The organism is Streptomyces sp. SS7 (genome assembly GCF_037993025.1).
Taxonomy (GTDB): domain Bacteria; phylum Actinomycetota; class Actinomycetes; order Streptomycetales; family Streptomycetaceae; genus Streptomyces.
Genome location: NZ_CP141223.1, coordinates 6,489,980 through 7,412,725 on the forward strand (window position 1 = coordinate 6,489,980; position 922,746 = coordinate 7,412,725).

At 71.9% G+C, this 922,746-nt stretch carries 796 protein-coding genes, 7 tRNA genes, 1 other RNA gene, 12 pseudogenes and 5 riboswitches (2 of these 821 only partly in view); of the genes and pseudogenes, 442 read left to right on the forward strand and 374 right to left on the reverse strand.

Annotated elements, in window-relative coordinates; all coding sequences use genetic code 11:
- The 14 genes from U5640_RS29945 to U5640_RS30010 all read left to right on the forward strand — a co-directional run.
- Positions 1–2,787 carry the 3' portion of an RHS repeat-associated core domain-containing protein gene (locus tag U5640_RS29945; protein ID WP_340385415.1) on the forward strand. It extends 453 nt beyond the left edge of the window, so the window shows 2,787 of its 3,240 coding nt (coding positions 454–3,240); the start codon falls outside the window, past its left edge; the stop codon is at positions 2,785–2,787.
- Between the two features lie 27 nt (positions 2,788–2,814).
- Entirely contained in the window at positions 2,815–3,357 is a 543-nt protein-coding gene (locus U5640_RS29950) for a hypothetical protein (protein WP_340379298.1), read from the forward strand.
- A gap of 193 nt (positions 3,358–3,550) precedes the next feature.
- Entirely contained in the window at positions 3,551–5,761 is a 2,211-nt protein-coding gene (locus U5640_RS29955) for a hypothetical protein (RefSeq protein WP_340379300.1), read from the forward strand.
- A 916-nt stretch (positions 5,762–6,677) separates the two neighbouring features.
- On the forward strand, positions 6,678–10,460 hold the full coding sequence (locus U5640_RS29960; protein WP_340385417.1) for a polymorphic toxin-type HINT domain-containing protein: 3,783 nt from the start codon (positions 6,678–6,680) through the stop codon (positions 10,458–10,460).
- Positions 10,461–10,473: 13 nt separating this feature from the next.
- Positions 10,474–10,848, forward strand: coding sequence for a hypothetical protein (locus U5640_RS29965; protein ID WP_340379302.1), 375 nt, complete (start codon positions 10,474–10,476; stop codon positions 10,846–10,848).
- 67 nt (positions 10,849–10,915) lie between these two features.
- The gene (locus U5640_RS29970) at positions 10,916–11,212 is read left to right on the forward strand and encodes an SUKH-3 domain-containing protein (protein WP_340379304.1); all 297 of its coding nucleotides are present in this window, start codon (positions 10,916–10,918) and stop codon (positions 11,210–11,212) included.
- Positions 11,213–11,524: 312 nt separating this feature from the next.
- Positions 11,525–11,845, forward strand: a complete 321-nt coding sequence (gene rplU, locus U5640_RS29975; protein WP_133911667.1) for a 50S ribosomal protein L21 — start codon at positions 11,525–11,527, stop codon at positions 11,843–11,845.
- A gap of 13 nt (positions 11,846–11,858) precedes the next feature.
- The gene (gene rpmA, locus U5640_RS29980; RefSeq protein WP_003990207.1) at positions 11,859–12,113 is read left to right on the forward strand and encodes a 50S ribosomal protein L27; all 255 of its coding nucleotides are present in this window, start codon (positions 11,859–11,861) and stop codon (positions 12,111–12,113) included.
- 116 nt (positions 12,114–12,229) lie between these two features.
- The gene (gene obgE, locus U5640_RS29985) at positions 12,230–13,666 is read left to right on the forward strand and encodes a GTPase ObgE (protein WP_340379323.1); all 1,437 of its coding nucleotides are present in this window, start codon (positions 12,230–12,232) and stop codon (positions 13,664–13,666) included.
- Positions 13,667–13,880: 214 nt separating this feature from the next.
- Positions 13,881–15,443 (forward strand): alkaline phosphatase D family protein, encoded by a 1,563-nt coding sequence (locus tag U5640_RS29990; protein WP_340379325.1) that lies wholly within the window; start codon positions 13,881–13,883, stop codon positions 15,441–15,443.
- 87 nt (positions 15,444–15,530) lie between these two features.
- Positions 15,531–16,814 (forward strand): hypothetical protein, encoded by a 1,284-nt coding sequence (locus U5640_RS29995; protein WP_340379327.1) that lies wholly within the window; start codon positions 15,531–15,533, stop codon positions 16,812–16,814.
- Between the two features lie 107 nt (positions 16,815–16,921).
- On the forward strand, positions 16,922–18,421 hold the full coding sequence (locus U5640_RS30000) for a bifunctional cytidylyltransferase/SDR family oxidoreductase (protein ID WP_067244287.1): 1,500 nt from the start codon (positions 16,922–16,924) through the stop codon (positions 18,419–18,421).
- A 157-nt stretch (positions 18,422–18,578) separates the two neighbouring features.
- Positions 18,579–20,669: a hypothetical protein gene (locus tag U5640_RS30005; protein ID WP_340379330.1), complete on the forward strand. Its 2,091-nt coding sequence runs from the start codon at positions 18,579–18,581 to the stop codon at positions 20,667–20,669.
- Positions 20,670–20,843: 174 nt separating this feature from the next.
- Positions 20,844–22,073, forward strand: a complete 1,230-nt coding sequence (locus tag U5640_RS30010) for a glycosyltransferase family 2 protein (protein WP_340379332.1) — start codon at positions 20,844–20,846, stop codon at positions 22,071–22,073.
- A 13-nt stretch (positions 22,074–22,086) separates the two neighbouring features.
- Here the strand turns inward: U5640_RS30010 and U5640_RS30015 are convergent, their stop codons facing one another.
- On the reverse strand, positions 22,087–23,478 hold the full coding sequence (locus tag U5640_RS30015; protein WP_340379333.1) for a polysaccharide pyruvyl transferase family protein: 1,392 nt from the start codon (positions 23,476–23,478) through the stop codon (positions 22,087–22,089).
- 235 nt (positions 23,479–23,713) lie between these two features.
- Here U5640_RS30015 and proB point away from each other — a divergent pair, with 235 nt between their 5' ends.
- From proB to U5640_RS30040, 5 genes are all read left to right on the forward strand, one after another.
- Positions 23,714–24,820: a glutamate 5-kinase gene (proB, locus tag U5640_RS30020; RefSeq protein WP_340385419.1), complete on the forward strand. Its 1,107-nt coding sequence runs from the start codon at positions 23,714–23,716 to the stop codon at positions 24,818–24,820.
- A gap of 156 nt (positions 24,821–24,976) precedes the next feature.
- Positions 24,977–25,423: a hypothetical protein gene (locus U5640_RS30025; protein ID WP_340385421.1), complete on the forward strand. Its 447-nt coding sequence runs from the start codon at positions 24,977–24,979 to the stop codon at positions 25,421–25,423.
- 101 nt (positions 25,424–25,524) lie between these two features.
- Positions 25,525–26,811, forward strand: coding sequence for a glutamate-5-semialdehyde dehydrogenase (locus U5640_RS30030; protein WP_340379335.1), 1,287 nt, complete (start codon positions 25,525–25,527; stop codon positions 26,809–26,811).
- A gap of 92 nt (positions 26,812–26,903) precedes the next feature.
- Positions 26,904–27,464 carry a hypothetical protein gene (locus tag U5640_RS30035; RefSeq protein ID WP_340379337.1) on the forward strand — a complete coding sequence of 187 codons (561 nt, stop codon included), beginning with the start codon at positions 26,904–26,906 and terminating at the stop codon, positions 27,462–27,464.
- Positions 27,465–27,564: 100 nt separating this feature from the next.
- Positions 27,565–28,632, forward strand: coding sequence for a hypothetical protein (locus tag U5640_RS30040; RefSeq protein WP_340379339.1), 1,068 nt, complete (start codon positions 27,565–27,567; stop codon positions 28,630–28,632).
- Between the two features lie 13 nt (positions 28,633–28,645).
- On the opposite strand, the gene U5640_RS30045 is transcribed toward U5640_RS30040, so the two are convergent.
- Complete coding sequence (locus U5640_RS30045) at positions 28,646–29,731, reverse strand: M48 family metallopeptidase (RefSeq protein ID WP_340385423.1); 1,086 nt, start codon at positions 29,729–29,731, stop codon at positions 28,646–28,648.
- A 144-nt stretch (positions 29,732–29,875) separates the two neighbouring features.
- Between U5640_RS30045 and U5640_RS30050 the strand changes: the two genes are divergently transcribed.
- From U5640_RS30050 to U5640_RS30080, 7 genes are all read left to right on the forward strand, one after another.
- Entirely contained in the window at positions 29,876–30,028 is a 153-nt protein-coding gene (locus U5640_RS30050; RefSeq protein WP_340379341.1) for a hypothetical protein, read from the forward strand.
- 145 nt (positions 30,029–30,173) lie between these two features.
- Positions 30,174–30,338 (forward strand): hypothetical protein, encoded by a 165-nt coding sequence (locus U5640_RS30055; protein WP_166663481.1) that lies wholly within the window; start codon positions 30,174–30,176, stop codon positions 30,336–30,338.
- Positions 30,339–30,429: 91 nt separating this feature from the next.
- Positions 30,430–31,056 carry a nicotinate-nucleotide adenylyltransferase gene (nadD, locus tag U5640_RS30060; RefSeq protein ID WP_340379345.1) on the forward strand — a complete coding sequence of 209 codons (627 nt, stop codon included), beginning with the start codon at positions 30,430–30,432 and terminating at the stop codon, positions 31,054–31,056.
- A 16-nt stretch (positions 31,057–31,072) separates the two neighbouring features.
- On the forward strand, positions 31,073–32,815 hold the full coding sequence (locus U5640_RS30065; protein WP_340379347.1) for a LytR C-terminal domain-containing protein: 1,743 nt from the start codon (positions 31,073–31,075) through the stop codon (positions 32,813–32,815).
- A 104-nt stretch (positions 32,816–32,919) separates the two neighbouring features.
- The gene (gene rsfS, locus U5640_RS30070; RefSeq protein WP_340379349.1) at positions 32,920–33,366 is read left to right on the forward strand and encodes a ribosome silencing factor; all 447 of its coding nucleotides are present in this window, start codon (positions 32,920–32,922) and stop codon (positions 33,364–33,366) included.
- Positions 33,363–34,010 carry a histidine phosphatase family protein gene (locus tag U5640_RS30075; RefSeq protein WP_340379351.1) on the forward strand — a complete coding sequence of 216 codons (648 nt, stop codon included), beginning with the start codon at positions 33,363–33,365 and terminating at the stop codon, positions 34,008–34,010. The genes rsfS and U5640_RS30075 overlap by 4 nt, the downstream gene beginning before the upstream one ends.
- 73 nt (positions 34,011–34,083) lie before the next feature.
- Positions 34,084–34,156: transfer RNA gene (locus U5640_RS30080), tRNA-Ala, on the forward strand.
- 49 nt (positions 34,157–34,205) lie between these two features.
- On the opposite strand, the gene U5640_RS30085 is transcribed toward U5640_RS30080, so the two are convergent.
- Entirely contained in the window at positions 34,206–34,763 is a 558-nt protein-coding gene (locus U5640_RS30085) for a sigma-70 family RNA polymerase sigma factor (RefSeq protein WP_340379353.1), read from the reverse strand.
- Positions 34,764–34,904: 141 nt separating this feature from the next.
- Here U5640_RS30085 and U5640_RS30090 point away from each other — a divergent pair, with 141 nt between their 5' ends.
- A complete protein-coding gene (locus U5640_RS30090) occupies positions 34,905–36,575 on the forward strand; it encodes a BTAD domain-containing putative transcriptional regulator (protein WP_340385425.1) in 1,671 nt (556 codons plus the stop codon).
- A 15-nt stretch (positions 36,576–36,590) separates the two neighbouring features.
- On the opposite strand, the gene U5640_RS30095 is transcribed toward U5640_RS30090, so the two are convergent.
- From U5640_RS30095 to U5640_RS30165, 15 genes are all read right to left on the reverse strand, one after another.
- Positions 36,591–37,211 carry a helix-turn-helix domain-containing protein gene (locus U5640_RS30095; protein WP_340379355.1) on the reverse strand — a complete coding sequence of 207 codons (621 nt, stop codon included), beginning with the start codon at positions 37,209–37,211 and terminating at the stop codon, positions 36,591–36,593.
- A gap of 101 nt (positions 37,212–37,312) precedes the next feature.
- Positions 37,313–38,080 (reverse strand): dienelactone hydrolase family protein, encoded by a 768-nt coding sequence (locus tag U5640_RS30100; RefSeq protein WP_340379357.1) that lies wholly within the window; start codon positions 38,078–38,080, stop codon positions 37,313–37,315.
- A 74-nt stretch (positions 38,081–38,154) separates the two neighbouring features.
- A complete protein-coding gene (locus tag U5640_RS30105) occupies positions 38,155–38,466 on the reverse strand; it encodes a DUF4873 domain-containing protein (protein WP_340379359.1) in 312 nt (103 codons plus the stop codon).
- A gap of 17 nt (positions 38,467–38,483) precedes the next feature.
- On the reverse strand, positions 38,484–39,416 hold the full coding sequence (locus tag U5640_RS30110; RefSeq protein ID WP_340379361.1) for a diiron oxygenase: 933 nt from the start codon (positions 39,414–39,416) through the stop codon (positions 38,484–38,486).
- Between the two features lie 9 nt (positions 39,417–39,425).
- Positions 39,426–40,298, reverse strand: a complete 873-nt coding sequence (locus tag U5640_RS30115) for a ThiF family adenylyltransferase (protein WP_340379363.1) — start codon at positions 40,296–40,298, stop codon at positions 39,426–39,428.
- Entirely contained in the window at positions 40,295–41,245 is a 951-nt protein-coding gene (locus U5640_RS30120) for a hypothetical protein (RefSeq protein ID WP_340379366.1), read from the reverse strand. The genes U5640_RS30115 and U5640_RS30120 overlap by 4 nt, the downstream gene beginning before the upstream one ends.
- Positions 41,242–41,721 carry a hypothetical protein gene (locus U5640_RS30125; protein ID WP_340379368.1) on the reverse strand — a complete coding sequence of 160 codons (480 nt, stop codon included), beginning with the start codon at positions 41,719–41,721 and terminating at the stop codon, positions 41,242–41,244. Before U5640_RS30125 ends, U5640_RS30120 begins: the two co-directional genes overlap by 4 nt.
- Positions 41,718–42,980: an acyl-CoA dehydrogenase family protein gene (locus tag U5640_RS30130; RefSeq protein WP_340379370.1), complete on the reverse strand. Its 1,263-nt coding sequence runs from the start codon at positions 42,978–42,980 to the stop codon at positions 41,718–41,720. Before U5640_RS30130 ends, U5640_RS30125 begins: the two co-directional genes overlap by 4 nt.
- A gap of 74 nt (positions 42,981–43,054) precedes the next feature.
- On the reverse strand, positions 43,055–43,426 hold the full coding sequence (locus U5640_RS30135; RefSeq protein ID WP_340379372.1) for an SCP2 sterol-binding domain-containing protein: 372 nt from the start codon (positions 43,424–43,426) through the stop codon (positions 43,055–43,057).
- On the reverse strand, positions 43,423–45,072 hold the full coding sequence (locus U5640_RS30140; protein WP_340379374.1) for a GMC family oxidoreductase N-terminal domain-containing protein: 1,650 nt from the start codon (positions 45,070–45,072) through the stop codon (positions 43,423–43,425). The genes U5640_RS30135 and U5640_RS30140 overlap by 4 nt, the downstream gene beginning before the upstream one ends.
- A complete protein-coding gene (locus tag U5640_RS30145; RefSeq protein WP_340379376.1) occupies positions 45,072–45,755 on the reverse strand; it encodes an SGNH/GDSL hydrolase family protein in 684 nt (227 codons plus the stop codon). Before U5640_RS30145 ends, U5640_RS30140 begins: the two co-directional genes overlap by 1 nt.
- Before the next feature lie 32 nt (positions 45,756–45,787).
- Positions 45,788–46,051, reverse strand: coding sequence for an acyl carrier protein (locus U5640_RS30150; RefSeq protein WP_067244326.1), 264 nt, complete (start codon positions 46,049–46,051; stop codon positions 45,788–45,790).
- Between the two features lie 32 nt (positions 46,052–46,083).
- Entirely contained in the window at positions 46,084–47,067 is a 984-nt protein-coding gene (locus U5640_RS30155; protein ID WP_340379378.1) for a ribonucleotide-diphosphate reductase subunit beta, read from the reverse strand.
- A complete protein-coding gene (locus U5640_RS30160) occupies positions 47,064–48,797 on the reverse strand; it encodes an AMP-binding protein (RefSeq protein WP_340379380.1) in 1,734 nt (577 codons plus the stop codon). The genes U5640_RS30155 and U5640_RS30160 overlap by 4 nt, the downstream gene beginning before the upstream one ends.
- Before the next feature lie 217 nt (positions 48,798–49,014).
- Positions 49,015–50,517: a DHA2 family efflux MFS transporter permease subunit gene (locus tag U5640_RS30165; RefSeq protein WP_340379382.1), complete on the reverse strand. Its 1,503-nt coding sequence runs from the start codon at positions 50,515–50,517 to the stop codon at positions 49,015–49,017.
- A 199-nt stretch (positions 50,518–50,716) separates the two neighbouring features.
- On the opposite strand from U5640_RS30165, the gene U5640_RS30170 reads away from it, so the two are divergent.
- The gene (locus U5640_RS30170) at positions 50,717–51,724 is read left to right on the forward strand and encodes a beta-ketoacyl-ACP synthase 3 (protein WP_340379384.1); all 1,008 of its coding nucleotides are present in this window, start codon (positions 50,717–50,719) and stop codon (positions 51,722–51,724) included.
- 19 nt (positions 51,725–51,743) lie between these two features.
- Here U5640_RS30170 and U5640_RS30175 read toward each other — a convergent pair whose 3' ends face one another.
- On the reverse strand, positions 51,744–55,097 hold the full coding sequence (locus U5640_RS30175; protein WP_340379386.1) for a BTAD domain-containing putative transcriptional regulator: 3,354 nt from the start codon (positions 55,095–55,097) through the stop codon (positions 51,744–51,746).
- A 284-nt stretch (positions 55,098–55,381) separates the two neighbouring features.
- On the opposite strand from U5640_RS30175, the gene U5640_RS30180 reads away from it, so the two are divergent.
- The 3 genes from U5640_RS30180 (at position 55,382) to U5640_RS30190 (ending at position 55,973) form a co-directional block, all read left to right on the forward strand.
- A complete protein-coding gene (locus U5640_RS30180; protein ID WP_107103374.1) occupies positions 55,382–55,555 on the forward strand; it encodes a hypothetical protein in 174 nt (57 codons plus the stop codon).
- Positions 55,556–55,558: 3 nt separating this feature from the next.
- A complete protein-coding gene (locus U5640_RS30185) occupies positions 55,559–55,792 on the forward strand; it encodes a hypothetical protein (protein ID WP_003976229.1) in 234 nt (77 codons plus the stop codon).
- 108 nt (positions 55,793–55,900) lie between these two features.
- A tRNA-Ala gene (locus tag U5640_RS30190) sits at positions 55,901–55,973 on the forward strand.
- Positions 55,974–56,100: 127 nt separating this feature from the next.
- Here U5640_RS30190 and U5640_RS30195 read toward each other — a convergent pair.
- Together U5640_RS30195 and U5640_RS30200 are read right to left on the reverse strand one after the other, a co-directional pair.
- Positions 56,101–57,711, reverse strand: coding sequence for an NADH-ubiquinone oxidoreductase-F iron-sulfur binding region domain-containing protein (locus U5640_RS30195; protein WP_340379584.1), 1,611 nt, complete (start codon positions 57,709–57,711; stop codon positions 56,101–56,103).
- Complete coding sequence (locus tag U5640_RS30200) at positions 57,708–59,018, reverse strand: cytochrome b/b6 domain-containing protein (protein ID WP_340379586.1); 1,311 nt, start codon at positions 59,016–59,018, stop codon at positions 57,708–57,710. Before U5640_RS30200 ends, U5640_RS30195 begins: the two co-directional genes overlap by 4 nt.
- Before the next feature lie 426 nt (positions 59,019–59,444).
- Between U5640_RS30200 and leuS the strand changes: the two genes are divergently transcribed.
- The 10 genes from leuS to U5640_RS30250 all read left to right on the forward strand — a co-directional run bounded on the left by leuS (position 59,445) and on the right by U5640_RS30250 (position 72,089).
- Entirely contained in the window at positions 59,445–62,333 is a 2,889-nt protein-coding gene (leuS, locus tag U5640_RS30205) for a leucine--tRNA ligase (RefSeq protein WP_340379588.1), read from the forward strand.
- Between the two features lie 149 nt (positions 62,334–62,482).
- Positions 62,483–63,199 carry a hypothetical protein gene (locus U5640_RS30210; RefSeq protein ID WP_340379590.1) on the forward strand — a complete coding sequence of 239 codons (717 nt, stop codon included), beginning with the start codon at positions 62,483–62,485 and terminating at the stop codon, positions 63,197–63,199.
- Positions 63,200–63,282: 83 nt separating this feature from the next.
- Positions 63,283–64,128, forward strand: a complete 846-nt coding sequence (locus U5640_RS30215; protein ID WP_340379592.1) for a DegV family protein — start codon at positions 63,283–63,285, stop codon at positions 64,126–64,128.
- Between the two features lie 132 nt (positions 64,129–64,260).
- Positions 64,261–65,175: a ComEA family DNA-binding protein gene (locus tag U5640_RS30220; protein ID WP_340379594.1), complete on the forward strand. Its 915-nt coding sequence runs from the start codon at positions 64,261–64,263 to the stop codon at positions 65,173–65,175.
- 380 nt (positions 65,176–65,555) lie between these two features.
- The gene (locus U5640_RS30225; RefSeq protein WP_340385427.1) at positions 65,556–68,018 is read left to right on the forward strand and encodes a ComEC/Rec2 family competence protein; all 2,463 of its coding nucleotides are present in this window, start codon (positions 65,556–65,558) and stop codon (positions 68,016–68,018) included.
- A 4-nt stretch (positions 68,019–68,022) separates the two neighbouring features.
- Entirely contained in the window at positions 68,023–68,916 is an 894-nt protein-coding gene (locus U5640_RS30230) for an arylamine N-acetyltransferase (RefSeq protein ID WP_340379596.1), read from the forward strand.
- Between the two features lie 87 nt (positions 68,917–69,003).
- The gene (locus U5640_RS30235; protein ID WP_340379598.1) at positions 69,004–69,885 is read left to right on the forward strand and encodes a YceI family protein; all 882 of its coding nucleotides are present in this window, start codon (positions 69,004–69,006) and stop codon (positions 69,883–69,885) included.
- A gap of 42 nt (positions 69,886–69,927) precedes the next feature.
- Complete coding sequence (locus tag U5640_RS30240; protein ID WP_067244346.1) at positions 69,928–70,173, forward strand: hypothetical protein; 246 nt, start codon at positions 69,928–69,930, stop codon at positions 70,171–70,173.
- Positions 70,174–70,579: 406 nt separating this feature from the next.
- Entirely contained in the window at positions 70,580–71,566 is a 987-nt protein-coding gene (gene holA / locus U5640_RS30245) for a DNA polymerase III subunit delta (protein ID WP_340379601.1), read from the forward strand.
- A 124-nt stretch (positions 71,567–71,690) separates the two neighbouring features.
- Positions 71,691–72,089, forward strand: a complete 399-nt coding sequence (locus U5640_RS30250) for a nuclear transport factor 2 family protein (RefSeq protein ID WP_340385429.1) — start codon at positions 71,691–71,693, stop codon at positions 72,087–72,089.
- A gap of 231 nt (positions 72,090–72,320) precedes the next feature.
- Here U5640_RS30250 and rpsT read toward each other — a convergent pair whose 3' ends face one another.
- Positions 72,321–72,587 (reverse strand): 30S ribosomal protein S20, encoded by a 267-nt coding sequence (rpsT, locus tag U5640_RS30255; protein ID WP_340379603.1) that lies wholly within the window; start codon positions 72,585–72,587, stop codon positions 72,321–72,323.
- Between the two features lie 189 nt (positions 72,588–72,776).
- Between rpsT and lepA the strand changes: the two genes are divergently transcribed.
- From lepA to U5640_RS30280, 5 genes are all read left to right on the forward strand, one after another.
- Entirely contained in the window at positions 72,777–74,645 is a 1,869-nt protein-coding gene (gene lepA / locus U5640_RS30260) for a translation elongation factor 4 (protein ID WP_340379606.1), read from the forward strand.
- Positions 74,646–74,845: 200 nt separating this feature from the next.
- Positions 74,846–76,723 carry an AMP-binding protein gene (locus U5640_RS30265; protein ID WP_340379607.1) on the forward strand — a complete coding sequence of 626 codons (1,878 nt, stop codon included), beginning with the start codon at positions 74,846–74,848 and terminating at the stop codon, positions 76,721–76,723.
- Between the two features lie 241 nt (positions 76,724–76,964).
- Positions 76,965–78,881, forward strand: coding sequence for a SpoIIE family protein phosphatase (locus U5640_RS30270; protein WP_340379608.1), 1,917 nt, complete (start codon positions 76,965–76,967; stop codon positions 78,879–78,881).
- 40 nt (positions 78,882–78,921) lie between these two features.
- Positions 78,922–80,154 (forward strand): radical SAM family heme chaperone HemW, encoded by a 1,233-nt coding sequence (gene hemW / locus U5640_RS30275; RefSeq protein WP_340379609.1) that lies wholly within the window; start codon positions 78,922–78,924, stop codon positions 80,152–80,154.
- Between the two features lie 100 nt (positions 80,155–80,254).
- A complete protein-coding gene (locus U5640_RS30280) occupies positions 80,255–80,833 on the forward strand; it encodes a Uma2 family endonuclease (RefSeq protein ID WP_340379610.1) in 579 nt (192 codons plus the stop codon).
- Here U5640_RS30280 and U5640_RS30285 read toward each other — a convergent pair.
- Both U5640_RS30285 and U5640_RS30290 read right to left on the reverse strand, forming a co-directional pair.
- The gene (locus U5640_RS30285; protein WP_340379611.1) at positions 80,811–81,623 is read right to left on the reverse strand and encodes a DUF3097 domain-containing protein; all 813 of its coding nucleotides are present in this window, start codon (positions 81,621–81,623) and stop codon (positions 80,811–80,813) included. The genes U5640_RS30280 and U5640_RS30285 overlap by 23 nt on opposite strands.
- 42 nt (positions 81,624–81,665) lie before the next feature.
- Positions 81,666–82,382, reverse strand: coding sequence for an MBL fold metallo-hydrolase (locus tag U5640_RS30290; protein ID WP_340379613.1), 717 nt, complete (start codon positions 82,380–82,382; stop codon positions 81,666–81,668).
- Between the two features lie 159 nt (positions 82,383–82,541).
- Here U5640_RS30290 and hrcA point away from each other — a divergent pair, with 159 nt between their 5' ends.
- From hrcA to U5640_RS30340, 10 genes are all read left to right on the forward strand, one after another.
- Complete coding sequence (hrcA, locus tag U5640_RS30295; RefSeq protein WP_340379615.1) at positions 82,542–83,558, forward strand: heat-inducible transcriptional repressor HrcA; 1,017 nt, start codon at positions 82,542–82,544, stop codon at positions 83,556–83,558.
- Positions 83,559–84,695 (forward strand): molecular chaperone DnaJ, encoded by a 1,137-nt coding sequence (dnaJ, locus tag U5640_RS30300; RefSeq protein WP_340379617.1) that lies wholly within the window; start codon positions 83,559–83,561, stop codon positions 84,693–84,695.
- Positions 84,696–84,762: 67 nt separating this feature from the next.
- Complete coding sequence (locus U5640_RS30305) at positions 84,763–85,836, forward strand: nitronate monooxygenase (RefSeq protein ID WP_340379619.1); 1,074 nt, start codon at positions 84,763–84,765, stop codon at positions 85,834–85,836.
- On the forward strand, positions 85,833–86,570 hold the full coding sequence (locus U5640_RS30310; protein ID WP_340379621.1) for a 16S rRNA (uracil(1498)-N(3))-methyltransferase: 738 nt from the start codon (positions 85,833–85,835) through the stop codon (positions 86,568–86,570). The genes U5640_RS30305 and U5640_RS30310 overlap by 4 nt, the downstream gene beginning before the upstream one ends.
- A 13-nt stretch (positions 86,571–86,583) precedes the next feature.
- Positions 86,584–86,976, forward strand: a complete 393-nt coding sequence (locus U5640_RS30315) for a VOC family protein (protein ID WP_340379623.1) — start codon at positions 86,584–86,586, stop codon at positions 86,974–86,976.
- 64 nt (positions 86,977–87,040) lie between these two features.
- Positions 87,041–87,547: a hypothetical protein gene (locus U5640_RS30320; RefSeq protein ID WP_340379624.1), complete on the forward strand. Its 507-nt coding sequence runs from the start codon at positions 87,041–87,043 to the stop codon at positions 87,545–87,547.
- A gap of 45 nt (positions 87,548–87,592) precedes the next feature.
- Positions 87,593–90,796, forward strand: coding sequence for a S41 family peptidase (locus tag U5640_RS30325; protein ID WP_340379626.1), 3,204 nt, complete (start codon positions 87,593–87,595; stop codon positions 90,794–90,796).
- Between the two features lie 119 nt (positions 90,797–90,915).
- Complete coding sequence (locus U5640_RS30330; RefSeq protein ID WP_340379628.1) at positions 90,916–91,269, forward strand: histidine triad nucleotide-binding protein; 354 nt, start codon at positions 90,916–90,918, stop codon at positions 91,267–91,269.
- A gap of 6 nt (positions 91,270–91,275) precedes the next feature.
- A complete protein-coding gene (locus U5640_RS30335; RefSeq protein WP_340379630.1) occupies positions 91,276–92,208 on the forward strand; it encodes a ribonuclease Z in 933 nt (310 codons plus the stop codon).
- A gap of 20 nt (positions 92,209–92,228) precedes the next feature.
- Positions 92,229–93,218 (forward strand): adenosine deaminase, encoded by a 990-nt coding sequence (locus tag U5640_RS30340; RefSeq protein WP_340379632.1) that lies wholly within the window; start codon positions 92,229–92,231, stop codon positions 93,216–93,218.
- Here U5640_RS30340 and U5640_RS30345 read toward each other — a convergent pair.
- Positions 93,215–94,450, reverse strand: coding sequence for an MFS transporter (locus U5640_RS30345; protein WP_340379634.1), 1,236 nt, complete (start codon positions 94,448–94,450; stop codon positions 93,215–93,217). The genes U5640_RS30340 and U5640_RS30345 overlap by 4 nt on opposite strands.
- Positions 94,451–94,633: 183 nt before the next feature.
- On the reverse strand, positions 94,634–95,416 hold the full coding sequence (locus U5640_RS30350; RefSeq protein ID WP_340379636.1) for an IclR family transcriptional regulator: 783 nt from the start codon (positions 95,414–95,416) through the stop codon (positions 94,634–94,636).
- Between the two features lie 95 nt (positions 95,417–95,511).
- Between U5640_RS30350 and U5640_RS30355 the strand changes: the two genes are divergently transcribed.
- The 11 genes from U5640_RS30355 to U5640_RS30405 all read left to right on the forward strand — a co-directional run bounded on the left by U5640_RS30355 (position 95,512) and on the right by U5640_RS30405 (position 107,248).
- Entirely contained in the window at positions 95,512–96,459 is a 948-nt protein-coding gene (locus U5640_RS30355) for a 5-dehydro-4-deoxyglucarate dehydratase (protein ID WP_340379637.1), read from the forward strand.
- Positions 96,456–97,745 carry a glucarate dehydratase family protein gene (locus tag U5640_RS30360; protein ID WP_340379639.1) on the forward strand — a complete coding sequence of 430 codons (1,290 nt, stop codon included), beginning with the start codon at positions 96,456–96,458 and terminating at the stop codon, positions 97,743–97,745. Before U5640_RS30355 ends, U5640_RS30360 begins: the two co-directional genes overlap by 4 nt.
- Before the next feature lie 178 nt (positions 97,746–97,923).
- On the forward strand, positions 97,924–99,072 hold the full coding sequence (locus U5640_RS30365) for a PfkB family carbohydrate kinase (RefSeq protein ID WP_340379641.1): 1,149 nt from the start codon (positions 97,924–97,926) through the stop codon (positions 99,070–99,072).
- Positions 99,073–99,230: 158 nt separating this feature from the next.
- Positions 99,231–101,372, forward strand: coding sequence for a PhoH family protein (locus U5640_RS30370; RefSeq protein WP_340379643.1), 2,142 nt, complete (start codon positions 99,231–99,233; stop codon positions 101,370–101,372).
- A gap of 12 nt (positions 101,373–101,384) precedes the next feature.
- Entirely contained in the window at positions 101,385–101,882 is a 498-nt protein-coding gene (gene ybeY, locus U5640_RS30375; protein WP_067244387.1) for an rRNA maturation RNase YbeY, read from the forward strand.
- A complete protein-coding gene (locus U5640_RS30380) occupies positions 101,879–103,186 on the forward strand; it encodes a hemolysin family protein (protein WP_340379648.1) in 1,308 nt (435 codons plus the stop codon). Before ybeY ends, U5640_RS30380 begins: the two co-directional genes overlap by 4 nt.
- Positions 103,183–103,542, forward strand: coding sequence for an MmcQ/YjbR family DNA-binding protein (locus U5640_RS30385; protein ID WP_340379650.1), 360 nt, complete (start codon positions 103,183–103,185; stop codon positions 103,540–103,542). Before U5640_RS30380 ends, U5640_RS30385 begins: the two co-directional genes overlap by 4 nt.
- Before the next feature lie 63 nt (positions 103,543–103,605).
- The gene (locus tag U5640_RS30390) at positions 103,606–103,959 is read left to right on the forward strand and encodes a cytidine deaminase (RefSeq protein ID WP_340379652.1); all 354 of its coding nucleotides are present in this window, start codon (positions 103,606–103,608) and stop codon (positions 103,957–103,959) included.
- A gap of 172 nt (positions 103,960–104,131) precedes the next feature.
- Entirely contained in the window at positions 104,132–104,599 is a 468-nt protein-coding gene (locus U5640_RS30395) for a hypothetical protein (protein ID WP_340379654.1), read from the forward strand.
- A 177-nt stretch (positions 104,600–104,776) separates the two neighbouring features.
- On the forward strand, positions 104,777–106,108 hold the full coding sequence (locus U5640_RS30400) for a beta-xylosidase (protein WP_340379656.1): 1,332 nt from the start codon (positions 104,777–104,779) through the stop codon (positions 106,106–106,108).
- A 105-nt stretch (positions 106,109–106,213) separates the two neighbouring features.
- Positions 106,214–107,248 carry a DUF916 domain-containing protein gene (locus U5640_RS30405; protein ID WP_340379658.1) on the forward strand — a complete coding sequence of 345 codons (1,035 nt, stop codon included), beginning with the start codon at positions 106,214–106,216 and terminating at the stop codon, positions 107,246–107,248.
- On the opposite strand, the gene U5640_RS30410 is transcribed toward U5640_RS30405, so the two are convergent.
- A complete protein-coding gene (locus tag U5640_RS30410) occupies positions 107,245–107,583 on the reverse strand; it encodes a P-II family nitrogen regulator (protein WP_340379659.1) in 339 nt (112 codons plus the stop codon). The genes U5640_RS30405 and U5640_RS30410 overlap by 4 nt on opposite strands.
- On the reverse strand, positions 107,580–108,893 hold the full coding sequence (locus U5640_RS30415; protein ID WP_340379661.1) for an ammonium transporter: 1,314 nt from the start codon (positions 108,891–108,893) through the stop codon (positions 107,580–107,582). Before U5640_RS30415 ends, U5640_RS30410 begins: the two co-directional genes overlap by 4 nt.
- A gap of 174 nt (positions 108,894–109,067) precedes the next feature.
- Between U5640_RS30415 and era the strand changes: the two genes are divergently transcribed.
- Entirely contained in the window at positions 109,068–110,021 is a 954-nt protein-coding gene (era, locus tag U5640_RS30420; protein WP_067244401.1) for a GTPase Era, read from the forward strand.
- A 55-nt stretch (positions 110,022–110,076) separates the two neighbouring features.
- On the opposite strand, the gene U5640_RS30425 is transcribed toward era, so the two are convergent.
- The 5 genes from U5640_RS30425 to U5640_RS30445 form a co-directional block, all read right to left on the reverse strand.
- Positions 110,077–111,033, reverse strand: coding sequence for a hypothetical protein (locus U5640_RS30425; RefSeq protein ID WP_340379664.1), 957 nt, complete (start codon positions 111,031–111,033; stop codon positions 110,077–110,079).
- Positions 111,033–113,393, reverse strand: coding sequence for a tetratricopeptide repeat protein (locus tag U5640_RS30430; RefSeq protein ID WP_340379666.1), 2,361 nt, complete (start codon positions 113,391–113,393; stop codon positions 111,033–111,035). Before U5640_RS30430 ends, U5640_RS30425 begins: the two co-directional genes overlap by 1 nt.
- The gene (locus tag U5640_RS30435; protein WP_340379668.1) at positions 113,344–116,166 is read right to left on the reverse strand and encodes a tetratricopeptide repeat protein; all 2,823 of its coding nucleotides are present in this window, start codon (positions 116,164–116,166) and stop codon (positions 113,344–113,346) included. The genes U5640_RS30430 and U5640_RS30435 overlap by 50 nt, the downstream gene beginning before the upstream one ends.
- Complete coding sequence (locus U5640_RS30440) at positions 116,163–117,590, reverse strand: hypothetical protein (protein ID WP_340379670.1); 1,428 nt, start codon at positions 117,588–117,590, stop codon at positions 116,163–116,165. The genes U5640_RS30435 and U5640_RS30440 overlap by 4 nt, the downstream gene beginning before the upstream one ends.
- A 117-nt stretch (positions 117,591–117,707) precedes the next feature.
- Positions 117,708–118,568, reverse strand: coding sequence for a helix-turn-helix transcriptional regulator (locus U5640_RS30445; protein ID WP_340379672.1), 861 nt, complete (start codon positions 118,566–118,568; stop codon positions 117,708–117,710).
- A 122-nt stretch (positions 118,569–118,690) separates the two neighbouring features.
- Here U5640_RS30445 and U5640_RS30450 point away from each other — a divergent pair, with 122 nt between their 5' ends.
- Positions 118,691–119,545 (forward strand): NAD-dependent epimerase/dehydratase family protein, encoded by an 855-nt coding sequence (locus tag U5640_RS30450; RefSeq protein WP_340379674.1) that lies wholly within the window; start codon positions 118,691–118,693, stop codon positions 119,543–119,545.
- A gap of 10 nt (positions 119,546–119,555) precedes the next feature.
- On the opposite strand, the gene U5640_RS30455 is transcribed toward U5640_RS30450, so the two are convergent.
- From U5640_RS30455 to U5640_RS30470, 4 genes are all read right to left on the reverse strand, one after another.
- A complete protein-coding gene (locus tag U5640_RS30455) occupies positions 119,556–120,839 on the reverse strand; it encodes an MFS transporter (protein ID WP_340379676.1) in 1,284 nt (427 codons plus the stop codon).
- A complete protein-coding gene (locus tag U5640_RS30460) occupies positions 120,836–122,173 on the reverse strand; it encodes a GH1 family beta-glucosidase (protein WP_340379678.1) in 1,338 nt (445 codons plus the stop codon). Before U5640_RS30460 ends, U5640_RS30455 begins: the two co-directional genes overlap by 4 nt.
- Before the next feature lie 82 nt (positions 122,174–122,255).
- Positions 122,256–122,522 (reverse strand): protealysin inhibitor emfourin, encoded by a 267-nt coding sequence (locus U5640_RS30465; protein ID WP_340379680.1) that lies wholly within the window; start codon positions 122,520–122,522, stop codon positions 122,256–122,258.
- Positions 122,523–122,543: 21 nt separating this feature from the next.
- Positions 122,544–123,620, reverse strand: coding sequence for a M4 family metallopeptidase (locus tag U5640_RS30470; RefSeq protein WP_340379682.1), 1,077 nt, complete (start codon positions 123,618–123,620; stop codon positions 122,544–122,546).
- Between the two features lie 319 nt (positions 123,621–123,939).
- On the opposite strand from U5640_RS30470, the gene leuA reads away from it, so the two are divergent.
- From leuA to U5640_RS30485, 3 genes are all read left to right on the forward strand, one after another.
- Positions 123,940–125,661: a 2-isopropylmalate synthase gene (gene leuA, locus U5640_RS30475; RefSeq protein WP_340379683.1), complete on the forward strand. Its 1,722-nt coding sequence runs from the start codon at positions 123,940–123,942 to the stop codon at positions 125,659–125,661.
- 184 nt (positions 125,662–125,845) lie between these two features.
- A complete protein-coding gene (locus U5640_RS30480; protein WP_340379685.1) occupies positions 125,846–126,541 on the forward strand; it encodes a TerB family tellurite resistance protein in 696 nt (231 codons plus the stop codon).
- A 108-nt stretch (positions 126,542–126,649) separates the two neighbouring features.
- Complete coding sequence (locus tag U5640_RS30485; protein WP_340379687.1) at positions 126,650–127,852, forward strand: sialidase family protein; 1,203 nt, start codon at positions 126,650–126,652, stop codon at positions 127,850–127,852.
- A gap of 160 nt (positions 127,853–128,012) precedes the next feature.
- On the opposite strand, the gene U5640_RS30490 is transcribed toward U5640_RS30485, so the two are convergent.
- A complete protein-coding gene (locus U5640_RS30490) occupies positions 128,013–128,933 on the reverse strand; it encodes a hypothetical protein (protein WP_340379689.1) in 921 nt (306 codons plus the stop codon).
- Positions 128,930–129,457 (reverse strand): SigE family RNA polymerase sigma factor, encoded by a 528-nt coding sequence (locus U5640_RS30495; RefSeq protein WP_340379691.1) that lies wholly within the window; start codon positions 129,455–129,457, stop codon positions 128,930–128,932. The genes U5640_RS30490 and U5640_RS30495 overlap by 4 nt, the downstream gene beginning before the upstream one ends.
- An 80-nt stretch (positions 129,458–129,537) precedes the next feature.
- Here U5640_RS30495 and U5640_RS30500 point away from each other — a divergent pair, with 80 nt between their 5' ends.
- Positions 129,538–129,999: a protein phosphatase gene (locus tag U5640_RS30500; RefSeq protein ID WP_340379693.1), complete on the forward strand. Its 462-nt coding sequence runs from the start codon at positions 129,538–129,540 to the stop codon at positions 129,997–129,999.
- On the opposite strand, the gene U5640_RS30505 is transcribed toward U5640_RS30500, so the two are convergent.
- The gene (locus tag U5640_RS30505; RefSeq protein ID WP_340379695.1) at positions 129,980–130,468 is read right to left on the reverse strand and encodes a GNAT family N-acetyltransferase; all 489 of its coding nucleotides are present in this window, start codon (positions 130,466–130,468) and stop codon (positions 129,980–129,982) included. The genes U5640_RS30500 and U5640_RS30505 overlap by 20 nt on opposite strands.
- Positions 130,469–130,681: 213 nt before the next feature.
- Positions 130,682–131,158 carry a GNAT family N-acetyltransferase gene (locus U5640_RS30510; protein WP_340379697.1) on the reverse strand — a complete coding sequence of 159 codons (477 nt, stop codon included), beginning with the start codon at positions 131,156–131,158 and terminating at the stop codon, positions 130,682–130,684.
- Between the two features lie 96 nt (positions 131,159–131,254).
- On the opposite strand from U5640_RS30510, the gene U5640_RS30515 reads away from it, so the two are divergent.
- The 8 genes from U5640_RS30515 (at position 131,255) to U5640_RS30550 (ending at position 139,535) form a co-directional block, all read left to right on the forward strand.
- Positions 131,255–132,016 carry an SCO2525 family SAM-dependent methyltransferase gene (locus U5640_RS30515; RefSeq protein ID WP_340379699.1) on the forward strand — a complete coding sequence of 254 codons (762 nt, stop codon included), beginning with the start codon at positions 131,255–131,257 and terminating at the stop codon, positions 132,014–132,016.
- A 53-nt stretch (positions 132,017–132,069) separates the two neighbouring features.
- Positions 132,070–133,914: an SCO2524 family protein gene (locus tag U5640_RS30520; RefSeq protein ID WP_340379701.1), complete on the forward strand. Its 1,845-nt coding sequence runs from the start codon at positions 132,070–132,072 to the stop codon at positions 133,912–133,914.
- A 13-nt stretch (positions 133,915–133,927) separates the two neighbouring features.
- Complete coding sequence (locus U5640_RS30525; RefSeq protein WP_340379703.1) at positions 133,928–134,848, forward strand: SCO2523 family variant P-loop protein; 921 nt, start codon at positions 133,928–133,930, stop codon at positions 134,846–134,848.
- Positions 134,845–135,831 (forward strand): SCO2522 family protein, encoded by a 987-nt coding sequence (locus U5640_RS30530; protein ID WP_340379705.1) that lies wholly within the window; start codon positions 134,845–134,847, stop codon positions 135,829–135,831. Before U5640_RS30525 ends, U5640_RS30530 begins: the two co-directional genes overlap by 4 nt.
- Positions 135,831–136,799, forward strand: coding sequence for an SCO2521 family protein (locus U5640_RS30535; protein ID WP_340379707.1), 969 nt, complete (start codon positions 135,831–135,833; stop codon positions 136,797–136,799). Before U5640_RS30530 ends, U5640_RS30535 begins: the two co-directional genes overlap by 1 nt.
- Positions 136,800–136,841: 42 nt before the next feature.
- Positions 136,842–137,837, forward strand: coding sequence for a hypothetical protein (locus U5640_RS30540; RefSeq protein WP_340379708.1), 996 nt, complete (start codon positions 136,842–136,844; stop codon positions 137,835–137,837).
- Positions 137,838–137,928: 91 nt separating this feature from the next.
- Positions 137,929–138,678 (forward strand): DNA repair protein RecO, encoded by a 750-nt coding sequence (recO, locus tag U5640_RS30545; RefSeq protein ID WP_340379710.1) that lies wholly within the window; start codon positions 137,929–137,931, stop codon positions 138,676–138,678.
- Between the two features lie 17 nt (positions 138,679–138,695).
- Positions 138,696–139,535 (forward strand): isoprenyl transferase, encoded by an 840-nt coding sequence (locus U5640_RS30550; RefSeq protein ID WP_340379712.1) that lies wholly within the window; start codon positions 138,696–138,698, stop codon positions 139,533–139,535.
- Positions 139,536–139,633: 98 nt separating this feature from the next.
- Here the strand turns inward: U5640_RS30550 and U5640_RS30555 are convergent, their stop codons facing one another.
- From U5640_RS30555 to U5640_RS30570, 4 genes are read right to left on the reverse strand one after another with little or no spacing between them, the layout of a single operon-like run.
- Positions 139,634–140,044 carry a transcriptional repressor gene (locus U5640_RS30555; RefSeq protein ID WP_340379714.1) on the reverse strand — a complete coding sequence of 137 codons (411 nt, stop codon included), beginning with the start codon at positions 140,042–140,044 and terminating at the stop codon, positions 139,634–139,636.
- Positions 140,045–140,103: 59 nt separating this feature from the next.
- Positions 140,104–141,006, reverse strand: a complete 903-nt coding sequence (locus tag U5640_RS30560; protein ID WP_340379716.1) for a metal ABC transporter permease — start codon at positions 141,004–141,006, stop codon at positions 140,104–140,106.
- Positions 141,006–141,821, reverse strand: a complete 816-nt coding sequence (locus U5640_RS30565) for a metal ABC transporter ATP-binding protein (RefSeq protein ID WP_340379718.1) — start codon at positions 141,819–141,821, stop codon at positions 141,006–141,008. The genes U5640_RS30560 and U5640_RS30565 overlap by 1 nt, the downstream gene beginning before the upstream one ends.
- Positions 141,822–141,843: 22 nt before the next feature.
- Complete coding sequence (locus tag U5640_RS30570; RefSeq protein WP_340379720.1) at positions 141,844–142,800, reverse strand: metal ABC transporter substrate-binding protein; 957 nt, start codon at positions 142,798–142,800, stop codon at positions 141,844–141,846.
- Between the two features lie 206 nt (positions 142,801–143,006).
- Between U5640_RS30570 and U5640_RS30575 the strand changes: the two genes are divergently transcribed.
- The gene (locus U5640_RS30575) at positions 143,007–144,389 is read left to right on the forward strand and encodes a glycine--tRNA ligase (RefSeq protein WP_340379722.1); all 1,383 of its coding nucleotides are present in this window, start codon (positions 143,007–143,009) and stop codon (positions 144,387–144,389) included.
- Between the two features lie 75 nt (positions 144,390–144,464).
- Here the strand turns inward: U5640_RS30575 and U5640_RS30580 are convergent, their stop codons facing one another.
- Entirely contained in the window at positions 144,465–145,583 is a 1,119-nt protein-coding gene (locus U5640_RS30580; RefSeq protein WP_340379724.1) for an endonuclease/exonuclease/phosphatase family protein, read from the reverse strand.
- A gap of 130 nt (positions 145,584–145,713) precedes the next feature.
- Between U5640_RS30580 and U5640_RS30585 the strand changes: the two genes are divergently transcribed.
- The 3 genes from U5640_RS30585 (at position 145,714) to U5640_RS30595 (ending at position 148,358) form a co-directional block, all read left to right on the forward strand.
- On the forward strand, positions 145,714–146,724 hold the full coding sequence (locus U5640_RS30585; RefSeq protein WP_340379726.1) for an aldo/keto reductase: 1,011 nt from the start codon (positions 145,714–145,716) through the stop codon (positions 146,722–146,724).
- Between the two features lie 26 nt (positions 146,725–146,750).
- On the forward strand, positions 146,751–147,374 hold the full coding sequence (locus U5640_RS30590) for a TetR family transcriptional regulator (protein ID WP_340379728.1): 624 nt from the start codon (positions 146,751–146,753) through the stop codon (positions 147,372–147,374).
- Positions 147,375–147,443: 69 nt separating this feature from the next.
- The gene (locus tag U5640_RS30595) at positions 147,444–148,358 is read left to right on the forward strand and encodes a UTP--glucose-1-phosphate uridylyltransferase (protein WP_340379730.1); all 915 of its coding nucleotides are present in this window, start codon (positions 147,444–147,446) and stop codon (positions 148,356–148,358) included.
- 183 nt (positions 148,359–148,541) lie between these two features.
- Here the strand turns inward: U5640_RS30595 and U5640_RS30600 are convergent, their stop codons facing one another.
- The 3 genes from U5640_RS30600 to U5640_RS30610 form a co-directional block, all read right to left on the reverse strand.
- Positions 148,542–149,684 carry a serine hydrolase domain-containing protein gene (locus tag U5640_RS30600; protein WP_340379732.1) on the reverse strand — a complete coding sequence of 381 codons (1,143 nt, stop codon included), beginning with the start codon at positions 149,682–149,684 and terminating at the stop codon, positions 148,542–148,544.
- 87 nt (positions 149,685–149,771) lie between these two features.
- A complete protein-coding gene (locus tag U5640_RS30605) occupies positions 149,772–150,011 on the reverse strand; it encodes a hypothetical protein (protein ID WP_340379734.1) in 240 nt (79 codons plus the stop codon).
- A 178-nt stretch (positions 150,012–150,189) separates the two neighbouring features.
- Positions 150,190–151,548 (reverse strand): MFS transporter, encoded by a 1,359-nt coding sequence (locus tag U5640_RS30610; protein ID WP_340385431.1) that lies wholly within the window; start codon positions 151,546–151,548, stop codon positions 150,190–150,192.
- 188 nt (positions 151,549–151,736) lie between these two features.
- On the opposite strand from U5640_RS30610, the gene U5640_RS30615 reads away from it, so the two are divergent.
- A complete protein-coding gene (locus U5640_RS30615) occupies positions 151,737–152,642 on the forward strand; it encodes a helix-turn-helix transcriptional regulator (RefSeq protein ID WP_340385433.1) in 906 nt (301 codons plus the stop codon).
- Here U5640_RS30615 and U5640_RS30620 read toward each other — a convergent pair.
- From U5640_RS30620 to U5640_RS30630, 3 genes are read right to left on the reverse strand one after another with little or no spacing between them, the layout of a single operon-like run.
- On the reverse strand, positions 152,620–153,102 hold the full coding sequence (locus U5640_RS30620) for a hypothetical protein (protein WP_340379736.1): 483 nt from the start codon (positions 153,100–153,102) through the stop codon (positions 152,620–152,622). The genes U5640_RS30615 and U5640_RS30620 overlap by 23 nt on opposite strands.
- Positions 153,099–153,716: an RNA polymerase sigma factor gene (locus tag U5640_RS30625; protein ID WP_340379738.1), complete on the reverse strand. Its 618-nt coding sequence runs from the start codon at positions 153,714–153,716 to the stop codon at positions 153,099–153,101. The genes U5640_RS30620 and U5640_RS30625 overlap by 4 nt, the downstream gene beginning before the upstream one ends.
- A gap of 47 nt (positions 153,717–153,763) precedes the next feature.
- Complete coding sequence (locus U5640_RS30630; protein WP_340379740.1) at positions 153,764–155,218, reverse strand: MFS transporter; 1,455 nt, start codon at positions 155,216–155,218, stop codon at positions 153,764–153,766.
- A 65-nt stretch (positions 155,219–155,283) separates the two neighbouring features.
- Here U5640_RS30630 and dusB point away from each other — a divergent pair, with 65 nt between their 5' ends.
- Complete coding sequence (gene dusB, locus U5640_RS30635) at positions 155,284–156,438, forward strand: tRNA dihydrouridine synthase DusB (RefSeq protein ID WP_340379742.1); 1,155 nt, start codon at positions 155,284–155,286, stop codon at positions 156,436–156,438.
- A gap of 47 nt (positions 156,439–156,485) precedes the next feature.
- On the opposite strand, the gene U5640_RS30640 is transcribed toward dusB, so the two are convergent.
- The 3 genes from U5640_RS30640 to U5640_RS30650 all read right to left on the reverse strand — a co-directional run bounded on the left by U5640_RS30640 (position 156,486) and on the right by U5640_RS30650 (position 162,216).
- Positions 156,486–158,390, reverse strand: coding sequence for a CDP-alcohol phosphatidyltransferase (locus U5640_RS30640; protein ID WP_340379744.1), 1,905 nt, complete (start codon positions 158,388–158,390; stop codon positions 156,486–156,488).
- 155 nt (positions 158,391–158,545) lie between these two features.
- Positions 158,546–160,486 carry a glycogen debranching N-terminal domain-containing protein gene (locus tag U5640_RS30645; RefSeq protein ID WP_340379746.1) on the reverse strand — a complete coding sequence of 647 codons (1,941 nt, stop codon included), beginning with the start codon at positions 160,484–160,486 and terminating at the stop codon, positions 158,546–158,548.
- Positions 160,483–162,216: a hypothetical protein gene (locus U5640_RS30650; RefSeq protein WP_340379748.1), complete on the reverse strand. Its 1,734-nt coding sequence runs from the start codon at positions 162,214–162,216 to the stop codon at positions 160,483–160,485. The genes U5640_RS30645 and U5640_RS30650 overlap by 4 nt, the downstream gene beginning before the upstream one ends.
- A 124-nt stretch (positions 162,217–162,340) precedes the next feature.
- On the opposite strand from U5640_RS30650, the gene U5640_RS30655 reads away from it, so the two are divergent.
- The 5 genes from U5640_RS30655 (at position 162,341) to U5640_RS30675 (ending at position 170,542) form a co-directional block, all read left to right on the forward strand.
- The gene (locus tag U5640_RS30655) at positions 162,341–163,561 is read left to right on the forward strand and encodes an ROK family protein (protein WP_340379750.1); all 1,221 of its coding nucleotides are present in this window, start codon (positions 162,341–162,343) and stop codon (positions 163,559–163,561) included.
- 499 nt (positions 163,562–164,060) lie between these two features.
- Complete coding sequence (ppdK, locus tag U5640_RS30660) at positions 164,061–166,754, forward strand: pyruvate, phosphate dikinase (RefSeq protein ID WP_340379752.1); 2,694 nt, start codon at positions 164,061–164,063, stop codon at positions 166,752–166,754.
- Positions 166,755–167,029: 275 nt separating this feature from the next.
- Positions 167,030–167,503 (forward strand): hypothetical protein, encoded by a 474-nt coding sequence (locus tag U5640_RS30665; RefSeq protein ID WP_340379753.1) that lies wholly within the window; start codon positions 167,030–167,032, stop codon positions 167,501–167,503.
- Positions 167,504–167,555: 52 nt separating this feature from the next.
- Complete coding sequence (locus tag U5640_RS30670; protein WP_340379756.1) at positions 167,556–168,254, forward strand: ABC transporter ATP-binding protein; 699 nt, start codon at positions 167,556–167,558, stop codon at positions 168,252–168,254.
- Positions 168,251–170,542: an FtsX-like permease family protein gene (locus U5640_RS30675; RefSeq protein ID WP_340379757.1), complete on the forward strand. Its 2,292-nt coding sequence runs from the start codon at positions 168,251–168,253 to the stop codon at positions 170,540–170,542. Before U5640_RS30670 ends, U5640_RS30675 begins: the two co-directional genes overlap by 4 nt.
- A 347-nt stretch (positions 170,543–170,889) precedes the next feature.
- Here the strand turns inward: U5640_RS30675 and U5640_RS30680 are convergent, their stop codons facing one another.
- The 4 genes from U5640_RS30680 to U5640_RS30695 form a co-directional block, all read right to left on the reverse strand.
- The gene (locus U5640_RS30680) at positions 170,890–171,117 is read right to left on the reverse strand and encodes a hypothetical protein (RefSeq protein ID WP_340379759.1); all 228 of its coding nucleotides are present in this window, start codon (positions 171,115–171,117) and stop codon (positions 170,890–170,892) included.
- A 201-nt stretch (positions 171,118–171,318) separates the two neighbouring features.
- A complete protein-coding gene (gene nirD, locus U5640_RS30685) occupies positions 171,319–171,672 on the reverse strand; it encodes a nitrite reductase small subunit NirD (protein WP_340379761.1) in 354 nt (117 codons plus the stop codon).
- On the reverse strand, positions 171,669–174,272 hold the full coding sequence (nirB, locus tag U5640_RS30690) for a nitrite reductase large subunit NirB (protein ID WP_340379763.1): 2,604 nt from the start codon (positions 174,270–174,272) through the stop codon (positions 171,669–171,671). The genes nirD and nirB overlap by 4 nt, the downstream gene beginning before the upstream one ends.
- Entirely contained in the window at positions 174,272–175,486 is a 1,215-nt protein-coding gene (locus tag U5640_RS30695) for an FAD-dependent oxidoreductase (RefSeq protein ID WP_340379765.1), read from the reverse strand. The genes nirB and U5640_RS30695 overlap by 1 nt, the downstream gene beginning before the upstream one ends.
- 150 nt (positions 175,487–175,636) lie before the next feature.
- Here U5640_RS30695 and U5640_RS30700 point away from each other — a divergent pair.
- A pseudogene (locus tag U5640_RS30700) lies at positions 175,637–176,450 on the forward strand (sulfite exporter TauE/SafE family protein); the annotation flags it as partial.
- Positions 176,451–176,459: 9 nt separating this feature from the next.
- Here the strand turns inward: U5640_RS30700 and U5640_RS30705 are convergent.
- From U5640_RS30705 to U5640_RS30715, 3 genes are all read right to left on the reverse strand, one after another.
- A complete protein-coding gene (locus tag U5640_RS30705) occupies positions 176,460–177,158 on the reverse strand; it encodes a class F sortase (RefSeq protein WP_340379767.1) in 699 nt (232 codons plus the stop codon).
- 120 nt (positions 177,159–177,278) lie between these two features.
- Entirely contained in the window at positions 177,279–177,812 is a 534-nt protein-coding gene (locus U5640_RS30710) for a hypothetical protein (protein WP_340379769.1), read from the reverse strand.
- Positions 177,813–178,056: 244 nt separating this feature from the next.
- Positions 178,057–178,491 (reverse strand): gamma-glutamylcyclotransferase family protein, encoded by a 435-nt coding sequence (locus U5640_RS30715; protein WP_340379771.1) that lies wholly within the window; start codon positions 178,489–178,491, stop codon positions 178,057–178,059.
- A gap of 232 nt (positions 178,492–178,723) precedes the next feature.
- Between U5640_RS30715 and U5640_RS30720 the strand changes: the two genes are divergently transcribed.
- Positions 178,724–180,370 (forward strand): M4 family metallopeptidase, encoded by a 1,647-nt coding sequence (locus tag U5640_RS30720; RefSeq protein WP_340379773.1) that lies wholly within the window; start codon positions 178,724–178,726, stop codon positions 180,368–180,370.
- A gap of 160 nt (positions 180,371–180,530) precedes the next feature.
- Positions 180,531–181,274 (forward strand): DUF6215 domain-containing protein, encoded by a 744-nt coding sequence (locus U5640_RS30725; protein ID WP_340379775.1) that lies wholly within the window; start codon positions 180,531–180,533, stop codon positions 181,272–181,274.
- A 57-nt stretch (positions 181,275–181,331) separates the two neighbouring features.
- Here U5640_RS30725 and U5640_RS30730 read toward each other — a convergent pair whose 3' ends face one another.
- Positions 181,332–182,894 (reverse strand): MFS transporter, encoded by a 1,563-nt coding sequence (locus U5640_RS30730; protein ID WP_340379777.1) that lies wholly within the window; start codon positions 182,892–182,894, stop codon positions 181,332–181,334.
- Positions 182,895–183,114: 220 nt separating this feature from the next.
- On the opposite strand from U5640_RS30730, the gene U5640_RS30735 reads away from it, so the two are divergent.
- Positions 183,115–183,843, forward strand: coding sequence for a TetR/AcrR family transcriptional regulator (locus U5640_RS30735; protein WP_340379779.1), 729 nt, complete (start codon positions 183,115–183,117; stop codon positions 183,841–183,843).
- Positions 183,844–183,861: 18 nt separating this feature from the next.
- On the opposite strand, the gene U5640_RS30740 is transcribed toward U5640_RS30735, so the two are convergent.
- Entirely contained in the window at positions 183,862–186,072 is a 2,211-nt protein-coding gene (locus U5640_RS30740) for a molybdopterin oxidoreductase family protein (protein ID WP_340379781.1), read from the reverse strand.
- Between the two features lie 318 nt (positions 186,073–186,390).
- On the opposite strand from U5640_RS30740, the gene U5640_RS30745 reads away from it, so the two are divergent.
- From U5640_RS30745 to U5640_RS30755, 3 genes are read left to right on the forward strand one after another with little or no spacing between them, the layout of a single operon-like run.
- The gene (locus tag U5640_RS30745) at positions 186,391–188,121 is read left to right on the forward strand and encodes an amino acid adenylation domain-containing protein (protein ID WP_340379783.1); all 1,731 of its coding nucleotides are present in this window, start codon (positions 186,391–186,393) and stop codon (positions 188,119–188,121) included.
- Positions 188,118–189,365, forward strand: coding sequence for a hypothetical protein (locus U5640_RS30750; protein ID WP_340379785.1), 1,248 nt, complete (start codon positions 188,118–188,120; stop codon positions 189,363–189,365). The genes U5640_RS30745 and U5640_RS30750 overlap by 4 nt, the downstream gene beginning before the upstream one ends.
- Before the next feature lie 14 nt (positions 189,366–189,379).
- Positions 189,380–190,147 carry an enoyl-CoA hydratase-related protein gene (locus U5640_RS30755; RefSeq protein ID WP_340379787.1) on the forward strand — a complete coding sequence of 256 codons (768 nt, stop codon included), beginning with the start codon at positions 189,380–189,382 and terminating at the stop codon, positions 190,145–190,147.
- Between the two features lie 41 nt (positions 190,148–190,188).
- Here the strand turns inward: U5640_RS30755 and U5640_RS30760 are convergent, their stop codons facing one another.
- Positions 190,189–190,866, reverse strand: a complete 678-nt coding sequence (locus U5640_RS30760; RefSeq protein ID WP_340379789.1) for an ElyC/SanA/YdcF family protein — start codon at positions 190,864–190,866, stop codon at positions 190,189–190,191.
- 215 nt (positions 190,867–191,081) lie between these two features.
- Here U5640_RS30760 and U5640_RS30765 point away from each other — a divergent pair, with 215 nt between their 5' ends.
- The 5 genes from U5640_RS30765 (at position 191,082) to U5640_RS30785 (ending at position 197,849) form a co-directional block, all read left to right on the forward strand.
- On the forward strand, positions 191,082–191,861 hold the full coding sequence (locus U5640_RS30765; RefSeq protein WP_340379791.1) for a sirohydrochlorin chelatase: 780 nt from the start codon (positions 191,082–191,084) through the stop codon (positions 191,859–191,861).
- A 112-nt stretch (positions 191,862–191,973) separates the two neighbouring features.
- Positions 191,974–193,227 carry a deoxyguanosinetriphosphate triphosphohydrolase gene (locus tag U5640_RS30770; RefSeq protein ID WP_340379793.1) on the forward strand — a complete coding sequence of 418 codons (1,254 nt, stop codon included), beginning with the start codon at positions 191,974–191,976 and terminating at the stop codon, positions 193,225–193,227.
- 143 nt (positions 193,228–193,370) lie between these two features.
- The gene (locus tag U5640_RS30775; protein ID WP_340379795.1) at positions 193,371–194,636 is read left to right on the forward strand and encodes an FAD-dependent oxidoreductase; all 1,266 of its coding nucleotides are present in this window, start codon (positions 193,371–193,373) and stop codon (positions 194,634–194,636) included.
- Between the two features lie 29 nt (positions 194,637–194,665).
- Entirely contained in the window at positions 194,666–196,573 is a 1,908-nt protein-coding gene (dnaG, locus tag U5640_RS30780; RefSeq protein ID WP_340379797.1) for a DNA primase, read from the forward strand.
- Positions 196,574–196,688: 115 nt separating this feature from the next.
- Positions 196,689–197,849 carry an RNA polymerase sigma factor gene (locus U5640_RS30785; protein WP_340385435.1) on the forward strand — a complete coding sequence of 387 codons (1,161 nt, stop codon included), beginning with the start codon at positions 196,689–196,691 and terminating at the stop codon, positions 197,847–197,849.
- Positions 197,850–197,883: 34 nt separating this feature from the next.
- Here U5640_RS30785 and U5640_RS30790 read toward each other — a convergent pair whose 3' ends face one another.
- The 4 genes from U5640_RS30790 to U5640_RS30805 form a co-directional block, all read right to left on the reverse strand.
- On the reverse strand, positions 197,884–199,812 hold the full coding sequence (locus tag U5640_RS30790; protein WP_340379800.1) for an ABC transporter ATP-binding protein: 1,929 nt from the start codon (positions 199,810–199,812) through the stop codon (positions 197,884–197,886).
- On the reverse strand, positions 199,812–201,545 hold the full coding sequence (locus tag U5640_RS30795) for an ABC transporter ATP-binding protein (protein ID WP_340379802.1): 1,734 nt from the start codon (positions 201,543–201,545) through the stop codon (positions 199,812–199,814). Before U5640_RS30795 ends, U5640_RS30790 begins: the two co-directional genes overlap by 1 nt.
- 196 nt (positions 201,546–201,741) lie before the next feature.
- The gene (locus U5640_RS30800) at positions 201,742–203,196 is read right to left on the reverse strand and encodes an FGGY family carbohydrate kinase (protein ID WP_067244525.1); all 1,455 of its coding nucleotides are present in this window, start codon (positions 203,194–203,196) and stop codon (positions 201,742–201,744) included.
- A 150-nt stretch (positions 203,197–203,346) separates the two neighbouring features.
- Complete coding sequence (locus U5640_RS30805; RefSeq protein WP_340379806.1) at positions 203,347–203,652, reverse strand: YtxH domain-containing protein; 306 nt, start codon at positions 203,650–203,652, stop codon at positions 203,347–203,349.
- 157 nt (positions 203,653–203,809) lie between these two features.
- On the opposite strand from U5640_RS30805, the gene U5640_RS30810 reads away from it, so the two are divergent.
- The 3 genes from U5640_RS30810 to U5640_RS30820 all read left to right on the forward strand — a co-directional run bounded on the left by U5640_RS30810 (position 203,810) and on the right by U5640_RS30820 (position 204,225).
- Positions 203,810–203,882: transfer RNA gene (locus U5640_RS30810), tRNA-Asn, on the forward strand.
- Between the two features lie 5 nt (positions 203,883–203,887).
- Positions 203,888–203,960: transfer RNA gene (locus U5640_RS30815), tRNA-Asn, on the forward strand.
- A 191-nt stretch (positions 203,961–204,151) separates the two neighbouring features.
- A tRNA-Ile gene (locus tag U5640_RS30820) sits at positions 204,152–204,225 on the forward strand.
- Positions 204,226–204,771: 546 nt separating this feature from the next.
- Here U5640_RS30820 and U5640_RS30825 read toward each other — a convergent pair.
- From U5640_RS30825 to U5640_RS30835, 3 genes are all read right to left on the reverse strand, one after another.
- On the reverse strand, positions 204,772–205,230 hold the full coding sequence (locus tag U5640_RS30825) for a type II toxin-antitoxin system VapC family toxin (protein WP_340379808.1): 459 nt from the start codon (positions 205,228–205,230) through the stop codon (positions 204,772–204,774).
- The gene (locus tag U5640_RS30830) at positions 205,220–205,489 is read right to left on the reverse strand and encodes a type II toxin-antitoxin system prevent-host-death family antitoxin (protein WP_340379810.1); all 270 of its coding nucleotides are present in this window, start codon (positions 205,487–205,489) and stop codon (positions 205,220–205,222) included. The genes U5640_RS30825 and U5640_RS30830 overlap by 11 nt, the downstream gene beginning before the upstream one ends.
- A gap of 388 nt (positions 205,490–205,877) precedes the next feature.
- Entirely contained in the window at positions 205,878–206,495 is a 618-nt protein-coding gene (locus tag U5640_RS30835; RefSeq protein ID WP_340379812.1) for a TetR/AcrR family transcriptional regulator, read from the reverse strand.
- A gap of 216 nt (positions 206,496–206,711) precedes the next feature.
- Between U5640_RS30835 and U5640_RS30840 the strand changes: the two genes are divergently transcribed.
- The 4 genes from U5640_RS30840 (at position 206,712) to U5640_RS30855 (ending at position 209,997) form a co-directional block, all read left to right on the forward strand.
- On the forward strand, positions 206,712–207,626 hold the full coding sequence (locus U5640_RS30840; RefSeq protein ID WP_340379814.1) for an FAD-dependent monooxygenase: 915 nt from the start codon (positions 206,712–206,714) through the stop codon (positions 207,624–207,626).
- Positions 207,627–207,635: 9 nt separating this feature from the next.
- Positions 207,636–207,857: a hypothetical protein gene (locus tag U5640_RS30845; protein ID WP_340379816.1), complete on the forward strand. Its 222-nt coding sequence runs from the start codon at positions 207,636–207,638 to the stop codon at positions 207,855–207,857.
- Between the two features lie 80 nt (positions 207,858–207,937).
- Complete coding sequence (locus U5640_RS30850) at positions 207,938–209,473, forward strand: hypothetical protein (RefSeq protein WP_340379818.1); 1,536 nt, start codon at positions 207,938–207,940, stop codon at positions 209,471–209,473.
- Entirely contained in the window at positions 209,470–209,997 is a 528-nt protein-coding gene (locus tag U5640_RS30855; protein WP_340379819.1) for an SCO family protein, read from the forward strand. The genes U5640_RS30850 and U5640_RS30855 overlap by 4 nt, the downstream gene beginning before the upstream one ends.
- Positions 209,998–210,561: 564 nt before the next feature.
- Here U5640_RS30855 and U5640_RS30860 read toward each other — a convergent pair.
- From U5640_RS30860 to U5640_RS30880, 5 genes are all read right to left on the reverse strand, one after another.
- Positions 210,562–210,855: a hypothetical protein gene (locus tag U5640_RS30860; protein WP_340379821.1), complete on the reverse strand. Its 294-nt coding sequence runs from the start codon at positions 210,853–210,855 to the stop codon at positions 210,562–210,564.
- A 244-nt stretch (positions 210,856–211,099) separates the two neighbouring features.
- Positions 211,100–212,371 carry an MFS transporter gene (locus U5640_RS30865; RefSeq protein ID WP_340379823.1) on the reverse strand — a complete coding sequence of 424 codons (1,272 nt, stop codon included), beginning with the start codon at positions 212,369–212,371 and terminating at the stop codon, positions 211,100–211,102.
- A gap of 42 nt (positions 212,372–212,413) precedes the next feature.
- Positions 212,414–213,616 (reverse strand): amino acid deaminase/aldolase, encoded by a 1,203-nt coding sequence (locus tag U5640_RS30870; RefSeq protein ID WP_340385437.1) that lies wholly within the window; start codon positions 213,614–213,616, stop codon positions 212,414–212,416.
- 111 nt (positions 213,617–213,727) lie between these two features.
- Entirely contained in the window at positions 213,728–214,594 is an 867-nt protein-coding gene (locus U5640_RS30875; RefSeq protein ID WP_340379825.1) for an SDR family NAD(P)-dependent oxidoreductase, read from the reverse strand.
- A gap of 76 nt (positions 214,595–214,670) precedes the next feature.
- Positions 214,671–215,642 (reverse strand): SMP-30/gluconolactonase/LRE family protein, encoded by a 972-nt coding sequence (locus tag U5640_RS30880; protein ID WP_340379827.1) that lies wholly within the window; start codon positions 215,640–215,642, stop codon positions 214,671–214,673.
- Positions 215,643–215,785: 143 nt separating this feature from the next.
- Between U5640_RS30880 and U5640_RS30885 the strand changes: the two genes are divergently transcribed.
- Positions 215,786–217,327 carry an aldehyde dehydrogenase family protein gene (locus U5640_RS30885; RefSeq protein WP_340379829.1) on the forward strand — a complete coding sequence of 514 codons (1,542 nt, stop codon included), beginning with the start codon at positions 215,786–215,788 and terminating at the stop codon, positions 217,325–217,327.
- Between the two features lie 40 nt (positions 217,328–217,367).
- On the forward strand, positions 217,368–218,174 hold the full coding sequence (locus U5640_RS30890) for a class II aldolase/adducin family protein (RefSeq protein ID WP_340379831.1): 807 nt from the start codon (positions 217,368–217,370) through the stop codon (positions 218,172–218,174).
- 53 nt (positions 218,175–218,227) lie between these two features.
- On the opposite strand, the gene U5640_RS30895 is transcribed toward U5640_RS30890, so the two are convergent.
- Positions 218,228–218,818, reverse strand: coding sequence for a TetR family transcriptional regulator (locus U5640_RS30895; RefSeq protein ID WP_340379833.1), 591 nt, complete (start codon positions 218,816–218,818; stop codon positions 218,228–218,230).
- Positions 218,819–219,048: 230 nt separating this feature from the next.
- Here U5640_RS30895 and U5640_RS30900 point away from each other — a divergent pair, with 230 nt between their 5' ends.
- Positions 219,049–220,836: an ABC transporter ATP-binding protein gene (locus U5640_RS30900; protein ID WP_340379835.1), complete on the forward strand. Its 1,788-nt coding sequence runs from the start codon at positions 219,049–219,051 to the stop codon at positions 220,834–220,836.
- A gap of 37 nt (positions 220,837–220,873) precedes the next feature.
- Here the strand turns inward: U5640_RS30900 and U5640_RS30905 are convergent, their stop codons facing one another.
- From U5640_RS30905 to U5640_RS30915, 3 genes and pseudogenes are all read right to left on the reverse strand, one after another.
- A complete protein-coding gene (locus tag U5640_RS30905) occupies positions 220,874–221,983 on the reverse strand; it encodes a histidine kinase (protein WP_340379837.1) in 1,110 nt (369 codons plus the stop codon).
- Positions 221,980–222,651 (reverse strand): response regulator transcription factor, encoded by a 672-nt coding sequence (locus tag U5640_RS30910; protein ID WP_340379839.1) that lies wholly within the window; start codon positions 222,649–222,651, stop codon positions 221,980–221,982. Before U5640_RS30910 ends, U5640_RS30905 begins: the two co-directional genes overlap by 4 nt.
- A gap of 508 nt (positions 222,652–223,159) precedes the next feature.
- Positions 223,160–226,222, reverse strand: a pseudogene (locus U5640_RS30915) (AAA family ATPase).
- A 206-nt stretch (positions 226,223–226,428) separates the two neighbouring features.
- Between U5640_RS30915 and U5640_RS30920 the strand changes: the two are divergent.
- On the forward strand, positions 226,429–227,076 hold the full coding sequence (locus U5640_RS30920) for a dihydrofolate reductase family protein (RefSeq protein WP_340379840.1): 648 nt from the start codon (positions 226,429–226,431) through the stop codon (positions 227,074–227,076).
- 211 nt (positions 227,077–227,287) lie between these two features.
- Positions 227,288–228,766, forward strand: coding sequence for a ricin-type beta-trefoil lectin domain protein (locus U5640_RS30925; RefSeq protein ID WP_340379842.1), 1,479 nt, complete (start codon positions 227,288–227,290; stop codon positions 228,764–228,766).
- 128 nt (positions 228,767–228,894) lie between these two features.
- Here U5640_RS30925 and U5640_RS30930 read toward each other — a convergent pair whose 3' ends face one another.
- Both U5640_RS30930 and U5640_RS30935 read right to left on the reverse strand, forming a co-directional pair.
- Complete coding sequence (locus tag U5640_RS30930; protein WP_340379844.1) at positions 228,895–229,947, reverse strand: LacI family DNA-binding transcriptional regulator; 1,053 nt, start codon at positions 229,945–229,947, stop codon at positions 228,895–228,897.
- A 58-nt stretch (positions 229,948–230,005) separates the two neighbouring features.
- Entirely contained in the window at positions 230,006–230,548 is a 543-nt protein-coding gene (locus U5640_RS30935; protein WP_340379846.1) for a hypothetical protein, read from the reverse strand.
- Between the two features lie 174 nt (positions 230,549–230,722).
- On the opposite strand from U5640_RS30935, the gene U5640_RS30940 reads away from it, so the two are divergent.
- The 4 genes from U5640_RS30940 (at position 230,723) to U5640_RS30955 (ending at position 235,819) form a co-directional block, all read left to right on the forward strand.
- A complete protein-coding gene (locus U5640_RS30940; RefSeq protein ID WP_340379848.1) occupies positions 230,723–231,421 on the forward strand; it encodes a TetR/AcrR family transcriptional regulator C-terminal domain-containing protein in 699 nt (232 codons plus the stop codon).
- 155 nt (positions 231,422–231,576) lie between these two features.
- Complete coding sequence (locus tag U5640_RS30945) at positions 231,577–232,578, forward strand: NAD(P)-dependent alcohol dehydrogenase (protein ID WP_340379850.1); 1,002 nt, start codon at positions 231,577–231,579, stop codon at positions 232,576–232,578.
- 146 nt (positions 232,579–232,724) lie between these two features.
- On the forward strand, positions 232,725–233,516 hold the full coding sequence (locus tag U5640_RS30950) for a hypothetical protein (protein ID WP_340379852.1): 792 nt from the start codon (positions 232,725–232,727) through the stop codon (positions 233,514–233,516).
- Positions 233,517–233,659: 143 nt separating this feature from the next.
- Complete coding sequence (locus tag U5640_RS30955) at positions 233,660–235,819, forward strand: alpha-galactosidase (protein ID WP_340379854.1); 2,160 nt, start codon at positions 233,660–233,662, stop codon at positions 235,817–235,819.
- Between the two features lie 117 nt (positions 235,820–235,936).
- On the opposite strand, the gene U5640_RS30960 is transcribed toward U5640_RS30955, so the two are convergent.
- On the reverse strand, positions 235,937–237,394 hold the full coding sequence (locus U5640_RS30960) for a macro domain-containing protein (protein WP_340379856.1): 1,458 nt from the start codon (positions 237,392–237,394) through the stop codon (positions 235,937–235,939).
- 150 nt (positions 237,395–237,544) lie between these two features.
- Here U5640_RS30960 and U5640_RS30965 point away from each other — a divergent pair, with 150 nt between their 5' ends.
- A complete protein-coding gene (locus U5640_RS30965; RefSeq protein WP_340379858.1) occupies positions 237,545–238,384 on the forward strand; it encodes a macro domain-containing protein in 840 nt (279 codons plus the stop codon).
- 62 nt (positions 238,385–238,446) lie between these two features.
- Here U5640_RS30965 and U5640_RS30970 read toward each other — a convergent pair whose 3' ends face one another.
- The 9 genes from U5640_RS30970 to U5640_RS31010 all read right to left on the reverse strand — a co-directional run bounded on the left by U5640_RS30970 (position 238,447) and on the right by U5640_RS31010 (position 251,121).
- The gene (locus tag U5640_RS30970; protein WP_340379860.1) at positions 238,447–239,235 is read right to left on the reverse strand and encodes a TIR domain-containing protein; all 789 of its coding nucleotides are present in this window, start codon (positions 239,233–239,235) and stop codon (positions 238,447–238,449) included.
- Positions 239,232–240,782, reverse strand: coding sequence for a hypothetical protein (locus tag U5640_RS30975; protein WP_340379862.1), 1,551 nt, complete (start codon positions 240,780–240,782; stop codon positions 239,232–239,234). Before U5640_RS30975 ends, U5640_RS30970 begins: the two co-directional genes overlap by 4 nt.
- Positions 240,779–241,477 carry a hypothetical protein gene (locus tag U5640_RS30980; protein WP_340379864.1) on the reverse strand — a complete coding sequence of 233 codons (699 nt, stop codon included), beginning with the start codon at positions 241,475–241,477 and terminating at the stop codon, positions 240,779–240,781. The genes U5640_RS30975 and U5640_RS30980 overlap by 4 nt, the downstream gene beginning before the upstream one ends.
- Positions 241,478–242,642: 1,165 nt before the next feature.
- On the reverse strand, positions 242,643–243,530 hold the full coding sequence (locus tag U5640_RS30985; RefSeq protein WP_340379866.1) for an LLM class flavin-dependent oxidoreductase: 888 nt from the start codon (positions 243,528–243,530) through the stop codon (positions 242,643–242,645).
- Positions 243,531–243,620: 90 nt separating this feature from the next.
- A complete protein-coding gene (locus U5640_RS30990; protein WP_340379868.1) occupies positions 243,621–244,712 on the reverse strand; it encodes a cellulase family glycosylhydrolase in 1,092 nt (363 codons plus the stop codon).
- Between the two features lie 162 nt (positions 244,713–244,874).
- Positions 244,875–245,915: a rod shape-determining protein gene (locus U5640_RS30995; RefSeq protein WP_340379870.1), complete on the reverse strand. Its 1,041-nt coding sequence runs from the start codon at positions 245,913–245,915 to the stop codon at positions 244,875–244,877.
- A 451-nt stretch (positions 245,916–246,366) separates the two neighbouring features.
- Positions 246,367–247,815, reverse strand: coding sequence for an NAD(P)/FAD-dependent oxidoreductase (locus U5640_RS31000; RefSeq protein WP_340379872.1), 1,449 nt, complete (start codon positions 247,813–247,815; stop codon positions 246,367–246,369).
- Entirely contained in the window at positions 247,812–249,605 is a 1,794-nt protein-coding gene (locus U5640_RS31005) for a DUF3556 domain-containing protein (RefSeq protein WP_340379874.1), read from the reverse strand. The genes U5640_RS31000 and U5640_RS31005 overlap by 4 nt, the downstream gene beginning before the upstream one ends.
- A gap of 70 nt (positions 249,606–249,675) precedes the next feature.
- Positions 249,676–251,121, reverse strand: coding sequence for an AMP-binding protein (locus tag U5640_RS31010; protein WP_340379876.1), 1,446 nt, complete (start codon positions 251,119–251,121; stop codon positions 249,676–249,678).
- Between the two features lie 158 nt (positions 251,122–251,279).
- Between U5640_RS31010 and U5640_RS31015 the strand changes: the two genes are divergently transcribed.
- Together U5640_RS31015 and U5640_RS31020 are read left to right on the forward strand one after the other, a co-directional pair.
- Positions 251,280–252,536 (forward strand): helix-turn-helix domain-containing protein, encoded by a 1,257-nt coding sequence (locus tag U5640_RS31015; RefSeq protein WP_340379878.1) that lies wholly within the window; start codon positions 251,280–251,282, stop codon positions 252,534–252,536.
- A 312-nt stretch (positions 252,537–252,848) separates the two neighbouring features.
- Entirely contained in the window at positions 252,849–253,805 is a 957-nt protein-coding gene (locus U5640_RS31020; RefSeq protein ID WP_340379880.1) for an IS481 family transposase, read from the forward strand.
- Positions 253,806–253,947: 142 nt separating this feature from the next.
- Here the strand turns inward: U5640_RS31020 and U5640_RS31025 are convergent, their stop codons facing one another.
- From U5640_RS31025 to U5640_RS31060, 8 genes are all read right to left on the reverse strand, one after another.
- Complete coding sequence (locus U5640_RS31025) at positions 253,948–255,999, reverse strand: MMPL family transporter (RefSeq protein WP_340385439.1); 2,052 nt, start codon at positions 255,997–255,999, stop codon at positions 253,948–253,950.
- A gap of 89 nt (positions 256,000–256,088) precedes the next feature.
- Positions 256,089–257,036, reverse strand: coding sequence for an RNA polymerase sigma factor SigJ (gene sigJ, locus U5640_RS31030; RefSeq protein WP_340379882.1), 948 nt, complete (start codon positions 257,034–257,036; stop codon positions 256,089–256,091).
- Between the two features lie 105 nt (positions 257,037–257,141).
- Entirely contained in the window at positions 257,142–261,374 is a 4,233-nt protein-coding gene (locus U5640_RS31035; protein WP_340379884.1) for an SAV_2336 N-terminal domain-related protein, read from the reverse strand.
- A 110-nt stretch (positions 261,375–261,484) separates the two neighbouring features.
- Complete coding sequence (locus U5640_RS31040; RefSeq protein WP_340379886.1) at positions 261,485–262,516, reverse strand: MoxR family ATPase; 1,032 nt, start codon at positions 262,514–262,516, stop codon at positions 261,485–261,487.
- A gap of 101 nt (positions 262,517–262,617) precedes the next feature.
- The gene (locus U5640_RS31045; protein ID WP_340379888.1) at positions 262,618–264,345 is read right to left on the reverse strand and encodes a trypsin-like peptidase domain-containing protein; all 1,728 of its coding nucleotides are present in this window, start codon (positions 264,343–264,345) and stop codon (positions 262,618–262,620) included.
- On the reverse strand, positions 264,342–264,716 hold the full coding sequence (locus tag U5640_RS31050; RefSeq protein ID WP_340379890.1) for a CU044_2847 family protein: 375 nt from the start codon (positions 264,714–264,716) through the stop codon (positions 264,342–264,344). The genes U5640_RS31045 and U5640_RS31050 overlap by 4 nt, the downstream gene beginning before the upstream one ends.
- A gap of 115 nt (positions 264,717–264,831) precedes the next feature.
- A complete protein-coding gene (locus U5640_RS31055) occupies positions 264,832–266,169 on the reverse strand; it encodes a carboxyl transferase domain-containing protein (protein WP_340379892.1) in 1,338 nt (445 codons plus the stop codon).
- Positions 266,166–267,608, reverse strand: a complete 1,443-nt coding sequence (locus U5640_RS31060; RefSeq protein ID WP_340379894.1) for an acyl-CoA synthetase — start codon at positions 267,606–267,608, stop codon at positions 266,166–266,168. Before U5640_RS31060 ends, U5640_RS31055 begins: the two co-directional genes overlap by 4 nt.
- A 157-nt stretch (positions 267,609–267,765) precedes the next feature.
- Between U5640_RS31060 and U5640_RS31065 the strand changes: the two genes are divergently transcribed.
- The gene (locus tag U5640_RS31065; protein WP_340379896.1) at positions 267,766–268,665 is read left to right on the forward strand and encodes a hypothetical protein; all 900 of its coding nucleotides are present in this window, start codon (positions 267,766–267,768) and stop codon (positions 268,663–268,665) included.
- A 119-nt stretch (positions 268,666–268,784) separates the two neighbouring features.
- Here the strand turns inward: U5640_RS31065 and U5640_RS31070 are convergent.
- Positions 268,785–269,360, reverse strand: a pseudogene (locus tag U5640_RS31070) (hypothetical protein); the annotation flags it as partial.
- Positions 269,361–269,496: 136 nt separating this feature from the next.
- Here U5640_RS31070 and U5640_RS31075 point away from each other — a divergent pair.
- Together U5640_RS31075 and U5640_RS31080 are read left to right on the forward strand one after the other, a co-directional pair.
- The gene (locus U5640_RS31075; RefSeq protein WP_067244587.1) at positions 269,497–270,270 is read left to right on the forward strand and encodes an IclR family transcriptional regulator; all 774 of its coding nucleotides are present in this window, start codon (positions 269,497–269,499) and stop codon (positions 270,268–270,270) included.
- Positions 270,267–271,115 carry an SMP-30/gluconolactonase/LRE family protein gene (locus tag U5640_RS31080; protein WP_340379899.1) on the forward strand — a complete coding sequence of 283 codons (849 nt, stop codon included), beginning with the start codon at positions 270,267–270,269 and terminating at the stop codon, positions 271,113–271,115. Before U5640_RS31075 ends, U5640_RS31080 begins: the two co-directional genes overlap by 4 nt.
- 222 nt (positions 271,116–271,337) lie before the next feature.
- On the opposite strand, the gene U5640_RS31085 is transcribed toward U5640_RS31080, so the two are convergent.
- From U5640_RS31085 to U5640_RS31110, 6 genes and pseudogenes are all read right to left on the reverse strand, one after another.
- A complete protein-coding gene (locus U5640_RS31085; RefSeq protein WP_340385441.1) occupies positions 271,338–273,575 on the reverse strand; it encodes a VCBS repeat-containing protein in 2,238 nt (745 codons plus the stop codon).
- 36 nt (positions 273,576–273,611) lie between these two features.
- Positions 273,612–273,711 (reverse strand): annotated as a pseudogene (locus U5640_RS31090) (IS5/IS1182 family transposase); the annotation flags it as partial.
- A 44-nt stretch (positions 273,712–273,755) separates the two neighbouring features.
- The gene (locus tag U5640_RS31095) at positions 273,756–274,301 is read right to left on the reverse strand and encodes a hypothetical protein (protein ID WP_340379901.1); all 546 of its coding nucleotides are present in this window, start codon (positions 274,299–274,301) and stop codon (positions 273,756–273,758) included.
- 186 nt (positions 274,302–274,487) lie between these two features.
- Positions 274,488–275,906 carry an FAD-dependent monooxygenase gene (locus tag U5640_RS31100; protein ID WP_340379903.1) on the reverse strand — a complete coding sequence of 473 codons (1,419 nt, stop codon included), beginning with the start codon at positions 275,904–275,906 and terminating at the stop codon, positions 274,488–274,490.
- Positions 275,903–277,150, reverse strand: coding sequence for a DUF6545 domain-containing protein (locus tag U5640_RS31105; protein ID WP_340385443.1), 1,248 nt, complete (start codon positions 277,148–277,150; stop codon positions 275,903–275,905). Before U5640_RS31105 ends, U5640_RS31100 begins: the two co-directional genes overlap by 4 nt.
- Positions 277,151–277,173: 23 nt before the next feature.
- Positions 277,174–277,779: a toxin-antitoxin system, toxin component family protein gene (locus U5640_RS31110; protein WP_340379905.1), complete on the reverse strand. Its 606-nt coding sequence runs from the start codon at positions 277,777–277,779 to the stop codon at positions 277,174–277,176.
- A gap of 302 nt (positions 277,780–278,081) precedes the next feature.
- On the opposite strand from U5640_RS31110, the gene U5640_RS31115 reads away from it, so the two are divergent.
- Entirely contained in the window at positions 278,082–279,593 is a 1,512-nt protein-coding gene (locus U5640_RS31115) for an alpha-N-arabinofuranosidase (RefSeq protein ID WP_340379907.1), read from the forward strand.
- Positions 279,594–279,631: 38 nt separating this feature from the next.
- Positions 279,632–280,090: an Rrf2 family transcriptional regulator gene (locus U5640_RS31120; protein ID WP_340379909.1), complete on the forward strand. Its 459-nt coding sequence runs from the start codon at positions 279,632–279,634 to the stop codon at positions 280,088–280,090.
- 141 nt (positions 280,091–280,231) lie between these two features.
- Here U5640_RS31120 and U5640_RS31125 read toward each other — a convergent pair whose 3' ends face one another.
- On the reverse strand, positions 280,232–280,909 hold the full coding sequence (locus U5640_RS31125) for a macro domain-containing protein (RefSeq protein ID WP_340379911.1): 678 nt from the start codon (positions 280,907–280,909) through the stop codon (positions 280,232–280,234).
- Between the two features lie 117 nt (positions 280,910–281,026).
- On the opposite strand from U5640_RS31125, the gene U5640_RS31130 reads away from it, so the two are divergent.
- Positions 281,027–282,646, forward strand: a complete 1,620-nt coding sequence (locus U5640_RS31130; RefSeq protein ID WP_340379913.1) for an ADP-ribosyltransferase domain-containing protein — start codon at positions 281,027–281,029, stop codon at positions 282,644–282,646.
- Positions 282,647–282,817: 171 nt separating this feature from the next.
- Positions 282,818–283,465 (forward strand): DUF4360 domain-containing protein, encoded by a 648-nt coding sequence (locus U5640_RS31135; RefSeq protein ID WP_340379915.1) that lies wholly within the window; start codon positions 282,818–282,820, stop codon positions 283,463–283,465.
- A 19-nt stretch (positions 283,466–283,484) separates the two neighbouring features.
- Here U5640_RS31135 and U5640_RS31140 read toward each other — a convergent pair whose 3' ends face one another.
- Positions 283,485–283,670, reverse strand: coding sequence for a DUF397 domain-containing protein (locus U5640_RS31140; protein ID WP_340379917.1), 186 nt, complete (start codon positions 283,668–283,670; stop codon positions 283,485–283,487).
- A complete protein-coding gene (locus U5640_RS31145; protein WP_340379920.1) occupies positions 283,667–284,491 on the reverse strand; it encodes a helix-turn-helix transcriptional regulator in 825 nt (274 codons plus the stop codon). Before U5640_RS31145 ends, U5640_RS31140 begins: the two co-directional genes overlap by 4 nt.
- 127 nt (positions 284,492–284,618) lie before the next feature.
- On the opposite strand from U5640_RS31145, the gene U5640_RS31150 reads away from it, so the two are divergent.
- Together U5640_RS31150 and U5640_RS31155 are read left to right on the forward strand one after the other, a co-directional pair.
- The gene (locus U5640_RS31150) at positions 284,619–285,149 is read left to right on the forward strand and encodes an ATP-binding protein (RefSeq protein ID WP_340379923.1); all 531 of its coding nucleotides are present in this window, start codon (positions 284,619–284,621) and stop codon (positions 285,147–285,149) included.
- Positions 285,146–286,270 (forward strand): FAD-dependent monooxygenase, encoded by a 1,125-nt coding sequence (locus tag U5640_RS31155; RefSeq protein ID WP_340379925.1) that lies wholly within the window; start codon positions 285,146–285,148, stop codon positions 286,268–286,270. Before U5640_RS31150 ends, U5640_RS31155 begins: the two co-directional genes overlap by 4 nt.
- 26 nt (positions 286,271–286,296) lie before the next feature.
- On the opposite strand, the gene U5640_RS31160 is transcribed toward U5640_RS31155, so the two are convergent.
- From U5640_RS31160 to U5640_RS31200, 9 genes are all read right to left on the reverse strand, one after another.
- A complete protein-coding gene (locus U5640_RS31160) occupies positions 286,297–287,064 on the reverse strand; it encodes an intradiol ring-cleavage dioxygenase (protein WP_340379927.1) in 768 nt (255 codons plus the stop codon).
- A gap of 119 nt (positions 287,065–287,183) precedes the next feature.
- Positions 287,184–288,920, reverse strand: a complete 1,737-nt coding sequence (locus tag U5640_RS31165) for a histidinol-phosphate transaminase (protein ID WP_340379929.1) — start codon at positions 288,918–288,920, stop codon at positions 287,184–287,186.
- A gap of 213 nt (positions 288,921–289,133) precedes the next feature.
- A complete protein-coding gene (locus tag U5640_RS31170; protein ID WP_340379931.1) occupies positions 289,134–290,186 on the reverse strand; it encodes an aldose epimerase family protein in 1,053 nt (350 codons plus the stop codon).
- A gap of 100 nt (positions 290,187–290,286) precedes the next feature.
- Entirely contained in the window at positions 290,287–291,531 is a 1,245-nt protein-coding gene (mmsB, locus tag U5640_RS31175; RefSeq protein ID WP_340379933.1) for a multiple monosaccharide ABC transporter permease, read from the reverse strand.
- Positions 291,528–293,078: a multiple monosaccharide ABC transporter ATP-binding protein gene (mmsA, locus tag U5640_RS31180; protein ID WP_340379935.1), complete on the reverse strand. Its 1,551-nt coding sequence runs from the start codon at positions 293,076–293,078 to the stop codon at positions 291,528–291,530. Before mmsA ends, mmsB begins: the two co-directional genes overlap by 4 nt.
- A gap of 32 nt (positions 293,079–293,110) precedes the next feature.
- The gene (gene chvE / locus U5640_RS31185; protein WP_340379937.1) at positions 293,111–294,217 is read right to left on the reverse strand and encodes a multiple monosaccharide ABC transporter substrate-binding protein; all 1,107 of its coding nucleotides are present in this window, start codon (positions 294,215–294,217) and stop codon (positions 293,111–293,113) included.
- Between the two features lie 141 nt (positions 294,218–294,358).
- The gene (locus U5640_RS31190) at positions 294,359–295,327 is read right to left on the reverse strand and encodes a hypothetical protein (RefSeq protein ID WP_340379939.1); all 969 of its coding nucleotides are present in this window, start codon (positions 295,325–295,327) and stop codon (positions 294,359–294,361) included.
- Between the two features lie 125 nt (positions 295,328–295,452).
- A complete protein-coding gene (locus U5640_RS31195) occupies positions 295,453–296,457 on the reverse strand; it encodes an alcohol dehydrogenase catalytic domain-containing protein (RefSeq protein WP_340379941.1) in 1,005 nt (334 codons plus the stop codon).
- Positions 296,454–297,611 (reverse strand): mandelate racemase/muconate lactonizing enzyme family protein, encoded by a 1,158-nt coding sequence (locus tag U5640_RS31200; RefSeq protein ID WP_340379943.1) that lies wholly within the window; start codon positions 297,609–297,611, stop codon positions 296,454–296,456. Before U5640_RS31200 ends, U5640_RS31195 begins: the two co-directional genes overlap by 4 nt.
- Before the next feature lie 257 nt (positions 297,612–297,868).
- Between U5640_RS31200 and U5640_RS31205 the strand changes: the two genes are divergently transcribed.
- The 7 genes from U5640_RS31205 to U5640_RS31235 all read left to right on the forward strand — a co-directional run bounded on the left by U5640_RS31205 (position 297,869) and on the right by U5640_RS31235 (position 305,790).
- Positions 297,869–299,092, forward strand: a complete 1,224-nt coding sequence (locus U5640_RS31205; RefSeq protein WP_340379945.1) for a hypothetical protein — start codon at positions 297,869–297,871, stop codon at positions 299,090–299,092.
- A 402-nt stretch (positions 299,093–299,494) separates the two neighbouring features.
- Positions 299,495–300,541, forward strand: a complete 1,047-nt coding sequence (locus tag U5640_RS31210) for a LacI family DNA-binding transcriptional regulator (protein WP_340379947.1) — start codon at positions 299,495–299,497, stop codon at positions 300,539–300,541.
- A 132-nt stretch (positions 300,542–300,673) separates the two neighbouring features.
- Positions 300,674–301,675, forward strand: a complete 1,002-nt coding sequence (locus U5640_RS31215; protein WP_340379949.1) for an ABC transporter substrate-binding protein — start codon at positions 300,674–300,676, stop codon at positions 301,673–301,675.
- A gap of 97 nt (positions 301,676–301,772) precedes the next feature.
- Complete coding sequence (locus U5640_RS31220; RefSeq protein WP_340379951.1) at positions 301,773–303,323, forward strand: sugar ABC transporter ATP-binding protein; 1,551 nt, start codon at positions 301,773–301,775, stop codon at positions 303,321–303,323.
- Complete coding sequence (locus U5640_RS31225; RefSeq protein WP_340379953.1) at positions 303,320–304,429, forward strand: ABC transporter permease; 1,110 nt, start codon at positions 303,320–303,322, stop codon at positions 304,427–304,429. The genes U5640_RS31220 and U5640_RS31225 overlap by 4 nt, the downstream gene beginning before the upstream one ends.
- Positions 304,429–305,454, forward strand: coding sequence for a galactofuranose ABC transporter, permease protein YjfF (gene yjfF / locus U5640_RS31230; protein WP_340379955.1), 1,026 nt, complete (start codon positions 304,429–304,431; stop codon positions 305,452–305,454). The genes U5640_RS31225 and yjfF overlap by 1 nt, the downstream gene beginning before the upstream one ends.
- Positions 305,455–305,610: 156 nt before the next feature.
- Positions 305,611–305,790 (forward strand): hypothetical protein, encoded by a 180-nt coding sequence (locus U5640_RS31235; RefSeq protein WP_340385721.1) that lies wholly within the window; start codon positions 305,611–305,613, stop codon positions 305,788–305,790.
- A 99-nt stretch (positions 305,791–305,889) separates the two neighbouring features.
- Here U5640_RS31235 and U5640_RS31240 read toward each other — a convergent pair whose 3' ends face one another.
- A complete protein-coding gene (locus U5640_RS31240; protein WP_340379957.1) occupies positions 305,890–306,771 on the reverse strand; it encodes a prohibitin family protein in 882 nt (293 codons plus the stop codon).
- Between the two features lie 134 nt (positions 306,772–306,905).
- Entirely contained in the window at positions 306,906–307,358 is a 453-nt protein-coding gene (locus U5640_RS31245) for a MarR family transcriptional regulator (RefSeq protein WP_340379959.1), read from the reverse strand.
- A 100-nt stretch (positions 307,359–307,458) separates the two neighbouring features.
- On the opposite strand from U5640_RS31245, the gene U5640_RS31250 reads away from it, so the two are divergent.
- Positions 307,459–308,478, forward strand: a complete 1,020-nt coding sequence (locus U5640_RS31250; protein WP_340379961.1) for an NADP-dependent oxidoreductase — start codon at positions 307,459–307,461, stop codon at positions 308,476–308,478.
- An 85-nt stretch (positions 308,479–308,563) separates the two neighbouring features.
- Here U5640_RS31250 and U5640_RS31255 read toward each other — a convergent pair whose 3' ends face one another.
- A complete protein-coding gene (locus U5640_RS31255; protein WP_340379962.1) occupies positions 308,564–309,709 on the reverse strand; it encodes a serine hydrolase domain-containing protein in 1,146 nt (381 codons plus the stop codon).
- A gap of 79 nt (positions 309,710–309,788) precedes the next feature.
- Here U5640_RS31255 and U5640_RS31260 point away from each other — a divergent pair, with 79 nt between their 5' ends.
- Positions 309,789–310,607: an EI24 domain-containing protein gene (locus U5640_RS31260; RefSeq protein ID WP_340379964.1), complete on the forward strand. Its 819-nt coding sequence runs from the start codon at positions 309,789–309,791 to the stop codon at positions 310,605–310,607.
- A 25-nt stretch (positions 310,608–310,632) separates the two neighbouring features.
- Here U5640_RS31260 and U5640_RS31265 read toward each other — a convergent pair whose 3' ends face one another.
- Entirely contained in the window at positions 310,633–311,214 is a 582-nt protein-coding gene (locus U5640_RS31265; RefSeq protein ID WP_340379966.1) for a TetR/AcrR family transcriptional regulator, read from the reverse strand.
- Between the two features lie 106 nt (positions 311,215–311,320).
- Here U5640_RS31265 and U5640_RS31270 point away from each other — a divergent pair, with 106 nt between their 5' ends.
- Complete coding sequence (locus tag U5640_RS31270; protein ID WP_340379968.1) at positions 311,321–313,735, forward strand: glycoside hydrolase family 3 C-terminal domain-containing protein; 2,415 nt, start codon at positions 311,321–311,323, stop codon at positions 313,733–313,735.
- A 77-nt stretch (positions 313,736–313,812) separates the two neighbouring features.
- On the opposite strand, the gene U5640_RS31275 is transcribed toward U5640_RS31270, so the two are convergent.
- Together U5640_RS31275 and U5640_RS31280 are read right to left on the reverse strand one after the other, a co-directional pair.
- Positions 313,813–314,790, reverse strand: a complete 978-nt coding sequence (locus U5640_RS31275) for an aldose epimerase family protein (RefSeq protein WP_340379970.1) — start codon at positions 314,788–314,790, stop codon at positions 313,813–313,815.
- 15 nt (positions 314,791–314,805) lie between these two features.
- On the reverse strand, positions 314,806–315,696 hold the full coding sequence (locus tag U5640_RS31280) for an SGNH/GDSL hydrolase family protein (protein ID WP_340379972.1): 891 nt from the start codon (positions 315,694–315,696) through the stop codon (positions 314,806–314,808).
- Positions 315,697–316,004: 308 nt separating this feature from the next.
- Between U5640_RS31280 and U5640_RS31285 the strand changes: the two genes are divergently transcribed.
- Positions 316,005–316,499, forward strand: a complete 495-nt coding sequence (locus tag U5640_RS31285; RefSeq protein ID WP_340379974.1) for a DUF3145 domain-containing protein — start codon at positions 316,005–316,007, stop codon at positions 316,497–316,499.
- A gap of 92 nt (positions 316,500–316,591) precedes the next feature.
- On the opposite strand, the gene U5640_RS31290 is transcribed toward U5640_RS31285, so the two are convergent.
- From U5640_RS31290 to fasR, 5 genes are all read right to left on the reverse strand, one after another.
- Positions 316,592–317,872, reverse strand: coding sequence for a beta-ketoacyl-[acyl-carrier-protein] synthase family protein (locus tag U5640_RS31290; RefSeq protein ID WP_340379976.1), 1,281 nt, complete (start codon positions 317,870–317,872; stop codon positions 316,592–316,594).
- Positions 317,873–317,952: 80 nt separating this feature from the next.
- Positions 317,953–318,201, reverse strand: coding sequence for an acyl carrier protein (locus U5640_RS31295; RefSeq protein ID WP_004001566.1), 249 nt, complete (start codon positions 318,199–318,201; stop codon positions 317,953–317,955).
- Between the two features lie 81 nt (positions 318,202–318,282).
- Complete coding sequence (locus U5640_RS31300) at positions 318,283–319,284, reverse strand: ketoacyl-ACP synthase III (RefSeq protein WP_340380012.1); 1,002 nt, start codon at positions 319,282–319,284, stop codon at positions 318,283–318,285.
- 12 nt (positions 319,285–319,296) lie between these two features.
- Positions 319,297–320,214: an ACP S-malonyltransferase gene (locus U5640_RS31305; protein WP_340380014.1), complete on the reverse strand. Its 918-nt coding sequence runs from the start codon at positions 320,212–320,214 to the stop codon at positions 319,297–319,299.
- 89 nt (positions 320,215–320,303) lie between these two features.
- Positions 320,304–321,509 (reverse strand): fatty acid biosynthesis transcriptional regulator FasR, encoded by a 1,206-nt coding sequence (gene fasR / locus U5640_RS31310; protein ID WP_067245743.1) that lies wholly within the window; start codon positions 321,507–321,509, stop codon positions 320,304–320,306.
- A gap of 92 nt (positions 321,510–321,601) precedes the next feature.
- On the opposite strand from fasR, the gene U5640_RS31315 reads away from it, so the two are divergent.
- A complete protein-coding gene (locus U5640_RS31315; RefSeq protein WP_340385445.1) occupies positions 321,602–322,258 on the forward strand; it encodes a pirin family protein in 657 nt (218 codons plus the stop codon).
- Here U5640_RS31315 and U5640_RS31320 read toward each other — a convergent pair.
- Complete coding sequence (locus U5640_RS31320; protein WP_340380018.1) at positions 322,255–323,082, reverse strand: serine hydrolase domain-containing protein; 828 nt, start codon at positions 323,080–323,082, stop codon at positions 322,255–322,257. The genes U5640_RS31315 and U5640_RS31320 overlap by 4 nt on opposite strands.
- Before the next feature lie 269 nt (positions 323,083–323,351).
- Here U5640_RS31320 and U5640_RS31325 point away from each other — a divergent pair, with 269 nt between their 5' ends.
- Complete coding sequence (locus U5640_RS31325; protein ID WP_340380020.1) at positions 323,352–323,846, forward strand: MerR family transcriptional regulator; 495 nt, start codon at positions 323,352–323,354, stop codon at positions 323,844–323,846.
- 47 nt (positions 323,847–323,893) lie between these two features.
- Here the strand turns inward: U5640_RS31325 and U5640_RS31330 are convergent, their stop codons facing one another.
- The 3 genes from U5640_RS31330 to U5640_RS31340 form a co-directional block, all read right to left on the reverse strand.
- Positions 323,894–324,748, reverse strand: a complete 855-nt coding sequence (locus tag U5640_RS31330; protein WP_340385447.1) for a DUF4429 domain-containing protein — start codon at positions 324,746–324,748, stop codon at positions 323,894–323,896.
- A gap of 57 nt (positions 324,749–324,805) precedes the next feature.
- A complete protein-coding gene (locus U5640_RS31335; RefSeq protein ID WP_340380022.1) occupies positions 324,806–326,023 on the reverse strand; it encodes an alpha/beta hydrolase in 1,218 nt (405 codons plus the stop codon).
- 92 nt (positions 326,024–326,115) lie between these two features.
- Positions 326,116–326,763 carry a TetR family transcriptional regulator gene (locus tag U5640_RS31340; RefSeq protein ID WP_340380024.1) on the reverse strand — a complete coding sequence of 216 codons (648 nt, stop codon included), beginning with the start codon at positions 326,761–326,763 and terminating at the stop codon, positions 326,116–326,118.
- 65 nt (positions 326,764–326,828) lie between these two features.
- Between U5640_RS31340 and U5640_RS31345 the strand changes: the two genes are divergently transcribed.
- Positions 326,829–328,448 (forward strand): MFS transporter, encoded by a 1,620-nt coding sequence (locus U5640_RS31345; RefSeq protein ID WP_340380026.1) that lies wholly within the window; start codon positions 326,829–326,831, stop codon positions 328,446–328,448.
- A gap of 328 nt (positions 328,449–328,776) precedes the next feature.
- Complete coding sequence (locus tag U5640_RS31350; RefSeq protein ID WP_340380028.1) at positions 328,777–329,073, forward strand: small hydrophobic protein; 297 nt, start codon at positions 328,777–328,779, stop codon at positions 329,071–329,073.
- A gap of 36 nt (positions 329,074–329,109) precedes the next feature.
- Here the strand turns inward: U5640_RS31350 and U5640_RS31355 are convergent, their stop codons facing one another.
- A complete protein-coding gene (locus U5640_RS31355) occupies positions 329,110–329,880 on the reverse strand; it encodes an ion channel (protein WP_340380030.1) in 771 nt (256 codons plus the stop codon).
- Positions 329,881–329,951: 71 nt separating this feature from the next.
- On the reverse strand, positions 329,952–332,699 hold the full coding sequence (gene aceE, locus U5640_RS31360) for a pyruvate dehydrogenase (acetyl-transferring), homodimeric type (protein WP_340380032.1): 2,748 nt from the start codon (positions 332,697–332,699) through the stop codon (positions 329,952–329,954).
- 354 nt (positions 332,700–333,053) lie between these two features.
- On the opposite strand from aceE (U5640_RS31360), the gene U5640_RS31365 reads away from it, so the two are divergent.
- The 6 genes from U5640_RS31365 to U5640_RS31390 all read left to right on the forward strand — a co-directional run bounded on the left by U5640_RS31365 (position 333,054) and on the right by U5640_RS31390 (position 337,607).
- Positions 333,054–333,491, forward strand: a complete 438-nt coding sequence (locus U5640_RS31365) for a DUF3052 domain-containing protein (RefSeq protein ID WP_340380034.1) — start codon at positions 333,054–333,056, stop codon at positions 333,489–333,491.
- A 111-nt stretch (positions 333,492–333,602) separates the two neighbouring features.
- Positions 333,603–334,061 (forward strand): peroxiredoxin, encoded by a 459-nt coding sequence (locus U5640_RS31370; protein ID WP_340380036.1) that lies wholly within the window; start codon positions 333,603–333,605, stop codon positions 334,059–334,061.
- A gap of 122 nt (positions 334,062–334,183) precedes the next feature.
- Positions 334,184–334,759: a calcium homeostasis/redox stress adaptation protein gene (locus U5640_RS31375; protein WP_340380038.1), complete on the forward strand. Its 576-nt coding sequence runs from the start codon at positions 334,184–334,186 to the stop codon at positions 334,757–334,759.
- Between the two features lie 118 nt (positions 334,760–334,877).
- Positions 334,878–335,453, forward strand: a complete 576-nt coding sequence (locus tag U5640_RS31380) for a TerD family protein (RefSeq protein ID WP_340380040.1) — start codon at positions 334,878–334,880, stop codon at positions 335,451–335,453.
- A gap of 128 nt (positions 335,454–335,581) precedes the next feature.
- Entirely contained in the window at positions 335,582–336,730 is a 1,149-nt protein-coding gene (locus tag U5640_RS31385) for a DUF475 domain-containing protein (protein ID WP_340380042.1), read from the forward strand.
- 139 nt (positions 336,731–336,869) lie between these two features.
- Complete coding sequence (locus tag U5640_RS31390) at positions 336,870–337,607, forward strand: Tellurium resistance (RefSeq protein WP_340380044.1); 738 nt, start codon at positions 336,870–336,872, stop codon at positions 337,605–337,607.
- Positions 337,608–337,647: 40 nt separating this feature from the next.
- Here the strand turns inward: U5640_RS31390 and U5640_RS31395 are convergent, their stop codons facing one another.
- On the reverse strand, positions 337,648–338,394 hold the full coding sequence (locus tag U5640_RS31395; protein WP_340380046.1) for a TerD family protein: 747 nt from the start codon (positions 338,392–338,394) through the stop codon (positions 337,648–337,650).
- A 185-nt stretch (positions 338,395–338,579) separates the two neighbouring features.
- Between U5640_RS31395 and U5640_RS31400 the strand changes: the two genes are divergently transcribed.
- Genes U5640_RS31400 through U5640_RS31410 form a run of 3 tightly spaced genes read left to right on the forward strand, consistent with a single transcriptional unit; the run spans position 338,580 to position 343,028 of the window.
- Positions 338,580–339,746 carry an HpcH/HpaI aldolase/citrate lyase family protein gene (locus U5640_RS31400; RefSeq protein ID WP_340380048.1) on the forward strand — a complete coding sequence of 389 codons (1,167 nt, stop codon included), beginning with the start codon at positions 338,580–338,582 and terminating at the stop codon, positions 339,744–339,746.
- A gap of 22 nt (positions 339,747–339,768) precedes the next feature.
- Positions 339,769–342,216: a phosphoribosyltransferase gene (locus U5640_RS31405; RefSeq protein ID WP_340380050.1), complete on the forward strand. Its 2,448-nt coding sequence runs from the start codon at positions 339,769–339,771 to the stop codon at positions 342,214–342,216.
- Complete coding sequence (locus U5640_RS31410; protein WP_340380052.1) at positions 342,216–343,028, forward strand: HAD family hydrolase; 813 nt, start codon at positions 342,216–342,218, stop codon at positions 343,026–343,028. Before U5640_RS31405 ends, U5640_RS31410 begins: the two co-directional genes overlap by 1 nt.
- Before the next feature lie 6 nt (positions 343,029–343,034).
- Here U5640_RS31410 and U5640_RS31415 read toward each other — a convergent pair whose 3' ends face one another.
- Entirely contained in the window at positions 343,035–343,262 is a 228-nt protein-coding gene (locus U5640_RS31415) for a zinc ribbon domain-containing protein (RefSeq protein WP_340380054.1), read from the reverse strand.
- Between the two features lie 289 nt (positions 343,263–343,551).
- On the opposite strand from U5640_RS31415, the gene U5640_RS31420 reads away from it, so the two are divergent.
- The 3 genes from U5640_RS31420 (at position 343,552) to U5640_RS31430 (ending at position 348,335) form a co-directional block, all read left to right on the forward strand.
- On the forward strand, positions 343,552–345,729 hold the full coding sequence (locus U5640_RS31420) for a transglycosylase domain-containing protein (protein ID WP_340385449.1): 2,178 nt from the start codon (positions 343,552–343,554) through the stop codon (positions 345,727–345,729).
- A 45-nt stretch (positions 345,730–345,774) separates the two neighbouring features.
- Entirely contained in the window at positions 345,775–347,055 is a 1,281-nt protein-coding gene (locus U5640_RS31425; protein ID WP_340380056.1) for a hypothetical protein, read from the forward strand.
- Between the two features lie 107 nt (positions 347,056–347,162).
- Positions 347,163–348,335, forward strand: a complete 1,173-nt coding sequence (locus U5640_RS31430) for an amidase domain-containing protein (RefSeq protein ID WP_340380058.1) — start codon at positions 347,163–347,165, stop codon at positions 348,333–348,335.
- Here U5640_RS31430 and U5640_RS31435 read toward each other — a convergent pair.
- Together U5640_RS31435 and U5640_RS31440 are read right to left on the reverse strand one after the other, a co-directional pair.
- Entirely contained in the window at positions 348,323–348,898 is a 576-nt protein-coding gene (locus U5640_RS31435; protein WP_340380060.1) for a DUF4383 domain-containing protein, read from the reverse strand. The two genes, U5640_RS31430 and U5640_RS31435, sit on opposite strands and share 13 nt — an antisense overlap.
- A gap of 97 nt (positions 348,899–348,995) precedes the next feature.
- On the reverse strand, positions 348,996–350,366 hold the full coding sequence (locus tag U5640_RS31440; protein WP_340380061.1) for a hypothetical protein: 1,371 nt from the start codon (positions 350,364–350,366) through the stop codon (positions 348,996–348,998).
- A 167-nt stretch (positions 350,367–350,533) separates the two neighbouring features.
- Between U5640_RS31440 and U5640_RS31445 the strand changes: the two genes are divergently transcribed.
- The 3 genes from U5640_RS31445 (at position 350,534) to U5640_RS31455 (ending at position 351,810) form a co-directional block, all read left to right on the forward strand.
- Positions 350,534–350,608 (forward strand) — tRNA-Val (locus U5640_RS31445).
- Between the two features lie 75 nt (positions 350,609–350,683).
- Positions 350,684–351,073: a DUF6153 family protein gene (locus tag U5640_RS31450; RefSeq protein ID WP_340380063.1), complete on the forward strand. Its 390-nt coding sequence runs from the start codon at positions 350,684–350,686 to the stop codon at positions 351,071–351,073.
- Positions 351,074–351,162: 89 nt separating this feature from the next.
- Entirely contained in the window at positions 351,163–351,810 is a 648-nt protein-coding gene (locus U5640_RS31455; RefSeq protein ID WP_340380066.1) for a DUF305 domain-containing protein, read from the forward strand.
- Here U5640_RS31455 and U5640_RS31460 read toward each other — a convergent pair.
- Together U5640_RS31460 and U5640_RS31465 are read right to left on the reverse strand one after the other, a co-directional pair.
- Positions 351,807–352,151 carry a hypothetical protein gene (locus U5640_RS31460; RefSeq protein WP_340380068.1) on the reverse strand — a complete coding sequence of 115 codons (345 nt, stop codon included), beginning with the start codon at positions 352,149–352,151 and terminating at the stop codon, positions 351,807–351,809. The two genes, U5640_RS31455 and U5640_RS31460, sit on opposite strands and share 4 nt — an antisense overlap.
- A 96-nt stretch (positions 352,152–352,247) precedes the next feature.
- The gene (locus tag U5640_RS31465; RefSeq protein WP_340380070.1) at positions 352,248–353,093 is read right to left on the reverse strand and encodes a serine hydrolase domain-containing protein; all 846 of its coding nucleotides are present in this window, start codon (positions 353,091–353,093) and stop codon (positions 352,248–352,250) included.
- Positions 353,094–353,139: 46 nt separating this feature from the next.
- Here U5640_RS31465 and U5640_RS31470 point away from each other — a divergent pair, with 46 nt between their 5' ends.
- Positions 353,140–353,367, forward strand: a complete 228-nt coding sequence (locus U5640_RS31470) for a DUF2277 domain-containing protein (RefSeq protein WP_340380072.1) — start codon at positions 353,140–353,142, stop codon at positions 353,365–353,367.
- Positions 353,368–353,420: 53 nt separating this feature from the next.
- Here U5640_RS31470 and U5640_RS31475 read toward each other — a convergent pair whose 3' ends face one another.
- The 5 genes from U5640_RS31475 to U5640_RS31495 form a co-directional block, all read right to left on the reverse strand.
- A complete protein-coding gene (locus tag U5640_RS31475; RefSeq protein ID WP_340380073.1) occupies positions 353,421–354,032 on the reverse strand; it encodes a VTT domain-containing protein in 612 nt (203 codons plus the stop codon).
- A gap of 199 nt (positions 354,033–354,231) precedes the next feature.
- Positions 354,232–354,687, reverse strand: a complete 456-nt coding sequence (locus U5640_RS31480; protein ID WP_340380075.1) for a DoxX family protein — start codon at positions 354,685–354,687, stop codon at positions 354,232–354,234.
- Between the two features lie 111 nt (positions 354,688–354,798).
- Positions 354,799–356,706 (reverse strand): FAD/NAD(P)-binding protein, encoded by a 1,908-nt coding sequence (locus U5640_RS31485; RefSeq protein WP_340380076.1) that lies wholly within the window; start codon positions 356,704–356,706, stop codon positions 354,799–354,801.
- Positions 356,707–356,858: 152 nt separating this feature from the next.
- Positions 356,859–358,568, reverse strand: coding sequence for an alkaline phosphatase D family protein (locus U5640_RS31490; protein ID WP_340380078.1), 1,710 nt, complete (start codon positions 358,566–358,568; stop codon positions 356,859–356,861).
- Between the two features lie 104 nt (positions 358,569–358,672).
- Positions 358,673–359,317: an HNH endonuclease family protein gene (locus tag U5640_RS31495; RefSeq protein ID WP_340380080.1), complete on the reverse strand. Its 645-nt coding sequence runs from the start codon at positions 359,315–359,317 to the stop codon at positions 358,673–358,675.
- A gap of 390 nt (positions 359,318–359,707) precedes the next feature.
- Here U5640_RS31495 and U5640_RS31500 point away from each other — a divergent pair, with 390 nt between their 5' ends.
- Positions 359,708–360,289 carry a TMEM165/GDT1 family protein gene (locus U5640_RS31500; protein ID WP_340380082.1) on the forward strand — a complete coding sequence of 194 codons (582 nt, stop codon included), beginning with the start codon at positions 359,708–359,710 and terminating at the stop codon, positions 360,287–360,289.
- Positions 360,290–360,483: 194 nt separating this feature from the next.
- Positions 360,484–361,146, forward strand: a complete 663-nt coding sequence (locus tag U5640_RS31505; protein WP_340380084.1) for an HAD family hydrolase — start codon at positions 360,484–360,486, stop codon at positions 361,144–361,146.
- A 383-nt stretch (positions 361,147–361,529) separates the two neighbouring features.
- Here the strand turns inward: U5640_RS31505 and U5640_RS31510 are convergent, their stop codons facing one another.
- Positions 361,530–362,603: a peptidoglycan-binding domain-containing protein gene (locus U5640_RS31510; protein WP_340380086.1), complete on the reverse strand. Its 1,074-nt coding sequence runs from the start codon at positions 362,601–362,603 to the stop codon at positions 361,530–361,532.
- Between the two features lie 153 nt (positions 362,604–362,756).
- Between U5640_RS31510 and U5640_RS31515 the strand changes: the two genes are divergently transcribed.
- Complete coding sequence (locus U5640_RS31515; protein ID WP_340380088.1) at positions 362,757–364,823, forward strand: MFS transporter; 2,067 nt, start codon at positions 362,757–362,759, stop codon at positions 364,821–364,823.
- Here U5640_RS31515 and U5640_RS31520 read toward each other — a convergent pair.
- Positions 364,816–365,307 carry a GNAT family N-acetyltransferase gene (locus tag U5640_RS31520; protein ID WP_340380090.1) on the reverse strand — a complete coding sequence of 164 codons (492 nt, stop codon included), beginning with the start codon at positions 365,305–365,307 and terminating at the stop codon, positions 364,816–364,818. The genes U5640_RS31515 and U5640_RS31520 overlap by 8 nt on opposite strands.
- A 138-nt stretch (positions 365,308–365,445) precedes the next feature.
- On the opposite strand from U5640_RS31520, the gene U5640_RS31525 reads away from it, so the two are divergent.
- Together U5640_RS31525 and U5640_RS31530 are read left to right on the forward strand one after the other, a co-directional pair.
- Positions 365,446–366,084, forward strand: a complete 639-nt coding sequence (locus U5640_RS31525; protein WP_340380092.1) for a hypothetical protein — start codon at positions 365,446–365,448, stop codon at positions 366,082–366,084.
- A gap of 6 nt (positions 366,085–366,090) precedes the next feature.
- Complete coding sequence (locus tag U5640_RS31530; protein WP_340380094.1) at positions 366,091–366,681, forward strand: hypothetical protein; 591 nt, start codon at positions 366,091–366,093, stop codon at positions 366,679–366,681.
- Here U5640_RS31530 and U5640_RS31535 read toward each other — a convergent pair.
- Positions 366,645–367,100 carry a DUF1992 domain-containing protein gene (locus tag U5640_RS31535; protein ID WP_340380096.1) on the reverse strand — a complete coding sequence of 152 codons (456 nt, stop codon included), beginning with the start codon at positions 367,098–367,100 and terminating at the stop codon, positions 366,645–366,647. The two genes, U5640_RS31530 and U5640_RS31535, sit on opposite strands and share 37 nt — an antisense overlap.
- Before the next feature lie 124 nt (positions 367,101–367,224).
- On the opposite strand from U5640_RS31535, the gene U5640_RS31540 reads away from it, so the two are divergent.
- Positions 367,225–367,617 carry a hypothetical protein gene (locus tag U5640_RS31540; protein ID WP_340380098.1) on the forward strand — a complete coding sequence of 131 codons (393 nt, stop codon included), beginning with the start codon at positions 367,225–367,227 and terminating at the stop codon, positions 367,615–367,617.
- A gap of 23 nt (positions 367,618–367,640) precedes the next feature.
- On the opposite strand, the gene U5640_RS31545 is transcribed toward U5640_RS31540, so the two are convergent.
- Complete coding sequence (locus tag U5640_RS31545; RefSeq protein WP_340380100.1) at positions 367,641–368,312, reverse strand: O-methyltransferase; 672 nt, start codon at positions 368,310–368,312, stop codon at positions 367,641–367,643.
- Between the two features lie 118 nt (positions 368,313–368,430).
- Entirely contained in the window at positions 368,431–370,713 is a 2,283-nt protein-coding gene (locus tag U5640_RS31550) for a DUF2330 domain-containing protein (protein WP_340380102.1), read from the reverse strand.
- Positions 370,714–371,090: 377 nt separating this feature from the next.
- Between U5640_RS31550 and U5640_RS31555 the strand changes: the two genes are divergently transcribed.
- The 3 genes from U5640_RS31555 to U5640_RS31565 all read left to right on the forward strand — a co-directional run bounded on the left by U5640_RS31555 (position 371,091) and on the right by U5640_RS31565 (position 374,043).
- Complete coding sequence (locus U5640_RS31555) at positions 371,091–373,142, forward strand: bifunctional glycosyltransferase 87/phosphatase PAP2 family protein (RefSeq protein ID WP_340380104.1); 2,052 nt, start codon at positions 371,091–371,093, stop codon at positions 373,140–373,142.
- 83 nt (positions 373,143–373,225) lie between these two features.
- Positions 373,226–373,771 (forward strand): hypothetical protein, encoded by a 546-nt coding sequence (locus tag U5640_RS31560; RefSeq protein WP_340380106.1) that lies wholly within the window; start codon positions 373,226–373,228, stop codon positions 373,769–373,771.
- A 41-nt stretch (positions 373,772–373,812) separates the two neighbouring features.
- The gene (locus tag U5640_RS31565) at positions 373,813–374,043 is read left to right on the forward strand and encodes a hypothetical protein (protein WP_340380108.1); all 231 of its coding nucleotides are present in this window, start codon (positions 373,813–373,815) and stop codon (positions 374,041–374,043) included.
- Positions 374,044–374,260: 217 nt separating this feature from the next.
- On the opposite strand, the gene U5640_RS31570 is transcribed toward U5640_RS31565, so the two are convergent.
- The gene (locus U5640_RS31570; protein ID WP_340380110.1) at positions 374,261–375,430 is read right to left on the reverse strand and encodes a steroid 3-ketoacyl-CoA thiolase; all 1,170 of its coding nucleotides are present in this window, start codon (positions 375,428–375,430) and stop codon (positions 374,261–374,263) included.
- A gap of 174 nt (positions 375,431–375,604) precedes the next feature.
- Between U5640_RS31570 and U5640_RS31575 the strand changes: the two genes are divergently transcribed.
- Positions 375,605–376,840 (forward strand): cytochrome P450, encoded by a 1,236-nt coding sequence (locus U5640_RS31575; RefSeq protein ID WP_340380112.1) that lies wholly within the window; start codon positions 375,605–375,607, stop codon positions 376,838–376,840.
- Here the strand turns inward: U5640_RS31575 and U5640_RS31580 are convergent.
- Positions 376,827–377,702, reverse strand: coding sequence for an alpha/beta hydrolase (locus U5640_RS31580; RefSeq protein ID WP_340380114.1), 876 nt, complete (start codon positions 377,700–377,702; stop codon positions 376,827–376,829). The two genes, U5640_RS31575 and U5640_RS31580, sit on opposite strands and share 14 nt — an antisense overlap.
- A 99-nt stretch (positions 377,703–377,801) precedes the next feature.
- On the opposite strand from U5640_RS31580, the gene U5640_RS31585 reads away from it, so the two are divergent.
- Entirely contained in the window at positions 377,802–378,359 is a 558-nt protein-coding gene (locus tag U5640_RS31585; RefSeq protein ID WP_340380116.1) for an ABATE domain-containing protein, read from the forward strand.
- 131 nt (positions 378,360–378,490) lie between these two features.
- On the opposite strand, the gene U5640_RS31590 is transcribed toward U5640_RS31585, so the two are convergent.
- Positions 378,491–379,180 (reverse strand): YoaK family protein, encoded by a 690-nt coding sequence (locus tag U5640_RS31590; protein WP_340380118.1) that lies wholly within the window; start codon positions 379,178–379,180, stop codon positions 378,491–378,493.
- 100 nt (positions 379,181–379,280) lie between these two features.
- Complete coding sequence (locus U5640_RS31595; protein ID WP_340373865.1) at positions 379,281–379,697, reverse strand: transglycosylase SLT domain-containing protein; 417 nt, start codon at positions 379,695–379,697, stop codon at positions 379,281–379,283.
- A 371-nt stretch (positions 379,698–380,068) separates the two neighbouring features.
- On the opposite strand from U5640_RS31595, the gene U5640_RS31600 reads away from it, so the two are divergent.
- A complete protein-coding gene (locus tag U5640_RS31600) occupies positions 380,069–380,866 on the forward strand; it encodes a phosphotransferase (protein WP_340380120.1) in 798 nt (265 codons plus the stop codon).
- Between the two features lie 46 nt (positions 380,867–380,912).
- Here the strand turns inward: U5640_RS31600 and U5640_RS31605 are convergent, their stop codons facing one another.
- Together U5640_RS31605 and U5640_RS31610 are read right to left on the reverse strand one after the other, a co-directional pair.
- The gene (locus U5640_RS31605; protein WP_340380122.1) at positions 380,913–381,446 is read right to left on the reverse strand and encodes a nuclear transport factor 2 family protein; all 534 of its coding nucleotides are present in this window, start codon (positions 381,444–381,446) and stop codon (positions 380,913–380,915) included.
- A gap of 279 nt (positions 381,447–381,725) precedes the next feature.
- Positions 381,726–382,751, reverse strand: a complete 1,026-nt coding sequence (locus U5640_RS31610; protein WP_340380124.1) for an MBL fold metallo-hydrolase — start codon at positions 382,749–382,751, stop codon at positions 381,726–381,728.
- A gap of 310 nt (positions 382,752–383,061) precedes the next feature.
- Here U5640_RS31610 and U5640_RS31615 point away from each other — a divergent pair, with 310 nt between their 5' ends.
- Entirely contained in the window at positions 383,062–383,991 is a 930-nt protein-coding gene (locus tag U5640_RS31615) for a transposase family protein (protein ID WP_340380126.1), read from the forward strand.
- A 224-nt stretch (positions 383,992–384,215) separates the two neighbouring features.
- Here U5640_RS31615 and U5640_RS31620 read toward each other — a convergent pair.
- Positions 384,216–384,726: pseudogene (locus U5640_RS31620) on the reverse strand (transposase); the annotation flags it as partial.
- A gap of 129 nt (positions 384,727–384,855) precedes the next feature.
- On the opposite strand from U5640_RS31620, the gene U5640_RS31625 reads away from it, so the two are divergent.
- From U5640_RS31625 to U5640_RS31650, 6 genes are all read left to right on the forward strand, one after another.
- Positions 384,856–385,167, forward strand: coding sequence for a hypothetical protein (locus U5640_RS31625; protein WP_340380128.1), 312 nt, complete (start codon positions 384,856–384,858; stop codon positions 385,165–385,167).
- Positions 385,167–385,463 (forward strand): hypothetical protein, encoded by a 297-nt coding sequence (locus U5640_RS31630; RefSeq protein WP_340380130.1) that lies wholly within the window; start codon positions 385,167–385,169, stop codon positions 385,461–385,463. The genes U5640_RS31625 and U5640_RS31630 overlap by 1 nt, the downstream gene beginning before the upstream one ends.
- Positions 385,464–385,694: 231 nt before the next feature.
- Positions 385,695–386,564, forward strand: coding sequence for a sterol carrier protein domain-containing protein (locus U5640_RS31635; RefSeq protein ID WP_340385451.1), 870 nt, complete (start codon positions 385,695–385,697; stop codon positions 386,562–386,564).
- Between the two features lie 20 nt (positions 386,565–386,584).
- Positions 386,585–388,042, forward strand: a complete 1,458-nt coding sequence (locus U5640_RS31640) for an aldehyde dehydrogenase (RefSeq protein WP_340380132.1) — start codon at positions 386,585–386,587, stop codon at positions 388,040–388,042.
- Positions 388,043–388,049: 7 nt separating this feature from the next.
- Positions 388,050–388,283 (forward strand): ferredoxin, encoded by a 234-nt coding sequence (locus U5640_RS31645; RefSeq protein WP_067244763.1) that lies wholly within the window; start codon positions 388,050–388,052, stop codon positions 388,281–388,283.
- A gap of 92 nt (positions 388,284–388,375) precedes the next feature.
- Positions 388,376–388,551, forward strand: a riboswitch (TPP riboswitch).
- A 59-nt stretch (positions 388,552–388,610) separates the two neighbouring features.
- Positions 388,611–389,210, forward strand: coding sequence for a hypothetical protein (locus tag U5640_RS31650; protein WP_340380136.1), 600 nt, complete (start codon positions 388,611–388,613; stop codon positions 389,208–389,210).
- Positions 389,211–389,219: 9 nt separating this feature from the next.
- On the opposite strand, the gene U5640_RS31655 is transcribed toward U5640_RS31650, so the two are convergent.
- Entirely contained in the window at positions 389,220–389,843 is a 624-nt protein-coding gene (locus U5640_RS31655; RefSeq protein ID WP_340380138.1) for a TetR family transcriptional regulator, read from the reverse strand.
- A gap of 220 nt (positions 389,844–390,063) precedes the next feature.
- Between U5640_RS31655 and U5640_RS31660 the strand changes: the two genes are divergently transcribed.
- The 3 genes from U5640_RS31660 to U5640_RS31670 are packed head-to-tail and all read left to right on the forward strand — an operon-like array spanning position 390,064 to position 393,253.
- Positions 390,064–391,446 (forward strand): glycosyltransferase family 4 protein, encoded by a 1,383-nt coding sequence (locus tag U5640_RS31660; RefSeq protein ID WP_340380140.1) that lies wholly within the window; start codon positions 390,064–390,066, stop codon positions 391,444–391,446.
- Positions 391,440–392,186 carry a class I SAM-dependent methyltransferase gene (locus tag U5640_RS31665; RefSeq protein WP_340380142.1) on the forward strand — a complete coding sequence of 249 codons (747 nt, stop codon included), beginning with the start codon at positions 391,440–391,442 and terminating at the stop codon, positions 392,184–392,186. The genes U5640_RS31660 and U5640_RS31665 overlap by 7 nt, the downstream gene beginning before the upstream one ends.
- A complete protein-coding gene (locus U5640_RS31670; RefSeq protein WP_340380144.1) occupies positions 392,183–393,253 on the forward strand; it encodes a prenyltransferase in 1,071 nt (356 codons plus the stop codon). The genes U5640_RS31665 and U5640_RS31670 overlap by 4 nt, the downstream gene beginning before the upstream one ends.
- 84 nt (positions 393,254–393,337) lie before the next feature.
- Here U5640_RS31670 and U5640_RS31675 read toward each other — a convergent pair whose 3' ends face one another.
- The 4 genes from U5640_RS31675 to U5640_RS31690 form a co-directional block, all read right to left on the reverse strand.
- The gene (locus U5640_RS31675; protein ID WP_133909817.1) at positions 393,338–393,628 is read right to left on the reverse strand and encodes a hypothetical protein; all 291 of its coding nucleotides are present in this window, start codon (positions 393,626–393,628) and stop codon (positions 393,338–393,340) included.
- A gap of 117 nt (positions 393,629–393,745) precedes the next feature.
- The gene (locus U5640_RS31680; RefSeq protein ID WP_340380149.1) at positions 393,746–394,756 is read right to left on the reverse strand and encodes an LLM class F420-dependent oxidoreductase; all 1,011 of its coding nucleotides are present in this window, start codon (positions 394,754–394,756) and stop codon (positions 393,746–393,748) included.
- Positions 394,757–394,852: 96 nt separating this feature from the next.
- Positions 394,853–395,665 carry a hypothetical protein gene (locus U5640_RS31685; protein WP_340380151.1) on the reverse strand — a complete coding sequence of 271 codons (813 nt, stop codon included), beginning with the start codon at positions 395,663–395,665 and terminating at the stop codon, positions 394,853–394,855.
- A gap of 396 nt (positions 395,666–396,061) precedes the next feature.
- Complete coding sequence (locus tag U5640_RS31690) at positions 396,062–396,979, reverse strand: N-acetylmuramoyl-L-alanine amidase (RefSeq protein ID WP_340385453.1); 918 nt, start codon at positions 396,977–396,979, stop codon at positions 396,062–396,064.
- A gap of 468 nt (positions 396,980–397,447) precedes the next feature.
- On the opposite strand from U5640_RS31690, the gene U5640_RS31695 reads away from it, so the two are divergent.
- Together U5640_RS31695 and U5640_RS31700 are read left to right on the forward strand one after the other, a co-directional pair.
- Positions 397,448–399,178 (forward strand): MFS transporter, encoded by a 1,731-nt coding sequence (locus tag U5640_RS31695; RefSeq protein WP_340380153.1) that lies wholly within the window; start codon positions 397,448–397,450, stop codon positions 399,176–399,178.
- Positions 399,179–399,312: 134 nt separating this feature from the next.
- On the forward strand, positions 399,313–399,966 hold the full coding sequence (locus tag U5640_RS31700) for a class I SAM-dependent methyltransferase (RefSeq protein WP_340380156.1): 654 nt from the start codon (positions 399,313–399,315) through the stop codon (positions 399,964–399,966).
- A gap of 130 nt (positions 399,967–400,096) precedes the next feature.
- On the opposite strand, the gene U5640_RS31705 is transcribed toward U5640_RS31700, so the two are convergent.
- A complete protein-coding gene (locus U5640_RS31705; protein ID WP_340385455.1) occupies positions 400,097–400,729 on the reverse strand; it encodes a response regulator transcription factor in 633 nt (210 codons plus the stop codon).
- Between the two features lie 32 nt (positions 400,730–400,761).
- On the reverse strand, positions 400,762–402,261 hold the full coding sequence (locus U5640_RS31710) for a sensor histidine kinase (RefSeq protein WP_340380158.1): 1,500 nt from the start codon (positions 402,259–402,261) through the stop codon (positions 400,762–400,764).
- Positions 402,262–402,609: 348 nt separating this feature from the next.
- Between U5640_RS31710 and U5640_RS31715 the strand changes: the two genes are divergently transcribed.
- The 3 genes from U5640_RS31715 to U5640_RS31725 all read left to right on the forward strand — a co-directional run bounded on the left by U5640_RS31715 (position 402,610) and on the right by U5640_RS31725 (position 405,698).
- Positions 402,610–403,467, forward strand: coding sequence for a MaoC/PaaZ C-terminal domain-containing protein (locus U5640_RS31715; protein WP_340380160.1), 858 nt, complete (start codon positions 402,610–402,612; stop codon positions 403,465–403,467).
- Positions 403,468–403,568: 101 nt separating this feature from the next.
- Complete coding sequence (locus U5640_RS31720; protein ID WP_340380161.1) at positions 403,569–404,645, forward strand: Zn-dependent alcohol dehydrogenase; 1,077 nt, start codon at positions 403,569–403,571, stop codon at positions 404,643–404,645.
- Between the two features lie 108 nt (positions 404,646–404,753).
- Complete coding sequence (locus tag U5640_RS31725; protein WP_340385457.1) at positions 404,754–405,698, forward strand: 3-oxoacyl-ACP reductase; 945 nt, start codon at positions 404,754–404,756, stop codon at positions 405,696–405,698.
- 84 nt (positions 405,699–405,782) lie between these two features.
- On the opposite strand, the gene U5640_RS31730 is transcribed toward U5640_RS31725, so the two are convergent.
- Together U5640_RS31730 and U5640_RS31735 are read right to left on the reverse strand one after the other, a co-directional pair.
- On the reverse strand, positions 405,783–405,941 hold the full coding sequence (locus tag U5640_RS31730; RefSeq protein WP_340380163.1) for a hypothetical protein: 159 nt from the start codon (positions 405,939–405,941) through the stop codon (positions 405,783–405,785).
- Between the two features lie 96 nt (positions 405,942–406,037).
- Entirely contained in the window at positions 406,038–407,186 is a 1,149-nt protein-coding gene (locus U5640_RS31735; protein ID WP_340380166.1) for a hypothetical protein, read from the reverse strand.
- 698 nt (positions 407,187–407,884) lie between these two features.
- Here U5640_RS31735 and U5640_RS31740 point away from each other — a divergent pair.
- Genes U5640_RS31740 through U5640_RS31750 form a run of 3 tightly spaced genes read left to right on the forward strand, consistent with a single transcriptional unit; the run spans position 407,885 to position 411,013 of the window.
- A complete protein-coding gene (locus tag U5640_RS31740) occupies positions 407,885–408,739 on the forward strand; it encodes a Nif3-like dinuclear metal center hexameric protein (RefSeq protein ID WP_340380168.1) in 855 nt (284 codons plus the stop codon).
- Complete coding sequence (locus U5640_RS31745; protein WP_340385459.1) at positions 408,736–409,479, forward strand: C4-type zinc ribbon domain-containing protein; 744 nt, start codon at positions 408,736–408,738, stop codon at positions 409,477–409,479. Before U5640_RS31740 ends, U5640_RS31745 begins: the two co-directional genes overlap by 4 nt.
- Positions 409,480–409,492: 13 nt before the next feature.
- The gene (locus U5640_RS31750) at positions 409,493–411,013 is read left to right on the forward strand and encodes a bifunctional RNase H/acid phosphatase (protein ID WP_340380170.1); all 1,521 of its coding nucleotides are present in this window, start codon (positions 409,493–409,495) and stop codon (positions 411,011–411,013) included.
- Here U5640_RS31750 and eda read toward each other — a convergent pair.
- Together eda and yaaA are read right to left on the reverse strand one after the other, a co-directional pair.
- Positions 410,985–411,659, reverse strand: coding sequence for a bifunctional 4-hydroxy-2-oxoglutarate aldolase/2-dehydro-3-deoxy-phosphogluconate aldolase (eda, locus tag U5640_RS31755; RefSeq protein WP_340380172.1), 675 nt, complete (start codon positions 411,657–411,659; stop codon positions 410,985–410,987). The genes U5640_RS31750 and eda overlap by 29 nt on opposite strands.
- Before the next feature lie 74 nt (positions 411,660–411,733).
- A complete protein-coding gene (gene yaaA / locus U5640_RS31760; RefSeq protein WP_340380174.1) occupies positions 411,734–412,516 on the reverse strand; it encodes a peroxide stress protein YaaA in 783 nt (260 codons plus the stop codon).
- A 76-nt stretch (positions 412,517–412,592) separates the two neighbouring features.
- Here yaaA and U5640_RS31765 point away from each other — a divergent pair, with 76 nt between their 5' ends.
- Positions 412,593–414,026 (forward strand): RNB domain-containing ribonuclease, encoded by a 1,434-nt coding sequence (locus U5640_RS31765; RefSeq protein ID WP_340380176.1) that lies wholly within the window; start codon positions 412,593–412,595, stop codon positions 414,024–414,026.
- On the opposite strand, the gene U5640_RS31770 is transcribed toward U5640_RS31765, so the two are convergent.
- Together U5640_RS31770 and U5640_RS31775 are read right to left on the reverse strand one after the other, a co-directional pair.
- Positions 413,977–414,579 (reverse strand): hypothetical protein, encoded by a 603-nt coding sequence (locus U5640_RS31770; RefSeq protein WP_340380178.1) that lies wholly within the window; start codon positions 414,577–414,579, stop codon positions 413,977–413,979. The two genes, U5640_RS31765 and U5640_RS31770, sit on opposite strands and share 50 nt — an antisense overlap.
- Positions 414,576–415,361, reverse strand: coding sequence for a MerR family transcriptional regulator (locus tag U5640_RS31775; protein ID WP_340380180.1), 786 nt, complete (start codon positions 415,359–415,361; stop codon positions 414,576–414,578). The genes U5640_RS31770 and U5640_RS31775 overlap by 4 nt, the downstream gene beginning before the upstream one ends.
- A gap of 149 nt (positions 415,362–415,510) precedes the next feature.
- Between U5640_RS31775 and U5640_RS31780 the strand changes: the two genes are divergently transcribed.
- From U5640_RS31780 to U5640_RS31790, 3 genes are read left to right on the forward strand one after another with little or no spacing between them, the layout of a single operon-like run.
- Positions 415,511–415,978 (forward strand): DUF4260 family protein, encoded by a 468-nt coding sequence (locus U5640_RS31780; protein WP_340380182.1) that lies wholly within the window; start codon positions 415,511–415,513, stop codon positions 415,976–415,978.
- Positions 415,971–416,492, forward strand: a complete 522-nt coding sequence (locus U5640_RS31785) for a TetR/AcrR family transcriptional regulator (RefSeq protein WP_340380184.1) — start codon at positions 415,971–415,973, stop codon at positions 416,490–416,492. Before U5640_RS31780 ends, U5640_RS31785 begins: the two co-directional genes overlap by 8 nt.
- Before the next feature lie 58 nt (positions 416,493–416,550).
- A complete protein-coding gene (locus U5640_RS31790) occupies positions 416,551–417,378 on the forward strand; it encodes an AraC family transcriptional regulator (protein ID WP_340380186.1) in 828 nt (275 codons plus the stop codon).
- Positions 417,379–417,453: 75 nt separating this feature from the next.
- Here the strand turns inward: U5640_RS31790 and U5640_RS31795 are convergent, their stop codons facing one another.
- Entirely contained in the window at positions 417,454–417,810 is a 357-nt protein-coding gene (locus U5640_RS31795; protein ID WP_340380188.1) for a hypothetical protein, read from the reverse strand.
- A gap of 482 nt (positions 417,811–418,292) precedes the next feature.
- Here U5640_RS31795 and rnpB point away from each other — a divergent pair.
- An RNA gene (gene rnpB, locus U5640_RS31800) (RNase P RNA component class A) lies at positions 418,293–418,695 on the forward strand.
- A 526-nt stretch (positions 418,696–419,221) separates the two neighbouring features.
- Here rnpB and U5640_RS31805 read toward each other — a convergent pair.
- Genes U5640_RS31805 through U5640_RS31825 form a run of 5 tightly spaced genes read right to left on the reverse strand, consistent with a single transcriptional unit; the run spans position 419,222 to position 424,300 of the window.
- Positions 419,222–419,881, reverse strand: a complete 660-nt coding sequence (locus tag U5640_RS31805; protein WP_340380190.1) for an ATP-binding cassette domain-containing protein — start codon at positions 419,879–419,881, stop codon at positions 419,222–419,224.
- The gene (locus U5640_RS31810; protein ID WP_340380192.1) at positions 419,874–420,884 is read right to left on the reverse strand and encodes an ABC transporter ATP-binding protein; all 1,011 of its coding nucleotides are present in this window, start codon (positions 420,882–420,884) and stop codon (positions 419,874–419,876) included. The genes U5640_RS31805 and U5640_RS31810 overlap by 8 nt, the downstream gene beginning before the upstream one ends.
- Positions 420,836–421,723 carry an ABC transporter permease gene (locus tag U5640_RS31815; RefSeq protein WP_340380194.1) on the reverse strand — a complete coding sequence of 296 codons (888 nt, stop codon included), beginning with the start codon at positions 421,721–421,723 and terminating at the stop codon, positions 420,836–420,838. The genes U5640_RS31810 and U5640_RS31815 overlap by 49 nt, the downstream gene beginning before the upstream one ends.
- Positions 421,713–422,681, reverse strand: coding sequence for an ABC transporter permease (locus U5640_RS31820; RefSeq protein WP_340385461.1), 969 nt, complete (start codon positions 422,679–422,681; stop codon positions 421,713–421,715). The genes U5640_RS31815 and U5640_RS31820 overlap by 11 nt, the downstream gene beginning before the upstream one ends.
- A gap of 26 nt (positions 422,682–422,707) precedes the next feature.
- Complete coding sequence (locus tag U5640_RS31825) at positions 422,708–424,300, reverse strand: ABC transporter substrate-binding protein (RefSeq protein ID WP_340380196.1); 1,593 nt, start codon at positions 424,298–424,300, stop codon at positions 422,708–422,710.
- 320 nt (positions 424,301–424,620) lie between these two features.
- Here U5640_RS31825 and U5640_RS31830 point away from each other — a divergent pair, with 320 nt between their 5' ends.
- Together U5640_RS31830 and U5640_RS31835 are read left to right on the forward strand one after the other, a co-directional pair.
- Positions 424,621–425,457: a hypothetical protein gene (locus tag U5640_RS31830; protein WP_340380198.1), complete on the forward strand. Its 837-nt coding sequence runs from the start codon at positions 424,621–424,623 to the stop codon at positions 425,455–425,457.
- Positions 425,454–426,122 (forward strand): class F sortase, encoded by a 669-nt coding sequence (locus tag U5640_RS31835; RefSeq protein WP_340380200.1) that lies wholly within the window; start codon positions 425,454–425,456, stop codon positions 426,120–426,122. The genes U5640_RS31830 and U5640_RS31835 overlap by 4 nt, the downstream gene beginning before the upstream one ends.
- A 10-nt stretch (positions 426,123–426,132) precedes the next feature.
- Here the strand turns inward: U5640_RS31835 and U5640_RS31840 are convergent, their stop codons facing one another.
- The 3 genes from U5640_RS31840 to tsaD form a co-directional block, all read right to left on the reverse strand.
- A complete protein-coding gene (locus U5640_RS31840; RefSeq protein ID WP_340380202.1) occupies positions 426,133–426,846 on the reverse strand; it encodes a MucR family transcriptional regulator in 714 nt (237 codons plus the stop codon).
- Between the two features lie 220 nt (positions 426,847–427,066).
- Positions 427,067–427,639 carry a GNAT family N-acetyltransferase gene (locus U5640_RS31845; protein ID WP_340385463.1) on the reverse strand — a complete coding sequence of 191 codons (573 nt, stop codon included), beginning with the start codon at positions 427,637–427,639 and terminating at the stop codon, positions 427,067–427,069.
- Entirely contained in the window at positions 427,636–428,685 is a 1,050-nt protein-coding gene (gene tsaD, locus U5640_RS31850) for a tRNA (adenosine(37)-N6)-threonylcarbamoyltransferase complex transferase subunit TsaD (protein WP_340380204.1), read from the reverse strand. The genes U5640_RS31845 and tsaD overlap by 4 nt, the downstream gene beginning before the upstream one ends.
- A gap of 140 nt (positions 428,686–428,825) precedes the next feature.
- Here tsaD and cbiE point away from each other — a divergent pair, with 140 nt between their 5' ends.
- From cbiE to U5640_RS31865, 3 genes are read left to right on the forward strand one after another with little or no spacing between them, the layout of a single operon-like run.
- Positions 428,826–430,100, forward strand: coding sequence for a precorrin-6y C5,15-methyltransferase (decarboxylating) subunit CbiE (gene cbiE / locus U5640_RS31855; protein ID WP_340380206.1), 1,275 nt, complete (start codon positions 428,826–428,828; stop codon positions 430,098–430,100).
- Positions 430,097–430,846 carry a precorrin-4 C(11)-methyltransferase gene (cobM, locus tag U5640_RS31860; protein WP_340380208.1) on the forward strand — a complete coding sequence of 250 codons (750 nt, stop codon included), beginning with the start codon at positions 430,097–430,099 and terminating at the stop codon, positions 430,844–430,846. The genes cbiE and cobM overlap by 4 nt, the downstream gene beginning before the upstream one ends.
- A complete protein-coding gene (locus U5640_RS31865) occupies positions 430,836–431,288 on the forward strand; it encodes a GNAT family N-acetyltransferase (RefSeq protein ID WP_340380210.1) in 453 nt (150 codons plus the stop codon). The genes cobM and U5640_RS31865 overlap by 11 nt, the downstream gene beginning before the upstream one ends.
- Here the strand turns inward: U5640_RS31865 and U5640_RS31870 are convergent.
- Complete coding sequence (locus U5640_RS31870; protein ID WP_340380212.1) at positions 431,275–432,411, reverse strand: cobalt-precorrin-5B (C(1))-methyltransferase; 1,137 nt, start codon at positions 432,409–432,411, stop codon at positions 431,275–431,277. The genes U5640_RS31865 and U5640_RS31870 overlap by 14 nt on opposite strands.
- Before the next feature lie 18 nt (positions 432,412–432,429).
- On the opposite strand from U5640_RS31870, the gene U5640_RS31875 reads away from it, so the two are divergent.
- The 3 genes from U5640_RS31875 to U5640_RS31885 all read left to right on the forward strand — a co-directional run bounded on the left by U5640_RS31875 (position 432,430) and on the right by U5640_RS31885 (position 435,129).
- A complete protein-coding gene (locus U5640_RS31875; protein ID WP_340380214.1) occupies positions 432,430–433,200 on the forward strand; it encodes a cobalt-precorrin-6A reductase in 771 nt (256 codons plus the stop codon).
- Between the two features lie 191 nt (positions 433,201–433,391).
- Complete coding sequence (locus U5640_RS31880; RefSeq protein ID WP_340385465.1) at positions 433,392–434,477, forward strand: HoxN/HupN/NixA family nickel/cobalt transporter; 1,086 nt, start codon at positions 433,392–433,394, stop codon at positions 434,475–434,477.
- Between the two features lie 52 nt (positions 434,478–434,529).
- Positions 434,530–435,129 (forward strand): cadmium resistance transporter, encoded by a 600-nt coding sequence (locus tag U5640_RS31885; RefSeq protein ID WP_340380216.1) that lies wholly within the window; start codon positions 434,530–434,532, stop codon positions 435,127–435,129.
- On the opposite strand, the gene U5640_RS31890 is transcribed toward U5640_RS31885, so the two are convergent.
- From U5640_RS31890 to U5640_RS31900, 3 genes are read right to left on the reverse strand one after another with little or no spacing between them, the layout of a single operon-like run.
- A complete protein-coding gene (locus tag U5640_RS31890; RefSeq protein WP_340380218.1) occupies positions 435,126–436,622 on the reverse strand; it encodes a precorrin-2 C(20)-methyltransferase in 1,497 nt (498 codons plus the stop codon). The two genes, U5640_RS31885 and U5640_RS31890, sit on opposite strands and share 4 nt — an antisense overlap.
- Positions 436,619–437,263, reverse strand: a complete 645-nt coding sequence (locus U5640_RS31895) for a precorrin-8X methylmutase (protein WP_340380220.1) — start codon at positions 437,261–437,263, stop codon at positions 436,619–436,621. Before U5640_RS31895 ends, U5640_RS31890 begins: the two co-directional genes overlap by 4 nt.
- Entirely contained in the window at positions 437,253–438,530 is a 1,278-nt protein-coding gene (locus tag U5640_RS31900; protein ID WP_340385467.1) for a cobalamin biosynthesis protein CobG, read from the reverse strand. The genes U5640_RS31895 and U5640_RS31900 overlap by 11 nt, the downstream gene beginning before the upstream one ends.
- Positions 438,531–438,631: 101 nt before the next feature.
- Positions 438,632–438,707, forward strand: a riboswitch (cobalamin riboswitch).
- A gap of 53 nt (positions 438,708–438,760) precedes the next feature.
- On the opposite strand from U5640_RS31900, the gene cobN reads away from it, so the two are divergent.
- Together cobN and U5640_RS31910 are read left to right on the forward strand one after the other, a co-directional pair.
- Positions 438,761–442,345 (forward strand): cobaltochelatase subunit CobN, encoded by a 3,585-nt coding sequence (cobN, locus tag U5640_RS31905; protein WP_340380222.1) that lies wholly within the window; start codon positions 438,761–438,763, stop codon positions 442,343–442,345.
- A gap of 232 nt (positions 442,346–442,577) precedes the next feature.
- Complete coding sequence (locus U5640_RS31910; RefSeq protein ID WP_340380224.1) at positions 442,578–443,696, forward strand: substrate-binding domain-containing protein; 1,119 nt, start codon at positions 442,578–442,580, stop codon at positions 443,694–443,696.
- Here the strand turns inward: U5640_RS31910 and U5640_RS31915 are convergent.
- The gene (locus U5640_RS31915) at positions 443,653–444,135 is read right to left on the reverse strand and encodes a MarR family transcriptional regulator (protein ID WP_340380226.1); all 483 of its coding nucleotides are present in this window, start codon (positions 444,133–444,135) and stop codon (positions 443,653–443,655) included. The genes U5640_RS31910 and U5640_RS31915 overlap by 44 nt on opposite strands.
- A gap of 395 nt (positions 444,136–444,530) precedes the next feature.
- Here U5640_RS31915 and urtA point away from each other — a divergent pair, with 395 nt between their 5' ends.
- The 5 genes from urtA to urtE all read left to right on the forward strand — a co-directional run bounded on the left by urtA (position 444,531) and on the right by urtE (position 449,400).
- The gene (urtA, locus tag U5640_RS31920) at positions 444,531–445,784 is read left to right on the forward strand and encodes an urea ABC transporter substrate-binding protein (RefSeq protein WP_340380228.1); all 1,254 of its coding nucleotides are present in this window, start codon (positions 444,531–444,533) and stop codon (positions 445,782–445,784) included.
- Positions 445,785–445,888: 104 nt separating this feature from the next.
- A complete protein-coding gene (gene urtB, locus U5640_RS31925; protein ID WP_340380229.1) occupies positions 445,889–446,776 on the forward strand; it encodes an urea ABC transporter permease subunit UrtB in 888 nt (295 codons plus the stop codon).
- Complete coding sequence (urtC, locus tag U5640_RS31930) at positions 446,773–447,897, forward strand: urea ABC transporter permease subunit UrtC (RefSeq protein WP_340380230.1); 1,125 nt, start codon at positions 446,773–446,775, stop codon at positions 447,895–447,897. Before urtB ends, urtC begins: the two co-directional genes overlap by 4 nt.
- Entirely contained in the window at positions 447,894–448,700 is an 807-nt protein-coding gene (urtD, locus tag U5640_RS31935; RefSeq protein ID WP_340380231.1) for an urea ABC transporter ATP-binding protein UrtD, read from the forward strand. Before urtC ends, urtD begins: the two co-directional genes overlap by 4 nt.
- A 7-nt stretch (positions 448,701–448,707) precedes the next feature.
- Positions 448,708–449,400, forward strand: coding sequence for an urea ABC transporter ATP-binding subunit UrtE (gene urtE, locus U5640_RS31940; RefSeq protein WP_340380233.1), 693 nt, complete (start codon positions 448,708–448,710; stop codon positions 449,398–449,400).
- Positions 449,401–449,477: 77 nt separating this feature from the next.
- Here the strand turns inward: urtE and U5640_RS31945 are convergent, their stop codons facing one another.
- Positions 449,478–449,921 (reverse strand): Fur family transcriptional regulator, encoded by a 444-nt coding sequence (locus U5640_RS31945; RefSeq protein WP_340380235.1) that lies wholly within the window; start codon positions 449,919–449,921, stop codon positions 449,478–449,480.
- Between the two features lie 146 nt (positions 449,922–450,067).
- On the opposite strand from U5640_RS31945, the gene U5640_RS31950 reads away from it, so the two are divergent.
- Positions 450,068–450,715: a superoxide dismutase gene (locus U5640_RS31950; protein WP_340380237.1), complete on the forward strand. Its 648-nt coding sequence runs from the start codon at positions 450,068–450,070 to the stop codon at positions 450,713–450,715.
- Positions 450,716–451,126: 411 nt separating this feature from the next.
- Here U5640_RS31950 and U5640_RS31955 read toward each other — a convergent pair whose 3' ends face one another.
- Positions 451,127–451,486: a metalloregulator ArsR/SmtB family transcription factor gene (locus U5640_RS31955; RefSeq protein ID WP_340380239.1), complete on the reverse strand. Its 360-nt coding sequence runs from the start codon at positions 451,484–451,486 to the stop codon at positions 451,127–451,129.
- 86 nt (positions 451,487–451,572) lie between these two features.
- Positions 451,573–451,784: riboswitch (cobalamin riboswitch) on the forward strand.
- 27 nt (positions 451,785–451,811) lie between these two features.
- On the opposite strand from U5640_RS31955, the gene U5640_RS31960 reads away from it, so the two are divergent.
- The 23 genes from U5640_RS31960 to U5640_RS32070 all read left to right on the forward strand — a co-directional run bounded on the left by U5640_RS31960 (position 451,812) and on the right by U5640_RS32070 (position 476,709).
- Positions 451,812–452,912, forward strand: a complete 1,101-nt coding sequence (locus tag U5640_RS31960) for a HoxN/HupN/NixA family nickel/cobalt transporter (RefSeq protein WP_340380241.1) — start codon at positions 451,812–451,814, stop codon at positions 452,910–452,912.
- Between the two features lie 214 nt (positions 452,913–453,126).
- Entirely contained in the window at positions 453,127–453,714 is a 588-nt protein-coding gene (locus U5640_RS31965; protein ID WP_340380243.1) for a hypothetical protein, read from the forward strand.
- Between the two features lie 38 nt (positions 453,715–453,752).
- Positions 453,753–454,490 carry a YcnI family protein gene (locus U5640_RS31970; protein WP_340380244.1) on the forward strand — a complete coding sequence of 246 codons (738 nt, stop codon included), beginning with the start codon at positions 453,753–453,755 and terminating at the stop codon, positions 454,488–454,490.
- 236 nt (positions 454,491–454,726) lie between these two features.
- Positions 454,727–454,996 (forward strand): hypothetical protein, encoded by a 270-nt coding sequence (locus U5640_RS31975; protein WP_340380246.1) that lies wholly within the window; start codon positions 454,727–454,729, stop codon positions 454,994–454,996.
- A complete protein-coding gene (locus tag U5640_RS31980) occupies positions 454,996–457,290 on the forward strand; it encodes a heavy metal translocating P-type ATPase (RefSeq protein WP_340380248.1) in 2,295 nt (764 codons plus the stop codon). Before U5640_RS31975 ends, U5640_RS31980 begins: the two co-directional genes overlap by 1 nt.
- A complete protein-coding gene (locus U5640_RS31985; RefSeq protein ID WP_340380250.1) occupies positions 457,287–457,829 on the forward strand; it encodes a copper chaperone PCu(A)C in 543 nt (180 codons plus the stop codon). Before U5640_RS31980 ends, U5640_RS31985 begins: the two co-directional genes overlap by 4 nt.
- A gap of 134 nt (positions 457,830–457,963) precedes the next feature.
- Positions 457,964–458,692 carry a hypothetical protein gene (locus U5640_RS31990; RefSeq protein WP_340380252.1) on the forward strand — a complete coding sequence of 243 codons (729 nt, stop codon included), beginning with the start codon at positions 457,964–457,966 and terminating at the stop codon, positions 458,690–458,692.
- 221 nt (positions 458,693–458,913) lie between these two features.
- Positions 458,914–459,516: a sigma-70 family RNA polymerase sigma factor gene (locus U5640_RS31995; RefSeq protein WP_340380254.1), complete on the forward strand. Its 603-nt coding sequence runs from the start codon at positions 458,914–458,916 to the stop codon at positions 459,514–459,516.
- 181 nt (positions 459,517–459,697) lie between these two features.
- Positions 459,698–460,339 (forward strand): ATP-binding cassette domain-containing protein, encoded by a 642-nt coding sequence (locus tag U5640_RS32000; RefSeq protein ID WP_340380256.1) that lies wholly within the window; start codon positions 459,698–459,700, stop codon positions 460,337–460,339.
- A 97-nt stretch (positions 460,340–460,436) separates the two neighbouring features.
- On the forward strand, positions 460,437–461,192 hold the full coding sequence (locus U5640_RS32005; protein WP_340380258.1) for an aspartyl/asparaginyl beta-hydroxylase domain-containing protein: 756 nt from the start codon (positions 460,437–460,439) through the stop codon (positions 461,190–461,192).
- A 226-nt stretch (positions 461,193–461,418) separates the two neighbouring features.
- Complete coding sequence (locus tag U5640_RS32010; protein WP_340380260.1) at positions 461,419–462,792, forward strand: MFS transporter; 1,374 nt, start codon at positions 461,419–461,421, stop codon at positions 462,790–462,792.
- Between the two features lie 43 nt (positions 462,793–462,835).
- Entirely contained in the window at positions 462,836–463,891 is a 1,056-nt protein-coding gene (locus U5640_RS32015; RefSeq protein WP_340380262.1) for a beta-ketoacyl-ACP synthase III, read from the forward strand.
- The gene (locus tag U5640_RS32020) at positions 463,888–464,127 is read left to right on the forward strand and encodes an acyl carrier protein (protein ID WP_340380264.1); all 240 of its coding nucleotides are present in this window, start codon (positions 463,888–463,890) and stop codon (positions 464,125–464,127) included. Before U5640_RS32015 ends, U5640_RS32020 begins: the two co-directional genes overlap by 4 nt.
- A 23-nt stretch (positions 464,128–464,150) precedes the next feature.
- Positions 464,151–465,041: a TauD/TfdA family dioxygenase gene (locus tag U5640_RS32025; protein WP_340380266.1), complete on the forward strand. Its 891-nt coding sequence runs from the start codon at positions 464,151–464,153 to the stop codon at positions 465,039–465,041.
- On the forward strand, positions 465,038–465,586 hold the full coding sequence (locus U5640_RS32030; protein ID WP_340380268.1) for an FcoT family thioesterase: 549 nt from the start codon (positions 465,038–465,040) through the stop codon (positions 465,584–465,586). The genes U5640_RS32025 and U5640_RS32030 overlap by 4 nt, the downstream gene beginning before the upstream one ends.
- Positions 465,587–465,605: 19 nt before the next feature.
- The gene (locus U5640_RS32035; protein WP_340380270.1) at positions 465,606–467,189 is read left to right on the forward strand and encodes a long-chain-fatty-acid--CoA ligase; all 1,584 of its coding nucleotides are present in this window, start codon (positions 465,606–465,608) and stop codon (positions 467,187–467,189) included.
- A 96-nt stretch (positions 467,190–467,285) separates the two neighbouring features.
- On the forward strand, positions 467,286–467,543 hold the full coding sequence (locus tag U5640_RS32040; RefSeq protein ID WP_191854117.1) for a phosphopantetheine-binding protein: 258 nt from the start codon (positions 467,286–467,288) through the stop codon (positions 467,541–467,543).
- Positions 467,530–471,840, forward strand: coding sequence for an amino acid adenylation domain-containing protein (locus U5640_RS32045; protein WP_340380278.1), 4,311 nt, complete (start codon positions 467,530–467,532; stop codon positions 471,838–471,840). Before U5640_RS32040 ends, U5640_RS32045 begins: the two co-directional genes overlap by 14 nt.
- Before the next feature lie 93 nt (positions 471,841–471,933).
- Positions 471,934–472,974, forward strand: coding sequence for an ABC transporter substrate-binding protein (locus tag U5640_RS32050; protein ID WP_340380280.1), 1,041 nt, complete (start codon positions 471,934–471,936; stop codon positions 472,972–472,974).
- Between the two features lie 49 nt (positions 472,975–473,023).
- A complete protein-coding gene (locus tag U5640_RS32055) occupies positions 473,024–473,605 on the forward strand; it encodes a DJ-1/PfpI family protein (RefSeq protein WP_340380282.1) in 582 nt (193 codons plus the stop codon).
- A gap of 209 nt (positions 473,606–473,814) precedes the next feature.
- On the forward strand, positions 473,815–474,852 hold the full coding sequence (locus U5640_RS32060) for an ABC transporter substrate-binding protein (protein WP_340380284.1): 1,038 nt from the start codon (positions 473,815–473,817) through the stop codon (positions 474,850–474,852).
- Positions 474,853–474,908: 56 nt separating this feature from the next.
- Positions 474,909–475,874, forward strand: a complete 966-nt coding sequence (locus U5640_RS32065; RefSeq protein ID WP_340380286.1) for an iron ABC transporter permease — start codon at positions 474,909–474,911, stop codon at positions 475,872–475,874.
- A gap of 4 nt (positions 475,875–475,878) precedes the next feature.
- Positions 475,879–476,709, forward strand: coding sequence for an ABC transporter ATP-binding protein (locus tag U5640_RS32070; RefSeq protein WP_340380288.1), 831 nt, complete (start codon positions 475,879–475,881; stop codon positions 476,707–476,709).
- Positions 476,710–476,727: 18 nt separating this feature from the next.
- Here the strand turns inward: U5640_RS32070 and U5640_RS32075 are convergent, their stop codons facing one another.
- A complete protein-coding gene (locus U5640_RS32075; RefSeq protein WP_340380291.1) occupies positions 476,728–477,342 on the reverse strand; it encodes a DJ-1/PfpI family protein in 615 nt (204 codons plus the stop codon).
- 297 nt (positions 477,343–477,639) lie between these two features.
- Between U5640_RS32075 and U5640_RS32080 the strand changes: the two genes are divergently transcribed.
- The 6 genes from U5640_RS32080 (at position 477,640) to U5640_RS32105 (ending at position 482,560) form a co-directional block, all read left to right on the forward strand.
- Complete coding sequence (locus U5640_RS32080; protein WP_340380293.1) at positions 477,640–477,855, forward strand: hypothetical protein; 216 nt, start codon at positions 477,640–477,642, stop codon at positions 477,853–477,855.
- Positions 477,856–478,002: 147 nt separating this feature from the next.
- The gene (locus U5640_RS32085; RefSeq protein WP_340380295.1) at positions 478,003–478,770 is read left to right on the forward strand and encodes a hypothetical protein; all 768 of its coding nucleotides are present in this window, start codon (positions 478,003–478,005) and stop codon (positions 478,768–478,770) included.
- A gap of 144 nt (positions 478,771–478,914) precedes the next feature.
- Entirely contained in the window at positions 478,915–479,568 is a 654-nt protein-coding gene (locus U5640_RS32090) for a superoxide dismutase family protein (protein ID WP_340380297.1), read from the forward strand.
- Positions 479,547–480,134, forward strand: a complete 588-nt coding sequence (locus tag U5640_RS32095; RefSeq protein ID WP_340380299.1) for a copper resistance CopC family protein — start codon at positions 479,547–479,549, stop codon at positions 480,132–480,134. The genes U5640_RS32090 and U5640_RS32095 overlap by 22 nt, the downstream gene beginning before the upstream one ends.
- Positions 480,135–480,686: 552 nt before the next feature.
- A complete protein-coding gene (locus U5640_RS32100) occupies positions 480,687–482,138 on the forward strand; it encodes a PepSY-associated TM helix domain-containing protein (protein ID WP_340380301.1) in 1,452 nt (483 codons plus the stop codon).
- Between the two features lie 206 nt (positions 482,139–482,344).
- Positions 482,345–482,560 carry a heavy-metal-associated domain-containing protein gene (locus U5640_RS32105; protein ID WP_340380303.1) on the forward strand — a complete coding sequence of 72 codons (216 nt, stop codon included), beginning with the start codon at positions 482,345–482,347 and terminating at the stop codon, positions 482,558–482,560.
- Positions 482,561–482,676: 116 nt separating this feature from the next.
- Here the strand turns inward: U5640_RS32105 and U5640_RS32110 are convergent, their stop codons facing one another.
- The 12 genes from U5640_RS32110 to U5640_RS32165 all read right to left on the reverse strand — a co-directional run bounded on the left by U5640_RS32110 (position 482,677) and on the right by U5640_RS32165 (position 495,119).
- The gene (locus tag U5640_RS32110) at positions 482,677–482,955 is read right to left on the reverse strand and encodes a hypothetical protein (protein ID WP_340380305.1); all 279 of its coding nucleotides are present in this window, start codon (positions 482,953–482,955) and stop codon (positions 482,677–482,679) included.
- A gap of 130 nt (positions 482,956–483,085) precedes the next feature.
- Entirely contained in the window at positions 483,086–483,754 is a 669-nt protein-coding gene (locus tag U5640_RS32115; protein WP_340380307.1) for a DUF5134 domain-containing protein, read from the reverse strand.
- A 539-nt stretch (positions 483,755–484,293) separates the two neighbouring features.
- Positions 484,294–484,701 carry a hypothetical protein gene (locus U5640_RS32120; RefSeq protein WP_340380309.1) on the reverse strand — a complete coding sequence of 136 codons (408 nt, stop codon included), beginning with the start codon at positions 484,699–484,701 and terminating at the stop codon, positions 484,294–484,296.
- A 263-nt stretch (positions 484,702–484,964) separates the two neighbouring features.
- On the reverse strand, positions 484,965–486,416 hold the full coding sequence (locus tag U5640_RS32125; protein WP_340380311.1) for a hypothetical protein: 1,452 nt from the start codon (positions 486,414–486,416) through the stop codon (positions 484,965–484,967).
- Positions 486,413–487,726 carry a DUF4365 domain-containing protein gene (locus U5640_RS32130; RefSeq protein WP_340380313.1) on the reverse strand — a complete coding sequence of 438 codons (1,314 nt, stop codon included), beginning with the start codon at positions 487,724–487,726 and terminating at the stop codon, positions 486,413–486,415. The genes U5640_RS32125 and U5640_RS32130 overlap by 4 nt, the downstream gene beginning before the upstream one ends.
- Before the next feature lie 262 nt (positions 487,727–487,988).
- Positions 487,989–488,300, reverse strand: coding sequence for a hypothetical protein (locus tag U5640_RS32135; protein ID WP_340380315.1), 312 nt, complete (start codon positions 488,298–488,300; stop codon positions 487,989–487,991).
- Between the two features lie 126 nt (positions 488,301–488,426).
- Positions 488,427–488,723: a hypothetical protein gene (locus U5640_RS32140; RefSeq protein WP_340380317.1), complete on the reverse strand. Its 297-nt coding sequence runs from the start codon at positions 488,721–488,723 to the stop codon at positions 488,427–488,429.
- Between the two features lie 560 nt (positions 488,724–489,283).
- On the reverse strand, positions 489,284–489,997 hold the full coding sequence (locus U5640_RS32145; RefSeq protein ID WP_340380319.1) for a ParA family protein: 714 nt from the start codon (positions 489,995–489,997) through the stop codon (positions 489,284–489,286).
- A 165-nt stretch (positions 489,998–490,162) separates the two neighbouring features.
- Positions 490,163–490,735, reverse strand: a complete 573-nt coding sequence (locus tag U5640_RS32150; RefSeq protein ID WP_340380321.1) for a helix-turn-helix domain containing protein — start codon at positions 490,733–490,735, stop codon at positions 490,163–490,165.
- The gene (locus tag U5640_RS32155) at positions 490,732–492,237 is read right to left on the reverse strand and encodes a MarR family transcriptional regulator (RefSeq protein WP_340380323.1); all 1,506 of its coding nucleotides are present in this window, start codon (positions 492,235–492,237) and stop codon (positions 490,732–490,734) included. The genes U5640_RS32150 and U5640_RS32155 overlap by 4 nt, the downstream gene beginning before the upstream one ends.
- 351 nt (positions 492,238–492,588) lie before the next feature.
- Positions 492,589–493,359: a phospholipase D-like domain-containing protein gene (locus tag U5640_RS32160; RefSeq protein ID WP_340380325.1), complete on the reverse strand. Its 771-nt coding sequence runs from the start codon at positions 493,357–493,359 to the stop codon at positions 492,589–492,591.
- A 158-nt stretch (positions 493,360–493,517) separates the two neighbouring features.
- Positions 493,518–495,119 (reverse strand): CBS domain-containing protein, encoded by a 1,602-nt coding sequence (locus tag U5640_RS32165; RefSeq protein ID WP_340380327.1) that lies wholly within the window; start codon positions 495,117–495,119, stop codon positions 493,518–493,520.
- A gap of 210 nt (positions 495,120–495,329) precedes the next feature.
- Between U5640_RS32165 and U5640_RS32170 the strand changes: the two genes are divergently transcribed.
- The 3 genes from U5640_RS32170 (at position 495,330) to U5640_RS32180 (ending at position 505,587) form a co-directional block, all read left to right on the forward strand.
- Positions 495,330–496,718: a serine/threonine-protein kinase gene (locus U5640_RS32170; RefSeq protein WP_340380329.1), complete on the forward strand. Its 1,389-nt coding sequence runs from the start codon at positions 495,330–495,332 to the stop codon at positions 496,716–496,718.
- 228 nt (positions 496,719–496,946) lie between these two features.
- Positions 496,947–500,036: a DEAD/DEAH box helicase gene (locus tag U5640_RS32175; RefSeq protein WP_340380331.1), complete on the forward strand. Its 3,090-nt coding sequence runs from the start codon at positions 496,947–496,949 to the stop codon at positions 500,034–500,036.
- A 67-nt stretch (positions 500,037–500,103) separates the two neighbouring features.
- The gene (locus tag U5640_RS32180; protein WP_340380333.1) at positions 500,104–505,587 is read left to right on the forward strand and encodes a DNA methyltransferase; all 5,484 of its coding nucleotides are present in this window, start codon (positions 500,104–500,106) and stop codon (positions 505,585–505,587) included.
- Between the two features lie 60 nt (positions 505,588–505,647).
- Here U5640_RS32180 and U5640_RS32185 read toward each other — a convergent pair whose 3' ends face one another.
- Both U5640_RS32185 and U5640_RS32190 read right to left on the reverse strand, forming a co-directional pair.
- The gene (locus tag U5640_RS32185; RefSeq protein ID WP_340380335.1) at positions 505,648–505,830 is read right to left on the reverse strand and encodes a DUF397 domain-containing protein; all 183 of its coding nucleotides are present in this window, start codon (positions 505,828–505,830) and stop codon (positions 505,648–505,650) included.
- Positions 505,827–506,693 (reverse strand): helix-turn-helix transcriptional regulator, encoded by an 867-nt coding sequence (locus tag U5640_RS32190; RefSeq protein ID WP_340385469.1) that lies wholly within the window; start codon positions 506,691–506,693, stop codon positions 505,827–505,829. The genes U5640_RS32185 and U5640_RS32190 overlap by 4 nt, the downstream gene beginning before the upstream one ends.
- A 202-nt stretch (positions 506,694–506,895) precedes the next feature.
- On the opposite strand from U5640_RS32190, the gene U5640_RS32195 reads away from it, so the two are divergent.
- The 3 genes from U5640_RS32195 (at position 506,896) to U5640_RS32205 (ending at position 511,649) form a co-directional block, all read left to right on the forward strand.
- Positions 506,896–507,408: an ATP-binding protein gene (locus U5640_RS32195; RefSeq protein WP_340380337.1), complete on the forward strand. Its 513-nt coding sequence runs from the start codon at positions 506,896–506,898 to the stop codon at positions 507,406–507,408.
- A 184-nt stretch (positions 507,409–507,592) separates the two neighbouring features.
- Positions 507,593–508,681: a hypothetical protein gene (locus tag U5640_RS32200; protein WP_340380339.1), complete on the forward strand. Its 1,089-nt coding sequence runs from the start codon at positions 507,593–507,595 to the stop codon at positions 508,679–508,681.
- 148 nt (positions 508,682–508,829) lie between these two features.
- On the forward strand, positions 508,830–511,649 hold the full coding sequence (locus U5640_RS32205) for a BTAD domain-containing putative transcriptional regulator (RefSeq protein ID WP_340380341.1): 2,820 nt from the start codon (positions 508,830–508,832) through the stop codon (positions 511,647–511,649).
- A 31-nt stretch (positions 511,650–511,680) separates the two neighbouring features.
- On the opposite strand, the gene U5640_RS32210 is transcribed toward U5640_RS32205, so the two are convergent.
- Complete coding sequence (locus U5640_RS32210) at positions 511,681–512,028, reverse strand: hypothetical protein (RefSeq protein WP_340380343.1); 348 nt, start codon at positions 512,026–512,028, stop codon at positions 511,681–511,683.
- A 226-nt stretch (positions 512,029–512,254) separates the two neighbouring features.
- Between U5640_RS32210 and U5640_RS32215 the strand changes: the two genes are divergently transcribed.
- Together U5640_RS32215 and U5640_RS32220 are read left to right on the forward strand one after the other, a co-directional pair.
- Positions 512,255–519,268 carry a DEAD/DEAH box helicase gene (locus U5640_RS32215; protein ID WP_340380345.1) on the forward strand — a complete coding sequence of 2,338 codons (7,014 nt, stop codon included), beginning with the start codon at positions 512,255–512,257 and terminating at the stop codon, positions 519,266–519,268.
- Between the two features lie 92 nt (positions 519,269–519,360).
- Positions 519,361–521,691: a UvrD-helicase domain-containing protein gene (locus U5640_RS32220; protein WP_340380347.1), complete on the forward strand. Its 2,331-nt coding sequence runs from the start codon at positions 519,361–519,363 to the stop codon at positions 521,689–521,691.
- A 136-nt stretch (positions 521,692–521,827) separates the two neighbouring features.
- Here the strand turns inward: U5640_RS32220 and U5640_RS32225 are convergent, their stop codons facing one another.
- Entirely contained in the window at positions 521,828–522,169 is a 342-nt protein-coding gene (locus tag U5640_RS32225) for a MazG-like family protein (protein WP_340380349.1), read from the reverse strand.
- Between the two features lie 45 nt (positions 522,170–522,214).
- Entirely contained in the window at positions 522,215–522,781 is a 567-nt protein-coding gene (locus U5640_RS32230; protein WP_340380351.1) for a DoxX family protein, read from the reverse strand.
- A 213-nt stretch (positions 522,782–522,994) separates the two neighbouring features.
- Between U5640_RS32230 and U5640_RS32235 the strand changes: the two genes are divergently transcribed.
- Complete coding sequence (locus U5640_RS32235; RefSeq protein ID WP_340380353.1) at positions 522,995–523,321, forward strand: nuclear transport factor 2 family protein; 327 nt, start codon at positions 522,995–522,997, stop codon at positions 523,319–523,321.
- An 82-nt stretch (positions 523,322–523,403) separates the two neighbouring features.
- On the opposite strand, the gene U5640_RS32240 is transcribed toward U5640_RS32235, so the two are convergent.
- Positions 523,404–524,150: an ABC transporter ATP-binding protein gene (locus U5640_RS32240; RefSeq protein ID WP_340380355.1), complete on the reverse strand. Its 747-nt coding sequence runs from the start codon at positions 524,148–524,150 to the stop codon at positions 523,404–523,406.
- A gap of 134 nt (positions 524,151–524,284) precedes the next feature.
- Positions 524,285–525,754: an ABC transporter permease gene (locus U5640_RS32245; RefSeq protein WP_340380357.1), complete on the reverse strand. Its 1,470-nt coding sequence runs from the start codon at positions 525,752–525,754 to the stop codon at positions 524,285–524,287.
- Between the two features lie 248 nt (positions 525,755–526,002).
- On the opposite strand from U5640_RS32245, the gene U5640_RS32250 reads away from it, so the two are divergent.
- A complete protein-coding gene (locus tag U5640_RS32250; protein WP_340380359.1) occupies positions 526,003–527,226 on the forward strand; it encodes a serine hydrolase in 1,224 nt (407 codons plus the stop codon).
- Positions 527,227–527,502: 276 nt separating this feature from the next.
- Here U5640_RS32250 and U5640_RS32255 read toward each other — a convergent pair whose 3' ends face one another.
- The 4 genes from U5640_RS32255 to U5640_RS32270 form a co-directional block, all read right to left on the reverse strand.
- Complete coding sequence (locus U5640_RS32255) at positions 527,503–528,264, reverse strand: SDR family oxidoreductase (protein ID WP_340380361.1); 762 nt, start codon at positions 528,262–528,264, stop codon at positions 527,503–527,505.
- Positions 528,265–528,345: 81 nt separating this feature from the next.
- A complete protein-coding gene (locus U5640_RS32260) occupies positions 528,346–529,332 on the reverse strand; it encodes a small ribosomal subunit Rsm22 family protein (RefSeq protein WP_340380363.1) in 987 nt (328 codons plus the stop codon).
- A 32-nt stretch (positions 529,333–529,364) separates the two neighbouring features.
- Positions 529,365–530,522 (reverse strand): serine hydrolase domain-containing protein, encoded by a 1,158-nt coding sequence (locus U5640_RS32265; RefSeq protein ID WP_340380365.1) that lies wholly within the window; start codon positions 530,520–530,522, stop codon positions 529,365–529,367.
- The gene (locus U5640_RS32270; RefSeq protein ID WP_340380368.1) at positions 530,486–531,760 is read right to left on the reverse strand and encodes a multidrug effflux MFS transporter; all 1,275 of its coding nucleotides are present in this window, start codon (positions 531,758–531,760) and stop codon (positions 530,486–530,488) included. The genes U5640_RS32265 and U5640_RS32270 overlap by 37 nt, the downstream gene beginning before the upstream one ends.
- 87 nt (positions 531,761–531,847) lie before the next feature.
- Between U5640_RS32270 and U5640_RS32275 the strand changes: the two genes are divergently transcribed.
- The 3 genes from U5640_RS32275 (at position 531,848) to U5640_RS32285 (ending at position 534,308) form a co-directional block, all read left to right on the forward strand.
- Positions 531,848–532,843 (forward strand): Gfo/Idh/MocA family oxidoreductase, encoded by a 996-nt coding sequence (locus U5640_RS32275; RefSeq protein ID WP_340380370.1) that lies wholly within the window; start codon positions 531,848–531,850, stop codon positions 532,841–532,843.
- A gap of 16 nt (positions 532,844–532,859) precedes the next feature.
- Positions 532,860–533,501 carry a TetR/AcrR family transcriptional regulator gene (locus tag U5640_RS32280; RefSeq protein ID WP_340380372.1) on the forward strand — a complete coding sequence of 214 codons (642 nt, stop codon included), beginning with the start codon at positions 532,860–532,862 and terminating at the stop codon, positions 533,499–533,501.
- A gap of 99 nt (positions 533,502–533,600) precedes the next feature.
- Complete coding sequence (locus U5640_RS32285) at positions 533,601–534,308, forward strand: bifunctional DNA primase/polymerase (RefSeq protein WP_340380374.1); 708 nt, start codon at positions 533,601–533,603, stop codon at positions 534,306–534,308.
- Here U5640_RS32285 and U5640_RS32290 read toward each other — a convergent pair.
- The 4 genes from U5640_RS32290 to efeO are packed head-to-tail and all read right to left on the reverse strand — an operon-like array spanning position 534,296 to position 538,585.
- The gene (locus tag U5640_RS32290) at positions 534,296–535,336 is read right to left on the reverse strand and encodes a hypothetical protein (RefSeq protein ID WP_340380376.1); all 1,041 of its coding nucleotides are present in this window, start codon (positions 535,334–535,336) and stop codon (positions 534,296–534,298) included. The two genes, U5640_RS32285 and U5640_RS32290, sit on opposite strands and share 13 nt — an antisense overlap.
- Positions 535,284–536,168, reverse strand: a complete 885-nt coding sequence (efeU, locus tag U5640_RS32295) for an iron uptake transporter permease EfeU (RefSeq protein ID WP_340380378.1) — start codon at positions 536,166–536,168, stop codon at positions 535,284–535,286. Before efeU ends, U5640_RS32290 begins: the two co-directional genes overlap by 53 nt.
- 3 nt (positions 536,169–536,171) lie before the next feature.
- A complete protein-coding gene (gene efeB / locus U5640_RS32300) occupies positions 536,172–537,434 on the reverse strand; it encodes an iron uptake transporter deferrochelatase/peroxidase subunit (protein WP_340380380.1) in 1,263 nt (420 codons plus the stop codon).
- A gap of 11 nt (positions 537,435–537,445) precedes the next feature.
- Entirely contained in the window at positions 537,446–538,585 is a 1,140-nt protein-coding gene (gene efeO, locus U5640_RS32305; protein ID WP_340380382.1) for an iron uptake system protein EfeO, read from the reverse strand.
- Between the two features lie 240 nt (positions 538,586–538,825).
- Here efeO and U5640_RS32310 point away from each other — a divergent pair, with 240 nt between their 5' ends.
- Together U5640_RS32310 and U5640_RS32315 are read left to right on the forward strand one after the other, a co-directional pair.
- Positions 538,826–539,479, forward strand: a complete 654-nt coding sequence (locus U5640_RS32310; RefSeq protein ID WP_340380384.1) for a PhzF family phenazine biosynthesis protein — start codon at positions 538,826–538,828, stop codon at positions 539,477–539,479.
- A 142-nt stretch (positions 539,480–539,621) separates the two neighbouring features.
- A complete protein-coding gene (locus U5640_RS32315) occupies positions 539,622–539,846 on the forward strand; it encodes a hypothetical protein (protein ID WP_340380386.1) in 225 nt (74 codons plus the stop codon).
- A gap of 98 nt (positions 539,847–539,944) precedes the next feature.
- Here the strand turns inward: U5640_RS32315 and map are convergent, their stop codons facing one another.
- Positions 539,945–540,802 (reverse strand): type I methionyl aminopeptidase, encoded by an 858-nt coding sequence (gene map / locus U5640_RS32320; RefSeq protein ID WP_340380388.1) that lies wholly within the window; start codon positions 540,800–540,802, stop codon positions 539,945–539,947.
- 58 nt (positions 540,803–540,860) lie between these two features.
- On the opposite strand from map, the gene U5640_RS32325 reads away from it, so the two are divergent.
- Positions 540,861–541,088, forward strand: a complete 228-nt coding sequence (locus U5640_RS32325) for a hypothetical protein (protein ID WP_340380391.1) — start codon at positions 540,861–540,863, stop codon at positions 541,086–541,088.
- Between the two features lie 73 nt (positions 541,089–541,161).
- On the opposite strand, the gene U5640_RS32330 is transcribed toward U5640_RS32325, so the two are convergent.
- Together U5640_RS32330 and U5640_RS32335 are read right to left on the reverse strand one after the other, a co-directional pair.
- Entirely contained in the window at positions 541,162–542,451 is a 1,290-nt protein-coding gene (locus U5640_RS32330) for an MFS transporter (RefSeq protein ID WP_340380393.1), read from the reverse strand.
- Between the two features lie 117 nt (positions 542,452–542,568).
- Positions 542,569–543,165 (reverse strand): hypothetical protein, encoded by a 597-nt coding sequence (locus U5640_RS32335; protein WP_340380395.1) that lies wholly within the window; start codon positions 543,163–543,165, stop codon positions 542,569–542,571.
- 103 nt (positions 543,166–543,268) lie between these two features.
- Here U5640_RS32335 and npdG point away from each other — a divergent pair, with 103 nt between their 5' ends.
- Both npdG and U5640_RS32345 read left to right on the forward strand, forming a co-directional pair.
- Positions 543,269–543,985 (forward strand): NADPH-dependent F420 reductase, encoded by a 717-nt coding sequence (gene npdG, locus U5640_RS32340; protein ID WP_340380397.1) that lies wholly within the window; start codon positions 543,269–543,271, stop codon positions 543,983–543,985.
- Positions 543,986–543,989: 4 nt separating this feature from the next.
- Complete coding sequence (locus U5640_RS32345) at positions 543,990–544,229, forward strand: hypothetical protein (RefSeq protein ID WP_199844524.1); 240 nt, start codon at positions 543,990–543,992, stop codon at positions 544,227–544,229.
- Here U5640_RS32345 and U5640_RS32350 read toward each other — a convergent pair.
- The gene (locus U5640_RS32350) at positions 544,219–545,019 is read right to left on the reverse strand and encodes a site-2 protease family protein (RefSeq protein ID WP_340380400.1); all 801 of its coding nucleotides are present in this window, start codon (positions 545,017–545,019) and stop codon (positions 544,219–544,221) included. The genes U5640_RS32345 and U5640_RS32350 overlap by 11 nt on opposite strands.
- A gap of 163 nt (positions 545,020–545,182) precedes the next feature.
- On the opposite strand from U5640_RS32350, the gene U5640_RS32355 reads away from it, so the two are divergent.
- Positions 545,183–549,076: a BTAD domain-containing putative transcriptional regulator gene (locus tag U5640_RS32355; protein ID WP_340380402.1), complete on the forward strand. Its 3,894-nt coding sequence runs from the start codon at positions 545,183–545,185 to the stop codon at positions 549,074–549,076.
- A 48-nt stretch (positions 549,077–549,124) separates the two neighbouring features.
- Here the strand turns inward: U5640_RS32355 and U5640_RS32360 are convergent, their stop codons facing one another.
- The 3 genes from U5640_RS32360 to panB form a co-directional block, all read right to left on the reverse strand.
- Entirely contained in the window at positions 549,125–549,961 is an 837-nt protein-coding gene (locus U5640_RS32360; protein WP_340380405.1) for an ABC transporter permease, read from the reverse strand.
- Positions 549,958–550,983, reverse strand: coding sequence for an ATP-binding cassette domain-containing protein (locus U5640_RS32365; RefSeq protein ID WP_340380407.1), 1,026 nt, complete (start codon positions 550,981–550,983; stop codon positions 549,958–549,960). Before U5640_RS32365 ends, U5640_RS32360 begins: the two co-directional genes overlap by 4 nt.
- Before the next feature lie 487 nt (positions 550,984–551,470).
- Positions 551,471–552,337 (reverse strand): 3-methyl-2-oxobutanoate hydroxymethyltransferase, encoded by an 867-nt coding sequence (gene panB, locus U5640_RS32370; protein ID WP_340380409.1) that lies wholly within the window; start codon positions 552,335–552,337, stop codon positions 551,471–551,473.
- Between the two features lie 189 nt (positions 552,338–552,526).
- On the opposite strand from panB, the gene U5640_RS32375 reads away from it, so the two are divergent.
- The 4 genes from U5640_RS32375 to U5640_RS32390 all read left to right on the forward strand — a co-directional run bounded on the left by U5640_RS32375 (position 552,527) and on the right by U5640_RS32390 (position 557,023).
- Complete coding sequence (locus tag U5640_RS32375; RefSeq protein WP_340380411.1) at positions 552,527–554,119, forward strand: MFS transporter; 1,593 nt, start codon at positions 552,527–552,529, stop codon at positions 554,117–554,119.
- Positions 554,120–554,182: 63 nt separating this feature from the next.
- Positions 554,183–554,803: a TetR/AcrR family transcriptional regulator gene (locus tag U5640_RS32380; protein ID WP_340380413.1), complete on the forward strand. Its 621-nt coding sequence runs from the start codon at positions 554,183–554,185 to the stop codon at positions 554,801–554,803.
- A gap of 193 nt (positions 554,804–554,996) precedes the next feature.
- On the forward strand, positions 554,997–556,046 hold the full coding sequence (locus tag U5640_RS32385; RefSeq protein ID WP_340380415.1) for an endonuclease/exonuclease/phosphatase family protein: 1,050 nt from the start codon (positions 554,997–554,999) through the stop codon (positions 556,044–556,046).
- Between the two features lie 275 nt (positions 556,047–556,321).
- Complete coding sequence (locus tag U5640_RS32390; RefSeq protein ID WP_340380417.1) at positions 556,322–557,023, forward strand: alpha/beta hydrolase; 702 nt, start codon at positions 556,322–556,324, stop codon at positions 557,021–557,023.
- 79 nt (positions 557,024–557,102) lie between these two features.
- Here the strand turns inward: U5640_RS32390 and U5640_RS32395 are convergent, their stop codons facing one another.
- The 4 genes from U5640_RS32395 to U5640_RS32410 all read right to left on the reverse strand — a co-directional run bounded on the left by U5640_RS32395 (position 557,103) and on the right by U5640_RS32410 (position 562,687).
- Positions 557,103–559,145, reverse strand: coding sequence for an NAD(+) synthase (locus tag U5640_RS32395; protein WP_340380419.1), 2,043 nt, complete (start codon positions 559,143–559,145; stop codon positions 557,103–557,105).
- 134 nt (positions 559,146–559,279) lie between these two features.
- Positions 559,280–561,229, reverse strand: a complete 1,950-nt coding sequence (locus U5640_RS32400) for a S53 family peptidase (RefSeq protein WP_340380421.1) — start codon at positions 561,227–561,229, stop codon at positions 559,280–559,282.
- 172 nt (positions 561,230–561,401) lie between these two features.
- Complete coding sequence (locus tag U5640_RS32405; protein ID WP_340380423.1) at positions 561,402–562,025, reverse strand: DUF305 domain-containing protein; 624 nt, start codon at positions 562,023–562,025, stop codon at positions 561,402–561,404.
- Positions 562,022–562,687, reverse strand: coding sequence for a DUF3105 domain-containing protein (locus U5640_RS32410; RefSeq protein ID WP_340380425.1), 666 nt, complete (start codon positions 562,685–562,687; stop codon positions 562,022–562,024). Before U5640_RS32410 ends, U5640_RS32405 begins: the two co-directional genes overlap by 4 nt.
- A gap of 161 nt (positions 562,688–562,848) precedes the next feature.
- On the opposite strand from U5640_RS32410, the gene U5640_RS32415 reads away from it, so the two are divergent.
- Positions 562,849–563,301, forward strand: a complete 453-nt coding sequence (locus U5640_RS32415; protein ID WP_340380427.1) for an Rrf2 family transcriptional regulator — start codon at positions 562,849–562,851, stop codon at positions 563,299–563,301.
- 26 nt (positions 563,302–563,327) lie between these two features.
- On the opposite strand, the gene U5640_RS32420 is transcribed toward U5640_RS32415, so the two are convergent.
- On the reverse strand, positions 563,328–564,515 hold the full coding sequence (locus U5640_RS32420; RefSeq protein WP_340380429.1) for a globin domain-containing protein: 1,188 nt from the start codon (positions 564,513–564,515) through the stop codon (positions 563,328–563,330).
- A gap of 318 nt (positions 564,516–564,833) precedes the next feature.
- Between U5640_RS32420 and glnA (U5640_RS32425) the strand changes: the two genes are divergently transcribed.
- Together glnA (U5640_RS32425) and U5640_RS32430 are read left to right on the forward strand one after the other, a co-directional pair.
- Entirely contained in the window at positions 564,834–566,195 is a 1,362-nt protein-coding gene (gene glnA, locus U5640_RS32425; protein ID WP_340380431.1) for a type I glutamate--ammonia ligase, read from the forward strand.
- A 107-nt stretch (positions 566,196–566,302) separates the two neighbouring features.
- A complete protein-coding gene (locus U5640_RS32430; RefSeq protein WP_340380433.1) occupies positions 566,303–567,367 on the forward strand; it encodes a S8 family peptidase in 1,065 nt (354 codons plus the stop codon).
- 13 nt (positions 567,368–567,380) lie between these two features.
- Here the strand turns inward: U5640_RS32430 and U5640_RS32435 are convergent, their stop codons facing one another.
- Positions 567,381–567,827 (reverse strand): VOC family protein, encoded by a 447-nt coding sequence (locus U5640_RS32435; RefSeq protein WP_340380435.1) that lies wholly within the window; start codon positions 567,825–567,827, stop codon positions 567,381–567,383.
- A 220-nt stretch (positions 567,828–568,047) separates the two neighbouring features.
- On the opposite strand from U5640_RS32435, the gene U5640_RS32440 reads away from it, so the two are divergent.
- Complete coding sequence (locus U5640_RS32440) at positions 568,048–571,053, forward strand: bifunctional [glutamine synthetase] adenylyltransferase/[glutamine synthetase]-adenylyl-L-tyrosine phosphorylase (protein ID WP_340380437.1); 3,006 nt, start codon at positions 568,048–568,050, stop codon at positions 571,051–571,053.
- A 9-nt stretch (positions 571,054–571,062) separates the two neighbouring features.
- Here U5640_RS32440 and U5640_RS32445 read toward each other — a convergent pair whose 3' ends face one another.
- Positions 571,063–572,178, reverse strand: coding sequence for a DMT family transporter (locus tag U5640_RS32445; RefSeq protein WP_340380439.1), 1,116 nt, complete (start codon positions 572,176–572,178; stop codon positions 571,063–571,065).
- A gap of 71 nt (positions 572,179–572,249) precedes the next feature.
- On the opposite strand from U5640_RS32445, the gene U5640_RS32450 reads away from it, so the two are divergent.
- Together U5640_RS32450 and U5640_RS32455 are read left to right on the forward strand one after the other, a co-directional pair.
- Entirely contained in the window at positions 572,250–573,152 is a 903-nt protein-coding gene (locus U5640_RS32450) for a LysR family transcriptional regulator (RefSeq protein WP_340380441.1), read from the forward strand.
- Positions 573,153–573,177: 25 nt separating this feature from the next.
- A pseudogene (locus U5640_RS32455) lies at positions 573,178–573,689 on the forward strand (amidohydrolase family protein); the annotation flags it as partial.
- Between the two features lie 27 nt (positions 573,690–573,716).
- Here U5640_RS32455 and U5640_RS32460 read toward each other — a convergent pair.
- Together U5640_RS32460 and U5640_RS32465 are read right to left on the reverse strand one after the other, a co-directional pair.
- Complete coding sequence (locus tag U5640_RS32460) at positions 573,717–574,577, reverse strand: phosphatase PAP2 family protein (protein WP_340380443.1); 861 nt, start codon at positions 574,575–574,577, stop codon at positions 573,717–573,719.
- 143 nt (positions 574,578–574,720) lie between these two features.
- Positions 574,721–575,755 carry a LacI family DNA-binding transcriptional regulator gene (locus U5640_RS32465; protein ID WP_067244975.1) on the reverse strand — a complete coding sequence of 345 codons (1,035 nt, stop codon included), beginning with the start codon at positions 575,753–575,755 and terminating at the stop codon, positions 574,721–574,723.
- Between the two features lie 391 nt (positions 575,756–576,146).
- Here U5640_RS32465 and U5640_RS32470 point away from each other — a divergent pair, with 391 nt between their 5' ends.
- The 5 genes from U5640_RS32470 (at position 576,147) to U5640_RS32490 (ending at position 583,093) form a co-directional block, all read left to right on the forward strand.
- Entirely contained in the window at positions 576,147–577,421 is a 1,275-nt protein-coding gene (locus U5640_RS32470) for an extracellular solute-binding protein (protein ID WP_340380446.1), read from the forward strand.
- Positions 577,422–577,535: 114 nt separating this feature from the next.
- A complete protein-coding gene (locus U5640_RS32475; RefSeq protein WP_340380447.1) occupies positions 577,536–578,540 on the forward strand; it encodes a sugar ABC transporter permease in 1,005 nt (334 codons plus the stop codon).
- A gap of 13 nt (positions 578,541–578,553) precedes the next feature.
- Positions 578,554–579,477, forward strand: coding sequence for an ABC transporter permease subunit (locus U5640_RS32480; RefSeq protein ID WP_340380448.1), 924 nt, complete (start codon positions 578,554–578,556; stop codon positions 579,475–579,477).
- Between the two features lie 115 nt (positions 579,478–579,592).
- Positions 579,593–581,272, forward strand: a complete 1,680-nt coding sequence (locus U5640_RS32485) for a glycoside hydrolase family 13 protein (RefSeq protein ID WP_340380449.1) — start codon at positions 579,593–579,595, stop codon at positions 581,270–581,272.
- A 441-nt stretch (positions 581,273–581,713) separates the two neighbouring features.
- Positions 581,714–583,093 (forward strand): alpha-amylase family protein, encoded by a 1,380-nt coding sequence (locus U5640_RS32490; RefSeq protein ID WP_340380451.1) that lies wholly within the window; start codon positions 581,714–581,716, stop codon positions 583,091–583,093.
- Positions 583,094–583,162: 69 nt separating this feature from the next.
- Here U5640_RS32490 and U5640_RS32495 read toward each other — a convergent pair whose 3' ends face one another.
- Positions 583,163–585,244: a carbohydrate-binding module family 20 domain-containing protein gene (locus U5640_RS32495; RefSeq protein ID WP_340380453.1), complete on the reverse strand. Its 2,082-nt coding sequence runs from the start codon at positions 585,242–585,244 to the stop codon at positions 583,163–583,165.
- A 188-nt stretch (positions 585,245–585,432) separates the two neighbouring features.
- Here U5640_RS32495 and pulA point away from each other — a divergent pair, with 188 nt between their 5' ends.
- Both pulA and U5640_RS32505 read left to right on the forward strand, forming a co-directional pair.
- A complete protein-coding gene (gene pulA / locus U5640_RS32500) occupies positions 585,433–590,808 on the forward strand; it encodes a pullulanase-type alpha-1,6-glucosidase (RefSeq protein WP_340380455.1) in 5,376 nt (1,791 codons plus the stop codon).
- 133 nt (positions 590,809–590,941) lie between these two features.
- Complete coding sequence (locus U5640_RS32505) at positions 590,942–591,304, forward strand: isomerase (protein WP_340380457.1); 363 nt, start codon at positions 590,942–590,944, stop codon at positions 591,302–591,304.
- 3 nt (positions 591,305–591,307) lie between these two features.
- On the opposite strand, the gene U5640_RS32510 is transcribed toward U5640_RS32505, so the two are convergent.
- From U5640_RS32510 to U5640_RS32520, 3 genes are all read right to left on the reverse strand, one after another.
- On the reverse strand, positions 591,308–591,997 hold the full coding sequence (locus U5640_RS32510; RefSeq protein WP_340380459.1) for a TetR/AcrR family transcriptional regulator: 690 nt from the start codon (positions 591,995–591,997) through the stop codon (positions 591,308–591,310).
- A gap of 102 nt (positions 591,998–592,099) precedes the next feature.
- Positions 592,100–594,028, reverse strand: a complete 1,929-nt coding sequence (locus U5640_RS32515; RefSeq protein WP_340385471.1) for a hypothetical protein — start codon at positions 594,026–594,028, stop codon at positions 592,100–592,102.
- Positions 594,029–594,085: 57 nt separating this feature from the next.
- Positions 594,086–594,580, reverse strand: a complete 495-nt coding sequence (locus tag U5640_RS32520; RefSeq protein WP_340380461.1) for a tetratricopeptide repeat protein — start codon at positions 594,578–594,580, stop codon at positions 594,086–594,088.
- Between the two features lie 98 nt (positions 594,581–594,678).
- Between U5640_RS32520 and U5640_RS32525 the strand changes: the two genes are divergently transcribed.
- Positions 594,679–595,095, forward strand: coding sequence for a hypothetical protein (locus U5640_RS32525; RefSeq protein WP_340380463.1), 417 nt, complete (start codon positions 594,679–594,681; stop codon positions 595,093–595,095).
- A gap of 80 nt (positions 595,096–595,175) precedes the next feature.
- Here U5640_RS32525 and U5640_RS32530 read toward each other — a convergent pair whose 3' ends face one another.
- From U5640_RS32530 to U5640_RS32565, 8 genes are all read right to left on the reverse strand, one after another.
- Positions 595,176–596,735, reverse strand: a complete 1,560-nt coding sequence (locus U5640_RS32530; RefSeq protein ID WP_340380465.1) for a DUF1996 domain-containing protein — start codon at positions 596,733–596,735, stop codon at positions 595,176–595,178.
- A gap of 171 nt (positions 596,736–596,906) precedes the next feature.
- Positions 596,907–597,563: a response regulator transcription factor gene (locus U5640_RS32535; RefSeq protein ID WP_067244996.1), complete on the reverse strand. Its 657-nt coding sequence runs from the start codon at positions 597,561–597,563 to the stop codon at positions 596,907–596,909.
- Positions 597,548–598,840, reverse strand: a complete 1,293-nt coding sequence (locus tag U5640_RS32540) for a sensor domain-containing protein (protein ID WP_340380468.1) — start codon at positions 598,838–598,840, stop codon at positions 597,548–597,550. The genes U5640_RS32535 and U5640_RS32540 overlap by 16 nt, the downstream gene beginning before the upstream one ends.
- 52 nt (positions 598,841–598,892) lie before the next feature.
- Positions 598,893–599,918, reverse strand: coding sequence for an NAD-dependent epimerase/dehydratase family protein (locus U5640_RS32545; protein WP_340380470.1), 1,026 nt, complete (start codon positions 599,916–599,918; stop codon positions 598,893–598,895).
- 60 nt (positions 599,919–599,978) lie between these two features.
- A complete protein-coding gene (locus U5640_RS32550; RefSeq protein WP_340380472.1) occupies positions 599,979–600,548 on the reverse strand; it encodes a winged helix-turn-helix domain-containing protein in 570 nt (189 codons plus the stop codon).
- Between the two features lie 394 nt (positions 600,549–600,942).
- Positions 600,943–601,974, reverse strand: coding sequence for a glutamine synthetase (gene glnII / locus U5640_RS32555; RefSeq protein ID WP_340380474.1), 1,032 nt, complete (start codon positions 601,972–601,974; stop codon positions 600,943–600,945).
- A gap of 285 nt (positions 601,975–602,259) precedes the next feature.
- Positions 602,260–602,976, reverse strand: a complete 717-nt coding sequence (locus U5640_RS32560) for a hypothetical protein (protein ID WP_340380476.1) — start codon at positions 602,974–602,976, stop codon at positions 602,260–602,262.
- Between the two features lie 137 nt (positions 602,977–603,113).
- Positions 603,114–603,473 (reverse strand): arsenate reductase family protein, encoded by a 360-nt coding sequence (locus tag U5640_RS32565; RefSeq protein WP_340380478.1) that lies wholly within the window; start codon positions 603,471–603,473, stop codon positions 603,114–603,116.
- Positions 603,474–603,713: 240 nt separating this feature from the next.
- On the opposite strand from U5640_RS32565, the gene U5640_RS32570 reads away from it, so the two are divergent.
- On the forward strand, positions 603,714–604,028 hold the full coding sequence (locus U5640_RS32570; RefSeq protein WP_055639121.1) for a hypothetical protein: 315 nt from the start codon (positions 603,714–603,716) through the stop codon (positions 604,026–604,028).
- Positions 604,029–604,071: 43 nt separating this feature from the next.
- Here the strand turns inward: U5640_RS32570 and U5640_RS32575 are convergent, their stop codons facing one another.
- Positions 604,072–605,256 (reverse strand): winged helix DNA-binding domain-containing protein, encoded by a 1,185-nt coding sequence (locus U5640_RS32575; protein WP_340385473.1) that lies wholly within the window; start codon positions 605,254–605,256, stop codon positions 604,072–604,074.
- A 196-nt stretch (positions 605,257–605,452) separates the two neighbouring features.
- Here U5640_RS32575 and U5640_RS32580 point away from each other — a divergent pair, with 196 nt between their 5' ends.
- The gene (locus tag U5640_RS32580) at positions 605,453–606,811 is read left to right on the forward strand and encodes a DUF2252 domain-containing protein (protein ID WP_340380481.1); all 1,359 of its coding nucleotides are present in this window, start codon (positions 605,453–605,455) and stop codon (positions 606,809–606,811) included.
- A 59-nt stretch (positions 606,812–606,870) separates the two neighbouring features.
- Positions 606,871–607,125 carry a hypothetical protein gene (locus tag U5640_RS32585; RefSeq protein ID WP_340380483.1) on the forward strand — a complete coding sequence of 85 codons (255 nt, stop codon included), beginning with the start codon at positions 606,871–606,873 and terminating at the stop codon, positions 607,123–607,125.
- A gap of 37 nt (positions 607,126–607,162) precedes the next feature.
- Here the strand turns inward: U5640_RS32585 and U5640_RS32590 are convergent, their stop codons facing one another.
- The 5 genes from U5640_RS32590 to glnA (U5640_RS32610) form a co-directional block, all read right to left on the reverse strand.
- Positions 607,163–607,747: a hypothetical protein gene (locus U5640_RS32590; RefSeq protein ID WP_340380485.1), complete on the reverse strand. Its 585-nt coding sequence runs from the start codon at positions 607,745–607,747 to the stop codon at positions 607,163–607,165.
- Between the two features lie 3 nt (positions 607,748–607,750).
- Complete coding sequence (htpX, locus tag U5640_RS32595) at positions 607,751–608,668, reverse strand: zinc metalloprotease HtpX (RefSeq protein WP_340380487.1); 918 nt, start codon at positions 608,666–608,668, stop codon at positions 607,751–607,753.
- A 101-nt stretch (positions 608,669–608,769) separates the two neighbouring features.
- Positions 608,770–610,260 carry a hypothetical protein gene (locus U5640_RS32600; RefSeq protein WP_340380489.1) on the reverse strand — a complete coding sequence of 497 codons (1,491 nt, stop codon included), beginning with the start codon at positions 610,258–610,260 and terminating at the stop codon, positions 608,770–608,772.
- 2 nt (positions 610,261–610,262) lie between these two features.
- Positions 610,263–610,520 (reverse strand): hypothetical protein, encoded by a 258-nt coding sequence (locus U5640_RS32605; RefSeq protein WP_340380491.1) that lies wholly within the window; start codon positions 610,518–610,520, stop codon positions 610,263–610,265.
- A gap of 109 nt (positions 610,521–610,629) precedes the next feature.
- On the reverse strand, positions 610,630–612,039 hold the full coding sequence (gene glnA, locus U5640_RS32610) for a type I glutamate--ammonia ligase (protein ID WP_340380492.1): 1,410 nt from the start codon (positions 612,037–612,039) through the stop codon (positions 610,630–610,632).
- A 196-nt stretch (positions 612,040–612,235) separates the two neighbouring features.
- Here glnA (U5640_RS32610) and U5640_RS32615 point away from each other — a divergent pair, with 196 nt between their 5' ends.
- Entirely contained in the window at positions 612,236–612,703 is a 468-nt protein-coding gene (locus U5640_RS32615; RefSeq protein WP_067245024.1) for an RDD family protein, read from the forward strand.
- Positions 612,704–612,818: 115 nt separating this feature from the next.
- On the opposite strand, the gene U5640_RS32620 is transcribed toward U5640_RS32615, so the two are convergent.
- From U5640_RS32620 to lipB, 4 genes are all read right to left on the reverse strand, one after another.
- A complete protein-coding gene (locus U5640_RS32620; RefSeq protein ID WP_340380495.1) occupies positions 612,819–613,517 on the reverse strand; it encodes a DUF4191 domain-containing protein in 699 nt (232 codons plus the stop codon).
- A gap of 132 nt (positions 613,518–613,649) precedes the next feature.
- Positions 613,650–613,853 (reverse strand): hypothetical protein, encoded by a 204-nt coding sequence (locus U5640_RS32625; RefSeq protein WP_067245807.1) that lies wholly within the window; start codon positions 613,851–613,853, stop codon positions 613,650–613,652.
- 289 nt (positions 613,854–614,142) lie between these two features.
- On the reverse strand, positions 614,143–615,108 hold the full coding sequence (gene lipA, locus U5640_RS32630) for a lipoyl synthase (protein ID WP_340380497.1): 966 nt from the start codon (positions 615,106–615,108) through the stop codon (positions 614,143–614,145).
- A gap of 107 nt (positions 615,109–615,215) precedes the next feature.
- Positions 615,216–616,013: a lipoyl(octanoyl) transferase LipB gene (gene lipB / locus U5640_RS32635; protein WP_340380499.1), complete on the reverse strand. Its 798-nt coding sequence runs from the start codon at positions 616,011–616,013 to the stop codon at positions 615,216–615,218.
- Positions 616,014–616,258: 245 nt separating this feature from the next.
- Between lipB and U5640_RS32640 the strand changes: the two genes are divergently transcribed.
- Positions 616,259–617,764, forward strand: a complete 1,506-nt coding sequence (locus tag U5640_RS32640; RefSeq protein ID WP_340380501.1) for a regulator — start codon at positions 616,259–616,261, stop codon at positions 617,762–617,764.
- 22 nt (positions 617,765–617,786) lie between these two features.
- On the opposite strand, the gene U5640_RS32645 is transcribed toward U5640_RS32640, so the two are convergent.
- On the reverse strand, positions 617,787–619,250 hold the full coding sequence (locus tag U5640_RS32645) for an NAD(P)/FAD-dependent oxidoreductase (protein WP_340380503.1): 1,464 nt from the start codon (positions 619,248–619,250) through the stop codon (positions 617,787–617,789).
- Between the two features lie 197 nt (positions 619,251–619,447).
- The gene (locus U5640_RS32650; protein WP_340380505.1) at positions 619,448–620,347 is read right to left on the reverse strand and encodes a TIGR01777 family oxidoreductase; all 900 of its coding nucleotides are present in this window, start codon (positions 620,345–620,347) and stop codon (positions 619,448–619,450) included.
- A 70-nt stretch (positions 620,348–620,417) separates the two neighbouring features.
- On the opposite strand from U5640_RS32650, the gene U5640_RS32655 reads away from it, so the two are divergent.
- Positions 620,418–620,912, forward strand: coding sequence for a GNAT family N-acetyltransferase (locus U5640_RS32655; RefSeq protein ID WP_340380507.1), 495 nt, complete (start codon positions 620,418–620,420; stop codon positions 620,910–620,912).
- Positions 620,913–620,932: 20 nt separating this feature from the next.
- Here U5640_RS32655 and U5640_RS32660 read toward each other — a convergent pair whose 3' ends face one another.
- Positions 620,933–622,117 carry a MarP family serine protease gene (locus U5640_RS32660; protein ID WP_340380509.1) on the reverse strand — a complete coding sequence of 395 codons (1,185 nt, stop codon included), beginning with the start codon at positions 622,115–622,117 and terminating at the stop codon, positions 620,933–620,935.
- A 67-nt stretch (positions 622,118–622,184) separates the two neighbouring features.
- Between U5640_RS32660 and U5640_RS32665 the strand changes: the two genes are divergently transcribed.
- Entirely contained in the window at positions 622,185–623,270 is a 1,086-nt protein-coding gene (locus U5640_RS32665; RefSeq protein ID WP_340380511.1) for a peptidoglycan recognition protein, read from the forward strand.
- Entirely contained in the window at positions 623,267–623,527 is a 261-nt protein-coding gene (locus tag U5640_RS32670; RefSeq protein WP_340380513.1) for a hypothetical protein, read from the forward strand. Before U5640_RS32665 ends, U5640_RS32670 begins: the two co-directional genes overlap by 4 nt.
- A gap of 13 nt (positions 623,528–623,540) precedes the next feature.
- On the opposite strand, the gene U5640_RS32675 is transcribed toward U5640_RS32670, so the two are convergent.
- From U5640_RS32675 to U5640_RS32705, 7 genes are all read right to left on the reverse strand, one after another.
- Positions 623,541–624,062 (reverse strand): DUF4240 domain-containing protein, encoded by a 522-nt coding sequence (locus U5640_RS32675; protein ID WP_340380515.1) that lies wholly within the window; start codon positions 624,060–624,062, stop codon positions 623,541–623,543.
- Between the two features lie 54 nt (positions 624,063–624,116).
- The gene (locus U5640_RS32680; protein WP_340380517.1) at positions 624,117–625,088 is read right to left on the reverse strand and encodes a WYL domain-containing protein; all 972 of its coding nucleotides are present in this window, start codon (positions 625,086–625,088) and stop codon (positions 624,117–624,119) included.
- Positions 625,089–625,184: 96 nt separating this feature from the next.
- Positions 625,185–627,887: a pyruvate dehydrogenase (acetyl-transferring), homodimeric type gene (aceE, locus tag U5640_RS32685; protein ID WP_340380519.1), complete on the reverse strand. Its 2,703-nt coding sequence runs from the start codon at positions 627,885–627,887 to the stop codon at positions 625,185–625,187.
- A 313-nt stretch (positions 627,888–628,200) separates the two neighbouring features.
- The gene (locus tag U5640_RS32690; protein WP_340380521.1) at positions 628,201–628,824 is read right to left on the reverse strand and encodes a GntR family transcriptional regulator; all 624 of its coding nucleotides are present in this window, start codon (positions 628,822–628,824) and stop codon (positions 628,201–628,203) included.
- 300 nt (positions 628,825–629,124) lie between these two features.
- Positions 629,125–630,897, reverse strand: coding sequence for a 2-oxoglutarate dehydrogenase, E2 component, dihydrolipoamide succinyltransferase (gene sucB, locus U5640_RS32695; protein WP_340380523.1), 1,773 nt, complete (start codon positions 630,895–630,897; stop codon positions 629,125–629,127).
- 60 nt (positions 630,898–630,957) lie between these two features.
- On the reverse strand, positions 630,958–632,346 hold the full coding sequence (gene lpdA, locus U5640_RS32700) for a dihydrolipoyl dehydrogenase (protein WP_340380525.1): 1,389 nt from the start codon (positions 632,344–632,346) through the stop codon (positions 630,958–630,960).
- A gap of 272 nt (positions 632,347–632,618) precedes the next feature.
- Positions 632,619–634,145 (reverse strand): leucyl aminopeptidase, encoded by a 1,527-nt coding sequence (locus tag U5640_RS32705; RefSeq protein ID WP_340380527.1) that lies wholly within the window; start codon positions 634,143–634,145, stop codon positions 632,619–632,621.
- A 391-nt stretch (positions 634,146–634,536) separates the two neighbouring features.
- On the opposite strand from U5640_RS32705, the gene U5640_RS32710 reads away from it, so the two are divergent.
- From U5640_RS32710 to U5640_RS32725, 4 genes are all read left to right on the forward strand, one after another.
- Positions 634,537–636,573, forward strand: coding sequence for a hypothetical protein (locus U5640_RS32710; RefSeq protein WP_340380528.1), 2,037 nt, complete (start codon positions 634,537–634,539; stop codon positions 636,571–636,573).
- Positions 636,574–636,715: 142 nt separating this feature from the next.
- Complete coding sequence (gene pelF, locus U5640_RS32715; RefSeq protein WP_340380530.1) at positions 636,716–638,233, forward strand: GT4 family glycosyltransferase PelF; 1,518 nt, start codon at positions 636,716–636,718, stop codon at positions 638,231–638,233.
- Entirely contained in the window at positions 638,230–639,678 is a 1,449-nt protein-coding gene (locus U5640_RS32720) for a hypothetical protein (RefSeq protein WP_340380532.1), read from the forward strand. The genes pelF and U5640_RS32720 overlap by 4 nt, the downstream gene beginning before the upstream one ends.
- Complete coding sequence (locus tag U5640_RS32725) at positions 639,675–640,496, forward strand: endo alpha-1,4 polygalactosaminidase (protein WP_340380534.1); 822 nt, start codon at positions 639,675–639,677, stop codon at positions 640,494–640,496. Before U5640_RS32720 ends, U5640_RS32725 begins: the two co-directional genes overlap by 4 nt.
- A 173-nt stretch (positions 640,497–640,669) precedes the next feature.
- On the opposite strand, the gene U5640_RS32730 is transcribed toward U5640_RS32725, so the two are convergent.
- Positions 640,670–641,464: an adenosylcobinamide-GDP ribazoletransferase gene (locus U5640_RS32730; RefSeq protein ID WP_340385475.1), complete on the reverse strand. Its 795-nt coding sequence runs from the start codon at positions 641,462–641,464 to the stop codon at positions 640,670–640,672.
- Between the two features lie 74 nt (positions 641,465–641,538).
- Between U5640_RS32730 and U5640_RS32735 the strand changes: the two genes are divergently transcribed.
- On the forward strand, positions 641,539–642,297 hold the full coding sequence (locus U5640_RS32735) for a hypothetical protein (protein WP_340380536.1): 759 nt from the start codon (positions 641,539–641,541) through the stop codon (positions 642,295–642,297).
- Here U5640_RS32735 and U5640_RS32740 read toward each other — a convergent pair.
- The 3 genes from U5640_RS32740 to cobT all read right to left on the reverse strand — a co-directional run bounded on the left by U5640_RS32740 (position 642,294) and on the right by cobT (position 645,911).
- Complete coding sequence (locus U5640_RS32740; RefSeq protein WP_340380538.1) at positions 642,294–643,022, reverse strand: hypothetical protein; 729 nt, start codon at positions 643,020–643,022, stop codon at positions 642,294–642,296. The two genes, U5640_RS32735 and U5640_RS32740, sit on opposite strands and share 4 nt — an antisense overlap.
- A gap of 10 nt (positions 643,023–643,032) precedes the next feature.
- Positions 643,033–644,736 (reverse strand): phosphatidylglycerol lysyltransferase domain-containing protein, encoded by a 1,704-nt coding sequence (locus U5640_RS32745; RefSeq protein WP_340380540.1) that lies wholly within the window; start codon positions 644,734–644,736, stop codon positions 643,033–643,035.
- Positions 644,737–644,825: 89 nt separating this feature from the next.
- Positions 644,826–645,911 carry a nicotinate-nucleotide--dimethylbenzimidazole phosphoribosyltransferase gene (cobT, locus tag U5640_RS32750; RefSeq protein WP_340380542.1) on the reverse strand — a complete coding sequence of 362 codons (1,086 nt, stop codon included), beginning with the start codon at positions 645,909–645,911 and terminating at the stop codon, positions 644,826–644,828.
- 151 nt (positions 645,912–646,062) lie between these two features.
- On the opposite strand from cobT, the gene U5640_RS32755 reads away from it, so the two are divergent.
- Complete coding sequence (locus tag U5640_RS32755; protein WP_340380544.1) at positions 646,063–646,971, forward strand: class I SAM-dependent methyltransferase; 909 nt, start codon at positions 646,063–646,065, stop codon at positions 646,969–646,971.
- Positions 646,972–647,036: 65 nt separating this feature from the next.
- Here the strand turns inward: U5640_RS32755 and U5640_RS32760 are convergent.
- Positions 647,037–648,246: pseudogene (locus U5640_RS32760) on the reverse strand (bifunctional adenosylcobinamide kinase/adenosylcobinamide-phosphate guanylyltransferase).
- A 114-nt stretch (positions 648,247–648,360) separates the two neighbouring features.
- On the opposite strand from U5640_RS32760, the gene U5640_RS32765 reads away from it, so the two are divergent.
- Positions 648,361–648,573 (forward strand): hypothetical protein, encoded by a 213-nt coding sequence (locus U5640_RS32765; protein ID WP_340380546.1) that lies wholly within the window; start codon positions 648,361–648,363, stop codon positions 648,571–648,573.
- A gap of 69 nt (positions 648,574–648,642) precedes the next feature.
- On the opposite strand, the gene U5640_RS32770 is transcribed toward U5640_RS32765, so the two are convergent.
- The 3 genes from U5640_RS32770 to U5640_RS32780 form a co-directional block, all read right to left on the reverse strand.
- Positions 648,643–649,725: a trypsin-like peptidase domain-containing protein gene (locus tag U5640_RS32770; RefSeq protein ID WP_340380548.1), complete on the reverse strand. Its 1,083-nt coding sequence runs from the start codon at positions 649,723–649,725 to the stop codon at positions 648,643–648,645.
- 103 nt (positions 649,726–649,828) lie between these two features.
- Positions 649,829–650,542 carry a methyltransferase domain-containing protein gene (locus U5640_RS32775; protein WP_340380550.1) on the reverse strand — a complete coding sequence of 238 codons (714 nt, stop codon included), beginning with the start codon at positions 650,540–650,542 and terminating at the stop codon, positions 649,829–649,831.
- An 83-nt stretch (positions 650,543–650,625) separates the two neighbouring features.
- Positions 650,626–651,222 (reverse strand): DUF3043 domain-containing protein, encoded by a 597-nt coding sequence (locus tag U5640_RS32780; RefSeq protein ID WP_340380552.1) that lies wholly within the window; start codon positions 651,220–651,222, stop codon positions 650,626–650,628.
- Positions 651,223–651,530: 308 nt separating this feature from the next.
- On the opposite strand from U5640_RS32780, the gene U5640_RS32785 reads away from it, so the two are divergent.
- The 6 genes from U5640_RS32785 to U5640_RS32810 all read left to right on the forward strand — a co-directional run bounded on the left by U5640_RS32785 (position 651,531) and on the right by U5640_RS32810 (position 660,339).
- Positions 651,531–652,325, forward strand: a complete 795-nt coding sequence (locus tag U5640_RS32785; RefSeq protein WP_340380554.1) for a PspA/IM30 family protein — start codon at positions 651,531–651,533, stop codon at positions 652,323–652,325.
- A gap of 38 nt (positions 652,326–652,363) precedes the next feature.
- Positions 652,364–652,642 carry a hypothetical protein gene (locus U5640_RS32790; protein WP_340380556.1) on the forward strand — a complete coding sequence of 93 codons (279 nt, stop codon included), beginning with the start codon at positions 652,364–652,366 and terminating at the stop codon, positions 652,640–652,642.
- Between the two features lie 105 nt (positions 652,643–652,747).
- Positions 652,748–653,971, forward strand: a complete 1,224-nt coding sequence (locus U5640_RS32795; protein ID WP_340380558.1) for a histidine kinase — start codon at positions 652,748–652,750, stop codon at positions 653,969–653,971.
- A complete protein-coding gene (locus U5640_RS32800) occupies positions 653,968–654,648 on the forward strand; it encodes a response regulator transcription factor (protein ID WP_340380560.1) in 681 nt (226 codons plus the stop codon). The genes U5640_RS32795 and U5640_RS32800 overlap by 4 nt, the downstream gene beginning before the upstream one ends.
- Before the next feature lie 143 nt (positions 654,649–654,791).
- Positions 654,792–657,896, forward strand: coding sequence for an efflux RND transporter permease subunit (locus U5640_RS32805; RefSeq protein WP_340380562.1), 3,105 nt, complete (start codon positions 654,792–654,794; stop codon positions 657,894–657,896).
- A 220-nt stretch (positions 657,897–658,116) separates the two neighbouring features.
- On the forward strand, positions 658,117–660,339 hold the full coding sequence (locus U5640_RS32810; protein WP_340380564.1) for a PQQ-binding-like beta-propeller repeat protein: 2,223 nt from the start codon (positions 658,117–658,119) through the stop codon (positions 660,337–660,339).
- Between the two features lie 24 nt (positions 660,340–660,363).
- Here U5640_RS32810 and nadA read toward each other — a convergent pair whose 3' ends face one another.
- Positions 660,364–661,548: a quinolinate synthase NadA gene (gene nadA, locus U5640_RS32815; RefSeq protein ID WP_340380566.1), complete on the reverse strand. Its 1,185-nt coding sequence runs from the start codon at positions 661,546–661,548 to the stop codon at positions 660,364–660,366.
- A 298-nt stretch (positions 661,549–661,846) separates the two neighbouring features.
- Between nadA and U5640_RS32820 the strand changes: the two genes are divergently transcribed.
- On the forward strand, positions 661,847–662,203 hold the full coding sequence (locus U5640_RS32820) for an iron-sulfur cluster assembly accessory protein (protein WP_046727393.1): 357 nt from the start codon (positions 661,847–661,849) through the stop codon (positions 662,201–662,203).
- A 79-nt stretch (positions 662,204–662,282) separates the two neighbouring features.
- On the opposite strand, the gene U5640_RS32825 is transcribed toward U5640_RS32820, so the two are convergent.
- Entirely contained in the window at positions 662,283–663,743 is a 1,461-nt protein-coding gene (locus U5640_RS32825; RefSeq protein ID WP_340380572.1) for a hypothetical protein, read from the reverse strand.
- A gap of 792 nt (positions 663,744–664,535) precedes the next feature.
- Positions 664,536–664,748 (reverse strand): hypothetical protein, encoded by a 213-nt coding sequence (locus tag U5640_RS32830; protein WP_340380574.1) that lies wholly within the window; start codon positions 664,746–664,748, stop codon positions 664,536–664,538.
- Positions 664,749–664,878: 130 nt separating this feature from the next.
- Here U5640_RS32830 and U5640_RS32835 point away from each other — a divergent pair, with 130 nt between their 5' ends.
- Complete coding sequence (locus tag U5640_RS32835; protein ID WP_340380576.1) at positions 664,879–665,853, forward strand: carbohydrate kinase family protein; 975 nt, start codon at positions 664,879–664,881, stop codon at positions 665,851–665,853.
- A 63-nt stretch (positions 665,854–665,916) separates the two neighbouring features.
- On the opposite strand, the gene U5640_RS32840 is transcribed toward U5640_RS32835, so the two are convergent.
- The gene (locus U5640_RS32840) at positions 665,917–667,266 is read right to left on the reverse strand and encodes an aminotransferase class V-fold PLP-dependent enzyme (protein WP_340380578.1); all 1,350 of its coding nucleotides are present in this window, start codon (positions 667,264–667,266) and stop codon (positions 665,917–665,919) included.
- 252 nt (positions 667,267–667,518) lie between these two features.
- Here U5640_RS32840 and coxB point away from each other — a divergent pair, with 252 nt between their 5' ends.
- From coxB to U5640_RS32860, 4 genes are all read left to right on the forward strand, one after another.
- Positions 667,519–668,478: a cytochrome c oxidase subunit II gene (gene coxB / locus U5640_RS32845; RefSeq protein WP_340380580.1), complete on the forward strand. Its 960-nt coding sequence runs from the start codon at positions 667,519–667,521 to the stop codon at positions 668,476–668,478.
- On the forward strand, positions 668,475–670,205 hold the full coding sequence (gene ctaD, locus U5640_RS32850) for a cytochrome c oxidase subunit I (RefSeq protein WP_340380582.1): 1,731 nt from the start codon (positions 668,475–668,477) through the stop codon (positions 670,203–670,205). Before coxB ends, ctaD begins: the two co-directional genes overlap by 4 nt.
- Entirely contained in the window at positions 670,202–670,600 is a 399-nt protein-coding gene (locus U5640_RS32855) for a cytochrome c oxidase subunit 4 (RefSeq protein WP_340380584.1), read from the forward strand. Before ctaD ends, U5640_RS32855 begins: the two co-directional genes overlap by 4 nt.
- Positions 670,601–670,731: 131 nt before the next feature.
- On the forward strand, positions 670,732–671,991 hold the full coding sequence (locus U5640_RS32860; protein ID WP_340380586.1) for an Ig-like domain-containing protein: 1,260 nt from the start codon (positions 670,732–670,734) through the stop codon (positions 671,989–671,991).
- Between the two features lie 104 nt (positions 671,992–672,095).
- Here the strand turns inward: U5640_RS32860 and U5640_RS32865 are convergent, their stop codons facing one another.
- Positions 672,096–672,497: a hypothetical protein gene (locus U5640_RS32865; protein WP_340380588.1), complete on the reverse strand. Its 402-nt coding sequence runs from the start codon at positions 672,495–672,497 to the stop codon at positions 672,096–672,098.
- A 178-nt stretch (positions 672,498–672,675) separates the two neighbouring features.
- Between U5640_RS32865 and U5640_RS32870 the strand changes: the two genes are divergently transcribed.
- From U5640_RS32870 to U5640_RS32885, 4 genes are all read left to right on the forward strand, one after another.
- Entirely contained in the window at positions 672,676–673,296 is a 621-nt protein-coding gene (locus tag U5640_RS32870; protein WP_067245103.1) for a heme-copper oxidase subunit III, read from the forward strand.
- Positions 673,297–673,357: 61 nt separating this feature from the next.
- Positions 673,358–674,170: a c-type cytochrome gene (locus U5640_RS32875; RefSeq protein WP_340380591.1), complete on the forward strand. Its 813-nt coding sequence runs from the start codon at positions 673,358–673,360 to the stop codon at positions 674,168–674,170.
- On the forward strand, positions 674,167–675,228 hold the full coding sequence (locus U5640_RS32880; protein ID WP_340380593.1) for a Rieske 2Fe-2S domain-containing protein: 1,062 nt from the start codon (positions 674,167–674,169) through the stop codon (positions 675,226–675,228). The genes U5640_RS32875 and U5640_RS32880 overlap by 4 nt, the downstream gene beginning before the upstream one ends.
- Complete coding sequence (locus U5640_RS32885; protein WP_340380595.1) at positions 675,225–676,862, forward strand: cytochrome bc complex cytochrome b subunit; 1,638 nt, start codon at positions 675,225–675,227, stop codon at positions 676,860–676,862. Before U5640_RS32880 ends, U5640_RS32885 begins: the two co-directional genes overlap by 4 nt.
- Before the next feature lie 79 nt (positions 676,863–676,941).
- On the opposite strand, the gene U5640_RS32890 is transcribed toward U5640_RS32885, so the two are convergent.
- On the reverse strand, positions 676,942–678,588 hold the full coding sequence (locus U5640_RS32890; RefSeq protein WP_340374757.1) for an IS1182 family transposase: 1,647 nt from the start codon (positions 678,586–678,588) through the stop codon (positions 676,942–676,944).
- A gap of 175 nt (positions 678,589–678,763) precedes the next feature.
- Here U5640_RS32890 and trpD point away from each other — a divergent pair, with 175 nt between their 5' ends.
- Positions 678,764–679,828, forward strand: a complete 1,065-nt coding sequence (gene trpD / locus U5640_RS32895) for an anthranilate phosphoribosyltransferase (RefSeq protein ID WP_340380597.1) — start codon at positions 678,764–678,766, stop codon at positions 679,826–679,828.
- Between the two features lie 108 nt (positions 679,829–679,936).
- Positions 679,937–680,053, forward strand: a riboswitch (SAM riboswitch).
- A gap of 165 nt (positions 680,054–680,218) precedes the next feature.
- Positions 680,219–681,589, forward strand: coding sequence for an aminotransferase class V-fold PLP-dependent enzyme (locus tag U5640_RS32900; protein WP_340380599.1), 1,371 nt, complete (start codon positions 680,219–680,221; stop codon positions 681,587–681,589).
- Between the two features lie 33 nt (positions 681,590–681,622).
- Here the strand turns inward: U5640_RS32900 and U5640_RS32905 are convergent, their stop codons facing one another.
- Together U5640_RS32905 and U5640_RS32910 are read right to left on the reverse strand one after the other, a co-directional pair.
- Positions 681,623–681,904: an Lrp/AsnC ligand binding domain-containing protein gene (locus tag U5640_RS32905; protein ID WP_067245114.1), complete on the reverse strand. Its 282-nt coding sequence runs from the start codon at positions 681,902–681,904 to the stop codon at positions 681,623–681,625.
- Positions 681,901–682,635: a rhomboid family intramembrane serine protease gene (locus tag U5640_RS32910; protein WP_340380602.1), complete on the reverse strand. Its 735-nt coding sequence runs from the start codon at positions 682,633–682,635 to the stop codon at positions 681,901–681,903. Before U5640_RS32910 ends, U5640_RS32905 begins: the two co-directional genes overlap by 4 nt.
- A gap of 175 nt (positions 682,636–682,810) precedes the next feature.
- On the opposite strand from U5640_RS32910, the gene U5640_RS32915 reads away from it, so the two are divergent.
- The 5 genes from U5640_RS32915 (at position 682,811) to U5640_RS32935 (ending at position 688,181) form a co-directional block, all read left to right on the forward strand.
- The gene (locus U5640_RS32915) at positions 682,811–683,050 is read left to right on the forward strand and encodes a hypothetical protein (protein WP_014672226.1); all 240 of its coding nucleotides are present in this window, start codon (positions 682,811–682,813) and stop codon (positions 683,048–683,050) included.
- Between the two features lie 37 nt (positions 683,051–683,087).
- Positions 683,088–684,431 carry an NYN domain-containing protein gene (locus U5640_RS32920; RefSeq protein WP_340380643.1) on the forward strand — a complete coding sequence of 448 codons (1,344 nt, stop codon included), beginning with the start codon at positions 683,088–683,090 and terminating at the stop codon, positions 684,429–684,431.
- A 212-nt stretch (positions 684,432–684,643) separates the two neighbouring features.
- Positions 684,644–685,684, forward strand: a complete 1,041-nt coding sequence (locus U5640_RS32925) for an NlpC/P60 family protein (RefSeq protein ID WP_340380645.1) — start codon at positions 684,644–684,646, stop codon at positions 685,682–685,684.
- A 211-nt stretch (positions 685,685–685,895) separates the two neighbouring features.
- Positions 685,896–686,918 (forward strand): NlpC/P60 family protein, encoded by a 1,023-nt coding sequence (locus U5640_RS32930; protein WP_340380647.1) that lies wholly within the window; start codon positions 685,896–685,898, stop codon positions 686,916–686,918.
- 39 nt (positions 686,919–686,957) lie between these two features.
- Positions 686,958–688,181, forward strand: a complete 1,224-nt coding sequence (locus U5640_RS32935) for a hypothetical protein (protein WP_340380649.1) — start codon at positions 686,958–686,960, stop codon at positions 688,179–688,181.
- 19 nt (positions 688,182–688,200) lie between these two features.
- On the opposite strand, the gene U5640_RS32940 is transcribed toward U5640_RS32935, so the two are convergent.
- Positions 688,201–689,442, reverse strand: a complete 1,242-nt coding sequence (locus tag U5640_RS32940; RefSeq protein WP_340380650.1) for a glycosyltransferase family 87 protein — start codon at positions 689,440–689,442, stop codon at positions 688,201–688,203.
- Between the two features lie 140 nt (positions 689,443–689,582).
- On the opposite strand from U5640_RS32940, the gene U5640_RS32945 reads away from it, so the two are divergent.
- Both U5640_RS32945 and U5640_RS32950 read left to right on the forward strand, forming a co-directional pair.
- Positions 689,583–690,725, forward strand: a complete 1,143-nt coding sequence (locus tag U5640_RS32945; protein ID WP_340380652.1) for a glycosyltransferase family 4 protein — start codon at positions 689,583–689,585, stop codon at positions 690,723–690,725.
- Positions 690,726–690,829: 104 nt separating this feature from the next.
- Positions 690,830–692,410 carry a GMC oxidoreductase gene (locus tag U5640_RS32950; protein ID WP_340380654.1) on the forward strand — a complete coding sequence of 527 codons (1,581 nt, stop codon included), beginning with the start codon at positions 690,830–690,832 and terminating at the stop codon, positions 692,408–692,410.
- Positions 692,411–692,454: 44 nt separating this feature from the next.
- On the opposite strand, the gene U5640_RS32955 is transcribed toward U5640_RS32950, so the two are convergent.
- A complete protein-coding gene (locus U5640_RS32955) occupies positions 692,455–694,251 on the reverse strand; it encodes an AMP-dependent synthetase/ligase (protein ID WP_340380656.1) in 1,797 nt (598 codons plus the stop codon).
- Positions 694,252–694,587: 336 nt separating this feature from the next.
- Between U5640_RS32955 and U5640_RS32960 the strand changes: the two genes are divergently transcribed.
- The 6 genes from U5640_RS32960 (at position 694,588) to U5640_RS32985 (ending at position 699,666) form a co-directional block, all read left to right on the forward strand.
- Complete coding sequence (locus U5640_RS32960) at positions 694,588–695,343, forward strand: metallophosphoesterase (RefSeq protein ID WP_340385477.1); 756 nt, start codon at positions 694,588–694,590, stop codon at positions 695,341–695,343.
- A gap of 113 nt (positions 695,344–695,456) precedes the next feature.
- Positions 695,457–695,897, forward strand: coding sequence for an SRPBCC family protein (locus tag U5640_RS32965; RefSeq protein WP_340380658.1), 441 nt, complete (start codon positions 695,457–695,459; stop codon positions 695,895–695,897).
- 33 nt (positions 695,898–695,930) lie between these two features.
- On the forward strand, positions 695,931–697,097 hold the full coding sequence (locus tag U5640_RS32970; protein WP_340380660.1) for an ArsA-related P-loop ATPase: 1,167 nt from the start codon (positions 695,931–695,933) through the stop codon (positions 697,095–697,097).
- 131 nt (positions 697,098–697,228) lie between these two features.
- Entirely contained in the window at positions 697,229–697,729 is a 501-nt protein-coding gene (locus U5640_RS32975; RefSeq protein WP_340380661.1) for a DUF5304 domain-containing protein, read from the forward strand.
- A gap of 118 nt (positions 697,730–697,847) precedes the next feature.
- Positions 697,848–698,801, forward strand: a complete 954-nt coding sequence (locus tag U5640_RS32980) for an ROK family glucokinase (protein ID WP_340380662.1) — start codon at positions 697,848–697,850, stop codon at positions 698,799–698,801.
- Positions 698,802–698,904: 103 nt separating this feature from the next.
- Positions 698,905–699,666, forward strand: coding sequence for an endonuclease/exonuclease/phosphatase family protein (locus U5640_RS32985; protein WP_340380663.1), 762 nt, complete (start codon positions 698,905–698,907; stop codon positions 699,664–699,666).
- Here U5640_RS32985 and U5640_RS32990 read toward each other — a convergent pair.
- Both U5640_RS32990 and U5640_RS32995 read right to left on the reverse strand, forming a co-directional pair.
- The gene (locus tag U5640_RS32990; RefSeq protein ID WP_340380665.1) at positions 699,663–700,289 is read right to left on the reverse strand and encodes a hypothetical protein; all 627 of its coding nucleotides are present in this window, start codon (positions 700,287–700,289) and stop codon (positions 699,663–699,665) included. The two genes, U5640_RS32985 and U5640_RS32990, sit on opposite strands and share 4 nt — an antisense overlap.
- Entirely contained in the window at positions 700,282–701,061 is a 780-nt protein-coding gene (locus U5640_RS32995; protein ID WP_340380667.1) for an alpha/beta fold hydrolase, read from the reverse strand. The genes U5640_RS32990 and U5640_RS32995 overlap by 8 nt, the downstream gene beginning before the upstream one ends.
- 158 nt (positions 701,062–701,219) lie before the next feature.
- Between U5640_RS32995 and U5640_RS33000 the strand changes: the two genes are divergently transcribed.
- From U5640_RS33000 to U5640_RS33015, 4 genes are all read left to right on the forward strand, one after another.
- Positions 701,220–701,978, forward strand: coding sequence for a lysophospholipid acyltransferase family protein (locus U5640_RS33000; RefSeq protein WP_340380669.1), 759 nt, complete (start codon positions 701,220–701,222; stop codon positions 701,976–701,978).
- Positions 701,979–702,042: 64 nt separating this feature from the next.
- Complete coding sequence (locus U5640_RS33005; RefSeq protein WP_340380671.1) at positions 702,043–703,269, forward strand: DUF5931 domain-containing protein; 1,227 nt, start codon at positions 702,043–702,045, stop codon at positions 703,267–703,269.
- Positions 703,266–703,928 carry a response regulator transcription factor gene (locus U5640_RS33010; protein ID WP_340380673.1) on the forward strand — a complete coding sequence of 221 codons (663 nt, stop codon included), beginning with the start codon at positions 703,266–703,268 and terminating at the stop codon, positions 703,926–703,928. Before U5640_RS33005 ends, U5640_RS33010 begins: the two co-directional genes overlap by 4 nt.
- Positions 703,929–703,990: 62 nt before the next feature.
- Positions 703,991–705,019 carry a 6-phosphofructokinase gene (locus U5640_RS33015; protein WP_067245151.1) on the forward strand — a complete coding sequence of 343 codons (1,029 nt, stop codon included), beginning with the start codon at positions 703,991–703,993 and terminating at the stop codon, positions 705,017–705,019.
- Between the two features lie 173 nt (positions 705,020–705,192).
- On the opposite strand, the gene U5640_RS33020 is transcribed toward U5640_RS33015, so the two are convergent.
- Entirely contained in the window at positions 705,193–707,046 is a 1,854-nt protein-coding gene (locus U5640_RS33020) for an anthranilate synthase family protein (RefSeq protein WP_340380676.1), read from the reverse strand.
- Between the two features lie 245 nt (positions 707,047–707,291).
- Here U5640_RS33020 and U5640_RS33025 point away from each other — a divergent pair, with 245 nt between their 5' ends.
- Together U5640_RS33025 and U5640_RS33030 are read left to right on the forward strand one after the other, a co-directional pair.
- Entirely contained in the window at positions 707,292–708,644 is a 1,353-nt protein-coding gene (locus U5640_RS33025) for a 3-deoxy-7-phosphoheptulonate synthase class II (RefSeq protein ID WP_067245155.1), read from the forward strand.
- A 123-nt stretch (positions 708,645–708,767) separates the two neighbouring features.
- A complete protein-coding gene (locus U5640_RS33030) occupies positions 708,768–709,001 on the forward strand; it encodes a (2Fe-2S)-binding protein (RefSeq protein ID WP_340380678.1) in 234 nt (77 codons plus the stop codon).
- A gap of 61 nt (positions 709,002–709,062) precedes the next feature.
- Here U5640_RS33030 and bfr read toward each other — a convergent pair whose 3' ends face one another.
- Positions 709,063–709,542 carry a bacterioferritin gene (gene bfr / locus U5640_RS33035; protein ID WP_055637255.1) on the reverse strand — a complete coding sequence of 160 codons (480 nt, stop codon included), beginning with the start codon at positions 709,540–709,542 and terminating at the stop codon, positions 709,063–709,065.
- Positions 709,543–709,718: 176 nt separating this feature from the next.
- Between bfr and U5640_RS33040 the strand changes: the two genes are divergently transcribed.
- The gene (locus U5640_RS33040; protein ID WP_340380681.1) at positions 709,719–710,351 is read left to right on the forward strand and encodes a sulfite oxidase-like oxidoreductase; all 633 of its coding nucleotides are present in this window, start codon (positions 709,719–709,721) and stop codon (positions 710,349–710,351) included.
- A gap of 3 nt (positions 710,352–710,354) precedes the next feature.
- On the opposite strand, the gene U5640_RS33045 is transcribed toward U5640_RS33040, so the two are convergent.
- From U5640_RS33045 to thiO, 6 genes are all read right to left on the reverse strand, one after another.
- Positions 710,355–710,840, reverse strand: coding sequence for a DUF4396 domain-containing protein (locus tag U5640_RS33045; RefSeq protein WP_340380684.1), 486 nt, complete (start codon positions 710,838–710,840; stop codon positions 710,355–710,357).
- Positions 710,841–710,931: 91 nt separating this feature from the next.
- Positions 710,932–711,822 carry a deoxyribonuclease IV gene (locus tag U5640_RS33050; RefSeq protein ID WP_340380686.1) on the reverse strand — a complete coding sequence of 297 codons (891 nt, stop codon included), beginning with the start codon at positions 711,820–711,822 and terminating at the stop codon, positions 710,932–710,934.
- Positions 711,823–711,856: 34 nt separating this feature from the next.
- Positions 711,857–713,794, reverse strand: coding sequence for a Stk1 family PASTA domain-containing Ser/Thr kinase (gene pknB / locus U5640_RS33055; RefSeq protein ID WP_340380688.1), 1,938 nt, complete (start codon positions 713,792–713,794; stop codon positions 711,857–711,859).
- Between the two features lie 121 nt (positions 713,795–713,915).
- Positions 713,916–714,710, reverse strand: a complete 795-nt coding sequence (locus tag U5640_RS33060) for a thiazole synthase (protein ID WP_340380690.1) — start codon at positions 714,708–714,710, stop codon at positions 713,916–713,918.
- A 5-nt stretch (positions 714,711–714,715) separates the two neighbouring features.
- On the reverse strand, positions 714,716–714,916 hold the full coding sequence (gene thiS, locus U5640_RS33065) for a sulfur carrier protein ThiS (protein WP_340380692.1): 201 nt from the start codon (positions 714,914–714,916) through the stop codon (positions 714,716–714,718).
- Entirely contained in the window at positions 714,913–716,079 is a 1,167-nt protein-coding gene (gene thiO / locus U5640_RS33070) for a glycine oxidase ThiO (RefSeq protein WP_340380694.1), read from the reverse strand. Before thiO ends, thiS begins: the two co-directional genes overlap by 4 nt.
- Positions 716,077–716,189: riboswitch (TPP riboswitch) on the reverse strand. (Overlaps the previous gene by 3 nt.)
- A 75-nt stretch (positions 716,190–716,264) precedes the next feature.
- Here thiO and U5640_RS33075 point away from each other — a divergent pair.
- The 6 genes from U5640_RS33075 to U5640_RS33100 all read left to right on the forward strand — a co-directional run bounded on the left by U5640_RS33075 (position 716,265) and on the right by U5640_RS33100 (position 721,201).
- Positions 716,265–716,615 carry a hypothetical protein gene (locus U5640_RS33075; protein WP_340380696.1) on the forward strand — a complete coding sequence of 117 codons (351 nt, stop codon included), beginning with the start codon at positions 716,265–716,267 and terminating at the stop codon, positions 716,613–716,615.
- Positions 716,616–716,692: 77 nt separating this feature from the next.
- Positions 716,693–717,889, forward strand: a complete 1,197-nt coding sequence (locus U5640_RS33080) for an FAD-dependent oxidoreductase (protein WP_340385478.1) — start codon at positions 716,693–716,695, stop codon at positions 717,887–717,889.
- Between the two features lie 110 nt (positions 717,890–717,999).
- Positions 718,000–718,365 (forward strand): Rv2175c family DNA-binding protein, encoded by a 366-nt coding sequence (locus tag U5640_RS33085; RefSeq protein ID WP_055638238.1) that lies wholly within the window; start codon positions 718,000–718,002, stop codon positions 718,363–718,365.
- 31 nt (positions 718,366–718,396) lie between these two features.
- Positions 718,397–719,050 carry a thiamine phosphate synthase gene (gene thiE, locus U5640_RS33090; RefSeq protein ID WP_340380699.1) on the forward strand — a complete coding sequence of 218 codons (654 nt, stop codon included), beginning with the start codon at positions 718,397–718,399 and terminating at the stop codon, positions 719,048–719,050.
- Between the two features lie 142 nt (positions 719,051–719,192).
- On the forward strand, positions 719,193–720,116 hold the full coding sequence (gene metF / locus U5640_RS33095; RefSeq protein WP_340380701.1) for a methylenetetrahydrofolate reductase [NAD(P)H]: 924 nt from the start codon (positions 719,193–719,195) through the stop codon (positions 720,114–720,116).
- Positions 720,117–720,172: 56 nt separating this feature from the next.
- On the forward strand, positions 720,173–721,201 hold the full coding sequence (locus tag U5640_RS33100; protein ID WP_340380703.1) for a hypothetical protein: 1,029 nt from the start codon (positions 720,173–720,175) through the stop codon (positions 721,199–721,201).
- Positions 721,202–721,219: 18 nt separating this feature from the next.
- On the opposite strand, the gene U5640_RS33105 is transcribed toward U5640_RS33100, so the two are convergent.
- From U5640_RS33105 to U5640_RS33120, 4 genes are all read right to left on the reverse strand, one after another.
- Positions 721,220–722,692, reverse strand: coding sequence for an NAD(P)/FAD-dependent oxidoreductase (locus U5640_RS33105; protein WP_340380705.1), 1,473 nt, complete (start codon positions 722,690–722,692; stop codon positions 721,220–721,222).
- A 422-nt stretch (positions 722,693–723,114) separates the two neighbouring features.
- Entirely contained in the window at positions 723,115–723,741 is a 627-nt protein-coding gene (locus U5640_RS33110; RefSeq protein ID WP_340380707.1) for a TetR/AcrR family transcriptional regulator, read from the reverse strand.
- A 44-nt stretch (positions 723,742–723,785) separates the two neighbouring features.
- The gene (locus U5640_RS33115) at positions 723,786–725,870 is read right to left on the reverse strand and encodes a YhgE/Pip domain-containing protein (RefSeq protein ID WP_340380709.1); all 2,085 of its coding nucleotides are present in this window, start codon (positions 725,868–725,870) and stop codon (positions 723,786–723,788) included.
- Positions 725,842–726,633 (reverse strand): ATP-binding cassette domain-containing protein, encoded by a 792-nt coding sequence (locus U5640_RS33120; RefSeq protein ID WP_340380711.1) that lies wholly within the window; start codon positions 726,631–726,633, stop codon positions 725,842–725,844. Before U5640_RS33120 ends, U5640_RS33115 begins: the two co-directional genes overlap by 29 nt.
- A gap of 165 nt (positions 726,634–726,798) precedes the next feature.
- Here U5640_RS33120 and U5640_RS33125 point away from each other — a divergent pair, with 165 nt between their 5' ends.
- From U5640_RS33125 to U5640_RS33135, 3 genes are all read left to right on the forward strand, one after another.
- Positions 726,799–727,362, forward strand: coding sequence for an SAV_6107 family HEPN domain-containing protein (locus tag U5640_RS33125; RefSeq protein WP_340380714.1), 564 nt, complete (start codon positions 726,799–726,801; stop codon positions 727,360–727,362).
- A gap of 317 nt (positions 727,363–727,679) precedes the next feature.
- Positions 727,680–728,450, forward strand: coding sequence for a methyltransferase (locus tag U5640_RS33130; protein ID WP_340380716.1), 771 nt, complete (start codon positions 727,680–727,682; stop codon positions 728,448–728,450).
- A 275-nt stretch (positions 728,451–728,725) separates the two neighbouring features.
- Complete coding sequence (locus U5640_RS33135) at positions 728,726–729,118, forward strand: DUF3040 domain-containing protein (protein WP_340380718.1); 393 nt, start codon at positions 728,726–728,728, stop codon at positions 729,116–729,118.
- 97 nt (positions 729,119–729,215) lie between these two features.
- Here U5640_RS33135 and U5640_RS33140 read toward each other — a convergent pair whose 3' ends face one another.
- The 4 genes from U5640_RS33140 to U5640_RS33155 all read right to left on the reverse strand — a co-directional run bounded on the left by U5640_RS33140 (position 729,216) and on the right by U5640_RS33155 (position 734,932).
- Positions 729,216–731,720: a DUF3488 and transglutaminase-like domain-containing protein gene (locus U5640_RS33140; protein WP_340380720.1), complete on the reverse strand. Its 2,505-nt coding sequence runs from the start codon at positions 731,718–731,720 to the stop codon at positions 729,216–729,218.
- Positions 731,717–733,099: a DUF58 domain-containing protein gene (locus tag U5640_RS33145; RefSeq protein WP_340380722.1), complete on the reverse strand. Its 1,383-nt coding sequence runs from the start codon at positions 733,097–733,099 to the stop codon at positions 731,717–731,719. Before U5640_RS33145 ends, U5640_RS33140 begins: the two co-directional genes overlap by 4 nt.
- A complete protein-coding gene (locus U5640_RS33150) occupies positions 733,099–734,136 on the reverse strand; it encodes a MoxR family ATPase (protein ID WP_340380724.1) in 1,038 nt (345 codons plus the stop codon). The genes U5640_RS33145 and U5640_RS33150 overlap by 1 nt, the downstream gene beginning before the upstream one ends.
- A gap of 250 nt (positions 734,137–734,386) precedes the next feature.
- Complete coding sequence (locus tag U5640_RS33155) at positions 734,387–734,932, reverse strand: carbonic anhydrase (RefSeq protein WP_340380726.1); 546 nt, start codon at positions 734,930–734,932, stop codon at positions 734,387–734,389.
- A 342-nt stretch (positions 734,933–735,274) separates the two neighbouring features.
- Here U5640_RS33155 and rsmH point away from each other — a divergent pair, with 342 nt between their 5' ends.
- The 16 genes from rsmH to U5640_RS33235 all read left to right on the forward strand — a co-directional run bounded on the left by rsmH (position 735,275) and on the right by U5640_RS33235 (position 753,194).
- Positions 735,275–736,231: a 16S rRNA (cytosine(1402)-N(4))-methyltransferase RsmH gene (gene rsmH, locus U5640_RS33160; RefSeq protein WP_340380728.1), complete on the forward strand. Its 957-nt coding sequence runs from the start codon at positions 735,275–735,277 to the stop codon at positions 736,229–736,231.
- 46 nt (positions 736,232–736,277) lie between these two features.
- Entirely contained in the window at positions 736,278–736,811 is a 534-nt protein-coding gene (locus U5640_RS33165) for a septum formation initiator family protein (protein WP_340380730.1), read from the forward strand.
- A 5-nt stretch (positions 736,812–736,816) separates the two neighbouring features.
- A complete protein-coding gene (locus U5640_RS33170; RefSeq protein WP_340380732.1) occupies positions 736,817–738,778 on the forward strand; it encodes a penicillin-binding protein 2 in 1,962 nt (653 codons plus the stop codon).
- Between the two features lie 56 nt (positions 738,779–738,834).
- Positions 738,835–740,490, forward strand: coding sequence for a UDP-N-acetylmuramoyl-L-alanyl-D-glutamate--2,6-diaminopimelate ligase (locus U5640_RS33175; RefSeq protein ID WP_340380734.1), 1,656 nt, complete (start codon positions 738,835–738,837; stop codon positions 740,488–740,490).
- A 4-nt stretch (positions 740,491–740,494) separates the two neighbouring features.
- Positions 740,495–741,910, forward strand: coding sequence for a UDP-N-acetylmuramoyl-tripeptide--D-alanyl-D-alanine ligase (murF, locus tag U5640_RS33180; RefSeq protein WP_340380736.1), 1,416 nt, complete (start codon positions 740,495–740,497; stop codon positions 741,908–741,910).
- On the forward strand, positions 741,907–742,980 hold the full coding sequence (gene mraY / locus U5640_RS33185) for a phospho-N-acetylmuramoyl-pentapeptide-transferase (protein WP_067245222.1): 1,074 nt from the start codon (positions 741,907–741,909) through the stop codon (positions 742,978–742,980). Before murF ends, mraY begins: the two co-directional genes overlap by 4 nt.
- Positions 742,962–744,392: a UDP-N-acetylmuramoyl-L-alanine--D-glutamate ligase gene (murD, locus tag U5640_RS33190; protein ID WP_340380739.1), complete on the forward strand. Its 1,431-nt coding sequence runs from the start codon at positions 742,962–742,964 to the stop codon at positions 744,390–744,392. Before mraY ends, murD begins: the two co-directional genes overlap by 19 nt.
- Positions 744,393–744,514: 122 nt before the next feature.
- Complete coding sequence (gene ftsW, locus U5640_RS33195) at positions 744,515–745,879, forward strand: putative lipid II flippase FtsW (RefSeq protein ID WP_340380741.1); 1,365 nt, start codon at positions 744,515–744,517, stop codon at positions 745,877–745,879.
- A gap of 6 nt (positions 745,880–745,885) precedes the next feature.
- Positions 745,886–746,983: an undecaprenyldiphospho-muramoylpentapeptide beta-N-acetylglucosaminyltransferase gene (gene murG, locus U5640_RS33200; RefSeq protein ID WP_055633830.1), complete on the forward strand. Its 1,098-nt coding sequence runs from the start codon at positions 745,886–745,888 to the stop codon at positions 746,981–746,983.
- Positions 746,984–747,018: 35 nt separating this feature from the next.
- Entirely contained in the window at positions 747,019–747,822 is an 804-nt protein-coding gene (locus U5640_RS33205; RefSeq protein WP_340380744.1) for an FtsQ-type POTRA domain-containing protein, read from the forward strand.
- A gap of 277 nt (positions 747,823–748,099) precedes the next feature.
- The gene (ftsZ, locus tag U5640_RS33210; protein WP_340380746.1) at positions 748,100–749,296 is read left to right on the forward strand and encodes a cell division protein FtsZ; all 1,197 of its coding nucleotides are present in this window, start codon (positions 748,100–748,102) and stop codon (positions 749,294–749,296) included.
- Positions 749,293–750,021 (forward strand): peptidoglycan editing factor PgeF, encoded by a 729-nt coding sequence (gene pgeF / locus U5640_RS33215; protein WP_340380748.1) that lies wholly within the window; start codon positions 749,293–749,295, stop codon positions 750,019–750,021. The genes ftsZ and pgeF overlap by 4 nt, the downstream gene beginning before the upstream one ends.
- A 5-nt stretch (positions 750,022–750,026) precedes the next feature.
- Positions 750,027–750,746, forward strand: coding sequence for a YggS family pyridoxal phosphate-dependent enzyme (locus tag U5640_RS33220; protein WP_340380750.1), 720 nt, complete (start codon positions 750,027–750,029; stop codon positions 750,744–750,746).
- 128 nt (positions 750,747–750,874) lie between these two features.
- Complete coding sequence (gene sepF, locus U5640_RS33225) at positions 750,875–751,516, forward strand: cell division protein SepF (protein ID WP_055633826.1); 642 nt, start codon at positions 750,875–750,877, stop codon at positions 751,514–751,516.
- Between the two features lie 39 nt (positions 751,517–751,555).
- The gene (locus tag U5640_RS33230; protein ID WP_067245235.1) at positions 751,556–751,843 is read left to right on the forward strand and encodes a YggT family protein; all 288 of its coding nucleotides are present in this window, start codon (positions 751,556–751,558) and stop codon (positions 751,841–751,843) included.
- A gap of 55 nt (positions 751,844–751,898) precedes the next feature.
- A complete protein-coding gene (locus U5640_RS33235; RefSeq protein ID WP_340380754.1) occupies positions 751,899–753,194 on the forward strand; it encodes a DivIVA domain-containing protein in 1,296 nt (431 codons plus the stop codon).
- Between the two features lie 174 nt (positions 753,195–753,368).
- Here the strand turns inward: U5640_RS33235 and ileS are convergent, their stop codons facing one another.
- Positions 753,369–756,506, reverse strand: a complete 3,138-nt coding sequence (gene ileS / locus U5640_RS33240) for an isoleucine--tRNA ligase (protein WP_340380756.1) — start codon at positions 756,504–756,506, stop codon at positions 753,369–753,371.
- A 1,182-nt stretch (positions 756,507–757,688) separates the two neighbouring features.
- Between ileS and U5640_RS33245 the strand changes: the two genes are divergently transcribed.
- The 6 genes from U5640_RS33245 (at position 757,689) to U5640_RS33270 (ending at position 763,156) form a co-directional block, all read left to right on the forward strand.
- Positions 757,689–758,537: a TraR/DksA C4-type zinc finger protein gene (locus U5640_RS33245; protein ID WP_340385480.1), complete on the forward strand. Its 849-nt coding sequence runs from the start codon at positions 757,689–757,691 to the stop codon at positions 758,535–758,537.
- 67 nt (positions 758,538–758,604) lie between these two features.
- Positions 758,605–759,213 carry a signal peptidase II gene (gene lspA, locus U5640_RS33250; protein ID WP_340380758.1) on the forward strand — a complete coding sequence of 203 codons (609 nt, stop codon included), beginning with the start codon at positions 758,605–758,607 and terminating at the stop codon, positions 759,211–759,213.
- Between the two features lie 67 nt (positions 759,214–759,280).
- Positions 759,281–760,225, forward strand: a complete 945-nt coding sequence (locus U5640_RS33255; protein WP_067245243.1) for an RluA family pseudouridine synthase — start codon at positions 759,281–759,283, stop codon at positions 760,223–760,225.
- Positions 760,222–760,695: a GNAT family N-acetyltransferase gene (locus U5640_RS33260; RefSeq protein ID WP_340380762.1), complete on the forward strand. Its 474-nt coding sequence runs from the start codon at positions 760,222–760,224 to the stop codon at positions 760,693–760,695. Before U5640_RS33255 ends, U5640_RS33260 begins: the two co-directional genes overlap by 4 nt.
- 69 nt (positions 760,696–760,764) lie before the next feature.
- The gene (locus U5640_RS33265) at positions 760,765–762,351 is read left to right on the forward strand and encodes a Na+/H+ antiporter (protein WP_340380764.1); all 1,587 of its coding nucleotides are present in this window, start codon (positions 760,765–760,767) and stop codon (positions 762,349–762,351) included.
- Positions 762,352–762,415: 64 nt separating this feature from the next.
- Positions 762,416–763,156 (forward strand): SDR family oxidoreductase, encoded by a 741-nt coding sequence (locus U5640_RS33270; protein WP_340380766.1) that lies wholly within the window; start codon positions 762,416–762,418, stop codon positions 763,154–763,156.
- A gap of 9 nt (positions 763,157–763,165) precedes the next feature.
- On the opposite strand, the gene U5640_RS33275 is transcribed toward U5640_RS33270, so the two are convergent.
- Positions 763,166–764,260 carry a mechanosensitive ion channel domain-containing protein gene (locus U5640_RS33275; RefSeq protein ID WP_340380767.1) on the reverse strand — a complete coding sequence of 365 codons (1,095 nt, stop codon included), beginning with the start codon at positions 764,258–764,260 and terminating at the stop codon, positions 763,166–763,168.
- Between the two features lie 97 nt (positions 764,261–764,357).
- Here U5640_RS33275 and U5640_RS33280 point away from each other — a divergent pair, with 97 nt between their 5' ends.
- Positions 764,358–764,927 carry a dienelactone hydrolase family protein gene (locus U5640_RS33280; protein ID WP_340380769.1) on the forward strand — a complete coding sequence of 190 codons (570 nt, stop codon included), beginning with the start codon at positions 764,358–764,360 and terminating at the stop codon, positions 764,925–764,927.
- 5 nt (positions 764,928–764,932) lie between these two features.
- Here the strand turns inward: U5640_RS33280 and U5640_RS33285 are convergent, their stop codons facing one another.
- From U5640_RS33285 to U5640_RS33300, 4 genes are all read right to left on the reverse strand, one after another.
- Positions 764,933–766,615 (reverse strand): alkaline phosphatase D family protein, encoded by a 1,683-nt coding sequence (locus U5640_RS33285; RefSeq protein ID WP_340380771.1) that lies wholly within the window; start codon positions 766,613–766,615, stop codon positions 764,933–764,935.
- 94 nt (positions 766,616–766,709) lie between these two features.
- Complete coding sequence (locus U5640_RS33290) at positions 766,710–767,522, reverse strand: thioredoxin domain-containing protein (protein ID WP_340380773.1); 813 nt, start codon at positions 767,520–767,522, stop codon at positions 766,710–766,712.
- A 97-nt stretch (positions 767,523–767,619) separates the two neighbouring features.
- A complete protein-coding gene (locus tag U5640_RS33295; RefSeq protein ID WP_340380775.1) occupies positions 767,620–768,321 on the reverse strand; it encodes a hypothetical protein in 702 nt (233 codons plus the stop codon).
- Positions 768,322–768,425: 104 nt separating this feature from the next.
- Positions 768,426–769,751 carry a DUF2252 domain-containing protein gene (locus U5640_RS33300; protein ID WP_340380777.1) on the reverse strand — a complete coding sequence of 442 codons (1,326 nt, stop codon included), beginning with the start codon at positions 769,749–769,751 and terminating at the stop codon, positions 768,426–768,428.
- A 179-nt stretch (positions 769,752–769,930) separates the two neighbouring features.
- On the opposite strand from U5640_RS33300, the gene dnaE reads away from it, so the two are divergent.
- Positions 769,931–773,470, forward strand: coding sequence for a DNA polymerase III subunit alpha (gene dnaE / locus U5640_RS33305; RefSeq protein ID WP_340380779.1), 3,540 nt, complete (start codon positions 769,931–769,933; stop codon positions 773,468–773,470).
- Between the two features lie 90 nt (positions 773,471–773,560).
- Here dnaE and U5640_RS33310 read toward each other — a convergent pair whose 3' ends face one another.
- Positions 773,561–773,725: a hypothetical protein gene (locus U5640_RS33310; RefSeq protein ID WP_199844526.1), complete on the reverse strand. Its 165-nt coding sequence runs from the start codon at positions 773,723–773,725 to the stop codon at positions 773,561–773,563.
- A 224-nt stretch (positions 773,726–773,949) separates the two neighbouring features.
- Between U5640_RS33310 and U5640_RS33315 the strand changes: the two genes are divergently transcribed.
- From U5640_RS33315 to U5640_RS33330, 4 genes are all read left to right on the forward strand, one after another.
- A complete protein-coding gene (locus tag U5640_RS33315) occupies positions 773,950–775,170 on the forward strand; it encodes an NYN domain-containing protein (RefSeq protein WP_340380782.1) in 1,221 nt (406 codons plus the stop codon).
- A 163-nt stretch (positions 775,171–775,333) separates the two neighbouring features.
- Positions 775,334–776,308, forward strand: a complete 975-nt coding sequence (locus U5640_RS33320; protein ID WP_340385482.1) for an ABC transporter ATP-binding protein — start codon at positions 775,334–775,336, stop codon at positions 776,306–776,308.
- A 108-nt stretch (positions 776,309–776,416) separates the two neighbouring features.
- Positions 776,417–777,238 carry an ABC transporter permease gene (locus U5640_RS33325; protein ID WP_340380784.1) on the forward strand — a complete coding sequence of 274 codons (822 nt, stop codon included), beginning with the start codon at positions 776,417–776,419 and terminating at the stop codon, positions 777,236–777,238.
- Between the two features lie 34 nt (positions 777,239–777,272).
- Positions 777,273–777,962, forward strand: coding sequence for a hypothetical protein (locus tag U5640_RS33330; RefSeq protein WP_340380786.1), 690 nt, complete (start codon positions 777,273–777,275; stop codon positions 777,960–777,962).
- 67 nt (positions 777,963–778,029) lie between these two features.
- On the opposite strand, the gene ybaK is transcribed toward U5640_RS33330, so the two are convergent.
- The 4 genes from ybaK to U5640_RS33350 form a co-directional block, all read right to left on the reverse strand.
- On the reverse strand, positions 778,030–778,533 hold the full coding sequence (gene ybaK, locus U5640_RS33335) for a Cys-tRNA(Pro) deacylase (protein WP_340380788.1): 504 nt from the start codon (positions 778,531–778,533) through the stop codon (positions 778,030–778,032).
- 38 nt (positions 778,534–778,571) lie between these two features.
- Positions 778,572–779,312 (reverse strand): LON peptidase substrate-binding domain-containing protein, encoded by a 741-nt coding sequence (locus U5640_RS33340; RefSeq protein WP_340380790.1) that lies wholly within the window; start codon positions 779,310–779,312, stop codon positions 778,572–778,574.
- Positions 779,313–779,323: 11 nt separating this feature from the next.
- Positions 779,324–780,370 carry a hypothetical protein gene (locus U5640_RS33345; RefSeq protein WP_340385484.1) on the reverse strand — a complete coding sequence of 349 codons (1,047 nt, stop codon included), beginning with the start codon at positions 780,368–780,370 and terminating at the stop codon, positions 779,324–779,326.
- Between the two features lie 745 nt (positions 780,371–781,115).
- A complete protein-coding gene (locus tag U5640_RS33350; protein WP_340380792.1) occupies positions 781,116–782,696 on the reverse strand; it encodes an oxidoreductase in 1,581 nt (526 codons plus the stop codon).
- A gap of 154 nt (positions 782,697–782,850) precedes the next feature.
- Between U5640_RS33350 and hisD the strand changes: the two genes are divergently transcribed.
- The 8 genes from hisD to hisF are packed head-to-tail and all read left to right on the forward strand — an operon-like array spanning position 782,851 to position 788,581.
- Complete coding sequence (gene hisD, locus U5640_RS33355) at positions 782,851–784,200, forward strand: histidinol dehydrogenase (protein WP_340380794.1); 1,350 nt, start codon at positions 782,851–782,853, stop codon at positions 784,198–784,200.
- Positions 784,197–785,306: a histidinol-phosphate transaminase gene (locus tag U5640_RS33360; RefSeq protein WP_340380796.1), complete on the forward strand. Its 1,110-nt coding sequence runs from the start codon at positions 784,197–784,199 to the stop codon at positions 785,304–785,306. Before hisD ends, U5640_RS33360 begins: the two co-directional genes overlap by 4 nt.
- Positions 785,303–785,896, forward strand: a complete 594-nt coding sequence (gene hisB / locus U5640_RS33365; RefSeq protein ID WP_340380798.1) for an imidazoleglycerol-phosphate dehydratase HisB — start codon at positions 785,303–785,305, stop codon at positions 785,894–785,896. Before U5640_RS33360 ends, hisB begins: the two co-directional genes overlap by 4 nt.
- A 4-nt stretch (positions 785,897–785,900) precedes the next feature.
- The gene (locus tag U5640_RS33370; protein ID WP_199844527.1) at positions 785,901–786,065 is read left to right on the forward strand and encodes a hypothetical protein; all 165 of its coding nucleotides are present in this window, start codon (positions 785,901–785,903) and stop codon (positions 786,063–786,065) included.
- Positions 786,056–786,706, forward strand: a complete 651-nt coding sequence (hisH, locus tag U5640_RS33375) for an imidazole glycerol phosphate synthase subunit HisH (RefSeq protein ID WP_340380800.1) — start codon at positions 786,056–786,058, stop codon at positions 786,704–786,706. The genes U5640_RS33370 and hisH overlap by 10 nt, the downstream gene beginning before the upstream one ends.
- Positions 786,703–787,428 carry a bifunctional 1-(5-phosphoribosyl)-5-((5-phosphoribosylamino)methylideneamino)imidazole-4-carboxamide isomerase/phosphoribosylanthranilate isomerase PriA gene (gene priA / locus U5640_RS33380; protein WP_340380802.1) on the forward strand — a complete coding sequence of 242 codons (726 nt, stop codon included), beginning with the start codon at positions 786,703–786,705 and terminating at the stop codon, positions 787,426–787,428. Before hisH ends, priA begins: the two co-directional genes overlap by 4 nt.
- A complete protein-coding gene (locus tag U5640_RS33385; RefSeq protein WP_340380804.1) occupies positions 787,425–787,829 on the forward strand; it encodes a RidA family protein in 405 nt (134 codons plus the stop codon). Before priA ends, U5640_RS33385 begins: the two co-directional genes overlap by 4 nt.
- Positions 787,826–788,581, forward strand: a complete 756-nt coding sequence (hisF, locus tag U5640_RS33390; protein ID WP_340380806.1) for an imidazole glycerol phosphate synthase subunit HisF — start codon at positions 787,826–787,828, stop codon at positions 788,579–788,581. Before U5640_RS33385 ends, hisF begins: the two co-directional genes overlap by 4 nt.
- A 45-nt stretch (positions 788,582–788,626) precedes the next feature.
- On the opposite strand, the gene U5640_RS33395 is transcribed toward hisF, so the two are convergent.
- Both U5640_RS33395 and U5640_RS33400 read right to left on the reverse strand, forming a co-directional pair.
- Positions 788,627–789,031 carry a VOC family protein gene (locus U5640_RS33395; RefSeq protein ID WP_340380808.1) on the reverse strand — a complete coding sequence of 135 codons (405 nt, stop codon included), beginning with the start codon at positions 789,029–789,031 and terminating at the stop codon, positions 788,627–788,629.
- Positions 789,032–789,066: 35 nt separating this feature from the next.
- Positions 789,067–789,702, reverse strand: a complete 636-nt coding sequence (locus tag U5640_RS33400) for a TIGR03085 family metal-binding protein (protein ID WP_340380810.1) — start codon at positions 789,700–789,702, stop codon at positions 789,067–789,069.
- A gap of 83 nt (positions 789,703–789,785) precedes the next feature.
- Between U5640_RS33400 and hisI the strand changes: the two genes are divergently transcribed.
- The 10 genes from hisI (at position 789,786) to lgt (ending at position 798,684) form a co-directional block, all read left to right on the forward strand.
- Positions 789,786–790,178 carry a phosphoribosyl-AMP cyclohydrolase gene (gene hisI / locus U5640_RS33405; RefSeq protein ID WP_340380812.1) on the forward strand — a complete coding sequence of 131 codons (393 nt, stop codon included), beginning with the start codon at positions 789,786–789,788 and terminating at the stop codon, positions 790,176–790,178.
- An 11-nt stretch (positions 790,179–790,189) separates the two neighbouring features.
- Positions 790,190–791,683 carry an anthranilate synthase component I gene (locus U5640_RS33410; RefSeq protein ID WP_340380814.1) on the forward strand — a complete coding sequence of 498 codons (1,494 nt, stop codon included), beginning with the start codon at positions 790,190–790,192 and terminating at the stop codon, positions 791,681–791,683.
- A 67-nt stretch (positions 791,684–791,750) separates the two neighbouring features.
- Positions 791,751–792,401, forward strand: a complete 651-nt coding sequence (locus tag U5640_RS33415; protein WP_340380816.1) for a TIGR02234 family membrane protein — start codon at positions 791,751–791,753, stop codon at positions 792,399–792,401.
- A 181-nt stretch (positions 792,402–792,582) separates the two neighbouring features.
- On the forward strand, positions 792,583–792,840 hold the full coding sequence (locus U5640_RS33420; RefSeq protein ID WP_340380818.1) for an HGxxPAAW family protein: 258 nt from the start codon (positions 792,583–792,585) through the stop codon (positions 792,838–792,840).
- An 83-nt stretch (positions 792,841–792,923) separates the two neighbouring features.
- The gene (locus tag U5640_RS33425) at positions 792,924–793,358 is read left to right on the forward strand and encodes a DUF2752 domain-containing protein (RefSeq protein ID WP_340380820.1); all 435 of its coding nucleotides are present in this window, start codon (positions 792,924–792,926) and stop codon (positions 793,356–793,358) included.
- Between the two features lie 122 nt (positions 793,359–793,480).
- Positions 793,481–794,290: an indole-3-glycerol phosphate synthase TrpC gene (trpC, locus tag U5640_RS33430; protein WP_340380822.1), complete on the forward strand. Its 810-nt coding sequence runs from the start codon at positions 793,481–793,483 to the stop codon at positions 794,288–794,290.
- A 321-nt stretch (positions 794,291–794,611) separates the two neighbouring features.
- On the forward strand, positions 794,612–795,895 hold the full coding sequence (trpB, locus tag U5640_RS33435; RefSeq protein WP_340380824.1) for a tryptophan synthase subunit beta: 1,284 nt from the start codon (positions 794,612–794,614) through the stop codon (positions 795,893–795,895).
- Entirely contained in the window at positions 795,892–796,710 is an 819-nt protein-coding gene (gene trpA / locus U5640_RS33440) for a tryptophan synthase subunit alpha (protein WP_340380826.1), read from the forward strand. Before trpB ends, trpA begins: the two co-directional genes overlap by 4 nt.
- Positions 796,711–796,832: 122 nt before the next feature.
- Positions 796,833–797,609, forward strand: a complete 777-nt coding sequence (locus tag U5640_RS33445) for a thioredoxin domain-containing protein (protein ID WP_340380828.1) — start codon at positions 796,833–796,835, stop codon at positions 797,607–797,609.
- Between the two features lie 82 nt (positions 797,610–797,691).
- Positions 797,692–798,684 carry a prolipoprotein diacylglyceryl transferase gene (gene lgt, locus U5640_RS33450; protein WP_340380830.1) on the forward strand — a complete coding sequence of 331 codons (993 nt, stop codon included), beginning with the start codon at positions 797,692–797,694 and terminating at the stop codon, positions 798,682–798,684.
- Positions 798,685–798,756: 72 nt separating this feature from the next.
- Here the strand turns inward: lgt and U5640_RS33455 are convergent, their stop codons facing one another.
- The 7 genes from U5640_RS33455 to U5640_RS33485 are packed head-to-tail and all read right to left on the reverse strand — an operon-like array spanning position 798,757 to position 806,670.
- The gene (locus U5640_RS33455; protein WP_340380832.1) at positions 798,757–799,587 is read right to left on the reverse strand and encodes a CoA ester lyase; all 831 of its coding nucleotides are present in this window, start codon (positions 799,585–799,587) and stop codon (positions 798,757–798,759) included.
- The gene (locus U5640_RS33460; protein WP_340380834.1) at positions 799,584–800,792 is read right to left on the reverse strand and encodes a CoA transferase; all 1,209 of its coding nucleotides are present in this window, start codon (positions 800,790–800,792) and stop codon (positions 799,584–799,586) included. Before U5640_RS33460 ends, U5640_RS33455 begins: the two co-directional genes overlap by 4 nt.
- Positions 800,789–801,682 (reverse strand): ribokinase, encoded by an 894-nt coding sequence (gene rbsK / locus U5640_RS33465; RefSeq protein WP_340380840.1) that lies wholly within the window; start codon positions 801,680–801,682, stop codon positions 800,789–800,791. Before rbsK ends, U5640_RS33460 begins: the two co-directional genes overlap by 4 nt.
- On the reverse strand, positions 801,679–803,052 hold the full coding sequence (locus U5640_RS33470; protein ID WP_340380842.1) for an ADP-ribosylglycohydrolase family protein: 1,374 nt from the start codon (positions 803,050–803,052) through the stop codon (positions 801,679–801,681). Before U5640_RS33470 ends, rbsK begins: the two co-directional genes overlap by 4 nt.
- Positions 803,040–804,242: an ADP-ribosylglycohydrolase family protein gene (locus tag U5640_RS33475; RefSeq protein ID WP_340380844.1), complete on the reverse strand. Its 1,203-nt coding sequence runs from the start codon at positions 804,240–804,242 to the stop codon at positions 803,040–803,042. Before U5640_RS33475 ends, U5640_RS33470 begins: the two co-directional genes overlap by 13 nt.
- A gap of 8 nt (positions 804,243–804,250) precedes the next feature.
- Positions 804,251–805,627, reverse strand: a complete 1,377-nt coding sequence (locus U5640_RS33480) for an ADP-ribosylglycohydrolase family protein (protein WP_340380846.1) — start codon at positions 805,625–805,627, stop codon at positions 804,251–804,253.
- A complete protein-coding gene (locus U5640_RS33485; RefSeq protein ID WP_340380849.1) occupies positions 805,624–806,670 on the reverse strand; it encodes an ADP-ribosylglycohydrolase family protein in 1,047 nt (348 codons plus the stop codon). Before U5640_RS33485 ends, U5640_RS33480 begins: the two co-directional genes overlap by 4 nt.
- 353 nt (positions 806,671–807,023) lie before the next feature.
- Between U5640_RS33485 and U5640_RS33490 the strand changes: the two genes are divergently transcribed.
- The 3 genes from U5640_RS33490 to U5640_RS33500 all read left to right on the forward strand — a co-directional run bounded on the left by U5640_RS33490 (position 807,024) and on the right by U5640_RS33500 (position 814,173).
- Positions 807,024–807,755, forward strand: coding sequence for a VIT1/CCC1 transporter family protein (locus U5640_RS33490; RefSeq protein WP_340380851.1), 732 nt, complete (start codon positions 807,024–807,026; stop codon positions 807,753–807,755).
- A gap of 372 nt (positions 807,756–808,127) precedes the next feature.
- Positions 808,128–812,720: a glutamate synthase large subunit gene (gene gltB, locus U5640_RS33495; RefSeq protein WP_340380853.1), complete on the forward strand. Its 4,593-nt coding sequence runs from the start codon at positions 808,128–808,130 to the stop codon at positions 812,718–812,720.
- Positions 812,713–814,173: a glutamate synthase subunit beta gene (locus U5640_RS33500; RefSeq protein ID WP_340380855.1), complete on the forward strand. Its 1,461-nt coding sequence runs from the start codon at positions 812,713–812,715 to the stop codon at positions 814,171–814,173. The genes gltB and U5640_RS33500 overlap by 8 nt, the downstream gene beginning before the upstream one ends.
- A gap of 163 nt (positions 814,174–814,336) precedes the next feature.
- Here the strand turns inward: U5640_RS33500 and U5640_RS33505 are convergent, their stop codons facing one another.
- The 3 genes from U5640_RS33505 to U5640_RS33515 all read right to left on the reverse strand — a co-directional run bounded on the left by U5640_RS33505 (position 814,337) and on the right by U5640_RS33515 (position 821,778).
- On the reverse strand, positions 814,337–815,293 hold the full coding sequence (locus U5640_RS33505) for an ABC transporter ATP-binding protein (RefSeq protein ID WP_340380857.1): 957 nt from the start codon (positions 815,291–815,293) through the stop codon (positions 814,337–814,339).
- 478 nt (positions 815,294–815,771) lie between these two features.
- Positions 815,772–818,492: an FtsX-like permease family protein gene (locus U5640_RS33510; RefSeq protein ID WP_340380859.1), complete on the reverse strand. Its 2,721-nt coding sequence runs from the start codon at positions 818,490–818,492 to the stop codon at positions 815,772–815,774.
- Between the two features lies 1 nt (position 818,493).
- Complete coding sequence (locus tag U5640_RS33515) at positions 818,494–821,778, reverse strand: FtsX-like permease family protein (protein WP_340380861.1); 3,285 nt, start codon at positions 821,776–821,778, stop codon at positions 818,494–818,496.
- Between the two features lie 130 nt (positions 821,779–821,908).
- Between U5640_RS33515 and U5640_RS33520 the strand changes: the two genes are divergently transcribed.
- Complete coding sequence (locus U5640_RS33520) at positions 821,909–822,637, forward strand: ABC transporter ATP-binding protein (protein ID WP_340380863.1); 729 nt, start codon at positions 821,909–821,911, stop codon at positions 822,635–822,637.
- Positions 822,638–822,665: 28 nt separating this feature from the next.
- On the opposite strand, the gene U5640_RS33525 is transcribed toward U5640_RS33520, so the two are convergent.
- Complete coding sequence (locus tag U5640_RS33525; RefSeq protein ID WP_340380865.1) at positions 822,666–823,529, reverse strand: rhomboid family intramembrane serine protease; 864 nt, start codon at positions 823,527–823,529, stop codon at positions 822,666–822,668.
- Between the two features lie 92 nt (positions 823,530–823,621).
- Here U5640_RS33525 and U5640_RS33530 point away from each other — a divergent pair, with 92 nt between their 5' ends.
- A complete protein-coding gene (locus U5640_RS33530; RefSeq protein WP_340380867.1) occupies positions 823,622–824,344 on the forward strand; it encodes a VWA domain-containing protein in 723 nt (240 codons plus the stop codon).
- A 6-nt stretch (positions 824,345–824,350) separates the two neighbouring features.
- Here U5640_RS33530 and U5640_RS33535 read toward each other — a convergent pair whose 3' ends face one another.
- Both U5640_RS33535 and U5640_RS33540 read right to left on the reverse strand, forming a co-directional pair.
- A complete protein-coding gene (locus U5640_RS33535; protein WP_340380869.1) occupies positions 824,351–825,508 on the reverse strand; it encodes a GDSL-type esterase/lipase family protein in 1,158 nt (385 codons plus the stop codon).
- Entirely contained in the window at positions 825,505–826,074 is a 570-nt protein-coding gene (locus U5640_RS33540) for a WHG domain-containing protein (RefSeq protein WP_340380871.1), read from the reverse strand. The genes U5640_RS33535 and U5640_RS33540 overlap by 4 nt, the downstream gene beginning before the upstream one ends.
- Before the next feature lie 155 nt (positions 826,075–826,229).
- Between U5640_RS33540 and U5640_RS33545 the strand changes: the two genes are divergently transcribed.
- Positions 826,230–826,721: an FBP domain-containing protein gene (locus U5640_RS33545; protein ID WP_340380873.1), complete on the forward strand. Its 492-nt coding sequence runs from the start codon at positions 826,230–826,232 to the stop codon at positions 826,719–826,721.
- A gap of 26 nt (positions 826,722–826,747) precedes the next feature.
- On the opposite strand, the gene U5640_RS33550 is transcribed toward U5640_RS33545, so the two are convergent.
- Positions 826,748–827,698, reverse strand: coding sequence for an acyl-CoA dehydrogenase family protein (locus tag U5640_RS33550; protein ID WP_340380875.1), 951 nt, complete (start codon positions 827,696–827,698; stop codon positions 826,748–826,750).
- Positions 827,698–828,837 (reverse strand): acyl-CoA dehydrogenase family protein, encoded by a 1,140-nt coding sequence (locus U5640_RS33555; protein WP_340380877.1) that lies wholly within the window; start codon positions 828,835–828,837, stop codon positions 827,698–827,700. The genes U5640_RS33550 and U5640_RS33555 overlap by 1 nt, the downstream gene beginning before the upstream one ends.
- Before the next feature lie 86 nt (positions 828,838–828,923).
- On the opposite strand from U5640_RS33555, the gene U5640_RS33560 reads away from it, so the two are divergent.
- From U5640_RS33560 to U5640_RS33570, 3 genes are read left to right on the forward strand one after another with little or no spacing between them, the layout of a single operon-like run.
- Positions 828,924–829,712, forward strand: coding sequence for an SDR family oxidoreductase (locus U5640_RS33560; RefSeq protein ID WP_340380878.1), 789 nt, complete (start codon positions 828,924–828,926; stop codon positions 829,710–829,712).
- Between the two features lie 15 nt (positions 829,713–829,727).
- Positions 829,728–830,339, forward strand: coding sequence for a TetR/AcrR family transcriptional regulator (locus tag U5640_RS33565; RefSeq protein ID WP_340380880.1), 612 nt, complete (start codon positions 829,728–829,730; stop codon positions 830,337–830,339).
- A gap of 17 nt (positions 830,340–830,356) precedes the next feature.
- Positions 830,357–831,514 (forward strand): acetyl-CoA C-acetyltransferase, encoded by a 1,158-nt coding sequence (locus U5640_RS33570; RefSeq protein ID WP_340380882.1) that lies wholly within the window; start codon positions 830,357–830,359, stop codon positions 831,512–831,514.
- On the opposite strand, the gene U5640_RS33575 is transcribed toward U5640_RS33570, so the two are convergent.
- Genes U5640_RS33575 through U5640_RS33590 form a run of 4 tightly spaced genes read right to left on the reverse strand, consistent with a single transcriptional unit; the run spans position 831,498 to position 834,837 of the window.
- Positions 831,498–832,547: a nitronate monooxygenase gene (locus U5640_RS33575; RefSeq protein ID WP_340380884.1), complete on the reverse strand. Its 1,050-nt coding sequence runs from the start codon at positions 832,545–832,547 to the stop codon at positions 831,498–831,500. The genes U5640_RS33570 and U5640_RS33575 overlap by 17 nt on opposite strands.
- Positions 832,547–833,260: a CoA-transferase gene (locus U5640_RS33580; protein ID WP_340380886.1), complete on the reverse strand. Its 714-nt coding sequence runs from the start codon at positions 833,258–833,260 to the stop codon at positions 832,547–832,549. Before U5640_RS33580 ends, U5640_RS33575 begins: the two co-directional genes overlap by 1 nt.
- Positions 833,257–834,093, reverse strand: coding sequence for a CoA-transferase (locus U5640_RS33585; RefSeq protein ID WP_340380888.1), 837 nt, complete (start codon positions 834,091–834,093; stop codon positions 833,257–833,259). Before U5640_RS33585 ends, U5640_RS33580 begins: the two co-directional genes overlap by 4 nt.
- A complete protein-coding gene (locus U5640_RS33590; protein WP_340380890.1) occupies positions 834,094–834,837 on the reverse strand; it encodes an enoyl-CoA hydratase family protein in 744 nt (247 codons plus the stop codon).
- A gap of 54 nt (positions 834,838–834,891) precedes the next feature.
- Between U5640_RS33590 and U5640_RS33595 the strand changes: the two genes are divergently transcribed.
- Together U5640_RS33595 and U5640_RS33600 are read left to right on the forward strand one after the other, a co-directional pair.
- The gene (locus U5640_RS33595) at positions 834,892–835,659 is read left to right on the forward strand and encodes an SDR family oxidoreductase (protein ID WP_340380892.1); all 768 of its coding nucleotides are present in this window, start codon (positions 834,892–834,894) and stop codon (positions 835,657–835,659) included.
- A gap of 1 nt (position 835,660) precedes the next feature.
- On the forward strand, positions 835,661–836,566 hold the full coding sequence (locus U5640_RS33600) for an SDR family oxidoreductase (protein WP_340380894.1): 906 nt from the start codon (positions 835,661–835,663) through the stop codon (positions 836,564–836,566).
- Between the two features lie 25 nt (positions 836,567–836,591).
- On the opposite strand, the gene U5640_RS33605 is transcribed toward U5640_RS33600, so the two are convergent.
- On the reverse strand, positions 836,592–837,053 hold the full coding sequence (locus U5640_RS33605) for a MarR family transcriptional regulator (protein ID WP_340380896.1): 462 nt from the start codon (positions 837,051–837,053) through the stop codon (positions 836,592–836,594).
- A 37-nt stretch (positions 837,054–837,090) separates the two neighbouring features.
- Here U5640_RS33605 and U5640_RS33610 point away from each other — a divergent pair, with 37 nt between their 5' ends.
- Positions 837,091–837,573 (forward strand): MFS transporter, encoded by a 483-nt coding sequence (locus U5640_RS33610; protein ID WP_340380898.1) that lies wholly within the window; start codon positions 837,091–837,093, stop codon positions 837,571–837,573.
- Positions 837,574–837,625: 52 nt separating this feature from the next.
- On the opposite strand, the gene U5640_RS33615 is transcribed toward U5640_RS33610, so the two are convergent.
- Positions 837,626–838,537 carry a hypothetical protein gene (locus U5640_RS33615; RefSeq protein WP_340380900.1) on the reverse strand — a complete coding sequence of 304 codons (912 nt, stop codon included), beginning with the start codon at positions 838,535–838,537 and terminating at the stop codon, positions 837,626–837,628.
- 85 nt (positions 838,538–838,622) lie between these two features.
- On the opposite strand from U5640_RS33615, the gene U5640_RS33620 reads away from it, so the two are divergent.
- The 4 genes from U5640_RS33620 (at position 838,623) to U5640_RS33635 (ending at position 844,505) form a co-directional block, all read left to right on the forward strand.
- Entirely contained in the window at positions 838,623–838,973 is a 351-nt protein-coding gene (locus U5640_RS33620) for a chorismate mutase (RefSeq protein WP_340380903.1), read from the forward strand.
- Between the two features lie 141 nt (positions 838,974–839,114).
- Positions 839,115–841,598, forward strand: a complete 2,484-nt coding sequence (gene pepN, locus U5640_RS33625) for an aminopeptidase N (RefSeq protein ID WP_340380905.1) — start codon at positions 839,115–839,117, stop codon at positions 841,596–841,598.
- Positions 841,599–841,728: 130 nt separating this feature from the next.
- Positions 841,729–843,087 (forward strand): aminotransferase class V-fold PLP-dependent enzyme, encoded by a 1,359-nt coding sequence (locus U5640_RS33630; RefSeq protein ID WP_340380907.1) that lies wholly within the window; start codon positions 841,729–841,731, stop codon positions 843,085–843,087.
- Positions 843,084–844,505, forward strand: a complete 1,422-nt coding sequence (locus U5640_RS33635; RefSeq protein ID WP_340380909.1) for a SidA/IucD/PvdA family monooxygenase — start codon at positions 843,084–843,086, stop codon at positions 844,503–844,505. Before U5640_RS33630 ends, U5640_RS33635 begins: the two co-directional genes overlap by 4 nt.
- 24 nt (positions 844,506–844,529) lie before the next feature.
- Here U5640_RS33635 and U5640_RS33640 read toward each other — a convergent pair whose 3' ends face one another.
- The gene (locus tag U5640_RS33640; protein WP_340380911.1) at positions 844,530–846,344 is read right to left on the reverse strand and encodes a 5'-nucleotidase C-terminal domain-containing protein; all 1,815 of its coding nucleotides are present in this window, start codon (positions 846,342–846,344) and stop codon (positions 844,530–844,532) included.
- A 422-nt stretch (positions 846,345–846,766) separates the two neighbouring features.
- Here U5640_RS33640 and pyk point away from each other — a divergent pair, with 422 nt between their 5' ends.
- Entirely contained in the window at positions 846,767–848,203 is a 1,437-nt protein-coding gene (pyk, locus tag U5640_RS33645; RefSeq protein WP_340380913.1) for a pyruvate kinase, read from the forward strand.
- A gap of 7 nt (positions 848,204–848,210) precedes the next feature.
- On the opposite strand, the gene U5640_RS33650 is transcribed toward pyk, so the two are convergent.
- The gene (locus tag U5640_RS33650; protein WP_340380915.1) at positions 848,211–848,996 is read right to left on the reverse strand and encodes a helix-turn-helix domain-containing protein; all 786 of its coding nucleotides are present in this window, start codon (positions 848,994–848,996) and stop codon (positions 848,211–848,213) included.
- Positions 848,997–849,082: 86 nt separating this feature from the next.
- Positions 849,083–849,165: transfer RNA gene (locus U5640_RS33655), tRNA-Leu, on the reverse strand.
- A gap of 103 nt (positions 849,166–849,268) precedes the next feature.
- Here U5640_RS33655 and U5640_RS33660 point away from each other — a divergent pair.
- On the forward strand, positions 849,269–849,925 hold the full coding sequence (locus U5640_RS33660; protein WP_340380917.1) for a response regulator: 657 nt from the start codon (positions 849,269–849,271) through the stop codon (positions 849,923–849,925).
- Between the two features lie 77 nt (positions 849,926–850,002).
- Here the strand turns inward: U5640_RS33660 and U5640_RS33665 are convergent, their stop codons facing one another.
- The 9 genes from U5640_RS33665 to U5640_RS33705 all read right to left on the reverse strand — a co-directional run bounded on the left by U5640_RS33665 (position 850,003) and on the right by U5640_RS33705 (position 859,988).
- Complete coding sequence (locus tag U5640_RS33665; protein WP_067245401.1) at positions 850,003–850,719, reverse strand: ABC transporter ATP-binding protein; 717 nt, start codon at positions 850,717–850,719, stop codon at positions 850,003–850,005.
- On the reverse strand, positions 850,716–851,642 hold the full coding sequence (locus U5640_RS33670; protein WP_340380922.1) for an ABC transporter ATP-binding protein: 927 nt from the start codon (positions 851,640–851,642) through the stop codon (positions 850,716–850,718). Before U5640_RS33670 ends, U5640_RS33665 begins: the two co-directional genes overlap by 4 nt.
- 5 nt (positions 851,643–851,647) lie before the next feature.
- Positions 851,648–853,471, reverse strand: coding sequence for a branched-chain amino acid ABC transporter permease (locus tag U5640_RS33675; RefSeq protein ID WP_340380924.1), 1,824 nt, complete (start codon positions 853,469–853,471; stop codon positions 851,648–851,650).
- Between the two features lie 5 nt (positions 853,472–853,476).
- Positions 853,477–854,409 carry a branched-chain amino acid ABC transporter permease gene (locus U5640_RS33680; protein WP_340380926.1) on the reverse strand — a complete coding sequence of 311 codons (933 nt, stop codon included), beginning with the start codon at positions 854,407–854,409 and terminating at the stop codon, positions 853,477–853,479.
- A gap of 111 nt (positions 854,410–854,520) precedes the next feature.
- Positions 854,521–855,750, reverse strand: a complete 1,230-nt coding sequence (locus tag U5640_RS33685; RefSeq protein WP_340380928.1) for a branched-chain amino acid ABC transporter substrate-binding protein — start codon at positions 855,748–855,750, stop codon at positions 854,521–854,523.
- Between the two features lie 288 nt (positions 855,751–856,038).
- Positions 856,039–856,674, reverse strand: coding sequence for a Tat pathway signal sequence domain protein (locus tag U5640_RS33690; protein ID WP_340380930.1), 636 nt, complete (start codon positions 856,672–856,674; stop codon positions 856,039–856,041).
- Positions 856,671–857,090, reverse strand: coding sequence for a hypothetical protein (locus U5640_RS33695; protein WP_340380932.1), 420 nt, complete (start codon positions 857,088–857,090; stop codon positions 856,671–856,673). Before U5640_RS33695 ends, U5640_RS33690 begins: the two co-directional genes overlap by 4 nt.
- A 105-nt stretch (positions 857,091–857,195) precedes the next feature.
- Positions 857,196–857,660, reverse strand: a complete 465-nt coding sequence (locus U5640_RS33700; RefSeq protein WP_340380934.1) for a hotdog fold thioesterase — start codon at positions 857,658–857,660, stop codon at positions 857,196–857,198.
- A 48-nt stretch (positions 857,661–857,708) separates the two neighbouring features.
- Positions 857,709–859,988 (reverse strand): FdhF/YdeP family oxidoreductase, encoded by a 2,280-nt coding sequence (locus U5640_RS33705; RefSeq protein WP_340380936.1) that lies wholly within the window; start codon positions 859,986–859,988, stop codon positions 857,709–857,711.
- 248 nt (positions 859,989–860,236) lie between these two features.
- Between U5640_RS33705 and polA the strand changes: the two genes are divergently transcribed.
- Positions 860,237–862,963, forward strand: a complete 2,727-nt coding sequence (gene polA / locus U5640_RS33710) for a DNA polymerase I (protein WP_340380938.1) — start codon at positions 860,237–860,239, stop codon at positions 862,961–862,963.
- 245 nt (positions 862,964–863,208) lie between these two features.
- A complete protein-coding gene (locus tag U5640_RS33715; RefSeq protein ID WP_340380940.1) occupies positions 863,209–863,538 on the forward strand; it encodes a hypothetical protein in 330 nt (109 codons plus the stop codon).
- Here U5640_RS33715 and U5640_RS33720 read toward each other — a convergent pair.
- On the reverse strand, positions 863,504–864,367 hold the full coding sequence (locus U5640_RS33720; protein WP_340380942.1) for a DUF4184 family protein: 864 nt from the start codon (positions 864,365–864,367) through the stop codon (positions 863,504–863,506). The genes U5640_RS33715 and U5640_RS33720 overlap by 35 nt on opposite strands.
- Positions 864,368–864,700: 333 nt before the next feature.
- Between U5640_RS33720 and U5640_RS33725 the strand changes: the two genes are divergently transcribed.
- The 3 genes from U5640_RS33725 to U5640_RS33735 all read left to right on the forward strand — a co-directional run bounded on the left by U5640_RS33725 (position 864,701) and on the right by U5640_RS33735 (position 867,821).
- A complete protein-coding gene (locus U5640_RS33725) occupies positions 864,701–866,506 on the forward strand; it encodes a lytic transglycosylase domain-containing protein (protein WP_340380944.1) in 1,806 nt (601 codons plus the stop codon).
- A gap of 166 nt (positions 866,507–866,672) precedes the next feature.
- Positions 866,673–866,807: an SPW_0924 family protein gene (locus U5640_RS33730; RefSeq protein ID WP_107121964.1), complete on the forward strand. Its 135-nt coding sequence runs from the start codon at positions 866,673–866,675 to the stop codon at positions 866,805–866,807.
- Between the two features lie 21 nt (positions 866,808–866,828).
- The gene (locus U5640_RS33735; protein ID WP_340380949.1) at positions 866,829–867,821 is read left to right on the forward strand and encodes a DUF3068 domain-containing protein; all 993 of its coding nucleotides are present in this window, start codon (positions 866,829–866,831) and stop codon (positions 867,819–867,821) included.
- A gap of 16 nt (positions 867,822–867,837) precedes the next feature.
- On the opposite strand, the gene hrpB is transcribed toward U5640_RS33735, so the two are convergent.
- Entirely contained in the window at positions 867,838–870,378 is a 2,541-nt protein-coding gene (gene hrpB / locus U5640_RS33740; protein ID WP_340385486.1) for an ATP-dependent helicase HrpB, read from the reverse strand.
- A gap of 43 nt (positions 870,379–870,421) precedes the next feature.
- Positions 870,422–871,327 (reverse strand): class I SAM-dependent methyltransferase, encoded by a 906-nt coding sequence (locus tag U5640_RS33745; RefSeq protein WP_340380951.1) that lies wholly within the window; start codon positions 871,325–871,327, stop codon positions 870,422–870,424.
- Positions 871,328–871,646: 319 nt separating this feature from the next.
- Between U5640_RS33745 and rpsA the strand changes: the two genes are divergently transcribed.
- The 4 genes from rpsA to U5640_RS33765 all read left to right on the forward strand — a co-directional run bounded on the left by rpsA (position 871,647) and on the right by U5640_RS33765 (position 875,445).
- On the forward strand, positions 871,647–873,137 hold the full coding sequence (rpsA, locus tag U5640_RS33750) for a 30S ribosomal protein S1 (RefSeq protein ID WP_133910183.1): 1,491 nt from the start codon (positions 871,647–871,649) through the stop codon (positions 873,135–873,137).
- A 157-nt stretch (positions 873,138–873,294) separates the two neighbouring features.
- Positions 873,295–874,233 (forward strand): PAC2 family protein, encoded by a 939-nt coding sequence (locus tag U5640_RS33755; protein ID WP_340380957.1) that lies wholly within the window; start codon positions 873,295–873,297, stop codon positions 874,231–874,233.
- A 172-nt stretch (positions 874,234–874,405) separates the two neighbouring features.
- Positions 874,406–875,014 carry a dephospho-CoA kinase gene (gene coaE / locus U5640_RS33760; protein ID WP_340380959.1) on the forward strand — a complete coding sequence of 203 codons (609 nt, stop codon included), beginning with the start codon at positions 874,406–874,408 and terminating at the stop codon, positions 875,012–875,014.
- 50 nt (positions 875,015–875,064) lie between these two features.
- Positions 875,065–875,445 (forward strand): tetratricopeptide repeat protein, encoded by a 381-nt coding sequence (locus U5640_RS33765; protein WP_055637991.1) that lies wholly within the window; start codon positions 875,065–875,067, stop codon positions 875,443–875,445.
- A gap of 13 nt (positions 875,446–875,458) precedes the next feature.
- Here U5640_RS33765 and U5640_RS33770 read toward each other — a convergent pair whose 3' ends face one another.
- Positions 875,459–875,725 (reverse strand): DUF6343 family protein, encoded by a 267-nt coding sequence (locus U5640_RS33770; RefSeq protein WP_340380963.1) that lies wholly within the window; start codon positions 875,723–875,725, stop codon positions 875,459–875,461.
- A 194-nt stretch (positions 875,726–875,919) separates the two neighbouring features.
- Between U5640_RS33770 and U5640_RS33775 the strand changes: the two genes are divergently transcribed.
- Together U5640_RS33775 and U5640_RS33780 are read left to right on the forward strand one after the other, a co-directional pair.
- Positions 875,920–876,603: a class I SAM-dependent methyltransferase gene (locus tag U5640_RS33775; protein ID WP_340380965.1), complete on the forward strand. Its 684-nt coding sequence runs from the start codon at positions 875,920–875,922 to the stop codon at positions 876,601–876,603.
- A 50-nt stretch (positions 876,604–876,653) separates the two neighbouring features.
- On the forward strand, positions 876,654–877,388 hold the full coding sequence (locus U5640_RS33780; protein WP_340380968.1) for a uracil-DNA glycosylase: 735 nt from the start codon (positions 876,654–876,656) through the stop codon (positions 877,386–877,388).
- 117 nt (positions 877,389–877,505) lie between these two features.
- Here the strand turns inward: U5640_RS33780 and U5640_RS33785 are convergent, their stop codons facing one another.
- The gene (locus U5640_RS33785) at positions 877,506–878,210 is read right to left on the reverse strand and encodes a GntR family transcriptional regulator (protein ID WP_340380970.1); all 705 of its coding nucleotides are present in this window, start codon (positions 878,208–878,210) and stop codon (positions 877,506–877,508) included.
- Between the two features lie 146 nt (positions 878,211–878,356).
- Here U5640_RS33785 and U5640_RS33790 point away from each other — a divergent pair, with 146 nt between their 5' ends.
- The 6 genes and pseudogenes from U5640_RS33790 to U5640_RS33815 form a co-directional block, all read left to right on the forward strand.
- Positions 878,357–879,823 carry an NCS1 family nucleobase:cation symporter-1 gene (locus tag U5640_RS33790; protein WP_340380972.1) on the forward strand — a complete coding sequence of 489 codons (1,467 nt, stop codon included), beginning with the start codon at positions 878,357–878,359 and terminating at the stop codon, positions 879,821–879,823.
- A 5-nt stretch (positions 879,824–879,828) separates the two neighbouring features.
- Positions 879,829–880,551 (forward strand): aspartate/glutamate racemase family protein, encoded by a 723-nt coding sequence (locus U5640_RS33795; protein ID WP_340380974.1) that lies wholly within the window; start codon positions 879,829–879,831, stop codon positions 880,549–880,551.
- A 232-nt stretch (positions 880,552–880,783) separates the two neighbouring features.
- Positions 880,784–882,664, forward strand: a complete 1,881-nt coding sequence (locus U5640_RS33800; RefSeq protein ID WP_340380976.1) for an FUSC family protein — start codon at positions 880,784–880,786, stop codon at positions 882,662–882,664.
- A gap of 239 nt (positions 882,665–882,903) precedes the next feature.
- Positions 882,904–883,232, forward strand: a pseudogene (locus U5640_RS33805) (DUF899 family protein).
- A 154-nt stretch (positions 883,233–883,386) separates the two neighbouring features.
- Entirely contained in the window at positions 883,387–883,563 is a 177-nt protein-coding gene (locus tag U5640_RS33810; RefSeq protein WP_264931570.1) for a hypothetical protein, read from the forward strand.
- A 158-nt stretch (positions 883,564–883,721) separates the two neighbouring features.
- A pseudogene (locus tag U5640_RS33815) lies at positions 883,722–884,126 on the forward strand (SDR family oxidoreductase); the annotation flags it as partial.
- A gap of 82 nt (positions 884,127–884,208) precedes the next feature.
- Here U5640_RS33815 and U5640_RS33820 read toward each other — a convergent pair.
- Positions 884,209–884,649, reverse strand: coding sequence for a hypothetical protein (locus U5640_RS33820; protein ID WP_340380980.1), 441 nt, complete (start codon positions 884,647–884,649; stop codon positions 884,209–884,211).
- Positions 884,650–885,518: 869 nt separating this feature from the next.
- Positions 885,519–886,148 (reverse strand): annotated as a pseudogene (locus tag U5640_RS33825) (ATP-binding protein); the annotation flags it as partial.
- Between the two features lie 273 nt (positions 886,149–886,421).
- Here U5640_RS33825 and U5640_RS33830 point away from each other — a divergent pair.
- The 3 genes from U5640_RS33830 (at position 886,422) to U5640_RS33840 (ending at position 888,503) form a co-directional block, all read left to right on the forward strand.
- Entirely contained in the window at positions 886,422–887,282 is an 861-nt protein-coding gene (locus tag U5640_RS33830; RefSeq protein WP_340380982.1) for a helix-turn-helix transcriptional regulator, read from the forward strand.
- Entirely contained in the window at positions 887,283–887,537 is a 255-nt protein-coding gene (locus U5640_RS33835) for a DUF397 domain-containing protein (RefSeq protein ID WP_055638138.1), read from the forward strand. It begins immediately after the preceding gene.
- 153 nt (positions 887,538–887,690) lie between these two features.
- A complete protein-coding gene (locus tag U5640_RS33840; protein WP_340380984.1) occupies positions 887,691–888,503 on the forward strand; it encodes an SAM-dependent methyltransferase in 813 nt (270 codons plus the stop codon).
- A gap of 155 nt (positions 888,504–888,658) precedes the next feature.
- Here U5640_RS33840 and U5640_RS33845 read toward each other — a convergent pair whose 3' ends face one another.
- The 3 genes from U5640_RS33845 to U5640_RS33855 form a co-directional block, all read right to left on the reverse strand.
- The gene (locus tag U5640_RS33845; protein ID WP_340380986.1) at positions 888,659–890,146 is read right to left on the reverse strand and encodes a glutamate synthase subunit beta; all 1,488 of its coding nucleotides are present in this window, start codon (positions 890,144–890,146) and stop codon (positions 888,659–888,661) included.
- A 141-nt stretch (positions 890,147–890,287) separates the two neighbouring features.
- Entirely contained in the window at positions 890,288–890,767 is a 480-nt protein-coding gene (locus U5640_RS33850) for an anthrone oxygenase family protein (RefSeq protein WP_340385488.1), read from the reverse strand.
- 98 nt (positions 890,768–890,865) lie between these two features.
- Entirely contained in the window at positions 890,866–891,561 is a 696-nt protein-coding gene (locus tag U5640_RS33855; protein WP_340380988.1) for a DUF2293 domain-containing protein, read from the reverse strand.
- Between the two features lie 122 nt (positions 891,562–891,683).
- Between U5640_RS33855 and U5640_RS33860 the strand changes: the two genes are divergently transcribed.
- A complete protein-coding gene (locus U5640_RS33860) occupies positions 891,684–892,325 on the forward strand; it encodes a uridine kinase (protein WP_340380990.1) in 642 nt (213 codons plus the stop codon).
- A 121-nt stretch (positions 892,326–892,446) separates the two neighbouring features.
- Positions 892,447–892,872 carry a CBS domain-containing protein gene (locus tag U5640_RS33865; protein ID WP_340380993.1) on the forward strand — a complete coding sequence of 142 codons (426 nt, stop codon included), beginning with the start codon at positions 892,447–892,449 and terminating at the stop codon, positions 892,870–892,872.
- A 21-nt stretch (positions 892,873–892,893) separates the two neighbouring features.
- Here the strand turns inward: U5640_RS33865 and U5640_RS33870 are convergent, their stop codons facing one another.
- Complete coding sequence (locus U5640_RS33870) at positions 892,894–894,021, reverse strand: magnesium and cobalt transport protein CorA (RefSeq protein ID WP_340380995.1); 1,128 nt, start codon at positions 894,019–894,021, stop codon at positions 892,894–892,896.
- Positions 894,022–894,233: 212 nt separating this feature from the next.
- Between U5640_RS33870 and U5640_RS33875 the strand changes: the two genes are divergently transcribed.
- Complete coding sequence (locus U5640_RS33875) at positions 894,234–895,028, forward strand: methyltransferase (RefSeq protein ID WP_340380997.1); 795 nt, start codon at positions 894,234–894,236, stop codon at positions 895,026–895,028.
- 407 nt (positions 895,029–895,435) lie between these two features.
- On the opposite strand, the gene U5640_RS33880 is transcribed toward U5640_RS33875, so the two are convergent.
- The 4 genes from U5640_RS33880 to U5640_RS33895 form a co-directional block, all read right to left on the reverse strand.
- A complete protein-coding gene (locus U5640_RS33880; RefSeq protein ID WP_340380999.1) occupies positions 895,436–896,494 on the reverse strand; it encodes a sugar kinase in 1,059 nt (352 codons plus the stop codon).
- Positions 896,491–897,399, reverse strand: coding sequence for a pseudouridine-5'-phosphate glycosidase (locus U5640_RS33885; protein ID WP_340381001.1), 909 nt, complete (start codon positions 897,397–897,399; stop codon positions 896,491–896,493). The genes U5640_RS33880 and U5640_RS33885 overlap by 4 nt, the downstream gene beginning before the upstream one ends.
- 163 nt (positions 897,400–897,562) lie before the next feature.
- Entirely contained in the window at positions 897,563–898,117 is a 555-nt protein-coding gene (locus U5640_RS33890) for a methylated-DNA--[protein]-cysteine S-methyltransferase (protein ID WP_340381003.1), read from the reverse strand.
- A gap of 96 nt (positions 898,118–898,213) precedes the next feature.
- Complete coding sequence (locus U5640_RS33895) at positions 898,214–899,086, reverse strand: glycerophosphodiester phosphodiesterase family protein (RefSeq protein WP_340381005.1); 873 nt, start codon at positions 899,084–899,086, stop codon at positions 898,214–898,216.
- Positions 899,087–899,365: 279 nt separating this feature from the next.
- Between U5640_RS33895 and U5640_RS33900 the strand changes: the two genes are divergently transcribed.
- The 7 genes from U5640_RS33900 (at position 899,366) to U5640_RS33930 (ending at position 908,121) form a co-directional block, all read left to right on the forward strand.
- Complete coding sequence (locus tag U5640_RS33900) at positions 899,366–900,229, forward strand: MHYT domain-containing protein (protein ID WP_340381007.1); 864 nt, start codon at positions 899,366–899,368, stop codon at positions 900,227–900,229.
- 81 nt (positions 900,230–900,310) lie between these two features.
- A complete protein-coding gene (gene uvrB, locus U5640_RS33905) occupies positions 900,311–902,461 on the forward strand; it encodes an excinuclease ABC subunit UvrB (RefSeq protein WP_340381009.1) in 2,151 nt (716 codons plus the stop codon).
- 159 nt (positions 902,462–902,620) lie between these two features.
- Complete coding sequence (locus U5640_RS33910) at positions 902,621–903,199, forward strand: TerD family protein (protein WP_340381011.1); 579 nt, start codon at positions 902,621–902,623, stop codon at positions 903,197–903,199.
- Between the two features lie 54 nt (positions 903,200–903,253).
- Positions 903,254–905,278, forward strand: coding sequence for a TerD family protein (locus tag U5640_RS33915; RefSeq protein ID WP_340381013.1), 2,025 nt, complete (start codon positions 903,254–903,256; stop codon positions 905,276–905,278).
- 233 nt (positions 905,279–905,511) lie between these two features.
- Positions 905,512–906,513: a TerC family protein gene (locus U5640_RS33920; protein WP_340381015.1), complete on the forward strand. Its 1,002-nt coding sequence runs from the start codon at positions 905,512–905,514 to the stop codon at positions 906,511–906,513.
- Positions 906,514–906,639: 126 nt separating this feature from the next.
- A complete protein-coding gene (locus tag U5640_RS33925) occupies positions 906,640–906,954 on the forward strand; it encodes a hypothetical protein (protein WP_340381017.1) in 315 nt (104 codons plus the stop codon).
- 66 nt (positions 906,955–907,020) lie between these two features.
- Positions 907,021–908,121 carry an ionic transporter y4hA gene (locus U5640_RS33930; protein WP_340381019.1) on the forward strand — a complete coding sequence of 367 codons (1,101 nt, stop codon included), beginning with the start codon at positions 907,021–907,023 and terminating at the stop codon, positions 908,119–908,121.
- A gap of 10 nt (positions 908,122–908,131) precedes the next feature.
- Here U5640_RS33930 and U5640_RS33935 read toward each other — a convergent pair whose 3' ends face one another.
- Positions 908,132–909,403 carry an MFS transporter gene (locus tag U5640_RS33935; RefSeq protein WP_340381021.1) on the reverse strand — a complete coding sequence of 424 codons (1,272 nt, stop codon included), beginning with the start codon at positions 909,401–909,403 and terminating at the stop codon, positions 908,132–908,134.
- A 196-nt stretch (positions 909,404–909,599) separates the two neighbouring features.
- Here U5640_RS33935 and aroQ point away from each other — a divergent pair, with 196 nt between their 5' ends.
- Positions 909,600–910,073 (forward strand): type II 3-dehydroquinate dehydratase, encoded by a 474-nt coding sequence (aroQ, locus tag U5640_RS33940; RefSeq protein ID WP_340381023.1) that lies wholly within the window; start codon positions 909,600–909,602, stop codon positions 910,071–910,073.
- Between the two features lie 39 nt (positions 910,074–910,112).
- Here aroQ and U5640_RS33945 read toward each other — a convergent pair whose 3' ends face one another.
- The 9 genes and pseudogenes from U5640_RS33945 to U5640_RS33985 all read right to left on the reverse strand — a co-directional run bounded on the left by U5640_RS33945 (position 910,113) and on the right by U5640_RS33985 (position 916,647).
- Positions 910,113–910,865, reverse strand: a complete 753-nt coding sequence (locus U5640_RS33945; protein WP_340381025.1) for an amino acid ABC transporter ATP-binding protein — start codon at positions 910,863–910,865, stop codon at positions 910,113–910,115.
- The gene (locus U5640_RS33950) at positions 910,862–911,779 is read right to left on the reverse strand and encodes an amino acid ABC transporter permease (RefSeq protein WP_340381027.1); all 918 of its coding nucleotides are present in this window, start codon (positions 911,777–911,779) and stop codon (positions 910,862–910,864) included. The genes U5640_RS33945 and U5640_RS33950 overlap by 4 nt, the downstream gene beginning before the upstream one ends.
- Entirely contained in the window at positions 911,776–912,660 is an 885-nt protein-coding gene (locus U5640_RS33955) for an ABC transporter substrate-binding protein (protein WP_340381029.1), read from the reverse strand. Before U5640_RS33955 ends, U5640_RS33950 begins: the two co-directional genes overlap by 4 nt.
- Before the next feature lie 304 nt (positions 912,661–912,964).
- A pseudogene (locus U5640_RS33960) lies at positions 912,965–913,150 on the reverse strand (MBL fold metallo-hydrolase); the annotation flags it as partial.
- A gap of 98 nt (positions 913,151–913,248) precedes the next feature.
- The gene (gene heR / locus U5640_RS33965) at positions 913,249–914,031 is read right to left on the reverse strand and encodes a heliorhodopsin HeR (protein WP_340381031.1); all 783 of its coding nucleotides are present in this window, start codon (positions 914,029–914,031) and stop codon (positions 913,249–913,251) included.
- A gap of 70 nt (positions 914,032–914,101) precedes the next feature.
- Entirely contained in the window at positions 914,102–914,704 is a 603-nt protein-coding gene (locus tag U5640_RS33970; RefSeq protein ID WP_340381033.1) for a hypothetical protein, read from the reverse strand.
- Complete coding sequence (locus tag U5640_RS33975; RefSeq protein ID WP_340381035.1) at positions 914,701–915,759, reverse strand: TerC family protein; 1,059 nt, start codon at positions 915,757–915,759, stop codon at positions 914,701–914,703. The genes U5640_RS33970 and U5640_RS33975 overlap by 4 nt, the downstream gene beginning before the upstream one ends.
- A gap of 139 nt (positions 915,760–915,898) precedes the next feature.
- On the reverse strand, positions 915,899–916,027 hold the full coding sequence (locus tag U5640_RS33980) for a hypothetical protein (protein ID WP_340381037.1): 129 nt from the start codon (positions 916,025–916,027) through the stop codon (positions 915,899–915,901).
- Complete coding sequence (locus U5640_RS33985; protein WP_340381039.1) at positions 916,027–916,647, reverse strand: universal stress protein; 621 nt, start codon at positions 916,645–916,647, stop codon at positions 916,027–916,029. Before U5640_RS33985 ends, U5640_RS33980 begins: the two co-directional genes overlap by 1 nt.
- A gap of 159 nt (positions 916,648–916,806) precedes the next feature.
- Between U5640_RS33985 and U5640_RS33990 the strand changes: the two genes are divergently transcribed.
- Positions 916,807–917,145 carry a winged helix-turn-helix domain-containing protein gene (locus tag U5640_RS33990; protein ID WP_340381041.1) on the forward strand — a complete coding sequence of 113 codons (339 nt, stop codon included), beginning with the start codon at positions 916,807–916,809 and terminating at the stop codon, positions 917,143–917,145.
- Between the two features lie 391 nt (positions 917,146–917,536).
- On the opposite strand, the pseudogene U5640_RS33995 reads toward U5640_RS33990, so the two are convergent.
- Positions 917,537–917,719: pseudogene (locus U5640_RS33995) on the reverse strand (MBL fold metallo-hydrolase); the annotation flags it as partial.
- A gap of 492 nt (positions 917,720–918,211) precedes the next feature.
- On the opposite strand from U5640_RS33995, the gene U5640_RS34000 reads away from it, so the two are divergent.
- The 4 genes from U5640_RS34000 to U5640_RS34015 are packed head-to-tail and all read left to right on the forward strand — an operon-like array spanning position 918,212 to position 921,391.
- On the forward strand, positions 918,212–918,748 hold the full coding sequence (locus U5640_RS34000; RefSeq protein ID WP_340381043.1) for an EF-hand domain-containing protein: 537 nt from the start codon (positions 918,212–918,214) through the stop codon (positions 918,746–918,748).
- On the forward strand, positions 918,745–919,878 hold the full coding sequence (locus U5640_RS34005; RefSeq protein ID WP_340381045.1) for an isocitrate/isopropylmalate family dehydrogenase: 1,134 nt from the start codon (positions 918,745–918,747) through the stop codon (positions 919,876–919,878). Before U5640_RS34000 ends, U5640_RS34005 begins: the two co-directional genes overlap by 4 nt.
- Positions 919,875–920,498, forward strand: a complete 624-nt coding sequence (locus tag U5640_RS34010; RefSeq protein WP_340381047.1) for an isochorismatase family cysteine hydrolase — start codon at positions 919,875–919,877, stop codon at positions 920,496–920,498. The genes U5640_RS34005 and U5640_RS34010 overlap by 4 nt, the downstream gene beginning before the upstream one ends.
- A complete protein-coding gene (locus U5640_RS34015; RefSeq protein WP_340381049.1) occupies positions 920,498–921,391 on the forward strand; it encodes an SAM-dependent methyltransferase in 894 nt (297 codons plus the stop codon). The genes U5640_RS34010 and U5640_RS34015 overlap by 1 nt, the downstream gene beginning before the upstream one ends.
- A gap of 704 nt (positions 921,392–922,095) precedes the next feature.
- Here the strand turns inward: U5640_RS34015 and U5640_RS34020 are convergent.
- Positions 922,096–922,746, reverse strand: partial view of an MBL fold metallo-hydrolase gene (locus tag U5640_RS34020; protein WP_340381051.1) — the 3' portion only. The gene runs 3 nt beyond the window's last position; 651 of the gene's 654 nt are visible here — the last part of the coding sequence; the start codon falls outside the window, past its right edge; the stop codon is at positions 922,096–922,098.

Consider the following 922,746-nt stretch of genomic DNA (forward strand, 5'->3'; position numbering starts at 1 on the left):
CAGTCGATGGACGAGTTCTACCAGCCGCTGAAGACGGCCTACTCCGTGCCCGCGTCGCAGGGCTCCCTGGCCGGCACCTATGTCTTCACGTCGGCCTACAACCGGGACGGCACGGTCCAGTCGACGGGTCTGCCCGCGGCCGGCGGACTGTCCGCCGAGGCCGTCACCTACGGGTACGACGCGCTCCAGCGTCCGACCACGATGACGGGCACGACCTCGTACGTCACCAACACGGTCTACTCGAAGAACAGCCAGCTCCAGCAGTTGGAGCTGTACGCGGGCTCAGGCAAGAAGGTCTGGCAGACCCTCGACTACGAGACCGGCACCGACCGTGTCACCCGTGCCACCGTGGACGTGTACGGCGCGAGCGCACCGGCGAAGCAGTCGTCGTACTCCTACGACCAGGCCGGAAACGTCCTGTCCATCGTGGACACGGCGAACACCTCGTCCCCGGACGTACAGTGCTTCGCCTACGACACCCAGCAGCGGCTGACCGAGGCGTGGACGCCCGCGTCCTCGGCGGCGAACGCGGCCGGCGCCGGCACGGTCGGTTCCACCGCGCCCGTCGAGGGCTCCCGCCCGAACGCGTGCACGGCGGCTCCGGGCACGAGCGCGCTCGGCGGTCCCGCCCCCTACTGGAAGTCGTACGAGACGGACGCCATCGGCAACCGTAAGTCGGAGACCATCCACGACACCGGGCTGAACGCGGCCAAGAACATCACCCGCAGCTACGAGTACGGCGGCGCGGGCGCCCTCGGCGACGGTCCGCACCAGCTGACCAAGGTCACCGAGCAGACCCCGACCGGTGCCAAGCAGTACGCGTACGAGTTCAACGACGCGGGCGCGACCACCAAGCGCACGATCGGCGGCGACGCCCAGTCGCTCGAATGGGACGACGCCGGCCGGCTCACCAAGGTGAAGGAGGCGAGCGGCTCCGAGACGACGTACCTGTACGACGCCTCCGGCAGCCGGATCCAGCGCAAGGACACCTCGGGCACCACGGTCTACCTGCCCGGCATGGAGCTGAAGCTCTCGGCCGACGGCACCAAGAAGTCGGCGACCCGGTACTACTCGTACGCCGGGCAGACCGTGGCGGTGCGCACGGACGACGGCAAGCTGTCGTTCGTCGCGTCCGACCACCACGGCACGGGTGAGCTCGCCATCGAGGCGGCGACCGGCGCGATCTCCCAGCGCCGCTTCGACCCGTACGGCGTCCAGCGTGGCAGCGCCACGGGCGTCTGGCCGGGGGAGAAGGGCTTCGTCGGCGGCACGGTCGACGCGTCGACCGGTCTGACCCACCTCGGCGCCCGCGAGTACGACTCGATGATCGGCAAGTTCATATCCCTCGACCCGGTCATCGACTACACCCAGCCTCAGCAGATCAACGGTTACGCCTACGCCAACAACAGCCCGGTCACCCTTTCCGACCCGAGCGGACTGCTGTCGTCGACGACGTGCAGCCTCTTCCCGAGTGCGCTCGGCTGCGGGACGTCGGACTGCGGCATGCTGTGCGCGCCCGGCTCCGAAGGGGCGAAGGTCACCGAGGCGCAGAACGAGGTCAACCAGGCCCAGAAGCAGCAGTCGTCGGCCAAGAAGCGCATCAGCTCGGCCGGCAAGGAACTGGTCAAGATCGTCCGGGACATCCTCGGTGTCGACGCGGCCCTCGACTGCATCTCCACGGGTGACGTCGGCGCCTGCGGCGAGACGCTGCTGAACATCGCCGGCAGCTTCGCCGGTGGCCTCGCCGGCAAGATCATGGCGAAGTACGGACTGCCCTGGAAGTGGGCCAAGGGAGTCAAACTCGCCAAGCGGGTCGTCGGCCTCGTCGGTGATCTCATCGGCGGAGTCAAGGACCTGCTGAAGGCGAACAAGGCACTCGGCAAGGCCAAGGACGGCCTGGCGGTGGCCCGCTCGAAGGCCGCGGACGCGCTGCGGAAGCTGCGGAAGGGGAAGTGCCACAGCTTCCTGCCGGGCACCAAGGTCCTGCTCGCCGACGGTTCCAGCAAGCCGATCGAGGACGTCGAACTCGGCGACATGGTGACGGTGACCGACCCGGAGACCGGGGAGACCACCGTCCGCGAGGTCGCCGGGACCATCGTCACCGAGGACGACAAGACGTTCTCGGATCTCACGGTGAAGACGGCGTCCGGCACCGAGGAGTCGCTGGTCGCCACGGTCACGCACCCCTTCTGGGTCGTGTCCGAACAGGCGTGGATCAAGGCCGGGGACCTCGAACCCGGCATGACACTGCGCACCCCGTCCGGCGACACGGTCGAACTCACGGCCAACCGCCACTTCGACAAGCGCCAGCGGACGCACGACCTGACCATCACGGGCATCCACACGTTCTACGTCCTGGCGGACGTGACGCCTCTGCTGGTGCACAACTGCCCCACCGCCGACGCCCCCGACACGTCCGGAACGGCGACGGTCTACCTGGACGCCGGTGCCAATCCCAAGCACGCCTCGGTCAAGGTCGAGTACGACGGAAAGGCCATCCACAGCGAGCAACTGGGCGCGCCCGGTACGGACGCGGTGGGGGCCTACTACGAGGGGGAGGTGTCCAGCCTGTCCTTCGCGATCAGGATCCCCCTGCCCAACGCCAAGAACGCACAAGCGTTCCAGCGCGCGACCGACGGATACGTGTTCGATCCCTACGACCTCGAGACGCAAAGTTGCGTCACGTACTGCGCAGCCGTGTTGCGCGCCGGTGGAATCGGACCCGCGGACCTGCCGAAGGGAATGAAGACCGACGAGGTCGAGCGATGGTTGCTCAGCAAGTTCTGAAGGCAGCGAAGCGAAGGGAGGAGAACTGTGGACAGGACCGCGGACAGGACGTTCGACACCGACGGCGAAGCACTGTGCTGCGCCGCGGCCGTGCGGCTGGGCGGAGCACTGCGCGTGCTCGCCGCCCTGGGCGGGCTTTCGGATCGCTACGGCCGGATCGAGGCGGGGCTCGGGAGCCTCAAGGCCTTCGTCGGCGGGCGGGAACGTGACGACGACGCGCTCGCGGAAGCCTTCGTCGCCAACTGGTCGCTGGGCACCAGGTACGGGGACGAACTGCCGGGGGCGGCCTTCTTCCGGGCCGGGACGCGAATCGTGGACGTCGCGATCATCGTTGCCCGGACGGAACAGCCGGTGGACCCGGTGCAAGGGCTGAGTCAGGCCCTCGAGGCGGCCGCTGCCTGGCCGTCCGAGATCCACATCAGCTCCTTCACACAGCTCGCGGACTTCGAGCGGGCTTGCCAGACGGAGGCGGAGGAGCGCCTGCGGACGGGCGGTCTGCCCGGTCTGTGGGAGCTGGCCGACGAACAGGCCGGGCATTACCGGAGGGCAGCGGAGCTGCTCGTCGGGTAGCACGAGCCACAGGGCACGGGGCTCGGTTTGATCCTCAAACCGGGCCCCTGCCCGTGCGGCGTCCCCTCACTGCCGGTCCGTCTCCTGCCCTTCGGTGACCGGTCCGGCTCCGCGCACCTCTCTCTTTCCTTGCATACCCCTACGATCAGGAAGTTGCCGAATGTTCTTTCGTGGCCGCTCTCTGAGCCGCCGCTTGCCCAGACCGGCGTTCGCCGCGACAGTGCTCGGGCTCACGCTCGCGCTGTCGGCGTCGTCGGTCCAGGCGGTGGCTCTCGACGACGGCGACCGGGGCCGCACCAGCCGCCCCGGCGTCCAGGACGACGGTGATCCCGCCCAGGGGCGGGACGCCAGGGCGAAGTCCCGCCCTTCTGATCCGGCGCGCAAGGCGGCGGTGAAGGGGCTGGACAAGGCGCTGTGGCCGAAGCGGGGCGGCGTCGAGCTGAAGGTCGGCGCCGCCGCTGAGGCGGGCGGCCTGCCGGTGCGGGTGACCAGGGCGAAGGCCGGGGTCAAGGCGGCGCAGGCGGCCGACGAGGTCCGGGTCGACGTTCTCGATCCGCAGCGGGCCGGCAAGCTGGGCGCCGACGTGCTGCTGGGTGTGGCGCGGGCGGACGGTTCCGCGCAGGCGGGCAAGGTCCGTCTCACGGTGGACTATTCGGAGTTCGCGGAGGGCTTCGGAGGTTCCTACGGTTCGCGTCTGCGGCTGGTCCAGCTCCCGGCGTGTGCCGTCGTGGCCACTCCCGGCAGCAGGGAGTGCCCGGAGCAGCCGAAGGTGCTGCCGACGGTCAACGACGTGAGGACGGGCACGGTCTCGGCGGATGTGACCGCCGCTCCGGCTGCGGCCGAGGGCGTCTCGACGATGGCGGCGGACGCGACCTCCCTGGTCGCGGTCGCCGCCGGGCCGTCGTCGGCGCAGGGCACCTACAAGGCGACCGCCCTGGCCCCGTCGGCGAGCTGGAGCGTCGCCACCTCCTCCGGGGCGTTCAACTGGAATTATCCGTTCCGTTCGGTTCCGACCCCGGGCGGTCTGACGCCGACCGTGGGCCTCGGCTACTCCTCCCAGTCGGCGGACGGCCGTACCTCGGCGACGAACAACCAGGGCTCCTGGATCGGTGAGGGTTTCTCCTACGACCCGGGGTACATCGAGCGCCGTTACAAGCCGTGCTCCGAGGACGGGCACGACAGCTCGGCCGAGCAGTGCTGGGCGTTCGAGAACGCCACGGTCATGCTCAACGGTTCCTCGGGTGAGCTGGTCAAGGACGACACCACGGGTGAGTGGCACATGTCGTCCGACGACGGCTCGAAGGTCGAGAAGCTGACCGACGGCACCAACGGCGACAACGACGGTGAGTACTGGCGTATCACCACGTCGGACGGTACGGAGTACTACTTCGGCAAGAACCGTCTGCCGGGCTGGGCGGCGGGCAACGAGGAGACCAACTCGGTCTGGACGGCCCCGGTGTTCGGCGACGACTCGGGTGAGCCGTGCTACAACGCCACCTTCACCAGCGCCTACTGCCAGCAGGCCTGGCGCTGGTCGCTGGACTACGTCAAGGACACGCACGGCAACGTGATGTCCTACTTCTACGAGCGTGAGACGAACTACTACGCGCTGAACGGGAAGACGGACGTCAACGGTACGGCGTACCACCGTGGCGGCTGGCTGAAGCGGATCGACTACGGCCAGCGCGACGGCGCGGTGTACGCGGCGAAGGCCCCGGCCCGGATCGTGTTCAACACGGCCGAACGCTGCCTGCCCACCGCCGACTTCGACTGTGCGGAGAGCAAGCGCACCAAGGCCAACGCCTCCCACTGGCCGGAACGTCCCGGTCGACCAGGAGTGCAAGTCGGGCACGAAGTGCACGTCACCGGTGCAGACGTTCTTCACCACCAAGCGGCTGACGTCGGTCGTCACGCAGATGCGCAAGGACGCCACGAACTACCAGGACGTGGACGCCTGGATCCTGACGCATCTGTTCACGGACAACGGCGACGACTCCAAGACGCTGTGGCTGTCGAAGATCGAGCACGAGGGCCGCGCCGGCACGGCGGTCAAGCTGCCGTCCGTCGACCTCTTCGGCGAGCAGCTGGCCAACCGCGTCGACGCGATCGGCGACAACATCGCCCCGTTCTACCGCTTCCGCCTCTCGATGGTGCTGAGCGAGACCGGTGCCCAGCTCGACGTCACGTACGCGGCCACCGACTGCACCAAGGCCACGCTCCCCAAGCCGGGCGAGTCGACGAAGCGCTGCTACCCGGTGAAGTGGGCCCCGCCGGGCTACGTGGACCCGATCACGGACTGGTTCCACAAGTACGTCGTTTCGGCGGTCATCGAGACCGACCGCACCGGCGGCAGCGACTCGATGGTGACCCGCTACGACTACCAGGGCGACGCGGCCTGGCGTAAGGCGAAGCCGGACGGCATCACCGACGCCAAGTACCTCACCTGGGGCGGCTGGCAGGGCTACGGCAAGGTCAAGGTCACCAGCGGCACCTCGGACGTGCAGAAGACCCGGGTCGACTACACGTTCCTGCAGGGCATGAACGGGGACAAGGACGCCGACGGCAACACGCGTTCGGTGTCGGTGAAGGACTCCACGGGTGCGTCGTACGCGGACGACGAGGAGTTCACGGGCCACCAGCTGGAAGCCGTCACCTACGACGGTGCCAAGCTGATCTCCAAGTCGATCAGCACCCCGTGGAAGCACTACTCCGCCACCCAGACCAGGAGCTGGGGCACCACCCGCGCGGTGATCGTGCGCACGCAGACCGGCCGTGGCTTCAACCTGAACTCCGACGGCACCTGGCTGGAGACGAAGTCCACGACGACGTACGACACGTCGAACGGCACCGGCCGCGTCCTGACGGTCGACGACCAGGGCGACGTCTCCACCACCAAGGACGACACCTGCACCCGCACCACCTACGCGGACAACACCGCGAAGAACATCCTGGCGCTGCCCGCCCGCAGCGAGTCGGTGTCGGTGAAATGCGCGACGACACCCGACCGCAAGACCCAGGTCCTCGCGGACGAGCGCACCTCCTACGACGGCGGGGCGTTCGGCGCGGCGCCCACCAAGGGTGACGCGACGAAAACCGAGCGGCTGACGGCGCACAACGGCACCACGGCGACGTACCAGGTCACGGGCGTGACGACCTACGACGACTTCGGCCGTCCGAAGTCCCAGCAGGACGCCAAGCAGATCGGCACGACGGATGCGACGAAGACCGTCTACACGGAGACCAACGGCCTGCTGACGCGGACGGTGGTCACCAACGCCCTCGGCCACAACACCACCACCGACTACGCCCCCGCCTGGGGCATGTCGGCGGGCCAGACCGACCCCAACGGCAAGCGGACGGACCTCGCGTACGACGCCATGGGCCGCCTCACGTCGGTGTGGCTGGCGGACCGGGCCTCGACCCAGACGCCGAGCATCAAGTACGCGTACAACGTCCGCAAGGACAAGGTCACCTCGATCAAGACCGAGAAGATCGAGAACGACGGTTCCTACGGCGCCGAGTACCAGCTGTACGACAGCATGCTGCGGGCCCGCCAGATCCAGACCGAGGGCGCGGCCGGCACCCGCATGGTCGCGGACACCTGGTACGACGGCACGGGCAACATCAAGAAGACCAACTCGACGTACAACGCCGCCGGTGCCGCCTCGGACGAGCTGCTGCTCGTCCACAACGGCGAGGTGGGCGCGCAGAGCCTGCTGGAGTACGACGGCCTGGGCCGCACGACGGCCGAGATCTTCGCGGTCTCCGGCGTCGAGCAGTGGCGCACCACGACCAGATACGACGGCGAACTGACCCACGTCGACCCGCCGGTCGGCGGCGTGCCCACCACGACCATCACCGACGGCCAGGGCAACGTCTCTGAGATCCGCCACTACCGCGGGTCCTCGCCGGGTGTCGGCGTGGCCTACGACGCGACGAAGTACACGTTCAACAACAGGGGCCTGCTGGAGACGGTCACCGACGCCAAGAACAACGTGTGGCGGTACGAGTACGACCAGCTCGGCCGCAAGAAGACGTCGGTGGACCCGGACGCCGGTACCTCCCGGACCGAGTACGACGAGCTGGACCGGCCGATCGCCACATACGACGGCCGGGACAAGAAGGTGTCCACCGTCTACGACAAGATCGGCCGTGTCCTGAGCACCTGGCAGGGCGACGCCGACACGGGCACCAAGCTGAGCGAGATCAAGTACGACAAGGCGGGCTGGCTGGGCCAGGCCTATGGCTACTTGAGCTACGTCTCGCCAACGGAGTACTTCGCCACGGCTGTCCAGGCGATGGACGAGTTCTACCGTCCGCTGAAGACCGCCTACCAGGTCCCCACCTCCCAGGGATCCCTTGCCGGCACGTATGTCTACTCCTCGACGTACAACCGGGACGGCACGCTCCAGAGCACCGGCCTGCCCGCCATCGGCGACCTGCCGGCGGAGGCGTTGACCTACACGTACGACGACCTTCAGCGTCCGATGACGATGACAGGCTCCACGTCGTACGTGACCAACACCGTCTACTCCGGCAAGAGTCTGCTGCAGCAGCTGGAGCTGTCCACGGGCAGCGGCAAGAAGGTCTGGCAGACCTACGGCTACGAAACGGGCACCGACCGGCTGACCCGCTCGACGGTCGACGTCTACGGCGCCACCGCGCCGGTGAAGCAGTCGACGTACTCGTACGACCAGGCCGGCAATGTCCTGTCGATCGCGGACACGGCGAACTCCGCCTCCCCGGACGTGCAGTGCTTCGCCTACGACACCAGGCAGCGGCTGAAGGATGCCTGGACCCCGGCGGCCACCGCCACCACGGCAGCCGGCGCCGGCACCCGCGGCTCCACGGCACCGTTGGACGGCACAGGCCCGACGGCCTGTGACTCAGCCGCCGGTGCGAGCGCGCTCGGCGGCCCCGCCCCGTACTGGAAGTCGTACGAGACCGACGCCATCGGCAACCGCACCGGCGAGACCGTCCACGACACCGGGCTGAACGCGGCGAACAACATCACCCGCGCCTACGAGTACGGCGGCGCGGGTGCCCTCGGCGACGGACCGCACCAGGTCACCAAGATCACCGAGCAGACGCCGACGGGCCAGCGGCAGTCGACGTACGAGTACGACGACTCCGGCAACACCACCAAGCGGACCATCGGCGGCAACGCCCAGTCCCTGGTCTGGGGCGACTCCGGCAGGCTGAGCGAGGTCACCGAGGCGAACGGCTCGAAGACCAGTTACCTCTACGACGGCTCCGACAACCGGCTTCTGCGCAAGGACTCCACCGGGACCACCGTCTATCTGCCGGGCACCGAGCTGAAGCTGTCGGCCGACGGCACCAAGAAGGAAGCCACCCGCTACTACGAGTACGCCGGCCAGGTGATCGGAGTGCGTACCGCGGGCAAGGTGTCCTTCGTCGCCTCGGACCACCACGGTACGGGCGAGGTGGCGATCGACTCGGCGACCGGGGCGGTCAGCCAGCGCCGCTTCGACCCGTTCGGTGTCGAACGGGGTGAGAAGACCGGCGTCTGGCCGGGTGAGAAGGGCTATGTCGGCGGGACCATCGACGCCCAGTCCGGCCTGACCCACCTGGGGGCGCGTGAGTACGACGCGGCGATCGGCAAGTTCATCTCGGTCGACCCGGTGATCGACTACACGCAGCCGCAGCAGATCAACGGCTACGCGTACGCCAACAACTCGCCGGTCACGCACGCCGACCCCAGCGGCATGATCATCCCGGAGTGCCGGGAGGGCCTGATCGAGTGCCGGGGTGGTCTGCCGGTCATCCATCAGACCCAGGAGGAGAAGGCTCAGTCGAACTACGACAGCGCCTCCCGGAACGTGTCGGCGGCCGAGGGGCAGCAGTCCGCGGCGAAGCAGCGCATCAAGTCCGCGGGCAAGGCGCTTGTCAAGATCGCCCGGGACATCCTGGGTGTGGACGCGGCCCTGGACTGCATCTCCACCGGTGACGTCGGCGCCTGTGGTGAGACCCTGCTCAACATCGCGGGCAGCTTCGCGGGCGGTCTGGCGGGCAAGATCCTCGCCAAGTACGGCGCTCCCTGGAAGTGGGCCAAGGGCATCAAGCTCGCCAAGCGGGTCACCGGCCTGGTCGGCGACCTGATCGGCGGCGCGAAGGAACTGTGGAAGGCCAACAAGGCGGTCGGCAAGGCGAGAGCCGGGCTGGCCAAGGCCGCGCACAAACTGGCGGAGGCCAGGAAGAAGGCGGCCGCAGCCCGCAAGAAGAAGGGGGCCGGCGACGACATCGGCGGCTCCTGCCCGACCGAGGGGAAGCACAGCTTCCTGCCGGGTACGAAGGTGCTGCTCAAGGGTGGCAAGACCAAGCCGATCGAGCAGGTGAAGCTCGGCGACCAGGTCGTGGTGACCGACCCGAAGACGGGCGTCACGAAGGTCCGCGAGGTCGTCGGCACCATCGTCACCGAGGACGACAAGCACTTCGTCGACCTGACGGTCAAGGCCCCGACGGGAGAGCCCGAGACCCTGGTCTCCACCACGACCCACCCGTTCTGGTCGGACTCCGAGCAGGCATGGATCGAGGCCGGGGACCTGAAGCCGGGCATGACCCTGCACACCGCCGACGGCACCCGGGTCACCCTCACGGCGATCCGTGCGTTCGACCGGCGCCAGCGCACGCACGACCTCACGGTCGAGGACGTCCACACGTACTACGTGCACGCGGGGGCGATCCCGCTGCTCGTGCACAACTGCGGAACGGCTACGGTCAACTGGGACGACGACATCAAGCACGCCACGATCAAGGTGGAGTTGGACGACGGCCGATCGTTCGAAACGGAGCAGGTGCACTTCGGGGAGGCGGGCGCCGATCCCACCGGGGCCGACACGACCGCCCAGTTCGTCACCGAGAAGCTGGGACCGAACACGAAGCAGCTGACGTTCCGCCTTCCCGACGCCCGAGCGGCTGTCAAGGCCCAGTTCAAGTCCATCGATGCTGATCTCGGCCCGTACAGCGCGGGAAGCAACAGCTGCGTCACCTATTGCGTAGGCATTCTGCGAGCGGGCGGGGTCGACATACCTGCGGGCAGGGCCGGAGCTGCGACACTCGCCAAAATGGCGAGGGAATCCTGAAGGGGGAACAAAGATGCTGGACGGAGAAGAGCACTGGAACGCGCTGCTGGCCGAAATCCTGCTGAGCCGGAAGATCGGAGCTGCCCATGTGAAACTGGTGGGTGATCTCATCTCGGTCACCGCTCAGCTGGACATGGCCGCACAGCGCCGTCAGCCGGCCTTCGGGCTGGACGACATCATCGAGTTCGACGAGAAGGTCGGCCCACTGGAGGAGGCGTATCAGTCCGCATGGCGGGCGGTGGACGCCGCACCGGACAGGGAGCGGCGAGCCCCTGAACTGCAGAGGCTCGCGACCGCGCTGACGGAGGCCGTGGAAGGCATCGTGGACGTGGCTCGGCGGCGCGGAATTCCGGTGGAGCTGCACCGTTTCGGCGACTCCGAGGGCTGATTCCCAGCTGGTCCGTCCGGAGGCGGCGGGGAAACGGCGAGGGAAAACGGCTGTTTCAAGTGCAGCGATGGTCTGCCCGACAGCACGCGAATACCTGCCGTGTCCTCGCCGCCGTTCGGAAGTCGGATGTGACGCCAGGGAGGTCTCGACCGGGCACACCTGTCCTGTCCCTGAGCGGGTACTGAGTTCTTCCGGCTGGTTTCCCGGCCGGAGGACGGACATCGGGGTGTGGAAGGAGCGGCTTTCCGGCTTCTCCTGGCACCCGGCCGCCGAGCGGTTCCTGACGGAATTCGGCGGTGTCTCGGTGGAGGTGAGCGGCTCCGGCGTCGACGTCGCACGGGAGCCGTTCGACCTCGACCCGTAACTGGCCCTGGGGAGGAGGGAGCGTTTCAGGAACTTCCGGGCGCTTCGACCGCAGGTTCTTTCCCGTCGGGGAGATCGGGCAGGGAGAGGTGAAACTGCCCCTGCCCGAGTGAGGGCCGGGGGCCCGGTTTGACCCCTCAAGCCGGGCCCCGTAACCTTGACCGTCGGCGTGTTCCCTAGACGCGCCACATCCCCGTAAACCTCTTCCTCCCGGTCACCGGTCCGCCGGTGGCACAGGGAGAGGCTGCCCGTGACTCTTCCCGGGCGGCTGGACTGCGGGGGTGCCGTTTCCGAGCGAGAGAGTGAGATCCGCGTGTACGCCATCGTGCGCAGCGGTGGTCGCCAGCACAAGGTTGCTGTCGGCGACATCGTTGAGGTTGACAAGATTTCCACCGCCCAGGTTGGCGACACGGTCGAGCTCTCGACCCTGCTCGTTGTCGACGGCGACGCCGTGACCAGCGACCCGTGGGTGCTGGCCGGCATCAAGGTCCAGGCCGAGGTCGTGGACCACCACAAGGGCCAGAAGATCGACATTCTGCGCTACAAGAACAAGACGGGCTACCGTCGTCGCCAGGGCCACCGCCAGCAGTACACGGCGATCAAGGTCACCGCGATCCCCGCGGCCGCGAAGTAAGGACTGAGGAGACATGGCACACAAGAAGGGCGCATCGTCCACCCGGAACGGTCGCGACTCCAATGCCCAGCGGCTCGGCGTGAAGCGCTTCGGCGGTCAGGTCGTCAACGCGGGTGAGATCCTGGTCCGCCAGCGTGGCACCCACTTCCACCCGGGCGCCGGTGTCGGCCGCGGTGGCGACGACACGCTGTTCGCGCTCGAGGCCGGTTCGGTGCAGTTCGGCACCCACCGTGGCCGCAAGGTCGTGAACATCGTTCCGGTCGCCTGAGTCGGCTGATCGGAAACTTTTCGCGAGGCGGACCTCACTTCCCTTCCGGGAAGGCGGGTCCGCCTTTCGCGTGTTAAGACAACAGACATCCCGTACGACCCTGGAGGCACCCCACCATGACCACCTTCGTGGACCGCGTCGAGCTGCACGTCGCCGCGGGTAACGGAGGCCACGGCTGTGCCTCCGTCCACCGTGAGAAGTTCAAGCCGCTCGGCGGCCCCGACGGGGGCAACGGCGGCCGTGGCGGCGACGTCATCCTCACCGTCGACCAGTCGATCACCACGCTCCTCGACTACCACCACTCCCCGCACCGCAAGGCCACCAACGGCAAGCCGGGCGAGGGCGGCCACCGCTCCGGAAAGGACGGACAGGACCTCGTCCTGCCCGTGCCGGACGGCACCGTGGTGCTCGACAAGGCGGGCAACGTCCTCGCCGACCTCGTCGGGCACGGCACCTCCTTCGTCGCCGCCCAGGGCGGCCGCGGCGGTCTGGGCAACGCGGCCCTGGCCTCCGCCCGCCGCAAGGCGCCCGGCTTCGCGCTGCTCGGTGAGCCCGGCGATCTGCAGGACGTCGTCCTGGAGCTGAAGACCGTCGCGGACGTGGCCCTGGTGGGCTACCCGAGCGCCGGAAAGTCCTCGCTGATCTCGGTGCTCTCCGCCGCCAAGCCGAAGATCGCCGACTACCCGTTCACCACCCTCGTGCCGAACCTCGGGGTGGTGACCGCGGGCTCCACCGTCTACACCATCGCCGACGTCCCCGGGCTCATCCCCGGCGCCAGCCAGGGCAAGGGTCTCGGCCTGGAGTTCCTGCGGCACGTCGAGCGGTGCAGTGTGCTGGTGCACGTCCTGGACACCGCCACCCTGGAGTCCGACCGCGACCCCGTCTCCGACCTCGACATCATCGAGGAGGAGCTGCGGCAGTACGGCGGCCTCGGCGACCGGCCGCGGATCGTCGTGCTGAACAAGATCGACGTACCGGACGGCAAGGACCTGGCGGAGATGGTGCGGCCGGACCTCCAGGCGCGCGGGTACCGCGTCTTCGAGGTGTCCGCCGTCGCGCACATGGGCCTCAAGGAGCTGTCGTTCGCGCTGGCCGAGCTGGTCGGGCGGGCGCGCGCCGCCAAGCCCAAGGAGGAGGCGACCCGGATCGTCATCCGGCCCAAGGCCGTGGACGACGCCGGCTTCACCGTCACGCTGGAGGAGGACGGCCTCTACCGCGTCCGGGGCGAGAAGCCCGAACGCTGGGTCCGCCAGACCGACTTCAACAACGACGAGGCCGTGGGCTACCTCGCCGACCGCCTCAACCGCCTCGGTGTGGAGGAGGAGTTGATGAAGGCCGGCGCCCGGGCGGGCGATGGGGTGGCGATCGGTCCCGAGGACAACGCGGTCGTCTTCGACTGGGAGCCGACCGTCATGGCCGGCGCCGAGATGCTGGGCCGCCGCGGCGAGGACCACCGCTTCGACGCCCCGCGGCCCGCGAGCCAGCGCCGCCGCGACCGGCAGGCCGAACGCGACGAGGCGTCCGAGGAGTTCGAGGGCTTCGAGCCCTTCTGAGGCCCCCCGGCCGGGCCCCCTCCGGGGCTCGCCGGGCCCCCTCCGGGCCCTTCTGCGGTCCGCCTGCGCGACCCGTTGCGGTTCACCGCCGCAACGGGTTTCTCCTGTCCTCTTTCTTGTCATGTCACCGCGGTTCCGCGTTCAGCGGGCCGACCGGCTGGCCATGCCATCTTTCCTTGCGTCAAGACGCCAGCGACGCAAGGGAGTTCCCCCCATGTCCCCGGACCGCCGTCGTCTCCTCACCGCCGGTGCCGCCGTGCTCGGCGCCGCCGCCTCCGCCCAGCTGTGGCTGCCCGCCACCGCGCACGCCGCTGCGTACACAGCCGCGTACACAGCCGCGAACACCCTCCCGGAGAACGTGTTCAGCCTCGGCGTGGCCTCCGGTGACCCCCTGCCCGACGGGATCGTGCTCTGGACCCGACTCGCCCCCGATCCGCTGCACGGCGGCGGGATGCCGCGGGAGAACGTGGCCGTGCAGTGGGAGATCTCGCCCGACTCCCGGTTCGCGTCCTCCGTGCGCCGGGGCACCGCCACGGCCCTGCCCGCGTACGGGCACAGCGTCCATGTGGACGTACGAGGTCTGAAGCCGGGCCGGGACTACTGGTACCGCTTCCGCGCCGGCGGCCGGATCTCCCCGGTCGGCCGCACCCGCACCGCGCCCCGGCCCCTGGCTTCGGGCGGTTCGCTGCGCCTGGCGCTCGCCTCGTGCCAGAACTGGCAGCACGGCTACTTCACCCCGTACGCCGACATGGCGGCCCAGGACCCGGACGTCGTCCTCTTCGTCGGCGACTACCTCTACGAGTCGGGACCCTCCGCGTCGGCGGTGCGCCGGCACGAGGGCAGCGGTGAGCCGTACACCCTCACCCAGTACCGCAACCGGTACGCCCAGTACCGCAGCGACCCCGACCTGATGCGGATGCACGCCCGCGCCCCCTGGGTGGTCACCTTCGACGACCACGAGGTGGACAACGACTTCGCCGGAGAGGTCCCGCAGGACCCCGACAAGCAGTCCCACGACGCCTTCACGGCCCGGCTGACCGCCGCCTACCAGGCGTACTACGAGCACATGCCGGTACGGGCCGCGGCGGTCCCGGACGGCCCGCACATCCGGATGCACCGCGCCCTGAGGTTCGGCCGTCTCGCCCGGCTGAACGTCCTCGACACCCGCCAGTTCCGCAGCGACCAGGCCGTCACGCAGCAGGGCGCCCAGGACCCCGCGCTCACCCTGCTCGGCGCCGAGCAGAGGCGGTGGCTGCTGAACGGACTGCGCACCTCCGACACCCGCTGGAACCTGATCGCCTCGCAGATCATGATGGCCGAGACCGATCTGCTGGCCGGCCCCGGCAAGCTCTGGTACTACGACGCCTGGGACGGCTACCAGGCCGAACGCAACGCGCTGCTGGGGGAGTTGGCCTCCGTCCGCAACCCCGTGGTGCTCAGCGGGGACCGGCACCTCACCATGGTCAGCGATCTGAAGCGGGACTTCGCCGACCCCTCCTCGGCGGTCGTCGGCGCCGAGTTCGTCGGCACCTCGATCTCCAGCAACGGCGACCAGGACCAGGCCGCCTTCCATGCCCAGTGGGACCCGCTGAAGGCCGACAACCCGCACTGGAAGCTGATCGACGCCCACCGCGGCTACCACCTCTTCGACATCCGCGCGGACGCCGTCGACGCACAGGTCCGGGTGGTGGACACCGTCCTGAAGCCGAAGGCGACCGCCCGCACGCTGGCGAGACTCAGGGTCGTGGACGGCAGGCGGGGCGTCCGCGAGGTGTGAGACCGGTGCGGCCGGAGCCCGGGGCTCATCCGAGTCCCAGGCTGCTCTCAGCGCACTCCAAGGAACGTCTCTTACCGTCCCTTGACCATGGAGACGGACTGTACGACAGACGACGCCCCGCTGCCCGCCGGCACCCGCCTGCTGCACATCGGCCCGCACAAGACCGGGACCACCTCGATCCAGGGCGCGCTGTTCGCGGCCAAGGAGGCGATGCCGGCGCACGGCGTCGACTTCCCGGCCACGAGCAGGCACCCCATGCAGGCCGTGCTCGCGGCCTGCGCCCGGGGCGGGATGATCGGCGACACCGCCCCCACCGAGCGGCACTGGCGGCGGTTCGTGGAGCAGGTGGCGGCCGGTGGCCGCAAGACCTCCGTGATCAGCAGCGAGTTCTTCGCCGACGCCCCCGACGACGCCACCGTCGAGCGGGTCGTCGAGCAGCTCGGCGGTGACCGCGTGCACGTCCTGGTCACCCTGCGGCCGCTGGCGAAGATCATGCCCTCGCAGTGGCAGCAGTACGTGCAGAACGGGCTGCGCATGGGCTACGAGGAGTGGCTGGAGCACATGCTCCGCAGGGCCCCGTACGAGAAGCCCAACCCGAGTTTCTGGCGGCGCCACCGGCACGACCGGCTCGTCGGGAGGTGGGTGCGGGTGGTCGGCGCCGGCCGGGTCACCGTCGTCGTGGTGGACGACCGGGACCGTGAGGGGCTGATGCGCACCTTCGAGACGCTGCTGGGACTTCCGGACAAACTGCTGCAGCCGGTCCCGGACACCGCGAATCGTTCCCTCACCCTTGCCGAGACCGAAATGCTGCGGAATCTCAATAAAGAATTCCGGGGCAATGGGCTGCCGGACGAACTTTATTCGAAACTTATCCGCAACGGCGCGGTGATGCATATGAAGAACGCGTGCAGCCCGACGTCACGGGACGTGAAGATCTCCACCCCGGGGTGGGCGGTGGAGGCGGCCGCCGGGATCGGCGCCGAGATGGCCGAGCGCATCACCGCAATGGGCGTACGGGTCATCGGCGATCCGGCGCTGCTGTCCTCGGTGCCGGAACCGGCCGCCTCCCACGGCGGCGAGGAGCCCCGGATGGCTCCCGAGGTGGCCGCTCAGGCACTGTACGGAGCGCTCGCCGCGGTCGCCGGGAGCGCGGTGGGCCGGCCCGGCGCGCGCGGGGTGCACCAGACCTCTTCCCGGGAACTGGTGCGGGTCCTCGGGCACCGCTGCCTCGAGCGGCTGCGCCGTCGCTGTACGGCGTTCACCGTTACTCTCAGGTATCACTCAGCCCCTGTGGAGTTACTCACAGGATTTCCAGGGAGCATGCTCATGGGTCTCGTACACGTCTTACCAATCACCAGCGGTTCAAGGTGAATGACGGGTGGCGCGCACATATGCAGTGAAGGGCGCTCACCTTGCATCGCGGTAACCGCAAGTGGGACCATTTCCCCGTTCCCTGTCGCCCCAAGGTAGGTCTTCTGGTGTCCCAGCACATAGCCAAGCCCCGTACGACCGCAGTGATCCTGGCCGGTGGCACCGGTCAGCGCGTGGGTCTGTCGATCCCCAAGCAGCTGCTGAAGATCGCAGGCAAGGCCGTCATCGAGCACACCCTGACCACCTTCGAGAAGGCCGACTCCGTCGATGACGTCATCGTGCTGATGGCGCCGGGCTATGTGCCCGACATCGAGAAGATCGTCGCCAAGGCCGGGTTCAGGAAGGTCTCCAGGATCATCGAGGGCGGCGCCACCCGCAACGAGACCACCGAGCGCGCCATCACCGCCCTGGGCGAGGGCCTGGCCGAGGGCGAGGACCTCAACGTCCTCTTCCACGACGCCGTACGCCCCCTGCTCTCCCAGCGCGTCATCGACGACTGCGTGACCGCCCTGGAGCGCTACCAGGCCGTCGACGTGGCCATCCCGTCCGCCGACACCATCATCGTCACCCGGACGCACGGCGAGGACGGCGAGTTCATCACGGAGATCCCGGACCGCTCCCGGCTGCGCCGCGGCCAGACCCCGCAGGCCTTCAAGCTGTCCACCATCAAGCGGGCCTACGAGGTGGCGGCCGGCGACCCCAACTTCCAGGCCACGGACGACTGCACGGTCGTCCTGCGTTACCTGCCGGACGTGCCGATCCACGTCGTCGCGGGCGACGAGTACAACATGAAGGTGACTCAGCCGGTCGACGTCTTCATCGCCGACAAGCTGTTCCAGCTCGCCTCCACCGCCACCCCCGAGCAGAACGGCGAGGAGGTCTACCGCGAGCTGCTCACCGGCAAGACCGTCGTCGTCTTCGGCGGCTCCTACGGCATCGGCAAGGACATCTCCGAGCTCGCCGAGTCCTACGGCGCCACGGTCTACGCCCTCGGCCGCTCCACCACCGGCACGCACGTCGAGAACCCTGAAGAGGTCGACGACGCGCTGTCCAGGGCCTACAGCGAGACCGGGCGCATCGACTACGTCGTCAACACCGCGGGGGTGCTGCGCATCGGCAAGCTGGCCGAGACCGACAACGCGACCATCGAGGAAGCGCTGAAGGTGAACTACCTGGCGCCGGTGCAGATCGCCCGCTCGGCCTACAAGTACCTCGCCGAGACCAAGGGCCAGCTGCTGCTGTACACCTCCAGCAGCTACACCCGCGGCCGCGCCGAGTACAGCCTCTACTCCTCGACCAAGGCCGCCATGGTGAACCTCACCCAGGCCCTGTCCGACGAGTGGGCCGCCGACGGCATCCGGGTGAACTGCGTGAACCCCGAGCGCACGGCGACTCCCATGCGTACCAAGGCCTTCGGGCAGGAGCCCGCGGGCAGCCTGCTCTCCTCCGAGGCCGTCGCCCGCACCTCGCTCGACGTCCTCCTCTCCGAGCTCACCGGGCACGTCATCGACGTCCGTCAGCAGGACCCCACGGCCCCGGCGGGCAAGGCCTCCGGCTTCGAGCAGGCCCTGGCCTCGGTGCTCGACCGACAGGACGGCGTGGCATAATCAACCGCAAATAGCCATCGAATTTCAGGCCTCTGTGGCTCCCTGTTTACGGAGAATTCACAGAGGCCTGAAGCGTAAGAATCCCGAAACCTTCACAAAGGATTTTCCGGACTTTTCGGCTTCTATGACCGGCACCCCTCCCAGAGCAGGTTTCTCCGTGATATCCACTGCCATTCGCGTGGCCCGGGTGGGCAGCGCGGCCGAACTGGCCGCGGTGGCCCTCATGATGCTGGGCTACCCCGGCCTCATGCTGGCCGCGCTCGTCCCGAGCACCCCCGCCTTCGCCGCCGCGGCCGCCGTGACGTACCTGGCGGACCTCTATCTCCACCGCAAGGGCACCTACCTCATCAGCCTGCTGAACAAGGTGAGGGCCGGCCTGTCCACGCGGTTCCTGGTCCGCGAGCTGCTGCTGATCCTGCTGCTGGCCCGGCTCGACCTGTCGGAGGAGCCGGTCTTCTACGCGGCGATCGCCTGCTTCACGGTCTTCTTCGGTCTCCAGGCCCCGCACGGCGCCCTGGTCACCCTGATCGGCAAGCGCCGCCAGATGCCGGTCGTGACCCGCAACGTGGACCTGGCCTCCCGGCTGACCGTCCCGGACGCCCCGCCGCGCGCGCTGCTGGCCGGGGCCGGGGAGAAGATGCTCCACCTGGACCTGGCGGCCATGGCCGGCCTGCTCGTCTGGGCCCTCGGCGGCGTCGACCTCGCCGGTTACGTGGGCGTCGCCGTGACCCTGGTCCTCGGCGCGCTGTACGTGGCCCTGCTGGTGCCCCACCTGCGCGCCCGCCGGCTGCCGCCGAAGCCCGACAAGGTGCTGTCCACGGTGAGCGCCTGGCTGCGCGAGTACCGCCCGGAGACGGTGCTGTACTTCTCCGGCTCCAAGGAGTCCGCCTACCAGGTCAACATGTGGCTGGAGACCATGGAGCAGCTGGACAGCCGGCCGCTGATCATCCTGCGCGAGCGCTCCGTCCTGGAGCGGATGGCGCCCACGACGGTCCCTGTCATCTGCGTGCCCGGGGGGGTGCACCTGATGAACATGGACCTCTCCATGGTGCGGGTCACGCTGTACGCCGCGAACGTCGGCAAGAACATCCACATGCTGCGCGTGCCCACCATGAAGCACGTCTTCATCGGTCACGGCGACAGCGACAAGCTCGCCAGCGTCAACCCGTTCAGCAAGGTGTACGACGAGGTGTGGACCGCCGGCCGGGCCGGCCGCGACCGCTACGCCATCGCCGACGTCGGTATCCGCGACGAGGACATCGTCGAGGTCGGCCGCCCGCAGCTCGCGCCCATCAGGACCTGGGAGGGCGCGCCGAAGGACCGCATCCCGACCGTGCTGTACGCGCCCACCTGGGAGGGCTGGGACGACAACCCGGGCAACACCTCCCTCCTGCTGGCCGGCGAGAACATCGTGAAGAAGCTGCTCGCCGCCGAGCCCCCGGTCCGCGTCCTGTACAAGCCGCACCCGTTCACCGGCACCCGCAGCGCCGCGGCCGGAGCCGCGCACCGCCGGATCACCGCTCTCGTCAAGAAGGCCGCCGCGCAGCGGGCGGGCGACGCCCGTTTCCGGGGCGACGCGGCCGCCCAGGCAGCGGCGAAGACCGAGCTGACCCGCCTCAAGGCCCGCCTCGAGGACCTCTCGCTCGCCTTCGACGAGAAGGCCGACGAAGCGGTGACCAGCCGCGACGGCATCGTCGACATGCGCAAGCACGAGGAGGCGGCCCGGCTGCGCGCCGAGTGGAACGACGCCTACTGGCGGAGCTTCCCCGACTTCGAGCACCGGGTGATCACCGGCGTCGAACCGCGCCTGTACGACTGCTTCAACGCCGCCGAGGCGATGGTCTCCGACATCTCCAGCGTGGTCTCCGACTTCATCGCGAGCGGCAAGCCGTATGCCGTCACGGACTCCGCGGAGCTGGGCGCGGAGGAGTTCCGGCGCCAGAACACCGCGGTGCGCGCGGCGGTGATCCTCACCAACACCGCCGACGAGCTGGACCAGCTGCTCGGCGCGGTGCGCGACCCGGCCGCCGACGCGCTGGCCGAGGACCGCAAGGAGCTCAAGGAGTACCTGCTCGGCCCCGACGAGCCGACCTCCCTCGAGCAGTTCAACACCGCCGTCGCCGATCTCGCCCTCAAGGCGGAGGCCCGCAATGTCGGCCAGGCCTCCCGGGCCGCCGCGGCGGAGGGCGCGGCCGGCGCGGCGCCCGGTGACGGCGCGGAGCTGCCCCATGGTGTTACGGCCGGCTGACGGCCGTATGACGAAGGGCCCCGCCCCCGGAGACGTTCTCCGAGGGCCGGGCCCTTCGGTGTTCTGTGATGTGGGACACCTTCCGGAACCGGGACAACCCCTCCACGAAACCCGCCGTCTATCGAGTTGCTGGAACATGGAACAAAGGCAACCGTTGCGTGATGAGAGGGAAAAGTGACTCTTGCGCAGCCTGACGTCACGGTGATCATCGGGGCGTACGAAGCGATGCCGTATCTGGTCGAGTGCCTCGCGTCGGTCGAGGCACAGACCCTGGACCCCGCGCGGATCGAGGTCGTCGCCGTCGACGACGGCTCCCGGGACGGCACCGGGGACTACCTGGAGGAGTTCGCCGCCCGCGCTCCCATGCCGGTCACCGTGATCCGCCAGGAGAACTCCGGCGGGCCCAGCGGCCCGCGCAACGTCGGGCTGGAGCGGGCCACCGGACGGTACGTGTTCTTCCTCGACGCCGACGACCGGCTCGGTGCCGAGGCGCTGGAGCGGATGGTCGCCCTGGCCGACCGCAACGGCACCGATGTCTGCCTCGGCCGGGTCGAGGGCGTCAACCGCAAGGCGCCGCGCTCGATGTGGGGCCGGAACGAGGACCGTACGGACGTCTTCTCCTCCAACATCAAGTTCACGCTCAGCGCCCAGAAGCTGTTCCGGCGCGCCCTGCTGGAGCGCCATCACATGCGCTTCGACGAGTCCCTGTGGACCGGCGAGGACGCGCTGTTCACGATGGAGGCCTATCTGCGGGCCGACGGCGTCTCGATCGTCGCCGACTACACCTGCTACTACCTGGTGGGCCGCGACGACGGCAAACACGTGACCAAGAGCGGCGGTTACCAGCTGCGCTTCGACTCCGCGCGGGCCCTGATGGGCCTGCTGGAGCGGATGGTCCCGCCCGGCCCGAAGCGGGACGTGCTCATGGTCCGGCCCTTCCAGGTCACGCTGCTGCCGCAGTTCGGCCCGGTCTTCCTCCGGCAGGACGAGGAGATCCGGCGCACCAAGTTCGAGCTGGCCGAGCCCCTGATGGACGCCTACTGGAACGAGGGTGTCGCCCAGCGGCTCACGGTCCAGGAGCGGCTGCGGCTCCAGCTGGTGGCCATGCGGCGCCCGGACCTCCTGGTGGAGGTGCTGGAGTTCCTCAAGGCCAAGCATGAGCCCACGCCCGTCCTGAAGAAGGGCGGCAGCCAGCTCTATCTGGCCTACCCCGGCTACCGCTCCCGCAAGGACGGCGTCCCCGACCGCGTCTACCTCGCCGAACCGCGCGAGGCGAAGGCCTACCCGGGCTGGCGCCAGACCCCCGCCGAGACCTTTCTGCGCGGCGCGACCCGCAAGGTGCGGCGCCGGCTGGGACGGCTGAGGAAGCGGGTGAGCGGGCCGCGTGGCCGGCTGGCCGCCTGAGCGCCCCGCGGCGTCACTTGGAGGGCTTCAGCGCCCTGCCCATCACCCGGCGCGCCCTGCGGTACATCGAGGGCGTCGGGACGGCCTTGGCAGCGGCCTTGGCGGCCGCCTTCGCCCCCGCCCGGGACTTCGCCAGCTCCCGCTGCAACTGGGTGTTGTGGGTGTCCAGTTCGGTGATGCGCTGCTGGAGCCATCCGAACCGGCTGGTCAGCGAGGCCGGGTCCGCGTCGATCCAGGGGCGCACCCCCTCCGGGAAGCGCAGGGCACGCAGCCGCTCGTCGAAGGCCTTGCCGCCGTCGCCGTGCGTGAAGGTGTTCTCCAGCCCGTTCTTGTCCAGGAACGAGGTGAACCGGTCGAAGCGCTCCTGGTGGTTGCCGGTCAGCGCGCTGAAGTCGGCCTCCTCGTACAGCTCGGCCGGGTCGAGGTCGGCGGGCACCTCGCTCAGCAGCCGGTGCGGTATCTCGAAGTAGCGGCACAGCTCCAGCGTGCGCGAGTCGAAGGCCAGCACGGTGGCCGGCGTGCCCGCGAGCAGGGCGGCGATGTTGCCGTGGATGCGCGAGCCGAAGGAGTAGTCGAACTCCTTCAGGTCCTCGATCCAGGTGACCGGGTCGATGTACACCCGGACCTTGTCCTGCCGGTACATCGGGTGATCGGGGTGGGTCGGCATCTCGCGGACCCGGCCGGCCGGGGAGTCGGTGTCCCGCCAGTGCAGCTGGCGGGCGTCGGTCAGGTTCTGCCCGATGTAGCGCAGGTGGGGGTACTTCTCGTGGGCCCGGCCGATGATCTTGCCGAGGCCGCCGCGCACCGCGGTGTGCGAGCCGTTGGTGGAGATCCTCGACTCGGGGGTGATGGCCGCCGCCCGCTTGGTCACCTCGAGCCGCTCGCCGTGCAGGAACAGCGACGGGCAGCCGATGATCTCGACGTCCTTGAAGCCCATGTCGGTGAGGTACTTGGCGGTGAACTCGCCCCGTACGCCGATGGAGGCGCTGTGGTCCAGCACCGCGGAGACGAACTCCCGCACGGTGGACTCCATGGACTTCAGCCGCGCCGGGTCGTTGTCCAGGCCGGCCTGGGCGCCGACGCCGACCACCACGACCGGGATCTTCAGCTTCGTGATCAGCTGCGTCAGCCGCTTGAGCGCGGTCTCGAACGTCGGCCGGAAGGCGTTGGCCAGCGGTACGACGAACGCGTCGTACTCCTCGTTGATCCGTCCCGCGGCACTGACCTGGGTCGCGATGCCGTTGGACACCACCTCCGTGCTGCCGGGCACACTGAGGATCTTGTGTGTGGCGTCGCTGAAGATCAGGTTGCCGGAGTTGGTGGCAAAGACGTCGCGGTGGAGGGCTTCCTCGACGGGCACCACGTCGAAGGGGCTCTTCCCCGACCTGAGGAGTATGCGCTTCACAGGGCGAACTGTAGGTGACACAAACTTCAAAATAAATTTGTAATCCCTTCAGTTTCTATGTGGAACCAGGGCAACCTTTTTGCCGTAAGCGGGGAGTGACGGAACGACTACGCGGGCGAACCGTCCGGGGAGTGGAACTCGCGCGCGGCCCCGCGACGCGTTCGCGTAGATTGCGTAAGGAGTGGGACAGCCGCGCGAGGGGACGAAGAACAAGGTGGCAGGCGCAAGGCAGGCCGTGGGCGATGCCCGCAGGATCGTCGTCAAGGTGGGCTCCTCGTCGCTGACCACGGCCGCCGGAGGACTGGACGCCGACCGCGTCGACGCCCTCGTCGACGTCCTCGCCAAGAGCCGCAGCGGCGGCGAACGTGAGATTGTCCTCGTTTCCTCGGGCGCCATCGCCGCCGGCCTCGCCCCGCTGGGCCTGCGCCGCCGCCCCCGCGACCTGGCCCGCCAGCAGGCCGCCGCCAGCGTCGGCCAGGGACTCCTCGTCGCCCGCTACACCGCCTCCTTCGCCCGCTACTCCGTGCGCGTCGGACAGGTGCTGCTGACCAGCGACGACATGAGCCGCCGCGCCCACCACCGCAACGCCTCGCGCACCCTCGACAAGCTGCTCGCGATGGGCGCGTTCCCCATCGTCAACGAGAACGACACCGTCGCCACCGACGAGATCCGCTTCGGCGACAACGACCGCCTCGCCGCGCTCGTCGCCCATCTCGTCCACGCCGACCTGCTGGTGCTGCTGTCCGACGTCGACGGTGTCTACGACGGCGACCCCAGCAGGCCGGGCACCTCCCGGATCGCCGAGGTGCGCGGCCCCGAGGACCTCGCGCACGTCGAGATCGGCAGCGCCGGCAAGGCCGGCGTCGGCACCGGCGGCATGGTCACCAAGGTCGAGGCGGCCCGCATCGCGACCGGCGCCGGCATCCCCGTGGTCCTCACCAGCGCCGTGCACGCCGCCGACGCCCTCGCCGGCAACGACACCGGCACCTACTTCCACCCCACCGGCAAGCGCTCCGCCGACCGGCTGCTCTGGCTCCAGCACGCCTCCACCCCGCAGGGCTCGCTCACCCTGGACGACGGCGCGGTGCGCGCGGTCGTCGAGCGGCGCACGTCGCTGCTGCCCGCGGGGATCGCCGGCGTCGAGGGCGAGTTCAGCGCGGGCGACCCCGTCGAGCTGCGCGACACCGCCGGTCACGCGGTGGCCCGCGGCCTCGTCAACTTCGACGCCAGGGAGATCCCCCGGCTGATCGGGCGGTCCACCCACGAACTGGCGCGCGAGCTGGGCGCGGAGTACGAACGGGAGGTCGTCCACCGCGACGACCTCGTGATCCTGCACCCCTGAGGCCGTCGAACGGCTGTCTCCGCAGCGCCCCGAACGGTCCGTACCGGTGGGGGACGTTCCGTGAAACCGCCCCAAGGACCCGTGCGGCCTGCTCAACTTTGTCTCAGGGAGACCAGCCGCACGAGCGCTGCGTATAAGGAGGCCGTCGTGAGACGAGTGCGCCCCGGGGTGGCAGCGGCGCGTGGGAGTACCGGCGCGGCGGGCGAGGAGCGCGCGCTGACCAGCGTGGCGGCGGGGGAGCGGTACGAGGAGCCGGCCGACCTGCCCCGGCTCTGGCACGTCACCCTGAGCGTCTCCGGCGAGGAGGCGCCGCTCCGGGAGGTCCGGCGCGCCCTCGAACAGCTCGCCCACGACCATCCCTTCCTCCTGACCAGCCGCTACGCGGTCGATCACGCGGAGATCCGCTACTGGGAGGAGGCCCGCGACCTCCACGACGCCGCCGCCGTCGCGCTGCGCCTGTGGGGCGAGCACCGGCGCACCTCGCGGCTGCCGCCCTGGGAGATCGTCGGCCTCGAAGTGATCGACCGGGAGACCTACCACCAGCGCATCGCCGACGGCTACGGCCCACGACCGGCCAGCCCGGTCGGCGTCCACCCCTTCTAACCTCACCGTCCGCGGCCGCCGCCCCTCCGCGGACGTCTCGGTGCTTGGGACGGCCCGTGGACGACCATGGCGCCCTCCGCCCGGCGCACTACCCTTCCCGTATGACCACGCTCTCCCCGTACGACGCCATGTCCCCGGTCACCCAGGCCGCCTACCGTGCCAAGGCCGCCGCCGCCGACCTCGCGCCACTGCCCCGGGCCGCCAAGGACGACGCGCTGCTCGCCATCGCGGACGCGCTGGAGGTCCGTACGAGCGAGATCGTCGAGGCCAACGCCAAGGACATCGCCAAGGCCCGCGAGGCCGGCACCGCCGAGTCCGTCATCGACCGGCTGACCCTCACTCCGGAGCGGGTCCGGGCCATCGCCTCCGACGTGCGGGACGTCGCCGCCCTGCCCGACCCGGTCGGCGAGGTCGTCCGCGGCTCCACCCTCCCCAACGGCATCGACCTGCGCCAGGTCCGCGTCCCGCTGGGCGTCGTCGGCATCATCTACGAGGCCCGCCCGAACGTGACGGTGGACGCCGCCGCCCTCTGCCTGAAGTCCGGCAACGCGGTCCTGCTGCGCGGCTCCGCCTCCGCCTACGAGTCCAACACCGCCCTCGTCCGGGTCCTGCGGGACGCCGTCGGCGGCGCCGGGCTGCCCGCCGACGCCGTCCAGCTGGTGCCCGGCGAGGGCCGGGAGTCCGTGCACGAGCTGATGCGGGCGCGCGGCCTGGTCGACGTCCTGATCCCGCGCGGCGGCGCCTCCCTCATCCGGACCGTGGTCATGGAGTCCAAGGTCCCCGTCATCGAGACCGGCACCGGCAACTGCCACGTCTACGTCGACGCCCACGCCGACATCGACATGGCCGTCGACATCCTGATCAACTCCAAGGCCCAGCGGGTCAGCGTCTGCAACGCCGCCGAGACCCTCCTGGTCCACCAGGACATCGCCGCGGAGTTCCTGCCGCGCGCCCTCGACGCGCTCGCCGAGGCCGGGGTCACCGTCCACGCCGACGACCGGGTGGCGGCGTACGCCAAGGAGTCCAAGGCCACCGTCGTGGAGGCCACCGCCGAGGACTGGGAGACCGAGTACCTCTCCTACGACATCGCCGCCGCCGTCGTCGACTCCCTGGACAAGGCCGTCGAGCACATCCGGCTGTGGACCTCCGGCCACACCGAGGCGATCGTCACCACCTCGCAGCAGGCGGCCCGCCGGTTCACCCAGCTGGTCGACTCCACCACGGTCACCGTGAACGCCTCCACCCGCTTCACCGACGGCGGCCAGTTCGGCTTCGGTGCGGAGATCGGCATTTCCACCCAGAAGCTGCACGCCCGGGGCCCGATGGGGCTGCCGGAGCTGACCAGCACCAAGTACATCGTCACCGGCGACGGACACGTACGGCGCTGACCGCCGCGGGGCGGCCGTGAGAGGCGTCTCATCCGGTGGACGAATTTCCCCGGCGCCTGCCCAAACCGACCCCCCAGGTCTACTCTGGATCCGTGCCGGAGGACGTGGGGGGCACGCCGTTCCCTGACGGCTGGGAGCCCGACGACGACCACGACCGCGGGGTGTCGGACGAAGAGTTCGCCTCCGTGGTCTTCGACGAGGCCTTCGTACGGGCGGCCGTGGTGCACGAGCCGTCCGCCGTGGAGCGCCTCCTGGCCGCCGCCGAGGCGAGGGCCGAGGCCGAAGCCCGTCGCGCCCGCGCGCGCGGCGACCGCTACGACGACACGTACGGCTCCGACGGCCCCGGCGATTTCGGCCGTGATCCGGACTTCGACGAGCTGGACGACGACGACCCGGACCACCACAGCCCCTTCGGTGCGTACGGCAGACAGGTCCGCTGGCACCGCCCCGTCGCCTGGATGCTCGCCGTCGTGATGGGCGTCGGCATGGTCGCGCTGGCCTTCGCCGCGGTCTACCGCGGATCCTCCTCCAGCAGCCGGGACCAGGTGCCGCTGCCCGCCTCCACCGGGCTGGAGCAGGGCGGGGCGGCGACCCCCTCCGCCTCCCTCGACCAGTCCCGGCCGGCGGTCTCGGCCGTGCCCCGAACCCCCTGAGGCCCGGCTCCGTCCGACCCGGCGAACCTGGTGAGAACCTGTCAGAACTTGTCGCGCAGCGGGGCGTTTACCCGAGCCCCGCGCGACCTACCCTGAAAGTATGAGCGGGCCTGGCGACCCACCGGAGGGAACCCCCGAGGGCGCTACCGGAGGGGGAGAGGACGAGTACCGATCCGTCGTCTTCGACGAATCGTTCGTCCGCGCTGCCCGCCTCCAGGAGTACTCGGCCCTGGAGCGGATGGCCGACCACGCGCCCGCCGTACGCCGCCGCCCGCCCCTGCACCGGGGTCTGTCCCGGCAGGCCCTGGTCCTGGTCCTGCTGATCGCCGTCGCCTTCGGCACCGCGATCTACATGGGCGTGCGCAACCCGTACCAGAGCTCCGCCGCACGGCGGGCCGTGGACCCCCTGCGGATGACCGTCGTCCCCCTCGCCCCGCAGGGTGCGGTGCCCGGCACCGCCGACACCGCCTCGCTGTTCGCCCACAGCCCGGCCGCGAAGTTCCGCGTCGGCGCCGAGGGCATCCCGCTGCCGCCGGCCCGGCGCACCGCGCACTTCTCCGACAGCCAGGTCGTCACCGCCCTGACCACCGCCAAGGAGTACCTGGTGCGCTCCTCCCTCTACCCGGAGGTGCTCACCGGGCAGGAGGTGCAGCCGGTGCGCGGGCTGATCGCCGCCGAGCAGCTCGACCAGTTCGACGAGAGCTTCAGCCGGCCGGCCGCCGACGGGCGGCACGCGCCGACCGGCTGGCTGGTGCGCTTCGACCCCGCCCGGGTGGAGCTGGCCGACCGCAAGATCCGGGTCCAGGGCGGGCTGACGGTCACCGAGACCGACCCGGCGACGCTGGAGGTCGCCGCGGAGCACACCTTCGTGTACGCGCTGCGCCCGGCCGGGGCCGACGCGAAGGCGCCGGCCTCCCTGTTCACCGTCCGCCGTGAGCTGCTGTTCCGGTTCGACCGGGAGGACCTGCGGACCCGCCAGACGCAGATCGTCGCGGCGACCGTGCAGGCGGGGCCGCTGTCCTGCGCGGAGGACTCCGCGAACCGGCTGCGGCCGCTGCTGGCCGGCCGGACGGCGGCAGGCCGTCCGGCCGGGACCGATCCCTATACGGCCGGCAGCGCGGTGGGGCTGTGCGGGGTGCTGGCCCCGAGCGCGGAACCGAGGTTCTGAGCTCGATCCGCCCTTACTGGGCGTTCTCCGCCGGAGGCTCCTCGTCCCGCCCCGGCGTGCTCGTGAAGCCGTCGAAGCCACGGCGGACCCGGCCGCCCAGACCGCCGGCGCCGCCCGCGATGTCGGTGACCAGCTTCATCAGCGGGTCCTTGGAGGACTTGACGGTGGTCGCGTAGTGGGAGGCGGACTCACGGAAGGAGTCGGAGACCGAGGTGTTCTTGTCCTCGTCGCGGCGCGGGTAGTGACCGTCCATGATCCGCTGGTGGTCGCGGGACTCGGCCCACTTCTTCAGCTCCGCCGCCCGGACCGTGGCGAAGGGGTGGGTGCGGGGCAGGACGTTCAGGATCTTCAGGACCGAGTCGCGCAGGTCGCCGCTCTCCTCGTACTCCTCGGCCTGCTTCAGGAACGCGTCCACGTTCATCTCGTGCAGGTGGTTGCCGCCGGCCAGCTTCATCAGGCCGCGCATCGAGGCCTGCAGGTCCTGGCCGACGAGGAGGCCCGCGCGGTCGGCGGACAGCTCCGACTTGCGGAACCACTCGCGCAGCGCCGTGACGATCGCCATGATCGCGACGGTGCCCAGCGGGATCCAGGCGACCCGGATGGCGAGGTTCGTCAGGAAGAGCAGGATCGTGCGGTACACCGCGTGCCCGGACAGGGCGTGGCCCACCTCGTGGCCGATGACGGCCCGCATCTCCTCCTCGTCGAGCAGCTCGACGAGACCGGTGGTGACCACGATGATCGGGTCGTCCAGGCCGATGCACATCGCGTTCGGCTGGGGGTCCTGGTTGACGTACATCGGCGGGACCTTCTCCAGGTCCAGGATGTAGCAGGCGTCCCGCAGCATGTCGTTGAGGTGCGTGAACTGCTGGTCGGAGACCCGCACCGAGTCGGAGAGGAACAGCAGCCTCAGGCTCCGCTCGGGCAGCAGCCCGCTGAGCGCCTTGAACACCGTGTCGAACCCGCTCAGCTTGCGCAGCGCCACCAGGGCGGAGCGGTCGGCCGGGTGCTCGTACGCGCGCGAGGAGATCCCGGGGAACCGGGTGCGCTGCCTGCTCGGCACGTTCTCGGAGCCGTTGTTCTGGCGGCCGTCGTCGGACATGTACTCCCCCATGTGCGTCTGTGTGGCCCTCGTCGTGCGGCCCGCCCTTTGCGGACCCTTGTGCGGCCCTTTGCGCCCCCGAAGCCGAGCCCAGCCTAGGCGGAGTTACCGTGGACGGGCACTACACCGAAGGAGTCCCGAACCATGGAGCAGTACCCCGCGGCCGCCTGGCTGACCGAGGCCGCCCAGCAGCAGGGGGCGGGGAACCTTCTCCGTGTCGTACTGATCGTGATGATCCTGGGCTGTGCGCTCACCGCGTGGTTCGTACTGCGGGGCTACAAGCGGAAGGACGACTGAGCCCGCGGGAAGGTTCCCATTGGCGGAGTCGGCGTGATCGCCGCCGAGCGCCCCCCTTACGATGGGCCGACATCTTTATCCCGCCCTCCCCCACTCTCGGCTCCGCTCGAGCGGGGGGACCCCCATCGGTTAGGTCGTCCCGAAGATGAGCCTTCACAGCGCCGCCGCCCAGCTGGTCACCCTCGCCGCCGAGGGCGAGGAGCACGGTGGCAACCACGAGAGCCTGAACCCGCTGCTCACCGGCGGTGGCGCCTTCATCATCCTGATGCTCCTGCTCTGGGTCACCACGCGCTTCAACCGCGACCGCTGAGGCGCACCGTGTTCATACCGGGGTGGATACCGGGGTACTTCGGGCATCGGCCGGCCGGTGCCCTCAGGACGGGCCGGTAGGGTCTGCACGCATGGGAGAGCAGGACATGCCTACCGGCCGGTCGAACCCGGGCAAGCGCCGCCTGGGCGTCATGGGCGGAACGTTCGATCCGATCCACCACGGACACCTCGTGGCGGCCAGCGAGGTCGCTGCGCAGTTCCACCTGGACGAGGTCGTGTTCGTCCCGACCGGTGAGCCCTGGCAGAAGAGCCACCGCCGGGTCTCCCCGGCCGAGGACCGCTATCTGATGACGGTCATCGCGACCGCCGAGAACCCCCAGTTCTCGGTCAGCCGCATCGACATCGACCGCGGCGGTGCCACCTACACCGTGGACACCCTGCGCGACCTGCGGGCCCTCAACCCCGACACGGACCTCTTCTTCATCACCGGTGCCGACGCCCTCGGCCAGATCCTGAGCTGGCGCGACAGCGAGGAACTGTTCTCCCTGGCGCACTTCATCGGGGTCACCCGGCCCGGCCACCACCTCACGGACCCCGGTCTCCCGGAGGGCGGCGTCTCCCTGGTGGAGGTTCCCGCGCTGGCCATCTCCTCGACGGACTGCCGTGCGAGAGTCGCCAAGGGGGACCCCATCTGGTACATGGTGCCGGACGGAGTCGTGCGTTACATCGACAAGCGCGAGCTGTACCGCGGCGAGTGAGCCGAGAGGGGTACCGGTGAACGACCGATACGACGCGGGGTACGGGTCCGACCCGTACGAGCTCGTCGGCTACGACGAGTACGGGCAGCCGATCTACCGGCAGGTCACGCCCGCCCAGCCGCCCCAGCAGCAGGGCTACGACCCCTACGCGCAGCAGGGGTACCAGACCCAGCAGGGCTACGGGTACGACCCGTACGCCCAGGGCGCCCAGCAGGCACCCCCGTACGACCCGTACGGCACCGGGGTGCAGCAGACCGGTGCCGGCTACGCCCCCTACGACCCCTACGGGCAGACCGTCGTCGGCGGACAGCAGCAGTCCGAGCAGCCCCGCGCCGCCGAGCAGACCGCGTACATCCCGCAGCAGGCCGGACCGGCCGAGGACGGGACGGGCGAGCGGACCGGGGAGCGCGCTCCGGAGCAGACCGCCGAGCGGACCGGGGAGCGCGCTCCGGAGCAGAGCCCGGAGCGGGACGAGCGGGAGTACCACACCGCGCAGTTCGCGTTCGTGGAGGAGCCCGACGCCGACTCCGAGGACGTCATCGACTGGCTGAACTTCACCGAGAACCGCACCGAGCGCCGTGAGGAGGCCAAGCGCCGCGCCCGCGGCCGGCTGGTCGCGCTCGCCGTGGTCCTCTCCCTGGTCGCGGTCGGCGGCGTGGGCTACCTCTGGTTCGCCGGGAAGCTGCCCGGACTGTCGTCGTCCTCCGGTTCCAAGGCGGGCACCACCACCGCGAGCGCCGCCCAGAAGCGGGACGTGGTCGTCGTCCACCTCCACAACACCTCCGGGGGCGGCACCAGCACGGCCCTGCTCGTCGACAACACCACCACGAAGCGGGGCACCACCGTCCTGCTGCCCAACTCCCTCGTCCTCACCGACACCGACGGCACCACCACGACCCTCGCCAAGTCCGTCGACGACGACGGCTCCGACGGCACCCGGGACGCCCTGGACACCGTCCTCGGCACCGACATCGAGGGCACCTGGCGGCTGGACACCCCCTATCTGCAGAACCTCGTCGACCTCGTCGGGAACATCGAGGTCGACACCGACACCGACGTCCCCGACCCGGCCGCCAAGAAGAAGGGACAGGCTCCCCTCGTCAGCAAGGGCGAGGACCGGACCCTCAGCGGGAAGATGGCCGTCGCCTACGCCACCTACCGCGCCTCCGGCGAGGCCCAGAACGCCCAGCTGGAGCGGTTCGGCCAGGTCATGCAGGGCGTCCTGCGCAAGGTCTCCTCCGACCCGGGCGCGGCGACCGTCACCGTCCAGACCCTCGCCCAGATCCTGGACCCCTCCCTCACCGACAAGGACCTCGGCACCTTCCTCGCCAAGCTCTCCGACCTCGCCAAGGGCGGCGACTACAGGACCGCCCTGCTGCCGGTCCGGGCGGACGGCACGCTCAGCGCCGAGGAGAGCGAGAGCGTCGTCAAGGACGTCCTCGGCGGCACCGCGAAGAGCCCCGACAAGGACGCGGCCGTCAGCGTCTCCGTGCAGAACGCCAGCGGCACCAAGTCCGACACCGAGGACGCGCGCGTGGTCCTCCTCAACGGCGGCTTCACCTTCCTGGACGGCGGTACGGCCTCGGCCGCGCAGACCGCCTCCCAGGTGCTGTACGCGGACGCCGCGGACAAGGAGAACGCCACCGAGGTCGCCAAGACCCTGGGCCTGCCCACCGGTGCCGTGAAGAAGGGGAAGGTCTCCGGGAACGCCGACGTGTTTGTGGTCCTCGGCCAGGACTACGAGCCCTCGTCGTCGTAGCCCCCAGTCGTAGCTCCCCGCCGTAGCCCCCTTGATGGCGTGGGGGGCCGTCGGCGGTCCGTGAGACCCTTGAGGTCAAACGACCGCCGACGGAAAGCCACGTAGTGACCGCCACCGACCGCTCCATCGAGCTCATCACCACCGCCGCGCAGGCGGCCGCCGACAAGCTCGCGCACGACATCATCGCCTACGACGTCAGCGATGTGCTGTCGATCACGGACGCCTTCCTGCTGGCCTCCGCGCCCAACGACCGCCAGGTCAAGTCGATCGTCGACGAGATCGAGGAGCGGCTGCAGAAGGAGCTCGGCGCCAAGCCGGTCCGCCGCGAGGGCGACCGCGAGGCCCGCTGGGTCCTGCTCGACTACGTCGACATCGTCGTCCACGTCCAGCACAGCGAGGAGCGCGTCTTCTACGCCCTGGAGCGGCTGTGGAAGGACTGCCCCGAGCTGGAGCTGCCCGAGGACGCGCAGGCCACCAAGGGCAAGGCCGCGGAGTACGCCAAGCTGCGGGCCGAGGAGGACGACACCCCCGAGTTCGGGGACCCGCGGTGAGCGCCCCCGGCCGGGGCCGGCGCGTCATCCTGTGGCGGCACGGCCAGACCGCGTGGAACGTGGAGCGCCGCTTCCAGGGCACCACGGACGTCGAGCTGACCGGGACCGGCGTGGCCCAGGCCCGCCGCGCCGCCCGGCTGCTGGCCTCCCTCGGGCCGGACGCCATCGTCGCCTCCGACCTCTCGCGCGCCGCGGCCACCGCCGCCGAGCTGGCCGCGCTCACCGGTCTGGAGATCGCCCACGACGAGGCCCTGCGCGAGACCTACGCGGGCGTGTGGCAGGGACTCACGCACGAGGAGATCGTCGACCGGTACGGCGACGAGTACGCGGCGTGGAAGCGCGGCGAGCCGGTCCGCCGCGGCGGCGGCGAACTGGAGACCGAGGTCGCCGACCGCGCCGCGCCCGTGGTGCTGCGGCACGCCGAGAAGCTGCCCGAGGACGGCACGCTCGTCGTCGTCAGCCACGGCGGCACCATCCGCACCACGATCGGCCGCCTCCTCGGTCTGGAGGCGCACCACTGGGAGAGCCTCGGCGGCCTCTCCAACTGCTGCTGGTCCGTCCTCGGCGAGGGCGCCCGCGGCTGGCGGCTGCTCGAACACAACGCCGGCACCCTGCCGGAACCGGTGCTCGGCGACGACGACTGAGCCGATTTCGCTTTCCGGCAGGTCGCAGGCTAAAGTTCTTCTTGTTCGGCCCGTGGGAGCGGGAAGAACAGATGGGGCTATAGCTCAGTTGGTAGAGCGCCTGCATGGCATGCAGGAGGTCAGGAGTTCAATTCTCCTTAGCTCCACAGCGACGGGACCCCGTCCGATCGACAGATCGGACGGGGTCCTTCCCGTTCAACGGGCCATCTCCTCGTGGTACACGCTGCGCATCCGGCTGCGGGCCCGGGTGAAGGCGCTCTCCGCCGACTTGTACGTGATCCGCAGCGCGGTCGCCGTCTCCGCGGTGCTCAGACCGCGCGCCCGGGCGAGCAGCACCTCGCGCTCCCGGCGGCCCAGTGCCGGGACCTGGGTCAGCAGCCAGGCGCCCGCCGCCCGTTCGCAGGTGCGGTGCTCGACCTCCGAACCGGTGCCGGGATCGTTGCGGTGCAGCAGATGGGCCCGGTCGGCCAGCCGGCGGTCGCGCTGGGTGCCGCGCTGCTGGTCCACACACAGGCGCAGGGTGATCGTGGTGAGGAGCGCAGCGACCCTGGATTCGTCCAGCGCCTCGAAGGTGACGGCACGGATCATGGCCTCCTGGACACAGTCCTCTGCGTCCGCCGAGCGCCCCAGCCGGCCCTTCGCCAGGCGCAGCAGCCGCTCGCGCTCGGCGAGCACCAGGGCCCAGCGGCGGTGGTCCCGGTGCTTCTCGGTGAGAGTGGCGTCGGTGCAAGTGTCGGACGACGTGCGCGTCACAGCAGCTCCCGCGGGCGAGGTCGTGGTGGTGAGGACACCCTCGGCGGGCGCGGTGTCGAAAACCTTGACGCATTCATGGGCGCGTTCCACGGGCGTCGCGGACGCCGTTCAGTGAAAATCAAGAAATGCCTCATGATGACGATGTTCGTTCGTCAGTACGAAGTCGATCGCGTCGGGGCACAACGATCCGAGACAGCGCACACCCGGGGGAGTGGGAGCGTGGTTCTTGTTCAGTTGTTGGGGCCTGTGGAGTATCGGGCCGCGGGGGAAAGCCCGGTGGAACTCGGGCAGGCCAGACAGCGTTGCATCTTCGCCATGCTCGCGGTGAGTGCGAATGAAGTCGTCATGCCCGACGAACTCATCGACCGGGCTTGGGGGGCCGAACCGCCGCAGTCGGCCCGCAACATGATTCATTCCTATATATCCAGGCTGCGCGGCGCCCTGGAGAACGGCGGAGGCGGAGCGGGTGCCACCCTGCGCCGCCGCAACGGCGGTTACACCCTGGAGGTGGACCCCGACTCCGTCGATCTGCGCCGTTTCCGCCGTATCGTGGCGGCCGCCCGTGGCGCGGCGGACACCCGCACCTCGGTGCTGCTGTTCCGGGAGGCGCTCGACGCCTGGCAGGGCAGGGCGCTCGGCGGACTCAAGGGCGAGTGGGCCGAGCGGACCCGGCGGCTGCTGGAACGCGAACGGGTGTCGGCCCTCGTCGCCTGCCACGAGGCCGAGCTGCGGCTCGGGAACCACCTCGGGCTGCTCGACGAACTGCACTCGCTCGCCGACCAGCACGCCGACAACGAGCTGGTCATCCGCAACCTCATGACGGCGCTGCACCGCTCGGGGCGGCGCGCCGAGGCGGTCGAGGCGTTCGACGCCCTGCGCCGCAGGCTCGCCGACCGGCTGGGCGTGGACCCGGCTCCCCAGACCAGGGAGCTGTACGCCCGCATCCTGCGCGGGGACACCGAGGTGGTGGCCGTGCCGTCGGCGGCCGAGGTGGCGCCGACCGTGCCGCGCCAGCTGCCGCGGGGCATCCGGTGTGTGGGCCGGGAGCAGGAACTGGCCATGCTGGACGGGTTCGTCACGGCGGACGACGGCCGTCCGCCCACGCGGGTCATCGAGGGGCCGTCCGGGATCGGCAAGACGGCCCTGGCGGTCCAGTGGGCCCACCGGGTCGCCCATCGCTTCCCGGACGGGCAGATCTTCGTGGCCCTGCACGGCAGCGGCGCCGAGGGGCGGCAGGGGAGGGCGTGGCCGGGCGCGCGGACCACGGGCGCGCCGCGGCAGGACGGGCCGCCCGCCGTCCCGTTGCCCGCGCCGCGTGCGGTGCCGGCCCGGGAGCGGGCCCCGTCCGCCGACGACGTGCTGCGGTTCGTGCTGCGCAGCCTCGGGGTGACCGTGCCGCGGACGGAGAGCGATCCGGTGGCCTTCGGGCAGCGGGTCCTGAGGGAGCTGAAGCTGCTCGTGGTGCTCGACGACCTCGCCTCGGCCGATCAGCTGGCGGCGCTCCTGCCGGGCCCCTCCGCCGGTGCGCTGCTGGTCACCACGCGCGACGCGGGCCGCCTCGACGGACTCGGCGGCCTGCGTGCCGTACGGCTGCGGGAGTTGAGCGCCCAGCAGGCGCGGCGGATGCTGGCCGGGATCCTCGGCGAGCGGCGGGTGGCGGCCGAACCGGAGGGCGTGGCCCGGATCATCGAGCTGTGCCGCCGCACTCCGCGGGCGCTGAGCGAGGCGGCGGAACACGCGCTCGTGCGGCCGTGTCTGCCGCTCGCGGACCTGGCGGAGGCGATGGCGGCCGGAGCCGTCGGGGCCGGGTGAGCGGGCCCGCGGGCGTCAGTGGCGCGGCACCGCCAGGGCGTCGAAGAGCAGGCGCAGCTCGGTGAGGCTCGCGTCGAGGGCCTTCTGCTGGTCCTCGGCGCGAGCCACCGCCATCGCCATCTCGCACAGGCCGCCGTAGAGCAGATGGGTCAGGGAGGTCACGGAGTGCGGGGCGATGTAGCCCTTCTCCGTGGCGCGCCGGACGCCCTCCTCCATCATCTTCAGACAGCCGGTGTTGATCTCCCGCAGCTCCTCCGTGCCGAGCGCGCCCGGCGCGTCGAGCAGGTTGATGCGCTGGACGTCGGTGGCGAGGACCTCCACCAGGAAGGCCCGCGCTCCCACGTACACGGCATCCCAGGAGTCCGGCTCGGCGGCGTCCAGGTAGGCCTCGGCGACGATGTGGGCCAGCCGGCTCTGTTCGCGCTCGTACACGGCGCGGAAGAGGTGCTGCTTGCCGGAGAAGTGGTGGTAGAGGGCGCCCTTGGTGAGATGGGCGGCCTCGACGACGGCGTCCAGCGACGTCGCGTGGTACCCCCGCTCGGCGAACAGCGTGCGAGCGGCGCGCAGCAGTTCCTCGATGGTGCCGTCGGACCGCTCACGCTGCGTCAGACGTGTTCTCGTACGAGTCGTGGGCATGTTCACACTTCCCGGGTCGGACCGCCTTCAGCCTGGCCTTCCAGGTTACACGCACTTTCATTCCAACCATACGTATGTGTTCCGGCCGGTGCCGGCCCGGCTCAGCCGGCGCCCACCCGCGCCGTGAAGCGCAGCACCCGGGCCCAGGCGTCCGCCGAGGCGTCGGCGTAGGCGTCGCGCTGGGCGTCGAAGAAGCTGTGCGGGGTGCCCGGGTAGGTGACCACCTCGTGGTCGGCGCCGGCCGCGGCGAGGGCCTCCTCGAAGGCGCTCACGTGCGCGGGCGGGATGCCCGGGTCGTCCCCGGCCATCAGCGCCAGCACCGGTGCGGCCAGGTCGGCGGCCCGGCGGGTCGGTCCGGGGGAGCCGTCCGGCCCGTCGGCGGGCCAGCAGTAGAAACCGATCGCCCCGGCCAGGTCCAGGCCCCCGGCCGCCGCCATCACCGCGAGCCGGCCGCCGAGGCAGAAGCCGGCGGTGAGGACGGCGCGCGCGGCGCCGCCCTCCTCGGAGCGCAGATGGGCGACGCCGGCGGCCAGGTCGGCGTAGAGCTCGCGGGGGCTGAGCTTGGCCATGTGCTGGGCGTACGGGAAGTCCTTCTCACGCCTGCCGACGCCCGCCGTCCGCCCGTAGTAGTCGATGACCAGGGCCCGCACGCCGTTCTCCGCGAAGCGTTTGGCCAGTTCGGTGTAGAACCCGTAAAGGCCGCGTACGTCGGGAAGGATCACGACGGCCGTTCCGGTCCCGTCGGCGGGCGCCGCGGAGAAAGCGGCGAAGGTGTTTCCGTCCTTCGCCGTCAATTCCAGATAGCCGCTGTCGATCACGGCGTCCGGATTCCGCGGTACGGGTGGAACGGCGTCTTCGTCGAAGCACATGGGCCGGGGGCCTCCGTCGCGTTTGTTGCCTTTTTGTTTCGGGGCGTTCGGGATTCTTGAAAAGAACGGGTTTTCTACGGCTCGACCTCGTCGAGTCCGAACGGAACCCGGAACGGGGGCACACTCGTGCCCTCGATCCGGTACCGGTTCCACAGATCGGGTTCGGTGATACGGCCGACCGCGTGGCCCTCGGTCGTACGCAGTTCCACTCCGGCGCTGCGGTCGCCCACCAGCCGGGTCAGCTCCTCGTGCGCCTCCAGCCGTCCGTACCAGCGGTAGCGGCCGTCGAGCGGCTGGAAGCCGCCGATCAGCGTGGCCCGCAGGGTGAACTCCGTGCGGCCCTCCACGACGAGCACCGCCAGACCCTCGTACCCCTCATCCTCCACGGTCAACTCCCTTGAATCTAGGCGTCCTTGAGCCAACCGGCCTCGCGCCACACCTTCTCCGAGCGGCCGCCGATGAGACCCAGCGACCGGTAGTAGGGGGCGATCCGCTCGGCTCCGTAGCCGCCGTTGGCCTTGCTGATCGGGTTGGAGCGGCCCGCCTCCACGGCGGCCTTGGGGTCCAGACCGGCCCGCTCGTACATCAGCGGGTTGTAGCGGTCCCGGCGGACGGACTTGACCACGGCCGCCAGGAAGTTGCGCAGCAGCTCCAGCCGGCGCTTGGACAGCGTCGGGACGAAGCGCTCCAGCTCGGTGCGGGCGAAGCTGATGTGCCGGGCCTCCTCCACCACATGGATCCGGGCCACCGTGCGCACCAGCGGCTGCACCGTCTCGTCGGCCGCCTGCTCGCGCTGGAAGCGGTCGAAGAACTCCTCGGTGAGCAGCAGCATCGCCCACAGCGCGGGCACCGGCGCGAACGTCTTCAGCAGCAGCCCGCTGCGCTGGGTCTTCGGGTTGAGCGGGTAGAACTCCGTCCCCGTCTTCTCCACCAGCCGGGCGAACATGATCATGTGGCGTACCTCGTCCGCCACCTCCGTCAGCGCGAACTGCACCTGCGGGCTGGTGATGTCCCGCTTGTAGGCGTAGCGCGAGACCAGGTGCAGCAGGATGTGCTCGGTCCACACGCCCGCCGCCAGCGACGACGCCAGTTCCTCCCGGCTGAGCAGCAGCTTCTGCTCCAGGCTCAGCGAGTCGTACAGCTCCGTCCCGTACAGCGAGATCCGCTTCTCCGGGAGGAACCACTTGCCCTCCTCCAGGGGCTCGTCCCAGTTGACGTCCACCCGCGGGTCGTAGGAGTGGCGGGCCGACGCGACGAGCAGCTGTGCGGCCTTCTTGGTCTGCCGGACCAGCGGGTCCTCCGAGCGGCGGCCCGGACGGTCGGTTGCGGTGGTCATCGAGGCTCCTCAGTCCTGTGTGCGCTGGGTGGGGTCGGAAGGGGTGTCCGCCGAGACGAGCCGGTGCACGTCCACCGTGATCTGCTCCCGGACCGGGCGGCCGGCCAGGATCTCCACCACGTAGCGGGCCGCGAGCACACCGAACTGGTGCGACGCGTAGACGAGCTGGGGGACGCTGTAGTCGGGCTCCGAGCGGTGCGCGGTGACGTCGGCGATCAGGTCCGCCGGGACGATCTCGCGGGGGATCACCCGCAGCAGGAGCGTCCACAGGGCGTCCTCGGCGATGTCCTCCTCGGCGATCGCCCCCGCGAGCGGGACGGACTCGGCGCGGTAGTCGTAGTGGCGCACGTGCTGGGTGCCCGACAGGTCGTAGCCGGAGACCACGGGCAGCCGGCGGCGGGCCGCCGCGGTGTGCAGGGCGTACTTCGCCCGCCAGCCGCCCAGCGTGGTGACGTCCACCCCGTCGACCACCACGTCCACTCCGTCCAGGAGCAGCTCGGGGGCGTCCGGGCGGATGCCGGCGGTGTCGACGCGGATTCCGGCGTGCGGGTTGACCGACCGGATGCGCTCGGCCGCCACCTCCGCCTTGTTGCGGCCGATGTCCGCGTAGCCGGCGCTCTGCCGGTTGAGGTTGTTCAGCTCGTACGTGCCCGGCTCGGCGAGCACGAAGTTGCCCGTGCCGAGCCGGGCCAGCGGTTCGACGACCGCGCCGCCCGTCGAGCCGCACCCCGCCACCAGTACGGTGGCCGTGCGCAGCCGCTCCTGCACGGGGGCCGGGATCAGGCCCCGGTTGCGTTCGGTGAGGGACCGGTAGTACGACTCCGGTTCCTCGGGGACGCCGGCCGGGACCGTCGGCGCGGGTTGCGCGGTGGTGGTGCTCATATCCTCACCCTCCGGATCTCTCCCGAGACCTGGCCGACCAGCTGCTGGAAACCGGCCAGCGGATTCGTCGCGTCCAGCGCGCGGGCCAGCCAGCCCACGAGCTGATCCAGTTCCGCGCCGTGCGGGACGCGGGCCACGAACGGCTTCACGACCGCGCGCTCCACGTAGGCCGGGAAGAGCAGGTCGTCCTCCGGCAGGCGGGGGCTCGTGCCCTCGATGACGGTGATGTCCTTCAGACTGCGGGTCAGCCGCCGTACGGCCAGGCCCTCCTCGCCGTCGCCGACCAGGAGCCTGGGCTGCGGCGACAGACCGGCCAGCACCGTGTAGAAGCCGAGCATCAGCTCCAGGGACAGCCGCAGCCGCCGGGCGGGGGAGGTGTCGCGCTCCGAGGGGCGCTGCATCAGCCGCTTGACCTCCCACACCTCGTGGCCGGTCACCGGCTCGTCCAGGGGCACGTGGTCGAAGAGGTTGATGCCGTGGGCGACCTCGCAGGGGAAGCGGGCGCGGTCCGGGTGGGCCACGGGCAGCGGGGCGGCGTCGGTGGTGCCGATCACCGACACGTAGCGCAGGATCGCCCCGGACCGCTCCTCCATGCCGATGACGTGGATCTCCTCGCCGTGCCCCACACCGAGCGGCTCCGCGAACAGACCGCGCGCGAAGGCCACGCGGTCGCTGGCGAAACGGGACCTGAGGTACTGGGCGAGCCGGAAGCCGTAGATCGCCAGCCGGTAGCGCTCCGGCAGCCGGGACTGCGCGACGGCGACGACGGTGAGGCCGTCGGGCCTGCGGGCCAGGTACAGCGGCTCGGCCTCCTCGGGCAGACCCGCGAGACTCATCCGGTCGTGCAGCGCCAGCACGTGCGCGACATAGCGGGCGCGGCGGGCGTCCTCGTCCGGGACCGGGTCCCCGGCGACCGCCCTTCCGCCTGCGACGGTCGGGGCACTCATACCGACACCTCCCTTCGACCGGGGGCCTCCGGCGAGGACCCCGGCGCCGGTCCCGGCTCTCGGTTCGACTCCGACTCCGGCTCCGGCTCCGGCTCCGGCTCCGGCGTCAGGTCCAGGACCAGTCCGGAGAAGCGGGCCGCCGTGGCCAGGGTGGCCTCGATGTAGCGGGTCGCGGAGAGCGCGGCGGCGGCGCGGGCACCCGGGGCCGAGAGACCCACGGGGGGCGGAGGGGACGACGGGGCGGTGGTGCCCCCTGGTGCGGACGTCGGCCGGCCGGCGGTGGCCCGCGCCTGCGGAGGCGCGAGTGCCGGGGCGGCCTGCGTCCGGGGAGCCGGGGGCACCTGGGCGGTCCGCGGCCGGGGAGCCAGGGGCGCGGGGCCGGTCCGGGGCCGGGTGGTGGGCGGCGTGGGGGCGGTCCGCGTCCGGCGGCCCGTCGAGGCGCCCGTCGTACGGCCCGTCGTGCGGGGCGCCGTCACAGCCGGCGTCCGTACAGGGCGCCGGTGACGGCGAGGGCCAGGACCTCCGGGGTGCCCTCGTAGATGCGGGCGCCGAAGGACTCGCGGACCAGCTTCTCCACCGCGTGGTCACGGCAGTAGCCGCGGGCCCCGACGATCGACATGGCCTCCTCGGCCACCTCGATCGCCGCACGGTCGGCGAACAGCTTGGCGACGGCCGGCCCGTAGACGGGCGCGGGCAGCATGTTGTCCGCCTGGTAGGCCGCCTGGAGGTACAGCAGGCGCGAGGCCTCGATCTTCGAGGACATCTCGGCGAGCTTGCGCGCCGTGAACTGGTGCTCGTACAGCGGCTTCCCGGCCTGGACCCGCTCGCCCGCCCACTCCTTGGCGATCTCGAAGGCCCCCCGGGCCACCCCGGTGGAGATCGCGGCGACGATCGAACGGGCCTGGTTGGACTGGAGGGTGAGGTAGTTCCACGCGCCGCCCTCGCCGAAGGCGATGTTCTCCTCCGGCACCCGGACGTCGTCGAAGTGGAGCGTGGTGCCGAGGCAGGCCCGGTACCCCATCTTGTCGGCGACCGCGCCCCGGGTGACGCCCTCGCTGTCCAGCGGCACGATGAACACGGTCAGCCCGGTCGCGCCGGGATGGCCCTCGATGTTGGCGAACACGGCCGCCCACTCGGCGACCTTGCCGTTGGTGATGAAGCGCTTGACGCCGTTCAGGACGAAGTGGTCGCCGTCGCGGCGGGCCGTCATCACGTCCTCGGCGAGCTCGGCGTGCTCCGGTATCAGCAGGTCGCAGCCGGCGATCTCCTCGGTGATGGCGTTGCAGGCGAGGACCGGCTTGTCGCCGAGGAAGGACGGCAGGAACCGGGCCTGGAGCTGCTGGTCGCCGGAGAACAGCACCGACGTCTGGCCGAGCAGGGAGGCGCCGAAGATCAGCGCCGTGCTGGCGCACACCGACGCCAGCTCCTCCATGGCGACGGCCACGCCGAGCACGCCCATGCCGCGGCCGCCGAACTCCTTGGGCATGGTCAGCCGCAGCAGGCCCAGCCGGTGGCCGGCCTCGACCATCTCCCAGTCGAAGTCGTCGGCCGGGGCGAGGTCGTTGTCGAGGACCCGTGGCTTCACCACGGTCTGCGCGAACTCGCGCACTTCGTCACGGAGTTCCTCGACCTCGGGCGGGAGCCGGAACATCGACGGCATCGCCGCCGCGTCGAGGGCGCGCAGATCGGACAGGGTCGGGGCGTTCGGCACGACGGTCGTGGTGGTGGCGATCACAGTGGTCCGCTTTCTGTGGTGGGCGAATTGCTGTGGTGACGGGCGAAGGGGGGTACGGCGGCCGCGACCGCCGCTCAGGAGGCGGCGGGCGCCAGGGCGAGCCGGGCGTACTCGCGCCCCAGCACCGGCAGGTAGTCGGCGAGCGAACGCAACCGGGCGACCGGGCCCTTCACGACGAGCCGGCGGGCGACGATCGCGTGCGTCACGCCGAGCTGCCCGAGGAGGATCAGGTGCAGCGCCTCCGCCTGCACCTCCAGCCGCAGGCTCGCGGGGTGCGGGGTGCCCTCGTGCACCCCGTCGGAGTCCAGCAGGAAGGCCGCGTCGGCGGCGCCGGTGACGACGAACTGGAGCGAGAAGTCCCGCTCCTTGAGCAGGGTGGCGAACTCGGCGTCGGCGAGGGCCGCCCGGAAGGCGTCGATGAACAGCTGCGGGTCCTGGACGGTCACAGTCGTACTGCCTTTCGTGAGGTCGTTGCTGTGGTCGGTCGGGGGGTGGAGCCGGCGGCCAGGATCAGTTCGGCCGCGCGCTCCGCGAGCATCACGGTCGGTGCGTGGGTGTGGCCGCGCGGCAGGGAGGGCAGGGCGGAGGCGTCGACGACCCGCAGCCCGGACACGCCCCGCACCCGCAGCTCCGGATCGAGCACGGACTCGGGGCCCGCCCCCATGCCGCAGGTGCCGACGGGGTGGTACAGGGTCTCCGCGTACGTCCGGGTGACCGTGTGCACCGTCGCCGGGGCGGGGTCCAGCGCACCCGGCGTCAGCGGCCTGCCCAGGCGGGCCGCGAGCGCGGGCCGGGTCAGGACGTGCTGGGCCCGGCGCACGCCCTCGGCGAGGACGCGCAGGTTGTCGCCGTCGGGGTCGGACAGATAGCGCGGGTCGATCAGAGGGTGGGCCGCCGGGTCGGCCGAGGCGAGCCGGACCGTGCCGTGGCTGCGCGGCCGCAGCAGGACCACCCCGAGGGTGACGCCATGGGTGCGCGGCGCCTTCCCCTGGTCGAGGAACGGCACCAGCATCCAGACGAACTCCAGGTCGGGCGCCGCCAGGTGCGGGTCGCTGCGCAGGAACGCCACCGCCTCCGCGAGATTGGACGTCAGCCGGCCGCGCCGGCCGCGCAGGAACGCCCCGATCTCCTCCTGCGGGTCGGTGACACCGGGCGTGACCCGGCCGTTCGCCTCGAAGGCCAGCGGTACGTAGAGGTGGTCGGCGAGGCGGTGGCCGACCCGGGGCGAGTGGGCGTGCACCGCGATGCCGTGCCGGCGCAGCTCGTCCGCGTCGCCCACCCCGGACAGCATGAGCAGCTGGGGGGAGCCGATCGCGCCCGCCGCGAGGACGATCTCGCCCTCGGCGCGCACGACGCACGGACCGTCCGGTGTCGTACAGGCGACCCCGACCGCGCGGCCGTTCTCGATCAGGACCCGCTCGACGCGGACGTCGGTGCGGACGGTCAGGTTCGCCCGGCGTGCGGCGGGCCGCAGATACCCGTCGGCCGCGCTCCACCGCCGGCCACCGCGCTGGGTCGCCCGCACCGGCCCGGCCCCCTCCGGCTCCAGCGGCCGCCCGTCGTCCAGCGGGGGCAGCCCGGCCTCGGCGCAGGCGGCCAGGAACTCGGCGGTGGCGGGACTCGGGTCCCGCAGGTCCTCGATCCGGATGGGCCCACCGGAGCCGTAACCGCCCGCACCGGAGCCGTCGATCCCCGAGCGGTCCTCCGCGCGGGTGAAGTACGGCGTCACCTCCGCCGCGGACCAGCCCGTGCAGCCCTCGTCCTGTGCCCAGCCGTCGAAGTCGGCGCGGTGGCCGCGGGTCCAGATCTGGGCGTTCAGGGAGGACGAGCCGCCCAGGGTTCGGCCGCGCGGCCAGTTCAGGGCGCGGCCGTCGAGGCCCGGCTGGGCGACCGTACGGTAGCCCCAGTCCGCCGAGGAGCCGAACAGCGCGGGGAACGCGGCGGGGATGCTGATCTCGGCGCGCCGGTCCGGGCCGCCGGCCTCGATCAGCAGCACCTCTCCGTCGTCCCCGGCGCTCAGCCGGTCGGCCAGCACACAGCCGGCCGAACCGGCGCCGACGACGATGTGGCGTACCGTACGGTCGCCGCCCATCAGCCCTCCGTCCGGTCCGGTATCCGGGAGCCGAGGGCCTTCACGATCTCCGCGGCGAGGGCGGCGTGCCCCTCCATCGCGAAGTGGATGCCGTCGCCACTCATCAGGCTGGGGCGCAGCCGCACCGGGTGGTGCCACATCTCGATGAGGACGGCGTCGTGGCGCCGGGCCACCGCGCGGATACGGTCGTTCAGGGCCGCCGTACGGTCGCTGAAGACCGCCAGCTCCGGTACCGACTCGAAGACGTTGGTCACCGTGAACGCGAAGACGTCCGCGCCCTGGGCGCGCAGGGCCCCGTACATGGCGTCCAGGTCGGCCTCGACGCCGTCGAGGTCCGGCTCGGCGTCGAACAGGTCGTTGCCGCCCGCCGCCACGTTCACGAGATCGGGTGCGAAGGCCAGGATCCGCTCCAGCTGCTCGGCGCGCACCGCGGCGGCCCGTTTGCCCTTGACCCCGGTGTTCAGGTAGCCGAAGTCGGGCTTGCCGGCGCCGAGCGCGGCCGCGACCCGCTCCGGCCACGGCACGCTGGCGTACCCCGGGCTGGGGTCGCCGAGACCGGCGGCGAAACTGTCGCCCATCACGGCGAGCCGCTGCCAGGGCGCCCCGCGCAGCAGCCGTACCGACTCGTCGTGGGAGAGCGCCAGCGGGTCGTCCGCCTCACTGCGCAGATCGTGGGTCGTCATCTTCTCGTGGTACCTCTCTGGGATGGGTGGGATCAGGCGGCGTCGCTCGGCACCGCCTGCTGCTGGTCGACGAAGTCCTCGATGTCCTTGACCGTCGTGATGTCGGGCGTGCCGCCCGTGCCGAGGTCGACCAGCGCGAACTCCTGCTCGATGCGGAGCGAGAGCTCGATGACGGCGAGCGAGTCGTAGCCCAGCTCCTCGACGAGACGGTCCTCGGACCGCGCCTCGCGAGCGCCCAGGGGGCTCATCTCCCCGACGATCCGCCGGACCTGCGCACGCAGTGTGGTGTTGTCCATGTCTCTTTCGTCCCCTTCTGCTGGTGTGGTCGTCAGGCCGCGGCCGCGGCCGCGCGGATCGGGTGCGGCGCGTTCCAGCGCTCCTCGTACGCGTCGAGGGCGGTGTCGATCGCGAGGTCCCAGGCGTCGCCCGCCTTCTCCACCAGGTGCGGCAGACCGACCAGGCGCAACTGCTTCACCAGGCGTTCCCGCGCTATCTCGACGCTCCCGCGCAGCTGGGCGGCGCGGCTGAGCAGGGCCGCGCGGATCGCCGGGGACGGGTTGTGCCGGGAGGGGCCGATCAGCACCCAGGCGGCGGCGCCCAGCGATTCGAAGTGCGCGTCCTCCACCACCTGGGCGTGGCCGCCGGCGACCCCGTCCTGGGCGGCGCGCAGTCCGAAGGAGACGTGCCGCGACTCGTCCCGCGTCACGTTCGTCAGCCCTTCCTCCAGCGCGTCCAGCTTCAGCCGCCTGGCGAGGAAACGGGTGGTGCGCAGCGCCGTCGCCGCGAGGACGCCCTCGGTGATCAGGTGGTAGTAGACGAGCGCCCGGTACCAGGACTCGCGGTCCCCGTGGTCGGCCCGTACCGCGTCGGTGGCCCGGGTGAGCACCGGCGCGAACACCTCGGCGTAGTCGGCGCCGTCCTCGGCCTCGTCGAGCGAGGCACCGCACGCGTCCTCCAGATACGTCTGGAAGAACCGCACGTGCCGGGCCTCGTCGGCGAGCTGCGTGCACAGGAAGATCCGGTCGTCCTCGGTGGGCGGCGCCTCGATGAGGGCGCCGAGGGTGTGGGTCACCGTGACCTCGCCCACCTCCAGCTCGGCCAGCGAGCCGAGCATCTGGCCGCGGGAGAAGGGGCTGAGCGCCTGCCAGGTCCGCGCGTCCCCGGCGGGCGCGACCTGGGCGACGGCCCACTGCTGGCGCTCCCAACGGCGGTACAGGTCGGCGGAGTTCGCCAGCCTGCCGCGCTGTTCGGCGCTGGCTTCGGGGGCGGTCTCGGTGACGTCGAGTACCAGCCCGGCGGTCGTGACGCTCATGTCGCTGCCCCATCCAGGTGTGTCGCGGTCGGTTGCGGTGCGGTCGGTGGTGCCGGGCGGTGCGTCGGGTGCGGGGCGCGGAGTACGTCGCCGGCGAGGGTGCCCTCGGCGGCCTGACGCCACAGCAGCCGGCGGCGCGGTTTGCCGCTGGAGGTGCGCGGGATGGTGCCGCGCCGGGCCCGGACCACGGTCACCTCGACGGTGGTGTCCAGGGCGGAGCGCAGGACGCCGGTCACGGCCTCCAGCCACTCCTCGCCGGGGGCCTCCACGACGACCACGGCGCCGCCGCGGCCGTCGAGGGTGCCCAGCGCCACCGCGCAGCGGCCGGGCGGCACCCCGGGCAGGGAGACGAGCGCCGCCTCCACGTCCTCGGCGTGCACCTTGCGGCCGCGGACCTTGAGGCTGTCGCCGATCCGCCCGACGACGTACAGCTCGCCGTCGTGGAGGAACCCGGCGTCGCCGGTGCGCAGTCCGTCCGCGCCGAAGGGTGCGCTCGCCGCCGGATCGGGCGACTGGTACCCGTCGGCCACGGAGGTCCCGCGGACCCTGATCTCGCCGAACGTGCCCTCGGGCAGCGGTGCGCCGTCCTCGTCGACGACGTCCACGGCCGTCTCGGGCACCGGGGTGCCGCAGGCGGCGATCCAGCGCGCGGGGTCCTCGGGGCGGTCGACGCCGAGGACGCCCGTGTCGGTGACGGTCACCGGCGCCCCGGTGGCGAGCGGGCCCGCCGTGCGGACGATCCGGGCGCCCGTGCCGGGACGTACGCCGGTGACGGCGAGGGTCGTCTCCGCCATGCCGTAGCAGGGCGTGAGGGCCCGGGAGTCGAAGCCGTACGGGGCGAGCTTCGCGGTGAAGTCGGCGACCACCCGCGCGTCCACGCGTTCGGCGCCGCTCATGGCGACCCGCCAGGCCGAGAAGTCCGTCCCCGCCAGTTCCTCCTCCCGGACCCGCGAGGTGGCGTATCCGTAGCCGAAGTTGGGGGCGGTGGTGATGGTCACCCCGTGCCGGCCGTGACAGTCGAGCCAGCGCGCCGGGGAGCGGATGAAGTCGACCGGGCTCATCAGCCAGAGGTCGATCTGGGCCACGACGGAACCCAGGAACGTCCCGATCAGGCCCATGTCGTGGTAGAGCGGCAGCCAGGAGGAGCAGGAGTCCTCGCTGCTCACGCCGAGCCAGCCGTGGATGGCGCGGACGTTGGCGGTGAGGTTCTCGCCGGTGACCCGGACGCCCTTGGGGGTGCCGCTGGAGCCGGAGGTGAACTGCAGCAGCGCCAGGTCCGCGGTGCGGCGCGCCAGTGCGTCGGCGGCGGGCAGCTCCGCCGGGTCGGGCAGCACGAGGGGTGTGCCCGTGCCGGCCTTCGCGCACGCCGTGGCGGCGAGCGGGGCCAGGGCCGCGTCGGTGAGGACGGCGGCCGGTTCGGCGGCGCCGAGGACGGCGGCCGCGTGCTCGGTGAAGGCCTCGTGGCCGCCGAAGGTGACGGGCGAGGCGATCGGGGACGGGGTGGCCCCCGCGTACATGACACCGAGGAACGCCGGTACGAAGGTCTCGGGCTCCTCGATCAGCAGGGACACGACGCCTTTGGTGACGCCGTTGGCGTGCAGGAAGGCGGCCGTGCTGCGGGTGGCCGCGGCGATGCCGGCGTAGTCGCGCAGGTGCCAGTCGCCGTTTCGGTGGTAGTGGATTCCACGCTCGGGTGCGGGGGAGTCCAGCCAGTCGAGGACTGTGTTCATCAATTCCCCTCATGAACCGATGGGCTCTCGTCCTGTGTTACGGGCTGGTGGGACCGCCCCCTCGCGGGAGTTCCGGGATTTCCCGGGGGCTTCGGGGCAGGTGCCGTCCGCAGACGCGTGGGGCGGGGCCGCGGGTCCGAGACCGCGGCCCCGCCCGGGACCGGCCGCGGCCGCGGGGGGTGTGAGTCGCGGCCGGTGTGCGAGAGGTGAGCCGGAGTCAGGCCCGGTCCACCACGGGCGTTCCGTCGGCGGCCTGGGCGGCGGCGGCCTGGGCGGCGGCCTCGGCCTGCGCCTTCATGTAGGCCTGGATCTGCCGCTGGGTCTCGGCGATCTGGGCCATGGACTTCTTGGTGAACAGCCACAGGGCGGGCACCGCGGAGGCGGCGATGAAGATGCCGGCCAGCAGGAAGGCGTCCAGGTAGGGCTGGGGGGTGCTCAGGTCGCCGGCCGCGAACACCGCCGCCATCGAGGCGACCCCGACCGAGCCGCCGAACTGGCGCGCGGTGGTGTTCATCCCGGTGCCGGTGGCGAACTTCAGCGGGTGCACGGAGATGGAGGCGGCGGTCGTCACGCTGGTGAGCGCGGCACCGATGACCGCTCCGCCGAGGGCGCCGTACGGCAGCCACAGGGCCAGGAACTTCTCCTCGCCGCCGAGGCCGTAGTACGCCCAGAAGCTCAGTCCGAGGAAGGCGAGCGCGGAGACGACGATCACCGGACGCTGCTTCTCCGGCGGCACCCGGCGGCCGACCGAGATGGCGGCGACGGCGGAGAGCACGGCGCCCGGGGTGACGGCGAGACCGGCCTTGAGGACGGAGTAGTGCCAGATGGTGGTGAGGTACAGCGGCCCGGACAGGAACCAGACGAACAGTCCGGCGCCCAGCAGGAACGACGTGAGGTTGGCCGCCGCGAACATCGGGCTGCGCCACAGTTCGGTCTCCACGGCCGGTGCCGGGTGGCTGCGGGAGCGCAGCAGCGACAGGGCCACGAAGAGCACGCCCGCGCCGATCCAGATCCAGGTCTTCGCCGCGTCCCAGCCCCAGTCGCCGCCCTTCGTCAGGCCGATGACGATGCCGGCGATGCCGAGGGTGACCGTGGCGGTGCCGAGGAGGTCGGGCAGCTTGGAGTCCTCGACGGCGCGCTTGGGCAGCTTCAGTCCGCCCATGATCACGGCGAGGCCGATCGGGACGTTCAGCACGAACACGGCGCGCCAGTCGATCTCACTGACCAGGAGACCGCCCAGCGAGGGTCCGGCGGCCGCGGCCATGGAGCCGGCGGCTCCCCAGATACCGATGGCCTCGGCGCGTTTCTCGGCGGGCGTCTCGGACAGGACGAGTCCCAGCGCGGCGGGGATCATGCCGGCCGCGCCGATGCCCTGGACGGCGCGGGCCGCGACGAGGCTCTCGACGTTCGGGGCGAGGGCGCAGGCCAGCGAGGCGGCGCTGAAGACGCCGAGCGACCAGAGGAACAGATTGCGTCGGCCGAGGATGTCGGCGAAGCGTCCCGCCGGTGTCAGCAGAGCCGCGAAGAGGATGCCGTAGCTGGTCACCACCCAGGTCAGGTCGGTCAGGGACTCCTTGGGGAAGTCCTCGTGCAGGGCCGGGAAGGCCACGTTGACGATCGTCGTGTCGAGAAAGGCCATGAACGTGGCTGCCGATGTCAGCAGCAGTGTCTTCCCCGCACTCGACGGCTCGGCGCGAGACGCAAGCGTGCCTGAGGTCACTGTCGATCCCTCCAACTACCCAACTAACATTCCTTGGGTATGTGAGTACATACCGTAGGTATGTAGTTGTCAAGCGGAATCCGTGCGGAGGGTCGCCGACACGTCACGGCGGGTGTCACAGGGGGTGGCGCGGTCCGCGTGCGTAATCCCCGTGAAGGGAGCAAGCAGGAGCAGAACCAGCAGCTGCGAAGGAGTCCGTGTGAACCCCACGTACGCCGTACCCGCCCCCGGACCGGCCCGCCACCCCGCGGCCCTGCTCGGCATCGGTGCCTACCGGCCCCGACGGATCGTCACCAACGAGGAGATCTGCCGCACCCTGGACTCGTCCCCCGAGTGGATCCTGCGCCGCAGCGGCATCAGCACCCGCTGCTTCGCCGGACCGGGGGAGACCCTCGCCGAGATGGCCGCGACCGCCGCCGGCAAGGCGCTCGCCGACGCCGGTGTCGCCCCGGACGAGGTCGACGAGATCCTCGTCGCCACCATGTCGGACACCGGTACGGCGGGCTCCGGCGCCCCGCCCGGTGAACTGGCCGCCGAGATCGGCCGCCGGCTCGGCGTCCCCGCGGCCGCCCGGCAGGTCGGCGCCGCCTGCGCCGGGTTCACCGTCGGGCTCGCCCTGGCCGCCGGGTCCGTCGCCACCGGCCAGGCACGCACCTGCCTGGTCATCGGCGTGGAGCGGATGTCGGACATCCTCGACCCGCGGGACCGCTCGACCGCCTTCCTGTTCTCGGACGGAGCGGGCGCCGCGCTGGTCGGCCGCGGCACGGAGCCCGGGATCGGCACCGTGGTCTGGGGGACGGACCCCGGCATGCGGGACGCGATCACCGTACGGGAGGAGCCGGAGACGGTCGGGCCCGTCATCCGGATGCAGGGTTCCTCCGTCTTCCGCTGGGCGGTGACCCACCTGCCCGACGTCGTCCGCGAGATCCTCGCCCGCTCCGGCGTCGGCCCGGCCGACGTCCACGCCTTCGTCCCGCACCAGGCGAACCTGCGCATCATCGAGGCCGTCGCGCAGAGCGTCGGCTTCCCCGCCGAGGTCGCCGTGGCCAGGGACATCGTCGACCAGGGCAACACCTCGGCGGCCTCCATCCCCCTCGCCCTCGACCGTCTGCGCACCTCGGGAACCCTCGCCGAGGGCGACCTCGCCGCCCTGATCGGCTTCGGCGCGGGCCTGACGTACGCCGGAATGGTGATCCGCATCCCGTGAGAGCCCCGCGCCGGCGGGCTCAGGTGGGCGTCGCCGCCGTGGGGGTGTGGTGCAGCAGGGTGCGCAACGTGTCCGCCTCCGGAACCGCCAGGGGATCGGCCAGCCGCAGGGCGTGTTTCCACAGGCGGGCCGGGTGACCGTGGTCGGGGGCCGTGGCGGCGGCGCGGCCCCAGGACAGCAGGGCGCGGATCTCGCCCAGGCGGTGGCCCGCCGCCCGGTACTGCGCGGCCGCCCGCCGGTACGCGGCGATCGCGGCCGCGCACCGGCCCGAGGCCAGGGCGCAGTCCGCCTCCGCCATGAGGGTCTGCGCCCGGACCAGCCGCATGTCACAGCCCCGCAGGACGCGCCGGGCGCGCCGGCAGGCCGCCAGCGCCTCCTCGTACAGGCCCAGCCGCACGTACGCCGCCGCGCTCTCGGCCTGCGCCCGCGCCGCCGCCTGCGGGTAGTTGACCTGCTCCGCCATGACCAGCGCCCTGCCGAAGCTGCGCATGGCCAGCTCGGGGTGGTCGGCCGCGGCCTCCACACTGCCCAGCCGGATCAGACAGTCCGCCTCGATGCGCGGGTCCGACAGATGCGGGATCGCCACGTGCGCCTCGCGCGCCGAGGTCACCGCCTCGGCGTGCGCGCCCACGTCACCGAAGAGCTCCGCCCGGCAGGACAGCGCGATCGCCACCCCCTCGTGGAAGTCCATCTCACGGCTCGTCAGGATCGCCAGCTCGCACCACTCCTGCGCCTCCGCGTGCTCCCCCAACTGCCGCAGCGACAGCGCCACGTAGGCCGGCAGCCGGATCTGCCCGAACCGCGACCCCGACTGCTCCGCGAGCCGCAGCGCGTCCCGGAAGCCGCTCAGCGCCGCCCCGGGGCGACCGGCGTCATAGGCGTTGCGGGCCAGCCGGGCCACCGCGTTCGCCTGCCCCGCGAGATCACCGAGCTCCTCGTGGATCCGCAGGGCCGCCCGCATGTACCGGTCCGCCAGGCCCAGCACCCCCACCGACCAGTACGTCCGGCTGAGCACCGCCAACGACAGCGCCTCGCCGGCCCGCCACGACGCGCCCCGGCTCACGGCCAGCGCCTCCCGGGCCCGCTGCCGCTCCGCCTCGTACCGGCCCTCCCGGTAGCGTGAGTCGGCGACGTTCAGCAGCATCGCCGTGTTCGCCCGCTCATGACCCGAGCGGGCGGCCGCCCGCTGCGCCGCCTCCACCGCCGCGGACCAGTCGTCGCCGCCCGGGTGCAGCCGTATGTAGCCCAGCATCGCGTCGGCCAGCCGCCAGCTCGCCGGTCCGAGCCCCAGCTCCGAGGCGAGCCTGATGGCCGCGCAGAGATTGGTCTTCTCCCGGTCCAGCCAGGCCACGTCGATGTCGGTGCCGGTGCCCTTCCGCGCGGCGGCGTCCCCGGCCCGGCCGCCCGCCGCGCCCGCCGCACCCGCCGTACAGGGCGTCGTCCGCGGCCGTCCGCCCCCCGTCATGAGCGCCGCCACCGCCCCCCGGTGCACCCCCGACATCTGGATCCCGTCGGCGAGACTGGCCCGCTCCACCGCCTCCCGGTACCACTCCAGCAGCCGCAGCAGGACGTCCCGGCGCACCTCCCACGGGTCCTCCTCGGCGGCGCGCCCCACCGCGTACTCCTTGACCATGTCGTGCATCCGGTAGCGCCGCGGCCCGTACTCGGCCAGCAGGTTGGCCCGTACGAGCGCCCCGATCGCCTCCTCCAGCACGGCGAACGGGCAGTTCGCGAGCGCCCCGACCGTCTCGCGGCCGAACTCCGTCCCCGGGACCACACCCAGCTGCCGGAACACCCGCCGCTGCACCTCGGTCAGCTTGCCGTACGACAGGTCCAGCGCCCGGCCCATCGCCCCGTGCGCGTCCGCCCCGTCCGTCGTCGGGACGTGCGCGAGCAGCAGGCCCAGCGGTTCGTCGGGATGGCTCGCGGCATAGGCGCCGCTGAGCCGCACGGTCAGCGGCAGCCGGCCGGACGCCTGGACGATCCCGGTGGCCGCCTCCGGCTCCTCCGCCACCCGGGCGCGGCCCACCAGCGACGTCAGCAGTTCCAGAGCCGACGCGTCGTCCAGGGCGTCCAGCAGCACCTCGCCGGCGAAGTAGGCCGCGGTCAGCCAGGGCAGCCGTTCCCGGCTGGTCACCAGGACCGCGCTGCCGTCGACGCTCGGCGGCAGCAGATGACGTACCTGCTCGGGGCTCGCCGCGTCGTCCAGGACGAGCAGCACCCGCCGGCCCACGAGCAGCGTCCGGTACCGCGCGGCCCGCTCGTCGAGCCCGAAGGGGATGTCCGCGGCGGGCAGGCCCAGCGCGAGCAGCACCGAGACGAGGATCTCGGAGGGTTCGAGAGGCGGCAGATGCCGCTCGTGGCCCCGCAGCGGCACGAACAGCTGCCCGTCGGGGAAGGCGTCGGCCGCCCGCTGGGCCCAGCGCAGCGCGAGCGTCGTCTTGCCCGCCCCGGCCATGCCGCTGATCACGGCGAGGTTCGTGCCCTGCGACCCGCCCGCCTCCCGCGGGGACGTCAACAGCTCGTCCAAGGCGTCCAGTTCACGCGCCCGGCCGGCGAAGTAGCCGCTGCTGACCGGCATCCGCAGCCGTTCGCGCGCCCGGGACGCGACGGGGGCGCCGGCGGCCTCGCCCGCCGGGTGCGGCGCGGGGCGCAGCAGCTGCTCCCCGGCCCGGCGCAGCGCCTCGCCGGGGCGCGTCGACAGCTCCCTGGCGAGCCGGGACCGTACGGCCTCGTAGGTGCGCAGTGCCGCCGCGGGGTTCCCGCTGTCGCGGTGGGCCCGGATCAGCCGGAGCGCCAGCTCCTCGTCGTAGGGCCGTTCCTCGGTCATCTGCTGCAGCGGGGGCACGATCTCCTGGGGCCGGCCCAGCAGTAATCGGGTGTCGTAGTACTCCAGCAGGGCCGTCTGCCGCTCGCCCTCCAGCGTCGTGCGCAGCGAGTCGACGTGGCTGCCGTCCAGGTCGCCGAGCGCGGCGCCCGACCACTGCGCCAGCGCGGCCGCCAGCAGCTGGGAGCGCTCCTCGGCGTCCCCCGCCTCGGCGGCCCGGGCCGTCAGGTCCCGGAAGCGGCACAGGTCCACGGCCGAGGGGGCGACCCGCAGCACGTATCCGTTGGCCTCGGACGCCAGGACCGGCCGGCCGGGTGCCGCGGCCAGTACCTTGCGCAGCCGGGCGGCGTACCCCGCGAGCGCGTTGCGCGCCCCCCGCGGCGGGCGGTCGTCCCACATGAGCGAGGTGAGCCGCTCGGTGGGCACCACGTTGTTCACGTCCACCAGGAGGATCGCCAGCAGACTGCGCTGCCGTGCGTGCCCGATGTCCAGGTCGTGCCGGCCGGCCAGGGCCCGCACCGGTCCCAGCACCCGCAGGTCGATCACTGTTGACTCCGCTCGAGAGTTGGATCGGACGCGAAGCTGTCGTGGTGCTTCTCCGCGGTGGCGACCCAAGGATTCCGGAGTCCCCGCTGCGGGGCAAAGCCCTCCGGGATATTCCGTCGCCGTGTCGGCGGCGTGCTTGAGTCGGAACGGCTCCGCCGGGCGTATACCTCTGCGGACGCGCTGCCGTGTCCGGACTGGTACTGAGGCGTCGCTGACCGTATTGGCCCGGCCGTGGCAGAATCAAACGGCCGGAAGGGGGCGCGGCCCGACGGGAGGGAGTAGCGATGCCTGCGAGCATCCTCGGAGAGGTCGGCCACCTCTCCGGAGCGGCGTTGACACGGGGCAAGGCCACCCGGCTCAGCTGCCCTTCCTGCGGTTCGGCGTTCGTGGCCCAGGTCCTCGGCGACAACGGCGGGATCTCCTACGTGTGCACGGCCTGCGGCCACAGCTGGAGCTGACCCATGGGTGCACACAGGCGGAAGTGCGACTGGTGCGGCAGCGGCACCCCCATCGTCCGTGACATGGAGCCGGTCAACCCCGACTACCAGTACTGGTGCGAGGAATGCGCACGGGCGCTGATCATAAAAGGCGACCCCATCGAGACGTACCGCGAGCTGGAGGGCGAGCCGATCTACGGCCGGCTGCTCGAGGAGCACTGCACGCTCAAGCGGTTCTATTCGTTCGTGACGGCCTGACCGGCAATTACCGGGCAATTCGGACAGAACGGAAACGATTTGGTGGTGCACCCCCCGGACCGTGTAATGTTGGCGTCGTCGCCAGGGAAACCGGGCGGAACAAAGCAAGGGGCTATAGCTCAGTTGGTAGAGCGCCTGCATGGCATGCAGGAGGTCAGGAGTTCAATTCTCCTTAGCTCCACAAGAGAAAGATCCCGCCGGTTCGGATTCGAACCGGCGGGATCTTTCTTTGTGTTCCGTCATGGCGCGCTTTCGTACGACGCCGAAGGGGCCGCCCGTTTCCGGGCGGCCCCTTCCGGTGTCCGACGTCAGCGGCCCAGCGCGCGCCGGCCGCGGCCCTGGGAGAGCACCGGGAGGTTCTTGGCGGGCGCGGAACCGCGCGTGTCCTCCTCCAGACGCAGGGCGAGCGCCGGGCAGCGGCGTACCGCCCGGAGCGCCTTCGCCTCCGCGTAGCGCGGCACCTTCGCCTGGGCCACGGTCGGGAAGCCGTCGGCGCCCAGCTGGAAGACCTCCGGCAGGATGTCCGCGCACAGACCGTGGCCCCGGCACAGGGTCCAGTCGACGAAGATCTTCTGACGGCTGTCGCCGCTGTCCTGGGGAGCCCCGCCGCTCGTGATGGCCGCCGGGGCCATGCCCTCCTCGAAGAGCGGGAGCACGCCCTCCACCGGCCGTCCGCAGCCGTTGCCGAGGACGTGCGCCGCGAGGTCGTCGGTGAACGCCTTGATGGTCGACTCCAGGAACATCGCGGAGCCGTCGGGGTGCGAGCACGCCCCACGCCGCTTGACGTTCTTGGCGACCTGCTTGAGGGCCTCCAGCGCGGCCGGCCCGCCGCCGTTGATGATGTCCTCCATGCCGCGGGCCGCGGCGGGCAGGCCGAGGTAGCAGGGACCGCACTGTCCCGCGCTCTCGTCCGCCAGCCACTGCGCCACGCGCAGCGACTCACCCAGCGGGCAGGTCTCCTGGCTGATCGGCAGGATCGCGCCGGCGCCCAGCGCGCCGCCGACCGCGTCCAGCGAATTGCGCGAGACGACCGCCTCGTTCACGGTCGCCGCGTCGATCCACCGGCCGTGGTAGCCGCCGGTCAGCACGCCCTGCGGCACCGGCGGGGCGCCGGCCAGCTGCAGGACGTACCGCAGCGGGACGCCCGTGGGGACCTCGATCACCATGGGACGGGCGACCGCGCCGGAGACCGTGAGCATGACGGTGCCCGGCTCGTCGTAGAGGCCGGTGTTGCCGTAGCGCTCGGGGCCGATGCGGGCGGCGATGGCGAGCTGGGCGAACGTCTCGGCGTTGGACAGCAGGGTCGGCGCGCCGCCGACGCCGCTCTGCGAGGCGCTGGTCTTGCGGCCGGGCGGGATCGCCGGGCCGCCGTCGATGGAGCGGATCAGCGAGGCGGCCGCGCCGGTCACCATGCGGATCGGGTTGCGCTGGACGAACGCCTTCAGCGCCGAGCGGCGGCCGGTGCCGAGGCCCCGCTCGGCGAGGGCGGCCTCCATGGAGCGCTCGGTCGACTCCCGGGTGACCCCCACCACGAGCGTGCGGGCACCCAGGGCCTCCGCCACCAGCAGCGCGCCGTCCAGGATGAGGTGCGGGGCACGGTTGATCAGCACCGTGTCCTTGCGGCAGGCCGGTTCGTCCTCGCTGCCGTTGACGACGACGACCGGCCGTACGCCGCGCTTGATCGCCGCGTCGGCGACCGAGCGCAGCTTCTTGTGGAACGGGAAGCCGGCGCCGCCGCGTCCCTTGAGGTTGATGCGTTCGGAGAGCTGCGCGAGCTTCTCCCCGCCCATGGGTTCGAGCGGCCCGTGCACCTTGAGGTGCATGGGCAGGTCAAGTCTCTCGACAAGGTCGAAGCCCGACGTGAGCTGCGGAAGGCCGACCACGCGGACTTCTGGGACGTCGGGCAGGGCCTCGTTCACCTATAGCCTCCGGAAGGCGTGTTCCAAGGTTCGCCCGAACCCGGGTTGTCCGTGGACGCTCCGGGCGCTGGTGCACTGGCGGGACCGCTGTTGTACGTGTCGTTCGAGTTGTACGCGCCGTACTGGGCGTTCGTCTCACCGGTGTTGTACACATCACGTCCGCCGTACCCCGGGTTGCCCGAATTGCCGTAGACCGGGATGTTGAACCCGGTGTCCTGCATCGGGTCGTACGCCGACGGGGGCGCCTCGCCGACCGGCGGCGGGGAGGGGATCGGCCAGCTGCCGGAGGTGCTGCCACCGGTGTCCATGCGCGGCATCGCGGCCGTGGCCTGCATGTCGGTGGCCATGTTCATGCGCGCGGTCTGGTCGGCCGCACCGGCGTACGGCTGCTGCGCGCCGGGCGTGTTGGCGGAGCGGTAGGCGGCGGCGTACCCGCCGCCGGTGTCGGCGCCGGCCGGCATGCCGAACAGCGAGGAGGTCTGCGGGTTCCCGCGGCCGGCGTCCCGGTCCCGGTCCCTGCCCTCGTCCCGGGCCGCCCTGGAGGGCCGGGAGGGGCGGTCGTAGTCGCCCTCGGCCATCCGCGCGCGGGACGCCTCCAGGTCCTCCATGGCGTAACGGTCCCGGGTGCCCATCATCATCGTGATCTGGTCGGCGACCTTGCGCTTGAACTCGCGCGGGGCGGCCCGCAGCAGCAGGGCGGCGATGACGCCGACCAGGCAGAGCTGGTACGAGATCATGAAGAACGGCTTGGCGGCGCGACCCGCGTAGAGCCCGTGGATGAGCGCGGCGCACAGGGCCGGGTAGGCCAGCATGTGCATCGCGCGCCAGCGGGCGGCGACCTCGGCGGGGGCGGCGAACTGGTTGCGCAGGGCGCCGGTGATGCCGACGAAGATCATGAGCAGGCCGGCCAGGGAACCGAGGCCGATCAGGAAGCCGATCCCGGTGACGCCCTGGGAGAACGGGATGAGCGCGGCGAGCAGGACGGTGTGCTGCAGCGCGATCTTGACGGTGATGTGCACCAGCAGGAAGGCGATCGAGCCGACGGCGGTCACCCGGTGGATGCCCTGGGCGATGATGCGCTGGCGGGTGTTGAGGATCAGCCGGTCCTGGGCGACCAGACCCCAGATGACCGAGCAGGTGAGGCACACCAGCGACAGGACGCCCGCGCCGAAGTTGAGGAAGGACTGGACCTGGTCCCCGCCGGCTAGCACGACCACGGGTATGAGGACCAGGACGACAGCCGAGGCCACCCCGTAGGCCGACCGGCCGGCCTTGGGGATCGAGCTGTTGTTGAGAAGAGGGTTCATGGGGGCAACTCCGAGCAGTTTCGGGAAAGCGGTCCCGCTGCCGAACTCTAAGCGGCTCCATACCGATGGGTACGAGGTTTGAGTTATTGCGTTGTTATCAAGTGACCATCTGGGCGGGACGATGTCCCTTTAGTTGCTGTTACGCGAAGTAATCCTTGACCTTTGTTCAACTTCGGCCGGGTGTGCCCGGTGTCCGTAGGTCATACGTAAGTCCGTCGCAGCTTGCTCAACCCCTGCGGTACCCTAGCGCCATGCGTGCCGTACGCCTTCTGCTTAGCGGGCCGCGCTGATCAGTCCCGAACGCCGGTGGACCGGACGGTTCGGCATCGGCGCGGCGTCCCCTCCTGTGCGAGGGGATTTTTCGTTTCCGGGAAGTCCGGGACGTCGCAGCAGTCGGCAGAGACGATCGATGGAGCTTTGAGGATCATGAGCGAGACGAACCCCGCTGCCGCCCCTGGCATGGCGGCGGATGCCGCGCCACACCGCTACACGGCGGCCATGGCCGCCGACATCGAGGCACGCTGGCAGGACTTCTGGGACGCTGAGGGCACCTACGCCGCGCCCAACCCCAAGGGCGACCTGGCGGGGGACCCCGCGGCCGTGGCCCGCCCCGAGAAGTTCATCATGGACATGTTCCCGTACCCCTCCGGTGCGGGCCTGCACGTCGGCCACCCCCTGGGCTACATCGCGACCGACGTCTTCGCGCGCTTCCAGCGCATGACCGGCCACAACGTCCTGCACACCCTGGGCTTCGACGCCTTCGGCCTGCCCGCCGAGCAGCACGCCGTGCAGACCGGCGAGCACCCCCGGGTCACCACCGAGGCCGCCATCTCCAACATGAAGTCCCAGCTGCGCCGGCTGGGCCTGGGCCACGACAAGCGCCGGTCGTTCGCCACGATCGACCCGGACTACTACAAGTGGACCCAGTGGATCTTCCTGCAGATCTTCAACTCCTGGTACGACGACGAGGCGGCCAAGGCCCGCCCCATCGCCGAGCTGATCGCCCAGTTCGAGTCCGGTGAGCGCGGCGTCCCCGGCGACACGCGCGCGTGGAACGAACTGACCGCCACCGAGCGCGCCGACGTGCTGAGCGGCTTCCGGCTGGCCTACGCCTCCGACGCGCCGGTCAACTGGTGCCCCGGCCTGGGCACCGTCCTGGCCAACGAGGAGGTCACCGCCGACGGCCGCTCCGAGCGCGGCAACTTCCCGGTCTTCAAGGCCAAGCTGCGCCAGTGGAACATGCGGATCACGGCGTACGCCGACCGCCTGCTCGACGACCTGGACGCGCTGGACTGGCCCGAGGCCATCAAGCTGCAGCAGCGCAACTGGATCGGCCGCTCCGAGGGCGCCCGCGTCGACTTCCCCGTCGACGGCGAGCACATCACGGTCTTCACCACCCGCCCCGACACCCTGTTCGGCGCGAGCTACATGGTCCTGGCGCCCGAGCACCCGCTGGTCGACACCTTCGTCCCGGCCGCCTGGCCCGAGGGCACCCGCCCCGTGTGGACCGGCGGACACGACAGCCCCGCCGAGGCCGTCGCCGCCTACCGCGCCCAGGCCGGTTCCAAGTCCGACGTCGAGCGGCAGGCCGAGGCCAAGGACAAGACCGGCGTCTTCACCGGCGCCTACGCGACCAACCCGGTCAACGGCGAGCGGATCCCCGTCTTCATCGCCGACTACGTCCTGATGGGCTACGGCACCGGCGCGATCATGGCCGTCCCGGCCGGCGACCAGCGCGACTTCGAGTTCGCGCGCGCCTTCGAGCTGCCGATCGTCTGCATCGTCGAGCCGACCGACGGCCGCGGCACCGACACCGCCACCTGGGAGACCGCCTTCACGTCCTACGACGCGAAGATCATCAACTCCTCCAACGACGACATCTCCCTGGACGGCCTGCCCGTCGCCGAGGCCAAGGCCCGCGTCACCGAGTGGCTGGCCCGCAAGGGCATCGGCCGGGGCACCGTCAACTTCCGGCTGCGCGACTGGCTGTTCAGCCGCCAGCGCTACTGGGGCGAGCCCTTCCCCATCGTCTACGACGAGGACGGCGTCGCCCACGCCCTGCCCGAGTCGATGCTGCCGCTGGAGCTGCCGGAGGTCGAGGACTACTCGCCCCGCACCTTCGACCCGGACGACGCGGACACCTCCCCGGAGACCCCGCTCTCCCGCAACGAGGACTGGGTCAGCGTCACCCTGGACCTGGGCGACGGCCGTGGCCCGCGCCCGTACCGCCGCGAGACCAACACCATGCCCAACTGGGCCGGTTCCTGCTGGTACGAACTGCGCTACCTGGACCCGCACAACAGCGAGCGGCTGGTCGACCCCGAGATCGAGCGCTACTGGATGGGCCCGCGCGAGGGCCGCCCGCACGGCGGCGTCGACCTGTACGTCGGCGGTGCCGAGCACGCCGTGCTGCACCTGCTGTACGCCCGCTTCTGGTCCAAGGTCCTGTTCGACCTGGGGCACGTCTCGTCCGCCGAGCCGTTCCACAAGCTGTTCAACCAGGGCATGATCCAGGCCTACGTCTACCGTGACAGCCGTGGCTTCCCGGTGCCGGCCACCGAGATCGAGGAGCGCGACGGCGGCTACTTCCACGCGGGCGAGCCGGTCAAGCGCGAGCTGGGCAAGATGGGCAAGTCCCTGAAGAACTCCGTCACCCCGGAGACGATCTGCGCCGAGTACGGCGCCGACACCCTGCGGCTGTACGAGATGGCCATGGGTCCGCTGGACGTCTCCCGCCCGTGGGACACCCGCGCGGTCGTCGGCCAGTACCGGCTGCTGCAGCGCCTGTGGCGCAACATCGTCGACGAGACCACCGGCGAGGTCACCGTCGTCGACGCCGAGCCCGACGAGCCCACCCTGCGCGCGCTGCACAAGGCCGTCGACGGCGTGCGCCAGGACCTGGAGGGCCTGCGCTTCAACACCGCCATCGCCAAGATCACCGAGCTGAACAATCACCTCACCAAGGCGGGCGGGGCGCTGCCGCGCACCGTCGCCGAGGCCCTGGTGCTGCTGATCGCCCCGCTGGCCCCGCACATCGCCGAGGAGCTGTGGCGCAAGCTGGGCCACACCGACTCGGTCGTCCACCAGGACCTGCCCGTCGCTGACCCGGCGTACGTCGTGGACGAGAGCGTCACCTGCGTCGTCCAGGTCAAGGGCAAGGTCAAGGCCCGTCTGGAGGTGTCCCCGGCCATCTCCGACGAGGAGCTGGAGAAGGTCGCCCTGGCCGACGAGAACGTCGTCAAGGCGCTGGACGGGGCGGCAATCCGCAAGGTGATCGTGCGGGCGCCGAAGCTGGTGAACATCGTTCCGGCGTGAGCCGCCGGCCCACCGGACGATCGTCGTCCCCTAGGGGACGGGTGCGGGCAGGTTCGGGGTTCTGTCGGAACTCCGGGCCTGCCCGTCTCGTTTACCGTTTGTTGGGGGAAGCATTCGAAGACGGATGCCGGTCGTCGTAGGAGGAGTTCGTGGAAGCAGTGATCGCAGTCGTCGCCCTGCTCTTCGTGCTGCTCACGGTGCTCGGCGTCTACGCGACGGTGAAGGCGGTCGGCGCCGCCAAGCGCGGGGTGGACCGCACCATCGACCAGGCCCGCCGCACGGTCGAGGACCACACCCTGCGGGCCAAGTCCTTCGCCCAGCCCGGACCGGTCGGCGAGATCGCCCAGCTCCGGCTCAAGCTGCGCACCTCGATGCGGGCCACCCAGGACGCACTGCGCGCGGGCGTCGCGGAGGACGAGTCCCTCAGGGAGTCCCTCGGCCTGTTCCAGCGGCTCAGCGCCCACGGCCATGAACTGGACGGCGAGCTCAAGCGGCTGGAGTCCGAGCCCGACCGGGCCAGGCTCGCCGAGCGGCTGCCGCAGGTGCGCGAGCGCACCGAGCGTGTCATCGGCTCGGCGGACTCCCTGCGCTGGGCCGCCCGCGACCGCGCCGGTCGCTTCGCCGAGGACGACCTGGACCACCTCAGCGCCCAGATCGACGTGGAGACCGGCGCCCTGCGCCACTGGACCACCGAGGACACCGCCCAGACGCCGCAGACCTCCCGGACCCCGCGGCCGCAGGCGCGACCCCGGACCCAGGAGGAGCCCGCAGCGCAGGAGCCCGCCCGGCCCGCGATCGACCCGACCGGGCCGCGCCCCACCTACCCCTGGCAGAAGAAGCCCCGCCCGGAGACGTCTGGTATGTGATCCCTACCGGATTCGGTCAAGGCATGTCCAGGCGAGAGGGGCCGGGCTGCCGTCCACGCGCTACGCCAGGTAACCTCCAGCTCATGTCCCGCCATGTCGCGATCGTCACGGATTCAACGGCCTACCTGCCGCAGGGGACGATGGAGCGCCACGGCATCACCGCGGTGCCCCTGACCGTCGTCCTCGGCGGCGAGGCCCTGGAAGAGGGCACCGAGATCTCGACGCGTTCCCTGGCCCAGGCACTGCAGAAGCGACGCCCCGTCACCACCTCGCGCCCCAGCCCCCGGCTCTTCGCCGAGACCTACCGCAAGGCCGCCGAGGCCGGCGCCACCGGCATCGTCTCCCTGCACCTGTCCGCCGAACTCTCCGGCACCTACGACGCGGCGGTCGTCGCGGCACGGGAGGCGCCGGTGCCGGTGCGGGTGGTGGACACCGGCATGGTGGCCATGGCCCTCGGCTTCTGCGCGCTGGCCGCGGCCGAGGCCGCCGAATCGGGCGGCACCGTGGACGAGGCGGTCGCCGCCGCCGAGAAACGGGCCGACGGCACCGCCGCCTACTTCTACGTCGACACCCTCGACTATCTGCGCCGCGGCGGCCGGATCGGCGCCGCCCAGGCCCTGTTGGGCTCCGCCCTCGCGGTGAAGCCGCTGCTCCAGCTGGACGCGGGCCGCATCGACCTCCTGGAGAAGGTGCGTACGGCGTCCAGGGCCATCGCCCGGCTGGAGGAGCTGGGCGCCGACCGTGCGGGGAGCGCCCGGGTCGACATCGCCGTGCACCATCTCGCCGCTTCCGAACGGGCGTCGGCGCTTGCGGACCGGCTGCGGGCCCGGGTGCCCGGCGTGGCGGACCTCCATGTGAGCGAGGTCGGGGCGGTGATCGGGGCACACACGGGGCCCGGGTTGCTGGGAGTGGTGGTCTCACCGCGATAGAACGCGACAGACGGGGCCGCAGAGGCTCTTCTCCTCACCCGTGCGGGTGGTGGAGTTTTCCACAACTGGGGAGTATTCCCCGGGAATTGTGCAAGATCATCGCGATTCGGTGAGGTGTCCGATCCTCGGGGCATGGCACTTCGATCACGCTCGACCACACGCCCACGCACCCACCACGCCACCAGCGGCCCCGGCCGGGCGCCCGGCTCCGACGGCCGCACGCGTCAGGCGTCGGCGGAGGAACTGCGCCGACGGGCTGAGGCGTTGTTCGCGGCGCGCGCCGACGACGGCGAGCGGCACGAGGAGGACGATGTCGGTGTCGCTGTCGGTGAGGTGCGGGAAGGGCCGCCCGAGGAGCCGCAGCGGTCGGCGCTCGACGCCGGCCGGGCCGGCGGCCGACGGGAGCGGCTCGCGTCGGCCCTGCGGGAGCGGATGCCGGTGTGGGTGCAGACGCGCTGCGGGATGGAACGCGCCGGCGCACTCGCGCTGACGGCGGTCCTGGTCGTCGCCGTCGGCTTCGCCGCGCACCACTTCTGGACGGGGCGCGCCGAACCGGTCCGGCCCCCGGAGGTGGTGCGGGCGGCGGCCGAGGCGTCCCCCACCGCAATGCCCGGGGCCGAGATCGTGGTGGACGTCAGCGGCAAGGTCCGCAAGCCGGGCATCCACCGGCTTCCCGCCGGTTCCCGGCTCGTCGACGCGCTGAGCGCGGCCGGCGGGGTGCGGCCGGGGACCAGCACCGAGGGCCTCAACCGGGCACGGTTCCTGGTGGACGGCGAACAGGTGGTCGTCGGCGGACCCGCCCCACCGGAGCCCGCGACAGCGCAGGGACTCGGTGCGGCGCCGGGCGCGCCTTCGGCCCCCGTCTCCCTCAACACGGCCACCGTCGAGCAACTCGACACCCTCCCGGGCGTCGGCCCCGTCCTGGCGCAGCACATCGTGGACCACCGCACCCGGAACGGCGGCTTCCGTTCCGTGGACGAACTGCGCGAGGTCGACGGCATCGGCGAGCGCCGCTACGCCGATCTGCGCAACCTGGTCCGCCCATGAGCCCGAGCGAGGAGCCGGAGCCGCTTCCGCCGGGTCGGGGAGGACGGGGCGGGGCGCGGCCGGACGCGGGGCGGCTTGGCGGCGTCAGGTCCGGTGGCGTTCCGCCCGATGGTGCTCGTGCTGGCGGTGCGCGGTCCGATGCGGGGCGGCCCGGCGGCGTTCGGTCCGGTGGTGCTCGGCCTGGCGGTGCGGGGCCCTACGCGGCGCGGCCCGGCGGCGTTCGGTCCGAGCACGCCCGGCTCGACGGCGCGCGCTCTGAGCGCCCACGCCGGGACCGCCCACGCCAGGACCCCCCATGCCAGGGCCCCCCACGCCCCGGCCAGTCGCACCCCGACCTCGCGCGGCCCGCGGACACCCCCGCCGTGCGCCCTCGGCGCCGGGTGCATGCCGAGTCCGGGAAGCGGCTGGGTGACGCGCATCCGCGGCAGGAGGGGCCGGTCGACCTGCGGCTGGTGCCGCCCGCCGCGGCGGCCTGGGCCACAGCGGCGCTCACCCTGGACGCGGCGCCGGGGATCGTGGTGGGCCTCGCGCTGTGCTGCCTGGCCGGGGCGGTCGTGCTGCTGGCGGCGCGGGGCCCCGGCCGCGGCCGGGCGCGGTTCACCGTGGCCGCCTCGCTGCTCTGCGTCGCCGCTGCGGCGGCCTCGGCCGGACTGCACGGGGCGGATCTGCGGCGGGGCCCGGTGCCGGACCTGGCGGGCAGGCTCGCGACGGTGACCGCCGAAGTCGAGCTGACCTCCGATCCACGGCTCACCCGGCCCCGGATCAGCGGGGACCACGCCGTCCCGGACTCCGTGCTGATCGACGCGGAGGTCCGCAGGGTCGAGGGGCCGGAAGGCGAGATGGTCGCGACACGGACACCGGTGCTCATGCTGGTGGACGCGCGGGCGGCCGGACGGGTGACGGCGAGGCACTCCCCGTGGCTGCGGCTGCTGCCGTCCACCCGAGTACGGGTGACGGGGCGGCTCGCTCCGCCGCTGACGGGAGGGGACCGGATCGCGGCGGTGCTGCGGGTGCGCGGCCCCCGCATGCCACAGGTCGTACGGGAGCCGTCGGCGATCCAGCGGACGGCCGGCCGACTGCGGGCGGGCCTGCGGGAAGCCACCGACGGACTCCCGGCGGACGCCCGGGCGCTGCTGCCCGGGCTGGTCGTCGGGGACACCGCGCGGATCACGCCCGAACTGGACGAGGCCTTCAAGGAGACCGACCTCGCCCATACGCTCGCCGTGTCCGGCAGCAACCTCACGATCGTCCTCGCCCTGCTCCTCGGCCCGCCCGGCCTGGCCCAGCGGGTCGAACGCCGCGGTCTGGCGCCCCGCCTCGGCATCCCCCTGCGGGCCACCGCGCTGCTCGGCGGGGCGCTCACGCTCGCCTTCGTCGTGGTGTGCCGGCCCGACCCGAGTGTGCTGCGGGCCGCGGCCTGCGGAGCGGTGGTGCTGCTCGCCCTCGCCACCGGCCGCCGCAGATCCCTGGTCCCGGCGCTCGCGACGGCGGTCCTGCTGCTGGTCCTGTACGACCCCTGGCTGGCCCGGAGCTACGGCTTCCTGCTGTCGGTGCTCGCCACCGGCGCGCTGCTGACGCTGGCGCCGCGCTGGAGCGCCGCGTTGCGCGGGCGGAGGGTGCCGCCGCGGCTCGCCGAGGCGCTCGCGGCGGCGGGGGCGGCGCAGGCCCTGTGCGCACCGGTCGTCGCGATGCTGTCGGCGCGGGTGAGCCTGGTGGCGGTGCCGTGCAACCTCCTCGTGGAGTTCGCGGTGGCGCCCGCGACCGTCCTGGGCTTCGCCGCGCTGGCGACTGCGCCGGTGGCGATGCCGGTGGCCGAGGCGCTGGCCTGGTGCGCGAGTTGGCCGGCCGGCTGGATCGCGTGGATCGCGCGGGCCGGGGCGGCGCTGCCCGGCGCGGGAGTGGACTGGCCCGGCAGCTGGGCCGGGGCGCTGCTGCTCGCCCTCGTCACGGCGGCGGTGCTGCTGCTCGGCGGCCGGCTGCCGGGCCGGCGGTGGCTGTGCGCGGTCTGCGGGATGCTGTTCCTGCTGGCCGTGGTGCGGCCGCCGCCGCTCACCCGGGTGCTCACCGGCTGGCCCCCGCCGGGCTGGCGGCTGGCTATGTGCGACGTGGGACAGGGCGACGCGACGGTCCTGGCGGCGGGGGCGCGCACGGCGGTGGTGGTGGACGCCGGACCGGACCCGGAGCCCGTCGACCGGTGTCTGCGCACCCTCGGCGTCACTCGGGTGCCGCTCGTGGTGCTCACCCACTTCCACGCCGACCATGTGGCCGGACTGCCCGGGGTGCTGCGCGGACGGGAGGTGGGAGCGATCGAGACGACGGGGTTCGAGGAGCCCCCGGAACAGGCGGAGTTCGTACGGGATCAGGCGCGGGCACGGCACGTTCCGGTGCTGCGGGCCGTCGCGGGGGAGCGGCGGCGGACCGGGCCGCTCGACTGGGAGGTGCTGTGGCCGCCCCCGCGTCCGGCGCCGGAACCGGACGGACCGAACGACGCGAGCGTGACCCTGCTCGTACGGTCGGGCGGGCTGCGGATGCTGCTGCTCGGCGATCTCGAACCCCCGGCCCAGCGCGCGCTGTTGCGGTCACCGGCGGGCGGGTCGCTGCGGCGGGTGGACGTGCTCAAGGTGGCCCATCACGGCTCGGCCTTCCAGGACCCGGACCTGATGCGGGCGGTGGCGCCGAAGGTGGCGTTGATCTCCGCAGGGGCGGACAACCCCTACGGGCACCCCGCCCCGAGTACGGTCGCGGCGCTGAAGGCGGGAGGTGCCATGGTGCTCCGGACGGACCGGGACGGGGCGCTGGCGGTCACGGGTACGGACGGGGCGCCGCTGGTCGCGCGAGACTGAGGGCATGGATGCCGCTCACCTGGATGCCGCGCACCTGGACGCCGCTCTCGTCGACGGTCGGCTGGTCGACGCCTATCTGCGCCGCCTCGGGACCGCCCGCCCGCCCCGGCCCACGGCCGCCGCCCTGGCCGAACTGCACCTGAGCCACCTGCTGGCCGTGCCCTTCGAGAACCTCTCGGTGCACCTCGGCGAGCGGATCGTGCTGGAGGAGAGGCGGCTGGTCGAGAAGGTCGTGGAGGAGCGCAGGGGAGGGTTCTGTTACGAGCTGAACGGCGCGTTCGGGACGCTGCTGGCGGCGCTCGGGTTCGAGGTCGCGTTCCTGGCGGCCCGGGTGTTCGGGGCACCGGGGCGGCTCGGGATCCCCTACGACCACATGGCGCTCCGGGTGGGGACGGCGGACGGCGGGACCTGGCTGGCGGACGTGGGCTTCGGGGCGCACAGCCATCTCCCGCTCCGCTGGGCGGACCGGGGCGAGCAGCAGGACCCCGGTGGGGTGTTCCGGATCGACGAGGCCGGGTCCGAGGCGGAGTGCGAGGCCGGCGGCAGGGGCACGGCATCGGTCACGGGTGATCTGGACGTCGTCCGGGACGGCTCGCCGCAGTACCGGCTGGAGGTCAGGCCGAGGGCACTCGGGGACTTCGTGGCCGGGGCCTGGTGGCACAGCACCTCGCCGGAGTCGCACTTCACGCGGTCGCTGGTCTGTTCGCGGGTGACGCGGGACGGGGGGAGGATCACGCTCAGCGGGCGGCGGTTGAAGGTGACCGTGCCCGAAGGCGGGGGCGAAGAGAGGGAGTTGGGGTCGGACGAGGAGGTGCTCGGGGTGTACCGGGAGCGGTTCGGGATCGTGCTGGAGCGGGTGCCGGAGGTGAGGACGGCGGAAGCGGGCCCGCGGGCGTAATTGGGATCGTGTTGCCTCGAAAGCCGCATCGGTGATCGAATGGTTCTTCGGCAACAAGTGGAGTCAAGTCGCGCAGGGGTGGCGTTGATGTTCGGCGGCTGGATGGGAAATCGTACGAACCGGGTGCAACGGACGAGTCCCCTCGCGGCGGTCCCGACCCCGGAGAACGCCGGGGTGCTGAGCTGCCGGGTGCTCGATCCGGTCAACGAACCCGTGCGCAACGCGGAGTTCGCGGTGAGCGACACCCTGGGGCGCAAGGTCGTCAGCGGCGGGACCGATCCGTTCGGGGCGTTCGTGACGACGGTGCCGGCCGGTGAGTACCGGCTCGCGGTCTCCGCCGAGGGGTTCACCCCGTACCGGGCGACCGCGACGGTCGGGGAGAACGCGTTGGCCTCGCTCGGCGATGTGACGCTCCAGCTGGCGCAGCCGCCGGAGCTGCCGGCGCCGGGAGACTGGGACATCGAGCCGACGCACTCCTCGATCGGGTTCACCGCGCGGCACATCGGGCTCGCCCGGATCCACGGGCGGTTCAACTCCTTCGCCGGGGTGGTGCGGATCGCGGAGCGGGTGGAGCAGTCGGCGATGCACGTGGTGATCGACGCCGCCTCCATCGACACCAACGTCCGGATGCGGGACGAGCATCTGCGGTCGGCGGACTTCCTGGACGTGAAGCGGTATCCGACGCTGGAGTTCTACAGCGAACGGTTCACGCACAAGGGCGGGAGCCGGTGGGCCGTGACGGGGGCGCTGTCGCTGCACGGCGTGACGCGGACGGTGACCCTGGACACGGAGTACCTCGGGCTCGGCAACGGCATGGGCGGCGAGACGCGGGCGGCCTGCCGGGCGCGGACCGAACTGCACCGGGACGACTTCACCGTGAGCTGGCAGACGATGCTGGCGCGCGGGATCGCGGTGGTCGGGCCGAGCATCCGGGTCGAGCTCGACGTGCAGATCGTGCCCAAGAGCTGAGGCGCGGGCGGAAGCAGTCCCCGGGTGCCGGAAAATGGCTTCGTGAGCGATGTGAGACATGTGCTGGTGCTGCCCGACCGCGACGCGGCGGAGGAGGTGGCCCAGGCCCTCGTGGAGCGGTTCGGGGTGCGCGAGGAGCCGTTGATCGTCCGGGACGCGCTGGCCGGGGAGGACGACGCCGAGGACGCGCAGTGGCTGGTGGTGCTGCGCGACGAGGAGGACCGCCTCGCGGCACAGGCCCTGGACGAGTTCGCGGCGGAGTGGGAGGGCTGGCGCGAGGAGCCGTAGGCGGGGGCGTTCGCGCTCGCCGCGCGGGACGAGCCTGCAACCCCCAGGGGCGCGGGGAACTGCGCGATCAGCCCCCCACGCAGCCGCAAGCCGCAGCCCCCCACGCAGCCGCAAGCCGCAGCCCCCCACGCAGCCGCAAGCCGCAGCCCCCCACGCAGCCGCAAGCCGCAGCCGCAAGCCGCAGCCGCAAGCCCGCCCGCGCGGGACGAGCCTGCACCCCCCAGGGCCGCGGGGAACTGCGCGATCAGCCCCCCCACGCAGCCGCATGCCGCAGCCCCCCACGCAGCCGCATGCCGCAGCCGCAAGCCGCAAGCCGCATGCCGTGGCCCCAGCCGCAACCGCAAGCCGCGGCCCCACCCGCAGCCGCATGACGCGACTGTCAGTCCCCCGTGCCATCCTTGTCCCGATGGCCAGGAAGACTGCGAATGACGATGTCCTCGCCGCGGTGACGCTCGCCGTGGGGCAGGAGGAGTTGCTGCTCGACCGGGCGGTGCAGGAGGTCGTGGCGGCCGCCAGGGCCGCGGACGCCGACACCGACGTGCGGGACCTGACCCCCGACCAGTTGCAGCCCGGCACCCTCGCCGAGCTGACCAGCCCCTCGCTCTTCGCGGAGCGCAAGGTCGTGGTCGTACGCAACGCGCAGGATCTGTCGGCCGACACCGTCAAGGACGTGAAGGCCTATCTCGCGGCGCCCGCCGAGGAGATCACGCTGGTGCTGCTGCACGTCGGCGGGGTCAAGGGCAAGGCGTTGCTGGACGCCGCCCGCAAAGCCGGGGCGCGGGAGATCGCCTGTCCGAAGATGACCAAGCCGGCCGACCGGCTGGCGTTCGTGCGGCAGGAGTTCCGGGCCACCGGGCGGTCCGCGACGCCCGAGGCCTGCCAGGCGCTCGTCGACGCCATCGGCAGCGATCTGCGCGAGCTGGCCTCGGCGGTGACGCAGCTCGTCGCCGACGTCGAGGGGACGATCGACGAGGCCGTCGTGGGGCGGTACTACACCGGCCGGGCCGAGGCGTCGAGCTTCACCGTCGCCGACCGGGCGGTGGAGGGACGGGCCGCGGAGGCCCTGGAGGCGCTGCGCTGGTCGCTGGCCACCGGTGTCGCGCCCGTGATGATCACCAGCGCGCTGGCCCAGGGCGTGCGGGCCATCGGCAAGCTGTCCTCGGCGCGCGGCGGCCGGCCCGCCGATCTCGCGCGGGAGCTGGGCATGCCGCCGTGGAAGATCGACCGGGTGCGCCAGCAGATGCGGGGCTGGACCCCCGACGGCGTGGCTGTGGCGCTGCGGGCGGTCGCCGAGGCGGACGCCGGTGTGAAGGGCGGCGGGGACGACCCGGAGTACGCGCTGGAGAAGGCGGTCGTCGCCATCGCGCGGGCCGCCCGCTCCAGAGGACGTTAGGCACTCTCCAGAGGAGAATCGTGCGTACCGGCCCTGCGGTCCCCCTCGGCCCCCTTCGGTAGCCGTCGGTCCGCATCGGCCCCCATCGGCCTCTATCGCCCGACAAGGAGAGGTGGCGATCGCCGTGGCTGAACACCCGCACGCGAAAATAGTCCGCGAGGGCTACGAAGCCTTCCAGCGGGGAGACATGGACACCCTGCGCGCATTGATGACCGGGGACTGTACGCACCACGTCCCGGGCTCCCACCCGCTCTCCGGGGACTACAAGGGGATCGACTCGGTCCTCAACGACTACTACGGCCGGCTCTACTCGGAGACCGGTGGCTCGTTCCGCGTCGAGCTGCGCAACCTGTTCGTGGACGGCCGCGGGCATGTCATGTCCGTGCACCACTTCACCGCCGACCGGGCCGGCAAGCACCTCGACGAGATGGGCGGGATCGTCTTCCGGATCATGGGAGACAAGATCACCGACCTCGACGAGTGCGTCGCGGACATGCAGAAGGTCGACCAGTTCTGGATGTGACACGCCGAAGGCCCCGGCCCCGCCCTGGGGAAGGGCGGGGCCGGGGCCTTCGGATCACGAAGGTGAAGCAGATCGAGCTGGTGGAGCTGATGAATCTGCTGAGCCCATACCCGCGTGGCGAACGCAGGCCGCGTACGGGCTCGGGTGCCGGTCGGGGGCGGATGAGAGAGGGCCCGCCCTGGGTCCTTCCGGCGGCTCGGATCCCGGGGGATCCGGTCAGACCAGAGGGGTTCAGCCCTGGAGGGTCGCGACCTTGGAAGCCAGCGCCGACTTCTTGTTGGCGGCCTGGTTCTTGTGGATGACACCCTTCGAGACAGCCTTGTCGAGCTGACGCGCGGCAGCGCGCTGCAGCGCGGTGGCCTTCTCGAGGTCACCCGCGGCAGCGGCCTCACGGGCCTTGCGGATCGCGGTCTTCAGGGAGGACTTGACGGCCTTGTTGCGCAGCCGAGCCTTCTCGTTGGTCTTGATCCGCTTGATCTGGGACTTGATGTTCGCCACGAAATAAGCCTCTTCTAATTCCTGGATTCGTTGGTGCCTCGCGCTGAGAGGGCATGAGACACAGCTGCCCACACTACCAGCGGGCCCGAGAATGGCCCAAACCGGCCCCCGGTCGCCGCCCGTGGGACCATGGAGCCTACGTATCGATCCGACCCGAGGCATAAGGCGCCTCAAGAGACAGGACCCTGCGTGCCCGCGACCCCTAACAATGTGCCCGAGCCGAGCCGTACCGACCCGGCTCTGATCCGCAACTTCTGCATCATCGCGCACATCGACCACGGCAAGTCCACGCTCGCCGACCGGATGCTCCAGCTGACCGGTGTGGTCGAGCAGCGGCAGATGCGTGCTCAGTACCTCGACCGGATGGACATCGAGCGCGAGCGCGGCATCACGATCAAGTCCCAGGCGGTGCGGCTGCCGTGGGCTCCCACCCACGACAAGAACAACACGCACATCCTCAACATGATCGACACCCCCGGGCACGTCGACTTCACCTACGAGGTCTCGCGGTCGCTCGCGGCCTGTGAGGGGACCATCCTCCTCGTCGACGCCGCCCAGGGCATCGAGGCCCAGACCCTCGCCAACCTCTACCTGGCGATGGAGAACGACCTCACGATCATCCCGGTGCTCAACAAGATCGACCTTCCCGCGGCCCAGCCGGAGAAGTTCGCCGAGGAGCTCGCCAACCTGGTCGGCTGCGACCCCGACGACGTGCTCCGGGTCTCCGCCAAGACCGGTGTGGGTGTCGACGCGCTGCTCGACCGGGCCGTACGGGACATCCCGGCGCCGGTCGGCGTCAAGGACGCCCCGGCCCGCGCGATGATCTTCGACTCCGTCTACGACTCCTACCGGGGCGTGGTCACGTACGTCCGTGTCATCGACGGCCAGCTCAACAAGCGCGAGCGCATCAGGATGATGTCGACCGGCGCCACCCACGAGCTGCTGGAGATCGGCACCAACTCGCCCGAGATGCTGGCGGCCGACGGCCTCGGCGTCGGCGAGGTGGGCTATCTGATCACCGGCGTGAAGGACGTCCGCCAGTCCAAGGTCGGTGACACCGTCACCAGCCAGGTCAAGGGCGCCACCGAGGCCCTCGGCGGTTACAAGGACCCCAAGCCGATGGTCTTCTCGGGCCTGTACCCGCTGGACGGCTCCGACTACCCGGAGCTGCGCGAGGCGCTCGACAAGCTGCAGCTCAACGACGCCGCCCTGGTCTACGAGCCGGAGACCTCCGCCGCGCTCGGCTTCGGCTTCCGCGTCGGCTTCCTCGGCCTGCTCCACCTCGACGTGATCCGCGAGCGCCTCGAGCGCGAGTTCGGCCTCGACCTGATCGCCACCGCGCCGAACGTGGTCTACCGGGTGGTCATGGAGGACCGCACCGAGGTCGTCGTCACCAACCCGAGCGAGTTCCCCGAGGGGAAGATCAGCGAGGTGTACGAGCCGGTCGTGCGCGCCACCATCCTCGCGCCGACCGAGTTCATCGGCTCGATCATGGAGCTGTGCCAGACCCGGCGCGGCACCCTGCTCGGCATGGACTACCTCTCCGAGGACCGCGTCGAGATCCGCTACACGCTCCCCCTCGCGGAGATCGTGTTCGACTTCTTCGACCAGCTGAAGTCCAAGACGCGCGGCTACGCCTCGCTGGACTACGAGCCCACCGGCGAGCAGACCTCCAGCCTGGTCAAGGTCGACATCCTGCTGCACGGCGACAAGGTGGACGCCTTCTCGGCGATCACCCACAAGGACGCCGCGTACGCCTACGGGGTGCGGCTCGTCGCCAAGCTGCGCGAGCTGATCCCGCGGCAGGCCTTCGAGGTGCCGATCCAGGCCGCCATCGGCTCCCGGGTCATCGCTCGCGAGACCATCCGCGCCATCCGCAAGGACGTCCTCGCCAAGTGCTACGGCGGTGACATCTCCCGGAAGCGGAAGCTGCTGGAGAAGCAGAAGGAAGGCAAGAAGCGGATGAAGATGGTGGGTTCCGTGGAGGTTCCGCAGGAAGCCTTCATCGCCGTGCTGAGCAGCGACGACGCCGCGGGCTCCGCCAAGGGCAAGAAGTAGCCCCTCCGGTGCCCGGACCACGGGCCCGTCGTGCTGTCGCGCGGCGGGCCCGTGGTGCGCCGCACGGAGAAAGTGACAGTACGTGGCCCCTTACGTGCCGGGCGGTCGCCCTTTACCCTGATCCCCTGCTCGATAGTTACTCGCGAGTTAAACAACAGCCGCAAGAGCCAGCCGCGCCGTCGCGGGCCCCGGAGGATGTCGTGAGCGACACACAGACCCTGATCGAGAACCGTCCGCCGTCCGTGGCGGGCCTCTTCCTGGAGCGCGTGGCCGCCACGCCCGACGCCGAGGCCTACCGCCACCCCGTGCCCGCCGCGTCCGGAACGGGCCCCGACGACTGGAAGTCGCTGAGCTGGGCGCAGGCCGCCGAACGGGTGTACGCCATCGCGGCCGGGCTCGTCGACCTGGGGGTGCAGCCGGAGCAGCGCGTCGCGCTCGCCTCCTCCACCCGGATCGAGTGGATCCTCGCCGACCTCGGCATCATGTGCGCCGGCGCCGCGACGACCACCGTCTACCCGCAGACCAACGCCGACGAATCGGCGTACATCCTCTCCGACTCCGAGAGCCGGGTGCTGGTCGCCGAGGACGCGGCGCAGGTCGCCAAGGCCGTCGAGAAGCGAGCCGAGCTGCCCGCCCTCACCCATGTGGTCGTCCTCGACCCGGCCGGTGTCGACACCGCGGAGGACTGGATCCTCACCCTCGACGAGCTGGAGAAGCGCGGCGCGGCCCGGCTGGAGAAGGACCCCCAGCTGATCAAGGAGCGGGTCGGCGCGATCACCAAGGACCAGCTCGCCACCCTCATCTACACCTCCGGCACCACCGGCCGCCCCAAGGGCGTGCGCCTGCCGCACGACAACTGGTCGTACATGGCCAAGGCGATCGCCGCGACCGGGCTGATCAGCGCCGAGGACGTGCAGTACCTGTGGCTGCCCCTCGCGCACGTCTTCGGCAAGGTGCTCACCTCCGGCCAGATCGAGGTCGGGCACGTCACCGCCGTCGACGGCCGCGTCGACAAGATCATCGAGAACCTGCCGGTGGTCCGGCCGACCTACATGGCGGCCGTCCCGCGGATCTTCGAGAAGGTCTACAACGGCATCGCCAACAAGGCCCGGGCCGGCGGCCCCGCCAAGTACAAGATCTTCCGCTGGGCCTCCGAGGTCGCCCGCGAGTACGCCAAGGTCACCCAGGACAACTTCCGCCGCACCGGCACCGCGAGCGCCCCCTTCGGCCTCGCCGCCAGGCACCGGGCCGCCGACGCGCTGGTGTACGCCAAGATCCGCGAGGCGTTCGGCGGCCGGCTGCGCGCCTGTATCTCCGGCTCCGTGGCCCTCGCCCCGGAGATCGGCTTCTTCTTCTCCGGCGCCGGCATCCACATCCTGGAGGGCTACGGCCTCACCGAGTCCTCCGCGGCCTCCTTCGTGAACCCCGGCGAGGCCTACCGCACCGGCACGGTCGGCAAGCCGCTGCCCGGTACGGAGGTGCGGATCGCCGAGGACGGCGAGATCCTGCTGCGCGGCCCCGGGATCATGGAGGGCTACCACGGGCAGCCCGACAAGACCGCCGAGGTGCTGGAGGCCGACGGCTGGTTCCACACCGGTGACATCGGCGAGCTGTCGCCCGACGGCTATCTGCGGATCACCGACCGCAAGAAGGACCTGTTCAAGACATCCGGCGGCAAGTACATCGCGCCCACCGAGGTCGAGGGCCAGTTCAAGTCGGTGTGCCCGTACGTCTCCAACATTCTCGTGCACGGCGCCGACCGGAACTTCTGCACCGCGCTGATCGCGCTGGACGAGGCGTCCATCCTCGACTGGGCCAAGGAGAACGGCCTGGCGGGCAAGTCGTACGCCGAGGTCGTCGCCGCGCCCGAGACGGTCGCGCTCATCGAGGGCCATGTCGCCGAGCTCAACGCCGGGCTCCAGAGGTGGCAGACGATCAAGAAGTTCCGGCTGCTGCCGCGGGACCTCGATGTCGAGCACGGCGAGATCACGCCGAGTCTCAAGCTGAAGCGGCCGGTGGTGGAGCGTGAGTACCGGCACCTGATCGAGGAGATGTACACCGGTACGCGGGAGGCGTAGGGCGGTTCGGGGTGCGCGGGCGGCCGCGGGTGGGGTGGTGGTCGCCCGCGGTTCCCCGCGCTCCTGGTGGTACCTCGGTCGCATCGCTCGAAAAGCGCCCCTTGTTCGTCCCTCATCGATCACGTACGTACGCAGGTGAAGCAGTAATCCCTCCCCGCTCGATCCCCTTCGGTCACTCACCGCATTTGGCTGGGATCCGTCTGTCACTCTGAGGGCATCCGAACTGCCCGGGGAGCTGCGCATGGGGGCCATTCCGACCCAGCGGGAGACCGTCTTCCCCGGCATCGGCGCGCCGTCGCCCGCGACCCCGCACGCGCCCCCGGTCGCCCGCGCCACCCTGGCCGGCGGCCCGCACGCCCCCGGCGCCGCACGCGCTCTGGTGCGGGCCGCGTTCACGGAGTGGGGGGACCTTCCCGAACGCCTCGTGGAGGACGTGACCCTCGTCGTCAGCGAGCTCGTCACCAACGCCGTCGTGCACGCCGGCACCGACGTGGACCTGCTGTGCCGGCTGGAAAACGATCCCGGGCACGGACACGCGGTCGTCGTGGAGGTCGACGACCACCACCCCTCCCGCGCCCCGCGCGACCACCCGCCCGGGACGCCGCCGTACGAGACACCGCACGAGACGCCGGAGTACGGCCGCGGCCTGCGGCTGGTCGCCGCGCTCGCCGACGCCTGGGGAGTGACGTACCGCAGGGCCGCGAAGACGGTGTGGGCGCGGCTGCTGCCCCGGGCCCCCGAGCCCTACGACGCCGACGGGACGTACGACACCACCGACGAGACGTACGGCGCCTCGCCCGTCGCGCCCCTCGACCCCCTCCTGGAAGCCCTCGCCCCCGAACCGCAGCCCTCCTGCCGCGGCGGGGACTGGCTGAACCGGGGCGCCCTGTCCTTCCTCGCCGAGGCCTCCGACCTGCTCGCCGGGCAGCTCGACGAGGATCTCGTCGCCGCGCTCACCAGCCAGCTCCTGGTGCCCCGGCTGGCCGACTGGTGCGGGGTCTGGCTGGAGGACGAGGTCAGCGGACACGGCGGAGGCTGGGGCGAGTGGGCCGGAGGCCCCGGGCCGCGGCTGGCCCGGGTCTGGCACGGCGACGAGGGCCGTATCGAGGAGCTGCGCCGGGCCCTGGAGAAGGAACCGCCGCGTCCCGCCGAGCCGCCCCGGTCGGGGCCCGAGCCCTTTCCCTGGCCCGGCGCGGCGCTCGGCCCGTGCGGCGCCGCCCTCGCCTACCGGCTGATCGCCGGCGGCCGCCCGCTCGGCACCCTGGTCATCGGACGGTCCGGACCCGGCGCCTTCGCCGACGAGGTCACCGGGCTCGTCGAGGACCTGGGCCGCCGGGTGGCGCTGGCGATCGGCGCGGCCCGCCAGTACGCCCGCCAGGCCACCATCAGCGCCGTCCTCCAGCGCGGGCTGCTGCCCGGCGCCGTCGCCGAGATCCCCGGGGTGCGCAGCGCCCTCGTCCACGAGCCGCGTGAGCGGGGCGGCCCGAGCGGCGACTTCTACGACCTGTTCCCGGCGGGCGACGGCCGCTGGTGCTTCGCCATCGGCGACGTCCAGGGCAAGGGCCCGGAGGCGGCCGTCGTCATCGGCCTCGCCCGCCCCTGGCTGCGGCTGCTGGCCCGCGAGGGGTACGGCGTCCCCGACGTCCTGGACCGTCTCAACCAGCTCCTCCTCGACGACGCCACCGAGGCCGCCGACGCCGCCGCCCGTGCCTTCGTCGGCCCCACCGGCCCTGGCGAGGGCCCGCAGACCCGGTTCCTGTCGCTCCTCTACGGCGAGCTGGCGCCCTTCGAGGGCGGCGTCCGCTGCACCCTGGCCTCCGCCGGGCACCCGCTGCCCCTGCTCCTCGGCCCGGACGGCTCCGTCGCCACGGCCGCGCGCCCCCAGACCCTCCTCGGGGTCATCGAGGACGTGACGTACACCAGCGACGTGCTGGAACTGCGGCACGGCGACAGTCTGCTCTGCGTGACCGACGGGGTCACCGAGCGCCGCTCGGGCATCCGCCAGTTCGACGACGGCGACGGGCTGGCCGTCGCGCTCGCCGGCTGCATGGGCCTGGACGCCGAGCTGATCGCCGAGCGCATCCACCGGCTCGTCCACGAGTTCGGCGAGCGGCCCCCGGAGGACGATCTGGCGCTGCTGGTGCTCCAGGCGGAGTGAGCGTCGTCGTACGGGACGGTCGTACGGGACAATGGAGGGCATGCCTTCCGCACTCCCCGACGGTGAGCCCGTCCCCGACGACGGCGCGCTCCCGGCGCACGCGCTCACCGGCGCCGCCGACCGCCCCCTCGGGTTCTATCTGCACGTCCCCTACTGCGCGACCCGCTGCGGGTACTGCGACTTCAACACCTACACCGCCACCGAGCTGCGCGGCACCGGAGGCGTCCTCGCCTCCCGCGACAACTACGCCGACACCCTGATCGACGAGATCCGGCTGGCCCGCAAGGTCCTCGGCGACGACCCGCGCGAGGTCCGCACGGTCTTCGTCGGCGGCGGCACCCCCACGCTCCTGGCGGCCGGCGATCTCGTACGGATGCTGGGCGCGATCCGTGACGAGTTCGGCCTGGCGGCGGACGCGGAGGTGACGACGGAGGCGAACCCGGAGTCCGTCGACCCGGCGTATCTGGCCACCCTGCGCGCGGGCGGCTTCAACCGGATCTCCTTCGGCATGCAGAGCGCCCGGCAGCACGTCCTGAAGGTCCTCGACCGCACCCACACCCCCGGCCGCCCCGAGGCATGCGTCGCGGAGGCCCGCGCGGCCGGCTTCGAGCACGTCAACCTCGACCTGATCTACGGCACCCCCGGCGAGTCCGACGACGACTGGCGGGCGTCCCTGGAGGCCGCGCTCGGCGCCGGGCCCGACCACGTCTCCGCGTACGCCCTGATCGTCGAGGAGGGCACCCGGCTCGCCCGGCGCATCCGGCGCGGGGAGGTCCCGATGACCGACGACGACGTCCACGCGGACCGCTATCTGATCGCGGACGAGGTGATGTCGGCCGCGGGCTACGACTGGTACGAGGTCTCCAACTGGGCCACCTCGCCGGCGGCCCGCTGTCTGCACAACGAGCTGTACTGGCGCGGCGCCGACTGGTGGGGCGCGGGACCGGGGGCGCACTCCCACGTGGGCGGCGTGCGCTGGTGGAACGTGAAGCATCCGGGCGCCTACGCGACGGCCCTCGCCGCCGGCCGCTCCCCGGGCGCCGGCCGCGAACTCCTCTCGGAGGAGGACCGCCGCGTCGAACGCATCCTGCTGGAGCTGCGGCTGCGGGAGGGGGTGCCGCTGGACCTGCTCCGGGAGGAGGGGCTCAGGGCTTCCCGCCGGGCCCTGGCGGACGGGCTGCTGGAGCAGGGGCCGTACGACACCGGCCGCGCCGTGCTCACCCTGAGCGGGCGACTGCTGGCGGACGCGGTGGTCAGGGACTTGGTGGACTGAGCACTCCGGCGGGTGAATCCGTGCGGTACGGCGGTTCGGTCCCTAACCTGGTTCGTAGGCTGCCGCCAAAAGTACGCGGCGGATGTGGAGGGCCACGGAGATGACCGCTGTGGACGAGCGCGGGATGACCAAGTACTTCGAGGAGCTCGAGCCTCCCGAGGGCGTCAGGGTCGAGCTTCTCCGGGGGGAAATCGTGATGATGGCCAGCCCTGATCTGGTGCACAACATGATCGTTGCCGATGTGCAGGACCAGATCCCAAGGAAGCGCTGGTCCCGTCTGCAGACCCAGGATGTCGACATCGTCGATGAAGCCAGTGAGCCAGTACCGGACTTGGTGGTTCTCGAGCGTGATGTCATGCCCGCGTCGGGACGGCTGTTGCCGTGCCGTCTGATCACGATGGTCGTCGAGGTCGTCTCCAAGACCAGCGTCCAGCGAGACTATGAGATCAAGCGGTCGATCTATGCCGCCGGCGACGTGCCCGTCTATCTCGTCGTGGATCCGATCATGGCCCAGTGTGTCCTGCTGACGAGGCCTGTCGGGAAGGGAGAAGACGCCGACTACCAGCGGCAGCAGGTCACCAAGTTCGGGGCACCACTGCCAGTGGAGGAACTCGGGCTCGAACTCGACACCGCCGAGTTCGGAACGTTCCCCAACGTCAGGCCCCACCGCTACCCGTGACGAAGTCGATCAGTTCCTCCACCCTGCCCAGCAGGGCCGGCTCCAGGTCCTTGTAGGAGTGGACGCGGGCGAGGATCGCCTGCCACACCGCCCCGGTGTTGTCGGACGGCCAGCCCAGCGCGCGGCACACCCCCGTCTTCCAGTCCTGGCCGTGGGGGACCTTCGGCCAGCCCGCGATGCCCAGGGACGACGGCTTCACCGCCTCCCAGACGTCGATGTACGGGTGGCCGACCACCAGGGCGTGCTCGCTGGTCACCGACCGGGCGATGCGGAACTCCTTCGTGCCCGGCAGCAGGTGGTCCACCAGGACGCCCAGGCGGGCGTCGGGCCCCGGCGCGAAGTCCTCGACGATCGACGGGAGGTCGTCCACGCCCTCCAGGTACTCCACCACCACGCCCTCGACGCGCAGGTCGTCGCCCCACACCTTCTCGACGAGCTCGGCGTCGTGCCGGCCCTCGACGTAGATGCGGCCGGCGCGGGCGACCCGGGCACGGGAGCCGGGGACGGCGACCGAGCCGGACGCGGTACGGGTGGGACGTACGGGGCCGGAAGAAGGCCGTACGAGGGTCACGACCCGGCCCTCCAGCAGGAAGCCCCGCGGCTCCAGCGGGAACACCCGGTGCTTGCCGAAGCGGTCCTCCAGGGTCACCGTGCCCGCCTCGCAGCGGATCACCGCGCCGCAGAAGCCGGTGCCGGGCTCCTCCACCACCAGGCCGGGCTCCGCCGGGACCTCGGGGACGGGCTGCGGCTTCTTCCAAGGAGGGGTCAGGTCCGGCGAGTACTGGCGCATTCGGATGACGATAGGAGAAGCCCCGGCCCGATCGCACCCCGCTCAGCGCGACACGCCGAAGCGCGCCGCCAGGGCGTCCCGCTGCCGCCGTACGAAGGCCGCGTCCACGACCGCCCCGTGACCCGGCACGTACAGCGCGTCCTCCCCGCCGAGGGCGAGGAGGCGGTCCAGGGCCGCCGGCCAGTGGGAGGGGACGGCGTCGGGGCCCGCCTGGGGCTCCCCGGACTCCTCCACCAGGTCGCCGCAGAACACCACTTCCGGCGAGCCGGGGACCAGGACCGCCAGGTCGTGCGCGGTGTGCGCCGGGCCCACGTTGGCCAGCAGGACCTGGCGGCCGGTCCCCAGATCGAGGGTCCGCTCCCCGGAGACCAGGTGCCGGGGCCGGACCAGGGCGTCCGCGGCATCGGTCGCCGTCGCCTCGTCCAGCCCCTCGCGCACCGCGTCCGCCCGCAGCTCCTCCGCCGGGACCGAGTCCATGCCCACCGCGCCGTACACCTCCGTACCGGCGAAGGCCGCCGCGCCGAACACATGGTCGAAATGCGGATGGGTGAGCGCGAGATGGGTCACACGCGCGCCGGTCAGCTCCTCGGCCTGCGTCCGCAACCGCACCCCCTCCGCCAGCCCCGATCCGGCGTCCACCATCAGCACCGCGCCCGCCCCGACGACCAGCCCCGCCGTGCAGTCCCAGCCCGGCAGCCGCACCCGCCCGACCCCGGCCGCGATCCGCTCCCACCCGAGCTCTTCCCAAGTCACCGTCATACCGGGACGCTAACGGTAAGTGGTCCCGGCGTCGGCCGACCTTGCCCCCGGTGTACCCCACAGCCGTACACTGGCCGGGGAACGTCTGGCACTCGGGAGCGAAGAGTGCCAGTGCAGACGCCCAGGGCACTGGGGGACGACCACGGGAGGTGTGCGCGGGTGCTGAGTGAACGCAGGCTGCAGGTGCTGCGCGCCATCGTCCAGGACTACGTCGGCACCGAGGAGCCGGTGGGCTCCAAGGCCCTCACCGAGCGGCACAACCTCGGTGTCTCCCCGGCCACCGTGCGCAACGACATGGCCGCCCTGGAGGACGAGGGATACATCGCCCAGCCGCACACCAGCGCCGGGCGCATCCCCACCGACAAGGGCTACCGGCTGTTCGTCGACAAGCTGGCCGGCGTCAAGCCGATGACCGCGCCCGAGCGGCGCGCCATCCAGAACTTCCTCGACGGCGCCGTCGACCTCGACGACGTGGTGGCCCGCACCGTACGGCTGCTCGCGCAGCTCACCCGGCAGGTCGCCGTCGTGCAGTACCCGTCGCTGACCCGGTCCACCGTGCGGCACGTGGAGTTGCTGTCGCTCGCGCCGGCCCGGCTGATGCTCGTGCTGATCACGGACACCGGACGGGTCGAGCAGCGCATGGTGGACTGCCCGGCGCCCTTCGGGGAGGCCTCTCTGGCGGATCTACGCGCGCGGCTCAACAGCCGGATCGCGGGCCGCCGGTTCACCGACGTGCCGCGTCTGGTGGAGGACCTGCCGGAGGCCTTCGAGGCGGACGACCGCGGCACGGTCTCGACGGTGCTCTCCACCCTGCTGGAGACCCTCGTCGAGGAGAACGAGGAGCGGCTGATGATCGGCGGCACCGCCAATCTCACCCGCTTCGGACATGACTTCCCTCTCACCATCCGCCCCGTCCTGGAGGCCCTGGAGGAACACGTCGTTCTTCTCAAACTCCTGGGCGAGGCGGGGGATTCGGGCATGACCGTACGCATCGGTCACGAGAACGCCTATGAGGGACTCAACTCCACGTCCGTGGTCTCGGTCGGCTACGGTTCGGGCGGCGAGGCAGTCGCCAAACTCGGCGTGGTCGGCCCGACCCGCATGGATTACCCGGGAACGATGGGAGCGGTACGAGCGGTGGCACGGTACGTCGGACAGATCCTGGCGGAGTCGTAAGTGGCCACGGACTACTACGCCGTTCTCGGCGTGCGCCGCGACGCGTCGCAGGATGAGATCAAGAAGGCGTTCCGTCGGCTCGCCCGCGAGCTGCACCCGGACGTCAACCCGGATCCGAAGACCCAGGAGCGGTTCAAGGAGATCAACGCCGCCTACGAGGTGCTCTCGGACCCGCAGAAGAAGCAGGTCTACGACCTCGGCGGCGACCCCCTCTCCCAGGCGGGCGGCGGTGGCGCGGGCGGCTTCGGGGCCGGTGGCTTCGGCAACTTCTCCGACATCATGGACGCGTTCTTCGGTACGGCGTCCCAGCGGGGGCCGAGGTCCAGGACCCGGCGCGGCCAGGACGCGATGATCCGGCTGGAGGTGGACCTCGAGGAGGCCGCCTTCGGCACCACCAAGGACATCCAGGTCGACACCGCGATCGTCTGCTCCACGTGCAGCGGCGAGGGCGCCGCCCCCGGCACCAGCGCCCAGACGTGTGACATGTGCCGCGGCCGCGGCGAGGTCTCCCAGGTGACCCGGTCCTTCCTCGGCCAGGTCATGACCTCCCGCCCCTGCCCCCAGTGCCAGGGCTTCGGCACCATCGTGCCGACCCCCTGCCCGGAGTGCGCGGGCGACGGCCGGGTGCGCTCCCGCCGCACGCTCACCGTCAAGATCCCGGCCGGTGTCGACAACGGCACCCGGATCCAGCTCGCGGGCGAGGGCGAGGTCGGCCCCGGCGGCGGCCCCGCCGGCGACCTCTACGTCGAGATCCACGAGCTGCCGCACTCCACCTTCCAGCGGCGCGGCGACGACCTGCACTGCACGGTCACCATCCCGATGACCGCGGCGGCCCTCGGCACCAAGGTGCCGCTGGAGACGCTGGACGGCCTGGAGGAGGTCGACATCCGGCCCGGTACCCAGTCCGGCCAGTCGATCCCGCTGCACGGCCGGGGCGTCACGCATCTGCGCGGCGGCGGCCGGGGCGACCTCATCGTCCATGTCGAGGTCATGACCCCCACCAAGCTCGACCCCGAGCAGGAGCGGCTGCTGCGCGAGCTGGCCAAACTGCGGGGCGAGGAGCGGCCCCAGGGCCAGTTCCAGCCCGGCCAGCAGGGACTGTTCTCGCGCCTGAAGGACGCCTTCAACGGGCGCTGAGCGGCTGGATCACCGCAGCACCAGGCCTGAATTCGGTGTTGTTCGGAGGACGTGACAACATGCCGTCATGTCCTCCGAGCTGACCGATCTCTTCCCCCACCCGATCGTGCAGGCCCCCATGGCGGGCGGCGTCTCCGTGCCACAGCTCGCCGCCGCCGTGTCCGAGGCGGGCGGGCTCGGGTTCCTCGCCGGCGGGTACAAGACGGCCGACGGCATGTACCAGGAGATCAAGCAGCTCCGCGGACTGACCGGCCGCCCCTTCGGCGTCAACCTCTTCATGCCCCAGCCCGACTATGCCGAGACCGGTGCCGTCCAGCTCTACGCCGAACAGCTGGCCGGTGAGGTCACCTGGTACGGGACCGAGCTGGGCGACCCCGACAGCGGCCGCGACGACGGCTACGACGCCAAGATCGCCGTACTGCTGGACGACCCCGTGCCGGTGGTCTCCTTCCACTTCGGCGTCCCGCACGCCGACACGCTGCAGTCCCTGCGCCGGGCCGGGACCTTCACCCTCGTCACCGTGACCTCCGCCGAGGAGGCGCTCGCCGTCGAGCAGGCCGGCGCGGACGCGGTCGTCGTCCAGGGCATGGAGGCCGGCGGCCACCAGGGCACCCACAAGGACATCCCCGAGAACGACGGCTCCGCCCTCGGCCTGCTCGCCCTGCTCGGCCAGGTCCGCGAGGCCGTCGGCCTGCCGATCGTCGCCGCCGGCGGCATCATGCGCGGCAGCCAGATCGCCGCCGTCCTCGCGGCCGGCGCGAGCGCCGCCCAGCTCGGCACCGCGTTCCTCGCCACCCCCGAGTCCGGGGCGCAGGCCGTGCACAAGGCCGCCCTCACCGACCCCCTGTTCGTCCGCACCGAGCTGACCCGGGCCTTCTCCGGCCGCCCGGCCCGCGGCCTGGTCAACCGCTTCCTGCGCGAGCACGGCCCGTACGCCCCCGCCGCCTACCCCGAGGTCCACCACCTCACCTCCCCGCTGCGCAAGGCCGCCGCCAAGGCGGGCGACGCGCAGGGCATGGCCCTGTGGGCGGGCCAGGGCCACCGCCTGGCCCGCGAGCTGCCCGCCGCCGAGCTGATCGAGGTCCTGGTGGCGGAAGTCGCGGCCGCGCGGGCCGCCTCGGCCGAGGGCCACGCACGATGACCGCGCCCGTCTTCGTCGTCGACCGGCTCGACGCCACGGGGCCGCAGTTCGTGCTCGACGGACCCGAGGGGCGGCACGCCGTCTCCGTGAAGCGGCTGCGGCCCGGCGAGGACGTCGTCCTCACCGACGGGCACGGCCGCTGGGCCGAGGGCGTCGTCCGGGCGGCCGAGGGCAAGGACCGGCTGGTCCTGGACCTCGGGCCGGTGCGGGACGAACCCGGGGCGTCCCCCCGGATCACCGTCGTCCAGGCCCTCCCCAAGGGCGACCGCGGCGAGGTCGCCGTCGAGACGATGACCGAGGTCGGCGTCGACGCGATCGTGCCCTGGCAGGCGTCCCGCTGCATCACCCAGTGGCGCGGCGAGCGGGGACTGAAGGCACTCGGCAAGTGGCGGGCCACCGCCCGCGAGGCCGGCAAGCAGTCCCGCCGGGTCCGCTTCCCCGAGGTCGCCGACGCGGCGGCCACCCGGCAGGTCGCCGCCCTGCTCGCGCGGGCCGACTTCGCGGCCGTCCTGCACGAGAGCGGCGAGGACCGGCTCGCCACCGCCGCGCTCCCCGCCCACGGCGAGATCGTCCTCGTCGTCGGCCCCGAGGGCGGCGTCTCCCCCGAGGAACTGGCCCTCTTCGCCGAGGCCGGCGCCCGGCCCTACGTCCTCGGCCCCACCGTGCTGCGCACCTCCACCGCGGGCACCGCCGCCGCCGCCCTCCTCCTCGGCCGCACCGGCCGCTGGTCCTGATCCGGGAGCACCCGTGGAACTCGCCCAGATCCGGCTCCTCGTCACCGACTTCGCCGCCTGCTACCGCTTCTACGACGACGTCCTCGGCCTGAGCCCGCAGTCCGGCGCGGCCGAGGGCCCGTACGAGAAGTTCAGCCCGCGCACCGGCTCCGCCGGGATCGCGCTCCAGGACCGCGCCATGATGGCCGCGGTCCTCGACGAACTCGACGGCCCGGCGGCGGGACACCGCTCGCTGGTGGTGCTGCGCGTCGACGACCTCGACGCGTACTGCGCGCAGATCACCTCCCGGGGCGCCACCCTGCTCCACGGTCCCGCCCCCATGACCGACCGGATGCGCGTCGCCCACCTCAAGGACCCCGAGGGCAACCTGGTGGAGCTTCAGGAGTGGCTGCTGCTGCACGCCTAGGGCGAGGTGATCCTGGCCGCATCCGGACTTCCGCGCCGTGGGCCGAAGTGGCAGGCTGCCGTCCATGGGGGCATTGAGGCGGCCATGGCTTCTCGTGTTCGTGCCGGTCGCCCTGGGCGGCGCCGTGGCCTGCGAGCCGGGCGGCGGCGTGAGCGGCATCTCCGTGGCGTACACGACCGACCGGGCCGCCACGGCCGAGATCGAGCGCCGGGACCTGGACGTGCGCTGGCTGACCTGCACCGCCGCCCGGGACGACCACCTCGTCTCCGTCGACTGCCGCGGGGAGACGGCGGACGGCAAGGACCTCACGGTCACCGGCAAGGTCGAACGGGCCGTCGACGGGAAGTGCGTGCGGGGCGATCTGCGGGCGGCCGTCGGGAAGAAGGAGCTGTTCCGGGTCAGCGGGCTCGGGGACTGCGGCTCCGCCGCCCCCTCGCCGGTCGAGGCCCCGTCCACCACGGCCGGACCGTCCGGTTCCGCCCGGCCCGGGGAACCGTCCGGCGTACGGCCGACCGTCACGGTCACCGTGACCGTCACCCGGACCGTCGGCGCCCAGGGCGGACAGAAGTGATCGAAACCCCTGACCTGCGGACCCCTCCCTGAATACAGTGATCCGGTGACCCAGTCCGCGACGCCTGCCGCATACTTCCGACACCCGCATCCACACGGCGAGTTGGTGGCGTTCGCCGCCGAGGACGACGTGTGGCTCGCCCCCCTGGACGGGGGACGCGCCTGGCGGGTCAGCGCCGACAACATGCCCGTGTCGTCACCCCGCGTCTCACCCGACGGCACCACCGTCGCCTGGACCTCCACCCGCGACGGCGCCCCCGAGGTGCACCTCGCGCCCGTCGACGGCGGACCGGCCACCCGCCTGACGTACTGGGGGAGTTGGCAGACCCGGGTGCGCGGCTGGACCCCCGACGGCCACGTCCTCGCCGTCAGCACCCACGACCAGGCCACCCTGCGCCGCAGCTGGGCCCGCGCCGTCCCGGTCGACGGCGGACCGGCCACCACCCTGCCGTACGGCCCCGTGGGCGCCGTCGCGTACGGCCCGCACACCGTGCTGCTGTCCGCGCCGATGGGCCGCGAGGCCGCCTACTGGAAGCGCTACCGCGGCGGTACGGCCGGAAAGCTCTGGATCGACCGGGACGGCGACGGCGAGTTCGTCCGGCTCCACCAGGAACTCGACGGCAACCTCGAATGCCCGGTGTGGGCGGGGGACCGGATCGCGTTCCTCTCCGACCACGAGGGCACCGGCGCCCTCTACTCCTCCCTCGCCGACGGCTCCGACCTGCGCCGCCACACCCCCCTCGACGGCTTCTACGCCCGCCAGGCCGGCGGCGACGGCACCCGGATCGCGTACGCCTCGGCCGGTGAGCTGTGGCTGCTCGACGACCTCGACGGCGCCGAACCCCGCCGCCTCGACATCCGCCTCGGCGGACAGCGCACCGACCGCCGCCCCCACCCCGTCGCCGCCGCCCGCTGGCTCGGCGGCGCCGCCCCGGACCACACCGCGCGCGGCAGCGCCGTCGAGGTGCGCGGCGCCGTGCACTGGGTGACCCACCGCGCCGGGCCCGCGCGCGCCCTCGCCGCCGAGCCCGGGGTGCGGGCGCGGCTGCCGCGCACCTTCCGCACGGAGGGCGAGGAGTGGGTGGTGTGGGTGACGGACGCCGAGGGCGAGGACGCCCTGGAGTTCGCGCCCGCCACCGGACCCGTCCCCGGCACCACCCCGCGCCGGCTCGCCGCCGGACGCCTCGGCCGGGTCCTGGAGCTCGCGATGGCCCCCGACGGCTCACGGGCCGCCGTCGCCGCGCACGACGGCCGGCTCCTCCTCGTCGAACGGGACAGCGGCGAGGTCCGCGAGGTCGACCGCAGCGCCGACGGTGAAGTCTCCGACCTGGTCTTCTCCCCGGATTCCGGCTGGCTCGCCTGGTCGCACCCCGGTCCGCCCCCGCTCGCCCAGCTCAAACTCGCCAACGTCACCGACCTCTCGGTCACCGAGGCCACCCCCCTGCGCTTCCGCGACTACGCGCCCGCCTTCACACTCGACGGCAAGCACCTCGCGTTCCTCTCCACCCGCGCCTTCGACCCGGTCTACGACGAGCACGTCTTCGACCTCGCCTTCCCGGCCGGCGCCCGCCCGCACCTGATCACCCTCGCGGCGACCACCCCGTCGCCCTTCGGCCCCCAGCGCCACGGCCGGCCCTTCGACGCGCCCGACAAGGACGAGACCCCCGACAGCGAGGGCACCCCCGCCACCCGCATCGACCTGGAGGGCCTCGCCGACCGGATAGTGCCCTTCCCCGTCGAGGCCGGCCGCTACTCCTCCCTCGCCGCCGCCAAGGACGGCGTGCTGTGGCTACGGCACCCGGTGCGCGGGGTGCTCGGCGCCTCCCGGGCCACCCCGGACGACCCCGACCCGCACACCGAGCTGGAGCGCTACGACCTCGTCCAGCAGCGCATCGAACACCTCGCCGCCGACGCCGACGGCTTCGAGGTCAGCGGCGACGGCAAACGGCTGCTGCTGCGCACCGACGGCAAGCTCAAGGTCGTCCCCAGCGACCGGCGCGCCTCCGGCGACGAGGACAGCGACACCAACGTCACCGTCGACCTCGGCCGCATCCGGCAGACCGTCGACCCGGCCGCCGAGTGGCGCCAGATGTACGACGAGACCGGCCGCATCATGCGGGACAACTTCTGGCTCGCCGACCTGGGCGGGCTCGACTGGGACGCCGTCCTGGACCGCTACCGGCCGCTCCTCGACCGGGTCGCCACCCACGACGACCTGGTCGACGTGCTGTGGGAGGTGCACGGCGAACTCGGCACCTCCCACGCCTATGTCTCCCCGCGCGGCGGCTACGGCCGCGGCGCCCGCCAGGGGCTCCTGGGCGCCGACATCTCCCGCCACGCCGACGGCAGTTGGCGCATCGACCGGGTGCTGCCCTCGGAGACCTCCGACCCCGACGCCCGCTCCCCGCTCGCCGCACCCGGGGTCGCGGTGCGGGCCGGGGACGCGATCCTCGCCGTGGCCGGGCACCCGGTGGACCCGGTGACGGGCCCCGCGCCGCTGCTCGTCGGCACGGCGGGCAAGGTCGTCGAACTGACCGTCTCCCCGGCCGGCGGCGGCGAGCCGCGCCACGCGGTCGTGGTGCCCGTCGACGACGAGGAGGCCCTGCGCTACCACGCCTGGGTCGCCGACCGGCGGGCCTACGTCCACGAGGTCTCCGGCGGTCGCCTCGGCTACCTCCACGTCCCCGACATGCAGGCGCCCGGCTGGGCCCAGATCCACCGCGACCTGCGCGTCGAGGTGGCCCGCGAGGGCCTCGTCGTGGACGTCCGGGAGAACCGCGGCGGCCACACCTCCCAGCTGGTCGTGGAGAAGCTCGCCCGCCGGATCGTCGGCTGGGACGTACCGCGCGACGCCCGCCCGTTCTCCTACCCGCTGGACGCCCCGCGCGGCCCCGTGGTCGCCGTCGCCAACGAGTTCTCCGGCTCCGACGGCGACATCGTCAACGCCGCCATCAAGGCCCTCGGCATCGGCCCGGTCGTCGGCACCCGCACCTGGGGCGGCACGATCGGCATCGACAGCCGCTACCACCTGGTCGACGGCACCCTCGTCACCCAGCCGAAGTACGCCATCTGGCTGGAAGGCTACGGCTGGGGAGTGGAGAACCACGGAGTCGACCCCGACGTGGAGGTGATCTGCACCCCGCAGGACCACGCGGCGGGCAGAGACGTCCAGTTGGACGAGGCGGTAAGCCTCGCCTTGCAGGCACTGGAGGAACGCCCAGCGAAAACGCCGCCAAGTCTGCCAAGTTAAGGGGCGCGGGGCTGCATCGACATGCGGCTCCGCCGCGGGGCGCGCCCACCCACGACGGCACCCGCACCCGGCAACGCTACGATGCCACCCGATCACCGGCTCAACCCGAGGGGACCGCAATGGCAGGGGAACCGCAGGACGACTGCCTGTTCTGCAAGATCGCCGAGGGCCACATCCCGGCGACGATCGTCCGCGAGACGGAGACGACCGTCGCCTTCCGGGACATCAACCCGCAGGCGCCCACCCACGTCCTGGTGATCCCCAAGGCGCACTACGAGAACGCCGCGGAACTGGCCGCCGCCGAGCCGGCCGTCGCCGCGGACGTCCTGCGCGAGGCCAAGTCGGTCGCCGAGGAGGACAAGCTCGAGAGCTACCGCATCGTCTTCAACACCGGCAGCGGTGCCGGCCAGACCGTCTGGCACGCCCACGCGCACGTCCTCGGCGGCCGCGGCCTGCAGTGGCCCCCCGGATAGTCCGCCATGTCCGTACGCGAACTCGTCGTCCTCGGCACCGCCAGCCAGGTCCCCACCCGGCACCGCAATCACAACGGCTATCTGCTGCGCTGGGACGGCGAGGGCATCCTGTTCGACCCCGGCGAGGGCACCCAGCGCCAGATGCTGCGGGCCGGGGTCGCCGCCCACGACCTGAACCGGATCTGCGTCACGCACTTCCACGGGGACCACTCGCTCGGTCTGGCCGGGGTCATCCAGCGCATCAACCTCGACCAGGTCCCGCACGAGGTCACCGTCCACTACCCGCTCTCCGGCGAGCGCTTCTTCGACCGCCTCCGGTACGCCACCGCCTACCGCGAGACCGTCGCCCTGACGCAGGTCCCGGTGAGCGCGGACGGGGTCCTCGACGCCCGGCCCTCCTACACCCTCGACGCCCGCAGGCTCTCGCACCCCGTCGAGTCCTACGGCTACCGGCTCACCGAACCCGACGGCCGCCGGATGCTCCCCGACCGCCTCGCCGCGCACGGCCTCAAGGGGCCGGACGTGGGCCGCCTCCAGCGGGAGGGCTCGGTCGGCGGGGTGACGCTCGACGACGTCAGCGAGATCCGGCGCGGACAGCGGTTCGCGTTCGTCATGGACACCCGGCTGTGCGACGGCGTCCACGCGCTCGCGGAGGGCGCCGACATGCTCGTCATCGAGTCGACCTTCCTCGACGAGGACGAGCGGCTCGCCGTCGACCACGGCCATCTGACCGCCGGCCAGGCCGCCAGGGTCGCGGTGGAGGCCGGCGTACGGCATCTGGTGCTCACCCACTTCAGCCAGCGCTACACGGCACCCGGGGGCACCTCCCGGACGGAGTCCGGGGGAGAGTTCGAACGGCAGGCACGGGCCGCGGGCTTCGCGGGCGAGCTGACCGTGGCGCACGACCTGCTGCGGGTGCCGCTACCGAAACGGCGGTAAAGCGGCCGTACGATGCTTTGATGCCCCTCCCGAAAGCTGAACTGCACCTGCACATCGAAGGCACCCTGGAGCCGGAGCTGGCCTTCACGCTGGCCGCCCGCAACGGGGTCGCCCTCCCGTACGCCGACACGGAAGAGCTGCGCGAGGCCTACCGGTTCGAGGACCTCCAGTCCTTCCTGAACCTGTACTACGAGCTGATGGCCGTCCTGCGCACCGAGCGGGACTTCGAGGACCTCGCGCACGCCTACCTCGCCCGCGCCGCCGCCCAGGGCGTCCGGCACGCGGAGATCTTCTTCGACCCGCAGGCCCACCTCGCCCGGGGCGTCGGCATGGGCACGGTGGTCGAGGGGCTGTGGCGGGCGCTCGGCAGCAGCGAGACCACCCACGGCGTCTCCACCCGGCTGATCCTCTGCTTCCTGCGCGACGAATCCGCCGAGTCGGCGCTCCGGACGCTGGACGCGGCGAAGCCGTACCTCGACCGGATCACCGGCATCGGCCTGGACTCCGCCGAGGTCGGGCATCCGCCGGTGAAGTTCCGCGAGGTCTACGAGGCCGCCGCCGCGCTCGGGCTGCGGCGCGTGGCGCACGCGGGGGAGGAGGGGCCGCCGGAGTACATCACCGAGGCCCTGGACGTCCTCGGCGTCGAGCGCGTCGACCACGGGCTGCGCTGCATGGAGGACCCGGCGCTGGTGGAGCGGCTGGTGCGGGAGCGCATCCCGCTGACGCTGTGCCCGCTGTCCAACGTCCGGCTGCGCACCGTCGACACCCTCGCCGACCACCCGCTGCCCGCGATGCTCGACGCCGGGCTCGTCTGCACGGTCAACTCCGACGACCCGGCCTACTTCGGCGGGTACGCGGGTGACAACTTCGACGCCGTACGGCAGACCCTCGGGCTGACCGAGGAGCGGCTGCGCGAGCTGGCCCGCAACTCCTTCACCGCCTCCTTCCTGGAGGACGACGAGGAGCGACGGGCCCGGTACCTGGCCGAGGTGGAGGCCTACCGGTTCTAGGCCGTCCGGTGGGCGGGGTCGCCCGTGGTGACAGGGGAGGCGGCCGTGGCGTAGGTGCCGGGTGCCCCGCCCCGGCGCCGTACGGACCCCGGCAGCACCGGGTGCCCGCTCGCGTGCAGCGCCACCCCGGTCATCGGTACGGCGACCACGAGCAGCGCGGCGCCCAGCACCAGGCCCATCGCGGGGAACCCGGCCTGCGCGGACAGCACGCTTCCGGTGAGCGGACCGGCCGCCGTGCCGAGCGAGCCCGCCGAGCCGACGAGCACCGCCCAGCGCCCACGCGGGTCCAGCGAGGCGGCCAGCCCGATGAGGTACGACAGGACGACCGGGTAGAGCACGTTCCAGACGATCTGGCCGGCCGCGAAGCCCACCGGGGTGGTGGCCGAGGCGTTGCCCGCGACACAGACCGCGATGAGGACGGTCCCGAGCCCGACCGGCAGCGCCCGGCCCAGACGCGCCCCGAGCGCCCCGGCGGCCAGGACGCCCGTGAGCCCGGCGGCCAGCGCCACCGCGAACACCGCGCCGACGGCCGCCTCGCCGAGGTGCGCCTGCGTCAGCCCGATCCGTCCGCTCACGCCCCAGAGGGAGTTCTGCACCAGCGACCAGAACGGCATGGCGGCCGCGAGCACCAGTCCCGCCCGCAGGTTCGGCAGCGGGACGCGGACCGGGTGCAGCGCCGGGTCGGCGGGTGCGCCGCGGCCGGGCAGACGCCCCGTCAGCGGCCATACGGCGAGCGCGGTCAGCGCGATCGCGGCGAGCGGCCGGCCATGGCCCGCGCCGAGGTGCGGCACCGTCAGATAGACGGCCCCGGCGAGCGCGGACACCCCGAGGAGCCCCAGCGTGGAGGCGCGGTGCGGGTCGGGTTCGGCGGCGATCCGGGTGGCGGCGACCGCGGTGGCCGTACCGGAGCCGAACCCGCCGAGGACCGCGCCCGCGACGACCACCGGGACCGAGCCGGCGAGGGCCGCCCCGCCGTAGCCGAGCACCGCGAGCAGCAGCCCGGCCCGCGCCATGGTCCGGGCGCCGATCCGCTCCACCCGGGAGGCCAGCAGGAAGCCGGCCGAGGACGAGCTGAGCAGCAGCGCGCTGCCGACGGCGCCCGCCTCGGTGGCGGTCAGGGGCAGTCCGGCGTCGAGCCGGCCGACGACGGTCGGCAGCAGGTAGGGCGCGAGATACCCGGCCGTGAAGAGGGCGACGAGGGGCCAGGGGACGGGGGTACGGCGGGCGAACACGGGCGTTCCTGCACAGGCTTGAGGTAAGGGCGCGGGGAGGGGCGCAGGCCGTCGACGGACAGGAGCGCGCGGGCCAATTCATATCAAGCGGGTGCTGCCCGAAAAAGCTGAGGATGCGTGATCCGGGTCACATGCTGTTTACGGGGGAAGGCAGTGGGTAGGCGAGTGGCTTTTCGGTGCTGCCTAGCGCCAGTTCACGGCCCCGGCGGTCCCCGGTCCCGTCGCCTCGATCTTGGCGCGTATCTCCCGCATCACCTCGACGATCCGCTCCTCGTGCCCGGCCGTCAGACGGGCCACCGGCACCGAGCAGCTGATGGCGTCCTGTGCCGGACGCTCGTACCGCAGGGCGAACCCGAAGCCGACGATCCCGGTCACACTCTCCTCGCGGTCCACGGAGTACCCCCGCGCCCGCACCCCGGCCAGGTCCGCCCGCAGCGACTCACGGCCGGTGTGCGACCTGGGGGTGAGCGCCGTGTAGGGCCCCTCGGGCAGCTCGTCGTCGGGGCGTTCGGCGAGGAGCGCCTTGCCGAGGGCGCCGACGTGCGCGGGCAGGCGGCGGCCGACGCGGCTGATCGTGCGCAGATACGCGTGCGACTCCCGGGTGGCGAGGTAGGCCACGTCCCGCCCGTCCAGCCGGCCCAGGTGGATCGTCTCGCCGAGCGCGTCGGACGCCTCGTCGAGATACGGCCGGACCAGGCGCACGCGGGGGTCGGAGTCGAGGTAGCTGGTGCCGGTCAGCAGGGCGTGGATGCCGATGCCGTAGAGGGAGCCGGTGACGTCCGTGCGCACCCAGCCCCGGCCGATCAGGGTCTGGAGCAGCGCGTACATCGAACTGCGCGGCACCTCCAGCGCGTCCGCCAGCTCCTGGAGCCGCGCCGGGCGGTCCCCGCGCTCGGCGAGCAGTTCCAGCAGCTCGACCGTGCGCGCGGCCGATTTCACCTCGCGGACACCGCCTGTCTCCGACATGTCCCGATCGTAAGCGGGGGCGCGGGCGGCATTGACGGTCGCCGTTCGCGTATCTAACCTCCATCTTCATACATGGATGACGTCTACATAGGGAGATGGGGCAGGTGGGCCTCGACACCGACACGGTCCGGCGGCTGCGGGAGGGCATGGCGGCGGGCGTGCTGTCCTTCCCGCTGACGAGCTTCCACGCGGACGGCTCCCTCGACCCCGACGGCTTCCGCGCCCATGTCGCGAGCCGGCTCGCCGCCGGCCCCGGCGCCCTCTTCCCCGCCTGCGGCACCGGCGAGTTCTTCTCCCTCGACGAGGACGAGTACCGCAGCGTCGTGCGGATCGCCGTCGCGGAGGCCGCGGGGCGGGTACCCGTCGTCGCCGGCACCGGGTACGGCTGGGCCCAGGCCGCCCGCTTCGCCCGCATCGCCGAGCAGGAGGGCGCCGACGCCCTGCTCGTCCTCCCGCACTACCTCGTCGCCGCCCCGCAGGACGGCCTCGTCGCACAGCTGGAGCAGCTCGCCGCCCGCACCCGGCTCCCGCTCATCGCCTACCAGCGCGGACAGGTCGTCTACGGGGTCGACGCCTTCCGCCGGATCACCGCGATCCCCTCGGTCGTCGGCCTCAAGGACGGCCACAGCGACCTCGACCGCCTCCAGCGCCTCACCCTCGCCGCCCCCGAGGGCTTCCTCCTCTTCAACGGCGCCGCCACCGCCGAGATCCAGGCCCGCGCCTACGCCACCGTCGGCGTTCCCGCCTACTCCTCCGCCGTGCACGCCTTCGCCCCCGAGATCGCGGGCGCCTTCTTCACCGCGCTGAGAGACGGCGACGCGAGCACCGTCGAGAAACTGCTGCGCGCGTTCTACGTCCCCCTCGTCGAACTCCGCGACCGGGCACCGGGCTACGCCGTGTCCCTCGTCAAGGCCGCCGCCCGGCTGCGCGGCGCCCCCGTCGGCCCGGTGCGCGCCCCGCTCACCGACCCCTCGCCCGCCGACCTGGCCGACCTCAGGACCCTTCTGACCACCGGACTCGACCTCGTGGGAGCCGCCCTGTGAACCTCGCCATCACGGACGTACGCCTGACGCCGATCCTGGTCGCCGACCCGCCGCTGCTCAACACCCAGGGCGTCCACCAGCCGTACACCCCCCGGCTGATCGTCGAGGTGGAGACCGCCGACGGTGTCGTCGGGGTCGGCGAGACGTACGGCGACACCAAGTACCTGGAGCTCGCCCGCCCGTTCGCCCGGCGGCTGATCGGCCGGCCGGTCAGCGACCTGAACGGGCTGTTCACGATCGCCGACCAGGTGGCGGTGGACTCCTCCCGGGTCTCCGGCCAGGTCGACGTGGGCGGCCTGCGCGGCGTCCAGACCGCCGACAAGCTGCGGCTGTCCGTCGTCTCCGGGTTCGAGGTCGCCTGCCTCGACGCCCTCGGCACCTCCCTCGGGCTGCCCGTGCACGCGCTGCTCGGCGGCAAGGTCCGCGACGCCGTCGAGTACAGCGCCTACCTCTTCTACAAGTGGGCCGCCCACCCCGAGGGCGCGCCCGGCGAGCCGGACGACTGGGGCGCGGCCACCGACCCGGCCGGGGTCGTCGCACAGGCCCGGCGCTTCACCGAGCGCTACGGCTTCACCTCCTTCAAGCTCAAGGGCGGGGTCTTCCCGCCCGAGGAGGAGATCGCCGCCGTACGCGCCCTCGCGGCCGCCTTCCCCGGCCACCCGCTGCGGCTCGACCCCAACGGGGCCTGGAGCGTGGCGACCTCGCTGCGGGTCGCGAAGGAACTCGGGGACGTCCTCGAATACCTGGAGGACCCCGCGCTCGGCACACCGGCCATGGCCGAGGTCGCCGCGGCGACCGGCGTCCCGCTCGCCACCAACATGTGCGTGACGACGTTCGCCGAGATCCAGGAGGCCTTCACCCGCGGGGCCGTGCAGGTCGTCCTCTCCGACCACCACTACTGGGGCGGGCTGCGCAACACCCAGCAGCTCGCCGCCGTCTGCCGGACGTTCGGCGTCGGCGTGTCCATGCACTCCAACACCCACCTCGGCATCTCGCTCGCCGCCATGACCCATGTCGCGTCCACCGTGCCGAACCTCCACCACGCCTGCGACTCCCACTACCCCTGGCAGTCGGAGGACGTCCTGACCGAGCGCCTCACCTTCCACGGCGGCAGGGTCACCGTCTCCGACGCCCCCGGCCTCGGCGTCGAGCTCGACCGCGACCGGCTCGCGTTCCTGCACCGGCGCTGGCTCGACGACGACGGCACCCTCCGCGACCGCGACGACGCGGCGGCGATGCGGGTGGCCGACCCGGACTGGGTCACGCCCCCGGTGCCCCGCTGGTAGGCGCCACCGGCAACACCCGGCGCCGGCGCGTGCCCGGCGACGGCGCGCGCCCGGGGCTCATGCGGCGTGCGGGGGGCCGGTGTGCTCCCGTTCGCGTGTGACGGGAGGGCGACGGGGGGCGGTCCGGTGGCCGCGTGGTGCAGACTGGCCAGATCCGCACCACGTCAGGGAGCGCACCGTGACCGCGTCCACCGCGTCCACCGGAGAGGGACACCACCGGCAGAACGGCCAGACCCCCCTGGTCGACCCCCTGGCCGCCCGGCGGGCGCCGGGCGATCCCCCCTGGGACGTCTACCTCACCGGCACCGTCTTCCTCGACATCATCTTCACCGGCCTCGACTCCGCCCCCGTGCGCGGCACCGAGTCCTGGGCCCGCGGCATGGGCTCCAGCCCCGGCGGCGTCGCCAACATGGCCACCGCCCTCGCCCGCCTGGGCCTGCGCACCTCCCTCGCCGCCGCCTTCGGCGACGACCACTACGGCGAGTACTGCTGGGACGCCCTGGAACAGGGCGAGGGCATCGACCTCGCCGCCTCCCGCACGGTCCCCGGCTGGCACTCGCCCGTCACCGTCTCCATGGCCTACGAGGGCGAGCGGACCATGGTCTCCCACGGCCACGAACCGCCGCCGCAGGCCATGCTCGTCCACAGCGGCGCCCCCGACCGCCCGCCGCACTCCCGCGCCGCCGTCGCCTCCCTCACCCCCGGCAGGCGCGACCCCTGGATCGCCCGCGCCGCCGCCCGCGGCACCCGGGTCTTCGCCGACGTCGGCTGGGACGACACCGGCGCCTGGGACCTCGCCGGCCTCGCCGACCTGGAACACTGCGAGGCCTTCCTGCCGAACGCGGAGGAGGCCATGCGCTACACCCGCGCCGACTGCCCCCGCGCCGCAGCCCGCGCCCTCACCGCGTACGTACCGCTCGCGGTCGTCACCCTCGGCGCCGAGGGGGCCTACGCGGTCGACGGGCGCACCGGCGAGACCGCCGAGGTGCCCGCCATCGCCGTCGAGGCCCTCGACCCCACCGGCGCCGGGGACGTCTTCGTGGCCGGCTTCGTCACCGGCACCCTCGCCGACTGGCCGCTCGCCGACCGCCTCGCCTTCGCCGGCCTCACCGCGGCGCTCTCCGTCCAGGAGTTCGGCGGCTCGCTGTCCGCCCCCGGCTGGGCCGAGATCGCCGCCTGGTGGCGCAGGGTCCAGTCGGTCGAGGGCCAGGCCCCCGAGGCGCTGCACCGGTACGCCTTCCTGGAGGCCCTGCTGCCCAGGGACGACACCCCGCCCTGGCCCCTGCGCCGCGCGGTCCCGACGATCGGTTTCGGCCGCTCGGCCTAGCGGGCTCCCGGCCCCCGCCGACGGCCCTGGCGCCGGTGCCCCGCCGGGAAATCCCCTACGGCGATGTCAGCCCCCTGGCGTACCCTGGAACACGCCAGGCCGCCCCTGTGGCAGGCGAGACGCATCCGGGAGGACGTAGAGGCCCTCGTGGCCGGCCTATGACTCAGACACCCACAGCTCACACGCCCGCGCAGGGCAAGGCGAGAGCACAGTTCACGGTTCCCGCCCAGCACCCCATGGTCACCGTGCTGGGGTCCGGAGACTCCCTCCTGCGCGTGATCGAGACGGCCTTCCCGGCGGCCGACATCCACGTCCGGGGCAATGAGATCAGCGCTACCGGCGACCCGCGGGAAGTCGCCCTCATCCAGCGCCTGTTCGACGAGATGATGCTGGTGCTCCGCACCGGGCAGCCGATGACGGAGGACGCAGTGGAACGCTCGATCGCCATGCTGCGGGCGAGTGAGAACGGGACGAGTGACGGCCAGGAGACCCCGGCCGAGGTACTGACTCAGAACATCCTGTCCTCGCGCGGCCGCACCATCCGGCCCAAGACCCTCAACCAGAAGCGGTACGTCGACGCGATCGACAAGCACACGATCGTCTTCGGCATCGGCCCCGCCGGTACCGGCAAGACGTACCTGGCCATGGCCAAGGCGGTCCAGGCCCTGCAGTCCAAGCAGGTCAACCGGATCATCCTGACCCGCCCGGCGGTCGAGGCCGGCGAGCGCCTCGGCTTCCTGCCCGGCACGCTCTACGAGAAGATCGACCCCTACCTGCGCCCGCTGTACGACGCGCTGCACGACATGCTGGACCCGGACTCGATCCCGAAGCTGATGGCGGCGGGGACTATTGAGGTGGCGCCGCTGGCGTATATGCGGGGTCGGGCGATGCCGATCTTCACGAATGTGCTGACACCGGACGGCTGGCGCCCTATTGGCGACCTCCAGGTCGGTGACCTGGTCATCGGCTCCAACGGGGAGCCGACCCCGGTCCTCGGCGTGTACCCGCAGGGCGAGAAGGACATCTACCGTGTCACGGCCCAGGACGGTGCCTGGACCCTGTGCTGCGGCGAGCACCTGTGGACGGTCAGAACGCGCGACGACAAGCGCCGCGATAAACCGTGGCGGGTCCTGGAGACCCAGGAGATGATCGGCAATCTGCGTGCGGCGCACTATCGCCGGTACGAGCTGCCTATGCTCACGGCGCCTGTGTGTTTCCCTGAGCGCGAGGTTCCGCTGGACCCCTACGTCCTGGGGCTGTTGCTCGGTGACGGTTGTGTCTCCGGGGGCCGCACGCCATCGTTCACCACGGCGGACCCGGAGCTCGTGTCGGCGATGGAAACCGCAGTGCCCGGAATCAAGGTGCGGTCGCGCGGCGGCTATAACTACCTCATCAACCGGGTGCCTACACCGGATGACGAGGGACGCGTCCTGACACACCCGGTGAAGCAGGCTCTACGTACCTTGGACCTTCAGGGCAGTAAGTCGTACTCCAAGTTCGTCCCGGACAGCTACCTCTTCAACTCGGCCGAGGTCCGCCTCGCGGTGCTTCAGGGCTTGTTGGATACGGACGGCGGCCCTGTCACACAGAACGACCGGACCTGCCGGATTCAGTACACGACGACGTCGATCCTGCTCCGCGACGACGTGATCGCTCTGGTGCAGTCGCTGGGAGGTGTCGCGTACACCCGACGCAGGGCCGCCGAGGGCCGGACACCCGGAAGGGCCAAGGGCCGCGACGTCGCTCACCGCCGCGACGCCCACACCGTCGACATCCGCCTCCCCGAAGGCGTCGAGCCCTTCCGCCTCGCCCGCAAGCGCGACAAGTACCACGCGGCCGGAGGCGGCGGACGCCCGATGCGGTTCATCGACTCCATCGAGCCGGCAGGCAGGGAAGAGACCGTCTGCATCCAGGTGGCCGCCGAGGACTCCCTCTACGTCACCACGGACTACCTGCTGACCCACAACACGCTCAACGACGCCTTCATCATCCTGGACGAGGCCCAGAACACGAGCCCCGAACAGATGAAGATGTTCCTCACCCGCCTCGGCTTCGACTCGAAGATCGTGATCACGGGTGACGTGACCCAGGTGGACCTGCCCAACGGCACCAAGTCCGGTCTGCGTCAGGTCCAGGACATCCTGGAGGGAGTCGAGGACGTCCACTTCTCCCGGCTGTCGTCCCAGGACGTGGTACGGCACAAGCTGGTGGGCCGTATCGTCGACGCGTACGAGAAGTACGACAGCACCAACGGCACGGAGAACGGCACCCACAAGGGCGGCCGGACCAAGCGGAAGTAGACAAGCCAGCACATGTCGATCGACGTCAACAACGAATCCGGAACCGAGGTCGACGAGCAGGCGATCCTCGACATCGCCCGCTACGCCCTCGCGCGGATGCGCATCCACCCGCTCTCCGAACTCTCGGTGATCGTCGTGGACGCCGACGCCATGGAGCAGCTGCACATCCAGTGGATGGACCTGCCGGGGCCGACGGACGTCATGTCCTTCCCGATGGACGAACTGCGTCCGCCGTCGAAGGACGACGACGAGCCCCCGCAGGGCCTCCTCGGCGACATCGTGCTCTGCCCCGAGGTCGCCGCCAAGCAGGGCACCGAGGCGCCCACCCAGCACTCCATGGACGAAGAGCTCCAGCTGCTCACCGTCCACGGAGTGCTGCACCTGCTCGGCTACGACCACGAGGAACCCGACGAGAAGGCCGAGATGTTCGGCCTCCAGGCGGCCATCGTGGACGGCTGGCGCGCGGAGAAGGGCCTGACCGGCCCGTCCCCGGCTCCGACCGTCTCATGAGCCCCACCCTGGTCTCCGGCGCGATCGCCCTGGTCGTCGTCGCCTGGCTCGCCGCCTGCGCGGAGGCGGGCCTCGCGCGCGTCTCCAGCTTCCGCGCCGAGGAGGCCGTACGGTCCGGGCGGCGCGGCAGCGCCAAGCTCGCCCAGATCACCGCCGACCCCACCCGCTACCTCAACGTGGCGCTGCTGGTGCGCGTCGCCTGCGAGATGGCGGCCGCGGCGCTGGTGACGTACGCCTGTCTGCGGGAGATCGACGGCACCGCCCCCGCGCTGCTCGCCGCGATCGGCGTGATGGTCCTCGTCTCCTACGTCGCCGTCGGGGTGTCCCCGCGCACCATCGGCCGTCAGCACCCGCTGAACACGGCGACCGCCGCGGCGTACGTCCTGCTGCCCCTGGCCAGGATCATGGGCCCGATCCCGTCCCTGCTGATCCTCATCGGCAACGCGCTCACCCCCGGCAAGGGCTTCCGGCGCGGCCCCTTCGCCTCCGAGGCGGAGCTGCGCGCCCTGGTCGACCTCGCCGAGCAGGAGTCCCTCATCGAGGACGAGGAGCGCCGGATGGTGCACTCCGTCTTCGAGCTCGGCGACACCCTCGTCCGCGAGGTCATGGTCCCGCGCACCGACCTCGTCGTCATCGAGCGGTACAAGACGATCCGCCAGGCCCTCACCCTCGCCCTGCGCTCCGGTTTCTCGCGCATACCCGTGACCGGGGAGAGCGAGGACGACATCGTCGGGATCGTGTACCTGAAGGACCTGGTCCGCAAGACGCACATCAGCCGGGACGCCGAGTCCGACCTGGTCTCCACCGCGATGCGGCCCGCCGCCTTCGTGCCCGACACCAAGAACGCCGGCGACCTGCTGCGCGAGATGCAGCTCCAGCGCAACCACGTCGCCGTCGTCATCGACGAGTACGGCGGCACGGCCGGCATCGTCACCATCGAGGACATCCTGGAGGAGATCGTCGGCGAGATCACCGACGAGTACGACCGTGAGCTCCCGCCCGTCGAGGACCTCGGCGACGACCGCCACCGGGTCACCGCCCGCCTCGACATCACCGACCTCGGTGAGCTGTACGGCCTCGAGGAGTACGACGACGAGGACGTGGAGACCGTCGGCGGACTGCTCGCCAAGGCGCTCGGCCGGGTCCCCATCGCCGGGGCGGCGGCCGTGGTCGACCTCCCGGACGGCCGCGCCCTGCGGCTCACGGCGGAGGCGGCGGCCGGCCGCCGGAACAAGATCGTGACGGTACTGGTGGAGCCCGTCGAGCGGCTCCCGGACGGGACCGAGGAGGAGAAGCCGGAGTGACCCCGGAGCAGCTGCGCGCCCTGTGCCTGTCCTTCGAGGCGGCCGAGGAGGACTTCCCCTTCCGCCCCGAGATCTCCGTCTTCAAGGTCCTCGGCAAGATGTTCGCGCTGAGCTGGACGGACCAGCGCCCCCTGAAGGTCAACCTCAAGTGCGACCCCGAGGACGCGGTCCGGCTCCGCACCGACCACCCCGGCCTGATCGCCCCCGGCTACCACATGAACAAACGGCACTGGAACACGGTCACCGTCGACGGCGGCCTGCCCGAACGGCTCGTCCGTGAGCTGGTCGAGGACTCCTACGACCTGGTCGTGGCCGGCCTGCCGCGCGCGGAGCGCCTGCGCCTGGACCGCCCCTGAGGGGTGCGCGTGGACGGGTACCCGTGGCGGGGTGCGGGGCCGGTCGCTCCGTATGCTCGGACCATGACCGACAGCAACGCGCTCGACCCCGAGGACCGCAAGATCGTCACCCTGGCCCGTTCGGCGCGGGCCCGCAACGGTGTGCCCGAGGGGGCCGCCGTACGGGACGACACGGGCCGTACCTATGTCGCCGGGACGGTGGAGCTGCCGTCGCTGAGGCTGAGCGCCCTGCGGACGGCGGTGGCGATGGCGGTGGCGTCGGGAGCGGCGTCACTGGAGGCGGCGGCGGTGGTGAGCGAGGCGGAGGGTCTCGCCGACGAGGATCTGGCGGCCGTACGGGATCTGGGCGGGCCGGGGACGCCGGTGCTGCTGGCCGCGCCGGACGGGGCCGTCCGCAGCACCGTGTCCGCCGACTGACCGGCCCCTCAACTCGGCCTGAAATCGACCTTGCCGTCTGCCCGTCCCTCCCGGTCAATGGAGCCGTAACTTCCGACGGACCGTCAGATACACCCCCCACCGGGCCCGGTGACCGCACCCACCGTCCCGCTCCGACGCCCGTCTCCCCACATCCGGGAAGGAGCCGGAACCCATGAGCAAGCGAATCGGATCAGGTGCGGCACTGCTGGCCGGGGCCCTCGCGGTCACCGGGCTGGCTCTCGCGCCCTCGGCCGCCGCCGTCACCCCGACCACGGCGACCATCACCGCGAGCTGTGGCATCTTCGGCGGCGGGGCGGCCACGCTCACCGCCACGCAGTCCGGTACCTCGGCGACCATCACTCTCACCTCCTCGATCACCACCCCCCTCTCGCTCGGCGCCAACAGCATCAATTCGACGCTCACGATGGCGAACTCGACCGGTTCCGCCCGCGTCTTCAGCGGATCGGTCAACCCGGCCATGGCCGCCGGCAGCACGATCACCGTCGGCCCGCTGCCCGGCACCGTGGCCTCGGGTGACACGCTCGACTTCAACGGCGGATCGCTGAAGATGGTGATCTTCGGCATCACCGTCACCTGTACGACGAGCGCGGCGCAGTCGCCGGGTCCGTTCGTGTTCTGACCGATAGCGGCCGGAAATCCCTTCGAGGGGGCCGTCGGTTTCCGAGCGGGACCAGGAAGCTGACGGCCCATCAGTTGACCTCTTCCCGGCCATTGACTTCTTTCGCGATCCGCCCGTCAATGCCCCCTGTCGGCGCAGAAGAGCCGCTGCGCCCGCACCCTGGAGGAGGGGGCAGACATGGGTTCACCCCGAAGTGCCCGAAGTTCCCGAAGACGGCGCTGGGCCTCGCTGCTCGGGGCGACCGCGCTCGCGGTCACCGCGGGCGGCGCGCTCGCGTGCCCGGCCGGCGCCGCGTCCAACGTGGACTTCCCGACGCACTGCATCCCGCCGGCGATCGCGGGCATCCCGCCGATCGACGGCACCACCACCGCGCAGATCACGGTGGACAACACCAGCCCGAAGGTCGGCGACACCGTCACCGTGACCTACACGGTGGTCAAGGCCGCCGCGAGCAACCCCACCGTGATCGATCTGCCGGCCGACATCATGACGCCGACCGGAGTGGTCGCCCTCGGTGGCGCGCAGACCGGCAACGTCACCGTCGCGGGCCCGAAGAAGAACCCCCCGGTGCCCGGCAACGGTGCCTTCCCGTCGTTCTCGATGACCGGCACGTTCACGGTCACCTCGCCCGGCGCGATCACCCTCTCGCCCGGCGACTACAACATCCACACCAGCTACATCCTGGAACTGGACACCGTCTGCACGGTGACCAACCCGCCCGCCCCGGTGTCGGAGACCGTCACCGCGGCGGACAACCCGCCCGCCAACACCCGTAACCTCGCACTCGGTTCGGCCTCCGGCGGCCCCGGCGACCCCGTCTCCTTCACCGGCGGCGGCTTCACCGCGGGCGCGACGGTCACCGTCGCCGGGCGCTCCGGATCCGACGCGACCGCGGACAGGACCACCGTGACCGCGGACTCCTCGGGACGGATCTCCGGCTCCCTCGCCGTCCACGACCTCACCACCACCGGGATCGTGGCGTACGAGGGCAGCGCCTGGAGCTCCGACCTGGGCACCTCGACCGCCGCGTACGTCGTCATCGACGACACGCCCGTCCCCGAGGGCAGCCAGAAGCTGACGACGACCGTCAAGGCGGGTGACCTGTCCATGGAGCAGTCCGGGGACAGCGTCACGATGTCCACGGTCGACTTCGGCTCCGGCGACCCCTCGACCGGCGATCTCAACGCGGTGACGGTCAAGGACTACCGCGGCGGACCCGCGGGCTGGTCCCTGACCGGCAAGGTCACCGACTTCAGCGGACCCGGCGCCAAGATCGACGCCGGCAAGCTGAGCTGGACGCCCGTCTGCACCACCAAGGCGGACAGCCCGAGCACCTGCCGGGCCGGCTCGGCAGGCGTCGTGGGCAGCGCGGGGGCGACCCTCGCCTCCACCCCGGACGGCACGCTCACCGGTGGTGAGTTCACCGCGAAGGCCGGGCTCTCCCTCGACGTACCGGCGTTCACCCCGCCGGGCTCGTACGCCGGTGTCCTGACGCTCACGCTCACCTGAACCACCCGTCGTCGCGGTGGCCGGGCGGCCGCCCCACAGGCCCGCACCCGCCCGCCCACCGAGCCCGTCCCATCACTCGTGGAACACCTGTGGGGGTCCGCACCCATGTCGCCGCGCAAGCCGTACGCCGCTCTCCTCCCGCTGCTCCTGCCGTTCCTGCTCGGCCTGCTGGCCGTCGCGCCCGCCCGGGCCGCCGACAACGGAAGCTGGTCGGTCTACCCCGTCTCCTCGGCCGTCGCCGCACGGCCGTACTTCTACGTCTCCGCCGATCCGGGCCAAAGCGTCCAGGACAAGGTCGTCGTCGCCAACAACACGGCCGGGCCCCTCACCTTCCGGCTGTACGCCGCCGACGCCTACAACACCGCCCGCGACGGCGGTTTCGCCGTGAAGTCGCTGGGGGAGCGGATGCGGGGCGTGGGCGCGTGGGCCGTCCTGCCGAAGGACCGGGTCACCGTGCCCGCGCACAGGACCGTCACCGTGCCGTTCACCGTCAAGGTGCCCGAGGACGCCGAGCCCGGGGACCATCCCGGCGCGATCGTCGCCCTCGACGAACGGATCGACCGGGGCGACGGCTCGGTCGCGCTCGGCGTCCAGCGGGCGGTCGGCGCCCGCGTCTACCTCACGGTCGGCGGCCCGACCCTGCCCGCGCTGGCCGTCGAGAACGTCCGCATCAGCCACCACCAGCCGCTGATCCCCGGCCTCGGCGACAGCACGGCGACGATCTCCTACACGCTGCACAACACGGGGAACGTCACGCTGCGGCCCAGGGTCGCCCTCAAGGCGGAGGGCCTCTTCGGCCGCACCCTGCTCACCCGCGACCTCAGGGACCTCCCCTCCCAGCTGCTCCCGGGCCAACGCGTCCGTCTGACGGAACGCTGGACGGGGGCGCCTCAGCTCGACTGGGCGGACGTACGCCTGACCGCGACCGCGAAGAACACGAAGGAGTCGGCGACGGCGTCTTTCGTGGCGGTGCCGTGGCTGGTGGTGGGCGTGGTGGTGGCCGGGGCGGCCGTAGCGGGCCGGCTCCTGCTCAGACGGCGGCGAAGGCCCGAAGGGCCGCGCCGGCCAGGGGCGCGGGGAACTGCGCGACCAGCCCCCACCCACTCGCACGCGAAAGCCGGCCAGACCGCCGGAGACTAAAGCGCATCCGGCCCCCGCTCACCCGTCCGTACCCGCACCACCGTCTCCACCGGCACCGCCCACACCTTGCCGTCCCCGATCTTCCCGGTGTGCGCCGCCCGCACGACCGCGTCGATCACCGCCTCGTACTCCGCGTCCTCGACGACGACCTCGATCCGCACCTTCGGCACGAGGTCGACCTGGTACTCGGCCCCCCGGTACACCTCGGTGTGGCCGCGCTGCCGGCCGTACCCGCTGGCCTCGGTCACGGTCAGCCCGTGGACGCCGAGTTCCTGGAGGGCCGTCTTGACCTCGTCGAGGCGGTACGGCTTGACGATCGCGGTGATGAGCTTCATTCCTGCTGCTTGACCTTCTGGGCGGAGGGGAGGACGGAGTGGCCGACCGGGGCGCCGTGGCCCAGGACGCCGTGATCGTATGCGGTCTCGGCGTGCACCGTAAGGTCCAGGCCGGTGTGCTCCTGGTCCTCGTCCGCGCGGAAGCCCAGCGTGCGGTCGAGGACCGTGCCGATGCCGTACGTGACACCGAAGGCGTAGGCCGCCACGACGACCACCGCGACCAGCTGCCTGCCGAGCTGGGTGAGCCCGCCGCCGTACAGCAGACCCTCCGCGCCGCCGGTCATGGTGTCGACGGCGAAGACGCCGATGAGGAGGGTGCCGATCATGCCGCCGACCAGGTGGACCCCGACGACGTCGAGCGAGTCGTCGTAGTTCAGCTTGAACTTCCAGCTCACGGCGTACGAGCAGACGGCGCCCGCGGCGAGACCGACGACGAGCGCGCCGAGCAGGGAGACCGAGCCGCAGGAGGGGGTGATCGCGACCAGACCGGCCACCGCGCCCGAGGCCGCGCCGAGGGTGGTGGGATGGCCGTCGCGCTTCTGTTCGACGAAGAGCCAGCCCAGCAGACCGGTGCAGCCGGCGGCGAGGGTGTTGAGGAAGACGGCGGCGGCGAGACCGTTGGCGCCGAGGGCCGAGCCCGCGTTGAAGCCGAACCAGCCGAACCAGAGCAGACCGGCGCCGAGCACGACCATGGGGAGGTTGTGCGGACGCATCGCGTCCTTCTTGAAGCCGAGGCGGGGGCCGAGGACCAGACAGAGGGCGAGTCCCGAGGCGCCGGAGGTGATCTCGACGGGGAGTCCGCCCGCGAAGTCGAGCGCGCCGAGCCGGGCGACGATCCAGCCGCCGGGGCCCCAGACCCAGTGCGTGACGGGAACGTATACGAGCAGCGCCCAGACGGGGACGAAGACCAGCCAGGCCGCGAATTTCGCCCGGTCCGCGATCGCGCCGCTGATCAGGGCCGCCGTGATGATCGCGAAGGTGAGCTGGAAGGTGGCGAAGAGGAGCGTGGGGACCGTGCCCTGGACGCTGTCCGGGCCGAGACCCGCCATGCCCGCGTGCTCCGGCCCGCCGATGATCCCGCCGCCCAGGTCGTCCCCGAAGGCGAGCGAGTATCCGGCCGCCAGCCACACGATCGTGACGAGGGCGATCGACACGAAGCTCATCATGAGCATGTTGAGCACGCTCTTCGTGCGGACCATGCCGCCGTAGAAGAGGGCCAGACCCGGGGTCATCAGCAGGACGAGCGCGGTGGCGGCGAGCAGCCAGGCGGTGTCGCCGGTGTCGACGTGTGCGGCGGCGAGGGACGTCACGAGGTCTCCAACGGTGGGGTGGGCTCGTCAGAGGGTCACCGGTCCCGGTTTCCGGTCGCGTACAGGTGTGTTTCCGTGACGTTTCGTTGCGGGCGGGTTTCCGGAAGCTCACCGCGGGGGGCGGGGCCGCTCGTGTGTGCGGCGGGGCTTCATGGATCAGGGAGAATGGGGGCCATGAGCGTTCGTAACCAGTCATCCGAGCAGCCGGCCGGGACCCTGCACCGTGCCGGCTTCGCCTGCTTCGTGGGCCGCCCCAACGCGGGCAAGTCCACCCTCACGAACGCTCTGGTCGGGAAGAAGGTGGCGATCACCTCCAACCGGCCGCAGACCACCCGGCACACGGTACGGGGCATCGTGCACCGTCCCGACGCCCAGCTGATCCTGGTCGACACCCCCGGTCTGCACAAACCGCGCACGCTCCTCGGCGAGCGCCTGAACGACGTGGTCCGCACCACCTGGGCCGAGGTCGACGTGATCGGCTTCTGCCTCCCGGCGAACGAGAAGCTGGGCCCCGGCGACCGTTTCATCGCCAAGGAACTGGCCGGGATCAAGAAGACCCCGAAGGTCGCCGTCGTCACCAAGACCGACCTGGTGGACTCCAAGGTGCTCGCCGAGCAGCTCATCGCGATCGACCAGCTCGGCAAGGAGCTGGGCATCGAGTGGGCGGAGATCATCCCGGTCTCCGCGGTCGGCGACCGTCAGGTGGACCTCCTCGCCGACCTGCTGGTCCCCATGCTCCCCGAGGGCCCCGCCCTCTACCCCGAGGGCGACCTGACCGACGAGCCCGAGCAGGTGATGGTCGCCGAGCTGATCCGCGAGGCCGCCCTGGAGGGCGTCCGCGACGAGCTGCCGCACTCCATCGCCGTCGTCGTCGAGGAGATGCTCCCGCGCGAGGACCGTCCCGCCGATCGGCCGCTCCTCGACATCCACGCGAACATCTACATCGAGCGCACCAGCCAGAAGGGCATCATCATCGGTCCCAAGGGCCGCCGCCTGAAGGACGTGGGCATCAAGTCCCGCCAGCAGATCGAGGCCCTCCTCGGCACGCCCGTCTTCCTCGACCTGCACGTCAAGGTCGCCAAGGACTGGCAGCGGGACCCCAAGCAGCTGCGCAAGCTCGGGTTCTAGGGCCCGTCACGTCAGGCGGGACTTTGCCGGCACGACCTGGACGGTACGGCGGCCCTCACACCGCCCTCGGTCCCGGTGCCGGTGCGGTCAGCTGGCCCGTGGCGGTGAGGGCCAGCCGGGAGAAGAGCTGGCCGGAGAAGCCGAACAGCAGGGCGATGGCCAGCGCGATCGGGCGGTCCGGGGTGCTCCAGGAGTTCTCCAGGAACACCTGCCCGAGCAGGTTCAGCTCGGGGTCGGCGAGCATCCGCACCAGCAGCAGCCCCCCGACCGCCGCCAGCGCCCCGCCCACCGGCGCGAGCACCAGCACCCCCCAGGACGACGGCGGACGCTGCGCGCGCAGCACCCCGACCACCGGGGAGAGGAACCCGCCCAGCGCGCCCAGCAGCATCGTCTCCCGGTGATCCAGCACCCTCCCGGTCAGCAGGATCGCGCACAGCCCGGTCAGCGCCAGCCACAGCGCGATGCGCTGCTGGTCGTAGTCCCGCTCCGCCGCCCCGTCCTCGGCGTCGTCCAGCCGCTGCGCGGCCGCCACCACCAGCGCCCGCCCGGCGACCGCGCCCACGTCGGCGGCGGCGACCCGGTCCGCCATCTCCTCGTCGGCCGGCTCCCCGGAGGCGCGCAGCCGGAGCACCAGCGACTCCCGCTGGGCGAGCACCTCCTCGTCCGGCTCGACCCCGAGAAGCCTGCGCTCCGCGGCGTGCAGCACCCGGCACGCGGCGGCGAGCTTCGACAGCGGGATCGCGATCACCCCGTACCGCGCACTCAGCCGCCACACCACCGTCCCGCCCTGCTCCAGCTGCCCCAGCCGCCCCGCCACCGCGCCCACGACGGCCTGCTGCGGCGACCCCTCGCCCCAGACACCGCCCAGATAGTCCGCCCGCGCCCGGCAGTCCCGCAGCCGCGCCTGGAACAGCCGGTAACGGGGGGCGGCGATCAGCCCCCGGCTGGTGATGCAGACGATCAACAGGTAACAGCCACAGACCAGTTCCAGACCCCAGCCGCCGACTCGCATCAGCATTCCCCTGGTTGCGTCGCGCTGCGTGCATGATCGCCCATCGCCGCACGGAGGACGAGGCTCAGCTCGACGGCCCGGTCCGGACGGGCGGCGATCAGGGTGGCAATCTCGGACGCGGCTCGCCGGCGCTCCTCCGCGGTGGGCTTCCGTTGCCGGGCCGCGGCGGTGAGGACCGGCTCGGGGGTCGGCTCTTCGGCGCTGACGGGTTCGTCCGTCAAAGCCCACGAGGCCAGCCGGTGTACGGCGGAGGCCCAAGGCGCCTCGCTGACGAGTTCCTCGATCACAGCGAGTAGACCCAGTGTTTCGTGATCCGCCGCGCTCACCGCCTCGCGCAGAGCCGTGCAAAGCGCCTGGGGGTCCGTGACCGGGCCGTAGGCGGACGCGACTCCGTACCGGACCGCCAACGCCAGGATGGCGCGGTGGATACGGACCAGCCGCTCCGTGTCGGGTTCGGAGCTGTTCGCGGCGGCCAGCTGCAGGGCGGCGTCCGGGGCGAGGAGGTTGTCGGCATGTGCTGTCAGGTGTGCTGCCGAGTTCGCCCAGTCGGTTCCTCCGGCACTGCTGCGGAACCACTGGGCGAGGGCCTCCCGCACGACCAGCGGACGATACGCCACGTCGATCGGGGTACCGGCCGCTATGCGTCGCAGCAGATCCCTGTGCAGGTCGGCAGTCGTGTCGATCAGCGTCCATTCCCCGAGCGCCGGGAGGGCGTCGACGCCGAGCAAGTCGGGGTGAGCGTGCAGAAAGGCGCGGGAGTCCTCCCAGGTCGGAGTGTCGAGCCAGGACGACGTCAACTCCAGCGCTGCCTCTGTGACGTCCAGCCATCGCCTTGCCTGGTCCCCGTCGCCGCACAGGCGCAACACGGTCGCCCGCTGCTCGGGGTTCGCGCGCACCACTTGGCGCAGGAGTCCACGTGCCCGGAGGGCGATGTGAGCGCCGACGTCGGTATCGGCCGGGGGGTGGGCGGTGAGCGGGCACAGGGTGTGCACGGCTGCTTCGTGAGCGTCGACACTCAGGAGGAATTCGGCGAGCCGGCAGGAGAACTGCGCGGCGACGAGTGGTCGGTCGCCGAAGGTCTCCACGGCCTCTCGATAGCTCTGCTCGGCCGCTTCCTCCTGTCCGCCCTCCGTCAGTCGGCGCGCGAGGTTGTCGAGTGACTCGCCGAACTCGGAGAGGTGAGCCATGGGGTTGTCGCGGGCGAGCTCGCGCCGGATGTCGACGGCTTCCCGAGCCGCCGTCAGGGCTTCCTCCCGCCGACCGACTCGGGCGAGGTGGACTCCGATGTTGTTGAGTGCCATGGCGAGGCCGGAAAGGAAGCCTTCGGGGTTGGTCCGGCAGAGGTCGCGGTAGAGCCGGACGGCTTCCTCGGCGGGTGGTACGGCTTCCTCACGTCGCCCGACGGCTGCCAGATGCTTGGCGAGGTTGCTGAGTGCCAGGGCGAGGTTCGGTAGATAGGCGGCCGGGGTCTCGCGGGCGAGTTCGCGCCGGAGGCGGACAGCCTCCCACGCCGGTTCCAGGGCCTCCTCCGGTCGTCCCGCCTCTGCCAGCGCCATGGCGACGTTGTTGAGCACCATGGCGAGGTCGGGTGTGTGCGCCGCGGGGTACTCATGGGCGAGGTCGCGGTAAAGAGTGGCAGCCTCCTGGGCCAGTTCGAGGGCTCTGTCCCACTGCTCGACCGCACCCAGGCGGAGGGCGAGCGTGTTGAGAGAGTCCGCCAGGTCGGGGGTGTGGATCGCCGGGTTGTCACGGACGAGCCGGCGACGGATGCCGAGGGCCTCCTGGGCCGCTTTCACGGCTTCGCCGTGCCGCCCGACCTTCGACAGCTGCAAGGCGAGGGTCTCCAGTGAGCCCGCCAGGTCGCGGGTGTGGGCTGTGGGGTTCTGCCGGGCGAGTTCGCGGCGGATGCCGAGGGCCTCTTGGGACAGGCTCACGGCTTCCTTGTACCGTCCCACCTCCCCCAGGCGCAGGGCGAGGTTGTTGAGTGAGTTCGCCAGACCGCGTGTATGGGTCTCAGGGTTGTCGCCGGTGAGTTCGCGGCGGATGCGGACGGCTTCCCGGGCGGGCTCCACGGCCTCGGTCCGCCGCCCGACCGCCGCCAGCCGCAGGGAGAGGCTGTTGAGTGAGTTCGCCAGACCGGGTGTGTGGGCTTCGGGGTTGTCGCGGGCGAGTTCGCGGCGGATGCGGACCGCTTCTTGGGCGGGTTCCACGGCTTCCTGCCGCCGCCCGACCGCACGGAGCCGGTTGGAGAGGTTGCTGAGAGCCATCGCCAGCTTGGGGCGGTGAGTACTCGGACTGTCCTGGGAGAGGTCACGGTAGAGGGACACGGCCTGCTGGGCCGGAACCACAGCTTCGGTCACCTGCCCGATCTCGGCCCGATGCGCCGCGAGGTTGAGGAGTGAGGCCGCCCGGTGGGCCAGATGGACGCCGGGGTCGGGGGTGGGTGAACTCGTCGAAGAGGGAGGCGGCTTCCTCCATGGCCTGTGCGCCTTCCTCCCAACGTCCCGCTTCCGACAGCTGGCTGGCGAGGTTGCTGAGTGACGCTGCCAGGTAGGGAAGGCGGGTGGCCGGGCTGTCGAGGGCGAGTCCGCGGTGCAGCGAGGTGGCTTCCTCGACCGCTGCGAGGGCCTCGTCCCGACGTCCGACGTCCGACAGCAGACTGGACAGGTTGTTGAGCGAGACCGCTAGATCGGCCAAGTGGGCCTCGGGGTTGTCCTGGGCCAGCCGACGACGAAGGTCCACGGCTTCCCGTGCCGGTTCCACGGCCTTCAGCCGACGTCCGGCCTCGCCCAGATGCGTGGCGAGGTTGTTCAGCGAGTCTGCGAGGTCGGCGAGGTGCGCGGCAGGATCGGACTCGGCGAGTCCGCGGTGGATGCCGACGGCTTCGGCGGCCAGTCCGACCGCGTCGAAGGGGAGCTCGGCCTCTTTGCAGAGCACGGAGAGGTCGTTCAACGCCGATGCGAGGACGTGCATGTACGCCTGGGCGTTCGCCTCGACGAGTTGCCGCAGTACGGCGATGCCGACGTTCGTGGCCGGCAACGCGTGATCCGCGAGGTGCCGCCGCAGATAGGGGTTCGCTTCCTGTGGATGGGTCCCGTTCCCGGTCTGCCTCAGGACCAGCGCGGCGAGCTCGTGGATGACGGTCCACGGAGCGGGTGTCCTGCCCTCCGTCACGTCGCTCGCCCCGCGTCTTTGCAGATGACCGATGAGCTCCCGGTGATAGAGCCGATACACGGCTTGGTGCCCGTCGCTGTCCTCCACGATGTACCGGCCGTAGTTCATCAGGACCCAGTCGATGTCCTCGGGCCCGTACACCGTGCCGTCATGACTCACGGCCTTCGCCACGGTCTCCCATACGCCGTGCGCGGGCATGCCGTTGCCCGCCCCCCAGGCCAGTGCCGTCAGGAGATCGTCGGCCGCGTGCGGCAACAGGCGGCCGTCGCGGTGCAGTGCCGCGCCGGGGGCGAGGTCGCGGTCGAAGGCGTCGGTGATGCCCTCCGGGATCTGCTCGCGCCAGGGCCGGTCGGGGTCCGCGGCGAGATTGCGGGCGAGGGAGGAGGCCACGACACGGGCGAAGAGGAAGCCGCCGTCGCCGCCGGTGGCGCGCAGGGCCAGCACCGGCGCGATGTTGTCGGCCGTGGCCCTGGACACGCCGTCGGCCACCAGTCGGCTCCGCACGTACACGGCGATGTCCCCGGCCGTGTCCTCCTCCTCGTCCAGATCCAGCACCCGCACGGTGGACCCGACCGTGCGGGTCAGAGCCGCGTTGAGGGTCTCCCCCGGCTCGTGGTGGGGTTGGAACGGGCGGTCGCGCGAGGCCAGCAGTACCGTGCACAATCGGCTCAGCGGCACGAGGAGCTGGTCCGCGATGAGGCCCGCCTGCTCAGAGGCCGCCTCGTCCAGGCCGTCGAGCACCAGGACATGGCGTCGCGCGCCCCTCGCCTCCAGGCCCTCCAGCGCGGCGATCAGGCCCGCCGGTGTCTCCGGTGCAGGCAGACCCAGTTTCGCGGCCAGCGCCTCGGCCATGTCCTGCAGGCGCATACCCCGCAGGTGCAGTGCCGCGTCGACGCTGTTCTCCCCGGGGTCCGGGTCGTCCTTCGACAACGGGGCGTGCATGAGGATGGCCCGGCGTTCCTCCGGGTGGGAGAGCGCGGCGATACGGCCCACCACCGCGGACTTACCCGAGCCCGCCTTGCCGGTCAGCAGCAAGAGGCCCGCCCGGCCCTCCGCCAGCCAGTCCGTGATCTCCCGCAGGATCCGGTGGCGTCCGGTGAAGAACCAGCCTTCCTCCGTCGGGTCGATGCCCCTCGCCGCGAGGACCAGGTGCTCGACCAGGGCTTCACGCGCGTTCGGGCGCCAGAGAGGGTTGCGGAACATCGGCTCGGGTGTGCCCGCCGAGGCCCGTACCGGAATCTGGCCGCTCTCGGGCCAGTCCTCCATGACGGCGAGGGCGAGGGTCTCGCCGCTGATGCCCTTGTTGCGCACGCTCCACTCGTGCCGGTACCGGCCTCCGGGGAGGGCGCCGTCCCGCGTCGGCCCGTGCCGCAGTACCTGCAGCACCGTCTCCACCAGAAGGCCCTGGGCTCCCTCGGCGTGCTCGTGTGCCCGACAGGCGGCCAGCACGCCCAACCAGGCCCTGCGGGGCTCGGGCAGCGTCCTCTGAGCCATGGACGTGAGGGCCTTCTTCAGGGCCCCGGGGGCGCCGGCTCCCGCGTGGCAGGTGTCGAGGAGGATCAGAATCTGGTCGGCCCGGCCGGACAGGGCCCGGTTGGTGAGGCGCTCGGCGGTGAAGTAGTCCTCGTCGTCGTCGAGGTTCTGTGTACCGCGGGTGATGAGCTGGAGGTCCCCCTCCGCGGTGACCTCGGCGTGTCCGGACCAGGCCACCACCGCCGGGCCGTGTTGTCCGCCGCCCCTCCACTCCTTCGCCCACCGCCCGAGTCCGACGGCCAGCTCGTCCTGGTCAGGGTTGGCGAGGACCATCGGCCGGTAGCCGAAGGGGCGCAACTCGCCTGCCAGGTCCTCGATCTGCTGTAGCGCACCTTCAAGCGGTACGAACCGTCGAGCGTCTTCGTACCTGTCGTACACGACGACCAGGAATGTTCCCTCGTGACCCGAAGCCGCGTCCGCGTTCACGTGTCCTCGCCTTCGTCCCCCACGAGCGCCAGTGCCTTCACCGCGCCGGCCGCGTCGTCCGTCACCGCGTGGACCGTCACGCAGTACGCCCCCGGGCCGAGGTCCGCGAACTCCCCGCCGTAGCGGCCGCCTCCAAGGTTGCGCAGCGTGCGTTGCGCCCGGAACCCGCCCGGGCCCTTCAGCCGTGCCACGACGGCCAGTTCGTCCGCTCCCTCACCTCTCAGGGCGGCCTGCGTGTGCACCGCCAGCGGTTCGCCTGCGGCCACATGGTCGGGGACGCGCACGCTCAACGGGTGGGCCGGCTCGGAGCCTCGCCAGATGCGTGGTGCGGGGGCGAGCCACGCGTACAGTTTCTCCCGCACACCGGCGTGTGACTTGAGGGTGCCGTGCAGGGCGAACGAGGTCCCGACGGCCTCGCTGTCGAGGGGGACCTCGACGGGGTAGGCCGCGAACCGTGGAACGCGCCCGTCGCCACCCCCGTCCGCGTTCCCGGTGGTCTCGCACAACCGCAGTCGCTCGCCGTCCAACGTCGCGGTCGTCGCCGTGGGTTGCTGCACGCCCACCACGGGCAGGCACAGGCGGTCGCTGCCGCCCTGTTCCACCCGTTGCAGGGCGGCCGTACGGATCTGCGTGTGAAAGCGGTGCGCGTCCCGCAGGAGGCAGGGGTCCACACCGGGCAGGCCGCCCGCGATCTCCCGCGGATACCGCAGTCCCGTGGCGCTCTCGAGGCACGCGTAGTCGGGCGTGAGCTGGTGCAAGGAGGGAAGGCTGCGGGCGAAGTCTGTCAGGGTGCCGATCCTCGGTCCCCGTCGGCCGACGCGGTGGCCGCTCACCAGGGAATCCAGCGCCCCGACCGAGCCCCGGTGAGGCGTCCCGAGGGTGATCAGCCTGCGGGTGACCTCCGCGCCGCCCAGGCACTCGACGTAGTAGCGGGCAATCAGGCCGCCCATGGAGTGGCAGATCAGCCGCACGCGTGCGTCGCGGCGCCCAGGCGCGGACGCCTGCCAGAGGCCCAGGGCCTCGTCCACCCGGCGGGCCAGGAGACGGGCGTTGTAGCGGCACGACAGCCGCCAGTCGTAGGCGAACTCCACCAGGTTCCCCGGCGCTCCGGACGTCGTACCGTCCACCGTGAAGGTGTGCGTCAGCCAGGCGAGGAGGCGGTCGTAGCCGGCGATCAGCGGCCACACACCCGGTAACGCGTGCAGCGAGCCGAACAGGCCGACCGGTTTGACGCCGTCCCCGGGATGGTCGTCCCCAAGGTCCTTGGGCAGGGTGAGGCTCCGTACCGAGCCGGCGAACGTCCTGATGGTCTCCCACACCGTCCCCGGTGAAGGCCCCCACACCTCCCGCCCGTGCACCGCCAGGCGGCTGCCCATGATGCCCGGAACGACCACGACCAGGTCCTCGACCGGCTCGCGCTCCATCGCGCACCACCCCCGTTCACCGTGCGCGCTTCAGCATGCAGATGATGCCCGGAGGAGGCACATGGGCAAACAGAGACAAGTGGGCGGGGAGCAGCGGTAGTTCTCGAGGTGGAGGTCTCAGTCTCCGCGCCCCACCCCGTCGGCAGCGAAGTCCTGCAACCCCACCACCCTCAGCAGCCGCAGGCGTTCGTGGGTCTCCGTGCCCGGGCGGGCCGTGTGGACGACCAGGAGCTGGTGGTGCTCGTGACTGAGCAGGACCTCGCAGTCCAGGTCCAGCAGGCCGACCAGCGGGTGCAGGAAGCGTTTCGTCGCCCTGTGGCGCAGGGACACCTCGTGGGCTTCCCAGAGGCGGGCGAACTCCGCGCTGCCCGAACGGAGTTCGGCGACCAGCGCGGCCGGTTCCGGGTCGTCGGGGCGGGCGGCGGTCACCGCGCGCAGGTTGGCCACCTGGGCGCGGGCGTGGTCCGCGCGGTCCTCCTCCGGGAACAGGGTGCGCGCGGCCGGGTCCAGGAAGTACCTGCGGACGAGGTTGCGCTCGCGCCGGGGCCGGGACATCACGTCGAGGGTCAGCGCCCTGGCCATCGCGTTCTGGGCCAGCACCTCACCGCAGTCGGTCACCACCTGCGCCGGGGTGTCGTCCAGCCGGTCCAGGATCAGCATCAGGCCGGGCGACACATGCGTCGACGCGGTCTCGCGGCGCGGCGGCTCCTCGCCGGCCAGGTGGAAGAGGTGGTCGCGTTCGTCGGCGGTCAGGCGCAGGGCGCGGGCCAGCGCCGTCAGCGTCTGGCGGGACGGACGCGGCCCCCGGGACTGCTCCAGGCGGGTGTAGTAGTCCACCGACAGGGCCGCCAGCTGGGCCACCTCCTCGCGGCGCAGGCCGGGGGTGCGACGGCGGGCGCCCGGGGGCAGCCCCACGTCCGAGGGGGCGAGGCGGGCCCGGCCGCGGCGCAGGAAGTCGGCTAGTTCGGCTCGGTTCACCCCTCCAGGCTGCGTCCTCGCGCCCGGCTTATCCAGGGACCGCCGGTCCCCCGATCGACGGGTCCCTCCCGCCCGGCCGGGCCCCGGCGCAGGGTGGGAGCACAGACCGAGAGGGGAAGACCATGCTGACACTCGTGACCGGCGCCACCGGACAGGTCGGCCGGCGGTTCGTGCCGCGGCTGCTGGCCCAGCGGGAGCCCGGTGAGCGCGTACGCGTCCTGGTGCGGGAGGAGGCGCGCGGGGAGCGGTTCGCCGCACTGGGCGCCGAGGTGGTGACCGGGGATCTGCGGGACGAGGAGGCGCTCGGCAAGGCCGTCGCCGGCGCGGACGCCGTCGTGAACGTCGCCGCCTCCTTCCGCGGGGTGCCCGACGAGGAGGCGTGGGCCGTCAACCGGGACGCGGCCGTGGCGCTCGGACGGGCCGCGCGCAGCGCCGGGGTGCGGCGGTTCGTGCAGGTCAGCACGGGGATGGTGTACGGCGTCGGGCGGGACGGGCCGCTCACCGAGGACGACGAGATCCGGCCCGGCGGCATGATGTGGGGCGCGTACAACGAGTCCAAGGCGGCCGCCGAGCGGGAGCTGCTGGCGCTGGAGGGGCTTCAGGTGCGGATCGGCCGGCTGCCCTTCGTCTACGGCGACGGCGACCCCCATCTCGCCCAGGCCCTGCAGTGGGCCGAGAGCTGGGCGTCGGCCCAGCGGCTGCAGATGGCCCACCACGCCGACGTCGCCCAGGGGCTGCTGCGCCTGCTGTACGCGCCCGCGGTGGGCGGGCCGGTCTACAACATCGCCGACGACGCCCCCGTCACGACGGTCGAGCTGTACCGCCTCAACGGGGTCGAGGTGCCGGCCGGAATCGGGACCGGGACCGGGGCCGACCCGTGGTTCGGGATCATGTCCACCCGGCGCATCCGCCGGGATCTCGGCTTCCGCCCGGTCTATCCGTCGGCGTGGACCGCCCGGGACGCCGGAGCGCTGTGAGCCGCAGAGGTCACTCCACCCCCCTGATCCGCCCCACCAGCACCGCGCCCGCCAGGCTCACCGCCGCCGCCACCAGGTACAGCATCCGGTAGCCGCCGAGGTAGGTGACGATCGGGGCGGCGAGGACGGGGGCCGCGACCTGGGGCAGGGAGTTGGCGACGTTGATGACGCCGAGGTCCTTGCCCCGGTCCAGGGCCCTGGGCAGGACGTCGGTCATCAGCGCGAAGTCGACGGAGGCGAACACGCCGTAGCCGATGCCCTGCACGGCCGCCGAGACGATCGCCCCCGGCCAGGTCTGCCAGATGACGAGCCACGCCGTCCCCACCGCCATCAGCACACCGGACCAGACCACGAACGGCTTGCGCCGGCCCACCCGGTCCGACCAGACGCCCGCGACGACCACGGTGGCGAGCAGGGTGAGCCCGTTCACCGCCGACAGGATCAGCACGCCCTGGTCGGGGTCGGCGTAGTGCAGACGGTCGCGCAGGTAGTACAGCAGGTACAGCAGCACCAGCGCGTTGCTCAGGTTCATCAGGAACCGGGTGATCCAGGCCCAGCCCAGGTCGGGGTACTTCCTCGGGCTCAGCCAGAAACCCTTCAGGAAGCCCGGCCAGGACCAGGCCGGCCGGTCGGTCACCGGCAGCCGCAGATCCTCGTAGCGCAGGACGTACGGCAGCACGCCCAGCGCCGTGAACACCGCGCACGCCACATAGCCCGCGCCCACGCCGCCCGCCGCCGTGGCGAGGGCCGTGCCGCCGACCACGCCGAGGACCTGCGCCACCCCCAGCCAGCCGCCCACGGCACCGCGCTGGGACCGGGGCACCCGGTCCGGCACCGCCGCCGTGACGGCCGCGAACGCCGCGTTCAGGGTGAGCTGCACCAGGCACCAGCCCAGCGCCATCGTCCACACCCCGTCCGCCACCGCGAGCAGCAGCAGGGACAGGGCGCCGCCCACGGCGCCCGCCACGATCCACGGGGTACGGCGGCCGAACCGGGACACCGTCCGGTCCGACAGGGCGCCGAACAGCGGGTTCGCCCACAGCGACACCAGGGCGCCCACGCCGGTGACCCAGGCCAGCATGGTCTCCTTCGACATGCCGGAGCCGGGCGCGAAGTCCTTGGCCTGGGAGGCCAGCAGGATCTGCAGCGGGCCGTACCAGCCGACCCAGATGGCCCCGTTGGCGAGGGACAGGGCCGACGTCCAGCCCTTGCCCACGCGCTCGACGGGCTCGGCCAGCGCGGCCCCGGGGACCGCGGGGGCGCCGCGGTCCGGCGCCCTGTCCTCGGTCGTCATCCCCGCGCCCGCGGTGCCTGCGACCGCAGGACGTCCCGGTACCACTGGTAGGACGCCTTCGGGGTGCGGGTCTGGCTCGCGTAGTCGACGTGGACCAGACCGAAGCGGCGCGCGTAGCCCTCCGCCCACTCGAAGTTGTCCAGCAGCGACCACACGAAGTAGCCGCGCACGTCCACGCCCGCCTCCAGCGCCCGGTGCAGCGCGCGGACATGGGCGTCGAGGTAGGCGATGCGGTCCTGGTCGTCGAGGCCGTCGTAGGAGCAGCCGTTCTCGGTGATGACCACCGGCGGGAGGCGGTCCCCGTAGCGGTCCTTGAAGGTGGTGAGCAGTTCGGTGAGGCCCTCGGGGACCACGGGCCAGCCGAAGTCCGTCACCGGCACGCCCTCGATCTCCCTTACGGAGAACGGGAGTTCGGCGGGCATGGTGATCCCGCCGAACTCGATCTCGGTGCCCTGCGGGGCGCCCACCCTGGTCGGGGCGTAGTAGTTCACGCCGTACCAGTCGAGCGGCTCGCCGATGATCTTCAGGTCGGCGGCGACGTCGCCGGGCATCAGCTCGCCGATGCCCTCCGGGTACTCGCCCAGCAGCAGCGGCTCCGCGAACAGGCGGTTGAGCAGGAGGTCGTAGAAGCCGGCCGCCTCCAGGTCGGCCGGTTCCCGCGAGGCGGGCCAGGTCGGGCCGTGGGAGTTGGCGACACCGATGTCCGTGACGCCGGCCGCGCGCAGGGCCCGTACCGCGAGACCGTGGGCGAGGAGCTGGTGGTGGGCGACCGGCAGCGCGTCGAAGAGCAGCTGCTTGCCCGGGGCGTGGGTGCCGAGGGCATGGCCGAGGAGGGTGTGCTCGGCCGGCTCGTTGAGGGTGATCCACTTGCTCACCCGGTCGCCGAGGCGGTCCACGACCGTCGCCGCGTATTCCGCGAAGAGCGAGGCGGTGTCCCGCTCCAGCCAGTCCAGGTGGGCCGGCAGGTCCCAGTGGAAGAGGGTGGGGACGGGACGCACGCCCGCCGCCAGCAGCTCGTCCACCAGGGCGTCGTAGAAGTCCAGACCGCCGGGGGAGTTCACCCGGGGCCAGGATATGGAGAAGCGGTACGCGTCCACCCCGAGGTCCTTCAGGAGGGCCACGTCCTCGGTGTGGCGGTGGTAGTGGTCGCAGGCCACCGCCGCCGTGGAACCGTCCTTCACCCGTCCGGGCTCGGCGGAGAAGGTGTCCCACACGGACGGCTCGCGCCGGTCCGCGGCGCCCTCGATCTGATGGGCTGAGGTGGAGACGCCCCACAGGAAGCCGGCCGGGAACTGGGGGATCGGGTGCACCGCGTCGCGCGGATCGTTCGCCATGGGCGGGATCATCCTTACCCACCGGTAAGGAAGTCAACGCCCGGGCGGAAACTACCGGTTGCACGCCCCGGCGCACGGCGGCTCAGGCCCCTTCCCGCAGCACCCGCGAGATGAGCTTGCGCTGCTCGGGGGTGAGCCGGGGATCGGCCGCGTACACCGTCCCCCCGTCCACCGTGATCTCGTAGCTGAACCCGTCCGGGACGCCCTGCGGAGGGGTGGCGCCGCCGTCCGCCAGCGCCTGCTTCGCCAGGTCCTCCCACTCGCGGGCATCGGGGCGTCCCGAGGTGTCCACCTCGGCGTGCCGCTCGATGCCCGCGAAGCCGCCCGTGCGACTCACTCGAATCCGCATGGGATCGTGTCTAGTACGGATCTACAGGATCCGCACCCCCACCTGTTCCCATGCCTTCTGCACGGCCTGGAGCTCGTCGCCGCCGTCCCCGAACCGCGCCCGTGCCGCCTTCACGGTCAGCTTGGCGAAGTCGGTGAACAGCGCGCGCTGCCCCAGCTTGCCGCCGGTGAGCACGTCGTACCAGATCTGGCCGGCCTTCTCCCAGGCGTGTCCGCCGAGCGCGGTCGCGACCAGGTAGAAGGCGTGGTTCGGGATGCCCGAGTTGATGTGCACACCACCGTTGTCGCGGCCGGTGCGGACGTAGTCGTCCATGGTCGCGGGCTGCGGGTCCTTGCCGAGGACGTCGTCGTCGTACGCCGTGCCCGGGGCCTTCATCGAGCGCAGGGCCGAACCGGTGACGGCGGGGGCGAGGATGCCCGCGCCGATCAGCCAGTCGGCCTCGGAGGCGGTCTGGCCGAGCGTGTACTGCTTGATGAGCGAGCCGAAGACGTCGGACATCGACTCGTTGAGGGCGCCCGGCTGGCCGTAGTAGGTCAGGTTCGCCGTGTACTGCGTGACGCCGTGGGTGAGTTCGTGCCCGATGACGTCGACGGAGTTGGTGAAGTCGACGAAGATCTCGCCGTCGCCGTCGCCGAACACCATCTGCTCGCCGTTCCAGAAGGCGTTGTTGTAGCCCTCGTCGTAGTGGACGCTGGCGTCCAGCGGCAGACCGTCGCCGTCGATGGAGTGGCGGGCGTAGGCCTTGAGGTAGAGGTCGAAGGTGGCACCCAGGCCGGAGTAGGCGCGGTTGACCGTGGCGTCCTGGCCGGGGTCCTGGCCCTCGGAGCGGACCTCGGTGCCGGGCAGGTCGGTGCCGTGCCCGCAGTCGTAGATCGAGCGCAGCGGCTGGTCGGCCGGTGCCTTCGGGATCGCCGTCGGGCCGGCCCACAGGCCGTACTCGGTGCCCACCCGGCGGCGGTTGCGCAGCTCGCCGTCGCGCAGCAGGGTGCGCTGGGCGGGCCGGGACAGGGCGGGGTCGTCGTTGCTCGCCAGCTTGTCGAGGACATGCGGCGGTACGACGGTGCAGAAGACGGGCTCGAAGCCCCCGTTCGTCGTCATGCGTCGCACCATTGCACTGTGTTATCCGGCTGTCACGACAGGCAACCATGATCGGTGAAAAACAGTGACAAACGCGGCTGATCTGCGGCGGGGAGTGGTATAGCGCACGTTTCGCCCTTTTGGTCCCCCCGGTCCCGCATACTGATACGGACCCACGCGACGGGAGCGGCTCGGCTAGGCTGCGGAGCACTATGCGTTTCGGGCTGCTTCTCCTTAGCTGCCGCGGCGAGGGCCTGTAAGACAGGTCGACTCCCTCCCCGCGGAGCTTTGCGTTGCATCGTCGGCCGTCCTTCCGGACATCCTGAGGAGCCCCGCGACCATGGCGAACCGCCAGCAGCCCAGCCAGATGCCGATCCACAAGTACGGTCAGTACGACCAGGTCGACATCCCCGACCGCACCTGGCCGAACCAGCGGATCACCGTAGCCCCCCGCTGGCTCTCCACCGACCTGCGGGACGGCAACCAGGCCCTGATCGACCCGATGTCGCCCGAGCGCAAGCGCCGGATGTTCGACCAGCTGGTCAAGATGGGCTACAAGGAGATCGAGGTCGGCTTCCCCGCCTCCGGCCAGACCGACTTCGACTTCGTGCGCTCGATCATCGAGGAAGAGGGCGCGATCCCCGACGACGTCACGATCTCCGTGCTGACCCAGGCCCGCGAGGACCTGATCGAGCGCACGGTGGAGTCGCTGAAGGGCGCGAAGCGCGCGACCGTCCACCTGTACAACGCGACCGCCCCCGTCTTCCGCCGGGTGGTCTTCCGCGGCTCCAAGGACGACATCAAGCAGATCGCGGTGGACGGCACCCGTCTGGTGATGGAGTACGCCGAGAAGCTGCTGGGCCCGGAGACCGAGTTCGGCTACCAGTACAGCCCCGAGATCTTCACCGACACCGAGCTGGACTTCGCGCTGGAGGTCTGTGAGGCGGTGATGGACGTCTACCAGCCCGGTCCGGGCCGCGAGATCATCCTCAACCTGCCCGCCACGGTCGAGCGCTCCACCCCCTCCACCCACGCGGACCGCTTCGAGTGGATGAGCCGCAACCTCTCACGCCGCGAGCACGTCGTCATCTCCGTCCACCCGCACAACGACCGCGGTACGGCCGTCGCCGCCGCCGAACTGGCCCTGATGGCCGGCGCCGACCGCGTCGAGGGCTGTCTGTTCGGCCAGGGCGAGCGCACCGGCAACGTCGACCTGGTGACCCTGGGGATGAACCTGTTCTCCCAGGGCGTCGACCCGCAGATCGACTTCTCCGACATCGACGAGATCCGTCGTACGTGGGAGTACTGCAATCAGATGGAGGTCCACCCGCGCCACCCGTACGTGGGCGACCTGGTCTACACGTCCTTCTCCGGCTCCCACCAGGACGCCATCAAGAAGGGCTTCGACGCGATGGAGGCCGACGCGGCCGCGAAGGGCGTCACCGTCGACGACATCGAGTGGGCGGTGCCGTACCTGCCGATCGACCCCAAGGACGTCGGCCGCTCCTACGAGGCCGTCATCCGCGTCAACTCGCAGTCCGGCAAGGGCGGTATCGCGTACGTCCTGAAGAACGACCACAAGCTGGACCTGCCGCGCCGGATGCAGATCGAGTTCTCGAAGATCATCCAGGCGAAGACGGACGCCGAGGGCGGCGAGGTCACCGGCTCCGACATCTGGGCCGTCTTCCAGGACGAGTACCTGCCGAACCCGGAGAACCCCTGGGGCCGCATCCAGGTCCGCACGGGCCAGTCGACCACCGACACCGACGGCGTGGACACCCTCACCGTCGAGGCCACGGTCGACGGTGAGGACACCGTCCTGACCGGTACCGGCAACGGTCCGATCTCGGCCTTCTTCGACGCCCTGCAGTCCATCGGCATCGACGTACGCCTGCTGGACTACCAGGAGCACACGATGAGCGAGGGCGCCTCCGCCCAGGCCGCCTCCTACATCGAATGCGCGATCGACGACAAGGTCCTGTGGGGCATCGGCATCGACGCGAACACGACGCGTGCCTCGCTGAAGGCGGTCGTCTCGGCGGTCAACCGCGCGACCCGCTGACCGGTCTGACCGGCTGTTTCGGGGCCTTGACCGCCGTATACGGCGATCAAGGCCCCGTCGCTTATCGGCCACCGTTCCGTGGAGGTCACGGAAAGGTATCGTCCTGGGTGCTGACTACTCCTCCCCCCTGTGGCTAACATCACGCAGACGTGGCGATGTTGCCGCGGGGTTACGGAGGTGCGACGTGCTGCCAGGACGGGGACGAGACGGCCAGGTCACCTGGCTTGCCCGCATCCTGGGCACCCGCACCGCGTGGACACCCGTCGGGGACGGCGAGTTCTTCTGCCCCGGCTGCGGCGGCGACCGCAACTACCAGCGGCTGACCGGCCGCCGCAGATTCACCCTCCTCGGCCTGCCCGTCCTCTCGCGCGGCGAGACCGGCCCGGTCGTCGAGTGCGCGGCCTGCCGGTGCCAGTACGGCACCGACGCCCTCGACCACCCCACCACCACCCGCTTCTCCGCGATGCTCCGCGACGCCGTCCACACCGTCGCCCTCGCCGTCCTCTCCGCGGGCGGCACCTGCGCCCGCCCCTCCCTCGACACCGCCGCCGAGGCGGTCCGCGCGGCCGGCTTCACCGACTGCACCCGCGAACAGCTCGCCGCCCTCGTCGACGCCCTCGCCGCCGACACCGGCCGCACCTACGGCGAACCCTGCGGCGCCGGACTCGCCATAGAGCTCCACGAGGCCCTCGACCCCCTCGCCCCCCATCTCGCTCCCACCGGCCGCGAGGCGATCCTCCTCCAGGGCGCCCGCATCGCCCTCGCGGACGGCCCCTACACCCCCGCCGAACGCGAGGTCCTCGCCACGGTGGGCGCGGCCCTGACGATCGACGCGGAGGAGGTCACCCGCCTGCTGACGGCGGCGGGGACGCCCTCCTGACCACAGGGAGGCCGGCCGGGCGGGACCGAGCGCGGCCCGCCGTCGTGGCGTACCAGCCGCGGACGGTGACGCCGGGGACCATATGAGGAGTCCGTCCAAGGAGCCGCGATGACCCCGCTCAGCCGTGCCCTCCTCGCCGCCGCCGTTCTGCTGGCCCCCCTCGGCGCCGCCGGCCCGGCCGTCGCGAGCGCCGGTCGTTGCGGCTCGTCCGTGCCGTACGTCTCCGGCCGGGACGGCTACGCCTCCTACCGGATCCCCGCCGCCGTCAGCACCCGGCGCGGCACCCTGCTGGCCTTCGCCGAGGGGCGCCGGGTGGGCGCCGGGGACACCGGGGACATCGACATCGTGCTGCGCCGCTCCACGGACGGCGGCTGCACCTGGGGCCCGCTGACCGTGGTGGCCGCCGGGGACGGCGACACCCGGGGCAACCCGGCGCCGGTGGTCGACCCGCGCACCGGGGCCGTGGTCCTGGTGAGCTGCGCCAACCCCGGCACGGCGACCGAGGCGCAGATCATGCGCGGCGAGGCGCCGGGCCGCCGGGTGTACGTGCAGCGCAGCGCGGACGACGGCCGCCGGTTCACCCCGCCGCGGGACATCACGGACGAGGTCCGGCTGCCGTCCTGGCGCTGGTACGCCACCGGCCCCGGCCATGCCCTCGCCCTCACCCGGGGCCCGCACCGGGGCCGGCTGGTCGTCCCCGCCGACCACTCCGCCGCCCCGCCCGCCGGCTCCGCCGACACCGGCCGGGAGGCCCGCCACTACGGTGGCCACGCCCTGCTCAGTGACGACGGCGGCCGCAGCTGGCGGCTGGGCTTCGTCGACGCCGGCCACGACGGCACGGTCAACCCCAACGAGAGCACGGCCGCCCAACTGCCCGACGGCCGTGTCTACTTCAACGCCCGGGACCAGGGCGGCCGGGCGCCCGGCAACCGGGTGGACGCCGTCTCCGCGGACGGCGGCGAGACCCTGCTCCACCCCTACGCCCCGCAGCCCGCCCTCGCCGACGCCCCCGTCGTCCAGGGCAGCACGCTCCAACTCCTCGGCGCGGGAGCCCCGTTGCTGTTCTCCGCCCCCTCCGACCCCACCGCCCGCCGCGCCCTCGCCGTCTGGCGCAGCACGGACAACGGCACGTCCTTCACCCGGGCGGTGACCCTCTCCGAACGGCCCGCCGCCTACTCCGACCTGGTGCCGGTGGACGCGCGGACGGTGGGTCTGCTGTACGAGACGGGGACGGCGGGGCCGTACGAGACGATCGAGTTCCGCCGCCTGGACACCACCCGCCTCTGGAGGGGCGCCGCGGACACGACCTAGTGCCGGGACCGGAAAGGTTCACCGGCTCGCGGCGTCCGGCACGGCACCTCGCCGCGTTGTCGCATCACCCGAGTACATCCCGTACGCGGGCGACGCTCCGCCTTGCGATGCACCGCACCGGACGTCGCGAGCTTCCCGGCAAACCTTCCCGGTCACGGCACTAGGGCAGCTCGCGGTCGTACGTCTTGTCGGTGTCGGAGTCGTAGACCAGCTTGCCGGCCGCGTCGTAGCCCATGACGTGCGGGGCGAGTTCGACCTGCTCGTTCAGGGTCCCGGACGCGATGTACCAGCCGTGGTCCAGGACGGCCGGGTCGACGGTGCTGTCGCCGTAGGAGACGGTGACCCGGGTGACCGACGGGTCGACGTAGCCGATGGCGGCCCATCGGAACGGCAGCTTCCACTTCCCCTTGTCGATGACCGACTGCATGTACAGGCGGGCGCCGTTGGGGTCGGGCACGACCACGCCCGCCTCCGGGGCCGCGGCGTCTCCGGAGCTGATGTTGATGCCGTCGGCCTCGCCGCCCTTGACGTTGCAGATCAGCCGGGCCCCGACCGAGCCGTCCCGCACCGCGACGACGTGGAAGCCGTCGCCGGGGCTGTTGGAGTCACCGGTGCTCTTCGCGGCGAGGATGATCCGGTAGTCCGACGCCTTGCCCGGCATGTCGGTGATGGACGAGACCCGCTCGGCGTCCAGGCACTTCTGGAGCCCCTCCGCGGCCTGCGTGAAGGTGATGCCGTCGAGCAGCTGCGCATCGCTCGCCGGCCGCTGGGGACCGGAGGACGGCTCCGTCGCCCCAGGGCTCGCCGGGGCGCTGGCCGAGGTCATCGGCGCCGCCGTGTCGGCACCCCGGTCCCCGTTCCCGCCGGCCCACGCGTACGCCCCCACGGGCACCACGGTCAGCGCGACCAGCGCCGCTCCCACCGCCGTCATCCGGCGCCGTCGTTCCGCCATGCCCTGCCTCCTGATCGCCGGGTACGGGGCCGGTGCGGGGCGGACGATGTCGGCGTCCCGCACCAGCAGCTCCCGCAACTGCCTCTCGAACAACTCGTCAGCCCCGTCGGCGTGCCGGTCGCCGTTCACCTGGTGCCTCCCTGCCCGGAGACGGCGCGGCTGGGCGCCAGTCCCGGATATGTGCGCAACTTCGCCAGCCCCTTCGACGCCTGGCTCTTGACCGTGCCCGGAGAGCAGCCGAGCACCTCGGCGACCTCTGCCTCCGAGAGGTCCTCCCAGTACCGCAGGACGACCACGGCCCGCTGCTTCTTGGGCAGCTGGGCCAGCCCGGCCATGAGGGAGCCGCGCTCCTCCACCCGCCCGGTGACCTCGTCCAGCCCCGCCCGGTCCGGCGGCGCCGCGGTCAGCGCCTCGGTGACCCGCCGCTTGCGGAACCGGTCGCTGTTGCAGCTGACCAGCATCCGCCGGACGTACGCCTCCGGGTTGTCGGTGCGCGCGATCCGCTTCCACGAGCGGTACGCCTTGGCCAGCGCGGTCTGCGTCAGGTCCTCCGCGTGGTGGACGTCCCCCGTGAGCAGATACGCGGTCCGCACCAGCCGGGACCACCGCGCTCTGACGAACTCCTGGAACCGATCCTCTAGTTCGGCCTGCATCAAGCACCCTCCTCGCCCTCCAGACCACCGGCCGGGGGGAATCGGTTGCCTGTACGGGTGGCGCAGGTTCGAATGAGGGGATGGACGAGTCTTCGGAGGCGTGCGGGGGCTGGCGGGCCGGTGAGCCCGGTGTGCTGGTGCTGCCGTCGGGGCGGACCGTGCGGGGGCGCGGGCTGCGGCGGGAGCTGGATCCGGCGGCGCCGCGACCGTCGTACGGGATCTATCTGCTCGGCAAGGAGCCGCCGCCGACGCCCTGGGAGGGGCGCTGGGTGCGCTGGCCGGACTTCCGGCTGCCCGCGGACCCCGCCGACGCCCGCGCCGCGTTCGCGCAGGCGTGGCGGCGGGCGGCGCACGAGCGGGTGGAGGTCGCCTGCGGCGGCGGGCGCGGGCGGACCGGGACGGCGCTGGCCTGTCTGGCGGTGCTGGACGGCGTACCGGCGGCCGAGGCCGTGGCGTTCGTGCGCCGGTACTACGACCGGCACGCGGTGGAGACGCCGTGGCAGCGGCGTTTCGTACGGCGGTTCACAGCGTCAGCGACATGAGCAGCCGGTCCTCGCCGGGACCGAAGCAGTCCTCGCGGGGGCCGCCGGGGTCCGGGACGAAGCCCAGGGAGAGGTAGAGGGCGACGGCCGTCTCGTTGCCGGGCTCCACGGAGAGCCAGGCGGAGTGGGTGCCCCGCGCGCGCAGCCCGCCGAGGAGCTCCGTCATGAGCTGCCGGCCCAGGCCCCGTCCGCGCTGGACGGGAGCGATGGCGAGACTGAGGATCCAGCTCTGCGCCTCGTGCGGCGAGGTGGCGAGCACATAGCCGTGCACCGCGCCGTCCTCCTCCAGGAGGAGCAGGAAGTCGGGGAAGGCGGTGATGAGTTGGCGCAGGACGAAGAACGGGTAGGCGTTGCAGGGAAAGGCCTCCTCGTCCAGGCGCTCGAGCTGCGGCAGATCGTTTTCGGTGGCGCTGCGGATCCGCAACCGCGTCCTTCCCGGTTCGCCGGGCTCTCCTGGGAATGGGAGCATGAACTCCATCATGACTCGTGAGGGCTTCTGCCACCCCGTGCGGAATGCCGACGCTCCCTGGGACGACTTCGACCCCGGGCGTACAGTGATCATTTCCGGGGAAGCGGCAGAGTCCACTCCAACCGCCCCAGACCCACCCCCGACACCCGAGGGCGGGACAGGACGCAAGCGCAGCACCACACCCAGTGGCGCCCGCTGTGCAAGCCCGGGACTTCAGTCCCGGGCCGTTGACAGCGTCAGCGTCATGAGGAGGCGGTCCTCACCGGGACCGAAATGATCCTTGACCGTGTCGCCCGAGGGCACGAACCCCAGGGACTCGTAGAGGGCGACCGCCGGTTTGTTGCCCGGTTCGACCCACAGCAGGACGGTGGCCGTGCCCTCGTCCCTCAGCGCCTGGATCGTCTCCGTCATCAGTCTCCGGCCCAGCCCCTGCCCGCGGCTGTCCTTGGCGACCCCCAGGCTGAAGATCCAGCTGCGTGCTCTGTCCGGCGGCGTGGCCAGTACGTATCCGCACAGCCGCCCCTCGTCCTCCACGACCCTCAGATGGTCGGCGAACGTGTCCATGAACTGGCTCAGGACGGACCGGGGGTACGGGTCGCGGGGAAAGGCCTCACCGTCCACACGCATGAGATCGGTCATATCGTCTTGAGTGGCCTTGCGTACCCGAAGGGTCGGGTGAAGTGCTGGCATCGCACCAGAATTGCCCGGTGATCCCTGTTCGTTCAAGTCCCCCGATGGCGTGTTCGGTGCCGGGTGCCGGGATCGCCCGTGCTGCTACCGTGGGGCATGCCCTTGGGATCACCTGGAAATCCTGCGCAGCCGAACACGGCGGAAATCTGGGACGCCTTCGACCCCGATGACTACGTCGAGAAGAACTACCGTACGGTGCTGCACGCCGACGAAGAGATCATTTCGATCGTCCGTTCCCATTTCGGTGATCATTTCCGCAGGAATCCGGGTCGGCCGCTGCGGGGCATCGACGTGGGCACGGGCGCGAACCTCTACCCCGCGTTCACGATGCTCCCCTGGTGCGACGGGATCACCTTGATCGACCGGTCGACGCCGAATCTGCGGTACCTGGAGCGGCAACTCGCCCAGCACGACTCCGGCTGGGACGCCTTCTGGCAGCAGTTGTGCACGGACGACTCCTACGCCGCCCTGTCCGAGGGCCCGTGGGCCAGACTCGGCAAGGTGGCCCGGGTCGAGCAAGGAGACCTCTTCGACCTGAGCTTCCGGCCCGGGCAATGGGAGATCGGCACCATGTTCTTCGTCGCCGAGTCCATCTCCACCGACCTGGACGACTTCGAGCTGGGCGTGAAGTGCTTCCTGGAATCGCTCGCCCCTGGGGCTCCGTTCGCGGCAGCCTTCATGGAGGGCTCCCAGGGGTACACCGTGGGAGACACCGAATTCCCCGCGTGCAACGTGGATCAGGCCGACATTCATGCGGCGGTCGACGCCCACGCCAGGGAATTCCTGATTCACCGGATCGGCGGACCCAAAGTACGAACCGGGTACACCTCCATGATCCTTGCTTGTGGGTTCCGCTAGACGGGTAGGTCTTGCACTGCCCTGACGACATGATCTGTGTGAGGGGGCTCAGGATGCAGATCAAGCCGCGTCAGCACCTACTGGAAATGTGGCGGGCCCTCGCCCGCCACTCCTTCGAGGAAGGCGAATGGTCCTGGGGGGACGGCGGCCGCAACAGCGTCGCGGACGCGGAGCGGCTGCTCTGTCTCCTCTACCCGGCCACGGAGATCGACGCGTTCCGGCTGGACGACCCGGACACCACGCAGCCGGACGTGGCCCGCGCACTCGCCAGGGCCGGTGACACCACCGACATCCCGCTGCGCCTCGTGGAGGCCCTTGCCGACTTCATGGCGGAGCACCGGGACGAGGAGGGCCCCACCTTCTCCGGCGGTCACTACTACGCCCCCGCCGATCCGGAGGACGAACTCACCGAGGAACAGCGGGCAGTCGATGCGGTCGACTCCTACTCCATGTCGGTGAGCCTGTGTCTGGCCACGCTCGAATTCTGCAAGGGCTACCGGGCGAAGACCCGGCGAGAGCCCGCCCTCAGGCTCATGGACGGGCTCACGAAGGACGCCAACGCCCGGCTCACCGCCGCGATGGTGGGCCTGCTGCGCTCCTTCACCGTGAACGTCGTCGACATCTCCTCCAAACAGGGGGAGGCACTCGCCCAGTTACTCGGCCGCGGCCGGCTCTCCGACCGGCAGGTGGTGCAGCGCTTCCAAGACCATTTCGCCTCCCTGCGCGCGCTGATCGCCGAGAGCTTCACCCTCGGGCTCAGCAGCGAGGTCACCGAAGAACTGCGCAACGAGAACCGGCTGTTCGAGTGCGGCTGGGCATGGAGCGTGGTGAACGGTGCGCCGGAGATCGACACAGGAGCGGACCCGTCCCGGGCCAGGGGCCGCCAGCCCCGGGGTGTCGCCCACGGCGCGCCCTACCTTCATTTCACCGTCGTCGCCCTGGACGGCATCATCGACCTCTTCTCCGATCGCACCTTCGTCCTCGGGCTGCTCGACGCGGAGCAGCAGAAGCTGGCCGATGCTCTCCGACTGCGCTGGGAGATCACGCAGCAGTACTGGTCGACCATCGCCCGTTTCGAAGAGGGTGCCTGGCCCCTGGAGGCGATCCCCTGGCGCACCACGCCCGGTCTGCCGGAATCGGCGTACTTCTCGCTCACCGTGGTCTCCATCCTGGTGCACGACCTGATGCGTCGCCGTGCCACCGAGCACGACCTCACACGACTCGTCAGCGTGATGGAACGCCTCGCCGAACGCGGTGGGATCACCGGTGGCGTCAGCCGGGACGATCCCGCCGTCGCCGTGCACAGCCCCGGTGTGGCCATGCCGCTGCTGGGCAGCGGCACCCTGGGCCCGCCCATGACCTGGACGATGAGTGATTTCTCCACCCAGTTGTTCAAGCGGACCGTCCAACTGTGCGCCCTGTCCCGGGACATCTCTCTGGAGGACCGGTTGCTCAGACTGGCCGAGGACATCCTCGATCACATCTGGAGGCGCCGGATCAGCGAGGGGGAAGGAGCCGGACTCTGGGACGACGTCCACGCCGTCCATCCCGAGGCCCCCGTCGGCAAGGTGTCCCTGTCGTGGAGCATCACCGAGCGCGTCTCGGAATGCATGGTCGCCGCGCACACCCTGTACGGCCGGGACCCGATCCGCAGTCCCGAACTGTCCGCGCTGGCACGGTCGGTGATCAGCGAGGCCGCGCATCTTCTGGGCAAAGAACAAGAGGATCGTCCGGCGCCGGCTCCCAGGAGTACCGAAGGTGAAGAGATCAAGAGAGCGGAGGCGGACTTGCGCCGCGCCCGTGGGCTGGTCGACAAACAGCCCGGCACCGCCTACGGACTGGCCCTCGGCGTTCTCCGCCGGCTCGACGTTCTCACCCGCGCCCGTGAGACGGACTGAGGAGGTGTGATCCGTGCTGGTGTTCGCCGCCTCCGACAAGGGAGGCACCGGCCGCTCCGTGACGAGTGCCAACCTCGCCTACCATCTGGCGCTCGGCGGTGACGACGTCTGCTACCTGGACTTCGACTTCGGCTCCCCGACCGCCGCCGCCGTGTTCGACCTGCCCGACGTGCTCACCGCGGCCGAGGGGCACGGGCTGCACTCCTACCTCCAGGGCGAGACCGGCGCACCCCTGCGGGTCGACGTCTGGGCCCGCACCGAACACCCCGACCTGCGCAGCAGGCCGGGCGGCTCCGGCCGGCTCGTCCTGCTGCCCGGCGACCGCACCGGCGGGGAGTTCGTCACCGACGAGGAGAACCTGCACCGCTGCGTCGACCTGATCCTCGGTCTGAAACGCGAATTCGACGTCATCATCGTCGACCTGAGCGCCGGACGCAGTTATGCGATGGACCTCGCCCTGGTCGCCACCTCGCCCCGCGGCGGACTCGGCCGGCTCAAGACCCGCTGGCTCGTCTATCACCGCTGGACCCGACAGCACGTGATGGCCGCCGCCGAACTCGTGTACGGGAAACAGGGAATCGTGCAGGCGGGTATGGCCATGGGGCACCGGCCGGACACGATCAACGGCTCGACCCGCTTCGTCCGGGCCGCTGTACCCGATCTCGAGTCGCCCCTGTGGTCACAGGTCTCGCCCGCGCAGTACGCCTGGATGCGCAAGTGCGACAAGGAACTCGAACAACTCGCCGCGGGCCGCGGAATCGGCAGGACCAGGGTCCTGGCCTCCATTCCGCTGGAACCCGTCCTGCAATGGCAGGAACGCCTCATCACCGACCAGGACGTGCACGACCGCAGGATCGTCAACAACGAGACCTGGCAGGCCATGGGAGATCTCGCCCAGCGGGTGAGCGACGACAAGTTCTGGGGGGAGTTGTGAACCGGTCCGCGGCCGTCTTCCGGGAGACCAGCGCCGAACCACGCACGGAATCCGTTCCGTTCTCCCATCTCTCCCTGGAATTGGGTCACTTGTACATGGAGGACTTCGTCGAGGGGCCCGCCCGGCTGCGCCGGCACTTCACCGCCGTACGGCCCTGGGTGGACGCCGCCCGGGCCGGCCTCGGCCCGCTGGGCACCGGGCGGCGCCCCCGGATCAGCACCTGCTTCCTCATCGACGACTACTTCTCCCGGCTCTCCACCCCCGCCGAACTGATCCCGCCCCTGCTGGCCGCCGCCGCCGACGCCGGACTCACCATCGACTACCTCGCCCGCGAGTCGGGCTGCGCCGTGGCCGACCCGGCCCGCCGCGACCGGGCCGAACTCGCCGAGGCCGTCCTGCACCGGCTCGTGGAGTCACCCCCGCCCGGCAGCAACGGCTTCCGCCCGCCCGTCAGCCGCACCGGCTGGCTCACCAACGGCCGCCGCGCCCCCGCCCGGCGCACCTCCGCCGCACTCGACTCCACCGGCACCGTCTGGCAGCCGCCCAGCGAGACCGGCGCCCGCGGCCACTCCGTCTTCATGGACGTCGAACTCTGGAACGGCCCCGACGACGACCGCACCTGGTCCTGCGCCTTCCTCGCCTCCGTATGGCAGCTCGTCCGCCTCGGCCTGCTGCGCGACAACGGCCGCGCCGTGCTCACCCCCACCCCCTGGGACGACGAGGAGTTCCCGGCCGAGTGGGACGCGCTGCCGCCCGTCCTGCGCCTCAACCCGCAGGCCGCGCCCTTCACGGCCTACGTCACCTGCAGCGTCCTGCCCGCCCGCTTCCTGCCCGTCGAGCACGCCGTACGCGTCATCCTCGACCAGGTCGACGTCGAGGCCGCGGCGCTCGCCCAGGTCGCCGAACGGTCCGCCGTGGAGGGCTTCGCCGTACCCGCCGGCGTCGTCGACCGCACCTCCTACGTGTTCCCGCCGGGGTTGTGATGGACGGCCTGGGCACCGCCTCGGGTCCCGTCCTCGTCTGCGGTGAGGTGCGCACCTGTCTGCTGCCCACCCGGGACGCGGTCGACGAGGGGGCCGCCGTGGAACTGCTGCGGCTGCGCGCCGACGAACGCGTACGGGTCTCCCGGCACCCCAACCGGCACGCCGTCTCCCCGGACGTCCTCACCGGCGTCGACTGCCGGCTGCCCACCGCCACCGGTGCCCGCAGCCGCGCCGTCGGCACGGTCACCGCACGGGCGGCGCTCACCGAGGGCCGGGTCCTCCAGGCCACCGCGTACTTCTCCGCACCCGCCGCCGGCCCCGACCGGCGCCGGCCCTGGGGCTACTACCTGGTCCGCCCCGGCATCCTGGTCCCGGTCGGCCGGCTGCCCGTGCAGGCCCTCACCGAAGGCTTCCTGACCGGCCACCAGCCCGGCGAGCTCGACCTCGGGTCCATCGCCGGCGGCCTGCTCGCGAGGATCTGCCGGCAGCACCGCATCCTCGACCACGCCGCCCCGCTCACCACCGCCGACACCAGCCTGCGCTGGACGGCGGCAGCGGCGGCCGACGGAGAGGACGCCTCGGTGCGGTTGACCAAGGCCGAGGACGGGCTGCGGATCGTGGAGCTGCGGCTGCCGCCCGGCACCGCCCCCACCGCCGCGGCCGGGCTCTGCGAGGACCTCGCGCTGCACGACTGGCTGCTGACCACCGTCGCCGACAGACTCGACGGACTGCGCGTCGGCTCCGAGGACGGCCGCGCCGTCCTGAAGGTGCTGCGCCCCCTCGTCGACCACCTGCTGCACCTGTGGATGCCCCGGGCCCGCGTCGACGGCGCCCTGCACACCCCGTGGCGGGAACTGGAACGGACCCCCGGCTACAGCAGGCAGTGGAACGCCCTCGCCCAGCGCGTCCGCGACCAACTGTCGCTGCACGCGATTCGTTCGGGGAACGAGGTGCCGGCCTCGCGCTGACCGGGCACCATCCTACGGACACCTGGCGGGGGAGAGGACGGCATGGACGGAGCGTCGGGCACACCGGGACCGGCCACGACGGGAGGGGTGCGCATAGCGCCCGTCGTGCTCAAGACACTGATCACGGTGGTGGTGAGCACCGTCGCCTACGTGATCACCAATCTGGTGAACCAGTCCGGGGACGACCTGTGGAAGCTCGCGGTGTCCATCGTCATCGGTGGTTCCGCACTCATCGTGCAGTACTTGGTCGACTTCGAGCAGCGGCTGACCGCGATGGAGACCGGTCAGCGCCGCCGGACGGAGGAACTCCACGAGCACTTCGTCCACCTCAGTGAGGCCGCCGGGCTCCTGAGCGAACTCGACCAGGCGGGGATGAGCACCAGCGATGTGAGACGTCTGATCAGGAGTGCGACCAGGGTGGGGGCGCACGGGCCGGAGATAGCGAAGGCCTTCGCCCGTGCCGAGATAGACAGCCTCGCCTCGGTCGTCACGGAGCTGACCGGCATGACGGCCCACTGGCCGCGGGACAACAACGAGTGGCTCCTCCGGCTCACCGCGTGCGCCCGGCGGACCATCGACGCCACGAGCAGTTCCGTCGACCGGCCCTTCTGGGACACCGACCCGGCGGGGGACTACCTCTACGCACAGACCGAGGCGATGAGGGTCTCCGGCGTGAGCGTCCGGCGGCTGTTCATGCTCGAGGCCGGAAAGGAGGACGACGAGGAGTTCATGGGCAGATTCCTCCAGCTCTGCAAGGAACAGAGCGACCTCGGGATCAAGGTCCGCTACACCGTCCTCACGCGGAACCGGCACCACCGGGCGGCCGTGCGAGACGTCGTGATCTTCGATCGCGAGCTGTATCTGGAGTTCGAACCCGACCGGATGGACGGCAAGCTCCAGACCAGACTCGACGCGGGCAGGAGCCGTGTCCAGGAGCGGGTCAGCCGTTTCGACGAGCTGTGGGAGACGGCCGTCGAACCCGAACTCGAACCCGAACCCCGGCCGGTCCCTCCCTCCCAGCGGCGAGGCCGTCCCTGAACCGCACGCCCCGGCACACGGCGGGCGCCGCGTAGGCGAGAATGGGCGGCATGAGCCAGTTCCGCTCCCAGCGGTGCCGCGGTGGTGCGCGATGAGTCTCTTCCGGGACGACGGCATCGTCCTGCGGACGCAGAAGCTCGGCGAGGCCGACCGCATCATCACGCTGCTCACCCGCGGACACGGCCGGGTACGGGCGGTGGCCCGCGGGGTGCGGCGGACGAAGTCCAAGTTCGGCGCCCGCCTGGAACCCTTCTCCCACGTCGACGTGCAGTTCTTCTCCCGGGGCGGCGAGCTCGTCGGACGCGGGCTGCCGCTGTGCACCCAGAGCGAGACCATCGCGCCGTACGGCGGCGCCATCGTGACCGACTACGCCCGCTACACCGCCGGGACGGCCATGCTGGAGACCGCCGAGCGGTTCACCGACCACGAGGGCGAACCGGCCGTCCAGCAGTACCTGCTGCTCGTGGGGGCGCTCAGGACCCTGGCCCGCGGCGAGCACGCCCCGCACCTCGTCCTCGACGCGTTCCTGCTGCGCTCCCTCGCCGTCAACGGCTACGCGCCCAGCTTCGAAGCCTGCGCGCGGTGCGGGATGCCCGGCCCGAACCGGTTCTTCTCGGTCGCCTCGGGCGGCAGCGTCTGCGTCGACTGCCGGGTGCCCGGCAGCGTCGTACCCTCGCCGCAGACCCTGGTACTCCTGGGCGCCCTGCTTACGGGAGACTGGGAGACGGCGGACACGGCGGAGGCCCGGTACGTCAGGGAGGGCAGCGGGCTGGTGTCCGCGTACCTCCACTGGCATCTGGAGCGCGGGCTGCGCTCGCTCAGGTATGTAGAGAAGAGCTAGAGGGAGACGAGAGGCACATGGTCGTACGCGGGTTCCTGGGGCGGCAGCGCAAGGAGTACAGGGCGCCGGAGCCGCACCCGTCCGGCGCCCGCGCGCCGAAGCTCCCCGGCGAGCTGGTCCCCGAGCACGTGGCGATCGTCATGGACGGCAACGGCCGCTGGGCCAAGGAGCGCGGACTGCCCCGCACCGAGGGCCACAAGGTCGGCGCCGAGCGCGTCCTCGACGTCCTCCAGGGCGGGGTGGAGATCGGTGTGCGGAACATCTCGCTGTACGCCTTCTCCACCGAGAACTGGAAGCGCTCGCCCGACGAGGTCCGCTTCCTGATGAACTTCAACCGCGACTTCATCCGCAAGACCCGCGATCAGCTCGACGCGCTCGGCATCCGGGTGCGCTGGGTGGGCCGGATGCCCCGGATGTGGAAGTCGGTCGCCAGGGAACTCCAGATCGCCCAGGAGCAGACCAAGGGCAACGACCGCCTCACCCTGTACTTCTGCATGAACTACGGCGGCCGCGCCGAGATCGCCGACGCCGCGAAGGCCCTGGCCGAGGACGTGAGGGCGGGCCGCCTCGACCCCTCCAAGGTCAACGAGAAGACGCTCCAGAAGTACATGTACTACCCCGACATGCCGGACGTGGACCTGTTCCTGCGCCCCAGCGGCGAGCAGCGCACCTCCAACTACCTGATCTGGCAGAGCGCGTACGCCGAGATGGTCTTCCAGGACGTGCTGTGGCCGGACTTCGACCGCCGCGACCTGTGGCGGGCGTGCGTGGAGTTCGCCTCCCGGGACCGCCGTTTCGGCGGCGCCATCCCGAACGAGGAACTCCTGGCCATGGAGGGAAGGACCGAGGACCGGTAGGTCACCCGGTGACCGCCCGGTGACCGCCCGGTGACCGCCTCCAGGGGCGCGGGGAACGGTGCGAGCGGCCACAGCGCACCCGCACCCGCCCCCGGCGCTCAACTCGCGGCGCACTCCGCGCAGGTCCCGAAGATCTCCACCGTGTGGGCGACGTTCACGAACCCGTGCTCCGCGGCGATCGCCTCCGCCCACTTCTCCACCGCCGGTCCCTCCACCTCCACCGCCTTGCCGCAACTACGGCAGACGAGGTGATGGTGGTGGTCGCCGGTGGAGCAGCGGCGGTACACGGACTCGCCGTCGGAGGTGCGCAGGACGTCCACCTCTCCGGCGTCGGCCAGGGACTGGAGGGTGCGGTACACGGTGGTCAGGCCGACGGAGTCGCCCTTGTGCTTGAGCATGTCGTGGAGTTCCTGGGCGCTGCGGAACTCGTCGACCTCGTCCAGTGCCGCCGCGACGGCGGCGCGCTGCCGGGTGGCACGGCCCTTCACGGGCGGTCCAGCGGTCGTCACCGTTGCCTCCTCACGTCTGCGGCTTGCCGGGCCATTGTGCCAGCCCGCCCCGAGCCGAGTCAGACACCGACCGCGCCGCCCGCCCCCCGACTGGCCGGAATCGTGCACTCCGCCGGATCTCCGACGGGGTGGGCGGCGGCGGCCGCGCGGGCGCGGCGGCGGGCCAGGGGAGCGGCCAGCGCGCCGAGCGCGAGGAACGCGGCGATGGTCAGCAGCACGATCGTCGCGCCGGGCGGGACGTCCTGGTAGTACGAGGTGACCGTGCCGCCGACGGTCACGCTCACGCCGATCGCCACGGCGATCGCGAAGGTCGCGGCGAAGCTGCGGCTGAGCTGCTGGGCGGCGGCGACCGGGACCACCATCAGGGCGGACACCAGCAGCAGGCCGACGACCCGCATGGCGACCGTCACGGTCACCGCGGCCGTGACCGCGGTCAGCAGGTTCAGGGCGCGCACGGGGAGGCCGGTGACGCGGGCGAACTCCTCGTCCTGGCTGACCGCGAACAGCTGGCGGCGCAGGCCCACGGTGACCAGGACGACGAACGCGGCCAGCAGGCAGATCGACGTGACGTCGGAGTCCGACACCGTCGACAGGGAGCCGAAGAGGTACGAGGTGAGGTTGGCGTTGGAGCCGCCCGGCGCGAGGTTGATGAACATGACGCCGCCGGCCATACCGCCGTAGAAGAGCATCGCGAGGGCGATGTCGCCGCGGGTGCGGCCGTACCAGCGGATGAGTTCCATCAGTACCGCGCCGAGGACGGAGACCGCGGTCGCCATCCAGACCGGGGACGCGGAGAGCAGGAAGCCGAGGCCGACGCCGGTCATGGCGACATGGCCGATGCCGTCGCCCATCAGGGCCTGGCGGCGCTGGACGAGGTAGATGCCGACGGCGGGGGCGGTGATGCCGACCAGGACGGCGGCGAGCAGCGCCCGCTGCATGAAGGCGTAGTCGAGGAAGTCCATCAGCTCAGCAGTCCTGTGCGCATCGGTTCGGCACCCGCCGGGGCGTGCGGGTGTACGTGGTCGTGGCCGGGCTGGGGGTCCCCCCGCTCGAGCGAAGCCGAGAGTGGGGGAGTGCTGGCCGCGGCCTTCGGCGGCGGGCCGTCGTGCTGTACGCAGCCGTCGCGCAGGACGACCGCCCGGTCGATCAGGGGTTCCAGGGGGCCCAGTTCGTGCAGGACGAGCAGGACGGTCGTGCCGGCCGCGACCTGGTTCTTCAGGGTCTGGGCCAGGACCTCCTGGCTGGCCAGGTCCACGCCCGCCATCGGCTCGTCCATGATGAGCAGTTCGGGCTCGGAGGCGAGGGCGCGGGCGATCAGCACGCGCTGGTGCTGGCCGCCGGAGAGGGCGTCGACGTTGTCCCTGGCGCGGTCCGCCATGCCGACGAGGTCCAGGGCGTGCCGTACGGCCTCCCGGTCGCCCTTGCGGAAGACGCCGAAGCGGGTGCGGGAGAGGCGGCCGGAGGAGACGACCTCGGTGACGGTGGCGGGGACGCCGCCGGCGGCCGTGGTGCGCTGGGGGACGTAACCGATCCGCGCCCAGTCCCGGAACCGGCGGCGGGGGGTGCCGAACAGCTCGATCTCGCCGGAGCCGATCGGCACCTGGCCGATGACGGTCCGCACGGCGGTGGACTTGCCGGAGCCGTTGGCGCCGAGCAGCGCGACGACCTCACCGCGGTGCACGGTGAGGTCGATGCCCCGCAGGACCGGGCGCGCGCCCAGGTCGGCGCGGACCCCGCGCAGGGAGATGACGGGCTCCGTCGTACCGCTTGCGGTCATGCCGCTTTCTCCGATCGGCTGGTCACTTGGCTCCCAGGGCCTTCTGGAGCGCCTTGAGGTTCGCCTGCTGGACCGAGAAGTAGTCCTTGCCGCGGGACTTGTCCGTGATGCCCTCGATCGGGTCGAGGACGTCCGTGGACAGTCCGGCGTCGGAGGCGATGGTCTTCGCGGTCTTGTCGCTGACGAGCGTCTCGTAGAACACGGTGGTGACGCCGTCGGCCTTCGCCATCTTCTCAAGCTCCTTCACGCGCGCGGCGCTGGGCTCCGACTCGGGGTCGAGGCCGTTGATGGCCTCCTCGGTCAGGCCGTAGCGCTCGGCGAGGTAGCCGAAGGCGGCGTGGGTGGTGACGAAGACCTTGGTCGCGGTGTGCGCGAGGCCGGTTCTGAACTCGGTGTTCAGGGCGTCGAGCCGCTTCACCAGGGCCGCGGTGTTGGCCCGGTAGTCGGCCGCGTGGTCCGGGTCGGCCTTCTCGAAGGCCTTGCCGACGCCCTCGGCGACCTGGGCGTAGCGCACCGGGTCGAGCCAGATGTGGGGGTCGAGGCCGGACAGCTCCTCGTTCGCGTGGTCGTCGTGCTCGGCCGCGTGGCCGCCGACCTCGTTGCCGTGCTTCTCCAGGGAGGTCAGGGAGGCGGCGTCGATCTTGGTCTTGACCTCGGACTGGGCCACCGCGTCGTCGACGGAGGGCTGGAGGTTCTTGAGGTAGAGCACCGCGTCGGACTCCTGGAGCTGCGCGGTCTGCCGGGCGCTGATCTCCAGGTCGTGCGGTTCCTGGCCGGGCTGGGTGAGACTGGTGACGTGGACGTGGTCGCCGCCTATCCGCTCGGCGAGGAAGGCCATCGGATAGAACGACGCGACGACGTCGAACCTGTCGGTGTTGCCGGCGGCACTGGCCCCCGAGCAGGCGGTGAGGGTGCCGAGCCCGAGGGCGGCGGTGGCCGCCATGGCTATGCCGGATATGCGCTGACGCCGTACGTTCATGACAGTCATTTTCAACAAATATGGAAACCGTTGTCAACAAGCCCGTCCCGGACCCGGGTGAAGGGGTGGACAAGGGCTGGGCAAGGGCCGGGCAAGGGGCCCGGTAAGGGAACCGATTTGATTCAGGGGGAGCACCCGCCGGTACCCTGAACCATTCGCTGGAAGCATCTCGCTTCGTCGCCCGTCGTCGTTATGAAGAGAGCACCGTGGCCGCCGACAAGATCGACACCATCGTCAGCCTGAGCAAGCGCCGTGGCTTTGTATTCCCCTGCAGTGAGATCTACGGCGGCCAGCGTGCCGCCTGGGACTACGGACCGCTGGGTGTCGAGCTCAAGGAGAACCTGAAGCGCCAGTGGTGGCGCTACATGGTGACGTCGCGCGAGGACGTGGTCGGTATCGACTCGTCCGTCATCCTGGCCCCCGAGGTCTGGGTCGCCTCCGGTCACGTCGCCACCTTCTCGGACCCGCTGACCGAGTGCACCTCCTGCCACAAGCGGTTCCGCGCGGACCACCTGGAGGAGGCCTACGAGGCCAAGCACGGCCGTCCCCCGGCGAACGGGCTGGCCGACATCAACTGCACCCACTGCGGTACGAAGGGCCAGTTCACCGAGCCCAAGCAGTTCTCGGGTCTGCTCTCCACCCACCTCGGCCCGACGCAGGACACCGGCTCCGTCGCCTACCTGCGCCCCGAGACCGCCCAGGGCATCTTCACCAACTTCTCCCTCGTGCAGACCACCTCGCGCCGCAAGCCGCCGTTCGGCATCGCGCAGATGGGCAAGTCCTTCCGCAACGAGATCACGCCCGGCAACTTCATCTTCCGCACCCGCGAGTTCGAGCAGATGGAGATGGAGTTCTTCGTCAAGCCGGGCGAGGACGAGAAGTGGCAGGAGTACTGGATGGAGCAGCGCTGGAACTGGTACACCGGCCTGGGCCTGCGCGAGGAGAACATGCGGTGGTACGAGCACCCGAAGGAGAAGCTCTCCCACTACTCCAAGCGCACCGCTGACATCGAGTACCGCTTCCAGTTCGGCGGCAACGAGTGGGGCGAGCTGGAGGGCGTCGCCAACCGCACCGACTACGACCTGTCCGCCCACTCCAAGGCCTCCGGCCAGGACCTCGCGTTCTACGACCAGGAGGCCCAGGAGCGCTGGACGCCGTACGTCATCGAGCCCGCGGCCGGTGTCGGCCGCGCGATGCTGGCGTTCCTCCTCGACGCCTACGTCGAGGACGAGGCCCCCAACGCCAAGGGCAAGCTGGAGAAGCGCACGGTCCTGCGCCTCGACCACCGCCTGGCCCCGGTGAAGGTCGCGGTCCTGCCGCTGTCCCGCAACCCGGAGCTGTCCCCGAAGGCCAAGGGTCTCGCCGCCGCGCTGCGCCAGCACTGGAACATCGAGTTCGACGACGCGGGCGCGATCGGCCGCCGCTACCGCCGCCAGGACGAGATCGGCACGCCGTACTGCGTCACGGTCGACTTCGACACGCTCGACGACAACGCCGTCACCGTGCGCGAGCGTGACTCCATGAAGCAGGAGCGCGTCTCCCTCGACCAGATCGAGGGCTACCTGGCGGGCCGCCTGCTCGGCTGCTAGGGATCCGCCGGTTCCACGGGAGGCCGGCCCGGACGGGGGAGACCCGCCGGGCCGGCCTCGCCGTTTCACGGCGTCCTACAGATCGACGTCCATGTAGAGCGCCGCGTGGTCCGAGGCCTCGTCGGCCTTGGAGGTCACCGTGTCGAAGGACTTGAACGACTTCGGTGCCCACACCCCCCGCCGCTCCACGTCCACGTGCTGCACCTTGCCGAACAGCTCCGGCGAGCACAGCAGGTAGTCGATCTTCTGGTCCAGCGAGTGACCGGTCCCGAAGGTGCCGAGGTCGCCCGTGTACGAGGGGTGGCTCATCGCGTCCTGCGCGCCGGTGGCGAGGAGTTTCCTGACGGCCGGGCTCTCCGGGGAGTCGTTCAGGTCGCCCGCGATGAGTACCCGCGGGGAGCGTCCGAGGGCGTCCGCGTAGATCTGGGCGACCCGCTCACCCTGGGCCAGCCGCAGTGCCGCGCCGGCCGAGCCGCCGCCCCGCTTGCTCTTGAAGTGGTTGCCGAGGATCCACAGCGGGGTGCCGTTGACCGCGATCTCCAGCTCCACGCAGTCCCGGCTGAACACCGGTTCCCCGTTCGGCCGCAGGTCGAAGATGTGCGAGCGGATCGAGGTGATCGGGTGGCGGCTGAGGATGCCGACGTCGATGCCGCGCGGGTCGTTGCCGTCGATCAGCATGCTGTAGGGGTAGGGCTGCTTCCCCAGTGCTCCGCCGAGCACCTGCCGGTTGAACCGGTCCAGGGTGAGCCGGTCCTCGACCTCGACCGTGAGCAGGATGTCGGCGTTGACCTCGGCGACCACCCGGCCGGTGTTGCGGACCACGTCCCAGTCGAGTTCCGAGCGCACCATCTCGACCCAGCCGGTCCACTTGGCGCGGCCCTTGGCGACGACCTCGATGACGGGATCGTCCTCCGGGGGATGCGTGACGAAGAGGGCGGCGCCGCCGCCCCGGGTCTGGTTGACGACGAAGGGCGGCGGCTCGTGCCGGGGGTCCTGGTCCCAGGCCCGGTGCTCCTTGACGATCTCGGCGATCCGGGTCTTGTCGTCGTCGCTGTAGACGGCCCGGTCGAGCAGGCCGAGCAGTTCGGTGAAGTCGGCGAGGACCCGTCCGCGTTCTTCCTCGTCGCCCAGCTCGAAGACCTTGGGGCGGCGGAACAGGTTCTCCGCGTTGTACGTGCCGATACGGAGCGTCATGGTCCCCTCCTGGGGAGGTGACTGTTCACGGACAATCCCTATTGTCCGTCCGGCGGGTACTCCTGTCGCGTCGACAGGTATGGAATGACAGATATTGATATCTGTCATTCCTGGTGTCAGGCTGGACGGCATGACCCTCCCCACCCGCCCCCTCGGCAGCACCGGCCCCCGCGTCTCCGCCCTCGGCCTCGGCTGCATGGGCATGACCGCCCTGTACAGCGGCGCGGACCCCGCCGAGTCCGTCGCCACGATCCACGCCGCGCTGGAGGCCGGCGTCACCCTGCTGGACACCGGCGACTTCTACGGCATGGGCAGCAACGAGCTCCTCATCGCCGAGGCCCTGCGCACCGCGCCCGCCGCCCGGCGCGAGCAGGCCCTGCTCAGTGTGAAGTTCGGCGCCCTGCGCGGCCCGGACGGCGCCTGGCTCGGCTACGACGGCCGGCCCGCCGCGGTGAAGAACTTCGCCGCCTACTCCCTCCAGCGCCTCGGCGTCGACCACCTCGACGTCTACCGCATCGCCCGCCTCGACCCCGACGTCCCCGTCGAGGAGACGGTCGGCGCCCTCGCCGAACTCGTCGAGCAGGGATACGTCCGGCACATCGGCCTCAGCGAGGTCGGCGCCGCGACCATCCGCCGGGCCGCCGCGACCGCCCCGATCGCCGACCTCCAGATCGAGTACTCGCTGATCTCCCGGGGCATCGAGCGGTCGATCCTGCCCGTCACCCGCGAACTGGGCATCTCCGTCACCGCGTACGGCGTCCTCGGCCGGGGCCTGATCTCCGGGCACTTCACGGCCGAACGGCAGCTCGCCGCGGGCGACTTCCGGACCTTCTCGCCCCGCTTCCAGGGCGACAACCTCCGGCACAACCTGAACCTGGTCGAGGCCCTGCGCGAGGTCGCCGACCGCAAGGGCGTCTCCGTCGCCCAGACCGTGATCGCCTGGGTCCTCGCCCAGGGCGAGGACATCGTCCCGCTGATCGGCGCCCGCAGCCGGGAGCGGCTCGCGGAGTCGCTGGGCGCCCTGGACGTCGTCCTCGACAAGGCGGACCTCGCGGCGATCGAGGAGGCCGTGCCCGCCGACGCGGCGGCCGGGGCGCGCTATGCGCCGGCGGCGATGGAACACCTCGACAGCGAGCGCTGAACCCCCTGCCCGGTACCGTCTGAACCATGGCTCCGCCGCAGACCTCCGAGATCCTGACCCCCGAGCGCATCCTCGAAGCGACCGAGGAGGTGCTGCGGCGCCACGGCCCCGCCAAGGCCACCGTGGTCGACGTGGCCCGCGCGCTCGGGGTCAGCCACGGCAGCGTCTACCGCCACTTCCGCACCAAGGCGGCGCTGCGCGAGGCGGTCACCCAGCGGTGGCTGGACCGCACCTCCGAAGCCCTCGCCGGGCTGGCGGCCGACGAGACCCGCGCCCCGCGGGCCCGGCTGCGCGCCTGGCTCGCCGCCCTCTTCGAGGCCAAGCGGCGCAAGGCGGGCGACGACCCCGAACTGTTCGCCACCTACCTGGTGCTGTCCGACGAGAACGGCGAGGTCGTCCGCCGGCACATCGCCGACCTCACCGGCCAGCTCGCGACGATCATCACGGCGGGCGTCGCGGCCGGCACCTTCGCCGCCTGCGACCCGCCCGCCGCCGCCCGCGCCGTCTTCCACGCCACCGCCCGCTTCCACGACCCCCGGTACCTCACCGTGTGGGAGCGGCCCGAGGCGCAGGCAGACTTCGAGGCGCTGGTGGACCTGCTGGTGAGGGGCCTGGGCGCCGGACAGGCGGCCGACACCCCGGCGGACTAGAGTGTGCGGCCGACCACGCGCGGGACCGACCACCACCCGCGACACCGAGACGAACCGGGAGGGACCTCCATGCCCCCGACGATCCGCAGGGCGGTGATCCCCGCCGCCGGACTCGGCTCCCGGCTGCTGCCGCTGACGAAGGCGACACCCAAGGAGATGCTCCCGGTCGGCGACAAACCGGTGATCGAGCACACCGTGCGCGAGCTGGTGGACTCCGGCATCACGGACATCACCATCGTCGTCTCCGGCGGCAAATCCCTGATCCAGGACCACTTCCGCCCCAACCCCGCCCTCGTCGAGCAGCTCCGCGCCGACGGCAAGCCCGCCTACGCCGACGCCGTCGAGGAGATCGCCGAGCTGGCCCGCCGGGGCCACATCACCTACCTCGACCAGCGCGGCCCCTACGGCAACGGCACCCCGGTCCTCAACGCCGCCCGCTCCTTCGGCGACGAACCCGTCCTCGTGCTGTGGCCCGACGACGTGTTCGTGGCCGAGGTCCCCCGCGCCCAGCAGCTCATCCGCGCCCACGAGCAGACCGGCTGCCCCGTCCTCGCCCTCATGCCGATGGACCCCGCCGACTCGCAGCGCTACGGCGTCCCCCTCGTCAAGGAGGACCTCGGCGCCGGCACCCTGCGCATCACCGGCCTGGTCGAGAAGCCCGAGCCGGAGGCCGCACCCTCCTCCTACGCGGCCATCGGCGGCTATGTCATCACCCCCGGCATCGTCGACGAACTCCGCGAGCAGACCCGCCGCTGGTACGAGCACCGCACCGGCGAGATCTACCTGACCGACGCGATCAACGCCTACGCCGCCACCCGCGCCGTCTACGGCCAGGTCATCCAGGGCCGCTGGTACGACACCGGCAACCCCGCCGACTACCTGATCGCCCAGATGGCCCACGCCCTGGCCCACCCCGAGTACGGGCCGCGGCTGCGCGGGCTGGTCAGCGACCTCGACGGCACTGGGTCGGACCCTGCGGCCTAGGGGGTGTTGCGAACACCCCCTAGTGCCGTGACCGGAAAGGTTCACCGGCTCGCGACGCCCGGCACGGCACCTCGCCGCGTTGTCGCATCACCCGAGTACATCCAGTACGCGGGCGACGCTCCGCCTTGCGATGCACCGCACCGGACGCCGCGAGCTTCCCGGCAAACCTTCCCGGTCACGGCACTAGCGGGTCTGCGCCGTCGCCGCGCACCGCCAGAAGTCCCGCATCAGCGGGGTCGGGGTCGGGTTCTCCATCGCCACCTGGGTCAGCAGGACCGTGACCGTCCCGGTGGCCGGGACGAGGTGCGCCGTGGTGCCCGTGCCGCCGACCCAGCCGTAGCGGCCGGGCACGTTCCAGGGGGCCAGGGGAGCGACGTCCACCTGGCCGCCGTAACCCCAGCCCTGGCCCTCCAGGAACAGGGTGCCCCCGTCGCGCTGACGCGCGCCGAGGTGGTTGCTCGTCATCCGGGCGACCGAGGCGGGGGAGAGCAGCCCGCCGCCGCCGTCCAGGAGCAGCCGGGCGAATGCCAGCCAGTCGTCGGCCGTGGAGACCAGGCCCCCGCCGCCCGAGGGGAACGCGGGGAGCCGGCTCCACTGGCCGTCCGGGCGGTCCGTCACCTCCAGCGCCCCGGCGCCGTCGGACCGGTACGCGGTCGTGAAACGGTCCCGCTTCTCCTCGGGGACCTCGAACGCGGTGTCCTTCATCCCCAGCGGCTCCAGCAGCCGCTCCGCCAGGAAGCCGGGCAGGGACCGGCCCGACGCCCGGGCGATCAGCACACCCTGGAGGTCGGACGCCGTGCCGTACAGCCAGGCCTCGCCCGGCTGGTGCAGCAGCGGGACCCGGGCCAGCTCGGCCAGCCAGACGTCCGGGGCCGGGTACGCCTGCGGCGCCCGCCCGTCCTTCTGCACCGCGAACAGCGCCCGCACCGCCGGGAGTGTGAAGTCGGACGGGAAGCCCCAGCCGGGACGGGAGGACAGCAGGTCCTCGACGGTGATCGGGCGGGCCGCCGGGACGACGTCCGTCACAGGACCGGACGGCGTGCGCACCACCACGGGGCCGGCCAGCTCCGGAAGCCACTCCGCCACCGGCGCGTCCAGTGCCACCACGCCCTCGTCCACCAGCATCAGCAGCGCGGCCGCCGTCAGCGGCTTGGTGATCGACGCGATCCGGAACAGCGAGTTGCGGGCCATCGGGGCGGAGCCCTCGGCGTCGACCGAGCCCACGGTCACCACCTCCACCTCGTCCCCCCGGGCCACCAGGCCCACGGCCCCGGGAACCGTCCCGTCGTCGACGTACCGTCGCAGGGTGGCGTGGAGCGTGCTCATGGCGAGGGCCTTCCGGTGCGGGAACGACGAGCGCTGTCCCCCCTACGACTCCCCGCGCTCCCGGAACTCATCGCCGGGCACAGCCGGTCATCGCCGCTCCTCACCGGACCGCCCCCTGGCGGGGTCCACCGTCGCCTGGTGCGCCTCCGCGAGATGATCGGCCGCCTTCAGAGCCCGTGTCAGCCGCGGCAGGAACCGGGCACCCTTGCGCCAGCCGCACGTGTCGCACTCGATGGTGCGCCGGACGCCCGCCCGCCGCACCCGGACGACATGCTCGCGCCCGTGCCGGTCCCAGCGGCTCACCTTGCTCTCGTCGATCTGCGCCACGACGCCTCCCGCGTCCCGTCCGGGCCCACCCCGGTCGGCAAGGAGTGTGCAGCACGGGCGACGGCAACGGGGGGCGTCCCGGCATGAGTTGACCAAGCCGTTCTCTCGCAGCGACCCCGGCGTGCGGACCACGCCGACGAGCGACGTGCGGACCACGCGCCGGCCGGCCGGACCGGCGTCAGCCGATCCTGCGGGGCAGACGCAGGCTCAGCAGCCCCGTCACCACCACGCCCGCCACCTGCACGGCCAGCGTCGCCACCAGGGCGTCCCGCACGCCCGACCCCGGGACCAGGGAGAGGAACAGGGTGCCGAGGGTGGCCACGCCCAGGGCCAGCGAGGCCTGCTGGGTCGTCACCATCATCCCGCTGCCCACGCCCGCCCGGGCCGGCGGCACCTCGGACATCACCAGCCGCATGACGACCGGGAGTTGGAAGGCCTGCCCGGCACCCGCCACCGCCGTGCCCGGCAGCAGCTCCAGGACGCCGACGTCGGGCCAGTCGGCGCGGACCGTCAGCAGGATCAGCAGCACACCGATGCCCTGGAGCACCGCCCCCGCCGTCACCACCCGCGACCCGAACCGGGCCACCAGCCGGGGGCCGGCCAGCGAGGCGAGGAAGAACGCCACGGCCATCGGCGCGAGCGCCAGACCCGCCCGGACCGGGCCGAGCCCCGCCCCGCTCTGCAACGCCACCGCCACCACGAACATGAACCCGCTGAACCCCACCGCGAGCGGCGCCATGATCGTCAGCCCGCGCCGCAGCGTGGTGAGCGCGAGCAGGCTCGGCGGGACCAGCGGTGTCCGGCCGAGCCGGTCGGCGCGCCGCTCGACGCCGTAGAACGCCGCCGCCACCAGCGGGAACGCGGCCAGCGACAGCCACGTCCACAGCGGCCACCCGGCCGCCCGGCCCTCGGTGAGCGGGGCGAGCAGCGTCAGCAGGGCGGCGGCGAGCAGGACCGTGCCGGGGCCGTCCACCGGCTCGGGGTGCGGGGAGCGGCTCTCCGGGACGGTCCGCACGGCCAGGACCAGGCCCACGACGACCACGGGCACGTTCACCAGGAACACCGAACGCCAGCCGGTCCCGGCCAGGTCCGCCGCGACCAGGACCCCGCCCAGGATCTGGCCCGCCACCATGGACAGGCCGGCCGTGGCGCCGTAGAGGCTCATCGCCCGGGCCCGGCGCGGACCCTCCGTGGACGACTGGATGGTCGCGAGGACCTGCGGGACCATCGCGGCGGCCGAGGCGCCCTGCGCCACCCGCGCCAGGACCAGCGGCCATGCGCCGGGGGCGAGCCCGCAGGCCAGCGAGGTCAGCCCGAAGGCCGCCATTCCGCCCAGGAACAGCCGGCGCCGGCCGAAGAGATCGCCGAGCCGGCCCCCGAGGACCAGCAGCACGGCGTACGCGACCCCGTACCCGGCGACGACGAGCTCCAGGACGGACTCGCCCGCGGCCAGGTCCCGGCCGATGGTCGGCAGGGCCACGTTGACGATGAAGAAGTCGATGAGGGGCAGCGCCGCACCGAGCAGCACGGTGAACAGGCCGAGGGCGCCGAGAGGGTGGGCCGGGACCGCGGCGCGGACGCCCGGCGGGACGGTGGTGGTCGTTGACTGGGTCACGTCCCCGAGCCTGCGCCGCGCCCCAGACGGGTACCAGAGTGTCCTTATCCTGGTAGCGGCACTACCTGGCAACAGGGTCCGCGCCCCGGCAGGCTGGAGGCATGACGACGATGTTTCAGGAGACCGCGGAGACCGCGGAGACCGCGGCCACCGCGCCGACGTCCAGCGGCTCCGGCGCGGAGATACGGCGGCACGAACTCGCCGGCTTCCTGCGCAGCCGCCGGGAGCGGATCACTCCGGAGCAGGTCGGCCTCCCGCGCGGCGCCCGCCGCCGTACCCCGGGCCTGCGCCGCGAGGAGGTCGCCCATCTCTCGGCGGTCGGCGTGACCTGGTACACCTGGATCGAACAGGCCCGGGACATCCATGTCTCCGTGCAGGTCCTGGACGCCCTGGCCCGCACCCTCATGCTCGACGGCGGGGAACGCGCCCACCTCTTCCAGCTGGCCGGCGCCACCGACCCGACGCCCGCGGCGAACTGCGAGGGCGTCACCGACGCCGTGCGCATGACCCTGGACCAGCTCGACCCGCTGCCCGCCTGCGTTCAGAACAGCCGCTACGACATCCTCGCCTACAACCGTGCCTACGCCCGGCTGTTCTGCGACCTCGACGCGATCCCGCCCGAGGACCGCAACTGCATGCTCCTCGTCCACACCCATCCCGACTGGGGGGCCGCGATCGTCCACCTGGAGGAGACCATGCGGCTGATGGCGGCCAAGCTGCGCGCCTCCATGGCCGGGCATCTCTCCGAGCCTGCCTGGAAGATGCTGGTCAAGCGGCTCCAGGCGGAGTCACCGGAGTTCCGCGAGAACTGGGAGCGCTACGAGGTCGTCGTCAACCGCAGCAAGACCAAGGAGTTCCGCAATCCCTACGTCGGTCTCCTCACCCTCCACCACACCGACCTGTGGCTGAGCCCGGACCACGGCGCCCGCCTGGTGTCGTACACACCGGTGGACGAGGAGAGCCGGGGGCGGCTGGAGAGGCTGTACGCGATGTTCAACGGGACGGGCACAGGGTGACTTTGTCGCCCGGGTGCAGGACGACCGGCAGCCGCCAGCTGCTGGCTGTCGTGCGACGGCCGGCCTTGTCCACGGCGATGAGCGAGGCCTGCCCCGAGCCGTCCGTGCAGATACCGACGACGACCTTTGAGCCCCAGGCCCACTTGACCACCTTGATGTCGTCCTTGCTCAGGACCTCCGCCAGCTCCCGCCGGTCCCCCTCACGCAGGCTGCGCTTCTTCAACGTGAGCGTCACGCTGCCGTCCCCGTGCCGCTCCACCGCGTACGCAGCGGCCGCACCCGGCGACCCCGGCACCGCGACGGCCACCGCCAGGGCTACGGCACAGGCCCCCAGAGCCAGGGAGACCCGCCGCCGGGTGAGGAGCCGCCGCGGCCCGGGGGCCGGGACCTCCTCCCGCAGCTCGATCTCCCGCCGCAGCTCCGCCAGCAGCCGGTCCTCGAAGCTCTCCCGCGCGCTCATGCCTCTCCTCTGACCACGTGCAGCACCGACAGGTCCGGCACCACCGACGCCTCCGCCTCCGTCCCCGTCTCCGCCTCCGCGCGCAGCGCCTTGCGGGCCCGGTGCAGCCGGACCCTCGCCGTGACCTGGCGGATGCCGAGCGCGGCGGCCGCCTCCGTGACCGTCAGCTGGTCCACCGCGACCAGTTCGATCACCGCCCGTTCCCCCTCGGGCAGCCGGGACAGCGCGGCCAGCAGCCGACGGCCCGGGCTCTCCGCGTCGAGCTTGTCCTCCAGCCGGGCGATGTCGTCCGCCTCCAGCAGCCGGCGCCCCGAGAACCGCCGGTCCCGCTCCGCCTCCCGTGCGGCCCGGCGCCGCTCCGAGGAGACGACGTTGCGCGCGATGCCGTACAGCCAGGCCGTCTCGCTGCCGAGGCCCGGCCGGTAGGTGTGGGCCGAGTCGAGCACGGCGAGGAAGATCTCGGCGGTCAGATCGGCCGCCGTGTGCGGGTCGTCCACCCGCCGCGCCACGAACCGCGTCACGGCGTCCACGTGCCGCCGGTAGAACTCCTCGAACCCCGCTAAGAGCCCGGTCCGCTCCCCGCCCTCCACAGACGCCTCCCTCTCCTCGGCCACACCCGTACTTGGTACGGGCGCCGGGAAGCGTTACGGCGCCTCGGCGGTCAGGCGTTCACCCCGGCCGCCGTCCCCCTGGCGTCCCGCGGCTCCTCCTCCAGCCGGCGGGCCGTCCGCTCCGCCGTGCGGCGGGCCCAGGGGCCGGTGGTCAGGGTGCCGAGGGCGAGCACCAGGAGGCCGCAGGCGGTGAGGATCCACCAGCCGGGGCCGGCGGCGGTCACGAAGGTCTCGCGGTACGACGTCACGCTCACGCCCGCCGCCAGTACCGCGCCCACCACCGCGACGCCGAGGGTCTGGCCCAGCTGCCGGCTGGTGGAGGCGACCGCCGCCGCGACCCCGGCCTGGGTGCGGGGCATCCCGGAGACCGCCGTGTTGGTGATCGGCGCGTTCACGAAGCCGAAGCCGATGCCGAAGAGGGTGTAGCCGAGGAACAGCGTGACGTTCGAGGTCTCCGCGTCGAGGACCGCGAACAGCAGCGCGCTCACCGTCATGGCGAGGCCCGCGACGACCAGCGGCAGCCGGGGACCGCGGCTGCCGACCAGCCGGCCGGACAGCGGCGCGCACAGGAACATCGGCACGGCCATCGGCAGCATCCACAGCCCCGCGTCCAGCGCGCTCAGCCCGCGGACGTTCTGGAGGTAGAGCGTGGACAGGAAGAGGAACCCGCCCAGCGCCGCGAACGCGCTGATCGCCACGACCGTCGCCCCGCTGAACGGAGCCGAGCGGAAGAAGCGCAGGTCGATGAGGGGTTCGGCGCGGCGCGGCTCGTAGATCAGCAGGCCGGTGAGCGCGCCGAGCGCCAGGGCGGCGAAGGGGCCGCTGGTCGCGAGGCCCGCGCCGGGCGCCTCGATGATCGCGTACGTCAGGGAGCCGAAGAGCGCGATCACCAGCAGCTGGCCGACGGGGTCGGGGCGGCGGGCCCGCGGCGCGCGGGACTCGGGGACGAACCGGAGGGTGAGCAGCAGGGCCGCGAGGCCGACCGGGAGGTTGACCCAGAAGATCGCGCGCCAGCCCACCGCCTCCACCAGCGCCCCGCCGAGCAGGGGGCCGGCCGCCATCGAGATGCCCACGACCGCGCCCCACACCCCGATCGCCCGGGCCCGCTCCCGGGGGTCGGTGAAGGTGTTGGTGATGATCGACATGGCGACCGGGTTCAGCATCGAGCCGCCGACCGCCTGCACCATCCGGGCCGCGATCAGCAGGTCCAGGCTGGGCGCGAGGGAGCACAGCAGCGAGCCGAGCGAGAACACCACCAGGCCCGCCATGAAGACCTTGCGGCGGCCGATCCGGTCGGCGGTGGAGCCGGCGAGCATCAGCAACGCGGCCAGGACGACGGTGTAGGCGTCGATGGTCCACTGGAGTCCGGCGGTGGAGGCGTGCAGATCGCGCTCCATCGCGGGCAGCGCGACGTTCAGGGCGGTGGTGTCGAGGCTCACGATCAGCAGGCTCATGCAGCAGATCGCGAGGACGAGCCGGCGGCGGCGGGGGCTGAGCTCGGGCATGCGTTAATAGTACGGCTAACTAATGAATATGGCTCGCAGGGCGTGCCGTACGTGAGAATGGGGAAATGTCCACGACCGCGCCCTCGCCGAACACGACCCTGCGGATCGGCCCGCACGCCGTCCAGCCGCCCGTAGTCCTGGCCCCCATGGCCGGCATCACCAACGCGCCCTTCCGCACCCTGTGCAGGGAGTTCAGCGGCGGCAAGGGCCTGTTCGTGAGCGAGATGATCACCACGCGGGCGCTGGTCGAGCGCAACGAGAAGACCATGCAGCTGATCCACTTCGACGAGAGTGAGAAGCCCCGGTCCATCCAGCTGTACGGCGTCGACCCCGCGACCGTCGGCAAGGCCGTCCGCATGATCGCGGAGGAGGGCCTCGCCGACCACATCGACCTGAACTTCGGCTGCCCGGTCCCCAAGGTGACCCGCAAGGGCGGCGGTTCGGCCCTCCCCTACAAGCGCCCCCTGCTCCGCGCGATCCTGCGCGAGGCGGTGTCCGGCGCCGGGGACCTCCCGGTGACGATGAAGATGCGCAAGGGCATCGACGACGACCACATCACCTACCTCGACGCCGGCCGCATCGCGGTGGAGGAGGGCGTCACCGCCATCGCGCTGCACGGCCGCACCGCCGCCCAGCACTACGGCGGCACCGCCGACTGGGAGGCCGTCGCCCGGCTGAAGGAGCACGTCCCCGAGATCCCCGTCCTCGGCAACGGGGACATCTGGTCCGCCGAGGACGCGCTGCGGATGGTCCGCGAGACCGGCTGCGACGGGGTGGTCGTCGGACGCGGGTGCCTGGGCCGGCCGTGGCTGTTCGCGGACCTGGTGGCCGCGTTCGAGGGACGCCACGACGACTTCCGCAGGCCGCCGCTGCGGGAGGTCGCCGACGTGATGGTCCGGCACGCGACCCTGCTCGGCGAGTGGATCGGCGACGAGTCCAAGGGAGTCGTCGACTTCCGCAAGCATGTCGCCTGGTACCTCAAGGGCTTCGCGGTCGGCAGCGAGATGCGCAAGCGCCTCGCCGTCACCTCCTCCCTGGAGGAACTCCGTTCCGGGCTCGACGAGTTGGACCTCGATCAGCCCTGGCCCGCCGGCGCCGACGGGCCCCGCGGCCGTACGTCCGGCAACAACCGGGTGGTGCTGCCGGACGGCTGGCTGAAGGACCCGTACGACTGCGCGGGCGTCGGCGAGGACGCGGAGCTGGACACCTCCGGCGGCTGAACTCCCCGCCGTCGGCCCTTCCTGGGGAGATCCGTCGTTCTCGGAGGTCAGTCCTTCTTGGGGTGCATGGTGGAGCCGTAGGCCGTCAGGAAGCGGTCGCGGAAGGAGCTCATCTTCCACACCGGGGCGTTGTGGGCGGGCCGCAGACCGTCGGTCCAGTTCCAGCCGGCGATCTTGTCGAGGACCTTCGGGTCCTTGGCGACGATCGAGATCGGCACGTCCCGGCTGGCGTTCTGGCCGCTGACCCGGGCGATCGGCTGGTGGTCGCCGAGGAAGACCAGGACGGTGTCGTCGCTGCCGTAGCGCTCCAGCCACTCGGTCAGCGCGGTCACCGAGTACTGGATCGACTTGCCGTACTCCTCCTTGGACTTGGTGGCGTCGGCGATGACGTCGGACGCCTTGTTGCCGGCCGCCTCGATGGCGTTGAACACCGAGCCGTCGCCCAGTTCGTCCCAGCCGACCATCTTCGGGATCGGCGCCCAGGGCTGGTGGCTGGAGGTCAGGATGATCTCCGACATCAGCGGCTTGTCACGCTGCTTGGAGTGCTCCAGCTGCTGGAACGCCTCCAGCGCGTACTGGTCGGGCATCGTCGACCAGCTGAACTTCGGTCCCTGATACCCCATCTGGAAGGCGTTGTAGACCTTTTCCAGGCCGTAGTACTTCGCCTCCGGCCAGCCCTTCTGCACGCCCGGCATGATCCCGACGGTGTCCCAGGCGCCCGTCTTCCGGAACACCTTGGTGAGCGAGAGGTGGTCGCTGGCCATCACCGTGCGGTAGCGCTGCTGGTTGTCCACCCACAGCCCGGACAGGGTGGTGGAGTGGCCGAGCCAGCTGCTGCCGCCGTACGTCGCCGAGGTCAGCCAGCCGCTCTTCGCGTGGAAGCCGGCCTTCGCGAGGGCCTCGGTGCGGGCCTGGAGGGTGGCGTCCACGCCGGGGGACATGATCGGGTCCTCGATGGCGCTGCGGCCGTAGCTCTCGATGAACGTGAAGATCATGTCCTTGCCGCGCAGATCGGGCACGAGCTGGTCGGCGGGGGTGTTGCCGAAGGTGTCGCTGCGGGTCTCCTTGCCGAACGCGGCCTCGTCCCGGAGGGTGTCCCGCACCTGACGGGCCTCGGACTGGAGCCGGTTCGCCACGCGGTCGGAGGCGACCGGGATACCGGCGTACTGGAAGCCCAGGACCGAGCAGGCGATCCAGGCGGTGCCCGCGACGAGGGTGCCGCGGGTGGCCCTGCGGGGGTCGCGGACCAGGATGTTGCTCAGCCGGACCGTCGCCAGCGCCGTCATCGTGATCACGAGCGCGACGAGCAGGACGACGCCGACCGCCGCCGCACGGGCCGCGGTCCTCCCCAGGGTGTCCGCGAGGTACGACTGCGCGTCGTTCAGCAGGCCCCAGTCGAGGACCAGGTTGAAGTCCCGGCCCAGGTACTCCATGAAACCGATGTCGAGCAGGTTCAGCACGGTCAGCGCGCCGAGCACCGCACCGCCGAGTGCCGCGAGCGCGATGCGCGGCCTGCGGGGCAGCGCGAGCAGCACCGCCGCCCCGATGATCGCCTCACCCGGCAGCCGGAGGAAGCGGTTCACCTGCAACGCGGCCATCCGGTTCGGCAGCAGCAACGCCCCGATCACCCACACGAGCGACAACAGCGTCACCGCCCACCACACCCCCCGGGCGGCCCCGGGATGCCGCCCGCGCCAGCCCCGCAGAGAGGCGACACGGGCCTTGAAGGAGGGGCGCGCGGCGGGGGCACTGTCGGATGCGGCGGCGGTCTCGGTGCCGGGCTCGGTGGCGGTCTCGGTGCCGGATTCGGTGACGGGCTGGGTGCCGGATTCGGTGGCGGGCTGCTCCGAGGGGGAGTCCGCCGCTTCCTGCTCGGGTGCCGGAGGGGGCACGTCGGTGCCCTCGGGATCTTTCGAAGCCGCCGGCTGGGGTGAGGGAGTGGAGACAGGCACCCGAGGGTCCTTCCGTACGAAGCCCGGTGTTCGGCGGACCCGGCGCGGGAAGCCGGATCCGCCTCAGTTTCGTACGGCCTGCCCCCGGCCCGTGTTCAGCCCCCTCGTCCAGTGGTCGGCAAACACCGTGCAAACCCCACCCCAAGCACCACCCCCTAGGCCCCGCCGACCGCCGTGAGCAGCGCCAACGGGGCGGCCGCCGCACGGGACTCCCGTACGCACGCGTGCGGGTAGGGAACCGGTTCGGCGTGTGTGTCCCGGCCGTAGCCGGCGAGCACCTCGGGAAGCCGGTGCCCGGTCGCCGTCGCCGCGTCGACCAGCGCGCGGGCGACCGTGCGGGCCTCGTCGTGCAGCCCGTACCGCGCGAGCCCCAGGGTGATCAGCGCGTTGTCGTGCGGCCAGACCGAACCGCGGTGGTAGGAGAGCGGGTGGTACGCCGGCTGCCCGGCGGCGAGCGTGCGTACGCCCCAGCCCGAGAAGAAGTCGGGTTCCAGCAGGCGCCGGCCGACGACCTCGCCGTACTCCTTGTCCAGGAGCCCCGACCACAGCAGATGCCCGGCGTCGGAGGCCAGCGCGTCGACCTGGCGGCCCGCCCCGTCCAGCGCGAGCGCCGGGAAGGAGCGCTCCGGCATCCAGAAGTCCCGCTGGAAGCGGTCCCGCAGATCGGCGGCCGCCTGTTCCAGGAGGGCGGCGTACGTGGTGTCCTCCCACACCGTGCGCGCCACCCACGCCGTGCGGCGCAGCGCGTCGTACGCGTACCCCTGCGCCCCCGCCGCCATGACCGCCCCGGTGGCACGGGTGCCGTCGGCGGAACAGATGGAGCCGGGGGAGTCCTTCCAGTTCTGGTTGGCGAGGCCGCCCTGGTCGGCGCGGTAGATCAGATAGCCGCGGGTGGTCAGCCCGCCGTGGTCGAGCATCCAGGCGACCGCCGCGCGGGCGTGCGGCTCCAGCCGGCGGGCCAGCGCGGTGTCGCCGGTGTGTTCGACGTACGCGCCCAGCACGACGAGGAAGAGCGGGGTCGCGTCCACCGAGCCGTAGTAGCGGCCGTAGGGGACCTGCCCGAAGTGGGCCAGCTCGCCGTGCCGCACCTCGTGGACGATCTTGCCGGGCTGGGACACCGACGGCGCGTGGGACTCGGTCGCCTGGGCGGCGGCGAGCGCCGGGAGCGTGGCGGCGGCCAGCTGCGGTCGGTAGGGAAGCGCGAAGAGGGAGGTGAGGAGGGCGTCGCGGCCGAGGAGGGCGAGGAACCAGGGCGCTCCGGCGGCCGGCACGCGCAGCTCCTCGCCGTCCGGACCGTTGGCCTGAACTTGGAGCGTGGCAAGGTCGGCGAGCCCTCGAACACAGGCGGTCGCCAGTTCGGGCCATTCCGTGGGAAAAGCGACACCTTCCATGAACTCGCCCTCCTGCGCAAGTACCTTTTCGGCCATTGCGGAAGGGGAGCAGGGGACCCGCAGCGCACGCTTCTCGCCATGCGGCCGGGCCATCACACGCAGGATCAGCTCGGCACTGCCGTGCGCCTCCAGCTCCAGCGTCCACACCAGCCGACGGGCGCCGGTGCCGGTCTCCTCGACGGCGTCCGGGGCGGGTTCGGCGGTCACCGTCGTACAGGACCGCCACTCCCCGCGCCGGTAGCCGAACTCCACGCCGTCGTCGAGGATCTCGCGGCGGCGGACGACGCCCGTCTTGGCGTACGTACGGTGGTCGGCGCGCAGCTCGAACTGGTCCGTGAAGTCCGCGTCCACGGTCAGGGCGAGCCGGACCGTGGTCGGCACCGGACGGTTGCCGACCACCCGGACCGACTCCACGAACGAGCAGTCCCCGACGGCCTGTTCACGGAAGAGCGTGCAGGACGGCGGCTCGTCGCGCCCGCCGCGCGGGACGAGCACACAGCGGGTGGTGTCCCCGCCCGCGACCGGCGCGAGTTCCTCCGGCACCGCGCCGTCCACCGTGAGCTGCCAGCGGCTGAGGTGCCGGGCGTCCCGGACGAACAGCCCCTGCGGGGAGGAGCCGGCGCCCCTCACCCCGCTGATGTCCCCGCGCTCGCCGACGGCGGCGAACGTCCCGCCGTACACGAGCAGATGATGCCGGTCCGTCATCCCCGGTCCCCTCCCTTGTCGGTCGCGGTGTGCTGGTGGAGCAGGTCGAGCGTGAGCGCGGCGGTCCAGCTGAAGCCGGTCGCGCCGCAGGCCTCGCCGGTGTACGGATCGACGTACTCGGCGAAGTCCGAGGCCGGCGCGGTGTCCAGGACGCCCTGGCGCAGCGCGTCCGCGTCCGCGAGGTGGCCGTGCAGCCGCAGGCCGCGCTCCAGGAGCCAGGCCGTGTTGAACCAGGCCGGCCCCCGCCAGTAGCGGTGCGGGTCGAAGGCCTCGGCGAGCAGGTCGTAACTGGGGACGAGACGGGTCGCCGTACCGACCCCGAAGTGCGGGCCCCGGAGCGTGCGGACGACGCCCGCGACCACCTCGCGCGGCAGATCCGGCAGAAGCAACGGCACCAGCCCGGAGACCCCACGCTCGCGGATCAGGGCGCCGTTGCCTTCGCCGGTCGGGGCGCCCTCGGGGCGCGGCCGGGCGCCGTTGCCGTCGCCGGTCGGGGCGCTCTCCGGCTGCCGGGGCCGTGGGCCTCTTGGGCCTCTGTCCTCGTCGGCCGGGACGCCCAGGGGCCGGGCTCCGGAGCTTGCGCGGGTGCCGGCCCCGGCGTCCTGGGGCCGGGCTCCGGAGCCACTGTCCGCCCGCATCTGGGTGTCTTCGGGCCGCGGTCCACGCTCTCCCCGCTCGTGCGCAGAGGCGCCCCCGTGTCCTGGCCCCGACACCGGCACCGGCCCGCAGCCCCCGCGCCGACGGCCCCGGACCTCGGTGCCCCGCACGTCCCGGCAGAAGAACATCCCCTCCGCCGGGTCCCACAGCCGTTCCACGAGCGCCGCCGTGAGCCGCTCGGCGCGCGCGTGGCGTGCGGTCGCCGTCGCCCCCAGCTCGCGCGCGATCCGGGCGAGGGCGTGCTCGGAGGCGATGAGCAGCGCGTTGAAGGAAGGATCCTCCACCGCGAAGTCGCCCCTCCCGTCGGCGTACCCGGCGTCCCGGTAGTCCGTCGCCAGCCGGACGTAGCGCCCGTAGTCGAGGTCCGTCGGCCGGTCCTCGGCCGCCCCGTGGTCGAGGTCGGCGCGCCGGAAGGAGCGGGCCGGGGCCGGGTCGACCCGGGAGAGCGGGGCGTCCCAGCTCGGCGCGTTGTCCATGCCCTGCTCCCAGGGGTGGACGACGCAGACGAGGCCGGCCCCGCCCAGGTCACGCCGGTGCAGCAGATAGCGGTGCCAGGCGGCCAGCCGTGGGTAGACCCGGGCCAGGAAGCCCCGCGCCCGGGACAGCCCCGGGTCGGCGCGGTGCACCAGCCAGGCCGCGAGCGCGTGCACCGGTGGCTGCACGATGCCCGAGGTCTGTACGGTGCGCGGGGCGCCCGCAGCGCGCCCCGCGGTCGAGGAGCGCCAGAAGTCGGGGCTCGGGAAGTAGGCGTCGAGCGGCACGGAGGGGTTGAAGACGATGTGCGGGATGCGCCCGTCGCCCCACTGGGCTGCCAGCAGGGTCTCCAGCTCGGTCTGTGCCCGCAGCGGCGAGACGTGCCGCAGACCGATCGCGACGAACGCCGAGTCCCAGGACCACTGGTGCGGGTACAGCCGCCGCGAGGGCACCGTCGAGGTGCCCGTCCAGTTGTCCTCCAGCACCTTCACCGCGCCGTCGTGCACCGCTCTGAGGTGCGGCGGACCCGGCGGCGCCGAAGGATCGTATACGGCGGTGAACTCCGCGGGGCGGGCGATGAGCTGGGCGGTGCGATCCACTCGGGGCTCCCCGAAAGACGTCAAGGCGGCCCCCTGGTTCGGCAGGGGCTACCGTAGGGTTACGTCTATTTAACACGCAAAACTCAATATGTAATGCAAGCTTGAGAAGCACAAGGGGGTGCGCATGACTGGGCGTCCGGGACGGACCGGCAGGGCGAGTGGTCAGGCCAGCGCCGGAGAACTGCTCGAACTGGTACGCAGTGGGCGGGCGACGACACGCGGTGCCCTGCAACAGGCGACGGGCCTCTCCCGGGCGACGGTCGGACAGCGTCTGGACCGGCTGTTCCGGGCCGGCTGGCTGCGCGAGGGCGCGGGCGGGCCGGTCGGCTCACCGCAGGGCGGCCGCCCCTCGATCACCCTGGAGTTCGACGACGACCACGCGGTGGTGCTCGCCGCCGACCTGGACACCCGGCACGCCCGCGCGGCCGTGCTGACCCTGACCGGCGAGATCCTCGCGGAGCACTCCGGTGCGCTGGCGGTCGAGGACGGCCCGGACCTCGTCCTCGGTGAACTGGGCGGCTGGTTCGCCGAGTTGCTGGAGAAGGCGGGCCACCGGGCGCAGGAGGTCTGCGGCATGGGCCTCGCCGTGCCCGGTCCGGTGGACAGCGACACGGGCCGGGTGGTGCAGCCGCCGATGATGCCCGGCTGGGACGGCTACGACATACGGGGGCGCCTGGCCAGGGCGTTCACCGAGCGCACCGGAGCCCCCGCGGTCCCCGTCCTCGTCGACAACGACGCGAACCTCATGGCGTACGGCGAACAGCGCACCGGCCACCCCGACTGCTCGGCGTTCGTCCTGGTCAAGGTCTCGACGGGCATCGGCGCCGGGGTCGTGGTCAACGGCTCGGTCTTCCGTGGGATCGACGGCGGCGCCGGGGACATCGGACACATCCGGGTGGGTGCCGAGGCGCTGTGCCGGTGCGGCTCCTACGGCTGTCTCGCCGCCGTGGCCAGCGGGGGTGCCGTGGCCCGCAGGCTGGCGGAGACCGGGGTGCCGGCGGCCTCCGGCTCCGACGTACGGGACCTGCTGGCGGCCGGGCACCCGGGGGCGGCGGCGCTGGCCCGGGAGGCGGGGCGGCAGGTGGGGGACGTCCTGGCGACGGTCGTGACCCTGCTGAACCCCGGGGTGCTGATGATCGCCGGGGACCTGGCGGGCACCCCCTTCCTCACCGGGGTGCGCGAGCTGCTCTACCAGCGCGCGCTGCCCCGCTCCACCGCCCGTCTGGACGTGGTGACCTCGCGGCTGGGGGAGCGGGCGGGGCTGGTGGGAGCGGGTGCGCTGGTCGTGGAGCACCTGTACGCACCCGAGCGGGTGGAGGAGCGGTTGCTGGCCCTGGGGGTGTGAGGGACGCTCGTGAGTGCACCGCGTGCACCGCGTGCACCGCGTGCACCGCGTGCGCTGCGTGCGCTGCGTGCGCTGCGTCCACCGCGGTGCGTCCGGATGATGGAATCCGAGCCGCCGCGACGGCGTGATTCTCGCCACCCTTGAGGGGGGAAATGCTCAGATGAGCGGATCATGGATCGAATGCACTTCCTCAAGGGGTGGCACTGGGTGCCACCCTGTGATCGTTCATCGATCGAAATCAGACGTGCGGGCAGGCTGCTCATCTGAGCGAAAAACCGCGCCTGTGGGCGCCCTCGCATTCAAGAAGTGAAAACATGCGCCGGTCTTCGCTTGCCAAGCCTTGACTTTCGATCCACTGGCTGACGACGGGTTACGGGCGCATGACGCACAAGTGGACGTACCCAGGCGCCTTCGATCTGGGTATGTTCCTCGCCGTCAGGGCAGCCACCGCGTCCTCGAGGAGTCGAGACCCGTGTCGGAAAACAAAGAACCCCACGTAGTGAAGTTCGTTTACGACTTCACCGAGGGCAACAAGGACCTCAAGGACCTCCTGGGTGGCAAGGGCGCCAACCTCGCCGAGATGACCAACCTGGGCCTCCCCGTCCCGCCCGGCTTCACCATCACCACCGAGGCCTGCAAGGTCTACCTGGAGAGCGGCGAGGAGCCGGCGGCACTGCGTGACGAGGTGAGTGCGCACCTCGTCGCCCTCGAGGAGCGGATGGGCAAGAAGCTCGGCCAGGCCGACGACCCGCTGCTCGTCTCGGTCCGCTCGGGCGCCAAGTTCTCCATGCCCGGGATGATGGACACGGTCCTCAACATCGGTCTCTCCGACAAGTCGGTCCAGGGTCTCGCCCGGCAGGCCGGCGACGACCGCTTCGCGTGGGACTCCTACCGCCGCCTCATCCAGATGTTCGGCAAGACGGTCCTCGGCGTCGACGGCGAGCTCTTCGAGGAGGCCCTCGAAGGCGCCAAGGCCGCCAAGAAGGTCACCGTCGACACCGAGCTGGAAGCGGCGGACCTGAAGAAGCTCGTCACCAAGTTCAAGAAGATCGTCAGGACCGAGGCCGGCCGGGACTTCCCGCAGGACCCGCGCGAGCAGATGGACCTCGCCATCAAGGCGGTCTTCGACTCCTGGAACGGCGACCGCGCCAAGCTCTACCGCCGCCAGGAGCGCATCCCCGGCGACCTCGGCACGGCGGTCAACGTCTGTTCCATGGTCTTCGGCAACCTGGGCCCCGACTCCGGCACCGGCGTCGCCTTCACCCGCGACCCCGCCTCCGGCCACCAGGGCGTCTACGGCGACTACCTCCAGAACGCCCAGGGCGAGGACGTCGTCGCGGGCATCCGCAACACCGTCCCGCTCGCCGAGCTGGAGCGGATCGACAAGAAGTCCTACGACCAGCTCCTCGGCATCATGGAGACGCTGGAGAACCACTACAAGGACCTCTGCGACATCGAGTTCACCATCGAGCGCGGCCAGCTGTGGATGCTCCAGACCCGGGTCGGCAAGCGCACCGCCGGTGCCGCCTTCCGTATCGCCACCCAGCTGGTGGACCAGGGGCTCATCGACGAGGCCGAGGCGCTGCAGCGGGTCACGGGCGCCCAGCTCGCCCAGCTGATGTTCCCGCGCTTCGACGAGGAGGCGAAGGTCGCGCAGGTCGGCCGGGGCATCGCCGCCTCGCCGGGCGCCGCCGTCGGCAAGGCCGTCTTCGACTCGTACACCGCAGTGAAGTGGTCCCGCTCCGGCGAGAAGGTCATCCTGGTCCGCCGGGAGACCAACCCCGACGACCTCGACGGCATGATCGCCGCCGAGGGCATCCTGACCTCCCGCGGCGGCAAGACCTCCCACGCGGCCGTCGTCGCCCGCGGCATGGGCAAGACCTGTGTATGCGGCGCCGAGGAACTCGAGGTCGACACCAAGCGCCGCCGGATGACGGTCCCCGGCGGACACGTGGTCGAGGAGGGCGACGTCATCTCCATCGACGGCTCCTCCGGCAAGGTCTACCTGGGCGAGGTCCCGGTCGTCCCGTCCCCCGTCGTGGAGTACTTCGAGGGCCGCATGCACGCCGGTGCCGACGACGCCGACGAACTCGTCGAGGCCGTCCACCGGATCATGGCCTTCGCCGACCGCAAGCGCCGACTGCGCGTGCGCGCCAACGCCGACAACGCCGAGGACGCGCTGCGCGCCCGCCGCTTCGGCGCCCAGGGCATCGGCCTGTGCCGCACCGAGCACATGTTCCTCGGCGACCGCCGTGAGCTGGTCGAGCGCCTGATCCTCGCGGACACCGAGGCCGAGCGCGAGGAGTCCCTGGAACAGCTCCTGCCGTTGCAGAAGAAGGACTTCGTCGAGCTGTTCGAGGCGATGGACGGCCTGCCCGTCACCATCCGCCTCCTCGACCCGCCGCTGCACGAGTTCCTGCCCGACATCACCGAGCTGTCGGTGCGCGTGGCGCTCGCCGAGTCCCGCCAGGAGCCGCACGAGAACGAGCTGCGCCTGCTCCAGGCCGTCCACCGCCTCCACGAACAGAACCCGATGCTGGGCCTGCGCGGCGTACGGCTCGGCCTGGTCATCCCCGGCCTGTTCACCATGCAGGTCCGCGCCATCGCCGAGGCGGCCGCCGCGCGCAAGAACGCCAAGGGCGACCCACGCGCCGAGATCATGATCCCGCTCGTCGGCACCGTCCAGGAGCTGGAGATCGTCCGCGAGGAGGCCGACCAGGTCGTCGCCGAGGTCGAGGCGGCCACGGGGGTGTCCCTGAAGCTGTCCATCGGCACGATGATCGAGCTGCCGCGCGCCGCACTGACGGCCGGCCAGATCGCCGAGGCCGCGGAGTTCTTCTCCTTCGGCACCAACGACCTCACCCAGACGGTGTGGGGCTTCAGCCGGGACGACGTGGAGGCCTCCTTCTTCACGGCATACCTGGAGAAGGGCATCTTCGGGGTGTCCCCGTTCGAGACGATCGACAAGGACGGCGTCGGCTCCCTGGTCAGGGCGGCGGCGACGGCGGGCCGCGCGACCCGCCCCGACCTCAAGCTCGGCGTCTGCGGCGAGCACGGCGGCGACCCCGAGTCGGTGCACTTCTTCCACGAGGTGGGCCTCGACTACGTCTCCTGCTCCCCCTTCCGCATCCCGGTCGCCCGCCTGGAAGCGGGCCGCGCGGCCACCCAGTCGGCGGGCAGCGACCACCGCTGAGCCCCGGAGCCGCCGTCGGTCCCCGACCCTCAGCACCGATCGGCGGCGGCTCCGGCACGCAAGAGGAGGGCGGCACCCTGTGCGGGGGTGCCGCCCTCTTGGGCTGTCCCCACGCCTCCGCGAGGCAGCCTCGTCCTCACCAGGCACGCTCGCGGAGCTGGCCGAGGGGGACCCACCGTGCGTGGCGTATTTCGGGTGTCCGGTTTTCGATCACCTGATGTGGTGGTGATGGGCTAGGCAGATCGTTTCTCTCTGTTTTCATTGCATTACAGTCCGTGATCCCCGGCGTGTTCGGGGCCCTGGCGATCACGGAGGTAGGCATGAAGAAAGTAGTGCTCGGCTTGGCGGCGGCTGGGCTGGTGCTCAGTGCGGGGGTGACGGCGTTCGCGTCGCCGTCGAAGGGTGGCATCGAACTGCTCGAATCTGACGGCATCGCGTTCAGTCAAGGGTGGTACAAGTTCAACCGCCCTGGCGTCAATCACGGCGCCTTCGAGTGGTCGGGGCTTCTGACTGACGCAATGGCCAATGACGGTCACAACGTCTACGTCGACGTCAGGATCGAAGGTCACGACTGGGTGCGCTACTACGGCAAGCAGCGGCGCTCAGTTCGACTCCACAAGTCCAACTGGGCCGGTGCCCAGCGCTACACCGGCCATGCGAGGCTCCGGGCATGCCGAGACCGTGGCAGCCTGCGCCCGGACAACTGTGCAGCGGAGCAGATTCTCTCGCACAACTGGGACCGCGGCTGAGTCTGTCTGGCGTCGCGAGCCCAGCTGGGTGAATCTGGGCTCGGGCTCCTGATTGGAGAACGAGATCAATACGACAGAAGTCCTGACTGCCAGGGGAGTTGAACTCTTCTACGGAGAGACGCGGGCAGTCCGAAACGCAGAGATCTCCTTGCGGCGGGGGGAAGTAGCAGCGATTACGGGCCAAAGCGGATCCGGCAAGTCCTCGCTGCTGTACTGCCTGGCGGGTGTGTTGCCAGTGGCTCGCGGCGAGGTCTGCTTTGAAGGGCGCTCTCTCGGTGCACTTGACGACGAAGAGCTCAGCACCATTCGCCGCGAACGATTTGGCTTCGTCTTCCAATATGGCGAACTGCTGCCCGAATTGACCGTCGAGGAGAACACTGCGCTACCGCTTCGGTTGGCCGGTCAACGTAAAGCCGAAGCCCACGCTGCGGCCGGTGATGTACTGGGCAGGCTAGGGCTGGCGGATCTACGAGACCGCCGTCCGTCCCAGGTGTCCGGAGGGCAGAGCCAACGCGTAGCGGTAGCGCGTGCGTTGGTGCACAGGCCAGCCGTCGTGTTCGCAGACGAGCCCACCGGCTCGCTCGACAGTGCCAATGCCACTACCGTTCTGGAGGAGTTCCTCGCCCTAGCGCGGGCGCAGGGAACGGCTGTGGTGCTTGTGACGCATGACGCGCAGGTCGCAGCCCGGGCCGACACTCGCTACACCATGCGTGACGGCATGCTCGCGGCCCAGGTGCGGGAAGCGTCATGAAGGAACTACTCCTCGGCCTCAGGTTGCTGCTCGGTAGCGGCCGCGGCAACCGAGCCCGTTTCCTGCTGATGACATTGGGCAGCGCGATCGGCGTGTGCTGCCTGGCCGTCGTGCTCGCGATTCCCGGCATCCTGGCCGCACAGGACGCCCGCAAGGCGGCTCGTGAGCCTGACTGCTCGAATGGGATGGGTAGGTGCCTGTCGGCTAGCGGAAAGGGCTTGGCTCTCACCAGAGTGGACCCTTACGGTTCGGAGCCGCTCAACCGCATCTTTGTGGCGTTGGAGGGCAAGCCCATCGCTCCACCTCCCGGTCTGCCTGCACTTCCCGGCCCTGGCGAGGTGTTCGTTTCCCCTCGCCTTCATGCAGTGCTCAAGAGTGACCCTGGGCTAGCCAAGCTCCTGCCGGGGAAGGAAAGCGGGCTCATCTCGGCCGAGGGTTTGGCTCATCCCGATGAGCTCTTCGCATACATTGGTGCCACTCCGCAGTTACTCAAGGACGGCGGACACTTGACGGAATTCGGTCACTCCGAAACCGACTTTCCGACCGTGGAGCCTTCGACGCTCGACATCCTGCGCTTCACCATGGCGGGTGTCGTCCTGCTTCCGCTAGCTGTCTTCCTCTCCGTATGCGCTCGCTTGTCCGCCGCCTCACGGATGAGACGACTGGCAGCGTTGCGCCTGCTCGGGGTCAGTCGTAAGGGAACCCAGCGCGTCAACGCGGCCGAGACCGTCGCGGCCGCCTTGGGCGGGGCTGTTCTGGGCCTTGGGGCCTACTGGGTCGTCAATCAGATGGTTTCGCGGATCGGTCTGCCAGGCTTCAGGTGGTACCCAGCAGATGGATCCCTCTCCGGATCGACGCTCCTCGCCTGTCTCGTCGGGTGCCCGACGCTCGCCTGGTTCGTGGGCCTGATCGGAGCGAGGAAGGCCGCGGCGAACCCGCTCGAGGTACGTCGCAGTGCCGTGGAGAAGGCGCCACGATTGTGGGGGCTCCTGCCACTCGTTCCTGGACTCTGCATCGTCATCGGGTACTGCTTGGCCGGCGCGACGGGCAACGCGCCCTTGGACACCGGGCTCTCCTCGTTTCTGATGCCGCTCGCTGTCGTGCTGGTCGGCACCGGCCTGGTGCTGTCGCTGCCGGTCCTCTCTCGCGCCCTTGCTCGAAGGGTGGCCCGTTCCACGAGGTCGCTCTCCCTCGGCCTTGCGATGCGACGCAACGAGGTGGAACCGGGTGGGGCCTTACGGGTTGCCACGGGCTTGGTACTGCTGGTCTTCGCGGCGTCGCTCACGCAAGGCGTGCTCATCGAACTGGACCAAGTTTCGAAGAACACGGCGCCGGTTCAGCGCTATCGCATGGCACTGCAGGACGTTCCGGCGGGCAAGCTGTCGGCTCTCACAAGGTTGCCGGGCGTTCGAAGTCACGTGATTCAGACGCAATCTTGGACGGATCTCGAGCAGGAGGTCTCGCCAAGCATCCGTGCTGTCATCGCCAGCTGCGATCAGTTGCGCAAGGTGGCGACACTGCTCAAGGACTGCGTCGAGGGGCGTCCTGCTCGGTTGATGGTGCCTGGGTCCACCTACGACGAGACCAGCAAACCTGGCCGTCGCTTTCCCTTCCATCTGCGGAATGCGAAGGGGGAGCTGCAGGTCATGTCGGTCGCGGTGCCTCAGAGGACAGTCCAGTATCGGGACGACTTGGCAGTGGAAATGGCCATGAGCGGCACGGTCTTGCTTCCTCCGTCCTCCTTTCCTGCCGGGTTCCAGCCGGATGAAGCGGAACTGTCTCTCCTCAGCGCTTCCGCCCCGCAAACAGTGCTCTCGGTACTCGAAGGCATCGCGGAGGTCGACCCGACGATCGAGGTCGAAACGGTAGGGGTGGTCGTCACCTCCCTGCAGCAGATCACCGTCGTCAAGACCCTCCTCGCCGTGGGCATGGTCCTGGGCCTCGTCATCGGTGTCGCCGCCTATCTGGTCGCCGCCACCGACCGCGCGGTGGAACGGCGTTCTCAGGTCACCGCGCTGGCGCTGCTGGGCGCCCGGCCCCGGACGCTGCGGGCCGTTCAGGTCGCGCAGGTCGTGCTGCCCCTGGGCGTCGGTCTTCTCCTGGCCGTGGTGACAGGGAAGATGGCCGAGTCCAGTTACCTGGTGACCGGGGGCGGGGCCGTCTTCTGGGACGGTGCCGGGCTGCCGTTGTTGTTGGCGTCCGCTGTCGGTGTCGTCATGGTCGCGGCCATCGGTGCGTTGCCGCTCGTCGGCCGGCGTATCGACCCCGAACTCATCCGACGGGACTGACAGTCGGAAGGTGCGGAGAGGAGAGGGACGGCACCCAGCCCTGGGGTGTCGTCCCTCTGCGGTGTTGATGGCCCAAGGGGTGTTCCGGGCGGAGGGGCGCGTGGGCTCTGGGGCCGGTGCGTGGATCAGCCTCGCGCGTACCCCGGGGCGTACCCCTTGGTGTGGTGTGTGTGGGGAGTCCTCCGGCATGGGGGGCGTGTCCAGGTAGAACCACTCGGCTGTGGGGCCGGGGGGGTGGAGGTGTGTGGCGGGGGAGGAGGGTTGGTTCGGAGGGTGGGGCCGGGGTGCGTGTGCCTGGCAGCAGGAGTTCCCCCAGACGCCTTGCCTCGTTGCCGGGCGGTGAACTGTTAGAGCTGGCTGCGGCACGCGTGATCGAGGCGGATGCGGGCTTTGCCGGACTCGGCGGCCGACTCCGGGACCTCGATCACTAGCGGCAGGCGCAGGAAGGTCGCGTTGCCCGCCCTGACCACCTTCGCCGTGTCCTCCTCCAGGTGCTTGAGGGAGCCCCTCCAGTTGGCCGCGGGCGGGCGGCGCTGATGGCGTACGGAAGGATCGACGGTGACCCGGGTCGGCACTGACCCGGGTCACCGTGGGGCTCATCGCCCGCCGTTGGGGCTTCACCGTCACCGTGGGGCTCGCCGCCGCCCGGGGGGCCTATCCCTGCCAGTGGGATCACCGCCGCCCGGAAGCCCATCCCTGCCGGCGGGGCTCACCCCCGCCCCCGCCGGTGGGGAGGACAGGCCCCCGGAGCGGTGTCACCCCCGCCTGTCACACGCTCAGCCCGCTGCCCGTACCTCGTACGTTGCGATGCGTACCGTCTCGTCGTCCAGGCACTCCCCGGACACCAGGTCGAAGCGCTGCTTGAGCAGTGGTGAGGCGACGAACGGGCGGCCCCGGTGGGTGCCGGTCAGGCCGCGGGAGAGGACCGCCGCGCCGCCGAACGGGTCGCGGTTGTCGACGGCGTACAGCTCGCCCGCGCGGTCGCGGAAGAGGGCGACCTGGCGGCCGTCGGGCAGCAGCGCGGCCACGCCGCGGCCGGGGGTCAGCGCGGTCAGGTCGCAGACGGTGAACCAGTCCTCGTCGAGCAGGAGTTGGACCTTCAAGTCGGTCGTCTCGGGTGCCAGGGTCATCGCTGGGCGCTCCCTTCCAGGGGACGGTGGCCGATGGTCAGCAGCGGCAGGTCGGGCTTGATCTGGTCGCGCTCGGGGACGAAGCCGACGACCGGGTCGGGGGTGTCGGGCGCGTTGACGAAGGACACGAACCGGGCAAGCTTCTCGGGGTCGTTGATGGTGGTCGCCCACTCGTCCGCGTAGTGCGCCACATGGTCCGCCATCAGCGACTCCAACTCCTCGCAGATGCCGAGCGAGTCCTCCACGACCACGTCACGGACGTGGTCCAGGCCGCCGGGGATCCGCTCCAGCCAGGTGGAGGTGCGCTCCAGACGGTCCGCGGTGCGGATGTAGAACATCAGGAAGCGGTCGATCAGCCGGATCAGCTCGGCGTCGGAGAGGTCCTGGGCGAGCAGGTCCGCGTGGCGCGGGGTGGCGCCGCCGTTGCCGCCGACGTACAGGTTCCAGCCGTTGGAGGTGGCGATGACGCCGAAGTCCTTCGACTGGGCCTCGGCGCACTCGCGGGCGCAGCCCGAGACCGCGGACTTGAGCTTGTGGGGGGAGCGCAGGCCCCGGTAGCGCAGCTCCAGGTCGATCGCCATGCGGACGGAGTCCTGGACGCCGTAGCGGCACCAGGTCTGGCCCACGCAGGACTTGACGGTCCGCAGCGACTTTCCGTAGGCGTGCCCGGACTCGAAGCCGGCGTCCACCAACCGGGTCCAGATCAACGGGAGTTGTTCGACGCGAGCGCCGAACATGTCGATCCGCTGACCGCCGGTGATCTTCGTGTAGAGGCCGAAGTCGCGGGCGATCTCGCCGATCACGATCAGGCCCTCGGGGGTGATCTCGCCGCCGGGGATGCGCGGGACGACGGAGTACGAGCCGTTCTTCTGGAGGTTGGCGAGGAAGTGGTCGTTGCTGTCCTGGAGCGCCGCCTGCTCGCCCTCCAGGACATAGCCGCTCGCGCCGATCGTGGGGGCCAGCGAGGCGATGATCGAGGCGATGGCCGGCTTGCAGATCTCGCAGCCGTCGCCGCCCCGGGCCTCCTCGCGGCCGTACCGGTCCAGCAGGCCCTGGTAGGTGTTGATGCGCAGGGCGAGCACGATCTCGTACAGCTCCTCGCGGGTCTGGGAGAAGCAGCCGCACAGGCCCTTGTCGACCTCGACGCCGGACGCCTCCAGTTCGGCGGTGACCAGCTGGCCGAGGACCTTGACACAACTGCCGCAGCCCGTACCGGCCTTGGTGCACTTCTTGACCTCGGGCACGGTGGTGCAGGAGTGCTCGGTCACCGCGCCGCGGATCGCGCCCTTGCTGACGTTGTGGCAGGAGCAGATGATCGCGTCGTCGGGGAGGGCGGACGGGCCGAGCTGGGCGCCGCCGCTCGCGCCGGCCGGCAGGACCAGCGACTCGGGGGAGACCGGCGGGACGGACCCGGTGAAGGCCTTCAGCGTGCCGTACGCCTCGGCGTCGCCGACCAGGATGCCGCCGAGCAGGGTGCCGTCCCGGCCGATGACCAGCTTCTTGTACAGGCCCGCGCGGGAGTCGGAGTAGACGACGTCGAGGCAGTCGGCGGTGGTGCCGTGCGCGTCGCCGAAGGACGCCACGTCCACGCCGAGCAGCTTCAGCTTGGTGGACAGGTCGGCGCCGGTGAAGGCGGCCTCGTCGGCGGCGATGGTCGCCGCGGCCGTCTCGGCCTGCTCGTAGCCGGGGGCGACCAGGCCGTAGACCCGGCCGTCCGCCGCCAGCGCGCACTCGCCGATGGCGAAGACGTGCGGGTCGTTCGCCGTACGGCACTGCTCGTCGACCGCGATGCCGCCGCGCTCGCCGACGGTGAGGCCGCAGTCCCGGGCGAGGTGGTCCCGCGGCCGGACGCCGGCGCTGAACACCACCAGGTCGGTGGCGAGTTCGGAGCCGTCGGACAGCTTCATCCCGGTGACGGCACCGGTCTCGTCGACCACGATCTCCTGGGTGCCCACGCCCGTGTGGACGCTCAGGCCCATCTCCTCGATGGTGCGCAGCAGGGCCGCGCCGCCGCCCTCGTCGACCTGGACGGGCATCAGCCGGGGCGCGAACTCCACGATGTGGGAGGTGAGTCCGAGGCCCTTGAGGGCGCCGGCCGCCTCCAGGCCGAGCAGACCGCCGCCGACCACGGCACCCGTCGTCGCGGTCTTCGCGTACTCCTCGATCGCGAGGAGGTCCTCGATGGTGCGGTAGACGAAGCAGCCTTGGGCGTCCTTGTTCGGGACCGGCGGCACGAAGGGGAAGGAGCCGGTGGCGAGGACGAGGGTGTCGTAGGCGAAGACCTGACCGGACTGCGCGGTCACCGTCCGGGCCGCGCGGTCGACCGTGACGGCCGGGTCGCCGACGTACAGCTCGATGCCGTGGGCCGCGATGAACTCCATGTCGGTCAGGGAGAGGTCCTCGGCGGTCCTGCCCGAGAAGTACGAGGTGAGCGCCACGCGGTCGTACGCGGGGCGGGGCTCCTCGCAGAGCACGACCACGCGGTGCGTGGCGGTCAGGCCGCGCTCGGCGAGCGCCTCGAGGAAGCGCTGGCCGACCATGCCGTGGCCGACGAGCACGATCGTGGGGGTGGCCTCCGTGGCCTCCGGGGTGGCGGTCATCAGAAGCCTCCGTCGTTGGTGAGCAGGTGGAGCAGGGGGCCGCCGTCGGAGGGGAGCGGCTCTGCTCCCTCCCAGGCGCGTGCCAGCGCGCCGACGGTGCCGAGTTCGCCGACGAGGACCCCGCCGACCAGGCGGTCGTCGCGGACGACGACCTTGCGGTAGGTCCCGCGGGTGGCGTCGGCGAGCTGGACGACGTCGTCGCCGGGGCGCGGCTCGGTCTCGCCGAACGCGGCGAGGTCGAGGACGCCGTTCCCCGAGAGGGTGAGCCGGGTGAGGGCGCGGGTGCCGGTGTAGCGGGCGGCCGGGTCGCCGGCGAGCGACTCGGCGAGGATGTCGGCCTGTTCGAGCGCCGGGGCGGCGAGGCCGTACACGGTCCCGTCGTGCTGGGCGCAGTCCCCGATCGCGCGGATGTGCGGGTCGGAGGTGCGCAGCGCGTCGTCGACGAGGATGCCCTTGTGGACGGCGAGTCCCGCCTCCTTGGCGAGCCCGGCGCGCGGGGAGACCCCGCAGGCCAGCACCACCAGGTCGGCGTCGAGCGCGTAGCCGTCGGACATCTCCACGGAGCGGACCGCGCCGCCGACGCAGCGCACGTCGCGGACCCGGCACTCGGTGTGCACCTCGACGCCGAGGTCGGCGAGGTGCCGGCGCACCAGCCGCGAGGCGGCCGGGTCGAGCTGACGCTCCATCAGTCGCTCGGACTGCTGGGCGAGGACGACCTGGGCGCCGCGCGTGGCGAGGGCCCGGGCCGCGGACACCCCGAGGAGTCCGCCGCCGATGACGACCGCCCGCACGCCCGGCCGTACGGCCTTCGACAGCCCCAGGCAGTCGTCCAGGGTGCGGAACGCGTGGACGCCCTCCGGCAGCACGTGGTCCGGAGTGAACAGGCCGCGCAGGGGCGGCAGTACGGGGTTGGAGCCGGTGGCGAGGACCAGCGTGTCGTATGCGATCTCCGAGCCGTCCGCGCAGGTGAGGGTGCGCCGGGTGCGGTCGATGCCGGTGACCTTGGCCCGGAGCACTCCGGCGGGCGCGGGCAGCGCGATCACCTCGGGGGCGTACCGGCCGGCCAGCACCTCGGCGAGCAGGACCCGGTTGTACGGGCGGTGCTCCTCGTCGCCGACGAGCAGCGCGGGCACGCCCAGCTCACCGAGCCGGCGGACGAGTCGGACGCCCGCGAGGCCGGCGCCGATCACCACCACACGCGAATTCGAGGTCATGCCCATGAGCGTGCGGTGCGGAGGTTACCCGGTCGCATCACGGTTGTTTCCCGCGAGGAACGCTGCCCTCAGCGGGGGAGGGGCGGGGGTGTGAGGGTTCCCGAGGGGTGCGTGGCCTGCGCATTCATCCGGGCCGTCAGGGTCCTGACCATGCCCGACATACCCCTCGCCGTGGTCGCCCTCCTCTGCCTCGCCGCGCTCGCGGCCGGCTGGATCGACGCGGTGGTGGGCGGGGGAGGGCTGCTGCTCCTGCCGGTGCTGCTGCTCGGCCTGTCCGCCGGGACCCCGGCCGCTTCCGCGCTCGGCACCAACAAGGCGGTGGCGATCGTCGGCACCTCCGGCGCGGCGGATGGGGGCACCTCCCACGCCCTTCAGGCAGTGGGGGACTACGCCCGCAGGGCGCCGGTGGATGTGCGCACCGCCGTACGGATCGGTCTCGCGGCGCTCGCGGGGTCCTCGGCGGGGGCGTTCTTCGCGGCCGGGATGAGCACGGAGGTGCCGAAGCCGCTGATCATGGTGGTGCTGTTGCTGGTGGCCGCGTTCGCGATCCTGCGCCCCGCCTTCGGCACCGCCCCGGCCACCGGGCCCGCCACCCCGCCGCCAGGTCCTCGCCGCGATCGGCCTCGCGGGCCTCGGCATCGGCTTCTACGACGGTCTGATCGGCCCCGGCACCGGTACGTTCCTGGTGCTCGCCCTCACCGCGACCCTGCACCTCGATCTGGTCACCGCCTCGGCCACCGCGAAGATCGTCAACTGCTGTACCAACGCGGGCGCCCTCGCCACCTTCGCCTGGCAGGGCAGCGCGCTGCGGCAACTGGCCGCCCTGATGGCCGTCTTCAACCTCGCGGGCGGCACCCTGGGCGCCCGCACGGCCCTGAAGAAGGGCAGCGGGTTCGTGCGGGTGGTGCTGCTGACAGTGGTGTTCGCGCTGGTGGGGAATCTCGCCCGGCAGCAGTGGGTGGCCCGACCTCGGCTAGCCGCGGCTGCCGGTGAGGTGGGCGAAGACGACCACGTTGCCCTGGTAGCCGGTGGTCCTCGCGTAGGCGCCGCCGCAGGTGATGATCCGGAGTTCGGGGCGGGCGGCGGCGCCGTAGACCCTGGCGTCGGGGAAGCGGCGGGCGTCGTAGGCCTCCACCGCGTCCACGGTGAAGACGGCGACCGTGCCGTCGCGGCGGATTACCTCGACGGTGCTGTGCTTGCGCAGGGCGCCGAGGTCGTAGAAGACGGCGGGGCCGTCGGCGTTGTCGACGTGGCCCGCGACGATCGCGGTGCCCCGTTCGCCGGGGGTCGTCCCGGCCTCGTACCAGCCGGCCAGGTTCACGCGGTCGGCGGGCGGGGCGGCGAGGCTTCCCGCCGGGGTGAGGGACAGGCCGATCAGCGGGGCGTCGACCCGGAGGGCGGGGATACGGATCCGGGCGGGCGGGGACGGCGGAAGCGCCGGGGCGGAACGTATCGCCGTACTCCTGCCGGTGCCGGTGCCGGTGCCGGTGCCGCTACGGCCGCTGCTGGTACCCGTGCCCGTGCCCGTGCCCGTGTCGTCGCCCGAGTGCGCCTGGGCGGCCGTCGGCTGGGGCGGGGCGTGGGTCTCGGTGCCGTGGTGCAGCAGCCAGGTGCCCGCGCACAGGGAGGCCACGGTGACGGCGGCTATGAGGGTGTTGCCGACCCTGGGCATGCGGATTCCCGACCTCTCTGTCTACGGGGCGCCCCGTACCCCCCTCCGGGCCGCGAGGGGCGTCGGGCCCGGAGGGGGAGGGACATGCGGTACCGGTGGACGGACAGCGGAGGGTGTCCGTCAGGTCCCGTCGCCTCTCGCCCGGCGATGCAGGAGCCAGGTACCGCCCGCGGCGGCGACGGCGAGTGCCGCCACGCCGGCCGCGGTCTGCACGGGGTCGGGGCCGAGTGCGCCGCCGACCCCCGTCCTCACACTTCCGCGCGGGGCCACCGGTCGCCGCGCCGAGGCCAGCGCCACCACCAGGTCCCCGGTGAGCCGCGGGCCGCCCCGCGCGCACTGCGCGACGATCTCGTACGTCCCCGGCTGCGCGCTCGGCGGCACCCGGAACCCTCCGCTCGCCCCGTCCCGCTGCCCGCCCGGCACGAGGGTGAACCGGCCGGCGCCCACCGCGCCCGCGTCGCCCGCCGCCGTGCCGTCCGTGCCGCACGCGGAGGTGCGCACCATGACCGGGTTGCCGGGGACGACCCCGACGGGGCGGATCTCCAGGTCCGGGACCGCCTCGCGCGCCCCGTTCGCCGGGACGGCGATCCCGCCCGCGACGGCGACGGCGACGGCGAGCGCGGTGCCGGTGAGCAGACGGGTGGTAGGTCGCATCGGTGCTCCCTCGCGGCGCCTCGGATCGTGTCCCTTCGGGTCCCTGCCCTTTCGAGGTAAGTCCCCGCAGGGCGCCCGCGCTCCCCGAAGGGCTGTCAGGAATGGGGTGAACGGGTGTCGGGGCGCGCCGGGACCGAGGGGTGCGGGTGGCCGTTTCGGCAGGTCACCGGGGTGGGTCCGCAGGGCAGGGAAAGGGCGGTGGAAAAGGTGCCGCCAGGGGGTGTGAACGGGTGACCGTGAGCGGTCAGCGGCGGGCCGACCAGTCGCCGCCCGTCAGACGCTCGCCCCGTGCGCGCAGCCGGGCGGCCACCGCGGGGGCCGCCAGATAGACCCAGGCCCGCACCGGGCCCGCCTCCGTCCTCACCTCGCGGACCACCCGCTCGTACAGGCTGCGCGGATCGCCCGGCGTGTACTCCTCCAGCCGGTCCAGTTCGGCGAGCAGCCGCCGGTAGGCCCCGGGGCGGGCGGTCACGAGGTCGCCCGTGACGGTCCCGCCGGGTTCGTCGACGGCGTAGGGGTAGCCGGGGCCGTCGTAGAGCACGGCGTCCGTCAGCCGGGCCGGTTCCTCGCGCAGGGTGCGGCCGCGCAGGAAGAGGCCGTGGTTGACCTCGCCGGGGCGCAGGGTGCCGTAGACGAAGAACGGCAGGTGGGGCCGGGGCGGGGTGGTCGGGTCGCTCACGGGGACGATTCTCTCCCGGGCGGGTGCCTGCCGGGAGTGCCTCCCTTTCAACGCCCCCGCGCGGTTCCGGGGGCGCAGGCACTCTGGACATGACTTGTCATGCCCTCTTAAATCTCAGGACGGCATCAGGCACCGCTCTCAGGCACGACCTCAGGCACGACCTCAGGCACGACCTCTGCGCCACCCCCACACGCGCCCCCACGGCGCCCTTCCGAGGAGACCGAGCAGACTGATGAGTCGGATACGGCAGCACGTCCGAGGTTCCCGTCTCGCCACCGCCGGCATCGCCGTCACCACGGCGACCCTGCTGGCCGCCGTACTCTCCCCGGCCGCCGACGCGGCCGGCAGACCCACCCGCGCCACCGCGCTCGACCATGCCGCGGCCGCCCTCGTCGAGCACGCCGCGAGCCTGGGGCTGACCAGCCCCCAGGACACCGCCGTCCGGGACGTCGTCATCGACAAGGACGGCGCCCAGCACGTCCGCTACGACCGGACCTACCGCGAACTCCCCGTTCTCGGCGGCGACTTCGTCGTCCACCTGGCGCCCGACGGCACCTACCGCAGCGCGAACCGGGCGACCCGGGCGGCGATCTCGCTGCCCACCATCACCCCCGAGGTCTCCGCGCCCAGGGCCGCCGACGCCGCCGTGAACGCCCTGCGCGCGGCCGGCCTCGGCAAGACCCTCAAGCAGGTCAGGGCCAAGCCGCAGCTGGTCGTCGACGCCCTGCACGGCACCCCGAAGCTCGCCTGGCGCACCGACGCCGTCGGACTGGACTCCCTCGGCAACCCGGTCGCCCGCACGGTGCTGACCGACGCGCGCACCGGCGCCCAGATCGACGCCTGGGACTCCATCGAGACGGTGACCGGCGACGGCAAGTCCCTCTACGGCGGCACGGTGCCGCTGGAGACGACGCTCTCGGGATCGACGTACCAGCTCAAGGACCCCAACCGCGGGAACACGTACACCGGTGACGCGGCGAACAAGACCGACCTGTGCATCTTCGGCATCTGCATCAGCCGCGCGCCCGCGACGCTGTTCACCGACACCGACAACCACTGGGGCGCGGGCGCCTCCTCCGACCGCTCCACGGCCGCGGTCGACGCGCAGTACGGCACCAACGTGACCTGGGACTACTACAAGAACGTGCACGGCCGCAACGGCATCGGCAACGACGGCAAGGGCTCCTACAACCGCGTCCACTACGGCAACAGTTACAACAACGCCTTCTGGGACGACAGCTGCTTCTGCATGACCTACGGCGACGGCGACGGCACCCAGCTCGGTCCGCTGGTGGGGCTGGACGTGGCGGGGCACGAGATGTCCCACGGCGTGACCTCGAAGTCCGCCAACCTGACCTACTCGGGCGAGTCCGGCGGTCTGAACGAGGCCACCTCGGACATCTTCGGCAGCCTGGTCGAGTTCTACGCCAACAACGCCTCCGACACCGGCGACTACCTGATCGGCGAGAAGATCGTCCGCTCCGGCTTCGGCCGGGACGCCCTGCGGTACATGGACAAGCCCAGCAAGGACGGCAGCTCCGCCGACTACTGGAGCAGCTCGGTCGGCAACCTCGACGTCCACTACTCCTCGGGTGTCGCCAACCACTTCGCCTATCTGCTGGCGGAGGGCAGCGGCTCCAAGACCATCAACGGCGTCACCTACAACTCCCCGACGTACAACGGCTCCACGGTCACCGGGATCGGCCGGGACAAGCTGGGCGCCATCTGGTACCGGGCGCTGACGGTCTACATGACGTCGTCCACGAAGTACGCGGGCGCCCGGACGGCGACCCTCAACGCCGCCCGTGACCTCTACGGCTCCGGCAGCGCGGAGTACAACGCGGTCGCCGCCGCGTGGACCGCGGTGAACGTGAACTGATCCCGGCCGCAGGGCCGTTCGGTCCTGCACGGTGTGCGGGAGACGAGTGCGCCAGGTGAAGGGGGCGTGAAAACTACTCGCTTTCCCGCACACCGCACATCCGGTTAGGCTCCCTGCGCGCACGACCGGCGCGACCAGGGGGAACCGGGGGTAACAAGGCATGACCGAGGAAGCCGGGAGAGTCACGGCGACCGGGCGGGGGCCGAACGCATGGGTGCAGGTCATCTCGGCGTTCGTGGTGGTGGCGGCGCTGGCGGGGGGCCTGTGGAAGGCCCAGAAGGACCACGTCGCACGGGAGGACGCCGCCGCGGCGGCGCCCGTCGGGCCGATCTCCTGCTCGTCGTCGGCACCCACCGGGGTGCCGACGATGGTGCGGGCGGGGGTGAAGTACGTCTCCGCCAACCAGCTCTGCCAGGCGCTGAACCGCCCCGACCTGGCCGCCCTGCTCGGCACCCCGGGGGAGCGGGCGCTGTCGTACGGCGGTGACGACGACTCCGTCACCCTGGGCGGCAGTGACGTCCCGGTGCCGGAGATGAACGTCACGCTGCGCACGTACTCCGTCGAACTCTCGGCGTCCTTCGACCACTTCGCGGTCGAGGACATGGCCGACCTGCTGGGCGGCGACGCGCGCGAGCGGACCTTCCTCGGGCGCCCGGCGGTGCTGTACTCGGACCGGACGTACGCCTACTTCTGGGGCATCCGTCCCCCCGAGGACCGGGCCGCCAGTGCCCCCAGCCATCCCACCCGCCGGCTCGTCGTCGCCCGGGACCCGAAGGACGGCGGCGGCTCCTACGACATCGCCCTGTGGCGCCAGGACTCCGCGCGTCCGGACGACGCGGTGCTCCTGCGGCTCGCCGCGCGCATCCTGCCGACCCTGCCGGGGTGGGGCGGTTCCGGCTCCTGACGCACCGGCGGCCGGCACCCCGTGCGGGGTGCCGGCCGCCGTCGGCGGTGGCGGGGCTCAGACCACCGTCTCCCGCTCCTGCGGGGAGGACTCCTGCGGGGCGGCCTGCTGCGGGGCGGCATCTCGCGGGTCGGCTTCCAGTGGGGCGGGGGCCGGCTGCGGCGCCCGTCCGGGGTTGCGCATGACCAGCGCCGCCAGGACCGCCGCCGCCAGGGTGCCGATCGCGCCGACCGTGAAGGTCGTGGTCATCGACGCGGTGAACGCCTCGCGGGCCGCGTGGACCAGTTCCGGGTCGCCGGGCGCGCTCGCCAGGGCACCGGCGATCGAGCGGCGGGCGGCCTCGGGGGCGTCGGCCGGCATCCGCTCGGTGTAGCCGCCGGCGAGGAGGGAGCCGAGGATCGCGATCCCGAGGGCGGTGCCGGCCTGCTGGACGGTGTCGTTCAGGGCCGAGCCGACGCCCGCCTTGTCCTCGGGGATGGTGCCCATCAGCGCGCTCACCGCGGCCGGCATCGCCATGCCCGCGCCGAAGCCGAGCAGGCCCAGGGCGACGGCGGGGACGGTGAATCCGGAGCCGGCGTCGACCGTGGTCAGCAGGGCGAAGCAGGCGGCCATGACCAGCAGCCCGGCGACGACGACGCGCCGGTTGCCGGTCCGCGCCGCCAGCTTCACGCCGAGGGCGTTGCCGGCCAGCGCGGCGACGGCGAGCGGCAGGAAGGCCAGGCCCGCCTCGACGGGGGAGCGGCCGAGGACGAACTGCAGGTACTGGGTGAGGACCAGCAGCAGGCCGCCGTTGCCGATCTGGACGAGTGCCAGGGACAGCGAACCGCCGCTGAAGTCACGGTGTTTGAACAGGACCAGCGGGACCATGGGCGTCTCGGTGACGTTCTCCCAGACCACGAAGCCGGTCAGCGCGAGGACGGCCACCGCGAGGGAGAGGGCCGAGCGGCCGCCGAAGGCCCCGTGCTGCGGGATCTCGATGATCCACCAGACGAGCGCGGTCATGCCGACCGCCGACAGCACGGCGCCCAGCGGGTCCGGCTGCTGCCAGGGCGCGCGCGACTCCGGCATCAGGAGGACACCGGCGACGAGGGCCAGGGCGACTACGGGGACGTTCAGGAAGAAGATCGAGTGCCAGGAGAAGTGGTCGATCAGGACGCCGCCCAGCACCGGACTGCCGACCAGGCCGAGCATCGACACCGAGCCCCAGACCGCCATGGCCTTCCCGCGCTCCTCCTCGTCGAAGACCGTGATGAGGATGGAGAGGGTGGACGGCATGATCAGTGCGCCGCCCACGCCCATCGCGGTGCGGACGGCGATCACCTCGCCGGGGCTGGTGCAGACCGTCGCCGCGAGGGAGGCGGCGCCGAAGAGCACCAGGCCGATCAGCATCACCCGCCGGCGGCCGAAGCGGTCGCCGAGGCTGCCCGAGGTGAGCAGGAGGCCCGCGAAGACCAGGATGTAGGAGTCGAGGATCCACTGGGTGTCCTGGGCGCTCGCCCCTAGATCCTCGGTCATCGAGGGCACCGCGACGGTCAGGGCCATGCTGTCGATCGTCAGGACCAGCGTGCTCAGACACAGCACCACGAGGATCCACCAGCGGCGTGGAGTGCGGCTTTCCATGGAGGTCGGGTCCCTTCCCGTCGGGGTGCGTACGGTGTTCCGGACGACGCGTACACCGTTCCGCTCAGTGCGTACAGCGTTCTATGTGGTGCGTACGGCGTTCTGTGTGATGCGAACACTGTACGCACACAGGAACGGTGTGCGCAATGCTCGAACTCTGTACGCTTGAGGCGCACGACGTACGCCAGCCGTCCTTCGACCCCGATCCGGAGGGGACCTCATGGCCGCCGCCCGAACGAAGAACCCGAACCCCGTGCCCTCCGTCTGGACCCGGCAGAAACGCGAACCCGACCAGCCCTCGCTGAGCCGGGGCGCGATCGTGCGGGAGGCCGTCGCGATGCTGGACGCCGAGGGCATCGAGGCGCTGAGCATGCGCAAGCTCGGCGCCCGGCTGGGCGCGGGCGCGACGTCCTTGTACCGGCACGTGGCCACCAAGGACGAGCTGATGGAACTCGCGGTGGACGAGGTCGCGGCCGAGGTGCACGTCCCCGCGATCGAGGGCGCCGACTGGCGTGCGGCCGCCACGGGGGCCGCCGCCTCCTTCCGGGCCGCGGCCCTGCGGCACCCCTGGCTGTCCTCGGTCCTCGGGCAGGCGGGCCTCGCCTACCTCGGCCCCAATCTCATGGCCTTCTCCGAACGCCTCGCCGCCCTGTTCACGGCCGCCGGGTTCCCCGAGCCGAACCGGGCGGCCGAGCCGCTGCTCAGCTATGTCATCGGCATCAGCACCACCGAGGCGGCCTGGCTCACCACGGTCGCCCGTTCGGGCGAGACCGAGGCCGAGTTCCTCGCACGCCTCCTGCCCGCCGCCCGGCAGGCCGCCGCGCCCTACGAACACCTCGCGGTGGAGTACGCCGTCGAGACGGCCGACCCCGTCGCCCTGCGCGAGGAGAAGTTCCGCTACGGCCTGGAGACCGTCCTCGACGGCCTCGCCCTGCGTCTGCCCCGCTGAGCCCTACGGGGCTGAGCCCTACGGGGCGGCGATCTCCACCCGCACCGCGCACACCTTGAACTCCGGCATCCGTGAGGTCGGGTCCAGGGCCGGGTTGGTCAGGGTGTTGGCGCGGCCCTCGCCCGGCCAGTGGAACGGCATGAAGACCGTGTCCGGGCGGATCCCGGGAGTGATGCGGGCGGGCGCCACGGCCCGGCCGCGCCGGGACACGACGGCCACCGGATCGCCCTCGGCCGCCCCCAGCCGCGCCGCGAGCCGGGGGTGCAGCTCCACGAACGGGCCGGGCGCGGCGGCGTTCAGCTCGTCCACCCGGCGGGTCTGCGCGCCGGACTGGTACTGCGAGACGACCCGGCCGGTGGTGAGGAGCACCGGGTACTCCTCGTCCGGCTCCTCGGCGGCCGGCCGGTGCGAGACGGGCACGAACCGCGCCCGCCCGTCGGGCGTCGCGAACCGGTCGAGGAAGAGCCGCGGGGTGCCGGGATGCACCGGCCGCGCGGCCCCCGGCACGCGGTGCGCGACGCCGGGACCGTCCGCCCCGACGGTCTGAGCGGCGGGGCCATCGGGGGCGTCCGCGGCCGTGGGGTGCCGGGGCGCGGCCGGAGGCGTCGGCGGTGTGTCCTGGGCCGGTGTCGGGCACGGCCAGAACACGCCGTTCTCCTCCGTCAGGCGCCGGTAGGTGATCCCGGAGTAGTCCGCGATGCCGCCCGCGCTGGCCCGGCGCAGCTCCTCGAAGACCTCCTCGGGGTCGGTCGGGAAGCCCTTCTCCACGCCCAGCCGGTCCGCCAGTTCGTGCAGCACCTCCAGATCGCCGCGCACTCCGTCCGGCGGGGTCAGCGCCCGCCGGCGCAGCAGCACCCTGCCCTCCAGGCTGGTCGTCGTGCCCGTCTCCTCCGCCCACTGGGTGACCGGCAGGACCACGTCCGCGAGCGCCGCCGTCTCCGACAGCACCACGTCGCACACGGCGAGGAAGTCGAGCGACCTGATCCGCTCCTCCACATGCGCGGCCCGCGGCGCCGACACGACCGGGTTGGACCCCATCAGCAGCAGCGACTTCACGTCCGTGCCGAGCGCGTCCAGCAGTTCGTAGGCGCTGCGTCCCGGTCCGGGCAGCGTGTCGGGGTCGACGCCCCACACCTCGGCCACGTGCCGGCGCGCCGCCGGATCGTCCAGCTTGCGGTAGCCGGGCAGCTGGTCGGCCTTCTGGCCGTGCTCACGCCCGCCCTGCCCGTTGCCCTGGCCGGTGAGGCAGCCGTAGCCGGACAGCGGCCGGCCCGCGCGACCCGTGGCCAGACACAGGTTGATCCAGGCGCCGACCGTGTCGGTCCCCTTGGACTGCTGCTCGGGTCCGCGCGCGGTGAGCACCATCGCGGCCTCCGGCTCGCAGAACAGCCGTACGGTCTCCCGGAGTTCGGGAACGGACACCCCCGTGATCCGTTCCACGTACTCCGGCCAGTGCGCCATGGCCGCCGCGCGGGCGTCCTCCCAGCCGACGGTGCGTTCGGCGACGTACTCCTCGTCGACCCGCCCCTCGGCGACGACGAGGTGCAGCAGTCCGAGCGCCAGCGCGAGGTCGGTGCCCGGCCGCGGCGCCAGGTGCAGATCGGCCTGCTCGGCGGTCCGGGTGCGGCGCGGGTCGACGACGATCAGCGTGCCGCCGTTCTCCCGCAGTTCGTGGAGGAAGCGCAGGAAGGGCGGCATGGTCTCGGCGGGGTTCGACCCGACGAGGATCACGCACCCGGTGCGCGGGATGTCCTCCATCGGGAACGGCAGCCCCCGGTCCAGGCCGAACGCCTTGATGCCGCCCGCCGCCGCCGAGGACATGCAGAAGCGGCCGTTGTAGTCGATCTGCGAGGTGCCGAGCACCACGCGCGCGAACTTGCCGAGGGCGTACGCCTTCTCGTTCGTCAGCCCGCCACCGCCGAACACCCCGAGCGCGTCGGCGCCGTACGCGGACCGTACGCGGCTCAGCTCCCGGGCGGTCCGGTCCAGCGCCTCCTCCCAGGAGGCAGGCACGAGCGCGCCCCCGGAGCGCACCAACGGCGAGGTCAGCCGCACGCCCGGCGCGAGCACCGCGGGCGCGGTGCGGCCCTTGCCGCACAGCGCGCCCCGGTTCACCGGGAAGTCCGGGCGCTCGACCACCTCGACGCCCCCCGTGGGCAGGGGCGACAGGGCCATCCCGCACTGCAGGGCGCAGTACGGGCAGTGGGTGGGCGTCGAGGTGGTCCGCATGCGGTTCAGCGTGCGTCTCCCGTGTTACGCCCCGTGCGGTCTCCTGTTACGGCGGTGTGGTCGTGCCCTCCCCGGCGGGCGGGCGCCGGCGTGAGGGGTGCGTGAGGAGCGGGTGTGGCGCAAGACACCTCACGTGTCTCATTTTGTCCCGTAGTTGGCCGGTCTCACATGCTTGAGAGTGGAAAAGTCGCCACTACAGTCGAGAGACGCGTACGACCCGCACGGCATCGCACGACCGCACGGCGTTCGAAATCCCGGGCACGTCACGGCCCCGGACATGTCACCCGACACTCGAACCAGCCTGGAGGTCCCCCGACCATGCCTCTGCGCCATCTCACCCCCCATGACCGGCAGCTCTTCCTCCGGTACGGCTGCGGCCCCGCCGTCCCCGTCCCGGATCCGCTGATCCACCGGGCCGTCGAACGGCAGGCCGCAGCCCGGCCCCACGCGATCGCCGCCGAACACCAGGGCGCGACCCTCACCTACGGCGAACTGGACCGGTACGCCGACGCCGTCGCCGCCCGGCTGGCCCGCGAGGGCGTCCGCCCCGGCGATCACGTCGGACTCTTCGTCCGCCGCTCGATCCCGATGCTCGTCGGCGTCCTCGGCATCCTGAAAGCGGGCGCGGCCTACGTCCCCCAGGACGTCGGTCTCGCGCCGCGGGCCCAGCTCGACCACGTGGTGCGCACCGCCGCGACGGCCGTCGTCCTCACCCAGCGCGAGCACCTCGCGCGGGTGCCGGCCGGCCCCCGGGTGATCGCCCTGGACGACCCCCTGGAACCGGCTCCGGCGCCCCGTCCCCGGATCGCCCCCGACGACGGCTGCTACGTCCTGTTCACCTCCGGCACCACCGGCCGCCCCAACGGCGTGAAGGTCACCCACCGCAACGTCGCCAACATCCTGCTCACGGAGCCCGGTGCGCTCGGCATCCGCCCCGGCGACCGGGTGGCCCACCTCCTCAACGTGGCTTTCGACATGGCCGCCTGGGAGATCCTCGGCTGTCTGGCGAACGGCGCCACGCTCGTCGTCCGCGGCAAGGACATCGCGGCGGCCGCGCGCACCGCCACCGTGCTGATCGCCACCCCGACCGTGCTGTCCGGCATCGACCCGGCGGCCTGCCCCCGGGTACGCGCGGTGGCCGTCGCCGGGGAGCCCTGCCCCCGGCCGCTCGCCGACCGCTGGGCCCGCCGCGCGGCCTTCTTCAACTGCTGCGGCCCCACCGAGACCACCATCGTCAACACGATGAGCCGCCACGACCCGGCCGACCCGCTCCTCACCATCGGCCGCCCCACGCCCAACAACACGGTGTACGTCCTCGGCGCCGACCGCCGTCCGCTGCCCATCGGCGAGACCGGCGAGATGTGGGCGGGCGGTGACTGCGTCTCGGCGGGGTACCTCGGCGACGAGGCCCTCAACGCAGAGCGGTACGCCCCCGACCCCTTCCTCGGCGGCGGCCGGCTGATGTTCCGCACCCGCGACCTGGGCCGCTGGACCCCGGACGGCCGGCTGGAGCACCTCGGCCGCACCGACGACCAGGTCAAGGTGCGCGGCTTCCGGGTGGAGCTGGACTCGGTCTCCTCGGTCCTCGAGGGGCTCCCCGGCTGCACCCGGGCGGTGACCCTGCGGCGCGACGCCCGCAGCCTGGTCTCGTTCGTGTGCCCGGCGGACGTCGACCCGGACGCGGCCCGCCGCGCGGTCGCCGAGGCGCTGCCGTACTACTGCGTCCCCGATGATGTCATGCCCCTGACATCCTTGCCCGAGACCGACCGCGGCAAGATCGACAAACCGGCGCTGCTGCGGCTGGCCCAGGAACGGGCGTCGGTGTCCGAGGACCGGGTGACGGTGTCGGAGGGCCGGGACCGAGCGGCGGTGTCGGAGGACCGGGACCGGGTGACGGTCTCGGAGGACCGGGACCGAGCGGCGGTCTCCGAGTGCCAGGACCGGACGGCTGTCCCCGAGGACCGCGACCAGGACCGGGTGGCGGTGACCAGGACGGCAGTCTCCGAGGACCGGGACCGGGACCGGGACCGGGTGGCGGTGACCCGGTGACTACCTCCCTGGACCGCGCCTCCCTCGGACCGCCCCCGCTGCTGTCCGCGCCCCGCCGCCTCCTCAAGCACCCCCGCCTGATGCACTACAACCGCCTCGCGGCCCTGGTCCTCACCGTCAACGCGGCCTACGCGGGGCTCAGTCGGCCACTGGCCGACCGCTCCCTCGCCCACGCGGCCCTCGCGAACCTCGCCCTCGCCGTCCTCGTCCGCCAGCAGTACGTCGTCAACCTCCTCTTCAAGCTGGCGACTTCGGCCCCGACCCACTGGCCGCTCCGGCTGCGCTGGACGCTCGGCAAGGTCTACCACTTCGGAGGACTGCACGTGGGCGGGGCGCTGGCGGGCGCCGTCTGGTTCCTGGCGCTCACCCTGCGGACACGGAACGGGCCCTTGCTGGCGGTGAGCTGGACCCTGGTGGCACTCCTGGCCCTGATCGTGGCGACCGCCCTGCCGGCCTTCCGCTCCCGGCGGCACGACACCTTCGAGAAGGTGCACCGCTTCGGCGGCTGGACCGCCCTCGCCCTGTTCTGGGCGCACACCCTGATGTCGGCGCCCGGCCCCGTGCCGGTGGCGGTGCTCGCGGTCGTCACCTTCAGCGTCGCGCTGCCCTGGCTGCGGCTGCGCAGGGTCGCCGTGCGCATCGAACGCCCCTCCCCGCACGTGGCGTTGGCCCGCTTCGACTACGGCGAGACCCCGTTCGCCGGCTCCTCCACCGCCATCAGCCGCAGCCCGCTGAGGGAGTGGCACTCCTTCGCCAACGTGCCGGCCCCCGGCGAGTCCGGCTTCCGGCTCACCATCTCGCGGGCCGGCGACTGGACCGGCTCCTTCATCGACGACCGGCCCGCGACGGTCTGGACGAAAGGCATCACCACGGCCGGCGTCGCCAACATCGAGGTCCTCTTCCGCAAGGTGGTGTACGTGGCGACCGGCAGCGGCATCGGCCCCTGCCTGCCCCATCTGCTCGCCGCCGAGGTCCCCTCCCGGCTCGTCTGGGCCACTCGCGACCCGCGCGCGACCTACGGCGACGCCCTCGTCGACGAGATCCTCGCCGTCCAGCCGCACGCCGTCGTCTGGGACACCTCCCGCGACGGCAAGCCCGACATGGTGGCCCTCGCGTACGCCGCCTACCGGGACTTCGGGGCGGAGGCGGTGATCTGCATCTCCAACAAGAAGCTGACCTGGCAGGTCGTGCACGGGCTGGAACGGCGCGGGATTCCGGCCTACGGCGCGATCTGGGACTCGTGAGAGGAGCCGTCGGGATGACGAACCTGAAGCTGGAGCGCGAGGGCGCGGTGGTGACCGTGACCCTGCACCGCCCGCACGTCCTCAACGCCCTGGACTCGGCGCTGCTGATCGAACTCATGGACGTACTAAGGCCGTTGGAGGACGACCCCAGCGTCGGCTGTGTGGTCCTCACCGGCTCCGGGCGGGCGTTCGCCGCGGGCGCCGACATCCGGGAGATGGCCGACCGGACGGCCGTCGAGATGATGGACGCGGACTGGTTCGGCGGCTGGGAGGACTTCGCCGACCTGCGCCTGCCGAAGATCGCCGCGGTGGAGGGGTACGCCCTGGGCGGCGGCTGCGAGCTGGCGATGATGTGCGACCTGGTGATCGCGGGGGAGTCCGCGGTGTTCGGCCAGCCGGAGATCGCCCTCGGGGTGATCCCCGGCATCGGCGGTACCCAGCGGCTGACCCGCCTGGTCGGCCGCGCCAAGGCGATGGACCTGGTCCTCACGGGCCGCACCATGGACGCCGCCGAGGCGGAACGCGCGGGCCTGGTCTCCCGCGTCGTCCCGGACGGCCGGGTCCTCACCGAGGCCCTGGCGGCGGCCGCGACGATCGCCTCGTACGGCCGGCTCGCGGTCCGCGCGGCCCGGGAGTGCGTGGACCGGGCCCTGGAGACCGGCCTGCGCGACGGCGTCCGCCACGAACGGCGCGTCTTCCACGCCCTGTTCGCGACCCAGGACCAGAAGGAGGGCATGACGGCGTTCCTGGAGAAGCGCCCGCCGGTGTTCCGGGGCCGCTGACGACCGGGGGCGGGAGCGGCGGCCTCCTCTCCCGCCCCCGGTCACTTCCCCGCCGCGAGCGCCCGCGCCACGCCCTTCTCCTGGGGGCCGAGGAACCGCGGATCCGGTTCGAACAGCGCGTCCAGGGCCGCCTTGCCGGCCGCGAAGATCTCCCGGGTGCCCCCGTAGTACCAGGTCACGTCGTGCTTGGCGTCGACGCCGACACCGTAGGAGTCGACCCCCGCCGCCTCGCACAGGGCGACCGCCCGCCGGATGTGGAAGCCCTGGCTGATCAGCACCGCCCGGTCCACCCCGAAGATCTTCCTGGCGCGGACACAGGAGTCCCAGGTGTCGAAGCCGGCGTAGTCGCTGACGATCCGCCCGTCCGGCACCCCGTGCCGGGTCAGGTAGGCGCGCATCGCGTCCGGCTCGTCGTAGTCCTCGCGGCTGTTGTCGCCGGTGACCAGGACGACCTCGATCCGGCCCGCCCGGTACAGCTCCGCCGCCGCGTCGAGCCGGTGCGCCAGGTACGGCGAGGGCTCGCCGTCCCACAGTCCGGCCCCGAAGACCACGGCGACCTCGCGGCGCGGCGCCCCCGCCGTCGTACCGATCCGGTCGCCCGTGGACACGAACAGCCAGGTGGCCGGCAGCAGCGCGAGCACACACCCGGCCATCACCGTCTGCACCAGCCGGCGCCGCCCGGTCCGGGTGCGCGGCAGCCGCGGTCGACGGATCTTCATGAGGTGCCCCCTGCGTGCGTCCGGGTCGCGTGGATCGGAGTCGGAATCCCGTTCGACCAGGAAAGACGCAACGTACGGTGATCCGGTTCGCTCCCGCCCCGGAGGTTCCCCCCGCCCCGGACCTCACGGCGCCCCGGGGCCCGCCGTGAGCGCCCGGAAAATACTCGTGACGGTCAGGCAACGGGGGTGCAACCTCGCCCCGCGACGATCGGAGCATGAGCCACCCAAGCCTCGTCCCGCTCGACGCCCGCCGGCGCCCGGCCCCGCCCGCGCTGGTGGTCGTCGCCCACGGCAGCCGGGACCCGCGCGCCCTGAGCACCGTACGCACCCTGCTCGACCGGGTCCGCGAGCGGCGCCCCGGCCTGCCGGTGCACCTCGGCCACATCGAGCTGAACGAGCCCCTGCTCACCCGGACGCTGGCGGCTTTGGACGCCCGCGGCACCACGGACGCCGTCCTGGTCCCCCTGCTCCTCGCCCGCGGCTACCACGTCAAGCGCGACATCCCGGAGATGGCGGCGACGGCCCGGGTACGCACGCGCGTGGCGGCCCCGCTCGGCCCCCACCCCCTCCTGGTCGACACCCTGCACACCCGTCTGCTGGAGGCGGGCTGGCCCCCGGCCATGACCGCCGACGACCGCCGCACGAGCGCGGTGGTCCTGGCCGCGGCGGGCTCCCGCGACCCGGACTCGGCGACCGACACCCGCCGCACGGCACAGCTGCTGGCGAAGCGCCTCGGCGTCCCGGTGGTCCCCGCCTACGCCTCCACGGCCACCCCGACCGTCGACACGGCACTGCGCGCGCTGGCGGCGAGGGGCCGCGAGAGGGTGGCGATCGCCTCGTACTTCACGGCCCCGGGCCGCTTCGCGAGGGAGTGCGCGGCACAGGCCCCCTGGATCGCCTCGGCCCCCTTGGGCACCCACCCGTCGATGGCCCACCTCCTCCTCCACCGCTACGACCGGGCCCTGGAAACAGGCGGTCGCACCAACGCCGCTTGAGGGGGCGGGAAAACCGCGCGGACGACCACGACGCACCCCGCACCCGCAAGCGCACGGAACCCGGTACTGCGGCAGGCACCCGATTGTCACTACCGCCCCTTACTGTCGAAACATGCCCTATGACCTGCCGTCAGCCGAACGCTGGGCCCCCGAGCCGGACAAGCGCCCCGGCCGCACCGCCTTCCAGCGCGACCGCGCCAGAATCCTGCACTCCTCGGCGCTGCGAAGGCTCGCGGGAAAGACCCAGGTCGTCACGCCGGGGGAGCGCAGCCAGGAGTGGGACGCCACCCCCCGCACCCGCCTCACCCACTCCCTGGAGTGCGCCCAGGTCGGCCGTGAGCTGGGCGCCGCCCTCGGCTGCGATCCCGACCTCGTCGAAGCGGCCTGCCTCGCGCACGACCTGGGCCACCCCCCGTTCGGCCACAACGGCGAACAGGCACTGAACGACTTCGCCCAGGACTGCGGCGGCTTCGAGGGCAACGCCCAGTCGCTGCGCCTGCTCACCCGGATCGAACCCAAGCGCTTCACCGCCGAGGGCTCCGTCGGCCTCAACCTCACCCGCGCCACCCTCGACGCCGCCACCAAGTACCCCTGGCCGAGGGGCGGCCACCCCACGGACCCGGCCTCCCCCAAGTTCGGCGTGTACGAGGACGACCGGCCCGTCTTCGACTGGGCCCGCAAGGAGGCCCCCGGCACCCGCACCTGCTTCGAGGCGCAGATCATGGACTGGTCCGACGACGTGGCCTACTCGGTGCACGACGTGGAGGACGGCCTGCACGCCGGCCACATCGACCCCGCCCGGCTGCGCGCCGCACCGGAGCGCGCCGAGGTCTTCCGGGTCGCCGTCGGGCGGTACGTCCCCGCCGGCACCGACCCGGCCGAACTCTCCGCCGCCCTCGACCGCCTCCAGGACCAGGAGTGGTGGCCGCACGGCTACGACGGCTCGGCGGTCGCCCAGGCCCGCCTCAAGGACGCCACCAGCCAGCTCATCGGCCGCTTCTGCCTCGCCGCCGAGGGCGCCACCCGCGCACGCCACGGATCGGGGCCCCTCACCCGCTACGGGGCGGCACTCGTCGTACCGCACGAGACACGTCTGGAGTGCGCGGTCCTCAAGGCCGTCGCCGACCTGTACGTCATGCAGCGCGCCGAGCAGGAGCGGCTCCGCGCCGACCAGCGCGTCGTGATCACCGAGCTGGCCGAGGCGCTCACCGCCCGCGCGCCCGAGGGACTCGACCCCCAGTTCCGCGCCCTGTTCGAACAGGCCGGCGACGACCGCGCCCGCAAACGCGCCGTCGTCGACCAGATCGCGTCCCTCACCGACGCCTCGGCCCGCTCGCTCCACTCCCGCCTCACCGGGCACCGGTGACACGGGAGGCACGAGTGAACGCAAGTGCACCCAAACGGACCCGAACGTGACCCAGCGTGGCCTGATCGGGCCACGTCCCCTTCCCCCATCACGCTCCGTGCGGGACGCTCGCATGTGGCGGTTCCCTTACGAGGAGGCATCACGTGGTCGACGCGGATCAGACATTCGTCATCGTCGGAGGAGGCCTGGCCGGTGCGAAGGCGGCCGAGACGCTGCGGGCGGAGGGCTTCACCGGCCGCGTGATACTGATCTGCGACGAACGCGACCACCCCTATGAGCGGCCGCCGCTGTCCAAGGGCTTCCTGCTCGGCAAGGAGAGCCGCGAGAGCGTCTTCGTCCACGAGCCCGCCTGGTACGCGCGCAACGACATCGAACTGCACCTCGGCCAGACCGTCGACGCCATCGACCGCACGGCGAGGACGGTCCGCTTCGGCGACGACGGCACCCTCGTCCACTACGACAAGCTGCTGCTGGCCACCGGTGCCGAGCCGCGCCGCCTGGACGTCCCCGGCACCGACCTGGCGGGCGTCCACCATCTGCGCCGGCTCGCCCACGCCGAGCGCCTCAAGGGCGTCCTGAGCGCCCTCGGCCGCGACAACGGCCATCTGGTGATCGCGGGCGCCGGCTGGATCGGCCTGGAGGTGGCGGCGGCCGCCCGCGAGTACGGCGCCGAGGTCACCGTCATCGAACCGTCCCCCACCCCGCTGCACGGCGTCCTCGGCCCCGAGCTGGGCAACGTCTTCGCCGAGCTGCACCGCGAGCACGGCGTCCGCTTCCGCTTCGGCGTCCGGCTGACCGAGATCGTCGGCCAGGACGGCATGGTCCTCGCCGTGCGCACCGACGACGGCGAGGAGCACCCGGCGCACGACGTGCTCGCCGCGATCGGCGCCGCCCCGCGCACCGCGCTCGCGGAGGCGGCCGGACTGACGCTGGCCGACCGCGCCCACGGCGGCGGTGTCGCCGTGGACGCCGCGCTGCGCACCTCCGACCCGGACATCCACGCCGCCGGGGACGTCGCCTCCTTCCCGCACGGGCTCTTCGACACCCGGCTGCGGGTCGAGCACTGGGCCAACGCCCTCAACGGCGGACCGGCCGCCGCGCGCGCGATGCTCGGCAGGGACGTCACCTACGACCGGGTGCCGTACTTCTTCACCGACCAGTACGACCTGGGCATGGAGTACAGCGGCTGGGCGCCGCCGGGCTCGTACGACGAGGTCGTGATCCGCGGTGACGCGGGCAAGCGGGAGTTCATCGCGTTCTGGGTGAAGGAGGGACGCGTCCTCGCCGGGATGAACGTGAACGTGTGGGACGTCACAGAGCAGGTCCAGAAGCTCATCGCGGCCGCGACCCCGGTGAACACGGAGGCGCTGGCCGACCCCCACGTCCCCCTCGACGCTCTCCTCTCCTAGCTGCTCGCGCGCCCCCGTAGAATTCACGCGTGGCAGGACGGATCAACGACGAGGACGTGAAGGCGGTACGGGACGCGGTCCCGATCGACGCCGTCGTGTCCGAGTACCTCCAGCTGCGCAACGCGGGCGGCGGCAACCTCAAGGGGCTGTGCCCGTTCCACGACGAGAAGTCGCCCTCCTTCCAGGTCAGCCCGAGCAAGGGGCTCTTCCACTGCTTCGGCTGCCAGGAGGGCGGCGACACCCTCACCTTCGTGATGAAGGTCGACCACCTCACCTTCTCCGAGGCGGTCGAGCGGCTCGCCGCCCAGGCCGGCATCACCCTGCGCTACGAGGAGGGCGGCTACAACCCCTCCCACCAGCGCGGCGAACGCATCCGCCTGGTCGAGGCCCACAAGATCGCCGCCGACTGGTACACCGAACAGCTCGCCACCAGTCCGGAGGCCGACACCGGCCGCCAGTTCCTCGCCGAGCGCGGCTTCGACCAGGCCGCCGCCCAGCACTTCTCCGTCGGCTACAGCCCCCAGGGCTGGGACCACCTCACCCGCTTCCTGCGCGGCAAGGGCTTCACCGACAAGGAACTGCTGCTCTCGGGCCTCTCCCAGGAGGGCCGCCGCGGCCCCATCGACCGCTTCCGCGGCCGGCTGATGTGGCCCATCCGCGACATCGGCGGCGAGGTCGTCGGCTTCGGCGCGCGCAAGCTCTACGAGGCGGACAACGGCCCCAAGTACCTCAACACCCCCGAGACGGCGCTCTACAAGAAGTCCCAGGTGCTGTACGGCATCGACCTCGCGAAGAAGGACATCGCCAAGTCCTCCCGCGCGGTGGTCGTCGAGGGCTACACCGATGTCATGGCCTGCCACCTGGCCGGCGTCACCACCGCCATCGCCACCTGCGGCACCGCCTTCGGCGGCGAGCACATCAAGATCCTCCGCCGGCTGCTGATGGACAACGGCAGCGCCCGCGTGATCTTCACCTTCGACGGCGACGCCGCCGGCCAGAAGGCCGCCCTGCGCGCCTTCGAGGACGACCAGAAGTTCGCCGCCGAGACCTACATCGCCATCGCCCCCGACGGCATGGACCCCTGCGACCTCCGGCTGATCAAGGGCGACGAGGCGGTCGCCGACCTGGTCGAACCCCGCACCCCGCTCTTCGAGTTCGCCCTGCGCCAGATCGTCGTGCGCTACGACCTCGACACCCCCGGCGGCCGGGCCGCCGCCCTCGACGAGGCCGCGCCCGTCGTCGCCCGCATCAAGAACAGCGGCGCCCAGCACGAGGTGGCCGTCCAGCTCGCCGGCATGCTCGGCATCCTCGACACCCAGTTCGTCGTCAAACGCGTCGCCCAGCTGGCCCGCTGGGCCCGCGACCGCGGCGGCAAGGGCCCCGCGCCGGCCGGCCGCGGCGGCCCCCAGCAGCCCTACGAGGCCGCCCCCCGCCCGGCCACCGCAGGCCCGGCCCTCACCCTGCGCAACCCCGTCTACGCCACCGAGCGCGAGCTCCTCAAGCTCGCCCTCCAGCGCCCCGAACTGGTCTCCCCGGCCTTCGACGCGTACGGCGTCGACGAGTTCACCGCCGCCCCCTACGCCGCCGTGCGCCAGGCCGTCCTGGACGCGGGCGGCGCCGAGTGGGGCGTGCAGGACGCCCAGGAGTACCTGATCCGCGTCCGCGAGGCCGCCCCCGACGACACCGTCCGCGCCATGGTCACCGAACTCGCCGTCGAGCCGATCATGCGTCGCACGGTCGACGAGGTCTACGCCGGGACGGTCCTCGTCCAGGTCCGCCGCCGCGCCGTCGAACGCCGCGTCCGGGACGTCCAGTCCCAGCTGGCCCGTCTCGGCGCCGGCGGCGACCAGGCCCAACTGGCGGCCGTGCAGAACGAACTGTGGGTGCTTCAGCAGTACGACCAGGCCCTCCAGGCACACGGCGCCGCGGCGCTCTGAACAGCTGGTTACGGACCGGACTCAAAAAGTCACCGCACGCCCCTCGTGGCGGGGATGTGTCGTACCCCACACTGGGTCCGGTGCCTGAGTCCTCGGAGCGGCCTCCGCAGTACCGCTGCCGCTCACCTCAGCAGCGATCATCCTGGAGGTCGCCCCCGTGCAGACCCAGACCCTGACGCAGAACGCCGGCACTGCCGACGACACGGAACCGGACGCCGAGAACGACGACCTGGTCGCGGTCCCGCCGCAGCACCGTGCCGCGCACCACCCGGAGACGGAACCGCCCCCGGAAGCCCTGGAGGAGGCCGCCGAGCCCGCCGAGCCCGTGGAGACGCCCCCGGCCCGGACGGCCGCCGACACCAGCGGACCTTCCTCCGACCTCTTCCGCCAGTACCTGAGGGAGATCGGACGCATCCCGCTGCTCACCGCCGCCGAGGAGGTCGAACTCGCCCGCCGGGTCGAGGCCGGGCTGTTCGCCGAGGAGAAGCTGGGCAGCACGCCCGACCTGGACAGCGACCTCGCCCTCGACCTCGACCGGCTGGTCGTGATGGGCCGCATGGCCAAGCGCCGCCTCATCGAGGCCAACCTGCGGCTCGTCGTCTCCGTCGCCAAGCGGTACGTCGGACGCGGCCTGACCATGCTCGACCTCGTCCAGGAGGGCAACCTCGGGCTCATCCGCGCGGTGGAGAAGTTCGACTACGCCCGCGGCTACAAGTTCTCCACGTACGCCACCTGGTGGATCCGCCAGGCCATGTCCCGTGCCCTCGCCGACCAGGCCCGCACCATCCGCGTCCCGGTCCATGTCGTCGAGCTGATCAACCGCGTGGTGCGCGTCCAGCGGCGGATGCTCCAGGAACGCGGCTACGAGCCGACCGCCGACGAGGTCGCCGGCCAGCTCGACCTCGCCCCCGAACGGGTCGGCGAGGTGCTGCGGCTGGCCCAGGAGCCCGTCTCCCTGCACGCCCCGGTGGGGGAGGAGGACGACGTGGCCCTCGGCGACCTCATCGAGGACGGCGACGCGACCAGCCCCGTCGAGTCGGCCGCCTTCCTCCTCCTGCGCGAGCACCTGGAGGCGGTGCTCTCCACGCTCGGCGAGCGCGAGCGCAAGGTCGTGCAGCTCCGCTACGGCCTCGCCGACGGGCGGCCGCGCACCCTGGAGGAGATCGGGCGGATCTTCGGGGTGACGCGGGAGCGGATCCGCCAGATCGAGTCGAAGACCCTGAACAAGCTGCGGGATCACGCGTTCGCCGACCAGCTCAGGGGCTACCTGGACTGAAGGTCGCCCACCCGGAGGTGGGCGACCCCCGGACCTAGTCCACCTCCGCCACCGCCTGCGCGAACTGCGCCTGGTACAGGCGGGCGTACGCCCCGCCCGCCGCCAGCAGCTCCGCGTGCGCGCCCTGCTCCACGATCGAGCCGTTCTCCATCACCAGGATGGTGTCCGCGTCCCGGATCGTGGAGAGACGGTGGGCGATGACGAACGACGTCCGGCCGTGCGCCAGCTTCGCCATCGCCTTCTGGATCAGCACCTCGGTACGGGTGTCGACCGAGGAGGTCGCCTCGTCCAGCACCAGGATCGTCGGGTCGGACAGGAACGCCCGCGCGATGGTGATCAACTGCTTCTCACCCGCGCTCACCCCGCTGCCCTCGTCGTCGATCACGGTGTCGTACCCCTCGGGCAGAGTCCGCACGAAGCGGTCCGCGTGGGCCGCCCGCGCCGCCTCCTCGATCTCGCCCCGGGTCACCTCGCGCGAGGCGCCGTACGCGATGTTCTCCGCGATCGTGCCGCCGAACAGCCAGGTGTCCTGGAGCACCATGCCGATCCCGGCGCGCAGCTCGTCCCGTGACATCCGCGCGATGTCCACGCCGTCGAGGGTGATCCGGCCGCCCGAGACGTCGTAGAACCGCATCAGCAGGTTGACCAGGGTCGTCTTGCCGGCGCCCGTCGGGCCGACGATCGCGACCGTGTGGCCCGGCTCCACCGTCAGCGAGAGGTCCTCGATGAGCGGCTTCTCGGGGTCGTAGCGGAACGAGACGTGCTCCAGCGCGACCCGCCCGCGCAGCTCCTCCGGCTTGGCGCCGGCCGCCGGGTCGGCCTGCTGCTCCTCCGCGTCGAGCAGCTCGAAGATCCGCTCGGCGGAGGCCACGCCCGACTGCACCAGGTTCGCCATCGACGCGACCTGCGTCAGCGGCATCGAGAACTGACGGGAGTACTGGATGAAGGCCTGCACATCACCGATGGACAGGGCGCCCGACGCCACCCGCAGACCGCCGACCACCGCCACCAGCACATAGTTGATGTTCGACACGAAGAACATCAGCGGCTGCATGATCCCGCTGTTGAACTGCGCCTTGAACCCCGCCTCGTACAACGCCTCGTTCTGCTCGGCGAACTGCCGGGCCGACTCCTCCTGGCGGCCGAACACCTTCACCAGCGTGTGGCCGGTGTACATCTCCTCGATGTGCGCGTTCAGCTTGCCGGTGGAGCGCCACTGCTGCACGAAGTGGGGCTGCGACCGCTTGCCGACCTTCGCCGCGACGACCGCCGACAGCGGCACCGTCACCAGCGCGACCAGCGCGAGCAGCCACGAGACCCAGAACATCATCGCCAGCACGCCGATGATCGTCAGCAGCGAGTTGATGAGCTGGCCCAGCGACTGCTGGAGGGTCTGCTGGATGTTGTCGATGTCGTTCGTGGCGCGGGAGAGCACCTCGCCGCGCTGACGCTTGTCGAAGTACGACAGCGGCAGCCGCGACAGCTTCGTCTGCACGTCCTCGCGCATCCGGAACATCGTGCGGTTGACGGCCCGGTTGACCAGGCGCGTCGCCCCCGCCATCAGCAGACCGGCGACCAGGAACACCCCGACCGCGAACAGCAGGACCTCACCGACCTGGTCGAAGTCGATGCCCTTGCCGGGTGTGAAGTCGGTGCTCCTGAGCATGTCGGCGACCTGGCCCTCGCCGCGCTCGCGCATCGAGTCGAGCACCTGCTCCTTGCTCGCGCCGTCCGGCATCTGCCGGCCGATGATGCCCGCGAACACCAGGTCGGTGGCCTTGCCGAGGATCTTCGGGCCGACCACGTTCAGCCCGACGCTGAGCACCACGCACAGGAGCATCACGTAGAGCGTCAGCCGCTCCGGCTTGAACTGGGCGAGCAGCCGTCTGCCGGACACCTTGAAGTCCAGCGAGCGGCTGTCGGGACCGGTGCCGGCCATCATGCGTCCCATGGGCCCGGCCATCAGGCAGCCTCCGCTTCCGTCAGCTGGGAGAGCACGATCTCCCGGTAGGTCTGGTTGTCCGTCATCAGCTCACGGTGCGTGCCGGTGCCGACGACCCGGCCCTCGTCGAGGACGATGATCCGGTCGGCGTCCCGGATGGTCGCCACCCGCTGGGCGACGATCACCACCGTCGCCTCGGCCGTCTCCCGGCCGAGCGCCGCGCGCAGGGCCGCGTCGGTGGCGTAGTCGAGGGCGGAGAAGGAGTCGTCGAAGAGATAGATCTCCGGCCGCTGCACGAGCGTCCGGGCGATCGCCAGCCGCTGCCGCTGACCGCCGGAGACGTTGGTGCCGCCCTGGGCGACGGGGGAGTCCAGCCCGTTCTCCAGCTTGCTCACGAAGTCCTTGGCCTGGGCCACCTCCAGGGCGTGCCACAGCTCCTCGTCCGTCGCGTCCGGGTTGCCGTAGCGCAGATTGCTCGCGACGGTCCCCGCGAAGAGGTACGGCTTCTGTGGGACGAGCCCGACGGTCCGGGCGAGCAGGACCGGATCGACGTCGGCCACCGGCACCCCGTCGACCAGCACCTCCCCGTCGGTCGCGTCGAACAGCCGGGGGACCAGACCGAGCAGCGTGGACTTGCCGCTGCCGGTGGAGCCGATGACGGCGGTGACCTCACCGGGCCGCGCCACCAGGTCGATCGCCTTGAGGACGGGCTCCTCGGCCCCCGGGTAGCGGAAGCCGGCCGCCCGGATCTCCAGATGCCCGTGCCGCCGCAGCTCGGTGACGGGCGCCGCCGGAGGCACCACGGAGGACGAGGTCCCGAGGACCTCCTGGATGCGCTCGGCGCACACCTCGGCGCGCGGCACCTGCATGAACATGAAGGTGGCCATCATCACGGACATGACGATCTGCATCAGATAGGCGAGGAACGCGGTCAGGTCACCGATCTGCATCTGGCCGCTGTCGATGCGGTGCGCGCCGAACCACACCACCGCGATCGAGGACAGGTTCACCGTGGTCATGACCACCGGGAACATCAGCGCCAGCATGTTGCCGGTCTTCAGCGAGATGCCGGTGAGGTCGCTGTTGGCCTTCCGGAACCGCTGCTGCTCGTACTCGTCGCGGACGAACGCGCGGATCACGCGGTTGCCGGTGATCTGCTCGCGCAGCACCCGGTTCACGGTGTCGAGGCGCACCTGCATCGACCGGAACAGCGGCCGCAGCCGCCGTACGATCAGCGTCACGCAGATGCCCAGCACCGGCACGACGGCGACCAGCACCCCGGACAGCGGCACGTCCAGGCCGAGCGCCATCACGATGCCGCCCACACACATGATCGGCGCGGACGCCATGAGGGTGAACGCCATCAGCGACAGCATCTGGATCTGCTGGACGTCGTTGGTGGTCCGGGTGATCAGCGACGGCGCGCCGAACTGACCGACCTCCCGGGAGGAGAAGGACTGCACCCGGTCGAAGACGCCCGCCCGGACGTCCCGGCCGAGCGCGGAGGCGGTCCGGGCACCGTAGTAGACGGCGCCGATGTTGCAGACGACCTGCGCCAGCGAGATGCCGATCATCAGACCGCCGTAGGACAGGATGTAACCGGTGTCCCCCTCGACGACGCCGTTGTCGATGATGTGCGCGTTCAGCGTGGGCAGGTACAAGGTGGCGCAGGTCTGCAGGAACTGCAGCAGCACCAGCAGGACGATGGGTTTCTTGTAGGGCCTGAGATAGGTCCGCAGAAGTCGTATGAGCACGCTACGTCTCTCGGAGTCGGCGGGAGGGGCATGGGTTGCCCCTGGCACCTATCGTCGGACACTCCACCCGCGTTACCTCAACCGATTAAGCCGAGAGCTGCGTGATATACGGCCTTCCGCGTACCGGGACGGGCGGGCAGGGGCGCACGGGGAGGGCGCACGGGGACGGGCTCGTCGGACGTCGGCCGGGGTGGCCCTACCCCCGGAACGCCCCCGGGTGCGTCTGCTCCCGCACCGACACGTACTGCTGGCGCACCGCCTGCCCCACCGCCAGATCCTCGCCCGGATCCAGCACGACCGCCGCCGCGCCCTGCCACACCGGCGGGGTCCGCGGATCGAGCGTGCCCTGCTTCGCCCCGAGCGCCCAGGCCGCCTGCCGGGCCGCCCCGATCGCCGCGTAGTCCGCCGGCTGCGGTACGACGACCTGCGCGCCGAAGAGCGCCGGTGCCGCCGCCTGCACGGCCGGCAGCTCGGCCGCCGCGCCCAGCAGGAAGATCCGCTGCACGCTCACGCCCCGCCCGCGCAGCACGTCGAGCGCGTCCGCGAGCCCGCACAGCATGCCCTCGAAGGCGGCCCGCGCGAAGTGCTCGGGCTTCATGGACTCCCGGCGCAGCCCCGCCAGCGTCCCGGCGGTGTGCGGCAGGTTCGGCGTCCGCTCGCCCTCCAGATAGGGCAGCATCACCAGCCCGTGCGAGCCCGGCGTCGACTTCATCGCCAGCTCGGACAGCCCCTCCAGATCGGGCGCGCCGAGCAGTTCGGCGGCGCCGCGCAGGGTCCGTACGGCGTTCAGGGTGGTCACCACCGGCAGATGCATGCCCGTCGCGTCGGCGAGCGAGGTGATCATCCCGGACTGGTCGACGAGCGCCTCGGGATGCACGGCCATGACGGACCCGGAGGCGCCCAGGGACACCACCACGTCCCCCATCCCCAGCCCGAGGCCCAGCGCCGCCGCCATGGTCTCGCCGGTGCCGGCGGAGATCAGCAGCCCCTCCGGGGTCGTACCGGCCGCGTCCGACGGCCCGATCACCTCGGGCAGCATGGCCTGGTGACCGAGCGCCAGCTCGACCAGATCGGGCCGGTAGCCGCCCATCGCGGCGGACCAGTACCCGGTCCCGGAGGCCCCGCCCCGGTCCGTGGTCCTTCTCACAGGCCGGCCCAGCAGCTGCCACACCAGCCAGTCATGGGCCTGCATCAGCACGGAGGTGCGCAGCGCGGCCTCCGGCTCGGTCTTGGCGAGCCACCGCAGCTTGGTGACCGGCTGGGCGGCCTGCGGTACGCACCCCACGGCCTGCGCCCAGGCCTCGCGCCCGCCGAGCGCGTCGATCAGATCGGCCGCCGCGACCTGGGCGCGCTTGTCGCCGCCCACCATCGCCGGCCGCACGGTGTTGCCCTGCGCGTCCAGCGGGACCAGCGCGTTCTGCTGCGAGGACACCCCGATGGCCTGCACACCCTCCAGCAGACCCCCGCCGGCCGCCTCCCCGAGGGAGAGCAGCCAGGCCTGGGGATCGACGTCGCTGGGCCGGCCCCCGCTGTCCGGATTCTCCACCGGATGCGGCGCATATCCCTGCCTGAGCACGGCTCCGGTGTCCGCGTCGCAGACGACGATACGAGTGAAATCGGGCGAACTGTCCAGCCCGGCGACTATCCCCATACCGAAAATTCTGCCGCACGCGCCGCTGAGGTTGAGCCGCGTAGACCGTCGAGGGCTCGCGGGTGTCGCCGGTGCGGCCGCGTCGTGGCTGGTCGCGCAGTTGCCCGCGCCCCTCGGGACGTCGTTGTGATCGGTGTCGCAAGGGAACTGTTACGTGGTGCTGGTGCCCCAGTCGTCCTCGGCGCCGTTGTGGGAGCTGCGGTCGCGCAGGGAGCGGACCCGGCCGGCGACGGACTCGGGCATGCGGTCGCCGACCTTGGTGCTGACCGCGTGGTACGCCTTGCCCGCGTACTGGCGGCCCTGCTGGGCGGCCGTCTCGGCGGTGTTGCGCACGGCGGGGTTCTGCGCGACCTGCCGCGCGGACTTCTTCAACTGCTCGTAGCGCTCACGACCGGCGCGCGTGCCCAGCACGTAACCGACGGCGAGCCCGGCGAGGAACGTCAGCTTGTAGCGCATGGCGGCCACCCTTCCCTTCGTAGGTCCCTGGTGCGGCGTCGGTGCCGGGGGGAACCGATTGGCGGAGCACCCCCCTGCTTGCGCTAATGTATGTGTCGCAGCGAGCGCCCGCCCCCTGGCGAATACCCAGGTGGGTACGTTCGATGCAACGAGGCATTCCTCCGTAGCTCAATTGGCAGAGCAGCCGGCTGTTAACCGGCAGGTTACTGGTTCGAGTCCAGTCGGGGGAGCTCGGTCCTCCGTAGCTCAATTGGCAGAGCAGCCGGCTGTTAACCGGCAGGTTACTGGTTCGAGTCCAGTCGGGGGAGCATCGTGAACGAGGACCCCGGTGGGGTCCTTTTTCATGTCGGTTCCCGTCGGCGTCACACCGACGGGAACCGCGCAGGCCGCAGCGGTGTCTCCCTGGTCGGGGGCAAGGCCGACCAGCCGAAGCGTGAGATCGTATGAGCGGCTATGCTGCGGCACACGGCGCGTACACATGTACGCGACACGCCGCTATGGGGCGGTAGCTCAGCCGGTTAGAGCAGCGGACTCATAATCCGTCGGCCGTGGGTTCGAGTCCCACCCGCCCCACCTGAGCAGGTCTCTGACCTGCGGAAACGTTCATTTTTGGGTGTCGAGGCGCCAACTGTGCCTGAACGGACTGAATCCGCTGCTCGCGCAGTTGCACCAAGGTGGTCAGAGTCGGCTGATGTCCTTCTGACCTGCACGTATGTGCGCGGAGGTGCAATCGATGAGACGCGTTCTGGTCGGCTCTGCTGCGAAAGGGGGCATGGATTGAGGCCATTCTGAGGCCGGAGGTGCGGGAAGCGGCCTGGAGGCGTTCTCCGACGAGTCGTATGCGTGTGGCTCGGGGCGTTCGCCGTGGCGACTGTCTGGGGCTGTAACCGTGCTGGCCGCAGTAGCGCGTAACGCCGCCGACGTTCTGGCCGCCGAACTCGACATCGCCGTGTTCACCGCGCCCCCTGTCACCGGAGCTCGGCTCCAGGCGCGCGCCGGCGGTGTTCGGGCTCAGTCCGGGGCGCTGGGCGATCGATCGGGACATCGGCCGTGGAGCGGGCACGCTCCCTCCACGGTGAGGAAACGGCCCGGAGTCGGGGTGTCGGGTGCGGTGGTGCCCTACCGATCGTGGAGCACCCTTGGACGGGTGACGGAGACGACGGTGAGCAGGTCGTCCAGGCCCTTGAAGTCGTCGGGGTTGGTGGTGAACAGGGGGAGGCCTTCCGCGGCGGCGATCGAGGCGATCATCAGGTCGGCGATGCGGCGCCGGGGTTGGCGACCGGCGCTGATGACGGCGGCGCAGACCCGGCCGTAGATGCGGGCGGCTTCCGCGTCGAAGGGGATGGGGTCGAACTCGTTCTCGGCGCGCTGGAGGATGTCCGTGCGGCGGGCGCGTTCGGCGTGTTCGTCGTGGTCGTCCTGTTCGGCGTTGCCGCGGACCTGGTGGGGGCCTGCGGAGAGTTCGGCCAGGGTGATGGCGGTGATGGCCATCTCGGCGGGCAGTTCCTCGGGGTTGATCCACTTGCGAAGGATCATGATGTTGGTGTCGAGGAGTCCCTGCTGGTGCTCACCGGGCATAGGGGTCGTCCAGCTCCTGCTCGGCGGTGGCGTCCTGGTCGGCGCGGAAGGCGTCCAGGGAGATGTCCGGGGCGGTGCGGGACATGGCGGCGAATTCGCCGCGCGGGACGAAGCGCCGGCGTCGGCGCAGGGGGATCAGCTCGCCGATGCGGTGGCCGTCGCGGGTGACGGTGAAGGACTGGCCGCTTTGGACGGCGTCCATGATCTCTTTGGATTTGGTGCGCAGGTCGCGTTGGGTGATCTCGGGTTGGCTGGTCATGGCTCCACCGTAGCCGTCGTGTGCTACCGGGTGCCACTCCGTAGCACCCCCCGGGTTCTCGTGAGGCCTGCGGTTTTTCGGCGCGTTGTCGTAGGGGCCGATGGCGTCCGCGCCAAGGTAGAAGCGGTCATCTGGTGTGCGGGTTTCAGCCCGGTCCTGGCCCAGCGGCTTGTGAGGATGCCGCTGTCCGCATCACTGTGGGAACGCACCGGACTCTGGTCGAACCACGCCGAGAAGTGGCAGACCATCCCACTGAGCGGATGAGGTGATCCAGCAGTTCGGTGGCGCGAAAGCCAGGCGGCGGCAGCGGTCTGGCTCATAGCCGGGGCAGCTCCTGACGCGGCCGCCGCCCGGAAGCAGAGCCGACGCGGGAATCCTCTTCACGCGTCTACTGCTCCAGGACCTGGGAACCGCTGTTGATGAGCGTCACCAGGTAGAAGGTGACGTCCTCAACCGGTTCACGCTCGTCCTTCGCGAGCCACGCGCCGAGCACACCGGTGATCGCGTGGGTCGCGTACGCCGACAGGTATTCGGGCGGGCAGTAGGCGGCATCGGTCTTCGCGCCGATCTGGCGCAGATCCTCGGCGAACAGGACGGCCAACTCGGCACGGAACCGGTCGCGGAAGGCCGTACCCCCGTTCCCCTCCCACATCAGGCGGAACAGATCCACGTCGTGTGCCGCGACAAGCAGCACGGCCCGGGCGCGGCACGCCAGTACGTCATAGGTACCGGGCTTCGTGCCGGAGTCGAGTCTCACGTCCAGAAAGGCACTTCGGAGCTCGGCGATCAGCTCCGCACGCAGTGAGTCGATGAAGGCCAGGACGCTGTCATGGTGGCGGTAGAAGGTCGCCCGGCCGATCCCCGCGCTTGCGGCCAGCTCCGAGGCGGTGATGGACGCCGGCCCGCTCTCGGCCGCAAGGGCGACGAGCGCCCGGCGCAGTGCCCGTTCGCTACGCCGTGAGCGGGGGTCACGCCCCGCTCCACGGCCGTCCCCTGGGGAGTCCACACAAGCGAGCGTAACTGTTGCGAGCGGGCTGCGGGCCGGGCGCACGGCACTGCGGGGTGACGACGCCCGTTGCCGCGGCACCACCGGCCCCACCCCATTTCGAGACACCCGACCAGCCTCGTGTCTCGCACTGCGGCTTTGGTCGCTTCAGTTTGCTTCCGGTCTGCCGGAGGGTGAACGGCGACAGAGCTCGTCCTCGACGGTGAGGTGCACAACGTGACAATCGCACGGGTACTGGTGGTGGGCGGCGGCCTCGCCGGAATGGCGACCGCGATCGGAATGCGGCACAGGTCCTCCGAGGCCGTGGCGGTCGACGTGGCGGAGGTGTCGTACGAGCCGAACGGCACCGCGATGGGAATGTTCCACCGCGCCGCCGACGCACTGCGGGAACTCGGCGTGTACGAGGAACTCGCGGAGATCAACACCGAGGCCCGCGCCTCGTACATGCAGCTCTACGGCCCCGATGGCAGCCCACTGCCCGCCAACTTCGCGGGCCCCGCCGCTGCCGACGGCCCGGACACCCCCATCGGCCTGGTCGTCTACCGGCCGGATCTGGCGCAAGTACTGGCGAACGCGGCCGAGAAGGCGGGCGCCCGGCTGCTCCCGGTCGGCCTCACCGTCGCCGCCCTGGCCAACACGCCGTCCGGGGTGGACGTCGCCTTCACCGACGGCAGCCAGGCGCACTACGACTTGGTCGTCGGAGCCGACGGCATCCGCTCGACGGTGCGGCAGCAGGTGTTCGGCGACCGCTACCAGCCGCGGTTCGTCGGCGAGCTCAGTGTCCGCTGGGTCCTGGAGAGCGAGGGGATCGACCTCGCGACGGGCATTCACATCGCCCCCAGCGGAACCTTCCTCTTCAACCGGCCCAAGACCGGGATGGGCTACGTCAACTGCACGTTCCCGGCCTCGGAGAAGCAGACCCTCGACCACGAGCAGGCCAGGACGCGCCTGGAGAAGGTCTTCGCGGGCTTCACCGATCCGGCCTTCGCGGCGCTGCGCGACCGCCTGGGGCCGGACGCGGACGTGGTCTGCAAGGCCTTCGAGAGCGTGTGGATCGACGAACCCTGGTACCGCGACCGAATTGTCGTCATCGGTGACGCCGCCCACGCCACCAGCGCCCACCTGGGCTAGGGCGGCGCCATGGCCCTGGAGGACGGCGTGGTGCTGGCCGCCGAACTGACCGGCACCGGTTCGGTTGAGGAGCGGCTGGACCGCTTCTACCGGCGCCGTCACGACCGGGCGGAACTCGTGGTGAAGACGTCGCTGCGGCTGCTGGATCTGGAGTCGGCCGGGCAGTGGGCCGGCCCGGAGAGCGCCCGGCTGACGAACGAGGCCCTGGGACGCCTGATCCAGCCGTATTGAACAACTCGTTGCTGACACGAACATCCACGTGGACGTCTGCGTGGACGTCCACGAAGGCACCCGCGTACAAGGAGGGACCGATGTCCGAACGCGTGCTCACCGCGCAACAGACAGGCCACCTGCGGCACTTCGACAACCTGTCCCGCCAACTGCCCAACGACTGGTCGCTGATGCAGGCCCGGACGCACGGTCAGGACGGCTTCAACGCCTACCGCTACCAGCTCGCCTACATGACCTACGCGCTGGCGCTGACCCACGTCCACCGCCTGCCGGCCGCTCCCGGCCTGTTCCAGCCCGCGATGCAACGGCTGCTCGACAAGCTCCTGCTGCCCGAGGCCTGGATGTACTGGCGTGACACGGGCCGGGGAGGAGGGCTGCTGAACCCGCGCATGACGGACCCGACCAGCCAGGACTGGGATCCGGTGGTGCGCGACAACATCATGTACAGCGCCTACGTCCAGTCGATGGCGATGCTGCACGACTATCTGTTCGACTCCGACCAGTACGCCGAGCCCGGCTCGTTGACCTTCCAGTTCTGGACGATGCACTGGGGCGGCGAAGAGAAGCTCTTCGCCTACGACCGGACCTCGCTCAACGACCACATCTACTGGCAGCTGGTACAGAACGGCTATCTCGGGGTGGCCTGCGAACCCAACTGCGTGTTCCAGATCTGCATCCAGCCCGCCATCCTCGGATTCCGGCTCCACGACCTGATCACCGGCGGCAAACGCGCCGAGGAGACGATCGCCGGATACGAGCAGGCCTGGGCCGACTTCGGTCGGCTGGGCGAGAACGGCCACTACAACGTCATGGTCCTTCAGGACTCCAAGATCCTCATAGGGAACGACGGGGCCTCGGCGCAGATGGACGGCTGGTGCGGCAGCCTGATGAACATGTGGAACCGCGAGTTCGTGCACGAGCACTACCCGCGGCAGATCGCGGACTACGTCGTCCACGGCCCGGACGGCACCCTCTCGGTACCTCCGGCGTCGCCCGCGAACATGAACGGCCAGCAGGTGACCCGTGACAGCGACGGCAACTTCGGCTGGCTGGCCGCCTGGGCGTCCGAGATGGGCGACGAACGCACCCGGGACGGCCTGCTTGCCCACGCCGACCGGTTCATGAACCCCACCTGGCGCGACGGCGGCCTGTACTACCCCCGCAACGACACCACCACCGACGCCGACGGGAACCTCGTCAACATGGGGCCCATGACCGGCAACGTACTGCTGGGGTACGCGCGGCTCAACGTGCCCGACGGGCTGTGGAGCCTCTTCAACCACCCGTTGCCGCGATCGCGCTTCGAGGAGCCGGCGCTGACCGCCGTCGCCCGTGACGTCGACGTCAGCCGGGCAGAGGTCGTCGACGGTGTACTGCACACGCGGCTGCGTCGCCCCCGGGACGTGCCCGGCGACGGCACCGTCACGATCAGCAGGATCGCCGGCCGCGGCCGGTGGACCGTCACCGTCGACGGGCAGCCCGCCGCCGTGGTCGACGGCACCACGGTGCGGCCGGAACCCGGGCCGTTCACCGACGCCGTGCACGTCGACCGCGACCAGGTGGTGCTGCACTGCCCCGCCACCCCGCACACCTTCACGTTCAGGCAGGACCGATGACCACACCAGGAACAGGGCTGGACAAGCCCTCCTTCTCGCTCGTCGACCACGACGGCACCCCGGTGACCGATCAGACCTACCGGGGCCGCTGGACACTGGTCTTCTTCGGGTTCACACACTGCAAGGTCGTCTGCCCGCGGGCGCTGGGGAAGCTGTCCGTCGTACTGAACGAACTCGGAGAGATGGCCGACGAACTGCGCCCGCTCTACATCACGGTCGACCCCGATCGGGACACTCCGCAGGCGCTTCGGGACTTCCTCCGCGCCTACCCCCGGTTCACGGGGCTCACCGGATCGGCCGACGCCATCAAGCGGGCCAAGCGGGAGTTCCGGGTGTTCGCCCGGCGCAAGGACGATCCCGACGACCCGGACGGATACTCCGTGCCGCACACCGCCATCACGTACCTGATCTCGCCGCAGGGCGAGTACGCCCACCACTTCCCCGACGCCCTCACGGCGGCCGAGATCACCGCCGGGGTACGGGCGTTCGTCGTCGGCGGGAGTTCTTCCGGAACCACCCGCTGAACTCAGCGGTCCCTGACCGGCCGGCCGACCGGACGCGTGCGAGGGGCCTGCCGACCGGATCCAAGAGGGCGCTGGTTCAGAGAATTGAGGGCTGCGCTGCTTCCCACGCTCGACCACACTGCGCGGAAGGGCTCGGGCTACTCAGGCCGCCGAGGCTCCGCCCCACACAGGGGTGGAGCCTCAGTGCGCTGGAATGACAATCCGCTCCGGGCGGCTTCGGAATCCTTTCCCGGCCTGGTGCGTTCGTTCGCCCCGTACCTGGGTGCTGTCCTCTGGGGCCTCATTGAGGCCGAGTTGGGGCCACAAGGACAGGAAGAGACTGACAAGGGCTGAGGAGCACCGACACCACTCACCCTGTCTGAGCTGCGAAAACGTCATGGATCAGCATGGATCGGCAAGACCCGCCAAGATCCTCAAAGGAAGCGGTGTCAGCGAGTCGGGACGTGGGCGGCGGCGAACAACGTCGAGATGAGCCGTGGGTGTGACCAGGCTGCGGACCGGGAGCGTTGCCGCGTCCGCGTTAGGGGTGTTCATCCGCGGCATCGAACGGGCGGAGTCGGTGTTTCAAGCGCCGTCCACAGGCCCGTCGACGACCGAGAAGCCCAGTTCGCGAAGGACCGAGACCGCGTGGCCTTCTCCCCCGGAGAACTGGCCCGATTCCAGCGCCTCCTGCCCCGGGAGGTATCCGTGCGCGACGCCCACGATCGCCTTGGAGTCGTAGCTCCTGCCGTTGTACTCAAGGAGGTAGCGGCGTGCGCGCCCGAAACCGTGCCTCTCCAGAAAGGTGTCGTGGCCGAGCCTGTCGAACTCTTCGACTGCCTGGATGACCGCTGAGGCGGTGATGTCCGTGAGTGCCATGAGGCGAACCATAAGTCACCCCGGTGACAAGGCAGGAGGCCGTTGCTGAGCTTGCAGGCCGCGGACCATGAGATCGCCCGACGCGGAGTGCACTGAGATCTCCACGGCCGTCGTCCTCACCTCGGCCGCGCACCCGGCGGTCCAGCGGCGCGGTTCCCGTCACGGCCGGGAGCTTCCCGCCGATGATCCGGGTCGCGTACGGCCCCGTGTTCGCCACGCCCGGTGAACCTTTCCGGTCACGGCACTAGCGGACGGAACGGATGCGGTAGACCAGGACCGCTCCGACGGCGGCGGCCGCGCCCACGAGGGCGAAGAGGAGCGGGTAGCCGTGTTCCGAACTGATGATCGCTCCGGCGATCAGCGGGGCGATCGCCGGGGGAACGATGGAGCCGATGTTCATGATGCCGAGGTCCTTGGCCCGGCTCTCGGCGTTGGGGAGCACTTGTGTGATCAGGGCCTGGTCGACGGCCATGTACGCACCGAAGCCGCCGCCCATGAGAGCGGATGCCACCATCATGACGGCGAGGCTGGGGGCGCTCGCCAGCAGGAAGCCGGAAGCGGCCTGGAGCAGCGCCGCCAGGGCGACGAAGATCCGTCGTCGGCCGAGGCGGTCGGACAGCACTCCGGCGGCGGTGGTGGCCAGCAGGCCGGCCAGGAGATAGAGGACGGTGCACACCAGCAGGCTGCCGGCCGGGTCGGTGACCTTGAGACCGTCGGTGAGGAAGTAGAGCGTGTAACACGTGCCCAGCGAGTTCGCCAGATTGACCAGGAGCCGTCCGCCGAAGGCCCAGGCGAATTCCCGGTTCCTGAGGGAGCTGCCCATCGACGCGAGCAGTTCCCCGATGCCGAGCGGCGCCTCGACGTCGAAGGCGATGTCGCGATGGGAGGCCAGGAACGGCACCAGACAGACGATCAGCAGGACCGCGATGACCGTGAACCCGGACAGGGGGGAAAGCCCGAAAGCCGACACGAGGGCGATGCCGACGACCACGCCGAGGGCCTGGGGGCCGTAGACGGCGCTGGAGATCATGCCGCGCTGGTCTTCGGGAACGCGGTCGGCGATGACGGCGGTGAGCCCGGCGGTGGCCGCGCTGAGACCGATCATGCCGGCCGCCCACGCCACGACCACACCGGTCACGGTGGTCTGGGCGCCGGTGACGACCAGCCCGGCGGCGAAAGCGGCAGCGCCCGCCGTGAGCCAGAGTCTGCGGCGGCCGAAGCGGCTGCGGGAACGGTCGCACAGGGCGCCGCACAGGGGCAGGGCGACGAGCGCGACCAGCCCGGAGACACCGTTGACGACGGCGAAGTCCAAGACCTTCGAGGCCGGATCGATCGCCTCCAGCTGCTGGGGGAGCAGCAGCTGGAGGGGGACGAGGTTGGCCATCCAGAAGCCGAACCACACCAGGCCGTACAGGCTGATCCAGCGGCGCGAGACGGGCTCGGCCGGTCCTTGGACGGTGGCGGGCCCGAGGGGGGTTGCAAGGGCAGGAGCGGGGGAGCTGAAGTCGGGGAGCATCGGGCCTCCGGGAGAAGGTGGGCCGCGGATGGGGCGGACGGGTCAGAGGAAGGCGTGTCCCTCACCCCGGTACGTGGGGGCCCGGCCGACGATCTCGCCGCCGGACACCAGGTGGAGGGTGTTCACCCGCTCGCACAGTTCGCCGGCTTTGGCGTGCCGGAACCACACGTGGTCACCGAGGCGCAGACCGTGAGCTGCCGGACCGAGCACCGGTGTCTGCACTTCCCCCGCACCTTCCAGCGGGTTCATCCGCAGGCCCCGCGGCCAGCTGAGCGTGGGCAGACGGTCACGGCCGGGCGGGCCGGAGGCGACCCAGCCGCCCCCGAGCACGGTGGCGATCCTGTCCGTGGGACGGCGTACGACCGGCATGACGAAGTAGGCGGCGGGCCGGGGCCGGAAGCGTCGGTAGAAGTCGAACAACCCCGGCCCGTACAGGCCCGAACCCGCGCCGATCTCCGTGATGACGTGCTCGGCCGAGGTCTGCTCCACCGAGCCGGTGCCACCGCCGTTGACGAACTCCAGCGGGGCCACGCTCTCGACCGCGGCGATCGCGGCGGCGCGCCGGTCGGCCAGTTCACGTGCCGACAGGCGCTGCATGGCACGGAGCGCGGCGCGCTTGAGAGGGGAGCCGGGCTGGTTGTCCCCCATGCCGGCGATCTGTCCTTCGTAGGACATGACCCCGGCCAGGTGGAACCCCTGACGGCTCTGGATCGCCCGGGCAAGTGTGACGGCCTGCTGCGGGGTGTGCACGGGGGAGCGGTACGGGCCCAGGTGGATGCGCCCGGCGGCCAGTTCCAGGGACGCGTCCAGATCGATGCACAGCCGCAGACGGGGGCGGGCGGCCCCGACGGCCTCGTCGATGAAGTCCAGCTGGGCCACGGAGTCGATCATGAGGGTGACGCGTGAGGCCGCCCGCTCGTCCTTGGCCAGTTGCTGCAGCGCGCCGCGGTCCGCGGTCGGGTAGCCGATGACCACGTCCTCGTGGTCCTCGGCCAGCCACAGGGCTTCGGGCAGGGTGAAGGCGAGGATGCCCCGGTAGCCCTGGCGCTTCAGGACACGCTGGATCAGGTCACGGCTGCGGACCGACTTGCTGGCCAGGCGAACCGTGGCGCGGCCGCCCGTACGGTGCACCAGATCGCCGGCGTTGGCGTCGAAGGCATCGAGGTCCACCACGGCGAACGGCGGGTCCAAGTGCTGGGTGGCCCGCTCCAGTTGGGCCATCCGGACCTCGCTGAGACCGGCCATGGCGCAGGCGGCCGATTTCACGTCCGGCCAGGACGTCACATGTGCGCTCACATCCGCACCCTTCTCGGTGGTTCGGTGGACCGGCCCGCCGGGTGGCGGCCGGGAACCGCGTCAGACGGCCGAGCGGTCCGAGGGCCGCGCCGCATCGGACCGGTGGCGGCTCGTGGGGGCGATGATGCGCTCTCGCTTCCTCATTCCCCTGGCCTCGGCGAGCGGGATCACCCACCGCATCAGGCGGGGGAAGACACCGGCGATCCGCTGCACCCGGCCGCCCAGGGGAGGGAACACCACCTCGACCGGCTTGGAGACGATCGCGTCGACGACGGTCCTGGCGATCTCCTCCGGTGCGTAGGACTTCTCGGCGAAGGAGATGGCGCAAGCGGGGTCGGCCAGTTCCTGCTCGAGCATGTCCGTGCGCGTCGACGGGGGATGAATGATCGTGAAGTCCAGCGGCCCGTCGCGTTCTTCCAGGGCCACGCTGTGGTGAAAGGCCCGCAGCCCGTGCTTCGAGCCGCAGTACGTCGCGTATCCGGGGAGCGGCAGGAACGACGTCATGCTGCAGACGGTGATGATGTGGCCGCGGCCCCGCGCGGTCATCCGCTCGATCGCCGTGCAGGTGCCGGTGATGGCGCCGAGCAGGTTGACCTCCAGGATGTCGCGGTGCTGCCCGGGGCCGAGGTCACTCGCGTGGCCGGTGTGGGTGATGCCGGCGTTGTTCACCAGCACGTCGACGGGCCCGAACGCGGCCTCCGTCGCTTCGAAGGCCCTGACCCACGCCTCTGGATCGCGGATGTCCAGGACACAGCCGGCGGCCCCGCTGCCCAGACTGAGTGCCCTGGCCTGCACGGCCTGCTCGTTGACATCGGACAGCATCACGCGGTGACCGCGGGCGACCGCCGACTGGGCGATCGAGGCCCCGATGCCGGAGGCCGCGCCGGTGACGAGAAGGACCCGGCTGTTTTCAGACGCTTCACTCATGGCCAACAGAGTCTCCTGGTCGAATGTCCAAGTCAACTGTCCGATACGAGATCGTCCCTGGTCGTCACTCGGGGATTCACAGCCGGAGCATCTCGACGCGACCACCGTTCAGCTCTGCGGCACGGACGGGATCGTCGGTCGGCACGGTCGCGGCGAACAGGGTGCGGCCGTCCTGACCTGCGACGAGGCAGCTCAGGGTGTTCTGGCTCGTCGTCACGCGGTCGAGGACGCGGCCCCCCTCGGACACCCGCACGCATTCGCCGCGCAGTGCGTTCGCGATCCACATCGTCTCGCCGTCGCTGTGCCAGGCGATGCCGTCGGGGGCGATCGGTGAGGCGGAGCGCCTGGCGATGGCCGGGTGGTCCAGCAGTGCCGAGATCCTGCGGGTGACCCGGCCGAGAAGCCCCGGATGGTTCACCGCACGCCACAGGAACGGCGAGATCAGCGGGGCCCAGGGGCGCGGCTGTCCGAGGGTGCCGTCGGGGAGCACGGGGAAGGCGGTGAGCCGCATGGCCAGGGTTTCGGCCGCCACCATGGTGGTGCCGTCGGCCGTCAGGACGCATCCGTTGGGGAAGAGCACCGGCTCGGTCACCCCGAGCAGGGTCCCGTCCGCGGCCAGGCATGCGATCGGTGCCTTCGTGGGGCCGGGCGGCGCGTAGAGCATGGCGTTGGCGTGCTCGCGGGCGAAGGCGTGGTAGTCGAAGCCGAAATTGCCCACGTACGCACGCCCGTGCGGGTCGACGAGCATGTCGTTGACCGGGCCGCCGACCAGGTGCCGCAGATCCGCGTGCTCGACGAGCTCGCCGTCGGTCTCCAGCCGGTACACGACGCCTCCGTCCATGGAGGCGACGAGCATGCGCCCGTCCGGAAGCCAGCCGAGCCCGCCGGCCCGGCCGGGAACCTCGAGGACCGTCTCTGCCTCTCCCGTGCCGTCCCAGCGGTGCACGGTGCCGTGGGCCAGGTCGGAGAACCACAGGGCTCCCTGATGCCAGCGCAGTGACTCGGGAACGCCGAAGCCGCTGAGCGCGACCGATGCCGTCCGTTTCATTCCAGCCGCTCCTTGGTGACGGGCCTTGGGTGGGGTGTCTCTGTCGCCCAACAAGTTGGTCATCTGTACAAGACGCTTGACTTGCACGGGTGACCGTCTCATTCTGGGCAAACCGAAGTCAACGTTCCGGCAGGAGTTTTTCCGTGGCTCAGACTCGATCGCTCACGCCCGACGGCGCCCGGGCGGCCGCACCCATCGCAGTGGACAATCCGGCCACCGGAGCAGTGGTCGGCCACGTCGCGGACGCGTCGGCGGAGGAGGTGGCGCAAGCGGTCGCGCGAGCCCGACGGGCACAGCCGGGCTGGGCGGCGCTGAGCACCCGAAGCCGTGCGGAATTCTTCACGCGCGGTCGCCACTGGCTGCTGGCTCACCGGCAGGAGATCATCGACTCCGTCGTCGAGGAGAACGGCAAGACCGAAGAGGACGCGATCGTCGAGATCGTCTACTGCGTCAGCGCCTTCGCCCACTGGGCCAAGCGGGCACGGCACTACCTCGCCGACACGAAGATCCGCTCGCTCTCGCCCTTCGTGCTCGGCCGCAGCATGTACACCCGGCGGATCCCCCTGGGTGTCGTCGGAGTCATCGGCCCCTGGAACAACCCGTTGATCAACTCCTTCGGTGACGCCATCCCCGCCCTGGCCGCCGGCAACGCCGTCGTCCTCAAACCCTCCGAGTACACACCGCTGACCGCGCTGCTCATGGAGAGGATGACCCGTGAGTGCGGCTGGCCCAAGGACGTCTTCCAGGTCGTGACCGGAGCCGGCGCCACCGGCCGGGCCCTGGTCGACGCCGCCGACTTCGTGATGTTCACCGGATCCACGAAGACCGGCCGGGCCGTCGCCGCGCGGGCGGGCGAGCGGCTGATCCCGTGCTCACTCGAACTGGGCGGCAAGGACGCCCTGATCGTGCTGGCCGATGCCTCCCTGGAACGGGCGGTGAACGTCACCCTGCACGGCGCTCTGTGCAACGGCGGGCAGATGTGCACCTCGGTGGAGCGCGTCTACGTCGAGGAGCCGGTGTACGACGCGTTCGTCGCCAGGCTGCGGCAGCGGTTCGAGGAGGTCACCTCCGGCAGGCCGGCGGGGCTGGGCAGCACCGACGTGGGCGCCATGACCTTCCCGCCCCAGATGTCGATCGTCGAGGACCACGTCAAGGACGCCGTGAGCCGCGGGGCGCGCGTCCTCGTGGGGGGCCGCGCCGCCCCCGGCCCGGGCCGGTTCTTCGAACCGACGCTCCTCGTCGATGTCGACCACACCATGAAGTGCATGCGTGAGGAGACCTTCGGACCCACGCTGCCGGTGATGAAGGTCGCCAGTGCCGAAGAGGCCGTCCGCCTCGTCAACGACAGCAGCTACGGCCTGCAGGCCTCCGTCATCAGCTCGGACATGAAGCGTGCCCGCCACCTCGCGGAGCGTCTCGAGGCGGGCTGCGTCACCGTCAACGACGCCCAGACCAACTACATGGCCTTCGGTCTGCCCATGGGCGGCTGGAAGGACTCGGGCCTCGGCGTACGGCACGGCGCCGAAGGAATCCGCAAGTACACCCGGCTCCAGGCCGTCAGCGTGAACCGCTTCCCGACCCGCCGCGACCTGCACATGATCCCGTTCGACCCCGCGGCCTACCGGTCCATCCTGCGCCTGGTGGACCTCATGTACGGCAACCGCCCGCGCCGCCGGAGCAAGTGACCGCGCCATCGCCCACCAGATCACGAAAGGCCAGATCCCGATGACCACGACTCCCGCCGCCCCGCACATGTCCGTCGGCGCCATGCCCGAAGGCGTCACCCTGCCGCTGCCCCGGCAGAACCTGGGCGTCGAGGAGGAGCGGCAGGTCCGCAAGCAGGAACTCGCGGCCGCCTTCCGCCTGTTCGCCCGCTTCGGCTTCTCCGAGGGCGTGGCCGGACACATCACGGCCCGCGACCCGGAGAACCCCTCGGCCTTCTGGGTCAACCCCTTCGGGACGGCGTTCAGCCGGATCCGCGTCTCCGACCTGATCCTCGTCGACCACGACGGCAAGCTCCTGGAGGGCAAGCGCCCGGTCAACAACGCCGCGTTCTGCATCCACTCCGAGGTGCACCGGGCCAGGCCGGACGTGGTCGCGGCCGCGCACACCCACTCCCTGCACGGCAAGGCCTTCTCCAGCCTCGGTGTCCCGCTCGAGCCGATCACCCAGGACGCCTGTGCCTTCTTCGAGGACCACGGCATCTACTCCGACTACCGCGGAGTGGTGAACGACACCGAGGAAGGCCGACGGATCGGTGTGGCGCTGGGGGAGGGCAAGGCCGTCGTCCTGCAGAATCACGGGCTGCTCACGGTGGGCGCCTCCGTCGCCGAGGCGGCCTGGTACTTCATCACCATGGAACGCTCCTGCCAGGCCCAGCTGCTGGCCATGGCCGCGGGCGAACCGAAGCTCATCGACCCGGAAACGGCGCGGATGGTGCGGGACCAGATCTCCGGCCCCCTCCCGGGCTGGTTCCAGTTCCGCCCCCTGTGGGACCAGATCACCGAGGAACAGCCCGGCCTGTTCGACTGACATGACGCGCTGCGGCCGGTGTCCCATGAGCGGGCGCTCACCGGCGACGCACCTCACCCGTCCTCGGCGGCGAGGCTCATGAGGTGCTCGCCGGTCAGGCGGAGCACCTCGCGGGTGTTCTCGCTGTCACGGTCGGCCAGCCAGCACAGCGTGACGCCGTCCAGCACCGCGTTGAGGTAGCGGGCCAGGACCGGAAGGGGCACCGTCCACTTGATGCCCGCGCTCTCGGCGGCTTCGGCGAGGAGCTGCTCGTGGACTTCCAGGTAATGCACGTACTGCCGGCGGGCCAGATCCTCGAAGCCCTCCTGGCGCAACGCGTAGTGGGTGAGTTCGTACCCCGCCTGATGCTCTCCCGGGCCGAGCTCCACCCCCTCCCAGAAGGCGTGGAGGCTCCTGGCGATGCGTGCGCCGAGGTCGCCCTCTGCCTCGAAGACGTTCCGGGCCTTGGCCACGCCGCTGTCCGTGATGCGGGTGATGACCTCCTGGAGGAGTTCCTCGCGTGAGGTGAAGCAGTAGTGGAAAACGCCCAGCGGCATCTGCGCCTCGTTGACGACAGCACGGGTCGTGGTCTTGACGACTCCGTCGCGGACCATGACGCGGAACGCCGCGGCGATGAGCTCTTCCCGTCGATCCTTCGCTGCCATGCGAGACATCAGGTCCACCGTTTCATCAAAAGTGACATGCCCGCTCCATGCTAACCGGCGTCTTGGACGATCGACCAAGTATGGTTCCGGTCGTCGGACCCGGAGCGGGCGGCGAGGCGCCTTCTCCAGCCACTCGGCGGGGGTCGCCCCGACGGTTGCCGGATGGGCGGGGCGCGGCCGGGGCTCCAGGGTGGAGGGATGACACGCCGTCCGCGACACGCGGGAACCTCGTGAACGCCGCATCCGCCCCGGCGACGGATGACGCGCCCCTGTCCGCCCGGGAGACGGTCGAGGTGCTGGGCGCATACGTCCGGCCGCACCGGGGGGCGGTCGCCCTCGGTCTGTTGTGCGCCCTGGTCGGGGCCGCCGGGGGGCTGCTGCAGCCGCTGGCCACGAAGGCGCTGGTGGACCGGCTGGCGTCCGGTGAGACCCTCACCGGGATCCTGGTCGCGCTCACCGTGCTGGTGGTGCTGGGCACGGCGGTAGAGGCGTACGGCGCGTACGTGCTGGAGCGGACGGCGGAGTCGGTGGTGCTGGCCGCCCGGCGCACCCTGGTGGGACGGCTGTTGCGGCTGCGGATCGCGGACTGGGAACAGATCCCCCCGGGCGATCTGATGTCCCGGGTCACCTCGGACACGACGCTGCTGCGGGCGGTCAGCACCCAGGCGGTCGTCTCCGCCACCACGGGCGCCGTGGCCTTCGTCATGGCGGTCGGGCTGATGGCGTACCTGGACCTCGTCCTGCTGGGCGTGACGCTCGGGGCGGTCGTGCTGGTCGGCGGGGCCGTAGCGTCCGTGATGCCGGGGATCGCGCGGGCCACCGAGCGGTCGCAGCGAGCGGTCGGTGAGATCTCCGTCGCGCTGGAGCGGGCTCTCGGGGCGTTCCGCACGGTGAAGGCGTCCGGCGCCGAGGAGCGGGAGACCGCCCGGGTGGAGGCGGCGGCGCGGCGGGCGTGGCGGCACGGTGTGAAGAGCGCGAAGTGGCAGGCCGTGGCCGGCTCGGCCGACGAACTCGCCGTACAGCTGGCCTTCCTCGCGGTGCTCGCGGTCGGCGGGGCGCGCGTGGCGTCCGGGGAGATCCCCGTGTCCACCCTCATCGCCTTCCTGCTGTACCTCTTCTACCTGATCGAGCCGGTGTCCAGGCTGGTCGACGCCGTGACCTCGTATCAGGAGGGGGCGGCCGCGATCTCCCGGATCGCGCAGGTGGAACGCCTGGCGACGGAGCCGACGGCCGGGCGCCACGACGCCCCGCCCCGGCAGGGGGCAGCGGCGCCGGGTCCGGCGTCGGTCCGCTTCGAGGACGTGTCGTACCGCTACCGGCCCGGCCTGCCGTACGTCCACCAGCAGGTGAGTTTCGAGGTGCCGGGCGCCGGGACGACGGCCTTCGTGGGCCCCTCCGGCGCGGGCAAGTCGACGGTGTTCGCGCTCGTCGAGCGGTTCTACGAGGCGACCGGCGGCCGGGTCCTGGTCGACGGCAAGGACGTACGGGACTGGTCCCTGTCCGAACTGCGGTCCGCCATCGGGTACGTGGAGCAGGACGCTCCGGTCCTGGCCGGCACCCTCCGGGAGAACCTGGTCCTCGCGGCGCCCAGCGCGACCGACGACGACCTCCACGACGTCCTGGCGCGGGCGAGGCTCGACACCCTCGTCGAGCGCCTGCCCCACGGCCTGGACACCCCGGTCGGACATCGCGGCTCGAAGCTGTCGGGCGGCGAGCGGCAGCGCGTCGCCATCGCCCGCGCCCTGCTGCGGAGGCCCCGGCTGCTGCTGCTGGACGAGGCGACCTCCCAGCTCGACGCCGTCAACGAGCTGGCGCTGCGGGACGTCGTCGCGGACGTGGCCCGCGACACCACCGTGCTGGTCGTGGCCCACCGCCTGTCGACGGTGACGGGCGCCGACCGGATCGTCGTCATGGACGCCGGGCGGGTACGCGCGGTGGGCACCCACGAGGAACTGGTGGCGCGGGACGAGCTGTACGCGCGGCTGGCCGCCACGCAGTTCCTGGCCCCCGCGCGATGACCCACCCGCACGGCGGGCCGCCCGGTGGCCCGGACGGTCAGTCCGCGGCGAGGGGAATCCGCAGCCGCACCCGGTAGCCGCCCTCCGCGGTCGCGCCCGCCTCCAGGGTGCCGTGCAGGATGTCGGCCCGTTCCCGCAATCCGACCAGGCCCTGCTGCGAACCGGGCAGGGACAGGGAAGGACGGGTGGCCGCCGTGTTGGTGACGGTCACCCCGACGTCGTCGCCGTCCTGCCACAGGGTGACGTACGCCGTGGCGCCGGGGGCGTGCTTGCGGACGTTGGTCAGCGCCTCCTGGACCGTGCGGTAGAGGGCGCGTTGCGCGGGTGTGCCCACGGCGGGCGGCAGCTCACCCGACAACTCCGCGTGCGTGCCGCTGGATTCCACCAGGCGGCGCAGGTCGGCCAGGGTGGGCTGGGGCGTCAGCTCGGTGGTGTGGCCGCCGGAGGCGCGCAGCAGCGTGACCATGGTGCGCAGTTCGTCGAGGGTGGTGACGCTCAGCGAACGGATCGTGCGGGCGGCCTCCCTGGCGTCCACGTCCTTGGTGGCGACCTGCAGGGCTCCGGCCCGTACGGCGATCAGGCTGACCTGGTGGGAGACCACGTCGTGCATCTCGCGGGCCAGCTGGGCGCGTTCGCGGGCGAGTACGGCCTGTGCGTGCAGGGTCCGCTCGTGCTCCTTGGCCTCCTCGATCTCGGCCAGCCGCCGCGCCAGGTCCCGTTGCGCCTGGAGGAGCTGGCCGAAGAGGACGGGCGCCGCGGCGGTCGCCAGGCCGTACACGAAGAAGACCAGGGTCATGGTCCGGTCGACCGCGGCCAGCGGCCACGGAGTGCTGCTCGCGACGGCGGCCAGGGCGGCGCACACCGCGAGGAGACGGCGGTCGCGGGAGCGCTCGGCCAGCGTGAACAGCGCCACCAGCGCGGCGACGGAGACATCCTGCATCAGCGCGACGGGCAGGGTGAGCAGGAAGACGGCGAGCGGGGACCTGCGCCGGAAGGCCAGCGCGGCGCAGCCGACCGCGGCCAGCCCCACCCCGAGGCGCGTGTGCTCCCACATGTTCAGCCATGCGTCCACGGCCGCCACCACCACCAGGGCGAGGTCGACGACCGGCGCCGGAACCCGCTGCCGCACGGCGCGTGCCCGGCTCATCGCCCGGCCGTCGACCGCGGGCGTTCGTCGAGCAGTCCGGCTCGCTGTGCCAGCAGCGCGGCCTGCACCCGGCTCGTCACCCGCAGCTTGGTGAGGATCGCACTGACGTGGTCCTTCACCGTGCCGGCGCCCAGGTGGATGCGTGCTCCGACGTCGGCGTTCGACAGCCCCTCCGCCACCAGGACGAGGACGTCGCGCTCCCGCCCGGTGAGCAGCCGGACCCGGGCGGCGTCCTCGTCGACGGCCGCCGCGGTGCCGGGGTGGCTGTGCAGCAGCGTCCGCGACGCCTTGGGGGAGAGCACCACACCGCCCGCGGCCAGGGTGCGCACCAGCTGCGCGAGCTGCTCCGGCTCGGTGTCCTTGAGCAGGAATCCGGCCGCACCGGAGTGCAGCGCGGTCAGGATGTACTCGTCGGCGTCGAACGTCGTCAGCATCGCCACCGCCGGCGGCCCGGGCATCGTACGCAGCTCGCGCAGGACGGTCAGCCCGTCGACGTCCGGCATCCGGATGTCCAGCAGCACCACGTCCGGCCGCTCCCGGCGGACGGTCGCCACGGCCTCGCCGCCGCTCGCGGTCGCGACGACCTCGATGTCCTCGGACGCGCCCAGGATGAGTTCGAAGCCCGAGCGGACCAGTGCCTCGTCGTCCACCACCACTACCCGGATCACGCGCTCCCCGCCTCACCTCGGTCCATGTCGACAGGATCATGCCGACAGGCTCATGCCGTCCGGCCTGTGCCGACTCGACCCTAGAGCCATGCGGAGCCCTCGCGGCGCGGCGAGCGGCGGCTGCCGCCACTCGGCGGGGTGGCTCCCACCGGTCGGCAGGGGCACCGCCGTCTTCCGCCGGATGGTCCAAGATCGGCCCGGTCTCCAGTCTGGAGCATGACACCTCATGCCGATTCCGGGCTGGACCTGCCCCGGTCCGGCCGTCTTCCGCATGTACGCGGTCCATGAGGGCCCCGCCCCCAGGGTCCGCGGCGCCGGCCGTGGGCGACCGGCGTCCGTGGCTGACCGAGGGGGTGAACTCCCCGTCCCCGGGCCGGTCGTCCCTGGCTCCTGTCGCTTCGTGTTCGCCGGCACCACCACGACCGGCCCCGTGGCCTCGGCCGCCGACTTCGTCGACGTCAGGTGGGCGGCCGCCCGGCCGGGAGCGCGGTGGCCGGCTCGCCGGGGCTCACCGGTCACCGCCCACGTCGCCCGGACCACGCTCGGTCCGCTCCGTCCGGGCGTCCCCGAAACGGCTGGTGGAGCGGTGGCGGGCGATCAGCGTGGCCAGGGCGGTGCGCGAGGAGACCCCGGTCTTGCGGAAGGTGCGGGAGACATGGGTCTCGACGGTGCGGCGGCTGACGTAGAGCCGGTCCGCGATGGCCTGGCTGGTGAGCCCCTGCGCCACCAGCTCGGCTATCTCCAGCTCCCGGGCGGTCAGCGTGGCCAGCCGCTCGGCGAGCTCGGCGCGCTCCGGGGAACCGTACGAAGCCTCAGAGCCGCCACCGGGCGGACGGGTGGCGTCGGCGAGGCCGACCAGCATCCCGCTGCCGCCCGCCTCGGCGATCCTGCGCCCCCTGAGCCAGGCGTGCGTGCCGCTGCGGCCGCGGCCCGCCGCCGCGTGAAGCGGGGCGCCGAGCAGCAGGGAGTGGGCTTCCCAGAAGACCGCGCCGCTGCGGGCGCTCTCCGCCGCGGCCTCCGCGAACAGGTCCGCCGCCGCTGCCGTGTCCCCCCGTGCCAGCGGCAGATGGGCGGTGCTGCGCAGGGCGGAGGCCCGCTGCATCGGCAGCCCCAGCTGTTCCGCCTCCTTGCGCGCCCGCTCGGCCCAGCAACGCGCTTCCTCGGCCCCACCCGTCACCAGTGCGGACGTGACCAGGATCTCCAGGTAGAGCGGCCGCATCGAGGCCTGGATCCGCTGCAGTTCGGGGCCGCCCGCCTGGAGCATCGCGTCCCTGGCGCGGACCGGGTCACCGGCCATGAGCGCGGCCCAGCCGAGGATGCACCAGGCCGTGGAGGCCCACCAGCCGACCGCGGTTCCGGCCGCGGCCACCGCCTCCTCGGCGACGGCGAGCGGGCGCCCGTCGCCCGGCGGGCAGGCGGCGACGAGCGCCGCACCCTTGCAGGCGAGGACGAACGCGAGCAACTGGTCGCTGCCGATCCCGCGGGCGATGTCCTCGGCCTGGTCGGCGAGTTCCAGCGCCGAGGAGATCCGGCAGGTCTGGACCCGGACATGGGACAGGCACAGCAGCAGATGGGGCAGGACGTAGAGCTGACCGCTGCGGCGGGCGATGTCGAGGCCGCGCTCGGCGTGCCGCTCCGCGTCCGGGTAGTGCTCCAGGAAGGCCTCCGCCCAGCCGAGCCGGGCCAGCGGTTCGCACAGCGCGGTGAGGTCGTTGTCGGGCAGCGAGTCGACCAGGGCGGCGGCCTGCCGGGCGAGCCGGTGCGCCGCGGTCATGTCGCCCTCGTACGCCTCTCCCAGGGCGGCGACGGCGAGGACGCCCGCCTCCCCGACCTCGTCCCCGGTGGACCGGGCCGCCGCGAGGGCCGCCTCGACCTCGGTGCGTACCCGGGCGTAGGAGAGGGTGCCGTCCTGGGACGCGGCCGAGCCGAGCTCGAGGCCGAGCCGGACGACGTGGGCCGGTGCGGGGCCGCGGGCCAGCTCGCGGCGCAACAGCGCGACGGCCTCGGTGGAGCGCCCCAGATGACGCTCCACCAGCGCGCACAGGACGACCGCGCGCACTCGGAGGTCCTGCTCCGGGTCCTGCGCCTGCTCCCGCTCCGGGTCCCGCTCCCGCTCCCGTTCCGGGTCCCGCGCCTGCTGGCGGTCCTCGCCGGGGGCCGGGACACCGTGTGACCGGTGCGGGGTGGCGATCAGCTCCTGCAGCAGGTCGCGGCTCTCTCGCAGGCCACCGCACGCGGCCAGCGCGCGGGCCCGCCGCAAAGTCAACGCGTTCCGGCGGACGGCGTGTTCGGACGTGTTCGGCAGGTGGCAAAGTGCCACCTCGAGCCAGTGGGCGGAACTCGCCGGAGCCGTCCGGGCGGTGTGTGCGGCGGCCTCGTCGAGCACGGCCACCGCGGCCGGGTCCCACCCGGTCAGCGACTGCTCCACATGGTGGGCCCGCTCGGCGGCCGAGGCGCCGACGCGGGCCAGTTCCCGAGCGGCGAGCCGGTGGATCTCGACGCGCCGCAAGTAGGGCGTGCTCTCGTGGACGAGGGTGCGCACGACCGGATGCCGCAGGGCCAGCAGGCCTTGCGGGCCGGAACGCACCAGGTCCCGCCGGGTGAGGGCGTGGACGTCGTCGCTGAACGCGGTACCGGAGCGGCCGGTCACCCGGCCCACCATCGCCGGTGTGGCGTGCTCGCCCAGAACCGCCACCGCCTCGACGATGCCGCGCAGGGAGGGGGCGAGCCCGGTGAGTTCGTCCAGCAGCAGGGTGCCGAGCCCGGGTGGTGCCGAGGACCCGGGGGGCGTACCCCCACGGCGGGCCTGGAGGAGGGTCAGGAAGTAGAACGGGTTGCCCTCGCTCGCGGCGTACAGCGCGGCGGCCTCGGACGGCGGCAGACCGGGTCCGGCCAGTTCCGCGCAGTCGCGTGCGCTCAGCGGGCGGAGCCCGAGCCTGACGACCGTGCCGGCGTCGAGCCCTCGGGTGAGCCGGGCGGCGAGGGACTCGGGACTCTGGCGGTCGCGCCGGGTCACGGCCAGGACGACGGGGGCGCGCAGGGGATGGCGTATGAGATGGTCCAGCAGCTCCAGCGAGGCGGAATCCGCCCAGTGCAGGTCGTCGAGGGCCAGCAGCAGCCCGGACGGGGCGGCGAGCCGGCCGAGCAGGACGGCGGTGGACCGGTGCAGCCCGAAACGGTCGACCGCGCCGCTCCGCTGCAGCAGGGGCGCCGCCGCCCCGGTCTCCCGGAAGCCGTCCAGGGTGTGCGGGTCGAGGTGCGCGAGCGCGTCGGCGAACACCTGGAACGGCACCTGCCGCTCGTACTCCGTGGCCCTGCCGCGCAGCACCGTCATACCGCGCCGGTGCGCCCGGTCTCAGACCTCGCCGAGCAGCCGGCTCTTGCCGATGCCGGCCTCACCGGTGATGTCGACGAGCCGGGAACAGACGCCGTCCCGGGACTCCCCGCCGCTCGCCGTGGCGCGCGCGTCGCCGGCCGCACGGTCGAGCAGCGCGTCCAACCGGGCCAGCTCGACGGAGCGGCCCAGTAACGGAGCCCGGTACCCGCCGTCCCCAACTCCGCCGCCCGCCACCACAGTTGCCCCCTCCGATTCACGTCACCCCGTACATCATCCTCTCCGCCGGTCGTCGTGCCGACCGCGTCGAGACGGGTGACCTTCGCCATGCGCGGCGTCAGCGCGGGCGGGGGTCGTCGGCGCGGCGATGAGTTTGTCCGGGTCTCCCGGTCTACCTTCCGACCGAAACGTGACCGACGTGACCGACTCACCGGGAGCAGGACATGGGCCTCATTCATATCGAGATGTTCGCGACACTCGACCTGGTCGGGCAGGCGCCCGGGGGGCCGGACGAGGATCCGGAGGGGTTTCCGTTCGGGGGGTGGCAGGCGCCGTTGCTGGACGAGGTCTCGGGGGCGCAGGTCGGGGCGGCGTACGAGGGCACGGACGCCCTTCTGCTGGGCCGGCGGACGTACGACATCTTCGCCGCCTACTGGCCGAAGTACCAGGAGGGCGGCGAGGACAACGAGATCGCCGCGCTGTTCAACCGTGTGCCGAAGTACGTGGCCTCGCGCGGTACCCCCGACCTGTCGTGGGACGGGTCGGTGCAGCTGGGCCCGGACCTGGCCGCCGCGGTGCGGGAGGTCCGTGACCGTCATGAGCACGTGAAGGTCGTCGGGAGTCTGGACCTGGTGCAGACGCTTCTGCGCGAGAGGCTCTTCGACCGGCTCGACCTCTGGGTCCACCCGATCGTGCTCGGCGTCGGGAAGAAGGTGTTCGACGGCGGCGCGGTGCCCACGAGCCTCACCCTTCTCGAACCGCCGGCGGCCGGTGGGAAGGGGACGGTGTATCTGCGGTACGGGCTGGCCGAGGGCACGCCCGCTACGGGGGACATGAGCGCGCCCGATCGGGGAGTGGGGCGCGACGACTGACGCCGCGCCGCGCCGGGGTCGGGGTGCCTCGGATTCACCAAGGGGCTTGTCACCGGCGCGGGCGACGTGCCAATGTCCGGCCATGGTTACGTAACCATGGCCGGTTTACATGGGTCTGAGGGTCCGTTGGCGGACCCCCGTCCCAGCAGTGCCTCGGCTCAGGTGACGAACCCGCACTCCGCCCTCCGCGCTTCCCGTCACTGGAGACGACATGACGAAGACCCTGAAGGGGTCGAGAAAACTGGCCGGTGTGATCATGGCCGGCTTCGGCGCTTCCCTCATGTTCCTGACCGCCCCCGCCCTCGCCCAGCCGGCCGCCACGGCGCCGGCCGCCCCGCACACGTCGGCGAGGCCCGCGGCGAAGGGCGGCACCAGTGACTTCCGCGGCGTGAACTGGGCGGACCCGCGGGACAACTACGCCAGTGACGCCGTGGTGCCCAGCGGGCTGTCGGTGACCGACGACTACCGCACCGTCTACCGCACCACGACCCGTATGGTGCGCGGCTTCAAGAAGAACCTGGGCGCCAACACGCTGCGCCTGCCGGTCAACCCGGCCAGTGTCGGCACCCCCTGGTGGAAGTCGTACCGGGCGACGATCGACGCGGCCACGGCCCACGGCGACAAGGTCATCGTCAGCTACTGGGAGGCGAACACCAGCAAGGACGGCCTGGTCGACGACACGGCCGCCTGGAACACGATGTGGAACACCGTGGTGCGGGCGTACAAGCACAACCCGCGGGTCTACTTCGAGCCGATGAACGAGCCGCACGGCTACACCCTGGACCAGTGGGTGTCCGTCACCAGCGGCTGGCTGGCCCGGCACAAGGACGTGCCGCGCGGCCGCGTCGTGATCAGCGGTACCGGCTACAACGACAACGTCACCGGTGTCGGCGCGGCCCGCGCGCTGAAGGGGACGCTGCTGTCGCTGCACTTCTACGGCTACTGGAACAGCTACACGAAGCAGGCGGACTGGGCCGCCGACCTCGCCTCCCGGATCGGCGACTACGCCGGCCGGACCGTCATCGACGAGGCCGGTGCCCCGATGACCATCGGTCTGAACTACGGCGCCTGGAACGGCAACGTCTACACCTCCTACCTCGCGGCCGTGGCCAACACCGCCCGGAGCAAGGGCATGGGGCTGGTGTACTGGCCGGGGCTGAGGTTCGGCGACGCCTACGCGATCGAGTCGCTGGACTCCGAGGGCAACCTGGTGGACAACAGCACCACCGGGGTCGCGCTGCTGCGCTGGGGCTACGGCTTCGGCACCACCCCGCCCGTCAACGACCTGCCGGCCGCGCCGCCCGGTGAGGTCCTGCGCGGAGTGGGCTCGGGCCGCTGCGTCGACGTGCCCGGCTTCAGCACCACCAACAACACCCAGCTCGACCTGTGGGACTGCAACGACGGCGGCAACCAGTCCTGGAACTGGAACGCCGGCAAACAGCTCACCGTCTACGGCAACAAGTGCATGACGCTGGGGGGCACCGGAGCCACCGCGGGGGACCCCGTGGTCATCGCCGACTGCACCGGCGCGGCGGCACAGCAGTGGAACGTGAACGCGGACCTCACGGTCACCAGCGTTGCGAACCCGGCGCTCTGCCTGGACGCGTCCGGCGCGGGCACCGGCAACGGCACGGCGGTCGACGTCTGGTACTGCAACGGAGGCAGCAACCAGCAGTGGACCAGGAGCTGACGCCGGCACCCCCTCCCGTCGCCCGCTGATCCGCACCGCACGGGCCCGGCCGCGTACCCCTCGGGTACGTCCGCCGGGCCCGTGTGTCATTGCCGGCCCGTCATTGTCGGCCCGTCATTGCCGGCCTGTCATTGCCGCCCGACCGCCGGTGCCGGGGGCGCCGCGGTGCTGGCGCGGACCACCAGCCGGGTCGGGACCAGGGTCTTGTCGATCACGTCGGGACCGGTACGGGCGATCTTGTCCAGCAGCTTCTGCAGGCTGAGCCGGCCGACCGCCGCGAAGTCCTGCCGTACGGTCGTCAGCGGCGGCCAGAAGGCGTGGGCCTCCTCCATGTCGTCGAACCCCACCACGCTGACGTCGTCGGGGATCCGGCGGCCGAGCTCGTGCAGGGCACGCATCACGCCGAGCGCCATGTGGTCGTTGGCGGCGAAGATCGCCGTGACCTCCGGCCTGCGCCCCAGATCCAGGCCGTGCCGGTATCCGGATCTGGTGGTCCAGTCGCCGTACAGCACCGGCGGCGGGTCGATGCCCGCCTCCCGCAGGGTGCGCTGCCAGGACTCCACGCGACGGGTCGCGGAGAACGAGGTCGGGGGACCGGCGATGTGCCACACCCGGCGGTGGCCGAGCTCCAGCAGGTGCTCCGTGGCCTGACGGGCGCCCTGGGCCTGGTCGGTGTCCACCACGGTGTAGCCGGGTCCGGTGTCCGAGTCGACCACCACCATCGGCACCCCCGGCGGGAGGCTGAACTCCGCGTCGTCCAGGAGATGCGCCTCGAAGACGAGGATCACTCCGTCCACGGCCGCCTCGCTGAGCCGGTCGTAGGCACCGGAGACCCGGCCCAGGGTCGGATCGGAGACCGGGATGAGGGTGACGGCGTACTTGGCGCGGGCGGCTTCCTCGGCGATGGCGTCGAGCGTGCGCGTATTGCCGAATGTCCTGAGCGTGAACGTGATGACACCGATCGTGTTGAACCGCCCGCTCTTGAGGGCGCGTGCGGCTCCGTTCGGCCGGTAGCCCAGCGCCCGCATCGACTCCACGACCCGCTGCCTGGTCGCCGGGTCGACGTTGCTGTGGCCGTTGGACACGCGCGAGACCGTCTGCGGTGCGACACCGGCGTGCCGGGCGACATCCGCCATCGACGGCCGGGGTCGTCCGGACACGGGCTTGTCCCCCATCGCCATGATCCCTTGATTCCCCTGCTCCTGGGGGTTTCCCCGGTTCTACGGGCCTGACCCCAGCCTAGGGCCTGCCGTCCGGATCAGGTCGGGCGCAGGGGCCGTCGCCGGCCTCGCCCAGGCCTGTCGGCAGGCCCGTTCGTCGGTCTCCTCGTACCCGGTGAACACCACGCGGTCGAGGCGTCCGGGACGGGCCGCGATCCGGTCCGCGACGGTCCGCAGCGCGACGCGCTCGGCCCGGTCGCCGGCGAAGGGAGAAGGTGCCGCCGGGCCGCGGCAGGCCGTGCGGGACGTCGAAGAGCTCGGGGCGGCGTGGGATGTGCCGGATCGTCAGGAGCGGGACCAGATGGTCGTACCGCTGCGACCAGGGCTCGCCGCGCAGGGTCAGGGCGTCGGCCCGTACGGCGGTGACATGCTCCGACAGCCAGCAGAGGGCGGTCGGTTCCGTGCTCGACTCATGGAGTTCCGGACGCACTTCGACGGCGGTGACCCGGCATCCGTACCGCTCGGCGAGACAGCGGGCCGGCCGGGCGGCCAGGGCGTCGCGGACGTGCCGGAGGTCGTACGGGGCCCTGTCGTCGAGGCGAGGGCCGGGTGGTTCCGTCACGCGGGCATTCCCGGCGTCCGCCCCGGGCCCCGCGGCGGACGCCGCCGGTGACCCGCCCGGGCGGGTGAAGGGGGTGGACGGGACCGGTGCGCCGTCCCGGGGCCTGGAGGCGCGAGGTACCGTCGGTGGCGGTGAGGGCGGTCGGTTCCGGGCCCGCCCGGGGGAGAGGGGTTGGTGGCGATCGGCACGCAGGGCGGCTCCGTCGCGCGGCAGCGCGCGCCCCTGAGCCGGAAGCGGGTGCTGGACACCGCCGTGGCGCTGGCCGACGAGGGCGGGGTCGACGCGCTCAGCATGCGCAGGATCGCGCAGGCGCTCGGTGTCGTGCCCATGGCGCTGTACAAGCACGTCGCCCACAAGAACGAGCTGCTCGACGGCATGATCGACGCGCTGGTCGCCGAGATCGATCCACCGTCCCCCGACGCCGACTGGAAGTCCGCCGTCCGCGGGCGGGTGCTGTCGGCCCGCCGGATGCTGCTGCGCCATCCCTGGGCGCCCGGGGTCATCGAGACGCGCATGAAGGCGCGGGCCACGCCGACGCCCGCCGTCCTCGCGTACCTGGACTCAATGATCGGGATCTTCCGGGCCGGGGGCTTCCCGGTCGACCTGGTGCATCACGCGATGCACGTCATGGGCAGCCGGCTGCTGGGCTTCTCCCAGGAGCTGTTCGAGGACCGGACCGACCGCGTGCCGGAGCCGGACGCGCCGTCGCCCGAGGAGATGGCGACGCGCTATCCCCATCTCACCGAACTGGCCAGGGCGGTCGCCCATGACGAGGAGTCCGTCGTCGGCTCGGGCTGCGACGACCAGTACGAGTTCGAGTTCGCCCTGGATCTGACCCTGGACGGCCTCGAACGGCTCCTGCGCACGGCCTGACGCGAGGCCCCCGTTCACCCCGGTCCCCCCGGCCCACCCGGGTCCACTGCGGTGCCCTCCTCCGCCCTCCGTGCCCCTTGACGGGTGTACGCCGTACACCTACCGTGCCGTGAAGAGGGTGTACGGCGTACACCAGAGGGAGTGGGGGGAGACCGATGAAGGCGATCGTCCAGGAACGGTTCGGCACGCCGGACGTGCTGCGGCTCGTGGAGACCGACCGGCCCGTGGCGGGACCGGGCCAGGTGGTCGTCCGGGTGAGGGCCGCCGCGCTCAACCCGTACGACTGGCACATGCTCCGCGGCGACCCGTACGTGGCCCGGCTGATGGGAGGCGTGGGGCTGACCCGGCCGAAGGAGCGGGTGGCCGGGATCGACGCGGCCGGTGAGGTGGCGGCGATCGGCGCCGGCGTGTCCGGACCGCGGCCCGGCGACGCGGTGCTCGGGTTCTGCCCCGGCGCCTTCGCCGAGTACGCGCGTACCACCCCGGAGCTGGTGGTCCCCAAGCCCGCGGGACTCACCTTCGAGCAGGCCGCCGCCGTCCCCATGGCGGCGGTCACCGCCCTGCGCGGCATCCGGACGGTGGGGCGGGTCAGGGCCGGGCAGCGGGTGCTCGTCAACGGCGCCGCCGGGGGCGTCGGCACGTTCGCCGTCCAGATCGCCGCCGCCCTGGACGCGGAGGTCACCGCGGTGTGCAGCGCCCGCAACGCCGGCCTGGTGCGCTCGCTCGGCGCCGCGCACGTCGTCGACCACGCCCGGGAGGACTTCACCGAACGGCACGGCCCCTACGACGTGATCCTCGACAACGTGGGGAACCACCCGCCGGGACGGCTGCGCCGGGCGCTCACCCCGACCGGGACCCTGGTGGCCAACGGAGGCGGCTCGCCCGGCCGGGTGTTCGGGGCGGTGGGCGCACTGCTGCGGGTCGCGGCCGTCGACGTGGTCGTACGACAGCGGCTGCGGCCGGTCCTTCCGTCGGCACCGGCCGGACCGGTCCACGAGGACCTGCTCGCCGTCACCGCCTTGATCGAGGCGGGTGCGCTCGCACCGGTGGTCGACCGGACCTACGCCCTGGCCGACACCGCCGAGGGGCTGCGCCACGTGGAGCAGGGGCACGCCCGGGGCAAGGCCGTGATCCGCGTGTCCGGGCCGGCGGGGTGATCCGCGGCCACCGGCGCCACGAGCGGAGACCGCGGGGCCGGGCGGGGCAACCGGGACCGCCTCTCGTGGGTCTAGGCAGCGTGACACATCATCAGGTCCGCCGCGCGCAGGAGCCGGCGGGCCCGAGCGTCCCGAAGGGGGAGTCCATGCGTATCCGCTCGGCCGTCGCCGTCGTATCCCTTGCCACCGCCGTGTCCGCCTCGATCGTCCCGGCCGCCGCCGGAGCCGCCGACCGCGCCGCGGCCGGTCCGACGACGTTCACGCACGTCGTCGTCAACGGCGGCAAGGACATCGTGCTCGGCCCCACCACCCGCAGGACCGTCACCCTCACCTGGACGGTGACCGACCCGGAGGGGGTCGCCAAGACCTGGGCCTATCTGTGGCACGGCCCCAACACCGACGACGCCGACGGTCATCTGCCGCACTACCCCCCGTCGGGCACCTGCACCGTCTCGCCCGCCGACCCCGCCACCTCCACCTGCACGCTGTCCTTCGACGTGGACGCCGCGCGCGATCTCCACCGCAACAGCCTGGCCGGCACCTGGAACGTGCTCACCGAGGCGCAGGACACCACCGACGACTGGACGGACGTGGACGTCGCGGCCACGGCGAAGATCAAGCGGAACGCCAAGGTCACGGTCAACGCCTCGCCCGAGCCCGTGCGGAAGGGCCGGACCATCACGGTCACCGGCAAGCTGACCCGCGCCAACTGGGAGACCGGCACCTACGCCGGGTACCGGGGCCAGTCGGTGAAGCTCCAGTTCCGCAAGAAGGGCAGCAGCACGTACACCACCGTGAAGACCGTCACGAGCGGCCGCGGCGGCACCCTGCGGACCACCGTCAAGGCCACGAAGGACGGCTACTTCCGGTACGTGTTCGCGGGCACGGGCACCACCGGACCGTCCACCGCCGCGGGGGACTTCGTCGACGTGCGGTGAGACCCCGGCACGGGCGGGAGCGGGAAGGGGAGCTGGAGCGGGCGGGGGCGTGACCGGTCACACCGTTGGGTAGGCACGCCCCGACCATGGAGAACCGGAGAACCGGGCCCGCCCGGCCCGGACACCGGAAAGGGGACGCCTCGTTGGCCGTCGCAGCCGAGCAGACCGTCCTGTGGTCCCATGACGTCCTCGGGCTGCACGCCGTGGCGGACGCCGCCGGAGCGGTCCGGCTCGGGGCGTCGGGCCAGGACTGGGACCGTCTGGCGCCCCTCGTCGAGGTCACCGTCACCGGGCACGGCCGCACCTGGTCGGGGGAGCGGTTCGTCGACACCACCGTCGGCGGCCGTCTCGCCCACCGGGGCCGTACGACGGTGGCGGACGGCGACCGGGTGACCACCACGATCCGGCTGGCGGACCCGGTGACCGGCCTCGCCGCCGAGATCGCCCTGCGGACCAGCCCGGGCGCCGGCTACCTGCGCGCCCAGGTCCGCCTGGTCAACGAAGGGGACGCCCCGCTCCGGCTGGAAAGCGTGTCGAGCCTGACCCTCGGCGGTCTGCTGCCCCTCGGTGACTCCTCGCCCACGGGCGTTGCCCTGGCCCCCGGCGATCACCCGACCAGTGGTCCGACGCTGCACTGGGCGGACAACGACTGGCTCGCCGAATGCCGTTGGCGGCGGGCACCGTTCCGCGAGCAGGTCGTCCCCCTGAACCGGGCCGCCCACGGCCACGAGGGACGCGGCTGCTTCGAGCGCTCCTCGCAGGGCAGTTGGTCCACGGGCCGGCATCTGCCGCTCGCCGCACTCACCGACCCCGCCGGACGCGCCTGGCTCTGGCAGATCGAGTCCAGCGCGGGCTGGCGCTACGAGACCGGGGAACGCGAAGGCGCCGTCTACGTCGCCCTGTTCGGACCCGACGACGCCCACCACCAGTGGCACGAGACCCTCGGGCCCGGGCAGGAATTCACCACCGTCCCGGCCGTCGTCGTCGGCGCCCGCACCGGAGGCCTGGACGCGGCGTTCGGCGAACTCACCTCCTACCGCCGCCGGACCCGCCGCCCCCACCCCGACCACACGGCGCTCCCGGTCATCTACAACGACTACATGAACACCCTCATGGGCGACCCCACCACCGACAAGCTCCTGCCGCTCGTCGCGGCGGCGGCCGCGGCGGGCGCCGAGGTGTTCGTCGTCGACGCCGGCTGGTACGACGACGACGCCCAGGGCTGGTGGGACGCCGTCGGCGCCTGGGAGGCCTCCCGCAGCCGCTTCCCCGGCGGCATCGGAGAGGTGCTGGACGCCATCACGCGGCACGGCATGACCCCCGGTCTCTGGCTGGAGCCCGAAGTGGTCGGCGTCCGCAGCCCGCTCGCCCGCACCCTGCCGCCCGAGGCCTTCTTCCGCCGGGGCGGGGTCCGGGTCACCGAGCACGGCCGGCACCACCTGGACCTGCGGCACCCCGCCGCCCGGGCCCACCTGGACCAGGTCGTCGACCGGATCGTGGGCGACTGGGGGGTGGGCTATCTGAAGCTCGACTACAACGTCAACATCGGCGCCGGCACCGAGAACGGCACCGAGAGCGCGGGCGCCGGACTGCTCGGGCACCACCGCGCCCACCTCGACTGGCTGGGCTCCCTGATCGACCGCCATCCCGGCCTCGTCCTGGAGAACTGCGCCTCGGGCGGACTCCGTATGGACCACGCACAACTCGCCGTGACCCAGGTGCAGTCCACCAGCGACCAGCAGGACCCCGCCCGCTACCCGCCCATCGCCGCCGCGGCCGCCACCGCGGTCACCCCCGAACAGGCCGCCGTCTGGGCCTACCCCCAGCCGCACTTCACCCCCGACGAGATCGCCTTCACCCTCACCGGGGCACTCCAGGGCCGTATCCATCTGTCCGGCTTCCTCGACCGGATGAGCCCGCGGCAGTCCGCGCTCGTGCGCTCCGCCGTCGCCGCCTACAAGACCCTCCGCCCGGAGATCCCCGCCGGCCTCCCCTTCTGGCCGCTCGGGCTGCCCGCCTGGGAGGACACCTGGCTCGCCGCCGGACTGCGCGGCCCGGCCGGCGCCGCCGACTGGCTCACCGTGTGGCGCCGCGCACCGGCGCCCGGGTCCCCGCGGACGCCCGACGACGGCACCCGCACCCTCCCGGTCCCCCATCTGCGCGGCACCCGCGTCCGCCCCACGGTGCACTACCCGGCCGGCTGCGACGCCACCGCGGCCTGGGACCCCGCCGCCTCCCGCCTCACGGTCACCCTGCCCCGCCCCGGCACCGCCGTCCTGCTGCGTCTGGCCGAGGACGGCTGACGACGGTGTCGACGGCCGCTCCCGGAAGCCGTCCGGAAGCCGTCCGGAAGCGGGCCGGAAGCGGGTGGTGGCTGTCGGGGGAAGCGGTCGGCGATCTTTGCTGGGGGAGTGACCAGCTCAACTCGTGTGCGTCGGCCCGATCGCCGACCGTTCGTCCAGGTCCCGCCGTTCGTCCAGGTCCCGCCGTTCGTCCAGGTCCCGCCGTTCGTCCAGGTCCCGCCCTTCGTCCAGGTCCCGCAGGAAGGCCTCGACCGCCGACAGGTCCGTCCGCTCCAGCTCGTCGGCGCGGATGACCACCCGCAGCTCGGGGGAGACGGCCGGGTCCTCGCGGAGGCTCGCCGTGAAGGTCTCGACGATCAGCAACAGCAGCTGGGTGCGGTCGAGTTCGACGACCCGGGCCAGTCCCGCGCCGATCAGCGGGACGGCCACCGGCTTGAACAGGCCGTGCACCGCGACCGCCGGCCACAGGCGCTCCAGGCTCAGCCGCAGGTCCGCGGGGGCGGAACGGGCGCGCAGATCGTTGCCCAGCCGGGAGTAGGCGAGGGCGAAGACCCGGCGGGCGCCGACGGGGACGGCCACCGCCGTACCGACCGGATAGCGGGTGCGGCGGCCCCGCCGCTTCGCCCGGACGCTCTCCGTGGCCAGCGGGGCGACCTCCTTGAGCCCGCGGCGCAGCCCCTCGTCCAGCAGCCGGTGCCGGCCCTCGAAGAGCCGCTCCACCAACTGGCCCTGCACGCTCTCCCGGCTGATCACGACGTCGTCGGCGGAGGTGTCGAAGGTGTCGGAGAAGCCCACGACCAGATTGGCGTCCTCCTGGTCGAACAGGTCGCCGCGCACCACGACCACGTCCACCCGCAGTCCGCGCAGGGTGTGCCGCAGCAGCTCGCCGCCGTGCCGCTCCCGCAGCCGGGCGTGCAGCCGGGTGAGCGCGGCGGTGGCCTCGGGGTCGTCCGGCCGCTCCCGGGCGGTCTGCTCGGCGACCGGCAGCGCGAGATCGTAGCGGCCCAACGCACTGTGTCCCGCGATCAGTTCACGCAGGGCCGTCTCGCGGAGCTGGGTCAGCCGCCGTACCGCGACGGCGGCGAACGCCTCGTCGTGCGCCTCGGCCAGCGGGCGGCCCCGCCACAGCCGCAGCGCCTCCTCCAGCAGCCGGACGGCGGAGGCCGGCGCCGCCCGCAACGCGCCGCCGACCAGCTGCGTGAACTCGGCGCTGTCCAACTCCTCAGTCGCCAGAACCAGTTGGTAGCTGCTCTCCACTCCGCGCGCGGTCGGCAGCTGCGCGGTGCGGACGATCCGGGCGCCGAGACCGGGACCGGCGAGGTCGAGGGCGCGGCGCAGCTCCAGGATCCGTTTCTGCACCTCGTTGCGGCCGCGCAGGTCCTGGCGGGGCAGTTCGGCGGTCGGCTGCCAGACGTCCCGGTAGAGCCGCCGGGCGGGTACGGCCTCGCCGTCGGCGGCGACCAGCCGCACCAGCAGCCGGGCGGTCAGCGGGGTGAGGTGCGCGTCCTCGCCGTTCACGCGCAGCCGGACGGGGCCCAGGACGCTCACCCGCACGCTCGGTGTCGGGGTTTCCACGCGCCCCGCCCCCTTCACCGCGTGATGGCCCGTCAGCAGAGTAGTCAGCGTATCAAGGCGTTCTGGAGGGATGTATGCGATCGAACCGGGCCGTCCGCGCCGCACCGGAGCGCACGGGTGCGGCTGCCGGGATCACGGCGGGGCAGACGGGTGTTCGCCGCGAGTGTGCTGGTGGCGTTCGGCGCGGTGTCGGCCGTCGTGCAGTTCGTCGGCCAGCTCTTCCCGGACCTCGTCCGGCGTCCGGGCTGGGTGCTGGCCGGCTCCGTGGCGCTGTGCCTGGCCTGGGGGCTGGCGCGGACCCGTCCGCAGTCCGCCGTACGGCAGGAGTTCGCGCGTCCCGGCATGACCGTGGTGGTGGAGGAGGGCGATCTCTTCGACCAGCCCGGCCATCTGGTCGTCGGCTTCACCGATACCTTCGACACCCTCGTGGACGACGGCTTCGTCATCAACGACACCAGTGTCCAGGGGCAGTTGCTGGCCCGCCGCTACGACGGGGACGCCGGACGGCTGGACGCGGAGCTGGCCGCGGCGCTGCACGGGGTGGCCCCGGTGCAGCGGGAACGGGCCCGGGACAAGCCGCGGGGCAAGCGCGACCGGTACCCGATCGGCACCGTCGCCGTCCTCGGCGCCCGGCCGCGCCTGGTCTTCGCGGTCGCTTACAGCAGGATGGGCACCGACTGCGTCGCCTCCTCCAGCGTCCAGGACCTGTGGCTCGGCCTGGACCGGCTCTGGGACGCCGTCCGCCGCCACGGCCAGCTCGAACGCGTCACCATGCCGCTGACCGGGGCGGGCCTCGCCCGGCTGCACGACCTCGACGAGGACAGCCTGCTGCGGCTGATCCTGCTGTCGTTCGTCGTCCACGCCTGGGAGCGGCCGCTCAGCCGGGAGCTGCACGTGGTCGTCCGCCCCGGTGAGCTGGGGCGGATCGACCTGCCGGAGACCGCGGCGTTCCTGGCGGGCCTGGCGGCGAGCGCCCGGCGCCATGTCTGACGCCGGGCGGCGGTACGGGCCCCTCCCCCGGCCGTGGACGACCACCGGGCCCGTACCGCGGTTCACGGGGTGGGCGGTACTCCCCGCCCGGTGCGGCCGTACGCCGCCAGACGGCTGTACGGCCAGGTCTGACGCCAGTCGGAGCCGGTGTCGTTGACCCGGCAGCCGGCACCCTTCAGCCGCTCCACGATCTTGCCCAGGGCGGCCGCCGAGCCGTCGAAGCGGATGACGTTACGGCCCCCGATGTCGGAGACCGGGCGCAGCTCGCCGATCTCCACGATCAGCGTCCGCTCCGGGTAGGCCATCAGCACCATGCCCAGTTCGATCAGCACGTTCGGCCGGGGCTGGCCGGTCGGCTCCGTCTCGTACGGCGGCTCGACCGCGCCCCGCAGCGCCGGGTGCAGCTGGACCACGTCGTCCGGGGTGAGCAGCACCAGCGCGGCCTGCGCCCGCGCGGGGGCACCGGCGACGACCTCGCCGAGGAACGGCGCCGTCTGCCCGGTGGCCCGGACCAGGTCCTCCCACTCCAGCGGACGCAGGTCGAGCAGGCGCAGCAGATCGAACATCTTCATCCGCACCTCCTCGTCCCGCCCGTGCACGACGAAGACGTTGCGGCTGATGTCCGAGGCGGGACCGCCGTCGCCCGCCCCCGTCCCCGTCCCCGCCTCCGTCCCCGGCCGCACCCGCGCGGGTGCGGGGTCCGCGGGGGCCTGCGGGGCGTCGTAGAAGTTCTGCGTCCCGGAGTTGGTGGTGTTGTTGTTCCCGGTCACGAAGTTGTTGCCGTGCCCGAAGTCATTGCCGTGCCCGTAGTCGCTGCGGTGACCGCCGCCGCCCGTCGAGGTGTCGCTCATGCGGTGCCGCCCCCCTGTGCCGCGGCGGGGGCGCGGTGGAAGTTCTGGGTCCCGGAGTTGGCCGTGTTGTTGTCGCCGGTCATGAAGTTGTTGTTGCTCCCGTAGTCGTTGAGGATGTTCGTCTGGCGTGCCTCGTGCTCGGCCAGGTCGATGTTGTGCTCGTGCAGGAAGTCACGGACCACGTGCAGGAGCTGGCGCTCCACGATCTGCGTGTACTTGATCGTGTCCGTCTCCTGGAAGAAGTGCAGGAAGTCCTCGCTGGTGGCCATCTCCCGGATGCTGGTGAGCGCCCCGAGGTCGAGCACGGTGTCCGCGTAGCGGCCGAGGCGGAACTCGCTGGTGTCCAGGGGCAGCGGCACCCGGATCCGGTTCCCGCGGCGCCAGGACAGCCGGCCGGGCAGCAAGGAACCCAGCCGGGTGACGACGGGCCGCACCAGGGCCTCGGGCGCGCCGAGCAGGGTGTCCCAGCCGACGCGGGCCAGCAGCCGGGCGTCCAGGGCGGCGGGCAGCCGGTCCACCAGGTGGAAGTCCGCCTTGATCGGGGCCAGCACGTACGAGTAGAACTCGGTGTGCAGGGTGTTGCCCTTGAGGTCGAAGCCCACGAACGCCGTGGTGACCAGCTCCTGCTGCCAGGAGCCCACCCGCACGCACAGATAGGCGCGTGCGGAGTCGTAGACCTCGTCCCAGCGCCCCTCGCCGTCCGCCGGGGAGGGCCCGGCCGGGCCGCGCCGGGTCGTGACGGCCGTGGTGAACGTGGACCGCTCGACGGCGAGACCCTCGATCCGCTCCGACTCGCGGGCCCGGTCGCGCAGTTCGGCGCTCATCCGGTCGGCGACGTAGGCGGTGATCTCCTCGACGGTGAAGGGGACCACCTCCTTGCGCTGCGGTTCCTGGACGCCCGGTGTCCCCGGGGCCGGCGGGGCGCCCGGCGGCCGGTGACCGTGCTCCACCACCGGAAGCGGTGCGCCGGTCAGCAGTTCGGCGGTCGACCACCGCCGTACCGGCTCGCCCGCGCCGACGAACGGCTTGTATCCGCCGTAGCGGACCAGGGTGCCGTCCGAGGCCTGCTCCCGGTCGATCTTGGACACCAGGTCGGGGGTCAGCCGGGGGTGCCGCGGGTACGCGCCGGTGAATCCGTCACCGCCCCGTCCGAGCCGGCCCACAAGGGCCTGGAGGGTGACGACCCGCCGCAGGTAGGCGGTGACCCAGCACAGCCACAGCGCGGTCAGGAACCCGGTGAACCCGCCCAGGACGCCGGCCCCGGTCAGGACGAGGGTGCCGACGAGACCTGCGCCCAGGACGGCCAGCCGGATCCGCTGCAACCGCCGCGCGGCCAGGGCGTGCGCGAGCACGGGCACCGCGTCGTAGCCGTACGACGGTGCCACCACCCGGAACCGGTGCGTCAGTAACTCCCGGATGACGGAGGCCCGGTAGAGCGGGTCGAGATAGGTGCCCGCGCACAGCAGCCGGGTCGCGTTGCTCGTGGCGTCGTCCGGCGCGCGGCCCGGGGCGGGCCCGGCGACGGAGAGGGTGGTGTCACTGGTCATGGCGTCGCTGCTCCGCTCTGGCCGGTCGGTTCCATCGAGCCGCTCGTGATGACGCCGTCCTCCACGGTGTAGGTACCGCGGTACGTCGTCCGTGTGCCGTCGGTGCCTTCGGCGACGAGGCCGACGGTGACCGTGTCGCCGTCGACGGACTCGACGGTGGGCTCGGCCCGCGCGGTGTCCTGGTAGCCCAGCACGAAGGCCTGGTAGCCGCCGTCCCCGAGGTTCTTGCCGCCGAGTTCCCAGGCGGTCTCGTAGTCCTGCGCGTTGATGGCGTCGTAGTAGGCGAGGACGGTCGCGTCGGGCCCGCCGGTGGGGGTGACGGTCTCGGAGGGGCTGGGGGAGGGCACTCCCTGCCCCGAGTCGTCGTCGGTGCCGGTGTACTCCTCGCTGGGGTACGGCTCGGTCGGGTACGGGTCGCTCGGATACGGCTCGGTGGAGTACTCCTCCTCGCTGGGAGGCGCGTACCAGCCACCCCCCGCCCCGCCGGACACCCCGGACGACCCGGAGGACCCGGACGAACCCGTGTCCGCGGACGCCAGCGAGGGCAGGACGGTGATCAGCAGGATCAGCAGCAGCGGGATCCCGGCGACGATCAGGGCGTACGTCCGTTCCTGGCCGGCGGCGGGTAAGAGGGTCGGCGTCTCGTAGGTGCCGCCCGGTCTGGTGCGGGCGTCGGGATGGATCGGCTGACTCATGGGCCCCTCGCAACTCCCGGCGGGCTGCCGGGTTTTCACTGTTCTCGCGGCACGACCAGAGTCACTCTGCCCGACATCCGTGGGACGCGATCCGCTTTCGCGCTGACGAGATGTGACCAGAAGCCCCGCTTCCCGGACCACCCTTTCCACCTGCCGATCCGCTTCCGATCCGCTTCCGGTGGACGAGGCGGCAGACGGCCCGGTCCACCGGGGGGCCACTCCGAGTCGCAGCGGCACGCGACTCCGCGTCGAAGCGGCAGCCGGCTCCGGCCCGGCTTGCGCGGTGGCGACGCCGGATTCATCGGCCGGCGGGGAGACCGGGCCGCCGACCACCTACAACCTCTCTCGGTCCCGGACGGGTTTGCAGTCCCGCAAGCGCCGGACCCGACCTACGACCCCCGGCCGCGGCGCGGGGTCCTTGAAGGCCTGCCTGCCCTGCGTCGCCCGGCTTGCCCGGAGCACGCGCTGGGCCGGGTCCGCCCAGGTCTCCCTGCCCCGTCAGGCCGGCGTGTCCGGAGCGCGGGGGCCTTGGGCGGGTCCGGCCGGTTCGGTCGGCCTTGCGACGGCCGGCGTGCTCGCAGGGCGCCTTGGGCGGGGTCCGCGAAGGCCCGCCTGCGTCATCACGCCGGGATGCTTGGAGCGCGGGGCCTTGGGCCGGTCCACGAGGGCCCGCCTGCCTCGTGACGCCCGGCTGCCGGAGCACGCGGGCCCTGGGACGGGGTCGCGCACGCCTGTTTGCCCCGGGGTGCCCCGTGCGCGGGCCCTGAGTCGGGTCCATGCGGGCCTGCCTGCCCCGGGGCGCCCGGAGTGCGCCCCGGGCCGTGCCCGCGCAGGTCCGCCTGGCCCGCGGCGTCCGGCACACCCGGCCCGTGCCGCACGCTTCGCTCCCTCGGGAGGTCGCCCGCGACGCCGCGCCGCCCGCTCCCCGGCGAACAGGGGCAGCGTCTAGGGGGTGTTTCGAAAGCCCGTGCGGTGCCCGCGGTGTCCGGTGCGTGCTCTGGGGGTCCCCCCGGCCGAAGGCTGGGGGAGTGCCGGACGAAAGCCCTCGTACTGGACGTACTTGGGGTTTCGGCCGGTGCGGCGAGAGGGCGTGCCGGGCGCCGTGGGTGCTGTGCGGGACTTTCGAAACACCCCCGCGAGCCGGTGAACCTTTCCGGTCACGGCACTAGAGGGCGGGGGTCGGTCGGCCCGAAGCCTTCAGTGCTGCCGCCAGTTGGTCCAGCGGTTCCGGGCCGACCACGCGGAGCACCACCGTGGCGGCGCCGGCCTTCGCCAGGTCGTCGATGGCGGCGGCGGCCTCGCGGGCGGTGCCGGAGACGGCGAAGACCTCCTCCTGCGGGCGGCCGAGCCAGGCGCCGTGGCCCTCGGTGTGCGGGTGGAGGGTGCGGGACACCTCGTCGGGGTCGTCACCGACGCAGGTGAAGGAGAAGACGGTGAGAGTGTGCTCGGGACCGGCGCCGCCCCGCTCGGTCAGGGTGCGGACCCGGGCCAGGTCGTCCGGGCCGTGGCCCTCGGCGATCAGCGTGCCGTCCGCGACCCGTCCGGACAGCTCCAGCGAGCGGGGCCGTACGACCCCCGCGACGACGGGCGGCACCTCGGTCGGCGGATGCACCAACTTGATGCCCTCCAGCCGGACTTCACGCCCGTCGAGATCCACCCGCGCGCCGCGCAGCAGCGCCCGCACCGAGGTGATCGTCTCCTCCAGCAGCGCCAGCGGGGAGCGGGGCGCGACCCCGGCCCGGGCCATCCACTCCGGCACCCCGTGCCCGATCCCGGCCACCAGCCGGCCGGGGAACACCCGGGCCAGCGTGGCCAGTTCCATCGCCAGCAGCGCGGGGCTGCGCAGCGGGGCGGGGGCGATGCCGATGCCCACGCGGAGGCGTTCGGTCGCCCCGAGGGCCACGGCGGCCGCCGACACCCCGCCGTTCCAGTCGAGGTCCTCCACGACCCAGAGGTCGTCCGCTCCGAGCGCCTCGGCCCGCCGAGCGAACGCGGGCAGCCCCTCCGGCGCCCAGTCGCGGTCGTACATCACACCGATGCGTACGTTCGTCATGCTCCGGACCTTTGCGTAGGTGACGGGGGGATCGACGGAAGGCGGCGACCGGCCCGCCGGTGTCAGGGACGGCGGGCCGGTCTGTCCATGTCAGCCCTGGACGGGCCTGCCGCGGCCCCAGGCCCAGGCGAGACGGTCGGCGCCGGACTGGTTGGTGGTCTCCAGCCACGGACGGCTGACCGGGCCGACGAGCTTCTGCACGGAGTAGATGTCGTCGGTGCGCAGCCCCGGCCAGTACACCGAGCCCATCTTCAGCTCGCGGAAGGTGTCGGTGACGGCCTGGATGAAGTTGATGTAGTTGTTGTCCGGCGTCTTCACGTCGTAGTTCAGGCCGTCGGTCATGGGGGCGCCGAACTCGTCCGCCACGGTCCGGTTGGCGCAGTCCCCGATGCGCACCTTCAGGTCGGCGACCCACTGGTCGTAGGTGGCGTACGACTTCCAGAAGCCGTAGTGGTGCAGGGAGAGGTAGGTGCCCTTCAGGCGCGGGTCGGCGCAGACCGAGGTGACGTGGTCGTTGTAGCCGGCGCCGCTGACGAAGACCCGGTTGCGCGGCACGGACCGGTAGGTGTCGAGCCACTTCGCGGCGATGTCGGCCCACTCGGTGTCGGTGTAGCCGTGCGGCTCGTTCATCGGCTCGAAGTAGACGCGCCTGTCGTTCTTGTAGGCCTTGACGACGGTGTTCCACATCGGCCAGTAGGTGGCCTCGTCGTCGATGTAGCCGTCCTTGCGGGTGCCGGTGCCCTCCCAGTAGGACACGATCACCTTGAAGCCCCGGTCGGAGGCCGCGTCGATGACCGCGCGGTACGACTTCCAGTACGCGCCGTTGACCGTGTACGGGTTGATCGGCAGCCGGACCGTGTTGGCGCCGAGGTTGGCGCGGAAGGCCGCGATGATCCGGCTCGCCTTGGTGTACGTCTGCCGGTAGGTGTCCGAGGTCGACAGACCGGACAGCTGGAGGTAGTCGTCGGCGAAGTTGTCCCGCGGGTCGGCCCAGTTCACGCCCTTGAACTGGGTCGTGTCGGCGGCGAGGCCGGAGTGGGCGGGGGCGGCGGAGGCGGGCGCGGCGGCGAGGGTGCTGCCGGCGACGGCGGCCACCGCGACGGCGGCGAGGGCGGCCCGCAGCCGGGGCGAGCGGGAGGTACGGGAGGAGCGGGAGGAGGCTCTGACGGGGGTCTTGCGCATCGACTTGCCCTTTCCGAACGACGATGTTTACGCAAACATCGCACTCTGCGCAGGGGTGATGTTTACGTAAACATGGCGGCGCCGGAAGCTTGGCACTGCGCCCGGTGATCGTCAAGGTTTCGCGCGCGTAACGTTTGCGGGCGAGGGGCCCCGCGGGGCCCGTCAGGACGTGGCCAGCGGACTGAGGGTCAGCGGCGCGATCTTGCCCTCCAGCATGGCGCCGAGGCCCTGCGCGGCGCAGATGTCGGGCCGCTCCGCGATGTGGACCGGCATCCCGGTGGCCTGCCGCAGCATGTGGTCGAAGCCGGGCAGCAGGGCGGAGCCGCCGACCATCATGATCCCCCGGTCCGCCAGGTCGGCGACCAGGTCCGGCGGGCACTCCCGCAGCACCCTGCCGATGCCGTCGAGCACGGCCGTCAGCGGGGTCTCGATCGCGTCCCGCACGGCGGCGGTGTCGACGAGGACGGAACGGGCCAGGCCCGTCGCCACGTCCCGCCCGTGGATCTCCGTGGAGGTCGGCCCGTTCGGGGTGAGACCGTTGCCGGACAGGGCCAGCTGCAGGGGCCGTACGGACTGGCTCGGCAGCATCAACTCGTGTTCCAGTCGCAGGTGTTGCACGATCGCGTGATCCACGGCCTCGCCGCCCACCGGAATCCGCTCGGCGGTCACGATCGAGCCGAGCGAGAGCACCGCGATCTGGGTGGCGGCCGCCCCGCACACCATGATCATCGTGGCCTCGGGGTGCTCGACCGGCAGCCCGCAGCCGACGGCGGCGGCGATCAGGGTGTCCACCAGCTCCACCCGGCGCGAGCCCAGCCCGACGAGCGTCTCGATCGTGGCGCGGCGGGCCAGCGGGTCGGCGTCGTGCGGGGTGCAGGCGGCGGCCCGCAGGAACGGCTTGCGGCGCAACTGCCGGCGCACCTTGTCGCCGAGCAGGTGCCGCAGCATGCGCTGCGCCATCTCGATGTCGACGACCGTGCCGCCGGACACCGGCCGCATCACCCGGATGTAGTCCGGGGTGCGGCCCGTCATCCGCTCGGCGAACTCGCCCACCGCGATCAGCGCGCCGGTACGGGTGTTCACGGCGGCGACGGACGGCTGGTCGACGACCAGCCCGGCCCCCCGCACGTACACCCGGGTCCGTGCCGCCCCGAGGTCTACGGCGAAGTGGCAGCGGCGCAACTGCTCCAGACTGGCGGTCATGGCAAGTCCTCCCGAGAGCGCAGACCATGGGGCCGCCTGGCCGGCGGGCCTCCTGCGGGTGGGCCGCCGGGCGGCCGGCCTCCCTCGCATCCTGCGCGGGCCGTGCGGGGGGACGCCTCTTCAAGGGGGCCGGGCGGGGCGCGACCGAATGGGGGGTTGTCCCCGCGGGGCGCCCCCACACCCCCCGGACACGGGCGCGGCAGCGGCCCGACCCGCCCCCGCGAGTCGCCGGTGAGCGGCCCTGCAAACCCGCACCGGCCCTTGGCCGGGTTCTTCCCGGCCCTCGCCGGGTTCTCGCCGACCCTTCCTGACTCTTCCCCGGATCTCGCCGGTCCTTCGTCGGCTTTCGCCGGTCGCGGGCCTCGCCCCTGGTGGCAGGCGTCGGCGATCACGTTCTCGGTGGGGTGGCGAAGCCCCGCAGTCACGCGCCTGTGCCTCCACGACGACGTGATCATCCGGGTGCGCGACGTCGGTCACTTGAGGGCCGGCTCCGCAGGTGGCGCAGGGCCCGGTCGGCGGCGTGGGCCCCGCACATGCCGTGGGCGCCGGGTCCGGGCGGGGTGGCCGCGGAGCACAGGTAGTGGCCGGGCAGGCCGGTGTCGTAGGGCTGGAGGGTGAGACGTGGTCCGGCGATCAGCTGGAGGACGTCCTTGGCGCCGGTCATGATGTCGCCGCCGACGTAGTTCGGGTTGTACGCGGTGAATCCGGGTGTCGTGCGGACGCTGGTGCCGATGATCCGATCCCGGAAGCCGGGGGCGAACCGCTCGATCTGGGCGATGATCGCCTCGGTGGCGTCGCCGGGGTAGCCGTTCGGGACGTGAGCGTACGTCCACACCGGGTGCGTGTCTCCGACCGAGCGCGACGGGTCGGCCAGGTACTGCTGCCCGACCAGCACGAAGGGCCGCTCGGGCATCCGTCCGGCGTGGATCTCCCGTTCGGTGGCAGCGATCTCGGCGAACGTGCCGCCGACGTGGACGGTGCCGGCCCGCCGCGCGGCTTCGGCGGTCCAGGGGACCCCGCCCTCGACCGCGAAATCGACCTTGAACGCCCCTGGGCCGTGACGGAACCGGCGGTAGGCGCGGGCGACCCGCGAGGGGAGCAGGTCGCCCAGGACGTCCACCAGGGTCGTGGGCGTCACGTCCCAGACGGTCACGTCCGTGGGCGGCAGGTCCGAGACGGACCGTACCCGGACATCGGTTTCGATCTTTCCGCCGACGTCGAGCAGCAGTGCCGCCATCGCGTCGGTGATGCGGCGGGATCCTCCTTCCGCGACCGCCCAGCCGTGCCGGTGCCCGGCGGTGAGGATGCCGAGCCCGATGCTCGCGCTGAGCGGACGGTCGAGGGGGCGGAAGGCGTGCGCGGCGACGCCGCCCCACAGGGCCCGGGCCTCCTCGGTCTCGAAGGCCGTCGCCAGCAGCGACGCCGGGGCCAGGGCGGGGATGCCGAAGCGGGCGAGCCGTACGGGGTGGCGAGGGATGCGCAGCAGCGGGCCGAGGATGTCGTTGCTCAGGGTGTCGTACGACGATGACGGGCCCGCGAACAGCCGCTGCCAGCGCCGGCCGTCGGCGCCGAGACCTGTGGCCGTCTCGGTGACCGAGCGGTGCAGCACCCCGGCTGTGCCGGCGTCGAGCGGGTGGACGCAGTCGATCTCCGGCAGCGCCCACTTCAGCCCGTACCGCTCCAGGCCGAGTTCGCGCAGGAACGGCGAGCCCACCGCCATCGGATGGACGGCGGAGCAGTGGTCGTGCAGCAGCCCGGGAAGGATCGCCTCACCGGAGCGCGTGCCGCCGCCGATCTCCGCGGCCGCCTCAAGGACGGTGACCTCTACGCCCGCCCGGGCGAGGGCAACGGCGGCGGCCAGGCCATTGGGTCCCGCGCCGACCACGACCGCCGTGCTCATGGCGTCCCGCTCTCCACCGTCTTGCGTGCCGCGTGTTCGAGGGTCCAGGTGACATCGATCGGGATCGGACCGTTCGGCAGCCACGGCTGCTCCCTGACCGCGTCAGCGACCTTCCACGTGCCCCGCTCGATCACCCCGAGCGCGGCGTCGATCACTTGGTAGCGCTGGATCCCCCGGTGGATGGGCTGCGACTCCACCCATACGACGATCCACTCCCCGGGGGCGAACCCGACCCGTGCCTGCACGGCGTTGATCAGATCGATGTGGTGCAGGTGGCCGTCGCCGAAGTTGAACCCGATCAGCGAGTTGCAGCCGAACTCCGCCTCCCGCACGGTGCGTTCCTCGAGATCCGGGAGATTCCTCAGCAAGACCGAGAACAGGCCGCGGCCCTGGCTGTGCATCGACCGCCAGGCGATCGTCTGCTGCATGGTGATCTCCGCGACCGCCCGCGGGTAACCCATCGCCTGGAGCTGGTCGACCTGATTCGTCGTCGGTCGGTGCGGCAGCGAGTTCAGCTTCTCCTCCGCGCCCGGTGCGAAGGCCCACAGCGCGGAGGCCCAGTTGCCCGCGTACTGCCGCATCGAGGGCAGGAACGACACCAGGTCCGGGCGCAGGTTGCCGAGGACGGGGAAGAAGCCCAGCCCGGCCGCGATCCCGGCGGCCAGCCACGGCGAGGACATGTCGCCGACCCCATAGCCGTTCCAGGCGGGGAAGCCGGCAAACAGGAAGATCGAGAGGTAGGCGAACAGCAGGTTCCACTCCAGCGGCACCGCCAGCGGGAACGTCGAGGTGATGAAGAGGTGGAAGACGACCATCAGCGCCACGCCGGCGAGCGTGAGCCAGCGGTTCGTGGAGAACAGCAGCACCAGCGGGGTGGCGATCTCGACGGTCGAGCCACCGACGTGCGCCATGAAGGTCGCGATCTTCGACGGGCGGATGTCGTGCGGGAAGTCCCGGTAGTGCAGCCGTTTGATCCGCTTCGACGGAACGCAGGGGCTGTTGGAGACCATCGGTGCGACGACATGGGTGAAGTGCAGGCCGAACTTCGACACTCCGGCTCCGATCCACACCACGCAGATCAGCAGCTTCGCCGCGACGATCATGTCGGTGAAGGGCAGGACGGCGAAGAACGACAGCGCGGGCAGATACTGCTCACCGCGGGCGGCCAGGAAGACCGTCTTGTCCCGCAGCCCGACCAGCACGTACAGGACGATCGGCGCGATGAGCAGTGCCGGGCGGACCAGCCCGGAGGTGTTGTCCGGCAACGCCTCGGTGAGCGACGCGGTCGGCACGCCCGGCAGTACGACGGCCAGCAGCAGGGACAGCACAAAGGCCAGGTAGAGCAGGACGTCACTCACCGTGCGGCGGTCCCCGGACGTGAACGGCACCCGCTTCCACGGCCGCAACCGGATGGTGCCCGGCCGCGCCCAGAACAGGATCCCGCCGGTCATCGGCTTGAACTTGCCCGCGATCGGGCCCCACGAACCGGCCACGCCGAGCGTTTCGAGGAGCACCGTCCACAACACCAGCTTCTGGTAGACGACCGGCTGGTTCCACCAGTGCGTGACGTCCCAGAACGGGCCGGCGTCCGAGGTCCAGGTCGCCAGGGCGGTCCCTGCGACGACGTAGAGGAAGGCGACCTTGACCACGTACGTCGCCGGAATCATCTTCGGCGAGCCGAAGCCGTATTCCACCCAGTGCAGGGCCAGTGTTCTCAGGCGTTCCTGAAGCGGCTGCTCCAGGAACGCCTGCTGGTCCACGGGCGGAAAGTCACCTGTCTTGAATCCCATTGTTCCGGCCTTTCTCCACGACGGTTTTCGAGCGCGCAGAACCGCACCCGTAATTGATTCGGGTGGACTTTTACGAGCGCAGCCGTCTTTTGTCGATCTTCCCCACCGGGTTTCTCGGCAGGGAATCGGTGACGGACACCGCGACCGGCACCTTGATCCGAGCCAGCGAGCCGCGGCAGTGCTCGACGAGTTCGTCGGCGGTGATCTCCCTGCCCGGCAGCGGTACGACGTGCGCGACCGGGACCTCGCCGAGGACCGGATCGGGGGCGCCTACCACCGCGGCCTCCAGTACCGCCGGGTGGGTGTGCAGGACGTTCTCGATCTCCTTGGGGTAGATGTTCTCCCCGCCCCGGATGATCATGTCCTTGATCCGGTCGACCAGGACGAGGTAGCCGTCGGCGTCGAAGCGGCCGACGTCGCCGGTGTGCAGCCAGCCGTCGACGACGGTCCTGGCTGTCTCGTCCGGCAGTCCGAGGTAGCCGCGCATGACGTTCGGGCCGCGGACCACCACTTCGCCGACCGCGCCGTCGTCGAGCAGGTTGCCCTCGCCGTCCATCACGGCGACGGTCTGGCCGGGCAGCGCGAGCCCGACCGTGCCGGGCTTGCGCCGGCCGCCCGGAGGGTTCAGCGTCGAGGCGCAGGTGCCCTCGGACAGGCCGTAGCCCTCCACGACCGGCACGCCGAACCGCTTCTCGAACCGGGCGATGAGCTCGGCCGGCATCGGCGCGGCGCCGCAGATCACCCGGCGCAGGGAGGAGGTGTCCGGCCGCACCTCGTCGGGCAGCGCCACCAACAGGGCGTAGATCGCCGGTACCGCCGAGAAGTAGGTTGGCCGGGCCCGTTCCACCACGGTGAAGAACGTCGACGCGCGGAACCGGCCCGAGACCGTGGCCCGTCCTCCCGCGAGCAGCGGTGAGAGCACGCTCACCACGATCCCGTTGACGTGGAACAGCGGCAGGATCAGCAGGCTGTGATCGGTCTCGTCCAGCCCGATGCCATCGATGATCATCCTGCACATCGCGGCGACATTGACGTGGTCGAGCATCACGCCCTTCGGGCGTCCCGTGGTGCCGCTCGTGTAGATGACGAGAGCGAGGGCGTCCGGCGCCGTGGCGACCGCGTCAGGGGCCGAACCCCCGGCCGCGGGCCGAGCGGCCGTCACGGTGGTCACGTCGAGCGTCCCCACGCCACGGGCACGGTCGTCGGTGATCACCGCCTTCGCCGCGGAATCCTCGATCTGATGACGCGCCTCCGCGTCGGTCAGCCCGGGGTTCACCGGTGTGACCGCGGCGCCCAGCCGCCATGCCGCGAACATGATGACGACGAATTCGAGGCGATTCGGGAGAACGATCGCGACCACGTCCCCGGCGCCTATGCCATGAGCGCGCAGCACAGCCGCAGCATTCCTGACACGAGCCAGGAATTCCTGGTTGTCCAGCTGCTCGTGATCGTCCTCGATGCACGGGCCAACGGGATTCCGGGCCGACCGGACATCCGGCAATTCGGAGATGTGCACGTTTCCTCACCATTGAGTCGCACCGTGGCAGACGTAATGAGGAAAAGGTAGGGAGGGCACACCCGGGCGGCCATGGGCTTGCGTCCCAGCGCGCGGTCCGAGCTTTGTGCCGCCGTCACAAAGCTTGCCGACGCGGAGTTGTTGGGTAACGTCGCGGTATGAGCACCCATGTCGACGAGGTCGTGCGGGATGCCGCCAAGGCCGTCCAGGCGGAGCTGGAACAGCTGACCGCGGGGATGACCTCGATGTTCGTCGACATCATCCCCGAGTTCCGTCACGATGACGCCGTACAGCAGCTGATGGTCGCCAGCACCTCCTCCAACCTCGCGGCCATCGTCGACATGCTGGCGCTGAACATCTCCCTCGGCGACATCACCGTGCCGCCGGCCGCCGCGGAGTACGCCCGCCGGTTCGCCCAGCACGGTCTGTCCCTGGAGGCGCTGCTGCGGGCCTACCGGCTCGGCGAGCACATGTTTGTGCAGTGCGCCATGACCACGCTCGGGCGTTTCGACCTTCCCACGGACGCGGCGCTGGCGGCCACGAGCCGCATCGCGCTGCTGACGAACAGCTACATCGACCAGGTCATCGAGCGCATCATCGACATCTACGAGAGTGAACGCAGCCGGTGGGACGCCCGCTCCGACGCGACCCGCGCCGCCCAGGTCCGCGCCGTGCTCGACACCGAGGGGCTCGACCTCGCCTCGGCCGAGAAGATGCTGTCGACGTCCCTGCGCGGCTGGCACCTCGCCGCCATCATCTGGACCGGGCCCGGGCCGGCCGACCTCGTCCTGGCCCGGCTCCGCACAGGCGTGGCTTTGCTCGCGGCAGCCACCGGAAAGGCGCCGCTGACGATCTCCGCCGACGAGCAGACCTGCTGGGCGTGGATCTCCTCCACAGGCAAGCCCGACCTCGCCGTCGACCGTCTCGAAGCCGGGCTCCGCGAGCACCCCGCGCTCCGCGTCGCCGTCGGTGAACCATCGCCCGGACTCGACGGTTTCCGGCAGACGTTCCGGGACGCCCAGCGTGCCCGCGACGTCGCCGCCACCGGATCCGGTCCCGACCGCGCGCTCGTCCTCCACTCCCAGGTCGCACTGGCCGGCCTGCTCGTCGACCACCTCACCGACGTCCGGGCATGGGCCGAACGCGTCCTCGGCGGCCTGATGCACGACGACGAGGCCGCAGTCCGTCTGCGCGAAACCGTGCAGGTCTTCCTCAACGCAGGAGGCAGCTTCACCGACGCCGCCGCACGCCTGCACGTCCACAAGAACACCGTCCACTACCGCGTGCGCAAGGCCGAGGAGCTACTCGGCCACCCGCTCACCGAGAACCGCCTGGACATCGAGGTGGCCCTGCTGGCCTGTGCGCAGCTCGGACTCCGGCGCGCGCAGGCCGAGCCGTCGACACCGTTGCGTTAGGGGGTGTTGCGAAAGTCCCGCACAGCACCCACGGCGCCCGGCACGCTCCCCCGGAGGGGGCACCCCCACTCGCCGCACCGGCCGAAACCCCAAGTACGTCCAGTACGAGGGCTTTCGTCCGGCACTCCCCCAGCCTTCGGCCGGGGGGACCCCCAGAGCACGCACCGGACACCGCGGGCACCGCACAGGACTTTCGCAACACCCCCTAGGTGTATTGATCACGAGCGTTGTTGACACTCGTCCGGTGCTTGATCATGGCGAAGACCTCCGGTGTGGTGGAGCTGTCTAGGACTGCACCGCACGGAGGTCTTCGTGTCCCACCGTAATGCCCGGCTGACCGTTCATGGCAGGCGGCTGCTCGTCGAACGTGTCTGCGGTGGCCGCCCGGTCGCGCATGTCGCGGCGGAAATGGGCATCTCGCGCGCCACGGCCCACAAGTGGATCCGCCGCTGGCGGGCGGAGGGCGAGCCGGGGCTGCACGACCGCTCCAGCCGTCCCCGCACGACACCCCACCGCACGGCGGCAGCGGTGGAGGTCCGCGTGTGCCGGCTGCGCCAGGACCGCAAACTCGGCCCCGCCCGCCTCGGCCCGGTCCTGGGCCTGCCCGCCTCGACCGTGCACCGCATCCTCACCCGCCACGGCCTGAACCGGCTCGCGCACATGGACCGGCCCACCGGACAGCTCATCCGCCGCTACGAACGCGACCGGCCCGGCGAACTCATCCACGTCGACGTCAAGAAACTCGGCCGCATCCCCGACGGCGGCGGCCACAAGGTCCTGGGCCGACAAGCGGGCCGGGCCACCCGCAGCGCGATGGGCTTCGACTACATCCACTCCGCCGTCGACGACCACAGCCGCCTCGCCTACAGCGAGATCCACGCCGACGAGAAAGCCGCCACCTGCGCAGACTTCCTCCGCCGGGCCGCGGCCTTCTTCCAGACCACGGGCATCGACCGCATCGAACGGGTCCTGACCGACAACGCCTGGCCCTACCGCAAGAGCTTCGCCTGGCAGCAGGCGCTCGCCGACCTCGGCGCGACCGGCAAGCTCACCCGGGCCTACCGGCCGCAGACCAACGGCAAGGTCGAACGCTTCAACCGCACCCTGCTCGAAGAATGGGCCTACCTCAAGCCCTACACGAGCAACGACGAGCGCACCGCGGCCCTGGCAGACTTCCTGCACACCTACAACCACCACCGCTGCCACACCGCACTCGGCGGCCAGCCACCGATCAGCCGTGTGAACAACGCTGCGGGTCAATACACCTAGGGCCTGTCCGGCGTCGGGCTCCTCGAACAGCGTCCTCCAGCGCAAGAGGTGCGTCTCGCTCATCAGGAAGGTCCGGACCGGAGCAGAAGCCCTCCTGCGACCGTGTGCTGCCGTCTCCGACGGCGACCTCGAACCCTGGTCCTCACCCCCTTCCCGGCCTTCGCCCGCCCTTCAGCGCCGGTTCCGGAGCGGTGGGTGCGGGCGGGTCTGCGAGCCGTCCGGCCGTCCGGCGGGACAGGGCGCTCGGCCACCACATCCGACGGCCGACGTCCAGGGTCAGCGCGGTGACCAGGACCGAGCGGACGACCAGGGTGTCCAGCAGCACCCCGAACGCCACCGCGAACCCCAGCTCGGCCGCGAACACCAGCGGCAGCGAGGCCATCGCCGCGAAGGTGCCCGCCAGCACCACCCCCGCCGAGGTGATCACACCGCCGGTCGCCGACAGCCCCGTCAGCGCCCCGCGCCGGGTGCCGTGCCGGACGGCCTCCTCGCGCACCCGGGTGACGAGGAAGATGTTGTAGTCGATGCCCAGGGCGACCAGGAACACGAACGCCAGCAGCGGGAAGGAGGCCTCCTCCCCGGCGAAGTGGAAGACGTGCGCGAACACCAGCGCGCTCACCCCCATCGCCGCCCCGAACGACAGCACCACCGTCGCCATCAGCAGCAGCGGCGCGACGACCGCCCGCAGCAGCAGCGCGAGCACGAGGAACACCGCCACCAGCACGATGGGGATGATCACCACCGAGTCGCGGTCGGCCGCCTCCCGTGTGTCGAGCAGCACCGCCGTGGTCCCGCCGACCTGCGCCCGCGCGCCCTCGACCTCGTGGACGGCGGCCCTGGCCCGCTCGACCGCCCGCATCGCGGCCGTACTGCTGGGATCGTCCCGCAGCTCCCCGGCCACCAGTGCCTCACCTCCCCTGACCACCGGCGCGGCGACGCGGGCCACCCCCGGGACACCGGACAGCGCGCTCCGCACCCCCTGCGCCGCGTCCGCCCTCGCCACGACCAGGACGGGGTCCCCCGAGCCGGCCGGGAAGTGCCGGGCGCGGATCTCCTCGCCCGCGGCCGACTGCGGGCGGCCGGTGAACTGGTCCTTCCCGGCCAGCCCGTCGGCCCGCAGCGCGAACATGCCGAGCGTCATCGCGGCCAGGACCAGCGCGGTGCCGGCCCACACCAGCCGCGGCCGCCCGGAGACCGCGGCGCCCACCCTGGCCCAGACGCCGCCGGCCCCCGCGCCGGCGGGCGTCGCGTCGTACGACGGGGTCGTCGGCCAGAAGATCCAGCGGCCGCAGACCACCAGCAGCGCCGGCATCAGGGTGGTCATGGCGAGCAGACCGACGAGGACGCCGACCGCGCAGGCCGGGCCGAGCCCCTGGGTGGAGTTCAGGGAGGCCAGGGTCAGCAGCGTCAGGCTGACCGCGACGGTCGCCGCGCTGGCGACGATCGCGGGACCGGAGCGCCGCAGGGCCCGCTCCATCGCGTCGTGCCGGTCCTCGTGCCGCCGCAGCTCCTCCCGGTAGCGCGAGGTGAGCAGGAGGGCGTAGTCGGTGGCGGCGCCGAACACCAGCACGGTCAGGATGAACCCGGTCTGCTTGTTGACGGTGAGTCCGGCGTTCCTCGCCAGGACGTAGATCACCGCCTCGGAGGTGACCAGTGCGGCGCCCGCGGTCAGCAGCGGCAGCAGGGGGAGGACCGGGCTGCGGTAGGTGAGCAGCAGGATCAGGACCACCACGGACGCGGTGATCGCCGTGAGCCCGCCCCCGCCGCCGAAGGCCTTGACGGAGTCGGCGGCCTGCCCGGCCGGCCCCGTGACATGGAACCCGGGACCGCCGCCCCCGTCCGTCTCGCCGACCTCGGTCAGCGCGTCGACGACCTTGCCGATCCCCTCCCAGCCCGTCCGGTCCTTGTGCACCTGGACCACGGTCTGGATCGCCCGCCCGTCCGCCGACCGCACGGGCCCCTGCGGCGCGCCCTCGACCCCGTCGACCTGCCGGAAGGCCTCGGCGTCGGCGCGGGCCTTCGCCAGGTCGGCGGCGGTGACGCCACCCGGCCGGTCGTAGACCACGATCGCGGGCACGGTGTCGGCGGGCTGGAACCGCGCCACCCGCTCGACGACCCGCGTCGACTCCGCGTCCCCCGGCAGCCAGGCCGCGTTGTCGTTCTGCTCGACCTCGCCCAGCCGCCCGGCCAGCATCAGGGCCGGGACCAGCAGGACCGCCCAGAGGGCGAGGACGACCCACTTGCCGACCCGGCCGCCCGGCAGCGACGCCGGCGTGCCCGCCCTCACAGGGACCTCGCCGCGGTGTCGATGTGGGCGAGCTTGTCGGGGTTGGCGACGGCGTAGATCCCGCACACCCGGTCCCCGTCCGGGGTGAGGTCGAGGACGAGGACCGCGTACGGGGTGTCGCCGGCGAACAGCAGCGCCGACGGATCGCCGTTGACGCTGCGGTAGGCGATCCGCAGGCCCTGCCCGGAGCGCGGCGCGACCGAGGCGAGCAGCCGGGCCACCTTGTCCCGGCCCCGCAGCGGCCGGGGTCCGCCCGCCGCCTTGCCGCCGCCGTCGCCCCACAGCGTCACGTCCGGCGCCAGGAGCCGCAGCAGGGCGTCGAGGTCACCGCCGAGGGCGGCGTCCAGGAACCGCTCGGTCACCTGCCGCCGGACCTGCGGATCGGGCGCGTACCGGGGGCGCCGGGCGTGCACGTGCTCCCGGGCGCGGTGCGCGAGCTGGCGGACCGCCGAGGGGCTGCGGCCGAGGATCTCCGCGATCTCGGTGTGGGGGTAGCCGAACACCTCGTGCAGCACGAACACGCCCCGCTCCAGCGGGGTGAGGGTCTCCAGGACCACCAGCAACGCCATCGACACCGACTCGGCGCGCAGGGCCACGTCGGCCGCGTCCGCGGTGTCGGCGGGGGCCGCGGCGTCCGGGAGGGGCCCGACCAGCGGTTCGGGCAGCCAGGGCCCGACATAGGTCTCCCGGCGGCGGGTGACGGTGGCCCGGTGCGCGAGCGCCCCGTTGACCGCGATCCGCACCAGGTAGGCGCGCGGATGCCCGATCCGCGCCGCGCCCTCCGCCGCGTGCCGTGCCGCCCACGACAGCCAGGTCTCCTGCATCACGTCCTCGGTGTCGCAGACGCTGCCGAGCATGTTGTAGACGATGGAGAACAGCAGCTCCCGGTGGTCGGCGAACACCTCGGTCGCGGTGCGTGCCACCGGGTGCGGTGGGTGGGACATCGTGGGCCTCCCGTCGCGGATGCTTTCGACACTGAGAGGGACCCGGCCGCGCGGAGTGTGACATGACCACCCCCGTATGTGACCCACGTCTCACACCCGTAGGTCCTACAGCGACCGCGCCGCCTCCAGTACGGCGGTCAGCGAGGGCACGGTGACCGCGCAGCCCGCCTCGCGCAGCCCCTGCTCGATCGTGGGATTGCGGGCCAGACCGACGAACCGCAGGCCCACCTGCTGGGCGGCGGTCAGCTCGGCGAGCGTCGAGCCGATCAGGACCCCGGTGCCGGCCGGGGTGCCCGGCGGGCCCAGGGCGCGCAGCAGACAGTCCGGGTGCGGCATCAGCCGGCCGAGGTCCTCGGACCGGCCGTGCACCCCCGCGAGCAGCGGCAGCCGGTGCGCCTCCAGATGCCGCCGGACGGCCTGCTCGCAGACGTCCGTGGTGACCCCCACCCGGCGCCCGGCGCCGTGCAGGGCGCGGACCAGGGCCAGGGAGTGATGGGTCGTCGGCGCGTCCGGTACGGCCCCCAGCTCCAGCTCGTCCAGCCGGTCCCGCAGCAGCGGGCCGACCCGGTCGTGCGCGAAGGCCCGCAGGACGTCCAGCGGATGCACGAACAGCTCCCGCACCGCCCCCGCGTCCCCCGCCGCGCGGCCCGCGAGGGCGTCCTCGGGATCACGGTGCTCCGCCACCACCCGCAGCAGCTCCACGGCCGCCGCACGCGCGCCGGCCGCCGTGAACAGCCGCAGCAGCGGCCCGTCGAAGCCGAACAGCACGGTCCCGGCGTCCGCGAGCAGTTCGGACAGCGACCGGGCGGTGGCGCCGGTTCGGGGGACCTCCGGGGGCGGCGCGTAGTCGGGCGCGAGGGCGATCGCGCACGTCACCTCCAGTCCCGGCACGGGCCACCGCCCCAGCTGGGAGTTGACGGCCCGCTGGGCGCCCGCGGGCCGCCGTACGGAGTGGTGGCGGGTGATACGGGGTGCGGCCTCCCGGACATGGTCCAGCAGCCGCTCCGCCACCCGGACGGGCTCCCCCCGGACGAAGGCCACCGGATCGGCGACCCGCCAGGACAGCTCGACGGCGGCCGTGAAGTCGCCCTTGCCCGAGCTGGGCAGGGCGACCCGGTGCACGGAGTGCTGCGGGGTGAGGTCCACCTCGTAGTACGTCGTCGGCCGGGGCGGGCCGCCGCCGTACGGGTCGGCCGGGTTCAGCAGGGTGAGCGGCCCCTCGGGGCCGGTGTGCACGACGGCCGTGCGCCCCGGCACGGGAACCCCCAGCCGCCCGAGATCCCCGACGACCGCGGGCCCCTTCACCAGCTCCCGCTCCCCGCCGCCCGGGTGACACCAGGCGCGGGGCAGCCCCGTCTCCCCGTACAGCGGCCGGAACCGGTACGGCCCGGAGGCGGCGGAACTGGTGGTGAAACGGCCGTAGAGGTCGGGCGGGACGACGATCAGCAGCGGGGAGCCGTCCTCGCCGGGAGCCGGGGCGCCGAAGCCCACGCTCAGCCGCGGCGGTGCGGTGAGCGTGGCCCAGTGGTCGGGCAGCCAGCGCAGGGCGGCGACGAGGACGGGCAGCAGGTCGGTGCCGGCCTGCACCCGGACGGAGTAACCGTCGGGGTGGACGTCCACCGTGTACTGCTGCGGCGTCAGCGCCCCCCGGGACAGCACCTGGTGGACGGCGTACTCCAGCGTGATCCGGCTCTCGGGGTGGGCGGAGAGGTCGGTGCCGGTCTGGAAGCGCAGGGGCGGGGGCGCGGTCTCGTCCAGTGCGGCGGTGAGGTCCCGCCGGAGGGAGCGGAACCGCGCGCGGGCGGCTTCGGCGGCGGGACCGGGGACGCCGTCGAGGGGGGTGCCGCGGAAGAGGGCGAGGGTCTCGTGGAGCAGGGAGCGGCGCTGGTCGGGGGTCTGGCCGGGCTGACGGTGGGTGAGGACGTTCTCGCAGGTGAAGGCGTCGACGTGGGTGGCGGCCAGGTGCATGGCGTACCCGCCGGACACGGCGGCCAGCGTGCCCGGGCCGAGGTGGCGGCTCGCCTCCCGCGCCAACTCATGGATCCGGCGGGCGGCGTCCAGCCCGACGGGCGGCTCCTCCCACACACTCGCGGCCAGTTCGTCGTAGGTCAGTCGCCGACCGCGGTGGAGGACCAGCACGCACAGCAAAGCCTGGGCCTCGTGGGAGGGGGTGCGCAGAGGCTCCGTGCCACGGGCGAGGCGGAGGGGGCCGAGCATCCGGATGTGCAGGGGTTCCACGTCCCGGGCCTCGGCGAGTTGCGCCGGTGCGGAGAACGGGATCCGCCCGTCGGTGAACTGGCTGAGCAGCACGCGGAAGCGCGGGGGAGTCGGCACGTGCGGAGCGAGCTGCCGCAGCAGCTGATTGAACTCGCCGCTGTCACGGTCCGCCCGTGCCGCACCGGACTCCTCGCCCAGCGCCACCCGACTGAGCATCACCCGGCCGTCGTGACGCAGCAACAGACCCTCGAAGCCGCCCTGACTGCGCACCAGCCCTCGCTCGTGCAGCGCGCTCAGCCCCGCCCTCCCGTCGCACACCAACCGTGCGAAGACGTTGAAGGAAACGCCCGGCCCGCTGCCTTCGACGAGCTCTCTCAGCGTCACCCCGTCCACGAAGTCGGCCACCAGGTACGGGACGTCGCCCTGCACCCCGAAATCCCGCACCCGCAGCACACACGGATCCTCGATCCCGGCCAGCGCCCGCGCCTCCCGCAGGAAGCGTTCCTGTGGAGCCGGCTGCTCGGGGTACAGGTGGACGACGACCGGCCGGCCGGTGCGGACGTCCACCGCGCTCCACACCCTGCGCCCCGGCCCCCGCCGCTCCCGCAGCCGGTACCGCCCCCCGATCAGCTCCTCGGCGGGCGCTCCGCCCAGCAGCCGTACGGTCTCCGGGCGCACCGTCGCGATCGCGGGCCCGCCGTCGCCGCTCCCGCCCGCCTCCGCGCGGAACTCGCCCGCCGTCAGCCCCGCCCGCTCGTCGATCAACCCACCGATGCGGGCCAGGAGTTCGCGGGTGCGGCCACGGGTGGAGCGGGGCAGCGTGCGCAGCAGGAGGGCGCGGACGCCGGGCCGGAAGGCGTAGGAGCCGGGTGGGCCGGGGACGGCGGTGAGCATGCCGCTGAGGATCACCTCGGCGAGGTGCTGCGGTCGGGGGTCGCGGTCCACGGCCCGCTGGACCAGGCGCATCACCGGGACCGAGGGGACGGCCAGGGCCAGATGGCCGGCCAGCCGGAACGCCTCGGGCGAGGCCGTGGCGCGGAAACGGAGGACCAGCTCCTGGGCGGACAGGTCCGTGGGGGAGGGGACGGGGGCCGTGGGCGGCGGGGCGGCCGGCAGCCGGGCCGCCGCTCCGGGCGTGCGGGCGCCGCCCGGGGACGCCACCAGCTCGGCCCAGTGGGCGAGCCACGGCGCGCCCGGCTCCAGCACGGGCAGGGGGAGCGCGGACGGGTCCGGCGGCAGGTCGGCCTCCGGGGCGTAGGGGCGGAAGGCCAGGGCCGTGAGCGGGGCCGCCGCGGTCGGGGCGGACAGGACGCCGGGCTCCGCCGGCAGGGCCGTCGTCGGCCACAGCTGCTCCGGGAGCGGCTGTACGACGGCCAGCGGCATCCGGGACGCCCAGTGCCGCAGGGTGCGGTACCAGCGCTCGCCCGCCGGGCCGGTGCGCCACTGCGGGCCCATGCAGTCGCTGACGACCAGGGTGACCGTCCGGCCGTCCCCCGGGTCGGGCACCTGCCGGGCGCCGCCGTCGGGGCCCGCCGGGTGCAGGGTGACCGTGCGGAACACGCCCGACTGGGCCAGCACGGTGTGCAGTTCGCGGACCAGCGGCCGCCAGACGGGCATGGTCGGGCCCGTGTCGTGGACCAGGTTCAGCCGCAGCCAGCGGTCCCGGGCGGGGCGCAGCACCGGCAGCCAGACGTCCGGGTGCGCGCCGAGCCGCGCGATGCGGTCCGCGGTGGCCCGCTCGTCGAGGAGCCGGGTGCGGGCCGCCGGCACCGTGCGCTTCAGCGGACGCAGGGCCCGTTGCAGGGCCAGGGGGCGGGGCAGCATCGGCGGCGCGGGAGCGAGGAGGGCCGTGCCACCGGTGGCCGCGCCGGTCGCGGCGGGGGCGGGGCGGGTGGGTGAGGGGAGGGGGAGGTGGAGGGGGACGCGGTCGTCCGCCGGGAGCGCCGGTGCCGGGGGTGGGAGGCGCCGGGGTGGGAGGCGCCGGGGTCGGAGGCGCCGGGGGTGCCGCCGGGGCGGCCGTCCCCGGGGTGGGGTCCGCCCCGGCCTGCCCCTCCGGCTCGGCCGAGGGTCCTCCGGTGCCGTCCAACTGCCGCGCCAACCACAGCGCTTCCGCCAGTTCACGGGCCGTCGGCGCGGTCCCGGCGGCGGCGGTCAGCAGGTCCGCGAGCCGGGCGAGAGCCGGGGTGTCGGCGACGGGGGCCGGGGTGTCGGACCGGGTGTCGGCCGGGAGGTCAGAAGCCATCGCCGTCCGCCGTGGCGCCGAGGTACGGCATCAGCTGCTCGGCGAGCGCGTCCCGTGAGTCGGCGTCCAGACCCGCGACCCCGGTGAGGTAGAGGGCGTTCAGCAGCTGGTCGGTGGCGAGTTCGCCGTCGGCCGCGCGGGCCAGGAACCGGCCGATGAGGTGTTCCGCCTCGCCGGGCGGGGTGTCGAGGTGGGCGCGGACGATCTCGGTGAGCTGCTCACGGCCGGGGCGGCGCAGTTTCAGCCGGACACAGCGGCGCAGGAAGGCCGGAGGGAACTCGCGCTCGCCGTTGCTGGTGAGGACCACGAACGGGAACGCCCGGCAGCGGACCCGGCCCCGGGTGACGGTGACCGGCGCCCGGGTGCCGTCGGCGAGCACCTCGGCGGTGGCGCCCCCGGCGGCACGGCGTCCGGCCCGCATCAGCTCGGGGATCTCGTACTGGCCCTCCTCCAGCACGTTCAGCAGGTCGTTGGGCAGATCGAGGTCGCTCTTGTCGATCTCGTCGACCAGGAGGGCACGGGGACGGGCGTACGGCAGCAGGGCGGTGCCGAGGGGGCCGAGCCGCAGGTGGTCCTCGACGTCCCCGCCGCCCGGCACCGCCCCCGGCGACCGGGACGCCGCCTGCCGTGCCGCGTACAGCCGGGACAGCGGGTCGTACTGGTAGAGCCCGTCGGCGAGGGTGGAGCGGCTGGTGATGTTCCAGCGCAGCACCGGGCCGAGGCCCAGCTCGCGGGCGACCGCGTAGGCCAGCGAGGACTTGCCGGTGCCGGGCGGACCGGTGACCAGCAGCGGGCGGCGCAGGACGAGGGCCGCGTTGACGAGCTGGACGCTGTCCGGGGTGGCGACGTACGTACGGGCGCGGTGCACGCGGTCGGGGGAGACGGCGGCCTCGTCGTCGCCGTCGCGCGGCGGCGGCAGCACCGGGGCGCCGTCGAACGCCCGCCAGGGCGGCGGTTCGGGCAGCCGGTCGATGCCGTCGTGCGGCTCGCTGTTGCCGGTGTAGACGGTCCAGTGGGGCATGGTTCTCCGGAACTCTCCGCGACTCGACATGGCTTGCTGTGGCTTGCTGTGGCTCGTGTGATGTGGCGTAGGTGACTTGTGGGATGTGGCGTAGGTGTCCGTCAGGTGACGGGGGAGCGGGTGTGGGCGGGGGTGTCGCCGTGCGGGTCCGCGAAGACGCGCGGGTCGTCCCAGAGCAGTTGGATGTCGCGGGCCCAGTGCCCCTCCTCCGCGTCGGCCTCCTCCCGCAACGCCAGGATCTCGCGCGGGAGTTCGGCGGGCGGCACGGCGGCGACGCAGGCGTCCAGCTCGTCCAGGAACGTCTTGCCCGCGCAGCCGTCCCCGCCCGTACAGCCCTCGGCGCCGCCCGCGCAGCCGCCCCGCGACCAGATGACCACCGGGGCGGGCGCGGTGAGCGAGGTGTCGAAATGGGGGCGGGTGCGCGAGGCGGCCGGGGCGGTGGCGAAACCGGCCAGGCACGCGTCGGGCTTGCGCAGCCTCAGCCGCAGCCGGGCGGGTTCCTCGGAACCGGCGCACTCCACCCGGTGCACCCGCGCCCCCGGCAGGGTGTCGAGCCGCTTCCAGGCGCGGGTCAGCTGGTGCCGGGTGCCGGGCCGCAGCCGCGCCTGGTCGGTGACGACGAGCGGGTACACCGACCCCAGCGGGGTCTCGTCGTCGGGGGCGCTCGCCCAGCGGTCCACCGGCAGGTCGATCCAGTCCCGGGGCAGCGCGAACGCGATCAACTCGTCGCAGCCGGGCGTCAGATACCGGAACGCGGCGTCGATCCGCTCCTGCACATAGGCCCGCACCCGGCCCTGCGGCACGGTCTCCGAGGCGACCGGGTGGCGGCGGCCCCCGCTGTAGGCGGACACCTCCACCCGTACGTGCCCGTCCCCGGCGCCGCTGTGCCGCAGGTCGACGAGGATCGGTGACCAGTCGGGCGCGGCGGTGGGCCCGGCGGCCGGACCGGCGGGGGCTCGCAGCAGCGCCTCCACCTGGGCGGTGAAGCGGGCGACCGTGCCGGCCGCGTCGGCGCCGTCGATCTCGCACAGCACGAACAGGGCCGCCGACCACAGCGAGTCGAACCCCTCCTCGGGCGCGTCCGGGTCCAGCGGGCCGCGGGCGGCCTCGTAGAGCCGCACGAGCCGCACGGGATCGCAGTCGAGGCGCGCGCGCACCGCCCGTTCGACGAGGCCGCGCAGCCGGGCCCGGTCGGCCGCCCCGTGGTCGGAGGTGGGCACCAGGCCCTCCAGCGCGGGCCAGTAGCGGGCCATGACCTCGGTGGGCATCATCCGCCCGGTGCGCACGTCCTGCGCGCCCGCCGCCGCGGTGACCATGCCGACGACCTCGCCGGTGTCCGCGAGGGCGACGGCGGCACCGCTGAACCCGGGTGCGAGCGGCTGCCCGCCGGGCTGCCAGGCCTCCAGCTGTATCCACTCCCGGTTGAGCAACTGCGCGGCGGTGACCCGGTATTCGGCGAGGGTGCCCTCGTCGAAGCCGACGGGGAAGCCGTAGACGACGAGTTTGCGGGGCCGGTCGGCACGCTGGGCGTGTGCCGCCTCGACCGGGGCGAGCGCGGCCGGCGCGATCGCCACCTCGTGCGCCAGTTCCAGTACGGCGAGATCGCCGAGGTCGGTCGGGCCGCCGCCCCAGCCGCCGTCGGCGATCACCCGTGCCGGCACCGCGGGGAAGCCCGGCCGCTCGGTGAACGTCACCGTCAGCGCCTGGGCCGCACCGGCCGCGCCCACCACGTGCGCGCAGGTCAGCACCTTGCGCGGGGTGATCAGGAAGCCGGCCCCGGCGACCTGGCCGGCGCTCTCGATCCGGGCGTGCCACTCGGCGCTGTTCATGACGCGGCGGTGGGCTCCGGCCCCCTGTCGGGCGCGGGCGGTCGCGCGTCGGCCGCCGCGGGGGACCAGGTCAGCTTCACCACGAGGTGGCCTTCCGCCGTGCCCTTGGCGATGATCGCGCCGGTCTCCGCCGAGAGCTTCACCCCGAACTCGATCTCCACCCCGTCCGGCCGTAACGTGCCGTCCCGGAACACCCGCAGCGCGGACTCGGCCGCCGCCCGCACGCCTTCCAGCGCGCCCTCGAAGGTACGGGCCGCCTGGACCGTGCCGTCGCCGCGCGCCACCAGCCGCGACCCGGGCCGCCGGTCGGCGGCCGCCTCGACGGAGACCACGGCCCCGTCGTCGGTCCTGAACTCCACCAGTCCGTCCACGACGCCCCTGTAGCCCCTTCTCTCGCTCTCCCGGCCCGCACCGGCCGCCGCGCGGCGCTGCGCAGCCCCCGTGTCACGGAGGGTACTCGGGGTTGTCCTGTTCCCCGGCCCGTTTTCACGGCCTCTCCCGCTCCGGCGACCGGATCACCCCGAGTTCCACCAAGTCCTGTGGCCGGATGTGGAGTTGACCGGCCGTTGCCGCCACCTCCCCGGGCGGCCGCTTGAGGATCGCGGCGGCCATCTCGGGCGCGATCACGGAGAAGTAGCTGTCCGGTGCGGCCCAGGTGCGGCCGGGCGCGGCGAGCGCGAGCGCCCCGCCGGAACCGCCCTCGCCGATCACCAGCGTGGTGACCGGCGTCCGCACGGTGGCGAGGACCCCGAACAGCTCCGCGATCGCCGCGCCCGCGCCCTGCCGTTCCGCCTCGGCGTCGTTGGCCGCGCCGGGGGTGTCCACCAGGGTGAGCACCGGGATGCCGAGCCGGTCCGCGAGCCGGATCAGCCGGGTCGCCGTACGGTATCCGGCGGGCCGGGTGGCCGCCCCGGTCTGCGCGGCGTACGCGACGGTACGGCCGTCCTGCTCGCCGAAGCCGCACAGCATCCCCTCCGGGTCCCTGCCCCCGCACCGGTCGCCGGAGAGCGCGACCCGCCGGGTGAGACAGGCGTCCAGGTACTGCGCGGCGCGCGGCCGGTGCGGGGCGCGGGCCCGGCGTACCGCGTCCCAGCCGGAGACCGGCAGATCCCGGGCGCCGAGCGGCTCCGGCACCGGGGCCGGCTCGCCGGAGACCCCGGTCAGCAGCCGCAGCCACCGCCCGAGCGTCTCCCGCAGCTCCCCCTCGGGCACGACGGCGTCCGCCGCCCCCGCCGCGACCTGCGCCTCGGCCGTGTACGCGGCCGGATCGGCGTCCGCCGGCCGCACCCGGGACCCGGCGAAGCCGACCTGGGCCCCGGGCAGCGCGAGGACGACGTCGGCCCCCGCGCCGAGCGTGGCCCAGCCCCCGCCGGTCGTCGGGTCCCGCACCACCGCGATCTGCGCCAGCCCCGCCTGCCGGGTCAGCGCCGACTCCCGCGCCACCCGCTGGAGTTGGGTGAGGGCGAGCATGCCCTCCTGCATCCGGCTGCCGCCGGTCGCGACCAACGGCACGACGGGCAGCCGGTGTGCGCGGGCATGGGCGTACGCCGCCGACAGCCGGTCGCCGGTGCGTTCGCCCAGCGAGCCGCCCAGGAAGCCGAACTCGAAGGCGATCAGCACCGCTTCGGTGCCCTCGACCCGGGCGGTGCCGCAGACGACGGACTCGCTCTCGCCGGTGCGCTCGGCCGCGCGGGCGCGCGCGAGGTCGTAACCCGGCCAGGCCAGCGGCCCGTCGGGGCGGACCTCCCGCGCCGGGTGGGGGAGTTCGGTGAAGGAGTCGGTGACGAGGGCGATGATCTCGCGGGCGCTCGCACGCCCCGTCACGACGGCAGCGCCCGCTTCATGATCTTCCCCATGTCGTTGCGGGGCAGCGCGTCGAGGTACCGCACCTCCCGGGGCCGCTTGTGCGGCGCGAGCCGCCGGGCCACATGGGCGGCCAGCTCGGCGGCGTCCGGCGGGGACTGCGGATCGGCCGGGACGATCCAGGCGACGATCCGCTCGCCGAGGTCCGCGTCCGGCGCCCCCGTGACGGCCGCCTCGCGCACCCCGGGATGCTCCAGCAGCGCGTTCTCGATCTCCCCGGCCCCGATCTTGTACCCGCCGCTCTTGATGAGGTCGGTGGCCTTGCGCCCGACGATCCGCACATATCCGTCCGGATCGAGCACGGCCACGTCACCCGTGCGGAACCAGCCGTCGGCGGTGAAGGCGGCGGCGGTCGCGTCGGGCCGGTTGAGGTACTCCGTGAACAGGTTCGGCCCGCGCACCTCGATCTCCCCGACGCTCTCCCCGTCGTACGCCGTGACGGCCGACCCGCCCTCGTCGACCAGCCGCAGCTCCACCCCCGGCAGCGGCACCCCGACGGTCCCCGGCCGGGCCTCCCCGTCGGCCCGCACCGCCGTGTTCATCAGGGTCTCCGTCATGCCGTACCGCTCGATCACCCGCCGCCCGGTCGCCGCCGCGATCCGCTCGTGGTCGTGCACCGGCAGCGCGGCCGACCCCGACACCAGCAGCCGGGCCCCCGACAGCGCCTTGACCAGCTCCGGGTCGGCCGGGAGCGTCTCGGCGATCCGGTGGTACATCGTCGGCACCCCGAACAGCATGGTCGCGCCGCCGTTCAGCTCCCGGGCCACGCCCTCCGTGGTGAACCGCCCCAGATGCCGTACGGACCCGCCCCGCCGCAGCGGTCCGAGCACGCCCAGCACCAGTCCGTGCACATGGAACAGGGGCAGCCCGTGCACCAGCACGTCCTGCGCCGTCCACTGCCAGGCGTCGGCGAGGGCGTCCAGGGTGGCGGCGACGGCCCGCCGGGGGATGACCGCGCCCTTCGGGGGACCGGTGGTGCCGGAGGTGTAGACGACGAGGGCCGGGTCGTCGTCGGCCCCGGGGTCCGGGGCGGGGCCGCCGACGGCGCGCACGTCGACGTCCACGCGCTCCACCGATTGCAGTGCGGCGGGCAGTTCGTCCCCCGGCGCGGCGAGCACGAGCCCCGGCGCGCTGTCCCCGAGGATGTGCCCCAGCTCCTTGTCCCCCGACTTCGGGTTGAGCGGTACGGCGGCGGCCCCGGCGAGCAGCACGCCCACCACCGCCACGGCGGTCTCCAGCGTGGGCGTGGCCCACACCGCCACCCTGCCCGCCCCGCGCACCCGCTCCGCGACGGCCCCGGCCGCCGCCGCGAGCTCGGCGTAGGTCAGGGCCCGCTCACCGAACCGCACCGCCGCACGTTCGGAAGGGTCACCCGTGAGGGCGGGGAAGAGAGAGGACACGCGGACGCTCCTTGAACCGGTGGGCCTGAGGTCATGTGCCACCGATCCTGCCCCGGCTCGGGCCGCTTCACCAGGTCGGCCCCCCACGGCTCACGCCGGCGCTGTTAGCCTTCCGGGGACCGATCATCGGACATGCGTACGAAGAGGGAGTTCCGCTGTGCCCCGTGTCGCCCTCGTCACCTGCCGGCCCGGACCCGAGGTCGCCGTCGACCAGGACCTGCCGGGGCTGGTGGCGGCGCTGACGGAGGCCGGGGCGGACGCGCGGGCCGTCGTCTGGGACGACCCCGGGGCCGACTGGGCCTCGTTCGATCTCGCCGTCATCCGGTCCACCTGGGACTACAGCTGGCGCGCGGCCGAGTTCCTGGCCTGGGCCGGGGAGGCCTCGGCCGTCACCCGGCTGGCCAATCCGGCCGAGGTGATCCGCTGGAACAGCGACAAGCGCTACCTCGGCGCGCTCGCGGCCGCCGGGGTCGCGACCGTCCCGACCCGCTACCTCGCGCCCGGCGAGCCGGCCGGCCTCCCCGACGACCACGAGTACGTCGTGAAGCCGACCTCCGGCGGCGGCGCCCGCTTCGCCGCCCGCTACACCCCCGACGAGCACGACACCGCCGTACGGCACCTCGCGCGCCTGCACGCCGAGGGCTTCACCGCGATGGTGCAGCCCTATGTGCGGGGCATCGACGCGGCGGGCGAGCGCGCCCTGCAGTTCTTCGGCGGACGCCTGCTGCACGCCAGCCGCAAGGGGGCCGTCCTCGCGCCCGGCACGCCGTACGACGAGCGCAAGGTGGCCCACCCGGGTCTGGTGGCCTGGCAGCCCACGGACGCCGAACTGGCCGTCGCCGAGCAGGCGTTGGCGGCCGTCCCGGAGGCCCCCGAGCTGCTGTACGCGCGTGTGGACCTCGTGGACGGCGACGACGGCCGGCCCCAGGTCATGGAACTGGAACTGGTCGAACCGAACCTGTTTCTGTCCCTGCACCCCGGCTCGGTGGCGGCGGTCGTGACGGCGATCCTCGCGGCGGCCGGCGCGGACACGCCCGCTCGTGATCAATACACCTAGAACTTCCCGTACTGCCCGTAGACCCCGTACTGCCGCTCGTGCTGTTCCTGCTGTTCGTAGAGGTCGTACTGTTCCCGTTCGTGCGGGCCGGGCCCCGGGCCGCCGCTGTCCCGGACGGTCGTCCGCTGGAGCAGACCCCAGGTGAACTCGGCGATCACCTCCCGGGGGGTGCCCAGGGCGTCCGGTGCGGTGAAGGTCAGCCCCCAGCGGGTGGGGGCGGTCCCCTCCAGCGGGCGGGCCGGGGCGAAGGCGCGGGCGACCTCGTCGACCGTGCAGGACCAGGGGGCCAGGTCCTCGAGGACGCGCAGCGCCGGGGCCGGCCGCTGCGGGGCGCGGACCAGCCAGTCGTTCCAGACGGAGTTGTCCGGCGCGAGCAGCACCTCGAAGCGCAGGTCGGGCCAGAGCGGGATCGGCCACTGCCAGGACTCGCAGTCGAGGTCGCCGACGCGGCGGGCGGTCCTCGACTCCGGTTCACCGAGGACCGAGCGGTAACGGGAGAGGGCGCCCCGCGCGTGCGGGGAGTGGACCATGGCCTGCCAGCGCTTGTTGGCCTCCCTCATCTGCGCGAGGGACACCCCCAGGCCATGGCGGGCGTCGTCCACCAGATCCGGGTTGTGGTCGGCCATGCGGCGCAGCAGGACGAGTTGGAAGTCGGCGACACGGAAGGTGCCGGCGAGACGTTTCGGGGTCGGCATGCCACCATCCTGGCCCACCGGAGCGTTTCAGGACCATTGCCCAGCGCAGCGCCATATGACAGCGTGTGTTCGTCATGCCGATCGCCTGTTGAAATTTCGAACGCAGGCCAGGGACGAAACAGGGAGGGGGCCGGTCGTGGGACGCCTCGTACCAGCCGTGACCCGAGCTCTCGACATTCTCGAGCTCTTCCTCGACGGGGACGGCACGCTCTCCGCCCCCGACATCGTGCGCAGGCTCCAGCTCCCGCGCACCACGGTGCACGAACTGGTGACCACGCTCGCCGCGCGCTCCTACATCGTTCCCGTGCCCGGACAGCCCGGACGGTACCGCCTCGGGGTCCGCCCTTACCAGCTCGGCAGCCGGTACGCCGAGCATCTGGACCTCGCCGCCGAGGGCCAGCAGGTCGCCCGCAGTGTCGCCGAGACGTGTGACGAGACGGTCCACGTGGCGATCCTGGAGGGCACGGACGTCATCTACATCGCCAAGGTCGACTCCACGCACGCCGTGCGCATGGTCTCGGCCGCCGGCCGCCGGCTGCCCGCCCACTGCACCTCCGTCGGCAAGATGCTGCTGGCCTCCCTGCCCGAGAGCGAGCTCTCCGCCCGGGTCCCCGACGACGCCCACCTGGTGCGGATGACCCCGAACAGCATCACCGAGCCCGCCGCCCTGCGCGCCGCGCTCGCGGAGATCCGGGAGCGGGGCGTCGCGGTGGAGAGCCGTGAGTCGAACCCCGACGTGAGCTGTGTGGCCGCGCCCGTCCGCGACCGTACCGGCCAGGTCGTGGCGGCCCTGTCGATCTCCGTCCCCATGATCCGGTGGAGCGACGAGCGCCGCATCGAGCTGGAGCAGCTCGCCGCCAAGGGCGCCGCGGAACTCTCCGAACTCCTCGGCTACCGGAGCGTGGCATGAGCACCTCCTACGACGTCGCGGTACGGGCCGAGGCCACCCTCGGCGAGGGCCCCACCTGGGACCCGGCCACCGGCCGTCTGCTCTGGCTCGACATCCTCGGCTCCCGGCTGCACACCTACGACCCCTCGACCGGCCGCCGCACGGTCCGGGTCACCGACCAGCACGTGGGCGCGGCCAAGCCCCGCGAGGGCGGCGGCCTGGTCCTCAACCTCCGTGACGGCGTGGCCCTGCTGGACGACGACGGCGCCTTCCGCTGGCTGCACCACGAGCCGGTCCCCGGCCGCCGCGCCAACGACGCCGCAGTCGCCCCCGACGGCTCCCTGTGGGCCGGCACCATGCGCTACGACGAGGCGCCCGGCGGCGGCACCCTGTCCCGCCACACCGGCGACGGCACCGCCGAGGTCCTCCTCGACGACGTGGCGGTGAGCAACGGCACGGGCTGGAGCCCGGACCACTCGCTGATGTACTACGTCGACTCCCCGACCCGCCGGGTCGACGTCTTCTCCTTCGCCGACGGCCGGATCGCCGACCGCCGCCCCTTCGTCGTCATCGAGGACGGCGCCGGCTTCCCCGACGGCCTGACCGTCGACGCGGACGGCTGCGTCTGGGTCGCCCTCTGGGACGGCGGGGCGGTACGCCGCTACACCCCCGCGGGCGACCTCGACCGCGTCATCACCCTCCCCACCCCCCGGGTGACGGCCTGCGCCTTCGGCGGCTCCGACCTCGGCGACCTCTACGTCACGACGGCGAGGGTGGGCCTGACCTCCCCGCACCCGGTGGCGGGCTCCCTGCTGGTGGTGCCGGGGGCGGGCAGGGGACTGCCCCAGCCGGCCTTCCGCGGCTGAGCACGGGGGCGCGCCGCAGGCGGCCAGGTTCTGTCCGGCGGATCACTGCCGAAGCCAGAGGCGGATCGCTGCTGCGGTGACGGTGCCGTGGAAGACGTAGGCCCGCTTTCCACGGCCCGTGGCGTTCCGGCAGGTCACGCCACCTCTCGCCGCCCAGGCGGCGTGCGGACGGGCCGGCAGATGCCGCCTGGAGGTCACTGGCGCCTGGGAATCAGGAGGGTGTCATGCCAGGTGGTTGTATGCCAGGGAGGGGTTGTGGGGGTAGTGGCGGATCCGCGACGTGAACGGTGCCGATGTGTTGCCGGTGCCGCGGTAGAGGTACGTCAGGTTCCGGCTCTTGTCGTATGCGAGCAGGTCGGGGCGGCCGTCGTGGTTGGCGTCGCCGATGCCCACGAGGTCGCTGTAGAGGTTCCAGCCGCTGCCGATCCTGACACGTGAGGCGAAGGTGCCGTTGCCGTTTCCGCGGGAGAGCCACAGCACGCCCCTGCTGTCGCGGGCGAGGAGGTCGCTCGCGGTGGTGCCGCCGACGTTCCCCACAGCAATGATCTTGTTGTAGGTGCCCCAGCCGCCGCCGACCTTCACCCGGGTCGCGAACGGAGCGGCGTGGTTGCCGGTGCCTTTGAAGAGCCAGAGCACCCCGGCAGCGTCGGTGGCGAGCAGGTCGGCCCGGCCGTCCCCGCTGTAGTCGCTGCCACCGGTGATCTTGTTGTAGATCTGCCAGCCGCCGCCGATCCTGATGCGGTTGGCGAAGCCCCCGGCGCCGTTGCCCGGGTACAGCCACAGCGCACCGCTGCCGTCACGGGCGATCACGTCGGCGTGCTGGGAGCCGCCCACGTTGCCGACGGCCTCGATCCGGTTGTAGATGCCCCAGCCCGAGCCGATGAGTCTGGTCTCGTGATCGCGCAACTGCCCGGGGTTGTGGGGGTCGTAGTAGGTGTCACTGCTCCACAGGCGTCCGGCGGTGTCCCGTGCGAGCACGTTCGGGGCGCCGTTGTCGTCGAAGTCATGCGGTGTGGCGGTGCGCACGACCGTGAACGTGCCAGAAGCGGTGAGGTCGGGGCCGATGCCGTTGAGGGGCTTGGCGATGAGTGTCCAGGTGTAATCGCCGTTGTACGCGTTGCCCTGCTCCGGCCACTGCAGTTCGCCGTCCCAGTCGAAGGTGACGGATGTAGTCGGTGGATTCGGGAAGTACGCGGTCACGGTCCTGCCTGTGCGGACGTGCCGCAGTGTGACCGTCATGTCGACGTTGTCGCGGGACAGCTTCCATGCCATCGTCCTCTTGCCGCCGCCCGGGTCGAGGTTGAGGACAGCGGGGACGCCGGCGCCGGTCAGCGTGACCCGGGTGGGCTCGCCGGTACCGGCGACCAGGGTCGCGGCCGGGAGAGCGCCCTGGCCGGACGTGATGCGGTACACGCCTTCGTTGTCGGCGACCGTGCCGCCGCGCGCGAACAGCGTGCCGTCGGGGGCGGTGGCGGCGGAGGTGAGGTGGTCGAGGAGCTTGCGGGTGGCGCCGCTCGTCAGGTCGTAGGCGGTCAGCGCGTCTGAGGAGTACGTCCCGTCCGCGTCCAGTGCGCTGCGGTTGCCGTACGTCACCCAGGCGCCCTGCAGGCCGATTTCCAGCCCTCTCTGCGCTGCCCTGCCCACCGGAATGGTCTGCCGCGTATCCGTGGAGCGGTCGGTGACGACCACCGTCGCGTCATACGTCGCGTCCGGCGCGGCGCTGTACTCGACCCACGCCACGTGCGTGGTCGAGACCGCGATGTCCGTGCCCGCCGCAGCGGCCGGAAGCTCGTAGGTCTCGGTCACGGTACCGGCCGCAAGGTCGAGGAGGCCGAGGTGGCGCCGGGTGTCTGTACCGGTCCCGGTGGCGTAGGTCACCTGGGCATGGGTGGCGGTGGCGGGCACGACCCTCACCTCTGTGGCCGTGTCCGGCAGGCCGGTCACCGTGCGCAGCGCCGCGTCCTTGGTGTGCATGCGGAGCGTCTTGCCGCCCGCGGCGTTGTCCAGCGTGGTGAAGAGGCAGACGCCGGCAGCGCCCGCGAAGGTGGCCCCGGTGGCGGAGGGGCCGGGGTAATAGGAGTAGACGACCGATCCGGTCGCCATGTCCGTGATCGTGCCGGTGGTGTTGGTGGGGGCGGCGTACGTGGCGACGAGGTCGCCGGACCCGGTGCCCAGGACCGTGTAACTCGACGGCCATTTCGTGGGGGAGCCGCCCGGGGCGGGAAGCCAGGTCCGTCCGGTGGCCGGGTTGTAGGTCAGGTAGCCCGAGGCGGTTGCCCCGGTGATGACGTCCCCCTTCGGGAAGGCGGTGACGGATTGGTCCGCGGCACCCGTGGCGGCGATGACGTCGGCGGGCGCGGCCGTCGCCGAGGAGGGCAGGGCGCCACCGGCGGCAGTGAGAGCGAGGACGACGGTGATGGCCGCGGCGAGGCGTCGCCGGGCGGTGCGCAGGGGGAGCAAGGAGTGGATTCCTTTGTTCAGGCCAAGAGGTCGCAAGCCATATCTTCGTAGCGATCAGCCTGCGGAAGTCGCGCGGGTGCAGCCCACTGAACGGGGCTGTCCCATGCGGTTCCGACGCCGTGATCACACCAGCCACGTGAAGAGATCGTTCCACACCTGTGGACCTCGAAAAGCCGCGACTCAGCCGCAGCGGCTTTCCCGTTGTTCCACGGAACCCACCTGTCCCATGCGCTGGATCTCGCGCTCTGCCGCTTCAAGGTGCCCGAGGTCGAGGGCCATCGCGGCACGCCCGGCGACGTAGAAGAGGTCCTGCCGGGTCCGGCAGTCCAACCCCGGTTGGCGGCACAAGGCCAGGAACCGCACTTCGAGACTGAGTTCGATGCGGCCCATCTCGTCCCGAACGCCGACTGGGAGTGCGACGTGCCGGAGATCCTTGGCGTAGTCACGCGTCTGCCGGTCGGCCTCGTCAGGCCGGGCTTCCACGGGACGATAGGGGTGATCGGCCCACTCCGTGTCAGCCCACCAGACGAGTTCGTCCAGGTGCTCCGAGGCGACCATCAGATCCGGGGGCGAGTCGGACAGGGCCGCGTCAGCGCCGGAAACCAGCTGAGCGAGACGGCGTCGCGCGTCATCGTCCCCCGCCACGCACATCGCGACGAAGCCCGACAACACGTCGAGCCGGCGTGACACCTCCGCCCGCTGCCAGATCTCGTACAGTCCCGCCATCCACCGTTCCCTCACCGCCGACCACGTCTCCGCGCCCCGAACCCTATGTCGCGCCACCGCCACCGGGTCCAACGGTTTTCTCGGGCTCAGCGAACGAACCTCATGCCGGCTCCGTGCGGCGCACGGTCTCCTCTCACAGCTCGCCTGTCCGCGAGCGCGTGCTTCTTGATCATTGCGGGACAGCCCTCAGTCCAGTCCCGCCCGCTTGCGTTCGTCACCCGTCAACGGCGGCCCGCTCAACGCCGGTTTGAGCGGGCCCACCGCGGCGGCCAGCAGCAGCCCGGGCGACAGCAGGACCTCGGGGCCCCGCTCCAGCGACGTCACGTCCGTCACCCGGCGGGCGACACGGCCGTTGCCGGTGGCGGTGTACAGCAGGCGTTCGACGTACGCGGCCAGCAGACGGTCGCGCAGGCCGGGGCCGTGCTCCGTGGCACCCGGATAGAACACGTCCATCCCGAGGGCCAGGTCCCACGCGGTGGACGCCGGGCGCGACACCGCCTTCTGGACGCGGCGGGCCAGGCCCGGTGAGCCCGTTCCGTGGCGTCCCGCCATCCTCTTCAGCGCCAGCGCCTGCTGAGCGGCGACCGACATGCCGTGACCGTAGACCGGGTTGAGGGCGCACAAGGCGTCACCGAGGACGACGAAGTTCTCGGGCCAGGTCCGCATCCGCTCGTAGAAGAGACGCCGGTTGGCGGTCGTCCGGGTGAACGCCACCTCGCCCAGCGGCTCGGCCCGTTCGACGAGGTCGGCGATGATCGGGTCCCGCAGCTCCGCGCGGGCGTAGCGGACGAAGTCGGAGGCGTCCGCGGTCGGTTCGCCGCCGCGGGACCCGAACAGCGTGACCAGCCACTGCCCGTCCTCGATCGGCAGCAGCACTCCGCCCCGGCCCGGTTCCCCGGTCCGGGGGGCGGGCTGCACGTTGACGACGGGAAAGGCGTCGCGGGCCGCCTCGGGCGCCCGGAACAGCCGGCTCGCGTACGCGACACCGGAGTCGACCACCCTGCGCTCCGGTTCGGGCAGCCCCAGTCCGGTGAGCCAGCGCGGGGCCCGTGAGGCACGTCCGGTGGCGTCCACGACCAGCCCGGCCGGGACCACCTCCTCGGGGTCCGCGGCGCCGCCCCGGGCACCGGCCGGACGCAGCCGTACGCCGGTCACGGCCGCCGCCGTGCCGGTCAGGCCCACCGCCTCGGTCCCTTCCCGCACCTCGATCCGCCCGTCCGCCAGCACGGCCGCCCGGACGGTCGCGTCCAGCAGGTCCCGGCCGGCGAGCAGCATGTGGTGCGACTCGGCCCACCGCCGGTACCAGCCGTGCGGGGACAGCGCGACCATGTCCGTCGTGACCGGCAGCCGCCGCGCCCCGGCCGCGCGGAGCCGGTCCCCGATGCCCGGCACCAGCTCCTCCAGCGCCCGTGCGCCACCCGACCAGAGCTGGTGCGCGTGCCGGGCCTGGGGCAGGCCCCGGCGCGGCGCGGGCCCGGCCGGCAGCGTGTCGCGTTCGACGAGGGTCACCCGGCCGGTGACGTCCGCGAGGGCGCGGGCGGCCAGCAGGCCGGTGAGGGAGCCGCCGAGGACGACGGCGGGGGGGCGGTCAGTCGTGGATCTCATGGACGGGAAACGCCGCTCTCTGCTGCGGGAGCCCGGTGGCCGGGCTCCGTCGGGTCGGTCACGCGGGCGCGGACCGCCGCCAGGTCGCCGGATGCGCGCAGGGCCCGTGACACGGCCCCGATCTCCTGGAGCAGGTCCGTCGTGTCGGGGTTCTCGGCGCCCGTGCCGTCCGTCTCCCGGACCTTGCGGGCCGCCGCGTCCTGGATGCTCAGGGCGGCGGCCAGCGCCCTCGACCGCTCCGGGGGGAAACCGAGGGCGAGTGCGGCGGCGTATGCGTGCCGTACCTGCGCCTCGTCGATGTGCCGGGCCAGTCCGAGGAGCACGTCCCTGATGAACGTCTCACGGCGGATCAGCTGCAGTTCGGGGGTGGCGTACAGCCGGAAGGAGACCCCTGAGCCGTTGACGCTCCGCATCAGCACGTACAGGGGCCGCAGTTCACGGCGGGCCGTGCGGATCCGCCAGCGGTCGTGCAGGTACTGGCCGGCGTGCGGCAGGATGAAGCCGGCCGCGACGAGGATGGCGGACAGACAGGCCGCGAGCGGCGCCACGTTCGTGCTCAGCCGGTCCAGGTCGTGCCCCGTCCAACGCGCCCCCACCGCGGTGAGCTTGAGCGCGTCGAAGATCAGGTTCAGGCCGTAGCCGACCACCAGGCAGACCAGCCCCGAACGGAGCCACACGTCGAGCCCGTCGGTGCGGACCCAGTTCCAGATGAGCCGGGAGGTGATGAGGACGGCCACGCAGTGCGCGAGGAGGTAGAGCAGGATCAGCTCACGCATGTAGGGCGTGTTGGCGTAGTACGTGTCCAGGTCCCGCAGCCGCTCGACGGAGGCGTCCGCGAGGAAGAACAGCACCCACAGGGCGACGATCACCCCGGCGTAGGTGCACAGCACCCAGAGCATGGCGCGGCGGGTCGCCGGCGACCGCTCGGACAGACCGTTGCGCCAGGCGATGATCAGCAGCAGGCAGGAGCCGGCGAAGGCGGTGAGGAGCGAGTAGCACCAGGGTGCCGAGATGTTCGGCACTCCCGTGACCCGGTTGGTCCAGGCGATGGTCGAGGGCGCCACGAACACGAAGACCGTGCAGGCGAGCAGCAGGAGACCGCCGACCGCGCGCAGGAGGGGGTCCCGCCACAGCCGGATGATGGTCGGCAGCTTGATGGCGAGGGCGGCGCACAGGACCGCGGTCGGGATCCAGAAGGAGATGTAGAGGTGGTCCAGCAGTCCGGAGGAGCCGGCGGCCAGCAGTTCCGTCGGGGCGGGCGCGCGGGTCACCGGGCCGCGCCCCCGCGTCCGCGGTAGCCCAGCGTCCGTTGCACCGGCGAGCTCTCCCCGCCGGCCGCGCCCTCGGCGAGATAGCGCCGGAAGCGGGCCGCGAGCCGGTGCCCGAAGTCGTCGGCCTCGGCCTCCTCGGTCTCGCGGGACCCGTTGCGGGCGGCCACCGTCAGCGCCATGGACTCCCAGCCGCGCCGGCCGGCGAGCACCCCCGCCGCGTCCCGGCCGACCCCGTGGTGGTGCCGGTGCCCGGCGTGCAGGTGCCACAGCTCATGCCCGAGGATGACCAGCTGCTGCACGGCCTCGGCCCGCTCCTCCACGATGACCAGGTCGAAGTCGCGGAACTCCACCCACAGCCCGGTCACCCCGATCTCGTCGGGGAACCGCTCGAACCGCAGCTCCACGGGGCGTCCGCCGCGCCGCGCCGCCATCGCCTCGCACAGGGCCCGGGACACCTCCCGCACCCCGGCCGGCCGCCGGGGCCTGGCCCGCAGCGCGGCGGAGAGCGCGACCGTCAGTTCGCGCATGGCGGGTCCGGTCCTCGGGCGCCGCAGCGCGGAGGCGATCCGGGACGCCGTCCCGCGCGCGCCCGCGATGTCCATCAGGTCCCGCCCCCTTCTCACCGCCGTACGGCAGCCCGCCCGGCGCCCTACGGCCGCGGCGTCGAGCCTACGCGGCTGGTTGTGTCCGCGTCACGAAAAGCCGCGACGAGCGGGACGAGAAGCCGCCGACCGGGACAGAAAGCGCGATCAGGCTCCGGGGGGAACCCATTGACGCGCACGCGCAACGATTTTACGGTCGCGTTCGAAGTCACGTGCGTGATCCGAAATGCCGAACGGTGCCGAGGTGATGCACCGGCCGGCCACCGCCCACCGCCGGACAGGAACCGAACCGAAAGGCAGCCATGCGCACCGCCCGCTTCACCCTCGACCCCGCCTTCACCGTCGGCGACGTCAACCCCCGTCTGTTCGGCTCCTTCGTCGAACACCTGGGCCGCTGCGTCTACACCGGCATCTTCGAACCGGACCACCCCACGGCGGACGAGGACGGCCTCCGCCGGGACGTCCTGGACCTGGTGCGCGAGCTCGGCGTCACAGCCGTCCGCTACCCCGGCGGCAACTTCGTCTCCGGCTACAAGTGGGAGGACTCGGTCGGCCCGAAGGAGGACCGTCCGCGCCGTCTCGACCTCGCCTGGCGCTCCACGGAGACCAACCGCTTCGGCCTCTCCGAGTACATCGCCTTCCTCCGCAGGATCGGCCCGCAGGCCGAACCGATGATGGCCGTCAACCTCGGCACCCGCGGCGTGGCCGAGGCCCTGGAACTCCAGGAGTACGCCAACCACCCCTCCGGCACCGCCCTGTCCGACCTGCGGGTCGCGCACGGCGACAAGGACCCCTTCGGCATCAGGCTGTGGTGCCTGGGCAACGAGATGGACGGGCCCTGGCAGACCGGCCACAAGACGGCCCAGGAGTACGGCCGGCTGGCCGCGGAGACCGCCCGCGCGATGCGCCAGATGGACCCGGGCGTCGAGCTCGTCGCCTGCGGCTCCTCCAGCCAGTCCATGCCCACGTTCGCCGAGTGGGAGGCGACGGTCCTCGCCGAGACGTACGACCTCGTCGACCACATCTCCCTGCACGCCTACTACCAGCCCGAGGACGGCGACCTGGACTCGTTCCTGGCCTCCGCCGTCGACATGGAGTCCTTCATCGAGAACGTGGTCGCCACCGCCGACCACGTGGGCGCGCGGCTCAAGTCGAAGAAGAAGATCAACCTCTCCTTCGACGAGTGGAACGTCTGGTACATCTCGAGGTGGCACGAGATCGAGAACTCCGGCGCGCGCGACTGGGCGGAGGCCCCCCGCCTGCTGGAGGACAACTACAGCGTCCTGGACGCCGTCGTCTTCGGCTCGCTCCTGATCGCGCTGCTGCGGCACGCGGACCGCGTCACGGTCGCCTGTCTGGCCCAGCTCGTCAACGTGATCGCCCCGATCATGACCGAGCCCGGCGGCCCGGCCTGGCGGCAGACGACGTTCTACCCGTTCGCCCAGGCCGCCCGCCACGGCCGGGGCCGGGTGCTCGACGTACGGGTGGACTCGCCGACGTACGAGACGACGAAGTACGGCGAGACCGACCTGCTGCACGCGACGGCGGTCCGGGCCGAGGACGGCACGGTCACCGTCTTCGCCGTCAACCGCAGCCGCACCGAGCCGCTGCCCCTCGACGTCGTCCTGAACGGCCTCGACCTCACCTCGGTCGTCGAGCACACCGTCCTGGCCGACGCCGATCCGGACGCCCGCAACACCCTCGCCGAGCCCGAGCGGGTCCTCCCGCACCGGGCCGAGGGCACGGCGCTGACGGACGGCACGCTCACCGCCGTGCTCGAACCGCTGTCCTGGAACGTGATCCGGCTGGCCTGAGCCCGCCCGCGGGACGCGCCGCGCGTCACAATGTGCGCATGAGGATCTCGGCACGGGCGGACTACGCGGTGCGGGCGGTACTGGAGCTCGCCGTACGGCAGGGCGGCGACCCGGTGAAGGCGGAGACGGTCGCCGCCGCACAGGACATTCCGCACAAGTTCCTGGAAGGAATCCTCGGCGACCTCCGCCGGGCCGGTGTGGTCGACAGCCGGCGCGGCGGAGGGGGCGGCTACCGGCTGGCCCGCGATCCCGCGTCGATCACCGTCGCCGACGTGATCAGGGCGGTGGACGGCCCGATCGTCTCCGTGCGGGGCGAACGCCCCACGGGTCTGTCCTACACGGGTTCCGCCCAGCCCCTGCTCCCGCTGTGGATCGCCCTGCGGGCGAACGTGCGCCGGATCCTGGAGGGCGTCACCGTCGCGGACATCGCGGCGGACGCCCTGCCGGACCCGGTGAAGGAACTCGCCGCGGAACCGGCGGCCTGGGAGAACCCCTAGACCGCGTGGGTCAGGCGGAGTTGACGCCGTCCGGGTCGAAGGACAGCCGGCCCGTGTGGATGATGTCGCCGCCGGTGTACGAGTCGCCGGTGAGCGTCACGTCGTGGTGGCGAGTGGGGGCACGTCCCGGGCGGGGTGCGGTCAGCGGCGGGAGGCCGGGCGCTTCGGCGGCGCTATCCGGACGCGCTGCTCGGCGGGCGCGCTCTCGATGTCGTCGAGCTGCGCGACGATCGTGGCGCGCAGGTCGTCGTAGTCCTCGAAGCGGTGGTCGTTGAAGAGCGTGTAGCCGGTCCACATCAGGTTGGCGCACACCCGCGCCGGCACCCGGCCGGTCTGCGCGCCCAGCCCGACCAGCGCCACCGACCCGATGCTGCCGGGCGCCCCCGCGTTCACCCGGTGGATCGCCTGGAACGCGGCCGCGCAGGCCAGGGCCACGTTCAGTGTCGCGCTCACGTTCTGCGAGGACTGCTCCATCGTGGGCGTCGAGATCAGGAACCTCGGGTTCGCCGCCCCGGACGGCACGCACACCGCGCTGCCCACCGGCAGCCGCCCGCCGAACTCGTCGCGGATCGCCCGCTGCACCCGCAGCTGGATGCCCGCGCCGAGGTGCCGCTTGACCACGGCGTCCACCCCGCCGTTCATCAGTCCGCGGGCGTTGGTGGGGCTGACCCAGGCGTCGGCCCGCACGTCGACGATCGAGCCCTTGCGGATCTCGACCTCCGGGGTGTCGGCGAACGCGGCCCGCCAGGCCTCGACCACCCGGGTGTTGACGTCGGTCAGAACCACCTCGAGCGGCGGCTGCACACGGTTCTCGGTCATCTTCCACACTCCCGTCGGGGACCCGGTCCTTCCAGCGATCACGACGCTACAAGGACCCACTGACAACGCCCCGCGGCCGAAAGGGCGTTGTCAGACCCCGCTGTTAGCGTCCCCGCCATGATCGAAGCCAACGCCTCCGCGCAGCCCGACCCGAACGACCCGCTGGCCCTCGCCGAACTGTTCCAGGGCGGCGGTGAGCCGTGGCTCGACCTGCTCAAGCCGGTCATCGAGGCGCAGCCGGGCGCCGCCTCGTTCATCGGCCCGGGCCGCGGCCCGGACGTGGTCCCGGTCCGTGAACTGACCTTCCAGGCGCTCAAGCCGAACCCGCCGCACAAGTGGAAGGTCGTCGTCTTCGGGCAGAACCCGTACCCGCGGCCGGAGAGCGCCACCGGCATCGCGATGTTCGACAACACCTTCCACGACTGGAAGGACAGCCAGTTCGGCCGGGTCGTCAGCATCCGCTGCCTCATCAAGGCGGCGGCCATGTGGAAGTACGGCATCCCGAAGAAGACCCCGATAGCCGACGTCCGCGCGCTGCTGAAGAAGCAGGACACCGTCCAGCCGCCGGAGTGGTTCCAGGCGATGCTCACCCAGGGTGTCCTCCTGCTGAACGCGGCCCTCACCGCGACCAGCGACGGACCGCGCGGGGCCGATCCGCACACCGCGTTCTGGCGTCCGGTCGCCGAGCGGATCGTCGAGGAGATCCTCAAGGCCAAGCAGGACGCCGAGGACGACGAGGACCGCGGTGTCGTCTTCGCCTGGTGGGGAGCGCACGCGCGCAGCCTGAAGTCGGTGGTCCAGCGGCTGCAGAAGAAGTACCCGGACGTCGAGGTCCGGCACCTCGACCACTGCAATCCCGCCGCCCAGGGTGACATCTTCTGCGACGGCGACCACTTCACCCTGGTCAACGACGCCCTCGCGGCGGTCGGCGCCGAACCGGTCGACTGGCTGCCGAGCGGCGGCTGGGACCGGCAGGCGGGGGAGGGCGGCGGGGCCGACGACGGTGTGGCCGCCCGCATGGGCGCGTTCATCACGTCGACCATGGAACTCCACCAGCTCTATCTGGAGCGGCTCTCCAGCGTCAAGGACGAGGGTCTCGTCCTCCCCGAGATCACGGGTGTGTTCGACACCCCGCTGCTGGACTTCCGGGACGCCGTCGGCCCGGTCGCCGGCCTGCTGCGCGGCCTCGACCGGCATGTCGAGCGCTCGCACGAGTTCGGCAAGCGGCTCGCGGACCGGCAGACCGGGAGCCTGTCGGCCGACGCGGTCGCCGCGCTCTACCTCTACACCTGCGAGTCGGCGTTCTACCGGGAGATCAACGCCGTCCTGCGCCACCCCGACCGGTCGAGACTGGCCCCGTACCTGCCGTATCTGCGGCTGCTGTTCTCGGCGGTGTCGGGACTGCCCGTGCGCACCGAGCCGCTGTGGCGCGGTGTGCCGCTGGACCTGCGCGCGCAGTACCCGGTCGGACGGACCGTCACCTGGTGGGGCGTCTCGTCCTGCACCTCCGAACTCGGCGTGGCCCGCGCCTTCCTGGGCGGCCGCGGCAAGCGGACCCTGTTCGAGGTCCGGCCCGCGCGGGCCGTCGGCATCCGGCAGTTCTCCGCGTTCACCGGCGAGGAGGAGTTCATCCTGCTGCCCGGCACCCAGCTGAAGGTGACCGAGGTGACGGCCGAGCGCGGCGGCCTGTGCACCGTGCGGCTGACCGAGTCGGAGGAGCAGCCCCTGGTCTCCTGAGGCGGTGCGGCCGACGGGGCGGGGTGTGAACGGGCCGGGGTGAATGGCCGGAGTTCATCCTGACCGGTTCCCGACGGCCTCCCTACGATGCGATCGCCGCGGTGCTCCACAGAAACCTCACAGGTTCTCCACACTTCAACGAAGTGCTTCCTCGAAGAGGAGAGACCCCCCATGGCAAGTGGACTGTTCCTGGGTGGCGCCGTCGCCGCCCTCGTCACCGCGGCGATGCCCGCGCCCCACCAGGGCGGGATCGCCAACCCGCCCCCGGACAAGATCGTCATCGATGTCGCCACGGTCAACGGCTCCGGCTGCCGCCCGGGTTCGGCGGCCGTCTCCGTGTCCGAGGACAACACCGCCTTCACCGTGACCTACAGCGAGTACCTCGCCCAGGTCGGCGGCAACTCCGACCCGACCGCGTTCCGCAAGAACTGCCAGCTCAGCCTGATCGTCCACGTCCCCCAGGGCTTCACCTACGCCATCGCCCAGGCGGACTACCGCGGCTTCGCCTCGCTCCAGTCCGGGGCGAACGCCGTGCAGCGGTCGTCGTACTACTTCCAGGGTTCGTCGCAGACGGTGTTCAAGAACCACACCTTCAACGGCGCGCTCAACGACAACTGGCAGGCGACCGACGTCACGGACTGGGCGAACCTCGTCTACGCACCGTGCGGCGTCCAGCGCAACTTCAACATCAACACGGAGCTGCGCGTGAACGCGGGCAGTTCCCCGCGGTCCAAGGTCAGCTTCATGACGATGGACTCGACCGACGGTGACATCAACACCACCTACCACATGGCGTGGAAGGAGTGCCCCGCCAAGTGAGCCGGCTCTGACCCTCGGGTCACCTCCCCGCGTGGGCCACGAACTCGGCCCACGCGGTGGGGGAGAGGGTGAGGTGAGGGCCGCGGGCCTTGTCTTTCGAGTCGCGGACGAGGATCTGGTGGGGGCGGGGGGCGACCTCTACGCAGTCGCCGTCGCCGCTGCTGCTGTAGCTGCTCTTGAACCAGGCCGGTTCGGACGCGTTCATAGATCTCCTCGGATCTGCCGCAACAGGCTCCTGGATTCATCCGGTCGGAGAGCCTGTGAAAGCATCCTGACATAGCGCATGTGGAGGATGCTGACCTCTTTCGGTTCGGAGACCAGCAGGCCACCCCGCTGACCCTCGCAGTACGCGTACCACTTGTGATGCGGCGTCTCCAGTAGCTGGAGCGGGCCGCCGAGCCCGGGGTGCGACTCGCAGACCATCGGCATGATCTGGACGTCGAGGTTCCGCGACTCGCTCATCACCAGCAGGTGATCGACGGCCCCCCGAGCGACCTCCGCACCGCCGGTCCGACGCCGTAGTGCGTGCTCTTCGAGGATGAAACCGAACTTGGTGTTCGGCCGTTCCCGGAGCAGCAGTTGACGTTTGGCCCGTGCCGCCCAGTTGGCTTCGATCTGCTCGTCGGCCAGTGGCGGCAGTTTCTCGGTGAACAGATGCCGCGCGTACGCCTCCGTCTGCAGCAACCCCGGGATCATCCGCGACTCGTACACGTACAGCGTGATCGCCGTCGCCTCCAGGCGAGCCCACCGCTGGAACCAGGTCGCCAGTCCGGCCTGCCGTTCGACGAACCCCGCCGCCCGCCTCAACGCCCCCGTGTTGCCCAGGGCCAGCTCCGCCGCCTCCACGAACTCCTCGTCCGGCATCCGCCTCCCCAGTTCCACCGAGGCCACCGTGTGTTTGGAGAAGCCCACGACGTCGCCGAGTTCCTCCCTGCTCAGCCCGTGGTGCTCCCGCAGGCCCTGGACGACCGCCCCGAACGTCCGCAGACTGTCCGAGGACTCCGGCTCACCGCTCTCGACCGCCATGGTCACCTCCCGCGCCCCATGGTCACGGCGAGTGATCGGTACTGTCCAGTGCGTCACCGCGTACGCTCCCGCAGCGTACGCGCCTGCCACCTGGCGTGCCGGGGGCCGGGCCCGACAGATTGGCCCCATGACAGTCCCTCCCACACCCCAAACTCCGGTCACCGTACGTGTGTTCACCCAGCGCTTCAGTGCGACGGCCCGGGGCGCCCGCCTGGCGAGGCGCCTCGCGCTGCACCAGCTCGACACCTGGGGCATCCCGCACGGAACCGAGGCTTCCGACACGGTCGCGCTGATCGTCGCCGAGCTGGCCGCGAACGCCGTGACCCACGGCCGCGTACCCGGCCGGGACTTCGAGCTGAGCCTGTCCCTGGTGACCGCAAGCGTCCGCGTCGAGGTGAGCGACCCACACGCGGGGGTCCGTCCACCCGGCCCCCGGGCCGTGCGCGCCCCCGGTCCGCTCGATGACGCCGGGCGCGGACTGTACCTCGTGGACGCCCTGGCGGCCCGGTGGGAGGTGGTGGACCGGGAACCGCCGCCGGGGAAGACCGTGCGCGCCGAGGTCGACGTGCTCAACTGGCTCTCCCCGGCCGGGCGCCCGTCCTGCCGCCCTGCGGATCAGTACGCTCCCTCTCCGGGGGGAGAAACGGGGAGAGCATGAATCAGGGCACCGCGGTGGTCGTCGGCGGGGGCATAGGCGGGCTGGCCGCGGCGGTCGGGCTGCGGCGGATCGGCTGGGACGTGACGGTGCTGGAGCGCGCGCCCGCCTTCGCGGACGTGGGCGCGGGGATCTCGATGCACGCCAACGGCGTACGGGCGCTGGAGGCGCTCGGCGTCGGCGAGGCGGTACGAGCCGTCGTACGCCCCCTCTACACCGGCGGCACCCGCAACCGTGACGGCCGCCTGCTGGCCCGGATGGACGGCGCGGCCCTGGAACGCCGGCTCGGCACGCCGGTCGTCGGCGTCCTCCGTGCCGACCTGCACCGCGTCCTGCGCGAGGCGCTGCCGGCCGGGTGTGTGAGGAACGGCGAGGAGGTGACCGGTCTGGGCGAGCTGCCGGACGCCGACCTCGTCGTCGCGGCCGACGGCGTCAACAGCCGCCTGCGCGCCGCACTGTTCCCCGGTCACCCCGGAGCCGTCTACAGCGGTACGACCGTGCTGCGGGCCGTCACCGAGCGGCCGCCCCTCGATCCGCCGGACGATCTGGGGCTGACCTGGGGGCCGGGTGCGGAGTTCGGCCACCTCGTGTTCCGCGACGGGCGGGTGGAGTGGCACGCGGTGCTCGACGTGCCGCCCGGCGTACGCCATGCCGACCCGCTGGCCGAGATGCGCCGGCGCTTCGCCGGCTGGCACGCCCCCGTCCCCGCCCTGCTGGCGGCGACCCGCCCGGAGGACGTCCTGCACCACGACATCCATGAACTGCGCACCCCGCTGCCGGCGTTCACCGTCGGCCGGGTCGCCCTCCTCGGCGACGCCGCCCACGCCATGACGCCGAACCTCGGCCAGGGCGCGAGCCAGGCGCTGGAGGACGCGGTGGTCCTGGCCGCCCGTCTGTCGGACGGACCCACCGTCACCGACGCCCTGCGCCGCTACGACGCCGAACGCCGGCGCCGCACGCGGTCCGTGGCCCGCGCCGCCCGCCAGGCAGGCCGGATGGGGCACGGCCTCACCCACCCCCTGGCCACCGCCCTGCGCGACACGGCCCTGCGGCTGGCCCCCTCCGGACTCACCCTCCGCGCGGCCCTCCGACACGCGGACTGGGCGCCGCCGCGGTTGCGGTGACGCCCAGCCGGAGGACGGAGAAGAGCTCAGGTGTCGACACCCAGGGTCAGGGTGCCCGCGTACCCGGAGGAGGTGGAGCTCCCCAGGGCGGTCAGGGTCAGCAGACCGGAGGCGGCGCCTCCGCCGTCGTAGATGGAATCCTGGGCGAGCGTGGTGCGGGTGACCGTGTTGGTCGTGTACGGGGAGACCCTGGCGACGGCGGTGGTGATGGTCTCGCTGAAGAACAGCTGGCCGGTGTGGAGCTCCCGGCCGCCGGAGAAGTGCCCGTCGGAGGAGACCGTGACACCGGTGGCGACCTTGACGTGGACGTGGATGCAGCGGCCGCGGTACCAGCCGGGGTAGATCGTGGTGATCGAGGCGAGTCCGCTGGAGTTGGTGAGCACACCGCCGCGCAGGAAGGTGCCGTCGTCCGGTTCGCTGTGGCCGTTGTTGCCGACGTAACCGGAGTACTCGCCGAGGGCGTCTGCGTGCCAGATCTCCACCAGGGCGTTGCCGAGCGGGGCGCATCTGCCGGCGTCGACCACGGTGAGGGCCAGCTTCAGCGGGATGCCGGCCTTGCCTTCGGTGACGTCGGAACGGACGTACTGTCCGTCGAGGTAGTAGGGGCCTTCGGTCATCTCCCTGGTGAGGGTGCAGACGGCCGCGGCGGCGACGGGAGCGGTGCGGTCGGCCGTGACGGTGGGGGCTTCGGTCGACGCGGCGGCGCCGACGGCGAGGGTGGCGGCGGTGGCGCCCGTCGCCATCAGCACCGTACGGCGTCCGATGGGGCTGCGAGTTTCCGAGGTGTCTGTCATGAACACGGCACCGTAGGAACGGTTTCTGTTGGGAAGCTGTCAGACCATTAAAGTGAGCGCCCGTCAAGTTACTTGCCGGGCGCGTGTCGACAGCCGGTGGCCCGCGTCTCCGACGGCGCCTACCCGGCCTGCCCCATCCCGGCGGCGTTCGGCCACGACTGGGCGGGCTGGACGTTCGGCCACCCCGTGGCGGGCGCGGGCGCCAGTCCGTTCGTCCCCCGCACCTGCGCGGCGGTGAGTCCCCCGCGCGCGGGGACCCCGGGCGGAGTCGGGGCGGGAGCCGGAGCCGGGGCCGGGGCGGGCACGGGGGCCATCGGCGCCTGCATGGCGGGAGCCATGGCCGGAGCCATCGGCGTCTGCATGGCCGGAGCCATTGCTGGAGCCATCGCGGGTGTCATGGCCGGAGCCATCGCCGGAGTCATCATCGGCGCGGGGGCGGCGGGCGCGGGGACCGGCGCCGGGGCCGGAGCGGCCGCGGGCACAGGCTGGGGGAAGACCTGTGCGGCGGCCGGCAGCGGCATCCCGGCGCCGTTGGACGGGGCGGCCTGCGCCGCCGCGGGCGCCTGCATGGGCAGGCCCGCGGCGGCCGGCGCCGGGACCAGTCCCGGCATGCCCATGGCCTGAGCGGCGAGGCCCTGCATGCCCGCCCCGTTGGTCGCCTCGACCAGCAGCCGGTCCACGGCGGCCGTGCCCGAGCTGTAGCTGATCCCGGGGCTCAGCTCGGGCACGGGAGCTCCCCGCCGGGTTCCGTAGAGCACCTGCTCCAGGCCGGACACCAGGCGACGCACGTCCACCTGGGGGCGCACCACGAGCCGCGCGAAACGGCTGGAGGAGCCGATCTTGTTGCCGCACTCACGGATCAGGATGCGGTGCTCGGTGAGCAGCCGGTCCCGCACGACCGTGCCCTCGGCGCCGACGGGAAGGCGCACGAAGAGGAAGTTGCCCTGGGAGGGGTAGACCGTCAGGCCGGGGAGGGCCGAGAGCTGGCTGGCCATGTCGAGGCGGTCCCGGCGCACCTGTATCAGGCTCTGCATGTACTCGGCGCCGTGCTCCTTGAGCATGAAGACCACGTACTCGGCGAAGGCGTTGAGGTTCCACTTCGGCAGCATCGAGCGGACCTTGCCGGCCAGGGAGGGGTTGGCCACCATGTAGCCGAACCGGATGCCGTGCAGACCGAAGTTCTTGCCGAGGCTGCGCAGGACGATGACGTTCGGCCGGATCATGGCCTCCTGCACGACGCTGGGTTCCTGCTCGGCGTCGGCGAACTCCAGGAACGACTCGTCGATGATGATCAGGTCGAGGTCGGCCATCGCGTCCATGAACTGCACGAGGGCGCGCTTGTGCTGGAAGCCGCCGTCGGGGTTGTTCGGGTTGCAGATGACCGCGACCCGGGTCCCGCGGGTGCGGATGAAGTCGGCGTACTGCGCGAGGTCGAGGGCGAAGCCGCTGGACTCCTGGAGCGGGAACATGTCGACGCGCTTGCCCGTCTCCATCGGCTGGTCGGTCCAGCGGCCGAAGGTGGGCACGGGGACGGCGACGGACTCACGGATCAGCAGATGGTCGATCCAGGTGATCAGTTCGGTGGAGCCGTTGCCCATCGCGACGGCGGACGGGGGCAGTTGGAGGAGGTTGCACAGCTCGGCGGTGATCGTGTCGGCGCTGCTGGGGTAGTAGGTGACGATGTCCCGCAGCTTGGCGGACATGGTGTCCATCATGGCCGGAGTGGGGAAGTAGGGGTTGCAGGGAATACAGAAGTCGACCGGACCCGTCCCGTCGCCGCCTTCTCGTGTCAGCGCCGCCATCGACGGGCTGTGCGCCGCCGTACTGCGGAACAACGAGGTGACGTTGTCGGCCATGGAACCTCCGTAGGGGGCGGGCCCGCTGGGGACGACCGGGCCCGTCGTCTGGGTGGCCCGAGCGGGGGAGCACGGGCCACACGTACATACGGGGATGTGTGTCACCCCGTTCAACCGATGTGAAAAAAATGTGAGTTGCGGAACCGTCACCCCGGGTTTCACATCCGGGTGCGCGGATCAAGGGCCGGGTCTCCGGGGCCCCGGTGCCCGTCGTCACACCCCGAAGGTGTGCACCGTCGTCGAGCGGTACGTCTGCCCGGGCCGCAGCGTCGTCGAGGGGAACGACGGCTGGTTGGGGGAGTCCGGGAAGTGCTGGGTCTCCAGGCAGAGCGCGTCGCCCTGGCGGTAGACCCGGCCGCCCGGGCCGGTCAGGGTGCCGTCGAGGAAGTTGCCGGAGTAGAACTGCAGGCCCGGCTCGGTCGTGGCCACCGTCAGGGTGCGGCCGGAGGACGGGTCGCGCAGGAACGCCACCGGGACCGGCTCCCGCGTGACGCCCTTGTCGAGGACCCAGTTGTGGTCGTAGCCCTGGCCGTGCAGCAGCTGCGGGTCGGCGACCCGCAGGTCGCGGCCGATCTCCTTGGGCGTCCGGAAGTCGAAGGGCGTGCCCGCGACCTCGGCCAGCTCGCCCGTGGGGATCAGCCCAGGGCCGACCGGGGTGTAGCGGGCGGCGGCGATCGCCAGTTCGTGGCCGGTGACCGGGCCGCTGCCCTCGCCGGCCAGGTTCCAGTAGACGTGGTTCGTCAGGTTGACCACCGTCGGGCGGTCGGTGGTGGCCTCGTAGTCGATCCGCCAGCCGCCGTCCGCGGTGAGGGCGTACGTCACCCGGACCGCGAGTGTGCCGGGGTGGCCCATCTCGCCGTCGGGGCTGGTGCGGGACAGCCGCAGGCCGACCTCCCCGCCCTCCTCGAAGGGGTCCACGTCCCAGAGGCGGCGGTCGAAGCCCTCCGCCCCGCCGTGCAGGCTGTTCGGCCCGTCGTTGACGTCCACCTGGTGGGTCACGCCGTCCAGGGGGTAGCGGCCCGCGCCGAGCCGGTTGCCGTAGCGGCCGATCAGCGCGCCGAAGTACGGGGTCTTTTCGACGTACTCCTCGATCGTGGCGAACCCGAGGCTGACGTTCGCGCGGCGGCCCTCGCGGTCGGGGATCTCCAGGGACCGCACGATCCCGCCGTAGGAGAGGACCTCCAGCCGGGTCCCGCCGTTCTCCAGCGCCCAGCTGTGGACCTCCGTGCCGTCGGCCAGCTCGCCGAACAGCGACTTCACCGGCATTGCGCCTCCCTGTTCACAGTTCACAGGACCTCATGGGAAGGGCCCCGCCGCACGGCGGGGCCCGATCCGGTCCGTATCCGGTCTGCGCGGTCGATCCGGTCTACGAACCGGACTTGCGCTTGTTCCAGACGTCGAAGCCGACCGCGAGCAGCAGGGCGAGGCCCTTGATGACCTGCTGCCAGTCGGTGCCGACGCTCAGGAGGTTCATGCCGTTGTTCAGGACACCGAGGACGAGACCACCGATGATCGCGCCGAGGACGGTGCCGACACCGCCGCTCATCGACGCGCCGCCGATGAACGAGGAGGCGATGGCCTCGAGTTCGAAGCTCAGACCCGCCTTCGGCGAGGCCGCGTTCAGCCGGGCGGCGACCACCAGACCGGCCAGGGCCGCGAGCGCGCCCATGTTCAGGAAGACGAGGAAGGTGACCTTCTTGTCCTTGACGCCGGACAGCTTCGCCGCCGGCAGGTTGCCGCCGATCGCGTAGATGTGACGGCCGAAGACGGCGTTGCGCATGATGTAGCCGTAGCCGACCACCAGCGCGCCGAGGACGATCAGGATGATCGGCGCGCCCTTGTAGCTGGCGAGCAGCATCGTGACGGCGAGGATCGCGGCGGAGATGGCGACGAGCTTGAGCAGGAAGAGGTTCCTGGGCGCCACCTCGAGCGCGAACTCCTGCTGACGCTTGCGGTCGCGGACCTCCTGGAGGACCACGAAGCCCAGCAGGGCGAAGCCGAGCAGCAGCGTGAGGTTGTGGTAGTTCGTGTTCGGGCCGACCTCCGGCAGGAAGCCGTTGCCCATCTCCTGGAGGCCGTCCGGGAACGGGCCGAGGGTCTGGCCCTTCAGGAACATCTCCGTCAGACCACGGAAGATCAGCATGCCCGCGAGGGTGACGATGAAGGAGGGGATGCCGAGGTACGCGATCAGGTACCCCTGCACCGCGCCGGCCACCGCGCCGATGGCCAGGCACAGCACCAGCGCGAGCGGCCACGCCACTCCGTGCTGCACCGTCAGTACGGCCGCGAAGGCGCCGGTGAACGCCGTCACCGATCCGACGGACAGGTCGATGTGACCCGCGATGATCACCAGCATCATGCCGATCGCGAGGATCAGGATGTAGCTGTTCTGCAGGACCAGGTTGGAGACGTTGCGCGGCAGCAGCAGGTCGCCGCCGGTCCACACCTGGAACAGGACCACGAGCAGGCCGAGCGCGATCAGCATGCCGTACTGCCGCATGTTGCGGCGCAGGCCGTCCAGCATCAGCTGCAGCAGTCCGCCGCCGGTGGCCGAGCCCCCGCTCTTCCCGGGCGGGGCCGCCGCCGGGCTCTTGGTCACGTCCGTGCTCATCGCGTTACCTCTTTGTCCTTCGTCATCTGACGCATCAGCACTTCCTGCGTGGCCTCGGCCCGCGGGACCTCGCCCGTGAGCCGTCCGGCGGCCATGGTGTAGATGCGGTCGCACATGCCGAGCAGTTCGGGCAGCTCGGAGGAGATGAAGACGACCGCCTTGCCCTCGGCGGCCAGCTGGTCGATGACCGTGTAGATCTCGTACTTGGCGCCGACGTCGATGCCGCGCGTGGGCTCGTCCAGGATCAGCACGTCCGGACCCGCGAAGATCCACTTGCTGAGGACGACCTTCTGCTGGTTGCCGCCGGACAGCTTGCCCACCGGCTCGAAGACGGTCGGCGCCTTGATGTTCATCGTCTTGCGGTAGCCCTCGGAGACCTGCCGCTCCTCGTGCTCGTCGACGATGCCCCGTTTGGCCACCTTGCTCAGGGCCGTCAGCGAGATGTTGCGGTTGATGGTGTCGATGAGGTTGAGGCCGTAGTGCTTGCGGTCCTCGGTGACGTACGCGATGCCGTGGTCGACCGCCTCCGCGACGGTCCTGGTACGGATCTCCTTGCCGTCCTTGAGGACCGTGCCGCCCGAGTACCGGCCGTAGGTCCGCCCGAAGACGCTCATCGCAAGTTCGGTGCGGCCGGCGCCCATCAGGCCCGCGATGCCGACGATCTCCCCGCGCCGTACCTGGATCGACACGTCGTCGACGACCTTGCGCTGCTGGTCGATCGGGTGGTGCACGGTCCAGTTGCGGATCTCCAGGGCGGGAGCCGCGTCCACCTCCGCGTCGTGCGGGGTGCGCTCGGGGAAGCGGTGGTCGAGGTCGCGGCCGACCATGCCGCTGATGATCCGGTCCTCGGTCGTCTCCGCCGCCTTCACATCGAGCGTCTCGATGGTCTGGCCGTCGCGGATGATCGTCACCGAGTCGGCGACCTTGCGGATCTCGTTGAGCTTGTGGGAGATGATGATCGAGGTGATGCCCTGCTTCTTCAACTCCAGGATGAGATCGAGCAGTTTGTCGCTGTCCTCGTCGTTCAGCGCCGCGGTCGGTTCGTCGAGGATGAGCAGCTTCACCTTCTTCGACAGCGCCTTCGCGATCTCCACGAGCTGCTGCTTGCCCACGCCGATGTCGGCGACGCGGGTCTCCGGGTGGTCGTGCAGACCGACCCGGCGCAGCAGCTCCGTGGCGTGCCGCAGGGTCTCCCGCCAGTCGATGAACCCGCCCTTGGCGTGCTCGTTGCCGAGGAAGATGTTCTCCGCGAGGGAGAGGTACGGCGACAGCGCCAGTTCCTGGTGGATGATGACGATGCCGTGCTGCTCGCTCGCGCGGATGTCCTTGAAGTGGACGACCTCTCCCTCGAAGAGGATGTCGCCCTCGTAGGTGCCGTGCGGATGGACGCCGGAGAGCACCTTCATCAAGGTGGACTTCCCGGCGCCGTTCTCACCGCAGATGGCATGGACCTCGCCCTGACGGACGGTCAGTGAGACGTCCGACAGCGCTTTCACACCGGGAAAGGTCTTGACGATCGAGCGCATTTCCAGGACGGGTCCCGCCATGGTCGTGCCTTCCAATCCTTAAGGGCCGACGCTTACTTGAGCTGGTCCGCCGTGTAGTAGCCGCCCTCGACGAGCTCCTTCTCGTAGTTCGTCTTGTCGACGCTGACCGGCTGGAGCAGGTAGGCGGGGACGACCTTGGTGCCGTTGTCGTACGACTTGGTGTCGTTGATCTCGGGCTTCTTGCCGTTGAGGGAGGCGTCGACCATGTCGGTGGCGACCTGGGCGAGCTTGCGGAGGTCCTTGTAGACCGTCTGCGACTGCTCACCGGCGATGATCGACTTCACCGAGGCCAGCTCGGCGTCCTGGCCGGTGATGACCGGCAGCGGCTTGGCCTTGGTGCCGTAGCCGTCCGACTTCAGCGCGGCGATGATGCCGATCGAGATGCCGTCGTACGGCGAGAGCACCGCGTCGACCCGGCCCTTGGTGTACGACGAGGTGAGGTTGTCCTCCATGCGCTTCTGGGCGGTGGCACCGTCCCAGCGCAGGGTGGTGACCTGGGTGAGCGCGGTCTGGCCGGACTTGACCACCAGCTTCTTGCTGTCGATGTACGGCTGGAGCACGCTCATCGCGCCGTTGAAGAAGTACTTGGTGTTGTTGTCGTCGTTGGAGCCGGCGAACAGCTCGATGTTGAAGGGGCCCTTGCCGCTGGCCAGGCCGAGCTTGTCGACGATGTACTGGCCCTGGAGCTTGCCGACCTTCTCGTTGTCGAAGGACGCGTAGTAGTCGACGTTCTTCGTGCCGAGGATCAGACGGTCGTAGGAGATGACCGGGATCTTGGCGTCGGCGGCCTGCTGGAGCACGTTGTTCAGCGACTTGTTGTCGATCGCGGCCACGATCAGCGCCTTGACGCCCTGCGTGATCAGGTTCTCGATCTGGGAGACCTGCTGGTCGGGGTCGTCCTCGCCGAAGACCAGCTTGGTCTTGTAGCCCTTGGCCTGGAGGTCCTTCTCGACGTTGGCACCGTCGGTGATCCAGCGCTCCGAGGACTTGGTCGGCATCGCGATACCGATCGTGCCGCCCTTGGCGCTGCCCTTCTCCTCCTTGCTGCCACCCTCGCCGCTCTGGCCACAGGCGCTGAGCGTGAGGGCGAGGGAGGCGGCTCCGGCTATGGCGGCGAGTGCGGCTCTGCGGTTACGCATGATCATCATCCTTGATGTGTGGCAGGGCTCGGTCCCGCGGTGCGAGGGCGCCCTGGAGGGACGCCGTGAAAGGACCGAGAAGGAGGTGTGTGGGATTCTGCGCGCCTGTGTCGGCTTGTGTGAAGCGAGGTTTCCGGAACGTTATGACCGGGCGTCAAACCTGTTCAGTTCACCTGGCAGCCGGGAGCCCAGAGGGGCCATGTCGCCGTCCGCGCCGTGCCGCGCGAGCAGGTCGAGCGCGAGCCGGCCGCGCCGGACCCGCTCCCGTGCGGTGGACAGGGTCAGATCCCTCATGTGGTGGCCGTAAGGGTAGATCCCCGGGGCCTTGGACAGACCGAACTTCAGGTACAGAGGTGCGCCGCGCCGGATCAGCTCGGCCACTTCGTACATCCGGATGTACCCGCCGAGGTCGTCGGGTGCCTCGATGTACATGTCCATCGGGGCACCGGAGACCCGGCGGATCTCGGTCAGGTGGTCCAGCGTGAGGTCGCTGGGCACATTCACGGAGTCGGCGCCGAGCCGCTCGTACACGGCGTACGAGGCCGGGTTCACGGGGCCGATCAGTGCCGACACCTTCAGCGTGGTGTCGGCCGGGATGATGCCGGACGTACGGGCCCGGTGCAGCGTCCACAGCACGCCCTCGTCGGCGACGAGCAGGCACTTCACACCCAGCTCGGTCGCGCGGACGGCGTCCTCGACACAGCCGGCGACGGCGTCGTGACCGCGGGCGCGCAGACCCCCGCCGCGCGAGTCGGTCCGGGTGGAGCCGCCGATGTCCCAGGTGCCGCGCGGGCCGGTGAACAGGCAGAGCTCGATGTCACGCTCGTTCGTCGCGTCGACCATCTCGGTGATCTCGGCGTCGGACAGCATCCACACGCCGCTGCCCTGGCTGATGCGGTGGATCGGCACGTCGAGCCGCGAGGCCTCCTTCAGGATGACGGCCAGCGCCTCGGGGCCCTCGCACGAAGGGACCTCGGTGCGCCAGCGGCCGCCGCCCGGGAAGGAGTGGGGCGAGGCGTCGGCGGGGTCGAGGGCGGGCGCGCCCAGGCCGAGTGCGGCGAGCGCCTGCTCACCGGGTCGACGGGCTGCCGGGGCGGAAGCGTCGGTCACAAGATGTCCTTAGTGTTCGATATATCGGACAAGGTTCGCGGCTCAGGGTGCGGGTGGGTCTGGATGTACGCCGGTGCGGGGACCGTCAGGTCGCCCCCGCACCGGCGTACGACTCGAGGGGCGCGCTACGGCTTGAGCAGCACCTTGCCCACCTTCGGATCGCCGGATCCCACCAGCTCGATGGCCTCGGGGAACTCGGCCAGCGGCAGTTCGTGCGTGACCAGCGGCAGCGGGTCCAGCAGTCCGGCGCCGAACACCCTCACCGTGTGCGACCAGGCGTCCGGCGGCGCCCCGAAGACGGTGTGCACCTCCAGCTGCCGTACCACGAGATCCGTCGGGTCGAGACCGTCGGCGCCCGCGGCGGGAATGCCCGTGAGGACCAGACGTCCGCCCCTGCGGAGCAGTGCGGCGGCCGTCCGGGCAGCACTCGCGAACCCCGCGGTCTCGATCACGACGTCGAAGTCGTCGGGGAGCTCCTGGTCCTTGGTGCGGAAGTCGGTCGCCCCGAACCGCCGTGACAGCGTTTCCCTGTCGTCCCGGGTGCCCACGACCAGCAGTTCGGCCGGCGAGCCCGCCTTCAGGAACTGCACCGCGAACATGCCCAGCGTCCCGGTGCCCACCACGGCCACCTTCTCGCCGGGCAGCGCCCGTGCCTTGATGGCGGCGGCCGCGATGCACGCGGCCGGCTCCAGCAGGGCCGCGGCCGTGAGGTCGGCGTCCTCGGGCAGCGCGTGCAGCAGCCGCGCCGGGAGGGTCAGGGTGGTGGCCATCGCCCCGGGCTGGGTGAAGCCCGTCTCCTCGTACCCGTCCGTGCACAGCGTCGTCTCGCCCGCGTGGCAGCGGTCGCAGACCTGGCAGTTGCGGAAGCCCTCGCCCACCACCTTCCGGCCGACCAGGGAGGCGGGCACCCCGGCACCCACGGCCTGTACGGTCCCGGACCACTCGTGGCCGGGAGTGAGCGGGTAACGGACGTACCCCTCCGGCCGGTTGCCCTGGTACACCTCGCGGTCGCTGCCGCAGATGCCCACCGCGTGGACGCGTACCAGCGCCTCGCCCGGGCCCGGCTCACGCGGGGTGTGCGCGGTGAGCCGGTGCTCGCCGGGCGCCTCGATGACGACCTCGGTGCTCACTGGGTGCCCTTCGGCTTCCGCTGCTCCCAGCCCTCGGCCCACAGGTCGAAGCGGGCCTGCTGCTGCGGGAACTCGGCGGCGGCGTCCACGTCCAGCTCGACGCCGAGGCCGGGCTTGTCGGAGAGGTGGAAGTAGCCGTCGACCACCTCGGGCGCCCCCTTGACGACCTTCTTGATCTCCGCGTCGGCGAAGTCGTTGAAGTGTTCGAGGATCTTGAAGTTGGGGGAGGTGAAGCCGACCTGGAGGGACGCGGCGGTCAGCACCGGGCCGCCGACGTTGTGCGGGGCGACGAGCATGTAGTGCGTCTCGGCGGTCGCGGCCAGCTTCCGGGTCTCCCAGATGCCGCCGATGTGGCCGACGTCCGGCTGGATGATGTCCACGGCCTGGCTCTCGAAGAGCTCGCGGAACTCGATGCGGTCGTGGATGCGCTCACCGGTGGCGACCGGGATGTCGACCTTGGCGGCGACCTTCTCCAGCGCCTTCAGGTTCTCCGGCGGGCAGGGCTCCTCCAGCCACGCGGGCTTGAAGGGGGCCAGTTCTTTGGCCAGCCGCACGGCGGTGGAGGGGGAGAAGCGGCCGTGCATCTCCAGCATCAGCTCGGCGTCCGGCCCGATGGCGTCGCGCACGGCCTCGATCAGGGAGACGGCGTACAGGCTCTGCTCGTGGTCGAGCTCGAAGTGCCCGGTGCCGAAGGGGTCGATCTTGAGTGCCTTGTAGCCGCGCTCCATGACGCCCTGGGCGGCCTTGTGGTAGGCCTCCGGGGTGCGCTCGGTGGTGTACCAGCCGTTCGCGTACGCCTTGACCTTGTCGGTGACCTTGCCGCCGAGCAGCTGCCACACCGGGACGCCGAGGGCCTTGCCCTTGATGTCCCAGCAGGCCATCTCGACGACCGCGATGCCGGACATCACGATCTCGCCGGCGCGGCCGTAGTCGCCGTACTTCATCCGGCGGGTGAGGTCCTCGACAGCGAACGGGTCGGAGCCGAGAATGTGGTTCTGCTCGGCTTCTCTCAGGTAGCCGATCAGCGCGTCGGTGTGACCCAGCATGCGGGTCTCGCCGACACCCGTGATGCCCTCGTCGGTGTGCACCAGGACGTAGGTCAGGTTCCGCCACGGCGTCCCGACCACGTGCGTGCTGATTCCGGTGATGCGCACGGAAGTTACCCTTCGGCTGTTCGAGATTTCGTCACATGTTCGAAATGCTGGGCAGACAGTAAGGACGGGGCGAGGGGAGTGTCAATGGGTCGAACAGGTAACGGTTTGACGGTTTCGATGCCCGTTTCGTCATCCGAGGGTGTCGGAGGTGTGTGACAGGTCACCCGGGCCGCCGCACCGGTATGGCCGGTTTCCCACACAACTTTCACAGCCGGGCCCAGGAAGGTGACCGCAGGGGAGCCTAGTCTTCCCGCGTCATGGACTACTGCCACCCGTGCCGACGGCACCTCAACGGCGCCCTCACCTGCCCGGGATGCGGCGCCCCCGCTGTCCTGCCCCCCGCGTATCCCGAGGCCGGATTCGCTCCGCAGTCGTACGGCGATGACGGCGTCCGGGGTGAGTGGGGCGGGCGTGAGGGCGCCGACGCCGCGGGCGGGTGGGCCGGTCGCGAGGTCGACGGCGGTGCCGCGCGCCGGGGCGACCACGCCGGGCACGGGGTCTCTGGAGGCGACGACCGGGGCGTGGATGCCGGTCGCGCAGCCTATGGCGGCGCGCGGGATGACTGGGCCGGTCGCGAGGTGCGGGCCGGCGGTGAGGACCCGGCGGCTGACGGCTGGGGCGGGCGTACGGCCGATGACCGGCGTGAACGTGCGGCCGACGGCCGCAGCGGGCATGCGGCCGACGACCGGGACGGGCATGCGGTCGACGACCGGGACGGGCACGCGGTTGACGACCGGGGCGAGTACGCGGTTGACGACCGGGGCGAGTACGCGGTTGACGGGTCGGACGAGTACGTGGTCGGTGGGTCGGGTGAGCGCGCGGTCGCCGGCCCGGACGGGCGTGCGGTCGGTGGGCGGGGCGGTCGTCCCGGTTCCGGCGGGCCGGACGCGCGGGACGGTGACGACGGTGTGCCGCAGGGGCGCGGTGCACGTCGGCGCGGCCAGGGGCGGGACGGGCGCGAGGACGCGGCCGACGCCTCGGACGCGAGCCGGCGGGACCGCAAGGCGGCCGTCCACCGCAGACGCCGTAGGCGCACGGTCCTGATCACCGCCGGTTTCGTGCTGGCGGCGGGCGGGCTGAGCCTGGCCGAACTCGGCGTGGACGCGCCCGGGTTCTCCTCGAAGCCGAACCCGGCGGCGGCCGGCGGCGAGTCCTCCGAGGTGGACGACTCGGTGGCCGAACCGAGCGCGTCCGCGCAGCCGTTGGACGACCGCGAGGGCGCGGGCAAGGGACGGGCCTCGGCCTCCCCCAGCGCCTCCGCGTCCCCGTCGGCCTCGAAGTCCCCGGACGCCGAAGGCGCGAGCCGCACCCCGGACAGGGAAGCCCAGTCGGCGGCCGTCCCCGGTTCCTCCGGTGCCACCTCGGGCGGGAAGGCCCCCTCCGGCTCCACCCCGACCGCCGCCCCGACGGCCTCCGCTCCGTCCTCGCCCGCGCCCTCCCCCTCGGAGACCTGCACCCGTTTCCTGTGGTGGTGTTCCTAGAGCCGGGCCGGCCCCGCCGACACGCCCCTCGACCCCGGCCCGGCGACGCCCAGAATGGCTCAACTTAGCTGGTGTGAGCGGTCGTTGAGCAATCCTTGGACGAGTGTCCAAGCAACTCCACCCACCAGGCACGTTATTCAACCGTGACGACGTTCCGTTGCAGCCCTCTTGACCGCCATGAATTGTTAGCGCTCACAATGACGTCCGCATTCACCGGTCGGTGTCCAGCGTCAGTGTGGGAGATATGAGCGTCGTGCCCGAAGTGCCCCAACTTGCCAGTCGCGGCAGTGCTGTTGGGCGCACGGACAGCGCGGAGTGAAACCGGCCGCGCGGAAACCGCCGCCCCCGAACCAGGACCCGTCCACAGAGCACGTCACAGAAGACCGCCAAGGAGGTGCGACCGTGTCACCAGCGCAGCTGCGGCCGCCCACCATGGCCGACGTCGCCCGCCGGGCCGGCGTCTCCCACCAGACCGTCTCCCGCGTCCTCGGGGATCACCCCAACGTGCGGGAGGAGACCCGGGCCAGGGTGCTCCGTGTGATCGAGGAGATGGGCTACCGCCGTAACTCCTCGGCCCGGGCCCTGGCCACCCGCCGCACCCGGACGCTCGGCGTCATCGCCTCCGACACCACCCTGTACGGGCCGGCCAGCACCCTGTTCGCGCTGGAGGAGGCGGCGCGCGCCGAGGGCTACCTCGTCTCCACGGTCAGCCTGCGCGAACTGACCATGGCGACCCTCTCCGAGGCCCTGGACCACCTCAGCGACGGCGGGGTCGAGGGGGTGGTGGCGATCGCCCCCCAGCGGTCGGCGGTGGACGCCCTCGCCGAACTCCGCAGCCCGTTCCCGGTGGTGGTCGTGGGCAGCGGTCAGGGCATCGACATCCCCAGTGTCGGCGTGGACCAGCGGCTGGGGGCCCGCCTGGCCACCCGGCACCTGCTGGCCGCCGGCCACCGCAGGGTCTGGCATCTCGCCGGACCCGAGGACTGGCTGGAGGCGGCCGACCGGGCCGCCGGCTGGCGGGCCACCCTGGAGGCGGCGGACATCGAACCGCCCCTGCTGCTGCGCGGCGACTGGAGCCCGCTGTCGGGCTACCGCGCCGGGCAGGAGCTGGCCGGCTGGGTGGGCCGGGGGCTGACCGCCGTCTTCGTCGCCAACGACCAGATGGCGCTGGGGGTGCTGCGGGCGCTGCGCGAGGCCGGGGTGCGGACCCCGCAGGACGTCGCGGTGGTCGGCTTCGACGACATCCCGGAGTCGGAGTTCTTCGCGCCGCCCCTGACCACCGTCCGGCAGGACTTCTCGGCGGTCGGGAAGCAGGGCATCGCGCTGCTCCTGGAGATGATCGAGGGCCGGCCCCCCGCCACCCCGTCCCCGATCGCGATCGAGCCCCAACTCGTCGTGCGCGCAAGTACCTTCCCGTACGCCGCCCAACCCGAAGGCGTGCCCCACTGACGGATCCGTAGGCCGCACTGCCCCGCAGTATGGCCGAAATACCGAACGATGATCGACAGGCTGGACGCAGTGCGGCCGGTCCCCGAGTACCAGCAGGTCCGTCCCCGGGCCGGCTCTTCAAAGGAGAAGAACATGCTCAGCAGAAGGAACTTCCTCACCGCGGCGGTCGGCGTGGCGGCGGCGGGCGGCCTGGCGGCCTGCGCGAAGAAGGACGACAGCTCTTCCGGCTCGTCCTCCGGGGGCAGCAAGACGATCACGCTCGGCTTCTCCCAGGTCGGCGCGGAGAGCGGCTGGCGCAGCGCCAACACCACCTCGGTGAAGGACGCGGCCAAGGAGGCCGGCTACACCCTGAAGTTCTCCGACGCGCAGCAGAAGCAGGAGAACCAGATCTCCGCGATCCGCAGCTACATCGCCCAGAAGGTCGACGTCATCGCCTTCTCGCCGGTGGTCGTCACCGGCTGGGACGCCGTCCTCAAGGAGGCCAAGGCCGCGAAGATCCCGGTGGTCCTCACCGACCGCTCGGTGGAGACCTCGGACGACTCGCTCTACGTCACCCTGGTCGGCTCCGACTTCACCGACGAGGGCCGCCGCGCCGCCAAGATGCTGGCGACGGTCGTCGAGAAGGCCGGCCTCAAGGGCACGGTGAAGATCGCCCAGCTGGAGGGCACCACCGGTGCCGCCCCCGCCATCGAGCGCGCCAAGGGCTTCAAGGAGGTCATGGACGCCGAGCACAAGGACTGGAAGATCGTCGCCAGCCAGACCGGTGACTTCACCCGCGCCGGCGGCAAGCAGGTCATGGCGGCCTTCCTGCAGTCCAACCCCGACATCAACGTCCTCTTCGCGCACAACGACGACATGGCCATCGGTGCCATCCAGTCCATCGAGGCAGCCGGCAAGAAGCCCGGCAAGGACATCCTGATCGTCTCGATCGACGGCGTGAAGGACGGCTTCGTGGCCATGTCCGAGGGCAAGATCAACGGCATCGTCGAGTGCAACCCGCTGCTCGGCCCCCAGCTGATGGAGGTCGTGAAGCAGGTTCACGAGGGCCAGAAGGTCGAGCGCTGGATCAAGACCAAGGAAGGCGACTTCCTCCAGGACCAGGCCAAGGCCGCGCTCCCGAACCGCAAGTACTGACCCACGGCACCCACCGGCGGGGAGCCCGCGGCCGACCGAGCGCCATCGGTCCCGGGGCTCCCTGCGGGTCTGAACCAATCTCACGAGGAGCGCTGCCATGGCAGAGCCGCGGCCCGTCCTGGAAATGGCGGGCATAGTCAAGGAGTTCCCGGGGGTACGGGCTCTGTCGGACGTCGACTTCCGGCTCTTCCCCGGCGAGATCCACGCCCTGATGGGCGAGAACGGCGCGGGCAAGTCCACCCTGATCAAGGTGCTCACGGGGGTCTACTCCCTGGACGGCGGCACCATCACGCTGGACGGCGAGTCCGTGCGGTTCGCCAGCCCGTTGCAGGCCCAGCAGGCCGGCATCAGCACCGTCTACCAGGAGGTCAACCTCTGCCCCAACCTGTCGGTGGCGGAGAACATCTTCATCGGCCGGGAACCGACCCGCATGGGCCGCATCCAGTGGAAGCGGCTTCGCCAGGAGGCGGCCCGGCTGGTGGACCGGCTCGGCCTCGACATCGACGTCACCGCCCCGCTGTCCTCGTACCCCCTGGCGGTGCAGCAACTGGTGGCGATCGTACGGTCGTTGGGGATCGGCGACGCGGACGGCGAAGGGAGCGGCGGCGGGCCGGGCACCAAGGTGCTCATCCTCGACGAGCCGACCTCCAGCCTCGACCGCGACGAGGTCCTGCAACTCTTCGCCCTGATGCGGCGGCTGAAGGACGAGGGCGTGGCGATCCTGTTCGTCTCGCACTTCCTCGACCAGATCTACGAGGTCTGCGACCGGATGACGGTCCTGCGCAACGGCACCCTCGTCGGCGAGCACCTGGTGAGCGACCTCGACCAGGTCGGCCTCGTCCAGCTGATGCTCGGCAAGGCCATGGGCCAGCTGGAGGAACTGCACGAGCACCAGCTGCGCTCCGACGCGGGCGAGACCCTGCTGAAGGCGGACGGAGTCGGCCGCACCGGCAGCATCGCCCCCTTCGACCTGGAGATCGACAAGGGCGAGGTGATCGGCCTCGCCGGCCTGCTCGGCTCGGGCCGCACCGAACTCGCCCGGCTGCTCTTCGGCGCCGACCACCCCGACAGCGGCACGGTCACCGTCGACGGCAAGCAGGTCTCGCTCAGCGCCCCGAACGGCGCGATCGGCGCCGGGGTCGCCTTCTGCTCCGAGAACCGCAAGACCGAGGGGCTGGTGCCCGACCTCACGGTCCGGGAGAACATCATCCTGGCCCTCCAGGCCGCCCGCGGCTGGACCCGGCCCGTCCCGGCCGCCCAGCGGGACGAGCTGGTCGCCAAGTACATCAAGGCCCTCGACATCCGCCCCGCCAACCCCGAGGCGAGGGTCGGCCAGCTCAGCGGCGGCAACCAGCAGAAGGTGCTGCTGGCCCGCTGGCTGATCACCCAGCCCAAGCTGCTGATCCTCGACGAGCCCACCCGCGGCATCGACATCGGCGCCAAGGCCGAGATCCAGAAACTCGTCGTCTCGCTCTCCGAGGACGGCATGTCCGTGCTGTACATCGCCGCCGAGCTGGAGGAGGTGCTCCGGCTCAGCCACACCATCGGAGTGCTGCGCGACCGACGGCTGGTGGCGCGGATCACCAACGGGCCCGAGATCACCACCAGCAAGATCCTCGAGACCATCGCGAGCGGAGAACACCAGTGACCACCACCTCCCGCTGGCGAGCACTGACGCACCACCAGCTCTTCTGGCCGGTCGCGGTCCTGATCCTCCTGCTGCTCGTCAACGTCCCGTTCACCCCCGACTTCTTCTCGATCAAGATGACGGACGGCCACCTCTACGGCAGCCTCGTCTCGATCGTGCTGTTCGGATCGCCCCTCATCCTGGTCGCGGTCGGCATGACCCTGGTCATCGCCACGGGCGGCATCGACCTCTCCGTCGGCGCCGTCGTCGCCATCACCGGTGCGCTGACCTGCTCCTACATCAGCGACCAGGCCGACCAGGGCGCCCTGTCCGGGGTGCTGCTCGCGATGGGCCTGGGGCTTCTCGCCGCGGTCGTCTGCGGCCTGTGGAACGGCTTCCTGGTCGCCCGGATGGGCATCCAGCCGATCATCGCCACGCTGATCATCATGGTGGCCGGACGCGGTGTCGCCCAGTTCATCACCGACGGCCAGATCATCACGATCAACAGCGAGCCGTACAAGCTGATCGGCGGCGGCTACTGGCTGACGCTGCCCTTCTCCATCTTCGTCGTCGCCGTGGTCGTGGCCGTCACCGTGGCGCTGACCCGCCGTACCGCCCTCGGCCTGCTCGTCGAGTCGGTCGGCGGCAACGCCGAGGCCAGCCGGCTGGTCGGCATCAGGTCCAGCCGCATCAAGATCATGGTGTACGTGTTCTGCGCCCTGTGCGCCGGCATCGCGGGCCTGATGATCAGCTCCAACACCTCCGCCGCGGACGGCAACAACGCCGGCCTGTGGATCGAGCTCGACGCGATCCTCGCCGTGGTGATCGGCGGCACCTCGCTGCTCGGCGGCCGGTTCTCCATCGGCGGCACGGTCGTCGGCGCCCTGGTCATCCAGACCCTGACCACCACGATCTACACCATCGGCGTCCCCACCCAGACCAACCTGGTCTTCAAGGCCGCCGTCGTCATCGTCGTCTGTCTGCTCCAGTCCCCGAAGTTCCGCGCCAAGGTCTTCGGCGCGAAGTTCGGCGCGAGGTTCGGTGCCAAGGGCGGCGACCGGCCGGCCGTCGCCCCGGCCGACCCCGCCTCGCCCGCCGACGCCGCTCCCAAGATGGAGGTGTCGTGATGACCACGACCACCCAGAGCCCCCAGGCCGCCCCGGACAGCGGTACGCCGTCCAGGGCCGCGCGGCTGCTCGCCGACCGGCGCCTGCCCGTCGCGGCCACGGCCCTGCTGTTCCTCGCCATGTACGGCGTGGGCCTGAGCCGCTACCAGTTCTACGGGTTCGCCGAACCGCAGGTCTTCCTGAACCTGTTCATCGACAACGGCTACCTCCTGGTGGCCGCGGTCGGCGTCACCTTCGTCATCCTGTCCGGCGGCATCGACCTCTCGGTCGGCTCGATGATCGGCTTCACCACGATGTTCACCGCCTGGCTGGTGGAGCGCCAGGGGCTGCCGCTCGCCCTCGTGATCCCGCTGGCCCTCGCCGTCGGCGCGTTCGGCGGCTTCCTGATGGGCTACGTGATCCACAACTTCGAGATCCAGCCCTTCATCGTGACCCTCGCCGGCCTCTTCCTCTTCCGCGGCCTGTGCCTGGTCATCAGCAAGGAGTCGATCTCCATCAGCGACTCCGGGGTCAGCAGCATGGCCCAGGCGCAGGTCTCCCTCGGCATGGGCTTCCTCTCGATCGGCGCGGTCGTCTCGCTGGTCGTCCTCGCCGTCGCCTTCTACGTCCTGCACTACACCCGCTTCGGGCGCCGGGTGTACGCCATCGGCGGCAACGAGCAGTCGGCCCTGCTGATGGGTCTCCCGCAGGGCGGCACCAAGATCGCGGTGTACACGGTGAGCGGCTTCTGCTCGGCGCTCGCCGGACTCCTGTTCACCCTGTACATCCAGTCCGGCGACCCCCTGCACGCGACCGGCATGGAACTCGACGCGATCGCCGCGGTCGTCATCGGCGGCACCCTGCTGACCGGCGGTTCCGGCTATGTCCTGGGCACCCTGTTCGGCGTCCTCGTCCTCGGCCTGATCAAGAGCCTGATCCAGTTCGAGGGCACCCTCAGTTCCTGGTGGACCAAGATCGCCACGGGTGTGCTGCTCTGTGCGTTCATCCTGATCCAGCGCTTCATGACGACCCGTAAGAAAGCCTGACCCGCGGGGCCGGCAGCAGAACGGCGAAGGTCCGGCGCACGGCACCCGTGCGCCGGACCTTCGCCGTTGCCGGGGAACCGGGCTTTGGACCCCGGCGTGCAGAACGGCAGGGCGCCGTCCGCCGCGCCCTCCCGGAACCCGAAGAAGGAGCCCCCCGTGATGCTGCTCGCCCTGTCCGTCCTCCTCGTCCTCACGGTGGGAGGATGCGCCTGCGTCTGGTGGGCGGCGCGCGGCGGCCCCCGCTGGACCCGGGCGGTCGCCACCGCGACCCTGGCAGCCGGCCGCCTGGCCAGGAGGGCCGACATCAGGAGCAACAGCACGGGCCAGAACGACTGAGGGCCCCGACCACGGCCCTCAAGGGGCGCGGGGAACTGCGCGACGGCCACGACGGACCCGCGGGCGCACGACGGACCGTCGCGGCAGCCCCCGCCGTGCTCACTTCTTCCCGTTGTCCACGATCACCGGCGTCCCGTTCGCGTCCGTCCCGCACGGGACCGCGTACACCGGGTTGGCCTTGGCGGCCTCCTTGTACGCGTCCAGGCACTGGTTGTAGAGGATCTTGTCGGTCAGCGAGCGCTCGATGATCCTGTTGGCGTCGGCGACGCCCTGCGCCTCGATGCGCTTGCGCTCGGCCTCGGCCTTGGCCGTGCGCGCCGCCTCCAGGGACCGCTCGGTGGCCTGCTCCTGCTGGATCTTCTTGTCGATCTGCTCCTGGAGCTCCTTCGACGGCTTCACATTGCGCAGGTTGACGACGGCGACGTCGATCCCGCGGGGCGCCAGCCGCTCCTTGATCGAGGCGGCGATCTCCGCGCCGATCTGCTCCCGGGCCGAGGCGTAGCCCTCCTCGCTGGTGTGCTTGGCGAAGACGTTGCGGATGATCTCGCGGCTGTCCGGCACCACCAGACGGGCCTGGACGGCCTCCGCGCTGCCCGCCAGCCGGTACAGCTCGACCGCCCTGGACGGCATCACGGCCCACTTGACGGTGACGTCCGCGTCCAGCACCCCGCCCTCCGAGGAGCGGACCTCGACCACGTCCTTGTCGTAGAGGTTGAGGTCGACGGGACGCGTGGAGAAGGACGTCACGTCGGTGAACGGCGACGTGAACTGGATGCCGGACGTCATGGGCGAGCCGACCTTGCCGAAGGTCACCGGCACGCCGACCTCGTAGGCGCTCACCACGTGCACGCACGAGAACACCCCGAACAGCAGGCCCCCCACGACGCCGAGCGCCGCCCCGATCCGCCACCCCGACTCCTCGCGGCCCCGGCCGACGAGGAACAGCACGACCGCCGCTGTCAGCAGCAGTATGGACAGCACGAACACAGAGATCCCCCCTTGGACGCGATACCGCGTCGCCGCCGGTGCGACACGCGGCGCAGCGCATCGTAAAGGCCGCGGTGCACGGGCCGTAACGGGTCTGCACCCCCGGTCGTCAGGGATTCACCGCGATGTCAGACGCCGTTCGCCTCATCCGTCAGCATCCGGCGGAGCAGTCCGCGCAGAACCACCCGTTCCTCTTCCGCGAGCCCAGCCAGGGGCTCGCGGGCGAAACGCAGGGACGCGCGCAGGCCCTTGGCGACGCTGCGCCCCTCCTCCGTCGCCGCGGCCAGCTTCACCCGGCGGTCGGCCGGGTCGGGCCGGCGCTCGACCAGGCCGCGGGTCTCCAGGCGGTCGACGATGCCGGTGACGTTGGACGGCTCGCACTTCAGCTTCTGGGCCAGCTTGCGCATGGGCAGCGGTTCGAGGGAGAGCAGGCTGAGCAGCCGGGCCTGGGCGCCGGTGAGGGTGTGGTCGGAGGCCGCCTCCTCGTAGTCCTCGTAGTAGCGGGCCACGACCTCGCCGATGAGTTCCACGACCTCCAGCGTGAGGGCGTCGGGCAGGGGGGTACTGGGTGAGGTGGCCATGCCGTCGAGGATACCCCTTTACTTGACAACATGAAATATTCAGGCGCATGGTTGTTTCAGGTAGTGAAACATTTGGCGTTTGATGTGAAAGGCACCACCCATGACTGACTCCGCCCTGCCCGCCACCGGCCGCGAATGGCGTCTGCTCAGCCGTCCCGTCGGCTGGCCGAAGCCCGAGGACTTCGAGCTGGCCGAGGCGGAGATCCGGCGGCCCGGCCCCGGCCAGGTGCTCGTGCGCAACGCCTACGTCTCCGTCGACCCGTACATGCGCGGCCGGATGAGCGCCGCCAAGTCCTACGTCGCCCCCTTCGAGCTGGGCAAGGCCATGCAGGGCGGGGCCGTCGGCGAGGTCGTCGCCTCCGCCGCCGAGGGGATCGCCGTCGGCGACCACGTCCTGCACTTCGGCGGCTGGCGCGAGTACGCCACCATCGACGCGGCCCAGGCCGTCAAGGTCGACCCCGAGGCCGCGCCGCTCTCCACCTACCTCGGCGTCCTCGGCATGACGGGTCTCACGGCCTACGCCGGCCTGCTGCGCACCGGCGCCTTCAAGGAGGGCGACGCCGTCTTCGTGTCGGGCGCCGCGGGTGCCGTCGGCAGCCAGGTCGGCCAGATCGCCAAGCTCAAGGGCGCCTCCCGGGTCATCGGCTCGGCCGGCTCCGACGACAAGGTCAAGCTCCTCGTCGAGGAGTACGGCTTCGACGCCGCGTTCAACTACAAGAACGGCCCCGTCGCCGAGCAGCTGCGCGCCGCCGCCCCCGACGGCGTCGACGTCTACTTCGACAACGTCGGCGGCGACCACCTGGAGGCCGCGATCGGCTCCCTCAACGAGCGCGGCCGGATCGTGATCTGCGGCATGATCTCCGTCTACAACAACACCGAGGCCGCCCCCGGCCCGAAGAACCTCGCCCGTCTCATCCAGACCCGCGGCCGCATCGAGGGCTTCCTGGTCGGCGACCACTACGACCTCCAGCCGGAGTTCGTCCGCGAGGTCGGCGGCTGGATCCGCTCCGGCGAGCTGAAGTACCGCGAGACCGTCGCCGAGGGCATCGAGAACAACCTGGAGGCGTTCCTCGGGGTGCTGCGCGGCGACAACACCGGAAAGATGATCGTCAAGCTCTGACCGTGACGCGGCCCGGCCGCCGGTCGTTGCGTACGGAGAAGGCCGCACCCTTGGACGTGGGGTGCGGCCTTCGCCCGGCGCCGGGTCACCCGGCGAGCGCCGCCCGGTGCACGGCCGCCGCCAGCCGGTCGTTCTCCGCGGCCGCGCCACCCGGGAACGCGATCCGGCGCCGGGTGTACCCGTAGGCCAGCCCGCTGCGCGGATCCGCGAACGCCTGGCTGCCGCCGGCCCCGGCGTGCCCGAACGTCCCCGCGCCCAGGAACGGGTGGTGGACGTCCGCGGTCGCCTGGAAACCGAGCCCGTACGCCCGGTGCCCGCGGGAGACCAGGTCGTAGCCGACCGAGTGCACCTGCCCGAACTCCGCCGCCGTGTCCTCCTTCAACAGCGGCGCCTTCCCCTCCCGCTCACTGATCGCCGCCGCGTACAGCCCCGCGAGACCGCGCGCCGAGGCCACCCCGCCCACCGAGGCCGGACCCTTGGCCCGGACCAGCGGGTCGTTGGGCAGCCCCTCCAGGTCGGTCGGCTCGGCGGTGTGCCGGTTGAAGGCGATGGAGGTGAGCGTGTGCGGTCCACCGGCCTCGGCGTCCAGCAGCGCCCGCTGCTCGGCCGTGAGGGTCATCGGCAGGGTGGTGCGGAACCGCGGCTCGTGCGCGGCGGGCAGGCCCAGGAAGAAGTCCAGCCCGTAGGGGGCGCGCACCCGCTCCTCGTACACCTCCTGCAGCGTACGGCCGGTGGCCCGGCGCACCACCTCGCCCGTGAGCGCCCCGATGACCATGGCGTGGTAGCCGAACGCGGTGCCCGGACGCCAGAACGGCCGCTGGTCGGCGAGGCGTTCGGCGAGCTGCCGGTCGTCGGCCAGCTCCTGCCGGGAGAACCCGGTGTCGGTGCCCACCACTCCGGCCCGGTGCGAGATCAGCTCGCGCAGGGTCAGCTGGCCCTTGCCCTCGGCCGCGAACTCCGGCCAGTAGTAGGTCACTTTGCGGTCCAGCTCCAGCGTGCCGTCCTGGACCAGCAGGGCGACCACCAGATGGGCGGCGCCCTTGGTGGACGAGAACACGCCGTACACATCGTCGGCCTCGCACGCCGCCCAGAGGTCGACGACCCGCCGCCCGTGCACATACGCGCACAACTGACCTTCGTAGTCCGGCTGTTCCTCCGCCACGAACGCGCTGAACTCGTCCCGCACCGCTTCGAAACCGTCGGCCACGGTGCCGTGGATCTCCCTGGTCATCCGCTTCTCCTCGCACTCAGCCGCCTCTGGGGATCGGTACGGCGAGGCATGCCCGTTCGACTCAACATAGAGTGCGGGCATGCGAGATCTCGGGGTGGGTTTTCAGTATCTGGTGGAGGGCCAGCGGTGGGCGGCCCGCAACGGCAGGCAGTACGGGTTCGGGCTGCTGCCGGGGCTGATCACCCTGGTGCTGTACGTGGCGGCGCTCGTCGCGCTCGGCGTGTGGGGCGGGGACTTCGTGACGTGGGCGACGCCCTTCGCGGACGACTGGTCGAGCCCCTGGCCGGGTCTCTTCCGGGGCTTCCTCCTCGTCGTGCTCTTCGCCCTCGGTCTGCTGCTCGCCGTCCTCACCTTCACCGCCGTCACCCTGCTCATCGGCCAGCCCTTCTACGAGAGCCTCTCCGAGGCCGTCGACCGTGACGTGTCCCCCGACGGCACCGCCCCCGAGTCCGGACTGCCGCTCTGGCGCGAGCTGTGGATCTCCGCGCGGGACAGCCTGCGCGTCCTGGTGCGCGCCGGGGTGTGGGGCGTCCTGCTGTTCGGCCTCGGGTTCGTCCCCTTCGTCGGGCAGACCGTCGTCCCCGTGATCGGCTTCTTCGTCACCGGCTTCTTCCTCACCGAGGAACTCACCGCCGTCGCGCTCCAGCGCCGTGACGTCGACCTGCGCGCCCGCCTCGCCCTGCTCCGCTCCCGCAAGACCCTGGTCTGGGGCTTCGGCACCCCGCTCGGCCTCGCCTTCCTGGTCCCGGTCGTCGCGGTGTTCCTGATGCCGGGCGCGGTCGCGGGCGCCACCCTCATGGCCCGCGACCTGCTCGGCGAGGAGACCCGCGACGGCGACGACCGCCCCGAGCCCGACCACCTGGCAGCCGGCCACCCCGAGGACGAGCCGACCAGGTGATCCACCCGCCGGCCCCGAGACCCGCCTACGCGGTTTCCTCGCCCAGCAGCCGCAGGAAGTCCCGGAACGCCGCCGCCATGTCCACCGACTCCGGATCCAGCAGCCACTGGTACTGGAGCCCGTCCATCACCGCCACCAGCAGGGGCGCCGTGCGCTCGGGCGTCAGCCCGTTCGGCAGGCGGTCGCCGTACTGGGCGCGCAGGGCCTGCGCCATGGTCCGCCGTACGCCCGTGTACCGCTCGGTGAAGTACTCCCGCGCCGGATGCCCTTCCGTGACGCTCTCGCCGAGCAGCGCCGAGAAGGTCTGGATGATCCCCGGCCGCATCGCGTTGTAGTCGACGAGCGCGGTGAGCAGATCGACCCGCCACCGGGTGTCGGGCACCGCGTCCCACTGGTCGCGTTCCTGCAGGACGGCCACCAACAGCGCCTCCTTGGTGGGGAAGTGGTGCAGCAGCCCCTGCTGGGTCAGTCCCACCCGCTCCGCCACCGCCGCCAGGCTCGCCCCCCGGTAGCCGCGCTCGGCGATCACCTCCAGAGCGGCCCGGACGATCTCGGCCCGCCGCTCCTCGCTCCTGGTTCTGGCGCTCATGCCGTCACCGTACGGCATCCCACCACCAAAATATAACGGCGCGATAACGAAACCTACCGCTCTACAGGTAACCGATGCACGATGGGGGCAGCCCACGACACGCACGCAACGAGGAGGCACCGCCGTGGCGGGAACGGAGCAGGCCGTCGAGGCGGCCCTCGGCAAGCTCGACCTGGACGCCAAGGCCCGGCTGCTGGCCGGGCAGGACACGTGGTCGCTGCCCGAGCTGCCGGAGATCGGCCTGAGGTCGCTCGTCATGTCCGACGGCCCGATCGGTGTCCGGGGCGTGCGCTGGACCGCCGACGACCCGTCCGTGGCCCTGCCCTCGCCAACCGCCCTCGCCGCCACCTGGGACCCGGAGCTGGCCCGCCGCGCAGGCGTCCTGCTCGCCCAGGAGGCCCGCCGCAAGGGCGTCCACGTCCTGCTCGCCCCCACCGTCAACCTGCACCGCTCCCCGCTCGGCGGCCGCCACTTCGAGGCCTACAGCGAGGACCCCTACCTGACCGGCCGGATCGGCACCGGGTACGTCACGGGCGTCCAGGAGGGCGGCGTCGGCACCACCGTCAAGCACTTCGTCGCCAACGACGCCGAGACCGACCGCTTCACCGTGAACAACCTGGTCGGCGAACGCGCCCTGCGCGAGCTGTACCTCGCCCCCTTCGAGGCCATCGTCGCCGACGCCCGCCCCTGGGGCATCATGACCGCCTACAACACGGTCAACGGCACCACCATGACCGAGCACCACCACCTGGTGAACGAGGTCCTGCGCGGCGAATGGGGCTTCGACGGCTACAACGTCTCCGACTGGATGGCCGCCCGCGACACCGTCGCCGCCCTCCGCGGCGGCCTCGACGTCGCCATGCCCGGCCCGCGGACCGTCTACGGCGAGGCCCTCGCCCAGGCGGTCCGCGACGGCCGGCTCGCGGAGTCCGAGGTCGACGAGGCCGTCCGCCGCGTCCTGCGCCTCGCCGCCCGGGTCGGCGTCCTCGCCGACGCCGAGCCCGCGGTCACCGAACTGCCCGAGCCCGTCGACGGCGAGGCCCTGGCCCGCGAGATCGCCGGCCGCTCCTTCGTCCTGCTGCGCAACGAACGCGCCGCCCTGCCGCTCAAGCCCGGCACGGTCGCCCTCATCGGCGCCGCCGCCCGCGACGCCCGGGTCCTCGGCGGCGGCTCCGCCACCGTCTTCCCCGCCCGGATCGTCTCCCCGCTGGAGGGCCTGACCGCCGCCCTCCCCGAGGGCACCCTCAGCCACACCGTCGGCGCCGACCCCACCACCGAACTCGCCGTCGCCGACAAGGGCTTCACCCTCAGGGCGATCTGCCGGGACACCGCGGGGACCGTCCTCGGCACCGGCTCCGCCCCCAACGGCCAGATCCAGTGGACGGGCACCGACCTCCCCGAGGGCGTCACCCACGACACCCTCCACACCGTGGAGCTGACCGGCACCTTCACCCCGCGCGAGAGCGGCACCCACTCCTTCGGCATCAAGGGCACCGGCACCTTCACCCTCACCGTCGCCGGGACGACGTACGTCGACGGCCCCCAGCTGCCCGCCGACGTCAGCGACCCCTTCGAGGCCTTCTTCGGCGCCCCCGTGCCGCACGCCCGCGTCGACCTGACCGCCGGCGAACCGGTCGAGGTCTCCCTCACCTACGTCTTCGAGCTCCCCGAGGGCGTCCCCCTCAAGGTCGTCGCCTTCGCCCTCGCCCACCAGGACCCGCAGCGCGACCCCGACGAGCTGATCGCCGAGGCCGTCGAGGCCGCCCGCGCCGCCGACACCGCGGTCGTCGTGGTCGCCACCACGGACCGCGTCGAGTCCGAGGGCTTCGACCGCAAGGACCTCACCCTCCCCGGCCGCCAGGACGACCTGGTGCGCGCGGTCGCCGCCGCCAACCCGAACACCGTGGTGGTCGTCAACTCCGGCTCTCCCGTCGAACTGCCCTGGCGCGAGGAGGTCGCCGCGGTGCTGCTCACCTGGTTCCCCGGCCAGGAGGGCGGCGGGGCCCTCGCGGACGTCCTCACCGGCGCCCGCGAGCCCGGCGGCCGCCTCCCCACCACCTGGGGCTCCCTCGCCGACGCCCCCGTCACCCAGGTCGTCCCCACCGACGGCGAACTCCCCTACACCGAGGACCTCTTCATCGGCTACCCCGCCTGGGAGAAGGCCGGCCGCACCCCCTCGTACCCCTTCGGCCACGGCCTCGGCTACACCGACTGGGCCTACGAGTCCGTCGAGGTGACCGGTACGACGGTGACCGTACGGGTCCGCAACACCGGTGAGCGGGCCGGCCGCGAGGTCGTCCAGGTGTACCTGGCGCCCACCGCCCCCGGCGCCGACCGCCCCGCCCGCCGGCTCGCCGGCTTCGCCGCCGTCGAGGCCGGCCCGGGGGAGGAGGCCGAGGTCACCGTGGAGATCCCGCGGCGCGCCTTCGAGGTCTGGGACCAGGCCGCCCACCGGTGGTTCTTTGTGAAGGGTTCGTACGAAATCCAGGTGGGTAGGTCCCTCGCCGACCGCAGGATCACCGCGACGACTAACGTCTGAGGCGGGTACTCCTCACCCCATGAACAGCCCCGGCCCGGGACCTGACCCCCGGGCCGGGGCTATGTCTCACCGGTGTCTCAGCGGACGCCGAACCCGTACACCGTCTCCGACCGGTACACCCCGCCCGGCCGCAGCACGGTCGTGGGGAACTCCGGGCGGTTCGGCGAGTCGGGGAAGTGCTGGGTCTCCAGCGCGATCCCCTGGCACGGCGCGAACGGCTCGCCCAGATGGTCCGCCGTGTACACCTGGATGCCCGGCTCGGTCGTCGACACCGTCAGCACCCGCCCGCTCGCCGGATCGTGCAGCTCGGCCACCTCCCGCGCCTCGGCCGTGACGCCCTTGTCCAGCACGAAGTTGTGGTCGTAGCCGGCGCCGGTCTTACGGGCCGTACGGAAGTCGAAGCGGGTCCCCGCCACCTCCGCGAGCTCCCCGGTCGGAATCAGCTCCGCGTCCACCGGCGTGTACCGCGCGGCGGCCAGCCGCAGTTCATGGCCGCCCGCGTCGCCGCTGTCCGGCCCGCCCAGGTTGAAGTAGCTGTGGTTGGTCAGGTTCACCACCGTCGGCGCGTCCGTGACCGCCTCGTACGCCAGCCGCAGCGCACCCGACACGTCCAGCGTGTACGTCGCCGAGACCTCCAGCCGCCCCGGGAAGCCCTCCTCGCCGTGCGGGCTCACCCGGCTCAGCCGCAGCCCGTGCTCGACCGGCTCCACCTCCCACACCCGCTTGTCGAAGCCGCGCGGACCGCCGTGCAACGAGTTCGGCGCGTTGTTGGGCTCCAGCGCGTACGTCAGCCCGTCCAGCGGGAAACGGGCCCCGCCGATCCGGTTCGCGTACCGGCCGATCAAGGCGCCGAGGAACGGCTCGGGGTGGGAGAGATAGCCCTCCAGGTCCGCGAACCCCAGCACCACGTCCGCCGTCCGTCCGTCCCGGTCGGGGACCTCCACGGACTGCACGATCCCGCCGTACGACAGCACCCGCACCCGGGTGCCCGCCCGCTCCAGGGTCCAGCGGTGTACCGGGGTGCCATCGGAAAGTGTTCCGAAGTGTTCGCTCATGGTCGGAACACTAAGTCACCCGACCCGCGCGGTGACTTTCCGATAGGCGATCTCCGCGAGCCGCGCCTGACCGTCCCTGCTCGGATGGAACCAGTCCCAGTGACTCAACTGATCCGTGCCGAACCGGAAGTCGTACACCGCGCCGCCGTCGAACCGGCACCGCGCGTCCTTCGCGCAGACCTCCTCCAGCACCCGGTTGTAGTCCTCCACCCGCCGCTGCACGGTGTCCCGCCGTGCGGTCGCCGCCGCGTCCAGCGCGTCCGCGTCGCCCAGCATCGAGGGACAGATCCCCAGCTTCCAGATCTGCTTGCCCAGCGCGTTGGTCCGCCCCTGCGACCACAGCCGCTTCAGGTTCGGCACGCTCGCCACGTACACCTGTGCCTTCGGCAGCGACCGGCGCAGCGTGCGCAGCGCCTCCTCGAACTCCGCCCGGAAGTCCGCCACCGGCGTCATCGCCTCCGGTGACTCCCGGCACGCGTCGTTCGCCCCCGCCATCACCGTCACGAGCTGCGGTTTCTCCGCCGCCGCCCGGGTCATCTGGTCCGTCAGATCCGCCATCCTGGCGCCGGTCACCGCGTAGTTCCAGCTGTGCGTGGCCGCCTTCGACGCGCCCAGCAGCCGCACCGCGAGACTGTCCACCCCGGCGCTCGCCCCCGTCGCCCAGGACACCTCCGGGCAGTCCTGGAGGACCGTACAGGCGTCGAAGCCACGGGTGATGGAGTCACCCACCGCCGCCATCGACGCCGGGCTCGTGTCCCACAGCGGCGCCCTGGCGGCCCTCGCCTCGCGCGCCCCCGCGTCCCCCGGGCCGCCGCCCCCGCCCAGCGCGTCACAGCCGGCCAGTCCCAGGACGGCCGCGCCGGTGACGGCCACTACCGCCCGCACCCGCCGGTTTCGCATCCGCATCCCCTGGTGATCCCCTCGCTGCTCGGACAGGCGGCCCCACCCACGACAGGCCCCACCCATGACAACGCACAGGAGTTCCCGCGCACCCGGACCGGACGCCGGGACCGGGACAGGACAGGACCCACAAGATGGAACGCATCACACCCGTACAGGCGTCCTGCCGAGTGAAAGGCGGACGTTCACGGCACCGGGACCGACGGTACGTCACACTCCTTGCGCCGCCGCACGGTAGCCTCGCCATCAACGCGGCTGCCCGCCACCGCCGCCCTGCCCGCCTGCAAGATGTCCCGCTCTGCCCGGAGGTCCCGGTGACGACACGTGGAGTTCTGTACGTGCACTCCGCGCCGCGCGCGCTCTGCCCGCACGTCGAGTGGGCCATCGCCGGGGTGCTCGGCACGCGCGTCAACCTCGACTGGATCCGGCAGCCCGCCGCGCCCGGCACCTGGCGCTCGGAGTTCTCCTTCAAGGGCGAGGCCGGCACCGCCTCCAAGCTCGCCTCCGCCCTGCGCGGCTGGCAGATGCTCCGCTTCGAGGTGACCGCCGAACCCAGCGCCACCGCCGAGGGCGAGCGCTACAGCTGCACCCCCGACCTCGGCATCTTCCACGCCGTCACCGGTATCCACGGCGACATCCTCATCCCCGAGGACCGGCTGCGCGCGGCCCTGCTCCGCAGCCGGCGCGGCGAGACCGACCTCGAGGCCGAACTGTCCAAGCTCCTGGGCAAGCCCTGGGACGACGAACTGGAGCCGTTCCGGTACGCGGGCGAGGGCGCCCCGGTCCGCTGGCTGCACCAGGTTGTCTGAGGCCGACCCGACCGACGGAAGGGCCCCCACCTCGCGAGGTGGGGGCCCTTCACCTGTGGGGAGACGTCTCGCGGACGGTTCTCCGACGTTTCTCAGACCGAACGGAACGCCAGGACGACGTTGTGCCCGCCGAAGCCGAACGAGTCGTTCAGCGCGGCGATACGGCCCTCCACGGGCAGCTTGCGGGCCTCGCCCCGGACGACGTCCGCGTTGGCCTCGGCCTCGGGGTCGAGGTTCTCGACGTTGATCGTCGGCGGTGCCACCCGGTGGTACAGGGCGAGCACGGTCGCGACGGTCTCGACACCGCCCGCGCCACCGAGCAGGTGTCCGGTCATCGACTTGGTCGCCGAGACGGCCATGTGGTCGGCGTCGTCGCCGAAGACCTTGCGCAGCGCCTTCAGTTCGGCGATGTCACCGGCCGGCGTGGAGGTCGCGTGCGCGTTGACGTGCACGATCTCCGCCGGGTCCAGATCGGTGCGCTCCAGCAGGTTCTGCAGGGCGTGCGAGATGCCGCGGCCCTCCGGCTCCGGCTGCACGATGTCGTGGGCGTCGGCGGAGATGCCCTGCCCGACGGCCTCGGCGTACACCCGCGCCCCGCGCTTGGCCGCGTGCTCCGCGGACTCCAGGACGACGACACCGGAGCCCTCGCCCATCACGAAGCCGTCGCGGCCCACGTCGTAGGGGCGGGAGGCGCCCTGCGGGTTCTCGTTGTTCTTGGACATCGCCATCATGTTGCCGAACGCGGCGATGGGCAGCGGGTGGATCGCCGCCTCCGTACCACCGGCGACGACGACGTCGGCGCGGCCCGTACGGATCATCTCGATGGCGTAGCCGATGGCCTCGGCGCCCGACGCGCAGGCGGAGACCGGGGTGTGCACACCGGCGCGGGCGCCGACGAGCAGACCGACGTTGGCGGACGGGCTGTTGGGCATCAGCATCGGCACGGTGTGCGGGGAGACCCGGCGGACGCCCTTCTCCTTCAGCACGTCGTACTGGTCGAGGAGGGTGCTGACACCGCCGATGCCGGACGCGATGACCGCGCCGAGGCGGTCGGGGTCGACGGCGCCGTCACTGCCGTCCTCTCCCGCCTTGCCGGAGAAACCGGCGTCCTTCCACGCTTCCTGGGCCGCGATCAGCGCGAACTGCGCCGAGCGGTCCAGCTTGCGGGCCTGCGGACGCGGGAGGACCTCAAGAGGTTCCACCGCGACCGGGGCCGCGATACGGACGGCCTGGTTGGCCGCCCACTCCTGGTCCAGGACCTTGACACCGGACTTGCCGGCGACCAGTCCCTCCCAGGTAGAGGCTGCGTCGCCACCCAGCGGTGTGGTTGCGCCGATACCGGTGACGACCACGGTGCGATTGGTCGGGCTCACGGATTCATTCTCCAACGTTACGAGGATTCAGCGGCGCCACCGCCGGGTGGCGGGGCAGTTCAGCCCAGAGGATCGGAAGATCAGCCCTGGTGCTTGAGGATGTAGTCGGTCGCGTCGCCGACGGTCTTGAGGTTCTTGACGTCCTCGTCCGGGATCTTGACGTCGAAGCGCTCTTCGGCGGCGACGACGACCTCGACCATGGACAGCGAGTCGACGTCCAGGTCGTCGGTGAAGGACTTGTCCAGCTGGACGTCCTCAACCGGGATGCCGGCGATCTCGTTCACGATGTCGGCGAGACCGGCGACGATCTCTTCCTGAGTGGCGGCCATGATGGCGCTCCTTCGTTGTGTTCCAGAGGGTGTGGCAGTGGTGCTTTCCGCCACCGGATCGCATGATCCGGCACGGAGTGCCTAGGGGAGGGTAACGACAGTCGCGGCGTAGACGAGACCCGCCCCGAAACCGATGACGAGCGCGGTGTCGCCGCTCTTCGCCTCACCGGTCGCCAGGAGCCGCTCCATCGCGAGCGGGATCGAGGCGGCCGAGGTGTTGCCGGTGGTGCGCACGTCACGGGCGACGGTGACGGACTCCGGCAGCTTGAGAGTCTTGACCATCGAGTCGATGATCCGCTCGTTGGCCTGGTGGGGGATGAAGACGTCCAGCTCGTCGGCGGTGATACCGGCGGCGTCCAGCGCCTCCTTGGCGACCTTGGCCATCTCGAAGACGGCCCAGCGGAAGACCGCCTGACCCTCCTGCGTGATCGCCGGGAAGCGCTCCACGGTGCCGTCGCGGTAGTCCGTCCACGGCACGGTCTGCTTGATGGTCTCCGACTTGTCGCCCTCGGACCCCCACACCGTCGGCCCGATCGCCGGCTCGGTGGCGGGACCGATGACGACCGCGCCGGCGCCGTCGCCGAACAGGAAGGCCGTGGCCCGGTCCTCCAGATCGGTCAGGTCGCTCAGCCGCTCCACGCCGATGACGAGGACGTACTCGGCGGAGCCCTCGACGACCATGCCCTTGGCGAGCGTCAGGCCGTAGCCGAAGCCCGCGCAGCCGGCCGAGATGTCGAACGCGGCGGCCCTGTCGGTGCCGAGCTTGTCGGCGATCTCCGTCGCGACGGCCGGCGTCTGCTTGAAGTGCGAGACGGTCGACACGACCACGGCGCCGACCTGCTCGGCGGTGATCCCGGCGTCGGCGATCGCCTTGCCGGCCGCCTCGACCGACATGGCGGCGACGGTCTCCTCGTCGTTCGCCCAGTGCCGGGTCTCGATGCCCGAGCGCGAGCGGATCCACTCGTCGGAGGAGTCGATCGTCTCCAGGATGACCTCGTTGGGCACGACCCGGGTGGGCCGGTAGCCGCCGACGCCGAGGATGCGCGCGTACGGATGGCCCTTGCTGGGCCTGATCTTCGCCATCAGGGCTCCTTGTCAGGCGGCGCCGTGCTCGGAGAGGAGCTCACGAGCGGCGTCGAGGTCGTCGGGGGTCTTCAGCGCGAGCGTCTTCACGCCGGGCAGGGCGCGCTTGGCGAGGCCGACCAGCGTGCCGCCGGGGCAGACCTCGATGATCGCGGTCGCGCCGAGCTCCTTGAAGGTCTCCATGCACAGGTCCCAGCGCACCGGGTTGGCGACCTGGCCCACCAGCCGCTCCAGCACCTCGGCGCCGGTCGCGACGGTCCTGCCGTCCTTGTTCGAGACGTACACGACCTTCGGGTCGGCCGGGGCCAGCTCCGCGGCGGCCTTGGCGAGGGTCTCGACGGCCGGGGCCATGTGGCGCGTGTGGAACGCGCCGGCGACCTTCAGCGGGACGACCTTGCGGACACCCTCGGGCTTGTCCTCGGTGAGTGCGGCGAGCTGCTCCAGGGTGCCGGCCGCGACGATCTGGCCCGCGCCGTTGACGTTCGCCGGGGTCAGCCCGAGCTTCTCCAGATGCGGCACCGTCACCTCGGGGTCGCCGCCGAGCAGCGCCGACATCCCGGTCTCGGTGATCGCGGCGGCCTCGGCCATGGCCAGGCCACGGCGGCGCACCAGGGTCAGCGCGGCGGTGTCGTCCAGGACGCCCGCGAACGCGGCCGCGGTGATCTCACCGACGCTGTGACCGGCGACCGCGCCGGGCGTCACGGCACCGAGCGCCGTGGCGGAGACGATCCCGGCCGCCACCAGCAGCGGCTGGGCGATCGCGGTGTCGCGGATCTCGTCCGCGTCGGCGTGCGTGCCGTAGTGCACCAGGTCGAGATCGACGGCCGCCGACAGGGTACGCAGGCGGTCCTCGACACCGGGGAGGTCGAGCCAGGGGGTCAGGAAGCCGGGCGTCTGGGCGCCCTGGCCGGGAGCGACGAGTACGAGCACTCTCACACTCTCTCTTGTGGACGGCCGAAGCCGCCCGTGGGGACAGGGACGAAGAACGGCAGGGGGTTTTGTGGACCCCCGACAAAAGCCTACGTCTGGGGATCTCCGTCGACGAGGCGCCCCAGGATGAGCGCGATCCGCAGGGTGAATGCGGAGCGTACATCGGATGGCGACCAGCCGGTGACGTCAGTCACACGTCGGAGCCGGTAGCGCACGGTGTTGGGATGCACGAACAGCATCCGCGCCGCGCCCTCCAGACTGCTCGCCTGTTCGAGATAGACGGAGAGCGTCTCCAGCAACGCGGAGCCGGCCTCCTCCAGCGGTCTGTAGATCTCCTCCACCAACTGCTCGCGCGCGCTGGGATCACCGGCGATCGCGCGCTCCGGGAGCAGATCGTCCGCGAGGACCGGGCGCGGCGCGTCCTGCCAGGCAGAACACGCCTTGAGGCCCGCGGCGGCGGCCTGCGCGGACCGGGTCGCCGCCAGCAGGTCGGGCACCACGGGCCCGGCCACGACCGGACCGGCGGCGAACGGCCCGATCAGGGACTTCGCCACGGCGATCGGATTGTCGCTGCCGCCCGCGATGACGACCAGCCGCGAGCCGAGCACCCCGGTGAGCACCTGGAGCTTGGCGTGCCGGGAAGCGCGCCGGATGGCCTCGACGGTCAGCTCGGAGTCCCCGTCCGGGGCGGTGCCGAGCACCACGCACACATGCTCCGGCGCGTTCCAGCCGAGCGCGGCGGCCCGGCTCACGGCCCCCTCGTCGGCCTCCCCGCTGAGCACCGCGTTGACGACCAGCGACTCCAGCCGGGCGTCCCAGGCACCGCGCGCCTCGGCGGCCTGCGCGTACACCTGGGCGGTCGCGAAGGCGATCTCGCGCGCGTAGACGAGCAGCGCCTCGCGCAGCACGCCCTCGTCCCCGGGCGCCGCGACCTCGTCGATCGCGGACTCCATGACCTCGATCGTGGTGCGCACCATCTCCACGGTCTGGCGCAGCGTGATGGCCCGGGTCAGCTCCCGGGGGGCGGTCCCGAACACATCGGTGGAGATCGCCTGCGGGGCGTCCGGGTGCCGGAACCACTCCGTGAAGGCGGCGATGCCGGCCTGGGCGACCAGCCCGATCCAGGAACGGTTCTCCGGGGGCATCGCCCGGTACCACGGAAGCGTCTCGTCCATCCGCGCGATGGCCTGCGCGGCGAGGCTCCCGGCGGACTTCACCAGCCGCTTCAGGGTCGCCGGATGCGGGTGGGCGGGATGCGCTGCGGCGTCGGGGAGGGTGGTTTCGGGTTCGGGCACGTGCACAAGGTTGCCCTATCGCGAGGGCGATGTGCGTGGGCGGGGCCTCACGGGGGCCGACTCGCGCACCCGGGGGCTACCGTGGGGACGTGATGGACGTACGCCGCGCCGACGAGCGCTATCCCGGAGGGGACCCGGCGGCCGGCATCGAGACACGGCACGCCTTCTCCTTCGGGTCCCACTACGATCCCGACAACCTCCGCTTCGGCGCGCTGATCGCCTGCAACGAGGAGCGGCTCGCGCCCGGCGCCGGGTTCGACGAGCACCCCCACAGCCACACCGAGATCGTCACCTGGGTCGTGCGGGGGCAGCTGACGCACCGCGACTCACAGGGACACGAGACGACGGTCCGGCCGGGGGACGTGCAGCGCCTCAGCTCCGCGGGCGGCGTCCGGCACGTCGAGCGCAACGACGGCACGGCCCCCCTCACCTTCGTGCAGATGTGGCTGGCCCCGCTGGACCCCGGCGGCGACCCGTCGTACGAGATCGTGCACGGCATCGCGGACGCCACGCCCTACGCCGTCCCCGCCGCCGGGGCGATGCTCCACGTACGACGGCTGGTACCGGGGGAGCGGACGGCGGTGCCGGACGCGTCCCGCGTGTACGTCCACGTGGTGCGCGGCACGGTCCGGTTGGGCCCGCACGACCTGGGCCCCGGTGACGCGGTGCGCGCCGCCGACGAGACTGACCTCGACCTGCTCACCCTGACCGGCCCGGCGGAGGTGCTGATGTGGGAGCTGTCGGGTTAGGAACCACCCGCGGCCTCGGTGAGTACCGCGTCCGTGAACGGCGGCCACGCCTCGACCGCCCACGGCCCGAAGGCGCGGTCGGTGAGGGCCGCGCAGGCCAGGGAGGCGGCCGGGTCGATCCACAGGAACGTACCGGACTGGCCGAAGTGGCCGAAGGTGCGCGGGGAGGACGAACTCCCGGTCCAGTGCGGGGACTTGCCGTCACGGATCTCGAAGCCGAGGCCCCAGTCGTTGGGGTTGTGGTGGCCGAAGCCCGGCAGGACGCCCTTCGTGCCGGGGTACTGGACGCTCATCGCCTCCGCCACCGTGCGCGGGTCCAGCAGCCGGGGCGCCTGTACCTCGGCCGCGAAGCGGAGCAGGTCCTCGACCGTGGAGACGCCGTCCTTCGCGGGGGAGCCGTCCAGCGTGGTGGCCGTCATGCCCAGCGGCTCCAGCACCGCCTGCCGCAGGTACTCCGCGAACGGGATGTCCGTGGCCTTCGCGAGATGGTCGCCGAGCTGCTCGAACCCGGCGTTGGAGTACAGCCGCCGCTCCCCGGGCGCCGCCGTCACCCGGTGCTCGTCGAAGGCGAGCCCGGAGGTGTGCGCGAGGAGGTGCCGGACCGTCGCCCCGGGCGGACCGGCCGGCTCGTCCAGCTCCACCGCCCCCTCCTCGTACGCCACCAGCACGGCGTACGCGGCGAGCGGCTTGGTGACCGAGGCCAGCGGGAAGCGCCGCCCGACCGGCCCATGGGTGCCCAGGACCGTGCCGTCGGCCCGGACGACACCCGCGGCGGCGGAGGGAACCGGCCAGTTCTCGATCAGCGCAAGGCTCTTCAGCGACATGCCGTCGAGCCTATGCGCTCACCGCAGCAGCTCCAGCAAGGGGGCGGGCTCGGGCCTGAAGCCCAGGGAGACGTACAGCGGCGCGGCGTCGCGGGACGCGGTGAGGTGCCCGGGATGGTCGACCACGAAGGCGCCGAAGTTTCCGTCGGGCTCGGCGAGCCGCTCCCGCCATGGTCCCGCACGCCAACCGTCGTGATCAGGCCGCGTCCCCCCAATTCTTACCGATTCCGCTTGCTTGGAGCCCACTCCAAGGTCATAGCGTGGAAGCCATGACGGTGTTGCAGACCACGCCCGTGACCACCGAGCACGCCCCGAGCCCCGCAGACGTCTGCTCCGCGCCACCACCGCGGCATCCCCGCCCCGACGGGCAGGACAGCTACACGATCAGCGAGGTCGTCGCGTTCACCGGCCTGACGGCCCACACCCTGCGCTGGTACGAGCGGATCGGGCTGATGTCCCACATCGACCGCTCCCACACCGGCCAGCGCCGCTACAGCAACCGGGACCTGGACTGGCTCGACCTCGTCGGCAAGCTGCGGCTCACCGGGATGCCGGTCGCCGACATGGTGCGGTACGCGGAGCTGGTGCGTGAGGGCGACAGCACGTACGGGGAGCGCTACGCGCTGCTGGAGGCGACGCGGCGGGACGTCACGGCCCGGATCGCCGAGCTGCAGGACACGCTCGCCGTGCTCGACCGCAAGATCATGTTCTATGCGGACGCCACGCGCGTCCAGGCGTACGAAGCGGAGAGGACCGCCCGATGACCGGCCGTCGCGCGGACGTGCGGCCCGCCCCGGCCGGCCGCGCGTAGTCACAGCTCGGACAGCAGTTCCGCCTTCTTCGCGGAGAACTCGTCGTCGCTCACCAGACCGGCCTGGTGCAGCTCTCCCAGATGCCTGATCCGTTCGGCGATGTCCGAGGGAGCACGCCGGGGGCCCGTGACCGAGGCCACGGGCCCCCGCGTACGGACGGCGGCCAGGACCGCCGCCGCGAACGGCAGCGACTCGTGGACCGGCCCGTACCCGAGCCCGAACACCACGGTCCCCGGATCCTGGTCGGCCTGCGCCGGGGAGTCCCCACCGCGCACCAGCCGCAGATGTCCCTCGAACACCTCCGGCGACCGCCACTCCACTCCGCTCAGCTCGGACACGGCGAAACTCTGGTCGCCGGCCTTCCACTTCGCCGACGACGCCCCCGTCCAGAACCATCTGAACCGCACGGTCCGGCCGTCGAAGGACGCCTTCCCGTCGTACGCCTTGAACGCGCGCGGCGCGTCCGGCGCGGGCACGAGGAACCGTTCCGCCGGGCCGGACTCCTTCAGCTCGGCCAGCCGGGAGCGCAGCTCGTCGGCGTAGTACTCCGCGAGCACCTCCCGCTCGGCGGGCAGCACCAGCCGGTAGGGGTCGGAGCCGTCCTTGAGCTGGCCCGCCGCCGCCTCGATCAGCGGATCGGCCCCCGCCCGCGGCTCCGCGCGCAGCACGACGGTCCCGCGCCGGCCCGGGGAGAGCGTCACCCCGGCCAGGGCGGTGAGCGGAATGCGTCGTTCACCCAGTGCCGACAGCAGCTTGGGTGTGCGCATCCCCCGTTCGTAGCGGATGAGGACGGAGTCGGACTCGAACTCCCAGGCGGCATGAAATCCGGCCAGTACGTCACCCATGCGGCTCATCGTATGCGGGACACGCATCTTCGTCCCCTCCCCGCGCACGCCGCAGTTCCTGCGGCTCTACGCGCGTCCAGCCGTCGTCGTGTCGGACAAACCCTCCCGGCAGGCACCGGAGTCGTCGGCGCACTCCACCGAACGGTACGCGCCGGAGCCGATGCCGGCGAGGTTGCGCAGACTGTCGGTGCCGGGCACGAAGTAGCCGCCGTGGCCCTGCGCGTCCTCGGAGGACAGCACCCGCGCCCCGAACGCCCGTGCCATCGGATCCTCGCCGTGCCCGAGCCCGCCGACCTCCAGGTGCGGGACGTCCCCCACCCAGTCGTCGGCGTCCCGCATCGCCCACACCCGGGCGCCGGTGCCCAGCTCGGCGGCCTTCTCCACCCGCATGCCGGGGCTGCCCGCCACCGCGATGTCGCTCACCCGGTCCGGCATCGTGTGCGCGGCGACCCCGCACAGCACCGAGCCGTAGCTGTGGCAGAACAGCGAGACGGGCGAGGTGCCCGGCAGGGCGCGCAGCAGGGCGTTGAGCCGTACGGCGCCGTTCTCGGCGCGCATCGCGGTCGCCGAGTCGATGCCGAGCCCGTCGGGGGAGGTGTAGTCGGCCCAGGCGATCACGGCGGTCCGGGTCGAGGGGCTCGCCTCGCGCTCGGCCGCGTACAGCGCCTCGGCCATGCCGACGGGCGCCGAGTACCTGCGGTTGGTGCGCTGGAAGGTGAGCAGATCGGTGTCGACGCCGGGGACGACGACGGAGATCCGCTCGGCGGTGTCCAGGTCGCCGAAGACCTCGGCGGCCCGGCCCGAGCCCTCCGGGTCGAAGGCGAGGATGTGCCGGGCGGGGTCGCTCAGCGCCTCGTAGCGGTGCATGCGCCGCCCGGCCTCCTGCTGTCCGGCGGGCGTGAGCCGGCTGTCGTGCATCCGCTTGCGCTCGACGCGGGTCTGCTGGTGCAGCGCGATCCGGTTGGCGCGGTAGCGCAGCTGGACGGGGGCGCCGTTCATGTTGCCCACGGCGAGCGCGTAGTCATGGGCGAGGCCGGTGCGCTCGGCGGCGGTCAGCGAGGCGAAGAAGCGGGCGATCCGGCCCGGTGCCGCGCCCGGGTCCGGCAGCGCGCGGCCGTCGATCCGGCCGTGCTCCCAGGCCGAGCGGGAGGCCTTCAGCGCGGTGGTCCCCTGGTGATGGCGTACGGCGGTCCAGCCGGTGGTCGCCAGCATCACGAACACCACCGCGAGGGCGGGGAGAGCGCGCCAGAGGCTCAGTTGCGGGGAGGTGTTGAAGGAAGTCACTGGGAGGACACACTAGGAGAACGGGAGGGTCTCAGGTTAATAAAGTGGCGGGGATCACGTTTCGACCGGCGTGTCGATGGTCATAGCACCCTTCAGGCCTTTCGCCAGTCTCCCAGCAGGGCCGGTCCGACCTGGTCGAGGTAGCCCGACGTCACCGTGTGGATGCCGGCGAGGCTGAACTCCCCCTCCGCCTGTGCCACCCACTGCCGCTCGGCCATCCGCATCACTCCGCTGAACACCGCCACCGCGAGCCGCGGCCGCGGATCGGCGTCCACGTCCAGGCCCTCCCGCCCGGCGATGACGCGGGCCAGGGTCTCCTCGACCTCGGTCGACCGCCGAAGATACGCGGCGAGCAGCACCGGCGTCGACTCGATCACCCGGTACATCCGCAGATACAGCTCCACGGGTACGACGGTCTCCACGACCTCGTTGATGGAGGACCAGCCGTCCAGCACGGCCTGCCGCAGCGCCTCCATCGGCGGCTCGTGCGCCGGACGCTCCCGCACGGCCTGCACGAACCTCTCCGCGGTCAGCTCGACCAGGCCGAGCGCGGCCTCCTCCTTGCCGGCGAAGTAGCGGAAGAAGGTGCGCTGGGAGACGTCGACTGCCTCGGCGACCGCGTCCACGGTGGTGTGCTCGTAACCGTGCGACACGAAGAGCTCCACGGCGGCCCGCAGCAGCGCGTCCCGGGTACGCCGCTTCTTGCGCTCGCGCAGCGTCTGTTCGCGCAGTGTGTGCATAGGTGTCAGTTACTGACTTGTGAACTCGTTTGTCAATTGTCAGTGGCTGTCCTTAGCCTCGGCGCATGACTAGTCAGACCACCATCGACACGACGGGGTCGGGGGACAGGGCGTCAGCGGCCCCGGCGGACCCGCTCCCGGCCCGGGGGCTGCGCGGCCACCCGTGGTTCACCCTCATCACCGTCGCCGTCGGGGTCATGATGGTGGCCCTCGACGGCACCATCGTGGCCATCGCCAACCCGGCCATCCAGAAGGACCTGGGCGCCAGCTTCGCCGAGGTGCAGTGGATCACCAACGGCTACTTCCTCGCCCTCGCGGTCTCCCTGATCACCGCGGGCAAGCTCGGTGACCGCTTCGGCCACCGCCAGACCTTCCTCATAGGCGTCGTCGGCTTCGCCGCCGCCTCGGGCGCGATCGGCCTCTCCGACAGCATCGCGCTGGTCGTCACCTTCCGCGTGCTCCAGGGCCTCTTCGGCGCGCTGCTGATGCCGGCCGCGCTGGGCCTGCTGCGGGCGACCTTCCCGGCCGAGAAGCTCAACATGGCCATCGGCATCTGGGGCATGGTCGTCGGCGCCTCCACCGCGGGCGGCCCGATCCTCGGCGGCGTCCTCGTCGAGCATGTCAGCTGGCAGTCGGTGTTCTTCATCAACGTGCCGGTCGGCCTCATCGCCCTGGTCCTCGGCGTGCTGATCCTGCTCGACCACCGTGCCGAGAACGCGCCCCGCTCCTTCGACCTGCTCGGCATCGCGCTGCTGTCGGCCGCGATGTTCTGCCTGGTCTGGGCCCTGATCAAGGCCCCGACCTGGGGCTGGGGCGACACCAAGACCTGGGCCTTCGTGATCGGCTCCGCCGTGCTGTTCGCGGCGTTCGCCCTGTGGGAGACGAAGGTGAAGGAGCCGCTGATCCCGCTGGCGCTGTTCCGTTCCGTCCCGCTGTCGGCGGGCGTGGTCCTGATGGTCCTCATGGCCATCGCCTTCATGGGCGGCCTGTTCTTCGTGACGTTCTACCTGCAGAACGTGCACGGCATGAAGCCCATCGACGCCGGTCTGCACCTCCTTCCCCTCACCGGCATGATGATCGTCGGCTCCCCGCTCGCGGGCGCGATGATCACGAAGCTGGGCCCGCGCATCCCGCTGGCCGGCGGCATGGCGGCCACCGCGATCGCCATGTACGGCATGTCCACCCTGGAGACGGACACCGGCAGCGCCGTCATGTCCCTCTGGTTCGCCCTGCTGGGCCTCGGTCTCGCGCCGGTCATGGTCGGCGCCACCGAGGTCATCGTCGGCAACGCGCCCATGGAGCTGTCGGGCGTGGCGGGCGGCCTCCAGCAGGCGGCCATGCAGATCGGCGGCAGCCTCGGCACCGCCGTCCTGGGTGCCGTGATGGCGTCCAAGGTGGACGGCGACCTGCCGGGCAACTGGACCGCGGCGGGCCTGCCCGCACTCACCCCCGCCCAGCTCGACCGGGCCTCCGAGGCGGTCCAGGTCGGGGTGGCGCCGGTGACGCCCGAGACGCCGGCCGAGGTCGCCGCGAAGATCACCGACGTGGCGCACGACACCTTCATCTCCGGTATGAGCCTGGCGTCCCTGGTGGCGGCCGGGGTCGCGGTCGTCGCCGTGTTCGTCGCCCTGCTGACCAAGCGCGGCGAGAACGCGGAGGCGGGCGCCGGGGTCGGCCACATCTGAGACCGGGCCGGACAGGGGAGATCCGACGGAGGAGACCTGCCGGAGGAATCTGCCGGAGGAATCTGCCGGAGGGAATCTCCCGGAGTAAATCTGACGGAACTTCAACGGATTTCCCCTATCCGGGTGATGAGACTAAAGGCGCCTCGCTTCCCGAACACGCCACAGGTCACAGTTAGTCAAGCCCTCCGGATGGGGAGGGCGGCCAGGGCTGCGACGCGCTGCCGGAGGGGGACGGCGCGCCGCGGCCCTGTCCCGTGTCCGGCGGGCATGAACCGCGAGCGGTGGGTACCCGGACATCGAAACATCCCCGGAAACCAGGGAGTTGACGATGGCCGGCTTCGGACACGGCACGCGCAGGTACCCCCGCTCATCTGGCCGTACGAGGTCAGGGACCGGGCCGGATCGCGCGACGCTCGGGATCGTCGGCCTCGTCTGCGCGGTCGCCGGTTTCTTCGCCCTGGGGATCGTCCTCGGTCCCGCGGCGATCGTGTGCGGCCGGCTGGCCATGGGCCGCGGGTGGTCGGGTTCCCGGCCGACCCCGGCCCTGGTCGCCGTCGTCCTGGGCGCGATCGACACCCTGCTGGCGATCATCTGGCTGGCCGGGGTGGCGACACCGGGGCTGTGACGCGGGAGCCCGTGACGAGTGCCGTGGCGGCCAGACTCACCCGCCCGTGACCGTGTCGCCGGTGAGGGCCTCGTGCTCCCGCGTTCCGTGCCGGAGTTCCGCCACCTCGGCGCGCAGCGCGCGGACCTCCTCCGTCAGCGCGAGGATCGCCGCCGTCTGGGCCCGCTCCTCCACGTCGTCCTTCTCGAAGCGCTCGATGAACCAGGCGGCGATGTTGGCGGTCACCACACCGAGCAGGGCGATGCCGGACAGCATCAGCCCGACCGCGATGAGCCGGCCCATCCCGGTGGTCGGCGCGTGATCGCCGTACCCCACGGTCGTCATCGTGGTGAACGACCACCACAGGGCGTCACCCAGGGTGCGGATGTTCCCGTCCGGTGAGTCCCGTTCCACCGACAGCACGGCGAGCGAGCCGAACATCAGCAGCCCGACGACCACCCCCGCGACATACGTCGTCACCTGGATCTGCGTGGCCATCCGCGCCCGCCGCCCCAGCAGCAGGAGGGTGGAGACGAGCCGCAGCAGCCGCAGCTCCGCGACGAGCGGGAGCACCACCGCGCACAGGTCCAGCCAGTGGGTGCGGACGAACGTGCGCCGGTCGCGCGTCAGCGCCAGCCGCACCAGGTAGTCCGTGGCGAAGGCCCCCCAGACCACCCACTCCACCACGGTGCAGCCGGACGTCACCGTGGGCCCGGCCGACGGGTCCACGATCGGCACGGCGTAGGCGACCGCGAACACCAGGGCGAGAGCCAGCAGCGGCCGTTGGCTCAGCTCTTCCCAACGCTCCTGCGCCGTTCGTTCGTGCATGCCCGCATCGTAAAGAACGCATAAGGGGTGGTGGAGCCATCGGCCCCACCACCCCTTCGTGCGCTGGACGCCTACGCGTCGCCGCCGGCCGCGCCCGGGTCCGCCGCCGCCACGTCGAGGAGCTGGTAGCGGTCGATGGCCTGCTTCAGCACCGACCGGTCGAGCTTGCCCTCCCGGGCCAGCTCGGTCAGCACGCCCACCACGATCGACTGCGCGTCGATGTGGAAGAAGCGCCGCGCCGCACCCCGGGTGTCGGCGAAGCCGAAGCCGTCCGCGCCCAGCGACTGGTACGTGCCCGGCACCCAGCGGGCGATCTGGTCCGGCACCGCCCGCATCCAGTCCGAGACGGCCACGAACGGCCCCTCGGCCCCGGACAGCTTGCGCGTCACGTACGGCACCCGCTGCTCCTCCTCCGGGTGGAGCAGATTGTGCCGCTCGATCTCGACGGCCTCGCGCCGCAGCTCGTTCCAGGAGGTCGCCGACCAGACGTCCGCCTTGACGTTCCACTCCTCGGCGAGGATCTTCTGCGCCTCGACCGCCCACGGCACGGCCACACCCGAGGCGATGATCTGCGCCGGGACCGAGCCCGCCGTGCCCCGGCTCAGCCGGTGGATGCCCTTGAGGATGCCCTCGACGTCCACGTCGTCGGGCTCGGCCGGGTGCTGGATCGGCTCGTTGTAGACGGTGAGGTAGTAGAAGACGTCCTCGCCGTGCGGGTGCTCCGCGGAGCTGCCGTACATCCGCCGGAGCCCGTCCTGCACGATGTGCGCGATCTCGTACGAGTACGCCGGGTCGTAGGCCACACAGCCCGGGTTCGTCGAGGCGAGCAGCTGGGAGTGGCCGTCCGCGTGCTGGAGGCCCTCACCGGTCAGGGTGGTACGGCCGGCGGTCGCGCCCAGCACGAAACCGCGCGCCAGCTGGTCCGACATCTGCCAGAACTGGTCGCCGGTGCGCTGGAAACCGAACATCGAGTAGAAGACGTAGACCGGGATCAGCGGCTGGCCGTGCGTGGCGTACGACGAACCCGCCGCGATCAGCGAGGCCGTGCAGCCCGCCTCCGAGATGCCGTCGTGCAGCATCTGGCCGGTCGGCGACTCCTTGTACGCGAGCAGCAGATCGCGGTCGACCGACTCGTACTGCTGGCCCAGCGGGTTGTAGATCTTCGCACTCGGGAAGAACGAGTCCATGCCGAAGGTGCGGTACTCGTCCGGCGCGATCAGCACGAACCGTTTGCCGAGCTCCTTGTCCCGCATGAGGTCCTTGAGCAGCCGGACGAACGCCATGGTCGTCGCGATGGACTGCTGACCGGAACCCTTCTTCACACTCGCGTACGTCTTGTCCGCGGGCAGCTGCAGCGGCTCGGAGCGCACCACCCGGGTGGGGACGTACCCGCCCAGCGACTGGCGCCGGTCGTGCATGTACTGGATCTCCTCCGAGTCGCGGCCCGGGTGGTAGTACGGCGGCAGGCCGGACTCCAGCTCCCTGTCCGAGATCGGCAGGTGCAGACGGTCGCGGAAGCCCTTGAGGTCCGCCACCGTCAGCTTCTTCATCTGGTGGGTGGCGTTGCGGCCCTCGAAGTTGGGACCCAGCGTCCAGCCCTTGATCGTCTTGGCGAGGATCACCGTCGGCTGGCCGGTGTGCTCCACGGCCGCCTTGAACGCCGCGTAGATCTTCTTGTGGTCGTGGCCGCCGCGCCCCAGGTGCAGGATCTGGTCGTCGGTCATGCCCTGGACCATCGCCCGCAGCCGCTGGTCGTCGCCGAAGAAGTGGTCGCGGATGTACGCGCCGGACTCGGTGGCGTACGTCTGGAACTGGCCGTCCGGGGTCGTGTTCATCTTGTTGACGAGGATGCCGTCCCGGTCCTGCGCGAGCAGCGGGTCCCAGCTGCGGTCCCAGATCAGCTTGATCACGTTCCAGCCGGCGCCCCGGAAGACCGACTCCAGCTCCTGGATCACCTTGCCGTTGCCGCGCACCGGGCCGTCGAGCCGCTGGAGGTTGCAGTTGACCACGAAGGTCAGGTTGTCCAGACCCTCACGAGCGGCCAGGGAGAGCTGGCCGAGCGACTCCGGCTCGTCCATCTCGCCGTCGCCGAGGAACGCCCAGACCCGGGACTTCGAGGTGTCGGCGATCCCGCGCGCGTGGAGGTAGCGGTTCATCCGGGCCTGGTAGATCGCGCCGATCGGGCCGAGGCCCATGGACACGGTCGGGAACTCCCAGAAGTCCGGCATCAGCCGCGGGTGCGGGTACGACGACAGGCCGTACGGCGCCTTGGACTTCTCCTGGCGGAACGCGTCCAGGTTCTGCTCGCTGAGCCGGTCGAGCAGGAACGCGCGCGCGTAGATGCCGGGGGAGGCGTGCCCCTGGAAGAAGACCTGGTCGCCGCCGTCGCCCTCGTCCTTGCCGCGGAAGAAGTGGTTGAAGCCGACGTCGTAGAGGGACGCGGAGGACGCGAAGGTGGCGATGTGACCGCCCACGCCGATGCCGGGCCGCTGGGCCCTGGACACCATCACCGCCGCGTTCCAGCGGGTCGCGTTGAGGATCCGGCGCTCGATCTCCTCGTTGCCCGGGAAGAACGGCTCGGCCCTGGTGGGGATGGTGTTGACGTAGTCCGAGCTGCGCATCTCCGGCACGGCCACGCGCTTCTCGCGGGCGCGCTCGATCAGCCGCAGCATGAGATAGCGGGCCCGTTCCCGGCCGCGCTCGTCGATCGCGGCGTCGAGGGAGTCGAGCCACTCCTGGGTTTCCTCGGGATCGAAGTCAGGAACCTGACTCGGAAGGCCGCCAATGATGATCGGGTTGCGATCGGATCCGGAAGCCACGCTGTTCCTTACTCTCGCTGTTAATCTCGCTGGTTCTCCAGTATCTGCACCGCCCCCATCGTGTACCTCGGAAGTCCAAACGTCATCTCTACCCCGGGGTAACCAGTGTGTGTTCGAGTCTCGTACCCTTGGATGGTTCTCAAATACGCAAACGGGGCAGATAGGTGTGGTGTACGTCACCATCCGTCCCGATCTCGTGCCTGGAGTTGCGTCGACACGGCCAGGATCGTCACCGTTTCGGCGGTCTGAACCGCCGGGTACTTGCGCGATCCGCCCCGCCCGTGTGGACTACGGCCAATGCTTCGCGCACGCGCGTGGCTGAGATATTCCCAAGACATGATCAGGAGGCAACCCGTGAGCGCGACCGCGGACCACGCGGAGGAGCGGACCAACCCTGCCGTCAGGCTGGGTTTCCAGCCCGAGCAGGTGGTCCAGGAGATCGGCTACGACGACGACGTCGACCAGGAGCTCCGCGAGTCCATCGAAGAAACCATCGGCAGCGAGCTGATGGATGAGGACTACGACGACGTGGCCGATGCCGTGGTGCTGTGGTTCCGCGACGAGGACGGCGACCTGACGGATGCGCTGGTGGACGCCACCACGTACATCGAAGAAGGCGGCTCGATCCTCCTCCTCACGCCGAAGACCGGCCGTGACGGCTACGTGGAGCCGAGCGACATCTCGGAAGCCGCGACGACGGCGGGCCTGTCCGCCTCCAAGAGCGTCAGCGTGGGCAAGGACTGGAGCGGCAGCCGGCTGGTGACGCCCAAGGCCGCGAAGTCCAAGAAGTAGTCCGTCCCCGGACGGGCCGAGCCGTCGGGCTCGGCCCGTCCGTCGATCGCGGGCGGCCGCTGCGTAGGGTGGTCCCACCCAGACAGCCCCACCCGAAGGGACACCCCCGCGATGGCGATCCAGGTCGGCGACAAGGCCCCCGACTTCGAGCTCAAGGACAACCACGGCGCCACCGTGAAGCTCTCCGACTTCCGCGGTGCGAAGAACGTCGTCCTGCTCTTCTATCCGTTCGCGTTCACCGGCGTGTGCACCGGCGAGCTGTGCGAGGTGCGCGACAACCTGCCGAAGTTCGCCGACCGCGACACCCAGGTGCTCGCCGTCTCCAACGACTCCATCCACACCCTGCGGGTCTTCGCCGAGCAGGAGGGCCTGGAGTACCCGCTGCTCAGCGACTTCTGGCCGCACGGCGAGGTCTCCCGCGCCTACGGCGTCTTCGCCGAGGACAAGGGCTGCGCGGTGCGCGGCACCTTCGTCATCGACAAGGAGGGCGTGGTCCGCTGGACCGTCGTCAACGCGCTGCCGGACGCCCGCGACCTCGGCGCGTACGTCCAGGCGCTCGACACCCTCTGATTCCTCGGCTCCAGGGCATGCGTGGGCCGGGAACCCGTCACTAGGATCGACTCGTTGATCCGATAGATCCGTTATCCACGCACGGCGGGGCGCCCTGCCCCCCGGACACCAATGGAGGACTCGTGGGAGTCAGCCTCAGCAAGGGCGGCAACGTATCGCTGACCAAGGAGGCCCCGGGCCTGACCGCGGTCATCGTCGGTCTGGGGTGGGACGTGCGCACCACGACCGGCACCGACTTCGACCTGGACGCGAGCGCGCTGCTGCTGAACAACGCAGGCAAGGTCGCCAGCGACGCCAACTTCGTCTTCTTCAACAACCTCAAGAGCCCCGACGGCTCGGTCGAGCACACCGGTGACAACCTCACCGGCGAGGGCGAGGGCGACGACGAGGCGATCAAGGTCAACCTGGCCACGGTCCCGGCCGACGTCGAGAAGATCGTCTTCCCGGTGTCGATCTACGACGCGGAGAACCGCCAGCAGTCCTTCGGCCAGGTGCGCAACGCGTTCATCCGCGTGGTGAACCAGGCCGGAGGCGCCGAGATCGCCCGCTACGACCTGAGCGAGGACGCCTCGACGGAGACCGCCATGGTCTTCGGCGAGCTCTACCGCCACGGCGCGGAGTGGAAGTTCCGTGCCATCGGCCAGGGCTACGCCTCCGGCCTGCGCGGTATCGCGCAGGACTTCGGCGTCAACGTCTGAGCCGCGGGGCGCCCGAAGGATTCACCCTCGTCCGGCGCCGCACCGTTTAGGGGCGGCGCCGGACGCGCAGGACAACCGAAGAAGCACCACGTGGCAGTACCAGGGGAGGACCAGCAATATGGGCGTCACGCTCGCCAAAGGGGGCAACGTCTCCCTGTCCAAGGCCGCGCCGAACCTCACACAGGTGATGGTCGGGCTCGGCTGGGACGCGCGCTCCACCACCGGAGCCCCCTTCGACCTCGACGCCAGCGCGCTGCTGTGCAACAGCGGCCGGGTGCTCGGGGACCAGTGGTTCGTCTTCTACAACCAGCTCAAGAGCCCGGACGGCTCGGTCGAGCACACCGGCGACAACCTCACCGGTGAGGGCGAGGGCGACGACGAGTCGGTCCTCGTGGACCTCGCGAAGGTGCCCGCCCACTGCGACAAGATCGTCTTCCCGGTCTCCATCCACATGGCCGACGAGCGCGGCCAGACTTTCGGCCAGGTGTCCAACGCCTTCATCCGCGTCGTCAACCAGGCCGACGGCCAGGAACTCGCGCGCTACGACCTCAGTGAGGACGCCTCCACCGAGACCGCGATGATCTTCGGCGAGCTCTACCGGTACGGGGGCGAGTGGAAGTTCCGGGCGGTCGGCCAGGGGTACGCGTCAGGGCTGCGGGGCATCGCCCTGGACTTCGGGGTCAACGTCACATAACGCGTTATGAGCAAAAGCCGGTCCCCCCTGGGCTGCGAAGGGGACGGGACTAGACTTCGGCTTCAAAAGTTCGTAAAAAGCCGAGTACGGCGCGGGGGAGACCCGTACACACAGGGATTGGGTAGCCAGTGCTTCTGAAAACCTTCGGCTGGTCGTTCGCGGTCACCGCGCTCGGCCTGGCCGCTGCGGTCTTCTACGGGGGGTGGGAGGCCTTCGGCATCGTGGCGATCCTCTCCGTCCTCGAGATCTCGTTGTCGTTCGACAACGCGGTGGTCAACGCCGGAATCCTGAAGAAGATGAACGCCTTCTGGCAGAAGATCTTCCTCACCGTCGGCGTCCTCATCGCGGTCTTCGGCATGCGGCTGGTCTTCCCCGTCGTGATCGTCGCGATCAGCGCCAAGATGGGCCCCATCGAGGCCGTCGACCTCGCGCTCAACAACAAGGACCGCTATCAGGAGCTCGTCACCGACGCGCACCCGTCGATCGCCGCCTTCGGTGGCATGTTCCTGCTGATGATCTTCCTCGACTTCATCTTCGAGGACCGGGACATCCAGTGGCTGCGCTGGATCGAGCGCCCGCTCGCCAAGCTCGGCAAGGTCGACATGCTGTCGGTCTGCATCGCCCTGATCGTCCTGCTGATCACCTCCTTCACCTTCGCCACCCACGCCCACCAGCACGGCGGCGGACATGTCGACAAGGCCCAGACCGTCCTGATCTCCGGCATCGCCGGTCTGATCACCTACATGGTCGTCGGCGGTCTCTCCGGCTACTTCGAGGACAAACTCGAGGAGGAGGAGGAACGCGAGCACGAGGAGGAGGAAGAGGCCGCGCGGACCGGCAAGCCGAAGTCCGCGGTGCTGCTGGCCGGCCAGGCCGCGTTCTTCATGTTCCTCTACCTGGAAGTGCTGGACGCCTCCTTCTCCTTCGACGGCGTGATCGGCGCGTTCGCCATCACCAACGACATCGTGCTCATGGCCCTCGGCCTCGGCATCGGCGCGATGTACGTCCGTTCGCTCACGGTCTACCTGGTGCGCCAGGGCACCCTGGACGACTACGTCTACCTGGAGCACGGCGCCCACTACGCGATCGGCGCCCTGGCCGTGATCCTGATGGTCACCATCCAGTACGAGATCAACGAGGTCATCACCGGTCTCGTCGGCGTCGTCCTGATCGCCTGGTCGTTCTGGTCCTCCGTCCGCCGCAACAAGGCACTGGCGGCGGCCGAGGGAAAAGCTGAGGGCTCGGACGAGAAGACCGAGGTCTCGTCCGGGGTCTAGTGCCGTGGACGACTCTGCGCCGAGCCCGGCCGTGTGAACCGGGGTGCGCCGAGGAACGCTCTTTGCGGGGCGGTCGGTGAGGACGCTGTCCTCCACGGCCGCCCCGCCGGTATGTCGTGCGAGAAACGTGGGGGCGGGAATGGGCATCTTCGACGGGCTTCTGGGCAGCCGTACGGCCGAGTTCGACTCGGGCAGCGCGGCGAGCAACGCGATCGAACTGACCAAGCGGCATCACTATGTCTCCCTGACCAAACAGGGCGCCGCCACGGGGAACCTGCGGGTCAACCTGACCTGGCGGATGCGGACCTCCGACATCGGCGGGCCCCAGCGGGAGAGTCTGCTGCGGCACCCCTTCAAGGCGCTCAAACCGCCGGAGGTCATCGGGCACAGCCAGAGCATGGTCAACGTCGACCTCGACCTCGGCTGCCTGTATGAGCTGTCCGACGGCACGAAAGGGGTCGTACAGCCGCTGGGCGGCCTGCTGGGCGACGTCAACGCTCCGCCGTACGTGAAGCTCAGCGGGGACGACCGGTTCGGGTCGGCGTCAGGGGAGACGATGTACGTCAACCTCGACCACCGCGACGACATCAAGCGGCTGCTGGTGTTCGTGTACATCTACGACCAGACGCCGGCGTTCGACCGGACGCACGCGATGGTGACCCTGTACCCCAGCAACGGGCCGCGGATCGAGATAGGCCTCGACGAGCGGCATCCGCAGGCCCGCTCGTGCGCCGTGGTGATGATCGAGAACGTGAAGGGGGAACTGGTCGTGCGCCGGGAGGTGCGGTTCGTGTACGGGTTCCAGGCGGAGCTGGACCGGTTGTACGGGTGGGGGCTGCAGTGGGGGCGGGGTTACAAGACGAAGGTGGAGAAGTAGCGCCGGGTCCCGTGCGCGGGCGGGCGCGGCGCCGTCGTCCTCACCGCCCGATGAACTGCGGCCCTTGCGGCGGTAGCTGGAAGGAGCCGTCCGGGTAGGCGTAGCCGTGCGTCGGCAGGTTGTTCGGGTAGCCGTAGGCCGGCTGCGGGGGAACCTGCGTGGTGGGCTGCTCCGGCGGGAGGGGCTGCGACAGGCTCGGCGTGGGCGGGAGCGGCGCCGGGTCCGCGGTGCCGGCCGCCGCCTCCTCCGACTCGTCCACCGAGATGCCGAAGTCCGTCGCCAGGCCCTTCAGCCCGTTGGAGTAGCCCTCGCCCAGGGCGCGGAACTTCCACCCCTCGCCGCGGCGGTACAGCTCGCCGCAGATCAGCGCGGTCTCCTCGCCCGTCTCGGGACGGATGTCGAACGTGGCGATCGGTTCACCGTCGCCGGCCGCGTCGTACAGCAGGATGGTGAGCGCCCGTACGGCGTCGAAGGTGGCGCCGTCCGCCGACGCGACCAGGAGAATCTGACCGACGCCGGGCTCGACACCGGCCAGATCTGTCTGGATGGTGTCGGTGAGGCCCTCGGCGCCCCGCTTCTTGCCGAGCCGCCAGACCTTCCCGGACGGGTGCCGGGGCTGGTTGTAGAAGACGAAGTCCTCGTCGGAGCGCACGCGGCCGTCGAGGCCGAGGAGCAGTGCGGAGGCATCGACGTCCGGCACCCCTTGCCCGGGCGTCCAGCGCAGTACAGCGCGTACCGTGGTTGCCTTGAGCGGGACGTTGGACCCCTTCAGCATCGCGTGCGTCATGCGGTCATCCTGCCCTCTCGGTCCTGATCACGACAACGCGGGGTACACGGACACACAGCGGAACCCACACGGGCGAGTTACCTGAAATTCATGCCCCGAGGGAACCCCTGACATCGACCTCTACGTACTATTACCGGCCACCTCATGTCGAATCCACAGCCTGACCTGCAACACGGGGGAGTTCTATGCGTCATTTCGGTCACCTCGCCCCCGAGGTACGGCAGCGTCTCTTCCACCGGGAGCCCTGTGTCTTCGACGCCGACTCCCCGGCCCGGCTGCTCGCCGCGGCCCTGGGCGCCACGCTCTACAGCCCCGCCACCCGCCCCCGGCTGGCCGACGACGTCGTCAAGCAGACCGCGCGCGGCGTGGTGTCGATGGTGCTGTGCCTGGAGGACTCCATCGGCGACGAGGACGTCCCGGCGGGCGAGGAGAACCTCGTCCGCCAGTTCGCCGACCTCGCGGGCCGCGCCGGCCTGGACCGGCCGCTGCTGTTCATCCGGGTGCGCACGCCCGAGCAGATCCCCGACCTCGTCCGCCGCCTCGGCCCGCACGCGAGCCTGCTGAGCGGGTTCGTGTTCCCGAAGTTCACCGAGGAGCGCGGCATCCCCTTCCTGGAGGCCCTCACCGCCGCCGAGAACGCGAGCGGCCGCCGGCTCTTCGGCATGCCCGTCCTGGAGACCCCCGAGCTGATGTACCGGGAGTCCCGGGTGGACGCCCTGGAGGGCATCGCCCGCGCGGTCGACAAGTACCGGGGCCGGGTCCTGGCGCTCCGCCTCGGCGTGACCGACTTCTGCTCCTCGTACGGTCTGCGCCGGGCCCCCGACATGACCGCCTACGACGTCCAGATCGTCGCCTCCGTGATCGCCGACGTGGTGAACATGCTGGGCCGCGCCGACGGCACCGGGTTCACGGTGACCGGGCCGGTGTGGGAGTACTTCCGGGTCCCCGAGCGCATGTTCAAGCCGATGCTGCGGCACAGCCCCTTCCTGGAGGGACAGGCCGTGGAACTGCGCGAGAGACTGATCGAGCACGCCATGGACGGGCTGCTGCGCGAGATCTCCCTCGACCAGGCCAACGGTCTGCTCGGCAAGACCTGCATCCACCCCTCGCACGTCCCGGCCGTGCACGCGCTGTCCGTCGTCAGCCACGAGGAGTACAGCGACGCGGCGGACATCCTGCGGCCGGAACGCGGCGGCGGGGGTGTGCTCAGGTCCCAGTACACGAACAAGATGAACGAGGTGAAGCCGCACCGCGCCTGGGCCGAGCGCACCATGCTCCGGGCGGAGGTCTTCGGTGTGGCCAACGAGGACGTCAGCTTCGTCGACCTGCTCGCCGCCGGCATACCCGGCTAACCACCTCACTCTCTAGGGACGCATGAACAACGCAGTGAACAACGGGGTCTGGTCCGGCAGCTGGGTCGCCGAGCGGCTCGGGGTCGGGATCTCGGGGGACGACACGCTGACGCAGATGCTGGGACTGGCCCTGCGCCGCAACCCCAAGCGGGCCCATCTGCTGGTCTCCCACGTGCTGGGCAAACACGTCCCGCAGCTCCCGTCCGTGGTGTACGGCCACGGTCTCGCCCTCGGCCGCAGGGTGCGGGACCTGCTCGGCGAGGCGGACAGCGGCCGGGCGGTCGTCCTGGGCTACGCCGAGACCGCCACGGGCCTCGGCCACTCCGTCGCCGACGGCCTGGGCCTCGCCCCCTACCTGCACTCCACCCGCCGGCCGGTCGCCGGTGTCGCCCCCGCGGGCGGCTTCGAGGAGTCCCACTCCCACGCGACGTCCCACCTGCTCCTCCCGGAGGACGCGACGCTGCTGGTCGGCACCGGCCCCCTGGTCCTGGTCGACGACGAGTTCTCCACCGGCAACACCATCATGAACACGATCAGGGACCTGCACGACCGCTACCCCCGGGAGCGTTACGTGGTGGTCGCCCTGGTGGACATGCGCTCACCGACGGACACGGCCCGGCTGGAGGCGTTCGCCCGGGAGATCGGCGCGCGGGTGGACCTGGTGGCGGCGGCGCGGGGCACGGTCAGCCTCCCCGAGGACGTCCTGGTCAGGGGCCAGGACCTGGTGAGCGCGCACGAGTCGGCCGACCCGGGGGCACACTCTCCGCGGGACTCCACCGGCCGGCAGCCGACACACCACCGGGTCGACCTCCCCTGGCCCCCCGGCCTCCCCGACGGAGGTCGACACGGCTTCACCCCCGCGCACCGGACCCGCCTGGAGGCCGCCCTCCCGGAGATGGCCGCCCGCCTGGCGGAGGCGATACCCGAGGGCGCCCGCAGCGCCCTCGTGCTCGGCTTCGAGGAGCTGATGTACGCTCCCCTTCGCCTGGCCTGCGAGCTGGAGCGGAGCGTGACCGCCGACGTCCGCTACAGCACCACCACCCGCTCCCCGGTCCTCGCCGTCGACGACCCCGGCTACGCGATCCGCAGCCGGCTCGTCTTCCCCGCGCACGACGACCCGGCCGACGGCCCCGGCGACCGGTACGCGTACAACGTCGCGGGCGCCGGATTCGACGCCGTCGTGGCCGTCGTCGACTCGGCCGCCGACACCCCCGCGCTGCACGCCCCCGACGGCCTGCTGGCGCAGCTCGCCGCACACACCCCGCACGTGGTCCTGGCGGTCATCCCCTCGTACGTCCCCGAAAGGCTCCCCATGCTGCCCGAGCCCCTCCGCGGCCCCGCCTTCTCCTCGTACGCGCCCGAGGAGGTCGGCTGGCTGCTCCAGGACCTCTCGGACGTGACGCTGGAGGCTCCGACCGAGGAGCGGGAGGAGGCCATCCAGAGCGGCGGCGCGCACTACGCGGAGTCGCTGCCGGTCGAGTACCAGCCGAGCGCGCAGTACCAGGAGCTGTTCCAGGCGGCGCTGGAGACCTCGGCCGCGCGGATCGCGCAGGCCGTGGGCGTCGTCACGGAGACCGTGATCGCCGAGCGCTCCCCCCGGCCCGTCCTGGTCTCCCTCGCCCGGGCCGGCACCCCCGTGGGCGTCCTGATGCGCCGCTGGGCCCAGTTCCGGCACGGCCTCGACCTGCCGCACTACGCCGTGTCGATCGTGCGCGGCCGGGGCATCGACGCCAACGCGCTGCGCTGGCTGGCCGCCCACCACGACCCGCGGGACGTGGTGTTCGTCGACGGCTGGACCGGCAAGGGCGCCATCACCCGGGAGCTGGCCGCGGCGATCGAGGAGTTCGAGGCGGCGGGCGGTGCCGCCGGGTTCGACCCGGAGATCGCGGTGCTGGCGGATCCGGGCTCGTGCGTGCGGACGTACGGCACCCGCGAGGACTTCCTGATCCCCTCGGCCTGTCTGAACTCGACGGTCTCGGGGCTGATCTCACGGACGGTGCTGCGGGCCGACCTGGTCGGTCCCGACGACTTCCACGGCGCGAAGTTCTACCGGGAGCTGGCCGGTGCGGACGTGTCCGTGGCCTTCCTGGACGCCGTCGCCGCCCGCTTCGGCGAGGTCGCGGAGGCGGTGGCCGCCGCGGTGAAGGAACTGCTCGCGAGCGACCGTACGCCCACCTGGGAGGGCTGGGCGGCCGTCGAGCGGATCAGCGAGGAGTACGGCATCCACGATGTGAACCTGGTCAAGCCGGGCGTCGGCGAGACCACCCGGGTGCTGCTGCGCCGGGTGCCCTGGAAGATCCTGGCGCGGGCCGGGGCGGGCGCCGATCTGGACCACGTACGGCTCCTGGCGGAGCAGAGAGGGGTGCCCGTGGAGGAGGTCGGCGAGCTGCCGTACACCTGTGTGGGGCTGATCCATCCGAAGTACACGCGCGGGGCGACCGGCGCCGACGGCAAGGCGGTGGCACTCTGATGGGCGTGCTGGTGGCGAGCGACCTCGACCGTACGCTGATCTACTCCTCCGCGGCGCTGGCGCTGACCATGCCGGACGCGCGGGCGCCCCGGCTGCTGTGCGTGGAGGTGCACGAGGCCAGGCCGCTGTCGTTCATGACGGAGACGGCGGCCGGGCTGCTCACCGACCTCGGGGACGCGGCGGTGTTCACGCCGACGACCACCCGGACGCGCAAGCAGTACCTGCGGATCAATCTGCCGGGGCCGGCCCCGACGTACGCGATCTGCGCCAACGGCGGTCACATCCTGGTCGACGGGGTCACCGACGAGGACTGGCACGCGGGGGTGCTCGCGCGGCTGGCGGAGCAGTGCGCACCCCTGGACGAGGTCCGGGCGCATCTGGAGGCCACCGCCGACCCGCTGTGGCTGCGCAAGCACCGGGTCGCCGAGGACCTGTTCGCCTATCTCGTCGTGGAGCGCGAGCTGCTGCCCGAGGAGTGGGTGAAGGAGCTGGGGGCCTGGGCGGAGAACCGGGGCTGGACGGTGTCGTTGCAGGGCCGCAAGATCTACGCGGTGCCGAAGCCGCTGACGAAGAGCGCGGCCGTGCGCGAGGTGGCCCGGCGCACCGGCGCCGAGCTGACGCTGGGCGCCGGCGACTCCCTGCTCGACGCCGATCTGCTGCTGGCCGTGGACCGCGGCTGGCGGCCGGGCCACGGCGAGCTGGCCGACACGCAGTGGACGGCCCCCGGGATCACGGCCCTGCCGGAGCGGGGCGTCCTCGCCGGGGAGCGTGTCCTGCGGGAGTTCCTGAAGGCCGTCCGAGGGCCGCTGTAGGGGCGGTCAGGCGCAGCAGCCGCCGCCGCAGCAGCCGCCACCGCCACCCCCGCCCCCGCCGCCCGCCCTGGGCGCGGGGGCGTTCGCCGTGCCGCCGACGGCGACGGCCGAGAGAAGTTTCACCGTGTCGTCGTGGCCGGCCGGGCAGGCGGCGGGGGCGGCGGACTCCGCCATCGGACGGCTCAGTTCGAATGTGTCGCCGCAGGTCCGGCAGCGGTACTCGTAGCGAGGCATGCCGACAGGTTAATCCTCATATGCCGGGCAGACCCCATCAGAGTTTTCCCTGTGTTTGCTTCTGTCGATTTCTTATGTGGAGAATTTGCGAAGGGCGCTGGTAATTTGAGGGTGCCGCGATGAACCGCGAGGTCGGGGGGATTCAGGGTTTGCAGCCGAGTCCACGGCAACCATGTCAGACCCTCGTACGTCTGTACGTCTGCCTGTGCGAGCAACACGAAGGTGCGGAGGGAGACGCGTAGTGGACCAGGTGGGGCAGGGGGAGGAGCCCCAAAGGCCGGACGAGACCATGCAGTTGAAGCTCCCTGCCGGTTTTCGGGCGGACGAGACCATGCAGCTGCGGGTGTCGGACATTCCTAAAGTTCCTGACACATCCGGGAGTTCGGAGAAATCGCGTACTTCGGGAAATCGCCGCAAGGCCCCGCGTCCCTCCCTGTTTGCCCGAATATCCGTGGTTTTGGGCGCCCGGCTGGCTCCCCTCGCCGCGGTACTGAGCCCTTATGTGACTCGTGTCACTCCCTATGTCCGCAGGCTCCGCCCGCAGTACCCGCGCCCCGGCCGCGACGACTGGCGGCGCTGGATACCCTCCTGGCGGCAGAGCCTGGGAGGCTTCTTCGCCTCCCTGGGGCTGAGCACCTTCCTCCTCGTCGTCGCCTACGCGGCCACCGACGTCCCGCAGAACCTCAACTCGTACGCCACCCAGCAGGACAACGTGTTCTTCTGGTCCGACGGGACGCCCATGGCCCGCACCGGCTGGGTGCAGCGCCAGGCGATGCCGCTGAAGGACATCCCCGAGGACGTCCGCTGGGCGGTCCTCGCCGCCGAGAACGCGAGCTTCTACAGCGACCCCGGCATCTCGTTCAAGGGCATCGGCCGTGCCCTGTTCCGCACCATCGGCCAGGGCGACACCCAGGGCGGCTCGACGATCACCCAGCAGTACGTGAAGAACGTCTACCTGAACCAGGAGCAGACGCTCAGCCGCAAGTTCACCGAGGCGATGATCTCCCTCAAGCTGGACAACCAGATGAGCAAGGACGACATCCTCGAGGGCTACCTCAACACCAGCTGGTTCGGCCGCGGCACCTACGGCATCCAGCGCGCCTCCCAGGCCTACTACGGCAAGGACGTCGGCGAGCTCAACGCCAGCGAGGCCGCGTTCCTCGCCTCCCTGCTCAGGGGTGCGGGCCTCTACGACCCGACGCTGTCCGGCGCCAACCGCGATCGCGCCGTCGAGCGCTGGCGGTGGACCCTGGACCGGATGGTCGAGATCGGCAAGCTGTCGAAGGCCGAGCGGGCCAGGTACACGAAGTTCCCCGAGCCGCTGAAGAGCAACCCGCTGTACGACACCGGTGAGCAGAGCGACTACCTGGTGGAGCTCGCCACCCAGTACGCCAAGAAGTCCGCGGGCATCTCCGACAAGGACTTCGACCTGGGCGGCTACCAGGTCTACACGACCTTCGACAAGAAGCGCGAGGACAAGCTCACCAAGGCCGTCACCGCCGCCCGCAAGAAGGCGCTCAAGGACGACCCGAAGAACGCGAAGGCCGCCCACTACGGCGCCGCCTCCGTCACCTCCGACGGACGGATCCTCGCCGTCTACGGCGGGCCCGACCACCGTACGCAGGGCTACAACGAGTCCAACGCCACCACCGTCCCGGCCGGCTCCGCCTTCCTGCCCTTCGTCTACGCCGCGGGGCTGGAGAACGGCATCCGCAAGACCCGCGACGGGGACGCCGCCACCGTCACCGGCGACTCGCTCTACAACGGCGACGACAAGGTCCTGCTGACCACCCCCGAGGGCTACTACTGGGACCGCAGCGGCAAACGCGTCGCCGCCCAGAACGACGGCGGCAGGTCCTACGGGCAGATCTCCCTGCACCGCGCGCTGGCGCTGTCGGTGAACACGCCGTTCATGCAACTCGGCATGGACACCGGCCTGGACAGGGTGCGCCGCACCGCGGAGGCCTCCGGCTTCCTCCCGTCCAGCATCGGCGCCCAGGTGCCCGCGCTGTCCCTGGGCAGCTCCACGCCCAGCGCGATCCGGATGGCCAGCGGCTACTCCACCTTCGCCGCGGACGGCAGGCACACCGAGCCGTACTCGGTGCTGCGGATCACCCGGAACGGCTCCGACATGCCCCTGGACACGCCGAAGCCCAAGCGGGCGATGCGCACCGCGGTGGCCGACGAGGTCACCTCCGCGCTCACCGACTCCTTCCGCACCGCCCACCCGTCCGACGTGCCCTTCTCCTCCACCGGGTCCGCACCGGCGGGCAAGGCCGGCACCACCGACAAGGACACCGCGGCCTGGTACGTCGGCACCGCCAAGAAGGTGTCCACCGCGGTCGTCGTGTACCGCATCGACCTCACCAAGAGCCTGGAACCGCTGCCGCTGGAGGGCATCGCCGGAACCACCGGCGACAGCGTCCCGTACGGCATCTGGTCCAGTGCCATGCGCCCGCTCGGCTGACCACCGAAACGGGCCCCGCGTCCCCAACCCGAGAATGAGCCGCACATGAAGTCACCGTCGGGCCGCCGCCGCAAGGCCGCGGAACCGCGCCGCACCGCCGCCGCGCACCCAGGGTTCCTCACCCTGGCGGCGCTTCTCGTCGTCGCCTCGCTGATGGGCGGCTACCTGGTGCTCGGCCGCACCGGCAACACCCAGCCGACGGCGTCCTCGGGGGACAGCAAGAAGGCGTCGGCGAAGGCGAGCGAGGAGCCGGTGTGGGACGGCAAGACCCATGTCCTGGGGGACGGCTCCACCTCGTACACCGGTCCGCAGAAGGACCAGTTGAAGGCGGTACCCCTCAAGCCCGGTGAGCAGCCGCCCCAGTTCGTCGTCCTGTCCTGGGACGGCGCGCTCGCGGGCGACGACGGGCTCTTCGAGCACTACCGCGAGATGGCCAAGCAGTACGACGCCCACATGACCTTCTTCCTCACCGGCATCTACCTGCTGCCCAAGAGCAAGCGGGACCTGTACGCGCCGCCGATGCACGACAAGGGCGCGGCGGCGATCAGCTTCCCCACCGACGAACACATCCGCACCACGCTCGGACAGCTCTCCAAGGCCTGGCTGGAGGGCAACGAGATAGGCACCCACTTCAACGGGCACTTCTGCGGGGCCAAGGGCGGCGGCGACTGGAGCGTCGCGCAGTGGAAGAGCGAGATCGACCAGTTCTACGCGTTCGTGGAGAACTGGAAGACCAACACCGGTGACAAGGACATGGCCCCGCTGCCCTTCGACTTCAAGAAGGAGGTCACCGGCGGCCGGGCGCCCTGCCTGGAAGGGCAGGAGAACCTGCTCAAGGCGGCCAAGAGCTACGGCTGGCGCTACGACGCCTCCAACCCCGGCGGTCTGCAGGTCTGGCCGACGAAGAAGGACGGCCTGTGGGACTTCCCGCTCCAGGGACTGCCCTACGGTGACATCCAGGCCCTGTCCATGGACTTCAACTTCCTCTACAACCAGTCGAACGGCGAGACCGAGGGCGACCCCGCCAGGTACGCCGAGTGGCAGCAGCAGACCATCGACTCCTACATGTCCGGCTTCAACCGCGTGTACTACGGCAGCCGCGCACCGCTGTTCATCGGCAACCACTTCGAGAACTGGAACGGCGGCATCTACATGAAGGCCGTCGATCACGTCATCGAGAACGTGTGCACCAAGAAGGACGTCAAGTGCGTGTCCTTCAAGGAGCTGGCCGACTGGATGGACGTGCAGAAGCCCGAGACGCTGGCGGCGCTGCGCAGCCTGGACCCCGCCCAGTCGCCGAGCGACTGGTCCGCCGTCGTGAAGTGACGGCGAAGTAACCAAACTTCAACCGTACCCCTCTTCACATCACCCACACACGCCGTGCAAAGATGCCCTCCCCGGCATCCCTCCGCCGGGCAAGAGGGGAAACATCAGTGAAGTCAAGGAAATTGAGCCGTTCGAGGCGCCGCGCCACGATACTCGGGGCGGCCGCCGCCTCGGTCGTGGCGGGGGCGGCGCTGCTCCCGAACTGGTCCGCGGGCGCCGCGGTCGTCGACGACCCCACGGTCGACGCGAAGACCAAGGCCACCTTCCAGCGGCTGGCCGACGCGGTCTTCACCGACCGCACCGACGCCCTGGTCACCGGCAAGCAGGGCGACCGCGAGACGCCGCTGACCAACGGCTTCTCCGGCAGCGTCAAGCTCTCCGCGGGCACCGCCCGCACCGAGGGCGCCGCCCTGTCCTCACTGGGACAGCGCAAGGACAAGCTGGCCAAGGCCGGCGAGAAGTACAGCAAGGCCGCCACCACCGTCACCCTGAACGCCACGCGCGTGACGGGCCGTACGGCCAAGGCCGCGGTCACCGAGACCACGACCCTGACCTACGCGAACGCCGCCGCCGGCCAGCCGAAGTCCACCGGCTTCCAGGCGCACCACGAGCTGACGTTCACGGCGGACCGGCGCGGCACCTGGCAGCTCACCGGCATCACGGACACCGACCAGGGTGGCCTCGCGGTGAACACGCTGTCCAAGCCGGTGGCGTCCGTCAAGGTCACCACGGCCGACGACACCATGCCGAACGCCGCGCGCGCGGCGACCACCCGCAACCCGGTCGCCGTGCCGAAGACGGGCACCACGTACGACTACAAGGCCATGGCGGCCTACGCCGAGAAGTACGTGTTCACGTACAACAAGGACTACCCGGACTTCAACAACCACACCGCGGGCGGCGACTGCACGAACTTCGTCAGCCAGTCGCTGAAGGCGGGCGGCTGGAAGCACGTCCCGGGCTACGTGTACGACTACACCAAGTGGTTCGGCAACGCCGACATCCAGTCGGACTCGTTCGTCGGCGTCAACGAGTGGTCGTGGTTCGCGCAGAACTCCAAGCGGACCACCGCGCTGGCGAACGTCTACCAGCTGGAGGTCGGCGACGTCCTCCAGATGGACTTCGACCGGGACGGGTCCAAGGACCACACCATGATCGTCACGTACAAGGCCAACGGCATCCCGTACGTGACCTACCACTCGAACAACACGCTCCGCCGGTCGGTGGCGAGCCTCGTCGCGTCGTACCCGAACGCGTACTACTACGCCTACCGCACCTGATCGGACGACGGGGGCGATGACGGGGGCCAGTTCTCCCTGAGTTCCTGGTGGCGGTCCCGCTCCTCGGCGTACTCGGGGTGGCGGGCCCGCCAGTACGGGTTGTCGTGCGGCAGGGCCGATCCGACCCTGCCGTACATCCCGAAGACCAGCAGCAGGATCCCGATCACGAAGCTCAGCATGCAGTTCTGGATCTTGAAGGCCAGGAAGTTGTAGTCCGTCTCCAGCAGCGCCATGTTGAGGAAGCCGCTGAGGATGAACAGGATCCCGAAGGTCATGTTGAGCGTGGACGCGAAGTTGCCGCCGATCACCATGCCCACGAAGAGCAGCAGTCCGACCCCGATCGACAGCCAGCTCAGCGCGCCGTTGGTGTTCAGCCCCCAGACCTGGTCCCCTCCGGTGTCGAAGGTGCCGATCTCGTCCAGGACGCCGAAGATCCCGAAGACGACGAGTCCCAGGCCCATCAGCCCGGCCCCGATCCGGTAGACCAGGTTCAGCCGGTGGTCGACCGGCAGGTGGTCGTCGAGCCTGATCCGCCGACGGGCGTGCAGTGCGTGTGCGGCCATCTCCGCCTCCTTGCGCGTGGATGTGCCGGAAGAGGCCCCGTACGTACCCCAATATCCGCCCGCCCGGCCCCGGCGGCAAACGTCGGTGCGACGGCCCTCAGTGGCCCGCGCCGCGCTCCTCCCGGATCCGGGTCACCACGGCGGCCACCGACTGCCGCACCCCCTCCGTCTCGGTGAGGAAGTGCCAGTAGTCGGGGTGGCGGCCCTCCAGGGTGCCGATCGCCCGCTCCAGCCGCGCCACCGCGTCGTCCAGGGGGCGCGCGTCCCGGGGATCGGGCGTGTTGCGCCCGGCCATCGCCAGCCGCTGCGCGTCCCGGATCGCGAACCGGGTCCGGTCGATCTCGGCCTTCGGGTCCTTCTGCACGGCGTTCAGCCGGTGCAGCCGGTCACCGGCGGCGGAGACCGCCTCGTCGGTGGTGTTCAGCAGCGCCCGCGCCGTGGACAGCAGCGAGGCGGCGTCCGGCCAGCGCTGGGCGTCCCGCGCCGCCTGCGCCTCCCGCAGCCTCGCCTCCGCCTGCCGTACGTTCTCCGCGGCCTGCTCGGGCACCCGCTGGAGGTCCTGCCAGCAGGCCGCCGCGAACCGCCGCCGCAGCTCGCTCAGGATCGGGTCGACCTGGCCCGCGCGGGTCGTGAGCGCCTGCGCCCGCGTCCGCAGCGACACCAGCCGGTGGTCGATCTCCGCGGCCTTCTCCGGCAGCCGCTCCGCCTCCGCCCGGACCGCCGCGGCCTCCCGGGCGACCCGCTCGGCCCGCTCCAGCGTCTGCGGCACGCCGTGTTGTCCCGCCCCCTGGTTCATCCGGGTCAGCTCCGGCCCGAGGGCGGCGAGCCGGGCCGCCAGGTCGTCCGCCGTCAGCCCCGTCCGCCGTACCGCGTCCAGCGCGTCCGACGCGGCCAGCAGCGCCTGCCGGGCCCGCTCCACGGCGGGTGCCAGCCGGGCCAGCTGGGTCTCCGCCTTGCCCAGCAGCGGGCCGAGCCCCTCGGCGAAACGATCCAGCTCCTTCTTGACGTTGCCCAGCTCGTCCTTGGCCCGGGTCAGCTCGGTGCGCGCCCGCGCGGCCGCCGAGGCCTCGAGGTCGTCCCGGTCGAGGTCGTGGGCGTCGACCGCGTCGATGTACCGGCTGCTGGCCTCGTCGATGCGCCGGCCGATCTCCTCGAAGGCGGAGACCGCGCGCCGGGCCGCCGGGCTGTCGTCCACCGCCGTGATCGTCTCGATGGAGATCCGCAGATCCCGCTGGGCGGTGTCCAGCTCGTAGAACGCGGCCGCCGCCGCGTCCTTCGCGGCCTGCGCCTCGGCGCGCTGGCCCTCCGCCCGCCCGCCGAACCAGCGCCGGGTGCCGCCGCCGGCGAACGCGGCGGGCAGCGCGAGCGCGACGACGAGCGGCAGGGCGAGCAGGGTGAGGGCGTCCCGCACCGGGCGGTGTGCGCGCGGCACCAACGGCGAGTACGGCTGCGGTGGTGTCGCCGTCACATCCCTCTCCCGTGCTGTGATTCGCCTGAACCGGTGTTCATTCTCCCACCGGTTGAAGACGAACACACGGGCCGGTCAGTTCACCGTCGGGACCGTGACTTTCCCACCGGCGCCGATACACGTTTGCGGGGCACCGCCCGGGGCAATGTAGGCTGTCGACTCGTCCTGGGTGCGTAGCTCAGGGGTAGAGCGCCTGCCTTACAAGCAGGATGTCGGCGGTTCGAAACCGTCCGCGCCCACCAGGAGACCGAAGGGCCCCCGGAGAGATCCGGGGGCCCTTCGCATGCCCGGGGCGCGCTGTGTCTAGGATGACCGCTGTGAACGGACTGTGGCGGCGGGCGGTGTGCGTGCTGGGGCTCCTCGTGGGCCTGCTCGGCATGCACGGGCTCGCGCCCGGAGGAGTGGTGTCCGCGCACGCGGAGCCGCGCCTGACGACGGCCGTCGCGGCCGTGGTGTCCGTCGCCCCCGCCGAGGGCCACGACGGCTGTGCGGGGCACGAGGGCCACTGCGGTGGCGGACACGCCCGGCACGCCGACTCCACCTGCGCCTCGGCCGCCGTGAGCGGGGGACCGGCGCTGCCGGGCCTGCTGCCCGACCCCGCCCCCTTCGCCGTGGCGGACGAGACGCCGTGCTCCTTCGCGGTCGCGGCTCCCGACGCCGCCCGCGCGCCACCCTCCCTGGCGGAACTCCAACTCCTGCGGATCTAGACACCGCTGCGCGCACCCACGCTCCCGGTGACGGGCCGGCGGGGTGCGCCGACGTGTCCACGCACCCTTTTCTGCCCAGGAGTTCCCGTATGACCAGCACCACCCGCAGCCCGATCCGCCGTGCCGCGCTGACGGCCGTGACCGCGACGGCCGCGCTGCTCCTCACCGCGTGCGGCGGGGACGGCGAGTCCGCCTCCTCGTCCCCCGCCTCCTCGCCCTCCGCCTCGGCGGCGGTCTCCGGCGGTGAGCACAACGCCCAGGACGTCACCTTCGCGCAGGGCATGATCCCGCACCACCGGCAGGCCCTGCAGATGGCGGAGCTCGCCGCCGACCGTGCCTCCTCCGCCCAGGTCAAGGACCTCGCGGCCCGGATCGAGAAGGCCCAGGACCCGGAGATCGAGAAGATGACCGGCTGGCTGAAGGCCTGGGGCGAGGACGTGCCCGCGGAGGGCGCGGCGGCCGACGACTCCATGCCCGGCATGGACCACGGCTCCGGCGGCATGGCCGGGATGATGGACGACGCCCGGATGAAGACGCTGGAGAAGGCGTCCGGGGCGGCCTTCGACAGCGCCTTCCTCGCGCTGATGGTCGAGCACCACGAGGGCGCCGTCGCGATGGCCGGAACCGAGCGGGACAAGGGCCGTTACCCGGCGGCCAAGGACACGGCCGGCGACATCGTCACCGGCCAGACCGCGGAGATCGCCGAGATGAAGGGCCTCCTCGCCGGGAAGTCCTAGTCCGCTTCACCGGGTGGGGTCTCGTGCGCGTGCTTGAGGCGCGTGCGGGCCTCCACCCGGTCCTCGGCGGCGACCTCCGACCAGAAGCGGTGGCAGCTCACGAACACCGCGAGCTCGTGCTCGCGCCGCCGCAGCTTCTCCACCTCGGCCTGCTCGTCGGCCGTCCAGCCCGGGGACGCGGGGCGCTCGATCTTGCGCCAGCCGCCCGCGTCACTGAATCCGTCCAGGGGCTCCACCGACCAGGGGAGCCGCTTCAGCAGGGCCGACAGCTCGGCCCGGACCTGATGCAGCTCCTCCTGACCGGCGCGCAGGTCGCTGGGAAAGTCATAGGTCTTAGCCACACGGCAATGGTACGCCTGTTCGATTTTGCGGGGCGAGCTCCTTCGGGGGGTTCGTGTGAACATCCGTTCGACAAAGGGGCCGGGGGTGGCCGGGGGTCAGGGACCGGACGTGCGCTCCCGCTTCAGGGCGGCGATGCCCATCCGGTCCGTGGTGTCCGCGTCCCCGGCGAGGCGGTGGACCACCACCCAGGTGCCGTCCGGCAGGGCCCCGGCGAAGACCGAGGCACGGCCCACCGCACCGTTGTGCCAGAGCAGCTCACCGGCCGTCCGCCAGCTCGGCGCGGGGTCCCCCAGCCGGCGCTCCACCAGCAGCCGTACGACCAGGTCGGCGGTCGCCCGGGGGGTCGCCCACAAGCCGCCCGCGGGCAGCATCGCGCCGTTCATCGTCCAGGGCCGCCGGGTGCCGCCGAACCGCCCGGGTGCGAGCAGCCGCCGCTCCGGAGCGGGACGCGCGCTCACCTCCGTGACGTCCAGCGGGCGCAGTACGTGCTCCGTCACCAGCTCTTCGTACGACGCCCCGGACGCGGCGGCGGTCAGCGCCGCGCCGAGCACCGCGTACCCGAGGTTGGAGTACGTCTCCTCCTCGCCCGGGGGGCGGGTGACGAGCGTGTCCAGCCGGCGGACGAGGGCCTGCAGCGCGAGACGGCCGAAGGCGGCGTACGGGTCCCGGCGCGGTAGCAGGACGGGGGGCAGCCGGGGGAGACCGGAGGTGTGCCGGGCCAGGTGGAGCAGGGTGATCCCGGTCGCGGGAGCCTCGGGCAGCCACCGTTCGAGCGGGTCGTCCAGGGACAGCGCCCCGGCCGCCGCCATCCGGGTCAGCACGGTCCCGGTGACGGCCTTGGTGAGCGAGCCGATCTGGACGTACCGGTTGACGGCGTGACCGTCGGCGAGGGCGGGCCGGCCGGCGGAGGTCAGGACACAGGTCGGGACGGGGCGCCGCATGGGAGTTCTTCTTTCGGGTCGGGTCGGGGCGGGGGAGACTGGTGGCATGTGCCGGAGTATCAAGACGCTGCGTCCGCCCGTGTTGCCCGAGCAGGCGACCCCGGAGGACATCCACGCCGCCGCCCTGCAGTACGTCCGCAAGGTGTCCGGGTTCCGGGCGCCGGCCGCCCACAACAGGGAGGTGTTCGACCACGCCGTGGAGGCGATCGCCGAGGCCACGGCCCAGCTGCTCGGCGGCCTGGAGGTGCGGGGCGCGGCGAGCCGGGCGTCCTGAGGGGCCGAGCCCGCATCCGGCGCGCGGCCCGTCGTAACCGGCCCGCGGCCGGGCTACGCCGACGGGCGGCGCATGACGTACGCCGCTCCCGCGCCCGCCCCGAACAGGGCCAGCACGGAGACCCCGGTGGCCAGCCAGCCGGCGCCCAGCCAGTGCGCGCCGAAGTAGCCGAGGGCCACGCTGTACGCGGTCCAGGACAGGCCGGCCAGCGCGGACCAGGGCAGGAAGTCACGGGCGCGGCGGTGTGCGGCACCGGCGATCAGGGAGACCACCGAGCGGCCGGCGGGCGCGAACCGGGCGAGGACGACCAGGGCGCCGCCGCCCCGGGCCAGGGCCTCGCCGAGACGTTCCTGCGCGGTGGTCAGCCGCCGGGAGCGGGAGATCGCCCGGTCCAGGCGCTCACCGCCGCGCCAGGCCAGCCGGTAGGCGACGAGGTCGCCCAGGACGGACGCGGTCGTCGCGGAGAGGACCAGGGCCAGGATGTCGGGCACCTCGTGCGGCACCCGGCCGGTCGCCGCTCCCGAGCCGGCGGCCGCCGCGGTGGCCGCCGTGATGACCAGCACCCCGCTCGGCAGGACCGGCAGGAACACGTCCAGCAGGACCGACAGGCCCACCAGCGCGTAGATCCAAGGGCTGCCCAGCAAGGCCCCCACACTCTCGAACACCGTTCGCTCCCCCGTGACAATGACAGCCATACAGCGTACGCGGGGGAGGTGACAGAAGGGTCACGAGGTGTGTTTGTGTTCGCAGTTCGCATTCACTCCCGGATCCGCTCGCAGTCCTCGGCGGCCGCGCCTGTGAACACGGGTGCCCTCCCGGTCGTCGTGGCGAGGGCACCCGGCGTACGACGTTCTGTTACGGGGGTCAGGCCGTGGCGGTGGTCTGCCGGGCGGACGGCCCGCGCTTGCCGGGCGAGCGCCTGGTGATCAGCCGGTCCAGGCTCAGCGCGCCGGAGCCGGTGAAGACCAGCAGCAGGAAGGCCCAGCAGAACATCGCGGAGGGCTCGCCGCCGTTCTCCAGCGGCCACAGGGCCCCTGGCTGGTGCACCTTGAAGTACGCGTACGCCATGGAGCCCGAGGCGAGGAACGCGGCGGCCCGGGTGCCGAGGCCGATCAGCACCAGGACGCCGCAGACCAGCTGGATCGCGGCCGCGTACCAGCCGGGCCAGGAGCCCGTGTCGACGGTGCCGCCGTCCGTGCCGACGGCGCCTCCCAGGATGCCGAAGAGGGAGGCGGCGCCGTGGCAGGCGAACAGCAGGCCCACGACGATGCGGAAGAGCCCTAACGCATAGGGCTGTGCGGTGTTGAGGCGAGCGGACATGGTGGGGGGTGCTCCTTCGGTGTCGGGTCGGTGGGACCGTCCTGATGGGGCACGGCGGACGGTCCGTCGATGGGACGGCGGTACCGAACGAGCGATCAACGCTAGGCGCACCTAATCAATGCTTTCAAGTTCAACATTGAGCCATGGCCCGGGCCCCGTCCGGGGCCCCCACTCCGCCGTCGCCGCACGTAGGGCTGCTCTGGCCACCGCGTCCGCGTCCGAAAGCGTGACCGAATCCACGCCCGGACGGGCTCCCGCCGCCGTCACCCAGTGCACCCCCTCCGTGGGCACTCCGAAGGCGAACCTCCTTGCATGCGACCGACCTTGACGGTCTATCAGGTGATACGGCCGCGGTGTCACGTCCAGTCCGCCGGTGACATGCCCGTCGACGGTGTGGGGCCGGCACCCCCCGGTCTTCAGCAGCCGGGCCAGCAGGACGTCGGCGGTGCGGCGCAGCTCCGGTTCCGGCAGCCGGGCCTCGACCAGCGTGGTCACCCGGACCGCCGAGCCCGGCACCTCGGGGGAGCGGGCGACCCAGGCCCCGCCCTCCTCGCGCACCTCCAGGCGCGGGCCGAGCACCTCCACCACGCCGGCCTCGATCAGCGCGGTCAGCTCCTCGACGCGGCGCCGGGGCGGCCCGATGGACAGGAAGGCGTTGAGCGGGGTGTACCAGCGGTCGAGGTGGTCCCGGCGGGAGGCCCCGGCGAGCCCGCCGTGGTCGACGACCAGCCGCAGCTCGTTGCGCAGATCGCGCAGCACGTCCAGGGCCGCCTTCAGCGGGCCCGCCACGTTCCCGCGCGCCGCCTCCCGCGCGTCGCGCCGCAGATGGGCCAGCAGCCACTCCCGCCACTGGCCCGGGTGCGCGAACCGCCGTTCCGCGTACGGCCGGGAGATCCGGTCCCAGCTCCAGCGGTCGGCCTCCGCCACGCCGAACGCGTCCAGGACGAGGGCCTCCCCGGGGTCCCGGTGCGGCACGGCCAGGAACCGGTCGGCGAACTCCGCCCGGCCCGTCAGGGCCGTGTAGTAGACCGTCTCCACCTCCTTGGCCACCAGCGGCCAGACGTCCGCCAGGAAGTCGGGCGCCTCCCCGGAGTCCGCCCGCTTGCGCAGCCCCGCGATCACCTCCGGCGTCAGCACCACCGGGAGGTGCCGCCCGTAGGGCCCCTTCGCGTTGTCCCCCCGAGCCTGGTACGGGACCCCGCGCCGCGACCCGGCGTGGATCCGGGGCTCCCGGCCGGACGGCACGTAGCGCAGCCCGCCCGCGCCCGGGCCGCGCTCCGCCCGGACGAAACGGCCGCCCCGCCCCGTCGTCAGCAGGGCCACGTGGTCGAAGAAGTTCAGGCCCAGGCCGCGCAGCAGGACCGGTTCGCCGGGGGCGACGGCGGAGAGGTCGACGTCGGCCGGGTTGGCGGGGGCGACATGGCGCAGGCCGTGGCGTTCGGCGTAGGCCGCGTGGCGCTGCTCGGCGCCGTCGGAGACCAGCGGCAGATGGCCCTGGGCCAGGACGACGGCACAGAGGCCGAACAGGACCCGGCCGTCGTCGAGGGTGAGGACCTGACGGCCGTCGGCCGCGTCGTCCAGGCGCACGGCACGGGCCGCGTGCGTCTCCACACGCACGGAGGGCGGCGCCTCGCGCACGGTCCGCGCGAACACCCACTCCAGGTAGCGGCCGTAGTGGGCGCGGGTCGGGTACGCGTCCGGGTCCAGCGTGCCGCCCGCCCACTCGTGCAGGCTGGGGCCGGGGCGGATCGGGCCGGCGCAGTCCACGCTGTCGTCGGTGAACAGCGTCACCTGCGAGGCCACGGTGTTCATCAGCAGCTCGGGCGACTGCGTGGTCCGCCACACCCGGCCGGGCCCCGGCGGATCGGGGTCGACGATGTGGACCGTGAGCCGCACCCCCGGCGGGAGGAGGTCCGGCGCGGACGCGCAGAGACGTTCCAGGACGCTGGTCCCGCGCGGCCCGGCACCGACCAGGGCGAGGGCGACGGACACCGTCGGCGCTTGCGCTTCCGCGTTCACTGATGGCAAAGGGATGACTCCCGGGCGTGTGGGGCGCGATGGAGTGGACCGTCCGCGTGCGGTACTGGAGGCGGACGGTCCGCCTCATCATGCCGCTGGCCGTCACAGAAGCCAACGCGGGCCCCACCGGCCCCAGTTGTCGCGGATGACCCTCATCGGGAGGTCAAGTCGGACTCCTCCACCGTGGTCAACCCGCCCTTCGCGCGCGCCTGTTCCAGCTTCAGCCGGGCCGAACGGCCGTGCAGGGCCAGGGTCATGAGCTGGTTGCCGAACCAGGGCCCGCCCGTCTTCCGCCAGGAGACCGGCGGCCGGGCGCAGCCGCCGTGCCCGGCGAACCGCCGCCCGAGCGCCCGGGCCACCGCGCTCCAGCCGAACCGGAAGCCGACCCGGATCGACAGCGGGATCGAGTTGTGCACCGGAGAGCAGGTGAGCTGCAGCACGCGCGCGTCCGGGCCGCTGCCGCCGCTGCCGCCGCTGCCGTCGCTGCCGTCGCCGTCGACCTGGCCGCCGCTGCCGTCGACCTGGCCGCCGCCGGTGCCGGGCCACCGCGGCTCGGCCACGTACGCGTGGTGCACATCACCGGAGAGCACCAGCACCGTCGCCGGCGCGTCCGGCCCCGAGCCGGCCTCGGCGATCAGTTCCGCCAGCGCGGCGAAGGACGCGGGAAAGGCCGCCCAGTGCTCCAGGTCGGCCGCCCGTCGCAGCCGCTCCCCGAACCGTGCCCAGCGCGCACCCCGCTCGCCCCGGCACAGGGCCGCGTCCCAGGCCTCGGCGTCGTGCACCAGATGCGGCAGCAGCCAGGGCAGTGAGGTGCCGATGAGGAGATGGTCGTAGGAGCCCCGGTCCTCGAGGGCCTGCTCGCGCAGCCACCGGGCCTCGCCGGGGTCGAGCATCGCCCGCGCGCCCTCCTCCAGGACCCGGGCGGCCCGGGTGTCCACCATCAGCAGCCGCACCCGCCCGAAGTCCCGCCGGTAGCTCCAGCGCACGGACGCCGGGTCGGCGTCGGCACGGCAGGCGAACGCGCGCAGGACGTCGGTGGCGTCCGGGGTGGCGCGTACGGCGGCGTAGAGCGGGTCGGTGGCCAGTTCGGCGGGGGAGAGGTTCCCCAGGTGCTGATGGACCCAGTACGACATCAGGCCGCTCAGCAGCCGCTCCCGCCACCAGGGCGTGGCCCGCAGGTCGGCGAGCCAGGCGGCGGAGGTGTTCCAGTCGTCGATGACGTCGTGGTCGTCGAAGACCATGCAGCTGGGCACGGTGGACAGCAGCCACCGCACCTCGGGGTCGAGCCAGGACTCGTAGTACAGCCAGGTGTACTCCTCGAAGTCCGCGACCTCGGCGCCGGGCGGGTCCGCGAGACCCCGGCGGGCCCGTATGCGCTGCTTGACAGCATCGGAGACCTCGTCGGCGTACACCTGGTCGCCGAGCAGCAGGAGCGCGTCGGGCCGTTCGGCGGCCGGGTCGGCGGCGAGCCGGGCGGCCAGGCTGTCCAGGGCGTCGGGGCCGACCGGGTCCTCGGCGCCGGCCGGGGGCGCCGCCCAGCGGCAGGAGCCGAAGGCGACCCGGACGGCGCCGCCGTCCCCGGCCGGGGTCCGGATGGCGGAGGGCGGGAAGCGGGAGTCGGGCGGCGGCCACACGGGGCGGCCGTCGAGGAGCACCTCGTACGCCGTCGTCGTCCCCGGCGTCAGACCGTTCACCGGGACCAGGGCGTAGTGGTGGCCCGCCACCTGGAAGGTGCGGGCCGTGCCGCCGGCGCCGTCCGCGCAGCGCACCTCGGCGGCGCACGGACGGCTCGCCTCGACCCAGACGGTCGCGGACGAGGTGTCGGCGTATCTCAGCAGGGGGCCAAGCCGCAGTCCGGCCACGGGATCACTCTCCTCCGTCGCCCCGTACGGTACGCAGCGGCGGAGGAGTGTGGGGAGGGCCCGGCACCGGTCGTTCGGTCGCCGGCCCGCGTCGCCGGCCCGCGTCAGCAGCTCGCGAGGTAGCTGGTGAGCGCGGACTTCTCGGCGGAGTCGACGGACAGGTCGTAGTAGTACTTCACCTGCACCCAGGCGCGCACGTAGGTGCAGCGGTAGGAGGTGAGGGACGGCATCCACTCGGCCGGGTCCTGGTCGCTCTTCGACTGGTTCACGTTGTCGGTGACGGCGAGCAGCTGCGGGCGCGTGACGTCGTTGGCGAACGCCTGGCGCTGGGCGGTGGTCCAGGCGCTGGCGCCGGAGTCCCAGGCCTCGGCGAGCGGCACCAGGTGGTCGATGTCCAGGTCGGAGGCGGCGGTCCAGGTGGCGCCGTCGTAGGGGGAGTACCAGCTGCCGCTGGTGGCGGTGCAGGCGGAGTTGGTGACGACGTTCGTACCGTCACGCTTGAGGATGTACTCGCGGGTGTTGCAGGTCCCGCTGATGGTGATCCAGGTCGGGAACAGGTCGCGGCTGTAGCCCGTGCGGTTCTCGGTCGCGACGGTGAGCGAGGCGAGGTAGCTGCGGGCGGTGGCCGCGCTGACCGGGGTGGGGAGGGCGGCGGAGGCGGTGGGGGAGTTGAACAGCGCGGCGGAGGCCAGGAGGCCGGTGAGCGCCGCGAGTATGCTCAGGCGTCGACGCGCGTAGAACTTGGGCATGCGAACTCCCTTGAGGAGCGGGGGTGTCGGGGGGCGGGCGAGGGGAATGCTCGTCGCGCCGCATTGCGGGGAGATGTGTGCGCGGTAAGAAGTTAGTGACGAGTACATGACACGACAAGGTTTACGACGAAACGATCTCTGCCGCTTCCTCGTACACTGGGGGGAGCAGAAGGGGAGTAGCTCTTCGCCGGACCGTCGACATACTGCTCAGCTCGTCTGAGCCGGCGCCCGGAGGCAGGCCCGTTCCCGGGGCCGGCCAGCGAGACCTTCGGCAAAGCAGTGCACATCCGTGCCCGTCGGCACGGATGCCGTGTGCTGCCGTGCCGAGGTGTCATTGCTCGCGAAGTGCGCGGACTCTCGGTGGGGCAGCCCCCGACCGATTGAGGAACCTTGATCAGCTTCACCGTCACGGCGGTCGTCTTCGGCGTCGTCTTCCTGGCCGAGCTGCCCGACAAGACCGCGCTCGCCGGTCTCGTCCTCGGCACCCGCTACCGCGCCTCCTACGTCTTCGCGGGCGTCGCCGCCGCCTTCGCCCTGCATGTGGCCCTCGCCGTGGCGGCCGGCAGCGTGCTCACCCTGCTGCCGCAGCAGATCGTGCACGCGCTGACGGGCGTGCTGTTCCTGGGCGGCGCGGCGGTGCTGCTGTTCCGGAAGGACGAGGGCGAGGAGGAGGTCCGGCGGCCGGAGAACCAGTCCTTCTGGAAGGTCGCGGGCGCCGGGTTCATGCTGATCCTGGTCGCCGAGTTCGGCGATCTGACGCAGATCATGACGGCCAACCTCGCCGCCCGCTACGACGACCCCCTCTCCGTCGGCCTCGGCGCGGTGCTGGCGCTGTGGGCGGTGGCCGGACTCGGGATCGTCGGCGGAAAGGCGCTGATGAAGCGGGTGCCGCTGAAGCTGATCACGCGGATCGCCGCGCTGCTGATGCTCGCGCTCGGCGTGTGGAGCCTGTGGGAGGCGATCGCGGGCTGAGGCGGGTCTGCCGGGTGTCGGGCGGGCGCGGGGCCGGGCGTCGAGCTGAACGCTCGGTGAACGCTTTCCGCGGCGGGTGGCGGTGGGCGCCCCTTGTTTTGTACCGTGGGTGAACAAAGTGGCTCCCGCTCGTTTTCCCTGACCGGCGGGCGGGGCCGCCTTGTCTCGTACGACGCTTTCGTGGGGAGCTGCTCATGCCGGTCCTGTCCGCCCGTGCCCTGCTGCTCGACATGGACGGCACCCTGGTGAACTCCGACGCCGTCGTCGAGCGCATCTGGCGGCGCTGGGCCGAGCGGCACGGGCTGGACGGCGACGAGGTCATGCAGGTGGTCCACGGCCGCCAGGGGCACGCCTCGATGGCCGAACTGCTGCCCGGCCGGCCCATGGAGCAGAACTTCGCGGACAACGCGCGCATGCTGGCGGAGGAGACCGCCGATCTGGACGGTGTGGTGCCGGTGCCGGGCGCACCGGAGTTCCTCGCCTCCCTGATCGCGCAGGGCGTGCCGCACGCGCTGGTCACCTCGGCGGACGTACCGCTGGCCACGGCACGGATGGCGGCGGCGGGGCTGCCGCTGCCCGCGCTGCGGATCACGGCGGAGTCGGTGGGGGCGAGCAAGCCGGACCCCGAGGGCTTCCTCAAGGGCGCGGCCGAACTCGGGATCGCACCCGGGGACTGCGTGGTGTTCGAGGACTCCGGGGCCGGCATCGAGTCCGGGCGCGCCGCCGGAATGCGCGTGGTGGGCGTGGGCGCCCGGGCCGGACTGCACGGGCCGGATGCGGTGGTGCGCGACCTGCGCGAGGTGCGGGTGGAGCGGGGGGAGCCGGGGGCGGGCGGGGTGCGGATTCACGTGGGCTAGGGGGTGTTGCGAAAGTCCTGTGCGGTGCCCGCGGTGTCCGGTGCGTGCTCTGGGGGTCCCCCCGGCCGAAGGCTGGGGGAGTGCCGGACGAAAGCCCTCGTACTGGACGTACTTGGGGTTTCGGCCGGTGCGGCGAGTGGGGGTGCCCCCTCCGGGGAGCGTGCCGGGCGCCGTGGGTGCTGTGCGGGACTTTCGCAACACCCCCCAGTGCCGTGACCGGAAGGGTTTGCCGGGAAGCTCGCGGCGTCCGGTGCGGGTGAGGTCCGGCCGTTTTCGCTCGGGCCTGATGATCGCTCGGGTCCGGCCGTTCTCGCTCGGGTCCGGTGGTCGCCGCGGGCCCGCCGTTCTCGCGCCGACCCGGTGATCGCCGTGGTCCCCTCGCTCTACGGCTCCTTGGTTTCCGACTCCAGGCTTGCCCTCGTTGCCGCGCCGTAGACGCCCAGCTCGTCCTCCTGGAGGCCGCGAGTCCACTGGTAGGTGCGCACGGCGGTTTCCACCTCGGTGGTGAAGGTGCCGTTCGCCTCGCCGTCGTAGAGGGACAACTGGCCGAGCCGCAGCTGGAGTTCGGTGACCTCGTCACCCTTGTCGCCCAGCCGCAGGACAGGCGTGACGATGGTCTGCCGGCCGTCGTCGGCCTGACGGTCGGCCCCGATGGTGGCGGTGGCGCGGGCCGTGGGGACCGTCGTGCTCGCCGTGGCCGAGGGTGCGGCCGAGGGAGAGGCGCTCGACTCCGCGGGGGTCGGCGAGGGGCGCTCGCTGTGCGCGGCCGGCGGCGGGGCGCTCGACTCCGAGGGGGAGACCGAGTCGCGCGGGGCGGACGTGGAGGGCGCGCTCGTCGCGGAGTCGGGCACGGAGGCCCGTACGTCCTCCGGGGCGGCCCCGTCCCGCGTCGGCTTCTCGTAGGTGAACAGACCGCTCGCGAACCCGGCCGCGGCCACCACCGCCACGGCGGCACCGGTGGCCGCGATCACCAGGGCACGCCGTCGCCGCCCCCGCACCGGCTCCTCGTCCCCCGGACCGGGCCGGCCCGCCGCCTCGGCGCCACCGGGCTCACCTGCCGACGGACCCCGCCGGAACGGCCGCGGCCCGGGCACGATCCGCTGGAGCCGCATCGTTGCGTCGGACGAGGCGCGCCCGGCTCCCGGCGGCGCGGTCCCCTCCGCGCCCGGCACCGCCCGCAAGGGCATGGTCGCCTCGACGGCGTTCCCCGTCCCGGCCCGTCCGGCCCCCGGCCGACCGGCCGTTCCCTCCAGCTCGACGTACGGCCGTATCCGCAGCGGGTCGAAGTCCTCCGCCGCGGCCGCTTCCGCCGTACGGGTGTCGCGCAGGGCGTCGGACGCACGCCGGGCGCAGGTGCAGGACGGGGTGTTGTCGGGTGCGCGCAGCGCCCCGCACTCGGGGCACGGGTGCCCGTGCGGCGGCCCCGGTCGCCCCGGCCAACCCGTCCGATCGCTCACGTGTTCGTTCCTCCCCCTGAGAACTCCCGAGTCTATGCAGATCCTCCACACGGCCGACTCGGCCCGCCCGGGAATGCCGCGTGCCGTCGGGTTTTCCCTCGGTGCCCGCGAGGACTCGGGAGGCCATAACCGGTCACACCGATCACGATGGACATGGCACGACAGCCTCAGGAGGTATCCATGGCCTTGGACGCGCACAGCAGGACCGCGGATCCACGTGAGGAACACGTGTCCGGAAACGTCCTCGTCTCCATCGGCGCCCTCCTGCTCGGCATGCTCCTCGCCGCCCTGGACCAGACGATCGTGTCCACCGCCCTGCCCACCATCGTCAGCGACCTGGGCGGTCTCGAGCATCTGAGCTGGGTCGTCACCGCGTACATGCTCGCGTCGACGGCCGCGACCCCGCTGTGGGGCAAACTCGGCGACCAGTACGGGCGCAAGAAACTCTTCCAGGCCGCGATCGTGCTCTTCCTCATCGGTTCGGCCCTCTGCGGAATGGCGCAAAACATGCCCCAGCTGATCGCCTTCCGGGCGCTCCAGGGGCTCGGCGGCGGCGGGTTGATGGTGCTGTCGATGGCGATCGTCGGCGACATCGTCCCGCCCCGCGAACGCGGCCGCTACCAGGGCCTGTTCGGCGCGGTGTTCGGCACCACCAGTGTCCTCGGCCCGCTGCTGGGCGGCCTGTTCACCGAGCATCTGAGCTGGCGCTGGGTGTTCTACGTCAACCTGCCCGTCGGCGTCGTCGCGCTCGCCGTCATCGCGACCGTCCTGCACATCCCGCGCAAGGGGACCCGGCACGTCATCGACTACCTCGGCACCCTCCTCATCGCCTCCGTCGCCACCTGTCTGGTCCTGGTCGCCTCGCTCGGCGGCACCACCTGGGACTGGGCCTCGCCGCAGATCGTCGGACTCGCGGTGCTCGGCGTCGCCCTCGCCACCGTGTTCGTGGCCGTGGAGCGGCGGGCCGCCGAACCCGTCCTGCCGCTCAAGCTCTTCCGTATCCGCACCTTCACGCTCTCCGCCGTCATCAGCTTCATCGTCGGCTTCGCGATGTTCGGCGCGCTGACCTATCTGCCGACCTTCCTCCAGGTCGTGCACGGCGTCTCCCCGACCATGTCCGGGGTGCACATGCTGCCGATGGTGGCCGGGATGCTGCTGTCGTCCACCGGCTCCGGACAGATCGTCAGCCGCACCGGCCGCTGGAAGGTCTTCCCGGTCCTCGGCACCGGCGTCACCACGATCGGCCTGCTCCTGCTTCATCAGCTCGACGAGAACAGCTCTACGGGCGAGATGAGCACCTGCTTCTTCGTCTTCGGGCTGGGGCTCGGCCTGGTCATGCAGGTCCTCGTCCTCATCGTGCAGAACGCGGTCGCCTACGCGGACCTCGGCGTCGCCACCTCCGGCGCCACCTTCTTCCGCTCCATCGGCGCCTCCTTCGGCGTCGCCGTCTTCGGCACGGTCTTCGCCCACGGCCTCGGCGACAAGCTCACCGACGCGTTCCGGGGCGCCGACCTGCCCTCCGGTCTCTCGGTGCGGGGCCTGGAGTCCGACCCGCGCGACATCGCCGGCCTGCCCTCCTCCCTCCAGCCGCAGGCCCTGCACGCGTACGCGTCCGCCATCACCGACGTCTTCCTGTACGCCGCCCCCGTCGCCCTCCTCGGCTTCGTCCTGGCCTGGTTCCTGAAGGAGGACCCGCTGCGCGGCTCGGTCACCGCGCCCGACGTCACCGAGACCCTCGCCAGCAACCCCGTCGAACGGTCCTCCTACGACGAGGTGTGCCGGGCGCTGTCCGTCCTCGGCACCCGCGACGGCCGCCGCGAGGTCTACCGCACGATCACCGCCCGCGCCGGACACGACCTCCTGCCGGCCGCGAGCTGGCTGCTGCTGCGGATGAAGCGGTACGGCAGCGTCGAGCCGGGCGTGCTCGCCGAGCGGACCACCGTCCCCTTCCCGGTGGTCATCGAGGCCGCCCGGCAGGTCGAGGAACGGCGGCTCGCCGTACGTCAGGGACTGGACCTGCGGCTCACCCCGCGGGGCCGCGAGGTCGCCGAGGACCTGGCCCGGGTACGGGAGCAGTCGCTGGCGGAGCTGCTCGGCGACTGGTGGGGCCCCGACCGGCCCACCGACCTGGTGCAGCTGGTCAGGGAGCTCAACGACGAGCTGTGCGGCTCCGACCGCGAGCAGCCGCACGAGGGACGGCCGGAGCCCGGGATCAGATGAGCCGCCTGGTGAACCAGTGCTCGGCGTACGGGTCGTCGTTGTGCCGTGCGGTCTCCGTGTAGCCCAGCCGCGCGTACAGGGCCCGTGCCTCGACCAGGTCGCTGCGGGTGTCCAGGATCATCCGGGTGGCACCGAGGGCGCGGGCGGCGTCCTCGGCGGCCCGCACCAGCAGCGGTGCCCCGCCCTTCCCGCGCAGCCCCTCCCGTACGAACACCCGCTTCAGCTCGGCGGTCGCCGCGTCGAGCAGCAGCACGCCCGCGCAGCCGCCCGGCTCACCGTCGTACCGCCCCACCAGCAACCGGCCGCCCGGCGGGGTCAGTTCCGCCCAGGTCCGGGCGGCGATCTCCCGCTCCAGCTCGCCGGGGGCGGTGCGGTGGCCCTCGTGCAGCAGGTACCAGCGGTCGCTGACCTCCGTGTAGTACTCCCGCCAGAGGGCGACGGCGACGGCGGAGTCGGCGGGTTCCGGGGCTACGGTCCAGGTCATCCGCTCATTCTGCGGAGACCGTGCGCGGGGCGCGCAACCCGTTTTGCCCAGCCCCCGGAGCGCACCCGTTTGGGAGGGGTTCGACGGGCAACCCGGAACGAGAACCGGCCCGTGGGGCCGACACACCGGAAGGCAACCATGTCCACAGGCGTGATCATCGCTCTGATCGTGGCCGCGGCGGCCGTCGTCGCCGTGGCGGCGATCCTGGTCGTGCGGGCCCGGGGCGCGCACGGCGGACGGAGCCTGAAGCAGCGCTTCGGGCCCGAGTACGACCGGGCCGTGGCCCGGCACGACGGAGACGTCAAGGCGGCCGAGCGGGAACTCGGCGGGCTCGTGGAGCGGCATGGCGGGCTGCGTGAACGGCCGCTGGAAGCCGCCGAGCGCGAGCGGTTCGAGAGCCGCTGGACGGCCGCGCAGGAGCGGTTCGTCGACTCCCCGCGGGAGGCGGTCGCCGAGGCCGACCGGCTCCTCGCCGAGGTGGCCGGCGCCCGCGGCTTCCCGGACGGCACCCGGTACGAGGACCAGCTCGCCGCGCTCACCGTCCACCACGCCGACCACGTCCACGGCTACCGGCGCGTGCACCGCGCGGCGGCGGGGGCGCGGGCCGGTGTCGGGGGCGGCGGGGGAGCCGCCGTGGCGGACCCGACGTCGGTCGAGCGGCACAGCTCCGCGCCCGGCACGGAGGACCTGCGGGCCGCGATGGTCGAGGCCCGCGCCCTCTTCGACGACCTGCTGGGCCGGCCCCGCCGGCACCGGCGCCAGACGAAGGAAGCGTGAGACGCGATGACCGACATGAGCCAGGACGCCTCGCGGGAGGCGCGGGACGCGCAGGACGCGGAGAACCGGCGGCCGCTCACCCCGCTGGAGAAGGCACGGGCGGCGGTGCGCTCCCGCACCACCGCGCCCGCCCCGACGGACCGGCGGTCCGAGACGGCAGGTTCCGGAGGGACAGCAAGGACGGCAGAGACGGCAGAGACGACGACGGGGACGGGAGCGGCCAGAGGGACCACTGGGACCGCCGGGACCGCCGGGACCGCCGGGACCGCCGGGACCACGAAGGCGACCGAAGGGACCTCGCCCGCGCGGGCCGAGGCGTTGCTGCCGCAGGAGGAGTGCGACGAGCTCGCCTCGCGGATGCGGCACGCGGTCGTCGGATTCGTGGACGGACCCCGGGACGCCGTCGCGGAGGCCGACCACGTACTGGAGGAACTCGCCGAGCGCGTCACCGACGCGGTGAACCGCCGTCGCCGCACCCTGCGCGGCTCGTGGCAGCCCGCAGACAGGGAGAGCGAGGCGACCGCACCGGACACCGAACAGCTGCGGCTGGCCCTGCGCGACTACCGCGAACTGTCGGAGCGGCTCCTGCACGTCTGATCCGTCGCCCGATCCGTCGCCGCCCGGCGCTCCCGCCACTCCCGTACGACCGCTTCGACGTCGTACGGCTTCATGCCCAGCGGGGGGCCGGGCGGTGGCTTGAACATCATGTCCCGGAGCTTGACGTTGACGTCCGTGATGATCTTCCGGACGATGCGCTCCGAGGGCGCCGCGTACGCCGCCGCGAGGGCGTCCTCCGCCTCCTTGCGCAGGGCGAGCGTCGGAGGCAGCACCGACAGCCCCTCCCGGGCCATCTTGCCCTTGATCCACCACAGTTCGTCGTACGTGGTGTCGGTGCCCGGCGGCAACGGCTTCCCCGCGCCCGGCAGTTGATCGAACTCCCCACGCCGTTCGGCGTCACGGATCTGTTTGTCGACCCACGACTCGAACGGGACACCCGGTGGCTTTCGCTCGGTCATGCCTCCATTGTGCCGGACGTGACCGGGCCGGGCGATTTATCATGCCGCCGCTGTGCAAACACTGTTCAGCGGCTTTTCCAGTCGTCATCCAGCCGTCGCGTCACGGCTTCATGAAGGAGCGCATGTGCTCGAACTCACCATGGCCACCGTCTCCGGGACGGAAGAGGGTGCCACGGCCGGCATGCTCATGGCCGACGCGCCCAGTGACCCGGGCGCCGTGCTGCGGGTGGGCCGGGACAAGTCCGTGTGCCGTCTCGTGACGCCCGAGGACTGGCTGTTCGTCTCCCGGGTGCACCTGGAGTTCCTGTGCGGCCCCGAGGGCACCTGGCAGGTCTCCTGGCTGCGCGGCTCGCAGGACGAGCCGTCCTCCGAAGTGCGGCTGCTCGTCGGGGAGTACGCCCAGCAGGTCGCGTACGGCGGCACGGTGCCGCTGCCGCGCGGCGGCTCCGGTGAGATCGTCGTCGTCGACCGCACCGGGCCGCGCAGCGTCAACGTGGGCTTCTACCACGAGATGTAGCCGGTCCCCGGCCGCCGGAGGGGCTACGCCAGGACGCGGGCCAGCGCGAAACCGTCGTAGCCCTTGGCCCCCACCGTCTGGACCGCGGTCCCGCTGAGCCGGGGGTGGGAACCGATCAGTTCGATCGCGGCGCGGGTGCCCCGGACGTCCCCTTCGGTGCTGCCCGCGTCGACCACCCGGCCGCCGCGGACGACGTTGTCCACGACGATCAGGCTGCCCGTGCTGGTGAGTCTCAGCGCCCATTCCAGGTAGTGGGGGTTGTTGGCCTTGTCGGCGTCGATGAAGACCAGGTCGAACGGCGGCGGGTTCTCGTCGGCCAGCCGGGGCAGCGACTCCAGGGCGGCGCCGACCCGCACCTCCACCACCTTGTCCAGGCCCGCGCGGGCGATGTTGCGGACGGCGACCTCCGCGTGCCGGGGGTCGTACTCCAGCGAGATCAGCCGGCCGTCGGCGGGCAGCGCGCGGGCCAGCCAGATCGTGCTGTAGCCGCCGAGGGTGCCGATCTCCAGGATCGTCCGCGCGCCCTGGATCTCGGCGAGCAGCTGGAGCAGCTTGCCCTGGTTCGCCGTGACGTTGATGCCGGGGAGTCCGGCGGCCTCGCTGTCGCGCAAGGCGGCCGAGGTCACCTCGTCGTCCGGGGCGAGGTGGTCGGTGAAGTAGGCGTCGACGGCCTCCCAGACCTGCGACTCGCTCATGCGCTCTGCCTCCCGTGTGCCTGCGACTGGTCAGAACCGTTGACCGGTCCTGTCAACGCGCCCCGCCGCGCCCGGGTTCCCGCCCAGCGGGCCCGCTCCGTTTTCCCGCCCCACGAATTCACCCGTTCGGCCCAGGCATCACCGGGAGGGTGAAGGGCTTCGGGGGCGTGGGGGAGTGCGGGGGCGTGCCGGGTGGGCGTGCGGCGGCGGCGTGGGTCTCGTGCGCGGTCGGCGGCCGGAGCGGCGGGGGAGGAGGCGACGGGGGATTCTGCCGGCCCTGCCCCGGAAGGACTCGTTGAGACCACTGCGACCACTGCGACCACTGCGACCACTGCGACCACTGCGACCGACGCGACCGCTGCGGCCGTTGCGCGGACTGCGCGTGACGCGCGGCCGCCCGGGGCTGCGCAACCGGCTGCGGGACGGGCGGCATGGGCGGCATGGGCGGCATGGGGGGAACGGGGGGAACGGGGGGCGCGGTCGGCCTCGGGGGCCCGCCGGGTGCGGCGGGGTGAGCCGTGGGCATGGGAGGCACCTGAGGGACACGGGTCGCGGTGGGGCGGGCCGCGGGCATCGGGGGCACCTGAGGGACACCGGCCGCGGTGGGCCGGGTGCGGGGCACCGGAGACACGACCGAGACGGCCCGCCGCCTCGACCACGCCCGAGCACCGCCCCACCACCGCACCACCCTGCCCACCCCGAAACCAGCCACCCCGCCCGTCCCTGCCTCGTCCGACATGTCGCTCGGAGCCCCGTGCATCGGCCCGCCGGGGGCCGCACCTGGTGCTTGACCAGGAGTCCCGGCCTGCCCCGCCCGGGGCGCCTCGCCCGGCGTTTGACTCGGAGCCGGGCCCGTCGCGCCGCCCGGGGCGGTACCCGGGATCCGCCCAGGCGTCTTGGCCTGCGCCGCACCGGGCGTTCCGCCGAGATCCGCCCGCAGGGTCTCGCCCGGCCTCCGGCTCGCAGCCCCGGCCATCGCCCCGTCCGGGCCCGTACCCGGCACCCGACCGGGCGTCCCGCCCTGCGCCCCCCGGGAAGCCCCGTCCGTCCCCGCCCCGGACGCCCCGCCCGCCCCCGCCCCGGACGCCCCGCCCGCCCCCGCACCGGGCGCCCCACCCAGCCCCGCACCAGACACTCCCTCCGGTACTTCCCCCGCTGCACCAGACACTCCCTCCGGCGCCCCGCCCCCGCCTGCCGCATGGTGCCCCGACGCGTGGCGTGGGCCCGGTTGGGGGGATCGGTGGGGGTGGCGTCTGCGGAGGGCCAGGGTGATCGACGCCGCGGCGGTCGCGACGAGGCCGGCGATCACCGTCAGGAGCCACACCGGTATGCCCAGCACCCTGAGCAGCCGGTCCTCGTAGATCGCCTGCCGGAACGTCGTGTCGGTGGGCGCCCGGCGCAGCTCGTGGTCCCCCGAGATCGTCGCCGGGCGCGGGAACTCCTGGGCGACGGCCGTCAGGAACGGCGTGCCCCGGGCCAGCTCACCGAGACGGCCGCCGGCCGAGGCGCCGACCCGGCCCGCGAAGGTGACGCGGGGCCGCTCGCCGCCGATCCGGGACGCCGGTTCCATGCGGTGCGCGGCGAGGACGTAGAGGCCCAGCGACTGCGGTGCGGCCGCGAGCCGGGACGGCCACATCGGGTAGACGGGGGCGTCGGCCGCGAAGGTGACGCGCAACGGCTGGAGCTCGCCGCCGAGGACCCCGCCGGCGGTCTCGGGAGCCAGCTTGACGGCGACGTACTCCCACCGCCGCTCGGCGTACGGCCGTAGCGCGCTCTCCAGGCGGGCCGGGAGCGCGAAGCCGTTCGCGCTCAGCCAGCCGCCCAGCGCCGCGGGATCGGCGGCGGTCAGCCGGGCCACGTCGAACGGCCCGAGCCGCTCCCGTCCGACCACGCCCACCTCGCTGCCGCCGCTGCCTCCGCCGTTGCCGCGCGGCGGGCGCGGCGGGCCGCCCCGGCCGTCCCCGGCGGTCAGCGGCCAGTCGCCGTCCTGCGGCCAGAAGTGGGTGCGGGTGCGCTGCACGGGGGCGGTGGCGGCGGCCAGCTGGTCGAACAGCTCCGCGTCCCCGAGCTCCACCGTCGCCGCGTGCGGAACCGGCATGATCCAGGCGGCCCGCTCGGCGTCGCCGCCGACCCGCAGGCTCATCACGATCTGCTCCTGCCTGCCGTCCCAGCGCACCACGGACACCTCCCGGCCGACCGCGAGCTGCCGGCCGTCGGCCGGGACGAGCGCACCGCAGGCGCAGGCGTGCGCCGGCGCGACGAGCGAGCCGAGCTGGAGCGCCAGCAGCGCCAGGAGGACGGCGAGGACGCGAGCGTGCGGCCGTGCCCCGACGCTCCGCCGCTCCGCGCGCGCTCTTCCGCGCTCCCTCGGTGAACCGATCGTGCCGACCAAGCCGCCCATGTGCCGCAGCCCTCCGTGGGTCCGTCGCCGTCCGTCGCCGTCCGCCGATGCCGGTCAATGCCCGCCGCCGCCCTCTTCACCGCACGCAGCCGAACCGCTGCCCTCAGTGTCGTACGGGCGTACGACGGTACGGCTGAAGCGGGCGTTCCGTTCGTGCGAAGTGCCAGTTCCGGCCGTGCTGTGACCCACATCGCGCCCTGCGGAGGCAACCTCGCCCCCGGCGCACTATCGTCTTCCGGACAAAAGGAGAGTCGACGTCAGGTGAAGCGGGGATGGCCTGCGTCTCTCTCCGGGGGCGGCTCGAGCCTCATAGGGTTCGTTCAGGACACACCCACGCGACGACGCGTGGGACGCACGGGGCGGGAGGCCGACGAGGCGTGGCGAATGCGGAGCACAGTGGGCGACCGGCGGAGGCCTTCGGGGCGACGGCGGTCGGCACGGCGAGGGCGGCACGTCTGCGCGCGGCCCGTCTGGGCCTCTGGATGCTCGCGGCGGTCCTCGCCGTACGCCAGGTGGCCGTCGTCCTCGGCACCCCGCGCGGGGAACGGCTGACGGACCTGGAGACCTGGGTCGGACCGAACGGCGTCCTGCACGTCAACGGCTCGCTCTACGACTCCACGCGCTTCACGGGCACCCCTTTCGGGGGACTCGTCCTCAAGCCGCTCACCAAGGCGGCGGAACAGGCCCTCGGCTGGGGCTGGACCTTCGGCACGCTGCTCCTGGTCGCCGCCCTCGGCCTGGTGGCCGCGCGCGCCCTGCCGCAGCCGGTGAGCAGACGTACGTCCCTGCTCGCCGCGCCCGTCGCGATCAGCCTGCTCATGCTGTCGCTGCCGGTGCGCAACACCCTCTGGCTGGGCCAGACCAGCATCATCCCGGTGCTGCTGGTGCTGCTCGGCTGCTTCGTCGTACGGGGCCAGAAGGCGGGCGGCGCGCTGATCGGCGTGGCGGCCGCGCTCCAGCCCACGGTGCTGCTCTTCGCGGCCCTGCTGTGGTTCACCGGCCGCCGCCGGGCCGCCGCCGCGACCGGTGCGACGTTCGCCGGGCTCACCGCGCTCGCCTGGGCGGCGATGCCGCACGACTCGTACACCTACTGGGTGCACCACATGGCGGGGGTCGGCCTCGGCGGCAGTGCGGACGCCCTCGCCAACCAGTCCCTGCACGGCGCCCTGCTGCGCCTCGGCCTGACCGGCCCGCTGGAGATCGGCCTGTTCCTCGCGCTCGGCGCGGCCGTCGCCGTCCTCGGCGTGCGCCGGGCGGTCCGCTACGCGCGCGACGGACAGCTCCTGCTGGCGGTGGCGCTCACCGGCTGCGCGGCGATCGCGGTCTCCCCGACGACCTGGCAGCACCAGCTGCTGTGGGTGCTGCTCGCGGTGGTGGGACGCGTCGGCAAGCGCGCCTCCGACCGGTACGTCTGGCCGGTCGCCGTCGTCCTCGTCATGACCCTCCCGGCACGCATGATGCTGCCGAACATGCCGGCGCTCTACCCGCTGCGGGACAACGCTGTCCTGCTGGCGGCCATCGCCGCGGCGACGGTCGTCCCGTTCCTCTCCCGCACCTCGCCCTACTACCGCGCCCCGATCCCCACCGAGTACGCGCCCCCGGTCCCCGCACGGCTGCGCGGGGTCCCGCTGCTGCCGTTCCTCAAGCGCGTCCTGACCCGTCCGAACCTCCTCCTCGAACTGCTGCTGATCCGCGTCACCTACGCGGCCTACCAGCAGGTCCGGCTGGCGGCGACGGGCGGCTCGAACTCCGCGGGCCGGGTCCGCGCGGAGGCCCACGGCCAGCAGATCCTCGACCTCGAACGCTTCCTGCACATCGACATCGAGCACACGGTCAACCACTGGGTGGTGGGCGTCGACTGGCTCCGCGACTTCTTCGACTTCTACTACGAGTCCTTCCACTTCGTCGTCCCGCTGACCGTCCTCGCCGTCCTGTACTGGCGCCGCCCGGTCGACTACCGCTGGGCCCGCGCGTCCCTCGGCTTCGCGACCCTGCTGGCCCTGGTCGGCTTCTGGCTCTACCCGCTGGCCCCGCCGCGCCTGATGCCCGCGCTCGGCATCATCGACACGGTCCACGGCGTCCAGGACTTCTCCAAGCCCGACTACGGCACCCTCACCGCGCTGACCAACCAGTACGCGGCGATGCCGTCCCTCCACTTCGGCTGGTCCCTGTGGTGCGGGCTGGTCATCGCGATCGTCGCCCCCCGCTGGTGGATGAAGGCCCTCGGCATCCTGCACCCCTTCTTCACCGTCTCGGCGATCGTCGCGACGGGCAACCACTGGGTCCTCGACGCGGCAGGCGGCGCGGCGGTCGTCCTCGCCGGCTTCGGCCTGTCGTACGCCCTGATGGGCCCCCGCGCCCGCACGACCGACCTCCCGACCCACACGAACACGCTCCCGGCACCCAAACAACCGACCCCGAGCGGCTGACGCCTAACTGATCGTTTCAGAATGAGGTGCCCAGGCGGCGGAGGCATATGAGGCTGCAAGCCAGTTCGAGCAGGCCCTGGGGGATGGCGGCGCTGGTCACCGCCAAGAAGACATCCGGATCCTGCATCATCAAGGGTGACTCCGGCGGCCCCGTGTTCCCCGGCACGGTAGCGAGGTACCGAATGCGCCGAGTTCTTCTCGTGCCGCTGCTGGCGGTGTCCTTGACCGGATGCGCACTCCTCGGCCAGGACGCTTCGTGTCCCCAGGCCGACGCGGATTCCCAGGTCGCCGTCGTGTGGCGGCCCGCCGACTTCGGCGGCCAAGACGCGGTGAGGATCCGGCTGTGCGTGAACGGCACCTGCAAGGAACGGACATCGGGCAGCCCCGACGACCCGTTCGCGACGCTGCCGGTCCCGCTCCGCGACGACATCGGTGCGTCCATCGTGCCAGTGCAGCTCATCGCAACCTCGGTGAAGAGCGGTGACACGGTCGTCGAGGACAGCACCCGGGCCAGGCTGACGGAGCAGCATCCCGACGGCACATCCTGCTCACCCACCGTCTGGACAGCCACGTTCCGCGCCCACCCCGACAAAGGCCTCACCTCACCCAAGGGCATGAAGCTTCAGTAGTGAAGCGACTCCCCAGCTCGAAGCCGAAGTTGATGGATGACGTGACGAGTGACATCGGGGCCGGGGAGGCCGCTCTGGGTGCGACGAGCGCCGTGGATGACGGGCTGGTCGCCGGTGGGGAGAAGCCCGCCGGTGAGGGCGGCCTGCTGCAACAGTCGACCAAGCATGTGCTGGAGTCCGCCCTGGAGGGCGAGCCACTGGATCGAGAACGCCCAGGTCGGCGCGTACCCGTCCTGCGGCTCCGTCCCCGGCCGGGGACCACACGCTGGTGACCGCGAGTTCTACCTCGGCAGGTCCTGGGCCGGCACCAGCGCCGAGCACGAACGCCGCTGCGTCGTGTCGGCCCGGCTACCACAGCGACCAGGGCGGCAACCGCGTCGAGATCGCCGAAAAAAAGACCCTCCGCCGTCGCCGCCGGCGACTCCGAGAACCCGGCGGGTCCGGTCGTCGTGCTCGTGCTCGCCGGGTTCTCCGTCCTCCTCGCCCGGACTACAGCCGCTGGATGATCGTCCCCGTCGCCACCGCGCCGCCCGCGCACATCGTGATCAGGGCGAACTCCTTGTCCGTGCGCTCCAGTTCGTGCAGGGCCGTGGTGATGAGGCGGGCGCCCGTCGCGCCGACCGGGTGGCCGAGGGCGATGGCGCCGCCGTTGACGTTGACCTTGTCGAGGTTCTGGTCGAAGACCTTCGCCCAGGACAGGACGACCGAGGCGAAGGCCTCGTTGATCTCGACCAGGTCGATGTCCTTCAGTGACATGCCGGCCTTGCCGAGCACCGCCCGCGTCGCATCGATCGGGCCGTCCAGATGGAAGTGCGGGTCCGCGCCGACCAGCGTCTGCGCGACGATGCGGGCCCTCGGCTTCAGCTTCAGCGCCCTCGCCATCCGCTTCGACGCCCACATGATCGCTGCCGCGCCGTCGCTGATCTGGGAGGAGTTGCCGGCCGTGTGGACGGCGGTCGGCATGATCGGCTTGAGGCCGGCGAGGGCTTCGGCCGTCGTGTCGCGCAGGCCCTCGTCCCGGTCGACCAGGCGCCACATGCCCTGGCCGGACGCCTGTTCCTCCTCGGTGGTGGGGACCTGGACCGCGAAGGTCTCCTCCTTGAAGCGTTCCTCCGACCAGGCCACCGCCGCACGGGACTGGGACAGGAGGCCGAGCTCGTCCACCTCCTTCCTCGTCAGGCCCCGGTGGCGGGCGATGCGTTCCGCCGCCTCGAACTGGTTCGGCAGGTCGACGTTCCACTCCTCCGGGAACGGCTTGCCCGGGCCGTGCTTCGAGCCCGAGCCCAGGGGGACACGGGACATCGCCTCCACGCCGCAGCTGATGCCGACGTCGATGACGCCCGCCGCGATCATGTTCGCCGTCATGTGCGAGGCCTGCTGCGAGGAGCCGCACTGGCAGTCGACCGTCGTCGCCGGGGTCTCGTAGGGGAGGCCCATGGACAGCCAGGCCGTGCGGGCCGGGTTCATGGACTGCTCGCCGGCGTGGGTCACCGTGCCGCCGACGATCTGTTCGACCGCGTCGGCGGGGATGCCGGTGCGGCCGAGGAGCTCGCGGTAGGTCTCACCCAGGAGGTAGGCGGGGTGAAGGTTGGCCAGCGCGCCGCCGCGCTTGCCGATGGGGGTGCGGACTGCTTCCACGATCACGGGTTCGGCGGCCATGGGTGCGGATCCTCCTCCGAGGAACTAGTACGTGTTCTAGTTCTTCCGAGCAGTCTGCGGACGTGATGTGCGTCACCGCAAGGGTCTTGCAGCCTTCCGTGGTCTGAACTACCTTCTCGGCAATCTATTTCTGATGAACCGTCAGAAAAAGCTGCCCTCTGGCTGGAGCCGCCGATGCCCTGTCCAGCGCTTCCCGACGGGTTCGACTTCACCGACCCCGACCTGCTGCAACACCGTGTGCCCCTGCCGGAGTTCGCCGAGCTGCGGCGCGCCGAACCGGTCCGCTGGATCCCGCAGTCGGGCAATGCCGCCGGTTTCCAGGACGAGGGGTACTGGGCCGTCACCCGGCACGCGGACGTGAAGTACGTGTCCACGCACCCCGAGATCTTCTCCTCCTACCTCAACACCGCGATCATCCGTTTCAACGAGCACATCCAGCGGGAGTCGATCGACGCCCAGCGGTTCATCATGCTCAACATGGACCCGCCCGAACACACCCGGGTGCGGCAGATCGTGCAGCGCGGCTTCACCCCCCGCGCCATCAGGGGGCTGGAGGACCGGCTGCGGCAGCGGGCCCGGGCCATCGCCGAGGGCGCCGGCGCCCATGACGGCCCTTTCGACTTCGTCACCTCCGTCGCCTGTGAACTGCCCCTGCAGGCCATCGCCGAGCTGATCGGCATCCCCCAGGACGACCGGGCCAAGATCTTCGAGTGGTCCAACAAGATGATCGCGTACGACGATCCCGAGTACGCCATCACCGCCGAGGTGGGCCAGCAGTCCGCCGCCGAGCTGATCGCGTACGCGATGAACATGGCGGCGGAGCGGAAGCAGTGCCCGGCGCAGGACATCGTCAGCACGCTGGTGGCGGCCTCGGACGAGGGCAACCTCAACTCCGACGAGTTCGGGTTCTTCGTGCTCATGCTCGCCGTCGCGGGCAATGAGACGACCCGCAACGCGATCACGCACGGGATGCACGCCTTCCTCACCCACCCCGAGCAGTGGGAGCTGTTCAAGGAGCGCCGGCCCGGGACCGCCGCCGAGGAGATCGTGCGCTGGGCCACCCCCGTCGTCTCCTTCCAGCGCACCGCCACCCAGGACACCGAACTGGGCGGCAAGCAGATCAGGAAGGGCGACCGGGTCGGGATCTTCTACGCCTCCGCCAATCACGACCCGGAGGTGTTCGACCGGCCCGACGAGTTCGACGTGCTCCGGGACCCCAACCCCCACCTCGGGTTCGGCGGCGGCGGACCGCACTTCTGTCTGGGCAAGTCGCTCGCCGTCCTGGAGATCGACCTGATCTTCAACGCGGTCGCCGACGCCCTGCCCGGGCTGCGGCTCGTCGAGGATCCGCGCCGGCTGCGGTCGGCCTGGATCAACGGGGTGAAGGAGCTGCGGGTCAGCGCGGGCTGAGCCGGTCCAGGAAGCCGGCGATCAGCGGGGCGATCTCCGGCAGATGGGTCTCCAGCGCGAAGTGCCCGGTGTCGAACAGGTGCAGCGCGGCGTCGGGCAGGTCGCGCAGGTACGCGCGCGCCCCGGGCTCGGGGAAGAAGGGATCGTGGCGGCCCCAGAGGATCAGCGCGGGCGGGGTGTCCTTGCGCAGCCAGGCCTGCCAGCGGTCGTACCGCTCGACGTTGGAGCGGTAGTCGAAGGCCAGCGCGACCTGGGCCTCCTTGCGGCCCGGCAGGTCCAGGAAGTGCTGGTCCAGGGTCCAGCCGTCGGGTGCGATCAGCTCGGGGTCCGGCACGCCGGTCTCGTACTGGCCGCGCGTCCCGGCGAGCGTGAGCATGCCCCGTACGGCGCCCTCCGCGCCCGGCGCCCCGGGGGTGAGCGCGACGAGACCGCGGGCCGCCTCCGAGAGGCCCTCCTCGTAGGCGTTGCCGTTCTGGACGACCAGTCCGGCGATCCACTCGGGGTGGCGTTCGGCGATCCGGAAGCCGACGGGCGCGCCGAAGTCGAAGACGTACATCACGAACCGGTCCAGACCGAGGCGCCGCACGAAGCCCTCCGTGATGTCGGCCAGGCGGTCGAAGGAGTAGGTGAAGCCCTCGGGGGTCTCGGTGTGGCCGAAGCCCGGATAGTCCGGGGCGATCAGCCGGTAGTGCCCGCCGAGTACGTCGATGAGCCGGCGGAAGTGGTGGGAGCCGGACGGGAACCCGTGCAGGAGCAGGAGTGCGGGCGCGTCGGCGCGGTCCGGGACGGACTCCCGGTAGAAGACGCGGACCCCGTCCACGTCGAGGTGGCGGTGGAGCGTGCGGGCGGGAGAGACGAGCACGGCTAATCCTTCCATTGCCGGTTCACCCATTAGGTGCGACGAGGGGACCGTATCGCTCGGACGGCTAATAGGTCAACGAGGGGAGGTAGCATTAGGGGCGTGAGTGATCTCGTGCCTCTCATCGGCGAACCGCTGGCGCTGGACCTGGTCAACACCCGTTCCGCCGCGGGTGATCTGCTCGCGGGCCCGGCCGACCTGCTGGCCTGGTGGGAACGGGAGGCCGACCGGCTCCCGGAGGCGGCGCCCGCGCAGGCCGGCGCCGACGATCTGGCCGCCGTGCGCGCGGTGCGGGAGCCGCTGGCCCGGGCCCTCGACCACCTCCTGCGGGGGGAGCGGCCCCCGTCCGCCGACCTGGACGCGCTCAACCGGGCGCAGCGCGCCGCGCCCGCGATCGACGAGGCGGTGTGGGACGGGGAAGCCGTCACCCTCGTACGGCGCCGCGAGGGCTCACCGGGCCTGCGGCTGGCCGCCTGCCTCGCCGAGGACGCCGCCCGTCTGCTGGCCGACCCGGCGAGCGCCCGGATCCGCACCTGCGAGGCCGAGGACTGCGTGATGCTCTTCCTGCCCACGCACCCGCGCCGCCGCTGGTGCTCGCCCACCCGCTGCGGCAACCGGGTCCGGGTCGCCCGGCACTATCAGCGGCACAAGGCCCAGTAGGCCCGGTGGGCCCGGTGGGCCCAGGCGGTCCGACGGGGTGCGGGCCCAGGGCGGCCGGCCGCGGCGCGGGCCCGGTGGAGTCGGCGAGGGCGCGCGCTCACTCCCGTCTCCCACTCCCGGCTCTCACTCTCTCACTCCCGTCCCGACGCCAGCAGCGCCAGGACGCCGGAGGTCGCGGCCGCGAGGAGCAGGGGGAGCGCGAGGTCGTGGCGCAGGACCAGGGCCGCGCCCAGGACCGCTCCGGCGAACATGGCGATCACGGCCGCCGTACGACGGACGGTGTGGCCCCCCGGGCCGCCGCCCACGGACGACTCGGAGGCCAGGCCGGTGAGGGTCATCGTCAGGACGGTGGTCGTGGTGAGGCCGGGCACGGCGAGTTTCTGCACGACCGCGTTGCGCAGGCCCATCGCGTAGGCGGTGAGCGCGATCACCGCGTAGATCCGGACCCGGCCGTGCTCGGCGGTGACGAAGGCGACGGCCGAGGCTCCCGCCAGCAGGGCTGCCTCGACGGCGAAGGTGATCCGGGCCCGGGTGCGGCGGGAGCCGTCGCCGACCCGCCGGGCGACCCGGCCGCCCGTCGCCGCGCCCGCGAGGAAGAGGGCGAGGGAGGTCGCCGAGTGGCCGGCGGAGAAGCCGGGGGTGCCCGCGGCGGCGAAACCGAGGACGACCACGTTGCCCGTCATGTTCGCGGTGAAGACCCGGCCGAGCCCGAGATAGCTGATCGCGTCGATCAGGCCGCTCACCGCGGTCAGGATGAGCAGGACGGGGGTGAGGCGGGCGCCGCGTGCCTCGGGGTCCTTCGCGCCGGGCTCGGTGGTCACCGGCCCAGTGGACCACGCCGGTGTGGAGAAACGGCGAAGGCGGCGGCGCCCGGGATCGGGCACCGCCGCCTCAGGGGCCGGCGCTGTGTGCGGGGGTGGCTCAGTACCAGCCGTTGGCCTGCCAGAAGTTCCAGGCGGCGGCGGGGCTGCCGTAGCGGGAGTTCATGTAGTCCAGGCCCCACTTGATCTGGGTGGCGGCGTTGGTCTTCCAGTCGGAGCCGGCGGAGGCCATCTTGGAGCCGGGGAGGGCCTGGACGAGGCCGTAGGCGCCGGAGGAGGAGTTGGTGGCGCTGACGTTCCAGTTGCTCTCGTGCTGGACGATGTGGGAGAAGGCGGCGTACTGGCCGGCGTCCGGGATCATCTTGTGCGCGATCGCCTGGGCCTGGGAGGCGCTGGTCACGGTGGCCGCGTGGGCCGGTGCCGCGGTCATGGCGATGCCGGCGGTGGCGGCGGCCAGGGCGACGGTGGTGAGGGCCTTCTTCGGGCTGGCGATGCGGCGGATGACGGAGACGGACACGGAGAACCTTTTTCTTCGGGGGCATGGCGGTCGCGGTGCGCTGCGGGGTGGGCGGCCGGTGGCCTGTCCTGCTGCCTGCGTGCGTCGGCGCCGGGGTCCGTGGGCGGGTCGGTGCCGTGCGACGTCGTCCAGAGAAGCAGGGTCGGGAGCCGTCCGCAAAGACCCCTTTTGCTAGTTGTGGCCGTACTTGGGGTGAAGGCCTGTTGTGTGACCTGGCTCTCAAAGTGCAGGTCAGAGGCCCTGATGGCATGGGCATGGCATCCGATATGCCCAACTAGGGCAGGTAGTAGGTGATGTGGGTCATGTGGGGTGGTTCACCGGTCAACGGTCCGGGAACGTGACCGCGGTCTCGCACACGCTAGGTTCTGGCCATGACCACCACGGGGAGGGCGCCGGTCCCGGGCAGACTGCTCGGCTCCGGCCGGACGGCGGACGTGTACGAGATCGACGGGGCATGGGTGCTGCGCCGTGACCGGGAGGGCTGGTGCGACGCGGCCGCGGAGGCGGCGGTCATGGAGCACGTACGGCGGCACGGCTACCCCGCACCCGCCGTACGCACCGTCGCCTCGCGCACCGACCTGGTGATGGAGCGCCTGGAGGGGCCGACGATGCTCCAGGCGTTCGTGGCGGGCACGCTGGACTTCGCCACCGGGGGCACCCTCCTCGCCCGGCTGCTGCGCGCACTGCACGCCGTGCCGGGCCGCTCCCCGTCCAGGCCCGGGCTGCGCGTCCTGCACCTCGACCTCCACCCCGAGAACGTGATCCTCACCGCCGACGGCCCCCGGGTCATCGACTGGGGCACCGCGGAGGACGGGGACCCCGGCCTGGACTGGGGCATGTCCGCGGTGATCCTCGCCCAGGCCGCCGTCTCGGCCGAGCGGTACGCCGAGGCGGCCCGCGCGACCCTGACGGCGCTGCTCGCCGCCCCTTCCGGGCTCTCCGGGCCCGACTCCGGGCTGGACTCCGGGCCGGACTCCGGGCTGGACTCCGGGCCGGACTCCGGGCCGGACTCCGGGCTGGACGAGGAGGGGCTGGGGGAGGCGCTGCGGCGGCGGGCGGCGAATCCGACGATGAGCGAGCAGGAGGTCGGACTCCTGGGGGCGGCAGGGGAGCTGATCCGCGCACTGACGGCGGCCACGGGCGGGCCGGGCGGCCTTAGCGGCCATTAGCGGTCGTCAGTGGTCGCCAGCGATTGTCGACGGTCGTCAGTGGTCGTCAGCGGTCGTCGGTGGATCGGTGGTGTCGGTGGTCGTCGGTGGTCGTCAAAGGCGGGGCGTCGGACGGTCGCGCGCCAGGCGCAGTGCGGGCCGCGAGGAGCCAGGAGCCGTCGGGGGTGCGGCGCAGGGTGTCCTCGTAGTACCCGATCCCTACGGGGGCCGGGACCCGGACCGGTGCGGCGACCGGGGTCGGGTGCAGGGTCGGGTCCGGGTCCGGGCGCTTCGACAGGGCGGCGTGCGTGCGGTACGTCGTGAAGTACGAGGTGGCCGTCGCCGCGTCCGGGGAGGTCACGTCGACCCGGACGTCCGCCATCAGCCGGCGCGCGTGCCGGTCGGCGGGACGTGAGCCGAAGTGGGCGCGGAGGGCGGCGCGGCCTTTCACCAGCCGGTCGCCCTCCGGCCAGATCCAGACGCCGTCCTCGGTGAACAGCTCGGCCACGGAGCCGGGGTCGGCCGCGTCGAGACGGACGACGAGGTCGAGGAGGAGGCGTCGGCAGGCGCGTTCGGCGAGGAGCTGGGCGATGGGGTCCATGGGTGACGGCACCTGTGGGTCCGGGACGGAGGCGGGAGCACACCGTAGGCCCCCGGCGTGAACGGAACGGCTCCCTCCCGTGAACGGCACCGCCCCCGCGCGACGCAGGCCTTCCCTGGTGCCGTGACCGGAAAGGTTCACCGGCTCGCGACGCCCGGCACGGCACCTCGCCGCGTTGTCGCATCACCCGAGTACATCCCGTACACGGGCGACGCCCCGCCTCGCGATGCACCGCACCGGACGCCGCGAGCTTCCCGGCAAACCTTCCCGGTCACGGCACTAGAGGGCCATGTACGTCACCGGATCGCTCCCCGGTACCGCCTCCGCCCGCCCCAGCTTCACCAGGCGGCGCAGATGGGACTCGGCCTCCGAGACGGCGATGGTGCGGGAGCCGTAGGGGATCTGCTCCCAGGGGCGGTTCCACTCCATGCGCTCGGCGAGCTGCCAGGGGGTGAGGGGGGTGGCGAGCAGGGTGAGGAGGCCGGTGAGGCGCGTCTCGTGGTGGGCGAGCAGCTCCCCCACCCGGGACGGGGCGTCGGTGAAGGGGTGCTGGTGGGCCGGGAGGACCTCGGCGGGGGCGAGCCGGCCGACCCGTTCCAGGGAGTCGAGATAGTCGCCGAGGGGGTCGGTGACGGTGGTGTCGTCGGGGTCCTCGTAGAGCCCGATGTGCGGGCTGATCTCGGGGAGCAGGTGATCCCCGGAGAACAGCCGGCCGTGGCCCGGCAGACCGGCCGGGTGCTCCTCCTCCAGGTGGAGGCAGACATGGCCGGGGGTGTGGCCCGGCGTCCAGATCGCGCGCAGCCGGCGGCCGGGCAGTTCGAGGAGTTCGCCGGGCACGATCTCCCGGTCGGGCAGCGCGGGCGAGAGCCCGGGCAGTGTACGGCGCCGGGCCGACCGGAGCGGGGCGATGTGTTCCTCGGGCGCGCCGGCGGCGGCCAGCTTGGCCGCCATGTACGTGTACCAGCGCTCGGCGCGGGTCTCGCGCGTCCGGCGCACGATCGAGGCGTCCGCCGCGTGCATCGCCACCCATGCCCCGGACCTCTCGCGCACCTTGCCCGAGAGCCCGTGGTGATCGGGATGGTGGTGCGTGATGACGACCCCGTGCACCTCCGACACGGCCGTTCCGCAGGCGGCGAGCCCGTCGACGAGCGCGTCCATCGACGCCGGGTCGTCCCACCCCGTGTCGACCAGCACCGGCCCCCGGTCGGTGTCCACCACATAGACGAGCGTGAACCCCAGGGGATTGTCAGGGATCGGCACCCGCAGGGATCGCACCCCGCCGCCGTGATCGAACGTCGCCGCCATCTGCCCTCCGTCCCCCGGCCGATCCGTGGGCCATTGCCCACTATAACTAGAACTGGTTTCAGTGGGTGCCCAAGTCGACTGATGCTGTGGGGCGTTGGGCTGACCTGCGCTGATGTGCGCACCACCCCTGTCGTCGCTAGTCGACGTTGGTCACTGCCGGACGGCCCGGAGACGGCCCAGCCTTCGGAGCTCTCCTCGGGGGTGGTTGCTGTGCCTGGCTGCTGTAAAGGCACCGTGCCGGCGCTTACGGGCTGGTGTGCGACAGCGGTTTCAGCTGGTCGGGAACGTGAAGAGAGCCGTACGGGTTGGGATGGTTGTGAAGCGATCCTTGGCCCGTACGGCTCTTTCGCATCGTATCTGCACGGGCATCTCGCGGGATCAACTCGGGGTGCTCATCGCCGAGTTGGCGGGGCCGTGGATGGCGCGGGAGGAGTCCCGGTTGGGCGAGCGCCGGGGGCGTGAGCGTCTGCGGGCCGAAGGCGGCGGGCCCAGCCATCAGCTGGTCTTCACCGACCGGGTGATCGCGACTTTGGTGATCCTGCGGTTCCAGCTTCCGCATGCTGCTCTCGCCGTCTTCTACGGCGTGGACCGCTCGACCGTCACCCGGGCCGTCCATGAGGTCCGTCCGCTGCTGGCGGCGCGTGGCTTCGCGGTCCCCGGCGAGACGGCACTGCGCCTGCACTCGCTGGCCGACGTCTTCGCCTACGCCAGCGCGAAGGGAGTGGAGCTGCGGCTGGACGGCACCGAGGTACGAGTACGGCGTCCGAAGGCGGGCCGGCCCGGGCGCCGGGCGTTCGTGTCCGGCAAGATGCGGCAGAACACCAAGAAGGCCACCGTCATCACCGACGGACGGGGCCGCACCCTGTGGACCGGCGCGATCCGGCCCGGCCGGATGCACGATCAGACGGCGGTCAAGACCGCGGGCATCGACGCTCTCTTCGAGCAGTATCCGCAGGTCAAGGCCAAAGCCGATGCCGGATACCGGGGTCTGGCCAAGCGTTTTCCCGACCAGGTCAGCGCCCCGCCGAAGAAGCCTGCCAAGGCTGCCTGTGTCGAGGAGATCACGGCGTGGGAGGAGGCCCGCAAGCAGCAGTCCTCCGAGCGGATCTGCGTCGAGCACGCCAACGCCGAGCACAAGCAGTGGCGGACCCTCCAACGCTGGACCGGACGCCGTGAGTACTACGACGAGACCCACCTGGCCATCGCCGGCCTCGTCTCCGACCGCGCCGCGATGCGGTGATCACCCACCAGCCAACCCGCCAGGCCAACACAACCCACCCTCAGTCGCGCACGTCCTCGTTAGCCTCGAAGTATCGTGACGGTCCGCCGACGGAGTCGGTGGACCGTTTTCGTGCCGTGGGCTGAGGATGTGCAGGCCGAAGAGCCGAGTGCCGCCTCGGGATGGCGCCGGATTCCACTGCTCCGGGTGTTGAGCTGCTGTCGAAGGGACGGGGAATCCGCTGGTCAGCCGGGGTTCGGCAGGAGTGCGAGCCGTTCGAGAGCTGTGGTGATCTGGCTGCTCCAGGGCCAGTGCCGGGCCAGGCGGAGGATTCGCACACGGCCTGTGGTCACGAGCTGTCCGGCCGCGGTGAACACGGAGCCGTGGTCGGCGGGGCTCACAGAGCCTGGCCTTGCCGGTCAGGGCGAGCATCGGCATCCAGGCCAGCAGGTCGGGAGCGATCTGCACGATCTCCAGCCAGATTCGGTTCTGGGAGGTGCGGTGCAGGGGCAGGTTGCGCAGGCCGGTGGCCCGGGCGGCGCGGATGCGGTCCTCGGCCCGGGCCCGCAGTCGGTGACGGAGCTCGAGCTCGGCGATCGGCCGGCCCAAGGTGTTGGTGGCGAAGCAGGTCAGCCGCATGCCCTTCGGCCAGCCGTCCAGGACGTCGCCGGTGAGCTCGGCGACCCATGCGCCGTCGCGGATCTCGCCGTCCGCCTCGACGGCCGTCCTCCAGGCCGATGCCGGGACCTTCTCGACAGGACCCTAGACGAGTCCCATCGTTGCAGGTCAGGAGCACTCTTCGCGTTTCCGATCACCCACCGGGCACACTATGGGGCGCGAACTCTGCCGCCCCCAGCGTCACACCAGCAAGGGAAAATCCCCGCGATGACAGACGAACACGAACCTGACGGCGATCTCTACGTGCTGTGGCACGCGCGCCATCTCGCGGTGGAGCAGGACGAACGGGTCATCCATCTCGATGCGGACGGCACCATCCACCTGAACGAGGAGGAGTGGAGGATCATCGGCATCTATCCGGACCAGGCAGTCGCGGAGAGACAGCGGGAGATCTCCAGGAAGCTTCCAGGGTTCCGGGACGAACCTGATTGTTTCGAGATCGCACCCGTGATCGTGGACGAGGATGTGTGGACCCAGGGGTTCGTCACGGTGTACCCCGAAGGGCTTGGGCGAGACTGATGGACCGGACGCTCTACCTCCTGGTGCACAGGCATCACTTCGCGGACGAGCCGGGTGCTCCCACCACCGTCGACTTCATGGAAGACGGCGAACCGCTCTTCTGGGACGACAGCGAGGACAGCTTCACGTTTCTCGGCCTCTACTCGAGCCAGCAACGGGCGGAACAACGCATCGAGCAGGCGCGCACCCTACCCGGATTCAGGGACCATCCCAACGGCTTCCACGTGTACGAGTACACCGTGGGTCAAACCCACTGGGCCGCAGGATTCCTCGTCGGCGAACAAACCAATGGCTGAGCAGGCATCACCGCCTCCAGCCGCGATTCTCCTCGATGGTCCGCCGACTCCGTAGCAGGACCGAACCGGCCTGCGCGGCCGTCCGGCGGCCGTCTCCCTGGGCACGGACGCGCAACTACTACCCGGTAGGCTCCGTCACCCGGAAAGGCTCTTTCCCCTGCAGTCGACAGGACCCTCAGCAAATCAACGACGCACTTGCTAGATGGGATGTATCACTTCCAGACCCGCACTATGCAATTCCCGGCCTGGATATTTCGTGAGGTCGGAGGAGTCTCAATATTGCCGAGTCAGTTTGCGGGGTGCCGTCCATCGTTTCAGGAGGGCGCCCTGTGCAATCCTCGCGTTGATGGAAGTCGGCTGTCTTGTTATCCGCAGATCCTCGGCGCCTCCTTCGGTGATGAATCGTACGATCAGTTCAACCTGTGGGCCCGCGTTCTCGACGTCCCTGTCGCCCTGACACAACGCTCATACGGCGCATCGGGTGAACTGACGTTCACCATCGACGACGACCGCATGTGTCCGGCGAACAACGGGACGTGGCTCCTCCGCACCGATGGTGCCGCGGTGACCTGCGCTGCCACTGACCAGTGGATGCGCCCCGACGGAGAGCCGGTGACCAGGCTCCTGTACTTCACTGGCACTGAGGGCGGAGCGGTCTGGCGCAACGCCTTCAACGCGCACGCCTGGAAGCCTGCGCTCGCCGCGGCGGGAGTGATCCCCAAGCCCGGGCCGGGGGAGAGGTGCAAGGAGGCCCGCGAAGACGGCATGCACGCGCTGCGGCACTTCTGCGCCTCGGTGCTCCCCGACTCCAGGCAGAGCATCCAGGGTCCTGGGCGCCTGCCTCGGGCACGCCGATGCCGGGTCGGGTTCTCGCTCCGTACCTACACCCACCTCTCACGCCGAGCAGCGAGACGCGTACGCGGAAGGCCGTCGACGAGATGTACCGGACGGGCCGTAAGCCCCCGACGGCCCCCTGACGGCCCCCGGCTTTCGCACCCGCCCCTGATCATCGGGAAACCGCTGGTCAGGGGCATTCCCGTCCTGTCCGTGGACTACTTTAACCAGAACTGGTATCAGTTTCTGAAACACCGTCAGAAATGATGCGGACGAAGGCAGTGGCCATGGCTGAGCTCGTGGAACACGGAAAGCTGTTCATCGGCGGAGAGTTGACGGACCCCCTGGGCGATGCCGTCATCGAGGTGATCTCGCCGCACACCGAGGAGGTCATCGGGCGGGTGCCGCACGCCTCCGCGGCCGATGTGGACCGGGCCGTCGCCGTCGCGCGGCGGGCGTTCGACGAGGGGCCCTGGTCGCGGCTCTCCCTCGACGAGCGGATCGCGGTCGTCGCCCGGATCAAGGACGGCATCGCGATGCGCCACGAGGAGATCGCCCGCGTGATCTCCTCCGAGAACGGCTCACCGTACTCCTGGAGCGTCCTCGCCCAGGCCCTCGGCGCGATGATGGTCTGGGACGCGGCGATCACCGTCGCCCGGGACTTCACCTACGAGGAGCGCCGCGACGGTGTGCTCGGGAAGATCCTCGTACGGCGTGAGCCGGTGGGCGTGGTCGCGGCCGTCGTCCCCTGGAACGTCCCCCAGTTCGTCGCCGCCGCCAAGCTCGCTCCCGCGCTGCTCACCGGCTGCTCGGTGATCCTCAAGCCGTCGCCGGAGTCACCGCTGGACGCCTATCTGCTCGCGGACATCGCGCGGGAGGCCGGACTGCCGGAGGGGGTGCTGTCGATCCTGCCGGCGGACCGTGAGACCAGCGAGTACCTGGTCGGTCACCCCGGTGTCGACAAGGTCTCCTTCACCGGCTCCGTCGCGGCCGGCAAGCGGGTCATGGAGGTGGCCGCGCGCAACCTCACCCGCGTCACGCTGGAACTCGGCGGCAAGTCGGCCGCGATCGTGCTGCCGGACGCCGACCTGGAGTCCGCGGTGGCCGGGATCGTCCCGGCCGCCTGGATGAACAACGGACAGGCCTGTGTGGCCCAGACCCGCATCCTGCTGCCGCGCTCGCGCTACGACGAGTTCGCCGACGCCTTCGCCGCCGCCGCGAGCGCCCTCGTCGTCGGCGACCCGATGGACCCGGCCACCCAGGTGGGCCCCCTGGTCGCCGAGCGCCAGCAGCGCCGCAACCTCGACTACATCCGCATCGGCCAGGAGGAGGGCGCCAAGGTCCTCACCGGCGGCGGCCGTCCGGCGGGCCTGGACCGCGGCTGGTACGTCGAGCCGACCCTCTTCGGTGACGTCGACAACTCCATGCGGATCGCCCGCGAGGAGATCTTCGGCCCGGTGATCTGCCTGCTCCCCTACGGCGACGAGTCCGAGGCGCTGAAGATCGCCAACGACTCCGACTACGGGCTGAGCGGCAGCGTGTGGACGGCCGACGTGGCGCACGGCATCGAGGTCGCCCGCCAGGTCCGTACGGGGACGTATTCCGTCAACACCTTCAGCCTCGACATGCTAGGCCCGTTCGGCGGCTACAAGAACAGCGGACTGGGGCGCGAGTTCGGGCCCGAGGGCTTCGGCGAGTACCTCGAGCACAAGATGATCCACCTGCCGGCGGGCTGGGAGGGCTGAGAGGGTCATGGGGGACCGCTGGCACGTGGAGGTCGACCGCTCGCTGTGCATCGGCTCGGCCCAGTGCATCCACCACGCCCCGGACGGCTTCCGCCTGGACACCGCCCGCCAGTCCCACCCGCTCGCCCCGGACGCGGACGCGAACGAGCGGGTGCTGACGGCGGCGGAGAGCTGCCCGGTGGAGGCGATCGCCATCACCCTGCTCGACAGCGGGGAGGCGGTGTTCCCGCCGGAGGACTGAGGCCTGAGACCTCTGAGGCCCTCGGTGAGGAAAAAATCTTTCCTTTAGGGGGTTCCATCCGGTTTGAGACGTTTTATTCTGGTAGTGGCCTACGAGGCGAGTGAGGGAGTCCGACCGGAGTAGCCGACCGCAGCGAGACGCGAAGGCATCCGCTGAGGCCGACGTCGACGGTAGGGCTGAGAGGCCGAAAGGCAGCAGTCGGGCCGGACGGCGACCCCCAATACCTGATCCGGGCAATACCGGCGAAGGGAACCCGTCTCGTAGGTTTTTCGCGTCCCGGTTCTTCGCGCCCCGGTCCCGGTTCTTCGCGTCCCGTACCGTGCGGTCGTGACCGAGGACGAGCACAGCGCGGCGGACATCCGGATCGTCGAGGGCGTTGAAGCCGTGCGCCGTAGGCCCGGCATGTACTTCGGCGTCGGCCTGGACAGCCCGCACCTGCCGACTCGGGCGTTCGAGCAGGTGGTGGGCTGGTCGCTGCATCCGGCCGCGCGGGTCGCGCCCGTGCACGCCCTGCGCGTCGAGGCCGAGATCCTCGGCGACCTCGCTTTCCGGGTGGTCGACGACGCGTCGGAGGCCCTGCGGGAGGACGGCACGCCCCGCCTCGGCTTCGGTTCGCTCATCGGCCCCGACCGCTGGTGCGGCTGGGCCGTCTCCGCCCTGAGCGCTCGTACCGTCATCGAGGTCTGGCGCGACGGCCGTGGGCTGCGGCAGGAGTTGACGGGTGGCCGGCCGCTCGCCGAGCCGGAGCGGTTCGCGCCGCCGGCCGGGGCGGGGACCAGGACCGAGTGGGAGCTCGACGAGGCGTTCCTCGCCCCCGGCGCCGCGATCACCGCAGCCCTGGGCTCACTGGACCTGCACGGCTCGGCGTGCGCGCAGTCCGACGGGCCGGTCCGTCTTCTCCTGCGTGATCTGCGCCGAGCAGCCTGACCCGGGGGATCAGGCCGACGGGCGGTCCGGGTCCGTCACGTCGATCAGGCGGCACACCGTCTCGATGTCGATCCGTACCTGGGCGATCGAGGCCCGGCCCGAGAGCCAGGTGATCAGGGCCGAGTGCCACGTGTGCTCGATGACGCGGACCGCCGAGAGCTGCTCGGGCGTCGGGTCGGTCAGGCCCATCGCGTCGAGGATGATCGCCGTCGTCTGCCGGGACACCTGGTCGACCTCGGGGGAGACGCTGCGGTCGGCGAAGGTCAGCGCGCGCACCATCGCGTCGGCCAGATGCGGCTCGCGCTGGAGCGCGCGGAAGGCGCGCATCAGGGTCTCCGCGACCCGCTCCGCCGGACGCTCCCCGGACGGCGGCTTCTTGCGGAGCGTGCCGTGCATGTGGTCCAGCTGGTCCTGCATCGTGGCGACCAGCAGATGCACCTTGGAGGGGAAGTACCGGTACAGCGTCCCCAGGGCGACCTGCGAGGACTCCGCGACCTCCCGCATCTGCACCGCGTCGAAACCGCCCCGGCTGGCGAGCTGCGCGCTCGCGTGCAGAATGCGTCGGCGGCGGGCCTGCTGCCGCTCCGTGAGGGGGGAGGAGGCGGGGCGCTGGGTGGAGTCTTCCGCAGGCATGGGTCCCGTTCCGTGACAGTCGGTGAGGCTCCGTGATCACACAGCATGGCAGGGCCGCCGGAGCGCGGTGAGCCGTGGCGGGAATCACCTGATCCACTTCTCCCGGCACCCCTACCAGCCGGTAGATTCGTAGCCTCCCGAACGATCAACTCTGAAACTTGTTCTAGGTTAGCGTCTCGTCGTAATGTCGCGGGACAGCGCAGGCAGAAGGGGGCCCGGAGTGACTGCTGAGGCCAGTCAGGCGGGGGCCCGGCGTGACCTCGCCGCTGACGGCGGGCGACCGCTCGACATTGCGCTCCTCACCTACAAGGGGAACCCGTTCTGCGGCGGCCAGGGCGTCTACGTACGGCACCTGTCGCGTGAACTGGTCCGGCTCGGCCACCGGGTCGAGGTCATCGGCTCACAGCCGTACCCCGTCCTCGACGAGGGCCACGACGGCCTGACCCTCACCGAGCTGCCCAGCCTCGACCTCTACCGCTCCCCGGACCCCTTCCGGACCCCCGGACGCGACGAGTACCGGGACTGGATCGACGCCCTGGAAGTCGCCACCATGTGGACCGGCGGCTTCCCCGAGCCGCTCACCTTCTCCCTGCGCGCCCGCCGCCATCTGCGCGCCCGTCGCGGCGAGTTCGACGTCGTGCACGACAACCAGACCCTCGGCTACGGCCTGTTGGGCGACGTCGGCGCACCCCTCGTCACCACCATCCACCACCCCATCACCGTCGACCGCCGGTTGGAGCTCGACGCCGCCGAGGGATGGCAGCGCCGCTACTCCGTACGGCGCTGGTACGCCTTCACCCGGATGCAGAAGCGCGTCGCCCGCCGGCTGCCCTCCGTGCTCACCGTCTCCGGCACCTCCCGCCAGGAGATCGTCGACCACCTCGGCGTCCGCGACGACCGGATCCACGTCGTCCACATCGGCGCCGACACCGACCTGTTCTCCCCCGACCCGTCCGTGCCCGTCGTACCCGGCCGCATCGTCACGACCTCCAGCGCCGACGTCCCCCTCAAGGGGCTCGTCCACCTCGTCGACGCCCTGGCCAAGGTCCGCACCGAGTACGCCGACGCCCACCTCGTCGTCGTCGGCAAGCGCCCCACCGAAGGGCCCGTCGCCCAGAGCATCGAACGCTACGGCCTCGAAGGCGCCGTCGAGTTCGTCAAGGGCATCTCCGACGCCGAACTCGTCGACCTGGTGCGCTCGGCACAGGTCGCCTGCGTGCCCTCCCTCTACGAAGGCTTCAGCCTGCCCGCCGCCGAGGCCATGGCCACCGGCACCCCGCTCCTCGCCACCACCGGCGGCGCCATCCCCGAGGTCGCCGGACGCGACGGCGAGACCTGCCTCGCCGTACCCCCCGGCGACGCGGGAGCGCTCGCGGCGGGCCTCGGCCGCCTCCTCGGCGACGCCGACCTGCGCACCCGGCTCGGCGCCGCCGGACGCGAACGCGTGCTCGCGAACTTCACCTGGGCCAGGGCCGCCGAGGGAACCGTGGCCCGCTACCGCGAGGCGATAGCCGGGGGCGCCCGCCGCCCGACGACCGCCGTGCCCGAAGATGTGGACGTCGTAAACCGAGCATCCGATCGCGAAAGCAGGGCCACGTGCTGACCGTCGACTTCTCCCGGTTCCCGCTCGCGCCGGGCGACCGAGTCCTGGACCTCGGCTGCGGGGCCGGACGCCACGCCTTCGAGTGCTACCGGCGCGGCGCCCAGGTCGTGGCCCTCGACCAGAACGGTGAGGAGATCCGCGAGGTCGCCAAGTGGTTCGCCGCGATGAAGGAGGCCGGCGAGGCCCCCGAGGGCGCCACCGCCACCGCCATGGAGGGCGACGCCCTGGCCCTGCCCTTCCCCGACGAGTCCTTCGACGTCGTCATCATCTCCGAGGTCATGGAACACATCCCCGACGACAAGGGGGTCCTCGCCGAGATGGTCCGGGTGCTCAAGCCCGGCGGCCGCATCGCCATCACCGTGCCCCGCTACGGCCCGGAGAAGGTCTGCTGGACCCTCTCCGACGCCTACCACGAGGTCGAGGGCGGCCACATCCGCATCTACAAGGCGGACGAACTCCTCGGCAAGATCCGCGAGGCGGGACTCAAGCCGTACGGCACCCACCACGCCCACGCGCTGCACTCACCGTACTGGTGGCTGAAGTGCGCGTTCGGCGTCGACAACGACAAAGCCCTGCCGGTACGCGCGTACCACCAGCTCCTGGTCTGGGACATCATGAAGAAGCCGCTGGCCACCCGGGTCGCCGAACAGGCGCTCAACCCGCTCATCGGCAAGAGCTTCGTCGCCTACGCGACCAAGCCGCACCTGCCCCGCACCGACGTCGAGGCGGCCACCCCGTGACGACCCCCCGGACAGAACACCTCGTCCTGCCCGGGGTCCTCACCGCCGAGCAGGCCGCCGCGACCGTCGCCGGCATCCTCGCCGTACAGCGGGAGGACGGCGCGATCCCGTGGTTCCGCGGCCACCACCTCGACCCGTGGGACCACACCGAGGCCGCCATGGCCCTGGACGCGGCCGGTGAGCACGAGGCCGCCGAACGCGCCTACCTGTGGCTCGCCCGGCACCAGAACGAGGACGGCTCCTGGTACGCCGCCTACGCCGACGGCGCCCACGACGACGTCACCGACCCCGGCCGCGAATCCAACTTCGTCGCCTACATCGCCGTCGGCGTCTGGCACCACTACCTCTCCACCGGCGACGACACCTTCCTCGACCGCATGTGGCCGGCCGTCTACGCGGCTGTCGAATGGGTGCTGCGACTCCAGCAGCCCGGCGGACAGATCGGCTGGCGGCAGGACGACGACGGCACCCCCACCGCCGACGCACTGCTCACCGGGTCCTCCTCGATCCACCAGGCCCTGCGCTGCGCCCTGGCCATCGCCGAACAGCGCGAGGAGGCCCAGCCGGACTGGGAACTCGCCGCGGGCTCACTGCGGCACGCCATACGGCGCCACCCCGAGCGGTTCCTCGACAAGGACCGCTACTCCATGGACTGGTACTACCCGGTGCTGGGCGGCGCGTTGACCGGGGCGGAGGCCAAGTCCCGCATAGAGCAGGACTGGGAGCGGTTCGTCGTGCCCGGACTCGGCGTGCGGTGCGTCGTGCCCAACCCGTGGGTGACGGGCGGGGAGTCGGCCGAACTCGCCCTGGCGCTGTGGGCGGTGGGCGAGTCCGACCGGGCACTGGAGATCCTCCAGTCCATCCAGCACCTGCGCGACCCGGAATCGGGGCTCTACTGGACCGGGTTCGTCTTCGACGACCGGGCGATATGGCCCCAGGAACTGACCACCTGGACCGCCGGGTTGCTGCTGCTCGCGGTGGCCGCGCTGGGCGGACACGAGGCCACCTGTGCGGTGTTCGGCGGAGAGCAACTGCCCTGGGGGCTCGAGACGGACTGCTGCGGCTGACCCGTTCGTCGGGGGGCGCGCACCCGCTGGGGCGCGCTCAGCGGGTGCGTGCCCCCGCGGGTCGTGCCTCCCGCGGGTCGTGCCTCAGTGGCGGTGGACCCGATTGGCTATGGCGTGGCCGATGAACAGGTACACCACCGCCGCCAGGCCATAGCCCGCCACCACCCTCGCCCACGCCTCGTCGAAGGTGAACAGGTCGTGCGACCAGCCCGCCAGCCAGCGGGCCACGTCATGCACGAACTGGACGAACTCGTTGCCACGATTGGCGTCCAGCAGGTACATCAGAATCCACAGGCCCAGGATCAGGGCCATCACGTCGGCCACGACCGCGATCACGGTGCCGGCCTGGTTCGCGCCGTTGCGATATCTGGACATGCTCCTGCGGGTTACCGCTCCCACGCGTCCGAAACCCGCCCGCGAGGGACCGTCATCCCACCGCCGTCGGCAGGGAATTGCCCCTCCCCCTCATGAACCCTACGAACCCTACGAACCCTACGAGTTGAGCTCGGCCAGCACCCGCAGCGTCTCCGGATCCGGTGCCACGACCAGCAGGTCCGTCACCGGCCCCTTGCGCCACGCCTGAAGCCGCTCCGCGATCCGCTCACGCGGGCCGACCAACGAGATCTCGTCCGCGAAGGCATCGGGCACCGCCAGCACCGCCTCCTCCCGCCGCCCCGCCAGGAACAGCTCCTGGATCCGCCGCGCCTCCTCCTCGTACCCCATGCGCCCCATCAGATCGGCGTGGAAGTTACGGGTCGCGTGCCCCATGCCCCCGATGTAGAACCCGAGCATCGCCTTCACCGGCAACAACCCCTCGGACACCTCCGCACAGACCTGGGCACGCACGAGCGGCGCCACGACGAACCCCTCCCGCAGCCCCTCCAGCCCCGGCCCGTACGCGTCCGGCCGGCCCGGCGACCAGTACAACGGCAGCCAGCCGTCCGCGATCCGCACGGTCTGCGCCACATTCCGCGGCCCCTCCGCGCCCAGCAGCACCGGCAGGTCCGCCCGCAGCGGATGAGTGATCGACTTGAGCGGCCGCCCCAGCCCCGTACCGTCCGCCCCCCGGTAGGGGTGCGCATGGAACCGCCCGTCCAGCTCCACCGGCGCCCGCCGCGCCAGCACCTGCCGTACGACGTCCACGTACTCCCGGGTCGCGGTCAGCGGCGACTTCGGGAACGGCCGCCCGTACCAGCCCTCCACCACCTGCGGACCCGACAACCCCAGCCCCAGCATCATCCGGCCGCCCGACAGATGGTCCAGCGTCAGCGCCTGCATCGCGGTCGTCGTGGGAGAACGCGCCGCCATCTGCGCCACCGCCGTCCCCAACCCGATCCGCGAGGTCCGCGCCGCGATCCAGGTCAGCGGAGTGAACGCGTCCGACCCCCACGACTCCGCCGTCCACACCGAGGCGTACCCGAGCCGCTCCGCCTCCAGCGCCAGCTCCACATGACCCGGCGCGGGGCCACGGCCCCAGTAGCCGAGCGCGAGACCGAGCCGCATGCCTACCTCCTGACGAACCGTCAGACACGGGCTGCGACTGTACGACAACGGCCCCCCACCCGGAAGGGCGAGGGGCCGTCGACGAGGACTTCGAACTCAGCCGCGCTGAATACCCGAGGTGTCCCGCAGCACACCACGCCGCCCGTCCTGCGTCTGCGCGACCAGACCCTGGGCACCCTGCTCCACCGCCAGGTACCACGTGCCCGGCGCCAGCTCCGCGATCGGCATCGGCGCACCGTCCTCCGCGTACAGCGGACGCGGCACCGGCACCGCGAACCAGAACGGCGAGAACTCCGGCGCCGGCGGCTGCGCGGCCGGCCCCGGCTGCCCGCCGAACGGCTGCCCCTGCTGCGGCTGCCCCCCGAAACCGCCCGGCTGCTGCGCCCCCGGATACCCGTAACCGGCCGGCGGCTGAGCCCCGTACGGCTGAGGCGTCGGCGGCTTCGGCGCCGGCACCAGCCCGGCCTGCAACGCGGGCACGAGAGGGGTGGCGACAGCGGCACCGGCCAGGAGCAGGGTCGCGATCAGAGCGATGATCAGGCCCGTGCCGGCGCTCGGGGCGTTGGAGCTGCTCCCGTCGAAGTTGTCCAGGCCACCCACCGGGTCGATGACATTGCCGAGGGCGCTCCACGCGGCGAACACCCCGAACGCGACGCCGAAGGGACCCAGCTCCAGACCGGCCACCTTGCGGGGCTGCGGCAGGGCACGGGAGACGACGACGAGCGCGGCACTGATGAGACCCGCCAGGACGACGCTGAGGAGAACAGGCCCGTTCGACCACAGGCTCGGGATGTCGAGGCTGTCGGGTGCGCCGTCGTACGAATAGTTGTCGAGGAACGACGCGATGAACAGCAACACCGCTGCTCCGATCACCACGCCGTCGCCTCGAGTGAGGGAGCGGATATTCACTTCAAGGTGTCCTTCGGTCAGTCGTCTCGTCATCGGTGGAGGCATCGCTGTCACCATGTCGCCCGCGGGCCCCGGTGTGAAGCGCGGGGTGGCCCCTCAACGCAGGGATGACACTATCGTCCGCCCGATGAGGATGTCCGACGGGACCAACCTGCTGATCACTACCCTCGCGGGAAACTCACGATTCCCTCGGAGGGTCCACCGACCGCCTTCCGACGCCACGCGCAACTGGTCATCAGCGCTGCCTCCTTGCTATCCCGCAGGGAGCCGCACAACTCACCCAGCGCGGAAACCGTTGGCAATTTGAGACCGTAAAGGTCAGAGGGATACGGCTCCCCTCCGCGCGGTGCGGCCCCGGCCGGCGGCCCGTACCCCCCGTACCTGAGCGGTGATCCGTCAATCGCCCAGGAAGGCCGAGATCCCTTCGGCGATGCCCTGCGCCGCCTTCTGCCGCCAGGCGCCGCTGGTCAGCAGGGCCGCGTCCGAGCTGTCGCGCATGTTGCCGCACTCGATGAACACCTTCGGAACCGTCGACAGATTCAGACCGCCGAGGTCCTTGCGGGTGTCGAGGCCGGTGCCGTCGCCGATGTAGTTGGACGGTGAACTGCCGGTGCTGTGCGCGAAGTCGTCCGCGATCAGCTTCCCCAGGGCCTTCGACGGCGCGACGATCGACCGGGTGTCTGCGGCCCCCTCGTGCACCAGAGCCGGCAGGATCACATGGAAGCCCCGGTTGCCCTCGGCCGATCCGTCCGCGTGGATCGACACCACCGCGTCGGCGTGCGCCGCGTTCCCGATCCGGGCCCGCTCGTCGACACACGGACCGAACGGCCGGTCCCCGTCCTGCGTCAGCTTCACCGTCGCGCCCAGCTCCAGCAGCAGCGTGCGCAGCCGGTGCGCCACATCGAGGCTGAACCGCGCCTCGCTGTACCCCGCGTTGGTGGACGTCCCCGTGGTGTCGCACTCCTTGAAGTTGGTGCCGATGTCCACCTTGCGGTTGATCTCGGCGGTGTGCTGCGAGTTGGTGACGTTGTGGCCGGGGTCGATGACGACGACCTTGCCCTTGAGGGGGGTGGCCGTGTCCTGGCCGGGGGAGGCGCCGGGGGTCGCGGGGGTCGCGGCGGAGAGGGTGCCGGGCTTGTCGTCGGGGGTGCCGCCGGAGAGGGAGCCGACGGCCCCTGTCGGGGCCCCCACCCCCACCCCCGCCCCCGCCGCCCCGTTCCCGCCGCTTCCGCTGTTCCCGGATCCGCTCAGCGCCTCGTACACGAGCCATCCCAGCAGCGCCCCGGGCACGAGCGCGGCCAGCGCGACCGTCAGCGTGCGCCGCAGCGGTGAGCGGCGCGGCCGGGGAGAGCCGTAGGGGTCGTACGGGTCGGTGGGGCCGAAGGGATCGGAGTGCGGACCGGTGTAGGACACGCCTGCCACCCTAACGGGCACCCTCGCCGGGACGCGGGAACCGCGCCCCTTCCCGCCCTGGTGCCGTGACCGGGAAGGTTTGCCGGGCGTCGCGAGCCGGTGAACCTTTCCGGTCACGGCACCAGCCCGTCACCTCCGCCGACCTGTACTGCGTGTCCTTGCGCCTCCTGGATGAACAAAGGAGGCCATGAGGGGGCCGGACCGTTGCCTCGGACGGTGACGGCGTGTGCCGGGATTCTCCTGTTCCCCCGTTTCCCCAAGAGAAGCTAAAGAAATTGTTAGCTGGGCGAAGCATCGGAATAGTTGCCCGTGCATACAGGTTCAGCTTCCACGTATCCCTTGAACGTCCCGCCCCGGAGGCCCCACCCCATGACGCACACGACCGACCGGCCCACCCGCCAGGCGAGCGGAGCCGTCGTCCCCGTGCTCGCCTTCGCGGGCATCGTGGTCGCGGTGATGCAGACCCTGCTGGTCCCGGTCATCAAGGACCTGCCGCAGCTGCTGGACACCGCCCCGAGCAACGCCACCTGGGTCCTGACCTCCACCCTCCTGTCCGGCGCCGTCGCCACCCCGATCATGGGACGCCTCGGCGACCTCTACGGCAAGCGGCGCATGCTGATCCTCAGCCTCGCCGTGATGGTCGCAGGCGCCCTGGTCAGCGCCCTCACCAGCACCCTGCTCCCGATGATCGTGGGCCGCACCCTCCAGGGCTTCGCGATGGGCGCGATACCGCTCGGCATCGGGCTGATGCGCGACATGCTGCCCCGCGAGAAGCTCGGCTCGGCGATGGCCCTGATGAGCTCCTCGATCGGCGTCGGCGGCGGCCTCGCCCTGCCCGCCGCGGCCCTGGTCGCCCAGCACGCGGACTGGCACGCCCTCTTCTACGGCGCCGCGGGCCTCGGCGCCCTCTCCATCGCCCTCACCCTCCTCGCCGTCCCCGAGTCCCCGATGCGCGCCGGGGGCTCCTTCGACCTGCCGGGCGCGCTCGGCCTCTCCGCCGGCCTCGTCCTCTTCCTGCTGCCGATCACCAAGGGCAGCGACTGGGGCTGGACCTCCGGCACCACCCTCGGCCTGTTCGCCGCCTCCGCCGTCGTCCTCGTCCTGTGGGGCGTCTACGAGCTGCGCAGCGCCGCCCCGCTGGTGGATCTGCGGACCACGGCCCGCCCCGCCGTCCTCTTCACCAACCTCGCCTCGATCATGGTCGGCGTCAGCTTCTACGTCGTCTCGCTCGTCCTTCCGCAGCTCCTGCAGCTGCCCACCGCCACCGGCTACGGCCTCGGCCAGTCCATGGTCGTCGCCGGACTGCTGGTCGCCCCGCTCGGCCTGACGATGATGTTCACCGCGCCCGTCTACGCCCGGGTGTCCGCCAAGTACGGTCCCAAGGTCACCCTGATCCTCGGCATGCTGATCATCGCGGTCGGCTACGGCGCCGGCCTCGGCCTGATGAGCGCGGCCTGGCAGAGCCTGGTCATCGCGGTCGTCCTCGGCGCGGGCATCGGCCTCGCCTACTCCTCGCTGCCCGCGCTGATCGTCGGCGCGGTCCCGGCCTCCGAGACCGGCGCGGCCAACGGCCTCAACACCCTGATGCGGTCCATCGGCACGTCCGTGTCGAGCGCCGTCATCGGCATGGTGCTCGCCAACACGGCGAACGACGTGAACGGGGTCGCCGTCCCGACCATGCACGGCTTCCGCGTCTCCTTCCTGATCGCCACGGGCGCCGTCGCCGTCGGGCTGCTCTTCGCCCTGATGCTGCCGAAGGCGAAGCGGGCGCCGCAGCTGCTGGCGAGCAGCGCGGAGGACGAGGTCGTCGAGCGCGCCGAGGAGGTGCTGCGCGGCTTCCGGGGGCTGGTGCTGGACGCCAAGGGCGCGCCGGTGGCCCGTGCCACGGTCACGCTGATCGACCACCGGGGGCGGCAGGCCGGGGCGACCGTCTCGGGCGAGGACGGGCGCTATGCGCTGACCGTCCCCGCGCAGGGGGCGTACGTCGTCGCCGCCAAGGCAGTCGGGCACGGACCGCTCGCGTCGTCCGCGTCCCATCACGGGGAGGACCGGGCGGTTGAGCTGGACCTGTCCCTGCCCGGGGAGACGGTGACCGCGTAGCGGCGCCTGCCGGGTGTGCGCGGCGGCGTTCCCCGTGCCCCTCAGGAGCACCCCCCGTACCCCCTGTCGTATGCCCGGCAGGGGGTACGGCAGCATGGGGGCCGCCGACCTGCCGTACGACCGAAAGGCGCTCCATGCCTGCCGCCGCCCCCAAGCCCGAGGTAGTCGCCGCGTTCGAGGCGGCCAAGGGGTTCATGCCCGTGGACGAGGGGCTCGCGCTGTACGCGGCTGCCGTCGGGGCGGGGGCGCTCGGGCTGCCGCTGCTGGAGGTCGGGACCTACTGCGGCCGGTCCACGGTGCTGCTGGCCGACGCGGCCCGGCAGGCGGGGGTCGTCGCGCTGACCGTCGATCACCACCGGGGCAGCGAGGAGCAGCAGCCGGGCTGGGACTACCACGACCCGCAGACCGTCGATCCCGAGCTCGGGCTGATGGACACCCTGCCCACCTTCCGCCGCACCCTGCACCGGGCCGGGCTGGAGGAGCACGTCGTCGCCCTGGTCGGACGCTCCCCGCAGATCGCGAAGATCTGGAACTCCCCCCTCGGTCTCGTCTTCGTCGACGGCGGTCACACCGACGAGCACGCCACCGCCGACTACGAGGGCTGGGCCCCGCATGTCGCCGAGGGCGGCCTCCTCGTCATCCACGACGTCTTCCCCGACCCCGTGGACGAGTTCACCGGGCAGGCCCCTTACCGGGTCTACCTGCGCGCCCTGGCCTCCGGCGCCTTCACGGAGGTCTCCGACACCGGCTCACTGCGGGTGCTGCGGCGCACCGGCACCGGGATCTGAACCCCTCTTCCACGGCCGGGACGGCCGGGACGGCCACGACGGCCGGGACGGCCACGACGGCCGGGACGGCCACGACGGCCACGACGGCCCAAACGGCCGGGACGGCCTGGGCGCCGGGGGCCCGAGGCCGCTACAGCCAGCCCTGGCGCCGGGCCTCGCGCAGGGCCTCCGTCCGGTTGCGGGTGCCGGTCTTGCCGATGGCGGCGGAGAGGTAGTTGCGGACGGTGGACTCCGAGAGGTGCAGCCTCGCCGCGATGTCGGCGACCGTCACCCCGTCCGCCGACGCCTTCAGTACGTCGCACTCGCGGGCGGTGAGAGGGTTGGGGCCGGCGCTGAGCGCGGCCGCCGCGAGCGCCGGATCGACCACCGTCTCACCGGTCAGCACCCGGCGGATCGCCTCCGCCAGCTCCTCCACCGGGCCGTCCTTGACCAGGAACCCGGCGGCCCCGGCCTCCATGGCCCGGCGCAGGTAGCCGGGCCTGCCGAACGTCGTCAGGATGAGCACCCGGCAGCCGGGCGCCTCCTCGCGCAGGACGGCCGCGGCGTCCAGCCCGCTCATGCCGGGCAGCTCGATGTCGAGCAGGGCGACATCGGGGCGGTGGATCAGGGCCGCGTCCACGATGGCGTCCCCGGTGCCGACCTGGGCGACGACCTCGATGTCCGGTTCCAGCCCCAGCAGCAGGGCCAGCGCCCCGCGCATCATGCCCTGGTCCTCCGCCAGCAGGACCCTGATCGAGCGGGCGGGGCGGCGGTCGCGGGGCATCTCGTTCACCGGCCGGCCACCGGGCATGTCGTTCACGGCCCAAGCGTAGGGCCGACCTGGAGGGACGGCACCTCCCTTGCGGCTGCGCGGGTGGGTGCTGGGGCCGAGGTGGATGTGGACGCGGAGGGAGAGGTGTCGGGGGAGGTGGAGGCGGACCTGGAAGCGCACGTGGAGATGGCCGGGGTGCCCGGTCCCTGACCGGATGCGAAGAGACCGAGCAGCGCGTCGGGCCGCTCCGGTCCCCGGAAGCCAGGCTCCACCGGGAGGTCCGCGACGACCGTGAAGCCGCCGCGTCGGCCCGGGCCCGCCGTCAGGGAGCCGCCCGCCGCCGCCAGGCGCTCACGCAGACCGGTCAGACCCGTGCCGGTGCCCTGGGCGAAGGCGGCACCCGGACCCCCGGTGCCGGTGCCCACGGTGTCGCTGCCGTCGCTGCCGTCGCTGCCGTCGGCGATGTCGGCCGTGCCCCTGCCGTTGTCCGTGATCGTCAGGGAGACCCGCTCCGGTGTCCCCGAGACGGTGATCTCGCAGCGGGTGGCGCCGCTGTGCCGGACGACGTTGGTCACCGCCTCGCGCACCACCCAGCCCAGCAGGGCCGCGGTCCGGGGTTCCACCGGCGCCCCCGCCCGGTGCACGGACGGTTCCACGCCCGCCGCGGTGAGTGCCGAATGGGCCCGGTCCAGCTCGGTCGCGAGGCTGCCCTCGCGGTAGCCGGTGACCGCCTCCCGGATCTCCGTCAGCGCCTGGCGGCCCACCGACTCTATGTCCGCGATCTGGGTGAGGGCGTCGTCGAGCCGGGCGGGGGCCAGTCTGCGGGCCGCCTCCGACTTCACCACGATCACCGAGAGGGTGTGCCCGAGCAGATCGTGCAGGTCCCGGGAGAAACGCAGCCGCTCCTGGTCGACCGCCTGACGGGCCAGCTCCTCGCGCGCCGCCCGCAGCTCCCGGACGGCCTCCGACAGGCTCAGGATCACGGCCGTCACGATCGTGGAGATCCAGGTGGCGTACGCGGTGTCCAGACCGCCCCAGCCCTCGCGGCGGAAGGCGACCGCGCCCGCCACGACGGCCAGCGCCACGCCGGCGTACTTCAGCGGCCGGCCACGCAGGGACGCGCCCGTGGCGAGGCCGAGCAGCGGGAAGAACAGCACCCAGCTGCCGCCGTAGCCGAGGGCGAGGCCGATGGTCACCAGTGCCATGACCGCCAGTGCCACCCGGGTGGAGAGCGACTCCCGCTTCTCCTTCACGAAGGCGCGGACGGCGACGTAGATGTAGCAGGAGTTGAAGGTGAGCACGCCCAGGCCGCCGAGCAGCGGGTTGGGGGTCTCGCCCTGGAAGAGGTTGGAGAAGGCGCCCATGCCCAGCAGCAGCCAGGGCAGCAGGGCGAAGGGGTGCGGCGGCGGGCCCGGGGGCTCGGCCTCCTTGCACTCCGGTCCCCGCTGCCCGGCCCGCCATACGCGCGCCCGCCAGGCCTCCCGGCGGGCGGCGAGCGCGCGCCACCACCCGGAGCGGCCCTCATCCGGTGTCGACCTCGTCATCTTCGCTGCCCCCGTTCGAGCGGTGTCCACACCCTCGACGCTACGGCCAAGGGCGGCGCTCCGGCAGAGCGGGATGTCACCGGTCGACCGGTACAAATGTCACAGCCCCGAGCCGCCCCGGAGCGTGACCCCGGCCTGCCCCCCGCCCGGCGTCGAGCCGTACCCGCCCTCGTCTCTGACACTCCGTCAGGAGCCTTCACAACTGTCGAGCCCTGGGCTATACAAAAGGCGCCGGACTGGAACGCGTTCTAGATCGGCGCGCGACGGCCTCGGTGCGCCCGATCGGTGCGGACGGTCGCACCGAGGTCTTGGACAGGACCGTGCCCTCGAAGGACACACAGGAGCCCCATGCCCATCGACGCAGCCAAGGCCCTCGCCGCCGAGCCCCGGTCCGGCGAGATCTCCTGGACCCGCAAGGACGTCCAGCTGTACCACCTCGGGATCGGCGCCGGAATCCCCGCCACCGACCCCGGCGAGCTGCGGTACACCCTGGAGTCGCGCCTGCACGTCCTGCCGAGCTTCGCCACCGTCGCGGGCTCCGGCTCACCCGGGGTGATCAGCGGACTGTCCATGCCCGGCGTCGACGTCGACCTCGCCCGCGTCCTGCACGGCGGTCAGCGCCTGGAGATCCACCGCCCCCTGCCGACCGAGGGCACCGCCACCGCGACGGGCCGTATCGCCGCCGTGTACGACAAGGGCAAGGCCGCCGTCCTCGTCATGCGCACCGAGGTGGCCGACGCCGAGGGCCCGCTGTGGACCAACGACGCCCAGATCTTCGTCCGCGGGGAGGGCGGCTGGGGCGGTGACCGGGGACCGTCCGGGCGACTCGACGCACCCGCCGGCGAACCGGACCGGACCGTCGAGCGGGCCGTGCGCGAGGACCAGGCACTGCTCTACCGCCTCTCCGGCGACTACAACCCGCTGCACGCCGACCCCGAGTTCGCCAAGCGCGCCGGGTTCGACCGGCCCATCCTGCACGGCCTGTGCACCTACGGGATCACCCTGAAGGCCGTCGTCGACACGCTGCTGGACGGGGACGTGAGCCGGGTGCGGTCGTACACCACCCGCTTCGCCGGGGTCGTCTTCCCCGGCGAGACCCTGCGCATCCGGATGTGGCGCGGGCAGGGTCAGGTGCGGGTGGCCGTGAGCGCCGTGGAGAGGGACGACGCGCCGATCCTCGCCGACACGATCGTCGAACACTCCTGAACCCGCACCCCGGACCGGATCGAAACGCAGACCCGAACCCGAACCCGAATCCGAACCCGAACAGGAACCCGAACCCTGGACGCCCCGAGGGGAGCCGCACCATGCGCGCAGCCGTACTGCACGAGATCGGCCAGGACAAGCTGGAGGTCCTCGACGACGTCGAGGCGGTGGGGTTCGGACCGGGCCGGGTCAGGATCCGGGTCCGGGCCACCGGGCTGTGCCACTCGGACCTCTCCGCGATGGGCGGGGTGCTGCCGCAGCCCGCGCCGTTCGTGCCCGGACACGAGGGCGCGGGCGAGGTCCTGGAGGTGGGGGAGGGTGTCACCCGGGTGAAGCCCGGTGACCGGGTGGTGGTCTGCTGGCTGCCCGCCTGCGGCGCCTGTCCCGCGTGCAGGCGCGGCCAGACGGAACTGTGCCTGGCCGGGTTCATGAACGCGGGAACGCCCAACTTCCGCCGCCCCGGAGGGGATGTGTTCGGTTTCGCGGGCACCGGGACCTTCGCCGAGGAGGTCGTCGTCGACGCGGGCTGCGCGGTCCCGATCCCCGACGACGTGCCCTTCGACATCGCCGCCCTCATCGGCTGCGGGGTCACCACCGGCCTCGGCGCCGCGCTCAACACCGCCGACGTGGCGGCCGGTTCGTCGGTCGCCGTCATCGGCTGCGGCGGGGTCGGCATCTCCGCCGTGCAGGGCGCGCGGCTCAAGGGCGCCGCCGAGATCGTCGCCGTCGATCCCGTGGCCTCCCGCCGCGAGTCCGCGCTCAGGTTCGGCGCCACACGGGCGGTGTCGCCGGAGGAACTGCCCGGCGCCAAGCAGGAGGTCACCGGCGGCGAGGGCTTCGACTACGTCTTCGAGGTCGTCGGCCGCTCCGCCACCGCCCGCACCGCCTACGAGAACACCCGGCGCGGCGGCACCCTCGTCGTCGTCGGCGCGGGCGCCATGGACGACCACCTCCAGCTCAACATGTTCGAGCTGTTCTTCGACGAGAAGCGCATCCTGCCCTCGATGTACGGCGGCGGGGACGTCCTGACCTCCTACGAGCGGACCATCGCCCTGTGGCGGGCCGGCCGGATCGACCTCGCCGGGCTCATCACGCACCGCGTCCCCCTCGCGGACGTCAACGAGGCCCTCGACCAGATGCGCACGGGGACCGCCCTGCGCACCTGCATAGAGATCTGAGGGGCGGACTCACGGATGGCACCACCGACGGAATCACCGCTGGAACCACCGACGGGATCGCGGACGGAATCATCGAAGGAACAACGGACGGAACAACGGACGGCGCGGCTGTCACTGCCGCTGGAAGGGCTCACGGCGATCGTCACCGGCGCGGGGCGCGGGCTGGGCCGGGCCGAGGCGCTGGAGCTGGCCCGGCTGGGCGCGGCGGTCGTCGTCAACGACTACGGGCAGCCCGGGCGCGACGGCTCGGGGGAGGCGTCGGCGGGCCCCGCCGAGGAGGTCGCGGCCGAGATCCGCGCGGGAGGCGGCACCGCCCTCGTCCATACGGGCGATGTCTCCGACTTCCGGCAGGCCCGTGACCTGGTCGAATCGGCGATCACCGCGTTCGGCAAGCTCGACGTGGTCGTCAACAACGCGGGCATCCTGCGCGACCGTATGGTCTTCTCGATGGCCGAGGGGGAGTGGGACTCGGTGATCCGGGTCCACCTCAAGGGCCACTTCAACACCACCCGCTTCGCCGCCGCACACTGGCGGGAGCGGTCCAAGGCGGCGGGCGCCCCGGTGTACGGGCGGATCGTGAACACCTCCTCGGAGGCGTTCCTCGCCGGATCCGCCGGACAGCCCAACTACGCGGCGGCGAAGGGCGGGATCGTCGGCCTGACGACGTCCAGCGCGCTGGCGCTCGCCAAGTACGGCGTGACGGTCAACGCGATCTGTCCGCGCGCCCGGACCCGGATGACCGAGGACGTCTTCGCCGGGCTGGACCAGCCCGCCGAGGGCCTCGACCCGCTCGCGCCCGAGCATGTCGCGCCGCTCGTCGGGTACTTGGCGTCACCGGCCGCCGCGCGCGTCAACGGGCAGCTGCTCGTGGTGCACGGCGGGATGGTCGCGGTGGTCGAACGGCCGCGGGTGCGGGCGAAGTTCGACAGCAAGGGGGACACGTTCGGCTTCGAGGAACTGGACACGGTCCTGGGCGCCCACTTCGCGGACCGGCCGGCGGGGGAGACGTTCGCGGCGGCGGAGGTGCTGGGCCTGAAGAGGGAACAGCCGTAGCGGAGAGGGCGTCGACGCGGCGGCGTGACGTGCGAAGGGGGTCCGCCGTCCGGGGATGGACGGCGGAGCCCCTTCGGCGTACTGTCAGGCAGCCGCTTCGGCCTTGTCCTCGGCCGGCTTGCGGTGCCGCCCGCTGGGGGCCGCGGTGCCGTCCTGGGCCGAGATCTGACCCCGGTGCCGACCGTGGCCGGCCGCCTCCTGGGCGTCGGTGGACAGCGGCTGCGTCGTGCTTGCGTCGCTCATCTGGTGAGTTCACCCCGTCAACATGATCTTTCTTACAGCCGGGCGATTTTATCCGGCGCACCACGGGGCTGATCCAGGCGGCCACGCCAACCGCAGCTAGTTCGTTACAAGTCGGCCCAGGGGAGCCTGTTGCAACGGGACGGGGCGAGGCGCGGCGGGCTCCGGAACCGTCACTTCCGGTGCGGCGGGCTCCGGTGGCTCGGGGGGCGCCGGGGGGATCAGGTGGGCCACGGCGCAGGGTTCGTCCCGGGTGGCGTACGGCAGTCTCAGCACGCCGTCCGGTGTCCACAGGCCGCTGCCCGCCAGCCAGCCCTCGGGGGCGGCGAGCTGATGGAGCTGCCGTTCGGCGGGGCGCCAGGTGCCGACCCAGGTGCCGAAGGAACCGTCGATGCGCAGCGCCACCGCGCAGCGCTCCGGGAGCAGTATCTGGCCGGGCTGGACGGCGAACGGCGTGAGCGCGCAGTCGGGCAGGCGCAGGGACTCCGGGAAGCGGGCCGGCAGGGTGCTGCCGAGCACGCCCCAGCCGAGTCGCGGGGCGCCGGGGGAGGGGGCGTCGGAGCGGATCAGCAGCAGGCCGCTGTCCAGGTCGGCGAGCAGCAGCCGGTCGTCGCTGTCGGCGGCGATCTGGAGCAGCGGGGAGACCTCGCCGTGCTCCAGGTCCACCACGACCGTCTTGGTCCGGCCGCCCAGCTCCCGGTCCAGGGCGAGCATGCGGCCCGTACCGTCCAGCCAGACGCCGCCCGAACAGCGGCCCGGGACCTCGGCCAGCCGCTCGGGGCCGAAGGCGCCGCCGGCGACCAGCCACACGGTGCTGGTGCGCTCGCCCACGGCGAGGGCGTACGCGTGCTCGCCGCAGGGGGCCGGGGGGAGCAGCCGCACGTGGGCCTGTGCCTGCGGGCACTGCACGGCGCCCAGGGAGAGCTCGCCGGTGCCGGGGCCGGTGGGGTACAGCAGGGAGAAGGTGTGCCGCTCCTCGACGTACCGGCGCACCAGCACCCGGCCGTCGGCCAGGGGCTGCACCTCCGTGCCGGGCTCCTCCGGCTGGTGGACCGGCAGCGGGACCGCGTAGGGCTCGGGCCCGTCCAGGGTCCAGCGCTCCGGGAACCACGCGTCGGGGTGCGGTCCGCGGGCGAGGCGGGCGGCGTAGGCGCCATCCGCGGTGATCACACAGGGGGCCGGGTGGACGGGCGGGACGGGGTCCTCGTCGCCGCCCTCCGCGGTGGGTTCGATCGCACAGGCCGTCATGGGTCGGTCACCTCCGCCGAAGAAGCTAGTTTTCGTACGCGCGGACGGGGGAGCCGGAGGCGGGGGGCTTCCCTCGTACGAGTGGTGCAGAAGCGATTCGTCAGAGGCGGATGGGGTGGCTGTGCTGCTCCTGACGGGACACGGGGCTTGACGCGGCGGGGCGCGGCGGCGGGCTTCAGCGGCGGCGTGACGCGGACGGCGGTAGAGCCAGTAGCGGGCGGGGCGGCGGCTCAGCGAAGGACAGCGACGAACCCGGGCGACGGTCCCGCCGGCGGCCGCGGCAAGGAACAGGCGCCCGACCCGCGCAACCCGACCCGGCCGCCGGACACATGCCGCGGGCCTGCCGCCGCCGGCGGCGGCAGGAATCCGGCCGTCAGACACAGGCCGCGGAACCCGGTGACGGACCCCGGCACCGGACCCCGGCGCCGAACCTCGACACCGGACCCCGAACCCGGCGCCGAACCTCGCACCGGACCCCGACCCCGGCGCCGGACCGGCACCGAACCTCGGCACCGGCACCGGCACCGGCACCGGACCCCGACCCCGGCGCCGACCCGGCCCAGGTGCCAGCCACCGACCCCGGCCCCCGTGGCCGCCCCCGGCAAGACCCCCGCGATGGCCCCCCGAACGCCCACGCTGTCATGTGCACACACTCCCGCCCGTCCCAGCCCCGCGGAGCGGCCAGGTAGCCTTTCCCCGTGCCCCGTCTGTCTGAAGTCATCGCCGCGCTGGAGAACCTGTGGCCCGCCGAGCGGGCCGAGTCCTGGGACGCGGTCGGCACCGTCGTGGGCGAGCCGGATCAGGACGTCTCCCGGGTGCTGTTCGCCGTCGATCCCGTCCAGGACGTCGTCGACGAGGCGGTGAAGCTCGGGGCCGGTCTGCTCGTCACCCACCACCCCCTCTACCTGCGCGGGACGACGACCGTGGCGGCCTCCACCTTCAAGGGCCGGGTCGTGCACACCCTCATCAAGAACGACATCGCCCTGCACGTCGCCCACACCAACGCCGATACCGCCGACCCCGGCGTGAGCGACGCCCTCGCCGGCGCGCTCGACCTGCGGGTCGTACGCCCCCTCGTGCCCGACGCGAGCGACCCCGACGGACGGCGCGGCCTCGGCCGGATCTGCGCCCTCGACCACCCGGTCACCGTCCGCGAGTTCGCGGCCCGTGCCGCCGAGCGGCTGCCCGCCACCGCGCAGGGCATCCGGGTGGCCGGCGACCCCGACGCGCTCGTCCGCACGGTCGCCGTCAGCGGCGGCTCCGGGGACAGCCTGTTCGACCACGTCCGTGCCGCCGGCGTCGACGCCTTCCTCACCGCGGACCTCCGCCACCACCCCGTCTCGGAGGCCCGCGCCCACAGTCCTCTCGCGCTGCTCGACGCGGCGCACTGGGCCACCGAATGGCCCTGGTGCGAGCTGGCCGCAGCCCAGCTCGACGAGATCTCCGACCGCCACGGCTGGGGCCTGCGGGTCCATGTCTCGCGTACGGTCACCGACCCGTGGACCGCCCACGCGGCGTCCACCACCTCTAGCGCAATGGGAGCCCCCAACTGAACGCCGCGCCCGCCGACCAGATCCGCCTTCTCGACGTCCAGGCCCGCGACGTCCGTCTCCAGCAGCTCGCCCACAAGCGCAGGTCGCTGCCCGAGCACGCCGAGATCGAGTCGCTCACCAAGGATCTGACGCAACTGCGCGACCTGCTCGTGGCCGCGCAGACGGAGGAGAGCGACACCGCCCGCGAGCAGACCAAGGCCGAGCAGGACGTGGACCAGGTGCGCCAGCGCGCCGCCCGCGACCAGCAGCGCCTGGACTCCGGCGCGGTCACCTCCCCCAAGGACCTGGAGAACCTCCAGAAGGAGATCGTCTCCCTCGCCAAGCGCCAGGGCGACCTCGAGGACGTCGTCCTGGAGGTCATGGAGCGCCGCGAGTCCGCGCAGGAGCGGGTCGCCGAGCTTACCGAGCGCGTCGGCGCGGTCCAGGGCAGGATCGACGACGCGACCGCCCGCCGTGACGCCGCCTGCGAGGAGATCGACGGCGAGGCCGCCTCGGTCACCAAGGAGCGTGAGGTGGTCGCCGCGTCCGTCCCCGCCGACCTGCTCAAGCTGTACGACAAGCTGCGCGAGCAGCAGGGCGGCATCGGCGCGGCCAAGCTGTACGCCCGGACCTGCCAGGGCTGCCGCCAGGAGCTCGCCATCACCGAGCTGAGCGAGATCCGCAAGGCCGCGCCCGACACCGTCGTACGGTGCGAGAACTGCCGTCGGATCCTCGTGCGCACGTCCGAGTCCGGGCTGTAGGGGGGACGGCGGCGTGCGGGAGTTCATCGTCGAGGCGGACGGCGGGTCGCGGGGCAATCCCGGGCCCGCGGGGTACGGCAGTGTCGTGATCGACGCGGCGACCGGGGAGACCCTCGTCGAGCGCGCCGAGTTCATCGGGGTCGCCACGAACAACGTGGCCGAGTACCGGGGGCTGCTGGCCGGTCTGCGCGCCGTCCTCGAACTCGACCCGTCGGCGACGGTGCGGGTCCGGATGGACTCCAAGCTCGTCGTCGAGCAGATGTCGGGCCGCTGGAAGATCAAGCACCCGGACATGAAGCCGCTGGCCATGGAGGCCGCCCGGCTGCTGCCGCCCGCCCAGGTCACCTACGAGTGGATACCGCGCGAGCGGAACAAGCACGCCGACCGTCTCGCCAACGAGGCGATGGACGCCGGCCGGCGCGGCGAACGGTGGGACCCGGAGGCGTCCCGCGCCGCCCTGGCCCCGGCCGCGGCCGCCCGGGCCGCCGTGTCCGCGCCGGAGCCCGCCGGTCCGCCCGGCGACGCGACGGCGGGCGCGGCGAGGGCCCGCGAGGCGCTGGCCCAGGCGCGTACGTCCCCCTCGACCGCCTCGGCGACGGCGGGGACGACCAGGTCGTCGGCGGCCACCGCCGGCCCGGCAGGCGCCGACCCGGCCGCCGGCACCGCCCCCACCGCCGTCCCGACCGCCGTGCGGACTGCCGCCGCCGACACCGTCCCGACCGCCGGACGGACTGCTGCTGCCGCTGCTGCCGCCGCCGGTACCGACCCCACCGCCGTCCCGACCGCCGCCGTCGACACCGATCCCACCGCCGTGCCGCAGGCCGCCGCCGCCGACCTGCGGGCGGCCCGTACGGTCGCCACCCCCGCCGGCCGGCCTTCGGTCGGCTGGGGTTCCGCCCCCGACCTCGGGGCGCCCGCCACGTTCGTCCTGCTCCGGCACGGCGAGACCCCCCTCACCCCGCAGAAGCGGTTCTCCGGCCGCGGCGGCACCGACCCCTCCCTCTCGGACGTCGGCCGGGAGCAGGCGGAGCGGGCCGCCGAGGCGCTCGCCCGGCGCGGCACGATCCAGCACGTCCTCGCCTCCCCGCTGGCCCGCACCCGGCAGACCGCCGGGGCCGTCGCCGCCCGCCTCGGTCTGGAGGTGACGATCGAGGAAGGGCTGATCGAGACGGACTTCGGCGCCTGGGAGGGCCTCACCTTCGGCGAGGTCCAGGAGCGCCACCCCGAGGACCTGACCCGGTGGCTCGCCGACCCCGAGGCGGAGCCCACCGGCGGCGGCGAGAGCTTCGCGGCCACCGCCGCCCGGGTCGCCGCCACCCGCGACAGACTGGTCGCGGCGTACGCGGGCCGTACGGTCCTGCTGGTCACCCATGTGACCCCGATCAAGACGTTCGTCCGGCTCGCCCTGGGCGCCCCGCCCGAGTCCCTGTTCCGCATGGAACTGTCGGCGGCCTCGCTGTCGGCGGTGGCGTACTACGCCGACGGCAACGCCAGCGTGCGCCTCTTCAACGACACGTCCCACCTGCGTCCCTGAGCGCGTCCCTGAGCCCGGAGGCGGCGCGCGCCAGGCCCTCGATCCGGGCCCAGTCCCGCGCCGCCACCGCGTCCGCCGGAAGCATCCAGGTCCCGCCGACGCAGGCCACGTTGGGCAGCGCGAGGTACTCCGCCGCGTTGTCCGGGCCGACCCCGCCGGTCGGACAGAACCGGGCCTGGGGGAGCGGCCCCGCGAGCGACCGCAGATAAGCCGTACCCCCCGCCGCCTGCGCCGGGAAGAACTTCATCTCCCGCACCCCGCGCTCCAGCAGCGCCACCACCTCGGACGTGGTCGACACCCCCGGCAGACACGGCAGTCCCGAGGCCCGCATCGCGCTCAGCAGTGCGTCCGTCCAGCCCGGGCTCACCAGGAACCGCGCCCCCGCCGCCGCGCACGCCGTCACCTGCTCCGGCGCGATCACGGTCCCGGCCCCGACCACGGCCTCCGGGACCGCCCCGGAGATCTCCCGGATCGCGTCCAGCGCGACCGGCGTCCGCAGCGTCACCTCGATCGCGGTCAGCCCGCCCGCCACCAGCGCGCGCGCCAGCGGCACCGCGTCGGAGACGTCGGTGAGGACCACGACGGGCACGACCGGCGCCAGATCCAGGACCGGGGCAGCCGAGACGGGGGGCAGCGGTGAGGTCATGCGGCTCATCCTGCCCCGGGGGTGCACCATGCGCAAAGGTCATTGCGCATGCTGCAACGAGCCTGGGTGTCGGCTCAGTGCACCTCGTCCACCAGCACGTCCAGCGCCCACGGCGTCCCCGCCCGCGCCGGCTCCCGGACCTCCACCACGTATCCGAGCCCGCGCAGCGCCTCCACCAGCTCCGCCGGGCCCTTCGGCGCGATCCCGGCCGTCAGCAGGCTCCGGACGATCCGTCCCTTGGTCGCCTTGTTGAAGTGGCTGACCACCTTCCGGGTCGGCGCGTGCAGCACCCGCACGGTCGCGGTCCGCCCGGCGACCTCGCCCTGCGGCTTCCACGCCGTCGCATACGCCGCCGACCTCAGGTCGAGCACCAGCCCGTCCCCGGCCGCCTCGGGCAGCACGGTCGCCATCGGCGCACGCCAGTGCGCGCCCAGCGCGCCCAGCCCCGGCAGCCTCACCCCCATCGCGCAGCGGTACGAGGGGATCCGGTCCGTCACCCGGACGGCGCCCCACAGTCCGGAGAACACCAGCAGCGAGCGTGCCGCCCGCCTCTTCGCGGCCGCGTCCAGGGAGGCCAGGTCCAGGGCGTCGTACAGGACCCCCGTGTAGATCTCCCCGGCGGGCCGGGTGCCCGCCGTCCGCAGCTGCGCGTTCTTGGCGACCTCGCCGCGCAGTCCCTCGCTGAGCCCCAGTACCTCGCGCGCCTTCTCCTCGTCGCCCGCGCACAGCTCGGCCAGTTCGTCGAGCACGGCCTCACGGGCGGCGGTCAGCCCCGGCAGCGCCAGCGACTCCGGCTTCAGCGGCGCGCCGCGACCGGACGAGGCCTTGCCCTCGGAGGGCGGCAGCAGGACAAGCACGGGGGACTCCTTCTCGATGGGGCTCCGGGACAGCGTACGGCGTGCCACCGGACCGCCCCCGCCCTACGCTCGCCGTATGCCCCGCCGCCACATCCGCGTGACCGGCGCCCCCGAAGCCGCCCTGCGGGACGCCCTCGACCGGCTGCGCACCGACCTCGAGGTGCCGCTCGCCTTCCCGCTCGGCGTCCTCACGGAGGCCGAACGCGCCGCCAGGGCCCCGGCCCAGCCGCCGCACGACGCCACCGACATCCCGTTCCTCACCCTCGACCCGCCCGGTGCCACCGACCTCGACCAGGCCCTGCACCTGTCCCGGCGGGGCACCGGCTACCGCGTCCGGTACGCCATCGCCGACGTCGCCGCCTTCGTCGTACCCGGCGGACCGGTGGACGAGGAGGCCCACCGCCGCGTCACCACCCTCTACTTCCCCGACGGGAAGATCCCGCTGCACCCGGCCGTCCTCAGTGAGGGCGCCGCCAGCCTGCTGCCCGGCCGGGACCGGCCCGCCGCCCTGTGGACCCTCGACCTCGACGCGGACGGCCGTACCCGCGCCGTCGATCTGCGCCGCGCCCTCGTCCGCAGCCGCACCCGGCTCGACTACGCCCAGGCGCAGCGGCGGATCGACGACGCGACGGCGGAGGAGCCGCTGGCCCTGCTCGCCACGGTGGGGCGCCTGCGCGAGACACTGGAGGCGGAGCGCGGCGGCATCTCCCTCAGCGTGCCCGAACAGGAGATCGTCGACCAGGACCACGGCTACGAGCTCACCTACCGCGCCCCGGTCCCCGCCGAGGGCTGGAACGCCCAGCTCTCCCTCCTCACCGGCATGGCCGCGGCCGACCTCATGCTGGCCTCGGGCACCGGCATCCTGCGCACCCTGCCGCCCGCCCCCGACGGCGCCGTCGGCCGGCTGCGGCGCGTCGCGCACGCCCTGCGCATCGACTGGCCGCACCACGTCTCGTACGCCGCCCTGGTCCGCTCCCTCGACCCGCACCGCCCCGCCCACGCGGCCTTCCTCCAGGAGTGCACCACCCTGCTGCGGGGCGCCGGCTACACGGCCTTCCGCGACGGAAGGCTGCCGGACATCACCACCCACTCCGCCGTCGCCGCGCCCTACGCCCACTGCACGGCCCCCCTGCGCCGCCTCGCCGACCGCTACGCCACCGAACTCTGCCTCGCCGCCGTCGCCGGTGAGCCCCCGCCCGAAGGGGTGCTCGCCGTGCTGGACACCCTGCCGAAGGAGATGGCCGGGGGCGGCCGCCGCGCCCACGCCGTCGAGCGCGCCTGCGTCGACCTGGTCGAGGCGGCGCTGCTGCGGGACCGGGTGGGGGAGGTGTTCGAGGGCTGCGTGGTCGACGTGGACGACCACCGCCCGACCACCGGCACCGTCCAGCTGGAGTCCCCGGCGGTCGTCGGCCGCGTCGACGGCGACCCGCTCCCCCTCGGCGAACGCCTGCCCGTCCGCCTCACCGAGGCCGACCCGGCACACCGGACGGTGCGCTTCGCTCGCGCCTGAGGGCGTGTACGAGGCTGTCGGCGTCGTCGGCGTGGAGCCGGACGAGGGTGACGTCCCGGCGGCGGCCGAGCAGGGTGGAGTGGGTGACGGGCTCGGCCAGCTCCAGGGTGAGGGACGTCTGTGACCCGACCGCGAGGTTCAGCTCGCCGTCGGCCCGCTCATGGGTGTGCACGTGCTCACGCCGTACCGCCGCGATCCGCTCCAGCGGAATCCGCAGATCGACGTGGCCGGCGTACCGGACGCGCAGCTCATCGCCGTACAGGACATGCGGCCGGACCGCCGTCGCGGCGTACAGCCCGACCACGAACAGGAGGGTGTACAGGTCGAGGACCAGTACCACCCGGTGCGCGGTGGGCCGGTCGCGCAGCAGCACCGACAGGGTGAACGTCTCGACGAGGCACACGAAGGCGAACCCCGCCGTCACCGCGCCCTGCCCGCGCGCGTACCCGAACGCCCGCCCGTCCCCGACCCCGTGGAGCCGACGGCCGGCCCACAGCGGCAGACTGACGAGAAGCCGCATCTCGTGCCCGATGAGGGCACGGGCGGCCCTCACGGCTCCTCCGTGAGGATGCGCAGGGTGCGGCGGACGGCCTCCGCCTGGGCCGGGGCGAAGTCCGCGCAGAGGGCCCGCAGGAAGGAATGCCCGTGATCGATGGTGGCGCTGTCCGGGAGCAGCTCGCGCGGAGTGCACGCGACGAGCAGCCGGGCGGCGGTCTCCACCCGGGGGTCGTCCGGATCGGCGTCGGCGAGCGCGTCCAGCAGGGCGTACGCCTCGTCGACGCGGGCCATCGCCTCCGGTGACTCCAGGAGCGAGTCGAGGGCCGTGAACAGCTGTTGCCGTTCGGCCGGGGGAGCGGCCGTCTCCAGCAGCGCGAGAACCTCACGGTCCAGGGCGGCCATGGGGGAGTCGGAGACCCGCCCCGCCGTCCGCGCGAACAGCGCGGCGAGCTCGGGGGAGACCGGCCCCTCGGCGGGCAGGTGCTCCGCCTCCAGCAACACCCGAAGCCGCTCCCGCCGCTCCCGGATCGCCGCCTCCTGCCGCGCCAGCTCCTGATCCAGCTCGGCGAGCACCTCGACGAGGTCCTTCCCGGCGACGTCGGCGTCCTTCGCGAGCTGCCTGCCCGCATCCTCGGTGAGGACGTCCCGGATCTCCGCCAGCCCGAGCCCCAGCCCGGTCAGCCGCCGGATCCGCGCGAGGACGACGGCGTGCCGCAGCGTGTAGTCCCGGTAGCCGTTGGCGAGCCGCTCGGGCTCGGGCAGCAGCCCCAGATGGTGGTAGTGCCGCACGGCCCGCGTGGTGACGCCGACGGCCTCGGCGAGTTCTCCGATGCGCATGGGACCAGTAGAGACGTTGACGTCGCGGCAGGGTCAAGCGGGAGCCCCGGCCCGACGCACCCCTTGACGGCTAACGCTGTTAGCCATACGGTCGAGGTATGGCTAACGCCGTTAGCCAAGCGGTCACGGCACCCACTCGGGAGGCAGCCATGAGCACGGCCACCAGCACGCACACGCGCACGCGCACCAGCTCGCCCCTTCTCCTCCTCCGCCGTACGGCCTGGCTGGGGGCGGCCCTCTTCTGGACGGCCTTCGCCGTGCTGGAAGGCGTCAACCACGGCTGGCTCACCGGCGCCGCGGCCGTGGCCTTCTTCATCGCCCCGGACCTGACGTTCCTCGTGGCCGCGGACGAGGCACCCCGCACGGCGAAGGGGCAACTCCCGCCCCGCGCGGTGCCCTACTACAACGCCGCGCACCGCGCGCTCGTCCCGCTCGCACTGCTGGTCGCCTACGCCTTCGGCCCGGTCGCCTGGCCGCCCTTCTTCGCGGCCCTGTGCGGCTGGCTCGCGCACATCTCGTACGATCGCGCCTTCGGCTACGGACTGCGTACGAAGGAGGGCTTCCAGCGTGGGACCGACCACGGGCGCGGCACCGGCGAGGGCTTCCGGCGTGACTGACCGGCTCACCCCCCGCGCCCGCGAGATCGCGACGGCCGCCCGGACCCTCCTGGAGGAGGCCGGGCCCGCCGCCGTCACCATGCGGGCGCTCGCCGACCACCTGGGCATCAAGGCCCCGTCCCTGTACAAGCACTTCCCCGACAAGCACGCCGTCGAGGTCGAGCTGACCGCGCAGCTGCTGGAGGAGTCGGCGGTGGCCCTGGAGGAGGCCGAGGCACGCGAACCGGGCTCCCTGCCGGCGCTCGGGGAGGCGTACCGGACGTACGCCCTCGCCCACCCCCACCTCTACTGCCTCGCCACCGAACGCCCCCTGCCCCGCGCCCAGCTGCCCGCCGGCCTGGAGGACCGGGCCGCGATGCCGCTCATGCGGGCCTGCGACGGTGACCTCGACCTGGCCCGCTCGGTCTGGGCGTTCGCCCACGGGATGGTGATCCTGGAGATCCACGGCAGGTTCCCGGACGACGCGGACCTGGCGGCGGCATGGAAAAGGGGCCTGAGGGCGTTCCACCCGTAGCACTGCGGTACGTCGGTACCGCAGTACTTCAGGTGGGCCGGAGTGAACGGGGTGCGGCATGGGCCGAGAACAGGCACGGTGGACGAGGGCGAGACTCGGCCGCTGCGGTCCGTCCCTGGACCTCCTGACCGCCCGCTTCGACAAGCACGTCTACGCCCCGCACGCGCACGAGGAGTTCACGGTCGGCGTCTCCGTCGGCGGCTCGGAGGTCATCGACTACCGCGGCGGCCGCATCCGCACCGGCCCCGGCTCCATCGTCGTCCTCGCCCCCGGCGAGATGCACACCGGAGGCCCCGGCGACTCCGGCGGCGGATACGCCTACCGCGCCCTGTACGCGGGCCCGTCCCTCCTCACCGAGGGCGTCCTCGGCGGCGTACCGCACTTCCGCGAGCCCCTGATAGACGACCCGGAACTGGCCGCGGCCTTCCGCGCCGCCCACACCACCCTGAGCGCCTGCCCCGACCCCCTGGAGGCCGAATCCCGCCTCCCCTGGCTCCTGGCGACCCTGTCCCGCCGCCACTCGACGGCCGGCCCGGCGCCGGACACCGTCCCCGGCGCCCACCGCATCGCACTCGCCGTACGCGACCGCCTGGCCGACGAACTCCTGGCACCCCCCTCCCTCGCCGACCTGGCCGAAGGCCTGGACCTGTCCCGCTACCAACTCCTGCGCGCCTTCCGTACGACGATGGGGGTGCCGCCGTACGCCTGGCTGGCCCAGCACCGCGTGCACCGCGCCCGAGCCCTCCTGGACGCCGGCCTGCGCCCCGCCGAGGTGGCCCCGCTGGTCGGCTTCGCGGACCAGGCGCACCTGACCCGCTGGTTCCGCCGGGTCCTGGGCGTGACGCCGGCGGCGTACCGCAACAGCGTTCAAGACGCGAGGGGCTGAGACCCGCGAGGGTGGGTGCATGACTGCACGCGGCTGGTTCCTGTTCTCCCTGATGGGAGTGGTCTGGGGCATCCCCTATCTGCTGATCAAGGTGGCGGTGGAGGACCTCTCCCCGTCCATGGTGGTGTTCACCCGGTGCGCGCTGGGCGCACTGCTCCTGCTGCCCTTCGCGATCCGCCAGGGCGGCTTCCTGCGGACCGTCCGCGCCCATTGGGCCCCGATGCTGGCCTTCGCGTGCATAGAGATCATCGGCCCCTGGTTCACCCTGACCGACGCCGAGCGCCACCTGTCCAGCTCCACCGCCGGCCTGCTGATCGCGGGAGTCCCGATCGTGGGCGTGGTGGCGGCCCGCTTCCTCGGCGAGGGGGAGGGGCTGGGCGCCCGCCGGATGACGGGCCTGACGGTGGGCCTGGCGGGCGTCGGCGTCCTCACGATCCCCCACCTGACCGGCGGAGACGCGAAGTCCCTCGCCGAGGTGCTGCTGACGGTGGTGGGCTACGCGACGGCCCCCCTCATCGCGGCGCGCCGCCTGAAGGACGTCCCGACGCTGCAACTGATCGCCCCGTGCCTGGCGCTGTCGGCGCTGGTCTACGCCCTCCCGGCGGCGCTGACCTGGCCTTCCGAGACACCCTCCGCCTCGGTCCTGTCCGCCCTCGCGGCCCTGGGCACGATCTGCACGGCGATCGCCTTCGTCGCCTTCCTGGAACTGATCAAGGAGATAGGCCCGACGCGCTCGACGGTGATCACCTACGTCAACCCGGCGGTGGCGGTGGCGGCGGGCGCCCTGTTCCTGGCCGAACCGCTGACGACGAGCGTCCTGCTGGCCTTCGCCCTGATCCTGGCGGGATCGGTCCTGGCCACGGCGGCTGGTCCCCGCCGGGACAGGCGCCCGGTACCATGGTCGACACGGCAGACGAGCCGGGCGGACGGCCGCGTGGAGTCCCCCTAGGGGGCTTCCCGAGGAACGTCCGGGCTCCACAGGGCAGGGTGGTGGCTAACGGCCACCCGGGGTGACCCGCGGGACAGTGCCACAGAAAACAAACCGCCCGGCGCTCCGGCGCCGGGTAAGGGTGAAACGGTGGTGTAAGAGACCACCAGCGCCTGAGGTGACTCAGGCGGCTAGGTAAACCCCACCCGGAGCAAGGTCAAAAGGAAACACCCCGGTGTTTCTGCGCGGACGATCGAGGGCTGCCCGCCCGAGTCCGCGGGTAGACCGCACGAGGCCGGTGGCAACACCGGCCCTAGATGGATGGCCGTCTCCCCGGCTGCCGCGAGGCGGCCGGGTGACAGAACCCGGCGTACAGCCCTGCTCGTCTGCCGCCCGGTATTTCCGCAGGTCAGAGGCCTTGTTTACCAGCTAAACAAACCCTTGGGGTCGAATCCGGGGCGATTCTGCGCTACGGGTATCGTCGTTTTTGTCTACCACTCACGCCGCATATTCGGGCATTTCGGGTATCGAATGTGGTCTGGCGTCGGTCTGTAGCGGACATCTCGGCACCGGATGCACCGCGAAGTACATGTACGAGGTGTCTTCTTGCCAACCCACTCTGGCTGAACTCGATCACTGCTGGTCGCCCTCGCGGTAGAACCTGGAAGTGATCACCGGCTAGAACATCTTGCTGATTGTCTTTGCCGGGAACCGGGTCGGTTTTGGCCTCAAATACCGCCAGTTCCGTCCGACCTGTCGATAGGCAGGTGGGGCACATAGGGCGCCCTGTGGGGGTGAGAGTGGTCGGGAAGTCTGCGGAGGGCGGGACGGCAGGCCTCGGACGCGCTCGAAAGTCTCGTCAGGCGTGTCCGTGCTGGTGTGGGCTGATGTCGCGTTGCCCCCAGCGATGAACGGTTAACCGCGGAGCGTCTCCCAGTGGATGGTGCGGTCGCACCAGCGGGACAGGAGGGTGCGGTCGTGGCCGACGGCGAGCAGGCCGGCGCCGGTGGTGTGGCGGTAGTCCTCGACGACCGTGACGAGGGCTGCGGTGGTGGAGGCGTCGAGCATGGCGGTCATCTCGTCGCAGATGAGCCAGCGCGGGCGAAGGATGAGGGCGCGGGCGAGGCAGGCGCGTTGGAGTTGGCCGTCGCTGACTTCGTGGGGGCGTCTTCCGAGCAGGTCCGGAGTCAGGCCGACGGTTGCCGCGAGCTCGGTGACCCGTTCGGGCAGTAGTGCCTTGCGGCGGCCGGTGGCGCGCAGGGGTTCGGCGATCAGGTCGGTGAGTTTCAGCCGGGGGTCCGCCGAAAGTCTGGGTTGCTGGAAGACGACGCCGAAGGCGGTGCGCTGTTCACGCGGGGCGCGGTGGCGCCAGTGGCGTACCGGTGTGTCGTCGAGGTGGACGGTTCCGGAGTCGGGGCGGTGCAGGAGGGCGGCGACACGGGCGAGGGTGGATTTGCCGCAGCCGCTGGGGCCGAGCAGGCCGACGGCTTCGCCAGGTTCGACGGTGAGAGAAGCGCCTCGGATGACGGGTGAGTGGCGGTCGTATCCGGCGGTGATGGCGTGCAGTTCAAGCACGGGCGTCCTCCGCGACGTGCGGGTGATGGCAGGCGACGGCGTTCGTCATCGGAGGGGCTGTGGTGCAGGTGCCGGTGACGCGGGTGCAGCGTGGTGCGAACGCGCAGCCGTCGGGGAGGTCGCCGAGTTCCGGGGGCATGCCGGGGATGGGGGTGAAGACGCGGTCGGGCAGGGCGTCGAGCAGGCCCCGGCTGTAGGGGTGGCGGGGGCCGGGCGTGCCGAAGAAGGCGTTGGCATCGGTGATCTCGACGATGCGGCCCGCGTACATGACGGCGACGCGGTCGGCTATTCGCTCGGCGGCGGCCAAGTCATGGGTGATCATCAGCAGGGCGCGGTCGGCGTCGTCGATGTGGCGGCGTAGTTCGTCGACCGTGTGCTCGACCAGGTCACGGTTGAGTCCGGTGGTGGGTTCGTCGGCGAGCAGGAGGGGCGCGTTGCCGACGAGGGCGAGGGCGGTGGCGGCGCGTTGGGCGAGGCCGCCGGAGAGTTCGTGGGGGTGGCGGTCGAGGTGGTCGAGGGGGAATGCCGTGCGGGACGCGGCTGCTTCGGCGGCTTTGCGTACGGCCGTGCGGCCTCGGACGTCCGTCAGCGCGGTGACCGTCTCCTCCAGCTGGGAGCGGATGGTGCGCACCGGTGTGAGGTGTGCGGCCGGGCTCTGCGGGACGAGTCCGATGCGGCGGCCCCGGATGGCGTGGGCCAGAGTCCGTTCGTCGGCGGCGAGCAGGTCGAGGTCGCCGAGGCGGGCCTCGCCCGCGGTCTGGGCGTTGGCGGGGAGGAGGCCGAGGAGGGCGGAGGCGAGGACGGACTTGCCGCAGCCGCTCTCGCCGATGAGGGCGAGGCATTCGCCGGCCGCGACGTCGAAGCGGGCGTCGGTGACGGCGGCGATGCGGCGATCGCCGGGCATCAGGAAGCGCACCGACATGCCGCGGACCGAGAGGATCGGGGGTGGCTGTGTCACAGCATGAGCTCCGATCGGCTGCGGGGGTTGATCCGTTCCCGCCATGCCCCGGCGAGGCCGGCGATGGCGAGGGTGGGGATGATGATGAACAGGCCGGGGAAGAGGGTCGGCCACCACTGTCCGGCGAGCAGTGAGCCGCGTGCGCTCTGGATGAGGTTGCCGAGGCTGGCCATGTGGGTGGGCAGGCCCAGTCCGAGGAAGGACAGCGCCGACTCGTGCCACATGGCGTGCGGCACCATCAGCACGGCGGCCAGTGCGGCCTGGGGCAGCACGCCGGGCAGCAGGTGTCGTACCGCGATCCGCCACCGGGATGCGCCGCCGGAGACGGCGGCGTCGATGTAGGGGCGGGAGCGCAGGGACAGCACCTCGGCGCGCACGATCCGGGCGGTGGACAGCCAGTGGGTGAGCGCGACCGAGACCACCACCGGCCATACGCCGGGCCGGAACATCGCGACGATGAAGATGCCGAGCAGCAGGTGGGGTACGGACGAGAAGGTGTCGACCAACCGCATGAGGCCGCGGTCGGCCCAGCCGCCCAGGGCCCCGGCGGCAGCACCGACCGCGGTGCCGATCACGGTGGCCGTGAGCGCTGCGGCCACGCCGACCAGCAGGGAGACCCGCAGGCCGTAGACGCAGCGCAGGAGCAGGTCCCTGCCGACGTCGTCGGTGCCGAAGGGGTGCGACCAGCTCGGCGGGAGCAGTTTCGAGGACAGGTCGACGGCCTGCTGGTCGAGTTGGACCAGCGGCGGCACGAGGAGTACGGCGAGGGCCGTCGCGGTGACCAGAACGGCGGAGGTACGCACCCGTACGGTCCGGGTGGAGCGGCGTTTCGTCCCGTAGGACCGCCAGAGGGTCGGGTCGGGAGCGGGGGAGTCACATGTCACTGAACTTCACTCTCGGGTCGAACAGTCCGTAGAGCAGGTCGGCGAGCAGGTTGCCGGCGAGGACGGCGGCGGTGGCGAGTGTGGTGAGGGCGGCGAGGAGGGGGAAGTCGACGGCGGTGGCCGCCTCGACCGTGGCCGCTGCGATGCCCGGCCAGCTGAAGACGGTCTCCACCAGCAGGGCGCCGGTGATGAGTTCGGGGACGCGGGAGCCGATCAGCGTGAGTACCGGGAGCAGTCCGGAGCGCAGGGCGTGGCCGAGCAGGACGGTGTGCTCGCTCAGGCCCCGTGCGCGGGCGCCGCGTACGGGGTCCTCGGCCAGGGCGTCGGTGACCCCTTGGCGTACGTAGAGGGTGAACCAGGGGAGTTGGGAGACTGCGAGCACTCCGGCGGGCAGGATCAGGTGGCTTGTCACCTGGCCTGGGGTGACCTGTTCGCTGGCGGTGTCGGTGAGGCCACCGGCCGGGAGGACGTCCAGCTGGAGGGCGAAGAGCCAGACGGCCAGCAGCGCGATCCAGAAGACCGGTGCGGCCTCCAGGGTGTAGGCGAGCGAGGTGACGCCCCGGTCCAGCCAGGAGCCCGGCCGCCGTGCGGCCAGTACCCCCAGCAGGGTGCCGGTCAGCACGGCGGCCACGAAGGCCACCGCGCACAGCAGTGAGGACCACAGGAGGCGTTCGCCGATCACCTGGGCGACCGGCTGGCGCAGCACGCTGGACTGGCCGAGGTCTCCGCCGAGGGCGGAGGTCAGCCAGTGCCACCAGCGGGCGGTGAGGGGCTGGTTGACGCCGAGGTTGTCGCGCAGCCGGTCCAGCGTTTCCTGGTCGGCGCCGAGGGCGGCGGTGCCGGCGTACGCCCTGACGGGGTCGAAGGGGGAGGCGGCGGCGATGGCGAAGACGCCGAAGGTGACGACGAGGAGGATGGGGGCGGCGAACAGCAGTCGCCGCCCCGCCAGGCGTGCCATCGCTCCCCAGGGCAGGGATGCGGCGGTCACGTCTTGGGCTGCCAGTCCTCGATGTTCCACCAGGGGCCGCTGGCGAAGCCGTGCTCGTGCGGTTCGAGCTGGGTGGTCAGCCCGTTCCAGCGGTCGGCGAGGACGTAGAGGTGGTCGATGTGGGTGAGGAAGGTGTAGCCGGGGTTCTTCACTAGCTCGCGCTGCAGTGACTCGTACGCGGCTTTCCGTGTCGCCGTGTCCGAGCTGCGGCGGCCGGTGTCGAGGGCCTGATCGACGATCGGGTCGTCGTAGCGGGCCATGTTGTTGAATCCGTCGCCGGCGAGGGAGGAGTGCAGGAGGGTGTAGAGGCCGAAGTCGGGGTCGCCGGTGCTGCCGAAGCCGGCAAGGACGGCGTCGTTCTTCATCCGCGGCTCGATGACCTCCCAGGTGGCGCTCTCCACCTTCACGTCGATGCCCGCCTTCTTGGCGTCGGAGGCGTAGGCGAGGGCGTGGTCCTGGCGGACCTTGTCGCCGGAGGGGTAGAGGAGCGTGAACGCGGCCCGCCGGCCGTCCTTGGCGCGGATGCCGCCGTCGCCGGTCTTCCAGCCCGCCTGGTCCAGGATCCGCTTGGCCTTGCCGAGGTCCTGGGCGCGCTCGATGCCCTTGGCGAACCAGGGGTCGTCGACGGGGAGGGGCCCGTACGCGGGCCGTCCCGCGCCGTCGAGGATCTTGTCGACCATGGCCTTGCGGTCCACGGAGGCGTCGAGGGCCTGCCGGATCGCGCGGTCGGCGGTGACCTTGTTCTCCTGGGGGAGGGTGACGGTGCGGAAGTCGTAGGACTTGGCGTCGTACGTCTTCAGCCCGCTGTCGTTCTTGAAGGTGGCGGCGAGGTTGGGCGGCAGGATCGCGCCGTCGAGGTCGCCGGAGCGCAGGCGGGTGGCGCGCACATTGTCGTCGGAGATGACGGCCATGGTGAACGTCTTCACCTTCGGCTTCCCGCCCCAGTAGTTCGGGTTGGCCTTGAAGGTGAGCTTCTCGCCCTTGCTCCAGGTGGAGAGGACGTACGGGCCGGTGCCGACCGGTTTGGTGTTGAATGAGCCGGTGTTGGGGTCCTGCGCTCCGGCGATGTGCTCGGGGACGATGGGCAGGACCGTGCGCCCGGCGAACGGCGCGTAGGGGTACTTCAGCGTGAAGACCACCTTGTTGTCGCCGTCCGCCCGTACGTCCTTGATGGCGTCCAGTTCGCTGCGGGCGGTGTTGTTGGTCTTCGCGTCGAGGATCGTGTCGTAGGTGAAGACCACGTCGGCGGAGGTGAGCGGCTCGCCGTCGCTGAACTCCACGCCGTCGCGCAGGGCGTAGGTGTAGGTGAGCCCGTCGGCGGCGACCTCGGGGAGGGCCTTCGCCAGGGCGGGTCTGAGCTTCAGGTCGGCGTCGCGGGCGAGGAGCCCGTCGAAGACCTTGGAGTTGCCGTCCTTGCCGTAGCCGAGCAGCGGGCTGAGGGTGTCCGGCTCCGACGCCACCCCGATCACGACGGACTCGGCGGCCTTGCTGTCACCGTCGCCTTCGCCGCTGCTGGGCGCCGAGCAGGCGGCGAGCCCGGTGACCATCGCCGCCGTGACGGCGGCACCTCGTATCCGACGGGTCGTCATCAGCCTCACACCCTTGTTGCGATCGAACTGTTGTTGCGAATCATTTGCGACAACAGGGCTACCCAAGGTCGCCGGGCGTCAGTCCGGTTCGCGTCCGGGATCCTTCGGGAGCGTCGCGTGGGCTTGAACACCCGGCACCCTTCTTGCGTTACATAGGTAACTGCATATGAGTCGCAATAAGAGCTTCGATTGCTGTAACTGCTGTGCAGGCAAGGGGCGTTGGTGTCCGGGTGGGTCGTTCGAGGTGCCGCCCGGCGTCGCGCGGAAGCCGTACGAGATGCGGTCACCCGGCTTCCGGGGGCCGCGGAAAAGGAATGAACGTGACAGCCAAGCGCACCGCCCGTCTCGCGGTACTTGCCGCTCTTCCGGCTGCCCTGCTCAGTGTGGCGGGCTCGGCGCCGGTGTTCGCGGAGGAGGACACTCCGGCCTACCAGATCGACCTGGAGCAGCTGAACGACTCCGGCTCCAAGGGAACGGTCTTGCTGAGCGCCCGCGGCACGGAGCTGACGGTGTGGATCAAGTCCGAGGGCATGGTGCCGGGCCAGCCCTCGGCGCAGCACCTGCACGGGTCCACCGAGGGGCACGACTTCGTGTGCCCGGACGACAGTGCCGACACCAACGGCGACGGGATCCTGAACAACACCGAGGCCACGGTCCACTACGGCGACATCAACATCGCGCTCACCGTGTCGGGCGACACCGACGCGGCGACCAGTGGTCTCGCGGTGGACCGGATGCCGGTGGCGGACAAGGAGGGGAAGATCTCCTACAAGCGGACCATCCCCGTCTCGCAGGACGTGATCGACCACATCAAGGACCTGCACGTCGTGCAGCACGGCATCGACCGCAACGGCAACGACAAGTACGACTTCGAGGGGGCGGGCAAGAGTGAACTCGACCCGAAGCTCCCGCAGGAGGCGACCGCTCCGACCAACTGCGGCGAGGTCAAGGGCGCGGCGGTCGGGTCCGTCCCGGTCGGCGGGATCGAGACCGGCACCGGGTCTTCCGGCGCAGGCGGCATGTCCCCGGGAATGCTGATCGGCACCGCCGCCGCGGCCTCGGCGACGGCTGCCGGCGTTTTCGTCGTCACGCGTCGGCGGATGGAGTCCACGTCCCGTGCCGCGGCGACGTCGGCGGAGACCGGGGGTGCCGCGTGAACCGCTCCGTCGGCACCGGCGTACTGGCTGGAGGAAGGCGGGGCCGCGCCGCTCTGATCGCCGCCGCAGCGGCGGTCCTGCTCCTCACCGGCTGCGCGGGCCAGGACACAGCGGGCTCGCAGACCTCTCCGGGCCAGACCACGGACCTGGGCACGGGCGGCGTTCAGACACCTGCGGCGGGCTCGGGCGGCGCCCAGGCCGTCGCCGCCCTGGACAGGTCGGTGCCGACGAAGGTCACCATTCCCTCCCTCGGTGTGTCGAGCGCACTGGAGACGCTGGGACAGAACGAGAAGGGGGCGATGACGACCCCGAAGGACCCCGATCTGGCGGGCTGGTACGAGCCCGGACCCACCCCCGGCTCGGAAGGGCCCGCGGTGATCGCCGGGCACGTCACCTGGAACGGCGCGGACGCGGTCTTCAAGAAGCTGAAGACCGTCAAGGCCGGTGACACCGTCGAGGTCTCACGCGAAGACGGCAGGACCGTCACCTTCACGGTGGACCGGGTCGAGGAGTACGAGAAGGCGGCGTTCCCCACCCTGGAGGTGTACAAGAACCTCGACCACGCGGGGCTGCGCCTGGTCACCTGCGGCGGTGAGTTCGACGCGGACCGGCACTACTACCCCAACAACGTCGTGGTGTTCGCCACCATGACAGCCGTCGCGTAGAGCGGCGGCCTCACCGCGCACCGATCCTGGCCGCCACCCACGGGATGCTGCGGCCGGTGGCGGCCGCCAGCTCCCGGAGCGTGGCGCCCTCGGCCGTCCGCTCGCGCAGCCACACCCTGATGTCCCGGGCGCCGACGCGTTCGGCGGCGGCACGGTCGTTCAGCTGGACGCGCGAGCGCCGGCCGACGGCCGAGTTCTGTCCGCTGGGGCGGACGGGGATGCCGTACTCGGTCAGCAACCGTCGCACCCGGTTCCTGCCGAGGGCGAGGATGCGGGCCGTGTCCTCGATGCTGTGCTGCTGGTCGGCGTACACGGTCCGCAGCGCCTGTTCGAGGTCGGTGAATCCCTGGGCCCGCAGTGCGGCGGCCGTTCGTTCGTCGGCGGCTCGGGTCTGGGTGCGGCGGCCCGCGTCGAGGCTTTCCCGCCGGACCTGCCGTAGCTCCTCCGAGTCCGGTCGGTGCTGTGCGTCGTTGTTCCAGCGTCTGCGGGCCAGTTCGCCGGAGCGGGCCATCGCCCGGCCTGCCTCGAAGCGCGTCTGGGTCTCTTCCGATGCCCGGTATCCGGCGAGGCGGGTGCGGGACTGCTGCCGGGAGAGGGAACGCGCGCTGAGCGCCCGGGTGCGCAGCAGGCCGAACTCCCGGCGGTACTCGGCCGCGGTCATGTCGTGGACGCGGATGTGCGCCCCGAGTGAGCGGAAGTCCCGCCCGCACACGTGGCAGACCACGGTGTCGGTCGCTTCGTCGCGGATCAGTCGGCCGAAGTCGGGATGACCGGGCCCCGAGGGCGGATGGCGGGGTCCCGGGGCCGCTCTCGACAGCCATGATCGGACTTCTCCCGGTTAGGCGGCGGGCGCGGGCGGTGCCCAACCCGTGACGACGGTGTGGCCCGCCCGGCGAGGAGGCGGTGCCGGAGCCCGGCGGTGCGCAGGACAGGGCTTCGGGTTCTCAGAGCGGTTGGGGGGTCAGGGAGCGGGCGGGGTGGCGCGGTCCGAGGAAGACGGCGATGCCTTTGCCGTCGGGGGAGGGGTGGGTGGCCTGGGTCCAGCCCTGGCGGCGGTAGAAGGACATGGCCCGGGGCGACCGGACGGAGGTGAGGAGCCAGGAGCGGCCGTCGGGGGCGTCCGCCGTCACCGCCTCCAGCAGTTCGCCGGCCAGGCCCGTGCCCCGGGCCGCCGGACGGACCGCGAGTTCGTCGATCTCGCGGGCGCCGACCAGCCAGGCCATGGTGCGGTCGGGGCCGAGGCCGGCGGCGGCCTGGGGATAGCAGCGGTCGGTGGGGAAGGGGGCGCGGGTCGTCCAGGCCGTGGCGAAGCCGACGACGTCCGAACCCGCGAAGGCGAGCGCGGCGGTGAAGCCGGGACGCCGGACGTCGTTGACCAGCTGGCCCAGGAATTCGATCGCCTTCTCCTCGTCCTCGTTCCACGGCGGCGCGCAGAACGCCTCGACGTAGACGTCGTGCAAGGCGCCTGAGTGCGCGCGCACTTCGGCGCCCTGGAAGATGCGGATGTCGCTCATCAGGCCGCCACCGTCCCTGTCGGGACCGGATGCAGGGAGGCGTACTCCAGAGGCGCCGACGGGTCGATCGACACGTCCAGCGGTGCGGGATCGACTCCGGCCCGTACGAGGAGGTCACCGACCGCGGCGATCATCGCGCCGTTGTCCGTGCACAGCTTCAGGGGCGGCACACGCAGCGTGATCCCGGCGGCCCGGCATCGCTCCTCGGCCAGCGACCGCACCCGGGAGTTCGCGGCGACCCCGCCCACCACGACCAGGGTCCCCACGCCGTACTCGCGACAGGCCGCAACCGCCTTGCGGGTCAGCACGTCGGCGACCGCCTCCTGGAGCGACGCCGCCCCGTCGGCCACCGGCAGCTCACGGCCCACGTGGCCCTCGGCCCAGCGGGCTGCGGCCGTCTTCAGCCCCGAGAAGGAGAAGTCGTACGACCCCGGCAGCGGACGGGGGAAGGAGACGGCGCGCGGATCCCCCGCGCACGCCACCCGGTCGATGGCCGGTCCACCGGGATACGGCAGCCCGAAGACCCGCGCGACCTTGTCGAAGCACTCCCCGGCGGCGTCGTCGAGGGTGTCGCCGAGGTGGACGATCGGATCGCGGGCCAGGTCGCGGACGAGGAGGAGGGAGGTGTGGCCGCCGGAGACGATCAGCACCATGCACGGATCCGGCAGCGGGCCGTGCTCCAGGGTGTCGGCGGCCACATGGCCCGCGAGGTGGTGGACACCGTACAGCGGCACCCCCAGCGCGTAGGCGATCCCCTTCGCCCCGGCAAGGCCCACCTGGAGCGCACCCGAGAGTCCCGGGCCGGTGGTGACGGCCACGGCACCGACATCGGACAGCGCCAGGCCGGCCTCGTCCAGCGCCTGCCGGACGACCGGGCGCAGCGCGTGCAGGTGCGCCCGGGAGGCGATCTCGGGCACGACCCCGCCGAACCGTGCGTGCTCGTCCATGCTCGACGCCACCGCATGCCCCAGCAGCCGCCCGTCGCGGACCAGCCCGGCGCCGGTCTCGTCACAGGACGACTCGATGCCGAGCACGATCGGAGAACCCATCGCCCACCCTTCCTGCACTCTGAAAGTTATTGCAAGTAGTGTGCAATAGGTCGGGTGGTCGTGTGTACCCCTTCAGGGGTGTGCAGGTCACCGCCCGTAGAGTGCGTGATTGTCTGCCCCCGGACCCGAGGTATCGAGCAGTGACCCCCGAACGCCCCGTCCTGCCCGCCGCCGTGACCGTCGTCGGGATCGGAGCCGACGGCTGGAGGGGCATCCCGGACACCTCCCGCACCGCCCTGCTCGACGCCGACGTCCTCATCGGCGGCCCACGTCAGCTGAACCTCCTCCCGCCGCAGTGCACCGGGGAGCGGATCTGCCGGCCCTCACCCCTGCGGCCGGCGATTCCCGGCCTCCTCGCCAAGCACACCGGCCGCAGGATCGCCGTACTCGCCAGCGGAGACCCCATGTTCTACGGCATCGGGCGCGCCCTCACCGAGGTCCTCGGCGCCGGTTCCGTGCACGTCCTGCCGCACCCCTCCTCCGTCTCCCAGGCTTGCGCGCGCCTCGGCTGGCCGCTGGAGGACGTCGAGGTCGTCACGCTCGTCGGCCGCCCCGCAGCCCGCCTGACCGCTTCCCTGCACGAGGGCCGACGGATCCTCGTGCTCAGCGCGGACGCCACCACCCCCGGTGAGGTCGCCGCACTGCTGCGGGACCGCGGCTTCGGGCCGAGCCGGATGCGGGTGCTGGAACAGCTCGGCGGCGCGAAGGAACGTACGACCGCCCCGGCCACCGCCGACGACTGGCGCGACGAGCCCTGCGACCCCCTCAACATCGTCGCCGTCGAGTGCCACCGCGCCCCGGACACCCTGCGCATCGGCGCCGTACCCGGACTACCGGACGAGGCGTACGAGCACGACGGCCAGCTCACCAAACGCCACGTCCGCGCCGCCACACTCGGCGTGCTCGCGCCCGCACCCGGCGAGCTGCTGTGGGACGTCGGCGGCGGATCGGGCTCGATCGCGATCGAGTGGATGCGTACGCACCCCTCCTGCCGGGCGGTCACCGTCGAACGCGACCCGGTGCGTGCCGAGCGCATCACTCGTAACGCCGGCCGGCTCGGAGTGCCGGGACTGTCCGTCGTCACCGGTGCCGCACCCGGCGTCCTGGCCGAACTCCCGCCGCCGGACGCGGTGTTCATCGGCGGCGGCCTCACCGCGCCCGGCCTCCTCGACGCCTGCTGGGAAGCACTGCCTGTCGGCGGACGTCTCGTCGCCAACACCGTGACGCTGGAGTCGGAGGCGCTGCTCGCCGACGCCTACCGCCGCCACGGCGGTGAGCTGGTGAAGCTCGCGGTGGCGCACGCTGTGCCCGTGGGCGGCTTCACCGGCTGGCGGCAGGCGATGCCCGTCACCCAGTGGGCCGCCCGCAAAGCCGCCCGGACCACCGTCAACCCCCTTCCTGGAGCAGACAGATGACCGTGTACTTCATCGGCGCCGGTCCCGGCGCCGCCGACCTGATCACGGTGCGTGGAGCCCGTACGCTCGCCGCCTGCCAGTTCTGCCTGTACGCGGGGAGCCTGGTGCCGCGTGAACTGCTCGCCGAATGCCCGCCGGGCGCACGGCTCGTGGACACCGCCCAGCTCGACCTGGACGAGATCACCGCCGAGCTGGTCCGCGCCCACGAGGAGGGGCACGACGTGGCGCGGCTGCACTCCGGGGACCCGTCCGTGTTCAGTGCGGTCGCCGAGCAGATGCGGCGCCTCGACACGGCCGGGGTGCCCTACGAGGTGGTGCCCGGCGTGCCCGCCTTCGCCGCCGCCGCGGCCTCCCTGAGGCGGGAGCTGACCGTGCCGACGGTCGGCCAGACCGTGATCCTCACCCGTGTCGCCCATCGCGCCACCGCCATGCCGGAGGGCGAGGACCTGGCCACCCTCGGCCGCAGCGGCGCGCTCATCGTGCTGCACCTGGCCGCCAAATACGTGGACCGCGTGGTGGGCGAACTGCTGCCGCACTACGGCGCCGACTGTCCGGCCGCCGTGGTCGCCTACGCCTCCCGCCCGGACGAGGTGATCATCCGGGGCACGCTCGACGAGATCGCCGGGAAGGTGAAGGAGGCCGGGGTCCTGCGCACGGCTGTGATCATGGTCGGGCGGACGCTGGGCGCGGAGCAGTTCCGGGACAGCCACCTGTACTCGACGGAGCGCGAGCGGCATGTCTGCTGACCTGGTGATCCGGCGGGCAGCCGCCGAGGACGCCGAGCTCCTCACGGACATGGTGCACGCGTCCGGCGCCTACCAGGGGCAGTACGCCCCGATCATCGTCGGCTACCGGGTCACGGCGGAGGACGTCGCCCGGCACGAGGTCTTCCTGGCCGAGGACGGCGAAGGGCGGCTGCTGGGCTTCTACTCGCTGTGGCCGGACGTCCCGGAGCTGGACCTGCTGTTCGTCGCGGACGACGCCCAGGGCAGGGGCATCGGCCGGCTCCTGGTCGAGCACATGCTCGACCGGGCCCGGCAGGCCGGCCTGAGCGGCGTCCGCGTGGTCTCCCACCCGCCGGCCGAGGGGTTCTATCGGAGCCTGGGCGCCGAACGGGCGGGGACGGTGCCTCCGAAACCGCCGAGGGTCACCTGGGAGCGACCGGAACTGTGGTTCAGGACCGGCTGACCGCAGGTCCGGCGACCTCGCTGCGGCCCACGATCGTTCCCGCCCGGTCGATGCAGATCACGTCGACCGCGACGGGCGCGCCCCGCAGCACGGCCAGCGCCTCGTCACGGGCGGTGATGGCCACCAGATCGCCCAGCGGGACCCCGGCCGCCGCGCACAGCTGGAGGGCGGCCAGTCCGGTGTTGGCGTCGGCGACCTCGGCGACCAGGGCCTCGTCCGCGCCGCCGCGCCGGGCCAGTTCGGCGAGGAGGCCCTTGTCGACCTGGGAGCGCGCGGAGTGCAGGTCCAGGTGGCCGGCCGCCAGCTTCGACAGTTTGGCGAAGCCGCCGCAGATCGTGAGGCGGTCGACGGGGTGGCGGCGGACGTACTTCAGGACCGCGCCCGCGAAGTCGCCCATGTCGAGCAGTGCGTCCTCCGGGAGGCCGTACGCGGCGACGACCGTCTTCTCCGAGGTCGAGCCGGTGCAGCCCGCCACGTGGGTCCGCCCGGCTGCCCGTGCCACGTCGACGCCGCGCCGGATGGAGTCGATCCACGCCGAGCACGAGTACGGCACCACGATCCCGGTCGTCCCCAGGATCGACAGCCCGCCGAGGATCCCGAGGCGGGGGTTCCAGGTGGAGCGGGCGATCTCCTCGCCATGGTCGACGGAAACGGTGATCTCTACATCTCCGCTGCCGCCGTACGCGGCGGCGACCCGGGCGACGTGGTCGCGCATCATCTGGCGGGGCACCGGGTTGACGGCCGGCTCACCGACGGGCAGGGGAAGGCCGGGCCGGGTGATCGTGCCCACGCCGGGACCCGCCTTGAAAACGACACCGGTCCCTGCGGGCAGCCGCCGTACTCTCGCCCGTACCAGTGCGCCGTGCGTGACGTCCGGGTCGTCGCCCGCGTCCTTCACGACCCCGGCCATGGCGGTCCCGTCCGTCAGCTCCTCCGCCGCCAGGGCGAACGACGGCGTCTGCCCCCTGGGCAGCGTGACCGTCACCGGGTCGGGAAACTCGCCGGTCAGCAGCGCGGTGTACGCGGCCGTCGTCGCCGCGGTCGCGCAGGCGCCGGTGGTCCAGCCGGGCCGCAGGCCGGTGTGCTTCAGCTGGGCGCCGCGCGCGCCCGTGGGCTCATTCATGAAGGGAACCGAACTCTCGTGCACGTGCTGATCCTGGGCGGTACCACCGAGGCCCGTCGCCTCGCCGAACTCCTGGCGACGGACGATCCGACCGGGCTGCGGGTGACGACCTCGCTGGCCGGTCGGGTGGCCGCGCCCCGGCTGCCGCCCGGCGAGATCCGGGTGGGCGGCTTCGGCGGCGCCGAGGGGCTGGCCGGGTGGCTGCGCGAGCACGAGGTGGACGCGCTCATCGACGCCACACACCCTTTCGCCGGGACCATCAGTTTCCACGCGGCACGGGCCGCCGCCACCGCCCATGTTCCCCTGCTCGCCCTGCGGCGCCCCGGCTGGGTCCGGGCGGAGGGGGACGACTGGCACGAGGCCGATTCGCTGGAGCAGGCCGCCGCGCTGCTGCCCGCGCTCGGCCGGCGCGTCTTCCTCACCACCGGGCGCATGGGGCTCGCGGACTTCGCGGACCTCACCGACCTGTGGTTCCTCGTGCGGTCCGTGGACGCGCCCGAGCCGCCGGCCCCGCCCCGCATGAAGGTGCTGCTCGACCGAGGCCCCTTCACCCTCGACGGGGAACGCGAGCTGCTGCGCGCGCACCGGATCGACGTCGTCGTGACGAAGGACAGCGGAGGGTCGGCCACCGCGCCGAAACTGACAGCCGCCCGTGAGGCCGTGCTGCCCGTCGTCGTCGTGCGCAGGCCGCAGGTCCCCGAGGGTGTGCAGGTCGTGCAAGAGGCGGAACAGGCGCTCCGGTGGGTCAGGCGGGGATGCGACCTGCGCGTTTTCCCGGACACTGACTGAAAGCTGACACGGGCTTTACCGCCATCGGCTTGTAGTTGCAACCCATGTGCAGAAGCCTGGAAAGCGCGGCTGAAAACAGCCGTACGCCGAGAAGTAAGGCCCACGTCCCCATGACCACCGCTCCCGATCCCGCCGGCCCGGCCTCCCCAGCCGGGCGGGGCGGCATCTCGTGGCACCGCATCCGCACCTCCATGACACGGAAGGAGTGGGCCCGCGTCGGAGGGATGGCCGCCTTCATCCTGGCGCTGCACGTCATCGGCTGGTTCACACTGGTCGCGATCGTCGCCCCGGAGCACTACAGCCTGGGCACCAAGACCTTCGGCATCGGCATCGGCGTCACCGCCTACACCCTCGGCATGCGGCACGCCTTCGACGCCGACCACATCGCCGCCATCGACAACACCACCCGCAAGCTGATGAACGAGGGCCAGCGCCCGATGTCGGTCGGCTTCTGGTTCTCGCTCGGTCACTCCACGATCGTCTTCGCGCTCGCCTTCCTGCTCTCCCTCGGCGTCAAGGCGCTGGCCGGACCGGTCGAGAACGACGACTCCACGCTGCACAGTGTCACCGGCTGGATCGGCACCACCGTGTCCGGGACCTTCCTCTACGTCATCGCGATCATCAACCTGGTGATCATGGTGGGTATCTGGAAGGTGTTCCAGCAGATGCGCTCCGGCCACTTCGACGAGGCCGCCCTGGAGGAGCAGCTCAACAACCGTGGCTTCATGAACCGCATCCTCGGCAAGGTGATGAAGTCGATCACGAAGCCGTGGCAGATGTATCCGCTCGGTGTCCTGTTCGGCCTCGGCTTCGACACCGCCACCGAGATCGCCCTGCTGGTCCTGGCGGGTTCGGGCGCCGCCTCCGGGCTGCCCTGGTACGCGATCCTGTGCCTGCCGATCCTGTTCGCGGCGGGCATGTCGCTGCTCGACACGATCGACGGCTCGTTCATGAACTTCGCCTATGGCTGGGCCTTCTCCAAGCCGGTCCGCAAGGTCTACTACAACCTCACCATCACCGGTCTCTCGGTGGCCGTCGCGCTCATCATCGGCACGGTCGAGCTGCTGGGCCTGGTCGCGGAGAAGGCCGGCCTGCACGGCGCCTTCTGGGACTGGGTCTCCGGACTGGACCTGAACATCATCGGCTACGTCATCGTCGGACTGTTCTTCGCGACCTGGGCCGTGGCCCTGCTGGTGTGGAAGGTCGGCCGGATCGAGGAGAAGTGGACGGCGGGGCTGGCCCAGGGGCCCGCGCCCGCCGAACAGGGCGCCGAGTAGCACCGCGTAGAGTCGCCCGGGCATCGTCGTCCCCACCGGAACGGGCTGGTCAGTGAACCTGGGCATCATCGGGCAGGCCGTCGGCCTGTTCGCCGTCACCAACGTCGACGACATCCTCATCCTGTCGTTGTTCTTCGCCCAGGGGGCGGGCGGGCGTCGCGAGGCCCGGCGGATCGTGCTCGGGCAGTACCTGGGCTTCGCCGCCATCCTCGCGGTGGCGGTCGCGGCGGCGTTCGGCGCGACCTTCCTGCCCGAGAGCGCGATCCCGTACCTCGGCCTGCTTCCGCTCGCCCTGGGAATCAAGTCCGCCTGGCAGATCTGGCGAGAGCGCGGCGACGACACGGAAGAGGACGAGGAAGGGCGTGCGGGCGGCCCGCGTCCGCTGGAGGTCGCCGCCGTCACCTTCGCCAACGGCGGCGACAACATCGGCGTCTACGTCCCCGTCTTCGCCACCGCCGGAGTCGGCGGCATGACCGTCTACACCGTCGTCTTCCTGGTCCTGGTCGGCGTGTGGTGCCTGGCGGGCCGGTTCTTCGCGACCCGGCCCGTCGTCGCCCGCGCCCTGAGCCGCTGGGGGCACGTCCTGCTCCCCCTCGTCCTCATCGCGCTCGGCGTGCTCATCCTCGCCGAGGGCGGCGCCTTCGGCCTCTAGGAACCGCCCTCCTCGGGATAGCGGCGCGGCGTCCAGACGACCTCCTCGCCGCTGCCGCGCCGTACGACCTGCGTCTGGGAGGAGCCGACCAGCAGGATCGTGCGCATGTCGACCTCGGCCGGATCGAGGTCGGCCAGCCGCACGATCCGCACCCCCTCACCAGGGCCGCCGACATCCCGGGCGACCACGACCGGAATTTCCGGCGCCCGGTGCTCCAGCAGCAGGTCGCGGGCCTTGCCCACCTGCCAGGTGCGGCTGCGGGAGCCTGGGTTGTACAGGGCCAGCACCAGGTCCGCCGAGGCAGCGGCGCGCAGCCGCTCGGCGATCACCTCCCAGGGCTTGAGCCGGTCGGAGAGGGAGATGGCCGCGTAGTCGTGCCCCAGCGGAGCTCCCGCCCGCGCGGCAGCGGCGTTGGCCGCGGTCACACCCGGCAGCACGCGCACCGGGACATCCTCGTACTGCTTCTGTGAGGCGGCCTCCAGCACGGCCGTGGCCATCGCGAAGACGCCCGGGTCGCCGCCGGAGACGACCGCCACCCGCCGTCCCCGTTGGGCGAGTTGGAGGGCGAACTCGGCGCGCTCGGCCTCGACCCGGTTGTCGGATCCGTGGCGGCGCTGGCCGGGGCGTACCGGCACCCGGTCCAGGTAGGTGGTGTAGCCGACCAGGTCGTCGGCGGCGGCGAGCGCGCCGCGCGTCTCGGGCGTCAGCCACAGCGGTCCGGCGGGCCCGGTGCCGACCACCACGACCTCGCCGTGTTTCCGCGCGGGGGGCTCGGCGTCGACCTGGCTCGGCAGGACGGCGACCGAGAAGTACGGCACCGACTCCGGCTCCACGTCGGTCAGTTCGGCGAGGCGTTCGCCGCTCATGGTTGCCCGCTCGACGTACCGGGCCTCGCCCAGCCGCCCCGAAACCTCCAGCGCCCGCCGCACCTTGGTGAAGGTGCGCCCCAGCTTCATCACCACCGCCACGTCCGTCGACGCGAGCCGGGCGGTCAGCTCCTCCTCGGGCAGGGTGCCCGGCAGGATGGTCAGCACCTCCTCGCCCTCGGCGAGGGGGGTGCCCAGGCGGGCCGCGGCGGCCGACACGGAGGTGACACCGGGGATGACCTCGGTGTCGTAGCGGTCGGCGAGCCGCTTGTGCATGTGCATGTAGGAGCCGTAGAAGAGCGGGTCGCCCTCCGCCAGGACCGCCACGGTCCGGCCGGCGTCGAGGTGCGCGGCGAGGCGGGCCGACGCCTCGGCGTAGAAGTCGTCGATGGCGCCCTGGTAGCCGCCGGGGTGGTCGGTGCTCTCCGTCGTCACCGGATAGACCAGCGGCTCCTCGACGTGGTCGGCCCTGATGTGCTTCGCCGCGATGGAGCGGGCGATCGAGCGTCCGTGCCGGGCACTGTGGTACGCGATCACGTCCGCTTCGGCGATGACCTCCACCGCGCGCACGGTCATCAGGGACGGGTCGCCGGGGCCGAGCCCGACGCCGTACAGCTTCCCGCTCACTCTTCCTCACTCGCGATCGCGTTGAGCGCGGCGGCGGCGATGGCGCTGCCACCGCGGCGGCCACGGACGACCAGGTGCTCCAGGCCGGACGGGTGCTCGGTCAGGGCGTCCTTGGACTCGGCTGCACCGACGAACCCGACCGGGACGCCGATGACTGCGGCGGGCCGGGGCGCTCCCTCCTCGATCATCTCCAGGAGCCGGAAGAGGGCGGTGGGCGCGTTGCCGACGGCGACGACCGCGCCCTCCAGCCGGTTCCGCCACAACTCCAGCGCGGCGGCGCTGCGCGTGGTGCCCAGCTCGTCCGCGAGCTCGGGAACGGCCGGGTCGGAGAGGGTGCACAGCACGTCGTTGCCGGCGGGCAGCCGCTTGCGGGTCACGCCGCTGGCCACCATCTGCACGTCGGTGAAGACGGGCGCGCCCGCGCGCAGCGCCTCCCGGGCGCGGGCCACCACGCCGGGCGTGTACGCGATGTCCCGCACGAGGTCGACCATCCCGCAGGCGTGGATCATCCGGACCGCGACCTGACTGACGTCGGCGGGCAGGCCCCCGAGGTCCGCCTCGGCGCGGATGGTGGCGAACGACTGGCGGTAGATCGCCGCGCCGTCCTTCTCGTACTCGAACACCGTGCTCCTACTGGTCATGCGTGCGGGCCGCCGCCACAGTGGCGGCGAGAAGGGAAGGGTTGTCGGCCGTGGACGTCGTCAGGACGCGGCCGGCGCGTACGACGGAAATCCGGTAGCCGCCGTCCGGGGCGGCGACGACGTCCACGTGGTCGCCGCGCGGCCGGCCGCAGCGCCGCTCGCAGCCGGACCAGTACGCCGGGAGCCCGCCGCCGGCTGTGAGCGCCGCTGCCGCCTCCGTACGGACATCCGCCCGCGACGTGGCGCAACCGGGCCGTCCGATGCAGGCGCCGACGCCGAGCCAGGGGGAAGCCGGGCCGGTGATCAGACCGACGGCGTCGAGTCCGGGGAGCCGTTCGGCAGGGACCAGGGGGAGGATCACCCCGCGCCACGGGGTGATGCGCAGTTCGCCGGACGCGGCGGCTGTCACCTCGGCCCACTGGGCAGCGGTGAGACGGCCCAACGGGGCGAGCACACTGAGACTCGTCGTGCCGTCGGGACAGGGGACCAGACCGGGCGGCGGTTCCCCGGCCAGGGGCCCGGCAGAGGCGACCCGGACCTGCGGGGTCCGCAGGCGCCGTGCGGCCTCCCGCACCAACTCCTCACCCGATCCCGGGAGTTCAGCCACTCTCCAGGTCCGGCCGGCACTCGCTTCCAGGAAGACCTCGGCGGCCAGCACGGCGGCCCGGGGCGCGTTCTCGGCGTCCACGAGCGCGGCGCAATCCGACGACCCGATCCGCAGCCACGCGCCCCCGTCCGGCGTGGCCTCCAACGTCACGTCCGCACCCAGCGCCGCCACATCCCCGCGCCCGTCGTCGAGCGCGAAGAGGAACCGCCCGGACAGCCCGGCCGCGGCCTCACTCGCGCAGATGAGCCCGTCCAACTCCCGCAGCCACGCCCGGACATCGGCGCAACCGTGCCCGTCCAGCCCGGACAGCGGCGACGCCACGACGTTGCGCACCCGCTCGTGCCGCCACGACGGCAGCAGCCCGGCCGACTCCAGCCGCTGCGCCAACTCGGCACCACAGCCCGTCGGCAGCCCGCGCAGCTGGACGTTGCCCCGCGAGGTCAGGTGCAACTCCCCGTCGCCCAACTCCCGCGCCGCGAGCTCAAGCACCCAGGCCTGATCAACGCGCAGCACACCCCCGGGAATCCGGATCCGGGCGAGTGCGCCGTCGTCCGCCGTGTGCAGGCGCAGCGCACCCGGGCATGCGTCAGCGCGGTCCCGCGAGACGGGTGTGGCCTGGGGCGACGGTGGCAGGGATGGCGTGGACACGGCGGCGAGCATACCCACCATCACGCCGAATGTATGCCCCTCCCTCTCCTGGTGACCCTTACTATGCTCCTCGGTGGATCACCTGGTCCGCCACCGCCACGACGGCGACAGGGGAGGAAGCCGGTGCGAATCCGGCGCGGTCCCGCCACTGTGAGCCCACCCCGCCCGGGGCGGGTGAGTCAGGAACTCCCGCCGTCCGACACCGCCCGGGGCGCGGACACCCCGAGGAAGGCCGACGCCGCATGATCCTTCTGCTGTCGACGTCCGACACCGACCTGCTCAGCGCCCGTACGGCGACCGGACCGGTGCCCTACCGCTTCGCCAACCCGGCCCGCCTCCCGCTCGACGACCTCCCCGCCCTCCTCGACGGCGCCGACCTGATCGTCGTACGCCTCCTCGGCGGTCTGCGCGCCTGGCAGGACGGTCTCGACCTGCTGCTCGCCGACGGCCGCCCGGTCGTCGTCCTGACCGGCGAACAAGCCCCGGACGCCCAGCTGATGGCCGCCTCGACCGTCCCGGTCGGCATCGCCGCCGAGGCCCACGCCTACCTCGCCCACGGCGGACCGGCCAACCTGGAGCAGCTCGCCCGCTTCCTGTCCGACACGGTCCTGCTGACCGGGCACGGCTTCGAAGCTCCGGCGCCCGCGCCGGCCTGGGGCCCGCTGGAGCGCCCGGAGCGCGACACCCCCGGCTCTGCGACGGTCGCGGTGCTCTACTACCGGGCCCACCACATGAGCGGCAACACCGCCTTCGTCCACGCACTGTGCGACGTCATCGAGGAAGCGGGCGCCCGTCCCCTCCCGCTGTACGTGGCCTCCCTGCGCGCCCCCGAACCCGAGCTGATCGAGGAACTGCGCGCCGCCGACGCCATCGTCACCACCGTCCTGGCCGCCGGCGGCACCAAGCCCGCCGAGGCATCGGCCGGCGGAGACGACGAGTCCTGGGACGCGGGCGCCCTCACCTCCCTCGACGTGCCGATCCTCCAGGCCCTGTGCCTGACCGGCTCCCGCACGGCCTGGGCGGAGAGCGACGACGGCGTCTCGCCCCTCGACGCCGCCAGCCAGATCGCCGTACCCGAATTCGACGGCCGCCTGATCACCGTGCCGTTCTCCTTCAAGGAGATCGACGCCGACGGCCTCCCGGCCTACGTCGCCGACCCCGAGCGCGCGGCCCGCGTCGCCGGGATCGCCGTACGCCATGCGCGACTTCGGCACATCCCGGCCGCCGGCAAGCGCGTGGCGCTGGTCCTGTCCGCGTACCCGACCAAGCACTCCCGGATCGGCAACGCCGTCGGCCTGGACACGCCCGCCAGCGCGGTCGCCCTGCTGCGCAGGCTGCGGGAGGAGGGCTACGCCTTCGACGACGTCCCGGGGATGGCCTCCGGCGACGGCGACGAACTGATCCGCGCGCTGATCGAGGCGGGCGGCCACGACCAGGACTGGCTCACCGAGGAGCAGCTGGCCCGCAATCCGGTGCGGATCCCGGCGGCGGACTACCGGCGCTGGTTCGCCACGCTCCCGCAGGAGCTGCGGACGGCCGTCGAGGAGCACTGGGGTCCCGCACCCGGCGAGATGTTCGTCGACCACAGCCGCAACAAGGAGGGCGACATCGTCCTCGCGGCCCTGCGCTTCGGCAACCTGCTCATCCTCATCCAGCCCCCACGCGGCTTCGGCGAGAACCCGATCGCCATCTACCACGACCCGGACCTCCCGCCCTCCCACCACTACCTGGCCGCCTACCGCTGGATCGCCGCCCCGCAGTCCGAGGGCGGCTTCGGCGCGGACGCGATGATCCACCTCGGCAAGCACGGCAACCTGGAGTGGCTGCCCGGCAAGAACGCCGGCCTGTCCGCCGCCTGCGGCCCGGACGCCGCCCTCGGCGACCTCCCCCTGATCTACCCCTTCCTGGTCAACGACCCCGGCGAGGGCACCCAGGCCAAGCGCCGCGTCCACGCCACCCTCGTCGACCACCTCATCCCGCCCATGGCCCGCGCCGACTCCTACGGCGACATCGCACGCCTGGAGCAACTCCTCGACGAGTACGCCCAGATCGCGGCCATGGACCCGGCCAAGCTCCCGGCCATCCGCGCCCAGATCTGGACGCTCATCCAGGCCGCCAGGCTCGACCACGACCTCGGCCTGGCCGACCGCCCCGACGACGACGGCTTCGACGACTTCCTCCTGCACGTCGACGGCTGGCTGTGCGAGGTCAAGGACGCCCAGATCCGCGACGGCCTGCACGTCCTCGGCAACCCGCCGCGCGGCACCGACCGCGTCAACCTCGTCCTGGCCATCCTGCGTGCCCGGCAGATCTGGGGCGGCACCACCGCTCTCCCCGGCCTGCGCGAGGCCCTCGGCCTCGACGAGTCCGCCGCGACCCGCACTACGGCCGACGAGGCGGAGGCCAAGGCCCGTGCCCTGGTCGAGCGGATGGAGGACCTCGGCTGGGACCCGGACTCGGCACCCGACGGCCACGGCGAACAGGTCACCGCCATCTTGGAGTTCGCCGCCCGCGAGGTCGTCCCGCGCCTGGCAGCCACCACCGCCGAACTCCACCACGTCGTCCATGCGCTGAACGGCGGCTTCGTCCCGGCGGGCCCGTCGGGCTCCCCGCTGCGCGGCCTGGTGAACGTCCTGCCGACCGGCCGCAACTTCTACTCCGTCGACCCCAAGGCCGTCCCCTCCCGCCTCGCCTGGGAGACCGGACAGGCCCTCGCCGACTCCCTCCTCGCCCGCTACCGCGCCGACAACGGCGACTGGCCCACCTCCGTCGGCCTCTCCCTCTGGGGCACGAGCGCGATGCGCACAGCCGGCGACGACGTGGCCGAGGCGCTCGCCCTGCTCGGCGTCCGCCCTGCCTGGGACGACGCCTCCCGCCGCGTGACCGGCCTGGAACCCATCCCCTACGAGGAGTTGGGCCGCCCCCGCATCGACGTCACCCTACGCATCTCCGGCTTCTTCCGCGATGCCTTCCCGCATACGATCGCGTTGCTGGACGACGCCGTACGCCTGGCCGCGTCCCTGGACGAACCGGCCTCGGTGAACCACGTACGCGCCCATGTCCAGGCCGAGTTGGCGGAGCACGGCGACGAACGCCGGGCCACCACGCGCATCTTCGGCTCCCGCCCGGGAACGTACGGCGCCGGACTGCTCCAGCTCATCGACTCCCGCGACTGGCGCACCGACGCCGACCTCGCCGAGGTCTACACCGTCTGGGGCGGCTACGCCTACGGCCGCGAACTCGACGGCCGCCCGGCCCGGGACGAGATGGAGACGGCGTACAAGCGGATCGCGGTCGCCGCGAAGAACACCGACACCCGCGAGCACGACATCGCCGACTCCGACGACTACTTCCAGTACCACGGCGGCATGGTCGCCACCGTCCGCGCCCTGCGCGGCACCGCACCCGAGGCGTACATCGGCGACTCCACCCGCCCCGAGACGGTCCGCACCCGCACCCTGGTCGAGGAGACCTCCCGAGTCTTCCGAGCCCGGGTCGTCAACCCCAAGTGGATCGAGGCGATGCGCCGCCACGGCTACAAGGGCGCCTTCGAACTCGCGGCGACGGTCGACTACCTCTTCGGCTACGACGCCACGACCGGCGTGGTCGCCGACTGGATGTACGACAAGCTCACCCAGACCTACGTCCTGGACCCGGCCAACCGCGAATTCCTCCAGCAGGCCAACCCCTGGGCCCTGCACGGCATCGCCGAGCGGCTCCTGGAGGCGGAGTCGCGCGGGATGTGGGAGAAGCCGGACCCGGCGGTGCTGGACGCGCTGCGGCAGGTGTACCTGGAGACGGAGGGTGACCTGGAGGGCGGCGAGTGAGGCACGCCGTGGTCCTTATTGCATTCTATTTGCAATAGCGGAAGTGTTGCAGAAGGGTCGGGCCCTGCGGGACACTGTCACTCGGGCGCGGGGCCCGTCTTGCCTGACACGTCCGTCCTCGGATGCTGCCCCGCGCCCTGCCGGGCTGCGCGCTCGTCACCCCATGCCTACGAATCGGTTGCGATCCCGGCCGGTGCTTGGGTGCTGATCGCCGTCGGGCAATCATGTGCACATGCGCCGGCCGCTCCACCTCCACACCCCCGAGTGGTTCACGGCCGACGATTCGACTCTGAACGTCGCGCTCGTGTACCCGATGCAGGGGCCTGCCGGGATCTTCGGTCCCGCGTGTGAGGCGTGTGCGCGGCTGGCCGCCGAGGAGATCAACAAGGCGGGCGGAGTGCTCGGCAAGGAGCTGCGGCTGCTGGAGGTCGACGGAGGGGCCGACCCGCAGAAGGTCGCCGAGGAGGTCGAGGCCCTGGTCGCGACCGGCTCGGTGCACGGGGTGACCGGCTGGCACATCTCCTCCGTCCGGCAGGCCGTGGCGCCACGCATCGCCCACCGGGTGCCGTACGTGTACACCGCCCTGTACGAAGGCGGGGAGCGCACGGACGGTGTCTTCATGACCAGTGAGACCCCCGACTGGCAGTTGCTGCCCGCCATGCGGCTGCTCGCCGAGGCACGGCGGGTACGCCGGTGGTTCGTCGTCGGCAACAACTACGTCTGGCCCCGGCACACAGCCCGGGCCGCCCGCCGCTACGCCCGAGCGCTGCGGGGTGTGCGGGTCTGCGGCGAGGCATACCTGCCGCTGGGTACCGAGGACTTCGCCGACGTGCTGCGGCGCATCGAGCACACGGACGCGGACGGTGTGCTGATGCTGCTCGTCGGCAGCGACGCGGTCCGCTTCAACCGGGCCTTCGCCGCCTCGGGGCTCGACCAGCGGTGTCTCAGGCTGAGCACGCTGATGGACGAGAACATGCTGATGGCCAGCGGCCCGGAGACGACCGGCGACCTGTTCAGCACGGCCGGCTTCTTCGCCTCGCTCGCCAACCAGGACACCCTGGACTTCCACGGCCGGTACGCCGGCCGCTTCGGCCTGGAGGCGCCGGCCCCCGGCAGCCTCGGAGAGTCGTGCTACGAGGGGGTGCTGCTGCTCGCCTCGCTCATTGAGCGGGCCCGCACCCTGGACGTCTCAGCTATCTCCGCCACCGCCGAGACGGTCTCCTACGAGGGCCCGCGCGGACTGCTCCACCTTCATGACCGGCATGTCCGCCAGCGCATCTACCTGGCGGAGGCGGACGGGCTCGACTTCAACGTGCTCGCCCAACTGCCTTCCCCACACGACCTGTTGTGACGCGTGCCGAGCCGGTCGTGAGCCGTCCTTCCAGGGCCTCCGCCAGCTCTGTGAGCAGGACGTCCAGCTCCTCGCCTGCAGGCAGATCCTCCAAGTCCTGCCAGTCGGCCCGCACTTCACGCGCCAGCAGCTGCCAACGCTGCTTGCCCCGTGGGGTGAGGTGGGCCAGGACGCGGCGCCGGTCGGCCGGGTCGACACGGCGGTAGACCAGGTTCTGGTCGACGAGTTGGTCCATCAGCTTGGTCAGGCTCGGCGCGGGCAGGAAGGCGTGGTCGGCGAGGGCCGTCATGTTGTGGCCCTGCCCGTCGGAGAGCAGGTCGAGAACCCGCCACGCCTCCACGGAGCAGTCGAGCTCGTCGAGGACGGACTGCACTCGGCGCACCGCGAGACGTTCAGCCCGCGTGAGCAGGTAGAGCAGTTCCTGGGGCCGTCTCGCCATTGCGCTCCTCCAACTCGTGCTCGCCGACCGGTGCCTGAGCCTATCGCCGATCACCGGGCCCTTGACAAGAGGAATCGGAAAAACTGATCCTTTCCGCAGGAAGCTTTGATCGCCGTTGCTGTGATGCCCTTGAACGGGCGCATTCAGCAGCGGCTTCTTCTATTTTAACGGCCGTGTTACTTCCGCTGGAAACTGTTCTTCAATTGCTCCGAAACGCGGTTGAAACAGTGTCCCCGCAGGCTGTGTTCGCACTTCAGCGACCAGCCCGGACGCCACCCCGGAACGGCTGGGGAACCCGTGCGTCGACGCCGCCGCTTCTGAAGCGCCCTCTCCTCATTCCCTCCCAGAGTCTTTCCGCTCTCTTCACATCGCCCTTCGGGGCAAGGAGGTTGTGCATGTCCGGGCTCAGCATCAGCAGACGCGGTCTTCTGGCCGGCATATCGGCCGTCGGCGCGTCCGCCGCCCTCAGCGCGTGCGGCGCCAAGACGGGCGACAGCACGTCCACCGGCTCCGGCGCCAAGGCCGACACATCCGGCGACACAGTCAAGGTCGGTCTGCTGAACTCGCTCTCGGGCACGATGGCGATCAGTGAAGTCACCGTCCACAACGCGCTGTTGCTCGCGGTGAAGGAGATCAACGCGGCGGGCGGTGTCCTGGGCAAGAAGCTCAAGCCCATCAGCCAGGACGGCGCCTCCGACTGGCCCACCTTCGCCGAGAAGGCCGAGGCGCTCATCACCGACGACAAGGTCGTCGCCACCTTCGGGTGCTGGACCTCGGCCAGCCGCAAGGCCGTCAAGCCCGTCTTCGAGCGGTACAAGTCGCTGCTGTTCTACCCCGTGCAGTACGAGGGCCTGGAGCAGTCGCCGTACATTTTCTACATCGGCGCGACCACCAACCAGCAGATCGTCCCGGCTCTCGACTACCTCAAGAAGCAGGGCCTGACCAAGCTCTATCTGGTCGGCAGCGACTATGTCTTCCCGCGGACCGCCAACAAGATCATCAAGGCGTACGCGAAGGCCAACGGCATGGAGGTCGTGGGCGAGGACTACGCGCCCCTGGGATCCACGGAGTTCGGCACCATCGTCAACAAGGTCAAGGACGCCGGCGCCGACGCGGTGTTCAACACCCTCAACGGCGACTCCAACGTGGCCTTCTTCAAGGAGTACAAGTCCGCGGGCCTGACCGCGAAGAGCCTGCCTGTCCTCTCCGTCTCCATCGCCGAGGAGGAAGTCAAGAGCATCGGCACCCAGTACCTGGACGGCCAGCTCACCGCCTGGAACTACTACGAGACCACCCCGGGCGCGGCCAACACGAAGTTCGTGGCGGCCTACCAGGCGGCGTACGGCAAGGACAAGCCGACCTCCGACCCGATGGAGGCCGCCTACATCTCCGTCTACCTGTGGAAGGAGATGGTCGAGAAGGCCGGCTCCTTCGACGTGGCGAAGGTCAAGGCCGCCTCCGACGGCATCGAACTCGACGCCCCCGAAGGCAAGGTCACCGTCGACGGAGCCACCCAGCACGTCTACAAGACCGCCCGGATCGGCAAGGTCGGCTCCGACGGCCTGATCACCGAGGTCTGGAACTCCGGCAAGCCGATCAAGCCCGACCCGTACCTCAAGGGCTACTCCTGGGCCTCCGGCCTCTCCTGAGCCAGGTCACTCCCGGATGGGACCCGGCCCTCTCGCGGGGGCCGGGTCACGCCCATGGCACACGCGCACACCCGCACCTCCGTCCACGACCCGGAGCCGACCTCATGACGGTCATCCTCAACCAGTCCTTCACCGGCATCAGCATCGGTGCCGTCCTGCTGCTCATCGCCCTCGGCCTGACCCTGACCTTCGGCCAGATGGGCGTCATCAACATGGCGCACGGCGAGTTCATCATGGCCGGCGCCTACACCACGTACGTCCTGCAGAAGTCCATCAGCAGCGCGGGCGTCTCCCTGCTCGTCGCCCTCCCTGTCGCCTTCCTCGTCGCCGGAGCCATGGGCGCCCTGCTGGAATGGCTGCTCATCCGCCGCCTCTACACCCGCCCCCTGGACACGCTGCTCGTGACCTGGGGCGTCTCGCTGATGCTCCAGCAACTCGCCCGCGACATCTTCGGCGCCCCCAACGTGCAGACCACCGCGCCCGACCTCCTCACCGGCAACATCTCCCTGGGCGGCGGGATCACCTTCGCCAACAACCGGCTGTTCATCCTCGGCCTCGCCCTGCTGAGCGTCCTCGCTCTCACCCTCGTCCTGAAACTCACCCCACTGGGCCGCCGGATCCGGGCCGTCGTGCAGAACCGCGACCTGGCTGAGGTCTCCGGCATCGCCACCGGCCAGGTCGACCGCATCACCTTCTTCATCGGCTCCGGCCTCGCGGGCGTCGCCGGCGTCGCCCTCACCCTGGTCGGCCCGATCGGCCCCACGATGGGCACCAACTACATCGTCGACGCCTTCCTCGTCGTCGTGGTGGGCGGCATCGGCCAGCTCAAGGGCAGCGTCATCACCGCCTTCGCGCTCGGCGTCCTTCAGTCGGTGATGGAGTACTCGACGACGGTCAGCGTCGCCAAGGTCATCGTGCTCGTGGCGATCGTCGCCTTCCTGCAGTGGCGACCCCAGGGCCTGTACACCCTGCGCACCCGGAGCCTGGCATGACGACAACCACCACCCCCACCTCCGCCGTGGTGACGCCACAGTCCCCGTCCCTGCTGGAGCGGTTCCGCGTCCCCGCCGGGTTCCTCCTCGGCGCCGTGCTCCTGCTCGGCGTCGCACCGCTCGCGCTGTCCGACTTCCGCCTCAACCTCCTCGCCAAGTACCTGTGTTACGCGATCGTCGCGGTCGGCGTCAGCCTCGCCTGGGGCCGCGGCGGGCTCATGGTCCTCGGCCAGGGCGTCTTCTTCGGCCTCGGCGGCTACGCCATGGCCATGCACCTCAAACTCGCCGACGCCGCCGCGACCGGCGAGACCCTGCCCGACTTCATGCAGCTCTACGGCACCGGCGACGCCCTGCCCTGGTGGTGGAAGCCGTTCGCGAACCCGGCGTTCGCGCTTGCCATGACCGTGCTGCTGCCGATGGCGGTCGCGGCCGTCCTCGGGTTCTTCGTCTTCCGCCGCCGGGTGAAGGGCGCGTACTTCGCGATCCTGAGCCAGGCGCTGGCGGCCGCATTGTCCATCTGGCTGATCGGCCAGCAGGCCACCACCGGCGGCACCAACGGCCTCACCGACATCCAGGGCTTCTTCGGCTACTCGCTGGACGACCCGGTCAACCAGCGGATGGTGTACTTCATCATCGCCGCCGTCCTGCTGCTCCTGATGATCGGCGTCCGCCAGCTGTTCGTCAGCCGCTACGGCGAACTCCTCGTCGCCGTACGGGACTCCGAGGAACGGGTGCGCTTCCTCGGCTACGACCCGGCCAACGTCAAGCTCGTCGCCTACGTCCTCGCAGCCGGCGCGGCCGGGCTGGCCGGGGCCCTGTTCGTCCCCGCCGTCGGGATCATCTCCCCGGCACTGATCGGGATCGTGCCCTCCATCGGCTTTGTCATCGGCGCGGCCGTCGGAGGCCGGGCCTCACTCGTGGGCGCGGTGCTCGGCGCGATCGCGGTGGCCTGGGCGCAGAGCACCCTCTCGGACGCCTTCCCCGCCGCGTGGACGTACCTCCAGGGCCTGCTGTTCGTGGTCGCCGTCGGCTTCCTGCCCGGCGGCCTGGCCAGCCTGGGCGTCGTCCTGCGCAAGCGCCGTAGTGCCACCGCTACTCGTACGACGGGAGAGACGGCATGAGCGCCGAGAATGGCACGGGCGGCGAGGGACTGACCGTCCGCGACCTGCGGGTCACTTTCGACGGCTTCACCGCCGTCGACGGCGTCGACCTCGACATCCACCCCGGCGACCTGCGCTTCCTCATCGGCCCCAACGGCGCCGGCAAGACCACCCTGGTCGACGCCGTCACCGGACTGGTGAAAGCGACGGGCTCGGTCCGCTTCGGCGACCAGGACCTGCTCGGCAAGCCGGTGCAGAAGATCGCCCGCATGGGGATCGGGCGTACGTTCCAGACGGCCACCGTCTTCGAGGAACTGACCGTCCTGCAGAACCTCGACATCGCGGCAGGCGCCGGACGGGGCGTGTGGACGATGCTCCGCCGCCGCAAGGACATCCCCGAGCCGGTCGCGAAGGCCCTGGAGACCACCGGACTCACCGACCTGCGCGACCGCCCCGCCGGAGTCCTCGCCCACGGACAGAAGCAGTGGCTGGAGATCGGCATGCTGCTCGTCCAGGACGTCAGGCTGCTGCTGCTCGACGAGCCCGTCGCCGGCATGAGCCACGACGAACGCGAGGCCACCGGCGCACTGCTCCAGCGGATCAGCGCGGACCGCACCGTCGTCGTCATCGAGCACGACATGGACTTCATGCGCTCCTTCGCCCGCAGCGTCAGCGTCCTGCACGCCGGAAAGGTCCTCAGCGAGGGCACGGTCGCAGAGGTCCAGGCCGACGCCAAGGTGCAGGAGGTCTACCTCGGCCGCGCCGCAGAACCCGAACCCCAGCCCGCCCCTGCCACTCCGGTGGCCGTCGCCGAGGAGGCGTGAGTCAGAGATGCTGGAGATCAGTTCCGTCCAGGCCGGATACGACCGCACCACGGTCCTGCACGGCGTCACCGTCTCGGTCCCGAAGGACGGCGTCGCCACCGTCCTCGGCCACAACGGCGCCGGCAAGAGCACACTGCTGCGCACCGCCATGGGCCTGATCAAGGCCAAGAGCGGCACCGTCCGGCTCGACGGCGAGGACATCACCCACCTCGCCCCGCACCAGCGGGTCGCCCGCGGGATGGCCTACGTCCCCCAGGGCCAGCAGTCCTTCCCCCACCTCACCACCGCCGAGAACCTCCAACTCGTCGCCGACGGACGATCCGACGGAAAAGAAGCCGTCGCCGAGGCGCTGGACCTCTTCCCGGTCCTGCGCGAGCTGTCCGGCCGCCGTGCCGGCCTGCTCTCCGGCGGCCAGCGCCAGCAACTCGCCCTCGCCCGCGCCCTGATCACCCGCCCCCGGCTCCTGCTGCTCGACGAGCCGACGGAAGGCATCCAGCCGTCGGTCGTCGCCGAGATCGAGGAGACGATCCTCGCCCTCACCCGGCGCGGCGGACTCTCCGTCCTCCTCGTCGAACAGCACGTCGGCTTCGCGATGCGTGCCGCCCAGCGGTACTACGTGCTGGAGGCCGGACGGGTGACGTCCTCCGGCGAGGGCGGCACAGCCGCCGAGCAGACCGTCCGGGCGGCGCTCAGCGTGTGAGAGCCGGTCCCGCAGCGGGCCCTCGACCGCGAGACATCGGTCTCCGTCGAGGGTCCGCTCGAAGTTTCTGTCACGGCTCAGTCGCCGCACCGGGCACAACGGCCGTACACCAGCAGCGATCCCGACGCGTCCGGCCGTAGCCCGGTCAGCTCCTCGATCCGGCCCACCGCGTCCTTCAGACGGTCGTGTGCGAGCCCCTCCACATCGCCGCAGTCCTGGCAGACGACGTGATGGTGCGGCTCTCCGGGAACGCAGTAGCGCGTGGCACCAGGCCCGTGCACGACGTACGTCAGCCCGACCGCCGTGAGGGTCTCCAGAGTGCGGTAGACCGTGGTGGGGTGCACGGGCGGCCCACTCCGGCTCAGCTCCTCCCATGCCTCGGCGACGGAGAGATGACGCGCCGAAGCAGTGAACAACGCGACGATCTGCAGGCGCCCCGGGGTGCAGCGCAGCCCGTGCCGCTGCAACAGAGCACGAGGCTCGGGCGGCGCCACCATGCCGCCACGCGTGGACCCGCTCACCTCCCCGCCCCTCTCGAAGTGCCGCATTCCGCGCCCACCACGACACGGCACATAGTCCTAGGACCAACGCCTGATCGGCAGCGCGCTTCTCTTGCTGCTAGCGTGCAGTTGCACATGAGTGGCAATTATGTCGGAGGACGTTGGACATGGCGGTTTACACGCTCCCGGAGCTCCCGTACGACTACTCGGCGCTCGCCCCGGTGATCAACCCGGAGATCATCGAGCTGCACCACGACAAGCACCACGCGGCGTATGTCAAGGGCGCGAACGACACGCTGGAGCAGCTCGCGGAGGCGCGGGACAAGGAGTCGTGGGGCTCGATCAACGGCCTGGAGAAGAACCTGGCCTTCCACCTCTCCGGGCACATCCTGCACTCGATCTACTGGCACAACATGACCGGCCCGAAGGACGGCGGTGGCGAGCCCCTGGCCCAGGACGGCGTGGGCGACCTCGCCGACGCAATCTCCGAGTCCTTCGGATCCTTCGCCGGCTTCAAGGCCCAGCTCACCAAGGCCGCCGCCACCACCCAGGGTTCCGGCTGGGGCGTCCTTGCCTACGAGCCCGTCAGCGGCCGACTGATCGTCGAGCAGGTCTACGACCATCAGGGGAACGTCGGCCAGGGCTCCACCCCGGTCCTGGTCTTCGACGCCTGGGAGCACGCCTTCTACCTCCAGTACAAGAACCAGAAGGTCGACTTCATCGACGCCATGTGGGCCGTCGTGAACTGGCAGGACGTGGCCCGGCGTTACGCCGCCGCCAAGGAGCGCGGCGACAGCCTGCTGCTCCGCCCGTGACGCAGTAGCCGCGTCGGCACAGTCGTCCTGCTCGTGATCGTCTTCTCAACCTTCACTTGCAGGCGGTAGGAAGAAGGGCTCCCGTGAGGACGTGACTTGCGGGAGCCCTTCGGCCGTACGGAGTCTCAGGCTGAGCCCCGGTGGCTGGGCGGTCCCTGGAGCGGGTGATGTCGGCTCCAGCGGACGCCGCTTACGGGTCGGTTTGTGTTGGAGGTCGAGCCCCCATGAGTCGGCGTGGCATTCGACACGGCCCAGGGACATGGGCATGGGGAGTGTCGCGAGGGGCCGTTCTCCTCCCTGTCCACTGGCGATGGGGCAGGCCGGATGGAACAGGTCGATCGGGGCCGGTGCGCAGAGAATGGGCCTGAGAGGCCGCTGACGGCGGTGCGTTGGCCAGAAGGCCGTCGCCGCTCAGCCGCTCCCGCTGATGCAGTGCTTGAGCAGGTCAGTGGTGATCGGGTCGATGATCCGGTAGCGGACCACCCGCCCGTCCTTCTCGCCCGCCACGACGTCGGCGGCGCGCAGGAGTCGCAGGGCCTGGGACACGGCGGGGTCGTTCATTCCGGTCGCGATGGCGAGGTCCGAGACAGCGAGCGGACCCGTCTGGCGCAGGGCCATCAGGAGGGCGAGGCGCCCGGGATCGGAGAGCAGGGAGAACCGTTCCGCCCAGGCCCGGACATGGTCGGGCTCGCCGATGGCGGCGACGGCGTCGCAGACCCGGTGGCCGTCGATGGCGATGCGGTCTGCGCGTTCGGCGGGGACGAGATGCATGGACGCATCCTCGCAGGTGGCAGTGTGATCTTGCATACCTGCGCAGCTGCGCAGCTGTGCAGGTATGCAGGTGTGAGCGGTCGCCCGTACGGTGGGCGGGCCGTGGTGTTCGGGAAGACCGGTGACAGCCCTTCGTGGTTCGGGGGGTTCAGACCGGAGCGGCCCTCGCCACTGTGATCGGGGAGTCTCCGTCCCATTTGTGCACGGTCACTGTCCGCCCCTTGGCGGATGGGAAGGCCGGGACGGAAGACGCGCGCACCCGTAAGCCAGGAGACCGGCCACGGCACTTCACGAACAGATCCACGAGGTGCTGGAGCGTGACCGTATGACCCTGTCCACGGGGCCTGACGTGCCTTCTGTCTTTCGTTGGCGGCGCGAGGACACCGTCCGTACCGCCGGTCTTCTGGCGGTGATCGCCGCGCTGCACGTGCTGGCGTTCGGCATCCTGTTCCTGCTCGTCGTGCCGGGGCACTACGAGGTCGGTTCGAAGGCGTTCGGGATCGGCCTCGGGGTGACCGCGTACACGCTCGGTATGCGGCACGCGTTCGACGCCGATCACATCGCCGCGATCGACAACACCACCCGCAAACTGATGGCCGACGGCAAGCGGCCGGTATCGGTCGGCTTCTGGTTCGCGCTCGGCCACTCCAGCGTGGTGGTCGCGATGGCCGCCCTGGTCGCGGGAGGCGCGCAGCTCGCCGGCACGCTGCTGAACGACGACTCCCGCACCCACCAGACACTCGGTGTCGTCGGCACGACCGTCTCCGGGACCTTCCTCTACCTCATCGCGGCGCTCAACCTCGTGGCGCTCGCCGGCATCCTGCGGGTCTTCCGGGCGATGCGCTCCGGCACGTACGACGAGGCCGCTCTCGAACAGCACCTGGACTCGCGGGGATTCATGAACCGCGTCCTGGGCCGCTTCACCAGGTCGATCACCCGGCCGGGGCAGATGTTCCCGCTGGGCTTCCTGTTCGGTCTCGGTTTCGACACCGCCACCGAGGTCACCCTGATGGTGATGGCGGGCAGCGGCGCGGCGGCCGGGTTGCCGTGGTACGCGATCCTGTGCCTGCCGCTGCTGTTCGCCGCAGGGATGAGCCTGTTCGACACCCTCGACGGGACGTTCATGAACTTCGCCTACCAGTGGGCGTTCTCCAACCCGGTGCGCAAGGTGTTCTACAACCTCGCCATCACCGGCCTGTCGATCGCGGTCGCCTTTCTGATCGGCACCATCGAACTGGTCGGGGTGCTGCACGAGAAGCTCGGTCTGCGCGACGCGGTGACCGGCTGGATCGCCAGCCTGGACCTGGGCAACGTTGGCTACATCATCGTCGGCCTGTTCGTGCTCGTGTGGGCGGCGGCGCTGGTGTACTGGCGGCTGGCCAAGGTGGAGCAGAGATGGGCCGCCCGTCTCGCCGAGGGCGGCTGACACCCGGGGCATGATCCACTGCCGGGCTGTGCGGCCGGGGCGGTGAAGAGCGACGCCGTCCTCATTGTTCCGGCCTCCGTGCCAGAGCCGGGAACAGGACGGGATCCAGATCCGATTGCTCAAACGAAGGCGAGCCGTGCCGGAGCGGACGTGGTGGTGGTGTTCCTGCCCGGGTGGGGGAGGAGATCAGTGGGCCGCATGGCAGCATCGGGGCATGAGTGCGTCCCCGGCGGTACGGAGCCTGCGCGCGGCGGTGTTCGCCGCGCTGTGCGTGCTGCTCGCCGCCGGAGGGCACGCGCTGGCGACCGGTACGGCACCGCCCGTGTGGGTGCAGGCCGCCGGGTTCCTGCCGGTCTTCGGGGCCGGGTACCTGCTGGGCGGCCGGGAGCGGTCGCTGGCGGCCATCGGCGCCGGCACGGTCACGGCCCAGGGCGCACTGCACCTTGCGTTCGGCGCCGCACGGCCGCACGCCACGATGGTCATGCAGGGCATGCGCCTGTCCCACGTGCACGCCGTGACCCCGCACGCCACCGCCGTTCATGTCGCGGCGGCCCTGGTACTGACCTGGTGGCTGCGGCGCGGGGAGGTCGCGCTGTGGTCGCTGCTGCGCCGTGCCGTCGCGCTGGTGCCGGGCCTGGTGGCCTGGTGGCTGGTGAGCGGCGGGGTACGGCTGGTGCCGGACGCGCGGGATGTCGTAGGACCGTGTCGGTGGGCCGACGGGCCGCGCCTGCTTGGACGTCTCCTGCTGCGGCACGCGGTGCAGCGGCGCGGGCCGCCGCCGCGGAGCGCGTACCCGATCTGACCCCGACACGCCCTTCCAGTACGGAGATCGACCCACCCATGTCCCGAGTACGCATCACTCTGCGCCGCGTCGGCGCTGTCACCGCTCTCGCCGCGGCCGGAGTCCTCGCCGCCGCGGGCGTCGCCTCCGCGCACGTCACCGTCCACCCCGACAGCTATGCCAAGGGGGCCACCGACGGTGTCCTGACCTTCCGTGTCCCCAACGAGGAGGACACCGCCTCCACCAACAAGGTCCAGGTCTTCCTGCCCACAGACCACCCCGTCCTCGGCGTCCTCGTCTCCCCGCGCGACGGCTGGAGCGCCAAGGTCACGAACACGAAACTCAAGACGCCGGTCAAGACCGACGACGGCACCATCACCGACGCCGTCTCCGAGATCACCTGGACCGGCGGCAAGATCGACCCCGGGCACTACGAGGACTTCGACGTCGCCTTCGGTCAGCTGCCCGAGGACACCGGCCAGCTGACCTTCAAGACGCTCCAGACCTACTCCGACGGCAAGACCGTCCGCTGGATCGAGGAGGCGGCGCAGGGCGACGAGGAGCCGGAGAACCCGGCCCCGGTCCTCAAGCTCACCGCGAAGAACGCATCGGACGAAGCCGGCGTGCCGACCGCCTCCGCGTCCCCCTCGAAGGCATCCGTGTCCGCCGCCTCCGGCGGCAGCGACTCCACCGCCCGCGGTCTCGGGGTCGCCGGGCTGGTCGTGGGCGTACTGGGCCTGGCCGCGGCGGCCTTCGCCATCGTGCGTGGCCGCTCCGGCGGTTCCCGGGCCGAGTGAGGCGGGGTGCCCTGCCGATGGCGAGCGGTCGGCAGGGCACAGCTCGTCGAGCGGTCGACTCATATGCGGCGCACGCGCAGGACCGCTCCGGGAACCAGACCCTCGCCCGTTTTACATGTGACGTACATCACGATTAACTGCCGGAACTCGACGCTCTGTCGACTCGACTACTGGAGTGCTACGGCTACAACCGCCGTCTCTCGCAGGACGGTTCGATGCGACCAGGAAGGTCGGGCATGGCCGATATTCCCCTGTCACCCCCCTCCGTCGGCGGGGCCGCCCGCAGACTGCTGCCGGCTCCCGCGCTGTGCGGGTTCCTGCTTCTGCTGGCGCTGGTGTTCTCGGTGTCCTACGCCGTCGGGTCGGCGGCGGGACCGGTGGCGCCAGGCATGCACGGAACCGGGAGAACCGGGAGCAGTGATGGGAACGGCGGGAGTGACGGGGGCGGCGGGAGTGGCGGCGGTATGGACGACATGCCGGGGATGGGCCATGGGAGCGGTGAGTGATGGCGGCCGAACCGATGGCGAGCCTCGTGGTCACGGACGTCACCGTGGGCGGGATGACCTGCGCGGCCTGCGTCCGGAGGGTGGAGAAGAAGCTCGCCAAGCTGGAGGGCGTCACGGCCACGGTCAACCTGGCCACGGGGCTCGCGCGGGTCAGCCACCCGGCCGCCGTCGCGCCCGAGGATCTCGTCACCGCGGTCGAGCAGGCCGGATACCAGGCTGCCCTGCCCGTGCGTGAGGACGAGGAGCCGACCGAGGAAGCGGACAAGGCCGCGAGCGACGAGGCCCGCCGCGAGCGGGAACGGCTCGTGGTCACCGCTCTGCTGGCGGTACCGGTCCTGGTGCTGTCGATGGTGCCGGCGTGGCAGTTCCGCAACTGGCAGTGGCTGTGTTTCATGCTGGCCGCCCCGGTGGCTGTGTGGAGCGCCTGGCCCTTTCACATCAGGGCGCTGCGGGGACTGCGGCACTCCACGGCCACCATGGACACCCTCGTCTCGCTCGGCGTCGCGGCGTCGTTCTCCTGGTCGGTGTACGCGCTGTTCCTCGGGGGCGCGGGCGAGCCCGGGATGCGGATGTCGTTCAGTCTGGTGCCGTCCGCCTCGGAGGGCATGGCGCACCTGTATCTCGAAGCCGCTGTCAGTGTGCCGCTGTTCGTGCTGACCGGGCGGTTCCTGGAGGCGCGGGCGCGGCGGGGGACCGGGGCGGCGCTGCGGTCGCTGGCAGAACTGGCCGCCAAGAAGGTGTCCGTCCGCGACGAGCATGGTGAGCGGTTGCTCCCCATCGAGCAGTTGCGGGTGGGGCACGTCTTCGTGGTGCGTCCCGGTGAGCGGGTCGCCACCGACGGGCGCGTCACGGAGGGCAGTTCGGCCGTTGACCTTTCGCTGGTCACCGGTGAGAGTCAGCCCGTGGAGGTGTCTCCCGGTTCGGCCCTGGTCGGTGGGGCCGTCAACGCGGGCGGGCTGCTGCTGGTCGAGGCCACGGCGGTTGGCGCGGACACGCAGTTGGCTCGCATCACGCGGCTGGTGACGGAGGCGCAGGCGGGCAAGGCGCGGGCGCAGCGGCTGGCCGACGCGGTCGCGGGCGTGTTCGTCCCCGTGGTGCTGGCGATCGCGGTGACCGTGCTCGGGTTCTGGCTGGGCGCCGGTGCCGATCCGCAGGCGGCGCTCACCGCCTGTGTGGCCGTGCTCGTCGTGGCCTGCCCGTGCGCGCTGGGGCTGGCGACGCCGACCGCCCTGATGGCGGCCACCGGGCGGGGGGCCCAGCTGGGCGTGCTGGTGAGCGGGCCGCAGACGCTGGAGGCGCTTCAGCATGTGGACACGGTCGTGCTGGACAAGACCGGCACGCTGACCACCGGTCACATGACGGTGGCCAAGGTCACCGTGCTGCCTGGCTCACTTGGGCAGGACGCGGTGATGCGGCTGGCCGGGGCGGTGGAGCGCGGCTCCGAGCATCCGATCGGGCGGGCGGTCACCGCGTACGCGGACCGCGCGGAGGTGCCCGGACCGCTGCCGGACGTGACGGATTTCGCCGCGGTGCCGGGACACGGCGTGAGCGGCCGGGTGGACGGCGTCCTGGTGGAGGTGGTTGCGCCGGACGGCAAGCTGCCGCGCGCGCTGGCCAAGGCGCTGGCAGAGGCGGAGGAGGCCGCGCACACTCCGGTCCTGGTGACGGTCGACGGCCGGGCCAAAGCGCTGATCGCGGTCGGTGACCTGGTGCGCCCCGGCAGCTACCGGGCCGTGGAGCGGCTGCGCCGGCTCGGTATCCGCCCGGTGCTTGCCACCGGCGACCGCACGGCGCCCGCCGAAGCGGTCGCCGCCGCCCTGAACATCGACGAGGTGCGCGCCCGCTGCACCCCTGAGGACAAGGCCGCTCTCGTACGGCAGTTGAAGGAGGAGGGCGCCCGGGTCGCGGTGGTCGGCGACGGTGTGAACGACGCCGCCGCACTCGCCGAAGCCGACCTGGGCATCGCCATGGGCAGCGGCACCGACGTGGCCATCGGCGCCGCCGACCTGACGCTGGCCCGCGGGGACATCGAGGCGCTCGTCGACGCGGTCCTGCTGGCCCGGCGCACGCTGGGCACGATCCGGGCCAACCTGGTGTGGGCGTTCGGCTACAACGTCGTCACCGTGCCCCTGGCCATGGTCGGCCTGCTCGATCCGATGTTCGCCGCCGCGGCGATGTCGGTGAGTTCGGTGCTGGTGGTCGCCAACAGCCTGCGGCTACGCGGCTGGCAGCCCTCTGCCGCCGGCGGCCGGAGCCGTCCCGGGACGCGGGGCGCGAAGGCCGGTGCCCGATGAAGCCGATCACCGGCCCGCTGTCCATGCTGAAGCGCCTGGACCGGCGGCGGCTGCGGGACGGGGCACTCGCCGCTCTCGTGCCCGTCGCGGCGTGCAGTGTGGCGCTGGCCGGCCTGACCGCGTGGGTCGGCACGGGCCGGGCCGGCAGCCCGGCGGTCGTCCGGGTCACGGACGGGAAGGTGCTGCTGCCGTCCGACGGGGTTCCGGAGACGGCGGCGTTCTTCCGCATCGCCAACGAGGGCGGCTCGGCCGACACCCTTCTCCGGATCACGGCACGTGGCGTCCCCGGTGAGATAACGCTCTCGCGGCACCGCATGCGGCAGGGCAACGCGGCCTACCGGTCCACGATCGACTCCGTCTCCGTCGCGGCGGGCGACAGCCTCGCCATGTCGCCGAGGGGGGTGGACCTGACCGTGCCCGTGCCCTCGGAGCAGTGGCGCTCAGGTGATCTCGTGCCGTTCACCCTGGAGTTCCGGCGCAGCGGCCAGGTGAAGGTCCTGGCCGTCGTGGTGCCGCCGGATTCGGCATCGCTCACGTAGTCGTCCCCCGCCGTCCCCGAGTTCCGCCGCATCTGATGTGAGGTGTGTCACCCGGCCGGCGGTGAGTCGAGGGACGGGAGTTCGTACGTACCCTCTGACGACGATCAGACGCCGGGTGCGAGGATGAGCGGGCTATGACTGTCCGAGGGTGGTGCCGCGTGCTGCGGGCCGGCGTGTTCGCCGCCGCCTGCGTGCTGCTCGCTGCCCTCGGGCACGTGACCATGTCGGGGACCCCCGTTCCCTGGTGGGCCATGGCCGCCGGAGCGATGGCGACCGGCGCGGCCGGATGGCTGCTGGCCGGCCGGGAACGCGGACGCACGCCGATCGTCGTGGTCGTGACCGCCGCGCAGGCGGTGCTCCACGAGACGTTCACCCAGGCGCAGAAGCTCGCGTCGGCGCCGGAGCCTGCCGTCATGCCCGGCGCCGGTGGCTCGACGGGCATGAGCACCATGGACATGGGCTCCATGGGCTCCATGGGGTCGATGGACATGGGCTCCATGCCCGGCATGGACATGGGGTCGGCCGCGCACTCGGTGCACGGCATGGCTGGCGTCGGACACCTGCACGGCATGCACGGCATGAGCGGTGCGGCTTCGGTCGGCATGTTCACCGCGCACCTGCTGGCCGCGGTGCTGTGCGGGCTGTGGCTGGCCCATGGCGAACGGGCCGTGTTCCGCGTCCTCAGGGCCGCGGCGGCCTGGCTGGCGGCCCCGCTGCGTCTGCTGCTGGCGGCCATGCCCGCACCGCTGGGCCGCCCGTCCGTGCACAGGCGCCGTGACGTCGACTGCCCGGCTCCGGTGCAGCTGCTGTTGTGCTGTTCTCTCACCTTCCGCGGGCCGCCCGCGGGTGCCGCTGTCATCTGAGACAGCCGGATCCACCCGGGGCCCAGCACTGCGGCGCACTCGCGCGCAGATCTGCCGACGGTCTCCTCCATGGCGGCGCGCTCAGGCGCCGCCGCCGACAGGCAGTCCCTCACGGGCCCCGGGCATCGCCGTACCTCTCGCGTACGGACGCACCCCATGTGCCGGTGAGCCGTGCCCCCGTGCGGGCCCGGCCCCGGAAGACCTGAGAAGGACATCACGTGATGATCTCTGTCCTGCCCGCTGTTCGCGCGGACCGTGTCTCCGCGGACGCGTCGGCGACCGCCTGGGCACTGGCCGCCCGCGGCGGCGACCCCGACGCCGCTGACCACTTCGTCCGTGCCCTGCACGGTGACGTGGTGCGCTACGTGGCCCACCTCAGCGGCGATCCCCAGACCGCCCACGACCTGACCCAGGACACCTTCGCGCGGGCGTTCGGCAGCCTGCACCGCTACGAGGGCCGCGCCTCGGCCCGGACCTGGCTGCTGTCGATCGCCCGGCGCGCGGTCGCCGACAGCCTGCGCCGGGCCGCGGTCCGCCCCCGGATCGCGGACGCCGCCGACTGGCAGACGGCGGTGGAACGCTCCCAGCCGTGCGGCCTGCCGGGATTCGACGAGGGGGTGGCCCTGCTCGACCTGCTGGAGAGCCTGCCCGACGAACGCCGGGAGGCGTTCGTGCTGACCCAGGTGGTCGGTCTGTCGTACGAGGAGACGGCCGGGTTCGTCGGCTGCCCCGTCGGCACGGTCCGCTCCCGGGTCAGCCGAGCCCGCGCCACCCTGGAACTGCTGCTGCAGGAAGCCGAGACACCGAGCGCCCTCGCGGCCTGACCCCAGGGCACTTCCCCCGGCGGCGCGGTCCCGAGACGCGGGCCGCGCCGCCGGGAACTCGACGGCCTGGGCGGGCGACTACTGGGACGTGACAGTCAACAGCGAGCGATACCGTCCTCCAGTACCGCGGTTGTGGCCACGTGCGGCCGATCCGCTCGCACTGGACGTAGGACTGAGGGCCGTGACCTGCGCAGGCGCCCACGAGCTGACCCTGGACGTCGCGGCCGGCGAACGTGTCGCCCTGAGCGGCCGGGACCAGGCGACAGCCACGGCGCTGCTGCGCGCGGTGGCCGGGCTGAACCCGGTGGGCGGCGGGCAGATCACGGTGGGCGGCCGGGGCAGCCGTACTCCCGCTGAGCGGGCGTGGCGTGCCAGGGCCTGCGCCTGGCTTCCCCGGCGCCCCGTCCGGGCCCGCTCGCAGGCGCGGGCGGCCGACGTACTGGCCCGCAGCGCCCACCCGGCAGCCGCGGCGTTCGCCGCTGGCCTGCTGGGCGTCGCGGAACTGACGAACCGTCCCCTGCACGGCCTCACGCCGGGCGAGATCCAGCGCCTGCACTGGGCCCGGGTGATCGGCTGTGTGACGGCAGGAGCCGGTGTGCTGCTGGCCGACGAGCCTGCCGAAGGACTGGAACCGGACGACCGCGAGGCTCTCGTACTCCTGCTCGCCGAACTGCCGGTGACCCTCCTGATGGCGACCGCGGACCCGGTGCTCACCGCCCTGTGCGACCGGCGGGTGGGTACGACGTCCGACCGCCCCGGTGCACCCCGTACACCCCTCGCGACTGGCGTCGGACCCAAGTCCCTTGCATCTGCGCCAAATTGACGGAACATCGCGGGAACTCCCCGGCTTCTTCACCCGACTACTACTGCGACACCGGCTCGTCAGCCGACCACAGCGGTAGTGGCCAGGAGGGGCCTGCATGACACCCGAGATAGAGAGCGCCTTCGCGGCGATCAGAAGCACGCATGGCGCGGACTCCGTCCAACGCGTGGAACAGATGCTGGAGCCCGGGGGAGGAGCGCGGCGCCACCCGCTCCAGAAGGGCGCCAAGTGGATCCTTCCGGGGCTGTCCCCGACGCCCTGGCACGACCCCCACGGCCATCCCGAACTGGCGCCGGTCGTCGAGGCGTTCGAAGCCGCTCATCCGGCGATCAAGGAGGAGCTGGGCGCGGCCTGGGCGGGGCACCGGGAGGCGTTCTCGGACTACGAGCACTACCTGACCCGCCAGCAGGACTGGCAGGCCCTCTACCTGTACCGGAACGGGGGACTGGTCGGGGAGTCCGCGGGAACGGCACCGACGGCGTACAAGATTCTCAAAGAGTTCGCCGTCGAGACGGACCTGATCTGCCCCCTCCTGGAATGCCATTTCTCCACCCTGCTGCCCGGGGCGGCCATCGCCCCGCATTGCGACCTGTGGAACTTCAGTATCAATCTTCATCTCGCTGTCGACATTCCGGACGGATGCAGTATCACGGTGGCCGGTGAAACCCGGTCCTGGCAGGAGGGGAAGTGCCTGCTCTTCGACTACTCCTTCGAGCACGAGGCGCGTAACGACGGCGAACGCCCGCGAACCTGCCTGCTCGTGGACCTGTGGCACCCGGAGACCACCGTTCCGGAACGGCAGGCGCTGACCGCGCTCATCACGGAAGTCAGGCGCCTCATGGGAAACGACTGACCGGCCGGAATTAAGGGGAAGATAAGCCATCCGGCAGCAGTACTGTCGGCTTTCCGTGCTGCCCAAAAATGCATTCAATACTCTCGGTCAAAGCCTTCCTTGCGGGCCATTTTCAAGCCGTGTCGCTGCTGTTATGGTGACTGAAAATGATCGGCCGATTCAATTTCGCGGCCTGAATTTCTTGTTGTTTCTCTATTTCGCTGATGAGTGAGGAGGAAGCCGACCGGTGCGAGCACGACTTTCCCTACTCGTTCTGGCGCTGGCCCAGCTGGTCATCGCGCTCGACTACAACATCGTCTACGTCGCCCTCCCCGAGATAGGCGCCGGACTCGGTTTCTCCCCGCACGACCTGCAGTGGGTGGTCAGCGCCTACGTCGTCACGACGGGCGGCTTCCTCCTGCTCGGTGGCCGCACGGCCGATCTGCTGGGCCGGCGTCGGACCTTCGTCGCCGCGGCGCTCGTCTACGCGGGGTCCTCGCTGGTGGGAGGCCTGTCCCAGTCGGCCGGCGTCCTCATCGCCGTCCGCGCGGCGCAGGGCATCGGCGGCTCGCTGCTCTTCCCGGCCACCCTGGCCCTGATCAACACGATCTACGAGGAGGGGCCCCACCGGAACCGGGCTCTCGCGGTATGGGGCGCGGCGGGGGCCGGCGGCCTGTGCTTCGGGTCGCTGCTGGGCGGGGTGCTCGTGGAGGCGTTCGGCTGGCCGTCGGTGTTCTTCGTCAACGTCCCCATCGCGGCGGCGCTGGCGTGGGCGGGCCTGCGGCTCTTCCCGGCGGACGGTCCGCGCAGCGGCACCCGCCGGTACGACGTCACCGGCGCGCTGGCCGCCACCGGTGGGATCACGCTCCTGGTGTTCCTCCTGGTGCACGCCCCCGAGGCAGGCTGGGACAGCCCGTCCGCCCTGCTCTGTGCCGCACTCGCGGTCGGCCTGCTGGCCGTCTTCGCCCTCGTCGAGACCCGTGTGCGCGACCCGTTGGTGCCGGCGCGACTGTTCGCCCACCGCGGGCTGCTCACGGCCATGGCGGTCACCGCCCTGTACAGCGCCACCTTCAGCTCGCTGCCTTATTTCCTGACCCTCTACTTCCAGAACGTGCGCGGCTACGGCGCGTTCGCGACCGGCCTCGCGTTCCTCGTCCCGGCCGTGGTGACCGCGCTGGGCACGCAGGCCGGTGAGCGGGCCGTCGCCCGCGTCGGAGTGCGCCGCATGCTGGTCGGCGGCATGGCGCTGGGTGCGGCGGGGGCCGCCGCCCTCGGTCTCGCGCTCACCGGGGAGGGCTCCTACGCCCTGCTGCTGCCGGGGATCGTGCTGCTGGGGCTCGGCCAGGGCGCCGCCTGGACCGGCATGTGGATCGTCGCCGCCTCCGGGATCGCAGCCGAGGACCAGGGCGTGGCCTCCGGCATGGCCTCCACCACGCTCCAGGTGGGCGGTGCGGTCGGCCTCGCCCTGCTGGTCGCCCTGTCATCGGGCGTCGGCCACGGCCCCCCGGACGATGCCTTGCTGACCGGTATCCGCGCCGCGGTGTTCGCCATCGCGGTCGGCCTCGGCTGCGGTGTGCTGCTCACCCTCATCCCGCGGAAAGCCGCGACCGCCGCCGCGTAGGCCCTCACCCCGCTCCCCTTCCCACCCCACGAGGAGAACAGCTGTGCCCAGCAACACCCCCAGCCCGCCGGGCCCGGCGGCCGTCCTGTGCGGACTGGCCGGATGGGTGCCGCCCCGTGTGGTCACCAACGACGAACTCGCCGCACGCCTGGACACCGACGACACCTGGATCCGCACGCGCACCGGGATCCGCAGCCGGCACATCGCCGAGCCGGGCCAGGCCACCTCCGACCTCGCCGTCGAGGCCGGTCGGCTCGCCCTGCGCTCGGCCGGTGGCGCCCCCGCCGACGCGGTGATCGTCACCACGACCACCCCGGACCGTCCCTGCCCCGCCACCGCGCCCGTGGTGGCCACCCGCCTCGGCCTCGCGGGGGCGGCGGCCTTCGACGTCGGGGCGGTGTGCACCGGGTTCGTGTACGGCCTCGCGACCGCCGCCGGGCTGATCGCCGCCGGTGTCGCCCGCCGGGTGCTGCTGATCGGCGCGGACACCTACTCCACCATCGTCGACCCGCTGGACCGCACCAACGCCATCATCTTCGGGGACGGCGCCGGAGCCGTCGTCCTGCGTGCCGGAGCGGCGGACGAGCCCGGCGCGGTCGGATACTTCGACCTCGGCAGCGACGGCGCCCACGAGGACCTGATCACGGTCGCCGCCGGAGGTTCCCGCCAGAGGTCCACCGGAGGCGAACCCACCCACGCCGAGCGGTACTTCGCGATGCGCGGCAAGGAGGTCTACCGGCACGCGGTGACCCGCATGGCCGCCTCGGCGCGGGCCACCCTGGAGCAGGCCGGCTGGAAGACCGACGACGTCGACCACTTCGTGCCCCACCAGGCCAACCTGCGCATCCTGCACTCCGTCGCCGACGACCTGGGCCTGCCGAGGGAGCGCTGCGTGGCCAACGTCGACGCCGTCGGCAACACCGGGGCCGCCTCCATTCCGCTCGCCCTGGCCGACGCCGCCACCCAGCGGCGGATCCGCCCCGGCGACCGCCTCCTTCTGACTGCCTTCGGCGGCGGCCTCACCTGGGGCTCCTGCCTGATGACCTGGCCCGAACTCCCCCCGCACCCTCACCCGCAATCGGAACGGACCACACCATGACCACCTACGAGCAGATCGTCGACGTCATCGTGAAGCTGCACTACGTCCCCGCCGACCTGATCCGCCCCGAGGCCACCCTCGGCGCACTGGACGTGGACTCCCTGACCACCGTCGAGATCAGCATCCGCATCGAACGCGACCTCGGCGTCACCGTCGGCGACGACGAACTCCAGCCCGACCTCACCCTCGGCGAGATCGCCGACCTGGTCGACTCCCGCCGCACCACCACCGTCTGAACCGAACGGAAGGACCGACAGCCATGCAGATCAAGGACCAGCCCGGGGCCGCGCTCGGCGTCACCGTCGAGGGCTTCGACCACACCACGGCCTCCGAAGCGGACATCCAGGCTCTCAAGGCGGCCGTCTACACGAAGAAGATCGCCGTCCTGAAGGGCCAGGACCTCACCCCCCAGCAGTTCCTCGCCCTCGGCAAGCGGCTGGGACGCCCCGAGGTCTACTACGAGCCGATGTACAAGCACCCGGACGTCCCGGAGATATTCGTCTCCTCCAACGTCCCCGAGAACGGCAAGCAGATAGGCGTGCCGAAGACCGGCAAGTTCTGGCACGCCGACTACCAGTTCATGCCCGACCCCTTCGGCATCACCCTCATATACCCCCAAGTGGTCCCCGAGAAGAACCGCGGCACCTACTTCATCGACATGGGCAAGGCGTACGAGAAGCTGCCGGCCGAGCTGAGGAAGGAGATCGCCGGGACGCGCTGCCGCCACTCGGTGCGCAAGTACTTCAAGATCCGCCCGCACGACGTCTACCGCCCGATCTCCGAGATCATCGAAGAGGTCGAGACGAAGACCCCGCCCGTCGTCCAGCCCACCACCTTCACCCACCCCATGACCGGCGAGACCGTCCTCTACATCAGTGAGGGCTTCACCGTCGGGATCGAGGACGCGGCCGGCAACCCGCTCGACGAGGAACTCCTCAAGCGCCTCTTCGAGGCCACCGGCCAGCTCGACGACTCCTTCGAGCACGAGGGCATCCACCTGCAGAGCTTCGAGAAGGGCGACCTGCTGGTCTGGGACAACCGCAGTCTCATCCACCGCGCCCGTCACACCACCACACCGGAGCCCACCGTCTCGCACCGCGTCACCGTCCACGACGAGCGCAGGCTCTACGACGGAATGCGCGCCGCATGACCGTGCCGACGACCGAGCGCGACGCCGCTCCGCCGCAGCGGTCGTATCCCACCGACGAGGAACTGCTGGCCCGGGTCCTGGTGCCCTACAAGCCGCACTGCACGTACCTGAAGTCGGCCGAGGTCACGGCGAATGCCGGACTCTCCCGCGCACAGGGCGCGTTCGCGATCGAGGAGTCCTGCTACATCGACGACACCGGCCATCTGAACTCGGTCGAGGTCAACATCGCCTACAACCAGTTGATGTACTACCTGGTCGCCAAGTCCGTGCAGGAGGGGCTGCTGACCGGGTTCGAGGACTGGACTCTCGACGACTTCTGGCGCCACCAGCTCCCGGACATCCTCATCGCCCGCTTCGCCTCGAACTTCCGGCGGCCCGTCAATCCCCGTGATTTCACGGGGGAGATGCAGTTCCGTTCGGTGACCCGGCGCGCTCCGGGCGGCGTCAGCCCCTTCCTCCACGCCCAGACCGTCTTCCGCTACCAGGACGCCCACGGCGGCCGGTGCGACGGCGAGGCGACCCTCGCATTCGTCAACGTCCCCTGACCCACCGGAGGCAGAGCTCATGGAGACATCCACGGCGCCGCAGTCGAAGGGCGCGAGGCTCCACCACCCCGAACTGAGCACCCTCGTCCACACCACCCGCTTCCACGCCGCCCGGCAGCCCGAGGCCGCCGCAGTGATCTGCGAGGACCGCACCCTGACCTACGCGGACCTGCACCACCACAGCAACCGCATGGCGCACGCCCTGCAAGCTGAGGGGCTCGGTGAGGGCGACCGGGTGGCCTACCTGGGCAAGGAGTCCGAGCACTACTACGAGGCCCTCTTCGCCTGCGCCAAGACCGGCACCGTGCTGGTCCCGGTCAACTGGCGCCTCACCGCCCCCGAGGTCAGCCACATCCTCCAGGACTCCTGCACCCGGCTGCTGTTCCTGGAGGACGAGTTCGCCCCGATCGTCGAGAACATGCCCACCGAGCCGCCCGAGAGCGTCGTACCGGTGAACGCGATAGCCACCTGGCGAGCCGAACACCCCGACAACGAAACGGAGTTCGAGCCGACCCCCGACACCCCGGTCGCCCAGCTCTACACCAGCGGAACCACCGGCCTGCCCAAGGGCGTCGTCCTCGCCCACCGCAGCTTCTTCGCGATCCGCGACGGCCTCGCGAGCGAGCAACTGGACTGGATCGACTGGCGGGCCGGTGACATCGCCCTGATCGGCATCCCCGGCTTCCACGTCGGCGGGCTGTGGTGGGCCACCCAGAACTTCAACGCCGGTACGACGGTGGTGGCGATGCGCGCCTTCGCCGCCCGGCAGGCCGTCGACCTCATCCGCGACCTCGGCATCACCACCGCCTGCGTGGTCCCGGCCATGCTGCGCATGATGCTCACCGAACCCGGGGTGAGCGCGAAGGACTTCACCACCCTGCGCAAGACCGTCTACGGCGGCTCCCCGATCTCCGAGGCGCTGCTGGAGGAGAGTCTCGCCGTCCTGGACTGCGAGTTCGCCCAGATCTACGGGCTGACCGAGACCGGCAACACCGCGGTCTGCCTGCCCCCGGCCGCCCATGTCCCGGGCGGGACTCTCATGCAGGCCGCCGGCCACCCCTACCCGGGCGTCACCGCCAAGGTGATCGACGACCAGGGCCGGGAACTGCCCCCGGGCGCGGTCGGCGAGGTCTGCCTGCACACCCCCGCGCGGATGATCGAGTACTGGGGCCTGCCCGACAAGACCGCCGAGACCCTCGTCGACGGCTGGATCCACACCGGGGACGCCGGCTTCCTCGACGAGGACGGCTACGTCTTCATCCGCGACCGCATCAAGGACGCCATCCTCGTCGCCGGCGAGAACGTCTACCCCGCCGAGATCGAGAACGTCCTGGAGCACCACCCCGGGGTGGGGGAGGCGGTCGTCGTCGGGATCCCCGACGAGCGGTGGGGCGAAAAGGTCCACGCCTTCGTCGTCCCCGCGGCAGGGGAACGGCCCAGCCCCCGGGACCTGCACACCTTCCTCGTCCCGCGCCTGGCCGCGTTCAAGCTGCCCGCGAGCTACGAGTTCACCGACCACGTCCCGCGCAACCCCAGCGGCAAGATCCTCCGCCGCGAGCTGCGCGACCGCTTCTGGAGCGACTCCGCGCGCAAGGTCAACTGACCGATCCGCCCCCGCCGTTGCCGTGTCGGCCGGCGGCGAGGGCAGTCCGGCGAGCCCCGGCACACCACCGGACGAGTCACTGAGAGAGAGCCCCTCATGCCCGAACCCCTCACCCTGGACAGCTTCCGCGCCGACCTCGCGGAGTGCCTGTTCCTGGAGCCCGGTGAAGTCGACCTGGAGGACAGCCCGCTGGACGCGGGGCTGGACTCGCTGCGCATCGTCACCCTGCTGGAACGCTGGCAGGCGGCCGGTGCGGAGGTGACCTTCGTCGAACTCGCCGAGCGCACCTCCTTCGCCCAGTGGTGGCAGCTGCTCACCGAGCGCACCCGGGGAGCCGACCATGCCGACGCCTGACCGCCACACCACGCCCGCGCACCATCCGCTGCTGGCCGCCCAGGAGGGCATCTGGGCCGGCCAGCAGCTCGACGCGGACAGCCCCGCCTACAACACCGCCGAGTACCTGCGCATCACCGGCCCCGTGGACCCGGCCGTCTTCGACCGGGCCCTGCACCACGTCGTCGCCGAGACCGAGGCCCTCAACGTCACCTTCGACACCGACGACCTCGGCCGCCCCCGGCAGACCACCACCCCGGCCGGCGACTGGCGCACCCACATCGCCGACCTCACGGACGACCCCGACCCTCAGGCGACGGCCCTGGCCTGGATGGACCAGGACATGGCCCGCCCCGTCGACCTCACCCGGGGCCCGGTCTTCGGCCACGCCCTGCTGCGCACCGGGCCGCAGGAGTTCCTCTGGTACCACCGCGTCCACCACATCGCCCTGGACGGCTTCGGCCTCTCCCTCGTGGCCCGGCGGGTGGCCGAGGTGTACAGCGCCCTCATGGCCGGGGACCCCGTACCGGACAGCGGCTTCGGCACCCTGGAGTCCGTCCGCGCCGAGGAAGCCGCCTACCGCGACTCCGCCCGCCACACCAAGGACCGGACCTACTGGAGCGACCGCTACGCCGACCACCCTCCCGTGGCCACCCCGGCCGGCCGCTCCGCGCTGCCCGCCCGCACCTTCCACCGGCACGTCACCGACCTCGACCCGTCCGCAGCAGACCGACTGCGCACGGTCGCCCGTGAACTGTCGGTCACCTGGTCCGAGGTACTCCTCGCGGTGACCGCAGCCCACCTCCACCGGCTCACCCGCGCACCGGAGATCGTCCTGAGCCTGCCCGCGATGGGCCGCCTGGGTTCGGTCTCCCTGCGGGTGCCCGCCATGGTGCGCAACATCCTGCCCCTGCGCATACCGGTCGCCCCCGACGACAGCCTCCGCGTCCTCGCCCCACGCCTTTCCCGCGAACTGCGCGCCGGACTGCCCCACCAGCGCTACCGCTACGAGCAGTTGCGCCGCGACCTGAAACTGGTGGGCGGCCAGCGCAGGCTGTCCGGGCCGGGCGTGAACATCATGCCGTTCGAGTACGGCCTGAAGTTCGCCGGGCATCCCAGCACCGTCCACAACGTGTCCGCGGGCCCCGTCGACGACCTGGCGGTCAATGTCTACGACCGCGGCGACGGCACCGGACTGCGCGTCGCCGCCGACGCCAACCCCGACCTGTACACCAAGACCGGGGCGGCCGCCTTCCAGGAAGGTCTGCTCGCCCTGCTGCAGGAGGCGCTGGCCGACCCGGACCGGCCGCTCGGCGGACCGCGGGCACACCAGCCCGTCCCCGTCCTGGACGGCGGCCCCCTGCCCAAGCCCGCCCGCCCGGTGCTGAGCCTGATCGCCGACCACGCGGCCCGCCGGGGCGGGGCCGTCGCCGTCGAGCACGACGGAGACACCCTGACCTACGCCCAACTCTTCGGCGCGGCACGGGACATCGCCCGCCGACTGGCAGCCCGGGGTGTCGGCCGGGGCGATGTGGTGGCGGTGGCCCTGCCCCGGGGGACCGACGCCGTCACCGCCGTCCTCGGCGTCCTGATGTCCGGCGCCGCCTACTGCCCCCTCGACCCGAAGGCGCCCGCCGACCGTGCGGCCCGCGTGCTGGCCGACACGGCTCCCGCGCTCGTCCTGACCACAGCGGACCGCGCGGCCAGCTTCCCGGACCACCCCGTACTCCCGCCGCACGAGCAGGCCCCGGTGTCCGCCGCCACTCCCGCACCGCCCGGACCCACGGATCTCGTGTACGTCCTGCACACCTCGGGCTCCACCGGCCGCCCCAAGGGTGTCGCGGTCGGGCACGGGGCGCTGGCCCACTTCGTCGCCGCGGCCACGCACCGCTACGGGCTGCGCCGCGAGGACCGTGTCCTGCAGTTCGCGCCGCTGCACTTCGACGCCAGTGTGGAGGAGATCTTCCTGACCCTGTGCGTCGGGGCCACCCTGGTGATCCGTACCGACGACATGACGGAGTCGGTGCCGCGGTTCCTCCGCGCCTGCGCACGGCTGCGGGTGAGCGTGCTCGATCTGCCCACCGCCTACTGGCACGAACTCGCCTACGCGGTCTCCACCGGCGCCGCGAACCTGCCCGAGGCGGTGCGGACCGTTGTCATCGGCGGTGAGGCGGCCCTGCCCGAACGGGTCGAGCGCTGGCGCAAGGCGGTCGGCACCTCGGTCGCGCTGCTGAACACCTACGGGCCGACCGAGGCCACCGTGGTCGCCACCGTCGCCGACCTGCACGCCCCCGCCCTCGCAGCCGGAGACGTCCCCATCGGCCTGCCTCTGCCCGGCACCCGCGCGGCGGTGGTCGACGGCGAGCTGTACCTGCTGGGCCCCACCCTCGCCGACGGATACCGGCCCGACGTGCCGGACAGCGCGCGCTTCGCCCCGCTCACCGCCCTGCCGGACGCCCCCCGGGCCTACCGCACCGGCGACCTCGTCCGCATCGGCGAGGACGGGCAACTGCGTTGTCTGGGCCGGGCCGACACCGAGTTCAAGATCAGCGGACACCGGGTCCAGCCCGCCGAGGTGGAGAGCGCCCTGCTCACCCATCCCGGGATCCGGGAGGCGGCCGTCGCCGGACAGGTCCTCCCGGACGGCACCCGGCGCCTGGCCGCATACCTGGTGGCCGAGGGCCCGGCACCGTCCGCCACCGACATCAGGGAGCACCTGCGGGCGAGGCTGCCCGCCGCGATGATCCCCTCCGCGGTCGAGTTCGTGGAGCGGTTGCCCCGTACCAGCTCGGGCAAGATCGACCGGGCGGCGCTCGCCGAGCCGCCCGAGCACCGGGCACCCACCGCCGGGAGCCCCCTGGAGCAGACCATCACCGGCGTCTGGCGGAGCCTTCTGGGCACCGGGACCGTGGCGGTCGACGACGACGTGTTCGACCTGGGCGCCCAGTCCCTCCAGGCGATCCAGGCCGCCAACCGGCTCGGCGTGGAACTCGGCCGGGACATCAAGGTCGCCTGGCTCTTCCAGCACCCCACCGCCGCGGCCCTGGCCCGCTTCCTCGCCGACACGGAACGGCCGAGCGCCGCCGACCCCGCCGGACTCCCGCCCGCCCTCCTGTCCGACACCCTGCTCGAACCGGGCATCCGGCCCGGCATCAGCCGCGCCGCCCGCGCCGCCCCCCGGCGCATCCTGCTCACCGGAGCCACCGGATTCGTGGGCGCGCACCTGCTGGCCCGACTGCTGGCCGACACGGGGGCCGAGATCGTCTGCACGGTACGGGCGGCCGACAGGCCGGAGGCAACCGCCCGCATCCACACGGCCCTCACCCGCCACGGCATCACACTCGACGAGCAGGCGTCGGCCCGCCTGACGGCCCTGCCCGCCGACCTCGCCCGCGCCGATCTAGGCCTGCCCCGGGAGACCCTGGCCGACCTCGCCGCGACCTGCGACGCGATCTTCCACAACGCCGCGACCGTCAGCATCATGCGCGACTACGCCACCCTGCGCGCCGCCAACACCGAGTCCACCCGGCAACTACTGCGCCTCGCCGCCGTCAACACCACGCCCCTGCACTACGTCTCCACCCTCTCCGTGGCCCCGCCCGCGAGCCACAGCCCCGAGGTGCCGGAGGCGTTCCTGCCGCCCCACGAAGGACTGCGCTACGGCTACCAGCAGTCCAAATGGGCCTCCGAACGGCTCCTGGAACAGGCGGCCGAACGCGGCCTGCCCGTCACCGTCCACCGCCTGGGCCGCGTGGTGGGACCGGCCGGCACGGGATACGTCAACGAGTCGGACTTCCTGTGGAGCGTGCTGCGCGCGGGCATCCCCGAAGGCATCGTCCCGGAGCTGTACGAGGACGAGATCTGGACTCCCGTTGACTTCGTCGCACGCTCTCTCGTCCACCTGTCCCTCAGCCCGGACACGACAGCCACCGGCCCGGTCTTCAACCACGCCACCCTGCCCCGCGTACGGCTCGCGGACGTCTACGACTGGGTACGGGAGTACGGCTATCCCGTACGCTCCCTGCCGCTGGCGCGCTGGCGTGAGCAACTGCCGGGCTCGGCCGACGTCGCGGCCACGACGCTCGCCTTCTTCGACTCTGCCCAGGACGGCTCCGCCGACCGCACCACCGAGACCGATCTGAGACTCGGGCACGTCCGCGCCGACCGGGTCCGCGCCGGCCTGGAGAGCAGCGGCATCACCTGCCCGCCCCTCGACCGCAGCCTGTTCTTCCGCTACCTGGACCACAGCGTAACGGCGGGGGTGCTGCCCGCCCCCGCCCGGCGGCGGGATACCCGTTCCGAGGTGGCCGCGAAATAGTCGGCAACTGCCGGGAACTCACACGCACTTCGCCCCGACTACTGCAACAGAACCCGCCAGCCCATGAGTACACCCCTCACGCAAGGAGCCCGCATGCCGATCAACCGGCCGGTCGCCACCGCTCTGGCCGCAGCACTGTGTCTGCTCACGGCGGCATGCGGCGGCTCGTCGTCCAACGACAAGGCGAGCGACACGACGACCGAGGCCGCGGCTTCGAAGACCGGCTACCCGGTCACCCTCGACAACTGCGGCCAGAAGGAGACCTTCAAGAAGGCCCCCAGCCGGGTCGTCGTCATGAACGGCGCCTCCGTCGCCGAAGTCTCCACGCTCCTCGCCCTTGGCCTCGGCGACAAGATCGTCGCCAACCAGCAGACCTACGGCATGTCCGAGGTCGCGGGCCGCGCCGCCGCCATCAAGAAGCTGCCCACCGGCGACGTCAAACTCAACGACGCCTACGACATCCCCCGCGAGGCCATGCTCGGCCTGCGCCCGGACCTGGTGCTCTCCACCACCTCGTACGGCTTCGATGAGAAGAACGGCTTCGCCACCCGCGACCAGCTCAAGGACGTCGGCGCGAACAGCTACGTCTCCCCGCAGGGCTGCGACCAGGACACCTCGAAGATGACCGTCGCCGACAGCTACCAGCTGCTGCGCGACATGGGCAAGGTCTTCAACGTCAGTGACAGGGCGGAGAAGCTGATCGCCGCCTCGGAGAAGAGCATCGCGTCCGTCTCGGCCAAGGTGAAGGGTGAGAAGCAGCCCAAGGTCATGGTGCTGTTCTCCAACATGTCCATGGGCGGCAACGACTTCAGCTCCGTCGTCGCCAAGGGCATCTACAACGACATCCTCGCCAAGGCCGGCGGTTCCAACGCCTTCGAGAACGCGTCAAAGACGTCCTTCGCCGACCTGAGCAAGGAGAAGGTCGCTGCGACCGATGTCGACGCCCTCGTCGTGATCGCCTACAACGACCCGAACCCGGCGGCGTACGCCAAGAAGCTGCTGAAGGAGTTCCCCCAGTGGCCGGCCGCCAAGAAGAACGCGTACGTGACGCTGTCCGACTCGATGTACCTCGGCCCGAGCAACGACCTGGCCGTGGAGAAGATCGCCGAGATGCTGCACCCCGACAAGGTCTGAGCCGCCCGTTGCCCGCGGACGCCTCACCAGCCAAGGAGACACGAAGCCGATGCCTCTACGTGTTCAGATCCTCATGTACGACGGAGTGGAGGAGCAGGACGCCATCGGACCGCGTGACGTGTTCGGGCACGCCGTGCAGGCGGGGGCCGAGGTGGAGACGACACTGGTGCGGCCGTCGGCACCCGGCGAGGTGACCTGCTTCTTCGGCACCAAGGTCACGGTGCCGAACGCATGGGACCCCACCGACACCGACGTGCTGATCGTGCCGGGCGGCGGCGACCAGCTGATCCACGATCCGGACGTCCATCGCAACCTCGTACGGGCACAGGGGGCGGGAGTCGTCATCGCCGGCGTCTGCACAGGCGTCATGGTGCTGTCGGCGGCAGGCCTGACCAAAGGCCGCCCGTGCACGACCCACCACATGGCCAAGGACGAACTCGCCGCCCAGGGAGGCAAGGTGATCGACGCACGGGTCGTCGACGACGGGAACCTGGTGACCGCGGGCGGTGTCACGAGCGGCATCGACCTGGCGCTCTGGCTGCTCACCCGCGAGTGCGGAGCCTCCGTCGCCCTCGGCGTCGAGTCCATCATGGAGTACGAGCAGCGCGGTGTTGTCTGGCGAAGCTCCTGACCGCCGCTTCCTGGGGCACCCATGTGTGGACTTCGCCGCCCGATCCCTCCTCGGTGACGCACTGCCCGCCCTCGGCCGACGGAACGAGCCCCGCTCCGTGATGTCCGCGAAACGGACCGCGACTGCCGGGAACTCGCGGCCACTTCGCACCGACTACTGCAACAGAACCCCTGAGCCCATGAGCACGTCCTGCACGCAAGGAGCCCGCATTGTCGATCAACCGGCCGGCCGCCGCAGCCCTGGCCGCTGCCCTGTGTCTGCTCACGGCGGCGTGTGGCTCATCGTCCGACGACAAGGCGAGTGCGAAGTCGGCCGAGGCCGCGGCCTCGAAGTCCGGCTACCCGGTGACCCTCGACAACTGCGGCCAGAAGCAGACCTTCGACAAGGCCCCCAGCAGAGTCGTCGTCATGAACGGCGCCTCCGTCGCCGAGGTCTCCACCCTCCTCGCCCTCGGCCTGGGCGACAAGATCGTCGCCAACCAGCAGGGCTACGGCATGTCCGAGGTCCCCGGCCGGGCCGCCGCCATCAAGGCCCTGCCCACCGGCGACGTCAAGGTCAACGAGGCCTACGACATCCCTCGCGAGGCCATGCTCGGCCTGCGCCCCGACCTCGTCCTGTCCGTCACCACGTACGGCTTCGACCAGAAGAACGGCTTCGCCACCCGCGACCAGCTGAAGCAGGTCGGCGCCAACAGCTACGTCTCCCCGCAGGGCTGCGACGACGACCCGTCCAAGATGACCGTCGCCGACAGCTACCAGCTGCTGCGCGACATGGGCAAGGTCTTCAACGTCGGTGACAGGGCGGAGAAGCTGATCGCCGCCTCCGAGAAGAGCATCGCGTCCGTCTCGGCCAAGGTGAAGGGCGAGAAGCAGCCGAAGGTCATGGTGCTCTTCTCCAACATGTCCATGGGCGGCAACGACTTCAGCTCGGTCTTCGCCCACGGCATCGTCAACGACATCCTCGCCAAGGCGGGCGGCGCCAACGCCTTCGCCGACACCACCGAGGCCACCTTCGCCGACCTGAGCAAGGAGAAGGTCGCCGCCACCGACGTCGACGCCGTCGTCGTCATGAGCTACAACGACCCGAACCCGGCGGCGTACGCCAAAAAGCTGCTCAAGGAGTTCCCCCAGTGGCCGGCCGCCAAGAACAACACGTACGTGACGCTGTCCGACTCGATGTACCTGGGCCCCAGCAACGACCTGGCCGTGCGGAAGGTCGCCGAGATGCTGCACCCGGACGCCGTCTGACGCGGCTGAAGGTCCCGCTGGCTTTCACGCTGCTGCCCGTCGCGCTGATCGCCACCATGATCGTGGCGATCAGCATCGGAGCCGTCAACGTCCCGGTCGCCGACGTGTGGGCGATCGTCCTGCACCATGTCACCGGCGCGGGGCCGGCCCCCTCGGACCTGGCCCTGGACCAGATCGTGTGGAACTTCCGCACCCCTCGGGTGGTCCTGGCGGCGCTGGTCGGGGCAGGCCTGGCCGTGACCGGCGCGGTCCTGCAGACCGTGGTGTCCAACCCGCTGGCCAACCCCGTCGTCCTCGGCTTCTCCTACGGTGCCACGCTCGGCGCGGTCCTCGTCATCACCCTGGGCGGCGGCGTGGCGCTGGCCGGGCTGGGGGTGTCGGCGGCGGCCTTCCTCGGCGCGGTGGCCGCCGGAGCCCTGGTCTTCGCGCTCGGCCGCCGCCAGGGACGGCTGGCCCCGACCCGGCTGGTCCTCGCGGGCGTCGCCATCGGCTACGTCTTCCTCTCCGCGACCAGCTACGTCCAGCTCCAGGCGACCCCCACCGAGCTGCGGACGGTGATGTTCTGGATGCTGGGCAGCGTCGCGGGCGCCCAGTGGGACCAACTGCCCACGGTCGCCGTCGTGGTGCTGGTGACGACCGTGCTGCTGTCGCTGTTCGGCCGCCGCCTCAACGTGCTGCTGGCCGGGGACGAGTCGGCCACCGCCCTCGGCGTCGACGTCAGCCGGCTGCGGGCTGTCCTGCTGGTGCTCAGCGCGCTGCTCACCGGAACGGTCATCGCGGTCGCCGGCAGCATCGGTTTCGTCGGCCTGATGATCCCGCACCTCGTGCGCCTCACCATCGGCGCCGACCACCGCCGGCTCCTGCCCCTGACCGCCCTGCTGGGCGCGGTCTACCTGGTCCTCGTCGACCTGCTCTCCCGCACCCTCAACCGGCCCAACGAACTGCCGCTGGGCATCCTCACCGCCCTCCTCGGCGCCCCCTTCTTCCTGTGGCTGCTGCGCCGCAACAAGAGCCTGGACTGACAGCATGAAACTCACCGTCGACCGACTCCACGTCACTCTCGACCGCACCCCGATCCTGCGCGACGTCAGCCTTGAGACCCGAGCCGGTGAGATCGTCGGCCTCGTCGGCCCCAACGGCAGCGGCAAGTCCACGCTGCTGCGCACCGTCTACCGCTCCCTGCGCCCGGCCGAGGGGGTGGTCAGGGTGGGCGAGGACGACGTGTGGGAACTGTCCCCCCGGGCCGCGGCCCGCCGTACGGCGGCGGTCCTCCAGGACGCGGGAGGCAGCACCGCCGGTCTGACCGTGGGCGAGATCGTCGCCCTCGGCCGTTCCCCTCATCACGGTCTGCTCGGCCGCGACGGTCCCCAGGACCACGAGGCGGTGTCCGACGCCATCGACCGCTGCGGGGTACGGCCCTTCACGGACCGCGACTACACCTCCCTCTCCGGCGGCGAACGCCAACGCGTGCTGCTGGCCAGGGCGCTGGCCCAGAACCCCAGGCTCCTCGTGCTGGACGAACTGACCAACCACCTCGACATCCGGGCCCGTTTCGAGCTCCTGGACCTGATCCGCGCTACCGGGGTCACCACCCTCGCCGTGCTGCACGACCTCGACCTCGCCGCCCGCCTCTGCGACCACCTGGTCGTCCTGAGCGGCGGCGCCGTCGCGGCGGCGGGCCCGGTCCTGGACGTCCTCACCCCGGACCTGCTCGCCGATGTTTTCGGCGTCCGCGCACGCACCGAACGCCACGCCGACGGCGTCGTCCGGATCACCTACGCGGCCAGGCCTCTCGCACACGGCGAGACGCCCGAGGACGACGCTGTCGCCCGCCTGGCAGAGACGGCTGACCGCTGAACCGGCGGTGAGGGGGAGTCAGGCTCCGGAGCCCGGGACGGGGTCCGGAGCCTCGTACTGGATCCCGGCCCGCGTGAACTCCGCAGCCTCGGCCCCGTCGTAACGCGCCACGAGGTGCAGCGCCATGTCGATCCCGGCCGACACCCCGGCACTGGTGACGACGGTGCCGTCGTCGATGAACCGCTCACCGCGCCGCACCTCGATCGAGGGGTCGATCTTCGCGAGCTTGTCGAGATAGTCACGATGGGTGGTGGCCGGCCGGTCGGCCAGCAGACCGGCCGCGGCCAGCACCAGTGAACCGGTGCACACGCTCGCCACCACGGTGCCCCGCTCGTGCAGGCCGCGCAGCCACTCCAGATGTGCCGCGTCCTTGACCAGGCCGCGGGTGCCGTTGCCACCGGGATGGACGAGCAGGTCCAGCGGCAACGCCTCGTCCATGGCGTGGTCGGCGACCATGCCGAGGCCCTTCGAACCGCGCACCACTCCGACCCGAGGGCCGAGAGCCACCACGCGCACCGACGAGGTCGCGATGTGGGAGGCCCAGAACCCGAGCACCTCCCACGGACCCACCACATCGAGTTCCTCGACATCGTCGAAGAGCAGCACACCGATGGTCAGAGCGTCGTCGGCCATGGCCACACCCTAGCCCGCGGTCCGACGGACGGCACGGGTTGACCGACGCCGTCTCGCGGACGGGCAACATCCCTCCCTCATGTAGTCGTTGGCCGGTGTCGGCTGGTTCCGTGGGGACGCCGGGTTCGTGAAGCACCGGGTGCGAAACGGCGCACGGGCGCGCTCGGCCGTGCTCCGGCCGCTGCGCGTGCCGGCGCGTGGCGCCGTGCGCCCGGGGGTATGTCTCGGCCACCACCATCCGGCCAGGCGACGGCAAGGACCTGGTGGCCCGACCCTCCCGTCGAAAGGCAGCGCACGATGAACGAGATCAACGGCCTGGAGCCCCTGGCGACCTTCTGCGGAGAGTGCGACTGCGGCTGTCCGCAGCTGTTCGTCGACCCAAGTGCCCCCGCGGACCGGCGCGTCCTGCTCACCGACGACTTCGGGCAGCGCGTCCAGATGAGCGCCGACCAGTTCTCCTCCCTGGTGGCCGACGCGAAGGCCGGAAAGCTGGACGGCATAGTCACCGCCTGACGTCCGCCGCGCCCCGGCTCACGAAGAACCGCCGCGCGGCTGAATGAAAGACCACTCCCGTCCGTAAGAGGCGATGAGCCCATCGGTACGAGGAGTTGACTGGTGTCCCGGAGCCGTCCCGGCGCAACGCGCCGGGCGAGCCGCGCGATGTCGGCCGCAGAACGCGTCGGCAGCCCACGCGCGATGTCGGCGGCGGTCTTCGCGGCCGTCTGCGTGGTGACGAGCGCGCTGGGACATGCCCTGATGTCCGGCGACCTGCTGCCCTGGTGGGCGCTGGGAGCGGCGTTCACGGGGACGGCATCGGCCGGCTGGTGGCTCACCCGCCGAGAACACGGCCCCGTGGCCGTGGTCGGTGTCACGACCGTCGCGCAGGGGCTGCTGCATGTGCTGTTCGACCTGGCACACGAGGTGTCCCACGGGCCGGGCCGCGCTATGGAGACCGTATCTGCCACGGGTACGGGCCACGCCATGATGTTCTCCTCCTCAGGGATGGCCATGCACATGGACCACTCCGGGGCGGGCATGACCATGGCGCACGCTGCAACGGCAGGCGACTTTCACGTCCTGCCGACGCTCTCGGCCGCGGGCCAGGGCTCTGCCGCGATGTTCCTCGCGCACCTTCTCGCCGCCGTCGTGTGCGGGGTGTGGCTGTGGCGCGGTGAGAGGGCGGTCCACCAACTGGGCCGGGCCCTCGCGGTCGTCGTGTTCGCGCCGCTCCGCCGCGTCCGCGGCCTCCTGGGACGCCCTGTAGCCGGTCTCCGGACCCGCGCGGGCCTGCCGTCGCCGGAAGACGCACCGGCCGCGCCGACGGCTTTCGCAGTCCTCAGGCATGCCGTCGTCCGCAGAGGACCCCCACGCCACCGCCCCGCAGCCCTGCGCGCGTCCTGTGGTCCGCTGTTCGCCATGTGCCCCTGAATCTCCTCGGTCCGCCGGGGGCGGACAGGGCGGGCCGCACGCGCTGCTGCCGTGTGCTCCGTGTGTCCGTCCACCTCGGCCCTGGCACGCACCCCTCCGCCTGCGCGCGGCGGCGTGCGGTGCCCCGCAACGATCGGGATTCCCATGCACGACGTCACCCCCGTCCACCCGTCCGCCACGGACCACCCGCCGGCACCTCAACCCGCACGCCGAACCGTCCGGTTGGCCCTGGGCGCCCTCCTCGCGACCACCTTGACGGTCCTGCTCACCGGCTGCGGAGGCGACTCGGCCGGGCACGCATCCGCCCACAGCGGGGCATCCGCCTCGGCCTCCGCCCACGGCATGGACGGCATGTCCGACAAGATGATGGGCGACCCGTCCGCCACTCCGGCCTACAAGCTGTCCGGCGCGACCGTGGTGAAGGGCACCTTCACGCTGCTCGACACCCGGCCCCCGGGCATGAACGACGTCAAGGGCACCGCATGGCTGGCCCAGGGCCCCAAGGGCACCACCGTCACCGTCTCCCTCACCGGACTGAAGCCCGGTCACGTCTACATGGCCCACCTGCACGCCCAGCACTGCTCGGACGACAACGGCGGATCACACTTCCAGTTCGACAAGGGCGGTGCGACCACGCCCCCGAACGAGATCCACCTGATGTTCACCGCCGACAAGTCCGGCATGGGGATGACGACGGTGACCAACTCCCGCAAGACCGGCAAGGACGCGGTCGCCATCGTGGTCCACCCCAACGAGGCACAGGACAACCGGATCGCATGCGCCGACTTCGACTTCTGACGGCGACGGCCGGATCCGCCGTGTGCGCGGGTGTGCTGCTGCTCCTGGGGAACGCGCCCGCGTACGCCCACACCGCGCTCAAGGACGCCGCACCGGCCCCCGGGGCCACGGTCGGCGCCGGGACCGACGTGGTCCGTCTGACGTTCGCCAACCTGTCCTCCGGCATCGCGCCGAAGATCAGGATGATCGGACCGGACGGCAAGGAGATCCCGGTCGGAGAGCCGGTCGTCACCGACACGACCACGGCCTGCGCCGCCGTGTCCCCGCTGCCGAAGGGCGTCATCACCCTCACCTACTCGATCACCGCGGGAGACGGCGACGCCCAGACCAACGCCTACCAGTTCGAGGCCGCCGACGGCAAAAAGCCCGCCGGTACCCCGGCCGCGTGTGCGGCCCTGAGCCTGCCCGCACCGGAGACGGGTGGCTCGGACTCCGTCCTGGGCCTCGGCTCCACCACGGCGACCGTGGCCCTCGCCGGGGTCGCCGCCGTGGCGGCGGGCGGCGGATTCCTCGCCCTGCGCACACTGCGGCGCCGCAGAACCCCGGAGGGGGGCGCCGGCGAGTGACCTGATGCCCGGACTCCTGTTCCCGGGGCGGGAGTCCGGGCCCGTGGGCCCGCGAGGTGACCACCCGCCCGCGCCCGAAGCCGAGCCCGCCACCGGCCCGCGACGCGGGCCCGCAGCATGCGGCGGGGGCCGGCGACATGGCGGTCGGCAGGCACAGAGGCCGAACCACGTTCGGGAAGGCGCAGTCCATCCGTGGCCCGGGTGAAGTCATCGCGGCACGGCGCCACGCGGCACGGGAGCGTCGGCGCCGGACCGTCCCACGTGAGGATTGTTCCCCCGGCCTCGGGGAACCGCAGCGGTCCTGGCGACGACCACGTGTGAACGTCCGGCGTCCGCTCCGACCCCACCCGTGCGCCGTCTCATCCGCGCCCGGCAGGCCTCGGCCAATTCGAGGGATTCTCCGGGAACTCGGAGCACCTTCCAGCCGACTACTTCAGGACAGCGGCTGAATTCGGGCCCTGGAGCGGCGTCACGGCGATCCACCGCCCGGGCGCCGAGCGTCCTGCACGGATTCCGGTGCCCGGTGCACCGCCGACCCAGCACGAGGTGAAGATGACGACCGTCGACTCCGAAGACCCCGCCCTGCCCGAACCAGCCGAAGACGGCACAGAGGTCGCCTCCACCACGACGGCCGTGAAACCGGCGGCGCCCGCGCCGGCCCGGAAGGCGGAGGGCCTCGGCCCGCTGCTGGCACGGCTGCACTTCTACGCCGGGATCATGGTGGCGCCGTTCCTGCTCGTCGCGGCCGTCACCGGCCTGCTCTACACCTTCACGCCCCAACTCGACTCGCTCGTCTACGGCAAGGAACTCCACGTCTCCCACACCGGTGGCAGCATCGTGCCGCTGTCCGAGCAGGTCGCCGCCGCCCGCGCGGAGCACCCCAAGGGCACGCTGACCGCCGTACGCCCGGGAGGCGGCGACGACACCACGCAGGTGGACTTCGCCCTGCCCGAACTCGGCGAGAAGACCCACACCGTCTACGTCGACCCGTACACCGGCAAGACGACGGGACAGCTGACCACCTGGTACGCCGAGACCCCGCTCACCACGTGGCTGGACGCCCTGCACCGCAACCTCAACCTCGGGACCGTCGGCCGCTACTACTCGGAGATCGCGGCCAGCTGGCTGTGGGTGCTCGTCCTCGGCGGCCTGTTCCTGTGGTGGCGCCGCCGGCACGGCAAACGGACCGCCCGCCGCCTGCTGCTGCCCGACCGGGCGGCCAAACAGGGCGTACGGCGCACCCGCAGCTGGCACGCCGCGACCGGAGTCTGGCTCGCCGTCGGACTGCTCGGACTCTCGGCCACCGGCCTGACCTGGTCCCGCTACGCCGGCGCCAACTTCGGCGAGGCGCTGGACGCACTCCACTCCCACACCCCCTCCGTGGCAACCACCCTGACCACCGGAAAGACCGGATCCGGCGCCCCGAAGAGCGTCGACCCGGCCGCGATAGACGACGTCCTGAAGGCGGCCCGCGCCGACGGCGTCGGCGGCCCGGTGGAGATCGCCGTACCCGCGGACGCCGCCTCCGCCTGGACCGTGACGCAGACCCGCAACCTCTGGCCGGTCGGACGCGACAGCGTCGCCGTCGACGCCGCCACCGATCGTGTGACCGACAAGGTCGCCTTCGCCGACTGGCCGGTGATGGCCAAACTCACCCGCTGGGGCATCAACGCCCACATGGGCACCCTCTTCGGCCTCGTCAACCAGATCCTCCTGGCCCTCCTCGCCGTCGGCCTCATCCTCGTGACCGTCTGGGGCTACCGGATGTGGTGGCAGCGCCGCCCCACCCGCTCGGACCGCCGCGCCGCGCTCGGTACCCCGCCCGCCCGCGGAGGCTGGCGCAACCTGCCGTCCGGGGCGCTTGCCGTCGGCATCGCCGTGGTCGCCGTGGTCGGCTGGGTCATCCCGTTGTTCGGTATCCCGCTGGCCGTGTTCCTCGCTGTCGACCTGACCGTGGGCGTCGTCCGGAATCGCCGCACGGCCGGGTCCGCCACCGCGGGCTGACCGGGCACAGGGCGGGGGGCCGGGGCGGGCAACTCTGCGCTCCGGCCCCGCTGTGTAATGCCCCGGGAGAGTGACACGCGCCACAGCCGGGAACTCGCTGCCTCCGCGCCCCGACTCAGTGGTGGACGGCACCGGATGAACGATCGAACCCGTACATCCGTATCAACAGGCGTGCGAACGCCTCACCCACATCCAGGAGTTGCGCCATGGCACAGAAGCAGTACCACGTCACCGGCATGAGCTGTGAGCACTGTGCCGCGAGCATCACCGAGGAGGTCTCCCAGGTCCCCGGTGTCACCGACGTGGACGTCGACGTCGCGGCGGGATCGGTCTCCGTCGGCGGTACACAACTCGACGACGCGCGACTGCGCGCGGCGATCGTGGAGGCGGGGTACGAGGTCACGGAACCGGCCGCGGCCTGACGGACCCCGTTCTGCTCACGGCCGCCGGGTGCTGTGCGGCCCCGGTGGCCAAGAGCGGAACGGCTTCTTTCGTCAGAGGGCGTCGCAAGACCCGGACCGTGGGAGACGCGGGAGCGTCAACGCGGGCCCGACACCGCCCGGTTGACCGCCAGGTGCAGCCCCCCGCTCGTCACCAGCCCCGCGGCAGCCCCGATCAGCGCCCCAGGCACACCGCCGACGAAGAACCCAAGCCAGCCGTAGCCCCCGGCGAGCACCATCGTGGCCAGGACGGACAGGGACCACACCCTGCTCAGGCGTTCGCTCACCGCCGTCCACCCGCGTACACGAGCGGTCGGCCGCTCCCAGGGCCACGCCTCGTCCACGCCGCTGACCTGACTGCCGAGTATTCCGGCCACGGCACCTCACCCCTGTCCCTCACCGCAGTCCCGCCCACCGATCGCGGGACACGACGGCTCGACCGTTAACTCCCCACGAGGAACCGCGGAAAACAGCGCACCGACAGGTTTCTCCGGTCAGCCGGCCGCATCACGCGAGGACGGCGAACATGACGGCCATCCCCAGCGCCATCGCCGCATGACACGCAGGAGCCAGGACACCGACCACGTCCGCCGCCCCCACCCCGTCGCCCTCCGGACCGCTACCCCCCGGGCGGGTGCCCCGCGCCCGGTCGAGCGCACGGGTCAGCCACACAAGTCCCAGCACACCGAGGACGATCGCGAGCACCACCGCCGTCGCGACGGACCCCGCGCCCGTCAGACTCATGGAGGCGAGACCCGAGCCACCCGACATGTCCATTCCGGCCATGTCGTGCATCCCGGCCGAGCCCCCACCGTCGGACGCCGTCCCCGAGGAGCCCATCGCCGACACCATCCATGCCATCGCCCCCATCATCACGACGTGCGGAAGAGCGGCGACCACCACCCCGCGCCGGGACCCGCCGCGCGCGCGGAACGGAGCAGCGGCCACGAACCACAGAGCGCCCACGCTGAAGAGCACCACCTGGGGAACGGCCGGCAGGTCCGTTCCCCACGGCCAGGCCATCGCGATCATCAGCACCCCCATGGCCGCGTGCAGCGCGTGATCCACGCGTTCCCCCGCGCTGGTCCCGGGAAGCACCAGCCTCCACACGCCGTACGCGACAGGCACGGCGAACAGCAGACTCAGAACCCAGCGCAGCCCGCTCGCGGCAACCACCGCACCACCCCCACTCCGAGGACGCCGCACGGCGCCGCCGACCAGTTCCAGGGCCGCACGCACAGGCAGGGGGCACGAACGAACGGGAGAGGTACTACGACAGATGCCCTCCACAAGCCGCCACGGCGGCACGGGATTTCGGGCGCCTGATCGCCTCCCGGTCAGGACGCGGACCTGGCGAACGGCCACAACAGGAGTCGGTGAGTGGCCTGAGTGAGTTCCAGGCATTCGGTATGAACGCCGTCACATCAGCTGCGAGGCAGAGACCCGCAGGCGTAGGACGCGCCCGCACCCGCGCACGGGGAAATGGCGCCCCTCGCTGTCGCGCCGGGCGAAAAGGCCCGCACCACGGCTGGACTCGGTGGAGGTGACGGTCACCTGTCGCAACGGTTGCGTGCAGCCACGGCCGTGCTCCCGACCGAGCCCACGCCGGGCTGGGCGGACGGATCATGGACGATCGTCCGCCCTCTCAGCGCCTGGCGTGCCTACGTCTCCGCCTCTGGCCGCCACGTCCTGCGCGGGAGTGACCGCACCGGACTTCAGCCTCGTACAGCCTTGAGCACACTTCGGCAGGCTTCCGTGGCGCGAGCGGTGGCTTCGGCGCAGATCCGGCAGTGGTCATGGTGCTGGGCGTGTCCGCTGCACAGGTCGTGGCTGTACCGGCAGGCGATGAGACAGGCCTCGACCTGGGCGGTGAGGAACGCCGGATCGTGGCCACTGTGCCGGGTGAGGATCCGGCGGGTCGCGGCGGCGACGTCGGCGCAGTCCAGATCCCGGTCGATGGCCGCCCGCAGTGTGTCCGCGTCCTTCTCCGCGAGCATGCCCGTAGCGCACGCGGTGACGGCGGTCTCGCACTCGGCCAGTACGTCGACGGCCGCAGCCAGGACCTCGTTGCCGAGGAAGCTCTCGGAAGAGATGCTGTCGAGGAGTTCTCGTGTGTGGATCATGACGACCCCAAGGAAGCGAGAGGGAAGGGATGGGGTGTTCCCGACCGACGCTAGTACCCATCCCGCCGCCCAGGAAGGGCGGAGGACACTGCGGAGCGGACGTGTTCCTGCCCCGGCAGCGCAGCGGCATGTCCGCTACGGACGGCGGGGACGGTGGCCCAGGCATCGCTCCCTGCCCCGGCATCCCCGAACCTACGTATTCAAACCATCCCGCTGGGCGCAATGACGGCGAACACCAACCTGGTTGGGGGCTTGCGACCTGCCTACATGTAATAGGCGTAGCGGGTGGCGATGCGGGCACTGGGCGGGACGTGCTTGAGGATGGAACCGACTCGGTAGGCGGTGCGCAGCGTGAGGGGGTCTCGTTCGTCGAGCTGGGCGTTGTTCCAGTTCATCTTGGTCAGCGCGAGGATGTCCGTACTTGCGGTCAGCAGGTCCGTGCCGTGCGTCGCGGGCCGGATCAGCAGCGGCTGGGGGACGTACAGCCCGGGGTAGGTACGGAAATACGGTACTGAGCCGCGGGTGTACAGGAGCAGGGAACGAGAGTCGAGTTGGACGCTGGTGCCGCGCAGTGGTGGGAGCTGCCCGGTGCGGTACAGGTGCGGGGCGCCGCGCCGTTGGATCCACAGCAGGTCGACGTGGTCGATTTCGCGCAGGTCGGCGGCTTCGTGGAATCCGTCGGTCTCGCCGGTGGCGAAGTTCGAAGTCTTGTGTACGACGATGCGAGCGGGCTGGTGACCGTGGGTGGTGCGGTATTCGGCCAGGGCGTCCAGCAGCAGCTGCCGGGCGTCGGAGAGTGTCAGGTGGGGCTGGCGGTCGGTCTTGGAGATCTGCGCGGTGCCGCCGCGGACGACGACGCCGTCGCCGCGCTCGTTGAAGACCTGGGCGACAGCGGTGTGCAGCTCGTTGCTGCTCGCGCTCCGGTAGAAGCTGACCCCGACATAGCAGGTGGCCAAATCGGAGCTGTGGCGCTGCATGCGCCAGGGCGTCCCGCCGGCCTTGTAGTACAGGGCGGTGTGCAGGTTCCAGGCCCGTGTGGCCTCGTCCTGCAGCGGGCGGACGGTCTGCCCGTTGGTCTTGGCCGGGATCCCGGTCCAGGTCTCCTTGCGCATCAACTGCAAGGGGGCTGGCAGTGTGAGCGCGGTGGCCTTGAGCAGGTCGTGGAAATCACCTCCGGCCTCTCGCTCGCCCTGTTCCTCCTCGCGGTCGGCCGTGGACTCCTCTGACGGCGGACGGTCTTCTCTGTCCTGCAGTTCTTCAGGGCGGGCGCAGATAATAACGCGGCAGCGCCCTGTCTCGGCCAGGGACCGGGCGGCGTCCGCGTAGAGCTCGACCGCCTCAGCAGTGGCGGAGGCAATGTCGGCGCGGGCCAGGCGGCGCAGTTGGCGTTCGGGGATCTCGCGGACGAGGGCGTCGTCGAAGACGAGTTCGGCACCGAACGGGGAGTCGGCGCTGAAGCCGGGGAACGGCTGGTGCAGATTCTCCTGCCCGGGTTTCGCCTGCTTGGCTTCGATGGGGTCCTGGCAGCGCTGCAGCCAGCTCCGGATGCCGTCGACCGCCTGGGCGGGGCCGACCAGGGCGATGGGGATCTGACTGGGTCCGGTGGGGGAGTCGGCGTCGGCCGGGCCGTACACGCTGATGCCGTAGCGGGGATCGATGTGGCGGTTTCCGGCCCGGAACTCCAGTTCCGGCTCATGGAGCACGAGTGCTTTCATTGCGGCAGCTCCCACAGTCCCTCGGCCAGCCCGTTCACGCTCGGTTTCGGTGCTGGTTCTTGCGGAATCCAGACGCTTTCGTCGATGGCGGCATCGCAGTCGAGCGTGAGTAGCTGGCCGAATCGGATGCGCTCGTCCCGGCTCCTGAACAGGGTGTCATCGCCTTGCAGATAGTCGGCCCAGGCGCGTACGAGCTGGTAGACGGCGTTGTTGCGTTCCAGCCGCTTGATCTTCTGGACGTACTCGGCGTCGTACAGGGAGTCGCGGTGGCCGTCGATGGTGAAGTGGTAGGTGGGGTTGATCTCTAGGAACCACTGCTCGCCCCAGCGGCGGAAGTACAGGCTGGCAGCGTAGTGACGGCAGAAGCTGATCTTGGTCTGGTCGTCCTTGCCGAAGTACGGGGTGAAGAAGGTGCGTCCGCGGCTGCCTCGGTAGCGGCCTTTGATCTTCCGGCGGGACCGGTCCGGCGGCGCCTGCATGTAGGCGACCTTCTTCGTTGGGTGCCAGACCAGCTCGGGATGGTGGGCGGAGCGCAGGGTGAAGTTCAACAGGGAAACGAAGCGCCGCTGCAGGTCGGGGTCCTCGGTGGTCGACCATTCCTGAGTCGGGACGGAGGTGACCGGCCCGTCACAGAGCACGGCCAGCGGACCCTCGTCCAATGGGGAGAGCGAGAAGATCCGCCCGGCGGCCAGGACGAAGCCGCTCTCGAACTGGTTGCCGTTCGACCGCATCCGCTCCCAGGCATCGCCGCGGTCACGACAGGGCGTGGACGCCTCGTGGATGAGCGGGGCGAAGCCCTCAACGGCGAGGAGGTTCGAGACCAGCTGTTCGCTTCCTTCGAGCCGCGGCAACGGCTCCCCTGCGGGCACGCCCATGGCTGACAGCCGGCTGAAGGCATCGAGGTCGAAGCGGTCTGCGGCCTTGTCGAACTGAACGACGCGCCGCGCCTTGCGTTCGGGGTCGGCGAACCAGGTGTCGACGCGCTTCCACCACGCTTGCTGAATGCGCAGGTCCACGCAGATGAGCACGACCGGTCGGCCCAGCCGAAGCCAGTAGGCGATGTGGTCGGCCTGGCAAGTGAATCTGAATCCGGTCGCGGTATCGCCCCGGAATCCGACTTCTGTGGCCTTCACCTGGGCCAGGACGGCGACACCGGTGACTTCCCGGTCGGCGTCCACGAACTCGATCTGACCGTCGACGGCGAAGTCACGCTTGGTGTCGTTCCACACGTGGCCGGCGTCGGAGACGGCCTTGTCGACGAATGCCTCACCCCGGTACCCAGCCCGCTGCTGGACGCTGCGCTTCGGCACCCGATCAGTGCTCCGGGAAGCGCACCAGCGGGCGCGTCGCAGACCGGCCGTATCTGAGGGGCCGAGGCCGCGCTCTGTTGTCCCACCCCATGCGGTGATCCTCCGTCGTTCCCACGTGGTCCGAGTCAACTCAGGATAGGAGGCGCCACTGACAACGCCCCGTGCGCGCATGCGGGAGGGGCCCCGGAGCCGGGTGCCCGGAGGATCGGAGGCCGGTCACTGACTTCACCCAGAGTGCACGCCACTCGGGTCGGCCGAGTGATCACCGCTCTTCGGCCTTGAGCGGGGTGAGGTCGGGAGGGTAGCCCTTGGCGCGCAGGAATGCGTCGAGCGCTATCGCGACGATGTCGCCGTGCTGGACACCGTGGTCCGCGTGGTAACGGCGGATCCGCCGCTGGAGTTGGAGAGCGTCGGGGACGGCGTAGTTGATCTGCCCACGACTGGTGTGGCGGCCACTGATTACCTCCAGTGTGTCCGGATGTGGTGCCAACGGGTCGTCGGGCAGGTCGGATTGCGCGTCGAGAGCGTCAGCAAGTTCACGCAGCTGACGGGAGTGGCGGGAGAGATCTGGCATGGGGTGCTCCGGGCAGGTTGACTAGTCGACTAGCTAGCCGCCTAGTCGACTAGTGGAATAGTCGGTGGGACGGGTGTCCGCGAACGAGTGAAGCGTTCGCGGACACCCTGGGAGATGTACGCCGCGTCAGAAGCCGCGGGCGGTGAGCCATTCGTCCAGGGCGACCGAGACGATGTCGCCGATGGGCAGGTGGTCGAGTTCGTTGTCGAGGGCGAAGCGCTTGATCCGCTTCTTGAGCTTCAGCGCGGCAGGGACCGACGAGTCGAGGCTCTCCCGCGTGATCATGCGCTGGTTGAGGATCACGGCCGTCTCGGGGATGTCCTTGGGGCGGCCGGGGCCGTGAGCCCACGGCGTTCCCTCGCTGGGTGCTGCCTCGGGTCGCCCGTACTGCTCCTGATGAGCTCCCGGTGCATCGGTCCTCACCGGGAACGCGGTACCGCCTGCGACCGGAGTAGCTGCCGGACGAACCGCCACCTCGGCGGCCGGGGCCACATCTGGAGCCGCGGACGTGATGGGGGACAGGTTGTGTGGCGCAGCGGGCTCGCTCGGCTGCGCCGGACGCGCCACAGGAGCTACAGGTTCGTAAGCCGGGACCACAGGCGGCATCTGCCGCTCCACCGGCTCCTCACCGGCCCCTGCCTCGGGGGCGACAACGTCCGGGTGAACCGGCGCACTGGCGGCCGGCTCCGGCATGGGGCTGCTCGGTATCACCTCGGCGGTCGGCTGGGTGGACCTCTCTGCTGCTTCGGGCACTGCCTCGGTTCGGCCCTGCGCCGATGCCTCGATGGGAACGGTGGAAGGAGCGAGCTGAGCTTGAGACCGATCGACAGCGAGACGGCCTTCGTCCTGGCTGGCCGCGCGTTCGGCAGCGAACTGCTCGGGGGTGAGCTCAGCGGTCGGGGGAGGGGGCGGCGGGGTCGCCTTCTTGGCCCCGCCCAGAGTGCGACCGCCGGTTCGGCGGGCCGGGGGCTTCATGCGCTCGCTCATGCCGTGAGCTCCTTCATCAGCTTGGCGTACTCGCTCAGTTCGGTCGGGATCTCGCCGAAGGCCTCCATGTAGTGCACCCAGGAGTGGATGGTGGTCTCGGCGAGCGGGAACGCCTCGTCGCGGCCCGGGCCGATGCCCTCGCCCTCAGCGGGCTCCAGCAGCTGCTCCTTGGCCCGGCCGGGCAGGCTGGTGCGGTCGTCGGCCTTGACCATGACCACGTGGGCGGTGACGTCGTGGGGGTTGCGGGCGGCGGCGCGTTCGGCCTCGTCGAAGGTGGCCACGAGCTTGCGGCGCTCGATCTTGGTGGGGGCGACCGGCACAAGGAGCAGGTTCGCTTCGGTGACCGCCTCGTGGAAGATGCGGGCGCTGCCGCCGCCGACGTCGACCACGATCGCGCCGAACTCGGTGCGCTTGGTGCGGATGTACTCGGCGATGTCGTCGAACGGGTACCGCTCGATGACCAGGTTGGCGGGGATCTCGAAGCCGGCGGCCTGGGCGACCTTGAACCAGTCGTAGGCGGACTGGCTGGTCGCGTCGGCGTCCAGCAGCAGGGTGGGCAGGTTGAGGACGACGGCGTAGTAGAGGGCGATGAACCAGGCGGAGGTGGTCTTGCCGGTGCCGCCCTTGAGCATGCCGACGACGATCACGAACGCGTCCCAGACGTGTTCTGTGGCTGCGGTCAGGGTCTTGTGGCGGGTGTTCTCGTTCACGTGTGCTTGATCTCCTGAAATGGGAAGGGGTGTTGTTTGGTGCGCGCGTCGGCGAGCGGCCGACGGCGGGGGGCGCCCGTGCTGCCCTGTGGCGGCCGGCATGGCACACGGCAGCCTTCTTGATCTGCCAGGCGTGGTGCGGAACACCCACAAGGACGTGGAGTCTCATGGCTGCTTCCTCAGGGCGTGGGACGGTCCGTGGTTGTGCTGGGGTCGCATGCGGGTGCCTGCTTGGTGCAGGAGCCGGTAGACGGTGGCGACGGAGTAGCTGTGCTCCCTGGCGAGGTCGGGGACCGTGGCTCCGGCCTCGTACCGGGCGCGCAGGGACAGCGCGACCTTGTACCGTTCGGCGGCCCGGGCTGCGGCGCGTATCCGCTGCGTCTGCCGGGTCGAGCGCACGGTGCCGCCGGCCTCGATCAGCAGACGCCGGGCACCGCGCCGCGTCTCTCCCGCCGCCGTGGCGAGTTCGGTGAGGGTTGCGCCGTGCTGTTCGTAGAGAGTGCGCAGATGGGCCGCGAGTCGCTGGCGGGCTTGTGGGTTCTGACGCATCCGGCGGGTCTGCCAGGAGGTGCGCATGACGGTCCCGGCGTCGTGCAGCCGGTTGAGGACGGTGCCGTAGGACAGGCCGCTGGCGGTGACGAGTTCGTCGACCGTGGCACCGGACTCGTACTGCTGGCGCAGAGCCTGGGGCGTCACCGCCTCGCTCGCGTCGGAGGTGATCGGAGGTTCTGGGTTCATGCGACGGACTCCCATTCGCTGAGGGCTTCGGCATGGGCAGCGACCAGTTCGTCGTAACTGCGCTGGTCGGCGGGCGTGATGAGGATCAGGCGGCCGTCGGTGGCGACCTGCCAGTCGGCGGCCGGACGACCGGTGAATGGGTCGAGGACGCGCCCGTCGGGGGTGTGCCACGCGGGCGGGATCTCGTCGGGGCGCGGCGTTGGCACAAGGACGGGGTGGCCGTCGCGGACGATGACGAGAGCCCTGCTGCGGTGTTCCGCAAGCCGGTCCAGTGCCTCCTGGTAGGCCGCGCGCTCGGCCGTGTGCAGGGCCTTGCGTTGGGCCGCGATGCCCGAGGTGCCGTGTAGCTCGGCAACCTTGTCCCAGCCCTGCGCCGGCGCAGGGCTGTGGCCGGTGTCGGCGTCCGGGAGTCGGATACCGAAGCCCTCCAAGGCGCGCGGTGTGAGGGCCCAGGTCTCCCCGGTGCGCTGCACGAGACCGTGGTCGGCGAGGCGTTTCAGAGTCCGGTAGGTGGTGGCGCGGGAGACCGAGGAAGTACCGACGAGTTCGGCAACGGTCTGGTGGGGGTGCTGGTGCAGGGCGCTGATGATCATGAGGGCGGCGCTGCCGAGGCCGTGGTGGGCGAAGGCGTCGTGGCTCATGAGACGGCCGAGGATCGTGGAGTCGATGTCGGCCGTCGTGGCCGTCTCAGGGGTGGTCCACTCCTCAAGTGCCGGGTCGGGGGGGAACTGAGTGGACCGGAAACGAGACAGCAGAGCTGTGCCATCGTGACCGGGGATGCTGGTGGCGCCCAGGTACCAGGTCGAGCCCTCCTGCCCATGACCTACCCGCAGGCGGCGAAGCCAGCCTCCCGGCTTCAGGACGGTCTCGTAGACCGCCCGCAGGGTCGTCCGTGAGATGCCCGCCTCTTCGGCGGTCTGGCGCTCGCTGGCGTGGTGCAAGGGGCCGCCCGCGGTCTCGGCGAAGTTCAGATGCGCCCGGAGCACCCGCAGCGCGGTCCGTCCCCGCTCCCCGTGCCAGGGCGTGGTCTCGATGCGGTCACGCAATGCGGCAAGCACCTCGTACACGTCGTGCCGGGAGCTCAGCGCGAGGGTGGTGCTGATCGTCTTGGAAGCGCTGCTCCAGACCCGGCGGATGTAGTCCAGGGCGCGCGCCTGCCCGGAGCGCAGCGCGATGCTGCGGGTGTGCCGTCCGCCTTCGTGGTCGGGGTGCAGCAAGAGTTGCGTGAGCTGGTCGACGGTGCCGCCGGCGCGGGCCACGTGGCAGGCGATGGCCGCGGTCATCCGGTGCCCGTGCTCGGCCGCGCCCTGGCGGTCCGCGCGCAGGACCAGGCTTCGCCCGTCGGAGGCGAGTCTGCTGTAGCTGCCGGTGGCGTAGCGGCCGGTGAGGTCGCCGAGCAGGATCAGATCGGCCGCAGCCGCCGGAAGTCGGGAGAGGCCCAGCGGGCTGCGAAGTCGGGTGAGTTGTCGTGGGGGGAGTGGCTGGTGGGTGCTGTTTGGCACGGTGGGGTCGTCTCGCAAGGACGTGGATGCCGCCCAGGCCCGCTAAAACCACGGGTGGCATCCGGAACCGACCTCCCATCGGCGCCAGGCGAAGCCTCCAGGGTTGCCGTCCTGGAGGCTTCGTGTGCCTGGCTCCGCACCGGAGGCAGGCGTCCCCATCGCAGCTCGACCGAGAACGATTCGGAGTACCGTCAGAAGAGTCCTGACCGGTTCGACACCGCTCCGACCTGGTCCGATTCGGGGCCAGACAGAGGGCGATTGCCTCTGACTGGCTCCGAGCAGCTCGGGTCGAATCGGGGTCGAATCAGAGCGGTTTCCTCTGACTGCCTCCGATCGCCTCTGCAACCCGTCCTAGCAGGTCACAGCCGGTCCGATCCCGGAAACCCGCAGGTCAGAAAGGTGCTCCAGGAATACCCGGCGTATAGCCCGACTCGTCTGCCCTTCCGAACGGGTACGAAAGGCCCGACGGGCCTCCTCAGTGCCTGCCGCCGCCCACTCGGATGTCCTGGTTCCAGGCGGTGCTCCGCCCGTTGGGCGCTCTCTTTCAGACACTGTCGTAACAGCGCCAGAAGCAGGTGCCGTTCGTCCTGCGGCGCAGCTCAACGCTCGTACCACGGCAGCGGGCACATGTCGGGGGCGGCTGAACAGTTCGGCGTACTCGTGCTCCAAGATCTTCCGGGCGAAGTGGCCGCCGCGCATGGTCAATATGACCTCTCGAGTCCAGCTCTGCGAGAGTGTGTTGAGGCTGCCGATCGTGATCGTCTGATCATCGATCACTGCGATCTTCTGATGCATGACGTTCATCAAGGTGACGGTGTCGACGACAGACCGGAGATCCGCGATGAGACTCTGGCTGGCCGGGCGGGCCTGGATCTGGTCGGTGTCATCGCGGATGAACACACGGACCCTGACGCCGCGTTCAGCCGCCTCCCGGAGGAGGGGCAGAATGCCGCGTACTCGGTTCGCCACCCCCGGCGCCCACAGCCAGGGCGAGGTCTGAGCCCTGCGGATCTCCTTCTCGAACGTGCTGAAGAAGGTCGTCTCGTCGTCGATGCCGTCCGACTCGGGCCCTGCCAGCCGCAGACCCTCCATCTGGTCCGGCCCGATGTCCGAGCCGCGCACGTCGACCGCGTACCACCCAACCTCCCCGGTGCGGACCGTGCGCCCGATCTGCTGCCAGCGTGGCCGCTCACCCGCACCGCCCGAGATCGTTTGACAGTTCCCCCAGGGCCGTAGCGATCTCCTCGCGCCACCCCACCTGTTGCTTCCCCCATTCGGCCTCAGTTCTGCGGATCCATGGAGCGAAGGAGTTCGAGCAGGCCCTGAGCCGGCAGCAGCTGGTCGTCGGTCACGGGGTCCGGGCTGAAGTGCATCAGGCTGTTGCGGAACTGGCGGCACTCCTCGAGTGCGGCCAGGAAGTACTCCTGGTCGATGGCCCAGCCGATGGCGGCCCAGTTCTCGGGGACCTTGAGCAGGTGTCCGTAGGCGCCGAACGTCAGATTGGCGGCCGAGTTGACCCGGGAAGCACGGCGTGCCGGAACCACCGCCCGGATGCGGTCGAGCGGAATGCGCTGGTCGACCACGCGCCGCAGCCGCTGCTCGATCTCCTCCACCAGAACGAAGGGACGCACGCGGATGCCGAACTGAACCGTCAGGTCGGAGGCGGTGATCATGCCACAGACCTTGTGGTCGTGGTCCCTCACGAGTACGAACCCCGACTGCTGGATGGTGCCGATCCAGTCGAGGAGGTCGTCCGAGCGGTCGGCCTCCTGCCCCCTCACCGTGGCGGCTTCGAGGCTCGCCCGGGGATCAGCCAGGTGGGCGCGTCCGATCGACTCCCAGCTGACGACACCACGCAGCCGCCCGTCCTCGTCGAGGACGGGAAGCTGGCTGTAACCGCGCAGCACCATGAGCGTCATGGCGGTCTTGAGACCGGCCCCCACCCTCACGAACTCGGGCATGCGGTTGGCGGACTCGAGGTTGCTGACGCGATAGGCGACGGTCTGCGTCTCTGTCTCAGGTTCTCCGCCGTCCCGGCCCAGCAGCCGCTGAAGACTGTCGTATACGCCGGCAATCATGTCCGAAACGACGGAGGTGTCCGTGAACCGGGTCACGGCGCTGGCCCCCGACGCGTCCGGCTCGGCGCCGCCCGCCAGCACCGCGATCTTGCTGTCGATGCTGCCTTCCGTGAAGGGCGGCACGGTCACCAGGCCGCGTTCGTCGAGATCGTTCTTGATCTGCTCGACGGCGGCCGGGTACCGGCGCTGGACGCCCCAGACGGCGAGGAAGTCCCGGATGGACAGCGTGAGCGGTTCGTCCGCGGCACGGCGGCGTACCTCCTCGTACAGCTTGACCGGCTCCGTGAGGCTGGCGGCGAACTCGTCCGCGTCGGGACGTCCCGGGTCCGGCTTGCCCTCGGCCAGTGCGGCTATGCGCTCCGCCGCCGCGAATCTGCTGAGTTCGAAAACCGTCAGCAGCGACCCCATGCTGTCGAGCAGGTCAGGTTGGATCGACTGCCGGTCGATGTCTTTGACCAGCCACTCCACCCGGCGAATGTGACGCGGACCGTCCGCGGACTCCGCCTGGTGCTCATAGCCGCCCGTGACCCGGCCCACGGCCACGCGCCACGATTTCAGCGGCAGGACGACGAAGTCCCCGGGCTGTATCTCATGGACGAAGCGGTAGAGCTGGCCGGTCCAGTTGCCGACCGTGTAGGGGCCCTCGTCGGGGTAGGCGGCCGCAACGGCGGCCTTGATGTCCTCACGGGTGGGTACATCGGACAGGTCGCCCAGTTCGTGCCATCCGACCAGGAGAACCCCTTCTTCGAGGGCCGCGTGCTCCCGCTGTCCGTTCTCCCCCGCCCGTACCACCCAGGCCCGCATGTCGTTCCTCCCCGTATGAACATGACATTCGATCGCGCAGCGTGCACTTGTATAGCGTCCAGTGTTCAACCACCCGTTGATTCAAGCCAGGTCACGAACAGGTGCCCTCCCGCCCTCACCGACCGCCTCTGCCACGACACTGCCCGTAAACTGATCGACAGCAGTGCGGCCGGGGGGTCGTGACGTGAGCGTGGGGGTACGAGAGCGCCGATGAAGCCGCTGGACGCCGACAAAGACCCCCAGGTGCTGGGGCCGTTCGAGCTGCTCGCCCGGCTGGGAGAAGGCGGCATGGGAGTGGCCTATCTGGCGCGAAGGATCCCGCTGGACGGCCTCACGGACGAACTGACCGCTACGTACCACCTGGTGGAGCCAGACGAGGGCGCGGACGCCGCGGAGCCGAGGCTCGCCGTGGTCAAGATGATCCAGCCGCACCTGCTGGACAAGCCAGGGGCCCGGAAGCGGTTCGACCGGGAGATCGACACTGTCCGGGCCGTGGTCAGCGACCGTGTGCCCGCACTCCTCGCGGCCGACACCGACGCGCCGGAACCGTGGTTCGCCATGGACTACATCGAGGGTCCGTCGCTGCACAGGATGGTGAAGGAGTCCGGCACGCTCTCCGTGGGCCCTTACGTCGCCCTCGGCCTCCATCTGGTCGACGCCCTGCGCGCCATCCACGGAACGGGACTGCTGCACCGTGACCTCAAGCCGGACAACGTGGTGCTGGGGCCGGCCGGCCCGGTTGTCCTGGACTTCGGTCTTGCCACCCTCATCGAACGACGGACCAGCCAGGCGATCACCGGCCCCGGTGAAGCATGGGGAACCAAGCCCTTCATGTCCTACGAGCAGCTTCACGACTTTCCCAGTGCCAAGGAACCCACCGACGTGTATGCGCTCGGCGCCACGCTGTTCTTCGCGCTGACGGGCAGGCCGCCCTACCCTCAGGAGCCCCTACTCACCCCGCCCCACTGGAACGGTGTCGGCGCGGACTTCCGTCCGCTGCTCGCCCAGATACTGGTGGACATCCCCGACCGCCGCCCGGACCTGGACAAGATGGACATGGGGCTGCGGGCCCTTCTCCATGAAGCGGGGCTGACCCAGGACCTGGCGTTCGAGCAGCTGCGGGTGCTCGTGGCGGAGGCCGGCCTGGCTCCCGAGCTGCCCCCAGAGGCTCGCTCGGACGGTGTCGATCCGGCCGTCCGGGACCTGGCCCAGCGCGCGGTCGACGCGGGGGTGGCACCCGACGCCCCGTGGGCCGGGGGCACGCCCGTGGAGCTGTCGAGCGGTGGCGCGGGCTTCTTCGGCATCGTCGACACCGACGACATCGAGCTGGCCGAGGACGGAGTACCGGCCGAGTACACGCCGACAGCGGTGGACCGGCCCGAGGCGCAAGGGGCCGAGCCGCTTCCCGCCCCCGCCCCTACGGACGGGATCGCCGAGGCTCCCCCTGCCGAGGCACCCGACCCCACCAGCTACCCCCTCCAGCCCCCGAGGCCGCCCGAGAAGCAGCCGCCCGCCGCTCCACCCGCGACCCCGCCGCGTGCCGCACTGCGCGTGGCCGAGCGGCTGCGGAAGGCCTACGCGCACAGCGGCAAGCTGTAAGCGGCGGAGACGACACGGCCAGGGGGCTGCTCGGCTGCCCCGACGCACGCCACGCTCTCGCATGGCCCGGCCTGTCGCCGATTCCCCACTCCCCTCCTCCGTCCGCTCCCGCCCCGCCTCTCCGGAGCCCTAGGCTTCAGGGGAACGTCGTGCCCCGGCGGCATCAGCCACCGCCCGGCTTCATCGCCGCAGGGCGTTCCCCGTACAACCCGAAAGGACCCGCACACCATGCCCGACACCGTGCCCGGCAGCACCGAGGACCGCCCCGCCGCCCAGGCCACGGCGCAACCCGAGGGAGCTCCGCCCGCCGGCACGGTGATCGAGGTGCGGGACGAGGAGTGGATGGTCCGCAGCAGCGACGAGGTGCGGCCCGGCGAGTTCGTGATCGAGGCGGTCGGAGCATCCGAGCTGGTGCGTGGCCAGGAGGCCCGGTTCCTCGTGCCCACGATGGACCGGCCGCGGATCCTGTTCCCCGAGGACACCCAACTCCTCGGCGACCGCTCACCGCACTTCCGGCGCAGCCGCCTCTTCCTGGAGGCCGTGCTGCGCAAAACCCCACTGCCGCAGACCGAACGCCGGCTGGCACTCGCCGACGGCTTTCTCCTCGACCGCATGGACTACCAGCTGCGGCCCGCCGCGAAGGCCCTGGCGAACCCGCTGCGGCCACGGCTGCTGATCGGTGACGTCGTGGGGCTCGGCAAGACCCTGGAGATCGGGGTGCTGCTCAGCGAGCTGATCCGGCGCGGCCGGGGCGAGCGCATCCTCGTCGTCACGCCCGCTCCCGTGCTCGAACAGTTCCAGCACGAGATGTGGACGCGTTTCTCCCTGCCTCTGGTGCGGCTCGACAGCGCGGGCATCGCCCGGATCGAGCGGAAGATCCCGGCGGGCCGCAACCCGTTCACCTACTTCAAGCGCGTGATCATCTCCATGGACACGCTCAAGAACCCCAAGCGCTACCGCCCGTGGCTGGAGCACATCCGCTGGGACGCGGTGGTCATCGACGAGTCCCACAACCTCATCAACCAGGGCAGCGACCGGCGCGCCCTCGCCGACCTCCTGGCCGAACGCACCGACGCCCTCGTGCTGGCAAGCGCGACCCCGCACAACGGCGACATGCAGGCCTTCACCGGCCTGATCCGCCTCCTCGACCCCATGGCGGTCAAGGACCCCCGCCACCCCAAGGCCGAAGAGCTGGACCACCTGATGCTGCGCCGCACCAAGGTCAGCGCGGAGGTCGCGGACCAGCTCAAGGACCACTGGGCACCACGTGGCGGGTCCCATCCGGTGCGCTGCCAGGCGAACGACCTGGAGGAAGAGGTCTTCCAGGAGCTCGCCCAGCACTGGCTGAAGCAGCCCGACGCCCAGGCTGGTACGGAGGACAGGCTCTTCCCGTACGTCCTGCTCAAGTCGTTTCTCTCCTCGCACCGCGCCCTCTTCGTCACAGCCCGCCAGAGGCTCGCGAAGACGGGGCACCGGCTGCCCGATGGCCACAAGATCGTCGACGCGCCGCCGTCCGACATCGAGGCGCACACGCCCGAGACGGCCTCTCTCCTACGCTTGATGGAGCTGGCCCGGGCGATCGAGCGCGCGACCGGCGGGGAGGACGGGCTGACCGCCACGTCCAAGCTCGCGGGTCTGGTCGAGGAGCTGCGCCGCATCGGCGTGGGGGCCGGCAACGTGCCCCGGGCGGTCGTCTTCTCCGAGCGCCGCGAGACCCTCGACTGGCTCGGCGAGGTGCTCCCCCCACTGTTGGGCTGGAAGAAGAAGGACGACGCCAAGGCCGCGGTCAAGGTGCTGCACAGCACCGGCGTCTCGGACCGGGTGCAGATGGAGTACGTCGACGAGTTCGCCCGCGCGGGCGGCGACGTCCGCCTGCTGCTCACCGGCGACGGCGCCTCCGAGGGCGTCAACCTGCACCGCCAGTGCCACCACCTGATCCACTGGGACCTGCCCTGGAGCCTGATCAGGGTCGAGCAGCGCAACGGCCGCATCGACCGCTACGGGCAGTCCGAGCCCCCCGAGTTCCGCGCGATGATCCTCGAATCGTCCGTCGAGGGCGCCCTCGACGACACCGACATCGCCGAGAAGGTCCTCGCCCGTGAGGCGAGGGTGCACGCCGTCCTCGGCGCCGTGGAGGCGGCGACGAAGGAGAACGACGGCGACCTGGAGGAGAAGCGCGTCATGGAGGCGCTGCTCAAGGGCGAGGCACCGCAGGAGGCCGTGGCGGACTTGGAGTCCGTCCCCCTCGACGAGGGGGTCACGGCAGCGGACCTGCCGCTCGCGCAACAGCTGAACGCCGAGTTCGGCGCGGACGGCGACCCGTTCGAGGACACCGACTTCGACTTCGACACGGACTACGACGGCGACGCGGGCTTCGACTTCGACGACGCCCCGGACATCCCGGACACTTCTCAGGAGCAGACGGCCCCCACCGTGCAGCCCGCTCCCCTCCACCACGTCGACGAACTGCGCCTGTTCAAGGACCGCCGCGAGTACGTCCTCGCCGGCCTCGCGGAACTGGCCGATCTGGAGCCCTTCCGTCTGGACACCACCGTGAACGGCACCGACCTCAGCTTCGACACCCCGGACGACCTCGCCGACCGGCTCGACGTGCTCCCCTCCGCGTATCTGCGGGACCAGGGCATCACCCGCCGTATGAAGCTCACTTTCAGCAAGAAGGACGCGGCCGACTCCCTGAAGCGGGCCCGTGAGGACGCCGACTCGTCCTCGCTGTGGCCGGACGCGCACTACGTCGGCGAGCTGCACCCCGTCATGGAGTGGATCACCGACAAGGTCCTGGTCCAGCTGGGCCGCCAGCAGGCACCGGTGATCCAGGTGGACCGCACCCGCCTCCCCGAGCCGGTGTTCCTCACCCAGGGCGTGTGGTCCAACAAGGACGGGCGGCCGACGGTCGTCGCCTGGCTGGCCGTCGACCGGCTCGGCCGACCGGACGAGCAGCCCCGAATCAGGGAACTGACCCCGTCCCTCCTCGCCGACCTCGGCATCGGCCCCGACATGCCCGACCACTTCGCCGAGGGCGACCCGACCGCGCTCCAACGGCACGTGCCCGAGGCCGTGGAGGCCACCCGCCGCGAGATGAGGCTGCGCCGCGAGGACGCGGAGAAACTGGTCGACCGCCCTCTGCGGGAGTACGAGGAGAGGGTCGGCCTCTGGCGCGCGCAGACCCTACCCGGGTTCAGCGGCGGCCGCACCGCCCGCGACCGCGCCGCCGAGAACCTCGAAGAGGCGGCGACCCGGCTCCGTACGACGGGCGACCCGATGGTGCGGGTCCTGGCGGTCCTGGAGCCGAGCTCATGACCGCCTCCCGATGCCCTCGATCTCCCCGACCTTCCACCACTGACGCGATCCGGCAGGAGCAGCAAGCGTGAAGTTCGACGCTCTGACGAACGAGGGTGAGTACTTCCCGCCCTTCTACCTGGACGAGATCCTGCCCAAGCAGCTCAAGACCGGCCGCCTGAAGGAGTGGACGGCCGAGGAGCGCCAGGGCCGGCCCACTCCGCGCCAGGGCCTGCGGGACCTCACGGGTCCGTACCTCGACGTACGCCTCAGCGTGGGTGGCGAAGCTGAGAAGTACAACCTGCTGCCCGACGCCGACGGGATCGAGGCCCAGCGGTCGGCGGCGGAGGCACTCAAGGCACATGCGGGTCCGGATGGGTTGCCGGCCTTCCAGCCCGCGACTGCGCCCCGCGTCTACGACGTGACGCCGGAGGGTGCCTGGCGGGCGGGCCTGAGCGCCTGGCATGTGCGCGTCCTGAAAGCCCTGGGGTTCACTCCTGCCCCCGGGCACCTCACCGTGCACAGTGCGGCCGCTCCGGTCGCGGTGCCCGTGGCCCACAGCGAGCCCGGTGTCGCGGTCCTCACCGGCGGCTTCGCCGACGACGTGGCCGCCACGCGCGGCGAGGGCTCCGCCAATCGCCTGGCCGTCCCCGTCCGGGTGGCCTCGGGCAAGACCCTCACTACGGTCACGGACCTGGCGGCCTGGCTGCTGTCCGCCGACGACGCCCCCCGCTACGCGCTGCTCCTCTTCGGCGGGGTCGTCGTCCTCGCCGACCGGGAGAACTTCGCGCGGGGCCGTCATCTGGCGGTCAGCCTGGAGGTCGCGCTGCCCCGCAAGGGCCTCAAGGGCGCGACCGCCGGTGAACTCGACGTGATCGCGGCGTTGTTCGGGGCGCAGTCGCTGCGTCCGGCCGAGGACGGCGGGGACGACGACATCGCCCGCCTGGTGGCGGAGTCCCGGGACCACTCGGTGGGCGTGACCTCCGACCTGCGCGAGGGCCTCAAGAAGTCGGTCCATCTGATCGCCAACGAGGTGCTGGAGCTCGCCGGCAAGAAGAAGGTCCGGCCCGACGACCTCCCCGAGTGGCTCCCGGGCCCCCTCGCGGACCACGGCGCCCTGCCCCGCCTCCTCACCAACGAGTCGCTCCGCTACCTGTACCGCATCCTCTTCCTCCTCTACGCCGAGGCCCGCCCCGAGCTCGACATCCTCCCGATGAAGAGCCCGGAGTACACCTCCGGGTACAGCGTGGGACGGCTGCGCGAGCTCGTGGTCCAAGAGAAACTGTCCAGTGCCTCGCGGGACCGCCACCACTTCCACGACTCGCTGGCGCTGCTGTTCGAGAAGGTCTTCACCGGTCATCCGGTCGCGGAGACGGTCACCTCGCGCGAGGCAGTGGCCGACGTCGGCGATGAGACACCGGAGCTGGCCGAGGACGACGGCTACGCGGGCGTCCGTATCGAGGCCCTCCGGTCGCGCCTCTTCGACCCGACGTCGATAAAGCTCGTTGACCAGATCATCGCCCACCCCGCCGACCCGACCCGCCGCCTCGATCTGCGGCTGCGCAACAGGGTCCTGCACCAGGTGCTGCGCAATCTGACGGTGGTGGAGGGCCGGGGCCGTGGCGGGAGGGGCGGCTTCATCTCGTACGCCAACCTCGACATCAACCACCTGGGTGCCGTGTACGAGGGCCTGATGTCGTACACCGGGTTCATCGCCGACGAGCCGCTGTACGAGGTCGCCAAGGGCGGTGACCCGAGCGGCGGCTCCTGGCTGATCAAGGCGAGCCAAGTTGCCTCGCAGCGGTACCCGAACGACGTGTTCGTGGGGACGGAGCGCGATCCGGAGACCAATGAACTGGTGCCGGTGCCGCGCAAGGTCGACTCGTACGTCTACCGTCTCGCCGGCCGCGACCGCGAGACGAGCGCCTCGTACTACACGCCGAAGTCCCTCACCGAGGCGACGGTCGAGCAGACCCTGCGCTTCCGTCTCGACGAGAAGGGTGAGGTCGACCCCAAGGAGCCGGAGAAGGCCTGGATCAACGCCGCGGATGTCTTGAAGTGGCGGGTGTGTGAACCGGCTCTGGGGTCTGGCGCGTTCCTCAATGAGGCCGTCAACCAGCTTGCCGAGCTGTATCTGAAGCTCGCCGAGCGCGAGCGGGGTGTGGAGATCGACCCCGAGGACTACCAGCGCGAGCTGCAGAAGGTGAAGGCGTACATCGCGCTGCACAACGCGTACGGCGTCGACCTGAACGAGACGGCTGTCGAGCTGGCCGAGATCTCGTTGTGGCTGAACACCATGCACCGGGGCATGAAGGCGCCTTGGTACGGCCTTCACCTCCACCGGGGCAACTCGCTGATCGGCGCGGTCAGGAAGGTGTACCCCGGCAACACATTGAGCAAGGGCGGCTGGCTGACGGCGAAGGAGCCGCAGAAGCCCCGGCATGTGCCGCTGGGGGAGAAGCTGAAGGTGCGGGAGGTGCACCAGTTCCTGCTGCCCGCGATGGGGTGGGGGTCGATCGGGGAGAAGGTCTCCGTCCGGACGCTGAACAAGGGGACCTCGGAGGAGGTCGTGAAGGCCGTTGTTGACGGGAAGGTCGTCGACTGGCTGGAGCCGGAGCTGGTCGAGGCGCTGCGCAAGTGGCGGTCGGCTATGCGGCGCAACCCGAAGGGGGACCCGAGGCGGGCGCCCGCGCCGAAGAAGAAGGTCGCTCCGACTGGGGAGAAGCAGGCGCAGAAGGATGACGCGCTGGGGCAGGGCGCGTTCGATCTTGGGCTGGAGATCTGGGAGCAGCCGACGCTGGGGATTTCGGCGGCGGGTAGTGGTGGCAGTGGTCCGTCGCGGGTGAAGGCGACTGTCGCTCCGGCCACGTCTGGGCAGGACGATGAGGGGGAGCCCGGGGCCAGGACGCAGACCGGGCGGTTGATCGGGCTTGGTCGGCGGGTCGAGTACCTGTGGGACCTCGTCGTCATGCGGCTGAAGCTCTCCGAGGAGGAGATCTCGCGGCATGTGGATGTGTGGGGGGCGGCGGTTCCCCGGGACGGGGAGGGCGGTGAGGAGCGTCGTCGTCCTCCGATGGACCGGGATGCGGTGCTGAAGGCGCTGACCCGGGTGGGCACTCCCTACTGGCGTCTTAAGCAGGTCATGGACGCCTGGTGCGCGCTGTGGTTCTGGCCGCTGGAGGAGATCGGCCTGCTGGACGGCACGGACGAGTTCCAGTACCTGCCTAATGGAGAGGATCTCACGGCTCTGCCCAAGGGGCATGCCGGGCGGAAGGTCGCTCTCAAGTCCATCGAGGACTGGATCGAGTTCGCCGAGGCCGTGCTCGGACGGGTCGACGTGGACACGGGGGAGGGGCGGCAGGTGTCGCTGTTGTCCTTCGAGGGTGTGACGGACCTTCGCGAGCTGGACGAAAAGGAGCACGAACTCGACGAGAAGATGACCGAGGCCACGGCTTGGTCCCGGCCGGCGGATCTCGGCGATGTGTTCCCGTGGTACGAGTCCGTGCAGCGGATCGCGGACGACCGGGGCTTCTTCCATTGGGAGTTGGACTTCGCTCATGTGTTTGCCGAGGGCGGGTTCGACTTGATGGTGGGGAATCCGCCGTGGGTTCGGCAGGAGTGGGACGAGAACGGGGTCCTCGCGGAGGCCGAGCCGTGGTTCGTGCTGGGCGGCAAGGACGCTGAGGCCGACCGGGAGTGGAACGTCGCCGAGGTACTGGGTAAGCCCGAGAACCGGTCATTCTATCTGGGTGAGCTGGGGACCGTGGCGGGGGTTTCGGAGTTCCTGTCGTCGGCGGATACGTATCCGGAAATGGTCGGGACTCGGCCTGATATGTATCGGGCGTTCATGCTGTCGGGGTGGCGGGCTATCGGCGAGCGGGGCATCGCTGGTCTGATTCATCCATCCACGCATCTGACGGGATCGAACGAGGCTGTCCTGCGCGGCGCTGCTTATCGGCACCTGCGGTTCCACGCGGACTTCACCAACGAGCTGCTCATCTTCGCCAACCCGGTCGGAAACAGCAGCCACTTCAGCGTCAATGTGTATGGCAAGGACCAGGACATCCATTTCCAGCACATGAGTTGGCTGCTGCATCCAAGCGTCCTGGTCAAGTCCGTCCGCCACACCAAGAAGGACGACCCCCTGCCGGGCGTCAAACACGAGGGCAAGTGGGACCTGCGCGCTCACCAGGACCGGATCATCACCGTGGACGAGACGCGCCTCACGGAATGGCTCGAACTGGCAGGAGAGGAGAATCCGCCGCCGGCCGAGCAGGCCAAGCTCCTCTATCCCGTGACGCGAGCCGAGGAGTCCGCCATCAGGGCCCTCGCGAAGTGGCCGCACCGGCTCGGCGCACTGCGTCCACGGATCAGCGGGGGCTTCAACGAGAAGACCGACCGCACGAAGGGCTACTTCACCTGGACCCCGAGCGAGGTCGACAGCTGGCGGGACGTCATCCTCCAGGGGCCTTTGATCCATGTGGCCACACCGCTTCACAAGCAGCCACCAGAGGGTGGCTCGAAGAGCATGCGTGATTATGAGGCGTGGGATCACGGGAACCTTGCGGTGGACGCGGTGCCGCGCACGAACTACCGGCGCGCGGTGCCGATTTCGACTTATTACGCGGCTCTGTCCAGGCGCACATGGACCGACTTGGAACTACTCAACGAACTGCAGAATGACGAGCAAGTCGCCGACGTTCTCCGAGAAGTCACGGATGACGAGGACGAGCAACAGGCCACGCTCAGCAGCTGGGCTTCGAGGCCCTATTCGCGCTTCTTCCGCCTGGCTTGGCGTCGGCAGATCGCATCGAACACGGAGCGCAGCCTATTTGCGGCTCTCATCCCGCCTGGGCCAGCTCATGTCCACATGATGCACAGCGCCGTGCTGGACAGCGGCAGAGAGACAGCGCTGACCGCAGGCTTCTGGGCGTCGTTGCCGCTGGACTATTTCCTGCGTGCCACCGGTCGCTCCGACCTCCAGAAGGGCGAGGCCGAGGTCATGCCCGCCCCCACGGAAGACCATCCCCTCGAAGGAGCCCTCCTCCTCCGCACCCTCCGCCTCAACTGTCAGACCAACGCCTACGCCCCTCTCTGGAAGGAGCTGTACGACCCTGCCTGGCAGCAGGACACATGGGCCGCCTCCGAAACCTGGCCTGAGTCCACGCCCCCGCTCGCCGAAGGCGTAGGCCGTACCTGGACCCGCGACACACCCCTCCGTACGGAGTTCGCCCGTCGCGCGGCCCTCGTCGAAATCGACGCCCTGGTCGCCGTATGGCTCGGCATCAGCGCCGACGAACTCGTCGCCATGTACGACGCCCGGTTCCCCGTACTCCAGCAGTACGAGGAGAACATGTGGTTCGACGCGACCGGCCGCCGTATTGCCAAGGCACACCAGCAGCACGGATACGGTCAGCCCAAGGACGCTTGGAAGACTCTGAGTTCACACGACGAGTTCCCGAACGCCTACACGCTCCCTGATGGTTACACCGACCCCCTCTACCAGGCTCGCCGCAAGGCCGAGATGAAGGCGGCCCATGCTGAGTTCACCCGTCGTATGCGCGAAGCGTGACGCAGGGGAGCCCTGCCGCCCGACAAGGACCGGCAGGGCTCCCGCGTATGACGGCGACCGTCAGGCCTCCCCGACGAACCCCGCCCACGCCTCGCGTGACACACGGATGACCGGTCCGGCCACGGCTTTGGAGTCCCGGATGTGCACAACTCCCGTACTGGCCGCGACCTCGACGCAGTCGCCGCCCTCGGCTCCGCTGTAGCTGCTCTTGCACCAGGTGAGTTCGGACTCGGCGGTGTTCATAGCTCTCCCAGCAACTTCTCGACGAACTGCGAGGACTCTCGCGGAGTGAGAGCCTGTGATCGGATGATCCCATAGCGGGCAGCGGCGAGAGCTGCCTGTTGCGGGTCGGTTTGTAGGGTGCTGGTTCCCTGAGCCTCTGCGTATGCGAACTTCTTGCCATCGTCGCGGGTGACGACGGTGAATGGCCCATCCACGCCCGCGCTTTCTTCACAAGTGAGCGGCATGACCTGGATCTCGACGTTCCGCTTCTGGCCGATCAGAAGCAGGTGCTCCAGTTGTCCTCGTAGTACGCCCTTTCCGCCGAGTCGGCGCCGCAGTACCGACTCGTCCATCACGAAGCTCAGCAGTGGTGCGGGCCGCCGGTCGAAGATGTCCTGCCGAGCGAGCCGTGCGGTCACCCGTTGCTCGACCGTCTCCTGGTCCAGAGGTGGCCGCCGCATGTCGAGCACTGCCCTCATGTACTCCTCGGTCTGGAGGAGCCCTTTGACCATGAGGGTGTCGTACGAGAGCAGCTCGATGGCCCTCTTTTCCAGGCCCGCCATCCCCTGAAAGAACACCGGATACTGAGCCCGCTCCACCTGCTCCTTCCACAAGGTCAACAACCCACCCGCCCCCAACACCTCATCCGCCTGCTCGATCGTCCTCGGCGACGGAATCCTCCGCCCCTGCTCGAACGACGCGACAGTCGACGCCGAATACCCCAACCGCCGCCCGAGCTCCTCCCGCTCCAGCCCCGCCCGTACCCGCAGCGTCTTCATGCTCTGCCCGAACGCGGTGACGACACCCTGCCCGGCCTTGTCCGCCGCAGCCTGCCCGCTGCCGGCGTCGTCGCCGTCGTTCTCCCAGGTATCCCCGAAGCTCACCGTCACCTCCTCTCCCGCCGCCACAGCCCCGACCTCCGCGCCCGTTCCCTCAGTCACCACTACCGCCTCCCTGGCCCAACGCCCCCACAGAGGTGCCGTCACGCCGCGTGCCTCGTACTGGTACCGACAACGCGCGTGCAACCGGCTCGCGTCGGTGCGTCACCACTGGTCACGCTACGCGACCGGCGACACCGTTGTCGGTATGACGAACAAACCCGGCACCCCCACCCGCACCACCCAACCCACACGCCCCGCCGACTACTTGATCACCCCTCACGCCGCCTTCGACCACGCTTTCGGGATGCGCTTCACCTCTACTCCACGCGGCGCCCGCCTCGCCCGGCGACTCGCCGCGAACCGGCTCGACGCCTGGGGGATCCCGTACGACACGTACCGGCACGACGCGATCGTGCTGGTGGTCGCCGAACTCACCGTCAACGCTGTCCGGCACGGTCACGTACCCGGCCGGGACTTCCACCTCCGCCTCCAGGTGATCGCCCTCACCCAGACCGTCCGTATCGAGGTCACCGACACCCGCGCCGAACGGATGCCGCCCCGCCCGGACGCCCTGCCCACCCCCGGCGCTGAGGACACCGGTGGCCGAGGGCTGCTCCTGGTCGCCGGGCTCGCCACCCGCTGGGACTGGCACCTGCGCTCCGACGGCGGCCCGGGCAAAACAGTCTGGGCGGAGTGCACACTCACGCTCCCGGGGTGACCCCAACTCGTCCGAGACACCCGCATGAGCTGCGCATCAAGGTCTGTTCAAGGTTTTCCCACGGTCGGCGGCGAAGACTCCTTCGCGCCGGGTCAGGCGAGGCAGGCAAAAGCCCGGCATCCCACATCAGGACCGAGGACGCAACGGCTCAGAAGGGGACTTCATGAGGTGGAGATTACTGTCCATGTTCTTGGGCGCGGCGCTGGCACTGACGGGAGCCATCGTCCCGTCGACCGTGGCGGGCGCGGCAGTTCAGGGTGCCGCCGCTGCCTGTGCCTTCGATGACGCGGGCACGAAGCGAGTGCAGTCCCTCTACGTGCGCTCGCCGGCAGGTGCCGATCGCTACGCAGAGATGGCACCCCGGATCGCCGACATGGCCAATCAGATAGGCGGCGCCATCAACAAGTCGGCGTTGAAGACGGGCGGGGCACTCACCGTGCGCCATGTCCGAAATGCCGACTGCACGATCAACGTGGCCAACGTGACGCTCTCGGCCAACACCAACATCATGGATTACGACGCCGTGAAGAACGATCTGGCAGCGCGTGGGTGCAACAGCGCCGACCGCAAGTACCTGATCTACCTGCAGACGACCGCCTTCTGCGGCCTGACATCCGGCGGAACACTCAATTCCGGTCCCTCCTGGGCCATGGTCGGCTCGGGTTGCTGGAGTTGGAACCCGGCAGGACACGAACTGCTGCACGCGCTGGGTGCCGTGAGCCCGAACGCACCCCACGGCACGCCCGGGGGCCACTGCTGGGACGACCCCGACATCATGTGCTACGACGATGACGACAATCCCGGCACGTATCCGCTTCAGGACTTGTGCCCCAAGGCGTTCGCGGATGACGTGGACTGCAACAACGACGACTACTTCAGCACCGATCCCCCAGCCGGCACCTGGCTGGCCGACCACCCTGAGGCGAACGTCGCCAGGAGTCCCTTCCTGACCACCAACGCGCTGTTCGCCCCCGTGTACACGGGCACCAAATCGGTCACCACCGCGCGGGCAGGGGCAACCGCGTACGTGACCAAGTACCAATCGGACATCGGCTGGACCGCGAAGGCGAAGATCGTGACGAACACGAGCAGCCCGTTCTATTCGTCCGTGCTCGCGGTGCGCACCTCGGCCGGCGTCCGATACGTGCCGCCGGCCGGCGTTCCCCGTGGTACAGCGGCCTATGTGACCGTGGATCTGGATGCCGCGCTCGATGTCAAGCTCTGTGAGGGCAACGCCGCCGCGAAGGGAGGCTGCACCGCCACCTGGTGGTAGCTCTACCCCCTTTCACGGCCCGTCTGCTCGACCGAACGGTCGAGCAGACGGGCCGCTGGTTTTCGGACGACTCCGATCGAATCCTTTGTCAACGCCGAACGGCCCGTCACACTCGGTGTGTGCCGCATCCAAGGGTTCGGGGGCCGAGGTGACCGTGCTGTTCACCCTGCTGGGAGATATCGGCATGCGGGTGGGGACACGGCCGGTGAACCTGGGCCCGGCGCTGCAGCGAGCCGTGCTGGCCGCACTGCTCGTGGACGCCCCGCACGCCGTGTCCGTGGACCGGCTGGCCGAGCGCGTCTGGGGGGACAGGCTGCCCGGCCGCTCCCGCGACTCGCTGTACAGCTATCTGTCCCGCCTGAGAACGGCCCTGTCCTCCGCTTCCTCTGCGGACGAAGCGGCGCGGATCGCCAAAGAACCGGGCGGCTACCGCCTCATCGTGAACCCGGACGCGGTCGACCTGCACCGGTTTCGGGCACTCGTCGCGAGCGCCCGGGCCGAACAGCACGACGATACCGCCGCCGACCTGTTCGCACAGGCGTTGCGGCTGTGGCGCTCCGAGCCCTTCGCCACCATGGACACCCCATGGTTCAACGCATTGCGTGACGTCCTCGGGCAGGAGCGGCTCGAGGCGGAACTGGACCGCAACGAAACCGAGTTGCGCCGGGGCCGGCATGCGGGGATCTTCCCCGAGCTGTACCGCCAGGCCGAGAAGCATCCTCTCGACGAGCGGCTGGCCGGCCAGCTCATGCTGACGCTGTACCGCTGCGGCCGTACCGCCGACGCACTGGACCACTATGAGACGGTCCGCGTGCGCCTGGCCGAGGAGCTCGGCATCGACCCCGGCGCGCCGCTGCGACGGCTGCACCAGCAGATCCTGACCGCTCACCCCTCCCTGGATCATCCGGTGCCGGGCCCGGACGCTGCGAGCGTGCTCGTGCCGCACCAACTGCCGGCCCCGCCAGGTGTGTTCACCGGTCGTGGACCCGAGCTGGAGCGGCTCGACCGCGCACTGGGGGAGCATCGGACCGGCGGCACGGTGGTGATCTCCGCGATCGGAGGGATCGGCGGTGTCGGCAAGAGCTGGCTGGCGTTGCGGTGGGCCCACCAGAACGCCGAGCGCTTCCCCGACGGTCAGCTCTACGTCAATCTCCACGGCTTCGACCCGGCGTCGGCCCCCATGGCGCCGACGGCCGCGGCACGTCGGCTCCTCGGCGCCCTGGGCGTCGACCCCGCCAACATTCCGGCGGATCCGGAGGCCGTGTTCGGCCTCTACCGCAGCCTGCTCGCGGGCAAGTCCCTCCTGATCGTCCTCGACGACGCCCGCAACGCCGACCAGGTTCGGCCGCTGCTGCCGGGCAGTGCCTCGTGCACCGTGCTGGTGACCAGCCGCAAGCACCTCACCTCACTGGTCACCACGCACAGTGCCCAACTGCTCCAGCTCACCGTCTTCGAACCGGCCGAGGCCCGGGACCTCCTCGTCCGCCACCTCGGCACGGACCGGATCGCGGCCGAACCGGGGCCGGTCGCGACGCTCATCGAGTGCTGCGCCGGCCTTCCGCTGGCCCTGGGGATCACGGCCGCGCGGGCCGCGGCACACCCCGACTTCCCGCTCGCCGTGCTGGCCGACGAACTGCGCGAGACCACCGGCCGCCTCGACGCCCTGGAGACCGGCGATCTGACCGCGAGCCTGCGCGGTGTGTTCGCCACCTCGTACCAGGCACTCACTCCCGCGGCCCGGCGACTGTTCGCGCTGCTGGGGCCCGCGCCCGGCCCGGACATCGGCCTCGCCGCCGCGGCGAGTCTGGCCGGACTCCCTCCTGCCCGTGCGCGTGCGCTGCTGACCGAGCTGGAGACCGCGCACCTGGTCGAGCAGCATCGCCCCGGCCGGTACCGGACGCACGATCTGCTCCGGCTCTACGGGACCGAGATCGGGGATGGCGAGCCGGCCGAAGCCCGGGCGGCGCTGGACCGGGTGACCGACTTCTACCTCCACACCGCCTTCGCCGCGGTGAGCGCGATCGAGGGACCCGACACACCGTTCCGCCCCCGTCTCGCCCCGCCGGTCCCCGGCTGCACTCCGATGGACGCGGCGGACCGCGGCACAGCGCTGGAGTGGTTCGCCGCCGAGCACGCCTGCCTGATCGCCGCCCAGGGCACCGCGCTGTCCCAGGGCAGACACGATGCCGTGTGGCAGCTGGCCTGGACGCTGATCAACTTCCATCTGAGCGGGCACCACCTGGAGGAGTACCACGCCCTGTGGCACACGGCTCTGACCGCCGTGGCACACCTCGACGACCAGGGGCCGCGGATCCTCACCCACTGGCGGTACGGCCACGCCCGCGCGCTGAAAGGCGAGTTCACCGACGCGCTCGCCCACCTGGGAAACGCGCTCGGCCTGGCCGAGGACAGTGCGGACACCGCGGCCCAGGCCCACATCCTCCGCACTCTGGGCTGGGTATGGGAGCAGAGCGGGGACTGTCAGCAGGCCCTCGAGCACTCGGTGCGCGCCCTGCACCTGTATCTGAGCCTGGACAACACGTTTTGGCAGGCCAACCAGCTCAACGCGGTGGGCTGGCTGTACGCGCAACTGGGCCGGTACGAAGAGGCTGAGTCCCACTGCGAAGAGGCCCTGGCCCTGTTCCGCGAGTCGGGCCGGGCGGGAGCCGAGGCCTCCACGCTGGACAGCCTCGGCTACGTGGCCCACCGGACCGGGCGGTGGGAGAGCGCGCTGAGCCACTACGAGCAGGCCCTCGCCCTCTTCCGCTCCATCGGCGCCGCCTACGACGAGGCAGACACTCTGGCCCATCTCGGCGACACCCACGAAGCCATGGGCCACAGCGGCCCGGCGCGTACCGCCTGGAGGCAGGCACTCGGCCTCTACCGCGCCCAGAACCGCGCGGGCGGCGCCGAGCGGATGGGACAACTCCTGGGAGAAGCGGAGGCGGAAGGGGCCGCACCCCCGTGACAGCCCCGCAAACCGCCTCCGGAGCGGTCCGTCAGCGGGCTCGCCAGTATTCGTAGCCGAGGTCGCCGGTCAGGCCGCCCTTGCCCGCGCAGTAGGCGTAGGACCAGACATTGGTCGCCCACCTCGTGGTGCCGTACACCGTCTCGCCATTGCGGCACACGGCCGTCGCACGGAACTTGTAGTTGCCGTTGCCGCTGCACTTGACCCCGAAGGTGTTGCCCTCCGGGTCCAGCCACGCATCGGCGGGGCAGTCCAGTGCTGCCGCCTCCCTGGTGGAGGCGGTTCCCGGTAAGGGCGCCGCGGTGGCCGGCAGTACGGCGGCGCCCAGGATCACCGCGGCGGCCCCGGCCGCACCGACCAGCATTCGACGTGTACGCATGGGTCAACTCCTCGTCTTGGGCAGCCGGGGCCCGGATGCCTTTCATCCGAGTCCGCTCAGCTGCTGGTCACCAAGGTCGTCGGTCGGCCCTGGCTAAACCTTGGACAGACCTTGGTCCGCTCCCGCGAACGCGTGTGCACTGTCAGTGCCCGGTCGTAGAGTGGAGCGTGATCAGTCCAGGCGGTGACGGGTGCCCGGACACGGGAGACGGGGGCCACGGCGCGTCATGAGACCCACACTCGCCGCGCGGACGCTGCGCGACACCACGGTCGAGTATCTGACGACGACCTTCGCCCTGGCCGAGCCCGACACCCAGGACGCCCTGGAGGCCTTCCTCACCGACCCGGCCGACGGGCTCTTCCGGGGCCCCTACCTCCGTATCCGGCGTCCCTTCCGGCCGGCGGAGGACGGCTGGGAGCGGCACCTCGACTGGTTCCCCGGTCGCTTCCGGCCCTACGCCCACCAGGCGGAGTCGTTCGCTCGGCTGACCAGCAAGGGCGGGCATCGGCCCCAGCCGACGCTTGTCACGACCGGCACCGGCTCCGGTAAGACGGAGTCCTTCCTCATCCCCGTACTCGATCACTGCCGTCGCGAGCGGGAGGCGGGAAAGGCGGGGATCAAGGCCGTACTGCTGTATCCCATGAACGCGCTCGCCGGTGACCAGGCCGGGCGCCTCGGTGACCTGTTCGAGGGGGACAAGCGGCTCGACGACGTCACGGCGGGGCTGTACATCGGTGAGGCCTCGGCCGCCCGCGGGTCGGAGCCGCCGTACGGGCGCGTCATGGTGGACCGCGCCGAGATCCGCCGCAACCCGCCGGACATCCTGATCACCAACTACAAGATGCTGGACCTGCTCCTCCAGCGGCAGCAGGACGCCTCCCTGTGGCGGGACGCGGACCTGGCGTATGCCGTGATCGACGAGTTCCACACGTTCGACGGCGCGCAGGGCACCGACGTGGCGATGCTTCTGCGCCGCCTCGCGGCCGTGGTCGGGGCCGCCGAGAAGGGGCGGCCGCTCGGGTCGATCTGCCCGGTGGCGACCTCCGCGACGCTCGGCTCCGGCGGCGGGGCGGGCGGGGCGCGGGCCATGCTGGACGTGGCCTCGCAGGTGTTCGGCGTGCGGTTCCCGGACGACGCGGTTGTGGGGGAGGACCGTCGGGACATAGACGAGTTCCTCTCTCCCGTCGACCACTCGCTGCCCCTGCCGTCCCCCGAGGAGCTGGCCGGCCTCCCGGACCCGGTGCGTACGCCCGGCGGCATGGACGCCCTGGCGCGTGCCACGCTGGGATGCGACACGGCCGACCCGCGCGAGCTGGGGAGACGGCTGCTCGCCCACCCCCTCACACGGGCCCTGCTGCACACCAAGGACGCGCCGCTGACGGCCCTGGAGGTGCTCGAAGGCTTCGACGCCACGTCGGCCTGGCGTGCCGTCGCCGCGCAGGCCCCGGACACGGCCGCCGCCGCCCTGGCACGCTTCATCGCGCTGATCTCCGTCGCCCGCGATCCCGACGCGCCCGCCGACAAGGAACGGCCCCTGCTGCTGGTGGAGACGCACCTGTGGCTGCGGGCGCTGTCCCGCGTGCTGCGGTTCGTCAGCCCGGAGCCGGTGTTCTCCTGGTCGGACACCGACCAGGCCGCCCTCTCCGAGCAGAGCCGTACCGATGCCGACCGGCAGGCGGTGACTCTGGCCGCGCAGATGGAACGGCGGCGGAAGGCGCGGGCCTCGGGGCGGCTGCCGGCCGCGTACTGCCGGCACTGCGGGCGCTCGGGATGGTCCGCGATCTGCCCTGACCGCAACCCGCAGAACCTGGTGCACGCCCCGGACGAGATCTACCGCGCCAGCGTGGCGGGCGGGGCTGCCAAGGGCCGGGTGCGGGCGATGATCGCGGCCACCCCCGCGGAGGCCGCCGAGCAGGCCCGCGCCACGCTCGCGCGCCGCGCCCAGCGTGGACGTCGGGGTGCCGCGCACGACGCGACCCTGATGGTCCTGGAGGACAACGGCACAACACTGCGCAGACTGGAACCGGACGAGGTCCTTCTCGACGGCGGCGGGATCTCGCCCGCCCCCGACAACGGCGTCTATGTCTGGACCTGGTACGAGAACCAGGAGCGCGGCGACTACTCGAAGCAGGACCGCTGCCCCGCCTGCGGGCAGGCCCAGGGCATCCGCTTCCTCGGTGCCGGTGTCGCCCCGCTCGCCTCGGTCGTGGTCACCCAGCTCTTCACCGGCGGTGAGCTGCCGGACAAGGATGAGGAGAAGCGGGACCGCCGCAAGACGCTGATCTTCAACGACTCGGTGCAGGACGCGGCGCACCGCGCCGGCTTCGTGGCGAGCCGCGCCTGGAAGTTCTCGCTCCGGTCGCTGATCCACGAGCAACTGTCCCTGCGTGTCCGCACGGATCCCGCCTTCGCGGCCGACGGTGTCCCGCTCAACGAGCTGATCGCCTCCTTGGTGAGCCGAGCCGCCGTGCAGGAGGAGCGGGTCCTCGCCTCCGTCGTCCCGCCCGACCTGCACGACATGGCGCAGGTCAAGCGTCTGCTCGAAGGCCGCAAGCGCATCCCGGAGTCGACCTGGGAGCTGGTCGGCCAGCGCCTCGCCTTCAACACGCTCCTGGAGTTCGGCCTGCACTCCCGCCTGGGCCGTACCCTGGAACTGACCCGCACGGTCGCGGCCGAGGTGCACCTGCGGGAGCCGGAGAGGGCGGCCAAGGCGGCCGAGGCGCTGTTCGGCTTCCACCAGGGGCACCTCCTGCCCGGCGCCGCGGGTCCGGCGGGCGGACCCCCCGTCCCGGGAGACTCTGAGCGGCTCCGCTACTTTGAGGGATACGTCCGCGGACTCCTCGAACACATCCGTCAGATCGGCGGCATCCACCACACCTGGCTGGACGACTTCATCGACGAGGAGGGCCGTACCCGCTACCCGGTCTGGACGGGGCGCCCCCCGGGGATGCCCGCGTTCGGCCGCAACTCCGAAGCCCCGGCGTTCGTGCTGGTCGGCGCCCGCAGTGGGAGTACGGACTTCGAGCGGGTGGACACCCGGGACAGCTGGTACGTCGACTTCACCCAGCGCTGTCTGCATCTCGACCGGCAGACCGCGGGGGAGTACCTCGCCGCGCTGTTCGAGCAGCTGGCCCACGACGACATCGGCGCGCTGGCCCGGCGGCGGACCAACACCGCCGACAAACTGCAGGGCCACGGGGTGTACGGGCTCACACCGGGCCATGTGCGGGTACGCCCGTTGGACGACGAGCAGACCGCACACGCCGTTCTCACGTGCCGGGAGTGCGGCTGGACGCAGACCGTGCCGCCGGAGAAGGCCTCCGTGTGGCAGGGCATGCGCTGTCCGCTCAAGCGCTGCGAGGGAGCCCTCACCCGGCCCTCCGAAGAGGTCGGCGGCCGGGCGGCCCGCGATCCCCGCTCCGACTACTACCGGCGTCTGTACCGGGAGGCCAAGCCGTACAGCGTGGTCGCGGCCGAACACACCGGTGTACTCAAGCGCAAGGAGCGCGAGGAGGTGGAGAAAGGTTTCCGGCGCGGCGTCAAGCACACCGACCCCAATGTGCTGTCCTGCACCCCGACCCTCGAACTCGGCATCGACATCGGTCAGTTGGAGTCGGTCATCCTGGCATCGCTGCCGCCGTCCACGGCCGGCTACGTGCAGAGGGTCGGCCGCGCGGGGCGCGCCACCGGCAACGCCTTCATGGTGTCGCTGGCCGACACCAGCCCCCGCGCGCTGTACCACCTCGCCGAACCGCGCCACCTGATCGCGGGTCCGATCCTGCCGCCCGGCTGCTTCCTGTCGGCGGGCGAGCTGCTGTGCCGTCAGTACACTGCGTTCCTGATCGACCGCGCGGCCCGGGGGGCCCTGGAGGGCGTTCTCCCTCTGCCGGATCGGGTCACACAACTCGTCGGTCGAGCTGGCTGGTTGAAGCATTTCCGCAGCGGTACGGTCGGCCGCCTGGATCTCGCGGACGAATTCCTGCACCTGTTCCCCGAGATCGACGGCGTTCCCGGATCCGGCGCTTCCAGCGATGCACGCAAGGTGCTGCGGCGGTTCGCGGCGGAGAAGCTGGGGCAGGAGCTGGACGCCGCCGAGCGCGCCTGGCAGGCCGAGCGTGACGAACTCGTCCACCGCAAGATCATGATCAACGAAGCGGCGGACGCGCTCCAGGAATCCGTGGACGACGAGGCCAGGGAGAAGCGCACCCTTGTCCGGGAGGCGACCGGCGTCACCAAGCGGCTCATGGAGATGGCCCAGGCCGACGCCCAGGGCTTCCTCGTCGAGCACGGGCTGCTGCCCAACTACAGCCTCGTCGAGGACGGCGTACGGCTGGAGGCGATGCTCACGTTCAAGGAGCCCGTGCGCAAGAGCCGTACAGCCGGCGACAACGCGGGCGCCGGAGGCGCGCCCACCACCAAGTGGAGCAACGAACCGCGCGTCTACGACCGACCCGCCGAGGCGGCCCTCACCGAACTCGCCCCGGGCAACGCCTACTACGTCCGCGGCTACCGGCACGTCGTCGACGGCTTCGACCTCGGTCCCACCAGGAAAGATTCGGAAGCTGGCCTGCCCGTGGGACTGCGGACCTGGCGGATCTGCCGGGAGTGCGGCCACGTCCGCACCGGCGAGCGGGCCGAGCAGGACACCTCGCCCTGCCCGCGCTGCGGCGGCCACGGCATCGGCGGACGCAGCGCCGTCTTCCAGGTCGTCGTGCCCCGCAAGGTGACCGCCCACGACAAGCGGGACGACGCCCGCATCGTCGACGACCACGAAAACCGGGTCCGGACGACCTACACGACCGTGACCGCCGTCGACGTCGACCGGCGGAACATCAAGGAGACCTGGCGCCACAAGAACAGGACCTTCGGGGTGGACCACGTCCGTGAGGCGGTCATCCGCCGCTTCAACCTCGGCAAGGCCCGGCACGGGCGTCCCAAGGACACCTACTTCGCCGGCACCGAGGTGGCGGCCCCCACCAAGTTCACCGTGTGCCCGCGCTGCGGCGGCGCCACCGACCGGGAGCCCGGTAACAGCCCCACCCAGGACTCGCTCAGCCAGTCCCTGCTGGGCCGCCCCGAGCTCGCCCACCACCGGGCCTGGTGCCCCACCCGCCGCCGCGACAAGCAGGCCATCCCCGAGGACGTGCAGGTGATCACCGCCACCGAGCACCGCACGGAGGCGCTGCGCATCCTGCTCCCCGCCGCCACCCTGAACGTGCCCGAACGCCTCGCCTCCTTCTCCGCCGCACTCCACCTGGGCCTGGCCCGGCGCTACGGCGGCGACCCCGCGCACATCCGCTCCGCCCCCGCCACCGAGCCGGACCGGGAGAGTGATCTCACCCGCAACTACCTGGTGCTGTACGACGCCCTGCCCGGCGGAACCGGATATCTCCAGCGCCTGGTGGAGCGCGAGGGAGAGGAGTTTCGGGCTGTGCTCGCCGAGGCCCAGGACGCGCTGCGGGCCTGCCCCTGCAAGGACACCCCGCGCCGCGCCTGCCACCTCTGCCTGCTCGGCTACGCCCCGGAACGGGACTACAAGGACCTCGACCGGCAGGAAGCCCTGTGGATGCTCGACGATCTGCTGGGCACCGACGGGCACAGCGGATGGGACTTCCAGAAGGAGTCGGCCGACGCTGAAATCCGTTTCGCCCGCCAGGCGGAGAGCGACCTCGAGCGCCGTTTCATCGAGGCCCTCGATCGGTGGCTCGCCGCCCCCGAGAACGGTGCCGTCGCGGACCACGACGAGACCCCGACCGGCAGGCAGGGCAAACAGTTCACCCTCACCCGGCCCGGCGGCGCCCCGGTCCGCTGGGAGGTCGTCGCCCAGAAGGACCTGCACGGCTACCGCACCCGGCCGGACCTCCTCTTCCGCCCGGTCGCCGGGGACACCACGACCGACGGCGCACCCCCGCTGCCGATCGCCGTCTACCTCGACGGCTACCGCTGGCACGCCTCCTCCCGCACCAACCGGATCGCGGGTGACGCCGCCAAGCGCGCCCTGCTGCGCGCCGACGGCATCCTCGTCTGGCAGATCACGTGGGACGACGTGGTGGCCTGGGAGAAGGAGCTGAATGCTCCGAAGGACGAGCCGGCCGAGGACACGGACGAGGCGCGCGATCCGCTGGCGCCCGTCATCGCGGGGCCCGAGGCCGACGCGGCCTGGCCCCCGTACGACGTGGCCTCCCCCACGGGACCGGGGGCCATGGTGCGCAAGCAGTGGGCGAACGCACGGCGGGACCCCGCAGAGGCCGACACCCTCCTCTACGGCGGGGCGATCCCTTCCCTGCTGGGCTTCCTGCGCGACCCGCGGCTGAACAAGTGGCAGCAGCTCGCCCAACTCGCGGTCAGCGCGCCTGCCTTCCTCCGCAGGAACGACCTCGTCGACGCCGACCCGTCGACGGCGACCGGGTGGATCGAGGCCGCCGTCCGTGACGAGCCCGCCCCCGCCGTCACCGGACAGGGGCTCAAACTGCTCTCCTTCCAGGACGGTTCAGGACTGGCACTCGTCCTCGCCGGAGCCCAGCGCGCCGACGCCAAGGCGCTGCGCTGGAGCGCCCTCGCCGTGCTCGACGACCGGGCCGAAGCGGTCCGAGGCGACCGGCCCGATCACAGGCGTCGTTGGAAGGCCTGGTTGAGCTGGGGGAACATCCTCCAGTTCCTCGACCCCACCGGTGCGGGCCAGGCCGACGGACTCGCCCTCGCCCGTTCGACGCTCGACACCTTCGATGCCTCTCTGCTCGCCGCCACCGCCGGTTCTGGTACGGGCCTCCTGGTCGCGCTGCGCGGAGACGCGCCGGGCACCGGACTCGCCCTTCCTGAGTGCCTCGACGAGGTCGACGACCGCGCTCATGGCGTCAACCCGATGGAACCCGAAGTCCAGCCGGAAGCGGGGACTCCGGTAGCGGGCGAGGGCATGACTCCAGTGGAGCGGACCGCCTGGCAGCTGGTCGTCGGAGAACTGTCCAAGTGGGGAGATCCCGAGGTCGCGTCGCTCGCCGAGCAATTGTCGGCTTATGAGGACGTGCCCGCCGGCAAGGCGGGCTGGGATGTCGACGGCGTCCCTCGCACCATCGAACTCGCCTGGCCCGCCCATAAGATCGGCATCGTCCTCGGGGAGGACGCCGAGGACACGGAGTACATGACTCAGTGCGCGTCAGCCGGCTGGCACGTACGCGCGCCGGGTGACTGGGACGTGGAGGAACTCGCCCGGCTGCTGGGCGAGAAGGGGGTGGCGCAATGAACTACGGGGCGGGTCGGCCGGGGGGCCGGGCCAGGACGCGGGTCCAGGTGGGGCTTCAGGCCCATGAGGACATCCGGCGTCGGGGCGGCGCCGTGGGGGACGCGGTTGCGACCTTCGTCCACCGGCTGCGTGCTGACCGGAACAACCGGGCCCTGAGCCGGACCTTCCTGCGGGCCGCGGGCGACAACGGGGACCTGTATCTCGCACACGCCGACATGTGCATGGTCCTGCTCCTGTCGACCGACGGCGAGGACGAGATGCGGGTCCTCGCGGTGCGCGACGGAGCCCTGGCCGAGACCGAACTCGCCCGGCTCACCGTGGAGATCAACCCGGTGTCGGGGGCCATCGAGGTGGTCGACCAGAGCGAGGTCAGCGCCAACGTCGTAGCCCTGCCGGATCGGACGGAACCCACCGTCGAAGACGCCCCTCGCGACTGGACGGCGACGGCCGCCGCGACGGACACGCCTCGGGCCGAGTCCGTCGAGCCGGCCCCGACGCCCACCAGCAGCCTCCGCACCCCGCTCTTCGCCCGCTACGACGACGAGCTCCTCCTCGACCTCGGAGTCGTCCGCTCCCTCCTGCCGGCGCTGCGGAAGGTCTGCACCGACGAGCAGTTCGAAGGGCTGCTCACCCACAACCTTCCGGAACTCACGCGGGACGTCCTCCTCGCATTGCGTGACCGCGTGGATCCGAAGGAAGTGCGGCAGTACATCACGGAGAAGTGGCGTCCCGAGGAGGACGTCAATCCCCGTGACTGGTCCCGGGCGGCCCAGCGAGCGGTGTCCCAGGCAGAGACCGACGACGACGCCGTACTCGGCGCGCTCGGCAAGAGCTTCGACGCCTGGAGACTGTTCCTCCACCCCGAGCAGAAGCGCCTCGCCACCGGTGACTTCAAGGGCTCGGCGAAGGTGACCGGCGGTCCCGGCACCGGCAAGACGGTCGTGGCCCTCCACCGGGTGCGCCACCTGGTCCACCGGCTGCCGCCCGGCCACTCCCACGCGGTCCTGCTCACCACGTACAACATCAACCTCGCGCTGGATCTCAAGGAGCGGCTGCGCCAACTGGGCGGCGACGAGCTGCTGCGCCGCGTCGACGTCAAGTCGGTCGACGTACTCGCCCGCGAGATCGTCCAGGAGGCCCGGATGGAGCTGGGCCGGCCGATCGACGACAGCGCGGCCATGGACCTGTGGCACACCGTGATCACCGAGACGGACAGCTTCGAGTACGACGCCGACTTCCTGGACACGGAGTTCAAGCATGTGATCGTCGCGGGCGGGTGCGGCTCGTGGGAGACCTACCGACGCGTCACCCGTTCGGGTCGCCCGCGCATCAGCACCGCCCAGCGCCACGAAATCTGGCAGCTCGTGCTCGCCTACAAGGCCCACTTGGAGTCCGCGCCGCGGAAGACGACATACGCACTGATCGCCGAAGAGGCGGCCACCATCGAACAGCGCCGGATGGTACGTACCCAGGAACAGGCCCGCTACAAGGAGGAAGTGGGAGGACGCGACCTGGTCCATCGCGAGGCTGGGAGCGGCATGTGGCTCAAGCCGCGCTACCAGCACATCGTCGTCGACGAGGCACAGGACCTGTCCGCCTCGCACTGGCGGATGCTGCGCGCCATGGTCCGCAAGGGCCCGAACGACATCTTCCTCGTCGGCGACGCCCACCAGCGCATCTACGGCAACCGGATCGTCCTGGGCCACCAGGGCATCGAGGTCCGCGGCCGCGCCTCACGTCGTCTCACCCTCAACTACCGCACCACGCGCCAGATTCTGGGCAGCGCGAACCGTCTGATCGAGGGAGCCTCGTTCGACGACCTGGACACGGGCACGGACACCCTCGATGGCTACCGCTCCGTCCTCACCGGGCTGGCACCGCAGTTCTGGCGTGCCCCTGACCGACTCACCGAGATGCGTGCTGTGGCCACGCTGATCAAGGAGCGCCACGACGCCTACGGCACGCCGTACTCCGCGATGGCTGTGAGCGTTCCCGACGGGACCTCTGCCCAGGAGTTCGCCAACGTTCTGGCTCGGGAACCCTTCCACATTCCGGTGGTCGAGCTTGGGCGGGACGGGGTCCGCGCAGACCTGGACGCCGTGCGCATCGGTACGATGCACCGTTTCAAGGGCCTGGAATTCCAGCGGGTCTTCCTCACGTCCATCGGCGAGGGCCAAGTACCGCATCAGCGCATCGAGCAGTACAGACTCGCCAATCCGGACCGCTACCGTCAGGAGGAACAGCGCGCCCGTTCCCTGGCGTTCGTGGCCGCCACCCGTGCGCGTGACGAGCTGATCGTCACGTGGAGTGGCGCGCCCAGCCGCTTTCTTCCCGCTGACGCCGATGAAAGCGCCTATCGAGCCACGGACCTGCTGAGACAGGATGGACCGCCGTCCGGTTCGTCGGGATCTGCCGCTGCTTGACGGCCGGTCGACCCCCTCGAGGGAGCGCAGGGCGTGGGGACTCGGCGAGGGCGAGGGGGGTCGACAAGCGGGTCGCCGCTTCCGGCTCTCGTCCCTCGCCGCGCAGCGTGCCCCCACAGCAGCTGGCGGGTGCGCCTCATCCCGTGCCGAGCGACCGCTCCGCCACCCGCCCCAAATGCTCCCCGAACACCCGCTCCGGCTCAGGTGTCAGTGTCCGCAGAGCGACGAGGGCTGTGATCACCACGTCGCACAGCTCCCCCTGCACGTCCTCCCAGCTATGACTGACCCCCTTGCGCGGGTTCTGCCCCATCGCTCCGATCACCGCCTCCGCGACCTCGCCCACCTCCTCCGAGAGTTTCAGCATGCGGAGGAGGAGGCCTGCGGACTCGTCGTGGGGACGGTGGGTGTCCAGCCAGGTCCACAGGGCGTCGATCGTGGGCCAGAGGTCCGGGGAGGGGGCGGCGTTCGAGTCGGTCATGGCGGCAGCTTGGCACGACTCACCCGGCCGCAGAACCGCCTCCCCTCACCCCATCAACAGCTCCCCCTCCTCGAACAACGCCGCCTGTTCCCCCTCCTCCCGGCGTCGGACGCGGCGGTTGCGCGCGCCCACCACCACCGCTGTCATCAGCCCCGTCGCCGCCAGGGCCGTCGGGACCATCCAGCCCCGGTCGAAGACGTGGCCGAGGGCGTGGTCCAGGGAGAGGCGGCCGGGGCCCGTGATCGCGAGGCCGGTGGCGGCCAGGCCCAAGGTGGCCGCGTACTCGTAGCCGCCCTCCGCGTTGAAGAAGCCGTTCGGGGTGTGGACCGCCGCCGCGCCCGCCATGCCGCCGGCCGCCGCCGCGCCCGCCGCCGGGGTGGCCAGGCCCAGCGCCAGCAGGAGGCCGCCGCCCGTCTCGGCCAGGCCGGACGCCGTCGCGCTGGCCTTGCCGGGTTCGTAGCCGACGGACTCCATGAACTGGCCGGTGCCCGTCAGGCCGTGGCCGCCGAACCAGCCGAACAGTTTCTGCGTGCCGTGCGCGGCCAGTACCCCGCCCGCGCCCAGTCGGAGCAGCAGCAGACCCACGTCATGCCGGTTGAAGGAGGTGGTCACGGTGACTCCCTGGAGACGACAGAAGGCAGAAGAAAGAACGCAGAAGACAGAAGGCAGAAGGCAGAAGGCAGAAGGCAGAAGACAGCAGGCAGCAGGACTAAGACAGCAGGACGCCCCCCTCGCGTATCCACCGTCGCATCCCCCACCCCTCCCCGCCCCCTCCCGCGCGCCGTTCGGGTGGCGGGGGTCCTGGCGCGGTGTGACGCTGCCCGTATGACGATCCAGACCGGAAAACTCACCGACCCGGCCGTCCGGGCCTTCGTCAACGCCGTCAACGATGGTGATCAGGAGGCGTTCCTGAAGATTCTCACCACCGACGCGACCATGGCCGACGACGGTTCCGACCGTGACGTCTCCCAGTGGATCGACCGGGAGATCTTCTCCCCCAGGGGCCACATGGACGTCGTCAACCAGTCGAACGACGGCCACGACCTCGTCGTGAACTACCGCAACGACACCTGGGGCGAGATGCGCACCCGTTGGCACTTCGACGTCACCGGCGACGGACACATCTCGCGGTTCGAGACCGGGCAGGCGTAGGGCCCGACGCAGACGGAAAGGGGCCGCTCACCCGGCCTGGGACGCCTGGGTGAACAGCCCCTCATGGCACACGCGGGCGGGCTCAGTAGCTCTGGTAGCCCTGCCCGTGCCCCTGCCCGTGCCCCTGGTGCGCCGGCACGTACGCGTTCTGCGCGTGCTGCTCGGTCAGCGTGATCCGGCCCGCCTCGATCGTGGCCAGGCGCGGGGCGCGGCGGGCGATCGACGAGTCGTGGGTGACCATGACGAAGGTCAGGCCGTACTCGTGCCACAGGCCCTCCAGCAGGCCCATGATGTCGTCGCGGGTGCCCTCGTCGAGGTTGCCGGTGGGCTCGTCGGCGAGCAGGACCTTCGGCTTCTTCACCAGCGCGCGGGCGATCGCGACGCGCTGCTGCTGGCCGCCGGAGAGTTCGGACGGGGCGTGGCCGAGACGCTCGCCCAGGCCCACCGAGCGCAGGGCCTCCGCCGCGCGCTCGCGGCGCTCGGCCGGCTTCACGCCCAGCGGGACCAGCGCCGTCTCGACGTTCTCCTGCGCGGTCAGCGTCGGGATGAGGTTGAAGGACTGGAAGATGATGCCGATCTTCTCGGCGCGCAGTCGCGTGAGCTTCGCCTCGCTGATGCGGGCGAGGTCGACGCCGTCCAGCTCCACACTGCCCTCGGTCGGGCGGTCCAGGCCGCCGATCATCTGCAGCAGGGTGGACTTGCCGCCGCCGGTCGGGCCCTGGATGACCAGCTGGTCGCCGTCCTCGATCGTCAGGTCGACGCCGCTCAGGGCCTCCACCGTCTCCTTGCCGCGCGAGTAGCGCTTGGTGACGCCGGTCAGTTTGTACATGGGTGCTCCAGGTCCTCGGCTGCATAGCCGCATAGCCGCATAGCCGCATAGCCGCGTAGAAGAAAAAGGAAGAAGAGGGGGCGCCGCTGACCCGGGGGGAGAGGGGTCGGTCGCGGCGCCCCGGCACGGGGGTTTTACGACACGCTGCGCAGCGCGTCCGCCGGGCGCATCCGGGACGCGCGCCAGCCGCCCATCGCGCCGGCGATCAGACCGCCGGCCACCGCCAGGCCCACCGCGAGGGCGATGGTGGTGGGGGAGACGGGCGCCGACAGGGCGATCTCCATCGTGCTGGAGGCCGACCGCCCGCCCGGGCCGCCACCGCCGCCGGGGCCGCCGCCCATGCCGCCCCCGCCCGCACCGCTGCCGAGTTCGGCCGTCAGCTTCGGGCTGATCGCGGTCACCGTGTACGCGGCCGCCAGGCCGAGCGCGATACCGAGGGCACCGCCGAGCAGACCGTTGACGACGGACTCGCCGACGACCTGCCGGGTCACCCGGCGGCTCGGCCAGCCGAGGGCCTTCAGGGTGCCGAACTCACGCACCCGGCGGGACACGGCCGAGGAGGTGAGCAGCGCGGCCACCAGGAAGGCGGCGGCGAGCACCGCGATCGACAGCCACTTGCCGACGCTGGTCGCCAGGTCGGAGGCGGTGGACAGGGAGCCGGAGACCGTCTCGGCGAGGTCGGCGGAGGTCGTGACCGTCGTCCCGGAGATGTTCTTCTGGATCGTCGCCTTGACGGAGTCGATCTGCTGGGAGTCGGTCGCCTTGACGTAGATCGTGGTGACCTGGTTCTTGGCGTCGGCGAGGGTCTGCGCCTGCTTCAGCGGCAGGTAGACGTCGGTGGTGGACTCGCTGCTGTCGGGCGTCGCGATGCCGATGATCTTGTACTTGGTGCCGGAGATCTTCAGGGTCTCGCCGACCTTGTACTCGTTCTCCTTGGCGTACGACTTGCCGACGACCGCGACCTTCGCGTCGGTCTGCGCGGCGGTGAAGGTGGTGCCGCTGGTGATCTTCGAGCCGGCCAGCGGGCCGAGGTCCTGGTTCGTGACGTCCACGCCGGCCACGGAGTAGGAGTTCACGTCGAAGGAGGCGCCGCCGCCCTGGACCTGCGGGGCCGCGGTGGAGCCGCCGCCCTGTCCGCCGCCGGGGCCGCCCTGGTTGCCGCTGCCGCCGGTGGAGGACTGCGCCTTGCCCTGGGTGAAGGAGCCGTTGACCTTGGTGACGTTCAGGGTGATCGCGCCGACCGCGTCCGCCACGCCCTTCTGGGCGGCGACCTTCGTCACCAGCGAGGACTTCAGGGCCTGACCGCCCTGTGTCATCACCCGGTCCGAGCTCTGCTCGGAGTCGTCGTCGTCCGCCTTCGCGTCGAACTCGAATCGGGGCTGGCCGGAGCTGTTGCCGGTGGGCGCCGTGCGGGCCTTGGTCACGGTCATGTCGGTGCCGAGGCCGTACAGCGACTGCAGGACCTTGTCCTGCGCCTGCGTCATACCGGCCGACACCGAGTTGACGGTGATGACCAGCGCGATACCGAGCGCCAGACCCAGAGCGATGACCAGGGCCGCCTTCTTGCGCCGGCCCAGCTCGCGCTTGAGATAGATGCCAAACATCCCGTTCCTCGAAGGTTCTTGGCGCCCGCTGTGGACGCGACCCAAAAACTAGGGAGGAACCTTTGAGCCGGACTGAGTAAAAGGTGTGCAAGGGCTGAGAATGAGGAGCGATTCCGAAGCCCTGGATCAGAATCCGATCTGACAGCTGATTCCCAAGGTGTAGAGGGGGTTTACCCAGGTGGAAGGGGTTGGCTGGCCGACGCTCACGGTGTTTTGCCGCCCACAGGATCCCCTTGTACGGTCCCGCCGTGCACGCATTCTCCCGCCGCTCGCTGCTGTCCTTCACCGCGCTCGCGCCCCTGGCCCTCGCCGCTCCCGCGGCCGCCGCGACGGGCACCGCGATCGGCGGTGCCCGGCTCGCCCGTGACGGCGTCCAGGCGGCCGTTCCCGCCGGCCTGCCGAAGAAGCTCACCGCCCGCGCCTGGCTGGTCGCCGACCACGACACCGGCGAGGTGCTGGCCGCCTACCGCGCGCACACCCGGCTGGCCCCCGCCTCCACGCTGAAGATGCTGTTCGCGGACACCCTGCTCCGGAAGTTCGAGCGCACCGAGCGCTACACCGTCACCGACGCCGACCTCGCCGACATCCCCGCCGGCTCCAGCCTCGTCGGCCTCAAGCCCGGCCTCACCTACACGGTCGAGCAGCTGTGGCAGGGCGTCTTCCTGCGCTCGGGCAACGACGCCGTGCACATCCTGGCCCTCATGAACGGCGGGGTAGCCCGGACGGTCGCCGAGATGCAGGCGCGGGCCGCGGACCTCCAGGCGCTGGACACCCACGTCGTCTCCTGCGACGGCTACGACCACACCGGCCAGCTCTCCTCCGCCTACGACCTCACCCTGTTCGCCCGGCACGGCCTGCGTGACGCCGACTTCCGCGCCTACTGCGCCACCAGGGACGCCGACTTCCCCGCCGGGGGCCGCAAGACCTTCCGCATCGAGAACACCGACCGGCTCCTCTCGGGGACGTACGGCGTCACCCCGTACCCGGGCATGATCGGCGTCAAGAACGGCTACACCACCCACGCCGGCAACACCTTCACCGGCGCCGCCACCAGGAACGGCCGCACCCTGCTGGTCACGGTCCTGCACCCGAGGAGCGGCAACAACGCGGTCTACGAGGAGACGGCCGCCCTCCTGGACTGGGGCTTCGGGAAGGGGGCTTCGGCCACTCCGGTGGGCAACCTGGTGGAGCCCCTGAGCGAGGGCGGCGCCCCCGCCTCACCGTCCGCCGCCACCCCCCGAGCAGGCTCGAAGGCCGACAAGACGGCCGACGACTCGGGTGCGGGCTGGGCCGCACTGGGCACAGCGGGAGTCCTGTCGGTCCTGGCGGCGGGCGCATACACGGCGCGAAGAAGACTCCGGGCAGACCGACACCCCGAAGGGGCGCGGGGAACTGCGCGACGAGCCACAACAGACCCGCACCCCGAGGACGACAGCACCCCTCGCCCCGAACCCGACCCGGCCGAGAAATAAGTGGCAGCCGCTCCACCCCACCGGCGCAAACCTCGCGGTCCCAGCGAGGCCCACCCCCACCCGGTGCCGTGGAGCGGCTGCCCTTCCCCCCTCGGTATGGCTCAATCGGCCCCATCGGCCCCATCGGCCCAGTCGGCCGAATCAGCCAAGCGTCCCGTGCGGAAAGTGTGAAGTTCTCGTGGAGAAGAGTTGAGCATACGTCCGCTACCGGCCGCAATGCCACGGATGGCCAAATTCCGCTTGTACAGGTGAGGGAGTTGACGCCCCGTGGGACCCTCACCCCCGCCCCACGTACGGCATCGCCGTCGCCAGCACCGTCGCGAACTGCACGTTCGCCCCCAGCGGCAGCTCGGCCATGTGCCGCACCGTGCGCGCCACGTCCGTCACGTCCATCACGGGTTCCGGCGTGATCTCGCCGTTGGCCTGGAGCGCGCCCGTCTCCATCCGGGCCGTCATCTCGGTCGCCGCGTTGCCGATGTCGATCTGTCCCACGGCGATGCCGTACGCCCGCCCGTCCAGGGACAGGGACTTGGTCAGGCCGGTCAGCGCGTGCTTGGTCGCGGTGTACGGCGCCGACAGCGGGCGCGGGGAGTGCGCCGAGATCGAGCCGTTGTTGATGATCCGTCCGCCGCGCGGCTCCTGCTCCTTCATCTGCCGGAACGCCGCCTGGGCGCACAGGAACGCCCCGTTGAGGTTGGTGTCCACCACGTGCCGCCAGGCGTCGTACGGCAGGTCCTCGAACGGCATCCCGCCCGGCCCGAACGTGCCGGCGTTGTTGAACAGCAGGTCCAGCCGCCCGAACCGCTCCCGTACGGCGGCGAACAGGGCGGCCACGTCCTCGGGGTCCGAGACGTCCGCCCGTACGGCGAGATGCGCGGCCCCCGGTACCAGTGCCGCCGTCGCCTCCAGGGTCCCGGCGCGCCGGCCGGCGAGCCCCACCGCCCAGCCCCCGCGCAGCAGTTCCACGGCGACCGCCCGTCCGATGCCGGAACCGGCGCCGGTGACGATCGCGACCCGCACACTCTCGTTGGCGTCCATGGAGCCGCAGCGTACGGCAGGGCGAAGGACACGGTCCGGCGTCCCGAGGCCGGCGACCAGGGCCTCAAGCCGCCCAGCCCCTCAGAGCCGGGGCGGCCAGGCGTCGCCCCAGTCCGTGTCCCGGGCCGCCCGGTACAGCTCGCCGTGCTTCTTCGTCACCGTCGTCCGGGTCAGCCGCTCCTCGGTCTCGCACAGGTCGAGGAGCACCTGCCCCTTGCGGATCTGCGGCCGGCGCACGACACGGGAGGACGCGGGGGAGACCGGGAAGCGGGCGGCGGCGACGTACGAGAACTTCTCGTCCTCGTACGGCAGGGAGCCCCCCTTGACCTGCCGGTGCAGGGAGGAGCGGCTGACCCGCGCCGAGAAGTGGCACCAGTCCGTGCCGGGCGCGATCGGGCAGCCGGCGCTGTGCGGACAGGGCGCGGCGATGTGGAAGCCGGCGCCGACCAGCCGGTCACGGGCCTCGATCACCCGGGCGTAGCCGTCGGGCGTGCCCGGCTCCACGATCACCACGGCCTGCGCGGCGTCCGCGGCGGCGTCCACCAGCGCGGCGCGGTCGGGGGCGGCCAACTCGTTGAGGACGTACGAGACCGTCACGAGGTCCGCCGGGTCCAGCGCGAGGGCCGGCCCGATCCGGGCGCGCAGCCAGCGGACCTCGCCGAGCGCCGGGTTCGCGGCGGCGATCTCCCGGCCCAGGGCCAGCGCGGGCTCCGCCCAGTCGAGCACGGTCACCGGACGCCTGCCCTCCCAGACGGCGCTCACCGCCCAGGTCGCCGCGCCCGTCCCGCCGCCCACGTCCGTGTGGCTGCCCGGCGTCCACCGCGGCACCGCCTCCGCGAACGCCTCCAGCGCCGAGCACACCGCCTCGAAGGTCGCCGGCATCCGGTACGCGGCATAGGCGGCCACGTCCGCCCGGTCGCGCAGGATCGGCGCCGTGGTGGGGGTGGCGCCCCGGTAGGTGGCGATGAGCCGCTCGACGGCCTGGGCGGCCTGCCGGGGCGGCAGACCGTCGAGGAGTTCCCCGAGGGCGCTACGGAGGGTTTCGGCGGCGGAGACGGAGACGTTCACCCGGCGATTTTCTCAGGTCGCGGCCGGCGGGTTCACCGCACCGCCCGCGCCAGCCGCGTCGCCGCCCGCGCCCGCGGCCCGCTGTCCGGGGTCGCGCGCACCGGATGCACCGTGTTCGCCAGCAGCACGAGGTAGGTGTCCGTGGCCGGGTCCAGGACCAGGGACGTACCGGTGAAGCCGGTGTGGCCCGCCGCGCCCCCGCCGGACAGCTCGCCCATGAACCACGGCCGGTCCACGGCGAAGCCCAGCCCCGGCGGGGCCAGCAGCAGCTCCACGAAATCCGGGCCGAGGATGCGCGCGGGGCCGTAGGAGCCGCCCGCGAGCAGGGTGCGGCAGAAGACGGCCAGGTCGCGGCCGGTGGAGAAGAGCCCCGCGTGCCCCGCCACCCCGCCCAGCGCCCACGCGTTCTCGTCGTGCACCTCGCCCCGCAGCATGCCCCGGTCCGCCTTCGCCCACGGTCGCCGCTGGTCCTCGGTGGCCGCCGCGCCCGGACAGGGTCCGAAGCGGGTCGCGGTCATGCCCAGCGGCCGGGTGATCCCCTCGTGCACCAGGACGTCGAGGGTCCGGCCCGTGAGGCGCTCCAGGAGCTGCTGGAGCAGCAGCATGTTCAGGTCGGAGTAGACGTACGTGCCGGGCTCCCCGGCCGGCGTCTCCGCCCGCAGCAGCTCCAGCCGCTCCGTGGCGTCCGCGCAGTCGTACAGCGGCAGCTCGGGGCGCAGGCCCGAGGTGTGGGTGAGGAGCTGGCGGACCGTGACGCCGTGCGCGGCGGCCCCGCGGAAGTCGGGCAGATACGCGCCGACCAGGGCGTCGATGCCCAGCGTGCCCCGCTCGATCTGCTGCACCGCCGCCACCGAGGTGCACAGCTTGGTCAGGGAGGCCAGGTCGAAGGGGGTGTCCACGGTCATCGGGACCCGCGCCCCGGGCGGCAGCTCCACCCCGGCGCCGGCCTCCGGGTCGTAGGACGCGTACCGCACCGCCCAGCCCGCCGCCTCCTCGACGGCGATCACCGGGCCACGGCCCGCGACCACCACGGCGCCCGCGGCCCAGGGCCGCTCACCGGTGGTCAGGGTCCTGACCTCGTGCACGAGGAGGCGCATCTCCTCCGGGTCGAGCCCGGCCCGTTCCGGGGTGTCGACGCGCAGTCTCGGCGCGCTCAGCTCTCCTCCACGGTCTGTCTCCAGGGACGGCACAGTCCCATGAAACAGGCCAGCGCCACCAGCGCGGCCGCCAGCTGGACGACGGCCATCGGGACGGCGGTGCGCTCCCCGGCGATCCCGACCAGCGGGGAGGCGACCGCGCCGATGAGGAAGGAGGAGGTGCCCAGCAGCGCGGAGGCCGACCCGGCGGAGTGCCGGACCCGCGTCAGGGCGAGCGTCTGCGCGTTGGGCAGCGTCAGGCCCATCGCCGACATCAGCACGAACAGGGCCGCCGCCACCGGAGCCAGACCCACCGTGCCGCACACCCCCGACGCCATCAGCAGCAGCGCGGCCGCCGCCAGCGCCACCACCGTCAGGCCCACGGCCAGCACCCGGTCCAGCCGGACCCGGCCCACCAGCACCTTGCCGTTGATCTGCCCGACCAGGACCAGTCCCACCGAGTTCACCCCGAACAGCAGACCGAACGTCTGCGGGGAGGCGCCGTAGATCTCCTGGACGACGAAGGGCGAGGCGCTGATGTACGCGAACAGCGCGGCGAAGGCGAAGCCGCCGGCGAGCAGGTAGCCCGTGAAGGACGCGTCGGCCAGCAGCCCGCGCATCGACCGCAGGGCCTCGCCCACCCCGCCCGCGTGCCGCCCGGCGGGCTCCAGGGTCTCCGGCAGCCGCGCCCACACCAGGGCCGCCAGCGCCAGCCCCACCACCGCGAGCAGCGCGAACACACCCCGCCAGTCCGTCACCCGCAGGATCTGCGCCCCGATCAGCGGCGCCACCACCGGCGCCACCCCGGAGACCAGCATCAGGGTGGAGAAGAAGCGGGCCATCGCCACACCGTCGTACAGATCGCGCACCACGGCCCGCGCGATCACGATGCCCGCCGCGCCCGCGAGGCCCTGCGCCAGCCGGAACGCGATCAGCAGTTCCACGGTCGGCGCGAGCGCGCACAGCACGGTCGCCACCACGTACACCGCGAGCCCGGCGAGCAGCGGGCGCCTGCGCCCCCACCGGTCGCTCATCGGCCCGACCACCAGCTGCCCCAGCGCCATGCCCGCCAGACAGGCGGTCAGCGTGAGCTGGACGGTCGCGGCGGGCGCGTGCAGCGCCCGGGTGACCTCCGGCAGCGCCGGGAGGTACATGTCCATCGACAGCGGGGGAGTGGCCGTCAGGCCGCCCAGCACCAGGATGACGAGCAGACCGGTCCGGCGCGGGCCGGCCGACGGCGGCGCCACGGCCGTCGTCTCCCGCACCCGCGGTATCGCCCCACCCTCCGGCATGCCGCCGCCCCTCCCTCTGTCCTGTCCTCGCCACCTATGCTCTCAGCTCGGAACGACTGCTGGTACGGCACGAGGACGGGGCGGGGTATGACGACGGACACGGTGCGATGGGGAATCCTGGCGACCGGCGGCATAGCCGCCGCGTTCACGGCGGACCTGGTCGACCTGCCCGACGCGGAGGTCGTCGCGGTCGGCTCCCGCACCGAGGCCTCCGCCCAGGCCTTCGCCGAACGCTTCGGCATCCCCCGGGCCTACGGCGACTGGGGCGCGCTCGCCGAGGACGCGGACATCGATGTCGTCTACGTCGCCACCCCGCACGCCGCCCACCGCGCCGCCGCCGGCCTCTGCCTGAAGGCCGGCCGGGGCGTGCTGTGCGAGAAGCCCTTCACCCTCAACGTGCGCGAGGCCGAGGAACTCGTCGCCCTGGCCCGCGACCACGGCCGCTTCCTCATGGAAGCCATGTGGATGTACTGCAACCCGGTGATCCGCCGCCTGAAGGCGCTCGTCGACGACGGCGCGATCGGCGAGGTCCGCACCGTCCAGGCCGACTTCGGACTCGAAGGCCCCTTCCCGCCCGCGCACCGGCTGCGCGACCCCGCCCAGGGCGGCGGCGCCCTCCTCGACCTCGGCGTCTACCCCGTCTCCTTCGCCCACCTCCTGCTCGGCGAACCCGACGGCGTCTCCGCGCAGGCCGTCCTCTCCGCCGAGGGCGTCGACCTGCAGACCGCCCTCGCCCTGTCCTGGGACTCCGGCGCGCTCGCCGCCCTGCACTGCTCGGTCTCCGGCGGCACCGGCACCACCGCCTCCGTCACCGGTTCCCGCGGCCGCATCGACATCCCCTCCGGGTTCTTCCACCCCAACCGGCTGGTCCTGCACCGCGCCGGACGCGACCCCGAGGAGTTCACCGCCGACCCCGCCGACGGCCCCCGCACCACCTTCCGCCACGAGGCCCGCGAGGTGATGCGCGCCCTCAGGGCCGGCGAGACCGAGTCCCCGCTCGCCCCGCTCGACGGCACCCTCGCCGTGATGCGCACCCTGGACGCCGTACGGGAACGGATCGGCGTGCGCTACCCGCACGAGTAGGCCGTACCGTCGACCCATGGTCACCCAGCCCGCCAAGCCCGCTCAGCCCGCCAGGACGGCCCCCGACACCAGCCGCCGCAGCGAGAGGTCCCGCCGCGCCATCTACGAGGCGGCCCTCTCGCTCGTCGCCGAGGCGGGCTATCCGAGGACCACGATCGAGGGGATCGCCGCCCGCGCCGGAGTCGGCAAGCAGACCATCTACCGCTGGTGGGGGTCGAAGGCCGACGTCCTGCTGGAGGCGTTCCTCGACCTCGGCGAGCAGGCCGCCGAGGTCGCGGGGCAGGCCCCGAACTCCCTGCCCGACACCGGGGACCTCGCCGCCGACCTCAAGGCCGTCCTGCGCGCCACCGTCGACGAACTCCTCGACCCCCGCTTCGAGGCCCCCGCCCGCGCCCTCTCCGCCGAGGGGGTGGTCAACGAACCCCTCGGCCGCGAGTTCGTCGCCAAGCTCCTCGAACCCCAGCTCCAGCTCTACGTCGACCGGCTGCGCTCCGCCCAGCGCACCGGTCGGCTCCGTACGGAGATCGACCCGCGCATCGCCCTCGAACTCTTCGTCTCCCCGCTCGCCCAGCGCTGGCTCCAGCGCACGGGCCCCATCTCGTACGACTACACGGACACCCTCGTCGACTACGCCCTGTACGGCCTCGCACCCCGCTGACGGGCTCTTTGCCCCGTTTGGGGGTACGGGACCCCCGATGCGCAGGATGATGGGACCATAGGGCATGCTGTCCGCATCACCAGCGAGGCGAGGGGATAGATGAGCGCGGAGTTCGCCGGCCTGAGCGGCCTGCGGGGCAGACTCACCCAGTGGCTGCGCGGAAGCGGCCCGAGCGGGGCCGCCGACGAAGGCGGCCGGGAAGCCCTGCTGCTCGCCGCGGCCGGGGCCGGACTGCCCCTCGCGCCCGCCGCGTACCCCGCCGCCGACTACCGCTGCTCCTGCGACCGCGTGGGCTGTCCCACCCCGGCCCGGCACCCGGTGTCCTTCGCCTGGCAGACCCAGTCGACCACCGACCGGGCCCAGATCGAGCGCTGGGCCCGGCATCAGCCGCAGGCCAACTTCATCACCGCGACCGGCATGACCCACGACGTCCTCGACGTCCCCCTGGAGGCCGGCCGCGAGGCCCTCGACCGGCTCCTCGGCGCGGGCGTGGAGGTCGGCCCGGTCGCCGAGAGCGACGACGGCCGCCTCCTCTTCTTCACCCTCACCCGGGGCACCCCCGAGGACGAGGACGAGTGGTGGCCCTGCGAGCTGGACTGCCACCCCGAGACGATGGACGAACACCCCGGTCTGCGCTGGCACTGCCGGGGTTCGTACGTCCTGGTCCCACCGGCGCGTCTCCCGGGGGACGACGGCCGGTCCGTCCACTGGCTGCGGGGCCCCGAACACCCCCTCCCGGACCCCCTCAGCCTCCTGGAGACCCTGACGGAGGCCTGCGCCCGCCACGCGGACGCCTACGGCGCGTAGGCGCGCGGCGGCTTCACTCGCCCTTCGCGCCGGTCAACCCCTCGAGCCGGCTCAGCAACGAGAACCTTCCCGTCCCCGGACCCCTTCACCGGATCGAGCGCGATCTCGTTGGCCACGAACTCCATCGTCAGCGACTGCTTGATCTCCCCGGTGGTCAGCGCCTTCACACTCACGTTCGGCGCCGGCACGGACGCCCCCGTCGCGGCCGTCTGCTTGACGTAGTGGTGGGAGGCGAAGAACACCAGCGCCCCGCCGTCCGCCGTCCGCAGCGCCAGGGGGGCGAACTCCCCGGCGGACAGCGGCTCGTCGACGTACTGCTGCACCAGCCCCGGCTTCTCGGCGTTCTTCGCCCGCGTGGTGCGCAGGGTGTTGGTGTACGCGCCGTCCGCGAACACACCCCCGCCGTCCGTGAGGTAGGCGGTGTACTCCTTGCTCAAGTCCTCCGGCGCCCGCGTCAGTTCGGCCGAGTCCGCCGGTACGGCCTCGGCCCAGCCGTCCTTGTCCTTGCTGAACTCGGGCAGCGCGCCCTGCGCCACCAGCGTCAGATAAGCCGCCTGCCACGGCTCGGAGAGGTCGCCCCGGGTGAACACCAGCACCCACCGGGCGTCACCGCCCTTGTTGGCCCTGGCGTCGGCGACGAACCAGCGCGGCCAGCCCGCCTTCTTGGGGATCGTGTACGTCACGTCCGACAGCACCAGCGGGGTGTGCTGCGGGTTGCCGCCCGGGTTGTTGACCTTCCCGGCCTTCAGCCGCGCCGCGTCGATGGCCCCGAGGGCGCCGGTGGTGTACGCGGCGTCCAGGGAGGCGTCGTACGCCTGGTCGGCCTTGTTGTACGCGGCCGTGAACCGATCGAGCGCCTTCGCGGCCTCGGCGCGCGTCGCCGAGGGGAGCACCACCCGCTCCCCGTGGACGACCACACAACCGCTCGCCGTCAACGACAAGGCCGTCGCGCAGGCCGCCCACAGCGCGCCCCGCTCAAGCCTGCGGAGCCTTCGACTGCCGGGAACCCCGGTCGCCAGGTGCGTCATCAGGAGCCTTCACCTTCCCCTTCCCGGAGGCGAACCCTACCGGGGCGAGGAACAGCGCGAGCGTCGGGACCAGGTACAGCAGCCACACCGTGACCTGGAGGACGGTCGGATCGGGCTGGAAGTTGAACACGCCCTTCAGCAGCGTTCCGTACCAGCTGTCCGGCGGGATCGTGCCGCTGATGTCGAAGGCCAGGCTGTTCAGGCCCGGCAGCCAGTCGGCCTCCTGGAGGTCGTGGAAGCCGTACGCCAGCACGCCCGCGGCCACGACGACGAGCATGCCACCCGTCCAGGTGAAGAACTTCGCCAGGTTGATCCGCAGCGCCCCGCGGTAGAACAGCCAGCCCAGGAACACCGCGGTCGCGAGGCCGAGGGCCACCCCGATCAGCGGGCGCGGGGTGCCGTCACCGGCCGCGTGCACCGACGCCCACACGAACAGGGCGGTCTCCAGGCCCTCCCGGCCCACCGCGAGGAACGCGGTCGCCACCAGCGCGCCCGTGCCCATCGCGAGGGCGGCGTCCAGCTTGTCGTGCAGCTCGGACCTCAGATGCCGGGCGGTGCGCCGCATCCAGAAGACCATCCAGGTCACCAGGCCGACCGCGAGGACCGACAGGGAACCGCCGAGCGCCTCCTGCGCCTCGAACGTCAGCTCCTGCGAGCCGAATTCGAGGACGGAGCCGAAGCCCATCGCGATCAGCACGGCGATGGCGATACCGGTCCACACCGGCTTCAGCGCGTCCCTGCGGCCGGTCTTCACCAGGTAGGCGATGAGGATGCAGACGACGAGCGAGGCCTCGAGACCCTCGCGCAGGCCGATCAGATAGTTGGAGAACACGGGCTACGCCTCCTCGGAGAACAGCGTCCGGCCCCACCAGTCGTCCTTGTCCCGGACACCCGGCGGCACGGCGAAGACGGCCGAACCCACGTGCTGGATGTACTCGTTGAGCGCGTCGGTCGCGAGATTGCGCTGGATGCGGACGAACCCGTTGCTCACGTCGCGCATGTAGGCCAGGAAGAACAGGCCCGCCTCCAGGCGCCCCAGACCGTCGGTGCCGTCGGTGAAGGAGTAGCCGCGGCGCAGGATCGTCGCACCCTGGTTGGAGTCGGGGTGCGCGAGCCGGACGTGCGCATCGGGCTTCATCGCCTTCAGGAACGGCTCGTCGCGCTCCTTCGCCTTGCCGACGGGCGCGCCCTCGCCCTTGTCCCGCCCGAACACGTCCTCCTGCTCCTGGAGCGAGGTGCGGTCCCAGGTCTCGATGTGCATCCGGATCCGCCGGGCGACGACGTAGGAGCCGCCCACCATCCACTCCGGGCCGTCCTTCTCGCCGACCCACACGAACTTCTTCAGCCGGTCGGTCTCGGTGCCCGCGATGTTGCGGGTGCCGTCCTTGAAGCCCATCAGGTTGCGCGGGGTCTGCGCGTCCGGGGTGGTGGAGGAGGTCTTGCCGAACCCGAGCTGCGACCAGCGGATGGAGACCTTGCCCATGCCGATGCGGGCCAGGTTGCGGATGGCGTGCACGGCGACCTGGGGGTCGTCGGCGCAGGCCTGGACGCACAGATCGCCGTTGGAGCGGCTCGCGTCGAGGGCGTCCCCGGCGAACTTGGGCAGGTCGACGAGCGCGTCGGGCCGCTTGTCGGCCAGGTCGAACTTGGCGAACAGCGACGGGCCGAAGCCGAGGGTGAGCGTCAGCCGCGAGGGCTTCAGGCCCAGGGCCTCACCGGTGTCGTCCGGCGGGGCCTCGGCGAGCCCGCCGTACGCCCCGTCGCCGACCGTCCTGCCGGCGGTCATCCGGCGCGCGGCGGCCGTCCAGTCCTTGAGCATCTGGACGAACTCGGCGCGGTCGGTGGTGTCCACGTCGAACGCGGCGAAGTGCAGCCGGTCCTGGACGGGGGTGGCGATACCGGCCTGGTTCGCGCCGTGGAAGGCGACCGCGGCGCCGGTCTCGGCGGCCGTCGGCTCGACGTCGTCGCCGGTGCGGGCCATGGCCACCGCGCCGCCGGCCACGGCGGCACCGAGCGCGAGCCCGGCCCCGCCCCAGCCGATGAGCGACCGCCGCGAGGGGTGGGCGTCGTCGTTCTTGCGTTCGGTGATCTCGGTCATCGCCGTCCCCTTTACTTGACCACGGCCGCGGCGAGCTTGGACAGGGGCTCGGCGAGCGCGTTCACCGCGTCCGAGAGCTCCTTGCGCTGTGCCTCGGTGACCTTGTCGTAGGAGACGAAGTCGTACGAGGCCTTGTCGGCGCGGTACTTGTCGAGCAGCGTGTTCAGCGCGGCGAACTGCTTGTCGAGTGCGGTGGTGAGCGCGGCGTCGTTGGTCTGCGCGACCGGCTTCAGCAGGTCGTACGCCTTCTGCGCGCCCTCGACGTTGGCCTTGAAGTCGACGAGGTCGGTGTGCGAGTAGCGGTCCTCTTCGCCGGTGACCTTGCCGGTGGCGACCTCGTCGAGCAGCTCCTTGGCGCCGTTGGCCATGGAGGTCGGGGTGATCTCCGCCTTGCCGACCCGGCCCTGCCAGTCCTTGAGGTCGGTGACGAGCTGGTCGGCGACGGTCTTCTCCTCGTCGCCGATCTTCTTGTCCTCCCAGAGGGCCTTCTCCAGCCGGTGCCAGCCGGTCCACTTCTGGCCGTCCTCCAGACCGTCCGCGCGGGTGTCGACCAGCGGGTCGATGTCGCCGAAGGACTCGGCGACCGGCTCGGTGCGCTCCCAGCCGAGACGGGAGGGGGCGTAGGCCTTCTGCGCGGCGGTGAGGTCGCCGGCCTTGACCGCCTTCACGAAGGTCTCGACGAGCGGGATGGTGGCGTCGGCCTGCTCCTGCGCGTACTCGCGGTAGTCGGCGACGGCCTTGTCGAGCTTGGGGTCGCGCTGGGCCGCGCTGCCGCCGGTGACCTTGAGCTCCTGACGGATGCCGGCGCCCTTCATGCCGGGCTTGCAGGCGATCTGGTAGGTGCCGGCCTTCACCTCCGCGGTGACGTGCTGCTTGGTGCCGGGCCCGATGTTCTCGCGCTCGGTCACCACCCGGTCGTCCGGGAAGAGCACGTACACCTCGGTGACCTTGGAGCCCTTGTTCTCGATGGCGAGCTCGACGTGTCCGGCGGAGATCTCCTTCCTGGAGGTCTCGCACCGGGAGTCGGTGGCCGTCACGTTGATGATGCGGTCGCCGTTCTTCGCATCGCTCTTCTCGGTGCAGCCGGTGACGGCGGTCAGTGCGGTCACCGCGGTGACGGCGGTGACGACGGACAGTCTGGCGGCTCGCATGCGGGCTCCCGGCGATGGCTGAATCTTCACGTGGCGGCACTCACAGGATTGGTGAGCCTCGCCTAACTTATCCAAGGCTTACCTGCGTAATACCCGCCCCTGCCGTGATTCAGCTCTCATAGACGCTGTAAGAGCACGAGCCGATCACGGTGGCTCAAAACAGACCCCAAGGGAAGGTCAAAGGAGATTCAAAGATTCCGCATCCGGATCGCACCCTCCGGGCGGTGTTTCAATTCCGGAGTGACTGATTACGACGTGCTCCGCGTCTTCTGCGCGCCGAACGGCGGCTACGGCAACGAACTGGGCGTGGTCCGCGAAGGCTCGGTGCTGCCGGACCGGGGGGACCGCCAGGCCCTCGCGGCGAAACTCGCCTTCAGCGAGACGGTGTTCGTCGACGACCCCGAGCGCGGGATCATCGACATCTACACCCCCACCGCCCGCCTGCCCTTCGCCGGCTACCCCTGCGTCGGCGCCGCCTGGCTGCTCGACGTCCCCGAACTGGTCACCCCGGCCGGGGTCGTCGGCGCCCGGCTGGACGGGGAGTTCAGCTGGATCGAGGCACGCGCCGAGTGGGCACCGCCGCGCACGTTCCGCCAGTACGCGAGCGCCGCCGAGATCGACGACCTGAGCGTGCCGCCGCCCGGCGAGTGGGTTTATGCCTGGGCCTGGGAGGACGAGCCCGCCGGCCGGATCCGCGCCCGCGGCTTCCCCGGCCGCGGCGACGGCATCGAGGAGGACGAGGCGACCGGAGCCGCCGCGCTCCTGCTCACCGAACAACTGGGGCGGGCCCTGAACATCACCCAGGGCGCGGGTTCGCAGATCCTCACCGCCCCGCAGCCGTACGGCTGGGTGGAGATCGGCGGCCGGGTCCGCCTGGAGGGCGCCGAGCGCTGAGCGCCACCGCGGTCGCCGGACGATACATCCGGTGACCGGCGTTCGTGGCGTTCCGGGGGCCCGTACGGGTGGTCCCGCGTGTGCGCCGGGAGGCGAACGGTTACCTCTGGCGTGACCACTCAGCCTCCGCGAGAGGAGCATCATGCGTATCCGATCAGTTCTGGCCGCCACCGCCCTGGGGGTCGCCCTGGCCGCCGCCGGCGCGACGAGCGCCACCGCCGACGAGGGGCCGCGCCACGGCGGCCACTACGGCTCGGAGGCCCGGTACGGCGACGACCACGAGCCCGTGTGCAGCCCGTACTTCGGCAAGATCGACACGGTCTCCAGCGACATCTTCTGGGGCGGCGCGCACTGCGGCCGGTTCTGACCGGACCGGGCCGTACGACGGACGGTGGGCCCCCTCCCGCCAGGGGAGGGGGCCCACCGTGACTCGGCGACGGTCCGCCCGCCGCCGTACGCCGCGCGCTACGGCAGCGTGAGGATCTCCGCGCCGGTCTCCGTCACGACCAGCGTGTGCTCGAACTGGGCGGTGCGCCGGCGGTCCTTGGTGACCACGGTCCAGCCGTCGTCCCACATGTCGTAGTCGTGCGTCCCCAGGGTCAGCATCGGCTCGATCGTGAAGGTCATCCCCGGCTGCATCACGGTCGTCGCGTGCGGGCTGTCGTAGTGCGGGACGATCAGGCCCGAGTGGAACGAGGAGTTGATCCCGTGGCCCGTGAAGTCCCGGACCACGCCGTACCCGAACCGCTTGGCGTACGACTCGATGACCCGCCCGATGATGTTGATCTGCCGCCCCGGCCTGACCGCCTTGATCGCGCGGGCCAGGGACTCCCGGGTCCGCTCCACCAGCAGCCGGCTCTCCTCGTCGACGTCACCGACCGGATAGGTCGCGTTGTTGTCGCCGTGCACCCCGCCGATGTACGCCGTCACGTCGAGGTTGACGATGTCGCCGTCGCGCAGCACCGTCGAGTCCGGGATGCCGTGGCAGATCACCTCGTTGACGCTGGTGCACAGCGACTTGGGGAAGCCGCGGTAGCCGAGCGTGGAGGGGTAGGCGCCGTGGTCGCACATGTACTCGTGCGCCACCCGGTCCAGTTCGTCGGTCGTCACCCCCGGCGCGATCAGCTTGGCGGCCTCCTCCATCGCCCGCGCGGCGATCCGCCCGGCGACCCGCATCGCCTCGACGGTCTCCGGGGTCTGCACCTCGGGGCCGGTGTACGGCTTCGGCGCGGGCTTGCCGACGTACTCGGGACGGCGGATGTTTCCGGGCACGGAACGGGTGGGGGAGAGTTCCCCGGGCACGAGCAGCGACTGGCCAGACATAACGGCGAGTCTATCGAGCGGCCACGGGGGAACATGTGGGTGGCGAGAGGAGCCGGTCATGCCCCTGTTCAAACGGCGCGTCACGGGAAAGCCGGGCGAGTGGTACTACTGCCTGGAGCACAAGAAGGTCGAGGAGGGTCCGGACTGCCCCGGCAAGGACCGCTTCGGCCCGTACGCCTCCCGCCAGGAGGCGGAACACGCGATGGAGAGCGCCCGCGAGCGCAACCTCCAGTGGGAGAACGACCCGCGGTGGCACGACGCGCCGAAGAACGAGGCCGGGGACTGACGGTCGGTGCGCCGCCGCCGTGGCGGGTCGCGCCCACGCGGCGGAGCCGCCGTCGACACGGCCCCGCGCCCCTTCAGGGCGCGGACACCGCCCCCGCCGCCCGCCGCTCGCGTTCGCGGGCCGCGTGTGCGTCGGTCCGCACGTCGTAGCGCATCAGCGCCGGCAGGCACAGGGCCAGCAGCCCCACCGCGCCGGCGCACAGCGCACCGCCCGACCACACGGACGTGCGCACCCCCAGCCAGGCGGCGAAACCGCCGCTGCGGATCTGGGCCCCCGTCGGTCCCACCGAGTACGACAGCAGTTCGATCCCGGCGAGCCGCCCGCGCAGCTCGTCCGGGATGGTCTGGTTCCACATCGCGCCCCGGAAGATCCCGCTGACCATGTCGCACCCGCCCGCGAGCGTCAGACACAGCAGCACCAGCCACACGTCGCCGACCAGCCCGGCGCCCGCGATCGCCCCGCCCCACAGCGCGGCCGCGACCACGACCGCCCGTCCGTGCCGGTGCACCCGGGAGGTCCAGCCGCTCGTCAGGCTCACCAGCATCGCCCCGGCCGGCAGGGACGCGTACATCAGCCCCAGCGACCACTCGGCGTCCAGCTCGTCGGCGAGGAACGGCAGGACGGCGAGCGGCATGGCGAGGAACATCGCGGCGAGGTCCACGGCGTAGGTTCCGAGGAGTTCCTTCCTGCCCCAGGCGTACCGGGCTCCCTCGGCGATCGCCCGCCAGGACGGCTTCGCGGCCTCGTGAGCGGCCGGGGACGAGGCGATCCGCACGGTCAGGGCGGCGGAGACGGCGAAGGTGAAGGCGTCGCCGGCATAGGCCCAGCCGAGGCCCGCGTACGCCACCACGATCCCCGCGACCGCCGGTCCGGCGACCCCGCCGACCGTCCAGCGCAGCGAGTTCAGCGCGGTCGCCGCCGGCAGGTGCTCATGGGCGACGATCCGCGGCCACAGCGAGTCCAGCGCCGGCCGCTGCACGGAGAACAGCACGGCGGAGAGCCCCGCGACCAGGTACAGCGGCCATACGGCGGGCTCCGGCAGCAGCGCGTTCACCAGCAGCGCGGCACTGAGCAGGCCCTGCCCGACCTCCGTCCGCACGATCAGGGTCCGCTTGTCGAGGGCGTCGGCGAGCGCGCCCCCGTACAGCCCGAACACCACCAGCGGCACCAGCTCCACGGCCCCGATCGCCCCCACCGCCGCCGCGGACCCGGTCAGCTCCTTCACCTGTACCGGCAGCGCGACGAACGTCAGGAAACTCCCGAAGTTCGAGACCAGCCCCGAGAACCAGAGCCGCCGGAAGTCACGGGAGGCCCGCCAGGGGGCGAGATCGGGAAGAAGCGCACGCAGGGAGTCGATGACCACGAGGGGCCATGCTCGGCGGACCGGGGGAGGTGGGCAAAGGGTTTTCCCGCCCGCCGCACGTTTCCCGCCGCGAACGGTTCCGGGGGAGTTCCGGGGGGAGGCGGTCCGTCGGGCGGGTCACCAGGAGGGCGGGGGCGGGGCGGTCAGGGACTCCGCCAGTCTGGAGAGGCGGTCGCGCAGACCCCGTCGCGCCCGGGCGGAGCGCCCGCACTCGCCCGCCGCCGCGCTGACCAGGTGCTGCACGGTGTCCAGGTCCAGCTCCGAGCCGTCCGGCACGGTCAGCGACTCGTGGGACAGCGCCGTCAGCTCGCCCTCACCCGGCCCGAGGGACAGCACCGTGAGTCCGGAACGCCGCGCGTCCGCCACCCGCTCCAGCAGCGCCGGATCCCCTTCCGGGGACGCCACCAGCAGCGTCTCGCCCCGCCGCGCCGCCTCGATCCGCCCGAGGCCCACCGCGAGATGCGCGGGGTCGCCCGCCCGCGCGTGATGCCGTACGAGCGTCGGCGCCAGCTCCGGCGTACCGGACCACGCCGCCTCGTCCACCAGATGCGCCGCGAGATGCCAGGGCTCGTACGCCGCCGTCCCCACCAGCAGCAGCCCGCCCCCGTGCGAGACCACCGATCCGCGCAGCACCGCGCCGAACCTCCGCGTGGCCCCGAGCCACTCCGTCCCGGCGAGCACCTCGCGCAGCAGCGCGACCCGTACGGCGTCCATGCGCCCGCATCCTGCCCCAGCGGCCCCACCCCCGCTCCCGCTTCGCCCCCGATTCACCCGACACGGCGAAAGCGTCCTCGCCGGCCCCACGTAAAGTCGGCCCATGACCTCTACCGACAGCGCACAGAACGCCCCCGCGAAGGCCCCCGCCAAGGACCCGTGGGACCTCCCCGACGTCTCCGGACTCGTCGTCGGCGTGCTCGGCGGCACCGGCCCGCAGGGCAAGGGTCTCGCCTACCGGCTCGCCAGGGCCGGCCAGAAGGTGATCATCGGCTCGCGCGCCGCCGACCGCGCGCAGTCCGCCGCCGAGGAGCTCGGGTACGGCGTCGAGGGCGCCGACAACGCCGAGACCGCCCGCCGCAGCGACATCGTGATCGTCGCCGTGCCGTGGGACGGGCACGCCGACACGCTCCGCTCGCTGCGCGAGGAACTGGCCGGCAAGCTCGTCGTCGACTGCGTCAACCCGCTCGGTTTCGACAAGAAGGGCGCCTACGCCCTCAAGCCCGAGGAGGGCAGCGCCGCCGAGCAGGCCGCCGCCCTGCTGCCGGACTCCCGGGTCGCCGCCGCCTTCCACCACCTCTCCGCCGTCCTCCTGCAGGACCCGGCGATCCAGGAGATCGACACCGATGTGATGGTGCTCGGCGAGGAGCGCGCCGACGTGGAGATCGTGCAGGCCCTGGCCGGCCGCATCCCCGGGATGCGCGGCGTCTTCGCGGGCCGACTGCGCAACGCCCACCAGGTCGAGTCCCTGGTCGCCAACCTGATCTCCGTCAACCGCCGCTACAAGGCGCACGCGGGACTGCGGGTCACCGACGTCTGAGCACATGGGGGACACTGGACGACGCACGCACCCACCCGGTGTCCCCCGACAGGAGAGCAGCACCATGCCCCGCCTCGCGATCTACACCCTCGTCGTCTGTCTCCTCGCTGTCGCCGCCGCGATCGTCTCCTTCGCGCAGGGCAGCTTCCTCGGGGTCGTCTGGGTGCTGCTGGCGGGGCTGTCGTCCAACATGACCTGGTACTACGTCAAGCGGGACAAGGCGCGCAGGTCCGTCACCGGCTGACCGCGCAGTATGCGTTCGTCTCCTGCCAGAAGCGGTAGAGGTTCTGACCGCAGTAGGTGTCGAAGTCGCTGATGCCGAGACCGCGCAGTACCGCGTCCACCCCGTCGAAGAACACCGCGTTGACCGACGGCACCCACAGCAGCGCGAACACGAACAGCAGTCCGAACGGTGCGAAGGGCTCCACCTGCCGCTTCACGTCGTACGACAGCCAGGGCTCGATCACGCCGTACCCGTCGAGGCCGGGCACCGGCAGGAAGTTCAGGATCGCCGCCGTGACCTGGAGCAGCGCGAGGAACGCGAGCGCGTAGCGGAAGGCCGCCGGCACCCCGTCCAGCGCGCCCAGCCAGAACGGCGCCGTGCACACGGCCGCGAACAGCACGTTCGCCAGCGGGCCGGCCGCCGAGACCAGACTGTGCTGCCAGCGCCTGCGGATCCGCTGCCGCTCGATGAACACCGCGCCGCCCGGCAGACCGATCCCGCCCATGATCACGAAGATCACCGGCAGCACGATGCTGAGCAGGGCGTGGGTGTACTTCAGCGGATTGAGGGTGAGGTACCCCTTCGCGCCGACCGTGATGTCACCGCTGTGCAGGGCCGTCCGTGCGTGGGCGTACTCGTGCAGACACAGCGAGACGATCCAGGCCGCCGTCACGAACAGGAACACCGCCGGGCCGGGCTGCTCGGCGAACCCCGTCCAGGTGGCCCAGCCGGTGACCGCGGTGACGGCGACGATCCCCACGAAGACCGGGCTGATCCTCCGGTCGCCGTTACGGGTGGTGGCGGTGGTCATGGGGCTCCCCTGAGCTGCTCGGCACGCGTGGAACGGCCCGACCGTACCGGGCGCACCGGGAAAACGTCTCGCGGTGGCCCCCGGGTTCCGGGGAAGGTGGGGACACGGTGATCCGTGCCGCCCCGGCGCAACTCCGTGACCGCTCCCGTTCCCGCCGGAGACAATGACCCCCGTGCGCTACCGGATTCTCGGCACCACCCAGGCACTCCGCCCCGACGGCACCCCCGTCGCCGTCGGCGGGGCGCGGCTGCGCGCGCTCCTGACCGTGCTGGCGTTGCGGGCCGGGCGGAGCGTGCCCACGGGGCTGCTCGTGGAGGAGGTGTGGGCCGGGGACCCGCCGGCCGACGGGCACGCCGCGCTCCAGGCCCTGGTCGGACGTCTGCGCCGGGCACTGGGCGCGGGGGAGATCGTCTCCGGCCAGGGGGGCTACCGGCTCACCGCCACCGCCGACGCCGTCGACCTGCACCGTTTCGAACGGCTCACCGCCGACGGTGCCCACGCCCTCGCCGACGGCGACCCCGCCAAGGCGGCCGTCCTCCTCGACGACGCCCTCGCGCTCTGGCAGGACCCGCCCCTGGCCGACCTGCCCGACCGCACCACGGAGGCCGCGCGCCTGCAGGCCCGCCGGCTGGACGCGGTGCGCGTCCGGCACACCGCCGCGCTCGCCCTCGGCCACGCCGAACGCTCGCTGCCCGAACTCACCGCGCTGTGCGACGCCCACCCGCTGGACGAGCCGCTCCAGGCACTGCGGCTGCGCGCCCTGCGCGACGCCGGCCGCCCCGCCCAGGCCCTGGCCGCCTACGACGGTGTCCGCCGCCTCCTCACCGACCGCCTCGGCTCCGACCCGGGCCCGGAACTCCAGACCCTCCACGCGGAACTCCTCAACCCCCCGTCCCCCGGCCCACGGCCCGCCCCGAACGGCGTCCCGGGCCCGGTTCCGGCAGCGCTGCCCCGGGACGAGGGCCCCGGCCCGGTTCCGGCCGCGCAGCCCCAGGGCCCGGCCTCGGCCGCGGAGCCCTTGCCTGGGGGGCCCGGGTCGGCCTCGGCCGCGCTGCCTCCGCACGGGGGCTACGGCACCTCTTCGGCCGCGCAGCCCCTGCATGGCGGCCACGCCTCGGTCCCGGCCGGCCCGCTCACCCCGGACGGCTCCCGCCCGCCTGCGGCGCAGCCGCCCGTCGGGCCACCTGCGACCGAGGGCGCCGCCAGTCCGACCGGAACCCAGCCCTCCGTCGGGTCACCGGTAACGAACGGTGCCGCCGGTCCGACCGGAACCCAGCCCTCCGTCGGGTCACCGGTAACGAACGGTGCCGCCGGTCCGACCGAGGTCCAGCCGCCCGCCGCTCCCCACAGCGCCCCCGCGCCCCAGCCTCACCCGCCCGCCGGCCGGCACGTTCCGGACACCTTCCCGGCCGGCACCGGCACCGCCGCCCCTGCCGACGGCGTCACCGGCACCGCCTTCGCCGCCGTCGCGGGGGACCGGCAGCTCTCCTCGGTGTCCGTCGCGCCCCCGGGCAGCGCGACGAGCCGCCCCTCCACCTCGCCGCCCCCCGGCAACCTCCGTGCCCGTCTCACCTCCTTCGTCGGGCGGGAGGGAGACATCGGTGCCATCCGGGAGGACCTGGTGGAGGCGCGGCTCGTCACGCTGCTCGGGCCCGGCGGCGCGGGGAAGACGCGGCTGTCGCAGGAGGCCGCCGAGGGCGTGCGGGACATCGCGCGCGACGGCGTCTGGCTGGCGGAGCTCGCCCCCGTCGCCGACCCGGACGCCGTACCGCAGGCCGTGCTGACCGCCGTCGGCGCGCGGGAGACCGTGATGTACGGCGCCGGCGCCGAGGAGATGCGCGCGGTCGCCGAGCGCATGGACGACCCGGTGGAGCGCCTGGTCGAGCACTGCGCCCGGCGCCGCATGCTGATCGTCCTCGACAACTGCGAGCACGTCGTCGAGGCGGCCGCCCGTCTCGTCGAGGAACTCCTCGTCCGCTGCCCGGGCGTGACCGTCCTCGCCACCAGCCGTGAACCCCTCGGCGTCCCGGGCGAGTTGCTGCGCCCGGTGGAGCCGCTGCCGGAGCCCGTCGCGCTGCGCCTGTTCGCCGACCGGGGCGCCGCCGCCCGCCCCGGCTTCCGGATCGCGGACGACCCCGAGGCCTGCGCCGAGATCTGCCGCCGGCTCGACGGCCTGCCCCTCGCCATCGAACTCGCCGCCGCCCGGCTGCGCATGCTCACCCCGCGCCGGATAGCCGACCGCCTCGACGACCGCTTCCGGCTGCTCACCTCGGGCAGCCGTACCGTCCTGCCCCGCCAGCAGACCCTGCGCGCGGTCGTGGACTGGTCCTGGGACCTGCTGGACGAGGAGGAGCGCGAGGTCCTCGCCCGGCTGTCGGTGTTCGCCCGCGGCTGCGACCTGGCCGCCGTCGAGGCGGTGTGCGGGCCCGCCGCGCACGACGCGCTCTCCTGCCTCGCCTCCCTCGTCGACAAGTCCCTCGTGGTCGCCGCGCCGGCCCCGGACGGCGAGATGCGCTACCGGCTCCTGGAGACCGTCGCCGAGTACGCCGCCGAGCGGCTCGACGAGACCGGCCGGCGCCCCGAGGCCGAGTCGGCGCATCTGACGTACTACCGCGAACTCGCCCGCACCACCGAGCCCTCGCTGCGCGGCCCGCGCCAGCAGGCGGCCGTCGCGCTCTTCCAGCTCGAGTACGAGAACCTGCGCACCGCACTGCGCCGCGCCGTCGCCGCCCGCGACGAGCAGGAGGCCCTCGCCCTCGCCCTCTCCCTCACCTGGTACTGGCAGATGCGGGACCTGCGGATCGAGGCCCGCACCTGGTGCGGCGCGGTCATGGCGCTCGGCCCCGACCCCTTCGCCGAGCCCGTCCGGCCCGCCGCCGCGGTCCTCAGGCCGGTCATCGAGACGCCGCCACCGCTGTCCGGCGAGGTCCTCGCGGAAGCCCGGCGCGGGGTCCACCTCGCCCATCTCGCCTGCATGGACACCGAGCTGGACGCCTGGAACACCCCGGAGGCCCAGCGCAAGCTGCGGATCGTCAGCGAGACCTACGCCCCCGGCCTGCCGCAGACCTGCCGCCCGCCGGGCCTGCTCTGGTTCTACGCCGTGATGATGACCGGTGACATGGACCGCATCCGCGTCATCCTCGACGCCAACGTCGCGACCTGCCGCACCACCCCCGGCTACGAATGGGAGCTCGCCACCACGCTGCAGCTGCGCGCGAACCTCCTCGCCAACCGCGCCGACTGGGCCGGCGCCGCCGGCCGGGACGCCGACGAGGCGCTGGACCTGTTCCGCCGGCTGGGCGACGCCTGGGGCGCGGCCGAGGCCCTCTCGGCGCGCGCCGAGGCCCGTGAGCGCACGGGCGACCACCGGGGCGCCGCGGCTGACTACGAGGAGGCCCGCCGCCAGGCCGAGCGGCTCGGTGCCCGCCATCAGTCGGCGGTCCTCGGCGCCCGGCTGGGCAGCGCGCTGATCGAGGCCGGTGAGGAGGAGCGCGGCGAGCGCCTGCTGCGCGAGGTCGTCGAGGCCACGGCCGACGGCCACTTCGAGGCCATGCCCGCCGCCCGGCTCTTCCTGGCCTCGTACCTCGGGCTGACCGGCCGCCCGGCCGAGGCCCGGGAACAGCTGCGGCTGCTGCGCGAGACGTTCAGCCTGGCGCACTTCGTGGTCTTCGACGCCTTCATCCTGGGCGCGGAGGCCTGGGTGGACGTGGTCGACGGCCGCTACGAGCCGGCCCTGGTCTCCGTCCGTCAGGCCATGGAGCACGCGGCCGACCGGCTGGCCATGAACATCGCCCCGCACATGCGCGGCTTCTACCTCGCCATCGGGGCCTACGCCCTGGCCGGCGTCGAGGGCGGCGCCCGCGCCACCGCCGCCGCCCGCTGTCTCGGCGCGGCGGCGGCCCTGCTGCCGCCGGGCCATGTCGCGGTCCGCCTGGAGCGCGAGACGGTCGCCCGGGCCACCGCCGCCGCCCGGGCCGTACTCGGCGACGCGGCGTTCGAGGCCGCGTACGCCGAGGGCGGCGCCCTCTCCTACGAGGAGGCCGCCGCCCTGGTGTGAGCGCCCGCGGGGGTACGGCCCCGCAGCGGAAGCCCCTTGGCTCCCGGCTCAGCTCTTGGTGCGGAACTGGTGGATGGCGACCGGCGCCATCACCGCCGTCAGCCCGACCGACCAGGCCAGCGTCACCCACAGGCCGTGGGCGACCGGACCGCCCACCATCAGTCCGCGGGCCGCGTCCGCGAGCGAGGACAGGGGGTTGTAGTCGGTGAAGTTCTGCAGCCAGCCCGGCATCGAGGCGGTCGGCGCGAAGATCGACGAGCCGAACTGCAGCGGCATCAGCACCAGGAAGCCCATCGCCTGCACCGACTGGGCGCTCTTCATCACCACGCCGAGGGTGAGGAACACCCACATCAGCGCCGAGCCGAACACCGTGGCCAGCCCCACGGCCGCGAACAGCCCCGGCCAGTGCGTGATGTCGAAGCCCACCAGCACGGCCACGACCATGAGGATCACGCAGGCGACCAGCATGCGCATCAGCTCGACCACGATCTTGGCGAACAGCACCGACCCCCGGCCGATCGGCAGCGACCGGAAACGGTCCATGACCCCGGAGTTGAAGTCCGTGTTGAAGCCGGTGCCCACGCCCTGGGCCATGTTCATCCCCATCATGGCGAGCAGACCGGGGATGACGTACTGGACGTAGCGCTCCTGTCCGCCGCCCAGCGACTGCCCGATGGACCCGCCGAAGACGTACACGAACAGCAGGGTGAAGATCACCGGGAACAGGATGGCGTCGAACATCGACTCCGGGTCCTGCCGGATCCACAGCAGATTGCGGCGGATGAGGGCACCGGTGTGCCGCAGATGGCTGCGCAGCGGGATCCGCGCGTCGGCCGCGCCCTTGATCTCGACGGCGGTGGGGGTGGCGGTGGCGGTGGCGCTCATACGGCGACCTCCTCGCGGTCGTCGGCGGGCACGGCGTCCTGCACGGCACTGGCGCGGTGGCCGGTGAGGGAGAGGAACACCTCGTCGAGGCTGGGCAGTTCGGTGGTGACGGAGGAGAGGGTGACGCCGCGCGCGGTGACCGCGCCGACGACGGCGGTGAGCTGCTCGTCGCTGAGCACCGGCACCAGCAGCGAGCCGCGCTCGGCGTCCACGACGGTGCCGGCCAGGCCGGTGACGCCGAGCTCGTCGATCCAGCCGGCCAGCGGGCGCAGCTGGAGCGGGTCGGCGGGCCGGATGCGCAGGGTGCGTCCGCCGACCTTCGCCTTCAGGTCCTCGATCTCGCCGCCCGCGATGACCCGGCCCCGGTCCACCACGGTCAGCTCGGAGGCCAGCTGCTCGGCCTCCTCCATGTACTGGGTGGTCAGCACCACGGTCACGCCGTCCCCGACCATCGTCTTGACCTCGGCCCACACCTCGTTGCGGGTGCGCGGGTCGAGCCCGGTGGTCGGTTCGTCCAGGAACAGCACGGTGGGCCGGCCGATCATGGACGCGGCGAGGTCCAGCCGCCGCCGCATACCGCCGGAGTACGTCGCCGCCGGCCGCCGGGCGGCCTCGGTCAGCGAGAACCGCTCCAGCAGTTCGTCGGCGCGGGCCCGTGCGTCCTTGCGGGACAGGTCGAGCAGCCGCCCGATCATGTAGAGGTTCTCCCAGCCGGGGAGCTTCTCGTCCACGGAGGCGTACTGCCCCGTGAGGCCGATGACCCGGCGCAGCTGGCGCGGCTGGCGTACGACGTCGTAGCCGGCGACGGTCGCCTGCCCCGCGTCGGCGGCGAGCAGCGTGCACAGGATGCGCACCAGAGTGGTCTTGCCGGCGCCGTTCGGCCCCAGCACCCCCATCACGGTGCCCTCGCGCACATCCAGGTCCACCCCGTCCAGCGCTTTGGTCTCGCCATAGTGCTTGACCAGTCCCCGGACGGTCACGGCGCTGCCGGCGCCACCGGGGTTCGTGTCGATTCGCGTCATGCCAGGAACGGTGCCAGCCGCCACCGACAAACCACCGACAGCCCGCCGACGGCGGCGCGCGGCCACCGACAAACCACCGACGAGCCGCCGACAAAGCCAACGACGGCCGCCGACAAAGCCAACGACGGCCGCCGACAAAGCCAACGACGGCCGCCGACAAAGCCAACGACGGCCGCCGACAAAGCCAACGACGGCCGCCGACAAAGCCAACGACGGCCGCCGACAAAGCCAACGACGGCCGCCGACAAAGCCAACGACGGCCGCCGACAAAGCCAACGACGGCCGCCGACAAAGCCAACGACGGCCGCCGACAAAGCCAACGACGGCCGCCGACAAAGCCACCGACCGGCCGCCGACAAAGCTACCGACAAAGCCACAGACCCCGACAAGCCACCGCACGAGCCGTCCGTCCAGGAGCCGCCCACGGCAAAGAGCACCGCCCGCCGACGGGGGAAGATCGGCGGGCGGTGCGTGGTGCGGCACTGGCTCAGTGGACGCTGTGCTCCTCCTGCGGGAACGTCCCGCCGACGACGTCCTCGGCGAACGCCTTCACGGCGTCGCCCATCACCTCACGCAGGTTCGCGTACTGCTTGACGAACTTCGGCATCCGTCCGCCGGTCAGCCCGAGCATGTCGGTCCACACCAGCACCTGGGCGTCGCACTCCGGGCCGGCGCCGATGCCCACGGTCGGGATGTGCAGCACCCGGGTCACCTCGGCGGCCAGCTCGGCCGGCACCAGCTCCAGGACGACCGCGAACGCGCCCGCGTCCTGGACGGCCTTCGCGTCCCGCAGCAGCTGCTGGGCCGCCTCCTCGCCGCGGCCCTGCACCCGGTAGCCCATCGCGTTCACCGACTGCGGGGTCAGCCCGATGTGGGCCATGACCGGGATGCCGGACTCCACCAGCAGCTCGATCTGCCGGTGCGAGCGCTCGCCGCCCTCCAGCTTGACGGCCCCGACGCCGGCCTCCTTGACCAGCCGGGTCGCGCTGCGCAGCGCCTGGACCGGGCCCTCCTGGTACGAGCCGAAGGGCAGGTCGCCGACGATCAGGGCCCGCCGGGTGCCCCGGACGACGGCCGCCGACAGCATGGTCATCTCGTCGAGGGTGACGGGGACGGTCGTCTCGTACCCCAGGTGGCAGTTGCCCGCCGAGTCGCCCACGAGCATCACGGGGATGCCCGCCTCGTCGAAGACCGACGCGGTCATCGCGTCGTAGGCGGTCAGCATGGGCCACTTCTCGCCGTGCTCCTTGGCGAGCGCGATGTCGCGGACGGTGATACGGCGTGTGCCCTTGCCCCCGTACAGCGCCTTGCTGCCGTCGGAGGGGTTCGTCTGGGCAGCCGAAAGCTGCGTCATTGCAACGGCTCCTTACGTCATCTCGAGGCGCCCTCACGGCGTCCCCGGACCACCCCCCATGGTGGCACCTCGTGCCACGCGGGGCCAGACCGCCCCGTGGGCCGAGCCGAAGTAAAAGCTGAGTAAGAGAACCGCGTGTCGATCAAATACGAGACGGTCTCGTATCGAAAAAGCTCTACGCTCGACGGCATGACTACTCCTGCCGTACCCGTCGCGCCCCGGATACCGGAACAGGTGCACCGGCGCCGTTGGGCGATCCTCGGCGTGCTGATGCTGAGCCTGCTGATCGTGGTGCTGGACAACTCGATCCTGAACGTCGCGATCAAGACCATCTCCACCCCGGCCCCGACCGGGCTCGGCGCCACGCAGAGCGAGCTGGAGTGGGCCATAAACGCCTACACCCTGGTCTTCGCCGGTCTGCTGTTCACCGCCGGCCTCCTCGGCGACCGCATCGGCCGCAAGAAGGTCCTGCTCGGCGGACTGGCCGTGTTCGGCATCGGCTCGGCGCTCGCCGCCGAGTCCGGCTCGCCCGCCCAGCTCATCGCCTTCCGTGCGCTGATGGCCGTCGGGGCCGCCTTCGTGATGCCGGCCACCCTCGCCGTCCTGATGAACGTCTTCGAGCGGGACGAGCAGCCCAAGGCGATCGGCATCTGGGCCGGCGGCGTGGGCCTCGCCATCGCGATAGGGCCGATCACCGGAGGGCTCCTCCTCGACCACTTCTGGTGGGGCTCGGTCTTCCTCATCAACGTGCCGATCGTGATCCTCGCGTTCGCGCTGATGCTCTGGCTGGTGCCCGACTCCCGCGACCCGAACCCCGGCCGGATCGACCCCGTCGGCGTCGTCCTGTCCGTCGTCGGCCTGGTCCTGCTCGTCTACGGCATCATCAAGGGCGGCGAGCTGGCCGACTTCACCGACGTCACGGTGCTGGCGACGATCGGCGCCGGTCTCGCCGTACTCGCCGCGTTCGTCGTGTTCGAGGCGCGCAGCGACCACCCGTCGATAGACGTCACCTACTTCAAGAACAAGGTGTTCTCGGCCGCCATGGCCGTCATCACCCTGGTGTTCTTCGCGCTGATGGGGGTGACCTTCTTCTCGGTCTTCTACACCCAGAGCGTGCGCGGCTACTCGCCGCTCCAGTCCGGTCTGCTCCTGCTGCCGCTCGCCGCCGCCCAGCTGATCTTCGCGCCGCGCGCCCGGCTGGTCGTCGACCGCTTCGGGGTCCGGGCCACCACCACCGGCGCCATGCTCGTGCTCACCGCGACCCTGGCCGCGTTCGCCACCCTGGACGCCGACACCCCGATCTGGCTCCTGGAGATCGTCTTCTTCTGCATGGGCACCGGCATGGCCCATGTGATGACCCCGACCAGCGTGGTCATCATGCAGGCCCTGCCCCGGGAGAAGGCCGGCTCCGCCTCGGCCCTCAGCAACACCTTCCGCCAGCTGGGCGGCGCCCTCGGCATCGCCGTCCTCGGCTCGGTGCTCTCCACGTCGTACCGCACCGGCATCGAGGACAGGCTCGGCGCGCTGCCCGCCGGCCTGCGCGAGACCGCGGGCGAGTCCATCGAGGCCACCCTGGGCGTCGCCGCGCGGCTCGGCGCCCGAGGCAAGGGCCTGGTCGGGCCGGCCAACGACGCCTTCCTGCACGCCATGCACATCACCGCGCTGTGTGGTGCCGTGGTGGCGCTGGCCGGCGCGGTCGTGGTGGCGCTCTTCCTGCCCGCCAAGCCGAAGACACCTCAACAGGGCGCCGCTGAAGAGGAGTTGGTCCGCACGGAGTCCTAGCACCGTCGTCAGGGGAGGCCCCGTGGGCGAGAATTCCCCCAGGAGACGAAAGGAACGATGGACGTGAGCCTCGTCGGCAGTGGCACCGCTCCGGACCAGCCCACCAGGGGCCGGCCCCGCAGCGAGGCCGTGGAACGGGCCATCCTCGAAGGGACGATGAAGCTCCTGGAGGACGGCGTGCCCCTCGCCGAGATCTCCATAGAGCGCATCGCCCGCACGGCGGGTGTCGGCAAGGCCACCATCTACCGGCGCTGGAGCGGCAAGGAGGAACTCTTCGTCGACGTCCTGCGCAGCGCCGAACCCCAGGACCCCGAACAGCTCCCGGGCACCTCCATGCGGGACGACCTCATCGTCCTGCTGGAGTCCCTGCGCCAACGGGGCCTCGCCAACCGCTCCTCGGCGATCCTGCACAACGTGCACGCCCAGATGAAGAGCAGCCCGAAGATCTGGGCGGCCTACCACAACTCGGTCATACTTCCCCGGCGCAGGGCCGGCATCGAAGTCCTGCGCCGCGGCCAGCAGAACGGCGAACTCCGCGCCGACCTGGACGTGGAACTGGTGAACGACATCATCGTCGGCCCGATGCTGGTCCGTGCCGTCCTGCGCCCCGAGGCCGACCTGCCCGAGGACCTGGCGGAACGGATCGTCGACGCCCTGCTCGCCGGACTGCGGCCCCTCACCTGACCCGGCGGCCGTCGCAATGTGCGCGTTCCGTCACAGAGAGGTCCACGCACCGCCGCTCAGGAACCCCCGGCGCGGCCCCGTTCGTCCTCGTGCCCGTACGGCCGTCGAGGGACGGCAGGATGGAAGCCGATCATCCCCTAGGGTCTATGCCCGGGGGAGAGACGGTGTGCACGGCAGGCAGTGAGGCGACGGTATGGCGCAGCAGGCGTACATGACGGAGACGGACGACGGCGGCGGCTCGGGACCCGAGCGCCGAGGAGACCGGTTCCGGCGCCTGATCGGACGCCTGGTCTCGGGCTGGCGCGGTGACCCGCGCATCTGGCGCCGGGGTCTGGTGCTCGCGGCGCTGGCGCTGCTGCTCTCCCTGGTGATGCTGCTGCACTCGCGCATCCCCAACCGTTTCGGCAACCTCGGCAGCCTCACGGAGACGTTCCTGCCCTGGCTCGGGCTGTTCATCCCGGTGCTCGTGCTGCTCGCCCTGGTCCGCAGGTCGGCGAGCGCGCTGATCGCGCTGGTCCTCCCGGCAGTCGTCTGGCTGAACCTCTTCGGCGGGCTCCTCAGCGACAAGACCGGCAGCGGCGGCGACCTCACCGTCGCCACGCACAACGTCAACGCCGACAACCCCGACCCCTCCGACACCGCCCGGGACGTGGCCGCGTCCGGCGCGGACGTGGTGGCGCTGGAGGAGCTGACCGCCTCGGCGGTGCCGGTGTACGAGAAGGCGCTGGCGGCGACGTACAAGTACCACTCGGTGCAGGGCACGGTCGGCCTGTGGAGCAAGTACCCGCTGAGCGGCGTCGAGCCCGTCGACATCAAGCTGGGCTGGACGCGCGCGATGCGGGCGACGGCGACGACCCCGGAGGGCGAGGTCGCCTTCTACGTCGCCCACCTCCCCTCGGTCCGGGTCAAGCTGCAGGCCGGCTTCACCGCCCGTCAGCGCGACAAGAGCGCGGACGCGCTGGGCGAGGCGATCGCCGACGAGCCGCTGAGCCGGGTGATCCTCCTCGGCGACCTCAACGGCACCATGAACGACCGCTCGCTGAACGCCGTGACCTCCCAGATGCGGTCCACGCAGGGCGCGGCCGGCGACGGCTTCGGCTTCAGCTGGCCGGCGTCGTTCCCGATGGCGCGGATCGACCAGATCCTGGTGCGGGGCGTGGAGCCGGTGACGTCCTGGACCCTCCCGCGGACGGCCAGCGACCACCTGCCGATCGCGGCGCGTGTACGGCTGACCGACTCGTGACACATGGGTGATCGCGGCACGGCAGCGGCCGCGACCGGCCCGGCGGGCTCATCAGCCGCACTCGGGAATGTCTGACTGGTCAGATACGGTTGTCCTCGGTGAACCGCTCGCACGGGCGAGCCTCCCCGGACATAGCGCCGGGTGGCCCCGCCCGCGCGGCGGAACGGGTCCGCGCCCTCCAGCGGGCCCTCTGCGTCGACGCTGCAGTTCGTGGACGCCGCCCTCGTCCGCGACGCCATGACCGACCGACCCCCCGCTACTTGAGGACAGCTCACATGAACCCCACTGTCGTTCTCGTGCACGGAGCGATGCACACCCCGTGGATCTTCGAACCCCTGCGTGAGAGGCTCAGCTCCCGCGGCATCACCTCCCGAGCCGTCCAACTGCCCAGCAGCAGTTCCGACAGCGCGGCCGCCCAGGGGCTGGCCGAGGACGTCGAGGTCGTGCGCGCCGCTGTCGCGGCCGTCGACGGACCCGTGGTGCTCGCCGCGCACTCCTACGGCGGAGTGCCGGCGACCTGGGCCGCCGCAGAGTCGGACCAGGTCGCGGAGCTCGTCCACATCGCCGCCTTCGCCCTGGACGCGGGCACCTCGATGATGGAGTGGATGGGCGGCGACTTCCCGCCCACCTGGAACCACTCGCCCGACGGCCTGGCCGTCAAAGCGGGAGACGCCGAGGAGTCCATCTTCAGCGGTGTCGACCCCGCCCTGACCGCCGAGGCCGTCAAACGCCTCAACTGGCAGGGCGTGCGGGCCTTCACCGAGAAGCTGGGCGCCGCGCCGACCGACGTTCCCCTGACGTATGTCGTGGCCACCGAGGACCCGGCACTGCCGCCCGCGGTACAGGAACAGTGGGCCGCGCGTGCCGCCCACAGTGTCCGTGTTCCCTCCGGGCACTCCCCGCACGTGTCCCATGCCGACGAGGTGGCCGACGTTCTCGCCGCGGCCGTCGCGCGGGCCTCCGCCAACAGGTCCTAGTTTCCGGGGCTGTCGTCTGGATCATGCCGCGCGACGCGAGGCGGCGTCGGCCCAGCCGACCTGATCCAAACGACAGGCCCTACTGGTCGTCGAACCGCGCCAGATCCCGCAGCCACGCCCGCGCCGAGCTGTCCGACGGCGCCCGCCAGTCACCCCGCGGTGACAGCGAGCCCCCCGCCGACACCTTCGGCCCGTTCGGCATGGCAGAGCGCTTGAACTGGGCGAAGGCGAAGAAGCGGCGGCAGAAGACCTCCAGCCACTGCCGGATCTCGGGCAGGTCGTAGGCCACCCGCTTGGCCTCGGGGAAGCCGGGCGGCCAGGCGCCGTCCGCCGCGTCGTGCCAGGCGTGCCAGGCCAGGAAGGCGATCTTCGAGGGGCGGAAGCCGTAGCGCAGGACGTGGAAGAGCGTGAAGTCGTGCAGCGCGTACGGACCGATCTTCGACTCGGTCGACTGCATCTCCTCGCCCGGGACCAGCTCCGGGCTGATCTCGGTGTCGAGGATCGCGGCGAGCGTCTCGCCGGTCTCGTCGTCGAACTGGCCGCTGCTGATGACCCAGCGGATCAGGTGCTGCATCAGCGTCTTCGGCACGCCCGAGTTGACGTTGTAGTGGCTCATCTGGTCGCCCACGCCGTACGTGGACCAGCCGAGGGCCAGTTCCGAGAGGTCGCCGGTGCCGAGCACGATGCCGCCGCGCTGGTTGGCCAGCCGGAAGAGGTAGTCGGTGCGCAGGCCCGCCTGGACGTTCTCGAAGGTGACGTCGTACACCGGCTCGCCGGAGGCGAACGGGTGGTCCATCTCCCGCAGCATCAGCCGTGCCGTGGGCGTGATGTCCAGCTCGGCCGCGGTGACGCCGAGCGAGTTCATCAGCTTGTGCGCGTTGTCCTTGGTGTGGTCGCTGGTGGCGAAGCCCGGCAGGGTCCAGGCCAGGATGTCGCTGCGCGGGCGGCCCGCGCGGTCCATCGCGCGGGCGGCGACGATCAGCGCGTGCGTGGAGTCCAGGCCGCCGGACACCCCGATGACCACCTTCGGGCCGCCGATCGAGGCCAGCCGCTGCTGGAGGCCCTCGACCTGGATGTTGTAGGCCTCGAAGCAGTCCAGCGCGAGCCGGTCGGCGTCGGCCGGCACGAACGGGAAGCGCTCCAGGCGGCGCCGCAGGCCCAGGTCGCCCTGCGGCGGGTCGAGCGCGAAGGAGACCGTCCGGAAGTCGGCGGTCCGCGCGCGGTGCGTACGGCGGTTCTCGTCGAACGTGCCCATCCGCTGCCGCTCCTGCCGCAGCAGGTCGAGGTCCACGTCGGCCACCGCGTACTCGTCGCCGAGCGGGAAGCGCTCGGTCTCCGCGAGCAGCACCCCGTTCTCGTAGACCATGGCCTGGCCGTCCCAGGACAGGTCGGTCGTGGACTCGCCGAGGCCGGCCGCCGCGTAGACGTACGCGGCGAGGCAGCGCGAGGACGCCGAGCGGCACAGCAGCTTGCGGTCCTCGGCCCGCCCGACGGTGATCGGGCTGCCGGAGAGGTTCACCAGGACGGTCGCACCGGCCAGGGCCGCCTCCGCGCTGGGCGGCACCGGTACCCACATGTCCTCGCAGATCTCCGCGAACAGCGTGAGACCGGGGACGTCGTCGGCCGTGAACAGCAGGTCCACGCCGAACGGCACGCTCACGCCGCCGACCCGGACCGAGCCGCCCCGCTCGTCGGCGCCGTCCGCGATCTGCCGGCGCTCGTAGAACTCACGGTAGTTCGGGGGGTACGACTTCGGCACGACCCCGAGGATCCGGCCGCGGTGCACGATCACCGCGCAGTTGTAGACCCGGTTGCGGTGGCGCAGCGGGGCGCCGACGACCAGCACGGGCAGCAGCCCGGCCGAACCGGCCACCACGGTCGCGAGCGCCTCCTCGACCTGGTCGAGCAGCGCGTCCTGGAGCAGCAGGTCCTCGATGGAGTAGCCGCACAGGCCCATCTCCGGGAAGACGGCGACGGCGACGCCCTCCTCGGCGCACCGGCGCGCGTGGCGCAGCACCGCCTCGGCGTTGGCGGGCGGGTCCGCGATGACCGTGTGGCCCGTGCACGCGGCGACGCGTGCGAAGCCGTGCTGATAGATCGACCAGAAGTTCAACGGAGGCACGCCGCCCAGTGTAATCGCTGTAATCGTCAGAGCGACGCGATGGGGGGCGCGGGGGTCTCGGAAGCAGCCGTTCCCCGGATGGTGAACCATCCGGGGAACGGATTTCGGCACATGCAGCCGGGTCAGTTGCAGCTTCAGTGGCTACGGTACGGACGGAAAGAGTCGATGTAACGCCTCGTCGGGGTGCCCACGCCGGTGACGTCGTCGTAGCCCTTCACCGCGGACAGTGAGCTGTCCTTGCCGAGGCTGCGGACCGAGGTGGCCAGGCCGTCGGCGGCGTCGAAGCCGTTGACGAAGTCCACGCGGGCCACGGCCAGGTCGGAGCCCGTCGGGTCGTCGGTGACGTCGTGGTAGGCGCGCGAGCCGTACTTGGAGTAGATCGACGGGTTGGCGAAACCGATCGCCTTGCCGCCGCGCGCCTCCTGGGCGAGGGCCTGCACGGCCGCGATGACCGGCGCGGCCAGCGAGGTGCCGCCGATGCGGTATTCGCTGTACTGCTGGGACCCGTCCGGGAAGGTCTGCGTCTGGCCGACCTTGAAGCCGGTGTTCGGGTCGGCCAGGGCCGAGATGTCCGGGACGACCCGGTTACCGGCCGGGCTGTTCGCGGTGGCCAGCGCCGTAGGGACGACGCCCCTCTGGTAGAACGGCTCGGCGACGGTCCTGCTGGTGCCGCCTCCCGCACCCGAGGTGAACACCCCCGGGAATCCGGTCCAGCTCTTGCCGTCCTCGGACAGCACGGCCTTCTCGGTGCCCCAGCCGGTCTCCCACAGGTACTTGTCGCCCTTGCCGACCGCCAGCGAGGTGCCGCCGACCGCCGTCACCCAGGCCGAGTTGGCCGGGCTGTCGACCTGCTTCGTACCGGTGTTGGCGACCTCGTCGCCGTCGTCGCCGGAGGAGAAGTAGAAGCCGATGCCCTCGACCGCGCCGAGCTGGAACACCCGGTTGTAGGCGGCCGCGAGGTCCGGCGTCTGGCTGGCCTCGGTGTCGCCCCAGGAGTTGGAGACGATGTCGGCCAGGTGGTTGTCGACGACCTTGCTGAGCGAGTCGAGCAGATCGTCGTCGGTGCAGGAGGCGGAGCCCACGTAGGTGACGTTCGCAGCCGGCGCGACCGCGTGCACGGCCTCGACGTCGAGGGTCTCCTCGCCGTACCAGCCGGCCGCCGAGCACTCCTCGGTCTTGGTGTAGTCCTTCGGCAGGACCTGGGTCAGCTGGCCCGTCCTCCAGGCCGCGTCGCCGTGCTTCTTCGCGTAGGTGGCCGCGTCGGAGGTGATCGTCGGCGAGGCGTACGCGTCGGTGATGGCGATGCGCACGCCCTTGCCGGTGTAGCCGCCGGCGCCGTATGCGGCGCGCAGCTGCTTGCCGGTGTAGCCCTCGACGGCGTACGGGATCTTCGTGCCGTACGCCTCCGGGAGGGTGTTCGCGACGGTGGAGCCGTAGTACGAGGAGAACGGCCCGGAGTTCTTGAACACCGCGTCCGGCGGCGGCAGCTGGTCCTTGCTGCTCGACTTGTGCGGCGCGTTGTCCAGGCCGGTGACGGTCAGCACGGCACCGTCGAGGCTCGCGGGCGCGGACGCCGACTTCGAGGGCGCGCGGTAGGTCTTCGAGCCCTTGGCGTAGTTGTGCAGGTCGGTGCCGAACGCCTTCTCGGCGGCGGCGACGTCACCGCTGACGGAGACGTAGTGCCGGGTGGTGCCGGTGACCTTCAGACCGGCCGCCGTCAGCCATGCCTTGACCGCGGCGACCTGCGCCGAGGTCGCGCCGAAGCGGGCCGCGGCCTGCTCGGCGGAGAGGTACCTGCCGTAGGCGGGGGAGCTCGGGTCGGACACCGCCTTGGCGTAGGCGGCGAGACCGTGGGCGTCCCGGCCCGCGAGGTACACGCGGGCGTTCAGCTGGGCGCTGTTCGAGGTCGAGCCCTTGTCCGCCTTGGCCGTCGCCCACGCGGGCTTGGTCCCGGCCAGCGTGTCACGGGCCGGAGCGTCCGCGGCGTGGGCCGCGGGTATGCCGAGCGCGAGGGCGCCGGCGATCATGGGCAGTGTCGCCGCCATGCTCACCCCGGCGCGCAGCGCGGCGCGGTTGGATCTCATCGGACCCCCTGTATGTGGTTCGACGCGAGTTGATCACTCGACGTGACGGCCACTCTTGCGACGAACCGTTCATGCAAGGGGAATGCGAGCACCAAGAAGCAGCCAAGTGACCGCTTGCTGGGGTGATTTGACGGACAAGTCCGCGAAGTCGAGGGAAAACCCTACGGGTGGGCTACGCCTTCGCCCCGCGCGCCTTCAACATGTCCGCCATCAGGGCGATTTCGGACTCCTGCGCGTCGACCATGCCCTGCGCGAGCCGCTTCTCCACGCCGACGGTGCACCGGGCGACACAGCCCTCGGCCATGTGGATGCCGCCCTTGTGGTGAGCGGTCATCAGCTGGAGGAAGAACACCTCGGCCTGCTTGCCGTTCAGCGTGCCCAGCTTCTTCAGCTCGGTGTCCGTCGCCATGCCGGGCATGAGCGCGCCGTCCTTCCCGCCGGCCATGTCGCCCATCCCCATCCAGGTCATGGGCGCGTCGGAGGACACCTTCGGCAGCCCCCACAGATCGAGCCAGCCGAGCAGCATCCCGCGCTGGTTGGCCTGCGTCTGGGCGATGTCGTAGGCGAGCCGCCGCACCTCCTCGTCCGTCGTCCGGTCGCGCACGATGTACGCCATCTCGACGGCCTGCTGGTGGTGGACGGCCATGTCCCGGGCGAACCCGGCGTCGGCGGAGTCCGCGGCGGGGACCGAGCCGCCGGTGCCCCCGTCGTCCGCGGCGACGGCGTAGGTGATGGCGCCGGCCGCGACGAGCACCGCCGCCGCGGCCGAGGCGATCCAGCCCGCTGACGTCCTCACTTCATCGTCCCGCCCGTGCAGGAGGCGCCCGGCTCGGGCGTCTGCTCACCCTGCACGAACTCCTCGAAGAACTTGCCGACGGCGGGGTCGTCCGCACCGGTCACCGTGCGCTGCTTGCCCCAGGCGCTGAGCATGATCGGGTCGGCCTGCTTGTCGTCCGGGCTCATGAACGTGTACGGCGTCTTCTTCACCTTCGCCGCGAGCGCTTCGACGTCGGCCTTCTTCGCCTTGCTGGTGTACGTCACCCAGACCGCGCCGTGCTCCAGCGCGTGCACGGCGTTCATGTTGTTCACGGCCTCGGTGTAGACGTTGCCGTTGCAGTTCAGCCAGACCGGGTCGTGGTCGCCGCCGACCGGGGGCTCCATCGGGTACGTCACGGTCTTGGCGACATGGGTGCGACCCAGGGTGCCCTTCCAGGTCTTCACCCCGTCCGAGCCGGTGACCCAGTGCCCCGACGCCTTGGAGTCGGAGGCGGTGGTGGAGTCGTCGTCGGACTGCGACCGCACGACGAACACCCCGCCGACGACGAGCGCGGCGACCGCGACCACGCTGCCCGTGATCACGAGGATCCGGTTGCGCCGCTCCCGGGCCTGCTGGGCCCGCCGCATCTCTTCTATGCGCGCCTTGCGCGCGGTGCTGCCGGTCTGGTCGGCGGAACCCATGGGGCCTGTCCTTCTGGGGAAAGGGGGCGGGACGGTGGCGGTGGTGCGGCTGGTGTCCAGCGAGTCCACTGATCGTAAGGGGGAGGACACGCGAAGGCGTAGGCACCCGTCCGGCCACTCCATAATTTGAAGCCGAGATGCGTATTATCTACGCTTCGCCCATGCGGCTGCTGCGATCCACCGACCTGGCCCTGCGGGTGCTGATGCGCCTCGCGGTCGCGGGCGAGACGACCCCGACGACCCGTGAGGTGGCGGCCGCGATGCAGGTCCCCTACACGCACGCGGCCAAGGTCGTGGCCGAACTCCAGCACCTGGGGCTGCTGGAGGCCCGCCGGGGCCGCGGCGGGGGCCTCGCCCTGACCGGAGAGGGCCGTACGGCGTCCGTGGGCGGCGTCGTCCGCGCCTTCGAGGGCGACGGCGACGTCGTCGACTGCGAGGGCTCGACGCCCTGCCCCCTGAACTCGGCCTGCCGTCTGCGCGGCGCCCTGCGCCGGGCCCAGGAGGCCTTCTACGCCTCCCTCGACCCCCTCACGGTGGCGGACATCGTGGCCGAACCGACGGGACCGCTGCTGCTGGGCATCGCGGGCCCCGGCTCCGGCGGGCTCGCCCGCTAGGACGCGCCCCCGGAAGGGGGCGTCGGTCAGGCCGCCGCCAGCCACAGGTCGGGGCCGAAGACCTCGTAGTGGATGTCGGCGGGGGCGACGCCCTTCGCGATCAGCTGGGCGCGCACCGCCCGCATGAAGGGGAGCGGGCCGCACAGGTACGCGCGCGTACCCGCAGGGACGGTGACGTCCGTGAGGTCGACCAGGCCCTCGGCGGCCCCCTCCGGGGCCTCGCGCTCGTACCAGAGGTGCACGGACGCCTCCGGGAGCTTCGCCGCGTACGCCTCGTGGTCGGCACGCAGGGCGTGGGTCGCGGGGGTGCGGTCCGCGTGCACGACGGTGACCGGGGCCCGGTGACCGCGCTGCGCCAGGTCCGCCAGCATCGCGACCATCGGGGTCACACCGATGCCGGCCGAGGCCAGCAGCAGGGGCGTGCCGTCGGTCCCGTCGAGGACCAGGTCGCCGTACGGCTCCGACAGGTCGAGCACGTCTCCCACCCGCACGTGCGCGTGCAGATGGTGGGAGACCTCGCCGTCGGGCGTACCGCCCTCGCCGCGCACCCGCTTGACGCTGAACTGGCGCACCGAGCCGTCCGGCGCCCCCGAGAGGCTGTACTGGCGTATCTGCCGGGCGCCGTCGGGGAGCGCGACGCCCACGGAGACGTACTGCCCGGCCCGGACGCCGCGCACCTGCCCGCCGTCGGCCGGGCGCACCCGGAAGGTCACGACGTCGTCGCTCTCCACGATCCGCTCGACGACCTCCCAGGGCCGCGGCCCGGTCGCGCCGCTCTCCTCGTACAGCCGCTTCTCGACGGCGACGAGCGCGTGCGCCATCAGCCAGTAGACCTCGTCCCAGGCCGCCGCGACCTCGGGGGTGACGGCCTCGCCGAGCACCTCGGCGAGGGCGGCGAAGAGGTGCTCGTGGACCACCGCGTACTGCTCCGGCGCCACGCCGAGAGAGGCGTGCTTGTGGGCGATGCGGCTCAGCAGGGCGTCGGGGCGCCGGTCCGGATGGTCCAGCAGGTGCGTGGCGAACGCGGCGATGGAGCCGGCGAGGGCCTGGCGCTGGGTCCCGGCGGCCTGGTTGCCGCGGTTGAAGAGGTCCCGCAGCAGTGCGGGGTGGGCGGCGAAGAGACGGGCGTAGAAACGCTCGGTGATCTCGCCGATGGCCGCGCCGACGGCGGGGAGGGTGGCGCGGACGGTGGCTGCGGACGGCTCGGACAGCATCGGGACTCCTCGGGGCTCGGCCGAATCGGCTCGGTGGCCCGACGCTATTAAAACTTGCATCTGAGATTCAAATTTAACGGCCGTGGTCTCCGTCACCCGGGAGCCGATCCGGCCATTACGGATACCGGTGCGAACAGGCAAGATGGGCGGGGAAGCAGTACACCCGGCGTACCCGGGCCGTTCAGGCCGCGGACGCTGGAGCGATCAAGGTCCGCAACGCGCATGAAATGCTGTTGTGGTGTGATGCGCAGGTGCCCGACCGCCTCCCGTGGGACGGGGAGACAGGCGGCCTGACCAGCAAGGATGGGGAAGCGGAAGATGGACAAGCAGCAGGAGTTCGTGCTCCGGACGCTCGAGGAGCGCGACATCCGGTTCGTACGCCTGTGGTTCACGGACGTGCTGGGCTTCCTGAAGTCCGTCGCCGTGGCCCCGGCCGAGCTCGAGCAGGCCTTCGACGAGGGGATCGGCTTCGACGGCTCCGCGATCGAGGGCTTCGCCCGGGTCTACGAGTCCGACATGATCGCCAAGCCGGACCCGTCCACCTTCCAGATCCTGCCCTGGCGCGCCGAGGCCCCCGGCACCGCCCGGATGTTCTGCGACATCCTCATGCCGGACGGCTCCCCCTCCTTCGCCGACCCCCGCTACGTCCTCAAGCGCGCCCTCGCCCGCGCCTCCGACCTGGGCTTCACCTTCTACACCCACCCGGAGATCGAGTTCTTCCTGCTGAAGGACCGCCCGCTGGACGGCTCCCGTCCGACGCCCGCCGACAACTCCGGCTACTTCGACCACACCCCGCAGAACATCGGCATGGACTTCCGCCGCCAGGCCATCACCATGCTGGAGTCGATGGGCATCTCGGTCGAGTTCTCCCACCACGAGGGCGCCCCCGGCCAGCAGGAGATCGACCTGCGGTACGCCGACGCGCTCTCCACCGCCGACAACATCATGACGTTCCGCCTGGTCATGAAGCAGGTCGCGCTGGAGCAGGGCGTCCAGGCGACCTTCATGCCGAAGCCGTTCTCCGAGCACCCCGGCAGCGGCATGCACACCCACCTCTCGCTCTTCGAGGGCGACCGCAACGCGTTCTACGAGTCCGGGTCCGAGTACCAGCTCTCCAAGGTGGGCCGCTCCTTCATCGCCGGTCTGCTCAAGCACGCCGCCGAGATCGCCGCGGTCACCAACCAGTGGGTCAACTCCTACAAGCGCATCTGGGGCGGCTCCGAGCGCACGGCGGGCGCGGGCGGCGAGGCCCCCTCGTACATCTGCTGGGGCCACAACAACCGCTCGGCCCTCGTCCGCGTCCCGATGTACAAGCCCGGCAAGACCGGCTCGGCCCGCATCGAGGTCCGCTCCCTCGACTCCGGCGCCAACCCCTACCTGGCGTACGCCATGCTCCTCGCCGCCGGCCTCAAGGGCGTCGAGGAGGGCTACGAGCTCCCGCCGGGCGCCGAGGACGACGTCTGGGCCCTTTCCGACGCCGAACGCCGCGCGATGGGCATCGAGCCCCTCCCGCAGAACCTCGGCGAGGCCCTCACCCTCATGGAGCGCAGCGACCTGGTCGCCGAGACCCTCGGCGAGCACGTCTTCGACTTCTTCCTGCGCAACAAGAAGCAGGAGTGGTACGAGTACCGCTCCGAGGTCACGGCGTTCGAGCTGCGGAAGAACCTGCCGGTGCTGTAGCCGGCCAGGGGTACCGTCCCTCCCCCCCTCGGAACCGCCGGAACCGCCGGCCCCCGGTGCTCGTCTTGTGCGCTGACTGTGTACGAAACGGGCAAGTGGGGGACGTCGTGACGCGGAACGTGACGAAGGCCGGGCTCATCGCGGTGGCCATGGTGACGGTGCTCGGGGCCTCGGCCTGTGCGGGGGAGGCCGGTGCGGCGGCCTCCGGGGGCGGGGCGCCGGCCCGCTCGGCGGGAGCGTCCGACGGCGGCCTGGCGAAGCTGGCCGCCCCGGCCGCGGCCGCGCACCTCACCCGCACCGTGCCGTGGAACCTCGACATCCTCGACCAGCGGTCACGGCCGCTGAACGGGAAGCTCACCACCACCGCCACCGGCAAGGGCGTGCACGTCTACGTGATCGACACCGGGATGGACATCGGCCACAAGGAGTTCGGCGGACGGGCCCACCTCGGCGCCGACTTCGTGGGCCCGAAGGACTCCGGCGACTGCTTCAGCGAGGCGGGGACCGGGCACGGCACCTTCGTCGCGGGCATCATCGGCGGCGCGAAGTACGGCGTGGCGCCCAAGGCGGAGCTGGTACGCGTCCAGGGCGTGCTGTGCGAGAGCGGCGGCGGCGGCTCGGCGGCGGCGGCCGAGGCGGCCCTGGTGAAGTCGGTCAAGTGGGTCACCGCCCACGCTCAGAAGCCCGCCGTGGTGAACATGTCGCTCAACCTCGACCACCGCTCCGCGGCCCTGGAGACCGCCGTGAAGAAGATGGTCGCCGCCGGGATCCCGACGGTGGTCTCGGCCGGCAACTTCCACGACGACGCCTGCAAGCACTCCCCGGCCGGTGTGCCCGGCACCATCGTCGTGGCGGCCGCCACCTCCACCGACCGCGCGTGGAGCGACAGCGGCTCCTACGGATCGGGCTACGGACGGTGCGTGGACCTGTACGCCCCCGGCCAGAAGGTGACCTCGGCCCTCGCGGGCGGCGGTACGTACACCGAGACCGGCGGCGCGACGTCCTGGGCCGCGCCGCACGCGACCGGCGTGATCGCGCTCTACCTGTCGGCCCACCCCCACGCCACGGCCGAGCAGGTCCACGTCTGGCTCGACCGCACGGCCACCCGCGGCGTCCTGCGGGGAGTCCGTTCCGACACGCCCAACCGGCTGCTCAACACGGGCGGCATCTGAGCCGCCGGGCGGGTCAGGAGGTCTGCCGGGCCAGCTCCGAGAGCACCTGGTGCAGGGGTTCCTCGGCCCGGCGACGGTACTCCTGGATCGCCCAGCCGTTGCCGTCGGGGTCGCTGAAGTACAGGAACGAGCCGCCGTCGTCGGGGGTGTAGCGGACCGGCTCGGAGACCTCCAGACCCCGCTCCAGCAGTTCCGCGCGGGCCGCGTCGATGTCGGCCACGCACAGCTGGAGCCCCTGGTAGGAGCCGGGGGCGGGGCGCGGGCCCCGGACCATCTTCCAGATGCTGTCGCCGAGCGCGATCGAGCAGCCCGAGCCCGGCGGCGTCAGCTGGACGATCCGCATACCGGGCATGACCTCCTGGTCGACGTCCACGTGGAAACCGACCTTGTCGCGGTAGAAGTCACGGGCCCGGTCGATGTCGCTCACGGGCAGCGGGATCACTTCGAGCGTGTACTGCATCCTGGTCCTCCGGAGCCTCGGTCGTACCGCCACGCCCGTGCCGGGCCGGACGGCTCAACATACCGAAGCGGAAAACCGTCCGCTGCGCCACCGCGGGGACGCCCCCGCCGCTCACCCGCCTCCCCTCGCCCCGGCGCTTCCCCGGACCTCTCCGGTTAGGCTCAAGTGCGTACGACCTTGATCGGAGTCAGCGGAGTCAGTGGAGTCGAGGAGGCCGGGGATGACGGCGGCGCCGGGGCGCAGGAGCAGTACCTTCACACGGCTGCTGCGGCACGGGTTCACCGATCCCTCCGCCGCCGAACGGCTGCTGGACGGGCCCGAGCTGGCTCCGGTGCGCAGCGATCCCATCCTGCTGGAGGCGCTGGGCGCGGTCGCCGACCCGGACCTGGCGCTGCGCGGTCTGGTCGGGCTGCTGGAGGCACAGTCCGACCACACGGCCCGGCGCGGACTGCTCGACACACTGATAGCGGCCAAGCCCCTGCGGGACCGGCTGCTGGGGGTGCTGGGCGCCTCCGCCGCACTCGCCGAGCATCTGGCCCGGCACCCGGGGGACTGGGAGGCACTGCTCACCTATGAGCCCCGGGACCTGCACCCCGGGGTGGAGGAGTTCGAGCGGGGCCTCGCACCGGCGGACGACCCGGTGTCGCTGCGGGTCGCGTACCGGCGCTGCCTGCTGTCGATCGCCGCCCGGGACGTCTGCGGGACGACCGACGTCGCCGAGACCGCCGCCGAGCTCGCCGACCTCGCCACCGCCACCCTGCGCGCGGCGCTGCGGATCGCGTCGGCGGCCGCCCCGCAGGACGCCGCGCTGTGCCGGCTCGCCGTCATCGCCATGGGCAAGTGCGGCGGCCACGAGCTGAACTACGTCTCCGACGTCGACGTCATCTTCGTGGGAGAGGCCGCCGAAGGGGCCGACGAGGGCAAGGCCCTGCGCGCCGCCACCAAGCTGGCCTCGCACATGATGCGGATCTGCTCCGAGACCACCGTGGAGGGCTCGATCTGGCCGGTCGACGCCAATCTGCGGCCCGAGGGGCGCAACGGGCCGCTGGTGCGGACGCTCAGCAGCCATCTCGCCTACTACCAGCGGTGGGCCAAGACCTGGGAGTTCCAGGCGCTGCTCAAGGCCCGGCCGGTGGCGGGCGACCTGGCCCTGGGCACCGAGTACGTCACCGCCGTCGAGCCGCTGGTGTGGAAGGCCGCCGAGCGGGAGAACTTCGTCGTCGACGTGCAGAAGATGCGGCGGCGGGTCGTCGAGAACATCCCGGCCGCCGAGGTCGAGCGCGAACTGAAGCTCGGTCCCGGCGGGCTGCGGGACGTCGAGTTCGCCGTACAGCTGCTCCAGCTCGTGCACGGGCGGTCCGACGCCTCGCTGCGCAGCGGCACCACCCTGGACGCCCTCCAGGCGCTGGCCGCGGGCGGGTACGTCGGGCGGGCCGACGCCGTACAGCTCGACGACGCCTACCGGTTCCTGCGGTCCATGGAGCACCGTATCCAGCTGTACCGGCTGCGGCGGACCCATCTCGTCCCCGAGGACGAGGACGACCAGCGGCGCCTCGGGCGCTCCCTCGGCCTGCGGACCGACCCGGTGGTGGAGCTGAACCGGGAGTGGAAGCGGCACGCGGCCGTGGTCCGGCGCCTCCACGAAAAGATCTTCTACCGGCCGCTGCTCGACGCCGTCGCCCAACTGGCCACGGGTGAGGCCCGGTTGAGCCTGGAGGCGGCGCGTGAGCGGCTGATCGCCCTCGGGTACGCCGACCCTGCCGCCGCACTGCGGCACCTGGAGGCGCTCGCCTCGGGCGTCACCCGCAAGGCCGCCATCCAGCGCACCCTGCTGCCCGTGCTGCTCGCCTGGTTCGCCGACTCCGCCGACCCGGACGCCGGACTGCTCAACTTCCGCAAGGTGTCGGACGCGTTGGGCAAGACCCCTTGGTACCTGAGGCTGTTGCGGGACGAGGGGGCGGCCGCCGAGAACCTCGCCCGCGTGCTGTCGGCCGGACGCCTCGCCCCGGATCTGCTGCTGCGGGCCCCGGAGGCGGTCGCCCTGCTCGGTGACGGCGACGGGGACGGCGGCGGGCTCCAGCCGCGCGGGCGGGCCCAGCTGGAGCAGGAGACCCTGGCCACCGTGGGGCGGGCGGGGAACGCCGAGCAGGCGGTCACCGCCGCCCGCGGCGTGCGCCGGCGCGAGCTGTTCCGTACGGCGGCCGGCGACATCGTCAGTTCCTACGGCACCGAGACCCGGCCCGCCGAACCCGACCAGGGGGCGCTGGTGGACCGGGTCGGTGCCGCCGTCTCCGATCTCACGGCGGCCACGCTCGCGGGGACGCTGCGGGCCGTGGTGCGCGAGGGCTGGGGGGACACCCTGCCCACCCGGTTCGCGGTAATCGGCATGGGACGCTTCGGCGGGCACGAACTGGGCTACGGCTCCGACGCCGACGTGCTGTTCGTGCACGAGCCCAGGGAGGGCACCGACGAGAGGGAGGCCTCCGAGGCCGCGAACCGGGTGGTCGCCGAGATGCGCCGGCTGCTCCAGGTCCCGAGCGCCGACCCCCCGCTGCTGATCGACGCCGATCTGCGGCCCGAGGGGAAGTCCGGGCCGCTGGTGCGGACGCTGAAGTCGTACGAGGCCTACTACCGGCGCTGGTCGCTGGTGTGGGAGTCGCAGGCGCTGCTGCGCGCCGAACCGGTCGCAGGCGACGAGGAGTTGGGGCGGCGGTTCATCGAGCTGATCGATCCGCTGCGGTATCCGGCGCAGGGGCTCGGGGAGGACGCCGTACGGGAGATCCGGCGGCTGAAGGCGCGGATGGAGTCGGAGCGGCTGCCGCGCGGCGCCGACCCCAAGCTGCACACCAAGCTCGGACCGGGCGGGCTGTCCGACGTGGAGTGGACCGTGCAGCTGCTCCAGATGCGGCACGGGTGGGCGCAGCCGGGGCTGCGGACCACGCGGACCCGGGAGGCGCTCGCGGCCGCGTGCGCGGCCGGGCTCATCCCGGCGGAGGACGCGGAGACCCTCGACGAGGCGTGGGTGCTGGCCACCCGGGTGCGCAACGCCGTGATGCTGGTCCGGGGGCGCGCCGGGGACACCTTCCCCTCGGAGAGCCGCGAACTCACCGCAGTGGGCCGCTACTTGGGATACGGCCCGGGTCGGGTGGGCGAACTGCTGGACGGTTACCGCCGCACCGCCCGGCGGGCCCGGGCGGTGGTGGACCAGCTGTTCTACGGGGGGTGACGGCGGGCGTCACCCGAGGGCGTGACGCGTGCGGACGTCACCCGCGGCCGTGGCGGCCGGTGGGGCGGTGAGCGGGGCGGCGGACAGGCCGGCCGGTGGGGCGGCGGACGGGCCGGCGTCCCGCCCGGCGGCGGGTCCGTGAGCGTGTCCGACAGCTGGCCCGTGAGCGCGCCGGGCGACGGTTCCGTCGGCGGGCTCGGCAACGGTCCCGTCGGCGCGCCCGGGAACCCGCCCGGCGGTCCGCCTGCCGGCCGGCCCGGGCGCGGTGCCGCGTCCGCGGGTCAGCGCCACGCCCACCAGGACGACCGTCATGCCGGCGAGGGCGCGGGCGCCCAGGTGCTCGTCCAGGACCAGCGCGCCGAGCGCCACGGAGACCACCGGCAGCAGATAGCCGACCGTCGCCGCCGCCGTCGCGCCCTCGTCCGCTATCAGACGGTAGTTGAGGTAGAAGGTCAGCCCCGTGCCGAGGACGCCCAGGGCGGTCACCGCCAGCAGGCCGACCGGGTCCGGGCGGAGCGGGCCGGCCGCCGGGAGGGCGAGCGTGGTCCAGGCCGTCGCGGTCAGGAGCTGGGCCGCCGACATGGCCAGCGGAGCCTCCCGTACGGCGAGATGGCGCGCCATGTGGGCGAAGGCCACGGCGTAGCTGGCCGCCGCCGCCAGCAGGGCCAGGGCGGGCCCGCCGAACAGGCCCTCCTGCTGCCACGGGGCGAAGATCAGGACCGTACCGGCGAAACCGAGGGCCAGGCCGGCCAGCCGGATCGGGTGGGCGCCCCGGTCGGTGCCCAGGGCCAGGCCGATGAGGAGGGACCACAGCGGGGTCGTGGCGTTGAGGACCCCCGCCAGCCCCGAGTCCACCCGCTGCTCTCCCAGGGCGAACAGGGCGAAGGGGAGTGCGTTGCAGAACAGGGCGGCCACGACGAGGTGGAGCCAGGTGGTGCGCCCGCGGGGGAGGCGCTGGCCCGATCGGCGGGCCAGGAGGAGCAGGACCGCCGTGCCCAGTGCGCAGCGGGCGATCGTGATCTGGACCGGGGTCAGTCCGTGGGTGAGGGCCAGTTTGATCCAGAGGAAGCCGGAGCCCCAGAACAGGGCCAGGGCCGCCATACGGAGAGTGGAGGCGAGGGGCATGGCACCACCGTGGCCTCCTTCTTCTGTGAGGACAAGTGAAAGGTTCTGGATGGTTCGTTAAGCTGGACTGCATGCTTGATGTGCGACGGATGCAGATGCTCCGGGCGGTCGTGGGGAGCGGGTCCGTGACGGCGGCCGCCGGGGTGCTGGGCTACACGCCGTCCGCGGTGAGCCAGCAGATCGCCGCCCTGGAGAAGGAGGCCGGGACCGAACTGCTGGAGCGGGTGGGGCGCGGGGTGCGGCCCACGGCCGCGGCGCTGCTGCTCACCGAGTACGCCGAGGCCATCGCGCGGCAGGTCGCCGAGGCGGAGGCGGCACTCGCCGATCTGGCGGCGGGGCGGATCGGGCGGCTGTCCGTGCGGTACTTCGCGACCGCCGGGGCGGGGCTCGTGGCGCCGGCCATGGCGCGGCTGCGGGAGCGGCACCCGGGCGTGCGGGTCGATCTGCGGCTGACCACCGACACCGGGGACGCCCTGGCGGACGTCCGGGAGGGGCGGGCCGATCTCGCCCTGGCGGTGCGCGGCGCGGACGAACCGGTGGAGCAGGGCGTACGGCGTGCGCCCCTGCTCGACGACCCCTACCTCGCGGTGCTCCCGCGCGGACACCGGCTCGCCGGGCGGCGCGCGCTGCGGCTGGTGGAGCTGGCCGAGGAGGCGTTCGTCGGCAGCGAGTGGCCCGGCCCCTGCCTCGACGCCCAGCTCGACGCCTGCGCGGCGGTGGGGTTCCGGCCGCGGTTCGTCGTGGAGAGCGAGGACTACGGGACCGCGCAGGGATTCGTCGCGGCCGGGCTGGGGGTGGCCCTCGTGCCCCGTCTGGGGCTGGGGAGCCGGCATCCGGGGGTGGTGGTGAAGGAGGTACGGGACCCCGTACCGGTCCGCACGATCCACACGGCGGTGCGCGCGTCCGCCCCGCCGCAGGCGGCGCTGGAGGCGTTCGTCGAGGCGCTGCGTGAGGCGGCCCGGCCGCCCGCCTGACGTGGCGGGACGCGGGCCGGGGGCGGGGCGGCGGCACCGGATCGAGCATCTGGAGACCGTGCCCGACGACCTGCTGCCGCGGTTCGCCGAGCTGGGGGTGGCCACGTCCGTGCAGCCGCCGCACACCGCGTACACCCGCGCCGACGCCACCGACGAGTGGTCGCGCCGGCTGGGCGCGGACCGCGCCGGGCGGGCCTGGCGGCTGCGGGATCTGCGGGACGCGAGGGCGACGGTCGCCCTGGGCTCCGACTGGCCCGTCGCCCCCTACGACGTCCGGGGCGTCCTGGCGACGGCGGTTGCGCCCCGGGGCGCGGCGGCCGCCCGGTCCGGGCTGACGGGTCTGGAGGCACTGGAGGGGTGTACGACCCATGCCGCCCGTGCGGCGGGGAGGCCGGCCGCGGGGGACGCATCGCCGTGGGCCTGCGGGCGGACCTCACGGCGTTCGGCCTGGACCCGGTCGAGGCCCCGGCGGACGAACTCGCCGAGGCACCGGTACGTCTGACGGTCACCGGAGGCCATGTGGTGCACCGGGACTGACCCCGCGGGCGCCGCGGCCGCCCGGCGCTACGCCTTGGTCGGCAGCAGGGCTCCGCCCCGGCCCCGGGGCGGCACGTGGCGGGGCAGGGAGTAGGGGAGCGCGCCGTACCAGAGGGCCGCGACCGTGAAGCCGAAGGCGAGGCAGATGATGCCGCCCACCGCGTCCAGCCAGAAGTGGTTGGCGGTGGCGACGATGACGATCAGCGTCGCCACCGGGTAGAGCAGCCCCAGGATCCGCACCCAGGGCAGTCTCGCCAGCGCGAAGATCGTCAGGCCGCACCACAGGGACCAGCCGATGTGCATGGACGGCATCGCGGCGTACTGGTTCGACATGTTCTTCAGGTCGCCGGAGGCCATCGAACCCCAGGTGCGGTGGACCATGACGGTGTCGACGAAGTGGCCGCCGGTCATCAGCCGCGGCGGCGCCAGCGGATAGAAGTAGTAGCCGACCAGGGCGACCGCGGTCGTGGCGAAGAGGACCAGCCGGGTCGCGGCGTAGCGGCCCGGGTGGCTGCGGTAGAGCCAGACCAGGACGGTCAGCGTGATGATGAAGTGCAGCGTCGCGTAGTAGTAGTTCATGCCCACGATCAGCCAGGCCACCGAGTTCACGGTGTGGTTGACCGAATGCTCGAAGGCGAGCCCCAGGTGGTGCTCCATGCGCCAGATCCAGTCCGCGTTGCGCAGCGCCTCGGACCGCTGCTCGGGCACCGCGTTGCGGATCAGCGAGTACGTCCAGTAACTCACCGCGATGAGCAGGATCTCGAACCAGAGGCGGGGCCGGCGGGGGGAGCGGAGCCGGGCGAGACGGCGCTCGCGGGCCCCGGCCGCGACGGCCTGTGGAACGGCCTGTTCACGGCCTTCCAACGGCGTCACGGTCGAGTCACCCATGGACACAAAGTCTGCCAGAAAAGCCCTCTTGGTCCGATCATCCTCCGGTCGGGTTGCCCCCGCATGTTCTACGGCGGACGCACCCCATCGTCTCCTACCGGCGCAGGGGAGGAAACCCCCTTTTCCTCCACCCCGGGGACGATCTAAGGACGATTCCGGTCCCCGGGGGCCGAAGCGGTCGAACCCCGCACCACCAGTTCCGGCATGAACACGAACTCGCTGTGCGGCGCGGGCGTCCCGCCGATCTCCTCCAGCAGCGTGCGCACCGCGGCCTGGCCCATCGCGGGGACCGGCTTGCGGATGGTGGTGAGCGGCGGGTCGGTGAAGGCGATCAGCGGGGAGTCGTCGAAGCCGACCACCGAGATGTCCTGGGGGACCGCGAGACCCCGCTGCCGGGCCGCCCGTATCGCGCCGAGCGCCATCATGTCGCTGGCGCAGACGATCGCCGTACAGCCCCGGTCGATCAGGGCCGTGGTCGCGGCCTGCCCGCCCTCCAGGGTGTACAGGGAGTGCTGCACCAGCTCCGTCTCGATCTGCTCGGCGCCCAGCCCCAGCTGGTCCTGCATGGTGCGGACGAAGCCCTCGATCTTGCGCTGCACGGGCACGAACCGCTTCGGACCCAGGGCGAGCCCGATCCGGGTGTGGCCCAACGACGCGAGGTGGGTGACCGCGAGGGTCATCGCCGCCCGGTCGTCGGGGGAGATGAACGGCGCCTGCACCTTGGGGGAGAAACCGTCGACCAGGACGAAGGGGACGCCCTGCGCGCGCAGCTGCTCGTAGCGCTGCATGTCGGCCGTGGTGTCCGCGTGCAGCCCCGAGACATAGATGATGCCGGCGACCCCGCGGTCCACCAGCATCTCGGTCAGCTCGTCCTCCGTGGAGCCGCCCGGGGTCTGGGTGGCGAGCACGGGGGTGTAGCCCTGGCGGGTCAGCGCCTGCCCGATGACCTGGGCCAGGGCCGGGAATATCGGGTTCTCCAGCTCCGGCGTGATGAGGCCGACGAGGCCCGCGCTGCGCTGGCGCAGCCGGACCGGGCGTTCGTAGCCCAGGACGTCCAGTGCGGCGAGCACGGACTGGCGGGTGGTGGCGGCGACGCCAGGCTTGCCGTTGAGGACGCGGCTGACGGTCGCTTCGCTCACCCCCGCCTGCGCAGCGATGTCGGCAAGCCGTGTGGTCACAGACGTGGACTGTACCGGCCAGGTGTCGCCTTGCACACCAATCGGACGCCGCGGCCGTCCCGTTGGCCTGCCTCGTCCGGGCTGCTGCGTCATCGCGCTCCCTCGTGGTCCCTCATGAAAGTGATGGCAAGAGCTTGCAGAGTCTTGCACAGACCGCCCCACGTGCTCGACGGGCGTAAACAAGCGTCTCATGGCGGTCGCCGTCCGGTCACGCCCGGATAACTTCCACGCCCGCTTGCAAATTTTTGCTGCAAGTACTTTCGCGCCGCTTACCTGGCTGTTACGTTCGGCCACGCCCGGCGGCGGCAACGGCGCAGTCGGCCAGTCGGCAGGGACGGTGGACGGGACCGCCCCCTGTAGCTACACGGGCTTTCACCCTCAAGGAGAACTCATGCGGCGTGGCATAGCGGCCACCGCGCTGATGGCGTCCCTCGCCCTCGCGGCGACGGCCTGCGGCGGAGACGACAGCGGCAGCGACAACTCGAGCGGGCCGGTCACCCTCACCTGGTGGGACACCTCCAACGCCACCAATGAGGCGCCGACGTACCAGGCCTTGGTCAAGGAGTTCGAGGCCGCCAACAAGAACATCAAGGTCAAGTACGTCAACGTGCCCTTCGACCAGGCGCAGAACAAGTTCGACACCGCCGCCGGTGCCTCCGGCGCCCCGGACATCCTGCGCTCCGAGGTCGGCTGGACCCCCGCCTTCGCCAAGAAGGGCTACTTCCTGCCGCTGGACGGCACCGAGGCCCTGACCGACCAGGCCAAGTTCAAGCCCAACCTGATCGAGCAGGCCAAGTACGACGGCAAGACCTACGGCGTGCCGTTCGTCACCGACACCCTCGCGCTCGTCTACAACAAGGCGCTGTTCGCGAAGGCCGGCATCACCGAGGCCCCCAAGACCTGGGACGACCTCAAGAAGGCCGCCGCCACCGTCAAGGCCAAGACCGGCGTCGACGGCTACTGGGGCTCCACCCAGGCCTACTACGCCCAGACCTTCCTGTACGGCGAGGGCACCGACACCGTCGACGTCGCCGCCAAGAAGATCACGGTCGACTCCGACGCCGCGAAGAAGGCGTACGGCACCTGGCTGAGCCTGTTCGACGGCAAGGGTCTCCACAAGGCCGACACCACCGCCGACGCCTACGCCCACATCCAGGACGCGTTCGTCAACGGCAAGGTCGCCGCGATCATCCAGGGCCCCTGGGAGATCACCAACTTCTACAAGGGCTCCGCCTTCAAGGACAAGGCCAACCTGGGCATCGCCACCGTCCCGGCCGGCTCCACCGGCAAGGCGGGCGCCCCGACCGGTGGCCACAACCTCTCGGTCTACGCCGGCTCGGACAAGGCCCACCAGGCCGCCGCGCTGAAGTTCGTCAACTTCATGACCTCGGCGAAGTCCCAGTCGACCATCGCGCTGAAGAACTCCACCCTGCCGACGCGCGACGACGCCTACACCGCCGAGGTCAAGGCCGACCCGGGCATCGCCGGCTACGGCACGGTCCTCGCCGCCGCCCAGCCGCGCCCCGCGCTGCCGGAGTACAGCTCCCTGTGGGGGCCGCTCGACACCGAACTGCCCAAGATCGCGGGTGGCAAGGAGACCCTCGACCAGGGCCTGAGCACCGCCGAGACCGCCATCGCCAAGCTGGTGCCGGACTTCAGCAAGTGAGCCCCGCGTGGCCGCCGGATCCCCCCGACACGGGGGAGGGATCCGGCGGCCACCGGCCTGTGAGCCGTACACCCCCTCGAAGATCCAGCGTGCAGACCCAGAAGGTGTCGAACCATGACAGTCGCCATCGACCGCGCCACCGGCAAACGCCGCGGTGACCGTGAGCCAGGACCCGGCCTGGGCGGGCGCCTGAAGCGGGGCTACCACAAGCACTGGTACGCCTACGCCATGATCGCCCCGGTGGCGGTCGTCCTCGGCGTCCTCGTGCTCTACCCCCTGGTGTACGGCCTCTACCTGACCCTCACCGACGCCAACAGCCTCAACACCGCGCGCACGATCGGCGTCAACCACATCGACGCCACCTACAAGTTCATCGGCCTCGACAACTACGCCGACATCCTCTGGGGTCCGACCGCGTACGACCGCTTCTGGTCGCACTTCGTCTGGACGATCGTGTGGACGGCCGTCTGTGTCGCCCTGCACTACACCCTCGGCCTCGGCCTCGCCCTGCTGCTCAACCAGAAGCTGCGCGGCCGCACCCTGTACCGGCTGGTCCTGGTGCTGCCCTGGGCGGTGCCCACCTTCGTCACGGTCTTCGGCTGGCGCTTCATGCTCGCCGACGGCGGCATCATCAACTCCGCCCTCGACGCCCTGCACCTGCCGTCGCCGTCCTGGCTGGAGGACACCTTCTGGCAGCGGTTCGCCGCGATCATGGTCAACACCTGGTGCGGTGTGCCGTTCATGATGGTCTCCCTGCTCGGCGGCCTCCAGTCGATCGACGCCTCCCTCTACGAGGCGGCCGAGATGGACGGCGCGAGCGCCTGGCAGCGGTTCCGGTACGTCACCGTCCCCGGCCTCAGGACCGTCAGCTCCACCGTCGTGCTGCTCGGCATCATCTGGACCTTCAACCAGTTCGCCGTGATCTTCCTGCTGTTCGGCAACACCGCCCCCGACGCGCAGATCCTCGTCACCTGGGCCTACTACCTCGGCTTCGGACAGCAGCCGCGCGACTTCGCCCAGTCCGCCGCCTACGGCATCCTGCTGCTGGCGATCCTGATCGTCTTCACCTCCTTCTACCGCCGCTGGCTGGGCCGCAACGAGCAGCAGCTCGCGATCTGAGGCAGGAGTCCCGATGAGTACCACGACCGCTCCCACCCCCGCCTCGGCCCCGGTGAGCAAGGAGAACCCCGTGAAGGCACCGAAGGCATCGCGCCGGGTCCGCCGCCGCGGCGAGACGGGCCCCGCCGCCTCCCTCGCCTCCCACGCCGTCCTGATCGTCGCGAGCCTGATCGCGCTGTTCCCGATCCTCTGGCTGGTGTACCTGTCCCTCGGCCCGGACAAGGACGACTACCTGCACCCGGGCGGCATCTGGGACAAGATGACGTTCGCCAACTACACGTTCGTCCTCGAGCACACCAAGTTCTTCGACTGGCTGAAGAGCTCGCTGATCGTCACCCTCGGCACCACGGCCATCGGCGTGCTCATCGCCGCCACCACCGGCTACGCCGTCTCCCGCATGCGCTTCCCCGGCTACAAGAAGTTCATGTGGGTGCTGCTGGTGACCCAGATGTTCCCGGTCGCCGTCCTGATGGTGCCGATGTACCAGATCCTCTCGGACCTGAAGCTCATCGACAACTACTTCGGCCTGATCCTCGTCTACTGCACGACGGTCATCCCGTACAGCGCGTGGCTGCTCAAGGGGTACTTCGACACCATCCCCTTCGAGATCGACGAGGCGGGACGCGTGGACGGGCTCACCCCGTTCGGCACCTTCTTCCGGCTGGTCCTGCCGCTCGCCAAGCCCGGCCTCGCGGTGGCCGCGTTCTACAACTTCCTCACCGCCTTCAGCGAGGTCGCCTTCGCCTCGACGTTCATGCTCAGCGACACCAAGTACACGCTGGCCGTCGGCCTGCAGTCCTTCGTCAGCGAGCACGACGCCCAGCGCAACCTGATGGCGGCCACCGCGGTCCTGATCGCCCTGCCCGCTGCCGCGTTCTTCTACCTCGTGCAGAAGAACCTGGTCACGGGCCTCACGGCCGGCGGCACCAAGGGCTGACCCACGAACCCGGGGCGGCCGCGGTGTCATCCGACCCCGCCGGCACCGCGGCCGCCCCGTCTCCCACCGCCTCCTCGACCCCGACCCGATGACTCCGTTACGTACCAAGGACGCCATGAGCCAGCAGCACTCCGCAGCCCCGGCCCCCACCCCCACCTCCGCAGCGGCCGTCTCCACCGTCGGCACCCGCCGTGACTGGTGGCGGGACGCGGTGATCTACCAGGTGTACCCGCGCAGCTTCGCCGACAGCAACGGCGACGGCATGGGGGACCTGGAAGGCGTACGCTCCCGCCTGACGTACCTGCGCGACCTCGGCGTGGACGCCGTGTGGCTCAGCCCCTTCTACGCCTCCCCGCAGGCCGACGCCGGCTACGACGTCGCCGACTACCGGGCCGTCGACCCGATGTTCGGCAATCTGCTCGACGCCGACGCACTGATCCGTGACGCCCGCGCGCTCGGCCTGCGCATCATCGTCGACCTGGTCCCCAACCACTCCTCCGACCAGCACGAGTGGTTCAGGCGGGCGGTCGCGGAGGGGCCGGGTTCCCCCCTCCGCGACCGCTACCACTTCCGCCCCGGCAAGGGAGAGAACGGCGAACTGCCGCCCAACGACTGGGAGTCCATCTTCGGCGGCCCGGCGTGGACCCGCGTCGAGGACGGCGAGTGGTACCTGCACCTCTTCGCCCCCGAGCAGCCCGACTTCAACTGGGACCACCCCGCCGTGGGCGACGAGTTCCGCTCGATCCTGCGGTTCTGGCTGGACATGGGCGTGGACGGCTTCCGCATCGACGTCGCCCACGGCCTGGTGAAGGCCGCCGGTCTCCCCGACCTCGGCTCCCACGACCAGCTCAGACTGCTGGGCAACGATGTCATGCCGTTCTTCGACCAGGACGGCGTCCACGACATCTACCGCCAGTGGCGGCTCATCCTCGACGAGTACTCGGGAGAGCGCATCTTCGTCGCCGAGGCCTGGACCCCCACCGTGGAGCGCACCGCGAACTACGTGCGCCCCGACGAGCTCCACCAGGCCTTCAACTTCCAGTACCTGTCGACGGAATGGGACGCGAAGGAGCTCCGTACGGTCATCGACCGCACCCTGGAGGCGATGCGCCCGGTCGGCGCCCCGGCGACCTGGGTCCTGTCCAACCACGACGTGACCCGCCACGCCACCCGCTTCGCCAACCCGCCCGGCCTCGGCACCCAGATCCGCACGGCCGGCGACCGCGAGCTCGGCCTGCGCCGCGCCCGCGCGGCCACCCTCCTCATGCTGGCCCTGCCCGGCTCGGCCTACGTCTACCAGGGCGAGGAACTCGGCCTGCCCGACGTCGTCGACCTCCCCGACGAGGTCCGCCAGGACCCGGCCTACTTCCGCGGCGCCGGCCAGGACGGCTTCCGCGACGGCTGCCGGGTGCCGATCCCGTGGACCCGCGAGGGATCGTCGTACGGCTTCGGCACGGGTGGCAGCTGGCTGCCCCAGCCCGCGGAGTGGGCGGAGCTGAGCGTCGAGGCCCAGCAGGGCGTGGCCGGCTCCACCCTGGAGCTCTACCGCTCCGCCCTCCACCTCCGCCGCACCCACCCCGACCTGGGCGCGGGCGACGCGGTGGAATGGCTGAAGGCCCCGGAGGGCGTCCTCGCCTTCCGGCGCGGCGGGTTCGTGTGCGTCACGAACACCTCCGGCGAGCCGGTCCGCGTCCCGTCCCACGGCCGCGTCCTCCTCACCAGCGGCGAGGTCGCCGAGACGGACGGCGATCTCAAGCTCCCCGCCGACACGACGGCGTGGTGGACCACGGCCTGACGGCACGTCAAGGGCCCTGCCGCTTCCTCGGGAAGCGGCAGGGCCCTGCGTCTTCCGCCGAGGCGCCTTCGGTCCCGTGCGGGCGGACCGTACCCGAGGCCGTCGTGCCGCTGTGGAGAAGTAGCCGGAAACGACTCGGTGTCGTGCCCGTACGCCGCTGCCGAGTCTGCCGGACGGGGGGCAACTGTCCCCGTCCGGCTCGATCATCCAGGTGAAGCCCGCATCCCTTCCGGCAGACGGGCCTGAGCAGCACAGCCGCGCCCGCGACGCCTTCGTGGCCGTGCTCTGGCCGGCGCTCTTCCGGCGGGTCGTCATGCGTAACGTGTTGCACTTCTTTCGCGCCACCCCCTGCCCTTCTCGGCCGTCGCACCCTTAACATCGCGCCACCGCAAGGTTGCTGAAAGATTGCAGCAAGAGCCTTCAATGGAGAAGGAACCCCCCATGGTCAGCAGCAGAACCCTTTCGGGCGCCGTCGCCCTCGCCGCCGGGGCGGCCCTCATGGCCCCCGCGACCGCCGCCCACGCCACCCCGCCCGGCACCAAGGACGTCACGGCCGTCCTCTTCGAGTGGAACTTCGCCTCCGTCGCGAAGGAGTGCACCGACACCCTCGGTCCGGCAGGCTACGGATACGTCCAGGTCTCGCCGCCCGCCGAGCACATACAGGGCCCGCAGTGGTGGACGTCGTACCAGCCGGTCAGTTACAAGATCGCGGGGCGCCTCGGTGACCGCACCGCGTTCCGGAACATGGTCACCACCTGCCACGCGGCGGGTGTGAAGGTCGTCGTCGACACGGTCGTCAACCACATGGCGGCGGGCAGCGGCACCGGCACCGGCGGCTCCTCGTACACGAAGTACGCCTACCCGGGCCTGTACTCCTCCTACGACTTCGACGACTGCACCTCCCCGGTGACCAACTACCAGGACCGCTGGAACGTCCAGCACTGCGAGCTGGTGAACCTCGCCGACCTGGACACCGGCGAGGAGTACGTCCGCAAGACCATCGCCGGCTACATGAACGACCTGCTCACCCTGGGTGTCGACGGCTTCCGCATCGACGCGGCCAAGCACATCGACACCGCGGACCTGGCCAACATCAAGTCCCGGCTGACGAACCCGGGCGCGTACTGGAAGCAGGAGGTCATCTACGGGTCCGGCGAGGCCGTCCAGCCCACCGAGTACACCGGCAACGGCGATGTGCAGGAGTTCCGTTACGCCTACGACCTCAAGCGGGTCTTCAACAACGAGAACCTCGCCTATCTGAAGAACTACGGCGAGGGCTGGGGGTATCTGAGCAGCTCCGTCGCGGGCGTCTTCGTCGACAACCACGACACCGAACGCAACGGCTCCACCCTCAACTACAAGGACGGCGCGAACTACACCCTCGCCAACGTCTTCATGCTGGCGTACCCGTACGGCGCACCGGACATCAACTCCGGCTACGAGTGGTCCGACACGGATGCCGGCCCGCCCAACGGCGGTACGGTCAAAGCCTGTTGGCAGGACGGGTGGAAGTGCCAGCACGCCTGGCCGGAGATCCTCCGCATGGTCGCCTTCCGCAACGCCACCCGGGGTGAGGCCGTCACCGACTGGTGGGACAACGGGGGCGACGCGATCGCCTTCGGGCGGGGCAGCAAGGGGTACGTGGCCATCAACCACGAGAGTGGCTCCCTGGCCCGGACCTACCAGACCTCCCTGGCCGCGGGGACGTACTGCAACGTCCAGAACAACACCACCGTGACCGTGAACTCCAGTGGCCAGCTCACCGCCACCCTCGGCGCCAACACCGCCCTGGCGATCTACGCCGGCAAGTCCAGCTGCTGAAGCCCCCCACTCCGCACCGCGCACCCCGCGCACACCGCGCACCCGGCGGTGCGCGCGGGGTCGGCGGTTCTACTTCCAGGTGTCGCCCGTCGTGTACCCGGACCCGCTGCCCGTCGTGTACGAGCGGTTCGTACCGGACTCCCAGGTCACCTGGCCGGAGGAGTCCTTCTTGATGTACTTGTACGCGAAGGCCGTGCTCTTCGGGACGATCACCGTCCTGCTCCACGTCGGGTAGGACGCCGAGGACAGCGGGATCGCGTCGGCGGTGTTCCAGGAGCCCAGGGAGGCGAGGGAGCCGACCACGTAGACGTCGGTGCCCCAGGCCGTCGTCGCGTCGACATGGAAGGTGACGTCTGTGGCGCTCGCGGTGGCCACGTTCCAGGAGCTGTTGACCGTGATCGCCGACGTCGTGGTCGCCGCCGTCCGGTTGGCGTTGGACTCCCAGGTCACCTGGCCGGAGGAGTCCTTCTTGAGGTACTTGAACTCGAACGACGTGTTGATCGGCACGTTCACCTCGCCCGACCAGACCGGGTAGCCCGAGGAGGACAGGGCGACCGCCTTGGACGTGTCCCAGCCGCCCAGGGCCGCGATCGAGCCGACGACGTAGACGTTCGTGCCGCTCGAGGTCGCGGCGTACTCGTTGAAGGTGGCGCTCACCGTCGACGTGGAGCCGCCGTCACCGCCGCCCGGGTCCTCGCAGCCGACGGTGCAGGTGTAGGAGCCGTCGTAGAAGGCGATCGCGCTCTTCGCCGGGATGGTGAGGGAGGCGCTGCCGCCGGACACCGTCACCGTGCTCGCGCCGCCGTCGATCACGTTCTTGTACGTGCCATCGGCCATACCGGTCGCGAAGGTGTACGTGGCGCTGCCGGAGCCGTTGTTGAGGGCGAAGAAGCCCGCGCCGCTGCGGCCGAAGCCGATGACGGCCGACGACTTGGTCTGCCAGTTCGACACGGCGGCCGTGCCCGTCGCGTTGTGCCAGGCCACCATGCCGACGACTGCGGTGTCCCGGTCGAGGCAGTACCAGGCGCCGCTCGCGCAGTCGGTGTCGGTGACGAAACCGGCGGAGTTCGGCGGGGCCTGGTCGCTCTGCGTCCACTCCCAGCTCGCGTACACGGTCGGCGTGGACCACTTGTAGGCGAGCTGGAAGAGGTTGGCGAGCTTGTAGGAGTCGCCGTCCTTGTAGCTCATGTGCAGTCCGTTGCGCTCGGTGTCGTGGTTGGTCACGAAGGACACCGAGTTGGCGGCCGGCAGGATGCCGGAGGAGGACAGCGACTCCAGATCGCTGACATTGCCCTGGAACGCCGACTTCAGCTTGCTCGCGTAGGTGAAGTCCAGGACGTCACCGGAGGCGTAGTAGTCGGCCGGCTGCGGGGTCGAGCCCGGGTAGATCTCCTGGAAGACGTACGGCGCCGCCCCCGAGGTCGTGGTGGTCAGCTTGGCCTCGATCGCCGCGAGGTCGGCCTCGGGGATGTGCTTGGCCGCGTCCACCCGGAAGCCGTCCACCCCGAGCGCGATCTGCTTGTTGAGGAAGGCCGCGATGCCGGAGCGGACGTTGTCGTTCTCCGTCTCCAGGTCGGGCAGGCCGAGCAGTTCGCAGTTCTGCACCTCGGAGAGGTTCGACCAGTCGTCGATGATCAGGTCGGAGTCGTTGCAGTCGTCGGACTGGTGGTAGTCGCCCGGGTCCCAGTCCGGGGTGTCGTACTTGTTGGTGAGGGTCGTGCCGTTGTAGCCGGTGCCGGTCTGGGCGGCGGTGTGGTTGATCACCGCGTCCGTGTAGACCTTGACGCCCGCGTCATGGCAGGCGGTCACCATCGAGGCGAACTTGGCCGCTGTACCGAAGCGGCTGTTCAGGTTGTAGGAGTACGGCTGGTAGACGTCCCACCAGTAGTACGAGGACTGCTTGAGGGACTCGGCGGGCGGGGCGACCTGGACGGCGCCGTACCCGGCCGGGCCGAGGACGTCGGTGCACTCGTCGGCGATGGAGTCCCAGTTCCATTCCCACAAGTTGGCGATGACGTCGCCCTTCGCGGTGGTGTCCGCGTGGGCGGCGGTGGTGGGCAGCGCGACGGCGCCGGCCAGGGCGAGGGTGGCGGCGGCCGCGGCGGTGGCGGCGCGCCTGAGGACACCCGGGGGGTGGTGTCTGGTGGTCATGTGCGGCTCCGGAAAGGGGTTTCGTGTTTCAACAACCCGTGAGAGTGGGGCAGTTGCGAAGGGCCCGTCAAGGCTTCGGTGCAAATTCTTGCTGTTGATTGCAAGACTCTTGCTGTAAACCTTTCGGCGGCGATACGGTCGCGCGGGGTCGGACCCAAGAGAGCCGCCATCGCTAGGAGTTCACACCGGTGATACACGTCAGACGGGTCGCGGCCGTCGCCGCCGCGGCCCTCGCCGCCGCGCTCGTACAGCCGCTCGCCGCCCACGCGGACAGCCCGCCCCCGCCGCCCTCCGACGCGAGGCTCGCCGCCGAACCCGCCCGGCACGACGACACCCGCGAGCAGTTCTACTTCGTCCTGCCGGACCGTTTCGCCAACGGGGACACCGCCAACGACAAGGGCGGTCTCACGGGTTCACGCCTCAGCACCGGCTACGACCCCACCGACAAGGGCTTCTACCAGGGCGGCGACCTCAAGGGTCTGACGCGGCGCCTCGACTACATCAAGGGCCTCGGCACCACCGCCATCTGGATGGCCCCGATCTTCAAGAACCGCCCCGTGCAGGGCACGGGCAGCAACGCCTCGGCCGGCTACCACGGCTACTGGATCACCGACTTCACCCAGGTCGACCCGCACTTCGGCACCAACAAGGACCTCTCGACCCTCATCGCCCGGGCGCACGCCAAGGGCATGAAGGTGTTCTTCGACGTCATCACCAACCACACCGCCGACGTCGTCGACTACGAGGAGAAGTCCTACGACTACCTCTCCAAGGGTGCCTTCCCCTATCTGACCAAGGACGGCCGGCCCTTCGACGACGCCGACTACGCGGCCGCCGGAAAGACGTTCCCGGCCGTCGACGCCGACTCCTTCCCGCGCACCCCGAAGGTCACGTCCACGTCCAAGGTGCCGTCCTGGCTCAACGACCCGACGATGTACCACAACCGGGGCGACTCGACGTACGCCGGCGAGTCCACGACCTACGGCGACTTCTCCGGCCTCGACGACCTGTGGACCGAGCGCCCCGAGGTCGTCAGCGGGATGGAGAAGATCTACCGGCGCTGGGTCAGGGACTTCGCCGTCGACGGCTTCCGGATCGACACCGTGAAGCACGTGAACATGGAGTTCTGGACCCAGTGGGCGACCGCCCTCGACGCGTACGCGGCGAAGCAGGGCCGCAAGAACTTCTTCATGTTCGGCGAGGTCTACTCCGCCGACCCGTCCGTCACCTCCCCGTACGTCACCCGGGGCCGCCTCGACGCCACCCTCGACTTCCCCTTCCAGGAGGCGGCCCGCCAGTACGCCTCCCAGGGCGCCGGCGCGCAGAGACTCGCGGGCGTCTTCGCCGACGACTACAGGTACACGACCGACAAGGCCAACGCGTACGAGCAGGTCACCTTCCTCGGCAACCACGACATGGGCCGCATCGGAGCCTTCCTGAAGCAGGACGACCCGAAGGCCACCGACGCCGAACTGCTCAGGAAGGACCGGCTCGCCAACGAGCTGATGTTCCTCAGCCGCGGCAACCCGGTCGTCTACTACGGCGACGAGCAGGGCTTCACCGGCTCCGGCGGTGACAAGGACGCCCGCCAGACCATGTTCGCCTCCAAGGTCGCCGACTACCTCGACGACGACGAGATCGGCACCGACCGCACCCACGCGAGCGCCGCCTACGACACGAGCGCGCCCCTGTACCGGCGGATCGCGGCCCTCGCGAAGCTCCGCAAGGCCAACCCGGCGCTGACCGACGGCGTCCAGACCGAGCGGTACGCCGCCGAGGGCGCCGGCGTCTACGCCTTCTCCCGCACCGACGCGAAGACCGGCACCGAGTACGTCGTCGCCTTCAACAACGCGGACACCGCGCGGACGGCGACCTTCGCGACCGGTTCCGCGCGCATGGCCTTCCACGGGATCTACGGCACCAGGTGCACCGCGACCTCCGGCGCCGACAAGAAGATCACGGTCACCGTCCCGGCCGGCTCGGCGATCGTCCTCAAGGCCGCCGGAAAGCTCGCCCGGCCCGCGACCAAGCCGACGCTCACCCTCAAGGCCCCCGCCGCCGGCGCCACCGGCACCGTCGAGCTCAGCGCCGACGTGGACGGCGGGCAGCTCAACCGGGTCGTCTTCGCCGCCCAGACCGGCAACGGGAAGTGGCAGACCCTCGGTTCCGCCGACCACGCCCCCTACCGGGTCACCCAGACCATCGGCGCGGACGTCCCGGCCGGAACCGCCCTGCGCTACAAGGCGGTGGTCGTCGACTCCGCCGGCCGGACCGCGTCCGCGACCGCCGGATCCACCACCGGCACCCCGCCCGCCGCGGAGATCCCCACCGCTTCCTCCCGCGACTACGCGATCGTCCACTACCGGCGCACCGACGGCGACTACGCCGACTGGGGCCTGTACGCCTGGGGCGACCTCGCCGACGGCGAGGCCACGAACTGGCCGGACAGCCACCCCTTCACCGGCCGTGACGCGTACGGCGCCTTCGCCTACGTCAAGCTGAAGCCCGGCGCCTCGAACATCGGCTTCCTCGTCGTCGACAAGGACGGCACCAAGGACGTCTCCACCGACCGCACGATCGACGTCACCAAGGCCGGCGAGGTCTGGATCGAGCAGGGCAAGGAGGACGTGCGGACGGAGCGACCCGACTACCCTGCCCAGGACAAGACCAAGGCGATCCTGCACTACCACCGCGCCGACGGTGACTACGACGGCTGGGGCCTGCACGTCTGGACGGGCGCCGCGAACCCCACCGAGTGGTCCAGCCCGCTGAAGCCGGTGAAGACCGACGCCTACGGGGCCGTCTTCGAGGTGCCGCTCACCGCGGGGGCCACCAGCCTCAGCTACATCCTGCACAAGGGCGACGACAAGGACCTGCCCGCCGACCAGTCCCTGGACCTCACGGCGAACGGCCACGAGGTGTGGCTGCTGGGCGGCCAGGAGAAGTACCTGCTCCCGCAGCCCGCCGGGTCCGCCGCCGCGCTCGACCTGACCACCTCCAAGGCGGTCTGGATCGACCGGGACACGGTCGTCTGGAACGGCTCGGACGCCGCCGCCTCCACCCAGCTCCTGTACTCCCGCGACGGCTCGATCACTGTCGACAAGGGCGCGCTGACCAGCGACGACGAGCGCTGGCTGCGGCTGACGAAGAGCACGCTCACCGACGCCCAGAAGGCGCGGTTCCCGCACCTGAAGGACTACACCGCCTGGTCCGTCGACCCGCGCGACCGCGACCGGGTGCGGGAGGCCCTCAGCGGTCAGCTGGTCGCCTCGCAGCGGGCGGCCGGCTCTGGGGGAGGGGCGGTCCTCGCGGCGACCGGCGTCCAGATCGCCGGAGTGCTCGACGCTCTGTACCCCGCCGCGACGAAGGCGAAGCTGGGCCCGACGTTCGCCAAGGGCCGCCCCACGCTGGCCGTCTGGGCGCCGACCGCGCAGCAGGTGTCCCTGGAACTCGACGGCTCCCGCGTGCAGATGAGGCGTGACGCCACCACCGGCGTCTGGTCCGTCACCGGCCCCAAGACCTGGAAGGGCAAGGCCTACCGGTACGTCGTGAAGGTCTGGGCGCCCTCCGTCCGCAAGGCCGTCACCAACAAGGTCACCGACCCCTACTCGGTCGCCCTGACGGCGGACTCCGCGCGCAGCCTGGTCGTCGACCTCGACGACAGGTCCCTGGCACCGGGCGGCTGGTCCTCGTACACCAAGCCCAGGGCGGTGCCGCTCAAGGACGCCGAGATCCAGGAGCTGCACATCCGGGACTTCTCCGTCGCGGACCCGACCGTGCCGGCGAAGGACCAGGGCACCTACCTCGCCTTCGCCGACAAGAACAGCGACGGCTCCAGGCATCTGCGCGCCCTGGCGAAGTCGGGCACGTCGTACGTCCACCTGCTGCCCGCGTTCGACCTCGCCACCGTCCCCGAGCGGAAGGCCGACCAGCAGACCCCCGGCTGCGACCCGGCCTCCTACCCGGCCGACTCCGAGCGGCAGCAGGAGTGCGTGGCGAAGACCGCCGCGAAGGACGCCTACAACTGGGGCTACGACCCGTACCACTACACGGTCCCCGAGGGTTCGTACGCCACCGACCCGGACGGCACCGCCCGCACGGTCCAGTTCCGGAAGATGGTCAAGTCCCTGAACGAGGACGGCCTCGGGGTCGTCATGGACGTCGTCTACAACCACACGGCGGCGAGCGGCCAGGCGGACACCTCCGTCCTGGACCGGATCGTCCCCGGCTACTACCAGCGCCTCCTCGCCGACGGATCGGTCGCCAACAGCACCTGCTGCGCCAACACCGCGACCGAGAACGCCATGATGGGCAAGCTGGTCGTCGACTCGATCGTCACCTGGGCCAGGGAATACAAGGTCGACGGCTTCCGCTTCGACCTCATGGGCCACCACCCGAAGGCCAACATCCTGGCCGTCCGCAAGGCGCTCGACGCGCTGACCCCCGCCAAGGACGGCGTGGACGGCAAGAGGATCGTCCTGTACGGCGAGGGCTGGAACTTCGGCGAGGTCGCCGACGACGCCCGGTTCACGCAGGCCACGCAGAAGAACATGGCCGGCACCGGCATCGCGACCTTCTCCGACCGGGCCCGGGACGCGGTGCGCGGCGGCGGCCCCTTCGACTCCGACCCCGGCGTCCAGGGCTTCGCCTCCGGCCTGTACACCGACCCCAACTCCGCCACGGCCAACGGGACGAGGGCCGAGCAGAAGGCCCGCCTCCTGCACTACCAGGACCTGATCAAGGTCGGGCTGTCCGGCAACCTCGCCGCCTACCGGTTCACCGACACCGACGGCAAGGAGGTCACCGGCGCCCAGGTCGACTACAACGGGCAGCCCGCCGGATACGCGGCCGCGCCCGGCGACGCCCTCGCCTACGCCGACGCGCACGACAACGAGTCGCTGTTCGACGCCCTCGCCTACAAGCTGCCGTCGTCGACGAGCGCTGCCGACCGGGCCCGGATGCAGGTCCTCGCGATGGCCACGGCCGCCCTCTCCCAGGGACCGTCGCTCTCCCAGGCCGGCTCCGACCTGCTGCGCTCCAAGTCCCTGGACCGCAACTCCTTCGACAGCGGCGACTGGTTCAACGCGATCCACTGGAACTGCGCCGACGGCAACGGCTTTGGCCGCGGGCTGCCCCCGGCCGCCGACAACGCCTCCAAGTGGCCGTACGCCAAGCCCCTGTTGACGAGTGTCCAGGTCAGCTGTGCGCAGATGACCGGCGCCTCCGCGGCCTACCGGGACCTGCTGAGGATCCGTACGACGGAGAAGGCGTTCTCGCTCGGCACGGCCGCCCGGGTGCAGTCCGCGCTGTCGTTCCCGCTGTCCGGCACGGACGAGACACCCGGGGTGATCACCATGGAGCTCGGCGATCTGGTCGTCGTCTTCAACGCCACGCCGGACGAGCAGACGCAGCAGATCGTCTCTCTCGCCGGCCGGGGCTACCGACTCCACCCGCTACAGGCGTCGGGCGCGGACCCCACCGTCAAGACCTCGTCCTACGTACGGGGCTCGGGCACGTTCGCCGTTCCGGGTCGTACGGTCGCGGTCTTCTCCCGCGTCTCCTGACACACGACCGGCGTGGTGGGGCCGGTCCCGGCGCGAGGCCGCCCCACCACGCCGCTCGGCCACTTCGCCCAGATCCACACGACAGGCTCTAGGGTGACGTGACCGACGCCGTCGTCCTGGACCTGGAGTGCTCATGCCGAACATCACCGTCGACTACTCGGCCGCCGTGACCCACGCCTTCGACCGGGAGGCCTTCGCCCGGGCCCTGCACACCGCGGTGGTGGAGATCGCGGCCGCCAAGCCGGAGGCCTGCAAGACCCTCTTCCGCCGGGCGGACGAGACCGCGTACGGCTACGAGGACCCGGTCGAGCAGCAGCACGCGATCGTCCACGTCTCCCTGGGTCTCCTCGCCGGCCGCACCGACGACACCAAGGCCCGGCTGACCGAGGCGGTCCTGGAGCTGCTGCGGGGGCACATCGCGGACGAGGGCATCACCCTGCACGCCTCGGCCGAGATCCGGGACCTCGACCCGTCGTACCGCAAGTTCGACAGGTGATCCTCAGGACGCCAGCGCGATGAGCCGGGCCGCCAGGTTCCCGAAGGGACCCTCGGCCGGCTCCGCGGCCAGCATCGGGTGCAGCAGCCTGCGCATCTCCTCGTCGTAGGCCGCGCTGACGGCGGTGAGCGCGGCGAAGTCGTGCACCAGCTGCACCTCCAGCTCCTCGCGCGGGATCCGCCGCCCGTCCAGCCAGATCAGCGCGGTCGACTCGGCGAGCGAGATCCAGGAGCGCACCACCAGCTCCAGACGGACGGGCGGGTCCGTGATGCCCAGGTGGGACAGGATCTGCTCGTAGGCCGCCTGGCGCACGGAGTCGATCAGGGCGTTCGTCGTGGACGAGCCGACGGCCGGGCCGCCGCGCATCAGGGCGGAGAAGCCCGGGCCGTGCTCGTCGACGAAGTCGAAGTAGCGGCGCATGACCCGCAGCAGCCGTGAGCCGAGCGGGCCCTCCCGGGCCTCGACGAAACGGGCGGCGAGGTCCTCCGAGGCCCGCTTCAACGCGGCCTCGTACAGGCTGAGTTTGCCGGGGAAGTAGTGATAGACGAGGGGGCGCGAGATACCGGCGGCGGCCGCTATCTCGTCGATGGAGACCTCGTCGGGCGAGCGCTGGGCGAACAGTTCGAGGGCGACGCCGATCAACTGCTGCCGACGCTCCTCGACTCCCATTCTTCGACGAACCCCGGTAGTCATGCGCACACCTTACCGATCGGATCCGGCCTCGAACGGACCGGATCGGCCTCGGGTGTTCACCTGTCGGGCAGCCCGTCGGGCACGCTCCGGCGCGGCCTGCGATCAGTTGAGACCGCTCACCGGCCGCCCGTTCCTCAGCGTGCCCTTGAGGTCCGCCTTCGCCCCCTTCTCGGCGGCGGCGGTGAGCAGATGGCCCGGCGCGAAGCCGCGCACCCCGCCGGTCGCCCGCAGGTCGCGGGTCCCCGAGTCGCCGGCCGCGAGGAGGTACCAGTGGCCGCCCTGCGACTTCCACAACACCCCGGCCAGCACGTGCGGATCGCGCGGCCCGCACGCGGGGACGTCCCCGGCCTTCGCCACGGCCGCCCCGAACAGCCGGCCGGGGGTACGGAACTGGGCCAGCACCCGGCTTCCGTCGCCCCGCCAGGTCTCCGCCCGGGTGCACACCCATTCCGCCGAGCCGCTCGCGTCGGGCAGCGGCTGGCGCGCGTACGACCACACGTTCACCGTGCGCACCCCTTGCCCGCGCACATCGGCCAGCGAGCAGGCGTACGGCGCCCAGGTGCCGAGCGCCTCCGCTCCCGTGGCCTCCTTCGGCGCGGTGGGCCGCCCGCCGGTCAGTCGGGCGGGCACCAGCTCGCCGAGGTCGGTGAGGAGATGGGTGCCGGAGGCGTCGGTGAGCTGGAGGACGTTCCAGCCGGTGCAGCTGCCGGTCCGGGTCGCCGGGCTGGCCAGCGGCGAGGTGATGCCGTCCGTCAGTGTCAGGGCCATCACCCCGGCGCCCGGCTTGCCGAGGTCCCGTTCGCCCGCCGCGGTCACCCAGGGCGCCGTCAGCCAGCGCACGTTGCCGTCGGCCCGGTCCAGGACGATCGCGGACGCCTCGGCGCCGGTCGCGCCGTCCACTCGTGCGAAGTCCAGGGCGGCCCCGGCCGTGCCGTCCTTGGGCTCGGCGTAGCGGGCGATGCGCCAACCGTCGTGGAAGAGCACCACGCGGGCGTTGCCGACCTCGGCCGCGTAGAGGAGCTGGGGCGGGCCCGACGGGCCGCCGGAGGGGGTGTCGGGGGTCGCCGAGACCTGCACCGACGCGCCGGGCCGGGCCCAGACCGCGAGGGCGCGGCGCAGCAGCGCGGTGTCGCGGACCAGGGCGCCACGGGCCGGCCAGACGGAGAAGTCGGTGCGCGCGGACGTCTTCCAGGCGACAGGGGAGACCCGCAGCAGCCGGCCCGGGTCGAGCGCGGCCTCGGCAGCCGGGTTCTGCGCGTACACCGGTGCGGCCGCGCCGTCCGGTCCCCAGCCGTCGCCGGGCAGCGCGGCCAGCGCACCGCACACCACGAGGGCCGCGGCGGCGGCCAGCGCGGCCGTGGTGTGCCGGCGGCGGCGCAGCAGATCGGTGGGCCGGGCCTGGAGGGAGCAGGGGTCGAACTCGGGGGAGTCGAGCAGCGCGTACCGGGCCGGCACCGCGTCGGCCTCGTCCAGCGCCGCGTCGGTGTCCGCCACGCCCGCCTCGGCGAGGACCTTGCGCACCTCGCCGTCGGCGAGCTTCTCCAGACCCCGCAGCACATAGGCGGCGCGGGCCGGGCCGTCCAGGGCGGACAGCCGCTGGTCCAGGGCGAGTTCGTCGGCGCCGCCGGAGTGCGGGAACAGCCTCAGGCCCCGCACCTGGGGGAGCAGCGGCGGCAGTTGCGCCCGCTTGGGCCAGGCCGGGCGGGCGAGCGGCCAACCCGCCTGAAGGGCCGTCCGCACCACCTGGAGGCGGACATAGGCGTACCCGGGGTCACCGTCACGGCCGCCGGCCTGCGCCTGGGCCGGGATCACCGGGGCCGAGGCGCGGCGCCGGGGCAGGGCGCGCTGGACGAGGGCGTGGGCGGTCAGGACCCGGCGGCCCCGGCCGAGGCCCGGCGGCAGCACCAGATAGGCGAGCCGGACGAGACGCGGGTAGTGCTCGACGAGCGCGGCCTCGGCCTGCTCGACGTCGACGGCCCGGTCGGTGACGGAACCGGGTGCGGGGCTCGGGGCGACATCCTGTGACTGCACGCCCAGCGCAACGAGCGGCACGGAGGATGGTCACCGCCGTACGGGTCGACGCCCGGCCTACGACTCCACGAGCGCCCGTGCGTAGTGCGCCATCGAGCGCTGGTAGCGCGGCAGATGGGGGGCGAGGGCGCCGAGGACCAGGGACAGGGCCTCGCGGTCGCGGCCGAGGCTGGACAGGCACAGGGCCAGCGTGGCGCGTACCGCGTCGTCCAGCTCGTCGGAGGGGGCCTCCAGTTCGGGGGTGAGCAGCGCGACGCCCTCCTCGGCCTGCCCGGTGTTCCGCAGCGAGCTGGCGAGCTGGATCCTGGCCCGGCGGCCCTTGTACCCGGTCAGACCGAGGGCGAGGGCCTCCCGGTAGAGCGGTACGGCCCGGTCGCTGTGGCCGGTGGAGTCCCAGGCGCAGGCCCGTTCGAAGGCGCCGAGGGGGCTGTCCCCGGGCAGTTCGGCGACGAGTGCGTCGATCACCGCGCGGAAGTCGGCTGCCCGCGCCTGCGGATAGCGGTCGAGGGTGGCCCAGGCGGCCGTCACGCGCTCTTCCCAGTCGTCGTTCACCGGCCCACTCTCGCACGCGTGTGCCAGGCCGGCAGCGTATTTTGAGCGGACCGTACGCGGGAGCCGTATCCAGGACGAGGCTCACGCAGGGAGGACAGATGAAGGTGACCCGACCTATTCTCGCGGCGGTGACTGCGGCGGCGGCGCTGGTGCTGACGGGGTGCGGCGGTTCCGCAGGGAACACGAAGGCGGCGGCTGTGCCGTCGACGGCGACCGGCAGCCTGGAGAGCCTGGCCGCTGAAGTCAAGTGCACGCCCGACATGCAGACCGACGCGGACGAGATCCGTCAGGCCATCTGCAAGGTCGCTGCCGGGAAGTTCATCCTTGCGACCTTCGCCACCGACAGGGGCCAGCGAGAGTGGATCGACACGGCCAAGGACTACGGCGGCCACTACCTCGTCGGCCGCAAGTGGGTCGCCGTGGGCGAGACCGTCAAGACGGTGACGGCGCTGCGCAAGGAGCTCGGCGGCGACATAGAGGAGGGCGCCGACCACTCCGCGCACACGGGCGGCTGAAGTTCCGGGCGGCGCGACGACGAACGACAGAGCCGGCGGTGGGAGTCTCCCACCGCCGGCTCTCTCACGCGATCAGAGTGTCACTGGCACTTCTGACCACGGTTGATGCAGTTGGCGATCTTGTTGTTCAGCTGGGCGTTCATCACGTTGATGAAGTCGTCGTGGTCGGTGGCAGCCTTGTGGAGCTGCTCCGGGAACCCGTCCACCGCGTAGGCGTTCTTGACGACGCCGTTCTGGATCTGCGGCTGCGGGGTGCTGTAGACCAGACGCATCGTCAGCTGCGGAATCGCCTTGAAGCCGTTCTGGCAGTTGCCGTTGGCGTCGGCGAAGGCCACGTGCGTACGGTGGTTGGCCGAGTCGACGTTCTTGCCGTCCCAGCAGCTCTGGAAGGCGAACGTCCGGACCACGTTGGAGCCCTGCGGGCAGATCGGGTACTGCTCCGTCAGCTGCACCTTGCTCTCGAAGCCGGTGCAGCTCCAGTGGGCGTTGGCGTTGGCCAGACCGTTGGTCGTGGTCTTGGCGTCACCGGTGATGATCCGCAGGAACTGCGGCATCGCGGTGACCTTGCTGGTGGGGCTGCCGACGAACTTGATCTCCGCCTGCTTGGCGACGAGGATCTTGCCGACGTTGCCTTCCTTGCCGCCGCCGTCGTTGTTCTGGTCGAAGTCCTGCGTGCCGTCCTGGAGACGCAGCACCGGCCAGTAGTACGACGACTTGTCCTGCTGGTTCTGGCAGGTGGTCCGGGCCGCCGCGAACGTGTTGTTGTTGGCGAAGGCGTCGTTCGACTGGTTACCGACGTAGTCGTGCAGGTGGTGCGCGCCGTTCTTCACACCGGGCGCCACGATGACGTTGTCGGTGTTGTGGTTCTTGTTCGCGTTCACGCCGCACCTGGTCACAAAGGTGCCGGTCGAGGCGTTGCGGTTGTTGCGCGGCTTGGCCTTGACATTGGCCTGGACCTTCGTGATGTCGACGAAGTCGGCCGCCGACGGGCCGTTGCCGGCCTGTCCGTTGGCCCCCGCCTGCTGCTGGCCGCCGTTATTCTGCTGGCCGTTGTTCTGCTGGCCACCGTTGTTCTGGCCGTTGTTCTGCTGGCCATTGTTGTTGTTCTGCTGGCCGTTGTTCTGCTGGCCGTTGCCCGCCTGGCCCGCGTTGGTGTTGGCGTTGGCCGCCTGCGTGGTGCAGGCCGCGAGCTGGCTGAGCTGGTTGTCGAACTGGCCGCCGACCCGCTGGATGTCGATGCGGATCCGGTCGATCGTGGCGGCCCGCTTCTCCTTCAGGGGGCCGACGATCGCGTTCTGCACGAAGCCGGGGTCGTTCGCCTGCGCCTGACGCGAGGAGGCGAGACGGGCGTAGGCCTCGGTGATCTGCTTGTCGAGGTTCGCCAGCTCGGTGGCCACGCCCTGCTTGGCCCGCTCCGGCACGTTCGTCAGCTTCTGCCCCACGTCCGGGCAGGAGATGGTGGCGACCTGCGCTGCCGCGTTGGCGGCCTTGGTCGTGTTCTGACCCGAGTTGCCGGACTCGTGGGCCGAGGCGTAGAAGTTCGCCCAGATCAGCCCGCCCCCGCCGAGCGCTAGGGCCGCCGATGCTGCCACGGCCTTCGTGGCCATCGACGAACGGCGTTTACGAATGTTGCGTCCCATGGAACTCCTCTGACTTCCTTGGCGGGGTCGCATCGAGGCGCCCGACAGGAGTGAAGCTGCCCCCTCCCATACGCAGCCCGTCCCACAGGTGTTCAGCGCTCTCAGAAATTGATGAGAGACCCGTACGACAAACCCTCCCCAACATCACCACATCTCGCGGTAGTTGGCCCTCTACCGATCGCGGTCCAGATAGGCCAGCACCGCCAGTACCCTGCGGTTGTCGTCGTCCGAGACCTCCAAACCGAGCTTCACGAAGATATTCGCGGTGTGCTTGGCGACGGCCCGCTCGGTGACGACCAGTTTGCCGGCGATCGCCGCGTTCGACCGGCCCTGCGCCATCAGCTCCAGAACCTCCCGTTCGCGGGGAGTGAGCCGCTCCACCGGCCCCTGCCCGTCGCCCGAGCGGCGGGCCAGCAACTGCTGGATCACCTGAGGGTCCATCGCCGTACCGCCCGCCGCGACCCGCCGTACGGCGTCCACGAACTGCTCCGCGTCGAACACCCGGTCCTTCAGCAGATAGCCGACCCCTCCGCTGCCGTCGGCGAGCAGCTCGCGCGCGTACAGCTGCTCGACGTGCTGGGAGAGGACGAGCACCGGGAGGCCGGGCCTGCGGCGGCGGGCGGCGAGCGCGCACTGGAGGCCCTCGTCCGTGTGCGTGGGCGGGAGCCGGACGTCCACCACGGCGACGTCCGGCTCCAGTTCGGCGAGGGCCCGCTCCAGCTCGGGCCCGCTCTCCACGGCGGCGGCGATCTCGAAGTCGTAGGCCTCCAGCAGCCGCACCAGCCCGTCCCGCAGCAGGAACAGGTCTTCGGCTAGGACAACGCGCAAGGAATCTCCATGGTCACCATGGTGGGACCGCCCGCCGGGGAGCTGACGGCCAGGACGCCGTCGAATGTACCCAGCCGCCGCTCCACCCCGGCCAGGCCCGACCCCGACCCCGCCCCGATCACGGCGCCGCCGCGGCCGTTGTCGGTGACGGAGATCCGCAGCCGGCCCTCCGCGTGGTGCAGGTCGGCCCAGATCCGGTCGGCGCCGGAGTGCTTGACCGCGTTGGTGAGGATCTCGCTGACGGCGAAGTACGCGGCCGACTCGACCGGCGCCTCGGCCCGTCCGGACACGTCCACCGCCACCTCGGTCGGCACGGGCAGCCGGAGCGCCAACGCCCGTACGGCGTCGCCCAGTCCGCGCTCGGCCAGCACCGGCGGATGGATCCCGCGCACCAGGTCCCGCAGTTCGGCTAGGGCCTCGGCCGACGACTGCCGGGTCTGCGCGAGCAACTGCCTGGCCTTCTCGGGGTCCTTGTCGAGGAGCATCTCGATCGTGCCCAGGTCCATGCCCATGGCCACCAGCCGGGCCTGTGCCCCGTCGTGCAGATCCCGCTCGATGCGCCGCAGTTCGGCGGCCGAGGTGTCCACGGCGTCGCGCCGGGTGTCGGTCAGCACCTTGACCCGTTCGGCGAGTCCGGCCTGGCCGGGCGTGAGCAGGCCGCGGGTCATCCGGAAGTGGACGCCGAGCGCGCTCACGGCGAACCGGTCGGCGACGACCAGCAGGAGGACCGCGAGCGCACCGGCGCCGATCGCGGTCGCCTGGTCGGCGACGGGCACGAAGGCGTACCAGTAGGGGCCGCCCGACCCGTCCGACACCACCCGCCACAGCCCCGCCGCGAGCGCCAGCCCCTCCAGCGGGTAGACCACCAGGACGACCGGCAGCAGCGCGGTGACCAGCCCCGCCACCGTGTCCGCCATCAGCCAGCGCAGGTCCCGCCAGGTCGCCGGGTCGCGCAGCAGGGCGTGGGTGCGCCGCACCGGGCTGGCGGTCGCGGGCAACGGCCGGTAGGCGGACGGGATGTGGATCCCGCACCAGCGCTGCGCGAGCTCGCGCCGGTTGTCGGCGAGGGCCCGCGCAGCGCCCATCACCCAGGGGGTGGTGACCAGGCCCACCCCGACGGGGATCAGGGCGAGGGAGACGAGGGCCAGGCAGTAGACCACCACTGTCCAGGGCCACACCGCCAGGGCCAGTACGAGCCCCCGGACGGCGGCGAGCGCCGTCTCCCGTGTCCTGGAACCGCGTCGGCCGCTCTTCGTGTCGGTGTCGTCGGTGTTCATACGGTCAGTCTGTCCGACCGTCCGGGGCCGGTCACGGGGCCGAAGCCCCCGGTCAGAGGGTGGTGCCAGGTACACCCTCCGCCCCGGCCAGCACCCGTGCCTCCACCTCCGGGTCCAGCCCCTTCACCGCCCGGTCCGAGCGGTGCGGCGCCGTCCCGCCGATCGCCTCCAGCCAGGACCAGGTGTCGGCGACGGTCTCCTCGACCGGACGGCAGGACAGTCCCGTCGCCACCGCCCGCGAGACGTCGGCGGCGTGCAGCGCGTCGTGCAGGTCGGTGCCCGGCGGCACCCACACCGGCAGCTGGACCCAGGGCTCGATGCCCGCGTCGAGGACGGTCTGCGGGGCGGTCCAGCGCAGCCGTGCGTCCGACCCCGTGGCCCGCACGCACGCGTCGAGGAACCCGCCCATGGTGGCGTGCCCCTGGGGGCTCATCAGGTTGAACGGTCCGCTCAGCTCCCGCTCGACGGCGCCGAGGATCCAGGCGGCGAGGTCGCGGACGTCGACGTACTGGAGGGGGAGGTCCCGGGGCCCGGGGGCGAGGACCGGGCCGCCGCGAGCGATCCGGCCCAGCCACCAGGGCAGCCGGCCGACGTTCTCGTGCGGGCCGAGGATCAGCCCGGCCCGTACGAGCACCGACGCGCGCGGGCCGAAGGCGTCGACGGCGGCCAGCTCGCCGCCCCGCTTGTCGCGGGCGTAGTCCGTGGGGCCGGCGTCGGGCGCCGCGCCCTCCACCACGGGCGCGTCCTCCGTGTACCCGGCGGGCGGGGCCCAGGTGTACACCGAGCAGCTCGACACGTACACGTACCGGCCGGCGCGGCCCCGCAGCAGCCGCGCCGCCTCGTGCACCGGGCGGGGCGCCGACGACCAGGTGTCGACGACGGCGTCCCAGTCCCCCTCGTGCGCGGCCAGGGCGGCAAGGCCCCCGGGCGCGGTGCGGTCCCCGGCCAGCGCCCGTACACCGGGGAGGGGTGCGTACCGCCCCCGGTTCAGGACCGTGACCTCCCAGCCGCGCCCGAGGGCCGCCTCCACGACGGCCCGCCCCACGAACTCCGTACCGCCCAGCACCAGAAGTCTCATGCGGGTGACTGTGCCCGGCCGGTCCGGGGGACGGAACCGTCCTCTGCCCAGGGCAGAGCGTCAGCGGCCGGTCGGCGGGGTGTACTTGTAGCCGACGCGGCGCACGGTCTGGATGGTGCCGCGGTGCTCGGCGCCCAGCTTGCGGCGCAGCCGGGCGACATGGACGTCGACCGTGCGGCCGTCGCCGACGTGGCCGTACCCCCAGACGGTGGTGACGAGCTGGTCGCGGGTGTGCACCCGGTTCGGGTGCGCCACGAGATGCGCGAGAAGCTCGAACTCCAGGTATGTCAGGTCGAGTTCACGTCCGTCGACCGCCGCGGTGCGCTGGACGGGGTCGATGCGCACGAGGGGGTCGCCGGCGGCGGTACCGCGCTGCCTCGCCGGCACGGGCACGGGCTGGAACGGCTGCTGCTGGTCCGCCGGGATCAGCACGAGGTAGCCGACCATCGCCGGGTGGCCGGGCAGGTCGGGCAGGGAGTGCTGCGGCGCGGGCAGCCAGGTGGCGCCGGGCGGCAGGAGATCGGTGACGTCGGCCACCTCGTCGGGGCCGACGGCCCGCAGCCGGTGCCGCGGGGCGTCCTGGACGGGGTGGGGGAGGGTGGCGGTGGAGAGGGAACGGGTGGTCGCCATGAGAGGTCAGCTCTTTTCGCGCGAGAAGTCCGTCGGGGAGGTCGACGGCCGCGATGCGTGGTCGGGCTCGTCGAGGGACGTACGTCGTGCGCGCTGGCCGAAGGCCGGGGTGTACGGCTTTAGAGGGCCGGCGCGTTCGTCGCGCGGCAACACACCCGGTCGAAGTCGTGGTGCTGACGGGAAGGCCAGAAGGGCTCGAGGTCATGGCGACCCGTCGCGGTGTACTTCTGGAAGCTGGCCATGCCCCCATTGAAGCAGACACACGCCCGCAACAGGACCCTCCTCTCACAGCTTGGACGCTTTCCTTGACGCGAAGTTGACGTCAGGGGCGGGGACGCGGAAGGGGCGCCCCACCGGACCGGCGGGGCGCCCCTTCACGAAGCCGTGGGACGGATCAGACCTGGCCGGCCTTCTCCAGGGCGGCGCAGCAGGTGTCGACCAGGAGACGGGTCACCGTGTAGGGGTCGACGTTGGCGTTCGGGCGGCGGTCCTCGATGTAGCCCTTGCCGTCCTTCTCGACCTGCCACGGGATACGGACCGAGGCGCCGCGGTTGGAGACACCGTAGGAGTACTCGTTCCACGGGGCGGTCTCGTGCAGACCGGTCAGGCGGTCGTCGATGCCGGCGCCGTAGTTCTTGACGTGGTCGAGCGGCTTGGAGCCCTCACCGAGCGACTCGCAGGCGGTGATGATCGCGTCGTAGCCCTCGCGCATCGCCTTGGTGGAGAAGTTGGTGTGCGCGCCGGCACCGTTCCAGTCGCCCTTGACCGGCTTGGGGTCGAGGGTGGCGGAGATGCCGAAGTCCTCGGCGGTGCGGTAGAGCAGCCAGCGGGCGACCCACAGCTGGTCCGAGACCTCGAGCGGAGCGAGCGGGCCGACCTGGAACTCCCACTGGCCGGGCATGACCTCGGCGTTGATGCCGGAGATGCCGAGGCCGGCGGCCAGGCAGTTCTCCAGGTGGGCCTCGACGACCTCACGGCCGAAGATCTCGTCGGCGCCGACACCGCAGTAGTAGCCGCCCTGCGGGGCCGGGAAGCCGCCCTTGGGGAAGCCGAGCGGGTAACCGTCCTGGAAGAACGTGTACTCCTGCTCGATGCCGAAGATCGGCTCCTGCGCGCCGTACTTGGCCTCGACCTCGGCGAGCGCGGCACGGGTGTTGGACTCGTGCGGCGTCATGTCGATGTCGAGGACCTCGCACAGGACGAGGACGTCGTCGCCGCCGCGGATCGGGTCGGGGCAGGTGAAGACCGGCTTCAGCACACGGTCCGAGGAGTGCCCCTCGGCCTGGTTCGTGGAGGACCCGTCGAAGCCCCAGATCGGCAGTGCGTCCAGACCGGCGGGCTCACCCGTGATGATCTTGGTCTTGGAGCGGAGCTTCGCCGTCGGCTGGGTGCCGTCGATCCAGATGTACTCAGCCTTGAAGGTCACGGGCCACTTCCTTCGGGGGTGTGTCTGACGCACTTGCGGGTGCTGTTGCTGCTGCGGCGCTGCGGCACTGGGGCGCCGTCGGTGTTGATCGGCAGCTTGTCAACAGGCGATTTCCCGGTCATTGCTCGAATGTGAACCCCGTGTTACCTGGCGGTGCTGTGGTACGGGTCACCGCGTGCGGGGGTCCCGCTGTCCGTGGCCGCGAACAGCGGGACCCCGTCAGGCGCGGTCACCGCCCCCTCCGGAGCGGTGCGCCGCCTCAGCTCGTCTCCCGGCGGGGGAGCCTCACCCCACCTTCTCGATCACGGCCCGGCGGATCAGGAACTTGCCGGGCTCGCGGACCTGCTCGAAGGCGGCGTTGTTCAGCAGCGCGCAGCTGCCGGAGACCGAGGTCACCTGGACGGTGACGGACTTGTTGTTGTCCAGGTTGGTGACCTTCAGCTTCGTACCCGCCGGGAACTGGTTGCTGGACGCGGCCGGCGCGCCGCCCTCTCCCGAGAGGGTGACCGTCGAGCCGTTGCAGACCTGCTGACCGGAGACCGCGGCACCGCCGGTGCCGGCGTTGCCCGTGTTTCCGGCATTGCCCGCGTTCCCGTTGTTCCCCGCGTTGCCCGTGTTCCCGGTGTTCGCCGCGGGGGCCGAGGCCGTCTGCGAAGGCTGGGCCGGCTGCGCCGCCTGGGAGTCCTGAGCCGACTCCCCAACGGTGCACCCCGACGCCTTCTGCTGGACCTTGATCTGTGCGATGACCGCCTCGCGGTTGGCGATCCGGGCCGCCGACTGCGCGTCCGGAGCGGCCCGCTGGCCGTCGATGAACTTCTGGTTGTTGCCGAGGGCGGTGGCGAGCCCCTGGCAGACGGTCGAGTTCCCGGCGGACAGGGTCTGCGGCGTCTGCGAGGCGTTCGAGCTGCCGGCCATGGCGAAGGCCCCGCCGCCCGCCACCGCCGCCGCGCCGACGAGCAGTGCGATCGTCTTCTTCGTGCCGAGTGTTCTCCTGCGCGACATGCGCGCCTCCTGAAAGGGATAGGGGAGCGTACGCCGCTATGTACGAGATCCCGAACGAAGTTACTCAGCGGTCGCGGTAGTCGGCCGGAGTGGCGCGCGTCACGTCACGGCCCGTGCGGGACTTTCGAAACACCCCCCTAACGGGACAGTGCGTCCCGTACGGCCTCGTCCGTGCGGGCCACCACGGCCGTGCCGTCGTCGGCCGTGATGATCGGCCGCTGGATCAGCTCGGGATGCCCGGCGAGCGCCGTGATCCAGCGCGCGCGGGACGCCGCGTCCCGCGCCCACTCCTTCAGCCCCAGCTCCCCGGCCGCGGCCTCCTGGGTCCGGGTGATGTCCCACGGCTCCAGGCCGAGCCGGTCCAGTACGTCCCTGATCTCGTCCTCGCTCGGCACCTCCTCCAGATACCGGCGGACGGTGTAGTCGGCACCCTCCGCGTCGAGCAGCGTCAGCGCGCTGCGGCACTTCGAGCAGGCCGGGTTGATCCAGATCTCCATGGGGCCCACGGTAACGGCCCGCCGCGAGGGGAGCCCGAGCAGTGGCTCTGTTCGAATACTTGGCGTCTCTCGTGCCCCGCGCGAACCTCGGGTGACACGGTGCCAATTTCCTTGCTCACCTGGGCATTTGGAGGAGATTACGGACTGCTGAATGTCAGTGGGGGGCAGTAGACTGGATGCAGTGTTCGAGAGTTCCGCCGGAGATCCCGGCGGGGTTCCGACCGCGACAGGAGGATGTTCGTGCCCGCTGCCGCACTGAAGCCGAAGCCGCTGCCGACCCAGTCCACCGCGAAGCGTTCCGTCCAGCTCGACCTGCCCTATGTGCCCGTGGCGAAGCGGCCGTTGCCGGCCGGACGGCCCCGGGAGTGGTACGTGGCGCACAACCGCCGCCTCAAGGCGATGCGCCTCGCCATCGCGCTGCTCGACCTCGGTGTCTACCTGCCGAACCAGGCCCGCAACGAGAAGATCCGCAGCACGGCGGAGCTGATCGGCGTCCACCCGCCGTCGGACACCACGTGCCACATGGTCAGGGCCTACCTGCGCTACAACCGGTGAGCCGGGTGCCGGGTGCCGTCCCCGGCACGGCACCCGGCGTCCCTCACCCCGCCAGCTCCTTCTCCATCGGCGTCCGGAACCGGGGCGTCACCCGCGCCCCGCCCAGCAGGCCGGCCAGTCGCTCCGCCTCGGCGCCCACCGCCGCGCGCGCCTCCCGGCCGATCCCCTCCCCGGCGAGGATCCGCCAGACGACCTCCCCGTCCGCCCGCTGGGCCCAGGCCCCCACCACCCGGCCGTTCCACCACACCGTCGGCCCGATGTTGCCGCTCCGGTCGAACAGGGCGGGCCGCAGCTCCGGCGCCAGATACCAGTCCCGGCCCTGCCAGCCCATCGCCGTCGGATCGAGAGCGGGCAGCAGGGCCGCCCAGGGCTCCTCGGGCGCCGCCACCGGATCGGCGTCCCCCTCGACGACGTACCCCGTGCCCTCGTCCACCGCCACCGTCCGGGCCCCCATCGCCTCCAGCGCCCGCCGGACGTCGGTCACCTTCCACCCCGTCCACCACTTCAGATCCGCCTCGGTGGCCGGACCGCAGGCCGTCAGCCAGCGCCGCAGCAGCTCCGCCCGCGCCTGCCCGGGGTCCAGCTCCGGATGGGCCGGGGCGAGGGCCCAGCGGAACTGGCTGGACGTCCACGAGCCCAACGGGCGCCCCCGGACGACCTTCCCCTCCACCCCCAGCAGCCGCAGCAGCCGGGTCGAGACGGTGTGGACCCCCTCGTAACTCTTCCCCGCCGCATACACGAACCGCTCCCGCAGCCGCGGCTCCTCCCGCGACAGCTCGGCCGCCGTCGCCTGCCCCAGCCGCCCCAGCGCGGCCAGCGCCGACTCCTCGACCTCCTTCAGCCAGGCCGCGTCCGGGGCACCCGCCTTCGCCATGTCCGCCACCAGCGAGGCCCGAGCCCGGGCGGCGACCGTGAGACCGGTCGAGGCGTGCACGACGGCCGTCAGTTCCGCGGGGAACACGAACACGGTGTCCCGCATGCCGTGCATCCGCACCAGCGTCCGGTCCTCGTACAACGCCCGCTCCGTGGCCGCCACCGGCCCCGCCGGGTCGGCGAGCCGCGCCCCGACCGCGAGGTGCACCGTCGCCGGATCCGTCCCGTGCAGGGCGACCAGGGAAGCGGCCACCGCCTCGGGCGTCGCCGCCCGCCCCGCCGCGGTCAGCCGGTGCCGCAGCGCCAGCCGGGCCCTGCGCTCCGCCCCGTCGATGTACCGCATGTCCTCACCCATCCCCGACCATCGCCCCGTCGTCACCGGTCCCTGCACGCATCCTCCCCGGCACCACTGACAATCGCGCCCCGCCCCACGCGTCACCCGTTCGCCGGACCCGGCATGCGCGCCCGGGCCCCCCGCTCTTCACTGCGAACAAGGGCGTGACGGCGGTGTGTTCGAGACGGGAGACCGGCGTGCTGCGGAGACGAGGAACATGAGCGCCCCCGGCGCCGTCGGCACCCCCGAGGAGCGGGCCCGGCGCGGCAAGGAGGCCCGCAAGCGGGTACCCCGCTCCGCGCACGCCGACTGGCTGCCCCCGCTCGACCGGCCCGACCCCGTCGTCGTCCTGGAACGGCAGGGGCGCGACCGGCTGCCCGAACTGCTGCCCGTCCGCCACGGGCGGATGGCCGCCTCGCCCTTCGCCTTCCTGCGCGGCGCCGCCGCCGTGATGGCCGCCGACCTCGCCGCCCGGCCGCACACCGGACTCACCGTCCAGCTCTGCGGCGACGCCCATCTGCTCAACTTCGGGCTGTACGCCTCCCCGGAGCGGGCGCTGATGTTCGACCTGAACGACTTCGACGAGACGTTCCCCGGCCCCTTCGAATGGGACGTGCAACGCCTCGCCGCCTCCGTCACCGTCGCCGCCCGCGAGAACGGCCACGCCGGGCCGCGGGCGCGCGCCGCCACCGTCGAGGCGGTCGCCGCCTACCGCACCACGATGCTGCGGCTGGCCCGGCTCGGCGAACTGGACGTCTGGTACGAACGCATCGACGCCGACCGGCTGCTGCCCCTGCTGCGCGCCTCCCGGCACCGCCGGCGCGCCGAGGCCAGCCTCACCCGGGTCCGCCGCCGCACCAGCCTCCAGGCCCTCGGCGAACTCACCGAACGCGTCGACGGACGCCACCGCATCATCCACGACCCGCCGCTCCTCTCACCCGCCGGCGTCTCCGACTCCGCCGCCCTGCGCAAGATCTTCAGCGACTACCGCTCCACCCTCTCCGGGGAGCGCCGGCTGCTCCTCGACCGCTACCACTTCGCCGACGCCGCCCGCAAGGTCGTCGGCGTGGGCAGCGTCGGCCTGCGCTGCTTCATCGTCCTGCTGACCGGACGCGACGCCGACGACCGGCTGCTCCTGCAGATCAAGGAGGCCCGCGCCTCCGTCCTGGAGGCCCATCTGCCGAGCGGACCCCACCTCCACCCCGGCCACCGGGTCGTCGCCGGACAGCGGCTGCTCCAGGCGGCCGGCGACATCTTCCTCGGCTGGACGACCGGACCCCAGGGCCGTGCCTACTACTGGCGCCGGCTGCGGGACACGAAGGGCTCCGCCGACGTCGCCGGCATGACCCCCGCCGACCTCACGGCGTACGCCCGGCTCTGCGGCACCGCCCTGGCCCGCGCCCACGCCCGCTCCGGCGACCGGATCGCCCTCGCCGGCTACCTCGGCACCGGCGACACCTTCGAGAACGCGATCGCCGACTTCGCCGAGGCCTACGCCGACCGGACCACCACCGACCACGCGTCCCTGCGCGCGGCCATCGCGGCGGGAGTGGTCACGGCGGCCCCCGACGTATGACGCGGACACGCCCGAAAAACGGGATGCACGGTGAGTGACCGTCTCCCTACGCTGGACGCATGGCCACCGTCATCATCATCGGGACCTTCGTCCTGGTCGTCCTGGGATTCGGAAACCCCCTCTACTGGCTGGCCGCCGTCGCCCTGCTCTACGTCCACGTCCAGTACGGCAGGGACACGACCAGCTCCTCGTCGTCGACCCCGCCCCCCACCCCGGCCCCGGGCCCCGCCCCGACCACCTACAAGGCCTACCGCGCCCGCCGCGACCTGCAGACCAAGTGGGAGCGCCGCTACGAGCGCGAGCGCGGCAGGTAGGAGCAGAGGACCGGAGGAGAGCCGGGGGAGAGCCGGCTCACAGGCCGGGGGCGCCCCACACGGGGAACCAGCGGCTGAGGTCCTGCTCGATCCGCAGGTCGTTCGCCAGGACGGCCTTCACCTGGAGTTCGAGCGCGTTGTCGCGCCGCTGTCCCCGCCCGGGCAGCGGCGCGAACGGGAAGAACGTGCCGCGCTTGTAGAGGTACACGAGCGCGAGGGACCGCCCCGAGGGGTTCGCGAAGGCCGCGAGCGAACACAGCAGCTGCGGGCCGAAACCGTTGATCTCCATGGCGCTGTTGACCGCGTGCAGGTCGTTGACCAGGGCGGAGAGGTCGTCGGGGGAGCGGTGGGAGAGCAGCCAGGAGTAGCCGTAGTCGTCGCGCAGGAGCCGGACCGGGGGCCCGGTGCGCTCGGTGTCGGCGTCCAGCAGGGCCTGGACCTCCAGGTGCGTCTGTTCGAAGGCGGCGCCCTCCACGGTCGCGAAACAGACGGCGCCCTGCCCGGTCGGCGTGAATCCGGCCGCCGCCTCCAGTGTGATCGCCGCCGACGGCAGTGCGAACAGCTGATCGAGGTCGGGGACGACCGGCTTGGTCCGGCCGAGCAGGATGTCGAGCAGCCCCATGCGTCAGCCTGCCTTCCCGGGGGTCGCCGCCTCACCCAGCTCGGCGGAGATCCGCCCCAGCTGGTCGAGCCGCTGCTCAAGGCTCGGGTGGGTGGAGAAGTAGCGTTCGATGCCGGGCTCCTTGCCGGTCGCCGGGGTGAAGTAGAAGGCGTTGAAGGCCTGGGCCGTACGCAGGTCCTTGGTGGGGATGCGGGCGATGTCCCCGGAGACCTTGGTGAGCGCGGAGGCCAGCACGGAGGGGCGCCCGGTCAGCAGCGCGGCCGCCCGGTCCGCGGCCAGCTCCCGGTACCGGGACAGCGCCCTGATCAGCAGGAAGCTGAGCGCGTACACGGCCGCCGACACTCCCATCACGGCCGCGAAGACGACGGCCGTGTTCTGGTCCCGGCGACCGCCGAACAGCTGCGAGTAGAAGGCGAACCGCACGATCAGGCCCGCGATCACCCCGAGGAACGAGGCGATCGTGATCACCGCCACGTCCTTGTGCGCCACGTGCGACAGCTCGTGCGCGAGCACGCCCTCCAGCTCGGCCGGCTCCAGCCGCCGCAGCAGCCCGGTCGTCACGCACACCACCGCGTTGTCGGCATTGCGGCCGGTGGCGAACGCGTTCGGCATGTCCAGGTCGGAGACGGCGACGACCGGCTTCGGCAGGTCCGACAGGGCGCAGAGCCGGTCCACCACGGCGTGCAGCTCGGGGTACTCCTCGCGCTCCACGACCCGCCCGCGCATGGCGAACATCGCGATCCGGTCGGAGAACCAGAACTGCGCCACGAACATGGCCGCCACCAGCACGACCACGAGCAGCCACGACTTCAGCAACACGATCAGCGCGGCGACGAACGCCACGTACAGCAGCCCCAGCAGAAACATGGTGACCGTCATCCGCACGGTCAGCCCCCGGTCGCTCCGGAAACGGCTCCGCATCTGCATCACCCCGCAGGCAGTCAGGCACTCGCCCCCACAGCCAGTGTGCACCCTCGCACTCCCATGAAGCGCTCCTGAGCAGGCCTAGGAGCAGCAAAGGCTCAGACGGGGACGCCGGCTTCCCACTTCCTCCGCCGCAGCGCGCGGGCACTGAACAGATGCGCCGAGCGGTCCAGCAGCGCTCCGGCCTCGGCGACCGCCCCACGCGGTACGTCCCCGCCCGCGTGCCAGCCCTGTACCGACTGGCGCGCCCACTCCCGGATCCGCTCGTCCGGGTCGTCGAGCGCCGTGACCGCGGCCCGCAGCCGTACGATCCCGCCGCGCGCGTCCAGCAGCCGGAACGCGGCGACCCGCACATGGCGGGGCCGCCCGGCGCCGAGCCGCTCGGTCAGGTCCTCCTCGGGCACGTCGTCCGCCGACGGCAGCAGCGCGGCCGTCACCTCCCGCACCACCCCGGGCGCCGGATCGTCCAGCAACGGCCGCAGCCGTCGTACGTCCGTCACGGCCAGGGTCCGCAGTCCGGCGACGGCCCGGGCCCGCACGCCCGCGACCGGGTGCCCGAGCAGCGCCCACAGCACCTCGGCGTCGGCCCGCTCCCCGCACTCCGCGAGCCCGATCACGGCCGCCGGCGGCAGTCCCTCGGGCTCGGCGCACCGCTTGCGGTACCAGGGCAGCGGATCGCCCCCGCCCTGCCGTACGACGTACCGCGCACAGGCCCGCACCACCGCGGACCGGTCCGCGAGGAACCCCACGGCCCGCTCGGGCCGGCCGGCCCGCCGCAGCGCGGTGACCCCGGCGGCCCGCACCCGCGGCCGACGCGCCCCGAGCAGCGGTTCCAGGACGCCGTCCTGGTCCCCGCCGTCCGTCAGGGCGGCCACGGCGGCGTCGGCACAGAGGTTCTGGACCACCGTGTCGGGGTCGCGGGCGGCGGTGCGGGCCAGTTCGGCCGGGGAGAGGTGGTGCCCCTCGACCGCGAGCCGGTGCGCGTACCGCCGTACGGCGCGGTCGGGGTCGGTGTACAGCGGCGTGAGGAGCTCGGGCGGCGCCGCGCGCAGCAGCCGGTCCGCGAGGCCGGCGGCGAAGTCCCCGTGGTCCCGGCGCCCGAGGCGCAGGATCAGGGGCGTCAGCCGTACGGCGGTCCGCGCGTCGAGCGCCGCCGTCAGCAGCAGCCGGGCGGGCTCGTGCACCGGGGGAGCCCAGTCGGCACTGCGCAGCACCACCAGGGGCAGCAGTGCGGGGTGCCCGGCGGCGTGTTCGAGGGCCGCCTGCCGGTTCCTGCCGTCCCAGTGGCACAGCGCGAGCGCGAGCTGCGACTCGGTGAGTTCGGTGAGCGGTTTCGGGCGCCGCAGGAGGGCGGACAGCCCGCGGGCCCGGTGCCGGCGCAGAGCGGCGAGAACGACGCGTCCGCCCTCGGTGACGGCCCAGGGGGGCATCCATACGCCGCCGTCCTGCTGCCACACGCTCTGCCGGACGCCCGCGTCGAAGGCGATCCAGGCCGCCGCGTCGTCCCCGGGCAGCACCGCGCCGACCGGCTCCCCCTCCGCGAGTCGTACCGCGGCCGCCACCCCGGCCTCGCCGGTGACCGTGTTCATGTCTAGTACGGCGCCTGGAAGCGGGTGTACCCCAGGATCAGGATCACCGCGGCCACGCACCCCAGCACGATCACCGTCGACAGCCAGGACGACCGGCGCGGCCCCACGTGCTCGGGGTCGCCCCGGAACGGCACCGGCTCCGGCGGGTTCTCCTTCCAGCGGGCGGCCAGCATCCGGGCGCGGGCCGAGGGCTCCTTGTGCTCGGCCTGGTCGGCCCACTTGATGTCGAACTCGCGCTGGTCGTCGTCCTGTTCGGACATCCCCGTATCCCCCGTCGCCTGGTCTCGAACAGCAGTGCCAGAAACCATACGACGGCGCCCCCGCCCTGAGAAACAGGAAACGGGGGCGCCGCCTACGGCAGAGGCTCGATCACACGTCGAAGTACAGCTCGAACTCGTGCGGGTGCGGGCGCAGCTGCAGCGGGGCGATCTCGTTCGCGCGCTTGTAGTCGATCCACGTCTCGATCAGGTCGGACGTGAAGACGTCACCGGCGAGCAGGAACTCGTGGTCGCGCTCCAGCGAGTCGAGGACGGCCGGGAGCGAGGTCGGGACCTGCGGGACGCCCGCGTGCTCCTCGGGGGCCAGCTCGTAGAGGTCCTTGTCGATCGGCTCGGCCGGCTCGATCTTGTTCTTGATGCCGTCGAGGCCGGCGAGGAGCAGGGCCGAGAAGGCGAGGTACGGGTTGCCGGAGGAGTCGGGCGCGCGGAACTCGACGCGCTTGGCCTTCGGGTTCGACCCCGTGATCGGGATACGCATCGCGGCGGAGCGGTTGCGCTGCGAGTACACCAGGTTGACCGGGGCCTCGAAGCCCGGGACCAGGCGGTGGTAGGAGTTCACCGTCGGGTTGGTGAAGGCGAGCAGCGACGGGGCGTGCTTGAGGATGCCGCCGATGTAGTAGCGGGCGGTGTCCGACAGACCCGCGTAGCCGGCCTCGTCGTAGAACAGCGGGGTGCCGTTGCTCCACAGCGACTGGTGGACGTGCATGCCCGAGCCGTTGTCGCCGAAGATCGGCTTCGGCATGAAGGTGGCGGTCTTGCCGTTGCGCCAGGCCACGTTCTTCACGATGTACTTGAAGAGCTGGAGGTCGTCGGCGGCGGCGAGCAGCGTGTTGAACTTGTAGTTGATCTCGGCCTGGCCGGCGGTGCCCACCTCGTGGTGCTGGCGCTCGACCTGGAGGCCGGAGGCGGCCAGTTCCAGGGAGATCTCGGCACGCAGGTCGGCGAAGTGGTCGACCGGCGGGGTGGGGAAGTAGCCGCCCTTGTAGCGGACCTTGTAACCGCGGTTGTCCTCGAGCGCACCGGTGTTCCAGGCGCCGGCCTCGGAGTCGATGTGGTAGAAGGACTCGTTCTCCGAGGTCTTGAAGCGCACGCTGTCGAACACGTAGAACTCGGCCTCGGGGCCGAAGTACGCGGTGTCGGCGATACCGGTCGACGCCAGGTACGCCTCCGCCTTCTTCGCCACGTTGCGCGGGTCACGGGAGTACTGCTCGCCCGTGATCGGGTCGTGGATGAAGAAGTTGATGTTGAGCGTCTTGTCCCGGCGGAAGGGGTCCACCCGCGCGGTCGACAGGTCGGCGCGCAGGGCCATGTCCGACTCGTGGATGGCCTGGAAGCCGCGGATCGACGAACCGTCGAACGCGAGCTCCTCGTCCGGGTCGAACGCCTCGACGGGCAGCGAGAAGTGCTGCATGACGCCCGGCAGGTCGCAGAAGCGGACGTCGACGAACTTGACGTCCTCGTCCGCGATGAACTTCTTGGCCTCGTCGGCGTTCTGGAACATCCAGCTCCTCCTACTCCCGGCCGTCGAGCCGGGGTGGTAGTTCGTTCGTGCGGCCAGTGCGGTGGCACACGCTGTCCTCGACCCTAGGGACGCGTGATTTCTCGGGCGTGACCCATTTGTTTCGCACAAGTTAACCGGACTCGGTCCGAATCACCCACCTGTCCGCATCGCGAAACGGGGGCAGTACCGTGGACGCGTGGACAAGAGGGAAGCAATCGGATCGTGGCTCTCGGGCCCCCGCGCGGCGGCGGAGGAAGCCGGTGTCGACTTCGGATACAGGGGCGAACAACTGGGCCTCCCGGAGGAGGGACCGGGCTCGATCGCCCGCCCCGGCCGGCGTCTCGGCGCCCTCGCCGTGGACTGGGGCCTGTGCCTGCTGATCGCATACAGCTTGATCACCGACGGCTACACCCCCTCCACCAGCAACTGGACCCTGCTGGTCTTCCTGCTGGTGAGCCTGCTGACGGTGGGTACGCTCGGCTTCACCCCGGGCAAGCGGATCTTCGGTCTGCGGGTGGTGTCGCTGGACACCGGCACGGTCAAGCCGCTGCGCTCGGCGATCCGCACGCTGCTGCTCTGCCTCGCACTCCCGGCCCTGATCTGGGACCGCGACGGCCGGGGCCTGCACGACCGGCTGGCCCGCACGGTCGAGGTCCGGATCTAGGACTTCGGACGTACGACGGCCTCGGGGCCGTACGACGAGGGGGCGCCCGGTGATCACCGGGCGCCCCCTCGTCGTACGGGAAGCAGGAAGGACGAGCCGGACGAGCCGGGACGGCTCAGCGGGCCTTGCCGCCCTTCGGCAGGCGCACGCCCTTGGGCATGGGGCCCTTGGGGAGCGGCATGTTGCTCATCAGGTCGCCCATGGCGCGCAGCCGGTCGTTCGTCGCGGTGACCTGCGGGCCGGTGAGGACGCGCGGGTACTTCAGCAGGGTGGTCCGCAGCTTCTTCAGCTCGGTCTGGCCCTCGCCCGTGCCGACGATCACGTCGTGCACCGGGACGTCCGCGACGATGCGGTTCATCTTCTTCTTCTCGGCGGCCAGCAGGCTCTTCACCCGGTTCGGGTTGCCCTCGGCGACCAGGACGATGCCGGCCTTGCCGACGGCCCGGTGCACCACGTCCTGGCTGCGGTTCATGGCCACCGCGGGGGTCGTCGTCCAGCCGCGGCCGACATTGTCGAGCACGGCCGCCGCGGCGCCCGGCTGGCCCTCCATCTGGCCGAACGCGGCCCGCTCGGCCCGTCGGCCGAACACGATCGCCGTCCCGAGGAAGGCGAGCAGGAAGCCGAGGATGCCCAGGTAGACCGGGTGGCCGATCAGGAAACCGATCGCGAGAAAGACACCGAGGATGAGGATGAAGACGCCCGCGAGCACCAGACCGATCGTCTTGTCGGCCTTGCGGGTCATCTTGTACGTCAGGGCGATCTGCTTCAGTCGCCCGGGGTTCGCGGCGTCCGCCGCGCTGTCACTTCTCGCCATGCCAGGAAGTCTACGTGGCCCCGGAAGTACCGACGACGGCAGTGTCCGGGAGGCGGGCGGCGGGGAAGCGGAGGGGGAGGCGCGGGGAGGGGTGTGGAGGGGTGTGGGGTGGGGAGTGGGTGGAGCGGTGGGTCAGGAGGTGCGGGCGGAGGTGACCGCTTCGAGGACGCGCTGCGCCTCGACCCGGTCCTTGGCGCGACGGCGGTCCTCCAGCACGGAGGTCCACGCGTTGCGGCGGGCGGTGCGCTGTCCGCTGCTCAGGAGCAGCGACTCGACGGCGCGCAGGGCGGTGGTGAACGACGGGATCGCGGTGGCGCGAACGGGCGCGGCCTGCATGGGAAGGTCCCCCTCGGGCAGGTTGGGGTGGGTCTCTACGAGGTGTGACACCAGCGTCACTGTTCGGTGTTACCAGGGCGTGACCGACCGGTCAAACGCCCATGAAGCCTTGATGAGGGGTCCTGTGCGGTCGGGGAACGCCGACGCGGTCCCGACCGGGGCCCTCATCTGCGAGGACGGTCGGGACCGCGTCGTTTCGGCCGTTACCGGCCAGTAGCACCTTGTGCGCGAGTTCACACGCTTGCCCGACGCCCGGACGGCGCAAGGCGGGTGGCGGCTGTCGCCCAGGTCACACGGCCTGCGAGGCGATGTAGGCGCCCCGCTTCTCCACGGCCATCTGGTACAGCCGGCCCGCGCGGTACGAGGAGCGCACCAGCGGACCCGACATCACCCCGGAGAAACCGAGCTGCTCGGCCTCCTCCTTCAGCTCCACGAACTCCTGCGGCTTGACCCAGCGCTCCACGGGGTGGTGGCGCACGGACGGGCGCAGGTACTGGGTGATGGTGATCAGCTCGCAGCCGGCGTCGTGCAGCTGCTTCAGCGCCTCGCTGACCTCCTCACGGGTCTCGCCCATGCCGAGGATCAGATTGGACTTGGTGACCAGGCCGTGGTCGCGGGCCTCGGTGATCACCTTCAGGGAGCGCTCGTAGCGGAAGCCGGGGCGGATCCGCTTGAAGATCCGCGGGACGGTCTCGACGTTGTGCGCGAAGACCTCGGGGCGCGAGGCGAAGACCTCCGCCAGCAGCTCCGGCACGGCGTTGAAGTCGGGGGCGAGCAGCTCGACCTTGGTGCGGCCGGCCTCCCGGGCCGCCGTCTGCTCGTGGATCTGACGGACCGTCTCGGCGTACAGCCAGGCGCCGCCGTCCTCCAGGTCGTCGCGGGCGACGCCGGTGATGGTGGCGTAGTTCAGGTCCATGGTGACCACGGACTCGCCGACCCGGCGGGGTTCGTCACGGTCCAGCGCCTCGGGCTTGCCGGTGTCGATCTGGCAGAAGTCGCAGCGCCGGGTGCACTGGTCGCCGCCGATGAGGAAGGTCGCCTCGCGGTCCTCCCAGCACTCGTAGATGTTGGGGCAGCCGGCCTCCTGGCACACGGTGTGCAGGCCCTCGCTCTTCACGAGCTTCTGCATGGCGGTGTACTCGGGGCCCATTTTCGCCCGGGTCTTGATCCACTCGGGCTTGCGCTCGATGGGGGTCTGGCTGTTGCGGACCTCGAGGCGCAGCATCTTGCGTCCGTCGGGGGTGACTGCGGACACGACCGGCTCCCTGTGACTTCGATTCCTCGGCGCACACCAGGGTACGCCCGTGTTTACCGAGCCCTGCCGCCAGGCCGACCCCGACGGACCCAAGGCCCTTCCCTGCGTCAGGCCGTCGCCGGCTCGACGGTCCGCGGCTTGAGGTCCGCGTTCCCCAGGACGTCCCTCAGATGGCGCTCGGCGACCGGCAGGACCTCCTCGATGGTGAGTTCCCGGCCCAGTTCGTGCGCCAGGGAGGTGACACCGGCGTCGCGGATGCCACAGGGGATGATCTTGTCGAAGCTGGATGTGTCCGGATTCACGTTGAGGGCGAAGCCGTGCATGGTCACGCCCTTGGCGACCCGGACGCCCATGGCGCAGATCTTGCGGTCCTCGCGGCGCTGGCCGGCGTTGGAGGGGGCGTACTCCGGGCCGTTGAGCCGGGGGTCGAACTCGTCGTCGGTCAGCCGGGGGTCGAAGTCGAGCGAGAGTCCGCCCACGGCGGGACGCTTCTCCATCGGATCGCCCAGCACCCAGACGCCCGCCCGGCCCTCGACCCGGCTGGTCGCGACGCCGAACTCCGCGCAGACGCGGATCATCGCCTCCTCCAGCCGGCGCAGGTGCGCCACCACGTCCACCGGGCGGGGGAGCTGCTGGATGGGGTAGCCGACCAGCTGGCCGGGGCCGTGCCAGGTGATCTTGCCGCCGCGGTCCACGTCGACGACCGGGGTGCCGTCGAGGGGGCGCTCGTTGTCGGCGGTGCGCCGGCCGGCCGTGTAGACCGGCGGGTGTTCGAGGAGCAGCACGGTGTCGGGGATCTCGCCGGCGAACCGGGCCGCGTGCACCCGGCGCTGCTCGTCCCAGGCCTCCTGGTACTCCACGGCCTCGGCCCCGAAACCCATACGGACGAACCGCAACTCACTCACGGCAAGCGCCTCCCTGGAAGGTCGTAAGGCACGAAACGCGCCCACGCCACTGTACGTCCGCGCCCGCCGCGTCAGCCGCACGGCCAATCCTCACACGATCGGATGAATGAGGGTCGAGATGTGCGACCAGCTGCTTACGCTCCGCTACATTCGCGCCGTTCAAGAGGCATCACACCTGATCACAGCCCTCAGGGCACTTCATCCGGGCATGTCAGAGGCCCGGGAGGCAGGAGACCGCACCGCAGATGACGGAACGACCCGCGCAGCGCACTCCCAACCGCCAGCTCGCCGCGCTCATCGCAGAAGCCGGGTTCTCCAACGCGGGTCTGGCCCGTCGCGTCGATCAGCTGGGCCTCGAACACGGACTGGACCTCAGATACGACAAGACCTCCGTCACCCGGTGGCTGCGCGGCCAGCAGCCCCGGGGCACGACCCCGGCCCTGATCGCCGAGGTGTTCACCCGCCGCCTCGGCCGCCGCCTCACCGCCCAGGACCTCGGCCTGGACGCGTGCGCCCCGGTGTACGCGGGGCTGGAGTTCGCCGGCACCCCCGAGGAGGCCATCGACATCGTCGGCGGCCTGTGGCGCAAGGACTCCGGCAGCCACGCCGAACTCCGCAAGATCGCCTTCACCCCGGCCGGACTCGTCGTCCCCAGCCGCGACTGGCTGATCGGCCGGTCCGACGAGAAGGTGGCCCGCGGTGCCGAGACGGCTCCCCGGGTGCCGCTCCAGAGCCGTCCGGCGGTCCCCCGCGCGACGGCCGCGAAACCCGGCGGGTCGCTGCTGCCCGCCGTCCCGCAGATCGCCGTCCCGCGCCAGCGCGGCCAGGGCGCCGAACGCGGCCCCGGCCAGCGGGTCACCGGCGGCGACATCGCCGCGCTGCGCTCGGTCGGGGAGCTGTTCCGCACCCTCGACGACATGTACGGCGGCGGCCACGCCCGCCAGGCCCTCGTGCGCTACCTGGAGCACGAGTGCGAGCCGATGCTGCGCGGCACCTACGGCGAGCAGACCGGCCGCCGGCTCTTCGGCGCCGCCGCCGAGCTCACCCGGCTGGCCGGCTGGACCTCCTTCGACATCGCCGCGCACGGCCTCGCCCAGCGCTACTTCGTGCAGTCCCTGCGGCTGGCCCAGGCGGCCGGGGACCGCGCCTACGGCTCGTACGTCCTGGTCACCATGAGCCGCCAGGCCGTCTACCTCGGGCACGGCCGCGAGGCCGTCCAGCTCGCCCGGGTCGCCCAGCAGGGCATCGGCGGCTGCGCCCCACCGGTCGTCCAGGCCCTGCTGCACGCGGCCGAGGCGCGCGGGCACGGGGTGCTCGGCGAGGTGCGGGCCGGCACCGCCGCGCTGGTGCGGGCCGAGCGGGCCCTGGAGGCGGCCCGCCCGGGCGACGAGGTGCCGCACTGGGCGCGCTGCTTCGACGAGGGCCGGCTGGCCGACGAGTTCGGGCACTGCCACCGCGACCTCCAGCAGTTCCGGGCCGCCGCCCAGCACGCCGAACGCTCCCTCCAGCTGCGCCCCGCCGCCTACGCCCGCAGCCGCCTGTTCTGCCGCGTCGTCCTCGCCACCGCCCGCCTGGCCCTCGGCGAACTCGACCAGGCCTGCCACCTGGCCGCCGAGGCGGCCGTCCAGGCGGCCGAGATGCGCTCGGTGCGCGCGCTGGAGTACATCAGGGACTTCGAACGCCGACTGGAGCCGTACCGGGACGCGGCCCCGGCGAGGACCTACCGGGACAAGGTGTCGGCGCTGGGCTGACGCACCGTGTCGAAGAACCGGGTCACGCGGCCTCGGCGGCGGCGCCCCGCACCGGATCGGCCCGATGCATGGATCCCCCCGCCCCCAGATCGGACAGGATCGCCGCAGCCGCCCGGTGGGCGGAGTGCAGCGCCCCCTGGACGGTACTGGTGTCCCGGTGGTCCCCGCACACGTACAGCCCCGCGAGGAGCCGTACCGCACGCCGCAGATCGTGCGGCGGGCGCATCGCGGGCACGGCTTCGGCCGTGTGGTGGACGGCGAGCGTCTCCCACCGCGCTGTCGAGGTGCCGTACAGCCGCGCGAGATGCATCCGTACGGCGGTGTCGACGCCGTCGGGCGGGGTGCCGAGGACGGTGGAGGAGATCAGGGCGCGGCCCTCGGGAGCCCGCGAGGGATCGACCGCGCTGGTCACGGTGGTGTGCGCGACCGGCCCGCCGCGGTCGGCGTCCAGCAGCAGGGACCCGCCGGTCGCCGGGGGCTCGTCCGTGGTGTGGTGGACCACCGTCACGGGGTGGAAGACCGGCACCCGCAGACCGGGCAGCAGCTCGGCCGCGGCGCGCGCGTCGGTGGCCACCAGGACCGCGCGGCAGCGGAACTCGCCGTGCTCGGCCGTGGCCACCGAGGTCGTGGAGACCGAGGTGACGTGCACCCCGGTGTGCACCACGCCCGGCGGCAGCGTCCGGGCGAGCAGCTCCGGCAGCACCTCGGCGCCGCCCTCCGGCACACAGAGCCGGCCCGCCGCGAAGGCGCGCAGCGCGAGGTCCGCGCACCGGCTGGAGGTGGTGAGGTCCGGGTCGCACAGCAGCGCGGCGAGCAGCGGGCGCAGGAACCCGTCGATCGTGCGGGCGGGCAGCCCGCGCGCGGCGAGGGCCTCGGCCGCCGCCGCCTCCGGGCGGCGCAGCAGCCGTTCGGCGGGGGTGGCCGCGAGCCGGGTGAGGGCGGCGCCGAGCCGGGCCTGGTCCACGGCCGTGCCCAGCGGGGCGCCCGGCCGCACCCGGGGCGGCGGGACGGACTGCCACGGCCCGCCCGGGCGGGAGCCGGGCAGGGGCACCGCCCGTCCGCCGGGCGGCGCCCCGGTCCGGGCGGCGGCCGCGCGCGGCCGGGGCAGCGCACCCGGCCGAGGGGCGTTCGCCAGGGCGCGTACGGCGTGGAGTGCGCCCCTCGCGCTCCCCGCGCCCGCCTGCGCGCCGGCCCGGTGGTGGCGCCCGTCGCTGTGCAGCAGGACTCCGGGGGTGAAGGGACGCAGGACGAGCGCGTCGAGCCCCGGGGTCAGGCCCAGTTCGGGGTAGGCCGTGGACAGCAGCTGCCCGATGCGGTCGAGCCGGAAGCCGTCGACCTTCTCGGTCGACATGCGGCCGCCGACGCAGTGGGCGGCCTCCAGGACTGCGGTCGTAACTCCTGCGCTGGTCAGCCGATGTGCGGCGGAGAGTCCGGCGACTCCGGCTCCCACGACGACGACGTCTGCCTGGTACGCGGGCTCAAGCACGTGCCCCTCCTCGAGGTTTGCGCGGCCGGTGGAGACGTCATGCCCCCAACTGGCTTCCGGGATGCCCGAGTTCGGATCGAGGTTAGGGCCCGGAACGGTCAGGGGCAGTCGCGCATCGACAGGGCACGGTCGCACGACGGTCGCATACGGTCGCCGCGGGTGGGCACGTCCGGTCGCACACCGCCGTACGCGCCCTCTCACGCCGCCCGCACGGCGTCCTCGATCCCCGGGAACGCGAAGGTGAACCCGGACTCCAGCAGCCGCTTCGGCACCACCCGTGCGCTGCCCAGGACGTCCCCGGCCATCTCGCCGAGCACCGTGCGCAGCACCGGCGCCGGCACCGGGAACAGCGTCGGCCGCCGCAGCACCCGCCCCATCGCCTCGGTGATCTCACGGTTCGTCAGCGGCTCGGGAGCGGTCAGGTTGAACGGCCCCGACAGGTCGTCACGGTCCAGCAGGTACCGGATCGCCGCGACCTCGTCGTGCAGCGCGATGAACGACCAGTACTGCCGGCCGTCGCCCATCCGCCCGCCGAGGCCCGCCCGGAACAGCGGGAACAGCTTCGCCCAGGCCCCGCCGCCGCGCGCCACGACCAGCCCGGTCCGGGGGAACACGGTCCGTACCCCCGCCCGCCCGGCGGGCGCCGCCGCGGCCTCCCACTCCACGCACAGCTCCGGCAGGAAGCCCGTGCCGGCGGGGGAGTCCTCGTCGACGACCCGCTCGCCCGTCTCGCCGTAGATGCCCGTCGCGCTGCCGTTGACGAACACCCGCGGCGGCTCGTCGAGCGAGGCGATCGCCCGCGCGAGACCCGCCGTGGCGTGCACCCGGCTGTCGTGGATGCGCCGCTTGTAGTCCTCCGTCCACCGCCGGTCCCCGACCCCGGCTCCCGCCAGGTTGACCACGGCCGCGCACCCGGTGAGCCCCGCCGCGTCCACCTGCCCCCGCTCGGGGTCCCAGCGCACCTCGTCCGCGCCCCGGGGCGCGTGCCGCACCAGCCGGACCACCTCGTGCCCGTCGGCCGTCAGGGACCGCACCAGGGCGCTGCCGATGAGACCGGACGCGCCGGCCACCGCGATTCGCACACGTTCCTTCTGCATGGACTCATCCTGCCGGGCGGCTGCGTAAAACCCCCGTCGGTCCCCGCCCCGCGCGGCCTAGGGTGACGCCATGTCCGACACTCCCGCCCTCCGCATCCGGCCCGCCCGCCCCGCCGACGGCCCCGCGCTCGCCCGGCTCGACCACGCCACCTGGTCGCATCTGCACTCCGTCTCGCCGCGGCGCGCGCCCGACGCCGCCTTCTTCGACGAGCGCCACCTGCCCGAGGACCACCTCGTCGCCGAACTCGGCGGCGACGTCCTCGGCTACATCCGCCTGGTGCCGCCCACCTCGCTGGCCGCCACCGCGCACGTACGGCAGATACAGGGCCTCGCCGTGGCCGACGAGGCCCGCGGCCGGGGCGTCGGCCGGGCCCTGGTCCGCGCGGCCGTCGAGGAGACCCGCCGCGTCGGCGCCCGCCGCATCACCCTGCGCGTCCTCGGCCACAACACCCCGGCCCGAAAGCTCTACGCCTCCGAGGGCTTCGAGGTCGAGGGCGTCCTGCCGGAGGAGATGTTCCTGGCGGGCGAGTACGTGGACGACGTCCTGATGGGCCGCCGGGTGTGACGTTCCGAGGGGAGGGGCCGTCAGCTCGTCAGCTCACCCGTGTCCACCGCGGCCGTGGCCTTCGCCGCCTTCGCCGCGTCGGCGGAGACCTCCGCCGCCGTCAGCACGTACCCCGTCTCCTTGTCGGACGTGGACCGCGCGAAGACCACCCCGTACACCTCGCCGTCCGTGGTCAGCAGCGGGCCGCCGGAGTTGCCGGGGCGGACCGTCGAGCGGATCGAGTAGATCTCACGGGTCACGGTCGAGTCGTTGTAGATGTTCCGGCCGGTCGCCTTCACCCGGTGCGCGACCGTCGCCGCCTGGAGGTTGAGGTCGCCGTCCTGCGGATAACCCGCCACGACCGCCTCGTCGCCGCGCTCCGCGGAGTCGTCGAAACGCAGCACGGGGGCGCGCAGCTGCGGCACGTACAGCACGGCCACGTCCTTGTCCGGGTCGAAGAGCACCACCGTCGCGTCGTACGAGGACCCCACCCCGCCCACCCGCACGCTCGGGTGGTCGATACCGGCCACCACGTGCGCGTTGGTCATCACATGCTCGGGCGCGTACACGAACCCGCTGCCCTCACGGCCCTGGTCGCCCGAGGACCCCTCGATCTTCACCGTGCTCAGCTTCGCCGCGTCGGTCGCCCTCGCCGTCACGCTGTCGCCGCTGGGCTTGGCCACCTCGGCCGTCGACTCGTTCTCGAAGGGGTTGAAGACCTGCGGGAAGCCCGCCTGGGTGAGCGCGGAGGTGGCGTTGGAGAACCACGCCGGGGTGGTGTCCGGCATGGCGTCCTGCACCGCGCCCAGCAGCTTGGAGTCCCGGATCGCCGACGTCACCACCGGTGAGGAGGGCGAGGCGCCCAGCACGCTCGCCGCCACCCAGGCCACGATCAGCACCGCCACCGCGTTCGCCACGGCCCCGCCGATCCCGTCCGCCACCCGCAGCGGCCCCCGGTCCAGCTCGCGCCGCAGCCGCAGCGCCAGCCGCCCCGCCAGCTCGTGCCCGAACGCCGCCGGCACCAGGACCGTGAACACCGCCGCCACCGTCGCCGCCGTGGTCCCCGGCGTCACCAGCCCCATCACCCAGGGCAGCACCCACACACCGACCACCGCGCCGCCCACGAACCCGGCGAGCGAGACACAGCCCGCCACCAGGCCGCGCCGGTAGCCGGAGCCGGCGTAGGCGAGGATCACCAACGCCAGCAGGATGTCGAGCAGGTCCACGGGGCCGCCTTTCTCTAGGACCCTTCAGTACGCGGGGGACGGGCCCAGTGATCAGCCGCACGCGCGCATGGCTGAACACGATCGGCCCCGCGTGCGTGCACCCCGGAGAACGCCGTGGACGGGGACGATGGTTCCACCAGGTGGCACAGCACACATCGCGGGCGGGACGGAACCGGCCGACAGTGGGTCCATGTGCGCCCTTCGACCGGCCCCGCGCGGGAGCCGGGGAACGCGACGAGGACGGCGCCCGGCGCGGATACCGGGGTCGCTCCTCGCGCTGCTGGGCTGTCTGCCGGGGTTCGCCGCCGTCACCGCCCTGGTGCTGTGCACGGGCGGCGCCGACCACCTCGTCACGGCCCGGCCGGCTGCCCGCGCCGGGCTGCCCACCCCGGCCCGCAGCCCGGCGGCGCGCCCGCACACCGCGGTCCGGCCGCCGATCGTGCCCCGCACCGTGTGGCTGGACGCCCGCACCCTGCGCCGGCAGCCGCCGCCGCGCTACGACGACAAGGTCGTCGCCGTCTTCGTCCACCACACCGACTCGCCCAACGGCTACGACTGCGCCGACGCGCCCCGCATCATCCGCTACCTGTACACGGGCCAGACCGGCGCCCGCGACTGGGACGACATCGGCTACAACTTCCTCGTCGACCGCTGCGGCACCATCTACGAGGGCCGCGCGGGCGGGGTCGACCGCCCCGTCACCGGCGCCCACACCCAGGGCTTCAACCACCGCACCGCGGGGATCGCCGCCCTCGGCACGTTCACCGCAGGGGTGCCCGTCCCGCAGCCCATGGTCGACGCGATCGCCGCGCTGACCGCCTGGAAGCTCGGCCTCGCCGACGTCGACCCGCGCGCCATGGCCCGCCTCACCTCCAGCAACAGCCTCAGCCGGTACGCCGCCGGCACCACCGCGACCCTGCCCGCGCTGGCCGGCCACGACGACGGCTACATGACGAGCTGTCCCGGCGCCGCCCTCAGCGCCCGCCTTCCCGAGATCCGCGCCACGGCCGCCCGGCTCCAGGGCCGGGGGCCCGTCACCGCACCCTCGGAGACACTCACAGGAACACCTCAGGCAGCCTTCAGAGTCCTCCCATTCCCGCCCCTTAACGTCATGGACGACACCACGGAGAACGACCGGAGGCGGGGACGATGAACAGCAGTCACACGAGCGAGCGCACCACCACCGGCCGGCCCACCACCGGCCGGCCCACCACCGGCCGGCCCCGGACGGCCCGCGGCCCATGGGCGGTCCTGTGCGCCGTCACCGCGGTGGTCCTCGGCCCGGCGGCCGTCACCGCGTCCGCCCTCGAACAGGCCAACAAGGCCCCGCTGCACCACGCGGTGCGCGCCGACGACCCGACGCAGGCGTACCTGCCGACGGACAGCACCCGCCGCAGGAGCGCCCTCTGAACCCCGCCGGCACTCACTCCTTGAAGCGGGCCCACAGCCGGGGAAAGCGCTCGGCGAGCGCCCCCTCGTTCTCGAAGTCGACGGGCGTGCCCTCGGGTTCGGACGGCGCGGGCTCGAGGCCGAGGTCCGGGGCGACGGTCCCGGTGAGCTGCTCGTAGGCCTCGTCGGCCGCGTACCCGAGCTCCTCCCCGTCCCCGTCGATCTCCTCGTCGAACTCCTCCAGCAGCTCCGCCAGCGCGTCCGGATCGTGCACCGCGCCCTCGAAGGTCTCCCGGCCCTGCCCGATCAGCCAGCACCGGAAGAAGTCGAAGGCGTCGTCGCTCGCGCCGTCGAGCAGCACCCACGCGGCGCCCCACAGGTCCCAGGTGTAGGCGCGGTTGTAGCGGGACTCGAAGTGCCGGGCGAAGTCGAGCACGGACTCCGGGTCCAGCCGGATCAGCCGCTCCACGAGCAGGTCGGCCTGCTCCTCGGGGTCGCCGTCCGCGGCCGTACGGGAGGTGTCCACCAGCTCCCAGAACTCCAACTCGTCCATCACGGGTCCAAGCATCGTGCCTGCGGGGGTGCGGCGCACCCGGAGTGCCGGGGATTGTCACGCCCGCCGGTACAACTCCGCCAGTCGACCCGCCTCCTCGGCGAACCGCCGCCGCAGGGACTCGGGGGAGACCACCTCGGCCTCGGCGCCGAGCCCGGTGAGCTGGCTGTGCGCCACGTCTTCCGACTCCACCCGCAGGGTCAGCGTCACCCAGCCCCGGGCGTCGGGTTCCCCGGCCGCCGCCAGCGCGTCCCGGGCGGCCACCGGATCCACGGCGTGCGGCAGCGCGCGCAGCCCGGCCTCCGACAGCCGTACGACGACCTCGGCGCGCAGGATCGAGCGCGCGAACCGCTCCGCCTGCTCGCCCCAGAACCCCGGCAGATCGAAGTCCTCGTCCCGGACGAAACGATCCTTCAGCTCCTCCACCCCGACGAACCGGTCGATCCGGTACGTCCGGAAGCTCCCGCACACCCGCGCGCACAGGTACCAGACCCCCGCCTTCAGGACGAGCCCGTACGGCTCCAGCTCCCGCTCGACCTCGCCCTCCCCGCGCCGGTAGCGCGCCCGCACACACCGGTCGTCCCACACCGCCTCCGCGAGCACCGCCAGCGCCCCGGGGGTCTCCGGCTCCCGGAACCACGCGGGCGCGTCCAGATGGAACCGCTGCGCCGCCGCCTTCGGGGCGTCCCGCAACGAGGGCAGCAGCGCCGCGGACACCTTCAGCCGGGCCGCCGACGCCGCGTCCTCCAGCCCCATCTCCCGCAGCGCCCCCGGCACCCCGCTCAGGAACAGCGCCTCCGCCTCACTGCGGGCCAGCCCGGTCAGCCCCGTCCGGTACCCGCCGACCAGCCGGTAGCCGCCGGCCCGCCCCCGCTCCGCGTACACCGGGACGCCCGCCTCCGACAGCGCCTGCGCGTCCCGGGTGACGGTCCGCTCGGACACCTCGAGCTCCCGCGCCAGCTCGGCGCCGGTCATGGCGGGGCGGGATTGCAGGAGCAGCACCATCTTGATGAGGCGGGCAGCGCGCATACGGTCATGATGCCGGGGCCCGCGCACCGGGAAGGGGCGTACGGCGGTCGCCGCACACCCCTTCCCTAAACCGTGACCTACGACGGCCGCCGGCTGCTACAGGCCGTAGCGCTCGCGCGCCTCCTTCACCGCGGTGGCCTTGACCTCGCCGCGCCGGGCGAGCTGGGCCAGGGCCGCGACGACCACCGACTGGGCGTCCACGCCGAAGTGGCGGCGGGCGCCCTCACGGGTGTCGGAGAGGCCGAAGCCGTCCGCGCCCAGCGAGGACCAGTCCTGCTCCACCCACTGCGCGATCTGGTCCGGGACCTGGCGCATGTAGTCGGAGACCGCGAGCACCGGGCCCTCGGCACCCTGCAGCGCCCGGCGGAGGTAGGGGATGCGCTCCTCGCCGCGCAGCAGCGCCGCGTCGGCCTCCAGGGCGTCCCGGCGCAGCTCGGACCAGGAGGTCGCGGACCACACGTCGGCGGCCACGCCCCACTCCTCGGCGAGCAGCTTCTGCGCCTGCAGAGCCCAGTGGATCGCCGTGCCGGAGCCGAGCAGCTGGATGCGCGGGGCGTTCGCCACCGGGGACAGGCCCGCCGACTCCGCCGTGTTGAAGCGGTACAGACCCTTGAGGACACCCTCGTCGACACCGGGGCCGGCCGGCTTCGCGGGCTGCGGCAGCGGCTCGTTGTAGACCGTCAGGTAGTAGAAGACGTTCGGGTCCTCGCCCGGGGCGGCCTCGCCGTACATCCGGCGCAGTCCGTCCTTGACGATCACGGCGATCTCGTACGCGAACGCCGGGTCGTACGTCAGCGCGGCGGGGTTGGTCGCGGCGATGACCGGGGAGTGGCCGTCGGCGTGCTGGAGACCCTCGCCCGTCAGCGTCGTACGGCCCGCGGTGGCGCCGACGAGGAAGCCGCGGCCGAGCTGGTCGCCGAGCTGCCACATCTGGTCGGCGGTGCGCTGCCAGCCGAACATCGAGTAGAAGATGTAGAACGGGATCATCGCTTCGCCGTGCGTGGAGTACGCGGTGGACGCGGCGATGAAGTCGGCCATCGAACCGGCCTCGGTGATCCCCTCGTTGAGGATCTGGCCGTTCTCGGCCTCCTTGTAGTACATCAGCTGGTCGCGGTCGACCGGCTCGTACGTCTGCCCCTTGGGGGAGTAGATGCCGAGCGAGGGGAACAGCGACTCCATGCCGAAGGTGCGCGCCTCGTCCGGGACGATCGGCACCCAGCGCTTCCCGGTCTCCTTGTCCCTGACCAGGTCCTTGATCAGGCGGACGAAGGCCATGGTGGTGGCCACGTTCTGGGAGCCGGAGCCCTTGTCGAAGGAGGCGAACGCCTTCTCGGCCGGGGCGGGCAGCGGGGCCAGCGGGTGCACCCGGCGGGCCGGGGCGGGGCCGCCGAGGGCCGCGCGGCGCTCCTGGAGGTAGCGGACCTCGGGGGAGTCGGCGCCCGGGTGGCCGTAGGGCACCACGCCGTCGGTGAAGTCGCTGTCCTTGATGGGCAGTTCGAGCAGGTCGCGCATCGCCTTGAACTCGTCCACCGTCAGCTTCTTCATCTGGTGGTTGGCGTTCTTCGACGCGAAGCCCTCGCCGAGGGTGTGGCCCTTGACCGTCTGCGCCAGGATCACGGTCGGCGCGCCCTTGAACTCGACGGCGGCCCGGTAGGCGGCGTAGACCTTGCGCGCCTCGTGGCCACCGCGCGAGAGGTGGAAGCACTCGAGGATCTTGTCGTCGGACAGCAGCCTGGCCATCTCGACGAGCGCCGGGTCCTTGCCGAAGAAGTCCTGGCGGATGTAGGCGGCGTCGCGGGTCTGGTACGTCTGGACCTGGGCGTCCGGCACCTCGCGCAGCCGGCGGACGAGCGCACCCGTGGTGTCGAGCTGGAACAGCTCGTCCCAGGCCGTGCCCCACAGGGTCTTGACGACGTTCCAGCCGGCGCCGCGGAACTGGGCCTCCAGCTCCTGCACGATCTTGAAGTTGGCGCGGACCGGACCGTCGAGGCGCTGCAGGTTGCAGTTGATGACGAAGGTCAGGTTGTCCAGACCCTCGCGGGAGGCGAGGGCGAGTGCGGCGGTCGACTCCGGCTCGTCCATCTCGCCGTCGCCGAGGAAGGCCCAGACGTGGGACGCGGAGACGTCCTTGATGCCGCGGTTGGTCAGGTACCGGTTGAACCGGGCCTGGTAGATCGCCGACAGCGGGCCGAGGCCCATCGAGACGGTCGGGAACTCCCACAGCCAGGGCAGCCGGCGCGGGTGCGGGTAGGACGGCAGGCCGTTGCCGCCGGCCTCGCGGCGGAAGTTGTCCAGGTGGGACTCGGTGAGCCGGCCGTCGAGGAAGGCGCGGGCGTAGATGCCGGGGGAGGCGTGGCCCTGGATGTAGAGCTGGTCGCCGGACCCGTCGGCCTCCTTGCCGCGGAAGAAGTGGTTGAAGCCGGTCTCGTAGAGCCAGGCCGCGGAGGCGAAGGTGGCGATGTGGCCGCCGACGCCGTACTTCGAGCCGCGGGTCACCATGGCGGCCGCGTTCCAGCGGTTCCACGCGGTGATCTTCCGCTCCATCTCCTCGTCACCGGGCGCGGAGGGCTCGGCGGCGGTGGGGATGGTGTTGACGTAGTCGGTCTCGAGGAGCTTCGGCAGCGCGATGCCGTTGCCCTCCGCCCTCTCCAGCGTGCGGCGCATCAGGTACGCGGCACGGTGCGGGCCGGCCGCCTTGGCGACCGCGTCCAGCGAGGCCTGCCACTCGGCGGTCTCCTCCGGGTCCCGGTCGGGGAGCTGGTCGAGCTCGCTGGGCTGGATGGCGTTGGGGTCGGTCATGTCGCCGCCTTCCTCAGTCGAAGGGGGTTCCCTCATCGGTAAGGGTTCGGGGGTGCCCTTGGTCTTTGGCAGGACAGGGCTGAGGGCCCCGTGTGGGAGCCCGTCGGCGACTCTAACTCCCTGATCGATGATCGATCAAAGGGTTGAAGGGAAAAACCTCTCGATTACGAGAAAGTCGGCACGGGGTGTCTTTCGGACAGGCACCCGGTGCCGCTCATATCGGGCGTTTCCGCAGGTGGGGACACGCATGAGCGCGGGCACGCTCCCCTGGAACGGACGCGAGGCACGGGGCGCGGTGCCTGGTGCCGCGGTACTAGGCGCGCGGCGCGCAGCCGAGGACGTGCGCCTTCACCAGCTCCGCGATCCTCGGGTCCCGGCGGCGGAACGCCTGCACCAGCTCCTCGTGCTCCTCCGCGTACGACTGCTGGACCGTGCCCAGCCAGCGGATGGACAGCGCGGTGAACACCTCGATGCCCAGCCCCTCCCAGGTGTGCAGCAGCACCGAGTTGCCGGCGGCCCTGACCAGCTCGCGGTGGAAGCCGACGGTGTGGCGGACCTGGGCGGTGCCGTCGGCGTTGCGGTCGGCCTCGTAGAGCGCGGCCACGTGCGGCTCCAGCGCCGAGCAGTCCACGGCCAGCCGCTGGGCCGCCAGCTCGGCGGCGATGGCCTCCAGACCGGCCCGCACCGGGTAGCTCTCCTCCAGGTCGGCCGCGGTCAGGTTGCGCACCCGGACGCCCTTGTTCGGCGCGGACTCGATCAGCCGCAGGCTCTCCAGCTCGCGCAGCGCCTCGCGCACCGGCGTCTGGCTGACCTCCAGCTCGGTGGCGATCCGCCGCTCCACGATCCGCTCGCCCGGCTTCCAGCGCCCGCTGACGATCCCCTCCACGATGTGCTCGCGGATCTGCTCGCGCAGCGAGTGGACGACGGGCGCGGTCATGAGTGCTCCTTAGACAGGGGCCGCCCTTGGGCCCCGGGGGCGTTGACGTTTAGACAATACGGCCGGTTCACGCCGCCGGTCAGGCGGGCGACGGCGCTTTTACGCAGGTGAGACATGGCGCACACGGTTGCCGGGGGCGCCCTGTGAGGGTGGCAGGCGGTGTCGTCGGGCGGGTACGGGCCGGGTGCGGCCGGTCGCGCGGTTCCCCGCGCCCGGGGAGGCCGGCGTCGCCGTACGCCACAAAGCGGCGCCCCGCCCGGGTGAGCCCGGGCGGGGCGCCGTACCGCGTGATCAGGTGGTTCAGAGGCCGAGCTCGACCTCGAACTCGCCCGCCTCCAGGATCGACTTGACCGCGGTCAGGTAACGGGCCGCGTCGGCGCCGTCGACCAGACGGTGGTCGTAGGACAGGGTCAGGTACGTCATGTCGCGGACGCCGATGACCGTGCCCTCCTCCGTCTCGATGACGGCCGGACGCTTCACCGTGGCACCGATGCCGAGGATCGCGACCTGGCCCGGCGGCACGATGATCGTGTCGAAGAGCGCGCCGCGCGAACCGGTGTTGGAGATGGTGAAGGTCGCGCCGGACAGCTCGTCCGGGGTGATCTTGTTGCCGCGGACCTTGCCGGCCAGGTCGGCCGTGGCCTTGGCGATACCCGCGATGTTGAGGTCGCCGGCGCCCTTGATGACCGGGGTCATCAGGCCCTTCTCCGAGTCCACCGCGATCCCGACGTTCTCGGAGTCGAAGTAGGTGATCGTGCCCTCGGCCTCGTTGATCTTGGCGTTGATGACCGGGTGGGCCTTCAGCGCCTGGGCCGCCGCCTTCACGAAGAACGGCATCGGGGAGAGCTTGACGCCCTCGCGCGCGGCGAAGGAGTCCTTGGCCTGGGCGCGCAGGCGCATCAGACGGGTGACGTCCACCTCGACGACCGAGGACAGCTGCGCCTGCTCGTGCAGCGCCTTGACCATGTTGTCGCCGATGACCTTGCGGATGCGGGGCATCTTGACGGTCTGGCCGCGCAGGGGCGAGGCCTCCAGCGCCGGGGCCTTCCTGGCGGCGACCGGAGCGGCGGCGGCCGGAGCCGGGGCGGCGGCGGCCTTGGCGGCCTCGGCGGCGGCGATGACGTCCTGCTTGCGGATACGACCGCCGACGCCGGTGCCCTTGACGGAGCCCAGGTCGACGCCGTTCTCGGCGGCGAGCTTGCGCACCAGCGGGGTGACGTAGGCACCCTCGTCGGCGGGCTGGGCGGCGGCGGGCGCGGGCGCCACGGGCGCCGGGGCGACCGGGGCCGGGGCGGCCGGCGCGGGGGCCGGAGCCGCGGGCTGGACCGGCGCGGGGGCGGCCGGGGCGGCCGGAGCAGCCGGGGCCGGGGCGGCGGGAGCGGCCGGGGCAGCGGCGGCGGGCGCCGGGGCCGGGGCGGCCGGGGCCGGAGCGGCGGCCGGAGCCGCGCCCGGGGCGCCGATGACGGCGAGCTTGGCGCCGACCTCGGCGGTCTCGTCCTCACCGACGACGATCTCCAGCAGGACACCGGCGACCGGCGCCGGGATCTCGGTGTCGACCTTGTCCGTGGAGACCTCGAGCAGGGGCTCGTCCTCCGCGACCTCCTCGCCGACCTCCTTCAGCCAGCGGGTGACGGTGCCCTCGGTGACGGACTCGCCGAGCGCGGGCAGGACCACGTCAGTGCCCTGCGCGGAGCCGGCGCCGGCGGTGGCCTCGGCCGTGGGCGCCGGGGCGGGGGCGGCCTGCTCGGTGGAGGGCTGGGCGGCCGGGGCCGGCTCGGGAGCCGGAGCGGCGACCGGCTCGGCGGCCGGGGCCGGGGCGGCGGCCGGGGCGCCGGTGCCGTCGTCGATGATCGCCAGCTCGGCGCCCACCTCGACGGTCTCGTCCTCGGCGACCTTGATGGACGCCAGGATGCCCGCGGCGGGCGCGGGGATCTCGGTGTCGACCTTGTCGGTGGAGACCTCGAGCAGCGGCTCGTCGGCCTCTACGCGCTCACCCTCGGCCTTCAGCCAGCGGGTGACGGTGCCCTCGGTGACGCTCTCGCCGAGCGCCGGAAGGGTTACGGAAACCGCCATGGTTTCGGTTGCTCCTTACGAGTTGCGGAAGTCTGTGTCGTCGCTTCGTCGACCGAGGGGTCAGTCGTGCGCGTGCAGCGGCTTGCCCGCGAGGGCCAGGTGGGCCTCGCCGAGCGCCTCGTTCTGCGTCGGGTGGGCGTGGATGAGCTGGGCGACCTCGGCCGGCAGCGCCTCCCAGTTGTAGATCAGCTGGGCCTCGCCGACCTGCTCGCCCATGCGGTCGCCGACCATGTGCACGCCGACCACGGCGCCGTCCTTGACCTGGACGAGCTTGATCTCGCCCGCGGTGTTCAGGATCTTGCTCTTGCCGTTGCCCGCCAGGTTGTACTTCAGAGCGACGACCTTGTCCGCGCCGTAGATCTCCTTGGCCTTGGCCTCGGTGATGCCCACGGAGGCGACCTCGGGGTGGCAGTACGTCACCCGCGGGACACCGTCGTAGTCGATCGGGACGGTCTTCAGACCGGCCAGGCGCTCCGCCACCAGGATGCCCTCGGCGAAGCCGACATGCGCGAGCTGGAGCGTCGGGACGAGGTCGCCTACGGCGGAGATCGTGGGGACGTTCGTCCGCATGTACTCGTCGACCAGGACATAGCCGCGGTCCATCGCGACGCCCTGCTCCTCGTAGCCGAGACCGGCGGAGACCGGGCCGCGGCCGACCGCGACCAGCAGGATCTCGGCCTCGAACTCCTTGCCGTCGGCCAGGGTCACCTTGACGCCGTCGGCGGTGTACTCGGCCTTCGAGAAGAAGGTGCCCAGGTTGAACTTGATGCCGCGCTTGCGGAAGGCGCGCTCCAGCAGCTTGGAGCTGTTCTCGTCCTCGACCGGGACGAGGTGCTTCAGACCCTCGATGACGGTGACGTCCGCGCCGAACGACTTCCACGCCGAGGCGAACTCGACGCCGATGACGCCGCCGCCCAGGATGATCGCGGACTGCGGCACGCGGTCCAGGACGAGGGCGTGGTCGGAGGAGATGATCCGGTTGCCGTCGATGTCCAGACCCGGCAGCGACTTCGGCACGGAGCCGGTCGCCAGCAGGACGTGACGGCCCTGGATGCGCTGTCCGTTGACGTCGACGGAGGTGGGGGAGGACAGCCGGCCCTCACCCTCGATGTAGGTCACCTTGCGGGAGGCGACCAGCCCCTGGAGCCCCTTGTACAGGCCGGAGATGACCCCGTCCTTGTACTTGTGGACCCCGGCGATGTCGATGCCCTCGAACGTGGCCTTGACGCCGAACTGCGCGCTCTCGCGCGCCTGGTCGGCGATCTCGCCCGCGTGCAGCAGGGCCTTGGTGGGGATGCAACCCCGGTGCAGGCAGGTGCCGCCGACCTTGTCCTTCTCGATCAGGGCGACGTCCAGGCCCAGCTGCGCCCCGCGCAGGGCCGCGGCGTAACCGCCACTACCACCGCCGAGGATCACTAGGTCGAAAACGGTGCTGGCGTCGTTCGCCACGTCACGTCCTCCATGCATGTGCGCCGTGCGCCGGTCGTCGCTGACCGCCGGCGGCTGGTGTCCGGCCGCTCTTTCTTCGGCCCTGTGGTGGGGGCCCTGTCCTGCCGAGCCCCATCCTCGCACTTGTCGGAGGCCAACGAGACACGGGGCCGGGGTGTGAGACGTCCCACGTTCAGATGAGCAGCCCAAAAGGGGCGCGGGGGACTGTGCGACCAGCCCCCCGCGCCCCTGTGGTCGCTGTGCGACGGAACGGGCCGGGTTGTCGGGCCGGCTCAGCCCAGCTCGCCCGCCGCGGTCAGTTCGGCGAGGCGCACCAGCGTCCGCACGGCCGTCCCGGTGCCGCCCTTCGGCGTGTACCCGAAGGGACCGCCCTCGTTGAACGCGGGCCCGGCGATGTCCAGGTGCGCCCAGGTGATCCCCTCGCCCACGAACTCCCGCAGGAACAGTCCGGCCACCAGCCCGCCGCCCATCCGCTCACCCATGTTCGCGATGTCGGCGGTGGGGGAGTCCATGCCCTTGCGCAGGTGCTCCGGCAGCGGCATCGGCCAGGCCGGCTCGCCGACCTCCTCGGCGGCCTCGTACACCGCCGTGCGGAACGCGTCGTCGTTGGCCATGACACCGAACGTCCGGCTGCCCAGCGCCAGCATCATCGCGCCGGTCAGCGTCGCCACGTCGACGATCGCGTCCGGCTTCTCCTGGGACGCCGCCCACAGCGCGTCGGCGAGGACCAGCCGGCCCTCCGCGTCGGTGTTCAGCACCTCCACGGTCTTGCCGCTGTACATGCGCAGCACGTCACCCGGGCGGGTGGCGGTGCCGGACGGCATGTTCTCGGCCAGCGCGAGCCAGCCGGTGACGTTGACCTCGAGGCCGAGCCGCGCGGCGGCGATCACGGCGGCGAAGACCGCCGCCGCCCCGCTCATGTCGCACTTCATCGTCTCGTTGTGACCGGCCGGCTTCAGCGAGATGCCGCCCGAGTCGTAGGTGATGCCCTTGCCGACGAAGGCGAGGTGCTTGTCCGCCTTCGAGGAGGTGTACGACAGCTTGACCAGGCGCGGAGCCGCGGCGGAGCCGCCGCCGACGCCCAGGATGCCGCCGTAGCCGCCCTTGGCCAGGGCCTTCTCGTCGAGCACCTGGACCTTGATGCCGTGCTCCTTGGCCGCGGTCTGCGCCAGGGTGGCGAACGCCTCGGGGTCGAGGTCGTTCGGCGGCATGTTGATGAGGTCGCGGGCCCGGTTGAGCTCCTCGCCGACGGCGGTGGCGCGGGCGAGCGCGGCCTTGTGGGCGGCGTCGCGCGGCTTCCCGCCGAGCAGGGCGGCCTCGGCGAGCGGCGCCTTGGCGTTCTTCGCCCCGGCGTCGGCGCCGTTCTGCTTGTAGGCGTCGAAGGAGTAGGCGCCCAGCACCACGCCCTCGGCGACCGCGCCGAGGTCGGCGGCGTCCGTCAGGGGCAGGGCGAAGGCGGCCTTCTTGGAGCCGGTCAGGGCGCGGGCGGCCACGCCGGCCGCCCTGCGCAGCGCCTCGGCGTCGTAGGAGGCGTCCTTCTCGGGCTCCGCGCCCAGCCCCACCGCGAGCACGAGCGGCGCCTTGAAGCCGGCCGGGGCCGGCAGCTTCGTCACCTCGCCCTCGGCGCCGGTGGCGCCGAGGGTTTCCAGCACGCCGGCGAGGCGGCCGTCGTAGGCCTGGTCGACGGGCTCGGAGCCCGGGGCAACGATCGGGCCCTTTACGCCCTTGGCGACACCGATCACGATCGCGTCGGCCCGGAGGCCGGGCGCCGCGGCGGTGCTGAGAGTGAGAGCAGTCACGGTGGTGAAATCTCGCTTCCGATGTGGAGTTGCTGTGGCCGGAATGTGTGGGTCGACCGGGCCCGGCAGCAGACCCTAGACGGTGTCTGATCTCGGCCGGAGGCGCGGTCGGGTCCGGGGCGCGTCGCGTCGGCGCGGCGAACCGGCGTGACGAACCCCGCAACGAGCCTACGCGTGCCCGCGCATTCGCTCATGCACGCGAGCGTTCACCTGTCCGTGGCGTCGTAGCCATTTCTGGATCCTGGCACTCCATGAGGTGGGTCACACTCGTCGGGTTCCGGCGAAGAGATCACTTCGCTGTTTCGCACGATTTCCACGGATCCTTCGCCGTATCGGCACAGCCATGCCTGCTGCCCGCGCGCGGAGATCCATCTCTGGGGGAGGACACACCATGGCGCAGCGTGCGCACATGTGGAGAAACGCCAAGAACGCCGCCGCCTTCATGGCGGCCGCGGGGCTGACGGCGCTGAGTCTGGGGGCGGCACCCGGCGCCACCGCGGCAGGGGAGCCGCGGATCGACCTGAGGGTCCTGGTCGTGGACAACGGGGACACCCCCGTACAGGCCATCACCGCCCAGCTGAAGAGCACCGGCATCCCGTACACCGTCGTCGACCTGAACTCCGCGAGCCGGCCGACGATCACCGCGGCCTTCCTGGCCGACACGGTGAACGGCACCGCGAGGGCGCGGTTCCAGGGCGTCGTACTGCCCAACGAGGCGCCGTTCGGGGCCGGTTCGGCCGAGCAGACCGCGCTGGAGACGTACGAGCGGACGTACGGCATCCCGCAGGTCGACGCCTACACCTGGGCGCATCCCGAGGTCGGCCTGGAGTACGCGAACTACTCCGGTTCCCTCGACGGGCGGGCGGCGTCCGTGACCACGGCCGGCAAGGCCGGCTGGTTCGGCTACCTCGACGGCGGCTTCACCTTCGAGGACAACTCGCCCACGATCGGCGAGAGTTACGGCTACCTGGCGGCGCCCAGGGCCGGCTACACCAGCTATGTCGACGCACCGCTGCCCGGTGGCGGCGGCACCGGCAGCCTGGTCGGCGAGTACGCCCACGACGGACGCCGCGAGCTGGTCGTGACGTTCGCCTACAACCAGTACCAGCAGCAGTTCCGGCTGCTCGCCCGCGGCATCGTCGAGTGGCTCACCCAGGGCGTCCATCTGGGCCAGGCCCGCAACTACTTCGCCGTCCACGTCGACGACGTGTTCGCGCCCGACGCCCGCTGGGACGCCGCGCGCAACTGCACGCCCGGCGACATCGACTGCGTCGGCGGCGGGGACGACAGCGAGACCCCGATCCGGATGACGGCCGCCGACGCGGCCTACGCCGCCCAGTGGCAGCGCGAACACGGTTTCACCATGGACATGGTGTACAACGCCGGGGCCGGGGAGGAGTGGAAGACCGAGAACGGCGGCACCGACGCCATGGCCGACCGGCTCCTCGCCGACAAGGCCGAGTACCGCTGGATCAACCACACCTACACCCACCCGTTCCTCGGCTGTGTGCAGGACACCTCCACCGTGCCGTGGAGCTGCGCGAAGAACGCCGACGGCTCGACGCAGTACATGAGCCGCGCCGACATCTCCGCGCAGATCCGCGACAACAACGACTGGGCGGCGGCCAAGGGCCTGCCGGTCGACCGCACCGAGCTGGTCACCGGCGAGCACTCCGGCCTCAAGACCCTGCCGCAGCAGCCGAACGACAACCCCAACCTCGCCGGCGCCCTCTCCGACAACGGCGTCAAGTGGATCGCGTCCGACAACTCGCGCGAGCCCGAACAGCGTCCCGTCGGGAAGGCGTCGACCGTTCCGCGCTACCCGATGAACGTGTACTACAACACGGGCACCAAGGCGGAGATGGCCGACGAGTACAACTGGATCTACACCTCCAGGGCCGACGGCGGCAGCGGGGTCTGTGAGGGCAACGCCTCCTCCACCTGCCTCTCCCAGCCGCTGGACACGGCCACCGGCTACGACGACGTCATCGTCCCGCAGGAGGCCCGCACCGACCTGGGCCACGTCATCAGCAACGACCCGCGGCCGCACTACGCCCACCAGTCCAACCTGGCCGAGGACCGCCTGCTCTACCCGGTCATGGACCAGGTCCTCGCCGACTACAAGGCCCTGTTCGCCGACAACACCCCCGTGGAGAACCTCCGCCAGAGCGCCATCGGCACCGAACTCCAGCGCCGCGCCGCCTGGCAGGCCGCCGTCGCCGCCAACAAGGTGACCGCGTACCGCATCGGCAACACGGTGACCGTCACCGCGCCGAACGGCACCCAGATCCCGGTCACGGCACCCGAGGGCACGAAGAAGCAGCAGCTCCTCGGCAGCTCCGTCTTCGGCACCCCGTACGCCGGCCGCCGCTCGGACTGGACCACGCCGAACGGCCTCCAGACCGCGGTCACGCTGAAGCTGCCGTAACGACCGACACTCCTGGGGCGCGCGAAGCGCGTGCCCCAGGGGCGCGGGGAACTGCGCGACCAGCCACCACAGACCCGCACCCGGCATCGGTCCGCAGTTTCCCCACATCATCCGCACCACAACCAAGGGAAGCGGCGCAGCCATGCGCACAGGCCGAAGCGTCACCATGCTCACCGAAGGCACCTACCCGCTCGTCCACGGAGGCGTCAGCACCTGGTGCGACCAACTCGTCAAGGGCATGCCGGAAGTCGACTTCCACGTCGTCTCGCTCTCCGGCAGCGGCCGTGAACCCGTGACCTGGGAGCTGCCGCCCAACGTCCGCCGGCACAGCTCCGTGCCGACCTGGGGCCCGCGCCCCGGCCGCAGACGGCCGCCGTACGGCAGGGACCTGCGCCGTTTCGGCGACGCCCTCGAACGCCTGCTGCTCTCGATCCTCGACCCCGCCTCGCCCTGCGACTTCGGTGAGAGCCTCTACGACCTGGCCGCACTCGCCCGCGAGGGCCGGCTGACCGCGGCCCTGCGCACCGAGACCGCGCTGCGCTCCCTGCTGGTGACATGGACCATGCCGCACCTGCCCACCGCGGCCGCCGCCCCCACCGTGCACGACGCGCTCACCGCCGTGGACCTGCTGGAACACGCCCTGCGCCCGCTGGGTTTCCGGGTCCCCGCCGACTCGGTCGCGCACGCCGTCAGCAGCGGCCTCGCCACCCTGCCCGCCCTCGCCGCCCGCCACTTCGACGGCGTGCCGTTCCTCCTCACCGAGCACGGCATCTATCTGCGCGAGCGCTACCTCGGCAGCCGCCGCGAACCCCGGCGCTGGCCGGTGAAGGCCTTCATGCTCGGCTTCCACCGCGCCCTGAACTCCCTCGGCTACCGCGCGGCGGACCTCATCACGCCCTGCAACCAGTACAACCGCCGCTGGGAGGAGCGCGGCGGTGCCGACCCGCGGAAGATCCGCACGGTCTACAACGGCGTCGACCCGCACGCCTTCCCGCACGCCGGACCCGAGCCCGACGTGCCCACCCTGGCCTGGTGCGGCCGTATCGACCCCATCAAGGACCTGGAGACCCTGCTGCACGCCTACGCCGCCGTCCGCGCCGAGCTCCCCGACACCCGGCTGAGGCTGTTCGGCCCGGTGTCCCCCGGCTGCGAGGCGTACGCGACCGGGCTGGCCAAGCTCGCCGCCGAACTCGGCGTCACCGACGGCCTCACCTTCGAGGGCCGGGTCACCGACGTCTCGCACGCCTACGCCGCCGGCCATCTCGTGATGCTGTCCTCGATCTCCGAGGGCTTCCCGTTCTCCCTCATCGAGGCCATGTCCTGCGGGCGTACGACGGTGTCGACGGACGTCGGCGGAGTGCGCGAGGCCGTCGGCGACACCGGTCTGGTCGTCCCGCCGCGCGAGCCGGAGAAACTCGCCGCAGCCGCCCTGACCCTGCTCAAGGACGACGAACGACGCCTGAAACTGGGGGAGTCGGCCCGTCAGCGGGTCATCGACCGGTTCACGCTCCGCCGTTCGGTCGACCACTTCCGCACGATCTACCAGGAACTCGCGGGCCTGGACGTCTACGAACCCACCGTCGAGACGGTCGCCGACTGGACCGAGGAACTGCGCGACCCGTGGTACCGGGCCGTGGCCACGGACGGGACGGGCTGGTGAACCGCGCGACCGACGGCCGCGAGACGGCCGCACACCCGCTCGTCCCCCGCCAGCGCAGCGCGGCGGCCCCCTCCTGGGCCGACCCCGACCCGGTCGGCCGGCTCGCCGCACAGCTCGGCGACTGCGCGGCCGCCGCCGTCCACCCGGACGAGATAGCCGCGGTGCTGGAGTCCGACGGCCTCTCCGACGACCAGATCCGCGAACGCTACGGCGTGCGCAACTCCTTCGCACTCGCCGAGGAGCTCTACGCCCGCGTCCCGCGCCACCACCCGGAACCCGACGCACCCCCGCACGACCCCTGGCGGATCGGCCTGCCCGCCTGCCTCCTGCGCGGGCTCCTCTTCGCCCTGCCCGGCCTCGCGTACGTCCTCGGCGCCCCGCTGCTCACCGGCCCGCCCGGCGCCCTCGGCCTGCCGCCGGGCACGGTTCCGCTGCTGGCCGGCGCGCTGTTCGGCTGGACCTGGAACCAGGGCCTGGCGCACCGGGCGTACGCCTGGCTGGGACTCGGCGAGCGCGCGGCCGCCCGGCGCTGCCTCCTCGTCGGGGCCCCGGTGGGCGCCCTGCTCGGCGCGCTGGTCCCGCCGGTCTTCGCCGGACCCGCGGACGGGGCGGCCGTGGTCTTCGCCGCCGGCCAGTCCTGCTACCTCGGCGCCTCCACCACCCTGCTCGTCCTCGGCCGCGAACGGGCCCTGCTGGCCGCCCTGACCCCGCTCACGGCGGGCGCCCTCCTGGCCCTCGCCCACCCCGTCCCCGACGTCATCGCCCTGACCCTGCTGGTGGGTTCCCTGGCCGCGGTGATGCTGCTCGGACTGCTCTGTGTCGCGCCCGCCGTACGCGCGCCGGCCTCCGGGGCCGACGCCCCCGCCGCGGCGGCCTCCCTGCCGTACGCCCTGTTCGGCCTCGGCAGCGGCGCCCTCGTCCTGTACGCGGCCCTCGGCGACGTCCTGGCGGGGCGGGAGCACGGCGCGCTCGCCGCCCCCTCGGCCGTGGCGCTCACCCTCAGCATGGGCCCCGCAGAATGGCTGCTGTACCGCTTCCGCAGCGGCAGCCTCGCCGGACTGCGCACCACGGGCACCCCGCACGCCTTCCGGCGGGCGACCCTGCGCACCGGTGCCGAGTGCCTCACCGCCTACCTGCTGGTCCTCCTGGCCCTCGGACTGGGCGCCACCGCGCTGTGGCCGGACACCCCCGCCCCCACCGCCGTACGCGTCGCGGACCTGCTCCTGCTGGGCGTCGTGCTGTGGACCGGGCTGCTGCTCCAGTCCTTCGGCGCGGTCCGCGGCCCGGCCGCCGTCTGCTGCGCCGCGGCCCTCGCCCAGACCGTCGCCCTGCTCACCCGCCCCGCCGACCCGCACGCGGTGGCCCTTACGGTGTACGCAACGGCGGCCGCCGTCCAGGCGCTGCTGGTCCGCACACTCCTGGGAAGAGCGACGGCCCACCGATGAACACGCGATCCCTCCTCGCGACCGCGTCCCTGCTCCTGCTGCTCACGGGCTGCACGACGGTCTCCGACGGCGGCGACGACGACCGCGACGGCCCGGCGACCGGCGGTGCGTCCGCGGCGAAACGCTGGCAGCCCCGGCCCGGCACCGACTGGCAGTGGCAGCTCAGCGGCCGGCTGGACACCTCCGTGGACGTGCCGGTGTACGACATCGACGGCTTCGACCACTCCGAGGAGACCGTCGCCGCCCTGCACCGGGACGGCCGCAAGGTCATCTGCTACCTGTCCACCGGAGCCTGGGAGGACTGGCGCCCGGACGCGGGCGACTTCCCCAAGGCGGTGATCGGCGAGGGCAACGGCTGGAAGGGCGAGCGCTGGCTCGACATCCGCGCGGTGGACGTCCTCGAACCCCTGATGGCGGCGCGCCTCGACATGTGCCGGGACAAGGGCTTCGACGCGGTCGAGCCGGACAACATGGACGGCTACAAGAACACCACCGGATTCCCGCTGAAGGCGCCGGACCAGCTCCGCTACAACCGGCTGCTCGCCCGCCTCGCCCACGAACGCGGCCTGTCCGTCGGCCTGAAGAACGACCTCGACCAGATCCCCGCACTCGTCGACGACTTCGACTTCGCGGTCAACGAGCAGTGCGCGCAGTACGACGAGTGCGCGGACCTGACCCCGTTCACCGAGGCCGACAAGGCGGTCTTCCACGTCGAGTACGAACTCCCGACCGGCGCCTTCTGCGCCGAGTCCCGGCGCCTGGGACTGAGTTCGCTGCGCAAGAAGTACGAGCTGGGTGCGTGGCGCGAGGCCTGCTAGTGCGTCCCCCTAGTGCCGTGACCGGGAAGGTTTGCCGGCTCGCGACGCCCGGCACGGCACCTCGCCGCGTTGTCGCATCACCCGAGTACATCCAGTACGCGGGCGACGCTCCGCCTTGCGATGCACCGCACCGGACGTCGCGAGCTTCCTGGCAAACCTTCCCGGTCACGGCACTAGCCGCCCAGACCGCCTCCCAGCGTCAGGGCCACCAGGGCCGTCGTCGCCGCCGTCTCCGCCACGCCTCCGAACACGTCCCCCGTCACCCCGCCGAAGCGGCGGGTGCAGTGGCGGAGAAGCAGTTCGGCGGTGGCGAGTGCGGCCAGCAGGGCGAGGGGCGTGCGGGCGGCGCCGTAGTCGTCGGACAGGGCGCCGACGGCTGCCGCGGCGGCTGTGAACGCGGCCGTCAGGGCCAGTGCGGCCGGGACCGGGACCACACCCGCCACCGCCGCGCCCAGGCCCTCCGGCCGGGCCGGCGGGACGCCCGCCCGGGCCGCCAGGGTGAGGGCGAGACGGGCCGCCACCGCCGAGACGACGGCCGCGACCGCACCCCGGGCCCACGAGCCGTCGTACAGCCGGGCCAGCGCCGCCACCTGCGCGAGCAGCACGAACACCAGCGTGAGCACCCCGAACGGCCCGATGTCCGACTGCTTCATGATCCGCAGCGCGTCCTCGGCGGGCTTGCCGCTGCCCAGACCGTCCGCCGTGTCGGCCAGCCCGTCGAGATGCAGTCCGCGGGTGAGCGCGGCGGGTACGGCGGCGGAGCCGACGGCGGCGAGCAGCGGGCCCGCGCCGAGGAGGAGCAGCAGCAGACCGAGGCCCGCCGCACCGCCCCCGACGACCAGCCCGACGAGGGGCGCGCACAGCATGCCGCCGCGGGCCGCCTCCCGGTCCCAGCGGCTCACCCGCACGGGGAGCACGGAGAGGGTGCCGAAGGCGAAGCGGAGACCGTGCAGCGGTGGAGGGGTCATGGACACGGCGGCAGACTAGCCCGGACGCCGTTCCCGTGAGGCAGCCCACCCCACCGCCCGCGACACTGGGGGGCATGGGCGAATGGTGGCAGCGCAACATCGTCGAGCCGGGCAAACTCCCTCTGCTGCTCGCCCTGACCGCCTTCGTCCTCACCTTCCTGATCACCCGGGTGATCACCCGCATGATCCGGGCGGGCAAGGGCCCCTTCGGCAACGTCAGCTCCGGCGGGGTGCACATCCACCACGTCGTCCCCGGCGTCGTCCTGATCGTCGCGGGCGGCTTCGGCGCGGTGGCGAGCGGGGTGCGCGGCTTCGGCTCCGGGGTCTTCGCGGTGGTCTTCGGCATCGGGGCGGGGCTCGTCCTCGACGAGTTCGCGCTGATCCTGCACCTCGACGACGTGTACTGGACGGAGGCGGGGCGCAAGAGCGTGGAGGCGGTGGTGCTGACGGCCGCCCTCGGGGGGCTGCTGCTGGTGGGGTCGGCGCCGTTCGGGGTGAACGACATGAGCGACGCGGAGCTCCAGGACCGGGGGACCGTGCTGGTGACCGTCGTCGTGAACTTCCTGCTGTCGCTGACCGTGCTGTTCAAGGGCAAGATCAAGATGGCCGTGTTCAGCGTGTTCATCCCGTTCGTCGGGCTGGTCGGCCTGGTGCGGCTGGCCCGGCCCGGGTCGCCCTGGGCGCGGCGCTTCTACCGGCGCCGGCCGCGGGCGCGGGCCCGGGCGCTGCTGCGCGCGTACCGGCACGACCGGCGGTGGGTCGGGCCGGGGCGGGTGCTGGGGGACTGGCTCGGGGGGAAGACGGACGCGGAGCTTGCCCGCAAGGGCGCCTAATGGGGGTGGGTGCTTCTGTTGTTCGGCGACTGCGGGTGCGTCGTGGCTGGTCGCGCCCCGCGGCGGAGCCGCAGATCGACACGGCCCCGCGCCCTCTTGGCGGGAGACCTTGCCGTGCACAGGACGGCGACCGCTGCCATCGCCGCCAGGTGCTCCTGGCCGGCCAGGTTGTTCTTCAGTACGACCTCCACGACTATCGCCGCGGCCACCGCGGCGGTCGTGACGTACGCCCGACAGTGCCGGCCCAGGTACACCGCCAGGCCCACCACCGCCGCCGACGGGCCCGTGTCGATCACCTGGGCGTCGGTGGCGGGGAGGGTGTCCAGGGCGACGGCCGCGCGGGCGTACAGGGTGCCGGCGAAGGTCGCGACGTAGGCCACGGCCAGGGTGCGCCGACGGCCCAGGCAGATCTCCGCGAGCCCGAACACCAGCAGGAGCTGGGCGAGGGCACCCCGAACCGGCAGGTCCAGGGCGGGGACGAAGAGGGAGAGCGGGGTGCGCAGGAGGGCGAGCCAGAGGGGGTCCGCGGCCCGGACGGCCCCCAGGTCCTGCACCGGCCGGTAGCCCCAGGGGCGGTTCTGCACGAGCTGGAGGACCGACGTCAGACACACCGCCGCGAGTGTCATCGGCACCGCCCGCCACCGCCGCCGCACCAGCGGCCCGCGCACGGCCGCGTACAAGGGTCCCCACTCGGCACGGGCCCACCGGGCGACCCGACGCCTCACCGGCGACCCCTCACCCACGGGTGCCCTTCGGCAGCCCCGGCGCCGTGGGCCGGGTCGTCAGGAAGCCCTCGGCGCGGGCCGACGCCAGGGCGATGCGGGGCAGGTCGGCGCTCTTCTCGAAGAGGAGGAACCGGGGCTCCCAGATGGGCCGGTACTTGGCGTTGGCGCGGTACAGCGACTCGATCTGCCACCAGCGGGAGAAGAAGCTCAGCAGGGAGCGCCACAGCCTCAGCACCGGCCCGGCGCCCAGCCGCCCGCCCCGTTCGAAGACCGAGCGGAAGACGGCGAAGTTGAGCGAGACCTGGGTGATCCCGACCTCCCGGGCCCGCCGGAGGAGGTCGATCACCATGAACTCCATCAGGCCGTTGTCGCAGTCCCGGTCGCGCCGCATCAGATCGAGGGAGAGCCCCTGCGGGCCCCAGGGTACGAAGGAGAGCAGCGCGCGCAGCTCGCCGTGGGCGTCGGTGCACTCCAGCATCAGGCAGCGCCCGTCCTCGGGGTCCCCGAGCCGCCCCAGCGCCATGCTGAACCCGCGCTCGGTGGGCCCGTCCCGCCAGTCGTCGGCCCGGCGCAGGAGATACGCCAGCTCCTCGGCCGGGATGTCCTCGTGCCGCCGTACCCGCACGGTGTACCCGGCGCGGCGGACCCGGTTGTACGCCTGGCGGACCGTCCGCATGGCCCGCCCCTCCAGCGTGAAGTCGGCGACCTCGACGATCGCCTCGTCGCCGAGTTCGAGGGCGTCCAGCCCGTGCCGGGCGTACACCGTCCCGGCCTCCTCGCCCGCCCCCATCACCGCCGGGATCCACCCGTGCGCCCGTGCCTCGGCGAGCCACGGCTCGATCGCCCCCGGCCAGGCCTCCGGGTCGCCGAGCGGGTCGCCCGAGGCCAGGGACACCCCGCCGACCACGCGGTAGGCGACGGCCGCCTTCCCGGTCGGCGACCAGCGCACGCTCTTCTCCCGGCGCAGCGCGAAGTACCCGAGCGAGTCCCGCTCGCCGTGCCGGTCGAGCAGTTCCCGCAGGCGTTTCTCGTCGTCCTCGGTGAGCGGGTCCACGGCCCGCCGGGAGCGGAAGGCCGCGTACAGGACGGCCAGGACGAGGGCCGTGCTCAGCACGTTGACGGTGACGTCGACCCAGTTCGGCGGGGCGATGCCGGGGGAGCGGAAGTCGGTGATCGAGACCAGGCGGAGGGTTCCGTAGCGCCAGCGTCCGGCGAACGTGGAGTGACCCCGGGCCTGGTTGGTCGCCGTCACCAGCAGGGCGGCGAGCAGCGACGCGACGAGCAGCCCCCCGGCGGCGACGGTCACCGCGAGTCTCGGGTTGGCCCGGTCACCCTTGGCGTAGAACTCCCGCCGCCCGAGCACCAGCGTGGCCACGAACCCGGCGGTCAGGGCCAGCGACACCCAGTTCTGCGGGTGCCGCCGGATCTCGGGGAACACCATGGCGAAGGCGAGCAGCGCGAGGAAGGCCCCGGCGAGCCCGAGGTTGAGGATCCAGGCGGCGCGCTTGCGGCGCCGCATGGTGATCGCCAGGAACGCCGTGAACACACCGGACGCGAAGCCGGCGGTCAGCAGATACGGCGTGAACAGGTCCTCCTGGTTGTGCCGCCGCACGTCCTGCCCCAGGGAGACCCAGACCGCGCTGAGGAAGTTGACGAAGGCGACGGCACGCAGATACCAGACGGCGAAGACGGCGGCGACCCGGGCGTTTCCCATAGGAGGGGATGATATGTCCCATTTTCCGCCGTGGTGGCGCTAAGCCACGACGGCGCAGCCGGGCAGGTGCCGGACCGGCCGCCGCCGACTCACTCCTTCTCCGGCTCCTCCGCGGAGACCTCGGCCTTCTCCGGCCGCTCCGGGAGTTCGGCGGCCAGGGCCGCCGCAGCCTGCACCAGCGGCAGCGCCAGCAGTGCCCCCGCGCCCTCCCCGACCTTCACGCCCTGGTCGAGCAGCGGCTCCAGCGCCATCCGGTCCAGCGCCTTGGCCTGCCCCGGCTCACCGCTGTTGTTCGCCGCCAGCCACCAGTCCGGCGCCCGGAACGCGATCCGCTGCCCCACCAGCGCGCACGCGGCCGCCACGACCCCGTCCAGCACGACCGGCAACTTCCGTACGGCGCACTGGAGCAGAAAGCCCGTCATGGCGGCGAGGTCGGCGCCGCCGACCGTCGCCAGCAGCTGGAGCTGCTCCCCGAGCACCGGCCGCGCCCGCCGCAGCGCGTCCCGGATGGCCGCGCACTTGCGCATCCACGCCAGGTCGTCGATGCCCTCGCCGCCCCGCCCGGTCACCACGGAGGCGTCGGTCCCGCACAGCGCGGCGACCAGCACCCCGGCCGCCGTGGTCCCGCCCACGCTGACATCGCCGAGGACGACCAGGTCCGTACCGGAGTCGGCCTCCTCGTCCGCGACCGCCACGCCCGCTCGGAAGGCCGCCTCGGCCTCCTCGAGCGTCAGGGCGTCCTCGATGTCGATCCGGCCGCTGCCCCGCCGCACCCGGTGCCGTACGACGTCCTGCGGGAACGCGTCCGGCTCGCAGTCCAGGGCCATGTCCACGATCCGCACGGGCACGTCGAGGCGCCGGGCGAGCACCGAGACCGGGCGGCCGCCCTCCAGGATCTCCCGCACCAGGTCCGCGGCGGTGCCGGCCGGCCGGGCCGAGACCTCGAGCTCGGCCACGCCGTGGTCGCCGGCGAACAGCACCACCCGCGGCCGGACGACCGGCCGCACCGGCACCGAACCCTGTGCCGCCGCCAGCCACTCACCCAGGTCGTCCAGGCGCCCCAGCGATCCGGGCGGCACGATCTGACGTTCCCGGCGGGCCTCCGCGTCGCGGCGGACGCCGCCGTCGGGGCGCTCGATCAGATCGGTGAAGTCGTCGAGATTAAGCGAGCTCATTCGCCGAACAGTACCGGCACCGGGCGACCGGTTCGGCGGCACATGGGCACCCCACGGGCGCGACGTCTTTGCACCCAAGATCGGTATCCCATACGTTCCGTTTTGCTGCGGAATGTCGTAGCGCTCACCCCGTCCTTCCCCGGAGCCGCTCATGCCCTCCCGGCCCAGGCCCATCCACGATCCGCGCCGCGACGACTGCCCGTGGTGCGGATCGAAACGCCTGCGCACCCGACTGCGGTCACCGGACCTGCGCCACCGCAGACCCGGCACCTTCGTGGTCGACGAGTGCCGGGACTGCGCGCACGCCTTCCAGAACCCGCGCCTGACCCCCGAGGGACTGACGCTCTACGACGGCCCGCGCGGCCGGCGCCACAGCCCCCGGCACCTGCGGGCGACCGCCCGCGCGATGCTGCCGTTCCCGGAACCGGAGAGCTGGCTGGACGTGGGGACGGGGGACGCCCGCTTCCCCCTGGCGGCCAAGGCGCTGTTCGCCTACACGGCGTTCGACGGCGTGGACGTGAACCCGCGGGTGCGGCGGGCACGGGCGGCCGGCCGCCTGGACGAGGCCCACCTGGGCGCGCTCACCGCCCCCGACGTCCTCTCCCGCCTGCGCGGGCGCTACGACGTCGTCAGCATGCTCCACCACCTCCCGCACACCAGGGAACCCCGGCAGGAGCTCGCCGCCGCACTCACCGCCCTGCGGCCCGGCGGCCACCTCCTCCTCGAACTCCCGGACCCCACCAGCGCGTCCGCGACGGTCCTGGGCAAGTGGTGGCACCCGTACGACCAGCCCCGCCACCTCCACCTGATCCCCCCGGCCAACCTCCTGCTGGAACTCGAGTCCCGGGGCTGCGAGATCGTCACCACGGACCGCAGCGCCGCCCACACCCCCCACGATCTGTCGACGGCGGCCTCCCTCTACCTGAACCGCACCCGCCTGCACCGCGCCGCGGGGCTCGGCACCGCCGCCGCCGCGCTGGTGGACCACGCCCTGGCCCCGGCCCTGCGCCGCACCCGCTTCTCGAACGCGTACCGGGTGATCGCCCGAAAGGCCGGGTGAGCGCCGGCCGCCGGCCGAGTGCGGGCGCGCGGCGACCGGTCGTGCGGGGCCCGCGCCCCCGGGGCTCACCCCCGCAGCACCATCGCCTGGCCCGCCACCACCAGGACGACCTCCTCGCACTCGGCCGCCACCGCCGCGTTCAGGCGCCCCAGCTCGTCCCGGTACCGGCGCCCCGACGCGGTCGCCGGCACGATCCCCGACCCCACCTCGTTCGACACCAGCACCACGGTCCGCCGGGCCGCCCGCACCGCCCCCGCCAGCTCCGCGACCCGTCCCCGCAGGGCCCGCTCACCCCCCGTCCGCCCACACCGCGTCGTCCCACGCGCCCACCGCGTCCATGGCATCCGTCAGCCACAGCGACAGACAGTCGATCAGCAGCGGCGCCCCCGCCTCCGCCAGCAACGGCACCAGGTCGCACGTCTCCGCCGTGCGCCACGAACCCGGCCGCCGCTCCCGGTGCGCGGCCACCCGGGCCCCCCACTCGGTGTCCCCGCCCCGCGTCCCCCCGGTCGCCACGTACAGCACGTCCGGGAACGACTCCAGCCGCCGCTCCGCCTCCACCGACTTCCCCGACCGCGCCCCGCCCAGCACCAGCGTCCGCCGCGGCACGTCCGGCACGTCCTCGTACACCCCCGCCACCAGCGTCGTCCCGTCCGGCACCGCCCGCGCCCCCGCCGCCGCCAGCCGTCGTGTCAACTCCGCGCCCGGCGGCACGTCATGGTCCAGATGTACGGCGACCACGTCCGTCGTCGGCCCGACCGCGCCCACCGCCCGGAGCTTCGCCAGCGCGTCCGGCCGCCCCACCGGATCGGCCAGGACCAGGTCGTACCGCTCGGCGGGCTCCGCCCCCTCCTCCAGACCGGCCGGCGCGCCCCCCGGCGGCAGATACAGCAGCCGCTGCCCGTCCGGACCGGTCACCGCGTAACCGGTGCCGGGCGCGTCCATCGCCACCGCCCGCACCCGATGCCCCGTCAGCAGCGCCAACTCCCGCCCGTCCGGGACCCGTCCCGGCTGCGGCAGCCCGGCCGGCACCTCCACCGGCGGCCCGTCGTGCGGATGAGACAGCAGCACCTGCCGTACCCCGCCCAGTGAATGCCCCACCCGGGCCGCCGCGAAGGCCGCACCGGGCGTCAGATCGAGCAGCAGCGCCCCGTCCACGAGCAACGCGGTCGCCGCACGCGCGTGCGCTCCCAGTGACAGCGCGCACACCGCGCAGGGGCAGTCGGGGCGGGGCAGGCCCGCCGGGGCACCGGTTCCGAGCAGAGTCACTTCCACACAGCGTATTTTCGCGTCTCTGACCTGGTCTTGCGCATCCGACTAGGCTGCTCGGCAGGGACCGGACCAAGATCCGGCCCCTGCTCCGCACGTGGTCACATCAGGGAGGCGTACATGGCGGCATGGACGTGGCGGTTCGAGAAGGCCGACGGGACGGAGGTCCCGCCCGCGGTGGAGCCGGAGGAGTTCACCACCCAGGGGGACGCCGAGTCCTGGATCGGGGAACAGTGGAAGGCCCTCCTCGAAGGCGGCGCGGACCAGGTGCGGCTCTTCGAGGACTCCACCGAGATCTACGGCCCCATGAGCCTGCGCGCGAACGAGGCCTGACCCCGCGGCAAGGGGCGGCCCCGACACGGCCGCCCCTCCGCACCGCCTCGCACCGCCGCCGCACCCGCCTCACTGCTCACCCAGCGTCACCCGGGCCGTCTTCTCCTTGCCGTTGTGGGTGTACGTCACGGTGGTCCGGTCACCCGGCTTCTCTTCGGCCAGCGCCTCCGTCAGCGAGGTGATGGTGGTGATGTCCGTGTCGCCGAGCCGGACGATCACGTCCCCCGGCCCGATCCCCGCCTTCTCGGCCGCCCCGCCGCTCTTCACCTCCACCACGACCACCCCCGCGGGCTGGAAGTCCGCGTCCACGAAGGTGCGTCCGGTGATGCCGAGCGCCGCCCGGCCCGAGTCGGTCACCCGGCCGCTGCGCACGATCTGGTCGGCGATCGTGCGCACGGTCGACGCGGGGATCGCGAACCCGATGCCGGGCGCCGCCCCGCCGCCGAGCTGGGGATCGGTCGCGGCGAGCGTCGGGATCCCGATGATCCGCCCGTCCAGGCCCACCAGCGCGCCCCCGCTGTTGCCCGGGTTGATCGCCGCCGAGGTCTGCACCATGTTGGCGAGCGTCGCCCCCGTACCGCCGCCGTCACTGCCCTCGCTGACGGTCCGTCCGGTCGCCGAGACGATGCCCTCCGTCACGCTCGACGCCAGCCCGAGCGGCGATCCCATCGCCAGGACGACCTGCCCGACCTGCACCTTCGAGGAGTCCCCGAACGACGCCGCCCGCAGCCCGGCCGGCACGCTGTCCAGCTTGACCACGGCGAGGTCCTGCTCCGGATAGGCGGAGACGAGGGTCGCCGTCAGCGGCTTCTTGCTGTTGGCGGTGGTCACCCGGAACGTCCGCCCGTCCGCGACGACGTGCGCGTTGGTGACGATGTGGCCCCCGCCGTCGTAGACGACCCCCGACCCCAGTCCGCTGTCCGTCTCGATCTGCACCACGGAGGGCAGTACGTCCTTGATCACCCGCTGGAAGTCGCCCTGCAACTCCTCCGCGGCCTGCCCGGGCGGCCGTACGGCGGCCTGCGCGGCCCGGGTCGCCTCCGCCGCCTGCGGGGCCTGGGCGGTGGTGGCCCGTGGAGCCCCGACGCCGGAACACCCGGCACAGCACACGAGCAGGGCGAGTCCCAGGGCGCGGAAGCGGGGAGAGTCCATGCCCCGAGTCTCACGGCGACACCGGGAACGGGCCCGGTGGAGTCACCCGAACGAGCGATCCTGCGTCCGCTCCCCAGGGGCGCGGGGCGGCGTCCGGACGACCTCAGGCCCCCCGGACCCCACAAAGATGCAGCAACGCCGCCACCCCCCGGTAGGGATCCGTCCTCCCGGCCCGCTCCTCCACCGCCAGCAGCGCCTCCGCCGCGTCGGCGTCCTCCGGGACCGCGGTCCCGTCGGCGGCGGTGTCGGTGAACACCCGCACCCCGTACCACGCCTGCAACGGCGCCCCGATCCCGGCCAGCGCGTCGGTCAGCGTGCCCAGCCGGTCGGCCCGCACCTGGAGGCCCAGCCGGTTCGTGTACGACACCGTGTCGAAGGCGGCCAGCGCGCCCGCCCACTCGCCGCTCAGCCCCGGCCGCATGGCCAGCGCGTCCGCGTTGCGCACGAGCAGCGACAGCAGCCCGCCCGGGGCCAGCATCCGGCCCAGACCGGCCAGCAGGGCGTCCGGCTCCTCGACGTACATCAGGACGCCGTGGCACAGCACCACGTCGAAGCTCCCCGGCAGGAAGTGCACCCCGGTGTCCCGGCCGTCGCCCTCGATGATCCGCATCCGCTCCCGGATGCCCTCCGGCTCCCCGGCGAGCGCCTCCCGGGCCGCCGCGGCCATCGTCGTGTCCTGCTCCAGACCGGTCACCTGATGACCGAGGCGGGCCAGCCGCAGCGCCTGCGTGCCCTGCCCCATGCCCACGTCGAGCACCCGCAGCCGCTGCCCGACCGGATAACGCCCGGTGATCTGCTCGTCGAGCTGCCGGGCCACCAGCTCCTGCCGTACGACATCACGCAGCCCGCCCAGCCTGCTCAGCCAGGCCTCGGCCGCTCCCCCGGAGAACGCCGTCGTGCTCAGGGCCGCTCTCCGCGCTTGACCTGCGGCTTGGGCAGCCGGAGCCGGCGCATCTGCAGGGAACGCATCAGGGCGTAGGCGACCGCGCCCCGCCGGTTCTGGTCGGGGAAGCGCGCGTGCAGCGCCTTGCGCAGCCGGAAGGCGGAGACGATCGAGTCGAGCACGATCAGCACGATCACCACCAGCCACAGCAGCAGCGCGACGGTCTGCAGCGAGGCCACCCGGACCAGGCTCAGCACCAGGATCGCCACGGCCATGGGCAGGAAGAACTCCGCCACGTTGAACCGCGAGTCGACGAAGTCGCGCGCGAACTTGCGGACCGGCCCCTTGTCACGGGCCGGGAGGTACCGCTCGTCGCCGCCCGCCAGCGCCTGGCGCTGACGCTCCAGCTGGGTGCGGCGCTCGTCGCGCTGCCGCTTGGCGGCCTCCTTGCGCGTCGTCGGCGTGTTGGCGGCGCTGCGGCGCTGCGACTGGGCCTCGCTGCGCTTGGGCGTCGGCCGGCCCTTGGGGGCCTGCGGGTCACGGGTCTGCTTGGAGTCGGTCACGACCGCCTTGTCGGCGGGGGCCTTCTCTTCCTTGGCACGGCTACGGAACACAAAACCCAAGCGTAAGCGCTCGCGGGCATGGACCCCAGCCCTGCGGGGAACGATCCGGCAACACCAGGCGTCTGTAGTGAAGACGGACCGGGACAGTCGGGGGAAAACGGAGGAAGAGGGGACGTAAGGGCGGGCGGGGGTCCACCCTGAGGGTCACCTACTCCTCACGCCGGATCAAAGCACTCGGTCAGTCGTTCTCGGGGAGGAGCGCATCCGCCCCCGAACAGTGCGTCAATGGATGCAGGGCCCGTACTGTGGGTTCTGTCGCAGAGCTGGAGCTGGACGTCAGAAGGGGGCGCGCGAAGCCCATGAGCGGTGTCATGAAGCGTATGGGGATGATCTTCCGCGCGAAGGCGAACAAAGCCCTTGACCGGGCCGAGGACCCGCGCGAGACCCTCGACTACTCGTACCAGAAGCAGCTGGAGCTCCTGCAGAAGGTCCGCCGCGGCGTCGCCGACGTGGCCACCTCGCGCAAGCGCCTGGAGCTGCAGCTCAACCAGTTGCAGTCGCAGTCCTCGAAGCTGGAGGACCAGGGCCGCAAGGCGCTCGCCCTCGGCCGCGAGGACCTCGCCCGCGAGGCCCTCTCCCGCCGTGCCGCCCTCCAGCAGCAGGTCACCGACCTGGAGACGCAGCACGCCACGCTCCAGGGCGAGGAGGAGAAGCTCACGCTCGCGGCGCAGCGCCTCCAGGCCAAGGTCGACGCCTTCCGTACGAAGAAGGAGACCATCAAGGCCACCTACACGGCCGCGCAGGCCCAGACCCGCATCGGCGAGGCCTTCTCCGGCATCTCCGAGGAGATGGGCGACGTCGGTCTCGCCATCCAGCGCGCCGAGGACAAGACGGCCCAGCTCCAGGCGCGGGCCGGCGCCCTCGACGAGTTGCTCGCCTCCGGCGCCCTGGACGACCCCACCGGCATCGCGAAGGACGACATCCAGAGCGAGCTGGACCGGCTCTCCGGTGGTACGGATGTAGAGCTGGAACTGCAGCGCATGAAGGCCGAGCTGGCCGGGGGCTCCTCCTCCGGGCAGCAGGCCATCGAGGGCGGCACGGGACAGCAGTCCCCGCAGCAGCATCAGGACACCCCGCGCTTCGACAAGCAGTAGCAGCCCGGCGCCGGGGACCGGAGCCGAGGAGGGCCGACATGATCGTACGGATCATGGGGGAGGGCCAGTGGAAACTGGCCGACTCCCACTTCGCCGAGCTGAACACGCTGGACGACGAGCTGCTCGCGGAGATGGAGGGCGGCGACGACACGGGCTTCCGGCGCACCCTCGGCGCCCTCCTCGACGCGGTCCGCCGCCTCGGCGAGCCCCTGCCCGACGACGCCCTCGAACCGTCGGAACTGATCCTGCCGGCCCCGGAGGCGAGCCTGGCGGAGGTCAGGGAGCTGCTGAGCGACGACGGACTGATCCCGGGGTAGGGAAACCGGCCCCGGCGCAGGAGGACGAGGCCCCTTCGGGGCCGCAGCGGGGCTCCGGGGGCGCGCGCCCCCGGCCACGGCCAGGAGAGCGACGGTAAGCAGAACGTGACCCCCCTCGCACGGGCCCGGCACCAGCTGACGGCCCACCCCCTCGCCCTCGACTCCGCCCTCGCCTCGGGCGTCCTGCTGTGCATGCTCGCCGGCTCCTTCGTCGACCCGCACAGCGGCCACACCGTCAGCTGGAGCATCCGCACCCCCGACCCCCTCAGCCTCCTGCTGATGACGCTCGGCGCCCTCACCCTGGTCTTCCGGCGCCGCGCCCCCATGACGGTCCTCGCCCTCACCGGCACCCTCTCCGTCGTCGAGTGCGTCACCGGCGACCCCCGCGCCCCCGTCGCGATGTCCGCCGTCGTCGCCCTCTTCACCGTCGCCGCCACCACCGACCGCCGCACCACCCTGCGCGCCGGCCTGCTCACCATGACCGCGCTCACCAGCGCCGCGATGCTGGCCGGCCCACTGCCCTGGTACGCGCAGGAAAACCTCGGCATCCTCGCCTGGACCGGCATCGGCGCCACCGCAGGCGACGCCGTCCGCAGCCGCCGGGCCGTCGTCCGGGCCATCCGCGAGCGCGCCGAGCGGGCCGAGCGCACCCGCGAGGAGGAGGCCCGCCGCCGCGTCGCCGAGGAACGCCTGCGCATCGCCCGCGATCTGCACGACGTGGTCGCCCACCACATCGCCCTGGTCAACGTCCAGGCCGGGGTCGCCGCCCACGTCATGGACAAGCGCCCCGACCAGGCCAAGGAGGCCCTCGCCCACGTCCGCGAGGCCAGCCGCTCCGCGCTCAACGAGCTGCGCGCCACCGTCGGCCTGCTGCGCCAGTCCGGCGACCCGGAGGCCCCCACCGAACCGGCCCCCGGCCTGGACCGCCTCGACGAGCTGGCCGGCACCTTCCGCAACGCCGGTCTGCTGGTCGAGGTCGCCCGCGCCGACCACGACACGCGACTCCCCGCCGCCGTGGACCTGGCCGCCTACCGGGTCATCCAGGAGGCCCTCACCAACGTCCAGAAGCACGCGGGAGCGGACGCGAAGGCCGAGGTCAGCGTCGTACGCGTGGGACCGCACCTCGAGATCACGGTCCTCGACGACGGAGCCCCGGGGCCCGAGGAGGCCCCGGCCGGCGGCGGCGGGCACGGACTGCTCGGCATGCGCGAACGCGTCACCGCCCTGCGCGGCACCCTCACCACCGGTCCCCGCTACGGGGGCGGTTTCCGGGTGCATGCGATCCTGCCCGTCAAGACCCGCACCCGGACCGCCGAGGACCCCGTATGACCATTCGTGTCCTGCTCGCCGACGACCAGGCGCTGCTGCGCAGCGCGTTCCGGGTGCTCGTCGACTCCGAGTCCGACATGGAGGTGGTGGGGGAGGCGTCCGACGGGGCGCAGGCGGTCCGGCTGGCCCGCGAGGAGCGCCCGGACGTCGTCCTGATGGACATCCGCATGCCCGGCACGGACGGCCTCGCCGCGACCCGCGCGATCAGCGCCGACCCCGACCTCGCCCAGGTCCGGGTGGTCATCCTGACCACCTTCGAGGTCGACGACTACGTGGTGCAGTCGCTGCGCGCGGGCGCCTCCGGCTTCCTCGGCAAGGGCAGCGAGCCGGAGGAGATGCTCAGCGCGATCCGGATAGCCGCCGGCGGCGAGGCCCTGCTCTCGCCGGCCGCCACCAAGGGCCTCATCGCCCGCTTCCTCGCCCAGGGCGACACACCCCACGACCACGACCCCGCCCGGGCGCAGCGCCTCGGCGCCCTCACGGTGCGCGAGCGTGAGGTCCTCGTCCAGGTGGCCGGCGGTCACTCCAACGACGAGATAGCCGAGCGCCTCGAGGTCAGCCCGCTGACCGTGAAGACGCACGTCAACCGGGCCATGGCGAAGCTCGGCGCCCGTGACCGGGCCCAACTCGTGGTAATCGCCTACGAGTCGGGGCTGGTCCGCCCGAGGGTGGAGTGACGCCGCCCCCTCGTACTGCGGTCGGAGTAGGAGGGGGGTAAGGAAATGGACCTGGGGCTTACGGATCGCCCGGTGGTGAGGGCACAGGGTTGAGGGGCCGCATCCGGCACTTCTGCCGCTCACAGAAGAGAGACCCGCATCCCATGTCCTGGCTGTCCCGATTCAGCCTCGGACAACGGGCCCTGATAGGCCTGATGTCCCTGATCGCGCTCGTCTTCGGCGCGATCACCGTCCCGCAGCTCAAACAGCAGCTGCTCCCGACCATCGCCCTGCCGATGGTGTCCGTGCTCGCCCCCTACCAGGGTGCCTCCCCGGACGTCGTCGAGAAGCAGGTCGTCGAACCGATCGAGAACAGCCTCGAAGGGGTCGACGGCATCACCGGCGTCACCTCCACCGCGAGCGAGGGCAACGCCCTCGTCGTGGCGTCCTTCGACTACGGCAACGACACCAAGCAGCTCGTCGCCGATGTCCAGCTGGCCGTCAACCGGGCCCGCGCCCTGCTCCCGGCCTCGGTGGACCCGCAGGTCATCGCCGGTTCCACGGACGATGTGCCGGCCGTGGTCCTCGCGGTCACCTCGGGCAAGGACCCGCGGGCCCTCGCCGACCAGCTCGACTCCACCGTCGTGCCCGCCCTGAAGGACATCGACGGCGTCGGCCAGGTCTCCGTGGCCGGCGTCCGCGACCTCCAGGTCACCGTCACCCCGGCCGACGCCGCACTCGCCAAGGCGGGCCTGACCACCCAGTCCCTCGCGCTGGCCCTCCAGGCGGGCGGTGCGACCGTCCCGGCCGGCTCCTTCGACGAGGCGGGCAGCAACCGCACCGTCCGGGTCGGCGGCGGCTACACCTCCGTCCGGCAGATCGAGGACCTGCGCATCCCCGGCGCGGTCGGCAAGAAGCCGGTGCGTCTCGGTGACGTGGCCACGGTGCGGCAGGAGGAGGCACCCGCCGACTCCCTCACCCGCACCGACGGCAAGCCCAGCCTCGCCGTCACGGTCACGATGGACCACGACGGCAGCGCGGTCGCCATCTCCGACGCCGTCGAGGACAAGCTGCCCGGCCTGCGCCAGGACCTCGGTTCCGGCGCGAAGATCACCGTCGTCAGCGACCAGGGCCCGGCCGTCTCCAAGGCCATCGAAGGCCTCACCACGGAGGGCGCGCTCGGACTGCTCTTCGCGGTCCTCGTCATCCTCGTGTTCCTGGCGTCGGTCCGCTCGACGCTGGTCACCGCGGTCTCCATCCCGCTGTCGGTGGTCCTCGCCCTGATCGTGCTGTGGACCCGCGACCTGTCGCTCAACATGCTGACCCTCGGCGCGCTGACCATCGCGATCGGCCGGGTCGTCGACGACTCGATCGTCGTCCTGGAGAACATCAAGCGCCACCTCGGCTACGGCGAGGAGCGGCAGACCGCCATTCTCGCCGCGGTCCGCGAGGTGGCCGGCGCGGTCACCTCCTCCACCCTCACCACGGTGGCCGTGTTCCTGCCGATCGGTCTGGTCGGCGGCATGGTGGGCGCGCTGTTCGGCGCGTTCAGCCTGACCGTCACGGCGGCCCTGCTGGCCTCCCTCCTGGTCTCGCTGACCGTCGTACCGGTCCTGTCGTACTGGTTCCTGCGGGCGCCCAAGGGCACCTCCGAGGACGCCGAGGAAGCCCGCCGCGCGGCGGAGGAGAAGGAGAACCGCAGCCGGCTCCAGCGGATCTACGTCCCCGTCCTCAGGTTCGCGACCCGGCGCCGGCTCACCAGCGTGGCTCTCGCCGTCGTCGTCCTCCTCGGCACCTTCGGCATGGCACCCCTGCTGAAGACCAACTTCTTCGACCAGGGCGAGCAGCAGATCCTGACGGTGAAGCAGGAGCTGAAGCCCGGCACCAGCCTGGCCGCGACCGACGCCCAGGCGAAGAAGGTGGAGAAGCTGCTCTCCGGTGTCGAGGGCGTGAAGGACTACCAGGTCACCGTCGGTTCCTCCGGCTTCCTGGCGGCCTTCGGCGGCAGCACCGACACCAACCATGCCTCGTTCCAGGTGATGCTGGAGGACTCGGCGCACTACGACGACGTGCAGAGCCGGATCGAGGACGGGCTGAAGAAGCTCGACGGCATCGGCGCGACCACCGTCGCCGCCGGTGACGGCTTCAGCAGCCAGGACCTGAGCGTCGTGGTGAAGGCGGCCGACGCGGACGTGCTGCGCACGGCGTCCGAGCAGGTCCGCAAGGCGGTCGCCGGGCTCGACGACGTCACCGACGTCACCAGCGACCTGTCGCAGAGCGTGCCGCGCATCTCCGTCCGGGCGAACTCCCGGGCGGCGGCGGCCGGTTTCGACGACCAGACGCTGGGCGCGGCGGTCAGCCAGGCCGTGCGCGGGACGACGACGGCGAAGGCCCTCCTCGACGACACCGAACGCGATGTCGTCATCCGCTCGGCGCAGCCCACGCGGACCCTGGCCGAACTGAAGGCGCTGCGCCTCGGCGCCGTACGGCTCGCCGACGTCGCCACCGTCCAACTGGTCGACGGCCCGGTCTCGATGACCCGGATCGACGGGCAGCGCGCGGCCACCGTCACCGCCCGGCCCACCGGCGACAACACGGGCGCGGTGAGCTCCCAGCTCCAGTCCAGGATCAAAGCGCTGAAGCTCCCGGCGGGCGCCACCGCCCAGATCGGCGGTGTCTCCTCCGACCAGGACGACGCGTTCAAGAACCTGGGCCTGGCGATGCTGGCGGCGATCGCGATCGTCTTCATGCTGCTGGTGGCGACCTTCCGCTCGCTCGTGCAGCCGCTGATCCTGCTGGTCTCCATCCCGTTCGCCGCGACCGGCGCGATCGGTCTGCTCCTCGCCACCGGCACCCCGATGGGCGTCCCGGCGATGATCGGCATGCTGATGCTCATCGGCATCGTGGTGACCAACGCGATCGTCCTGATCGACCTCATCAACCAGTACCGCAAGCAGGGGTACGGCGTCGTCGAGGCCGTGGTGGAAGGTGGCCGGCACCGGCTGCGCCCCATCCTCATGACCGCGATGGCGACCATCTTCGCCCTGCTGCCGATGGCCCTCGGCGTCACCGGTCAGGGCGGCTTCATCGCCAAGCCGCTGGCGGTGGTCGTGATCGGCGGTCTGATCACCTCCACGCTGCTCACCCTGCTCCTCGTCCCGACGCTCTACGCGATGCTCGAACTGCGCAAGGAACGCCGGGCCGGGAAGCGGGCCCTGAAGCGGCAGTCCGCAGAGTCCGAGAAGACGCCGGAACCGGCGGGCGTCTGACGGTACGTCGGCGCGGCGGACACCTCGTCCGTCGCGCCGACGGTTTTTTCCGGCGGTCCGGTTCCTCACCCCCTGCGGCCCGGTGACCGCCGTCGACCCGGCCCGCCCCGGCCGGACACCGGTCCCGGCGGGCTGAGCGCGGCCCTGCCGGTCTGCCTTCCGCACCGCCTTTCCCTATCCTGTGGAGGCGAACTGTCCGGCGGGGGAAGGGAACCGGGACGTGCCGCTGATCAAGGGCGACCCGAAGGCGCTCGGCGGATACCGGATCGTCGACCGCCTCGGGGCGGGCGGGATGGGTGTCGTCTACCTCGGCCGGTCCCGTTCGGGACGGGACGTCGCCGTCAAACTGGTGCACGCGCAGTACGCGCAGGACGGGATCTTCCGGGCCCGGTTCCGGCAGGAGATCGAGGCGGTCCGCAAGGTGAGCGGTGCCTTCACCGCCCCGGTCGTGGACGCCGACCCGGAGGCCGTACGGCCCTGGATGGCCACCCAGTACGTACCGGGTGCCGCGCTCTCCGCCCGCATCCGCGAGGACGGCCCGCTGCAGGGCGCCGAGCTGCGCCGGCTGGCACTCGGGCTGGTGGAGGCACTGCGGGACATCCACCGGGCCGGGGTCGTCCACCGCGACCTCAAGCCCGCCAACGTCCTCATGGCCGAGGACGGCCCCCGGGTCATCGACTTCGGCATCTCCCGCGCCACCGAGAACCAGACCCTCACCGAGACCGGGCACGCGATCGGCACCCCGCCGTTCATGTCCCCGGAGCAGTTCAAGGACGCCCGCTCGGTCGGCCCGGCCTCGGACGTGTTCTCGCTCGGCGCGCTGCTGGTGTTCGCCGCCACCGGCCGCGGCCCCTTCGACGCGGACAGCCCCTACATGACGGCGTACCGCGTCATGCACGAGGAACCGTCGGTGGACTCCGTCGCCGAGCCGCTGCGCGCGGTGCTGGTGCGCTGTCTGGCCAAGGAGGCCGACGAGCGGCCCGGGCTGGACGAGCTGGGCCGGGCGCTGGCGAGCGCGCTGCCCGAGCCGGAGACCGACGACACGGCGACGGTGACCCTGCGTCCGCCGACCGCCCGTGCCGCGCCCGCGGAGCCCGCCCGGACGTTCCCGCCGGGCCGCGGTCCCCGGATGCTGCGCCGGCCGGTCCTGGCCGCGGTGGCGGGTGTCCTCGCCGCGGCGCTCACCGGCTACCTCCTGCTCGACCCGTTCCGCGGGGCCGACGCCACGGCGGATCCGGACGCCACGGGCGCCGCGACCTCCCGCTGGGACCCTCTTCCCGAGGGCTGGAAGCCCTGGCGGACGTCCCTGTTCGCGACGGCCGCGAGCGGGGTGCGCGAGCCGCTGGGCGGCGCCGACGGGATGGTGGACGGCGGCCCCCTGTCCTGTACGACGGGCAGGGGCGCCCTGTACTGCGGAGGGAACGGCACCCTTCCGATCCGGGTCGACGGGGCGACGGGGCGGATCGTCTGGCGCGCCGAGCCCCTGCCCTCGGGCGTGGCGCGGGCGCACTACGCCAGCACGCCCCTCGGGGTGCACGGCGACGTGGTGCTGGTCGCCCAGTCGGTCGTGAACAGCGCGGGCAACGACTCGCAGGCCACCGTCCTCGCCCTCGACGCGGGCACCGGCGAGCGGCTCTGGTCGCGCGCGACGGCGGACACCTACGAGGCGCCCGCCGTCGTGGGTGATCTGCTGCTGATCTCGGACGGCCGGCGCGTGACGGCCCGCGACCCGCGCGACGGCGACACGCGCTGGACCACGACGCTGCCCGCCGGGGCCGGCTACTCCTGCGCGGTCCACGACGTGGACGGCGTCCCGTACGCGGGCTGCGGCAACGCGGGCACACCGTCGCGCACCGTGTTCTACGCCCTCGACCCCGCCGACGGCACGCCCCGGAAGGTGAGCGTGCCGGACGGCGACGCCGAGTACGCGGGCACCGTCGACGGCGACCTGGTCTTCGCGATGTACCGGCGCCAGGGCCGGACCCAGGCGGACGCGACGTACACCGAGGTGCTGCTGATCGACCCGGACACCGCGGCCGTACGCAGGAAGAAGCTGGCGGGCGGTCCGCGCGGCACGGTCGCGCTGGCCGGCGGCGTGCTGTCCTTCGCCTCCTCCAGCGGCCTGCTGACCGCCTACGCGCCCGGCACCGGCGAGCGCCTGTGGGCGACCTCGACCACCCTCCAGCAGCCCGGTGAGCCGGTCGCCGACAGGCAGGGCCGCACGGTCTTCGTGGCCAGCGCCTCCGGGCGGGTCGCGGCCCTGGACGCGGCCGAGGGCACCCTGCTGTGGGAGTCCCCCGCCCGCGCCGACCACGTCGCCGAGCCGGGCTACGCGTCGGCGCGCGTGTTCCTCGACGGGGGCGCCCTGGTGGTCCTCTGCCCGGACGGGACGGTCGTCACGCTGGACCCGGGCCACCCCGACCTGGAGCCGGTGACGGGGTGATCCGGGGCCCGCGCGGGTCCGTGGCTACGGCAGCGCCAGCATCCGCTCCAGCGCCAGCTTCGCGAACGCCTCGGTCTCCCGGTCGACCTCGATCCGGTTGACCAGCTTGCCGTCGGCCAGCGACTCCAGGGTCCAGACCAGGTGCGGGAGGTCGATGCGGTTCATCGTCGAGCAGAAGCAGACCGTCCGGTCGAGGAAGACGATCTCCTTGCCCTCGGGCGCGAAACGGTTCGCCAGCCGGCGCACCAGGTTCAGCTCGGTGCCGATGGCCCACTTCGAGCCGGCCGGGGCCGCCTCCAGCGCCTTGATGATGTACTCGGTCGAGCCGACGTAGTCCGCCGCGGCGACGACCTCGTGCCGGCACTCGGGGTGCACCAGCACGTTCACGCCGGGGATGCGGGCGCGGACGTCCTCGACCGACTCCAGGCTGAAGCGGCCGTGCACCGAGCAGTGGCCGCGCCACAGGATCATCTTGGCCGCGCGCAGCTGCTCGGCGGTCAGTCCGCCGTTCGGCTTGTGCGGGTTGTAGACGACGCAGTCCTCCAGGGACATGCCCATGTCCCGGACGGCGGTGTTGCGGCCGAGGTGCTGGTCGGGCAGGAAGAGAATCTTCTCGCCCTGCTCGAAGGCCCACTCCAGGGCCCGCCGGGCGTTGGACGAGGTGCAGATCGTGCCGCCGTGCCGGCCCGTGAACGCCTTGATGTCCGCGGACGAGTTCATGTACGAGACGGGCACGACCTGCTCGGCTATGCCGGCCTCGGTCAGCACGTCCCAGCACTCGGCGACCTGTTCGGCCGTCGCCATGTCGGCCATCGAGCAGCCGGCGGCGAGGTCGGGCAGGACCACCTTCTGCTCGTCGGAGGTCAGGATGTCCGCCGACTCCGCCATGAAGTGGACACCGCAGAACACGATGTACTCGGCCTCCGGGCGTGCGGCCGCGTCCCGGGCCAGCTTGAAGGAGTCGCCCGTGACGTCGGCGAACTGGATGACCTCGTCGCGCTGGTAGTGGTGGCCGAGCACGAAGACCTTGTCACCGAGCTTCTCCTTGGCCGCCCGGGCCCGCTCGACCAGGTCCGGGTCGGAGGGCGAGGGCAGGTCGCCGGGGCACTCGACGCCCCGCTCGCTCTTCGGGTCGGCCTCGCGGCCGAGCAGCAACAGGGCGAGCGGAGTCGGCTGTACGTCGAGCTCCGTGGGCTGGGCGGTGGTCACGTCACGCACCCTTTCTACTTTTCGTCGAACTGACGCTATCTATGATAGCCTGCTTCATGTCACCTTGACGACGGTCATCGCGTCGATGTGACGGGAATCCCGGTGACGGCACGAGGATGGCGTGGACAGGCCGCTGGGCGGGCCGGGCGGTCGCTGTTCGCTTCGCCGCCGGTGTGCGAGCATGAAGAGGCACGCGAAAGCACCACGCGACGAGAAGTGCCCGGCCCGGAATGAATCCGCGGCCCCGTCGGTTGCAACCGTCGGCAAGCAGCCTCCGTACAACCCGGGAGAGATGTAGATGTCCGTATCGGACGAGACCAGCACCGCCACCGACGGCATCATCCTGTCCGACGCCGCCGCGGCGAAGGTCAAGGCGCTGCTCGACCAGGAAGGCCGTGACGACCTGGCGCTGCGCGTCGCCGTGCAGCCCGGCGGCTGCTCGGGCCTGCGCTACCAGCTCTTCTTCGACGAGCGCTCCCTCGACGGCGACGTCGTCAAGGACTTCGACGGCGTCAAGGTCGTCACCGACCGGATGAGCGCCCCGTACCTGGGCGGCGCCTCCATCGACTTCGTCGACACCATCGAGAAGCAGGGCTTCACGATCGACAACCCCAACGCCACCGGCTCCTGCGCCTGCGGCGACTCCTTCAGCTGAGCCTCGCCCAGACCTACGGCCAAGGCGGCGACCCCCTCCCGGGGCCGCCGCCTTCGTCGTACTCCCGAAAGCGGTGTGCCTACTGGACGTCGGGCAGTCGCGCGCCCGCCTTCTCCAGCGGTACGGCCCTGCCGTCCGAGCCGACCACCTTCCGGCTGCCGAGCGGCGCGTCCAGCCGGACCGTCTCGTGGTACTCCTTGGCGATCAGGATGCAGACCTTGTTCGGCCAGGGCGTCTCCGTCACGGTGACCGTCACCCGGTCGCCGGACTCCTTCGCGCTCGCCGCGTAGTCGGCGCACACCCCGCCCGTGAAGCTCACGACCAGCTCGTCGCCCTCGGCCGTGTAGCCGTCCACCTGTACGTTCCGGGTGCCCGAGGAGGCGCTCGGCGCCGGGGCGGTCGTGGTCGCGTCCTTCAGGTAGGCGGGGTCGACCGCGGGCTGCGTCACCCGGTACGCGTCCGCGGCGCCGGTGCCCCGCACGGCGAACAGCCAGGACGGCACGAGCACCTGCTGCCCGCCCGAGGTGTGCCGGGCCAGCCCGAGCACCGCGTTCTCGACGGTCACGGTCACGGTCGCCGCGGCGCCGGAGCCGGTGGACGAGCCGCACGGGCTCTCCAGCCGGTCCTTCAGCGGCACCGGGCTGGCGCACCCGCCGATGCCCATCCGGTGATCGGTCCTCGGTGCCGCGTTCAGCGCCTTCAGCGCCTCCGCTGCGGTCAGCAGGGGGTATGTCGCCCCCTCGACCGGCGCCTTCAGCTGCCCGTTGGCGCCGATGACGGCCCCGTCGGCGCCGACGCTGATCCCGGTCGTCCACCCGTAGGTGGGCAGACCGCCGACCTCCGGGTCCGCGTTCACCACCCGCTGGGCGCCCATGACCTGGCGCGCGTCCACCTTGGCGTCGTCCTGCCCGAGCGCCTTCAGGATCGGCGCCGCCGCCTTCTTCGCGGCCGCCTCGCTCACCGGGTCGGCGGCCGGGGCCGCGGGGTCCTTGGCGCACTTGGCGATACCGCCCTTGCAGGCGTCCGTGCCCGGCGCGTACCGGCTGAACGTCCACATGCCCGGCGCCTGCCGGTTCACCCGCAGTACCGGCCCCGAACCGTCGTTCCCGGCGCCCACCTTCCAGGCCCCGCCGTCCGCCACGGGCGTCCCGTCCACCCCGAGCGCCTTCGCCAGCCGCGCCACCTCGCCCTTGCCGACCTCGCCCTTCGCCCAGTACACGGGCGCGGAACCGGGACCTTCGGGGAGGGAGCCGGCGGCCTGGTAGGTCACCCCGTACGGGTTCGGCTCACCGGGCGCGATGCCGTTCGGCCCCCCACCGGAGGCGGTCCCGGAGTAGTCGTCCAGCGCCAGCGGTACGGGGGTGCCGCCACCGGAGGGCGCCCCGGCACCGGCGCCGCCGCCCCCGGTGGCCTGCGCGCTGAGATACGCCCCGCCCCCACCGACCAGCAGCACGGCGGCGGCGACGGAGAGAACGAGGAAGGGCGAGCGCCGACGGGGCGCCGACGAGATCTCGTCCCCACCCCCACGACCAACCGCCAACGGCCCCGAGACCTCCTGCCCCACCGTGGCGTGAGCGCCGTCCGGGACGCCCCGGCCCGCCGGGGGCGCGGCGACTTCTCGGCCGACCTGGGCGTGCGAGTTGTCCGGGGCTCCTTGGGTCGCTTGGGTCAGCGGGCTGTCCGGGGCTTCTTGGGCGGCTCGGGTCAGTGGGCTGTCAGCGGCTTCCTGGTCCGCCTGGGGCTCTGAGCCGTCCGGGACGGCTTGGCCCGCCCGGGCGTGCGGGTTGTCCGGGGCTTCCCGGCCCGCCCGGGACGCCGGGCCATCCGGGACCTTCCGGAACCGGGAAGCGTCCTCCACGTCCCGAGCGTCAGCGGCCCCCTGGGATTCACCGGCCTCGGAGGCTTCCACAGCCGCACTGGCTTCCGGGGCTTGCCCGGACTCCCCGGCCCCGGCCTGACCGGCTTGCGGGGCTTCCCCGGACTCCCCTGCCCCAGCCTGACCGGCTTGCGGGGCTTCCCCGGACTCCCCGGCCCCAGCCTCACTGGCTTCCGGGGCTTCCCCAGCCCCGGTCTCGCCGGTCTCCGGCGCTTCCCCGGACTCCCGCGGCGCACCGGCCCCCCGGGCTTCCCCGGCCTCACCGGTCCCGGAAGCCTCCCGCTCGCGCGCGGCGTCGTCGTTCTCGGGTCGCTCGGTGTTCACCGCATCGCTCCTTCGGCTGCCCTGCTGTCGTACCTCGCATCCCCCCGACGAGGGACAGCGATGGGACGCGGCGGGGGAGCGCACGGTTCCCTGTGAGCGCCCCGGCCGGAACAGCCGTAAGGAAATGCGGGACTAGTTGCCGTACTCCGGCATGGCCTCCAGCAGGCGCGCCGACCTCGCCGGGACGGAGACACCGTGGATGCGGGAAGGGGAGACCGGACGGGAAGCGATCTTCTCCGGGGCGGCCCAGTGCGGAGCCATCCGGGCGCAGTCGCCGCGCAGGGCGGCGAGGCCGCCTTCGAGGTCGGCCGGTGCGGGGGCGATACGGAACTCGAGGTTCGTCATAGCCGAACCGTAAGCACGGAGGCGCCCGCGAAGAAAGATCTACTATCGGGTAGTTTCGGCTGCTTCAGTGGCGCCGCTCCACCGGGTAGCGTGAACTGTCAATCCCCCTCCCCACTGGAGAGTCCACGCCGTGCGCATCGCAGTCACCGGCTCCATCGCGACCGACCACCTCATGACGTTCCCCGGACGTTTCTCCGACCAGTTGGTCGCGGACCAGCTCCACACGGTCTCGCTCTCCTTCCTGGTCGACAACCTGGACGTCCGCCGGGGCGGGGTGGGCGCCAACATCGCCTTCGGCATGGGACAGCTCGGCACCCGCCCCGTCCTGGTCGGGGCCGCGGGCGCGGACTTCGACGAGTACCGCGCCTGGCTGGACCGCCACGGCGTGGACACCGAGTCCGTCCGTATCTCCGAGACGCTGCACACCGCCCGCTTCGTGTGCACCACCGACGCCGACCACAACCAGATCGGCTCCTTCTACACGGGGGCGATGAGCGAGGCCCGCCTGATCGAGCTGAAGACCGTCGCGGACCGCGTCGGCGGCCTCGACCTGGTCCTGATCGGCGCCGACGACCCGGAGGGGATGCTCCGCCACACGGAGGAGTGCCGCTCCCGCGCCATCCCCTTCGCCGCCGACTTCTCCCAGCAGATCGCCCGGATGGAGGGCGAGGAGATCCGGATACTGCTGGAGGGCGCCACCTACCTGTTCTCCAACGAGTACGAGAAGGGCCTCATCGAGTCCAAGACCGGCTGGTCCGACGCCGAGATCCTCGCCAAGGTCGGCCACCGCGTCACCACCCTCGGCGCGCGCGGCGTCCGGATCGAGCGCGACGGCGACGACCCGATCGAGGTCGGCTGCCCCGACGAGGAGCGCAAGGCCGACCCCACCGGCGTCGGCGACGCCTTCCGCGCCGGGTTCCTCTCCGGGCTCGCGTGGGGGGTCTCGCTGGAGCGCGCCGCGCAGGTCGGCTGCATGCTGGCCACGCTCGTCATCGAGACCGTGGGCACGCAGGAGTACCAGCTGCGGCGCGGGCACTTCATGGAGCGGTTCACGAAGGCGTACGGGGAGGACGCGGCCGCGGAGGTCCGGGGACACCTGGGCTGACGTGTCCGTCCGGGCGCGGGTGCGCCGGGGGCCGGTCGCCCGGTTCCCCGCGCCCGGGGTGGCTCAGCCGAGCCGGCGGACCAGGTACGCCGTCCCCCTGTCCGCCCGCTCCTCGCCCTCGTACCGCTGCTCCCTCATCTCGCACCACGCCGGGATGTCCAGGCGAGCCGCCTCGTCGTCGGACAGCACCCGGACCAGACCGCCCACCGGCACGTCTGCGATGACCTTCGCCAGTTCGATGACCGGGATCGGGCAGCGTTTGCCGAGGGCGTCCACGACCAGGACGTCCTCCTCCACGGCCGTGGCCGGTGCCGGTGCCCCGAGTTTCTCCCGGACCCCCGCCACCACCCCCGGCAGCACCCCGAGGAACCGCTCCACGTCCTCCTCGGCCGCCCCCGCCGGGAGCGACACCCGCACGTTCCCCTCGCTCAGCACCCCCATCGCCCGGAGCACATGGCTCGGCGTCAGGGTGCTGCTGGTGCAGGACGAGCCCGACGACACCGAGAACCCCTCCCGGTCCAGCCCGTGCAGCAGCGCCTCCCCGTCGACGTACAGACAGGAGAAGGTGACGATCCCCGGCAGCCGTCGTTCCGGATCGCCCACCACCTCGACGTCCCCGACCAGTTCGGGCACCCGCACCCGGATCCGCTCCGTCAGCTCCCGCAGCCGTACCGCCTCCCGGCGGGCCTCGGCCCGTACCGCCCGCAGGGACGCCGCGGCCGCCACGATCGCCGGCAGGGCGCCGAACTCCTCCGTCCCGCGGGCCGCGTACCGCACCCCCTTGCGCACCACGAGCAGCCCGACCCCCGACGGCCCGCCCCACTTGTGGGCGCTGGCGGTCAGCACCGACCAGTCACCGTCCACCCGCCCCCAGCCGAGCGACTGCGCCGCGTCCACCAGCAGCGGCACCCCGGCCGCCCGGCACGCCTCGGCGACGGCCGCCACCGGCTGCTCGGTGCCCACCTCGTGGTTGGCCGACTGCAGACACGCCAGCGCGGTGTCGGGGCGCAGCGCCTCCGCGTACGCCTCCACCGCCACCGCGCCGCTCCGCGCCACCGGCACCCGTGTCACCGTCCCGCCGTCCGCCTCCAGCGCCTCGGCCGAATGGAGCACCGAGGAGTGTTCGACGGCTGACACGATCAGGTGACGTCCGATCCGCCGACGGCCCGCCAACACCCCTGCGACACCCGTCTGGACGGCCCGGGTCCCGGACGAGGTGAACACCAACTCGTCCGCGCGGCACCCCACCGCCTCCGCGGCGGCCTCGCGGGCGGCGTCGAGCAGGATGCGCGCCCTGCGCCCCTCCCGGTACAACCGTCCCGGATCGGCCCACCCCTCGTCCAGGGCGGCCAACAGGGCCTGACGGGCCACGGGATGGAGGGGAGCGGCGGAAGCGGCGTCGAAGTAGGCCATACGGCAACGTTAAAACGCAGGGAACCGGGTCAGGGACGCGGGGAACTGCGCGACCAGCCACAAATCACCCGCACCCGCCAAACCAGCGAACCACTCGAGTTACTAGGCACCCCTCCCCGAGAACCCCCGGAGGGCGTCGGCTAGGGTTTGGTCCGCATAAACATCCAAACCCCTGCCCGACGCAGGGCGGCGACCGACCAGCGAGAAGGCCGCAGCCGATCCGCGCGGGCGAGACTCTCGGGAAGGCGCTACGTGAGTCCCAACGGCTCCGACCGCTCGCCGCGGCGCCCGATGCGGCGGAAGCTGCTGCAGGCAATGACCGCGGGCCTGGTCCTGGCGACCGCCACCGGTTGCACATACAAGGACTTCCCCCGCCTTGGCATGCCCACCCCCGTCACAGAAGAGGCTCCGCGGATCCTCTCCCTGTGGCAGGGTTCCTGGGCGGCCGCGCTGGCCACCGGCGTGCTGGTGTGGGGCCTGATTCTGTGGAGTGCTTTCTTCCACCGGCGCAGCCGCACGAAGGTCGAAGTTCCTCCGCAGACCCGGTACAACATGCCGATCGAGGCGCTGTACACGGTGGTCCCGATCATCATCGTCTCGGTGCTGTTCTACTTCACCGCCCGCGACGAGTCGAAGCTCCTCAGCCTCGAGAAGAAGCCCGACGTCACGGTCAACGTGGTCGGCTTCCAGTGGAGCTGGTGCTTCAACTACGTCGAGAACGTCGAAGGCTCCACCGGCGACGCGAAGACCGACGAGAACCTGGCCGCGATCCCGGACCGGTTCAAGAAGGACTTCCCGGCCGACGCGGGCGGCGTCTACACCTGCGGTGTCCCCGGTGAGCGGAACCCGCAGACCAACAACCCGGGCCCGACCCTCTGGCTTCCTGAGGGCAAGACGGTCCGCTTCGTCCTGACCTCGCGTGACGTCATCCACTCCTTCTGGGTGGTGCCGTTCCTCATGAAGCAGGACGTCATCCCGGGTCACACCAATGCCTTCCAGGTGGTCCCCAACCATGAGGGCACCTTCCTGGGCAAGTGCGCCGAGCTCTGCGGCGTCGACCACTCCCGGATGCTGTTCAACGTGAAGGTCGTCTCTCCCGAGCGCTACGCGCAGCACCTCAAGGACCTCGCCAAGAAGGGGCAGACCGGTTACGTTCCCGCGGGCATCGAGCAGACCGCCCATGAGAAGAACCGGGAGACGAACAACCTGTGAGCATCCTCAACGAACCCCAGGGTGCCGCGGCAGCTGAAGACTCATACGAGAACGAGCTGCCGGTCCGGCGCAAGCAGCCCGGCAACGTCGTGGTCAAGTGGCTCACCACCACCGACCACAAGACCATCGGTACGTTGTACCTGGTGACGTCGTTCGCGTTCTTCCTGATCGGCGGCGTGATGGCGCTGTTCATGCGCGCCGAGCTGGCCCGTCCGGGCCTGCAGCTGATGTCGAACGAGCAGTTCAACCAGGCGTTCACGATGCACGGCACGATCATGCTGCTGATGTTCGCGACGCCGCTGTTCGCGGGCTTCACCAACTGGATCATGCCGCTCCAGATCGGCGCGCCCGACGTGGCGTTCCCGCGGCTGAACATGTTCGCCTACTGGCTGTACCTGTTCGGCTCGCTCATCGCCGTCGGCGGCTTCCTCACCCCGCAGGGTGCGGCCGACTTCGGCTGGTTCGCCTACTCCCCGCTGTCGGACGCGGTCCGCAGCCCGGGCATCGGCGCCGACATGTGGATCATGGGTCTGGCCTTCTCCGGCTTCGGCACCATCCTCGGCTCGGTCAACTTCATCACCACGATCATCTGCATGCGCGCGCCGGGCATGACCATGTTCCGCATGCCGATCTTCGTGTGGAACGTCCTGCTGACCGGTGTCCTGGTCCTGCTGGCCTTCCCGGTCCTCGCGGCCGCGCTGTTCGCCCTGGAGGCGGACCGCAAGTTCGGTGCCCACGTCTTCGACCCGGCCAACGGCGGCGCCCTGCTGTGGCAACACCTCTTCTGGTTCTTCGGCCATCCAGAGGTGTACATCATCGCGTTGCCGTTCTTCGGCATCATCAGTGAGATCATCCCGGTCTTCTCCCGCAAGCCGATGTTCGGCTACATGGGCCTGATCGCCGCGACGATCGCCATCGCCGGTCTCTCCGTGACGGTGTGGGCGCACCACATGTACGTCACCGGTGGCGTCCTGCTCCCGTTCTTCTCCTTCATGACGTTCCTCATCGCCGTCCCGACCGGCGTGAAGTTCTTCAACTGGATCGGAACGATGTGGAAGGGCTCGTTGTCCTTCGAGACACCGATGCTCTGGGCGGCGGGCTTCCTCATCACCTTCACCTTCGGTGGTCTGACCGGCGTCATCCTGGCCTCGCCGCCGATGGACTTCCACGTGTCCGACTCGTACTTCGTGGTGGCGCACTTCCACTACGTCGTCTTCGGCACCGTCGTCTTCGCGATGTTCGCCGGCTTCCACTTCTGGTGGCCGAAGTTCACCGGCAAGATGCTCGACGAACGCCTCGGCAAGATCACCTTCTGGACGCTGTTCTTCGGCTTCCACGGCACGTTCCTGGTCCAGCACTGGCTGGGCGCCGAGGGCATGCCCCGTCGGTACGCCGACTACCTGGCGCAGGACGGCTTCACCGCCCTGAACACGATCTCGACGATCAGCTCGTTCGTCCTCGGCCTGTCGATCCTGCCGTTCCTCTACAACGTGTGGAAGACGGCCAAGTACGGCAAGAAGATCGAGGTCGACGACCCGTGGGGCTACGGCCGCTCCCTGGAGTGGGCGACCTCCTGCCCGCCGCCGCGGCACAACTTCCTCACCCTGCCGCGGATCCGCAGTGAATCCCCGGCGTTCGACCTGCACCACCCGGAGATCGCCGCGCTCGAGCAGCTGGAGCACGCCGGCCACGGTGCCATCGCGGGCAGCAAGGAGGCCGGCAAGTGAAGGTCCAAGGCAGGATGTTCACGTGGCTGAGCGTGTTCATCCTCATCATGGCGATCGTCTACGGCGTCTGGTCGAAGGAGCCGGCGGGCACCACGGCCCTCTTCCTGGCCTTCGGTCTGTCCATCATGATCGGCTTCTACCTGGGCTTCACGGCCCGCCGGGTGGACGCGGGCGCCCAGGACAACAAGGAGGCGGACGTCGCGGACGACGCCGGCGAGCTGGGCTTCTTCAGCCCGCACAGCTGGCAGCCGCTCGCGCTCGGCGTCGGTGGCGCCATCGCCTTCCTCGGTGTCGCGATCGGCTGGTGGCTGCTGTACTTCGCCGCCCCGGTCATCCTCATCGGCATCTGGGGCTGGGTCTTCGAGTACTACCGCGGTGAGAACCGCACCCAGTAGCACGCGCCGAACCCACGGGAGCCCGGACACTCCGTCGAGGAGAGTCCGGGCTCCTTCGTTCGCCGCAATCCCTGTCCTCCATACGTGGCGTCCAGCGCGCCGTGGTTGACGCGGCTCCCTAGCGTGAAGCCATGAGCCACACACCCCGCCCCCGCACAGTCGTCAGCTGCACGGTGCTGGTGATCGCCCTCGGAGCGGGCGTCGTCACCGCCTGCGGATCCGACGGCAACCCCCTCGCCGGGCGCCCCTACGACGCGAGCGACCGGATCTCCTTCAACGGCCCCGACGGCGACGGCAGGAAGGCCGACCCGGACAAGCCGCTGGAGGTCGTCGCCCGGGACGACGACGAGCCCCTCACCGACGTCACCGCCGTGGACGCCTCAGGGCGCTACGTGGCGGGCGAACTCGCCGCCGACGGCAGCCGCTGGCACAGCACCGAGCCGCTGGCCGCCGACGCCCACTACACGGTCCGGGTGAGCACCGAGGACGCCGACGGCGCCCCCGGCCGCCGGGTCCTCACCTTCGACACCGGCAAGCCCAGCGGCAAGAAGCGCCTGTCGGTCGAGCTCGGCCCGGACCAGGGCACGTACGGCGTCGGCCAGCCCGTCACCGCCAAGCTCAGCGAGCCCGTCAAGGACCCGGCCCAGCGCGCGATAGTCGAGCGCGGTCTCAAGGTCGACTCCACGCCCTCCGTGCCGGGCGCCTGGTACTGGGTGGACGACAAGGAACTCCACTACCGTCCCCAGGAGTACTGGCCCGCCCACGCCACGGTCCGCGCCCACAGCAACCTCGACGGCATCCGGATCGGCGACCGGCTGTGGGGCACCACGTCGAAGGACGTCACCCTGACCATCGGGGACCGCGTCATAGCCGTCACGGACGCCTCGTCGCACTCGCTGACGTTCTACAAGAACGACGAGGTGATCAAGACCATCCCGGTCACCACCGGCAAGCCCGGCTTCGAGACCCGCAACGGCGTCAAGGTCGTCCTCGGCAAGGAACAGTACGTCCGGATGCGCAGCGCCACGGTCGGCATCGCCGAGGGCTCCTCGGAGTCGTACGACCTGCCGGTCTACTACGCCACCCGGCTCACCTGGAGCGGCGAGTACGTCCACGCCGCGCCCTGGTCCGTGGGCTCGCAGGGCTACGCGAACGTCAGCCACGGGTGCACCGGCATGAGCACCGCCAACGCCGAGTGGTTCTTCGAGCACGTCCGCCAGGGCGACGTCGTCAAGGTCGTCAACAGCGACGGCGACACGATGGAGCCCTTCGGCAACGGCTTCGGCGACTGGAACGTCGACTGGCCGAAGTGGAAGACCGGCAGCGCCCTGATCACGGGCAGGCACAAGACCCAGCCGGACACGTCAACTCTCCGGCCGACGGCTGTGTAGGAGCCCTCAGGGGCGCGGGGCTGTGTCGCTGTGCGGCTCCGCCGCGGGCGCGAGCAACCACATCCGCACCCGCAGCCGCCCCACAACCCCCACCAGGCACCCCTCTAGGCGCTCTGCAGCCGCTTCTCCCGCAACAGGGCAGCCAGCGCGCCCGCGAACTCCACCGGCTCCACAGGCAGCGTCACAGCCGCGTCGGCCCGGCTCCACGTGGCCAGCCACGCATCCTGCGGCCGGGCGATCAGCAACAGCACCGGCGGACACTGGAACACCTCGTCCTTCATCTGCCGGCACACCCCCATCCCGCCCATCGGCACGGCCTCGCCGTCCAGCACGCACACATCGATCCCGCCCTTGTCCAGTTCCCGGAGCACCGCGTCCGGAGTGGCGCACTCCACGAACTCGACCACCGGTACGTCGGGAGCCGGCCGCCGGCCGGCGGCCAACCGCACCTGCTCACGCGTGCGGGAGTCGTCGCTGTAGACCAGCACCGTCGCGGTCGCCTGCATGCTTCCTCCGTGACTTCAGCGTCGTACGGACAGAACCGATGCGGCGGATGCTACTCCCTTGAACACCTCGTCAACAGCGCTGGGAACACCACTTCGATGGGCCATACGGGGCCTACCCGGCCTGCTAACACTCCGAACGGCACCCCCCGGAGTGAGGGCGGGATAAGCGACCGACATAATGTCGGTCGTGGCGACAGCAACGACAGTAGAAACCGGGCACGCGCACCCGTCGGTCAATCGGCCGAACCTCACCAGCGTCGGAACCATCATCTGGCTGAGTTCCGAGCTGATGTTCTTCGCGGCCCTCTTCGCGATGTACTTCACCCTGCGATCGGTGACGGGGACCGAGTACTGGAAGAGTCAGGCCGAGTTCCTGAACTTCCCGTTCTCGGCGACGAACACCACGATCCTGGTGCTCTCCTCCCTCACCTGCCAGCTCGGCGTCTTCGCCGCCGAGCGCGGTGACGTGAAGAAGCTCCGGGGCTGGTTCATCGTTACGTTCATCATGGGTGCGATCTTCGTCGGCGGTCAGATCTACGAGTACACCGAGCTGGTGAAGAGGGACGGGCTCTCGCTCTCCTCCGGCCCGTACGGCTCGGTCTTCTACCTGACCACCGGCTTCCACGGACTGCACGTGACGGGCGGCCTCATCGCCTTCCTGCTGGTCCTGGGACGTACCTACGCGGCCAAGAGGTTCACCCACGAGCAGGCGACCGCCGCGATCGTCGTGTCCTACTACTGGCACTTCGTCGATGTCGTCTGGATCGGCCTCTTCGCCACGATCTACATGATCAAGTAGCACGGGTCCGTTCCCGCCAACGCAAGCATCGACGCAGAAGATCCTGACACCGGGGTAATCCGTGAAAAAGCTCTCCGCACGACGACGCCATCCGCTGGCGGCGCTCGTCGTCCTACTCCTCGCGCTGGCGTGCACGGGGGGGCTGTACGCCGCGTTCGCGCCCGCGAGCAAGGCGCAGGCAGATGAAACCGCCCAGTCCCTGGCCATCGACGAAGGCAAGAAGCTCTTCGCCGTAGGCTGCGCCAGCTGCCACGGCACCAAGGGTCAGGGCAGCTCCGACGGCCCGAGCCTGGTCGGCGTCGGCGCCGCCGCCGTCGACTTCCAGGTCGGCACCGGGCGTATGCCCGCCGCGACCTCCCAGGGCGCCCAGGTGCCGCGGAAGAAGGTCATCTACACCCAGGCCCAGATCGACCAGCTGGCCGCCTACATCGCCTCGCTCGGCGCCGGTCCGAACGTCCCGACCGACGCCGAGTACGGCACGGAGGACGCCGACATCGCCAAGGGCGGCGAGCTGTTCCGCACCAACTGCGCGCAGTGCCACACGACCGGCGGCAAGGGCGGTGCCCTGACCCACGGCAAGTTCGCACCGCCGCTCGACGGCGTGTCCCCGAAGCACATCTACGAGGCCATGCAGACCGGTCCGCAGAACATGCCGTCCTTCCCGGACACCACGCTCACCGAGCAGAACAAGAAGGACATCATCGCGTACCTGAACGCGATCGACGGCGACGAGACGGTGAACCCGGGCGGTCTCGACCTGGGCGGCCTCGGCCCGGTCAGCGAGGGTCTCTTCGCGTGGATCTTCGGTCTCGGTGCGTTGATCGCGGTCGCCGTCTGGGTCGCCGCTCGGACCGCAAAGGCCAAGAAGTCATGAGTAGCCAAGACATTCCAGAAGAGAACCTGCCCGCTGAGCAGGACAGCCACGGCCACGGCGGGGTAGCCGTCGCGGACGAGAAGAACCCGTTCGCCGACCCCGGACTGCCGCCCCACGAGCACCGCATCCAGGACATCGACGAGCGGGCCGCCAAGCGGTCCGAGCGCGCGGTCGCCCTGCTGTTCACGGTGTCGATGCTCGCCACCGTCGGCTTCATCGTCTCGTACGTGGCGATCCCGATCGACAAGTCGATCTTCGTCTTCCCGATCGGGCACATCAGCGCGCTGAACTTCGCGCTGGGTCTGACCCTCGGCACGGCGCTGTTCACCATCGGCGCCGGCGCGGTCCACTGGGCCCGCACGCTGATGTCCGACGTCGAGGTCGCCGACGACCGTCACCCGATCGCCGCCGAGCCCGAGGTCCGTGCCAAGGTCCACGCGGACTTCCGGCAGGGTGCCAAGGAGTCGGTGATCGGCCGTCGCAAGCTGATCCGCAACACGATGTTCGGCGCGCTCGCCCTGGTACCGCTCTCGGGTGTCATGCTGCTGCGCGACCTCGGTCCGCTGCCCGAGGACAAGCTGCGCCACACGCTGTGGGCCAAGGGCAAGCTCCTCGTCAACATGAACACGAACGAGCCGCTGCGTCCCTCGGACGTGGCCGTCGGTTCGCTCACCTTCGCCAAGCCCGGCGGCCTGGAGGAGCACGACGAGGACTTCCAGAACGAGATCGCCAAGGCGGCCCTGATGATCGTCCGGCTCCAGCCGGAGGACATCAAGGACAAGCAGGAACTCGAGTGGTCCCACCAGGGCATCGTGGCCTACTCGAAGATCTGCACCCACGTCGGCTGCCCGATCTCGCTGTACGAGCAGCAGACGCACCACGTGCTGTGCCCCTGCCACCAGTCCACCTTCGACCTCTCCGACGGCGCCAAGGTCATCTTCGGCCCGGCCGGTCACGCCCTGCCGCAGCTGCGCATCGGCGTGAACGACGAGGGCTACCTCGAGGCGCTCGGCGACTTCGAAGAGCCCGTCGGTCCTGCCTTCTGGGAGCGCGGATGAGCACCAACGAGAACGCACAGTCCCGCGACCGCGGGAAGGCACCGGCCGGCGAGCGGATCGCCGACTGGGCCGACGGCCGGCTGGGGATCTACTCCCTGGCCAAGGCCAACATGCGCAAGATCTTCCCCGACCACTGGTCGTTCATGCTCGGCGAAGTGTGCATGTACAGCTTCATCATCATCATCCTCACGGGTGTGTACCTGACGCTGTTCTTCCACCCGTCGATGAACGAGGTGGAGTACCACGGCAGCTACGTCCCGCTGCAGGGACAGCTGATGTCCGAGGCGTTCAACTCGACCATGCACATCTCCTTCGACGTGCGCGGTGGTCTGCTCATCCGGCAGATCCACCACTGGGCGGCGCTGATCTTCCTCGCCGGCATGTTCGTGCACATGATGCGCGTGTTCTTCACCGGCGCGTTCCGCAAGCCGCGTGAGATCAACTGGCTGTTCGGCTTCCTGCTGTTCGTCCTGGGCATGTTCACCGGCTTCACCGGTTACTCGCTCCCGGACGACCTGCTCTCCGGCACCGGTGTCCGCTTCACCGAGGGCGCCATCCTGTCGATGCCGATCGTCGGCACGTACATCTCGATGTTCCTCTTCGGCGGCGAGTTCCCCGGCCACGACTTCGTGGCGCGGTTCTACTCGATCCACATCCTGCTGCTGCCGGGCATCATGCTCGGCCTGATGGTGGCGCACCTGATCCTGGTCTTCTACCACAAGCACACGCAGTTCGCGGGCCCCGGCAAGAGCAACAAGAACGTCGTCGGCATGCCCCTGCTGCCCGTGTACATGGCGAAGGCGGGCGGCTTCTTCTTCCTGGTCTTCGGCACGATCGCGGCCATCGCGGCGCTCGCGCAGATCAACCCGGTGTGGGTCTTCGGCCCCTACCGTCCGGACCAGGTGTCCACCGGCGCCCAGCCCGACTGGTACATGGGCTTCGCCGAGGGTCTGATCCGCTTCATGCCGGGCTGGGAGGTCAACATCTGGGGCCACACGCTGGTCCTGGGCGTCTTCATCCCGCTGGTCCTGTTCGGTGTCGTCCTCGCGGCGCTGGCGCTGTACCCGTTCATCGAGTCGTGGATCACCGGCGACAAGCGCGAGCACCACATCCTGGACCGTCCGCGCAACGCCCCCACGCGCACCGCGCTGGGCGTCGCCTGGGTCACGATGTACATGATCACGCTGGTCGGCGGTGGCAACGACCTGTGGGCCACCCACTTCCACCTGTCGATCAACTCGATCACCTGGTTCGTCCGGATCTTCTTCTTCGCCGGACCGGTCATCGCGTACATCCTCACCAAGCGCATCTGCCTCGGCCTCCAGCGCCGCGACAAGGACAAGGTGCTGCACGGTCGCGAGACCGGCACCATCAAGCGCCTGCCGCACGGTGAGTTCATCGAGGTCCACGAGCCGCTCAGCCAGGAGCAGCTCTTCACCCTCACGGCGCACGAGCAGTACGAGCCGGCCGCGGTCGGCCCGGCGGTCGACGAGAACGGCGTCGAGCGCAAGATCACGCGGTCCGAGAAGCTGCGCGCCAAGATCAGCGGCGCGTACTTCGGCGAGGACCAGCAGATCCCGAAGCCGACCGTCGAGGAGTACAAGGAGATCACGAGCGGCCACGGCCACCACTGATCGTCCGGCGTCGCCACGCCGAGTGTGAAGGGCCCCGTCCGGTGTTCGGACGCTGTTGGTAAATCCGCCCCGCTGGATCTCATCCAGCGGGGCGGAGTGCTGCGAAGGGTGAGACTCGTGTGCGGGCAAGGGGCCGGCCGGTGAGCCAGGCGTCGAGTCGTGCCAGGTTGATCGCAGCGCCGGTGAAGTGGTGTTGCAGCCGGGTCTTGGCAAGCCCGCGGTAGCGGGATCTGCGCAGGCCGAACGCCTGGACGCCTTGGGAGATCGTGCCCTCGACGCCGGCGCGGTGTCCGTAGCGACGGCGCCAGTGGTCGGTGTCCTGCTCGCTGCGGGCCTGCCGGAGGATCTCGTGTTCGGCCTTCGGCCGCAGGGTCAGGTTGCGGCCGGTTTCGGCGGTGGTGCAGGAGGTCCGCAGTTCGCAGGGTCCGCAGTGGCGTTCGGCGAAGCGGACGCGGGTGACCGGGGTGCCGTACTGGCTCCGGGCGTCTCGCCACTGGACGCTGGTGTGGCCGCCGGGGCAGACGGCCTGGCGCTGGTCCCAGTCGACGGTGAAACGGGTGCTGTCGAAGAAGCCGCCTGCCGTCTGTTGCCGGATGGTGTTCTTCCCGACCGGTCCGACGAGGTTGATGCCGTGATCGCGACGGGCGTGGTGGATCTGCTCGGCATCGACGTATCCGGCGTCCACCAGGTGTTCGTCCGGCACCAGCCCGCGGCCGGCCAGAGCGGTGTGGATGTCCTCCAGGGCGGCGTCGTCCCTCACCGGCGCCGTGGTGGTGTGGATGTGGGTGATCAGGTGCGGGGCGTCGGGCTCGCAGGTCTCGCTGAGATGGACCTTGTAGCCGGACCAGCCCAGATCCCGCTTCGCGCCGGTCCTGGCCTCGGGCTCGTGCGGGGTGCGTAAGCGGATCAGGCCAGGCGGTGTGTTCTTCGGCTCGCGCCAGCGCACGACGCCGTCGACCTGGTGGAACTGCTGCACCCATGTCTGACGCAGGAACTCCACCGCGGGCAGGTCACGCAGGGCGGGCGGAGCCTGGGGCGACCGGATGGCGCGCAGCAGCACCATCCCGTCGGCTCCGCACTGGTCGCCGTGCTCGACACGGGCAGCCCACCGAGAGGGGAAACGGGTGTCCTCCGGCCGGGCGGAGTAGCGGTCGAACCACTGCGGCGCCGCCATCGTCACCAGCCACTCCCCGGCCACCTCGGCGACCTGGTTCAGTGCCGCCCGCAGTGTCTCGACCACGAACTCCAGCCGGTTCAGATCCCTCGTCGCGGCCAGTACGTGGGTGGCGTCCGTGCGCTGGCGCTTGCCCGCCTTGACCAGGCCGGCCTCACCGGCCGCCCGCAGCACCGCATCGAACACGGCCCCGCCCGCGTCGCCCTCGATGAGCCGCGCACGGAACTCACTGAGCACCGAGAAGTCGAAGCCCGTGTCGGTCAGCTCCAGCGACAGGGCGTACTTCCAGTCCAGCCTCGAGCGCACCGCGTGCGCGGCCTGCCGGTCGGTCAGCCCCTCCGCGAACTGCAACACCGACACCAGCGCCAGCCTGGCCGGCGACACCACCGGTCGCCCCCGCACCGGGAACAGCTCCTCGAAGTCGGCATCGGCGAAGACCGGCCCGAGCGCATCCCGCACCCGCATCGCCAGACACCCCTTCGGGAACACCGCGCGAGCCACCCGCGCCGTCTCCTCAGGAATCTCCGCCAGATCCACCCCACGCAACGACACGAACCCACCCCAGAAACACGACGACGGCCTGCACAACCCCAACGGGGTCATGCAGGCCGTCGTCACTCAGGCCCCCGCATTTACCAACAGCGTCCGGTGTTCGGACGGGGCCCTTCACCGTGTCCTGACCTGGATAAGGTGGCCCCACGTGGTTCTACGACACCCAGGAGCGGCTATGAGCGCTGTGACCCCCGCTGGAGGCGACACCGCGGCGGGCCGTTCCTGGCCCGACGTGCTGAACGCCCTGCTCTACGGCCGTGACCAGAGCGCCGACGCCACCGCCTGGGCGATGGACCGGATCATGCGGGGGGAGGCGACGGACGCGCAGATCGCCGGGTTCGTGGTGGCGCTGCGGGCCAAGGGCGAGACCGTCGAGGAGATCAACGGGCTCGTGCGGACGATGTACGAGCACGCCAACACGATCGAGGTGCCGGGCCGGACCGTCGACATCGTCGGTACCGGCGGCGACGGCGCCAAGACCGTCAACATCTCCACCATGTCGGCGATCGTGGTCGCCGGCAGCGGCGTCACCGTCGTCAAGCACGGCAACCGGGCCGCGTCCTCCGCCTCCGGCGCCTCGGACGTGCTGGAGAAGCTGGGCGTCAATCTGGAGCTGACCCCGGCGCGGGTGGCCGAGGTGGCCCGGGAGGCCGGGATCACCTTCTGCTTCGCGATCAAGTTCCATCCGGCGCTGCGTCACGCGGGTGCCGCGCGCGGGCAGTTGGGCATCCGCACGGTCTTCAACATCCTCGGCCCGCTGACCAACCCGGCCCGGGTGCGGGCCCAGGCGGTCGGCGTCGCGGACCCGCGGATGGCCCCGGTCGTCGCGGGCGTCTTCGCCGAGCGCGGCCACTCCTCGCTGGTGTTCCGGGGCGACGACGGCCTCGACGAGCTGACCACCACCGCCACCTCACGGGTGTGGGTGGTACGCGACGGCAAGGTCACCGAGGAGGTCTTCGACCCGCGGGACGTCGGCCTCGAGCTGGTACCGGTGGAGGCCCTGCGGGGCGGCGACCCGTCGTACAACGCGGAGGTCGCCCGCCGCCTGCTGGAGGGCGAGCAGGGCCCCGTGCGGGACGCCGTGCTGCTGAACTCGGCGGCCGCCCTGGTCGCCGTGGAGCCGGGCACGGGCACCCTCGCGGAGCAGATCCGCGCCGGCATGGACCGCGCGGCCGAGTCCATCGACTCGGGCGCCGCGAAGCGGGCCCTGGACCGCTGGGTCGCCGCCACCCACGCGTAAGCCGCGTCCCCGCGCCTTCTGGGGCGCTTTCGCACCGCGGGTCGTGCGGTCCCGTCATTCGGACACGAGTTGCGGGACCGCGATCACTTCCCGTACGTTCCTGTACCAGGTCATGAGTGACAGTCATGAGGCCCCGGCCGACTGTCCGGCAACCCTCCGTCCGTGGCGGGGTGCCCCGGGTGAGGACCAGGCCGTAGGCAGCGAGGTCTACGGCAAGCGCGGACCCCTCGCGAAACACCAGGGGTCCTGGTCGTCGAGGGAGCCTTCTGTGAGCAAGCGAATGCGCTAGGGCGCCGAGCCCCGCCTCCGCACACCCCCTTTCACCTTTCTCCGTGCTCGAGCCGTAGCGGCTCGCACGGTGATTCCGCTTGCCCTTCACAGGAGTTCGCCATGTCCGTCTCCAGCGCTGCCACCGTCCGCCCCGTTTGTGACCTTTCGCAGGAGCTGCCCGTTCTCGGCAGGGATGTCACCGTCCCGCTCGTCACCGGCGGCGAGGTCACCTACGCCGCGCTCGACTACGCCGCCAGCGCCCCCGCCCTCCAGCGCGTCTGGGACGACGTGGCGGCCTACGCCCCGTACTACGGCAGCGTCCACCGCGGTGCCGGCTACCTCTCCCAGCTCTCCACGGACCTGTTCGAGAACGCCCGCCGCACGGTCACCGCGTTCCTGGACTGCCGGGAGGACGACCAGCTGGTCTTCACCCGCTCCACCACCGACTCGCTGAACCTGCTGGCCGCCGCCCTGCCGGCCGGCTGCCAGGTGTTCGTCTTCGAGACCGAGCACCACGCGTCCCTGCTGCCCTGGAAGGACGCCCGGGTCACCTACCTCGACGCCCCGCGCACCCCGCAGCAGGCCGTCGAGACCCTGGAGCGGGCCCTCGCCGCCCGTGACCCGCACGGCCCGGCCCTGGTCTGCGTCACCGGCGCCTCCAACGTCACCGGCGAGCTGTGGCCCGTGCGCGAGCTCGCGGCCGCCGCCCACGCGCACGGTGCCCGGATCGTCCTGGACGCGGCCCAGCTCGCCCCGCACCACCCGGTGTCCGTCCGTGACCTGGACGTCGACTACGTGGCGTTCTCCGGGCACAAGCTGTACGCCCCGTTCGGCTCCGGCGTGCTGGCCGGACGCGCCGACTGGCTCCGGGCGGCCGACCCCTACCTCGCGGGCGGCGGCGCCAGCCGCAAGGTCACCCGGCGCGAGGACGGGGGAGTGGACGTGGAGTGGCACGAGACCGCGGCCCGCCACGAGGCCGGCTCCCCGAACGTCATCGGCGCCTACTCCATCGCCTCGGCCTGCAGGGCCCTCACGGAGGCCGGCTTCGACACCCTCGTCGCCCGTGAGCAGCACCTGATCGCCCGGGTGCGGGCGGGCCTCGCCGAGGTCCCGCAGGTCAGGATCCTGTCCCTGTTCGGCGACGACGCCCCGCGGGTCGGCGTGATCTCCTTCGTCGTGGAGGGCTGGAACAGCTCCCACTTCGCCGCGGCGCTCTCCGCGGAGTACGGCATCGGCGTCCGCGACGGCCTCTTCTGCGCCCACCCCCTGGTCCGCACCCTGCTGGGCAGCGAGCCCCAGGCCCAGGGCGAGTGCGGTGCCCCCGAGGCGGCCCCGGGCGAGAAGTCCCTCAACGCCATCCGGGTGAGCTTCGGCGCCGGCACCCCCGACGAGCACGTGGACCGCTTCGTCGCGGCGGTCCGCGAGCTGGTGAGCGAGGGCCCGAAGTGGACGTACCGCACGGAGGACGGCCGCTGCGTCCCGGCGGTGTGAGGCGTCGTGGCGCCGGGGGCGGGGTTCAGCCGGTCAGGAGTCCAGGCCGATCGCGAACGCCGCCTCCAGGTCGTGCTGGGAGTACGTGCGGAACGCCACGTGGGTGTCCGTGGCCTCGACGCCGGGGATCTTGCTGATGCTGCCCGGGATGACCTCCGCGAGGTCCTCGTGCTGCTGCACCCGGACCATGGCGATCAGGTCGTACGTCCCGGTCACGGAGAACACCTCGCTCACGGAGTCCAGCGCCGCGATCCGCTCGGCGATCTCGGGGATCCGGTCCACGCTGGTCTTGATGAGGACGATCGCGGTGATCACGGCTGGTTCTCTCCCTCGGGGGCCGGAGCTGGGGCGGCCCTCACTCTAGTGCCCCGGCCGAAACGCGCCCACGCGTAGGCGAAGCCCAGGCCGAAGCCCACCAGGTGCGCCAGATAGGCCACGCCGGGCCCCTGGGCCGCCTGCCCCACCGCGACCCACTGGAGCGCCGCCCAGAACGGCAGCACCACCCACGCCGGGAACCGCAGCGGCAGGAAGAACAGGAACGGCAGCAGGCTGGTCACCCGGGCCCGCGGGAACAGGTACAGGAAGGCGCCCAGGACCGCAGAGATCGCCCCGGAGGCGCCCACCAGCGACTGCGGGGACCCGGCGTGCGCGGCCGCGTACCCGAGCAGGGCGAGACAGCCGCAGGACAGGTAGAGGAGGGTGAACGCGACGCGGCCCATCCGCTGCTCGGTCATCGCCCCGAAGACGTACAGGAAGAGCATGTTGCCCAGCAGGTGGACCCAGCTGCCGTGGACGAAGAGGGCCGTGGCGGGGGTCAGGACGGCGCGCGCGGAGCCCGCGAAGAGTTCCGCCGGGACCACGCCCCAGCGGCGGAAATAGGCCCGCTGGGCGGCCATGAGCCCCTCCCCGGTGCCGTACGCCGGATCGAGCCCCGAGGCCGGGCCGATCATGAAGACCAGACAGCACACGGCGATCAGCCCGTACGTCACCGGCGCGGAGGGGGCGCGCAGCGCCTTGCGGAGGGACCCGCTCCAGTTGCCGATCATGGCTGTAAAGCATGACGTACCGGGACAGAAGCATCCTGTGCGCCTCGCCGCCGGGGCAGGCCCCGTGGACGGACGGGCGGCGAGTACCCGCCAGGCCGTAGGGTTACGAGCCATGCACAGCGGGGAGCCTCCGGCGCGACCCCGCCGGAAGACCGACACTAGAAGGACAGTCACGATGACGGTTCCCCTGCCGACCGCGACCACGCGGTGGCGCTGCACCCTCTGCGGCAACCTGACCAGGTTCGACGTGACGCGCTCGTCGAAGGTCGTCGAGTACGTGCACCTCGACCTCGCCGGGGAGCCGACGGTGGAGGAGCGCGAGGTGGTCAGTGAGACCATCGAGTCGGTGCGGTGCCGCTGGTGCAACGCCGTGGACCAGGTGGAACTCGTGGATCGGCCGGGCGCCGGCTCCTGAGCGGAGTCGGCCCCGTACAGGTATTGGGGTGTGACGGATGGTGGAGAGCGCAGGCGGGGGGCCGGGCGACGGCGCCGCCGAGATGCTCGACCGTCCGCTGCCCGACGGCGTGCGCCGCCGGGTCGTGCAGATCGTCTCCGACGGCTTCGGCGGCCTGACCGTCGCCGAACTGCCGGCCCAGTTGCGGCAGTACGCCCGCTTCGCCCCGAATCGCCGGGCGAAGTTCGCGGGCAACGCGATGGCGGCCGCCCTGGAGACGGATCCGCTGTTCCGGCAGCGCATCGCCGAGAAGTTCAGAGACGCCCAGCCGGAGCTGTCCGGCGCCCTGGACTCCGGCTCGCCGACCCCGGCCGCGGACCCGCTCGATGTGGCGGCCGCGGCCTATGTGCTGCGGCCCCCCGGCTGGGTGAAGCTGGTGACGGCGGCAGGCGAGGAGGCCCAGCGCGCGGACGCCGAGCGGGCCGACGAGGAGAGCCGGGCCGAGCTGGAGCGGCTGCGCGAGGAACTGGCGCAGGCCCGTGAGCAGACCCGTGCGGACACCGAGCGGCTGCGCGCCGAGCTGGACGCGGCCAAGAAGGACGCGGAATCGCTGCACCGCAAGCTGCGTTCGGCCCTCAGCGACGTCAAGCGCGGCGAGGCGGCCCTGCGCAAGGTGCAGGGCGAGATCGAGGCCGTACGCGCCGAGGGGCAGGCCCAGGTGTCCGCCGCCGAGAGCGAGAGCCGGCGGCTCAAGGCGCGCCTCGGGGAGGCCGAGGCGGCCCTGGAGGCCACCCGGCGGGCGGCCCGCGAGGGGCGCAGTGTCGAGGACATGCGGGTGCGGCTGCTGCTGGACACCGTGCTCGACGCCGCCCAAGGGCTGCGCAGGGAGCTGGCGTTGCCGCCGGTGTCGGTCCGCCCCGCGGAAACGGTCGATGCGGTCGAACCAGGACGAATGACCCCGAAGGACATCGCTGCGCGCGCCCTGTCGGAACACGATCCGGCCATTCTCGACCAGTTGCTGGCCCTGCCCCAGGCGCATCTGGTCGTCGACGGCTACAACGTGACCAAGACCGGCTATCCGCAGATGCCGTTGGAGAAGCAGCGGCTGCGGCTGCTCGGGCAGCTCTCGGCGCTCGCCGCCCAGACCGGCGCCGAGGTCACCTGTGTCTTCGACGGGGCCGAACTGGCCGCTCCGGTGCTGCTGGCGCCGCCGCGCGGGGTGCGGGTGCTGTTCTCCAAGGCGGGGGTCACCGCCGACGAACTCATCCGCCAGCTGGTGCGGGCCGAGCCTCCGGGCAGGCCGGTCATCGTCGCCTCGACCGACCGCGAGGTCGCCGACGGGGTCGCCAAGGCGGGTGCCCGACCCGTGGCTTCCGCGATGCTTCTCAAGCGACTGTCCTGAAAGTCGAAGGTGCGGGTTTAATGCCCGAATTGGCGGGATCGTCACGCAACGTAGGGTCAAGCGCGCATCACAGCATGTGAGTTGCGGGAAAAAACTGCGTTGCGTGACGTGATTTTTGTGGCGGGGGATTTGAACTGATCACAGCGAGGTCACTAAGGTCTGGTGCTCGAACCTCCACACGGGTGATCACTCAAAAGAAGGAGCCCGTCTCCGTGGCGTCCCACCGTCGACCGAAGCAGCCGAGCCGCGCACGCGTGACCGTGCTGACCACCGCAGCCGCCGCTGCCGTCGTGCTGAGCTCCCAGGCCGCCAACGCGGCCCCCAGCGAGAAGCTCAGCAAGGACGAGGTGAAGACCAAGGTCGACAAGCTCTACGAGGAGACGGAGCAGGCCACCGAGAAGCTCAACGGGGCCGAGGAGAAGCAGGAGAAGCTCCAGAAGGAGATCTCCACCATCCAGGACAACGTCGCCCGCGGCCAGGAGGAGCTCAACGAGCTGCGCGACTCCATAGGCCTGGCGGCCGCCGCCCAGTACCGCACGGGCACCATCGACTCCTCCCTCCAGCTCTTCCTGTCCTCCAACCCGGACGACTACCTGGACAAGGCCTCCACCGCCGACCAGCTCAGCGCCCAGCAGGTCGAGGCGCTGAAGAAGATCCAGGAGAAGCAGCGCGAGCTCGCGCAGGAGCGCTCCGAGGCCGCCGACAAGCTCAAGGACCTCTCGGCCACCCGCGCCGAGCTGGCCAAGCAGAAGAAGGCCGTCCAGAGCAAGCTCGCCCAGGCGCAGAAGCTGCTCAACACCCTCACCGCCAAGGAGAAGGCCGCGCTGGCCGCCGACGACGCGCGCGCCAGCCGCTCCTCCGCCGACCGCGTCGACCTCGGTGACACCGGGACCGCCTCCGGCCGCGCCGCCGCCGCCTTCTCGGCCGCCCAGTCCAAGATCGGCTCGCCGTACGTCTACGGCGCCTCCGGCCCCTCCTCGTTCGACTGCTCGGGGCTCACCTCCTGGGCCTACGCCCAGGCCGGCGTCTCCATCCCGCGCACCTCCGAGGCGCAGTCCAGCTACGGCACGAAGATCTACTCCGTCAGCGATCTCAAGGTCGGCGACCTGGTGTTCTTCTTCAACGACCTGCACCACGTGGGCCTGTACGCGGGCAACGGCCAGATCCTGCACGCCCCGCGCACCGGCACGGTCGTCCGCTACGAGTCGATGGACACCATCGGCGGCCCCTTCATGTGGGGCGTCCGCGTCTGAGCCGTCCGGAGCCCCGGTCCCTCCAAGATCAGGACACGGACCGCCCGAACGGGCGAATTACGGCAACCCGAAGTGACCCCGCGCCCCGCCGGTGACCTGCGTCAGCGGCGGGGCGTCACGTTGTGTGCCCGCGAAGGTCTTTGGCCGCCCCCCTGACACGGGGCTACTGTCTGCCGCGTTTCGTCCGCCAGTGGAAGGAGCGCGGCTTCCCGTGGGGTCCCATCGCCGCCTTGCACCGTCCGGGTTCGACCGGGGCGCCACCAGCGCCCTCGGTGTGCTGTCCGCCGCGGCCGCCGCCCTCGGCGCCCTGACCGCCGTACCGGCCTCGGCCACGCCGCACGACGACACCCGATCCGAGGTGGACCGCCTCTACGAGGAGGCGGAGCAGGCCACCGAGGCCTTCAACAAGGCCGGTGAGCGCGCCGAGGCCCTGCGCCGGCAGCTGCGCCACGCCCAGGACCGGATCGCCCGCCAGCAGGGCCACATCAACGAGCTGCGCGAGCAGCTCGGCTTGCTGGCCGGCGCCCAGTACCGCTCCGGCGGGCTCGATCCGTCCCTCGCGCTGCTGTTCTCCGACGACCCGGCCGACTACCTGGACAAGGCGTCCGTCCTGAACCGGATCTCCGCCCACCAGGCGGGCGAACTCAAGGAGCTCCAGGCCGCGCTGCGCGACCTCGCCCAGGAGCGCACCGAGGCGGCCGGGCAGCTCGCCGAGCTGGAGAGGAGCCGCAAGGCCGTCGCCGGCCACAAGCGGACCGTCGAGCGCAAGCTCGCCCGCGCCCGGCAGCTCCTCGACGCCCTGCCGGCCGCCGAGCGTGCCGCCTACGACCGGGCCTCCCGTTCCGGCCGCACCGGACTGCCCGGCCTCACCGGCGCCGTCCCCGCCTCGGGCCGTGCGGCCGCCGCCCTCGCGGCCGCCCGCTCCGCCCTCGGCAGGCCGTACGTCTGGGGCGCCAACGGGCCCACCGGCTTCGACTGTTCGGGCCTGATGCAGTGGTCGTACGCGCAGGCCGGGGTGGCCCTGCCGCGCACCTCGCAGGCCCAGGCGCACACCGGGCACCGCGTCCCGCTCTCCGAGGCCCGGCCGGGCGACATCGTCACCTACCGCTCCGACGCCAGCCATGTCGGCATGTACGCCGGCAACGGCCAGGTCATCCACGCGCCCTACCCGGGTGCGCCGGTGCGCTACGACCCGGTCGGGATGATGCCGGTGTCCTCGGTGACACGGCCCTGACCGCGGTCCCCTCCCGGAGACGGCCGTACGATCGGGAGGATGGCTGGTCGTGGGCGGGTGCGCGGATCCGGGGTCCCGGGTCTCTGTCTGCTGCTCGTCGGCCTCTTCCTCGCCGGCCCCCTGCTGGTCGGCTGCGGCGGCGGGCCCGCCACCGGCACCTCCCGCGCCGAGGTGCAGCGCCTGCTGGACCGGCGGGCGGCGGCCGTCCTGCGCCACGACGCCGACGCCTACGCCGCCACCGGCGCCCGCGCGGACTACGCCCGGCTGCGGGCCGTACCGCTCGTGGCCTGGGCGTACCGGGTGACGTCCGTGCGCCGGGACGGCGACACGCTGACCGCCGGCGCCGAGCTGAGCTACCGCGTCCGCGACTACGACAGCGCCCCGGTCACCGTCGCCCGCACCCTGCGGCTGGCCCGGGACGCGGGCGGGCGCTGGCGCGTGACCTCCGAGCGGCCCGCGAAGAAGGCGGCGGAGCAGCTCTGGGACCAGGGCACGGTGACCGCGGTGCGCGGTGAGCACAGCCTGGTGCTGGGCACCGGACAGACCGCGGCGCGGCTGCGGGCCTTCGCCGGTCTCGCCGACGACGCCGTCCCGTCGGTGTCGGCGGCCTGGGGCACCGACTGGGCCGGGCACGTCGTGGTCCTCGTACCGAAGTCGCTGGACGGCATGGCGGCGCTGCTCGGCTCGCCCGCCTCCTCCTACCGGGGCATCGCCGCGGTGACGACCGGCGAGACCGGGGGCGGGGCCGACGGCAGGTCGCGGTTCCCGGCCGACCGGGTGGTGGTCAACCCCGACGCGTACGCCCTGCTCGGCGCGCTCGGCCGGCAGGTCGTCCTCACGCACGAGACCACCCATGTGGCCACCCGCGCCCACACCGACGCGGCCACCCCGCTGTGGCTGTCCGAGGGGTACGCCGACTGGGTCGGCTACCGCGACTCCGGGCGCACCCCGCGCCAGGTCGCGCCCGAGCTGCGCGGCGCGGTCACCGGGGGGCGTGTCCCGGCCGCGCTGCCCACCGACGCCGACTTCGGTTTCTCCGGCGACCCGGACCGGCTGGCCCGGGCCTATGAGGGCGGCTGGCTGGTCTGCCGCATGATCGCCGGGCGGTGGGGCGAGGTGAAGCTGGACGCGTTCTACCGGGCCGTCGGGGCGCACCGGGAGCGCGCCGGGGCGGTCGAGGGGGCGCTGCGGAGCGTGCTGGGGGTGTCCCTGCCGCAGCTGACCGCGGACTGGCAGGCGTATCTGCGGGCGCAGCTCGGCTGAGCGAGCGCGGGCGTGTGGGTCAGGGGGTGGCCCGGGCCGTCTCGCTCGTGCGGGTGTCCCGGTGCGGCACGTCCGCGTCCGGCGCGCGCCCCGGCACGGTCGCGCGCCACAGCCGTACGGCGGCCGTGAGCGCGGCGGCCAGCAGCAGGCCGTTGCGCACGACCAGCAGGGTCACCCCGAGGGGCGTACCGGCGACGACGTCCGCGAAGTACACCGGGAACTCCAGCACGGTCACCGCGGATGCCGCCAGGACCAGCACGGCGGGGCCGGTCATCGCGGTCGCGCGGGAGCACAGGCAGACCGCGGCCAGGCCCACCAGCCACACCAGGTACTGCGGGCTGATCACCCGGCTGGTCACCGTGAACAGCAGGACGGCCGTGAACGCCGCGTCCGCCAGGGTGTGCGGCGCGATCCGGCGGGCCGTCAGCCGCCACAACAGCAGCCAGCCGAACGCGACCGCCGTCAGGAACAGCGCCCCGTCGCTCACCACGGACACGTACGGGCCGAGGAACTCCACCGAGCCGTAGTTCAGCAGCACCCGCCCCCGCCAGCCGAACTGCCGGGCCACGTGCAGGACCAGGGCGCCGAGCGACTCCACCTCGGTGCCGCGGTCGCGCTGGAAGGCGAGGAAGGCGAAGGCGCCCGGCATCAGCACCGCGAACAGGACCGACAGCGCGGCGACCGTCAGTGCCGCAGCGCCCCACGCCCGGCGCCGCACCGCGCCCGCCAGCAGCAGCACCGGCCACACCTTCAGCAGCGCGGCGAAGCCGGTGAGCGCGCCCATCGCCCGGGGGTGCCGCACCCCCGCGAGGAGGGCCGCCACGGCGACCGCGGTGACCATCACGTCGTAGCGGGCGTAGACGGTCGGGCCGAGCAGCGGCAGGCCCGCCACCCAGAGCCGGGCGCCGCGCAGCGAGCGGCGGGGACGCAGGCCCGCGCGCAGCAGCAGCACCAGGACGGCCAGGTTGGCCAGGAACGCCAGGACGAAGAACGCCTCCGCGTAGCCGAGGAACGGCAGCAGGGCGGGGGAGAGGATCGCGAGGGCGGCGGCGGGCGGGTACTGCCAGGTGACGTCCGCCGAGGGGAAGCTCCCGGTGCGCAGCACCTCGTACCAGCCCTGGTAGATGGACGACACGTCGGTCGTCACGTCCGGGCCGGGGAACAGGAACACCCGGAAGACGAACAGGAGCAGCACGAGCCGGGTCACGCCCCAGGTCGCCAGCAGCCGGGTGCGCGGCCGTCCCGCCTCCGTGATCTCCACCGGTGTCCGTCCCGTCGCTCTCTGCTGGGTGTGTACGGGTCTGTACGGGACTGTCCGTCCCCAGCGCCCATGATCCCCCCATCGGCTGTGAGGCGCGGCCGGGCGCGGCTGTGAGGCGCGTTTGGATAGGGTCGGCCCCGATGCACAAGACCCTGATCGTGACGAACGACTTTCCGCCCCGTCCCGGCGGTATCCAGGCGTTCCTGCACAACATGGCCCTCCGGCTCGACCCCGGCAGGCTCGTCGTCTACGCCTCCACCTGGAAGCGGGGCCGGGAGGGCGCCGAGGCGACCGCCGCCTTCGACGCCGAGCAGCCCTTCACCGTCGTACGGGACTCCACGACGATGCTGCTGCCGACCCCGGGGGCGACCCGGCGGGCCGCCGCGCTGCTGCGGGAGCACGGGTGCACGTCGGTGTGGTTCGGGGCCGCCGCGCCGCTCGGACTGATGGCGCCCGCACTGCGCGGGGCCGGCGCCGAGCGGCTGATCGCCACCACCCACGGGCACGAGGCCGGCTGGGCGCAGCTGCCCGCGGCCCGGCAGCTGCTGGGCCGGATCGGGGACGCCACGGACACGCTCACCTATCTGGGCGAGTACACCCGCTCGCGGATAGCGACCGCGCTGAGCCCGGCGGCGGCCGGGCGGATGGTGCAGCTGCCGCCGGGCGTCGACGAGAAGACCTTCCACCCGGGCTCGGGCGGCGACGAGGTGCGGGCACGGCTCGGGCTGACCGACCGGCCGGTGGTGGTGTGCGTCTCGCGGCTGGTGCCGCGCAAGGGCCAGGACACGCTGATCCTCGCCCTGCCCCGGATCCTCGCGGCCGAGCCGGACGCCGTGCTGCTGATCGTCGGCGGCGGGCCGTACGAGAAGGACCTGCGCCGGCTGGCCCGGGAGACCGGGGTCGGCGCCTCCGTGCGGTTCACCGGGCCGGTGCCCTGGAGCGAGCTGCCCGCGCACTACGGCGCCGGGGACGTCTTCGCGATGCCCTGCCGGACCCGGCGGGGCGGGCTGGACGTCGAGGGCCTCGGGATCGTCTACCTGGAGGCGTCCGCCACCGGGCTGCCCGTCGTCGCCGGGGACTCCGGCGGGGCGCCCGACGCCGTGCTCGACGGGGAGACGGGCTGGGTCGTGCGGGGCGGTTCCCCGGCCGAGGCCGCCGAGCGGATCGTCGCCCTCCTCGGGGACGCCGAGCTGCGCCGCCGCATGGGGGAGCGGGGGCGGCGCTGGGTGGAGGAGAAGTGGCGCTGGGACCTGCTCGCGGAGCAGCTGAAAACATTGCTCTAGACTTTTCCCCTTTTGCTCTAGCCGGACGGCGGAAATCCGCTGATGCTGCGCACATGACAGCCAAACTGATGCAGCATCAGCTGACGAGACGTCAAATCCTTGGTATGGCCGCCCTGCAGACGGCGGCCACCCTCGGCTTCACCCGCATCGGCCTGCAGTCGGCCCGTGCGGACGAGCCCGCCGCGGTCGAGTCCGCGCCCGCGATCGTCGTCGGCTCCGGCTACGGAGCCGCCGTCGCCGCCCTGCGCCTCGGCCAGGCCGGCATCCGCACACTCGTCCTCGAGATGGGCCGGCTCTGGAACACCGCCGGTGCCGACGGCAAGATCTTCTGCAACACCGCCAGCCCCGACCAGCGCTCCATGTGGTTCAAGACCCGCACCGAGGCGCCGCTGGCCAGCTTCCTCTGGCTGGACGTCGTCAACAAGGACATCAGCCCCTACCCGGGCGTCCTGGACCGGGTGCACTTCGACAACATGTCCGTCTTCGTCGGCCGCGGGGTCGGCGGCGGCTCCCTGGTCAACGGTTCGATGGCGGTCACCCCGCTCCAGTCCTACTTCGCCGAGCAGTTCCCGACCGTCGACGTCACCGAGATGTACGGCACGTACTACCCGCGCGCCCGCGCCATGCTCGGCGTCAACAGCGTCGACCCCGCCTGGTTCGAGTCGACCGAGTGGTACCGGTTCAGCCGCACCTCCCGGAAGGCCGCCGCCAACACCGGTCTGAAGACCACCTTCGTGCCCAGCGTGTACGACTTCGGCTACATGCAGCGCGAGGCCGCCGGGACCGCCACCAGGTCGGCCCTCGGACAGGAGGTCATCTACGGCAACAACTACGGCAAGAAGAGCCTCGACAAGACCTATCTGGCGTCCGCGCTCGGCACCGGCAAGGTGACCATCCACACCCTGGAGAAGGTCACCGCGATCAGCCGGGCGAGCGACGGCACCTGGCTGCTGACCGCCCAGCGCATCGACGACACCGGGGCCGTCGTCGAGACCAAGCAGTACGGCTGCACCTATCTGTTCCTCGGCGCGGGCAGCCTCGGCACCAGCGAACTGCTGGTCCGGGCACGGCAGACCGGGGCGCTCCCGGCGCTGGACGCCAGCGTCGGCACCGGCTGGGGCACCAACGGCAACGTGATGCTCGGCCGGGCCAACCACCTGTGGGACACGGTCGGCGCCAACCAGTCGACCATGCCGGTCATGGGCATCGACGACTGGGCCAACGCCGACAACCCCGTCTTCGCCGAGATCGCCCCGCTGCCGACCGGCCTGGAGCACTGGGTCAGCCTCTATCTGGCGATCACCAAGAACCCCGAGCGGGCCGCCTTCTCCTGGACCAACGGCGCGCTCAGGCTGAACTGGAGCGCCGCCCAGAGCGCGGTCTCCGTGAGCATGGCGAAGAAGCTGTTCGACCGGATCAACTCCGCCAACGCGACGATCTACCGGTACGACCTCTTCGGCTCGCCCAGCAAGATCTTCGCCGACGACTTCACCTACCACCCGCTCGGCGGCTGTGTGCTGGGCAGGTCCACCGACGACTACGGGCGTGTGAAGGGGTATTCCAGGCTCTACGTCACCGACGGCTCGCTGGTGCCGGGCAACATCGGCGTCAACCCGTTCGTCACCATCACCGCGCTCGCCGAGCGCACGATGGCGCGGGTCCTCGCCGAGGACACCGCGCCATGACCGTGCTGCTCGTGTGACGTCCGTCCGGGTGACTGCCCGGGGGGCTACTTGGCGTAGATCGCCTCGATCTCCGCCGAGAAGTCCTTCGCCACGACGTTGCGCTTGAGCTTGAGCGACGGCGTCAGATGACCCGAGTCCTCCGTGAACTGGGAGGAGAGAATGCGGAACTTCCGCACCGATTCCGCCTTCGACACCGCGGCGTTGCCGTCGTCGACCGCCGACTGGATCGCGGCCAGCAGGTCCGCGTCCTTCAGCAGCGACGCCGCGGTGGACCCCGCCGGCTTGCCGTGCTCGGCGGCCCAGCGGCCCAGGAACTCCTCGTCGATGGTGACCAGCGCGCCCACGAACGGCCGCCCGTCGCCCACCACCATGCACTCCGCGACCAGCGCGTGCGCCCGGATCCGGTCCTCGATCACCGCCGGGGCGACGTTCTTGCCGCCCGCGGTGACGATGATCTCCTTCTTGCGGCCGGTGATCCTGAGGTAGCCGTCCTCGTCGAGGGTGCCGACGTCCCCGGTGTGGAACCAGCCGTCCGCCAGCGCCTCGGCGGTCGCCGCGGGGTTGTTCCAGTACTCCTTGAACAGGTGCTCGCCGTGCAGCAGCACCTCGCCGTCGTCCGCGATCCGCACCACGGAGCCCGGCAGCGGCTGCCCGACCGTACCGATCTTCTGCCGGTCCCAGGGGTTGAACGCGGTCGCCGCGCAGGACTCGGTCAGGCCGTAGCCCTCCAGGACCGTGAAGCCGATGCCGCGGAAGAAGTGACCGAGCCGCTCACCGAGCGGCGCACCGCCCGAGATCGCGTACTCGCCCCGGCCGCCCAGCACCGCCCGCAGCTTGCTGTAGACCAGCCGGTCGAACACCTTGTGCTTGATCTTCAGGCCGAGGGACGGCCCCGAGGGCAGGTCCAGCGCCCGGCTGTAGGCGATCGCGGTGTCCGCCGCCTTGTCGAAGATCGCGCCCTTGCCGTCCGCCTGCGCCTTGGCCCGCGCCGAGTTGTAGACCTTCTCGAAGACGCGCGGCACACCGAGGATCAGCGTCGGCCGGAACGAGGCCAGCTCGTCGGTGAGGTTCTTGATGTCCGGGACCGTGCCCAGCCTGATCGGCGCCATCATCGGGGCGATCTGCACCAGCCGGCCGAACACGTGCGCGAGCGGCAGGAAGAGCAGCACACTGCACTCGCCCGTGCGGAACAGCGGACGCAGCCGCTCCACCACGTTCCCGCACTCGGCGAAGAAGCTGCGGTGGGTGAGCACACAGCCCTTGGGCCGGCCGGTCGTGCCCGAGGTGTAGACGATGGTCGCCGGGTCGTCCGCCTTGGCGAGCGAGCCGCGCTCCTCCACGGTGGCGTCGGAGACGTCCCGGCCGAGCCGCCCGAGCTCCTCCACACCCCCGCCCTCGATCTGCCAGACGTGCTTGAGCGCCGGCAGCGTCCCGCGCACCGACTCGACGGCGGCCGTGTGCGCGTCCAGCTCGACGATCATCGCGGTGGCACCCGAGTCGGAGAGGATCCACTGCACCTGCTCGGCCGAGCTGGTCTCGTACACCGGCACGGTCACCGCGCCCGCGCACCAGATCGCGAAGTCCAGCAGCGTCCACTCGTAGCGGGTCCGCGACATCAGGGCGACCCGGTCGCCCGGCTGCACACCGGAGGCGATCAGGCCCTTGGCGGCGGCCTTCACCTCGGCCAGGAAGGCCGTCGCGGTCACGTCCTGCCAGGCACCGCCCACCTTGCGGGCGATGACGGCGACATCGGGGTGCTGCGCGGCGTTTCTGCGGACGATGTCGGTCAGATTGCCGTCCGCGGGGACCTCGTACAAAGCCGGAAGGCTGAACTCGCGCAAGACTGCTGCTCCTCATAGGGCGCCGGCGCCACGACGTTGTGTGATGCGACGGTGCGGTCCACGGCTCGGGCGGTGCTCGGACATCGATCGTTGAAATCCTGAGCACGACTGGACTGCCCGGACGTTACCCGCCGGTATGGCGTCTTCGACAGGGGGGGCCGACGAGATGTTCGCTGCGTCACACAGATTGGGGTTTCCTCGCGCACAGTAGTCCACCCCTTTACTGACTGGCCAGTAACCGCTATTTCCGTCGGCACTGTTCACTTATGCCGCACAGGCCTACTCTTGATCGTCATGGCCTCCACACCCGCCGGTAACCGCAGGACACGCATCCACGTGGTCAGTGACGTGCACGGCAACGCCCGTGACCTGGCCCGGGCCGGGGAGGGTGCGGACGCGCTGATCTGTCTGGGCGACCTGGTCCTCTTCCTCGACTACGCCGACCACTCCCGCGGGATCTTCCCCGACCTCTTCGGCGTCGAGAACGCCGACCGGCTCGTCGAGCTGCGCACCGCCCGCCGCTTCGAGGAGGCCCGCGAACTCGGCCGCCGGCTGTGGAGCGGCGTCGACGGCGACCGGGCCGCCGTCATCGAGAAGGCCGTGCGCAAGCAGTACGGCGAGATGTTCCCCGCCTTCCCCACCCCGACGTACGCCACCTACGGCAACGTCGACATGCCCCAGCTCTGGCGCGAGTTCGCCGGCCCCGGCACCACCGTCCTGGACGGCGAACGGGTGGAGATCGGCGGCCGGGTCTTCGGCTTCGTCGGCGGCGGGCTCCGCACGGCCATGCGCACGCCGTACGAGATCAGCGACGAGGAGTACGCCGCGAAGATCGAGGCCGTCGGCGAGGTCGACGTGCTCTGCACCCACATCCCGCCCGAGGTGCCCGAACTCGTCTACGACACCGTCGCGCGCCGCTTCGAACGCGGCAGCCGCGCCCTGCTGGACGCGATCCACCGCACCCGCCCCCGGTACTCCCTCTTCGGACACGTCCACCAGCCGCTGGCCCGCCGGATGCGGATCGGCGCCACCGAATGCGTCAACGTCGGACACTTCGCGGGGAGCGGGAAGCCGTGGGCGCTGGAGTGGTGACGGACGCGGTGACCTGATCGCGAGGCGGGGTGAAGGCGGCAGGTCGGGCGCGCGGTAGCCTTCACGCTGCACACACGTACCTTTACGGGCCCGTATCCGGAGGAGTCACGGCGATGGCGGAACACACCAGTTCGAGCATCACGATCGAGGCGGCACCGGCCGACGTCATGGCCGTGATCGCGGACTTCGCCCGCTACCCCGACTGGACCGGCGAGGTGAAGCAGGCGGAGGTCCTCAAGGAGGACAGCCGGGGCCGCGCCGAGCAGGTGCGGCTCGTCATGGACGCCGGCGCGATCAAGGACGACCAGGTGCTGGGGTACACCTGGACCGGGGAGCACGAGGTGTCCTGGACGCTGGTGAAGTCCCAGATGCTCCGCCAGCTCGACGGGTCCTACCTCCTCAAGCCGGCCGGGGCGGGCGCCACCGAGGTCACCTACCAGCTGACCGTCGACGTCAAGATCCCCATGCTCGGGATGATCAAGCGCAAGGCCGAGAAGGTCATCATCGACCGGGCGCTGGCCGGCCTGAAGAAGCGGGTCGAGTCCGGCACGTAGGCTGAGGGTGCGACTCGGTTAGCGTTCCTCCTCATGCGCACCATCTTGATCATCGGGCCCGGTGGCAGCGGGCGTACGACCGTCGCGGCCGCCACCGCGCTGGACGCCGCCCGCGCGGGCGTACGCACCCTCGTCCTCAGCGCCGACCGGGGCGACAGCCTCGGCGCCGCCCTCGGTGTCCCGACCGGGGGCGCGCCGGTGCGGGTCCTGTCTCACCTCACCGCCTGGCGGCCCGACGCCACCACCGCGTTCCGCGACGACCTCGCCGCGTTCCAGGACCGGGCCTCCACCGTGCTCGATCTGCTCGGGGCCGCCCGACTCGACACCGAGGAGGTCACCCCGCTCCCCGGCGCCGAGGAGCTGACCCTGCTGCGGGCCCTGCGCGACGCCGCCCTCGCCGAGACGCACGACCTGCTCGTCGTCGACCTGCCGCCCACCGCCCAGGCCCTCGCGCTGCTCGCGCTCCCCGAGGAGCTGCGCCGCTATCTGCGCCGGCTGCTGCCACCGGAGCGCCAGGCCGCCCGTGCGCTGCGGCCCGTCCTCGGACGGCTCGCCGGGGTGCCGATGCCCGCCGAGTGGCTGTACGAGACCACCGGCCGCTGGGACCTGGAGCTGGCCGCCGTACAGGCCGTCCTCGCCGACCCCCGTACCGCGGTACGGCTCGTCGCCGAACCCGGCCCGGCCGGGGCCGACGCCGTCCGGGACGCCCGGCTCGGGCTCGCCCTGCGCGCCCTGCCCGTCGAGTCGCTCGTCGCCAACCGGGTCCTGCCGGAGAGCGCGGCCGACGACGGCTGGCTCGGCCGGCTGGTCGGCCAGCAGCGCAAGGCGCTCGCGGAGTGGGAGGGCGTGGCGCGGACCGTCGCCCACCTGGGCCACGACCCGCGCGGCGCCGACGACCTCACGGCGCTCGCGGTGCCCCCCGTCAACACGGCCGGCTCCCCGGTCGAGTGGGCCGTCGCCGACCGCCTCGCCGAGGACGGCGTCCTCGTCTGGCACATCCCGCTGCCCGGCGCCCTGCGCGACGAGCTGGACCTCGTCCGGCGCGGCGACGAACTCGTCCTCGCCGCGGGCCCCTTCCGCCGGATCGTGCCGCTGCCCTCGGCCCTGCGCCGCTGCACGGTGGAGGGCGCCGCCCTGCGCGACGGCGAGCTGCGCATCCGGTTCGCGCCGGATCCCGGCCTGTGGCCGCAGGGGCGGTGAACCGCATACCCCCGTTCGGGTAACGTCGAGAGGGGCGATCCGTCATCGGCGTCGCCCCGTCAGGACAGCACCAGCAGGACAGACCAGCCGGACAGCACCAGCAGGACTGCAGAAGCCACCAGGAGTCCGTCATGAGCGAAGAGCGCCCCACGCCCGACGCCGCCCGGGACGAGGCCGCCGAGGAATTCCGCGCGACCGACGCGGACGCCTGGGCCACCGCATGTGCCGAGGACCTGGCCCGCGAGAAGGCCCGCCGCCGGGCCGAGCAGGGCCGGCCGGAGGGCTCGGCAGCCGAGGAACTGCGCAAGCTCGTCGAGACCGTCGCCGACAAGCTCTCCGGCATCCAGTCCCCGCTGTTCGGTGCCGTCGCGGGCGGTGCCGCCCAGCAGGTGGTCCGCCAGGTCGTGCAGCAGGCCAAGGCCGCCGTCGAACCCGTCATCGAGCGCAACCCCGACGTCTTCGACCACCTCGCCGCGGCCGGCGGCGAACTCCTCGCCGCCTACCGCTCCGCCGTCCAGCACCAGGAACAGCGCTGGACGAGCCCCGACCGCGACCTGAAGGACGACCCGCGCGACGACCCCCGTGACGATGGCGAGGGCACCGGCCCGGGACAGCGCATCGACCTCGACTGACCGCGCGGACCCTCAGGGACGCCCGGGGCGCCCGTCCGCCCGGCGGACGACGGGAATCCGGCAACAGCGGCTCGGGTACCGTTGGCCGTAGCGGGGCTCGACCGAAACTGAGGGATTCATGGGACTCACCATCGGCGTCGACATCGGCGGCACGAAGATCGCGGCCGGCGTGGTCGACGAGGAAGGCAACATCCTCTCGACCTTCAAGGTGCCGACCCCCACCACGCCCGAGGCCATCGTGGACGCCATCGCCTCGGCCGTGGAGGGCGCCCGCGCGGGCCACGAGATCGTCGGTGTGGGCATCGGCGCCGCCGGTTACGTCAACCGGCAGCGTTCCACCGTCTACTTCGCGCCCAACATCGACTGGCGCCAGGAACCGCTCAAGGACGACGTCGAGGCCCGCGTGGGTCTCCCGGTCGTCGTCGAGAACGACGCCAACGCGGCCGCGTGGGGCGAGTACAAGTTCGGCGCGGGCAAGGGCCACCGCAACGTCATCTGCATCACGCTCGGCACCGGCCTCGGCGGCGGCATCATCATCGGCAACAAGCTGCGCCGCGGCCACTTCGGCGTCGCCGCCGAGTTCGGCCACATCCGGATGGTCCCGGACGGCCTGCTGTGCGGCTGCGGTTCGCAGGGCTGCTGGGAGCAGTACGCCTCCGGCCGCGCCCTCGTGCGGTACGCCAAGCAGCGCGCCAACGCCACCCCGGAGAACGCCGAGATCCTGCTCGCCCTCGGCGACGGCTCCCCCGAGGGCATCGAGGGCAAGCACATCTCCATGGCCGCCCGCCAGGGCGACCCGGTCGCCGTCGACTCCTACCGCGAACTGGCCCGCTGGGCCGGCGCCGGCCTCGCCGACCTCGCCTCCCTCTTCGACCCCTCCGCCTTCATCGTCGGCGGGGGCCTCTCCGACGAGGGCGAACTGGTCCTCGACCCGATCCGCAAGTCGTACAAGCGCTGGCTGGTGGGCGGCAACTGGCGTCCTGTCGCCGATGTGATCGCCGCCCAGCTGGGCAACGAGGCGGGTCTGGTCGGCGCGGCGGACCTGGCGAGAGAGCCCGACCCCATCATGTGACGCTCATGTGCCCCGGGGGCGCGGGGACGACGCGACAGGCCACGCGAAACGGCAGTCGCGCGCAACCCTCGCGCCCCACCTCGTCGGGCGTAGATTGATCCACATGCCGCCGCTCCCGAATCCCGGTACCGAGCCCGACGGTTCGGCCGTCATCAGGGTCCTGAGCTACAACGTCCGCTCCCTGCGCGACGACACCGACGCCCTCGCCCGGGTCATCACGGCCTGCACACCCGACCTGGTCCTCCTCCAGGAATCGCCGCTCTTCTTCCGCTGGCGCAAGAAGCTCGCCCGCCTCGCCGCGGCCACCGACCTGGTGATCCTCACGGGCGGCGGCACCGCGGCCGGCCCGGCGATCCTCTGCTCCCTGCGCGTCATGCCGGAGCGCACCGAGGACGTCCTGCTCCCCCTCACCCCCGGCCGGCACCGCCGGGGCCTCGCCACCGCCGTGGTCCGCATCGGCGGCGCCCGCCTCGGCGTGATCAGCTGCCATCTGAGCCTGCACCAGGACGAACGCCACGACCAGGCCGGCCTGCTCCTCGACCGTCTCGCCGGGATGGGCGTGGACCACGCGATCGCCGGCGGCGACCTCAACGAGCGCCCCGGCGGCCCCGCGTTCACCCGCCTCGCCGACACCCTCAGCGACTGCCGCGCCACCGTGCCCTGGGGCTCCGAGCACACCTTCCCCGCCGCCGCGCCCGACCGCCGTATCGACGGCGTCTTCGTGACGAAGGCCGTGGAGATCCTCGGCTGCGGCGTCCCCCACGGCCTCCCCGGCGTCACCGAGAACGACCTGAGGGCGGCCACGGACCACCTCCCGGTCCTGGCCGCCCTCAGAATCCCGGCACTAGAGCCGGGCCGGCACTAGACCACGGCCCCCCGGCCGGGATCCTGGTCGTCCTCGTCGTCCGAGCGCATCCGGACCACCAGCGTGGCGAAGCCGCCGAGGAAGCCGCCGACGCAGACCGTGGTCAGCCACCACGTCATCTCCCAGCCCAGCAGGACCGCCAGCAACAGCAGCAGCGGCCCGCCGACCACCCCGAGCCAGGCGAACTTGGCCGTGGTGTCGGCGGCCGGCAGCGGCGGCGGCTCCGGCGGCACGAAGTGCCCCTCGTCCTCCTCGTCGAAGTCCTCCTCGGCCGGCTCCGCCGCGCTGTAGTCACGCGGGCCGACACCGGGCGCGAACGAGACGGAGCTACCGAGCGGCTTGGCCGGTTTCGGCTCCTGGTCCTCCCCGGAGTCCCGGGGTTCGTCCTCGTTCGTCCGGGTCTCCAGCAGGGCCAGGTCCTCGATCGACTTGAACGGCTTGGCCCCCGGCGGGTCCGGCGGCTCGTCCCCGTACCCCGCGACGATCGCCGCCCACGCGGCGTCCTCGTCGAAGGGCACGTTCTGCTCCTTGGGCTCCCGGCCCCGACGGGCATCCTGGCCGTCCAGGCCCTCCCGCCCGTCCCGGTCCTCCCGGTCCTCGCGGTCGGAGTCGTGCTCAGCCACCTACGGCCGTCCCTTCCTTGCCGACACTGGGCGCGATCCGGGCGATGAACGCGTAGCTCTCCTCGAAGATCCGGTCCGCATCGTGGTCCAACGTTGCCACGTGGTAGCTCTGTTCCAGGAGGATCTCGGTCACGTCCGTGGACGAGACCCGGCTCAGGACCCGGGCCGAGTCGGCCGGCGGGACGACATGGTCCTGGACGCTGTGCAGGAGCAGCAGCGGCTGCGTGACCTGCGGAAGCTCCCCGTCGATCTGCCGCAGCAGGATCCGCAGCGCGTGCGCCGCGCGCAGCGGCACCCGGTCGTACCCGATCTCGACGCTCCCCTCCCGCGCGATGTCGCTCGCGATCCCCTTCGCCGACCGCACGAAGTGGTGCGCCACGGGGAGGGCGTACGCCGACAGCCCGTGCACCCTGTTCGCCGGGTTGACCACGACCACGCCCTCGACGTCCGCGCCGTGCTTGGCGGCCAGCCGCAGCGCCAGCGCGCCGCCCATGGACAGTCCGGCCACGAACACCCGGGAGCACCGCTCGCGCAGGGCCCGCAGCTCGCGGTCCACCTCCGCGTACCAGTCGGGGCCGCCGGTGAGGGCCATGTCCTCCCAGCGGGTGCCGTGCCCCGGCAGCAGGGGGACCGCGACGGTGAGACCCCGACCGGCCAGGTACCGGGCCCAGGGACGCAAGGACTGAGGGGAACCGGTGAAGCCGTGGCAGAGGAGGACCCCGACCTCCCCGCCCTCGTGGCGGTACGGCTCGGCTCCAGGAAGGACCGGCACCTTCGGTCTCCTGTCTTCGTCTGTTCTTCATGAGAGGGACGTGAGGTTCACGGTACGCGACCCCACTGACACCGACCAGGGCCGTCGGGGCCTTTGCCGCCGCGCCGGGTTAAGGTCTGAGAACACATACAGGAGGCACTGGGTTGTTGTACGGCGCGATGAAGGTCGCTATCGGGGGACCGCTGAAGGTCACCTTCAGGCCCTGGGTGGAAGGCCTCGAGAACATTCCCGCCGAGGGCCCCGCGATCCTGGCGAGCAACCACCTGTCCTTCTCGGACTCGTTCTTCCTGCCTGCGGTCCTGGACCGCAAGGTCACCTTCATCGCGAAGGCCGAGTACTTCACCACGCCCGGCCTCAAGGGCAGGCTCACGGCCGCCTTCTTCAAGGGCGTCGGGCAGCTCCCGGTGGACCGCTCCGGCGCGCGCGGCGCGGGGGAAGCCGCGATCAAGAGCGGCATAGACGTGCTGGAGCGCGGTGAGCTGTTCGGGATCTACCCCGAGGGCACCCGCTCGCCCGACGGCCGCCTCTACCGCGGCAAGCCGGGCGGCCTCGCGCGCGTGGCGCTCGCCACCGGCGCGCCCGTCATCCCCGTCGCCATGATCGACACGGAGAAGATCCAGCCGCCGGGCAAGGTGATGCCCAAGGTGATGCGGCCCGGCATCCGGATCGGCGCGCCCCTGGACTTCAGCCGCTACGAGGGCATGGACCACGACCGTTTCGTGCTGCGGGCACTGACGGACGAGGTGATGTACGAGATCATGAAGCTCTCCGGCCAGGAGTACGTCGACATCTACGCGACCGCCGCCAAACGGCAGATCGCGGAGGCGGCCAAGGCCGACAGGGAGGCGGAGAAGGCCGCGCGGGCGGCGCTCGCGCAGGCCGAGAAGGACCAGGCCAAGAAGGAACAAGAGCGGTAGAGGCAGCACAGCGGTAGAGGGACGAGAGCGGCAGGGGCGCTCCGGGGGCGGGGGGACTGGACGGATGGCCAGGCGCGAGAGAGTCATGAGGATGTCGGTGGAGCTGCCGCTGTGGCGCGCTCTCTCCGGCTACCGGGTCCTGACGATGCTGTACGCGGTCGGCCTGTTCGCCACCGCCTACGACGACTACGACCGCCCCGGCGTCGCCATCGCCTACTTCGCCGTCCTGTTCGTGTGGACGCTCGCCACCCTGCCCCGGGTGCAGAACGCGGCGGCCTGCACCAAGCGCTTCCTCACCGTCGACCTCGCGGTCGCGCTGACCGGCATCGTGCTGACCCCCTTCGTCGTCAGCGACCAGCACATCCAGGACGGCGGGCCGACCCTGCCCTCGATATGGACGGCCGGTTCGGTCCTCGCCTTCGCCATCAAGGGCGGCTGGCGCTGGGCCGCGTTCGCCTCCACGCCGGTGGCCGTCGCCAACCTGATCGAGCGCGGCCACCCGGCCCGCGACACCGTCCACAACGTGATCCTGGTCTGGGTCGCCTCCATCGCCATCGGGTACGTCGTCGAGATCGCCCGCGCCTCCGAGCGCACCCTCGCCCGCGCCCTGGAGATCGAGGCGGCCACGCGGGAGCGGGAGCGGCTCGCCCGGGACATCCACGACGGTGTGCTCCAGGTGCTGGCCATGGTGCAGCGGCGCGGCGCGGTCCTCGGCGGTGAGGCGGCCGAGCTGGGCCGGCTGGCCGGCGAACAGGAGGTCGCGCTGCGCACGCTGGTCTCGGGCGGGCTCGTCCCGGTCTCCCGGGTGTCGGAGGACCTCGCCGAGGGGGCCGTCGTACGCCTGGTGGAGGTGCCCGATCAGCCGGCGGGGAGCGACGGTCCCCTCGATCTGCGCACGCTGCTCACGCCGTACGCCGCGGCGAGGGTCGCGCTCGCGGAGCCCGGCGCGCCGGTGCTGCTGGAGCCGGCCGCCGCCCGGGAGCTGGCCGCCGCGGTGGGCGCCGCCCTGGACAACGTACGCCGGCACGCGGGCGAGGACGCCCGAGCCTGGATCCTGGTGGAGGACGAACCCGGCGAGGTGATCGTCACCGTGCGGGACGACGGGCCGGGCATCCCGGAGGGGCGGCTGGCCCAGGCCGAGGGCGAGGGGCGGCTCGGGGTCGCCCAGTCGATCCGGGGCCGGCTGCGTGACCTCGGCGGCCGCGCCGAGCTGATCTCGACGCCCGGACAGGGCACCGAAGTGGAGTTGACCGTGCCGAAGGCCGTGGTGGGGAAGGACAGCAGGCGATGAGCATCAAGGTCATGGTGGTCGACGACCATCCGATGTGGCGGGACGCGGTCGCCCGGGACCTCGCCGAGTCCGGCTTCGAGGTGGTCGCCACCGCGGGCGACGGCGAGCAGGCGGTGCGCCGCGCCCGGGCGGCCGTGCCGGACGTGCTCGTCCTGGACCTCAACCTGCCGGCCAAGCCCGGGGTGCAGGTGTGCAAGGAGGTCGTCGCGGCGAACCCCGCGCTGCGCGTCCTGGTGCTCTCCGCGAGCGGTGAGCACGCCGACGTCCTGGAGGCGGTCAAGTCCGGGGCGACCGGCTACCTGCTGAAGTCGGCGTCCACCGAGGAACTCCTGGACGCGGTGCGCCGTACCGCCGTCGGCGACCCGGTGTTCACGCCCGGCCTCGCCGGACTGGTCCTCGGTGAGTACCGCCGGCTGGCCTCCGACCCCGGCCCCGCCGCCGGCCCCGACGAGCCCGACGCGCCGCGGCTGACGGACCGGGAGACCGAGGTGCTGCGGCTGGTCGCCAAGGGGCTCAGCTACAAGCAGATCGCCGAACGCCTCGTCATCTCCCACCGCACGGTCCAGAACCACGTCCAGAACACCCTCGGCAAGCTCCAGCTGCACAACCGGGTGGAACTGGTCCGGTACGCGATCGAGCGGGGTCTCGACGACGAGTGAGCCCCGCAGGACACTGACTCTTCGTCAGGCAGCCATCGGCTCTCGGCGAAGGGATCTCTTCCATGCGCGTCGGAGTACTGACCGGAGGCGGTGACTGCCCCGGGCTCAACGCCGTCATCCGGGCGGTCGTCCGCAAGGGCGTCCAGGAGTACGGGCACGAGTTCATCGGCTTCCGGGACGGCTGGCGCGGGCCCCTGGAGGGGCGGTCGGTCCGCCTCGACATCCGGGCCGTGCGCGGGATCCTCCCCCGGGGCGGCACCGTCCTCGGCTCCTCCCGCACGAACCCGCTGAAGGAGGAGGACGGCATCCGCCGGATCAAGGACACCCTGGCCCGGCAGCGGATCGGAGCCCTGATCACCATCGGTGGCGAGGACACCCTCGGTGTCGCCGCGAAACTCTCCGGCGAGTACGGCGTCCCGTGCGTCGGCGTCCCCAAGACCATCGACAACGACCTCTCCGCCACGGACTACACCTTCGGCTTCGACACCGCCGTCGGGATCGCCACCGAGGCCATCGACCGGCTGCACACCACCGCCGAGTCCCACATGCGGGTGCTGGTCGTCGAGGTGATGGGCCGGCACGCGGGCTGGATCGCCCTCCACTCGGGCCTGGCCGGCGGCGCGAACGTCATCCTCGTCCCCGAGCAGCCCTTCGACGTCGAGCAGGTGTGCGCCTGGGTGACCTCCCGGTTCCGGGCCTCCTACGCGCCGATCGTGGTCGTCGCCGAGGGCGCCCTGCCCAGGGACGGCGACCTGGTCCTCAAGGACGGCTCGCTGGACTCCTTCGGGCACGTCCGGCTCTCCGGTGTCGGCGAGTGGCTCGCCAAGGAGATCGAACGGCGCACCGGCAAGGAGGCCCGCACCACCGTCCTCGGGCACGTCCAGCGCGGCGGCACCCCCAGCGCGTTCGACCGCTGGCTCGCCACCCGCTTCGGGCTGCACGCCGTCGACGCCGTCCACGAGGGCGACTTCGGCACGATGGTCGCCCTGCGCGGCACGGACATCGTCCGCGTCCCCCTCGCGGAGGCGACGGCCCGGCTGAAGACCGTCGATCCGGCGCTGTACGCGGAGGCCGGCGTGTTCTTCGGCTAGGAGTCTGATGAAGATCTTGCTCCGGCCGCCTGACTCGCCCCGGATTGCCAGTAAATGTCAAACACTATGAACCGGTGCAAGTCGGGCGCGATTTCAAGATCTTCAGGACGCTTCTAGTGCCGTGACCGGGAAGGCTTGCCGGCCACGGCACTGGGCCGTGCGGCGGGCACGCCCTAACCGACCGGCCGCAGCGACCCCACCAACTCCCGCACGATCACCGCCCCGTTCACCGTCAGCACCGACTCCGGGTGGAACTGCACCCCCGCGAACCCGGGCCCCCGTACGGCGTGCACCTCCGCGTTCGGGGCCCGGCTCACCTCGACGCCGTGCCCGGCCAGTTCCTGTGCGGTCCCGTCGTCGCACCGCGCCACGAAGCTGTTGTAGAAGCCGACCGTCTCCGCCCGCCCGAACAGGTCGATCTCCGTCTGCGCCCCCTGGTACGGCACCTCCTTGCGGACGATGTCCAGCCCCAGCTCCGCCGCGATCAGCTCGTGCCCGAGGCAGACGCCCAGCACCCCGTGCCGGTGTTCCCGCAGCACCCGCGCGGTCAGCTCCCGCAGGAAGCGCATCTTCGGGTCGCCGAGGTCGGCCGGGTCACCGGGACCGGGGCCCAGCACCACCGGGCCCCCGTGCGCCGACACCACCGCGGGCAGCCCGGGCTCGTCGTAGCGCCGGACGGACACCTCCAGACCGCAGGAGCGCAGCACGTGCGCCAGCATCGCCGTGAACGTGTCCTCCCCGTCCACGACCAGCGCATGACCGGTGAGGTCCCGCGTCCGCTCCTGCATCCGCAGCCAGAACGGCGCCAGCGACGAGCGCCGCCCGTCGAGCGCGGCCCGCACCCGGGGGTCGTCCGCGAGCCGGGGTCGCGTCCGCTCCCGCGCGGGCCGGCCCGGCCGTACGCCGAGCGCCGCCAGCACCCCCGCCGCCTTCGCGTGCGTCTCGGCGACCTCGCCGGCCGGGTCAGACCCCCGCACGAGGGTGGCGCCGACCGGCACCCGCAGCCGTCCGGCCGCGTCGATGTCGGCGGTCCGGATGAGGATGGGGGAGTCGAGGGTCTGCGCCCCGCCGGAGTCCCGGCCCAGCAGCGCCAGCGCCCCCGCGTAGTAGCCCCGGCCGCCGGCCTCGTGCCGCTCGATCACCCGGCAGGCGTTCTGCACCGGCGACCCGGTGACCGTCGCCGCGAACATGGTCTCCCGCAGCACCTCCCGCGCGTCCAGCGAGGACTTCCCGCGCAGTTCGTACTCGGTGTGCGCGAGATGCGCCATCTCCTTCAGCCGGGGCCCCACCACCACCCCGCCCATGTCGCCGACGGTGCACATCATCTTGAGCTCCTCGTCGACCACCATCGACAGCTCCTCGATCTCCTTGCCGTCGGCGAGGAAGCCGAGCAGGTGCTCGGGGGTGGGCCCCTCGGCCGGATAGCGGTACGTCCCGCTGATCGGGTTCATCACGACCGTCCCGCCGGACATCCGCACATGCACCTCCGGGCTCGCGCCGACCAGCGTGCGCTCCCCGGTGTGCACGACGAACGTCCAGTAGGCGCCCCGCTCGCCCTCCAGCAGCCGCCGGAACAGCGCGAGGGCGTCCGCCCTGCCGAACCCGTCGATCTCACCCTCGTACGTCCGCCGGATCACGAAGTTCGCGCCCTCGCCGCGCCCGATCTCCTCGCGCAGCACCCGCCCCACGATCCCCGCGTACTCCTCGTCCGTGACGTCGAAGCCCCCGCCCCCGACCTCCACCTCGTGCGCGGGGAGCTGGGCGAGCGCCTTCTCGAGCGGCAGGGTGTGGCGCTCCTCGGGGGTGAGGACGGCGAGCGGGGTGCCGTCGTCGCGGACGTCGAAGCCGCGCTCGCGGATCTGGCGGAAGGGGACGAGCGCGAGGCACTCGTCCGGGAGGTCGGCCAGCCGTTCGCAGGTGGTGACCGGGCCGAGCAGCAGCTCCACGGTGTTCTCGTCGTGGCCGGGCGTGCGGCGGCGCAGCAGGGCGAAGGGGCGGTCGTCGTGGGACAGCCGGGTCAGGTCCATGGTTCCTCTGCAGGGTAGGGCGAGGAACGGACCCCGGAAACGCCGAAGGCCGCCCCTCGGGCGGCCTTCGCGACGTCGTGCGTACGCGCAGTCAGTGGGCCGCCGGCAGGACGGTCCACCACCAGGTACGGGTCGAGTGCGCGAACATGTGCCGCACCCTACCGCACGCGCACCTGAGCGCGGGGTCGTCTCACCTGTCGAGCCGGGGCGAAAAGGACTCGACACGACCCCGTAATGTTGAGGGCGTGACCGTGAACGCTAAGACCAGCGCGAGCGCTGGCAACACCTGGCGAGACCTGCCCGCGGCGCAGCAGCCCGAGTACCCCGACACCGAGGCTCTGCGCGCAGTCGTTGCGGAGCTGGAGTCGTATCCGCCGCTCGTCTTCGCGGGCGAGTGCGACCAGCTGCGCGCCCGGATGGCTGCCGTCGCCAAGGGAGAGGCGTTCCTCCTCCAGGGCGGCGACTGCGCCGAGGCCTTCGACGCGGTCTCGGCGGACCACATCCGCAACAAGCTGAAGACGCTGCTCCAGATGGGCGCCGTGCTGACGTACGCCGCGTCCGTCCCCGTCGTGAAGGTGGGCCGGATCGCCGGCCAGTACTCCAAGCCGCGCTCCAAGGGCACGGAGACCCGCGACGGCGTGACCCTGCCGACCTACCGCGGCGACTCGGTCAACGGCTTCGACTTCAACGAGGCCGCCCGGATCCCGGACCCCGAGCGCCTGAAGCGCATGTACCACGCCTCGGCCTCCACGCTGAACCTGGTGCGCGCCTTCACCACCGGCGGCTACGCCGACCTGCGCCAGGTGCACGCCTGGAACCAGGACTTCGTGAAGTCCTCCCCCTCCGGCCAGCGCTACGAGCAGCTGGCCCGCGAGATCGACAACGCGCTGAACTTCATGCGGGCCTGCGGGACCGACCCGGAGGAGTTCAAGACCGTCGAGTTCTACTCCTCGCACGAGGCGCTGCTGCTGGACTACGAGGCGGCCCTGACCAGGGTCGACTCCCGCACCGGGCAGCTGTACGACGTCTCCGGGCACATGGTGTGGATCGGTGAGCGCACCCGGCAGCTGGACCACGCGCACATCGAGTTCGCCTCGAAGATCCGCAACCCGATCGGCATCAAGCTCGGCCCGACGACCACGGCCGAGGAGGCGCTCCAGTACATCGAGCGCCTCGACCCCGACCGTGAGCCGGGCCGGCTGACCTTCATCGTCCGCATGGGCGCCGACAAGGTCCGCGACAAGCTGCCCGAGCTGGTCGAGAAGGTCACCGCGTCCGGCGCGGTGGTGGCCTGGGTGACCGACCCGATGCACGGCAACACCTTCGAGGCGGCCTCCGGGCACAAGACCCGCCGCTTCGACGACGTGCTCGACGAGGTCAAGGGCTTCTTCGAGGTCCACAAGGGCCTCGGCACGCACCCGGGCGGCATCCATGTGGAGCTCACCGGTGACGATGTCACCGAGTGCGTCGGCGGCGGCGACGAGATCTTCGTCGACGACCTCCACCAGCGTTACGAGACGGCCTGCGACCCGCGCCTGAACCGCAGCCAGTCCCTCGACCTGGCGTTCCTCGTGGCGGAGATGTACCGGGACCAGTGACCTTCCGGTCAGCGGAGTGGGGCGCGGATCACATGCGATCCGCGCCCCACTCCACTTTTGTCGGCACCGAGTGCCGGGTAAGGTTAGGTTAGCCTTATTGATCTCGGCGGGAGGTGAATCCGCGTGTACGTCTGCAGCTGCTTCGGAGTGACTGAAGCGCAGGTCCAGCAGCACGTGGACGACGGAGCCTCCACGCCGCGCCAGATAGCCTCCGCCTGCAAGGCCGGCACGGACTGCGGCTCGTGTGTCCGCCGTATCCAGGCGATCCTCGGCCGGGGCACCTGCCCGCGCCGCGAGCTCGCCGATCAGGGCCGGCCGGTGCTGGCCTCGCTGGACGGGCTGGAAGAAGCCGCTTAGTTCCCGGGCCGCTCGGTTCCCGGGCCGCCCGTGTTCTCGGGCCGCTCGGTTCTCCGGTCGCTCAGCTCTCGGGCTGTTCGATCAGCTGCGCGATGTACAGGGCGTCTCCGAGCTTCTCGACCAGCTCCAGCTGGGTGTCGAGGTAGTCGATGTGGTGCTCCTCGTCCTCCAGGATGGACTCGAAGATGTTCGCCGAGGTGATGTCGCCCTTCTCGCGCATCACCTTGATGCCGCGCTTGAGGCGGTCGATCGCCTCGACCTCGATCTGCCGGTCGGCCTCGAACATCTCCTTGACGGTCTGGCCCACCCGCACATGGAACAGCCGCTGGTAGTTCGGCAGGCCCTCGAGGAACAGGATCCGGTCGGTGAGCACCTCCGCGTGCTTCATCTCGTCGAAGGACTCGTGCCGCGTGTACTTCGCGAGCTTCGTCCAGCCGAAGTTCTCCTGCATCTTGGCGTGGAGGAAGTACTGGTTGATCGCGGTGAGCTCGCCGGTGAGCTGCTCGTTCAGGAACTCGATGACCTCGGGGTCGCCCTGCATCGCCAAGGCTCCTTCCACCTGGGGGGATCGGGGAGGTTGCCGCCGCATGATTGCACCGGTGAGGAAGATCGTCCAGTAAGTGCGTACTTAGTAAGTAAGTGCAGGCTTGGTCGGTGTTGCCCGATTCGGGACATGGCCGGTCATGTGCACTGTGTCGGGTCTGTCAGGATGGAGGCATGGGTCAGCCGGTGGAGCGGGAATCTGGAGAAGCAGCGGCGTCCGAGCTTCCCCCGGGACAGCGACTCCAGCGCGGCTGGCCGGTCACCCACTACGGGCCGGTCCCGAAGTTCCGGCCCGAGCGCTGGGATTTCCGGGTCTTCGGCGGCACCGCCGACGGGGAGAAGCGCTCCTGGAACCATGAGCAGTTCACCGCCCTCCCGTACACCACCGTCGTGGCCGACCTGCACTGCGTGACGAAGTTCAGCATGCTCGGCGCCGAATGGGGCGGGGTCCCGGCCCGGACCGTCCTGGAGATCGCCCCGCCCGCCGCCGACGTCACCCATGTGATGGTGTGGGCGGAGTACGGCTTCAGCTCCAACCTGCGCCTGGCGGACTTCGCCGCCGAGCGCACGATCTTCGCCACCCACAAGGACGGCGAACTCCTCACCGCCGAGCACGGCTTCCCCGTCCGGCTCGTCGTGCCCCACCTGTACGCCTGGAAGGGGCCCAAATGGGTCCGCGGCGTCGAGTACATGACCGCCGACCGCCGCGGCTTCTGGGAGGAGCGCGGCTACCACAACATCGGCGACCCCTGGAAGGAGCAGCGCTACTCCTACCAGGAGGAGCCCGGGGACGGCCCCGAGCTCTGAGCCTCAGTGGTGGTGCCGGTGCACCACCGCATGGCCCTTGCCGCGCCCGATCATCCACTTGTTGACCGGCACGGTCACCACGAAGGCGATGGCCAGCGAGACCGCCAGCGATCCCCAGAACAGCACGTCGGAGAGGGTCGCGTCCATGGCGTCCGGCCACAGCGCGATCACGCCGTTGTCGATCAGCTCCATCACCGCGATGGACAGCGTGTCGGCGGCCAGTGCCACCCGCAGCGCGGCGCGGAAGCCGAGGCCGGCCCTCAGCACCCCGCGCAGGGTGAGCGAGTAGCCGAAGAAGAAGGCCAGGACGATCGCCAGCACCGTGGTCGGCAGATTGCCCCAGCCCAGCGCGGTGCCCACGACCATGCCGAGCACCTCGCCGATGGCGCATCCGGTCAGGCAGTGCAGGGTGGCCTGGGCCGCCATGGCCCAGGTGGCGGCGGGTGCCGCGGTGGGGTGGACGTGTGCGGTGTGCGTCTCGTGCTCCATGGGTGCCCCCAATGCCGGATGACCATTCCTGTGCCGCTCGCCTCCAGCAACCGTATACCCCCCTGGGGTATTCCCGAACGCCCGCCCGGCGCTACCCGTCCCGCAGTCGCTTCAGCCGCTCCACGTCCGCCGCGTGGCCCTCCTTGCCGCCGGGCGTCTCGATGACCAGCGGTACGCCCTCGGTCGCCGGGTGGGTCATCAGCGCGCGGAAGGGGTCCTCGCCGATGTGGCCGGCGCCGATGTTCTCGTGCCGGTCCTTGTGGGCGCCGACCACGTCCTTGGAGTCGTTGGCGTGGATCAGCTTCAGCCGGCCCTCCCCGACGGTGTCCACCAGCAGGTCCAGCGTCCGGTGCATCCCCGACGGGCCGGTCAGATCGTGCCCCGCGGCGAAGATGTGGCAGGTGTCCAGGCAGACGCCGAGCCGGGGATGCGCGTCCAGCGCCTCGAAGTACGGCCCGAAGTCCCAGGTCCGGGAGCAGAGCGAGGAGCCCTGCCCGGCGGTGGACTCCAGCAGCAGGAACGGGTCGTCGTCGTGGGTCAGCTCGTCCAGCAGCGGCAACAGGTGTTCCCGCACCTGCTTCAGCGCCACGGACCGCTCCCGCCCGCCCGTCGCGCTCCCCGTGTGCACGACCACCCCCAGCGCACCGATCGCCCGCCCCCGGCGCAGCGAGTGCCGCAGCGACTCCACCGACCGCTCCACCGTCGCCTCGGTGTGCGACCCGAAGTTGATCAGGTACGGCGCGTGCACGTACGCCGGGACCGCCTCCGCCGCGCAGGCCTCCCGGAACGCCTCGTCCTGGGCCGGGTTGCCCGCAGGAGTGGCCCAGCCGCGCGGGTTGGCGACGAACACCTGGACCGTCTCGGCCTTCAGGTCACGGGCGTACGACAGGCCCACGGAGTGCAGTCCGCCGGCCACGGGGACATGGCCGCCGACGGGGTTGCGGGAGGGGAAGGGCGCTGCTGGGCGGGGTTGCTGACTCACCCGTTCAGGGTGTCATGCGGTGCCCGCGCCCCCGTCACCGGATGGTCAGCGTGATCGTCGAACCCTTGGGCGCGGTGTCGCCGCCGTCCACCGACTGCTTCTTCACCGTGTCGCCGAACAGCCCGAGCAGCCCGCGGTCCTCCTTGACCTGGAAGCCGGCCTGTTCGAGCGCCGTCCTCGCGTCGTCGACGCCGTCCCCGACCACGTCCGGGACCTCGACCATCTCCGGACCCTTGGACAGCGTCAGCGTCACCGTGTCGCCGTCGGCGGCCTGGCTGTCGGCCTCGGGGGTCTGCGCCGCCACCTGGCCCTTGTCGAACTCGGAGGTGACCTGCTCGGCGGAGACCCGCACCGTCAGACCGGCCTCCTCCAGATCGGCCTTCGCGTCGTCCAGGTCCTCGCCGGTGACGTCCGGGACGTCGACCGCGCGGCCCTTGCTCACGACGATCGAGACCGCCGAGCCCGCCCGGCGCTCCGTGCCCGCCTCGGGGGAGGTGCTGATCACGAAGCCCTTGATCACGTCGTCGCTGAACTCCTCGGTGACCTGCCCCGGCTCCAGCCCGTCCGACGTCAGCAGCCCCTTGGCCTTGTCCAGCCGGGACCCCGTCACATCCGGCACCTTCACCGTCTGCGGGCCGTCGGAGACGGTGAGCGTGACGGAGTCGTGCTTGCGGATCCGGGAGCCGGGCCCGGGGTCCGTGCTGATCACGGTGCCCCGGTCGACGGTGTCGCTGTAGGCGTGCCGGACCGCGCCCACCTCGAGCCCGGCGGCCTCCAGCCGCTGCTCCGCCTTCGCCCGCGACTGCGTGAGCACCGCCGGCACCTTGGTGAACTGCCCGGAGTTGATGTACCAGACGCCGGCGCCGACCCCGATCACCAGCAGGACGACGGTGACGAGGGCGACCAGCCCGCGCCGGGGCCGCGCCCCGCGCCGGCGGGGAGGCAGCGGAGGGGGACTCTGGAACCGGGAGGTCCGGTTGACCTCGTCCGGGCCGAAGCCCTCCTCCTCGCCGATGGGCAGGGGCCGGGGCACGGTCAGCGAGCGGGGGATCACGCTCGTGCGGTCCTCGGCGTTGTCGTGGGCGGCGGACACGGCCTGCGGAGGCACGGCGTCGAGCTGCTCCTCGGTCAGCCCGGCGCGGGCGTCCCGCACCTCGCCGAGCAGCGCGACCGCGTCCTGCGGCCGGACCTCCCGGGTGCGGGCGGTGGCCGACGCGACCAGCTCGTCCAGCGCGCGCGGCAGACCGGGGACCCCGGAGGAGGGCGGCGGTACGTCCTCGTGGAGGTGCTTGTAGAGCACGATCGCGGGGGATTCGCCGTCGTGCGGCTTCTCCCCGGTGAGCATCTCGTAGAGCACGACACCGCACGCGTACACGTCCACCCGCGGGTCGGCGGCGCCGGGCGTCTCGATCTGCTCGGGCGCGAGATAGGCGACGGTCCCGAGCACGGCGCCGGTGGTGCTGGTCACGGTGTCGACGGACCGCACCAGCCCGAAGTCCGCGACCTTGACCCGCCCGTCGTCCCCTATCAGCACGTTCTCGGGCTTCATGTCACGGTGCACGAACCCGGCCCGGTGCGCGGCGCCGAGCGCGGCGAGCACCGGCTCCAGGATGTCGAGCGCGGCCCTCGGCTGGAGCGCCCCGCGCTCGCGCAGCACGTCCCGCAGGGTGCAGCCCGCGATGTACTCCATCGCGAGATACACGTACGACCCGTCCGTACCCTGGTCGAACACCTGCACGACATTGGGGTGGGCGAGCCGTGCGACGGACTTGGCCTCCCGGATGAACCGCTCGACGAACGACCCGTCGGCCGCGAGCGCCGGGTGCATCACCTTGAGGGCGAGCACACGGTCGAGGCGGGTGTCCACGGCCCGGTAGACCGTGGCCATCCCGCCCACGGCGATCCGCGCGTCGATGCGATACCGCCCGTCGAGCACCTGCCCGACCAGAGGGTCCTGAAGGGTCGTGTCCACGCAGCGAGTCTACGAGCCACGACCGACACCCCACCCGTACCCACTCATTCGGAGCACGACTGCAGCCGACCTGTGACGCGCGGCGCGGGGGTGGCGGGGGTGGACAAGGCGAGAGGGAACGTCAGAACGCGGGGCGCTCGGGGTCCAGCACGGCCAGACCCTCCGCGGGAGACGACGCCTGAGCGAAGTAGCGCCGGGGGATGCGCCCCGCCAGCCGCGCCAGCCGGCCCGCCTCGACGCCCGCCCGCATCGCCGACGCCATCCGCTCGGGATCAGGCGACCGCGTCACCGCCGTCGCCAGCATCACCCCCGCGCACCCCAACTCCATCGCCAGCGCCACGTCCGACGCCGTCCCGGCCCCCGCGTCCAGGATCACCGGCACCCCCGCCCGCTCCACGATCAGCTGGAAGTTGTGCGGGTTGCGGATGCCGAGCCCCGACCCGATCGGCGAACCCAGCGGCATCACCGCCGCGCAGCCCACGTCCTCCAGCTTCCGCGCCAGCACCGGATCGTCGTTCGTGAACGGCAGCACCGTGAACCCGTCGTCCACCAGCGTCTCCGCCGCCTCCAGCAACTCCACCGGATCCGGCAGCAGCGTCCGCTCGTCGGCGATGACCTCCAGCTTCACCAGCGACGTCCCGAGCGCCTCCCGCGCCAGCCGCGCCGTCAGCACCGCCTCCCCGGCCGTGAAGCACCCCGCCGTATTGGGCAGCACCCCGATGCCCAGCCGCCGGAGCACCGACAGCACCGAGCCCTGCACCCCGGGGTCCACCCTGCGCATCGCCACCGTCGTCAGCTCGGTCCCGGACGCCACCAGCGCCCGCTCCAGCACCTCCAGGCTCGGCGCACCTCCCGTGCCCATGATCAGACGCGACGAGAAGGACGTACCGCCGAGGAGGAACGGATCGTCGGACATGGCGCTCACCCTCCCTGCACCGCGGTCAGGACCTCCACCCGGTCGCCCTCGCGGAGCGGCGTCGCCGACCACTCCGCACGCGGGACGACCGTCTCGTTCAGCGCGGCCGCCACCCCGGAGGGCGCCGCCGTCAGGGACCGTACGACACGGTCGAGGCCCGTACCGGGAGCGACCACCCGCCGCTCGCCGTTCACCGAGATGTTCATACGAGCTGCTCCGTCCGGGCGGCGGCGCCGAAGCGCCGGGGGGTGAAGGGGCGTGCCTCGTCCGGGAGTTCACCGCTGACCAGGGCATGTGCCAGGGCGTCCCCGGTCACCGGCGTCAGCAGCACCCCGTTGCGGTAGTGCCCGGTGGCCAGCAACAGTCCCTCCAGCGCGGTCGGCCCGAGCAGCGGCGCGTTGTCGGGGGAGCCGGGCCGCAGTCCGGCGCGCGTCTCCGTCAGCGGCAGTTCCGTGATCCCCGGCACCAGTTCGTGGGCGTCGCGCAGCAGTTCGTACACCCCGCCCGCCGTCACCGACGTGTCCCAGCCGAGTTCCTCGCTCGTGGCGCCCACGACCAGCTCGCCGTTCTCCCGGGGCACCAGATACACCTGGCTGCCGCGCACCACGGCCCGCACGGTACGGCTGAGGAACGGGGCGTACCCGGCCGGCACCGTCAGCCGCAGCACCTGCCCCTTCACCGGCCGCACCGGCGGCAGTACGTCCTCCGGCACCCCCGCCAGCCGCCCGCTGAGGCTCCCCGCCGCCAGCACCACCTGCCCCGCCGCCAGGGCCGTGCCGTCATCGGTGACGACCCCCGCGGCCCGTCCGCCCGTCACGGACAGCCGCTCGGCCCACGCCCGGTGGAGGACCACCCCGGCCCGCTCGCACGCCACGACCAGCGCGTCGGACAGCCGCCGGGGATCGATCTGGTGGTCGCCGTCCACCCGCAGTCCGCCCCGCACCCCGGGCGCGAGCATCGGCTCCAGGCGCCGGCACTCCCGCCCGCTCAGCCATTCCGACTCCAGCCCCGACCGCGCCTGCAACGCGTGCAGTTCGCGCAGATGGGCGCGGTCGTCGGCGTCCAGCGCCACCGCGAGCGTGCCGCACCGGCGGTAGCCGAGGTCCCGCCCGGTCACCTCCGTCAGCTCGGCCGCGAAGTCCGGATACCGGCGGGCCGAGGCCAGGTTGAGCCCCAGCAGGGTCTGCTCGCCGTGGTGCAGTTCGGTGACGGCGGCCAGCATCCCGGCCGCCACCCGCGCGGCCCCACCGCCCGGTTCGGGGTCCACCACCGTCGTGGCGAACCCGCGCTGCGCGGCCCGCCACGCCGTGACCAGCCCGATGATCCCGCCCCCCACGACGAGGACGTCGGATGTACGTGTACGCGACATGGGCGTCCAGCCCCTCCCTTCGCCGGCATGACCCGGATCAGGTTCGTACGGTCGGAGGCCGGCCAGCCTCCCTCTCAGCCCGGTGCGTCCGGACTCCCGCGAGTGCTCTACGTTGGCCACACCCTAGCCCGTGCTTCCGTGCCCCTGTAAAGGGAGCCTCCCGCCCCGTAAGGAGCCCCCTGCCCATGCCCCGCTCGCTCGACGGCCTCGTCCTCGCCCCCGTCGCCGACCAGGCCCCGGGCCAGGTCGGCACCCGCACCCGCTTCACGTACCACGAGGCGGACGGCGTGATCTGGGCGGACTACGCGGGCGGCGACGTCGTACGCGGCCATCTCGTGGGTACCCGTGAGGGGGACCGGCTCGACTTCCGGTACGTCCAGCTCAAGCAGGACGGCACGACCTCCTCGGGGCACTGCGTCTCGACGGTCCTCGCCCTGCCGGACGGCCGGGTGCGGCTGGAGGAGACCTGGTCCTGGGAGTCGCAGGAAGGCAGCGGCACCAGCGTTGTGGAGCAGGTCACGGAGCACGACGGCTGACTGACGGAACGTCAGGTGTCTATGGTGATCAGGTGAGCGAGCTGAACAGGGAAGAGGACGGACGGCCGGGGCGGCGCGTGGTCGTCGTCGGCGCGGGCATGGCCGGGGTGCAGACCGCGGTCGCCCTGCGCGAACAGGGCTTCGACGGCACCGTGACACTGATCGGCGCGGAGCCCCACCAGCCCTACGACCGGCCGCCGCTGTCCAAGGCCGTACTCCTCGGCAAGGCCGAGGGCTCCGCCTTCGACGTCGACTTCGAGGGGCTCGGCATCGACCTGCTGCTCGGCCGCGAGGTCCTCGGCCTGCGCCCCGCCGACCACGAGGTGGACACCGAGGCCGGGCCCGTCCCCTACGACGTCCTCGTCCTCGCCACCGGCGCCCGGCCGATCCGGCTGCCGGGCGCCGACGGCGTGCCCGGCGTCCATCTGCTGCGCACCCTGGACGACGCCGAACGCCTGCGGCCCGTCCTCGCCGGCGCGCACGACGTCGTGGTCGTCGGGGCCGGCTGGATCGGCGCCGAGTTCGCCACCGCGGCCCGCGAGGCCGGCTGCGCGGTCACCGTCGTCGAGGCCGCCGACCGGCCGCTCGCCGGCGCCCTGCCGGCCGAGGTCGCCGCCCCGATGACCTCCTGGTACGCCGACAGCGGCACCGACCTGCGCACCCACACGCGCGTGGCCCGCGTCGAGCCCGGCGCGGTCGTCCTCGACGACGGCACCCGGCTGCCCGCGGGCGCCGTCGTCGTCGGCATCGGCGCCCGCCCCGCCACCGCCTGGCTGACCGGCTCCGGCGTCGCCCTGGGCCCCCACCACGAGGTCCTGGCCGACGACCGGCTGCGCACCTCCGTCCCGGACGTGTACGCGGTCGGCGACTGCGCCTCCTTCCCCTCGGCGCGCTACGGCGAGCGCCTCCTCGTCCACCACTGGGACAACGCCCTCCAGGGGCCCCGCACGGTCGCCGCCAACATCATCGGCACGGCCACGGACGAGCCCCCGGCCGTCTACGACCCCGTCCCGTACTTCTGGTCCGAGCAGTTCGGCCGCTTCGTCCAGTACGCCGGCCACCACACCGCGGCCGACCGCCTCGTCTGGCGCGGCGACCCGACGGGCCCGGCGTGGAGCGTCTGCTGGCTCCGCGACGGCCGTCTGACCGCTCTCCTGGCGGTGGGGCGCCCCCGCGACCTGGCCCAGGGCAGGCGGCTGATCGAGTCGGCCACCCGCATGGACGCGACGGCACTGGCGGACCCGGCCCGCCCCCTGAAGACCGCGACCGCCTGACCCACGGACACGTGCGGCTCCGCCGCGCGGGCGCGACCTGCCCCCCAGGCGGCCGCACCCGGAGGACGACCCATCGCGACCCACGGGAAGATGCGCCTACCCTTGACCCCGTGACCGAGATTGACGCAAAGACCGATGCTCTCGTCCCTGCCTGGCTGACCGTGCCCGACATCGCGGAGATGCTCGATGTCGACGTGATCCGCGTCCGGCAGCTGATCAAGGAGGGCCAGCTCATCGCCGTACGCCGCGGGGAGAACCGCGCGCTGCACGTCCCCGCCGCCTTCATCGACGGCGACAAGGTCGTCAAGGGCCTCGCCGGGACCCTGACGCTGCTGCGGGACGACGGCTTCACGGACGAAGAGATGCTGGAGTGGCTCTTCACACCCGACGACAGCCTGCCCGGCACCCCCGCCCAGGCCCTCAGCGAGAATCGCGGCACGGAAGTGAAGCGCCGCGCCCAGGCGCTCGCCGTCTGAGCCGGCCGTACCGACACCACGGGGGACATCGATGACCGACACCGCTCGCGCGCGCCTGGCCGACGCCCGGCTGTACCTGTGCACGGACGCCCGCACCCGCCAGGGCGACCTCCCGGAGTTCCTGGACGCGGTCCTCGCGGGCGGTGTCGACATCGTCCAGCTGCGCGACAAGGGCATGGAGGCCGCCCAGGAGCTGGAGCTGCTCGCGGTGTTCGCCGAGGCCTGCGCCCGGCACGACAGACTCCTCGCGGTCAACGACCGGGCCGATGTCGCCCACGCGGCCCGCGCCGACGTCCTCCACCTCGGCCAGGGCGACCTGCCGGTGCCCGCCGCCCGCGCGATCCTCGGCGACGACGTGCTCATCGGCCGTTCCACCCACTCCGAGGCGGAGGCGGAGGCCGCCGCCGTCCAGGAGGGCGTGGACTACTTCTGCACCGGCCCCTGCTGGCCCACCCCCACCAAGCCCGGCCGGCCCGCCCCCGGCCTCGGCCTGGTCCGGCACACCGCCGCCCTGGGCACCGACCGCCCCTGGTTCGCGATCGGCGGCATCGACCTCGGCACCCTCGACGAGGTGCTGGAGGCCGGAGCCCGCCGTGTCGTGGTCGTCCGGGCCCTCACCGAGGCGGACGATCCGGGCGCGGCCGCGGCGGAGTTCGCGAAGCGGTTGCGCCACCCGGGGCTCTAGGACGCCTCTTCGCCTGTCTGGCCGAATGTCTGCCCGTATGCCTGTCCGGATGTGTGTCCAATGGGTGGACAACGGGCCGACAATTCGGGCAAATATCCGGCATCCGGTTGGGTGACCGTCGGGCCCTGGTTAACCTGCGGGTATGGCCCTCGGAACCGCATCCACCCGGACGGACCGCGCACGCACCGTGCGTGACATCCTGGCGACCGGCAAGACGACGTACTCGTTCGAGTTCTACGCGCCGAAGACGCCCAAGGGAGAGCGGAGTCTGTGGGACGCGCTCCGCAGGGTCGAGGCGGTCGCCCCCGACTTCGTCTCGGTGACGTACGGCGCCGGTGGCTCCACCCGGGCGACCACGGTCAAGGAGACCCAGCAGATCGTCGTCGACACCACCCTCACCCCGGTGGCGCACCTCACCGCGGTCGACCACTCCGTCGCCGAGCTGCGCAACATCATCGGCCAGTACGCCGACGCCGGAATCCGCAACATGCTCGCGGTGCGCGGCGACCCGCCCGGCGACCCGATGGGCGACTGGGTGCCCCATCCGCAGGGGCTCACCTACGCCGCCGAGCTCGTCCGGCTCATCAAGGAGTCGGGCGACTTCTGCGTCGGCGTCGCCGCCTTCCCCGAGATGCACCCGCGCTCCGGCGACCGGGACACCGACGTCGCGCACTTCGTCGACAAGTGCCGGGCGGGCGCCGACTACGCCATCACGCAGATGTTCTTCCAGCCCGAGTCCTATCTGCGGCTGCGCGACCGGGTCGCGGCGGCCGGCTGCGACACCCCCGTCATCCCGGAGGTCCTGCCGGTGACCAGCGTGAAGATGCTGGAGAGGCTGCCCCGGCTCAGCAACGCGCACTTCCCGGACGTCCTGAAAGAGCGGATCCTCACAGCCAAAGAGGATCCGGCCGCTGTACGCTCCATTGGCATCGACTTCGCCACGGAGTTCTGCGCTCGGCTTCTCGCCGAGGGAGTGCCCGGACTGCACTTCATCACGCTCAACAACTCCACGGCGACACTGGAAATCTACGAGAACCTGGGTCTGCACCACCCGCCGCAGGCCTAGACCGGTCGCACCGATTTACGACACACTGCGTAGCGGCCACTGGGAGAGGGGCGTACATGGGCTGGACGGTCCTCTACATCGCGTTCGGCATCGTCGCGCTGTGGCTGCTCGGTGAGGTGCTGCTGCAGTACAAGGCGCGCCTGCGCTGGCGACTGCTGGCCTTCGTGGGCTTCCTCGGTGTCGTGCTCGGTGTGCTGATCCCCTCGGTGATCGTCATCGGGCTGGGCGCGGCCGCCTTCGCGGTCGGCCAGACGTACGTCACGCTCTCCTTCCGCCGCGGTTTCGCCGAGGGCTGGGCCGTGCGCCGCGGCGACGGCGAGGGACCGCTCCCCAAGGGCTTCGGCAAGGGCTTCGGCAAGGGCCGCCGCACCAAGGACGACCGCGAGGACGAGGACCTGGACGGCGCCGAGCCGGGCAGGGGCAGCCTTCCCGGTTACGGCGACCTCGACCCCTCCTCGTTCGGCGGCGACGGCCCGGCCTACGGCCAGGACAAGGGCGCGGGCGCCTTCGCCGAGGACGACTACGACCGCGACGACGTCTTCACCCCGGCCGCCCGCCCGTCCCAGGCCGCCGCCGCGGAGACCACCACGGTCTACTCGCCGCAGCCCATGCCCGACGACACCAACGCCTACGGCATATACACCGACGCCGCGTACGAGGAGGCCACCGGCCGGTCCCAGGACCAGTACGCGACGGCCGCCCAGGGCACCGACCAGGGCTACGGCTACGACGGCTACTCCGGGTACAACCAGCAGCAGTACGGCTACGACACCACCGGCGAGCAGCAGTACGCCGCCTACTCCGACCCCTACATCGGCACCCAGACGTACGGCGGCGGCTCCTACGACGGCAGCTACGACCAGCAGCAGTACGGGCAGCAGGGCTACGGCCAGGAGCAGTACGGCACCGGCGGCGCCGGGGGCTACGGGGAGACCCCCGCGGGCGGTGTCTGGGTCCCGCAGCAGCGCACCGACGACCCCTTCGGCGGTGACGTCCCGCCCGAGCAGCAGCAGTACCCGTACCAGGGGGACGCCCGGCAGGGCCAGCAGGACAACGGGTACGACGACCAGCAGTACCGCTTCTGACGCACGGCCGCCGGGCCCTCACTGCGAGCCGCGGAACTCCGGTCCTTCTACGATCAGTCCGGCCACCAGGGCGCCCGACATGCCCGCGTGGGGCAGTCCGCCCCCGGGATGCGACCAGCCGCCGACCGTGAACAGCCCGTGCAGACCGGTCGAGTTCGCCGGGTGCAGCAGCCGGCCCCCGGCCGCCGCCAGCGACGGCGCCGGGACGGCGCCGCCCGGGGCGCCCGTCTCCGCCGCGATGTCGGCGGGGGTGCGCACCTCCCGCCACAGCACCCGCTCGCGCAACCCCGGCACGGCCCGCTCGGCGGCGGAGACCAGCGCCTCCACGTGTTCCTCGCGCACCTGAGCCCCCGCGGGCACCGTGGCAGCGAGCGTGACCGTCTCGTGGTCGCCGTCCGGCACCAGCGCCGGGTCGCCGGGCCGCAGCACCGTGACCGTCGGCCGCGCGGGCACCGCGGGCGCTGTACCGAACAGGCTCTCCAGCTCGCCCTCGCGGTCCGCGGTGTGCACCACCGTCCGGTGCGCGGTCCCCTCCGGGCGGGCGCCGCGCAGCGCGAGCAGCACCGTCAGCCTGCTGGGCAGGCCCCGCTGGGACGGCACCTCGCCCTCGCCGCGCGCGGGCAGCCCCGCCAGGCCGCCGGGCGCGACCACGAAGTCCGCGTCCACCACCTCACCGCCGGCCAGCTCGACGCCCGTCGCCCGGCCGTCCTTCTCCCGCACCCGGACGGCGTCGGCGCCGAAGACGAACTCCACCCGGCGGGCCTCGCACCGCTCGTACACCGCGCGGGCCAGCTCCCGCAGACCGCCGCGCACGTACCACATGCCGAAGGCGTGCTCCATGTACGGCAGCACGGCCGCGCTCGCCGGGGCGCGGCGGGGATCCAGGCCGTACGCCAGCGCGTGCCCGTCCAGCAGGGCGGCCAGCCGGGGGTCGCGCAGCTCCTGGGCGCCCACCTCGGCGAGGGTGCCCGCGCGGCGGGTGCGCAGCAGCTTCCTGTGCGGCACCGCCGGGTACGGCTCCCGGTCGGCCAGGACCCGCCAGTTCGGCCACAGGGGCTCCTCCAGGAGGGGGCGGCGGGTGCGGTCCCAGGTCTCGCGGGCCCGGACCAGGAAGTCGCCCCAGGCGAGCCCCGCGCCCTCGCCGAGCGCCTCGTCCAAGGCGGAGACGACCCCCGCGCGCGAGGCGTTCGGCAGGGACACCTCGGTGCCGTCCGCGAACACGTGCCGGGCCGACGGATCGACCTGGACCAGCTCGACGCAGGCCTCCAGCGGCTCCTTGCCCGTCTTGACGAACAGGTCCCGGTAGACCGCGGGCAGGGGCAGCAGCCCCGGCCCGGTGTCGAAGCCGAAGCCGTCCCGCTCGAAGCGGCGCACCGCTCCGCCGTACGTCTCCGTACGTTCGTACACCGCCACCCGGTGGCCCGCGACGGCCAGCCGGGCGGCGGTCGCCATCGCGCCCAGCCCGGCGCCGATCACCGCAATCCGTGCCATGCCCGCGACTTTATCGGCCGCCACCGACAAGTACGGCGACGGAGGCGATGGTGACCACAGGGGCGCGGAGCGGCCTGGGGTTGAGCACACAGGCCTGAGTACACGTACCTAGTGGGTGAGTTGAGTACGCGCGCGGATGGGGGCCGACCGGCGCGGACGCGACAGTGGAGACACGGAAAAGGGGCGCGGCTCCGGCACCGGCGACACGGGGCGCCGGAACGGAGCGGCCCTCGCTCCGCTCCTTCCGCCGACCGCTCGGCGGGAGCGAGGCACGGGGGAGACCCGGGGGAACGACCGCACGGGGAACAACGGGGGAAACAGGGGAAGCGGGGGGAACGGGGGAGCACGGCGAAGCGCCGGTGCGTGGTGGCCCGCGGGGGACGCGGCCACGACGGACCGGCGCTTTCGTGTGCGCCCCGCCCTCAGCGGGGACCGCTCACCCGCCCCTGCAGCAGCCGGGACAGAGCGGAGTGGACGTCGTCCAGCGAGCGCTCCGGCTGGAACGCCTGCCAGTCCAGGGCCGCCACCAGGACCATCCCGACCAGCGCGGACGCGGTCAGCTGGACGTCGATCTCCTCGCTGAACTCGCCGTTCTCCACACCCGTGCGCAGCACGCCCTCCACGACGGCCACCGCCTGCTCGCGCACCACCATCAGCGTGGACTGCCAGGTCCGGTTGGTGCGCCACAGCTCGGCCACGTACAGCTGGGTGAAGGACGGGTAGCGCTCGATGAAGACGAGGCCCGCGCGGACCATCGCGTCCAGTGCGTCGACCTTGCTGCCGCCCCGTCGCTCGGTGTCCTCGGCGGCCTGTCTCAGGGAGGCCGTGAGCAGGCCCACCCCATGCCGCAGCAACTCCTCGAAGAGGACCGACTTGCTCGCGAAGTTGTAGTAGACCGTGCCCTTCGCGACGCCGGCCCGCTCGGCGATCTCGTCCACCGTGGTGGCGGAGAAGCCCTGTTCGGCGATGAGGGTGACGGCCGCCTCGTAGAGCTTCTGCCGGGTGGCCTCGCGGCGGGTGCGGCCGCCCGACGTGGTGCTGCTTTCCATGGTCCCGATTGTCACAGGAACCCGACCTCCCGTACGCCGCATCGTCACAGGCTCAGTTCCGGGTGCAGCCGGTCCAGCGTCCACACCTGGCGGCGGCGGGCCGACAGGGCGGTCAGCGCGAGCGCTCCCGCGGTGAACAGGACGAGCACCCCGCACGCGTGCCACACCGGTTGCAGACCGCCGCCCGTGATGAGCCTGCGCAGTGCCTCCACGACGTAACTCATCGGCAGCCAGGGGTGGACGGCGTTGAAGAAGCCGGGGCTCGTCTGCACCGGATAGGTGCCGCCCGCCGAGGTCAGCTGGAGCATCAGCAGCGCGAGGACGAGGATCCGGCCCGCCGCGCCGAAGCGTGCGTTGAGCCACTGCACGAGGGCCGCGAAGCACGCCGTGACGAGGAACAGGAAGCCCACCGTCCCGGCCGCGCGGGCCATCTGCAGACCGATCGCCCAGTGCAGCACGGCCATCAGCGCCGTCGTCTGGAGCACCCCGACGGCGACCACCGGCAGCCAGCCCGCCAGCGCGATCCGCCAGGCCGAGGCGCCCATGGCGAGGGCGCGCCGGTTCATCGGCGGGATCAGCATGTACGCCACCATCGCGCCCACCCACAGCGACAGCGGGATGAAGTACGGGGCGAATCCGGTGCCGTAGTTCGCCGCCTTGTGCAGGTCCTGGGCGGCGAGTCGTACGGGGTCGGCCATGACGGCGGTCCGCGTGTCGCGCTGCCGCTCGTCGTAGTCGGGGATCCGGGCGGCGCCGTCGTGCAGTCCGTCGGCGAGCTGTCCGGAGCCGTCGGAGAGCTTGAACATGCCGCCGGTGAGGTCCTCGGCCCCCGACCTGAGCCTGCCGACGCCCTGGTCCAGGGTGCCGGCGCCGGAGCTGGCCGTGCCGAGCCCGGTGTGCAGCTCCCGCGCTCCCGCGGCGACCTTCCGGGCGCCGGTGTTGAGGGCGTTGATCCGGGTCACGGCGTCGTCGAGGTCCTCGGAGAGGCGCGGGGCCCGGTCGGCGAGGGCCTGCGCCTGCTCCTGGAGCGTGCCGAGGTGGGCGCGCAGGGTCCTCAGGTCGCCGTCCTGGTCGGCGATCAGCGTGTTCAGGTCGTCCGCGATCGTGGCGACATCCCCGGCCGTGTCCCGGGCCTTCGCCAGGTCCGCGCAGGCGGGGTCCGGCGCCACCGGGTCGGCGCAGCGGGTCCGGTAGAGGGCGGCGAGCGTGTCCGCGGCGGTGTGCGCGCCCTCGGCGGCGGTCGGGGCGGCCTTCACGAGCGTGTCGAGGTGGGCGGCGACCGTCCCGGCGGAGTCCGCGACGAGCTGCGCGGTGTCGCCGATGGTCTGCTCGTTGTCCTTCAGGAAGGGACCCACCTTGCCCGCGACCCCGTTGACCCGGTCGGCGAGCGTCTGGGTGCCGTTCGCGACCTGTCGGGTGCCGTCCGCCAGGTCGCCGGACCCCGCGTCGAGCTTCTCCAGCCCCGTGGCCAGCGAGCCGCTGCCCTTCTTGGCCGCGGACAGCCCGTCGGCGAGGTCCTTGGACCCCTTCTCGGCCTTGCCGATGCCGCTGGTGAGGTCGTCGGCGCCGTCGGCCGCCTCCGCCGTCCGGCCGTGGAGGTCGGAGAACGAGACGAAGATCTTGTCCAGGAACGACCGCGAGGCCTTCGTGGAGGCCGCCGTGCGGACCTCACTGAAGACGGTCCGTGAGATCTGCCCGACGATGTAGTTGTTCGCGTCGTTCGTGCGCACCCGAAGGGCGCCGGTCTCCGGCGTGTCGCCCGCGCTGGAGGCGATCCGCGCGCTGAGGTCGGCGGGCATGGTCAGCGACAGGTAGTACGTGCCGTCCTCCACGCCCGCGCGTGCCTGCTCGGCGCTCACCTCGTGCCAGTCGAACACCTTGCTGTCCCGAAGCCCCCGGGTGATGTCGTCCCCGGCCGTGATCCGCTTCCCGTCGGCCGTCGCCCCCTTGTCGTCGTTCACCAGCGCCACCGGGATGCGGTCGAGCCGGCCGTAGGGGTCCCAGAACGACCACAGGTACAGCGCCCCGTAGAGCAGGGGCAGCAGCAGAAGCGCCACCAGGGCGGCCCGCGGCAGTTTCCCCCTGCCGAAGCGGCGCAGCTCAAGCGCGGCCAGTCGGGGCGAGCGCATCGGCCTTCTCCTTCTCGTCGGGTCCGGGGGCGGAGCCCTCGGTGGCGGGGCCTTCGGTCTCCGGGGCCCCGTCGCCGGGGGCGCGGGTGGACACCGCGGTGATCCCTTCGGGGGCCTCGGCGCAGACCGCCAGGACGGTGGTCCCGGACGCGGCGATCGCCCGCAACAGGTCCCAGACCGCGTCGCGTTCCGCCTCGGACAGCTTCAGGTCGGTGTCGTCGACGCCGAGCAGGGCCGGCCGTCCGACGAGCGCGAGGGCCACCGACAGCCGCAGCGCCTCGGTCCGTTCCAGATCGCGTACGGCGGTCCGGCCGCCCTTGGGCAGGGCCGCGCGGTCGAGACCGGCCGCCTCCAGCGCGGTGTCGGTCCGGAGCGCCGCCGCCGCGGCCCGCTCCGCGCGCGGGCGCAGCAGATCCCGTACGGATACGCCGAACCGCCGCTGGAGCAGGGCCCGTTCGCGCAGGTGCTCGTCGACGGTGAGTGCCGGGTCGAGGTCGGTGACGCCGGCGACATGGGCGAGCGCGCCGGTCCGGCGCACGGCCGCCGCGTGCTGCGGCAGCCGTGCCGTGCCCACGGTCGCCGTCCCCTCGGTGGTCCTCATCCGGCCGGTGAGCGCGAGGAGCAGGCTCGTGCGGCCGGAGCCGGACGGTCCCTCGATCGCGAGCAGCGAACCGGGTTCCGCGTCGAGGTCCACGCCGCGGAAGGCCCATCCCCGGGGGCCCTCGAGGCCGAGGCCTTCGGCTGTGATGCGGACGCCGCCCACAGTCCCCCCTACTTTTGAACTGACTGGTCAGTGCAAAAGTAGCCCGAACTTCCGATCGAAGCAAAAGGGCAGGTCAGAACGGATTGTCAGTGGCATACCGCACGATGGGCCCATACGGCACCACCGGACAGGGAGTGCCGTCACCCAGACGACAGGAGGTTCGTCATGGCCAGCTCCCACGCAGCCGCCGCACACCGGCGCCGCGCCACCGGCCCTGCCCCCTCACTGACCGGCCCGGCGAGCGACGTCCACCCCGTGCTGCGCCGCACCACGGCACCGCCCGCCGCACTCGACCTGCTCGCCCAGGCCCGCTCCGGCCTGGAGGAGGCGGCCGTCCTCGAAACGCCCAACGAGCGCTACGCCACGGCCCATCTCGCCGCCCTGCGCACCGCCGCCGCCGTCCTCGCCGCCCGCGGCCGCCCCGACCCCTCACCCCGCAAGCGGGCACGCATCCGCAGCGCCTGGGAGGTGCTGCCCGAGATCGCGCCCGAACTCACCGAGTGGAGCGCCCTGTTCGCCTCCGGGGCCCGGCGCCGCGCCCGGGCCGAGGCGGGCATCCAGGGCGCGGCCAGCCGCCGGGACGCCGACGACCTGATACGCGACGTGGCGATGTTCGTCCGCCTCGTCGAGCGCATGCTGGTCCTCCAGCCCGTCCTGCCCCAGCCCCGCCAGGACGGCGACGCGCCGGAGGGCAGGGCAGCGGGAGGGGCGATGCCGGACGCGGGCTGAGGGCGGAAGCGGTCCGGGCGCGGAAGCGGGCTGCGGGCGGAAGCGTCCGAGGGCGGGACCGGGCTCCGGTGCTGCTGGCCGTCGGTCGTCGCTGCCTTCGGGCGGCCGTGGCGGGCCGTCCCGCGGCGCCGGATCAGAGCCGGTCGGGGATGCCGGACTCGGCGGGACGCCGTGGCCGGTCCGGGCCGTGGAGGCAATAGGGTGGACGATGTTTGAAGCCTTCCCTCCGCCCGGCCCGCCCCGGTCGCGCCGGTCCGGGAGGCAGCCCGTTCGCTCCGCCGCGCAAGAGGCGGTGCCGCGCCGAGGAGTCAACCGCCGTGCCGGACCCGATCCGCCCCCGTGCCGCTCTCCGTACCGCCGTGGTCTGGGAGGTCCTCCAGGACGCCCTCGAGCGCCGGGTCAAGGCCACCGGCCGTGAGGCGCTCGACGTCCTCGACACCGGCGGCGGCAGCGGCAACTTCGCGGTGCCCGTCGCCCGCCTCGGCCACCGGGTCACGGTGGTCGACCCCAGCCCCAACGCGCTCTTCGCGCTGGAGCGCCGCACCGCCGAGGCCGGCGTCGCCGACCGGGTGCGCGGCGTCCAGGGCGACGCCCACGGCCTCTTCGACGTGGTCGAGCGCGGCGGTTACGACGCCGTCCTGTGCCACGGCGTCCTGGAGTACGTCGACGATCCCGCCGAAGGCGTCCGCAACACCGTGGCCGCCCTGCGCCCCGACGGCGTCCTCAGCCTCCTGGCCGCCGGTCTCGGCGGAGCCGTCCTGGCGCGGGCCCTCGCCGGGCACTTCAAGGAGGCCCGGCAGGCGCTCTCGGACCCGGACGGCCGCTGGGGCAGCGGTGACCCCGTGCCGCGCCGCTTCACCGCCGAGCAGCTCACCGGGCTCGTCGAGCGCGCCGGCCTCGGCGTCACCGCCGTGCACGGCGTACGGGTCTTCGCCGACCTCGTCCCCGGCGTCCTCGTGGACACCGAGCCCGGCGCCCTCGACGCCCTGCTCAAGCTCGAGGAGGCCGCCGCCGAACTCCCCGCCTTCCACTCCGTCGCCACCCAGCTCCATGTGCTCGGTGAGGCACGGGGGACCGAGGGGGCCTGAGCGCTCCCGGACCCCGCCCGCTGATCAGGGGCTTGGCGGCACATGGAGTACGCCACAGGCCCCCCGTTCGGGCGCGGTGCGCCGTATGATCGAGGGAGACCGCCCGGCATGACGGGTCGGCCGCCGGGGAATGGAAGCCTCAGCGGACCGGGACGCCCATGGCGGGCTCCGGTTGGCCAATTGGCGTAGAGGGGCGGGTTTCACGGGGGCGAATCCCTGCCTATCCTGAAGGGACCCCCGAGTCGCCCCGGCGACTGCACGATGAGGAGGACTCCGTGCCGCTCTCGGAGCACGAGCAGCGCATGCTCGAGCAGATGGAGCGAGCGCTGTACGCCGAAGATCCCAAGTTCGCGTCGGCGCTCGAGGGAAGCGGGCTGCGTACGTACACCCGGCGGCGGGTCTACCAGGCGGTCGCGGGCTTCCTCGTGGGTATCGCGCTCCTCATGGCGGGAATGGTCGCCAAGCAGGTGTGGCTCAGTGTCGTGGGCTTCCTCGTCATGCTGGGCTGTGCGGTGCTCGCGGTCACCGGCTGGCGCAAGGCGCCCAAGCCGGGCGAACACCCCGCGGGCGCGCAGCACACCCGCGGTCAGGGACGGCAGAAGCGCTCACTGATGGACCGGATCGAGCAGCGCTGGCAGCGCCGCCGAGACGAGCAGGGCGGCCACTGACCGGCCCCCCACCCCGGACGACGTCGAGGGGGTGACCACCCACCGGGTGGTCACCCCCTCGACGTATGCGCCTCTCGGCGTCTTCGTCCTCCGCGGCTCAGCTCTGCTGGCCCGAGGGGCGTCGGCGCAGCAGGCCCGCCAGCTGGGCCGCCCGGCCCGCCCAGGACGCCTTGAGGGCCGTCCAGCGGTCCGCGAGGTCCCAGACCGCCCGGACGGCCGAGCGGGGTGCGACGACCGCCCGCACCCGGGTGGTCCACCCGACCCTGGCCCGCAGCGCGGCCCGCACCCGGTGGACCTCCTGCGACAGCCCGGTCCCGGCGCGCGGGCGCGGAGCGAACAGCACCTGCTCCACGGCTCCGGCCACCCGGTGCACCGACCCGGCCGCCGACTCGTCCAGTTCCCCGATCCGCACGATCCGCGCCGCCGCCCGCCGGGGGGTCAGCGCGTCGTCCGGCTCGATGCCGTAGTCCCAGGCCGTGTCGACGAGCTCGCGCCAGACCGCCAGCACATGTGCCGTGGCGGCCTCGGCCGCCTCGTGGGACGGCTCGTCCAGCAGCACGGCGGGACCGGAGCCTTCCGCCGCGAGCCCCTCGGTGCCGCCCGCCGGACGCCGTCCCCGGGCCGCCACGGCCCCGGAGTGCCGGGCCGACGCCAGCCGCACCGACCGCCGCCGCAGCCGCCACAGCATCGGCAGCAGCGGCAGGGCGAGCGCCAGGGCGCCCAGCAGGATCCAGCCGACCGTCTGGTACAGCGGGGTGCCCCCGTCGCCCTGGTCCGCCTCGTCCAGCGGGAGCGCCGCACCGCAGCCGTCGAGCTTCTTGTCCTGCGCCGAGCAGCTCGTGCTCGCCGAGGGCGCCGCCGACGGGGCCGCGTCCGCCGACTGCGAGGACTGCGGCAGGTCGGGGGTGTCCGCGGTGGAGGAGTCCGGCACCGTGTACGACGGTGTCGTCCCGCGCGTCGGGGTCGGCTCGAAACGGGTCCAGCCCACGCCCTCGAAGTACAGCTCGGGCCAGGCGTGCGCGTCCTTCAGGCTCACCGCCACCGAACCGTCCGCCTGCGGCGAACCCGGCGCGAAGCCCACGGCGACCCGGGCCGGTATCCCCAGCGTGCGGGCCATCGCCGCCATCGCGAACGAGAAGTGGACGCAGAAACCCTGCTTGTCCCGCAGGAAGCGGGCGATCGCGTCCGGCCCGGAGCCGACCTCCACATCGGTGTCGTACTCGAAGCCGCCCGTCACCGCGAAGTAGTCCTGGAGCGCGACCGCCTTCGCATAGTCGCTGGTCGCGCCCGCGGTGATCTCCCTCGCCTGGCGCGACACCGCCTTCGGCAGCGATCCGGGCACCTTGGTGTACTCGTCCCGGATCGAGCTCGGCGCCTTCGGCGCCGCCTCCAGCTGCTTCGCCGTCGGCTGCACATCGAGGCTCGTCACCTCGTACGTCTTGCCGCTGGTGTCCTCGCCGTGGTCGCCGACGAGGGTCATGCCGACCGGTTCGTACCTCCAGTCGCCCTTGATCTTCACACCGCTCGGCGGGTACGGCATCGGCAGCCAGGCCTGGGCGTAGCCGGCGGCGGCCGAGATCCGGGTGTCGACCACCGCGCGCTTGATCCCCGGCCCCAGGCCGGAGGGCGTGGGGAACTCGTCCGGCACGGCGACGATGTGGCGCTTGGAGGGCTTCCAGGTGGTGCCGTCGAAGTCGTCCAGGGAGACGATCCGCAGATACATGTCCGACAGGTCGTCGGCGTTGGTGCTCAGCGTGAGGACCGTGCGGTCGTCGTTCACGTTCAGGCTGTCGCGCAGCGAGACCACCGGGTTGACCGCGGAGATCGTGCCCCCGCTGCCGTTGCCCGCGCCCGCGCCCGTCCCGGCGCCCGCCAGCAGGCCGCCCTCGATCGCGGGCAGCGGCAGCAGCGGCACCACCAGGGCCACACCCAGCGCTGCCATGCCGATGCGCCGCCCGGTGCGCACCGGAGCCACCGTCGCCGGCGGACCGCCCGCGGTGCGCGGGGCGCCGGCGAAGACCCGGCCCCACTGGGCGAGCCGCTCGCGGCCCTCGGCCAGCAGCAGCATCAGATAGCCGACCGCGGCGACCAGGAACCACACCCAGGCGCTCGGCCCGTTCGACAGGCCCGCGGCCACCGAGTACAGCGCGAGCAGCGGCAGACCGGCCGGCGCGGCGTTGCGGAAGGTCACCGCGAGGGTGTCCACCGCCAGGCCGATCACCAGCACTCCGCCGACCGTCATCAGCCGGATGCCGTCGGACAGGGGGGCGGGGATCGCGTACTGCCCGACGTCCTCGGCGCCCGCCCGCAGCAGCTCCCCGAGGTGCCGGACCGCCTCCGGGCCGGGGACGACGCCGAGCAGCGCCTGCTCCCGGGCGAAGACCAGGGTGAGCAGCAGCAGCGTGACCAGGGCCTGGGCGGCCACCGTCAGCGGCCGGGCCAGCGGCACCCGGCGGGCGGCCGCGCCCACCCCGGACTGGATCACCAGCAGCACCGCCGCCTGGAGGATCCAGGTCGCCGGGTCGACGAGGGGCAGCAGGGCGCACGACGCCATCAGTGTGGCCGCCGCCGAGCACAGTGTCAGCCGAGCCCGTCCGCTCATGATCCCGCCTCCCCCGCACGTGTCCCGCCCGCCATGACGACGCCCGCCCGCTCGCGGTCGGCCTGCCGCCACAGTTCGTTCAGCGAGGTGCCGCGCGGTACGCCGAGGACGGTCCAGCCCGCCTCGCGCAGCAGCCGCAGCCGCTCCTCCTGACTGTTCATCGTCCGGGCCATGCCGTCCGGTTCACGTCCCCAGGTGTCGCTGTCCAGCAGGAAGGCGACCGCGCCCCCGCTGCGCTGGCGCATCTTCGCGGCGATGGCCGCCTGTTCCTCGTCGATGTCGCCGAAGAACGCCACCAGCAGTCCCTCGTTGCCGCCGCGCAGCACGTCGTAGGCGCGCGACAGGCTCGCGCCGTCGGAGTGGTCGATCACCGCGAGGGTGTCCATCATCAGCCCGGCCGCGTCCGCCGACTCGCCGCCGGCCCCGGCGTACCCGTCGGCGCCCTCCCCGGGCACCGAGGTGCCGGTGTCCGTCAGCAGCCGCACCGAGAAGCCCCGCTCCAGCATGTGCACCAGGACGGACGCGGCGCCCGAGACCGCCCATTCGAAGGCCGAGTCCGGGCCGGCTCCCGCGTAGGCCAGGGCGCGGGTGTCCAGCAGCACCGTGCAGCGGGCCCGCTGGGGCTGCTCCTCGCGGCGCACCATCAGCTCGCCGTACCGGGCGGTCGAACGCCAGTGCACCCGGCGCAGGTCGTCGCCGTAGCGGTAGCCGCGCGGGATCACGTCGTCCTCGCCGGCCAGCGCCACCGCGCGCTGCCGCCCGTCGCCGTATCCCTTGGCCTCGCCGGTCAGCCGCACCGGCGGCAGCGCCTCCACGCGGGGGATCACCGTCAGCGTGTCGTACGTCGAGAAGGACCGGGTCAGTTCGCACATGCCGAACGGGTCGCTCAGCCGGAGCTGGAGCGGGCCCAGCGGATAGCGGCCGCGCAGATCGGAGCGGACCCGGTAGGACACCTCGCGCCGGCCGCCCGCCTCCACCCGGTCCAGGACGAACCGGGGGCGCGGGCCGAGGACGTAGGGCACCTTGTCCTGGAGCATCAGCAGGCCGGTGGGCAGCCGCGAGACGTTGTCCATCCGCAGATGGACGCGGGCCTCGTCGCCGGCCGGCACGCGCGCGGGGACCAGCCGGCGGCTGCCGGCGACACGGTAGCGGGTGCGGTAGACGACGGCCGCGCAGATCAGCGGCAGCGCGGCGAGCAGCAGCCCGACCCGCAGCAGGTTGGGCTGGCCGAGCACGTACGCGCAGACGGCGGCGGCTATGCCGGCCGCCAGGAAGGAGCGCCCGCGGGTGCTCAGACCCGCCAGGGCGGTCCGGGCGCCGCCCTTCTCCGGGCGGCTGCCCTGGGGCTGTCCGGTCCGGCCGGTCCCCCCGGTGGTCATCAGATCCTCCGCGGCGGCTGCTGCGGGTACGCGGGCGTGTTCTGGCCCAGAGCGCCGTAGGCGTGCTGCTGGCCGCCGGTGGGCACGGGGGTGCGCTGCAGGATCTCCTCGACGACCTGTTCCGCCGTACGGCGGTTGAGCTGGGCCTGCGCGGTGGGCAGCAGGCGGTGGGCCAGGACGGCCACGGCGAGGTTCTGCACGTCGTCCGGCAGCGCGTAGTCCCGGCCCGCGAGGGCGGCGGACGCCTTCGCCGCGCGCAGCAGGTGCAGCGTCGCGCGCGGCGAGGCGCCGAGTCTGAGGTCCGGGTGGGTGCGGGTGGCGCCGACCAGGTCGACGGCGTAGCGGCGAACCGATTCGGCTACGTGGACCGTGCGGACCGCGTCGATCAGCTTGACGATCTCGTGCGCGTGGGCGACCGGCTGGAGGTCGTCCAGCGGGCTGACCCCGCCGTGCACGTCGAGCATCTGCAGTTCGGCCTCGGCGCTCGGGTAGCCGATGGAGACCCGGGCCATGAAACGGTCGCGCTGGGCCTCGGGCAGCGGGTAGGTGCCCTCCATCTCGACCGGGTTCTGCGTGGCCACCACCATGAAGGGGCTCGGCAGCTCGTAGGTCTGCCCGTCGATGGTGACCTGGCGCTCCTCCAGGGACTCCAGGAGCGCGGACTGCGTCTTGGGCGAGGCCCGGTTGATCTCGTCGCCGATCACGATCTGGGCGAAGATCGCGCCCGGCTTGAACTCGAAGTCACGGCGCTGCTGGTCCCAGATCGACACGCCGGTGATGTCCGAGGGCAGCAGGTCCGGTGTGAACTGGATCCGCCGCACCGAACAGTCGATGGACCTCGCCAGCGCCTTGGCGAGCATGGTCTTGCCGACGCCGGGGACGTCCTCGATCAGAAGATGTCCCTCGGCGAGCAGCACGGTCAGCGAAAGCCGTACGACCTCGGGCTTGCCCTCGATCACTCCCTCCACCGAACTGCGGACTCGATCCACAGTGGCGGTCAGATCCGTGAGGCTCGCTCGCTCGTCATAGGTCGTCACCCGGCCCTCCTCGGCCCTTACATTCCTCCGGGCCGACGCTCTTCACCGCGAACCGGCCCACCCCGAATCACGTGCGCCACCCGTGAAATGTTCGGCGTGGCGTCACAACCGCATTCTTGCTGCCGTTACCGATTCGTGTCACTCGCCTGTGGACAACTGCCCGCGATATGTCGGTTCTATGACCTTTTGCGCATCGAGGCGGGGGGAAATCAACAGGTGAACGACAGCAGAAAGGCCACGGTACGCGCGGTCAGGCGGGGTCGATCTCGCGCAGCAGGCCCGTCCGCACGTCGAACACGAACCCGCGCACCTCGTCCGTGTGCAGCAGGAACGGCGAGGTGCGCACCCGCTGCATGGACTGCCGTACGTCCTGGTCCACGTCCCGGAACGCCTCCACCGCCCAGGCCGGACGCTGGCCGACCTCCATCTCCAGTTCGGTGCGGAAGTCCTCGGTGATCGCCTCCAGTCCGCAGCCCGTGTGGTGGATCAGCACGATGCTGCGGGTGCCCAGCTTGCGCTGGCTGATCGTGAGTGACCGGATCACGTCGTCGGTGACCACCCCGCCCGCGTTGCGGATCGTGTGGCAGTCGCCCAGCTCCAGGCCGAGCGCCGCGTGCAGGTCGAGACGGGCGTCCATGCAGGCCACGACCGCCACGTGCAGCACCGGCCGGGCGTCCATGCCGGGATCGGTGAAGGCGGCGGCGTACCGCTCGTTCGCGTCGACGAGACGGTCGGTCACCGTGCCGCCGGGTATGGCGCCTTCGGACTCGGTGGGTAGGGATGCGGAAGTCGTCATAACCATGACGGTACTGGTCACGGCCCTTGCGGTCCTGTTGTGAGAAGGGAAAAAGAGCGTCATCACGTCGTGCTTGTGAGGTAAGCCACAGGAGTGAGGTCGAGCCGCCCGGCCGGGTGAATTCCCCCGCCCCCGCGCTTCACCGCGGCGCCCGCCCGCGACGCGCAGGCCGGTTGATTGACCGCGAGTCACGGTGGACTAAAGTGACGCGAAGCGGGAGGCGGCGATCTCGACGGCGATCTCCCTGCTGGACTGACTTCCCCGCATGCCGCGGCAGGCCTTCCCCAGACGAGAGGGCGGGGACCCGGCGGTGCGCGTTCCCGCCGGATCTGAGAGGGCCCCGTGAGCCAGAGTCGACACGTCCCGGTGATGCTCCAGAGGTGCCTGGACCTGTTGGCCCCCGCCCTGCGGCGGCCCGGAGCCGTCGTCGTCGACTGCACCCTCGGCCTCGGCGGTCACAGCGAGGCCCTGCTGACGCAGTTCCCCGAGGTACGGCTCGTCGCCCTGGACCGCGACAAGGAGGCCCTGCGGCTCTCCGGCGAGCGCCTCGCCCCCTTCGGCGAGCGCGCCACCCTCGTGCACGCCGTCTACGACGAACTCCCCGACGTCCTCGACCGGCTCGGCCTCCCGCACGTCCAGGGCGTCCTGTTCGACCTCGGCGTGTCCTCCATGCAGCTCGACGAGGCAGGCCGGGGCTTCGCCTACGCCCAGGACGCCCCGCTCGACATGCGCATGGACCAGACGACCGGCATCAGCGCCGCCGAGGTCCTCAACACCTACGCGCCCGGCGAACTGGTGCGCATCCTGCGGGCGTACGGCGAGGAGAAGCAGGCCAAGCGGATCGTCTCCGCGATCGTCCGGGAACGCGCGAAGGAGCCGTTCAGCAACAGTGCCCGGCTGGTCGAGCTGATCCGCGGCGCCCTGCCGCAGGCCGCCATGCGCACCGGCGGGAACCCTGCCAAGCGCACCTTCCAGGCGCTGCGCATCGAGGTCAACGGCGAGCTGTCGGTGCTGGAGCGGGCGATCCCGGCCGCCGTCGAGGCGATCGACGTGGGCGGACGGATCGCCGTGCTGTCGTACCACTCCCTGGAGGACCGGCTGGTCAAGCAGGTGTTCGCGGCCGGCGCCGCCACCACCGCCCCGCCCGGGCTGCCGGTCGTCCCGGAGCGCTACCAGCCGCGGCTCAAGCTGCTGACCCGCGGTGCCGAACTTCCCACCGAGGAAGAGGTCGCCGAGAACCGGCGCGCGGCACCGGCCCGGCTGCGCGGGGCCGAACGCATCAGGGAGTCCATCGAATGAGGGCGCGGCGGGCGCAGGTGGGAAAACCGGACTCGGGGGAGGGCGAGTGAGCAGGAAACCCGAACTCAAGGGGAGGGCGGCCCGGCTGGCCCGGCTGTTCCCCGCGGGACCGCGCCAGGCGGCCCGCACCCCGTTCGTCCTCCTCGTCGTCCTCCTGCTCGGCGGCGGCCTGATCGGGCTGCTGGTGCTGAACTCCGCGCTCAGTGAGGGCTCGTTCCGGATGGGCGACCTCCAGCGGGACACCAAGAACCTCACCGACGAGGAACAGGCGCTCCAGCGCGACATCGACTCCTACTCCGCCCCGGACGCCCTGCGGCGCCGCGCCGGCGAACTCGGTATGGTCCCCGGCGGCGACCCCGCCTTCCTGGAGCCCGACGGCACCGTCAAGGGTGTCCCCTCGGCCGCGGCCGGGCAGTCCGCGCAGGGCGCCGCCGACGTCGTACGGCCGCCCGAGGCGATGACGCCGTCCCGGACGGTCGCCCCGCCCCCGGCGTCGCCCTCGGCCGCCCCGCCCGGCACTCCCGCGCAGAGCGCCCCGCCGGCTCCCACCACAGCCCTTCCCACGACCCCCGGCAGGTGACGGCAGTGTCCGACAGGGAACCGCCCCGCCGCCGCGTGCCCGGCCCCGCCCGGCCCTCCCGCCCCGCCTCCGCCCAGCGACGGCCCGGCCCCGGCGCCCGCCCGGCCCGCCGTCCGCCCGCCCCGCGCCCGGCGGCCCCGCGTGCCATCCGGCTCGGCAGCCCCCGCCCCCGGCTGCGCATGGTCGGCCTCGCCCTCACCCTGGTGATGGCCGCCTTCGTGGTGCGCCTCCTCCAGGTCCAGGCCGTCGACGCCGGCACCTACGCCGCCAAGGCCGACCGGAACCGGTACGTCGGCCAGGTGCTGGCCGCCGAGCGCGGCGAGATCACCGACCGCAGCGGGGTCGCCCTCGCCAGCAGCGAGGACGCCTACGACATCACCGCCGACCCGACGATGTTCAACCGCGAGCACCTGCGGATCGACGACGGCCCCGAGCAGGCCGCCGCCCTCCTCGCCCCGATCCTCGGCCAGGAGCAGTCCGCGGTCGTCGCCAAGCTCCGGCCCAGCAACACCAGGTCGCAGTACGCGCTGCTGGCCGTCCGGCAGACCCCGGAGGTCTGGAAGCAGATCAAGGACCTGCGCTCCGCGCTCGCCGCCAAGTCCCGCTCCGACGGCACCACGGTCAACGTCCTCGCGGGACTCTTCGCGGTCCCCAGCAGCAAGCGCGTGTACCCCAACGGCGACCTCGCCGCCTCCGTGCTCGGCTGGGTCAACGCCGAGGGCAGGGGCGGCGGTGGCATCGAGCAGCAGCTGAACTCCGTCCTGGCCGGCAAGAACGGCAAGATCCGCTACGCCCAGTCCGGCGGTCTCCAGGTCCCCACCGCCGGTTCCACCGAGACCCCCGCCGTGCCCGGCTCCGACGTCGAGCTCACGATCGACCGGGACATCCAGTGGGCCGCCCAGAACGCCATCACCGAGCAGGTCAAGGCGTCCAAGGCGGACCGCGGTTACGTCGTCGTCCAGGACACCCGCACCGGCGAGATCCTCGCCATGGCCAACTCGCCCGGCTTCGACCCCAACGACCTCACCACCGCCGACCCGAACGCCCTCGGCAACGCGGCCCTCCAGGACGCCTACGAGCCCGGCTCCACCGCCAAGATCATGTCGATGGCGGCCGTCCTCGAGGAGAACGTCGCCACCCCGCTCACCCATGTCGTCGTACCGAACCGGCTGCACCGCGGCGACCGGCTCTTCAAGGACGACATCGACCACCCGACCTGGAACCTGACGCTCAACGGCGTGCTCGCCAAGTCCAGCAACATCGGCACGATCCTCGCCACCGGGCAACTCGGCAAGACCCAGGCCGAGACCAACCGGGTCCTCTACTCCTACCTGCGCAAGTTCGGTCTCGGCAGCTACAGCGGACTCGGCTTCCCCGGCGAGACCAAGGGCATCCTCGCCGCGCCCGGCACCTGGTCCACGTCGCAGCAGTACACGATCCCTTTCGGACAGGGCGTCTCGCTCAACGCGCTCCAGGCCGCCTCCGTCTACTCGACCATCGCCAACGGCGGCGTACGGATCGAGCCGACCCTGGTGCGCGGCACCCAGGGCCCCGACGGCCGCTTCACCCCCGCCGCCGCACCCAAGAAGACCCGGGTGGTCAGCGCGAAGACGGCGAAGGCCCTCGCCCAGATGCTGGAGTCGGTCGTGGACGACCAGGAGGGCACCGGCACCAGGGCGCGCATCCCCGGCTACCGCGTCGCGGGCAAGACGGGCACGGCGAACCGCGTGGATCCGGCCACCGGCAAGTACAAGGGATACACGTCCTCCTTCGCCGGCTTCGCCCCCGCCGACCAGCCCCGGGTCACCGTCTACTGCGCCATCCAGAACGCCACCCAGGGCAGCTACTTCGGCGGCCAGATCTGCGGCCCCATCTTCAAGCAGGTCATGGAGTTCGCCCTGAAGACCCTCCAGATCCCGCCGACCGGGGCGAAGGCGGCCAACCTGCCCGTGACCTTCTCCCCCTGACGTCCCGCCCGCCCCGCCCATCGCTGTTCAGCGCCGAACCAGCCAGGAATCAGCCCGTGACCATGATCACTCCCGACCCCGGGAACCACGCGTCCCCCTCCGCCTCGCTTCGCCCGCAGGCGGGTGCGCCCGGTACGCTCACCGCCGTGCCACACGCTGATCAGTCCCAAACCACCCAGAAGGGCGCTTCCGTGACATACCCGGGACCGCCCAGGCCGGTTCAGGTCTCCGCCGCACCCCTCGCGGAGCTCGCCGACCAGCTGGGGGCCACCGCCGTGCGCAGCGAGGCGACCGTCACGGGCATCACCCACGACTCGCGCGCCGTCCGCCCCGGCGACCTGTACGCGGCCCTCCCGGGCGCCCGGCTGCACGGTGCCGACTTCGTCACCCAGGCCGCCGGCCTCGGCGCGGTCGCCGTGCTCACGGACCCGACCGGGGCCGAGCGCGCCGCCGCGACCGGACTGCCGGTCCTGGTCGCCGACGACCCGCGCGCGCGGATGGGCGAGCTGGCGGCCACGATCTACGGCCGCCCGGGCCGCGACCTGCTCCAGATCGGCATCACCGGCACCTCCGGCAAGACCACCACCGCCTACCTGGTGGAGGGCGGGCTGAAGTCGCTGAAGTCCACCGGGCTGATCGGCACGGTCGAGATGCGCATCGGCGAGGAGCGCATCAAGTCCGAGCGCACCACCCCCGAGGCCACCGATCTGCAGGCCCTGTTCGCCGTGATGCGCGAGCGCGGGGTCGAGGCGGTCGCCATGGAGGTGTCCAGCCACGCCCTCGTCCTCGGCCGGGTCGACGGCTGCGTCTTCGACATCGCCGTCTTCAACAACCTCAGCCCGGAACACATGGAGTTCCACTCCGACATGGAGGACTACTTCCGGGCCAAGGCGCGGCTGTTCACGCTTGAACGCAGCAAACTCGGCGTGGTCAACCTCGACGACGCCTACGGCCGCCGGCTGGCCGGCGAGGCCGAGGTCCCCGTCGTCACCTTCTCCGCCGAGGGGAACCCCGACGCCGACTGGCGCGCGACCGAGGTCCACATCGGCCCGATGGACTCGACGTTCACCGTCCTCGGCCCGGACGGGGTGCGGGTCGCCGCCAAGGCGCCGCTGCCCGGCGCGTTCAACGTGGCCAACACCCTCGCAGCCGTCGTCGCCCTCGCCGCCGCGGGACTCGACCCGCAGACCGCCGCCGACGGCGTCGCCGCCGTACCGGGCGTGCCGGGCCGCCTGGAGCGGGTCGACGCCGGCCAGCCCTACCTCGCGGTCGTCGACTACGCCCACAAGACGGACGCCGTCGAATCGGTGCTCAGGGCGCTGCGCAAGGTCACCAAGGGCCGGCTGCACGTCGTCATCGGCTGCGGCGGCGACCGGGACCGCACCAAGCGCGCGCCGATGGGCGCCGCCGCGGCACGGCTCGCCGACACCGCCGTACTGACCTCCGACAACCCCCGCTCCGAGGACCCCCTCGCGATCCTCGCGACCATGCTCGAAGGGGCCGCGTCGGTGCCCGCGCACGAGCGCGGCGAGGTGCTCCTGTTCGAGGACCGGGCCGCCGCGATCGCCGCCGCCGTCGCCCGCGCGCACGCCGGGGACACCGTGCTGGTCGCGGGCAAGGGCCATGAGCAGGGCCAGGACATCGCCGGAGTGGTCCGTCCGTTCGACGACCGCCAGGTGCTTCGCGAAGCTATCCAGCAGACCCAGGGATGAACTTGTGATCGCCCTCTCCCTCGCCGAGATCGCAGCAGTCGTCGGCGGGCAGACGTACGACATACCGGATCCGTCCGCGGAAGTCACCGGACCGGTCGTCCGGGACTCCCGCGAGGTGGAGCCCGGCAGCCTCTTCGTCGCCTTCGTCGGCGAACGGGTCGACGGCCACGACTACGCGGCCGCGGTCGTCGAGGCGGGCGCGGTGGCCGTCCTGGCCTCGCGCCCGGTCGGTGTGCCCGCGATCGTCGTGGACGACGTCCAGGCCGCCCTCGGCGCCCTCGCCCGGCACGTCGTGCACACGCTCGGCACGACCCTCGTCGCGCTCACCGGCTCGGCCGGCAAGACCAGCACCAAGGACCTCATCGCCCAGGTGCTCCGGCGCAAGGCGCCGACCGTCTTCACCCCCGGCTCCCTCAACAACGAGATCGGGCTGCCGCTGACCGCGCTGTCCGCGACCGAGGAAACCCGTTTCCTGGTCCTGGAGATGGGCGCCCGCGGCATCGGGCACATCCGCTACCTCACCGATCTGACGCCGCCGAAGGTCGGTCTCGTCCTGAACGTCGGCACCGCCCACATCGGCGAGTTCGGCGGCCGCGAACAGATCGCACAGGCAAAGGGCGAGCTCGTCGAGAGCCTGCCCCCGGCGGGCGACGGCGGTGTCGCGATCCTCAACGCCGACAACCCGTTGGTCCGGGCCATGGCCTCCCGTACGAAGGCGAAGGTGGTCCTTTTCGGAGAGTCCGGCGAAGCGGACGTACGGGCAGAGAACGTACGACTCACGGACAGCGGACAGCCCTCCTTCAGCCTTCACACACCCTCCGGGTGCAGCGATGTGACCATGCGCCTGTACGGTGAGCACCACGTGTCGAACGCGCTCGCCGCGGCCGCCGTCGCCCATGAGCTGGGCATGTCCGTAACAGAGATCGCCACCGCGCTCTCCGAGGCGGGCTCCCTCTCCCGCTGGCGGATGGAGGTCACCGAGCGCCCGGACGGCGTGACGATCGTCAACGACGCCTACAACGCGAACCCCGAGTCCATGCGAGCCGCTCTGCGCGCGCTGGCGGCCATGGGCAAGGGGAGGCGGACCTGGGCGGTGCTCGGCAAGATGGCCGAGCTCGGGGACGAGGCGCTCGCCGAGCACGACGCTGTCGGGCGGCTCGCCGTCCGGCTCAACGTCAGCAAGCTCGTCGCGGTCGGGGGCAGGGAAGCCGCCTGGCTGCAACTGGGCGCATATAACGAGGGTTCGTGGGGTGAGGAGTCGGTGCACGTGTCCGACGCACAGGCGGCGGTCGACCTGTTGCGCAGCGAGCTGCGCCCGGGGGACGTCGTACTCGTGAAGGCGTCCCGATCGGTGGGCCTCGAGAGCGTCGCGCAGGCGCTGCTCGCGACCGGTGCCGAGGGTGAGGTTTCCGCCCGATGATGAAGCAGATCCTGTTCGCGGGTGTCATTGGCCTCTTCCTGACGCTGATCGGCACGCCGCTGCTGATCAAACTGCTGGCGCGCAAGGGCTACGGCCAGTACATCCGCGACGACGGCCCGCGCGAGCACGCCAGCAAGCGCGGTACGCCGACCATGGGCGGTATCGCGTTCATACTGGCGACGGTCGCGGCGTACTTCCTGTCCAAGCTGATCACGGGCAAGCCGCCGACCTACTCCGGTCTCCTGGTGCTGGGCCTGATGTGCGGCATGGGCCTCGTCGGCTTCCTCGACGACTACATCAAGATCGTCAAGCGGCGCTCGCTCGGTCTGCGGGCCAAGGCGAAGATGGCCGGCCAGCTGATCGTCGGTATCGCCTTCGCGGTGCTGTCGCTGCAGTTCGCGGACTCCCGCGGCAACACGCCGGCCTCCACGAAGCTGTCGTTCATCACGGACTTCGGCTGGACGATCGGCCCCGTGCTGTTCGTCGTCTGGGCGCTGTTCATGATCCTCGCCATGTCGAACGGCGTGAACCTCACCGACGGTCTGGACGGTCTCGCCACCGGCGCCTCGGTCCTCGTCTTCGGCGCGTACACCTTCATCGGCGTCTGGCAGTACCAGGAGTCCTGCGCCAACGGCGAGACGCTGACGAACCCCAACGCCTGCTACGAGGTGCGCGATCCGCTGGACCTCGCGGTGGTCTCCGCCGCGCTGATGGGTGCCTGCCTGGGCTTCCTGTGGTGGAACACGTCACCGGCCAAGATCTTCATGGGCGACACCGGTTCGCTGGCGCTCGGCGGTGTCCTCACGGGCCTCGCCATCTGCTCCCGCACAGAGCTGCTGGTGGCCATCATGGGCGGTCTGTTCGTCCTCATCACCATGTCGGTGGTCATCCAGGTCGGCTCGTTCCGGCTGACCGGGAAGCGGGTCTTCCGGATGGCACCGCTCCAGCACCACTTCGAACTCAAGGGCTGGTCCGAAGTCCTGGTCGTGGTCCGGTTCTGGATCATCCAGGGCATCTGTGTGATCGTCGGACTGGGCCTCTTCTACGCGGGATGGGCAGCAGACAAGTGACCGATGGGCAGGGGCTCTCCTGGGAGGGCAAGCACGTCACCGTCGCCGGACTCGGGGTCTCCGGCGTCCCTGCGGCCAAGGTGCTGCACGGACTCGGCGCCCGGGTCACCGTCGTCAACGACGGCGACGACCCGCGCGCGCGTGAGCAGGCCGCCGCACTGGAGGCGCTCGGCGTCACCGTGCGGCTCGGCGACGGAGCGACCCTGCCCGACGGCACCGACCTCATCGTCACCGCCCCCGGCTGGAAGCCCGACAAGCCGCTCTTCGCGGCCGCCGCCGAAGCCGGCGTGGACGTCTGGGGGGACGTCGAGCTGGCCTGGCGCCTCAGGGGCCCGGGCGCAGCCCCTTGGCTGTGCGTCACCGGCACCAACGGCAAGACGACCACGACCCAGATGCTGGCCTCCATCCTGAAGGCGGCCGGACTGCGCACCGCGGCCGTCGGCAACATCGGCGTCTCGCTGCTCGACGCCGTCCTCGGGGACGAGGAGTACGACGTCCTGGCCGTCGAACTGTCCAGCTACCAGCTGCACTGGGCGCCCTCCCTGCGGGCGCACTCGGCGGCCGTGCTGAACCTCGCCCCCGACCACCTCGACTGGCACGGCTCGATGGAGGCGTACGCGCGCGACAAGGGCCGCGTCTACGAGGGCAATCGCGTCGCCTGCGTCTACAACGTCGCCGACAAGGCCACCGAGGACCTGGTGCGCGAGGCGGACGTCGAGGAGGGCTGCCGGGCCATCGGCTTCACCCTCGGCACCCCGGCACCGTCCCAACTCGGCGTGATCGACGGCATCCTGGTCGACCGCGCGTTCGTCGAGAACCGGCAGAAGAACGCCCAGGAACTCGCCGAGGTCACGGACGTCACCCCGCCCGCCCCGCACAACATCGCCAACGCCCTCGCCGCGGCGGCCCTCGCCCGCGCCTTCGGCGTGCCTCCCAGGGCCGTACGGGACGGCCTGCGGGCCTTCACCCCGGACGCCCACCGCATCGCCCACGTGGCCGACGTGGACGGCGTCGCGTACATCGACGACTCCAAGGCCACCAACACCCATGCCGCGGAGGCCTCGTTGGCGGCGTATCCGTCGATCGTGTGGATCGCCGGCGGGCTCGCCAAGGGCGCGACCTTCGACGAGCTCGTCGCCAAGTCCGCCCCGCGGCTGCGCGGGGCCGTCCTGATCGGCGCCGACCGCGCGCTGATCGCCGAAGCCCTCGCGCGACACGCCCCGGAAGTACCCGTCGTGGACCTCGACCGGACCGACACTGGGGCGATGCTCGCGGCTGTCCAGGAGGCCCGGCGCCTCGCCCGCGCGGGAGACACGGTCCTGCTCGCCCCGGCCTGCGCCTCCATGGACATGTTCGTCAACTACAACCAGCGCGGGGACGCGTTCGCCGAGGCGGTGCGTGAACTCGCCTGACGGCGGGTCGTTTGGAGGGCGCGTGACGGTGACGTTCGGGTGCGGGCCGGTGGGGGCTGAACGCGCCCGCGCGGCGGTGGCGCACAGGTCAGGGTCCCGCGCCCCTGGGGGGTCGTGGTCACGTGCCTGGTAGTCGGACCGGTCGGCCGCCCGTCCAGCGGGCCGTACGTCGACCTCCTGCCGCGCGTCCGCCCCGGGACAACCCCGTCCTGCGGGCCTACACGCGCGCGCGCAAGGCCTGGGACCGCCCGCTCACCGCCTACTACGTGATCCTCGGCGGCAGTCTGCTGATCACCGTGCTCGGGCTGGTGATGGTGTACTCCGCCTCGCAGATCACCGCGCTGCAGATGTCGCTGCCCGGCTCGTTCTTCTTCCGCAAGCAGTTCCTGGCCGCCTCCATCGGGGCCGTGCTGCTGCTGGTCGCCTCCCGGATGCCGGTCAAGCTGCACCGGGCGCTGGCCTACCCGATCCTCGCCGGAGCCGTCTTCACGATGGCCCTGGTGCAGGTGCCCGGGATAGGGATGGCCGTCAACGGCAACCAGAACTGGATCTCCCTCGGCGGCTCCTTCCAGATCCAGCCCAGTGAGTTCGGCAAGCTCGCCCTGGTGCTGTGGGGCGCCGACCTGCTCGCCCGCAAGCAGGACCGCAAGCTGCTCGCCCAGTGGAAGCACATGCTGGTGCCGCTGGTCCCGGTGGCCTTCATGCTGCTCGGGCTGATCATGCTCGGCGGCGACATGGGGACGGCGATCATCCTGACCGCGATCCTCTTCGGGCTGCTGTGGCTCGCGGGCGCGCCCACCCGTCTGTTCGTCGGTGTGCTGTCGATCGCGGCCGCGATCGGGTTCCTCCTGATCAAGACCAGCCCCAACCGGATGGCCCGGCTCGCCTGCATCGGTGCCACCGAGCCGAAGTCCGGGGCCGCCGACTGCTGGCAGGCCGTGCACGGGATCTACGCCCTCGCCTCCGGCGGGATCTTCGGCTCCGGACTCGGGGCGAGTGTGGAGAAATGGGGACAACTCCCTGAAGCCCACACGGACTTCATCTTCGCCGTCACCGGTGAGGAACTGGGCCTCGCGGGGACGCTGTCGGTGCTCGCCCTGTTCGCGGCTCTAGGCTATGCGGGTATCCGCGTGGCCGGACGCACGGAGGACCCCTTCGTGAGGTACGCCGCGGGAGGTGTGACCACCTGGATCACCGCGCAAGCCGTGATCAACATCGGTGCGGTGCTCGGTCTGCTGCCGATCGCCGGCGTCCCCCTCCCGCTGTTCTCCTACGGGGGCTCCGCCCTGCTGCCGACCATGTTCGCGATCGGGCTGCTGATCGCCTTCGCACGTGACGACCCCGCTGCACGGACGGCGCTTGCGATGCGGCAACCCCGCTTTGGTAGAAAGCGGGGGGCCGGGGGTTCCCCGGTGAAACGGGAACCCCGGAGATGGAACACGATGCGACGGCGTGCCTCGGCGGCGCGTCCGTCCGGAGAGCGGTGAATTTCGGTGCATGTCGTACTCGCTGGTGGGGGGACCGCCGGCCACATCGAGCCCGCGCTCGCCCTCGCGGACGCCCTGCGCAGGCAGGACCCCACCGTGGGGATCACGGCCCTGGGCACCGAGCGCGGCCTGGAGACCACGCTCGTTCCGCAGCGGGGCTACGACCTCGCGCTGATCCCGGCCGTACCGCTGCCGCGCAAGCCCACCCCTGAGCTGATCACCGTCCCGGGCCGGCTGCGCGGCACGATCAAGGCCGCCGAGCAGATCCTGGAGCGCACCAAGGCCGACGCCGTCGTCGGCTTCGGCGGTTACGTGGCCCTGCCCGGCTACCTCGCCGCCAAGCGCCTCGGGGTGCCGATCGTGGTCCACGAGGCCAACGCGCGCCCCGGCCTGGCCAACAAGATCGGCTCCCGGTACGCCGCCCGCGTCGCCGTCTCCACGCCCGACAGCAAGCTGCGCGACGCCCGCTACATCGGCATCCCGCTGCGCCGCTCCATCGCCACCCTGGACCGCGCCGCGGCCCGTCCCGAGGCGCGGCACATGTTCGGCCTCGACCCCAACCTGCCGACGCTGCTCGTCTCGGGCGGCTCGCAGGGCGCCCGCCGGCTCAACGAGGTCGTCCAGCAGGTCGCGCCCTGGCTCCAGCAGGCCGGCATCCAGATCCTGCACGCGGTCGGCCCGAAGAACGAACTGCCGCACGTCCAGCAGATGCCGGGGATGCCCCCCTACATCCCGGTACCGTATCTGGACCGGATGGACCTCGCGTACGCCGCGGCCGACATGATGCTCTGCCGCGCGGGCGCGATGACCGTCGCCGAACTCTCCGCCGTCGGACTCCCGGCCGCCTACGTCCCGCTGCCCATCGGCAACGGCGAACAGCGGCTGAACGCCCAGCCGGTGGTCAAGGCCGGCGGCGGACTCCTCGTCGACGACGCGGAACTCACCCCCGAGTGGGTCCGGGAGTCCGTCCTGCCGGTGCTCGCCGACCCGCACCGGCTGTACGAGATGTCCCGCGCCGCCAGCGAGTTCGGCCGCCGGGACGCCGACGACCTGCTCGTCGGCATGGTGTACGAGGCGATCGCGGCGAGTCGCGCCCAGCGATAGGCGCCGTTGTCCAGGTGAGCGAAAGGGGAGGGAGCGTGGCCGGACCCGCCACCGTCGAGCGCGGTGCACGCCAGGAGGAGCCGTCCGGCCCGCCCCTCGTCCGAAGGCTGGGCGGCCCGCGCCGATTCCGTATGATGATCATCATCGTGCTCACCGTCCTCCTCCTCGGCGGAGGCACGGTCTGGGTGTTGTACGGCTCCCCGTGGACGAGGGTCGAGCGCGTCGAGGTGTCCGGCACGGACGTCCTGACGCCCGACCAGGTGCGCGAGGCGGCCGCCGTACCGGTCGGATCGGCGCTCGTCTCGGTCGACACCGGGGCGATCGCCGCGCGCCTGCGCGCACGGCTGCCCAGAATCGACACGGTCGACGTGGTGCGTTCCTGGCCCCATGGAATCGGCCTGAAAGTGACGGAACGGCAGCCCGTCCTGCTCATCGGAAAAGGGTCGAACTTCGTGGAAGTGGACGACGAAGGCGTCCGTTTCGCCACGATTTCCCGGACACCGAAGAACGTACCCCTGCTCGAAATGGCCGTCTCCGCGCGTTCGGGCGGTTCCGGCGCCGCGAGCCTGCGCCGCTTCGGCGAGGACCGGCTGGTGCGCGAGGCGGTGGAGGTCGCCGGCGACATTCCGGACGCCGTCGCCCAGAAGACCCGTGCCCTCAAAGTCCGTTCCTACGACGACATCTCGCTGGAGCTGGCCGACGGCCGTACGGTCGCCTGGGGAAGTGCCGACCAGGGAGCCCTGAAGGCGCGTACGCTCGGTGCTCTCATGAAAGCCTCCCCGGCCGCGCGGCACTTCGACGTCAGCGCTCCCACGGCCCCCGCGTCATCAGGGAGTTGACGCACATCGGCGCAGGCCAGCACCCTGGTTGGGCAGCGACACGGCTGATCACATAGGGTGAAAAGAAAAACGGGAGGTTCGGCGTGTTCGTTGAACGGGCGCCACTTGTCGACTTAGTGTCCTGTTCAGAAGACTCCAAGGAACAGACACACTGGTAACCCTAAACTTCAGCGTTAGGGTTCGGGTCGGCGAAACGGACCGTCCCATTCGGCATCAGTCGTCGGATCGCACCATCTGCGAGGCGGCGACACGTAACTCGAGGCGAGAGGCCTTCGACGTGGCAGCACCGCAGAACTACCTCGCAGTCATCAAAGTCATCGGTGTCGGCGGCGGTGGTGTCAATGCCATCAACCGGATGATCGAGGTCGGTCTCAAGGGCGTCGAGTTCATCGCCATCAACACGGACGCGCAGGCGCTGTTGATGAGCGACGCCGACGTCAAGCTCGACGTCGGCCGCGAACTGACCCGCGGACTCGGCGCCGGCGCCAACCCGGCCGTCGGCCGCAAGGCCGCCGAGGACCACCGCGAGGAGATCGAGGAGGTCCTCAAGGGGGCCGACATGGTCTTCGTGACGGCCGGTGAAGGCGGCGGCACCGGCACCGGCGGCGCGCCCGTCGTGGCCAACATCGCCCGCTCCCTGGGCGCCCTGACCATCGGCGTGGTCACCCGCCCGTTCACCTTCGAGGGACGGCGCCGGGCCAACCAGGCCGAGGACGGCATCGCGGAACTCCGCGAAGAGGTCGACACCCTCATCGTCATCCCCAACGACCGGCTGCTGTCCATCTCGGACCGCCAGGTCTCGGTCCTGGACGCCTTCAAGTCGGCCGACCAGGTCCTGCTCTCGGGTGTCCAGGGCATCACCGACCTCATCACCACCCCGGGCCTGATCAACCTCGACTTCGCCGACGTCAAGTCGGTCATGTCCGAGGCCGGCTCGGCGCTCATGGGCATCGGCTCGGCCCGCGGCGACGACCGCGCGGTGGCCGCGGCGGAGATGGCGATCTCCTCGCCGCTCCTCGAGGCCTCCATCGACGGTGCCCGCGGCGTGCTGCTCTCCATCTCCGGCGGCTCCGACCTCGGCCTGTTCGAGATCAACGAGGCCGCCCAGCTGGTGAGCGAGGCCGCCCACCCGGAGGCCAACATCATCTTCGGCGCGGTCATCGACGACGCGCTCGGCGACGAGGTCCGGGTCACCGTCATCGCGGCCGGCTTCGACGGCGGCCAGCCCCCGGCCCGCCGGGACAACGTCCTCGGCTCGGCCACGGCCGCCGCCCGCCGCGAGGAGCCCGCTCCGGTACGGCAGCCGGAGAGCCGCCCGTCCTTCGGCTCGCTCGGCAGCGTCACGCCGAAGGAGGAGCCGGAGCCGGCCCCCGAGCCGGTGGCCGAGATCCCGGTCGCCCCGCCGGTCCCGCCGTCGCGGACCTACTCGGACAGCGCGGCCGAGGAACTGGACGTGCCGGACTTCCTGAAGTGATAGGACAGCGCGAGAGCGTGAGCGGCGCGCACTTCGCCTTCACCGACCGGTGGGGCGGGGTGAGCGCCGCTCCGTATGAGGAGCTCAACCTCGGCGGGGCGGTCGGCGACGACACCGCGGCCGTGCACGCCAACCGGCAACTGGCCGCCAGGTCGCTGGGGCTCGATCCGTCGGACGTGGTCTGGATGAACCAGGTGCACGGCGCCGACGCCGCGGTCGTCGAGGAGCCCTGGGGTGACCGGCCGGTGCCGCGGGTCGACGCGATCGTCACCGGGCGGCGCGGACTCGCTCTCGCCGTCCTCACCGCCGACTGCACCCCCGTCCTCCTGGCCGACCCGGTCGCCGGGGTCGCCGCCGCGGCGCACGCGGGCCGGCCCGGCATGGTCGCCGGGATCGTCCCCGCCGCGGTACGCGCCATGGTGGAGCTCGGTGCCGAGCCGTCCCGGATCGTCGCCCGCACCGGACCCGCCGTCTGCGGCCGGTGCTACGAGGTGCCGGAGCAGATGCGCGCCGAGGTCGCCGCCGTCGAGCCGGCGGCGCACGCCGAGACCAGCTGGGGCACCCCGGCGGTCGACGTGACCGCCGGGGTGCACGCGCAGCTCGACCGGCTCGGGGTGTGCGACCGGGAGCAGTCGCCGGTGTGCACCCGTGAGTCCGGGGACCACTTCTCCTACCGCCGCGACCGCGCCACAGGGCGACTCGCGGGATATGTCTGGCTGGACTGAGGGGCATGACGGACCGTAAGGACGAACTCGCCGTGAACCTGGCGAGGGTGGAGGAGCGCATCGCCCGCGCGTGCGCCGCCGCCGGCCGGGCGCGGGAGGAGGTGACCCTGATCGTGGTCACCAAGACCTACCCGGCCGACGACGTGCGGATCCTCGCCGACCTCGGGGTGCGGCACGTCGCCGAGAACAAGGACCAGGACGCCGCTCCCAAGGCCGCGACTTGCTCGGACCTGTCGCTTTCCTGGCACTTCGTCGGTCAGTTGCAGACCAACAAGGTGCGATCGGTCGTCGGTTACGCGGACTTCGTACAGTCCGTGGACCGCTCCCGGCTGGTGGGCGCGCTGTCGAAGGAAGCGGTGCGTGCCGGGCGGGAGGTCGGCTGCCTGATCCAGGTCGCCCTCGACGCCGGCGAGAGCGGGCGCGGGGACCGGGGCGGCGTGGCGCCCGCCGGGATCGAGGAGTTGGCCGCGCTGGTGGCCGGCGCGCCGGGACTGAGACTCGCCGGACTGATGACCGTCGCACCTCTGACCGGTGAGTACGCCGGTCGCCAACGGGCCGCTTTCGAGCGGTTGATGGATTTGTCGACTGACCTGCGCCGAGCCCATCCCGGTGCCACCATGGTGTCCGCGGGGATGAGTGCGGACCTCGAGGAGGCCGTGGCCGCCGGGGCGACACATGTACGCGTCGGCACTGCGGTACTCGGAGTCCGCCCCGGGCTCGGGTAACGTCGCCAGGAAGTCGGACCACAGCAGAAAATATGGTCATTACCGCCGGTAGGCGGGCACAAGGGCCACGTGGATCGCGGGACTTGGCAGTCGAAAGCCGATCCACCACAGAGCGGAGGACTCAGAGCATGGCCGGCGCGATGCGCAAGATGGCGGTCTACCTCGGCCTCGTGGAGGACGATGGGTACGACGGCCGGGGCTTCGACCCCGATGACGACTTCGAACCCGAGCTCGACCCGGAACCCGAGCGGGACCACCGGCGACACGAGCCGTCCCACCAGTCGCACGGAGCACATCAGTCCCAAAGGGACGAAGAGGTGCGAATCGTGCAGCCGCCCGCGCCCCGTGAGCCGGTGGCCCGATCCGCCTCCCTCGCCGCGGAATCCGGGCGTCCGGCGCGCATCGCGCCCGTGGCATCCATCACACAAGAACGTCAGTCCCTGGAGAAGAACGCACCGGTGATCATGCCCAAGGTCGTGTCGGAACGAGAGCCGTACCGGATCACCACGCTCCACCCCCGGACCTACAACGAGGCCCGTACCATCGGGGAACACTTCCGTGAGGGCACCCCGGTGATCATGAATCTGACTGAGATGGATGACACAGACGCGAAGCGACTTGTCGACTTTGCGGCCGGTTTGGTGTTTGGTCTTCACGGCAGCATCGAGCGGGTGACCCAGAAGGTGTTCCTGTTGTCTCCTGCTAACGTCGATGTCACGGCGGAGGACAAGGCCCGCATCGCAGAGGGCGGGTTCTTCAACCAGAGCTGAGACACAAGACCGGACACAGGGGAGAGGGAAGCACCGAACATGAGCGTGGTTCTGCAGGTGATCTACGTCGTGCTGATGGTCTTCCTGATCGTGCTCATCTTCCGATTGGTCATGGATTACGTCTTTCAGTTCGCCCGCTCATGGCAACCCGGCAAGGCGATGGTGGTCGTTCTCGAGGCCACCTACACTGTCACCGATCCACCGCTCAAGCTTCTGCGGCGAGTCATCCCGCCGTTGCGTCTCGGGGGCGTGGCACTCGACCTGTCCTTCTTCGTATTGATGATCATCGTCTACATCCTGATCACACTCACCCAGGCCGGGATGTGAGCGATGTGAGAGATACGGTCCTGCCGAATGCCGACGACTACGTTGAGGTGAAGAGATGCCGTTGACCCCCGAGGACGTGCGGAACAAGCAGTTCACGACCGTCCGCCTCCGAGAAGGCTATGACGAGGACGAGGTCGATGCCTTCCTCGACGAGGTCGAAGCCGAACTGACCCGCCTGCTCCGCGAGAACGAGGACCTGCGCGCCAAACTGGCCGCGGCCACGCGTGCTGCTGCCCAGAACCAGCAGAACATGCGCAAGCCCCCGGAGCCGCAGGACCAGCAGGGCGGCATGCCTCAGCAGGGTGGGATGCAGCAGGGCGGCATGCAGCAGGGTGGGATGCAGCAGGGCGGCATGCCCCCGCAGGGGATGCCGCAGCAGGGCATGCCTCCGCAGGGAATGCCCCAGCAGGGGATGCCCCAGCAGGGCATGCGAGGTCCCGGCGCTCCGGTGCCCGCCGGCATATCGGGCCCGCCGCAGCAGCAGATGGGTGGCCCCATGGGTGGCCCGCCCCAGCTGCCGAGCGGTGCCCCGCAGCTGCCCGCCGGTCCCGGCGGTCAGGGTGGTCCGCAGGGTCCCGGCCCGATGGGTCCGGGTCCGATGGGCCAGGGCCCCATGGGTGGTCCCATGGGCGGTCAGCCCCCGATGCAGCAGCAGATGGGCGGTCCGATGGGCGGCCCCATGGGCGGTCCGATGGGCGGCCCCGGTCAGGGCCCCGGTGGCGACAGCGCCGCCCGAGTCCTCTCGCTGGCCCAGCAGACCGCCGACCAGGCGATCGCCGAGGCCCGCTCCGAAGCCAACAAGATCGTCGGCGAGGCCCGTTCGCGCGCCGAGGGTCTGGAGCGTGACGCCCGGGCCAAGGCCGACGCCCTGGAGCGGGACGCGCAGGAGAAGCACCGCGTCGCGATGGGCTCCCTGGAGTCCGCCCGCGCCACGCTGGAGCGCAAGGTCGAGGACCTGCGCGGCTTCGAGCGCGAGTACCGCACGCGTCTGAAGTCGTACCTCGAGTCCCAGCTGCGTCAGCTGGAGACCCAGGCCGACGACTCCCTCGCTCCGCCGCGCACCCCGGCTGCAGCTTCCCTGCCGCCGTCCCCCGCGCCCTCCATGGCTCCGGCCGGCGCCGGCGCGCCGTCCTACGGCTCCGGTGCTCCGGGTATGGGGTCCGGCATGGGCTCGGGCATGGGTTCGGGCATGGGCGCGCCCAGCCCCGCCGCGCCGTCCTACGGCGGGCAGCAGCAGATGTCCCCGGCCATGACGCAGCCGATGGCACCGGTTCGTCCGCAGGGTCCCTCCCCGATGGGCCAGGCTCCCTCGCCGATGCGTGGCTTCCTCATCGACGAGGACGACAACTGACGGCCAGTAGTACGCCTTAGGCGTCGGCAGCGTTCAAAGGGCGGGCCCCGGATTCCGATCCGGGGTCCCGCCCTTTTTACGCGTGTTGACGATGGTGCAGGTGGTGACGGGTGGGGCGGGCGGTGCATGCGAAGGGGCCCGGTCTCCAGGAGACCGGGCCCCTCTCGTACGCCCTTACGCCTTGCGCAGGCGGAACGTCAGCGTCAGGCCCTCGTCGGTGAACGACGTGCCGTACGTCTCGTCCGCCTCGCCCTGGGCGAAGTCCGTCGCCAGGACCTCGTCGGCGATCAGCCCGGCGTGCCCGGTGAGCGCGTCCACGGTCGCCGGGTCGGTCGCGGTCCAGCGCAGCGCGATGCGGTCGGCGACATCGAGGCCGCTGTTCTTGCGGGCCTCCTGGATCATCCGGATCGCGTCCCGGGCGAGGCCGGCGCGGCGCAGCTCCTCGGTGATCTCCAGGTCCAGGGCGACGGTGGCGCCGGAGTCGGAGGCGACGGACCAGCCCTCGCGCGGGGTCTCGGTGATGATGACCTCGTCGGGGGCGAGGGTGATCGTCTCGCCGTCCACGTCCACCGACGCGGTGCCCTCGCGCAGGGCGAGGGAGAGCGCGGCCGCGTCCGCGTTCGCGACGGCCTTGGCCACCTCCTGGACGCGCTTGCCGAACCGCTTGCCGAGGGCCCGGAAGTTGGCCTTGGCGGTGGTGTCGACCAGCGACCCGCCCACCTCGGAGAGGGAGGCGAGGGACTCGACGTTCAGCTCCTCGGTGATCTGCGAGTGCAGTTCGGGGGAGAGCGCGTCGAAGCCGGCCGCGCCGACCAGGGCACGGCTGAGCGGCTGGCGGGTCTTGACGCCCGACTCCGCGCGCGTGGCGCGGCCCAGCTCCACCAGGCGGCGGACCAGGACCATCTGCTTCGACAGCTCGGGATCGATGGCGCTCAGGTCGGCCTCGGGCCAGTCGGCGAGGTGCACCGACTCCGGGGCGCCCGGGGTGACGGGCACGACCAGGTCCTGCCAGACCCGCTCGGTGATGAACGGGGTCAGCGGGGCCATCAGCTTGGTGACCGTCTCCACGACCTCGTGCAGGGTGCGCAGCGCGGCCTTGTCGCCCTGCCAGAAGCGGCGGCGCGAGCGGCGGACGTACCAGTTGGACAGGTCGTCGACGAACGCCGAGAGCAGCTTGCCGGCGCGCTGGGTGTCGTACGCCTCCAGCGCCTGGGTGACCTGGTCGGTCAGCGCGTGCAGCTCGGAGAGCAGCCAGCGGTCGAGCAGCGGGCGCTCGGCGGGCGCCGGGTCGGCCGCGCTGGGCGCCCACGCGGACGTGCGGGCGTACAGGGCCTGGAAGGCGACCGTGTTCCAGTACGTGAGGAGCGTCTTGCGGACGACCTCCTGGATGGTGCCGTGGCCGACGCGGCGAGCCGCCCAGGGGGAGCCGCCGGCCGCCATGAACCAGCGGACGGCGTCGGCGCCGTGCTGGTCCATGAGCGGGATCGGCTGCAGGATGTTGCCCAGGTGCTTGGACATCTTGCGGCCGTCCTCGGCGAGGATGTGGCCGAGGCACACGACGTTCTCGTACGAGGACTTGTCGAAGACCAGGGTGCCGACCGCCATCAGCGTGTAGAACCAGCCGCGGGTCTGGTCGATGGCCTCGGAGATGAACTGCGCCGGGTAGCGGGACTCGAACAGGTCCTTGTTCTTGTACGGGTAGCCCCACTGCGCGAACGGCATCGAACCCGAGTCGTACCAGGCGTCGATGACCTCCGGCACGCGCGTGGCGGTCCGTGCGCAGCCCTCCTGCGGGCAGGCGAAGGTGACCGCGTCGATGAACGGGCGGTGCGGGTCCAGCTCGGACTGGTCGCTGCCGGTCAGCTCGCTCAGCTCGGCGCGCGAGCCGACGACGGTGAGGTGGTCGTCCTCGCAGCGCCAGATCGGCAGCGGGGTGCCCCAGTAGCGGCTGCGGGAGAGCGCCCAGTCGATGTTGTTGTTCAGCCAGTCGCCGAAGCGGCCGTGTTTGACCGTGTCCGGGAACCAGTTGGTCTTCTCGTTCTCCTGGAGGAGACGGTCCTTGACCGCGGTGGTGCGGATGTACCAGGACGGCTGCGCGTAGTAGAGGAGCGCGGTGTGGCAGCGCCAGCAGTGCGGGTAGCTGTGCTCGTACGGGATGTGCTTGAAGAGGAGGCCGCGCTGCTGGAGGTCCTCGGTGAGCCGTTCGTCCGCCTTCTTGAAGAAGACACCGCCGACCATCGGGACGGACTCCTCGAAGGTGCCGTCCGGGCGGACCGGGTTGACCACGGGCAGGCCGTAGGAGCGACAGACCTTGAGGTCGTCCTCACCGAACGCGGGGGACTGGTGCACCAGGCCCGTACCGTCCTCGGTCGTGACGTACTCGGCGTTGACGACGAAATGCGCCTCGGCCGGGAACTCCACGAGCTCGAACGGACGTTGATAGGTCCAGCGCTCCATCTCGGCGCCGGTGAAGCGCTGACCGGTCGTCTCCCAGCCCTCGCCGAGCGCCTTGGCCACCAGCGGCTCGGCGACGACGAGGTTCTCCTCGCCGTTCGTCGCGACGACGTAGGTGACCTCGGGGTGCGCGGCCACGGCCGTGTTGGACACCAGGGTCCACGGGGTCGTCGTCCACACCAGGAGCGCGGCCTCGCCGGCCAGCGGACCGGAGGTGAGCGGGAAACGGACGTACACGGACGGGTCGACGACCGTCTCGTAGCCCTGGGCCAGCTCGTGGTCGGACAGGCCCGTGCCGCAGCGCGGGCACCAGGGGGCGACGCGGTGGTCCTGGACCAGCAGGCCCTTGTTGAAGATCTCCTTCAGCGACCACCAGACCGACTCGATGTACTCGGGGTCCATCGTGACGTACGCGTCGTCGAGGTCGACCCAGTAGCCCATGCGGGTCGTCAGCTCGGAGAAGGCGTCGGTGTGGCGGAGCACGGACTCCCGGCAGCGGGCGTTGAACTCGGCGATGCCGTACGCCTCGATGTCCTTCTTGCCGGCGAAGCCCAGCTCCTTCTCGACCGCCAGCTCCACCGGCAGGCCGTGGCAGTCCCAGCCGGCCTTGCGGGCGACGTGGTAGCCGCGCATGGTGCGGAAGCGGGGGAAGACGTCCTTGAAGACACGCGCCTCGATGTGGTGGGCGCCCGGCATGCCGTTGGCGGTGGGCGGGCCCTCGTAGAACACCCACTCGGGGCGGCCCTCGGACTGCTCCAGGCTCTTGGCAAAGATCTTCTGCTCGCGCCAGAAATCGAGCACGGCGTGCTCGAGGGCGGGCAGGTCGACCTGGGCGGGCACCTGTCGGTACTGCGTCATCGATCTTCCTCCGGCGGACGTACTGCCTTCCGTCGGAGGGACGAGAGCCTTCGTTTCCGTCTACGCCGTGTGCGGCGCGCTCCCGCGGTACCACCCTCCTTGGCCCTCCGGTGCGCCCTGCGCTCCGGTGAGCCCCCTCATTGGGGTCGCGATGCCGGTTCTACTCGCCGCTCTGTCCGGGCTGCGGCTTTCTTCCGGCGGCTCCGGGGTGATCTTCACGTCGCGCTCGCCCCCGGGCTTCCACCGTCCCCGGGTCGCTCTGGGCTGCGTACGTCGCTACTCGTCCCCATCCACGCTTTTCGCTCCGCCCAGTGTACGGCGCCGCACGGACAGCGGCCGACCGGTTTTCGGGGCTTCCGGACGCGGTGGCCGGCCCGGCGCGGGGTGACCCGATTGGTGGGCCCGCGGCGGGGTACGCGGGTTCGCGTTCCGGGGCGGTCCGCCGGGCGGATTACCCGCCGGGGAGCTGGGCACAACGCAGGCAGGCCGACCGCGTGGCGTGCGCGAGGCGGGCGAATTCGGCGGTGTGCCCCGTTGCCGCGGCTCTCAAGTCGATTTATCGTCCCAGCACGATTCGCGCGCAAGATCACCATATGTGAAGGGGCCGCGGCCATGGCGGCGAAGAAGACCACTGCCGAGCAGCCGAAGGTGACTGCCGACAAGCCGGCGGCGCAGGCGAGGGCCGCGCGGCCGGCAGGCGCCGTGCAGGGCGCTGCCGAGAAGCCGGCAGGGCGCGAGAGCCCCGCCAGGAGGACCACCGGGGAGAAGTCCCCCCGGGGCAAGCCCGCCACCACGCCCACGGCCGGTGCCGCGGGCACACCGAAGAAGGCGGCGGCCGCCAAGAGGGCGACCGGCAGGAGGGCGGCCCCCGCCGATACGGCCGACGGGGAAGCCGAGGCCTCCGGGACCGGGCGCGGAAAAGCCGTGGCTTCCAGAGCGGCGGGCGGGAAGACCGCGGTTTCCGCGACGCGGGGTGGGAAAGCTGCGGTTGCCGGGGCGGCGGATGCTGCCGAGAAGGCGGGAGCGAAGACGACACCTTCCGGGACGGCCGGCGGGAAGGGTACGGCGGCCAAGGCGGCCGGCGGGAAGACGGCGACTGCCGAGGAGATCGGCGGGAAGGAGACGCCTGCTGAGGCGGCCGGTGGCAAGGCTGGGGCGGCCGAGGCGGCCGGTGGGAAGGCTGTGGCAGCCAAGGCGGTCGGCAGGAAAGGGACGGCGGCCAAGGCGGCCGGTGGGAAGGCTGCGGTGGCCGAGGCGGCCGGCGGGACCGACGTGGGCGCGGGGCGTGGTGGGGGCGTCGGGGGCTCCCCGGCTGCTGCCGGTGACGGGGTGGGGCCGGACGTGGCCGCCGCAGGAGGCGCGGTCGGCGAGGAGGCGGGTGCTTCGGGGGCGGCCGGGAAGAAGACGGCCGGGAGGAAGGCGGGCGGCCGGAAGGCGGTCGCCCGCGGCAAGGCCGCGGACGCCGAGGGCGTGGCGACGGCGGGCGCGGGAAAGAAGAGCACGGCCAAGAAGGTGGGCGCGGCCACGGCCGCGGAGCAGACGGGAGCCACGACGGTGGTTGCGAAGAAGACTCCTGGCACGGCCACGGCGGCGAAGACCGCCGTTCCCAAGGCGCGGCTCGCCGCGGTGGAACCCGGCGAACTCCCGGTACGCCCCGGAGAGGAGCCCTGGACCCCCGGGGAGGTCGAGGAGGCCCGGGACGAGCTCCAGTCCGAGATGGAGCGGCTGCGGGCCGAGCTGGCGTCCTCCGAGACGGCCCTGGTGGGCCTGATGCGGGACTCCGGGGACGGCGCGGGCGACGACCAGGCGGACACCGGGACGAAGAACATCACGCGCGAGCACGAACTGGCGCTGGCCGCCAACGCGCGCGAGATGCTGATCCAGACCGAGCACGCCCTGGAACGGCTGGACGCCGGTACCTACGGCCTGTGCGAGAACTGCGGCAAGGCCATCGGCAAGGCCCGGATGCAGGCGTTCCCCCGGGCCACCCTGTGCGTGGAGTGCAAGCAGAAACAGGAGCGCCGGTACTGATCGCGTGCCGGTGCGGGGGCGTGTCGTACCCTCGTCCTCAGTCAGGTACCTAGGTTGAGGGACTCACGTGGCAGAGGCGGAGCGCGTCATCGGTACGCCGGACATCCCAGAGGCGGCGGGAGCCGAGCCGGAGCAGTCCTCCGGCCCGGACCTCCCGGACGGGCAGGAGAGCACCGGGGCGGGGTCCAGGGGCAAGCGCCGGATCGCCGTGCTCTTCGCCGTCGCCACGTTCGCGTACGCCGTCGACCTGGTCAGCAAGATGATCGTGGTCGCCAAGCTGGAGCACCACGCGCCGATCGAGATCATCGGGGACTGGCTGCGGTTCGAGGCGATCCGCAACGCGGGCGCGGCCTTCGGCTTCGGCGAGGCCTTCACGATCATCTTCACCGTCATCGCGACGGCGGTGATCGTGGTCATCGCGCGGCTCGCCCGCAAGCTCTACAGCCTGCCCTGGGCGATCGCGCTGGGCCTGCTGCTGGGCGGTGCGCTGGGCAACCTCACCGACCGGATCTTCCGCTCCCCGGGTGTCTTCGAGGGCGCGGTCGTCGACTTCATCGCGCCGAAGCACTTCGCGGTCTTCAACCTCGCCGACTCGGCGATCGTGTGCGGCGGCATCCTGATCGTGCTGCTGTCCTTCAAGGGGCTCGACCCGGACGGCACCGTCCACAAGGACTGACCGCCCGTCCCCGAGGTTGTCCACAGGCCCGTACGGGGCGGTGGGAGCCGTCCGGCATACTCGACGGGTGAGCACGATTCCCGAGATCCGTACCCTGCCCGTGCCGGACGGCCTGGAGGGCGAGCGCGTCGACGCCGCTATCTCCCGCATGTTCGGCTTCTCCCGCACCAAGGCCGCGGAGCTCGCCGCGGCGGGGAAGGTCTCGGTCGACGGCTCGGTGGTCGGCAAGTCCGAGCGGGTGCACGGCGGGGCCTGGCTGGAGGTCGAGATGCCGCAGGCGCCGGCCCCCGTGCAGATCGTCGCGGAGCCCGTCGAGGGTATGGAGATCGTGCACGACGACGACGACGTCGTGGTGATCGTCAAGCCGGTGGGCGTGGCCGCGCACCCCTCGCCCGGCTGGAGCGGCCCCACCGTCATCGGCGGGCTGGCCGCCGCCGGCTACCGGATCTCCACCTCCGGCGCCGCCGAGCGCCAGGGCATCGTGCACCGCCTCGACGTGGGCACGTCCGGCCTGATGGCGGTCGCCAAGTCCGAGCGGGCGTACACCTCGCTCAAGCGCCAGTTCAAGGAGCGCACGGTCGACAAGCGCTACCACACGCTGGTCCAGGGGCACCCGGACCCCACCAGCGGCACCATCGACGCGCCCATCGGCCGCCACCCGAACCACGACTACAAGTGGGCGGTCACCGCCGACGGCAAGCCGTCCGTCACGCACTACGACCTGATCGAGGCCTTCCGCGCGGCCTCCCTGCTGGACGTGAAGCTGGAGACCGGCCGGACCCACCAGATCCGCGTCCACATGTCCGCCCACCGCCACCCCTGCGTCGGCGACCTGACCTACGGCGCGGACCCGACGCTCGCCAAGCGGCTTCGGCTGACCCGCCAGTGGCTGCACGCCGTGCGGCTGGGCTTCGAGCACCCCGGCGACGGGCAGTGGGTGGAGTTCGCCAGCGACTATCCGGCCGACCTCCAGAAGGCCCTGGACCAGGTCCGCGAGGAGACCTGGGGATGAGCGGCACGCCCGCGTACACGGTGCGGGTCGCCGCGGACCCCGCCGACCTGGAGGCGTGCCGCGCGGTGCGCAAGGAGGTCTTCGTCCGTGAGCAGGGCGTCCCCGAGGACCTGGAGTACGACGAGCACGACGCCGGGGCGGTGCATGTGCTGGCGGTCCGCGCGGACGGCACCCCGCTCGGGACGGGGCGGCTGCTCACCGGCGCGGCGGCCGCGGAGCGGACCGGCGGCGACCCCGCGGTCGGGTCCCTCGGGCGGCTGGCCGTGGCGCGGGAGGCGCGCGGGCTCGGCGTCGGGGTCGCGCTGGTGCGGGCCGTCGAGGAGGCGGCCCGCGCGCGGGGGCTGACGGCCGTCGACCTGCACGCGCAGACCCAGGCCCTCGGGTTCTACGAACGGCTGGGGTACACGGCGTACGGCCCGGAGGAGCTGGAGGCGGGGATTCCGCACCGGTCCATGAGGCGTTCTCTCTAGTTCCCGGTGGCGCGTGCGAGGCTGGACAGCTGGATGCCCTTGATCGTCTAGCCGTCCGGAGCGCCGCCCGTGGACCAGTTGGCCCTGCTGTTCGTGCTGTTGCTCGGGGCCGTGGTGAGCGTCCCGGTCGGGGACCGGTTCGGGCTGCCGTCGCCGGTCCTCATGACCCTGCTCGGGATCGTCCTCGCGGTGCTGGACTTCGTGCCGAACGTCGACGTCCCGCCGGGCCTCATCCTGCCGCTGGTGCTGCCGCCGCTGCTCTACGCGGCCGTACGGCGCACCTCCTGGCGGCAGTTCGCCGCCAACAAACGGCCCATCTTCCTGCTCGCCGTGGCGCTGGTGTTCGTCACCACGGTCTGTGTGGCCGCCGTGGCCCACGCGGTGATCCCCGGACTGCCGGTCGCCGCCGCCGTCGCTCTCGGCGCCCTGGTCGCCCCGCCCGACCCGGTGGCCGCGACCGCCGTCGCCGGACAGCTCGGGCTGCCGCGCCGGCTCGTCTCCATCCTGGAGGGCGAGGGCCTGTTCAACGACGTGACGGCCATCGTCCTCTACCACGTGGCGATCGCCGCCGCCGTCAGCGGGGAGTTCGTGCCCGGGGAAGCGGCCCTGGAGCTGGTGCTGTCCGCCGTGGTCGCGGTCGCCGTGGGGGTCGGACTCGGCTGGGGCGCCAACCGGCTGCTCGACCTGCTCGGCGACGCGACCCTCCAGATCGGGCTCACCCTGCTCGTGCCGTACGCCGCCTACGTGCTGGCCGAGGAACTGCACGGCTCCGGGGTGCTCGCCGTGCTGACGTGCGCGCTGTTCCTCGCCGAGTACGCCACCGACCCCGACGACGTGCTCACCCGGCTCGCCGGGCACGCCTTCTGGGACATCGTCGACACGCTGGTGACCGGGGTGGCGTTCGGGCTGATCGGGCTCGAACTGCACAACGCGATCCGTACGGCGTCCGGGCGCTGGGGCGAGATGCTCGGCTGGGCCGGGATCGTCGCGGCCGTGGTGATCGTCGTACGGCTGGCATGGCTGCTGCCGGCGACCTGGCTGACCAAACGGCTGCACGCGCGCCGCGACTACGACGAGGACATTCCGCTGAGCTGGCGGGAGACCGTGATCATGTGGTGGTCCGGGATGCGGGGAGTGGCGTCGGTCGCGCTGGCCCTGGCCATTCCGCTGGAGACGGAGGCGGGGGACGCCTTCCCCGACCGCGACGAGATCATCTTCGTCGCGTTCGGGGTGATCATGGCCACGCTGGTGCTCCAGGGGCTGACCCTGCCGTGGCTGGTGAAGCGGCTCGGGGTGCGGGCCGACACCGAGCGGGAGAAGGCGTTCGAGCGGGAGCTGGCGGTGCGGGCGGCGAAGGCGGCGAAGCGCCGGCTGCGGGAGATCGAGGAGGTGGAGGAGCTGCCGGAGGAGCTGAGCGAGCAGATGCTGCGGCGGGCGTTCGAGATCGGGGTGCGGATCAGTCCCGAGATGGGGGAGGAGGAGCGGCGGGAGGCGCACGAGGCGCGGGTGCGGAGGCTGAAGCGGGTGCGGCGGATCCAGGGGGAGCTGCTCAGCGCGGCCCGGCACGAGGTGCTGGCGGCGCGCGGTGAGGCGGGGGCGGATCCGGAGGTGGTGGACCGGGTGCTGCGCCAGCTGGACGTGCGCAGCCTGCGGTGAGTCCCCGCGCGCGTGGGTGAAGCGGCGTGTGGGTGCCGGGCGGTCACGGCACTAGCCTCGGACCATGGCACGCAATGTGGTGATCAGCGGTGGTGGTACGGGAATCGGGCTCGCTACGGCCCGGGTCTTCGCTGCGGACGGGGACCGGGTGCTGTTGCTCGGGCGGCGGGGCGAGGTGCTGGAGAGGGCGGCCGTCGACGGGGCGCTCGCCTACGCCGCCGACCTGAGCCGGGCGGACGAGGTCAGAGGGGTGGCGCGGTTCGTCGCGGAGGAGTTCGGGACGGTCGACGTGCTGGTGCACGGCGCGGGCGGCACCGGGCATCTGGAGCCGCCGAGCGCGAGCGAGGACCCGCTCGACCGGGTCGCCCACGACTGGACCGTGAACTTCCGGATCAACACGCTCACCGCCGCCCTCCTCACCGAGGCCCTGAAGGACCGGCTGGCCTCGCCCGGCGGACGGGTGCTGTTCATCAGCTCCGTCGCCGCCTACCGGGGGTCCGGCAACGGGGCGTACGCCGGCGCCAAGGCCGCCCTGCACCCCTACGCCCGCGATCTCGCCCGGGAGCTGGGCCCGCGCGGGATCACCGCCAACACCGTCGCTCCCGGCTACATCGAGGACACCGGGTTCTTCGGCGAGGCCATCGACCCCGCGCGGCGGGAGCGGCTGATCGGCGAGACCTTCGACGGGCGGGCCGGGACGCCGGGAGACGTCGCCGCCACCCTGCACTGGCTCGCCTCGCCCGGCGCCGCGCACATCACCTCGCAGGTCGTCCAGGTCAACGGCGGCGCCGAACGCGGCAACTGAGCCCCCGCGTCACGGGTGATGCGCCGCCGCCCCGTCCGGGGAGGAGGAACGGGCACCGGGGATCCGGGCCGGCGGCGGCGTCGCGTCCGCCGTGTTGACGCGCGGCAGGGCGTACGGGTGCTCCTTGGCCAGCCAGCGGACCATCTGCTCGCGGACCGTGACCCGGACCGTCCAGATGTCGTCGGCGTCCTTCGCGGTGACCAGCGCCCGCACCTGCATGGTGTTCGGGGTGGTGTCCGTCACGTCCAGCCCGCAGGCCCGGCCGTCCCAGGCCGGGCACTCGCGCAGGATGTCCCGCAGCTTCTCCCGCATCACGTCCACCGGTGCCGTGTGGTCGACGTGGAAGTAGACGATCCCGGTCATCTGCGGCGTCCCGCGCGACCAGTTCTCGAACGGCTTGGAGGTGAAGTACGACACCGGCATGGTGATCCGGCGCTCGTCCCAGGTCCGTACCGTCAGGAAGGTCAGCGTGATCTCCTCGACGGTGCCCCACTCGCCGTCCACCACGACCGTGTCGCCGATGCGCACCATGTCGCCGAAGGCGATCTGGAGCCCCGCGAACATGTTGCTCAGGGTCGACTGGGCGGCCACACCGGCGACGATGCCGAGGATGCCGGCCGAGGCCAGCAGCGAGGCGCCCGCCGCCCGCATCGCCGGGAACGTCAGCAGCATCGCCGCCACCGCCATCACGCCGACGACCGCCGACACCACCCGCATGATCAGCGACACCTGGGTCCGCACCCGCCGCACCCGCGCCGGATCGCGGTGCACGCGCGCGTAGCGGGAGTACGACGTCTCCACGACCGCCGCCGCGATCCGGATCACCAGCCAGGCCACCGAGCCGATCAGCACCAGGGTGAGCGCCCGGCCGATGCCGGTGCGATGGTCCTCCAGCAGCTTCGCCTGGTCGTAGGAGCCTCTGAGCAGGGCCGCGCACAGCACCAGCTGGTACGGGATGCGGCCGCGCCGCAGCAGACCCCACAGCGGTGTCTCACGGTGCCGGGCGTCGGCCTTGCGCAGCAGTAGGTCGGTGGCCCAGCCGATGAGGACGGTCAGCAGGACCGAACCGCCGACCACGACGACGGGGCGGATCAGGTTCTCCATCCCCCGAAAGTAACCGGGTCGGCGGTGCCTTGAACATGTGACTTCCGTGCAGGGACGCACACAGGGCGTTGTCGGTGCCGGCTGGCACCATGGGCGCATGAACATCATGCTCTTTCACTCGGCCTACGGACTGCGCCCCGCCGTGCGCGCGGCGGCCGACCGGCTGCGCGCCGCCGGGCACGAGGTGTGGACCCCGGACCTCTTCGAGGGACGCACGTTCGAGACGGTGGAGGAGGCCAGGGACTACCGGGAGGAGACCGGCAAGGACGAGCTGCTGAGGAGAGCAGTCCTGGCCGCCGCGCCCTACTCGGAGAGAGGGCTGGTGTACGCCGGGTTCTCGCTGGGCGCGGCGATCGCGCAGACCCTCGCCCTCGGCGACGCCAAGGCGCGCGGCCTGCTGCTCCTGCACGGCACCTCCGACCTCGCGCCGAACGCCTCGGTGGACGAGCTGCCGGTGCAGCTGCACGTGGCGGAGCCGGACCCGTTCGAGCCCGACGACTGGCTGAGCGCCTGGTACCTCCAGATGGGCCGGGCGGGCGCCGACGTGGAGGTCTACCGGTACACGGGCGCCGGGCACCTGTACACCGACCCCGACCTCCCGGACTGGGACGCGGAGGCCGCCGAGGCCACCTGGCGGGTGGCACTCGGCTTCCTCGACACGCTCTGACCGGCTCAGACCGGGTCGTACGTCCGCTCGACCTTCTGGGTCCCGCTGCGCGTGCGGTACGAGCGGGACCAGGAGGAGGTCGCGGTGGCGCTGGTGCGGTCGGACAGCACGTAGTAGTCCATCTGCGCGCGGTCGGCGGTGATGTCCAGGACGCCGTAGCCGTGGCGGTCGGTGTCCACGAAGTGGACGTGCCGGTTGGCGGCCCGGATGATCGGCGAGGCGATCGCGGTCAGCGTGCCCTCCGGGACCTTGACGATGTCGTCGAGATTGTCGGAGGTCACCGAGGTGACCACGAACTCGGTGGCGGCCGACGCCGACAGCGGATAGGTGCCCGCGTCCACCGGCACGTCGTTGGCCCACGCCATGTGGATGTCACCGGTCAGGAAGACCGTGTTGCCGATGGCGTTCGCGCGCAGGTGCGCCAGCAGCTCGCGGCGGTCGTCGGTGTAGCCGTCCCACTGGTCGGTGTTGAGGGCCAGGCCCTCCTGCGGCAGACCGAGCAGCTTGGCGAGCGGCTTGAACAGGTCGGCGGAGAGGGAGCCGACGGCGAACGGCGAGATCATCACCGAGTTGCCGACCAGCCGCCAGGTGGTGTCGGACGCCTTCAGTCCGGCCTTCAGCCAGTCGAGCTGGGCCCGGCCGGTGATGGTGCGGTCGGGGTCGTCCACCGAGCCGTTGCCGATCTTGACCTGCTGCGAGCGGAAGGACCGCAGGTCGAGCAGGGAGAGGTCGGCCAGCTTGCCGAAGCGCAGCCGGCGGTAGGTGGTGCCGGCGATCGCCGGGCGGACCGGCATCCACTCGAAGTAGGCCTGCTTGGCCGCCGCCTGACGGGCCGTCCAGGCGCCCTCGGTGCCCTCGGTGTGGTTCTCGGCGCCGCCGGACCAGGTGTCGTTGGCGAACTCGTGGTCGTCCCAGATCGCGACGACCGGCGCCTTGGCGTGCAGGGCCTGGAGGTCGGGGTCGGTCTTGTACTTGCCGTGCCGGGTGCGGTAGTCGGCCAGGGTGAGGATCTCGTGGGTGGGCAGGGTCTGCCGGACGACCGTGCCGCGCGCGCCGTACTCGCCGGTGCCGTACTCGTAGATGTAGTCGCCGAGGTGCAGCCAGGCGTCCAGGTCGCCGCGGGCCGCGAGATGGCGGTACGAGGAGAAGTAGCCGGCCTCCCAGTTGGCGCAGGAGACCACGCCGAAGCGCAGGCCGGCCACCGCGGCGTCCGCCGCCGGCGCGGTGCGGGTGCGCGCCACCGGGGAGTTCGTGCCGCCCGCGGTGAAGCGGAACCAGTAGTCGGTGGCCGGGGCGAGGCCGCGGACGTCCGCCTTGACGGTGTGGTCGGTGGCGGCGGTCGCGGTCAGGGAGCCCCGGCTGACGACGTTCGTCAGGGCCTTGTCGGTGGCGACGACCCACCCGACCTCGGTGTCCGGGCCGAGCCCGGAGCCGGGTACCGCCTCGGTGGTGGGCGTCACCCGCGTCCACAGCAGGACGCCGTCGGGCAGCGGGTCGCCGGAGGCGAGACCGTGCAGGAAGGCCGGGGCCTCGGCGGCCGCGCGGGCGGGTATCGCGGAGGCGAGCGGTCCGGCCAGGACAGCCGTCGCCGCCGCGGCCTTGACGACCGTACGGCGGCGCGGGGACAGCGAGTCGGCGCGCTCTGACGAGGTGTCGGCGCTCTCGGGTGATCTGTGTCGACTGGTCACGGGCGATGAGATTACTGACCAGTACGGCGACAGAGCGGGCGAACGTGAAAAGTTCGCCCGCTCTTCGGCTGCGCGTTCTGTGGCGCGCCCCGGTCTAGCCCTTGAGGGCCGCCGCGATCGCCGTGTTGAAGTCGGCGACCGTCATCGGTGCGTTCTTCCCGTCCGCACCGGTCAGCGTCTTGCCGTCCATCTTCAGGGTCGGGGTGCCCGAGACGCCGCTGTCGTCGAAGGTCTTCGACATCTCCAGCGCCCAGCGGTCGTAGGTGCCGTTCTTCACCGCGTCCTGGAACGCGGTGTTGCCCTTCAGCGCCTTGACGGTGTCCGCGACCTTGATGAGATAGGAGTCGTCCTTGAACTTGTCGGTCGTCTCCGCCGGGTGCCACTTCGCCGTGTACATCGCGGTCTTGTACTCGAGGAACGCCTCGGGGCTGACGTTCAGCGCGGCGCCCAGGGCGCTCAGCGCGTTCTTGGAGCCCTCACCGGTGAGGCTGCGGTCGAGGAAGGTGGCGCCGACGTACTGGATCTTGAACTTGCCGGCGTCGAAGTCCTTCGTCACCGTCGGGCCGACGGTCTGCTCGAACTGGGCGCAGATCGGGCAGCGCGGGTCCTCGTACATCACGAGGGTCTTCTTGGCGCTCGCCTTGCCGAGGACGACCGTCGTGCCGTTCTTGCCGCTGGTGTTGGCCGGCTCGACCAGCTTGGCGGTCTTGGCCTCCTCCCAGTAGCTGGGCTTGTTGGCCTGGACCACGGCGTAACCTATGCCGCCCGCCGCGGCCAGCACGCCGAGGGCCGAGGCGGCGACGATGATCTGCCGCTTGGCCTTGGCCCGCTTGGCCTGCTTCTCGCGCTCGACGCGCAGCCGCTCCCGGGCCGCCGTCTTCGCCGCCTGGGTGTTCCGCTTGCTCATGTCGGTGTTCTCCATCGGGGACGCGCACGCTCGTGCGCGGATACGTGTGGGGGACTGCTCGTGCTCGGCGTTCTCGGGTGTCGCCGGGGCGTGCCGCTCAGGCGGCGAGGGCGAGGGCGAATGGGCGCGGTGGTCCGCGCCGGCCCAGGGAGTGCACGAGGATCAGGTCCCGGGCGGTGGCCGTACGGTGTGCGGGCCGCGGCAGGCGGCGGGCCGCCGGGGTGCGTCGTACGGTCACGGCACGGAACGCGAGGAGCAGGGGCCGGAAAGTGGTGGCCCCGGCCGCCCGCAGCAGCTGCGCCAGCGCCCGCTCGCCCCGGCGCAGCCAGGCGGCCGCGATCAGGCCGACGGTGAGGTGCGCGGCGAGCAGCAGCCAGGCGGTGACCGGGTCGGAGTGGGCCATCAGCCCCGCGAGCCGGTCGGGGTCGGCGCCGGTGACCCGGGCCAGCGGGATGCCGACCCGGCTGCCGTCGCCGCACAGCACGTCCCAGCCGACCGCGGCGAGCGGTCCGGCGACCGGGCCGCCGGCCCGGCCGTAGCAGACGTGCTGGCCGGTGGTGAAGATCGTGTCGGCCGCCAGCTCCAGCGGGATCAGCGCGGCGGCGATCCGTCCGAAGCCGCACTCGCGGCCCGCGAGGGCGTAGGCGAGGAGGAACACGGCGGCCGCGACGGCGGCCACCGTGTTGAACGGCAGCGGGGCCCGGGACAGCAGGACGTGCGACGCGGTGCTGAGCGTCACGACGACCGCCGTGAACAGCGCCGCGCGTACGGCTCTGAGTCGGGTCCCGGATATGTCCATTGCGCTGGAAGTGTGTCACGCGCTCCCGTAAGGGACCCCTAAAAGGTCCCTGTGAGAACGCCGACTGTTAGAGACCTGTTGCCGACGCCCGCCTCGGGCCGCCGTCACAGGCCGGGGATGCGGCCGTTGCGGAACAGGTCGACGAAGATCTGGTGGTCGGCACGGGCGCGGGCGCCGTAGCTGTGCGCGAAGTCCACCAGGAGCGGCGCGAAGCCCTCCTCGTCGGCGGCGATGGCCGCGTCGATGGCCCGCTCGGTGGAGAACGGCACCAGGGACTCGCCCGAGGTGTCGTCCGCCGCCGCGTGCATCGTGGCGGTGGCCCGGCCCAGGTCGGCGACGACGCCCGCGATCTCCTCCGGGTCGTCGATGTCGCCCCAGTCCAGGTCCACCGCGTACGGCGAGACCTCGGCGACGAGCTGGCCCGCGCCGCCCAGCTCGGTCCAGCCCAGCCACGGGTCGGCGTGCTGCTGGAGGGCGCGCTGCGAGATCACCGTGCGGTGACCCTCGTGCCGGAAGTAGTCGCGGATCGCCGGGTCGGTGATGTGCCGGGAGACCGCCGGGGTCTGGGCCTGCTTGATGTAGATCACGACGTCGTTCTCCAGGGCGTCGCTGTGGCCCTCCAGGAGGATGTTGTACGACGGCAGGCCCGCCGAGCCGATGCCGATGCCGCGGCGGCCCACGACGTCCTTCACCCGGTAGGAGTCCGGGCGGGCCAGGGAGGTCTCCGGCAGCGTCTCCAGGTAGCCGTCGAAGGCCGCGAGGACCTTGTAGCGGGTGGCCGCGTCCAGCTCGATGGATCCGCCGCCGGGCGCGAAGCGGCGCTCGAAGTCACGGATCTCCGTCATGGAGTCCAGCAGCCCGAAACGGGTCAGGGAGCGGGCGTCGCGCAGGGCGTCCAGCAGCGGGCCCTCGGCGGTGTCCAGGGTGAACGGCGGCACCTCGTCGCTCTTGGCGCCGGTGGCCAGGGCGCGCATCCGCTCGCGGTACGCGCCCGCGTACACCCGCACCAGCTCGGTGATCTGGTCGTCGCCGAGCGCCTTGGCGTACCCGATGAGGGCGATCGAGGCGGAGAAGCGCTTGAGGTCCCAGGTGAAGGGGCCGACGTACGCCTCGTCGAAGTCGTTGACGTTGAAGATCAGCCGGCCCGTGGAGTCCATGTAGGTGCCGAAGTTCTCCGCGTGCAGATCGCCGTGGATCCACACGCGCGAGGTGCGGTCGTCCAGGAACGGCCCGCCCCGCTTCTCCGCGTCCAGGTCGTGGTAGAAGAGCGCCGCCGTGCCCCGGTAGAACGCGAACGCGGACGCCGCCATCTTGCGGAACTTCACCCGGAACGCGGCCGGGTCGGCGGCCAGGAGCTCGCCGAAGGCGGTGTCGAAGACGGAGAGGATCTCCTCGCCGCGCTGCTCGTCATTGAGCTGGGGAACCGACATCGCTGGGTGCCTCCTGGGACCGGTGGTGCGTGACCTCGGGACGGATCGTCCGTCCCCTTCCAACGTCCGAAGGTACGTGGGAGTGCCCGCGGAGTGTCAGTGGCGAGGCTTAGACTTCGACGCTGACCCCCGGACTGTCCGCCCGCCAGTCGTCGAGTGTTTCCCTTGGAGGCCACGCCGTGTCGAAGCCGCCGTTCACGCACCTGCACGTCCACACCCAGTACTCGCTGCTGGACGGTGCCGCGCGGCTCAAGGACATGTTCAACGCGTGCAACGAGATGGGCATGACCCACATCGCCATGTCCGACCACGGCAACCTGCACGGCGCGTACGACTTCTTCCACACCGCGAAGAAGTCCGGGATCACCCCGATCATCGGGATCGAGGCGTACGTCGCGCCCGAGTCGCGGCGCAACAAGCGCAAGATCCAGTGGGGCCAGCCGCACCAGAAGCGCGACGACGTCTCCGGTTCCGGCGGTTACACCCACAAGACGATCTGGGCGGCGAACGCCACGGGCCTGCACAACCTCTTCCGCCTCTCCTCCGACGCCTACGCCGAGGGCTGGCTGCAGAAGTGGCCGCGCATGGACAAGGAGACCATCGCCAAGTGGTCCGAGGGGCTCATCGCCTCCACCGGCTGCCCCTCCGGCGAGCTCCAGACCCGGCTGCGCCTCGGCCAGTACGACGAGGCCCTGAAGGCGGCCGCCGACTACCAGGACATCTTCGGCAAGGACCGCTACTTCCTGGAGCTGATGGACCACGGCATCGACATCGAGCACCGGGTCCGCGACGGCCTGCTGGAGATCGGCAAGAAGCTCGGCATCCCGCCGCTGGTGACGAACGACTCGCACTACACCTACGCGCACGAGGCGACCGCGCACGACGCGCTGCTGTGCATCCAGACGGGCAAGAACCTCTCCGACCCCGACCGCTTCAAGTTCGACGGCACCGGCTACTACCTGAAGTCCACGGACGAGATGTACGCCATCGACTCCTCGGACGCCTGGCAGGAGGGCTGCGCCAACACGCTCCTGGTGGCGGAGCAGATCGACACCGCCGGCATGTTCGAGGCCCGCAACCTCATGCCGAAGTTCGACATCCCCGAGGGCTACACCGAGGTCACCTGGTTCCGCGAGGAGACCATGCGCGGCATGCACCGCCGCTTCCCCGAGGGCATCCCGGACGACCGCATGAAGCAGGTCGAGTACGAGATGGACACCATCATCTCGATGGGCTTCCCGGGCTACTTCCTCGTCGTCGCCGACTTCATCATGTGGGCCAAGAAGCAGGGCATCGCCGTCGGCCCCGGCCGCGGCTCCGCCGCCGGCTCGATCGTCGCGTACGCCATGGGCATCACCGACCTCGACCCCATCCCGCACGGTCTGATCTTCGAGCGGTTCCTCAACCCCGAGCGCATCTCGATGCCCGACGTCGACATCGACTTCGACGAGCGTCGGCGCGTCGAGGTGATCCGGTACGTGACCGAGAAGTACGGCGCCGACAAGGTCGCCATGATCGGCACCTACGGCAAGATCAAGGCCAAGAACGCGATCAAGGACTCCGCGCGCGTGCTGGGCTACCCGTACGCGATGGGCGACCGCATCACCAAGGCCATGCCCGCCGACGTCCTCGGCAAGGGCATCGACCTCAACGGCATCACCGACCCCTCGCACCCCCGCTACAGCGAGGCGGGCGAGGTCCGCGCGATGTACGAGAACGAGCCCGACGTGAAGAAGGTCATCGACACCGCCAAGGGCGTCGAGGGCCTGGTCCGCCAGATGGGTGTGCACGCCGCCGGCGTGATCATGTCCAGCGAGACCATCACCGAGCACGTCCCGGTCTGGGTGCGGCACACCGACGGCGTCACCATCACCCAGTGGGACTACCCGAGCTGCGAGTCGCTCGGCCTGCTGAAGATGGACTTCCTCGGCCTGCGCAACCTGACGATCATGGACGACGCCGTCAAGATGGTGAAGTCCAACAAGGGCGTCGACATCGACCTGCTCGCCCTGCCGCTCGACGACCCGACGACCTTCGAACTGCTCCAGCGCGGTGACACCCTCGGCGTCTTCCAGTTCGACGGCGGCCCCATGCGCTCCCTGCTGCGCCTGATGAAGCCCGACAACTTCGAGGACATCTCCGCCGTGTCGGCGCTCTACCGGCCCGGCCCGATGGGCATGGACTCGCACACCAACTACGCGCTGCGCAAGAACAAGCTCCAGGAGATCACCCCGATCCACAAGGAGCTGGAGGAGCCCCTGCAGGAGGTCCTCGCCGTCACCTACGGCCTGATCGTCTACCAGGAGCAGGTGCAGAAGGCCGCCCAGATCATCGCCGGCTACTCGCTGGGCGAGGCCGACATCCTCCGGCGCGTGATGGGCAAGAAGAAGCCCGAGGAACTGGCGAAGAACTTCACCATCTTCCAGGCCGGCGCCCAGAAGAACGGCTACAGCGACGAGGCGATCCAGGCCCTGTGGGACGTCCTCGTCCCGTTCGCCGGCTACGCCTTCAACAAGGCCCACTCCGCCGCGTACGGACTGGTCTCGTACTGGACCGCCTATCTGAAGGCGAACTACCCGGCCGAGTACATGGCCGCGCTGCTGACCTCCGTCAAGGACGACAAGGACAAGTCGGCGATCTACCTCAACGAGTGCCGCCGCATGGGCATCAAGGTGCTGCCGCCGAACGTCAACGAATCGGTGCACAACTTCGCCGCCCAGGGCGACGACGTGATCCTCTTCGGCCTGGAGGCCGTCCGCAACGTCGGCACCAACGTCGTCGAGTCGATCATCAGGAGCCGCAAGGCCAAGGGGAAGTACGCCTCCTTCCCCGACTACCTCGACAAGGTCGAGGCGGTCGCCTGCAACAAGCGCACCACGGAATCGCTGATCAAGGCGGGCGCGTTCGACACGCTCGGGCACACCCGCAAGGGCCTCACCGCCCAGTTCGAACCGATGATCGACAATGTGGTCGCGGTCAAGCGCAAGGAGGCCGAGGGCCAGTTCGACCTCTTCGGCGGCATGGGCGAGGAGGAGAGCAGCGAGCCCGGCTTCGGCCTCGACGTGCAGTTCACCGAGGACGAGTGGGACAAGACCTACCTGCTCGCCCAGGAGCGGGAGATGCTCGGCCTCTACGTCTCCGACCACCCGCTGTTCGGCCTGGAGCACGTGCTGTCCGACAAGGCGGACGCGGGCATCGCCCAGCTCACCGGCGGCGAGCACGCGGACGGCGCGGTCGTCACCATCGGCGGCATCATCTCGGGCCTCCAGCGCAAGATGACCAAGCAGGGCAACGCCTGGGCCATCGCCACCGTGGAGGACCTCGCGGGCTCCATCGAGTGCATGTTCTTCCCCGCGACCTACCAGCTCGTGTCGACGCAACTCGTCGAGGACGCCGTCGTCTTCGTCAAGGGCCGCCTCGACAAGCGCGAGGACGTGCCCCGGCTCGTCGCGATGGAGCTCCAGGTCCCCGACCTGTCGAACGCGGGCACCAACGCGCCGGTGATCCTCACCATCCCGGCCACCCGGGTCACCCCGCCGATGGTCAGCCGGCTCAACGAGATCCTCACCCACCACCGGGGCGACAGCGAGGTCCGCATCAAGCTCCAGGGCCCGACGAAGACGACCGTCCTGCGTCTGGACCGGCACCGGGTCAAGCCCGATCCGGCGCTGTTCGGCGATCTGAAGGTGCTGCTCGGACCGTCCTGCCTGGCGGGCTGAGACCCGGCCCGACCACGAGCGCGAGGGGCGCGTCCGGTTCCGGACGCGCCCCTCGGTGTACCTGGGCCGCAACAGCCCGCTGCGTGGGCGTCAGTTGTGCCCGAACCGCTTCTGCCGGCCCTTGCGGGCGATGTCGGCCGGGGTCACCTGGGAGATCCGCTGTTCGGCCTGCTCCTGCATCGAGGACTGCTGGGCCTGCTGCTGACCACGCTCGGACTGCGGCTGTTTACGGTCCTGCTTCTTGTTCTTGGCCATGGGGATCTGCCTCCTGCGGGGGATGTAGGGACCAGGGCCGCGACCAGATTCACATAGGCTGACTTAAGGCGCATTTCGGATAATTACCGTCCGTGACAGGGGTTCTCGGAGCGCATCGCCCCGAAACGCCACGCCGAAGATCGAGTTCGGGCCGTTAACCCCCGCACGGTCGGGCAGACTCGAAGGAAGCCCGAAGCAAACCTCCCGGGAAGAGGGTGAGTCGTGTGGACCGCTGCATCGTCCTGGTGGACGCCGGGTATCTGCTGGGGGCCGCCGCCAGCCTCCTCGCCGGGGAGCCCTCCCGGTCCCGCATCACCGTCGACCACTCCGCCCTCGTCCAGGGCCTGCGCGAACAGGCCGAGTCGGAGACCGAACGCCCCCTGCTGCGCATCTACTGGTTCGACGGCGCCCCCGACCGCGTCCCCCAGCCCGAACACCGCAGACTGCGCGTGATGCCCCGGGTCACCGTCCGGCTGGGCGCCCTGACCCGCAGCGACGGCCGCTGGGCCCAGAAGGGCGTCGACGCCGCGATGCACGCCGAACTGACCGAACTGGCCCGCAACCGCGCCTGCTCCGACGTGGTCCTCGTCACCGGCGACGGCGATCTGCTGCCCGGCATGATGGCCGCCAAGGAACACGGCGTCGCCGTCCACCTGTGGGCCGTCCAGGCCGCCGACGGCGACTACAACCAGTCCGAGGACCTGGTCGCCGAGGCCGACGAACGGCGCGTCCTGGACCGCACGTGGATCACCAAGGCCGTACGCGCCAAGGAGCTGGGCGGGGTGTGCGCGCCGCCGCCCGTACCCCGGCCCGAGATCGCCGCGATCCTCTCCGCGCCGCTGCCCGACACCGGGCTCGCCCCCGCCGCCGAGCGGCCCGCCGAGGAGACCGAACACGCCGGCGCGGACGCCGCCGACCGCTCCGGCGCCCAGGAGCGCCTGCCCGCCACCAAGGGCGTGCCCACCCCCAAGGACCTGGCCGCGCTGCGCGCCCCCGGCAGCCACCCCGCCCCGCAACCCGCCACCGCCACCCTGCGCTGGTCCTCCGACAAGGGCTGGGTGGACCGGCCCGGTGCCGTCGCCGAGCCCGCCGAGGTCTCCTCCATGCCGACGCTGGCCCAGCTGACCACGGCCGAGCAGCGCTGGGCCGACCGCGAGGAGGACATCACCACCGTGGGCGGCGACCCGTTCGAGGTGGGACAGGTCTTCGCCCGGCGCTGGATGGGCCGCCTCGGCGACCAGGGCCACCTCCAGAAGCTGTCCGCCATGTACCCGCGCATCCCGCACCGCATCGACGGCGAGCTGCTCCGGTACGCGGCCCGCTTCGGACTGCTCGCGCACAAGGACGACCAGATCGACGAGCACGACCGCTACGCCATCCGGGCGGGCTTCTGGCGCGAGGTCGACACCCGGACCGCAGCCGAGCACGCGCCCGCCGGGGACTGACGGCCCCGGGGCCGCGTCCGCGAAGTGCTCTCGGGTCACCGGTCGGGACTCTGCGGACACGGCCCCCGGGCGGCCCCGAGGACGAGCGGGGCCCGCCGACCCCGTAGGCTCGTCCCTTGTGAGTACGCGCGCGACATCGGCCATCCGCCACCCGGACGAGGTCGTGTGTGCCGTGCGCGGACTGACCAAGACCTATCCGGCGGTCCGGGGCCGGCGCGGCACCGCGGCGACCGCCGAGGTACGGGCCACCGACGGGGTGGAGCTGGACATCCACCGCGGCGAGATCTTCGGGCTGCTCGGCCCGAACGGCGCCGGCAAGTCCACCCTCGTACGGCAGCTCACCGGGCTGATGCGGCCCGACTCGGGCACCGTGGAGATCCTCGGGCACGACATCGTGCGCCACCCCGAGCGGGCCGCCCGGATCCTCGCCTACCTCGGCCAGGAGTCCACCGCCCTCGACGAGCTCACCGTCTCCCTGGCCGCCGAGACCACCGGACGGCTGCGCGGCCTCGACGTGCGGCAGGCCCGGCGGGAACGGGACGCCGTCCTCGACGAACTGGGGCTCACTCCGCTCGCCGGCCGCACGCTGCGCAAGCTGTCCGGCGGACAGCGGCGGCTGGCCTGCTTCGCGTCCGTGCTGGTGGGGGAGCGGCCCCTGCTGGTGCTCGACGAGCCGACCACCGGGATGGACCCGGTCGCGCGGCGCGCCGTGTGGTCGGCCGTGGACCGGCGACGCGCCGAGCGCGGCACGACCGTCCTGCTGGTCACCCACAACGTCATCGAGGCCGAGACCGTGCTCGACCGGGTCGCCGTCCTCGACCGTGGCCGGGTCATCGCCTGCGACACGCCGGTCGGGCTCAAGGAACAGGTGGCCGGCGAGGTCCGGGTCGAGCTGGTGTGGCGGGAGCGGGCGCCGCTGGACGTCCCCGAGGTCGCCGCGCTGCGCGAGCGGGCCGTGGAGTCCGGGCGCCGCTGGACGCTGCGGCTGGCCCCCGACGAGGCCCGCGCGATCGTCGCCACCGTCACCGGCGGCGCCGCCTTCGCCGCCCTGGACGACTTCACCCTGGCCACGCCCAGCCTGGAGGACGTGTACCTGGCACTGGGCGGGGCCGCGCGGCAGGGGCTGGTGCGGGCATGAGCGATCTGAGCAGCGTGGGCCCAGGGGCCGTATGGTCCCTCGGGCCCGTACGCTCGCAGGGGGAGCGGGGGACGGTATGAGAGCCGCAGGGAAGAGGAGCAGCGCCACGTGAGTGTCGTACCCGCCGGGGTTCTGCCGGGCGGCGCCCGGGCCGGCACCGGCACGGTCCGCGCGGCCGCCGAGCTGGGGCCGCGCGCGCGGCTGTGGCCGTCGCTCGTGGCCGTGTACCGGGCGCAGCTCTCCCGCGCGCGGGTGGCGCGGATCCCGCTGCTGTTCGTGGCGACCTTCCAGTCGGTCGGCATCCTGATCATGATGCGCGGTGTCGTGGACGGGGGCAGCGAGGCCGAGGCGGTCGTCGCGGGCTCCGCGGTGCTCGTCGTCGCGTTCGTCGCGCTCAACCTGCTCGCGCAGTACTTCGGGCAGCTGCGGGCGAGCGGCGGGCTGGACCACTACGCCACCCTGCCGGTGCCGCCGGCGGCCGTGGTACTGGGCGCGGCGGGGGCGTACGCCTCCTTCACCGTGCCGGGGACGCTGGTGACCGCGGTGTTCGGGTGTGTGCTGTTCGGGCTGCCGCTGACGCATCTGTGGGTGCTGGCGGCCGTGATCCCGCTGGCCGGGGCCGCGCTGTCCGGGCTGGGCGCCGCGTTCGGGCTGCTCGCGCCGCGGCCGGAGCTGGCGACGGTGCTGGGGCAGCTGGGGATGTCCGCCGCGCTGCTGCTGGGGGTGCTGCCGCCGGACCGGATGCCGGAGGTGGTGCGGTTCGCCCGGGACCTGCTGCCGTCGACGTACGGAGTGGAGGCCTTCGCCCGGACCTTCGGGGCGCACCCGGACTGGGCGCTGGTGCTCGGGGACCTCGCCGTGTGCGCCGGGGTGGGCGTCGTCTCCCTGGCCGTCGCCACCTGGGCCTACCGCCGGGCCGCCGTCCGGTGACGCGCCGCACGGCCGGGCCTGGCACGATGTCAGGGTGACCGCACCGCTGACTCCGCCTCCGCCGCCGCACGAACCGTCCCCGCGGGGGGCCGCCTGGCCGCCTCCGCCCGGAGGGCCGCTGGGGGCGGCTGCCGTGCCGCAGGACGCCGCGTACGGACAGGACGGGCCCGGGATGAAGACCGAACTGCGAGAGGCCGCCGTGGTGACGGTGGCCGTCGCGGTGGCCGGCGCGCTGCTCGGGGTGCTGTGGAAGTACCTGGCGCCCTCCGTGCCGCTGGTGGGCGACGTCGTGAACGGCGGGTGGGTCGTCTACCTCAAGGACACCGAGGGCGAGCAGGCGATCGGGGTGGACGGGACGTTCACCCTGCTGGCGCTGGCGTTCGGGGCCGTGAGCGCGGCCGTGGTCTTCGCCTGGCGGCGGCGCGGGGGCGTGCCGCTGGTGGTGGCCCTGGTGCTCGGGGGGCTGCTCGGGTCGGTGCTGGCGTGGCGGCTGGGGGTGTGGCTGGGGCCCGGGTCGGACGTGATCGCGCAGGCCAAGGCCGCGGGCAAGGGCGTGACGTTCTCGGCGCCCCTGAAGCTGGGCGCGCACGGTGCCCTGCTGGCCTGGCCGTTCGCGGCCCTGGTGGTCCACCTGGGCCTCACGGCGCTGTTCGGCCCCCGTGACCCGGACCCGTACGCGCAGGGCCAGGCCCCGAAGGACGCGTACGGCGCGCCGCTCGCGTGACGCCGCTGCGCGCCGGCCGGAGCACGTGAGCCGACGCTGAAGCACCCCTTCTCGGCCGGCCCCCCTCTCAGCCGCGGCCGATCGGGGCCAGGACGGCGCCGGTCAGGGTGGCCAGGTCGGCCGGGGCGAGTTCCACCTCCAGGCCCCGGCGGCCCGCCGAGACACAGATCGTGGGGTGGGCGGTGGCCGAGGCGTCGAGGACCGTGGGCAGCCTCTTGCGCTGACCGAGGGGGGAGATGCCGCCCCGGACGTAGCCCGTGGTGCGTTCGGCCAGGGCGGGGTCGGCCATGGCGGCGCGTTTGCCGCCCACCGCCGAGGCCAGGGCCTTCAGGTCGAGGGACCCGGCCACCGGGACCACCGCGACCGTGAGCGCACCGTCCACGTCCGCCACCAGCGTCTTGAAGACCCGGTCGGGGGACACGCCCATCGCCTCCGCGGCCTCCTCGCCGTAGGAGGGGTGGCCCGGGTCGTGGTCGTAGGCGTGGACCGTGAAGTCCACGCCCGCCGAGGTGAGGGCCACCGTGGCGGGGGTGCCGCCGGACTGCTGCTGCTTCTTCGGCTTCTTCGCCATGGGGTTTCGCGCGCCTTCGGGAATCGCGGTTCGGCTGTTCAGTTGAGACTCGTCGGGCCGCGCGTCAGGTCCGACGCGGGCAGCGAGGGCAGGTTACGGATGATCGCCGTCTCGGTGCGAAGGAGTCGCAGTTCGTCGCGGAGCCGGGAGGCGGTGTCGGGGGCCTGGAGCAGGCGCTGTTTGGTGGGCGTGTCGAGCATCATCGCCGCGGCCACCAGGTAGGACACCACCCCGGGGTCGTCGGGCAGGTCCGCGCCGGTGGTCAGGGAGCGTTCCCGGGCGCCCGCCAGGCGTTTCTGGTACTGGCGGAAGGCCCGCAGCACTCCCTCGGCGAGCGCGCCGGCCTCGTCGCCCGGTGCCTCGGGGAGTTCCTCGAGTTCCGCCGTCAGGAACGGGCCCGAGGCGTCCACCGACACCAGGCGCACCCGTGTCGTGCCCGTCGCAAGGACCTCGAAGGTGCCGTCGGCGCGCTCCCGGATCGTCGCGGCGTCGGCCACGCAACCCGTGCCGTGGAAGGCCTTGAGGGGGTCCCCGCCGAAGCCGGCCGACGGGCCGCGTTCGGGCAGCGCGGTCTGGTCGGGCAGTCCCGGCGCGCTGGGCGCGACCTCGTGGCCGTCGCGGATGGCGACGACGGCGAACCGGCGCGGTTCGTCCTCGGAGGTCTTGAGCAGATCGCGCATCATGGCGCGATAGCGCTCCTCGAAGACGTTCAGCGGGAGCACCAGACCCGGGAACAGCACCGAGTTCAGGGGGAAGAGCGGCAGACGGACGGTGGTCACGGCGCAGAAGCCTAATGGTCGTCCGGGTGGGCGCGGTCGCCGTGCCCCTTTCGTGGCTGCCACGGCTCGGGCACGGCCCGTCCGGTGTACACGGCCTCGCGCACCGCCAGGAAGTGGCCGAGGGGGTCGTCGGAGAGCCGGTTCCAGGGGAAGGAGGTGGCGTACGGGCCGATCAGACGCAGTTGCACGAGGGCGTCGTCGAGGCGGCCGAGGCGGACCAGGACGTACACCAGCAGGTTGCGTATCTCGGCCGGCCAGGGGTCCAGGGACGGGAAACGCGCCGACAGGGCCATCGCGCGGTCGGCCGCCGAGTCCAGCCGCTCGCGCGGCACCTCGGGTCCGCAGCCGTCGGTGAGGTAGGCGAAGGCCGCCCGGGCCGGGAGCGCCTGGACCAGCGAGCCCGCCGGGGCGTCCTGGGCGGCCCGGTCGGCGAAGTCGAAGCACTCGCGGTGCGAGCCGTGCCAGGACTCGGCGAGGTAGCGCTTGGCGGCGACATGGCAGCCGTAGTGGTGCGGGGCGCGGCGCACCGCCGCCTCCCACAGTTCGCCGAAGTACTTGTGCCCGGCCCGCGCGCCGCGGGCGTGGTCCAGGGCGATCCGCCACGGCACCGGGTCGCCGTGGTCGCTCTGCGCGGCCGCCGTGATCAGCGGGCTCACCTCGCGCAGCAGTTCGGCGCGCGCCGGTGACAGCCAGGCCCGGTCCACGGCGAGCTGGGCCGAGACCAGCAGCAGGTCGGGGTCGCGGGGCGCCGCGGCCCGCCACTCCTCGAACCACTCCGTACGGGAGTGCGCGAAGGAGGCCAGGCGGGTCACGTAGCGGTCCCGGTACTCCCACTCGGCCCGTTCCCGGGTGCGGGTGAGCAGGGCGGCGGCCGGTTCGTACGAGCCCCGTCCGGCCGCGACCAGGGCCGGCCCGAGCCGGTCGTCGGGCACATCGAGGAGCACCTCGTCGTCGGCGGGGAGCCCGGCGCCGGGGTGGGGGGCGGCGGTCGTCCGTGCCGCCCGGGAGATACGGGAGGCACGGATGAAGGGGGGCAGCAGAGCCATGGTGCCGCCCATTGAAAAGCCGCAGGTCGGCTTGCGCCAGAGGGTGTGGGCAAGCGCGGGAAAGTTGTACGCCACCAGGTCAAGGAACCGTAAAAAGTGAGCCCTGTTCAGGGATTGTTCGTGCAAGGACGAGGGGGTTGTGTGGAGATTCGGCCATACGGGTTTCAGCCTGCCGGAACCGGGTCGGTCACTCCCACCGCGCGGGTCCCACGGCCCCGCCGGGGCCTGTCACGTCACTCCCGCCGCACCGGTCTCGCAGCCTCGCGGGGCTGCTCGCGTCACTTCCCGGCGCCGGTCCCGCAGCTGCGGTCGGGTCCGGCCGCGGCGGCCCCGTCGGGCGGGTCCCGCGGCCCCCGTCGGGGCCGGTCGCGTCGTCCCCCGTCGAACAAGCTCCGCAGCCGTGCCGGCGGGGCAGTCGGGTCGTCCCTGTGGCGCCGGTCCCGCAGCTGCGGTCGGCCCGGCCGAGTCGTCCCCGTCGCGCGGGCCCCACAGCCGTGGCGGGTGTCGGCCGTGTCACCTCCGCGGCACTTCCTCGCAGCCCCGTCGGGGCCTGTCACGTCGCTTTCGTCGCACTGGTCCCGCAGCCCCGTCTGGCCGGTCGCGTCGGCCCCGTCGCGCGGGCCCCGCGGCCGTGCCGGGATTCAGCCGCGCCGTCCTCGTCGAACGGGGACGGCCCGGCCGCACCGGGGCCCGCCGGGTCGTCCCCGAGGCACCGCGGTCCCGCAGCGTGCCCGGGCCCGGCCGGGGCGCCGTCGCGTCAGCCTCGGCGCAGTAGCCTCGTCGCCCCCGCCGCCACCGTCGTCGCCAGGACCCAGCCCAGGAGGATCAGGGCCGTCGACAGCCACTGCCAGCCCCCGGTGAGCTGCCACTGGCCCACCTGGCCCAGGTCGATCACCGGCAGCAGCAGGTCCAGGCTGAACAGGGCCGGGTTCCAGGGCGGGTGCCCGCCCGGGTTCACCGGGGGGTGCGGGGCGTTCGCGAAGGCCAGGGTGCTCGCCGCCCACAGCACCGCCATCCACACCGCCGCCCGGCCCGGCCGGTACCCGTAGGCCACCGTCCAGTCCTGCGCGTAGCCCACGAGCTTCGCGGCCGGCGGCAGGGTCTCCCGGCGCCGGCGCTGCTTGGCGAGCAGCACCTCACGTGCGTCCTCGTCCTCGCCGCCCTCCCGCAGCACCGTCGCCAGCCGCTCGTACGGCTCCGGCGCGTACTCGGCGGTTGCCGCCGCGATCCACTCCAGCCGCGCGGCCAGCGGGAACGGGCCCTGCGGCACCAGGTTCTCGTACGCGAAGCCGCCCATGTGCAGACTGCCCGGGCCCGGCCAGGCGCTCGCCCGGTCCACCAGGTTGATCACCCGGGCGCCGGACAGCACCACCTTGCCGCGCCGCGGCCGCTCCCCGAGGAACCGCAGCTCGGGCGTCTGGATCCGGACCAGCGACAGCTCCTGGTCGTCCGTGAAGGTGAACCGGGCGCGCTCCAGGTCGACCGCGTCCCCGAACCGCCCGTCGTCCAGCCGCACCCCGCCCCGGCACTCGAAGCGCTGGATGCGGGTCCCGCGCGCGGGCGTCGTCCCGCTCAGCGCCTGCCGGCCCACGCCCGCCGGGGTCAGGTACAGCGAGCGCTCCACCGTCAGCTGCGGCGCGTTCAGCGCGAGCCGGGTGTACGGGTTGACCAGCCGGGCGCCCCGCAGACTCAGCGACACGCCGATCTTGGCGCTGCGCAGGCTCAGCTCGCCGTGCGACTCCAGCAGCTCCGCCTGGAGGTCCTGGCCGACCGTCATCCCGTCCGCGGCGATCGAGCGGCCCGTGCGGTCGCGGTACACGATCGTCTGGTTCAGCATCAGGTCCGTGCCGATGTGCGCGTCGGTGAGCCGTACGCCGTTGTGGAAGCGGCAGCGGGGCAGATGCAGATCGCCCTCCGTGTGCAGCCGGGCCGCCTCCAGCCGCGGCACCGCGCAGTCCACCATCCGCAGGGTCGTGAACCGCGCCTCCGGCAGCAGCACGTCCCGCTCGAACCGGCACCGCCGCAGCTCGACGTACGGCACCACCGTGCCGCCCGCCAGGTCGAGACTGCCGCTGATCCGCACCCCGACCAGCTTGAGGCTGGACACCCGGCCCGCCAGCGCGGGCGGGCCGGCCAGCAGCAGCCAGGCCACGATCCTTGCCCGCACGGTCCGCTCGCCGCCCCACGGATGCCCGCCGTGCGGATCGTCCACGACCGTGTCCCCGCTGCTCAGGTCGTACACGCTGCCGTTGCGGAAGGCCTGCCACATCCCGGCCTCGGCGGCGGTCAGATCGTCCGGGATGTCACCCGAAGCCGCTCTGTCCCCCTCGGTCACCATCTGTCACCCCCCTTGGTCGTCCCCAGCCCTTGATGCCCTTGCGTGACCCCCCGGAAGCAAGACGTGAAGGTGATCTTCCGGGTTCCGGCCACGCTCCGTATCAGCCACTGATACGCGCGGACGGTGCCGGAAGCCGGTCTGAGAGAATTGGCCTGTGATCTCTCGAATCGATCTGCGCGGCGACGCCCTTCCCGAGGGCCCCGCCCTGCGTGACCTGCTGCCCCGAGCCGAGTTCGACGTTCAGGCCGCCCTGGAGAAGGTGCGTCCGATCTGCGAGGCCGTGCATCATCGGGGCGACGCGGCGCTGATCGACTTCGCCGAGAAGTTCGACGGGGTACGGCTGGAATCCGTACGGGTCCCCGCACACGCGATCACCGACGCGCTCCAGACGCTCGACCCGGCCGTGCGCGCCGCTCTGGAGGAGTCCATCCGCCGCGCCCGGCTCGTCCACCGCGCGCAGCGCCGTACGACCCACACGACCCAGGTCGTGCCGGGCGGGTCCGTCACCGAGAAGTGGGTGCCCGTCGAGCGCGTCGGGCTGTACGCGCCCGGTGGCCGGTCGGTCTACCCCTCCTCCGTCGTGATGAACGTCGTGCCCGCGCAGGAGGCCGGCGTCCGGTCCGTCGCGCTCGCCTCGCCCGCCCAGGCCGAGTTCGGGGGCCTCCCGCACCCGACGATCCTCGCCGCCTGCGCCCTCCTCGGCGTCGACGAGGTCTACGCCGCCGGCGGCGCGACCGCCGTCGCGATGTTCGCGTACGGCACCGAGTCCTGCGCGCCCGCGAACATGGTCACCGGGCCCGGCAACATCTGGGTCGCCGCGGCCAAGCGCTACTTCACCGGCAAGATCGGCATCGACGCCGAGGCCGGCCCGACCGAGATCGCGGTCCTGGCCGACGCGAGCGCCGACCCGGTGCACGTCGCCGCCGACCTGATCAGCCAGGCCGAGCACGACCCGCTGGCCGCCGCCGTCCTGGTCACCGACTCCGTCGAGCTCGCGGACGCGGTCGAGAAGGAACTGGAGCCGCAGGTCGCCGCCACCAAGCACATCGACAACCGGATCGTCCCGGCACTCAAGGGCCGGCAGTCCGCGATCGTGCTCGTCGACGGCGTCGACGAGGGCCTCAGGGTCGTCGACGCGTACGGCGCCGAGCACCTGGAGATCCAGACGGCGGACGCGGCGGCCGTGGCCGACCGGGTGAGGAACGCCGGCGCGATCTTCATCGGGCCCTGGGCGCCGGTCTCCCTCGGCGACTACGCCGCCGGGTCCAACCACGTGCTCCCCACCGGCGGCTGCGCCTGCCACTCCTCGGGCCTGTCGGTCCAGTCCTTCCTGCGCGGCATCCACATCGTCGACTACACGAAGGACGCGCTGGCCGAGGTCGCGCACCACGTGGTCACGCTGGCGGAGGCGGAGGACCTGCCCGCGCACGGCGCGGCGGTCAAGGCACGTTTTGTCGGAGACGAACAGATGGCGCGTGGCTGGAAGGTACCGACGAGCAAGTGAACCTCGGAATCGACGATCTCCCCGTACGGGACGAGCTGCGCGGCAAGTCCCCCTACGGCGCGCCCCAGCTGGACGTCCCCGTACGGCTGAACACCAACGAGAACCCCTACCCGCTGCCCGAGCCGCTGGTCGAGCGGATCGCGGAGCGGGTCCGCGTGGCGGCCCGCGACCTCAACCGCTACCCCGACCGGGACGCCGTCGAGCTGCGCACCCGGCTCGCGCAGTACCTGACGGACACCTCCGGGTACCCGGTCGGTCTCGCGAACGTGTGGGCCGCCAACGGCTCCAACGAGGTCCTCCAGCAGCTGCTCCAGACCTTCGGCGGACCGGGCCGTACGGCCATAGGCTTCGAGCCGTCGTACTCGATGCACGGACTCATCGCGCGCGGGACGGGCACCGGCTGGGTCTCCGGGCCCCGGCGCGAGGACTTCACCATCGACCTGGCGGCCGCCGAGAAGGCGATCGCCGAGCACCGCCCCGACGTCGTCTTCGTCACCACCCCCAACAACCCCACCGGCACCGCCGTCCCGGCCGAGACCGTCCTCGCGCTGTACGAGGCCGCGCAGGCGGCCAGGCCGTCGATCGTGGTGGTCGACGAGGCGTACATCGAGTTCAGCCACGGCGACTCGCTGCTTCCGCTGATCGAGGGCCGTCCGCACCTCGTCGTCTCGCGGACGATGTCCAAGGCCTTCGGCGCCGCCGGGCTGCGCCTCGGCTACCTCGCCGCGCACCCGGCCGTCGTGGACGCCGTCCAGCTCGTACGGCTGCCGTACCACCTGTCGGCCGTCACCCAGGCGACCGCGCTGGCCGCCCTGGAGCACACCGACACGCTGCTCAAGTACGTCGAGCAGCTGAAGTCGGAGCGGGACCGGCTGGTGAGCGAGCTGCTGGCGATCGGCTACGAGGTCACGGCGTCCGACGCCAACTTCGTGCAGTTCGGCCGGTTCGCCGACGCCCACGAGGTCTGGCAGAAGATCCTCGACCGGGGCGTCCTGGTCCGCGACAACGGCGTACCGGGATGGCTGCGGGTCACCGCCGGAACCCCCGAAGAGAACGACGCGTTCCTCGACGCGGTCCGTGAAGTCAAGAAGGAGCAGAGCGCATGAGCCGCGTAGGACGTGTGGAGCGCACGACGAAGGAGACCTCGGTCCTCGTCGAGATCAACCTCGACGGCACCGGCAAGGTCGATGTGTCGACCGGCGTCGGTTTCTACGACCACATGCTCGACCAGCTCGGGCGGCACGGTCTGTTCGACCTGACCGTGAAGACCGACGGCGACCTGCACATCGACTCCCACCACACCATCGAGGACACCGCCCTCGCCCTCGGCGCCGCCTTCAGGCAGGCCCTCGGCGACAAGGTCGGCATCTACCGCTTCGGCAACTGCACGGTCCCGCTGGACGAGTCCCTCGCCCAGGTGACGGTGGACCTGTCCGGCCGGCCGTATCTCGTGCACACCGAGCCCGAGAAGATGGCGCCGATGATCGGCGAGTACGACACCACGATGACCCGGCACATCCTGGAGTCCTTCGTCGCCCAGGCCCAGATCGCGCTGCACGTGCACGTGCCCTACGGGCGCAACGCCCACCACATCGTCGAGTGCCAGTTCAAGGCCCTGGCCCGGGCCCTGCGGTACGCCTCCGAGCGCGACCCGCGCGCGGCCGGCATCCTCCCCTCCACGAAGGGTGCGCTGTAACACCATGACCGGTCTGTCGACCCTTCTGATCGTCGTCGGCCTGTTCCTGGTCGGCGGCATCTACTCCTTCGTCAAACAGGACATGCCGAGGAGCCTGATCGTGCTGCTGTCGATCGGCGCGGGGATGTGCCTGGTCGCCGGTGTGATGCGGCTGGAGGTGTGGAATTGAGCGCGGTGAGCAAGAAGGTCGTCGTCTTCGACTACGGCTTCGGCAACGTCCGCTCCGCCGAGCGCGCCCTCGCGCGCACCGGGGCCGAGGTCGAGATCACCCGTGACTTCGACCGGGCCATGAACGCCGACGGGCTGCTGGTGCCCGGCGTCGGCGCCTTCGCCGCCTGCATGACCGGCCTGCGCGCGGCGCGCGGCGACTGGATCATCGACCGCCGGCTGTCCGGCGGCCGCCCGGTGATGGGCATCTGCGTCGGCATGCAGATCCTGTTCGCCCGGGGCATCGAGCACGGCGTCGAGACCGAGGGCCTCGACGAGTGGCCCGGATCGGTCGAGCCGCTCCAGGCCGAGATCGTCCCGCACATGGGCTGGAACACCGTGGACGCCCCCGCGGGCTCCGAGCTGTTCGCCGGCCTCGACGCGGACGCCCGGTTCTACTTCGTGCACTCCTACGCCGTCCACGACTGGACGCTGGAGACCCACAACGCGGCCATGCGCGCGCCCAGGGTGACCTGGTCGACGCACGGCAAGCCGTTCGTGGCCGCCGTGGAGAACGGCGCCCTGTGGGCCACGCAGTTCCACCCCGAGAAGTCCGGCGACGCCGGAGCCCAGCTCCTCACCAACTGGATCGGAACCCTGTGAGCAAGCTCGAACTCCTCCCCGCCGTCGACGTCCGCGACGGCCAGGCCGTCCGTCTCGTCCACGGCGAGTCCGGCACGGAGACCTCCTACGGCTCCCCGCTGGAGGCCGCCCTCGCCTGGCAGCGGGCGGGCGCCGAGTGGCTGCACCTGGTCGACCTGGACGCCGCGTTCGGCACCGGCGACAACCGGGACCTGGTCCGTGAGGTCACCGGGGCCATGGACATCAAGGTGGAGCTGTCCGGCGGCATCCGCGACGACGCCTCCCTCGCCGCCGCGCTGGCCACCGGCTGCACCCGCGTCAACCTCGGCACGGCCGCCCTGGAGACCCCCGAGTGGGTCGCCCGGGTCATCGCCGAGCACGGCGACAGGATCGCGGTGGGCCTGGACGTCCGCGGCACCACCCTCAAGGGCCGCGGCTGGACCCGCGACGGCGGCGACCTCTACGAGACGCTGGAGCGGCTCGACAAGGAGGGCTGCGCCCGGTACGTCGTCACGGACATCGCCAAGGACGGCACCCTCCAGGGCCCCAACCTGGAGCTGCTGAGGAACGTCTGCGCGGTCACCGACCGGCCGGTCGTGGCATCGGGCGGCGTGTCGTCCCTGGACGACCTGCGCGCCATCGCCGAGCTGGTACCCCTCGGTGTCGAGGGCTCCATCGTCGGGAAGGCGCTCTACGCGAAGGCGTTCACCCTGGAAGAGGCCTTGGAGGCTGTGTCGCGATGACGTCCGAAGCCGTACGGCGGGTGCAGAGCGGAAGTCCCTGGGAGGAGAGTTTCGGGTTCGCACGCGCCGTCGCGGCGGGGGACCGCGTGCTGGTGGCGGGCACCACGTCCTTCAAGGGCCGCGTGCTCTACGGGGAGGGCGACCCCTACGAGCAGGCCAAGGTGGCCCTCACCGGCGCGATCGAGGCGCTCGGCGCGTTCGGGCTCGGTGTGGAGTCCGTGATCCGTACCAGGCTGTACCTGACACACCAGCGGGACGTCGACGAGGTGGGCCGGGCCCACAAGGAGATCTTCGACGCCGTGCGCCCGGTCTCGACCCTGCTGGTCGTGGAGGGCTTCGTCGACCCGCGCATCCTGGTCGAAGTGGAACTAGAGGCATTCAGAGGAGCCGTGAACTCATGACCCTGGCGGTCCGAGTCATCCCCTGCCTGGACGTGGACAACGGCCGGGTCGTCAAGGGCGTCAACTTCCAGAACCTGCGCGACGCGGGCGACCCCGTCGAGATGGCCAAGGTGTACGACGCCGAGGGCGCCGACGAGCTGACCTTCCTGGACATCACCGCCTCGTCCGGCAACCGCGAGACCACCTACGACGTGGTGCGCCGCACCGCGGAACAGGTGTTCATCCCGCTGACCGTCGGCGGCGGCGTACGCACCCCCGAGGACGTCGACAAGCTGCTGCGGGCCGGCGCCGACAAGGTGGGCGTCAACACGGCGGCCATCGCCCGTCCCGAGCTCATCCGGGAGATCGCCGAGCGGTTCGGCAGCCAGGTGCTGGTGCTGTCCGTGGACGCGCGCCGCACCCCCTCCGGCACCTTCGAGGTGACCACCCACGGCGGCCGCCAGGGCACCGGCATCGACGCGATCGAGTGGGCACACCGGGCGGCCGAGCTGGGCGCCGGCGAGATCCTGCTGAACTCGATGGACGCGGACGGCACCAAGGACGGCTACGACCTGGAGATGATCGCCGCCGTCCGCAAGCACGTCACGGTCCCGGTCATCGCCTCCGGCGGCGCCGGCCGACTCGGCGACTTCGCCCCGGCCGTCGAGTCGGGCGCGGACGCGGTCCTGGCCGCGTCGGTGTTCCACTTCGGCGACCTGCGCATCGGAGAGGTGAAACAGGCCCTGAAGCAGGCCGGCCACCCGGTGCGCTGACACCCCGACGGTGCGACGAGCCCCGGGCTGCCCGGCGGCCGGGGCTCACCCTTGGGGCTTGGGCTGGGCCAGTTGGATGAGGTTGCCCACCGTGTCGTCCAGGACGGCCGTGATCACCGGGCCCTGTTCGGTCGGGGCCTGCGTGAACTCGACGCCCAGCGCGCGCAGGCGGTCGTACTCCTGGTGGACGTCGTCCACCGAGAAGACGATGCACGGCAGCCCCGCCCCCTTCACGGCCGTGCGGTACGGCTCCGCGATGGGACCCTGGCCGGGCTCCAGCAGCAGCTGGAGGTCCTGCTGGGCGCCCTCGGCCGCGCCGACCGTGACGAACAGCGTGCCGCCGCCCAGGTCCATGTGCGTCCGGGTCTCGAACCCCAGCACGTCCGTGTAGAACGCGTGGGCCTTCGCGACGTCGTCGACGTACACGCTGGTCATGGCTACTTTGATCACGGGGTGCCCTTTCCGCACGCTCGCCCGCAGCCCGCTCAGATGCCCAGCTGCTTGCCGCTGTGCAGCTTCTCGACGGCGTCCTCGTCGCCCTCCAGCTCCACCTTCGCGGCGTTCTGCCGGCCGTACAGGAACAGCAGCAGCTCCGACGGCTCCCCGGTGACCGTCACCACCGGCGCGCCGCGCTGTGCGACCACCGTACGGCCGTCCGCGCGGCGCAGCACCAGACCCGTCGGGGAACCGCGGCCCATCAGCCGCGCCGTGCGCTCCAGCCGGGACCACAGGGCGTCCTGGAAGACCGGGTCGAGCTCCCGGGCCGTCCAGTCGCGCTGGGCCCGCCGCACGTCCTCGGTGTGGACGTAGAACTCGATCGTGTTGGACGCCTCGTCGATCTGCTTCAGCTGGAAGGGTGAGAAGCGCGGCGGGCCGGTGCGGATCAGCTGGATCAGCTCCTCGTACGGCTTGGCGGCGAACTCCGCCATCACCTTGTCCAGCCGCGGTGCCAGCTGCTTGATCAGAATGCCCCCGGCGGCGTCCGGACGACGCTCGCGCACCACCACGTGCGCGGCCAGGTCCTGCGTCTCCCAGCCCTCGCAGAGGGTCGGGGCGCCCGGACCGGCCGTCTCCAGGAGGTCGGCGAGCAGGAGCCGTTCACGCTTGGCGAAAGTCGACATGCGGTCAGCCTACGACCGCGTACCGGGTCCGCACAGTGGACACCGGCCCGTCACTGTCCGTCGCGCGCGGCACAATGGCCCCCATGACCAGCACGCCCCCTCCCCGCAGTCTCGACCCCGAGATCGCCGCGCGCCTCAAGCGCAGCGCCGACGGGCTCGTCCCCGCCATCGCCCAGCAGTACGACACCGGTGAGGTGCTGATGCTCGGCTGGATGGACGACGAGGCGCTGCACCGCACCCTCACCACCGGCCGCTGCACCTACTGGTCGCGCAGCCGCCGGGAGTACTGGGTCAAGGGCGACACCTCGGGCCACTACCAGTGGGTGAGGTCCGTGGCGCTGGACTGCGACGCCGACACCCTGCTGGTCAAGGTCGACCAGGTCGGCGCCGCCTGCCACACCGGCGCGCGCACCTGTTTCGACGCCGACGTGCTCCTCGAGGGCGCCGATTCCGGCGCAACCGCCTCGGATCAGTAAGGTCAGCCGCCATGGACCTCGAGACGTTCCGCAAGCTGGCCACCGACCGACGGGTCATCCCGGTCACCCGCAAGCTCCTCGCCGACGGCGACACCCCGGTCGCGCTCTACCGCAAGCTCGCCGCCGAGCGCCCCGGCACCTTCCTGCTGGAGTCCGCGGAGAACGGCCGCTCGTGGTCCCGGTACTCCTTCGTGGGCGTCCGGTCCGCGGCGACCCTGACGGCCCGCGACGGACAGGCCCACTGGCTCGGCGCCCCGCCCGTCGGCGTCCCCGTCGACGGCGACCCGCTCGCCGCCCTGCGCGCCACCATCGAGGCCCTGCACACCCCGCACCAGGAGGGTCTGCCGCCGTTCACCGGCGGCATGGTCGGCTACCTCGGCTACGACATCGTGCGCCGCCTGGAGAAGATCGGCCCCGGCGAGCGCGACGACCTGCGGCTGCCCGAGCTGACCATGCTCCTCACCAGCGACCTCGCCGTCATGGACCACTGGGAGGGCTCGGTCCTGCTGATCGCCAACGCGATCAACCACAACGACCTCGACACCGGCGTCGACGAGGCCCACGCGGACGCGGTGGCCCGCCTCGACGCCATGGAGGCCGACCTCACGCGCGCGGTGGCCCAGCCCCCGGCCGTGCTGCCGCCCTCCGAGCTGCCCGAGTACACCGCACTGTGGGGCGGCCCCGACTTCCGGGCCGCCGTCGAGGACATCAAGGAGCGCATCCGCGCGGGCGAGGCCTTCCAGGTCGTCCCCTCGCAGCGCTTCGAGACGCCGTGCACGGCGAGCGCGCTGGACGTCTACCGCGTCCTTCGGGCCACCAACCCCTCGCCGTACATGTACCTGTTCCGCTTCCCCGACGGCGAAGGCGGTGTCTTCGACGTCGTCGGCTCGTCCCCCGAGGCACTGGTCAAGGTGGAGGACGGGCGGGCCATGGTCCACCCCATCGCCGGCACCCGGCACCGCGGCGCCACCCCGCAGGAGGACCAGGCCCTCGCCGACGAGCTCCTCGCCGACCCCAAGGAGCGCGCCGAGCACCTCATGCTGGTCGACCTGGGCCGCAACGACCTGGGGCGGGTCTGCGAGCCCGGCTCCGTCGAGGTCGTCGACTTCATGTCCATCGAGCGGTACTCCCACGTCATGCACATCGTCTCGACCGTCACCGGCAAGGTCGCCCCGGGCCGCACCGCCTTCGACGTCCTCACCGCCTGCTTCCCCGCCGGCACCCTCTCCGGCGCCCCCAAGCCGCGCGCCATGCAGATCATCGACGAGCTGGAGCCGTCCCGGCGCGGCCTGTACGGCGGCTGCGTGGGCTACCTGGACTTCGCGGGCGACTCCGACACGGCCATCGCCATCCGCACCGCCCTGCTGCGCGACGGCACCGCCTACGTCCAGGCCGGCGCCGGCATCGTCGCCGACTCCGACCCCGTCGCCGAGGACCAGGAGTGCCGCAACAAGGCGGCCGCGGTCCTGCGCGCGGTCCACACCGCGAACCGGCTCGTGAAGTAGCCCTCCCGCGCGGTGGGGCGCGAATCACTGAGCCCCGGGTGACGCTTCGCCCGGGGTTCAGGCGATAGTGGACCCCGTGACTGCTGTTCCTCACCCCCGTTCCGTATCCGCCGCCTCCGCCCGGGCCGGCCGGCTGAGCCTCGGTCTCGCCCTGCTGTCCGGAGCGCTGGGCGCGGCCGTGGCCCTGCTCTCCACCCGGCAGCGCTGGTCCGAGGGCACGGCGACGGTGGCCGGCGGCCCCTTCGCCCTCACCGCCAGGGGCAGCGACGTCACGGGCGTGCCCGCGGCGCTCGCCATAGTGGGCCTCGCCGCGCTCGTCGCCGTCTTCGCCGTCCGCAAGGCCGGCCGGCTCGCGGTCTCCGCCCTCCTCGCGCTCTCCGGCGCCGGCATCGTCGTCGCCGCCCTGACCGGCGCCTCCGACGACTCCGTCCTCGACGAACAGGCCGCGCGGGCCTCCGGCGACACCTCCGCCTCCGTCGCCTCCTTCACCCACACCGCCTGGCCCTACGTCGCGGTCGTCGGCGGAGTCCTCATCCTGCTGGCGGGCCTGCTGGCCCTGCGCTACGGCCGCCAGTGGCCCGCCATGTCCGGCCGCTACGAACGCTCCGGCGCCCCCCGGCAGCGGCGGACGGCCCGGCCCGTCGACCCCGAGCGGCCAGAGGAGATCTGGAAGGCCCTGGACCGCGGCGAGGACCCCACGGGCGCCGACCCCGCCTGACCGCGTGCCGCGCACCCGCCGCGGGCCGCCCGGTGCGGTGCGTCGGACGTGTGGTGAATCAGACGCGAACGGAAGCCACCCCCGCGTCCGCCACGCGTGCGCGTACGGGACAATGGACACGAGCCCCCGGCTCGGACGGACACACACCCAGCGACACATAGACAGCAATGAGGAGCAAGTCATGGCGGGCAGCAGCCACGGACACACCCCGGCCGCCTGGACCGGTGTCACCATCGCCTTCATCGGTTTCTGCGTCGCGGGCGCGTTCATGGTGATGGCCCAGCCCGTGGGCTTCTGGGCCGGCATGGTGATCGTGGCCCTCGGCGGGGTCGTCGGCGCCGCCATGCGCGCCGCCGGACTGGGCCAGCCGAAGGACACCCACCCGGTACACAGGACCGCGGCGACGGTGAAGGCCGAGCCCGCCGCCGCCGAGGGCTGAGCGTCCGCACGACGTCCCGTGAGGGGCGGCCGGTGAGCACACCGGCCGCCCCTCACGCGCGGGTGCGTCCCGCCCGGGGCACAATGCGAGACGTGAACGCCGACAGCCAGCGGGTGACGACCACCGCCGCCGGACGCCTGGCCGTGCCCGCCGGGATCCTCGCCGCCGTCGCCGGGGCCTTCGCCTACGTCGGCGCCGTCGACCCCAACGAACCCGGCCACTACCCCGTCTGCCCCCTGCTGCGCGTCACCGGGCTGTACTGCCCGGGCTGCGGCGGGCTGCGCAGCGCGCACGCCTTCGTACACGGGGACCTGCTCACCGCCCTGCACGCCAACGCGCTCGCGGTGACCGGCTATCTGCTCTTCGCCGTCCTGTGGACCGTCTGGGTGGTCCGCGCGGCCCGCGGCCGGCCTCTGCGGATCGACCTCCGCCCGGTCGCCCTGTGGTCGCTGGGCGCGTCGGTCCTGGTCTTCACGGTTGTCCGGAACCTGCCCTTCGGTGGCTGGCTGCACCCTTGATCAACGGCCGAACGTCCAGGTAGTGGGACCGCGCTCCGCCGGATGTGAGGCCTCGCCCCTCCTGCGGATACCATCGCAGTGACCATCGTTTTCCACTGGTTGCCCGAAAGGGGGCCGCTCGCGTGAGTGTGCTCGACGAGATCATCGACGGAGTCCGTGCCGACCTCGCGGAGCGGCAGGCGCGCGTCAGCCTCGACGAGCTGAAGGAGCGCGCGGCCAAGGCGCCCGCCGGCCAGGACGGCGTCGCCGCGCTCAAGGGCGACGGCGTCAAGGTGATCTGCGAGGTGAAGCGCTCCAGCCCGTCCAAGGGCGCGCTGGCCGCCATCGCCGACCCGGCCGGCCTCGCCGCCGACTACGAGGCGGGCGGCGCCGCCGTCATCTCCGTCCTCACCGAGGAGCGCCGCTTCGGCGGGTCCCTCGCCGACCTGGACGCCGTCCGCGCGCGGGTGGACATCCCGGTCCTGCGCAAGGACTTCATCGTCACCTCGTACCAGCTGTGGGAGGCCCGGGCGCACGGCGCCGACCTCGCGCTGCTGATCGTGGCCGCCCTCGACCAGCCGGCCCTGGAGTCGCTGATCGAGCGCGCCGTCTCCATCGGCCTCACCCCGCTCGTCGAGGTGCACGACGAGGACGAGGTCGAGCGCGCGGTCGACGCGGGCGCCCGGATCATCGGGGTCAACGCGCGCAACCTGAAGACCCTGGAGGTCGACCGCTCCACCTTCGAGCGGGTCGCCCCCGAGATCCCCGACCACATCGTCAAGGTCGCCGAGTCCGGCGTCCGCGGCCCCCACGACCTGATCGCGTACGCCAACGCGGGCGCCGACGCGGTCCTGGTCGGCGAGTCCCTGGTGACCGGCCGCGACCCGAAGACGGCGGTCGCGGACCTGGTGGCGGCGGGCGAGCACCCCGCACTGCGCCACGGCCGGGGCTGATCACCCGCTAGGCTGACCCCGATGACTCCCACCGTGACGACCGTGGACCGGTACGCCCGCCTCGCGCGCGGCTGCCGCCCGAGGGGCTGCCGAGCCCCGGCGAGGCGCGTCCACGGCCGCCGTGTGCGGTACGTCATCGGAGACGAGCCGGGGCAAGTGAACGGCATGCGATGGCACCGACCCGCCCAGGGGCGCGGGGCCCTGCTCGATGTGCGGCTACCGCCGCGCGAGCGCGACCAGCCACTCACGGCCTGAGGTCGACCCACCAGCTCCGCCCCCACGGCGATCGGTTCTTTCACCAACTCACCGTGAGGTACACGCATGCCCAGCGACTTCTTCATTCCCGACCCCGAGGGTCAGGTCCCCACCGCCGAGGGCTACTTCGGCGCGTTCGGCGGCAAATTCATCCCGGAGGCCCTCGTCGCCGCCGTGGACGAGGTGGCCGTCGAGTACGACAAGGCCAAGCACGACCCGGAGTTCGCCCGCGAACTCGACGACCTGCTGGTCCACTACACCGGCCGCCCCAGCTCCCTGACCGAGGTGCCGCGGTTCGCCGAGCACGCCGGCGGAGCGAGGATCTTCCTGAAGCGGGAGGACCTCAACCACACCGGCTCCCACAAGATCAACAACGTCCTCGGCCAGGCCCTGCTCACCAAGCGCATGGGCAAGACGAGGGTCATCGCCGAGACCGGCGCGGGCCAGCACGGCGTGGCCACGGCCACCGCCTGCGCCCTGTTCGGCCTCGAGTGCACGATCTACATGGGGGAGATCGACACCCGGCGCCAGGCCCTCAACGTCGCCCGTATGCGCATGCTCGGCGCCGAGGTCGTCGCGGTGAAGTCCGGCAGCCGCACCCTCAAGGACGCCATCAACGAGGCGTTCCGCGACTGGGTGGCCAACGTCGACCGCACCCACTACCTCTTCGGCACGGTCGCCGGTCCCCACCCCTTCCCGGCGATGGTCCGCGACTTCCACCGGGTCATCGGCGTCGAGGCCCGCCGCCAGCTGCTGGAGCGCGCCGGACGCCTCCCCGACGCGGCGATCGCCTGCGTCGGCGGCGGCTCCAACGCCATCGGCCTCTTCCACGCCTTCATCCCGGACGCCTCCGTCCGCCTGATCGGCTGCGAGCCGGCCGGCCACGGCGTGGAGACCGGCGAGCACGCCGCGACCCTCACCGCCGGCGAGCCCGGCATCCTGCACGGCTCGCGCTCCTACGTCCTCCAGGACGACGAGGGCCAGATCACCGAGCCGTACTCCATCTCGGCGGGCCTGGACTACCCGGGCATCGGCCCCGAGCACTCCTACCTCAAGGACAGCGGCCGCGGCGAGTACCGCGCGGTCACCGACGACGCCGCCATGCAGGCGCTGCGCCTGCTCTCGCGCACCGAGGGCATCATCCCGGCCATCGAGTCCGCGCACGCCCTCGCCGGCGCGCTGGAGGTCGGCAGGGAGCTGGGCGGGGACGGACTGATCGTCGTCAATCTGTCCGGCCGCGGCGACAAGGACATGGACACGGCCGCCCGCTACTTCGGGCTGTACGACACCGACGCCGAGGTCGCCGCCAACGCGGCCGACACCGCCGAGATCGAGGGGGACGCCCAGTGAGCGGGAACATCCAACTGCTGTCGGACACCCTCGCCGCCGCCAAGGCCGAAGGCCGCTCCGCGCTCATCGCCTACCTCCCGGCCGGGTTCCCGACCGTGGACGGCGGCATCGAGGCGATCAAGGCCGTCTTCGACGGTGGCGCGGACGTCGTCGAGGTCGGCCTGCCGCACAGCGACCCCGTCCTGGACGGCCCGGTCATCCAGACCGCCGACGACATCGCCCTGCGGGGCGGCGTCAGGATCGCGGACGTCATGCGCACGGTGCAGGAGGCCCACGAGGCCACCGGGAAGCCGGTGCTCGTCATGACGTACTGGAACCCCATCGACCGCTACGGCGTCGAGCGGTTCACCGCCGAGCTCGCCGAGGCGGGCGGCGCCGGCTGCATCCTGCCCGACCTGCCGGTGCAGGAGGCGGGGCTGTGGAGGGAGCACGCCGAGAAGCACGGCCTGGCGACCGTCTTCGTCGTGGCGCCCAGCAGCAAGGACGAGCGGCTCGCGCAGATCACCGCGGCGGGCAGCGGCTTCGTCTACGCCGCCTCGCTGATGGGTGTCACCGGCACCCGTGAGTCGGTCGGCGCGCAGGCCCAGGACCTGGTCGAACGCACCCGGGCCACCGGCTCGGGCCTGCCGGTCTGCGTCGGCCTCGGCGTCTCCGACGCCCGGCAGGCAGCCGAGGTCGCGGGCTTCGCCGACGGGGTGATCGTCGGCTCGGCCTTCGTCAAGCGGATGCTGGACGCCCCGGACGAGGCGGCCGGTGTCGAGGCCGTCCGCGCGCTCGCCGGTGAGCTGGCGAAGGGCGTGCGCGGACAGGCGTGACCGAGCGGGGCAGGTGACCGGGCGGGACATGTGACAGAGCGGGGCATTTCGTATGGTTCACCCGTACGGGTGGACCTGGGACCGGGGAGGCGCAATGCGCCTCCCCGGTTCGTTCTGGGGGTGTGAGCGAGAAGAATCGTGAGGGAAAGCGCACCGCCCGGGAGCGGCTGGCGGTGGAGCGCGAGAAGCAGAAGGCCGCCGAGCGGCGGCGGCGCACCCTGATCGTCGGCGCGAGCGTGGTCTGTGTGCTGGGCCTGGCCGCGGTGATCGGTGTCGTCGCGGCGAACTCCGGCAAGGACGAGGACAGCGCCAAGTCCGGCCCCGTCGTGGCGCCCTCGGGGGCCCAGGGCAAGGACGCCCTGGCGATCCCGGTCGGCAAGGACGACGCCAAGGCCACGCTCACGGTGTGGGAGGACTTCCGCTGTCCGGCCTGCAAGGCCTTCGAGACGGCGTACAGACCGACGATCCACGAACTGACCGACGCCGGGAAGCTGCGCGTCGAGTACCACCTGGCCACCCTCATCGACGGCAACATGGGCGGCAGCGGCTCCCGCAACGCGGCCAACGCGGCGGCCTGCGCCCAGGACGCCGGGAAGTTCACCGCGTACCACGACGTGCTGTACGAGAACCAGCCGGACGAGACGGACGACGCCTTCAGCAAGAACAGCAAGCTGATCGAGCTGGCGGGCAAGGTCGACGGCCTCGACACGCCGGCGTTCCGCGCGTGTGTGGAGAAGGGCACGCACACCAGCTGGGTCGTGAAGTCCCACCAGGCCTTCCAGAGCGGCGGCTTCGGCGGCACACCGACCGTGCTGTTCAACGGCAAGAACATCTACCAGGACCAGACGATGACACCGGCGAAGTTCAAGCAGATGGTGGAGGAGGCCAACCGGGGGTGAGCGTTTCTCACCGGCCCGTTATGGAGCCGTAGCCGGGCCGCCCGCCGTGGGCCCGGTGCGGCAGGGTAGCGTCGGACCTGCCATGGAACTTGCCTACATTCCCAGCCCGTCGCGCGGGGTGCTGTACCTCGGCCCCATTCCGCTGCGCGGCTACGCGTTCTGCATCATCATCGGCGTCTTCGTCGCGGTCTGGCTCGGCAACAAGCGCTGGCTCGCCCGGGGCGGGCGGGCCGGCACGGTGGCCGACATCGCGGTCTGGGCGGTGCCCTTCGGACTGGTCGGCGGCCGGCTCTACCACGTGATCACGGACTACGAGCTCTACTTCACCGAGGGCCGTGACTGGGTGGACGCCTTCAAGGTCTGGGAGGGCGGCCTCGGCATCTGGGGCGCGATCGCCCTGGGCGCGGTCGGCGCCTGGATCGGCTGCCGCCGCCGGGGCATCGCCCTGCCCGCCTACGCCGACGCCATCGCTCCCGGCATCGCCCTCGCGCAGGCCATCGGCCGCTGGGGCAACTGGTTCAACCAGGAGCTCTACGGCAAGCCGACCGACCTGCCCTGGGCCCTGCACATCACGTCCTCCGCGGACGGCCGGGTGCCGGGGTACTACCACCCGACGTTCCTGTACGAGTCGCTGTGGTGCGTCGGCGTCGCCCTCCTCGTCATCTGGGCGGACCGCCGCTTCAAGCTGGGGCACGGCCGGGCGTTCGCGCTGTACGTCGCGGCGTACTGCGCGGGGCGCGGGTGGATCGAGTACATGCGCATCGACGACGCCCACCACATCCTGGGCGTCCGGCTCAACGTCTGGACCGCGATCGTCGTGGGTCTGCTCGCGGTGACGTACATCGTGGTGTCGGCGAAGAAGCGGCCGGGGCGCGAAGAGATCGTGGAGCCCGGCGCGGACGGCGCCGAGGGCGAGCCGCAGACCGAGGCGAAGGCCGACCCGGCCGCCGCCGACGCGTCCTCGGAAACCGCCGAGTCCGAGGACGCCGCCGAGGGCGAGGCCAAGGACGAGGCCAAGGACGAGGCAGAGGGCAAGGACGGGGCCGCGGCCGAGTCGGCGGGGAAGAAGAGCTGACGGCCGGTTCCACCGGTTCCACGACGACGAGGGCGCCCGGGTTTTCCGGGCGCCCTCGTCGTCGCACAGCACCTAGGTGCGGCGGGCCAGGGACAGGGTGCGTCGGGCCGCCGCCACCACCGCCGCGTCGATGAAACGGCCGTCGGGCAGGGCCTGGGCGCCCTGTTCCGTCACCGCCGCCTTGACGATCGTCTCGGCCTCGTCCAGTTCCTGCTCGGTGGGCAGGTAGGCGCGCTCGATGATGGGGAGCTGGCGCGGGTGGATCGCGGCGCGGCCCAGGAAGCCGAGGGTGCGGCCGTGGGCGCAGGAGGCCGCGAGACCGTTGAGGTCCCGGGTGTCGGGGTGGACGGACTGCGGCGGCGGGGCGAGTCCCGCGGCGCGGGCGGCGACGACGACCCGGGAGCGGCACCAGTCGAGGCCCGCGTCGGCGCGGATGCCGAGGTCGGCCCGGAGGTCGGCCTCGCCCAGGGCGATGCCCCGCAGGGCCGGGTGCGCGCCGGCGATGGCGTAGGCGTGTTCGATGCCGAGGGCGCTCTCCAGCAGGGCGTACAGCGGGGGTGCGCCGCCGTCGGCCGGGGCGGTGTTCTCGGCGATACGGGCGATCTGGTGCGGGGCCGTCACCTTCGGCAGCCGCAGTCCCGTCACGCCGGGCAGCGCGGCCACCGCCTGGAGGTCGGCGGAGGCCAGCGGGCTGTCCAGGGCGTTCACCCGGACGTGCACCGGGACGGGCTGGGGTTCGGCGAGGCGTTCGGCGGTGGCCTTGCGGGCGTAGGCCTTGCGGTCGGGGGCGACCGCGTCCTCCAGGTCGATGATCACGACGTCGGCGCCCGAGGCGAGGGCCTTGGTGACGGTGTGCGGGCGGTCCCCGGGGGCGTACAGCCAGGTCAGCGGGAACGGGGTCACAGCGCGCCCTCCGCTCGCAGCGCGGCCAGCTCGGCCGGGGTCAGGCCCAGCTCCGTGAGCACCTCGTCGGTGTCGGCGCCGTGCGGGCGGCCGGTCCAGCGGATCGCGCCCGGGGTCTCCGAGAGCCGGAACAGGACGTTCTGCATACGGATCGGGCCCAGTTCGGGGTCGTCCACGGCGACGACCGTGCCGAGGGCCTGGTACTGGGGGTCGTCCATCACGTCCCGTACGTCCTGGATCGGGGCGACGGCGGCCTCCGCCTTCTCGAAGGCGGCGAGCACCTCGCTGCGGGGGCGGGCCGCGATCCACGCGCCCACGGCCCGGTCGAGGACGTCGGCGTGCTCGGCCCGGCCGGCGCCTGTCGCGAACCACGGTTCGTCGATCAGCTCCGGGCGGCCGACCAGCCGCAGCACGCGCTCCGCGATCGACTGGGCCGAGGTGGAGACGGCGACCCAGGTGCCGTCGGCCGTGCGGTAGGTGTTGCGCGGGGCGTTGTTGGCGGAGCGGTTGCCGGTGCGCCGCTGGACGTATCCGAGCTGGTCGTACCAGAGGGTCTGCGGGCCGAGGACCGCGAGCATCGGCTCGATGATCGCCATGTCCACGACCTGGCCGTGTCCGGTGCGCTCCCGGGCGGCGAGGGCGGTCATGACGGCGTAGGCGGTGGCCAGGGCGGTGATGGAGTCGGCGAGGCCGAACGGCGGGAGCGTCGGTGGAGCGTCCGGCTCCCCGGTGATCGCGGCGAAGCCGCTCATCGCCTCGGCGAGGGTGCCGAAGCCGGGGCGGTGCGCGTACGGCCCGAACTGGCCGAAGGCGGTGACCCGGGCGAGGACCAGCCGGGGGCCGGCGGCGGACAGCTCCTCCCAGCCGAGGTCCCACTTCTCCAGGGTGCCCGGGCGGAAGTTCTCGATGATCACGTCGGCGCCCGCGGCGAGCCGCAGCAGCGTGGCGCGGCCTCCGGGGGTGGAGAGGTTCAGGGTGATCGTGCGCTTGTTGCGGCCGAGGAGCTTCCACCACAGACCGATGCCGTCCTTGGCGGGGCCGTGGCCCCGGGACGGGTCGGGTTTCGCCGGGTGTTCCACCTTGATGACCTCCGCGCCGAAGTCGCCGAGCAGGGTGGCGGCGAGGGGGCCGGCGAACAGGGTGGCGAGGTCGAGGACGCGCAGACCGTGCAGCGGCGGGAGGTTTCCGGTGGCGGCCCCGGTCATGACGCGTACTGCTTGTCGATCTCGGAGCGGTACGGCATCGACGCGGAGGCGCCGGGCCGCTGGACCGAGAGCGCGGCCGCCGCGGCCGCCCAGGCCAGGGCCTCCCGGACGGGGCGGCCCTCGCCGAGGGCCACGGCGAGGGCGCCGACGAACGTGTCGCCCGCGCCGGTGGAGTCGACGGCGGTGACCTGCGGGGCGGGCACGGTGAACGGCTCGGCGCCGCGGGCCGCGTGCAGGCTGCCGGCCGCGCCGAGGGTGATCACGACCTCGGGGACGAGCTCCAGCAGCGCGGTGGCGGCCTCGCGGGGGTCGGTGCGGCCGGTGAGCGCGGTCGCCTCGTGCTCGTTGGGGACCAGCAGGTCGGTGGCGGCGAGCAGTTCGGGCGGCAGGTGCCGGGCGGGGGCCGGGGTGAGGATCGTACGGACCCCGTGGGCGCGGGCCGCCCGGGCGCCCGCGACGACCGCGGGCAGCGGGATCTCCAGCTGGAGCAGGAGGGCGTCGGCGGAGGCGATGAGGACCTCGTCGCCGGGGGCGAGATGGTCGACGGTGGCGTTGGCGCCGGGCACGACGACGATCGCGTTGCCGCCCTCGTCGTCGACGACGATGTGCGCGGTGCCGGAGGGGAACTCGACCGTGCGCAGGTGGTCGGTGTTGACCCCCGAGTGTTCGAGGGCGGAGCGCAGCCGGGCGCCGAAGGAGTCGTTGCCGACCGCGCCGATCACCGAGACGGTGCCTCCGGCGTGGGCGGCGGCCAGCGCCTGGTTGGCGCCCTTGCCGCCGGGGATCGTCCGGAATTCCCGTCCCGTCACGGTCTCCCCGCGCTGCGGGGCCTTCTCGACGTAGGCGACGAGATCCATGTTCGTGCTGCCGAGCACGACGATGTCGGTCATGGGCGGGATGCCTCCCGGTGGGTGAGGGACCAGGTCAGGTCGGCGAGGGCGTCGAATCCGATGCCGTCGAAGCCGGTGACGGAGGTGGCGAGGCGGTTCTTCAGGGGGGCCGTCCAGCGCGTGGGGAGGGCGGCGGGGTGGCCGGCGAGGAGGCCGGCGATGCTGCCCGCCGTCGCGCCGTTGGAGTCGGTGTCCCAGCCGCCGGACACCGCGCGGCAGATCGAGCCGGTGAAGTCGCCGTCGGCGTGGGTGAGGGCGGCGGCGATCAGGGCGGTGTTGGGGATCGCGTGGACCCAGTGCAGTTCCTTGTGGGCGGTGTGGAGTTCGTCCACCACCGTGTTGAAGTCACGCTGTGCCTGGGCGAGTTGGATCGCGTGCGTGACGGCCTTCGCCAGTCGGGAGCGGGGCGGGACCACGGTGAGGCCGGTGCGCAGACAGGCGTGGACGTCCTGGGTGCCGCCGGCGGCCGTGGCGAGGGTGGCCGCGGTGAACATGGCGGCGTAGACGCCGTTGGCCGTGTGGGTCAGGGTGGCGTCGCGGTGGGCCTGTTCCGCGGCGGCGCCCGGGTCGCCGGGGTTGGTCCAGCCGTGGACGTCCGCGCGGATGAGGGCGCCGATCCACTCGCGGAAGGGGTTGCGGTGGCGGGCGGTGTACGGGGGTTCGACACCGGAGAGGAGGTTGCGGAAGGCGATGCGTTCGGCGGTGAAGGTGCGGCCGGGGGGCAGCTCGTCGAGCCAGAGCGCCGCCACGTCGTCGGGGGTGAAGCGGGGGCCGTGGCGCTGGAGCAGGAGCAGGTTGAGAAGGGGGTAGTTGAGGTCGTCGTCCTCGGGCATGCCGTCGATGTTCTCGGCGAGGGAGGTGGCGGCGGAGCGGCGGTTCCAGGGGTGCTCGGCGAGCAGGTGCGGGGGGACTCCCCGGGCGGTGAAGTAGCCGGTGAGCGGCCAGTTCCCCGTTGACCCGGCGAGTCGGCGGATGGCGTCGAGGGGGAGTTTCTCCACGGGTTTGCCGAGGAGGCAGCCGACCGCCCGGCCGAGCCAGGAGGCCTCCAGGGCGGCCCGGGTGGGGGCGGGGCGACCGGCCGCGGCCGGGCGGGGCCAGTCGCAGCTGTGCCGGACGGCGGTCAGGTCCGTCGGCTCGTCCTCCGCCAGCCTGCTCGGCAGGTCGGCGAGTTCGTCCAGCAGGTCCTCGGCCAGTTGGCGCAGGTAGCGGGACGGGCGCCGGGGGGAGGCTCCGGCCCGGTCGGGGGCCTCGGGGCCGCCTGCCGCCCGCCAGCGCGCGGCGACGGCCGACGGCTCGCGGCCGTCCTGGGCGGCCTGGCGCAGTTCGTGGCCCAGGAGGTCCTCCGGCTGGACCCAGGTCAGTCGGAGCATCCTCGGCCTCCGAGCAGGGTGGTGAAGGCCGTCTCGTGGGAGCGGCGGGCCCGGACGTCCTTCGCGAAGATCTCCCGGGCGACCCGGGCGAGGACGCGGGGCGGTTCCCGCAGGTCCAGCCGGCTCGCCTCCGCGACCTGCTTCGACCAGTCGTCGGGGACGGGGGAGCCGAGGGCGCCGGCGAGCGCGCCCGCCATGGTGGCGATCGAGTCGCAGTCCCGGCCGTAGTTGACCGCGCCGAGCACCGCGTGGCGGTAGTCGCCGTCGGCCACCAGCACCATGCCGAGGGCGACGGGGAGTTCCTCGATCGCGTGCAGGCGGGAGGGGCGGCGGGCGCCCAGGGAGGGGGCGCGGTAGTCGGGGCCCACCGTGTCGTACGGGGCCACCGCCTCGCGCAGCGGGACCAGCGCCGACTCGAAGTCCCGGTGCCGGGACGCCTCTTCGCAGACCTTCTCGATCGCGGTGCGCGTGCCGTCCTTGGCGAGGGCGAGGCAGGCGGTGACGACCGAGTCCGGGGTGGCGCCCGGGGCGCAGGCCGCCGCCACGGCCGCCGCGAACACGCCCGCCGCCTCGCGCCCGTACGAGGACTGGTGCGCGCCCGCGATGTCCAGGGCCTCGGCGTACGCGCCCGCCGGGTGGGCCGCGTTGACCAGGCCGACCGGGGCCATGTACATCGCCGCCCCGCAGTTGACGATGTTGCCGGTGCCCGCCTCGCGGGGGTCCGCGTGGCCGTAGTGGAGTCTGGCCACCAGCCACTTCTCCGCCAGGAAGAGCCGGTGCAGGGGGAGGGCCTCGGCCTCCAGCTCCGGGATCCAGCGGGGTGTGGTCATCAGGTCCGGGACCAGGTGGTCGGTGATCGCGTAGGCGTCCAGGTGGTCGCGGACCCGGTCGTAGACCCTGATCAGGGCGTGGGTCATCAAGGTGTCGTCGGTGACGTGCCCGTCGCCCTTGTGGTACGGCGCGATCGGGCGGGCGGTGCGCCAGGCGTCGCCGTTCCAGGGGCCGACGACGCCGTGGACGCGGCCGCCGTGACGTTCCACGATCCGGTCGGGGGAGTAGCCCTCGACGGGGCCGCCCAGGGCGTCGCCGACCGCCGCGCCGACGAGGGCCCCGGTGATCCGTTCTTCCAGATCGGATTGCGGCAGGGTGCTTTCCGGGTCCCTGGTGGTTTCTGTTTCTTTGGGCGTCATGCCCCGAATCATCCTCCTGGTGGCGCCGGTTGTACGGCTTCCAGGAGTCCGGCGAGTTCCACCAGGTCGGTGCCCGTGAGGCGGGGGAGCGCGCAGCCGGAGAGGACGCGGCAGGCGTCCCGCCAGGAGGCGGGAATCGCGTCCCTGCCGCCGAGGGCGCCCGCCAGCGCGCCCGCGAGCGCGGGGGCCGAGTCGGCGACCCGGGACAGACAGGCCGCGGCCGGCACCGCCTCGCTGATCCGGCCCCTGGCGGCGCCCACCAGGGCCAGGGCCACCGGGACCGTCTCGGCGGCGGCGATGCCGTAGCTGTAGACGTGGTCGACGATCTGGTGTTCCAGGAGGGGGATCAGGGCGAAGGCGCTGTCGGCGTCGTGCGCGAGACGCAGGGCGTGGCGGGCGTTGCGGCCGATCTCGGTGTGCTCGGGGAGTTCGGCCAGGGCCGCGCTCGTGCAGGCCTCCGGGGGTGCGCCGGTCAGGGCGAGGGAGACGGCCGCGGCCATCGCGCGGGCGCCGTGCACGCCGTCGCCGTCCTGGGTGTAGCGGGCGTCGAACTCGGCGAGTTCGGCGGCGCGGCGGGGGTCGCCGGGGTGGGCGACGGCGAGGACGCAGGCGCGCACGCAGGCGGCGTCGTCGAAGTAGTGCGGGTTGTCGTGGCCGGTGGCGGGGGGCCGCAGGCCTGCGGCGAGGTTGCCGAGGCCGGCGCGGACGGAGATCCGGGCGCGCAGGGGGAGGACGGCGGACTCGATCTCGGGGGCGCGGTCGGCCGCGGCGGCGACCTCGCAGGCGAGGGCGTTCCAGGTGAGGTCGATGGCGGCGCGCATCCGGCGTTCCCGGCTGAGGTCGCCGAGGGCGGTGTCGTCGCCCGCGCGCAGGACCGCCTCGGCGGCGAAGGCGGCCCATTCGGCGTCGTCGGAGGGGCCGAGGCGGAGGGGTTCGGGGGGCTGGTTGAGGGCGATGGGGACGGGGAGGGTGGTCGTCGCGTTGTGCTCGGCGAAGGTGTCGAGTTCGCGGGTGAGGCGGCGGGTCCAGTCGGGCATGCGGGCTGCGCGGTGGCGGGCGGCGGGCCAGCCGGCGGCGTCGCCCGCGGCCAGGCCGAGGAGGAGGCCGTGGACGCGGGCCTCGGCTTCGCCGTCGGCCCGCCGTCTGCCACCCGCACCACCCGTGCGGAGGCTCTCGTCGCCGGATGCGGACGCCCCCGGCGGCGCACCCCCACCACCGGCACCCGCGCCCGCACCCGGCTCCGCCACGACCACCCACGGCCGCAGACCCACCGTTTCGGCCGCCGCCCCGGCAGCCCCCTTCCCCGCCCCCTCCGTCGGTGGTTCGGTGTCGTCCGGGGTTGCTGTGGGTGGGGTGTCTTCGGTCCACGGGGTCGGTGGGGTCATGTCGTTGCCTCCGAGGCGGTGGGCTCGTGGATGCGGTGGAGGAGGTCGGTGACCGATTCCGGGGCCACCAGGTCCGCTCCCCATTTGCCGCCGTCGTCCGGGACGAGGAGTTCCGCCACGTCGAGGATGTGGTGACCGGCCATGGCGGGCAGGCATGTGCCGCGGGCCGGGCCGATGGCCGCCGCCCAGGTGGTGGGGATCGCCGTGACGCCCTGGGTGGCGCCGGCGAGGGCGCCGGCCACCGCCGCCGTGGTGTCGGCGTCGCGGCCCATGTTGACGGCCGTCAGCACCGCTTCCGGGAAGTCGCCGTCCGCCGCCGCGTACGCGCCGAAGGCGAGGGCGACGGCCTCGGGGGCGAGGTCGGTCCAGGGGTAGCCGCCGATGACGACGGCGGAGCGCACCGCGCGCTCGCCCCGGTGCGCCACGGCCACCGCGCGGCGCAGCGAGCGGGCCGTCCAGGAGTCCTCGGGGACGACGGCGAGGGCGGCGGCGACCACCGCGGTCGTCGGCGCGCCCGCCATCGCCGCCGCCACGCCCGCGGCGACCGCCTGGCCGCCGTAGATGCCCTCGCCGTCGTGGCTCACCGAGCCGTCGACGGCGACGAGGCGGGCGGCCTCGGCGGGGCGGCCCGCCGCGAAGACCCCGAAGGGGGCCGCGCGCATGGCCAGCCCGTCGCTCCAGGCGTGGCGGTGCTGGGCGGAGATCGGGGCGGCCAGGCCCCGGCGCAGGTTCTCCAGCGTGCCGCGCTCGCTGAAGCCGGCGCCCCGGAAGGGTCCCTCGTCGCGGTCGGCGATCCACGCGTGCCAGGCGCTCTCGACATGGGCCTGGGTCAGGGCCGAGCCGTGCCGGGCCAGCAGCAGTCCCGAGAAGATCGTGTACTCGGTGTCGTCCGTGCCGGCCGGCCGGTCGCTGACATAGCCCGTGATGCGGCCCCAGCGGGTCCGGATCTCGGAGGGCTTCAGGTTCTCGGCCGGTGCCCCGAGGGCGTCTCCGACGGCGAGGCCGAGCAGGGCGCCGCGGGCTCGTTCACGGATGGCTGGCATGCAGGGCCTCTCCTCCGCAGGCCCCGCACGGGTCGCGGAACCGTTTGCGGATGTGTCCCACCATCGGCGGTTGACCCGAGCCTGGGATCCCCTCATATCACCCGGTCGACATTTGTGCGGGCTCCTGATCGAATGAGCGGTCGACGGTAAAAGCGCAGGTTAGCCGAGCCTCTCCTTGCTGGCGAAGAGGAATGCGGGAGCGTACTTTGGCGTCGTCGGAAATTAGAATGCGTCCAAAGTTAGCTTTGGCTCACCTTGCTTTGGCTCACCTTGGCTTGGCTTGCTCGCTCGCTCCGGGGCACCTCGCTCCGGCTCCCGCTCACCTCGTTCCGCTCACCTTCCTGGGGGATTCCATGGCCGTCATCGACATCGAGGCACCGCTCCACGAGGCGCACCGCGACAACCACACGCACCGCGACGTGAACGGCGGCTGGCTGCGCCCCGCCGTCTTCGGTGCGATGGACGGCCTGGTCTCCAACCTCGCCCTGATGACCGGTGTCGCCGGCGGGGCCGTCGGTCAGCACACCGTCGTGCTGACCGGCCTGGCCGGGCTCGCCGCCGGCGCGTTCTCCATGGCCGCCGGCGAGTACACCTCCGTCGCCTCGCAGCGCGAGCTCGTCGAGGCCGAACTGGACGTCGAGCGCCGCGAGCTGCGCAAGCACCCCCAGGACGAGGAGGCGGAGCTCGCCGCCCTGTACGAGGCCCGGGGCGTCGACGCCGACCTCGCCCGGCAGGTCGCCGCGCAGCTCTCCCGCGATCCCGAGCAGGCCCTGGAGATCCACGCCCGCGAGGAGCTGGGCATCGACCCCTCCGACCTGCCCTCGCCGCTGGTCGCCGCGGTGTCCAGCTTCGGCTCCTTCGCGCTCGGCGCGCTGCTGCCCGTACTGCCGTATCTGCTCGGTGCGAGCACCCTGTGGCCGGCCGTGCTGCTGGCGCTGTTCGGGCTGTTCGCGTGCGGGGCGATCGTGGCCCGGGTGACGGCGCGGACCTGGTGGTACAGCGGGCTGCGGCAGCTCGCGCTCGGTGGTGCCGCGGCCGGTGTGACGTACGCCCTGGGCAGTTTGTTCGGAACGGCCGTAGGATAGTTCGACTGCTACTTATGCGTTGGGCCGTATAAGTAGCCGTTACCGACTGGTTTCGCGTGCTTAACCAGCGGGCATGAGCCGTAAGCGCTGTGGGCAATGACGCCTGCGGCGCACTCGCGGGGTGAACGACGTCGCTCCTCCCGCCCCGGGTCGACGGACACCGACCTGTCCCGTTCGATCCCACCACACCTTTCCAGCCACGCGCACGGTACCCCCGCCGCAGGCCCGTGGCGTCCGCATGTTGGAACGGAGTATCCGGTTCCCGAGAACCGCTCCATCATGTAACCTGCACGAAATTTTGCGCACACGCAGAGGGCCAACGTCGTCCCTCGGCACGCACACATGCCACTTGAGACGACGACGGGAGAGCCGATGCGTACGCCGCGCCAGCCGTCCCAGCATTCCGCGAATGGCCAGAACTGGTCCTTCATGGATGCTCGCCCTGCTGCGCAGGGTATGTACGACCCCCGCAACGAGCACGACGCCTGCGGCGTCGGCTTCGTGGCCACCCTCACCGGTGAGGCGAGCCACACGCTGGTCGAGCAGGCGCTGACCGTTCTGCGCAACCTCGAGCACCGCGGCGCCACCGGCTCCGAGCCGGACTCCGGCGACGGCGCGGGCATCCTCACCCAGGTCCCCGACGCGTTCCTGCGCGAGGTCACCGGGTTCGAGCTGCCCGAGGCCGGCTCCTACGCCGTCGGCATCGCCTTCCTGCCCGAGCAGGGCACCGAGGGGACCGTCTCGCAGATCGAGACGATCGCCGCCGACGAGGGCCTGACCGTCCTCGGCTGGCGCGAGGTCCCCGTCGCCCCCGAGCTGCTCGGCGCCACCGCCCGCTCGACGATGCCGGTCTTCCGGCAGATCTTCGTCACGGACGGCGCCAGCCGGGGCATCGCCCTCGACCGCAAGGCGTTCGTGCTCCGCAAGCGCGCCGAGCGCGAGGCCGGCGTGTACTTCCCGTCGCTCTCCGCCCGCACGATCGTCTACAAGGGCATGCTGACCACCGGCCAGCTCGAGCCCTTCTTCCCGGACCTGTCCGACCGCCGCTTCGCCTCGGCCGTGTCGCTCGTCCACTCGCGCTTCTCCACGAACACCTTCCCGTCGTGGCCGCTCGCGCACCCGTACCGCTTCGTCGCGCACAACGGTGAGATCAACACCGTCAAGGGCAACCGCAACTGGATGCGCGCCCGTGAGTCGCAGCTGGTCTCCGACCTCTTCGGCGAGCAGGGCCTGGAGCGCGTCTTCCCCGTCTGCACGCCGGACGCCTCCGACTCGGCGTCCTTCGACGAGGTGCTCGAGCTGCTCCACCTCGGTGGCCGCTCGCTGCCGCACTCCGTGCTGATGATGATCCCGGAGGCGTGGGAGAACCACGACTCCATGGACCCGGCCCGGCGCGCCTTCTACCAGTTCCACTCCACGATGATGGAGCCCTGGGACGGCCCGGCCTGTGTCACCTTCACCGACGGCACCCAGGTCGGCGCGGTCCTCGACCGCAACGGTCTGCGCCCCGGCCGCTACTGGGTCACCGACGACGGCCTCGTCGTCCTCGGCTCCGAGGTCGGCGTCCTCGACATCGACCCCGCCAAGGTCGTGCGCAAGGGCCGCCTGCAGCCCGGCAGGATGTTCCTCGTCGACACCGCCGAGCACCGCATCATCGAGGACGACGAGATCAAGGCGCAGCTCGCCGCCGAGGCCCCGTACGCCGAGTGGCTGGAGGCCGGCGAGATCGAGCTGGGCGACCTGCCCGAGCGTGAGCACATCGTGCACACCCACGCCTCGGTCACCCGCCGCCAGCAGACCTTCGGCTACACCGAGGAGGAGCTGCGCGTCATCCTCGCTCCGATGGCCAAGGCCGGCGCCGAGCCGATCGGCTCCATGGGCACCGACTCGCCGATCGCCGCGCTGTCCTCCCGCCCGCGCCTGCTCTTCGACTACTTCACCCAGCTGTTCGCCCAGGTCACCAACCCGCCGCTGGATGCGATCCGCGAGGAACTGGTCACCTCCCTGCGCTCCTCGCTGGGCCCCGAGGGCAACCTGCTGGAGCCGACGGCCGCCTCCTGCCGTACGGTCACCCTGCCCTTCCCGGTGATCGACAACGACGAGCTGGCCAAGCTCATCCACATCAACGCCGACGGCGACATGCCCGGCTTCAAGGCCGCGACGCTCTCCGGCCTGTACCGGGTGCACGGCGGCGGTGACGCCCTCGCCGCGCGCATCGACGAGATCTGCGCCGAGGCCGACGCCGCCATCGACAACGGCGCCCGGCTGATCGTCCTGTCGGACCGCCACTCGGACGCCGAGCACGCCCCGATCCCCTCGCTGCTGCTCACCGCGGCCGTCCACCACCACCTCATCCGCACCAAGCAGCGCACCGAGGTGGGCCTGCTGGTCGAGGCCGGTGACGTCCGCGAGGTCCACCACGTCGCCCTGCTGATCGGTTTCGGCGCCGCCGCCGTCAACCCCTACCTGGCGATGGAGTCCGTCGAGGACCTGGTCCGCGCCGGGACCTTCCTGTCGGACATCGAGCCCGAGAAGGCCATCCGCAACCTGATCTACGCCCTCGGCAAGGGCGTCCTGAAGGTCATGTCCAAGATGGGCATCTCCACCGTCGCCTCCTACCGCGGCGCCCAGGTCTTCGAGGCCGTCGGCCTCGACGACGCCTTCGTGGAGAAGTACTTCCACGGCACCGCCACCAAGATCGGCGGCGTCGGCATCGACGTCGTCGCCAAGGAGGTCGCCGCCCGCCACGCCAAGGCCTACCCGGCCTCCGGCATCGCTCCCGCGCACCGCGCGCTGGAGATCGGCGGCGAGTACCAGTGGCGCCGCGAGGGCGAGCCGCACCTGTTCGACCCGGAGACGGTCTTCCGCCTCCAGCACTCCACCCGCTCGGGCAGCTTCGAGATCTTCAAGAAGTACACGGACCGGGTGAACGAGCAGTCCGAGCGCCTGATGACGCTCCGCGGCCTGTTCGGCTTCTCCTCCGACCGCCCCTCGATCCCCGTCGACGAGGTCGAGCCGGTCTCCGAGATCGTCAAGCGCTTCTCCACCGGCGCCATGTCGTACGGCTCCATCTCCAAGGAGGCGCACGAGACCCTCGCCATCGCCATGAACCAGCTGGGCGGCAAGTCCAACACCGGTGAGGGCGGCGAGGACCCGGAGCGCCTGTACGACCCGGCGCGCCGCTCCGCGATCAAGCAGGTCGCCTCCGGCCGCTTCGGTGTCACCAGCGAGTACCTGGTCAACGCCGACGACATCCAGATCAAGATGGCCCAGGGCGCCAAGCCCGGCGAGGGCGGCCAGCTGCCCGGCCACAAGGTCTACCCGTGGGTCGCCAAGACCCGGCACTCCACCCCGGGCGTCGGCCTGATCTCCCCGCCGCCGCACCACGACATCTACTCCATCGAAGACCTCGCCCAGCTGATCCACGACCTGAAGAACGCGAACCCGCAGGCGCGGATCCACGTGAAGCTGGTCTCCGAGGTCGGCGTCGGCACGGTCGCGGCGGGTGTGTCCAAGGCGCACGCGGACGTGGTGCTGATCTCCGGCCACGACGGCGGCACCGGTGCCTCCCCGCTGACCTCGCTGAAGCACGCGGGCGGCCCCTGGGAGCTCGGCCTCGCCGAGACCCAGCAGACCCTGCTGCTCAACGGTCTGCGCGACCGGATCGTCGTCCAGACCGACGGCCAGCTCAAGACCGGCCGTGACGTCGTCATCGCCGCGCTGCTCGGCGCCGAGGAGTTCGGTTTCGCGACCGCGCCGCTCGTCGTCTCCGGCTGCGTCATGATGCGCGTCTGCCACCTGGACACCTGCCCGGTCGGCATCGCCACCCAGAACCCGGTCCTGCGCGACCGCTTCTCCGGCAAGGCCGAGTACGTGGTGAACTTCTTCAAGTTCATCGCGCAGGAGGTCCGCGAGCTGCTGGCCGAGCTGGGCTTCCGCTCCATCGAGGAGGCCGTCGGCCACGCCGAGGTCCTCGACGTGCAGCGCGCCGTCGATCACTGGAAGGCGCAGGGCCTCGACCTCGCCCCGCTGTTCTACGTGCCCGAGCTGCCCGAGGGCGCGGTGCTCCACCACGCCGTCGCCCAGGACCACGGTCTGGAGAAGGCGCTCGACAACGAGCTGATCAAGCTCGCCGCCGACGCGCTCGCCGCCTCCGACGCCACCGAGGCCCAGCCGGTGCGCGCCCAGATCAAGGTCCGCAACATCAACCGCACGGTCGGCACCATGCTCGGCCACGAGGTGACGAAGAAGTTCGGTGGCGCGGGCCTGCCCGACGACACCATCGACATCACCTTCACCGGCAGCGCGGGCCAGTCCTTCGGCGCCTTCCTCCCGCGCGGTGTCACCCTGCGCCTGGAGGGCGACGCCAACGACTACGTCGGCAAGGGCCTCTCCGGCGGTCGCGTCGTCGTCCGCCCCGACCGGGGCGCCGACCACCTCGCCGAGTACTCCACCATCGCGGGCAACACCATCGCCTACGGCGCCACCGGCGGCGAGCTGTTCCTGCGCGGCCGCACCGGTGAGCGGTTCTGCGTCCGCAACTCCGGCGCGCTGGTCGTCTCCGAGGGCGTGGGCGACCACGGCTGCGAGTACATGACCGGCGGTCGCGCAGTGGTCCTCGGCGAGACGGGCCGCAACTTCGCGGCCGGCATGTCCGGCGGTGTCGCCTACGTGATCGACCTCGACCGCGACAACGTCAACGTCGGCAACCTGGACGCCGTCGAGGCGCTGGACGCCGCGGACGGGCGGTGGCTGCACGACGTGGTGCGCCGCCACGCCGAGGAGACCGGCTCCACCGTCGCCGAGAAGCTCCTCGTGGACTGGGACGCGTCCGTGGCGCGCTTCAGCAAGATCATCCCCAGCACGTACAAGGCAGTGCTCGCCGCCAAGGACGCCGCCGAGCAGGCGGGACTCTCCGAGTCCGAGATCACCGAGAAGATGATGGAGGCGGCGATCAATGGCTGACCCGAAGGGCTTTCTGAACCACGGCCGCGAGGTCGCCAAGTCCCGTCCCGTCGACGTGCGCCTCAAGGACTGGAACGAGGTCTACGTCCCCGGCTCCCTGCTGCCGATCATCAGCAAGCAGGCCAGCCGGTGCATGGACTGCGGCATCCCGTTCTGCCACAACGGCTGTCCGCTCGGGAACCTCATCCCCGAGTGGAACGACTACGCCTACCGCGAGGACTGGTCGGCCGCGTCGGAGCGCCTGCACGCCACGAACAACTTCCCCGAGTTCACCGGCCGCCTCTGCCCGGCGCCCTGTGAGTCGGCGTGCGTGCTCGGCATCAACCAGCCGGCCGTGACCATCAAGAACGTCGAGGTCTCGATCATCGACAAGGCGTGGGACGCGGGCACCGTCGCCCCGCAGGCCCCCGAGCGCCTGTCCGGCAAGACCGTCGCCGTCATCGGCTCGGGCCCGGCGGGACTGGCCGCCGCCCAGCAGCTGACCCGGGCCGGCCACACCGTCGCCGTCTACGAGCGCGCGGACCGCGTCGGAGGCCTCCTCCGCTACGGCATCCCCGAGTTCAAGATGGAGAAGCGGCACATCAACCGCCGTATCGAGCAGATGCGCGCGGAGGGCACCCGATTCCGTACCGGCATCGAGATCGGCCGCGACCTCAAGGCGACCGACCTGAAGAAGCGGTACGACGCGGTCGTCATCGCCGCCGGCGCCACCACCGCCCGTGACCTCCCGGTCCCCGGCCGTGAGCTCAAGGGCGTCCACCAGGCGATGGAGTACCTGCCGCTGGCCAACAAGGTCCAGGAGGGCGACTACGTCACCTCCCCGATCACCGCCGAGGGCAAGCACGTCGTCGTCATCGGCGGCGGCGACACCGGCGCCGACTGCGTGGGCACCGCCCACCGCCAGGGCGCCGCCTCCGTCACCCAGCTGGAGATCATGCCCCGGCCGGGCGAGGACCGGGCGCCGCACCAGCCCTGGCCGACGTTCCCGATGCTCTACAAGGTCACGTCCGCGCACGAGGAGGGCGGTGAGCGGGTCTACTCCGTCTCCACCACCCACTTCGAGGGCGACGAGGACGGCAACGTCCAGTGGCTGCACCTGGTCGAGGTCGAGTTCGTCGAGGGCAGGCTGACCCAGAAGCCGGGCACCGAGCGCAAGATCCCCGCGCAGCTCGTCACCCTCGCCATGGGCTTCACCGGCACCGACCGCGAGAACGGCCTGGTCGAGCAGTTCGGCCTGGAGCTCGACGAGCGCGGCAACGTCGCCCGCGACGCCGACTTCCAGACCAACGTGCCGGGCGTGTTCGTCGCCGGTGACGCGGGCCGCGGCCAGTCGCTCATCGTGTGGGCGATCGCCGAGGGCCGCTCCGCCGCCCGCGGCTGCGACCGCTTCCTGACCGGTGCCAGCGACCTGCCGGCCCCGATCCGCCCGACGGACCGCTCCCTGACGGTCTGACGGAACGGCCTGACGGCGTGACGGCCTGACGGTCACCCCACCGGCCCCGGTGCGACACCGGGGCCCCACCTGCGTGACGTACAACGGCGTACGGAACACAGGCCGGCGCCTGCCTCACTGTCCCCGACCGGACGACCTGGCAGGCGCCGCCGCATGTCCCCGCTCAGCGGTTCCCGTCCGGCCACACCTGGATGTGGTCCTCCTCCAGCTCCAGCAGCACCCGGTCCGCCATGTCCAGCGCGGCCGTGTACTCGGCGGGCAGCTGCAGCCGCCCCGCCCGGTCGAGCATCGCGTACTCCCGCGCCACCAGGGACTCCTGACCCTCCGCGTCGACCTCCGTGCGCCGCAGCACCTCCGTCGAGGTGCGGCCGTCCCGGATGGCGACCGTGCGCCGGACCTCGCCGGCCACCGCCTGGTCGTGCGTGACCACGACGATCGTCGTGCCCAGCTCCTCGTTGGCCCGCCGGAACGCGGCGAACACCTGCTGCCCGGTCGCCGAGTCCAGCTCACCGGTGGGCTCGTCGGCGAGCAGCACCGCGGGCGCGTTGGCGAGGGCGACGGCGATCGCGACCCGCTGCTGCTGCCCCCCGGACAACTGCCGCGGACACCGGTCGGCGCAGTCGGCGACCCCGAGCAGGGCCAGCAGCTCCGCCGCCCGCCCGCCCCGCTTCCCGCGCCGCACCCCCGCCAGCTGCATCGGCAGCGTCACGTTCTGCGCGGCCGTCAGATACGGCAGCAGGTTGCGCGCCGTCTGCTGCCACACGAAGCCCACCACCTCACGCCGGTACCGCAGCCGCGCCTTCGCGTCCATCGCCAGCAGATCGCGGCCCGCCACCCGCGCCGAGCCCGCGGTGGGGACGTCCAGGCCCGCGAGGATGTTCATCAGCGTCGACTTGCCGCTGCCGGACGCCCCGACCAGCGCCATCAGCTCGCCCTCCCGGACCAGCAGATCGAGCCCCTGGAGCGCCTGCACCTCCACCGCGTCCCCGCCCCCACGCCCGGAGAAGATCCGCACCAGCCGGTCGCAGGCGATCAGCGCGTCGTGCCCGTACGCGGGCCGGTCCCGCCGGTCCGCCGCCCGCCGCTCCAGCTCCGCCAGCGACCGTGTCGTCCCGCTCATCGCCTGTCTCCCGCCCTGAGTTGTGTGCTGGGTGTCCGGCGTCGGGCCCACGGGGTCTGTCCGGTGGCGGCCGCGTCGGTGCCGGGCGGGAGCGGCGCCGCGGGTCGGTCGGCGGGGTCGGCCGGTCCGGCTCCGCCGGCGACCGTGTCGTCCCGCTCATCGCGTGTCTCCCGCCCTGAGTTGTGTGCTGGGTGTCCGGCGTCGGGCCCACGGGGTCTGTCCGGTGGCGGCCGCGTCGGTGCCGGGCGGGAGCGGCGACCGCGGGTCGGTCGGCGGGGTCGGCCGGTCCGGCTCCGCCGGCGACCGTGTCGTCCCGCTCATCGCGTGTCTCCCGCCCTGAGTTGTGTGCTGGGTGTCCGGCGTCGGGCCCACGGGGTCTGTCCGGTGGCGGCCGCGTCGGTGCCGGGCGGGAGCGGCGACCGCGGGTCGGTCGGCGGGGTCGGCCGGTCCGGCTCCGCCGGCGACCGTGTCGTCCCGCTCATCGCGTGTCTCCCGCCCTGAGTTGTGTGCTGGGTGTCCGGCGTCCGGACCACCAGGCCTGCCCGGTGGTCACCGCGGCCGCCAGCAGTACCGCGCCCGCGGCGGGCAGGAGCAGGGACCACGGGTCGGTTCGCAGGGTCGCCCCGTGGACCGTGGCACCGGCCGGCAGGGCCAGCCGGTCGAGGTCGACACCCGGGGCGAGCAGCCGGACGGTGGCCCAGCCGACGGCCACACCCCCGCACGCCGCGATCAGCGCCTGGGGCAGCGCCTCCAGGCCGAGCAGCCGCCGGCCCTGGCGGGCCGTCAGGCCCAGCGTGCGCAGCCGGGCCAGCAGCGCGGCCCGCTCCGGCGCGGCCCGCAGCAGCGACAGCACCAGGGCCAGTACGGCGTACAGGGCGCCCGCGACGACCGCCCAGCCGTAGATCCGCCCGGCCCCCTCCTGGAGCGGCGTGTCCGACAGCGCCGCGCGTTCCTCGGCGCGCAGCGTCACCGTGCGGTCCGCCCCGCGCACGGCCGCCCGCAGGGCCCGCGCGTCGAGTCCGGCACCGGCCGCCAGCAGGGTGGTAGGACCGCCGGAACCCTTCAGCCCCGCCGCGTCGACCAGCAGGAACTCGCCCTCGGGCACGGCGGGCGTACGGTCGCGCACCGCCGTGATCCGCACCGAGACGACCCCGCCCGGCGTCACGATCGGGCGGGCCGCCCGCCCCAGCCGCTCGGCGACCCCCGGCGAGGCGACGGCGTCCAGCACCCCGCCCGCGGACGCCAGCCGCCCGTCCGGGAAACCGCCGAGCCCGACCCGCCGGGCCAGCCCCGCGTAGGCCTCCGGCTCGACGCCGACCACGGTCAGCGGATGCGTCTCGTCGGACGCGCTCGTCGAGGCCCGCTCGATCCGTACGCCCGCCACCTCCCGCACCCCCGCCACGCCCCGCACCGCCCGCACCAGGTCCGCCGGGAGCGGGGTGCCGTCGGTCGTGGCGACGCGCGCGTCCGCGCCCGTCGTCAGCAGCGCGGCCCGGTCCCGGGCGTCCGCCACCCCCGACAGCACCGACCCGCCGAACGCCGCCGTCGTCAGGGCCGTCAGCAGGGCGAGCAGCGGCAGCGCCGCGACCCCGGCCGGGGAACGGCCCGCACGGGCCAGCGCCAGGAACCCGACCGCACCCCGCAACCGCGCGGCCGGCCCGGCGGCCCACCGCAGGGGCAGCGGATACAGCCGTACGAGGACCAGCGCCGCGACCAGCCCGACCAGCACCGGCGCCGCGCTCACCAGCAGATCGCCCGACGCGCCCGTGCCGCGACGGCGCAGCGCCGCCACCGAGCCCACGGCCAGCACCAGCAGGGTCAGCTCGGCGACCGTGCGGCGCGCCCCGGGCCGGGCGTGGGCGAGATCGTCCCGCTCCTGATGTGCCCGCGGCCTGCGGTGGGAGACCACCGCGCGCACCGGGAGCGCCGCACAGGCGAGCACCGCCACCCCGCCCGCGCCGAGCAGCGCGGGCAGCAGCCGCGCCCCGTCCACCACGGCCACCGCGAGCAGCAGCCCCCCGGCCGCGGAGGGCACCGCCACCACGGCGGTCTCGCCCAGCAGCCGCCCCGCGATCCCGCGCAGCGAGCCGCCCCGGGCCCGCAGCAGGGCCAGTTCCCGCTCACGGCGGGCGGCGGCCAGACCGGCGCTCATGACCAGGACGACGACGGCGACCGCGGCGATCCCGAACGCCGCGACGGCGACCACCGGCGCGATCGCGTCCCGGACCGCCGTGCCGGCCAGGACGACCTGCTCCAGACCGGTGGAGAGCGCGGCCGTGGGACCCGCCGCCACGCGCAGCCGCAGCAGCCCGGGGCCGCCCTCGAGGGAGGCGACCGCGTCGACGAGCGGTGCGGCGTCCCGCGCGCCGAGCCGCCCGGTGTCGGGGGCGATCCGCCAGTACTTCTCCGGCTCGCCCTGCCCGCCGAGCAGCACCGGGGCCGCCTCGGGCGCCAGCAGCAGGGCCGCCTCCCAGTAGAACTGGGGCGGAGTGGCCTTCACATAGGCCAGGGCGGGCGTGCGCAGGGTCGGCTCCACCGCCCAGTAGCTCCCCCGCGGATGCCGGGGCGCCAGGACGCCGGTGATCCGGACGGTCAGCGGTGCGCCGGTGAACCCGTCCAGCGTGACGGTGGAGCCGGCCCGCAGCCCGAGCGTCCGGGCGGTCTCCTCGGTCACGGCGCCTTCCAGCACCCGGGTGTCCGCCGTCACCGGCCCCTCGGCGGCGGGCAGCCGGCCCTGACGTACGGTGGCGTGCCCGGCGATCCCGGACTGCGTCAGCAGGGTGAACCGGGGTGGCAGTCCGTCGGGCCGGGGGAGGGACGCCTCCTGCGCCTCCAGACTCTTCGCGGTCCGCATCCCGTACGCGGACTCGGCCGGGTCCGCCCGCAGCGGCCGGGGCAGCGCGGCCGACGCCGCGGCGTCGACGGCCGCCAGCGCCTCGGGCCGTACGGCCTTCTCGCGGGCCCCCTGCGGCAGTTCGAGCCCCGGCTGCGGGGCCTTCAGCTCCAGCACCGTGGACTGCGGGGGAGCGTCGGCGACGGCCTCGCGCAGCCCCCGGGTCCCGTAGGACTCGACGGCCCGCGGCAGCAGGGCCGCGAGGAACGCCGTGAGCAGCACCAGCACCCCGAAGGCGAGGGCGCCCACCGGCGCGGTGCGCAGCCGGGTCCGCACCCAGGGCGCGCCATGACGGTCCGGGTGCATCTCAGTCCTCCCCCTGGTGGCGCAGCGCGACCGCGGGTTCCGCCCGGCGCAGCGCGGAGCCGGCGGTGATCAGCAGGAGCGGGGCGGCGACCCCCGCGAGCAGCAGGGCCACCCTCGGCAGCGGCAGCTCGACCAGGACGGGCGGGACGGGCCGCGCCGCGTCGGAGGTCAGCACGATCAACGGGACCACGGCACGGGTCAGCACGGTCCCCAGGCCCAGACCGGCGAGCAGCCCGGCCCCGGCGAGCAGGCTCTGCTCGGTCGCGACCAGCCGGGCGAGGTCCCGGCGCGGCGCGCCCAGCGCCCGCAGCACCGCGAACTCCGCCGACCGCTCCCGCCGCGCCCCGGCCGCGCTCACCGCGAACCCTCCGGCCGCGAGGGCCACGGCGGCCGCCGCGACCGCCGTCAGGGCCGAGCGCGGACCGGCGCCGAGCGGGTCCCGCAGCAGCGCGGCGGCGATCTCGTCGCGCACCAGGACCTGGTCCGCGTCGAGGTCGCCGCGTGCCCGCAGCGCGGCGGCGACCCGCGCGGCCCGGCCGGGGGCGGGGGCCACCCACCACTCGTTCGGAGTGAGCGGCACACTCGCCCGCCGGGCCAGGGCCGCGTCCACGGCCCGCAGGTCGAGCAGCAGGGCCCCGCCGTCCGCCCGTCCGGCCGGGCCGTCCCCGGTCGTCGGCAGCGCCTCGACGGACCGGACGATCCGCACCCGCAGCCGCTCCCCGGCCAGCGTCACGTCGATGCCGTCGCCGACCTCGGCGCCCGCCGCGCGCAGGAACTCCTCGGTGGCCAGCCCGGCGAGGCTCGCCGCGGCCGGGGCGCCGGCGGTGTCGACGCGGACGGTGAACATCGGCGGGGCGAGAGCGAGGCCGTCCCCGACGCCCGTGGCGTACTCGACGGTGAGCGGCGCCGGTGCCGTCACGGGCCGCAGCGTCGTGCGGGCCACGGCCGTGCCGTTCTCCGACACGGTCCCCCGGCCCGACCAGCGCAGTCCGGCGGGCGCCGGGACGGTCCGCGCGCCTCCGTCCCGGCCGGTGGCGAGGAGGCGTTCCACGGTGAGCCGGTGCCCCTGGGGGCGGCCCTCGGGGGAGGCGCCGTCGAGTTGCAGACCGGTCAGCCGCAGCGGTCCGGCCGGGGCGGCCCGGCCGCCGGTCGCGGTCACGTCCAGGTCCACGACGGCTCGGTGCACCCGGCCGTCCACGGGGATCTTCCCGGCGCTCATCCGGTAGGCGATGCCGTAGCCGTCCTCGACGACCAGGGTGAGCTGCGGCGCCAGACCGGAGGGACGGGTTCCCGGGTCCGTGACGTCGGTGATCCGCACGTCGAGCGCGAGCCGCCGGGTGCCGTCGGGCAGCCGGATCGCCCGCTCGGTGTCCTGCCCGGCGGGGGCCAGGGCCCGCAGCAGCCGCGCACGGGGCTCCGCGGCGAGATCGCCGCGCAGCAGCAGGTCCTCCCCGGCGTGCGCGGTGTCCAGGGCGAGGACCGTGGCCGTCCGTCCGCCCGAGAGGTCCACGGTGGTGCGGTGGGCGGGGGCGGCGTCGCGGGCCCCGGGCAGCGCGGCGTACAGACCGGTCTGGCCGGGGCTGCCCGGCCTGGTGTCGAGGACGCGTACGGAGGCGCCCGTGCGGAAGTCGGCCTGGTCGCCCTGCGACCGGTCCCAGGACGCCCCGTGCCCGATCGCCAGCATCCCCGTCGCCACCGCCACGACCAGCAGCAGTACCGGACCGGCCCCGCGCAGCGGACGCCGGCTGAACTGCCAGCCCGCCAGCGCCGCCGGCAGCCCCCGGCCGCTCGCGGACCGCCGTTCCGCGAGCCGGGCCGCGAGCGGCAGCAGCCGCAGGGTCAGCACCGTGCCCGCCAGCAGCGCCAGCGCGGGCGCGGCGACCAGCAGCGGATCCACGCCCAGCTCCCCGGCCCGGTCCCGGCTGAGCGCGCCGCCGCCCGTGTCGGTCCGCCGGCCGAGCTGCCAGTAGGCGATCCCCGCGATCAGCAGCAGCCCGGCGTCGGCTCCGGCGCGCACCGGCGCGGCCGAGGCCGTGGCCCGCAGCCGCCGCAGCCGGACCGGCGTCCGGGCCGTCGCCGTCAGCGCGGGCGCCACGACCGCCGTCGCGCACGCCGCCGCCACCGCGCCCGCGACCAGCCACACCCGCCCGGCGGGCGCCGCGTCCAGGCGCAGCCCGATCCGGTCGAGCGAGGACCAGTGGGCGAGCAGCCGGGCCAGCGGACCGGACAGCAGCGCGGCACCGACCGCGGCCGGCACCGCCAGCAGCAGCGCCTCCAGCGCGGCGAGCGCCGCGATCCGGCCGCGCGAGCCGCCCCGGGCGCGCAGCAGTTCGGTCTCGCCCGCCCGCTCGCCGTCCAGGAGCCGGGCCACCAGCAGCAGCGCGTACCCGGCGAGCAGCACCAGCTGCACCGAGACGATCAGCAGGGTGGAGCGGGAGACGAGCAGGGCCCGCGCGGTCCGGTCGAGCAGAGCGGGCAGTTCGGTGCGCACGGTGGCGCCCTCCCCGAGCGCCCCGCGCAGCTCTTCTGCGGCCCGCGCGTTCGCCGCGCCCAGCCGGTCGATGCCGGCGGTGGTGAGCGTGCGGAAGTCGGCCGTCGCCACCCAGGTGGTGCCGTCGACGGCGGCGCGGCCGGAGGCGAGCACGGAGGCGTCGGTGAGCAGGGGGCCGTAGGTGGTGAAGACGACCGTGCGCACCCCGTGTCCGGCGAGGGTGTCCGCCTGCCAGTACGGGTCGGCGGTGTCGGCCGCCCGGTAGGTCCCGGTCACCCGGACCGTGAGGGGCTTGCCCGTCAGCCGGTCGGTGAGCGCCACCCGCGCCCCGGGCCCGAGCCCCAGCCGGTCGGCGGCCGCCGCGGGCAGCGCGACCGGCACCGGCCCGGTCCCGGGCGCCGGTCCCGGCAGGGCGCCCGCGACCAGCCGGATCCGGGAGGTGTCCAGGGCGGCGAGGAAGGTGAGGTCCGGCTGCCCGGCCTGCGGCGTACCGGGCAGGGCGTACGCCGTCGAGCGCTCCAGCGCCCGCACGGTCACCGGCAGCCCGCCGAACGCCTCCCGCCCCCGCCGGGTCACGTCCGCGGCCGTCTCGTCCCGGGCGGCGTCCGTGTCGACGACCAGTGCCGCCGAGGCCGCGGCCCGGCCGCCGAGCGTGGTGCGCAGGGCCGCGTCGCCGACGGAGGCGGAGAACGCGGCGAGCGCGGCGAGCACCGAGGCGGTCAGCAGCACCGCGAGGAGTGCGGCGGCGAGCAGCAGCCGGTGCGCGCGCACGCGCAGCACCAAGAAGCCCGTCACGCGTCCCCCGCTCCCCCCGAAGTCCCCTACGCGGCATGCATATCACGGAGTTACCGGGCGGGTACATGTGTTCGGGACCGGGTTCGTACGGCTCTTGACGGTGCGGGCGGGCAACGGATGTGATGCCGGGATGACGGAGAACACCGCCGCCCTCGCGACCGGCACCACCGATCGTGCGGCGGACCCCATGCTGCTGGTGGAGGATCTGCACCACTCCTACGGCACGGGCGCCGCCGCCGTCCACGCGCTGCGCGGGGCGTCGTTCGCCGTCCGGCGCGGCGAACTGGTCGCCCTCAAGGGCCGTTCCGGCTCCGGCAAGACGACCCTGCTGCATCTGATCGGCGGCCTCGACTCCCCGCAGCGCGGCCGGATCGTCCTCGACGGCACCGATCTGTCCGAGCTCGGCGAGAGCGGGCTGCTGGAGCTGCGCCGCGACCGGATCGGCTTCGTCTTCCAGTCCTTCGGGCTCATCCCCATCCTCACCGCCGCCGAGAACGTGGGGGTGCCGCTGCGCCTGCGCCGGGCCGAGCCGCGCGAACGCGAGGCGCGGGTGGCCCTGCTGCTGGCCCTGGTGGGTCTCGCCGGCCACGAGACACAGCGGCCGGCCGAGCTGTCCGGCGGCCAGCAGCAGCGGGTCGCCATCGCCCGTGCCCTCGCCAACCGGCCCGCCCTGCTGATCGCCGACGAGCCGACCGGCCAGCTCGACGCCTCCACCGGCCTCGCGGTGATGGAACTGCTGCGGGCCGTGGTGCGCAGCGAGGGCGTCACGGCCCTCGTCGCCACCCACGACCCGCAACTCCTCGGCCTCGCCGACCGGGTGCTGGAGCTCGGCGACGGCGAGGTCGTCGAGCGCCCCTGATCAAGCGCCCCAGATCAAGCGCCCCTGATCAGCTGAGCCGCTGGACCTTCGCCCACGCGCACACCAGCAGCAGCACCAGCAGCGCCCCGCACGCCGCCGCCTGGATCCACGGCCGCCGCCGGTCCCGGGGCGCGTGGGCGTAGGCCAGGGCCACCGCACCGCCCGTCAGCAGACCCCCGAGGTGTGCCTGCCAGGAGGTCAGGCCCGCCGAGACCACCAGCCACAGCAGCAGGCCCGCCATGAACCGGTTGACCTGGCTCATGTCGGCGCCGAGGCGGCGCGCCAGGACGTAGTAGGCGGCACCGACGCCGAAGACCGCGCCGGAGGCGCCGACCGTGACGGCCATGGGGACGGTCAGCAGCACCAGCACCGAACCGCCGAGCGCCGACAGCAGATAGAGGGCGAGGTAGCGGATCCGCCCGAGCTGCGACTCCACCACCCGGCCGAGGTTCCACAGCGACACCATGTTCATCACGATGTGCAGGATCCCGAACGTGCCCTGGGTGGGCGGCTGATGCAGGAACGCGCCGGTGAGCAGCCGGTACCACTCGCCGTGCGCGACCCCCCAGGGGGCGTAGCCCGGCGGAACGGTGCCGAGCACGGCGAACCGGCTGATGACGTCGTCGTCCACCGACTCGGCCAGGTACGCCAGCACGTTGAGCCCGATCAGCACGTACGTCACCAGCGGCACCGCCGACACCCGGCCGCCGACGACGGTACGGGCCCGGCGCACCGACCGCGCGCCCTCCCGCACGCAGTCGGGGCACTGGTGGCCCACGGCCGCCTCCCGCATGCAGTCCGGGCAGATGAACCTCTCGCAGCGGGTGCAGCTGACGTAGGACTCCACCTGGGGATGGCGGTAGCAGGTGGTGACGGCGGACTCGGACTCCACGGACCGGCTCCTCTGGGCGCTTCTCGGCTGGGCGCTTCTCGGCAAGAGCGAACAAAATAGCGAACACCGCAGGGTGTGGGAGGGTGGGGGCCATGGTCGCGATGAGTCTGAGCAAGGTCCAGGAGACCGCTCCCGCGCTGGTGAACCTCTACAAGAGCGCCGGGGTGTCCCTCACGAAGCACGGTCTCGACGGCCAGCGGGCCGCCGTCTACCTGGTGGTCGACTACTCGGGGTCGATGAAGCCGTACTACCGGGACGGCAGTGTGCAGGCGCTGGCCGACCGGGTGCTGGGCCTGTCCGCGCACCTCGACGACGACGGCCGGGTCCCGGTGGTGTTCTTCTCCACCGACGTCGACGCCGTCACCGACATCGAACTCGCCTCGTACCAGGGCCGGGTGGAGCGGATCGCGGCCGGGCTCGGGCACATGGGGAAGACCAGCTACCACCTGGCGATGGACGCGGTCATCGACCACTACCTCGACAGCGGTGCGCGCGAGCCCGCCCTCGTCGTGTTCCAGACCGACGGCGGCCCGATCAACAGGCTCGCCGCCGAACGCCATCTCTGCAAGGCGGCCCGGCTGCCGCTGTTCTGGCAGTTCGTCGGCTTCGGCGACCGGGGGAGCAGGCAGTTCGACTTCCTGCGCAGGCTCGACGAACTCCCCGTCCCCGGCAAGAGGGTGGTCGACAACGCCGGCTTCTTCCACGCCGGCCCGGATCCGCGCCGGGTCTCCGACGCGGAGCTGTACGACCGGCTGGTCGGCGAGTTCCCGAAGTGGCTGGTGGCGGCACGGGCGGCGGGGATCGTCCGGCCGTAGCGCCCGCTACCAGGTGAGCAGGCGTTCGGCGAAGCGCTCTCCCATGCGGCGGTGGGTCGCCGCGTCCGGGTGGAGGCCGTCGGGGAGCGGGAGTTCGGCGGCGTCGGCCTCGCCGTAGAGGTCGCGGCCGTCGACGTAGTGGAGGTGCGGGTCGTCGGCCGCGCGCTGCTCCACCAGGCGGGCGAGGGTGTCGCGGACGACGCGCAGGGTCAGCTTCCCGAACGCCACCTCGGCGGGGTCGCCCATCGGCTGGAACCACGGCTGCCCCGAGGCGGCCGCGGAGAAGTCCAGGGCGGTCGGGCCCGGGGTGTCCTCGTGCATGGGGCACAGGATCGGTGAGACGACCACCAGCGGGACGGTCGGCCGGCCCTCGCGGATCGTGTCGAGGAAGCCGTGGACCGCGGGGCCGAAGGCGCGCAGCCGCATCAGATCGGTGTTGACCAGGTTGATGCCGATCTTGACGCTGATCAGGTCGGCGGGCGTGTCGCGCAGGGCGCGGGCGGTGAACGGGTCGAGCAGGGCGCTGCCGCCCAGGCCGAGGTTGATCAGCTCCATCCCGGCGAGCCTCGCCGCGAGCGCCGGCCAGATGCCCGTCGGGCTCGCCGCGTCGGAGCCGTGGCTGATCGAACTGCCGTGGTGCAGCCACACCTTGCGGCCCGTGGGCCGGGCCGGTCCGACCGGGGCGTCGGTGCGCAGCGCGACGAGTTCGGTGGTCTCGTTGTGCGGGAGCCAGATCTCGATGTCCTTCGTCCCGGCCGGCAGCCCGGCGAAGCGGACGGTGCCGGGCCCGCCGGGGGAGAGGTCGCCGGTGCCGGCCGCCAGGTCGACGGTCAGGGTGCGGCCGCCGCCCGTGACGCTCCCCCGTCCGGCCGGGCGGCCGTCGACGACCAGGTCGTAGACACCGTCCGGCCGGGGCGGCGCGCCCGCGTAGGCCCGCCGGGTGGGCAGCGCGTCCAGTTCCACGGTGGTGGCGGCGCTGCGGAAGACCAGCCGTACGCCCGAAGGCTGGGACTCGGCCATGAGCAGCTGCGCGTCGGAGCACTGGGCGCGGGCCCGGGCCGGCAGCCGGTGCGGCAGGACGCCGTGCTCGGTGCGCTCGACGTCCAGGGCGCCGCGCAGCAGGTCCGCGGTGATCGGCGTGGTGGTCCACGCGGGCCCGGTCATACGGCGGGCCAGGTGCGCAGCAGCGCGTCGAGGGCGTCGAGGACCCGGGTCCAGGTCTCGTCCGTGTCCGGGGCGCTGTGGCTGAAGCCGCCGCCCAGCTCCAGGCTCACGTAGCCGTGGAAGACGCTGCCCAGGAGGCGCACCGCATGGGTCCGGTCCGGTTCCGCGAGGTCGTAGCCGCGCAGGATCGCCCGGGTCATCTGCGCGTGCCGGACCCCCGCGCTCGCGGCCGCCGTCTGCGCGTCGAGCCGGAGCTGGGCGGCGGCGTAGCGGCCGGGGTGCTCGTGGGCGTAGTCCCGGTAGACGTTGCCCAGTGCGCTCAGGGCGTCCTTGCCGGCTCGGCCGGCCAGCGCCTCGGAGGCCCGGTCGGCGAGCTCCTCCAGGGCGAGCAGGGCGATACGGGTCCGCAGGTCCTGGGAGTTGCGCACATGGGAGTACAGACTCGCCACCTTGACGTCGAACCGTCGGGCCAGCGCCGAGACGGTCACCTCGTCGAAGCCGACCTCGTCGGCCAGTTCGGCGCCCGCCCGCACCAGGCGTTCCGTGGTCAGCCCGACCCTCACCATGCCGTCTCTCCCCTCGCCTGCCGCACGCCTGCCCGCAGCGGGCCGTCCGAAGCACGCTCGCCCGAAGCGGGTCGCCCCGAGCCGGCCGCCCAGGCCGACCGCCTGAAGCAAGTATGCGTTTGCCTAAAAGCTTTAGGCAAATTACCGTCACCCTTATGAAGCCCCTGACCGAGCAGCAGATCCGCGCCGCCTTCGTGAACTGCACCAAGGGCGAGGCCAAGCGCCTCGCCGTCCCGCGCGACCTGGCCGAGCGGCCCTGGGACGACCTGGACTACCTCGGCTGGCGCGACCCCCAGGCCCCCGACCGCGCCCACCTGGTCGTCGAGCTCGACGGCCGGCCGACGGCCCTCGCCCTGCGCGCCGCCGCGGGCGCCGTCGGGCAGGCCCGGCGCAGCATGTGCTCCATGTGCCTGACCACCCACTCCGGCGGCGTCGCCCTGATGGTCGCCCCCAAGGCGGGCCGGGCGGGCCAGCAGGGCAACTCCGTCGGCGCCTACCTCTGTGCCGACCTCGCCTGCTCGCTCTATGTGCGCGGACTGCGCGACGCCGGCGTGGGTGCCCGGCTGCCCGAGACGATCACCCTGGAGGAGAAGATCCGGCGGACGGTGACGAACCTCGCCGCGTTCGTCGCCAAGGTGACCGGCTGACCCGAGGCCGGGGCCGAGCCCGACGCTCAACCGCGCGCCGCCAGCACCTCCGCCCGGCACTCTTCGGGGGTGCCCCACGCCGACCGCAGCGCCCGCGCCTTGGTCAGCCAGAGCGACAGGTCGTACTCCTGCGTGTACCCGATCGCGCCGTGCAGCTGGAGCGCCGTGCGCGCGCAGGCGTACGCCGCCTCGCAGGCACTCAGCTTCGCCGCCGCCACGTCCGCCGGCGCCATCGTCACGGCGGCGCCCAGCACCAGCGGCCGGGCGAACTCCAGCGCGACGCGCGCGTCCGCCAGCCGGTGCTTGACCGCCTGGAACGAACCCACCGCGACCCCGAACTGCGTGCGCTGCCGCACGTACCCCACCGTCCGGTCCAGCAGCGCGAGACCGACCCCGAGCGCCTGGGCGGCGGTGGTGAGACGGGCCAGCAGCAGGGCCCCGGGCGGCGGCGGCCCGGCGGCGAGCAGCTCTCCGCCCGGCCGCAGCCGGGTCAGCCGCCGCGCCGGGTCCAGGGAGGGCCGTACGGGGTCGTGACCGGGGGCCAGGCGCACCCCGTCGGGCGCGACGGACAGCCGTACGTCCGCCAGGTCGCCGTCGAGCGCGTACGCCCCCTCGTACGCCACCGTCGCCACCGACCGGCCCGCCGCCAGCGCCGGCAACAGCCGCTTCGCGGGCCCCGGTTCACGGACCAGGGCGGCCGCGGTCACCGTCTCCACCAGCGGACCCGGCACCGCGTGCCGCCCCAGCTCCACGAACGCCACGGCCAGGTCGACCGGCCGGCGCCCCAGCCCCTCGTACTCCTCCGGGACCGCCAGCGCGAACACCCCCGCGTCGGCCAGCCGCGACCACAGCGCCCGCCCGCCCGTGTGGTCCCCCCGGCTCCATTCCCGCACCGTCCCCGGCGTACCGGCCGCCGTCAGCAGCGCGTCCAGGGAAGCGGCGAACGCCCGCTGCTCGGTGTCGAGGAGGAAGCGCATCAGCGGCGTCCCTTCGGCAGGCCGAGCAGCCGCTCGGCGACGATGTCGCGCTGGATCTCGTTGGTGCCCGCGTAGATCGGACCGGCGAGCGAGAACACGTACCGCTCCGCCCACTCGGTGTCCGCCCGCTCGCCGTCCCCGGCCAGCAGGTCGAGCGCCGTCTCGTGCAGCGCGATGTCGTACTCGGACCAGAAGACCTTGTTCAGGCTGGCCTCCGGGCCGAGCGGCTCGCCCGCCAGGAAGCGGGAGGCGGCCGCGTAGGTGAACAGCTGGTGGGCGCGGGCCCCGACGAGCGCGTCCGCGACCCGCGCGGCCGACTCCGGGGGGCTTCCCAGGGCGCGCCACAGGTCGTACAGGCGGTCGGCGGAGGCGAGGAAGCGGCCGGGGGAGCGCAGGGTGAGCCCCCGCTCGTTCGCCGCCGTCGACATCGCGATCCGCCAGCCCTGCCCCGGTGCCCCGATCACGTCCTCGTCCGGCACGAACACCTCGTCCAGGAACAGCTCCGCGAACGCCGGCTTGCCGTCGAGCCGGCCGATCGGACGCACCGTCACCCCGGGCGCGCGCAGGTCGAACATCACGTAGACGAGACCCTGATGGGGTTTCGGGGCGTCCGCATCGCTGCGGAACAGGCCGAAGGCGCGATCCGCGAACGCCGCGCGGGACGACCAGGTCTTCTGGCCGCTCAGCAGCCAGCCGCCGGCCGTGCGGACCGCCCGTGAGCGCAGCGCGGCCAGGTCCGATCCGGCCTCCGGCTCCGACCAGGCCTGCGCCCACACCGTCTCGCCGCGGGCCATCGGCGGCAGCACCCGGTCGCGCTGCTCCGGTGTGCCGTGCTCCAGCAGGGTCGGCCCCAGCAGACCGATCCCGTTCTGGTTGACGCGCCCCGGGGCGCCCGCCGCGTAGTACTCCTCCTCGAACAGCAGCCAGCGGATCAGCCCGCACCCCCGGCCGCCGTACCGCGCGGGCCAGTCCACCACCGACCAGCCGTCCGCGGCGAGTTCGGCCTCCCACGCGCGGTGCGCGGCGAACCCCTCGGCCGTCTCCAGGGACGGCGGCGCGACGGCGGGCACATGCGCGTCCAGCCAGACGCGGGCCTCGGTGCGGAAGGCCTCCTCCTCCGGGGTGAGGGCGAGGTCCATGAGCGGCCCTCCATTTCCTCGGGCGGCCGGTCTTTTCGTCGGCGGCCGACTTTTCTAACAAGTGTTTGGTAGGTTAGCGTGGCGGTATGACAGACGTCGAGACTCCGGCGTACGTACCCGGCCACGGACTGCTCGCGGGCCGCACCGCCGTCATCACCGCGGCGGCCGGCGCGGGCATCGGCGGCGCCACCGCCCGGCGCTTCCTGGAGGAGGGCGCCCGCGTCGTCATCAGCGACGCCCACACCCGCCGCCTGAAGGAGTACGAGGCCGAACTCGCCCGGGAGTTCGGCGCCGCCTCGGTCACCGCCACCCCCTGTGACGTCACCGACGACAGCCAGGTCAGGGCCCTGTTCGAAACAGCCGCGCGGACGCACGGACGGCTCGACGTCGTCGTCAACAACGCCGGCCTCGGTGGCACCGCGCCCCTCGTCGACATGACCGACGGCCAGTGGACCCGCGTCCTGGACGTCACGCTCAACGGCACCTTCCGCTGCACCCGGGCCGCGCTCCGCCTGATGCGCGGCACCGGACGCGGCGTGATCGTCAACAACGCCTCGGTGGTCGGCTGGCGCGCCCAGGCCGGACAGGCCCACTACGCCGCCGCCAAGGCCGGGGTGATGGCACTGACCCGCTGCGCGGCGATCGAGGCCGCCGCCTACGGCGTCCGCGTCAACGCCGTCGCACCGAGCCTCGCCATGCATCCGCACCTGGTGAAGGTGACCACGCCCGAACTCCTGGCGGAGCTGACCGCACGCGAGGCCTTCGGCCGGTACGCCGAACCCTGGGAGGTCGCCAACGTGATCGTGTTCCTCGCGTCCGGCTACTCCTCGTACCTGACGGGCGAGACCGTCTCCGTCAGCAGCCAGCACGCGTAGGACGACAATGGGCCCGTGCCGACCAAGAAGAAGCCCCAGGTGACCGCCGCGCCCGCCCGGCGCCGCGAACTCCTCGACACCGCCGCCGAGGTCTTCGCCGAACAGGGCTACAACGCCACCACCGTCCGCAAGATCGCCGACCACGCGGGCATGCTCGCCGGCAGCCTCTACTACCACTTCGACTCCAAGGAATCGATGCTGGAGGAGATCCTGCGCACCTTCCTCGACGAGCTGTGGGCCGGCTACGACACCGTCCTCGACGCCGGCCTCGCTCCCCGCGAGACGCTGGAGGCCCTGGTCACCGAGTCGTTCCGGGAGATCGACCGGCACCGCGCCGCCGTCGCCATCTACCAGAAGGAGAGCCGACAGCTCGTCGCCCAGGAACGGTTCGCGTTCCTCGCCGAGTCCCAGCGCAGATTCGAGAAGGCGTGGCTCGCCACGCTCGAGCGCGGGGTCGCCCTGAAGGTCTTCCGCGCCGACCTCGACGTCCGTCTCACCTACCGGTTCGTCCGCGACACCGTCTGGGTCGCCGCGTCCTGGTACCGGCCCGGCGGACAGCACAGTCCCGAGGAGATCGCCCGGCAGTACCTGTCGATGGTGCTGGACGGGATCGCCGTACGCACATAACCCACTGGGGAGTTGCCATGGCCGAGGCCTACATCGTCGAAGCGGTCCGTACGCCCGTCGGGCGGCGCGGGGGAGGACTCAGCGCGGTCCACCCGGCCGACCTGGGCGCGCACGTGCTGAAGGAACTCGTCGCCCGCGCCGGCGTCGACCCGGCCGCCGTCGAGGACGTGATCCTCGGCTGCCTGGACGCCGTGGGACCGCAGGCCGGGGACATCGCCCGCACCTGCTGGCTGGCCGCCGGACTGCCCGAGGAGGTGCCCGGCGTCACCGTGGACCGCCAGTGCGGCTCCTCCCAGCAGGCCGTCCACTTCGCCGCGCAGGCCGTACTCTCCGGCACCCAGGACCTGGTCGTCGCCGGCGGGGTGCAGAACATGTCGCAGATCCCCATCGCCTTCGCCACCCGCCAGGCCGCCGAGCCCCTCGGCTTCACCCAGGGCCCCTTCGCGGGCAGCGAGGGCTGGCGCGCCCGCTACGGCGACCGGCCCGTCAACCAGTTCGCCGGCGCCGAGATGATCGCCGCCAAGTGGGGCATCAGCCGCCGGGACCAGGAGGAGTTCGCCCTGCGCTCCCACCGGCGGGCGGTACGGGCCATCGACGAGGGCCGCTTCGCCCGGGAGACCGTCGCCCTCGGCGAGGTGACGGCCGACGAGGGGCCGCGCCGGGACACCTCTCTGGAGAGGATGGCCGCCCTGAAGCCCGTCATCGACGGCGGCACCGTCACCGCCGCCTGCTCCTCCCAGGTCTCCGACGGCGCCGCCGCCATGCTCCTCGCCTCCGAGCGCGCGGTCCGCGAACACGGCCTCACCCCCCGCGCCCGGGTGCACCACCTCTCCGTACGCGGCGAGGACCCCATCCGCATGCTGACCGCACCGATCCCGGCGACGGCGTACGCGTTCAAGAAGACCGGGCTGACCATCGACGACATCGACCTCGTCGAGATCAACGAGGCCTTCGCCCCCGTCGTCCTCGCCTGGCTGAAGGAGACCGGCGCCGACCCGGACAAGGTCAACGTCAACGGCGGCGCCATCGCCCTCGGCCACCCCCTCGGCGCGACCGGCACCAAACTGATGACGACCCTGCTGCACGAACTGGAGCGCACGGGCGGGAGGTACGGCCTGCAGACGATGTGCGAGGGCGGCGGACAGGCGAACGTGACGATCATCGAGAGGCTCTGAGCCCCTCCAGGACCTCCTCCGCCTCCTTCACGATCCGCTCCACCAGCTCCGCGCACGACGGCAGGTCGTCGATCACCCCGGCGACCTGCCCGGAGGCCATCACACCGAGGTCCGTGCGGCCGTCCACCATCGCCGACCTCAGCAGCATCGGGGTGTTGGCGGCCAGCAGGACCTGGCTGAAGGACAGGTCCTTGCCGTGACGCAGGGCGAGGCCGTCCCGGACCATGCCCGGCCAGGACAGTCCCGACAGCTTGCGGAACGCCGCCGCCCGCCGCGCCGCGTGCAGCAGAGCGCGCAGGCGGCCCGAGCGTTCCAGGGCGTCCACCAGGTCCGTGCGGAGCATGCGGTGCGGAAGGCCGTCCACCGCGCGGGTGACCGTGACGTCCCGGACCGAGGCCGCCAGATAGCGGGCCTTCACCGGATCCGGCACCGTCGAGTCCGACGTCAGCAGGAAACGCGTGCCCATCGCCACGCCCGCCGCCCCGTAGGCCAGCGCCGCGACCAGCCCCCGTCCGTCGAAGAAGCCGCCCGCCGCCACCACCGGGACGTCCACCGCGTCCACCACCTGCGGCAGCAGCACGGTCGTCGCCACCTCGCCGGTGTGCCCGCCGCCCTCCCCGCCCTGCACCAGCACCGCGTCCGCCCCCCACGCAGCGACCTTCTCGGCGTGCCGGCGCGCCCCCACGGACGGGATCACGACGACCCCGGCCTCCTTCAGCTCGGCGATCAGCTCCCGGGAGGGCGCCAGCGCGAAGGACGCCACCCGCACCCCCTCGTCGACGACGATCCGCACCCGGTCCCCGGCGTCCCCCGCGTCCGCCCGCAGATTCACCCCGAACGGCGCGTCCGTACGGGACTTGACCTCCCGTACCGCCTCCCGCAGCCCGTCCACGGTCATCGTTGCCGAACCGAGCACGCCCAGCGCGCCCGCCTCCGCCACCGCCGACACCAGCCGGGGACCCGCCACCCAGCCCATCCCGGTCTGTACGACCGGATGCCGCACCCCGACCAGCCGCGTCAGCGCCGTCTCCATCACAGGGGCACCTCCCGCGCCCGGGTGTTCCCCGGATCGAGCACCTCACGGATCAGCCGCAACTCGGCGGCCGTCGGCTCACGGGTGCACGGCACCTCGTCCCCGACCACGAGCGCGAACCCCGTCGCCTCCCGGACCTCCTCCACCGTCACCCCCGGGTGCACCGAGGCCAGCCGCATCGCGTGGTCGGGCGTGGCGAAGTCGAAGACGCCCAGGTCGGAGACGACCCGGGGGATGCGGTGGTGACGCGCGCCGGCCGCCCGGTCGTACCCGACCCCGCACACCATGTCGACCCGCTCGACGAACACCCGCCGGGAGTGCCTGGGGACCCAGTAACTGGTCGGGTTGTTCAGGGTGTTGACCGGCGCCCCGCGCACCCCGAGGAGCTGGCGCACCGGCCGCGCCCAGTCGCCGATGCAGGAGATGTTCTGGTTGCCGTACCGGTCGATCTGGCTCGCGCCCATCATCACGTGCCGCCGCCCGCCGGTGACCAGCTCCAGATGCTGCCGGTACGGCAGCCAGCCCTCGGCGGTGCCGTCCGGGCGGACGAGCGTCGCCTCGCCGTCGGTGAGCAGCAGGTCCGGCGCGAAGGTGAGCCGGGCCAGCCGGGCCCCCACCGAGGGGATCAGCCCCATCGGGCTCGCCAGGATCTCGCCGCCGTCCCGCCAGGCCTCGGCGCAGGCGATCACGCAGTACTCGGCGCGCGTGGTCATGCGTCCTCCTCGACGGCCGTCCGGTACGCCGCCTCGTCCCCGGCCAGGTACCGGCCCGCGAACTCCTCCCACGGCGTGGTCGCGTACCGCTTCTGGAACGCCTCGTCCCGGCCGTAGTCGGGCGCGCAGGACGTGAAGTGCGCGCCGCCCGGCGCCTCCACCACCCCCGTCACCACGTGCCGCTTGATCAGCAGCGTCTGCGGCGCCGCAGCCTTCGTCAGCTCGGCCGTGTCGACGATCCGCTCGCAGGACAGGTACGCGGTGTCCGCCGCCGCGCAGAACAGGTCGTCGAAGTAGGGGTCCGGGCCCAGGTACTGCCCGTTGCCCAGCCGGTCGGCCCGGTTCACGTGCACCAGGGCCGCGTCCAGCCGCAGGGCGGGCATCGCGACGAACGTCTCCCCGTCGTCGTACGGCGAGGTCACCGTCCGCAGCGAGGGGTTGACCCGCATCACGTCCGAACCGATCCCCGCCCGCACCGGCAGGAACGGCAGCCGGTTGGCGGCGGCCCGCAGCCCCCACAGGAACATCGCCTCGTCCACCTCCGCCAGCTCGAACGCACCGCGCTCACGGGCCGCGCGGTAGTGCGGTTCCAGGGGGACGGAGTCGAGGGTGGCGAACGCGGCGACCAGCTTGCGGATCCGGCCGGCCGCCGCCAGCATGCCGACGTCCGGGCCGCCGTACGACACCACGGTCAGATCGGTCACCCCGGACCGCAGCAACGCCCGGACCAGGGCCATCGGCTTGCGGCGCGAGCCCCAGCCGCCGATGCCCAGGGTCATGCCGCTCTCCAGCCGGGAGACCGCCTCCTCGGCCGTCATCGTCTTGTCGGTCACCTACCCGCGCTCCTTCCCGAACGTGTCCCGCACCCGGTCGGCCACCCCCGAGACGCTCGCCTCGAACGTGAACCCCTGCTCGTAGCGGTAGCTGCGCCGCACGTCGACCGGGTCGATGCCGTTGAGGGCGGCCTTCGCCAGCCGCAGCAGCTCCCCGTCCTTGGCGGCGATCTCCCGCGCCACCTCCAGCGCGGCCGCGCGCAGCCCCTCGCGCCGCACCACCCGCCACACCGAGCCGTGCGCGTGCAGCTCGGCCGCGGTGACCGTGCGCGAGGTGAAGTACAGGGCGCGCATCAGGTGCTGGGGGACCAGCCGGGCCAGATGGGTCGCCGCGCCGAGCGCGCCCCGGTCCAGCTCCGGCAGTCCGAACACCGCGTCGTCGCTCGCCACGACCAGATCGGCGTTGCCGGCGAGTCCGACGCCGCCGCCCAGACAGAAGCCGTGCACCGCCGCGACCACCGGGACCTCGCACTCGTACACCGCCGCGAACGCCTCGAAGCAGCCGCGGTTGACGCCCACGAGCGCGCCCGGTCCCCGCTGCTGCAACTCCTTGATGTCCACGCCCGCGTTGAACCCGCGCCCCTCGGCGGCCAGCACCACACACCGGGTGCCGGGGTCGCGGCCGGCCGCGCGCACCGCGTCGGCCAGCGCGAACCAGCCGCTCACCGGCAGCGCGTTGACCGGGGGGACGTCGACGGTGACCACGGAAATCCCCTTTTCGGGGGACGAGGTGGAGACACTCATGGAAGCATCAGCTACCTTTCCACCAAACGTTTGTTAGGTGAAAGGTAGCAGCGAATGGAGCTGGACGGGAAGGTCGCCGTCGTCACGGGCGGCACCCGGGGCGTGGGTGCCGGCATCGCGCGCTCCTTCGCGCGCGCGGGCGCCGAGGTGGTGGTCGTCGCCCGCCGCCCCCCGGAAGTCCCGCTGCCCAGGACCGAGTTCACGGCCCTGGACGTGCGGGACCCGCACGCCGTACGGGAGTTCTTCGCCGGGCTGCCCCGGTGCGACGTGCTGGTCAACAACGCGGGCGGCGCGCCCTACCGCCCGCTCGCCGACGCTCCGGCCGAACGCCACGCGCGCGTGGTCGAACTCAACCTGCTCGCCCCGCTGACCGTGTCCCTCGCCGCCCACGCGCACCTGAGGCGGGCCGGCGGCGCGGTGGTGATGATCGGCAGTGTCAGCGGCAGCCGCCCCTCGCCGGGCACCGCGGCCTACGGCGCCGCCAAGGCCGGCCTGGAGCACCTCGCCCGTTCGATGGCCGTCGAGTGGGCCCCGGAGGTGCGGGTCAACACCCTGGTCGTCGGCATGGTCCACACCGAACTGGCGCATCTGCACTACGGCGGCCCCGACGGCGTCGAGGGCGTCTCGCGCACGGTCCCGCTCGGCCGGCTCGCCCAGCCCGCCGACGTGGGCGCGGCGGCCGTCTTCCTCGCCTCCGACGCGGCCGCGTACATCAGCGGGGCGAGTCTGCTCGTGCACGGGGGAGGGGAGCGCCCCGCGTTCCTCGACGCCGCGACGGCCAACAAGGACAGCCACGGCAACCAGGACAGTCAGGAGGCCTGAGATGGCAGCACTCTGCGACGGCCGGGTGGTCGTCGTCACCGGCGCGGGCCGCGGCCTCGGGCGGGCGCACGCGCGCGCGTTCGCGGCCGAGGGCGCGCGGGTCGTCGTCAACGACCTGGGTGTCGGCCTGGACGGCGCGCCCGGACCCGGCAGCCCGGCCGGACAGGTGGTGGCGGAGATCCGCGCGGCGGGCGGCGAGGCGGTCGCCCACGGCGGTGACATCGCCACGTCCGAGGGCGCCGCCTCCCTGATCGCCACCGCCCTGGAGACGTACGGCCGGCTCGACACCCTCGTCAACAACGCGGGCTTCCTGCGCGACCGGATGCTGGTCAACCTGGACGAGGACGACTTCGACGCCGTCCTGCGCGTCCACCTCAAGGGCCACTTCCTGCCGCTGCGGCACGCCGCCGCGCACTGGCGTGCCGAGGCCAGGGCGGGGCGCACTCCCGTCGCCCGGATCGTCAACACGGCCAGCGGGGCGGGGCTGCTGGGCTCGGTCGGGCAGGGCAACTACAGCGCGGCGAAGGCCGGGATCGTCGGTCTGACCCTGGTCGCCGCCGCCGAACTCGCCCGCTACGGCGTCCAGGTCAACGCGATCGCGCCGGCCGCCCGCACCCGGATGACGGAGCGGACCTTCGCCGAGACCATGGCGGCCCCCGCGTCCGGCTTCGACGCCATGGCCCCGGAGAACGTCTCGCCGCTCGTGGTGTGGCTGGGCTCCGCCGCGAGCGCGGGGGTCACCGGCCGGGTCTTCGAGGCGGAGGCCGGCCGGATCACCGTGATGGAGGGATGGCGTCCGGGGCCCACGGCGGACAAGGGCGCGCGCTGGAGCCCGGCGGAGGCGGGGGAGGCCGTACAGAAGCTGCTGGCGGCGGCCGAGCCGCCCGGTGCCGTGTACGGGGCGTAGGGCGCGTCCGCGAACTCCTGGCGCGTCAGCCGGTGAGCCGGGCCGTCGCCCGGCTCTGGGCCTCCGTCATCACCTCCAGGAACCGGTTCACCGTCTCCAGTTCCTGCGCGTCGAACTCCTCGCACGCCCGGACGATGTCACGGGCCCACTCCTCGAAGAACACCGCCAGCTCGGCGACCTTGGCCTCGTCGAGCTCGACGAGCACGCGCCGCTTGTCCGTGGGGTGCCTGACCCGGCGGACGAATCCCTTGGCCTCGAGGCGGTCCAGCATGCCGGTGACGGAGGCCGGGGCGAGACCGGTGTGCCCGGCCAGCTCCTTCGCGGTGAGCGGGCCCCCTTGCTGGAGGGCGTCGAGGGTCTTCTCCTCCGTGGCGTTCAGCCCCTGCTTCGCCGCGATCGCCGAGTGGAACATCACCGTGACCATGCTGTGCTGCCGTCCCACGGTCATCAGGCGTTCCAGGGCGGCGGCCCGTCGTTCGTCGGTCATGGGGCCAGGCTAACAAATATTTCGTTCGGGCGAACTAATGACTTGCGGGGCAGGGCTGTTCTCCGCGGGCGGCTTCCTCACCGCCCCGGCCGCCGACGCCCTCGCCGTACGCCACGGACGGCTCGTCCCGGCCGCCGGAGCCCTGCTCATGGCCGGCGGCTTCGGCTGGGTGTGGGCCGCCGTCGACCGCGCCGCCGACGTGCACACGGGCGCCTGGCCGTTCGCCCCCGGCCTGGCCGTCGCCGGCGCCGGCCTCGGCTTCCTCGTCGTGCCCCTCGTCAACGTCGTCCTGTCCGCCGTACCCGCCGACCTCGCCGGCGGCGCCTCCGGGATCTTCTCCACCGCCCAGCAGTTCGGCGGCGCCCTCGGCGCGGCGATCCTCGGCACCGTGTTCTTCGGCCACACCGACCACGGGCTCACCGAGGCACTGGGCACCGCGATGCCCTGGGTGACCGGCGGATTCGTGGTCTGCGCCGCCCTGTGCACGGCACTGCCCCGCACGGCGGTCTCCGGCACCTGACGGGCCCCCGTGGCCCCTGCGTGCCGCACTCCAGGACCGGCCCGCGCCGCCCCTACGTGTCGCACTCCAGGACCGTCCGGCACAGCCCGCACCGCGCCCGGACCCGGCCCCGCACCGGCACCCTGATCCGCTGATGACAGGTGGGGCAGGGAAACGTCACCCGCAGCGGCCCCCGCGGATCCGGCGCGAACGCGTACGGCGGATCCGCAGCCGCCCCGACCCGGCGGTCCTCGCCCTGCCCACGGCCCCGCGCATGCCGCCGGTCCCGGGCGTACCGGCGGCGCCCCGCCCACCCCGCCGCCGTCAGCGGCGGCTGCCGCCCGTCGCCCAGCGCCCGCTCACGACCCCGCACATACGCCGAGTACGCCTCGGCACTGGTGAACCACGCCGACGGATCCTCCCCGAACACCAGCGACCGCTTCGCCAGCACGTACCCGAACTCCTCCGGCGTCAGATACCCCAGCTTCTGCGACGAGGCCGCGTCCTCCCGGTAGGCGTCCAGCAGCAGCCAGCCCGCCCCCAGATACGTCGTCGCCGTGTCCGTGAGGATCTCGTTGGCCCGCGTCCCCGGGAACGACAGATCCAGCCGGTGCAGATACACATGCATGATCTCGTGCGCCAGCGCCGCCCCGATGTCCCGCCGATGCGTCCGGAAACGGTCGTTCAACTCGACGAAGTACTCCGGCCCAGCCGCCAGCTCCACACTCGCCGCGTGCTCCATCTCCCGGAACGCCACGACCATCCGCGCGTCCGGCAGCCGGTAGTGCCGCACCAGCTCCCGCGCCACCCGCTGCGTCCCCAGATGCAGATCGTCGCTGTCGCAGAACGCCACGTCCACCGGCGCCACACTCGCCGCGAACTGGTGGATCGTGTCGTACGACAACCTCCTGTACAACGCCGTGACGGCGTCCCGCACCGTCTCCAGATGCGGAAAACCGTGCTCGACCGGACCACCGTTGGCCACGCCCGCACCCCCAAGACGCCTGCACCCGATTCCACTGTACGGGCAGCACGGTGGCCCTCACCGGCATGCCCTAGGGTGATCGCCCATGACCACCCGCGACACCCCCGCAACCGGCACCGCAGACATCGACCCCGCCGTCCGCGCCGAACTCGACCGGCTGCGCGACAGCATCGACAACATCGACGCGGCCGTCGTCCACATGCTCGCCGAGCGCTTCAAGGCCACCCAGCAGGTCGGCCACCTCAAGGCCCGCCACCAGCTGCCCGCCGCCGACCCGACCCGCGAGGCCCGCCAGATCGAGCGGCTGCGCACCCTCGCCGAGAACGCCAAGCTCGACCCCGCGTTCGCCGAGAAGTTCCTCACCTTCATCATCGCCGAGGTGATCCGCCACCACGAGCGCATCGCCGAGGACACCGCGGCCCCCACGGCCGACTGACCGGCCCGCCCCACCGACGGGATCCGGCCGGGCCCCGCCCCACCACGGGCGATGCCCGGCGCCTCCGGCGCGAGAGGGGACATTGGGCGCGTAACGATCCGCCCCTGTGCCCGGCCTGCGGTATCAGGCAGCATGTCGTTCATGTCCGTACTGACGCGCGACGAAGCGCTAAGCCGTGCCCGGCTCCTCGACGTCCACCGCTACACCATCGAGCTCGACCTGACCACCGGCGACGAGACCTTCGGCTCCCGCACCGCCATCAGGTTCACCGCGCACACCGATGGGGACACCTTCGTCGAGATCAAGCCCGCCGACCTGCGCTCGGTCACGCTCGACGGACAGCCCCTCGACCCCGACAGCCTCGACGGCAACCGGATCGCCCTGAAGGGCCTCGGCGCAGGCGAGCACGAACTGCACGTCGACGCCCGCATGCACTACTCCCGCACCGGCGAGGGCATGCACCGCTTCACCGACCCCAGCGACGGTGAGACCTACCTCTACACCCAGCTCTTCATGGACGACGTCCAGCGCGTCTTCGCCGCCTTCGACCAGCCCGACCTCAAGGCCGTCTTCGACCTCACCGTCCGCGCCCCCGAAGGCTGGACCGTCCTCGCCAACGGCGTCACCGAACACCTCGGCGACGGACAGTGGCGCGCCGCCACCACCCCCCTCATCTCCACCTACCTCGTCGCCGTCGCCGCCGGCCCCTGGCACTCCGTGCGCACCGAACACCGCGGCCTGCCCTTCGGCCTGCACTGCCGCCGCTCGCTCGCCCCCTACCTCGACGCCGACGCCGACGAACTCCTCGACATCACCCGCGCCTGCTTCGACCGCTACCACGAGAAGTTCGAGGAGCCCTACCCCTTCGACTCCTACGACCAGGCCTTCGTCCCCGAGTTCAACGCCGGCGCCATGGAGAACCCCGGACTCGTCACCTTCCGCGACGAGTTCGTCTACCGCTCCGCCGTCACCGACACCGAACGCCAGACCCGCGCCATGGTCGTCGCCCACGAGATGGCCCACATGTGGTTCGGCGACCTCGTCACCCTCCGGTGGTGGGACGACATCTGGCTCAACGAGTCCTTCGCCGAGTACATGGGCTACCAGACCCTCACCGAAGCCACCCGCTTCACCGACACCTGGACCGACTTCGGCGTCGTCCGCAAGGCCTGGGGCTACGACGCCGACCAGCGCCCCTCCACCCACCCCGTCGCCCCCGAGGACGTCCCGGACACCGCCTCCGCCCTCCTCAACTTCGACGGCATCTCCTACGCCAAGGGCGCCTCCGCCCTGCGCCAACTCGTCACCTGGCTCGGCGAGAAGGACTTCCTCGCCGGCATCAACACCCACTTCGCCCGCCACCGCTTCGCCAACGCCACCCTCGCCGACTTCATCGACTCCCTCGCCGCCGGCACCGACCGCGACGTCCACGCCTGGGCCGACGCCTGGCTGCGCACCACCGGCGTCGACACCCTCACCCCCCTCGTCACCGGCGACAACGGCGACCACCAGCTCACCGTCGAACGCACCGGCAGCCGCCCCCACCGCATCGCCGTCGGCCTCTACGACCTCGACCTCCCCGGCGACGAGGGCCGCCTCACCCCGCGCCGACGCCTCGAACTCGACGTCCCGCAGGACGCACCCGTCCCCCTCGGCAAACGCCCCACCCTGCTCCTGCTCAACGACGGCGACCTCACCTACGCCAAGATCCGCTTCGACGCCCACTCCTTCCAGGGCGTCACCGCCAACCTCTGCGGACTGCCCGACCCGCTCACCCGCGCCGTCGTCTGGAACGCCCTGCGCGACGCCGTCCGCGACGGCGAACTCGCCCCCGGCGCCTACCTCGACGCCGCCCGCGCCCACCTCCGGCACGAAACCGACCTCGCCCTCGTCCAAGGCGTCCTCGGCTTCGCCGGCGCCCAGATCACCGGCCGCTACCTCGCCCCCGCCGACCGCCCCACCGCCCTGGCCACCCTCTCCGCCCTGTGCCGCGACCTCATCCGCCGCACCGAGGACGGCGACCACCCCGGCCTGCGCCTCATCGCCGTACGCCACTTCATCAACGTCGCCGCCCAGCCCGACACCATCGCCGCCTGGCTCGCCGACGGCACCGTCCCCGGCGGCCCCGAACTCGACCCCGACCTGCGCTGGCGCATCCTCGCCCGGCTCGCCGTCCTCGGCGCCACCGACGAGCACGCCATCGCCGCCGAACTCGAACGCGACCCCTCCGCCACCGGCCGCGAAGGCGCCGCCCGCTGCCGCGCCGCACTCCCCGACGAGGACGCCAAGGCCAGGGCCTGGCACGCCATGTTCACCTCCGACGACCTCTCCAACTACCTCTTCACCGCCACCGCCCAGGGATTCTGGCAGCCCGAACAGGCCGACCTCGTCCGCCCGTACGTCGCCCGCTACTACGAGGACGCCGTCGCCGTCGCCGCCCGCCGCGGCCCCGCCATCGCCGACGCCGCCGGACACTGGGCCTTCCCCGCCCACGCCGTCGACCCCGAGACCCTCACCCTCGGCGAGACCTGCCTGCGCGACACCCACCCCGTCCCCGCCCTGCGCCGCAAACTCACCGACCAACTCGACGACCTGCGCCGGGCCTTGAAGGTACGCACGGCCTAACCCGCCGGCCCCGCGACGACCGTGACGATCGGTACCCCCTTTCGGGTACCGATCGTTGCTCTCTCCGGGCGTGTCCCGGCACCGGCGTACAAGGTGGAACCCCCCGCCACGCGCCCGCCCGGAGGACCCCATGAGCACCCCGCCGCTCGCCTCAGGCCCCGAAGCCACCGACGCACTCCGGCCGCTCCTCACCACCGTCCTCGACGCCCTCGACGCCGGCCGCACCGCACGCGGCGGACCCCTCCCGGCCGGCGGCCCCGACGCGGTCACCGCCCGGCTGACCGCCGCCGTCGGCGACGTACTCCCCGAACACGGCGACCCAGCGGCCCTGTCCACCCTGGTCCGCGCCCTCGCCGAAGGCTCCGCCGACCCCGCCCACCCCCTGTGCGCCGCCCATCTGCACTGCCCGCCCCTCGCCGTCGCCACCGCAGCCGACCTCGCCGTCTCCGCCCTCAACCCCTCCCTCGACTCCTGGGACCAGGCCCCGGCCGCCTCCGCCCTCGAAACGCTCGTCACCCGCGCCCTCGCCCGGCTCGCCGGCCTCACCGACGCCCTCGTCACCACCGGCGGCACCGAGTCCAACCAACTCGCCCTCCTCCTCGCCCGCGAGACCCTCGGCCCCGGCGTCCGCCTCCTGTGCGGCACCAACGCCCACCACTCCCTGACCCGCGCCGCCTGGCTCCTCGGCCTGCCCGCACCCGTCCCCGTCCCCGCCCCCGCCGGCACCCTCGACCCCGCCGCCCTCGACGCCGCCCTCACCGCCGTCCCCGGTCCCCACCTCGTCGCCGCCACCGCGGGCACCACCGACGCCGGACTCATCGACCCCCTCCCCGACCTCGCGGCCGTCAGCGCCGCCCACGGCGCCCGGCTCCACATCGACGCCGCCTACGGAGGCGGCCTCCTCTTCAGCGACCGCCACCGCCCCCGGCTCGCCGGACTCGACGCCGCCCACACCGTCACCCTCGACCTGCACAAACTCGGCTGGCAACCCGTCGCCGCCGGACTCCTCGCCGTCCGCGACCCCGCCGACCTCACCGCCCTGCACCAGCACGCCGACTACCTCAACGCCGACGACGACACCGAAGCCGGCCTCCCCGACCTCCTCGGCCGCTCCCTGCGCACCACCCGCCGACCCGACGTCCTCAAGATCGCCGTCACCCTCAAGACCCTCGGCCGCCACGGCCTCGGCGCCCTCGTCGACCAGGTCTGCGACCACGCCCACGCCTTCGCCGCCCTCGTCCGCGACCACCCCGGGCTCGAACTCCACGCCCCGCCCACCATCAGCACCGTCCTCTTCCGCCCCGCAGGCGCCACCGACACCGCCGTCGCAGAGATACGCCGCCGCCTCCTCACCGACGGCCACGCCGTCCTCGGCCGCGCCCGCCTCGACGGCCGCCTCTGGCTCAAGACCACCCTCCTCAACCCCCGCACCGGCCCCCACGACCTGGCCACCCTCCTGCACCTGCCGGAAGGAAACACCCCCGCATGAACACCCCCCCACCCCCGGACAGCGACACCCCCCGCGACCTCGTCGGCATCGGCATCGGCCCCAGCAACCTCTCCCTCGCCGCCCTCGCCCACCCCCTCGCCGAACTCGACGCCGTCTTCTACGAACAACGCCCCCGCTTCGACTGGCACCCCGGCCTGCTCATCGACGGCGCCCGCGTCCAGGTCCCCTTCCTCGCCGACCTCGTCACCCTCGCCGACCCCACCAGCCCCTGGAGCTTCCTCAACTACCTCAGGACCCACCACCGCCTCTACCCCTTCTACGTCGCCGAGCGGTTCCACATCCGGCGCGCCGAGTACGACACCTACTGCCGCTGGGTCGCCGACCACCTCCCCGGGCTCCACTTCCGCCACCAGGTGGACGCCGTCCGCTGGAACCCCGAACGCGACGTCTTCGAGGTCGACTTCACCCAGCTCGACACCGAAGGAGAAGCCGAGGCCCTCGGCCGCACCCACACCAGGAACGTCGTCCTCGGCATCGGCACCGAGCCCCACGTCCCCGACCCCCTGCGGCCCCTCGTCGACACCCCCGGCGTCCCCGTCCTGCACGCCTCCGACTACCTCACCCACCGCGACACCCTCCTCGCGGCCGGCCATGTCACCGTCGTCGGATCAGGACAGTCCGGCGCCGAGATCTTCCTCGACCTCCTGCGCCACCGCCCCGCCGGCCGCGAACGGCTCCACTGGATCGGCCGCACCGAGGCCTTCGCCCCCATGGAGTACTCCAAGCTCGGCCTCGAACACTTCACCCCCGACTACACCCGCTACTTCCACGCCCTCACCGAACCCGTCCGCGACCGCCTCGTCGGCACACAGTGGCAACTCCACAAGGGCATCGACGCCGGCACCCTCGCCGCCATCCACGACGAGCTCTACCACCGCACCCTCGACGGCGGCTGGCCCGACGCCGTCCTCACCCCCGGCGTCCAGGTCCGCACCGCCGGCCGCATCGCCTGCACCAGAATCGAACTTCACCTCGAACACACCCAGCAGAACACCCGCTCCCGCCTCACCACCGACGCCGTCGTCCTCGCCACCGGCCACCGCGAACGCCCCCTCGACCGCATCCTCGCCGGCCTCGACCCCTACCTGCGCCGCGACAGCGCCGGACGCCCCCGCATCGACCCGCAGTTCCGCCTGGTCCTCGACCCCTCCGTCACCGCCACCGGCTGCCACCTCTACGTCCAGAACGCCGAACGCCACACCCACGGCGTCGGCGCCCCCGACCTCGGCCTCGCCGCCTGGCGCAGCGCCACCGTCCTCAACACCCTGACCGGCAAGGACAACTACACCCTGCCCACCCGCACCGCCTTCACCACCTTCGGCCTCGAACAACGACAGCCCCAGATCCCGCCCGCACGCCGGCCCCCCACACTGACCCCCCTGCGCGACGGAATCTGAGGCCACCTCAGCCCGGCCGACCGCCTAGAACACCGGCGTACCGTCCCGCGTGAGCTTCCAGTCCACCGACGCGAAGTCCTTCGGGTCCAGCACACCCTTCGCGGTCACCCACTCCGCGATCCGCGTCCGGATCTCCGTCGACTCCGACCACAGCTCGGGGGCGGAGGCCACGTGCGGGAACGCGCCGCCGCCGTTCGCCCGGTAGTTGTTCACCGCGAACACGAACTGCTGGGCGTCGTCCAGCGGCGCGCCGTTGTACGTCAGGTTCCTGATCCGCGACCCCGCCGCCTGCGCGATGTCGATGTCGTACGACAGCCCCGACACGTAGTCGTAGTTGTAGTCCGGCCGGTTGTTCGCGTTGGTCAGCTTCTCGACATCCACGACCGCGCCCGCGGCCGTCTGCACGAAGTACTCCGCCGAGTACTCCAGGTACGCCTTGACCTGCGCACCCGTCAGCAGCTTCGCCACCAGCGTGTTGTCGTACACGTACAGGCTCGACAGATCGCGGATCGTCACGGCGCCGGCCGGGATCTCCGACGTGCGCGAGAACGGCGACGCCTGCGAGATCACCGGCAGCGACGCGTACGACGTCCCCGCCAGCGCCGCCTTGACGACATCCTCCTGGACCTTGGTGATCAGGTCGATGATCGGGGCGTCCTTGTACCGCGCCTCGACCGTCGTCAGCGTCTCCGTCGCCGAACCGACCACCTGGTTGACGTACTCCACGACCTTCGCGTGCTCGTCCGAGAGCAGCTTGGTGATCTTCGGGTCGTCGGCCACGGTGTTGGAGTTCAGCACCTTCGACGCCACCGACTCGACCGTCCACCGCCCCTTGTCGAACACCAGCTCGATGTCGAAGACGGACAGCCGCTCGGCGTAGGCCAGCGGCTCCGACAGTACGACCGTCCTCCCGGTCTTCGCGTTCGTGACCTTCAGCTCGGGGATCTCCACGTGCGCGTGGCCCACCAGCACCGCGTCGATGTCCGGCACCTGCTGCGCCACCAGCGCCGCGGAGTTCTCCACGTACGGCAGCTGGTCACCGTACGACGACGTCCCGGAGGACCCGGAGTGCGCCGACACGATCACCACGTCCGCGCCCATCGCCTTCAGCTTCGGCACCCACTTCGCCGCCTGCTCCTCCAGGCCCGGGAACGCCAGCTTGCCCTGCACGTACGCCTTGTCCCAGATGGCGATACCGGGGTTCGTCAGGCCCAGGACCGCGACCTTGACCGGCGGCGCGCCCTTCACGCAGAACGTCCGGATCGCGTACGGCTGGAAGGCCGGCCGCAGCGTCTTCGCGTCCACCGCGTTGGCGCCCAGCAGCGGGAACCGCAGCTGCGACTCGAACTTCCGCAGCGTCTCGATGCCGTAGTTGAACTCGTGGTTGCCGAGCGCCGCCGCGTCGTACCCAATCGCGTTCATCGCCTGCGCCATCGGGTGCACCGGACCACCCTTGGCGGTGATCGGGTCCACCTTGGCGTAGTAGTACGTCAGCGGCGTGCCCTGGATCGTGTCGCCCGCGTCGAGCAGCAGCACGTTCTCCCGCCCCTTCTCGGCGCGGATCCGGTTCACCAGCGTCGAGATGCGCGCGAGCCCCTGGGCGTTGCCCGCCTTGTCCGTGTACTCCGCGTTCTTGAAGTAGTCCCAGTTGAAGACGTGCCCGTGCAGGTCCGTCGTCCCCAGCACGGTCAGCGCGTACCGCTTCGGCTGCTTGACGGGCTTCCCTGGCCCCTTCGCCTCCGCGGCCTGCGCCGCCGGAGCCGCAGCCGCCCCCGCGATCGCCACTCCGGCCCCGGTCACGGCGGACTTCTTCAGAAACTTCCGGCGGTTCAACGGCATGTCGCGAGCTCCTAGGGAATGGTCAACAACGCGCGTAGACAAACGCGCGTAGATTCTGACCCGTGCATGACCGACCGCAACAGGTCCCGGAGGTTTCGATCTGGTGACCAGAGGGGTCAACTCCGGCCCGGCAAAAGGGAAAGGCGTGACACGGTGGGGCATATGACCTCACCGCGGATTCCCCCGTACGGCACCCCTGGGCACGACGGCCGGCGCCCTGACCCCCCGGCGGGCTTCGGTCGCCCTGTGAATTCACCCATTCACCCATTCACCCTTTCGGGGAATGCGGGCGCGAAATCGATATGCTCATAAGAGCGGCACCCCGCACAATTCAACAGTTGTCAACTACCCTTCACTCAACGGTTGTTGCCAGGTCATGTCGCCCCAATTCGCTACTGCCCGGTAAGTCATAGGCTCGACTCATGCGCCGAGCAAAAATCGTCTGCACCCTGGGCCCCGCCACCGACTCCTACGACCAGATCAAAGCCCTGGTCGACGCGGGAATGGACGTCGCCCGCCTCAACCTCAGCCACGGCGGCCACGCCGAGCACGAGGAGCGCTACCACCGCGTCCGCAAGGCCGCCGACGAGACCGGCCGCAGCGTCGGCGTCCTCGCCGATCTTCAAGGCCCGAAGATCCGCCTCGGCCACTTCGCCGAAGGCCCTGTACTCCTCGAACGCGACGACACCTTCACGATCACCGTCGAGGACGGCGTCGCGGGCGACGGCAAGCGCTGCGGCACCACCTACGCCGGCCTCGCACAGGACGTGACCCCGGGCGAGCGCATCCTCGTCGACGACGGCAAGGTCTGCCTGGAGGTCACGGACGTCGTGGGCGCGGAGGTCCACACGAGGGTCGTCGAGGGAGGAGTGATCTCCGACCACAAGGGCCTGAATCTGCCGGGCGTCGCCGTCTCGGTCCCCGCCCTGTCCAAGAAGGACGAGGAGGACCTGCGCTGGGCGCTCCGCACGGGCTGCGACGTGATCGCCCTGTCCTTCGTGCGCAGCGGCCGCGACATCCTCGACGTCCACCGCATCATGGACGAGGAGGGCCGCCGCCTCCCCGTCATCGCGAAGGTGGAGAAACCCCAGGCGGTGGAGGCCATCGACGACATCGTCGCCGCCTTCGACGGCATCATGGTCGCGCGGGGCGACCTGGGCGTCGAGATGCCCCTCGAACAGGTCCCGATCGTCCAGAAGCGCGCGATCAAGCTGGCCAAGCGCAACGCCAAACCGGTGATCGTCGCGACCCAGATGCTCGACTCGATGATCGACAACTCCCGCCCCACCCGGGCCGAGGCCTCGGACGTGGCCAACGCGGTCATCGACGGCACGGACGCGGTCATGCTGTCCGGCGAGACAAGCGTGGGCAAGTACGCGATCCAGACGGTCCGCACCATGGCGAAGATCGTTGCGGCGGCGGAGGAGGACATCCTGGCCAAGGGCCTCCCGCCCCTCACCGAACGCAACAAACCCCGCACCCAGGGCGGCGCGGTCGCCCGCGCGGCGGCCGAGATCGGCGACTTCCTGAACGCCGAGCTCCTGGTCGCCTTCACCCAGACCGGCGACACGGCCCGCCGCCTCTCCCGCTACCGCTCCCCGATCCCCCTGCTGGCCTTCACCCCCGAACAGTCCACCCGCTCCCAGCTCAGCCTGACCTGGGGCGTGGAAACCTTCCTGGTCCCGCCGGTGGGCTCCACGGACGCGATGGTCGCCCAGGTGGACGAGCTGCTGCTGCGGTACGGCCGCTGCCGGAAGGGCGACGTCATCGTGATCACGGCCGGCTCCCCGCCGGGAGTCTCGGGCGCGACGAACCTGGTCCGCGTCCACCACGTGGGGGAGGACGACAGCCCGAAGTAGGGGCCGCTCAGTGCTTGGGGCCCACGTGGGCGTCGAGGAGGGCGACGGAGGCTTTGCGGGCGACGGAGATGTTGTACGGGTTTCCGCCGCGGGTGCAGTGCGTCCACTCGACGCCCAGCTTGTCCAGGGTGTCGGTGCAGAGCCGTCGGATGTCGTCGGAGACGTTGGTGAAGAAGTAGCGGGGGTATTCGTAGCGCTTGCGCTCGCCGGCGATCAAACGGGTCGTCCAGTTGGTGATGCGACAGCCGTCGGAGTGGATGAGCCCTCGGACGAACTCCCAAGGGTGAGCGTCGACGACGGCTTGCTGCCAGGCTTCGAGGACGATGGGGCGCTCGTGCTTCTTGCCGGGGCCGTGTTGGGGGAAGAGGCACCAGAGGTGTTTGGAATAGAGCTTCACCTCGTGGCACCCCTTTCGGCGGACCCGGCAGACCGAGTTTCCAGGGAAGACCGATCGCATGGCTTGCTCGCATTCGTCCATGAGGCCGGGGTGCGCGTCGGCGCAGGAGATGGACAGGCTCGGCGCTCGCATGGCACGGTTCTGGATGATGTGGCCGTCGCCGAGGTAGAGGCCCAGGAGGTAGGAATAGGCGGGGGAGTTCAGCTCGCCTTCGCACCGAGGACACTTCGGGGGAGTGCGTCCGGGGCATTCGCCGCGTTTCGCGCGGTCCATGTGCTTCCAGTAACTGATCGTGCCGAGCGGGATGTTGAACTGACGCGCCACGTCCGCATTGCGCGCTCCGCTGCGCAACAGGGTGACCGCTTTCTGTCGAACCTCAGTGCCATGAAAGTGCATGCCCGTCACTGTGCGTTGCTGATCGCTACGGCACGCGGCAAATAGCGGAGGTTCACGAGAACGTGAGCCTCCGCTATTCGTGTAAGTGCCCGGTGTGGGATTCGAACCCACATGCCCTAAGGCACGGTGGTTTGAGCACCGCGAGTCTGACCAGTTCCTCCAACCGGGCAGGTTGGTGAGCTGTCGGGAAGTGTACCGGGTGACCGTAGCTCCCTGCCTCTAGGTAGGCTGCATAAGCAGCAGTACCTGCCGGCCCGCACCAAGGAGCCCCCGTGACCGCCCCCGAGTCGCCCCAGCCCGTAGACGTGCCCGATGACGACAAGTCGCACGTGCCTCCGATGACGACCCGTGTCGTCATCGCCGAGGACGAGGCCCTGATCCGGCTCGATCTCAAAGAGATGCTGGAGGAGGAGGGCTACAGCGTCGTCGGCGAGGCCGGTGACGGTGAGCAGGCCATCGAGCTGGCCCGCGAGCACCAGCCCGACCTGGTCATCCTCGACGTGAAGATGCCCAAGATGGACGGCATCTCCGCCGCCGAGAAGATCGCCGAGGAGCGGATCGCCCCGGTGCTGATGCTCACCGCCTTCTCGCAGCGGGACCTGGTCGAGCGGGCGCGCGACGCCGGCGCCATGGCGTACCTCGTGAAGCCCTTCAGCAAGAGCGATGTCGTGCCGGCCATCGAGATGGCTGTTTCGCGGTTCAACGAGCTGAAGGAGCTGGAGAAGGAGGTCGCCGACCTCACGCTCCGCCTGGAGACCCGCAAGCTGGTCGACCGGGCGAAGTCGGTCCTCCAGACGGAGTACGGCCTGACCGAGCCCGCCGCGTTCCGCTGGATCCAGAAGACGTCCATGGACCGGCGGATGTCGATGCAGCAGGTCGCCGAGGCCGTCATCCAGGACGCCGAGGAGAAGAAGGCCAACAAGGGCTGACACCCCGCCCGCACGCGACGAGGCCCGCGCCCGGAGAAGGGGCGCGGGCCTCGTCGTGGCCGCTGGACCTCGGGACGTCAGTCCTCGCCGAGGTAGGCCTTGCGGACCGACTCGTCGTGGAGCAGGTCCCGGCCGGTGCCGGACAGGACGATGTTGCCGACCTCCATGACGTGACCCTGGTCCGCCAGGGACAGCGCCGCCTGGGCGTTCTGCTCGATGAGCAGGATCGTCATGCCCTGGGACTTCAGCTCGGCGATGGTGGCCATGATCTTCTGCATCATGATGGGGGAGAGACCCATGGAGGGCTCGTCCAGCATGAGCAGTTTCGGCTGGGACATCAGGGCGCGGCCCATGGCGAGCATCTGCTGCTCACCGCCGGACAGGGTGCCCGCGGCCTGCTTGCGGCGCTCTCCCAGGATGGGGAAGAGGTCGTAGGCGCGCTGGATGTCCTTCTCGATGCCCGCCTTGTCGCTGCGGAGGAAGGCGCCGAGGCGCAGGTTGTCCTCGATCGTCATGCGGGGGAAGATGTGCCGCCCCTCGGGGGAGTGGGCGAGTCCCAGCGAGACGATGTCGTGGGCCGGGACCTTCTTCAGCGACTTGCCGTTGAACTTGATCTGGCCGCCGACCGGCTTGAGCAGGCCCGACAGGGTGCGCAGGGTGGTGGTCTTGCCGGCGCCGTTGGTGCCGATGAGGGTGACGACCTCGCCGGCCTCGACCTTGAAGGAGATGCCCTTGACGGCTTCGATCTTGCCGTAGGCGACCCGGAGGTCCTCGACTTCGAGCAGTGCGGTCATCGGTCGTTCTCCTTGCCGGGCGCGGCGTCCGTCGTGGTGTCGGCGGCCGTCGGGGCGGCGTCGGCCGGGGCGGCGCTGGCCTCGGCGGCTTCGACTTCGGCGATCTCTTCGTCGCCGGGGGCGTTCTCGAAGGGTTCGCCGAGGTAGGCGGCGACGACGCGCTCGTCGCCCTGGACGGTGGCGCTGTCGCCCTCGACGAGCTTCTCGCCCTGGACCAGGACGGCCACCCGGTCGCAGAGGTTGAAGATGAAGCGCATGTCGTGCTCGATGACGAGGACGGCGATGCCCTTGTCGCGGATGGCGAAGACGAGTTCTTCCGTCGCTCGCGTCTCCTGGGGGTTCATGCCGGCGGTGGGCTCGTCCAGCAGGAGGAGTCCGGGCTCGCTGGCGAGCGCTCGGGCGATCTCCAGCTTGCGCTGCTCGCCGTAGGGAAGGTTGCGCGCGAGGTGTTCGGCCTTCTTCTCCAGTCCGACGAACTCCAGGAGTTCCATGGCGCGTTCGCGGGAGGCGGCTTCGGCCTTGTGGAAGCCGGGGCCGCGCAGGACGGCCGACCAGAAACCTTCCTTCGTCCGCGTGTGACGGCCGACCAGCACGTTCTCCAGGACCGTCATGTTGGCGAACAGGCGGATGTTCTGGAAGGTGCGGGCGATGCCGGCCGCGGTGACCTTGAAGGACTTGGGCGGCAGGACGGTGCCCTTGTAGCGGACCTCGCCCTCGGTGGGGATGTAGAGGCCGGTGAGGCAGTTGAAGAAGGTGGTCTTGCCGGCGCCGTTGGGGCCGATCAGGCCGACGATCTCGCCGCTGTTGACGGTGAGGTTGACGTCGCGGACGGCGGTGAGGCCGCCGAAGCGCATCGTGACGCCGCGTGCGTCGAGGACCGTCTCGCCGGTGGGGGCGACCGTGGTGGTGGTGTCGGTGGTCATGGTGGTCAGGCCCCTGCCTTCGTGAGGACGGTGGGCGCTTCCGCTTCCTCGTGGAACTCGAGCTGGCGGCGGCGGTTGGGGATCATGCCCTCCGGCCGGAAGCGCATCAGCAGGATGAGTGCGAGGCCGAAGGCGAAGAGCTGGTAGTCGCCCAGGAACTGGAGCTTGTTGGGGATGAGGAAGAGCAGCGAGGCGCCGATGAGGGGGCCGCCGATGGTGCCCATGCCGCCGAGGACGACCGCGGCGAGGAGGAAGGCGGAGTTGGGCGGGATGGGGCCGGCGAAGAGGTACTGCTCGGGGGTGACGGTGTAGGTGACGTGTGCCTGGACGGTGCCGGCGAGGCCGGCGAGGGAGGCGCCGACGGCGAAGGCGATGAGCTTGACGCGGAAGCCGTTGATGCCCATGGCGAGGGCGGCGGTCTCGTCCTCGCGGATGGCGACCCAGGCGCGGCCGATGCGGGAGTCACCGCTGCGCCGGAAGACCAGCACGACGATGGCGGTGATGATGAGCATCAGGAAGAAGTAGTTGGCGAAGCGGCCGATGTCGACGCCGAGGATGTTGTGGACGACGCCGAAGTCGAACCCGAGGATGTTGAGGTTCGGGATCGAGGAGATGCCGTTGGATCCGTTGGTGATGTCGGGGCCGGAGGTGCCGTCGAGGTTGTTGGCGGTGATGCGGAAGATCTCACCGAAGCCGAGGGTGACGATGGCGAGGTAGTCGCCGCGGAGCCGCAGGGTCGGGGCGCCGATGAGGACGCCGAAGACCAGGGAGGCGGCGCAGCCGACGAGTGCGGCGGCCCAGAAGGGGAAGTGCACGTCGAAGGGGGAGCTCGGGGAGCCGGAGACCATGGCGGCGGCGTAGGCGCCGACGCCGAGGAAGGCGACGTAACCGAGGTCGAGGAGGCCGGCGAGGCCGACGACGATGTTCAGGCCGAGGGCGACGGTGGCGAAGATGAGGATGTAGACGCCGAGGGTCGCGTACTGGTCGTCGGTCTGGGTGAAGGGGAACGCTGCGGCTGCCACGAACGCGCCGCAGATGGTGATGTTCTGGTGGCGGGCGGTGATCTGGCTGGCCTGGGCGACGAGGCCGGCCTTGCCGACGGCGGCGAATCCGAGGCCGGCGGTGATCAGGAAGCCGATGAAGAGTTCGTCGTACTCGGTGCCGATGCCGTAGGTGAAGACGGTGAGGGCGACGGCGAGGACGGCGACGATGATCAGGATCTCGGCGTAGGCGGGCAGGGCCGGCGCGGGGCGCGCGGTGCCGGAGCCGAAGGCGGCCTTGACGGTCTGCCACTGGTGGCCGAGCTTGTGCTTGGTGTGCTCCCACGACGTGTCGTCGGGGTCGATGGGGTCGGGCTCGGGGTGCTCGAACGGCAGGGCCAGGGCGCCGAGGAGGGCGGCGAGGCTGGCCACGGCGACGACGTAGCCGCCGGGTTCGAGGTTGACGACTCCGCCGAGGTCGGCGCTGATCGCGATGACGGTGTACCAGGCGGTCGCGAAGGTGGCGAGCGCGGCGAACTTGATCGCGCCGTCGGCGCCGGCGGGGGTGAGCCAGCCGAGGCCCCTGACGCCGTAGGAGGAGAGGGCGAAGAGGGTGGTGAGGGCGCCGCCGATGAGGACGAGGACCTGGAGGCCGCCGGGGTAGCCGTAGACGGTGAGGTCGCCGGGGAAGGCGGAGGTCCAGGTCCAGGCGAGGAAGGTGGAGATGATGGTGAGGATCGCGCCGCCGGTGGCGAGGGCGCGGGCGGCGGTCTCGGGGATGCCGATGAGGCCGGCTCGTGCGGGCGTGGTGTCGCCGAACGCCTCGGGGGTGGTGGTCTGTGTCGTCATCGGTGTCACGCCCTGTCCGCGACGCGCTCGCCGAGCAGGCCCTGGGGCCGGAACAGCAGCACGAGGATGAGGAGTACGAAGGCCCAGACGTCGGCCCAGGAGTTGCTGCCGAACTTGTCCATGCCGGGGATGTCGGCGATGTAGGCGGTGGCCAGGGTCTCGGCGATGCCGAGGACGACGCCGCCGATCATGGCGCCGTAGATGTTGCCGATGCCGCCGAGGACAGCCGCGGTGAAGGCCTTGAGGCCGAGCAGGAAGCCCATGGTGAAGGAGATCTGGCCGTACTTGAGGCCGTAGGCGACGGCTCCGACGGCGGCGAAGGTGGCACCGAGGGCGAACGCGATCACGATGATGCGGTCGGTGTTGACGCCCATGAGCTTGGCGGTGTCGGGGTCCTGGGCGGTGGCCTGCATGCCGCGTCCGGTGCGGGTCTTCATGACGAAGTAGGCGAGGAAGCCCATGCTGAGGGGGGCGGCGATGAGCAGGAAGATGTCACCGGTCTGGATGGTGACGCTGCCGAGCTCGAAGGGGCCGCCGCCGATCTGGGGGAAGACGCGGGCGGACTTGGCCTCGGGGTACCAGGCCCAGACGGCCTGCTGCAGGGCGAGGGAGAGGCCGATGGCGGTGATGAGCGGTGCGAGGCGTGGTGCGGTGCGGAGGGGACGGTAGGCGAACCGTTCCGCTCCCACGGCGACGGTGACGGAGACCATGACCGCGCCCACCAGCATCAGGGGCAGCGCGATGGCCATCGAGGTGCCGTCGGGCAGGATGTACACGTAGACCGTGAGAGCGCCGAACGCTCCGGTCATGAAGATCTCGCCGTGGGCGAAGTTGATGAGCTGGACAATGCCATAGACCATTGTGTAGCCGATGGCGACAAGGCCGTACATGGATCCCAGTAGCAGGCCGTTGACCAGCTGCTGCGGCAGTTCGTTCACCGCATGTCCTCCGAGACGGTTCGGATGTTTCGACGGGTGGGGCCGGATGTGAGTCCGCGCGGGGCGCCAGTGGAACAGCGCCCCGCGCGGCTCAGGAGTGGTGCGGGTGGGTCAGCCGGAGTAGGTGCCGGACTTGACGGCCTTCCAGGCACCGTTCTCGACGGCGTAGACGGTGAGCTGCTTGTTGGTGGCGTCACCGAACTCGTCGAAGGAGACCTTGCCGGTCACACCGTCGAAGGAGACGTTCTGGGTGGCGGCGGTGATCTTCGCGCGGGCGTCGTCGGGGAGCTTGCCGTTGTTGTCGTCGACGACCTTCTTGACGGCCTCGATGATGGCCCAGGCGGAGTCGTAGGCGTAGCCGCCGTAGGCGCCGTAGGCCTCCTTGTAGCCGCCGGCCTTGTAGTTGGCCACGAACTCCTTGGCGGAGTCGAGTTCCTCGACGGGGGCGCCGACGGAGGTGGCGAGGTCGCCGGTGGCGGTGGCGCCGGCCAGCTTGATGAAGTCGTCGGCGTAGATGCCGTCGCCGCCGACGAGCGGGATCTTGGCTCCGGCGGCCTTGATCTGCTTGCTGAGCGGGCCGGCCTGCGGGTACTCGCCGCCGTAGTAGACGGCCTCGGCGCCGGAGTTCTTCACCTTGGTGGCGACCGCGGAGAAGTCCTTGGAGTCGGGGTTGATGTGCTCGGTGCCGACGACGGTGCCGCCGAGCTTCTTGAATTCCTCGGTGAAGGTGCCCGCGAGGCCGGCGCCGTAGGTCTTCTTGTCGTCGATGACGAAGACCTTCTTCTTCTTGGCGTCGTTGAAGACGTACTGGGCGGCGAACGGGCCCTGGATGGCGTCCGTGGTCGCGGTGCGGAAGTACGACGCGTAGGGGCGCTTCTTGGTCTTCGCCCAGTCGGTGCCCTGGGTGAGCGCGGGGTTGGTGTTGGCCGGGGAGACCTCGACCAGCTTGGCGTCGTCGAAGACCTTCTGCATCGACTCGGCGACGGAGGAGTTCAGCGGGCCGACCACGCCGACGACGCTCTTGTCGGCGACGAGGGCGGTGGCGTTCTGCTGGCCGGCGGAGGGCTGCGCCTGGTCGTCCTTGGCGACGACCTTGAAGGTGACGCCGTCGACCGTCTTCTCCTTGTTGGCCGTTTTGGCCGCGAGGTCGACGGAGTTCTTGATGCCGAGACCCAGCGCGGACAGGTCGCCGGTGAGCGGGGCGTCGACGCCGATGGTGACGGTGGTGCCGCCGCTGTCGGAGCCCTTGTCGCCGCCGCTGTCGCGCGAACCGCAGGCGGTGAGGGTGAGTGCACCGGCGGACAGCGCGGCGGTGATGGCGATGAGCGAACGTTGACGCACGTTCCAGTCCTTTCCCTGGGCGGCCCTCCCCCCTGGAAGAGGCCGAGTCGAGCGCTGGGGCCTAAGGGGTATTCAGGCGGCGCGGTGACTGGGCGTGACTCTAAGCGGGTGAAGGTAACGGGGAGGAGGGTCTGAAGCATGCTGTGACGCTCTTGTTATGACACGAGGTAATGCAGAGCGGTACTTGGCGGGTGGAACAGCGAATTTCAGGCCGATTCGCCCTGTCCGCATGCTGAGAACGCGCAGGATGCACCCTGGTGCGTTCAGGTGTCTCAGGCGTTTTGGTGATTACGGTGATTCGTTGCTACAGGCGACTTCCAGGGCTCGGGAGAGGTCCTGCGCATAACGGGGCCCCAGGATGAAACTCTGCTGTTGTATTGCACGCGTATTACGCAGAGTTACGTCGATGAAAGGGAGCCCGGCATTCTCCGGTACGGAACCGCATTCCGCCACATGCATGGTGATCACGATCGTGCGTGCGGAGCCCGCCTCCGTCCGGAACGGGGCCCGGGGCGCCGACGTCAGGGAGGCGCCGGCGTACGGCTGGGAGACCCGGGTCACCGTGACCGGCGGGCCGGAATCCACGCTGAGCAGCACCTCGAAGGCGAACGTGTGCGGCCGGGTGCCGGGTGGGACGCTGTGTTCGCCGAGATAGGTGACGTCCACGACCTGGGCGGGGAACGGCGGTCGGGAGATGGCCGGTTCACGCTCCTGCGGACGGGTCGCGTAGAGCACGGCGCAGAGGGTGAGCAGGCCGACGGTGAGGAGGGCGGCCAGGGCGGCTCTGCGGTGGTCCGCGAGAAGGCGGCGGAGGCGGGGCGGGGGCGTGCTCGGGGCGGCCGGGGTGCCGGCCGGGGGTGCCGCCGGGTGCGTGTCCCACGCGTGCGTGCCCTCGCCGGGCTCGATCGGGCCGATGCCGCTCACTGCCAGGGGCCTTCGCCCGGGCCGCCGGAGCGGTACCAGTCGGTGCAGCCCGCGCGGGTCTCGCGGTCGATCAACGCGTCGGCGGCGTCGGCCCCCCGGCGCTTCTTCTCGGCCCGTGCCGCGTCCACGACCCTCCGCAGGATGTCGTACTGGCCGTTGGAGAGCCCCATCGACTGGTAGTCGCCGTAGGTGTGGCTGTCGAGGACCTTGCGGGACCAGTGGGCCACCACGCGCGTGCACAGGTCCTCGGGCGAGGTGGTGGACGGGGAGGCGGGGGGCGAGGCGGCGTGGGGCGGGGCTGTGGGCGCCGCGCCCGGGGCCGTGCCGCCGCAGGCGGTCGCCGGGAGACAGGCGAGCAGCACCCATCCCGCCAGCCGTGCCGCCGCCCGCGCTCGGTGCGCGCCTCCCGTGGTCATGCCCCGACGCTAGGGCGCCGGGGCACCGGGTGCAACGGGCGTTGCCGCACGGGGCCTTGGAAGCCGCCGGCCCGCCGGGGGACGGTCGGCCGGGCGCCGGGGTCGTCAGACCGCCGTGGGGGCGTCCCGCAGCAGACAGGTCAGCCGGGCGGTGCACACCCGGCGCCCCTCCTCGTCGCTGATCACGATCTCGTACGTCGCCGTGGACCGCCCCTGGTGCACGGGCGTGGCCACGCCGGTGACCAGGCCGGAGCGGACGCCCCGGTGATGGGTGCAGTTCAGGTCGACCCCGACGGCGATCTTGGAGCTGCCGCCGTGCAGCATCGACCCGACCGAGCCGAGGGTCTCGGCCAGCACCGCGGAGGCGCCGCCGTGCAACAGGCCGTACGGCTGGGTGTTGCCCTCCACCGGCATGGTGCCGACGACCCGGTCCGCGGAGGCCTCGACGATCTCCACGCCCATGCGGGAGCCGAGGTGCCCGGCCGAGAACAGGGCCACGATGTCGATGCCGAGCGCGGCGTACTCCGCGACGACCTCCGGTGGGAACTTCACGTGCTGCTGCTCGCCCATGGGGCCGGGCTCCGTTCGTCGATCCGCGTCCAGTCACTGAGCAAACGCTCAGTCGGTCGACGATTGTTCCAGACGCACCACGACGGACTTGCTGGCCGGGGTGTTGCTCGTGTCGGCGGTGGCGTCCAGCGGCACCAGCACGTTCGTCTCCGGGTAGTAGGCGGCCGCGCAGCCCCGGGTGGTCGGGTACAGCACGACGCGGAAACGGGGGGCCCGCCGCTCCACGCCGTCGTCCCACTCGCCGACCAGGTCCACGTACGAGCCGTCCGCGATCCCCAACGCGCGCGCGTCCTCGGCGTTGACGAGGACGACCCGGCGGCCGTTCCTGATCCCCCGGTAGCGGTCGTCGAGGCCGTAGATCGTGGTGTTGTACTGGTCGTGCGAGCGCAGCGTCTGCAGCAGCAGCCGGCCCTCGGGCAGCTTCGGGTACTCGACCGGCGCGGCGGTGAAGTTGGCCTTGCCGGTGGCGGTCGGGAAGCGGCGTTCGTCGCGCGGGGCGTGCGGGAGGGTGAAGCCGCCCGGGTGGGCCACGCGCGCGTTGAAGTCCTCGAAGCCGGGGATCACGCGGGCTATCCGGTCACGGATCGTCGCATAGTCCCTCTCGAACTCCTCCCAGGGCACCTTGCTGTCCGCGCCGAGCACCCGGCGGGCCAGCCGGCTGACGATGGCCGGTTCGGACAGCAGGTGGTCGCTCGCGGGGGCCAGCCGGCCGCGCGAGGCATGCACCATGCCCATGGAGTCCTCGACGGTGACGAACTGCTCGCCGCCGCCCTGGAGGTCGCGTTCGGTGCGTCCGAGCGTCGGCAGGATCAGGGCACGCGCGCCCGTGACGACGTGGGAACGGTTCAGCTTGGTCGACACGTGCACCGTCAGCCGGGCGCGCCGCATGGCCGCCTCGGTGACGTCGGTGTCGGGGGAGGCGGCGACGAAGTTGCCGCCCATGGCGAAGAACAGCTTCGCCTCGCCGTCGCGCAGGGCACGGATGGCGCGCACCACGTCGAAGCCGTGCCCGCGCGGGGGCGCGAAGCCGAACTCCTTCTCCAGGGCGTCCAGGAAGGCCGGGGCGGGCCGTTCGAAGATGCCCATGGTGCGGTCGCCCTGCACGTTGGAGTGGCCGCGCACCGGGCACACGCCCGCGCCGGGGCGGCCGATGTTGCCGCGCAGCAGGAGGAAGTTGACCACCTCGCGGATGGTCGGCACGGAGTGCTTGTGCTGGGTGAGGCCCATCGCCCAGCAGACGATGGTGCGCTGCGAGGCGAGCACCATGCGCAGGGTCTCCTCGATCTCCGCGCGCGTGAGGCCGGTCGCGGCGAGCGTCTCGTCCCAGTCGGCGGCGCGGGCGGCCTCGGCGAACTCCTCGAAGCCGTGGGTGTGCTCGGCGATGAACGCTTCGTCGAGGGCGCCCTCCGTCTCCAGGACCAGCTTGTTGAGGAGCCGGAAGAGGGCCTGGTCGCCGCCGATGCGGATCTGCAGGAACAGGTCGGTCAGGGCGGCGCCCTTGAGCATGCCCTGCGGGGTCTGCGGGTTCTTGAACCGCTCCAGGCCCGCCTCGGGCAGCGGGTTGACGCTGATGATCCGCGCGCCGCCGGCCTTCGCCTTCTCCAGGGCGGAGAGCATCCGGGGGTGGTTGGTGCCCGGGTTCTGGCCGGCGACGATGATCAGGTCGGCCTGGTACAGGTCCTCCAGCAGGACGCTGCCCTTGCCGATGCCGATGGTCTCCGACAGGGCCGAGCCGGAGGACTCGTGGCACATGTTGGAGCAGTCCGGCAGGTTGTTCGTGCCGAGCTCGCGCGCGAAGAGCTGGTAGAGGAACGCGGCCTCGTTGCTGGTGCGGCCCGAGGTGTAGAAGACGGCCTCGTCGGGGGAGGCGAGCGCGGCCGTCTCCTCGGCGATGATGTCGAAGGCGCGCTCCCAGGTGACCGGCTCGTAGTGCGTGCCGCCCTCGGGGAGGTACATGGGGTGGGTCAGCCGCCCCTGCTGGCCGAGCCAGTAGCCGCTGCGGGTGGCGAGGTCGGCGACGGGGTGGGCGGCGAAGAACTCCGGGGTGACCCGGCGCAGGGTCGCCTCCTCCGCGACCGCCTTCGCGCCGTTCTCGCAGAACTCGGCGGCGTGCCGGTGCTCAGGCTCGGGCCAGGCGCAGCCGGGGCAGTCGAAGCCGTTCTTCTGGTTGACGCGCAGCAGCGTCAACGCGGTGCGACGGACGCCCATCTGCTGCTGGGCGATCCGCAGGGAGTGTCCGACGGCCGGCAGGCCCGCCGCCGCGTGCTTCGGCTCGGCGACCTCCGGCACGTCCTGGACCGGATCCGCCTCGGGCGGCTTGGTGGCCATCGCACCCTCTCCTTCGTGTGCTGCGGTGTGCGCCGGTGCCGTGGGCGACACGCGTGCGCATCCTCGCACGGGGCCCCGGCGGTCACGGCGGCCGGGCGGGCGAGGACCTCCTTCATGGTTGCGCATAGAGCAATGGTTGCGGAAGGGGCAACACCTTGCGGAGGGCGTGACGGCGCGGTCACGGCGCGTCGGTGTGCGCGGACCACGGGCGGGGCCGAGTGTCGGTGGGGCGTGGCAGGATCGGGGGCGTGGCAGAGACAGCATCGAAGAAGACCGAGACCCCCGACGCCGGCGGCCGCCCGCGCCTGATGCTCATGGACGGGCACTCGCTGGCCTACCGCGCGTTCTTCGCGCTGCCCGCGGAGAACTTCACCACCGCGACCGGCCAGCCGACGAACGCGATCTACGGCTTCGCGTCGATGCTGGCCAACACCCTGCGTGACGAGGCGCCCACGCATTTCGCGGTCGCCTTCGACGTCTCCCGCAAGACCTGGCGCTCCGAGGAGTTCACCGAGTACAAGGCGAACCGCTCGAAGACCCCGGACGAGTTCAAGGGCCAGGTCGAGCTGATCGGCGAGCTGCTCGACGCGATGCACGTCGCGCGGTTCGCCGTCGACGGCTTCGAGGCCGACGACGTCATCGCCACCCTCGCCACCCAGGCCGAGGCCGAGGGCTTCGAGGTGCTGATCGTCACCGGCGACCGCGACTCCTTCCAGCTGGTCACCGAGCACACCACCGTGCTCTACCCGACGAAGGGCGTCTCCGAGCTGACCCGGTTCACCCCGGAGAAGGTCGTCGAGAAGTACGGCCTGACGCCCGCCCAGTACCCCGACTTCGCGGCGCTGCGCGGCGACCCGTCCGACAACCTCCCGGGCATCCCCGGCGTCGGCGAGAAGACCGCCGCGAAGTGGATCAACCAGTTCGGCTCGTTCGCGGACCTCGTCGAGCGCGTCGAGGAGGTCAAGGGCAAGGCCGGGCAGAACCTCCGCGACCACCTGGAGGCGGTCAAGCTCAACCGCCGCCTCACCGAGATGGTCCGCACCGTCGACCTGCCGAGGGCGGTCACCGACCTGGAACGCGCCCCGTACGACCGCACGGCCGTCGCCATGGTCCTGGACACCCTGGAGATCAGGAACCCCTCCCTGCGCGAGCGGCTCCTCGCCGTCGACCCGGGGGGCGCCGAGGCCGAGGCGACCCCCGTCGTCACCGCCGGCGTGGAACTCGACGGCACCGTGCTGGGCACCGGCGAACTGGCCGGCTGGCTCACCGGCCGCACCGGGCAGCCCCTCGGCGTCGCCACCGTCGACACCTGGGCCCTGGGCGCCGGCTCGGTCGCCGAGATCGCGCTGGCCGCCGCCGACGGCCCCGCCGCCTGGTTCGACCCCTCCCAGCTCGACGAGGCCGACGAGCGGGCCTGGGCGGCCTGGCTGGCCGACGCGGACCGCCCCAAGGTCCTGCACAACGCCAAGGGCGCCATGCGGGTGTTCGCCGAGCACGGCTGGTCCGTCGACGGCGTCCGCATGGACACCGCCCTCGCCGCCTACCTGGTCAAGCCGGGCCGCCGCTCCTTCGACCTGGACGCGCTCTCCCTGGAGTACCTCGGCCGTGAACTGGCCCCCGCCGCCACGGCCGACGGCCAGCTCGCCTTCGGCGCGGACGACGGCGCCGAGGCCGAGGCCCTGATGGTGCAGGCCCGCGCGATCCTCGACCTCGGCGAGGCCTTCCACGACAAGCTGGCGGAGGTCGGCGCGGCCGACCTGCTCCAGGACATGGAGCTGCCCACCTCCACCCTCCTCGCCCGCATGGAACGGCACGGCATCGCCGCCGACCGCGCCCACCTCGAGGCCATGGAGCAGATGTTCGCCGGCGCCGTCCAGCAGGCCGTGAAGGAGGCCCACGCGGCCGCGGGCCACGAGTTCAACCTGGGCTCGCCCAAGCAGCTCCAGGAGGTCCTCTTCGGCGAACTGGCCCTGCCCAAGACCAAGAAGACCAAGACCGGCTACACCACCGACGCCGACGCCCTGGCCTGGCTCGCCGGCCAGACGGACAACGAACTGCCGGTCATCATGCTCCGCCACCGTGAACAGGCGAAGCTCCGCGTCACCGTCGAGGGCCTGATCAAGACGATCGCCGCCGACGGCCGCATCCACACCACGTTCAACCAGACGGTCGCCGCGACCGGCCGGCTGTCCTCCACGGACCCCAACCTCCAGAACATCCCGGTCCGCACGGACGAGGGCCGCGCCATCCGCCGCGGCTTCGTCGTCGGCGAGGGCTTCGAGTCCCTGATGACCGCCGACTACAGCCAGATCGAACTGCGCGTGATGGCCCACCTCTCCGAGGACGAGGGCCTCATCCGGGCGTTCACCTCCGGCGAGGACCTGCACACCACGGCCGCCTCCCAGGTCTTCGCCGTCGAACCGGGCGCGGTGGACGCGGAGATGCGCCGCAAGATCAAGGCGATGTCGTACGGCCTCGCCTACGGCCTGTCCGCGTTCGGCCTGTCCCAGCAGCTCAACATCGAGGCGGGCGAGGCCCGCGCCCTCATGGACGCCTACTTCGAGCGCTTCGGCGGCGTCCGCGACTATCTGCGCCGCGCCGTCGACGAGGCCCGGGCGACCGGCTACACGGCGACCCTCTTCGGCCGCCGCCGCTACCTCCCCGACCTCAACAGCGACAACCGCCAGCGCCGCGAGGCGGCCGAGCGGATGGCCCTCAACGCGCCCATCCAGGGCACCGCGGCCGACATCGTCAAGATCGCCATGCTCAAGGTGGACGGCGCCCTGCGCGCCGCGGACCTCACCTCCCGCATGCTGCTCCAGGTCCACGACGAAATCGTCCTGGAGATCGCCCCCGGCGAGCGTGCGGCCGTGGAGGAGATCGTCCGCCGCGAGATGACGGGCGCGGTCCGGCTCAGGGCCCCGCTGGACGTCTCGGTCGGCGCGGGCTCCGACTGGGAGTCGGCGGCGCACTAAGCCTTTCCCGGCGGGGAGCGGGGACCTGCCTCCCCGCCTCCCGCGGCGCGGGTCGACGGGCCTGCCCGCGAGGACAGGCCCCTCTGCGGCGCCCGTCGCCGTCCGCCGCGGCGGCGGGCCGCCACCACGGCGCGCTCCCGGCGGTGCCCGCCCCCCGTCACCCCCGGTACATCCCCCGAAGGGCCCTCACCCACGTGGCCCCCGACAACACGCCCCGCGCCGTGTCCGCCCGACACGATGCCGCCATGGGTATACGCACGCACCACCGCCGGACGGCCCGTACCCGGGGCCCGGCGACCGCAGACACGCAGGGTGACCGCGACCCGGCCCCTCCCCGGCGCCGGCACCCCGCCCTGGCGCCCGGTGCCTCCACCGCCCGCGTCCCCGGCCACCGACGGGGCACCGGCGCCCCCGCCACCCCGCGCCTGTGGGCCGAGCAGACGCGTGCCTACCTCTCCCTCGCACTGGCCACCCTCGGCCGTGCGCACCGGCGCAAGCCCGCCCGCCGTATCAGCGTCTTCGTCGCGACGCCGCCGTCCCTCAGCGCACGCCCTGACGGCTCCGCCCCGCGCTGACCTCCGCCGGCCCGCCCGCCGCACCCCCGGCGACCGGACGCCACACCCGCACGCCGACGGCGTACAGCAGCAGACCCAGCACCAGACCGGCGCCCGCCCCGAAGCAGACCGTCGGGACCAGCTCCCACGGTCTCGCGCCGCGTGACTCCCACGACGTCCACCACCGCGACACCCGCTGCACGGCCCCGGCCAGGGCGAACCCGCCGATCACCGCCGCCGCCGTCCACCGGTCCCGCGCGGACAGCGACGGCACCCCGGCCGGCCGGTCCGCCGGCGCCCGGCGCAGCGCGTGCACCACGAACGCGGCGATCACCGCGGCGGCCACGGCCGAACCCCCGTACTGCAGGTACCAGTACAGCGGCGAACCGGCCACCGTCTCGCCCAGCACCGGGAACAGCCGCATGCCCCAGCGGTCGGGATGCGTGAACGCGTCCCACACCACGTGCGTCGATGCGCCGAGCACCGCGGAGACGTACCACCACGCCGCGGTGGCGGCCCGCACGCGCGCGCGGGGCGCACCGCACCGGGTCAGCGCGGCCGTCCGCGCCTGCCGCGCCGACGGCAGCAGCGCCACCAGCGGCTCACGCAGCAGCAGCCAGAGCCCCACCAGCGCCCAGGCGATGACCACGTCGACGGTGAACACACCGGGCAGCGAGTGCGTGACGCCGCCGAGCTCCATCGCCCCGGGCCGGACGCTCGCCGCGTAGTAGGTCATGTCGGGCGCGAACGAACCCGCGACGAGGACGGCCGGCGCCAGCCGTCCACGGCCGGTGCCGTCGGCGCGCACCCCGGGCAGCACCACCGCCGCATGACTCAGAGTGAACGGCAACGCGGCTCCCTGGGGCGGAGGGTGGGGGTGCGGACCGGCACGGTCGCGGAGGACGTCCAGTATGCGGCAGTGGTTCCCGGACGAACGGAACCCGGCCAGCCGGTGAAATGGAGGTGCGAACGGGTGCCGGTGCAAAAGAAGTTGTCGTAGGGTCGCTGGGGTTGCCGTGCCGCCGCGGGCAGTCGAACAAAAGAACAGACCCAGACGGACGCTCCGGGTGCAACCCTCGGGGCGGTCCGATCGTCACAACAGCCGCAGGGGTCGCCACAGCCCACACGGGCGTGGCGCAGTCACGGACACGGACGCCGGGCGTCCACGGGAGGGGTTCGCTTCATGTCGTCGGCGCATTTCGGCAGGAGGCTGCGCAAGGGAGCGGTCAACACCACCGTGGCCGCACTGGCGGTCGCGGCCCTGGCCGCGTCCCAGGCACCGGACGTCACGGTCGGCGGTGTGAGCGGGGGCGGCAGCGGCCAGACCGCCGCCGACAGCCCGGTGGCCGCGGACGCGAGCACCGACGGGAGCGCCACCGGCAACTCGCCGTACTACACGGACCTGCCGCCGCTGAACAGCCCGAACCCCGCGCCCAGCTCGAACGTCACCAGCCCGGTCGGCACCGGCAGCTCCGAGGCGGGCATTCCCGCGACCGTCCTGGACGCCTACAAGAAGGCCGAGGCGGAACTCGCGCAGTCCAAGCCCGGCTGCAACCTGCCGTGGCAACTCCTCGCCGCCATCGGCAAGGTCGAGTCCGGTCAGGCCCGCGGCGGCAACGTCACCGCCGACGGCACCACCGTCACCCCGATCCTCGGCCCCGTCCTCGACGGCAACGGCTTCGCCCACATCAGCGACACCGACAACGGCGCCTACGACGGCGACAGCACCTACGACCGCGCCGTCGGCCCCATGCAGTTCATCCCCTCCACCTGGGCCTGGGCGGGCCGCGACGGCAACGGCGACGGCAAGAAGGACCCCAACAACGTCTACGACGCCGCGCTCGCCGCCGGCCACTACCTGTGCCGCAACAACTGGGACATGTCCACCACCTCGGGCATGCGCAGCGCGATCCTCAGCTACAACAACTCGACGGAGTACTACAACACCGTCATCTCGTGGCTGGAGTACTACCGCAAGGGCACCCACTCCATCCCCGACGGCACCGGCTCCGTGCCCTCCGACCGCAGCGACGACGAGCCGAGCACGCCGTCCACCCCCTCGACGCCGAGCACGCCGTCCACCCCGTCGACGCCGAGCACGCCCGGCACCCCCTCGACGCCGGACACCCCGGCGCCCACCCCGACCGACACGGTCGACCACCTGGAGAACGCGGGCAGCACGACCAAGCTCACCGCTATGGCGGGCGACGCCTTCACCACCAAGGTCAGCACCCGCGCGGAGACCGCGGCCGGCAAGGCCGTCGCCAAGGTCAGGGTCCGCTTCACCATCGTCGGGGACACCGACCTCGCCTTCACCGGCGGCGAGAGCGTCGCCACGGTCGCCACCGACAGCAGGGGCGTCGCCGTCGCGCCCGCGCTCCAGGCAGGCGAGAAGACCGGCACGTTCACCGTCCGCGCCACCGTCGTGGGCCGCACCATCACCGCCTTCGACTACAAGGCCACCGTCACCGCGCGCGCCGCCGACGCCCTCGCCCGCACCACCGACACCGCGCTGACCTCCGTCACCGGCGGCGAGTTCGCCGACCAGGTCGCGGTGAAGGCCACCTACCAGGGCGCCGCCGCCGACAAGGTCGCCGCGACCGCCACCCTGATCACCTCGGCCGACGACCCGACCGCCAACGACAAGGGCCCCTACTTCAAGGACGCCTCCGGCAACCCCGTCCGCACCCTCACGGACCTGCGGACCGACGCGAACGGCGTGTTGCAGCTGCCGAAGCTGTACGCCGACGACACCGCCGGCACCTACCTGCTGCGCATCACCACCACCGGCGGAGCGACCCTCACGGTCGAACTGACCGTCACGGCCGCCGCGTCCGGCACCCCGGACCCGACGCCCAGCGAGTCGTCGAGCACGAGCCCGTCCCCGAGCGCCACCGCCACGTCGAGCGCGAGCGCCGACGCCTCGGCGAGCGCGTCGGCGTCGGCGTCGGAATCGACGTCGGCTTCGAAGCCGGCCGCCGGGTCGTAGCGCTCACGCACCCGCTCCCGTACGGCCACTGCGGCGCCCCTCCCGACGGAGGGGCGCCGCAGTGCTGTCCGACCTGTTCTCATCTCACCCGCCGGTTGCTACGGTGCCGCAGCTGACGCCCAGTCAGCTCCAGTGGTCGGCAGACCGTACACGCCGGGAGGTCCGCATGCGCGCCCTGATCGCCGCCGCGACCGGTCTCGCCGTCGCGCTCGCCCTCGTCCTCACCGTCTCCGCGATCGGCACACCCACCGGCAGGACCTCACCGAAACCCCTGCTGACGACCGTGCCCGCCCACCCGTGACCGCCCCGCAGGGAGGCCGAGATGCGCCGCAAGACAAGCCTGGTCCTGCTCGCCCTCGCCGTGTTCTGCGCGGCACTCGCCCCGCTCCTGCGCTGGTACGCCTTCCCGCGCCTGGCCAAGATCCCCGCGAACGAATACCAGACGATGGTCCTGGAGGCGAAGAACGCCACCCTCCTCGACTACGGCACCATGACCGCCCGCACGGTCCCCCGAGTGACGATCGTGCAGACCCTCAAAGGTGACGTGGCCGCCTCCGAGAAGATCGAGAGGACCGCCGGCCGGGACGTCGTCGTCTGGGACGGTCTCTCCTACATCCAGGGCCCCGACGGCAAGATGGTCTCCAAGGTCCCCGAGCGCTACATCTTCGACGCCCACACCCAGGAGCCCGTCCACGCCCCCGGCGAGACCGTCGACGGCGACCCGGTCCGCCGCGAGGGCATCGAGTTCAAGTGGCCCTTCCTGACCGAGAAACGCGACTACCAGTACTTCGACGCCCAGACCCGCACCAGCAACCCCATCCACTACCGGGGCACCCGGGACTTCCGCGGGGTGAAGGTCTACTACTTCGAGCAGACCATCCCCTGGACCAAGGTCTCCCTGCCGAAGACGATGCCCGTCGCAGGCATCACCCCCGAGACCGTCGCCAGGACCGGCACCACCCGCTGGTACACCACGGTCCGCAGGTTCTGGGTGGAACCGCTCACCGGCGCACCCGTCTACGGCGAGGAGATCCACAAGGAGGAACTGCGCGGCGGCACCCTCCTCGGCGGACGGGCCAAGGTCACCGCGTTCGCGGGGCACGTGAAGATGCGCGAGGACTACACCGAGCACACCGTCGCCCTCGTCAAGCACAACCGCACCCTGGTCCTGCTCATGACGTCCACCGTGCCCTGGAGCTGCCTCGTCCTCGGCGCGCTGCTGCTCGCCCTGGCCCTCTGGCTGGAGGCCCGGGACCGCCGCCCGGCGGGCCCGCCGGGCGCGCGGACGGACGAACGGGAGCCGGTGACCGCCTGAGCGGCACCGGCCCCGCTCACCGCCCGAGCCGCGCCTTGGTGTGCCGCGTCGGCTCGGCGGTGGCCGGATCCTCCGGCCACGGATGCTTCGGATACCGCCCCCGCAACTCCGCCCGCACCCCCCGGTACCCGTCCTTCCAGAAGGACGCGAGATCGGCGGTGACGGCGGCCGGCCGCCCGGCGGGCGAGAGCAGATGCAGCAGCAGCGGCACCCCGGCGACCCGGGGGGACTCCTGCAGCCCGAACATCTCCTGCACCTTCACCGAGAGCACCGGCCGCGCCGGATCGGCGTAGTCGATCCGGATCCCCGACCCGCTCGGCACGGTGATCCGCTGCGGCGCCAGCTCGTCCAGCCGCGCCGCCTCCCCGGACGCCCAGGGCAGCAGCCGCCCCAGCGCCTCCCCGGCGTCGATCCGCCCCAGGTCCGCCCGCCGCCGGGCCCGGCCCAGCTCGGGTTCCAGCCATGCGTCCACGCACGCGTGCAGCGCCTCGTCCGACACCTCGGGCCATGGCTCCCCCCGGTGCAGCCGCAGGAACGCCAGCCGCTGCCGCAGCGTCCGCGCCTCCGCGGACCACCGCAGCAGGCCCAGGCCCTCCTGCCGGATCCCCTCCAGCAGGGCCTCCCGTACGAGAGCGGGGTCCGCGTCCCGCAGCGGACGCACCGTCACCTCCACCGCCCCGAGCCGCTCGACCCGCCGCGCCACGACGTCCCCGTCCGCCCAGCGCACCTCGTCCCGCTCCTCCAGCAACGCACCGGCGGCCCCGCGCGCCATGTGCTCGTCCACCACCGCGGCGAGCTGCACGCGCGCGTGCCCCTTCCCCAGCGGCCGGTCGGCGACGGCGACGGCGAGCCAGGGAGCGGACCGCAGGGACGAGCCGTCACCGAGCCCGGCACGGGTCCCCGAGACCATGAGGTACGAGCCGCCGTCGGCCCTGGCGACACGCTCCGGGAAGGCCAGCGCGGCGACGAGCCCGGCGACCCGGTCGTCGGAGGCACCCGCCCCGGCCTCCCGCCCGCCTGCCGGCGAGGACCCATGAGCGGGCGGCCGGGACACGTCGGCCAGAACGCCCCGCAGCCGCCGGACCTCCGCACGCCACCTTCCGGCGTAGGCGTCACCCTCCCGCCGCACACGGCGCAGGGCGGCGCCCAGATCGTCCCCGTACTCCCGCGGAGCCTCCTCGCTCAGCAGGGCGACCACCTCCGCGGCGCGCTCCGCCCCCACCGACGAGGCGCCGTCCAGCAAGGCCCGCCCCAGCCGGGGGTGCAGCCCCAGCCGGGCCAGCCGCATCCCCTTGTCCGTGACCCGGCCGGCGGAGTCGACCGCCTGCACAGCCGTCAGCAGACCGCGCGCCGCCGCCATCGCCCCGCCCGGCGGCGGATCCAGCAACGCCAGCCCCGACGCCTCGGGATCGCCCCAGCACGCCGCCTGGAGGGCGAACGCGGTGAGGTCGGCCACCTTGATCTCCGGCGCCGGGAAACGCGGCAGACGAGCGTCCTCCGCCTCCGTCCAGCACCGGTACACCACCCCCGGCGCCTCCCGCCCGGCCCGGCCCGCCCGCTGCCGCGCCGCCGCCCGCGAGGCCCGTACCGTCGCCAGCGCGCTCAGCCCGCGCGCATGGTCCACCCGCGGCTCCCGCGCCAGCCCCGAGTCGACGACCACCCGCACCCCGGGAACCGTCAGCGAGGACTCCGCCACCGAGGTCGCCAGCACCACCCGGCGCCGCCCACCCGGGGCCAGCACCGCGTCCTGCACCGCGGCGGACGCCCGCCCGTGCACCTGGAGCACGTCCACCCCGGCCAGGCCCCCGAGCTGCCCGGCGACCCGCGCGATCTCCCCGACACCCGGCAGGAAGCACAGCACGTCCCCGGGCCGCTCGGCCAGCGCCCGCCGCACCACCGACGCCACGTGCGCCAGGAGCGCCGGATCCACCCGCATGCCGTGCGGCGGCCGTACCGGACGGGCCGGGGGAGCCCAGACCACCTCCACCTCGTGCGCGGACCCGTGCGCCTCCACCACCGGCGCCCCGCCCAGCAGCCGCGCCCACCCCTCGGTGTCGGTCGTCGCGGACGCGGCCACCAGCCGCAGCTCGGGCCGCAGCGTCTGCCGTACGTCCCACAGGAAGGCGGCCGAGGTGTCCGCGTCCAGATGCCGTTCGTGGCACTCGTCGAGCACGACGACGTCCACGCCGGCCAGCTCCTGGTCGCGCTGGAGCCGTTGCAACAGGACACCCGTCGTGACGACCTCCACGCGCGTGTGCCGCCCCACGACCCGCTCCCCGCGGACCGTGAACCCGACGTTCCCGCCGGGTTTCTCGCCCAGCAGCCACGCCATCCGCCGGGCCGCCGCCCGCGCGGCGATCCGCCGCGGCTCGGCCACCACCACCCGCCGCACCGGCCCCTCGCCCAGCAGCCCGGCCAGCGCCGGCGGGACGAGCGTCGTCTTGCCGGTACCGGGCGGCGCGGCCAGGACGGCCGTGCCGTGCCCGTCGAGGGCCTCGTTCAGGGCGGGCAGGGCGGCACGGACGGGCAGCGCGGCCAGGGCGTCGTCACGGAGGATCACGCCCCCAGTGTCGTATGGCGGCCGGTGCCGTACGACAGGCTCAGTCCCGCTCGCAGACGAAGATCGCCGTGCCCGGGATCAGGTTGCCGCGCAGCGGGGACCAGCCGCCCCACTCGGAGGTGTTCCACACCGGCCACTCCGGCTCCGCCACGTCGACCAGGCGGAAACCCGCCGCGGCGATGTCACGGACCCGGTCGCCGAGCGTGCGGTGGTGCTCGACGTAGACGGCGTGACCCCGCTCGTCCACCTCGACGTACGGAGTCCGGTCGAAGTACGAGGCCGAGACGGTCAGCCCCTCCGGGCCAGGCTCGTCCGGGAACGCCCAGCGGATCGGGTGGGTCACCGAGAACACGAACCGCCCGCCCGGCCGCAGCACCCGGCGGACCTCCCGCAGCACCAGCACCGGATCGGCCACGAAGGGCATTGCCCCGTAGGCCGAGCAGGCCAGGTCGAAGGAGCCGTCGGCGAAGGGCAGCGCCCCGGCGTCCGCGCACACCAGCGGGAACGCCCCGCCGATCCGCAGCGCGTGCTGGAGCTGGCGGTGGGAGAGGTCCAGGGCGACCGGGCGCGCCCCCTGGGCGGCCAGCCAGCGCGAGCACTGCGCCGCGCCGGCGCCGATCTCCAGGACGTCCCTGCCCTTGAGGTCCTCGGCCGGGCCGAGCAGCTCGGCCTCCACCTCGTCCAGGCCCTCGGGCCCCCAGACGAAGCGGTCGTCGCCGAGGAACGTGCCGTGCTCGACCTGGTACTCGTCCGCGTTGCGGTCCCACCAGCCGCGGTTGGCCCGGGAACTTTCCGTGACGTCTGCGTCGCGCCTGGTGGCCTCCGGCTCGGAGGCCGGCTCGGACAGGGGCGCGGACGATGCGGGCTCTTGGATGATCGGCTCCCTCGTCGTACTCTTCCGTGCAACCCGCCCGACGGTGCCACTCGACGTGTTCCGGAGTGTCACCGGAGGGGCTTCCTGCGGCCCGCGTGACCTCAGGAGAAAGGTTGTGTGCCGGTTATGCGGCGTTCTGCCCCGGGTGTGCGCCTTCGCGCATTGACCCTGCCCGGCTGCCCCCGTATGCTACAAGTTGCGCTGCGGGCCTGCGCACCTCAGACGGAGCAGGCTGCGCTCGCATCTGTTGTATGTCCCCTCGGTTGTCGAGGCGCATCACCGGTTCGGCCGGTGGGGCGCTTCTTGAGCTGTCCGGCTTCTTCAGAGCGATACGGGCTCCCGGCGTAGCAGTACCTACGACTTTCTGTCCGTAACCGGAGCCCTTTCCCACATGACGAGCAGCACCGAGACCACCGCCACCACCCCGCAGGTTGCGGTCAACGACATCGGTAACGAGGAAGCCTTCCTCGCCGCGATCGACGAGACGATCAAGTACTTCAACGACGGCGACATCGTCGACGGCGTCATCGTGAAGGTCGACCGGGACGAGGTCCTGCTCGACATCGGTTACAAGACCGAAGGTGTCATCCCGAGCCGCGAGCTCTCGATCAAGCACGACGTCGACCCGAACGAGGTCGTCGCCGTCGGCGACGAGATCGAGGCCCTGGTCCTCCAGAAGGAGGACAAGGAAGGCCGCCTGATCCTCTCGAAGAAGCGCGCCCAGTACGAGCGTGCCTGGGGCACCATCGAGAAGATCAAGGAAGAGGACGGCATCGTCACCGGTACCGTCATCGAGGTCGTCAAGGGTGGTCTCATCCTCGACATCGGCCTCCGCGGCTTCCTCCCGGCCTCCCTGGTCGAGATGCGCCGTGTCCGCGACCTCCAGCCCTACGTGGGCAAGGAGCTCGAGGCGAAGATCATCGAGCTGGACAAGAACCGCAACAACGTGGTCCTGTCCCGCCGTGCCTGGCTGGAGCAGACCCAGTCCGAGGTCCGCCAGACGTTCCTCACGACCCTGCAGAAGGGTCAGGTCCGCTCCGGTGTGGTCTCCTCGATCGTCAACTTCGGTGCCTTCGTGGACCTGGGTGGCGTCGACGGTCTGGTCCACGTCTCCGAGCTGTCCTGGAAGCACATCGACCACCCCTCCGAGGTCGTCGAGGTCGGCCAGGAGGTCACGGTCGAGGTCCTCGACGTCGACATGGACCGCGAGCGCGTCTCCCTGTCGCTGAAGGCGACCCAGGAAGACCCGTGGCAGCAGTTCGCCCGCACCCACCAGATCGGCCAGGTCGTGCCCGGCAAGGTCACGAAGCTGGTTCCGTTCGGTGCGTTCGTCCGCGTGGACGAGGGCATCGAGGGTCTGGTCCACATCTCCGAGCTGGCCGAGCGCCACGTGGAGATCCCGGAGCAGGTCGTCCAGGTCAACGACGAGATCTTCGTCAAGGTCATCGACATCGACCTCGAGCGTCGTCGCATCAGCCTCTCGCTGAAGCAGGCCAACGAGTCCTTCGGTGCCGACCCGGCCTCGGTCGAGTTCGACCCGACCCTGTACGGCATGGCCGCGTCCTACGACGACCAGGGCAACTACATCTACCCCGAGGGCTTCGACCCCGAGACCAACGACTGGCTCGAGGGCTACGAGACCCAGCGGGAGACGTGGGAGCAGCAGTACGCCGAGGCGCAGACCCGCTTCGAGCAGCACCAGAAGCAGGTCATCAAGTCCCGCGAGGCCGACGAGGCCGCCGCGGCCGAGGGCGGCGAGGCTGCGGCTCCGGCCGCGACCGGTGGCTCGTACTCCTCCGAGGGCGCGGACACCTCCGGTGCCCTGGCCTCGGACGAGGCGCTGGCCGCTCTGCGCGAGAAGCTGGCCGGCGGCCAGAGCTGATCGCCCACTGAGCAGTAGCTCCTGACTGAGGGGCCGCACCTTTCGAGGTGCGGCCCCTCGGCTTTTCCGCCTCCCCGCCGAGCAAGCACCCGCGCGGCGGGAATGCCCACGCCCGTACGCGCGTTGACATGGAGGAACACGAGGAGGAGCGGTCCAGGTGCTTGATCCGCAGGGTTTGTACGCATGGGAGCCGAAGGGGCTGGCCGTGGTCGACATGGCGCTCGCCCAGGAGTCGGCCGGACTTGTCATGCTCTACCACTTCGACGGATACATCGACGCGGGCGAGACCGGCGAGCAGATCGTCGACCGGGTCCTCGACTCGCTGCCCCACCAGCTCGTCGCCCGCTTCGACCACGACCGGCTGGTGGACTACCGCGCCCGCCGGCCGCTGCTGACCTTCAAGCGCGACCGCTGGACGGAGTACGAGGAACCCGCCATCGAGGTGCGGCTCGTCCAGGACACCACCGGCGCACCCTTCCTGCTCCTGTCCGGCCCCGAGCCGGACGTCGAGTGGGAGCGCTTCGCCGCCGCGGTGAAGCAGATCGTCGAGCGCCTCGGCGTCCGCCTGTCGGTGACCTTCCACGGCATCCCCATGGGCGTCCCGCACACCCGCCCGGTCGGACTGACCCCGCACGGCAGCCGCACGGACCTGGTCCCCGGCCACCGCAGCCCCTTCGACGAGGCCCAGGTCCCCGGCAGCGCCGAGGCGCTCGTCGAGTACCGCCTCATGGAGGCCGGTCACGACGTCCTGGGCGTCGCCGCGCACGTCCCGCACTACATCGCCCGCTCCGCCTACCCCGACGCGGCGCTCACCGTCCTCGAAGCGATCACCGCGGCGACCGGACTGGTCCTGCCGGGCATCGCCCACAGCCTCCGCACGGACGCCCACCGCACCCAGACCGAGATCGAGCGCCAGATCCGCGAGGGCGACGAGGAACTCACCTCCCTCGTCCAGGGCCTGGAGCACCAGTACGACGCCGCCGCCGGCGCGGAGACCCGGGGCAACATGCTCGCCGAACCCGCCGACATCCCCTCGGCGGACGAGATCGGCCTGGAGTTCGAACGCTTCCTGGCGGAACGCGAAGGCGACAACTGAGCCCCGGCGGCACGCGACCCTGCGGCATGCGACCCTGCGGCAGGGGGCCAGGCCCCACGGGGGCCCGGCCGCACGCCCTGCGACACGGGGTCCTGCCGCACGGGGCCCGAGGGCACGGCCGGCCCGGGGCCTGCCGGGACGGCGGTCCTCGGCAGGCCCTAAGCTTCGCCTCATGCTGAAGGTGGGCCTGACCGGCGGGATCGGCGCCGGCAAGAGCGAGGTGTCGCGGCTGCTCGTCGAGTGCGGTGCCGTCCTGATCGACGCCGACCGCATCGCACGCGAGGTCGTCGCGCCCGGAACACCCGGGCTGGCGGCGGTCGTCGACGCCTTCGGCGCGGACGTGCTGACCGCGGACGGCAGCCTGGACCGGCCCGGGCTCGGCTCGATCGTCTTCGCCGACCCCGAGAAGCTGGCCGTCCTGAACTCGATCGTGCACCCCCTGGTCGGCGCCCGCTCCCGCGCCCTGGAGAGCGCCGCCCCCGAGGACGCCGTCGTCGTCCACGACGTCCCCCTCCTCACCGAGAACGGCCTCGCCGCGCTCTACGACCTCGTGATCGTCGTCGACGCCGGCACCGACACCCAGCTCGACCGCCTGGTCCGGCTGCGCGGCATGACCGAGGAGGACGCACGCGCCCGGATGGCCGCCCAGGCCACCCGCGAGCAGCGCCGGAAGATCGCCGACATCGTCATCGACAACGACGTACCGCTGCCGGAGCTGGAGCGGCGCGTGAAGGACGTGTGGGCCGAGCTGACGCGCAGGTCGCGGCAGTCCACGGAATAGGGGCGCTCGTTCCGCGCGTTGAACCCTCCCAGCAAGGGAAGGATTTTTCCGTGCCCGATACCAGCGGTTCGACCGGACGTACTCCGGAGACGCACGTCATCGACTTCCGTGCCGCGGAGCAACTGCTCGCCGCACGGGACCCGCGGGGCGCGGTGAAACTGCTAGACAGTGTCATAGCCGCACACCCCGAGAACACGGCCGCCCGCCTGCTGCGTGCCCGTGCCTTCTTCGCCGCCGCCCAACTCAGGCCCGCCGAGCTGGAGTTCACCGTCGTACTGGAGCGGGAGCCGGACAACGCGTACGCGCACTTCGCGCTCGCCCGCACCTACGAGCGGCAGGGCCGCGGCGATCAGGCGAAACGCCATTTCCGCCTGGCGGCCGCGCTGGACCCCAACCCGCAGTACCTCAAGGCGGCCCGCTTCGAGACCTGACCGGGCCGGGCGCTCACGGATGACGCTGCTCCGGCGGCCGGTACGGCGGGATGTTGCGACCGGGCTGGTAGTGCGGGCCCTGCCGCAGGTGCCGGAGGATCATCGCCAGGTCCACGCCGACCACCACCGAGAGCACCCCGCAGGCGGCCGCCCAGCCGGGACGCCCCGTGAGGGAGAACGCGGTCGTCCCGAAGACGGCCCACACCAGTCCCCACACGCTCAGCCAGGCACGCATCCGCAGTGCACTGCGCGCTGTCGTCGGCTCACTGCCCGTACGCATCCGGTCACCACTCCTCCCTTGCAACGTACTCTTCCGGCCCTGCGTTCTCCAGGGAGACGGGGAGCGGAAGAGGGCGACCGGGAGCGAGGGAGAGCGGCGGGGAGCGGCCGGCTCCCCTGACACGAACGGGTGAACCTGTGCGAGAGGGGAACGGCTGAGCGGAAGCGGGCCGTTGGACGGGCATGCGACTTGAGATGCGACACGGATACGCGGGCACGGGCCCAGGAGCGATCACCCCCGACGGCTGCGCGGTCGAGTTCTACTCACGGCTGCCGGTGCGGGACGAGCCGGACGTCATCGCCGCGGCGGTCCCCGCCGGCGCGCACATCCTCGAACTCGGCAGCGGGGTCGGCCGGGTCACGCATGCCCTCGTGGACCGCGGGTTCACCGTCACCGCGGTGGACGAGTCCCCCGAGATGCTGGAGCGGGTCCGGGGCGCACGCACGTTATGCGCCTCCATCGAAGACCTCGACCTCGGCGAGACCTTCGACGTGGTGCTGCTCGCCTCCTTCCTCGTCCACAGCGGCGATCTGGAGGTCCGCCGGAGCATGCTCCGCGTCTGCGCACGGCACCTGGCCGACGGAGGGTGCGTCCTGATCCAGCGCGAGGGCGCCGACTACCACACCGACGTGCCCCGCGAGCGCGTCGACCCGGCCGGCTTCACCGTGCGCGTGGTCTCCTCGGAGCCGGTCGGCGACGGCGTCCGCTCCGTCCACGCGGAGTTCGAGTTCCCGGACGCGACCTGGACCCAGACCTTCCTCGCCCGTCCGCTCACCGAGAAACAGTTCGAGGAGGCGCTGGGGGAGGCGGGCCTGAAGGTCGACCGGTATCTGACGGAGGACGGGATCTGGGCGAGAGCGGTGCCCTCGGACCGATGACGTCCGGGGCCTCGCCCTCCCGGCGCGGCGGCGGCGCGTACGGTGGAGCCATGGGTGCGGCACACCGATCCGGTCCCACTGGTTCCACCGGTCTCGCCGATCTCGACCGGCGGCTCGTGGGATGCCGGGCGTGTCCTCGGCTGGTGGAGTGGCGGGAGGAGGTGGCCGCCGTCAGGCGGGCGGCGTTCGCGGACTGGACGTACTGGGGCCGCCCGGTGCCCGGTTTCGGTCCGCCGGACGCACGGCTGCTGATCGTGGGTCTCGCCCCGGCGGCGCACGGCGGCAACCGCACGGGCCGTATGTTCACCGGCGACCGCTCCGGAGACGTTCTGTACCGGGCGCTGTACGAGGTGGGGCTCGCCTCGCAGCCCACCTCCGTCTCCGCGGACGACGGGCTGCGGGTGCACGGGGTGCGGGTGACCGCGCCGGTGCACTGTGCGCCGCCCGCCAACAAGCCCACGCCCGAGGAGCGGGACACCTGCAGGCCCTGGCTCGTCCGGGAACTGCGGCTGCTGCGGCCGACGCTGCGCGCGGTCGTCGTCCTCGGCGCGTACGGCTGGCAGGCCGCACTGCCCGCGTTCGCCGAGGCGGGCTGGACGGTACCCCGTCCCCGGCCGGTGTTCGGGCACGGGGCACGGGTGACCCTGGCGGGGACGGAGGGACCGCTGGACCTGTTCGGCTGCTTCCACGTCAGCCAGCGCAACACCTTCACCGGCCGGCTCACCCCCGAGATGCTCAGGGACGTCCTGCGCACGGCGGCGGAGGCGGCGGGACTGCCCGGCTAGTGCCGTGACCGGAACTGGCGAGCGGCCCGGGTGGGGCGGCGGACGGCGGCGCGGACGGCGGCGCGGATGTCGGGCGGGGGCCGGCGGGGGCGTTCCGGGTACCGCCGGCCACGCCGGTCATCGCGTCCGTCCCTCGCGCCGGGTGTCCGGACCGGGGAGTTCCGGGGAGAGGTCCCCGAAGAGGTGCCGCACGCTGGAGCGGTGGTTGGCCTGGACGTGACGCAGGGCGTGGGCACGGGCCCGGTCGGGGTCGCCGGAGGCGATGGCGTCGTACAACTCGCGGTGTTCGGCGAGGAGCTGGGGCCACTCCTCGTTCTGCCGGGTGAGCCAGCGCATCCGGCCGTCGACGGGTTCCATGACCGAGATCAGCAGGCTGTTGCCGGCCATCGCGAGGATGCCGTCGTGGAAGCGGGTGTTGACGTCGGTGATCGTCTCGGCGTCCCCGGCGGCGGTGGCGGCGGCCGCCTGGTCGAGGAGAGCGCGCAGCTCGGCCAGGGCGTCCGGGGTGGCGCGGGCGGCGGCCAGTCCGGCCGCGTACACCTCCAGTGCCTCGCGCAGTTCGAAGAGTTCCTTGACGTCCTCGGGGGTGAGACGGCGGACGGCGGTGCGGCGCGCCGACTCGAAGAGGACGAAGCCCTCGGCGACCAGGGACCGGATGGCCTCCCGGACCGGCACCCGGGAGACGCCGAACCGGTCGGCGAGTTCGCGCTCGACGAGCCGGTCGCCGGGACGCAGGCGGCCCGCGATGATGTCCTGCCGCAGGGTGGCCAGGACGCGTTCGCGCACCGCTCCGAGGGGTTCGATCTTCGCCGAGGGGCTCATGAGGCCATCTTCGCCGACCCGGGGTGCTTTTACGGAGCCGTAACGGGACGGACATCGGTCGCAACGCTTGACGGGAGGACCATGGCCGCAGTTTGGTATACCAAACGAGGATTCCGCATCCGGCGATCCACCTCATGGAGGCCCCCGTGTCCCTCGCCGACAGCGCCGAAGCCACCGGCGCGCCCGCGTTCGTCCCCGACCCCCGGCTCACCAACGAAGACCTCGCCCCCGCCGAGAAGCGGAACTGGAAGGTCTTCGACCTCTTCGCCATGTGGATGTCCGACGTCCACAATCTCGGCAACTACACCTTCGCCGCCGGTCTGCTGGTCCTCGGCATGAACGTCTGGCAGGTCTTCACCTCCCTCCTCGTCGGCTTCGTGCTCATCTACATCGGCATGAACTGGATGGGCAGGATCGGCCAGCGCCACGGCGTGCCCTTCCCCGTCGTCAGCCGGATCAGCTTCGGAGTCTGGGGCGCCAACATCCCCGCCCTCATCCGGGCCGTGATCGCGATCATGTGGTATGGCATCCAGACCTATCTGGCGTCCGTCGCGGTCAACGTGATGCTGCTGGCGGCCTGGCCGGGACTTGAGTCCTGGACCCACCACTCCTTCCTCGGCCTCGACGCCCTCGGCTGGGTCTCCTTCGTCTCCCTCTGGCTGATCCAGGCGCTGATCATCAGTCAGGGCATGGAGTCGGTCCGCAAGTTCCAGGACTTCTGCGGCCCCGCGATCTGGCTCGTCATGATCGCGCTGGCGGTCTGGGTGCTCGCCAAGGCCGACTGGACCATCTCGCTCACCACCACCCCGCACCCCGTCTCCGTGGGCGAGCAGTGGCGGCAGTGGTTCGGCGCGATCGGCCTGATCCTCGCCACCTACGGCACGCTGATGCTCAACTTCTGCGACTTCTCGCGCTTCGCCCCCGACTACCGGACGGTCCGCCGCGGCAACTTCTGGGGTCTGCCCATCAACTCGACGGCGTTCGTGGTGGTGTCGGTCATCGTCACGGCCGGCTCGCTGGAGGTGTTCGGCGAAGCCATCACCGACCCGGCCGAACTGGTCGCCAAGGTCGGCAACACCTGGGTGCTCGTCCTGGCCGCGCTGACCTTCGCCATCGCCACCATGGGCGTCAACATCGTCGCCAACTTCGTCTCCCCGGCGTACGACCTCGCCAACGTCTGGCCCCAGAAGATCAGCTTCAAGGTCGGCGGCATGATCAGCACGGTCGCCGCGCTCGTCGTCACCCCCTGGAACCTCTTCTCCAACCCGACCGTCGTCAACTACTTCCTCGGCGGCCTCGGCGCCTTCCTCGGCCCGCTGTTCGGCGTGATCATGGTCGACTACTACCTGGTCAAGCGCGGCCGCGTCGACGTGAACGAACTGTTCGACGCCACCCCCGGCTCCCGCTACTACTACCGCAAGGGCGTCAACCCCAAGGCGCTGTGGGCGTTCCTGCCCTCCGCCGCGGTCGCCGCGGTCCTCGCCCTGGTGAAGACCTTCAGCGACGTCGCCCCCTACTCCTGGTTCATCGGCACGGCCCTCGCGGCCGGCCTCTACGTCCTGCTGACCCGCACCGAACGGGCGGCCGTCCCCGAACAGCCCACGGAGGTCTGAGAAGCGTGCGGAACGTACGGATCGTCGTCACCAACTGCAACACCACGCAGGAGATGACCGAGGAGATCGTGCGAGGTGCCCGGGCCGCGGCAGGCCCGGGCACCGCCGTGCTCGGCCTCACTCCCGCGTGGGGACCGGAGTCGGCGGAGGGCTGGCTGGACAGCTACCTCTCGGCGGCCGCCGTCATCGACCGCCTGCGCACCTACGACGGCCCGCCCTACGACGCCGTCGTCATGGCCGGCTTCGGCGAACACGGCCGCGAAGGCGTCAGGGAACTCGTCGACGTCCCCGTCGTCGACATCACCGAGGCCGCCGCCCACCTGGCCTGCCTCCTGGGCCGGCGCTACGGCGTCGTCACCACCCTGGAACGCTCCTGCGGCCAGATCGAGGACAGCCTGGAACTCGCCGGCGTCGGCCGCAACTGCGCCGCCGTCGTCGGCACCGGTCTCGGCGTCCTCGACCTCGGCGACCGGGAACGCACCGAGGCGGCGTTCCTCACGGCGGCCGAACGGGCCCGCGACGCGGGCGCGGAGGTCCTGGTCCTGGGCTGCGCCGGCATGACGGGCCTGCAGACGACGGTCGCCGAGAAACTGGGCCTGCCGGTCGTGGACGGCGTGGGAGCCGCGGTGAAGCTGGCGGAGTCCCTGGTGCACCTGGGCCTGACGACCAGCCGGGCGGGGAGCTTCGCACGGCCGGTGCCGAAGAGACGGGTGTGGGGGACGCCCTGAGCACGCGCCCGCGGCCCCGCTCCCGCATTCCCGCCCCTTCCTCACGAGGAGTGCCCATCCGGGCGTTGCGTTCATAAAGAAGCCGGGATCCGGCCCGGCCGTCACCTCGCCGCAACGCAACCGCCCCCTGATCCCCCGAACCACCCCCTACCGTGGACACCACAGCCCACAGCTGACCGCCCCGGCCGCCGTCGCCCGAAGGCACACCCGCCCTCGATACGACAGGAGCCCCGTGTCCCCGCGTTCCGCCGTCGCCGTCCGCACCGTCCTGCCGCCCTGGCTCGCCCACGCCCTGCGCACCCAGCGCGGACCCGTCCCCTGGAGCGCGGTCACCCGCGGCGCACTCGCCGCCGGGCCGCTGCTGCTGGCCGCCGTCCTCACCGACCGCGTGTCCCTCGGGGTCGTCGCCGCCATCGCCGCGATGCTCGCCGGGATCAACGACCGGCCCGGCAGCAGGCGCGCCGCCGTCAAGCGGCTCGGCGCGCCCGCCCTCGCGGGAGCGGCCGGCATGCTCGTCGGCACGTACGTCGGCGACCGGGTCGGCGCCTTCGCGCTGACGGCCGTACTGACCGGCCTGGGCCTGCTCGCCGGCGGGATGAGCGCCATGGGGCCCGTCGCCTCCGGCGCCGGGACACAACTGCTGGTGGCGGCGGCCATCGGCGCCGGGATGCCGGTCCCGGAAGCCGGCTGGGCGCGCGCCCTCGCCTTCCTCGCCGGCGCCGGCTGGCTGCTCGCGCTCCGGCTCGCGCTGCCCACCCCCGGCGCCCTGACCGGCGACTTCCGCTTCGACGGGGAGCGCGCCGCCGTCTCCGCGGTGTACGACGCCGTCGCCGACCTCCTCGACGCCACCGGCACCCCCCACGCCACCGCCCGCCGTGCCGCCCTCACCGCCGCCCTCGACCACGCCCAGGACGCCCTCACCGGCCCCCGCCTGCGCCGCTTCGCCAGCTCCGCCGCCGAACGGCGCCTGCACGCCCAGTACGCCGCCGCCCTGCCCCTCGCCGAGGCCGCGACCGCCCTCGCCTGGGCCGGGGACGCCGTCTCCGCCCGCGCCGCCGAAGGCCTCCGACGGCTCGCCGCCGCCGTACGCGACAACACCCCCACCGGGCCGCTGCCCGCCCCCTCCCGGTCCGCGCCCGCGCTGCGCGCCCTCGACGACGCGCTGCTGCACGCCGCCGAGGCCTTCGACCGGGGCGGCGGAGGCGACCTGCACACCCGCCGGCGCAGCCCCCGCGCCCTGCTGCGGGCCGCGTTCGGGGCGGGCGGGCGCGAGTACGGCCTGCGGGTCGCCCTCTGCTTCGGCGCCAGCGCGGCCATCGCCCAGGCCCTGCACCACTCCCACTGGTACGGCCAGCACACCCACTGGTACTGGCTGCCCGCCACCGCCGTCTTCCTCGTCAAGCCCGACCTCGGACCGCTGGTGTCCCGGGTGCTGTGCCGGGCCGCCGGGACCGTGCTCGGCGCCCTGCTGTTCGCCGCGTTCGCCGCCGTGCTGCCCCGGCCGGAGGGACTCGTCGCGCTGGTCGCCGTCTGCGGGGCGCTGATCCCCGTCTCCACCCGGCACTTCGCCGCGCAGACCGCCGTCGCCACCGTACTCGTGCTGTCCCTGGTGATGGTCGGCGGTGAGCCGCAGGCCTCCGTCAGCCGCATCGCCGAGACCCTGCTGGCCTGCGCGATCGTCATCGTCGTCGGACACGTGCCGATGCCGGGGGAGCGCGGCGGTCAGGTACGCGCCCGGCTCACCGCCGCCACCGGCGCCGCGCACGCCTACCTCAGCCACGTCCTCGACGGCCCCGACGACCGCGCCGTCCGCTGGACCCTGCGCCGCGAGGCCTACCGCACCCTCGCCGAGGCCCGCACCGCCATCGCCCACGCCGCCCATGAACTGCCCGCCCTCGCCCGGCACACCGAGGGCACCGACGAGGTCGCCGCCCTCCTCGAACGGCTCGTCGACACCACCACCGCCTGCGCCGTCCACCTGGACGACACCGGCCGGCTCGGCCCCGGGCAGCGGGCCCTGCTCGCGGAACTCCTCGGCGCGCTCGCCGTACGGAGGGAACGGGTGGGGCTGACCACTCCGGTACGGGTGCCCGTGCTGCCGCTCGCCGGCTGAACGCGACGCCGGCTGAACGCGACGCCGGAGACGCGGCGCCGGGGGAGGTGCCGCGAAGTGCCGTCGTCCGGTGCGGCGCCGTGGCCGGTCGCGCAGTCCTCCGCGCCCCATCAGGGCGCTGCCGAGCCGCCCGTCAGCCGATCCGCACCCCCACCGGGGCGTGGTCCGAATCCGACCCGCTGTGGTGTGCCGTCGGGTCCGCGCCCACCGACGGCAGCCGGAGTCCGGCCTCCGTCCCCGTGCCCGCGGGCTGTCCTCGCTGCCCGGCCTTCCTGGACCAGCTGGGCCCCCTCGCCCACCTCACGGCGCGCGGCGTCTCCTTCGCGGCCGTCTCCCGGGCGCCGTATCCGCGTCTGCTCCAGTTCAAGGCGGCATGGGGTGGACGCTGCCCTGGTACTCGTCGTACGCCAACGCCTTCAACCGTGACTTCGAGGTCACCCGGGAGCAGGACGGCGGCCTCGTCGAACGGCCCGGGCCGAGCTGCTTCCTGCGGGACGGCGACCGCGTCTTCCACACCTCCTCGGCGTACGGCGACGCCCTGCGCCATCACGACGCGTACGACTTCTGACACGCACGGTGCCGGAGATGTCCGGAACGTGACCGGATCCTCACCCTCCGCCCCGAAGCCGTGTCAACTACGTCTCAGTAACGCAACCGAGCGAGCTTCCCGGCCTCCGTCGGGCGTTAACTCCTACGAGTACGACGCTTTCTGGAGGTGCGAGATGGTGAACGGGCGAACCGTGCTCGAGTGCTTTCCCGCAGGTGGGCCGCGCGGATCGTGGCCTGCGGAGGAGTTCGCGCACGCCCGCCGCATGGAGGGACTGGCCGCCGAGGTCGTCATGGACCTCGCGACCGACACCTTCCTGGTGATCGTCCGGGGCGGCGACGCCACGGACTGACCATGCGGGGATCGTGCGGCCGCTCGGCGCCGCTCGGCCGGGCGCCGGGCCCCATCGCGCGTCGCCTGCGCCCGGACCTGGACGGTGGGCGTTGACCACCAGCCCTCCGACGAATTCCCGAATTCCCGAATTCCCGACCGGCGGGCTGGACGGTCGGGGCCGCGCTGCCCCATCTGCTCCGCTCCGCGCACGCCTCCGTCGTCAACACCTGCTCCATCGCGGCGACCGCCGGGCTCCCGCAACGCGCGCTGTACTCGGCGAGCAAAGGCGCCGTGCTCTCCCTGACCCTGGCGATGGCCGCGGACCACGTCCGTGAGGGCATCCGGTCCAACTGCGTCAACCCCGGCACCGCCGACACCCCTGGGGTGACCCGGCTGCTGGACACCGCCGACGCTCCCGAGGCCGAGCGCGCCGCGCTCAACGCCCGCCAGCCGTTGGGCCGTCTGCTGACCGCGGACGAGGTGGCGGCCGCCGTCGTCTACCTCGCGGGTCCCTCGGCGGCCAGTGCCACCGGCACCGCCCTCGCGGTGGACGGCGGCATGCAGGGACTGCGGCTGCGCCCCGGCGGGCCGCTCGTGAGGACCACCACGCCGGGCGGCAGCACGGTCGAGGTGACGTATGGGGAGACCTGCGTACGGAGGGGACTCAGGCGCTGATCGGGCGGGACCAGGTGGGTGTCGTGCCCGTGAGGCGGCACAGGGCCAGGTAGAGCGGGATCGGCGGGGTGTACGGAAGCGTGCCGTCCGGCCGGTGGATGAGGTCCGGGGCGGGCAGCGAATCCGGGACGATCGCACCGGGTGTGTAGCGCGCCGGGGCGGGCCACTCCAGGGCGTAGTCGGAGTCCGACGGGACGAGCCACCACCAGTGCGCCGCATCGGCGTAGACACAGCCCACGCGCGGCAGTCGGGGCATGAGCAGCGGGCCGATACCCACCGGTACCACCACGGCGTCACACCCCAGCGGGGCGATCATGTCGTCCGGCATGGTCAGCCGACGGGGCGGCTCCGGGACGGGGCCCAGATCGCGCCGCAGCCGGACGAGGGTGTCGAGGGAGCGCACCGACCTGCGGCCGGGCGCGCCGCTCATGCCCTCCCTCGCTCTCGGCTTCTCTCGGACCGGGCGAGCCCCGTGCCGCCCCCGGCACCGGGGAAGGCACGCGGGACGGAGACCTCGCCGACGGGGGTGACCGGGGCGGGGGAGTGGCCGGTGGCCGGGTGGGGCGTGGTGCGGGGGTCCGCGCCGCGCTCGTCCACGCGGTGCGCGTCGGCCGTGCGGTGATCCGGGGCGCGGTGGGCCGGTGCGCAGTGATCGAGCGCGCGGTGATCGGTTGCGCGGTGATCTGTCGCGCGGTGATCGGTTGCGCGGTGCTCAGGCGTGCGGTGTTCCGGCGCGCGGTGGTTCAGCGGGCTGTGGTTCAGCGGACTGTGACCGTGGCTGTGGCCCACGGCGGTGTGCTGCATGGCCGCGTGCCCGAAGACGGCCTGGTCCAGGGCGTGGTGACTCGGTCCCTGGTGCTCCAGGACGCAGAGGTCGGAGACCCGCTGTTCCGGGATGCGGAGCTCCGGACCGAAGGGGCCGGCCGCGCGCTGCTCCGGGACGTGGTGCTCCTTCGCCGGGGGCCTGCCCGAGGTTCCGCTGAGGGGCTTCGGCATGCCGGAGGGGGCCCGACGCATCAGCTCGGCCGCGTACGCCTCCGCCGCGCCGCGTGACGGCGTCCGCAGGGAATCGGTCGGCGTGGAATCGGCCCGCTGGGAGTCGGCCCGCTGGGAGTCGGTCGGCTCGGAATCGGTCCGGCCGGGGTGCGGTCGGCCGGGCTGTGTCCCACCGGGGCGAATCCGCTCGCCGTGGGTCCGCTCTCCATGGGGCGGCTCTCCGTTGATCCGGCCGCCCTGGGTCCGCTCGCCCTGGGTCCGAGGTGAGTCGCCCTGGATCCGGTTGCGGTGGATCTGCTCCACCGCCTCGTCCTCGTCCCCGGGGCCGTCGGCCGGGCCGGGCTTGGGAGGGACGCCCCAGCCGAGGTCGTCGCGCGGTTCGGCGTGCTCCTCGACGGAGACGTCGGCGCCGACCGGCGGCCGGTCGACCGCCTCCGGTCCGTCCGCGCCGCGCGGCAGGTCGGCCCAGACCAGCAGGCCGGAGCCGTGCTCCTGGGCTCCCCACGCATGACAGAGGGCCTCGACGAGGAGCAATCCCCTCCCGTGCTCCTCCTCGGGACGCTGCGGCGAGGGATGCGGATTTTCGGCGGTACAGCCCTGGTCGCGCACCGCTATGCGCAGCACGTCGTCACCGTCGAGCAGCTCGCACACGACGACATCGCTGGCCGTGTGCACGATCGCGTTGGTGACCAGCTCGGATATGACGAGAGCCGCGGTGTCGCAGGTGTCCTCACACACCGACCAGCCGGTCAGCCGGGCCCGTGCCAGGCGTCTGGCCTGGGCGGGGGAACCCGGATGGGCGGCCAGCTCGAATCGGAACCGGCGCTCGGCAGCGGCCTGGTCGGGGCCTGCTCCCGGGGCGGCACCGAGACCCTGGGGGCGGCCTGCGGCGGCGTCTGTTCCTAAAGGCGCGGACGGAATCACGCTTGCCACTATCGCCGCGCCGTGAACACTTGGCAAGTGTCACTCTGAAAAATGCAGAGTGCTGTGTGACGCTGTGGAGGGCCGTGGCACACTGCTCGCAACAGCATGTGAGCGGCGCCAGTTGAGATCACCGGAGATCCGTACGGAGACGTGCAGATCGTTCGAACAGGTCTTCGAATGGCGCCGTAAGGCTGTCAGGATTCGTTCCGTCAACCGGCCGGTCGGGGCTGCTCAGCAGGGCCGAGACGACCGGGCGGTCGGGGCTCTTCGTGGAGGTGGAGCGTGAGCGAACCGCGGTCCGCGCCGACCGTCGGACAGGTCGTCCTCGGCCGGCGCCTGCTGGACCTGCGGGAACGCGCGGGCCTCAAGCGCGAGGAGGCCGCCCGCATCCTGCGGGTCGCCCCCGCCACCGTCCGCCGGATGGAGATGGCCGAGGTCGGCCTCAAGATCCCGTACCTTCAGCTGCTGCTGAAGGCCTACGGCGTCACCGACGCGGAGGCCGACGGGTTCGTGCAGCTGGCCGAGGAGGCCAACAGGCCCGGCTGGTGGCAGCGCTTCCACGACGTCCTGCCCGGCTGGTTCTCGATGCACGTCAGCCTCGAGGGCGCGGCCGCCCTGATCCGCCAGTACGAACCGCACTTCGTCCCCGGTCTGCTCCAGACCGAGGACTACGCGCGCGGGGTCCTGAAGTCCGGAGCCATCGGCCAGACCCGGCCGGAGGACATCCAGCGTCTCGTCGACCTGCGCATGCAACGCCAGGAACTGCTCACTCGTGAGGACGCGCCCCGGTTGTGGGTCGTGATGGACGAGACGGTGCTGCGCCGCCCGGTGGGCGGTCCGGAGGTGATGCGCGCGCAGATCGACAAACTGCTCGAGGCGACGAAGCTGCCCCATGTGACGCTGCAGGTGGCCCCGTTCTCGAACGGGCCGCACCCCGGCACCTACGGGCCCTTCGTGCTCTTCCGATTCGCCATGCCGGAGCTTCCGGACATGGTCTACAGCGAGTACTTGACCGGCGCGGTCTATCTCGACGCGCGCACCGAGGTGGCGACCCATCTCGAGGTCATGGACCGCATGGCGGCGCAGGCCGCTACTGCACATCGCACGAAGGAGATCCTCAGGGATTTCCGCAAGGAGCTGTGAATGGATCGCATCAAGCCGCGCAAACGGGTCTACAACGGCATGCCCGCGCGGGACTTGGGCAGCGAAGGCTGGCACAAGCCCTGGAGCGGCGGGAACGGCGGCAACTGCCTGGAGGCGATGAAGCTCGCCGACGGCCGGATAGCCGTCCGCCAGTCGACCGACCCGGACGGTCCGGCGCTGATCTACACCACCGACGAGATGACGGCCTTCATCGAGGGGGCCAAGGCGGGGGATGCCGACTTCCTCCTGTCCTGACCTGATCGTGATCGCTCATATGCCGCCCCCGACCAACCCCTGCATTTCCGCTCACCCGCTCATCACGGTCAGTCACCGTTCGTTTTCTTCTCTCGCACTACTTCCTTGATTTGGCACTGACTTGATTATTCGTTGCGTCTTACGGAGCGTTTCATGACCGGGCAGGAACCCGCCCCCGCTGTCGAGATCGACACCAGCAAGCCCCATCCCGCACGGATGTACGACTGGTACCTCGGAGGCAAGGACAACTACCCCGTCGACGAAGCCATGGGTCGCCAGATGCTCGCGCTCGACCCACGCGTGCCGGTCATGGCACGAGTCAACCGCGCCTTCATGCACCGCGCCACGCGCTGGCTGGCCCGGAACGGCATCCGCCAGTTCCTGGACATCGGCACCGGCATCCCCACCGAGCCCAACCTGCACCAGGTCGCCCAGGAGATCGCACCGGACGCCCGCGTGGTCTACTGCGACAACGACCCCATCGTGCTGGCCCACGCCGCGGCACTGCTGCGCACCACGCCCGGCGGGGCCACCGAGTATCTCCAGGCGGACGTCCGCGACCCGGCCACCATCATCGAGGGGGCCGGGAAGACCCTCGACCTCACCCGGCCGGTGGCCCTGTCGCTCGTCGCGCTGCTGCACTTCGTCCCCGACGACGACGGCGCACACGAACTCGTCGCCCGGCTGCTCGCCGAACTCCCCTCGGGCAGCTACCTGATGATGACCCACGCCACCGCCGACTTCACCCCGGAGGAGTCCGCGGCGGCCACGGAGAAACTCAAGGCCGCGGGCGTCACCCTGGCCCTGCGCTCCCGCGAGGAGTTCGGCCGCTTCTTCGACGGCCTCGACCTCGTCGACCCGGGCGTGGCCGTCGTACCCGACTGGCACCCCGAACTCGGCGAACCGGTCCCGGGCCAGGAGGACGGCGTCATCCCGGGCTACGGGGCGGTGGCTCGCAAGCGGTGACGTGACCCGGCCCCCAGGACCCCTGGCGCGTCTCCCGGCAGGGGTCCTGTCGCATGTCTCCCGCGCGGCGCGGCGGCGCCGGTCTCCCGCGCGGCGCGGCGATGCCGGTCTCCCGTGCGGCGCGGCGATGCCGGTCTCCCGCGCAGCGCGTGCCGTCACACGCTCATGGGCCGGTCGTACGGCGATATGGGCGCCGGCAGCCGCGAGGCGCCCGAGAGCCGACGGTCCACCGCCGCCGCCACCGCACGCCCCTCCGCGATCGCCCACACGATCAGCGACTGGCCGCGTGCCGCGTCCCCGGCGGCGAACACACCGGGCACGTTCGTCGCGAAGTCACCGTCCCGCGCGATGGTGCCGCGCGGCTCCAGCGTCAGCCCCAACTGGTCCACCAGCCCGTCCGCACGGTCGGGCCCGGAGAACCCCAGCGCCAGCAGCACCAGGTCCACCGGCAGCTCCCGCTCACTGCCCGCCACCGGCCGACGCCCCGCGTCCACCTCGACCAGATGCAACGACCGCACCCGCCCGTCCTCGTCCCCGCCGAAGCGGAACGTGGACGCGGCGAACAGGCGCGCGTCCGCGTCGGCCGCCGGCGCACTGCGCAGATCGCGCGCCTCCTCGTGCGCGGCCGACAGCCGGTAGATCTTCGGGTACGTCGGCCAGGGGTCCGTGTCCTCGTCGCGGTCCGCGCCGGGCTGGGCATAGATGTCCAGCTGGGTCACCGAGGCCGCGCCCTCGCGGATCGCCGTCCCCAGGCAGTCCGCGCCGGTGTCCCCGCCACCGACGATCACCACATGACGTCCGGCCGCCGACATCGGCGAGACCTCGAGATCGCCCTCGCACACCCGGTTGGCCAGCGGCAGATACTCCATCGCCTGATGTATCCCGGCCAACCCCCGTCCCGGCACCGCAAGTTCCCGCCAGGCGGTCGCCCCGGTGGCGATCACCACGGCGTCGTAGCGCGCCCGCAACTCCGCCGCGCCCACGTCCCGGCCCACCGCCGTCCCCGTACGGAACCGCGTCCCCTCGGCGATCATCTGCTCGATGCGCCGGTCCAGATGGTGCTTCTCCATCTTGAACGCGGGGATGCCGTACCGCAGGAGACCGCCGATCCGGTCGTCCTTCTCGTACACCGCGACCGTGTGCCCGGCCCGGGTGAGCTGCTGCGCGGCGGCCAGCCCCGTCGGTCCGGAACCGATCACCGCCACCGTCTTCCCCGAGAGCCGGTCCGGCGGGCTCGGCGGCGCGAACCCCTCGGCCCAGGCCCGGTCGGCGATCGCCACCTCGACGTTCTTGATCGTCACGGCGGGCTGGTTGATGGCGAGGACGCACCCCGCCTCGCACGGCGCCGGACACAACCGTCCGGTGAACTCGGGGAAGTTGTTCGTCGCGTGCAGCCGGTCGCTCGCCGCCCGCCAGTCCTCCCGCGACACCAGGTCGTTCCACTCCGGGATCAGGTTGCCGAGCGGACACGCGTCGTGACAGAACGGCACCCCGCAGTCCATACAGCGGTCGGCCTGCTTGCTGACGATGGGCAGGAGCGCGCCCGGGACGTACACCTCGTCCCAGTCCCGGACCCGCTCCTCGACCGGCCGACGGGGCCAGTCCTGGCGGGGGGTGGTCATGAATCCCTTGGGATCGGCCATGGGCGTCTTCCTTGCGTACGCATGGACAGGCCGAGCGTCAACGGGCGGCACTCTCCGGCCACGATACGTCCGGTCCGTCCGCCCTGCAGAGAGGCGGACACAACCCCGTCGCAGAAAGGGCCCCGACCGGAGAGGGCCGGTTCAGACCAGGGATATCGCGTACACGATCGCCGCCGCCGCCGAGGTGGCCGCCCGTACATGGTTCCAGCGCGTCCACTGCCGCACATACGTCGGCCAGTACGCCGCCGCTTCCGGCGCTCCCGGCTCCAGCTTCCTCAGCGCCTCGTTGCGCGGCACGTTCGCCATGACGGTCACCCCGAAGGCACCGACCAGATACAGCCCGCTGCCCAGCAGCAACGGCAGCGTCCCCTCGTCCGGCCACAGCAGGAACGTCACCATGGCGATCCCCGCACACAGCCCCGCCGCCCCCAGGAACAGCACCAGGAACACCGGCGTCGTCGCCGAGGAGTTGATCGCGTTCATCGCGGCGACCCCCTGCGCGGCCGGCAGCTTGGCCAGCCCCCGCATCACCAGCACCGAGAACGCGCAGAACACCCCCGCCATCACGCCCGTGGTGACGGCGCCGAGCAGCGCGAGCATCGGATACGGCCCGTCGATCACTGTCACCGTGAACTCCCCCTGTCGATCGAAGATCCTGCCTGCCCCGGCACCGTCACCTCAAGTGAAATCCAGGGGGCTCCCCCCCGCCCCCCGCCCCCTCACCCCACCCCGCCCTCCCCCTCCCGCCATTCCCGCAGCCGAGCTTCCACCTGCCCGCCGATCCGCCGCCGCGCCTCGTTGCGCGGTACGCCGTTCATCAGCAATTCGTCGTACGGCGTCTCCAGATGCCGTACGGAGGCCGCGACCGCCGAGATCACCGCGCCCTCGGTCAACGCCCGCCCGGCGGCGCTACGGCCCACCCGCCCGCTGCCCCGTACCGAGGCGTGGGCGGCGATCTCCCCGGCTCGCGCCACCGGGCAGCCGGGCAGCAGGCGCAGGATCTCCGCCGCGAACGCCTCCGTGAACCGTGCGTCCGCCACCGCCCGCCGCCGCGCGTCCCGCAGCCGGCGCCGCCGGCGGGCCTCGGCGTCGGCCAGACAACGCTGCTCGGCCCGGGCGAGCCCCGCCTCCTCCACCAGGACCCCCTGCCGTTCGTAGCGCCCCTTGCGCCGGTTGAAGCGCACGACCACCGCCGACAGCCCGCTCTCCTCCCGAGACCTGCGCGTCAGCGCCGTGTCCCCACGCGGCAGGAACACCAGGTGCCCCAGGTCGGCGCAGTCCAGACAGCGGGACCCGCCCTCCTCCAGCACCAGCATCGGCTGCGGCCCCCGGCGACAGGCCGCGCAGTACTTCCGCCGAAGCGGCTGCACGACGAGAAGGCCGGTGCGGGAGGAGGGAGTTGCCGGTGCTGCCATGCAGGCTTCCTTCCCGCCGGTGGGCGCGGTAGCACCCGGCCGGCGCCCCGGCTCGGGGCCGCCCGCCGTGGTCTGCCGCGGTACGGCGACCACGACGCGTCGTGACCGGTGCCTGACGCATCATGGGCCGTGTGCGACTCGAAGCGATCACCTGGGAACGGCTCGGCGACCTCCTCGCCGAGCGGCTGCTCGACCTGAAACCGGCGGACGGCAGCCCCTGGCCCCGTGTCGCCTTCGACGGCGCCCCGGCGTCCCGCCCCGGAGACCTCGCCGCCCGCGTCGCCGAGGCGCTGCGGATACGCGGCCGCGCCTCCCGCATCGTGGACGCCCACGGCTTCCTGCGTCCAGCCTCCCTCCGCCTGGAGTACGGCCGGCACGACGTCGAGGCCTACTACGACGGCTGGTTCGACACCGGCACCCTCTGGCGCGAGGTGTTCGGCCCCCTGGAACCCGGTGGCGACGGACGGATCCTGCCCGACTTCTGGGATCCGGCCACGGACCGCGCCACCCGCAGTCCCTACGTCCACCTCCCGCCCGGCGGTTTCCTGCTGCTGCACGGCCCCCTCCTCCTGCGACACTGGTTCCCCTTCGACTTCACCGTCCATGTCCAGCTCTCCCCGGCCGCCCTGCGCCGGCGCACCCCGGACGCGGACCGGTGGACACTCCCCGCCTTCGAGACCTACGCCACCGAGACCGACCCCGCCGCCACGGCCGACGTCCTGGTCCGTGCGGACGATCCGCGCCATCCGGCGTGGGGCGGGTGAGCCGAGGCCCGGCCGCACGGCCGGGGAGATGCGGGCGTCCGCGGGCACGGCGAGAATGGAGGGGCGCCGGGACCAGCGGTGCCCCCGCGCCGCGCCGGCCTTCCGGTACCGGGAGGTACCCATGACCACAGCCGGAGACATCATGCACCGGGGCGCCCGCTGGATCCCCGCCCATGAAACCCTCGACCGCGCCGCACAGCTGATGCGCGAACTCAATGTCGGAGCCCTGCCCATAGGCGATGACGAAGACCGGCTCTGCGGCATCCTCACCGACCGCGACATCGTCGTCGGCTGCGTGGCCATGGGCCGCGACCCGGCGAGGGTCACTGCCGGAGAGATGGCCCGGGGCACCCCGCGCTGGATCGACGCGAACGCCGACATCGGTGACGTGCTCGGCGAGATGCAGGACCACCAGATCCGCAGGCTCCCCGTCATCGAGAACAAGCGACTGGTCGGCATGATCAGCGAGGCCGACCTCGCCCGTCATCTGAGCGAGGGCCAGATCGCCTCCTGGGCCGGGAGCGTCTATGCCAGGACCGGTCCCTGAACCGCACCGGGGCGGGTGCGCTCAGAGCCAGCCGTTGCGCCGGAAGCCCCGGTACAGCACCAGGCAGGCCACGGTTATCACGCCGATGACCAGCGGATAACCGAACCTCCAGTGCAGCTCCGGCATGTGGTCGAAGTTCATGCCGTACACCCCGCAGACCATCGTCGGCACCGCGATCACCGCGGCCCAGGCGGTGATCTTGCGCATGTCCTCGTTCTGCGCGACCGTGACCTGCGCCAGATGCGCCTGAAGGATCGAGTTCAGCAGTTCGTCGAACGCGGCGATCTGCTCCGTCGCCCGCAGCAGATGGTCGGAGACGTCCCGGAAGTACGCCTGTATCTCCGGGTCGACCACCCGCACCGGGCGGTCGGCGAGGTCCAGCAGCGGGCGCTTCAGCGGGACGACCGCCCGCTTCAGCTCCAGCAGTTCCCGCTTGAGCTGGTAGATGCGCCCCGGGTCGGCCCGTGCCCCGTTCTCCGCGAAGACGTCCGCCTCGACCTGGTCGATGTCCGCCTGCACGGCGTCCGTGACGTTCAGATAGTCGTCCACCACATGGTCCGCGATCGCGTGCAGCACCGCAGACGGGCCCTTGGTGAGCTGTCCCGGATCGGACTCCAGCTCCTCGCGCAGCGGACCCAGCGAGCCGTGCCGCCCGTGCCGGACCGTGACGACGAAGTCCTGGCCGACGAACACCATGATCTCGCCGGTGTTCACCACCTCGCTCGTCGCGGTGAGCTCCTCGTGCTCGACGTAGCAGACCGTCTTGAACACCGCGAACAGCGTCTCGCCGTACCGCTCGACCTTGGGGCGCTGATGGGCCTCGACGGCGTCCTCCACGGCCAGCGGATGCAGGTCGAAGAGCTCGGCGATGCCCGCGAACTCGGCGTTCGTCGGTTCGTGCAGCCCCAGCCAGACGAAGCCCTGGCCGCTCTTGCGGACCCGCTCGACCGTTTCGACCAGGTCCTCGCAGACAGGGGCGCGCACACCCTCCTGGTAGGTCACGCAGTTCACCACCGAGGAGCCCAGCGGGGAGCGCGCGTGGTGACTGAGATCGACCCGGGCGCGACGCCGGGCCAGCCGCGCCACCCCGCGCAGGCCGCCGACCCGGCCGAGGCCGGTGACCTTCCGCAGATTCCCTGCCATGGTCATCTGGATCTCCTTGCGTGGCTCTCCTCGCGCCGCACTCCCGCGCCCTGGTCGGCCAGTCTGCCAGGCGCGCGCAGGCCGTGGGTAAGCCTGTGGAAAGGGCTGGTTCCGGTTTGTTCCCGCCTGTGGACAACGGGACTGCGGGCCACGACCGATACGGATTCATGGCCGCGTCGACCGCCTCCGCGAAGCGGGAGAACTGGGATGATCGGCACATGACGCGAACCGACGGGTACCTTCTCGACAACCGGCAGTCCGAGGCGGCGGAGCGCTTCGACGCCTTCGCCACCCTTTTCGACCCCACGACGTTCCGCCACCTCGAAGGGCTGGGCGTCGGCCCCGGCTGGCGCTGCTGGGAGGTCGGGGCCGGCGGGACGTCGGTGGTGGCGTGGCTGGCGAAGAAGGTCGGGCCCACCGGCAAGGTCGTCGCTACCGACATCGACACCTCCCGGCTCGCCGCAGCCGCCCGCCCCCCGGTCGAGGTGCGCGTGCACGACGTCGGCGTCGAGGAACCCCCCGCCGAGGGGTTCGACCTGGTGCACGCCCGGCTCGTCCTGGTCCATGTCCCGGACCGGGAAAGGGCGTTGCGTTCCATGGTGAAGGCCCTGCGCCCCGGCGGACGCCTTCTCGTCGAGGACGGCGACCCCGCCCTCCAGCCCCTGCTCTGCCCCGACGAGCACGGCCCCGAACAGCAGCTCGCCAACCGGCTGCGCCACGGTTTCCGCACCCTCCTCGCCGACCGCGGGGCCGACCTCTCCTACGGCCGTAAGCTCCCGCGTCTGCTGCGCGAGGCCGGACTCCAGCGCGTCGAGGCCGACGCCTACTTCCCGGTCACCTCACCCGCCAGCGCCGCCCTGGAGTCGGCGACGGTCCGCCAGATCCGCGACAGACTCCTCGGCGCCGGTCTCGCGACCGCGGAGGAGATCGACCGCCACCTGGCCAACGTCGCCTCCGGCACCATGGACCTGGCCACGGCACCCATGATCTCCGCCTGGGGCCGCAAGGCGTAGAGCCGACGGGACCGCCCGACGGGGCCCGGGGCAGCGGCCAGCAGCAGCGAGGCGCGGGGGTCGGCAACACCCGGCACCAGGGGGCACCCCGGGCTCGGGATCCGGGCCATCCGGTCGCGGGTCGCCGACTCGGCCGCAGCCGACCGCGCACGGCCGGACCGCCGCCCCGGCCACAACCGACGCCGACCCGGCGCCCGCCGATCGCCGGCCCCGGCCGCCGTAGAACCGCCGCCCCGGCCGCAGCCGCCCCCGACGGCCGGACCGCCGCCGACCGCAGCCGATCACCGCCCCGGCCGCAGCCGCCCCCGGCCGCCAGGGAAACCGCCTCCCCAGCCACCAGAACACCACCGCCCTCAGCCGACGGCGACCGGCCGACCGGCCGACCTATCCGCCCCGCCGACACCGCCTCAGCCCGTGACGCGGGTCCCGTTCGTCAGCGCCGGTGTCGTCCCGTCTCCGGGCGTGGGCGGTCGGGCTCCCACCCGTTCCACCGCGCGGGCTCCCGCCCGGCACCCCTCGGCCGCCGCCGCCGAAGGCTCTTCGCGCCGCAGGAGGGCGGCGAGGAAGGCGCCCGTGAAGGCATCCCCCGCGCCCGTGGTGTCCCGGGGCGTCGCGGGGACGGCCGGGACGGCGGCGACGACCGCGCCGCCGCGCGCGAGCAGCGCGCCGTCGCCCCCCTGCTTGGCCACTACGAGCGGGACCCGGCGGCTCAGCTCGGCCGCCGCCTCCGCCCCGTCCGGCGACCCGGTCAGCAGACACGACTCGTCGCGGCTGGGCAGGAGTACGTCCACTCCCTCGACGAGCGCGAGGAATCGCTCGGCGCCCAGCTCCGCGAGGAAGCCCGAGGACGCCGGATCGAGGCTCGTCGGCACCCCGCGCGCCCGCGCCGACGCCAACGCCGTACGCACCAGGGCCCGCCCGGACGCCGAGAACAGCAGATAGCCCGACAGATGCAGGCGGCCCACACCGTCCAGCAGCGCGTCCGACCAGTCGCCGGGCTCCAGCCGCAGCGCGGCTCCGCTGTCGGTGAGGAAGGTCCGCTCGGCCGCGGCCTGCGCGTCCACCAGACAGATCACCGTGCCGGTCGGTGCGTCCGGATCGACGACGAGCCGGGGCCGTACTCCGCACGCGATCAGCTCCCGTTCGTGCCAGACCGCCGACTCCGCGCCCACCCGGCCGAGCAGCCGTACGTCCGCACACCCCAGGTGCGCCGCCCAGCACGCCACATTGGCGCCCGCGCCGCCCGGCAGGGTACGGATCACGGCGGCCGTGTCCGTACCCGACGCCAGCGGCCCCCGATGCCGTGCGACGACGTCCGTCACCACGTCCCCGACGACCAGCAGCGCCCCGCCCGGCGGGTTCGCGCCCCCGGAAGGGAAGGGAGCAGGGGGCGCCGCCGTGCCCGGCCCGCCGCGCGAGTGCTCCGGGCCGTCCCCGGCGTGGCGGCCTCGCGGGCGTCCGGTCATCCCTCGGCCCAGGCCGCCGCGATCCTGGCCGCCAGGCGGACGTTGCCGCGCACCGCCGCCAGGTTGGCGCTCAGCGAGGCCCCGTCGGTGTGCCGGACCAGGTGGTCGAGGAGGAACGGAGTGACGCCCTGGCCGGTGACGCCGGCCTCCTCGCACGCCTGCAGCGCGTCCGCGAGCACGCGTGCGTGCACCTCGGGATCCAGCTGCTCCTCCTCGGGCACCGGGTTGGCGACGATCAGAGCCGACTCCGGCCCGCCGACCGTGTCCTGGGCCCGCATCACGGCGGCCACCTGTGCGGGGGTCTCCAGCGTCCAGTCCACCGGATGCCCCGAGTCGGACAGGTAGAAGCCCGGGAAGCGGTCCGTGCCGTATCCGGCGACGGCCACGCCCAGGGTCTCCAGCCGCTGCAGGGTCGCCGGGACGTCCAGGATCGACTTCACACCCGCGCAGACCACCGTGATCCTGGTCCGCGCGAGGAGCCCCAGGTCGGCCGACTCGTCCTGGGTCACCGTCCACTCCCGGTGCACCCCGCCGAGCCCGCCCGTGGCGAACACCCGCACCCCCGCCAGCGCCGCCAGCAGCGCCGTCGCCGACACCGTGGTCGCCCCGCTCGCCCCCGAGGCCACCGCGAGCGGCAGGTCCCGGTGGCCCAGCTTGCGGATGCCGTCCTCGTTGGCGACCCGCTCCAGCTGCTCCTTGTCGAGGCCGACATGGGGCCGCCCGTCCAGCACGGCGATCGTCGCCGGAACGGCCCCCTCCGCGCGGACGACGGCCTCCAGTTCCCGCGCCACCTGCAGATTGCGCGGGCGCGGCAGCCCATGAGCGATGATCGTGGACTCCAGAGCCACCACGGGGCGACGCGCGTCGACCGCCTCCCGCACCTCTTCCGACACCACCAGCACCATGCGCCTGTCTCCTGTTCTCGGGCCTTGCCTCATCTCTGGCGGGTGGCACACCCGGCCAAACCCCGGCCGCCTGTGGGGGACGCCACCGGTCCGCGACGCATGGCGGACGGCCACCCGTCGCAGAGAAGCCCGTCGGCGAGGAGCCCGGAGCCCCGGAGGACCCTCAGAACAGCGGCTCGGGCAGGACCCCTTCCAGCGCGAGCAGCTTCCGCTTCGTCTCCAGACCGCCCCCGAACCCGCCGATGCCGCCGTCGCTCTCGACGACCCGATGACAGGGCACGACGACGGGCAGCGGATTGGCGCCCATCGCCGTCCCCACCGCCTGCGCCGCCCGCGGCTGCCCGACCCGCCGGGCCAGATCGCCGTAGCCGACGACCGCGCCGTACGGCACCTCGGAGGCGAGCTCGCGCAGGACCTGGCGGTTGAAGCCCGAGATCAGCGACCAGTCCAGGGGGAGCTCGAACGCGTGCCGCTCCCCTGCGAAATAGGCGTCCACCTGGCGTATCGCCTCGGCCAGCAGCGGAGAGTCCGGCGCCTCGACGGGCTCCGCGCCCAGCCGGCCCGCGAGCCTGGCGAGTGCCTGGTCCCGGACCGCGTCGGTGGCGTGGAACACCACGTTGACCAGGCCCGCACGGGTCGCCGCCAGCAGCAACGGACCGATGCCGGTGCCGACCACCGCCCAGACGACCTGCTGCCCGTCCCGCCCAAGACTGTCCATGCGCCCCACCGTACGGCCTGCCACTGACAAGGCCACTGACAAGGCCACTGGCGAGGGCACTCACCACGCCACCGACCAGGGTGCCGGCGAGCGCCGTCAGTACCGGTACAGGGCCCTGCGCACCACGTCGGGCTTGTTGGTGATCAGACCGTCGACCCCGTACCGGGCGACGGTCCGCGCCCGGGCGGCGTCGTCGACCGTCCAGACGAAGACCTTCATCGGCTTGCCGTGCGGTCCCTTCAGTGCGTGCACGGCGTCGACGTAACTCCGTGACAGACCGGTGTGCGAGGGGTTGATCAGGTCGGCGAAGACGGCGTACCGCGCCAGGTCCGCCTCGGCCGGCTTGCCCAGCAGACCGGTCCGCACCGCCGGCATCAGGTCGTGCACCGTGCGCAGACTGTCCGCGCTGAAGCTCTGCACGATCAGCCGTCCTGCCGCATGCCGCTCGTCGAGCCAGCCCTCGTTGCTCAGCAGCTTCAGCGTCTGCTGCTCGATGCCCGGGTACAGCTCGGGGTTCTTGATCTCCAGGAGCAGCTTCTGGTGGTTGTGCTCCACGCGCTGCATGTACTGCTTCAGTGTGGGCACGCGCGTGCCTGTGTACGTCGCGCCGAACCAGCTCCCCGCGTCCAGCCGGGCGATCTCGGCCGCCGTGAAGTCCTTCACCTTCCAGGGTGCACGGTCGGGAAAGACCTCCTCCACGTCCGTGGTACGGCGCAGGCTGTCGTCGTGGATCACCACGAGCTCGCCGTCCTTGGTGCGCTGGACGTCGTTCTCCACCCAGACGATGCCCAGGGCGGCGGCCTCGTCGACGGCGCCCAGGGTGTTCTCCGGGGCAAGCGCCGAGGCCCCCCGGTGGGCGACGACCACGGCGTGGGTGGGGATGCCCGCGCGGGCGTCGTGGACCGGGAGCATCAAGGCGGCGGTACCCAGGAGCGCGGTGGTCGTGACGGCTACGGTGCGCGCGTGCATGCGTACTCCTCGCTTCGGTGCTCACGTACAGCTCAACTCTGACAGCACGGAGTCGACGGTGGGGCGGGTGCGGGATGACCGGAGGATGAAAGGAGGGGGCGACAGAGGCCGCTCACCGCTGCTGCACAGGTGCGGCAAGGACGTGTTTCTTTGCCGGAAAATCGTTCGACCATTCCGGTGGGGGTCATACTCTCTCTCAGCCTTGGCCGCCCCCGCGCGGTCCTGGGAGGGGCGCGTAAAGGAAAAAAGCAAGCAACAGGGCGGAAGGGCAAACCGCGCATGCACGGCACGGTCGACGGATTCAGCTACGGAATCGTCACCCCGCTGGTGGCCTACCTGATGGCCTGCCTCGGCGGTGCACTCGGCCTGCGCTGCACCACCAGAGCCCTGCTCGTCGCCGACTCGTGGCGCCCCGGATGGCTGGCCCTCGGCTCCGCCGCGATCGGCTCGGGCATCTGGACCATGCACTTCATCGCGATGATGGGTTTCACGATCAGGGGCGCCCCGATCCACTACGACAAGGCGACCACCTACGCCAGTCTCGCCGTCGCCGTCCTCATGGTGGGCGTGGGGGTCTTCATCGTCGGTTACCGGGGCGCGAGCGGAACGGCCCTGTTCACCGGGGGCACCATCACCGGGCTGGGCATCGCGTCGATGCACTACCTCGGCATGGCCGGGATGCGGTTCAACGGCAAGCTCGAGTACAACACGGTCACCGTCGGCTTCTCCGTCGCGATAGCCATGGCCGCGGCCACCGCCGCGCTGTGGTCGGCCGGTCAGGTCAGGGGCTTCCTGTGGAGCGTGGGCGCCAGCCTCGTCATGGGGCTCGCCGTCACCGGCATGCACTACACGGGCATGGCCGCGCTGAGCGTCCAGCTGCACGCGACCGGCAGCCCGGCCGACGGCGACTCGCCCGCGACCCTCCTCGCGCCGATGCTGATCGGCCCCCTCGCCTTCCTGGTGCTCGCCGGTGTCGTCGTGATGTTCGACCCGCTGATGGTGGGCAAGCCCCGCTGGACCCCCGTCGAACACAAGCCCGGCGTCCCGGCGCACCCGAGTGTGCAGCACTCCGCCCGCCGTCCGGTGCTGCGGCCCCGCCGCAAGGTCCCCCACCGCGAGTCCCGCACACCGCAGAACCGCTGACCCCGCCCCAGGACCGGGGTCCACCCGCACGAAACCGCTGATCCGGCCCCGTTGTCAGTGGGGGGTCGTACGGTGGATGGCATGCGGCCCGTCTCTCACATCGAACGCACGGTGGCGCCCTTCGAGGTCGTCAGCCCCTACCAGCCCAGCGGCGACCAGCCGACGGCCATCGCCGAGCTCGCCCGGCGCGTCGAAGCCGGCGAGAAGGACGTCGTCCTGCTCGGCGCGACCGGCACCGGCAAGTCCGCCACCACCGCGTGGATGATCGAGAAGCTCCAGCGGCCCACTCTGGTGATGGCGCCGAACAAGACCCTGGCCGCCCAGCTGGCGAACGAATTCCGCGAACTCCTGCCGAACAACGCGGTCGAATACTTCGTCTCGTATTACGACTACTACCAGCCCGAGGCGTACGTACCGCAGTCGGACACCTACATCGAGAAGGACTCCTCGATCAACGAGGAGGTCGAGCGGCTGCGCCACTCCGCGACCAACTCGCTGCTCACCCGGCGGGACGTCGTCGTGGTCGCCTCGGTGTCCTGCATCTACGGCCTCGGCACCCCGCAGGAGTACGTGGACCGGATGGTCCCGCTGAAGGTCGGCGAGGAGATCGACCGCGACGAGCTGCTGCGCCGCTTCGTGGACATCCAGTACACGCGCAACGACCTGGCGTTCACCCGTGGCACCTTCCGGGTGCGCGGCGACACCGTCGAGATCTTCCCGGTCTACGAGGAGCTCGCCGTCCGCATCGAGATGTTCGGCGACGAGATCGAGGCCCTGTCCACGCTGCATCCCCTCACCGGCGAGATCATCAGCGACGACGAGCAGCTGTACGTCTTCCCCGCCTCCCACTACGTCGCCGGCCCCGAGCGGATGGAGCGGGCCGTCAACGACATCGAGAAGGAGCTGGGGGAGCGGCTGGCCGAGCTGGAGAAGCAGGGCAAGCTCCTGGAGGCCCAGCGGCTGCGGATGCGCACCACCTACGACATCGAGATGCTCCGCCAGATCGGCTCGTGCTCCGGCGTGGAGAACTACTCGATGCACTTCGACGGCCGTGAGCCCGGTTCCCCGCCGAACACCCTGCTCGACTACTTCCCCGACGACTTCCTGCTCGTCATCGACGAGTCGCACGTCACCGTGCCGCAGATCGGCGCGATGTACGAGGGCGACGCCTCCCGCAAGCGCACGCTCGTCGACCACGGCTTCCGGCTGCCCTCCGCCCTCGACAACCGTCCCCTGAAGTGGGAGGAGTTCCAGAAGCGCATCGGGCAGACGGTGTATCTGTCGGCCACACCCGGCAAGTACGAGCTCTCCCGCGGGGACGGCGTCGTCGAACAGATCATCCGTCCCACCGGCCTCGTCGACCCCGAGGTGGTCGTCAAGCCCACCGAGGGCCAGATCGACGACCTGGTGCACGAGATCCGCACCCGCGTGGAGAAGGACGAGCGTGTCCTGGTCACCACGCTCACCAAGAAGATGGCCGAGGACCTCACGGAGTACTTCCTGGAACTCGGCATCCAGGTGCGCTATCTGCACAGCGACGTCGACACCCTGCGCCGCATCGAGCTGCTGCGCGAGCTGCGCGCCGGCGAGTTCGACGTCCTGGTCGGCATCAACCTCCTGCGGGAGGGCCTCGACCTGCCCGAGGTCTCCCTGGTGGCCATCCTCGACGCCGACAAGGAGGGCTTCCTGCGCTCCGGCACCTCGCTGATCCAGACCATCGGCCGCGCGGCGCGCAACGTCTCCGGTCAGGTGCACATGTACGCCGACAAGATCACGCCCGGCATGGAGCGGGCCATCGACGAGACCAACCGCCGCCGCGAGAAGCAGATCGCCTACAACAAGGCGAAGGGCATCGACCCGCAGCCGCTCCGCAAGAAGATCAACGACATCGTCGCGCAGATCGCCCGCGAGGAGGTCGACACCGAGCAGCTGCTCGGTACGGGCTACCGGGCGAAGAAGGACGGACGCGGCACCAAGGCCCCCGTGCCCTCCCTCGGCGACAAGGCGGCCAAGGCGGCGGCCGCCCCGTCCAGGTCGGCCAGGGGCAAGGCCAAGGAGACGGTCCCCACCGACCGTCCGGCGGCCGAACTCGCCGAGCAGATCGAGGAGATGACGGCGCGTATGCGGGCCGCCGCCGCCGACCTGCAGTTCGAGGTGGCCGCCCGGATCCGTGACGAGGTCTCCGAGATGAAGAAGGAGCTGCGGCAGATGAGGGAGGCGGGTCTGGCCTGACGGACCCGTGGGGTCGCCGTGCCCGGGCCGCGACGCGCAGTGTTGCAAGACCGACACAAAGTGCGTTCCCGGGTGCGGCACTGTCAGTGCCTGTGCGTAGGGTTTTCGCAACCGCGGACGCCGCGGCAACAGGGGACAGTTCGAGAGGGGAATCAGCCCGTGACCGTCAACATGACCAAGGGCCAGGCCATCAGTCTGCAGAAGAACGACGGGGGCAGCCTGACCGCGGTCCGCATGGGTCTCGGTTGGCAGGCGGCCCCGCGGCGTGGCCTGTTCGGCTCCCGCACCCGGGAGATCGACCTGGACGCCTCCGCCGTGCTGTTCGCGGACAAGCAGCCGGTCGACGTCGTGTTCTTCCGTCACCTGGTGAGCGACGACGGCTCCGTCCGGCACACCGGTGACAACCTCGTCGGCGGTGTCGGCCAGGGCGGCGACGACGAGGCGATCCTCGTCGACCTCGCGCGCGTCCCGGTCCACGTCGACCAGATCGTCTTCACCGTGAACTCCTTCACCGGCCAGACCTTCCAGGAGGTGCAGAACGCCTTCTGCCGACTGGTCGACGAGACCAACGGCCAGGAGCTGGCGCGCTACACGCTCGCGGGCGGCGGCGCCTACACGGCCCAGATCATGGCCAAGGTGCACCGCTCGGGCGCGGGCTGGACGATGACGGCCCTCGGCACCCCGGCCAACGGCCGCACCTTCCAGGACCTGATGCCCGCCCTCGTGCCGCTCCTGTAACAGGGCCCGGCCGACCGACACGACAACACCACACGCGACACAGGGGGACAGGCGATGACGGCCGAGCTGGTGCGGGGGCAGAACCACCCGCTCTCCACGGTTCGCCTCGAGATCAGGATCTCGGCCGGCACACCGGTCGTGGCCGCGGCCACGCTCAGCGACGAGAACGGCAGGGCGCAGGGCGTCGAATGGGTGGCTCACCCGGGCTCCCCGACCCTGCCCGGCCTGGAGGTCTCCCGGCAGGCGGCCGCCGATCACCGCCTCGCCGTGGACCTGGACGCCATGCCGGCGAGCGTGCACCGGGTCAACGTCCTGCTCTCCCTGCCCACGGGCGACGGGTCGGGCCCGGTCAGCTTCGGCGCCGTGCCGCCGCCCGCCGTCCGGGTGACCGGCCTCGACGGCACCGAGGTCGCCGGGTACACCGTCAGCGGTCTGAGCGCCGAGTCGGCGGTCGTCGCCCTGGAGCTCTACCGGCGCCAGGACGCCTGGAAGGTGCGGGCCGTCGGCCAGGGGTACGCGGGCGGTCTCGCCGAACTCCTCACCGACCAGGGCCTGCCCCAGGCGCAGCAGCTCGCGGCCGGTATCGACGAGGCGGTGGCCCAGGGCCTGGCCCGCTCGGTCCCGGCCCCGCCCCCGCGCACCCCGGACGCCGACCGCTCCCGGCAGGCGGCCGCGTCCGCCCTCGGCCCGGACCAGAGCGGCTCCGGGTACGGCACGCAGGGAGGCACCGGCTATCCGGCCGACGCGCCGACGGGTTCCGTGCCCACGGGCACGCCGTCGGATTCCGTTCCCACGGGTGCGGCACCGGCGGGCCCCGCACCCGGCCAGCCGGTCCCCCCGACCCCGCCCGCCGTCGGCGGCCCCGTCGACTACGTCCACCCCGGTCGGCGGAACAGCGCCCCGCCGCCGCCCCCGCCCACCGCACCGCCGGCCCAGCCGGGGCAGCCCGCCCCGCCCGTCGCGGGCGACGCGACCGGCTGGTCGATGGAGGAGCGGCTCTACAACCAGGTCTGGGGCATGTTCGAGGACCTGGCGCGCACCACGTCCGCGTACCGCAGCGCCGTCGACTTCGCCGACACCCGTATGGAGACGGAGCTGGACCGGGTCCTGTCCGACCCGCGGAGCAGGCTCGGCGGCCAGGGGGACGCGGCCCGTGAGGCGGCCCAGGCCCGCCACGTCCAGCTCGTCGACCAGGCCCGGCAGGCCCTGGAGCGGGACCTCGTCCAGCTGGGCGCCGAGTCCGACGTCGTCGAACCGGCGCTGCCCCCGGCCTACGCCCGCTGGGACAGCCCGGCCTGGCACGCCTACAGAGTCCCGATGGAGATGCCGATGGCGCTGCGCCTGGGCGACCTCCATCTGCCCGAGAGCGACCCGCTGCGCATCCCGATGCTGGTGCGCCTCCCGCTGGAGCGCGGGCTGTGGATCGACAGCGGCGGCTCGGGATCGGCCGAAGGGCCGTTCGTCGACTCCCACGAGCTGCGGCATCTCGCCCTGGTGTCGGCCGTGGCGCACACCGCCCGGCTGCTGGCGGTGTATCCGGCGGCCGAGTTCACCGTGCACGTCATCGACCCGGCGGGCTCCGGGGCGCAGGCCCTCGCACCGCTCGTCGGGGCCGGGGTGCTCGCGGCTCCGCCGGCGGCCGGGGCGGCGGGGGTGGCGGATGTCCTGGGCCGGCTGACCCAGCGCGTCGACCTGGTGCAGATGGCGGTGCGCGGCGGTGCCGCCGACTCCCTCCCGCCCGGCTTCGACACCTCCCAGCAGTTCCTCGTCGTCAACGACTTCCCGCACGGCTTCGACGACCGGGCCGTCAACCAGCTCCGCTACCTCGCCGACGAGGGTCCCGCCGTGGGCGTCCATCTGATGCTGGTGGCCGACCGGGAGGACGCCTCCGGTTACGGTCCGTTGCTGGATCCGCTGTGGCGGGGGCTGCTCCGCCTGACCGCGGTGCCCGACGACCACCTCGCGGACCCCTGGGTGGGGCACGCCTGGACCTATGAGCCGGCGCTCGTGCCACCCGGCAGCGCGGTGCTCCAGCAGGTCTTGGCCCAGGTGGCGAGCGCGCGCACCAAGTACACGTAAAGCTGCTCTGAGCAGCCAACTTGGCCTTTCTTTTGCCAATCACTTTACCTTTCCTTGGTGATTGGGGTACTGTCTTCCGTACGGAGGGGAGTACTCCCTTGCTGCGGCGCACCCGTCAATACGGATCGAAGAGGATCCCGGGACGCCGGCCCGTCCCGCCGGGACCGGGTGGAAGAGACCTCCGGCAGCGCGACGACGCTGATTACCTGCCGTTACGTACTGCCGGAGGCGCAGTGGATGTTTCCCTGAACCTGTGGGTTCTCACCATCGTGGGTCTGGCCGCCCTGATCGCGGTCGACTTCTTCATCGGCCGCAAGCCGCACGACGTGTCGATCAAGGAAGCCGGCATCTGGACCGTCGTCTGGATCGCCCTGGCGGGCCTCTTCGGCCTCGGCCTCCTCGTCTTCGGCGGCGGCCGGCCCGCCGGAGAGTTCTTCGCGGGCTTCATCACCGAGAAGTCGCTCAGCGTCGACAACCTCTTCGTCTTCGTCCTGATCATGGCGAAGTTCGCCGTCCCGTCGCAGTACCAGCAGCGGGTCCTGCTGGTGGGCGTGCTCATAGCCCTGGCCCTGCGGGCCGTCTTCATCGCCGCGGGCGCCGCGATCCTCGCCAGCTTCGCCTGGGTGTTCTACCTCTTCGGTGCCTTCCTCATCTGGACCGCCTGGAAGCTCATCCAGGAGGCCCGGGCCGACGAGGAGGACGAGGAGTTCGAGGAGAACAAGCTGCTCAAGGCGGCCGAGCGCAGGTTCGGCGTCGCCGACCGCTACCACGGCACCAAGCTGTGGATCGAGCAGAACGGCAAGCGGGTCATGACCCCGATGCTCGTCGTGATGCTCGCGATCGGCACCACCGACGTCCTGTTCGCGCTCGACTCGATCCCCGCGATCTTCGGCCTCACGCAGGACCCGTACATCGTCTTCACGGCCAACGCCTTCGCGCTGATGGGTCTGCGGCAGCTGTACTTCCTCATCGGCGGCCTGCTGAGGAAGCTGGTCCACCTCAGCTACGGCCTGTCGATCATCCTGGGCTTCATCGGCGTCAAGCTGGTGCTGCACGCGCTGCACGAGTCCGGTGTCCACGTCCCCGAGATCAGCATCCCGGTCTCGCTCGGCGTCATCTGCGGCGTCCTGGTCGTCACCACGATCACCAGTCTGCGCGCCTCGAAGAAGCAGGCGGCGGCCGAGGCGGCGCGGACGGAGAGCGAAGGCGCTCCGAAGGACAGCATCGAGGCCTGACCACCGACGACGTAGGAACAACCAGCCCGGCCGGCGGTGCGCGGCGCATTGCCGCCCGCCGCTCCCGGTGCTTCCTTTGAACACGGGCGCCCCGCACCCGGGGCGCCCGTCACGGGCGGAGGCACCATGAGCGGTTCACAGAAGTTCGTCCAAATCATCGACTTCGAGACCGACCGGATCGACGAGATGCGCGCGCTCGCCGAGGAGGGGGACCGGGAACTCGGGGACGGCGTCGGCGGCCCCGTGCGGCGCCTCGTCCTCAAGGACAGGAGCCGGCCCGACCACTACCTGGTCGTGGTCGAGTTCGACTCCCACGAGGAGGCCATGCGCAACAGCGCATCCCCCGAGACGAGCAAGTTCGCGGAGCGGATGGCGGCGCTCTGCACCAAGCCCCCGTCCTTCACCGACTGCGACGTCGAGGACATCACCGTCTTCGGCTGACGCGCGGGCCGCACCGGCCGCCGGAGCCCGAATGCGAAGCCCCCACAGCTCTGCGACGATCGCTGCATGATCGCTCGGCTCAGGACGCCCATCGCCCGGTGGACGACCCTCGTGCCGGGGCTGGCCGTGGCGCTCCTGATCCTGACCTGGGGCCGCGACCTGCCTGTGGCGGTCGTCGTGCTGGTCACCGCGGTCCTCGCCGCATCCGTCCTGGCCGCCGTGCACCATGCCGAGGTCGTCGCCCACCGGGTCGGCGAACCCTTCGGCTCCCTGGTCCTCGCGATCGCCGTGACGGTCATCGAGGTCGCCCTGATCGTGACCCTCATGGTGGACGGCGGGGACAAGTCCGCGACCCTCGCACGGGACACGGTCTTCGCCGCCGTGATGATCACCTGCAACGGCGTGGTCGGCATCTGCCTCCTCGTCGCCTCGCTGCGGCACGGCACGGCCGTGTTCAACCCCGAGGGCACGGGCGCCGCCCTGGCCACCGTGGCGACGCTCGCCACCCTCAGCCTGGTGCTGCCGACCTTCACGACCAGCAAACCGGGACCGGAGTTCTCCTCTGTCCAGCTCACCTTCGCCGCGCTGTCCTCGCTGATCCTCTACGGCCTGTTCGTGGCGACCCAGACCGTCCGGCACCGCGACTACTTCCTGCCGGTCACCCGCCAGGGGGAGGCGATCACCGCCGACGACCACGTCGGCGTCCCTTCCTCACGGGCCGCGCTGAGCAGCCTCGGGCTCCTCGGTCTGGCCCTGGTCGGGGTGGTGGGCCTGGCGAAGGGCGTCTCGCCCACGATCGAGTCCGGGGTGGAGGCGGCCGGACTGCACCACGCGGTCGTCGGCGTGGTGATCGCCCTGCTCGTGCTGCTCCCCGAGACCATCGCCGCCCTGCGCTCCGCCCGCCGCGACCGGGTGCAGACCAGCCTCAACCTGGCGCTCGGCTCCGCCATGGCCAGCATCGGCCTGACGATCCCCGCGGTCGCCCTCGCCTCCGTCTGGCTCTCCGGCCCCCTCGTCCTGGGCCTGGGCGCCACCTACATGGTGCTGCTCGCGCTGACCGTCGTGGTCAGCTCCCTGACCGTGGTGCCGGGACGCGCCACCCCGCTGCAGGGCGGTGTCCATCTCGTCCTGTTCCTGGCCTACCTGGAACTGGCGGTCAACCCCTGACGGGCAGGGATCACTCCAGGACCGGCTGCACGGCCGTCCGCCGCACCGGCCGGGTCTCCGGCAGCAGCGCGAAACAGCCCAGACTGACCAGCGCGATCACCGTGAGATAGACGCCCACCCCCCACGGGATGCGCCCCGAGTGCTCCGCCAGCGCCGTCGCCACGATCGGCGTGAGCGCACCCCCGAGGACACCGCCGAGGTTGTAGCCGACCGCCGCGCCCGTGCAGCGCACCCTCGGCTCGTACAGCTCGGGCAGATACGCGGCGATCACCCCGAACATCGTGACGAACGCGAGGAGCGCCCCGAGGAACCCGACGAACATCGCCAGGGGAGCGCCGGTCGCCAGCAGCGCCACCATCGGCAGCATCCACAGCGCTGCCGCCGCACAGCCCGCGAGACACAGGGGCCGGCGTCCGAACCGGTCGCCCAGCATCGCCGCCACCGGCGTCAGCGCGCCCTTCACCACCACGGCGCCCATGATGCAGGTGAGCATCACGGTGCGGCTCACCCCGAGCCGCTCGGTGGCGTACGCGAGGGACCAGGTGGTCACGGCGTAGAAGATCGCGTACCCGACGGCCAGCCCGCCGGCGGTCAGCAGGACCAGCCGCCCGTGGTCGCGCACGACCTCCACGAGCGGCACGCGCGCGTGGTCGCCGAGCTCCAGGAAGCGCGGGCTCTCCGGGAGCGACGACCTCAGCCACAGCCCGAGCACGGCCGGCACCCCGGCCGCCCAGAACGGCACCCGCCACCCCCACGACGTGAACTGAGCCTCCGTCAGCGTCACCGACAGCGCCAGCACCACCCCGTTGGCCAGCAGGAACCCGATCGCGGGTCCGACCTGCGGGAAACTCGACCACAGCCCGCGCCGCTCGGCGGGCGCGTGCTCCGCCGTGAGCAGCACCGCGCCACCCCACTCCCCGCCGACCCCCAGCCCTTGGAGGAACCGCAGCACGACCAGCAGCACGGGCGCGGCCACCCCGATGCCGCCGTACGTCGGCAGGCAGCCCACCGCGACGGTGGACACCCCGGTCAGCAGCAGGGAGGCGACGAGGACCGGCCGGCGGCCCCGGCGGTCCCCGATGTGCCCGAAGAGCACCGAACCGAGCGGCCTCGCCACGAAGCCCACGCCGAACGTCGCGAACGCGGCCAGCGTCCCGGCCAGCGGCGAGAACGTCGGGAAGAACAGCGGCCCGAGGACCAGCGCGGCCGCGGTGCCGTAGACGAAGAAGTCGTAGAACTCGACGGCCGTCCCCGTGAGCGAGGCGGCGGCGAGCCGTGGCATGGAGGGCGCCCTTACGGTGCGTACATCGTGCATGCCGCGTCAACTACCCATGGTGACGACCGGTTACGGGGGCGCACGGGGGTGACCGGAGGGGCGGGGGAGGACCGAGGCGGCTCCCCGGTGCGCCGTTCCCCCGTGATAGACCGGGTCCGAGCGGCGGTTCCCGACGGACCGCCCCGAACGGACCGGAGGAACCGTGCCGCACACCCTGGCCACCGCCCCGATCATGATCCTGAACGGCCCCAACCTGAACCTCCTGGGTCAGCGCCAGCCGGAGATCTACGGGTCCGACACGCTTGCCGACGTGGAGGCGCTGTGCGTGAAGGCGGCGGCGGCCCACGGCGGCACGGTGGACTTCCGCCAGTCCAACCACGAGGGACAACTCGTCGACTGGATCCACGAGGCCCGCCTGCACCACGCCGGCATCGTGATCAACCCGGGCGCCTACTCGCACACGTCCGTGGCGATCCTGGACGCGCTCAACACCTGTGACGGCCTGCCGGTGCTGGAGGTCCACATCTCCAACATCCACCGGCGCGAGTCCTTCCGGCACCACTCGTACGTCTCGCTGCGCGCCGACGGGGTCATCGCGGGGTGCGGGGTGCAGGGATACGTGTTCGGGGTCGAGCGGGTCGCCGCTCTGGCGGGGACGGGGAAGGCCGACACGTAAGCACCGGCCTCCAGGAGTACGCCCCTTACCTGCCCCCGGTCACAGCCGGCCGGCCTCCACGATCCGCCGCAGGAAGCGCCGGGTGCGCTCCTGCTGCGGGTCGCCGAAGATCCGCTCGGCCGGGCCGCGCTCCAGCACGACCCCTCCGTCCAGGAAACAGACCTGGTCGGCGACCTCACGGGCGAAGCCCATCTCGTGCGTGGCCAGCACCATGGTCATGCCCTCCCCCTTCAGGTCACGGACGACGTTCAGGACCTCGCCGACCAGTTCCGGGTCGAGGGCGGCGGTGATCTCGTCGAGCAGCAGCAGCCGGGGACGTACCGCGAGGGCGCGTGCGATCGCCACACGCTGCTGCTGGCCGCCGCTGAGCCGGTCGGGGTACTCACCGGCCCTGGCGCCCAGTCCGAGCCGCTCCAGCAGCTCCCCGGCGCGTTCCTCGGCCTCCGCGCGCGCCACGCCGTGCACCCGGCGCGGGGCCAGCGTGATGTTCTCCAGCACGGTCATGTGCGGGAACAGGTTGTACGACTGGAAGACCACGCCGATACGGCGCCGTACCGCGTCCGGGTCGGTGCGCGGGTCGGTGATCTCCTCGCCGTCCAGCCAGATCGCGCCGTCGTCGATGTCCTCCAGGAGGTTGGCGCACCGCAGCAGGGTGGACTTGCCGGAGCCGGAGGCGCCGATCAGCGCGGTCACGGTGTGCGGGGCGACCTCCAGGTCGACGTCCCGCAGGACGACCGAGCCGCCGAAGGTCTTGCGGACGGACTCCATCCGCAGCACCGGGGCGTCGCTCATGTCGTTCCTCCCTGGGCCCGCCGGCCGTCCATCCGGGCCGTCACCCAGTCCGTGAAGCGGGTCATCGGAATGGTCAGCGCGACGAAGACCAGCCCCGCCACGATGTACGGCGTGTAGTTGAGGCTGCGGCCCACGATGATGTCCGCCGCGCGTACGGCGTCGATGGCGCCGCCGATCGACACCAGACCGGTGTCCTTCTGCAGGGACACCAGGTCGTTCAGCAGCGGCGGCACCTGGCGGCGCACCGCCTGGGGCAGCACGACGTACCGCAGGGCCTGACGGTTGGACAGGCCGAGGGAGCGGGCCGCCGCGCGCTGCGAGGGGTGCACCGACTCGATGCCGGCGCGGAACACCTCGGCGACGTACGCCGAGTACGTCAGGGTCAGCGCCGTGCCGCCGAGCAGCACCGGGTCGACCGTCACGCCCTGGAGCCGCAGCGCGGGGACGCCCAGGACCACGATCATCAGGTTGATGATCAGCGGCAGTCCGCGGAAGAAGTCCGTGTACGCGGCGGCCAGCACCCGCAGCGGGAAGAACACCGGACCGCGCAGGGTGCGGGCCACGGCGATGAGCATGCCGAGGACGAGGACGGCGGCACCGCAGACGAACAGCAGCCGGACGTTCAGCCAGAGCCCCTCCAGGACCTTGGGGAACGCCTCGCGCGCGTACTGCCCGCTGAAGAAGGTCTCCCTGGTGCGGGGCCAGCCGGGGGCGCCGACGACGATCAGATACAGGACGACGGCGGTGACCAGGGTCGACAGGGCGGCGACGGCCGTGGCGCGACGGGCCCGCGTGCGCCGGTAGCGCTCGCGGTCCAGCCGTCGCTGCGACGGGACGTAGGTGTCGCCGCCGCCGGACATGTCCCCCTGGTCGTCCGCCCCCTCCTGGCCGGACTCCTCCTTCGTGACCGTCACTTGAGCACCGGGGCGTCGACGGCGTCGGAGAGCCACTGCTGCTCGATCTTCGCCAGGGTGCCGTCCGCGCGGAGGGCGTCCACGGCGTCGGTCACGCACGCGGTGAGGGCGCTGCCCTTGTCGAGGACGAGCCCGAACTGCTCGGGCGTACCGCCCTGGTTCTCGAACTGGCCGACGATCTCCGCGTTCGTCACCTCGGCGGAGGTGATGTAGAACGCGGTGGGCAGGTCGACCACGATCGCGTCCACCTGGCCGTTCTTCAGGGCGGACTTGGCCTGGTCGTTCTTGGCGTAGACGGCGGCCTGGCGACTCGGCTTCACCACGTCGTCGATGTAGTCGAGGCTGGTGGTGCCGACCTGGGCGCCCAGCTTGAGGCCCTTCAGGTCCGCGATGCTCGTCGCCTTCGCGGCCTTGCTGCCCTTCAGCGCGATGACGGCCTGGCGGACGTCGTAGTAGCCGGAGGAGAAGTCCACGGCCTTCTTGCGCTCGGCGCTGACGGACACCTGGTTGATGTCGAAGTCGAAGGTCTTCTCACCCGGTGCGAAAGCCTTGTTGAACGGCACGCTCTGCCAGACGACGGCGCTCTTGTCGTACCCGAGCCGCTGCGCCACGGCGTACGCCACCGCCGACTCGAAGCCTTCGCCGTTGGCCGGCTTGTCGTCCTTGAACCAGGGCTCGTACGCCGGCTGGTCGGTGGCGACGGTCAGCTTTCCCGAGGTCTTGGTCGCCAACTCGCCCGTGGCGCAGGTCTTTCCGGCCGAGGCGGAGGAGGTGGCGGACGCGTCGGCCTCGGGCTGCGGGGCGCAGCCGACCGCGGTCGCGAGGAGGGCGACGGTGGCGCCGGCGGCGGCGCGGCGCAGAACACGAGGGGCGAGGTGCATGGCGGGAGAGTGGCAGCGAAATCCGCGTCTGTCCAGGTCACGCCCGTGTTTGTCCGCATGGTGGGAACGGTGTTGCATTCTCGTGAACAGGTGCGCCGGATGGGGCCTGGGCCGCCGGCCGAGGGCGGGGATCGAAGACCGGCGGCCCATTCCGCGCCGGAGCCGTCATCCCGCGCGGGGCTGAGACCAGTTGACCGCGCAACCAGGTGGGCGGGGAGCGCGCGCGAGGCACCGGCGTGTGCGCACGATTCACACGGGGCGCGTGAACGACTTCACGCGCCCCGCGTCAACTCCTCACCCCGTCTCACCACCCGCGCGCGTGCCACTCCGGCAGCTGCGGGCGTTCCGCGCCCAGCGTGGTGTCGTTGCCGTGGCCCGGGGAGACCCAGGTCTCGTCCGGCAGCACGGCGAAGATCTTCGTCTCGACGTCGTGGATCAGGCCGGCGAACGCCCGGGGATCCTTCCAGGTGTTGCCCACGCCGCCCGGGAAGTCCCAGGTTCTCTTGAATATTGGGATGTTCCCCGCGCCGTACCTCGTCTTCCTTCACACGTGGATCTTCGGGAATCCGCGCGTACCGTCGAAGAGGTTCAGTCGGCCAGTGAGCCGGCGAAGATCTGCCATGCCAGGAGTGACTTCGCCACGAGGCTGAGGACCAGGTAGGCCTTTTCGCCGTATGCGTAGTCGGACCACCGGCCGACTCCGCGGTACTGGAGCCACTGGTTGAGACCGAAGCTGAAGAAGAGGGCGGCCTGGACGAGAACGATTCCGTACACGAAGCCCGGGACGGTCTCGGCCGCGGCGGTGTTGTACGCGATCGAGACCCACGGCGTGACGCCGACCAGCGTCCCGAACCAGAACGGCAGCATCCTGGTCCTCGCCCGCCCCGGCGGGTTCATCTCCTCCTCGAGCCAGCCGAAGAGGATCATCCCGACGTTGGCGCCGACGACGGCGATGACGGCATTGAGGCCGGTGATGCCCGCGTAGAAGCCGATGAGGAGCACCATCAGGGTTGCGCTCAGTGCGTACTCCAGCCACCGGAAACGGTTGATGCCACGTCTGAGGTCGCGTTCGTATGTGTCGCGGCACACGGTCGCCGTCAGCAGGTGGTCCGCTGCCGCGAGGGCGAGGAAGACGGCGACGGCCCAGCCGATGGGCACGTCGAACAACGCTTCCGGGGCGGGCGCTGCCGTTCCCGGTGGCCCCTCGGGGACGGAGGAGGTCACGGTGATCGAGAAGCTTCCGGCGAGCAGGACGATGGCCACGGCCTGGATGAGGTGCAGCAGCGTGAGCGCCAGGTTCCACCTGCGGAGCCCAGTGAGACGTTCGGTGGTGACACCGGTGGCCACCGGTGTGCCGTCCTCTCGCTCCACAGGTTCTCCCCAGTGGCTGGTGCCGCGGTACGTCAGCATGGTCGTACCGGTCGGCCGGGAATCACGGCAGTCACGTCACAGCCTTGCCGGAAAGTCGCCCGAGTGGCGCCCGGGGATCCGCCGGAACCGTTGGTCTCCGGGGCGCCCCCCGAGATCTCTCCCCGGGTGTGGCTGGGGTTGCGGTGCCGGACGCGTCGTGGACTCTGGCGAAGTGCTGGCCGGGTGGGTGGAGGGGCACGGAGGTGATCACGGTTGTGGCGCCGATGCGGGCGGCGAACCGCGCCAGGGCACGGGCGGGTAGGCGGTGAAAGGGGTTGGTGCGGGCGGGGAGCAGGACGATGGCGTTGCGGTGATGACCGGCTACGGCGAAGGATTCGGTGTGGGGTGCGAGAACGGCTTCCGCCTGGTGGGTGAGGCGGCGGGGGCGGGCGATGTGGAGTAGGGCGTTGACGCTGAAGCCGTTGGAGCGGAAGGCGACCGCGGCGGTCACCGTGCGGCCGGTGCGGGCGGCGAGCTGGCCCGCGTGGGCGGCCACGTCCGCATCGGCGCGGGCGCCGGTCAGGACGGCCAGGACGCGACCGCCTTCCGGGCCGCCGGCGACGGTGTAGGCGTGGACGGGGGAGGTGTGGGGCGGTGCGGGGGTGCTGCGACGGTGGGGGCTGAGGGTGGTCATGACGGCCGTCCTTCCGGATGGTGCGGGCTGGCGGAGGGGGTCGAGGTGTGGGCGCCGGTGGCCGAGTGCGGCTGCATGTCGGACGTGCGGTCCGCCTGGGATGCGGTTTCGCTGCTGTCGCTGTCCTCGCCGCGGGTGGCAATAAGGGACGAGGCGATGGAGACGGTGATGGTGACGGCGATGACGCCGAGGGTCAGGGGGATGGGCAGCTTGCCGACGGGCGTCTCCGAGAGGATGAGCTTGACGCCGGCGAATGCGAGCAGCACCGCGAGTCCGTAGTGCAGATATTGGAAGCGGCGCAGCAGCCCGGCGAGGCAGAAGTACAGGCTGCGCAGGCCGAGGATGGCGAAGGCGTTGGCGGTCCAGACGATGAAGGTGTTGGTGGTGATGGCCAGGACGGCGGCGACGGAGTCGACCGCGAAGATGAGGTCGGTGGCCTCGATGGCGACCAAGACCACGAACAGCAGTGTGGCGAAGCGCTTGCCGCTGACGCGGATGAAGAACTTGTCGCCGTGGAAGCGAGGATCGGTGGGGATGATCTTCTTGACGAGTCGGACGACGGGGTTGCGGTCGGGGTGGACCTCCTCGTCCTTGGAGACGGCCATCTTGTAGCCGGTCCAGATCAGGAATGCCCCGAAGAGGTAGGCGGTCCAGAAGAAGACCTGCAGCAGTTCGGCGCCGATGAAGATGAACACCAGCCGGGCCGCGAGCGCGCCGATGACGCCCCAGAACAGGACCTTGTGCTGGTAGGCGTCGGGCACGGCGAAGAAGGAGAAGACCAGCGCGAAGACGAAGACGTTGTCAATCGACAGGGCCTTTTCGATCAGGTAGCCGGCGTAGTACGTCGACGATGCCTCGCCGCCCTGCCACGCCCACAGGATCAGGCCGAAGCCGAGGCCGATGGCGATCCACAGGCCGCTCCACAGCGCGGCCTCGCGGAAGCCGATCACGTGGTTGTCGCGGTGGGCGATCAGGTCGACGGCGAGCATCACGCCGATGCCGAGCGTGACCGCGGCCCATACCCACAGCGGGACGGCGAACGACAGTTCATTCATGGTGGATCGGCTTCCTCGTGCGGAGCGCAATGCAGGGGCGGACAGGAAGGCGGGGAGTGGTGCCCCGGGCCTGGCGGGCTTCGGAGGGCTGCCGGGCCCGGGCGCTGATGCAGTTCGTCCAGGCGTTCACCTCCCCGGTTCAGGCGGGCCGGCGGTCAGTGGTGTGGTGGCGGCGCGGGCGCAGGACGAGGACGAGGCACAGACCGCCGACGACCAGGTCCACGAGCGCAAGCAGCCACCAGGGGGCGAGCACGTGCAGGCCGTTCATCACGCCTCGATCCGTCTGGCCGTGGGCAGGCGGCGCTGGGCGAGCGTCCATACATTGCGCACCCCCGCGGGCGACAGGTCCGCCGGAGTCGGCCCCACGTCGGCGACAGGCACGGTCTCGCGGGTGGGTGCGACGGCGTAGACGAAGGGGCCGCCGCGCACGGCGGAGGCTTCGATCAGGCTGTGCGCGTCCAGACCGGCCGGCCCCCGGCTGGAGGCCACCACCAGCGGTGAATGGTGGCGGGCGGCCAAGGCCAGCACACCGCCCGCGGCCCGCAGCCTGGGCTGCCCTCCGCTCTCTGCCGGGACGCGGTGGGCGACCGGGATGTAGCCGACCCCGGCCGCGCGCAGCCGGGGCAGCACCTGGGCCAGGAACAGCCGCGCCGCCTGCGCGTCCACACGGGCGCGGTCCGGGACCTGTGACGGCGCGGGCAGGACGGCGACCAGCAGCACCGGAGCCTTGCGGGGAGCGGCCAGCCGCACGGCCGCGTCCACCACGGCCAGATCTTCGGGACGGTTGGTCACCAGTGCGGTGACCGGGTGCGGCAGGGACAGCGGCAGCACCGGAGAGCCGGTGTCTGCCGGGCGGGTCAGGGTCGGGATGGAGGTCTGGGGAGACATCGGGACCCCCTTTCAGCGGGGTCGAAGAGGGTGGTGAGGGTGCGTCCAGCGTCACCTGCCCCTCTGATTCCCGTCCTCGGTTACGCGAAAACTTTTTCGTCAATTATTTTTCGCGAAAGGTTGTTGGTAATGCGAAGTCGGCTTCGTATGATGAAGACCATGAGCCAGCCTTCCAGCGCGCGCGGCGACCAGTGGACCTTCCTGACCAACCACGCCCGGGTTCTGATCGCCCTCGCCCGTGACCCCGAGGCGCGCGGACGCGACGTCGCCGACGACATCGGCATCACCGAACGCGCCGTCCAGCTGATCGTCGCCGACCTCGAAGCGGCCGGATACCTCACTCGCGAGCGCGTCGGCCGCCGAAACCGCTACACCATCGATCCCACCGTCGCCCTGCGTCATCCCAGCGAGGCCGACCATCCCGTCGGCGACCTCCTGGCCACCTTCCTGCATCGCGAGGACACCCCCGTCGCCGATTCCGAGCGCACGGCCTCGTGACAGACGCCCAACCGGGCAGGCGGCACCAGGGTGTGCAGCAGCCGGTCCCGGCCGCCCTCTCCTCGTGGGGCGGCCGGGACCGATTCCTTTTGCCCGAGGCTCAGCGGGGCGGGCGGAAGGGGGCGCGTGATCCGGCTGCCACTGCACCGTACGAAAGGGGCGCGGTGTGCTCGGAACCAAAGGCCGGGGCCCGGCCGCGCCGTTCGACCGCTGGCTCGGCCCCGGGGGGCGAGGAGGCGGAAGAGCCCGACGAGGAAACATCCGGTCGGCAACCGGCGACCAGAACAACCGGCTACCGGGCCGAAATCAATCTCGGCGTCAACGGCTGTGCCGATGTCACCGAAACAGGTAGGCCTCCGGCCAAGATCAACGGGCGGTCGTCGTTGGACGGTTACCAGCCTCGTGCGCGCCACTCCGCGAGGTGGGGCCGCTCCGTGCCGATGGTGGTGTCGTTGCCGTGGCCGGGGTAGATCCACGTCTCGTCGGGCAGGACGTCGAACAGCTTGGTCTCCAGGCCGTCCATCAGGGAGTTGAACTCTTCCGGACGTGTTGTCCGACCAGGACCCCCCGGGAATGTCAGGGGTGGTGATCACACACCCCGGGGAGACCGGGACGGGCTGAAGAACCCAGCCAGTACCCGGCACGAAACGCCACAAGGACGTCATGAGCCACTCTCCAGTCGATCTGCATCCATCTGCCTGGACGGATGTCACGAGTAGGCGGAGGAATTCGCGGACCTCCGACGCGGCTCCGGGTGTCCGGAGTTCACGCATCTGTGTTTCCCTGACGATTCGGTGAGTTCAAGAACTCACAGGCGTGCGGTGGGGCGTCAGATCAGTGGCTGACACGCTCAGCGCCGAGACCAGAACGCCGGCGCCGCTCCTGGACGGCGGCGCTTTCCAGGGTCGTGGGGTTCATGCGCAAAGCAGCGGATTCCCTTCCTTCGTGTGCACGTGCCCGGCTTTCTCCGCCAAGGCCCCCGTGGGGAGCCGACAGTGGGTTGCACCGCCGGGTCCGGGATCCGGCGGCGTCCCGCCGAACAGCGCTACTGCAGAGGTGACACACCATGCCCACTACCAAGGCGAACGACCGCGTCGAGCTCGTCTTCTCCCTGTTCGACGCCGACGGCAACGGGGTTTTGGAGTCGGAGGACTTCGAGCTGATGGGCAAGCGGGTCATCGCAGCGGTGCCCGAGGCTGGCGACAACGCGAAGAGTAAGATGCTCGACGCCTTCCGCCGCTACGGGGAGACGCTCGTCCGCGAGCTGGACGCCAACGGCGACGGTCGGATCAGCCCCGAGGAGTTCACCGCGATCGTGCTCGACCCCCAGCGGTTCGACGCCACGGTCGACGAGTTCGCGGACGCCCTGGCCGCCATGGGCGATCCGGACGGCGACGGGTTCGTCGAGCGTCCCCACTTCACCGCCCTGATGACGGCCATCGGCTTCCAGCGCCTCAACATCGACGCCCTGTTCGACGCCTTCGAGCCAGTCGACGGCGACCGCGTCCCTGCGGTCACCTGGGCGGACGGCATCCGGGACTACTACCGCCCGGAGAAGGCCGGCATCCCCGGCGACCACCTCATCGTGGGCACGGCCCGATGACCCTTACCCAAGTTCCCGGACCGGGAGCCCAATTACATACCGCGAAGCCCGTCATCGGTCTGGCGGTCGGGCGGGGTACCGGGCCTGAGGTCGCGGACGTCTTCGAGCAAGTGCTCGGCGCGCTGACCGCAAGGCACCCGCACGGCGTGGCGATCGAGCGCTCCCCCCGCCTCTACCACTCATACGTCTCGCTCCGCGCCGAACGGGACGTGGCCAGGATTCGGGCGCTGACCGCCGAGGACGCGGACCACTACGAGCGGTTCTGCCGTACCCGGGCCGGGCAAGGCACCGAGGCGATCTTCCGCACCGCTATCAACGCTCAGTCTCTCTACCTCGTCCGGCAGCGGCTTCGCACCGTGAAGGTCGACCTCCTCACCGACGCCGGGCGCTCCCTGCTCCTGGTAAGGGATCAGGCCCAGGGCTTCTACACCGGGGACAACCGGCACAGGCCCGGCGAGGTCACCCGCACCATGACTTTCAGCCAGGAGATCACCGAGGCCGTGATCACCTATGGCCTGCGGCGAGCCCAGCACGAGTGGCCGGACGGGCACCTTGACCGCATCGTCATGGCCTACAAGTTCCATCTGCTGGACGGCGCCCTCGACGCCTGGGTGTCCGAACTCGCGGACCGGCTCGGCATACGCATCGATCTGTTCCAGCCGGACACGGTCAACCGTAACCTGATCACCCACGGCCTGCCCGACCGCACGCTGATCGTTGCCGGGAACGAGTGGGCCGACATCATGCACGTCATGCTGCTCGACCGGTTCGGCTCCGACCGGCAGGAGAACCGCTGCACCGAGAACGTGTGCCTCGACCCCGGGCTGGCCGGCCTGGTCGAGTACCAGACGGTGCACGGGTCCGCCGACGACCTCGCCGGGCAGGACCGGGTCAACCCGGTGGCGACGATCCGCGCGGCCGCGCTCGTCGCGGAACGCCACGCCGGATGCCCTGGAGCAGTACGCGCCACCGAGCAGGCTCTGCGAACTCTGGACGCGCGGGGCGTGCACACCCCGGACATAGGCGGGCGGCACTCCACCACCGCCGTGGTCGACGCCCTGCTCGACTTGCTCGACGTGCCCGAAGCCGACGGGACGCCGAAGGACGCTGCCCTGCTCGGCGGGTCATGACCAGCGGGGAACCGGACAGGACGGCCCTGGTCGTCGTGGACCTGCAGAACGACTTCTGCACCGGCCCGACGGCCCTGGCCCGCTTCGGCAATGATCCCACCGTTCTGGACACAGCTGTCGCCGGCTGTGTCCGCGCGGTGGCCGGGGCCCGCGAGCGCGGCGTGGAGGCGCTCTTCGTACGGTTCGTCGGCGACCCCGAGCACCAAGGGGCCGGCTGGCGGCTGCGGGACCGAACCCTCGGCAAGCAGTCCAAGTGCCTGGAGGGCTCATGGGGCGCAGAGTTCCACGCCATCGCCCCGGCCCCGGGCGAGCGGGTCTTCACCAAACGCGCCTGCTTCGACGCCTTCCTGGCCGAAGGCTTCGAGGCGCACCTCGCCGCGCGGGGCGTGGGCCACCTGGTCTTCGCCGGGCTGTACGCAGACGTGTGCGTGGACTCCACCGCCCGCTCGGCGTTCCAGAAGGGCTTCCACGTGACCCTCCTGACGGACTGCACCACCGCGCTGCATCTGCCGTACGACGCCGTGCTGCGGTTCATGCGCGCCGTCTACGGCGCCCGAACCACCACCGCGGACGACCCGCAGGCATGGACCGCACCCATGCTGCGCCCCGAGGAGGAGTAGTGCGTACTGCCGCGGGGCTGAACGCCGGTGTGGCCGAGGGCGTGGGCCGCACCGCCCTCCTGGTGGCCGCAGCCCGTGCCATCGAAAGTCATCGCCCCGACGCCCTGGCCCGGGACCCGTTCGCGGAGCACTTCGTGCGCGCGGCACCGTCCTCGGCCAGCTGGCCGGTCCGCCCGAAACAGGTGGCGGCCGATGAGGCCGACCCGCTGTGGGGCCGGCTCGGCCGGTACTTCGGTCTGCGCACCCGCGTCCTGGACGACCACCTGCTCCGCTCGGCGCACCGGGGCGTCCGGCAGGTGGTGCTGCTGGGGGCGGGCCTGGACTGCCGGGCGTTCCGGCTCGACTGGCCGCCGGGCTGCGTGGTCCACGAGGTGGACACCGCCGAGATGCTGGGGTTCAAACAGGTGGTGCTCGACCGGATCGGGGCCGCTCCTACGGCCAGGCGCCAGACCCTCACGGCCGACCTCCGGCTCGACTGGGCCCAGGCACTGCTGGCCGCGGGCTTCGACCCCGCAGCACCCACCGCATGGCTCGCCGAGGGCCTGCTGCTCTACCTTCCGGCGGCGGCCGAGCGCCACCTCATTGCCACGATCAACCGGCTGAGCCCGGCGGGCAGTTCCCTGGCGTACGAGATCAAGGACATCGCCGAGTCACCGCAGGTGCGAGCCAGCCCGGTCTACACCGCGGCGAGGCAGCGGATCGGCATCGACCTGCTCGCTCTGTTCGACAGCGAGCCACGCCCCGACTCGGCGGGCGAACTCGCCCAACAGGGCTGGACGGTGGCTGTCCACACCCCGTACGACTTCACCGCCGTGCACGGCCGTGGTCCCCGCCCGGAGCCGAACGACGCCTTGGCGGCCAACCGCTGGGTCTTCGCCTCGGCCCTCGGGTAGCGCTGCGCGGAGCAAAGGCGGGGCACATCGAGCGCCGGGGTTTCGACGGCCAGGACTTAGTGAGCAGGTGCCTACCGACTCGGCATCCTGACCGCAGGGAAGTGACGCGACCCGCAGGACTGAACACAAGAACATGACAGGGAACCACCACATTGCCCTCTCATAAAGTCTGCTTCGACTTGGCTTTTTCAGGTTCCCCGTTGATTAATCCGGCAAGTCAACAGCGGGACCCAACGGCACCGCTCCAACACGAAGGGGCCCGCCGCATCACCGCGGCGGGCCCTTCGTCGTGTCTGGGGGTGGCCGGCCTCTGCCCGTATACGGAGCAGGACCACCGTAGGCCTGCCGGGCGGGGACCGGTGGCGGCACACTAGCGCGGCTGGAGGGCCTTGCCGGACGTAGCGTGCGGGGATGCACTTCCGCTGGGACTGGATTGAGCGCGTGATGCCCGTGCCGTACGTGCCGACCCTCGGGCCGGTCCATCCGGGAAACTCGCTCCCTGACCTCTTCGATGCCGTGGTGTCGGTTGCCGGGACAGGCCGGTTCCTCCCTCACGACAAGGACCGTCGCTGGTCCAACCGGAAGGCGGAGCGCGTCCTCGGTCGCTACGGTCGCTGTGACCGCCTGGTCCCCTCGATCGGGGTCGGCGCACTGCTGTGGCCGGCGATGGGCGTGAGCGGCTGGGTCGCCAACCGCGGACGGAACTACCAGCCTCGCTCGCGCCACTCCGAGAGGTGGGGCCGTTCCGTGCCGATGGTCGTGTCGTTGCCGTGGCCGGGGTAGACCCAGGTCTCGTCGGGCAGGACGTCGAACAGCTTGGCCTCGAGGCCGTCCATCAGGGAGTTGAACTCTGCGGGCTGTGTTGTCCGACCAGGACCGCCCGGGAACAGGCAGTCGCCCGTGAAGACGTGGGGATGCCCGTGCGGGTCGTCGTAGACGAGCGCGATCGAGCCCGGTGTGTGCCCGACCAGGTGCCGCGCGGTGAGTTGGACGTTGCCCACCCGGACGGTGTCGCCGTCGTCGAGCAGGACGTCGGTGGGCACCGGGATGCCCTCGGCGTCCTCCCGGCCCGCGTACGTGCGCGCGCCCGTGGCCGCCACGACCTCGGCGAGCGCCTGCCAGTGGTCGCCGTGCCGGTGGGTGGTGACGACGGACGCGATGCCGTCGTCACCGATGGTCCCGAGCAGTGCCTGCGCGTCGTTCGCCGCGTCGATCAGCAACTGCTCGTCCGTGGCGCGGCAGCGCAGCAGATAGGCGTTGTTGTTCATCGGGCCGACGGCGACCTTGGTGATCATCAGGTCCTTGAGCTCGTGCACGTCCGCCGGACCGCCGACCGTCACCTCTCCGCTGTACGT

Bases quoted from the DNA above. Each gene is read 5' to 3' on its own strand.
- U5640_RS29960 (WP_340385417.1), top strand. From the start codon at position 6,678: ATGTCGGCGGGCCAGACCGACCCCAACGGCAAGCGGACGGACCTCGCG.
- U5640_RS29965 (WP_340379302.1), top strand. From the start codon at position 10,474: ATGCTGGACGGAGAAGAGCACTGGAACGCGCTGCTGGCCGAAATCCTG.
- U5640_RS29970 (WP_340379304.1), top strand. From the start codon at position 10,916: ATGGTCTGCCCGACAGCACGCGAATACCTGCCGTGTCCTCGCCGCCGT.
- rpmA (WP_003990207.1), top strand. From the start codon at position 11,859: ATGGCACACAAGAAGGGCGCATCGTCCACCCGGAACGGTCGCGACTCC.
- obgE (WP_340379323.1), top strand. From the start codon at position 12,230: ATGACCACCTTCGTGGACCGCGTCGAGCTGCACGTCGCCGCGGGTAAC.
- U5640_RS29990 (WP_340379325.1), top strand. From the start codon at position 13,881: ATGTCCCCGGACCGCCGTCGTCTCCTCACCGCCGGTGCCGCCGTGCTC.
- U5640_RS29995 (WP_340379327.1), top strand. From the start codon at position 15,531: ATGGAGACGGACTGTACGACAGACGACGCCCCGCTGCCCGCCGGCACC.
- U5640_RS30030 (WP_340379335.1), top strand. From the start codon at position 25,525: ATGACCACGCTCTCCCCGTACGACGCCATGTCCCCGGTCACCCAGGCC.
- U5640_RS30040 (WP_340379339.1), top strand. From the start codon at position 27,565: ATGAGCGGGCCTGGCGACCCACCGGAGGGAACCCCCGAGGGCGCTACC.
- U5640_RS30045 (WP_340385423.1), bottom strand. From the start codon at position 29,731: ATGTCCGACGACGGCCGCCAGAACAACGGCTCCGAGAACGTGCCGAGC.
- U5640_RS30050 (WP_340379341.1), top strand. From the start codon at position 29,876: ATGGAGCAGTACCCCGCGGCCGCCTGGCTGACCGAGGCCGCCCAGCAG.
- U5640_RS30055 (WP_166663481.1), top strand. From the start codon at position 30,174: ATGAGCCTTCACAGCGCCGCCGCCCAGCTGGTCACCCTCGCCGCCGAG.
- nadD (WP_340379345.1), top strand. From the start codon at position 30,430: ATGGGAGAGCAGGACATGCCTACCGGCCGGTCGAACCCGGGCAAGCGC.
- U5640_RS30090 (WP_340385425.1), top strand. From the start codon at position 34,905: ATGTTCGTTCGTCAGTACGAAGTCGATCGCGTCGGGGCACAACGATCC.
- U5640_RS30095 (WP_340379355.1), bottom strand. From the start codon at position 37,211: ATGCCCACGACTCGTACGAGAACACGTCTGACGCAGCGTGAGCGGTCC.
- U5640_RS30100 (WP_340379357.1), bottom strand. From the start codon at position 38,080: ATGTGCTTCGACGAAGACGCCGTTCCACCCGTACCGCGGAATCCGGAC.
- U5640_RS30110 (WP_340379361.1), bottom strand. From the start codon at position 39,416: ATGACCACCGCAACCGACCGTCCGGGCCGCCGCTCGGAGGACCCGCTG.
- U5640_RS30115 (WP_340379363.1), bottom strand. From the start codon at position 40,298: ATGAGCACCACCACCGCGCAACCCGCGCCGACGGTCCCGGCCGGCGTC.
- U5640_RS30120 (WP_340379366.1), bottom strand. From the start codon at position 41,245: ATGAGTGCCCCGACCGTCGCAGGCGGAAGGGCGGTCGCCGGGGACCCG.
- U5640_RS30140 (WP_340379374.1), bottom strand. From the start codon at position 45,072: ATGGGCGGCGACCGTACGGTACGCCACATCGTCGTCGGCGCCGGTTCG.
- U5640_RS30145 (WP_340379376.1), bottom strand. From the start codon at position 45,755: ATGACGACCCACGATCTGCGCAGTGAGGCGGACGACCCGCTGGCGCTC.
- U5640_RS30150 (WP_067244326.1), bottom strand. From the start codon at position 46,051: ATGGACAACACCACACTGCGTGCGCAGGTCCGGCGGATCGTCGGGGAG.
- U5640_RS30155 (WP_340379378.1), bottom strand. From the start codon at position 47,067: ATGAGCGTCACGACCGCCGGGCTGGTACTCGACGTCACCGAGACCGCC.
- U5640_RS30160 (WP_340379380.1), bottom strand. From the start codon at position 48,797: ATGAACACAGTCCTCGACTGGCTGGACTCCCCCGCACCCGAGCGTGGA.
- U5640_RS30180 (WP_107103374.1), top strand. From the start codon at position 55,382: ATGCCTGCGAGCATCCTCGGAGAGGTCGGCCACCTCTCCGGAGCGGCG.
- U5640_RS30185 (WP_003976229.1), top strand. From the start codon at position 55,559: ATGGGTGCACACAGGCGGAAGTGCGACTGGTGCGGCAGCGGCACCCCC.
- U5640_RS30200 (WP_340379586.1), bottom strand. From the start codon at position 59,018: ATGAACCCTCTTCTCAACAACAGCTCGATCCCCAAGGCCGGCCGGTCG.
- leuS (WP_340379588.1), top strand. From the start codon at position 59,445: ATGAGCGAGACGAACCCCGCTGCCGCCCCTGGCATGGCGGCGGATGCC.
- U5640_RS30215 (WP_340379592.1), top strand. From the start codon at position 63,283: ATGTCCCGCCATGTCGCGATCGTCACGGATTCAACGGCCTACCTGCCG.
- U5640_RS30220 (WP_340379594.1), top strand. From the start codon at position 64,261: ATGGCACTTCGATCACGCTCGACCACACGCCCACGCACCCACCACGCC.
- U5640_RS30230 (WP_340379596.1), top strand. From the start codon at position 68,023: ATGGATGCCGCTCACCTGGATGCCGCGCACCTGGACGCCGCTCTCGTC.
- U5640_RS30235 (WP_340379598.1), top strand. From the start codon at position 69,004: ATGTTCGGCGGCTGGATGGGAAATCGTACGAACCGGGTGCAACGGACG.
- holA (WP_340379601.1), top strand. From the start codon at position 70,580: ATGGCCAGGAAGACTGCGAATGACGATGTCCTCGCCGCGGTGACGCTC.
- U5640_RS30270 (WP_340379608.1), top strand. From the start codon at position 76,965: ATGGGGGCCATTCCGACCCAGCGGGAGACCGTCTTCCCCGGCATCGGC.
- hemW (WP_340379609.1), top strand. From the start codon at position 78,922: ATGCCTTCCGCACTCCCCGACGGTGAGCCCGTCCCCGACGACGGCGCG.
- U5640_RS30280 (WP_340379610.1), top strand. From the start codon at position 80,255: ATGACCGCTGTGGACGAGCGCGGGATGACCAAGTACTTCGAGGAGCTC.
- U5640_RS30285 (WP_340379611.1), bottom strand. From the start codon at position 81,623: ATGCGCCAGTACTCGCCGGACCTGACCCCTCCTTGGAAGAAGCCGCAG.
- U5640_RS30290 (WP_340379613.1), bottom strand. From the start codon at position 82,382: ATGACGGTGACTTGGGAAGAGCTCGGGTGGGAGCGGATCGCGGCCGGG.
- U5640_RS30305 (WP_340379619.1), top strand. From the start codon at position 84,763: ATGTCCTCCGAGCTGACCGATCTCTTCCCCCACCCGATCGTGCAGGCC.
- U5640_RS30310 (WP_340379621.1), top strand. From the start codon at position 85,833: ATGACCGCGCCCGTCTTCGTCGTCGACCGGCTCGACGCCACGGGGCCG.
- U5640_RS30320 (WP_340379624.1), top strand. From the start codon at position 87,041: ATGGGGGCATTGAGGCGGCCATGGCTTCTCGTGTTCGTGCCGGTCGCC.
- U5640_RS30330 (WP_340379628.1), top strand. From the start codon at position 90,916: ATGGCAGGGGAACCGCAGGACGACTGCCTGTTCTGCAAGATCGCCGAG.
- U5640_RS30335 (WP_340379630.1), top strand. From the start codon at position 91,276: ATGTCCGTACGCGAACTCGTCGTCCTCGGCACCGCCAGCCAGGTCCCC.
- U5640_RS30340 (WP_340379632.1), top strand. From the start codon at position 92,229: ATGCCCCTCCCGAAAGCTGAACTGCACCTGCACATCGAAGGCACCCTG.
- U5640_RS30350 (WP_340379636.1), bottom strand. From the start codon at position 95,416: ATGTCGGAGACAGGCGGTGTCCGCGAGGTGAAATCGGCCGCGCGCACG.
- U5640_RS30355 (WP_340379637.1), top strand. From the start codon at position 95,512: ATGGGGCAGGTGGGCCTCGACACCGACACGGTCCGGCGGCTGCGGGAG.
- U5640_RS30370 (WP_340379643.1), top strand. From the start codon at position 99,231: ATGACTCAGACACCCACAGCTCACACGCCCGCGCAGGGCAAGGCGAGA.
- ybeY (WP_067244387.1), top strand. From the start codon at position 101,385: ATGTCGATCGACGTCAACAACGAATCCGGAACCGAGGTCGACGAGCAG.
- U5640_RS30380 (WP_340379648.1), top strand. From the start codon at position 101,879: ATGAGCCCCACCCTGGTCTCCGGCGCGATCGCCCTGGTCGTCGTCGCC.
- U5640_RS30390 (WP_340379652.1), top strand. From the start codon at position 103,606: ATGACCGACAGCAACGCGCTCGACCCCGAGGACCGCAAGATCGTCACC.
- U5640_RS30395 (WP_340379654.1), top strand. From the start codon at position 104,132: ATGAGCAAGCGAATCGGATCAGGTGCGGCACTGCTGGCCGGGGCCCTC.
- U5640_RS30400 (WP_340379656.1), top strand. From the start codon at position 104,777: ATGGGTTCACCCCGAAGTGCCCGAAGTTCCCGAAGACGGCGCTGGGCC.
- U5640_RS30405 (WP_340379658.1), top strand. From the start codon at position 106,214: ATGTCGCCGCGCAAGCCGTACGCCGCTCTCCTCCCGCTGCTCCTGCCG.
- U5640_RS30410 (WP_340379659.1), bottom strand. From the start codon at position 107,583: ATGAAGCTCATCACCGCGATCGTCAAGCCGTACCGCCTCGACGAGGTC.
- era (WP_067244401.1), top strand. From the start codon at position 109,068: ATGAGCGTTCGTAACCAGTCATCCGAGCAGCCGGCCGGGACCCTGCAC.
- U5640_RS30425 (WP_340379664.1), bottom strand. From the start codon at position 111,033: ATGCGAGTCGGCGGCTGGGGTCTGGAACTGGTCTGTGGCTGTTACCTG.
- U5640_RS30440 (WP_340379670.1), bottom strand. From the start codon at position 117,590: ATGGAGCGCGAGCCGGTCGAGGACCTGGTCGTGGTCGTTCCGGGCATC.
- U5640_RS30450 (WP_340379674.1), top strand. From the start codon at position 118,691: ATGCTGACACTCGTGACCGGCGCCACCGGACAGGTCGGCCGGCGGTTC.
- U5640_RS30455 (WP_340379676.1), bottom strand. From the start codon at position 120,839: ATGACGACCGAGGACAGGGCGCCGGACCGCGGCGCCCCCGCGGTCCCC.
- U5640_RS30460 (WP_340379678.1), bottom strand. From the start codon at position 122,173: ATGGCGAACGATCCGCGCGACGCGGTGCACCCGATCCCCCAGTTCCCG.
- U5640_RS30465 (WP_340379680.1), bottom strand. From the start codon at position 122,522: ATGCGGATTCGAGTGAGTCGCACGGGCGGCTTCGCGGGCATCGAGCGG.
- U5640_RS30470 (WP_340379682.1), bottom strand. From the start codon at position 123,620: ATGACGACGAACGGGGGCTTCGAGCCCGTCTTCTGCACCGTCGTACCG.
- leuA (WP_340379683.1), top strand. From the start codon at position 123,940: ATGGCGAACCGCCAGCAGCCCAGCCAGATGCCGATCCACAAGTACGGT.
- U5640_RS30485 (WP_340379687.1), top strand. From the start codon at position 126,650: ATGACCCCGCTCAGCCGTGCCCTCCTCGCCGCCGCCGTTCTGCTGGCC.
- U5640_RS30495 (WP_340379691.1), bottom strand. From the start codon at position 129,457: ATGCAGGCCGAACTAGAGGATCGGTTCCAGGAGTTCGTCAGAGCGCGG.
- U5640_RS30500 (WP_340379693.1), top strand. From the start codon at position 129,538: ATGGACGAGTCTTCGGAGGCGTGCGGGGGCTGGCGGGCCGGTGAGCCC.
- U5640_RS30505 (WP_340379695.1), bottom strand. From the start codon at position 130,468: ATGCTCCCATTCCCAGGAGAGCCCGGCGAACCGGGAAGGACGCGGTTG.
- U5640_RS30510 (WP_340379697.1), bottom strand. From the start codon at position 131,158: ATGCCAGCACTTCACCCGACCCTTCGGGTACGCAAGGCCACTCAAGAC.
- U5640_RS30515 (WP_340379699.1), top strand. From the start codon at position 131,255: ATGCCCTTGGGATCACCTGGAAATCCTGCGCAGCCGAACACGGCGGAA.
- U5640_RS30520 (WP_340379701.1), top strand. From the start codon at position 132,070: ATGCAGATCAAGCCGCGTCAGCACCTACTGGAAATGTGGCGGGCCCTC.
- U5640_RS30535 (WP_340379707.1), top strand. From the start codon at position 135,831: ATGGACGGCCTGGGCACCGCCTCGGGTCCCGTCCTCGTCTGCGGTGAG.
- U5640_RS30540 (WP_340379708.1), top strand. From the start codon at position 136,842: ATGGACGGAGCGTCGGGCACACCGGGACCGGCCACGACGGGAGGGGTG.
- recO (WP_340379710.1), top strand. From the start codon at position 137,929: ATGAGTCTCTTCCGGGACGACGGCATCGTCCTGCGGACGCAGAAGCTC.
- U5640_RS30550 (WP_340379712.1), top strand. From the start codon at position 138,696: ATGGTCGTACGCGGGTTCCTGGGGCGGCAGCGCAAGGAGTACAGGGCG.
- U5640_RS30560 (WP_340379716.1), bottom strand. From the start codon at position 141,006: ATGGACTTCCTCGACTACGCCTTCATGCAGCGGGCGCTGCTCGCCGCC.
- U5640_RS30565 (WP_340379718.1), bottom strand. From the start codon at position 141,821: ATGACCGCAAGCGGTACGACGGAGCCCGTCATCTCCCTGCGCGGGGTC.
- U5640_RS30570 (WP_340379720.1), bottom strand. From the start codon at position 142,800: ATGAACGTACGGCGTCAGCGCATATCCGGCATAGCCATGGCGGCCACC.
- U5640_RS30580 (WP_340379724.1), bottom strand. From the start codon at position 145,583: ATGACGCTCCGTATCGGCACGTACAACGCGGAGAACCTGTTCCGCCGC.
- U5640_RS30585 (WP_340379726.1), top strand. From the start codon at position 145,714: ATGACCCTCCCCACCCGCCCCCTCGGCAGCACCGGCCCCCGCGTCTCC.
- U5640_RS30590 (WP_340379728.1), top strand. From the start codon at position 146,751: ATGGCTCCGCCGCAGACCTCCGAGATCCTGACCCCCGAGCGCATCCTC.
- U5640_RS30595 (WP_340379730.1), top strand. From the start codon at position 147,444: ATGCCCCCGACGATCCGCAGGGCGGTGATCCCCGCCGCCGGACTCGGC.
- U5640_RS30600 (WP_340379732.1), bottom strand. From the start codon at position 149,684: ATGAGCACGCTCCACGCCACCCTGCGACGGTACGTCGACGACGGGACG.
- U5640_RS30615 (WP_340385433.1), top strand. From the start codon at position 151,737: ATGTTTCAGGAGACCGCGGAGACCGCGGAGACCGCGGCCACCGCGCCG.
- U5640_RS30620 (WP_340379736.1), bottom strand. From the start codon at position 153,102: ATGAGCGCGCGGGAGAGCTTCGAGGACCGGCTGCTGGCGGAGCTGCGG.
- U5640_RS30630 (WP_340379740.1), bottom strand. From the start codon at position 155,218: ATGCCCGAGCTCAGCCCCCGCCGCCGCCGGCTCGTCCTCGCGATCTGC.
- dusB (WP_340379742.1), top strand. From the start codon at position 155,284: ATGTCCACGACCGCGCCCTCGCCGAACACGACCCTGCGGATCGGCCCG.
- U5640_RS30645 (WP_340379746.1), bottom strand. From the start codon at position 160,486: ATGACGGACCGGCATCATCTGCTCGTGTACGGCGGGACGTTCGCCGCC.
- U5640_RS30655 (WP_340379750.1), top strand. From the start codon at position 162,341: ATGACTGGGCGTCCGGGACGGACCGGCAGGGCGAGTGGTCAGGCCAGC.
- U5640_RS30675 (WP_340379757.1), top strand. From the start codon at position 168,251: ATGAAGGAACTACTCCTCGGCCTCAGGTTGCTGCTCGGTAGCGGCCGC.
- nirD (WP_340379761.1), bottom strand. From the start codon at position 171,672: ATGACCCTGGCACCCGAGACGACCGACTTGAAGGTCCAACTCCTGCTC.
- nirB (WP_340379763.1), bottom strand. From the start codon at position 174,272: ATGACCGCCACCCCGGAGGCCACGGAGGCCACCCCCACGATCGTGCTC.
- U5640_RS30695 (WP_340379765.1), bottom strand. From the start codon at position 175,486: ATGACCTCGAATTCGCGTGTGGTGGTGATCGGCGCCGGCCTCGCGGGC.
- U5640_RS30705 (WP_340379767.1), bottom strand. From the start codon at position 177,158: ATGCCCAGGGTCGGCAACACCCTCATAGCCGCCGTCACCGTGGCCTCC.
- U5640_RS30710 (WP_340379769.1), bottom strand. From the start codon at position 177,812: ATGCGACCTACCACCCGTCTGCTCACCGGCACCGCGCTCGCCGTCGCC.
- U5640_RS30720 (WP_340379773.1), top strand. From the start codon at position 178,724: ATGAGTCGGATACGGCAGCACGTCCGAGGTTCCCGTCTCGCCACCGCC.
- U5640_RS30725 (WP_340379775.1), top strand. From the start codon at position 180,531: ATGACCGAGGAAGCCGGGAGAGTCACGGCGACCGGGCGGGGGCCGAAC.
- U5640_RS30730 (WP_340379777.1), bottom strand. From the start codon at position 182,894: ATGGAAAGCCGCACTCCACGCCGCTGGTGGATCCTCGTGGTGCTGTGT.
- U5640_RS30735 (WP_340379779.1), top strand. From the start codon at position 183,115: ATGGCCGCCGCCCGAACGAAGAACCCGAACCCCGTGCCCTCCGTCTGG.
- U5640_RS30740 (WP_340379781.1), bottom strand. From the start codon at position 186,072: ATGCGGACCACCTCGACGCCCACCCACTGCCCGTACTGCGCCCTGCAG.
- U5640_RS30745 (WP_340379783.1), top strand. From the start codon at position 186,391: ATGCCTCTGCGCCATCTCACCCCCCATGACCGGCAGCTCTTCCTCCGG.
- U5640_RS30755 (WP_340379787.1), top strand. From the start codon at position 189,380: ATGACGAACCTGAAGCTGGAGCGCGAGGGCGCGGTGGTGACCGTGACC.
- U5640_RS30760 (WP_340379789.1), bottom strand. From the start codon at position 190,866: ATGAAGATCCGTCGACCGCGGCTGCCGCGCACCCGGACCGGGCGGCGC.
- U5640_RS30765 (WP_340379791.1), top strand. From the start codon at position 191,082: ATGAGCCACCCAAGCCTCGTCCCGCTCGACGCCCGCCGGCGCCCGGCC.
- U5640_RS30770 (WP_340379793.1), top strand. From the start codon at position 191,974: ATGCCCTATGACCTGCCGTCAGCCGAACGCTGGGCCCCCGAGCCGGAC.
- U5640_RS30790 (WP_340379800.1), bottom strand. From the start codon at position 199,812: ATGGCCGGGCCCATGGGACGCATGATGGCCGGCACCGGTCCCGACAGC.
- U5640_RS30800 (WP_067244525.1), bottom strand. From the start codon at position 203,196: ATGGGGATAGTCGCCGGGCTGGACAGTTCGCCCGATTTCACTCGTATC.
- U5640_RS30805 (WP_340379806.1), bottom strand. From the start codon at position 203,652: ATGCGCTACAAGCTGACGTTCCTCGCCGGGCTCGCCGTCGGTTACGTG.
- U5640_RS30825 (WP_340379808.1), bottom strand. From the start codon at position 205,230: ATGCCCGGTGAGCACCAGCAGGGACTCCTCGACACCAACATCATGATC.
- U5640_RS30830 (WP_340379810.1), bottom strand. From the start codon at position 205,489: ATGACCAGCCAACCCGAGATCACCCAACGCGACCTGCGCACCAAATCC.
- U5640_RS30845 (WP_340379816.1), top strand. From the start codon at position 207,636: ATGGCCCTGGAGGACGGCGTGGTGCTGGCCGCCGAACTGACCGGCACC.
- U5640_RS30850 (WP_340379818.1), top strand. From the start codon at position 207,938: ATGTCCGAACGCGTGCTCACCGCGCAACAGACAGGCCACCTGCGGCAC.
- U5640_RS30855 (WP_340379819.1), top strand. From the start codon at position 209,470: ATGACCACACCAGGAACAGGGCTGGACAAGCCCTCCTTCTCGCTCGTC.
- U5640_RS30860 (WP_340379821.1), bottom strand. From the start codon at position 210,855: ATGGCACTCACGGACATCACCGCCTCAGCGGTCATCCAGGCAGTCGAA.
- U5640_RS30865 (WP_340379823.1), bottom strand. From the start codon at position 212,371: ATGCTCCCCGACTTCAGCTCCCCCGCTCCTGCCCTTGCAACCCCCCTC.
- U5640_RS30870 (WP_340385437.1), bottom strand. From the start codon at position 213,616: ATGGCCGGTCTCAGCGAGGTCCGGATGGCCCAACTGGAGCGGGCCACC.
- U5640_RS30875 (WP_340379825.1), bottom strand. From the start codon at position 214,594: ATGAGTGAAGCGTCTGAAAACAGCCGGGTCCTTCTCGTCACCGGCGCG.
- U5640_RS30880 (WP_340379827.1), bottom strand. From the start codon at position 215,642: ATGAAACGGACGGCATCGGTCGCGCTCAGCGGCTTCGGCGTTCCCGAG.
- U5640_RS30890 (WP_340379831.1), top strand. From the start codon at position 217,368: ATGACCACGACTCCCGCCGCCCCGCACATGTCCGTCGGCGCCATGCCC.
- U5640_RS30895 (WP_340379833.1), bottom strand. From the start codon at position 218,818: ATGGCAGCGAAGGATCGACGGGAAGAGCTCATCGCCGCGGCGTTCCGC.
- U5640_RS30905 (WP_340379837.1), bottom strand. From the start codon at position 221,983: ATGAGCCGGGCACGCGCCGTGCGGCAGCGGGTTCCGGCGCCGGTCGTC.
- U5640_RS30920 (WP_340379840.1), top strand. From the start codon at position 226,429: ATGGGCCTCATTCATATCGAGATGTTCGCGACACTCGACCTGGTCGGG.
- U5640_RS30925 (WP_340379842.1), top strand. From the start codon at position 227,288: ATGACGAAGACCCTGAAGGGGTCGAGAAAACTGGCCGGTGTGATCATG.
- U5640_RS30930 (WP_340379844.1), bottom strand. From the start codon at position 229,947: ATGGCGATGGGGGACAAGCCCGTGTCCGGACGACCCCGGCCGTCGATG.
- U5640_RS30945 (WP_340379850.1), top strand. From the start codon at position 231,577: ATGAAGGCGATCGTCCAGGAACGGTTCGGCACGCCGGACGTGCTGCGG.
- U5640_RS30950 (WP_340379852.1), top strand. From the start codon at position 232,725: ATGCGTATCCGCTCGGCCGTCGCCGTCGTATCCCTTGCCACCGCCGTG.
- U5640_RS30970 (WP_340379860.1), bottom strand. From the start codon at position 239,235: ATGAGCGACACCTCGACGGGCGGCGGCGGTCACCGCAGCGACTACGGG.
- U5640_RS30975 (WP_340379862.1), bottom strand. From the start codon at position 240,782: ATGACCAGTGACACCACCCTCTCCGTCGCCGGGCCCGCCCCGGGCCGC.
- U5640_RS30980 (WP_340379864.1), bottom strand. From the start codon at position 241,477: ATGAGTCAGCCGATCCATCCCGACGCCCGCACCAGACCGGGCGGCACC.
- U5640_RS30985 (WP_340379866.1), bottom strand. From the start codon at position 243,530: ATGACGAACGTACGCATCGGTGTGATGTACGACCGCGACTGGGCGCCG.
- U5640_RS30990 (WP_340379868.1), bottom strand. From the start codon at position 244,712: ATGCGCAAGACCCCCGTCAGAGCCTCCTCCCGCTCCTCCCGTACCTCC.
- U5640_RS30995 (WP_340379870.1), bottom strand. From the start codon at position 245,915: ATGACCGCCAGTCTGGAGCAGTTGCGCCGCTGCCACTTCGCCGTAGAC.
- U5640_RS31000 (WP_340379872.1), bottom strand. From the start codon at position 247,815: ATGAGCACGGCGGTCGTGGTCGGCGCGGGACCCAATGGCCTGGCCGCC.
- U5640_RS31005 (WP_340379874.1), bottom strand. From the start codon at position 249,605: ATGGGATTCAAGACAGGTGACTTTCCGCCCGTGGACCAGCAGGCGTTC.
- U5640_RS31015 (WP_340379878.1), top strand. From the start codon at position 251,280: ATGAGCACCCATGTCGACGAGGTCGTGCGGGATGCCGCCAAGGCCGTC.
- U5640_RS31025 (WP_340385439.1), bottom strand. From the start codon at position 255,999: ATGCTGGCCGGGCGGCTGGGCGAGGTCGAGCAGAACGACAACGCGGCC.
- sigJ (WP_340379882.1), bottom strand. From the start codon at position 257,036: ATGTCCCACCCACCGCACCCGGTGGCACGCACCGCGACCGAGGTGTTC.
- U5640_RS31040 (WP_340379886.1), bottom strand. From the start codon at position 262,516: ATGCCCCACTGGACCGTCTACACCGGCAACAGCGAGCCGCACGACGGC.
- U5640_RS31045 (WP_340379888.1), bottom strand. From the start codon at position 264,345: ATGAACAGCGCCGAGTGGCACGCCCGGATCGAGAGCGCCGGCCAGGTC.
- U5640_RS31080 (WP_340379899.1), top strand. From the start codon at position 270,267: ATGAGCACCTCCTACGACGTCGCGGTACGGGCCGAGGCCACCCTCGGC.
- U5640_RS31095 (WP_340379901.1), bottom strand. From the start codon at position 274,301: ATGGCGGGACTGTACGAGATCTGGCAGCGGGCGGAGGTGTCACGCCGG.
- U5640_RS31100 (WP_340379903.1), bottom strand. From the start codon at position 275,906: ATGAGATCCACGACTGACCGCCCCCCCGCCGTCGTCCTCGGCGGCTCC.
- U5640_RS31110 (WP_340379905.1), bottom strand. From the start codon at position 277,779: ATGGACATCGCGGGCGCGCGCGGGACGGCGTCCCGGATCGCCTCCGCG.
- U5640_RS31115 (WP_340379907.1), top strand. From the start codon at position 278,082: ATGCGCACCGCCCGCTTCACCCTCGACCCCGCCTTCACCGTCGGCGAC.
- U5640_RS31120 (WP_340379909.1), top strand. From the start codon at position 279,632: ATGAGGATCTCGGCACGGGCGGACTACGCGGTGCGGGCGGTACTGGAG.
- U5640_RS31125 (WP_340379911.1), bottom strand. From the start codon at position 280,909: ATGACCGAGAACCGTGTGCAGCCGCCGCTCGAGGTGGTTCTGACCGAC.
- U5640_RS31130 (WP_340379913.1), top strand. From the start codon at position 281,027: ATGATCGAAGCCAACGCCTCCGCGCAGCCCGACCCGAACGACCCGCTG.
- U5640_RS31135 (WP_340379915.1), top strand. From the start codon at position 282,818: ATGGCAAGTGGACTGTTCCTGGGTGGCGCCGTCGCCGCCCTCGTCACC.
- U5640_RS31140 (WP_340379917.1), bottom strand. From the start codon at position 283,670: ATGAACGCGTCCGAACCGGCCTGGTTCAAGAGCAGCTACAGCAGCAGC.
- U5640_RS31145 (WP_340379920.1), bottom strand. From the start codon at position 284,491: ATGGCGGTCGAGAGCGGTGAGCCGGAGTCCTCGGACAGTCTGCGGACG.
- U5640_RS31150 (WP_340379923.1), top strand. From the start codon at position 284,619: ATGACAGTCCCTCCCACACCCCAAACTCCGGTCACCGTACGTGTGTTC.
- U5640_RS31155 (WP_340379925.1), top strand. From the start codon at position 285,146: ATGAATCAGGGCACCGCGGTGGTCGTCGGCGGGGGCATAGGCGGGCTG.
- U5640_RS31160 (WP_340379927.1), bottom strand. From the start codon at position 287,064: ATGACAGACACCTCGGAAACTCGCAGCCCCATCGGACGCCGTACGGTG.
- U5640_RS31165 (WP_340379929.1), bottom strand. From the start codon at position 288,920: ATGGCCGACAACGTCACCTCGTTGTTCCGCAGTACGGCGGCGCACAGC.
- U5640_RS31170 (WP_340379931.1), bottom strand. From the start codon at position 290,186: ATGCCGGTGAAGTCGCTGTTCGGCGAGCTGGCCGACGGCACGGAGGTC.
- mmsB (WP_340379933.1), bottom strand. From the start codon at position 291,531: ATGAGCACGGACGTGACCAAGAGCCCGGCGGCGGCCCCGCCCGGGAAG.
- mmsA (WP_340379935.1), bottom strand. From the start codon at position 293,078: ATGGCGGGACCCGTCCTGGAAATGCGCTCGATCGTCAAGACCTTTCCC.
- chvE (WP_340379937.1), bottom strand. From the start codon at position 294,217: ATGCGTAACCGCAGAGCCGCACTCGCCGCCATAGCCGGAGCCGCCTCC.
- U5640_RS31205 (WP_340379945.1), top strand. From the start codon at position 297,869: ATGGACTACTGCCACCCGTGCCGACGGCACCTCAACGGCGCCCTCACC.
- U5640_RS31215 (WP_340379949.1), top strand. From the start codon at position 300,674: ATGCTCAGCAGAAGGAACTTCCTCACCGCGGCGGTCGGCGTGGCGGCG.
- U5640_RS31220 (WP_340379951.1), top strand. From the start codon at position 301,773: ATGGCAGAGCCGCGGCCCGTCCTGGAAATGGCGGGCATAGTCAAGGAG.
- yjfF (WP_340379955.1), top strand. From the start codon at position 304,429: ATGACCACGACCACCCAGAGCCCCCAGGCCGCCCCGGACAGCGGTACG.
- U5640_RS31245 (WP_340379959.1), bottom strand. From the start codon at position 307,358: ATGGCCACCTCACCCAGTACCCCCCTGCCCGACGCCCTCACGCTGGAG.
- U5640_RS31250 (WP_340379961.1), top strand. From the start codon at position 307,459: ATGACTGACTCCGCCCTGCCCGCCACCGGCCGCGAATGGCGTCTGCTC.
- U5640_RS31255 (WP_340379962.1), bottom strand. From the start codon at position 309,709: ATGACCAGGGAGATCCACGGCACCGTGGCCGACGGTTTCGAAGCGGTG.
- U5640_RS31260 (WP_340379964.1), top strand. From the start codon at position 309,789: ATGCGAGATCTCGGGGTGGGTTTTCAGTATCTGGTGGAGGGCCAGCGG.
- U5640_RS31265 (WP_340379966.1), bottom strand. From the start codon at position 311,214: ATGCCGTACGGTGACGGCATGAGCGCCAGAACCAGGAGCGAGGAGCGG.
- U5640_RS31275 (WP_340379970.1), bottom strand. From the start codon at position 314,790: ATGAGCGAACACTTCGGAACACTTTCCGATGGCACCCCGGTACACCGC.
- U5640_RS31280 (WP_340379972.1), bottom strand. From the start codon at position 315,696: ATGCGGATGCGAAACCGGCGGGTGCGGGCGGTAGTGGCCGTCACCGGC.
- U5640_RS31295 (WP_004001566.1), bottom strand. From the start codon at position 318,201: ATGGCCGCCACTCAGGAAGAGATCGTCGCCGGTCTCGCCGACATCGTG.
- U5640_RS31300 (WP_340380012.1), bottom strand. From the start codon at position 319,284: ATGGCGAAGATCAGGCCCAGCAAGGGCCATCCGTACGCGCGCATCCTC.
- U5640_RS31315 (WP_340385445.1), top strand. From the start codon at position 321,602: ATGGACGTACGCCGCGCCGACGAGCGCTATCCCGGAGGGGACCCGGCG.
- U5640_RS31320 (WP_340380018.1), bottom strand. From the start codon at position 323,082: ATGTCGCTGAAGAGCCTTGCGCTGATCGAGAACTGGCCGGTTCCCTCC.
- U5640_RS31325 (WP_340380020.1), top strand. From the start codon at position 323,352: ATGACGGTGTTGCAGACCACGCCCGTGACCACCGAGCACGCCCCGAGC.
- U5640_RS31330 (WP_340385447.1), bottom strand. From the start codon at position 324,748: ATGAGCCGCATGGGTGACGTACTGGCCGGATTTCATGCCGCCTGGGAG.
- U5640_RS31340 (WP_340380024.1), bottom strand. From the start codon at position 326,763: ATGCACACACTGCGCGAACAGACGCTGCGCGAGCGCAAGAAGCGGCGT.
- U5640_RS31345 (WP_340380026.1), top strand. From the start codon at position 326,829: ATGACTAGTCAGACCACCATCGACACGACGGGGTCGGGGGACAGGGCG.
- U5640_RS31350 (WP_340380028.1), top strand. From the start codon at position 328,777: ATGGCCGGCTTCGGACACGGCACGCGCAGGTACCCCCGCTCATCTGGC.
- U5640_RS31355 (WP_340380030.1), bottom strand. From the start codon at position 329,880: ATGCACGAACGAACGGCGCAGGAGCGTTGGGAAGAGCTGAGCCAACGG.
- U5640_RS31370 (WP_340380036.1), top strand. From the start codon at position 333,603: ATGGCGATCCAGGTCGGCGACAAGGCCCCCGACTTCGAGCTCAAGGAC.
- U5640_RS31380 (WP_340380040.1), top strand. From the start codon at position 334,878: ATGGGCGTCACGCTCGCCAAAGGGGGCAACGTCTCCCTGTCCAAGGCC.
- U5640_RS31390 (WP_340380044.1), top strand. From the start codon at position 336,870: ATGGGCATCTTCGACGGGCTTCTGGGCAGCCGTACGGCCGAGTTCGAC.
- U5640_RS31395 (WP_340380046.1), bottom strand. From the start codon at position 338,394: ATGACGCACGCGATGCTGAAGGGGTCCAACGTCCCGCTCAAGGCAACC.
- U5640_RS31400 (WP_340380048.1), top strand. From the start codon at position 338,580: ATGCGTCATTTCGGTCACCTCGCCCCCGAGGTACGGCAGCGTCTCTTC.
- U5640_RS31405 (WP_340380050.1), top strand. From the start codon at position 339,769: ATGAACAACGCAGTGAACAACGGGGTCTGGTCCGGCAGCTGGGTCGCC.
- U5640_RS31410 (WP_340380052.1), top strand. From the start codon at position 342,216: ATGGGCGTGCTGGTGGCGAGCGACCTCGACCGTACGCTGATCTACTCC.
- U5640_RS31415 (WP_340380054.1), bottom strand. From the start codon at position 343,262: ATGCCTCGCTACGAGTACCGCTGCCGGACCTGCGGCGACACATTCGAA.
- U5640_RS31420 (WP_340385449.1), top strand. From the start codon at position 343,552: ATGCAGTTGAAGCTCCCTGCCGGTTTTCGGGCGGACGAGACCATGCAG.
- U5640_RS31425 (WP_340380056.1), top strand. From the start codon at position 345,775: ATGAAGTCACCGTCGGGCCGCCGCCGCAAGGCCGCGGAACCGCGCCGC.
- U5640_RS31435 (WP_340380060.1), bottom strand. From the start codon at position 348,898: ATGGCCGCACACGCACTGCACGCCCGTCGGCGGATCAGGCTCGACGAC.
- U5640_RS31455 (WP_340380066.1), top strand. From the start codon at position 351,163: ATGACCAGCACCACCCGCAGCCCGATCCGCCGTGCCGCGCTGACGGCC.
- U5640_RS31465 (WP_340380070.1), bottom strand. From the start codon at position 353,093: ATGCGGCGCCCCGTCCCGACCTGTGTCCTGACCTCCGCCGGCCGGCCC.
- U5640_RS31470 (WP_340380072.1), top strand. From the start codon at position 353,140: ATGTGCCGGAGTATCAAGACGCTGCGTCCGCCCGTGTTGCCCGAGCAG.
- U5640_RS31480 (WP_340380075.1), bottom strand. From the start codon at position 354,687: ATGTCCGCTCGCCTCAACACCGCACAGCCCTATGCGTTAGGGCTCTTC.
- U5640_RS31495 (WP_340380080.1), bottom strand. From the start codon at position 359,317: ATGCCCAAGTTCTACGCGCGTCGACGCCTGAGCATACTCGCGGCGCTC.
- U5640_RS31505 (WP_340380084.1), top strand. From the start codon at position 360,484: ATGCCGGTCCTGTCCGCCCGTGCCCTGCTGCTCGACATGGACGGCACC.
- U5640_RS31515 (WP_340380088.1), top strand. From the start codon at position 362,757: ATGGCACGACAGCCTCAGGAGGTATCCATGGCCTTGGACGCGCACAGC.
- U5640_RS31520 (WP_340380090.1), bottom strand. From the start codon at position 365,307: ATGACCTGGACCGTAGCCCCGGAACCCGCCGACTCCGCCGTCGCCGTC.
- U5640_RS31525 (WP_340380092.1), top strand. From the start codon at position 365,446: ATGTCCACAGGCGTGATCATCGCTCTGATCGTGGCCGCGGCGGCCGTC.
- U5640_RS31530 (WP_340380094.1), top strand. From the start codon at position 366,091: ATGACCGACATGAGCCAGGACGCCTCGCGGGAGGCGCGGGACGCGCAG.
- U5640_RS31535 (WP_340380096.1), bottom strand. From the start codon at position 367,100: ATGACCGAGCGAAAGCCACCGGGTGTCCCGTTCGAGTCGTGGGTCGAC.
- U5640_RS31545 (WP_340380100.1), bottom strand. From the start codon at position 368,312: ATGAGCGAGTCGCAGGTCTGGGAGGCCGTCGACGCCTACTTCACCGAC.
- U5640_RS31550 (WP_340380102.1), bottom strand. From the start codon at position 370,713: ATGGGCGGCTTGGTCGGCACGATCGGTTCACCGAGGGAGCGCGGAAGA.
- U5640_RS31560 (WP_340380106.1), top strand. From the start codon at position 373,226: ATGGCGGCGCTGGTCACCGCCAAGAAGACATCCGGATCCTGCATCATC.
- U5640_RS31570 (WP_340380110.1), bottom strand. From the start codon at position 375,430: ATGGCCGCCGAACCCGTGATCGTGGAAGCAGTCCGCACCCCCATCGGC.
- U5640_RS31575 (WP_340380112.1), top strand. From the start codon at position 375,605: ATGCCCTGTCCAGCGCTTCCCGACGGGTTCGACTTCACCGACCCCGAC.
- U5640_RS31600 (WP_340380120.1), top strand. From the start codon at position 380,069: ATGACCACCACGGGGAGGGCGCCGGTCCCGGGCAGACTGCTCGGCTCC.
- U5640_RS31605 (WP_340380122.1), bottom strand. From the start codon at position 381,446: ATGGACCCCATCGCCCAGCTCCTCGCCGAACGCGCCTGCCGACGCCTC.
- U5640_RS31610 (WP_340380124.1), bottom strand. From the start codon at position 382,751: ATGGCGGCGACGTTCGATCACGGCGGCGGGGTGCGATCCCTGCGGGTG.
- U5640_RS31615 (WP_340380126.1), top strand. From the start codon at position 383,062: ATGGTTGTGAAGCGATCCTTGGCCCGTACGGCTCTTTCGCATCGTATC.
- U5640_RS31625 (WP_340380128.1), top strand. From the start codon at position 384,856: ATGACAGACGAACACGAACCTGACGGCGATCTCTACGTGCTGTGGCAC.
- U5640_RS31630 (WP_340380130.1), top strand. From the start codon at position 385,167: ATGGACCGGACGCTCTACCTCCTGGTGCACAGGCATCACTTCGCGGAC.
- U5640_RS31635 (WP_340385451.1), top strand. From the start codon at position 385,695: ATGCAATTCCCGGCCTGGATATTTCGTGAGGTCGGAGGAGTCTCAATA.
- U5640_RS31640 (WP_340380132.1), top strand. From the start codon at position 386,585: ATGGCTGAGCTCGTGGAACACGGAAAGCTGTTCATCGGCGGAGAGTTG.
- U5640_RS31645 (WP_067244763.1), top strand. From the start codon at position 388,050: ATGGGGGACCGCTGGCACGTGGAGGTCGACCGCTCGCTGTGCATCGGC.
- U5640_RS31655 (WP_340380138.1), bottom strand. From the start codon at position 389,843: ATGCCTGCGGAAGACTCCACCCAGCGCCCCGCCTCCTCCCCCCTCACG.
- U5640_RS31675 (WP_133909817.1), bottom strand. From the start codon at position 393,628: ATGTCCAGATATCGCAACGGCGCGAACCAGGCCGGCACCGTGATCGCG.
- U5640_RS31680 (WP_340380149.1), bottom strand. From the start codon at position 394,756: ATGCGGCTCGGTCTCGCGCTCGGCTACTGGGGCCGTGGCCCCGCGCCG.
- U5640_RS31695 (WP_340380153.1), top strand. From the start codon at position 397,448: ATGACGCACACGACCGACCGGCCCACCCGCCAGGCGAGCGGAGCCGTC.
- U5640_RS31700 (WP_340380156.1), top strand. From the start codon at position 399,313: ATGCCTGCCGCCGCCCCCAAGCCCGAGGTAGTCGCCGCGTTCGAGGCG.
- U5640_RS31705 (WP_340385455.1), bottom strand. From the start codon at position 400,729: ATGCCCCGCGACCGCCGCCCCGCCCGCTCGATCAGGGTCCTGCTGGCG.
- U5640_RS31710 (WP_340380158.1), bottom strand. From the start codon at position 402,261: ATGACGAGGTCGACACCGGATGAGGGCCGCTCCGGGTGGTGGCGCGCG.
- U5640_RS31715 (WP_340380160.1), top strand. From the start codon at position 402,610: ATGCCCATCGACGCAGCCAAGGCCCTCGCCGCCGAGCCCCGGTCCGGC.
- U5640_RS31720 (WP_340380161.1), top strand. From the start codon at position 403,569: ATGCGCGCAGCCGTACTGCACGAGATCGGCCAGGACAAGCTGGAGGTC.
- U5640_RS31730 (WP_340380163.1), bottom strand. From the start codon at position 405,941: ATGAGCGACGCAAGCACGACGCAGCCGCTGTCCACCGACGCCCAGGAG.
- U5640_RS31735 (WP_340380166.1), bottom strand. From the start codon at position 407,186: ATGACGGCCTGTGCGATCGAACCCACCGCGGAGGGCGGCGACGAGGAC.
- eda (WP_340380172.1), bottom strand. From the start codon at position 411,659: ATGACCTCACCGCTGCCCCCCGTCTCGGCTGCCCCGGTCCTGGATCTG.
- U5640_RS31765 (WP_340380176.1), top strand. From the start codon at position 412,593: ATGCCCCGCCGCCACATCCGCGTGACCGGCGCCCCCGAAGCCGCCCTG.
- U5640_RS31775 (WP_340380180.1), bottom strand. From the start codon at position 415,361: ATGCGCATCGGAGAACTCGCCGAGGCCGTCGGCGTCACCACGCGGGCC.
- U5640_RS31780 (WP_340380182.1), top strand. From the start codon at position 415,511: ATGAGCACGGCCACCAGCACGCACACGCGCACGCGCACCAGCTCGCCC.
- U5640_RS31790 (WP_340380186.1), top strand. From the start codon at position 416,551: ATGGGCCGAGAACAGGCACGGTGGACGAGGGCGAGACTCGGCCGCTGC.
- U5640_RS31810 (WP_340380192.1), bottom strand. From the start codon at position 420,884: ATGGCGGGAACGGATCAACCCCCGCAGCCGATCGGAGCTCATGCTGTG.
- U5640_RS31820 (WP_340385461.1), bottom strand. From the start codon at position 422,681: ATGGCACGCCTGGCGGGGCGGCGACTGCTGTTCGCCGCCCCCATCCTC.
- U5640_RS31825 (WP_340380196.1), bottom strand. From the start codon at position 424,300: ATGACGACCCGTCGGATACGAGGTGCCGCCGTCACGGCGGCGATGGTC.
- tsaD (WP_340380204.1), bottom strand. From the start codon at position 428,685: ATGGGTTCTCCGATCGTGCTCGGCATCGAGTCGTCCTGTGACGAGACC.
- cobM (WP_340380208.1), top strand. From the start codon at position 430,097: ATGACCGTGTACTTCATCGGCGCCGGTCCCGGCGCCGCCGACCTGATC.
- U5640_RS31865 (WP_340380210.1), top strand. From the start codon at position 430,836: ATGTCTGCTGACCTGGTGATCCGGCGGGCAGCCGCCGAGGACGCCGAG.
- U5640_RS31870 (WP_340380212.1), bottom strand. From the start codon at position 432,411: ATGAATGAGCCCACGGGCGCGCGCGGCGCCCAGCTGAAGCACACCGGC.
- U5640_RS31880 (WP_340385465.1), top strand. From the start codon at position 433,392: ATGACACGGAAGGAGTGGGCCCGCGTCGGAGGGATGGCCGCCTTCATC.
- U5640_RS31895 (WP_340380220.1), bottom strand. From the start codon at position 437,263: ATGACCAGTAGGAGCACGGTGTTCGAGTACGAGAAGGACGGCGCGGCG.
- U5640_RS31900 (WP_340385467.1), bottom strand. From the start codon at position 438,530: ATGCTCGCCGCCGTGTCCACGCCATCCCTGCCACCGTCGCCCCAGGCC.
- cobN (WP_340380222.1), top strand. From the start codon at position 438,761: ATGATCCTTCTGCTGTCGACGTCCGACACCGACCTGCTCAGCGCCCGT.
- U5640_RS31910 (WP_340380224.1), top strand. From the start codon at position 442,578: ATGCGCCGGCCGCTCCACCTCCACACCCCCGAGTGGTTCACGGCCGAC.
- U5640_RS31915 (WP_340380226.1), bottom strand. From the start codon at position 444,135: ATGGCGAGACGGCCCCAGGAACTGCTCTACCTGCTCACGCGGGCTGAA.
- urtA (WP_340380228.1), top strand. From the start codon at position 444,531: ATGTCCGGGCTCAGCATCAGCAGACGCGGTCTTCTGGCCGGCATATCG.
- urtB (WP_340380229.1), top strand. From the start codon at position 445,889: ATGACGGTCATCCTCAACCAGTCCTTCACCGGCATCAGCATCGGTGCC.
- urtC (WP_340380230.1), top strand. From the start codon at position 446,773: ATGACGACAACCACCACCCCCACCTCCGCCGTGGTGACGCCACAGTCC.
- urtD (WP_340380231.1), top strand. From the start codon at position 447,894: ATGAGCGCCGAGAATGGCACGGGCGGCGAGGGACTGACCGTCCGCGAC.
- urtE (WP_340380233.1), top strand. From the start codon at position 448,708: ATGCTGGAGATCAGTTCCGTCCAGGCCGGATACGACCGCACCACGGTC.
- U5640_RS31950 (WP_340380237.1), top strand. From the start codon at position 450,068: ATGGCGGTTTACACGCTCCCGGAGCTCCCGTACGACTACTCGGCGCTC.
- U5640_RS31955 (WP_340380239.1), bottom strand. From the start codon at position 451,486: ATGCATCTCGTCCCCGCCGAACGCGCAGACCGCATCGCCATCGACGGC.
- U5640_RS31960 (WP_340380241.1), top strand. From the start codon at position 451,812: ATGACCCTGTCCACGGGGCCTGACGTGCCTTCTGTCTTTCGTTGGCGG.
- U5640_RS31965 (WP_340380243.1), top strand. From the start codon at position 453,127: ATGAGTGCGTCCCCGGCGGTACGGAGCCTGCGCGCGGCGGTGTTCGCC.
- U5640_RS31970 (WP_340380244.1), top strand. From the start codon at position 453,753: ATGTCCCGAGTACGCATCACTCTGCGCCGCGTCGGCGCTGTCACCGCT.
- U5640_RS31975 (WP_340380246.1), top strand. From the start codon at position 454,727: ATGGCCGATATTCCCCTGTCACCCCCCTCCGTCGGCGGGGCCGCCCGC.
- U5640_RS31980 (WP_340380248.1), top strand. From the start codon at position 454,996: ATGGCGGCCGAACCGATGGCGAGCCTCGTGGTCACGGACGTCACCGTG.
- U5640_RS31985 (WP_340380250.1), top strand. From the start codon at position 457,287: ATGAAGCCGATCACCGGCCCGCTGTCCATGCTGAAGCGCCTGGACCGG.
- U5640_RS31990 (WP_340380252.1), top strand. From the start codon at position 457,964: ATGACTGTCCGAGGGTGGTGCCGCGTGCTGCGGGCCGGCGTGTTCGCC.
- U5640_RS31995 (WP_340380254.1), top strand. From the start codon at position 458,914: ATGATCTCTGTCCTGCCCGCTGTTCGCGCGGACCGTGTCTCCGCGGAC.
- U5640_RS32005 (WP_340380258.1), top strand. From the start codon at position 460,437: ATGACACCCGAGATAGAGAGCGCCTTCGCGGCGATCAGAAGCACGCAT.
- U5640_RS32020 (WP_340380264.1), top strand. From the start codon at position 463,888: ATGACCACCTACGAGCAGATCGTCGACGTCATCGTGAAGCTGCACTAC.
- U5640_RS32025 (WP_340380266.1), top strand. From the start codon at position 464,151: ATGCAGATCAAGGACCAGCCCGGGGCCGCGCTCGGCGTCACCGTCGAG.
- U5640_RS32030 (WP_340380268.1), top strand. From the start codon at position 465,038: ATGACCGTGCCGACGACCGAGCGCGACGCCGCTCCGCCGCAGCGGTCG.
- U5640_RS32035 (WP_340380270.1), top strand. From the start codon at position 465,606: ATGGAGACATCCACGGCGCCGCAGTCGAAGGGCGCGAGGCTCCACCAC.
- U5640_RS32040 (WP_191854117.1), top strand. From the start codon at position 467,286: ATGCCCGAACCCCTCACCCTGGACAGCTTCCGCGCCGACCTCGCGGAG.
- U5640_RS32045 (WP_340380278.1), top strand. From the start codon at position 467,530: ATGCCGACGCCTGACCGCCACACCACGCCCGCGCACCATCCGCTGCTG.
- U5640_RS32050 (WP_340380280.1), top strand. From the start codon at position 471,934: ATGCCGATCAACCGGCCGGTCGCCACCGCTCTGGCCGCAGCACTGTGT.
- U5640_RS32055 (WP_340380282.1), top strand. From the start codon at position 473,024: ATGCCTCTACGTGTTCAGATCCTCATGTACGACGGAGTGGAGGAGCAG.
- U5640_RS32065 (WP_340380286.1), top strand. From the start codon at position 474,909: ATGATCGTGGCGATCAGCATCGGAGCCGTCAACGTCCCGGTCGCCGAC.
- U5640_RS32070 (WP_340380288.1), top strand. From the start codon at position 475,879: ATGAAACTCACCGTCGACCGACTCCACGTCACTCTCGACCGCACCCCG.
- U5640_RS32075 (WP_340380291.1), bottom strand. From the start codon at position 477,342: ATGGCCGACGACGCTCTGACCATCGGTGTGCTGCTCTTCGACGATGTC.
- U5640_RS32080 (WP_340380293.1), top strand. From the start codon at position 477,640: ATGAACGAGATCAACGGCCTGGAGCCCCTGGCGACCTTCTGCGGAGAG.
- U5640_RS32085 (WP_340380295.1), top strand. From the start codon at position 478,003: ATGTCGGCCGCAGAACGCGTCGGCAGCCCACGCGCGATGTCGGCGGCG.
- U5640_RS32090 (WP_340380297.1), top strand. From the start codon at position 478,915: ATGCACGACGTCACCCCCGTCCACCCGTCCGCCACGGACCACCCGCCG.
- U5640_RS32095 (WP_340380299.1), top strand. From the start codon at position 479,547: ATGCGCCGACTTCGACTTCTGACGGCGACGGCCGGATCCGCCGTGTGC.
- U5640_RS32100 (WP_340380301.1), top strand. From the start codon at position 480,687: ATGACGACCGTCGACTCCGAAGACCCCGCCCTGCCCGAACCAGCCGAA.
- U5640_RS32105 (WP_340380303.1), top strand. From the start codon at position 482,345: ATGGCACAGAAGCAGTACCACGTCACCGGCATGAGCTGTGAGCACTGT.
- U5640_RS32120 (WP_340380309.1), bottom strand. From the start codon at position 484,701: ATGATCCACACACGAGAACTCCTCGACAGCATCTCTTCCGAGAGCTTC.
- U5640_RS32125 (WP_340380311.1), bottom strand. From the start codon at position 486,416: ATGAAAGCACTCGTGCTCCATGAGCCGGAACTGGAGTTCCGGGCCGGA.
- U5640_RS32135 (WP_340380315.1), bottom strand. From the start codon at position 488,300: ATGCCAGATCTCTCCCGCCACTCCCGTCAGCTGCGTGAACTTGCTGAC.
- U5640_RS32150 (WP_340380321.1), bottom strand. From the start codon at position 490,735: ATGAACCCAGAACCTCCGATCACCTCCGACGCGAGCGAGGCGGTGACG.
- U5640_RS32165 (WP_340380327.1), bottom strand. From the start codon at position 495,119: ATGCGGGCCTGGGTGGTACGGGCGGGGGAGAACGGACAGCGGGAGCAC.
- U5640_RS32170 (WP_340380329.1), top strand. From the start codon at position 495,330: ATGAAGCCGCTGGACGCCGACAAAGACCCCCAGGTGCTGGGGCCGTTC.
- U5640_RS32175 (WP_340380331.1), top strand. From the start codon at position 496,947: ATGCCCGACACCGTGCCCGGCAGCACCGAGGACCGCCCCGCCGCCCAG.
- U5640_RS32185 (WP_340380335.1), bottom strand. From the start codon at position 505,830: ATGAACACCGCCGAGTCCGAACTCACCTGGTGCAAGAGCAGCTACAGC.
- U5640_RS32195 (WP_340380337.1), top strand. From the start codon at position 506,896: ATGACGAACAAACCCGGCACCCCCACCCGCACCACCCAACCCACACGC.
- U5640_RS32200 (WP_340380339.1), top strand. From the start codon at position 507,593: ATGTTCTTGGGCGCGGCGCTGGCACTGACGGGAGCCATCGTCCCGTCG.
- U5640_RS32210 (WP_340380343.1), bottom strand. From the start codon at position 512,028: ATGCGTACACGTCGAATGCTGGTCGGTGCGGCCGGGGCCGCCGCGGTG.
- U5640_RS32215 (WP_340380345.1), top strand. From the start codon at position 512,255: ATGAGACCCACACTCGCCGCGCGGACGCTGCGCGACACCACGGTCGAG.
- U5640_RS32225 (WP_340380349.1), bottom strand. From the start codon at position 522,169: ATGACCGACTCGAACGCCGCCCCCTCCCCGGACCTCTGGCCCACGATC.
- U5640_RS32235 (WP_340380353.1), top strand. From the start codon at position 522,995: ATGACGATCCAGACCGGAAAACTCACCGACCCGGCCGTCCGGGCCTTC.
- U5640_RS32240 (WP_340380355.1), bottom strand. From the start codon at position 524,150: ATGTACAAACTGACCGGCGTCACCAAGCGCTACTCGCGCGGCAAGGAG.
- U5640_RS32245 (WP_340380357.1), bottom strand. From the start codon at position 525,754: ATGTTTGGCATCTATCTCAAGCGCGAGCTGGGCCGGCGCAAGAAGGCG.
- U5640_RS32255 (WP_340380361.1), bottom strand. From the start codon at position 528,264: ATGGACGCCAACGAGAGTGTGCGGGTCGCGATCGTCACCGGCGCCGGT.
- U5640_RS32270 (WP_340380368.1), bottom strand. From the start codon at position 531,760: ATGCCGGAGGGTGGGGCGATACCGCGGGTGCGGGAGACGACGGCCGTG.
- U5640_RS32275 (WP_340380370.1), top strand. From the start codon at position 531,848: ATGACGACGGACACGGTGCGATGGGGAATCCTGGCGACCGGCGGCATA.
- U5640_RS32280 (WP_340380372.1), top strand. From the start codon at position 532,860: ATGGTCACCCAGCCCGCCAAGCCCGCTCAGCCCGCCAGGACGGCCCCC.
- U5640_RS32285 (WP_340380374.1), top strand. From the start codon at position 533,601: ATGAGCGCGGAGTTCGCCGGCCTGAGCGGCCTGCGGGGCAGACTCACC.
- U5640_RS32290 (WP_340380376.1), bottom strand. From the start codon at position 535,336: ATGACGCACCTGGCGACCGGGGTTCCCGGCAGTCGAAGGCTCCGCAGG.
- efeB (WP_340380380.1), bottom strand. From the start codon at position 537,434: ATGACCGAGATCACCGAACGCAAGAACGACGACGCCCACCCCTCGCGG.
- efeO (WP_340380382.1), bottom strand. From the start codon at position 538,585: ATGCGAGCCGCCAGACTGTCCGTCGTCACCGCCGTCACCGCGGTGACC.
- U5640_RS32315 (WP_340380386.1), top strand. From the start codon at position 539,622: ATGCGTATCCGATCAGTTCTGGCCGCCACCGCCCTGGGGGTCGCCCTG.
- map (WP_340380388.1), bottom strand. From the start codon at position 540,802: ATGTCTGGCCAGTCGCTGCTCGTGCCCGGGGAACTCTCCCCCACCCGT.
- U5640_RS32325 (WP_340380391.1), top strand. From the start codon at position 540,861: ATGCCCCTGTTCAAACGGCGCGTCACGGGAAAGCCGGGCGAGTGGTAC.
- U5640_RS32335 (WP_340380395.1), bottom strand. From the start codon at position 543,165: ATGGACGCCGTACGGGTCGCGCTGCTGCGCGAGGTGCTCGCCGGGACG.
- npdG (WP_340380397.1), top strand. From the start codon at position 543,269: ATGACCTCTACCGACAGCGCACAGAACGCCCCCGCGAAGGCCCCCGCC.
- U5640_RS32345 (WP_199844524.1), top strand. From the start codon at position 543,990: ATGGGGGACACTGGACGACGCACGCACCCACCCGGTGTCCCCCGACAG.
- U5640_RS32350 (WP_340380400.1), bottom strand. From the start codon at position 545,019: ATGACCACCGCCACCACCCGTAACGGCGACCGGAGGATCAGCCCGGTC.
- U5640_RS32355 (WP_340380402.1), top strand. From the start codon at position 545,183: ATGACCCCCGTGCGCTACCGGATTCTCGGCACCACCCAGGCACTCCGC.
- U5640_RS32360 (WP_340380405.1), bottom strand. From the start codon at position 549,961: ATGAGCGCCACCGCCACCGCCACCCCCACCGCCGTCGAGATCAAGGGC.
- U5640_RS32365 (WP_340380407.1), bottom strand. From the start codon at position 550,983: ATGACGCGAATCGACACGAACCCCGGTGGCGCCGGCAGCGCCGTGACC.
- panB (WP_340380409.1), bottom strand. From the start codon at position 552,337: ATGACGCAGCTTTCGGCTGCCCAGACGAACCCCTCCGACGGCAGCAAG.
- U5640_RS32375 (WP_340380411.1), top strand. From the start codon at position 552,527: ATGACTACTCCTGCCGTACCCGTCGCGCCCCGGATACCGGAACAGGTG.
- U5640_RS32385 (WP_340380415.1), top strand. From the start codon at position 554,997: ATGGCGCAGCAGGCGTACATGACGGAGACGGACGACGGCGGCGGCTCG.
- U5640_RS32390 (WP_340380417.1), top strand. From the start codon at position 556,322: ATGAACCCCACTGTCGTTCTCGTGCACGGAGCGATGCACACCCCGTGG.
- U5640_RS32400 (WP_340380421.1), bottom strand. From the start codon at position 561,229: ATGAGATCCAACCGCGCCGCGCTGCGCGCCGGGGTGAGCATGGCGGCG.
- U5640_RS32410 (WP_340380425.1), bottom strand. From the start codon at position 562,687: ATGGGTTCCGCCGACCAGACCGGCAGCACCGCGCGCAAGGCGCGCATA.
- U5640_RS32415 (WP_340380427.1), top strand. From the start codon at position 562,849: ATGCGGCTGCTGCGATCCACCGACCTGGCCCTGCGGGTGCTGATGCGC.
- U5640_RS32420 (WP_340380429.1), bottom strand. From the start codon at position 564,515: ATGCTGTCCGAGCCGTCCGCAGCCACCGTCCGCGCCACCCTCCCCGCC.
- glnA (WP_340380431.1), top strand. From the start codon at position 564,834: ATGGACAAGCAGCAGGAGTTCGTGCTCCGGACGCTCGAGGAGCGCGAC.
- U5640_RS32435 (WP_340380435.1), bottom strand. From the start codon at position 567,827: ATGCAGTACACGCTCGAAGTGATCCCGCTGCCCGTGAGCGACATCGAC.
- U5640_RS32440 (WP_340380437.1), top strand. From the start codon at position 568,048: ATGACGGCGGCGCCGGGGCGCAGGAGCAGTACCTTCACACGGCTGCTG.
- U5640_RS32445 (WP_340380439.1), bottom strand. From the start codon at position 572,178: ATGCCCCTCGCCTCCACTCTCCGTATGGCGGCCCTGGCCCTGTTCTGG.
- U5640_RS32450 (WP_340380441.1), top strand. From the start codon at position 572,250: ATGCTTGATGTGCGACGGATGCAGATGCTCCGGGCGGTCGTGGGGAGC.
- U5640_RS32460 (WP_340380443.1), bottom strand. From the start codon at position 574,577: ATGGGTGACTCGACCGTGACGCCGTTGGAAGGCCGTGAACAGGCCGTT.
- U5640_RS32470 (WP_340380446.1), top strand. From the start codon at position 576,147: ATGCGGCGTGGCATAGCGGCCACCGCGCTGATGGCGTCCCTCGCCCTC.
- U5640_RS32475 (WP_340380447.1), top strand. From the start codon at position 577,536: ATGACAGTCGCCATCGACCGCGCCACCGGCAAACGCCGCGGTGACCGT.
- U5640_RS32480 (WP_340380448.1), top strand. From the start codon at position 578,554: ATGAGTACCACGACCGCTCCCACCCCCGCCTCGGCCCCGGTGAGCAAG.
- U5640_RS32485 (WP_340380449.1), top strand. From the start codon at position 579,593: ATGAGCCAGCAGCACTCCGCAGCCCCGGCCCCCACCCCCACCTCCGCA.
- U5640_RS32490 (WP_340380451.1), top strand. From the start codon at position 581,714: ATGGTCAGCAGCAGAACCCTTTCGGGCGCCGTCGCCCTCGCCGCCGGG.
- U5640_RS32495 (WP_340380453.1), bottom strand. From the start codon at position 585,244: ATGACCACCAGACACCACCCCCCGGGTGTCCTCAGGCGCGCCGCCACC.
- U5640_RS32505 (WP_340380457.1), top strand. From the start codon at position 590,942: ATGCCGAACATCACCGTCGACTACTCGGCCGCCGTGACCCACGCCTTC.
- U5640_RS32510 (WP_340380459.1), bottom strand. From the start codon at position 591,997: ATGACTACCGGGGTTCGTCGAAGAATGGGAGTCGAGGAGCGTCGGCAG.
- U5640_RS32525 (WP_340380463.1), top strand. From the start codon at position 594,679: ATGAAGGTGACCCGACCTATTCTCGCGGCGGTGACTGCGGCGGCGGCG.
- U5640_RS32530 (WP_340380465.1), bottom strand. From the start codon at position 596,735: ATGGGACGCAACATTCGTAAACGCCGTTCGTCGATGGCCACGAAGGCC.
- U5640_RS32540 (WP_340380468.1), bottom strand. From the start codon at position 598,840: ATGAACACCGACGACACCGACACGAAGAGCGGCCGACGCGGTTCCAGG.
- U5640_RS32545 (WP_340380470.1), bottom strand. From the start codon at position 599,918: ATGAGACTTCTGGTGCTGGGCGGTACGGAGTTCGTGGGGCGGGCCGTC.
- U5640_RS32550 (WP_340380472.1), bottom strand. From the start codon at position 600,548: ATGGCGACCACCCGTTCCCTCTCCACCGCCACCCTCCCCCACCCCGTC.
- U5640_RS32560 (WP_340380476.1), bottom strand. From the start codon at position 602,976: ATGTCGCGCAGGAGAACACTCGGCACGAAGAAGACGATCGCACTGCTC.
- U5640_RS32565 (WP_340380478.1), bottom strand. From the start codon at position 603,473: ATGGAGATCTGGATCAACCCGGCCTGCTCGAAGTGCCGCAGCGCGCTG.
- U5640_RS32575 (WP_340385473.1), bottom strand. From the start codon at position 605,256: ATGGGTGAGGACATGCGGTACATCGACGGGGCGGAGCGCAGGGCCCGG.
- U5640_RS32580 (WP_340380481.1), top strand. From the start codon at position 605,453: ATGAGCGCCCCCGGCGCCGTCGGCACCCCCGAGGAGCGGGCCCGGCGC.
- U5640_RS32585 (WP_340380483.1), top strand. From the start codon at position 606,871: ATGGCCACCGTCATCATCATCGGGACCTTCGTCCTGGTCGTCCTGGGA.
- U5640_RS32590 (WP_340380485.1), bottom strand. From the start codon at position 607,747: ATGGGGCTGCTCGACATCCTGCTCGGCCGGACCAAGCCGGTCGTCCCC.
- htpX (WP_340380487.1), bottom strand. From the start codon at position 608,668: ATGCGGAGCCGTTTCCGGAGCGACCGGGGGCTGACCGTGCGGATGACG.
- U5640_RS32600 (WP_340380489.1), bottom strand. From the start codon at position 610,260: ATGAACACGGTCACCGGCGAGGCCGGGGTGGCGGCCGCGGTACGACTC.
- U5640_RS32605 (WP_340380491.1), bottom strand. From the start codon at position 610,520: ATGTCCGAACAGGACGACGACCAGCGCGAGTTCGACATCAAGTGGGCC.
- glnA (WP_340380492.1), bottom strand. From the start codon at position 612,039: ATGTTCCAGAACGCCGACGAGGCCAAGAAGTTCATCGCGGACGAGGAC.
- U5640_RS32620 (WP_340380495.1), bottom strand. From the start codon at position 613,517: ATGGCGAGAAGTGACAGCGCGGCGGACGCCGCGAACCCCGGGCGACTG.
- U5640_RS32625 (WP_067245807.1), bottom strand. From the start codon at position 613,853: ATGCAGGCCGCGCCCGTTCGCGCCACCGCGATCCCGTCGTTCACCACC.
- U5640_RS32640 (WP_340380501.1), top strand. From the start codon at position 616,259: ATGACGGAACGACCCGCGCAGCGCACTCCCAACCGCCAGCTCGCCGCG.
- U5640_RS32650 (WP_340380505.1), bottom strand. From the start codon at position 620,347: ATGCAGAAGGAACGTGTGCGAATCGCGGTGGCCGGCGCGTCCGGTCTC.
- U5640_RS32655 (WP_340380507.1), top strand. From the start codon at position 620,418: ATGTCCGACACTCCCGCCCTCCGCATCCGGCCCGCCCGCCCCGCCGAC.
- U5640_RS32665 (WP_340380511.1), top strand. From the start codon at position 622,185: ATGGCTGAACACGATCGGCCCCGCGTGCGTGCACCCCGGAGAACGCCG.
- U5640_RS32670 (WP_340380513.1), top strand. From the start codon at position 623,267: ATGAACAGCAGTCACACGAGCGAGCGCACCACCACCGGCCGGCCCACC.
- U5640_RS32680 (WP_340380517.1), bottom strand. From the start codon at position 625,088: ATGCGCGCTGCCCGCCTCATCAAGATGGTGCTGCTCCTGCAATCCCGC.
- aceE (WP_340380519.1), bottom strand. From the start codon at position 627,887: ATGACCGACCCCAACGCCATCCAGCCCAGCGAGCTCGACCAGCTCCCC.
- U5640_RS32690 (WP_340380521.1), bottom strand. From the start codon at position 628,824: ATGACCGCGCCCGTCGTCCACTCGCTGCGCGAGCAGATCCGCGAGCAC.
- sucB (WP_340380523.1), bottom strand. From the start codon at position 630,897: ATGGCGGTTTCCGTAACCCTTCCGGCGCTCGGCGAGAGCGTCACCGAG.
- U5640_RS32710 (WP_340380528.1), top strand. From the start codon at position 634,537: ATGGCGCAGCGTGCGCACATGTGGAGAAACGCCAAGAACGCCGCCGCC.
- pelF (WP_340380530.1), top strand. From the start codon at position 636,716: ATGCGCACAGGCCGAAGCGTCACCATGCTCACCGAAGGCACCTACCCG.
- U5640_RS32725 (WP_340380534.1), top strand. From the start codon at position 639,675: ATGAACACGCGATCCCTCCTCGCGACCGCGTCCCTGCTCCTGCTGCTC.
- U5640_RS32730 (WP_340385475.1), bottom strand. From the start codon at position 641,464: ATGACCCCTCCACCGCTGCACGGTCTCCGCTTCGCCTTCGGCACCCTC.
- U5640_RS32735 (WP_340380536.1), top strand. From the start codon at position 641,539: ATGGGCGAATGGTGGCAGCGCAACATCGTCGAGCCGGGCAAACTCCCT.
- U5640_RS32745 (WP_340380540.1), bottom strand. From the start codon at position 644,736: ATGGGAAACGCCCGGGTCGCCGCCGTCTTCGCCGTCTGGTATCTGCGT.
- cobT (WP_340380542.1), bottom strand. From the start codon at position 645,911: ATGAGCTCGCTTAATCTCGACGACTTCACCGATCTGATCGAGCGCCCC.
- U5640_RS32755 (WP_340380544.1), top strand. From the start codon at position 646,063: ATGCCCTCCCGGCCCAGGCCCATCCACGATCCGCGCCGCGACGACTGC.
- U5640_RS32765 (WP_340380546.1), top strand. From the start codon at position 648,361: ATGGCGGCATGGACGTGGCGGTTCGAGAAGGCCGACGGGACGGAGGTC.
- U5640_RS32770 (WP_340380548.1), bottom strand. From the start codon at position 649,725: ATGGACTCTCCCCGCTTCCGCGCCCTGGGACTCGCCCTGCTCGTGTGC.
- U5640_RS32785 (WP_340380554.1), top strand. From the start codon at position 651,531: ATGAGCGGTGTCATGAAGCGTATGGGGATGATCTTCCGCGCGAAGGCG.
- U5640_RS32790 (WP_340380556.1), top strand. From the start codon at position 652,364: ATGATCGTACGGATCATGGGGGAGGGCCAGTGGAAACTGGCCGACTCC.
- U5640_RS32800 (WP_340380560.1), top strand. From the start codon at position 653,968: ATGACCATTCGTGTCCTGCTCGCCGACGACCAGGCGCTGCTGCGCAGC.
- U5640_RS32805 (WP_340380562.1), top strand. From the start codon at position 654,792: ATGTCCTGGCTGTCCCGATTCAGCCTCGGACAACGGGCCCTGATAGGC.
- U5640_RS32820 (WP_046727393.1), top strand. From the start codon at position 661,847: ATGTCCGTATCGGACGAGACCAGCACCGCCACCGACGGCATCATCCTG.
- U5640_RS32830 (WP_340380574.1), bottom strand. From the start codon at position 664,748: ATGACGAACCTCGAGTTCCGTATCGCCCCCGCACCGGCCGACCTCGAA.
- U5640_RS32840 (WP_340380578.1), bottom strand. From the start codon at position 667,266: ATGGCCTACTTCGACGCCGCTTCCGCCGCTCCCCTCCATCCCGTGGCC.
- U5640_RS32860 (WP_340380586.1), top strand. From the start codon at position 670,732: ATGAGCCACACACCCCGCCCCCGCACAGTCGTCAGCTGCACGGTGCTG.
- U5640_RS32865 (WP_340380588.1), bottom strand. From the start codon at position 672,497: ATGCAGGCGACCGCGACGGTGCTGGTCTACAGCGACGACTCCCGCACG.
- U5640_RS32870 (WP_067245103.1), top strand. From the start codon at position 672,676: ATGTCGGTCGTGGCGACAGCAACGACAGTAGAAACCGGGCACGCGCAC.
- U5640_RS32880 (WP_340380593.1), top strand. From the start codon at position 674,167: ATGAGTAGCCAAGACATTCCAGAAGAGAACCTGCCCGCTGAGCAGGAC.
- U5640_RS32885 (WP_340380595.1), top strand. From the start codon at position 675,225: ATGAGCACCAACGAGAACGCACAGTCCCGCGACCGCGGGAAGGCACCG.
- trpD (WP_340380597.1), top strand. From the start codon at position 678,764: ATGAGCGCTGTGACCCCCGCTGGAGGCGACACCGCGGCGGGCCGTTCC.
- U5640_RS32900 (WP_340380599.1), top strand. From the start codon at position 680,219: ATGTCCGTCTCCAGCGCTGCCACCGTCCGCCCCGTTTGTGACCTTTCG.
- U5640_RS32910 (WP_340380602.1), bottom strand. From the start codon at position 682,635: ATGATCGGCAACTGGAGCGGGTCCCTCCGCAAGGCGCTGCGCGCCCCC.
- U5640_RS32915 (WP_014672226.1), top strand. From the start codon at position 682,811: ATGACGGTTCCCCTGCCGACCGCGACCACGCGGTGGCGCTGCACCCTC.
- U5640_RS32920 (WP_340380643.1), top strand. From the start codon at position 683,088: ATGGTGGAGAGCGCAGGCGGGGGGCCGGGCGACGGCGCCGCCGAGATG.
- U5640_RS32935 (WP_340380649.1), top strand. From the start codon at position 686,958: ATGGCTGGTCGTGGGCGGGTGCGCGGATCCGGGGTCCCGGGTCTCTGT.
- U5640_RS32945 (WP_340380652.1), top strand. From the start codon at position 689,583: ATGCACAAGACCCTGATCGTGACGAACGACTTTCCGCCCCGTCCCGGC.
- U5640_RS32950 (WP_340380654.1), top strand. From the start codon at position 690,830: ATGGCCGCCCTGCAGACGGCGGCCACCCTCGGCTTCACCCGCATCGGC.
- U5640_RS32965 (WP_340380658.1), top strand. From the start codon at position 695,457: ATGGCGGAACACACCAGTTCGAGCATCACGATCGAGGCGGCACCGGCC.
- U5640_RS32970 (WP_340380660.1), top strand. From the start codon at position 695,931: ATGCGCACCATCTTGATCATCGGGCCCGGTGGCAGCGGGCGTACGACC.
- U5640_RS32975 (WP_340380661.1), top strand. From the start codon at position 697,229: ATGAGCGAAGAGCGCCCCACGCCCGACGCCGCCCGGGACGAGGCCGCC.
- U5640_RS32980 (WP_340380662.1), top strand. From the start codon at position 697,848: ATGGGACTCACCATCGGCGTCGACATCGGCGGCACGAAGATCGCGGCC.
- U5640_RS32985 (WP_340380663.1), top strand. From the start codon at position 698,905: ATGCCGCCGCTCCCGAATCCCGGTACCGAGCCCGACGGTTCGGCCGTC.
- U5640_RS33000 (WP_340380669.1), top strand. From the start codon at position 701,220: ATGAAGGTCGCTATCGGGGGACCGCTGAAGGTCACCTTCAGGCCCTGG.
- U5640_RS33005 (WP_340380671.1), top strand. From the start codon at position 702,043: ATGGCCAGGCGCGAGAGAGTCATGAGGATGTCGGTGGAGCTGCCGCTG.
- U5640_RS33010 (WP_340380673.1), top strand. From the start codon at position 703,266: ATGAGCATCAAGGTCATGGTGGTCGACGACCATCCGATGTGGCGGGAC.
- U5640_RS33015 (WP_067245151.1), top strand. From the start codon at position 703,991: ATGCGCGTCGGAGTACTGACCGGAGGCGGTGACTGCCCCGGGCTCAAC.
- U5640_RS33020 (WP_340380676.1), bottom strand. From the start codon at position 707,046: ATGGACCTGACCCGGCTGTCCCACGACGACCGCCCCTTCGCCCTGCTG.
- bfr (WP_055637255.1), bottom strand. From the start codon at position 709,542: ATGCAGGGCGACCCCGAGGTCATCGAGTTCCTGAACGAGCAGCTCACC.
- U5640_RS33040 (WP_340380681.1), top strand. From the start codon at position 709,719: ATGGGTCAGCCGGTGGAGCGGGAATCTGGAGAAGCAGCGGCGTCCGAG.
- U5640_RS33045 (WP_340380684.1), bottom strand. From the start codon at position 710,840: ATGGAGCACGAGACGCACACCGCACACGTCCACCCCACCGCGGCACCC.
- U5640_RS33060 (WP_340380690.1), bottom strand. From the start codon at position 714,710: ATGTCCGACGATCCGTTCCTCCTCGGCGGTACGTCCTTCTCGTCGCGT.
- thiS (WP_340380692.1), bottom strand. From the start codon at position 714,916: ATGAACATCTCGGTGAACGGCGAGCGGCGGGTGGTCGCTCCCGGTACG.
- thiO (WP_340380694.1), bottom strand. From the start codon at position 716,079: ATGTCGCGTACACGTACATCCGACGTCCTCGTCGTGGGGGGCGGGATC.
- U5640_RS33075 (WP_340380696.1), top strand. From the start codon at position 716,265: ATGCCCCGCTCGCTCGACGGCCTCGTCCTCGCCCCCGTCGCCGACCAG.
- thiE (WP_340380699.1), top strand. From the start codon at position 718,397: ATGACCGACACCGCTCGCGCGCGCCTGGCCGACGCCCGGCTGTACCTG.
- metF (WP_340380701.1), top strand. From the start codon at position 719,193: ATGGCCCTCGGAACCGCATCCACCCGGACGGACCGCGCACGCACCGTG.
- U5640_RS33100 (WP_340380703.1), top strand. From the start codon at position 720,173: ATGGGCTGGACGGTCCTCTACATCGCGTTCGGCATCGTCGCGCTGTGG.
- U5640_RS33105 (WP_340380705.1), bottom strand. From the start codon at position 722,692: ATGGCACGGATTGCGGTGATCGGCGCCGGGCTGGGCGCGATGGCGACC.
- U5640_RS33110 (WP_340380707.1), bottom strand. From the start codon at position 723,741: ATGGAAAGCAGCACCACGTCGGGCGGCCGCACCCGCCGCGAGGCCACC.
- U5640_RS33115 (WP_340380709.1), bottom strand. From the start codon at position 725,870: ATGCGCTCGCCCCGACTGGCCGCGCTTGAGCTGCGCCGCTTCGGCAGG.
- U5640_RS33125 (WP_340380714.1), top strand. From the start codon at position 726,799: ATGGCCAGCTCCCACGCAGCCGCCGCACACCGGCGCCGCGCCACCGGC.
- U5640_RS33140 (WP_340380720.1), bottom strand. From the start codon at position 731,720: ATGAGCGGACGGGCTCGGCTGACACTGTGCTCGGCGGCGGCCACACTG.
- U5640_RS33145 (WP_340380722.1), bottom strand. From the start codon at position 733,099: ATGACCACCGGGGGGACCGGCCGGACCGGACAGCCCCAGGGCAGCCGC.
- U5640_RS33155 (WP_340380726.1), bottom strand. From the start codon at position 734,932: ATGACGACTTCCGCATCCCTACCCACCGAGTCCGAAGGCGCCATACCC.
- mraY (WP_067245222.1), top strand. From the start codon at position 741,907: ATGATGAAGCAGATCCTGTTCGCGGGTGTCATTGGCCTCTTCCTGACG.
- murD (WP_340380739.1), top strand. From the start codon at position 742,962: ATGGGCAGCAGACAAGTGACCGATGGGCAGGGGCTCTCCTGGGAGGGC.
- U5640_RS33220 (WP_340380750.1), top strand. From the start codon at position 750,027: ATGACGGACCGTAAGGACGAACTCGCCGTGAACCTGGCGAGGGTGGAG.
- sepF (WP_055633826.1), top strand. From the start codon at position 750,875: ATGGCCGGCGCGATGCGCAAGATGGCGGTCTACCTCGGCCTCGTGGAG.
- U5640_RS33230 (WP_067245235.1), top strand. From the start codon at position 751,556: ATGAGCGTGGTTCTGCAGGTGATCTACGTCGTGCTGATGGTCTTCCTG.
- U5640_RS33235 (WP_340380754.1), top strand. From the start codon at position 751,899: ATGCCGTTGACCCCCGAGGACGTGCGGAACAAGCAGTTCACGACCGTC.
- ileS (WP_340380756.1), bottom strand. From the start codon at position 756,506: ATGACGCAGTACCGACAGGTGCCCGCCCAGGTCGACCTGCCCGCCCTC.
- U5640_RS33260 (WP_340380762.1), top strand. From the start codon at position 760,222: ATGAGCGGCACGCCCGCGTACACGGTGCGGGTCGCCGCGGACCCCGCC.
- U5640_RS33270 (WP_340380766.1), top strand. From the start codon at position 762,416: ATGGCACGCAATGTGGTGATCAGCGGTGGTGGTACGGGAATCGGGCTC.
- U5640_RS33275 (WP_340380767.1), bottom strand. From the start codon at position 764,260: ATGGAGAACCTGATCCGCCCCGTCGTCGTGGTCGGCGGTTCGGTCCTG.
- U5640_RS33280 (WP_340380769.1), top strand. From the start codon at position 764,358: ATGAACATCATGCTCTTTCACTCGGCCTACGGACTGCGCCCCGCCGTG.
- U5640_RS33290 (WP_340380773.1), bottom strand. From the start codon at position 767,522: ATGAGCAAGCGGAACACCCAGGCGGCGAAGACGGCGGCCCGGGAGCGG.
- U5640_RS33295 (WP_340380775.1), bottom strand. From the start codon at position 768,321: ATGGACATATCCGGGACCCGACTCAGAGCCGTACGCGCGGCGCTGTTC.
- U5640_RS33300 (WP_340380777.1), bottom strand. From the start codon at position 769,751: ATGTCGGTTCCCCAGCTCAATGACGAGCAGCGCGGCGAGGAGATCCTC.
- U5640_RS33310 (WP_199844526.1), bottom strand. From the start codon at position 773,725: ATGGCCAAGAACAAGAAGCAGGACCGTAAACAGCCGCAGTCCGAGCGT.
- ybaK (WP_340380788.1), bottom strand. From the start codon at position 778,533: ATGGCGAAGAAGCCGAAGAAGCAGCAGCAGTCCGGCGGCACCCCCGCC.
- U5640_RS33345 (WP_340385484.1), bottom strand. From the start codon at position 780,370: ATGGGCGGCACCATGGCTCTGCTGCCCCCCTTCATCCGTGCCTCCCGT.
- U5640_RS33350 (WP_340380792.1), bottom strand. From the start codon at position 782,696: ATGGTGACCGAGGGGGACAGAGCGGCTTCGGGTGACATCCCGGACGAT.
- hisB (WP_340380798.1), top strand. From the start codon at position 785,303: ATGAGCCGCGTAGGACGTGTGGAGCGCACGACGAAGGAGACCTCGGTC.
- U5640_RS33370 (WP_199844527.1), top strand. From the start codon at position 785,901: ATGACCGGTCTGTCGACCCTTCTGATCGTCGTCGGCCTGTTCCTGGTC.
- U5640_RS33385 (WP_340380804.1), top strand. From the start codon at position 787,425: ATGACGTCCGAAGCCGTACGGCGGGTGCAGAGCGGAAGTCCCTGGGAG.
- hisF (WP_340380806.1), top strand. From the start codon at position 787,826: ATGACCCTGGCGGTCCGAGTCATCCCCTGCCTGGACGTGGACAACGGC.
- U5640_RS33400 (WP_340380810.1), bottom strand. From the start codon at position 789,702: ATGTCGACTTTCGCCAAGCGTGAACGGCTCCTGCTCGCCGACCTCCTG.
- hisI (WP_340380812.1), top strand. From the start codon at position 789,786: ATGACCAGCACGCCCCCTCCCCGCAGTCTCGACCCCGAGATCGCCGCG.
- U5640_RS33410 (WP_340380814.1), top strand. From the start codon at position 790,190: ATGGACCTCGAGACGTTCCGCAAGCTGGCCACCGACCGACGGGTCATC.
- U5640_RS33420 (WP_340380818.1), top strand. From the start codon at position 792,583: ATGGCGGGCAGCAGCCACGGACACACCCCGGCCGCCTGGACCGGTGTC.
- U5640_RS33425 (WP_340380820.1), top strand. From the start codon at position 792,924: ATGCGAGACGTGAACGCCGACAGCCAGCGGGTGACGACCACCGCCGCC.
- trpB (WP_340380824.1), top strand. From the start codon at position 794,612: ATGCCCAGCGACTTCTTCATTCCCGACCCCGAGGGTCAGGTCCCCACC.
- lgt (WP_340380830.1), top strand. From the start codon at position 797,692: ATGGAACTTGCCTACATTCCCAGCCCGTCGCGCGGGGTGCTGTACCTC.
- U5640_RS33460 (WP_340380834.1), bottom strand. From the start codon at position 800,792: ATGACCGGGGCCGCCACCGGAAACCTCCCGCCGCTGCACGGTCTGCGC.
- rbsK (WP_340380840.1), bottom strand. From the start codon at position 801,682: ATGACCGACATCGTCGTGCTCGGCAGCACGAACATGGATCTCGTCGCC.
- U5640_RS33470 (WP_340380842.1), bottom strand. From the start codon at position 803,052: ATGCTCCGACTGACCTGGGTCCAGCCGGAGGACCTCCTGGGCCACGAA.
- U5640_RS33475 (WP_340380844.1), bottom strand. From the start codon at position 804,242: ATGACGCCCAAAGAAACAGAAACCACCAGGGACCCGGAAAGCACCCTG.
- U5640_RS33480 (WP_340380846.1), bottom strand. From the start codon at position 805,627: ATGACCCCACCGACCCCGTGGACCGAAGACACCCCACCCACAGCAACC.
- U5640_RS33485 (WP_340380849.1), bottom strand. From the start codon at position 806,670: ATGCCAGCCATCCGTGAACGAGCCCGCGGCGCCCTGCTCGGCCTCGCC.
- U5640_RS33490 (WP_340380851.1), top strand. From the start codon at position 807,024: ATGGCCGTCATCGACATCGAGGCACCGCTCCACGAGGCGCACCGCGAC.
- gltB (WP_340380853.1), top strand. From the start codon at position 808,128: ATGCGTACGCCGCGCCAGCCGTCCCAGCATTCCGCGAATGGCCAGAAC.
- U5640_RS33500 (WP_340380855.1), top strand. From the start codon at position 812,713: ATGGCTGACCCGAAGGGCTTTCTGAACCACGGCCGCGAGGTCGCCAAG.
- U5640_RS33505 (WP_340380857.1), bottom strand. From the start codon at position 815,293: ATGAGCGGGACGACACGGTCGCTGGCGGAGCTGGAGCGGCGGGCGGCG.
- U5640_RS33510 (WP_340380859.1), bottom strand. From the start codon at position 818,492: ATGCACCCGGACCGTCATGGCGCGCCCTGGGTGCGGACCCGGCTGCGC.
- U5640_RS33520 (WP_340380863.1), top strand. From the start codon at position 821,909: ATGACGGAGAACACCGCCGCCCTCGCGACCGGCACCACCGATCGTGCG.
- U5640_RS33530 (WP_340380867.1), top strand. From the start codon at position 823,622: ATGGTCGCGATGAGTCTGAGCAAGGTCCAGGAGACCGCTCCCGCGCTG.
- U5640_RS33535 (WP_340380869.1), bottom strand. From the start codon at position 825,508: ATGACCGGGCCCGCGTGGACCACCACGCCGATCACCGCGGACCTGCTG.
- U5640_RS33540 (WP_340380871.1), bottom strand. From the start codon at position 826,074: ATGGTGAGGGTCGGGCTGACCACGGAACGCCTGGTGCGGGCGGGCGCC.
- U5640_RS33545 (WP_340380873.1), top strand. From the start codon at position 826,230: ATGAAGCCCCTGACCGAGCAGCAGATCCGCGCCGCCTTCGTGAACTGC.
- U5640_RS33550 (WP_340380875.1), bottom strand. From the start codon at position 827,698: ATGCGCTTCCTCCTCGACACCGAGCAGCGGGCGTTCGCCGCTTCCCTG.
- U5640_RS33555 (WP_340380877.1), bottom strand. From the start codon at position 828,837: ATGGACCTCGCCCTCACCCCGGAGGAGGAGGCCTTCCGCACCGAGGCC.
- U5640_RS33560 (WP_340380878.1), top strand. From the start codon at position 828,924: ATGACAGACGTCGAGACTCCGGCGTACGTACCCGGCCACGGACTGCTC.
- U5640_RS33570 (WP_340380882.1), top strand. From the start codon at position 830,357: ATGGCCGAGGCCTACATCGTCGAAGCGGTCCGTACGCCCGTCGGGCGG.
- U5640_RS33575 (WP_340380884.1), bottom strand. From the start codon at position 832,547: ATGGAGACGGCGCTGACGCGGCTGGTCGGGGTGCGGCATCCGGTCGTA.
- U5640_RS33580 (WP_340380886.1), bottom strand. From the start codon at position 833,260: ATGACCACGCGCGCCGAGTACTGCGTGATCGCCTGCGCCGAGGCCTGG.
- U5640_RS33590 (WP_340380890.1), bottom strand. From the start codon at position 834,837: ATGAGTGTCTCCACCTCGTCCCCCGAAAAGGGGATTTCCGTGGTCACC.
- U5640_RS33595 (WP_340380892.1), top strand. From the start codon at position 834,892: ATGGAGCTGGACGGGAAGGTCGCCGTCGTCACGGGCGGCACCCGGGGC.
- U5640_RS33600 (WP_340380894.1), top strand. From the start codon at position 835,661: ATGGCAGCACTCTGCGACGGCCGGGTGGTCGTCGTCACCGGCGCGGGC.
- U5640_RS33605 (WP_340380896.1), bottom strand. From the start codon at position 837,053: ATGACCGACGAACGACGGGCCGCCGCCCTGGAACGCCTGATGACCGTG.
- U5640_RS33610 (WP_340380898.1), top strand. From the start codon at position 837,091: ATGACTTGCGGGGCAGGGCTGTTCTCCGCGGGCGGCTTCCTCACCGCC.
- U5640_RS33620 (WP_340380903.1), top strand. From the start codon at position 838,623: ATGACCACCCGCGACACCCCCGCAACCGGCACCGCAGACATCGACCCC.
- pepN (WP_340380905.1), top strand. From the start codon at position 839,115: ATGTCCGTACTGACGCGCGACGAAGCGCTAAGCCGTGCCCGGCTCCTC.
- U5640_RS33630 (WP_340380907.1), top strand. From the start codon at position 841,729: ATGAGCACCCCGCCGCTCGCCTCAGGCCCCGAAGCCACCGACGCACTC.
- U5640_RS33635 (WP_340380909.1), top strand. From the start codon at position 843,084: ATGAACACCCCCCCACCCCCGGACAGCGACACCCCCCGCGACCTCGTC.
- U5640_RS33640 (WP_340380911.1), bottom strand. From the start codon at position 846,344: ATGCCGTTGAACCGCCGGAAGTTTCTGAAGAAGTCCGCCGTGACCGGG.
- pyk (WP_340380913.1), top strand. From the start codon at position 846,767: ATGCGCCGAGCAAAAATCGTCTGCACCCTGGGCCCCGCCACCGACTCC.
- U5640_RS33650 (WP_340380915.1), bottom strand. From the start codon at position 848,996: ATGCACTTTCATGGCACTGAGGTTCGACAGAAAGCGGTCACCCTGTTG.
- U5640_RS33665 (WP_067245401.1), bottom strand. From the start codon at position 850,719: ATGACCGCACTGCTCGAAGTCGAGGACCTCCGGGTCGCCTACGGCAAG.
- U5640_RS33670 (WP_340380922.1), bottom strand. From the start codon at position 851,642: ATGACCACCGACACCACCACCACGGTCGCCCCCACCGGCGAGACGGTC.
- U5640_RS33675 (WP_340380924.1), bottom strand. From the start codon at position 853,471: ATGACGACACAGACCACCACCCCCGAGGCGTTCGGCGACACCACGCCC.
- U5640_RS33695 (WP_340380932.1), bottom strand. From the start codon at position 857,090: ATGACCACGGGAGGCGCGCACCGAGCGCGGGCGGCGGCACGGCTGGCG.
- U5640_RS33700 (WP_340380934.1), bottom strand. From the start codon at position 857,660: ATGGGCGAGCAGCAGCACGTGAAGTTCCCACCGGAGGTCGTCGCGGAG.
- U5640_RS33705 (WP_340380936.1), bottom strand. From the start codon at position 859,988: ATGGCCACCAAGCCGCCCGAGGCGGATCCGGTCCAGGACGTGCCGGAG.
- U5640_RS33715 (WP_340380940.1), top strand. From the start codon at position 863,209: ATGGGTATACGCACGCACCACCGCCGGACGGCCCGTACCCGGGGCCCG.
- U5640_RS33725 (WP_340380944.1), top strand. From the start codon at position 864,701: ATGTCGTCGGCGCATTTCGGCAGGAGGCTGCGCAAGGGAGCGGTCAAC.
- U5640_RS33730 (WP_107121964.1), top strand. From the start codon at position 866,673: ATGCGCGCCCTGATCGCCGCCGCGACCGGTCTCGCCGTCGCGCTCGCC.
- U5640_RS33735 (WP_340380949.1), top strand. From the start codon at position 866,829: ATGCGCCGCAAGACAAGCCTGGTCCTGCTCGCCCTCGCCGTGTTCTGC.
- rpsA (WP_133910183.1), top strand. From the start codon at position 871,647: ATGACGAGCAGCACCGAGACCACCGCCACCACCCCGCAGGTTGCGGTC.
- coaE (WP_340380959.1), top strand. From the start codon at position 874,406: ATGCTGAAGGTGGGCCTGACCGGCGGGATCGGCGCCGGCAAGAGCGAG.
- U5640_RS33770 (WP_340380963.1), bottom strand. From the start codon at position 875,725: ATGCGTACGGGCAGTGAGCCGACGACAGCGCGCAGTGCACTGCGGATG.
- U5640_RS33775 (WP_340380965.1), top strand. From the start codon at position 875,920: ATGCGACACGGATACGCGGGCACGGGCCCAGGAGCGATCACCCCCGAC.
- U5640_RS33780 (WP_340380968.1), top strand. From the start codon at position 876,654: ATGGGTGCGGCACACCGATCCGGTCCCACTGGTTCCACCGGTCTCGCC.
- U5640_RS33785 (WP_340380970.1), bottom strand. From the start codon at position 878,210: ATGAGCCCCTCGGCGAAGATCGAACCCCTCGGAGCGGTGCGCGAACGC.
- U5640_RS33810 (WP_264931570.1), top strand. From the start codon at position 883,387: ATGGTGAACGGGCGAACCGTGCTCGAGTGCTTTCCCGCAGGTGGGCCG.
- U5640_RS33820 (WP_340380980.1), bottom strand. From the start codon at position 884,649: ATGAGCGGCGCGCCCGGCCGCAGGTCGGTGCGCTCCCTCGACACCCTC.
- U5640_RS33835 (WP_055638138.1), top strand. From the start codon at position 887,283: ATGGATCGCATCAAGCCGCGCAAACGGGTCTACAACGGCATGCCCGCG.
- U5640_RS33840 (WP_340380984.1), top strand. From the start codon at position 887,691: ATGACCGGGCAGGAACCCGCCCCCGCTGTCGAGATCGACACCAGCAAG.
- U5640_RS33845 (WP_340380986.1), bottom strand. From the start codon at position 890,146: ATGGCCGATCCCAAGGGATTCATGACCACCCCCCGCCAGGACTGGCCC.
- U5640_RS33855 (WP_340380988.1), bottom strand. From the start codon at position 891,561: ATGGCAGCACCGGCAACTCCCTCCTCCCGCACCGGCCTTCTCGTCGTG.
- U5640_RS33860 (WP_340380990.1), top strand. From the start codon at position 891,684: ATGGGCCGTGTGCGACTCGAAGCGATCACCTGGGAACGGCTCGGCGAC.
- U5640_RS33865 (WP_340380993.1), top strand. From the start codon at position 892,447: ATGACCACAGCCGGAGACATCATGCACCGGGGCGCCCGCTGGATCCCC.
- U5640_RS33870 (WP_340380995.1), bottom strand. From the start codon at position 894,021: ATGACCATGGCAGGGAATCTGCGGAAGGTCACCGGCCTCGGCCGGGTC.
- U5640_RS33875 (WP_340380997.1), top strand. From the start codon at position 894,234: ATGACGCGAACCGACGGGTACCTTCTCGACAACCGGCAGTCCGAGGCG.
- U5640_RS33880 (WP_340380999.1), bottom strand. From the start codon at position 896,494: ATGACCGGACGCCCGCGAGGCCGCCACGCCGGGGACGGCCCGGAGCAC.
- U5640_RS33885 (WP_340381001.1), bottom strand. From the start codon at position 897,399: ATGGTGCTGGTGGTGTCGGAAGAGGTGCGGGAGGCGGTCGACGCGCGT.
- U5640_RS33890 (WP_340381003.1), bottom strand. From the start codon at position 898,117: ATGGACAGTCTTGGGCGGGACGGGCAGCAGGTCGTCTGGGCGGTGGTC.
- U5640_RS33895 (WP_340381005.1), bottom strand. From the start codon at position 899,086: ATGCACGCGCGCACCGTAGCCGTCACGACCACCGCGCTCCTGGGTACC.
- U5640_RS33900 (WP_340381007.1), top strand. From the start codon at position 899,366: ATGCACGGCACGGTCGACGGATTCAGCTACGGAATCGTCACCCCGCTG.
- uvrB (WP_340381009.1), top strand. From the start codon at position 900,311: ATGCGGCCCGTCTCTCACATCGAACGCACGGTGGCGCCCTTCGAGGTC.
- U5640_RS33915 (WP_340381013.1), top strand. From the start codon at position 903,254: ATGACGGCCGAGCTGGTGCGGGGGCAGAACCACCCGCTCTCCACGGTT.
- U5640_RS33925 (WP_340381017.1), top strand. From the start codon at position 906,640: ATGAGCGGTTCACAGAAGTTCGTCCAAATCATCGACTTCGAGACCGAC.
- U5640_RS33930 (WP_340381019.1), top strand. From the start codon at position 907,021: ATGATCGCTCGGCTCAGGACGCCCATCGCCCGGTGGACGACCCTCGTG.
- U5640_RS33935 (WP_340381021.1), bottom strand. From the start codon at position 909,403: ATGCCACGGCTCGCCGCCGCCTCGCTCACGGGGACGGCCGTCGAGTTC.
- U5640_RS33945 (WP_340381025.1), bottom strand. From the start codon at position 910,865: ATGAGCGACGCCCCGGTGCTGCGGATGGAGTCCGTCCGCAAGACCTTC.
- U5640_RS33955 (WP_340381029.1), bottom strand. From the start codon at position 912,660: ATGCACCTCGCCCCTCGTGTTCTGCGCCGCGCCGCCGCCGGCGCCACC.
- U5640_RS33970 (WP_340381033.1), bottom strand. From the start codon at position 914,704: ATGACCACCCTCAGCCCCCACCGTCGCAGCACCCCCGCACCGCCCCAC.
- U5640_RS33975 (WP_340381035.1), bottom strand. From the start codon at position 915,759: ATGAATGAACTGTCGTTCGCCGTCCCGCTGTGGGTATGGGCCGCGGTC.
- U5640_RS33980 (WP_340381037.1), bottom strand. From the start codon at position 916,027: ATGAACGGCCTGCACGTGCTCGCCCCCTGGTGGCTGCTTGCGCTCGTG.
- U5640_RS33985 (WP_340381039.1), bottom strand. From the start codon at position 916,647: ATGTCTCCCCAGACCTCCATCCCGACCCTGACCCGCCCGGCAGACACC.
- U5640_RS33990 (WP_340381041.1), top strand. From the start codon at position 916,807: ATGAGCCAGCCTTCCAGCGCGCGCGGCGACCAGTGGACCTTCCTGACC.
- U5640_RS34000 (WP_340381043.1), top strand. From the start codon at position 918,212: ATGCCCACTACCAAGGCGAACGACCGCGTCGAGCTCGTCTTCTCCCTG.
- U5640_RS34005 (WP_340381045.1), top strand. From the start codon at position 918,745: ATGACCCTTACCCAAGTTCCCGGACCGGGAGCCCAATTACATACCGCG.
- U5640_RS34010 (WP_340381047.1), top strand. From the start codon at position 919,875: ATGACCAGCGGGGAACCGGACAGGACGGCCCTGGTCGTCGTGGACCTG.